Origin of the sequence: Streptomyces sp. NBC_01463 (genome assembly GCA_036227345.1) — a bacterium.
Classification (GTDB): domain Bacteria; phylum Actinomycetota; class Actinomycetes; order Streptomycetales; family Streptomycetaceae; genus Streptomyces.
In genome coordinates this window covers 2,991,510-3,914,255 of the sequence record CP109468.1, presented here as the reverse complement: position 1 = coordinate 3,914,255, position 922,746 = coordinate 2,991,510, and the positions used below count along the sequence as shown (strand labels likewise).

The 922,746-nt window shown below is 71.3% G+C and carries 856 protein-coding genes, 7 tRNA genes, 5 pseudogenes and 1 riboswitch (2 of these 869 running past the window's edge); of the genes and pseudogenes, 492 read left to right on the top strand and 376 right to left on the bottom strand.

Annotation, left to right across the window (positions count from 1 at the left end):
• A protein-coding gene (locus OG521_17325; GenBank protein ID WUW26712.1) for an endonuclease/exonuclease/phosphatase family protein crosses the window boundary here: on the top strand, positions 1-320 show its end. The gene continues 718 nt to the left of window position 1, outside the view; 320 of the gene's 1,038 nt are visible here — the last part of the coding sequence; its start codon lies beyond the left edge, outside the window; its stop codon occupies positions 318-320.
• A 114-nt stretch (positions 321-434) separates the two neighbouring features.
• Positions 435-1,523, top strand: coding sequence for a hypothetical protein (locus OG521_17320; protein WUW22459.1), 1,089 nt, complete (start codon positions 435-437; stop codon positions 1,521-1,523).
• A gap of 14 nt (positions 1,524-1,537) precedes the next feature.
• On the opposite strand, the gene OG521_17315 is transcribed toward OG521_17320, so the two are convergent.
• Positions 1,538-2,623, bottom strand: a complete 1,086-nt coding sequence (locus OG521_17315) for a helix-turn-helix domain-containing protein (GenBank protein ID WUW22458.1) — start codon at positions 2,621-2,623, stop codon at positions 1,538-1,540.
• A 99-nt stretch (positions 2,624-2,722) separates the two neighbouring features.
• Between OG521_17315 and OG521_17310 the strand changes: the two genes are divergently transcribed.
• Positions 2,723-3,910 carry an MFS transporter gene (locus tag OG521_17310; GenBank protein WUW22457.1) on the top strand — a complete coding sequence of 396 codons (1,188 nt, stop codon included), beginning with the start codon at positions 2,723-2,725 and terminating at the stop codon, positions 3,908-3,910.
• Positions 3,911-3,944: 34 nt separating this feature from the next.
• Here the strand turns inward: OG521_17310 and OG521_17305 are convergent, their stop codons facing one another.
• Entirely contained in the window at positions 3,945-4,523 is a 579-nt protein-coding gene (locus tag OG521_17305; GenBank protein ID WUW22456.1) for a dihydrofolate reductase family protein, read from the bottom strand.
• Between the two features lie 175 nt (positions 4,524-4,698).
• Between OG521_17305 and OG521_17300 the strand changes: the two genes are divergently transcribed.
• A complete protein-coding gene (locus OG521_17300; GenBank protein WUW22455.1) occupies positions 4,699-5,595 on the top strand; it encodes a LysR family transcriptional regulator in 897 nt (298 codons plus the stop codon).
• A 20-nt stretch (positions 5,596-5,615) separates the two neighbouring features.
• On the opposite strand, the gene OG521_17295 is transcribed toward OG521_17300, so the two are convergent.
• The 3 genes from OG521_17295 to OG521_17285 form a co-directional block, all read right to left on the bottom strand.
• Positions 5,616-6,386 (bottom strand): SDR family oxidoreductase, encoded by a 771-nt coding sequence (locus OG521_17295; protein ID WUW22454.1) that lies wholly within the window; start codon positions 6,384-6,386, stop codon positions 5,616-5,618.
• Between the two features lie 359 nt (positions 6,387-6,745).
• Positions 6,746-7,162 carry a VOC family protein gene (locus tag OG521_17290; GenBank protein ID WUW22453.1) on the bottom strand — a complete coding sequence of 139 codons (417 nt, stop codon included), beginning with the start codon at positions 7,160-7,162 and terminating at the stop codon, positions 6,746-6,748.
• Positions 7,163-7,218: 56 nt separating this feature from the next.
• On the bottom strand, positions 7,219-8,100 hold the full coding sequence (locus OG521_17285) for a sigma-70 family RNA polymerase sigma factor (GenBank protein WUW22452.1): 882 nt from the start codon (positions 8,098-8,100) through the stop codon (positions 7,219-7,221).
• Between the two features lie 82 nt (positions 8,101-8,182).
• On the opposite strand from OG521_17285, the gene OG521_17280 reads away from it, so the two are divergent.
• Positions 8,183-8,533 (top strand): DoxX family protein, encoded by a 351-nt coding sequence (locus OG521_17280; GenBank protein WUW22451.1) that lies wholly within the window; start codon positions 8,183-8,185, stop codon positions 8,531-8,533.
• Between the two features lie 41 nt (positions 8,534-8,574).
• Here OG521_17280 and OG521_17275 read toward each other — a convergent pair whose 3' ends face one another.
• Positions 8,575-8,964, bottom strand: a complete 390-nt coding sequence (locus OG521_17275; GenBank protein WUW22450.1) for a DUF4406 domain-containing protein — start codon at positions 8,962-8,964, stop codon at positions 8,575-8,577.
• Between the two features lie 36 nt (positions 8,965-9,000).
• Positions 9,001-9,933: a hydroxymethylbilane synthase gene (hemC, locus tag OG521_17270; GenBank protein WUW22449.1), complete on the bottom strand. Its 933-nt coding sequence runs from the start codon at positions 9,931-9,933 to the stop codon at positions 9,001-9,003.
• A 96-nt stretch (positions 9,934-10,029) separates the two neighbouring features.
• On the opposite strand from hemC, the gene OG521_17265 reads away from it, so the two are divergent.
• On the top strand, positions 10,030-10,449 hold the full coding sequence (locus tag OG521_17265) for a signal peptidase I (GenBank protein ID WUW22448.1): 420 nt from the start codon (positions 10,030-10,032) through the stop codon (positions 10,447-10,449).
• Here the strand turns inward: OG521_17265 and OG521_17260 are convergent.
• A complete protein-coding gene (locus OG521_17260; protein WUW22447.1) occupies positions 10,430-10,609 on the bottom strand; it encodes a DUF397 domain-containing protein in 180 nt (59 codons plus the stop codon). The two genes, OG521_17265 and OG521_17260, sit on opposite strands and share 20 nt — an antisense overlap.
• Positions 10,606-11,382: a helix-turn-helix domain-containing protein gene (locus OG521_17255; GenBank protein WUW22446.1), complete on the bottom strand. Its 777-nt coding sequence runs from the start codon at positions 11,380-11,382 to the stop codon at positions 10,606-10,608. The genes OG521_17260 and OG521_17255 overlap by 4 nt, the downstream gene beginning before the upstream one ends.
• 117 nt (positions 11,383-11,499) lie before the next feature.
• Between OG521_17255 and OG521_17250 the strand changes: the two genes are divergently transcribed.
• From OG521_17250 to OG521_17235, 4 genes are all read left to right on the top strand, one after another.
• On the top strand, positions 11,500-11,925 hold the full coding sequence (locus OG521_17250; protein ID WUW22445.1) for a hypothetical protein: 426 nt from the start codon (positions 11,500-11,502) through the stop codon (positions 11,923-11,925).
• 110 nt (positions 11,926-12,035) lie between these two features.
• Positions 12,036-13,076, top strand: a complete 1,041-nt coding sequence (locus OG521_17245; protein ID WUW22444.1) for a hypothetical protein — start codon at positions 12,036-12,038, stop codon at positions 13,074-13,076.
• Between the two features lie 124 nt (positions 13,077-13,200).
• Positions 13,201-13,875 carry a TetR/AcrR family transcriptional regulator gene (locus tag OG521_17240; GenBank protein ID WUW22443.1) on the top strand — a complete coding sequence of 225 codons (675 nt, stop codon included), beginning with the start codon at positions 13,201-13,203 and terminating at the stop codon, positions 13,873-13,875.
• 68 nt (positions 13,876-13,943) lie between these two features.
• Complete coding sequence (locus tag OG521_17235; protein WUW26711.1) at positions 13,944-14,537, top strand: helix-turn-helix transcriptional regulator; 594 nt, start codon at positions 13,944-13,946, stop codon at positions 14,535-14,537.
• On the opposite strand, the gene OG521_17230 is transcribed toward OG521_17235, so the two are convergent.
• Complete coding sequence (locus tag OG521_17230) at positions 14,473-15,240, bottom strand: GDSL-type esterase/lipase family protein (GenBank protein WUW22442.1); 768 nt, start codon at positions 15,238-15,240, stop codon at positions 14,473-14,475. The genes OG521_17235 and OG521_17230 overlap by 65 nt on opposite strands.
• A 58-nt stretch (positions 15,241-15,298) precedes the next feature.
• Between OG521_17230 and OG521_17225 the strand changes: the two genes are divergently transcribed.
• A complete protein-coding gene (locus tag OG521_17225) occupies positions 15,299-16,297 on the top strand; it encodes an esterase-like activity of phytase family protein (GenBank protein ID WUW22441.1) in 999 nt (332 codons plus the stop codon).
• Positions 16,298-16,323: 26 nt separating this feature from the next.
• On the opposite strand, the gene OG521_17220 is transcribed toward OG521_17225, so the two are convergent.
• Positions 16,324-16,719 (bottom strand): PPOX class F420-dependent oxidoreductase, encoded by a 396-nt coding sequence (locus OG521_17220; protein ID WUW22440.1) that lies wholly within the window; start codon positions 16,717-16,719, stop codon positions 16,324-16,326.
• A gap of 102 nt (positions 16,720-16,821) precedes the next feature.
• Between OG521_17220 and OG521_17215 the strand changes: the two genes are divergently transcribed.
• Positions 16,822-17,364 (top strand): GNAT family N-acetyltransferase, encoded by a 543-nt coding sequence (locus OG521_17215; protein ID WUW22439.1) that lies wholly within the window; start codon positions 16,822-16,824, stop codon positions 17,362-17,364.
• Here the strand turns inward: OG521_17215 and OG521_17210 are convergent.
• From OG521_17210 to OG521_17175, 8 genes are all read right to left on the bottom strand, one after another.
• Positions 17,344-18,009 (bottom strand): Uma2 family endonuclease, encoded by a 666-nt coding sequence (locus OG521_17210; protein WUW22438.1) that lies wholly within the window; start codon positions 18,007-18,009, stop codon positions 17,344-17,346. The two genes, OG521_17215 and OG521_17210, sit on opposite strands and share 21 nt — an antisense overlap.
• A gap of 150 nt (positions 18,010-18,159) precedes the next feature.
• The gene (gene serC, locus OG521_17205) at positions 18,160-19,278 is read right to left on the bottom strand and encodes a phosphoserine transaminase (GenBank protein ID WUW22437.1); all 1,119 of its coding nucleotides are present in this window, start codon (positions 19,276-19,278) and stop codon (positions 18,160-18,162) included.
• A gap of 105 nt (positions 19,279-19,383) precedes the next feature.
• On the bottom strand, positions 19,384-20,592 hold the full coding sequence (locus tag OG521_17200) for a cytochrome P450 (protein WUW22436.1): 1,209 nt from the start codon (positions 20,590-20,592) through the stop codon (positions 19,384-19,386).
• Positions 20,589-21,854, bottom strand: a complete 1,266-nt coding sequence (locus OG521_17195) for a cytochrome P450 (GenBank protein ID WUW22435.1) — start codon at positions 21,852-21,854, stop codon at positions 20,589-20,591. The genes OG521_17200 and OG521_17195 overlap by 4 nt, the downstream gene beginning before the upstream one ends.
• Entirely contained in the window at positions 21,851-22,501 is a 651-nt protein-coding gene (locus OG521_17190) for an ATP/GTP-binding protein (GenBank protein ID WUW22434.1), read from the bottom strand. The genes OG521_17195 and OG521_17190 overlap by 4 nt, the downstream gene beginning before the upstream one ends.
• Complete coding sequence (locus tag OG521_17185; protein WUW22433.1) at positions 22,482-22,847, bottom strand: DUF742 domain-containing protein; 366 nt, start codon at positions 22,845-22,847, stop codon at positions 22,482-22,484. The genes OG521_17190 and OG521_17185 overlap by 20 nt, the downstream gene beginning before the upstream one ends.
• Positions 22,844-23,272 (bottom strand): roadblock/LC7 domain-containing protein, encoded by a 429-nt coding sequence (locus OG521_17180; protein ID WUW22432.1) that lies wholly within the window; start codon positions 23,270-23,272, stop codon positions 22,844-22,846. Before OG521_17180 ends, OG521_17185 begins: the two co-directional genes overlap by 4 nt.
• Complete coding sequence (locus OG521_17175) at positions 23,269-24,756, bottom strand: ATP-binding protein (GenBank protein ID WUW22431.1); 1,488 nt, start codon at positions 24,754-24,756, stop codon at positions 23,269-23,271. Before OG521_17175 ends, OG521_17180 begins: the two co-directional genes overlap by 4 nt.
• Before the next feature lie 410 nt (positions 24,757-25,166).
• Here OG521_17175 and OG521_17170 point away from each other — a divergent pair, with 410 nt between their 5' ends.
• Positions 25,167-27,923 carry an FAD-binding oxidoreductase gene (locus OG521_17170; GenBank protein ID WUW26710.1) on the top strand — a complete coding sequence of 919 codons (2,757 nt, stop codon included), beginning with the start codon at positions 25,167-25,169 and terminating at the stop codon, positions 27,921-27,923.
• Here OG521_17170 and OG521_17165 read toward each other — a convergent pair.
• The gene (locus tag OG521_17165) at positions 27,903-29,069 is read right to left on the bottom strand and encodes a beta-lactamase family protein (protein WUW22430.1); all 1,167 of its coding nucleotides are present in this window, start codon (positions 29,067-29,069) and stop codon (positions 27,903-27,905) included. The two genes, OG521_17170 and OG521_17165, sit on opposite strands and share 21 nt — an antisense overlap.
• A gap of 77 nt (positions 29,070-29,146) precedes the next feature.
• Entirely contained in the window at positions 29,147-30,058 is a 912-nt protein-coding gene (locus tag OG521_17160) for a LysR family transcriptional regulator (protein ID WUW22429.1), read from the bottom strand.
• Positions 30,059-30,241: 183 nt separating this feature from the next.
• On the opposite strand from OG521_17160, the gene OG521_17155 reads away from it, so the two are divergent.
• Complete coding sequence (locus OG521_17155; protein WUW22428.1) at positions 30,242-31,192, top strand: EamA family transporter; 951 nt, start codon at positions 30,242-30,244, stop codon at positions 31,190-31,192.
• Positions 31,193-31,275: 83 nt separating this feature from the next.
• Here OG521_17155 and OG521_17150 read toward each other — a convergent pair.
• Positions 31,276-32,207, bottom strand: a pseudogene (locus tag OG521_17150) (IS5 family transposase).
• A gap of 90 nt (positions 32,208-32,297) precedes the next feature.
• Between OG521_17150 and OG521_17145 the strand changes: the two are divergent.
• The 11 genes from OG521_17145 (at position 32,298) to OG521_17095 (ending at position 44,494) form a co-directional block, all read left to right on the top strand.
• Positions 32,298-32,816, top strand: a complete 519-nt coding sequence (locus tag OG521_17145; protein WUW26709.1) for a DinB family protein — start codon at positions 32,298-32,300, stop codon at positions 32,814-32,816.
• Between the two features lie 164 nt (positions 32,817-32,980).
• Positions 32,981-33,775, top strand: coding sequence for a TIGR03084 family metal-binding protein (locus OG521_17140; protein WUW22427.1), 795 nt, complete (start codon positions 32,981-32,983; stop codon positions 33,773-33,775).
• The gene (locus tag OG521_17135; protein WUW22426.1) at positions 33,772-35,520 is read left to right on the top strand and encodes a DUF1446 domain-containing protein; all 1,749 of its coding nucleotides are present in this window, start codon (positions 33,772-33,774) and stop codon (positions 35,518-35,520) included. Before OG521_17140 ends, OG521_17135 begins: the two co-directional genes overlap by 4 nt.
• A complete protein-coding gene (locus OG521_17130; protein ID WUW22425.1) occupies positions 35,517-37,115 on the top strand; it encodes an acyl-CoA carboxylase subunit beta in 1,599 nt (532 codons plus the stop codon). The genes OG521_17135 and OG521_17130 overlap by 4 nt, the downstream gene beginning before the upstream one ends.
• An 8-nt stretch (positions 37,116-37,123) precedes the next feature.
• Positions 37,124-39,079: an acety-l/propionyl-CoA carboxylase subunit alpha gene (locus OG521_17125; GenBank protein ID WUW22424.1), complete on the top strand. Its 1,956-nt coding sequence runs from the start codon at positions 37,124-37,126 to the stop codon at positions 39,077-39,079.
• Positions 39,076-40,236: an acyl-CoA/acyl-ACP dehydrogenase gene (locus tag OG521_17120; GenBank protein WUW22423.1), complete on the top strand. Its 1,161-nt coding sequence runs from the start codon at positions 39,076-39,078 to the stop codon at positions 40,234-40,236. Before OG521_17125 ends, OG521_17120 begins: the two co-directional genes overlap by 4 nt.
• 155 nt (positions 40,237-40,391) lie before the next feature.
• Entirely contained in the window at positions 40,392-41,981 is a 1,590-nt protein-coding gene (locus OG521_17115; protein WUW22422.1) for a 4-coumarate--CoA ligase family protein, read from the top strand.
• Positions 41,978-42,712, top strand: coding sequence for an enoyl-CoA hydratase family protein (locus tag OG521_17110; GenBank protein ID WUW22421.1), 735 nt, complete (start codon positions 41,978-41,980; stop codon positions 42,710-42,712). The genes OG521_17115 and OG521_17110 overlap by 4 nt, the downstream gene beginning before the upstream one ends.
• Positions 42,700-43,278 (top strand): TetR/AcrR family transcriptional regulator, encoded by a 579-nt coding sequence (locus tag OG521_17105; GenBank protein ID WUW22420.1) that lies wholly within the window; start codon positions 42,700-42,702, stop codon positions 43,276-43,278. Before OG521_17110 ends, OG521_17105 begins: the two co-directional genes overlap by 13 nt.
• 81 nt (positions 43,279-43,359) lie before the next feature.
• On the top strand, positions 43,360-43,902 hold the full coding sequence (locus OG521_17100; protein WUW22419.1) for a GNAT family N-acetyltransferase: 543 nt from the start codon (positions 43,360-43,362) through the stop codon (positions 43,900-43,902).
• 238 nt (positions 43,903-44,140) lie between these two features.
• A complete protein-coding gene (locus tag OG521_17095; protein ID WUW22418.1) occupies positions 44,141-44,494 on the top strand; it encodes an oxidoreductase in 354 nt (117 codons plus the stop codon).
• Between the two features lie 115 nt (positions 44,495-44,609).
• Here the strand turns inward: OG521_17095 and OG521_17090 are convergent, their stop codons facing one another.
• The 3 genes from OG521_17090 to OG521_17080 all read right to left on the bottom strand — a co-directional run bounded on the left by OG521_17090 (position 44,610) and on the right by OG521_17080 (position 47,477).
• On the bottom strand, positions 44,610-45,269 hold the full coding sequence (locus OG521_17090; protein WUW22417.1) for a hypothetical protein: 660 nt from the start codon (positions 45,267-45,269) through the stop codon (positions 44,610-44,612).
• Positions 45,270-45,547: 278 nt separating this feature from the next.
• Positions 45,548-46,204: a hypothetical protein gene (locus OG521_17085; GenBank protein ID WUW22416.1), complete on the bottom strand. Its 657-nt coding sequence runs from the start codon at positions 46,202-46,204 to the stop codon at positions 45,548-45,550.
• Positions 46,205-46,367: 163 nt separating this feature from the next.
• Entirely contained in the window at positions 46,368-47,477 is a 1,110-nt protein-coding gene (locus OG521_17080) for a citrate synthase 2 (protein WUW22415.1), read from the bottom strand.
• Positions 47,478-47,697: 220 nt separating this feature from the next.
• Here OG521_17080 and pdxH point away from each other — a divergent pair, with 220 nt between their 5' ends.
• Both pdxH and OG521_17070 read left to right on the top strand, forming a co-directional pair.
• The gene (gene pdxH / locus OG521_17075) at positions 47,698-48,360 is read left to right on the top strand and encodes a pyridoxamine 5'-phosphate oxidase (GenBank protein ID WUW26708.1); all 663 of its coding nucleotides are present in this window, start codon (positions 47,698-47,700) and stop codon (positions 48,358-48,360) included.
• Between the two features lie 359 nt (positions 48,361-48,719).
• Positions 48,720-50,099 (top strand): PAS domain-containing protein, encoded by a 1,380-nt coding sequence (locus OG521_17070; protein WUW22414.1) that lies wholly within the window; start codon positions 48,720-48,722, stop codon positions 50,097-50,099.
• 66 nt (positions 50,100-50,165) lie between these two features.
• On the opposite strand, the gene OG521_17065 is transcribed toward OG521_17070, so the two are convergent.
• Positions 50,166-50,921: an SIS domain-containing protein gene (locus OG521_17065; protein WUW22413.1), complete on the bottom strand. Its 756-nt coding sequence runs from the start codon at positions 50,919-50,921 to the stop codon at positions 50,166-50,168.
• 229 nt (positions 50,922-51,150) lie between these two features.
• On the opposite strand from OG521_17065, the gene OG521_17060 reads away from it, so the two are divergent.
• Together OG521_17060 and OG521_17055 are read left to right on the top strand one after the other, a co-directional pair.
• Entirely contained in the window at positions 51,151-51,843 is a 693-nt protein-coding gene (locus OG521_17060; protein ID WUW22412.1) for a metal-dependent transcriptional regulator, read from the top strand.
• A 682-nt stretch (positions 51,844-52,525) separates the two neighbouring features.
• Positions 52,526-53,419, top strand: coding sequence for an alpha/beta hydrolase (locus OG521_17055; protein ID WUW22411.1), 894 nt, complete (start codon positions 52,526-52,528; stop codon positions 53,417-53,419).
• A 42-nt stretch (positions 53,420-53,461) separates the two neighbouring features.
• Here the strand turns inward: OG521_17055 and OG521_17050 are convergent, their stop codons facing one another.
• The 3 genes from OG521_17050 to OG521_17040 form a co-directional block, all read right to left on the bottom strand.
• Positions 53,462-55,114 carry a transporter gene (locus OG521_17050; protein WUW22410.1) on the bottom strand — a complete coding sequence of 551 codons (1,653 nt, stop codon included), beginning with the start codon at positions 55,112-55,114 and terminating at the stop codon, positions 53,462-53,464.
• Entirely contained in the window at positions 55,111-55,944 is an 834-nt protein-coding gene (locus OG521_17045; protein WUW22409.1) for an ABC transporter ATP-binding protein, read from the bottom strand. The genes OG521_17050 and OG521_17045 overlap by 4 nt, the downstream gene beginning before the upstream one ends.
• Positions 55,945-56,012: 68 nt before the next feature.
• A complete protein-coding gene (locus tag OG521_17040) occupies positions 56,013-56,669 on the bottom strand; it encodes a bifunctional DNA primase/polymerase (GenBank protein WUW26707.1) in 657 nt (218 codons plus the stop codon).
• 324 nt (positions 56,670-56,993) lie between these two features.
• Between OG521_17040 and OG521_17035 the strand changes: the two genes are divergently transcribed.
• Positions 56,994-58,376 (top strand): transcriptional regulator, encoded by a 1,383-nt coding sequence (locus OG521_17035; protein WUW22408.1) that lies wholly within the window; start codon positions 56,994-56,996, stop codon positions 58,374-58,376.
• Between the two features lie 176 nt (positions 58,377-58,552).
• The gene (locus OG521_17030) at positions 58,553-60,043 is read left to right on the top strand and encodes a hypothetical protein (GenBank protein ID WUW22407.1); all 1,491 of its coding nucleotides are present in this window, start codon (positions 58,553-58,555) and stop codon (positions 60,041-60,043) included.
• Between the two features lie 46 nt (positions 60,044-60,089).
• Here OG521_17030 and OG521_17025 read toward each other — a convergent pair whose 3' ends face one another.
• Positions 60,090-61,370, bottom strand: a complete 1,281-nt coding sequence (locus tag OG521_17025; GenBank protein WUW22406.1) for an ABC transporter substrate-binding protein — start codon at positions 61,368-61,370, stop codon at positions 60,090-60,092.
• Positions 61,371-61,544: 174 nt separating this feature from the next.
• On the opposite strand from OG521_17025, the gene OG521_17020 reads away from it, so the two are divergent.
• On the top strand, positions 61,545-61,991 hold the full coding sequence (locus OG521_17020; GenBank protein WUW26706.1) for a hypothetical protein: 447 nt from the start codon (positions 61,545-61,547) through the stop codon (positions 61,989-61,991).
• 28 nt (positions 61,992-62,019) lie between these two features.
• Positions 62,020-62,898, top strand: coding sequence for a formyltetrahydrofolate deformylase (purU, locus tag OG521_17015; protein WUW22405.1), 879 nt, complete (start codon positions 62,020-62,022; stop codon positions 62,896-62,898).
• 8 nt (positions 62,899-62,906) lie between these two features.
• Here the strand turns inward: purU and OG521_17010 are convergent, their stop codons facing one another.
• On the bottom strand, positions 62,907-64,172 hold the full coding sequence (locus OG521_17010) for a zf-HC2 domain-containing protein (protein WUW22404.1): 1,266 nt from the start codon (positions 64,170-64,172) through the stop codon (positions 62,907-62,909).
• Positions 64,169-64,759: a sigma-70 family RNA polymerase sigma factor gene (locus OG521_17005; GenBank protein WUW22403.1), complete on the bottom strand. Its 591-nt coding sequence runs from the start codon at positions 64,757-64,759 to the stop codon at positions 64,169-64,171. The genes OG521_17010 and OG521_17005 overlap by 4 nt, the downstream gene beginning before the upstream one ends.
• A 394-nt stretch (positions 64,760-65,153) precedes the next feature.
• Between OG521_17005 and OG521_17000 the strand changes: the two genes are divergently transcribed.
• Both OG521_17000 and OG521_16995 read left to right on the top strand, forming a co-directional pair.
• Entirely contained in the window at positions 65,154-65,516 is a 363-nt protein-coding gene (locus OG521_17000) for an STAS domain-containing protein (protein ID WUW26705.1), read from the top strand.
• Positions 65,517-65,609: 93 nt separating this feature from the next.
• Positions 65,610-66,131: an EF-hand domain-containing protein gene (locus tag OG521_16995; GenBank protein WUW22402.1), complete on the top strand. Its 522-nt coding sequence runs from the start codon at positions 65,610-65,612 to the stop codon at positions 66,129-66,131.
• 485 nt (positions 66,132-66,616) lie between these two features.
• Here the strand turns inward: OG521_16995 and OG521_16990 are convergent, their stop codons facing one another.
• A complete protein-coding gene (locus OG521_16990) occupies positions 66,617-68,152 on the bottom strand; it encodes an AMP-binding protein (GenBank protein ID WUW22401.1) in 1,536 nt (511 codons plus the stop codon).
• Positions 68,153-68,296: 144 nt separating this feature from the next.
• Here OG521_16990 and OG521_16985 point away from each other — a divergent pair, with 144 nt between their 5' ends.
• The 4 genes from OG521_16985 to OG521_16970 all read left to right on the top strand — a co-directional run bounded on the left by OG521_16985 (position 68,297) and on the right by OG521_16970 (position 72,658).
• Entirely contained in the window at positions 68,297-69,490 is a 1,194-nt protein-coding gene (locus OG521_16985; GenBank protein ID WUW22400.1) for an amidohydrolase, read from the top strand.
• A gap of 5 nt (positions 69,491-69,495) precedes the next feature.
• The gene (locus OG521_16980) at positions 69,496-70,653 is read left to right on the top strand and encodes an acyl-CoA dehydrogenase (protein ID WUW22399.1); all 1,158 of its coding nucleotides are present in this window, start codon (positions 69,496-69,498) and stop codon (positions 70,651-70,653) included.
• Positions 70,654-70,660: 7 nt separating this feature from the next.
• Positions 70,661-71,659: an acyl-CoA/acyl-ACP dehydrogenase gene (locus OG521_16975; GenBank protein ID WUW22398.1), complete on the top strand. Its 999-nt coding sequence runs from the start codon at positions 70,661-70,663 to the stop codon at positions 71,657-71,659.
• A 444-nt stretch (positions 71,660-72,103) separates the two neighbouring features.
• Complete coding sequence (locus OG521_16970) at positions 72,104-72,658, top strand: ATP-binding protein (protein WUW22397.1); 555 nt, start codon at positions 72,104-72,106, stop codon at positions 72,656-72,658.
• Between the two features lie 78 nt (positions 72,659-72,736).
• Here the strand turns inward: OG521_16970 and OG521_16965 are convergent, their stop codons facing one another.
• Complete coding sequence (locus tag OG521_16965) at positions 72,737-73,663, bottom strand: cyclase family protein (GenBank protein WUW22396.1); 927 nt, start codon at positions 73,661-73,663, stop codon at positions 72,737-72,739.
• A gap of 83 nt (positions 73,664-73,746) precedes the next feature.
• Between OG521_16965 and OG521_16960 the strand changes: the two genes are divergently transcribed.
• Together OG521_16960 and OG521_16955 are read left to right on the top strand one after the other, a co-directional pair.
• A complete protein-coding gene (locus OG521_16960) occupies positions 73,747-74,664 on the top strand; it encodes an SDR family oxidoreductase (protein ID WUW22395.1) in 918 nt (305 codons plus the stop codon).
• Between the two features lie 397 nt (positions 74,665-75,061).
• Positions 75,062-76,111: a Zn-dependent alcohol dehydrogenase gene (locus OG521_16955; protein WUW22394.1), complete on the top strand. Its 1,050-nt coding sequence runs from the start codon at positions 75,062-75,064 to the stop codon at positions 76,109-76,111.
• Between the two features lie 22 nt (positions 76,112-76,133).
• On the opposite strand, the gene OG521_16950 is transcribed toward OG521_16955, so the two are convergent.
• Complete coding sequence (locus OG521_16950) at positions 76,134-77,132, bottom strand: helix-turn-helix domain-containing protein (GenBank protein ID WUW22393.1); 999 nt, start codon at positions 77,130-77,132, stop codon at positions 76,134-76,136.
• A gap of 177 nt (positions 77,133-77,309) precedes the next feature.
• On the opposite strand from OG521_16950, the gene OG521_16945 reads away from it, so the two are divergent.
• The 3 genes from OG521_16945 to OG521_16935 all read left to right on the top strand — a co-directional run bounded on the left by OG521_16945 (position 77,310) and on the right by OG521_16935 (position 80,390).
• Positions 77,310-78,524, top strand: a complete 1,215-nt coding sequence (locus OG521_16945) for an MFS transporter (GenBank protein ID WUW26704.1) — start codon at positions 77,310-77,312, stop codon at positions 78,522-78,524.
• A gap of 35 nt (positions 78,525-78,559) precedes the next feature.
• Positions 78,560-78,943, top strand: coding sequence for a DUF2809 domain-containing protein (locus tag OG521_16940; GenBank protein ID WUW22392.1), 384 nt, complete (start codon positions 78,560-78,562; stop codon positions 78,941-78,943).
• Between the two features lie 133 nt (positions 78,944-79,076).
• Complete coding sequence (locus OG521_16935) at positions 79,077-80,390, top strand: MFS transporter (GenBank protein WUW22391.1); 1,314 nt, start codon at positions 79,077-79,079, stop codon at positions 80,388-80,390.
• Here OG521_16935 and OG521_16930 read toward each other — a convergent pair.
• Positions 80,380-80,994, bottom strand: a complete 615-nt coding sequence (locus tag OG521_16930) for a flavin reductase family protein (GenBank protein ID WUW22390.1) — start codon at positions 80,992-80,994, stop codon at positions 80,380-80,382. The genes OG521_16935 and OG521_16930 overlap by 11 nt on opposite strands.
• Positions 80,995-81,148: 154 nt before the next feature.
• On the opposite strand from OG521_16930, the pseudogene OG521_16925 reads away from it, so the two are divergent.
• A pseudogene (locus OG521_16925) lies at positions 81,149-81,739 on the top strand (phosphatase PAP2 family protein).
• A gap of 90 nt (positions 81,740-81,829) precedes the next feature.
• Here OG521_16925 and OG521_16920 read toward each other — a convergent pair.
• From OG521_16920 to OG521_16895, 6 genes are all read right to left on the bottom strand, one after another.
• Positions 81,830-82,516, bottom strand: coding sequence for a response regulator transcription factor (locus OG521_16920; GenBank protein WUW22389.1), 687 nt, complete (start codon positions 82,514-82,516; stop codon positions 81,830-81,832).
• A 61-nt stretch (positions 82,517-82,577) separates the two neighbouring features.
• Entirely contained in the window at positions 82,578-84,002 is a 1,425-nt protein-coding gene (locus OG521_16915) for a histidine kinase (protein WUW22388.1), read from the bottom strand.
• A 242-nt stretch (positions 84,003-84,244) separates the two neighbouring features.
• Positions 84,245-85,084: an enoyl-CoA hydratase-related protein gene (locus OG521_16910; GenBank protein ID WUW22387.1), complete on the bottom strand. Its 840-nt coding sequence runs from the start codon at positions 85,082-85,084 to the stop codon at positions 84,245-84,247.
• Between the two features lie 58 nt (positions 85,085-85,142).
• Positions 85,143-87,371 (bottom strand): acetate--CoA ligase family protein, encoded by a 2,229-nt coding sequence (locus OG521_16905; GenBank protein ID WUW22386.1) that lies wholly within the window; start codon positions 87,369-87,371, stop codon positions 85,143-85,145.
• Positions 87,372-87,555: 184 nt separating this feature from the next.
• The gene (locus OG521_16900; protein ID WUW26703.1) at positions 87,556-89,028 is read right to left on the bottom strand and encodes an FAD-dependent oxidoreductase; all 1,473 of its coding nucleotides are present in this window, start codon (positions 89,026-89,028) and stop codon (positions 87,556-87,558) included.
• A 204-nt stretch (positions 89,029-89,232) separates the two neighbouring features.
• Positions 89,233-90,423: an NAD(P)/FAD-dependent oxidoreductase gene (locus OG521_16895; GenBank protein ID WUW22385.1), complete on the bottom strand. Its 1,191-nt coding sequence runs from the start codon at positions 90,421-90,423 to the stop codon at positions 89,233-89,235.
• Between the two features lie 149 nt (positions 90,424-90,572).
• Here OG521_16895 and OG521_16890 point away from each other — a divergent pair, with 149 nt between their 5' ends.
• The 4 genes from OG521_16890 to OG521_16875 all read left to right on the top strand — a co-directional run bounded on the left by OG521_16890 (position 90,573) and on the right by OG521_16875 (position 93,093).
• Positions 90,573-91,025 (top strand): DoxX family protein, encoded by a 453-nt coding sequence (locus OG521_16890; protein ID WUW22384.1) that lies wholly within the window; start codon positions 90,573-90,575, stop codon positions 91,023-91,025.
• The gene (locus tag OG521_16885; protein ID WUW22383.1) at positions 91,022-91,453 is read left to right on the top strand and encodes a Zn-ribbon domain-containing OB-fold protein; all 432 of its coding nucleotides are present in this window, start codon (positions 91,022-91,024) and stop codon (positions 91,451-91,453) included. The genes OG521_16890 and OG521_16885 overlap by 4 nt, the downstream gene beginning before the upstream one ends.
• Positions 91,454-91,547: 94 nt before the next feature.
• Positions 91,548-92,330, top strand: coding sequence for a thioesterase family protein (locus OG521_16880; protein WUW22382.1), 783 nt, complete (start codon positions 91,548-91,550; stop codon positions 92,328-92,330).
• A gap of 64 nt (positions 92,331-92,394) precedes the next feature.
• The gene (locus OG521_16875; protein WUW22381.1) at positions 92,395-93,093 is read left to right on the top strand and encodes a TetR/AcrR family transcriptional regulator; all 699 of its coding nucleotides are present in this window, start codon (positions 92,395-92,397) and stop codon (positions 93,091-93,093) included.
• Between the two features lie 143 nt (positions 93,094-93,236).
• Here the strand turns inward: OG521_16875 and OG521_16870 are convergent, their stop codons facing one another.
• The gene (locus OG521_16870; GenBank protein WUW22380.1) at positions 93,237-93,485 is read right to left on the bottom strand and encodes a hypothetical protein; all 249 of its coding nucleotides are present in this window, start codon (positions 93,483-93,485) and stop codon (positions 93,237-93,239) included.
• Between the two features lie 301 nt (positions 93,486-93,786).
• Between OG521_16870 and OG521_16865 the strand changes: the two genes are divergently transcribed.
• Entirely contained in the window at positions 93,787-94,452 is a 666-nt protein-coding gene (locus OG521_16865) for a hypothetical protein (GenBank protein ID WUW22379.1), read from the top strand.
• Between the two features lie 17 nt (positions 94,453-94,469).
• Here OG521_16865 and OG521_16860 read toward each other — a convergent pair whose 3' ends face one another.
• The 7 genes and pseudogenes from OG521_16860 to OG521_16830 all read right to left on the bottom strand — a co-directional run bounded on the left by OG521_16860 (position 94,470) and on the right by OG521_16830 (position 104,142).
• Positions 94,470-95,060, bottom strand: coding sequence for a DUF1707 domain-containing protein (locus OG521_16860; protein ID WUW22378.1), 591 nt, complete (start codon positions 95,058-95,060; stop codon positions 94,470-94,472).
• 140 nt (positions 95,061-95,200) lie between these two features.
• Positions 95,201-95,674: pseudogene (locus OG521_16855) on the bottom strand (DUF4157 domain-containing protein).
• A 164-nt stretch (positions 95,675-95,838) separates the two neighbouring features.
• Positions 95,839-97,911, bottom strand: coding sequence for an ATP-binding protein (locus tag OG521_16850; GenBank protein ID WUW26702.1), 2,073 nt, complete (start codon positions 97,909-97,911; stop codon positions 95,839-95,841).
• A gap of 71 nt (positions 97,912-97,982) precedes the next feature.
• Positions 97,983-98,690 (bottom strand): DUF4255 domain-containing protein, encoded by a 708-nt coding sequence (locus OG521_16845; GenBank protein ID WUW22377.1) that lies wholly within the window; start codon positions 98,688-98,690, stop codon positions 97,983-97,985.
• On the bottom strand, positions 98,687-101,875 hold the full coding sequence (locus OG521_16840; GenBank protein ID WUW22376.1) for a hypothetical protein: 3,189 nt from the start codon (positions 101,873-101,875) through the stop codon (positions 98,687-98,689). Before OG521_16840 ends, OG521_16845 begins: the two co-directional genes overlap by 4 nt.
• A 157-nt stretch (positions 101,876-102,032) precedes the next feature.
• Positions 102,033-103,295 carry a hypothetical protein gene (locus OG521_16835; GenBank protein WUW22375.1) on the bottom strand — a complete coding sequence of 421 codons (1,263 nt, stop codon included), beginning with the start codon at positions 103,293-103,295 and terminating at the stop codon, positions 102,033-102,035.
• A 121-nt stretch (positions 103,296-103,416) separates the two neighbouring features.
• A complete protein-coding gene (locus OG521_16830) occupies positions 103,417-104,142 on the bottom strand; it encodes a LuxR C-terminal-related transcriptional regulator (GenBank protein ID WUW22374.1) in 726 nt (241 codons plus the stop codon).
• A 226-nt stretch (positions 104,143-104,368) separates the two neighbouring features.
• Between OG521_16830 and OG521_16825 the strand changes: the two genes are divergently transcribed.
• From OG521_16825 to OG521_16740, 18 genes are all read left to right on the top strand, one after another.
• Complete coding sequence (locus tag OG521_16825; protein ID WUW26701.1) at positions 104,369-105,670, top strand: hydrolytic protein; 1,302 nt, start codon at positions 104,369-104,371, stop codon at positions 105,668-105,670.
• A gap of 544 nt (positions 105,671-106,214) precedes the next feature.
• On the top strand, positions 106,215-107,741 hold the full coding sequence (locus OG521_16820) for a phage tail sheath family protein (protein WUW22373.1): 1,527 nt from the start codon (positions 106,215-106,217) through the stop codon (positions 107,739-107,741).
• 68 nt (positions 107,742-107,809) lie between these two features.
• The gene (locus OG521_16815) at positions 107,810-108,250 is read left to right on the top strand and encodes a phage tail protein (protein WUW22372.1); all 441 of its coding nucleotides are present in this window, start codon (positions 107,810-107,812) and stop codon (positions 108,248-108,250) included.
• On the top strand, positions 108,247-108,741 hold the full coding sequence (locus tag OG521_16810) for a hypothetical protein (protein ID WUW22371.1): 495 nt from the start codon (positions 108,247-108,249) through the stop codon (positions 108,739-108,741). The genes OG521_16815 and OG521_16810 overlap by 4 nt, the downstream gene beginning before the upstream one ends.
• Positions 108,738-108,896 carry a hypothetical protein gene (locus tag OG521_16805; protein ID WUW22370.1) on the top strand — a complete coding sequence of 53 codons (159 nt, stop codon included), beginning with the start codon at positions 108,738-108,740 and terminating at the stop codon, positions 108,894-108,896. Before OG521_16810 ends, OG521_16805 begins: the two co-directional genes overlap by 4 nt.
• A 2,161-nt stretch (positions 108,897-111,057) precedes the next feature.
• Positions 111,058-111,888 carry a hypothetical protein gene (locus OG521_16800; protein ID WUW22369.1) on the top strand — a complete coding sequence of 277 codons (831 nt, stop codon included), beginning with the start codon at positions 111,058-111,060 and terminating at the stop codon, positions 111,886-111,888.
• A gap of 37 nt (positions 111,889-111,925) precedes the next feature.
• A complete protein-coding gene (locus OG521_16795) occupies positions 111,926-112,351 on the top strand; it encodes a phage tail protein (GenBank protein WUW22368.1) in 426 nt (141 codons plus the stop codon).
• A 109-nt stretch (positions 112,352-112,460) separates the two neighbouring features.
• The gene (locus OG521_16790) at positions 112,461-113,135 is read left to right on the top strand and encodes a LysM peptidoglycan-binding domain-containing protein (GenBank protein ID WUW26700.1); all 675 of its coding nucleotides are present in this window, start codon (positions 112,461-112,463) and stop codon (positions 113,133-113,135) included.
• Positions 113,132-114,907: a VgrG-related protein gene (locus tag OG521_16785; protein ID WUW22367.1), complete on the top strand. Its 1,776-nt coding sequence runs from the start codon at positions 113,132-113,134 to the stop codon at positions 114,905-114,907. Before OG521_16790 ends, OG521_16785 begins: the two co-directional genes overlap by 4 nt.
• Positions 114,908-114,964: 57 nt before the next feature.
• The gene (locus OG521_16780) at positions 114,965-115,282 is read left to right on the top strand and encodes a PAAR domain-containing protein (GenBank protein ID WUW22366.1); all 318 of its coding nucleotides are present in this window, start codon (positions 114,965-114,967) and stop codon (positions 115,280-115,282) included.
• A complete protein-coding gene (locus tag OG521_16775; GenBank protein ID WUW22365.1) occupies positions 115,279-115,686 on the top strand; it encodes a GPW/gp25 family protein in 408 nt (135 codons plus the stop codon). Before OG521_16780 ends, OG521_16775 begins: the two co-directional genes overlap by 4 nt.
• On the top strand, positions 115,686-117,647 hold the full coding sequence (locus tag OG521_16770) for a putative baseplate assembly protein (protein WUW22364.1): 1,962 nt from the start codon (positions 115,686-115,688) through the stop codon (positions 117,645-117,647). Before OG521_16775 ends, OG521_16770 begins: the two co-directional genes overlap by 1 nt.
• Entirely contained in the window at positions 117,644-118,210 is a 567-nt protein-coding gene (locus tag OG521_16765; protein WUW22363.1) for a phage tail protein, read from the top strand. The genes OG521_16770 and OG521_16765 overlap by 4 nt, the downstream gene beginning before the upstream one ends.
• Before the next feature lies 1 nt (position 118,211).
• Positions 118,212-119,363, top strand: coding sequence for a zinc ribbon domain-containing protein (locus tag OG521_16760; protein ID WUW22362.1), 1,152 nt, complete (start codon positions 118,212-118,214; stop codon positions 119,361-119,363).
• 195 nt (positions 119,364-119,558) lie between these two features.
• The gene (locus OG521_16755; GenBank protein WUW22361.1) at positions 119,559-119,810 is read left to right on the top strand and encodes a DUF397 domain-containing protein; all 252 of its coding nucleotides are present in this window, start codon (positions 119,559-119,561) and stop codon (positions 119,808-119,810) included.
• Between the two features lie 2 nt (positions 119,811-119,812).
• Positions 119,813-120,271 carry a GNAT family N-acetyltransferase gene (locus OG521_16750; protein WUW22360.1) on the top strand — a complete coding sequence of 153 codons (459 nt, stop codon included), beginning with the start codon at positions 119,813-119,815 and terminating at the stop codon, positions 120,269-120,271.
• A gap of 213 nt (positions 120,272-120,484) precedes the next feature.
• Positions 120,485-121,141 (top strand): RNA polymerase sigma factor, encoded by a 657-nt coding sequence (locus tag OG521_16745; GenBank protein ID WUW22359.1) that lies wholly within the window; start codon positions 120,485-120,487, stop codon positions 121,139-121,141.
• On the top strand, positions 121,138-122,208 hold the full coding sequence (locus OG521_16740; protein WUW22358.1) for a hypothetical protein: 1,071 nt from the start codon (positions 121,138-121,140) through the stop codon (positions 122,206-122,208). The genes OG521_16745 and OG521_16740 overlap by 4 nt, the downstream gene beginning before the upstream one ends.
• A gap of 225 nt (positions 122,209-122,433) precedes the next feature.
• Here OG521_16740 and OG521_16735 read toward each other — a convergent pair whose 3' ends face one another.
• Positions 122,434-123,018, bottom strand: a complete 585-nt coding sequence (locus tag OG521_16735; GenBank protein ID WUW22357.1) for a hypothetical protein — start codon at positions 123,016-123,018, stop codon at positions 122,434-122,436.
• A gap of 25 nt (positions 123,019-123,043) precedes the next feature.
• Complete coding sequence (htpX, locus tag OG521_16730) at positions 123,044-123,955, bottom strand: zinc metalloprotease HtpX (GenBank protein WUW22356.1); 912 nt, start codon at positions 123,953-123,955, stop codon at positions 123,044-123,046.
• Between the two features lie 169 nt (positions 123,956-124,124).
• On the opposite strand from htpX (OG521_16730), the gene OG521_16725 reads away from it, so the two are divergent.
• Both OG521_16725 and OG521_16720 read left to right on the top strand, forming a co-directional pair.
• On the top strand, positions 124,125-125,372 hold the full coding sequence (locus tag OG521_16725; GenBank protein WUW22355.1) for a cytochrome P450: 1,248 nt from the start codon (positions 124,125-124,127) through the stop codon (positions 125,370-125,372).
• Positions 125,373-125,417: 45 nt separating this feature from the next.
• Entirely contained in the window at positions 125,418-125,630 is a 213-nt protein-coding gene (locus tag OG521_16720; GenBank protein ID WUW22354.1) for a ferredoxin, read from the top strand.
• Between the two features lie 13 nt (positions 125,631-125,643).
• On the opposite strand, the gene OG521_16715 is transcribed toward OG521_16720, so the two are convergent.
• Positions 125,644-126,336 carry a pyridoxal 5'-phosphate synthase gene (locus tag OG521_16715; GenBank protein ID WUW22353.1) on the bottom strand — a complete coding sequence of 231 codons (693 nt, stop codon included), beginning with the start codon at positions 126,334-126,336 and terminating at the stop codon, positions 125,644-125,646.
• A gap of 151 nt (positions 126,337-126,487) precedes the next feature.
• Here OG521_16715 and OG521_16710 point away from each other — a divergent pair, with 151 nt between their 5' ends.
• The gene (locus tag OG521_16710) at positions 126,488-126,766 is read left to right on the top strand and encodes a type II toxin-antitoxin system prevent-host-death family antitoxin (GenBank protein WUW22352.1); all 279 of its coding nucleotides are present in this window, start codon (positions 126,488-126,490) and stop codon (positions 126,764-126,766) included.
• Entirely contained in the window at positions 126,759-127,163 is a 405-nt protein-coding gene (locus OG521_16705; protein ID WUW22351.1) for a type II toxin-antitoxin system VapC family toxin, read from the top strand. The genes OG521_16710 and OG521_16705 overlap by 8 nt, the downstream gene beginning before the upstream one ends.
• 33 nt (positions 127,164-127,196) lie before the next feature.
• Here the strand turns inward: OG521_16705 and OG521_16700 are convergent, their stop codons facing one another.
• Complete coding sequence (locus tag OG521_16700) at positions 127,197-128,378, bottom strand: acetyl-CoA acetyltransferase (GenBank protein ID WUW22350.1); 1,182 nt, start codon at positions 128,376-128,378, stop codon at positions 127,197-127,199.
• A 165-nt stretch (positions 128,379-128,543) separates the two neighbouring features.
• Here OG521_16700 and OG521_16695 point away from each other — a divergent pair, with 165 nt between their 5' ends.
• Together OG521_16695 and OG521_16690 are read left to right on the top strand one after the other, a co-directional pair.
• Positions 128,544-129,779: an acyl-CoA dehydrogenase family protein gene (locus OG521_16695; GenBank protein WUW22349.1), complete on the top strand. Its 1,236-nt coding sequence runs from the start codon at positions 128,544-128,546 to the stop codon at positions 129,777-129,779.
• On the top strand, positions 129,779-130,291 hold the full coding sequence (locus tag OG521_16690) for a nitroreductase family deazaflavin-dependent oxidoreductase (protein WUW22348.1): 513 nt from the start codon (positions 129,779-129,781) through the stop codon (positions 130,289-130,291). The genes OG521_16695 and OG521_16690 overlap by 1 nt, the downstream gene beginning before the upstream one ends.
• 124 nt (positions 130,292-130,415) lie before the next feature.
• Here OG521_16690 and OG521_16685 read toward each other — a convergent pair whose 3' ends face one another.
• Positions 130,416-131,063 carry a TetR/AcrR family transcriptional regulator gene (locus tag OG521_16685; GenBank protein WUW22347.1) on the bottom strand — a complete coding sequence of 216 codons (648 nt, stop codon included), beginning with the start codon at positions 131,061-131,063 and terminating at the stop codon, positions 130,416-130,418.
• A gap of 322 nt (positions 131,064-131,385) precedes the next feature.
• On the opposite strand from OG521_16685, the gene OG521_16680 reads away from it, so the two are divergent.
• Together OG521_16680 and OG521_16675 are read left to right on the top strand one after the other, a co-directional pair.
• Entirely contained in the window at positions 131,386-132,186 is an 801-nt protein-coding gene (locus tag OG521_16680) for a VOC family protein (GenBank protein WUW22346.1), read from the top strand.
• 178 nt (positions 132,187-132,364) lie between these two features.
• On the top strand, positions 132,365-134,749 hold the full coding sequence (locus OG521_16675) for a PQQ-binding-like beta-propeller repeat protein (protein ID WUW26699.1): 2,385 nt from the start codon (positions 132,365-132,367) through the stop codon (positions 134,747-134,749).
• Positions 134,750-135,006: 257 nt separating this feature from the next.
• On the opposite strand, the gene OG521_16670 is transcribed toward OG521_16675, so the two are convergent.
• The gene (locus OG521_16670; GenBank protein WUW22345.1) at positions 135,007-135,696 is read right to left on the bottom strand and encodes a hypothetical protein; all 690 of its coding nucleotides are present in this window, start codon (positions 135,694-135,696) and stop codon (positions 135,007-135,009) included.
• A gap of 242 nt (positions 135,697-135,938) precedes the next feature.
• Between OG521_16670 and OG521_16665 the strand changes: the two genes are divergently transcribed.
• Complete coding sequence (locus OG521_16665; protein WUW22344.1) at positions 135,939-136,493, top strand: hypothetical protein; 555 nt, start codon at positions 135,939-135,941, stop codon at positions 136,491-136,493.
• A 24-nt stretch (positions 136,494-136,517) separates the two neighbouring features.
• Here OG521_16665 and OG521_16660 read toward each other — a convergent pair whose 3' ends face one another.
• From OG521_16660 to OG521_16650, 3 genes are read right to left on the bottom strand one after another with little or no spacing between them, the layout of a single operon-like run.
• The gene (locus tag OG521_16660) at positions 136,518-137,300 is read right to left on the bottom strand and encodes an enoyl-CoA hydratase/isomerase family protein (GenBank protein WUW22343.1); all 783 of its coding nucleotides are present in this window, start codon (positions 137,298-137,300) and stop codon (positions 136,518-136,520) included.
• A gap of 6 nt (positions 137,301-137,306) precedes the next feature.
• The gene (locus tag OG521_16655) at positions 137,307-137,747 is read right to left on the bottom strand and encodes an OB-fold domain-containing protein (protein WUW22342.1); all 441 of its coding nucleotides are present in this window, start codon (positions 137,745-137,747) and stop codon (positions 137,307-137,309) included.
• 13 nt (positions 137,748-137,760) lie between these two features.
• Complete coding sequence (locus OG521_16650) at positions 137,761-138,909, bottom strand: lipid-transfer protein (GenBank protein WUW22341.1); 1,149 nt, start codon at positions 138,907-138,909, stop codon at positions 137,761-137,763.
• A gap of 116 nt (positions 138,910-139,025) precedes the next feature.
• On the opposite strand from OG521_16650, the gene OG521_16645 reads away from it, so the two are divergent.
• Positions 139,026-140,585 carry a FadD3 family acyl-CoA ligase gene (locus tag OG521_16645; GenBank protein WUW22340.1) on the top strand — a complete coding sequence of 520 codons (1,560 nt, stop codon included), beginning with the start codon at positions 139,026-139,028 and terminating at the stop codon, positions 140,583-140,585.
• A gap of 64 nt (positions 140,586-140,649) precedes the next feature.
• Here OG521_16645 and OG521_16640 read toward each other — a convergent pair whose 3' ends face one another.
• The 3 genes from OG521_16640 to OG521_16630 form a co-directional block, all read right to left on the bottom strand.
• On the bottom strand, positions 140,650-140,817 hold the full coding sequence (locus tag OG521_16640) for a hypothetical protein (GenBank protein WUW22339.1): 168 nt from the start codon (positions 140,815-140,817) through the stop codon (positions 140,650-140,652).
• Between the two features lie 192 nt (positions 140,818-141,009).
• A complete protein-coding gene (locus tag OG521_16635) occupies positions 141,010-141,183 on the bottom strand; it encodes a hypothetical protein (GenBank protein WUW22338.1) in 174 nt (57 codons plus the stop codon).
• Between the two features lie 200 nt (positions 141,184-141,383).
• Complete coding sequence (locus OG521_16630) at positions 141,384-144,350, bottom strand: NB-ARC domain-containing protein (protein WUW22337.1); 2,967 nt, start codon at positions 144,348-144,350, stop codon at positions 141,384-141,386.
• Positions 144,351-144,583: 233 nt separating this feature from the next.
• Here OG521_16630 and OG521_16625 point away from each other — a divergent pair, with 233 nt between their 5' ends.
• Positions 144,584-145,816, top strand: a complete 1,233-nt coding sequence (locus tag OG521_16625) for an amidohydrolase (GenBank protein WUW22336.1) — start codon at positions 144,584-144,586, stop codon at positions 145,814-145,816.
• 45 nt (positions 145,817-145,861) lie between these two features.
• Here OG521_16625 and OG521_16620 read toward each other — a convergent pair whose 3' ends face one another.
• Both OG521_16620 and OG521_16615 read right to left on the bottom strand, forming a co-directional pair.
• Complete coding sequence (locus tag OG521_16620) at positions 145,862-146,689, bottom strand: MerR family transcriptional regulator (protein WUW22335.1); 828 nt, start codon at positions 146,687-146,689, stop codon at positions 145,862-145,864.
• Between the two features lie 264 nt (positions 146,690-146,953).
• Positions 146,954-147,157: a cold-shock protein gene (locus OG521_16615; protein ID WUW22334.1), complete on the bottom strand. Its 204-nt coding sequence runs from the start codon at positions 147,155-147,157 to the stop codon at positions 146,954-146,956.
• A gap of 353 nt (positions 147,158-147,510) precedes the next feature.
• Here OG521_16615 and OG521_16610 point away from each other — a divergent pair, with 353 nt between their 5' ends.
• From OG521_16610 to OG521_16595, 4 genes are all read left to right on the top strand, one after another.
• On the top strand, positions 147,511-148,389 hold the full coding sequence (locus tag OG521_16610; GenBank protein WUW22333.1) for a menaquinone biosynthesis protein: 879 nt from the start codon (positions 147,511-147,513) through the stop codon (positions 148,387-148,389).
• Positions 148,390-148,749: 360 nt separating this feature from the next.
• Entirely contained in the window at positions 148,750-150,480 is a 1,731-nt protein-coding gene (locus tag OG521_16605; GenBank protein ID WUW22332.1) for a serine/threonine protein kinase, read from the top strand.
• 72 nt (positions 150,481-150,552) lie between these two features.
• Positions 150,553-151,752, top strand: a complete 1,200-nt coding sequence (mqnC, locus tag OG521_16600; GenBank protein WUW22331.1) for a dehypoxanthine futalosine cyclase — start codon at positions 150,553-150,555, stop codon at positions 151,750-151,752.
• Positions 151,753-151,763: 11 nt separating this feature from the next.
• Positions 151,764-152,420 (top strand): hypothetical protein, encoded by a 657-nt coding sequence (locus OG521_16595; GenBank protein WUW22330.1) that lies wholly within the window; start codon positions 151,764-151,766, stop codon positions 152,418-152,420.
• Positions 152,421-152,439: 19 nt separating this feature from the next.
• On the opposite strand, the gene OG521_16590 is transcribed toward OG521_16595, so the two are convergent.
• The 4 genes from OG521_16590 to OG521_16575 all read right to left on the bottom strand — a co-directional run bounded on the left by OG521_16590 (position 152,440) and on the right by OG521_16575 (position 155,531).
• The gene (locus OG521_16590) at positions 152,440-153,135 is read right to left on the bottom strand and encodes a DUF3152 domain-containing protein (protein ID WUW22329.1); all 696 of its coding nucleotides are present in this window, start codon (positions 153,133-153,135) and stop codon (positions 152,440-152,442) included.
• Positions 153,136-153,233: 98 nt separating this feature from the next.
• The gene (locus OG521_16585) at positions 153,234-154,121 is read right to left on the bottom strand and encodes a DUF3152 domain-containing protein (GenBank protein WUW22328.1); all 888 of its coding nucleotides are present in this window, start codon (positions 154,119-154,121) and stop codon (positions 153,234-153,236) included.
• Positions 154,111-155,010 (bottom strand): hypothetical protein, encoded by a 900-nt coding sequence (locus tag OG521_16580; protein WUW22327.1) that lies wholly within the window; start codon positions 155,008-155,010, stop codon positions 154,111-154,113. The genes OG521_16585 and OG521_16580 overlap by 11 nt, the downstream gene beginning before the upstream one ends.
• An 11-nt stretch (positions 155,011-155,021) precedes the next feature.
• Positions 155,022-155,531, bottom strand: coding sequence for a SigE family RNA polymerase sigma factor (locus tag OG521_16575; protein WUW22326.1), 510 nt, complete (start codon positions 155,529-155,531; stop codon positions 155,022-155,024).
• A 150-nt stretch (positions 155,532-155,681) separates the two neighbouring features.
• Between OG521_16575 and OG521_16570 the strand changes: the two genes are divergently transcribed.
• Positions 155,682-156,377: a demethylmenaquinone methyltransferase gene (locus OG521_16570; protein ID WUW22325.1), complete on the top strand. Its 696-nt coding sequence runs from the start codon at positions 155,682-155,684 to the stop codon at positions 156,375-156,377.
• Positions 156,378-156,383: 6 nt separating this feature from the next.
• Here the strand turns inward: OG521_16570 and OG521_16565 are convergent, their stop codons facing one another.
• The 3 genes from OG521_16565 to OG521_16555 all read right to left on the bottom strand — a co-directional run bounded on the left by OG521_16565 (position 156,384) and on the right by OG521_16555 (position 157,395).
• Positions 156,384-156,866, bottom strand: a complete 483-nt coding sequence (locus OG521_16565; protein ID WUW22324.1) for a phosphodiester glycosidase family protein — start codon at positions 156,864-156,866, stop codon at positions 156,384-156,386.
• Positions 156,863-157,114, bottom strand: coding sequence for a hypothetical protein (locus OG521_16560; GenBank protein WUW22323.1), 252 nt, complete (start codon positions 157,112-157,114; stop codon positions 156,863-156,865). The genes OG521_16565 and OG521_16560 overlap by 4 nt, the downstream gene beginning before the upstream one ends.
• Before the next feature lie 149 nt (positions 157,115-157,263).
• Positions 157,264-157,395, bottom strand: coding sequence for a hypothetical protein (locus OG521_16555; GenBank protein WUW22322.1), 132 nt, complete (start codon positions 157,393-157,395; stop codon positions 157,264-157,266).
• 146 nt (positions 157,396-157,541) lie between these two features.
• Here OG521_16555 and OG521_16550 point away from each other — a divergent pair, with 146 nt between their 5' ends.
• Positions 157,542-158,825 (top strand): geranylgeranyl reductase family protein, encoded by a 1,284-nt coding sequence (locus tag OG521_16550; protein WUW22321.1) that lies wholly within the window; start codon positions 157,542-157,544, stop codon positions 158,823-158,825.
• A 410-nt stretch (positions 158,826-159,235) separates the two neighbouring features.
• Here the strand turns inward: OG521_16550 and OG521_16545 are convergent, their stop codons facing one another.
• Positions 159,236-160,072, bottom strand: a complete 837-nt coding sequence (locus OG521_16545) for a C40 family peptidase (protein WUW22320.1) — start codon at positions 160,070-160,072, stop codon at positions 159,236-159,238.
• A gap of 816 nt (positions 160,073-160,888) precedes the next feature.
• Between OG521_16545 and OG521_16540 the strand changes: the two genes are divergently transcribed.
• The 15 genes from OG521_16540 (at position 160,889) to recQ (ending at position 179,102) form a co-directional block, all read left to right on the top strand.
• On the top strand, positions 160,889-161,248 hold the full coding sequence (locus tag OG521_16540; GenBank protein WUW22319.1) for an NADH-quinone oxidoreductase subunit A: 360 nt from the start codon (positions 160,889-160,891) through the stop codon (positions 161,246-161,248).
• 17 nt (positions 161,249-161,265) lie between these two features.
• Positions 161,266-161,820: an NADH-quinone oxidoreductase subunit B gene (locus OG521_16535; GenBank protein WUW22318.1), complete on the top strand. Its 555-nt coding sequence runs from the start codon at positions 161,266-161,268 to the stop codon at positions 161,818-161,820.
• A complete protein-coding gene (locus OG521_16530) occupies positions 161,817-162,542 on the top strand; it encodes an NADH-quinone oxidoreductase subunit C (protein ID WUW22317.1) in 726 nt (241 codons plus the stop codon). Before OG521_16535 ends, OG521_16530 begins: the two co-directional genes overlap by 4 nt.
• A complete protein-coding gene (locus OG521_16525) occupies positions 162,542-163,864 on the top strand; it encodes an NADH-quinone oxidoreductase subunit D (GenBank protein ID WUW22316.1) in 1,323 nt (440 codons plus the stop codon). The genes OG521_16530 and OG521_16525 overlap by 1 nt, the downstream gene beginning before the upstream one ends.
• 29 nt (positions 163,865-163,893) lie before the next feature.
• On the top strand, positions 163,894-164,724 hold the full coding sequence (nuoE, locus tag OG521_16520) for an NADH-quinone oxidoreductase subunit NuoE (GenBank protein ID WUW26698.1): 831 nt from the start codon (positions 163,894-163,896) through the stop codon (positions 164,722-164,724).
• Positions 164,721-166,088, top strand: coding sequence for an NADH-quinone oxidoreductase subunit NuoF (nuoF, locus tag OG521_16515; protein WUW22315.1), 1,368 nt, complete (start codon positions 164,721-164,723; stop codon positions 166,086-166,088). Before nuoE ends, nuoF begins: the two co-directional genes overlap by 4 nt.
• Positions 166,085-168,592, top strand: a complete 2,508-nt coding sequence (locus OG521_16510) for an NADH-quinone oxidoreductase subunit G (GenBank protein WUW22314.1) — start codon at positions 166,085-166,087, stop codon at positions 168,590-168,592. Before nuoF ends, OG521_16510 begins: the two co-directional genes overlap by 4 nt.
• Positions 168,589-169,992, top strand: a complete 1,404-nt coding sequence (nuoH, locus tag OG521_16505; GenBank protein WUW22313.1) for an NADH-quinone oxidoreductase subunit NuoH — start codon at positions 168,589-168,591, stop codon at positions 169,990-169,992. The genes OG521_16510 and nuoH overlap by 4 nt, the downstream gene beginning before the upstream one ends.
• 91 nt (positions 169,993-170,083) lie before the next feature.
• Entirely contained in the window at positions 170,084-170,668 is a 585-nt protein-coding gene (nuoI, locus tag OG521_16500) for an NADH-quinone oxidoreductase subunit NuoI (protein ID WUW26697.1), read from the top strand.
• Positions 170,665-171,495: an NADH-quinone oxidoreductase subunit J gene (locus OG521_16495; protein WUW22312.1), complete on the top strand. Its 831-nt coding sequence runs from the start codon at positions 170,665-170,667 to the stop codon at positions 171,493-171,495. Before nuoI ends, OG521_16495 begins: the two co-directional genes overlap by 4 nt.
• Positions 171,492-171,791, top strand: coding sequence for an NADH-quinone oxidoreductase subunit NuoK (nuoK, locus tag OG521_16490; GenBank protein ID WUW22311.1), 300 nt, complete (start codon positions 171,492-171,494; stop codon positions 171,789-171,791). The genes OG521_16495 and nuoK (OG521_16490) overlap by 4 nt, the downstream gene beginning before the upstream one ends.
• Before the next feature lie 15 nt (positions 171,792-171,806).
• On the top strand, positions 171,807-173,708 hold the full coding sequence (gene nuoL / locus OG521_16485) for an NADH-quinone oxidoreductase subunit L (protein WUW22310.1): 1,902 nt from the start codon (positions 171,807-171,809) through the stop codon (positions 173,706-173,708).
• Between the two features lie 4 nt (positions 173,709-173,712).
• Positions 173,713-175,284: an NADH-quinone oxidoreductase subunit M gene (locus tag OG521_16480; protein WUW22309.1), complete on the top strand. Its 1,572-nt coding sequence runs from the start codon at positions 173,713-173,715 to the stop codon at positions 175,282-175,284.
• Positions 175,281-176,945 (top strand): NADH-quinone oxidoreductase subunit NuoN, encoded by a 1,665-nt coding sequence (nuoN, locus tag OG521_16475; GenBank protein ID WUW22308.1) that lies wholly within the window; start codon positions 175,281-175,283, stop codon positions 176,943-176,945. Before OG521_16480 ends, nuoN begins: the two co-directional genes overlap by 4 nt.
• Before the next feature lie 168 nt (positions 176,946-177,113).
• Entirely contained in the window at positions 177,114-179,102 is a 1,989-nt protein-coding gene (gene recQ, locus OG521_16470) for a DNA helicase RecQ (protein ID WUW22307.1), read from the top strand.
• A gap of 24 nt (positions 179,103-179,126) precedes the next feature.
• Here the strand turns inward: recQ and OG521_16465 are convergent, their stop codons facing one another.
• From OG521_16465 to OG521_16415, 11 genes are all read right to left on the bottom strand, one after another.
• Entirely contained in the window at positions 179,127-179,735 is a 609-nt protein-coding gene (locus OG521_16465) for a Uma2 family endonuclease (protein WUW22306.1), read from the bottom strand.
• A gap of 86 nt (positions 179,736-179,821) precedes the next feature.
• The gene (locus OG521_16460) at positions 179,822-182,542 is read right to left on the bottom strand and encodes a fumarate reductase/succinate dehydrogenase flavoprotein subunit (GenBank protein ID WUW22305.1); all 2,721 of its coding nucleotides are present in this window, start codon (positions 182,540-182,542) and stop codon (positions 179,822-179,824) included.
• A 26-nt stretch (positions 182,543-182,568) separates the two neighbouring features.
• Complete coding sequence (locus OG521_16455; protein ID WUW22304.1) at positions 182,569-183,306, bottom strand: ABC transporter ATP-binding protein; 738 nt, start codon at positions 183,304-183,306, stop codon at positions 182,569-182,571.
• The gene (locus tag OG521_16450; protein WUW22303.1) at positions 183,303-184,169 is read right to left on the bottom strand and encodes an ABC transporter permease; all 867 of its coding nucleotides are present in this window, start codon (positions 184,167-184,169) and stop codon (positions 183,303-183,305) included. Before OG521_16450 ends, OG521_16455 begins: the two co-directional genes overlap by 4 nt.
• On the bottom strand, positions 184,166-185,533 hold the full coding sequence (locus OG521_16445; GenBank protein ID WUW22302.1) for an ABC transporter substrate-binding protein: 1,368 nt from the start codon (positions 185,531-185,533) through the stop codon (positions 184,166-184,168). The genes OG521_16450 and OG521_16445 overlap by 4 nt, the downstream gene beginning before the upstream one ends.
• 14 nt (positions 185,534-185,547) lie before the next feature.
• On the bottom strand, positions 185,548-185,775 hold the full coding sequence (locus OG521_16440) for a ferredoxin family protein (GenBank protein WUW22301.1): 228 nt from the start codon (positions 185,773-185,775) through the stop codon (positions 185,548-185,550).
• A 39-nt stretch (positions 185,776-185,814) separates the two neighbouring features.
• Positions 185,815-186,585, bottom strand: coding sequence for a GntR family transcriptional regulator (locus OG521_16435; protein ID WUW22300.1), 771 nt, complete (start codon positions 186,583-186,585; stop codon positions 185,815-185,817).
• Positions 186,586-186,741: 156 nt separating this feature from the next.
• The gene (locus tag OG521_16430) at positions 186,742-187,392 is read right to left on the bottom strand and encodes a GPP34 family phosphoprotein (GenBank protein WUW22299.1); all 651 of its coding nucleotides are present in this window, start codon (positions 187,390-187,392) and stop codon (positions 186,742-186,744) included.
• Entirely contained in the window at positions 187,389-188,618 is a 1,230-nt protein-coding gene (fahA, locus tag OG521_16425; protein ID WUW22298.1) for a fumarylacetoacetase, read from the bottom strand. Before fahA ends, OG521_16430 begins: the two co-directional genes overlap by 4 nt.
• A gap of 137 nt (positions 188,619-188,755) precedes the next feature.
• Positions 188,756-190,750, bottom strand: a complete 1,995-nt coding sequence (locus tag OG521_16420) for a CocE/NonD family hydrolase (GenBank protein ID WUW22297.1) — start codon at positions 190,748-190,750, stop codon at positions 188,756-188,758.
• An 8-nt stretch (positions 190,751-190,758) separates the two neighbouring features.
• The gene (locus tag OG521_16415; protein WUW22296.1) at positions 190,759-192,258 is read right to left on the bottom strand and encodes a peptide MFS transporter; all 1,500 of its coding nucleotides are present in this window, start codon (positions 192,256-192,258) and stop codon (positions 190,759-190,761) included.
• A 156-nt stretch (positions 192,259-192,414) separates the two neighbouring features.
• Between OG521_16415 and OG521_16410 the strand changes: the two genes are divergently transcribed.
• The 6 genes from OG521_16410 to OG521_16385 all read left to right on the top strand — a co-directional run bounded on the left by OG521_16410 (position 192,415) and on the right by OG521_16385 (position 198,803).
• The gene (locus OG521_16410; protein WUW22295.1) at positions 192,415-193,425 is read left to right on the top strand and encodes a polyprenyl synthetase family protein; all 1,011 of its coding nucleotides are present in this window, start codon (positions 192,415-192,417) and stop codon (positions 193,423-193,425) included.
• 228 nt (positions 193,426-193,653) lie between these two features.
• The gene (locus OG521_16405) at positions 193,654-194,874 is read left to right on the top strand and encodes a DUF2092 domain-containing protein (protein WUW22294.1); all 1,221 of its coding nucleotides are present in this window, start codon (positions 193,654-193,656) and stop codon (positions 194,872-194,874) included.
• 102 nt (positions 194,875-194,976) lie between these two features.
• The gene (locus OG521_16400) at positions 194,977-195,930 is read left to right on the top strand and encodes an ABC transporter ATP-binding protein (protein WUW22293.1); all 954 of its coding nucleotides are present in this window, start codon (positions 194,977-194,979) and stop codon (positions 195,928-195,930) included.
• Entirely contained in the window at positions 195,917-196,810 is an 894-nt protein-coding gene (locus tag OG521_16395) for an ABC transporter permease (GenBank protein ID WUW22292.1), read from the top strand. Before OG521_16400 ends, OG521_16395 begins: the two co-directional genes overlap by 14 nt.
• Before the next feature lie 236 nt (positions 196,811-197,046).
• On the top strand, positions 197,047-197,637 hold the full coding sequence (locus OG521_16390; protein ID WUW22291.1) for a TetR/AcrR family transcriptional regulator: 591 nt from the start codon (positions 197,047-197,049) through the stop codon (positions 197,635-197,637).
• 224 nt (positions 197,638-197,861) lie between these two features.
• Complete coding sequence (locus tag OG521_16385; protein WUW22290.1) at positions 197,862-198,803, top strand: hypothetical protein; 942 nt, start codon at positions 197,862-197,864, stop codon at positions 198,801-198,803.
• A gap of 51 nt (positions 198,804-198,854) precedes the next feature.
• Here the strand turns inward: OG521_16385 and OG521_16380 are convergent, their stop codons facing one another.
• From OG521_16380 to OG521_16345, 8 genes are all read right to left on the bottom strand, one after another.
• The gene (locus OG521_16380; protein WUW22289.1) at positions 198,855-199,661 is read right to left on the bottom strand and encodes an HAD family hydrolase; all 807 of its coding nucleotides are present in this window, start codon (positions 199,659-199,661) and stop codon (positions 198,855-198,857) included.
• Between the two features lie 143 nt (positions 199,662-199,804).
• Positions 199,805-199,999, bottom strand: coding sequence for a hypothetical protein (locus tag OG521_16375; protein WUW22288.1), 195 nt, complete (start codon positions 199,997-199,999; stop codon positions 199,805-199,807).
• A gap of 141 nt (positions 200,000-200,140) precedes the next feature.
• Complete coding sequence (locus OG521_16370) at positions 200,141-200,599, bottom strand: hypothetical protein (GenBank protein WUW22287.1); 459 nt, start codon at positions 200,597-200,599, stop codon at positions 200,141-200,143.
• Positions 200,580-201,260: a class F sortase gene (locus tag OG521_16365; GenBank protein ID WUW22286.1), complete on the bottom strand. Its 681-nt coding sequence runs from the start codon at positions 201,258-201,260 to the stop codon at positions 200,580-200,582. Before OG521_16365 ends, OG521_16370 begins: the two co-directional genes overlap by 20 nt.
• Positions 201,257-202,729 (bottom strand): hypothetical protein, encoded by a 1,473-nt coding sequence (locus OG521_16360; GenBank protein WUW22285.1) that lies wholly within the window; start codon positions 202,727-202,729, stop codon positions 201,257-201,259. The genes OG521_16365 and OG521_16360 overlap by 4 nt, the downstream gene beginning before the upstream one ends.
• A gap of 56 nt (positions 202,730-202,785) precedes the next feature.
• Entirely contained in the window at positions 202,786-204,336 is a 1,551-nt protein-coding gene (locus OG521_16355) for an FAD-dependent monooxygenase (protein WUW22284.1), read from the bottom strand.
• 62 nt (positions 204,337-204,398) lie between these two features.
• Positions 204,399-205,391: an EamA family transporter RarD gene (gene rarD / locus OG521_16350; GenBank protein WUW22283.1), complete on the bottom strand. Its 993-nt coding sequence runs from the start codon at positions 205,389-205,391 to the stop codon at positions 204,399-204,401.
• 202 nt (positions 205,392-205,593) lie between these two features.
• The gene (locus OG521_16345) at positions 205,594-206,454 is read right to left on the bottom strand and encodes an SDR family oxidoreductase (GenBank protein ID WUW22282.1); all 861 of its coding nucleotides are present in this window, start codon (positions 206,452-206,454) and stop codon (positions 205,594-205,596) included.
• 110 nt (positions 206,455-206,564) lie between these two features.
• Between OG521_16345 and OG521_16340 the strand changes: the two genes are divergently transcribed.
• Positions 206,565-206,951, top strand: a complete 387-nt coding sequence (locus OG521_16340) for a helix-turn-helix transcriptional regulator (protein WUW22281.1) — start codon at positions 206,565-206,567, stop codon at positions 206,949-206,951.
• An 85-nt stretch (positions 206,952-207,036) separates the two neighbouring features.
• On the opposite strand, the gene OG521_16335 is transcribed toward OG521_16340, so the two are convergent.
• The 5 genes from OG521_16335 to OG521_16315 form a co-directional block, all read right to left on the bottom strand.
• Positions 207,037-208,095 (bottom strand): 2-oxoacid:ferredoxin oxidoreductase subunit beta, encoded by a 1,059-nt coding sequence (locus tag OG521_16335; protein ID WUW22280.1) that lies wholly within the window; start codon positions 208,093-208,095, stop codon positions 207,037-207,039.
• Positions 208,088-210,040, bottom strand: coding sequence for a 2-oxoacid:acceptor oxidoreductase subunit alpha (locus OG521_16330; protein ID WUW22279.1), 1,953 nt, complete (start codon positions 210,038-210,040; stop codon positions 208,088-208,090). The genes OG521_16335 and OG521_16330 overlap by 8 nt, the downstream gene beginning before the upstream one ends.
• A gap of 299 nt (positions 210,041-210,339) precedes the next feature.
• Positions 210,340-210,999, bottom strand: coding sequence for a response regulator transcription factor (locus OG521_16325; protein WUW26696.1), 660 nt, complete (start codon positions 210,997-210,999; stop codon positions 210,340-210,342).
• A 195-nt stretch (positions 211,000-211,194) separates the two neighbouring features.
• A complete protein-coding gene (locus OG521_16320) occupies positions 211,195-212,547 on the bottom strand; it encodes a sensor domain-containing protein (GenBank protein ID WUW22278.1) in 1,353 nt (450 codons plus the stop codon).
• Between the two features lie 293 nt (positions 212,548-212,840).
• Positions 212,841-214,049 carry a sensor domain-containing protein gene (locus OG521_16315; GenBank protein ID WUW22277.1) on the bottom strand — a complete coding sequence of 403 codons (1,209 nt, stop codon included), beginning with the start codon at positions 214,047-214,049 and terminating at the stop codon, positions 212,841-212,843.
• A 170-nt stretch (positions 214,050-214,219) separates the two neighbouring features.
• On the opposite strand from OG521_16315, the gene OG521_16310 reads away from it, so the two are divergent.
• The 14 genes from OG521_16310 to OG521_16245 all read left to right on the top strand — a co-directional run bounded on the left by OG521_16310 (position 214,220) and on the right by OG521_16245 (position 227,255).
• Complete coding sequence (locus OG521_16310) at positions 214,220-214,645, top strand: NADH-quinone oxidoreductase subunit A (protein ID WUW22276.1); 426 nt, start codon at positions 214,220-214,222, stop codon at positions 214,643-214,645.
• A complete protein-coding gene (locus OG521_16305; protein WUW22275.1) occupies positions 214,636-215,352 on the top strand; it encodes an NADH-quinone oxidoreductase subunit B in 717 nt (238 codons plus the stop codon). Before OG521_16310 ends, OG521_16305 begins: the two co-directional genes overlap by 10 nt.
• Positions 215,353-215,438: 86 nt before the next feature.
• Positions 215,439-217,040: an NADH-quinone oxidoreductase subunit C gene (locus OG521_16300; protein WUW26695.1), complete on the top strand. Its 1,602-nt coding sequence runs from the start codon at positions 215,439-215,441 to the stop codon at positions 217,038-217,040.
• Entirely contained in the window at positions 217,037-218,005 is a 969-nt protein-coding gene (locus OG521_16295) for an NADH-quinone oxidoreductase subunit H (GenBank protein ID WUW22274.1), read from the top strand. Before OG521_16300 ends, OG521_16295 begins: the two co-directional genes overlap by 4 nt.
• On the top strand, positions 218,005-218,577 hold the full coding sequence (locus OG521_16290; GenBank protein WUW22273.1) for an NADH-quinone oxidoreductase subunit I: 573 nt from the start codon (positions 218,005-218,007) through the stop codon (positions 218,575-218,577). The genes OG521_16295 and OG521_16290 overlap by 1 nt, the downstream gene beginning before the upstream one ends.
• Complete coding sequence (locus OG521_16285; GenBank protein ID WUW22272.1) at positions 218,577-219,293, top strand: NADH-quinone oxidoreductase subunit J; 717 nt, start codon at positions 218,577-218,579, stop codon at positions 219,291-219,293. The genes OG521_16290 and OG521_16285 overlap by 1 nt, the downstream gene beginning before the upstream one ends.
• A complete protein-coding gene (gene nuoK / locus OG521_16280; GenBank protein WUW22271.1) occupies positions 219,293-219,703 on the top strand; it encodes an NADH-quinone oxidoreductase subunit NuoK in 411 nt (136 codons plus the stop codon). The genes OG521_16285 and nuoK (OG521_16280) overlap by 1 nt, the downstream gene beginning before the upstream one ends.
• Entirely contained in the window at positions 219,700-221,700 is a 2,001-nt protein-coding gene (locus OG521_16275; GenBank protein ID WUW22270.1) for an NADH-quinone oxidoreductase subunit L, read from the top strand. The genes nuoK (OG521_16280) and OG521_16275 overlap by 4 nt, the downstream gene beginning before the upstream one ends.
• A gap of 3 nt (positions 221,701-221,703) precedes the next feature.
• Positions 221,704-223,278, top strand: coding sequence for an NADH-quinone oxidoreductase subunit M (locus tag OG521_16270; GenBank protein WUW22269.1), 1,575 nt, complete (start codon positions 221,704-221,706; stop codon positions 223,276-223,278).
• A complete protein-coding gene (locus OG521_16265; protein WUW22268.1) occupies positions 223,275-224,807 on the top strand; it encodes an NADH-quinone oxidoreductase subunit N in 1,533 nt (510 codons plus the stop codon). Before OG521_16270 ends, OG521_16265 begins: the two co-directional genes overlap by 4 nt.
• Positions 224,808-224,917: 110 nt before the next feature.
• Positions 224,918-225,382, top strand: coding sequence for a large conductance mechanosensitive channel protein MscL (gene mscL, locus OG521_16260; protein WUW22267.1), 465 nt, complete (start codon positions 224,918-224,920; stop codon positions 225,380-225,382).
• A 194-nt stretch (positions 225,383-225,576) separates the two neighbouring features.
• Positions 225,577-226,440 carry a zinc metalloprotease HtpX gene (gene htpX, locus OG521_16255; protein ID WUW22266.1) on the top strand — a complete coding sequence of 288 codons (864 nt, stop codon included), beginning with the start codon at positions 225,577-225,579 and terminating at the stop codon, positions 226,438-226,440.
• Entirely contained in the window at positions 226,437-226,829 is a 393-nt protein-coding gene (locus OG521_16250; GenBank protein WUW22265.1) for a YccF domain-containing protein, read from the top strand. Before htpX (OG521_16255) ends, OG521_16250 begins: the two co-directional genes overlap by 4 nt.
• A 147-nt stretch (positions 226,830-226,976) precedes the next feature.
• The gene (locus tag OG521_16245) at positions 226,977-227,255 is read left to right on the top strand and encodes a GlsB/YeaQ/YmgE family stress response membrane protein (protein ID WUW22264.1); all 279 of its coding nucleotides are present in this window, start codon (positions 226,977-226,979) and stop codon (positions 227,253-227,255) included.
• Between the two features lie 38 nt (positions 227,256-227,293).
• On the opposite strand, the gene OG521_16240 is transcribed toward OG521_16245, so the two are convergent.
• The 3 genes from OG521_16240 to OG521_16230 all read right to left on the bottom strand — a co-directional run bounded on the left by OG521_16240 (position 227,294) and on the right by OG521_16230 (position 229,120).
• Positions 227,294-227,962 (bottom strand): alpha-ketoglutarate-dependent dioxygenase AlkB, encoded by a 669-nt coding sequence (locus OG521_16240; GenBank protein ID WUW22263.1) that lies wholly within the window; start codon positions 227,960-227,962, stop codon positions 227,294-227,296.
• Positions 227,962-228,480, bottom strand: coding sequence for a methylated-DNA--[protein]-cysteine S-methyltransferase (locus OG521_16235; GenBank protein WUW22262.1), 519 nt, complete (start codon positions 228,478-228,480; stop codon positions 227,962-227,964). The genes OG521_16240 and OG521_16235 overlap by 1 nt, the downstream gene beginning before the upstream one ends.
• Before the next feature lie 151 nt (positions 228,481-228,631).
• The gene (locus OG521_16230; protein WUW22261.1) at positions 228,632-229,120 is read right to left on the bottom strand and encodes a YajQ family cyclic di-GMP-binding protein; all 489 of its coding nucleotides are present in this window, start codon (positions 229,118-229,120) and stop codon (positions 228,632-228,634) included.
• A 216-nt stretch (positions 229,121-229,336) separates the two neighbouring features.
• Between OG521_16230 and OG521_16225 the strand changes: the two genes are divergently transcribed.
• Positions 229,337-229,418: transfer RNA gene (locus OG521_16225), tRNA-Tyr, on the top strand.
• A 162-nt stretch (positions 229,419-229,580) separates the two neighbouring features.
• On the opposite strand, the gene OG521_16220 is transcribed toward OG521_16225, so the two are convergent.
• The 12 genes from OG521_16220 to OG521_16165 all read right to left on the bottom strand — a co-directional run bounded on the left by OG521_16220 (position 229,581) and on the right by OG521_16165 (position 240,750).
• On the bottom strand, positions 229,581-230,945 hold the full coding sequence (locus OG521_16220) for a tyrosine-type recombinase/integrase (protein ID WUW22260.1): 1,365 nt from the start codon (positions 230,943-230,945) through the stop codon (positions 229,581-229,583).
• Positions 230,946-231,006: 61 nt separating this feature from the next.
• Positions 231,007-231,198 carry a helix-turn-helix domain-containing protein gene (locus OG521_16215; protein ID WUW22259.1) on the bottom strand — a complete coding sequence of 64 codons (192 nt, stop codon included), beginning with the start codon at positions 231,196-231,198 and terminating at the stop codon, positions 231,007-231,009.
• Positions 231,199-231,366: 168 nt separating this feature from the next.
• Positions 231,367-232,629: a DUF3631 domain-containing protein gene (locus tag OG521_16210; GenBank protein ID WUW22258.1), complete on the bottom strand. Its 1,263-nt coding sequence runs from the start codon at positions 232,627-232,629 to the stop codon at positions 231,367-231,369.
• A complete protein-coding gene (locus tag OG521_16205; protein ID WUW22257.1) occupies positions 232,626-232,967 on the bottom strand; it encodes a hypothetical protein in 342 nt (113 codons plus the stop codon). Before OG521_16205 ends, OG521_16210 begins: the two co-directional genes overlap by 4 nt.
• Positions 232,964-233,866 (bottom strand): bifunctional DNA primase/polymerase, encoded by a 903-nt coding sequence (locus OG521_16200; GenBank protein WUW22256.1) that lies wholly within the window; start codon positions 233,864-233,866, stop codon positions 232,964-232,966. Before OG521_16200 ends, OG521_16205 begins: the two co-directional genes overlap by 4 nt.
• Complete coding sequence (locus tag OG521_16195) at positions 233,863-234,711, bottom strand: hypothetical protein (GenBank protein WUW22255.1); 849 nt, start codon at positions 234,709-234,711, stop codon at positions 233,863-233,865. Before OG521_16195 ends, OG521_16200 begins: the two co-directional genes overlap by 4 nt.
• 85 nt (positions 234,712-234,796) lie before the next feature.
• Positions 234,797-235,105: a hypothetical protein gene (locus OG521_16190; GenBank protein ID WUW22254.1), complete on the bottom strand. Its 309-nt coding sequence runs from the start codon at positions 235,103-235,105 to the stop codon at positions 234,797-234,799.
• 222 nt (positions 235,106-235,327) lie between these two features.
• Positions 235,328-237,391, bottom strand: a complete 2,064-nt coding sequence (locus OG521_16185) for a hypothetical protein (protein ID WUW22253.1) — start codon at positions 237,389-237,391, stop codon at positions 235,328-235,330.
• A 2-nt stretch (positions 237,392-237,393) separates the two neighbouring features.
• Complete coding sequence (locus OG521_16180) at positions 237,394-238,968, bottom strand: hypothetical protein (protein WUW22252.1); 1,575 nt, start codon at positions 238,966-238,968, stop codon at positions 237,394-237,396.
• A gap of 73 nt (positions 238,969-239,041) precedes the next feature.
• Positions 239,042-239,380 carry a hypothetical protein gene (locus OG521_16175; GenBank protein WUW22251.1) on the bottom strand — a complete coding sequence of 113 codons (339 nt, stop codon included), beginning with the start codon at positions 239,378-239,380 and terminating at the stop codon, positions 239,042-239,044.
• 5 nt (positions 239,381-239,385) lie between these two features.
• Positions 239,386-240,243 carry a hypothetical protein gene (locus tag OG521_16170; GenBank protein ID WUW22250.1) on the bottom strand — a complete coding sequence of 286 codons (858 nt, stop codon included), beginning with the start codon at positions 240,241-240,243 and terminating at the stop codon, positions 239,386-239,388.
• A 198-nt stretch (positions 240,244-240,441) separates the two neighbouring features.
• The gene (locus OG521_16165) at positions 240,442-240,750 is read right to left on the bottom strand and encodes a hypothetical protein (protein ID WUW22249.1); all 309 of its coding nucleotides are present in this window, start codon (positions 240,748-240,750) and stop codon (positions 240,442-240,444) included.
• 730 nt (positions 240,751-241,480) lie between these two features.
• On the opposite strand from OG521_16165, the gene OG521_16160 reads away from it, so the two are divergent.
• Together OG521_16160 and OG521_16155 are read left to right on the top strand one after the other, a co-directional pair.
• Positions 241,481-242,272: a GntR family transcriptional regulator gene (locus OG521_16160; protein WUW22248.1), complete on the top strand. Its 792-nt coding sequence runs from the start codon at positions 241,481-241,483 to the stop codon at positions 242,270-242,272.
• Between the two features lie 40 nt (positions 242,273-242,312).
• Complete coding sequence (locus OG521_16155; GenBank protein ID WUW26694.1) at positions 242,313-242,816, top strand: GNAT family N-acetyltransferase; 504 nt, start codon at positions 242,313-242,315, stop codon at positions 242,814-242,816.
• Between the two features lie 79 nt (positions 242,817-242,895).
• Here OG521_16155 and OG521_16150 read toward each other — a convergent pair whose 3' ends face one another.
• A complete protein-coding gene (locus OG521_16150; protein ID WUW22247.1) occupies positions 242,896-243,225 on the bottom strand; it encodes a hypothetical protein in 330 nt (109 codons plus the stop codon).
• 249 nt (positions 243,226-243,474) lie between these two features.
• On the bottom strand, positions 243,475-244,287 hold the full coding sequence (locus tag OG521_16145; GenBank protein WUW22246.1) for a ParB N-terminal domain-containing protein: 813 nt from the start codon (positions 244,285-244,287) through the stop codon (positions 243,475-243,477).
• A 208-nt stretch (positions 244,288-244,495) separates the two neighbouring features.
• Between OG521_16145 and OG521_16140 the strand changes: the two genes are divergently transcribed.
• Both OG521_16140 and OG521_16135 read left to right on the top strand, forming a co-directional pair.
• Positions 244,496-244,575: transfer RNA gene (locus tag OG521_16140), tRNA-Tyr, on the top strand.
• A gap of 95 nt (positions 244,576-244,670) precedes the next feature.
• The gene (locus tag OG521_16135) at positions 244,671-245,120 is read left to right on the top strand and encodes a DUF523 domain-containing protein (GenBank protein ID WUW22245.1); all 450 of its coding nucleotides are present in this window, start codon (positions 244,671-244,673) and stop codon (positions 245,118-245,120) included.
• Between the two features lie 30 nt (positions 245,121-245,150).
• Here the strand turns inward: OG521_16135 and OG521_16130 are convergent, their stop codons facing one another.
• Together OG521_16130 and OG521_16125 are read right to left on the bottom strand one after the other, a co-directional pair.
• The gene (locus OG521_16130) at positions 245,151-245,807 is read right to left on the bottom strand and encodes an SDR family oxidoreductase (protein ID WUW22244.1); all 657 of its coding nucleotides are present in this window, start codon (positions 245,805-245,807) and stop codon (positions 245,151-245,153) included.
• A gap of 34 nt (positions 245,808-245,841) precedes the next feature.
• Positions 245,842-247,119, bottom strand: a complete 1,278-nt coding sequence (locus OG521_16125) for an amidohydrolase family protein (protein WUW22243.1) — start codon at positions 247,117-247,119, stop codon at positions 245,842-245,844.
• Positions 247,120-247,451: 332 nt separating this feature from the next.
• Between OG521_16125 and OG521_16120 the strand changes: the two genes are divergently transcribed.
• The 8 genes from OG521_16120 (at position 247,452) to OG521_16085 (ending at position 252,207) form a co-directional block, all read left to right on the top strand.
• Positions 247,452-247,524: transfer RNA gene (locus OG521_16120), tRNA-Thr, on the top strand.
• A 45-nt stretch (positions 247,525-247,569) separates the two neighbouring features.
• A tRNA-Met gene (locus OG521_16115) sits at positions 247,570-247,642 on the top strand.
• Between the two features lie 90 nt (positions 247,643-247,732).
• Positions 247,733-247,897 carry a 50S ribosomal protein L33 gene (gene rpmG, locus OG521_16110; protein WUW22242.1) on the top strand — a complete coding sequence of 55 codons (165 nt, stop codon included), beginning with the start codon at positions 247,733-247,735 and terminating at the stop codon, positions 247,895-247,897.
• Between the two features lie 110 nt (positions 247,898-248,007).
• Positions 248,008-248,460 carry a MaoC family dehydratase N-terminal domain-containing protein gene (locus OG521_16105; GenBank protein ID WUW22241.1) on the top strand — a complete coding sequence of 151 codons (453 nt, stop codon included), beginning with the start codon at positions 248,008-248,010 and terminating at the stop codon, positions 248,458-248,460.
• On the top strand, positions 248,460-248,888 hold the full coding sequence (locus OG521_16100; protein WUW22240.1) for a MaoC family dehydratase: 429 nt from the start codon (positions 248,460-248,462) through the stop codon (positions 248,886-248,888). The genes OG521_16105 and OG521_16100 overlap by 1 nt, the downstream gene beginning before the upstream one ends.
• A gap of 139 nt (positions 248,889-249,027) precedes the next feature.
• Positions 249,028-249,576 carry a TetR/AcrR family transcriptional regulator gene (locus OG521_16095; GenBank protein ID WUW26693.1) on the top strand — a complete coding sequence of 183 codons (549 nt, stop codon included), beginning with the start codon at positions 249,028-249,030 and terminating at the stop codon, positions 249,574-249,576.
• A gap of 75 nt (positions 249,577-249,651) precedes the next feature.
• Entirely contained in the window at positions 249,652-251,082 is a 1,431-nt protein-coding gene (locus OG521_16090; protein ID WUW22239.1) for an MFS transporter, read from the top strand.
• A 69-nt stretch (positions 251,083-251,151) separates the two neighbouring features.
• Positions 251,152-252,207, top strand: coding sequence for a UDP-N-acetylmuramate dehydrogenase (locus OG521_16085; protein WUW22238.1), 1,056 nt, complete (start codon positions 251,152-251,154; stop codon positions 252,205-252,207).
• Between the two features lie 13 nt (positions 252,208-252,220).
• On the opposite strand, the gene OG521_16080 is transcribed toward OG521_16085, so the two are convergent.
• Positions 252,221-252,856 (bottom strand): NAD(P)H-binding protein, encoded by a 636-nt coding sequence (locus OG521_16080; GenBank protein WUW22237.1) that lies wholly within the window; start codon positions 252,854-252,856, stop codon positions 252,221-252,223.
• An 87-nt stretch (positions 252,857-252,943) separates the two neighbouring features.
• Here OG521_16080 and OG521_16075 point away from each other — a divergent pair, with 87 nt between their 5' ends.
• Positions 252,944-253,549 carry a TetR/AcrR family transcriptional regulator gene (locus OG521_16075; protein WUW22236.1) on the top strand — a complete coding sequence of 202 codons (606 nt, stop codon included), beginning with the start codon at positions 252,944-252,946 and terminating at the stop codon, positions 253,547-253,549.
• 15 nt (positions 253,550-253,564) lie between these two features.
• Here OG521_16075 and OG521_16070 read toward each other — a convergent pair whose 3' ends face one another.
• Positions 253,565-254,587, bottom strand: coding sequence for an adenosine deaminase (locus OG521_16070; protein WUW22235.1), 1,023 nt, complete (start codon positions 254,585-254,587; stop codon positions 253,565-253,567).
• Positions 254,588-254,719: 132 nt separating this feature from the next.
• Positions 254,720-255,946: a pyridoxal phosphate-dependent aminotransferase gene (locus tag OG521_16065; protein WUW22234.1), complete on the bottom strand. Its 1,227-nt coding sequence runs from the start codon at positions 255,944-255,946 to the stop codon at positions 254,720-254,722.
• A 246-nt stretch (positions 255,947-256,192) separates the two neighbouring features.
• Here OG521_16065 and OG521_16060 point away from each other — a divergent pair.
• The 14 genes from OG521_16060 to tuf all read left to right on the top strand — a co-directional run bounded on the left by OG521_16060 (position 256,193) and on the right by tuf (position 274,348).
• Positions 256,193-256,265 (top strand) — tRNA-Trp (locus OG521_16060).
• A 106-nt stretch (positions 256,266-256,371) separates the two neighbouring features.
• Positions 256,372-256,659: a preprotein translocase subunit SecE gene (secE, locus tag OG521_16055; GenBank protein WUW22233.1), complete on the top strand. Its 288-nt coding sequence runs from the start codon at positions 256,372-256,374 to the stop codon at positions 256,657-256,659.
• Between the two features lie 73 nt (positions 256,660-256,732).
• Entirely contained in the window at positions 256,733-257,635 is a 903-nt protein-coding gene (gene nusG, locus OG521_16050) for a transcription termination/antitermination protein NusG (protein WUW22232.1), read from the top strand.
• Between the two features lie 190 nt (positions 257,636-257,825).
• Positions 257,826-258,260 carry a 50S ribosomal protein L11 gene (gene rplK, locus OG521_16045; protein WUW22231.1) on the top strand — a complete coding sequence of 145 codons (435 nt, stop codon included), beginning with the start codon at positions 257,826-257,828 and terminating at the stop codon, positions 258,258-258,260.
• A 79-nt stretch (positions 258,261-258,339) separates the two neighbouring features.
• Entirely contained in the window at positions 258,340-259,062 is a 723-nt protein-coding gene (gene rplA / locus OG521_16040; GenBank protein ID WUW22230.1) for a 50S ribosomal protein L1, read from the top strand.
• Between the two features lie 161 nt (positions 259,063-259,223).
• A complete protein-coding gene (locus tag OG521_16035; GenBank protein WUW22229.1) occupies positions 259,224-260,141 on the top strand; it encodes a hypothetical protein in 918 nt (305 codons plus the stop codon).
• A 276-nt stretch (positions 260,142-260,417) separates the two neighbouring features.
• Positions 260,418-260,975, top strand: coding sequence for a 50S ribosomal protein L10 (gene rplJ, locus OG521_16030; GenBank protein ID WUW22228.1), 558 nt, complete (start codon positions 260,418-260,420; stop codon positions 260,973-260,975).
• Between the two features lie 83 nt (positions 260,976-261,058).
• A complete protein-coding gene (gene rplL, locus OG521_16025; protein WUW22227.1) occupies positions 261,059-261,439 on the top strand; it encodes a 50S ribosomal protein L7/L12 in 381 nt (126 codons plus the stop codon).
• Positions 261,440-262,035: 596 nt separating this feature from the next.
• A complete protein-coding gene (gene rpoB / locus OG521_16020) occupies positions 262,036-265,521 on the top strand; it encodes a DNA-directed RNA polymerase subunit beta (protein ID WUW22226.1) in 3,486 nt (1,161 codons plus the stop codon).
• 129 nt (positions 265,522-265,650) lie between these two features.
• The gene (locus OG521_16015) at positions 265,651-269,550 is read left to right on the top strand and encodes a DNA-directed RNA polymerase subunit beta' (protein ID WUW22225.1); all 3,900 of its coding nucleotides are present in this window, start codon (positions 265,651-265,653) and stop codon (positions 269,548-269,550) included.
• Between the two features lie 431 nt (positions 269,551-269,981).
• A complete protein-coding gene (rpsL, locus tag OG521_16010) occupies positions 269,982-270,353 on the top strand; it encodes a 30S ribosomal protein S12 (GenBank protein WUW22224.1) in 372 nt (123 codons plus the stop codon).
• A 2-nt stretch (positions 270,354-270,355) separates the two neighbouring features.
• Positions 270,356-270,826: a 30S ribosomal protein S7 gene (rpsG, locus tag OG521_16005; protein WUW22223.1), complete on the top strand. Its 471-nt coding sequence runs from the start codon at positions 270,356-270,358 to the stop codon at positions 270,824-270,826.
• 38 nt (positions 270,827-270,864) lie between these two features.
• Positions 270,865-272,994, top strand: a complete 2,130-nt coding sequence (gene fusA / locus OG521_16000) for an elongation factor G (GenBank protein WUW22222.1) — start codon at positions 270,865-270,867, stop codon at positions 272,992-272,994.
• A 160-nt stretch (positions 272,995-273,154) separates the two neighbouring features.
• Positions 273,155-274,348: an elongation factor Tu gene (gene tuf, locus OG521_15995; GenBank protein ID WUW22221.1), complete on the top strand. Its 1,194-nt coding sequence runs from the start codon at positions 273,155-273,157 to the stop codon at positions 274,346-274,348.
• 95 nt (positions 274,349-274,443) lie between these two features.
• Here tuf and OG521_15990 read toward each other — a convergent pair whose 3' ends face one another.
• Positions 274,444-274,914: a GNAT family N-acetyltransferase gene (locus OG521_15990; protein ID WUW22220.1), complete on the bottom strand. Its 471-nt coding sequence runs from the start codon at positions 274,912-274,914 to the stop codon at positions 274,444-274,446.
• A gap of 69 nt (positions 274,915-274,983) precedes the next feature.
• Between OG521_15990 and OG521_15985 the strand changes: the two genes are divergently transcribed.
• On the top strand, positions 274,984-275,457 hold the full coding sequence (locus tag OG521_15985; protein WUW22219.1) for a hemerythrin domain-containing protein: 474 nt from the start codon (positions 274,984-274,986) through the stop codon (positions 275,455-275,457).
• Here OG521_15985 and OG521_15980 read toward each other — a convergent pair.
• Positions 275,454-277,634 (bottom strand): RNA repair domain-containing protein, encoded by a 2,181-nt coding sequence (locus OG521_15980; protein WUW22218.1) that lies wholly within the window; start codon positions 277,632-277,634, stop codon positions 275,454-275,456. The two genes, OG521_15985 and OG521_15980, sit on opposite strands and share 4 nt — an antisense overlap.
• The gene (locus OG521_15975; GenBank protein WUW22217.1) at positions 277,634-279,304 is read right to left on the bottom strand and encodes an AAA family ATPase; all 1,671 of its coding nucleotides are present in this window, start codon (positions 279,302-279,304) and stop codon (positions 277,634-277,636) included. Before OG521_15975 ends, OG521_15980 begins: the two co-directional genes overlap by 1 nt.
• 493 nt (positions 279,305-279,797) lie before the next feature.
• On the opposite strand from OG521_15975, the gene rpsJ reads away from it, so the two are divergent.
• The 31 genes from rpsJ to truA all read left to right on the top strand — a co-directional run bounded on the left by rpsJ (position 279,798) and on the right by truA (position 297,150).
• Positions 279,798-280,106 (top strand): 30S ribosomal protein S10, encoded by a 309-nt coding sequence (gene rpsJ / locus OG521_15970; GenBank protein ID WUW22216.1) that lies wholly within the window; start codon positions 279,798-279,800, stop codon positions 280,104-280,106.
• A 14-nt stretch (positions 280,107-280,120) separates the two neighbouring features.
• The gene (gene rplC / locus OG521_15965) at positions 280,121-280,765 is read left to right on the top strand and encodes a 50S ribosomal protein L3 (protein WUW22215.1); all 645 of its coding nucleotides are present in this window, start codon (positions 280,121-280,123) and stop codon (positions 280,763-280,765) included.
• 4 nt (positions 280,766-280,769) lie between these two features.
• A complete protein-coding gene (rplD, locus tag OG521_15960; GenBank protein WUW22214.1) occupies positions 280,770-281,420 on the top strand; it encodes a 50S ribosomal protein L4 in 651 nt (216 codons plus the stop codon).
• Positions 281,420-281,743, top strand: coding sequence for a 50S ribosomal protein L23 (gene rplW, locus OG521_15955; GenBank protein ID WUW22213.1), 324 nt, complete (start codon positions 281,420-281,422; stop codon positions 281,741-281,743). Before rplD ends, rplW begins: the two co-directional genes overlap by 1 nt.
• 39 nt (positions 281,744-281,782) lie before the next feature.
• Positions 281,783-282,619 (top strand): 50S ribosomal protein L2, encoded by an 837-nt coding sequence (gene rplB, locus OG521_15950; protein WUW22212.1) that lies wholly within the window; start codon positions 281,783-281,785, stop codon positions 282,617-282,619.
• Positions 282,620-282,631: 12 nt separating this feature from the next.
• Complete coding sequence (gene rpsS, locus OG521_15945; protein ID WUW22211.1) at positions 282,632-282,913, top strand: 30S ribosomal protein S19; 282 nt, start codon at positions 282,632-282,634, stop codon at positions 282,911-282,913.
• Between the two features lie 42 nt (positions 282,914-282,955).
• Positions 282,956-283,303 (top strand): 50S ribosomal protein L22, encoded by a 348-nt coding sequence (rplV, locus tag OG521_15940; GenBank protein ID WUW22210.1) that lies wholly within the window; start codon positions 282,956-282,958, stop codon positions 283,301-283,303.
• Positions 283,303-284,139, top strand: coding sequence for a 30S ribosomal protein S3 (rpsC, locus tag OG521_15935; GenBank protein ID WUW22209.1), 837 nt, complete (start codon positions 283,303-283,305; stop codon positions 284,137-284,139). Before rplV ends, rpsC begins: the two co-directional genes overlap by 1 nt.
• Positions 284,140-284,144: 5 nt before the next feature.
• Positions 284,145-284,564, top strand: coding sequence for a 50S ribosomal protein L16 (gene rplP, locus OG521_15930; protein WUW22208.1), 420 nt, complete (start codon positions 284,145-284,147; stop codon positions 284,562-284,564).
• The gene (gene rpmC / locus OG521_15925) at positions 284,564-284,788 is read left to right on the top strand and encodes a 50S ribosomal protein L29 (GenBank protein ID WUW22207.1); all 225 of its coding nucleotides are present in this window, start codon (positions 284,564-284,566) and stop codon (positions 284,786-284,788) included. The genes rplP and rpmC overlap by 1 nt, the downstream gene beginning before the upstream one ends.
• On the top strand, positions 284,788-285,072 hold the full coding sequence (gene rpsQ / locus OG521_15920; GenBank protein ID WUW22206.1) for a 30S ribosomal protein S17: 285 nt from the start codon (positions 284,788-284,790) through the stop codon (positions 285,070-285,072). The genes rpmC and rpsQ overlap by 1 nt, the downstream gene beginning before the upstream one ends.
• A gap of 107 nt (positions 285,073-285,179) precedes the next feature.
• On the top strand, positions 285,180-285,548 hold the full coding sequence (rplN, locus tag OG521_15915; protein WUW22205.1) for a 50S ribosomal protein L14: 369 nt from the start codon (positions 285,180-285,182) through the stop codon (positions 285,546-285,548).
• Positions 285,549-285,550: 2 nt separating this feature from the next.
• Positions 285,551-285,874 (top strand): 50S ribosomal protein L24, encoded by a 324-nt coding sequence (gene rplX, locus OG521_15910; GenBank protein ID WUW22204.1) that lies wholly within the window; start codon positions 285,551-285,553, stop codon positions 285,872-285,874.
• The gene (gene rplE, locus OG521_15905) at positions 285,874-286,431 is read left to right on the top strand and encodes a 50S ribosomal protein L5 (protein WUW22203.1); all 558 of its coding nucleotides are present in this window, start codon (positions 285,874-285,876) and stop codon (positions 286,429-286,431) included. The genes rplX and rplE overlap by 1 nt, the downstream gene beginning before the upstream one ends.
• A gap of 2 nt (positions 286,432-286,433) precedes the next feature.
• On the top strand, positions 286,434-286,619 hold the full coding sequence (locus tag OG521_15900; protein ID WUW22202.1) for a type Z 30S ribosomal protein S14: 186 nt from the start codon (positions 286,434-286,436) through the stop codon (positions 286,617-286,619).
• 224 nt (positions 286,620-286,843) lie between these two features.
• Positions 286,844-287,242, top strand: a complete 399-nt coding sequence (gene rpsH, locus OG521_15895) for a 30S ribosomal protein S8 (GenBank protein WUW22201.1) — start codon at positions 286,844-286,846, stop codon at positions 287,240-287,242.
• A 21-nt stretch (positions 287,243-287,263) separates the two neighbouring features.
• Positions 287,264-287,803: a 50S ribosomal protein L6 gene (rplF, locus tag OG521_15890; GenBank protein WUW22200.1), complete on the top strand. Its 540-nt coding sequence runs from the start codon at positions 287,264-287,266 to the stop codon at positions 287,801-287,803.
• Between the two features lie 2 nt (positions 287,804-287,805).
• Complete coding sequence (gene rplR, locus OG521_15885) at positions 287,806-288,189, top strand: 50S ribosomal protein L18 (GenBank protein ID WUW22199.1); 384 nt, start codon at positions 287,806-287,808, stop codon at positions 288,187-288,189.
• Between the two features lie 47 nt (positions 288,190-288,236).
• A complete protein-coding gene (gene rpsE, locus OG521_15880) occupies positions 288,237-288,842 on the top strand; it encodes a 30S ribosomal protein S5 (protein WUW22198.1) in 606 nt (201 codons plus the stop codon).
• Positions 288,842-289,024: a 50S ribosomal protein L30 gene (gene rpmD, locus OG521_15875; GenBank protein WUW22197.1), complete on the top strand. Its 183-nt coding sequence runs from the start codon at positions 288,842-288,844 to the stop codon at positions 289,022-289,024. The genes rpsE and rpmD overlap by 1 nt, the downstream gene beginning before the upstream one ends.
• 1 nt (position 289,025) lies before the next feature.
• Positions 289,026-289,481: a 50S ribosomal protein L15 gene (gene rplO, locus OG521_15870; GenBank protein ID WUW22196.1), complete on the top strand. Its 456-nt coding sequence runs from the start codon at positions 289,026-289,028 to the stop codon at positions 289,479-289,481.
• Between the two features lie 223 nt (positions 289,482-289,704).
• On the top strand, positions 289,705-291,024 hold the full coding sequence (secY, locus tag OG521_15865; GenBank protein WUW22195.1) for a preprotein translocase subunit SecY: 1,320 nt from the start codon (positions 289,705-289,707) through the stop codon (positions 291,022-291,024).
• Positions 291,024-291,680 carry an adenylate kinase gene (locus OG521_15860; protein ID WUW22194.1) on the top strand — a complete coding sequence of 219 codons (657 nt, stop codon included), beginning with the start codon at positions 291,024-291,026 and terminating at the stop codon, positions 291,678-291,680. The genes secY and OG521_15860 overlap by 1 nt, the downstream gene beginning before the upstream one ends.
• 128 nt (positions 291,681-291,808) lie before the next feature.
• The gene (gene map / locus OG521_15855; GenBank protein ID WUW22193.1) at positions 291,809-292,645 is read left to right on the top strand and encodes a type I methionyl aminopeptidase; all 837 of its coding nucleotides are present in this window, start codon (positions 291,809-291,811) and stop codon (positions 292,643-292,645) included.
• Between the two features lie 166 nt (positions 292,646-292,811).
• On the top strand, positions 292,812-293,033 hold the full coding sequence (gene infA, locus OG521_15850) for a translation initiation factor IF-1 (protein ID WUW22192.1): 222 nt from the start codon (positions 292,812-292,814) through the stop codon (positions 293,031-293,033).
• Between the two features lie 60 nt (positions 293,034-293,093).
• Positions 293,094-293,207 (top strand): 50S ribosomal protein L36, encoded by a 114-nt coding sequence (rpmJ, locus tag OG521_15845; GenBank protein WUW22191.1) that lies wholly within the window; start codon positions 293,094-293,096, stop codon positions 293,205-293,207.
• A gap of 194 nt (positions 293,208-293,401) precedes the next feature.
• Positions 293,402-293,782: a 30S ribosomal protein S13 gene (rpsM, locus tag OG521_15840; protein ID WUW22190.1), complete on the top strand. Its 381-nt coding sequence runs from the start codon at positions 293,402-293,404 to the stop codon at positions 293,780-293,782.
• A 105-nt stretch (positions 293,783-293,887) separates the two neighbouring features.
• On the top strand, positions 293,888-294,292 hold the full coding sequence (gene rpsK / locus OG521_15835; protein ID WUW22189.1) for a 30S ribosomal protein S11: 405 nt from the start codon (positions 293,888-293,890) through the stop codon (positions 294,290-294,292).
• Positions 294,293-294,429: 137 nt separating this feature from the next.
• A complete protein-coding gene (locus OG521_15830) occupies positions 294,430-295,452 on the top strand; it encodes a DNA-directed RNA polymerase subunit alpha (protein ID WUW22188.1) in 1,023 nt (340 codons plus the stop codon).
• Between the two features lie 252 nt (positions 295,453-295,704).
• Positions 295,705-296,205, top strand: a complete 501-nt coding sequence (rplQ, locus tag OG521_15825) for a 50S ribosomal protein L17 (protein WUW22187.1) — start codon at positions 295,705-295,707, stop codon at positions 296,203-296,205.
• A gap of 90 nt (positions 296,206-296,295) precedes the next feature.
• Positions 296,296-297,150: a tRNA pseudouridine(38-40) synthase TruA gene (truA, locus tag OG521_15820; protein WUW22186.1), complete on the top strand. Its 855-nt coding sequence runs from the start codon at positions 296,296-296,298 to the stop codon at positions 297,148-297,150.
• Positions 297,151-297,157: 7 nt separating this feature from the next.
• On the opposite strand, the gene OG521_15815 is transcribed toward truA, so the two are convergent.
• Positions 297,158-299,029 carry a hypothetical protein gene (locus tag OG521_15815; protein ID WUW22185.1) on the bottom strand — a complete coding sequence of 624 codons (1,872 nt, stop codon included), beginning with the start codon at positions 299,027-299,029 and terminating at the stop codon, positions 297,158-297,160.
• A gap of 52 nt (positions 299,030-299,081) precedes the next feature.
• Complete coding sequence (locus OG521_15810; protein WUW22184.1) at positions 299,082-299,936, bottom strand: hypothetical protein; 855 nt, start codon at positions 299,934-299,936, stop codon at positions 299,082-299,084.
• Positions 299,937-300,003: 67 nt separating this feature from the next.
• Between OG521_15810 and OG521_15805 the strand changes: the two genes are divergently transcribed.
• From OG521_15805 to glmM, 4 genes are all read left to right on the top strand, one after another.
• Positions 300,004-301,623 carry an ATP-binding cassette domain-containing protein gene (locus OG521_15805; GenBank protein ID WUW22183.1) on the top strand — a complete coding sequence of 540 codons (1,620 nt, stop codon included), beginning with the start codon at positions 300,004-300,006 and terminating at the stop codon, positions 301,621-301,623.
• 642 nt (positions 301,624-302,265) lie between these two features.
• Complete coding sequence (gene rplM / locus OG521_15800) at positions 302,266-302,709, top strand: 50S ribosomal protein L13 (GenBank protein ID WUW22182.1); 444 nt, start codon at positions 302,266-302,268, stop codon at positions 302,707-302,709.
• Between the two features lie 45 nt (positions 302,710-302,754).
• Positions 302,755-303,276, top strand: coding sequence for a 30S ribosomal protein S9 (gene rpsI, locus OG521_15795; protein WUW22181.1), 522 nt, complete (start codon positions 302,755-302,757; stop codon positions 303,274-303,276).
• A gap of 165 nt (positions 303,277-303,441) precedes the next feature.
• Positions 303,442-304,800, top strand: coding sequence for a phosphoglucosamine mutase (gene glmM, locus OG521_15790; protein WUW22180.1), 1,359 nt, complete (start codon positions 303,442-303,444; stop codon positions 304,798-304,800).
• 31 nt (positions 304,801-304,831) lie between these two features.
• Here glmM and OG521_15785 read toward each other — a convergent pair whose 3' ends face one another.
• The 3 genes from OG521_15785 to coaA form a co-directional block, all read right to left on the bottom strand.
• Complete coding sequence (locus OG521_15785; protein WUW22179.1) at positions 304,832-306,376, bottom strand: PH domain-containing protein; 1,545 nt, start codon at positions 306,374-306,376, stop codon at positions 304,832-304,834.
• 109 nt (positions 306,377-306,485) lie between these two features.
• Positions 306,486-307,451, bottom strand: a complete 966-nt coding sequence (locus tag OG521_15780) for a DUF389 domain-containing protein (protein WUW22178.1) — start codon at positions 307,449-307,451, stop codon at positions 306,486-306,488.
• Positions 307,452-307,469: 18 nt separating this feature from the next.
• A complete protein-coding gene (gene coaA, locus OG521_15775) occupies positions 307,470-308,465 on the bottom strand; it encodes a type I pantothenate kinase (GenBank protein ID WUW22177.1) in 996 nt (331 codons plus the stop codon).
• A gap of 192 nt (positions 308,466-308,657) precedes the next feature.
• Between coaA and OG521_15770 the strand changes: the two genes are divergently transcribed.
• Complete coding sequence (locus tag OG521_15770) at positions 308,658-309,473, top strand: hypothetical protein (protein WUW22176.1); 816 nt, start codon at positions 308,658-308,660, stop codon at positions 309,471-309,473.
• Positions 309,474-309,549: 76 nt separating this feature from the next.
• Here the strand turns inward: OG521_15770 and argG are convergent, their stop codons facing one another.
• The 4 genes from argG to OG521_15750 all read right to left on the bottom strand — a co-directional run bounded on the left by argG (position 309,550) and on the right by OG521_15750 (position 313,559).
• Complete coding sequence (gene argG, locus OG521_15765; GenBank protein ID WUW22175.1) at positions 309,550-310,995, bottom strand: argininosuccinate synthase; 1,446 nt, start codon at positions 310,993-310,995, stop codon at positions 309,550-309,552.
• Between the two features lie 78 nt (positions 310,996-311,073).
• Positions 311,074-311,823: a VWA domain-containing protein gene (locus OG521_15760; protein WUW22174.1), complete on the bottom strand. Its 750-nt coding sequence runs from the start codon at positions 311,821-311,823 to the stop codon at positions 311,074-311,076.
• 128 nt (positions 311,824-311,951) lie between these two features.
• The gene (locus OG521_15755) at positions 311,952-312,809 is read right to left on the bottom strand and encodes a helix-turn-helix domain-containing protein (protein WUW22173.1); all 858 of its coding nucleotides are present in this window, start codon (positions 312,807-312,809) and stop codon (positions 311,952-311,954) included.
• A 330-nt stretch (positions 312,810-313,139) separates the two neighbouring features.
• Positions 313,140-313,559, bottom strand: a complete 420-nt coding sequence (locus OG521_15750) for an ATP-binding protein (protein WUW22172.1) — start codon at positions 313,557-313,559, stop codon at positions 313,140-313,142.
• Positions 313,560-313,695: 136 nt separating this feature from the next.
• On the opposite strand from OG521_15750, the gene OG521_15745 reads away from it, so the two are divergent.
• Together OG521_15745 and OG521_15740 are read left to right on the top strand one after the other, a co-directional pair.
• A complete protein-coding gene (locus tag OG521_15745; protein WUW22171.1) occupies positions 313,696-314,547 on the top strand; it encodes a helix-turn-helix domain-containing protein in 852 nt (283 codons plus the stop codon).
• Complete coding sequence (locus tag OG521_15740) at positions 314,544-314,750, top strand: DUF397 domain-containing protein (GenBank protein WUW22170.1); 207 nt, start codon at positions 314,544-314,546, stop codon at positions 314,748-314,750. Before OG521_15745 ends, OG521_15740 begins: the two co-directional genes overlap by 4 nt.
• Positions 314,751-314,918: 168 nt before the next feature.
• On the opposite strand, the gene OG521_15735 is transcribed toward OG521_15740, so the two are convergent.
• Together OG521_15735 and OG521_15730 are read right to left on the bottom strand one after the other, a co-directional pair.
• The gene (locus tag OG521_15735; protein ID WUW22169.1) at positions 314,919-315,302 is read right to left on the bottom strand and encodes a hypothetical protein; all 384 of its coding nucleotides are present in this window, start codon (positions 315,300-315,302) and stop codon (positions 314,919-314,921) included.
• Between the two features lie 157 nt (positions 315,303-315,459).
• Positions 315,460-316,446, bottom strand: coding sequence for an Lrp/AsnC family transcriptional regulator (locus OG521_15730; protein ID WUW22168.1), 987 nt, complete (start codon positions 316,444-316,446; stop codon positions 315,460-315,462).
• A gap of 126 nt (positions 316,447-316,572) precedes the next feature.
• Here OG521_15730 and OG521_15725 point away from each other — a divergent pair, with 126 nt between their 5' ends.
• The 9 genes from OG521_15725 to OG521_15685 all read left to right on the top strand — a co-directional run bounded on the left by OG521_15725 (position 316,573) and on the right by OG521_15685 (position 325,836).
• Positions 316,573-318,060, top strand: a complete 1,488-nt coding sequence (locus OG521_15725) for an MFS transporter (protein ID WUW22167.1) — start codon at positions 316,573-316,575, stop codon at positions 318,058-318,060.
• A 165-nt stretch (positions 318,061-318,225) separates the two neighbouring features.
• Positions 318,226-320,073: a glutamine--fructose-6-phosphate transaminase (isomerizing) gene (gene glmS, locus OG521_15720; protein WUW22166.1), complete on the top strand. Its 1,848-nt coding sequence runs from the start codon at positions 318,226-318,228 to the stop codon at positions 320,071-320,073.
• Positions 320,074-320,101: 28 nt separating this feature from the next.
• On the top strand, positions 320,102-320,470 hold the full coding sequence (locus OG521_15715; GenBank protein WUW22165.1) for a holo-ACP synthase: 369 nt from the start codon (positions 320,102-320,104) through the stop codon (positions 320,468-320,470).
• Positions 320,471-320,509: 39 nt separating this feature from the next.
• Positions 320,510-321,976 carry an NAD(P)H-hydrate dehydratase gene (locus tag OG521_15710; GenBank protein WUW22164.1) on the top strand — a complete coding sequence of 489 codons (1,467 nt, stop codon included), beginning with the start codon at positions 320,510-320,512 and terminating at the stop codon, positions 321,974-321,976.
• Between the two features lie 32 nt (positions 321,977-322,008).
• Entirely contained in the window at positions 322,009-322,398 is a 390-nt protein-coding gene (locus OG521_15705) for a DUF488 family protein (GenBank protein WUW22163.1), read from the top strand.
• Positions 322,399-322,483: 85 nt separating this feature from the next.
• On the top strand, positions 322,484-323,653 hold the full coding sequence (gene alr, locus OG521_15700) for an alanine racemase (protein WUW22162.1): 1,170 nt from the start codon (positions 322,484-322,486) through the stop codon (positions 323,651-323,653).
• 72 nt (positions 323,654-323,725) lie between these two features.
• Entirely contained in the window at positions 323,726-324,979 is a 1,254-nt protein-coding gene (locus OG521_15695; GenBank protein ID WUW22161.1) for an alpha/beta hydrolase, read from the top strand.
• Positions 324,948-325,523: a tRNA (adenosine(37)-N6)-threonylcarbamoyltransferase complex ATPase subunit type 1 TsaE gene (gene tsaE / locus OG521_15690; protein ID WUW22160.1), complete on the top strand. Its 576-nt coding sequence runs from the start codon at positions 324,948-324,950 to the stop codon at positions 325,521-325,523. The genes OG521_15695 and tsaE overlap by 32 nt, the downstream gene beginning before the upstream one ends.
• A 145-nt stretch (positions 325,524-325,668) precedes the next feature.
• Complete coding sequence (locus tag OG521_15685) at positions 325,669-325,836, top strand: hypothetical protein (GenBank protein WUW22159.1); 168 nt, start codon at positions 325,669-325,671, stop codon at positions 325,834-325,836.
• 78 nt (positions 325,837-325,914) lie between these two features.
• Here the strand turns inward: OG521_15685 and OG521_15680 are convergent, their stop codons facing one another.
• Complete coding sequence (locus OG521_15680) at positions 325,915-326,451, bottom strand: hypothetical protein (protein ID WUW26692.1); 537 nt, start codon at positions 326,449-326,451, stop codon at positions 325,915-325,917.
• A gap of 240 nt (positions 326,452-326,691) precedes the next feature.
• Between OG521_15680 and tsaB the strand changes: the two genes are divergently transcribed.
• The 9 genes from tsaB to OG521_15635 all read left to right on the top strand — a co-directional run bounded on the left by tsaB (position 326,692) and on the right by OG521_15635 (position 332,711).
• Positions 326,692-327,339, top strand: a complete 648-nt coding sequence (tsaB, locus tag OG521_15675) for a tRNA (adenosine(37)-N6)-threonylcarbamoyltransferase complex dimerization subunit type 1 TsaB (protein ID WUW26691.1) — start codon at positions 326,692-326,694, stop codon at positions 327,337-327,339.
• Positions 327,336-327,827, top strand: a complete 492-nt coding sequence (rimI, locus tag OG521_15670; GenBank protein WUW22158.1) for a ribosomal protein S18-alanine N-acetyltransferase — start codon at positions 327,336-327,338, stop codon at positions 327,825-327,827. The genes tsaB and rimI overlap by 4 nt, the downstream gene beginning before the upstream one ends.
• Complete coding sequence (tsaD, locus tag OG521_15665) at positions 327,827-328,936, top strand: tRNA (adenosine(37)-N6)-threonylcarbamoyltransferase complex transferase subunit TsaD (protein ID WUW22157.1); 1,110 nt, start codon at positions 327,827-327,829, stop codon at positions 328,934-328,936. Before rimI ends, tsaD begins: the two co-directional genes overlap by 1 nt.
• Positions 328,933-329,217, top strand: coding sequence for a hypothetical protein (locus OG521_15660; protein WUW22156.1), 285 nt, complete (start codon positions 328,933-328,935; stop codon positions 329,215-329,217). The genes tsaD and OG521_15660 overlap by 4 nt, the downstream gene beginning before the upstream one ends.
• Before the next feature lie 159 nt (positions 329,218-329,376).
• Positions 329,377-329,739 (top strand): YciI family protein, encoded by a 363-nt coding sequence (locus OG521_15655; GenBank protein ID WUW22155.1) that lies wholly within the window; start codon positions 329,377-329,379, stop codon positions 329,737-329,739.
• A gap of 51 nt (positions 329,740-329,790) precedes the next feature.
• Entirely contained in the window at positions 329,791-331,041 is a 1,251-nt protein-coding gene (locus OG521_15650) for an RNA polymerase sigma factor (GenBank protein WUW22154.1), read from the top strand.
• A gap of 63 nt (positions 331,042-331,104) precedes the next feature.
• Positions 331,105-331,575 (top strand): VOC family protein, encoded by a 471-nt coding sequence (locus OG521_15645; GenBank protein WUW22153.1) that lies wholly within the window; start codon positions 331,105-331,107, stop codon positions 331,573-331,575.
• Between the two features lie 52 nt (positions 331,576-331,627).
• Complete coding sequence (locus OG521_15640; GenBank protein WUW22152.1) at positions 331,628-332,293, top strand: hypothetical protein; 666 nt, start codon at positions 331,628-331,630, stop codon at positions 332,291-332,293.
• Positions 332,294-332,345: 52 nt separating this feature from the next.
• Positions 332,346-332,711 (top strand): hypothetical protein, encoded by a 366-nt coding sequence (locus tag OG521_15635; protein ID WUW22151.1) that lies wholly within the window; start codon positions 332,346-332,348, stop codon positions 332,709-332,711.
• 12 nt (positions 332,712-332,723) lie between these two features.
• Here the strand turns inward: OG521_15635 and OG521_15630 are convergent, their stop codons facing one another.
• Positions 332,724-333,971: a class I SAM-dependent methyltransferase gene (locus OG521_15630; GenBank protein ID WUW22150.1), complete on the bottom strand. Its 1,248-nt coding sequence runs from the start codon at positions 333,969-333,971 to the stop codon at positions 332,724-332,726.
• Between the two features lie 129 nt (positions 333,972-334,100).
• On the opposite strand from OG521_15630, the gene OG521_15625 reads away from it, so the two are divergent.
• The 4 genes from OG521_15625 to groL all read left to right on the top strand — a co-directional run bounded on the left by OG521_15625 (position 334,101) and on the right by groL (position 337,697).
• On the top strand, positions 334,101-335,084 hold the full coding sequence (locus OG521_15625) for a polysaccharide deacetylase family protein (GenBank protein WUW22149.1): 984 nt from the start codon (positions 334,101-334,103) through the stop codon (positions 335,082-335,084).
• Positions 335,081-335,419, top strand: coding sequence for a hypothetical protein (locus tag OG521_15620; protein WUW26950.1), 339 nt, complete (start codon positions 335,081-335,083; stop codon positions 335,417-335,419). The genes OG521_15625 and OG521_15620 overlap by 4 nt, the downstream gene beginning before the upstream one ends.
• A 244-nt stretch (positions 335,420-335,663) precedes the next feature.
• Complete coding sequence (gene groES / locus OG521_15615) at positions 335,664-335,972, top strand: co-chaperone GroES (protein ID WUW22148.1); 309 nt, start codon at positions 335,664-335,666, stop codon at positions 335,970-335,972.
• 102 nt (positions 335,973-336,074) lie between these two features.
• Entirely contained in the window at positions 336,075-337,697 is a 1,623-nt protein-coding gene (groL, locus tag OG521_15610; protein ID WUW22147.1) for a chaperonin GroEL, read from the top strand.
• Between the two features lie 305 nt (positions 337,698-338,002).
• Here groL and OG521_15605 read toward each other — a convergent pair whose 3' ends face one another.
• The 7 genes from OG521_15605 to OG521_15575 form a co-directional block, all read right to left on the bottom strand.
• Positions 338,003-339,031 carry a hydroxyacid dehydrogenase gene (locus OG521_15605; GenBank protein WUW22146.1) on the bottom strand — a complete coding sequence of 343 codons (1,029 nt, stop codon included), beginning with the start codon at positions 339,029-339,031 and terminating at the stop codon, positions 338,003-338,005.
• A gap of 24 nt (positions 339,032-339,055) precedes the next feature.
• Positions 339,056-339,988, bottom strand: a complete 933-nt coding sequence (locus tag OG521_15600) for a carbohydrate ABC transporter permease (protein WUW22145.1) — start codon at positions 339,986-339,988, stop codon at positions 339,056-339,058.
• Complete coding sequence (locus OG521_15595) at positions 339,985-340,920, bottom strand: sugar ABC transporter permease (GenBank protein ID WUW22144.1); 936 nt, start codon at positions 340,918-340,920, stop codon at positions 339,985-339,987. Before OG521_15595 ends, OG521_15600 begins: the two co-directional genes overlap by 4 nt.
• A complete protein-coding gene (locus OG521_15590; protein WUW22143.1) occupies positions 340,917-342,251 on the bottom strand; it encodes a sugar ABC transporter substrate-binding protein in 1,335 nt (444 codons plus the stop codon). The genes OG521_15595 and OG521_15590 overlap by 4 nt, the downstream gene beginning before the upstream one ends.
• Positions 342,252-342,413: 162 nt before the next feature.
• Positions 342,414-343,544: a substrate-binding domain-containing protein gene (locus OG521_15585; protein WUW22142.1), complete on the bottom strand. Its 1,131-nt coding sequence runs from the start codon at positions 343,542-343,544 to the stop codon at positions 342,414-342,416.
• 145 nt (positions 343,545-343,689) lie between these two features.
• Complete coding sequence (locus OG521_15580) at positions 343,690-344,463, bottom strand: SDR family oxidoreductase (protein ID WUW22141.1); 774 nt, start codon at positions 344,461-344,463, stop codon at positions 343,690-343,692.
• Between the two features lie 57 nt (positions 344,464-344,520).
• A complete protein-coding gene (locus OG521_15575) occupies positions 344,521-345,195 on the bottom strand; it encodes an MOSC domain-containing protein (GenBank protein WUW22140.1) in 675 nt (224 codons plus the stop codon).
• Positions 345,196-345,288: 93 nt separating this feature from the next.
• Here OG521_15575 and OG521_15570 point away from each other — a divergent pair, with 93 nt between their 5' ends.
• Positions 345,289-346,179 carry a LysR family transcriptional regulator gene (locus OG521_15570; protein WUW22139.1) on the top strand — a complete coding sequence of 297 codons (891 nt, stop codon included), beginning with the start codon at positions 345,289-345,291 and terminating at the stop codon, positions 346,177-346,179.
• An 83-nt stretch (positions 346,180-346,262) separates the two neighbouring features.
• Here OG521_15570 and OG521_15565 read toward each other — a convergent pair whose 3' ends face one another.
• Positions 346,263-346,589 carry a WhiB family transcriptional regulator gene (locus OG521_15565; protein WUW22138.1) on the bottom strand — a complete coding sequence of 109 codons (327 nt, stop codon included), beginning with the start codon at positions 346,587-346,589 and terminating at the stop codon, positions 346,263-346,265.
• A 412-nt stretch (positions 346,590-347,001) separates the two neighbouring features.
• Here OG521_15565 and OG521_15560 point away from each other — a divergent pair, with 412 nt between their 5' ends.
• The 4 genes from OG521_15560 (at position 347,002) to OG521_15545 (ending at position 351,386) form a co-directional block, all read left to right on the top strand.
• Entirely contained in the window at positions 347,002-347,613 is a 612-nt protein-coding gene (locus OG521_15560) for a response regulator transcription factor (protein ID WUW22137.1), read from the top strand.
• A 337-nt stretch (positions 347,614-347,950) separates the two neighbouring features.
• Positions 347,951-348,526: a sigma-70 family RNA polymerase sigma factor gene (locus OG521_15555; GenBank protein ID WUW22136.1), complete on the top strand. Its 576-nt coding sequence runs from the start codon at positions 347,951-347,953 to the stop codon at positions 348,524-348,526.
• A 127-nt stretch (positions 348,527-348,653) separates the two neighbouring features.
• The gene (gene guaB, locus OG521_15550) at positions 348,654-350,156 is read left to right on the top strand and encodes an IMP dehydrogenase (protein ID WUW22135.1); all 1,503 of its coding nucleotides are present in this window, start codon (positions 348,654-348,656) and stop codon (positions 350,154-350,156) included.
• Positions 350,157-350,261: 105 nt separating this feature from the next.
• The gene (locus tag OG521_15545) at positions 350,262-351,386 is read left to right on the top strand and encodes a GuaB3 family IMP dehydrogenase-related protein (GenBank protein WUW22134.1); all 1,125 of its coding nucleotides are present in this window, start codon (positions 350,262-350,264) and stop codon (positions 351,384-351,386) included.
• Between the two features lie 77 nt (positions 351,387-351,463).
• Here the strand turns inward: OG521_15545 and OG521_15540 are convergent, their stop codons facing one another.
• Positions 351,464-352,042 (bottom strand): hypothetical protein, encoded by a 579-nt coding sequence (locus OG521_15540; protein ID WUW22133.1) that lies wholly within the window; start codon positions 352,040-352,042, stop codon positions 351,464-351,466.
• Between the two features lie 106 nt (positions 352,043-352,148).
• Entirely contained in the window at positions 352,149-353,411 is a 1,263-nt protein-coding gene (locus OG521_15535; GenBank protein WUW22132.1) for a nucleotide sugar dehydrogenase, read from the bottom strand.
• A 246-nt stretch (positions 353,412-353,657) separates the two neighbouring features.
• On the opposite strand from OG521_15535, the gene OG521_15530 reads away from it, so the two are divergent.
• The 8 genes from OG521_15530 (at position 353,658) to OG521_15495 (ending at position 369,821) form a co-directional block, all read left to right on the top strand.
• Positions 353,658-355,364 (top strand): glycerol-3-phosphate dehydrogenase/oxidase, encoded by a 1,707-nt coding sequence (locus tag OG521_15530; GenBank protein WUW22131.1) that lies wholly within the window; start codon positions 353,658-353,660, stop codon positions 355,362-355,364.
• A 334-nt stretch (positions 355,365-355,698) separates the two neighbouring features.
• Positions 355,699-357,645, top strand: a complete 1,947-nt coding sequence (locus OG521_15525) for a serine/threonine protein kinase (protein ID WUW22130.1) — start codon at positions 355,699-355,701, stop codon at positions 357,643-357,645.
• 180 nt (positions 357,646-357,825) lie between these two features.
• A complete protein-coding gene (locus OG521_15520; protein WUW22129.1) occupies positions 357,826-360,552 on the top strand; it encodes a protein kinase in 2,727 nt (908 codons plus the stop codon).
• 155 nt (positions 360,553-360,707) lie between these two features.
• Complete coding sequence (locus OG521_15515; protein WUW22128.1) at positions 360,708-362,357, top strand: serine/threonine protein kinase; 1,650 nt, start codon at positions 360,708-360,710, stop codon at positions 362,355-362,357.
• Between the two features lie 96 nt (positions 362,358-362,453).
• Complete coding sequence (locus tag OG521_15510; GenBank protein WUW22127.1) at positions 362,454-364,139, top strand: serine/threonine protein kinase; 1,686 nt, start codon at positions 362,454-362,456, stop codon at positions 364,137-364,139.
• A 153-nt stretch (positions 364,140-364,292) separates the two neighbouring features.
• Positions 364,293-365,921 (top strand): succinic semialdehyde dehydrogenase, encoded by a 1,629-nt coding sequence (locus tag OG521_15505; GenBank protein WUW22126.1) that lies wholly within the window; start codon positions 364,293-364,295, stop codon positions 365,919-365,921.
• Positions 365,922-365,962: 41 nt separating this feature from the next.
• Positions 365,963-367,813: a GMC family oxidoreductase gene (locus OG521_15500; GenBank protein ID WUW22125.1), complete on the top strand. Its 1,851-nt coding sequence runs from the start codon at positions 365,963-365,965 to the stop codon at positions 367,811-367,813.
• A gap of 301 nt (positions 367,814-368,114) precedes the next feature.
• The gene (locus OG521_15495) at positions 368,115-369,821 is read left to right on the top strand and encodes a peptidase (protein WUW22124.1); all 1,707 of its coding nucleotides are present in this window, start codon (positions 368,115-368,117) and stop codon (positions 369,819-369,821) included.
• A gap of 350 nt (positions 369,822-370,171) precedes the next feature.
• Here OG521_15495 and OG521_15490 read toward each other — a convergent pair whose 3' ends face one another.
• The gene (locus OG521_15490) at positions 370,172-370,474 is read right to left on the bottom strand and encodes a chorismate mutase (protein ID WUW22123.1); all 303 of its coding nucleotides are present in this window, start codon (positions 370,472-370,474) and stop codon (positions 370,172-370,174) included.
• A gap of 345 nt (positions 370,475-370,819) precedes the next feature.
• On the opposite strand from OG521_15490, the gene guaA reads away from it, so the two are divergent.
• From guaA to OG521_15470, 4 genes are all read left to right on the top strand, one after another.
• A complete protein-coding gene (gene guaA, locus OG521_15485) occupies positions 370,820-372,406 on the top strand; it encodes a glutamine-hydrolyzing GMP synthase (GenBank protein ID WUW22122.1) in 1,587 nt (528 codons plus the stop codon).
• A 171-nt stretch (positions 372,407-372,577) separates the two neighbouring features.
• Positions 372,578-373,348 carry a class II aldolase/adducin family protein gene (locus OG521_15480; GenBank protein WUW22121.1) on the top strand — a complete coding sequence of 257 codons (771 nt, stop codon included), beginning with the start codon at positions 372,578-372,580 and terminating at the stop codon, positions 373,346-373,348.
• A gap of 126 nt (positions 373,349-373,474) precedes the next feature.
• Complete coding sequence (locus tag OG521_15475; protein WUW22120.1) at positions 373,475-374,740, top strand: hypothetical protein; 1,266 nt, start codon at positions 373,475-373,477, stop codon at positions 374,738-374,740.
• Between the two features lie 176 nt (positions 374,741-374,916).
• Entirely contained in the window at positions 374,917-375,426 is a 510-nt protein-coding gene (locus OG521_15470; GenBank protein WUW22119.1) for a DoxX family protein, read from the top strand.
• Here the strand turns inward: OG521_15470 and OG521_15465 are convergent.
• Together OG521_15465 and OG521_15460 are read right to left on the bottom strand one after the other, a co-directional pair.
• On the bottom strand, positions 375,333-375,596 hold the full coding sequence (locus OG521_15465) for a hypothetical protein (protein WUW22118.1): 264 nt from the start codon (positions 375,594-375,596) through the stop codon (positions 375,333-375,335). The genes OG521_15470 and OG521_15465 overlap by 94 nt on opposite strands.
• Positions 375,583-376,902, bottom strand: a complete 1,320-nt coding sequence (locus OG521_15460; protein ID WUW22117.1) for a PspC domain-containing protein — start codon at positions 376,900-376,902, stop codon at positions 375,583-375,585. Before OG521_15460 ends, OG521_15465 begins: the two co-directional genes overlap by 14 nt.
• A gap of 174 nt (positions 376,903-377,076) precedes the next feature.
• Here OG521_15460 and OG521_15455 point away from each other — a divergent pair, with 174 nt between their 5' ends.
• Both OG521_15455 and OG521_15450 read left to right on the top strand, forming a co-directional pair.
• A complete protein-coding gene (locus tag OG521_15455; GenBank protein ID WUW22116.1) occupies positions 377,077-378,375 on the top strand; it encodes a PspC domain-containing protein in 1,299 nt (432 codons plus the stop codon).
• Positions 378,359-379,063: a response regulator transcription factor gene (locus OG521_15450; GenBank protein ID WUW22115.1), complete on the top strand. Its 705-nt coding sequence runs from the start codon at positions 378,359-378,361 to the stop codon at positions 379,061-379,063. Before OG521_15455 ends, OG521_15450 begins: the two co-directional genes overlap by 17 nt.
• Before the next feature lie 12 nt (positions 379,064-379,075).
• On the opposite strand, the gene OG521_15445 is transcribed toward OG521_15450, so the two are convergent.
• Positions 379,076-380,122 (bottom strand): NlpC/P60 family protein, encoded by a 1,047-nt coding sequence (locus tag OG521_15445; protein ID WUW22114.1) that lies wholly within the window; start codon positions 380,120-380,122, stop codon positions 379,076-379,078.
• 354 nt (positions 380,123-380,476) lie between these two features.
• Here OG521_15445 and OG521_15440 point away from each other — a divergent pair, with 354 nt between their 5' ends.
• Positions 380,477-380,830 carry a hypothetical protein gene (locus OG521_15440; GenBank protein ID WUW22113.1) on the top strand — a complete coding sequence of 118 codons (354 nt, stop codon included), beginning with the start codon at positions 380,477-380,479 and terminating at the stop codon, positions 380,828-380,830.
• A gap of 78 nt (positions 380,831-380,908) precedes the next feature.
• Here OG521_15440 and OG521_15435 read toward each other — a convergent pair whose 3' ends face one another.
• Positions 380,909-382,078, bottom strand: coding sequence for an NlpC/P60 family protein (locus OG521_15435; protein WUW22112.1), 1,170 nt, complete (start codon positions 382,076-382,078; stop codon positions 380,909-380,911).
• Positions 382,077-382,242, bottom strand: a riboswitch (cyclic di-AMP (ydaO/yuaA leader). Its footprint overlaps the gene before it by 2 nt.
• A 259-nt stretch (positions 382,243-382,501) precedes the next feature.
• Between OG521_15435 and pcrA the strand changes: the two genes are divergently transcribed.
• Positions 382,502-384,940: a DNA helicase PcrA gene (pcrA, locus tag OG521_15430; protein WUW22111.1), complete on the top strand. Its 2,439-nt coding sequence runs from the start codon at positions 382,502-382,504 to the stop codon at positions 384,938-384,940.
• 90 nt (positions 384,941-385,030) lie between these two features.
• On the opposite strand, the gene OG521_15425 is transcribed toward pcrA, so the two are convergent.
• Both OG521_15425 and OG521_15420 read right to left on the bottom strand, forming a co-directional pair.
• Positions 385,031-386,587 carry a M23 family metallopeptidase gene (locus OG521_15425; GenBank protein ID WUW22110.1) on the bottom strand — a complete coding sequence of 519 codons (1,557 nt, stop codon included), beginning with the start codon at positions 386,585-386,587 and terminating at the stop codon, positions 385,031-385,033.
• Positions 386,588-386,848: 261 nt separating this feature from the next.
• The gene (locus tag OG521_15420; GenBank protein ID WUW26690.1) at positions 386,849-387,709 is read right to left on the bottom strand and encodes an alpha/beta fold hydrolase; all 861 of its coding nucleotides are present in this window, start codon (positions 387,707-387,709) and stop codon (positions 386,849-386,851) included.
• A gap of 435 nt (positions 387,710-388,144) precedes the next feature.
• Between OG521_15420 and OG521_15415 the strand changes: the two genes are divergently transcribed.
• A complete protein-coding gene (locus tag OG521_15415; GenBank protein WUW22109.1) occupies positions 388,145-388,552 on the top strand; it encodes a cobalamin B12-binding domain-containing protein in 408 nt (135 codons plus the stop codon).
• 100 nt (positions 388,553-388,652) lie between these two features.
• Here OG521_15415 and OG521_15410 read toward each other — a convergent pair whose 3' ends face one another.
• Positions 388,653-390,296: a DUF5691 domain-containing protein gene (locus tag OG521_15410; GenBank protein ID WUW22108.1), complete on the bottom strand. Its 1,644-nt coding sequence runs from the start codon at positions 390,294-390,296 to the stop codon at positions 388,653-388,655.
• A 17-nt stretch (positions 390,297-390,313) separates the two neighbouring features.
• Complete coding sequence (locus tag OG521_15405) at positions 390,314-391,807, bottom strand: SWIM zinc finger domain-containing protein (GenBank protein WUW22107.1); 1,494 nt, start codon at positions 391,805-391,807, stop codon at positions 390,314-390,316.
• A gap of 117 nt (positions 391,808-391,924) precedes the next feature.
• Between OG521_15405 and OG521_15400 the strand changes: the two genes are divergently transcribed.
• From OG521_15400 to sucD, 7 genes are all read left to right on the top strand, one after another.
• On the top strand, positions 391,925-393,037 hold the full coding sequence (locus OG521_15400; protein ID WUW22106.1) for an AAA family ATPase: 1,113 nt from the start codon (positions 391,925-391,927) through the stop codon (positions 393,035-393,037).
• On the top strand, positions 393,034-395,454 hold the full coding sequence (locus tag OG521_15395) for a DUF5682 family protein (GenBank protein ID WUW22105.1): 2,421 nt from the start codon (positions 393,034-393,036) through the stop codon (positions 395,452-395,454). Before OG521_15400 ends, OG521_15395 begins: the two co-directional genes overlap by 4 nt.
• 188 nt (positions 395,455-395,642) lie before the next feature.
• The gene (locus tag OG521_15390; protein ID WUW26689.1) at positions 395,643-396,785 is read left to right on the top strand and encodes a VWA domain-containing protein; all 1,143 of its coding nucleotides are present in this window, start codon (positions 395,643-395,645) and stop codon (positions 396,783-396,785) included.
• Between the two features lie 105 nt (positions 396,786-396,890).
• The gene (locus tag OG521_15385) at positions 396,891-397,874 is read left to right on the top strand and encodes a hypothetical protein (GenBank protein WUW22104.1); all 984 of its coding nucleotides are present in this window, start codon (positions 396,891-396,893) and stop codon (positions 397,872-397,874) included.
• Between the two features lie 107 nt (positions 397,875-397,981).
• Positions 397,982-399,136 carry a hypothetical protein gene (locus OG521_15380; protein WUW22103.1) on the top strand — a complete coding sequence of 385 codons (1,155 nt, stop codon included), beginning with the start codon at positions 397,982-397,984 and terminating at the stop codon, positions 399,134-399,136.
• Between the two features lie 328 nt (positions 399,137-399,464).
• On the top strand, positions 399,465-400,646 hold the full coding sequence (gene sucC, locus OG521_15375; protein WUW22102.1) for an ADP-forming succinate--CoA ligase subunit beta: 1,182 nt from the start codon (positions 399,465-399,467) through the stop codon (positions 400,644-400,646).
• Positions 400,647-400,667: 21 nt separating this feature from the next.
• The gene (gene sucD, locus OG521_15370) at positions 400,668-401,552 is read left to right on the top strand and encodes a succinate--CoA ligase subunit alpha (GenBank protein ID WUW22101.1); all 885 of its coding nucleotides are present in this window, start codon (positions 400,668-400,670) and stop codon (positions 401,550-401,552) included.
• Between the two features lie 153 nt (positions 401,553-401,705).
• Here the strand turns inward: sucD and OG521_15365 are convergent, their stop codons facing one another.
• Entirely contained in the window at positions 401,706-403,079 is a 1,374-nt protein-coding gene (locus tag OG521_15365) for a helix-turn-helix domain-containing protein (protein WUW22100.1), read from the bottom strand.
• A gap of 125 nt (positions 403,080-403,204) precedes the next feature.
• On the opposite strand from OG521_15365, the gene OG521_15360 reads away from it, so the two are divergent.
• Positions 403,205-404,851 (top strand): DUF6350 family protein, encoded by a 1,647-nt coding sequence (locus tag OG521_15360; protein WUW26688.1) that lies wholly within the window; start codon positions 403,205-403,207, stop codon positions 404,849-404,851.
• On the opposite strand, the gene OG521_15355 is transcribed toward OG521_15360, so the two are convergent.
• Positions 404,841-405,827 carry a hypothetical protein gene (locus OG521_15355; GenBank protein ID WUW22099.1) on the bottom strand — a complete coding sequence of 329 codons (987 nt, stop codon included), beginning with the start codon at positions 405,825-405,827 and terminating at the stop codon, positions 404,841-404,843. The two genes, OG521_15360 and OG521_15355, sit on opposite strands and share 11 nt — an antisense overlap.
• Before the next feature lie 378 nt (positions 405,828-406,205).
• On the opposite strand from OG521_15355, the gene purN reads away from it, so the two are divergent.
• Positions 406,206-406,862, top strand: coding sequence for a phosphoribosylglycinamide formyltransferase (gene purN, locus OG521_15350; GenBank protein ID WUW22098.1), 657 nt, complete (start codon positions 406,206-406,208; stop codon positions 406,860-406,862).
• Positions 406,849-408,402, top strand: coding sequence for a bifunctional phosphoribosylaminoimidazolecarboxamide formyltransferase/IMP cyclohydrolase (gene purH, locus OG521_15345; GenBank protein WUW22097.1), 1,554 nt, complete (start codon positions 406,849-406,851; stop codon positions 408,400-408,402). The genes purN and purH overlap by 14 nt, the downstream gene beginning before the upstream one ends.
• A 127-nt stretch (positions 408,403-408,529) precedes the next feature.
• On the opposite strand, the gene OG521_15340 is transcribed toward purH, so the two are convergent.
• Complete coding sequence (locus OG521_15340; protein WUW22096.1) at positions 408,530-409,300, bottom strand: RDD family protein; 771 nt, start codon at positions 409,298-409,300, stop codon at positions 408,530-408,532.
• Positions 409,301-409,529: 229 nt separating this feature from the next.
• On the opposite strand from OG521_15340, the gene OG521_15335 reads away from it, so the two are divergent.
• From OG521_15335 to OG521_15320, 4 genes are all read left to right on the top strand, one after another.
• Positions 409,530-410,399, top strand: coding sequence for a bifunctional methylenetetrahydrofolate dehydrogenase/methenyltetrahydrofolate cyclohydrolase (locus OG521_15335; GenBank protein WUW22095.1), 870 nt, complete (start codon positions 409,530-409,532; stop codon positions 410,397-410,399).
• A gap of 29 nt (positions 410,400-410,428) precedes the next feature.
• Entirely contained in the window at positions 410,429-411,064 is a 636-nt protein-coding gene (locus OG521_15330) for a DUF3017 domain-containing protein (protein WUW22094.1), read from the top strand.
• A gap of 555 nt (positions 411,065-411,619) precedes the next feature.
• Positions 411,620-412,735: an XRE family transcriptional regulator gene (locus OG521_15325; GenBank protein WUW22093.1), complete on the top strand. Its 1,116-nt coding sequence runs from the start codon at positions 411,620-411,622 to the stop codon at positions 412,733-412,735.
• A gap of 204 nt (positions 412,736-412,939) precedes the next feature.
• Positions 412,940-413,929, top strand: a complete 990-nt coding sequence (locus tag OG521_15320) for a malate dehydrogenase (protein ID WUW22092.1) — start codon at positions 412,940-412,942, stop codon at positions 413,927-413,929.
• A 130-nt stretch (positions 413,930-414,059) separates the two neighbouring features.
• Here OG521_15320 and OG521_15315 read toward each other — a convergent pair whose 3' ends face one another.
• Both OG521_15315 and OG521_15310 read right to left on the bottom strand, forming a co-directional pair.
• A complete protein-coding gene (locus OG521_15315) occupies positions 414,060-414,788 on the bottom strand; it encodes an isocitrate lyase/phosphoenolpyruvate mutase family protein (protein ID WUW22091.1) in 729 nt (242 codons plus the stop codon).
• Positions 414,789-414,829: 41 nt separating this feature from the next.
• Positions 414,830-415,339, bottom strand: coding sequence for a carboxymuconolactone decarboxylase family protein (locus OG521_15310; GenBank protein ID WUW22090.1), 510 nt, complete (start codon positions 415,337-415,339; stop codon positions 414,830-414,832).
• A 47-nt stretch (positions 415,340-415,386) separates the two neighbouring features.
• Here OG521_15310 and OG521_15305 point away from each other — a divergent pair, with 47 nt between their 5' ends.
• Positions 415,387-416,790 carry a PLP-dependent aminotransferase family protein gene (locus OG521_15305; protein ID WUW22089.1) on the top strand — a complete coding sequence of 468 codons (1,404 nt, stop codon included), beginning with the start codon at positions 415,387-415,389 and terminating at the stop codon, positions 416,788-416,790.
• 419 nt (positions 416,791-417,209) lie between these two features.
• Here the strand turns inward: OG521_15305 and OG521_15300 are convergent, their stop codons facing one another.
• From OG521_15300 to OG521_15290, 3 genes are read right to left on the bottom strand one after another with little or no spacing between them, the layout of a single operon-like run.
• Complete coding sequence (locus OG521_15300; GenBank protein WUW22088.1) at positions 417,210-417,437, bottom strand: hypothetical protein; 228 nt, start codon at positions 417,435-417,437, stop codon at positions 417,210-417,212.
• On the bottom strand, positions 417,434-417,610 hold the full coding sequence (locus OG521_15295) for a hypothetical protein (protein ID WUW22087.1): 177 nt from the start codon (positions 417,608-417,610) through the stop codon (positions 417,434-417,436). The genes OG521_15300 and OG521_15295 overlap by 4 nt, the downstream gene beginning before the upstream one ends.
• Positions 417,607-417,846 carry a hypothetical protein gene (locus tag OG521_15290; protein ID WUW22086.1) on the bottom strand — a complete coding sequence of 80 codons (240 nt, stop codon included), beginning with the start codon at positions 417,844-417,846 and terminating at the stop codon, positions 417,607-417,609. Before OG521_15290 ends, OG521_15295 begins: the two co-directional genes overlap by 4 nt.
• A 106-nt stretch (positions 417,847-417,952) precedes the next feature.
• Here OG521_15290 and OG521_15285 point away from each other — a divergent pair, with 106 nt between their 5' ends.
• Positions 417,953-418,789, top strand: a complete 837-nt coding sequence (locus OG521_15285; protein WUW22085.1) for a helix-turn-helix transcriptional regulator — start codon at positions 417,953-417,955, stop codon at positions 418,787-418,789.
• The gene (locus OG521_15280) at positions 418,786-418,995 is read left to right on the top strand and encodes a DUF397 domain-containing protein (protein ID WUW22084.1); all 210 of its coding nucleotides are present in this window, start codon (positions 418,786-418,788) and stop codon (positions 418,993-418,995) included. Before OG521_15285 ends, OG521_15280 begins: the two co-directional genes overlap by 4 nt.
• A 60-nt stretch (positions 418,996-419,055) precedes the next feature.
• On the opposite strand, the gene OG521_15275 is transcribed toward OG521_15280, so the two are convergent.
• On the bottom strand, positions 419,056-419,550 hold the full coding sequence (locus OG521_15275) for an NUDIX domain-containing protein (protein ID WUW22083.1): 495 nt from the start codon (positions 419,548-419,550) through the stop codon (positions 419,056-419,058).
• A gap of 4 nt (positions 419,551-419,554) precedes the next feature.
• Positions 419,555-420,466 (bottom strand): NADP-dependent oxidoreductase, encoded by a 912-nt coding sequence (locus OG521_15270; protein WUW22082.1) that lies wholly within the window; start codon positions 420,464-420,466, stop codon positions 419,555-419,557.
• A gap of 123 nt (positions 420,467-420,589) precedes the next feature.
• Here OG521_15270 and OG521_15265 point away from each other — a divergent pair, with 123 nt between their 5' ends.
• Positions 420,590-420,955 (top strand): MerR family transcriptional regulator, encoded by a 366-nt coding sequence (locus tag OG521_15265; GenBank protein WUW22081.1) that lies wholly within the window; start codon positions 420,590-420,592, stop codon positions 420,953-420,955.
• 88 nt (positions 420,956-421,043) lie between these two features.
• On the opposite strand, the gene OG521_15260 is transcribed toward OG521_15265, so the two are convergent.
• Both OG521_15260 and rocD read right to left on the bottom strand, forming a co-directional pair.
• Entirely contained in the window at positions 421,044-421,907 is an 864-nt protein-coding gene (locus tag OG521_15260; protein WUW26687.1) for a hypothetical protein, read from the bottom strand.
• A gap of 118 nt (positions 421,908-422,025) precedes the next feature.
• Positions 422,026-423,231: an ornithine--oxo-acid transaminase gene (rocD, locus tag OG521_15255; protein WUW22080.1), complete on the bottom strand. Its 1,206-nt coding sequence runs from the start codon at positions 423,229-423,231 to the stop codon at positions 422,026-422,028.
• A 350-nt stretch (positions 423,232-423,581) separates the two neighbouring features.
• Here rocD and trpS point away from each other — a divergent pair, with 350 nt between their 5' ends.
• On the top strand, positions 423,582-424,595 hold the full coding sequence (gene trpS / locus OG521_15250; protein WUW22079.1) for a tryptophan--tRNA ligase: 1,014 nt from the start codon (positions 423,582-423,584) through the stop codon (positions 424,593-424,595).
• Positions 424,596-424,701: 106 nt separating this feature from the next.
• Positions 424,702-425,292 (top strand): 2'-5' RNA ligase family protein, encoded by a 591-nt coding sequence (locus tag OG521_15245; GenBank protein WUW22078.1) that lies wholly within the window; start codon positions 424,702-424,704, stop codon positions 425,290-425,292.
• Between the two features lie 70 nt (positions 425,293-425,362).
• Here OG521_15245 and OG521_15240 read toward each other — a convergent pair whose 3' ends face one another.
• Together OG521_15240 and OG521_15235 are read right to left on the bottom strand one after the other, a co-directional pair.
• Positions 425,363-426,163 (bottom strand): decaprenylphospho-beta-D-erythro-pentofuranosid-2-ulose 2-reductase, encoded by an 801-nt coding sequence (locus OG521_15240; protein ID WUW22077.1) that lies wholly within the window; start codon positions 426,161-426,163, stop codon positions 425,363-425,365.
• An 84-nt stretch (positions 426,164-426,247) separates the two neighbouring features.
• Complete coding sequence (locus OG521_15235) at positions 426,248-427,609, bottom strand: FAD-binding oxidoreductase (GenBank protein ID WUW22076.1); 1,362 nt, start codon at positions 427,607-427,609, stop codon at positions 426,248-426,250.
• Between the two features lie 140 nt (positions 427,610-427,749).
• On the opposite strand from OG521_15235, the gene OG521_15230 reads away from it, so the two are divergent.
• Positions 427,750-428,739 (top strand): YihY/virulence factor BrkB family protein, encoded by a 990-nt coding sequence (locus OG521_15230; protein ID WUW22075.1) that lies wholly within the window; start codon positions 427,750-427,752, stop codon positions 428,737-428,739.
• Here the strand turns inward: OG521_15230 and OG521_15225 are convergent.
• Entirely contained in the window at positions 428,687-430,129 is a 1,443-nt protein-coding gene (locus OG521_15225; protein ID WUW22074.1) for a DUF5136 domain-containing protein, read from the bottom strand. The two genes, OG521_15230 and OG521_15225, sit on opposite strands and share 53 nt — an antisense overlap.
• Here OG521_15225 and OG521_15220 point away from each other — a divergent pair.
• The 3 genes from OG521_15220 (at position 430,068) to OG521_15210 (ending at position 433,464) form a co-directional block, all read left to right on the top strand.
• Positions 430,068-430,313 carry a hypothetical protein gene (locus tag OG521_15220; protein ID WUW22073.1) on the top strand — a complete coding sequence of 82 codons (246 nt, stop codon included), beginning with the start codon at positions 430,068-430,070 and terminating at the stop codon, positions 430,311-430,313. The genes OG521_15225 and OG521_15220 overlap by 62 nt on opposite strands.
• A 65-nt stretch (positions 430,314-430,378) precedes the next feature.
• Positions 430,379-431,689 (top strand): metallophosphoesterase, encoded by a 1,311-nt coding sequence (locus OG521_15215; protein ID WUW22072.1) that lies wholly within the window; start codon positions 430,379-430,381, stop codon positions 431,687-431,689.
• A 221-nt stretch (positions 431,690-431,910) separates the two neighbouring features.
• Entirely contained in the window at positions 431,911-433,464 is a 1,554-nt protein-coding gene (locus tag OG521_15210; GenBank protein ID WUW22071.1) for an ABC transporter substrate-binding protein, read from the top strand.
• A 111-nt stretch (positions 433,465-433,575) separates the two neighbouring features.
• Here OG521_15210 and OG521_15205 read toward each other — a convergent pair whose 3' ends face one another.
• From OG521_15205 to OG521_15190, 4 genes are all read right to left on the bottom strand, one after another.
• Positions 433,576-434,295 (bottom strand): TetR family transcriptional regulator, encoded by a 720-nt coding sequence (locus OG521_15205; protein ID WUW22070.1) that lies wholly within the window; start codon positions 434,293-434,295, stop codon positions 433,576-433,578.
• Positions 434,296-434,318: 23 nt separating this feature from the next.
• Positions 434,319-434,792, bottom strand: a complete 474-nt coding sequence (locus OG521_15200) for a DUF393 domain-containing protein (GenBank protein ID WUW22069.1) — start codon at positions 434,790-434,792, stop codon at positions 434,319-434,321.
• Positions 434,793-434,801: 9 nt separating this feature from the next.
• Complete coding sequence (locus tag OG521_15195; protein ID WUW22068.1) at positions 434,802-435,233, bottom strand: hypothetical protein; 432 nt, start codon at positions 435,231-435,233, stop codon at positions 434,802-434,804.
• Positions 435,234-435,300: 67 nt separating this feature from the next.
• Positions 435,301-436,527, bottom strand: coding sequence for an MFS transporter (locus tag OG521_15190; protein ID WUW22067.1), 1,227 nt, complete (start codon positions 436,525-436,527; stop codon positions 435,301-435,303).
• Positions 436,528-436,614: 87 nt separating this feature from the next.
• On the opposite strand from OG521_15190, the gene OG521_15185 reads away from it, so the two are divergent.
• Complete coding sequence (locus OG521_15185; GenBank protein WUW22066.1) at positions 436,615-437,124, top strand: MarR family transcriptional regulator; 510 nt, start codon at positions 436,615-436,617, stop codon at positions 437,122-437,124.
• Between the two features lie 107 nt (positions 437,125-437,231).
• Here the strand turns inward: OG521_15185 and OG521_15180 are convergent, their stop codons facing one another.
• The 5 genes from OG521_15180 to OG521_15160 all read right to left on the bottom strand — a co-directional run bounded on the left by OG521_15180 (position 437,232) and on the right by OG521_15160 (position 441,347).
• Positions 437,232-438,008, bottom strand: coding sequence for a succinate dehydrogenase iron-sulfur subunit (locus OG521_15180; protein ID WUW22065.1), 777 nt, complete (start codon positions 438,006-438,008; stop codon positions 437,232-437,234).
• Complete coding sequence (gene sdhA / locus OG521_15175; protein ID WUW22064.1) at positions 438,008-439,762, bottom strand: succinate dehydrogenase flavoprotein subunit; 1,755 nt, start codon at positions 439,760-439,762, stop codon at positions 438,008-438,010. The genes OG521_15180 and sdhA overlap by 1 nt, the downstream gene beginning before the upstream one ends.
• 30 nt (positions 439,763-439,792) lie before the next feature.
• Positions 439,793-440,266, bottom strand: a complete 474-nt coding sequence (locus tag OG521_15170; protein ID WUW22063.1) for a succinate dehydrogenase hydrophobic membrane anchor subunit — start codon at positions 440,264-440,266, stop codon at positions 439,793-439,795.
• A gap of 5 nt (positions 440,267-440,271) precedes the next feature.
• Entirely contained in the window at positions 440,272-440,652 is a 381-nt protein-coding gene (sdhC, locus tag OG521_15165) for a succinate dehydrogenase, cytochrome b556 subunit (GenBank protein WUW22062.1), read from the bottom strand.
• A 242-nt stretch (positions 440,653-440,894) separates the two neighbouring features.
• The gene (locus tag OG521_15160) at positions 440,895-441,347 is read right to left on the bottom strand and encodes a 2-oxo-4-hydroxy-4-carboxy-5-ureidoimidazoline decarboxylase (protein WUW26686.1); all 453 of its coding nucleotides are present in this window, start codon (positions 441,345-441,347) and stop codon (positions 440,895-440,897) included.
• A 396-nt stretch (positions 441,348-441,743) separates the two neighbouring features.
• Here OG521_15160 and OG521_15155 point away from each other — a divergent pair, with 396 nt between their 5' ends.
• The 5 genes from OG521_15155 (at position 441,744) to OG521_15135 (ending at position 447,364) form a co-directional block, all read left to right on the top strand.
• Positions 441,744-443,345 (top strand): family 20 glycosylhydrolase, encoded by a 1,602-nt coding sequence (locus OG521_15155; GenBank protein WUW22061.1) that lies wholly within the window; start codon positions 441,744-441,746, stop codon positions 443,343-443,345.
• A gap of 211 nt (positions 443,346-443,556) precedes the next feature.
• Entirely contained in the window at positions 443,557-444,288 is a 732-nt protein-coding gene (locus OG521_15150; GenBank protein WUW22060.1) for a DUF4328 domain-containing protein, read from the top strand.
• A 183-nt stretch (positions 444,289-444,471) separates the two neighbouring features.
• Positions 444,472-445,041, top strand: a complete 570-nt coding sequence (locus OG521_15145) for a hypothetical protein (protein WUW22059.1) — start codon at positions 444,472-444,474, stop codon at positions 445,039-445,041.
• Between the two features lie 326 nt (positions 445,042-445,367).
• Positions 445,368-446,207 (top strand): RNA polymerase sigma factor, encoded by an 840-nt coding sequence (locus OG521_15140; protein WUW22058.1) that lies wholly within the window; start codon positions 445,368-445,370, stop codon positions 446,205-446,207.
• A complete protein-coding gene (locus OG521_15135) occupies positions 446,207-447,364 on the top strand; it encodes a hypothetical protein (protein ID WUW22057.1) in 1,158 nt (385 codons plus the stop codon). The genes OG521_15140 and OG521_15135 overlap by 1 nt, the downstream gene beginning before the upstream one ends.
• 185 nt (positions 447,365-447,549) lie before the next feature.
• On the opposite strand, the gene OG521_15130 is transcribed toward OG521_15135, so the two are convergent.
• Positions 447,550-448,476, bottom strand: a complete 927-nt coding sequence (locus OG521_15130; GenBank protein WUW22056.1) for a L,D-transpeptidase family protein — start codon at positions 448,474-448,476, stop codon at positions 447,550-447,552.
• A 270-nt stretch (positions 448,477-448,746) separates the two neighbouring features.
• Between OG521_15130 and OG521_15125 the strand changes: the two genes are divergently transcribed.
• From OG521_15125 to leuE, 3 genes are all read left to right on the top strand, one after another.
• Entirely contained in the window at positions 448,747-449,895 is a 1,149-nt protein-coding gene (locus tag OG521_15125) for a hypothetical protein (GenBank protein ID WUW22055.1), read from the top strand.
• An 87-nt stretch (positions 449,896-449,982) separates the two neighbouring features.
• Positions 449,983-450,606 (top strand): class F sortase, encoded by a 624-nt coding sequence (locus tag OG521_15120; protein ID WUW22054.1) that lies wholly within the window; start codon positions 449,983-449,985, stop codon positions 450,604-450,606.
• Between the two features lie 71 nt (positions 450,607-450,677).
• Positions 450,678-451,346 (top strand): leucine efflux protein LeuE, encoded by a 669-nt coding sequence (leuE, locus tag OG521_15115; GenBank protein WUW22053.1) that lies wholly within the window; start codon positions 450,678-450,680, stop codon positions 451,344-451,346.
• Between the two features lie 15 nt (positions 451,347-451,361).
• On the opposite strand, the gene OG521_15110 is transcribed toward leuE, so the two are convergent.
• Entirely contained in the window at positions 451,362-452,807 is a 1,446-nt protein-coding gene (locus OG521_15110; GenBank protein WUW22052.1) for an FAD-dependent monooxygenase, read from the bottom strand.
• A 70-nt stretch (positions 452,808-452,877) separates the two neighbouring features.
• Here OG521_15110 and OG521_15105 point away from each other — a divergent pair, with 70 nt between their 5' ends.
• A complete protein-coding gene (locus OG521_15105; protein ID WUW22051.1) occupies positions 452,878-453,525 on the top strand; it encodes a TetR/AcrR family transcriptional regulator C-terminal domain-containing protein in 648 nt (215 codons plus the stop codon).
• A gap of 10 nt (positions 453,526-453,535) precedes the next feature.
• Here the strand turns inward: OG521_15105 and OG521_15100 are convergent, their stop codons facing one another.
• The 3 genes from OG521_15100 to OG521_15090 all read right to left on the bottom strand — a co-directional run bounded on the left by OG521_15100 (position 453,536) and on the right by OG521_15090 (position 459,178).
• The gene (locus tag OG521_15100) at positions 453,536-454,462 is read right to left on the bottom strand and encodes a class I SAM-dependent methyltransferase (GenBank protein WUW22050.1); all 927 of its coding nucleotides are present in this window, start codon (positions 454,460-454,462) and stop codon (positions 453,536-453,538) included.
• A gap of 64 nt (positions 454,463-454,526) precedes the next feature.
• Positions 454,527-457,046 (bottom strand): YfhO family protein, encoded by a 2,520-nt coding sequence (locus OG521_15095; protein ID WUW22049.1) that lies wholly within the window; start codon positions 457,044-457,046, stop codon positions 454,527-454,529.
• A 158-nt stretch (positions 457,047-457,204) separates the two neighbouring features.
• Positions 457,205-459,178 carry a tachylectin-related carbohydrate-binding protein gene (locus OG521_15090; GenBank protein ID WUW22048.1) on the bottom strand — a complete coding sequence of 658 codons (1,974 nt, stop codon included), beginning with the start codon at positions 459,176-459,178 and terminating at the stop codon, positions 457,205-457,207.
• A gap of 201 nt (positions 459,179-459,379) precedes the next feature.
• Here OG521_15090 and OG521_15085 point away from each other — a divergent pair, with 201 nt between their 5' ends.
• Both OG521_15085 and OG521_15080 read left to right on the top strand, forming a co-directional pair.
• Entirely contained in the window at positions 459,380-468,997 is a 9,618-nt protein-coding gene (locus tag OG521_15085; GenBank protein ID WUW22047.1) for a polymorphic toxin-type HINT domain-containing protein, read from the top strand.
• Positions 468,994-469,416, top strand: coding sequence for a hypothetical protein (locus OG521_15080; protein WUW22046.1), 423 nt, complete (start codon positions 468,994-468,996; stop codon positions 469,414-469,416). Before OG521_15085 ends, OG521_15080 begins: the two co-directional genes overlap by 4 nt.
• Before the next feature lie 104 nt (positions 469,417-469,520).
• On the opposite strand, the gene OG521_15075 is transcribed toward OG521_15080, so the two are convergent.
• Together OG521_15075 and OG521_15070 are read right to left on the bottom strand one after the other, a co-directional pair.
• Positions 469,521-470,909, bottom strand: a complete 1,389-nt coding sequence (locus tag OG521_15075) for an alpha-2,8-polysialyltransferase family protein (protein WUW22045.1) — start codon at positions 470,907-470,909, stop codon at positions 469,521-469,523.
• Positions 470,909-471,886 (bottom strand): glycosyltransferase, encoded by a 978-nt coding sequence (locus OG521_15070; GenBank protein ID WUW22044.1) that lies wholly within the window; start codon positions 471,884-471,886, stop codon positions 470,909-470,911. The genes OG521_15075 and OG521_15070 overlap by 1 nt, the downstream gene beginning before the upstream one ends.
• A 209-nt stretch (positions 471,887-472,095) precedes the next feature.
• On the opposite strand from OG521_15070, the gene OG521_15065 reads away from it, so the two are divergent.
• The 12 genes from OG521_15065 (at position 472,096) to OG521_15010 (ending at position 485,954) form a co-directional block, all read left to right on the top strand.
• Positions 472,096-473,445: a hypothetical protein gene (locus tag OG521_15065; GenBank protein WUW22043.1), complete on the top strand. Its 1,350-nt coding sequence runs from the start codon at positions 472,096-472,098 to the stop codon at positions 473,443-473,445.
• 32 nt (positions 473,446-473,477) lie between these two features.
• Entirely contained in the window at positions 473,478-474,722 is a 1,245-nt protein-coding gene (locus OG521_15060; protein WUW22042.1) for an acylneuraminate cytidylyltransferase, read from the top strand.
• A gap of 15 nt (positions 474,723-474,737) precedes the next feature.
• Positions 474,738-475,673, top strand: a complete 936-nt coding sequence (locus OG521_15055; GenBank protein ID WUW22041.1) for an N-acetylneuraminate synthase family protein — start codon at positions 474,738-474,740, stop codon at positions 475,671-475,673.
• An 11-nt stretch (positions 475,674-475,684) separates the two neighbouring features.
• On the top strand, positions 475,685-476,743 hold the full coding sequence (locus OG521_15050) for a hypothetical protein (protein WUW22040.1): 1,059 nt from the start codon (positions 475,685-475,687) through the stop codon (positions 476,741-476,743).
• 197 nt (positions 476,744-476,940) lie between these two features.
• Positions 476,941-478,179 (top strand): amidohydrolase, encoded by a 1,239-nt coding sequence (locus OG521_15045; GenBank protein ID WUW22039.1) that lies wholly within the window; start codon positions 476,941-476,943, stop codon positions 478,177-478,179.
• Positions 478,180-478,317: 138 nt separating this feature from the next.
• Complete coding sequence (locus tag OG521_15040) at positions 478,318-479,358, top strand: BMP family ABC transporter substrate-binding protein (GenBank protein ID WUW22038.1); 1,041 nt, start codon at positions 478,318-478,320, stop codon at positions 479,356-479,358.
• 269 nt (positions 479,359-479,627) lie between these two features.
• A complete protein-coding gene (locus OG521_15035) occupies positions 479,628-481,286 on the top strand; it encodes an ABC transporter ATP-binding protein (GenBank protein ID WUW22037.1) in 1,659 nt (552 codons plus the stop codon).
• A complete protein-coding gene (locus tag OG521_15030; protein WUW22036.1) occupies positions 481,283-482,398 on the top strand; it encodes an ABC transporter permease in 1,116 nt (371 codons plus the stop codon). Before OG521_15035 ends, OG521_15030 begins: the two co-directional genes overlap by 4 nt.
• Positions 482,395-483,684 carry an ABC transporter permease gene (locus OG521_15025; protein WUW22035.1) on the top strand — a complete coding sequence of 430 codons (1,290 nt, stop codon included), beginning with the start codon at positions 482,395-482,397 and terminating at the stop codon, positions 483,682-483,684. The genes OG521_15030 and OG521_15025 overlap by 4 nt, the downstream gene beginning before the upstream one ends.
• Entirely contained in the window at positions 483,681-484,103 is a 423-nt protein-coding gene (locus OG521_15020) for a cytidine deaminase (protein ID WUW22034.1), read from the top strand. Before OG521_15025 ends, OG521_15020 begins: the two co-directional genes overlap by 4 nt.
• A 143-nt stretch (positions 484,104-484,246) precedes the next feature.
• Entirely contained in the window at positions 484,247-485,524 is a 1,278-nt protein-coding gene (locus OG521_15015) for a thymidine phosphorylase (GenBank protein WUW22033.1), read from the top strand.
• A gap of 43 nt (positions 485,525-485,567) precedes the next feature.
• Entirely contained in the window at positions 485,568-485,954 is a 387-nt protein-coding gene (locus tag OG521_15010; protein ID WUW22032.1) for an STAS domain-containing protein, read from the top strand.
• A gap of 18 nt (positions 485,955-485,972) precedes the next feature.
• On the opposite strand, the gene OG521_15005 is transcribed toward OG521_15010, so the two are convergent.
• From OG521_15005 to OG521_14990, 4 genes are all read right to left on the bottom strand, one after another.
• The gene (locus OG521_15005; GenBank protein WUW22031.1) at positions 485,973-486,299 is read right to left on the bottom strand and encodes a hypothetical protein; all 327 of its coding nucleotides are present in this window, start codon (positions 486,297-486,299) and stop codon (positions 485,973-485,975) included.
• Positions 486,296-487,294: a sigma-70 family RNA polymerase sigma factor gene (locus OG521_15000; GenBank protein ID WUW22030.1), complete on the bottom strand. Its 999-nt coding sequence runs from the start codon at positions 487,292-487,294 to the stop codon at positions 486,296-486,298. The genes OG521_15005 and OG521_15000 overlap by 4 nt, the downstream gene beginning before the upstream one ends.
• A gap of 97 nt (positions 487,295-487,391) precedes the next feature.
• Entirely contained in the window at positions 487,392-488,081 is a 690-nt protein-coding gene (locus tag OG521_14995) for a L,D-transpeptidase family protein (GenBank protein ID WUW22029.1), read from the bottom strand.
• Between the two features lie 139 nt (positions 488,082-488,220).
• Positions 488,221-489,519 (bottom strand): MFS transporter, encoded by a 1,299-nt coding sequence (locus OG521_14990; GenBank protein ID WUW22028.1) that lies wholly within the window; start codon positions 489,517-489,519, stop codon positions 488,221-488,223.
• Between the two features lie 62 nt (positions 489,520-489,581).
• Between OG521_14990 and OG521_14985 the strand changes: the two genes are divergently transcribed.
• A complete protein-coding gene (locus tag OG521_14985; protein WUW22027.1) occupies positions 489,582-490,535 on the top strand; it encodes a LysR family transcriptional regulator in 954 nt (317 codons plus the stop codon).
• 35 nt (positions 490,536-490,570) lie between these two features.
• Here OG521_14985 and OG521_14980 read toward each other — a convergent pair whose 3' ends face one another.
• The 3 genes from OG521_14980 to OG521_14970 form a co-directional block, all read right to left on the bottom strand.
• Positions 490,571-491,128 carry a hypothetical protein gene (locus OG521_14980; protein WUW22026.1) on the bottom strand — a complete coding sequence of 186 codons (558 nt, stop codon included), beginning with the start codon at positions 491,126-491,128 and terminating at the stop codon, positions 490,571-490,573.
• Positions 491,129-491,270: 142 nt separating this feature from the next.
• A complete protein-coding gene (locus tag OG521_14975; GenBank protein WUW22025.1) occupies positions 491,271-491,462 on the bottom strand; it encodes a DUF397 domain-containing protein in 192 nt (63 codons plus the stop codon).
• Positions 491,459-492,307, bottom strand: a complete 849-nt coding sequence (locus OG521_14970; GenBank protein ID WUW22024.1) for a helix-turn-helix domain-containing protein — start codon at positions 492,305-492,307, stop codon at positions 491,459-491,461. Before OG521_14970 ends, OG521_14975 begins: the two co-directional genes overlap by 4 nt.
• Before the next feature lie 144 nt (positions 492,308-492,451).
• Here OG521_14970 and OG521_14965 point away from each other — a divergent pair, with 144 nt between their 5' ends.
• On the top strand, positions 492,452-492,898 hold the full coding sequence (locus tag OG521_14965) for an ATP-binding protein (GenBank protein ID WUW22023.1): 447 nt from the start codon (positions 492,452-492,454) through the stop codon (positions 492,896-492,898).
• Between the two features lie 23 nt (positions 492,899-492,921).
• Here the strand turns inward: OG521_14965 and OG521_14960 are convergent, their stop codons facing one another.
• Positions 492,922-493,239, bottom strand: coding sequence for a hypothetical protein (locus OG521_14960; protein ID WUW22022.1), 318 nt, complete (start codon positions 493,237-493,239; stop codon positions 492,922-492,924).
• A gap of 69 nt (positions 493,240-493,308) precedes the next feature.
• On the opposite strand from OG521_14960, the gene OG521_14955 reads away from it, so the two are divergent.
• Positions 493,309-494,205, top strand: coding sequence for a LysR family transcriptional regulator (locus OG521_14955; GenBank protein WUW22021.1), 897 nt, complete (start codon positions 493,309-493,311; stop codon positions 494,203-494,205).
• 64 nt (positions 494,206-494,269) lie between these two features.
• Here the strand turns inward: OG521_14955 and OG521_14950 are convergent, their stop codons facing one another.
• Complete coding sequence (locus tag OG521_14950; protein WUW22020.1) at positions 494,270-494,677, bottom strand: hypothetical protein; 408 nt, start codon at positions 494,675-494,677, stop codon at positions 494,270-494,272.
• Between the two features lie 132 nt (positions 494,678-494,809).
• On the opposite strand from OG521_14950, the gene OG521_14945 reads away from it, so the two are divergent.
• Positions 494,810-495,202: a hypothetical protein gene (locus tag OG521_14945; GenBank protein ID WUW22019.1), complete on the top strand. Its 393-nt coding sequence runs from the start codon at positions 494,810-494,812 to the stop codon at positions 495,200-495,202.
• Positions 495,203-495,242: 40 nt separating this feature from the next.
• Here OG521_14945 and OG521_14940 read toward each other — a convergent pair whose 3' ends face one another.
• Positions 495,243-496,004 carry an alpha/beta hydrolase gene (locus OG521_14940; GenBank protein WUW22018.1) on the bottom strand — a complete coding sequence of 254 codons (762 nt, stop codon included), beginning with the start codon at positions 496,002-496,004 and terminating at the stop codon, positions 495,243-495,245.
• 113 nt (positions 496,005-496,117) lie between these two features.
• On the opposite strand from OG521_14940, the gene OG521_14935 reads away from it, so the two are divergent.
• Together OG521_14935 and OG521_14930 are read left to right on the top strand one after the other, a co-directional pair.
• Positions 496,118-497,272, top strand: coding sequence for an adenosine deaminase (locus tag OG521_14935; protein WUW22017.1), 1,155 nt, complete (start codon positions 496,118-496,120; stop codon positions 497,270-497,272).
• 134 nt (positions 497,273-497,406) lie between these two features.
• The gene (locus OG521_14930) at positions 497,407-497,721 is read left to right on the top strand and encodes a hypothetical protein (GenBank protein WUW22016.1); all 315 of its coding nucleotides are present in this window, start codon (positions 497,407-497,409) and stop codon (positions 497,719-497,721) included.
• Between the two features lie 106 nt (positions 497,722-497,827).
• On the opposite strand, the gene OG521_14925 is transcribed toward OG521_14930, so the two are convergent.
• The 5 genes from OG521_14925 to afsQ1 form a co-directional block, all read right to left on the bottom strand.
• On the bottom strand, positions 497,828-498,031 hold the full coding sequence (locus tag OG521_14925; GenBank protein ID WUW22015.1) for a PspC domain-containing protein: 204 nt from the start codon (positions 498,029-498,031) through the stop codon (positions 497,828-497,830).
• Positions 498,032-498,127: 96 nt separating this feature from the next.
• Complete coding sequence (locus tag OG521_14920) at positions 498,128-498,676, bottom strand: VanZ family protein (protein WUW22014.1); 549 nt, start codon at positions 498,674-498,676, stop codon at positions 498,128-498,130.
• A gap of 166 nt (positions 498,677-498,842) precedes the next feature.
• Entirely contained in the window at positions 498,843-499,460 is a 618-nt protein-coding gene (locus OG521_14915; GenBank protein WUW22013.1) for a hypothetical protein, read from the bottom strand.
• Entirely contained in the window at positions 499,457-500,995 is a 1,539-nt protein-coding gene (locus OG521_14910) for a HAMP domain-containing histidine kinase (GenBank protein ID WUW22012.1), read from the bottom strand. Before OG521_14910 ends, OG521_14915 begins: the two co-directional genes overlap by 4 nt.
• Positions 500,992-501,669 carry a two-component system response regulator AfsQ1 gene (gene afsQ1 / locus OG521_14905; GenBank protein ID WUW22011.1) on the bottom strand — a complete coding sequence of 226 codons (678 nt, stop codon included), beginning with the start codon at positions 501,667-501,669 and terminating at the stop codon, positions 500,992-500,994. Before afsQ1 ends, OG521_14910 begins: the two co-directional genes overlap by 4 nt.
• Before the next feature lie 192 nt (positions 501,670-501,861).
• Between afsQ1 and OG521_14900 the strand changes: the two genes are divergently transcribed.
• Complete coding sequence (locus OG521_14900; GenBank protein WUW22010.1) at positions 501,862-502,626, top strand: SigE family RNA polymerase sigma factor; 765 nt, start codon at positions 501,862-501,864, stop codon at positions 502,624-502,626.
• A 319-nt stretch (positions 502,627-502,945) separates the two neighbouring features.
• Here OG521_14900 and OG521_14895 read toward each other — a convergent pair whose 3' ends face one another.
• On the bottom strand, positions 502,946-503,668 hold the full coding sequence (locus OG521_14895; GenBank protein ID WUW22009.1) for a uridine kinase: 723 nt from the start codon (positions 503,666-503,668) through the stop codon (positions 502,946-502,948).
• A 76-nt stretch (positions 503,669-503,744) separates the two neighbouring features.
• Here OG521_14895 and OG521_14890 point away from each other — a divergent pair, with 76 nt between their 5' ends.
• Entirely contained in the window at positions 503,745-504,161 is a 417-nt protein-coding gene (locus OG521_14890; protein ID WUW22008.1) for a hypothetical protein, read from the top strand.
• Between the two features lie 57 nt (positions 504,162-504,218).
• Here the strand turns inward: OG521_14890 and OG521_14885 are convergent, their stop codons facing one another.
• The 3 genes from OG521_14885 to deoC are packed head-to-tail and all read right to left on the bottom strand — an operon-like array spanning position 504,219 to position 507,497.
• Complete coding sequence (locus OG521_14885; protein ID WUW22007.1) at positions 504,219-505,115, bottom strand: aldehyde dehydrogenase family protein; 897 nt, start codon at positions 505,113-505,115, stop codon at positions 504,219-504,221.
• Positions 505,105-506,544 carry an aldehyde dehydrogenase family protein gene (locus OG521_14880; protein WUW22006.1) on the bottom strand — a complete coding sequence of 480 codons (1,440 nt, stop codon included), beginning with the start codon at positions 506,542-506,544 and terminating at the stop codon, positions 505,105-505,107. Before OG521_14880 ends, OG521_14885 begins: the two co-directional genes overlap by 11 nt.
• 5 nt (positions 506,545-506,549) lie before the next feature.
• The gene (gene deoC / locus OG521_14875; GenBank protein WUW22005.1) at positions 506,550-507,497 is read right to left on the bottom strand and encodes a deoxyribose-phosphate aldolase; all 948 of its coding nucleotides are present in this window, start codon (positions 507,495-507,497) and stop codon (positions 506,550-506,552) included.
• A gap of 181 nt (positions 507,498-507,678) precedes the next feature.
• Between deoC and OG521_14870 the strand changes: the two genes are divergently transcribed.
• A complete protein-coding gene (locus OG521_14870; protein WUW22004.1) occupies positions 507,679-508,317 on the top strand; it encodes a PH domain-containing protein in 639 nt (212 codons plus the stop codon).
• A gap of 51 nt (positions 508,318-508,368) precedes the next feature.
• On the opposite strand, the gene OG521_14865 is transcribed toward OG521_14870, so the two are convergent.
• The 3 genes from OG521_14865 to OG521_14855 all read right to left on the bottom strand — a co-directional run bounded on the left by OG521_14865 (position 508,369) and on the right by OG521_14855 (position 511,504).
• The gene (locus tag OG521_14865) at positions 508,369-510,012 is read right to left on the bottom strand and encodes a phospho-sugar mutase (GenBank protein WUW22003.1); all 1,644 of its coding nucleotides are present in this window, start codon (positions 510,010-510,012) and stop codon (positions 508,369-508,371) included.
• A gap of 94 nt (positions 510,013-510,106) precedes the next feature.
• Complete coding sequence (locus tag OG521_14860) at positions 510,107-510,931, bottom strand: purine-nucleoside phosphorylase (GenBank protein WUW22002.1); 825 nt, start codon at positions 510,929-510,931, stop codon at positions 510,107-510,109.
• A gap of 135 nt (positions 510,932-511,066) precedes the next feature.
• The gene (locus OG521_14855) at positions 511,067-511,504 is read right to left on the bottom strand and encodes a gamma-glutamylcyclotransferase (protein WUW22001.1); all 438 of its coding nucleotides are present in this window, start codon (positions 511,502-511,504) and stop codon (positions 511,067-511,069) included.
• A 251-nt stretch (positions 511,505-511,755) separates the two neighbouring features.
• Between OG521_14855 and OG521_14850 the strand changes: the two genes are divergently transcribed.
• A complete protein-coding gene (locus tag OG521_14850) occupies positions 511,756-513,195 on the top strand; it encodes an NAD(P)H-quinone dehydrogenase (GenBank protein WUW22000.1) in 1,440 nt (479 codons plus the stop codon).
• A gap of 197 nt (positions 513,196-513,392) precedes the next feature.
• Positions 513,393-514,349 (top strand): DeoR/GlpR family DNA-binding transcription regulator, encoded by a 957-nt coding sequence (locus OG521_14845; GenBank protein ID WUW21999.1) that lies wholly within the window; start codon positions 513,393-513,395, stop codon positions 514,347-514,349.
• A gap of 30 nt (positions 514,350-514,379) precedes the next feature.
• On the opposite strand, the gene OG521_14840 is transcribed toward OG521_14845, so the two are convergent.
• On the bottom strand, positions 514,380-515,018 hold the full coding sequence (locus tag OG521_14840; protein ID WUW21998.1) for a TetR/AcrR family transcriptional regulator: 639 nt from the start codon (positions 515,016-515,018) through the stop codon (positions 514,380-514,382).
• Positions 515,019-515,189: 171 nt separating this feature from the next.
• A complete protein-coding gene (locus OG521_14835) occupies positions 515,190-516,944 on the bottom strand; it encodes a biotin/lipoyl-binding protein (protein WUW21997.1) in 1,755 nt (584 codons plus the stop codon).
• A gap of 392 nt (positions 516,945-517,336) precedes the next feature.
• Between OG521_14835 and OG521_14830 the strand changes: the two genes are divergently transcribed.
• Complete coding sequence (locus OG521_14830; protein ID WUW21996.1) at positions 517,337-517,798, top strand: hypothetical protein; 462 nt, start codon at positions 517,337-517,339, stop codon at positions 517,796-517,798.
• Positions 517,799-517,820: 22 nt separating this feature from the next.
• Here the strand turns inward: OG521_14830 and OG521_14825 are convergent, their stop codons facing one another.
• The 4 genes from OG521_14825 to OG521_14810 form a co-directional block, all read right to left on the bottom strand.
• The gene (locus OG521_14825; protein ID WUW21995.1) at positions 517,821-518,438 is read right to left on the bottom strand and encodes a Maf family nucleotide pyrophosphatase; all 618 of its coding nucleotides are present in this window, start codon (positions 518,436-518,438) and stop codon (positions 517,821-517,823) included.
• Positions 518,439-518,462: 24 nt separating this feature from the next.
• Complete coding sequence (locus tag OG521_14820; protein ID WUW21994.1) at positions 518,463-518,591, bottom strand: hypothetical protein; 129 nt, start codon at positions 518,589-518,591, stop codon at positions 518,463-518,465.
• Positions 518,592-518,657: 66 nt separating this feature from the next.
• Positions 518,658-518,864, bottom strand: coding sequence for an acyl-CoA carboxylase subunit epsilon (locus OG521_14815; protein WUW21993.1), 207 nt, complete (start codon positions 518,862-518,864; stop codon positions 518,658-518,660).
• A 14-nt stretch (positions 518,865-518,878) separates the two neighbouring features.
• The gene (locus OG521_14810; GenBank protein WUW21992.1) at positions 518,879-520,462 is read right to left on the bottom strand and encodes an acyl-CoA carboxylase subunit beta; all 1,584 of its coding nucleotides are present in this window, start codon (positions 520,460-520,462) and stop codon (positions 518,879-518,881) included.
• A 157-nt stretch (positions 520,463-520,619) separates the two neighbouring features.
• Here OG521_14810 and OG521_14805 point away from each other — a divergent pair, with 157 nt between their 5' ends.
• The 5 genes from OG521_14805 to hutH all read left to right on the top strand — a co-directional run bounded on the left by OG521_14805 (position 520,620) and on the right by hutH (position 526,628).
• On the top strand, positions 520,620-521,522 hold the full coding sequence (locus OG521_14805) for a biotin--[acetyl-CoA-carboxylase] ligase (protein ID WUW21991.1): 903 nt from the start codon (positions 520,620-520,622) through the stop codon (positions 521,520-521,522).
• A 142-nt stretch (positions 521,523-521,664) separates the two neighbouring features.
• Positions 521,665-522,849 carry an adenylate/guanylate cyclase domain-containing protein gene (locus OG521_14800; GenBank protein WUW21990.1) on the top strand — a complete coding sequence of 395 codons (1,185 nt, stop codon included), beginning with the start codon at positions 521,665-521,667 and terminating at the stop codon, positions 522,847-522,849.
• Positions 522,850-522,925: 76 nt separating this feature from the next.
• A complete protein-coding gene (locus OG521_14795; protein ID WUW21989.1) occupies positions 522,926-523,738 on the top strand; it encodes an enoyl-CoA hydratase-related protein in 813 nt (270 codons plus the stop codon).
• A gap of 96 nt (positions 523,739-523,834) precedes the next feature.
• Positions 523,835-525,019, top strand: coding sequence for a GGDEF domain-containing protein (locus OG521_14790; GenBank protein WUW21988.1), 1,185 nt, complete (start codon positions 523,835-523,837; stop codon positions 525,017-525,019).
• Positions 525,020-525,077: 58 nt separating this feature from the next.
• Positions 525,078-526,628 (top strand): histidine ammonia-lyase, encoded by a 1,551-nt coding sequence (gene hutH / locus OG521_14785; protein WUW21987.1) that lies wholly within the window; start codon positions 525,078-525,080, stop codon positions 526,626-526,628.
• A gap of 61 nt (positions 526,629-526,689) precedes the next feature.
• On the opposite strand, the gene OG521_14780 is transcribed toward hutH, so the two are convergent.
• Positions 526,690-526,977 (bottom strand): hypothetical protein, encoded by a 288-nt coding sequence (locus OG521_14780; GenBank protein ID WUW21986.1) that lies wholly within the window; start codon positions 526,975-526,977, stop codon positions 526,690-526,692.
• 182 nt (positions 526,978-527,159) lie between these two features.
• Here OG521_14780 and OG521_14775 point away from each other — a divergent pair, with 182 nt between their 5' ends.
• From OG521_14775 to OG521_14760, 4 genes are all read left to right on the top strand, one after another.
• Entirely contained in the window at positions 527,160-527,528 is a 369-nt protein-coding gene (locus tag OG521_14775) for a hypothetical protein (protein WUW21985.1), read from the top strand.
• Positions 527,529-527,829: 301 nt separating this feature from the next.
• Positions 527,830-529,086 (top strand): Ig-like domain-containing protein, encoded by a 1,257-nt coding sequence (locus tag OG521_14770; GenBank protein WUW21984.1) that lies wholly within the window; start codon positions 527,830-527,832, stop codon positions 529,084-529,086.
• 184 nt (positions 529,087-529,270) lie between these two features.
• Positions 529,271-530,722: an FtsX-like permease family protein gene (locus tag OG521_14765; protein ID WUW21983.1), complete on the top strand. Its 1,452-nt coding sequence runs from the start codon at positions 529,271-529,273 to the stop codon at positions 530,720-530,722.
• A 112-nt stretch (positions 530,723-530,834) separates the two neighbouring features.
• A complete protein-coding gene (locus OG521_14760; GenBank protein WUW21982.1) occupies positions 530,835-531,518 on the top strand; it encodes an ABC transporter ATP-binding protein in 684 nt (227 codons plus the stop codon).
• A gap of 75 nt (positions 531,519-531,593) precedes the next feature.
• Here OG521_14760 and OG521_14755 read toward each other — a convergent pair whose 3' ends face one another.
• Positions 531,594-532,058 (bottom strand): RDD family protein, encoded by a 465-nt coding sequence (locus OG521_14755; GenBank protein WUW26685.1) that lies wholly within the window; start codon positions 532,056-532,058, stop codon positions 531,594-531,596.
• A gap of 606 nt (positions 532,059-532,664) precedes the next feature.
• Between OG521_14755 and gdhA the strand changes: the two genes are divergently transcribed.
• Positions 532,665-534,044 (top strand): NADP-specific glutamate dehydrogenase, encoded by a 1,380-nt coding sequence (gdhA, locus tag OG521_14750; GenBank protein ID WUW21981.1) that lies wholly within the window; start codon positions 532,665-532,667, stop codon positions 534,042-534,044.
• 50 nt (positions 534,045-534,094) lie between these two features.
• Here gdhA and OG521_14745 read toward each other — a convergent pair whose 3' ends face one another.
• From OG521_14745 to OG521_14730, 4 genes are all read right to left on the bottom strand, one after another.
• Positions 534,095-534,457 carry a YrdB family protein gene (locus OG521_14745; protein WUW26684.1) on the bottom strand — a complete coding sequence of 121 codons (363 nt, stop codon included), beginning with the start codon at positions 534,455-534,457 and terminating at the stop codon, positions 534,095-534,097.
• 90 nt (positions 534,458-534,547) lie between these two features.
• Entirely contained in the window at positions 534,548-535,216 is a 669-nt protein-coding gene (gene msrA / locus OG521_14740) for a peptide-methionine (S)-S-oxide reductase MsrA (GenBank protein ID WUW21980.1), read from the bottom strand.
• A 72-nt stretch (positions 535,217-535,288) separates the two neighbouring features.
• Positions 535,289-535,411 (bottom strand): hypothetical protein, encoded by a 123-nt coding sequence (locus OG521_14735; GenBank protein WUW21979.1) that lies wholly within the window; start codon positions 535,409-535,411, stop codon positions 535,289-535,291.
• 78 nt (positions 535,412-535,489) lie between these two features.
• A complete protein-coding gene (locus OG521_14730; protein ID WUW21978.1) occupies positions 535,490-536,593 on the bottom strand; it encodes a hypothetical protein in 1,104 nt (367 codons plus the stop codon).
• Between the two features lie 68 nt (positions 536,594-536,661).
• Here OG521_14730 and OG521_14725 point away from each other — a divergent pair, with 68 nt between their 5' ends.
• On the top strand, positions 536,662-537,807 hold the full coding sequence (locus OG521_14725; GenBank protein ID WUW21977.1) for a cystathionine gamma-synthase: 1,146 nt from the start codon (positions 536,662-536,664) through the stop codon (positions 537,805-537,807).
• A gap of 87 nt (positions 537,808-537,894) precedes the next feature.
• Here the strand turns inward: OG521_14725 and OG521_14720 are convergent, their stop codons facing one another.
• The 4 genes from OG521_14720 to OG521_14705 all read right to left on the bottom strand — a co-directional run bounded on the left by OG521_14720 (position 537,895) and on the right by OG521_14705 (position 539,499).
• Positions 537,895-538,086 carry a DUF1059 domain-containing protein gene (locus OG521_14720; GenBank protein WUW21976.1) on the bottom strand — a complete coding sequence of 64 codons (192 nt, stop codon included), beginning with the start codon at positions 538,084-538,086 and terminating at the stop codon, positions 537,895-537,897.
• Positions 538,087-538,159: 73 nt separating this feature from the next.
• Entirely contained in the window at positions 538,160-538,411 is a 252-nt protein-coding gene (locus OG521_14715) for a hypothetical protein (GenBank protein ID WUW21975.1), read from the bottom strand.
• Positions 538,408-538,908, bottom strand: coding sequence for an RNA polymerase (locus OG521_14710; protein ID WUW21974.1), 501 nt, complete (start codon positions 538,906-538,908; stop codon positions 538,408-538,410). The genes OG521_14715 and OG521_14710 overlap by 4 nt, the downstream gene beginning before the upstream one ends.
• A gap of 60 nt (positions 538,909-538,968) precedes the next feature.
• A complete protein-coding gene (locus tag OG521_14705) occupies positions 538,969-539,499 on the bottom strand; it encodes a MarR family transcriptional regulator (protein ID WUW21973.1) in 531 nt (176 codons plus the stop codon).
• Between the two features lie 156 nt (positions 539,500-539,655).
• Between OG521_14705 and ilvA the strand changes: the two genes are divergently transcribed.
• The 3 genes from ilvA (at position 539,656) to OG521_14690 (ending at position 542,897) form a co-directional block, all read left to right on the top strand.
• On the top strand, positions 539,656-540,885 hold the full coding sequence (gene ilvA / locus OG521_14700; GenBank protein WUW21972.1) for a threonine ammonia-lyase: 1,230 nt from the start codon (positions 539,656-539,658) through the stop codon (positions 540,883-540,885).
• Between the two features lie 150 nt (positions 540,886-541,035).
• Entirely contained in the window at positions 541,036-542,049 is a 1,014-nt protein-coding gene (locus OG521_14695; GenBank protein ID WUW21971.1) for an ATP-binding cassette domain-containing protein, read from the top strand.
• Positions 542,050-542,054: 5 nt separating this feature from the next.
• Positions 542,055-542,897, top strand: coding sequence for an ABC transporter permease (locus tag OG521_14690; protein ID WUW21970.1), 843 nt, complete (start codon positions 542,055-542,057; stop codon positions 542,895-542,897).
• A gap of 68 nt (positions 542,898-542,965) precedes the next feature.
• Here OG521_14690 and greA read toward each other — a convergent pair whose 3' ends face one another.
• On the bottom strand, positions 542,966-543,463 hold the full coding sequence (gene greA / locus OG521_14685) for a transcription elongation factor GreA (GenBank protein WUW21969.1): 498 nt from the start codon (positions 543,461-543,463) through the stop codon (positions 542,966-542,968).
• Between the two features lie 189 nt (positions 543,464-543,652).
• Positions 543,653-544,063 carry a DUF4307 domain-containing protein gene (locus OG521_14680; GenBank protein WUW21968.1) on the bottom strand — a complete coding sequence of 137 codons (411 nt, stop codon included), beginning with the start codon at positions 544,061-544,063 and terminating at the stop codon, positions 543,653-543,655.
• A 97-nt stretch (positions 544,064-544,160) separates the two neighbouring features.
• On the opposite strand from OG521_14680, the gene mca reads away from it, so the two are divergent.
• Together mca and OG521_14670 are read left to right on the top strand one after the other, a co-directional pair.
• Entirely contained in the window at positions 544,161-545,042 is an 882-nt protein-coding gene (gene mca / locus OG521_14675) for a mycothiol conjugate amidase Mca (protein ID WUW21967.1), read from the top strand.
• A gap of 1 nt (position 545,043) precedes the next feature.
• A complete protein-coding gene (locus tag OG521_14670; GenBank protein ID WUW21966.1) occupies positions 545,044-545,289 on the top strand; it encodes a hypothetical protein in 246 nt (81 codons plus the stop codon).
• 65 nt (positions 545,290-545,354) lie between these two features.
• Here the strand turns inward: OG521_14670 and OG521_14665 are convergent, their stop codons facing one another.
• Positions 545,355-547,511 carry a glycoside hydrolase family 3 C-terminal domain-containing protein gene (locus OG521_14665; protein WUW21965.1) on the bottom strand — a complete coding sequence of 719 codons (2,157 nt, stop codon included), beginning with the start codon at positions 547,509-547,511 and terminating at the stop codon, positions 545,355-545,357.
• Positions 547,512-547,643: 132 nt separating this feature from the next.
• Between OG521_14665 and OG521_14660 the strand changes: the two genes are divergently transcribed.
• Together OG521_14660 and OG521_14655 are read left to right on the top strand one after the other, a co-directional pair.
• Positions 547,644-548,462, top strand: coding sequence for an endonuclease/exonuclease/phosphatase family protein (locus OG521_14660; GenBank protein WUW21964.1), 819 nt, complete (start codon positions 547,644-547,646; stop codon positions 548,460-548,462).
• Positions 548,459-550,042, top strand: coding sequence for an alpha-amylase family glycosyl hydrolase (locus OG521_14655; GenBank protein WUW21963.1), 1,584 nt, complete (start codon positions 548,459-548,461; stop codon positions 550,040-550,042). Before OG521_14660 ends, OG521_14655 begins: the two co-directional genes overlap by 4 nt.
• 76 nt (positions 550,043-550,118) lie before the next feature.
• On the opposite strand, the gene OG521_14650 is transcribed toward OG521_14655, so the two are convergent.
• The 5 genes from OG521_14650 to OG521_14630 all read right to left on the bottom strand — a co-directional run bounded on the left by OG521_14650 (position 550,119) and on the right by OG521_14630 (position 556,739).
• Entirely contained in the window at positions 550,119-551,369 is a 1,251-nt protein-coding gene (locus OG521_14650) for a sugar ABC transporter substrate-binding protein (GenBank protein ID WUW21962.1), read from the bottom strand.
• Positions 551,370-551,640: 271 nt separating this feature from the next.
• Positions 551,641-554,868 (bottom strand): tetratricopeptide repeat protein, encoded by a 3,228-nt coding sequence (locus tag OG521_14645; protein ID WUW21961.1) that lies wholly within the window; start codon positions 554,866-554,868, stop codon positions 551,641-551,643.
• A gap of 293 nt (positions 554,869-555,161) precedes the next feature.
• Positions 555,162-555,695: a hypothetical protein gene (locus tag OG521_14640; protein WUW21960.1), complete on the bottom strand. Its 534-nt coding sequence runs from the start codon at positions 555,693-555,695 to the stop codon at positions 555,162-555,164.
• Between the two features lie 26 nt (positions 555,696-555,721).
• Positions 555,722-555,883 (bottom strand): hypothetical protein, encoded by a 162-nt coding sequence (locus OG521_14635; protein ID WUW26949.1) that lies wholly within the window; start codon positions 555,881-555,883, stop codon positions 555,722-555,724.
• A 289-nt stretch (positions 555,884-556,172) separates the two neighbouring features.
• On the bottom strand, positions 556,173-556,739 hold the full coding sequence (locus OG521_14630; GenBank protein ID WUW21959.1) for a Uma2 family endonuclease: 567 nt from the start codon (positions 556,737-556,739) through the stop codon (positions 556,173-556,175).
• A 236-nt stretch (positions 556,740-556,975) separates the two neighbouring features.
• On the opposite strand from OG521_14630, the gene OG521_14625 reads away from it, so the two are divergent.
• Positions 556,976-558,994 carry a thioredoxin domain-containing protein gene (locus OG521_14625; GenBank protein WUW21958.1) on the top strand — a complete coding sequence of 673 codons (2,019 nt, stop codon included), beginning with the start codon at positions 556,976-556,978 and terminating at the stop codon, positions 558,992-558,994.
• A gap of 6 nt (positions 558,995-559,000) precedes the next feature.
• On the opposite strand, the gene OG521_14620 is transcribed toward OG521_14625, so the two are convergent.
• The 3 genes from OG521_14620 to OG521_14610 all read right to left on the bottom strand — a co-directional run bounded on the left by OG521_14620 (position 559,001) and on the right by OG521_14610 (position 562,004).
• On the bottom strand, positions 559,001-559,633 hold the full coding sequence (locus tag OG521_14620; GenBank protein ID WUW21957.1) for a TetR family transcriptional regulator: 633 nt from the start codon (positions 559,631-559,633) through the stop codon (positions 559,001-559,003).
• Positions 559,634-559,644: 11 nt separating this feature from the next.
• Positions 559,645-561,162: an MFS transporter gene (locus OG521_14615; protein ID WUW21956.1), complete on the bottom strand. Its 1,518-nt coding sequence runs from the start codon at positions 561,160-561,162 to the stop codon at positions 559,645-559,647.
• A 140-nt stretch (positions 561,163-561,302) separates the two neighbouring features.
• Complete coding sequence (locus OG521_14610) at positions 561,303-562,004, bottom strand: hemolysin III family protein (GenBank protein ID WUW21955.1); 702 nt, start codon at positions 562,002-562,004, stop codon at positions 561,303-561,305.
• A gap of 209 nt (positions 562,005-562,213) precedes the next feature.
• Here OG521_14610 and OG521_14605 point away from each other — a divergent pair, with 209 nt between their 5' ends.
• The 3 genes from OG521_14605 (at position 562,214) to OG521_14595 (ending at position 566,990) form a co-directional block, all read left to right on the top strand.
• Complete coding sequence (locus tag OG521_14605; protein WUW21954.1) at positions 562,214-564,040, top strand: phosphoenolpyruvate carboxykinase (GTP); 1,827 nt, start codon at positions 562,214-562,216, stop codon at positions 564,038-564,040.
• Positions 564,041-564,317: 277 nt separating this feature from the next.
• Positions 564,318-564,845: a hypothetical protein gene (locus OG521_14600; protein ID WUW21953.1), complete on the top strand. Its 528-nt coding sequence runs from the start codon at positions 564,318-564,320 to the stop codon at positions 564,843-564,845.
• Positions 564,846-564,941: 96 nt separating this feature from the next.
• On the top strand, positions 564,942-566,990 hold the full coding sequence (locus OG521_14595) for a hypothetical protein (protein ID WUW21952.1): 2,049 nt from the start codon (positions 564,942-564,944) through the stop codon (positions 566,988-566,990).
• Positions 566,991-567,085: 95 nt separating this feature from the next.
• Here the strand turns inward: OG521_14595 and OG521_14590 are convergent, their stop codons facing one another.
• From OG521_14590 to OG521_14580, 3 genes are all read right to left on the bottom strand, one after another.
• Complete coding sequence (locus tag OG521_14590; protein ID WUW21951.1) at positions 567,086-567,505, bottom strand: hypothetical protein; 420 nt, start codon at positions 567,503-567,505, stop codon at positions 567,086-567,088.
• A 127-nt stretch (positions 567,506-567,632) separates the two neighbouring features.
• The gene (locus OG521_14585) at positions 567,633-568,844 is read right to left on the bottom strand and encodes a pyridoxal phosphate-dependent aminotransferase (protein ID WUW21950.1); all 1,212 of its coding nucleotides are present in this window, start codon (positions 568,842-568,844) and stop codon (positions 567,633-567,635) included.
• Between the two features lie 228 nt (positions 568,845-569,072).
• Positions 569,073-569,906 (bottom strand): arylamine N-acetyltransferase, encoded by an 834-nt coding sequence (locus tag OG521_14580; GenBank protein WUW21949.1) that lies wholly within the window; start codon positions 569,904-569,906, stop codon positions 569,073-569,075.
• A gap of 77 nt (positions 569,907-569,983) precedes the next feature.
• Between OG521_14580 and OG521_14575 the strand changes: the two genes are divergently transcribed.
• From OG521_14575 to OG521_14565, 3 genes are all read left to right on the top strand, one after another.
• Positions 569,984-570,658, top strand: coding sequence for a class I SAM-dependent methyltransferase (locus OG521_14575; protein WUW21948.1), 675 nt, complete (start codon positions 569,984-569,986; stop codon positions 570,656-570,658).
• Positions 570,658-571,515: a DUF3626 domain-containing protein gene (locus tag OG521_14570; protein ID WUW21947.1), complete on the top strand. Its 858-nt coding sequence runs from the start codon at positions 570,658-570,660 to the stop codon at positions 571,513-571,515. The genes OG521_14575 and OG521_14570 overlap by 1 nt, the downstream gene beginning before the upstream one ends.
• Before the next feature lie 115 nt (positions 571,516-571,630).
• Complete coding sequence (locus OG521_14565) at positions 571,631-572,530, top strand: serine protease (protein WUW21946.1); 900 nt, start codon at positions 571,631-571,633, stop codon at positions 572,528-572,530.
• A 76-nt stretch (positions 572,531-572,606) separates the two neighbouring features.
• Here OG521_14565 and OG521_14560 read toward each other — a convergent pair whose 3' ends face one another.
• A complete protein-coding gene (locus OG521_14560; protein ID WUW21945.1) occupies positions 572,607-573,449 on the bottom strand; it encodes a DUF1206 domain-containing protein in 843 nt (280 codons plus the stop codon).
• A gap of 186 nt (positions 573,450-573,635) precedes the next feature.
• Between OG521_14560 and OG521_14555 the strand changes: the two genes are divergently transcribed.
• Complete coding sequence (locus tag OG521_14555; protein WUW21944.1) at positions 573,636-573,803, top strand: hydrophobic protein; 168 nt, start codon at positions 573,636-573,638, stop codon at positions 573,801-573,803.
• A gap of 72 nt (positions 573,804-573,875) precedes the next feature.
• Here OG521_14555 and OG521_14550 read toward each other — a convergent pair whose 3' ends face one another.
• Complete coding sequence (locus tag OG521_14550) at positions 573,876-575,495, bottom strand: D-aminoacylase (protein ID WUW21943.1); 1,620 nt, start codon at positions 575,493-575,495, stop codon at positions 573,876-573,878.
• 20 nt (positions 575,496-575,515) lie between these two features.
• The gene (locus tag OG521_14545) at positions 575,516-576,814 is read right to left on the bottom strand and encodes an amino acid deaminase (GenBank protein WUW21942.1); all 1,299 of its coding nucleotides are present in this window, start codon (positions 576,812-576,814) and stop codon (positions 575,516-575,518) included.
• 203 nt (positions 576,815-577,017) lie between these two features.
• Here OG521_14545 and OG521_14540 point away from each other — a divergent pair, with 203 nt between their 5' ends.
• The 4 genes from OG521_14540 to OG521_14525 all read left to right on the top strand — a co-directional run bounded on the left by OG521_14540 (position 577,018) and on the right by OG521_14525 (position 580,841).
• Positions 577,018-578,073: a sugar kinase gene (locus OG521_14540; protein ID WUW21941.1), complete on the top strand. Its 1,056-nt coding sequence runs from the start codon at positions 577,018-577,020 to the stop codon at positions 578,071-578,073.
• Positions 578,070-578,828, top strand: a complete 759-nt coding sequence (locus OG521_14535; protein ID WUW21940.1) for an IclR family transcriptional regulator — start codon at positions 578,070-578,072, stop codon at positions 578,826-578,828. Before OG521_14540 ends, OG521_14535 begins: the two co-directional genes overlap by 4 nt.
• Before the next feature lie 6 nt (positions 578,829-578,834).
• Positions 578,835-579,245 (top strand): RidA family protein, encoded by a 411-nt coding sequence (locus OG521_14530; protein WUW21939.1) that lies wholly within the window; start codon positions 578,835-578,837, stop codon positions 579,243-579,245.
• Positions 579,246-579,365: 120 nt separating this feature from the next.
• The gene (locus OG521_14525; protein ID WUW21938.1) at positions 579,366-580,841 is read left to right on the top strand and encodes a GntP family permease; all 1,476 of its coding nucleotides are present in this window, start codon (positions 579,366-579,368) and stop codon (positions 580,839-580,841) included.
• A 55-nt stretch (positions 580,842-580,896) separates the two neighbouring features.
• Here OG521_14525 and OG521_14520 read toward each other — a convergent pair whose 3' ends face one another.
• Both OG521_14520 and OG521_14515 read right to left on the bottom strand, forming a co-directional pair.
• A complete protein-coding gene (locus tag OG521_14520) occupies positions 580,897-583,206 on the bottom strand; it encodes a serine/threonine protein kinase (GenBank protein WUW21937.1) in 2,310 nt (769 codons plus the stop codon).
• 219 nt (positions 583,207-583,425) lie between these two features.
• The gene (locus OG521_14515) at positions 583,426-585,093 is read right to left on the bottom strand and encodes a glycoside hydrolase family 18 protein (GenBank protein ID WUW21936.1); all 1,668 of its coding nucleotides are present in this window, start codon (positions 585,091-585,093) and stop codon (positions 583,426-583,428) included.
• 690 nt (positions 585,094-585,783) lie between these two features.
• On the opposite strand from OG521_14515, the gene OG521_14510 reads away from it, so the two are divergent.
• The 14 genes from OG521_14510 (at position 585,784) to OG521_14445 (ending at position 597,923) form a co-directional block, all read left to right on the top strand.
• Positions 585,784-586,644 (top strand): hypothetical protein, encoded by an 861-nt coding sequence (locus tag OG521_14510; protein ID WUW21935.1) that lies wholly within the window; start codon positions 585,784-585,786, stop codon positions 586,642-586,644.
• 169 nt (positions 586,645-586,813) lie between these two features.
• On the top strand, positions 586,814-587,524 hold the full coding sequence (cpaB, locus tag OG521_14505) for a Flp pilus assembly protein CpaB (GenBank protein ID WUW21934.1): 711 nt from the start codon (positions 586,814-586,816) through the stop codon (positions 587,522-587,524).
• A gap of 7 nt (positions 587,525-587,531) precedes the next feature.
• On the top strand, positions 587,532-588,779 hold the full coding sequence (locus OG521_14500) for an AAA family ATPase (protein ID WUW21933.1): 1,248 nt from the start codon (positions 587,532-587,534) through the stop codon (positions 588,777-588,779).
• 108 nt (positions 588,780-588,887) lie between these two features.
• Positions 588,888-589,367: a pilus assembly protein gene (locus tag OG521_14495; GenBank protein WUW21932.1), complete on the top strand. Its 480-nt coding sequence runs from the start codon at positions 588,888-588,890 to the stop codon at positions 589,365-589,367.
• A 23-nt stretch (positions 589,368-589,390) separates the two neighbouring features.
• Positions 589,391-589,765 (top strand): pilus assembly protein, encoded by a 375-nt coding sequence (locus OG521_14490; protein ID WUW26683.1) that lies wholly within the window; start codon positions 589,391-589,393, stop codon positions 589,763-589,765.
• A 36-nt stretch (positions 589,766-589,801) separates the two neighbouring features.
• Entirely contained in the window at positions 589,802-591,142 is a 1,341-nt protein-coding gene (locus OG521_14485; protein WUW21931.1) for a CpaF family protein, read from the top strand.
• A 59-nt stretch (positions 591,143-591,201) separates the two neighbouring features.
• Positions 591,202-592,140 (top strand): type II secretion system F family protein, encoded by a 939-nt coding sequence (locus OG521_14480; protein ID WUW21930.1) that lies wholly within the window; start codon positions 591,202-591,204, stop codon positions 592,138-592,140.
• A 28-nt stretch (positions 592,141-592,168) separates the two neighbouring features.
• Positions 592,169-593,056: a type II secretion system F family protein gene (locus tag OG521_14475; GenBank protein ID WUW21929.1), complete on the top strand. Its 888-nt coding sequence runs from the start codon at positions 592,169-592,171 to the stop codon at positions 593,054-593,056.
• Between the two features lie 75 nt (positions 593,057-593,131).
• On the top strand, positions 593,132-594,475 hold the full coding sequence (locus OG521_14470; protein ID WUW21928.1) for a histidine kinase: 1,344 nt from the start codon (positions 593,132-593,134) through the stop codon (positions 594,473-594,475).
• Positions 594,476-594,537: 62 nt separating this feature from the next.
• Positions 594,538-595,617, top strand: a complete 1,080-nt coding sequence (locus tag OG521_14465; GenBank protein ID WUW21927.1) for a response regulator transcription factor — start codon at positions 594,538-594,540, stop codon at positions 595,615-595,617.
• Positions 595,618-595,820: 203 nt separating this feature from the next.
• A complete protein-coding gene (locus OG521_14460) occupies positions 595,821-596,054 on the top strand; it encodes a hypothetical protein (protein ID WUW21926.1) in 234 nt (77 codons plus the stop codon).
• A complete protein-coding gene (locus OG521_14455) occupies positions 596,051-596,659 on the top strand; it encodes a pilus assembly protein TadG-related protein (protein ID WUW21925.1) in 609 nt (202 codons plus the stop codon). The genes OG521_14460 and OG521_14455 overlap by 4 nt, the downstream gene beginning before the upstream one ends.
• Positions 596,660-596,688: 29 nt before the next feature.
• Positions 596,689-597,279, top strand: coding sequence for a hypothetical protein (locus tag OG521_14450; protein ID WUW21924.1), 591 nt, complete (start codon positions 596,689-596,691; stop codon positions 597,277-597,279).
• 29 nt (positions 597,280-597,308) lie between these two features.
• Positions 597,309-597,923, top strand: a complete 615-nt coding sequence (locus tag OG521_14445) for an OmpA family protein (GenBank protein ID WUW21923.1) — start codon at positions 597,309-597,311, stop codon at positions 597,921-597,923.
• A gap of 86 nt (positions 597,924-598,009) precedes the next feature.
• Here the strand turns inward: OG521_14445 and OG521_14440 are convergent, their stop codons facing one another.
• From OG521_14440 to OG521_14415, 6 genes are all read right to left on the bottom strand, one after another.
• Positions 598,010-598,471 (bottom strand): hypothetical protein, encoded by a 462-nt coding sequence (locus OG521_14440; protein WUW21922.1) that lies wholly within the window; start codon positions 598,469-598,471, stop codon positions 598,010-598,012.
• Positions 598,472-598,504: 33 nt separating this feature from the next.
• Positions 598,505-599,068, bottom strand: coding sequence for a GNAT family N-acetyltransferase (locus tag OG521_14435; protein ID WUW21921.1), 564 nt, complete (start codon positions 599,066-599,068; stop codon positions 598,505-598,507).
• Positions 599,069-599,235: 167 nt separating this feature from the next.
• Positions 599,236-600,135 (bottom strand): hypothetical protein, encoded by a 900-nt coding sequence (locus tag OG521_14430; protein ID WUW21920.1) that lies wholly within the window; start codon positions 600,133-600,135, stop codon positions 599,236-599,238.
• A gap of 28 nt (positions 600,136-600,163) precedes the next feature.
• Positions 600,164-601,165: a helix-turn-helix domain-containing protein gene (locus tag OG521_14425; GenBank protein WUW21919.1), complete on the bottom strand. Its 1,002-nt coding sequence runs from the start codon at positions 601,163-601,165 to the stop codon at positions 600,164-600,166.
• A 343-nt stretch (positions 601,166-601,508) separates the two neighbouring features.
• Positions 601,509-601,700, bottom strand: coding sequence for a hypothetical protein (locus tag OG521_14420; protein WUW21918.1), 192 nt, complete (start codon positions 601,698-601,700; stop codon positions 601,509-601,511).
• Positions 601,701-601,711: 11 nt separating this feature from the next.
• Entirely contained in the window at positions 601,712-602,563 is an 852-nt protein-coding gene (locus tag OG521_14415) for a helix-turn-helix transcriptional regulator (GenBank protein ID WUW21917.1), read from the bottom strand.
• Positions 602,564-602,874: 311 nt separating this feature from the next.
• Here OG521_14415 and OG521_14410 point away from each other — a divergent pair, with 311 nt between their 5' ends.
• Positions 602,875-603,402 (top strand): ATP-binding protein, encoded by a 528-nt coding sequence (locus OG521_14410; GenBank protein WUW21916.1) that lies wholly within the window; start codon positions 602,875-602,877, stop codon positions 603,400-603,402.
• A gap of 16 nt (positions 603,403-603,418) precedes the next feature.
• On the opposite strand, the gene OG521_14405 is transcribed toward OG521_14410, so the two are convergent.
• Entirely contained in the window at positions 603,419-603,979 is a 561-nt protein-coding gene (locus OG521_14405) for a TetR/AcrR family transcriptional regulator (protein ID WUW21915.1), read from the bottom strand.
• A gap of 141 nt (positions 603,980-604,120) precedes the next feature.
• Here OG521_14405 and OG521_14400 point away from each other — a divergent pair, with 141 nt between their 5' ends.
• From OG521_14400 to OG521_14385, 4 genes are all read left to right on the top strand, one after another.
• Positions 604,121-605,848 carry a carboxylesterase family protein gene (locus OG521_14400; protein ID WUW21914.1) on the top strand — a complete coding sequence of 576 codons (1,728 nt, stop codon included), beginning with the start codon at positions 604,121-604,123 and terminating at the stop codon, positions 605,846-605,848.
• 145 nt (positions 605,849-605,993) lie between these two features.
• Complete coding sequence (locus OG521_14395) at positions 605,994-606,368, top strand: hypothetical protein (protein WUW21913.1); 375 nt, start codon at positions 605,994-605,996, stop codon at positions 606,366-606,368.
• 134 nt (positions 606,369-606,502) lie between these two features.
• Complete coding sequence (locus tag OG521_14390) at positions 606,503-606,877, top strand: hypothetical protein (GenBank protein ID WUW21912.1); 375 nt, start codon at positions 606,503-606,505, stop codon at positions 606,875-606,877.
• Positions 606,874-611,334: a caspase family protein gene (locus tag OG521_14385; GenBank protein ID WUW21911.1), complete on the top strand. Its 4,461-nt coding sequence runs from the start codon at positions 606,874-606,876 to the stop codon at positions 611,332-611,334. The genes OG521_14390 and OG521_14385 overlap by 4 nt, the downstream gene beginning before the upstream one ends.
• Positions 611,335-611,392: 58 nt before the next feature.
• Here OG521_14385 and OG521_14380 read toward each other — a convergent pair whose 3' ends face one another.
• The 4 genes from OG521_14380 to OG521_14365 all read right to left on the bottom strand — a co-directional run bounded on the left by OG521_14380 (position 611,393) and on the right by OG521_14365 (position 615,175).
• Entirely contained in the window at positions 611,393-612,514 is a 1,122-nt protein-coding gene (locus tag OG521_14380; GenBank protein WUW21910.1) for a HAMP domain-containing histidine kinase, read from the bottom strand.
• Entirely contained in the window at positions 612,507-613,259 is a 753-nt protein-coding gene (locus tag OG521_14375; protein ID WUW21909.1) for a response regulator transcription factor, read from the bottom strand. Before OG521_14375 ends, OG521_14380 begins: the two co-directional genes overlap by 8 nt.
• Before the next feature lie 9 nt (positions 613,260-613,268).
• Entirely contained in the window at positions 613,269-614,042 is a 774-nt protein-coding gene (locus OG521_14370) for a VanZ family protein (GenBank protein WUW21908.1), read from the bottom strand.
• Between the two features lie 191 nt (positions 614,043-614,233).
• Positions 614,234-615,175 carry a VCBS repeat-containing protein gene (locus tag OG521_14365; GenBank protein WUW21907.1) on the bottom strand — a complete coding sequence of 314 codons (942 nt, stop codon included), beginning with the start codon at positions 615,173-615,175 and terminating at the stop codon, positions 614,234-614,236.
• A 478-nt stretch (positions 615,176-615,653) separates the two neighbouring features.
• On the opposite strand from OG521_14365, the gene OG521_14360 reads away from it, so the two are divergent.
• The gene (locus OG521_14360) at positions 615,654-616,652 is read left to right on the top strand and encodes a nitroreductase/quinone reductase family protein (GenBank protein WUW21906.1); all 999 of its coding nucleotides are present in this window, start codon (positions 615,654-615,656) and stop codon (positions 616,650-616,652) included.
• On the opposite strand, the gene OG521_14355 is transcribed toward OG521_14360, so the two are convergent.
• Entirely contained in the window at positions 616,649-617,326 is a 678-nt protein-coding gene (locus OG521_14355; GenBank protein WUW21905.1) for a TetR/AcrR family transcriptional regulator, read from the bottom strand. The genes OG521_14360 and OG521_14355 overlap by 4 nt on opposite strands.
• Before the next feature lie 116 nt (positions 617,327-617,442).
• Between OG521_14355 and OG521_14350 the strand changes: the two genes are divergently transcribed.
• The gene (locus OG521_14350; protein WUW21904.1) at positions 617,443-618,465 is read left to right on the top strand and encodes a hypothetical protein; all 1,023 of its coding nucleotides are present in this window, start codon (positions 617,443-617,445) and stop codon (positions 618,463-618,465) included.
• A 190-nt stretch (positions 618,466-618,655) separates the two neighbouring features.
• Here the strand turns inward: OG521_14350 and OG521_14345 are convergent, their stop codons facing one another.
• Positions 618,656-618,943, bottom strand: a complete 288-nt coding sequence (locus OG521_14345) for a hypothetical protein (GenBank protein ID WUW21903.1) — start codon at positions 618,941-618,943, stop codon at positions 618,656-618,658.
• Positions 618,940-619,344, bottom strand: coding sequence for a hypothetical protein (locus OG521_14340; protein WUW21902.1), 405 nt, complete (start codon positions 619,342-619,344; stop codon positions 618,940-618,942). The genes OG521_14345 and OG521_14340 overlap by 4 nt, the downstream gene beginning before the upstream one ends.
• Before the next feature lie 247 nt (positions 619,345-619,591).
• Between OG521_14340 and OG521_14335 the strand changes: the two genes are divergently transcribed.
• Positions 619,592-620,602, top strand: coding sequence for a YihY/virulence factor BrkB family protein (locus OG521_14335; GenBank protein ID WUW21901.1), 1,011 nt, complete (start codon positions 619,592-619,594; stop codon positions 620,600-620,602).
• Here the strand turns inward: OG521_14335 and OG521_14330 are convergent.
• A complete protein-coding gene (locus tag OG521_14330) occupies positions 620,599-621,102 on the bottom strand; it encodes a DinB family protein (GenBank protein ID WUW21900.1) in 504 nt (167 codons plus the stop codon). The two genes, OG521_14335 and OG521_14330, sit on opposite strands and share 4 nt — an antisense overlap.
• 41 nt (positions 621,103-621,143) lie before the next feature.
• A complete protein-coding gene (locus OG521_14325) occupies positions 621,144-621,755 on the bottom strand; it encodes a GNAT family N-acetyltransferase (protein ID WUW21899.1) in 612 nt (203 codons plus the stop codon).
• A 308-nt stretch (positions 621,756-622,063) separates the two neighbouring features.
• On the opposite strand from OG521_14325, the gene OG521_14320 reads away from it, so the two are divergent.
• Entirely contained in the window at positions 622,064-622,708 is a 645-nt protein-coding gene (locus OG521_14320) for a hypothetical protein (protein WUW21898.1), read from the top strand.
• 79 nt (positions 622,709-622,787) lie between these two features.
• On the opposite strand, the gene OG521_14315 is transcribed toward OG521_14320, so the two are convergent.
• Positions 622,788-623,408: a hypothetical protein gene (locus tag OG521_14315; protein WUW21897.1), complete on the bottom strand. Its 621-nt coding sequence runs from the start codon at positions 623,406-623,408 to the stop codon at positions 622,788-622,790.
• Between the two features lie 244 nt (positions 623,409-623,652).
• Between OG521_14315 and OG521_14310 the strand changes: the two genes are divergently transcribed.
• Positions 623,653-625,239: an HINT domain-containing protein gene (locus tag OG521_14310; GenBank protein ID WUW21896.1), complete on the top strand. Its 1,587-nt coding sequence runs from the start codon at positions 623,653-623,655 to the stop codon at positions 625,237-625,239.
• A gap of 22 nt (positions 625,240-625,261) precedes the next feature.
• Positions 625,262-625,783 (top strand): hypothetical protein, encoded by a 522-nt coding sequence (locus OG521_14305; protein WUW21895.1) that lies wholly within the window; start codon positions 625,262-625,264, stop codon positions 625,781-625,783.
• Between the two features lie 3 nt (positions 625,784-625,786).
• On the opposite strand, the gene OG521_14300 is transcribed toward OG521_14305, so the two are convergent.
• The 3 genes from OG521_14300 to OG521_14290 all read right to left on the bottom strand — a co-directional run bounded on the left by OG521_14300 (position 625,787) and on the right by OG521_14290 (position 628,642).
• Positions 625,787-626,548, bottom strand: coding sequence for a hypothetical protein (locus OG521_14300; GenBank protein ID WUW21894.1), 762 nt, complete (start codon positions 626,546-626,548; stop codon positions 625,787-625,789).
• Between the two features lie 86 nt (positions 626,549-626,634).
• Positions 626,635-627,762, bottom strand: a complete 1,128-nt coding sequence (locus OG521_14295; protein ID WUW21893.1) for a glycosyltransferase family 39 protein — start codon at positions 627,760-627,762, stop codon at positions 626,635-626,637.
• Between the two features lie 508 nt (positions 627,763-628,270).
• Complete coding sequence (locus OG521_14290) at positions 628,271-628,642, bottom strand: DUF192 domain-containing protein (GenBank protein ID WUW21892.1); 372 nt, start codon at positions 628,640-628,642, stop codon at positions 628,271-628,273.
• Between the two features lie 103 nt (positions 628,643-628,745).
• On the opposite strand from OG521_14290, the gene OG521_14285 reads away from it, so the two are divergent.
• The 3 genes from OG521_14285 to OG521_14275 all read left to right on the top strand — a co-directional run bounded on the left by OG521_14285 (position 628,746) and on the right by OG521_14275 (position 630,978).
• The gene (locus OG521_14285; GenBank protein ID WUW21891.1) at positions 628,746-629,573 is read left to right on the top strand and encodes an A24 family peptidase; all 828 of its coding nucleotides are present in this window, start codon (positions 628,746-628,748) and stop codon (positions 629,571-629,573) included.
• Between the two features lie 76 nt (positions 629,574-629,649).
• Positions 629,650-630,450, top strand: a complete 801-nt coding sequence (locus OG521_14280) for a class I SAM-dependent methyltransferase (protein WUW21890.1) — start codon at positions 629,650-629,652, stop codon at positions 630,448-630,450.
• Between the two features lie 69 nt (positions 630,451-630,519).
• The gene (locus OG521_14275; GenBank protein WUW21889.1) at positions 630,520-630,978 is read left to right on the top strand and encodes a hypothetical protein; all 459 of its coding nucleotides are present in this window, start codon (positions 630,520-630,522) and stop codon (positions 630,976-630,978) included.
• Here OG521_14275 and OG521_14270 read toward each other — a convergent pair.
• The 3 genes from OG521_14270 to mgrA all read right to left on the bottom strand — a co-directional run bounded on the left by OG521_14270 (position 630,941) and on the right by mgrA (position 634,437).
• Complete coding sequence (locus tag OG521_14270; protein WUW21888.1) at positions 630,941-631,735, bottom strand: DUF2071 domain-containing protein; 795 nt, start codon at positions 631,733-631,735, stop codon at positions 630,941-630,943. The genes OG521_14275 and OG521_14270 overlap by 38 nt on opposite strands.
• A 95-nt stretch (positions 631,736-631,830) precedes the next feature.
• Positions 631,831-632,985, bottom strand: coding sequence for a winged helix DNA-binding domain-containing protein (locus tag OG521_14265; GenBank protein WUW21887.1), 1,155 nt, complete (start codon positions 632,983-632,985; stop codon positions 631,831-631,833).
• Between the two features lie 402 nt (positions 632,986-633,387).
• A complete protein-coding gene (mgrA, locus tag OG521_14260; GenBank protein WUW21886.1) occupies positions 633,388-634,437 on the bottom strand; it encodes an L-glyceraldehyde 3-phosphate reductase in 1,050 nt (349 codons plus the stop codon).
• Positions 634,438-634,633: 196 nt separating this feature from the next.
• Here mgrA and OG521_14255 point away from each other — a divergent pair, with 196 nt between their 5' ends.
• The 4 genes from OG521_14255 (at position 634,634) to OG521_14240 (ending at position 639,785) form a co-directional block, all read left to right on the top strand.
• On the top strand, positions 634,634-635,395 hold the full coding sequence (locus tag OG521_14255) for an isoprenyl transferase (protein ID WUW21885.1): 762 nt from the start codon (positions 634,634-634,636) through the stop codon (positions 635,393-635,395).
• Positions 635,396-635,833: 438 nt separating this feature from the next.
• Positions 635,834-637,132, top strand: coding sequence for a PhoH family protein (locus tag OG521_14250; GenBank protein ID WUW21884.1), 1,299 nt, complete (start codon positions 635,834-635,836; stop codon positions 637,130-637,132).
• A gap of 390 nt (positions 637,133-637,522) precedes the next feature.
• A complete protein-coding gene (locus tag OG521_14245; GenBank protein WUW21883.1) occupies positions 637,523-638,227 on the top strand; it encodes a transglycosylase SLT domain-containing protein in 705 nt (234 codons plus the stop codon).
• Positions 638,228-638,363: 136 nt separating this feature from the next.
• Positions 638,364-639,785 (top strand): AI-2E family transporter, encoded by a 1,422-nt coding sequence (locus OG521_14240; GenBank protein WUW21882.1) that lies wholly within the window; start codon positions 638,364-638,366, stop codon positions 639,783-639,785.
• 98 nt (positions 639,786-639,883) lie between these two features.
• Here OG521_14240 and OG521_14235 read toward each other — a convergent pair whose 3' ends face one another.
• Complete coding sequence (locus OG521_14235; GenBank protein ID WUW21881.1) at positions 639,884-640,417, bottom strand: alkyl hydroperoxide reductase; 534 nt, start codon at positions 640,415-640,417, stop codon at positions 639,884-639,886.
• 12 nt (positions 640,418-640,429) lie between these two features.
• Complete coding sequence (locus OG521_14230; GenBank protein WUW21880.1) at positions 640,430-640,984, bottom strand: peroxiredoxin; 555 nt, start codon at positions 640,982-640,984, stop codon at positions 640,430-640,432.
• 132 nt (positions 640,985-641,116) lie between these two features.
• On the opposite strand from OG521_14230, the gene OG521_14225 reads away from it, so the two are divergent.
• Positions 641,117-642,082 carry a hydrogen peroxide-inducible genes activator gene (locus OG521_14225; GenBank protein WUW21879.1) on the top strand — a complete coding sequence of 322 codons (966 nt, stop codon included), beginning with the start codon at positions 641,117-641,119 and terminating at the stop codon, positions 642,080-642,082.
• Between the two features lie 44 nt (positions 642,083-642,126).
• On the opposite strand, the gene OG521_14220 is transcribed toward OG521_14225, so the two are convergent.
• From OG521_14220 to OG521_14200, 5 genes are all read right to left on the bottom strand, one after another.
• On the bottom strand, positions 642,127-644,514 hold the full coding sequence (locus OG521_14220) for an ABC transporter permease (protein ID WUW21878.1): 2,388 nt from the start codon (positions 644,512-644,514) through the stop codon (positions 642,127-642,129).
• Positions 644,511-645,197 (bottom strand): ABC transporter ATP-binding protein, encoded by a 687-nt coding sequence (locus OG521_14215; protein ID WUW21877.1) that lies wholly within the window; start codon positions 645,195-645,197, stop codon positions 644,511-644,513. Before OG521_14215 ends, OG521_14220 begins: the two co-directional genes overlap by 4 nt.
• Positions 645,194-645,718: a PadR family transcriptional regulator gene (locus tag OG521_14210; GenBank protein WUW21876.1), complete on the bottom strand. Its 525-nt coding sequence runs from the start codon at positions 645,716-645,718 to the stop codon at positions 645,194-645,196. Before OG521_14210 ends, OG521_14215 begins: the two co-directional genes overlap by 4 nt.
• Positions 645,719-645,809: 91 nt before the next feature.
• Positions 645,810-646,067: a hypothetical protein gene (locus tag OG521_14205; GenBank protein ID WUW21875.1), complete on the bottom strand. Its 258-nt coding sequence runs from the start codon at positions 646,065-646,067 to the stop codon at positions 645,810-645,812.
• The gene (locus OG521_14200; GenBank protein ID WUW21874.1) at positions 646,064-647,035 is read right to left on the bottom strand and encodes an SPFH domain-containing protein; all 972 of its coding nucleotides are present in this window, start codon (positions 647,033-647,035) and stop codon (positions 646,064-646,066) included. Before OG521_14200 ends, OG521_14205 begins: the two co-directional genes overlap by 4 nt.
• A 223-nt stretch (positions 647,036-647,258) precedes the next feature.
• On the opposite strand from OG521_14200, the gene OG521_14195 reads away from it, so the two are divergent.
• Positions 647,259-649,556, top strand: coding sequence for a transglycosylase domain-containing protein (locus OG521_14195; protein ID WUW21873.1), 2,298 nt, complete (start codon positions 647,259-647,261; stop codon positions 649,554-649,556).
• Positions 649,557-649,649: 93 nt separating this feature from the next.
• Here the strand turns inward: OG521_14195 and OG521_14190 are convergent, their stop codons facing one another.
• The 3 genes from OG521_14190 to OG521_14180 form a co-directional block, all read right to left on the bottom strand.
• Entirely contained in the window at positions 649,650-651,548 is a 1,899-nt protein-coding gene (locus OG521_14190) for a SpoIIE family protein phosphatase (protein ID WUW21872.1), read from the bottom strand.
• 386 nt (positions 651,549-651,934) lie between these two features.
• A complete protein-coding gene (locus OG521_14185; GenBank protein ID WUW21871.1) occupies positions 651,935-652,633 on the bottom strand; it encodes a DUF402 domain-containing protein in 699 nt (232 codons plus the stop codon).
• A gap of 44 nt (positions 652,634-652,677) precedes the next feature.
• The gene (locus tag OG521_14180; protein ID WUW21870.1) at positions 652,678-654,093 is read right to left on the bottom strand and encodes a class II fumarate hydratase; all 1,416 of its coding nucleotides are present in this window, start codon (positions 654,091-654,093) and stop codon (positions 652,678-652,680) included.
• Between the two features lie 305 nt (positions 654,094-654,398).
• Between OG521_14180 and OG521_14175 the strand changes: the two genes are divergently transcribed.
• On the top strand, positions 654,399-655,925 hold the full coding sequence (locus OG521_14175) for a ricin-type beta-trefoil lectin domain protein (GenBank protein WUW21869.1): 1,527 nt from the start codon (positions 654,399-654,401) through the stop codon (positions 655,923-655,925).
• A 47-nt stretch (positions 655,926-655,972) separates the two neighbouring features.
• Here OG521_14175 and OG521_14170 read toward each other — a convergent pair whose 3' ends face one another.
• Together OG521_14170 and OG521_14165 are read right to left on the bottom strand one after the other, a co-directional pair.
• Complete coding sequence (locus OG521_14170; protein ID WUW21868.1) at positions 655,973-657,274, bottom strand: M18 family aminopeptidase; 1,302 nt, start codon at positions 657,272-657,274, stop codon at positions 655,973-655,975.
• Positions 657,275-657,700: 426 nt separating this feature from the next.
• Positions 657,701-659,038, bottom strand: a complete 1,338-nt coding sequence (locus OG521_14165) for an MFS transporter (protein WUW21867.1) — start codon at positions 659,036-659,038, stop codon at positions 657,701-657,703.
• Between the two features lie 71 nt (positions 659,039-659,109).
• Between OG521_14165 and OG521_14160 the strand changes: the two genes are divergently transcribed.
• Positions 659,110-660,126, top strand: coding sequence for a LuxR C-terminal-related transcriptional regulator (locus tag OG521_14160; protein WUW21866.1), 1,017 nt, complete (start codon positions 659,110-659,112; stop codon positions 660,124-660,126).
• A gap of 49 nt (positions 660,127-660,175) precedes the next feature.
• On the opposite strand, the gene OG521_14155 is transcribed toward OG521_14160, so the two are convergent.
• Positions 660,176-661,843 (bottom strand): fumarate hydratase, encoded by a 1,668-nt coding sequence (locus tag OG521_14155; GenBank protein WUW21865.1) that lies wholly within the window; start codon positions 661,841-661,843, stop codon positions 660,176-660,178.
• A 229-nt stretch (positions 661,844-662,072) separates the two neighbouring features.
• Between OG521_14155 and OG521_14150 the strand changes: the two genes are divergently transcribed.
• On the top strand, positions 662,073-662,738 hold the full coding sequence (locus OG521_14150; GenBank protein WUW21864.1) for a DUF1707 domain-containing protein: 666 nt from the start codon (positions 662,073-662,075) through the stop codon (positions 662,736-662,738).
• 237 nt (positions 662,739-662,975) lie between these two features.
• Positions 662,976-663,347 carry a WhiB family transcriptional regulator gene (locus OG521_14145; protein WUW21863.1) on the top strand — a complete coding sequence of 124 codons (372 nt, stop codon included), beginning with the start codon at positions 662,976-662,978 and terminating at the stop codon, positions 663,345-663,347.
• 154 nt (positions 663,348-663,501) lie between these two features.
• Here OG521_14145 and glpX read toward each other — a convergent pair whose 3' ends face one another.
• Positions 663,502-664,533, bottom strand: a complete 1,032-nt coding sequence (glpX, locus tag OG521_14140) for a class II fructose-bisphosphatase (GenBank protein ID WUW21862.1) — start codon at positions 664,531-664,533, stop codon at positions 663,502-663,504.
• A 141-nt stretch (positions 664,534-664,674) separates the two neighbouring features.
• Here glpX and OG521_14135 point away from each other — a divergent pair, with 141 nt between their 5' ends.
• Positions 664,675-665,193 carry a DUF4245 domain-containing protein gene (locus OG521_14135; GenBank protein ID WUW21861.1) on the top strand — a complete coding sequence of 173 codons (519 nt, stop codon included), beginning with the start codon at positions 664,675-664,677 and terminating at the stop codon, positions 665,191-665,193.
• Positions 665,194-665,303: 110 nt separating this feature from the next.
• Here OG521_14135 and OG521_14130 read toward each other — a convergent pair whose 3' ends face one another.
• The 4 genes from OG521_14130 to OG521_14115 all read right to left on the bottom strand — a co-directional run bounded on the left by OG521_14130 (position 665,304) and on the right by OG521_14115 (position 669,055).
• Entirely contained in the window at positions 665,304-665,894 is a 591-nt protein-coding gene (locus tag OG521_14130) for a malonic semialdehyde reductase (GenBank protein ID WUW21860.1), read from the bottom strand.
• A gap of 202 nt (positions 665,895-666,096) precedes the next feature.
• Positions 666,097-666,357, bottom strand: a complete 261-nt coding sequence (locus OG521_14125; protein WUW21859.1) for an exodeoxyribonuclease VII small subunit — start codon at positions 666,355-666,357, stop codon at positions 666,097-666,099.
• Positions 666,358-666,400: 43 nt separating this feature from the next.
• Positions 666,401-667,612 carry an exodeoxyribonuclease VII large subunit gene (gene xseA, locus OG521_14120; protein WUW21858.1) on the bottom strand — a complete coding sequence of 404 codons (1,212 nt, stop codon included), beginning with the start codon at positions 667,610-667,612 and terminating at the stop codon, positions 666,401-666,403.
• Between the two features lie 60 nt (positions 667,613-667,672).
• Complete coding sequence (locus tag OG521_14115) at positions 667,673-669,055, bottom strand: APC family permease (GenBank protein WUW21857.1); 1,383 nt, start codon at positions 669,053-669,055, stop codon at positions 667,673-667,675.
• A 95-nt stretch (positions 669,056-669,150) separates the two neighbouring features.
• Here OG521_14115 and OG521_14110 point away from each other — a divergent pair, with 95 nt between their 5' ends.
• Together OG521_14110 and OG521_14105 are read left to right on the top strand one after the other, a co-directional pair.
• On the top strand, positions 669,151-670,140 hold the full coding sequence (locus OG521_14110) for a 4-hydroxy-3-methylbut-2-enyl diphosphate reductase (GenBank protein WUW21856.1): 990 nt from the start codon (positions 669,151-669,153) through the stop codon (positions 670,138-670,140).
• Positions 670,141-670,226: 86 nt separating this feature from the next.
• Positions 670,227-670,964, top strand: a complete 738-nt coding sequence (locus OG521_14105; protein ID WUW21855.1) for an ROK family protein — start codon at positions 670,227-670,229, stop codon at positions 670,962-670,964.
• 54 nt (positions 670,965-671,018) lie between these two features.
• On the opposite strand, the gene OG521_14100 is transcribed toward OG521_14105, so the two are convergent.
• Positions 671,019-671,549 carry a hypothetical protein gene (locus OG521_14100; GenBank protein WUW26682.1) on the bottom strand — a complete coding sequence of 177 codons (531 nt, stop codon included), beginning with the start codon at positions 671,547-671,549 and terminating at the stop codon, positions 671,019-671,021.
• A gap of 442 nt (positions 671,550-671,991) precedes the next feature.
• On the opposite strand from OG521_14100, the gene ychF reads away from it, so the two are divergent.
• Positions 671,992-673,080, top strand: coding sequence for a redox-regulated ATPase YchF (gene ychF, locus OG521_14095; protein ID WUW21854.1), 1,089 nt, complete (start codon positions 671,992-671,994; stop codon positions 673,078-673,080).
• A gap of 106 nt (positions 673,081-673,186) precedes the next feature.
• Here the strand turns inward: ychF and OG521_14090 are convergent, their stop codons facing one another.
• From OG521_14090 to OG521_14075, 4 genes are all read right to left on the bottom strand, one after another.
• Positions 673,187-673,768, bottom strand: coding sequence for a Uma2 family endonuclease (locus OG521_14090; protein ID WUW21853.1), 582 nt, complete (start codon positions 673,766-673,768; stop codon positions 673,187-673,189).
• 734 nt (positions 673,769-674,502) lie between these two features.
• Complete coding sequence (locus OG521_14085; GenBank protein WUW21852.1) at positions 674,503-675,321, bottom strand: SAM-dependent methyltransferase; 819 nt, start codon at positions 675,319-675,321, stop codon at positions 674,503-674,505.
• A gap of 82 nt (positions 675,322-675,403) precedes the next feature.
• Positions 675,404-675,655, bottom strand: a complete 252-nt coding sequence (locus OG521_14080; GenBank protein ID WUW21851.1) for a DUF397 domain-containing protein — start codon at positions 675,653-675,655, stop codon at positions 675,404-675,406.
• On the bottom strand, positions 675,652-676,518 hold the full coding sequence (locus OG521_14075) for a helix-turn-helix domain-containing protein (protein WUW21850.1): 867 nt from the start codon (positions 676,516-676,518) through the stop codon (positions 675,652-675,654). Before OG521_14075 ends, OG521_14080 begins: the two co-directional genes overlap by 4 nt.
• A 329-nt stretch (positions 676,519-676,847) precedes the next feature.
• On the opposite strand from OG521_14075, the gene OG521_14070 reads away from it, so the two are divergent.
• Entirely contained in the window at positions 676,848-677,294 is a 447-nt protein-coding gene (locus OG521_14070) for an ATP-binding protein (protein WUW21849.1), read from the top strand.
• Positions 677,295-677,488: 194 nt separating this feature from the next.
• Positions 677,489-677,803, top strand: a complete 315-nt coding sequence (locus OG521_14065) for a hypothetical protein (protein ID WUW21848.1) — start codon at positions 677,489-677,491, stop codon at positions 677,801-677,803.
• A 64-nt stretch (positions 677,804-677,867) separates the two neighbouring features.
• Here the strand turns inward: OG521_14065 and OG521_14060 are convergent, their stop codons facing one another.
• Positions 677,868-678,440 carry a hypothetical protein gene (locus OG521_14060; GenBank protein WUW21847.1) on the bottom strand — a complete coding sequence of 191 codons (573 nt, stop codon included), beginning with the start codon at positions 678,438-678,440 and terminating at the stop codon, positions 677,868-677,870.
• Between the two features lie 218 nt (positions 678,441-678,658).
• Between OG521_14060 and OG521_14055 the strand changes: the two genes are divergently transcribed.
• Positions 678,659-679,243 (top strand): TetR/AcrR family transcriptional regulator, encoded by a 585-nt coding sequence (locus OG521_14055; protein WUW21846.1) that lies wholly within the window; start codon positions 678,659-678,661, stop codon positions 679,241-679,243.
• 162 nt (positions 679,244-679,405) lie between these two features.
• Positions 679,406-680,110: a Crp/Fnr family transcriptional regulator gene (locus OG521_14050; protein WUW21845.1), complete on the top strand. Its 705-nt coding sequence runs from the start codon at positions 679,406-679,408 to the stop codon at positions 680,108-680,110.
• On the opposite strand, the gene OG521_14045 is transcribed toward OG521_14050, so the two are convergent.
• Positions 680,090-680,653, bottom strand: a complete 564-nt coding sequence (locus OG521_14045) for a DUF5706 domain-containing protein (GenBank protein WUW21844.1) — start codon at positions 680,651-680,653, stop codon at positions 680,090-680,092. The genes OG521_14050 and OG521_14045 overlap by 21 nt on opposite strands.
• 286 nt (positions 680,654-680,939) lie before the next feature.
• On the opposite strand from OG521_14045, the gene OG521_14040 reads away from it, so the two are divergent.
• The 4 genes from OG521_14040 to OG521_14025 all read left to right on the top strand — a co-directional run bounded on the left by OG521_14040 (position 680,940) and on the right by OG521_14025 (position 687,372).
• Positions 680,940-681,800, top strand: coding sequence for a hypothetical protein (locus OG521_14040; protein ID WUW21843.1), 861 nt, complete (start codon positions 680,940-680,942; stop codon positions 681,798-681,800).
• Between the two features lie 88 nt (positions 681,801-681,888).
• Positions 681,889-684,288 (top strand): hypothetical protein, encoded by a 2,400-nt coding sequence (locus OG521_14035; protein WUW21842.1) that lies wholly within the window; start codon positions 681,889-681,891, stop codon positions 684,286-684,288.
• On the top strand, positions 684,285-686,021 hold the full coding sequence (locus OG521_14030) for a hypothetical protein (protein WUW21841.1): 1,737 nt from the start codon (positions 684,285-684,287) through the stop codon (positions 686,019-686,021). The genes OG521_14035 and OG521_14030 overlap by 4 nt, the downstream gene beginning before the upstream one ends.
• Positions 686,011-687,372: a DUF4407 domain-containing protein gene (locus OG521_14025; protein ID WUW21840.1), complete on the top strand. Its 1,362-nt coding sequence runs from the start codon at positions 686,011-686,013 to the stop codon at positions 687,370-687,372. Before OG521_14030 ends, OG521_14025 begins: the two co-directional genes overlap by 11 nt.
• Positions 687,373-687,398: 26 nt before the next feature.
• On the opposite strand, the gene OG521_14020 is transcribed toward OG521_14025, so the two are convergent.
• Positions 687,399-687,929: a MarR family transcriptional regulator gene (locus OG521_14020; protein WUW21839.1), complete on the bottom strand. Its 531-nt coding sequence runs from the start codon at positions 687,927-687,929 to the stop codon at positions 687,399-687,401.
• 57 nt (positions 687,930-687,986) lie between these two features.
• Here OG521_14020 and OG521_14015 point away from each other — a divergent pair, with 57 nt between their 5' ends.
• A complete protein-coding gene (locus OG521_14015; GenBank protein WUW21838.1) occupies positions 687,987-688,880 on the top strand; it encodes a DMT family transporter in 894 nt (297 codons plus the stop codon).
• Here OG521_14015 and OG521_14010 read toward each other — a convergent pair.
• The 3 genes from OG521_14010 to OG521_14000 all read right to left on the bottom strand — a co-directional run bounded on the left by OG521_14010 (position 688,867) and on the right by OG521_14000 (position 694,133).
• Positions 688,867-691,461: a discoidin domain-containing protein gene (locus OG521_14010; protein ID WUW21837.1), complete on the bottom strand. Its 2,595-nt coding sequence runs from the start codon at positions 691,459-691,461 to the stop codon at positions 688,867-688,869. The two genes, OG521_14015 and OG521_14010, sit on opposite strands and share 14 nt — an antisense overlap.
• Positions 691,462-691,542: 81 nt before the next feature.
• A complete protein-coding gene (locus OG521_14005; protein ID WUW21836.1) occupies positions 691,543-692,661 on the bottom strand; it encodes a pyridoxal-phosphate dependent enzyme in 1,119 nt (372 codons plus the stop codon).
• A gap of 89 nt (positions 692,662-692,750) precedes the next feature.
• Entirely contained in the window at positions 692,751-694,133 is a 1,383-nt protein-coding gene (locus OG521_14000) for a glycoside hydrolase family 18 protein (GenBank protein WUW21835.1), read from the bottom strand.
• 273 nt (positions 694,134-694,406) lie between these two features.
• Here OG521_14000 and OG521_13995 point away from each other — a divergent pair, with 273 nt between their 5' ends.
• The 6 genes from OG521_13995 to OG521_13970 all read left to right on the top strand — a co-directional run bounded on the left by OG521_13995 (position 694,407) and on the right by OG521_13970 (position 701,391).
• Positions 694,407-695,159 (top strand): GntR family transcriptional regulator, encoded by a 753-nt coding sequence (locus OG521_13995; GenBank protein ID WUW21834.1) that lies wholly within the window; start codon positions 694,407-694,409, stop codon positions 695,157-695,159.
• A 259-nt stretch (positions 695,160-695,418) separates the two neighbouring features.
• Positions 695,419-697,152 (top strand): hypothetical protein, encoded by a 1,734-nt coding sequence (locus OG521_13990; GenBank protein WUW21833.1) that lies wholly within the window; start codon positions 695,419-695,421, stop codon positions 697,150-697,152.
• 205 nt (positions 697,153-697,357) lie between these two features.
• Positions 697,358-697,558 (top strand): SPOR domain-containing protein, encoded by a 201-nt coding sequence (locus OG521_13985; GenBank protein WUW21832.1) that lies wholly within the window; start codon positions 697,358-697,360, stop codon positions 697,556-697,558.
• A gap of 64 nt (positions 697,559-697,622) precedes the next feature.
• Positions 697,623-698,027 (top strand): (deoxy)nucleoside triphosphate pyrophosphohydrolase, encoded by a 405-nt coding sequence (locus OG521_13980; GenBank protein WUW21831.1) that lies wholly within the window; start codon positions 697,623-697,625, stop codon positions 698,025-698,027.
• A gap of 176 nt (positions 698,028-698,203) precedes the next feature.
• A complete protein-coding gene (locus OG521_13975; GenBank protein ID WUW21830.1) occupies positions 698,204-698,632 on the top strand; it encodes an ATP-binding protein in 429 nt (142 codons plus the stop codon).
• A gap of 194 nt (positions 698,633-698,826) precedes the next feature.
• Positions 698,827-701,391 carry a PAS domain-containing SpoIIE family protein phosphatase/ATP-binding protein gene (locus OG521_13970; protein WUW26681.1) on the top strand — a complete coding sequence of 855 codons (2,565 nt, stop codon included), beginning with the start codon at positions 698,827-698,829 and terminating at the stop codon, positions 701,389-701,391.
• Between the two features lie 15 nt (positions 701,392-701,406).
• Here OG521_13970 and OG521_13965 read toward each other — a convergent pair whose 3' ends face one another.
• Complete coding sequence (locus OG521_13965) at positions 701,407-702,117, bottom strand: PspA/IM30 family protein (protein WUW21829.1); 711 nt, start codon at positions 702,115-702,117, stop codon at positions 701,407-701,409.
• 77 nt (positions 702,118-702,194) lie between these two features.
• Positions 702,195-704,321: a TPM domain-containing protein gene (locus tag OG521_13960; protein ID WUW26680.1), complete on the bottom strand. Its 2,127-nt coding sequence runs from the start codon at positions 704,319-704,321 to the stop codon at positions 702,195-702,197.
• Positions 704,322-704,638: 317 nt separating this feature from the next.
• Between OG521_13960 and OG521_13955 the strand changes: the two genes are divergently transcribed.
• Positions 704,639-705,616, top strand: a complete 978-nt coding sequence (locus OG521_13955; GenBank protein ID WUW26679.1) for a glycoside hydrolase family 18 protein — start codon at positions 704,639-704,641, stop codon at positions 705,614-705,616.
• A 16-nt stretch (positions 705,617-705,632) separates the two neighbouring features.
• On the opposite strand, the gene OG521_13950 is transcribed toward OG521_13955, so the two are convergent.
• From OG521_13950 to OG521_13930, 5 genes are all read right to left on the bottom strand, one after another.
• Positions 705,633-707,105, bottom strand: a complete 1,473-nt coding sequence (locus tag OG521_13950; GenBank protein ID WUW21828.1) for a hypothetical protein — start codon at positions 707,103-707,105, stop codon at positions 705,633-705,635.
• 259 nt (positions 707,106-707,364) lie between these two features.
• A complete protein-coding gene (locus OG521_13945) occupies positions 707,365-708,567 on the bottom strand; it encodes a family 1 glycosylhydrolase (protein WUW21827.1) in 1,203 nt (400 codons plus the stop codon).
• 114 nt (positions 708,568-708,681) lie between these two features.
• A complete protein-coding gene (locus OG521_13940; GenBank protein WUW21826.1) occupies positions 708,682-709,593 on the bottom strand; it encodes a carbohydrate ABC transporter permease in 912 nt (303 codons plus the stop codon).
• Positions 709,590-710,579, bottom strand: a complete 990-nt coding sequence (locus OG521_13935; protein ID WUW21825.1) for a sugar ABC transporter permease — start codon at positions 710,577-710,579, stop codon at positions 709,590-709,592. The genes OG521_13940 and OG521_13935 overlap by 4 nt, the downstream gene beginning before the upstream one ends.
• 5 nt (positions 710,580-710,584) lie before the next feature.
• Entirely contained in the window at positions 710,585-711,835 is a 1,251-nt protein-coding gene (locus OG521_13930) for a sugar ABC transporter substrate-binding protein (protein ID WUW21824.1), read from the bottom strand.
• Between the two features lie 276 nt (positions 711,836-712,111).
• On the opposite strand from OG521_13930, the gene OG521_13925 reads away from it, so the two are divergent.
• Entirely contained in the window at positions 712,112-713,101 is a 990-nt protein-coding gene (locus tag OG521_13925) for an acetylxylan esterase (GenBank protein ID WUW21823.1), read from the top strand.
• A 37-nt stretch (positions 713,102-713,138) separates the two neighbouring features.
• Here OG521_13925 and OG521_13920 read toward each other — a convergent pair whose 3' ends face one another.
• A complete protein-coding gene (locus tag OG521_13920) occupies positions 713,139-714,194 on the bottom strand; it encodes a LacI family transcriptional regulator (protein WUW21822.1) in 1,056 nt (351 codons plus the stop codon).
• Between the two features lie 172 nt (positions 714,195-714,366).
• Between OG521_13920 and OG521_13915 the strand changes: the two genes are divergently transcribed.
• Genes OG521_13915 through OG521_13905 form a run of 3 tightly spaced genes read left to right on the top strand, consistent with a single transcriptional unit; the run spans position 714,367 to position 716,845 of the window.
• Complete coding sequence (locus tag OG521_13915) at positions 714,367-714,822, top strand: MarR family transcriptional regulator (protein ID WUW21821.1); 456 nt, start codon at positions 714,367-714,369, stop codon at positions 714,820-714,822.
• A complete protein-coding gene (locus tag OG521_13910) occupies positions 714,819-716,258 on the top strand; it encodes an MFS transporter (protein WUW21820.1) in 1,440 nt (479 codons plus the stop codon). Before OG521_13915 ends, OG521_13910 begins: the two co-directional genes overlap by 4 nt.
• Positions 716,259-716,293: 35 nt before the next feature.
• The gene (locus tag OG521_13905) at positions 716,294-716,845 is read left to right on the top strand and encodes an isochorismatase family protein (GenBank protein ID WUW21819.1); all 552 of its coding nucleotides are present in this window, start codon (positions 716,294-716,296) and stop codon (positions 716,843-716,845) included.
• An 84-nt stretch (positions 716,846-716,929) separates the two neighbouring features.
• Here OG521_13905 and OG521_13900 read toward each other — a convergent pair whose 3' ends face one another.
• The 4 genes from OG521_13900 to OG521_13885 form a co-directional block, all read right to left on the bottom strand.
• Complete coding sequence (locus OG521_13900; GenBank protein ID WUW21818.1) at positions 716,930-717,709, bottom strand: succinate dehydrogenase/fumarate reductase iron-sulfur subunit; 780 nt, start codon at positions 717,707-717,709, stop codon at positions 716,930-716,932.
• Positions 717,706-719,616 carry a fumarate reductase/succinate dehydrogenase flavoprotein subunit gene (locus OG521_13895; GenBank protein ID WUW21817.1) on the bottom strand — a complete coding sequence of 637 codons (1,911 nt, stop codon included), beginning with the start codon at positions 719,614-719,616 and terminating at the stop codon, positions 717,706-717,708. The genes OG521_13900 and OG521_13895 overlap by 4 nt, the downstream gene beginning before the upstream one ends.
• Positions 719,617-720,399, bottom strand: a complete 783-nt coding sequence (locus OG521_13890) for a hypothetical protein (GenBank protein ID WUW26678.1) — start codon at positions 720,397-720,399, stop codon at positions 719,617-719,619.
• Positions 720,400-720,549: 150 nt separating this feature from the next.
• Positions 720,550-720,798 (bottom strand): hypothetical protein, encoded by a 249-nt coding sequence (locus OG521_13885; GenBank protein WUW21816.1) that lies wholly within the window; start codon positions 720,796-720,798, stop codon positions 720,550-720,552.
• Between the two features lie 339 nt (positions 720,799-721,137).
• Between OG521_13885 and OG521_13880 the strand changes: the two genes are divergently transcribed.
• The 8 genes from OG521_13880 to OG521_13845 all read left to right on the top strand — a co-directional run bounded on the left by OG521_13880 (position 721,138) and on the right by OG521_13845 (position 733,170).
• Positions 721,138-723,513: an ABC transporter family substrate-binding protein gene (locus OG521_13880; protein ID WUW21815.1), complete on the top strand. Its 2,376-nt coding sequence runs from the start codon at positions 721,138-721,140 to the stop codon at positions 723,511-723,513.
• A 498-nt stretch (positions 723,514-724,011) separates the two neighbouring features.
• The gene (gene typA, locus OG521_13875) at positions 724,012-725,886 is read left to right on the top strand and encodes a translational GTPase TypA (GenBank protein WUW21814.1); all 1,875 of its coding nucleotides are present in this window, start codon (positions 724,012-724,014) and stop codon (positions 725,884-725,886) included.
• A gap of 475 nt (positions 725,887-726,361) precedes the next feature.
• Entirely contained in the window at positions 726,362-728,002 is a 1,641-nt protein-coding gene (locus tag OG521_13870) for an ABC transporter substrate-binding protein (GenBank protein ID WUW21813.1), read from the top strand.
• A 169-nt stretch (positions 728,003-728,171) separates the two neighbouring features.
• On the top strand, positions 728,172-729,104 hold the full coding sequence (locus OG521_13865; GenBank protein ID WUW26677.1) for an ABC transporter permease: 933 nt from the start codon (positions 728,172-728,174) through the stop codon (positions 729,102-729,104).
• The gene (locus OG521_13860) at positions 729,097-730,047 is read left to right on the top strand and encodes an ABC transporter permease (GenBank protein WUW21812.1); all 951 of its coding nucleotides are present in this window, start codon (positions 729,097-729,099) and stop codon (positions 730,045-730,047) included. The genes OG521_13865 and OG521_13860 overlap by 8 nt, the downstream gene beginning before the upstream one ends.
• Positions 730,048-730,058: 11 nt before the next feature.
• Complete coding sequence (locus OG521_13855; protein WUW21811.1) at positions 730,059-731,117, top strand: ABC transporter ATP-binding protein; 1,059 nt, start codon at positions 730,059-730,061, stop codon at positions 731,115-731,117.
• Positions 731,110-732,252, top strand: coding sequence for a dipeptide ABC transporter ATP-binding protein (locus OG521_13850; protein WUW21810.1), 1,143 nt, complete (start codon positions 731,110-731,112; stop codon positions 732,250-732,252). Before OG521_13855 ends, OG521_13850 begins: the two co-directional genes overlap by 8 nt.
• A gap of 96 nt (positions 732,253-732,348) precedes the next feature.
• A complete protein-coding gene (locus OG521_13845) occupies positions 732,349-733,170 on the top strand; it encodes an APH(3'') family aminoglycoside O-phosphotransferase (GenBank protein ID WUW21809.1) in 822 nt (273 codons plus the stop codon).
• Positions 733,171-733,203: 33 nt separating this feature from the next.
• Here the strand turns inward: OG521_13845 and OG521_13840 are convergent, their stop codons facing one another.
• Entirely contained in the window at positions 733,204-733,629 is a 426-nt protein-coding gene (locus OG521_13840; GenBank protein WUW21808.1) for an ATP-binding protein, read from the bottom strand.
• 163 nt (positions 733,630-733,792) lie between these two features.
• Between OG521_13840 and OG521_13835 the strand changes: the two genes are divergently transcribed.
• Complete coding sequence (locus OG521_13835) at positions 733,793-734,671, top strand: helix-turn-helix domain-containing protein (GenBank protein WUW21807.1); 879 nt, start codon at positions 733,793-733,795, stop codon at positions 734,669-734,671.
• Positions 734,668-734,877 carry a DUF397 domain-containing protein gene (locus tag OG521_13830; protein ID WUW21806.1) on the top strand — a complete coding sequence of 70 codons (210 nt, stop codon included), beginning with the start codon at positions 734,668-734,670 and terminating at the stop codon, positions 734,875-734,877. Before OG521_13835 ends, OG521_13830 begins: the two co-directional genes overlap by 4 nt.
• Before the next feature lie 199 nt (positions 734,878-735,076).
• On the opposite strand, the gene OG521_13825 is transcribed toward OG521_13830, so the two are convergent.
• From OG521_13825 to OG521_13805, 5 genes are all read right to left on the bottom strand, one after another.
• The gene (locus OG521_13825) at positions 735,077-736,168 is read right to left on the bottom strand and encodes a dipeptide ABC transporter ATP-binding protein (GenBank protein WUW21805.1); all 1,092 of its coding nucleotides are present in this window, start codon (positions 736,166-736,168) and stop codon (positions 735,077-735,079) included.
• Between the two features lie 26 nt (positions 736,169-736,194).
• Positions 736,195-737,160, bottom strand: a complete 966-nt coding sequence (locus OG521_13820) for an ABC transporter ATP-binding protein (GenBank protein ID WUW26676.1) — start codon at positions 737,158-737,160, stop codon at positions 736,195-736,197.
• Between the two features lie 71 nt (positions 737,161-737,231).
• On the bottom strand, positions 737,232-738,212 hold the full coding sequence (locus tag OG521_13815; GenBank protein ID WUW21804.1) for an ABC transporter permease: 981 nt from the start codon (positions 738,210-738,212) through the stop codon (positions 737,232-737,234).
• Between the two features lie 86 nt (positions 738,213-738,298).
• Positions 738,299-740,083 (bottom strand): ABC transporter substrate-binding protein, encoded by a 1,785-nt coding sequence (locus tag OG521_13810; protein ID WUW21803.1) that lies wholly within the window; start codon positions 740,081-740,083, stop codon positions 738,299-738,301.
• Between the two features lie 73 nt (positions 740,084-740,156).
• Complete coding sequence (locus OG521_13805; GenBank protein ID WUW21802.1) at positions 740,157-741,185, bottom strand: ABC transporter permease; 1,029 nt, start codon at positions 741,183-741,185, stop codon at positions 740,157-740,159.
• Positions 741,186-741,693: 508 nt separating this feature from the next.
• Here OG521_13805 and OG521_13800 point away from each other — a divergent pair.
• From OG521_13800 to OG521_13775, 6 genes are all read left to right on the top strand, one after another.
• On the top strand, positions 741,694-743,325 hold the full coding sequence (locus tag OG521_13800; GenBank protein ID WUW21801.1) for an ABC transporter substrate-binding protein: 1,632 nt from the start codon (positions 741,694-741,696) through the stop codon (positions 743,323-743,325).
• Positions 743,326-743,423: 98 nt separating this feature from the next.
• Positions 743,424-744,347: an ABC transporter permease gene (locus OG521_13795; GenBank protein WUW21800.1), complete on the top strand. Its 924-nt coding sequence runs from the start codon at positions 743,424-743,426 to the stop codon at positions 744,345-744,347.
• Positions 744,340-745,314, top strand: coding sequence for an ABC transporter permease (locus OG521_13790; GenBank protein ID WUW21799.1), 975 nt, complete (start codon positions 744,340-744,342; stop codon positions 745,312-745,314). The genes OG521_13795 and OG521_13790 overlap by 8 nt, the downstream gene beginning before the upstream one ends.
• A gap of 13 nt (positions 745,315-745,327) precedes the next feature.
• Complete coding sequence (locus OG521_13785) at positions 745,328-746,305, top strand: ABC transporter ATP-binding protein (protein WUW21798.1); 978 nt, start codon at positions 745,328-745,330, stop codon at positions 746,303-746,305.
• A complete protein-coding gene (locus OG521_13780; GenBank protein ID WUW21797.1) occupies positions 746,295-747,719 on the top strand; it encodes a dipeptide ABC transporter ATP-binding protein in 1,425 nt (474 codons plus the stop codon). Before OG521_13785 ends, OG521_13780 begins: the two co-directional genes overlap by 11 nt.
• 219 nt (positions 747,720-747,938) lie before the next feature.
• Complete coding sequence (locus OG521_13775; protein ID WUW21796.1) at positions 747,939-749,012, top strand: hypothetical protein; 1,074 nt, start codon at positions 747,939-747,941, stop codon at positions 749,010-749,012.
• A gap of 7 nt (positions 749,013-749,019) precedes the next feature.
• Here the strand turns inward: OG521_13775 and OG521_13770 are convergent, their stop codons facing one another.
• A complete protein-coding gene (locus tag OG521_13770) occupies positions 749,020-751,146 on the bottom strand; it encodes a prolyl oligopeptidase family serine peptidase (protein WUW21795.1) in 2,127 nt (708 codons plus the stop codon).
• 164 nt (positions 751,147-751,310) lie between these two features.
• Here OG521_13770 and OG521_13765 point away from each other — a divergent pair, with 164 nt between their 5' ends.
• From OG521_13765 to OG521_13730, 8 genes are all read left to right on the top strand, one after another.
• Positions 751,311-751,505 carry a hypothetical protein gene (locus tag OG521_13765; protein ID WUW21794.1) on the top strand — a complete coding sequence of 65 codons (195 nt, stop codon included), beginning with the start codon at positions 751,311-751,313 and terminating at the stop codon, positions 751,503-751,505.
• A 63-nt stretch (positions 751,506-751,568) separates the two neighbouring features.
• Positions 751,569-752,513: an N-acetyl-1-D-myo-inositol-2-amino-2-deoxy-alpha-D-glucopyranoside deacetylase gene (gene mshB, locus OG521_13760; GenBank protein WUW21793.1), complete on the top strand. Its 945-nt coding sequence runs from the start codon at positions 751,569-751,571 to the stop codon at positions 752,511-752,513.
• A complete protein-coding gene (locus tag OG521_13755) occupies positions 752,510-752,956 on the top strand; it encodes a DUF6113 family protein (GenBank protein ID WUW21792.1) in 447 nt (148 codons plus the stop codon). Before mshB ends, OG521_13755 begins: the two co-directional genes overlap by 4 nt.
• Before the next feature lie 593 nt (positions 752,957-753,549).
• Positions 753,550-755,430, top strand: a complete 1,881-nt coding sequence (locus OG521_13750) for a hypothetical protein (protein ID WUW21791.1) — start codon at positions 753,550-753,552, stop codon at positions 755,428-755,430.
• A gap of 241 nt (positions 755,431-755,671) precedes the next feature.
• Positions 755,672-756,607: an ABC transporter ATP-binding protein gene (locus tag OG521_13745; GenBank protein ID WUW21790.1), complete on the top strand. Its 936-nt coding sequence runs from the start codon at positions 755,672-755,674 to the stop codon at positions 756,605-756,607.
• Positions 756,604-757,344, top strand: coding sequence for an ABC transporter permease (locus tag OG521_13740; protein WUW21789.1), 741 nt, complete (start codon positions 756,604-756,606; stop codon positions 757,342-757,344). The genes OG521_13745 and OG521_13740 overlap by 4 nt, the downstream gene beginning before the upstream one ends.
• On the top strand, positions 757,341-758,531 hold the full coding sequence (locus OG521_13735; protein WUW21788.1) for a sensor histidine kinase: 1,191 nt from the start codon (positions 757,341-757,343) through the stop codon (positions 758,529-758,531). Before OG521_13740 ends, OG521_13735 begins: the two co-directional genes overlap by 4 nt.
• Positions 758,528-759,139, top strand: coding sequence for a response regulator transcription factor (locus tag OG521_13730; protein ID WUW21787.1), 612 nt, complete (start codon positions 758,528-758,530; stop codon positions 759,137-759,139). Before OG521_13735 ends, OG521_13730 begins: the two co-directional genes overlap by 4 nt.
• Positions 759,140-759,147: 8 nt before the next feature.
• On the opposite strand, the gene OG521_13725 is transcribed toward OG521_13730, so the two are convergent.
• Positions 759,148-759,828, bottom strand: coding sequence for a response regulator transcription factor (locus OG521_13725; protein ID WUW21786.1), 681 nt, complete (start codon positions 759,826-759,828; stop codon positions 759,148-759,150).
• Between the two features lie 282 nt (positions 759,829-760,110).
• Between OG521_13725 and OG521_13720 the strand changes: the two genes are divergently transcribed.
• Positions 760,111-761,487, top strand: coding sequence for an alpha-amylase family protein (locus OG521_13720; protein WUW21785.1), 1,377 nt, complete (start codon positions 760,111-760,113; stop codon positions 761,485-761,487).
• A gap of 79 nt (positions 761,488-761,566) precedes the next feature.
• On the opposite strand, the gene OG521_13715 is transcribed toward OG521_13720, so the two are convergent.
• From OG521_13715 to OG521_13690, 6 genes are all read right to left on the bottom strand, one after another.
• Positions 761,567-762,559, bottom strand: a complete 993-nt coding sequence (locus tag OG521_13715) for a L,D-transpeptidase (GenBank protein WUW26675.1) — start codon at positions 762,557-762,559, stop codon at positions 761,567-761,569.
• 227 nt (positions 762,560-762,786) lie between these two features.
• Positions 762,787-764,598, bottom strand: a complete 1,812-nt coding sequence (locus tag OG521_13710; GenBank protein WUW21784.1) for a coagulation factor 5/8 type domain-containing protein — start codon at positions 764,596-764,598, stop codon at positions 762,787-762,789.
• A 327-nt stretch (positions 764,599-764,925) separates the two neighbouring features.
• Complete coding sequence (locus OG521_13705) at positions 764,926-765,390, bottom strand: hypothetical protein (protein WUW21783.1); 465 nt, start codon at positions 765,388-765,390, stop codon at positions 764,926-764,928.
• Between the two features lie 53 nt (positions 765,391-765,443).
• Positions 765,444-766,670 (bottom strand): hypothetical protein, encoded by a 1,227-nt coding sequence (locus OG521_13700; protein WUW21782.1) that lies wholly within the window; start codon positions 766,668-766,670, stop codon positions 765,444-765,446.
• 203 nt (positions 766,671-766,873) lie between these two features.
• Positions 766,874-767,431, bottom strand: coding sequence for a TetR family transcriptional regulator (locus tag OG521_13695; protein WUW21781.1), 558 nt, complete (start codon positions 767,429-767,431; stop codon positions 766,874-766,876).
• A gap of 23 nt (positions 767,432-767,454) precedes the next feature.
• The gene (locus tag OG521_13690; GenBank protein ID WUW21780.1) at positions 767,455-768,033 is read right to left on the bottom strand and encodes a sugar O-acetyltransferase; all 579 of its coding nucleotides are present in this window, start codon (positions 768,031-768,033) and stop codon (positions 767,455-767,457) included.
• 78 nt (positions 768,034-768,111) lie between these two features.
• Here OG521_13690 and OG521_13685 point away from each other — a divergent pair, with 78 nt between their 5' ends.
• Positions 768,112-769,350 carry an MFS transporter gene (locus OG521_13685; protein ID WUW21779.1) on the top strand — a complete coding sequence of 413 codons (1,239 nt, stop codon included), beginning with the start codon at positions 768,112-768,114 and terminating at the stop codon, positions 769,348-769,350.
• Here the strand turns inward: OG521_13685 and thrS are convergent.
• The 3 genes from thrS to OG521_13670 form a co-directional block, all read right to left on the bottom strand.
• Positions 769,340-770,581: a threonine--tRNA ligase gene (gene thrS / locus OG521_13680; protein ID WUW21778.1), complete on the bottom strand. Its 1,242-nt coding sequence runs from the start codon at positions 770,579-770,581 to the stop codon at positions 769,340-769,342. The genes OG521_13685 and thrS overlap by 11 nt on opposite strands.
• 210 nt (positions 770,582-770,791) lie before the next feature.
• Entirely contained in the window at positions 770,792-771,550 is a 759-nt protein-coding gene (locus OG521_13675; protein ID WUW21777.1) for a class F sortase, read from the bottom strand.
• 184 nt (positions 771,551-771,734) lie between these two features.
• Positions 771,735-772,538 carry a hypothetical protein gene (locus OG521_13670; GenBank protein WUW21776.1) on the bottom strand — a complete coding sequence of 268 codons (804 nt, stop codon included), beginning with the start codon at positions 772,536-772,538 and terminating at the stop codon, positions 771,735-771,737.
• Between the two features lie 403 nt (positions 772,539-772,941).
• Between OG521_13670 and OG521_13665 the strand changes: the two genes are divergently transcribed.
• Positions 772,942-774,957 (top strand): TetM/TetW/TetO/TetS family tetracycline resistance ribosomal protection protein, encoded by a 2,016-nt coding sequence (locus OG521_13665; protein WUW21775.1) that lies wholly within the window; start codon positions 772,942-772,944, stop codon positions 774,955-774,957.
• Positions 774,958-774,981: 24 nt separating this feature from the next.
• On the opposite strand, the gene OG521_13660 is transcribed toward OG521_13665, so the two are convergent.
• Together OG521_13660 and OG521_13655 are read right to left on the bottom strand one after the other, a co-directional pair.
• Entirely contained in the window at positions 774,982-775,821 is an 840-nt protein-coding gene (locus OG521_13660; protein ID WUW21774.1) for a transglutaminase-like domain-containing protein, read from the bottom strand.
• Positions 775,822-775,825: 4 nt separating this feature from the next.
• Positions 775,826-776,827 carry a GNAT family N-acetyltransferase gene (locus OG521_13655; GenBank protein ID WUW21773.1) on the bottom strand — a complete coding sequence of 334 codons (1,002 nt, stop codon included), beginning with the start codon at positions 776,825-776,827 and terminating at the stop codon, positions 775,826-775,828.
• A 117-nt stretch (positions 776,828-776,944) separates the two neighbouring features.
• On the opposite strand from OG521_13655, the gene OG521_13650 reads away from it, so the two are divergent.
• Positions 776,945-777,265, top strand: coding sequence for a ferredoxin family protein (locus OG521_13650; protein ID WUW21772.1), 321 nt, complete (start codon positions 776,945-776,947; stop codon positions 777,263-777,265).
• Positions 777,266-777,380: 115 nt separating this feature from the next.
• Positions 777,381-778,475: a succinyldiaminopimelate transaminase gene (dapC, locus tag OG521_13645; protein ID WUW21771.1), complete on the top strand. Its 1,095-nt coding sequence runs from the start codon at positions 777,381-777,383 to the stop codon at positions 778,473-778,475.
• 67 nt (positions 778,476-778,542) lie between these two features.
• Here dapC and OG521_13640 read toward each other — a convergent pair whose 3' ends face one another.
• Together OG521_13640 and OG521_13635 are read right to left on the bottom strand one after the other, a co-directional pair.
• On the bottom strand, positions 778,543-778,953 hold the full coding sequence (locus OG521_13640) for an ATP-binding protein (protein ID WUW21770.1): 411 nt from the start codon (positions 778,951-778,953) through the stop codon (positions 778,543-778,545).
• A gap of 355 nt (positions 778,954-779,308) precedes the next feature.
• Positions 779,309-780,247, bottom strand: a complete 939-nt coding sequence (locus OG521_13635; GenBank protein ID WUW21769.1) for a hypothetical protein — start codon at positions 780,245-780,247, stop codon at positions 779,309-779,311.
• 35 nt (positions 780,248-780,282) lie between these two features.
• On the opposite strand from OG521_13635, the gene dapE reads away from it, so the two are divergent.
• Together dapE and OG521_13625 are read left to right on the top strand one after the other, a co-directional pair.
• Positions 780,283-781,362 carry a succinyl-diaminopimelate desuccinylase gene (gene dapE, locus OG521_13630; protein ID WUW21768.1) on the top strand — a complete coding sequence of 360 codons (1,080 nt, stop codon included), beginning with the start codon at positions 780,283-780,285 and terminating at the stop codon, positions 781,360-781,362.
• 96 nt (positions 781,363-781,458) lie between these two features.
• Complete coding sequence (locus OG521_13625; GenBank protein ID WUW21767.1) at positions 781,459-782,244, top strand: TIGR00730 family Rossman fold protein; 786 nt, start codon at positions 781,459-781,461, stop codon at positions 782,242-782,244.
• A gap of 113 nt (positions 782,245-782,357) precedes the next feature.
• Here the strand turns inward: OG521_13625 and folP are convergent, their stop codons facing one another.
• Positions 782,358-783,230, bottom strand: coding sequence for a dihydropteroate synthase (folP, locus tag OG521_13620; GenBank protein ID WUW21766.1), 873 nt, complete (start codon positions 783,228-783,230; stop codon positions 782,358-782,360).
• Positions 783,231-783,360: 130 nt separating this feature from the next.
• Between folP and OG521_13615 the strand changes: the two genes are divergently transcribed.
• The gene (locus OG521_13615) at positions 783,361-783,786 is read left to right on the top strand and encodes a hypothetical protein (protein ID WUW21765.1); all 426 of its coding nucleotides are present in this window, start codon (positions 783,361-783,363) and stop codon (positions 783,784-783,786) included.
• Positions 783,783-784,370 carry a DNA-3-methyladenine glycosylase I gene (locus OG521_13610; protein ID WUW21764.1) on the top strand — a complete coding sequence of 196 codons (588 nt, stop codon included), beginning with the start codon at positions 783,783-783,785 and terminating at the stop codon, positions 784,368-784,370. The genes OG521_13615 and OG521_13610 overlap by 4 nt, the downstream gene beginning before the upstream one ends.
• 10 nt (positions 784,371-784,380) lie before the next feature.
• On the opposite strand, the gene OG521_13605 is transcribed toward OG521_13610, so the two are convergent.
• Entirely contained in the window at positions 784,381-785,193 is an 813-nt protein-coding gene (locus OG521_13605; protein WUW21763.1) for an enoyl-CoA hydratase-related protein, read from the bottom strand.
• A gap of 314 nt (positions 785,194-785,507) precedes the next feature.
• Between OG521_13605 and OG521_13600 the strand changes: the two genes are divergently transcribed.
• A complete protein-coding gene (locus OG521_13600; protein WUW21762.1) occupies positions 785,508-785,675 on the top strand; it encodes a DUF3117 domain-containing protein in 168 nt (55 codons plus the stop codon).
• A gap of 85 nt (positions 785,676-785,760) precedes the next feature.
• Here the strand turns inward: OG521_13600 and OG521_13595 are convergent, their stop codons facing one another.
• Positions 785,761-786,426, bottom strand: coding sequence for an O-methyltransferase (locus tag OG521_13595; protein ID WUW21761.1), 666 nt, complete (start codon positions 786,424-786,426; stop codon positions 785,761-785,763).
• 182 nt (positions 786,427-786,608) lie between these two features.
• Between OG521_13595 and sigE the strand changes: the two genes are divergently transcribed.
• The 5 genes from sigE (at position 786,609) to OG521_13570 (ending at position 791,617) form a co-directional block, all read left to right on the top strand.
• A complete protein-coding gene (gene sigE, locus OG521_13590) occupies positions 786,609-787,370 on the top strand; it encodes an RNA polymerase sigma factor SigE (GenBank protein WUW21760.1) in 762 nt (253 codons plus the stop codon).
• Entirely contained in the window at positions 787,367-788,359 is a 993-nt protein-coding gene (locus OG521_13585; GenBank protein WUW21759.1) for a zf-HC2 domain-containing protein, read from the top strand. Before sigE ends, OG521_13585 begins: the two co-directional genes overlap by 4 nt.
• A gap of 121 nt (positions 788,360-788,480) precedes the next feature.
• Entirely contained in the window at positions 788,481-790,265 is a 1,785-nt protein-coding gene (locus tag OG521_13580) for a trypsin-like peptidase domain-containing protein (GenBank protein WUW21758.1), read from the top strand.
• 99 nt (positions 790,266-790,364) lie between these two features.
• Positions 790,365-790,841 carry a sec-independent translocase gene (locus OG521_13575; GenBank protein WUW21757.1) on the top strand — a complete coding sequence of 159 codons (477 nt, stop codon included), beginning with the start codon at positions 790,365-790,367 and terminating at the stop codon, positions 790,839-790,841.
• Between the two features lie 116 nt (positions 790,842-790,957).
• Positions 790,958-791,617 (top strand): hypothetical protein, encoded by a 660-nt coding sequence (locus tag OG521_13570; protein WUW21756.1) that lies wholly within the window; start codon positions 790,958-790,960, stop codon positions 791,615-791,617.
• Positions 791,618-791,695: 78 nt separating this feature from the next.
• Here OG521_13570 and OG521_13565 read toward each other — a convergent pair whose 3' ends face one another.
• From OG521_13565 to OG521_13555, 3 genes are read right to left on the bottom strand one after another with little or no spacing between them, the layout of a single operon-like run.
• Positions 791,696-792,829 (bottom strand): Mrp/NBP35 family ATP-binding protein, encoded by a 1,134-nt coding sequence (locus OG521_13565; protein ID WUW21755.1) that lies wholly within the window; start codon positions 792,827-792,829, stop codon positions 791,696-791,698.
• A gap of 44 nt (positions 792,830-792,873) precedes the next feature.
• Entirely contained in the window at positions 792,874-793,428 is a 555-nt protein-coding gene (locus OG521_13560) for a DUF1003 domain-containing protein (GenBank protein ID WUW21754.1), read from the bottom strand.
• A complete protein-coding gene (locus OG521_13555; GenBank protein ID WUW21753.1) occupies positions 793,418-794,692 on the bottom strand; it encodes a CBS domain-containing protein in 1,275 nt (424 codons plus the stop codon). The genes OG521_13560 and OG521_13555 overlap by 11 nt, the downstream gene beginning before the upstream one ends.
• Positions 794,693-794,898: 206 nt before the next feature.
• Between OG521_13555 and OG521_13550 the strand changes: the two genes are divergently transcribed.
• Positions 794,899-795,678 (top strand): hypothetical protein, encoded by a 780-nt coding sequence (locus OG521_13550; protein ID WUW21752.1) that lies wholly within the window; start codon positions 794,899-794,901, stop codon positions 795,676-795,678.
• A gap of 3 nt (positions 795,679-795,681) precedes the next feature.
• Here the strand turns inward: OG521_13550 and OG521_13545 are convergent, their stop codons facing one another.
• Both OG521_13545 and OG521_13540 read right to left on the bottom strand, forming a co-directional pair.
• Entirely contained in the window at positions 795,682-796,200 is a 519-nt protein-coding gene (locus OG521_13545; protein ID WUW21751.1) for a hypothetical protein, read from the bottom strand.
• A 45-nt stretch (positions 796,201-796,245) separates the two neighbouring features.
• Entirely contained in the window at positions 796,246-797,367 is a 1,122-nt protein-coding gene (locus OG521_13540) for a magnesium and cobalt transport protein CorA (GenBank protein ID WUW21750.1), read from the bottom strand.
• Positions 797,368-797,777: 410 nt separating this feature from the next.
• Between OG521_13540 and OG521_13535 the strand changes: the two genes are divergently transcribed.
• On the top strand, positions 797,778-798,362 hold the full coding sequence (locus OG521_13535; protein ID WUW21749.1) for a suppressor of fused domain protein: 585 nt from the start codon (positions 797,778-797,780) through the stop codon (positions 798,360-798,362).
• Between the two features lie 72 nt (positions 798,363-798,434).
• Here OG521_13535 and OG521_13530 read toward each other — a convergent pair whose 3' ends face one another.
• Positions 798,435-799,667, bottom strand: coding sequence for an MFS transporter (locus tag OG521_13530; GenBank protein WUW21748.1), 1,233 nt, complete (start codon positions 799,665-799,667; stop codon positions 798,435-798,437).
• 156 nt (positions 799,668-799,823) lie between these two features.
• Here OG521_13530 and OG521_13525 point away from each other — a divergent pair, with 156 nt between their 5' ends.
• The 3 genes from OG521_13525 (at position 799,824) to OG521_13515 (ending at position 802,180) form a co-directional block, all read left to right on the top strand.
• Positions 799,824-800,468 carry a hypothetical protein gene (locus tag OG521_13525; GenBank protein WUW21747.1) on the top strand — a complete coding sequence of 215 codons (645 nt, stop codon included), beginning with the start codon at positions 799,824-799,826 and terminating at the stop codon, positions 800,466-800,468.
• 75 nt (positions 800,469-800,543) lie between these two features.
• Positions 800,544-801,410, top strand: a complete 867-nt coding sequence (locus tag OG521_13520) for a PHP domain-containing protein (GenBank protein ID WUW21746.1) — start codon at positions 800,544-800,546, stop codon at positions 801,408-801,410.
• Positions 801,411-801,574: 164 nt separating this feature from the next.
• Positions 801,575-802,180: a MarC family protein gene (locus OG521_13515; GenBank protein WUW21745.1), complete on the top strand. Its 606-nt coding sequence runs from the start codon at positions 801,575-801,577 to the stop codon at positions 802,178-802,180.
• 77 nt (positions 802,181-802,257) lie between these two features.
• On the opposite strand, the gene OG521_13510 is transcribed toward OG521_13515, so the two are convergent.
• A complete protein-coding gene (locus tag OG521_13510; protein ID WUW21744.1) occupies positions 802,258-802,410 on the bottom strand; it encodes a hypothetical protein in 153 nt (50 codons plus the stop codon).
• Positions 802,411-802,631: 221 nt separating this feature from the next.
• On the opposite strand from OG521_13510, the gene OG521_13505 reads away from it, so the two are divergent.
• Positions 802,632-803,519 carry an NYN domain-containing protein gene (locus OG521_13505; GenBank protein ID WUW21743.1) on the top strand — a complete coding sequence of 296 codons (888 nt, stop codon included), beginning with the start codon at positions 802,632-802,634 and terminating at the stop codon, positions 803,517-803,519.
• 30 nt (positions 803,520-803,549) lie between these two features.
• On the opposite strand, the gene OG521_13500 is transcribed toward OG521_13505, so the two are convergent.
• The gene (locus OG521_13500; GenBank protein WUW21742.1) at positions 803,550-804,395 is read right to left on the bottom strand and encodes an alpha/beta fold hydrolase; all 846 of its coding nucleotides are present in this window, start codon (positions 804,393-804,395) and stop codon (positions 803,550-803,552) included.
• Between the two features lie 107 nt (positions 804,396-804,502).
• Positions 804,503-806,425, bottom strand: coding sequence for a DEAD/DEAH box helicase (locus OG521_13495; protein ID WUW21741.1), 1,923 nt, complete (start codon positions 806,423-806,425; stop codon positions 804,503-804,505).
• A gap of 475 nt (positions 806,426-806,900) precedes the next feature.
• On the opposite strand from OG521_13495, the gene OG521_13490 reads away from it, so the two are divergent.
• Positions 806,901-807,635: a ferritin-like domain-containing protein gene (locus OG521_13490; protein WUW21740.1), complete on the top strand. Its 735-nt coding sequence runs from the start codon at positions 806,901-806,903 to the stop codon at positions 807,633-807,635.
• A 17-nt stretch (positions 807,636-807,652) separates the two neighbouring features.
• Here the strand turns inward: OG521_13490 and OG521_13485 are convergent, their stop codons facing one another.
• The 4 genes from OG521_13485 to OG521_13470 form a co-directional block, all read right to left on the bottom strand.
• Positions 807,653-807,922 (bottom strand): hypothetical protein, encoded by a 270-nt coding sequence (locus OG521_13485; GenBank protein ID WUW21739.1) that lies wholly within the window; start codon positions 807,920-807,922, stop codon positions 807,653-807,655.
• Between the two features lie 264 nt (positions 807,923-808,186).
• Positions 808,187-808,414: a DUF3107 domain-containing protein gene (locus OG521_13480; GenBank protein WUW21738.1), complete on the bottom strand. Its 228-nt coding sequence runs from the start codon at positions 808,412-808,414 to the stop codon at positions 808,187-808,189.
• A 131-nt stretch (positions 808,415-808,545) separates the two neighbouring features.
• Entirely contained in the window at positions 808,546-809,187 is a 642-nt protein-coding gene (locus tag OG521_13475; protein ID WUW21737.1) for a TetR/AcrR family transcriptional regulator, read from the bottom strand.
• 168 nt (positions 809,188-809,355) lie between these two features.
• Entirely contained in the window at positions 809,356-809,571 is a 216-nt protein-coding gene (locus OG521_13470; protein ID WUW21736.1) for a hypothetical protein, read from the bottom strand.
• Positions 809,572-809,680: 109 nt separating this feature from the next.
• Between OG521_13470 and OG521_13465 the strand changes: the two genes are divergently transcribed.
• From OG521_13465 to moeZ, 12 genes and pseudogenes are all read left to right on the top strand, one after another.
• Entirely contained in the window at positions 809,681-810,646 is a 966-nt protein-coding gene (locus OG521_13465) for an alpha/beta hydrolase (protein WUW21735.1), read from the top strand.
• Positions 810,631-812,013, top strand: a complete 1,383-nt coding sequence (locus tag OG521_13460) for a DUF3152 domain-containing protein (protein WUW21734.1) — start codon at positions 810,631-810,633, stop codon at positions 812,011-812,013. The genes OG521_13465 and OG521_13460 overlap by 16 nt, the downstream gene beginning before the upstream one ends.
• Positions 812,014-812,505: 492 nt before the next feature.
• Complete coding sequence (locus OG521_13455; protein ID WUW21733.1) at positions 812,506-814,233, top strand: ABC transporter substrate-binding protein; 1,728 nt, start codon at positions 812,506-812,508, stop codon at positions 814,231-814,233.
• Positions 814,234-814,235: 2 nt separating this feature from the next.
• Positions 814,236-815,219, top strand: a complete 984-nt coding sequence (locus OG521_13450; GenBank protein ID WUW21732.1) for an ABC transporter permease — start codon at positions 814,236-814,238, stop codon at positions 815,217-815,219.
• Complete coding sequence (locus OG521_13445) at positions 815,216-816,205, top strand: ABC transporter permease (protein WUW21731.1); 990 nt, start codon at positions 815,216-815,218, stop codon at positions 816,203-816,205. The genes OG521_13450 and OG521_13445 overlap by 4 nt, the downstream gene beginning before the upstream one ends.
• A pseudogene (locus OG521_13440) lies at positions 816,202-817,704 on the top strand (ABC transporter ATP-binding protein). The gene OG521_13445 and the pseudogene OG521_13440 overlap by 4 nt, the downstream one beginning before the upstream one ends.
• A pseudogene (locus OG521_13435) lies at positions 817,701-817,820 on the top strand (hypothetical protein). The pseudogenes OG521_13440 and OG521_13435 overlap by 4 nt, the downstream one beginning before the upstream one ends.
• Before the next feature lie 164 nt (positions 817,821-817,984).
• The gene (locus OG521_13430; GenBank protein WUW26674.1) at positions 817,985-819,817 is read left to right on the top strand and encodes a DUF3492 domain-containing protein; all 1,833 of its coding nucleotides are present in this window, start codon (positions 817,985-817,987) and stop codon (positions 819,815-819,817) included.
• 79 nt (positions 819,818-819,896) lie between these two features.
• Entirely contained in the window at positions 819,897-821,378 is a 1,482-nt protein-coding gene (locus OG521_13425) for a hypothetical protein (protein WUW21730.1), read from the top strand.
• A 141-nt stretch (positions 821,379-821,519) separates the two neighbouring features.
• Positions 821,520-822,485, top strand: a complete 966-nt coding sequence (locus OG521_13420; GenBank protein WUW21729.1) for an NAD-dependent epimerase/dehydratase family protein — start codon at positions 821,520-821,522, stop codon at positions 822,483-822,485.
• A complete protein-coding gene (locus tag OG521_13415) occupies positions 822,473-823,315 on the top strand; it encodes a spherulation-specific family 4 protein (protein WUW21728.1) in 843 nt (280 codons plus the stop codon). Before OG521_13420 ends, OG521_13415 begins: the two co-directional genes overlap by 13 nt.
• Positions 823,316-823,400: 85 nt before the next feature.
• Complete coding sequence (gene moeZ, locus OG521_13410) at positions 823,401-824,579, top strand: adenylyltransferase/sulfurtransferase MoeZ (GenBank protein WUW21727.1); 1,179 nt, start codon at positions 823,401-823,403, stop codon at positions 824,577-824,579.
• Positions 824,580-824,650: 71 nt separating this feature from the next.
• On the opposite strand, the gene OG521_13405 is transcribed toward moeZ, so the two are convergent.
• On the bottom strand, positions 824,651-826,177 hold the full coding sequence (locus OG521_13405; protein ID WUW26673.1) for an alpha/beta hydrolase: 1,527 nt from the start codon (positions 826,175-826,177) through the stop codon (positions 824,651-824,653).
• A 115-nt stretch (positions 826,178-826,292) separates the two neighbouring features.
• A complete protein-coding gene (locus OG521_13400) occupies positions 826,293-827,342 on the bottom strand; it encodes a ketoacyl-ACP synthase III family protein (GenBank protein ID WUW21726.1) in 1,050 nt (349 codons plus the stop codon).
• A 201-nt stretch (positions 827,343-827,543) separates the two neighbouring features.
• Here OG521_13400 and OG521_13395 point away from each other — a divergent pair, with 201 nt between their 5' ends.
• Entirely contained in the window at positions 827,544-827,975 is a 432-nt protein-coding gene (locus OG521_13395; GenBank protein WUW21725.1) for an ester cyclase, read from the top strand.
• A gap of 85 nt (positions 827,976-828,060) precedes the next feature.
• Here the strand turns inward: OG521_13395 and OG521_13390 are convergent, their stop codons facing one another.
• Positions 828,061-828,609: a TetR/AcrR family transcriptional regulator gene (locus tag OG521_13390; GenBank protein WUW21724.1), complete on the bottom strand. Its 549-nt coding sequence runs from the start codon at positions 828,607-828,609 to the stop codon at positions 828,061-828,063.
• Between the two features lie 123 nt (positions 828,610-828,732).
• Between OG521_13390 and OG521_13385 the strand changes: the two genes are divergently transcribed.
• The 7 genes from OG521_13385 (at position 828,733) to OG521_13355 (ending at position 835,385) form a co-directional block, all read left to right on the top strand.
• Positions 828,733-830,181: an MFS transporter gene (locus OG521_13385; protein ID WUW21723.1), complete on the top strand. Its 1,449-nt coding sequence runs from the start codon at positions 828,733-828,735 to the stop codon at positions 830,179-830,181.
• 162 nt (positions 830,182-830,343) lie between these two features.
• On the top strand, positions 830,344-831,381 hold the full coding sequence (locus tag OG521_13380) for a 3-oxoacyl-ACP synthase (GenBank protein ID WUW21722.1): 1,038 nt from the start codon (positions 830,344-830,346) through the stop codon (positions 831,379-831,381).
• 62 nt (positions 831,382-831,443) lie between these two features.
• On the top strand, positions 831,444-832,112 hold the full coding sequence (locus tag OG521_13375) for a UbiX family flavin prenyltransferase (protein ID WUW21721.1): 669 nt from the start codon (positions 831,444-831,446) through the stop codon (positions 832,110-832,112).
• A gap of 10 nt (positions 832,113-832,122) precedes the next feature.
• Complete coding sequence (locus OG521_13370; GenBank protein ID WUW21720.1) at positions 832,123-833,592, top strand: UbiD family decarboxylase; 1,470 nt, start codon at positions 832,123-832,125, stop codon at positions 833,590-833,592.
• Positions 833,589-834,371 carry a 3-oxoacyl-ACP reductase FabG gene (gene fabG, locus OG521_13365; GenBank protein WUW21719.1) on the top strand — a complete coding sequence of 261 codons (783 nt, stop codon included), beginning with the start codon at positions 833,589-833,591 and terminating at the stop codon, positions 834,369-834,371. Before OG521_13370 ends, fabG begins: the two co-directional genes overlap by 4 nt.
• Entirely contained in the window at positions 834,368-835,177 is an 810-nt protein-coding gene (locus tag OG521_13360; protein WUW21718.1) for a 4'-phosphopantetheinyl transferase superfamily protein, read from the top strand. The genes fabG and OG521_13360 overlap by 4 nt, the downstream gene beginning before the upstream one ends.
• Complete coding sequence (locus tag OG521_13355; protein WUW21717.1) at positions 835,164-835,385, top strand: hypothetical protein; 222 nt, start codon at positions 835,164-835,166, stop codon at positions 835,383-835,385. The genes OG521_13360 and OG521_13355 overlap by 14 nt, the downstream gene beginning before the upstream one ends.
• Here OG521_13355 and OG521_13350 read toward each other — a convergent pair.
• The 6 genes from OG521_13350 to OG521_13325 all read right to left on the bottom strand — a co-directional run bounded on the left by OG521_13350 (position 835,357) and on the right by OG521_13325 (position 840,888).
• A complete protein-coding gene (locus tag OG521_13350) occupies positions 835,357-835,977 on the bottom strand; it encodes a sigma-70 family RNA polymerase sigma factor (protein ID WUW21716.1) in 621 nt (206 codons plus the stop codon). The two genes, OG521_13355 and OG521_13350, sit on opposite strands and share 29 nt — an antisense overlap.
• 75 nt (positions 835,978-836,052) lie before the next feature.
• Positions 836,053-837,186, bottom strand: a complete 1,134-nt coding sequence (locus OG521_13345; protein ID WUW21715.1) for a hypothetical protein — start codon at positions 837,184-837,186, stop codon at positions 836,053-836,055.
• Entirely contained in the window at positions 837,183-838,406 is a 1,224-nt protein-coding gene (locus OG521_13340; protein WUW21714.1) for a beta-ketoacyl-[acyl-carrier-protein] synthase family protein, read from the bottom strand. Before OG521_13340 ends, OG521_13345 begins: the two co-directional genes overlap by 4 nt.
• A complete protein-coding gene (locus OG521_13335; protein ID WUW21713.1) occupies positions 838,399-838,674 on the bottom strand; it encodes a phosphopantetheine-binding protein in 276 nt (91 codons plus the stop codon). Before OG521_13335 ends, OG521_13340 begins: the two co-directional genes overlap by 8 nt.
• A gap of 67 nt (positions 838,675-838,741) precedes the next feature.
• Positions 838,742-840,022: an NAD(P)/FAD-dependent oxidoreductase gene (locus OG521_13330; protein ID WUW21712.1), complete on the bottom strand. Its 1,281-nt coding sequence runs from the start codon at positions 840,020-840,022 to the stop codon at positions 838,742-838,744.
• Positions 840,019-840,888, bottom strand: a complete 870-nt coding sequence (locus OG521_13325) for an alpha/beta hydrolase (GenBank protein ID WUW21711.1) — start codon at positions 840,886-840,888, stop codon at positions 840,019-840,021. The genes OG521_13330 and OG521_13325 overlap by 4 nt, the downstream gene beginning before the upstream one ends.
• A gap of 361 nt (positions 840,889-841,249) precedes the next feature.
• Here OG521_13325 and OG521_13320 point away from each other — a divergent pair, with 361 nt between their 5' ends.
• Positions 841,250-842,050 (top strand): AfsR/SARP family transcriptional regulator, encoded by an 801-nt coding sequence (locus OG521_13320; GenBank protein ID WUW21710.1) that lies wholly within the window; start codon positions 841,250-841,252, stop codon positions 842,048-842,050.
• Between the two features lie 146 nt (positions 842,051-842,196).
• Positions 842,197-842,658 carry an ester cyclase gene (locus tag OG521_13315; GenBank protein ID WUW21709.1) on the top strand — a complete coding sequence of 154 codons (462 nt, stop codon included), beginning with the start codon at positions 842,197-842,199 and terminating at the stop codon, positions 842,656-842,658.
• A gap of 92 nt (positions 842,659-842,750) precedes the next feature.
• On the opposite strand, the gene OG521_13310 is transcribed toward OG521_13315, so the two are convergent.
• Together OG521_13310 and OG521_13305 are read right to left on the bottom strand one after the other, a co-directional pair.
• Positions 842,751-844,355 carry an alpha/beta hydrolase gene (locus OG521_13310; protein ID WUW21708.1) on the bottom strand — a complete coding sequence of 535 codons (1,605 nt, stop codon included), beginning with the start codon at positions 844,353-844,355 and terminating at the stop codon, positions 842,751-842,753.
• Between the two features lie 79 nt (positions 844,356-844,434).
• The gene (locus OG521_13305) at positions 844,435-847,209 is read right to left on the bottom strand and encodes a lysylphosphatidylglycerol synthase domain-containing protein (protein ID WUW21707.1); all 2,775 of its coding nucleotides are present in this window, start codon (positions 847,207-847,209) and stop codon (positions 844,435-844,437) included.
• 212 nt (positions 847,210-847,421) lie between these two features.
• Between OG521_13305 and OG521_13300 the strand changes: the two genes are divergently transcribed.
• The gene (locus OG521_13300) at positions 847,422-847,835 is read left to right on the top strand and encodes an MGMT family protein (GenBank protein ID WUW26672.1); all 414 of its coding nucleotides are present in this window, start codon (positions 847,422-847,424) and stop codon (positions 847,833-847,835) included.
• 337 nt (positions 847,836-848,172) lie between these two features.
• Positions 848,173-851,634 (top strand): ATP-dependent helicase, encoded by a 3,462-nt coding sequence (locus OG521_13295; GenBank protein WUW21706.1) that lies wholly within the window; start codon positions 848,173-848,175, stop codon positions 851,632-851,634.
• A 27-nt stretch (positions 851,635-851,661) separates the two neighbouring features.
• Here OG521_13295 and OG521_13290 read toward each other — a convergent pair whose 3' ends face one another.
• A complete protein-coding gene (locus tag OG521_13290; protein WUW21705.1) occupies positions 851,662-852,567 on the bottom strand; it encodes an SAM-dependent methyltransferase in 906 nt (301 codons plus the stop codon).
• A gap of 153 nt (positions 852,568-852,720) precedes the next feature.
• On the opposite strand from OG521_13290, the gene OG521_13285 reads away from it, so the two are divergent.
• From OG521_13285 to OG521_13270, 4 genes are all read left to right on the top strand, one after another.
• Positions 852,721-856,146 (top strand): ATP-dependent helicase, encoded by a 3,426-nt coding sequence (locus OG521_13285; protein ID WUW21704.1) that lies wholly within the window; start codon positions 852,721-852,723, stop codon positions 856,144-856,146.
• A gap of 10 nt (positions 856,147-856,156) precedes the next feature.
• Positions 856,157-857,551 carry a dipeptidase gene (locus OG521_13280; GenBank protein WUW21703.1) on the top strand — a complete coding sequence of 465 codons (1,395 nt, stop codon included), beginning with the start codon at positions 856,157-856,159 and terminating at the stop codon, positions 857,549-857,551.
• Positions 857,552-857,595: 44 nt separating this feature from the next.
• Positions 857,596-858,540 carry an NAD(+) diphosphatase gene (gene nudC, locus OG521_13275; protein WUW21702.1) on the top strand — a complete coding sequence of 315 codons (945 nt, stop codon included), beginning with the start codon at positions 857,596-857,598 and terminating at the stop codon, positions 858,538-858,540.
• 179 nt (positions 858,541-858,719) lie between these two features.
• Complete coding sequence (locus tag OG521_13270; GenBank protein WUW21701.1) at positions 858,720-859,883, top strand: alpha/beta fold hydrolase; 1,164 nt, start codon at positions 858,720-858,722, stop codon at positions 859,881-859,883.
• A gap of 132 nt (positions 859,884-860,015) precedes the next feature.
• Here OG521_13270 and OG521_13265 read toward each other — a convergent pair whose 3' ends face one another.
• A complete protein-coding gene (locus OG521_13265; protein WUW21700.1) occupies positions 860,016-860,258 on the bottom strand; it encodes a mycoredoxin in 243 nt (80 codons plus the stop codon).
• 219 nt (positions 860,259-860,477) lie between these two features.
• Between OG521_13265 and OG521_13260 the strand changes: the two genes are divergently transcribed.
• The 5 genes from OG521_13260 (at position 860,478) to OG521_13240 (ending at position 864,515) form a co-directional block, all read left to right on the top strand.
• A complete protein-coding gene (locus OG521_13260) occupies positions 860,478-862,667 on the top strand; it encodes an ATP-dependent DNA helicase UvrD2 (protein WUW21699.1) in 2,190 nt (729 codons plus the stop codon).
• A gap of 167 nt (positions 862,668-862,834) precedes the next feature.
• On the top strand, positions 862,835-863,170 hold the full coding sequence (locus OG521_13255) for a hypothetical protein (protein ID WUW21698.1): 336 nt from the start codon (positions 862,835-862,837) through the stop codon (positions 863,168-863,170).
• A gap of 173 nt (positions 863,171-863,343) precedes the next feature.
• On the top strand, positions 863,344-863,712 hold the full coding sequence (locus tag OG521_13250) for a WhiB family transcriptional regulator (protein ID WUW21697.1): 369 nt from the start codon (positions 863,344-863,346) through the stop codon (positions 863,710-863,712).
• Positions 863,713-863,744: 32 nt separating this feature from the next.
• Complete coding sequence (locus tag OG521_13245; protein WUW26671.1) at positions 863,745-864,068, top strand: hypothetical protein; 324 nt, start codon at positions 863,745-863,747, stop codon at positions 864,066-864,068.
• A 243-nt stretch (positions 864,069-864,311) separates the two neighbouring features.
• The gene (locus OG521_13240) at positions 864,312-864,515 is read left to right on the top strand and encodes a hypothetical protein (GenBank protein ID WUW21696.1); all 204 of its coding nucleotides are present in this window, start codon (positions 864,312-864,314) and stop codon (positions 864,513-864,515) included.
• Positions 864,516-864,554: 39 nt separating this feature from the next.
• Here the strand turns inward: OG521_13240 and OG521_13235 are convergent, their stop codons facing one another.
• Positions 864,555-866,075: an AarF/UbiB family protein gene (locus tag OG521_13235; protein WUW21695.1), complete on the bottom strand. Its 1,521-nt coding sequence runs from the start codon at positions 866,073-866,075 to the stop codon at positions 864,555-864,557.
• A gap of 41 nt (positions 866,076-866,116) precedes the next feature.
• Complete coding sequence (locus OG521_13230) at positions 866,117-867,262, bottom strand: ThiF family adenylyltransferase (protein ID WUW21694.1); 1,146 nt, start codon at positions 867,260-867,262, stop codon at positions 866,117-866,119.
• Between the two features lie 187 nt (positions 867,263-867,449).
• Between OG521_13230 and OG521_13225 the strand changes: the two genes are divergently transcribed.
• From OG521_13225 to OG521_13210, 4 genes are all read left to right on the top strand, one after another.
• Positions 867,450-868,073: a M48 family metallopeptidase gene (locus OG521_13225; GenBank protein ID WUW21693.1), complete on the top strand. Its 624-nt coding sequence runs from the start codon at positions 867,450-867,452 to the stop codon at positions 868,071-868,073.
• Between the two features lie 106 nt (positions 868,074-868,179).
• Entirely contained in the window at positions 868,180-869,808 is a 1,629-nt protein-coding gene (locus OG521_13220; protein WUW21692.1) for a TerD family protein, read from the top strand.
• 11 nt (positions 869,809-869,819) lie between these two features.
• Complete coding sequence (locus OG521_13215; GenBank protein ID WUW21691.1) at positions 869,820-870,500, top strand: AIM24 family protein; 681 nt, start codon at positions 869,820-869,822, stop codon at positions 870,498-870,500.
• Between the two features lie 19 nt (positions 870,501-870,519).
• Positions 870,520-871,275, top strand: a complete 756-nt coding sequence (locus OG521_13210) for an AIM24 family protein (GenBank protein WUW21690.1) — start codon at positions 870,520-870,522, stop codon at positions 871,273-871,275.
• A 100-nt stretch (positions 871,276-871,375) separates the two neighbouring features.
• Here OG521_13210 and OG521_13205 read toward each other — a convergent pair whose 3' ends face one another.
• Positions 871,376-871,936 carry an NUDIX hydrolase gene (locus OG521_13205; GenBank protein WUW21689.1) on the bottom strand — a complete coding sequence of 187 codons (561 nt, stop codon included), beginning with the start codon at positions 871,934-871,936 and terminating at the stop codon, positions 871,376-871,378.
• Positions 871,933-873,402: a zinc-dependent metalloprotease gene (locus OG521_13200; protein ID WUW21688.1), complete on the bottom strand. Its 1,470-nt coding sequence runs from the start codon at positions 873,400-873,402 to the stop codon at positions 871,933-871,935. The genes OG521_13205 and OG521_13200 overlap by 4 nt, the downstream gene beginning before the upstream one ends.
• Positions 873,403-873,592: 190 nt before the next feature.
• Between OG521_13200 and OG521_13195 the strand changes: the two genes are divergently transcribed.
• The 4 genes from OG521_13195 (at position 873,593) to OG521_13180 (ending at position 876,932) form a co-directional block, all read left to right on the top strand.
• Positions 873,593-874,771 carry an SDR family oxidoreductase gene (locus tag OG521_13195; protein ID WUW21687.1) on the top strand — a complete coding sequence of 393 codons (1,179 nt, stop codon included), beginning with the start codon at positions 873,593-873,595 and terminating at the stop codon, positions 874,769-874,771.
• 148 nt (positions 874,772-874,919) lie between these two features.
• Positions 874,920-875,381, top strand: coding sequence for a molybdenum cofactor biosynthesis protein MoaE (locus OG521_13190; GenBank protein ID WUW21686.1), 462 nt, complete (start codon positions 874,920-874,922; stop codon positions 875,379-875,381).
• Between the two features lie 128 nt (positions 875,382-875,509).
• On the top strand, positions 875,510-875,698 hold the full coding sequence (locus tag OG521_13185) for a hypothetical protein (protein ID WUW21685.1): 189 nt from the start codon (positions 875,510-875,512) through the stop codon (positions 875,696-875,698).
• Between the two features lie 145 nt (positions 875,699-875,843).
• A complete protein-coding gene (locus OG521_13180; GenBank protein ID WUW21684.1) occupies positions 875,844-876,932 on the top strand; it encodes a PDZ domain-containing protein in 1,089 nt (362 codons plus the stop codon).
• A 31-nt stretch (positions 876,933-876,963) separates the two neighbouring features.
• Here the strand turns inward: OG521_13180 and OG521_13175 are convergent, their stop codons facing one another.
• Positions 876,964-877,533: a PPA1309 family protein gene (locus tag OG521_13175; GenBank protein ID WUW21683.1), complete on the bottom strand. Its 570-nt coding sequence runs from the start codon at positions 877,531-877,533 to the stop codon at positions 876,964-876,966.
• A gap of 128 nt (positions 877,534-877,661) precedes the next feature.
• On the opposite strand from OG521_13175, the gene OG521_13170 reads away from it, so the two are divergent.
• The 4 genes from OG521_13170 to OG521_13155 all read left to right on the top strand — a co-directional run bounded on the left by OG521_13170 (position 877,662) and on the right by OG521_13155 (position 883,343).
• Positions 877,662-880,595, top strand: coding sequence for a UPF0182 family protein (locus OG521_13170; GenBank protein WUW26670.1), 2,934 nt, complete (start codon positions 877,662-877,664; stop codon positions 880,593-880,595).
• Positions 880,596-880,647: 52 nt separating this feature from the next.
• Positions 880,648-880,721, top strand: a tRNA-Met gene (locus OG521_13165).
• Between the two features lie 213 nt (positions 880,722-880,934).
• The gene (locus OG521_13160) at positions 880,935-882,989 is read left to right on the top strand and encodes a sel1 repeat family protein (protein ID WUW21682.1); all 2,055 of its coding nucleotides are present in this window, start codon (positions 880,935-880,937) and stop codon (positions 882,987-882,989) included.
• 280 nt (positions 882,990-883,269) lie between these two features.
• A tRNA-Met gene (locus OG521_13155) sits at positions 883,270-883,343 on the top strand.
• A gap of 65 nt (positions 883,344-883,408) precedes the next feature.
• On the opposite strand, the gene OG521_13150 is transcribed toward OG521_13155, so the two are convergent.
• The 4 genes from OG521_13150 to OG521_13135 form a co-directional block, all read right to left on the bottom strand.
• Entirely contained in the window at positions 883,409-884,548 is a 1,140-nt protein-coding gene (locus OG521_13150; GenBank protein ID WUW26669.1) for an ABC transporter substrate-binding protein, read from the bottom strand.
• Positions 884,549-884,577: 29 nt separating this feature from the next.
• On the bottom strand, positions 884,578-885,447 hold the full coding sequence (locus OG521_13145; protein ID WUW21681.1) for an ABC transporter permease: 870 nt from the start codon (positions 885,445-885,447) through the stop codon (positions 884,578-884,580).
• Complete coding sequence (locus OG521_13140) at positions 885,444-886,262, bottom strand: ABC transporter ATP-binding protein (GenBank protein ID WUW21680.1); 819 nt, start codon at positions 886,260-886,262, stop codon at positions 885,444-885,446. The genes OG521_13145 and OG521_13140 overlap by 4 nt, the downstream gene beginning before the upstream one ends.
• A 244-nt stretch (positions 886,263-886,506) precedes the next feature.
• Positions 886,507-886,926: a transcriptional repressor gene (locus OG521_13135; GenBank protein ID WUW21679.1), complete on the bottom strand. Its 420-nt coding sequence runs from the start codon at positions 886,924-886,926 to the stop codon at positions 886,507-886,509.
• Positions 886,927-887,103: 177 nt separating this feature from the next.
• Here OG521_13135 and OG521_13130 point away from each other — a divergent pair, with 177 nt between their 5' ends.
• Complete coding sequence (locus tag OG521_13130) at positions 887,104-888,555, top strand: catalase (GenBank protein WUW21678.1); 1,452 nt, start codon at positions 887,104-887,106, stop codon at positions 888,553-888,555.
• Between the two features lie 75 nt (positions 888,556-888,630).
• Here OG521_13130 and OG521_13125 read toward each other — a convergent pair whose 3' ends face one another.
• Entirely contained in the window at positions 888,631-892,878 is a 4,248-nt protein-coding gene (locus tag OG521_13125; protein ID WUW21677.1) for a S8 family serine peptidase, read from the bottom strand.
• 90 nt (positions 892,879-892,968) lie between these two features.
• Between OG521_13125 and OG521_13120 the strand changes: the two genes are divergently transcribed.
• Together OG521_13120 and OG521_13115 are read left to right on the top strand one after the other, a co-directional pair.
• Positions 892,969-893,958 (top strand): LuxR C-terminal-related transcriptional regulator, encoded by a 990-nt coding sequence (locus OG521_13120; protein ID WUW21676.1) that lies wholly within the window; start codon positions 892,969-892,971, stop codon positions 893,956-893,958.
• Positions 893,959-894,135: 177 nt separating this feature from the next.
• Positions 894,136-897,474, top strand: a complete 3,339-nt coding sequence (locus OG521_13115) for a S8 family peptidase (protein WUW21675.1) — start codon at positions 894,136-894,138, stop codon at positions 897,472-897,474.
• 57 nt (positions 897,475-897,531) lie between these two features.
• On the opposite strand, the gene OG521_13110 is transcribed toward OG521_13115, so the two are convergent.
• Together OG521_13110 and hisN are read right to left on the bottom strand one after the other, a co-directional pair.
• A complete protein-coding gene (locus OG521_13110) occupies positions 897,532-897,933 on the bottom strand; it encodes a CBS domain-containing protein (GenBank protein ID WUW21674.1) in 402 nt (133 codons plus the stop codon).
• 196 nt (positions 897,934-898,129) lie between these two features.
• Entirely contained in the window at positions 898,130-898,930 is an 801-nt protein-coding gene (hisN, locus tag OG521_13105) for a histidinol-phosphatase (protein WUW21673.1), read from the bottom strand.
• Positions 898,931-899,052: 122 nt separating this feature from the next.
• Here hisN and OG521_13100 point away from each other — a divergent pair, with 122 nt between their 5' ends.
• On the top strand, positions 899,053-899,673 hold the full coding sequence (locus OG521_13100) for a TetR/AcrR family transcriptional regulator (GenBank protein ID WUW21672.1): 621 nt from the start codon (positions 899,053-899,055) through the stop codon (positions 899,671-899,673).
• Here the strand turns inward: OG521_13100 and OG521_13095 are convergent.
• A complete protein-coding gene (locus OG521_13095; protein ID WUW21671.1) occupies positions 899,666-901,354 on the bottom strand; it encodes an ABC transporter family substrate-binding protein in 1,689 nt (562 codons plus the stop codon). The genes OG521_13100 and OG521_13095 overlap by 8 nt on opposite strands.
• A 236-nt stretch (positions 901,355-901,590) precedes the next feature.
• Between OG521_13095 and OG521_13090 the strand changes: the two genes are divergently transcribed.
• From OG521_13090 to OG521_13080, 3 genes are read left to right on the top strand one after another with little or no spacing between them, the layout of a single operon-like run.
• Positions 901,591-902,574 (top strand): ABC transporter permease, encoded by a 984-nt coding sequence (locus OG521_13090; GenBank protein WUW21670.1) that lies wholly within the window; start codon positions 901,591-901,593, stop codon positions 902,572-902,574.
• 33 nt (positions 902,575-902,607) lie between these two features.
• On the top strand, positions 902,608-903,561 hold the full coding sequence (locus OG521_13085) for an ABC transporter permease (protein WUW21669.1): 954 nt from the start codon (positions 902,608-902,610) through the stop codon (positions 903,559-903,561).
• Positions 903,558-905,609, top strand: a complete 2,052-nt coding sequence (locus OG521_13080; protein ID WUW21668.1) for an ABC transporter ATP-binding protein — start codon at positions 903,558-903,560, stop codon at positions 905,607-905,609. The genes OG521_13085 and OG521_13080 overlap by 4 nt, the downstream gene beginning before the upstream one ends.
• A 16-nt stretch (positions 905,610-905,625) precedes the next feature.
• On the opposite strand, the gene OG521_13075 is transcribed toward OG521_13080, so the two are convergent.
• The 4 genes from OG521_13075 to OG521_13060 form a co-directional block, all read right to left on the bottom strand.
• Positions 905,626-905,949 (bottom strand): multidrug efflux SMR transporter, encoded by a 324-nt coding sequence (locus tag OG521_13075; protein ID WUW26668.1) that lies wholly within the window; start codon positions 905,947-905,949, stop codon positions 905,626-905,628.
• Between the two features lie 122 nt (positions 905,950-906,071).
• Positions 906,072-907,088: a ribosome small subunit-dependent GTPase A gene (rsgA, locus tag OG521_13070; GenBank protein ID WUW21667.1), complete on the bottom strand. Its 1,017-nt coding sequence runs from the start codon at positions 907,086-907,088 to the stop codon at positions 906,072-906,074.
• Between the two features lie 3 nt (positions 907,089-907,091).
• On the bottom strand, positions 907,092-908,432 hold the full coding sequence (gene aroA / locus OG521_13065) for a 3-phosphoshikimate 1-carboxyvinyltransferase (GenBank protein WUW21666.1): 1,341 nt from the start codon (positions 908,430-908,432) through the stop codon (positions 907,092-907,094).
• A gap of 90 nt (positions 908,433-908,522) precedes the next feature.
• The gene (locus OG521_13060; protein WUW21665.1) at positions 908,523-909,236 is read right to left on the bottom strand and encodes a M50 family metallopeptidase; all 714 of its coding nucleotides are present in this window, start codon (positions 909,234-909,236) and stop codon (positions 908,523-908,525) included.
• A gap of 65 nt (positions 909,237-909,301) precedes the next feature.
• On the opposite strand from OG521_13060, the gene OG521_13055 reads away from it, so the two are divergent.
• The 9 genes from OG521_13055 to OG521_13015 all read left to right on the top strand — a co-directional run bounded on the left by OG521_13055 (position 909,302) and on the right by OG521_13015 (position 917,770).
• Complete coding sequence (locus OG521_13055; GenBank protein ID WUW21664.1) at positions 909,302-910,117, top strand: SOS response-associated peptidase; 816 nt, start codon at positions 909,302-909,304, stop codon at positions 910,115-910,117.
• Positions 910,118-910,167: 50 nt separating this feature from the next.
• Positions 910,168-910,818 carry a hydrolase gene (locus tag OG521_13050; protein WUW21663.1) on the top strand — a complete coding sequence of 217 codons (651 nt, stop codon included), beginning with the start codon at positions 910,168-910,170 and terminating at the stop codon, positions 910,816-910,818.
• A 284-nt stretch (positions 910,819-911,102) separates the two neighbouring features.
• Positions 911,103-911,759, top strand: a complete 657-nt coding sequence (locus OG521_13045) for a sigma-70 family RNA polymerase sigma factor (GenBank protein ID WUW21662.1) — start codon at positions 911,103-911,105, stop codon at positions 911,757-911,759.
• Positions 911,756-912,076 (top strand): mycothiol system anti-sigma-R factor, encoded by a 321-nt coding sequence (gene rsrA / locus OG521_13040; GenBank protein WUW21661.1) that lies wholly within the window; start codon positions 911,756-911,758, stop codon positions 912,074-912,076. The genes OG521_13045 and rsrA overlap by 4 nt, the downstream gene beginning before the upstream one ends.
• Before the next feature lie 103 nt (positions 912,077-912,179).
• A complete protein-coding gene (locus tag OG521_13035) occupies positions 912,180-913,616 on the top strand; it encodes an HD-GYP domain-containing protein (GenBank protein WUW21660.1) in 1,437 nt (478 codons plus the stop codon).
• On the top strand, positions 913,613-914,881 hold the full coding sequence (locus OG521_13030) for a metal-dependent phosphohydrolase (protein ID WUW21659.1): 1,269 nt from the start codon (positions 913,613-913,615) through the stop codon (positions 914,879-914,881). The genes OG521_13035 and OG521_13030 overlap by 4 nt, the downstream gene beginning before the upstream one ends.
• Before the next feature lie 90 nt (positions 914,882-914,971).
• A complete protein-coding gene (locus tag OG521_13025; GenBank protein ID WUW21658.1) occupies positions 914,972-915,964 on the top strand; it encodes a hypothetical protein in 993 nt (330 codons plus the stop codon).
• Between the two features lie 269 nt (positions 915,965-916,233).
• Positions 916,234-916,872 carry a peptide deformylase gene (gene def / locus OG521_13020; protein WUW21657.1) on the top strand — a complete coding sequence of 213 codons (639 nt, stop codon included), beginning with the start codon at positions 916,234-916,236 and terminating at the stop codon, positions 916,870-916,872.
• Positions 916,873-917,038: 166 nt separating this feature from the next.
• Positions 917,039-917,770: a D-Ala-D-Ala carboxypeptidase family metallohydrolase gene (locus OG521_13015; GenBank protein ID WUW21656.1), complete on the top strand. Its 732-nt coding sequence runs from the start codon at positions 917,039-917,041 to the stop codon at positions 917,768-917,770.
• 45 nt (positions 917,771-917,815) lie between these two features.
• Here the strand turns inward: OG521_13015 and OG521_13010 are convergent, their stop codons facing one another.
• Positions 917,816-919,732 carry a family 20 glycosylhydrolase gene (locus OG521_13010; GenBank protein ID WUW21655.1) on the bottom strand — a complete coding sequence of 639 codons (1,917 nt, stop codon included), beginning with the start codon at positions 919,730-919,732 and terminating at the stop codon, positions 917,816-917,818.
• Positions 919,733-919,824: 92 nt separating this feature from the next.
• On the bottom strand, positions 919,825-920,799 hold the full coding sequence (locus OG521_13005; GenBank protein WUW21654.1) for a helix-turn-helix domain-containing protein: 975 nt from the start codon (positions 920,797-920,799) through the stop codon (positions 919,825-919,827).
• Positions 920,800-920,880: 81 nt separating this feature from the next.
• Between OG521_13005 and OG521_13000 the strand changes: the two genes are divergently transcribed.
• Complete coding sequence (locus OG521_13000) at positions 920,881-921,093, top strand: hypothetical protein (protein ID WUW21653.1); 213 nt, start codon at positions 920,881-920,883, stop codon at positions 921,091-921,093.
• 14 nt (positions 921,094-921,107) lie between these two features.
• Here OG521_13000 and OG521_12995 read toward each other — a convergent pair whose 3' ends face one another.
• Both OG521_12995 and OG521_12990 read right to left on the bottom strand, forming a co-directional pair.
• Complete coding sequence (locus OG521_12995; protein WUW21652.1) at positions 921,108-922,124, bottom strand: ribonucleotide-diphosphate reductase subunit beta; 1,017 nt, start codon at positions 922,122-922,124, stop codon at positions 921,108-921,110.
• Positions 922,124-922,746, bottom strand: partial view of a ribonucleoside-diphosphate reductase subunit alpha gene (locus OG521_12990; GenBank protein WUW21651.1) — the 3' portion only. Its footprint extends 1,756 nt past the window's final position; only the last 623 of its 2,379 coding nucleotides appear in the window; the start codon falls outside the window, past its right edge — the gene reads right to left on this strand; the stop codon is at positions 922,124-922,126. The genes OG521_12995 and OG521_12990 overlap by 1 nt, the downstream gene beginning before the upstream one ends.

Genomic DNA, 922,746 nt, shown 5'->3' with positions numbered 1-922,746 from the left:
GGCTGGGAGCGCGAGGCTTCGCCTCCTCCTGGCGGGACGAGAGCGCCCATCTGCTGGGCCGGGCCGTGGCCGCCGAGACGGTCGCCAAGGTGATCGTGCTGGGCGACCTGAACAGCACGGTGGACGACCGCGGCCTGAACCCGCTCACCTCTCAGCTGAACGTGTCGGAACGCGGTTTCGCGTTCAGCTTCCCCGCGTCCTTCCCGCTGGCCCGGATCGACCAGATCCTGGCCCGCTCGGCGACGGTCGGCCGTATCCACACCCTCCCGGCCACGGGCAGTGACCATCTGCCGATCACGGCCCGGATCACGCTGGGCTGAGCGCCCGGCAGGCCGCCGGCCGTCAGGAGGACGGCAGTTGGGTCTGTGTGATGATGCACGGATCATTGCCCGGCCCCGGGGTGAGGCCGGGTGCGGCACAGGGGTGGGGGCAGTGTGAGCGAGGACGGGTCGTCCATACCGGACGAGGAGTGGGAGCGCTTCCTGCGGGACGCGGAGGCGGGGACTCCCGGCGCGCCCGAGGAGCCGTCGGCGCGGGCCCGGATGGTGGGGAACCGGCTGGAGGAGCGGTCCGGTCCGCCGGAGGGGTGGCGTACGCATCAGCCGCCGGCGCGGCCGGCCGGCCGGGTCCGGTACGTCGTCGGGTTCCTCGTGGCCGTCGCCCTGCTCGTCGTGGCGCTGGATCCCGGACGGGTGACCGGCTGGTTCGGCGGGGACGGGGGCGGGGACGGTGAGGTCACCGCGGTCATCACCACCGCGCCGGGGAGCCGGTCCGCGGACGAAGTGCCCACGCCCGACGATCCGTTCAGGGGCTCTCCCGCCACCGACTGGGAGGACGGGCCGGCCGCACTCACCCTGCCCGAGGCGCGGGCCACGGGCTGGATGAGCAAGGCCCAGGTCGCCCGGGCGCTCGAACGGTCCCGGGACTTCATGACCGAGTCCAACCTCGACTCCGGGGTGCTGCGCGGGGAACGCCCCGACGAGGCGATCGCACTGATCAACCCCGAGCAGGAGGACGTCCAGCAGTACCTGGCCGCCGCACTCACCGCACCGAGCCGCAGGAACGATCCGCTGCGGATGTTCAGCCGCTTCGCACCGTCGAAGGCGCGTGTCGTCGGGGACGTGGTGAAGGCCCGCGGCAGCATCACGTACCGCGAAGGCAGGCGAGGCGCGGTCGAGGTGACCGCCGATGTCACCTTCGTCTATCCGGTCGTGCGGGCCGCCGGGGGGAGCGACGAGGTCACGCGCACCATCGTGCGCCGCGAGATCGTGATGGGCTGGGACGACCCGGCGAAGGTGATCACCGAACCGGGGACGTTCACCGTCGTCTCCTACCGCTCGCACACCGCCAACGGCGGCTGCGACAACCACACCGGTTACTACCTCCCCGAGTTCGCCGCCGAACGCGTCACCGGCGGCTCCGGGGAGGGTGCCGAGGCCGATCCGTACGACCGCGACACGACGATGGACGAACTCCTGCCGCAGGGCGCGGAAAGGAAGTGCGGAGTCGCCGGCCGGCTGTGACCGGTGACCGCCCTTCAGCGCAGTACGGCCGTGAGCAGGTCGGTGCCCAGCTCCGTCAGGGCGGACAGGTCGAGGGTGTAGCGGACGTAGCGGCCGTCCCGTTGTGCCGTGAGCAGGCCCGCGCGGCGCAGGGCGGCAAGGTGGCGGGAGACCTCCGGGGGTGAGAGTCCCCAGGTGTGGGCCAGCTCGCGGGTGGTGTGGGGGCCGCGGGCCAGGGTGCGCAGCAGCCGCAGCCGGACCGGGTGCGCGAGTGCCGCCAGCCGCAGCGTCACCGTCTCCAGCGACACCGGCTCGGACGGACCGGGCTCGGTCACGGGGTACTGCACCACCGGCTGCCACCCCGGTGCGTGGACCGCCACCAGGTGCGGGCTGCCGAAGACGCTGGGGATGAACGTGACGCCCGTGCCGTGAGCGGTGGTCGCCTTGTCCTGCAGCTTGTCCACGACGATGCTGTCGCCGTCCGGTGCCAGGGTGACCGAGCCGGAGACGGCCGCGAGGGCCGCCCCGATGCCCTTGCGCCTCAGCAGGTCGTTCTTGACCCGCAGATCGGCGGCGAGCTGCGCGGCGATCCCCGCCCAGGCGGCGTCGAAGAACGCCTCGGCGCACATTTCGAGGGTGCGGCGCACACGCGCCCGCACCGCGGCCGGATCGGCCAGCAGCCGTTCCGCGAAGGCCTCCTGCTGTGCGCCGCGGGACTGGGCCAGGTCGAGGGCCCGCTCGCGCGCGGTCGCGTCGGTCAGGGGCGACGGTGTGCCGAAGTGGACCCGGTTGCTGCCGCACGCGGTGACGAGCGCGGCCGTCACGTACCGTTCGTCGCCGATCCGGTCCACGCCGTCCAGCTCCTCGGCGAGGGTGGGCCCGGGCCTGGACGGGACGAGGAAGTCGGCCTGCGAGGAACGCCAGAGGAACTCCGCCTCCCCCAGCCGCTCGGCCAGCTCGGGCCGCAGCCGCGCCCGGACGTCCGCGGCCCAGCCGGCCAGCCGCGGATGATGTGCGGGTGCGGCCAGCACGTGCAGCATCGCGGTCAGCTCGGCCAACGGGGAGGCGGTGAACCGCAGTCGCCCGGTCGGCAGGCCGCCGATGTCGATCCTCAACGTCACCCCGCCATCATCACCGACCGCCCGGCCGACGGCGTCATGGGTTGACGGACACCGTCAACCGACGCGGCCCGCCCCGGCGGCCGGACGCACCGTTGCCCCATGCCAACCACCACCAAGATCCGGCCGCACGTGCTCGTCCGGGCCTCCGGAGGCCGCCGCTATGTCGTCGCCCTGGCCGTGGACGCGCTCGGGACCGGCCTGCTGCGTCCCTTTCTGCTGCTCTACGGAGTGACCGTGCTGCGGCTGTCCGCGCCGGTCACCGGCATCGCCATGACGGCGGGCGTCGTCGTGGGCCTGGCGTGCACGCCCGGGGTGGGCCGGTGGCTGGACCGGGGCGCACGCAGCACGGTCGTGGCGGCGTCGATGCTGGTCCGGGTGCTGGGCGTGGTGCTGCTGCTGGTCACCCCGGCGGGAAACGCCTGGCTGTTCGCGACGGCGGCCCTCTTCCTCGGTATCGGCAACCAGGCGTTCCCCGCCGCCCACGCGGCCCTCGTCGCCACGATCGCCCGCGGCCGGGAACGCGACGTCGCTCTCGCGGGAGGCCGCGCCCTGCGCAACGCCGGCATGGGCGTGGGCGCGCTCGTCGCCCTGGCCTGCCTGGCGGGCGGCGCCGCCGCACTGCAGGCGCTGGCCGCCGTCACCGGGCTCGCCTATCTCGCGGCGGCGGCCCTGGCGTGGTCGGTCCGCCTCCGGGCACGTCCCGGCGCCGCCCCGGCCGCGGACGGGGACGACGGGCCCGCACCCCGGATGCGTACGCTGCTGGCCGCCAACGTGGTCTACGTCTTCTGCCTCAACGTTCCCGAGATCGCGCTCCCGCTGGTCCTGGTGACCCAGCTGGACGCCTCCCCGGCCTGGTCGGCGGTCATCTTCGTGGCGAACACGGTCCTGGTGGTCACCCTCCAGGTCCCGGTCACCGTCCTGACGTCCCGCTTCCCCCGGCGGACCGTGCTGTCCCTCGCCGGCGTCGTCCTCACCGCGTCCTACCTGGGCTTCCTCGCGGCGACCTCGCTGGGGGACGGCTGGGGTGCCCCGGCAGTCGCCGCGGTGTCCGTGGTGTGCACGCTCGGCGAGATCATCTACGCGGGCAGCGCCACCGCGCTCGTCACCGTCCTCGCCCCGGCCCACGCCCTGGGACGCACCCTGGCCCGCTTCCAGCTCTCCACGGGCCTCGGCCTCGCCGTCTCCCCGGCGGTCATCACCGCTCTCGCACCCCACGGCCCGGCAGCCCTCTGGGGCAGCCTGGCCGGAGCGACGCTCGTCTCCGCGGCCGCCGTACGGACGGACTGAGGCGTGACGGGCGGACCGCGTGCCCGGCAAGGGCTCAGGCGTGCAGGGCGGGACGGTAGACGAGCTCCTGGATGCTGCCGTCGAGGGTCCGCTGCTCGATGAGTTCGAGGTCGAAGTCGGCCGCGCCCCGGAAGATCGGCTCCAGACCGGTCCGGCCGGTGATCACGGGGAAGAGCGTCACCTGGACGCGGTCCACCAGACCGGCGGCCATCAGGGCCCGGTTCATCGACAGGCTGCCGTGCGAGCGCAACGGCACCGGGGACTCCTCCTTGAGCCGGGCGACGACATCGACGGCGTCGCCGCTCACGACCTGCGCGTCCGGCCAGTCGAGGGGCTCCTCCAGCGTGGTCGACACCACGGTGGCCGGGAGGCTCCGCATCCGGGTGACCCACGGGTCACGCACATCGGAGTCCGCGGTGCTCGACGCCAGCATCTCCGCGAACGCGCGGTACGTGTGGGCCCCGAGGACCATCCGCTGCTCCTCGGCGTACAGCGCGAGGCGGTGGTCGAGGAGCTCGGGGCCCTGTTTGCCCCAGTAGCCGGTCCAGTCGCCGCCGGCGGCGCCGTAGCCGTCGAGGCTGGAGAAGATGTCGAAGGTGTAGGCGACGGTCATGATGCGCTCCTCGACTGCGGTGGGTCAGATAGGTGCGGATATACACGTACAGACCGGTGGCCGCACCGAAACTCATCGATCGGCGCGTCGCGCTCCGCAGGAGTAAAGGTGCCGCCGTACGCGTTGTCAGCACGATGACCAACGCCGATGACCGACGTCGATGGGACGGGAGCCGATGAGCCTCCGGCAGTACGAGTACGCCCTGGCCGTTGCCGAGGAGGGCTCGGTGACGGCGGCGGCGGAGCTGCTGCGCGTCGCGCAGCCGTCGGTGTCCCAGCAGATCCGCGGCCTGGAGCGGGAACTCGGCGTGCAGCTGTTCGCCCGTACGCCGACCGGGCTGGTGCCCACCGTCGTCGGCCGCGCGTTCCTGCGGGAGGCGGAGGTCGCGGTGAGCGCCTCGCGGCGGGCGCGGGCGACGGCGCGGGCCGGCGCGGACGACGTGGTGGGTGAGCTGGTGGTCGCGGCGCAGATGGGCTTCGGCACGCGGCAGTTGCCGGGTGCGCTGAGCACACTGCGGCGCCGCTACCCGCGGCTGGAGGTCACCGTCTTCGAGGAGCCGAGCTCCGCGGAGCTGGAGCGGCTGTGCCGGCGGGGCGTGCTGGACCTCGCGCTGATGGCGGCGTGCGAGCGGAGCCCCGCCGACGCCCACCACCTCGGCGACGAGGAGTTCGTCGTGGTGCTGGGCGCCGGGCACCGGCTGCTCGCCGCGGACCGGGTCGGGCTGGACGCGCTGGAGGGCGAGTCGTGGGTGAGGTTCGACCGCGACAGCGCACTGGACGGGGTGCTGCTGAGCGTGGCGCGCGACAACGGACTGACCCCGGCCACGGCCGCCCGCGTGTCCCAGACGGCGACGGCCGTGCGCTGGGCCGCCCACGGGCTGGGAGTGACCCTGGTCCCGGCCTCCGCCGTGCCCGAGGGCTACGAGCAGCTCGTCCGTCCGGTGCTCCCGGCCGTGTCCCAGCCCGTGATCGCGGTGGTCCGGCAGGGCGCGGGCCCGGCGGAGACGGCCCTGCTCGAACTCCTGCGTGCGGCGGCGTGGTCCGAGCCCGAGCCCGTCTCACCGGTGTCCTGACGGCGGCGACGGTGAGGGCCTCAGCCCCGGGGGAACTCACCACCGTCCACCACGAGATCACTTCCGGTCACCCAGCTCGCCCGGTCGGACACGAGGAACAGCACCGCCTGGGCGATGTCGTCGGGCCGGCCGTCGCGCCCCAGCGGCACGGCGGTGACCTCCTGGCTCTGCGCGGGGTCCAGCCGGGCCCACTGCTCCCGCGTCGCCTCGCCGCCCGGGGTGGCGACACGGCCCGGGGTCACGGTGTTGACCCGGATTCCCGACGGAGCCAGCTCTGATGCCAGCCCCCGGCTGTAGTTCTCCAGCGCGGCCTTCGCGGCCGTGTAGTGCAGGAACGGCGGGGGAGTGGCCGGCACCGCGGCCGAGGAGATGTGCACGATCGCCCCCGAACGGCGTTCCCGCATCTCCGGCACCAGCAGCGCGTCGAGCCGTACCGACGCCAGGAAGTTCAGCTCCAGCGCCTCCTGCCACGCCTCGTCGGGAATGGCCGCAGAGCCCTGGTACGGCTGCGCCCCACCCGCGTTGTGCACGATGACGTCCACCCCGCCGAGCACGTCCTGAACGCTCACGGCGAGCGCCTCCGCACCGGCCCGCGTCCGGACGTCCGCCGCCACGAAGGAGGCCCCCTCCGGCACCGTGTCCGTCGCCGACCTGGCGGTCGTGAGCACCTGGGCACCCGCATCGAGGAGCCGGCGCACGACGGCCGCCCCGATGCCGCGGGAACCACCTGTGACCAGGGCCCGCTTTCCGGCTAGTTCACGCGTTCCCGATTCGATTCCGATCGTGGTCATGCCACCGGTTCCTTTCGACTGCGTGAGTATCCGCCCGACGGAACAGGAGCCGTGGATGGGCGGGTTCCTGGTCGAGCTGTTTCACGGTACGTTCGGAAAAGAACGAGGGGCAAAGACCAATTATCAGCAGGGGGTATAGGGGTTCCCTATACCGCGCCCGATCCCGCGGTTCGGGCGCGGCAGGGTCGGTCGTTCATCGGTCTGCGACACGGGAATGCTCAAGACAGGGCGGCAATAGCACCCGCAGGTGTCATAAACTCCGTCATTCTCGCAGTGGGTGCCGTCGCCCATATATTCGGTGAGCGGCCAGGACGTGATTCCCGATTCCCGTATACCGGCACTGCGAATGGCTGCATGCGCTATTTCTGCGGTGCCGGTGCCGGTGCCGGTGCCAGCGTGCGCACGACGCAGAACTCGTTTCCCTCGGGGTCCGCCATGACCACCCAGCTACGGTCCGAGCCCTGGCCCACATCTGCATGCGTGGCGCCGAGGCCGAGGAGCCTGGTCACCTCGTCCTGGGTGCTGCAGTCGATCGGGCTGACGTCGAGGTGCAGTCTGTTCTTCACCACCGTCCTGCCCTCGGGCACCCGGATGAAGTGAAGAGTGGGCGGCATCTGACGGGCCTGGATGTCCTCGACGGTCGGCTCCCAGGAGCTGATCTCGACCTTGTCCTCGCTCCGGTCGATCACGTTGAATCCAAGGACCTCGCACCAGAAGGCGGCGAGTATCTCGGGGTCGTGGCAGTCAACGGTCAACTCGGTGAATCTGCTGGTCATGAATCTTCCCCGGTTCGTTGGCGCGGACGGGACCGGTGACGTCCCGTTGTTGCGGTTCAAGCGGTTGCTGACGGCAGAGCGGCCGTGAAACGGTCGTCGATTCGTGCCGACCGCAGCGTGATCCTAGTGACCTTCGGTCCGGCCGTCCTGAACTCGATCGTGGCGAGGGGATGGCCTCCGGGGGCGATGACGTACACCGGCCGGTCGTCGAGGGCGAGCGTGCAGAGCGCCTGAATGCGGTCGCGGAAGTGCACGGTCTCGGTGGCGATGTCGACGGCACCGACGACGAGGCTGCGGGCGCCGCGAGGCAGGAGCGCGGCGTCGGCGTCGCGGACGCTGTCGGGCGCGAGTAACTGGAGCATCCTGCGGGTGTCCCCGGTCCGGGCCGCCGCCAGGAAGGCTTCGACGATTTCCGGGTCCGGGATCTCCCGGTCCGCGCGACCGTCCCGCTCCGGGGCGTGCGGGGTTCCGCCGAGGCGTTGCCGGGCCCTGCTGGCGTGCTTCTTGGCACCGGACACGGTCCCGTCCAGTACGTGAGCGATCCGGTCGAACGGCACGGAGAACAGGTCGTGCAGAACGTAGGCAACCCGCTGGGGCGGGGTCAGCTGGTTCAACAGGACCATGAGCGCCCGGGAGACGTCCTCCGTGCGGAGGACCGCCTCGTCGGCGGCCAGTTCCGCGGCCGGGACGGCGTCCGCGAGCAGTGGCGCCTCGTTACGACGGCGCCGGGCGCGCAGCTCGTCCAGGCAGATCCTGGCGGTGACCGTCGTGAGCCACGCCGACGGGTTCTCGATCGGCGGTGACGACCGGGCGGCCATGGCCCGCAGCCACGCCGTCTGGACGGCGTCCTGGGCGTCATGGGCCGAGCCGAGCATGCGGTGGGCAGCCGACAGCAGATGCGGTCGTGCGGTCTCGAATTCCTCGACCGTGATCGGCATGGGTGTCACCTTTCGGGTCCGGCCGGCGTCAGGACGGTCGGACAACCCATTCCTGCTCGCCTCCCGAGGAGATGACACCGTCATGATCCTACTGACCGTCGCCACTGTTGCGTGCGTCGTCGCGAACGCGTTCATCGCGATCGCGGACTACGCGCGGGCACCCTTCGTACTCGCGAACTCCGCGGGGGTCGGAGTACCGCCGGCCGCGGTGCCCTACCTGGCCACCCTCAAACTCGCGGGCGCCGTCGGCCTCGCCGTCGGGCTTCTCGGGGTGCCCTGGCTGGGCCTTGCGGCAGGAATCGGCCTCACCGTGTTCTTCGTCGGCGCGGTCCTGGCCCACGTCCGCGCGCGTGTCTTCCGGAACATCGCGTTCCCGGGCGGCTACCTGCTGCTCGCGGTCGCCGCCACCGCCTATTTCGCGATCAAGCTCTGACCCGGGCGAACCGGGTGGCCTCGGACGCCCTGGACGACCGGTCAGGCGTCGGGGTCGACTTCGGGGTGCGTGAACCGCACGGGCCTGCCCAGCGACCGGGCGTAGGCGATTTCGGCCCGCGTGCTGTCGCCGATGTAGTCACCGACCACGAGTACCTCGTCAGCGAGCCGGATCTTCGCCCGGTGCAGATCGTCGAGCCGGAGCTTCAGTGCCTCGGCCTCGACGGGATCGGACCGGAGTTCGTGCGGCGACTTCATGTCGCAGCCCGGTTTGACGACAATCCTTCCGGCCTTGGTCTCCCGCAGATCGGCCTCGTTCATCTGGGCCATGAAGCGGGTCGAACCGCAGATCACGACGATCCGAGGGAGGCTCAACAGCTTCTTCGCTTCGGCGAGCTTCTCCTCGGCGGTGAGCGGTCGCGGGGATGGCACGGGTACCTCCGGTCACTGACCCCTGGAATGGATCACCTAGTGAGCGATCCCGTCGATCAGGTCCCGGGCGCCCTGGCGCAGGAGGGCGACGGCGACCGAGGTGCCGAGGGTGGCGGGGTCGAGGCGTCCGGCCCACTCGTGGGCGTTCAGGACGGTCTTCCCGTCCGGGGTGAAGACCTTGGTCCGCAGGGTGAGTTCGCCGTTCCCCTCGACCTGCGCGTACCCGGCGATCGGGCTGTTGCAGTGCCCTTGGAGAACGTGCAGGAACATGCGCTCGGCCGTTGCCTCGCGGTGCGTGGCGGGATCGCCGAGGGCGCTCACGCGGTCGATGAGCGCGGTGTCGCCCTCACGGCACTGAAGCGCCAGGATCCCCGCACCGATGGGCGGGCACATCACCTCGGGCGTCAGGATCTCGGAGATCACGTCGGTGCGCCCGATGCGTTCCAGACCGGATACGGCCAGGAGCAGCGCATCGGCGTCCCCCGCGGCGAGCTTCTCCAGGCGCCGGTTGGCGTTGCCCCGCATCGGTACGCAGTCCAGATGCGGGTGGGAGGCGGCGAGCTGGGCGATGCGCCGGACGGACGAGGTGCCGATCCGGGTGCCCGGCGGGAGCTGGTCGAGGTGCAGGCCGTCCGGGTGGATGAGCGCGTCCCGGACGTCGTCGCGCTTGAGGAACGCCGCGAACGTCGTACCGGCGGGCAGGGGCCGGTCGGCCGGGATGTCCTTGACGCAGTGCACCGCGAGATCGGCGTCACCGGCGAGCAGTGCCTGGTCGACCTCCTTGGTGAACGCGCCCTTCCCCTCGACCAGGGCCAGGTCGCCCATCCACTTGTCGCCGGTCGTCTTCACCGGGACGACCTCGGTGCGGACGTCGGGGTACAGCGCGGCCAGCTCGGCGCGTACGCGCTCGACCTGAGCGAGCGCCATGGGCGAATCACGGGACACGATACGAACGAGATCAGCGGCCATATCACCACGATAGCCCTCGGGGAAGAGGCCCCGGCGGATATCGAAGCGGCGGCCCGTCCCAGGACGGAACTTCGGCCCCTGCTACGTTCCGGAATCATGAACAGCAGTGTGTACGTGGGAAACGCGGGCAAGGACGCGGCGCTGGACCGGGGCTGGCTGCTCGGCCACTTCAAGGACGCCAACGATCCTCGGCACAGCGAGGACGTGGAGATCAAGTGGGGTGTGCACCCGCCGGGCGACGAGCGGGCCCAGTGGGTGACCGGCGAGGCGCGCACCGCTCTGCTGGTCCTGATCAGCGGCCGTTTCCGGGTGGAGCTGCCCGGACGCAGCGTGCTCCTGGCCGAGCAGGGGGACTATGTCGTGTGGGGGCACGGCGTCGACCACTCCTGGTTCGCCGAGGAGGAGTCCGTGGTGCTGACGGTCCGCTGGCCGTCCGTGCCCGGCTACAAGGTGCCCGACGCATCCGATCACACCGGGCCGGGGCACCCCGGAGGAGCTACGACGCCGCGTACGTGAGGAAGCGCGACCAGGCGGCGGGGGAGAGCGCGAGCGCGGGGACGGTGAGGTCCTTGGAGTCGCGGACGTGGATGGTGTGGGGGCAGGTGGCGACCTCTACGCAGTCGCCGCCGTTCGGGGCGCTGTAGCTGCTCTTGAACCACTTCAGGTCAGTGCTCATAGTCCTTCTGCTATCTGCTTGATCAGCCCACGCGACTCTTCAAGCCCGTGAGCCTGGGTCCGGAGCATGCCATACGTCGCAAACAAGTCTCCCAGTTGGGGTTGTTCACTGACAACGAAGTTCCGTCCCTGCACCTCCAGATACGCCAGCCGTCGCCGGTCGTCGGTCTCCAGCAGCACGAAGGGTCCGGCCATTCCGACGTGCGTCTCCCGGTGGGGAGACATCACCTGGATGTGCACATTCCGCAACTCGCTCACTTCAAGAAGGTGCTGAAGCTGCGCTCGGTGCACGTCTCGTCCGCCGATAGGGCGAGTGACCGCGCTGATTTCCAGGATGAAGCTGATGTCCGGCAGCGGCTTGCGCGTCAGCAGGGTCTGTCGTGCAAGGCGCCCGGCCACCAGTCGTTCGATCTCGTCATCGTCGAGGGGCGGGCAGACTCCCTGGTGCAGGGCGTGCGCGTGCGCCTCGGTCTGTAGCAGGCCGGGCATGGTGCTGGACTCGTACTGGTACCGCGCCACCGCCTTGGCTTCCTCCTCGGCGAACGGCTCGAACCAGGTGGCCACGCTGCTGAACTTCAACTGCACCGCCGCAGCGATCAGAGCACCGTTGGCACCGAGCGCCGCATCGGCCAGTGGGACGAAATCCCCCTTCGGCGGCCGCTGCCCCCGCTCCACCATCGCCACCTGCGACTTGGAGAACCCGATCCTGCCCCCTAACCCCTCCTGCGAGAGTCCGGCCAGTTCGCGGAAATGCCGCAACAACGCCCCGAACATCTCGGCAGTCCCGCCACCGGTACTACTGGGGTGCACACCCTCACCTCCAAGTACACAGCAGTGCACAGATGCCTTGTGTCCCTGGTCACCGTACGTGTGGGCGCCGACGCTTTACGTATGGAACCGAAAAATTCACCGGACCCGATGCCCTCCTGGATTCCCGCCACCGGGCACGCCCTGCGGCACGCCGGGATTCACTTCGACGCCGTACGCGTCATCGGCGTTCTGGGGGAACAAGTCGCTTACGAGGTAATGCAGTTCACGGACTTCGCCGCCGGTCCCGTGGTCCGCTCGCACATCGGCGAACGCAACATGTACTTCCTGCTGCCGCCCGGGAGCGCTCGTGCGTACCGATGGCCCGTCGGGGCCGAGGCGTTGGTGCGGGAAGGGGGTGCCTTCGTCGGGGTGCCCGCCCTGCGCGGACTGACGTACCCGCTGGACTGGCGTTCGCTGCCCACGGCGCAAGTCCCGTTCGTGGACGCGGAACTGTTGTTCGAGCTGCTGTGCGAGGTGGTCGACGTGCAGAAACCTGCTGTACGGTGATCGCGTCATTACACTCCGTGCGCTTCAGCGCACAGGGCGGCCCCCGGCGGTGTTACCAGCACCGTATGCCGAGGGCCTTCACCCCACGATGGATCAGAGGTCCACCGAGAATGCTCTGTCATGCTATCTCGCCGTCCCGCGGCTATGTGAAGGCCGCGCACGACATCGTGCGCCATCCGCGCCTCGGCAGCGACGCGAAGATCTTGATCGCCTATGTGCAGGGGCTGCCCGAGAAGTGGGCCGGCAAGGCCCTCAGTGAGCACGCCAAGAAGCTCGGTATCACCGGGCGGGCCTACCAGAAGGCCAAGAGCCAGCTCAAGGCCCACGGCTTCGTCCACGAGTGGCGGCGGCAGGGTGACCGTGGGCTGTGGGTGACCGATCAGCTCCTCTCCAACGTGCCGCTCTCCGACGACGAGGCCCGCCGGGTCCGCGACGGCGGGGCCGCCTCGCCGCCGGTCCGGCCGCCGAGTGAGCGGAATCCGGCCGTCGGTGATCCGGGCGCCCGGTCCGTCGGTGGTCAACTACCGGTGGATGAAGAACGTGAGGAGAACTCATCCCACCCACCCACCGAAGCGCCCGAGCAGGCGGGCGAGCCGGTCGGCGCGGACCCCGCCGACCCGCAAGTCGCCGAGGCCGAGCGCGTGTTGCTCTCGCTCCGGCACGCGGACCTTCAGCTGCGTCTCGGCGTCCGCGAGGCCCGCAGTCTCGCCGACACGGCGGCCGACTGGCTTCGGCGCGGGGTGAACGCGGCCGAGCTGCGGCACGCGCTCAGCAGGGGGCTGCCCGAGGGCGGGGTCCGGTACGCCTGCGGGTTCCTGCGCAAACGGCTCGTACGCATGATGCCGGAGCCACTGCGCGACGAACCACTGCGCGACGAGCCGCCCGCATCCGTTCCGCCTGCCCCGCCCGCCGTCAGGCAGGTCATCGCCTGCCAGGCGGCGGAGGAGGGTGCCGAACACGTCTTCCGGCCCAGGGGCGACGAGACGGTGTGCGGGCCGTGCTCCCGGGAGGCCGCGTGGGAGGCACACACGGCCAGATGGGAACCGCCGCCCTTCGACGAGAACTTCAAGGCGCCCGAGCCGTTGCCCTGGCGTGAGCGTGTCGCGGCCATCCGGGCCGCGGACGCCGAGGACGTCGGAGTGGCCGGGTGAAGCGTACGGCCGTTCGCCGGTGTGGCGGTTCCGCCGTCGGTGCGGTGGAGCGAGGAGAGTGGACCGGGGGCCCGGGGACTCGGGGGCCCGGGGGCCCGGGGGCCGGACGGACTGAGGAGGACCGGTGGTGGATGTGGCAGTGGAGCTGTGGAACGGAGCGAGGGCGGCGCGGGAACCCGGCGGGGTGCGCGCACAACTCATGGCGGCCGGGCGCACGTTGTTCGCCGTGTACGGCTATGCCCATACCTCCGTCCAGGACCTGTGCGCCGCGGCGCACGTGGAAGTGCGGGACTTCTACCGCGAGTTCGCGTCGCGCGAGGCCCTGCTCGTCGATCTGTACGACGACGTCGCGACCCGCGGGATGCGGGCGTCCGAGGTGGAGCTGACCGCCGAGGGCATGGAGACGTGTCCGACCGAGGAGCGGGTCCGCAGGCTCTTCGACGCCTACGTCCGGGCCGTCACGCGGGACCCGCAGGAGGCGCGGGTCGCGTTCGTCGAGGTGCTCGGGGTGAGCCGGGAGATGGACGAGCACCTCACGATGTGGCGGTCGGTGTGGACGGAGTTCCTGACGCAGGAGGCCGAGCGCGCCAGGGGGCGCGGTCACGGGGTCGACGGTGACCTCGACGTGGTGGTGAAGGTGCTGACCCGGTCCGTCGACGAGCTCCTCGCGCATCACGGCCGCCGGCCGCGCCAGGTGCCGCCCGCCTGGCTGACCAGTGAGTTCACCCGGCTGTCCATGGCCATGATCGGACCGGCGGACGGGTCGGCGGCCGGGGTGGCGGACGCCGTCTCCGGTTGACAACACCGCTTGCCGGGTCGGCAAATGGAACCATGGCAGCGGATGAGGCAGGCACAGAAGACAGCGCGATGGGGGACGACGAGCTCACGTCCGTCCTGACCGGCGTCGGGCCCCGGCTGCGCGCGCTGCGCACCGAGCGCGGGACGACGCTGGCGCAGCTGAGCGAGACGACCGGGATCTCGCTCAGCACGCTGTCCCGGCTGGAGTCCGGCGGCCGCAAACCCACCCTGGAACTGCTGCTCCCGCTGGCCAAGGCGTACGGGGTGCAGCTGGACGAGCTGGTCGGCGCCCCGGACACCGGGGACCCGAGGGTGACGTTCCGGCCGTTCAAGCGGCACGGCATGACGTTCGTGCCGCTGACCCGGCACCTCAGCGGGGTGAACGCGTACAAGCAGGTGATGCCCGGCGCGACGGGCACGGAGGGGCCCGTCGAACAGCGGGTGCACGAGGGCTACGAGTGGCTGTACGTGCTCTCGGGGCGGCTGCGGCTGGTGCTTGGTGAGCACGATCTCGTGCTCACGGCGGGAGAGGTCGCCGAGTTCGACACGCACACCCCGCACTGGTGGGGTGCCGCCGGGCCGGAACCGGTGGAGTTCCTCAGCCTGTTCGGACCGCAGGGCGAGCGGATGCACGTACGGGCGAAGCCGACGGGGAAGGGATGAGGGGGCGGCCCGCCGCCGGTTCGGCGGGTGCGTACGGACCGCCCAGGCCCCACGCCTGGTGCATCGCGTCGGCGTAGGCGGCCGCGAGCCGGTGTTCGCCGGACGGGCCGGGGTGCGTGCCGTCGTACGTGTCCGTGTGGATGTCGTAGCCCGGCGGGCGCGAGGCGAGCAGGAGCGGGGACATCGGCTCGTCCAGGTCGGCGACCGTCTTGGCGAGCAGTTCGTTGAAGCGGGCGCACTCGGCGGCGAAGGGGGCGTCGGACTCGGCGCGGATGTTCGGTATGACGGGGAGCAGCACGCATCTGATGTGCGGGTTCGCCGTGCGGGCCGCGCTGAGGAAGGCGCGGGCGTTCAGCGCGGTCTGCTCGCTGTCCGTGTAGAAGCCGAGGTCTATCAGGCCGAGCGAGACGAGCAGGACGTCCGCCCGGTGGGCGGCGACCGTGTCCGCGATGACGGGGGCCATGTGCAGCCAGCCCTCGCCCCAGCCGGCCAGGTGGCGGCGGGCTTCGGCGGGGAAGCCGGGGACCGCGTACGCGGTCGAGACGGGCGTGCCCGTATCGGTGTCGTGCAGCGTGGTGCGCGGGCCGACGAGCGCGTACGGACCGTCGTGGGCCGCTTCGAGGTGCTGCCACAGGCGGTAGCGCCACGTGAAGTCGCCGGCGCGCCCGATGGTCATGGAATCGCCGACGCACATGAAACGCATGGCGCCATCATGGCGGATCATGGCTCCGGCCTGCGACGTGACGATGGACACTTGTGCCATGCGTTCGTACCGACTGACCGTTCTCGCCGCCGCCGCGCTCCTGTCCTTCGCGGCGGCCGCGCCCGCCGTGGCCGACGACGGGGAAGCCGACCGGAGCTTCACGATCGAGGATCCGCGGATCACCGAGTCCAGCGGCCTGGCGGCCAGCCGCGCCCACCCGGGGATCTACTGGACGCACAACGACAGCGACGACGGGCCGTACGTCTTCGCCGTCGACTCCCGCACCGGGAAGACCGTCGCGCGGATCACGATGAAGGGTGTGGGCGCGCCCCGGGACGTCGAGGCGATCTCGCTCGGACCCGACGGGAACCTGTACGTCGGTGACATCGGCGACAACCTGAACGGCAGCTGGGACCACGTCTGGATCTACCGCTTCCCCGAGCCGAAGGAGCTCCGGGACGCGACGGTCCGGGCCACGCAGTTCGACGTGACGTACGCCGACGGCCCGCGCAACGCCGAGGCGCTGATGGTCCACCCGAAGACCGGCCGGGTGTACATCGCGTCGAAGAACGAGGACGGCGGCGGGCTGTACGAGGGCCCCGCGAAGCTCACGACCGGCGGGAACAACGTGTTCCGGCGGGTCGGGGAGGTGCCGTGGGTGACGGACGGGGCGTTCTCGCCCGACGGCAAGGAGCTGGTGCTGCGCTCGTACTTCAGCGCGCGCGGCTGGGCGTTCGCGAACGGCAGGCTCGGCAAGGACTACCCGGTCCAGGCCCCGCTGCTGCCGCAGGCCGAGTCGGTGACGTACACGGCGGACGGTTCGGCGCTGATGTACGGCTCCGAGGGGGAGCAGAGCAGCGTCGAGCGGGTGGACCTGAAGAAGGCCGGGGACGACGGGCCCGCGCGGGCCGGTGGCACGTCCCCGTCGTCCGGCGGGGCGGGTGGTTCCGGGGACGGGAGCGGAGTGCCGGTGAAGGGCACCACGCTGACCGGGGTCGCCGTGCTTGCCGGGATCGGGCTGCTGCTGTTCCTGGGCAGGCGCCGCAGCCGGCGCTGACTTGCCCCGGTGGCGCGACCCGAGGGTCACGTTTCGAGCGGGCGGACCTCGTAGTGCAAGGTGCGGTCGCGCTTGATCCGGTGGGCGAGCGGGACGAGGACGCCGTGCATGACGGGGTACTTGCGGGACAGCATCCGGGCGGCGTGCGTGTTCTCCCTCGAGCCTGCCTGGAGGAGCCGGGCGTGCGCGGCGATCTGCGGTCCCGTAGGCCTGCCGCGCACCGTGCAGGGGCCGATGCGCACGGTGGGATGGTTGCGCATCCGCTCCACCTTCCACGCCGACGAGAACGTACGGATGAAGGCGTGGTCGCCCTCGACGGCGATGTTCACGGGGGTGTCGGCCTGCGTCCCGTCCTGGCGCCGCGTGCTGAGCAGGACGGCGTACTGCTTCACGAACGGCCTCAGCTCGGGAATCGTCTCCATACCTTCCATGGTCCGCCGCCCGGGCGTCGTGCTCATCCGCGCGGAAGTTGTCGAACGTGTGTTTCGGAGGTGGTGGCGGGCGCGGCATAGGGTGGCAGGCCTATGACGACCGACAACGGGCCCACGCCCTTCGCCACCACTCGCCTCGACGCACTGCCCCTGCGGGTGGCGTACGCGGACGAGATGGCCCGCGTGCTCGCCGATCCGGCCCTGCACACCTTCACCGGGGGTGCCCCGGAGGACGCGGACGCCCTGCGGGCCCGTTACGAACGGCAGACGGCCGGATCGCCGGACCCGGCCGAGCTGTGGTGGAACTGGGTGCTGCGGGTCCGGGACGAGGACCGCCTGGCGGGCTATGTGCAGGCGTCGGTGCGCGGCTCGCGCGCGGAGATCGCCTGGGTGACCGGGGCCGAGTGGCAGGGGCGGGGGTACGCCAAAGAGGCGGCGCGGGGTCTCGTCGCGCACCTGTTGGGCGGGGGAGCGGTCCGTACGGTCATCGCCCACATCCATCCCGAGCACGCCGCGTCCGCCGCGGTGGCCGCGGCGGCGGGGCTCATGCCAACCGGCGAGTGGGAGGACGGCGAGGAACGGTGGTGTCGGGACACCCCGGCGAGCTCCGTGTCCTCAATCGCCGGACGGGCTTGAATCGGCGGACGGGCTTGAATCGGCAGACTGGCTCGATTTCGCCCTGCCGGCCCCGATCAGTTCGGCGACGTCGAGGGTGACCTCGGCTCCGATCGACTCGGGAAGCGGGGCCTGCTGGCCGGGGGCGTACACCTCGTGGCGGTCATAGGTACCGCCGACGGGTTCCGTCAGGACGTGGACCCGGCTGTGCTTGCGGTCGAGGATCACGTAGACGGGGATCTTTGCCTCGGCGTACACCGCGACCTTGTGCCGCAGGTCGCCCTTGTAGTTGCTGGAGGTGACCTCCAGGACCAGGCGGAAGACGGCCGGGTCGTAGCAGTTGTTGTCGAGTCTGTGCGCGTCGAGATCGGCGTCGACGAGGGCGAGGTCGGGGATGGCGTAGTCCTCGGGACCGCCCGGCAGCCAGAGGCCGATGCCCTGGAGGACGACCGAGTCCCCGTCGTCGAGTCCGGCCGCGATGAACGGCCGCATGAGCTTGGTCAGGGCGCGGGCGTGCGGGCCGTCCGGGGATGGGGCCACGGTGATGACGCCTCCGATGATCTCGACGCGACGACCGGGAAGCTGCTCCGCGAGCTCGTTGGCTTCTTCGAGCAACGACAGCTCCGGCTCGTCTTCACAGGGGTGCTCGACTGCTGCTGCAGACATTGCGGGCCTCCTGGAATGGCTGGTGTCGAGAGCATCATCGTAGGACGGTACGGCCGCAGGCCCCGGCTCTGGCATATGCCACTCGGTCGAGTGAAGCAGAAACGGCCCTGCTCACCTCGCGGTGCGCAGGGCCGTTCCGGAACGTACGGACTACAGCTTCTCGATCACGTAGTCGATGCACGCCGTCAGCGCCTGCACGTCCGACGGGTCGATCGCCGGGAACATCGCCACGCGCAGCTGGTTGCGGCCCAGCTTGCGGTAAGGCTCCGTGTCGACGATGCCGTTGGCGCGGAGCACCTTGGCCACCGCGGCGGCGTCGATCTCGTCCGCGAAGTCGATCGTGCCGATGACCTGCGAGCGCTTGGCCGCGTCCGTGACGAACGGGGTCGCGTACTTCGACTCCTCGGCCCAGCCGTACAGGTGGCCGGAGGAGGCGGCCGTGCGGCCGGTGGTGAAGTCCAGGCCGCCCTGGGTGTTCATCCAGGTCAGCTGCTCGTTCAGGAGGAACAGCGTGGCGAGCGCCGGGGTGTTGTACGTCTGGTTCTTCAGGGAGTTGTCGATCGCCGTCGGCAGTGAGAAGAACTCCGGGACGTGCCGGCCGGAGGCGTGGACGCGGGCCGCGCGCTCCAGGGCCGCCGGGGAGAAGACGCCGATCCACAGGCCGCCGTCGGAGGCGAAGGACTTCTGCGGGGCGAAGTAGTAGACGTCCGTCTCGGTGATGTCGACGGGCAGACCGCCCGCGCCGGAGGTGGCGTCCACCAGGACCAGGGAGCCCTCGTCGGCGCCCGCGACGCGCTTGACCGGCGCCGCGACACCGGTCGAGGTCTCGTTGTGGGTGAAGGCGTAGACGTCGACGCCCGCCTCGGCCTTCGGGTCCGGGTGGGTGCCCGGGTCGGAGGCGATGACGGTCGGGTCGGCGAGCCACGGGGCGAGCTTGGCGGCCTTCGCGAACTTCGAGGAGAACTCGCCGAAGTTCAGGTGCTGGGACTTCGACTCGATCAGGCCGTGCGTCGCGACGTCCCAGAAGGCGGTGGAGCCGCCGTTGCCCAGGATCACCTCGTAGCCCTCGGGGAGGGAGAAGAGGTCGCGCACGCCGTCACGTACCGCGCCGACCAGGTTCTTCACCGGAGCCTGGCGGTGGGACGTACCGAGAAGAGAGGTGCCGGTGGCGGCCAGCGCGTCGAGCGCCTCCGTCCGCACCTTGGAAGGACCGGCGCCGAAGCGTCCGTCGGCGGGCTTGATGTCAGCGGGAATCTGGATGTCGGCCACGAGTCGGAGCGTAGCCGCTCGGTGCGGCGGCCACGCACCCTGTCCGTCGGATGAGACAGGGGATCCGACTCGTGGACCTTGGATGTACGTCCGTACGGGGCCGGTTCAGCCCAGTTCGACCGGCAGGTCGTACAGGTCGTTCTGGGTGACGATCGGCTTGTTCCGCAGCTCGGAGGCCGGTACGGCGAGCTCCAGCTCCGGGAAGCGCTCGTACAGGGCGGGGAGTGCGACCCCCGCCTCCAGGCGCGAGAGCGCCGCGCCCGGGCAGACGTGCGGGCCGTGGCCGAAGGCGATGTGGCGGTTGGGGGTGCGGGTCGCGTCGAACTCACCGGCCGTCGGGCCGTACTGCGCCTCGTCCCGGCCCAGCGCGCCGAACGACACGATCAGGGCCTCACCCTTGGGGAGGACCTTCTCCCCGACCGTCACGTCCTCCGTCGCGAACCGGATCAGGACGTGCGAGGTCGGGGTGTTCCAGCGCAGCGTCTCCTCGATCACGCTCTCCCACGGCAGCGCGCCGGAGAGGACCTGCTTGCGCTGCTCGGGGTGGGTCTCGAGCGCGACCACGGCGTTCACGATCAGGCTGATCGTGGTCTCGTGGCCCGCGGCGATGATCAGCTGGAGGGTGTTGACGATCTCCTCGTTGCTGAGGTGGTCGCCGTCCTCGGAGGCCGCGATCAGGGCGCTCGTCAGGTCGTCGCCCGGCTCGGCCCGCTTCGCGTCGACGATCTTCGTGAAGAGCGTGCCGAGGTCCGCCATCATCTGCGGGACCTCCTCCGGCGGCGTCTGCGTCGAGAAGAACTTCTCGAAGAGCTCCTTGAGCCGCGGGTGGTCGGCGCCGTCCACGCCCATCAGCTCGCTGATCACGTTCATCGGCAGCGGGTAGGCGAACTCCGCCTTCAGGTCGACCTTCTCGCCCTTGGGCAGCGCCGCGAGCCGGTCCAGGCTCGCGGTCGTCAGCGCCTCGATGCCCGCGCGCAGCCGCTCCACCCGCTTCACGGTGAGCGCCTGCGCGACCAGGGTGCGCAGCCGGCGGTGGTCGGCGCCGTCCACGGTCAGCATGGAGCGGCCCGGGTTGGCCAGGCCGATCAGCGGCCAGTCCATCGGGATCTCGCCGCGCTGCCAGGCACCCCAGACGTTGATGTCCTTCACGATCCGGGAGTCGGTCAGCAGCTGCCGGGCCTCCGCGTGGTGGGTGACCGCGTAGCAGTGCACCCCGCCGGGCAGCTCCACCTCGGCGAGCGGGCCCGCGGCGCGCAGTGCGGCGCTCTCGCCGTCGAGGTCGGCGACGAAGGGGTCGAGGGCGATCCGGGTCATATCTGGCCTCCGATGGCGGATCCTGTGGCGGGGGTGGGCGTGAAGGCGACGGGCAGGTCCGTCAGGCCCCGCAGCCACGGGGAGGGGCGTCGGGTGAGCTGTTCGGCGGGGACGTCGAGGTCGATGTCCGGGAGGCGGTCCAGCAGGACCTCGATGCCGGTACGGGCGATGACCTCGGCGGTCTCCTGGGCCGGGAACGGGCAGCGGTGCTCGCCGTGGCCGAAGGAGAGGAACGCGTTGTTCCCACCGGTCAGCGCCGAGCCGTCGGTGCGCACCTGCGGGTCGGCGTTGGCGGCGGCGAAGCCGAGGACCAGCAGGTCGCCCGCCTGGATGTGACGGCCCCCGAGGTGGGTGTCGCGGGCGGTCCAGCGCCCCGCGATGTTCTGCGTCGGGGTGTCCTCCCACAGGACCTCGTTCATCGCCTCGGCGACGCTGTGCCGGCCGCCGGAGAGCGAGGCGGCGAACCGGTCGTCGGTCAGCATCAGCCGCAGGGAGTTGCCCATCCAGTCCGCGGTCGGCTGGTGGCCGGCGGCCATCATGACCATGAGGTCCTGGGCGACCTCCTCGTCCGTGAAGCCGCCGGGGTCGGCCAGCATCCGGGTCGCGACGTCGTCGGCGGGCTCGGCGTGCTTGTCGGCCAGCAGCTGGAACATCGACGTGCCGAGGTGCTGCTGGCCTGCCAGGGCGCGTTCCCGGCCGTCGATCATGTCGTTGATCGAGCCGACGAGCGCGTCGCCGGTCTCGTCGCTGAATCCGTAGATCCGCGCCAGCACCCGGGCGGGGAGCAGCATCGCGTACTCGGCGATGATGTCGACCGCGCCCTTGGAGCAGAACCGGTCGATGAGTTCGTCGGCGAACTCCTCCGCGTACCGCTTGAGGGCGAACGGGTCGACGGCCTCCAGGGCGTTGCTGATCATCGCGGCGCGCTCGACGTGCCGGGGGCCGACCGTGTAGAGGATCGACGGCTGCTTGCGGCCGATCATGGGCAGCAGCGGCCAGTCGTCGGGGATGTGCTCCCACTGGCTCCACAGGTCGGAGTCGCGGCTGAACAGCACCGGGTCGCTGGTGACCTGGTGCAGTTCGCGGTAGCCGAGGACCAGCCAGGCCGGGATGCCGCCGTCCAGCACGATGGGGGCGACGGCGCCGTGGTCGCGGCGCATCTCCCGGTACAGCTGGGTGGGTTCGGTCTGGAACCGCGGACCCGACAGCGGTACGCGGTCGTGTGCCGGGCAGCCCGGGGGCGGTTCGGGGGGCTGGGTCACGGGGTGGGCTCCGGGGTCTTCTCCGGAGTGGTGTCCGGACGGGCGGCTGCGGAGGAGCTGACCTTGCCCCGGGAGAGGGCGTAGAGGTGCTCCACCAGCGTGATCAGGACGTACTTGCTGGAGGACCGGTCCCGGGCGTCGCACTCCACGAGCGGCACGTCGTCCGAGAGGTCGAGCGCCTCACGGATCTGCTGCTCGGTGTGGAGCGGGCCGCCGAAGTCGTTGCACGCGACGATGAACGGCGTGCCGTGGTGTTCCAGCCGGTCGATGGCGTACCAGGAGTCGGCGAGGCGCCGGGTGTCGACGAGGACGACCGCGCCCAGCGTCCCGGAGAACAGCCGGTCCCACAGGAACCAGAAGCGCTCCTGGCCGGGTGCGCCGAAGAGGTAGAGGACCGAGCGCGCGTCGAGCGTGATCCGGCCGAAGTCGAAGGCGACGGTCGTGGACGACTTCGACTGCACCCCGTCGAGGTGGTCGACGGCCTCGCCCGCGCGGGTCATCGTCTCCTCCGTGTTGAGCGGACGGATCTCGCTCACGGATCGGACCATGGTGGTCTTGCCGACCCCGAAGCCACCGACGACGACTATCTTCAGTCCGTTGTCGGCCGTGGCCTGCAGGGCGGCACGGTCAGAGGTTGCGGAGTCCAACGAGCACCTGTTCCAGGATGTCGGGGTCGGGGAGCCGGTCCGCGACACGGGCGGTACGGGGGTGGCGGGCGCTGATCCGGCCGGTGTCGAGCAGATCGCACAGCAGGATGCGCACGATGCTGACGGGCAGGTTCAGTCCGGCGGCGAGTTCGACGACCGCGGTGGGCCGTTCGCACATCCGCAGGATCGTGACGTGCTCCGACTGCATGCCGGGGGCCGGCTCGCACTCGGAGACCACCAGCGTCACCAGGTCGAAGGCGGCCGAATCGGACCGGCTGCGGCCACCGGTGAGGGTGTACAGCCGGTCCGGGTCGTCGTCCCGGCCGGGGCGGGGGCGGGGAGTCATACGGCCGCGGTTTCGGAGGCTTCGGCGGGCTCGCGCGGCGGGGCGACGAGGTGCTCGCCGAGCTGCTCCACGAGCTCGCTCATGTTGTGGCCGACGAGGCCGACGTCGGCGTCCTCGGACGCGACGACGGCGAGGTGGGCGCCGGCGCCCGCCTCCACGATGAACAGCACGCCGCCGTAGAACTCGGCCATCGCGGAACGTACGCCGCCGGTGCCGTCACCGAACTCGACGGACGCGCCGTGCGAGAGGCTCTGGATCCCGGCCGAGATCGCGGCCAGCTGGTCCGCCTGGTCGACGGAGAGCTCGGGGGTACGGCACAGCTTGAGGCCGTCCCTGGACAGCACGAGGGCGTGACGGGCGCCGGGGGTGCGCTCAAGGAGCCCCTCCAGCAGCCAGTTGAGCTTCTCGTCGGTGGTCGCGGTCATCGGGTGTTGCCTTCCGGGTGCGGGGAGTTGGGCCGTACGGCCTGGCGGAAGCTGCTGAAGCGGGCTGCCTGGGCCTTGGGGTCGGCGGTACGGGGCCGGGGGGTGGTGCCGTCCGCGGTCTCGGCGTCCGACGCGTCGGACGCCGCCCGGGCACGGGACTCGGCGGCGGCCAGGGTGCGGCCGCGCGAGCGCTTGGGCAGTCCGCTGTCGCCGAACCGGGGGAGTCCGCCGGTCGTGTCCGAGCCGGAGTCGGAGCGCAGGGGCTCCGGGGAGCGGGACGCGTCGGGGGACGTGTCCGGGGTGCCGGTGCGGTCGGCTCCGGAGGCGTGGACCGGCTCGGGCTCGCGCGGCGCGGGGATCACGGGGCCGGCGGCGGGCTCGGGGGCCGGCATCGGGGTGCGGGTGATGATCTCCTGCGGGAGCATCATCAGCGCGCCCGTGCCGCCGCGGGCGGAGGGCCGGAACGAGACGGTCAGTCCGTGCTTGCGGGCCAGCCGGCCGACGACGGCGAGGCCGAGCCGGGTGCCGGAGAGGCCGGTCAGGTCCTGGTTGACGGCGGAGACGGCGCGTTCGGCGCGGCGCAGCTGCACATCGCTCATGACGAGACCGCTGTCCTCGACGGTCAGCACGATGCCGGCCGGGACCTCCTCCACGTACACATGGACCTCGGCGGTGGGCGGCGAGAAGTTCGCGGCGTTGTCGAGGAGTTCGGCGAGTGCGTGCATGACGCCCTCGGCGGCGTGACCGGCGATGGCGACATCGCTGGTGGAGTGGAGACGGATCCGCTGGTATCCGCTGATCCGGCCCATCGCGCCGCGCAGGATGGACTCCATCACGATCGGCTTCGCCCAGCGCCGCCCGGAGCGGGCGCCGGTCAGCACGGCGATGGAGTCGGCCAGCCGGCCCGCCTGGGCGGTGCGGTGGTCCAGGTGCAGCAGATCGCCCAGGACGTCCTCGGCGGAGTGGCGGTGTTCCATGTCGCGCAGGTCGGCGAGCATGCTCGTCGCCAGTGCCTGCATCCGGCCCGCGGCGTTGGCGCAGGCGGCGACGGCGGCGGAGCGCTCGGTCTCACTGCGGGAGACGCGGGCCTTGAGCTTCGCGTTCTCCTTGGTGAGCCGCTCGGTTCCGGCCGCGGACTCCGCGACGACGCGGGCCGTCTCGGTGGCCGCTGCGGCCTTGATCCGGGCGGTCTCGGCGGTGAACCGCTGGGCGTCGGCGGCGGACGCCGACACCATCCGCGAGGTCTCGGCGGTGAACCGGCCGCTTTCGGCCGCGAGGAGCTCCCGCAGCCGGCGGGCCGTGGCGCGGGCGTGGACGGCGGTGGCGACGGCGGCGGAGAGCAGCACGGCGGCGGCGCTCGCCCCCCAGGCCACTGCGGTCCTGGCCGATTCGGGGGCGGCGGCGGCCGCCCACAGACACAGGGATCCGGTGAGGGCCACGGTGACCAGCAGGGCCAGTGCGGTCGGCCGGGTTGAGGGGCGCAATCGGAGTCCTTGGGGGGCGGACGGTGACGGATGGGACGGTTCGGGCGAGTCGGTACTGCGTCGAGCAAATGCGACAACTGGAACAGAAGATTCCCAGACAAGTCTCGGTCACTATATGAGAATTGACGATCTGTTTGGGAAGAACTTGTGGTGCTCTCTGTTTCGTTTATGTTCGCGAGTCCGACGTAATCCGACGTATTGACGTAATCGACGAAAACGCGCGGGGGCGTCGGCCGGGCCGTCCGGGAGGGCGGCATGCTGTCCGGATGGCACCTGGCACCCCTGAGAAGGCCGCCGCCGCGCACGGTGGCTCCCCGCGCGACGGCGCTCCCGCCGAGCTCGTCCGTGACCTGCGCGCTGCCGTGCGCGGAGCGGTGGAGTTCGACGCCACCGCACGGGCGCTGACGACGATGGACGCCTCCAACTACCGCCGGGTGCCGCTCGGTGTCGTCGCCCCGCGCGACGCCGACGACATCGCCGCCGCGCTCGCCGTCTGCCGCGCGCACCGGGTGCCCGTCGTGCCGCGCGGCGGCGGCACGTCCATCGCCGGGCAGGCCACCGGCACCGGAGTCGTCCTCGACCTCACCCGCCACCTCCGGTCGATCGTCGAGCTGGACCCCGGCTCCCGCACCGCCGTGGTCCAGCCGGGCGTCGTCCTGGACGACCTGCGGGCGGCCGCCGCCCCGCACGGGCTCACCTTCGGACCCGACCCCTCCACGCACAGCCGCTGCACCGTCGGCGGCATGATCGGCAACAACTCCTGCGGCTCGCACTCGGTCGCCTGGGGCACCACCGCCGACAACGTCCACGCCCTCACCGTCGCCCGCTACGGCGGCGGCACCCTCCGCCTGGCCCCGGGCGCCGAGGGCCCCGCCGGACTCCGCGAACTGACCGCCTCCCACCTCGCCCTCCTGCGCACCGGCTTCCCCGGACTCCCGCGCCGCATCTCCGGATACGCGCTGGACGCGCTGCTGCCCGAACGCGGCGCCGACACCGCCCGCGCGTTCTGCGGGAGCGAGGGCACGCTCGGCGTGGTGACGGAGGCGACGCTGCGGCTCGTCGAGGCACCCGCGGCCCGCGCCCTCGCCGTCCTCGGCTACGCCGACGAGTCGGCCGCCGCCGAGGCCGCCCCCGGCCTCCTCCCGCACCACTCGCTGACCGTCGAGGGCATGGCCGCCGACCTCGTACGCGAACCCGCAGGGCTGCCGCGCGGCGCCGCCTGGCTCTTCGTCGAGACCGGCGGCGCCACCCCGGCCGAGGCACGGGCGCACGCCGAACGGATCGCGCGGGCGGCCGCCGGGGGCGCGGTGGACACCGCCGTCGTCACCGACCCGGCCGGCCAGCGGGCGCTGTGGCGGATCAGGGAGGACGCGTCCGGCACCGCGACCCGGATGCCCGACGGCAGCGAGGCCTGGCCCGGCTGGGAGGACTGCGCGGTACCGCCCGCCCGGCTCGGCCCCTACCTCCGCGACTTCCGCGCCCTGCTCACCGAACACGGCCTGCGCGGCACCCCGTACGGGCACTTCGGCGACGGCTGCATCCACGTCCGCATCGACTTCGACCTCCTGACCGGGGACGGAGTGGCGCGTTTCCGCCGCTTCTCCGAGGAACTCGCCTCACTGGTCGTCGCCCACGGCGGCTCCCTGTCCGGCGAACACGGCGACGGCCAGGCGCGCGCCGAACTGCTCCCCCGGATGTACGGGGACGAACTCGTCGCACTCTTCGGCCGGTTCAAGGACCTCTGGGACCCCGACGGCGGCATGAACCCGGGCATCCTCGCCCGCCCGGCCCGTCTGGACGAGAACCTGCGCTTCGAGGTGCTCCCGAAACAGCCGGTCGACGTCGCGTTCGGCTACCCGCACGACGGCGGCGACTTCTCCGCGGCGGTGCGACGGTGCGTGGGCGTCGCCAAGTGCCGTACGAAGGAGGCCGCCGGCCCGTCCGTGATGTGCCCGTCCTTCCGCGCGACTGGCGAGGAGGCGCACTCGACGCGCGGCCGCGCCCGGCTGCTCCACGAGATGCTGGCCGGCACCGCGGGCGGGGTGATCACCGACGGCTGGCGCTCGACGGAGGTACGGGACGCGCTCGACCTGTGCCTGTCCTGCAAGGGCTGCCGCAGCGACTGCCCGGTGGGCGTCGACATGGCCACGTACAAGGCGGAGTTCCTGCACCACCACTACCGGCACCGGCTGCGCCCGGCCGCGCACTACGCGATGGGATGGCTGCCGCGCTGGCTGCGCCTCGCGTCCCCCTTCGCGGGCGCGCTGAACGCCCTGGCCCGGGTGCGCCCGCTCGCCGCCCTTGCCAAGCGGCTGGCGGGCATCGCGCCGGAGCGGGGGATTCCGGTCCTGGCGCGGGAGACGTTCACGCGGTGGCTGAACCGGCGCTGGGGCAAGGGGACGTTCATCCTCTCCAACGACCAGGTGGCCGTGGTCTGGCCCGACACCTTCACGGAGCACCTCTCGCCCGAGGTGGGCCGGGCGGCGGTCCGGGTCCTGGAGGCGACGGGCCGCAAGGCGCTCCCGGCCGGCCGCGGCCTGTGCTGCGGGCTCACGTACGTCTCGACCGGCCAGCTGACCCGGGCCCGCACGGTGATGCGCCGCACCCTGAAGCGGCTCGGCGGCATGCTCGGCGACCCCGTGATCGTCCTCGAACCGAGCTGCGCGGCGACGCTCCGCAACGACCTCCCGGAGCTGCTCCCCGACGACCCGCGCGCCGCCGAACTGGCCGCCTCGGTCCACACCCTGGCGGAGTACCTGGAGAAGTACGCCCCCGACTGGCGGCCCCCGCGGCTGGACCGCCCGGTCACCGGCCAGACGCACTGCCACCAGCACGCGGTCCTGGGCGACGGGGCGGACCGGCGGCTGAGGGAACGGGCCGGTCTGAAGGGCGAGTTGACGGGCGGCTGCTGCGGCCTGGCCGGCAACTTCGGCTTCGAGCGGGGGCACTGGGAGGTTTCGGTGGCCTGCGCGGAGGACCAGCTGCTGCCGGCGGTACGGGACGCGCCGCCGGACGCGGAGGTCCTGGCGGACGGGTTCTCGTGCCGGACGCAGCTGGCGCAGCTGGGCGGGGTGCGGGGGCGGCACCTGGCGGAGGTACTGGCCGAGGGGCTGGACCCGGGGGCTCCGCCCCCGGACCCCCGCTCCTCAGTCGCCGGAGGGGCTTGAGTTCGCCGCCTCCACCACCGCGGCGACCAGCCGGACGTTCTCCGGGGCCGCCCCGCCCGGGAACGCGAACCGTCGGCGTGTGTAGCCGTACGCGATCCCGTTCGACGGGTCCGCGAACGCCTGGGAGCCCGCCGCGCCGCAGTGGCCGAACGCGCCCTCGCCCAGCGACGGGTAGAGCATGCGCGGGCGCTCGAAGCCGAGGCCGAAGTGGTCCACCTCGTCGGTCACCCGGTCGATGCCCGCCATGCTCAGGCGGGCGAACTCGGTCCGGGTCTCCGCCGTGAGGAGCGGGGGCCGGCCGGCGAACTCGCCGAGCGTGGCCGCGTACATCCCGGCCAGCGCGCGCGCCGAGCCGACGCCGCCCACCGACGCCGGGCCGAGCGCCCGTACGGACGGGGTGTTGATCCAGGCGACGGTATCCGTCGGGACGTTGAAGGCCACCGCCTGGAGGCCCTTCGGGTCGAAGGGGCGGGCGGCGAACTCGGCCTTCTGCTCCGGTGTCGGATTCATGGACCGGACGGGGAGGTAGCGGGGCTCCAGCTCCGCGGGCTGGCCGAGGTAGAGGTCGAGGCCGTACGGGGCGCGGACGCGCTCCTCGAACAGTTCCTGGATCGAACGGCCGGTGACCCGCCGCACCACCTCGCCGGTCAGCGCGCCGATCACGAACGCGTGGTAGCCGAACTCCTTGCCGGGCTCCCAGAACGGGGCCTGCCCGGCGAGCCGGGCGGCGATCACCCGGTCGTCGGCCAGCTCGTCCAGGAGGAAGCCGCCCTCGACGCCGATCACCCCGGAGCGGTGGCCCAGCAGCTCCCGCAGCGTCAGTGCGCCCTTGCCCTCGGCCGCGAACTCCGGCCAGTACGAGGCGACCGTGCGGTCCAGGTCGAGGATGCCGTCCTGCACGAGCAGGGCGACGACGAGGTGGGCCGCGCCCTTCGTGGAGGAGAAGACGGCGGGCAGCGAGTCGGCGTCGACGCCCTCGCCCGCCCAGAGGTCGACGACCCGGCGGCCGTTCCGGTACACGGTGAGCTGCGAGCCCGGCTCGTTGGGCTCCTCGGCGAGTACGGCGGCGAACTCGTCCCGTACGGCTTCGTAGCCGGCGGCCACGGTGCCGTGCACGGTGATTCCGCCCGAGTGGTGGTCCGACATGACTTCCCCCCTGTTCCGCGCGGCCCTCGCGCCTGTTCCACTGGACCCCAACTGCACACCTGTGCCGGGAAATTCCCTCATTCCCCGGCGTCCCGCGCCACGATCTCGCGGGCCAGTGCGGCGAGGTCGGCGAGCGCCGGATGGCCGGGTGCGTCGCGGCGGGCGAGCAGCACCGGGAGGGGCGGGGCGTCCACGAGCGGGCGGTAGGTGACCCCGGCGTGCGGGTGCATGGTCGCCGTGGACGCGGCCGAGACCCCGGTGCCGCGCCCCGCCGCGATGGCGGTCAGCCAGTCGTCGGTGTTGGCCACGGTCAGGGTGGCGGCGGGGCGGGCGGACGGCGGCCACAGATCGGGGGTGGTGGTGCCGGAGACGGTGTTCAGGACGACGGTGCCGGTCGCCAGATCGGCCAGCCGGAGCGTGGCGCGGGAGGCGAGCGGGCCGTCCGCCGCCACGGCCGCCACCCGCTCCTCCTCGTACAGCACCTCCGTGACGAGCCCGGGTGTCTCGACCGGGCCGCGCAGCAGCGCCGCGTCGACCTCGCCCCGGGTGAGTCCCGCGGTGCGGTCGTCGATGCGGCGCAGTTCCAGCGGGGTCCGCGGAAAGCGCTCCTGCCAGCTGCGGAGCAGCGGTGTGGTGTGCCGGCCGAACGCGGACCAGGCGTGTCCGAGTCGCAGCGGCCGCCGGCGCAGGTCCCCGGGGTCGAGGGCCGCGTCGAACGCGGCGACGGCAGTGGCCGCCCGGTCGCGGAAGGCGACGCCCTCGGGGGTGAGGGCCAGGTGGTGGGTGGAGCGGTCGACGAGGCGGATGCCGAGGTGGCGTTCCAGGGCGGCCAGGGTCCGGGACACGGCGGGCTGGGTGAGCCGGAGCCTGGCCGCGGCCCGGGTGACGCTCGACTCGTCCGCGACGGCGAGGAAGGCGCGGAGATGGCGGATCTCGACGGCGCGGCCGGTGTTCCCGGCGGATGGGCCCGTGCTCGGTACCGTGCTCATGCGTGTGGAGCATAACGGGAGCCCAATCGGTATTTCACGCGCCGCGCGCAGGTCCCTACGGTGGAGAGATGTGCTGCGGTGTGCGAGTGCAGTATCTTCAATTGGGCAGTGCACTGTAGTGGACTGCCATTCTCGGACCAGCTTCATGACCGTTACCTCCGAACCCAGAAGGACAGGCCACAGGTGAACGACCAGGGCACCGCCGCAGAGCCGGCCGCCGCAGTCTCCGTCCCCGAGGCGGTCACCGCCCTCGGTGAACAGGGCGGCCCCGCCGGCGGACGGCGCGGGGCGGCGCTCGCCCCGGTCGCGCTGGTGGTCGCGGGCGGGCTCTCCGTCCAGTTCGGCTCCGCCGTCGCGGTGCTCCTCATGCCGAAGGCCGGTGCGCTCGGCGTCGTCACGCTGCGCCTCGCCGCGGCCGCGCTCGTCCTGCTCGTCGTCTGCCGCCCGAAGCTGCGCGGCCACTCGCGCGCCGACTGGGGCACGGTGCTGGCCTTCGGCCTCGCCATGGGCGGCATGAACACGCTCTTCTACCAGGCCGCCGACCGCATCCCGCTGGGCGCCGCCGTCACCCTGGAGGTGCTGGGCCCGCTCGCCCTCTCGGTGTTCGCGTCGCGCCGGCTCGTCAACGTCGTCTGGGCCGGCCTCGCGCTGGGCGGGGTGCTCCTGCTGAGCGGCGGGGGGTTCGACCGGCTCGATCCGGTGGGCGCCGCCTACGCGCTCGGCGCCGGTGTCATGTGGGCGACGTACATCATCTTCAGCGCCCGCACCGGACGCCGCTTCCCGCAGGCCGACGGACTGGCCCTCGCGATGGTGGTGGCCGCCGTCCTCTCGCTGCCGCTCGGCATCATGGAGTCCGGCTCGAAGCTCCTGGTCCCGTCCACGCTCGGGCTGGGCGCGGCCGTCGCCCTGCTGAGCTCCGTCCTCCCGTACACCCTCGAACTCATGGCGCTGCGCCGGCTGCCCGCGCCCACCTTCGCGATCCTGATGAGCCTGGAGCCCGCGATCGCGGCCACGGCCGGCTTCCTCATCCTCGACCAGGCCCTCTCCACGACGGACGCCCTGGCCATCGCGCTGGTCATCGGGGCGAGCATGGGGGCCGTACGCAGTCAGGTGCGGGGCGCCCGGAAGAAGTGACGGCGGACCCGGCGCGGGCGCGGGCGGGTGATCCCGTTCGCCCTGCGCGGCCCGGATCCCGATCCTAGGCACTGTTTCTCGGATCATGCTCTGAGCCAGATGACGAGGGCTGCGAGGGTGACGGTGCCGAGGTAGATGTAGGCGCGTTTCTCGTAGCGGGTGGCGACGGCGCGGAAGCCTTTCAGGCGGTTGATTGCGCGTTCGACGGTGTTGCGCTTCTTGTATCGCTCGCTGTCGAAACCGGTGGGACGGCCGCCTCGGGAACCGCGATTCTTACGGTGTCTCTGCTGGTCTAGGCGTTCGGGGATGGTGTGCCGGATGCCGCGTCGCCGCAGGTAACGGCGGTTCTTTCGAGAGGTGTAGGCCTTGTCCGCCAGGACATGGTCGGGCCGAGTCCGGGGGCGGCCGACTCCGATGCGGGGCACGGAGACCTGCTCCAGCACTCGCTCGAACTGGGGGCCGTCACCGTAGTGTCCGGGTGTCAGGACAAGGGCGAGGGGCCGGCATCGCCCGTCGGCGGCAAGGTGGATCTTGGTGGTGAATCCGCCGCGGGAACGTCCCAGACACTCGCCGATCTGACCACTTCCTCCAGCCGGACCGTCAGATTCCTCAACACCGGATCGACCTGTTTCGTCCCCCCAGCGATCCCCTTTTGAGGGGCCGCGACCGCCGTCGCCTTGCGCGCGCCGGCGGCGTGCTGGTGGGCCCGCACAGCTGTCGAGTCCACTGAGACGTCCCAGTCGATCTGGCCCGCGGCGTCCTCGGCCGCCTGGATCCGCGACAGCAGCATCGTCCAAGTTCCATCCGCTGACCAGCGGCGATGGCGTTTGTAGACGGTCTCCCACGGCCCGAACCGCTCCGGTAGATCCCTCCACTGCACGCCCGTCCGGACCCGGTAGAGCACCCCGTTGATCACCCGACGGTGGTCACTCCACCGGCCCCCGCGGGCCCCACCAGGAGGCAAGAACGACTCCAGCCGGTACCACTCCGCATTCGTCAGATCACCACGTCCCATACACACAGCCTGACCCCAACACCCCACGCACGTCAGGAGATCCGAGAAACAGTGCCTAGGGTGGTCGCGAAGACCACCCTGGAGGAACACATGCCGGAACGCGACGATCTGCTCGCCCTCGTGACCGACCAGCGCACCAACTTTCTCTTCACCGTGGAGCGGCTCGACGACACGCAGGCCCGCGCCCGCACGACCGTGAGCGAGCTGACGCTCGGCGGTCTGCTCAAGCACCTCGGCCTCGTCCAGCGCAGCTGGCTGGACGTGATCGACGGCACCGCCCCGGCCGCGGTGGACTGGGCGGACCTCGACCCCGACGGCAACCGGATGACCGACGTGGAGACCCTGCCCGAGCTGCTGGAGGCCTTCCACGCGGCGGCGGCCGACTTCGACCGTACGGTGCGCGAGGAGGCCGACCTCGACCGCGAGGTCACACTGCCGGCGTACCCGTGGTCGCCCCCGGAGCCCGTCGTCTGGACGGTCCGCCGCGTCCTGTGGCACATCTTCCGCGAGATCGCCCACCACAGCGGCCACGCCGACATCATCCGCGAGGCGCTGGACGGTGCCAGCACCACGGCGAAGATGGCCGAGGCGGCGTCGAAGGGGCAGTAGCCGGGCGGGGACGCCCGGTCCCCGGGGCGCGGACCCTCACCCTCCACCCGCGCCCCGCACTCCGGGCCGTCCTGCGCTCAGAAAATCATGCAAGCGTGCTTGATTGTTTATCCTCCCCCTGGCAGGCTCCGGGGCACACCGCCACGCCCCGAGGGGAGCGCACCGTGTCCGATGCCTCAGCCGTGCTCGATGATCTGCGCAGCGAGAGCGAGGAACTCGACCTGCTCGTCGCCGGGTTGAACGCCCGGCAGTGGGCGGGGGCGACCCCGGCCGCAGGGTGGACGGTCGCCCATCAGGTGGCCCATCTGAGCTGGACCGACGAGGTCGCGCTGCTCTCCGTCACCGAGCCCGAACGGTTCGGCGACGAGGTGGCCAGGGCGATGAAGGACCCCGAGGGCTTCGTCGACCGGGCCGCGGACGAGGTCGTCACGGCGTACGCCCCGGACGCGCTGCTCGTCCGCTGGCGCACCGGCCGCGCCCGCCTCCAGGACGCACTGCGGGCGGCGCCCGCCGGGACCCGGTTCCCCTGGTACGGGCCGCCCATGAGCGTCGCCTCCATGGCGACCGGGCGGCTCATGGAGACCTGGGCGCACGGCCAGGACGTCGCCGACGCGCTGGGCGTCACCCGCACCCCCACCGCCCGGCTGCGGCACGTCGCACGGATCGGGGTGCGGGCCCGCGACTACGCCTTCCTCGTACGGGGGATCCAGGCGCCCACCGAGGAGTTCCGGGTGGAACTGGGCGCGCCCGACGGCGATCCGGTCGTCTTCGGGCCCGAGGACGCCGCCCAGCGGGTCACCGGCCCCCTCCACGACTTCTGCCTGCTCGTCACCCAGCGCGCCCACCGCGACGACCTCGCCGTCCGGGCCGAGGGCGCCGACGCCGACGCCTGGCTGGACATCGCGCAGGCCTTCGCCGGGCCCGCCGGAACAGGGCGGGCGCCGAAGGCGGACCGATGACCGCGCCGCCCGCCGCCAAGCCGCCCGTGAACGCCGCCCCGCCGCTGCGGATCGGCAACGCCTCCGGGTTCTACGGCGACCGCTTCGACGCCGTGCGCGAGATGCTCACCGGCGGCCCGCTCGACGTCCTCACCGGTGACTATCTCGCCGAGCTCACCATGCTCATCCTCGGCCGCAGCCGGCTCAAGGACCCCTCGCGCGGCTACGCCACCACCTTCCTGCGCCAGCTGGAGGAGGGGCTCGGGCTCGCCCACGAGCGCGGGGTGCGGATCGTCACCAACGCCGGCGGGCTCAACCCGGCCGGACTGGCCGACGCGGTGCGGGAGCTGGCCGGCAAGGTCGGTGTGCCCGTGCGCGTCGCCCACGTCGAGGGCGACAGCATCCCCGTACCCGACGGGTACCTCACCGCCAACGCCTACCTCGGCGGCGCGGGCATCGCCGCCTGTCTGCGGGCCGGTGCCGACGTCGTGGTCACCGGCCGGGTCACCGACGCCGCCCTCGTCACCGGACCCGCCGCCGCCCGCTTCGGCTGGGGCCCCGAGGACCACGACGCGCTCGCCGGAGCCGTCGTCGCCGGCCACGTGCTGGAGTGCGGCACCCAGGCCACCGGCGGGAACTACTCCTTCTTCCGGGGCCACGACGTCCGGCGCCCCGGCTTCCCCGTCGCCGAGATCCACGCCGACGGGACGTCCGTCATCACCAAGCACGACGGCACGGGCGGCGTCGTCGACCTCGGCACGGTCACCGCCCAGCTGCTCTACGAGACCGGCGGCGCCCGGTACGCCGGCCCCGACGTCACCGCCCGGCTCGACACCGTACGGCTGTCTTCCGACGGACCCGGCCGGGTCCGGATCTCCGGGGTGCGCGGCGAGGCCCCGCCGCCCACCCTCAAGGCCGGACTCACCCGGCTCGGCGGCTGGCGCAACGAGGTCGTCTTCGTCCTCACCGGCCTCGACATCGAGGACAAGGCCCGGCTGGTCAGGGACCAGTTCGCGGACGCGTTCGCGCGCGCCGGACGGCAGCCGGACGACGTGCGGTGGGAGCTGGCCCGTACCGACCGGGACGACGCCGGCACCGAGGAGACCGCGAGCGCCCTGCTCCGGCTCGTCGTCCGCGACCAGGACCCGGACGCCGTAGGGCGCGCCCTCTCCGGCGCCGCGATCGAGCTGGCCCTCGGCAGCTACCCGGGCTTCCACGTCACCGCCCCGCCCGGAAAGGGCGCGCCCTACGGGGTGTTCGAGGCCCGGTACGTACCGGCGGGAGACGTGACGCACGTCGCCGTGCTCCCGGACGGGCGGCGCGAGGTGCAGGAGCCGCCCGCCCGGACGCTGCCCCTCGTGGACGCCGAACAGCCGCCGCTGCCCGAGCCGTTGGCCGCGGGGCCCACCCGGTCCGCGCCGCTCGGGCTCGTCGCGGGGGCCCGCAGCGGGGACAAGGGCGGGGACGCCAACGTCGGGGTGTGGGTCCGGAGCGACGAGGCATGGCGGTGGCTGGCCCACGAGCTGACCGTCGAGCGGTTCCGCGCACTCCTCCCGGAGACCGCCCCGCTCACCGTCGTACGCCAGGTCCTGCCGAACCTGCGCGCCCTGAACTTCACCGTCCACGGGCTGCTCGGCGAAGGGGTCGCCGCCCAGCACCGCTTCGACCCGCAGGCCAAGGCACTGGGGGAGTGGCTGCGCGCGCGCCGCCTGGAGATACCCGTGGCGCTGCTGGACAGTGCCGACGCACCGGAGGTGCACGCATGACCGTCCTGCCCACCGGGCTCGACACCGCGAGCCCCGACTACACCGCCAACCGTTCCGCGATGCTCGGCAAGCTCGCCGAACTGGACGCCGCGCACGCCAAGGCGCTGGAGGGCGGCGGCGAGAAGTACGTCGAGCGGCACCGGGCGCGCGGCAAGCTGCTGGCCCGCGAGCGGATCGAGCTGCTCGTCGACCGCGACACCCCGTTCCTGGAGCTGTCCCCGCTCGCCGCCTGGGGCAGCGACTATGCGGTCGGCGCCTCGCTCGTCACCGGGATCGGGGTGGTGTCGGGCGTGGAGTGCCTGATCACGGCCAACGACCCGACCGTACGCGGCGGCGCCTCCAACCCCTGGACGCTGAAGAAGGCCCTGCGGGCCAACGAGATCGCCTTCGCCAACCGGCTGCCCACCATCAGCCTGGTGGAGTCGGGAGGCGCCGACCTGCCCTCCCAGAAGGAGATCTTCATCCCGGGCGGGGCGCTCTTCCGCGACCTCACCCGGCTCTCCGCCGCCGGCATCCCGACCGTGGCCGTCGTCTTCGGGAACTCGACGGCCGGCGGGGCGTACGTCCCCGGGATGTCCGACCACACCGTCATGATCAAGGACCGGTCGAAGGTCTTCCTCGGCGGCCCGCCCCTGGTCAAGATGGCCACCGGCGAGGAGAGCGACGACGAGTCGCTCGGCGGCGCCGAGATGCACGCCCGCACCTCCGGCCTCGCCGACCACTTCGCCGTCGACGAGCAGGACGCCCTGCGCCAGGCCCGCCGCATCGTCGCCCGCCTCAACTGGCGCAAGGCGCAGCCCGATCCGGGACCGGCCGAACCGCCGAAGTACGACGAGGACGAGCTGCTCGGCATCGTGCCAGGGGACCTGAAGGTGCCGTTCGACCCGCGCGAGGTCATTGCCCGGCTGGTCGACGGCTCGGACTTCGACACGTTCAAACCGCTGTACGGGACCAGCCTGGTCACCGGCTGGGCCAGGCTGCACGGGTACCCCGTCGGCATCCTCGCCAACGCGCAGGGCGTGCTGTTCAGCGAGGAGTCGCAGAAGGCCGCCCAGTTCATCCAGCTCGCCAACCAGCGCGACATCCCGCTCCTGTTCCTGCACAACACCACCGGCTACATGGTCGGCAAGGAGTACGAGCAGGGCGGCATCATCAAGCACGGCGCGATGATGATCAACGCCGTCTCCAACTCCAGGGTCCCGCACCTGTCGGTCCTGATGGGCGCCTCGTACGGTGCCGGGCACTACGGCATGTGCGGCCGGGCCTACGACCCGCGCTTCCTGTTCGCCTGGCCCAGCAGCAAGTCCGCCGTCATGGGGCCGCAGCAGCTGGCCGGGGTGCTGTCCATCGTCGCCCGCGCGTCGGCCGCCGCGAAGGGCCGCCCGTACGACGACGAGGCGGACGCCGGACTGCGCGCCATGGTCGAGCAGCAGATCGAGGCCGAGTCCCTGCCGATGTTCCTGTCCGGGCGGCTGTACGACGACGGGGTGATCGACCCGCGCGACACCAGGACCGTCCTCGGGATGTGCCTGTCCGCCATCCACACCGCACCGGTCGAGGGCGCCCGCGGCGGCTTCGGCATCTTCCGGATGTGAGAAACCAGATGATCACCACTCTGCTCGTCGCCAACCGGGGCGAGATCGCCTGCCGGATCTTCCGCACCTGCCGTGCGCTCGGCATCGCGACCGTCGCCGTGTACTCCGACGCGGACGCCGACGCCCTGCACGTACGGGAGGCCGACACCGCCGTACGGCTGCCGGGGGCGGCCCCCGCCGACACGTATCTGCGCGGCGACCTCGTCGTCGCCGCCGCGCTCGCCGCGGGCGCCGACGCCGTCCACCCCGGGTACGGCTTCCTCTCCGAGAACGCCGGATTCGCCGCCGCCGTGCAGGACGCCGGGCTGCTCTGGGTGGGCCCGCCGGCCGGGGCCATCGAACTGATGGCGTCCAAGACCCGCGCCAAGGAGCTGATGGCCGCGGCCGGGGTTCCGCTGCTCGCCGCCGTCGACCCGGCGGCCGCCACCGCCGAGGACCTGCCGCTGCTGCTGAAGGCGGCTGCCGGAGGCGGCGGACGCGGCATGCGGATCGTCCGGGAACTGGGCGACCTGCCCGGTGAGCTGACGGCCGCGGCGGCCGAGGCGCTGTCCGCTTTCGGGGACGGCGAGGTCTTCGCCGAGCCGTACGTGGAGCGCGGCCGGCACGTCGAGGTCCAGGTCATGGCCGACGGGCACGACGGCGTCTGGGCACTCGGCACCCGCGACTGCTCCCTCCAGCGCCGCCACCAGAAGGTCATCGAGGAGGCCCCCGCGCCCGGTCTCACCTGCGCGCTCCGCGAGCGGCTGCACACCGCCGCCACGGCCGCCGCACGGGCCGTCGGATACCGGGGCGCCGGCACCGTCGAGTTCCTGGTCACCGCCGACGAACGGCCCTACTTCCTGGAGATGAACACCCGCCTCCAGGTCGAACACCCCGTCACGGAGGCCGTGTTCGGCCTCGACCTGGTGGCGCTGCAACTGCGGATCGCGGAGGGAGAACCGCTGCCCGCCGCCGAACCGCCCACGCCCGTCGGGCACGCCGTCGAGGCCCGGCTCTACGCCGAGGACCCGGCGCGTGACTGGCAGCCGCAGACCGGAGCACTGCTCTCGTTCGACGTGCCGGACGAGCCGGGTCTGCGCCTGGACACCGGCTACACCGGCGGCGACACCATCGGGGTGCACTACGACCCGATGCTCGCCAAGGTCATCGCCCACGCCCCCACCCGCACCGAAGCCGTCCGCCTCCTCGCCCGCGCCCTGGAGCGCGCCCGCATCCACGGCCCCGTCACCAACCGCGACCTGCTCGTACGCTCCCTGCGCCACCCGGACTACGTCGCCGCCCGCCTCGACACCGGTTTCTACGACCGGCACCTGGCCGCGATGGCCTCCGCGCCCGACGCGGCGGACGTGCGGCTGGCCGCCACCGCCGCCGCGCTCGCCGAGGCGGCCCGCAACGCCACATCGACCACCGCGGGCGGGTTCGTCCGCTTCGGCGCCTGGCGCAACGTCCCCTCTCAGCCCCAGCTCAGGAGCTACCGCAGCGAGCCGGACGGCCACGAGTACGCGATCGCCTACCGCACCACCCGTGACGGTGTGACCGTCGACGCGGAGGGCGTCCGCGTCGTCTCCGCGGGCCGCACGCGCGTCACCCTCGAACAGGAAGGCGTCACGAGGCACTTCCACATCCTCGGCCGCGACCGGCGGCTGTACGTGGACACCGCCACCGGCTCCCACGCCTTCACCGCGCTGCCCCGCTTCACCGACCCCGCCGCACGCACCGAACCCGGCTCCCTGCTCGCCCCGATGCCCGGCACCGTCGTCCGCCTCGCGGAGGGACTGGAGGCCGGGAGCACCGTCGAGGCCGGGCAGCCGCTGATCTGGCTGGAGGCGATGAAGATGGAGCACCGCATCCTCGCCCCCGCGTCCGGCACCCTCACCGCGCTCCACGCCGCACCCGGCCTCCAGGTGGAGGTCGGCGCCCTGCTCGCCGTCGTCACTGACGCACAGGAGGAACCGAACGCATGAGCACCGTCCTCGAAACCGAAGAGCACCAGGCCCTGCGCACCGCCGTCGCCGCCCTCGGCAAGCGGTACGGGCGCGACTACATGACGTCCGTCGTCCGCGACGGCGCCCACCCCCGCGAACTGTGGGCCGAGGCCGCCAAGCTGGGCTACCTCGGCGTGAACCTCCCCGAGGAGTACGGCGGCGGAGGCAGCGGCATGGCGGAACTCTCCATAGTCCTGGAGGAGTTGGGGGCAGCCGGCTCGCCGCTGCTCATGATGGTCGTCTCGCCGGCCATCTGCGGCACCGTGATAGCCCGCTTCGGCACCGACGCCCAGAAGCGGCAGTGGCTGCCCGGCCTCGCCGACGGCAGCCTCACCATGGCCTTCGGCATCACCGAACCCGACGCCGGCTCCAACTCCCACCGGATCACCACCACCGCCCGCCGCGACGGCGAGGACTGGGTGCTCACCGGGCGCAAGGTCTTCGTCTCCGGGGTCGACATCGCCGACGCCACCCTCATCGTCGGCCGCACCGAGGACGCCAGGTCGGGCAAGCTGAAGCCCTGCCTGTTCATCGTCCCGCGCGAGGCCCCCGGCTTCCTGCGCTCGCGGATCGACATGGAACTCCAGGCCCCGGAGAAGCAGTTCGAGCTGGTCCTCGACGACGTACGGCTGCCCGCCGACGCGCTGGTGGGAGACGAGGACGCGGGCCTGCTCCAGCTCTTCGCCGGGCTGAACCCCGAACGCATCATGACCGCCGCGTTCGGCATCGGCATGGGCCGCTACGCGCTCGGCCGCGCCGTCGAGTACGCGAAGACCCGGCAGGTGTGGAAGGAGCCCATCGGCGCCCACCAGGCCATCGCCCATCCCCTCGCCCAGGCCCACATCGAACTCGAACTGGCCCGGCTGATGATGCAGAAGGCCGCCCGGCTCTACGACGACGGCGACGACATCGGCGCGGGCGAGGCCGCCAACATGGCGAAGTACGCGGCCGGGGAGGCCTGCGTGAAGGCCGTCGACCAGGCCGTCCACACCCTCGGCGGCAACGGCCTCACCCGCGAGTACGGCCTCGGCTCCCTGATCACCGCGTCCCGGGTGGCCCGGATCGCGCCCGTCAGCCGGGAAATGATCCTGAACTACGTATCCCACCAGTCCCTGGGTCTCCCCAAGTCGTACTGACGCGGGCCATTCTGTCTCTCCACACCGTGCCGGGCCCGTCCCTCCCCGACCCCCGGGGGCGGCCCCGGCCACGGCACCGTACGCCATCTCCCCACGCGTCGTACGGGACGGCCCACCCGCCGTCCCGCCATTCCGCACCGAAGGGACCATCCGCCATGGTGTTCGTGTTCCGGAGCGACTATCCCGACGTCCAGCCACTCGACACGGCCATCCACGACGCCGTCCTGGGCCGGGCCGCCGAGGAGTTCGGCGACAACGTCGCCCTGATCGACGGGACGGACGACGCGAGCCGGCTCACATACCGGCAGCTCGACGGCTTCCACCGGAAGATATCCGCCGGTCTCGCCGCCGCCGGAGTCGCCAAGGGCGACGTCCTCGCCCTGCACAGCCCCAACACCATCGCCTACCCGGCGGTCTTCTTCGCCGCGACCCGGGCCGGTGCCACCGTCACCACCGTCCACCCGCTCGCCACCGCCGAGGAGTTCGCCAAACAGCTCCGCGACTCCTCCGCCCGCTGGATCGTCACCGTCTCCCCGCTCCTGGGCACGGCCCGCCGCGCCGCCGAACTCGTCGGCGGGATCCAGGAGATCTTCGTCTGCGACCAGGCCGACGGACACACCTCCGTCCTCGACATGCTGACCACCACCGCCCCCGAGCCGATGGTGACGATCGACCCGGCCGAGGACATCGCCGCCCTGCCGTACTCCTCCGGCACCACCGGCACCCCCAAGGGCGTCATGCTCACCCACCGCTCCATGGCCACCAACCTGGAGCAGCTGAGCCCCTTCATCCCCATGGGCCCCGGCCACCGCATCCTGGCCGTCCTGCCCTTCTTCCACATCTACGGGCTCACCGCCCTGATGAACGCGCCCCTGCGCACCGGCGCCACCGTCGTGGTCCTGCCGCGCTTCGACCTCGCCCAGTTCCTCGCCGCGATCGAGACGCACCGCATCAACGGGCTGTACGTGGCCCCGCCGATCGTGCTGGCCCTCGCCAAGCACCCGGTCGTCGACCGCTACGACCTGTCCTCGCTTGAGTACATCGTCAGCGCCGCCGCCCCGCTCGACGCGGACCTCGCCACCGCCTGCTCCCGGCGCCTGGGGCTGCCGCCCGTACGCCAGGCGTACGGGATGACGGAGCTCTCACCGGGCACCCACGTCGTCCCGCTCGCCGCGGAGAACCCGCCGCCCGGAGCCGTCGGCACGCTGCTGCCCAGCACCGAGATGCGGATCGTCTCGCTCGACGCCCCGGACGAGGACGCCGGAACCGGCACCGACGGCGAGATCCTCATCCGCGGCCCGCAGGTGATGAAGGGCTACCTGAACCGCCCCGAGGCCACCGCCGAGATGATCGACGCCGACGGCTGGGTGCACACCGGCGACATCGGCAGGGTCGACGAGGACGGCTGGCTGTTCGTCGTCGACCGGGTCAAGGAACTGATCAAGTACAAGGGCTACCAGGTGGCCCCCGCCGAACTCGAGGCGCTCCTCCTCACCCACCCCGCGATCGCCGACGCGGCCGTCATCGGCGTGTACGACGCCGACGGGAACGAGATCCCCAAGGCCTTCCTCGTCCGCCAGCCGGCCGCGCGGGACATCACCGCCGACGACGTCATGGTGTACGTCGCCGAGCGCGTCGCCCCGTACAAGAAGGTCCGGCAGACCGAGTTCATCGACGCGGTGCCGCGCGCCGCGTCCGGGAAGATCCTGCGCCGCGAACTGCGCGAAAGGGAGAAGCAGCAATGACCCTCGCCCCATCCACGCACGAGCGTGGCATCACCACCCTCACGCTCGACTCCCCGGCCAACCGCAACGCCCTGTCCGCACGCCTCGTGACCGGCCTGGCCGAGGCCCTCGGCACCTGCGCGGCGGACGCCGCCGTCCGGGCCGTGGTCCTCACCCACACCGGCAACACGTTCTGCGCGGGCGCCGACCTCACCGCCCCGGCCGACCCGCACGCCTTCGTCGCCCTCCTGCGGCAGATCGTCACCCTTCCCAAACCGGTCGTCGCCCGGGTCACCGGCCACGTCCGGGCCGGCGGCCTCGGCCTCCTCGCCGCCTGCGACATCTCGGTCGCGGGACCCGGCTCCTCCTTCGCCCTGACCGAATCCCGCCTCGGCCTCGCCCCCGCTGTGATCTCCCTCCCGCTGCTGCCCCGCCTGGAGCCCCGGGCGGCGGCCCGCTACTACCTCACCGGCGAGCGCTTCGACGCGACGGAAGCCGCCAGGACCGGCCTCGTGAGCATCGCCGCCGAGGACGTGGACGAGGCGCTCGTACCGGTACTCGACGGACTGCGCAGAGCCTCGCCGCAGGGCCTGGCCGCATCGAAGGAGCTGGTCACGGCTACTGTGCGGGAGACTTTCGATCAGTACGCCGAAGACCTCATCGCCCGCTCCGCGGCACTCTTCGCCTCCGACGAGGCCCGGGAGGGGATGACGGCCTTCCTGGAACGACGGGACCCCGCATGGCTGCTGTGACACCGCCCAAGCAGGACCGCAGCCGCGCCACCCGGCAGAAGCTCCTCGAAGCCGCGGTCGCCTGCCTCGCCGAACATGGCTGGGCCGGCTCCACGGTCTCCGTGGTCGCGATGCGTGCCGGCGTCTCGCGCGGCGCCGCCCAGCACCACTTCCCGACCCGCGAGGACCTGTTCACCGGGGCCGTCGAATACGTCGCCGAGGAGCGCTCCGCCGCTCTGCGGGCCCTCCCCGACCAGGACCGTGCCGCGGTCGTCGCCGCCCTCGTCGACCTCTACACGGGCCCGCTGTTCCGCGCCGCCCTGCAACTCTGGGTCGCCGCCTCCAACGAGGAGCAGCTCCGCCCCCGCGTCACCGAACTGGAGGCCCGCGTCGGCCGCGAGACCCACCGCATCGCCGTCGGCCTCCTGCACGCCGACGAGTCCCGCCCCGGCGTGCGCGAAACGGTCCAGGGCCTCCTCGACATGGCCCGCGGCCTGGGCCTCGCCAACGTCCTCACCGACGACACGGCCCGCCGGCGGAGAGTCGTCACCCAGTGGGCAGCGCTGGTCGAGAACGCCCTGGGCTGAGAGGCCCACCGCGGCACAGCGTCCGCCGCCGGCCCCCGGATATCCTTCCTCGTCCTGAACAGGCCAGGGAGGTCCCGCACCATGAACAGCACCCCGTCACCCTTTCCCGACGACCTCCGCGTCACGGGGGAGGGCCTCGTCCTGCGCGACTGGGCGGAAGAGGATCTGGCCGCCATGCCCGGGCTGTTCGACCACCCCGACATCGCGTACTGGACGCCGATCGTCTCGCCGTTCGACGAAGCCGCCGCCCGGACCCGGCTGGACAGGGCCCGGCAGCTGCGGGCGGAGGGCACGTCCATCCTGCTCGCCATCACCCTCGACGGCGGCGCACCGCTCGGCGAGGTGATGCTGCGGCGCGCGCCCGAGGGCACGGAACTCGGTTACGCCGTCGGCCCGGCACACCGCGGCCAGGGGCTGGCCGCGCGGGCGGTGCGGCTGATGGCCGGCTACGCCTTCGAGGAGCTGGGCGTGGAGAACGTGATCCTCGAACTGGAGGCGGAGAACGCCGCCAGCGTCTCGGTGGCCAGGGCGACGGGCTTCCGGCTGCTCGGCGTGCCGCTGATCGAGGGGGAGGAGAAGGGGCGGCCGTACTCCTTGCAGACGTGGGGCCTAAACCGCCCCTAAGGGGTAATCAGCCCCAACATCTCGATCTGGACATTTAGGGGTTCATTTCCGGACCCTGAGGCCGTGGACGATTGCCCCGCGTGGCCGCCTGGGGGATCTTCGTAGAGCAAGAACAAGTGAGCAATGCATGGGATGACGGAATGGCCGCGCAGAGGTGGGAAAATACTTCTTCTCTACTCCTCATGCGTTCGGCCGCGACCACCGTCTTCCCGTTCGGGCATTGAATGAAGGGGAACTTGTGATCTCGAAGACGAAGAGGACGGCCCGTTCCGTGGGCGTGGCGATCGCCGCCACCGCGGCGGTCACGATGGTCATGCCCATGAGTAACGCCGCCGCCATCGACCACGTCGAATGCCGTGGCGGGGAGAACTTCCTGAAGGTCTGGTCCCACCTGGACGGTCGCACCAGCGTGGACTGCTACGCCAACAAGGGCCGGACCGGATTCGGCAACTGGTGGGTCGACCGGATCTCGACGGGCAACAACGATCTCATCTACTACGACGCGAACGGCGATTCCGTGCGCATCAACCGGTGGACCGACATCACGTTCCCGAACAATCCGCCGCGGGTCAAGGACATCGAAATCCTCTGATCCTCTTCGCGGCCGTCCCTTCGGGCCCGCACGCCTGCGCTCGAAGGCGGGTGGCCGCCGGCCGGGCACGCCGTCAAGGACGAGATGCCCGGCGCGCGGACACGGGAACGGGCGGTCAGCTGGTCCAGAGGACCGGGCTGTCGCTGTACGCGTCACCCTCCTCGAACGAGGCGGCCGCGATGGGATCGGTCTTCGTGGCGCTGAGCGAGCAGGTCTCGTACGACGCGCCCTTGGTGGTGAAGTCGCGCGGGGCCGTTTCGTTGTCGCACTTGCCCGGGAGGTCGCCGATCAGGATGACGCCCGTGGGGCCGCCGCCCTCCAGCCTGCCGCGCAGCCTCAGGGACGCGTACGACAGGTCGGTGCCGCTGACGTTCTCCACCTTCATGCGGATGTAGTAGGGCGTCATGCCCTTCGCCTTCGCGCCGAACGGGGCCATGTCGGCCTCGGCGCCCTTCTCGATCGCCGTAACGGTCACGGCGACGGTGCCCTTCTTCTCAGTTCCGTATGTGAACGGCAGGATCGCCCGGTCGCCTATCTTGAGCTTCGTGCCCGGTGCGGCGACGTCACCGCCGGCCGGTGCGCCGGCGTCGTCGCCGGGGTCCGCGGACGGGCTCTCGCTGCCCGGGTCGGACGACGCCGGGTCCGGCGATGCCGGGGCGGAGGCCGAGGGCGACTCCTGCGCCGATGACGAGTCCTCGCCGTCATTGCAGGCCGTGAGCCCGAGGGTCAGGGTGGTGAGGGCGACTGCGGTGACGATGCGTCCCTTGTGCGTCATTTTGACCTAACTGGCAATGAGGGCTGCCTCGTGCGACAGCCGGAACGTTCAACAACTGGGCGAAGCGCCCGGTCATGTGACCGGACGCGCCGGAGCGGCACGATCGCGGCGGTACGTCAACGAGGCGCGCCGCGTCGCCATCTCAGGCTGAGGCGGGAATGCCACAGGCTCGCCACAGACACGGCACAGGCGCGGCACAGGCATGGCCCGGCACGGCGCGAGACCGGGCAGAGGCGGACCCGGCCGCGCGGGTCGCGCGGGTCGCGCGGGCGGACGGATCAGCAGGCTGCGGCATCGGTCGGGGACAGCAGGTCGTAGCGGGCGATGCTCACGTTCTCCTTGAACGAGATCCCCACGTTCCCGACGGCGCCGCTCCCCTCGTACTGCGACCAGCTGATGGTCTTGATGTCGCCCGGCCCCACCTGCTTGCCGAGCGACATGATCATCAGGCGCCCGGTGCACGAGGAGGTGGAACTGCCGCCGCCGGAGGGCGGGTTCGCCGTGACCAGGGCCGATCCGTCGATGGTGAACCTCTGCTGGTCGACCGTCTCCACCGTGTAACCCCGCCTCTGCTTCGCCCCGTCGACGACGGTGGTGAAGGAGACGTCGAAATAGCCGACGTGGACGGTCACGGGCTTGCAGAGCTTCGGCGGCCCGCCGAACTCGATGGGCAGGTAAGCGGTCACGCTGCGCCCGCCCAGATTGCCGTCCAGCCAGCTCTTGTCACCCCGGACACAGGAAGGCGTGGCAGACGGAGGCGTCGTGGGGGTGGCGGCGCCGGAAGGCCGCGGGCTCGCAGACGTGGCCGAGGAGGCGCCCGGGGCGGCGGCGTCGCCGCTGTCACCGCCGCCGCAGCCGGAGAGGCCGATTGCTCCCGCCAGGACGGCGAGCAGGGCGATGGCCCGTAACGGTGCCGGTCCCGCCTGGTCAGTCACCGGACCATGCTGACCGAACGGCACAGACGAGTCAATGGCGCCCACACCGGCCGCGCCGCGGCGGCGACCGGCTGCCTCCGACGGGGTCGGGGCCGGCTGCGCGCCCCGCCGATACCGCACGGGCAACGAGCCGCCGGCCCCTGTGACCCCACGCGCTCGTGCCTCAGTTGCCCAGATCCGCCAGCTGCTCGTATCCGGGAATGTCCCGCGGGCTGCGCGTCCCCGGACCGACGTACTTCGCAGACGGCCGCACCAGGCGACCCGTCCGCTTCTGCTCCAGGATGTGCGCCGACCAGCCCGCCGTACGCGCACAGGTGAACATCGACGTGAACATGTGCGCCGGGACCTCCGCGAAGTCCAGCATGATCGCCGCCCAGAACTCCACGTTCGTCGCCAGCACCCGGTCCGGCCGCCGCGCGTGCAGCTCCTCCAGCGCGGCTTTCTCCAGCGCCTGCGCCACCTCGAACCTCGGCGCGCCCAGCTCCTCGGCGGTACGGCGCAGGACGCGCGCCCGCGGGTCCTCGGCGCGGTAGACGCGGTGGCCGAAGCCCATCAGGCGCTCGCCCCGGTCCAGGGCCTGCTTCACGTACGCGGTGGCGTCCCCGGTCCGCTCGATCTCCTCGATCATGCCGAGGACGCGGGAGGGCGCACCGCCGTGCAGCGGGCCCGACATCGCGCCGACCGCACCGGACAGGGCGGCGGCCACGTCGGCCCCGGTCGAGGCGATGACGCGGGCGGTGAACGTCGATGCGTTCATGCCGTGCTCGGCGGCCGACGTCCAGTACGCGTCGACGGCCTTCACATGCCGCGGATCCGGCTCACCGCGCCAGCGGATCATGAACCGCTCGACGACGGACCCCGCCTTGTCGATCTCGCTCTGCGGCACCATCGGCCGCCCCTGCCCGCGCGCGGACTGCGCGACGTACGACAGGGCCATGACCGCGGCCCGCGCCAGGTTGTCCCGCGCGGTCTGCTCGTCGATGTCCAGCAGCGGCTTCAGCCCCCACACGGGAGCGAGCATCGCCAGGGCGGACTGGACGTCCACCCGGATGTCCCCGGAGTGCACCGGGATCGGGAACGGCTCGGCCGGCGGCAGACCGGGGCTGAACGCCCCGTCGACCAGCAGCCCCCACACGTTCCCGAACGACACCTGGCCGACGAGATCCTCGATGTCGACGCCCCGGTACCGCAGCGAACCACCTTCCTTGTCGGGTTCGGCGATCTCCGTTTCGAACGCGACGACTCCTTCGAGTCCGGGTACGAAGTCGGACATCAGGCGGCTCCCTCGGTCGGCGGCTGCGGGCGGGCCCCAGGGCCCACCCAAGATACTGGCGGGTTCCGACGTGACCGGGAAGCGTGACATCCGGCACAGCTTCCCGTCGCACACAGGTCGGTCGGCGGACCTCCTCGCCCGGCGGACACGGCCGCTGCGGCAGGATGACCCCGTGCCCACCGCAGACTCCTCCTCCGATTCCACCACCGATCCGGCCGCGATGCGCGAGCAGTACCGGTCCGAGGCCTTCACCGAGGCCGGGCTCGCCGCCGGTCCGATGGAGCAGTTCGCCCGCTGGTTCCGGCAGATCGCGGCCGGCGGCGCGCTCCACGAGCCGAACGCCATGGTGGTGTCCACGGCGACCCCCGAGGGCCGCCCGTCCTCGCGCACCGTGCTGCTGAAGATGTACGACGAGCGGGGCTTCGTCTTCTTCACCAACTACGGCTCCCGCAAGGGCCGCGAACTCACGGCCAACCCGTACGTCTCGCTGCTCTTCCCCTGGCACCCGCTGGCCCGCCAGGTCGTCGTCACCGGCACCGCGTCCCGGGTCGCCCGCGAGGAGACGGTCGCCTACTTCCGGACCCGCCCGCACGGCTCCCAGCTGGGCGCCTGGGCGAGCGACCAGTCCGCGGTGATCGGCTCGCGCGAGGAACTCGTCGACCGTTACGAGGACCTCGCTGCCCGCTACCCGGAGGGCGAGAAGGTCCCGGCACCCCCGCACTGGGGCGGCTTCCGCGTCGTCCCCGACACGATCGAGTTCTGGCAGGGGCACGAGAACCGGCTCCACGACCGGCTGCGCTACGTCCGGGAGGACGGGAGCGCGGAAGGGGGCGCGGACGGGCGCGGCGAGGGGGCGTGGCGCGTCGAGCGGCTGTGCCCGTAGCCGAGCGCCCCGGACACGCAGAAACCCGCAGGCTCTGGTCCCTCCTTGCGGAGGAGCCGGCCGGACTTACCGGCGAGCCTGCGGGTCGGTGACTGCTTGGGATTGGCCGATGACCGGCCTGCACTGCAAGAGCGCGACAACGGGCGTCAGCCCGCAGTCACCTCACGAGTCCGAGAAGAAATCACTTCCGGAACACCTCCTTTCCCTACGTGTGGCTTCAGCCTAGGAAGGTCCGCGGCGGCGCACAACCGAATTATCGGGGCGATCGATTTCGGGGAAGTCGCTGTGTGCCGAGTCACGTTCGAGTTCAATGGTCTGACGTGCGGCAATGGCAGTCACGTCCTGCAGGGGGTCCCGGGATGAGTGCTTCCAGGAGCAGCGGAACGACCGACGCGCTCGGCCCGGAGCCGATTCCCGGGGCGGAGCTGCTGGCGGCCCTTCTCGACGGGATGGACGCCGCGCTGTGCGCCTTCGACGCGGACGGCACCGTCACCCACTGGAACCGCGAGGCCGAGCGGATTCTCGGCTGGTCCGCGGAGGAGGCCGTCGGGCGGCCGGGGTTCGCCGGGTGGGCCGTGCGGCGGGCCGACGCCGGTGAGGTGCAGGGGCGGCTGATGGCCGTCATGGACGGGCCGGGGCGGCAGGTGCACGAGTTCGCGCTGCTGCGCAAGGACGGCGGGCGGGTGCTCGTACGGACCCAGTCGGCCGGGGTGCGGGGCGCGGACGGGAAGCCCGCCGGGGTGTACTGCGCGTTCAGCGAGGTCCACGCGCAGATCGATCTGGAGCGGTCCATCGCGCTGAGCGAGGCGCTGTTCGAGGACGCGTCGTGGGGTGTGGTCCTCGTCGACGTGGACCTGCGGCCCACCGTCGTCAACGCGCACGCGGCCCGGGCGCTGGGCGGCGGCCGCACAACCCTGCTCGGCCGGCCGCTCGGCGAGCTGATCGTGCAGGGCGTGGAGGACCTGGAGGGCGCGCTCCAGCACGTACTGGCCGTGGGGGCGCCGTCCGCCCCCACCGAGCTGTGGGTGACGCTGCGGACGGCCGAGGGCGACCGGCGGCGCTGCTGGCGGAGCGGCTTCCTGCGGCTGGCATCGCCGCTCGCGGAGGAGCCGGTGCCGCTGGGCGTCGGCTGGCTGTTCCTGGACGTGACGGCGGCGAAGCTGGCGGCCCAGGAGGCGGACCGGGTGCGGTTCCGGGCCAGTCAGCTGCACCGGGCCTCGCGGTCCGCCGCCGAGTGCGAGGACCCGATGGAGGCGGCCACGTCGTCGCTGGACTACGCGCTCGCGGGCTTCGCCGACCACGCGCTCGTCGACCTGCTGGAGGGCGAGCGGCTGGTGCGCGCCGCGGGGACACCCGCCGACGCGCCGGGCCCGTGCCTGCCGGTCGCCGGGGGCGGCATCCCGCTGCGGTACGCGCCGGGGCACCCGGCCCTTCAGGCCGTGGACCGCACGGGCTCGGTGCGGGCCTCGGCCGGGGCCGGTACGGCGCAGGCGGCGGGGGAGTGGGCCGCGGAGCGGCGGTGGCCGTCCGACGCGGTGCACGCGCTCTGCGTGGTGCTGCGGAGCCGGGGGCGGACGCTGGGGGTGCTGACCTTCCTGCGCTCGTCCCACCGGGCCGCCTTCGAGCGCCCGGACGCGGTGTACGCGGAGAGCGTGGCGGACCGGGTGGCGGCATCGGTGGACCTGCACCGGGCGGTGGCGGGCGGCCGTACCGGCAGCCCCGGCCCGTCCGGCGACTGAGGACCGAGCCCTGGCCGGGGGCGGGCGCCCGCCCCACGACTCCGGCCGCCCCGCGGCGGCGCGGGCTCAGTGCCGGTAGAAGATCCGGTCCGCGTACTGCGTCATCACGCGGCCGTTCCACTCGTGGCCCCCGTCGACGTTGCCCGACCGCAGCATCGGCGGCTCCACGCCCCGCTCCAGCAGCTGCTCCGCCGCGGCGGCCATCATCGCCTGCATGATCGCGCTGGTGACGACCGTGGAGGCGGGACCGAAGGGTGCCTCGATGCCGTCGACGTCGAGCTCCGCGTCACCGATCGAGATCTTGCTGTCGAGGACGATGTCGCAGTGGTCCCGCAGGAAGCCGCCCGAACTGTGCCGGGACCGGGTGCCCGTCGCGTACGCGACCGAGGTGACGCCGATGACCTTCAGGCCCAGCGCGCGGGCGTTCATCGCCATCTCCACCGGCAGCGCGTTGCGCCCGGAGAGGGAGACGACGACGAGGACGTCGCCCGCGGTCGCGGGGCTGGAGTCGAGCACCGCGCCGGCGAGGCCGTCCACCCGCTCCAGGGCCGAGCCGAGGGTGGCAGGCATGACGTCGACGCCGAGGGCGCCCGGGACGACCATCAGGTTCATCAGGGCGAGACCGCCCGCGCGGTAGACGACGTCCTGGGCGGCCAGCGAGGAGTGGCCGGCGCCGAAGGCGAAGAGGCGGCCGCCCGCCACGACGGTGTCGGCGATCGCGGCGCCGGCGGCCGCGATGTTGCCGGACTCCTCGTCGCGCACGCGCTCCAGCAGGCCGATCGCTGCGTCGAAGAACTGACCGGCCAGCTTGCTTTCGCTCATCGAGGAGGACCTTTCCGGCGGGGTGGGGTGTCCATGGGGCGTCCGTACCGCGGATCACGTTGCGGTCTGGACCAGTGACATGTCAATACCGCAGGGCCCGCCCCCGGACGCGTCGGAGGCTCGCGGGAGGGCCCCGCGGCGGAGCTCGTTCGGACGGCGGGGCACGGTTGTCGGCGCTATGCGTCAGAATTGGACGAGGGCCAGCGCACGACTGCATCGAGGGGCACGAATGTCCGGACTGATCGACACAACGGAGATGTACCTCCGCACCATCCTCGAGCTCGAAGAGGAAGGCGTGGTCCCCATGCGCGCCCGGATCGCGGAACGGCTGGACCAGAGCGGTCCGACGGTCAGCCAGACGGTGGCGCGCATGGAGCGCGACGGCCTGGTGCAGGTCGCGGGCGACCGGCATCTGGAGCTGACGGAGGAGGGCCGCCGGCTGGCGACCCGGGTGATGCGCAAGCACCGGCTCGCCGAGTGCCTGCTCGTCGACGTGATCGGCCTGGAGTGGGAGCAGGTCCACGCCGAGGCATGTCGTTGGGAACATGTGATGAGCGAGGCCGTGGAGCGGCGGGTGCTGGAGCTGCTGCGCCACCCGACGGAGTCTCCGTACGGCAATCCCATCCCGGGCCTCGAGGAGCTGGGCGAGAAGGCCGAGGCCGACCCGTTCCTCGACGAGGGCATGGTGAGTCTGTCGGAGCTCGACCCGGGCGCCGACGGCAAGACGGTGGTGGTCCGCCGGATCGGTGAGCCGATCCAGACGGACGCCCAGCTGATGTACACGCTGCGTCGCGCGGGCGTGCAGCCCGGCTCGGTGGTCAGCGTGACCGAGTCGCCCGGCGGAGTGCTGGTCGGCAGCAGCGGCGAGGCGGCGGAGCTCGACGCCGAGGTCGCTTCGCACGTCTTCGTGGCCAAGCGCTAGAGAAGGGCCGCCGGGCGGTCCCGCGGAGCGCCCGGCGGTCTTCGGACCGCCGTGCGGTCCCGTGGACGGGCGGCGGTCTCAGGACGGGCGGCGGACGCTCAGCGGTGACCGTCGTCCGTTTTCCGTTTTTCCGTCCGGAATTGCAGCGCCCGGACGGATCGCGTGCCAGTCTGTCGCTGAGGGATACCTGAGAGTGTCGGCCGCCTGGCCGCGCGGTCGGGGAGGGGAGCAGGAAATGCGCCCGTCGTACTGGCATGTCCGGCCTGCGCACCGGGAGGCGGCTGTCGCGGTCCCGCAGGCCCTGTCCGCGGAAACCGCTCCGGCGAGGCGTCCGCCGTGCCCGCACGCCCCGGCGCACGCGCCTGTGAAGCGCGCCCCCGCACCCGGCCCCGCGACCGGCCCCGGAACGATGGATGGCCCCGGCGCCGCAAGGCGCCGGGGCCTGTCCTCCCCTGTTCCGACCTGGAGCCCCGAGCTCTCGAGGTCGGTCCCCGCGAGCCCTCATCCCCGAGTGGCCCGCCTCCCGGAGAAGATCTCCCCGCAGCGGCGGGCGTCAATCCTTGGAGGCGGTCACTCGAACGAGCGGTGTTGCGCGCCGGAACCCGGTTTTCGAATAAAGGTTCGATAGTCTGGCCGACGCGACCACAGGGTGATCGAGGGACCAGAAGGGGGTGCCAGACATATGGTGCAGCGCATCGATGTGACCGGAGCCGACGGCGTACGCCTCGCCGCCTGGGAGTTCGCCGACCCGCCCAAGGGGCGCGCGGAAACGGACCGCGCCGGGGGCGTCTTACTCCTCCACGGACTGATGGGCCGGGCCTCGCACTGGGCCTCCACCACCCGCTGGCTCGCCGAGCGGTACCGGGCGGTCGGCCTCGACCAGCGAGGACACGGCCGCAGCGAGAAACCGGCCGAGGGCCCGTACACCCGCGACGCGTACGTGGCGGATGCCGAGGCCGCGATCGAACAGCTCGGCCTCGCCCCCGTCACCCTCGTCGGGCACTCGATGGGCGCGCTCACCGCCTGGCAGCTCGCCGCGAAGCGCCCCGACCTCGTCCGGGCCCTGGTCATCTGCGACATGAGGGCCTCCGCGCTCGGCGCGGCCTCGCAGCGGGAGTGGGAGGACTGGTTCACCTCCTGGCCGGTCCCGTTCGCCACCCTCGCCGACGTACGGAAGTGGTTCGGCGAGGACGACCCCTGGGTCGAACACCCCAACCCCGCCCGCGGCGAGTTCTTCGCCGAGGTGATGGCCGAACGCGCCGACGGCTGGCGGCCCGTCTTCTCCCGCCGGCAGATGCTCCGCTCCCGCGCCACCTGGGTCTTCGACGCGCACTGGGAGGAGCTGGCCCAGGTCAGATGCCCCACCCTGGTGCTCCGCGGCCTCGACGGCGAACTGGGCCGGGCGGAGGCCCAGGAGATGGTCCGGGTGCTGCCCCGGGGACAGTACGCGGAGGTGGCCGACGCCGGGCACCTCGTCCACTACGACCAGCCCGAGGGCTGGCGCGCCGCCGTCGAACCCTTCCTCGAACAGCTCGCCGAGGACACCCGGGACGACCGGGAGCCGGTAGCTCCGTGAGCGGCGCGGCCGGGCACCCCGCTCGCCCGGCCGCCGCGCCCGTCACCCCTTGCTGACCGCCGTCAGGATCTCCGGCAGCCGGTCCGCCGTCCTGGGCGCGGCGATCCGCAGCCCGCCCCAGGCGATCAGCGCCCCGTAGCCGGCTCCCACCGGCAGCAGCAGCCACAGCAGGTTCTCCGCACCGTCGAGATGCAGCCAGATCGTCAGACCGATCAGCGGCGAGCACAGCAGCGCCGCCGAGACCATGCCGCCGAAGATCGAGATCCAGGCGAGCCCGGCCTGCCCGGGCGCCACGTTCTTGAACGCACCGTCCTGGGGCACCGAGTACGGGAAGTTCGCCGACGCCACCGCACCCGTCGCCAGCATCGCGCCCAGCAGGGCGAACGACAGCCCCATCACCCCCGGCAGCACCGTCCACTCCCCGAGCACCGCCGCCGTCAGGACCGTCACCAGCACCGTGTACGGGAGCGTGATCAGCAGCAGCGCCAGTGCGCGCGCCCGCAGTTCGAGGTACGCGTCGCGGGTCGAGGAGATCGTCAGGGCCACCATCCAGAAGGCGGAGGTGTCCTGGCCGAACTGGTTGTACATCTGGATGCCGAGCATCCCGGCGCCGAAGCACGCGAAGTAGACCGAGCCCGTGCCCTGCAACGCGTTGAGCAGCGGCACGATCAGCCCGATCGCGAGCGCCGTCACCCAGGCCGCCTTCGTCTTCGGGTCCCGTGCGACGTACCGCAGGCTGCGCTGCATCACCGTGCCCGTACGGCCCTCGGGGAACAGCCCCCACAGGCCCGAGCCGTCCGTGGCGGACTTCGTACGGGCCGGCTCCGCGGCCGACAGCGTCGAGCCGTCCGGCGCCGTCATCAGCTTCTCCAGGCTGCGCCGCCACACCACCACCAGCAGCACCAGCGCGGCCGCGGCCAGCAGCAGTTGCACGGCCGCCCGCCCGTAGGCCCCCTGGGACGCGGACTCCACGGAACCGATCGCGGAGGCGGGCGGCAGCCAGCGCACCACGTCCGCGGCCGGGTCGAGCGCGGAGAGGCCGCCGGCCCGGCCGAGCTTCTGCGCACCGAAGTTGACGATCTGGATCCCGACCGCGATCACCAGCCCGCTGAGCACCGCCAGGTCGCGGCCCTTGCGGGAGGTCAGCAGCCGGGTGTTGGCCGTGGCGACGGCCCGGGCCAGCGCGACGCAGACCAGCAGGGTCAGCGGGGCCGCCAGGACGGCGAACACGGCCGCGCCCGCGCCATGGGCCAGCGCGATCACCGAACCGGCCGTCAGGCAGAGGGTGAACAGCGGGCCGATGCCGACCAGCGAGGACACCAGGAGCGCCGTGATCAGGGGCCCCGGCCGCAGCGGAAGCATCACCAGACGGCTCGGGTCGAGGGTCTCGTCCCCGGCGGAGAAGAACAGCGGCATCACGGCCCAGCCGACCGCGAGGACTCCGGCCAGCAGCACGACGAGGGAGTCCGCGTGCGCGTGGCCGCGCAGGGCGATCAGCCCGATCAGCTGGCCCAGGGCGAGCAGCAGGGTGGCGACGACGGAGGCGATGTACACCGCCCGCCGGCCGGACGACTGCCGCAGACCGTTGCGGAGCAGGGCGAGCTTGAGGCGTACCAGGACGGGGATCAGTTCCCTGCCGCCCGCCGGGCCGGCCGTGCGGGGACCGGAGCCGGCGGGGGCGTCGAGCACGCTCATCGGGCACCGCCGAGCCAGTCCAGAGCGGCACCGTTGTCGCGGCCGCCCGCCCCGACGAGTTCCAGGAAGGCGTTCTGGAGCGAGGTCGCGTCGCCGCGGACCTGGGCGAGGGTGCCCTGGGCGCGGATGGTGCCCGCGGCCATCACGGCCACCCAGTCGCAGAGCGACTCGACGAGCTCCATCACATGGCTGGAGAAGACGACGGTCGCCCCCGAGCCGGTGTAGCGCTCCAGCACCCCGCGGATGGTCTGCGCCGACACGGGGTCGACGCCCTCGAACGGCTCGTCGAGGAAGAGGACTTCGGGGTTGTGCAGCAGCGCGGCCGCCAGCCCGATCTTCTTCCGCATGCCCGTCGAGTAGTCGATGACCAGTTTGTGCTGGGCGCCCGCCAGGTCCAGGACGTCCAGCAGCTGGGTGGCCCGGCTGTCCACCTCGGCACCGGGGAGGCCGCGCAGCCGGCCGGTGTAGGCGAGGAGTTCACGGCCCGAGAGGCGCTCGAAGAGCCGCAGACCCTCGGGCAGGACGCCGATGCGCGACTTCACCTCGACCGGGTCGCGCCAGACGTCCCGTCCACCGATCTCGATCCGGCCCAGGTCGGGGCGGAGCAGGCCGGTGACCATGGACAGGGTGGTGGTCTTGCCCGCGCCGTTGGGGCCCACCAGCCCGATGAACTTGCCCGCGGGCAGCTCCAGATCGATGCCGGCGACGGCGGTGTGGTCGCCGAACCGTTTCCACAGCCCCTCCACGCGTACCGCGGGCGGCGCCGCCCTCGGCACGTCGGGTGCGACGGCCCGGTCGGCCCCGTCGGTGTCTGCTGTCCGGTCCGGCATGATGAGCGCCCTTCGAAGTCCCCGTGGAGCGTCCCGGGCACGCCGGGACGCTCCTACTTGGGGACACCCTACGAAAGGCGCCCCCGCGCGTCGGCGGCTTCGCGCCCGCAGGCGTAGGCGAGCGGGCTGACGAGCTCCTCGACCTCGGGCAGCCAGCGGTTGGCGGTGGAGGGGCTGCGGGCCCACTGCACGACGCCCGAGCCCCCGACACGGGTCGGCGGGGCGGCGACGTAGTGGCCCTCGCCGATCCCGCGCAGCCCGATCGCCGCGGCGTTCCAGCCGACCTTCTGCACCAGGCCGTCGATCTTGGCGGCGGCGCCCGGCAGGACGAAGAACTGCATCCGGCGGTCGGGGGTGCGGGTGACCGGTCCGAGCGGCAGGCTCATCCGCTCCATCCGGGCCAGCGCGAGGAAGCCGGCGGACTCCGGTACGTCCACGGCGTCGAAGCCGCGCCCGGTGGGAAGCAGGATCGAGGCCCGGGGGTGCTGGGTCCACATCCGGCGGGCCGCCGCGCCGCTGCCGGTGGCGCGGCCCGCCCAGTCGGCCCGGGTCGGATGCGCGCCGGGCGCCGCGCAGCGGGCCTCGCCGCACGAGCAGCGCTCCGTGCCGCCGGCCGGCTCCAGCCAGCTGCCGGGGCACACGTCCCAGTGCCGCTCCTCCGCGTACCGCACCGCGGCGTCGAGCAGTTGCTCGACACGCTGCTGGGGGACCTGTACGGCTTCCATGACTCCGATGGGCTCTTCCACGCACAGCACAACTCCCGCCGCCACCTGGGGTTACGGGCGTGGCGAACGCGGTTACGGTCACTCGCTCCCGCATATGGGGCGCACCGATGCACCGGTGGGGGCGCGCGGGAGGAGTCGTGGCCCCGGGCGGGTAGTCCAGATACCGGAGATCCGGCGCAGTTCGCTCGGCATCCTAGGGTGCGTGCCGGGAGGAAACGCGAGAGACGCGATGAAAGTGACCAACACGATGAATCGGCGCATTTCTCAGACATATGCCGGGCAGTGATTCCTTTCACCGATCACTGCGGCCTCAGGGGGAGAAACATGGCAGCCAGGCCTCTCGTCGCACGCCAGCCGAACGAACGGCTCCAGGCGCTCATCCAGGAAGCCGGATGCTCCAACGCGGGCCTCGCCCGCCGCGTCAACATGGTCGGGGCCGAGCGCGGGCTCGACCTCCGCTACGACAAGACCTCCGTGGCCCGCTGGCTGCGCGGGCAGCAGCCGCGCGGCAGGGCGCCGGGCATCATCGCCGAGGCGCTCGGCCGCAAGCTGGGCCGTACGGTCACGATCGACGAGATCGGGATGGCCAACGGCAAGAACCTCGCCTCGGGCGTCGGCCTGCAGTTCGCCCCTACGGTGACCGGGGCCATCGAGCAGGTCTGCGAGCTCTGGCGCAGTGACGTCGGGCGCCGGGACTTCCTGTCCGGTTCCACCGTCGCGTCGTCGGCGCTGGTCGAGCCCAGCAGGGACTGGCTGATCAGCGGTGCGGACCCGCAGGTCGCGCGCGCGGCCGGGTCCCGGGTGGGGATGCCGGACGTGGAGGCGGTGCGGGCGACGACGGCCGCGCTGGTCGACCTGGACCACCGGTTCGGCAGCGGTCATGTGCGACCGGTCCTGGTGCACTACCTGAACAGCGTGGTCTCCGGGCTGCTCTCGGGGGCGTACCGCGAGTCGACCGGGCGGCAGCTGTTCGCGGCGGTGGCACGGCTCACCGAGCTCGCCGGGTACATGGCGATCGACACGGGCCAGCCGGGTCTGGCCCAGCGTTACTACATCCAGGCCCTGCGGCTCGCCCAGGCGGCGGGCGACCGGGCCTACGGGGGCTATGTGCTGGCCGCCTCGATGAGTCATCTCGCGGCCCAGCTCGGCAACCCGCGGGAGATCGCCCAACTGGCCCGCGCGGCCCAGGAAGGCGCGCGCGGACGGGTCACCCCGCGGGCGGAGGCGATGTTCTACGCGGCGGAGGCCCGGGGCCACGCCCTGCTCGGGGACGCCCGCACCAGCCAGGCGGTGGCGGGCCGGGCACTGACGGCACTGGAGCAGGCCGACCCGGACGACGGTGACGACCCCGACTGGATCGCGCACTTCGACCACGCGTATCTGGCCGACGAGCTGGCGCACTGCCACCGCGACCTCGGCCAGGCGGAGGCCGCCGCGCGCCGTGCGAAGGAGGCGCTGTCCGCTCTCCCGGAGACCCGCGCCCGCCGCCGCGGCATCGGGCTGGCCCTGCTGGCCGCGGCGCAGGTGCAGATGCGGGAGGTCGAGCAGGCCTGCCACACCGGGACGCGGGCGATGGAGCTGCTGGGCACGGTGCGCTCCAGCCGGGGAGCGGAGTATCTGGAGGACCTGCAGCAGCGCCTGGTGCCGTACGGGGACGAGCCCGCGGTACGGGAGTTCGGGGCCCGTCTGGAGCTTCAGGCGGCCTGACGGGAGGGGGTCCGCGGGGCCGGCCGGGCCCGGGTCCCCCTTAACTGCGTCTTAAGGCCGCAGGGTGTTACAGCCCGTGTGAAGGGGTGGTGAGTGACAACACGCGCTTGGCGAACGGCGGCAACCACCCGATAGCGTGAGCCGACGATTCCATAGGTTCACACGTAGGAGTCCCGGTGACACAGAGCGGACAGGGTGACGAGCAGCAGCTCCCTGCTGTACGACCCGCGCACGAGGGCGTCGTGCTGCCCGCGGGCGGCGGCGAGCCCTGGACGCCCGGGGGACCCGCCGACCAGGCGGCCCCGGCCGGCGGGCAGCCGTGGGGGCAGCCCTGGGGGCCGCAGGCGCCCCACCAGGACGCCGCGCCGCAGGATCAGGACCAGGGCCGGGGCGCGTACGGCCAGGACCAGGGCGCGTACGGACAGCAGCAGGGGCCGTACGGGCAGCAGCCGCAGCACGGGCAGTACGGCCAGGGACAGCAGCCCCCGGGATACGGCCAGGTTCCGCAGCCCCAGCAGCCGTCCCCGTACGCCCAGCCGCTGCCGCCCGAGGCCGCGCCCGGCGGGGACGCGGACGCCACGCAGTACATCGCACCGGTGCCGGGCGGTCCCGCGCCGGGCGGTCTGCCGCCGGAGAACCGCGCGGAGTCCACCCAGTTCCTGGGCCGCGCCCCGCAGCAGGGGTACCAGCAGTCCGCCGGTCAGGCCCCGCAGGGCGGCCAGGGCCACCACGGCCACCAGGACGCCGACGCCACCCAGTACATACCGCCGGTCCCCGGCGGCGCCCCGTACGGCATACGGCCCGGTGCGCCCGGTGAGCGGCAGCCGCCCGCCGAGTTCGACAACCTCTTCCGCAGCGAGGAGCCCGCGGGCGCCACGCAGCAGATGCCCCGGTTCGACCCCGCGCAGCAGCAGTACCAGGGCGGGCAGCCCCCGGCGTACCAGCAGGAACCCGGCTACGGCGGACCCGGGTACAACGGGCCCGGGTACTCCGGCCCCGAGGACGGGCTGCCGCAGGACGGCGGGGACGGCCGGCGCAAGAAGTCCGCGCACATCCCGCTGATCGCCGCGGTCGTCGTCGGCTGCGCCGTGATCGGTCTGGGGGCCGGTGCCCTGATGAGCGGGGGCGACGACGAGGGCAAGGACAACAAGGAGCCGGTGGCATCGGCGAGTTCGCCGGCCGCGCAGCCCTCCGGCAAGGCCGCTCCGGACCCGGCGAAGCCGCAGGCCGAGGAGCTCGACAAGCTGCTCGCCGACAGCAACAACAGCCGGGCCGCGGTCATCGGCGCGGTGGAGAAGGCCAAGACCTGCACCGACCTGGACAAGGCGGTGTCCGATCTCAAGGGCGCGGCCAAGCAGCGCCGCGACCTGGTGACGCGGCTCAAGGACCTGTCGGTCGACAAGCTCCCGGACAACGCCCAGTTGACCGCCTCGCTCACCAAGGCCTGGCAGGCGTCCGCGTCGGCGGACGACCACTACGCCGCCTGGGCGGCGCAGGCCAAGAGCAAGAAGGTGTGCAAGAAGGGCAGGGCCCGCCCGACCGCGCACTACCAGCAGGCCAACGTGCAGAGCGGCGAGGCGAGCAAGGCCAAGCGGCAGGCGTCCGGGCTGTGGAACACCATCGCGGTGAAGTACGGCCTGACGAAGCGTGAGGCCACCGCGCTCTGAGCGCGGTGGTGAAGGCCCCCGGCGCGGGATTCGGGGGCCGGCCGCCTCAGCCGGTCGCGCTGGCGTCCGACAGGGTCTCCGTCACGTCGACGAAGCCCTTCTTGTCGGCGACCAGCCGGCCGTCGCGCACCACCTGGAACGTCACCCTGCTGTTCACGATGCGCGGGTACGAGTCGGAGCCGATCATGTCCTCGTAGCGCCAGCGCAGCTCGGGCGTGAGGCCGCCGGTGCTGACGCGGACGCCCCCGTTGAGGGCCTTGGTGACCTTCCGCGCGGTGATCTCCGACTCGTTCATCGACTCGATGACCGACTTCAGCGCGGTGTACGCGATCCAGGTCGTCTGCACGCCCGTGTCGTCCGGGTCGATGCGGTTGTCGCCGAAGGCGTGCTTGCTGATCACCTTCCGCATCAGATCCCAGCGGGCATCGCCCGGGGCCGGGTACCAGCCGGTGACGTACGCGCCCTCGAACGGGCTCTCCCGGCCGCCGGTGCGGTCGATGAGCGGCTGGCCGATGCTGCCGAGGACCGACGAGATCCGCACCGACCCGCTCGCCGGCTCCAGCCGCCGGAACGAGTCGAAGAACGTCTCCGTGCGGTCGCCGAGCACGGCCGTCACACAGCCGCCGTCCGTGCCCGCTCCGGCGAGCGCACGCCCGGCCGCCCCGTCGTACGAGGTGGTCCCCTCCGCCGCCTGGACGTCCACCGGCGCACGCCGGCGGGCCTCGGTGAGACCGGTGCGCAGCAGCCAGGCCTGGCTGTCGCCGCCCAGCGTGTCCGGCCGCACCAGCGAGACCCGCTCGCAGGTGCGGGCCAGCTGCTTGGCGTTGCCCGCCAGGAGCGCCGACTGGCCGCCGGTGACCGGATAGGACATGTAGCTCCGGAACTCCTCCTCGGAGGCGCCGTAGCCGCCGATGTACGGAATCCCGGCGACTTCGAGCGGCGCCATGAACGAGCGCCCGTGCCGGCTGTAGGAGCCGAGGACGGCGACGGCCTTCTCCTTCACGGCCCGGCGGGCGCAGTTCCCCGCGCCGACCGAGGTGTCCTGCTCGTCGCAGGTGACGACGCGCAGCTCGTGTCCGCCGATGCCGCCCTCGCCGTTGATCCAGCGGGCGTACGTCTGCGCCATCGCGGTCATGCCCGCCATGTTGGCGGCGTCCGGTCCCGAGTCGCCGCCGGGCGCCCAGGTGACGACGGTGAGCGGCTCCCTGGAGTCCCCCGAGGCCCCAGGGAGCGCACCGCAGCCGGTCATCAGCAGCGCCCCTGCCGCCACCGCGCCGGTGAGCATTCCGATGGAGCGGGGGAAGGTGGGGCGTCGCCGTCCGGTCATGGACACAGACCCTTCCCGCCCCCGGGTAACGCCGCAGTGTGCTTCGTTCAACGCTCGGTGACGTCCAGGTGAATTACGGGGGGCCGTACGGGAGGCCGTAAAGGGAACGTACGATCGACAACCGTGCAGCAAGGTTCCGAGAACTCTTCCCGTCGCGGCCGTCGCTCCTCCACCATGGGCGGCATGCCGCTCAATGACATTCCGTGGTGGCGCTGGCGCAGCAACGTGCGCTCGGCGCTGCACATGCTCTCCGACCCCGTCTTCCATCACGAGTGCTGGCTGGCCGGCCGGGAGGGATACGGCGACGTCACCGACGCCGTGTACCGCCTGGTCGAGGACACCTGGCTCGACAACTGGTCCGCCGAGAAGTACGTCGGCACCGTCTTCCGGGACTCCGGCGAGGCGGCCCTCGTCGACGTCGCCGTGCTGCGGGTGCTGCGCATCATGCACCAGGTCGGCGCGGACGCCCCCGTCTCCGCCTACCTGGAGCATCACGGCTGGCCGGAGGCCGTCCGGGCCGCCCGCGAGGCCCATGTGCTGCTCGCCACGAACGACGGCGAGGACCCCGACGTCCCGCCGCGCTCGCTCGACGTGCTCCGCATCATGACCAGGACCGCCTGAACGGCGGACGGTGTGGCACGCTACGGGGATGACCGCGCCGCAGCCTGCTGACAACGCTCCCGAGCAGTACGTCCTCACTCTCTCGTGCCCCGACAAACAGGGCATCGTGCACGCCGTGTCGAGCTATCTCTTCATGACCGGCTGCAACATCGAGGACAGCCAGCAGTTCGGGGACCACGACACGGGTCTCTTCTTCATGCGCGTCCACTTCTCGGCGGACAGCCCGGTGACCCTGGACAAGCTCCGGGCGAGCTTCGCGGCGATCGGCGACTCCTTCCGGATGGACTGGCAGATCCACCGCTCGTCGGACCGGATGCGGGTCGTGCTGATGGTCAGCAAGTTCGGCCACTGCCTCAACGACCTGCTGTTCCGGTCCCGGATCGGGGCGCTGCCGGTCGAGATCGCGGCGGTCGTCTCCAACCACACGGACTTCGCCGAGCTCGTCGCCTCGTACGACGTGCCCTTCTGCCACATCCCCGTGAACAGGGAGAACAAGGCGGAGGCGGAGGCGCGGCTGCTGGAGCTGGTCCGCGAGGAGAACGTGGAACTGGTCGTCCTGGCCCGCTACATGCAGGTCCTCTCCGACGACCTGTGCAAGCAGCTGAGCGGCCGGATCATCAACATCCACCACTCGTTCCTGCCGAGCTTCAAGGGCGCCAAGCCGTACCACCAGGCGCACGACCGCGGCGTGAAGCTCATCGGTGCGACGGCGCACTACGTGACGGCCGACCTCGACGAGGGGCCGATCATCGAGCAGGAGGTCGAGCGGGTGGGCCACGGCGTGACCCCGGACCAGCTGGTCGCCATCGGACGCGACGTGGAGTGCCAGGCCCTGGCACGGGCCGTGAAGTGGCACGCGGAGCGGCGCATCCTGCTGAACGGCCGCCGCACGGTGATCTTCGCCTAGCGGACGCCTCAGAGCCTGCTGAGCGAGGCCGCGGCGAAGAGCACGTCCTGGATCGCCTCGCGGTCCCCGCGCTGTCCCGCCGCCGCCTCCACGGGCTGCACATGCCCCGCCACCAGCTGGCAGAACTCCACACCGTCCAGGGCGACCTGCGCCACCGTGTGATCGGGCGAGCCGACGGCGGCGGGGGAGTCCAGCGCGATGTACCAGTTGCCGCCGCCCGAACCCTCGACCTCCAGATGGAGCGAGCGCCCCGGGGAGCCCGCCGTCACCAGATGACGGGCCGGAGCGGCGAGCCCCGCCCTGCGCCGCTCGGCCAGTGCGGCCGGCAGCAGCCGCGCCGCGAGGTCGATCATCCGGTGGAGATGGGCGGCGGCGGGCGCCTCGTACGGGTAGTCCACCGCGTCGGCGATGTCACCGGCGTGCACCCAGCACTCGAAGGCGCGGTCCAGCAGCGCGTCCTGCAACGGCAGGGCGAAGTCGCCGTAGGAGACGGAGAGATCCGAGACACCGCGCCCCGCGAAGGACACCGTGCGGATGAGCGTGTGGCTCTGGTCGCGCCAGGGCTCGCGGACGGCCCGGGTCGGCGGCCGCCGGCCGGACGACCAGTACGTCTCCGTGCGCGGGGTGGGCGCGAGCGGCAGCCCGGCACCCCGGCGCGCTGTGCCCGGGACGCTCCCGGCGAGCGGGTCGTCGAGCCCGAGGGCGGTGCTGACCAGCCCGTCCACGGTCATCAGGTGGCCGATGACCCCGGCGACCGTCGTCTTCCGGTTCACCCCGCGCTCGTGCTCGAACCACTTCAGCCGCACCGGGGCGTGCCACTCCGAGTCGCCGATGTCACGCAGCAGCGCGTCGAGCCGGGCCGTCTCCGCGTCGTACGGAGAAGCCCACTCCGGGACCGGGATCTTGGCCGGACGGCGGGTCAGACAGCTGTCCAGCACCCGGGTCCGCAGCATCGGATCGAGGTCCAGCGTGCGGTCGGTGTGCAGCAGCCCGACCGCGTCGCGCAGCCGCAGCGCCTCGTCCGCACAGGCGGCGCACTCCGTGAGGTGCGCCTCCACGGCCTCCGTCTCCTCGGGCGAGCAGGCGGTCAGCGCCCACGCGCCGAGAAGGGCCTTCAGGACGCGGTGCGGCAGCACGAGCGGCTCCGGTTCCGGGGGCGGGGTGAGCCGGCTCGGGTCGAAGTCGTCGGCCGCGGCCCGCGGGCCCGGTATGCGGCCGGCACCCCGCACCTCGTCGCGCCCGGTCCCGTCCCTGCCGTCCGTGTCATCGCTCACAGCAGCCGCCCGTATCCGGGCGGCGACGAGCCCTCCAGCGGCCGGGTGTGGGCGGTCGACAGCAGCTGCAGCCCGAGCCGCAGCCGCCGGCGGGCCTCGTCCTCGGTGACGCCCAGATCGGTCGCGGTCTGCCGGTAGTCCCGCCGCTGGATGTACGCCAGCTCCAGCGCGGCCCGCAGCGGTGCGGGCATCGACGCGACGATGTAGTCGGCGCGGGCGGCGGCGGTGGCCCGGCGCACCCGCTCCTCCAGCTCGGCCGGGTCCACGACGGCCCCGTCGTACCCCTCGTCCTCCTGCGCCGCGGCGGTCCTGCGCAGCCGCTGCACGGACTCGCGGTGGGTGAGCCGGGCCACCCAGGCGCGCATCGAGCCCTGCTTGGGGTCGTAGGCGTCCGGGTTCTCCCACACGTAGGCGAAGACCTCGCGGGTGACGAGGTCGGCGGCGCTCTCGTCGTCGAGCATCCGGTTGGCCTGACTGTGCACGAGGGAGGCGAACCGGTCGTAGAGCTCGCCGAGCGCGGCCGCCTCGCCGCGGGCCAGCCGCTGCTGCATCCTGCGGTCCCAGCGGGGTGGTGCGTTTTTAGCCATCCGACCCCCAGCTCCGTTCCGTCAGGGCCCCTGGCCCTGTACCTCTCGTCACATCGAATGTAGTCGGCAAGGGTGACCGGGCACGCCCCTTTACGGCAAGTACGTCCCCGCGAGCGCCCTGGATGGTAGGGAATGCGGTGCCCCTCGGCGATGGAATCGGACCTGAAGTGATCATTTCTGCCCGAAACCCATCTGGGCCTTCCCGAGGGGGCCGGTGTTTCATGGGAGTGCACCGGGGCAGCCGCGAGGAGGAACGCAAACTTCCGGATCGTTTGGAATCCCCCGGAATCCCCGGAACGAGAGGCCCAGTCGCGTGAGCACACCTTGCCCACCTCCGGCCGAAACCACCCACGTCCCCTGGCTCGCCCAGGACCGTTCCCGCAAGCCGCTCAAAGTGGCCGAGACCGAACGTGACGGGTGGACCGTCCTCCACATGTACGGCGAGCTGGACCTGGTGACCTCACCCGTCGTCCGCCAGTCCGTCCATGACGCGGTCGCCGTCGGACGCCACGACGTCGTGCTCGACCTCTCCGAGGTCTTCTTCTGCGACTCCAGCGGCGTCGGCGTCCTCATCGCCTCCCGCCGCCTGATGCGCTCCTGCGGCGGCCGGCTGCGGCTGATCCTGCCCGCCCGCGGCGCGGAGGACGGCTCCCACGTCAACCGGGTGCTCGCGGCCCTCGGCGTACGCCGGCTGTTCGACGTCTACCCCGACTGGGACTCGGCCGTCGACGAGGAAGCCCAGCCACTCTCGGCCTGAGACGCCACCGCGGCCGGACATTAATACCGGGTTGTCACACCGGTGAAGCGCGTAAGTGACACGTGACGCCTGCGGGCGTCGTACGCTCCCCGCATGGACAGCGCAGAGTATGAGCGCAAGATCGCCTTCCGCTTCGCCGCCTTCGACCAGGACGGCAACGGATACATCGATCGCGCGGATTTCAACGCGGCCGCGGCCAGGCTGCTCACCGAATTCGGTACGACGGCCCGCTGCGACAAGGGCCAGGCGCTCTACACCGGGGCCGAGGCGTTCTGGCAGGGCATGGCGGGCATCGCCGACGTCGACGGGGACCAGCGGGTCACCCGTGAGGAGTTCGTGGGCGGTGCGGTGAAACGCCTCCGCGACAACCCCGAACGCTTCGCGGAGATCGCCCGCCCCTTCCTGCGCGCGGCGATCGCCGTCGCCGACCAGGACGACGACGGCGCGGCGGCGGTGCCGGCCGTGGAGCGCGCCCTGAGAGTCCTGGGCGCGAGCCAGGACGCGGCCGCGTTCGCGGCCCAGAGCCTGGACGCGGACCACGACGGCCGGATCGCGGAAACGGAAGCGGTGGCGGCGCTCGCCGCGTACTTCACGGTGATCGAGCCCGACGCGTAGCCCTTGGGCGGGCGGCGGCGCGTTTGCGTTGCGCCGGTCCTTGGTGCGGGGTTCCGTCCTCAATCGCCGGACGGGCTTGTTGGTGCGGGTTCCCCGCGACCCGGGGCGCCTGCCCCGGTGGGTGGGGGTCCGGTGCCCCTCCGGGGCGTCTCCTCAAACGACGAACGTTTCCAGCCCCACGCAGCGGGAGCCCGGAATCCGTTCGTCGTCCTGCGGGGACTCCCCTGCACGGCCCCGGACCCGGCCGCCTTGCGTCTGCGGCGTTCGTACCGCCGGGGTTCAGACGCACGCGAGAGTGGGTGGGGGCGTGCAGGGGGGTCCCCGCAGAAAAATGGCGTACTACCCGGCCCCCGCAACGTCTCCGGTCGCCACGCCAGTTTTTGAGGAGACGCCCCGGAGGGCCCCCACCCCCACCCACCGGACAAAGGCGCCCCGCGGGGCACCCGCACACAAGCCCGTCCGGCGATTGAGGACGGAACCCCGCCTCAACTGAACCGCGCACGCAACTGGTACTTCAGGACCTTGCGGAGCGCCTCGTTGCGGGGCAGTGCGTCGACCAGTTCCAGTTGTTCCGGGAGCTTGTGGACCGACAGGCCCTCGTCGCGCAGGTAGGCCGTCAGCTCGGGGAGGGTGAGGGGCGCGGCGTCCGGGGGCTGTTCCACCACCGCGCAGACGCGTTCGCCGCGCGTCTGGTCGGGGAGGCCGATCACCGCCGCGTCGCCCACGCCGGGGTGGCGGGCGAGGAGGTCCTCTATCTCCTTCGCCGAGATGTTCTCGCCCTTGCGGATGATGATGTCCTTCAGCCGCCCGGTGAGCACGAGGTGTCCGCTGGGCCGGACGTGCCCGACGTCGCCGGTGATGAGGAAGCCGTCGTCGTCGAAGGGGGAGGCGGAGGCCAGGTAGCCCTGGCAGACGGCCTCGCCCCGCAGTCGTACCTCGCCGTCCGTGCCGTACGGCAGTGGTTTGCCGTCCTCGTCGGTGATCCGGATCTCCATGCCCTCGGGCGGGCGCCCCTCCGTCTCGGCGAGGTGTTCCACCGTGTCGGCGGGGGCGCCCATCGTGATCATGGGGACCTCGGTCATGCCGTAGCCGTGGGTGAGCTGGACGCCCATCTCGCGGACCACCGCGTGGTAGACCTCGGGCGGCTTCGGGGCGCCGCCGCCCGCCAGGAGACGGAGGGTGGGGATGAGCGGGGTGTCCGGCGTCTTGCGCTGTTCGGTCAGGAACATGGAGTAGAACGCGGTGGATCCACCCGCGACGGTCACTCCGTGGCGCCGGTAGTCCGCGAGCGCGTCCGGCATCGCGAAGTGCTCGAACAGGACGGCGGGGAAGCCGTAGAGGAGGAGCATCACCGAGTAGTCGGGGCCGGCGACGTGGGCGAAGGGGAAGGCCATCGAGCCGATGTCGTCGGCCGACAGGTGCAGCGCGTGGGCCAGGCAGGAGCCGCCCGCGATGAGGCTGCGGTCGGTGTGCAGGACGCCCTTGGGGTCGGACGTGGTGCCCGAGGTCCAGTAGATCCAGCGCACCGGGGTGCCGTCGGCGGGCGGCGGGGGCAGGGTCGACGGGTCGCCGTCCGGGAGGGTGTCGTACGCCTCGATGATCCGCGGCGGGTGCGGGAGGTCCGCGGAGAGGCGGCCGGCCATCGCGGTGTGGTCGAAGCCGCGCCAGGTGCCGGGTACGGCGAAGTACTCCGCCTTCGACTCGCGCAGGGCGAAGCCGACCTCGCGGTCGCGGTAGAAGGGGATGACGGGTGTCTGCACCGCGCCGATCCGGGTCAGGGCGAAGGAGAGCAGGACTGTTTCCAGCCGGGTCGGCAGCTGCCAGGCGACGACGGTGCCGGGGCGTATCCCGGCGGCGTACAGGCCCGCCGCCACCCGTTCGGCACGGGTGCGCAGTTCGCCGAAGGTGAGTGTGCGGTCGCCCTGGATCAGGACGGCGCGGTCCGGGGTCAGGGCGGCCCGGCGTTCGATGAGCTCCCAGAAGGTGCGTGATGCACCCAGGGCGTGTGCGGTCTCGGTCACGGCGAACCCCTCACAGCTGACGGGTAGTCAGATCGTGCGGAGAGCGTAGAGCGCTGTGCCTTGTCGGTCCAGGGGTGCGGGGCTAGCCTGAGGGCGACGTCAATCTGACGGGTCATCAGAAACGTGTGCGCCGAAGGGGACACCATGACGGAACTGCCTCGGATCGTCAGCGTCGACGACCATGTGATCGAGCCGCCGCACCTCTTCTCGACCTGGCTGCCGGCCAAGTACCGCGAGCGCGGTCCGCAGCCGCTGACGGCGGGCATCGGGGAGCTGGCGTACACCGGGGGCAAGTACGTCATCACGATGGACCCGGACGGGCCGCCCACCGACTGGTGGATCTACGAGGACCTCAAGTTCCCGTACAAGCGGAACATCGCGGCGGTGGGGTTCGACCGCGACGACATGACGCTGGAGGGGATCACCCGGGCGGAGATGCGGCCCGGCTGCTGGGACCCCGTCGAACGGCTGAAGGACATGGATCTCAACCATGTCGAGGCGAGCCTCTGCTTCCCGACCTTCCCGCGGTTCTGCGGGCAGACCTTCGCCGAGGCGCACGACAAGGAGGTCGCGCTCGCCTGTGTGCGTGCGTACAACGACTGGATGGTCGAGGAGTGGTGCGGTGACAGCGGCGGCCGGCTGATCCCGCTGTGCATCATCCCGCTCTGGGACATCGACCTGGCGGTCGCCGAGATCAGGCGGAACGCGGCGCGCGGGGTGCGGGCGGTGACCTTCTCGGAGATCCCGACCCATCTGGGGCTGCCGTCGATCCACACCGGCTACTGGGACCCGTTCTTCGCCGTCTGCCAGGAGACCGGCACGGTGGTGAACATGCACATCGGGTCCAGCTCGCAGATGCCGGCCGCCTCCCCGGACGCCCCGCCCGCCGTCCAGGCCTCGCTCTCCTTCAACAACGCGATGGCCTCCATGATGGACTTCCTGTTCAGCGGGGTGCTGGTGAAGTACCCGAAGCTGAAGCTGGCGTACAGCGAGGGGCAGATGGGCTGGATCCCGTACGCCCTGGAGCGCGCCGACGACGTCTGGGAGGAGCACCGGGCCTGGGGCGGGGTGCGCGATCTGATCCCCGAGCCGCCGTCCACGTACTACTACCGGCAGATGTTCTGCTGCTTCTTCCGCGACAAGCACGGCGTCGCCTCGCTCGATGTGGTGGGGCGTGACAACGCGACGTTCGAGACCGACTATCCGCACGTCGACTCGACCTTCCCGCACACCAAGGAGGTCGCCCTCGACCACGTCAAGGGACTGGACGACGAGACCGTCTACAAACTGATGCGCGGCAACGCGATCCGGATGCTCGGCCTCGACCTCGACAAGTAGGCGTCATGGACCTCGCGTACACGGAGGAAGAGGAAGACTTCCGGGCGCGGCTGCGGGAGTGGCTGGGCTCGGTGCTCCCCGGGCTGCCCGGGAAGCCGGATCCCGGTGACTGGCCGGGGCGCCGGGCGTACGACGCCGGCTGGCAGCGGCTGTTGTACGACGCCGGGTACGCAGGCCTGCACTGGCCCGCCGACGCGGGCGGCCGGGGCGCCACCCCCACCCAGCACCTGATCTTCCTGGAGGAGACGGAACGGGCCGGGGCGCCCTACGTCGGGGCGAACTTCGTGGGGCTGCTGCACGCCGGGCCCACGATCGCCGCCGAGGGCACCGCGGAGCAGCGGGCGCGCTGGCTGCCGCCGGTGCTGCGCGGCGACGAGATGTGGTGCCAGGGCTTCAGCGAGCCGGACGCGGGCTCGGACCTGGCCTCGCTGCGGACCCGCGCGGTGCGCGACGGCGACGGCTACGTGGTGAGCGGGCAGAAGATCTGGACCTCGCACGCGGAGGTCGCCGACTGGTGCGAACTGCTGGTGCGGACGGATGCGGAGGCGCCGAAACACCGGGGCATCAGCTGGCTGGCGATGCGGATGGACAGCCCGGGCGTCACCGTCCGGCCGCTGCGCACGCTCGCCGGGTCCACCGAGTTCGCCGAGATGTTCCTGGACGAGGTGCGGGTGCCGGTCTCGCACCTCGTCGGAGCGGAGAACGACGGCTGGCGGGTCACCATGGTCACGCTCTCCTTCGAGCGCGGTACGGCGTTCGTCGGCGAGGTCGTCGCCTGCCGCCGCACCCTTGACGCGCTGGCCGCCGAGGCCCGCAGGAGCGGGCGCTGGGACGACGCGGTGCTGCGGCGGAGGCTGGGCAGGCTGGGCGCCGAGTTCCGGGCGCTGTGGCGGCTCACCCAGTGGAACGTCAGCGAGGCGCAGGCCAGTGGGGGAGTCCCCGGGATCGGCGGTTCGGTCTTCAAGCTGCGGTACTCGGAGGCCCGCCAGGAGCTGTACGAGGCGGCGGCCGAGGTGCTCGGCGCGGGCGACGCCCTCGATCTGGACCGGGAGTGGGTGCTGGACCGGCTCTCCTCGCTCTCGTACACGATCGCGGCCGGCACCTCGCAGATCCAGCGGAGCATCGTCGCCGAGCGGATACTCGGCCTGCCGAAGGGGCGGTGAGCGGACCGTGGACTTCCAGCTGTCGGAGGACCAGAGGGCGCTGCGGGCGGGGATACGGGAGCTGCTCGCGGGCCGGTTCGGCAGGGACCGGATGCGGGCGGCGCACGAAGGCGGCGGGGGAGTGGACCGCGCCCTGTGGCGGGAGCTCGGCAAGGCCGGGTTCTTCGCGCTGCGGCTGCCGGAGGCGGCGGGCGGCGTCGGTCTCGGGCTTCCGGAGTCCGTACTGATGTTCGAGGAGGTGGGGCGGGCGCTGCTGCCCGGCCCGCTGGCCGCGACCCAGCTGGCCGCTGGTGTCGTGAAGGGTGCGGCCGAGGGGGAGGCCGTGGTGGCGCTGGCGGAGCCGGGGCGGCCCGTGGAGCACCTGGACGGGGCCGATGCGCTGCTGGTGCTGGACGGGGACCGGACGCGGGTGCTGACCGGCGGGGTGCTGCGGCGGGTGGTGGACGGGGCCCGGCCCGTGCGGTCGCTCGATCCGGGTACGCCGCTGTGGCGGGTGCCCGGCCTGGCGGCGTACGAGGGCGAGGCGCTGCCGGACGGGGCGCGGCTGCGGTGCGAGGGCGCCCTGCTGGCCGCGGCCGAACAGCTCGGCGGTGCCGCCCGCAGCCTGGAGGCGGCGGTCCAACACGCCGGGGAGCGGCAACAGTTCGGGGCGCCGATCGGGGCGTTCCAGGCGGTCAAGCATCTGTGTGCCGGAATGCTGGTGCGGGCCGAACCGGCCCGCAGCGCCGTCTACGCGGCGGCGGTGACCGGGGATCCGGTGGAGGCCGCCGGGGCCAAGCTGCTCGCCGACCGGGCCGCCGTGGACAACGCCCGCGACTGCCTCCAGGTGCACGGCGGTATGGGCTTCACCTGGGAGGCGGATGTCCATCTGCGTCTCAAGCGGGCCTGGCTGCGGTCCGGGCAGTGGCTGACGGCGGCGGAGGCGGAGGAGGTGCTGGCGGCCGATCTGGGCCACTCCGGGGCAGGTGGGTGCCGGGCGCACGCATGTGACGCGACGGACCCCTGAGGTTCACGCTGCGGAGTGACGCAGCGCAGTCGGCAGGCGTCGATACCGGCTTGTGTCCTTTGCGTGATTCGTCACGGGCCGTCGTCGGTGCCGGGCTCGGGTACGCTCCGTTGGATGCGAGTGGTTCTGGAACCTGGCGATCCGGATGTGGCCTGTGCGGCTGCTCCGGTCCGCGAGAGGTGCCCTGCTCGTGATCCACGCGGAAGCGCCGGGCCAGCCGGGGAAGCGATTCCCGGGCATTTCGAGGCCGCCGGGCGTCCGTGTTCGACTCTCCGCAGCGCGCGTCGCACAGTATGCACCACGCGTACTCCTTCGCGATGGAATATGCCCGAAGCGCTTGTTGCGGTGACTGTACGTCAACCATGCTGTCTCGTAAGGGAATCACGTTCCGTGACCCTGAGGAGGCGCGAGGCGATGTGTCCGCCGGTTCGGATGGTGTGAGCGGTGCAGGTGCTTCAGGTTCAGTTGGAGGTCGGGCCCGACCCCGCGGAGGTCGGACGGGCCCGCAGATGGGCGCGTTCGAGGCTCGTCGGATCCGGGATAAGAGACGACGAGCCACTGGCCGAGACGCTCATCCTGCTCATCTCGGAGCTCGTCACCAACGCGGTCGTGCACACCGGCTGTCCGGCCGTGCTGCGCATGCTGTTCGGTTCGACGGGAGCGCCGGGTCACGCCGGGACCGTCCGCGTCGAGGTGGCCGACACCAGCTGCCGGCCGCCGCAGCAGCGGCACGCGGAGGGCGAGGACACCGGCGGCCGGGGCCTGGAGCTGGTCGACGGCCTGGCCGACCGCTGGGGCTGGCAGCCCGAGGGCGCGGGCAAGCGCATCTGGTGCGAGGTCGACCGGGGCATCCCGCTGATCCAGGTGCAGCTGCAGCCCGCCACCCACGGCGTGGGCGCGCAGGGTGTGCCCGAGCACGACGGCGTGAACCGTGAGGCGGGCGAGCGCGAGGCGGGCGCCGCGTACGAGACGTCGCACGCCGGCACCCACCGCGGTTAGGAACGCTCCCGGAGCCGCCGTGGCGCGTGCCCGGGCCGTGCGGGCCCGCGCCGGGGCGCGAGGGGTTGCGCCGGGGGGTCAGAGGATCGCGACCGGGGCGACCGGTGTGCCGGTGGCGCCGACGAACGGCTCCGGCATGGCGGAGAGCAGGAAGGCGTAGCGCTCCGACTCCGCACAGGCTGTGGACAAGGCCTCCAGGTTCCAGTTCTGGCCCTGCAGCATGCCCATCTCGACCAGGTCGAGCGCATGCACCCCCAGCCACAGGTCCTCGATCTCCGGCGGGAAGATCTCGAAGGTCAGCGTGTCATTGGCGACCGCGGCCACATCGCGGGCCCGGAACCACTCGGGCGTCCGGATCGACAGCCCCGGTGACGGATAGCCGTACGCGTTCTTGTCGCCGCTCAGATACACCTGCACCTGCCCCGTCCGTACGAGCACGATGTCCCCGGACCGCACCCTGACCCCGGCCAGCTCCTCGGCCGCGTCCAGGTCCTCGGGGGTGACGGCGTGACCGCCCGGCAGCCGGTCCACACCGTGGGTGCGGGCCACGTCGAGCAGGACCCCGCGCGAGACGATGTGCGGCGCCTTGTCGATGCCGCTGAACTGCGCCCCGCCGTGGGCGGTGATGGTGGCGGCGGGCCGGCCGTTGTAGATCTTCCCCGAGTGCGAGGCGTGGGTCAGCGCGTCCCAGTGGGTGGCGGCCTGGAGCCCCAGCACCGCGGTGTCGTCACTGGTGGCGACGGTGCCGGGGCCGAAGAGCTCCTGGTTGATCTGGACCATGGTGTGCAGCGGGTTGACCCGCCCCGGGATCAGGCCGCTCTGCACGCCGTCCTGCTGGAGCGGCAGCGCGAGCGGGACGCGCAGACCGCTGCGGACGGTGGCCGCGGCCTCCCGTACGACCTCGTCGGTGATCAGGTTGAGCGTCCCGATCTCGTCGTCGGCACCCCAGCGACCCCAGTTGTTCACGCGCTTGGAGAGGTCGTGGAACTCGGCCGGCAAAGACATGGCGCCTCCTGGGGCTTGTGCCGGTGGACCTGATGACCCATAGAATCTAACGGTCCGTCAGAAACCGCGGGAAGGGGCCGGGCATGGGGAACTTCTTGGCAGGCAAAGTGGTGGCCGTGACGGGTGCCGGGCGCGGCATCGGGCGGGCCGTCGCGCTCGCCGCGGCGGCCGAGGGGGCGAAGGTCGTGGTCAACGACTACGGCGTCTCCATCGAGGGCGGTGAGCCCGCCAGCGAGATAGCCGAGTCCGTCGTCAAGGAGATCGAGGCGGCGGGCGGCGAGGCGGTCGCGGTGGCGGACGACATCTCCACCATGGCCGGCGGGCAGCGGGTCGTGGACACCGCGCTCGCGCGGTTCGGCCGGATCGACGGCGTCGTGTGCGTGGCCGGCATCCTGCGCGAACGCATGCTGTTCAACATGTCCGAGGCCGAGTGGGACCCGGTGGTCGCCACGCACCTCAAGGGCACGTTCACCGTCTTCCGGGCGGCGTCGGCGGTCATGCGCAAGCAGGAGGGCGCCGGCACGCTGATCGGCTTCACCAGCGGAAACCACCAGGGCAGTGTGGCGCAGGCGAACTACAGCGCGGCCAAGGGCGGCATCATCTCGCTGGTCCGCAGCGCGGCGCTGGGCCTGCACAAGTACGGCGTCACGGCGAACGCGGTCGCGCCGGTGGCGCGTACCCGGATGTCCGCGAACGTCCCCATGGAGCTCAAGGAGATCGGTGAGCCGGAGGACGTCGCGGCCCTGGTCGTCTACCTGCTGAGCGAGCGGGCGCGCGCGGAGAAGATCACCGGCCAGGTGTACACGATCGCGGGCCCGAAGATCGCGGTCTGGGCCCAGCCGAGGGAGTTGCGCGCGGGGTACGCGGAGGGGGCGGCGTGGACTCCGGAACGCATCGCGGACTTCCTGCCCGGGACGGTCGGGACGGACCCGATGCCGATGCTGGCGCAGCTGGAGGAGATGGCGGCGGCGGCGAAGTCCGCGACACGTCCGAACGCGTAGGCCCGCCTGCGGGTGCCGCCTCTGTGGGGCGCGCATCCGGCCCCTCCCCGGGGGTGCTTGCCCCTGCGGGGCACGAGGCGCACGTCCAGCCCCTCCGGCGATTGAGGAGCGGGGGTGCGGGGGCGGAGCCCCCGGTGGGGGCCGAGCGGAGGAAGCCTCGTGCGGGCCGCGTCGCCGGGGCGCTGCCCCGGACCCCGGTCCTCAATCGCCGGACGGGCTTGAAGTGGCCCGTACGCGTACGGAATGGCGCGCCGCTCAACACGGCAGACGGGCTTGAAGTGGCCAGGTACGCGAAGGGAATGGCGCGCCGCTCAACACGGCAGACGGGCTTGATCTCGCCCGGGAACGTACGGAACACCACCGCCGAGCACGCGCTCGGCCTACCGAGGGAGCCGAGATGAGAGGCGTCGTCTTCGACGGCAAACGGACCGAGGTCGTCGACGACCTGGAGATACGTGACCCGGGCCCCGGCGAGGTGCTGGTGGCGGTGGCCGCGGCCGGGCTCTGCCACAGCGATCTGTCGGTGATCGACGGGACGATCCCGTTCCCGCTGCCCGTGGTGCTCGGGCACGAGGGCGCGGGAGTGGTCGAGGCGGTCGGCGCCGGCGTGAACCATGTCGCGCCCGGCGACCACGTCTCCCTGTCCACGCTCGCCAGCTGCGGCGCCTGCGCGCAGTGCGACCGGGGCCGGCCCACGATGTGCCGCAAGGCGATCGGGATGCCGGGGCAGCCGTTCTCGCGCGGCGGGAAGCCGCTGTACCAGTTCGCGTCCAACTCGGCCTTCGCCGAACGGACCCTGGTCAAGGCCGTGCAGGCGGTGAAGATCCCCGCCGACCTGCCCCTGACGTCGGCCGCCCTGATCGGCTGCGGGGTGCTGACGGGAGTCGGAGCCGTACTGAACCGGGCCAGGGTCGACCGCGGCGAGAGCGTCGTCGTGATCGGCACCGGCGGCATCGGGCTCAACGTGATCCAGGGCGCGCGGATCGCCGGCGCGCTGACGATCGTCGCCGTCGACAACAACCCGGACAAGGAGGCGGTGGCCCGGCAGTTCGGGGCCACGCACTTCCTCACCTCGGCCGACGGGGTCAAGGAGATCCTGCCGCACGGCGCCGACCACGCCTTCGAGTGCGTGGGCCGCACCGAGCTGATCCGTACCGCGATCGACCTGCTCGACCGGCACGGCCAGGCGATCCTGCTCGGCGTACCCGCGGCGACGGCCGAGGCCTCGTTCCTCGTCTCGTCGATGTACCTGGACAAGTCGATCCTGGGCTGCCGCTACGGCTCCTCGCGCCCGCAGCGGGACATCGCCCTGTACGCGGACCTGTACCGGGAGGGCCGGCTGCTGCTGGACGAACTCGTCACCGAGACCTACCCGGTGGAGGACTTCGCCAAGGCGGCGGACGACGCCCACCACGGGCGGGTGGCGCGGGGCGTGCTGGTCTTCTGAGCCCCGGCGGTGTCCTGAGGCCTCAGCCGGTCGCCACCGGCCTGTCGACCGCGCGGAACGTGCGCCGGTACACCGTCGGCGACACCCCCAGCGCCGCCTGCAGATGCTGCCGGAGCGAGGTGGGTGTGCCGAAGCCGGCGTCCCGGGCGATCCGGTCGATCGACAGGTCCGTGGACTCCAGCAGCCGGCGGGCCCGCTCCACCCGCTGCTGGGTCAGCCACTGGACCGGGCTGATCCCGACCTCCTCGCGGAAGCGGCGGGTGAACGTCCGGACGCTCATCGACTCCTGCTGCGCCATGTCGCGCAGCAGGATCGGCCGCTCCAGCCGCCCGAGCGCCCAGGCCCGTGCGGTGGTCGTGGCCGAGAACCCCGTGTCGGGGACCGGGCGCTGGATGTACTGGGCCTGGCCGCCGTCGCGGTGCGGCGGTACGACCGTGCGCCGGGCGACGTCGTTGGCGACGGCGGCGCCGTGGTCGCGGCGCACCATGTGCAGGCAGAGGTCGATGCCGGCGGCGACCCCGGCGGACGTCAGGACGTCCCCGTCGTCGATGAACAGGACGTCGGGGTCGACCCGGACGGCGGGAAAGAGCTTCTGGAAGTGGTCTGCGGACGACCAGTGCGTGGTGGCCGGCCGGCCGTCCAGGTATCCGGCTGCGGCGAGCACGTAGCTGCCGGTGCAGATCGACACCATCCGCGTGCCCGGCCTGATGTACGCGAACGCGGCGGCGAGTTCGGCGGTCAGCCGGCCCTCGGTGTAGACGGGGCCGAGTTCGTAGCTGGCGGGGATCACCACGGTGTCGGCCGTGGCGAGGGTCTCGGGGCCGTTCTCGACGGTGATCGTGAAGTCCGCGTCGGTGCGGACCGGGCCCGGCGGGCGGACCGAGCAGGTCACGACTTCGTAGAGTTTGCGGCCCCCGTTCAGCGGCTCGGAACCGAGCGAGCGGCCGAAAATCCTTTGGGGGATGCCCAGTTCGAAGGGGAGCAGCCCATCGAGGGCGAGAACGACGACGCGGTGCGGCACAGCGGACTCCCTTCACCCCTAGCTGGTATAGACCATAAGCTGATACATGTCATCGGTGTGAAGGAAATGTCAGCTGACCCCGCGCGCATTCCCGCCGCGGACCACGAGAGCGCTTTGCGCCATTCATCCCCTTTGTCGCCACAGGCTCCGTATGCTCCGGGGTTCCCGCAGCCGCCGCTGCCATCTCTGCCCGTCGAGCCGGAGCGGCTCTGGAACCGTAACTTCCGGCTCTTCTTCGTCGCCCGGACCGCCGCCCTCTTCGGCGACGGGATGATCCCGGTGGCCCTCACCGCGGGTCTGCTCGGTGCCGGGCGGCCGCACTCATCGGTGGGGTACGCGCTGGCCGCCTGGATGGGCCCGCTGGCGCTGTTCGTGCTCTTCGGCGGCGTCCTGGCGGATCGTTTCACCCCGCGCCGGATGATGATCATCGCCGATGCGCTGCGGCTGATCGGGGCCTCGGTGCTCGCGGTCTCGTTCGCCACCGGCAACCCGCCCCTCTGGGCGGTGTACGCGCTGAGCGCGGTGGCCGGTGTGGGCGCGGCCCTGTTCCAGCCGGGCGTCGCGTCGACCACGCCGCGCGTGGCCTCGGACGTGCAGCGGGCCAACGCGGTGCTGCGGGTCTCCGAGGCGCTGATGACCATGGCAGGTCCAGCGTTCGCGGGCGTGCTCGTCGGGCTGGCGAGCGCCGGGGCCGTCTATGCGGCGAACGCCTCGACGTTCCTCGTCTCCGGCGCCTGCCTCTTCCTGATGCGGCTGGCGCCCGCCCCGTCGGACGAGGCTGCGCGTGGCACGTTCGTCGCCGAACTGGTCGACGGGTGGCGTGAGTTCAGGGCGCGCAGCTGGCTGTGGGGAGTGATCGCGATCTGGACGGTGTACGGATTCACCGTGCTCGGTCCGATGCTGCCGCTGACCGCCATCGAGGTCACCGAGGCGCACGGCTCGGGGACGTACGGCGCGATGATGGCGGTGAACGGCGCGGGCAGCGTCCTCGGTGGTCTGCTGGCCCTGCGGCTGCGTCCCCGCCGCCCGTTGTCGGCGGGTGCCGTCGCCCTGACCGGCGTGTGCGTGAACCTGGTGGTGCTGGGGCTCGGGCTGCCGGTGTTCGCGCTGGGGGCGGGGCAGTTCGTGGCGGGCGCGGCGTTCGCGTTCTGGCTGGTGATGTGGTCGACGACGGTCCAGACCCATGTGCCGCCGGAGGCGCTGAACCGGCTGCACGCGTACGACGTGGCCGGCTCCCTGCTGATGCTGGCGGCGGGCCGGGCCCTGGCCGGGCCGGTCGCCGACCGGGTGGGCGCACCGGAGGTGCTGCTCGCCGGAGCGGTGATCAACATGGTGGCGGTGGGTGTGCTGCTGGCGGCCCGCCCGATCCGGCGGCTGGAGCGCATCGGGTGACGGCGGGGAACCTCCGAAGTGCCGGGCGGGCCCGGATGGTTGCGGCGGGGGCTGCCGTGGTGACGGTCGTGGCCGGTCTCGGGGTGCGGGCGGTGGCGGACGGTGCCGCCGCCAAGTACGCGGGGGACGCGCTCTACACCGTTCTGGTGTGCGCCCTCGTTGCCCTGTGCGCACCCCGTACCCGCCCCCTCGCGGTGGCCGGGGCCGGGCTGGGGATCAGCTGGGCGGTCGAGTTCCTGCAGCTCACCGGCGTGCCCGCCGAGCTGTCCCGGCACAGTGCGGTGGCCCGGCTGGTGCTCGGCTCGACGTTCAACGCGCCCGATCTGCTCTGGTACGGGGTGGGGGCGGCGGCCGCCTGGGGCGTGCACACGGCAGCCGCATCCCGTGCGCCCGGCCCCCGGGCTTCCGTATCCCGATGAGCCGGAGGGCGGGTGCGCCGGCACGCACCGGGACCGGGGCCGGGACGGCGCACCGCACCGTGGCCCGATCCCTGCGAACCATGTCCTCCGGGCCACTCGTGAGGAGTGCGGCGGGGGCCGGATGCTGGGCGGCGTGACCCAGACAACCGAACGCGCCGCCCGTGACGACAGCCCGCGGACCGGCACCGATGCGCCCCGGCGCCGGCGGATCCACCGGGCCTGGATCGTCGCCGCCGTCACCTTCGTGACGATCATCGGCGGCGCCGCCTTCAACTCCCTGCCCGGGCTCCTCATCGACCCCCTCAACAGGGAGTTCGGCTGGTCGCGCGGCGAGATCGGCCTCGCCGTCTCCCTCGACATGGCGCTGTACGGGCTCACCGCACCGTTCGCCGCCGCGCTGATGGACCGGTTCGGCATCCGCCGGGTCGTGGTCGTCGCCCTGAGCGCGGTCGCCGCCGGTGCGCTGGCCAGTTACTGGATGACGGCCGCCTGGCAGCTGATGATCTACTGGGGGCTGCTCGTCGGCCTCGGCACCGGCGCGATGGCGATGTCCTTCTCCGCGACGGTCACCAACCGCTGGTTCGTCGCCCGCCGCGGCCTGGTCACCGGCATCCTCACCGCGGCCGGCGCCTCGGGGCAGCTCGTCTTCCTGCCCCTCTGTGCCTGGATCGTCGACCGGCACGGCTGGCAGCCCGCCTCCGTGACCGTGGCGCTGGCCGCCCTGGTCGTCGTCCCGTTCGTCTGGTTCCTGCTGCACGACCACCCGGCCGACGTGGGCATGGCCCCGTACGGCGGGGAGTACGTGGAGAAGCCCGCACCCGCGCGCGGGGCGGCGGTCCGTACCGTACGCGTGCTGTTCGACGCGGCGCGCACCGGACCGTTCTGGCTGCTGGCCGGGTCCTTCGCGATCTGCGGGGCCTCCACCAACGGCCTGATCCGCACCCACTTCGTGCCCTCGGCGCACGACCACCACATGCCCATCACCGCCGCCGCGTCGCTGCTCGCCGTCATCGGGATCTTCGACATCATCGGAACGGTCTTCTCGGGCTGGCTCACCGACCGCTTCGACGCCCGGCGCCTGCTGGCCGTCTACTACGCGCTGCGCGGGGTCTCGCTGCTGTTCCTGCCGGTCCTGCTGCAGCCCTCGGTCGAACCGCCGATGGTCTTCTTCATCGTGTTCTACGGACTCGACTGGGTGGCGACCGTCCCGCCGACCCTGGCCCTGTGCCGGGAGCAGTACGGCGAGGACAGCGCGATCGTCTTCGGCTGGGTCCTCGCCTCGCACCAGGTGGGTGCGGCACTGGTGGCGTTCCTGGGCGGGGTGGCGCGCGACCACTTCGGCTCGTACGACGTGGTCTGGTACGCGGCGGGTGCGCTGTGCGCGATGGCGGCCCTGATGGCCCTGATGATCCGCCGGGTGAAGGGGGCCGTGGTGCTCAGCGGCTGAAGTGCCCGAACGTCCCCCGGTGGAACAGCAGCGGGCCCTCGCCGTCCCCGTCCACCGACGCCCCCAGCGCCTCCACCCGCCCGACCACGATCAGATGGTCGCCGCCGGTGTGGACGGCCTGGATGCGGCAGTCGATCCAGGCGGGTACGGAATCCAGCCGGGGTGAACCGGTCGCGGGGGCCGGGGAGTACGCCACCCCGGCGAACTTGTCGGCCCCGCTGACCGCGAAGCCGCGGCACAGCGGCCCCTGGTCCGCGCCCAGGATGTTGACGCAGAAGGCCCCGGCGCGGGCGATGCGCGGCCAGGTCGTCGACGTACGGGCGACCATGAACGTGACCAGCGGCGGATCGAGGGAGAGGGAGGCGAACGACTGGCAGGCGAAGCCCGCCGGACCGGCCGGATCGTCCGGGTCGTGGGCCGTGACGACGGTGACCCCGCTCGCGAAGTGCCCCAGCACGCGCCGGAACTCACCCGGGTCGAGCGGCAGCCGTTCGTCGTCGGCGACGGCCCGCAGGACCGGGCGCGGCAGCGGATCGACCCGCTCCGGACCGGTGGCCGTCGCGGCGCCGACGGACCTGAGGTAGCGGACTGCGGTTGCGGCCATGCCTGCGTGTCCCATCACCCTTCGATTAGAGCTGACGATGCGTCAGATTGGAAGAGCGGGGCAGGAGCGAGGACGGACCCCCGACCTTCGTCAGGGGGTGCCGCTGCCGTTCGGCCCGGGTTCGGCGCCTCCGCCGCTCCTAGGTTCGGCTTCCATGAGAGCAGAGAGCGGAAGCAGAACCGGGACCGCGCGTCCCCTCCTCGCCTGCGTCGTCCTGGCAGCCGGGGCGGCAGCCGTCACCGGCCTCGCGCCGGGAGGGCTGGGGACCGATCGGGCCGTGGAGGTCACGGACGGCGCCTCGGCGTCGGCCTACCGCTCGCTGACCGGGGCGGTCGCCGACGCACCCTCCTGGGCGGGCCACCTGCTGGAACTCGCCTGCGACGGGACGCTCCTGGTCCTCGGGCTGCTGCTGGTGCGGGTCTGGTGGGGTGCCGTACGCCGGGCGGACGCCCGCGTCTGCGCCGGCGCCGTGCTCACCGGGCTCGGTACCGTCCTCGCCTACGCGGCCAGTGAGGCCGTGAAACTCGTCGTCGACGAGGAGCGGCCCTGCCGGGTCCTGCTCGGCCGGGCGGCGGCGGTCGCCGAGTGCCCGCCGCCCAGTGACTGGTCCTTCCCGAGCAACCACGCCACCCTCGCGGCCGGACTCGGAGTGGGCCTCGCCCTGCTCCGGCCCCGACTCGCCCCCGTCACCCTGCTGTTGGCCGGGGTGGCGGCGCTGCTGCGGGTTGTGGTGGGCGCGCACTATCCGCACGACGTGCTGGCCGGTGCGGTGCTCGGCGGGGCGGTGGTCGCGGCCCTGCTGCTCACGCTCCTGCCGCTCGCCTCCGCCGCGGTGTCAGCGCTCGGCGGGCGGTTCCGCGGGGGAGACGGCCCCGGCCTCGTGGGCGACGACCGCGGCGGCGGCCCGGTTGTCCACGCCGAGGCGGGCCAGGATCGAGCTCACATGCGCCTTGACCGTCCCCTCCACCAGGTGGAGCCGGCGCGCGATCTGCGCGTTGGACAGCCCGCCGCCCAGGAAGGCCAGCACGTCGCGTTCCCGGGCGGTGAGCATGCGGACCCGTTCCCGGGCGGCGGTGCGGCGGCCGGCCAGGGCGCCCGCGCCCGTCGCGGAGAGATGGGCGACGACCCGGGCCGCGACCTTCGGTGACAGAAAGGCGGCGCCGTCGGCCACCGCGCGCACTCCCGCGATCAGTTCCTCGGGCTCGCCCGACTTGATCAGGAAGCCGGCGGCGCCGCCTCCGAGTGCCCGGAGGATGTAGTCGTCCTCGCCGAAGGTCGTCAGCATCACGACACCGGTCTCCGGCACGGTGAGCCGGATCTCGGCGGCGGCCTCGATGCCGTCGGTCCCCGGCATCCGGATGTCGAGCACGGCCACGTCGGGGCGGTGGCGGTGCACCAGCTCGACCGCTTCGTGCCCGTCGCCCGCCTCGGCGACGACCTCGATGCCCGGATCGGTGGCCAGCACGGAACGCACCCCCGCCCGGATCATCGGTTCGTCGTCGGCGACGATGACGCGGATCATCAAGAGCCTTCCTTCGTGGGACCGGAGCGGCGCTCCGCCGGGCCGGGGCGCGGGGCGGGGTTCACGGGGTGAGCGCCTCCTTGGACATCAGGGTGCCGTTCCGGAAGCAGAGCCGGTACGCGTCCCCGGACCGGTCGTCGAAACGGTCCGCCGTCATCGCGTAGTACGCGCACGTGATGCCCGGCCCCTTCGGTTCCCCGGCCACGGGCCGCTGCGTGGTCTCGCGTGCGGGCAGCAGCCGCGCCACCGATGCCCGGTCCTGGCCGGCCCGCAGCCGGGCGTAGTCGCCCGGGTCCAGGACGGACTGCCGGGCCGAGTGGATGTCCCACCCCAGGAGCGCGGCGCTCAGGACCGCCCAGGCCACCAGCGGCAGGACGACGGTGAGGGCCAGCGCCCGGCGGGCGCGGCCGCGGGCGTGCCGGTGTTCCGTGGGCAGGGGCTCCTGGGCGGCCCGGGGCGCGGTGGCCGGGAGACGGCCGGGAGGCGTGTGCGGCAGCCGCGCGACGACGGCGAAGCCCCCTTCGTACGGGCCGTGGGTGAGGGTGCCGCCCGCCAGCCGTACGCGTTCGTCAAGACCGATCAGTCCGCGCCCGGTGCCGGGCAGGTCCGGCCCGCCCCCCGGTACGGGCGCCGGGCCGTTCTCGACCCGGACCGTCGTCGCTCCGGCCGAATGGGCGATCCGTACGGAGACCTGGGCACCCGGGGCGTGCTTGGCGGCGTTGGTCAGGGACTCCTGCACGACCCGGTGGGCGGCGCGCGCGGCGGCCGGGGGCATGGCGGACGCATCCCCTTCGATGTGCGGGGTGACCGGGAGCCCGGCGGCGGCGGCCTCCGCGACCAGCCGGGGAATGCCGGTGCCGGGCGGTCCGGGCGGCCCGTCGTCCGCCTCCTCGCGCAGGAGGCCGATCACCTCGCCCAGCCGCTCGACCGAGGCCGCCGCCCGGGCCCTGATCTCCCCGGCCGCGGCCCGGTGGGCCTCGTCCAGACCGGGGGCGAGTTTGAGGGCGCCCGCCGACAGCGCGATGAGGCTGAGGTCGTGGCCGAGGAGATCGTGCATGTCCTGGGCGATACGGGCCCGTTCACGGGACCGGGCCTGCTCCGCGACGAGCCGCTGCTCGCGCTCCAGCCGCCCCGCCCGCTCCCAGCCGGCCCGTACGAGCTCCTGGTACTGACGCCAGAAGCGCCCCGCGAACCACGGCAGCATCGCGGCCACCGCCACCACGGCGACGAACCGCCCCGCCATCAGCACCCAGGAAGGCACCAGGGCCACGGCCACCACTCCACCGGCCACGACCGCGACGAGCACGAGCAGGGTGGGCCCGGACCTGCCCGGTTCCCGGCCGGCGAGGAACGCCGCCACCGCGGCGGGCAGCGCCCACCACAGGCTGACCGTGCTCAGGGCGACGCAGGACGCGGCGGCGACGGTCAGCAGGCTCCCCGGGGCGGCGGCCCGCCCGACCGCGCCGCCGCTCTTCGCTCTCTCCATCCGGCCGACCGTACGCAACCGGAGGCCTCGGCGGCATTGCCGAAAGTCATGGGCGGCCCGCTGCGCGCGGTACCTCTACTACACGACGTTTACCCACGGATACACTGAGTGGTCGAACTCGGGTGTGTGGAGGGTTCAGGGAATCTGGACCTGGACACCAGCGGGCTCTCTCCCGCGTAGAACGGCCCTTCAGGCCCGCGGCCCTTCGCACTCCGGCCCGGCCCTTCACAGCCTCCGGCCCTTCACACCCCCCGGTACTTCGGCACCCGCCGTTCGACGAAGCTCGCCACGCCCTCGTTGGCGTCCTGCGTCGTCATGTTGATCTCCTGGGCCATGGCCTCGGCGGCGAACGCCGTGGCCCGGTCCGCGTCCAGTGACGCGTTGACGAGTTGCTTGGTAAGGGCGATCGAGCGGGTCGGTCCCTCGGCCAGCCGCTGGGCCCAGGCCCGTGCCGTCGCCGTCAGTTCGCCGTCCGGAACGGTCCGGTTGACGAGGCCCAGGCGTTCCGCGTCCGCCGCCGGCAGCGAGTCGCCGAAGAACATCAGCTCCTTGGCGCGCTGCGGGCCGATCAGGCGCGGCAGCAGGTACGCGCCGCCGCCGTCCGGGACGAGGCCGCGGCGTACGAACACCTCGATGAACTTCGCCGACTCGGCGGCCAGCACCAGGTCGCAGGCGAACGCGAGATGGGCGCCGATGCCCGCCGCCGTGCCGTTGACCGCCGCCAGGACGGGCTTCTCGCAGTCCTGGACCGCCGCGATCAGCCGCTGGGCGCCGAGCCGGATGGTGCGGGCGACGTCGCCCGGTACCCGGTCGCCGGTGGCGGGGGCGCCGCGCAGGTCGGCGCCGGCGCAGAAGCCGCGGCCGGTGGCGGTGAGCACGACGGCCCGGACGGCGGGGTCGGCGGAGGCCTCGGCGAGCAGGGCGATGATGCGTTCGCGCTGGTCCCAGGTGACGGCGTTCATCGCGTCGGGGCGGTTGAGGGTGATCCAGGAGACGCCGTTGTCAGTGGTGTGGAGTATCAATGATTCAGGCGGTCCGGACGGGTCGGCGTGAGCGGTGGTGTCTTCGGGGGAGGACGGCATGAGGCAGCTCCTGGGCGGGTGGTGGGCCCGATGGCGGGCCCGGCGGCGAGGCGGTCGGTCAGCGGCAGACGGCGAGGGCGTCCAGCGCCACCGCGCCCTGTCCGCGGCCCAGCACCATCAGCGGGTTGATGTCGAGTTCGCTGAGGTCGTCGCCGAGTTCGAGCGCCATCCGCTGCACCCGCAGGACGACCTCGACGAGGGCGTCCACATCGACCGGCGGACCGCCCCGGACCCCTTCCAGCAGGGCTCGGCCGCGCAGTTCGCCGAGCATCGCCCGCGCCTGGTCCTCGCCGAACGGCGGCACGCGCACCGCCGCGTCGTGCAGCACCTCGACGAGGACGCCCCCGAGCCCGACGGTCACGGTCGGGCCGAACAGCGCGTCCTGCGTGACCCCGACCATCATCTCGACGCCCCGCTCCACCATCTGGCAGACCAGGATGCCGTCCAGTTCGATGTCCTCGAAGCGCGCGATGTCGGTCAGTTCGCGATAGGCGTCCCGCACCTGGCTGGCCGAGGTGAGGCCGACCTTGACCAGGCCCAGTTCCGTCTTGTGGGCCAGCCGCGCGCCGGACGCCTTCATGACGACGGGGTAGCCGACGAGCCCCGCAGCCCGGACGGCCGCCGCCGCGCTGGTCACCAACTGCTCCCGGGGCACCCGGATTCCGTACGCGCGCAGCAGCTGCTTCGCCGCGTGCTCGCTCAGCTGGTGGCCGGGGCGCATCAGGGCCTGCGCCTTGCGGAAGGAGGGGGACGGGGTGCGCGGTGCCTCGTCGAACGGGGAGCGGTAGGAGGCGGCGAAGCGGTGGTGGTCCAGATAGGCCTTCACCGCGGTGATGCAGTTGCCGAAGGTGCGGAAGGTGGCGACGCGGGACGAGCCCAGCAGGGTCGTGCGGTAGGCGTCCTCGGTGCCGACCGGCGATCCCCAGACCACGCACACCAGCTTGTCCGTGGCCTCCGCCGCGTCCACGAGGTCCTGCGCGAGCCGGTCGCTCATCGGCGGGAAGGGGCCGGTGATCGGACAGATCAGCACCCCGACCTCCGGGTCGGCGAGGATCGCGTCGATGATCTTCCGGCCGCGCCAGTCGCCGACCGGGTGGCCGCCGTTGTCGACCGGGTTGGCCACGTTCAGGTAGCCGGGGATCCACGTGTGCAGTTCGGCCTGCTTCTGCTCGGACAGTACGGGGAGGGACAGGCCCGCCCCGGTCGCCAGGTCCGAGAAGTGCGCGCCCGTGCCGCCCGAGATCGAATACACCACGACGCCTTCGGCCAGCGGCTTGCGGGCCCGGGCCAGCAGGGCCGCGGTGTCCTGGAGTTCGTCGAGCCCGTCCACCCGGATGACGCCGAACTGCCGCATCGCCGCGTCGACGACCTGGTCGGCGCCGGTCAGCTTGCCGGTGTGTGACGCGGCCATCCTGGCCCCCGTCTCCGTACGCCCCACCTTGACCGCCACCACCGGAACACCCGCCCGCGCCGCCCGGTCGGCCGCGAGGAGGAAGGAGCGACCGTCCTTGAGCCCCTCGACATAGCAGGCGATGGCCCCGACCTCGGGGCGCTGGGAGAAGTACGCGATGAAGTCGGCGGTCTCCAGATCCGCCTCGTTGCCCGTGGGGGCCCAGTGCGAGAGCCGCACACCCAGCTCCTGGAGCGTGTAGACGGGGCGGCCCTGGTGGCCGGACTGGGTGATCAGGGCGATCGCCGGACCGTCCAGGTCGTCGCGGAACTCCTCGAAGGCGTTGAGGTTGGTGTTCGGGCCGAGCAGCCGCAGCCCCGACCGCTCGACGGCGGCGGCCAGCCGGGCCTGTGCGGCGGCGCCCTCGGCACCGGTCTCGGCGAAGCCGGAGGCGAAGGCGACGGCGAACTTCACCTTGGCCTGCGCCAGTTCCTCGATCACCGGGAGCGGGTCGCCGACCAGGAGCACCGCCAGGTCCACCTGTTCCGGCAGGTCGGCGACGGAGGGGGCGCAGGCCCGGCCGAAGACGGTCTCGCGCGTGGGGTGCACGGGGTACAGCCGCGCCCCGACCCGCTCGGACCAGGCGATCAGCTGGCGGGTGATCCCGGTGTTGGGCCGCCCCTCGGTGTCGGAGGCCCCGATGACGGCGACGGACTCCGGCCGGAAGAACCGGTCCAGGTCCGGTACGGGCGCGTGCAGGGGGCGGCCGCTGACGTCGAGGTCGCCCTCCGCGGCGGCGGCCGCCATGCTGTGGACGGCGGCGTGCGGTTCCTCGCCGCAGGCCACCACCCTGGCGCGGAAGTCGGTGGTGAGGGTGCCGTGAGTCGATCCAAGCATCGTTCCGCCCACTCCTGCTCGAAAGTCCGTCGGCACGTCTGGTGCCCGGCCCGCAAAACTGACGCTCTGTCAGGTTACTGAACTGACGGCCCGTCAGGAATGGGTGTGCAGGGAAAGGTTGAGAGCGGTGGTCCGGGATCTTCCCCGGACCACCGCTCTCAACCACAGGAGTGCCGCACGGGCGTCAGAGTGCGGCGACGACCTCCTTGGCGACGCGCTCGCCCGAGCGGACCGCGCCGTCCATGTAGCCGTTCCAGTACGTCGACGTCTCGGTGCCCGCCCAGTGGATCGCCCCCACGGGGGTGCGCAGTGCGGCGCCGTAGCGGGTCAGGACGCCGGGCGGGGCGTAGGCGACCGGGCCGCCGCGGGAGTAGGTCTCGTTGTCCCAGCGCTGGAGCACGAAGCCGGTCGGGGTCTTCGCCCGGTCGCCGAAGTACGTGGCGAAGTCCTTCAGGACCACCGCCCGCACCTCGGCCTCCGACGCCCCGTTGAGCCCGCGCATCTCGTCGGACTCGATGAAGCCCATCAGCGCCCCGTACGTGCCGTCCGGCGGGGAGTTGTCGAAGGTGGAGCGCACGGCGCCGGAGTCGCTGACGACCTGGCCGTTGAGGCCGTCGGCCCGCCAGAACGGGGTGTCGTACACCGCGATCGCCTTGCCGACCGAACCCATCGGGAGCCGCTGGCCGAGCTGGTCGCGGGTGGCGGGCAGTCCCGGGGAGAAGGTGATGCGGTTGGTGAGCGAGGGCGGCACGGCCACCACGACCCGGCGGGCGGAGACGGTGAGGTCCGGCGTCTGAACGGTCAGCCGGCCGTCGCCCTGCGCGATCCGGCCGACCGGCGCGTTGAGGACGACCCGGTCGCCGAGGGACTGCGCCAGGCGCAGCGGCACCTGCGCGGAGCCGCCGACGAACCGGGTCGCCTGGGCGCCGGTGCCCGTCTCGGTGAGGCGCTCGAAGGTGCCGGGCGTCGACTCGTTGCCGGCCGCCCGGATGTAGAAGAGCACGAACAGCAGCGAGAGTTCGCTCGGTTCGGCGGAGAAGACCGAGGTGCACGCCACGTCGAAGAGGAACTTCGCGGACGGGATGACCGCGTTGTGCTTCAGCCAGGTCTCGAAGGTCTGGCTGTCCCACTCCGCTGCCTTCGCCGCCTTCCACGGGGCGTCGACCGGCACCTGCTTGGCCATGTCGTCGAGCATCGCCTGCACCGCCGCCGCGTTGGCGAGCCCCGCCACGTCGATCGGCGGGACGGAGCCGAGCAGGCCGTCGGTGGCGTAGGGGGTGCGCTTGCCGTCCTTGAACAGGACGTTCTTCCCGGTGTTGTACGTGGGGAAGGTGGCGACGCCCAGCGAGTCGGCGAGGGCCTTCATCCGGTCCTGGGTCGGGCCGATGAACTCGCCGCCGCCCTCGCTGATCCCGCCGTTCGGGAGCGTCAGGTTGAGCACCCGCCCGCCGACCCGGTCGCGTGCCTCCAGGACCAGCACGGACTTGCCGGCGGCCACCAGGTCGCGAGCTGCGGTCAGCCCGGCCAGCCCGCCGCCGACGACCGCGACGTCGACCTCGCGGACGGCGGCCGCGGGGCCGGGAGCGGCGGCCTGCGCCGTGCCGGTGCCGGCCGCGGTGAGTGCCGAGACCCCCGCCGCCGCCGCACCTCCCAGCATCGCGCGCCGGGTCACCGGTCCGCGGGCCGGCTGCGGGGTCTGTCCTGTTCGTTGACGTGCCACGTGCATCCTCCGTATCAGGGTGGGATGCCCCGCCGGGAGTGCCCGGCGGGGGCTGTGCTGAGCGAACGGCGGCGTCCTCCCCGGACGCGCGCGGGGAGGGACGGGTGGTGCGGGTCGGACTGTGCGGGTCGGGCTCTTCGGTCAGGCGGTGCGGGCCAGCCGCTTGGCGATCCTCTGCGCGTCCAGGGCCATTTCGCGGAACATGCCGCTGATGGGGTTGGTGAACCCGGTGAAGTACAGACCGGGCGCCTGCTTCGGTGTGCGGCCGCCGTGCGCGACCGGGCGGCCCCGGGCGTCCAGCACCCCGAGGTGGCCGACCAGCGGTTCCAGGGCCCGCAGATAGCCGGTCGCGGCGATCACCGCGTCCGGGGTGATCCGGGTCCCGTCCGCCAGCACCACGGCGTCCTCGTCGAACGACTCTACGGCCGCCACCGGCACCACCCGGCCGCCCTTCACCGCGTCGATCAGGCCGACGTCCTGGACCGGGATGGCCCCGTCCTTGACGCGGGAGTACAGGCCCGTGTCCGGTCGGGGCAGCCCCTGTGCGGCGAGGTCGGGCACGGCGACGCGGGCCATCAGGCCACCGGCCCGGTCGACGAGGGAGACCGGCAGCCGGCGCACCAGGATGCCGGTCGCCTGCGCGGGCCAGCCCGCCGTGGAGCGGCGCACGATGTGCGGCACGGTGCGTACCGCGAGCCGTACGTCCGAGGCCCCGCCCTCCACCAGGTCGACGGCGATCTCCGCGCCGGTGTTGCCGACGCCGACGACGAGGACGTCCTTGCCCGCGTACGGGGCCGGGTTGCGGTACGCGGAGGCGTGCAGCAGCTCGCCCGTGAAGGTGTCGCGGCCGGGCCAGTCGGGGATCCGCGGGGTGTGGTTGTAGCCGGTGGCCACCACTACCGCCCGGCCGGTCAGTTCACGGCCGCCGGTCGCGGTCAGCCGCCAGCCGGAGCCGTCCTCCGCCGGGTCGATGCGGGAGACCTCGACGCCCGTCACCACTTCGAGGCCGTGGTGCTCGACGTACTTCTCCAGGTAGCGCACCACGTCGTCCCGGGAGACCCAGCGGCCGAACCTGCGGGGCATCGCCAGTCCGGGCAGGGCGGACCAGCGCCGGGTGGTGTGCAGATGCAGCCGGTCGTAATGGCGCCGCCAGGACGCGCCGACGTCCCCGGACTTCTCCAGGACGACGGCCCGCACCCCCTGCTCGCGCAGGGCGGCGGCGGCCGCCAGACCGCCAGGGCCGCCGCCGATGACGTAGACGGGGCGGTCCTCGGTGATGTCGGTGGGGGCCGGGGTGGTGCTGCTACCGGCGGTAGGTGTGCTGTCGGACATGCTTCGGAGCGTAATCGCGCCGTTCCTTGATGGGTCTCGGTCAAGGTCGGAATCGATTGCGAATTGATCACGGGTGCACACCTCTTGCGCAGTCCGCCCCCATCGGGTGAACTGACGTACCGTCAGATTCAGGCGAACGGGAGGGCCTCATGCGGACGATCTGGCTCGACGGAGCGCAGTGGCTCGCCGTGCTCCGGATAGGCCTCGGACTGTGGTGGCTGGAGAGCTGGCGCCACAAGGACAAGGAGGGCTGGTTCCGGCGCGGCACCGGTATCGCGTGGGCGGCGGACGTCGCGGGCAAGCACCGCTGGCCCGTGGTCCGGACCGGCTTCGAGAAGATCGTCGCACCACGCCCGAAGACCATGGCGTACGTCGTCGTGTACGCGGAACTCGCCCTCGGTCTCGGCCTGGTGAGCGGCTTCCTGACCCCGGTCGCCCTCGTCGCCGGGCTCCTGCTCAACCTGCTCTACCTGGTGCTGATGATCCACGACTGGGCCGAGCAGGGGCAGAACGCCATGATGGCGCTGATCTCCCTCGTCGCCCTGTTCGCGATGTCCTGGCAGACCTGGTCCCTCGACGACGCGATCGGACTCTTCCTGTGACGGCCCCGAAGCCGGCCGCCGCGGCCCCGGCCCCCCGCCACGACCTCCCGGAACCCGACGCCTTCACCCGCCCCTACTGGGACGCCGCCGCCGAGGGCCACCTGATCGTCCGCCGCTGCCGTGCCTGTGGCCGGGCGCACCACTACCCGCGCGAGTTCTGTCCGCACTGCTGGAGCGAGGATGTCGACTGGGAGAGGGCGAGCGGGCGGGCCACGCTCTACACCTGGTCCGTCGTCCACCGCAACGACCTGCCCCCGTTCGCCGGGCAGGTGCCGTACGTCGCCGCCGTCGTCGACCTCGCGGAGGGGCCGCGCATGATGACGCGGATCGTCGGGTGCGAGGAGAGCGCGCTCGCCGTCGGGATGGAGCTGCGGGTGACCTTCCGGCAGGAGGAGGGGCACGAGGCCGTCGCGGTGTTCACGCCCTGAGGGTTCCGGTCGCGGCGGGGGCGGCCGCCGGTCGGGGTGCGGGCGGTGTCAGGCTGAGGTTCCTTGATCCGTACGGCCGCGAGGGACGCACCGCATGAACACCGGCAGCTACTACGAGCGCATCGACCAGCACCGCTTCAAGCCCACCGCCCACGCGAGCGGCGCATGGAGCACCGACGAGGTGCACTTCAGCCCCTTCGGCGGCCTCCTCACCCATGTCATCGAGCGGCACCTGGCCGGCCGGCCGGGTGCCGGGCTCCTGCTGTCCCGGATCAGCTTCGACATCCTCGGCCGGCTCGCCCTCGACGAGTGCGAGATCCGGGTCGAGACCCTCCGCCCCGGCCGCACCATCGAACTGGTCGAAGCCGTCGCCCTTGTCGCCGGCCGCCCCGTCGTGCGCGCCAGGGCCTGGTGCCTGGCCGCCGCGGACACCACCGCCGTCGCAGGCGGCGGTGCGGACCGCCTCGCCGACCCCGAAACGCTCGCCCCGTGGCCGATGGCCGACCTCTGGCCCGGCGGCTACATCGCCTCCCTCGACGTCCGCCCGGTCGCGCCCCCGCGCCCCGGCCGTGCGACCGCCTGGATCTCCACCCCGCTCGACCTCGTCGCGGGCGAGACCGCCGGTCCGCTCGCGTCGTACGTCGCCCTCGTCGACACGGCCAACGGCATCGCCGTACGCGAGCAGCCCACCGCCTGGATGTTCCCCAACGTCGACCTGACGATCCACCTGCACCGCCCGCCGGCGGGCCGCTGGACCGGGCTCGACACCACGGTCGTCTTCGGCTCCACCGGCCAGGGCATCACCAGTACCGTCCTGCACGACGCCGACGGGCCCGTCGGCCGGGCGGAGCAGATCCTCACGGTCCGGCCGCTGTGAGGGGTGGTGGCTGTGAAGGCCGGTGACGTAGACAGTGTCTAACGCGCCGTGCTAGACACGGTCCATGAAGGATCAGGGTTCCCTGCGCGAGCGGCTGGTGGACGTCGGGGCCGAGTTGGTGGCCGCCGAGGGTCCGGCGGCGCTGGGGCTGCGTGAGATCGCCCGGCGGGCAGGGGTGTCGCACGGGGCGCCGCGCCGGTACTTCCCGACCCACCACGCCCTGCTCTCGGCGATTGCGCAGCGCGGCTTCCAGGAGCTGCGAGCGCGGTTCGAGGCGGCTCTGGCGGAGTCCGGCCCGGCCCGGACGCGGCTGGGAGCCGTCGCGCGGGCGTATGTGCGGTACGCGCTGGAGTGCCGCGGCATGTACGAGCTGATGTTCCGCCACGATCTGCTCGAAGGACCACCGCAGGCGCCTGACCGGCCGAGACTGCGTGAGTCGTCCCTGCCGTTGTTCGAGCGGATGACAGGGCTGGTCGCCCAGTGCCGCGCGGAGGCGGCCACGGGGGGCCGGGGGGAGCCGGGCGGGAGCGCGGCTCCGGACGACGATGACGACGGCGGAGCGGCGGTCGTGGCCGCCGCGTTGTGGTCGAACCTGCATGGCGTCGCCCAGCTCTGGGCCTGGGGAAGCCTTCCGCTGGCCCTGGACGCGACCCTGCCTCCGTCCGGACCGGCAGAGGCGGAGGGGGACGACCCCGCCGGGCGGCGGCTCGAACGGTTGGTGACGGCCGTGGTGGACGCCCACCTCGGCCCCGCGTCACCGTAGGAGGCGGTGCGTCGGACGAGGGCATCCGCTGGGCCCTGACCGTCACCCGGCCCGAGGGCTGAGGAGTTCCTCGCGCGGCTCGGACCCGCCGGCGCGCGGCGGGCCGGCCGGTCCGGGCGGCCGCGCACCGGCGGTACGGGTGATCAGGGCGCCTCGGCGAAGACGGCAGACGGGTCCTCGCCGTTCTGGGCCTGGTGTGCGCGCTCGGTCACCATGCTGGCGATGCCCGTCAGGACGGAGGAGTTGAGCTCCTCGTAGCCGCCTCCGTAGGTGACCCGGAGCACCACGGTGCCTGCGCGGACGACCGTCGCCATGGAGTATTTATACGCCGAGCCGGAGTACTCCTGCCGGGAGAACGCCGCGCTCACATCGCCGAGCTGGTCCAGGGACATCGAGGAGACGTCCTCAGCCGAGCCGACGTCGTCGACGCGTGTCTCATAGCCCGTCGCCGCGGCTTCGGCCGATTCGTAGGTTCCATGAGGCAGATTATCGGCACGGAGGCGTCGGCTCCACCGTCGCTTTCCGGCCTTGTACGTGAACGACTGCCGGGGGCTGGCCGCACCCTTCGGACGGTGTCGTGGAACCCCCTCCATCCGGTGTCCAGGCCCAGTGACCGCGCGCGGTGGGCGCAGAACAATTCCTGTCATCGCATCCATGAGGAACCCACCGAGCACACCACCATGGGGGACAGCCATGAACGAAACCGCCGTCAGGCGTCTGACGGGCTCCGCCGGGATCGCCGCCGCAGCCGCCTTCATCATCGAAGTACCGCTGTACTTCCTCTACTCCGGACCGCCGCCGGACACGAACGTCCTCGCCCGGCTGCTGATCGGAATCCTCGCCCTGGTCTTCCTGCTCGTCTTCGTGACGGCCTTCCGCGAACTGGTCAAAGCGGTGAGTCCCGAGAACGAGTGGGCCGGCAACCTGGCCTTCGTCGCCGGACTGGTCTATTCGACGATCACCCTGGTCTCCAGCGGTCTTGAGGCCGGCGCGGTCATCGCCGCCGACCGGCCGATCGACCCGACGATCACGGTCAGCGGCACCTACATCCTGTACGGCTCCATCGGCCGTCTCATGCTCGCGCTCTTCTTGGCCGCCGTGGGCTGCGCCGTCTCCCGCACGAATCTGCTGCCGCCCTGGACCGTCCGGTCCGCCTACGTCCTGGCAGGGCTCAACCTGGCCTTCGTGCCCTCGCTGTTCTTCGGCAACACCCCCGCGCATTTCTACGCGGCGAACGGCTGGGGAACCACCGCCCTGATGGGCGCGGTCTTCAGCTACTGGATGCTCGCCCTCGGTATTTCCGTCCGGCGAAGCGCCACCCGTCGCGCGCCCGGCGCCTCGTCCGTCGTGGGCAACTGACCCCGCCCGCAAAGCGGTCAGCGCGACAGCTCCTTGCGCTGCTTGCGGCGTTCCCGGAGGTTGGGGTGGCGGACGACGACGCCGCCCGCACCACACGTACCCGAGATCCGGAGCACCGGCGTGCCGGGCAGCCGCTCGCCCGAGGTCTTGTCCTTCAGGCCGCCGAACCCGAGATCGAGGGCGTCCGTGTCCGCCTTCCAGCCCTCCGGCACGACGAACACCACCCCTGCCATCTGGGCGTCCACCTCCACCTCGATCTCGCGCAGCCGGCACTCGGCCCGCGTGAAGTCGAGGCGTACGCCGCCCAGGCCGCCGTACGCGACGATGCGCGGCGGCACCTTCCAGCCGCCCGTCCTGGAGGCGCCGTGGATCCCGCCCCGCAGGGTCAGCGGCTCGCCCGCGTCGAGGGTGACGGGGCCCAGGTCGCCGGTGAGCGGCGCGAGTTCGGCGTACGTCTTGGCGGTGAGCGCCCGGCCCACCCGCTCGTCCAGCTCGTCGAGGTCGATACGGCCCTCGGCCGCCGCCTCCCGCAGCTGTTCCACGACCGCCTCGCGGTCGGCGTCGGAGGCGCGCATACGGCCGGCGGATCGCGAGGGCTCTGCAGTCATGTGCTGATGATACGGACGCGGATGCGTACGGCGAAGGCTCGCGCCCGCCCAGCGCGGGGCCCGTCCTCCTCGGCGCCGTCCCGTCAGGACTCCCGCTCGTCGGACGGACTCGCGGCACGGGCCGGGGGCGTCGGCGTGGCCATCGCCCGGTGGGCCGCCGCCTCGGCCTCGCGCTCGTAGCGGTCCGAAGGGTCCGAGATCCGCAGGCCGTTGCCGTCGTCGGTGCCGGTGACGGGGCCCTGCCGCTGCTGGATCACATGGGTGAGCTCGTGGGCGAGCGTGTGCTTGTCCCCGCCGTCCGTCCCGATGACCACATGGCTGCCCGCGGTGTAGGCGCGCGCGGAGATCTCCTCCGCGGAGCGCTGGGCGGCGGCCCCGGTGTGCAGCCGTACGTCGGAGAAGTCGGAGCCGAGCCGCTGCTCCATCTCGTTGCGCAGCCGCGGATCGAGGGGGCGGCCCGGTGACCTCAGGACGTCGGCGACGGTGGAGCGCTGCACCGCGGGCGCGTCCCCCTCGCTCCCGTCCGCGGACACCTGCCCCGCCTCGGACAGCAGGCGGCTGACCGCGGCGTTGCCCATCGTGCGCTGGAGGACGTCGAGCGTCTGCGGACCCATCGCCTCCGGGGCGGCGGAGGGCCTGGCCGTGCGCGGTTCCGGGGCCTTGCGCCGGCCGGTTCCGGGCGTCCTGCCGATGTCGTTGCTGTGCACGGAGGTGATCCCTTCGGATGGCTCACGGGCGGCTCCTTCCGCGTCGGAAGGGCGCCGGACGGGGTGTGCGGTCAGTTCTCGCGCCGGGTGTGCTCCCGCCACGGGCCGAACTCGCTGTCCAGGACCAGCCGTCCGAGTTTGCGGTACTCGGCGAGGACGGCCGATACGAGCTGCCCGGTGTCCAGCGGGCGGCCCGACTCCGCCGCGTGATAGGCGGCGGTGACCGCGCAGGCGCGGATGGAGCCTCCCGTCAGCTCGAACCGCGCCGCACAGGTCCGCAGGTCGAGACCGGGTGCGCGGGGGACCTCGGTGCCCAGACAGCGTTCCCACAGCGCCAGCCGCTGCTGCTCGTCGGGCACGGGGAAGTCGGCCACCACGTCCAGCCGGCGGGTGAACGCCTCGTCCAGGTTGGCCCGCAGGTTGGTGGTGAGGACGGCGATGCCGTCGAAGGACTCGATCCGCTGGAGCAGATAGGCCGACTCCACGTTGGCGTGCCGGTCGTGCGCGTCCTTGACCTGCGAACGCTTCCCGAAGACGGCGTCCGCCTCGTCGAACAGCAGCACCGCGTTGACGTCCGACGCCTCGACGAAGATCCGCTCCAGGTTCTTCTCGGTCTCGCCGATGTACTTGTCCACCACGGAGGACAGGTCCACGACGTAGAGCTCCATGCCCAGGTCGGCCGCGACCACTTCGGCCGACATGGTCTTCCCGGTGCCGGACTCCCCGGCGAACAGCGCGACGATGCCCCGGCCCCGGCCGCCGCCCGGCCGCATCCGCCACCGGCCGAGCACCTGCTCGCGGTGGCGGGCGCGCAGGGCCAGGTCGGAGAGCTGCCGGCGGGTCGCCGGGGGCAGTACGAGATCGTCCCAGCCGACCGTGGGCTCGATGCGGCGGGCGAGGCGGGCCAGCCCCGCCCCGTTCTGGGCCCGGACCGCGGTGCGCAGGTCCTGTGCCTCCACCGGGCGTTCCTCCAGGGCGGCCAGCCGGGTGGCGACGGCCGCGGCCCGGCGTATCTGGCCGGAGTCGAGCCGGTAGGCGCGGGTGGCGTCGACCAGGCGTGCCCCGGCGGCCGGGGTTCCGGCGGCGATTCCCGTCGGGGCACCGGCCGCGGTGAGCGCCCGGCGCCACTGCCGCGCCGCGTCCGCCGGGTCCGGCGGCGGGACCGGGAACGTCACCGGGCTCTCGCCGGCCCACAGCGGGTCCCAGGTCTTCCGCCCGTGCAGGAGCAGCGGCGAGGCGCCGCCGACCGCCTCGCAGAGCGCGTCGATCAGGCCGGCGCCCCCGGGCCGCTCCGGGGCGAGCGTCTCCAGCGGCCCGAGGACGAGACCGCCGCCGGTCAGCCGCGCCTCCGTCGCCAGGATCCGTACGGTCCGCACCGGTTCCGGGGCGGCGGCCAGGGCCGCGGCGTCCACCACCAGGGGGCGCACTCCGGCCGTGTGAAGCGCGTCGGCCGCCAGCCGGCCGGGGTCGCCGCCGCGGTCCAGCAGATGCACCAGACCGCTGCCGGTGGACAGTGCCGCCGCGACCCGCAGCGTCAACGGGCCCGCCTCCGCCTCCTCCCGCGGGCCGGCCGCCCGCACGAGTCCCCGCAGCCTGCCGTCCACCCCGTCGTCGCCGAGCAGATGCGCGGTGACCCGGTCCGGGACGCGCAGGACCCGTGAGAGCAGCGGGCGTTCGCTCTCCCGCACCTCCACCAGACCGGCCGCGACCAGCGGGGCGTCCGGCGAGAACCGGAAGCGGCCGGGGCCGGCGGCGGGCAGTCCGCAGAGTTCGAGGGCCAGGCCGATCGTCGCCCTGCGCCGGGTGAGGTCGTCGTTGAGATAGCCGTACAGCATCTCGAACCGTGGGTCGATGTCCGGTGCCATCGCGATCAGCAGCAGGTCGACGTCCGGCGGGACCAGACCGAAGCTCTCCGCGAGGGTGTCGATCCGGCCCTTCGCCGGGGATCGCGGCGGGGCGGCGGGGCCGTGGTCGGGGACCGGGCGGAACGCGTCGCGGGACTCCAGGATGCGTTCGGCCGCGGCGGGGGTGAGGTATTGCCCCCGGTACGGATCGTCCGGGTCCGGGTCGGTGTGCCGGCGTGCGGCGACGGCGTTCCGTACCCGCTGCTCGATGTGCCCCAGCCGCTCCCAGAGGTCGGCCACGGCCGTCGGAGGCGTGCCCGTGTCCGGTCCGGCGGCGGGCGGGTGGACGGCCGGGGTCCGCTGTGCCGTGGTCACCGGGCCGGACCGCCGCGCCTGCGCCGGCCCGGCGGCAGCTGCCGTTCGCGCTCGGCCGCGAAGCCCTCGCCCCGGGCCTGCGAAGGACCGTCGTAGCGCAGCCTGCGTCCCGGCTCCACCGCCTCGCCGTCGCGGCCGGGCACCGTCCGCACCAGCAGACCCTCGGTGACCGGCGGCCCGGCGGGCTCCGTCACACCGGCCAGGGGCGCCCACACCCGAAGATCGATGGCGGCCTTCAGCTCGCCGCCGAGTGCCGACCACACGTCCACGGTGGACGGCCGGTCGCCCGAACCCGCGGACGCCGCCTCCATCTCCACCGTCGTCCCGAGTTCGGCGAGGCTGCCCGTGAGCATCCGGGAGGGCAGCACATCCGTGTGGATCAGGCAGCGCAACACCTCCGAGAGCAGCCGGTGTTCGTCCTGCGGACGGTTGGTCCACGCGGTCAGCAGATAGGTGAGCTCGAACCAGCGGGAAGGCGTCCGCCGCCCGGTGACCACGCCCTCCTCGTCGTACTCCTCGGACGTGCCGGTGCGTCGGCGGGTCGCGTCCTCACGGATGCCGTAGAGGAAGATGCTGACCGTGGGGGCGTTGCGCCGCGCGGACCAGTCCCGCGTCGGGGCGTCGAAGACCAGGTCCACGCCGCTGTCCTGGAGACCGGCGTCGACCAGCAGCAGCCGCAGCCCCTCGTCGACTTCGTGGATCATCGGCGTCCCACCTCGTCCGGCGGGACGATCGTTCCGTAGACCACCAGGAAGTCGGTGGTGACCGGGCTGAACCCGGGCCCCGACGCGGTGATGGTGCGCGGTCCCGTCCGGTCCTTCACCAGGATCAGCAGCTGCGAGATGAAGGTGCCGTCACGGCCCGGCCCGGTGGGCGGCGCGGTCGCCGTGATCCCCGGCTTCCAGGTGAGCTTCACCGGAGCACCGGGCGGGAAGTCCTTGCCGCGCACCGAGGTGACGAACCCGGGCTTGCCGACCGCGGGCACCGAGACGATGCGCGGCTGGAGGACGCGCAGCGGAATCCGGGAGACGTTGTCACCGCGGTCGGCGTCGGTGCCGCTCGTGGTCAGCGTCCCGGTGACGGTGGTCCGCAGCGCCCGGTCCGGGGCGAGCACCACCCGCAGGACCGAGGAGGCGCCGGGCGCCAGGTCGGGGAGCGGGCACGCCTTGGCGGAGCAGCCCGGCGGGAGGGTCGCCACCGGGATTCCGGCGGGCAGTCCGAGCCGCAGCCGCAGACCGGTGGCCAGGGCGTTTCTCCCGTTGCGCACGGTGTACGTGACCACGACCCGGCCGCCGACGTAGCCGGGGCTCGGCTGGGCCCGTACGACGACCCCGGGGCCCGCCTCGGGTGCGGGCGGCAGCGGCGCGGGCGGTTGCGCGGGCGGCGCGGGAGCGGGGTGCGGCGGTCCGGGGGTGGGCGGGGCGGGAGTCGGGTCGGGCGGCCGGGGCACGTCGCGGACCCGGATGTCCGTCGAGGTCGCGTTGTCCGTGGGGTTCGGGTCGACGACGGCTCCGGTGACCGACCAGCCGATCGGCCAGGGCCCGGTCGTCACGCCCGTCAGCCGCGCGGTGACCTCGACCTCGGCACCCGGCGGCAGTATCCCCAGATCGCAGCTGGGGGAGCCGGCGCCGCAGGAACCGGAGCCGGTGGTGAGCTCCTCCAGGCGGACGCCCGGCGGGGTGTCGGCGACGAACGTGGTGCCGGGGGAGGGGGACGGGCCGTGGTTGGTGACGGTGACCGTCACCTCCACCGAGGAGCCGGCCTCCACCGAGGGGCCGACGGGCGGCGCGGTCAGCGCCAGGTCGACCTGCTGCTGGAAGGCGGGTTCCTTCTGGCGGCCCGGCAGTTGTGCGGTCAGCGGGGTCAGGGTGCCGGTGGCGAGGTCGAGTTCGGACAGCTGCTCGGGGGAGTTCGGCGCGATGTCCCGGCGGGAGCTCAGCACCAGCCGCCCGGCGTCCGGCGACCACGCCACGTCGCGCGGCTGGTACGGTCCGGTCGCCGAGACGTCCGGGATCTGCTCGCCGCACGCGGCGGGATCGTCGCGCCGGGAGGACGGCAGCACGACCCGGCAGCCCGTGCCGTCCGGCGCGGTGACGAGGACGCTCGCCCGCTGGTTGATCTGGTCCGCCCGGTCCTTGCGGTTGAAGGCCAGGGCCGTGCCGTCGGGGGAGAAGGCGGGGCTGTCGTCGATCACCTTGCACTCACCGGGGCAGCCGGTGACGCTGAGGTCCTTCTGCCGGTCGAGCGCGTCCGCCGGGGCGGTCCACACGTGCTTGATCCCGCCGAGGCCCCGGATCACCTCGTTGCGGGTGAAGGCGAGCGTGGTGCCGTCCGACGACCAGGCGGGCTGGGCGTCACCGCCCGCCACCTCCCCGGCGGGCGGCACGACCTCGCCGACGATCCGGTGCGTGGCGAGGTCGGCGACGAGCACCCGGCTCTGTTCCGCCGCGTCATCCGTGGCACCCGGAGAGACCCGGGTGAAGGCCACCCTGGTGCCGTCGGGGGAGAAGGCGGGGTCGGTGTACCGGTCCCGGGGGCCGCGTCCGTCCACCGTCAGCTCCGCCGCGTTCGTCCCGTCGGCGTCGGCCAGCCAGATCCGCTGGACCCGCTCGCCGTCCACGGTCGCGAAACGGGTCACGGCGATGTGCCGGCCGTCGGGTGTGTAGGTCTGCCGCTCGGTCCACGGGTCGTAGCCGGCCGCCGGGTGGAACAGCGGGTCGTCGGCGGGGTCCTGGCTGGTGTTCGACCAGGCCCTCGGGTCCTCGCGCAGGACGTCGAGCCTGAGGTCCCGGGGGTCCGAACCGTCCTGCCGCATGTCCTGGAGCGTGACGAGGTCCGGGTCCACGGTGGTCCTGCGGGTGACGACCACCTCCTCCCCGACCACGGCAGGGGACTCCACCTGGCGGTCCTCGGAGAGCACCATCGCCGGCACCGGGCCGTCGAGGGAGTCGGCCCGGTACACGTGGTCGTAGACGGAGCATCCGCAGTCCGTGTTGGGGCTGAGGAAGACCAGACCGGTCCCGTTCGGGAGCCAGGCCGCCGAGCGGGTGCCCCAGCCGGCGAAGTCGCCGGTCAGCAGGGGACGCCCGGTCCCCGGGCCGCTGGTGACCCGCAGCCGGTACCCGGTGTCGGTGTCCGACTCGGGCTCCTGGTGCAGCGTGTAGACCAGGAGCTCCCGGTGCGCGCCGTCGTTCACCGGGTTCCACTCCGGCTCGCTCGCGTCGCCCTCCGCGGGGTCGCTGACACAGGTCACCGGCCCGCCGGACAGGTCCCGCTCGTAGATCTGCGTGCCCGGCTCCGGGCCGCCGTCACTCGCGTACGCGATCCGGGTGCCGTCGGGGGAGAGCGTCGGGTGGGTCTCGTCGGCGGGCGTGTCCGTCAGCCGGCGCAGACCGGAGCCGTCGGTCCCGACCGACCAGAGGTCGCGCTGCCCCGACGGGCCGGCCCCCGGCTCGGCCGAGTCGAAGACCACGGTCCGCCCGTCGGCGGAGAGTTCGGGATGGGCGGCGTCACGGCCGGTGGTGAGCCTGCGCACCGCGCCGTCCGCGCCGCGCACGTACACCTGCGGCCGTGCCTCGTCGCGGAGGCTGGTGAAGACGAGGGCCGCCCCGCGGCCGAAGGCGTCCTGGTCGTGGTGGACCGGACCGGAGGTGCCGAACAGGTCCTCGGACGTCGTCTCCGAGGTCCGCTGCCCGAGGCTGCGGTGGCCGTTGCCGGCGAACGCGATCCGTCCGGCGTCCGCCGGTGCCGCCTCCGCGACGGCGGCCGCCCGCGGGGCGGCCTGCGGGGCGGAGACGGAACCCGCCACCAGCAGCGGCGTCAGCAGCACCACGACACCGCTCAGCCGGCGCAACCGGGTACGTCGTGCGGGGCCAGCAGGACCGCCCACGGTCCACCTCACAGTCTGGTCTGGTCTGGTCGATGGGTGTCCAGCTCAAGCATCACGGGCGCGGGCCGGCACGGACAGGGCCCGGAGTACCCGCGGCGGGGGAAGACCCGGTGCCCTTTGCGGTCCGTGGCAGCTCACCGCCGGAAGGGTCGCCGCGCTACTCCGCCGTCCCCTCCCGACGGGCCCGGGAACTGTCGCGACGGCCGCGGGCCTGGCCGGAGGCCGCCAGCAGCCGCACGTGGAAGGGGTGTTCCTGGCCGATCCCCCACATGTGCAGGTAGACCAGCATCTGGTTGACGACCGTGTCGTACTCGACCAGCGTGCCGGACGCGTCTCCGGCGGCCTCGCCGTAGCTGATCAGGAGGGCCTGCTGATCCGAGGTAATCCGTTTCGCGCGCCCCAGACTGAGCGCGTACGACTCCAGCTTGCCGGGCATCGCCCCGTAGTCCAGCTTCTCGTCGAGCAGCTGGTGCTGGGGTCCGGTGAACTCCTCGCTCCGGCCCAGCAGCGACCGCAGTTCCTCCAGCGTCCTCTTGCGTTCCCCGGCCAGGGCCGCCACCTCCGCCACGCTCGCCCCGGACTCCACCAGCTCCATCGCCGGGCTGCTCCCGAAGGCCTGGTTGGCCGCGACGTGGGTCAGTTCGTGCGCGATGTGGCCGAGGAGGTAGGGGGTGCCGCCGGGGGCCTGGGTGCCCACGTTGAACGCGTACGACGGGTCCTCGCCCTCCTCGGGCGGGTTGAGCTTCATTCCGGGCCGGCCGGTCCAGGGGTACTGGAGCACCTTCACCATCGGCACCACGGCCATCACTTCCCCGATGACGGCGCGCGTCTCGTCGGCCATGGTGGCGTCCCCGCGGAGTGCGCCGAGCTGCTGGACGTAGCCGCTCATCATCGTGTGGAACCGTTCCGCGGGTATCAACTGCGCGGTGTGATGCGCCTGTTCCGTCGTGTCTATCGTGCTGAGGCCCTCGGCCAGCTGATGGTCGATGTCCGTCAGCAGGCCGCGGTAGACCGATTCGAGGTCCAGCTCCAGCCGCGCCTGCTCGGCCTGCTGGGAGAGCGCCTCGGTACCCGCCACGCGCACACCGCCCGCCGGTTTGTGGGCGGTGTAGGCACTGCAGGCGTTGATGACCTCCCTGAGCGCGAAGAGCCGGGCGCGCTGATTGTCCTCCGGGACCTGCTGGAAGGCATCAAGGGCCCGGTCCACCTTGGTGATCTCGGAGCGGCCGCGCGGAGTCCGGGTCGAGGTGCTCTCCTTGAACGCCTCCGGGGTCATCATCCGGGACACCGTGATCAGCTGCGTCGTCGCCGCGTTGCCCAGCGTGCTCTGCAGACCGTCCAGCGTGCGGGGGCGGTTGGTCCGCGGCGTGGAGGCGGTGGCCGGCCGCGGAGTCGGCCCGGCACTCTCATGGGTACGCATGCGGTCACGCTAGGCCGGGTGCGGTGGCCCGTCCCAGGGACCCCGGGGCACCCCGGGGGCAACACCCGTTGCCCCCGCGGGCCCGTCGGCGCGAGGTCCCGCGGGAGGCGGCCGGGGCGGCTCAGATGAGGCCGTGCCGCATGGCGTAGCCCACCGCGTGGGCCCGGTTGCGCAGTTCCAGCCGTGCCGTGATCTCGTGCAGCACGTTCTTGACGGTCCGCTCGGAGTACGACGTCTTCTGCGCTATCTCCGCGGTGCCGTACCCCTCCGACACCAGCCTGATCATCTCCGCCTCCCGCGCCGTGAGGGTGGAGAGCGACAGCCCCCGGGGGTCCAGCACCGTGCGGTGGAGGCTGCTGACATGGCTGAGCAGCTTGCCGAGCAGGTCGCCCGGCAGCACCCCCTCACCGTTGGCGACCGCCGTCACCAGATGGACGAGACGGTCCTGGTCGGCCTCCCCGCGCCGCAGCACGGCGGCGACGCCGTACTCGATGAGGGTCTGGAGCGCTCCCGTCTCGAACTGGCCGACGACGAGGCCGGTACGGGTGGAGGTGTTGCGCTGGAGGCGTTGCAGGAGCTGGACGGTGGGCTCGTTCACCATGTCCACCACCACTAAGGAGACCTGCGCGCGGTCGGCCTCCTCCTCCGGTATCAGCTCTATCTCCGGCCGCAGGCGCAACTGGTGCACCATGCCGGTCCGCAGGATCAGGTCCTCGGCGTAGACCGCCACCGAGACCCTGCCCGCCGGGGGCACCGCGGGCGCGCCCTCCGCGGGGCGACCGGGCGCCACCGGTCCGGGGCCGCGGCCGGTCTGCGCCGCTGTCTTCGTCACTTCTGTCATGGTCATGTGCTCGTCTTCCTCAACTGCTTCCGCCGGTGTCCGATACGTCGGGCGTCGTGCGCGTTCGTGCCGTGACCGGACAGGGCGACCTGGCCCGGGGGTGGGGCGGCAGGACGCGGCGCGGAGGGGCTGCCGGGGCACCGGACCTGCCCGCACATTGCCCTCCCGCCTCTGCTGCGGGGGCCGGGGCGCGGCCTAGCGTCGCATCGTGACCACATCTGCCGAATTCGACATAGCCACGGTGACGGTGTCGCCGGGCGCCGGGGCGACGACCACGCTGACCGTGCGCAACGACGGCGACATCGTCGAGGCGTACACCCTCGAAGTGGTCGGCGACTGTGCGGCATGGGCCACGGTGGAGCCGGCCCGGGTCTCGCTCTACCCGGGCACCTCCGAGACCGTCACGGTGCGGCTCGCGCCGCCCCGGTCCCACGAGGTCGCGGCGGGCGAAGTCCCCCTGGGCGTACGCGTCCTGCCCGCGGAGCACCCCGAGTCGGTGGCCGTCCCCGAGGCGACGGTGGTCGTCGAGCCCTTCCACGAGCTCCGGACGAAGCTGGAGCCGGGCCGGCGCAGGGGCTGGCTGGGCGCCCGGTTCCGGACCTCGGTGCAGAACCGGGGGAACACCCCCGTCGACGTCGTGTTCGGCGGAAAGCAGGCGGGGGAGGAGCTCCGCCTCGCCTTCGCACCGGAACGCCGGAGCCTGAAGCCGGGCGAGTCCGCCGACGCGGGCCTGCGGGTGCGGGCCCGGAAGCTGATCTGGTTCGGCGCCCCGGTCACCTGGCCGTTCGAGGCCGCGGTGGCGGAGAGCGAGGGGGCCGGCGCCGAGGGCGAGCAGCGTGAGCGGCCGGAGCCCCTGCCCGGGGAGTTCGCACAGCTCCCGCTGCTGCCGAAGTGGCTGCTGATCGTCCTTGCGGCGCTCATCGCGCTGCTGCTGGCGTGGTTCGCGCTGGTGCGGCCCGCCGTCCGCAGCACCGCCAAGGAGGCGGGGGCCAAGGCCGCGCAGGAGGAGAACCGGCAGACACCGCAGGGCGGTGCGGCGGCAGGCGGCGCCACGGGCGGCGGCACCGGCGGTGCACAGGGCGAGGGTCAGGGGCAGACCGCCGGAACGGGCCAGACCGGGAGCGGGGGCGCCGCCGACGGCGGCTCCGGCTCGACGGGCGGCGGCACGGCGAACACCCAGCAGAGTTCCGAGACCATCGACGTGCAGACGGGTGCCGGAGCCAAGAAGGACGGGACGTACCGGGTCCCGGAAGGAAAGGTATTCGGCGTCACGGACATCGTGGTGGCGAACTTCCAGGGCGACGAAGGGGTGCTGACCATCTCCTTCGGGGAGCGGAAGATCACCACCATTGCCCTGGAGACGTTCCGCAACCAGGACTATCACTGGGTCACCCCCATTCGGATACCGGAGAACGCAGCGGTCACGGCTTCCGTGACCTGTTCCAAGCCAGGGACTCCGGCGACCGGAACGCAGGCCTCCGAATGCCATCAAGTACTCAATGTCAGTGGTGTGCTGAGCGATATCGCGCCGTAGGAACGATAGCGCCGGATTCCTTCCCTTCCGTTCCGTTGGCGTGAACAAACAGGGCTTCTGCCAGCGGAAACCTTCACATGACCGTTTGTCGGAGTGTGTCCTTCCACACATCGCCCGGAATCGGGAACGGAATCGCCGGAGCGCGTCGTGACTGGTGAATGCCGGTCCTCGGCAGGTGATTCCCGGTATTTCCCGGGTGGCGGGATTCGGCCGGTCCGCGAACACCCCGGCTCGGCGACGCGAACCGGCATCTCCCGGGCTCCGGACCGACCGTAGGAATCCGGCCGCCGCGGCCGTGCGCGATGAGTAGTTTCTGGCTGAAACTAACTGCTGGGGCGCCGGATCGGGTGAGCGGCGGCGAGGAATTCCCGCCGTCCGCGGACGGCCGCGGACGCCCGCGGCGGCGAAGGGCCTTCACGGGGCGGCCGGGGTGCCTGGGAAGGCAGCCGCCCTGCCCCGGGGCCAGGACTTTGAGGCCTACTGCCCGCAGACACCGCCGGGCAAGACTGAACAGGCGAACGACTGACCACCCGAAGGAGCGAGCATGCCGTCGTACCTCACCCCAGGTGTATACGTGGAGGAGGTGCAGTCCGGAGCGCGGCCCATCGAGGGAGTCGGCACCGCGGTCGCAGCCTTCGTCGGGTTCGCCGAGACCGGCCCCTTCCACCGGCCGACGCTGGTGACGAGCTGGGACCAGTACGTTTCGTCCTTCGGCACCTTCACTCCCGACACGTATCTGACGCTCGCCGTCCACGGCTACTTCAGCAACGGCGGCGGCGCGGCGTACATCGTGCGCATCGGCGGCCCGGCCGAGGACGCGGCGCGGGGCGAGGCGACGGCGACGGCGCCGTCCGTCGCCGTCGGCGGCTTCCTGATCTCCGCCCGGCCCGGCGCCGGTGACGGCCTCTCCGTCGAAGTGGCCGACCCCGAGGGCGAGAACCCGCCGGAGGACCGCTTCCGGCTGCTGGTGCGGCAGGGCGGCAAGGTGGCGGAGAGCTACGACACCTCCGTACGCAAGAACGTCAAGGGCTACCTGGTCACCCAGGCCCGCCAGTCCAAGCTCATCGAGGTCACCGAGCAGCCCGGTGCGGCGCAGACCCGCCCCGAGAAGCAGAGCCTCTCCCTCGCTCCCGCCGCCCCGGAAGCGGGCGGCACGGTCCCGGGCGGCCCGGGCGAGTACGTGGGGGACGCGTCGGCCCGTACGGGCATCGCGGCGCTGGAGGCGATCGACGAGATCACCATGGTCGCCGTCCCGGACCTGATGAGCGCCCACCGCCGCGGCGACATCGACGCCGAGGGCGTCAGGGCCGTGCAGCTGGCCGTCATCGCGCACTGCGAGCAGATGGGCGACCGCGTCGCCGTGCTGGACGCCCCGCCCGGGATGAACGCCCAGCGCGTCCGCACCTGGCGCAACGAGGACGCCGGCTACGACTCCCGCTACGCGACCCTCTACTACCCGTGGCTCAAGGTCCTCGACCCGGCGACCGGCCAGCAGACCCTGATCCCGCCCAGCGGCCACGTCGCCGGGGTCTGGGCGCGCAGCGACGGCGAGCGCGGGGTGCACAAGGCGCCCGCCAACGAGGTCATCCGCGGGGCGCTGGACCTGGAACTCCGCCTGAGCAAGGGCGAACAGGACCTGCTCAATCCGATCGGCGTCAACTGTGTCCGTGCCTTCCCCGGCCGCGGCATCCGGATCTGGGGCGCACGGACGCTCTCCTCCGACCCGGCCTGGCGCTACCTCAACGTACGCAGGCTCTTCAACTACCTGGAGGAGTCCATCCTCCTGGGCACCCAGTGGGTCGTCTTCGAGCCGAACGACGACCGCCTCTGGTCGAGCATCCGGCGCAACGTCACCGCGTTCCTCACCGAGGAATGGCGCCGGGGCGCGCTCTTCGGCCGGACGGCGGAAGAGGCCTTCTACGTGAAGTGCGACCGCGACAACAACCCGCAGGAGTCCATCGACCTCGGCCAGGTCGTCTGCGAGATCGGCGTCGCCCCGGTGAAGCCCGCGGAGTTCGTCATCTTCCGGCTCTCGCAGTTCTCGGACAGCACCAGCCTCGTCGACGAGTGACCCGCACCCGCCGTCCCCGGCGGGCAGTGACCCCAGCAGTCAACGAACGGAACAGGTGACACACAGTCATGGCAGAGGGCGATGCTCTTTCCACCCACGTCTTCGGCGTACAGCTCGGCGGCTATCTCGTGGAGTCGATCCAGGAGATCAGCGGTCTGACCGTCGAGGAGGAAGTCGTCGAGGTCCGCCAGGTGACCGCCGAGGGCAAGCAGATCATCCGCAAGCAGCCCGGCGCGCGGCAGGCCGGCGAGGTGACGATCACCCGCGGGCTCGACAAGAGCAGCGAGTTCACCAAGTGGATCAAGGAGACGCTGAACAACGGCGCCGTCGACACCGCTCGGCAGAACCTCACCATCGAGATCAAGGACTCGAAGGGTGAGACCGTCCGCCGCATCCAGCTGATGCAGGGCTGGGCCAGCAAGTGGGAGGGCCCCTCGCTGAAGGCCGGCGAGTCCAGCGCGGCGACGGAGACGGTCACCATCACCTTCGAGGAGATCGTCGTCGAATGAGGCGCAGGACCGTTACCGGCGGCGGCCTCGAAGAGGTCCTCGACAGCCTCGCCGCCGCCGCACCCGCCCCGGGTGAGGACGCCCCGGCGCCCCCGCCCGCCAGGGAGCGGGACCGTCAGGACATGCGCACGGAGTTCGACTTCGAGCTCCCGCGCGGGTACGTCGACGACGAGGGCCGGGTCCACCGGAGCGGGTCGATGCGGCTCGCCACGGCACGGGACGAGCTGCGCCCGCAGATCGACCTGCGGGTCAAGGAGAACCCCGCGTACCTGAGCGTGGTGCTGCTCAGCCAGGTGATCACCCGGCTCGGCACCGTCACGGACGTGCACGCCGGGGTGGTCGAGGGGATGTACGCCACCGATGTGGCGTTCCTCCAGGACTTCTACCGCCGCATCAACAGTGAGGGCCACACCCACGCCGCGGTGACGTGCCCGCTGTGCCACGGGTCGTTCGAGGTGGACCTCTCGGGTGAACGCCTGGGGGAATCGTGACGTACGCGCCTTCCCGGCTGCGGGAGGAGCTCGCGTACATCGCCTACCACTTCCACTGGCAGCGTGAGGACATCCTCGACCTCACCCACGGTGAGCGGCAGGAGTGGGTGAGGGAGATAGCGCGGATCAACACCCGCGTCAACGAGAGCGGGTGAGGGCGTGGAGTTCAGGGACTGGTTCGGCAGGGGCGGCCGGCGGCAGGCCGCGGCAGCACCCGCGCCGAGGCCCGCGGAGGACGGCGCCGGTGACGGTACGCGGTCCGCGGACGCGCCGGAGACCGCCCGGCCGGCCGCGCGTCCGGACGCCGACTGGGACGGCGGCTGGCGCCGGGTCGCACCACCGGCCGTGACCGTCGCCCGGTCCTCGATCGGGGTGAGCGACGGGCTGCGCTTCCGGTCCCGGCTCGCCTCGTGGCAGAACATCGCGTACGGCGGCGAGCTCGGCCATGCCGTCCTGCCCTCCGCACCGGTGGGCCTCATCCACGGTGTGGCGCGGCCGGGTGCCGCCCGCACATCCGCACCCGGAGCGCCCCTGCTCCTGCGTGCGGCCGGAGCCCCGGAGGAGGCCGTCCGGCCGCCGGTGTCCGAGGCTTCGGTGCCGGAGACCCCGGGCCGCGCGTCCACCGGGCGCGGGCCGACGACACGGCGGCCCGGCCCCGACGACACGGCCACCCGGAGCGGGGCCGATTCCGCGGTGGCGCCCACCGCAGCCCCGGCCCCGGCACCGCGGGCCCGGCCCGCGGCCGTCCGCCCCCGGCGCACCGCGCCGCCCCTGGTCGTCGCCCGCCGCCCGGCAACGGCCCTGCGGAGCCTCGCCGCGTTCGCGCCAACTCCGTCTGTGAGCAGGAGGGGTGAGGTGGCGTCCGACGCGTCGGACAGCGCCCACGACGCCGGCCGTGCGGGGCCCGGGGAGCGGTTGCCCGCCGCCCGGCCGGAGCGCGACGCGGGCTCGCCCGCCGCACCTCCGGTACGTCCCGCGCTGGGCAAGCCCCTGCGGGAACTCCCGCCCGGGGCGGCCCTCTTCACGCCCTCCGGTCAGAGCGGGAGCGGGGGCGCTGGCGGTGGCGCATCTGTGGCACCGGCCGTGCCCGGCGAGCCGGCTCTTCCTGTGGTCCAGCGGCAGACGCCGGAGTCGGCGGCCGGGGCTGCTTCGGCTGCTGCGTCGGGGGGCCGGGCAGCCCCGGGGGCATCGTCGGCGGAACGGAAGCGGCAGCCCGTGGAACGGGGGGCATCGGGGCGGCAGGACGCGGGGCGGGTGGCGAGCGAACGTCAGCCTTCCCGTCCCGGCGCGGGTCCCACGTCGGGGCCCGCCGCGTCCGGGCCCGCCGCGTCCGGGAGTACGGCCTCCGGTCCCGCTTCCCGTCCCGTCTCCGGTCCCACCGACTCCCGTTCTGCCACTTCCGGTTCCTCGCCGTCCGTCCAGCGTGCGCTGTCCGCGCCCACCACGCCGCCCACGGACGTGTCCGCATTCGACGGCCCGCCCGCCTCCGCGCACCGGACGCCCGCCCCCGGTGGTCCGGGCGCTCGGGCCCGTAGCCGGGGCGGGCTCGGCGCGCCCCTTCCCGCGCTCCCGCCGACCGCCGGTCCCTCGCCCGACGCCCCGCTGCTGGGCGACCCGCGCCGCGCGCGGCCCGGGGCCACGGGTCCGTTGCCGGGCGGCGCTCCGATGGGTGAGCCATCGTCGCCACGGTCATCCGCCCCGGCCTCTCCCGCGGCGACCCCCGACATGCCGCTGCGCGCGCCGGCCGGGCCCGCCGCCGGGCCCGCATCCCCCTCGCTGCCTCCGGCGGCCGTCCAACGTGCTGCGGACACCACGACCCGCACGTCCGCGAGCCCGACTGCCCCGACCACCTCGACCACCCGGGCTGTCCCACCCGCCCCGGTGCGGGTCCGGCGGATCACCACGGGGGGAACGGCACGCGCAAAAGGTACGGCAGGTGCGCCACGTACGTCCGGAACGGCAGCCGGTTCCGTGCCGTCGGTCCAGCGGTCGCGCGCCCTGCTCGCCGGAAGGACGCTGACCGTGCGCACCGGCGCGGCCGAGGGCTTCTCGGCGCCGGCGTCGGCAGCCGCCACGCGTCCCGTCGTACCGGCGACCTGGCGGCGGGACGCCCGGCAGCCGGGTCCCGAAGGGCAGCCGGCCAGTGGCACCGGCCGGACGGAACGAGGGACGGAACGAGGGACGGGACCGGGGACCGAACGACGGTCCGTAACCCCGGCCACCCCCGCCCGAACTCCGGCCACCCGGACCCCACTTGCCTGGGCGGCGGGACCGGAGCAGCGAACGCCGCCCGGCGGCGCGCCCGTCCAACGGGCCGTGCCCGGCGGCCCCTCGACGGCCGCCGCGGCATCCCCGGCCCTTCGGGGCACGGCACCCGAGGCCACGAAGGCCCGGCGCACCGGCACGGCGGACGCGGACCGCGCCGACCGTCCAGGCCGGTTCGACCGCTCCGCCACCGACCGCCCCAGCCGGACCGCCCGGTTCGGGCGTCCCGGCCGCCCCACCACCCCGACACCGGCACGACCGAACCCCCAACAGCCCACCCCAGCCGGCACCCCCACCCACGCCTCCGCCCCCGCACCGCACGCCGCCCCCGCCGCCCCGCCCGTCCCGGTGGTGCGCCCGCATCCGCCGGGGGCGCCGCGGCCCGGAGGTGATGCCGTGCCGGTGCAGCGGTTCTCGATGCCCGTGCTTCCCGAAACCGGCGTCCCCGCCATCGGACCGGTACCGGCCGCCGCTGCCCCGCCCGGACCGCCGGACCTCACCGTGCGCGCGTCGCGCCCCGCACCGGCCGGATCCGGTGAAGGCCCGGGCGGCGGAGCCCGGGGCGGTGGTCCGGGCGGCGCCGCTCCCCGGAGTCCCGGCACCGGCAACCGGGCCCCGGGCCCGTCGGCCCGGGCGCTCCAGCGGGCGGTGGCCGAAGCGGGGTTGTCCGGAGTCCCCGTGCGGGTGGTCCAGCCGAGGTCCGTCCCCGGCCCCGCCCCGGCCGCACCGGAGACCACCGGCACGCCGGCGAGGAACGAGGCAGCCGGCCCGGACATCGAGGAACTCGCCCGCCGTCTGATCGACCCGGTCAGCAGGCTGATCCGGGCGGACGTGCGCAGAGGACGGGAACGCTCCGGGCGGCCGTACGACGGCCGCCGGTGAAACCGCCTCCCGCCCACGCAGAGAAGAAGAGAAGCAGATGACGGACAACATCTTCGCGACGAGCGTGTTCTTCAAGCTCGCCATCGGGGGGAGCGACCTCGGGGCCTTCCACACCTGCTCGGGCCTGGGCGCCGAGGTGGAGCTGGAGCAGTACGCCGAGGGCGGCAACAACGACTTCACCTGGCAGCTGCCGGGGCGGATCACCTGGACCAACATCACGCTGACCCGCCCCGTCACCGCGGACACGCTGAAGATCGCGCGATGGCTCAACGAGACGACCCGGCGGGTGGAGCGCAAGGACGGCGAGATCGTCGCACTGCGGCCCGACCTCAGCCGGATCATCAGCTGGCAGATCCAGGGGATCGTGCCGGTGCGCTGGCAGGGGCCCTCCTTCGACCCGTCCAGTTCCGAGGCGGCGATCGAGACCCTGGAGATCGCGCACGAAGGGCTGGTGCCCTCCTGATGGCCCGCCCGTTCCGCCGTGCCCGGGCCGGCGCCGCAGACGTACAGGAAGGAGGAGCACCGTGGCAGCGACTGCCCGCACGAGCCGTGCCCGTGCCCAGCTGACCATCATGGAACCGCCGGCGGACGTCGGTGCGAAGCCCGCCGGCACCCTCGCCCGGCTCACGCTGCAGTTCAACCCGGCGACGCTCTCCCTGACCAAGAGCACCGAGTGGCGGCGCACGCCCTCCCGGACGGCCGGTGAGTCCGCGCTGCCGGAGTTCGTCGGCAGCGGACCCCGCTCGCTGTCCCTGGACGTCTTCCTGGACGCCACCGCCACCCACGACAACTCGGTGGAGAAGGCGGTGGAGCAGCTGATGACGGCCTGTGTGCCCACCCCGAGCAGCCTCGGCCGGAAGAAGCCGTCGAGCCCCTGGGTGCGGTTCGACTGGGGGACGGCGAAGACGACGTCGTTCGACGGGGTGCTGTCCAGTCTCTCCGTCTCGTACACGCTGTTCGACGTCGACGGGAAGCCGCTGCGTGCCACCTGCTCCCTCTCCATCGAGGAGGCGAGCGTCGACCCGGCCGGGCAGAACCCCACGTCAGGATCGCGGGAGGCCCGCCGTACCCACCGGGTCGTCGCCGGTGACAGCCTGCCGCTGCTCGCCTGGCGCGAGTACGGGGACGCCACCGCCTGGCGCACGATCGCCGAGGCCAACGACATCGACGACCCCATGCAACTGGCCCCGGGCACGGAACTCCTCGTGCCCGGGCTGGAAGACCATGCCGCGGAGGACGCCCGGTGACCGGAACCGCACCCGCCCGATCGTTCGCCGCCGACCCGATCGTGGAGGCGCCCGCCGAGCTTCCGCAGGCCTGGGCCGCCCAGCTGGTCAGCTGTGTGGTCGACGAGAACGTCGGTCTGCCGGACGCCGCCGTGCTGACGTACCGGGACCCGTACCACACGCTGCTCACCGCCACCGGGATCACCATCGGCACCCCCGTGAAGATCTCGGTGGTCACGGTCCGGGAGCGGGCGCGCGAGCGGCTGTTCACCGGTGAGGTCACCGCGCTGGAGCTCGACAGCGACACCACCGGCTCCTTCACCGTCGTCCGCGCCTACTCCAGGGCCCACCGGCTGCGGCGCGGACGCAAGGTGGTGGCCTTCCGCAACATGAAGGCCGCCGACATCGTCCGCAAGGTCGCCGCCGGCGCCGGGCTCCCCTGCGGGAGGGTCGAGGCGGCGCCCGTCATGTACAAGCAGCTCACCCAGCCCAACATCTCGGACTGGGACTTCCTCCAGTACCTGGCGGGCGAGTGCGGTGCGCAGGTGCGGGTGGACGAGAAGGGCCTGCTGCAGTTCGTGAAGCCGAAGCCCGCGTCCTCCGCGCCCTCGCCGTCCACACCGGCGGCCAAGAGTCCGATGGTGCTGGAGTACGGGCGCAATCTGCTGGCCCTGCGAGCCGTGCTGACCGGGTCGGACGGGGCGGACAGCGTCGAGGTGCGCGGCTGGGACGTGGAGACCAAGACCCGGCTGGTGGCGCGCGAGCAGTCCGTCCGCAGCACCACGGTGGTCCCCGGGATGAGCCCGTCCGTCGCGTCCGGGGCGTTCGGGGGGAAGGCCCGGATGACGGTCGCCGACACCCCGTACCGGACCCAGGCCGAGGCCGGTGCGGTCGCCGGCGCGGTGGCCGCACGGGTCAGCTCCGGCTTCGGGGAGATCGAGGCGGTCGCCGAGGGAAACCCCCGGCTCCGGGCCGGCGAACCGGTCACCCTCGGCAACGTCGGACCCGCGTTCGCCGGCCGGTACACGGCGACGGCGGCCCACCACGTCCTCGACCCGCACGGCGGCTACCGCACGACCGTCCTGGTCAGTTCCTCGCCCGACCGCTCCCTGGCCGGGCTCACCGGCGGCGACGGCGCCCTGCGCGGCCCCCGGATGCCGGGCCTGGCGACCGGGGTGGTCACCGACATCCGCGAGGGCCGGGGCAAGGGCGAGCGCGGTTCGGTGCGGCTGAAGTTCCCCTGGCTCGACGACACCTACGTGTCCGACTGGGTCCGTACGGTGCAGTGGGGCGGCCAGGGCGGCGGCGGGGTGTTCAGCCCCGAGGTCAACGACGAGGTGCTCGTCGGCTTCGAGCAGGGCCTGCTGGACAGCCCCTATGTGCTGGGCGGCCTCTACAACGGCGTCGACAGGCCGTCGCCCCACGACGTGCCGCTGGTCGACCCGACCAGCGGAAAGGTCAACCGGCGCTCCCTGGTGTCCCGTTCGGGCAACCGGATCGAGCTGCTGGACGCCCCGCGCGGTCCGTCCGGCGTACGACTGGCCACCGGCGACCAGCAGTTGGAGGTCACCCTGGACGAGCGGCGGGGGGAGATCGCACTGAAGGTGCTCGCCCGCGGCACCTCCCGGGTGCTGAGCTCCCTGTCCCTGAGCCGGTCCGGGATCACGCTCGACGCCGGCGCGGGGAACGTGGAGGTGAAGGGGGCCTCGGTGACCGTCAACGGCAGGACCGGGGTCACCGTCGACGGCGGACTGCTCGCCGTGCTCAAGGCCAGGCTCATCCGGATCAACTGACACCCGAACCGCCCCGTCCGCCCCCGAACACCCGGCCCAGCAAGGAGAACAGCAGCCATGCCCCCCGCAGCCCGCACGGGCGACAGCACCGTCCACGGAGGCCTCATCGGCACCCCGCCACCGGGTGCGGTGGCCGTCGCCACCGTGCTGATCGGCGGCAGGCCGGCCGCCGTCACCGGCAGCCTGCACGTGTGCGTCGTCCCCCCGCACGCGCTCCTCGGCCCGGGGAACGTCGTCCTGCCGAATCCGGCCGCCCTGGCCGCCGGCGGGGTACTGATCGGCGGGCTGCCGGCCGCCCGCATGGGAGACACCACCAGCTGCGGTGCCAAGATCATCAGCGGTGCGCCGAACGTCCTGATCGGAGGACCGCTGTGAGCGGGGGCGGATTCATCGGACGCGGCTGGGGCTTCCCGCTGCGGGTCGGCTCCACCGGCGGCATCGGCATGGTCGAGCGGGACCAGGAGATCGAGGAGGCCATCGGGCTGGTGCTCGGCACCGCACCGGGGGAGCGGCCGATGCGCCCCGAGTTCGGCTGCGGCATCCACGACTACGTCTTCGCGCCGGGCGACGGCGCCACCGCAGGGCGCATCGCACACGAGGTGCGGGCGTCGCTGGAGCGCTGGGAACCGCGCATCGAGGTGACGGACGTGGTGGTCGCCTTCGACACCGTCGACGAGGGGACCCTCTACATCGACGTGCACTACACCGTGCGGTCCACCAACGACCTGCGCAACCTCGTCTTCCCCTTCTACACCATCCCGGAATCGGGAGCCGCCTGATGTCCCTGCCCTCGCCCAACCTGGACGACCGCCGCTTCCAGCAACTCGTCGACGAGGCCAAGCGGTACGTCCAGCAGCGCTCTCCCGAGTGGACCGACCACAACGTGTCGGACCCCGGGGTCACGCTCATCGAGACGTTCGCCTACATGGTCGACCAGCTGCTGTACCGGCTGAACCGGGTCCCCGACCGCAACTACTCAGCCTTCCTGGACCTGTTGGGCGTGCGGCTGTTCCCGCCGACGGCCGCCCGCGCCGACGTCGACTTCTGGCTGTCCGCCCCCCAGCCGGACACCGTGCGCCTCCCCGCCGGTACGGAGGTGGCCACCGCCCGCGGTGAGACGGAGGAGTCGGTGGTCTTCTCGACCGACGAGGACCTGGCGATCGTGCCCAGTTCACTGATCAGGCTCGTCACCGCCCCCGCCTCCGGGGACCGGACGGACCGCACGGCGCCGCTCGGCGCGGGCAAGGACATCCCGTGCTTCCAGGCCCGGCCGGAGCCGGGCGACTCCCTGCTCTTCGGGCTGCCGACCGCCGTACCGCGGTGCATCGTCGCCGTACGTCTGGACAGCCGGGTGGAGGGCGTCGGCGTCGACCCCCGGCAGCCGCCGCTCGTCTGGGAGGCCTGGGACGGCGCCCGCTGGGTGCCCTGCGCGACGGGCACCGACAGCACGGGAGGCCTGAACAGGCCCGGTGAGGTGACGGTGTTCGTGCCCGCCGGGCACACGGCGTCGGTGACGGCCGGCATCAGGGCCGGGTGGCTGCGCTGCCGGGTCACCGCGCCCGAACCGGGCCAGCCCTTCTACTCCGAGTCGCCGACGATCCGGGAGGCCGAGGTGTTCACCGTCGGCGGCACCGCCGGCGTCGAACACGCGGAGACCGTCCTCGACGTACCGCTCGGCACTTCCGAAGGGGTCGCCGGCCAGCGGTTCTCCGTACGCAGGGTGCCGCTCCTGCTGGACGGGGAGCCGCCCGTCGTCCAGGTGTCCTCCGCCGACGGCTGGCAGGTCTGGACGCCCGTGGAGCACTTCGGCGCCTCGTCCCCGGGCGACCGGCACATGCGGATCGACGCCGCCACGGGCGAGTTCGCGTTCCCGCCCGAGGTGCGGGAGGCGGACGGCACCATGCGTGCGTACGGGGCGGTGCCCCCGAAGGGTGCCCAGCTCCGCGTCCCCCGCTACCGGACGGGCGGCGGCGCCGCCGGGAACGTGGCCCGCGGCGCCATCCGCGTCCTGCGCAGCTCGGTGCCGTACGTCGCAGGCGTCGACAACCGCGAGGCGGCCCGCGGCGGGGTCGACGGCGAGAGCGTCGCGAACGCCAAGGTGCGCGCGCCGAACATCCTCCGGGTCCAGGAACGGGCGGTCACGGCCGAGGACTACGAGGTCATCGCCCGTGAGGCCGCGCCCTCGCTGCACCGGGTCCGCTGCCTGCCCGCCGTCGCGGGCGAGGCCGGTGCGGTGCGCGTCCTGGTGGTGCCCGACGCGGTCCCCGACGAGGGCGGCCGGCTGCGGTTCGAGCAGCTGATACCCCCGGACTCGGTCCTGTCGGCGGTCGCCGGGCGGCTCGACGAACGGCGGCTGGTCGGCACCAGGCTGGTCGTGGAACCGCCCGCCTACCAGGGCGTCACCGTGGTCGCCGAACTGGTGGCGGCCGACGGCGATGTGGACCGCGTCCGCGCCGAGGCGCTCGACGCGCTGTTCCGCCACATCGACCCGCTGCGGGGCGGCACGGACCGGACGGGCTGGCCCTTCGGCCGTCCCGTGCAGTACGGCGAGATCTTCGCCGTACTCCAGAACGTGCCCGGAGTCCGGCTGGTCGACGAGGTGCGGCTGTTCCCCGCCGACCCGCTCACCGGGCGGCGGTCCGCGGCGGCGGACCGGATCGACGTGGCCTCCAACGCGCTGGTCTTCTCCCACCAGCACCAGGTCGTCGTCACGGCGGCCGGGGCCGGTGAGCGCGCATGACCAGGGCCGCGGTCCCCGGACTCCCGAGCCGCTACCCGATCGGCGGGCTGCTGCCCGCCCTGTACGCGGACGACGACCTCGCCCAGCGGTTCACGGCGGGCCTGGACACGGTCCTGGCCCCCGTCCTGTCCACCCTCGACAACCTCCCGGCGTACTTCGATCCCGCGCTGACCCCGGACGACTTCCTGCCCTGGCTGTCGTCCTGGGTCGGCGCCGACATCGACACCGCGTGGCCGGTGGCCCTGCGCCGGGCCGCCGTCGCCCGCGCCGTCGAGCTCCACCGGTGGCGCGGAACCCGCCGCGGCCTGGCCGGACACCTCCGCCTCTGCTTCGGCGTCGAGGCCGACATCCACGACGGCGGCGGCGCCGCCTGGTCGGCGGAGCCCGGGGCCGAACTCCCTCCGGCCCCGACCGGGGAACTGCTGGTACGGGTCCGGGCACCGGCCGGGACCCCGGTGGACGAGGCCCGCATCCTGGCCGTCGTCCGGGCCTCGTGCCCCGCTCACCTCACCTGCCGGGTGGAGATCCTGCCCGGCGCACCGGACGAGACAACAGGAGACTGACGTGACGCGCTCGTGCCCGGCGTGCGGAGCCGCCAACGAGGAGGACGAGGACTTCTGCGGAAGCTGCGGTACGTACCTGGGATGGTCCTCGCGCCGTGCCCGAACCCGGGCTGCCGCACCGGAGGCTGACGAACCGCCGGCCTCCGAGCCGCCCGCCCCGCCCGCGCCCGAGACCGCCCCGCCTGCGGCCGAGACCGCCCCGCCGCCCCCGGTCCCGGCCCCGCGCCGCGCACCTCCCGCCCCGGGCGCGGCGGAGCCGCCGCGCCCCCGCACGGCCGAGGCGCCCCCCGAGCCCCCGGCCGAGCCCGCCCCCGTACGCCCGTCCGCGCCCGCCCCCGTACGCCCGGCTCGGCCGGAACCGCCGGTGGAGGACGAGCCCGTGGTGGCTGTACAGCCCGGCGTGCCGATCGCCCAGCGCCCCGTCGTCAGACCGGTGGCGGCGCAGGAGGAGAAGGACGGCTTCCCCTGCCCGTCGTGCGGGGCCCTCAACCGGCCGGGACGCAAGTTCTGCGGCCGCTGCGCGACGCCGCTCCACCCGGGCGAGCAGGCCGAACCGCTGCCCTGGTGGCGTACCAGATGGCCGTTCGACCGCAAGGTGCGGGCAGACTCGGGGCGTCTGCTGCGGGGGAGCGTGCTGGCCCTGCTGATCGTCGGGCTCCTGATCGCGGGCTTCCTGCTCGTGCCGGCGGGGCGCTACGTCTTCGAGGACGTACGGGACAAGCTCGGCGGTACGGGGGAGATCAGCCCCAGCGACGTCACGGCGAGCACCGCCACCGCCGGGCACCCGGCGAAGCTGGCCGTGGACGGGCTGACGAACACCTACTGGGGCGCCCCGAAGGCCGGCGCCTCACTGACCGCCGAGTTCGACAAGCCGTTCCGGCTGGTCGGCGTCACCGTCCACACCGGGGTGTCGACGAAGCCCGAGGTGTTCCAGCGAGGCGCCAGGCCGACCGTGGCCGACGTCTTCATCACGACGAAGGACCGGAAGGTCCACGAGAAGACCATGACGCTCGCCGACAAGCCCGGCGAGCAGTCGATACGGACGGGCATCAGCGATGTCGTCTCCATCCGGTTCGTCGTACGGGAAGCGGCGGGTCAGGGCGCCGGGCGGTCGATCGCGCTCGGGGAGATCGAGTACTTCAAGCGGACGTGAGGAAGCCCGGGCCACCCGCCCCGCCACGGGACTCCCGGGCCTCGAACGGTGGGAAGACCATGGTCAGGGCGGCGATAGGTTGATCGCGAAGCCGGAGCAAGTCAGCGACATGTTCGACCTCTTCGGCATTCTGCGGGCCCAGGCGCTCAACCCCTGGAAATCCGCGGAGATCATCGAGACGAAGGTGAGGCAACTGTGAGTCACGGGCCCGAACTGACCTGGTTCAAGTCCAGCTACAGCGGTAACGAGGGCGGCGAGTGCCTCGAAGTCGCCTACGACTGGCACAAGTCCAGCTACAGCAACAATGAAGGGGGTGCCTGCGTAGAGGTTTCCACCTGCCCCCACACCGTCCACGTCCGCGACTCCAAGGTCACCGACGGCCCCACCTTCGCCGTTGCGCCCGCCGCCTGGACCGCGTTCCTGGGCCACGCGACAGTCAACGGCTGATCATGCCCGGCGCGGACGCGCTCGCCGTGCGGCGTGCGAGCGAGGCGGATGCCGACGCGCTGGCCCGGATCGACTCGGTTGCGGCGGAAGGCGACGAAGCGCGGCGCCGGAACATCCGGAACTGGTGCAGGCAGGGTCTCGCCGCCGTGGCCGAGGACGAGTCCGGGCCCCTGGGATACTGCGTGGTGGAGTACACGTTCTTCGAGCAGGGCTTCGTCACGATGCTGATGGTGGCGCCCGCCGCCCGTGGCCGAGGTGTGGGCGGGCGCCTGCTGGCGGACGCCGCGGCTTCGTGCAGTGCCCCGAAGCTGTTCACCTCGACGAACGTCTCCAACCAGCCGATGCAGCGGCTGTTGCAACGCGCGGGATGGAGCCCGGCCGGCCTGCTCCATGGCCTGGACGAGGGCGACCCGGAGCTGTTCTACCTCTGCCCGCAGGAACCGGGCGCCGTGCGTCCGTGACATCGGCGGGTCAGGCGCCGAGGTGCACCTGTCCGCCGAGCCGGGGCGGAGGTCCATGCCGATCGTGGTGGCGGCAGCACAGCGTGGAGACTCGGTGCTGCCAGGCGCCGCTCCGCCCACCCGTCACGTTCGAGTCCGGCTTCGGCGCACCTTCACCCAGGATCCGTGACGCACGTCACGGGAACCCGCCGGACCGGTCGGACATTAATCCACGTGACTCACTCAACCCCCGCCCGTCTCCGCGACGGTGACCCGGCCGCGCTTGCCGAGGCGTTCCGGGAGCACGCGGACGCCGTGTACCGCCATGCCCTGTGGTCCACGGGCAACTGGGCCACGGCCGAGGACGTCGTCTCCCTCACCTACCTGGAGGCGTGGCGCTCGCGTGAGCGGCTGCGCCCGGAGGAGACCGTCAGTCTGCGCCCGTGGCTGCTGGGCATAGCCACCAATGTCCTGCGCAACACCGCTCGTTCGGCCCGTCGGCACCAGAGAGCCCTGGCCCGGATGCCGCGATCGGACGCCGTCCCGGACTTCGCCGAAGAGGTGACCGGGCGGCTGGCGGACGCCGAACAGCTGGCAGCGGCCAAGGCGGCGCTGAAGGGGCTGCGGCGCACCGAGCGCGAGGTGTTCACCCTGTGCGTCTGGGGCGGGCTGGACTACGCGTCCGCCGCCGAGGCCCTGGGCGTACCCGTCGGCACCGTGCGCTCCCGGCTGTCCCGCGCCCGCGCCAAACTGCGCGACTCCGTGGACCACCCGGCCACCCGGCGCGACGACACGCAGCGCGCGCCCGGTCGGGAACTCCCCGGAGGCAGCGGACAAGTACAGCACGTAGACGGCATTCTGGCTCGAACCACCCAGGAGAACCTCGCATGAACGCTCTGTTCCGGAACCGTTCCGCCGCCCCGTCCTCCCGTCCGGCGGCCCCGGGCCACGAGGAGGGGGGCCGGGAGTGGCAGGAGGCCCGCGACCGCTCCGAGCTCGCAGCGTTGCGGGAGATGGTCCCGCCGCCCGCCGCCCCCCGGCTTTCGCCCACCCGTCGTGCGGAGCTCGAAGCCCACCTGATGAGGGAGGCCGACGACTCGGCCGCCACGTCCGACCCCGCGAAGTCCTCCACGTTCCGTGCCGCCGCCGGCCGTCCCTCGGCCTTCGGATGGCTGACGCCCGGCCGGTCGATGTCCCTCGGGGCGGCTGCCGCCGTCGTCGCGGCGACCGTGGCGGCGTTCGCCTTCACCGGCAGCAGCGGTCAGACGGCCGTCGCCGCGCCCGCCCCGCTCAGGGTGGAGGGCTCCCGGGCCACCGTGCCGCTCGCCACCGTCGCGAAGCGGGCCGCGGCCCTCGCGGATTCCCCGGGCGACGCGCTCCGCGGGACCCACCGCAGGGAGTGGGCACTGGGGATGTGGGACGACGGCAAGCACAAGCCGGAGCAGATGCCGGTGATCGAGTCCCGCGAGCGCTTCAACGCCGACGGCAGCGGTGAGGTGCAGGACATCGAGGACGGCCAGGTCGTCCGGCGTACGCACTTGCCGGCAGGGTCCTGGGAGAAGCTCGCCGAGTTCCGGAGCGCGCCCCCGACCACCGTCCCCGGCCTCGCCGACTACCTGGCGAAGGACAACCCCGATACCCGCGGCAGCGCGTACTGGACGATGAACTCCGTGGAAGCGCTGCTGCGTGACTGGACGCCCGGCCCCGCCCAGACGGCCGCGATCGACGGCCTGCTCGCCGAGCAGTCCGGCCTGAACGCCATCGGCCCGGTCAAGGACCGTGCGGGACGCCGGGGCCAGGCGTACGCCGTGGACTTCAAGGGGACGGTGCGGTGGACGATCATCCTCGACGAGCACACCGGACGGATCCTCGGCACGGAGCTCTCCAGCATCAAGACCGACCCGAAGATGCAGCTCAAGCCCGGTGATGTCGAGCAGTACGACACCTACCTGGACTGAGGCCGCACGCCTGGCCACCGCCCGTGGGGCCGGCCCCCACAACCCTGGCGCCCCGCACCGGAACCACCGCCCAGGTCCTTCTCCACCCGAGGGCCGTCCCCGAGAGCGCGCCGGAATCGAGCGCAACGGGGTGGTGGCCACCGTCAACGCGGCCCGTACGCCCGAGAGAACGGCGCCCCGGTCGCTCCTGCGGCGGCCTGACGATCTCGTAGGGGGCGCCGGGTCTCACAGCCCCGGCGCCCCCCACACCGGGAACCACCGGGCCAGCTCCTTCTCCACCCGCAGGTCGTCCCCGAGGGCGGCCCGGACCTGGAGTTCCAGCTGGTTGTCCCGTTTCTCGTCGCCGCCCGGGACGGGGGCGAACGGGTAGAACGTGCCGCGCTTGTAGAGGTACACCAGCGCCAGCGACCGGCCCTCCGGGTCGCGGAAGGCGATCAGCGAGCAGAGCAGCTGTGGGCCGAAGCCGCCGTCCTGGAGCAGGGTGTTGACCGCGTGCAGGTCGTTGACCAGGGCGGCGGAGTCATCGGGCGGCTGCCGGGTGAGCAGCCAGCTGTAGCCGTACGCGTCCCGGCTGAACTCCACCGGGACGCCGCCGCGTCCGGTGTCGGCGTCGAGCAGTTCCCGTACGTCCTGCTGGACGCGGGCGAAGGTGGCGCCCTCGACGCCCGCGAAGCACACCGAGCCGTTGCCGGTCGGGACGAAACCCGTGGCCGCCTGGAGGGTGAGGGCGGCGGACGGGACGGCGAAGAGCTGGTCGAGGTCGGGGCGGACCGGTTTGCTGCGGCCCAGGATGCTGTCGAGCAGGCCCACGGACGTACTCCTCACGGGGTGGGGGTCAGGGGCGGGACAGGTCGGCGGAGATCCGGGCCAGCTGGTCCAGCCGCTGTTCGAGCGTCGGGTGCGAGGAGAGCAGCCGGCTCAGGCTCTCCTTGGAGGAGAAGGCGGGGACGAAGTAGAAGGCGTTGTACGGCTCCGCCTTCCGCAGGTCCTCCGTCGGGATGCGCGCCATCTGGCCGCTGACCTTGGTGAGTGCGGAGGCGAGGGCCGAGGGCCGGCCGGTCAGCAGGGCGGCTGTGCGGTCGGCGGAGAGCTCGCGGTAGCGCGAGAGCAGCCGGGTGAGCAGGAAGCTCAGGGCGTAGACGACCGCGCTGATCAGCGGGATCAGCATGATCGCGATGCCCATGGGGTCGTTGCTGCGGCTGTTGCGGGCGAAGCCGCCCCAGAGCGCGACGCGGGTGATGATGCCCGCGAGGACGCCGAGGAACGAGGCGATCGTCATGACGGCGACATCGCGGTGCGCGACGTGTGACATCTCGTGCGCGAGCACGCCCTCCAGCTCCTCCGGCTCCAGTCTGCGCAGCAGACCGGTCGTGGCGCAGACGAGGGCGGTCTTCTCGCTGCGGCCGGTGGCGAAGGCGTTCGGCACGTCGCTCTCGGCGATCGCCACCCGGGGCTTGGGCATGTCGGCCAGGGCACAGATCCGGTCGATCGCTCCGTGCAGCTCGGGCGCCTGCTCGGGGGTGACCTCGCGGGCCCCCATGCTGAAGGCGGCGATGCGGTCGCTGAACCAGAACTGGGCGACGAACATGCCGCCGGTGATGATCAGGATGATCGGCCAGGCGCCGCGCAGTACGGCCAGCAGCACGCCGACCAGCACCACGTACAGCAGCCCGATCAGGAACATGGTGGTGAGCATGCGAGTGGTCAGACCGCGGTCGGGGGCGTACCGGCTACGGGTTTTGGTCATCGGTGACCTCCAGTCCTCGCCTGCCTCCCATAGTGCTCCTCGGGTGTCGAAAGCGGATAAGAGACGCGGTGTGCGGCATTTGGCCGAACAGCACCTAGCCGTTTAGGTGCCTTGGGCATCTAGTAGGGAGTGATCGGCAGGACACCCCCCTCTCCTTGCGAGGTCCGCCATGACGGAGACCAAGACCGAAACCGAAGCCAAGGCCGCATCCGGGACCGAGACCCCATCCGAGGCCGTCGCCTTCCCGCAGAACCGCAGCTGTCCCTACCACCCGCCGACCGGCTATCCGAGCGCGAGCCGCGGGCAGGAGTCGGTGTCCCGCGTGCGGCTCTTCGACGGCCGTACGGTGTGGCTGGTGACCGGGCACGCCGAGGCGCGGGCGCTCCTCGTGGACCCCCGGCTGTCGTCCGACCGGGAGAACCCCGCGTTCCCGTTCTTCGCCGAGCGGCTGGCCACGACCACCCAGCGGCGCGTCGAGCTGATCGGCGTCGACGATCCCGAGCACAACGTGCAGCGCCGGATGCTGATCCCGAGCTTCACGGTCCGGCGCACGGCGGCGCTGCGGCCGGCGATCCAGGAGACCGTGGACCGGCTGCTCGACACGATGGTGGCGCAGGGACCGCCGGCCGAGCTGGTCGGTGCCTTCGCCCTGCCCGTGCCCTCGATGGTCATCTGCGCGCTCCTGGGCGTGCCCTACGAGGACCACGAGTTCTTCGAGGCGCAGTCCCGCAGACTGCTGCGCGGTCCCGAGGGCTCCGACGTCGAGGCGGCGCGGATCGCACTCGGTGACTACTTCCGCGACCTGATCGCGCGGAAGCGGCGCGACCCGGGCGACGGGCTGCTGGACGAGCTCATCGCCAAACAGCTGGAGACCGGGGCGGTGGACCTGGAGGAACTGGTCCGGCTGTCCCAGATCCTGCTGGTGGCGGGCCACGAGACGACCGCGAACATGATCTCGCTCGGCACCCTCACCCTGCTCCAGCACCCGGAACAGCTGGCCCGGATGCGCGCGGGCGGCCCCGACGGGATGGCCCCGGCGGTCGAGGAACTGCTCCGATTCCTGTCCATCGCCGACGGGCTCTCCCGGGTGGCCGTCGAGGACATCGAGATGAACGGGGTGACGTTCCGCGCCGGGGACGGTGTCCTGCTCTCCACCGCGGTGAGCAACCGCGACGAGGCCGTCTACCCGGCACCGGACGAGCTGGACCTCGGCCGCGGCGCGCGCAACCACGTCGCCTTCGGCTTCGGCATCCACCAGTGCCTGGGCCAGAACCTCGCCCGCGCCGAACTGGAGATCGCGCTGCCCGCGCTCTTCGACCGGCTGCCCGGCCTGCGGCTGGCGGTGCCGGCCGAAGAGATCCCGTTCAAGCCGGGAGACACGGTCCAGGGGCTCATCGAACTGCCCGTGACGTGGTGAAGGGATGACCCGGTGACCGGAAGCCGAGCGGAAGAACGGACGGACATGCGCGACGAGACGGAGACCGGCATCGCGATCGGGATCGACAGGGACGTCTGCATCGGGGCCGGGCAGTGCGCGCTCGTCGCGCCGAAGGTGTTCACCCAGGACGACGACGGGCTCAGCGAGCTCCTGCCCGCGTCCGAGGACGACCTGGCGGGCCCGTTGGTCGGCGAGGCGGCCCGCGCCTGCCCGGTGCAGGCGATCACGGTGACCTGAGGTGGAGGAGGGGTCAGGGCCAGAGCAGCTCCCGCACCCAGGGTCCGGCCCCGGCCCCGTCCTCCCGGCGGTAGCGCAGCCGTACGTGCCGCCGCCGGGCGTCGCCCTGGAAGAACTCGACCTCGCGCGGCTCGACGACGTACCGCGTCCAGCCGGCGACCTCGGCATCCGGCTCCGCCCCGGCCCGCCGCCAGGCGGCGTCGGACGCCCGGTCGAGCTCCGCCGTCGAACCCAGCACCTCGCTCTGCCGCCCCACCAGCGCCGAGGCCAGGGCCCCGGTCGAGCGGGCGTGCAGATCGGCGCGGCTCTCGGCGGGTGAGCAGGCGGTGACGGGGCCCCGGACCCGGACCTGCCGGCCCTGCGAGGGCCAGTAGAGGCCGAGCGCGGCATACGGGCGGGCGGCCAGCTCGCGGCCCTTCGCGCTGGTGGCGTGCGTGGCGAAGTGCCAGCCCGCCTCATCCGCGTCGTGCAGCATCAGCGTCCGCACATCGGGCAGCCCCTCGGCGTCCACGGTGGCCAGCGACATGGTGTGCGGCTCGGCCTGCCCGGCGGCGACGGCCTCGGCGAACCAGGTGTGGAAGAGGGGGAGGGGTGCGGAGGGCGCCGTGGCCGGTTCGAAGGCGGGCAGCTCGACGTCCCAGACGCGCTGGGCGTGGAGCAGGTCGAGGAAGGCGCGGTGTGCGGCGGAAGCCGATGCGTCGGTCATGTGGCCATTTCACCTGGCGCGGCGGAGTCCGGGGAGGCCGGGCCGGATCCCGCGCCACCGGATTTCGCCCGGTTGCCCGGCGGGCCGGGTGCGGCGATGGCAGGGACCGATTGCTGTAGCACACCGAGACACAGGGGGCTACGCTGGTCGTATGAAGACCATCACGCAGCGGGAATTCCGGAATCGGTCCGCGGACGTCATGAACGCCGTGGAGGAGGGCGAGATCTTCCACATCACGCGTAACGGGGTAGAGGTCGCGGAACTCCGGCCGCTCACGCGCAAGCGGAGCCTGAGTGCGGAGGAGCTGGTGGCCCGGCACAGGCGGCTGCCCCGGGTGGACGGCGCGTTGATGCGTCGCGAAGCGGACGAGCTGTTCGGTGACGAGGACCGGGCCGGGGACGACGATCCCTGGGAGCGGACGCGTGGCTGAGCGCTACCGTGCGGGGGTCCTCGACACCTGCACGTACATCGACCTCGACCTGTTGCGCGCCGAGGATCTTCCTGCCTTTCCGGCGCTCACCGCTGTGACGATGGCCGAACTCCAGCAAGGTGTGGCGATGGCCGGGGATCCGGCCGGGCGGGCGGCGCGGATGGAGAAGCTGGGGGCCGCCGTGGCCGACTTCGAGCCGCTGCCCTTCGACGGGGACGCGGCTGTTCGTTACGGGAGCATGGTGTCCCTCGTCGTCGCAGCCGGCCGCAACCCTCGTCCCCGGCGGATGGATCTGATGATCGCTTCCATCGCCTCGGTCAGGGGGCTGCCGCTCTTCACGCGTAACGCGGACGACTTCAAGGGTCTGGAAGGTGTGCTCACCGTCGTCGCCGTGTGAGTCCGCGCCGGAAGCCCGTGGCGCCCCGCCCCCTCACCCCCGCCCCAGCACCACCGTCCCCGACGAGCAGAACCAGCCGCCCGTGCCCGAGGCCACCGCCAGTTCCGGCAGCCGGCCCCCGGCCTTGACGACCTGGCGGTCCCCGGCCTCGCCGCGCAGCTGGCGGACCGCCTCCACCAGCAGGAACAGTCCGCGCATCCCCGGGTGGCAGGCGGACAGGCCGCCGCCGTCCGTGTTGACCGGGAGTTCGCCGGTGAGGCCCGTGCGGCCCTTCTCGACGAACGCGCCGCCCTCGCCCTTCGCGCAGAAACCGAGGTCCTCCAGCGTCACCAGCGTCATGTAGGTGAACGCGTCGTAGATCTCGGCCAGATCGATGTCCGCGGGCCGCACCCCCGCCCGCTCGAAGGCCAGGCGGCCCGAGACGGCGGCGGGGGAGACGGTGAAGTCCTCCCACTCCGACATCGTGGAGTGCGAGACGTGTTCGCCGGTGCCCAGGATCCAGACCGGGGCCTTCGCCGTGTCGGGCACGTACTCCTCGGCCGCCAGCAGCACCGCACAGCCGCCGTCGCTGCGGATGCAGCAGTGCAGCTTGGTGAAGGGGTCCGCGATCATCGGGCCCGACAGGACCTCGTCGACCGTGACCGGGGTGCGGAACATCGCGTCCGGGTTGGCCGCCGCGTTCGCCCTGGCCTGCACCGCCACCTCGGCGAGCTGCTCCAGGGTGGTGCCGTACTCGTGCATGTGGCGGCGGGCGGCCATCGCGTACTTGGCGATCAGCGAGTGCCCGTACGGCACCTCGAACTGGAGCGGGCCGCGGGCGCCGAAGGAGAGGTTCGACGTGCGGCGGCCCGCCTTGATGTCCGCCCGGGCCGTCGACCCGTACACCAGCAGGACGGCGTTGGCCCGCCCCGCCGCGATGGCGTCCGCCGCGTGGGCCGCCATCACCTCCCAGGTCGATCCGCCCACCGAGGTGGAGTCCACCCAGGTGGGTCTCAGGCCCAGGTACTCGGCGACCTCGACCGGGGCGAGCGTGCCGAGGCCCGCGGAGGCGAAGCCGTCGACGACCGACCGGTCCAGGCCCGAGTCGGCGAGCGCCCGGCGCGCCGCCTGGGCGTGCAGGGCGTACGGGGTGGCCGTGTCGACGCGTCCGCAGTCGGCGAGGGATATGCCGACGACAGCGACCTTGCGGCGGGGAGAGGACGTGGCAGGCAGCATGAATCTGACGGTACATCAGATACGGGGAGGGTGAACATCACTGAAGGGAGGGGATCTTGTGGTCCGTGTCGCTCTGCGCGACTCTGGGAATCTCACCGCTTCACCCCTAGCATGACGGCCCGTCAGATCAGAGGCCGTCGGCCTCTGAGGGGAAGGAGCCCGACGATGGATGCCGCCTTCACCGCGGAACAGGACGAGATCCGCCGCACCCTGCGCGACCTGCTGGCCAGACGTGGCGGACCCGGCGGGGCCGTGGACGCCGCGGCGACACCGGACGGATACGACACCGCGCTGTGGCGACGGTCCGCCCGGGAGCTCGGGCTGCCCGGACTCGCCCTCCCGAAGGAGTACGGCGGCGGGGGCCGCGGCCCGGCCGAGCTCGCCGTCGTCCTGGAGGAGGCCGGCCGGGCCCTGCTGCCGTCCCCGCTGCTCGCCACCACCGTGCTCGCCGCACCCCTGATCCTCGCCCTCGGCACCGCGGAACAGCGCGCCGCCCTGCTGCCGTCCATCGCGGCCGGCGAGCTCACCGCGGCCCTGGCCGTGCCCGGCGGCTCGCTCTCCACCGCCCTCGGTCTCACCGGCGACCCCACCGGAGGCGCCTGGGCCGGCGGTGGCCGGGCGGGCGGTGTCCAGGCCCGGCCGGCCGGCGGCGACGGCGGCTGGCGGCTGTACGGGGAGGCATCCCAGGTGCTGGACGGGCACAGCGCAGGACTGCTCCTGGTCGCCGCCCACACCGGCGGCTTCCCGCGCAGCCGCACCCTGTTGTTCCTGGTCAGGACCGACGGACCGGAGGCGCCCGCCGGGCTCGTCCGCACCCGTCAGGACTCGCTGGACGAGACCCGGCCGCTCGCCCGCGTCCAGCTGCGCGACACCGAGGCGGCGCTCCTGGGCGCCGACGACGCCGTGGACGCGACGGCGGCCCTGGCCGCCGCCGGGCGCACGGCCGCCGTCGCCCTCGCCGCGGAGGCGGCCGGAGCGGCGGCGAGCGTGCTGGAACGGGCGGCCGGCCGGCTGGAGGCGCGCGAGGCCTCCGGCCGGGTGACCGGCGCCGCCGAAGCCGTGAAGCTCCGCCTGGCCGACCTGTACGTACGGGTCCAGTCGGCCAGGTCCGCCGCCCACTACGCGGTCCTCGACCCCGAATCCGGCGGGCTCGCGCTCGCCCAGGCGCTGGAGGCGCTGCGGATCACCACCGCCGAGGCCGTACAGCCGCACGGCGGCGGCTTCGCCGGGGAGCAGGAGGCGCAGCTCTACTTCAAGCGGGCCGCCGCCGACGAACTGCTCCTCGGCCCCGTCCACCGGCTCCGCGACCACGCGGCGCAGCGGGCCGGGCTGTTCGGCCGGGAGCGGCTCGGCGGGCGCGCGGCCGGGCCCGGACCGGCGGCCGGGCAGGTGGCGGTCTGATGGCGCCCGGCGTCCGGCTCGTCCAGAAGGTGTCCGCGACCCGGGTCTTCGCCCGGATCGCCCCGCACGTCGTACCCGCCATGGACCGCACGGTCCACCGGCTCACCCGCGGCCGGGTGCTGCTCAGCGCGCAGATGCTGCCGGGCGTCGTGATGACGGTCCCGGGAGCGCGCAGCGGGCAGCCCCGGACCACCCCGCTGGCGTGCATGCCGCAGCCGGGTGACGGCGAGGGGGGCGGGGACAGCTGGGTCCTGATCGGCAGCAACTTCGGCCGTCCGGGGCATCCGGCCTGGACGGCGAACCTGCTGGCGCATCCGGAAGCGGCCGTCATCAACTGGAAGGGCCGCGACATTCCCGTACGCGCGAGGCTGCTGGCGGGGGAGGAGCGGGCCCGGGTGTGGCAGGCCGCGCTGAAGTTCTGGCCGCCCTATGCCGCGTACCAGTCCCGGATCGAACGGGAGATCCGGTTGTTCCGGTTGGATCCGTTGGAGGGGCGCGGCGGTCACGAGTGAGGTGGACGGGCGTCCGGATACACCGACGGCGGACCACCTGCGTGGTCCGCCGTCGGTGAGACAGGACCTGGGGTGCCCGGGATCACCGCGCGTCACCCAGTACGAGGGAAATCCGGCGCGGGCGCTACTTCGTCGGCTTCTTGCCGGTGATGCCCAGATGCACCAACAGCGCCAGGTTCGGCCGGAGTTCCGACTGCTTCACGCCCCAGGTGGTGAAGCCCTTCTGGTGCGAGGCGACGGCGGCCAGCATCGCCACCAGGGATCCCGCCATCGCCGCGGGGCTGACGTCCTTGTCGACCTTGCCCTTGGACTGGAGCTCCTTCACCGAATCCGTAAGGGAGTTGGTGACGGAGTTCAGGATCTTCATGCGGATCTTGTAGAACCGCTTGTCGCCCTCGGCCGCGCCGAGGTCGACCACGCGCAGGATCGCGTCGTTGCGCCGCCAGAAGTCGAGGAATCCCTCGACGAGTTCTTCGGCGGTCTGCCATCCCGACTTGCCGACCCAGGAGCGCCCGGCGACCAGTTCGGTCAGTCCGGCACCCTCCTTGGCCATTTCTTCGGCGATTTCGAGGACGGCGCCCTCGACGTCGGGGAAGTACTGGTAGAAGGTCGCGGGTGAAGTCCCCGCCTTCCGGGCGACGTCGATGACTTTGACGTCCCGGTACGGCGAGGAGCTGAGCATCTCGCTGAGGCAGTCGAGCAGCTTCTGCCGCGTCGCCTGTCCGCGTCGACCGGCCACGCGGCCGTCGACGGTGCGTACTTGTCCTGTCATGCCGTCAGCTTACCGACGGGTGATCGGAGCGCGATTCGGCCGACTGCAAATGGGGAGCGCGGCAGGCGTGGTGGGGGGAGTGAGGCGGGAGTGGGGTGATATCGGGCGATGCGTCCCGCCGAGGCCCGGCCGGGTTCCCCACAGCTTGATTAGTGTTATCAACAGCCTGTGGATAACTTCCGTGGATAACTTTCCGTGACGTCCATGAGGGCGCTTCGTGCATCGAAAATATGTTCGCATCGGAGGTGCCGGTGCGCGGGCGGCCCGGAGCGCGGCTACTTTGGGTGTGACGAGCGTCACCACGACGGAAGGATCCGGGCCCATGGCCGCATTCGCGCAGTCCGCGCCGTGCTGGGTGGATGTGCAGCTCCCCGACCTCGAAGCGGGCAAGCGCTTCTACGGGGAGTTCTTCGGCTGGACCTTCCGGGCGGGCGACGGGCCGTACGCCGACGCGCTCAGCGACGGTGCCCTCGTCGCCGCGCTCGCCGCCAAGCAGGACGGCCGCATGCCGACCGCCTGGGGCATCTACTTCGCCACCGACGACATCGCCGCGTCCGTCGCCCGGGTCCGCGAGCACGGCGGCCAGGTGATCACCGACCCCGTCCGGGCCGGCCGCTCCGGGGTGCTGGCGCAGGCCGCCGACCCCGGCGGTGCCGTGTTCGGCCTCTGGCAGGCCGGTGAGCGCCAGGGGTTCCAGAAGCAGAACGAGCCGGGCTCCTTCTGCTGGACCGAGGTCTACACCCGTCAGAAGGACCGGGTCGACGCCTTCTACGAGCAGGTCTTCGGCTTCCGCTCCATGGACATCGACGAGCCGGGCGCCGGTGACCCGGGCACCGCGGAGTCCGGCGTGGACTACCGCATGTGGTCCCCGCCCGGCACCGAACCGGGGCCCGACACCGCGGTCGGCGGGCGCAGCGTCATCACGGACGGGCTCCCCGCCGAGATGCCCAGCCACTTCCTCAGCTACTTCACCGTGGCCGACTGCGACGCGGCGGCCGAGACCGCCGTCCGGCTGGGCGGCCGGGTCTCCGAACCTCCCTTCGACATCCCGTACGGGCGGATGGCGGTCCTCCAGGACAACCAGGGCGCCGTCTTCGCCGTACTTCAGGAACCTGTGTCCTGAAACAGGCGGAACGGTACGGGACACCCCGATCCGCCCCCGGGTTCGCAACCGGCGCCTCGGCCAGGAACAATCGGGGTGCGCACCGCCGGGTGGTGCCCACTGATGAGACGCTGCACACGGCGGGTTTTTCGCGGACCTCTCCTCACGGAGGTCCGTACGGGGAGGTGGCAGGCAAGTGGTGGAGCAGCTGACGCAGCACGACCCTAGGCGGATCGGCCCGTTCGAGGTGCTGGGACGGCTCGGGGCCGGCGGCATGGGGCTGGTCTATCTCGCCCGTTCGGCGTCGGGCCGGCGGGTGGCGATCAAGACGGTCCGTACGGAACTGGCCGAGGACCAGCTGTTCCGGGTCCGCTTCACGCGCGAGGTGGAGGCCGCCCGCGCGGTCAGCGGGTTCTACACGGCCGCCGTGGTCGACGCCGACCCGCGCGCGGCCGTGCCCTGGCTCGCCACCGCCTACGTGCCCGCGCCCTCCCTGGAAGAGATAGTGAATGAGTGCGGGCCGATGCCGACGCAGGCCGTGCGCTGGCTGGCGGCGGGCATCGCGGAGGCCCTGCAGTCCATTCACGGCGCGAAGCTGGTCCACCGCGACATGAAGCCGTCGAACGTGCTCGTCGTCGAGGACGGCCCGCGCGTGATCGACTTCGGGATCGCCTCCGGTGTCTCCAACACCCGGCTCACGATGACGAACGTCGCCGTGGGCACGCCCGCCTACATGTCGCCGGAGCAGGCGCGCGACTCGCGCAGCGTCACCGGCGCCAGCGACATCTTCTCGCTCGGCTCGACGCTCGTCTTCGCCGCGACCGGCCATGCGCCGTTCCACGGGGCCAACCCCGTCGAGACGGTCTTCATGCTGCTGCGCGAGGGCCCCGACGTCAGCGGTCTGCCCGACGACCTGCGGCCCCTCATCGAGTCCTGCATGCAGATGGACGCCTCGCTGCGGCCCAGCCCCGCCGAACTGCAGGCCCAGCTCTCCCCGCACCTGTTCGCCTCCGGCGACGACGACAGCGGCACGGCCTCGGCCTGGCTGCCGGCCGACGCCACCGCGATGATCGAGCAGCGCCGCGGCGGCGGCCGCGCGATCGCCGCCGCGCCGCCCGTCCCGCCCGCGCCCGTGGCGCCGCCGCCGCAGCAGTCGCCCGGTGCCGACTGGGACAACGCCTGGCGCAGCGGAGCCGAGGGGCAGCCGCCCGCCGCCCCCGCGCAGGCACCCGACGCGGGCGGTCCGGTGCGGCTGTCCGGCGCGCATGTGCCGATCGGTCCCGGCCCGCGCGCCCAGGACGTGCGCGCCTCGGCGGGCGCCGCCGAGGCCGGTCCGGCGACCGGGTGGGTGCGCCCGCCCGCCGGGGTGAACGGCGTGGCGGCGACCGCCCCGACCGCCCCCGTACCCGCTCCGGCGCACGCGCCCGACAGCGCACCCGCCGCCCCCGAGCGCTGGCGGCCCTGGCGGTTCCGGATGTCGAACGACGTGTGGGGGACCCCGGTCGTCGTCGGTGACCTGCTGTACGTCACCTCCTTCGAGGTGCACGCGCTGGACACCGGCAACGGGCGGCGCCAGTTCAAGACCCGGGACGTGGCCTGGGCGATGGCCGTGGACGGCGGCAGCATCCACGCCTCCGACGGCCCGTCGCTCTACGCCCTGGACGCGACCACCGGCACCGAGCGGTGGCGGCTGCAGTCCGACGCGTGGGTGTACTCCCTCAAGGCCGAGCGCGGAACGGTCCTCACCGGCACCCGGGGCGGCGGCGTCCAGGCGCGGGAGGCGTCCACCGGCGAGAAGCTCTGGGAGATCAACGGGGCGCAGACGGACTTCGAGACGGCGGAGGCCGGACCGGCGCTCCACGACGGCACGGTCTACGTCTGGCAGGACGCCCGGCTGCGGGCCCTCGACGCCCGCACCGGTTCCGAGCGCTGGTCCTACCCGGTCGGCGACGCGGCGTCCTGCGGCGGGGTTCCGGTCCGGGTGACCCCGGCGGCGGACGGCTACGTGTACGTCTCCGCCGGCACCCGGGTCCTGGCCGTGGACATCGCCTCCGGCCATGTGCGCTGGCACTTCGAGTCCCCGGCGGTCTTCCTCTCCCCGCCCGCGTTCGCCCCCGGCCCCGCGGTCACCGGCGGTGGCGTGTACCTCGCGGACTACCTCGGCACGGTGTACGCGCTGGACGCCTCGACCGGCAAGGACCGCTGGCGCATCGCCACGGAGTCCCGGCAGTCGATCGAACCGGTGCTGGTGGTGGCGGGCAACGTGCACGTCGGCAGCGGCAGCGCGCTGTACACGCTGGACGCGGTCACGGGCACCCCGAAGTGGCGGTTCGCCGCGGGTGGCGAGGTGGTGGGCGCGCCGGTCGTCGCCGACGGCCGCGTCCACTTCGGCTCGGCGGACCACGTCCTGTACACCCTGGACGCGGCGGGCGGCCAGCTCCGCTGGAAGCTGGCCACGGGCGGCGAGATCACGGGTTCGCCGGTGGCGCAGGGCGGGGTGGTCTATGCGTGCAGCAAGGACCGCTGCGTGTACGCGCTGGACGCGCTGAAGGGCACGGGCACGGGCAACCGGGCGCGGGCGTAGCGGGGCGCCCACCCCAGCCCGTCCGGCGTTTGAGGACGGAACCGTGGCTGTGGTGGCCGCCGCCCGGACGGAAAACGTCCACCTCCAGCCCGTCCGGCGTTTGAGGACGGAACCGGTGAGCGGGCGGGCGTCGCGAGAGGGTCCGGGGGCGCCCGGCGGCCGCTTCGTCCTCAAGCGCCGGACGGGCTGGACCTGGTGGCCGAATCGTCGTCATGCGCCGGACCGGCACGGTCGGGCGCCGGGCGCGCCGGTGACGGCTACCCCCGCGGGTAGCCCGGGGGACCCGGGCGGTCCGGCGGGTCCTGGACCGGGTACGTCGCGGTCGGCTCCGAGTCGGGATCCCGCGGCGGCCCCGAAGCCGGATCACGCGGCCCCGACGGCGGCCCCGGCGGGCCCACGTACGGGTCGGGTTCCGGCTCCGGCCACGGGCTCGTCTGCACCGACGGCCCCGGCTCCCGCGTCGGCGGCCACGTATCGGGATCCGCCGACCCCGGCGCCTCGTACGGCCGGTCGACCCGCTCGCGCCGCGGCCTTCCGCGCCGCCCCGACATCAGCGCCGCCCCCAGCAGCAGCAGCACCCCGCCGCCCGCCGCGCCCGCGACCCCCTGCTGGAGCCCGGAGCCGTCGCCCGCGATCGTCAGGCTGCCGGCCGCCTGCCCCTGGCGCACCATCCACAGCACCGTGAACCCGAGCACCAGCACGCCCGCGAGCGCGACCATCGGCCGGAAGCGGAGGACGACGCCCACGACCGCCAGCACCGCGGCGAAGAGGAAGGGCAGCAGGATCGAACCGAGCACGGCCGGGTGCGCCCCGGTGACACCGGTGAAGAGGTCGTCGACCCCGTAGTACCGCCCGAGGCGGCCGTCGTACCAGTCACGGAAGGGGCTCAGCACGGCGGCCGCCGCTCCAAGGAGAGCGACGATCGAACCGAGGACGTTACGGATCATCTCCGGACCTCCCGCGGGCGTGAGCGCCGCCGGCCGGCGACGCGGATCACCACCGCTCTCGACTCGACGCTACGCCCGGGGTATGCCCCTCGCCACCAGACGGACGATGACGAGACTGTGACAGGGCCATGACCGGGCCGCCGGACGGGGCCCGCCATGCTGTGCGTTACGGTGTCGCGCGGCCGCCCGCCTGCCGGGCCGGCCGCGGCACAGACGAAGGACAACACAAGGGGGACGTACCGATGGTGCGGCAACACGTGAAACTGACCGTGGTCCTGGTGGCGGTGGTGCTCGCGCTCACCGGCTTCTCCAGCTCCAGCCACGGCGGCAAGGGCGGCAAGAGCCGGAGCGGGAAGAGCAAGTCGAGCAGCAGCAGCGGCGGCGGGTGCTCCAACTCCAAGAAGAGCAACGGCACCTACCACGACACCGACTACGACGACGATGACGACTACAGCTCGTCGAGCAGCTCGTCCGGCTCCACCTACGGCACCCCGACCCCCACCGCCACCGCGACGGACGCCCCGCAGGCGTACGTCTTCCGCTGCGCGGCACCCCGCAAGGGCAAGCGCAAGGCCGTCACCACCTCCACCGTCCGGCTCACCGCGAACGCCGTCGGCAGCCACACGTACGAGGTCGACGTGAAGTTCCTCGACGCGGTCGGCAACACCGTCGACACCGGTGAGGCCACCGTGCAGGCGGACGGCGGCGACACGAAGACGGTCTCCGTCCGGATGGCCAGCCCGGGCAAGGTCTCCCGCGTGAAGAAGTGCGCGGTCACCGCCGAGCTCAGCTACTGACGGTCCGGGCCGGACACACCGCCCTCACCGCAGCCGGAACGTTCCGCCGCCGCCCCCGCCCCGCCCCCTGAACAGCTCCGCCTGCCGCTCCGGCGTCAGGTTCCCGAGCGCGATCAGGTGCGGGGCATGGGCGAGCGCCTGCGCCCGGGCCGCCTCCCTGGCGGACCAGACGGCCCGCACCGTGCCCTGCACCGCCCCGGTCGGATACGAGGCGACGACGGCCGCCGCCCGCAGCGCCGCCGCCACCGCCTCACCGGGCGGGGTCACCTCGCTGACCAGCCCGGTCTCGTACGCACGCCGGGCCGTGACCCGTTCCGCCGTCCCCATCAGGGACATCCGGGCGACCTCACCGAACGGCATCCGCTGCGCCATCGAGATCGCCTCGTACGCGCTGACCATGCCGTACGAGGTGTGCGGGTCGAAGAACGTCGCCTCGTCGGACGCGATGACGAACTCCGACTCGCCCAGCAGATAGAACGCCCCGCCGCAGGCCATCCCCTCCACGGCCGCGATCACCGGCTTCCACAGGTCGTTGGCCTTCGGCCCGATCGCGATCAGCGGATCGTCGATCGTGTACGGGGACGAGGGCTGCGGCACGTCCACGCCCCGGTCGATCCCGGTGCAGAACGCCCGCCCGCCGGCCCCGGTGAGGACGACGGCCCGCACCTCGTCGTCGTACCGGAACGCCCGCCAGGCGGCGGTGAGTTCGGCGGCGGTCGCGAGATCGATCGCGTTGTGCTTCTCGGGCCGGTCCAGGGTGACCAGCGCCACCCCGGTCCCCTTGTCCGTCTCCGTGCGCAGCGCCATGACCCGTCACCGCTCCAGCAGCCAGCGGACCAGGGTCGCGTCGGGGGAGACGGGGCAGAAGACCGCCCTCACCGCCGCCCCGATCCGCAGCCGCGCCGGATCGACGGAGTTCAGGGGCGCGTCGGGCCCGCTGACCACGTTCCCGACCAGCCGGATCTCCGGGGCGTCGGCCAGTTCGACGACGACGGCGTTGTACGGGGCCTGGTCGGCGTACGCGGGGAGCAGCGGCGGATGCGGCAGCACGTACGACCAGATGCGGCCGCGTCCGCTCATCTCGCGCCACTCGCTCTCGAACGACTGGCAGTGCGGGCAGCACGGCCGGGGCGGGAAGCGGAGCCTTCCGCAGTCCGGGGCGGCGCACGCCTGGACGCGCAGTTCACCGCGGGCCGCGTACTCCCAGAAGGGTGCCCCGTCCTCGTCCACGACGGGCAGCAGCAGTCCATCCATCTCGGTCAGCTCCTCAGTTCCTCAGCAGTACGGCGGACGTGGGGACGCCCTCCCCGGCGGTGACCAGGCAGGTCGAGGCGTCCGGGACCTGGGCGGTGGAGATGCCGCGCAGTTGCTTCACGCCCTCGTTGATGAGGTTGAAGCCGTGTACGTACCCCTCGCTGAGCCCGCCCCCGCCGGTGTTGACCGGCAGCCGGCCACCGCTCTCCAGCGCCCCGCCCTCGGTGAACGCGGCGCCCTCGCCGCGCCCGCAGAACCCGTAGCCCTCCAGGGAGAGCGGGATGAGCGGGGTGAACGCGTCGTAGATCTGCGCCACATCGATGTCCTCGGGCCCGAAGTCGGCCTGCTTCCACAGCTGTCGGGCCGCGGCCCAGGCCGGGCCGGTGAGCGGGTCGTCGTTCCAGTAGTTGACCATCCCGTGGTGCTGGGCGGGCAGTCCCTGGGCGACGGAGTGCAGGTAGACGGGCTTCTGCCGGCAGTCGCGGGCGCGTTCGGCGGAGACGATGACGCAGGCCAGCGCCCCGTCCGTCTCCAGGCAGTTGTCGAAGAGGCAGAGCGGGTCGCTGATCCAGCGCGAGGTCATATACATGTCGCGGGTCAGCGGGCGCTCGTACATCACCGCGTCCGGGTTCTGGTTGGCGCGGTTGCGGCAGGCGAGCGCGACGTTGAAGAGGTGGTCGCGGGTCGCGCCGTACTCGTGCATGTACCGCCGGGCGAGCATGCCGATCTCGTCGGCGGGCCGCAGCAGCCCGTACGGGCGGGTCCACTGCGCGGGGGTGGGCAGCTGCACCGCGGTGTTCTTCCAGGGCCGCGGGCCCGAGCCCCGTTTCCGTGAGCGCCAGGCGACACCGACGCTCGCCTGTCCGGTCGCGACGGCGGAGGCCAGATGCGCGAGGGTCGCGCAGGAACCGCCGCCCCCGTACCCCACCTTGCTGAAGAAGGTGACGTCACCGGCCCCGATCGCCTTGGCGACCTCGACCTCGTCGGTCTCCTCCATCGTGTACGAGGAGAACGCGTCCACCTCCGACGCGGCGATGCCCGCGTCGTCGAGCGCCGCGACGATGGCCCGGCAGGCCAGGGTCTTCTCCGACTCGGGCAGGTGCTTCGCGAAACGCGTCTGCCCTATCCCGGCTATCGCCGCCTTGTCCTTGAGCGTCGCCACCCGCCACCTCCGAGGCCGTCATGACTGCTGACAGCGGAGGAGGCTACAGCTAATCTGACGGATAGTCAGCTACGGGGCGGCCATGGCGTTCCGGTTCGACGGCGGGAGGGCACGAGATGCGCGGCGACGAGGAATGGTCCACGGTCCCCAGCCTGGTGAGGGCGGCGGCGAGCCGGTACGGGGACCGGGAGGCGGTGGCCGACGGCCGCACCCGCGTCACGTACGCGGAACTCGGCGAGCGCGTGGAGCGGGCCGCTGCCGCGTGCATGGCCTCGGGGGTGGAGCCGGGGGACCGGGTCGGGATCTGGGCGCCGAACACCCTGGACTGGATCGTCTCCGCGCTGGGCGCGGTGACCGCGGGCGCGGTCCTGGTCCCGCTCAACACCCGCTTCAAGGGCACGGAGGCGGCGTACGTCCTGGAGCAGAGCCGCGCGAAACTGCTCTTCGTCACGGGCACCTTCCTGGGGACGTCGTACGTGGCGTCCCTGCGCCGGTCCGAGGTCGAACTCCCGCACCTGGAGACGGTGGTGGTGCTCGCCGACTCCGCCCCCGCCGACTACGTCACCTGGAAGGACTTCCTGGCGGCGGGGGAGCGGATATCCCCCGGGCAGGTCCGCACCCGGGCCGCCACGATCGCCCCCTCGAATCCCTCCGACATCATCTACACCTCGGGCACCACGGGCCGCCCCAAGGGCGCGGTCATCAGCCACGCGCAGACCCTGCGCTGCTACGCGATCTGGAGCGAGCTGGCGGGCCTGCGCGAGGGCGACCGCTATCTGATCGTGAACCCGTTCTTCCACACCTTCGGCTACAAGGCGGGCATCATCGCCTGCCTGATGCGGGGGGCGACGATGGTCCCCCAGCCGGTCTTCAACGTGGACACGGTCCTCGCGAACATCGCCGCCGAACGCATCTCGGTCCTGCCCGGCCCGCCCACGCTCCACCAGTCCATCCTGGACCACCCGGCCCGCGCGAACCACGACCTCTCGGCCCTGCGCCTGGTGGTGACGGGCGCCGCGGTCGTCCCTCTCCAGCTGGTGAACCGCCTGCGCACGGAACTCGACATCGCCACCGTCCTGACCGCCTACGGCCTCTCCGAGGCGAGCGGCATCGTCACGATGTGCCGCCAGGGCGACCCGGCGGAGGTGATCGCCGCCACGTCGGGCCGCGCGATCCCCGGCACGGAACTCCGTGTCCTGGGCGCCCCCGGCACCCCCGGCGAGATCCTGGTCCGCGGCTTCAACGTGATGCGGGGCTATTTCGAGGACCCGGAGACGACGGCCGCCACGATCACCTCGGACGGCTGGCTGCACACCGGCGACGTCGGCGTCCTCGACGGGGACGGCAACCTGAGGATCACGGACCGGATCAAGGACATGTTCATCGTTGGCGGCTTCAACGCCTACCCCGCGGAGATCGAACAGCTCCTGGGCCTGCACCCGGACGTGGCGGACGTCGCGGTGATCGGCATCCCCGACCCCCGCCTGGGCGAGGTCGGCAAGGCGTACGCGGTGCGCCGCCCGGGCGCCACGGTGACGGCGGACGACCTGATCGCCTGGTCGCGGCGGGAGATGGCGAACTACAAGGTGCCCAGGGCGGTGGAGTTCGTCAGCGAGCTCCCGCGCAACGCGAGCGGCAAGGTGGTGAAGGGGGAGCTGCGGGGCGGGCGGGGGTAGGGGAACGGCACGGCGGAGGGGCCCGGGCCGGGGTGGCTCGGGCCCCTCCGCCGTGCCGGCCGGTTCAGCTCGCGTGCGCGTCCTGCGGGGTGGCCACGCCGGTGTCGGCATCCTGAGTCGTGACCGGGGTGTCGCCGCTCGCGTGGGCGTCGGCCAGGGCGGGACACGCGCCGCCGATGCCGAGGGCCACGGCGAACGCGGCGGCGACGAGCGTCTTCTTGGTGCGAGTCATCTCAACTCCTGCGATGGGAGCGAACTTCCGGACGTGGAGTGACGCTAGCGACGGGACCGGCGGCGGCGGTACCCCCTGGCGGGAAGCGGCCCCCACGCTGACGCGATCGCGTGGGCCGTCCCTGCCCGGACACGCAGCGGCCGCGACGGCTCCCCCTCCGCGCCGCCGCGGCCGCTCCCCGTGCAGGTTGGACTAGTTGGCCGGCTCGCTCGTGGCGTGCGCGTCGGTCGGCTTGGCCGGCTCGGACGTGGCGTGCGCGTCGGTGGGCTTGGCCGGCTCGGACGTGGCGTGCGCGTCCAGGGTGGTGATCTCCTCGCCCGTCGCGTGCGCGTCGGTCGGCTTGAGGCTGTCCTTGTTGGCGGCCATGAAGGTCAACTCCTGAAAGTGTGGACATATGGATTGGGCCGGCCCGCCCGGCTGTTCCCCCGTGGACTGCCGGGCGGGCCTTCCAGGGCCGTTCACCTTAGTGGTGAGGCCGCACGCCGATCCGTCTGCCCCCCGACGCGGCGGATCGATGAGTAGAGAGTGGCGTGCCGCGATAAACGATTGATGAACGCCCGACAAGGTCAGGCCACGGCAGTCGGGTTGACGAGTGCACGGACCGATTCGGCCTCCGGGGAGCCGAGCGTATCGAAGATCGTCAGAGCCTCGTTCCAGCAGACCTGCGCACGGTCCGTCTGCCCGATGGCCGCCAGTGCCTGACCGAGCACCGTCAGCACGTTGGCCCTGCGCCAGTCCCCGCCGATGCCACGGAGCACGGCCAGCGCCTGCTCGGCGTGGGCCGCCGCCTGAGCCGCCTGCTGTTCGGCCATGTGCAGCTCGGCCAGCCGGAAGAGCGTCATCCCGTGCCACAGCCGCTGGCGGCTCTCGCGGAAGATGTGCAGGGCCTCCAGCAGGACGTTCTGGGCCCGGGAGGTCTGCCTGCTGCCGATGAGGGCGAGCCCGAGCGCGTACTTCCCGTTCGCGAGCCGGAGCGCGAGACCGGTGGTGTCGTCCTCGTAGATCGCGACGCCCCGCTGTGCCAGCTGGACGGCGCTCGGGGTCCGGTCCGTCGCGAGGTGCACACGCGAGAGGTTGCAGAGCGCCGATGCCTCGCCGGGCTTGTTGCCGTCGGCGCGGAAGGCCGTCATGGCCTGCGTGAGATGCGACTCCGCGTCCTCGTGGCGGTTCTCGTAGAGCGCGATGATCCCGCGCTGGTTGGGCGCCTGCCCCAGCGAGACCGGGTCGCCGGCCAGTTCGCCGAGCCCCAGGGCCCTCATCGCTTCGGCCTCCGCCTCGGTGAACCGGCCCGAGACGCTGTGGACGTGGGACAGCATGGTGCGGGCCCTGGCCTCGGCCTGCGCCTCGCCCGCGGCCTCGGCGGCCTCGGCCACGGCCGTCGCGGCCGTGGCGAACTGGTGTGAGTTCGCGCCCGACTCACCGAGGTCGACCACCGCCATCAGCAGGTCGGATGCGCGCCGCGGCATGCCGATGGCGGCCGACTGGCGGGCGCAGGCGAGCAGTCCGCTGGACTCCGTGAACAGCCAGTCCAGGGCGGTCTCGCGGACCCGGAAGGCAAGGCCCGGGTAGGACGTGGACGAGAAGTGATCGAGGACCCGCTCCCCCGGCCGCTCCAGTGCGTAGACCCCCGCGGCCGTCGCCAGATAGAAGTCCAGCAGCCGCGACAGCGCCAGTTCCTTCTCCTCCGGCGGCTGTTCGTCCCGGTCAGCGCACGAACGCGCGTAGAGGCGGACCAGGTCGTGGTAGCGGTAGCGGCCCGGGGCCGCCGACTCCAGGAGGGACGTGTCGACCAGGGCCTCCAGGAGGTCCTCCGCCGTGTGCGCCTCCAGGTTCAGCAGCGCCGCCGCAGCCGCCAGGGAGATGTCCGGGCCGTCGGCGAGGCCCAGCAGACGGAAGGCGCGGGCCTGGGCCGGTTCCAGCTGGCCGTAGCCGAGTTCGAAGGTGGCCTTCACCGCGAGGTCGCCCGCCTGGAGCTCGTCCAGCCGGCGGCGCTCGTCCGCGAGCTTCGCGGCCAGGACCGAGACCGTCCAGGTGCGGCGGGCCGCCAGCCGGGAGGCCGCGATGCGGATGGCCAGCGGGAGGAAGCCGCACGCGGCGACCACGTCGAGCGCCGCCTCGCGTTCGGAGTTGATGCGCTCCTCGCCCACGATCCGGGTGAAGAGCTGGAGCGCCTCCTCGGGCGACATCACGTCCAGGTCGACCAGGTGCGCGCCCGCCAGGTCGACCATCCGGACCCGGCTGGTGACCAGCGCCGCGCAGCCGGCCGTGCCGGGGAGCAGCGGGCGGATCTGGGCCGCGTCGTGGGCGTTGTCCAGGAGGACCAGGATGCGGCGGCCGTCGAGCGTGGAGCGGTAGAGCGCGGCGCGTTCGTCCAGGGAGTCGGGGATCGCCGAGTCCGCCGTGCCCAGCGCGCGCAGGAACGCGCCGAGGACCGTCTCCGGCTCGGCGGCGCGGGCGCCCGCGCCCTGGAGGTCGACGTAGAGCTGGCCGTCCGGGAAGTGCGGGCGGGCCTGGTGGGCGACGTGCACGGCGAGGGTCGTCTTGCCGACGCCGCCGATGCCCGCGAGGGCGGAGACGGCCATGACCGAGCCCTCCGCGGTGGCGAGGCGGTCGCCCAGTTCGCGGACGAAGGAGTTGCGGCCCGTGAAGTCGGAGACCGTGGCCGGGAGCTGCGCGGGGCGGAGCGGTGCGGCGGCCGGCGTGGGTTCGTCGGCCGGGCGGGCCAGCTCCTCGTCGGCCCGCAGGATGCGCTGCTGGAGCGCGGCGAGTTCGGGGCGCGGGTCGACGCCGAGTTCCTCGGCGAGCAGCCGCCGGGTGTCGGCGTAGACGGCGAGGGCCTCCGCCTGGCGGCCGCTGCGGTACAGGGCCACCATCAGGAGCTCGCGCAGCCGTTCGCGCAGCGGGTGCGCGGCGGTGAGCGCGGTCAGTTCGGAGACCGCCTCCGCGTGGCAGCCGACCTCCAGGTCCAGATCGAGACGGGTCTCGGTGAGCTGGAGCCGCCACTCCTCCAGCCGGGTCCGCTGGTACTCCGCGTACGGCCCGGGGACGGAGGCCAGCGCCTCGCCGTCCCAGAGGGCGAGTGCCTCGTTCAGCAGCGCCCTGGCCCCGCAGCGGTCGCCCGACGCCCTGGCCTTCTCCGCGTCGGCCGCCCGGTCCTGGGCCACGGTCAGGTCGAGCGCCCCGGGCCCGATCCGCATCGCGTATCCGCCGGAGTCGCTCGCCAGGGTCAGCGGGCCCAGGGTCTTGCGCAGGCGCGAGGCGTAGGTGCGTACCGCGGCCAGTGCCTGGGAGGGCGGGTCCTCGCCCCAGATGGCGTCGATGAGTTCGGCGGCCGTGGCTGTGCGGCCGCCTCTCAGGAGCAGGGCCGTCAGCAGGGCGCGCTGCTGCGGCGAGCCGCACGGCAGCGTCTCGTCGCCCCGCCCGGCCCGTACCGGACCGAGGAGGGAGAAACGAAGTCCGGCTTCCTCCACCGACCTCTGCTCCGGGACGCGCTGCTCCGGAACGCGTACCCGTGGTCCGTCGGCACGGCCCATTGCTGTCTCCTGTCCTGCTCTGTGCGCTGCCCGGCACGATGGCACATGTCCGGATTCCTTCGAGGCCATCCGGATTGCTCCATACCGTTGGTATCGCCGTCAACAGTCTGCCTTGTGAACGGGGCGCGCGTCAGCAGTGGGTGACTCTCTGCACAAGCCCTCGACAACGATTGTGGAACGGGGCCCCGTCCAGATAGCTGACGGTTCGTCAGATCGGCGCTACCGTGGGACGCATGGAGACCTTCCCGAAGATCATCTCGGTGGACGACCACACGGTGGAGCCCGCTCATGTCTGGCGGGACCGGCTCCCGTCCAAGTACGCGGACTCAGGACCGCGCATCGTCCGGGCGCCGCTCAAGGAAATGACCTTCATGGGCGGCAAGTTCGCGCCCGTGATGGGTGCGAAGGGCGACGACGGCCCGATCGGCGACTGGTGGGTGTACGAGGACCTGCACCGCCCGCTGACCCGGCTCGACACCGCCGTCGGCTACGACCGCGACGAGATCAGGCTGGAGGTCATCACCTACGAGCAGATGCGGCCCGGTTCGTTCTCGGTGCCCGAGCGGCTGGCCGACATGGACGTCAACCACGTCCAGTCCGCACTGTGTTTCCCGACCTTCCCCCGCTTCTGCGGCCAGACCTTCACCGAGGCCAAGGACCGCGAACTCGGGCTGCTCGGGGTGCGCGCGTACAACGACTGGATGGTCGAGGAGTGGTGCGGGCCCGACGCGCACGGCCGGCTCATCCCGCTCACCCTGGTCCCGCTCTGGGACGCACAGCTCGCCGCCGACGAGGTCCGGCGCAACGCCGCACGCGGGGTGCGTGCCGTGGCGTTCTCCGAGATACCCCCGCACCTCGGGCTGCCGTCCATCCACACGGACGAGTGGGACCCGTTCCTCCGCGCCTGCGACGAGACGGGGACGGTGATCGCCATGCACATCGGCTCGTCCTCGAAGATGCCGTCCACCTCGGCCGACGCCCCGCCGGCCGTCGGCTCCACCATCACCTTCGCCAACTGCTGTTTCTCGATGGTCGACTGGCTGATGAGCGGCAAGTTCGAACGCTTCCCGAACCTGCGGATCATGTACGCGGAGGGCCAGATCGGCTGGATCCCGTACATCCTGGAGCGTGCCGACGTCGTCTGGGAGGAGAACCGGGCCTGGGGCGGAGTGGCCGACAAGGTCCACCGGCCGCCGTCGGAGCTCTTCACCGAGCACGTCTACGGCTGCTTCTTCGATGACGCCTTCGGGCTGAAGAACCTGGACGCGATCGGGGTGGGGAACGTCCTGTACGAGACGGACTACCCGCACTCCGACTCGACCTGGCCCAAGTCCCGCGAGGTCGGCGAGGCGCAGATGGGGCACCTGGACGCCGATGTCGTGGACCGCATCGTGCGCCGCAACGCGATCGACCTGCTCGGGCTGACCGACGACGGGCTCTGGGCGGGGCCCGGCACGGCGGTGTGAGAGAGGGGGTGAGGGGGCGGCCGGCCCCTCACCCCCCTCACCCGGTCAGGCCCGGGTGACCGGCTCCTGGAGTTCCGTCACCCACGCGTCCCGGTCCTCGGGGCACTCCAGGCTGACCTCGCGCGCATACCCCGCCGAGCGGTAGCCGCCGGCGTCGATCCACCGGGCCAGCGTCTGCACCGTCGACAGGACGCCGTCCATGCAGCCGCGGTGGACGATCGTCGCCGCCTCGAACGCGGGCAGCTCGACCACCGTCACACCGGTGTCACCCAGCGGCCCGGCCGGGGCCGAGACCGTCACCCCCGCGTGCACGACGACCGCCCCGCCGCCCTCCGGCACGTCCTCGTAGCGGGCGATCCCCGGGCCCGTCGGCACGACCCCGGCCTCGCCCAGCAGCGGGAACAGCCGCTCGTACAGCGGGCCGATCACCGGTGTGATGTCCTCCGGCGCGAAACCGGCGGCCACCTCGGTCAGTTCCGCGACCCGTACCGGCGGAACGCTCTTGATCACGACATCGTCCACGGACATGTGTCCCTCGCTCTCGATCGACCGGAGTCTCGCCTCGACCTGGGCCAGCCGCGCAGCCGCCGCGGCCATCGCCGCCTCCAGCTCCGAACGCCGCAGCCGCAGCATCCCGCGCAGCTCCTCGGAACCCACCTCGTCGTCGAGGACGGCCCGCACCTGCTGGAGCGTGAAGCCGAGGTCCTTGAGGGCGATGATCCGGTTGAGCCGGGCGAGCTGGGCGGCACCGTAGTGCCGGTAGCCGGTCGAGGGGTCGGTACGGTCGGGGTGCAGCAGCCCCACCGCGTCGTAGTGACGCAGCATCCGGGCCGACACCCGCCCGTACCGGGCGAAGTCTCCGATGGTGAACATGATGTCTCCCAGTGCACGGCCTCACACGGTGTCAAGGTCAAGCATCGCAACCCCCGGTCCGGGTGTGACGCGCGTCATGGGAACTCCTCGCCCGCCGCGGACGGCAACTGACGTGGAGCATTCCCTGAGAGCCCGGATACGGGCAGGCGACCCGGACGCGTTCGGCGGGAGGGGCACAGGCAGGAGCCCCGCTTCTCCGCCGAGGCGGAGGAGCGGGGCTCCTTGGGTACTGCATTACCGGCCGCGATCGGCCGACCCGGGCAACTAGGCCGGGGTGACGTTCTCAGCCTGCGGACCCTTGGGTCCCTGAGTGACGTCGAAGTTCACGACCTGGTTCTCCTCGAGGGAGCGGAACCCGGACGCGTTGATCGCGGAGTAGTGGACGAAGACATCCGGGCCGCCGCCGTCCTGGGCGATGAAGCCGAAGCCCTTTTCAGCGTTGAACCACTTGACGGTTCCGGTAGCCATAAGCCCTCCTTGGGCCAAAGGGTTGCCCTGCTCCAGAACCTGCAAAGAAGTCTGAAAACTACAAAAGCCTGCGGGTTACATGCTCCGCAGGCTCTGTACTGCAAGGGAAACCAAACTGCAACTTGGCGTTGAGCCTAGCACGCAGCCTGCGCCGAAGGGTAGAGGGAAAGATCACTTGACCCGGATGTTTGATTGACGTGCGGATGAGCGGACCGAGAGGCCCTTCCGGGTGGCTCGGAGGCCTCTCCGGACACCTCTCCCGCGGCCATTGCCGGGCACCCCGGAAGAGGGAGCGCGCCGCGCCGCGCGCCCCCGGTGAGGGCGCCGGCCGGTCACGGGTCTAGCCTCGCGATGTGGACAATTCAACCGTCTCAACCGTCGCAGGCGACGACCGTCGCAGCCGGCCGCGCGTCGGCCACATCCAGTTCCTCAACTGCCTGCCCCTCTACTGGGGGCTCGCACGGACCGGAACCCTGCTCGACCTGGAGCTCTCGAAGGACACCCCGGAGAAGCTCAGCGAGCAGCTGATCAGGGGCGATCTGGACATCGGCCCCGTCACCCTCGTGGAGTACCTGCGCAACGCCGACGACCTGGTCGCCTTCCCCGACATCGCGGTCGGCTGCGACGGGCCCGTCATGTCGTGCGTGATCGTGTCGCAGCGGCCGCTGGAGGACCTGGACCGGGCCCGGGTGGCGCTGGGTTCGACCTCCCGCACCTCCGTACGGCTGGCGCAGCTGCTGCTCGCCGAGCGGTACGGCGTCACCCCCGACTACTACACGTGCCCGCCGGACCTCGGCGTGATGATGCAGGAGGCGGACGCCGCCGTCCTCATCGGTGACGCCGCGCTCCGCGCCAACCTGCACGACGCCCCACGGCTCGGGCTCCAGGTCCACGACCTGGGCGCGATGTGGAAGGAGTGGACGGGACTGCCGTTCGTCTTCGCCGTCTGGGCCGCCCGCAAGGACTACCTGGCCGCCGAGCCCGACGCTGTCCGCAAGGTCCACGAGGCGTTCCTGGCCTCGCGGGACGTGTCCCTGGAAGAGGTCACCAAGGTCGCGGAGCAGGCGGCGCGCTGGGAGGCCTTCGATGCCGAGGTCCTGGAGCGCTACTTCACGACCCTCGACTTCCGCTTCGGGCCCGCGCAACTGGCCGGTGTCACGGAGTTCGCGCGCCGGACCGGCCCGACCACGGGCTTCCCGGCGGATGTGAACGTCGAACTCCTCGGCGGCTGAGGGCTTCGCCGGACATTCCGCTACGGCGGATGCCGGCGGTGCGGGCCGGGCCGGAATGCCCGGCCTTTCCGTTCCGCCGTTCCCGCCCTTCCCCGAGGGGAAGGCTCGGGCGGATGTGCGGATATCGATTCGGGTGAATTCGCGTTGAATGGCCGGTTGACGGAAGGGCCCGGGGGTGTGCCTCCCCGGGCCCTTCCGCAATCGCCCCGCGGAACGGCACATTCACGCCTTTTGTTGCGGTGAATGACGCCGTTCGTTCCCTTGGGGGCGAAATCGGCGGATGGTTTCCCCTGTGACCCGATGACCTTCGCCCCTAGGCTTCGGTCGGAGGTCCGGCCGGTCCACAAGGGGAGTCCGTATATGCAGCCGCTCGAAGCCGGCGAACCGCTGAGCATCGGTGCCTACCGGCTGCTCGGCCGGCTCGGCGCCGGCGGCATGGGGCGCGTCTATCTGGGGCGCAGCGCGGGCGGCCGGACCGTCGCGGTCAAGGTCGTCCACCCGCACTTCGCGCTCGACGAGCAGTTCCGCGCCCGCTTCCGGCGCGAGGTGGACGCGGCGCGGCGGATCGGCGCGCAGTGGACAGCCCCCGTCCTGGACGCGGACCCGGACGCCCCCGTTCCGTGGGTGGCCCACGGTTACGTCGCCGGGCCGCCGCTCTCGGAAGCCGTCACCGAGTACGGGCCGCTGCCCGAACAGGCGGTACGCACGCTGGGTGCCGGGCTCGCCGAGGCGCTGGCCGCGGTCCACGGCCAGGGCCTGATCCACCGGGACGTGAAGCCGTCCAACGTGCTGCTCGCCCTCGACGGCCCCCGGCTCATCGACTTCGGCATCGCCCGGGCCATCGACGCCACCGCCTCGCTCACCTCCACCGGCGTCTCGGTCGGCTCGCCCGGCTACATGGCACCGGAGCAGATCCGCGGCCTGGACATCTCGGGCGCGGCCGACATCTTCTCGCTGGGCGCGGTGCTCGCCTACGCGGCGACCGGCGCCGCCCCCTTCCTCGGCGACTCCTCCGCCGTACTCCTCTACAAGGTGGTCCACGAGGAACCCGAACTGGGTGAAATGGAGGGTGGACTGCGCGACGTCATCGCCTCCTGCCTCGCGAAGGACCCGGCCGTCCGGCCCACCCCGGCGGAGCTCGCCCGGCAGCTGGCGCCCGGCGGTGCGGCGGCCTCGGTCGCGGCGGGCTGGCTGCCCGGTCCGCTGGTGCGCGAGGTCAGCCGCTCGGCGGTCGCGCTGCTGGACCTGGAACCGCAGGAGGCCCCGGTGCAGTCGGGACCGGTGCCGTTCACCAGCGCGTCGTTCGGGACGACCGGGGCGAACGGCCCGCTCGGTGTCTTCGGCCCGCCCGTCGAACCGCCCCAGGCGTCCGGGCCGACCCCGCCGCCGCACCACCCCGCCACCGGGACCGGCGGGGTGCCGGGGCAGCGCACCCCCGATCCCCGGTTCGCCGTCACCCTGAACGCGGACGCGCGGCCCGGCGAGCACCGGGGGCGCAGACTCAGCTGCACCGTCGCCCTCGCGGTGGCCGGTGCGCTCGCCGCGGTGACCGTGGGCAGCGCCTTCCTCTTCGACCTGATGCCGGGCGGACGCGGCGCCGACAACGCCGGTCCCAGCGATACCGGTGCGACCCCGTCCGCCACCTCCTCCGGCCCGTCCGCCGCGGAGCCCCCCGCGCCGACGCGCTCCGCGACCGGGCCGGCGGACCCGCTCACCGCGGTCCCGGACGCCTTCGTCGGGACGTGGCGGGGGCCGCTCACCGAGAAGACGACCGGAGCGCCGCACGGCACGCTCACCGCGGTGCTCGTGAAGGGGAAGAAGGGCGCCGGGGTCGCCCGTATGACGACGACGGTCACCGGACTCGGCGTGGACGTCAGCTGCCACAGCATCGCCACCCTCACCTCCGCCACGGAGAAGGAGCTGACGCTCCGGGAGCGCGCCGATCCCGAACACCCGGGCACGGCGGGGCTGTGCACGACCACGCCCGCCGACCTCCACTTCACCCGCGCGGCCGACGGCACGCTGCGGTTCCGGTCCGACGAGCGGGGCGCCGGACTTCCCTACGGCACGCTGACCCGGTCCGGCCGCTGACCCGTACCGGCGCTGGCGTACGCTGAAGCGGTCCGTAGATCCGTTGAAAAACCGCCGAAAGGTGACAGCCCGGTGACCGAGAAGGCCGACCTCCAGCCCATCCTCGACCGAGCCGCCGAAGGCGGCCGGATCACTCCGGCGGAGGCCCTCGACCTCTACCGGTCGGCGCCCCTGCACGCACTGGGCGCGGCCGCCGACGCCGTGCGCCGGCGCCGCTACGCCGGTACGGAGCACATCGCGACGTACATCATCGAGCGCAACATCAACTACACCAACGTGTGTGTGACGGCGTGCAAGTTCTGCGCGTTCTACGCCGCGCCGAAGGACACCGCCAAGGGCTGGTCCCGCGATCTCGACGACATCCTGCGCCGCTGCGCGGAGACGGTCGAGCTCGGCGGCACGCAGATCATGTTCCAGGGCGGGCACCACCCGGACTACGGCGTCGAGTACTACGAGGAGCACTTCTCCGCGATCAAGAAGGCGTTCCCGCAGCTGGTCATCCACTCGCTCGGCGCCTCCGAGATCGAGCACATGGCCCGGATCTCGAAGGTCTCCGCCGAGGAGGCCATCAGCCGCATCCACGCCGCCGGGCTCGACTCCTTCGCGGGCGCCGGCGCCGAACTGCTGCCGGCCCGGCCGCGCACCGCGATCGCCCCGCTCAAGGAGTCCGGCGAGCGCTGGCTGGAGATCATGGAGATCGCCCACGGCCTCGGCGTCGAGTCGACCTCCACCATGCTGATGGGCACCGGCGAGACCAACGCCGAGCGCATCGAGCACCTGAGCATGATCCGCGACGTGCAGGACCGCACCGGGGGCTTCCGCGCCTTCATCCCGTACACGTATCAGCCGGAGAACAACAAGCTGAAGGGCCAGACGCAGGCCACGCTCTTCGAGTACCTGCGGATCATCGCCATCGCCCGGCTGTTCCTGGACAACGTCGCCCACATCCAGGGCTCCTGGCTCACCACCGGCAAGGAGGTCGGCCAGCTGTCGCTGCACTACGGCGCCGACGACCTCGGCTCGATCATGCTGGAGGAGAACGTCGTCTCCTCCGCCGGTGCCAAGCACCGCTCCAACCGGCTGGAGATCATCGACCTGATCCGCAAGGCGGACCGGGTGCCGGCCCAGCGCGCCACCACGTACGAGCACCTCGTCGTCCACGACGACCCGGCGAACGACCCGGTCGACGAGCGCGTCGTCTCGCACATCTCGTCCACCGCGATCGAGGGCGGCACGGCCCACCCCGAGCTCAAGCTCCTCAACGCCAACTAGGGTCCGTCGCCTTGCTGACGATCCACACCGCCGCCCTGCTCCTGCCGGGCGGCGGTCGTGCGCCCGTGCCCGGCGGGGCGGTGGCCGTCCGGGACGCGGTGATCGCCGCCTTCGGCCCGTACGCCGGACTCGCCGCGGCCCACCCCGCCGCCCGGGTCCGGCGCTGGCCGGGCGTCCTGACCCCGGGCCTGGTGCAGCGGGACGCCGTCCGGCTGCTGGAGGAGTCGTACTTCCCCGATCCGCGCGAGGCGGACACCCTGGGCACGGAGCCGCTGACCGGTGCGGCGCTCGACGCCCTCGGACCGGACGACACCTGGCGGGCGGGCAGCGTCCGGCGCGGGCTGCACCGGATGCTCCGGCACGGCACGACCGCGGTGACCGTTCCGCCCGCCACCGCGCCCGCGTTGCTCACCGCCGTGCGCCGATCCGGCCTGCTGGTCCTCGGCCCCGCGCCGGGCACCGGGAGCCCCGCCGGCGACGGGCCGCGGCTCGACCCGCTGGCCGGGGTGAGTGCGGTGGCCGACGCGATGGCGTCACCCCTCACCGTCGGGGGCCGGGCGGACCTCGCCGCCTTCGACGCACCGGACGAGGCCGCGCTGGCGGAGGCGGGCGGGGCGAGCTGCGTGGCCACGGTCGCGGGCGGACGCCTGGTGTACCGGGGCCGCTGAGGGCCGTCCCGGGGAGTGTCTACGGGACGGTGGGGCCGCCGAGGTAGGTGCCGTCGGCGGCGTAGGGCCAGGCGTTGGAGACGCAGCCCTTGAGTCCGTAGATCTGCTGCATCATGGCGGGGGCGGGGCGTCCCTTGCCGGGGCAGGTCTCGTGGCCGTGGCCGAGCCAGTGTCCGACCTCGTGGTTGACGATCAGGGCGCGGTAGTCGGCGAGCGGCCCGTGGAACTCGGGCGAACCCGTCCGCCAGCGCTTGAGGTTGACCATGACGTCGGTCCCGACCCGGCAGTTGACCTCGCCGTGCGTGTCGAGCCCGCCCTTCCCGCAGATGCGGTCCGTGGTCTCCGGGGTGGCGATCCGGATGACCAGCCCGGCCGGCCCCTCGGCGACCTGGCGGAAGGAGTGCTCGCCGTGGTGCGCCCAGCCGCGCGGGGCGGCCAGGATGCGGGCGACCTCGGCGGCCGCCGCGTCCGGGTCCAGTCCCGAGCCCTTCTCCACCTCGACCCGGTAGGCGTCACCGCCGCCGGACTCCGAGACACCCGCGCGGGCCACGGTGAAGGTGGCGGCGGCGGACGACGAGCTCGGCTCGTGCCCGCCGTTCCACCGGACCGCCACGGCCGCCGCCGTGACCAGCACCACCGGCACGACGGCCTTCACCCACAGCCGGTTCCGGCCGCGCTCGCGCCGCACTCCCCGGCCCACACTCCCTGCGGACATCCGCGCCCCTCCCCGGCCTCCGCATCCCCTGCGGTTGGCGTTTCCCCGCTATAAGGACCGCCGCCGGAGCCGATTGGTTCAGTCCACACACATATGGATCACGGGACGGTGGGGCCGCCGAGGTAGGTGCCGTCGGCGGCGTAGGGCCAGGCGTTGGAGACGCAGCCCTTGAGTCCGTAGATCTGCTGCATCATGGCGGGGGCGGGGCGTCCCTTGCCGGGGCAGGTCTCGTGGCCGTGGCCGAGCCAGTGTCCGACCTCGTGGTTGACGATCAGGGCGCGGTAGTCGGCGAGCGGCCCGTGGAACTCGGGCGAACCCGTCTGCCAGCGCTTCAGGTTCACCATCACCACCTCGCCCACCCGGCAGTTGACCTCTCCGTGCGTGTCGAGGCCCATCGCCCCGCACACCCGGTCGGTGGTCGCCGCGGTGGCGATGCGGATCACCAGTCCGGCCCGAGCGTCCGCGACCTGGTGGAAGGAGTGCGCCCCGCCGTGCGCCCAGCCGCGCGGCGCGGCCAGGATGCCGGCGACCCGGCCGGCCGCCTCGTCCGGGTCGACGCCGGAACCGTCCTCGACCTCGACCCGGTAGGCGTTCCCGCCGCCCGGGGAGACGCCCGCGCGGGCGACGGCGAACGTGCCGGGGCCGGACGCGGGGACGACGGGGTCGCGGGCGGAGTCCGTGGGGGAGGGGGAAGGGGGTGGTGGCGTGGCGCTCTTCGTGGGTTCCGCGGCCGGGGCGGACGCCGCGTTGTCCGGCCGTGAGGTCCGTGGCGTGTCCGACGGTTCCGGCGCGGCCGCCGCGGCCGGCCGGTCGTCCCCGCCGGCCCACCGGGGTGCGGCGACCACGGCGATCCCGATCAGTGCCGCCGTGACGGTGACGGCGGCGAGCACGCGTATCCGGCCGCGGCGCCGCCGCTCCCGCCGGGTGCGCCGCCGGACTCCCCGGCCTCGCCGCGGTGCGGGGTGCCGTCCTGTCTCAGCCGCCACGTACGGAGTGCTCCTTGTCTTCCATCGGATGTCCGTCCGCGTACTTCACGAGCTCCAGGAACCTGGAGTCGCTCGCGACGGAGACGAGTTGGTCCACGGTGACCGGTGACGACACCATCGAGGAGCCGTCACCGTCGACCGAAAGCCGGACGGTGCTGGTCCCGTAGGCGAGCTTGAGATCGACGCCGGTGATCGTCCGCGAGCCGTCCCAGTTGCCCTCCGCGGTGATGGCGCGGGCCCTGATGCCGCCCGGCAGCACGACCATCCGGCACTCGAGGCCCTTCGAAGGGATGCTGCGGCACGCCGGATCGGCGGGAACGGCGCCCGGACCGCCCCTGGGGCGCACCGAGACGACGACCGGGAAGGTGTTGCCGTCCGATCCGCCCTGGTAGCGGTTGACCGCCAGGTCGACCGGGCGGACGGTGCCGAGCTGCTCGTGGAGCAGTTCGTCGAGCAGCACCGCGACCTTCTGCTGGAACGCCTCCTGCCGGGCCCGTTCGGCCGCGGGCAGGGCGGCCATCGGCGTCTCGCCGTCGCTCGGCTCGATGTGCACGGGCGCGGGTACGGGCCGGGCGGACGGGACCGGCGACGGGGCGGCGGTCGTGGTCTGCGAGGCGGCGGAGGACCAGGTCTGTGCCGGCTGCGTACGCCCCTCCGGGACCCACGTCGCCAGCACCGCGCCGAACACTCCCAGTGCCACCACACCCGTCACCCCGGCCCCGACGGCCGCACGGGCGCGGGTGCGGCGCCGACGGCCCTGGACCAGGGCGACCGGCACCAGGTCGGGCAGCGGCGGCGCGCCCTCGGCGGCCTGTTCCATGGCCGCCCTGATCAGCACGGCCTCGGCATCGGGGTCCGGCCGGTGGCCGGAGCGGTCGGTAACGTCCACGACGGGTCTCCTCAGCTTCGGGTGGTGTAGAGGTGTGCGTCGCCCAGGAGGGTGCGCAGGGTGGCGAGTGAGCGTGAGCACTGGCTCTTCACGGTGGACGGGCTGCACCGCAGCAGCTCCGCGACCGTCTCCACGCTCAGGTCCTCCCAGTACCGCAGGACGACCATCGCCCGGGCGCGGGGCGGCAGTTCGGCGAGCGCGGTCAGCAGCGTCACCGTGAGCTCCGGGCCGACCGCGGGCGGGTGCGCGGCTATCGGGGTGTGGGCACGGAAGTCGCGCAGCCGGCGGCGGCGCTCGGCGATGTAGGTACGGGTCAGCACCGTGCGGGCGTAGGCGTCCGGATGGTCTGCGGCGCTCGCCCGGCCCCAGTGCTGGAAGAGCTTCGCCAGCGTGGTCTGGGTCAGGTCCCGGGCGGCGTCGGCGTCCCCGCACAGCAGATACGCGGTGCGGTACAGCCGGCGCTGGCTCGCGCGGGCGAATTCCTCGAAGCCGGCGGCGTCCGGGCTGCGTCCGGCTGTCATGCGGCCTCCTCTGCGGTCTGTCGTGGTCACCACGCCTGTTACTGAGTGCCGGCAGGCACGAAAGGTTGAAGCCGGATCGGAACTCCTTCCCGCATCCCGGGACGGCGGGCCCGCCCCGGTGCCGTCCGGCCGGGCTGCTTGAATGGGTGGGTGACCCGAGCCTCCCTGGACAAGCAGCCGCACGAAGTCGCCTCGATGTTCGACGACGTGGCGGCGAACTACGACCTCACCAACGACGTGCTCTCGCTCGGCCAGGCCCGGCTGTGGCGCAAGGAGGTCGCCAAGGCGGTGCACGCCCGCCCCGCCGAGAAGGTCCTCGACCTGGCCGCCGGGACGGCGACGTCCTCGCTGCCGTTCGCCGCGACCGGCGCGTACGTCGTGCCGTGCGACTTCTCCATCGGGATGCTGCGCGAGGGCAAGAAGCGCAACTCCTGGCTCCCGTTCACCGCGGGCGACGCCACGAAGCTGCCGTTCCGCGACGAGACGTTCGACGCCGTCACCATCTCCTTCGGGCTGCGCAACGTCCAGGACACGGACGCGGCGCTGCGTGAGCTGTACCGGGTGACGAAGCCGGGCGGCCGGGTGGTCATCTGCGAGTTCTCCCAGCCGGTCCTGGCACCGTTCCGGACCGTCTACACCGAGTACCTGATGCGGGCGCTGCCGCCGGTCGCGCGCGCGGTGTCGTCCAACCCCGACGCGTACGTCTACCTCGCCGAGTCGATCCGCGCCTGGCCCGACCAGGCCGGCCTCGCTGCGAAGCTCCAGCGGGCCGGCTGGTCGCAGGTCGCCTGGCGCAACCTCACCGGCGGCATCGTCGCCCTGCACCGCGGCACCAAGGCGGTCTGACGCGGGCTACTGCTTCGCGTACATGCCGTAGCCGCCGACCCCGGTGTACACGGAGTCGGCCACCCGCCGGTGGACGTACTCCGGTCCGTCCGGATCCTTGCCCGCGTCCGTCGGCGGTGTCTGCACCTCCGTACCCGTCATGAGCGTCGTGGATCCGCCGCCGTCGAGGTTGAGGACGTCGACCAGCGCCAGCTCCGGCGAGTCGAGCAGCCGGGCGAAGGCCTGGAGGGAGTCGCCGTCCTCGTGGGTGACCGAGGGATCGGTCTGCGGCTGTCCGGTGAGGGTGATGAGCACGGGGCGGCCCTTGATATCGGTGCCGAGCGCCGTGCGGGAGTCCGTGCAGATCAGGGTCGTGCCGTCGGCCCCGGTCTCGCGGCCGCTGCACGAGTCGGGGAGTTCGGCGGGGACCGTGCCGACGCGGAGCAGCTGGTGGAAGGAGCTCACGACGTCGACCGAGCCGTCCAGGGGTATGTCCCGGTCGAGTGTCATGTCGTGGAGTTCCAGGCCGACCGCCGGGCGGTCGTCGCGGGTGAGGTGGGTGCGCAGCCCCGGCTGCGGCCGGGATCCCGGTTGACGTCGTCGATCCGTACGGTCGTGCCGGCGGCGGTCAGCCGCAGGTCCGTACGGAGCCTGGTGATGTACGGGATGCCGTACTGGATGACCGCCCCGTTGCTGCCGTCGCCGTTCGTCCAGCAGCTGGAACTGTGCAGGACGCCGTCCGTGACCGAGACGCCCATGTGCATCAGGGTCGTGCCTTCGGCACCGGCCGGCAGGACGTGATCGGGGTGCTTGGGCTCGGACTTGAACAGGCCGCCGTTGACACCCGCGTACGGACGGCGGGCGGCGACCGACGAGACGCCGGCGAGCTGATCGGCGACCGTCTCGGTCAGTCCGCGTCCCCCGTGCCGACGATGCTCTCCAGGGTGAGCGCGGAGGCAGCCGGGTCGATCTCCACGAGCAGGGCGAGCGCGGCGGCGACGAGGGAGCCGCGCCAAGTGATGATCTTCTTGATGGTCACGGATGATGATCGCACCGGGATCGGCCACGTGAGGGGACCGATGTGCGGACCGGTTCCGGCCGCGGCCCACCCGCCCTTCCGGCTCCGGATGTCCCCCATAGACTGCCCGCATACGCAATGTCGTCGAGTTTTCGGGAGACCCCGCCGTGACCGAGCCCCTCTCCGAGCACAGCGCGGACGTGATCGTCGTCGGGGCGGGTCCCGCCGGCTCCACGACCGCGTACTACCTCGCCAAGGCCGGACTCGACGTCCTCCTCCTGGAGAAGACCGCCTTCCCTCGCGAGAAGGTCTGCGGCGACGGCCTCACGCCGCGCGCCACCAAGCAGCTCGTCTCCATGGGCATCGACATCTCCGAAGAGGCCGGCTGGCTGCGCAACAAGGGCCTGCGCATCATCGGCGGCGGCGTCCGGCTCCAGCTCGACTGGCCGGACCTCGCCTCGTACCCGGACTACGGACTGGTCCGCAAGCGCGACGACTTCGACGAACAGCTGGCCCGCCAGGCGCAGAAGGGCGGCGCGCGGCTGTACGAGCGCTGCAACGTCGGCGCCCCGATCACGGACGAGCGCACCGGGCGGATCACCGGCGTGCACGCGAAGCTCGGCGAGGAGAAGACCCCGGTCACCTTCCACGCCCCGCTCGTCGTCGCCGCCGACGGCAACTCCACCCGGCTCTCGCTGGCGATGGGACTGCACCGCCGCGAGGACCGGCCGATGGGTGTCGCGGTCCGTACGTACTTCACCTCGCCCCGCCACGACGACGACTACCTGGAGTCCTGGCTCGAACTCTGGGACCGGCGCGGCGCCGAGGACCGGCTGCTGCCCGGCTACGGCTGGATCTTCGGCATGGGTGACGGCACTTCCAACGTCGGCCTCGGCATCCTCAACTCCTCCTCCGCCTTCAAGGAGCTGGACTGGCGAGAGGTCCTCAAGGCGTGGTGCGCCTCGATGCCGGAGGACTGGGGCTACACCCCCGAGAACATGACGATGCCGATCCGCGGCGCCGCCCTCCCGATGGCGTTCAACCGGCAGCCGCACTACACCAAGGGCCTGCTGCTCGTCGGTGACGCGGGCGGCATGGTCAACCCGTTCAACGGCGAGGGCATCGCGTACGCCATGGAGTCGGGCCAGATCGCCGCGGACGTCATCGTCCAGGCCCACGCCCGCGCCACCCCGGCCCAGCGCGAACTGGCCCTGAACAACTACCCGAAGGTGCTCAAGGAGACCTACGGCGGCTACTACACGATGGGCCGCGCCTTCGTGAAGCTGATCGGCAACCCGAAGGTCATGAAGGTCGCCACCCAGCGCGGCCTGACGCACCCGCTGCTGATGAAGTTCACCCTGAAGATGCTCGCCAACCTCACCGACCCGACGGGCGGCGACGCGATGGACCGCATCATCAACGGGCTGACGAAGGTGGCTCCGCGCTCCTGACGGGTGTCGGGGAGCGGAACCACGAGCCCCCGGACCGCGAGCAGGACGCAGGCGCCCGCCCCGCCCCGCCGCGGCCCAGGACGGGCAGCAGGGCCGTCGCGGTGGCGATCGTCGCGGCGGCCGCCCCGAACGCCGGGCGCGGGCGGTGTGCGACCAGGGTGCCGCCGAGGAAGTTCCCGGCCACCCCGCGACCCCGGCGGGGCCGTCCTGTGCTCGGTGGGGCGGGCTGTCCGCCCCTACGGGCCCCAGTTCACAAGCTCCGGTGCACGGAGTCCGGCAGGTTCGCGACGTCGACGGCCGCCACCGGGGGGCAGGTCGCGTTCTCGCCGGTCACGGCGAAGGGCCGCCGCTCCCGAGCGGGGGAGCGGCGGCCCTTCGAAGTGCGCCGAGGCGCTTGTGAATCCGTGAACTCAGAGGACGCGGACCGCGCCCGACGGCGGGTCGTAGTCCAGGGACTTCTGCACCACACCGGTGGAGGAGTTCTGTGCCCCGACGAACTGGCCGCCGCCGACGTAGACGCCGACGTGGTACGCGCTGCCGGCGCCGCCCCAGTACAGGATGTCGCCCGGCTGGAGGTTGCTCAGGGAGACCTGGGTGCCCGCGGTCGACTGGCTCTGCGAGACGCGCGGCAGGTCGACGCCCACCGAGCGGAACGCGGCCTGGACGAGGCCGGAGCAGTCCCACGAGTTGGGGCCGGTGCCGCCGGACACGTACGCGTCGCCGACCTGCATCTGCACGAAGGAGACGACGGCCGCTGCGGAGCCCGTGGCGGAGGAGGAGACCGGCGTCGAGGCGGACGACGACGAGGAACCCGAGGAGGAGGAGCCGGAGGTGGTGCTGAGCGTCGTGCGCGCGGCGCTGCGGGAGGCGCGCTCGGCGGCCTCCGCCTTGGCCTTGGCGGCCGCTTCGGCCTTCTTCTTGGCCTCTGCCTTGCGGACGGCCTCGGCCTTGGCCTTCTTGGCGGCCTTGGCGGCGGTCGTGGCCGCGGCGTCCTCGCTGGCCTGCGTCTCCAGGTCCAGGGCGACCTGCTGGGTGGCCTCGGCGGATGCCGCGACGGTGGTGGAGAGCCCGGCCGTGATGGTCGGCATCTCGATCGTCTGGGTCACCGGCTCGGCCTGGGCCGGCCCGGCAGCGCCAGCGACCGCGATGGTGCTGAGGACGCCACCGGCAACTCCGGCCCGCAGCGCCGTCTTCGAGGCGTTTCGGCGGGGCTTCCGGTGGCTGGGTATGAGAGCGGTGTGGGACATGGGTACTAGCGCTATCAGGGCCTCAGGGGTCCCATCAAGAAACGTGTGTTGCGACACAGTTACGTCCGGAATCTGTGAATCCGCTTTCCGGAGGCCTTTATTGACGCCGTAACGGTCAAAACGGGCATGGCTGATCACGGCTGTGATCACGGGCTTTCGGTAATACGCCCGAATTGCCCGTCACTTACCATCCGTTCACACCGATGGCCAAGCCCGCTTCTGTGGGCGACCTGGTGGAGTGACGCAGGTCACAGCATGGTCTCCGCGTGACGGGCATACGAGCGCCTCGCGCGCGGAACGCCCCGTCGGCGTGAAGCCGGCTTCGGGGGGAGGCGTCCCGGCCCCGGGGAACTGGCGGGCCGCGGCTGCCCATTCGCCCGTAAGGGGGTGGATGTCGCGGTGTGTCCACTTCGTTCCGTCCCGGACCCCGCGCGAGTGACCCCCGGTCTTCCCAGAGTGGGGCAGATCCCTTTATCACCCCATCGCGTCCATCGCCAATTTGGCGGAGTGTGCGTCCGCTTGATAGGGCGACACCTCTTTGACCAGCGGTAACGGCACCAGATGTCACGTCTCGTGATCACTCGGCCGCTTCGTGTACGAAGATCACCGCTCATCCGACTTCATGATCGTTCGTCAGGTGGTGGAGATCACAAAGACGTTGTCGTACCCCGTGTCGCAGATCACAGGACGGCAGGCATAGGATGCGGGGCAGTCGGGCTTGTGAACTGCCTCACATGTGCACGATCTTGGTGAGGTGGCGAGCCAGGTCGCCCGATGCGGTCCAACGGTCAAGGACGACTGGAAGGAGCGAGGAGCGTGAATGCCTACGCGCCCATCCTCGTGCTCGGCGCCCTCGGGGCAGGGTTTGCGATCTTCTCCGTGGTCAGCGCCACGCTAATCGGTCCCAAGCGGTACAACCGGGCCAAGCTCGAAGCGTACGAGTGCGGTATCGAACCCACCCCCACTCCAGCCGGAGGCGGCCGCTTTCCCATCAAGTACTACCTGACGGCGATGCTCTTCATCGTCTTCGACATCGAGATCGTCTTCCTCTATCCCTGGGCGGTCACTTTCGACGCCCTGGGGATCTTCGGGCTCGTCGAGATGCTGCTCTTCGTGCTCACCGTCTTCGTCGCCTACGCGTATGTGTGGCGTCGCGGCGGCCTGGAATGGGACTGAGGGGCTGAGGGGCACATATGGGACTCGAAGAGAAGCTGCCCAGCGGCTTCGTGCTGACCACTGTCGAGCAGGCCGCCGGCTGGGTACGGAAGTCCTCCGTCTTCCCGGCCACCTTCGGCCTCGCCTGCTGCGCCATCGAGATGATGACGACGGGGGCCGGGCGCTACGACCTGGCCCGGTTCGGCATGGAGGTCTTCCGCGGATCGCCGCGGCAGGCGGACCTGATGATCGTGGCAGGGCGGGTCAGCCAGAAGATGGCGCCCGTCCTGCGGCAGGTCTACGACCAGATGCCGAACCCCAAGTGGGTCATCTCCATGGGGGTTTGCGCGTCATCGGGCGGAATGTTCAATAATTACGCCATTGTTCAGGGTGTTGATCATATTGTCCCGGTTGATATCTATTTGCCGGGCTGCCCGCCGCGGCCCGAGATGCTGATGGACGCGATCCTCAAGCTCCACCAGAAGATCCAGGGCTCCAAGCTCGGGGTCAACGCGGAGGAGGCCGCCCGCGAGGCGGAGGACGCGGCGCTCAAGGCACTGCCCCTGATCGAGATGAAGGGGCTGCTGCGATGAGCGAGCACGACAACGGCGCCGAGCAGAGCGCCAACGGCGTTCCCGCCCCGCGCGACGAGCACGGCGAGGTCATCGGCGTACGCAAGGGGATGTTCGGCGCCGACAACGGCGGCGACACCTCCGGCTACGGCGGTCTCGTCCGCACCGTCGCGCTGCCGGGCGCCACCGCCCGGCCGTACGGCGGCTGGTTCGACGAGGTGGCCGACGAGCTCGAAGGGGCCCTGGAGGAGCAGGACCTGCTCCCCGGGAACGTCATCGAGAAGACGGTCGTCGACCGCGACGAGCTCACCTTCCACATCGCCCGCGAGCACCTGCCGGCCGTGGCCCGCACCCTGCGCGACGACCCCGCGCTGCGCTTCGAGCTCTGTACGGGGGTGAGCGGCGTCCACTTCCCCGGTGACAAGGGACGCGAGCTGCACGCCGTCTACCACCTGCGCTCGATCACCCACGGCCGGCTGATCCGGCTGGAGGTGTCCACACCGGACAGCGACCGGCACGTCCCGTCCCTCGTCGCGGTCTATCCGACCAACGACTGGCACGAGCGCGAGGCGTACGACTTCTTCGGGCTCGTCTTCGACGGGCATCCCGCCCTCACCCGGATCATGATGCCGGACGACTGGCAGGGCTTCCCCCAGCGCAAGGACTATCCGCTCGGCGGCATCGCCGTCGAGTACAAGGGCGCTCAGATCCCGGCTCCGGACCAGCGGAGGTCGTACTCCTGATGACCACTCCCCATGCAACGCCCCGAGCCACGACCGAGGGGACTGTATATACAGTCACCGGCGGCGACTGGGACGAGGTCGTCGAATCGGCGGTCAAGTCCGACGACGAGCGCATCATCGTCAACATGGGTCCCCAGCACCCGTCCACGCACGGCGTGCTCCGGCTGATCCTGGAGATCGACGGCGAGACCGTCACCGAGGCCCGCTGCGGCATCGGCTACCTCCACACCGGCATCGAGAAGAACCTCGAATTCCGGAACTGGACCCAGGGCACCACCTTCGTCACGCGCATGGACTACCTGACGCCGTTCTTCAACGAGACGGCGTACTGCCTGGGGGTCGAGAAGCTCCTCGGCATCGAGGACCAGATCCCCGACCGGGCCACCGTCCTGCGCGTGCTCCTGATGGAGCTCAACCGGATCTCCTCGCACCTGGTGTGCATCGCCACCGGCGGCATGGAGCTCGGCGCCACCACGATCATGATCTACGGCTTCCGCGATCGTGAACTCGTTCTCGATCTCTTCGAGCTGATCACCGGCCTGCGGATGAACCACGCGTTCGTCCGCCCCGGCGGACTCGCCCAGGACCTGCCCCCGGGCGCGGTCGACCAGCTGCGCGAGTTCGTGAAGACCATGAAGAAGAACCTGCCGGAGTACGACAAGCTCGCCACCGGCAACCCCATCTTCAAGGCCCGCATGCAGGACGTCGGCTACCTCGACCTGACCGGCTGCATGGCGCTCGGCGCCACCGGCCCGATCCTGCGCTCCGCCGGGCTCCCGCACGACCTGCGCAAGACCGACCCCTACTGCGGGTACGAGAACTACGAGTTCGACGTCCCCACGGCGGACAGCTGCGACTCCTACGGCCGCTTCCTCATCCGGCTGGAGGAGATGCGCCAGTCGCTGCGGATCATCGAGCAGTGCATCGACCGGCTCGCGCCGGGCCCGGTCATGGTCGCCGACAAGAAGATCGCCTGGCCCGCGCAGCTCGCGCTCGGACCGGACGGCCTCGGCAACTCGCTCGACCACATCAAGAAGATCATGGGCACCTCCATGGAGGCCCTGATCCACCACTTCAAGCTGGTGACCGAGGGCTTCCGGGTCCCGCCCGGGCAGGCGTACACCGCCGTCGAGTCGCCCAAGGGCGAACTCGGCGTGCACGTCGTCTCGGACGGCGGCACCCGCCCCTACCGGGTCCACTTCCGCGACCCGTCCTTCACCAACCTCCAGGCCATGGCGGCGATGTGCGAGGGCGGCCAGGTCGCCGACGTCATCGTCGCCGTCGCATCCATCGACCCCGTGATGGGAGGCGTCGACCGGTGACCGAAGCACGTAGCGAAGTCAGTCTGGGGATGCCGCAGCTCCCCGCCCCCGCCTACCCGGCCGAGGTGCGCGCCAGGCTCGAAGCGGATGCGAAGGAGGTGATCGCCCGCTACCCCGGCAGCCGCTCCGCGCTGCTGCCGCTGCTGCACCTCGTGCAGTCCGAGGAGGGGTACGTCTCGCGTACGGGCATGGCCTTCTGCGCCGAGCAGCTCGGCCTCACCACCGCCGAGGTCACCGCGGTCGCCACCTTCTACACGATGTACCGGCGCAAGCCCAGCGGCGACTACCAGGTCGGTGTCTGCACCAACACGCTCTGCGCGGTGATGGGCGGCGACGCCATCTTCGACAGGCTCAAGGAGCACCTCGGCGTCGGCAACGACGAGACGACCGAGGACGGCAAGGTCACCCTCGAACACATCGAGTGCAACGCGGCCTGCGACTTCGCGCCCGTCGTGATGGTCAACTGGGAGTTCTTCGACAACCAGACGCCCGAGAGCGCGACGCGGCTCGTCGACGACCTGATCGCCGGCCGCACCGTCGAGCCGACCCGTGGCGCCCCGCTCTGCTCGTACAAGGAGACCGCCCGCATCCTGGCCGGTTTCCCCGACGAGCGTCCCGGCGCGGTGGAGGCCTCCGGCGGCGCCGGACCCGCCTCGCTCATCGGCCTGAAGCTGGCCAGGGGCGAGGCCGCACCGCAGGCCCGTGTCGTGAGCCCGCGCGGCGAGACGCCTCGCGACGAGGCCCCGCGCGACGAACCGCAGAAGGGCGCCGAGCACCTCAGCTCCCACGACGCACCGCAGCAGACCTCGGCGTCCGACCCGGACCACCCGGCCGGCCCCGCCGCCGAGGAGGGGGAGTGATGACGTTGGCCGCCGAAATCGACAAGAACGGGACCAGTCCCGAGAAGCTTCTCGCGCCGGTCCTTTCCGCCTTCTGGGACGAGCCCGAGTCCTGGACCCTGGAGACCTACCGCCGCCACGAGGGGTACGAGGGGCTGCGCAAGGCCCTCACCATGTCCCCGGACGACCTCATCGCGTACGTCAAGGACTCCGGTCTGCGCGGCCGCGGCGGCGCCGGCTTCCCCACCGGGATGAAGTGGCAGTTCATCCCGCAGGGCGACGGCAAGCCGCACTACCTGGTGGTCAACGCCGACGAGTCGGAGCCCGGGACCTGCAAGGACATCCCGCTCCTCTTCGCCAACCCGCACAGCCTGATCGAAGGCATCGTGATCGCCTGTTACGCGATCCGCTCCTCGCACGCCTTCATCTACCTGCGCGGCGAAGTCGTCCCCGTACTGCGGCGGTTGCACGAGGCCGTGCGCGAGGCGTACGAGGCGGGCTATCTCGGCACGAACGTCATGGGCTCCGGACTCGATCTGGAACTCACCGTGCACGCGGGCGCCGGCGCGTACATCTGCGGTGAGGAGACCGCGCTCCTCGACTCGCTCGAAGGACGCCGCGGCCAGCCCCGGCTGCGCCCGCCCTTCCCCGCGGTCGCAGGCCTGTACGCCTGCCCCACTGTGGTGAACAACGTCGAGTCCATCGCCTCGGTTCCCGCGATCCTGAACAAGGGCAAGGACTGGTTCAAGTCCATGGGCAGCGAGAAGTCCCCGGGCTTCACGCTGTACTCGCTCAGCGGGCACGTCTCGGGACCCGGCCAGTACGAGGCCCCGCTCGGCATCACGCTGCGCCAGCTCCTCGACATGAGCGGCGGCATGCGCCCCGGCCACCGCCTGAAGTTCTGGACCCCGGGCGGCTCCTCCACCCCCATGTTCACCGAGGAGCACCTCGACGTGCCCCTCGACTACGAGGGTGTCGGCGCCGCCGGATCCATGCTCGGCACCAAGGCGCTCCAGTGCTTCGACGAGACCACCTGCGTGGTGCGGGCCGTCACCCGCTGGACCGAGTTCTACGCCCACGAGTCCTGCGGCAAGTGCACGCCGTGCCGTGAGGGCACGTACTGGCTGGTCCAGTTGCTGCGCGACATCGAGGCCGGCAAGGGCCAGATGTCCGACCTCGACAAGCTCAACGACATCGCCGACAACATCAACGGCAAGTCGTTCTGCGCCCTCGGCGACGGCGCCGCCTCGCCGATCTTCTCCTCGCTGAAGTACTTCCGCGAGGAGTACGAGCAGCACATCACCGGCAAGGGCTGCCCCTTCGATCCCGCCAGGTCGACCGTCTGGGCCGACGACAAGAACGCATCCCAGGGGGTGAACGCATGACAGTCACCACGAGTGCGCCCTCCGGGGGCGGCGAGGCGGCGCTCCCGCCCGAGGACCTCGTCACGCTGACCATCGACGGCATCGAGATCAGCGTGCCCAAGGGCACCCTGGTCATCCGGGCCGCCGAACTCCTCGGCATCGAGATCCCGCGCTTCTGCGACCACCCGCTCCTCGACCCGGCCGGCGCCTGCCGCCAGTGCATCGTCGAGGTCGAGGGCCAGCGCAAGCCGATGGCGTCCTGCACCATCACCTGCACCGACGGCATGGTCGTCAAGTCGCAGATCACCTCGCCGGTCGCCGACAAGGCGCAGCGCGGCGTGATGGAGCTGCTCCTCATCAACCACCCGCTGGACTGTCCGGTCTGCGACAAGGGCGGCGAGTGCCCGCTGCAGAACCAGGCGATGTCGCACGGCGACGCGACCTCCCGCTTCGACGGGAAGAAGCGCACGTACGAGAAGCCCGTCCCGATCTCCACCCAGGTGCTGCTGGACCGTGAGCGGTGCGTGCTCTGCGCCCGCTGCACCCGGTTCTCCAACCAGGTGGCGGGCGACCCGATGATCGAGCTGATCGAGCGCGGCGCGCTCCAGCAGGTCGGCACCGGCGAGGGCGACCCGTTCGAGTCGTACTTCTCCGGCAACACCATCCAGATCTGCCCCGTCGGTGCGCTGACCTCGGCGGCGTACCGGTTCCGCTCCCGCCCCTTCGACCTGGTGTCGTCGCCCTCGGTGTGCGAGCACTGCGCCGGCGGCTGCGCCACCCGCACCGACCACCGGCGCGGCAAGGTCATGCGGCGCCTGGCCTCCAACGACCCCGAGGTCAACGAGGAATGGCTCTGCGACAAGGGCCGCTTCGGCTTCCGCTACGCGCAGCAGCGCGACCGGCTCACCACCCCGCTGGTGCGGGGCGAGTCCGGTGAGCTGGAGCCGGCGAGCTGGCCCGAGGCGCTGGCCGCGGCGGCCGCCGGACTCTCCGCCGCGCGCGGCAGGACCGGCGTCCTCACGGGCGGCCGGCTGACCGTCGAGGACGCGTACGCGTACAGCAAGTTCGCCCGGATCGCGCTGGACACCAACGACATCGACTTCCGGGCCCGGGTGCACAGCGGCGAGGAGGCCGACTTCCTGGCCGCCCGCGTCGCCGGGCGCGGCCGGGACCTGGACGGCAGAGGGGTCACGTACACCTCGCTGGAGAAGGCCCCGGCGGTGCTGCTGGTCGGCTTCGAGTCCGAGGAGGAGGCGCCCGGCGTCTTCCTGCGGCTGCGCAAGGCGAACCGCAAGAGCGGACAGCGCACCTACGCCGTCGCCTCGCACGCCACCCGCGGTCTGACGAAGGCGGGCGGCACGCTGCTGCCGGCCGCCCCCGGCACCGAGACGGAGTGGCTGGACGCCATCGCGGGCGGTGTCGGCCTGGACGGCGACGGAGCCGCCGCGGCCGAGGCGCTGCGCGGTGCGGGCGCCCTGATCGTGGTGGGTGAGCGGCTGGCCGGAGTGCCCGGCGGGCTGACCGCCGCGGTGCGGGCGGCGACCGCGACCGGGGCCACCCTGGTGTGGATCCCGCGCCGGGCCGGCGAGCGCGGTGCGGTGGAGGCGGGCGCGCTCCCGTCGCTGCTGCCCGGCGGCCGCCAGGCCACCGACCCGCGGGCCCGGGACGAGGTGGCGGCCGTCTGGGGCGTCGCCGAACTCCCGTCCCGCTTCGGCCGCGACACCGGCCAGATCGTCGAGGCCGCGGCCACCGGCGAACTGGGCGCGCTGCTCGTCGCCGGTGTCGAGACGGACGACCTGCCCGATCCGGCCCGGGCCCTGGAGGCCCTGGACCAGGTCGGGTTCCTGGTCTCGCTGGAGCTCCGCCCCAGCGAGGTCACCGACCGGGCCGACGTGGTCTTCCCGGTCGCCGCGGTCGCCGAGAAGTCCGGCACCTTCCTCAACTGGGAGGGCAGGGCGCGGATGTTCGAGGCCGCGCTGAAGCCCGAGCAGATGACGCGGAACCTCGCCCCGGGCGACGCCCGGGTGCTGCACATGCTGGCCGACGCGCTGGACGTCCACTTCGCGCTGCCGGACCTGAAGTCCGTGCGCCGCGAACTGGACCGGCTCGGCGGCTCGCAGGGCACGCACGCGGACGACCCGCGCGTCTCGGCGCAGCCGCTGCCCCGGCCCGGCGACGGCGAGGCGGTCCTCGCGGGCCACCGGATGCTGCTCGACCTCGGCCGGCTCCAGGAGGGCGACGAGGCGCTGGCCGGGACCCGGCACGCCGCGGTCGCCCGGCTCTCCGCCGACACCGCCGCCGAGACCGGCGTCAAGGACGGCGACGTGCTGTCCGTATCCGGCCCGGCGGGCAGCGTGCAACTGCCGCTTCAGGTCACCGAGATGCCGGACCGGGTGGTCTGGGTGCCGCTGAACTCCGTCGGGCGGGGTGTCCCCGCGGGCACCGGTGTCCAGCCCGGCGGCCTGGTCCGGATCGGCCCCGCCGCACCCGGTACTCCCGACGTCACACCGGAGGTGGGGGCGTGAGTGCCTTCGCTCAACTGGCCGCGGCACCGCACGGCGCCGTGCTCGCCGCCGAGGACCTGTCGATGTTCGGCACCGACCCCTGGTGGCTCGTCGTCATCAAGGCGGTCTTCTGCTTCGCGTTCCTGATGGTGACCGTGCTCTTCTCCATCGTGTGGGAGCGCAAGGTCGTCGCCTGGATGCAGCTGCGCATCGGTCCCAACCGGCACGGCCCCTGGGGCATGCTCCAGTCGCTCGCCGACGGCATCAAGCTGATGCTGAAGGAAGACGTCATCGTCAAGCGGGCGGACAAGGTCGTCTACGTCCTCGCCCCGATCATCGCGGCGATCCCGGCGTTCATGGCGATCGCGGTCATCCCGTTCGGACCGTCCGGCAACGAGGTCTCGATCTTCGGGCACCGTACGGCGATGCAGCTCACCGACCTGCCGATCGCGATGCTCTACATCCTCGCGGTCGCCTCGGTCGGGATCTACGGCATCGTGCTGGCGGGCTGGTCCTCCGGTTCGACGTACCCACTGCTCGGCGGGCTCCGCTCGTGCGCCCAGATGATCAGTTACGAGATCGCGATGGGTGCCGCGTTCGCCTCCGTCTTCCTCTACTCCGGGTCGATGTCGACCTCGAAGATCGTGGAGGCGCAGGAGGACCGCTGGTTCATCATCCTGCTGCCGGTCTCCTTCATCATCTACATCATCACCATGGTCGGGGAGACCAACCGCGCCCCGTTCGACATGCCGGAGTCCGAGGGCGACCTGGTCGGCGGCTTCAACACCGAGTACTCGTCGATCAAGTTCGCGATGTTCATGCTCGCCGAGTACGTCAACATGGTGACCGTCTCCGCGGTGTCCACGACCCTGTTCCTGGGCGGCTGGCGGGCCCCGTGGCCGATCAGCACCTTCTGGGAGGGCGCGAACCACGGCTGGTGGCCCATGCTCTGGTTCGTCATCAAGGTCCAGCTGCTGCTGTTCTTCTTCATCTGGCTGCGCGGCACGCTGCCCCGGGTCCGCTACGACCAGCTGATGAAGCTGGGCTGGAAGGTCCTGATCCCGGTCTCCGTCGTCTGGCTGATGCTGGTCGCGACGGTGCGGGCGCTGCGCAACGAGGGCTACGACTTCTCCAGGATCCTGCTCTACGTGGCCGGGGCCGTGATCGCGGTCCTGCTGATCTCCTTCGTGGTCGACATCTTCCGGGACCGGAAGGGCAGGGAAGCCGCCGCCCGGGCGGAACCGGAGCCGGCGTTCGACCCGATGGCGGGCGGATTCCCGGTGCCACCGCTGCCCGGACAGACCCTGCCGCCCGTGCCCCGGCGCAGGCCGCGCCGCGAGCGGGAGCTCGTTGTCAGTGGCGGCGTGGATACTCAGAGTGACGGAATTCCGAGCGACGGAAAGGAGGCCGGCGGTGTCTGAACTGTCTGAGTCGCCGGGGTCCAAGAGGCCGGCGAAGCCCACGCAGGCTTCCGGGTCCTCGGATACTCCGGATGAGAAGTTCCAGAATCCCGTGGCCGGCTTCGGCGTGACCTTCAAGGCCATGTTCAAGAAGCGGCTGACCGAGCAGTATCCGGAGACGCCGAAGGTGACGGCGCCGCGCTTCCACGGCCGGCACCAGCTCAACCGCCACCCGGACGGCCTGGAGAAGTGCGTCGGCTGCGAGCTGTGCGCCTGGGCCTGCCCGGCGGACGCGATCTACGTCGAGGGCGCGGACAACACCGAGGAGGAGCGCTACTCCCCGGGGGAGCGCTACGGCCGCGTCTACCAGATCAACTACGCGCGCTGCATCCTCTGCGGACTGTGCATCGAGGCGTGCCCGACCCGGGCGCTCACGATGACCAACGAGTTCGAGCTCGCCAACACCACCCGCGAGAGCCTCATCTACACCAAGGACGAGCTGCTCGCGGGCCTGGAGGAAGGCATGGTCGACAGCCCGCACGCGATCTTCCCCGGCACGGACGAACAGGACTACTACCGGGGCCTGGTCACCGAGGCCGCCCCCGGCACGGAACGCCAGCCCGCCGTCTCCAAGGGCGAGAAGCCGGACGACGGTGACAGCGAGAGCAACGGCTCGACGCGGGAGGTGGACGCATGACCGGCCTGGCCGCTGCGGCCTCCCAGACCTCGACCGGTGAGGCCTTCCAGTTCTGGGTGCTGGGCACGGTCGCCGTGATCGGCGCCCTGTCCACCGTGCTGATGAAGAAGGCCGTGCACAGTGCGCTGAGCCTCGCCGGGACCATGATCATCCTGGCGGTGTTCTACCTCGCCAACGGCGCCTACTTCCTCGGCGTCGTCCAGGTCGTCGTCTACACCGGCGCGATCATGATGCTGTTCCTCTTCGTGGTCATGCTCGTCGGTGTCACGGCGGCGGACTCGCTGAAGGAGACCCTCAAGGGCCAGCGCTGGCTGGCTGCCGGCTGCGGGCTCGGCTTCGGCGTCCTCCTGATCGCCGGTATCGGCAACGCCTCGCTGAACAGCTTCAACGGACTCGGCACGGCCAACGCGGAGCACGGCGGAAACGTGGAGGGGCTCGCCAGCCTCATCTTCACCAAGTACGTCTTCGCCTTCGAGATCACCGGCGCACTGCTGATCACCGCCACGGTCGGCGCGATGGTGTTGACGCACCGCGAGCGCACCGAACGGGCCAAGACCCAGCGGGAGATGTCCGAGGACCGCGTGCGCGGGAACCACCTGCCGCCGCTGCCCGCACCCGGCGTCTACGCCCGGCACAACGCCGTGGACATCGCCGGACTGCTCCCCGACGGCACCCCGTCCGAACTCACCGTCATGCAGACGCTGCGCAAGCGCGGCCAGATGCGCGATGTGTCCAACGAGTCGCTGGCCGGCCTCAAGGCACTGGAGCAGCGCTCCGGTGAGCGGCTCGGCCGGGACACCGCAGAAGAAGAGGAGGTCGCCAAGTGAATCCGGTCAACTACCTCTATCTCGCCGCTCTGCTGTTCACCATCGGCGCGGCCGGGGTGCTGATCAGGCGGAACGCGATCGTGGTGTTCATGTGCGTGGAGCTGATGCTCAACGCCTGCAACCTCGCGTTCGTCACCTTCTCCCGGATGCACGGCAATCTCGACGGCCAGATCATCGCCTTCTTCACGATGGTCGTCGCCGCCGCGGAGGTCGTGGTCGGGCTCGCGATCATCGTGTCGCTGTTCCGTTCCCGCCACTCGGCCTCGGTCGACGACGCCAGCCTGATGAAGCTGTAGAGGGGCGCTTGAACTGTGGAGAACCTGATTGCGCTGCTCGTCGCGGCGCCCCTGCTCGGAGCGGTGGTGCTGCTCTGCGGCGGCCGCCGGCTCGACCGCGCGGGCCACTGGCTCGGCACCCTGCTCGCCGCCGCCTCGTTCGTCGTCGCCGTGGTGCTCTTCACCGACATGCTCGGGAAGGGCGCCGAGGACCGCGCGCTGCACCAGAAGCTGTTCAGCTGGATTCCGGTCGAGGGCTTCCAGGCCGATGTGGCCTTCCAGCTCGACCAGCTGTCGATGACCTTCGTCCTGCTGATCACCGGTGTGGGCACGCTGATCCACATCTACTCGATCGGCTACATGGAGCACGACGAGCGCCGGCGCCGCTTCTTCGGCTATCTGAACCTGTTCCTCGCCGCGATGCTGATCCTGGTCATCGCCGACAACTACCTGCTGCTGTACGTCGGGTGGGAGGGCGTCGGTCTGGCGTCGTACCTGCTGATCGGCTTCTGGCAGCACAAGCCCAGCGCGGCGACTGCCGCGAAGAAGGCCTTCCTGGTCAACCGGGTCGGTGACATGGGCCTGTCGATCGCGATCATGCTGATGTTCACCACCTTCGGCACGTTCGCCTTCGCCCCCGTCCTGGATGCCGCCGAGGGCGGTCAGACGAGCGAGGGCAAGCTGACGGCGATCGGCCTGATGCTGCTGCTCGCCGCCTGCGGCAAGTCGGCCCAGGTGCCGCTGCAGTCCTGGCTCGGTGACGCGATGGAGGGCCCGACCCCGGTCTCGGCCCTGATCCACGCGGCCACCATGGTCACCGCCGGTGTCTACCTCATCGTCCGCTCCGGCGCGATCTTCAACGGTGCACCGGACGCCCAGCTGGTCGTCGTCATCGTCGGAGCGGTCACGCTGATCTTCGGGGCGATCGTCGGTTGCGCGAAGGACGACATCAAGAAGGCCCTCGCCGGCTCGACGATGTCGCAGATCGGCTACATGATCCTGGCCGCCGGGCTCGGCCCCATCGGCTACGTCTTCGCGATCATGCACCTGGTGACGCACGGCTTCTTCAAGGCCGGGCTCTTCCTCGGCGCCGGTTCGGTCATGCACGGCATGAACGACGAGGTCGACATGCGGAAGTTCGGCGGCCTGCGGAAGTACATGCCGGTCACGTTCATCACCTTCGGACTCGGCTACCTCGCGATCATCGGCTTCCCCGGTCTGTCCGGCTTCTTCTCCAAGGACAAGATCATCGAGGCCGCGTTCGCCAAGGGCGGCACCGAGGGCTGGATCCTCGGCGCGGTCACCCTGCTGGGCGCCGCGATCACCGCGTTCTACATGACGCGCGTGATGCTGCTGACGTTCTTCGGCGAGAAGCGCTGGGTCCCGGACGCCGACGGCCACGAGCCGCACCCGCACGAGTCCCCGAAGTCCATGACCATCCCCATGATCGTCCTGGCGTTCGGTTCGGTCTTCGCCGGAGGCTTCTTCTCCATCGGCGACCGCTTCCTGCACTGGCTGGAGCCCGTCACCGGCCACGACCACGGGGACGCCCCGGTCGGCGCGACCACCGTCACCGCCGCCACCATGGTGGTGCTCGTCATCGGTGTCGCCATCGCCTGGGCGATGTACGGCCGCCGGCCGGTGCCCGCGGTCGCCCCGCGCGGCTCGCTGCTCACCCGGGCGGCCCGCCGCGACCTCCTCCAGGACGACTTCAACCACGTGGTCCTGGTCCGCGGCGGCGAACACCTCACCCGCTCCCTGGTCTACGTCGACCACACCCTGGTCGACGGCGTCGTCAACGGCACGGCCGCGTCCATGGGCGGGCTCTCCGGCCGGCTGCGCAAACTGCAGAACGGCTACGCCCGCTCCTACGCGGTCTCGATGTTCGGCGGTACGGCGGTCGTCATCGCCGCGACCCTGCTGATGAGGGCGGTCTGATCACATGTCCTTTCCTCTCCTGACAGCGACGGCGGCGCTCCCGGCGATCGGCGCGATCGCCACCGCCGCCGTCCCGGCCGCCCGGCGCACCGCCGCCAAGTGGCTGGCGCTGGCCTTCTCGCTGGGCACCCTGGTGCTGGCGGGCATCGCGCTCGTCCGCTTCGAGCCCGGCGGCAGCCGCTACCAGCTCACCGAATCGCACGCCTGGATCAAGGACTTCGGCGTCCGGTACGAACTGGGCGTGGACGGCATCGGGCTGGCGCTCATGGCGCTCACCGCCCTGCTGATCCCCTTCGTCATCCTGGCGGGCTGGCACGACGCGGACCCGCTGGAGACCAACTCCTCTCGCTGGCGCCCCACTCAGGGCTTCTTCGCCCTGATCCTGATGGTCGAAGCGATGGTGGTCCTGTCCTTCGTGGCCACCGACGTCTTCCTCTTCTACATCCTGTTCGAAGCCATGCTCATCCCGATGTACTTCCTCATCGGCGGCTTCGGGGACCGGGCCCACTCGGGGAGCGACGAGAACGCCGCCGCGCAACGTTCGTACGCGGCCGTGAAGTTCCTCCTGTACAACCTGGTCGGCGGCCTCATCATGCTGGCCGCGGTGATCGGGCTGTACGTGGTCGCGGGGACGTTCTCGCTCTCCGAGATCGCCGAGGCCCGGGCCAACGGCTCGCTGACCATGGCGACGGGCACCGAGCGCTGGCTCTTCCTCGGGTTCTTCTTCGCCTTCGCGGTGAAGGCCCCGCTGTGGCCGCTGCACACCTGGCTGCCCAACGCCATGGGCGAGGCGACCACCCCGGTCGCCGTGCTGATCACCGCGGTCGTCGACAAGGTCGGCACCTTCGCGATGCTGCGCTTCTGCCTCCAGCTCTTCCCGGAGGCCAGCAAGTGGGCCACCCCGGTGGTCCTGGTCCTGGCGCTGATCAGCATCGTGTACGGGGCGCTGCTCGCCGTCGGTCAGCGCGACATCAAGCGGCTGATCGCCTACGCGTCGATCTCGCACTTCGGCTTCATCATCCTGGGCATCTTCGCGATGACCAGCCAGGGCCAGTCGGGCGCGACGCTGTACATGGTCAACCACGGCATCTCGACGGCCGCGCTGATGCTGGTGGCGGGCTTCCTGATCACCCGGCGCGGTTCGCGCCTCATCGCCGACTACGGCGGAGTGCAGAAGGTGGCCCCGGTCCTGGCCGGCACCTTCCTGATCGGCGGCCTGGCCACGCTGTCGCTGCCGGGGCTCGCCCCGTTCGTCAGTGAGTTCCTGGTCCTGGTCGGCGCGTTCGCCGCGTATCCGGCGGTCGGCATCATCGCCACCACCGGGATCGTGCTCGCCGCGATCTACGTCCTCGTCCTCTACCAGCGGACGATGACGGGACCGGTCAAGGCCGAGGTCCAGGGCATGGCGGACCTCAAGGTCCGTGAGCTGGTGGTGGTCGTCCCGCTGATCGCACTGCTGATCTTCCTGGGCGTCTACCCGAAGCCGCTGACGGAGATCGTCAACCCGGCGGTGCAGCACACCATGTCCGACGTACAGAAGAAGGACCCCCAGCCCGAGGTGGAGGCCGCCAAGTGAGCGCAACAGCTGTCCACAGCCTGTGGACAATGGCGGGCGGGGTGACATCGGCCGCCCCGGACGAGAAGTTCAAGGCCCCGGTCATCGAGTACACCCAGCTGACCCCGGTCCTGATCGTGATCGGAGTCGCCGTCCTGGGCGTGCTCGTCGAGGCCTTCGTGCCGCGCCGGGCCCGCTACTACACGCAGGTCTTCCTGACCGTCGCCGCCCTGGTCGCCGCGTTCGCCGCGGTGATCGGCCTGGCGGCCGCCGGATACGGTACGACAAAGGCACACATCGCCGCGATGGGCGCCATCGCCGTCGACGGACCCGCCCTGTTCCTCCAGGGCACCATCCTGCTGACGTCACTGGTCGCCGTCTTCACCTTCGCCGAGCGGCGGCTCGACCCCGAGTCGCACGGCAACCGGGTCGACTCCTTCGCGGCCCAGGCCGCTTCGGTGCCCGGCAGCGACAGCGAGAAGGCCGCCGTCAAGGCCGGGTTCACCACCACCGAGGTCTTCCCGCTGGTCCTGTTCTCGGTGGCCGGCATGCTGGTCTTCCCGGCGGCCAACGATCTGCTGACGCTCTTCGTGGCCCTGGAAGTCTTCTCGCTCCCGCTCTACCTCCTGTGCGCCCTCGCCCGCCGCAAGCGGCTGTTGTCGCAGGAGGCCGCGGTGAAGTACTTCCTGCTCGGCGCCTTCTCCTCGGCGTTCCTGCTCTTCGGGATCGCCCTCCTCTACGGCTACGCGGGCTCCGTCTCGTACGCGCAGATCGCCACCGTCGTCGACGGCTCGATCCAGCAGATCGACCCCGCGCTCGCCGACACCATGGGCAACGACGCACTGCTGCTCATCGGCGGCGCGATGATCCTGACCGGCCTGCTCTTCAAGGTCGGCGCCGTCCCGTTCCACATGTGGACCCCGGACGTCTACCAGGGCGCCCCGACCCCGCTCACCGGCTTCATGGCCGCGGCCACGAAGGTCGCCGCGTTCGGCGCGCTGCTGCGCCTGCTGTACGTGGTGCTGCCGGGCCTCACCTGGGACCTGCGCCCGGTCATGTGGGGCATCGCGATCGTCACGATGGTGGGCGGCGCGGTCGTCGCCATCACCCAGACCGACATCAAGCGGCTGCTGGCCTACTCCTCGATCGCGCACGCCGGATTCATCCTCGCCGGTGTCATCGCGGCCACCCCGCAGGGCATCTCCTCGGTCCTCTTCTACCTGGCCACGTACTCCTTCGTGACGGTCGGCGCCTTCGCCGTCGTCACCCTGGTGCGGGACGCGGGCGGCGAGGCGACGCACCTGTCGAAGTGGGCCGGACTCGGCCGGCGCTCCCCGCTGGTCGCCGCGGTCTTCGCGGTGTTCCTGCTGGCGTTCGCCGGTATCCCGCTCACCTCGGGCTTCTCCGGGAAGTTCGCGGTGTTCAAGGCCGCGGCCGAGGGCGGCGCGGGCGGACTGGTCGTCGTCGGTGTGATCTCCTCGGCGATCGCGGCGTTCTTCTACATCCGGGTCATCGTGCTGATGTTCTTCAGCGAGCCGAAGGCGGACGGCCCCACGGTCGCCGTCCCGTCCCCGCTGACGATGACCACGATCGCGGTCGGAGTCGCGGTCACCCTGGTGCTGGGCCTGGCCCCGCAGTACTTCCTGGACCTGGCGAGCCAGGCCGGAGTCTTCGTGAGGTAGCCGGACGCACCACCGCATCGACAGCGCCGGACGGGCTTGGAAGTCAAGCCCGTCCGGCGTTGTCGTAGGCGGCGCCTATCGTGGCAGGGGAGAGCACGGGGACAGAACGGGACCAGTCGTCGGGGGAACAGAGCGATGAGCATGACGGGCGGGACAGGTGTGACGGACATGACCACGGACGTGACCGAGAGCGATGCGCGGCAGACGCTGCACCGGGTCTTCGGGTACGAGACGTTCCGCGGCGAGCAGGAAGCGGTCGTCGACCATGTGGTGGCGGGCGGCGACGCCGTCGTGCTCATGCCGACCGGTGGCGGGAAGTCCCTCTGCTACCAGATCCCGTCCCTGGTCAGACGGGGCACGGGCATCGTGATCTCCCCGCTGATCGCCCTGATGCAGGACCAGGTCGACGCGCTGCGCGCGCTCGGCGTGCGGGCCGGGTTCATCAACTCCACGCAGGACTTCGACGAGCGCCGCTCGATGGAGGCCCAGTTCGTGGCCGGCGAGCTGGACCTGCTCTACCTGGCCCCGGAGCGGCTGCGCCTGGACTCCACGCTCGGGCTGCTCTCCCGGGGCGAGATCTCCGTCTTCGCGATCGACGAGGCGCACTGCGTCGCCCAGTGGGGCCACGACTTCCGCCCCGACTACCTGGCCCTGTCCGTGCTGGGCGAGCGCTGGCCCGACGTCCCGCGCATCGCCCTGACGGCCACGGCGACCGATGCCACGCACCGCGAGATCACCCAGCGCCTGGGCATGCCCGACGCCAGGCACTTCGTGGCCAGCTTCGACCGGCCCAACATCCAGTACCGCATCGTGGGGAAGTCCGACCCGAAGAAGCAGCTGCTGACCTTCCTCCAGGAGGAGCACGCCGGCGACGCGGGCATCGTCTACTGCCTCTCGCGCAACTCCACGGAGAAGACCGCCGAGTACCTCTGCCGCAACGGCATCGAGGCCGTCCCGTACCACGCGGGTCTCGACGCGGGCACGCGCGCGGTCCACCAGTCCCGCTTCCTGCGCGAGGAGGGGCTCGTCGTCGTCGCGACGATCGCCTTCGGCATGGGCATCGACAAGCCGGACGTCCGCTTCGTCGCCCACCTCGACCTGCCGAAGTCCGTCGAGGGCTACTACCAGGAGACGGGCCGCGCCGGGCGTGACGGAGCCCCGTCCACGGCCTGGATGGCGTACGGACTCCAGGACGTCGTCCAGCAGCGCAAGCTCATCCAGGGCGGCGAGGGCGACGAGGCGTTCCGCCGCCGGGCCGCCGCCCACCTGGACTCCATGCTGGCGCTGTGCGAGACCGTCGAATGCCGCCGGGCCCAGCTGCTGACGTACTTCGGCCAGGACCCCGTCACCGCCGCCTGCGGCAACTGCGACACCTGTCTGACCCCGCCCGAGACCTGGGACGGCACGGTGGTCTCCCAGAAGCTGCTGTCGACGGTGGTCCGGCTGAAGCGGGAGCGCGGGCAGAAGTTCGGCGCCGGCCAGGTCATCGACATCCTGCTGGGCCGCAAGACGGCGAAGGTCATCCAGTTCGACCACGACCAGCTCTCGGTGTTCGGCATCGGTGAGGAGCTGGCCGAGGCGGAATGGCGGGGCGTGGTCCGGCAGCTGCTGGCCCAGGGCCTGATCGCCGTGGAGGGCGAGTACGGCACGCTGGTGCTCACGGAGGAGAGCGGCACCGTGCTCGGCCGGGAGCGCGAGGTGCTGCTGCGCAAGGAGCCGAAGAAGCCCACGTCGTCCCGCTCCTCCTCGAAGGGCGAGCGGAAGGCGAAGTCCTCGGCGGCCGTCGCCGAACTCCCGCCGGAGGCACTCCCGGTCTTCGAGGCCCTGCGCGCCTGGCGCGGCGCCCAGGCCAAGGAGCTGGGCCTGCCCGCGTATGTGATCTTCCACGACGCGACGCTGCGCGAGATCGCGACCCTGCGCCCGTCGTCGCTCGGCGAGCTGGGCGGGATCAGCGGACTGGGCGAGAAGAAGCTGGCGACGTACGGGGAGGGCGTGCTGGAGGTGCTGGCCGGTCTCCCGGACGAAGCGGCACCCGCGGCCCCGGAGGCGGCCCCCGCCTCGGCCCCTGCCGCCCCGGCCCGGGTGACAACCCCGGCCGCAGCCCCGGCAGCCGACCCGGAGTTCGGCTGGGACGAGGAACCGCCGGAGTACGAGTGAGGCTGGGGCGGGGGTACGGCGGATCTACTGCGGGTCCGCCGCCCGGCGGCGCGAGACGATCGCGGTGAGGTCGAGATCGACGGGGAAGGGCGCAGAGACCTTCATCCGGTCGTGGAAGATGCCGGTGGAGGTGTAGGCCCCGGTCGCCGGCTCCAGCTCGAAGACGTAGACGACCGCACGGCCGTCCTGGTTCTCCACCCGCCAGTAGTGCGGGATCCTCGCCCGTGCGTACTTCACGGGCTTGGTCTCCCGGTCACGGGTGACGGACTCGTCGGACACGACCTCGATCGCGAGCAGCACGCTGCTCGCGGGGAACCGGGTCTGCCGCAGACTCTCGACCGCGTCGCCGCGGACGACGACCACATCGGGTTCGGGCCGGTTCTGGAAGTCGACGTCGATGGTGAATTCCCGGAAGACCTCCAGATCGAGCGGTGCCAGCGACTGCAACTGCCATTTCAGGTAGTCGATCGCGCGCTCGTGGAAAACGGTCTGCGGACTCACGAAAACCAAGCTCCCGTCGATCAGCTCCGTGTGCGGAGGCAGATTCGGGAGTGTGTCCAGGTCATCGGCGGTCCAGCCGCCCACGGGCGGAACCACCCACCGCGGCTCGGGGGCCTCGGGTTCGACGCTCATCAGTGCTCCCATGGGCCGGAGTCTGGCGGGTCCGTCCAGCGTATCCGCACGGAACCGGCTCGGGCCTGCCTGAACGTGTGAACGAGTCACGCGCCGTTGACCCCCACCCCCCGCCCCGCATACGCCCGCACATCCGCGTCCGCATCCGTGACCGCCCCCGCCAGGGCCTTCCGCGCCGCCGAGTCGCCCGGGTGACGCAGCAGTGCCAGCACCGCCGCCTTGCGGACATCGGCGTTCGGGTCGTCGAGCGCCTCGGCCAGCGGGGTGACCGCCCGGTCCGGGTCCGCCGAGGACAGGGCCGTCGCCGCGCCCGCGCGTACCCGCCAGGCCGGGTCGGTCAGCGCGGCCACCGCCCGCTCGGCGTACGAGGGCGGGCACCCCGTCCCCGCGAGCGCGGCCAGCGCCGCCGCCCGGACCAGCGCGTCCGGGTCGTCCAGCAGCGGGTCGAGGGGGGCCGGGGCGGGGGAGCGGACGGCGGCGAGCCCCTTCGCCACCGCCACCCGCACCTCGCGGGCCGGGTCGGCGGCCGCGCGTACCAGCCCTTCCACCGCGTCCACGGACACCAGGGCCCGGACCGTCTCGACCCGCACATCGAGATCCGGGTCGTCCAGCGTGCCGGCGTACAGCTCCGCGTCCCCGAGCCGCAGCGCGCGCAACGTGTCGAGGGCGGCGGCGCGGACCACCGGGTCGGCCGAGGAGAGGGCGGTGACCAAGGGCGTGCGCAGGGCGGGCGCGGGCTCCAGCACCTCGACCAGTTCGCGCAGGGACGCCGCGACGGCCGCCCGTACGGCCACGGCCGGATCGGCGAGCGCCCCCGCCAGGGCGGGGCCCGCGCCCGGCGGGGTCGACTCGGTCAGCGCGGCGACGGCGGCCCGGCGGACGGCCGGGTCGGGATCGGCCAGGTAGGGGGCGAGGGCCGCCAGTTCGGGTTCGCCCTCGGCCAGGGCCAGCAGCTCCAGGATGCGCGGCGAGGTGGAGGGGGCGACACCGCCCGCGGCGGGAGAGGCCCTGCGCGCGGAGCCGGACACCGGCGCCGCGTCCCGCGCCCCCGCCGTCCCCACCCCCTCCGGCTCCACCTCGCCGATCCGCCGCACGGGCCCCCCGGCCGGGGCGAAGCCCTCCACCGGGACCAGGTAGGGAGCCACCGGGCGGGCGGTGAACTCCATCGCCCCGGACGCAGACTTGTACAGGTCCAGGTGGTGGAACCAGTCCGTGTCGTCCCGCTCCGGATGGTCCGTACGCTCGTGGTAGAGGCCCCAGCGGGACTCCGTGCGGGCCAGCGAGGAGCGTGCCGCCATCTCCGCGCAGTCCCGGATGAACGACACCTCCGCGCACCGCATCAGCTCGTGCGGGGTCTTCGCACCCATCTCCGCGAGGTCCGTGCGCATCCGCTCGAAGGACTCCAGGGCGATCCCGAGCCGGGCGCCCGACTTCGGCGGGGCCACGTAGTCGTTCACGAAGCGGCGCAGCTTGTACTCGACCTGCGGCTGCGGCGGCCCGTCCGGGTTGCGCAGCGGCCGGTAGACCAGCTCGTGGGCCGCGCGCAGCTGCTCGGCCGGCAACTCGCCCTCGTACGCCGTGAAACGGGCCGCGTCCTCGCCCGCAAGATCGCCGAAGACGAACGCGCCGATCATGTAGTTGTGCGGGACGCAGGCCAGGTCGCCCGCCGCGTAGAGCCGGTCCACGGTGGTGCGGGCGTGGTCGTCGACGCGGACGCCGGAGGCGGAGTGGCCGCCGCACAGGCCGATCTCGGAGATGTGCATCTCGATGTCATGGGTGCGGTAGTCGTGGCCGCGTCCGGAGTGGAAGGTGCCGCGGGTGGGCCGCTCGGTGGAGTGCAGGATCGTCTCCAGCGCGCTGACGGACTCCTCCGGGAGGTGGCTCAGCTTCAGGTAGACCGGCCCGCGGTCGGAGGCGACCTCCGCCGCGAACTCGGCCATCATCTGCCCGGACCAGTAGTCGGAGTCCACGAAGCGTTCGCCGTGCCGGTTGACCTGGTAGCCGCCGAAGGGGTTGGCGACGTACGCGCAGGCCGGGCCGTTGTAGTCCTTGATCAGCGGGTTGATCTGGAAGCACTCGATGCCGGTCAGTTCGGCGCCCGCGTGGTACGCCATGGCATAGCCGTCGCCCGCGTTGGTCGGGTTCTCGTACGTACCGTAGAGGTAGCCGGAGGCGGGCAGGCCGAGGCGGCCGCAGGCGCCGGTCGCGAGGATGACGGCGCCCGCGCGGACCGTCACGAACTGCCCGGTGCGGGTGTTGAAGCCGGCCGCGCCGATCGCCCGGCCGTCGTCGCCGGTGAGGATGCGCACGGGCATGACGCGGTTCTCGATCCGGATGCGTTCGCGCATCTCGCGGCGGCGCAGCTGCCGGTAGAGGACCTTCTTCACGTCCTTGCCCTCGGGCATCGGCAGCACGTACGAGCCGGAGCGGTGGACCTGGCGGACCGCGTACTCGCCGTGCTCGTCCTTCTCGAACTTCACCCCGTACGACTCCAGCCGCCGCACCATCGCGAAGCCGCGCGTCGCGGTCTGCCGGACGGTGGACTGGTCGACGATTCCGTCGTTGGCGCGGGTGATCTCGGCGACGTAGTCGTCGGGTTCGGCGCGGCCGGGGATCACGGCGTTGTTCACGCCGTCCATGCCCATGGCGAGGGCGCCGGAGTGACGCACGTGCGCCTTCTCCAGGAGGAGGACCGAGGCGCCGCGCTCGGCGGCGGTGAGGGCCGCCATCGTGCCGGCCGTGCCGCCGCCGACGACCAGCACGTCGCAGGAGAGTTCCTCGGCGTCGGCGAGGGCGGGGATCTGCACGGGAGGGCCTTTCGGGAGAGGGGAGTTCAAGAGGTGAGGGATTCCAGGACCTCGCGGCGCAGCGCGACCGTCGCCGGATCGGTGTGGGCGGCGCGCTCGCGCGGGCGCGGCACGGGCAGCACCCGTCCGGTGGAGAGCAGCGCGACGCGGTCGCCGAGGAACAGCGCCTCGTCCACGTCGTGCGTGACGAACACGACCGTGGCGCCGGTGCCCCGCAGCACATCGACGAGCAGCTGCTGCATCCCGGCCCTGGTCTGGGCGTCCAGCGCGCCGAACGGCTCGTCCATCAGGACCGCGCGCGGCCCGGCGGCCAGCGCCCGGGCCAGCTGGACGCGCTGGCGCTGACCGCCCGAGATCCGGTGCGGGAGCTTCGCCGCGTGCTCCTCCAGACCGACCCGGGCCAGCCAGGACGCGGCCCGTTCCCGGCGTTCGCCGCGCCCCGCCCCTTGGATGGCGAGCGGCAGTTCCACGTTGGCGCGGACCGTGCGCCAGGGCAGCAGCGCGTCGTCCTGGAAGACGAGGGCCCGCTCGGCGCAGGGCGCGGTGACGGGCTCGCCGTCCTGGCTCACCTCGCCGCCGAGCGCGGGCAGCAGCCCGGCCAGGGTGCGCAGCAGGGTGGACTTCCCGCAGCCGGACGGGCCGACGACGGTGAGGATCTCGCCGGGGACGACGTCGAGGTCGACCCCGTCCAGGACGGGCACCCCGGCCCGGCCGAGCGTGGCGCCGCGCAGGGTGAGCCGGACGCCGTGGGATTCGGTGATCATGAGCGCACCCGTTCCTGTTCCTGTGCCGCACGGGCCGGGAGGACGGCGGCCGCCGCCGGTGCGGGCCGGCGGCGTACCGGAGCGGCCGGGCGGTTCTCCGTACGCGGCAGCCAGCGGGTCAGCCTGCGGCCGAGCAGTTCCACGGCCGTGGAGGTCAGCCAGCCGAGCAGGCCGATGGTGGCCATGCCGACGAAGACGCCCGGGTAGTCGACGACCGTGTAGTCCTGCCAGGTGCGGTAACCGACCCCGTACTCGCCGGAGATCATCTCGGCGGAGATCACGCAGATCCACGACACCCCGATGCCGACGGACAGACCGCCGAGGATGCCGGGGAGCGCGCCGGGCAGCACGACGGACCACAGGATCCGCCACCGTCCGCCGCCCATCGTCAGCACGGCCTCCTCCCACACCGGTGTGAGCGCCCGCACCGCGTGCCGGGTGGAGACCATGACGGGGAAGAACGCCGCGGTGCAGGTGATGAAGACGATGCCCTGCTCGTTGCTGGGGAAGAGCAGGATCGCGACCGGGACGAGCGCGATCGCCGGGACGGGGCGCAGCACTTCGAGGACCGGGCCGAGCAGATCGGCGGCGAGCCGCGAGCGGGCGACGGCCGTGCCGACGGTGACGCCGAGGACGGCGGCCAGCGTGAACCCGGTGACGATCCTGGTCAGGCTGTCGGTGAGGTCCTGCCAGTACGTGTCGCCCGTGATCCGGTCCGCGTAGGCGCGGGCCACCTCCGTCACCGTGGGGAACTGCTCGAAGCGCAGCCACACGTTGATGTCGTAGGAGGTCAGCGCCTGCCACAGGGCGAGCGCCGCGACGAGCGAGAGCGCCCGGCGCACGAGGGACCACCGGCCGCTCATGACGCGGACCGGGCCAGGCTCAGCGCGGTGGCGTACGGGACCGTGCGGGCGCCCGGGTGGGCCTTCACGTCGGCGCGGGCGGCCGAGCCGGTGACGTACGGGCGCAGCGCGTCCCCGTCGGCGACCCACACCGCCCGGTCCGCGAACCACAGGGTGCCGGTGGACGCGTCGGGGACGTACGCCGCCCGGACCGCGTCGCGGTGCGCGGCCACGTACCGCAGCAGTTCGGCGGAGCCGGCGAACGCCGTCGTGGTGTCCTTCCCCTTCAGCCACACCTCGCCGCCGCGCCGGGCGGGCGGACCCGCGGCCAGGGCCTTCGCGTAGCCGGAGCCGTACACCCGCTTCACATAGCTGTCGTCGACGAACGCGTCCACGTCGACATCACCGACGAGCTTCGCCGAGCGCAGCACCGGGACGTCCTTCTTCAGCGCCGCGATCAGGGCGGGCTTCAGCGTGGTGTCGAAGGTGGCGATGCCCTGGGCGCCGTTGTAGAGGTGGACGACCTCGGCCGGCAGCCCGGTGGCCTTCGCGACCGACTCGGACGCCGCCACCGGGTGCTCGTGCAGATAGTCGGTCGCCCGCCCCTGGGCGCGCAGGAAGTCCTCCACCACCGCCGGCCGCTTCTTCGCGAAGTCCTGGCGGACCGTGACCCCGTGGAAGGTCGGCAGCTTCAGCTCGGCGCCGTCGTACAGCGCCTTCGCCCGGCCCTGGAAGGCGAGCAGCCCGGGCCACGCCACGAACTGCGACAGGGCGTCCGCGCTGCCCGCCTGGAGTGCCGAAGCGCCCACCGCCGGCTGCTGGTTGAGCTTGCGGATGTCCTTCTCCGGGTCGAGACCGGCCTGCTGGAGGGCGCGGACGAGGGTGCCGTCGGCCGCCGAGCCGACGCTCGTGGAGACCTTCCTGCCGCGCAGGTCGGTCAGCGAGTCCAGCTTCGAGTCCGGCGCGGTGACCACGGTGTTGAGACCGCCCGCCAGGTTGTACCCGGTGACCGAGACGAGCCGGGTGGGGCGGTCGAGCTGCGTGCCGCGGGCCGCGTTGATCAGCAGCGGGAAGTCGCCCATCGAGCCGATGTCGATCTTTCCCGCGGTCATCTGCGCGGTGATCGGGGCGCCGGTGGCGTAGTCCTGCCACTTCACCCTGTACGTCACACCGTCCCGCTTCCCGCGGCTGCGCAGCTCGTCCTCGAAGTAGCCGAGGGAACGCAGCAGGGTGCCGGCCGTGACGGTGTTGATCGTCCGGGACTGGTAGCCGACGGTCACCGTGACCGTGCCGCTGTCGTCCGCGTTCGCCCCGCCGCCGCAGCCCGCGGTGAGGGTGACGAGCAGCGCGGCGCCGGACAGTGCGCCGAATGCCTTGCGTCGCATGGGAGTCGGGCCTTTCAGCGCAGGAGGTAGGGCATGTTGACGGTCACCGCGTCGGTGGGGCACCGGGCGGCGCACGGGCCGCAGTACCAGCACTCGTCGACGTGCATGAAGGCCTTGCCGCTCTCCGGGTTGATGGCGAGGGAGTCGAGCGGGCACATGTCGACGCAGAGGGTGCAGCCGTCGATGCACTTCGACTCGTCGATGGTCACGGGCACGTCGGCCCGCTGGGGCGCCAGAGGCATGGCGGGGCTCCAGGGAAAGGGGGAGGGAAGGGAAGGGGTTCAGGAGTCGCGGTGCAGCACGCCGTTCATGCTGATGCGGTCGCCGCGGAAGCGGATGAACTCCAGGTCGACGGGGCGCCCGTCGGCGAGATGGGTGAGGCGCTCCAGCATCAGGACTGCGGAGCCGCGCGGGGTCTCCAGGACGGCGGCGGAGTGCGCGTCGGCGTTGACGGCCTCCAGGGTGATGTCGGCGCTGCCCAGCGGCTGCCCGGTCAGCGACTCCAGCAGCCGGAACACGTCGGTGTTCTCCAGGTCGGCGCCGATCAGCCCGGCGCCGAGGTCCATCGGGACGTAGGTGAGGTCGAGGGAGAGCGGCAGCCCGTTCAGCAGCCGGCGGCGCTCGATGTAGAGCACGTCGGTGTGCTCGTCGACGCCGAGCCGCCGGGCGACGGGGGCGGGCGCGGGGACCGGTCCGACGGTACGGACCTCGTTGGTGACCCGGCCGTGTTCGTGCAGGGTCTCGGCGAGCCCCTGGAGCCGGTCCACGGCGTGCGGGTACTTCTCGCCGACGACGACGGTGCCGACCCCCGGCTGCCGTTCGACGATCCCCTCGCCGCGCAGCAGGTCGAGCGCCTGGCGGACGGTGTTGCGCGAGACGCGGTAGTCGGTGCCGATGGTGTCCTCGTACGGCAGGACACCGCCCGGGAACGCACCCGTGCGCACCTGGTGGCGCAGCAGGTCGGCGAGGAGCCGGGCACCGTCCGCGCGCAGTCGGCGCCGGCGGGCGGCGGCGACCGGCACGGTGTGCTCACGGATGCGTTCGGCTGGCATGCGGTGGACCATACCGACGCCGTGCGGGAGTTGGTGTTGCCACAGTGTTGCGCCACTTGGGGATGCCGGCGCGAGGGCTGTGACCTGCGGCGACGGGGCCGGTGGCGGAAGATCTGCCACCGGCGCCGGCCGTCGCGACCGTCACCGGGCGCTGTCCTACCCGCCGCCGCCCGACTGGTTCGACCTGTCCTGGCGGACGTTGCGCAGCACCGCGTGGGCCGGCCACTGATCGAGGACCAGGCGGCGCATCGCGCTCCGGCTGCCGCGGTCGGTGCCGACGAAGCGGGAGAGACCCGCCGCCGAGACGAGGGCGGCGAGTGCCCGGCCGCGGTGGTCGGGGAACCCCGCCATCTCGGCATGGACGAACTGCTGCCGGGCCTGCGCGGCCAGGTCCTTCGCCGCCACCGGGTGGCGGTGGTAGGGGAGCAGCCCGAGGAAGCGGTGGGTCTCCCGGCGCAGGATGCCGCGCTCCACCAGGGCGTCCAGATACATGCCTTCGACCTGCCGTCCGGCGTGCCGGACCCAGCCCTTGGCCGACACCCCGGAGAACCGGCCGCCCTTGCCCGGTGCCGGCAGGCTCCGCATCACCCCTGCGAGCACCGGGTCCGGCGGGTCCAGCGGATTGGCGACCTGGAAGCGGCCGCCCCCGCCGGTGATCCGCCCCTGGATCTCCAGCTCCGCCAGGGCCGCCCCGGCCATCGCGTACTCCAGGAAACGGCCGCGGCAGAACGGTTTGCCGCGCACCGGGTCCAGCGCGAGCAGCATCAGCTCCTCGGGCAGCGTCGGCGCGGGCTGCGGCGGCATCATGGCGCGGACACGATCCGGCCGGTCACCTCGCCGAGACCGACCCGGGTGCCGTCCGGTCCCGGGGCCCAGGCCGTCAGCGTCACCGTGTCCCCGTCCTCCAGGAACGTCCGCTTGCCCTCCGGGAGTTCGAGCGGATCGCGCCCGTTCCAGGTGAGTTCGAGCAGGGAGCCGCGCTGGGCCGGTTCGGCGCCGCTGATGGTGCCGGAGCCGTACAGGTCGCCGCTGCGCAGCGAGGCGCCGTTCACCGTCATCTGCGCCAGCTGCTGGGCGGCCGTCCAGTACATCGTGGAGAACGGCGGCTCCGCGACGACCTGCCCGTTGATCGCGACGGAGAGCCGGAGGTCGAAGCCGCCGGGCTCCTCCTCGTCCGCGTCGTCGAGGTAGGGCAGCAGCGGGAAGTCACGGGCGGGCGGGGCGGTCCGGGCGGCGTCCAGGGCCTCCAGCGGTGTCACCCACGCCGAGACGGAGGTGGCGAAGGACTTGCCGAGGAACGGGCCCAGCGGGACGTACTCCCAGGCCTGGATGTCGCGCGCCGACCAGTCGTTGAGCAGCGACAGGCCGAAGACGTGCTCCCGGAAGTCGGCCAGCGGGACGGGCCGGCCCTGCTCCGAGCCGACACCGACGACGAAACCGACCTCGGCCTCGATGTCCAGCTTCACGGACGGGCCGAAGACCGGCGCCGGGTCGGCGGGGGCCTTGCGCTGCCCCGCCGGACGCACCACGTCCGTGCCCGAGACCACGACCGTGCCCGCCCGGCCGTGGTAACCGATCGGCAGGTGCTTCCAGTTGGGGGTGAGAGCGTCGCCGTCGGGGCGGAAGATGCGGCCGACGTTGGTGGCGTGGTTCTCGCTGGCGTAGAAGTCCACGTAGTCCGCGACCCGGTAGGGCAGGTGGAGCGTCACCGACTCGACGGGGTGCAGCAGCGGCTCGATGTCGGCGCGGTGGGCGGGGACCGTCACCCACGCGGTCAGCGCGCGGCGTACATCTCTCCAGGCGGTGCGGCCGGCGGCCAGCAGCGGCATCAGGTCGGTCTGGGCCAGCAGTTGCGCGTAGGGCGAGCCCAGCGCGTGCGCGGCCGCCCCGGCGTCCAGCACGTGGTTGCCGATGCGGACACCGACCCGCCGCTCGCCGGGGCGGTCGGGGGTGGAGAAGACACCGTACGGAAGGTTGTGCGGACCGAAGGGATCGCCCTCGGCCAGTTCGAGCGGGCTGCTCTGCTCGGGCATCTGTTGCTGCCTCGCTTTCCAGGTCGCTTGGGGGACACGTTACGTGGGGGACATCCCCACGCGGCAGTGCCCCAACCATCCCCAATGCCCGGAAAGTTCCGCCGTATCCCCGTGTGTACGGGGACACGGCGTTGGGTTCACCCGGCGGTGCGCGGAATCCGCTTCTCCCAGGTCCGGTGGAAGACGACCTCGCCGCCCTCCTTGCAGACCACCTCGTTGGAGGTGATGAAGTCGCTCGCGTCGGCGGAGATCTCCGAGCGCGTCTCGACCAGCACGTCCCAGGACATCTCCGGCCGGTGCAGCCGGATCGTCCAGTCGGAACGGGTGCGCGCCGAGAGCGGATCGCTCTCCTGGACCGTGTACGTCTCCACCGCGTCCTCGGTGAACTCCAGGCCGTCCGGGTAGACCCGGGTGCCGCCGTAGCGCGGGTCGACCTCCATCCGCCACTCGCCCTTGGCGACATCGCGGACCACCAGCCGTTCGGGCCGCTGCTCGTCGAGGGTGACGGGGAAGACGACGCCGAGCGGCTCCGACTGCTCGGGCTCCTCGAAGCGGATCGAGGGGTCCTCGGTGTGCCGGCGGACCGGGAGTTCGACGAAGCTGCCGTCGGCGTCCAGGGTGAAGCCCTTCGAACCGGCCTGCGGCCAGATCCACGGCCAGTACGAGGAGGAGACCGCGAGCCTGATCCGGTGGCCGGGCGGGAAGGTGTGCCCGATGCCGTTCAGCTCGAAGGTGACGTCCTCGGTGGTTCCGACGGGCCAGTCCTCGGTGCGGTCGCGGCCGTTGCGGGCGGCGAGGTTGAGGACGCCGCGGGTCACGAGGGTGGACGAGCCGTCCGGGGCGACGTCGCAGAGCCGGGCGATCGCCTGGCCGCGCGGCACGTCCATCCGGATCCGCAGCCTCACCCTGGGCCGGCCCAGGATCTCGATCGGGGCGGCCTCGACCGGGAACTCGAAGCACACCGACTTGGCGTCCTCGTCCCGCTGGTCGGGCGGCAGGTCGGCGTCGTTGCCGAACGGGAAGAACCGCCCGGCGTCCACCCCGGTCTGCTGCGGCGAGTCGACGGTCTGCGGCCCGCCCTGGAGCGCGTACGCGACCGGCGCCACGTTCTCCGAAGGCCAGCTGGTGTCACCGACCCAGCGGCCCGGCAGCGTCTCGTAGACCGTCGCCGGCCGGTGCGACTCGCTGATCCAGGACCGCAGCAGCGGCTCCGCCATGACGCCGGTGTCCTGGTCCTTCAGATGCTGGTCCCACCACCGCAGCGTCTCCTGGAGGAAGCCGATGCCGGGCCCCGGCGGCAGCCCGCGGTCCGGGTACTGGTGCGACCAGGGGCCGATCAGCCCGCGGACCTTCGCCGGGTCCAGGTGCTCGACGAGCCGGAGCACGGTGTCGCGGTACGGGTCGTGCCAGCCGCCGACCGCGAGGACGTTCGCCTGGATGGCGGAGTAGTCCTCGCAGACGCTGCCGTGCTTCCAGTAGTCGTCGCGCGTCTGGTGGGCCAGCCAGGTGTGGATGAAGGGGTCGACGGCTTCCAGCCGGTTCAGCCACATCTCCCGCCAGTCGTCGCCGACGTCCGCCGGGTCCGGCGGCCGGCAGACGAAGGCGAGCATGGTCGCCGCCCAGGCGTGCATGTCCACGGCGAGGACGGAGCCGCCCATGTAGTGGACGTCGTTGTCGTAGCGGTCGTCCGCCGAGCAGACGGTGACGATCGCCTTCAGCGGCTCGGGGGCGAGCGCGGCGAGCTGGAGCGAGTTGAAGCCGCCCCAGGAGATGCCGAACATGCCGACCCGGCCCGAGCACCACTCCTGCTGCGCCAGCCAGTGGATGACGGCGACCCCGTCGGCGAGCTCCGTCGCGTCGTACTCGTCGCCCGGCATCCCCTCGCTGTTGCCGTGACCGCGCACGTCCACCCGGACCGAGGCGTAGCCGTGGCCCGCGTACCAGGGATGGCGCTGCCAGTCGCGCGGCGCGGTCCAGTCGCTCAGCCGGTACGGCAGGTACTCCAGCAGCGCGGGCACGGGTTCGTCGGTGACCGGCCGCCAGATCCGGGCGTACAGCTGGGTGCCGTCCGGCAGCGGGATGTAGATGTCCTCGCGGGTCGTCTCGTACGGGAACACGGTCTGGATGTGCATGGGGAACCTCAGTGGACGGGGTGCATGGTGCGCTTGAGCCAGGGTGCGGCGGCGATGACGGCCACACCGGCCGCCACCGCGATAGCGCCATTGACACCGAAGTAGGCGGGGTTGGAGACCTCGCCGTACAGCTTCACGATCTGGGCCTGGATGCCGTTGGCGAGGGCCAGCGAGAGGAACCAGAGCGCCATCGTCTGGCTGGCGAACGCCTTGGGGGCGAGCTTCGTGGTCGCGGACATGCCGGAGGTCTCCAGCAGGATGTCGCCGAGCCCGAGCAGCAGATACGAGCCGACGATCCACCAGGCGGCCATCTTGTACGTGTCCGAGGAGTGCCCGGAGGTGGGCAGGACCATCAGCAGGAAGGAGAGCCCGCCCAGGATCACCCCGATCGCGATCTTGTTGGACGCGTGCGGCTGGCGGGGCCCCATCTTCGCCCAGACGGCTGCGACCACCGGAGCGAGTGCCACCTCGAAGGCGCCGAGCGCGGAGGCGTACCAGCTGGCCGGGAAGTGGAAGCCGAAGATCTCCGTGCGGGCGTTGGTCGACGCCAGCAGCATCATCGTCGAGTACGCCTGGAAGAGGATGAAGTTGAAGACGACCGAGGCCAGGAACAGCACCACGTACGGGCGCAGCCTGCCGCGCTCCTCCGAGGTGACCCGGGGGCTGCGGAACATCACCACGAAGTAGACGACCGGCGCGATCACGGAGACGATCGTGAGCAGGTCGACGAAGCGGTCCATGGTCAGCCAGCCCGCCAGGGCCAGCACGGTGGCGAGCGCGGCGACCACCACGACGCCGATGACGATGAGCCGGACCGCCCGGCGCATGGGTCCGGGGGCCAGCGGGAATTCGGCGGCGTTCTTACGCCCGGCCAGGTGACGGCGGCCCAGGACGTACTGGATCAGGCCGAGCGTCATACCGAACGCGGCGGCCGAGAAACCCCAGTGCCAGCTCGCGTGGTCACCGAGCCAGCCGGTGATCAGCGGGCCGAGGAAGGCGCCGATGTTGATGCCCATGTAGTACAGGGCGAAGCCGGCGTCACGGCGCTCGTCGTCGGTGCGGTAGAGCTTGCCGACCATGGTGGCGACATTGGGCTTGAGCAGGCCCGTTCCGGCGCTGATCAGGCCCAGGCCGACCCAGGTCATGACATCGGTGGGCACCGCCATGGCGTAGTGCCCGATGGCGATGAGGATGCCGCCGTACAGGACGGCGCGGTACGAGCCGAGGATCCGGTCGGCCAGCCAGCCCCCGGCCACGGAGACCAGGTAGACGAGCGTGCCGTAGGCGGCGGATACGGACGCGGCGGTACCGGCCTCCATGCCCATGCCGCCGTTGCTGACGGCGTCGGCGAAGTAGAGGACCAGGATCGCCTGCATGCCGAGGAACGAGAACCGCTCCCACACCTCCAGGCCGGACAGGGTCATCAGACCCCGTGGCTGGCCGAAGAAGGCGTGGTCGTCGCCCGGCGGTGGCTGGGTGGGTTCGGTGTCTGCGGCGGTGTGGGACAAAGGGACAACTCCTGATCGTATGAGCTGATCCCGAACATACCGGCGGTGGCGGGAAGGCGCCCACGGTGATCCAAAGGGGACCGGATACGCTGACTTGAGTGATGACAGCGACACATCGACATTCCGTGTGATCGTCAGCAGACAGGAGATCCCCTCGTGACCGTCGTCGGGCCGTTCGGACTGAGCGTGCGGGACCAGGCTCTTGAGGCCGGTGTCCAGGCCGGTTTGGCTGCTGTCGAGTCGGGGCTGCTCGATGCCACCAAGAGCGAGGTGCCCTTCATCACGGAGGCCGCGCAGCACCTCGTGCGCGCGGGCGGCAAGCGGTTCCGGCCCCTGCTGGCGATGCTGGCCGCCCAGTTCGGTGACGCCGACGCCCCGGGCGTGGTGCCCGCCGCCGTGGTCGTCGAGCTGACCCACCTCGCGACGCTGTACCACGACGACGTGATGGACGAGGCCGACGTGCGCCGCGGGGTCGACAGCGCCAATACCCGCTGGGGCAACTCGGTGGCCGTGCTGACCGGCGACTTCCTCTTCGCGCGCGCGTCGCACATCCTGGCCGACCTCGGCCCCGAGGCCGTCCGCATCCAGGCGGAGGCGTTCGAGCGCCTGGTCACCGGCCAGATCCTGGAGACCGCGGGCCCGCGCGACGGGCGCGACCCGGTCGAGCACTACCTCGACGTGATGCGCGGGAAGACCGGCTCGCTGATCGCCGTGGCCTGCCGGTTCGGCGCGATGATGTCCGGCGCCGACGAGTCGGCGACCGACACCCTCACCCAGTACGGCGAGCGCCTCGGCGTCGCCTTCCAGCTCGCCGACGACGTCCTCGACATCGCCTCCGACTCCCACGAGTCCGGCAAGACCCCCGGCACCGACCTCCTCGAAGGCATCCCGACCCTGCCCGTCCTCCACCTCAGGGCGCAGGCCGCGGCCGACGGCAAGCCGGACGACCTGGAGCTCGTCGAGCTGCTGGACGGGGACCTCGGCGACCCGGACCGCCTCGCCGAGGCGCTGCGCCGGCTGCGCGCCCACCCCGCGCTCGAACAGGCCCGACGCGACACCGTCCGGTACGCGGAGGAGGCGCGGGCCACCCTCGCGCCGCTGCCCTCCTGCTACGCCAAGGCCGCCCTGGAAGAGATGTGCGACGCCGTGGTGCACCGCGCGGGCTGAGCGCCGCTCCACGCACCGCCGCCGCGACCCCTACGGGACGGGTGAGGAAACGGTGCGCGGTGTCATCCCGAAGAGGTACGCGGAGTTGCTCCCGGGGGCTGACGCCTGAAGCCGCCCGATTTGGTCAGATGGAGAACAACCACTCCTGACCAAAACGGGTGAGAATGGCGGCACGGAGTGGACGAGTGCATCCCGACGGAAGCCGCCGACCACGGAGGTAGGGCACACATGGCACCGAACGACAGCGCGGAGACCAACGGCACGGTCGCGGACGGGACCCGAGGATCCGTCGCGAACCGCCGCAAGGCGGTGCGTTACATCGTCCCGGTGGCGGTGGCCGGAGTGGCGGCCGCCACGATCGGGCTCGTCCCGGCGCTCGCCAGTTCCGGCGACCCGGACCTGCCGGAGATCACCGCCCAGGAGCTCATCGAGAAGATCGCCGCCTCGGACACGCAGCAGCTCTCCGGCACGGTGAAGATCAGCACGGACCTCGGCATCCCGTCCATGGGCGGACTGGCCGGCTCCCTCGTCCCGGACGGCGGAGGCGACCGGGGCGGCGCGAGCGCCGACCCGCAGACGAAGCTCACGGAGCTGGCGTCCGGCACCCACACCCTGCGGGTGGCCGCCGACGGCCCCGACAAGCAGCGGGTCTCGATCCTCGACCAGGCGTCCGAGTACAGCCTGATCCACAACGGGGACCAGGTCTGGGCGTACGACAGCAAGTCGAACAGCGTCTACCACGCCGAGGGCGAGGCCGGCCGGGACAAGGAGAAGGCCGCACCCGACGGCGTGCCCACCACCCCGAAGGCGCTCGCCGAGCAGGCGCTGAAGGCCGCCGACGGCACCACGTCCGTCACGGTCGGCGGCACCGCGCAGGTCGCCGGGCGCGACGCGTACCGGCTGGTCATCAAGCCGGAGCAGAGCGGCTCGACGATCGGTTCGATCACCGTCGCGGTGGACGCGGAGAACGGCGTGCCGCTCAAGTTCACCCTGCAGCCCAGCAGCGGCGGCAAGGCGGCGGTCGACGCCGGCTTCACCTCGGTCGACTTCAAGAAGCCCGACGCGTCCTCCTTCGCCTTCACCCCGCCCAAGGGCGCGAAGGTGACCGAGGCGGACGAGGCGAAGGAGCACGGGAAGGCGGAGGCCGAGAAGGCGAAGGGCGACCTCGGCGCCTTCGAGGGGATGAACGTGATCGGCGAGGGCTGGAACAGCATCGCCGAGATCAAGACCCCCGGCGGCGCGGCCCTCCCGACGAAGGAGTCGGGCGAGGTACCGGCCGAGGCGCAGCAGTTCCTGGACGCCCTCGGCGACAAGGTCACCGGGAAGTTCGGCTCGGGCACGGTCTTCAAGACCCGCCTGGTCAACGCCCTGATGACGGACGACGGCCGGGTGTACGTCGGCGCGGTCACCAAGGACGCGCTGGTGAACGCGGCGAACAAGGCCGGCTGACACCACCTCGTACACCATCTCGTGCGCCACCCGGTGCACAGTCCGCCCGCCCCGCCGTAGCCTCCATACGGCGGGGCGGGCGCGATCCGTGGGGAGCAGACCATGACAGGGGCGGACACCGTGCCCGTGATCGAGACGCAGGGGCTCACCAAGCGGTACCGGGGCGGCCAGCTCGCCGTCGACGGGCTCGACCTCACCGTCCCGGGCGGCAGCGTCTTCGGCTTCCTCGGGCCCAACGGCTCCGGGAAGACCACCACCATCCGGATGCTGATGGGCCTGATCGAGCCGACATCCGGTACCGCGAGCGTCCTGGGCCGCCCCATGCCCGGCGCGGCCCGCAGCGTGCTGCCGCAGGTCGGGGCGCTGATCGAGGGACCGGCGCTGTACGGGTTCCTGAGCGGCCGGGACAACCTCGTGCGCTACGACCGGGCCGACCCCACCGCCGATCCGCACACCCGGAACACCCGCGTCGGCGACGCCCTGGAGCGGGTCGGCCTGGCCGCCGCGGCAGGCAAGAAGGCCCGGGCGTACTCACTGGGCATGAAGCAGCGCCTCGGCCTCGCCGCCGCCCTCCTCCGGCCCCGCCGGCTGCTCGTCCTGGACGAGCCGACCAACGGCCTGGACCCGCAGGGCATGCGGGAGATCCGCGCCCTCGTCCGGGAACTGGCCGCCGAGGGCACCACGGTCTTCCTCTCCTCCCACCTCCTCGACGAGATCGAGCAGATCTGCACCCACGCGGCGGTGATGGCCCGGGGCCGGCTGCTCACGCAGGGGTCCGTCGCCGACCTCGCGGCGGGCACCCGGGGCCGGCTCGCCGTCACCACCCCCGACCCGGCCGACGCCGCCCGCGTCCTCAAGGAGCACGGGATCGGCGGCGTCACCGTCGACGGCGACCGGGTACGCGCGGACGCCCCGCCGGGCTCCGTGGAACTGTCCGACCTGAACGCGGCCCTGGTGCACGACGGCGTCCGGGTCCGGTCCTTCGGCGTCGAACGGGCCTCGCTGGAGGACGCGTTCGTCGCACTCACCGGAGAGGGATTCGATGTCGCAGGCTGAACTCGCACCCGCCGCGGCCGCCGCTCCGGTCCGCCGCAACCCGCTGTGGACCCTCGGCATCCTGTGGTCCGAACTGACCACCACCCTGCGCCGTTGGCGCACCCTCGCCCTGCTCGGGGTGCTGGCCGCCGTCCCCGTGCTGATCGGGATCGCGGTGCGCATCGAGACGTCCGACGGCTCGTCGGCCGGACCCGGCGAGGGCGGGGCCGGACCCGCTTTCCTCTCCCAGGTGACCAACAACGGTCTCTTCCTGGTCTTCGCCGCCCTCGCCGCCACGCTCCCCGTCTTCCTCCCGATGGCCGTGGGCGTCGTCGCGGGCGACTCGATCGCGGGCGAGGCCAACGCGGGAACGCTGCGCTACCTGCTGGTCGCACCGGCGGGCCGGACCCGGCTGCTGCTCGCCAAGTACGCGACCACGCTGGCCTTCTGCCTGATCGCGACCCTGGTCGTGGCGGCCTCGGCGCTGGCCGTGGGCGCGCTGCTGTTCCCCGTCGGGGAGGTCACGACGATCTCCGGGACCCGGATCGGCTTCGGCGAGGGGCTGCTGCGGGCGGTGTTCGTCGCGGTGGCGGTCGCCGCGTCACTGATCGGCTTCGCGGCGCTCGGACTCTTCGTGTCGACCCTCACCAACAGCGGCATCGCGGCCATGGCGGCGACGGTCGGGGTGCTGATCACGGTGCAGATCCTGGACACCATTCCGCAGCTGAGCGGGATCCACCCGTATCTCTTCCCGCACTACTGGCTGTCCTTCGCCGACCTGCTGCGCGAACCCGTCTACTGGGACGGCCTGCTGAAGAACCTGGGACTCCAGGGGCTGTACGCGGCGGTGTTCGGCACGGCGGCCTGGGCCCGGTTCACGGCGAAGGACATCACCGCCTGAAGCGGTCCGGCAGCCGGGGAGTGCCCGGCTGGGAGCGGCTCCGGCACCCGTACCGTCGGCCGGGCGAGCCGTCCCCCGATCGGCTCGTCGCGGCACGAACGGCACGAACGGTGCGAAAGCGCACCAAGGCGCAGGAACGAGCCGACACGGTACGTTCCGTTTCCGCTTGAGCATTGTTCGACTTCTGGCGACGGACTGTCAACAAGGATTGGCTCGAACAGCCCTATGCTCACCGAATGATCACATCGCCGAGTTCACTGCGCCGGAGCGAGAGCTCACGCAGGGCGACGCTGGAGGCCGCCCTCGATCTCTGTACGGAGAAGGGGTACGGCCGCGTCACCGTCGAGGCCATCGCGGCCCGGGCGGGTGTCAGCAAGAAGACGATCTACCGCTGGTGGCCGTCGAAGAGCGCGGTGCTGCTGGAGGCGTTCACGGAGAAACTGGTCACCGCCACCCCGTTCATCGACACCGGTGACATCGCAGGCGACCTGCACACCCATGTGACGGGCGCGGTCCGGGTGCTCTCCGTGCCGCCCTTCGGTCCCGCGTACGCGGGCATACTCTCCGAGGTCCACCACGACGACGAGCTGGCCGAAACGGTTCGCACCCAGCTCATCGAGCCCCGCTTCGAGGCGGCGGTCGGGCGGCTGCGCAGCGCCCAGGACCAGGGCCAGATCCCGCCGGGCGCCGATCTGCGGCTGGCGGTCGAGATGCTCTACGGGCCGGTCTACTACCGCCATGTACTGCGCAAGCCGATGCAGGACCCGGAGGCGGTCGCGGCCCTGGTCGCCCATGTGCTGCGCTCGCTGGGGGCCGTGCAGAGCTGAGGGCGTCGTGACGGGCGGCCGGGTCGGTACGGCGAAGCGCTCCTAAAAATATTTCAATCGCACCAATCCGTAAGGCTGTTGGGACCGAACTCCTCAGTGGGGTGGAACGGCCGGGCCCGGATGCCGGTCACTCTCGCGCGCCACTCGGCGCCTTCCCCGGCAACGACCAGCTCTGCCGGCACCGTTTCGGGCGGGCCGGCACAAGGGGGCGACACGGGGTGGGCATGCGCGGCGAGTCAGTGGACGAGGCCGAGGACGCGAGAACCGACGCGAAGGTCGATGCGGGGGTGCGCGAGAGGGTGGGCGCACTCGCCGGCGGGGGCGCGTGGGACGACCTGGCCGCGGCCTTCGGTGCGGAGGCGCCCGGTACCGGCGGCGACGAGGACCGGATGCCCGGACCGCGCCCCGGCGGCATCGCTCCGCGTGACGGCGGACCGCGCTCCGGCAGCCCCGGCCCGGGTGACGCTGATCGGTCCCCGGGAACGCGCCCCGGAATCGCCGCGCGGTCCGGGGGGCCGGTCTTCGTCGATGCCACCGGACGGCGCAGCCGGAGCTGGCGCCGCGCGGGCGTCATCGGGGCGGTCGTCTGTTCCTGCTACGCCACGACGGTGATCGCCACGCTGATCGGCGTCGATTCCAGCGCGCCCTTCCTCCAACTGCCGCGTGCGATTGGCCTGGACCGTGAGGCGGAAGCGCGTCCGGCCCCGACGGCTGCCGGGACCGGTACGGCTCCGGCCGCCGAACCCCAGGACGCTCCTTCGGCGCTGCCGTACGGCGTGTGGCCGAAGGCCACCGGATGGACCGCGCAGCCCGAGTCCGCGGAGACCTCTGCGGAGATGACCGCCGAGCGCCCCGACACCCCTGCCGCGCTCACCACCGGGGCCCCAGTGACTGGGAAGCCCTCGACGCCCGAGCGGCCGGCACAGACGCAGGACAGCGCTGAAGGGAGCCCCGGCGTCCCCCCGCCCGCCCCGGCACCGCATGAGCCGTCGGCCGGGCCTGACCCCTCCCCGGCGACCGGAAGCGGTGGCGGATCCGGTGGTGGTTCCGGCGGCGATGACCCGCAGGAGGAAGCCGATCCGGACGACGGGGACACGGCGTCGGACCCCGGACCGCTCGGTGGTCTCCTGGGCGGGCTGCTCGGCGGGCTGTTCGGCGGCGCCTGAGGGGCGCGTGCCGCGCGGACGTCCCCGGTCAGGTCCGACGGGTGGCTGTCATCAGCGGAAGACCCGTTCGAGCACCACCGCGACCCCGTCGTCCTCGTGGGACAGCGTCACCTCGTCGGCCGCGGCCCGCAGGAGCGGATGGGCGTTGGCCATCGCCACCCCGTACCCGCAACTGCTGAACATCGGAAGGTCGTTGGGCATGTCCCCGAAGGCGATCGCCGTCGCCGGGTCCAGCCCCAGGTGTTCCGCGGCGAGCGCGACCCCGGCGCCCTTGTCGACCCCGTACGGCTGGAGCTCGACCGTGCCGGGACCGGACAGTGTGACGGTGGCCAGATCGCCGACGACCGCCCGGGCCGCGGCCGCCAGGGTGTCGTCGTCGAGGCCGGGGTGGCGGATGAGGACCTTGATGATCGGGGCCGCCCACAGCTCGTCCCGGTGCCGTGTGCGGTGCGCGGGCAGGGTCGGGTGCGGCATCAGATACCCGGGCCCGATCAGGGTGCGGCCCTCGGTCCCGTCCTGGTCCACCGCCACGAAGACCGGGCCGACCTGGGCCTCTATCTTCCCGATGGCGGCGTCCGCCGCCTCCCGGTCCAGCGTGGCCGCGTGGACCATCCGCCGCGCCCCGGCGTCGTACAGCTGCGTCCCCTGTCCGCAGACCGCGAGCCCCCGGTAGCCCAGCCCCGCGAGCAGCTCCCGCACACCCGGCACCGGCCGCCCGGTGACGACGAGGTGCCGGGCCCCGGCGGCCGCGGCCAGGGCGAGCGCGGCGCGGGAGCGGGGACTGACGGTGTCGTCGCGGCGCAGCAGGGTGCCGTCCAGGTCCGTGGCGACGATGGCATATGCGGGCGGGAGGGGCATGGATCAAGGGTAGGGAGATCCGGAACCGGTCGTACGGCTCTGACCTGCGGCGACGGTTCGGTCTGCCCGGGTGGGCGGGCCAGTGCGGACGCATGTCCCGTATGTCCGGAGGAAACGTCCGCCCGGGTGGATGTCCGCCCGGGTCAGCCCCAGCTGTGTCCGTCGCCGAAGTTCAGCGCGTGTTCCAGGACGTCCTCGAAGGGGTCGTCGATCTGGCCGGTGCTGATGAGCGCGACGACGGGGGCGTTGTGGCTGTCCCACTCGTCGGCGGCGGCCGTCCCCGCCGCCGCGGCGCAGAGGGTCATCGCAAGGGGCACCACGGTCATGATCCTTTTCATGGGCTGATCAACGAACCCCTGCTCAGGGGGTGCGGCCCGGTCATCCGTCCGTGTCCCGGGTGGGCCGTCCGGCCCCCATCGGTCATACCGCGCCGCGCCGCACCGTCCTGCTACCGCCTGCTGCGCACTGCCTGCTTCCGGCTACTGCACGCAGAACTCGTTGCCCTCGGGGTCGGTGAGCACCGTCCACGTCCCGCCCGGCTCCGCCACCTTGCGGACCACGGTCGCGCCCAGGCCCTCCAGCCTGGCCACCTCCGCGTCGCGGCGGTCAGGGCCGGCGTGCAGGTCGAGGTGGAGGCGGTTCTTCACCGTCTTGGGCTCGGGGACGCGCTGGAACAGCAGCCGCCGGCCCAGCCCCGTCCCGCTCTCCTCCTCGTGCGGATCGTCCGGGTGCCGCACCGCGGCCAGGTCGAGCCAGGCCCGCCGCCCGTGCGCGGTCGTCGTGATGGCCTCCGGTACGGCTCCGAGCCCCAGGAGCCGTTCGACCAGGGGGCTGTTGTCCTCGATCTCGTAGCCGAGGGCGGCGGACCAGAATCCGGCCTGGGCGTGCGGGTCGGCCGAGTCGACGACGACTTTCCAGTCAAGAGTCATGGGAGTCATTCTTCCCCGGAAGGCCGGGATCCGGCGGGTGAACCGCGATCAGCCGGGCAAAGGCCACCACGTTCGACTGGTAGCCGCCGGCCTCGGGATCGTAGGAGCCGCCGCAGGTGAGCAGGCGGAGTTCGGCGTCCTTCGCCGGGCCGTAGACGCGTGCGCTGGGGAAGTCGCTCTTCTCGAACTCCTCGACGGCGTAGAGGCGGAATGCCGCGACGGTCCCGTCCGCCCGGCGCACGTCGACCGTCGCGCCGGGGCGCAGCGTGTCGAGTCCGGCGAAGGCGGCGGGGCCGGTGGGGGTGTCGACGTGGGCGACGACGACGGCGGTGCCGGGGGAGCCCGGCGTCACCCCGTCCCGGTACCACCCCGCGAGATTGCGCTCTGCCGGGTCGGGCACGCCGAGCTTGCCCCGGCTGTCCAGGGTCAGGTCCACCAGCGGGGCGCTGACCCCGAGGGCGGCGATGTCGACGCGGACGGGGCGGGTCGCGGGCAGGGGGGCCGCTGTCGTGGACGCGGGTCCGGGCCGGGGCGCGGCCCCGCGGGGCTCCGTCAGGGGCGAGCCCAGGAGCAGGACGAGTGCCGCCGCGGCGGCCGGGACCAGCCCGGCCGCCGCGATCGGGCGCGGGAACGGCCGCGAGGGCCGTTCCCGCGCGGTGCGGGCGCTCAACCGCGCCGGCGCCGGACCGTGCGCAGGCCGCCGAGAGCGGCTGCCGCGACCGCCAGCAGACCGGCCGCTCCGGCCATCAGGCCCGTACCGATCGGACCGGCCGAGCCGGTGCCGGTCAGGGCGGTGGAGCCGTCGCCCGCGTCGACCGGCCCGTTGGGCATGGGCCCGTTGCCGTGACCGCCGCCGCCGTGGCCGCCGTTGTCGCCGCCCCAGTGGCCGCCGCCGTGGCCGCCGCCGGGCGGGGTGGGCTTCGGGTGGTGGGGGTGCGTGGGGCTGGGTGACGGGCTGGGCTCCACGTCGGCAGCGGTGATCCGCGTGTGGTCCGTCGCGCTCACACCCGTGCGCCGGGGCCCGTCGGCTCCGGCGACGGTGACGGTCAGTTCGGCCGTCACGTCGAGCGGGCCGGTGGGCGCGTCATCGGCGGCGGCCAGGGTGAAAGCGGCGCCCGCCCTGCCGCCGGGCTCCAGCGTGCCGCCCGCCCGGAGGTTGGTCCGCAGCTCGCCGGTGAACGTCCCGTCGGTCTCCCGGGTCAGGGGGACCTCGGAGCCCTCGGACACCACCGTCAGCTGGTCGGTCCGGAGGCCCGCCGGCCCCTTGAGCGTCAGGTGCGTGCCGATGCCCGGGTACTGCGGTCCGTCCGCCGGGTCGGTGTAGGAGGCGTCGGCCGGACGGGGGCCGTCGCCGGCCTGGATCTCCTCGGGGACGGTGAGCGCCGCCGTGGCGCGGCCGGTGACCGCGAAGTCCCAGGTGGTGCCCTGGGCGGTGATGTTGTCGACGTAGGTGTTGAGCGTGCCGTTCGCGTCACCGAGCCGGCCGATGTTGGCGATCACGCCGTACGCGCCTTCGCACTTCTCGACGAAGACCGACAGCGGGGCGCTGCCGCCGGCCGGGATGCCGGCCGCCGCGTTCGAGGTACGCATCACCGAGTCGGCGGTGAACCGGTACTCCTGCCAGGTGTCCGGCTTCAGCGCCTCGCCCTTGACGTCCGTGTTGGCGCCGGGCTCGAAGGACAGCGTGGTGAACCCGCCGCAGGAGGCCGGGAGCTGGAGGTTGGCGCCGATGGTGGTGGTCGTGGAGCCCTCGGTGGAGGTGTACGCCCAGTAGGAGATGCCCGCGTCCAGCAGCGGCCGCATGGGCACGGGCGTCCACGTCGCGTTGAAGTAGTGGGCGGCCTGGGCCTGCTGGGCCGCACCGATGGCCAGGTGCAGGCTGCCGTTCAGATGGACCGGGTCGGGCTTCGGGGAGACCTCGTGGAGGCCCGGGTCCCGGTCGGGAGTCGTTTCCTGGAGCCGGAACCAGGGGCCCGCCGGGCCGAGGCCCGACGGGTTGACGGTCTGCACCGTGTCGTCCGCGCCTGCGGTGGGAGCGAATCCGCAGGCCAGGAGCGTCAGGGCGGACAGGGCGGCGGTGGTGGTGGCGGTGCGCAGGAGCGTGCGGGACGTTCCGGAGGTGCGCAGGGATCGGGTCATAAGTATGAGGAAAAGATAAGCGGAGTGTTAGAGCGGGATGACCCGCCGTGACGCGCTCAAGCTCGCTCCAATGCCGCACCGTTCAGGTAGGCGCCGACCGCCCCGAGGTCCCCGGGCGGGATGATCAGGGCCACGTGGTTGTCCGGGCGGACGAGCACCAGCAGGTCCTCGTCCGGGCCGATGCCGTAGGCCGTGCGGGCGTGCCCGCCGTCGTCGGCCAGGCCGTGCGGACCGCCCACGTCCACGCCGTACGCCCGCAGTTCGCCGTCGTGCGCCCCGGCCGCCTCCCGCAGGGCCTGTGCCGTGCCCGGTCCGAAGCCGAGCAGGGTGAAGTGCGGTCCGGCGAAGGCTTCGAACAGCCGGCGGGGAGTGCCGGTGGCGAGGTCGCGGCAGGGGGCGTCCGGGGCGCGGTCGCCCGCGCGCAGCCGGCCGGTGCCGCCGCCGGTGGCCAGGGAGCTCCAGCGGTAGCCGCCGCCGAGGCCGTTGGTCCGCTCGGAGACCGCCGAGTCCAGCCCGCCGCCCGGCTTCCTGATCGCCTCCATCGTGGCGCGCAGCCGCTCCGCGCTGAGGTCCAGGGCATCGGCGGCGATGGGCAGCCGCTCCTCCTCGTAGGTGTCGAGCAGGGCCGGATCCGCCCGGCCCGAGGCGACCCGGGCGAGCTTCCAGCCGAGGTTGTACGCGTCCTGGATGCCGGTGTTCATCCCCAGTCCGCCCGCGATGGAGTGCACATGGGCGGCGTCGCCCGCCAGGAACACCCGCCCCACCCGGTAGCGCTCCGCCAGGCGCTCGTTGACCCGGTAGGTGGAGAGCAGCGTGGCATCCGACAGGCCGCTGCCCGGCAGCCGGGTGTGCTTGGCGAACAGGCGCCGGAAGCTGTCCAGCGACGGGGGTACGGGGGCGCCCGAGGCGTCGGTCTCGGGGCCGGCCTGGAACCACCAGCCCGAGCGGGTGCCGGGGATCGGGCAGAGCATCACGGCCCCGTCCTCGTCGAACCACTGGTGCCAGAAGCCGCGGTCCGGGCCCTCCGCCTCGACGTCGCCGCAGACCATCATCTGCGTCTCGTCGGTCTTCCCCTCGAACGGGACGCCGAGCAGCTTGCGCACCGCACTGTGCCCGCCGTCGCAGCCGGCCACGTACCGCGCCTCGATCTCCCCGCCGCCGGCGAGGGCGGCGGTCACGGACGTGCGGCCCTCGGCCAGTCCGACGAGCTCGGAGCCGAGTTCGACCCGCACGCCGTACTCGGCGAGACGGGCGCGCAGGATCTCCTCCAGCCGCCACTGGGCGATCATCCGGGGCCGGTCGTAGGGGGCGTCCGGCGTCGGGCGCGCGTCGGCGAAGGGGGCGGCGTCGGCGATCGGCACCCCGTTCCGGTACTTCCGCATCGGCAGCGGCGCCGAACTCGCGGCCAGTACCTCCCCGACGACACCGAGGTCCTCCAGGACCTCCAGCGAGCGCGGATTGGGGCCCTTGGCCCGTGAACTGCGGGGGAAGCCGGGTGTCTTGTCGATGATCCGTACGTCGACGGCCCGCCGGGCGAGCTCGATGGCCAGGGTCAGCCCGGTCGGCCCGGAGCCGACGATCAGCACGGTGGTCGGGGATGTGGGCATGCGTACTCCTCGGTTGCGCTTCCGTGGACCTCAAGAGAAACGCAACCGAGTAAGAAAAGCAACTAGGTAATAATTTTAGACGCGGGATCCCCGGTCCCGGGCGGGGCGGCCGAGGTGGCCGGAGTGGCCGGGATGGCCGCGGCCAGCCGGGCGGCCAGCGCCTGGGCCCTGGTGCGCCGCGACGTCCGCAGCGCGTCCCAGGTCAGCAGCGTGAGGGCCAGCCAGACCAGGCCGAATCCGGCCCAGCGCTCGGCGGGCATCGCCTCGTGGAAGTACAGGATGCCCAGGATGAACTGGAAGACCGGCGCCAGGTACTGCAGCAGGCCGAGCGTGGAGAGCGGGACGCGGATCGCGGCCGCGCCGAACAGGATCAGCGGAACGGCCGTCACCAGCCCCGTCCCGGCCAGCAGGGCCGCATGGCCGGCGCCCTCCGAGGTGAACGTCGAATCGCCCTGCGTCCCCAGCCACACCAGATAGCCGAGGGCGGGCACGAACAGCACCGCGGTCTCGGCCGTGAGCGACTCCAGGCCGCCCATGTTGACCTTCTTCTTCACCAGGCCGTACGTCGCGAAGGAGAACGCCAGGACCAGCGAGATCCACGGCGGCTGCCCGTACCCGATCGCCAGCACCAGCACGGCCGCCACGCCGGTGCCGACCGCCACCCACTGCACCGGGCGCAGCCGTTCGCCGAGGAGGAGGACCCCCATGGCGATGGTGACCAGCGGGTTGATGAAGTATCCGAGCGACGCCTCGACGACGTGACCGTTGTTCACCGACCAGATGTACAGGCCCCAGTTGACGGTGATCACGGCCGCGGCGACGGTGATCAGCGCCAGCTTCCGCGGCTGCCGCACCAGTTCGCCGATCCAGGACCAGCGCCGCAGCGCCAGCAGGGCGATGGCGACGACGCCGAGCGACCAGACCATGCGGTGGGCCAGGATCTCGATCGCGCCGGACGGCTTCAGCAGCGGCCAGAAGAGAGGGACGACCCCCCACAGGCCGTAGGCGGCGATGCCGGACAGGAGCCCCGCCCGCTGTTCGTTCTTCCCTTGCACGGGCCCCTCCTGGCAGGTGTCCGCCGACGGCTCCGCCGACCAGATGAAGGTAGCGCCGACGGAGCCCGGTGTCATTGCCGTATCGCCAGACGGTCATGACACCGGGCCGGATCCAGTTCTGCGGCGCCTGCGGGGCCGCCGGAGCTTGCGGGGCCTGCGGGACTTGCGCGGTCGGTGCGCCCTGCCGGGTGGCCTGCGCGAGTTACTGGGCGGCGACCGCGGCGGCGACGGTCTCCGCCAGCGGGGTCGTGGGGCGGCCGATCAGCCGGGCCAGGTCGCCGTTGGAGTGGGCCAGCAGCCCGCGCCGGATCGCCTCGTCCACATCGGTGAGGACCGCCGCGAAGCCCTCGGGCACACCGGCGCCGACCAGGATCTCCTGGTGCACGGCGGCCGGTACGTCGTTGTGGATGATCTCCTTGCCGGACGCCTCGGCGATCACCGCCGCGTACTCCGTCAGCGACCAGGCGACATCGCCGCTCAGCTCGTAGGCCTTGCCGAGGTGGCCCTCGCCGGTCAGGACGGCGGCGGCCGCGGCCGCGTAGTCGGCCCGGGTGGCGGAGGCGATCCTGCCGTCGCCCGCGTTGCCCACGACGGCGCCGTGCGCCAGGACGGGCGCCAGGTTCGCGGTGTAGTTCTCCGTGTACCAGCCGTTGCGCAGGAAGGTGTGGGGAAGGCCGGAGTCGAGGATCAGCTGCTCGGTCACCTTGTGCTCGTCGGCCAGCACGAAGTCCGCGTCCGGGCCGCCCAGGATGCCGGTGTACGCGAGCTGTGCCACGCCCGCCGCCTTGGCCGCGTCGATGACCGCGGAGTGCTGCGCGACGCGGCTGCCGACCTCGCTGCCCGAGATGAGCAGCACCCGGTCGCCGGCCCGGAAGGCGCCGGCCAGCGTCTCGGGGTGGCTGTAGTCGGCGATCCGGAGCTCCACGCCGCGGGCGGCGAGAGCGGCCGCCTTCTCCTTGTCGCGGACGACGGCGGCGATGCCGCTCGCGGGGACGGTGGTCAGCAGCTGCTCGACGACGAGGCGGCCGAGGGCTCCGGTGGCTCCGGTGACGACGATGCTCATGGGGTGTTTCTCCTCTTTAGATGCTCATGTTCCTGTTCGTGCGTTCTGGTACTCACCTTAAGGGTGGCGCTAACCAAAAGAAAGTACCCACTTTGAAGTAAGGTACTGGTATGAGCGTAAGGAACCTGGAGCGACGGCCCGATGTGCGGGAGCCCATGTGCCCGTCCCGGCTGGTGCTGGAACACGTCACCAGCCGCTGGGGTGTCCTCGTACTGGCCGCCCTGCTGGAGCGCTCGTACCGCTTCAGCGAGCTGCGCCGCGAGGTCGGCGGGGTCAGCGAGAAGATGCTGGCGCAGACACTCCGGACGCTGGAGCGCGACGGCTTCGTGGACCGGGACGCCAAGCCGGTGATCCCGCCGCGGGTCGACTACAGCCTCACCGCGCTCGGCCGGGAGGCCGCCGAGCAGGTGTGGGCGCTGGCGCGCTGGTCGGAGCGGAGCCTGGACGCGGTGGACGCGGCGCGCACGGCGTACGACGGGCAGAAGCAGGACGCGTAGGCACGCGCCGCCACGCGAAAACGAAGATGCGTCGGCCGTGCCCGTGACGGGCACGGCCGACGCATCGAGGCGCGACGGGCCGGTGTCAGCCGACGACCGTCCAGTTGTCGTTGCCTGCGAGCAGGGCACCGAGGTCGCCCTTGCCCTGCTGTTCGACCGCGGTGTCGAGTTGGTCGGCCATGAGGGTGTCGTAGACGGGTCGTTCGATGCTGCGGAGCACGCCGATCGGGGTGTGGTGCAGGGTGTCGGGATCGGCGAGGCGCGACAGGGCGAACGCGGTGGTGGGGCTGGGGGCGTGTGCGTCGTGGACGAGGATCTGTGACTTGTTGTCCTCGGTCACCGCGACCACGTTCAGGTCACCGGTCAGGGTGTCCCGCACGACGCCCTTGGAGTTGTCGGTGCCGAAGAGGATCGGCTGGCCGTGTTCCAGTCGGATGACGGCTTCCTGGGCCTGCTCGCGGTCCTTGAGGACTTCGAAGGCGCCGTCGTTGAAGATGTTGCAGTTCTGGTAGATCTCCACGAGTGCTGTGCCGGGGTGGTCGGCCGCTGCGCGGAGCACGCTGGTGAGGTGTTTGCGGTCGGAGTCGACGGTGCGGGCGACGAAGGACGCCTCCGCCCCGATCGCCAGGGACACCGGGTTGAAGGGTGCGTCGAGTGAGCCCATCGGTGTGGACTTGGTGATCTTGCCGACTTCGGAGGTGGGGGAGTACTGGCCCTTGGTCAGTCCGTAGATCCGGTTGTTGAAGAGGAGGATCTTCAGGTTGACGTTGCGGCGCAGGGCGTGGATGAGATGGTTCCCGCCGATCGACAAGGCGTCGCCGTCGCCGGTGACCACCCAGACGCTCAGATCCCGCCGGGAAGAGGCGAGCCCGGTGGCGATGGCCGGGGCACGGCCGTGGATGGAGTGCATCCCGTAGGTGTTCATGTAGTACGGGAAGCGGGAGGAGCAGCCGATGCCGGAGACGAAGACGATGTTCTCCTTCGCCAGTCCGAGTTCGGGCATGAAGCCCTGGACGGCGGCGAGGACGGCGTAGTCGCCGCAGCCGGGGCACCAGCGCACTTCCTGGTCGGACTTGAAGTCCTTCATGGACTGCTTGGCCTCGGTCTTCGGCACCAGCGACAAGAGTTCGTTGGTCTCAGCCATCAATGGCCTCCTCGAGGGCCGTCGCAAGCTGCTCGGCCTTGAACGGCATGCCGTTGACCTGGTTGTAACTGTGTGCGTCCACCAGGTACTTGGCCCGGATAAGCATGGCCAGCTGCCCGAGGTTCATCTCCGGGACGACCACCTTGTCGTAACGCTTCAGCACCTCGCCGAGATTCCGCGGGAACGGGTTGAGATGCCGCAGATGAGCCTGCGCGATCGGCCGTCCCGCGGCCCGGAGCCGCCGCACGGCAGCGGTGATGGGGCCATACGTCGATCCCCACCCCAGCACCAGCGTCTTCGCCTCCGCCGGGTCGTCGACTTCCAGGTCCGGGACCTCGATGCCGTCCACCTTGGCCTGTCGGGTGCGGACCATGAAGTCGTGGTTGGCGGGGTCGTAGGAGATGTTGCCTGTGCCGTCTTGTTTCTCGATGCCGCCGATGCGGTGTTCGAGGCCGGGGGTGCCGGGGACGGCCCAGGGGCGGGCGAGGGTTTGTGGGTCGCGCTTGTAGGGCCAGAACACCTCGGTGCCGTCGGCCAGTTCGTGGTTGGGTCCGCCGGCGAACTGGACGCGCAGGTCGGGGAGGCTGTCGGTCTCCGGGATGCGCCAGGGCTCGGATCCGTTGGCGAGGTAGCCGTCGGACAGGAGGAAGACCGGGGTGCGGTAGGTCAGGGCGATCCGGGCGGCGTCGAGTGCCGCGTCGAAGCAGTCGGCCGGGGTCTTCGGCGCGACGATGGGCACCGGTGCCTCGCCGTTGCGCCCGTACATGGCCTGGAGGAGGTCGGCCTGCTCGGTCTTGGTCGGCAGCCCCGTGGAAGGCCCGCCCCGCTGGATATCAATGATGAGGAGCGGCAGTTCGAGAGAGACGGCGAGGCCGATGGTCTCGGACTTGAGGGCGACCCCGGGCCCGGAGGTGGTGGTGACTCCGAGCGCTCCGCCGAAGGCCGCACCGAGTGCGGCGCCGATGCCGGCGATCTCGTCCTCGGCCTGGAAGGTGCGGATGCCGAAGTTCTTGTGCTTGCTGAGTTCGTGCAGGATGTCGGACGCCGGAGTGATCGGGTAGGACCCCAGGTAGACGGGCAGGTCGGCCTGTCGGCCGGCGGCGATCAGGCCGTAGGACAGGGCGAGGTTCCCCGAGATATTGCGGTACGTGCCGGTGGGGAAGGCCTGGGTGGCGGGTGCGACCTCGTAGGAGACGGCGAAGTCCTCGGTCGTCTCGCCGAAGTTCCAGCCGGCGCGGAACGCGGTGACGTTGGCTTCGGCGATCTGTGGCTTCTTGGCGAACTTGGCGCGCAGGAACGTCTCGGTGCCTTCGGTGGGGCGGTGGTACATCCAGGAGAGGAGTCCGAGCGCGAACATGTTCTTCGAGCGTTCGGCTTCCTTGCGGGAGAGCCCGAACTCCTTCAGTGCCTCGATCGTGAGGGTGGTCAGTGGCACCGGGTGGACGTTGTAGGCCTCCAGGGACCCGTCTTCCAGCGGGCTGGTGTCGTAGCCGACTTTTGCCATGGGGCGTTTGGTGAACTCGTCGGTGTTGACGATGATTTCGGCGCCGCGTGGTACGTCGGCGATGTTGGCCCGTAGTGCGGCGGGGTTCATGGCGACCAGGACGTTGGGGGCGTCGCCGGGGGTGAGGATGTCGTGGTCGGCGAAGTGGAGCTGGAAGGAGGAGACGCCCGGCAGGGTTCCTGCGGGCGCTCGGATCTCGGCGGGGAAGTTCGGCAGCGTGGAGAGATCGTTCCCGAAGGACGCGGTCTCCGAAGTGAAACGGTCACCCGTGAGCTGCATACCGTCCCCGGAGTCACCCGCGAAACGGATGATCACCCGATCCAGACGACGGATCTCTTTCTCGCCGGTGCCTGCTGCGGACTGGGGGGCACGCTGTCCCCCTACGAGCGCCTCACTGGCCTCATCGGCCTGATCGGCTGGGCTACTGACCTGGCTGGTCACTTACTGGACCTCCCTCGGCGCGGCAACTCGGAACCATCCGGCCCGCCGGCGGTCCCGAGCCCCACCCTACGTCTGTAAGGGTCGCCTTCCTGTGGCCGATCGCATATTGGACGGCGTTTTGAGACGCTTTTCGGCGCTGTTCCGTCATGATTCACCAGCCGCCCGGCCCATCGGCGGATCTTCGCTGGAGACACCCGGGAGGGAATCTCCCGTTCCGCCTCTTCGGGCCGTTCCCGGTCCCCGGCACCGCTATTACCTGACTACCCGTCAGATAATAGCGGGCGTCATCACGCGCGGCGTCAGGAGTTCAGATAGGTCAGGACGGCCAGGACGCGCCGGTGGTCGCCGTCGCTGGGGGAGAGCCCCAGCTTCAGGAAGATGTTGCTGACGTGCTTCTCCACCGCGCCGTCGCTCACCACGAGCTGCCGCGCCACCGCCGAGTTCGTCCGCCCCTCCGCCATCAGACCGAGCACCTCGCGCTCACGCGGCGTCAGCCCTGCCAGCACGTCCTGCTTACGGCTCCGGCCCAGCAGCTGCGCCACCACCTCCGGATCCAGCGCCGTGCCGCCCTGCGCCACCCGGACCACCGCGTCGACGAACTCACGGACCTCGGCGACCCGGTCCTTCAGCAGATAGCCGACGCCCCGGCTGGACCCGGCCAGCAGCTCGGTGGCGTACTGCTCCTCGACGTACTGCGAAAGGACCAGCACCCCGATCCCCGGGTACTCCTTGCGCAACCGCACCGCGGCCCGCACCCCCTCGTCGGTGTGGGTCGGCGGCATCCGCACATCGGCGACCACCACATCGGGCAGCGCGTCCTGCCCGGCGAGGTCACCCACCGTCTTGATCAGGGCCTCCGCGTCACCGACCCCCGCCACGACGTCATGCCCGAGATCCGTCAGCAGCCGGGTGAGTCCCTCCCGGAGCAGTACCGAATCCTCGGCGATGACCACGCGCACTCTGTCCTCCACCACGACGCTGAATCCCCCACTGCTCGCTGTTCCCACCCGTATGCCGTCCAGCATCCCAGTATCGGCAGGGACGTCGCGCACGTTCGCAGGGTTGAGTCGTCACGCGACCGGCCCGGCGCGGAACGCCGGACGCCGGGCGGCCCGCTGTACGGGTCCGTCCGGCGTCCGGGTACGGGAGGGCGATCAGCCGCGCCACGGGAGCTCGGCCGTGATCTTCGTCGGGCCGCCCACGGGGGAGTCGACGACCAGGATCCCGTCCACGGCGTCCAGCCGCTCGGTCAGCCCGGCCAGACCGCTGCCCGACGCCTGGCCGGCCCCGCCGCGTCCGTTGTCGGCGACCTGGAGCATCAGCCGGTCCGCCGACCGCCAGACGTCGACCGTGGCGCGGGTGGCGCGGGCGTGCTTGCTGACGTTCTGCAGCAGCTCGGAGACGGTGAAGTACGCGATGCCCTCGATGGCCTGCGCCGGCCGGCCGGGCAGATCGACCTCGACCGTGACGGGCACCGTGCAGCGGGAGGCCACAGCGGAGAGTGCGGCGTCGAGTCCGCGGTCGGTGAGGACGGCGGGGTGGATGCCGCGGGCCAGGTCGCGCAGTTCCTGGAGGGCGACCTTGACCTCGCCGTGGGCCTCGTCGACCATGCGGGCCGCGGCCTCGGGGTCGTCGGTCAGCTTGTCCTTCGCCAGCCCCAGATCCATGGCGAGGGCGACGAGCCGGGCCTGCGCGCCGTCGTGCAGATCGCGCTCGATGCGCCGCAGGTCGGCGGCGGCGGTGTCGACGACGACGCCCCGGTCCGACTCCAGCTCCGAGACGCGCGAGGCCAGCCGCGACGGGCCCAGCAGCCCGGTCACCATCAGCCGGTCCACCGAGGCCAGACCGCGGATGATCCACGGCGTGACGACGACGAGGACCAGACCGAAGGCGCTGGTCAGCGTGAGTTCGACGGACGAGTCCAGATAGACCTGGTGATTGGCGTCGCCGTACAGCTGCACCCCGTCGATACCCACGTAGGCCGGGAAGACCCAGGAGTACAAGGGGTACGTGAGGGCCGCCCAGCCGTACGACCACAGGGTCAGCGAGACGCAGAAGGCGAAGACCGCCCACGGGAAGTGCAGCAGCGCGTAGAGCAGGTGCCGCCAGGACACCCCGCTCTTCAGGACCGCGCCGACCCAGGACATCAGACCGCCGGTCCGGCCCCGCACCGGCGCCGGATCGGCCACGTCCAGCTTCAGCAGACCGCGCGCCCTGGCCCGCTCCATCGCGCCGAAGCCGCGGCACATGGCCAGCCCGGCGGCCAGGACGGGGATCCCCAGGAAGGTGACGAGCAGTCCGGCACCCACGGCGGTCATGGTGATCGCGAAGCTGAACAGCACGACGCTGATCGGCAGACTGAGCATCAGATAGCCGAACTCGCGCCAGGTCCTGCCCTCGAAGGGGGCCCGCAGCACGGCCGGGACGCGGTGTCGCGCCGGCTGCTCCCCGTATCCGGAGCCCGACCGCTGATGGTCCCGTGTGTCCGGTCCGTATGCCGTGGCCATGGGTTCCGTCCGTTTCTGCTGCATCCGTCGTATCCGCTGCTTCTCTGGGTCTGCTTCCGAGCGCCCGCTGACTTGCTGTGCTGCTGTGCTGCTGACTTGCTCTGTTGCTCTGTTGCGCTGTTGCCGTGCTGCTCAGTTGTTTCTGTTGCTCTGCACGAACTTCGCGCGGTGACGTGCGGTCGTGCGCCTGATTCAAGGGTGCTGTGCCGACGGATCCCGCACCATGAGGACGGTCTCCCTCTTCGACCGGGGGTTTTCCCTACCCCTGGGCGCCGCGCGTGGCCGGGCGCGGTTCAGGCCCTGGCCGTGCGGCCGGCGGCCGCGTCCTTCTCGTCCTCCCGGTCGCGCCAGGGCAGCTCGGCGGTGACGGTCGTAGGGCCCCCGACCGGGGAGTCGAGGACGAACAGCCCGTCGACGGCGTCCAGCCGCTCGGCGAGCCCCGCCATCCCCGTACCGCCGTCCATCGAGGCCCCGCCCCGCCCGTCGTCGGAGACCTGGATCAGCAGCCGGTCCGCAGACCGCCACACATCGACGGACGCCGTACGCGCCCCGCTGTGCTTGCTGATGTTCTGCAGCAGTTCGGAGACGGTGAAGTAGGCGATGCCCTCGATGGCCTGTGCGGGCCGGCCGGGCAGATCCACCCCCACTGTGACGGGGACCGTGCAGCGCGAGGAGATGGCGGAGAGTGCGGCGTCGAGTCCGCGGTCGGTGAGGACGGCGGGGTGGATGCCGCGGGCCAGGTCGCGCAGTTCCTGGAGGGCGACCTTGACCTCGCCGTGGGCCTCGTCGACCATGCGGGCCGCGGCCTCGGGGTCGTCGGTCAGCTTCTCCTTGGCGAGACCGAGCCCCATCGCGAGGGCGACGAGCCGCGCCTGCGCGCCGTCGTGCAGATCGCGCTCGATGCGCCGCAGGTCGGCGGCGGCGGTGTCGACGACGACGCCCCGGTCCGACTCCAGTTCGGCGATGCGGCGTTCCAGCTCGTCGGAGGGCGAGAGCAGCCCGCGCACCATGCCGCGGTCGGCGTTGGCCATGAACCGCGCCGTATAGGGGAGTACCGGCCACAGGACGAAGAGACTCACGAGCGTCACCGCGAACGTGACCACGCCCCACGGAAGCCGCATGAACGAGTACAGCGCCGCGCGCCAGCCCACCGGGTCCTTCAGGCTCGACCACAGCCAGGCGAAGAACCCCTCCTCCCGGCGGACCCGGGCCAGCGGGCTCGGCTCGTCGATCCGCAGCCCGAGCAGCCCCCGCGCCCGGCCCCGTTCGGCACGTCCCAGCAGCCGGGAGCCCTGGAGCCCCAGCGCGAGCAGGGGCAGTCCGATCACCGTGATCGCCAGCCCCACGCCGATGGAGACCATCAGCACGGTGTAGACGAAACCGGCGATGGCCATCGGAAGATTGGCGAGAAGATGCGCGATCTCCTTCCACGTCCACCGGTCGAAGGCGAAGCGGACAGGAGGCGGCCCGTCGTGATCGGGCACCTGGGGGCTCATGGTCATGTGTCCAGCCTGCCGGGCCGGGCTCCCGGACGCCATGGGGCTCATGGGTGGGGGCGAAGTGGGGATAACCCCACCAGTTGCCCGACGCAACTGCTTACCGTTCCTTTACAGGGCCTAGACTCCCGTGCGTACAGATCGTCGAACAGGTTTGAGGGAGCGAGGGGGCGGACGTGACGGACGTGGCGGACCTGCCGGGAGCGGAGCTGCCGGGACCGGCCGTTCTCGCGTCGGACTACTTCCACAGCTACTCAGTGGTCGGACTGCTCGCCGTGGTCGGCGTGCTGTTCGTCGCCGTCGCCTTCGGAGCCGGCCGGCTGCTGCGTCCCGTGGTGCCGACGCCGGAGAAACTCCTCACGTACGAATGCGGCGTGGACCCCGTGGGAGAGGGCTGGGCACACACCCAGGTCCGCTACTACGTGTACGCCTTCCTGTATGTGATCTTCGCCGTCGACTCGATCTTCCTGTTCCCGTGGGCGACCGTCTTCGCCGCGCCCGGATACGGGGCGACGACGCTCGTGGAAATGTTCATCTTCCTCGGTTTCCTGGCCGTGGGACTGCTCTACGCATGGAAGAAGGGCGTCCTCGAATGGACGTGACGAGCCCGTCGTCCGCCGGTCGGCCGGGAGCGGAGGCGGAATCCGCCGAGGCCTCCGCGCCCGAGCCCGTCCCCACGTTCCTCCCCGAGCCGAAGCGCCTGGGCGTGCTGTCCAGGCTCGCGCCCGAGCCGATGAAGGTGGTCCTCAACTGGGGCCGCCGCTACAGCCTCTGGGTCTTCAACTTCGGACTCGCCTGCTGTGCCATCGAGTTCATCGCCGCCTCCATGGCGCGTCACGACTTCATCCGGCTCGGCGTGATCCCCTTCGCCCCGGGCCCCCGCCAGGCCGACCTCATGATCGTCTCCGGCACGGTGACGGACAAGATGGCGCCCGCGGTGAAGCGGCTGTACGAGCAGATGCCCGAGCCCAAGTACGTCATCTCCTTCGGCGCCTGCTCCAACTGCGGCGGCCCGTACTGGGATTCGTACTCCGTGACGAAGGGCGTCGACCAGATCATTCCGGTCGATGTCTACGTACCGGGCTGCCCGCCCCGGCCGGAGGCCCTGCTCCAGGGCATTCTCAAGCTCCAGGAGAAGATCGCGCGCGAGTCGCTGGGTGAGCGTTACGCGACGGGCGGCAGCCGCCCCTCCACGGCCGCCCTGCGCAGCGGCCTGGTAGCGGCCCCGCCCGCGCCCGGCTCCTCGGCCGCTGACTCCGCGACTCCCGACTCCTCGACCCCTGACTCCTCGAAGGAGGAGCCGAAGTGACCACCGACGGGAGCGCCGAGAGCGCCGAGAGCGCTGAGAGCGCTGAGAGGGCCGGTAGCGCCGGGAGCGCCGGGGGATACGACCGGCTGCCGGACGCCGTCACCGAGATCTTCGGCGAGGACGCGACGGCGGAGCAGGCGTACGAACTGCTGACCGTCGACGTGCCGCCCGCGTCCTGGATCGCCGCGCTCGAAACGGCGCGCGACCGGCTCGGCTGCACGTACTTCGACTGGCTGAGCGCGGTGGACGAACCGGGCACCGGCTTCCGTGTCTGCGCCCATGTCGCCGCACTGCCGGCCGCGGGCGGACGGGTCCGCCGCCTGCTGCTCCGTACGACCGTCCCGCACGAGGCGGCCGTGCTGCCCACCGCGATCGACGTGTACGCGGGCGCCGCCTGGCACGAGCGCGAGACCCACGAGATGTTCGGCATCGGCTTCGACGGCCACCCGCACCTGGTTCCGCTGCTGCTGCCCGAGGGCTTCGAGGGCCACCCGCTGCGCAAGGACTTCGTCCTCGCGGCGCGCGTGGCGAAGGCCTGGCCCGGCGCCAAGGAGCCGGGCGAGTCGGAGCACGGCGGCCCGAAGCGCCGCACGATGCTGCCGCCCGGCGTGCCCGACCCGAACGAATGGGGCCCGCTGAAGGGCCAGCTCCCACCTGCCCCGGCGCGCGCGGCCCGCCCGGCCCGCCGCACCCGCAGCGCGAGCGACGGCTCGGCGGGCCAGCAGCCCACGACGACACCGACCGAGCAGACGACACCCGCTGCCGCTCCCGCTCCAGCGCGTCGGAGCCGCTCCGTGTCCCAGGGCTCGGCGAGCCAGCAGCCCGCGGCGCCTGCGGTGCCGCCGGTGCCGCCGGTCCCGCCGGTGCAGCCGGGCGAGGCACCGAGGGACGCTGCGGAGGCGGCCCCACCGGAGCCGAGTCCCACGTCGGAACCGAGCCCCAAGGCAGAGCCGAGCCCCACGCCGGAGCCGAGCCCCGCGGCAGGGTCGAGTCCCACGGCAGAGCCCAGCACCCCTTCGAAGCCTCGTACGTCGTCGGATTCCCGGACGCCGTCGAAGCCCCGGACCTCGTCGGAGTCCCGTACCCCGGAGGCGCCGTGGCACGATGCCCGGCCTGCATTCGACGAGCCGGCGGGTGGGACACGAGAGGCCGGCGGGGCGGTTGCGCCGGGCGAATCCGGTGAGCCGGGTGCTTCTGGCGACTCCGACACCTCTGGTGTCCCCGGTGCTCCTTCCCGCGGTGACTCCGGTTCCTCTGAGACCCAGGGTGCTTCCGATGCCTCTGAGGCTCTCGGTGCTTCGGGCGACTCCGACGACTCTGGCGGCTCCAGTGACCCGGGTGACTCCGGCGACTCCGGTGACCCGGGTGACTCCGAACCCCACGGTGCTCCCGGTGCATCCGGTTCCCCCGAGTCCCACGGTGCTCCCGATTCCTCGGATTCCCCCGATGCCTCTGGTTCCTCCCAGCCCCTCCGGCGTTTGAGGAGCGGGGGTCCGGGGGCGGAGCCCCCGGTTCGGGAAGGGGCGGGTAGGGGACAAGCCCCGCGCAGCGACACCCCCGACGCCACCCCCGAGCAGCCCAACACCGAGCAACCCTCCACCGAGCAGCCCCCCACACCCCCCAAACCCCCCACACCCCCCGAGACCACCCCGCCCCCCAAGCCCCCGACCGGAGGCGATCGCGAGTGAACGACGTACTGGACGTCGCCCTCCGCCTCATCATCGTTTTCGCCGTGTTCATGGTCGTCCCCCTCATCGTGGGCCAGGCCGAACACAAGGTGATGGCGCACATGCAGGGCCGCCTCGGCCCCATGTACGCCGGCGGCTTCCACGGCTGGGCCCAGCTCGTCGCGGACGGCGTGAAGTTCGCGCAGAAGGAAGACATCGTCCCGGCCGAGGCCGACCGCCGGGTCTTCCAGATCGCGCCCGCCGTCGCGCTGCTCCCGTACCTCCTCGTGCTCGTCGCCATCCCGATCGGCCCAGGCGAGGGCGCGGTCGGCCAGGTCGTCGACGCGGGCATCTTCTTCGTGCTCGCGGTGATGGGCGTCGGCGTGCTCGGCTCGCTCATGGCGGGCTGGGCGTCGGCGAACAAGTTCTCGCTGCTCGGCGGCCTCCGCACCGCCGCGCAACTGCTCGCGTACGAGCTGCCGATGCTCCTCGCCGCCGCCTCGGTGGCGATGGCGGCCGGCACCGTGTCCCTCCCCGGCATCCTCGACGCGTTCGAGTGGTGGTGGCTGCCCTGGCAGATCGTCGGCGCCCTGGTCTTCTTCGTGGCCGGACTCGCCGAACTCCAGCGCCCGCCCTTCGACATGCCGGTCGCGGACTCGGAGATCATCTTCGGCGCGTACACCGAGTACACCGGCCTGCGCTTCGCCCTCTTCCTGCTCGCCGAGTACGCGGGCATCGTCGTGCTCTGCGGACTGACGACCGTCCTCTTCCTCGGCGGCTGGCACGGCCCGCTGGGCGCCGACGGCCTCGGCTGGGTCTGGACGCTCCTGAAGACCGGCATCCTCGCCTTCGTCGTCATCTGGCTGCGCGTGAGCTACCCGCGACTGCGCGAGGACCAGCTCCAGAAGCTCGCCTGGACCACGCTCATCCCCCTCGCCCTCGCGCAGATCGCGCTCACCGGCATCGTGAAGGTGGCGATCAGCTAATGCCCCCGATCCCCGGCTCAGGCCTGGCCAAGGGCCTCGCCGTCACCCTGCGGACGATGACGAAGAAGACCGTCACCGCGCAGTACCCGGACACGCAGCCCGAACTCCCGCCCCGCTCCCGCGGCGTCATCGCGCTGTTCGAGGAGAACTGCACGGTCTGCATGCTCTGCGCCCGCGAATGCCCCGACTGGTGCATCTACATCGACTCCCACAAGGAGACGATGCCCGCCGCGGCCCCGGGCGGCCGCGAGCGCAGCCGCAACGTGCTGGACCGCTTCGCGATCGACTTCTCCCTCTGCATGTACTGCGGCATCTGCATCGAGGTGTGCCCGTTCGACGCGCTCTTCTGGTCGCCGGAGTTCGAGTACGCGGAGACGGACATCCTGGAACTCACCCATGAGCGCGACAAGCTGCGCGACTGGATGTGGACGGTCCCGGAGCCGCCGGCCCTCGACCCCGGTGCCGAGGAGCCCAAGGAGATCGCCGCCGCCCGCAAGACGGCGGACAAGCTCCGCGCCCAGCGCGAACAGGAAGCGGCGGAGCAGGCAGCCGACCAGGGGGGACCGGAGTGATGACCGCCACCGGAGCCGCCTCCGTCCTCGCCGCCGCCGGGAGCCACCCCGGCTTCCTCTCCCCGACCGGTGTGGAGATCGCCTTCGTCCTCGTCGGCGTCGCCACCCTCGGCGCGGCCCTCGTGACCGTCACGACCCGGCAGCTGGTGCACGCCGCCCTCTGGCTGATCGTGGCGCTCGGCGGCCTCGCCGTCGAGTACCTCCTGCTGACCGCGGAGTTCATCGCCTGGGTGCAGGTGCTGATCTACGTCGGTTCCGTCGTCGTCCTCCTCCTGTTCGGGCTGATGCTGACCCGGGCCCCCATCGGCCGCTCCCCGGACGCCGATTCGGAGAACCGCTGGGCCGCCCTCGGGGTGGCCGTCGCCGCGGCCGGCACCCTCGTCTGGGTCGTCGTGGACGCCTTCCGCACCACGTGGATCACGCTGGACGGGCCGGCCCAGGGCTCCACCGAGGCCACCGGCTCCTTCCTCTTCCGGCACTGGGTGCTGCCGTTCGAAGCCCTCTCCGTCCTGCTGCTCGCCGCTCTCGTCGGCGCGATCGTCCTGTCCCGCAAGGACCGCGAAACGAAACCCGCCGCAACCCCCGGCCGAAGCAGCACCACACCCCGAAGCACCACGACCCGCGGCGCCGCACCCCAAGGCACCACGACCCGCGGCGCCGCAACCGACGGCACCGCAACCGACGGCACCCCGAGCCGAGAGGACAGGAGCAGCTGATGCACCTCGCCTATCCCGCCGTGCTCGCCGCCCTCCTCTTCTGCACCGGGCTGTACGGAGCACTCGCACGCCGCAACGCGATCCTCGTCCTGATGTCCGTCGAGCTCATGCTCAACGCGGTCAACCTCAACCTGGTCGCCTTCGACGTCTGGCTCCGCGACACCCTGCACTCCGGCCAGGCCCTCACCCTGTTCACCATCGCCATCGCGGCGGCGGAGATCGGCATCGGCCTGGCGATCGTCCTCGCCGTCTACCGCAACCGCGGCAGCTCCGACGTCGACCACCTCCGCGACACCGCCGAGACCGACGACGCCGAGGAACTCCCGGACGATCCGGACGACGCCGACGCCCCCGAAGACCAGGCCACTGCTCCGGCAGGGAAGGCAAAGAAGGCAGAGGCCACCGCGTGACCACCACGACCCTTGCCGTCCTCGTCCCCCTCCTCCCGTTCCTGGGCGCCGTGGCCGGTCTCCTCCTCGGCCGGTCCGCGCCGGGCTTCGTGCGGCCGCTCGCCGTGCTGCCGTCCCTCGCCTCCCTCGTGATCGCCGTCGTCGTCGCCGCACGCCAGGGCGGCGGCCGGGCCATCGACGCCGCGACCCAGCTCACGCCCACCGGCTCGGTCCCGATCGACCTCGCGCTGCACCTCGACGGCTTCGCCGTCCTCGTCGCCGTGCTGGTCGGCCTCGTCGCGAGCTGCGTGCAGATCTACTCGACCGCGTACCTGCGCGACGACCTCCGCTACCCCTCGTACGCGGCCCTCGTCTCCCTCTTCACCTCCGCGATGCTGCTCGTCGTCTACTCCGGCGACCTGATGGTGCTCCTGGTCGGCTGGGAGATCATGGGCATCTGCTCGTACTTCCTGGTCGGCCACTACTGGGAGACGCCGGAGGCCCGCGCCGCCTCCCTCAAGGCGTTCCTTGTCACCAAGCTCGGCGACGTGCCCTTCCTCATCGGCCTGTTCGCCCTCGCCGCCGACACCGGCACCTTCCGCATCACCGGCATCCTGGGCTCGGTCGCCCACGGCGGCCTCGATCACCCCACCCTGATCGCGCTGCTCCTCCTCGCCGGTGTCGCGGGCAAGTCCGCGCAGTTCCCCCTGCACACCTGGCTGCCCGACGCGATGGCCGGTCCCACCCCCGTCTCCGCACTGATCCACGCGGCGACGATGGTCGCCGCCGGTATCTACTTCGTGGCCCGGCTCCTCCCCGTCTTCGCCGAATCGGGCGCCGCCCTCGTCGTCCTCGCGGTGATGGCCGCCGTCACGATGATCGGCTCCGGACTCGCCGCCCTCGCGCAGGACGACATCAAGCGCGTCCTCGCCTACTCGACGATCGGCCAGCTCGGCTACATGTCGGGTGCCCTGGCCGTCGGCGACCGCGGGGCCGCCGTCTTCCACCTCATCTCGCACGGTGCGTTCAAAGCCGTCCTCTTCCTCGCCGCGGGCGTCGTCATCCACGCCGCCGGCACCAACTCACTGGCCGCCATGTCCCGCATGGGCGGCCTGGCCAAGCGCATCCCCGACGCCTACTGGACGATGACGGTCGCCCTCCTCGCACTGGCCGCCATCCCGCCGTTCGCCGGCTTCTTCTCCAAGGAAGCCGTTCTCGTCGCCGCCGAGCACACCGCCCTCGGTGACCGGCACGTCGCCCCGGCCGCCGCCGGCTGGACCGTCCTCGTCGCCGGCCTCCTGGCCGCCGTGCTCACCGCCGCGTACGCCACCCGCCTCTGGCTCCTGGCCTTCCGCGGCCGCGGCGCCGAAGCACCCGACCACGGCAGGCAGCCCGTCGCCATGACCTCGGTCCTGTGGGTACTGGCCGTCCCCACCATGGCCTTCGGACTGACCGTCGGCGTGATCACCGACTGGTTCGACGGCCACAGCCTCACCCCGTCGCTCACCACCGCCGTGCTGTCCACCGGCGTCGGTCTCGTCGGCGGCCTCGTCACCTACGGGGCCTGGCGCCACACCACGGCACTCGCCCCCCGCACCCCCATGGGTTCGGTCGTCGCCCACCCCGACGAGGAACCCGCCCTCATCGAGGTCGAGGCCATGGAGAGCCACACCGCCGCCTACGGAACCGCCGGTGACGCCCCCGACCCGGCCGACCCCGGCCGGCTGCTGCTCGGCCCGCTCCACCGCCACGCGGCCACCGGATTCCACCTGGACGCCCTGTACGCGGCCCTGTTCGTCCGCCCCGTCCAGGCCGCGGCGAGCCTCGTCCGCTTCCTGGACCGCGAGGTCGTCGACACCTACGTACGCGGCTCCGCCACCGCCACACGCTGGCTCGGCACCGCCGTCCGCCGGGCGCAGACCGGCAACGTGCAGACCTACCTCAGCGCACTGCTCGCCGGTTCGCTGGTCCTGGCGGTCGCCGCCGTCGTCTTCGCCAACGTCAACGCCGGGTCGTGAGCCGTGATCGATATCAGCGCATCCGTGATGCAGTTCCTTCTGGCGTTCGTCGTCGTGGGCCCGCTCGTCGGCGCCGTCGCCGCCCTGCTCCCGGCCCCGCCCGGGCTGAAGGGCAGGAGCCCGGACCAGGCCGTGCTCCGCCACGGCGTGACCGTCAGCGGCGTGATCCTCATCGCCGCGATCGTGCTGGCCCTGGGCTTCGACCACGACCACCCGTCGAAGATGCAGGCCACCACCGACATCAGCTGGATCCCGGCGCTCGACGTCCGCATCCACCTCGGCATCGACGGCATCTCGCTCCCCCTTCTCGTACTGACCGCGCTGCTGACCTTCCTCTGCGCGCTCTACAGCTACTTCAAAATGCCCGAAGGCCCTTCCCCGAAGGCCTTCGTCGCCCTCATCCTGCTGCTGGAGTCCGGCACCCTCGCGACCTTCGCCGTCCTCGATCTGCTGCTGTTCTTCCTGGCGTTCGAGATGGTGCTCATCCCGATGTACTTCCTCATCGCCCGCTGGGGCGGTGCGCAGAAGCAGGCAGCCGCCTGGAAGTTCATCCTCTACACACTGCTCGGCTCGGTCGTCATGCTGCTGGGCCTGCTCCTCATCGGACTGAAGAGCGGCACCTTCGACATGGTGGCACTCGCCACTGACAACGGCCGTGGCCTCACCTCGTCCGTGCAGGTCGTCGCCGTTCTCGCGATCGGCATCGGGCTCGCGGTCAAGACCCCGATGTGGCCGCTGCACAGCTGGCTCCCCGACGCCCACACCGCCGCCCCGACGGTCGGCTCCGTCCTCCTCGCGGGCGTCCTGCTGAAGATGGGCACGTACGGATTCGTCCGGATCCTGCTCCCCGTCGCACCCGACGGCATGCACACCTTCGCGCCCTACCTCGCGGCGTTCGCGGTCGCCGGCATCATCTACGGATCGCTCGCCTGCCTGGCGCTGGCCCGGCCCGGCGCCAAGGGCGACCTCAAGCGGCTGATCGCGTACTCCTCCGTCGGCCACATGGGCTTCGTCCTCCTCGGCATCGCGAGCATGACCCCCACCGGCGTCAACGGCGCGCTCTTCGCCAACATCGCCCACGGACTCATCACCGGCCTGCTGTTCTTCCTGGTCGGCGCGGTCAAGGACCGGTACGGCACCGCCGACCTCGACACCCTCGCCGGAGCCACCGGCGCCGCCCTCTACGGCCGGGCCCCCCGCCTCGGCGGCCTCCTCGCGTTCGCCGCGGTCGCCTCCCTCGGACTGCCGGGCCTGGCCGGCTTCTGGGGCGAGATGCTCGCCCTGTTCGGCGCCTTCGACCCCGCCGACGGACTCAGCCGCCCCGCCTTCCTCACCTTCATGTCCGTCGCCGCGTTCGGCACGCTGCTCACCGCCGCGTACCTCCTCGTCGTGGTCCGCCGCGTCTGCATGGGCGCCAGGCGCGAGGAACCGCATCCGATCGCCGACGTCCAGAACTACGAATTCGCCGCCTGGACCCCCCTCGCGGCCCTCACCGTCCTCGCCGGACTGTGGCCGGCCGTCCTCCTCGGCCTCACCGACCCGGCCGTGCAGAAGCTCCTCGCAGGAGGCAAGTCGTGATCGTGGCAGCCGAAAGCGCCCCCGGCGCAGCAAGCCTCGTCCAGTCCGTCGACTGGCTCGCGATCGCGCCCCCGGTCACCGTCGCGGCCGTCGCCCTCGTCGTGCTGGTCGCCGATCTCTTCGTCCCCGCGGCCCGCAAGCCGCTCCTCGGCTACGGGGCCGTCGCCGGCCTCGTAGCCGCCCTCGCCCTCCTGATCCCCCTGCACGACGGCGACCGCTCCACCTTCTGCCTCACCACCGGCAGCCGCGCCTGCAGCTACACCGCCGACCACTTCACCCTGGTCATCCAGGCACTCGTGCTCGGCGGCGCCCTGCTCACCGCGCTGCTCTCCATCGGCGACACCCGCAAGCTCCCGGCCGGCGAGTTCTGGTTCCTGCTGCTGTCCTCCGCCGCCGGTGCCGCCCTGCTGCCCGCGTCCCGAGACCTCGCCACCCTCGTCGTCGCCCTCGAAGTCGCCTCGCTGCCCGCGTTCGCCCTCGTCGGCATCAAGCGCGGCGACCGGCGCTCCTCCGAGGCCGCGCTGAAGTTCTTCCTGTCCTCCGTCGTCGCGACCGCCGTCATGCTCCTGGGCGTCAGCTTCGTGTACGCGGCGACCGGCACCCTCCACCTCACGGAGATCGCCGCCCGCCTCGACGACGTACCCGGACAGCTCTCCACCCTCGCCGAGGCGGGCGTCGCCCTCACCCTCGTCGGCTTCGCCTTCAAGACGGCCGCCGCACCCTTCCACTTCTGGGTCCCCGACACCTACGTCGGCGCCCCCCTGCCGATCGCCGCCTATCTCTCGGTCGTCGGCAAGGCGGTCGGCTTCTCCGGCCTCATCCTCGTCACCGTCGTCGCCTTCCCCTCGTACGCGGACGTCTGGGGCCCCGCCCTCGCCGTCCTCGCCGCACTCACCATGACCGTCGGCAACGTCGCCGCACTGCGCCAGAGCGCCACCCGCGCCCGCAGCGCCGTACGCCTGCTCGCCTGGTCCTCCGTCGCCCAGGCCGGCTACCTCCTGGTGCCGATCGCCGCCGCCGCGTACGCCGGCGACCGCCAGATCGGGTCCACCGTCGCGTACGCCCTGATGTACGCCGTCGTGAACCTCGGCGCCTTCGCGGTGGCCGCCCTCGTCGCCCGTACCCACCCGGGCAACCGCATCGCCGACTACCGCGGCCTGTACGCCCGGCGCCCGCTCGCCGCCCTCGCGATGGGCTTCTTCCTGCTCTGCCTGGCCGGACTCCCGCCGGGCATCATCGGACTCTTCGCGAAGGTCACGGTCTTCTCCTCGGCCGTCGACGCCGGACTCGGCTGGCTCGCCGTCGTCATGGCCGTGAACGTCGTGATCGCGCTCTACTACTACCTCCAGTGGACCGCGGCCCTGTTCCGCAGCCCCGCAGAGAACGGTACGGAGCAGCCGCAGGCCGGCACCCGGCGCCGCACCCCGGCCCCGCTCACCGCCGCGATCGTCCTCACCGCCGTCGCCGGCATCGCCCTGTCGGGCGCCCCCCAGACCGTCCTCAGATTCGCCGGCGTCAACCTCTTCTGACCCCCGCGTCACCCGCAAGATCGGTTTGCCCCCGGCGGGCCGCACAGGGCAGGGTCGTGCCCGCGCACCGCGCGTATCACCTTCACATCACCACAGAGGAGCCAAGGGCAGTGCTGAATGGGTTCAAGGACTTCATCCTCCGCGGAAACGTCATCTCCATGGCGATCGGCCTCGCCGTCGGAGCCGCGTTCACCGCGGTCGTCACCGGGTTCAGCAACGCGTTCATCGTGCCGCTGATCGGGATCATCACCCGCGGGACGGGCGACTTCAGCAAGGCGCACTTCAAGTTCGACGGGGTGACCTTCCCCTACGGCCTCTTCATCAGCGCCGCGATCGCCTTCCTCATCACCGCCGCGGTCCTCTACTTCTGTGTCGTCATGCCCATGGCCAAGGTCCAGGACCGCTTCACGGCCAAGAAGGACCAGGAGGAGGTCGACATCAAGGCCGCCCTGCGCGACTGCCCCCGCTGCTACACCCCGATCCCGGCCGTCGCCTCCCGCTGCGCCCACTGCACCAGCGACGTCGAGCCCGACCCCGAGGCGCTGGCACTCGCCAAACTCCCCGTCCAGCGCTGACCCCGCGGCACCCCTCCACCCGTACGGCCTACGGCCCGCTCCGCCGTGAACACCCGGAGCGGCCCGGCCCCGCGGCAGTAAGCACAAGGGAACTAGCTCTCCTCGCCTGGCGTTGACCAGTACGGGAGGCTCCACTGGAGAGTGGAGCACCACCGAGCAAGGGTTCCCCTGCTGCACCACTTGGAGGGCGTACCGTGCACCGCCGGCACAACGGGCTGAGAACCGCCGTCCTCCTGGGCGGCCTGTCCGCACTCATCATCGTCATCGGCAGCTTCTTCGGACGTACGGGCCTGATCGTCGCGCTCCTCGTAGCCCTCGGCACCAACGCCTACGCGTACTGGAACAGCGACAAGCTCGCCCTGCGGGCCATGCGCGCCCGGCCGGTGAGCGAGTTCGAGGCGCCCCAGCTCTACCGCATGGTCCGAGAGCTCTCCACCACGGCCCGCCAGCCCATGCCGCGCCTCTACATCTCCCCGACCCAGGCGCCCAACGCCTTCGCGACCGGCCGCAACCCGCGCAACGCCGCGGTCTGCTGCACCGAGGGCATCCTCCAGCTCCTGGACGAACGGGAACTGCGCGGCGTCCTCGGCCACGAGCTCAGCCATGTCTACAACCGCGACATCCTGATCTCGTCCGTCGCCGGAGCGCTCGCCTCCGTCGTCATGTTCCTGGTCAACTTCGCCTGGCTGATCCCGATCGGACGCTCCAACGACGACGAGGGCCCCGGCATCCTCGGCATGCTGCTCATCATGATCCTGGGACCGCTCGCCGCATCCGTGATCCAATTGGCCGTGAGCCGGTCCCGTGAGTACGAGGCGGACGCCTCGGGCGCACAGCTGACCGGCGACCCGCTGGCCCTGGCCGCCGCGCTGCGGAAGCTGGACGCCGGCACCAAACAGCTTCCACTGCCCCCCGAGCCCCGGATCGAGACCGCGAGCCACATGATGATCGCGAATCCGTTCCGCCCCGGACACGGCATGTCCAAGATGTTCTCGACCCACCCGCCGATGGCGGAGCGCATCGCCCGACTCGAGCAGATGGCAGGTCACCGACCGTGAAGACAATTCTGAACGTCATTTGGCTGGTCCTGTGCGGCTTCTGGATGTTCCTCGGCTACCTGCTCGCGGGACTCCTGCTGTGCATCACGATCATCGGCATCCCGTTCGGCCTGGCGGCCTTCCGCATCGGCCTCTACGCCCTGTGGCCCTTCGGCCACCGAGTCGTCGATCGCCGGGACGCGGGCGCGCCCTCCTGCGTGGGCAACGTCCTCTGGCTGGTCCTCGCCGGCTGGTGGCTGGCGCTCGGTCACATCACCACGGGCATCGTCCTGTGCATCACGATCATCGGCATCCCCCTGGGCATCGCCAACTTCAAGCTGATCCCGGTCTCGCTGATGCCCTTCGGTAAGGAGATCGTCAGCACGGACGACGAGTTCGCCGGCTGGTAGCGCACCCGTCCCGGGCATCCCACCCGCACCCGGCGGCCCACTCGTACGACAGGCGGGGCACAGGCAGTTCACAGCCTGTGCCCGCAACCGCCCGACCGGCGCGAACGTCTTGGATTCCAAGACCGAGTGACGGGTAGGTTCGCACGCATGACGACCATAGTTGGCTGGATCATTCTCGGACTTGTCGCCGGTGTCATCGCCAAGATCCTGCTGCCGGGCCGCGACCCCGGCGGCCTCGTGGGGACCACCCTCATCGGGGTCGTCGGCGCCTTCCTCGGTGGCTGGATAGCGACGCGCTTCCTGGACCGCACGATCGACAACGAGGACTTCTTCGACCCGGCGACCTGGGTGTCGGCCATCGGCGGCTCACTGGTCCTGCTGATCGGCTACCGGCTGCTGTTCGGGAACTCCCGCGAACGCCGCTGAGACGTCCGGTACCCCTGGGCCCTGGTTCGGTTCAGGCACTAGCCCCCGGGGCCGCCCAGTCCCGTCTCACGCAGTGTCATATTGAGCCGGCCGCCGCTCATCCCCGTCCCGGGATCCGCCGTTCCGGGACGGATCCGCGGCACTCCGTGGAACGCGTACCGCGACGGCCCGCCGAACACGAAGAGATCCCCGGAGGCCAGCTCCACGTCCGTGTAGGGCTGTCCCCGGTTCTCCGTGTTGCCGAAACGGAAGACGCAGGTGTCGCCGATGCTGAGCGAAACCACCGGGGCACCGGACCGTTCCTCCTTGTCCTGGTGCATGCCCATCCGTGCGGCGTCGTCGTAGAAGTTGATCAGCGCCGCGTCCGGGGCGTACGTCTCCGCCGGACGCCCCGGCCCGTAGGCCTCGGCCACCGCCGCCCGCCCCAGCTCCGCGAGCCACGGGGGGAACGGCGCGACCGGCGCACCGTTCACGTCGTCCGCCGTGCGCGTGTAGCGGTACGGCTGCCAGTGCCACCCCAGGCACACGGTCCGCACCGACATCACCCCGCCGCCCGGCAGCGCCGTGCGCCGCAGCGGAACGGGCCCGCGCGCCCATTCGCGGCACGCCTCCACCAACTCCCGCTGCTGCCCCTCCGACAGCCACTCGGGTACGTGTACGGCACCCGGCGCGACCACGGCCCGCGGCCTCGGGAAGAGACCGCTCATCAGCCCGCCGCCAGGGCGCCCTCGAGCCCGAGAAGCCGCTCCTTGTGCTCCAGACCGCCGGCGTAACCCCGCAGCGCCCCGTCGGCGCCGATCACCCGGTGGCACGGCCGCACGACGAGCAGCGGATTGCGCCCGATCGCGGTGCCCACGGCCCGTACGCCCGCGCCGGCCGAACCGACCCGCTCGGCGATCTGCCCGTACGACACCGTCTCCCCGTACGGGACGGCGTCGAGCGCGGCCCAGACGCGGCGCTGGAAGTCCGTGCCCCGGCCGTCGGCGTACACGAGGTCGAAGCGGGTCCGCCGCCCCCCGAAGTACTCCCGCAACTGCGTGGCGACCCCCTCGAAGGCCGCGGGGGCGTGCTCCCACCCGTCCTCGACGACCGCGGCGCCCTTCTGGCCGGGCAGGGAGAGCGAGACCAGCGCGACCCCCGCGGCGGAACCCGCAGGTCCCGCGGCCTCCTCGCCGACCAGCAGCAGCTCACCCAGTGGGCTGTCGACCGTCGCGTACATGGTCATGGCTCGTCCCTCTCCTCGTCCGGAAGCCGGCCGGAGCGCCGGCCGTCACGGACCAGTCTGCGTCGCCCGTACCGCCGCGACCGGCGGTATTCGGACATGCAGTCCGGGCGCGGAGCGACACGTTCCGCCCCCGCGCCCGGACCGCCGCGTCCTACCGGTAGTTCGCGAACTGGACGTCGAAGTCGAAGTCCTGCCCCTTCACCAGCGCCTGTACGGCCTGCAGGTCGTCCCGGCTCTTCGAGCTGACCCGCAGCTCGTCACCCTGGACCTGGGCCTTGACGCCCTTGGGGCCCTCGTCGCGAATGATCTTCGCGACCTTCTTGGCGTTCTCCTGGGAGATGCCCTCCTCGATCGTGGCGAAGAGCTTGTACTCCTTGCCGGACAGCTGGGGCTCGCCCGCGTCCAGCGACTTCAGCGAGATGCCGCGCTTGATCAGCTTGGACTGGAAGATGTCGAGGATCGCCTTGACCCTCTCCTCGCCGTTCGCCTCCATCAGGATCTTCTCGCCGGACCAGGAGATCGAGGCACCGGTGCCCTTGAAGTCGTAACGCTGGGAGATCTCCTTCGCGGCCTGGTTGAGGGCGTTGTCGACCTCCTGCCGCTCGACCTTCGAGACGATGTCGAAACTGGAGTCGGCCATGACGTGTGGCTCCTTGTATCGGGGTGCTGGAATGGAAGTGCTCACAGGGGCGGCGGCAGAGCCCGCAGGCACCACGCCGCCCACCAAAGCCTAGCCACCCGCGCCCGCCCCGGCCGCTGGTCAATCCAGTGGCGTAGCACCCCCGGGCATCAGGTATCGTTTACGTCGTTGCCACAGAGCGCCGCCGCAAGGCGGGGTCTCACGGCAGCATCCCTTGGCGGTGTGCCCGAGTGGCCAAAGGGAGCAGACTGTAAATCTGCCGGCTCAGCCTACCCAGGTTCGAACCCTGGCGCCGCCACTGGAAAAGAAGGGCCCGTGAACAGCGGAAACGCTGATCGCGGGCCCTTTCCGCGTGCCAGGTCTTGGCTAGCCGCAAATGGGCGCTATATGCCGGTGTGTCTCACCCTGTTTCGCGTGCTGACCAGCTTGCGTGGGGCGGGCGTGGGGCAGCGTGGGGTGCCTACCTCCCTCCCCTCAGCGTTGCTTCGATCCGAGCGTTAGCCGTCGCTGCGGCCCCCTCCAGGCATTTGGCGTAGACGCGGAAGAGAACGGCCACACTGTGGCCGGCACGTTGCGCAACCACCTGTGGCTCCACCCCTGAACTGAGCCAGGTTGAGACAGCCGCGTGACGCAAGTCATACGGACGCTTCGCAAGCTGGGAAGCGCGCTGGAGCGGCGTGAGGGCACGCGAGCGGGCTTCCGCCCACACCTCTCCGTATCCCGTGTCCTGGATGAGACCGCCACGCTGGGTGCGGAAGAGGCGGCCATCGTCGGCTGTTCCGTAGGCGGTGACATGCCACCGGAGCAGGGCGACCAGGTCAGGCGGGATCGGGACCGTGCGGACGGCTTTCCGCGGGCGGTGCTTGAGCCCACGCTGATCGTGCGCCTCTCCACTGTCGGTCCACGCCGATCCGGACCGGGGGCGAGTCTCCCGCAACAGCAGCACGCCCCATCCGCGACGGGGCAGGTCGCAGTCCTGGATGCGCAACCCGATCACTTCGGCGGGGCGCGCTGCCGCGTAGTACATGCACCCGAAGAAGCCGACCAGCCGGCGGCCTCTGGCGCTCTGCATCCGTACGGCATCCAGCAGGGAGAGAGCCTGCCGCGGGTCAGGCACGGTGGCAGGGTCCAACTCGTCTTCTACCTGCTCTGGAGCCTTCCACTGAACCTGGGGGAGAGGGTTCTGCGACAGGTGGCCAGCGTCAACCGCGTAGCCCAGAGCGTTGTGGAAGATGGCTCGCTTCCGGCGAATGGTGGACGCTGCGGCGGTGGTGCCATCCAGCTTCTTGGTCAGTGCGTCCAGAGCTGCCCGTACGTGCATCCGGTCAGCCAGGGCCGACGCGGGCAGTGACTTCCGCTCGAACCAGGCCAGCACCTTGGCGACGTCCGCAGGCGGCTCCTCGGCGCGCCGGGTCATGTTGAACGCCCAGCTGTACAGCGCGACGCGCACGCTCCCAGGATCGGCCATTCCCTTGGTGTCCGTGACTAGAGCGGGGGCGATAGTTGCCATGGCCTCGGCGAGAGTCCGCCGGGTGGAGCCGGGGGAGTGCGTCCACTTCATCTTGATGTAGTCGCGAGCGTGCTGATACCAGCTCACCTCGTTGCGCTCCCGCAGCTCCTTGACCGGCACACCGGTGACCTCATCGAAGGGCTCACCGCTATGCACCGCTCGCAGCAATTCCGCGCGGCGCCCATCGGCCAGGGTTTTGGTCCGGAACGTCTGTGAGTGTGGAGTCTGGCCGGTCTTCCAGCGAAGTTCCGCCGAGGACTGGCCGCGGTCTTTGCGCTGCCGGACGGACCAGATCCGTACGTCGTACGTGGGCATGGTGCTCCAAAGAGAGAGGGGCCCGCCAGAACGGCGGGCCCCATGTTGTGTGTCGGACAGGTCAGGCGACAGCGCGCTGTCCGCAGCGCTCCCACCACGCGTCCAAGTCGGCACGACTCACCCGAAGATGGCCGTTCGGCAGCTTCTGCAGGCGGGGTGCCTGCCCACGGGCGCGCATCCGGTAGAAGGCGGCGCGGCTCATGTCGATCTCTTTGAGGACTTCGGAGAGTTTGAGCATCTTGGGGCGGGCCACGGTGTGACTCCTCTTCGAGGTGGTCTCTCGTCTTCGCTCTGGGGGATCCGCAACATCCGCCACGCCGCAACATTGCTGGTCAGCGGCCTGAATCTGTGGCGGATGCCGTTTCTGTTGCGGATAGGTGCCGCCGCACGCGGGCGCGGCGGCACCTATCGGTCGGTGGTGTCAGACCACGCTGCGGAGGGTGCGTGTGTCGGATTCCGTAAACATGTGGCGGGTCCCGGGAAGGGCTTCCGCCACAGATTCACCCTCGCTGACCTGCGGTGTTGCGGATGTTGCGGATGTTGCGGATTCCTGGGGGTTGGGGCGGCAGTAGCGGTTCCACGCGTCGGTGAGATCTTCGGCGTAGTAGCCCTTGGGGGTGGTGCTGCCGACCCGGATGCCCTTGGGCTTGATCGGGGTGTTGTCGGGCCGCACGTACTGGCTCAGAAGCTTGGACAGCCTTCGGGCGGTCAGCGGCTTGATGGCCTGTCCGTCCTCGCTCAGGTCGTCCCACGGTGCGTCGTCGAGGGAGAGGAGGACTTCGAGGATGGCTGCGGTGGGCATCTTGTCGACGCCGCAGAACACCTTGTCCCGCAGGTCGGTCAACAGCCGCACGCCGAGGGAAGCTTCGTCGTTGCTGGCCGCGGACTTGATGAGCTCGATGCACGCCAGGCGGGCCCGGGCCGGCCAGTGCCCGCCAGCAGCGTCCGCGACCGCGAGCAATGGTTCCCACACGTCCGCCGGTCGGTCCGTGACGCCCTCGGGCATCTCGGGCCATGCATCGGCTACCTGGTCGTGCAGCGTGGCGGTCCACTCCGCGAGCCGATCCCGGAGGACGTGGCCCTGCTTCTCGTGGACGCGGCGCCGGTAGGGCTCGCACTTCTCGTTGGGGGCCTTCTTCCGCATGCGGATGATGACCGACCTGGTCAGGATCGTGTCGGGCAGAGACCCGAGACCGGCCATGGCGACCGCGCAGAACGAGGGGAAGAAGGCTGCCTTCTGTTCGGATCCGTCCCCGACGCAGCGCAGGGACTTGGCGCCGCGCCGGTAGCCGGAGTTGAGGAAGCCGCGGACTTCCTCGTTCCCGCCCGCCTTGGGGCCGAACACGGTGTCGATCTCGTCGAAGAGGAGGGTGGGTGTTCCCTCGTCCGCGGAGACGAGCCGGAACAGAGCGTTCGCGGAGGCATTGACGGTGGTCGCCGCGCGGGGGGTGAGGGTTTCGATGATCTCCAGGGCCCGTGACTTCCCGGAGCCCGGTTCGGGGCTGAGGAAGGCGATGCGGGCGGTGCCGTCGAGTGCGTCCATCAGGTGCGCGTGTGCATCCCACAGGGCTACAGCGACGTAGGCGTGTTCGGTGGGGAAGACGTTGAAGCGGCGGTGGAAGGCCTCCACTTCGTCGAGGAGGGCGGCCCCGTCGACGGGCGGGGTGGTCTGTGTGGCGTTCATGCGGCAGCGCCTTCCTGGTCGGCACGGAGCGGGCAGCGGGCTTTGTGGTCGGCGTGGTCGGCGATCAGGGCCAGGGCCTTGCGGTGGCCGGCGGCGAAGAGGTTGCGGCCGCACTCACAGACGCTGGTTGCGCTCGGGGTCGCGCCGCGGGGCGCGCTGATCGTGAGCCAGGCGATGGGGTAGCGGCCGTCTCCTGTCTGCTGGTCAGGGCGAACAGCAACGGGGACGCCTTCGGCGACGACCTTTGGCGCCCCATCGCTCATCTGGTCAGGGCTGGTTCGGCGATGCCGGGGCGGGGTGGGGAGGCTTTTCAGGTGGGGATTGGCGCGGGTGGTCATGCTGCCTCCGGTCGGGGCCGGCAGCTGCGGATGGACCAGTCCAGGGCGCTGGTGATGGTGGCGCGGCACTCGGCCGGAGGCAGCCCCGCGGTCTCGCCCTCTGCCTGAAAAGCCGCTTCGACGACGTGGCGGGGAAGGTCTCCCCACGCCACGAACCGGCCCACGGCCCGTACGGACGCGAGGAGGGTGGTGTTGCGCCTGCCCTCTCCCGCGGCCCGGACGGTGTCGCGCTCGCGTTGGAGGGCGGTTTCCGCGTACCGGTGGGACCGCAGCGGCACCGGGGCAGGCCCGGGGACTACGGCCGCGGCTTTGGGGTGCGGGGGCACGAGACCCTGCAGGAGCCACGCGGGCAGGGGGTTAATGAGGGCGGGCCCCTCGATCCTGTAGCGGCGGCCGCCGACCGCACTGCCGCTGGCGACGACGTACCCGCCCCATGCCCGGGTGTCGACCAGGGGTGCCAGGGTTCCGGCGGTGTTATGGAGGCGGGCGGCTGCGGGGGCGGTGAAGTACAGGTGCGTACCGCCGCTCGCGGTCCGGATCGTGCGGGTGCGGGGCACCGGGTGCCCGGCGCGCTCGCAGAGCGCCGAAAGGTTGTCCGCGCCGTCAGGCGTGCCCGCTTCGCTGTTGGGCTTGGGCATGTCGAGGTCGACGACGACCAGCCCGGACGGGCCAGTCGCGATCCCTACGTTCCACGCTCCGGTGGACCAGGCGGCGCGGATGCGGTCGGGATCGGTGGTGGCGCGCTGCTCCCACTTCAGGTGGCCGGTGGTGCAGGGGCCGGTGCGGGGGCATGCGGTCTCGCCGTGGAGGGCGGGGCGCTTGTCGCCGGGACGGAGCGGGAAGACGTGCCAGCCGCGTTCGGCCGCGTTCAGGGCGGCGTTCAGGAGGTGGGTGCTCATGCAGCTTCCCTCCCGTCGAAGGTGGGTTGGTGCCAGGTGGGGAGGGCGCCGAGGACGCGGGTGCGCCAGCGCATTGCGTAGTCGAAGCAGTTCGCGCAGTTCTTGTGTGTGTGGCCAGGCAGGGGCGGGCGCCTACGGGCGTGATAGCTCCATGCGGCGGAGTCCGCGGAGGCCAGGAGGTGTCCTACCTTGGCGAGGCCGAGGGTCTTGAAGCCGAAGCCGTGCAGGCGTAAGCCATGGGAGGCCATGGCCGTCACGATGGCCGCGCCCTCGTTGGTCGACTGCAACCGGCACACCGACCCGAGTCCCACGGTGGGCTCAGCGCGCAGGTTGACGCCGGCGCGTTCGTAGAGCTCCCGGCAGTGTTCGTACTCGGGGATTGTGCGGCCCTGGAGTGTGGGGATGACCCGCAGATCGGGGGCAAGGGAGCGTAGTTCGAGGAAGTTCTCCACCGTGCGGCGCTGGTGTTCGGCGACGCTGAGGTGGGTGCCGACGAAGTGCAGGGGTCCGGCCTGGCCGCCGTGGATGATGAGGTCTTCGCACATCCAGTCCTGTCCGGCGGCCCATTCGTAGGGGCCGACGTACTCCCAGATACGTCGCAGATCCTGCGCGTATTGGCGAGGGGTGCGGGTCCAGCGGCCGTGACGCTGGAGTTCCGAGAACCCGCCGGAGTCCACCGCGTACGGGCCAAGGGCTTCCGGGAGAGTCCGGGCCACCGCGAAGTGCTCGGACTTCAGGAACAGCGGCTTATCGGTGAGCTTCACCCAGTGACGTTTGTGGGTGGTGAGGTAGAACCTCATGCCACCCGGGGGCGGGAGCTCCCGGATGGGGACAGGTTGAGTCATGCTGGAGGCCTCCAGAAGGTCTGTAGTGGGCTGATGGATGAGGGCGGCCCCGGTCATTGGCGTGAGAGGGGCCGCCCTCGCGTAGCTAGTGCTTGCGGGCGAGCTTGAGGGTGAGGCCTCCGCCGATCCCGATCGGTCCGGCGGCGCCCGCGATGACGGTGATGGTGTGGGCGGCGGCATCGAGCAGGGCGCACAGCACGGCGACCAGTCCCCAGCCGCCGAGCACGATGGCGCCGGCCACGGCGAACGGGACCAGGCAGCGCCGCCACTCGATGCCGTGGCGGTTGGTGTCGTGGATGACGATGACGACGGGCTGGCCGGTGGTCTGGGCGCGGTTCCAGTCGTCGGCGGGGATGTGCCGGATGGTGGTGCCCGGCGGTTCGCGGTCGTTCATGACGTGCTCCTTCCGGGTACGGACGGACCCCGCCGAAGGGTGCTCCGACGGGGCCCGTTGGTGACGGTGTGTGTTTGGCGCGGTGAGGGCTAGCGGGTAGTGGGTAGTGGGGCACCCAGTAGAAAGTGCCTGACTAACGGCCCTGTGCGGGCTTTTGAGGCGCCTACTGGGTAGTGGGGTGGATCCCAGTACCCACTACCCGGTAGCGCTGTGTGTGGGCTGTCAGGCGTCGTCGGGGTGGACGTAGACGGAGCGCGGCCCGTTCTCGCGGTAGATCAACTCACCGCGTTCGGCCGCTGCCTTGAGAACGGAGCGGACCGTCTTGCGGTCCTTGCCCACGGTGTCCGCGACGGCGGACGGCTTCATGCCGGCCGGGCCCGCGGCCTTGATCGCGGCGACCGCATCGGCCACCCACGCGGGTCCGTTCTCGTCGTCGCTGTCACGGAGCGCGGACAGATTCAGCCCCGCCGGGGCCGGCGGTTCCGGCATGCTCGCCGGTTCCGGCGCGGTCGCGAACTGAGCATCGATCTGCTCCATGAACGCCCGGACCGCCGCGTCCTCCTCCGTCACCGGTCCGGCCGGTTCGCTGCGGAGCGCGGACAGGTTCAGCCCGCCCGCCGCGGACTGGCCGGCCTCCTCGGCCGGGGCGTTGGCGGTGTCCCGCATCCACGCGGTGCGCCCGGCATCCCAGCGTGAGCTGTAGGCGGTGCCCGCGGCCTTGGTGGAGACGTCGTCCAGGGTGGGGTGCATGTCGGTGGTGGCGTGGACGATGTCGCGGATCTGGTTGGGCAGAATCCGCCAGTTCTTGAACAGCGCCGCCGCAGACTCCGGGGTGCCCATGAACCCGGCGCCCTTGAACGGGGCCTGGTCCACCCGCAGTCCGCGGCTGCCGGGGAACACCTTGCTCAGGTCCATGCCCTCCACCTCACCGCCAGTAAGGACGACCCGTGCCTTGGCCTCCCGGCGGATCATCAGGTTCCCGAGGACGGCCCCGGTCGCACCCAACGCCGTGAGCACGGTGCGGATGCCCATGGCGCGCAGCATGCGGATCACTTCGAGGATCTTCTTCGCGAGAGTCTTCATGGACCGGTCGGTGCTGGTCAGGATCTCCGCACCCTCATCGATGACCAGCATGATCTGCGGGATCTTCGCGCTGATGGGGAGTTGGTCGGTGTTCTGCTGGGCCATCAGGTCCTGATAGGCGACCTTCCGGCGCAGCCCGATCGCCAGGGCCGCATCGAGCATCAGGACGGCTTCCTCGTAGGTGGAGGCGAGCCAGTCAATGCCGGGCCGCACCCCTTCCACGGGGGCCCCGTTGGCGTCCAGTGCGGGGCGGACCCAGGACAGTCCGGCCGATCCGGCATTCAGGTCGATCACCCACGTCAGGACGTCGGTGGTGCGGGCGAACCCGGCGAGGATGACGTGGACCATGTTGGTCTTGCCGGACCCGGTGGGGCCGACGACCAGAGCGCACTGCTCGCGCAGGAACACGCAGATCTCTTCGGCGTTGGTGCGATACCCCCACGGGATCCCGGTGTAGATCGACAGCGGGCTGTAGTCGGTCGGGTAGGTGCGTTCCTCGGAGAGCACGTTGACCGTGGTCACGTCGATGAGCACCCGGCCCTGGTGGATGCCCTGCGAGGCCACCGCCGTGCATCCGTGGGGCAGCCTCGCATCGGCAGACAGGGCGGCGGAGTGCTGCGCGATCCGGTCGTAGGTGGTTCCGCCGGCGGGGAGTTCGGCGTCGATCGTGAAGCCGGTGCCGGTGGGCCAGATCTCCACCGCGACGATCCGCAGGGTGAGGTTGCAGACCCGCTGGACCCGGTCCACCCACTCCGCGGCGATCGCCCGACGCTCCGCGGAGAGCTCCCGGGAGACCTGGCGCTCATCGGCGGCGATGGCCTCCAGCTCGCGGGCTTCCTCGTGCAGGAGGGTGGAGCGGGCGGTGGCGCCGATCCCGACACCGATCGTGGCCAGGGAACCGAGTGCGGCCCAGGTCAGAGGCCCGGTGGTCATGGCCCACGTCGTCCATCCGGCACCGACCAGCCACGATGCGGAGCGCATCGCGATGGTGCGGGCGGACAGTCGGTCGCGCAGGGAGCTGATGGTGTGGCCGATCGCGCCGGCCGCGCCGACGGTCAGGGCCCAACCCGGGGGCATCCCGGTAGCTGCTCCGGTGGTGGCTACTGCAAGGGCTCCGGTAGTGGCGGAAAGGGCGCCGGTCACGGGTCCGTGACCGGCAGCCCAGTCCCACACCGGCCCCGTAGAGGCGGTGTTGGTGGTCATGATCAGACGTTCCAGCCCTTCTCGGCCTCGGACCCGTTGCGCGGGTCCTCGTGGCGTGCGATGTCCTGCTCGTGCGACTGGCGGAACAGCGGCCCCATGTCCTCAGCGACCGCGACCGCGGACATCACGGCGCCGAAGATGTCGTTGAAGCCGTCCGCGACGTCCTTCTCCAGCGGGAACTCCGAATCGGCCCGCTCGGCCAGGGTCTTCATCACGTTCGCCACGCAGGTCAGCGCGGCGGGGAGCCCTTCGACCATGGCGAGGATCTCCATGGCGTTCTCGGGGTCGTACTGTCCGGCCGCGGACTCCATCTCCGCGGCGTACTCCTCGAACCGGAATCCAGACACGTTCTCTCCCTCACTCGCGGTGGTGGTGGGTGCTGCCGGCGTCAGCCCGGTGGGCCGCTCCGCCGTGTCGCCGACCTGATCGGCGTTCTCGGCCGCCTCGGTGTCGATGGCGGCTTCCTCGTCCTGCAGGGCGGCGCCTATGGCGTCGTCCCTGCCGTTGCGCTGCTCCTGGGCGGTGCGGGTCATCCGGGCGTACAGGCGACGTCCGGGGTACTGGAGCCAGGCCCAGCCGAGTTTCCGGCCGAGCGGGGTGGAGAGCATGCCGACCAGTCCGAGCGCCCCGGCGAGCAGGGCGGCGAAGAGTCGGCGTCCCTGGAACCGGGCCGCGGACCGGCGCAGGGCCTTGCGGGCCTTCCTGCGGGCCGGTGCCTTGCGGACCGTGTCCCGGCCGGCGGCGACCGTGTCGGCTGCCCGCCGGTCCCGGGCCGCCCGGTTGCGGTCTATGGCCGCGCTCTTGGCTGCGCTGACCCGGCCGGCGGCCTTGCTCACGGACCGGCCGATCGGCCCCTTACGCGCCTGGGACGCCGACCGGGCCGCGCTCTTCACGTCCCGGCGGGCATCCGCCAGCGACCGCCGCGCCCCGGCCGTCTCCGACCGGCGGCCGGCACGGGACGGGGGCGAGGTGCGGGCCGCGTCGCGCAACGCCTTGACCTGCCCCGCACGGCCCCGCGCCCCGCCCCCGGCACCGGCCGTGGTCTGCCGGGCCGGAGTCTTACTGATGCGGGCCGCGCTGCTCTTCGACAGCCCCGACTTGCCGTTGCCGAGCAAGGAACCACCGTGGGCACGGCCGGACTTGCCCCCGCGGTGACGTGCGGTCTTACTGGTGCCGGCGTTCCCGTTACGGGTCTGGCCCGGCACCCGACCCGTCCCGCCGTGGAGGGACGATCGGCCGGTGGATCCCGTACTGCTCGCGGAACGCTGCGTGGAGGCGGCGGCCTTGCGGGGCTTCCGCTTCTTGCCCCGGTGCTTGCGGGCGGCGGTGGCGGTGCCCAGGACGACAGCGCCGGTAGCGGCGACGGCCAGGGCGGCCGGTCCGCCGACCAGCGCAGCCGCGGCGAGCAGGGAGGTGGTGGCGTTGGTGCCGGTCACCGCGAGCGGGACGACCGGCCAGCCGCCCGGGGTGTGCTCCACCTCGGCGGCCGGGGCGGGCTTCTGCTCGGGTGCCGGGGGCGGGGTGTTGTCCGGTGCGGCCTCGGGGGCCACTACCGGGGTGATGGTGGTGTCGGTCATGCTGAGTGCACTCCTTCACGGAGTCAGGGGCCCGGCCGGATCTGTGGTGGAGAGGGCCGGGCCCTGCGAACTTTCAGGCGACGCACTGTTCTTCGGGGTACGCGCAGGTCACGCACATGCCGAGCGAGGACGGGATGCGATACCCGGCGTCCCGCCGGCAGGCCGGACAGACCCGGCGGGCAGCGTTCGCCTTGGCGAGGGCCGCCCGCTTGGCCGGCGTCATCGGCCGGACCGGCTTCGCCAGGTCGATGCGGTAGAGGTAGGCGACGAGCGGGCCCCGGCGCTTGCGCGGGCGCTCCAGCACGGCGGCGACGTCCTGACCGCCGGGCCGCAGTCCGCAGGTGCGGAGTTGCCGGAACGTCGCGTAGCCGTCCGGGGCCAGGTGCCACCGGTAGACGGGGACAGTGGCCATCGGTTTCAGCCCCCCACCAATGACAGCCCGGGGCCGTCCTGCGGCGGGTTGGCGAGGCGCCCGTAGACCTTGTGGACGTAGGAGGTGGACCGGGTGGATTTCACCGCGGCCTCAGCGATCGTGTCCCCGTCCGCGTGGCACCGCTCGATGACTTCCGCGGCCTCTTCAGTGCTCAGTCGGTGGCCGTTCTGCTGCCCGTCGGCGTCCAGGGTGGACGTCGGGGGGACAGGCAGGGGATACACCTGCCGTGCACCACAGATGACCAGCGGCAACGCCTCCACTGCCGGAGCGGCCGGGGCCGCCGCGGGGGTGAGTGCGGGCCTGGTGGACGGCTGGGTGGATGCTGGGTGGATCGGCAGGGCTTCCACCCGTTCCACCACCGCGTCCACCTGATCGCGCAGAGCGGCGATTCGATCAAGGATCGCGCGCCTGTAGTACGTGATCGCCTCGGCGAGAACGATCAATAGGACGGGTGGAATCGAGTGGAGGACAAGCCCGGCCGGGTCCACCTGCCGTGGCACTCCGAACGGCGAACCGGCCGGCCACAGTGAGGCCCAGCAGTTCATCGTCCAGGTGCCCAACCCGGCGAACCAGCGCAGCCCGGTGGCCCAGCCGGACGGCTGCACCCCATGCTCGGACAACCGGCCGTCCACGATCAGGACGGCTCCGAGCGCGACCGCGACCATCGGGTCGAGCAGCCAGGCGATCCACGGGCTGATGTGGTGGTTGATCGCGAACAGCGTCACGTTCGTCGCGGTGAACGCCAGCGCCACCACGGCGACCGCGACCAGTACCTTCGTCAGGCCCGCTTGCAGACCCTGTAGTGCGGCGATCTGTTCGGCCGTACCCGGCTTACGCCTCATCGCGTCCCCCGTCCCCACCGCGGGCGCGGTGTGCGCGGGTCAAGGCCAGGAGGTGGAGGCAGGCGAGGAACACGAGCACGTTCCACAGGCCCCGGCCCCAAGACGGCAAGGGCAGTAGCCACGACAGCACGCACGATGCGACCAGCAGCGCACCGCCGTAGCGCACCCACCACGCAGCTAGACCAATGTCCGGGGCGCTCATGCCGCCACCGCCGTCCGGGCGGTGCAGCCGGTCATCGAGCGACGGACCGTGCGGCGCGGGCGCCGACCCGACGGGCGCGGCTGCTTCAGCGGCAGCGTCCGCAGCAGCGACGCGGCGTACGCGGCGGTCTCGGGGTCACTCTCGCGGAGCTCCGCGAGAACTTCGTGGGCGACGTCCAGCCGTGCCGCCCGATCCATCGGGGACTCAGTGGCGGTGCCGGTGAACAGCTCCAGGTCGATACCCAGCGCCAGTTCGATGAACTCAGTCGCGGTAACGGCCTCGCGACCAGCAACGATGCTCTTCATGGGTCGTTTTCTCCTGTAGATGGGACGGCCCGAACAGCGGCCCCGGGTGGCTAGACCCGGGGCCGCGCGCCGTCTGTGATGGAGGGCCGCTCAGAAGCGAGCGGCAGCGCCCCGGCCGGGAGTCGAACCCGGCCTACGACCATCAGGGCGACCGTCCGTCCAGCACTCGCGCAGTGCGCGCAGCCGGACGGGCAAGGAGCGGACCGGAAATGGTGCGGGCGCCGCCGGCCGGTCCATCAAGGCGGCGCCCGTCTATGTCGTCGATCCATGTCGACCTCCCACACGAGTTGGGGCACGGCTTCACCTGCACACCGTTGCCACGGTGCGCAGGTCCCGAGCCGGGAAATCGGGCGCGTCATCGTCACTGCTCTGACGCCAGCAGAGCGGCGCATACCGGGTGGCACCCGTGGGTGTTCTCCAGGGCCAGCACGCAAGAAAGGGCCGCCGACGACATCACCCGGACCGCCGCGGGGACAGGGAATTCCACCCTGACGTTCGTACTTGGCACGCTGTTCAGTTCTCAACAGACAACCGCTCCGGTGAGCCTGGAAACCCCCTGACCAGGGGGCTCCCGTCTTCACGGGTACTCACCGAGCACTTTCAGTCGGCCTAGCAAAGCCATGTACGTGACACCCTGTACAACTTGTCTGGAGGAGTGCCGTGACATGAGAATGCCCACTCGCTCTTGGAGAGTCAAGCCCCCTGGTCTAACTTGTACGGAGGAGTTGGAGTGCCGGACACTGGAGGATGCGTGAGACGCGGCCTAACGAAGGCTCAAGAAATTGCCTCTGACCTGCGAGGGCAGATTGAATCCGGTCTTCTCGGTGGTGGCGAGGCGCTGCCCAGCGAGTCCAAGCTGATGGCTCAGTACGGCTACAGCCGCGAAACCATCCGCGCCGGCGTCCGCGTACTCGTGGACGAGGGGCTGGTCGTGACGGGGCAGGGGCAGGGGAAGTACGTCCGCGAGGACTTCCCGCCCGTTGTGTGGAACTGGACGACCCTGGAAAGCCGCAAGCGGCACTCAACCGCCGTCGACGGCCAGACTGCCGGCGACCAGTGGGCCAGCGCCGTTGCTGACGAAGGGAAAACGCCTCGGCAGGAGATCAGCGTTTCGATCGTCGAACCCCCCAAGCACGTCCGCGAAGCACTAGCCCTCCCCGCTGACGGTCTGGCCGTGGCGCGGAAGCGAGTCCGATACGTCGACAACCGGCCTTACGCGCTCGCAGACTCCTACTTCCCGCAGGAGCTTGTGGCAGGGACATCCTTGATGGAGCCCCGCGACGTGTCAGCTCCCGGTGGCGTTCTGGCCTCCGTCGGCCTGGTTCAGGCGAAATACCGGGATGAGATCGCGGTACGCATGCCGACTCTCCATGAGGCCCAATTGCTCGCCCTGCCAGCAGCTACACCGGTTGCAGAGCACACCAGGACTGGCTACGACGGAGAGGGGAAGCCTCTCCGCTGCATGGTGACGATCCTTCCAGGAGACAGGCACAAGATCCTCTATGAAGTCGATGCCGACTGAGTACCTCCGCCCCGCTGCGGGGGGCGACGTGCCAGCGCTCATGGCGCTGAGGACAGAGGCTGAGCAATGGCTGCACTCGAAGGGCACGGACCAGTGGAACGATCGGGAAGCTGGCGCCAGGGCGATCGACAAGTGGCACGCCACGATTGATGACGGCCGTGCGTGGATCGTCGTCGACGACGCGGGCTCACCGCTGGCTACCGTGAGCCGCGGCCCCATCGACCGCGACTTCTGGAACGACGAGGATCAGCCCGAATCCGCCTTCTACCTATACAAGTTGATCGTTGCCAGAGCTGCGTCGGGTCGACAGCTCGGAGCTCGCATCGTGGATTGGGCCTCTCGTGTGGCGACGCTTGAAGGGCGAGAGTGGGTGCGTATCGACACCTGGCGGACAAACCCAGGGCTCCATGCGTACTACGAGAATCTAGGGTTTAAGCACGTGCGGACGGAGGCGCCTTCACACCGGAGGTCCGGCTGGTTGGCGCAGAGGTCGGCGGCACATTTGGTGTTGCCGGAGCGGCTCTTGGCTGTCGGTAGACCGTGACGCAGAGAGGCTGTCGAAGCGCCCAGCATCCGACCGCCTCAGGTGATCACCTGAGGCGGTCGGATGAAGGCCCGGGCAACTAGCGCCCGACGCTGGTGGCCGTCGGAGCCGGTTCGGGTGCCGGAGCCTGAGCCTCGTTCTTCGTCGAGTTGATGAAGACAAGGGCGATAACAACGATGCACACGAAGACGAACCCCAAGAACACGAAGCGCTGCATTTGCATCGTCGCCATGCGGCCCTTCGAGTCGCCGGCGATGATCTGGTACTTAGTCGTGCGGTGCTCGAAGAACTTGCTGATTGCGTCCTTGGGGAGGTTCTTGACCACCCGCGCCACGGCGAGCATCACGAGAACTGCTGCAACGGGGATGATGGCCTCCGTAGGCACACCATCGAGAAGCTGAGGGAACACGGTTTGCTGACCCTTTTCTCTGGGCCGGCAGGACGAGAGCAACATTGACCGCGGGTCCGCGCATGGCGCGAGCCAGTACGACGTATGCGAAAACGGGTGCATCGGTAGCTATGTCGATGACGGGGGTAGCCCGTGAACCCGCATGACGCTGTTCGACGGAGTGCGTCGACGCAGAACAGCGTCTGCTCCGGTCACGCCGGTGGACTATCGCCTTCCTGCGTATGCGGAAGGCGCCGGCTCATCGTCGAACTAGGCGTCGATGCGGTTCTCGGCCTTGCGGCCCTTGTTCCATGCGACGACAACGAGGCGGTAGGCCGTGGTCACGCGAGAGCCGGTACCGCTGTTGTTGAACCCGCCACGGGATGACTGGCTGAGAATCTCGGAGCGCCACTTCATGGCCGTTCCCATGGCCAGCATCTTCTTGGCGAGTTCCTTGTCGTCGATGACGCCGCCCCAACGACCGAGGCACATACCGATACCACCGAGGAGCATGCCGTCCCAGGTGTCCTGAGAGCGCCCCCAAGCTGTCTCGGCGACCGTGAGCGTGCGGTCGAAGATCTCGGCGCCGAAGCGGTCAACGATCTGGAGCGCTCCGGATACGGCGCCTACGCCGTTGGTGGACGTCGACCCGAGGGTCAGCCCGTGCTTGTCGAGGACCGCGTTCGTGTCGACGAAGAGAGGGACACCACCGGTGAGGCCCACGTGGTACTCGTCGATGGGGCGAGGCTTGTGGGATTCCCGGTTCTTGATGAGGAAGAGGATTGCTTCCTGGGCCTGCGTCAGGCCGTAATGGATCTCCGCCATCATGGTTTCGATGCCGGCCAGCTGGCATGCACGCACCCGATGCTGTCCGTCGACGATGTACAGATCCCCGTTGGACCGCTGCGAAATGATCACTGAGCCGAGAGCCTCGCTGACCATCTTGTTCGCGATGCTCCGAGCACGCTTCTCATTGAGAGTCCGCTGCGCTTCTGGGTCGATCTTGAGTTCGCCGGTCAAAACCGGAACCCCGTACTTCACTTCATGCTTGGGGAGATCGAAGTCATACTTCGCCTTAGGCATGGCTCTGTCCTTCGGCGCCGTCTTAGGGGATTTTTCACGTGCTGGGATACGGCGCGGCGTTAAGGGAACCACGCGGTGGCGCCTTGCTGCAAATGCCATTCCCGCCGAAAGGCCGGTCTGCCGAGAGGGGTTGCCGTTGAAGCCCCACCGCGCTCAGAAGGGTGCGTGTGGGCCTCCCGTGGGGCAGGCGAACTTCCGAGGCAAGTAGGGCCAGTTCAGGGGACCTGTACGGCGCGGACTGTAAATCTGCCGGCTCAGCCTACCCAGGTTCGAACCCTGGCGCCGCCACATAGCAAGGCCCCCGTCCTTCGGACGGGGGCCTTCTCTGTTGTGCCTGGAGTGGCCGGCGAGATGCGAGTGCCGTGACCGAAGGGGAGGCGTCCATGGAATCCGTACTGGTCAGCGCGTGTCTGCGGGGTGTGCCCTGCCGCTTCGACGGGCGGGGCAGGGCCTCGGCGGAGACGGCCGCGGTCCTCTCCGGGCGGCGGGCCGTCGCCTTCTGCCCCGAGGTCGCCGCCGGGCTGCCCACGCCCCGCCGGCCCGCCGAGATCACCGGCGGCGACGGGCACGACGTCCTGGACGGCAGGGCCCGGGTCGTCGACGACACCGGACGCGATGTGACCGACGCGTTCGTGGACGGCGCCCACAGGGCGCTGGAGGCGGCGCGCGCGGCCGGCTGCACCGAGGCGTTGCTGATGGCCCGCAGTCCTTCCTGCGGGCGCGGCGCCGTCCATGACGGTACGTTCGCCGGCCAACTGCGCGTGGGCGACGGCGTCACCGCCGCCCTGCTGGAGCGGCACGGGATCACCGTCCGGCCCGCCACGGGGGACTGACCGCGGCGGGCGGTGCGGCGGCAGCGGGCGTCAGTTGCCCGCGACGTCCTTCACGCCGACCGACACCGGCACATTGCCCGAGATCAGTTCCAGCGTCAGGCCCGCCGTCGCCGGTGTGTCCAGGAGCTCCAGGAGCGTCGCCGCGACGTCGTCGCGCGGCACCGGGCCGCGCCCGGTCGACGCGGCGAGCAGCACCTCGCCGGTGCCCGCGTCGTTCGTCAGCATCCCGGGACGCAGGATCGTCCAGTCCAGGGCCGTACGGGAGCGCACGTACGCGTCCGCCGCGCCCTTGGCCCGCAGATAGACGTCGAACACCTCGTCGCCGGCGTGGTCCGGGTCGGCGCCCATGGACGAGACCACGAGATAACGCCGCACCCCCGCCCGCTCCGCCGCGTCCGCGAAGAGCACCGCGGCCCCGCGGTCCACGGTGTCCTTGCGGCCCGTGCCGCTGTCGGGACCCGCGCCGGCCGCGAAGACCGCCGCGTCGGCGCCGCGCAGCACCTCGGCGGCCTCCTCCACGGTGGCCGACTCGAGGTCCAGGACCACGGGTTCGGCACCTACCGCCCGGAGGTCCTCGCTCTGTTGCGGATTACGGATGACGCCCACCGCCTCATCCCCGCGCGCAGCGAGCAGCCGCTCGAGCCGCAGCGCGATCTGACCATGTCCACCTGCGATGACAATGCGCATGCTGTCGACGGTACGCCGCGCGGCGCCGCGGCGCTCAAGGCCCGCCGCCGGCCGCGGAATCCGGCCGCCCCTGGCGCGGCAGCCCGAACGAGCCGTCCGTCTCCGAGTCGCAGTACTCGCGTACCGCGCTGGTCCGGGCGACCACCCGGCCGCGGTGCACCACGATGCGGCTGTAGGACAGCGACAGCACCCCGGCCAGCTGCTCGCCGCGTACGGCGATCAGCTCGGCGGGGAAGCCCGCCTCGACCCGCACCTCGGGCAGCCCCATCGCACGCCTGGCCTCCGTGGAGACGGCCTCGTACGCGTGCTCGGCCCGCAGCCCGCTCTGCGAGGCCAGCAGGAAGGCGGCCTCCAGCGGATCGCCGCGTCCCACCGGGTTGGCGAGGTCGCGCAGCGCCCCGCTGCCCGCCGCGACCCGCACACCGGCGGCGCGCAGCAGCCGCACGGGGGCGGTGCCCCGGCGCTCGGTCCCGCAGCAGCCGCCCTGCGGCAGGCAGATCACGCTCACGCCGGCCGCGGCGAGCTGGTCGGCCGCGCGGGAGGCGGCCTCCCGGGGGAGCCGGGAGAGGCCGGCGCAGGGGCCGATGGAGACCCCCTGGCGCATCCCGCCCGCCATCGCGGCGAACCGGGCCAGCCGGGCCGGATCGTCACTGTCCGTGTGCAGGTCGACGGGGCAGCCGTGCTCGGCGGCGACCTCCAGGACGGCCTCCGTGTACCCCGTCGGGTCCGGGTCCAGGTCGGGGGAGCCGCCGACCGCTCCGGCCCCCATCTTGAGCGCGTCGCGGAGCATCGCCAGATTGCCGGCCCCTGCGACGCCGGTGAGCAGCCGGGGGACGGCGACCGCGGTCAGATCGGCGAGCCCGCGCAGCGAGCGGCGGGCCTGGAGGACGGCTTCGAGTGCGGTGAGGCCCTGTATGTCGCCGATCCGCACGTGCGAGCGCAGTGCGGTCGCGCCGTGGCCGAGTTGCAGCAACGCGGCCTCGGTGGCGCGTCGCTGGATGTCCTCGGGGCGCTGCGAGGCCGGTCCGGGAGCGTCGGGTCCGGTGCCCTCGGCGGTGAGGGCGGTGTCGCTGTGGGCGTGCGGTTCGGCGGGGGCGGGGAGCAGCAGATGGCCCCGCAGGTCCACCCGGGCGCCGGGCGCGAGGAGGCTGCCCGCGGTGCCGACGGCCTCGATCCGGCTGCCGCCGAGCCGTACGTCCACGATGCGGCCGTCGGTGAGACGGGCGCCGCAGAGCGTCAGCGCGGTGCTCTCCGGGCTGACGGTGGCGTCCGGCGCGTGGTCGTCCGGGGGCCGCGGCTGACTGTCGGGCATCGCGGCTCCTGGGAAGGGAAAGGGGGGCAAGATCACGCAGAGTGAGTCGAGCCTAGGCGGGAGCCCTGTCCGGTTCGAGGAGGAGCGGAATAGTCGTACCGGCGCGGTTCCGTGGTGCGCGTGGGGCTCCGCCGTACGTGCGGGGCCGGCGGTGCGGGAGTGGCTGATCAGGAGGCGTGAACCGTGCTGATCACGGGCCGGAAACCCCGCTGATCAAGGGCTCGGAACGGCGTCGGCCAGCGGTGTGGAGCGGTCCCGATCAAGGGCTCGGGATGGGGCTTCGAAACGGATTTGGGCGATCGGCGACCAACCGTGTAATGTCTTCATCGCTCGCCCCAATAGCTCAGTCGGTAGAGCGTCTCCATGGTAAGGAGAAGGTCTGCGGTTCGATTCCGCATTGGGGCTCTGGTGATCGGGAAACCCCGCTTCGGCGGGGGGCCTCGTCATCAAAGCGGTGTAGCTCAGTCGGTAGAGCAAGCGGCTCATAATCGCTGTGTCACCGGTTCAAGTCCGGTCACCGCTACTAACAGTAGCCGATTGTGGGGTCGGTCCTCCGATCGGCTACTCTTTTTTTTGCGTTCATCCGTCCACCGTCCGTCCAAGGAGCACTCACGTGGCTGCCACCGACGTCCGCCCGAAGATCACGCTGGCCTGCGTGGAGTGCAAGGAGCGGAACTACATCACCAAGAAGAACCGGCGTAACAACCCGGACCGTCTTGAGATGAAGAAGCATTGCCCGCGCTGCAACTCGCACACTGCGCACCGCGAAACGCGCTGAATCAGGCTCGTACACGAGGCCGTCCCCATTGGGGGCGGCCTCGTGTCGTTTGTACGGGGCCGTAGTCGTACTGTGGCCCCTTCGTCTTTCCATCAGGAGGTTGCGAGCTCATGGCGCTCGACCAGTCCTTCGTGGGGCGGACCTATCCGCCCACCGCGCCGTACGAGGTCGGCCGGGAGAAGATCCGAGAGTTCGCCGAGGCGGTGGGCGACACCAACCCCGCCTACGTCGACCCCGGGGCGGCCGTGGCGCTCGGTCACAGCGATGTGATCGCACCGCCGACGTTCGTGTTCTCGATCACCTTCAAGGCCGCCGCGCAGGTCGTCGAGGACCCTCAGCTGGGCCTGGACTACAGCCGGGTGGTGCACGGTGACCAGAAGTTCGTCTACGTGCGTCCGGTGCGGGCGGGGGACCGGCTGACGGTCGTCTCGACGATCGAGGCAGTCAAGTCCATGGCGGGCAACGACATCCTGGACGTGCGTGGCGAGGTTCACGACGAGTCCGGTGACCTCGTCGTGACGGCGTGGACGAAGCTGGTGGCGCGCGCCGCCGAGGAGGCGTGATGACGGCGAAGGTGAGTTACGACTCGGTCGAGGTCGGTACGGAGCTGCCGGCGCAGTCCTTCCCGGTCACCCGCGCGACGCTGGTGCGGTACGCGGGCGCCTCGGGCGACTTCAACCCGATCCACTGGAACGAGAAGTTCGCCCGCGAGGTCGGACTGGACGACGTGATCGCCCACGGCATGTTCACCATGGCCGAGGCGATCCGGGTGGTCACGGACTGGGCCGGCGATCCGGGTTCGGTCGTCGAGTACGGCGTGCGGTTCACCAAGCCGGTCGTCGTCCCCAACGACGACAAGGGCGCGCTGATCGAGGTCAGCGGCAAGGTGGGTGCCCTGCTCGACGACCGGCGGGTGCGGGTCGACCTGACGGCGATGAGCGAGGGCAGGAAGGTGCTGGGCATGTCCCGCGCCGTCGTACAGCTCGGCTGACACCGTCGGGCGCCGAGAGGCGCTGAACGGTGGAGGTAAGGGGCATGGTCCATGGGCCGTGCCCCTTACTCATGAGCAATGCCGGCATCCCGCTTGACTAAGTTAGTGATTGAGCAATAACTTAGTCCCCATGGCAAGGATGAGTGCAGACGAGCGACGCGAGAGCGTCATCCGTGCAGCGATCACCGAGTTCGCCCGGGGCGGGTACAACGCGACGTCCACCGAGGCGATCGCCCGGCGGGTGGGCGTCTCGCAGCCGTATCTCTTCCGGCTCTTCGCCAACAAGCAGGCCATGTTCCTGGCCGCCGCCGAGCGGTGCCTGCTGGATACCCGCAAGGTCTTCTCGGACGCCTCCGAGGGGCTGGAGGGCGAGGAGGCGCTGCACGCGATGGCGAGGGCCTACCAGCGCCTGATCATCCACGACCCGGACCGGCTGCTGATGCAGATGCAGATGTACGCCGCCGTCGCGGCGGCGGAGGCCGCCGGGGACCACGAGTTCGGTGAGTCGCTGCGGGCCGGCTGGCTGCAGATGTTCGACGACCTCGCCCTCACGCTCGGCGGCGATCCCAACGAGGCGACCACGTTTCTCGCGTACGGAATGCTCGTCAACACCCTGACCTCGCTCGGCTATCCGGCGGATCACCGGATCTGGTCGAGGTTCTACGACTCGGCCAAGCCGGCCGGCTGAACAGTGCCACCCGGGTTCGGCCCGGTTTTCTGCCCAGAAAAGTTAGTAATCAATAACTAACCCTCAGGGGGAGCAGTGGACCAGCACACGAAAGGCCGCTCGGGAGCGGTCTGGGCCCTTGTCATCACCAGCGTGGCCAGCTTCATGGCCGCCCTCGACAACCTCGTCGTCACCACCGCGCTGCCGTCCATCCGGGAGAGCCTCGGCGGCGAGCTGGAGGAGCTCGAATGGACGGTGAACGCGTACACGCTCACCTTCGCCGTCCTGCTGATGTTCGGCGCCGCCCTGGGTGACCGGTTCGGCCGGCGCCGCCTCTTCATCGCCGGACTCGCCGTCTTCACCGGGGCATCGGCCGCGGCCGCACTCTCGCCGGGGATCAACGAACTCATCGCCTTCCGCGCCGTCCAGGGCGTGGGCGCGGCGATCATGATGCCGCTGACCCTGACCCTCCTCACGGCCGCCGTGCCGCCCGCCCGCCGCGGCGCCGCGCTGGGCATCTACGGAGCCGTCACCGGCCTCGCCGTGGCCAGCGGGCCGCTGGTCGGCGGGAGCCTCACCGAACACATCTCCTGGCAGTGGATCTTCTGGCTGAACGTCCCGATCGGCCTGGCCCTGCTGCCGCTCGCCCGGCTGCGGCTGGCCGAGTCGTACGCCCCCGAGTCCCGGCTCGACATCCCCGGCACCCTCCTGGTCAGCGGCGGACTCTTCGGCATCGTCTACGGCCTGGTGAACGCCAACGCCGACGGCTGGACCAGCCCCACCGTGCTGACCGCCCTGATCGCCGGTGCCGCGCTCCTGGCCGGATTCGTCCGCCACGGCTTCCGCGCGAAGAACCCGATGCTGCCCATGCGCCTGTTCAAGGACCGGGCGTTCTTCGGGATCAACATGGCCAGCCTGCTGATGTTCCTCGGCATGTTCGGTTCGATCTTCCTGCTCAGCCAGTACCTCCAGGGCGTCCTGGGCTACTCGCCCACCGAGGCCGGGCTGCGGATGCTGCCCTGGACCGGAATGCCGATGCTGGTGGCGCCGATCGCCGGGATACTCGCCGACCGGTTCGGCGGCCGGCCGGTGGTCGTGACCGGGCTCGCCCTCCAGGCCGTCGGACTCGCCCTGTTCGCCATGGTCCTCGCCCCCGACGCCTCCTACGCCTCGCAGCTGCCCGGACTGATGGTGGGCGGCGTCGGCATGGCCCTGTACTTCGCACCCGCCGCCAGCCTGGTGATGTCCAGCGTCCGCCCCTCGGAACAGGGCATCGCCTCCGGTGCCAACAACGCGCTGCGCGAGGTCGGCGGCGCCCTCGGGGTCGCCGTCCTCGCCACGGTCTTCTCCGCCCAGGGTGGCTACGGATCGCCGCAGTCCTTCACGGACGGGACCGTCCCCGCGGTCTGGATCGGGGCCGGAGCGGTGGCGCTCGCCGCGCTGGTCGCCCTGCTGATCCCGCGCCGCCGCACCACCCCGGCGCAGGAGCCGGACCTGACCGAGGCGCGGGTGCCGGTGGCCGTCTGAGGACGTGTCACGCCGCCACGGTCCGCGGCCCCGCCCTGGAGGCGGGGCCGCGGACCGTACTCTTGACCCGTGCAGGAACTCCACGACGCGCCCCTCGCCCCCCTGACCACCTTCCGGCTCGGCGGACCCGCCACCCGCCTGATCACCGCGACGACCGACGCCGAAGTGGTCGAGGCCGTGAGCGAGGCCGACGACAGCGGCACCCCGCTCCTGGTCATCGGCGGCGGCAGCAACCTGGTCATCGGTGACAAGGGCTTCGACGGCACCGCCCTGCGCATCGCGACCAAGGGCTTCGTGCTCGACGGCGGGATGCTGGAGCTGGCCGCCGGAGAGATCTGGACGGACGCCGTCACCCGCAGCGTGGAGGCCGGTCTCGCCGGCCTCGAATGCCTGGCAGGCATCCCCGGCTCCGCCGGTGCGACACCGATCCAGAACGTCGGGGCGTACGGGCAGGAGGTGTCGTCCACCATCACGGAGGTCGTCGCCTACGACCGGCACTCCCGGGAGACGGTCACGATCCCGAACTCCGAGTGCGCCTTCGCTTACCGGCACAGCCGCTTCAAGGCCGAACCCGACCGTTTCGTGGTGCTGCGTGTCCGCTTCGGGCTGGAAGAGGCGGGCGGTCTGTCCGCGCCCCTCAAGTACCCCGAGACGGCCCGCGCCATGGGTGTCGCGGAAGGTGAACGCGTTCCCGCCGCTGCGGCGCGTGAAACCGTGCTCCGGCTCCGGGCAGGCAAGGGCATGGTGCTCGACCCCGAGGACCACGACACCTGGTCGGCCGGCTCGTTCTTCACCAACCCGATCCTGGACCGGGAAGAGTTCGACGCGTTCCTCGCCCGGGTGGCGGACCGGCTCGGACCGGAGGTGACGCCCCCCGCCTTCCCCGCGGGCGAGGGGCGCACCAAGACCTCCGCGGCCTGGCTCATCGACCGGGCCGGCTTCACCAGGGGATACGGCACCGGCCCGGCCCGCATCTCCACCAAGCACACGCTCGCCCTCACCAACCGCGGCGCCGCGAGCACCGAGGACCTGCTGGCCCTGGCGCGCGAGGTCGTCGCCGGCGTCCACGAGGTCTTCGGCGTCACGCTCGTCAACGAACCGGTGACCGTCGGCGTGAGCCTGTAGCCCCGTCCCGTCCTCAGTACGCCACGCCCACGCCCTGCTTCACCGCCCCCGGGTCGTCGGTCAGCGCCAGCATCGCGTGCGCCACGTCGGCGCGCGAAATGGACCGGCCGCTGCGCGGATTGCTGCCGATGACCGTGCGGTAGGTGCCGGTCAGCGGTCCGTTGGTGAGCTTCGGCGGCCGTACGGACGTCCAGTCGGTCGCGGAGGCGGCCAGCGCGGCCTCCATGGCGGTGAGGTCCGCGTAGACCTCCTTCAGGATCGCGCCGATCGCCGAGAGCATCAGCCGGTCGATCAGGGGATCGTCCGCGGGCTTCGGGGCGACCGGCGCCGCGCTCACCACGAGCAGCCGCCGGGTCCCCTCCGCCTCCATGGCCGTCAGCACGCTGCGGGTCAGCCTCTCTGCGATCCCGTCCGCCTTACGGCCCTTGGCGCCCAGTCCTGACAGCACCGCGTCGCGGCCCGCGACCGCCTCGCGCAGCGCCTCCGGATCGTCGATGCGGGCCGCCGTGTGGACGGTGAGGCCGGAGAGCGGCACCGGCAGCCGCGCGGGATCGCGGACCACCGCCGTCACCTCGTGCCCCGCCGCCACCGCCTGGCGGACGATCTCCTGCCCGATGCCGCCTGTCGCGCCGAACACTGTGAGCTTCATGGCACACCCTCCTAGGGTGGGTAAGTATTCACTCACCTCTAGAGTGAGCGTGTACTCACCCACTCGTCAAGCTTCGTTGGAGTGCACATGGAGCAGAGGCCGGCCCGCGCCCGCATCATCGACGCCGCCCACCAGCTGATGCTCACCATCGGCCTGGCCCGGGCCACCACCAAGGAGATCGCCCGGGCCGCCGGCTGCTCGGAGGCGGCGCTCTACAAGCACTTCCCGAGCAAGGAGGAGCTGTTCGTGGTGGTGCTGAAGGAACGCCTGCCCAAGGTCGACGGCGTCCTGAAGCGGCTGATCGCCGACCCGGGGGAGGGGGAGCGGTCGCTGGAGCGCAATCTCACCGAGATCGCCCGCGAGGCCGCCCTCTTCTACGAGCAGAGCTTCCCGATCGCCGCGTCCCTGTACGCCGAGCCGAGGCTCAAGGAGCGCCACAACGAGGCCATGCGCGAACTGGGAACCGGCCCCCACATCCCCATCCGCGGCGTCGACGCGTATCTGCGCGCCGAACAGTCGGCGGGCCGGGTACGGGCCGACGCGGACACCTACGCGGCCGCCTCCCTGCTGATGGGGGCCTGCGCCCAGCGGGCCTTCGCCTACGACGCCACGGAGACCGGCGGACCGCCGCAGCCGCTCGACGCCTTCGCCGCCTCGATCGCCCGGATGCTGCTGGGCGGCCTCACGGGGTAGGCCGCACCGGGAACGTCAGCTCGCCGGCTTGGCCAGCCAGTCGTCCACACCTGCCAGGAGCTCCGCCCGCACGGCGTCCGGCGCCGCCGAACCCCGTACCGACTGGCGCGCCAGCTCCGCCAGCTCCTCGTCGGTGAAGGCGTGATGGCGGCGCACCAGGTCGTACTGGGCGGCCAGCCGGGAGCCGAAGAGCAGCGGGTCGTCCGCGCCGAGCGCCATCGGAACCCCGGCATCGAACAGAGTGCGCAGGGGTACGTCGGACGGCTTCTCGTAGACGCCGAGCGCCACGTTCGACGCCGGGCACACCTCGCAGGTCACCCCGCGCTCCGCCAGCCTGCGCAGCAGCCGCGGGTCCTCGGCGGCCCGCACGCCGTGCCCGACCCGCGACGCCTCGAGGTCGTCCAGGCAGTCGCGGACGCTGGAGGGCCCCGACAGCTCGCCGCCGTGCGGAGCCGCCAGCAGGCCGCCCTCACGGGCGATGGCGAAGGCCCGGTCGAAGTCGCGGGCCATGCCGCGCCGCTCGTCGTTGGAGAGTCCGAACCCGACGACGCCCCGGTCCGCGTACCGCACGGCGAGCCGCGCCAGGGTCCGGGCGTCCAGCGGATGCTTCATCCGGTTGGCCGCGATCACCACCCGGATCGGCAGCCCGGTCTCGCGCGAGGCGCTGTCCACCGCGTCCAGGATGATCTCGATCGCCGGGATCAGCCCGCCGAGCAGGGGGGCGTACGAGGTGGGGTCGACCTGGATCTCCAGCCAGCCCGAGCCGTCCGCCACGTCCTCCTGGGCGGCCTCGCGCACCAGCCGCTGGATGTCCTCGGGCGACCGCAGACAGGACCGGGCGATGTCGTAGAGCCGCTGGAAGCGGAACCAGCCGCGCTCGTCCGTCGCGCGCAGTTGGGGAGGCTCGCCGCCGGTCAGCGCCTCCGGCAGCCGCACGCCGTACTTGTCGGCGAGTTCGAGCAGCGTCGTGGGCCGCATCGACCCGGTGAAATGCAGGTGCAGGTGGGCCTTGGGCAACAGCCGTACATCACGCTCCATTCAAAGATCTTGCCGCACGGACGGGGTGTCGCGGTAGCCGGATTCCCCATCGAGTTGCCCATCGAACGAAGGAGCGAACAAGAAAGCGACCCCCGGCCGGAGCCGGGGGTCGCTGACCGCATGCGGGAGGCGTCAGGCCTTGGCCTCGCCCAGCAGCTTCTGGAGCCGCGAAACGCCCTCGACGAGGTCCTCGTCACCCAGCGCGTAGGAAAGGCGCAGGTAGCCCGGCGTACCGAAGGCCTCGCCCGGTACGACCGCGACCTCGGCCTCGTCCAGGATCAGCGCCGCCAGCTCGACCGAGGTGGCCGGACGCTTGCCGCGGATCTCCTTGCCGAGCAGCTCCTTCACCGAGGGGTACGCGTAGAACGCGCCCTCGGGCTCGGGGCAGAGCACGCCGTCGATCTCGTTGAGCATCCGCACGATGGTCTGCCGGCGCCGGTCGAAGGCGGTGCGCATCTCGGCGACCGCGTCCAGGTTCCCGGAGACGGCGGCCAGCGCGGCGATCTGCGCCACGTTGGAGACGTTGGACGTCGCGTGCGACTGCAGGTTGGTCGCGGCCTTCACGACGTCCTTGGGGCCGACGATCCACCCCACGCGCCAGCCGGTCATCGCGTACGTCTTGGCGACCCCGTTGACCACGATGCACTTGTCGCGCAGCTCGGGCACGATCGCCGGCAGCGAGGTGAACTTCGCGTCGCCGTAGACCAGGTGCTCGTAGATCTCGTCGGTCAGCACCCACAGGCCGTGCTCGACGGCCCACTTGCCGATCGCCTCGGCGTCCGCCCCGCTGTAGACCGCACCGGTCGGGTTCGACGGGGAGACGAACAGGACGACCTTCGTGCGCTCGGTACGGGCCGCCTCCAGCTGCTCCACGGAGACCCGGTACCCGGTGGTCTCGTCGGCGACGACCTCCACCGGGACACCGCCGGCCAGGCGGATCGACTCGGGGTAGGTGGTCCAGTACGGCGCCGGGACGATGACCTCGTCGCCCGGGTCGAGGATCGCGGCGAAGGCTTCGTAGATGGCCTGCTTGCCGCCGTTGGTCACCAGGATCTGGGAGGCGTCGACCTGGTAGCCGGAGTCGCGCAGCGTCTTCTCTGCGATGGCGGCCTTGAGCTCGGGGAGCCCGCCCGCGGGGGTGTAGCGGTGGTACTTCGGGTTGCGGCAGGCCTCGACCGCGGCGTCGACGATGTAGCCGGGCGTCGGGAAGTCGGGCTCGCCGGCACCGAAGCCGATCACCGGACGGCCGGCGGCCTTGAGGGCCTTGGCCTTGGCGTCGACGGCGAGGGTGGCGGACTCGGAGATGGCACCGATGCGGGCGGAGACCCGGCGCTCGGAGGGAGAAGTAGCAGCGCTCATGCCCCCATGCTCCCAGACCGTATTCCCCGTCGGCACAGGGGTTTCATGGACCGGACAGCACTCGGACAGCATGCGGACAGCCAATCGGAACGCCACCGGACAGCATCGGGCAGGAACGGTCGGGAGCTATCTGTTCGACGCCGGGCCTCTGAGCACGTACACTCACCTGTCGTTGGCCTTCACCAGCCGCACCGTTCCTGCACCCGGAGCATCCGGGAACATGCGGTAGGTTGGTGGAAACCACAAAGGGTCGTAGCTCAATTGGTAGAGCACTGGTCTCCAAAACCAGCGGTTGGGGGTTCAAGTCCCTCCGGCCCTGCTACACACTCCTTCGCCAGGATGTGTGCGCATGTACGTACTTCAATGCACCGCCGTGCGGCTCCACCGGGCGCGGCACGGCCATGACCCGGAATCAGGTGAGAAGCGTGACGGACGCCGTGGGCTCCATCGACATGCCTGATGCCGAGGATGAAGTCCCCGAGTCGAAGAAGAAGACCCGGAAGGGCGGCAAGCGCGGCAAGAAGGGCCCTCTGGGCCGTCTCGCGCTCTTCTACCGCCAGATCGTCGCCGAGCTCCGCAAGGTTGTCTGGCCGACTCGCAACCAGCTGACGACATACACCTCCGTGGTGATCGTGTTCGTGGTCGTCATGATTGGTCTTGTTACCGTGATTGACTTCGGTTTCCAGCGGGTCATCAAGTACGTCTTCGGCTGATCCCGCGGAGGGCGCCTCATGGGCGCCCCTTTCGCATGTTCCACCCATTTGTATCCAGGAAGAAGCAGCCACCGTGTCTGACCCGAACCTGAACGACGCCGTCGAGCCGACGGCGGGCGCCTTCGAGTCCGCCGAGGACGAGCTCGACATCGTCGAGGCGGCGGACGCTGTGGAGCCGGACCAGGCTGAAGCTGCCGACGCCGCCGCGGGCGAGCCCGCCGAGCAGGCCGCCGTGCACACCGAGGAAGCCGCCGACGAGGCCGCTGACGCCGAGGACGAGGCTTCCGACGAGGACGCCGAGGCGACCGACGAAGCCGCTGACGAGACCGACGAGGAAGAGGCCGAGCCGGCCGAGCCCGTCGACGCCGTCACCGCCCTGCGCGAGGAGCTCCGCGGCCTCCCGGGCGAGTGGTACGTCATTCACACGTACGCCGGTTACGAGAAGCGTGTGAAGGCCAACCTGGAGCAGCGCGCCGTCTCGCTGAACGTGGAGGAGTTCATCTATCAGGCCGAGGTGCCTGAGGAGGAAATCGTCCAGATCAAGAACGGCGAGCGCAAGAACGTCCGGCAGAACAAGCTCCCGGGTTACGTCCTGGTGCGCATGGACCTGACGAACGAGTCCTGGGGCGTCGTCCGCAACACTCCCGGTGTCACCGGCTTCGTGGGCAACGCCTACGACCCGTACCCGCTGACGCTGGACGAGATCGTCAAGATGCTCGCGCCGGAGGCCGAGGAGAAGGCCGCCCGCGAGGCCGCAGAGGCCGAGGGCAAGCCGGCTCCGTCCCGCAAGGTCGAGGTCCAGGTGCTGGACTTCGAGGTCGGCGACTCCGTCACCGTCACCGACGGCCCGTTCGCGACGCTGCAGGCGACGATCAACGAGATCAACGCCGACTCGAAGAAGGTCAAGGGCCTCGTCGAGATCTTCGGCCGCGAGACGCCGGTCGAGCTCAGCTTCGACCAGATCCAGAAGAACTAGCGGCTGCCCCGAGCGGGCGCCCACCAGCTTCTGGACACATGCCTACCGAGCAGGTCAGAACGGCTGTCAAAGCCGGTCTGACCTGCTCGGTTTTTGGTCGCGCAGCTATACCCGTTATCGTTGTGCGGTATGCCTGCATCCGGATGACCGGATGACGGCGAAAACTCTCACTAGGACCCGGAGAGAGCACATGCCTCCCAAGAAGAAGAAGGTCACGGGGCTTATCAAGCTCCAGATCAACGCCGGTGCGGCCAACCCGGCACCGCCGGTCGGCCCCGCACTGGGCCAGCACGGCGTCAACATCATGGAGTTCTGCAAGGCCTACAACGCCGCGACCGAGTCGCAGCGTGGCATGGTCGTGCCGGTGGAGATCACGGTCTACGACGACCGTTCCTTCACCTTCATCACCAAGACTCCGCCGGCCGCCAAGCTGATCCTCAAGGCCGCGGGTGTGGACAAGGGCTCCGGCGAGCCGCACAAGACCAAGGTTGCCAAGCTGACGGCCGCCCAGGTCCGCGAGATCGCCACGACGAAGCTCCCCGACCTGAACGCCAATGACCTCGACGCCGCGTCGAAGATCATCGCCGGCACCGCCCGTTCCATGGGCATCACGGTCGAAGGCTGATTCAGCCCCACCCCCTCAGTGGTAGGACCAAGCGCTGGTCCGCACCACGACTCCACACTCTGAAACCACAGGAGTAGAAGTGAAGCGCAGCAAGAACCTCCGCGCTGCGGACGCCAAGATCGACCGGGCGCGCAACTACGCCCCGCTCGAGGCCGTCCGTATCGCCAAGGACACCGCCTCCACGAAGTTCGACAGCACCGTCGAGGTCGCGTTTGCCCTGGGTGTTGACCCTCGCAAGGCCGACCAGATGGTCCGTGGCACCGTGAACCTCCCGCACGGCACCGGCAAGACCGCCCGGGTCCTGGTCTTCGCGACCGGTGACCGTGCTGCGGCCGCGGAAGCCGCGGGCGCCGACATCGTCGGCGCCGACGAGCTCATCGACGAGGTGGCGAAGGGCCGTCTGGACTTCGACGCCGTCGTCGCGACCCCGGACCTCATGGGCAAGGTCGGCCGCCTCGGCCGCGTGCTCGGTCCGCGTGGTCTGATGCCGAACCCGAAGACCGGCACCGTCACCCCCGACGTCGTGAAGGCTGTCAACGACATCAAGGGCGGCAAGATCGAGTTCCGCGTCGACAAGCACTCGAACCTGCACTTCATCATCGGCAAGACCTCGTTCGACGAGACCAAGCTGGTGGAGAACTACGCAGCGGCGCTGGAGGAGATCCTCCGTCTGAAGCCGTCCGCCGCCAAGGGCCGCTACATCAAGAAGGCCACGCTGGCCACCACGATGGGCCCCGGCATCCCGCTGGACTCCAACCGCACCCGTAACCTCCTCGTCGAGGAGGACCCGGCCGCCGTCTGAGCCTCCGTGCTCGTACGACCGCCGTGTCACGTGTGACATTGACGGGCCCCGCAACCTTTCGAGGTGCGGGGCCCGTCCTCGTATGTACGCAACCGTGGCTGTCGGAGCCGTGCGCTAGCGTGCGGGGCGTACCGGGAGCCGATCGAGGGGTGGAGACGGACATGAGGACCAGTACCGTACGGCGCGTGGGCCTGGCCGTGGCTGTGGCGGCGGCGCTGACGTCGGTCGCGGCCTGCGGCGGATCGGACGACGCCGCCGGGCCGAAGACCGAGGACGGGAACGGCGGCACCTCGGTGGTGAAGACCGACACCATCGCGGCGCTGCTCGACGTACAGAAGAAGACCGGCACGGCGAACTCGGCGAAGATCGAGGGCACCACCGTCATGGGCAGCACCATGTCCATGAAGCAGAGCGGGGTCATGGAGTGGTCCGACGGCGTCACCGGCGCCATGAAGATCACCTACACGGGCGGCTCCATGGCCGACTCCATGAAGAAGCTCGGCAGCGACGGCAGCATGCAGGCCCGCTACTTCAAGGACGGCTACGCCGCCGACATGGGCCCGGCCATGGCCAAGCAGACCGGCGGCAAGCGCTGGATCAGCTACTCCTACGACGACCTCGCCGAGCTCGGCGGTGCCTCCGGTGCCGCGATGAAGGACCAGATGCAGAACACCACTCCCGACCAGGGAGTGAAGTCGCTGCTGGCCTCCGGTGACGTGAAGAAGGTCGGCCAGGAGGATGTCCGCGGTGTCGCCACCACGCACTACTCCGGCACCGTCGACGTCGCCGAGCTGACCGCCAAGAACTCCAAGCTCGACGCCGACCAGCTCACCGCCCTCAAGAAGCAGCTCACCGACGCGGGCATCACCACGGAGAAGGTCGACATCTGGGTCGACGGGAACGACCTCCTGGTGAAGAAGAGCGAGCGCGGACAGATGAAGACCGGCGAGCTCAACTCGACGGTGTTCTACAGCGACTACGGGACCAAGGTCTCGGTCGAGCGGCCGCCGGCCGGCGAGACCATCGGCTTCAAGGAACTGCTGGAACAGCAGCAGGGTGCGGCCTCGGGCGCGTCCTAAACCTCTCCGGAGCACCCGAAGCGGGACGGATTTGCCCGGCGCGACCCCGGTCGCGTACTCTTCTGCAGAAGCCAAAGACCGCTGGTCGTTGCTCGGAACCCGCAAGGGTGACGGCAACCGAAGGATCCGTTGGATACGGACGACCTGCGCAGGTGACTGTGGAAAAGCTCCCGGACTCGTTCCGGTCGAGCTTCGCCCTGGCGCCTGCGCCGGGGCGTTTCGTCTTTTCCGGGTTCTTTTGAGCGGTCCTCATCACCCGGAAGGAGGCCGACGCTCATGGCAAGGCCCGACAAGGCTGCAGCGGTAGCCGAGCTCGCGGACCAGTTCCGCAGCTCGAACGCCGCCGTGCTGACCGAGTACCGGGGTCTCACCGTGGCACAGCTCAAGCAGCTGCGCCGTTCGCTCGGTGAGAACGCCCAGTACGCCGTGGTGAAGAACACGCTGACCAAGATTGCGGCCAACGAGGCCGGGATCGACACGCTGGACGACCTGTTCGCAGGTCCGACGGCGGTTGCCTTCGTCACCGGTGACCCGGTGGAGTCGGCGAAGGGTCTTCGTGACTTCGCCAAGGACAACCCCAACCTCATCATCAAGGGCGGTGTCCTTGACGGTAAGGCGCTGTCCGCCGATGAGATCAAGAAGCTCGCGGACCTCGAGTCCCGCGAGGTTCTGCTCGCCAAGCTGGCCGGCGCCATGAAGGGCAAGCAGACTCAGGCTGCGCAGCTCTTCCAGGCTCTGCCGTCGAAGTTCGTCCGCACCGCGGAAGCTCTTCGTGCCAAGCGGGAAGAGCAGGGCGGTGCCGGTACTCCGGCTCCCGCCGAGGCCGCCGAGTAATTTCGCTCAGCGGTCCAGCGGGCTCCACGTACGCCCGCCGACATATACATCCGGCACCTGCCGAATAGTGGAAGGACGCCATCATGGCGAAGCTCAGCCAGGAAGACCTGCTCGCTCAGTTCGAGGAGCTCACCCTCATCGAGCTCTCCGAGTTCGTCAAGGCCTTCGAGGAGAAGTTCGACGTCACCGCCGCCGCGGCCGTCGCCGCCGCTCCGGTCGGCGCTGCTGCCCCGGCCGAGGCCGCTGCCGAGCAGGACGAGTTCGACGTCATCCTCACCGCCGCCGGTGACAAGAAGATCCAGGTCATCAAGGTCGTGCGTGAGCTGACCTCCCTCGGCCTGAAGGAGGCCAAGGACCTCGTCGACGGCGCCCCGAAGCCCGTCGTCGAGAAGGTCGCCAAGGAGGCCGCCGAGAAGGCTGCCGAGTCCCTCAAGGCCGCCGGCGCCTCCGTCGAGGTCAAGTGACCCTGCGAGTCTTCTGACTCGTCTGGACCCCCGTGCCGCGAGGCACGGACGTCACATCGCGAAAGGCGATCACCCGTATGGGTGGTCGCCTTTCGGCGTACCCGTGGCGGGTGCCTTGCTCTTCCCGCGCTGACGAGTATGGTGATCTTCGCCGTGCGCCTCTCGTGGGGGGCGCGGGCGGTGGCGAGGGGCGGCGGGGCACGAGTCTCGGGGCCCGTCCCGGCTGGGGGGCCTTGACGAACCGCACGAGGCGCGCAATTCTCAAGGCGCGTCGTCACATCGATCCGGATCCGAGGCATGGATCGATGGCGAAGAGGGCAGTAAAGAAGAGCGCAGCTCGCGCAGGGCTAGACATAGGTGTTGAGAACAGCTGTTGAGAGCAACGTGGGTCTCTGAGAACCCCGACTGGACATCAGTGTGCCGCTTGGCTACACTGACCCTTTGCGCTGCCTGTTAGCTGCCTCCTGCCCGTCACCAGGGGCATACCCATCCTGTGCACCGTGGACCGCTCATCCCTCACCTGGGATATCTGTCCACCTGTCCAATTTGGGACCGGTACGCGCGTAGTGAGTCCGAGCCCTCGGAAGGACCCCCTCTTGGCCGCCTCGCGCAACGCCTCGACCGCGAATACGAACAACGGTGCCAGCACCGCCCCGCTGCGCATCTCTTTTGCAAAGATCAAGGAGCCCCTCGAGGTTCCGAACCTCCTCGCGCTGCAGACCGAGAGCTTTGACTGGCTCCTCGGTAATGCCGCCTGGAAGGCTCGCGTCGAGGCTGCTCTGGACAGTGGACAAGACGTCCCCACCAAGTCCGGCCTGGAGGAGATCTTCGAGGAGATCTCACCGATCGAGGACTTCTCCGGGTCGATGTCGCTTACGTTCCGCGACCACCGCTTCGAGCCCCCCAAGAACTCGATCGACGAGTGCAAGGAGCGCGACTTCACGTTCGCCGCCCCGCTCTTCGTCACGGCCGAGTTCACCAACAACGAGACCGGCGAGATCAAGTCCCAGACGGTCTTCATGGGCGATTTCCCGCTCATGACCAACAAGGGCACCTTCGTCATCAACGGCACCGAGCGTGTCGTGGTGTCGCAGCTGGTCCGCTCGCCGGGTGTCTACTTCGACTCGTCGATCGACAAGACGTCCGACAAGGACATCTTCTCCGCCAAGATCATCCCGTCCCGGGGTGCCTGGCTGGAGATGGAGATCGACAAGCGCGACATGGTCGGTGTCCGCATCGACCGCAAGCGCAAGCAGTCCGTCACCGTCCTCCTGAAGGCTCTCGGCTGGAGCACCGAGCAGATCCTCGAGGAGTTCGGCGAGTACGAGTCCATGCGCGCCACCCTGGAGAAGGACCACACCCAGGGCCAGGACGACGCGCTGCTCGACATCTACCGCAAGCTCCGCCCCGGCGAGCCGCCGACCCGCGAGGCCGCTCAGACGCTGCTCGAGAACCTCTACTTCAACCCGAAGCGCTACGACCTCGCGAAGGTCGGCCGCTACAAGGTGAACAAGAAGCTCGGCGCCGACGAGCCGCTGGACGCCGGCGTGCTCACCACCGACGACGTCATCGCGACCATCAAGTACCTGGTCAAGCTGCACGCCGGTGAGACCGAGACGACCGGCGAGTCGGGCCGGGAGATCGTCGTCGAGACCGACGACATCGACCACTTCGGCAACCGCCGTCTGCGTAACGTCGGCGAGCTCATCCAGAACCAGGTCCGTACGGGTCTGGCGAGGATGGAGCGCGTCGTGCGTGAGCGCATGACGACCCAGGACGTCGAGGCGATCACGCCGCAGACCCTGATCAACATCCGGCCGGTCGTCGCCTCCATCAAGGAGTTCTTCGGCACCAGCCAGCTGTCCCAGTTCATGGACCAGAACAACCCGCTGTCGGGTCTCACCCACAAGCGCCGCCTGTCGGCTCTTGGCCCGGGTGGTCTCTCCCGTGAGCGGGCCGGCTTCGAGGTCCGTGACGTGCACCCGTCCCACTACGGACGCATGTGCCCGATCGAGACCCCTGAAGGCCCGAACATCGGTCTGATCGGTTCGCTCGCCTCGTACGGCCGCGTCAACGCGTTCGGCTTCATCGAGACGCCGTACCGCAAGGTCGTCGACGGCCAGGTCACCGACGAGGTCGACTACGTCACGGCCGACGAGGAAGACCGTTACGTCATCGCCCAGGCGAACGCGACGCTCTCCGACGAGCTGCGCTTCACCGAGCCCCGCGTCCTGGTCCGCCGTCGTGGCGGAGAGGTCGACTACGTGCCCGGCACCGAAGTCGACTACATGGACGTCTCGCCGCGCCAGATGGTGTCCGTCGCCACCGCGATGATCCCGTTCCTGGAGCACGACGACGCCAACCGTGCCCTCATGGGCGCGAACATGATGCGTCAGGCGGTGCCGCTCATCAAGTCCGAGGCGCCGCTCGTCGGCACCGGCATGGAGTACCGCTGCGCCACCGACGCCGGTGACGTGCTGAAGGCCGAGAAGGACGGTGTGGTCCAGGAGGTCTCCGCGGACTACATCACCGTGACGAACGATGACGGTACGTACACCACGTACCGCATCGCGAAGTTCATGCGCTCCAACCAGGGCACCTCGGTCAACCAGAAGGTCGTCGTCTCCGAGGGCGACCGGGTCATCGAGGGCCAGGTGCTCGCCGACGGTCCGGCCACCGAGAACGGTGAGATGGCGCTCGGCAAGAACCTGCTCGTGGCGTTCATGCCCTGGGAGGGTCACAACTACGAGGACGCGATCATTCTTTCGCAGCGCCTCGTACAGGACGACGTCCTCTCCTCGATCCACATCGAGGAGCACGAGGTCGACGCCCGTGACACCAAGCTCGGCCCGGAGGAGATCACCCGGGACATCCCGAACGTCTCCGAAGAGGTCCTCGCCGACCTCGACGAGCGCGGCATCATCCGTATCGGTGCCGAGGTCGTCGCCGGCGACATCCTCGTCGGCAAGGTCACGCCCAAGGGCGAGACCGAGCTGACCCCCGAGGAGCGCCTGCTCCGCGCGATCTTCGGCGAGAAGGCGCGCGAAGTGCGCGACACCTCGCTGAAGGTGCCGCACGGTGAGATCGGCAAGGTCATCGGCGTCCGCGTCTTCGACCGCGAAGAGGGCGACGAGCTGCCGCCGGGCGTGAACCAGCTGGTCCGCGTCTACGTCGCGCAGAAGCGCAAGATCACCGATGGTGACAAGCTCGCCGGCCGTCACGGCAACAAGGGCGTCATCTCGAAGATCCTCCCGATCGAGGACATGCCGTTCCTGGAGGACGGCACCCCGGTCGACATCATCCTCAACCCGCTGGGTGTCCCGTCCCGAATGAACCCGGGACAGGTCCTGGAGATCCACCTCGGCTGGCTCGCCAGCCGCGGCTGGGACGTCTCCGGCCTCGGTGACGAGTGGGCCAAGCGCCTGCAGTTCATCGGCGCCGACCAGGTCGCCCCCGGCACCAACGTCGCCACGCCCGTCTTCGACGGTGCGCGCGAGGACGAGATCACCGGCCTGTTCCAGGCCACGATCCCGAACCGCGACGGCGACCGGCTGGTCCAGCCCTCGGGCAAGGCCAACCTGTTCGACGGCCGCTCCGGCGAGCCGTTCCCCGAGCCGGTCTCGGTCGGCTTCATGTACATCCTCAAGCTCCACCACCTCGTCGACGACAAGCTGCACGCTCGTTCGACGGGTCCGTACTCCATGATCACCCAGCAGCCGCTGGGTGGTAAGGCTCAGTTCGGTGGACAGCGCTTCGGTGAAATGGAGGTGTGGGCCCTTGAAGCTTATGGCGCCGCTTACGCCCTCCAGGAGCTGCTGACGATCAAGTCCGACGACGTGACCGGCCGCGTGAAGGTCTACGAGGCCATCGTCAAGGGCGAGAACATCCCCGAGCCCGGCATTCCCGAGTCCTTCAAGGTGCTCATCAAGGAAATGCAGTCGCTCTGCCTCAACGTGGAGGTGCTGTCCTCGGACGGCATGTCCATCGAGATGCGCGACACGGACGAGGACGTCTTCCGCGCGGCGGAGGAGCTCGGAATCGACCTGTCCCGGCGAGAGCCGAGCAGCGTCGAAGAGGTCTGACGGGTTGGCCGGCCGGATCCCCGTGATCCGGCCGGCTCTCCCCGGACCCGTTCAGACCATTGCTGAAGTGCCCCGATTTCTCGCGTGACGCGAGGGGGCTCGAACCCCCGAAAGAGGGATTGACGACAAGTGCTCGACGTCAACTTCTTCGACGAGCTGCGGATCGGCCTTGCCACCGCGGACGACATCCGGACCTGGTCCCACGGCGAAGTGAAGAAGCCGGAGACCATCAACTACCGCACGCTCAAGCCCGAAAAGGACGGACTCTTCTGCGAGAAGATCTTCGGTCCGACCCGGGACTGGGAGTGCTACTGCGGCAAGTACAAGCGTGTCCGCTTCAAGGGCATCATCTGTGAGCGCTGTGGCGTCGAGGTCACTCGCGCCAAGGTGCGCCGTGAGCGCATGGGCCACATCGAGCTTGCCGCTCCCGTCACCCACATCTGGTACTTCAAGGGTGTCCCGTCGCGTCTGGGCTACCTGCTGGACCTCGCGCCGAAGGACCTCGAGAAGGTCATCTACTTCGCCGCGTACATGATCACGTTCGTCGACGAGGAGCGCCGTACACGCGACCTCCCGTCGCTGGAGGCGCACGTCTCCGTCGAGCGTCAGCAGGTCGAGAACCGTCGCGACTCGGACCTCGAGAACCGTGCCAAGAAGCTCGAGACCGACCTCGGCGAGCTGGAGGCCGAGGGCGCCAAGGCCGACGTGCGCCGCAAGGTGCGCGAAGGTGCCGAGCGCGAGATGAAGCAGCTGCGCGACCGTGCGCAGCGCGAGATCGACCGCCTCGACGAGGTGTGGAGCCGGTTCAAGAACCTCAAGGTCCAGGACCTTGAGGGCGACGAGCTGCTCTACCGCGAGCTGCGTGACCGCTTCGGCACGTACTTCGACGGCTGCATGGGTGCCGCTGCTCTGCAGAAGCGCCTCGAGTCGTTCGACCTCGACGAGGAGGCCGAGCGCCTCCGCGAGATCATCCGTACCGGCAAGGGCCAGAAGAAGACCCGTGCGCTCAAGCGCCTCAAGGTCGTCTCCGCGTTCCTGCAGACCAGCAACAAGCCCAAGGGCATGGTGCTCGACTGCGTGCCGGTCATCCCGCCGGACCTGCGTCCGATGGTGCAGCTGGACGGTGGCCGCTTCGCGACCTCCGACCTGAACGACCTGTACCGCCGTGTGATCAACCGCAACAACCGCCTCAAGCGTCTCCTTGACCTCGGTGCCCCCGAGATCATCGTGAACAACGAGAAGCGGATGCTGCAGGAGGCCGTCGACGCGCTGTTCGACAACGGCCGCCGCGGTCGCCCGGTCACCGGTCCCGGTAACCGCCCGCTCAAGTCCCTCAGCGACATGCTGAAGGGCAAGCAGGGCCGATTCCGTCAGAACCTTCTCGGTAAGCGTGTGGACTACTCCGCGCGTTCCGTGATCGTCGTCGGCCCGCAGCTGAAGCTGCACCAGTGCGGTCTGCCCAAGGCCATGGCGCTGGAGCTCTTCAAGCCGTTCGTGATGAAGCGCCTGGTGGACCTGAACCACGCGCAGAACATCAAGTCGGCCAAGCGCATGGTCGAGCGCGGCCGCACGGTCGTGTACGACGTCCTGGAAGAGGTCATCGCGGAGCACCCGGTTCTCCTGAACCGTGCGCCCACGCTGCACCGTCTCGGCATCCAGGCCTTCGAGCCGCAGCTCGTCGAGGGCAAGGCCATCCAGATCCACCCGCTCGTCTGCACCGCGTTCAACGCGGACTTCGACGGTGACCAGATGGCCGTGCACCTGCCGCTCTCCGCGGAGGCGCAGGCCGAGGCCCGCATCCTGATGCTGTCCTCGAACAACATCCTGAAGCCGGCCGACGGCCGTCCGGTCACGATGCCGACCCAGGACATGGTGCTGGGTCTGTTCTTCCTGACCACCGACGGTGAACTCCGTGACACCAAGGGCGAGGGCCGCGCGTTCGGCTCCACGGCCGAGGCGATCATGGCGTTCGACGCCGGCGAGCTGGCGCTCCAGTCGTCCGTCGACATCCGCTTCCCGGTGGGCACCATCCCGCCGCGTGGCTGGGTGCCGCCGGTCGCCGAGGAGGGCGAGCCCGAGTACCAGCCGGGTGACACCTTCCGGCTGCGCACCAGCCTGGGCCGCGCGCTCTTCAACGAGCTGCTGCCCGAGGACTACCCGTTCGTCGACTACTCGGTCGGCAAGAAGCAGCTCTCCGAGATCGTCAACGACCTCGCCGAGCGCTACCCCAAGGTCATCGTGGCGGCGACGCTCGACAACCTGAAGGCGGCCGGCTTCCACTGGGCCACCCGTTCCGGAGTCACCGTCTCCGTCGCGGACATCGTCGTCCCCGAGGCCAAGAAGGCCATCGTCAAGGGCTACGAGGACCAGGACGAGAAGGTCCAGAAGCAGTACGAGCGCGGTCTGATCACCAAGGACGAGCGCACGCAGGAGCTCATCGCGATCTGGACCAAGGCGACCAACGAGGTTGCCGAGGCGATGAACGCGAACTTCCCCAAGACGAACCCCATCTTCATGATGGTTGACTCGGGTGCCCGAGGAAACATGATGCAGATGCGTCAGATCGCCGGTATGCGTGGTCTGGTGTCCAACGCCAAGAACGAGACGATCCCTCGTCCCATCAAGGCGTCCTTCCGTGAGGGCCTCACCGTTCTGGAGTACTTCATCTCCACGCACGGTGCCCGTAAGGGTCTGGCGGACACCGCCCTGCGTACCGCCGACTCGGGTTACCTGACCCGTCGTCTGGTGGACGTCTCGCAGGACGTGATCATTCGCGAGGAGGACTGCGGCACCGACCGCGGCCTCAAGCTGAAGATCGCGGTCAAGGGTGCCGACGGCGTGCTCCGCAAGACGGACGACGTCGAGACCTCGGTGTACGCCCGCATGCTGGCCGAGGACGTCGTCGTCGACGGCAAGGTCATCGCGCCGGCCAACGTCGACCTCGGTGACGTCCTGATCGACGCCCTGGTGGGCGCCGGAGTCGAGGAGGTCAAGACCCGCTCGGTCCTGACCTGTGAGTCCGCGGTCGGCACCTGTGCCTTCTGCTACGGACGCTCGCTCGCCACCGGCAAGCTGGTCGACATCGGTGAGGCGGTCGGCATCATCGCCGCCCAGTCCATCGGTGAGCCCGGTACCCAGCTGACGATGCGTACCTTCCACACCGGTGGTGTGGCCGGTGACGACATCACCCAGGGTCTGCCCCGAGTCGTCGAGCTCTTCGAAGCCCGTACGCCGAAGGGTGTCGCCCCGATCTCGGAGTCCGCGGGCCGGGTCCGGATCGAGGAGACCGAGAAGACCAAGAAGCTCGTGGTCACGCCGGACGACGGCAGCGACGAGATTCCCTTCCCGATCTCCAAGCGCGCCCGCCTGCTGGTGGGCGAGGGCGACCACGTCGAGGTGGGCCAGAAGCTCACCGTGGGTGCCACCAACCCGCACGACGTGCTGCGGATCCTCGGTCAGCGCGCGGTCCAGGTCCACCTGGTCGGCGAAGTCCAGAAGGTCTACAACTCGCAGGGTGTGTCGATCCACGACAAGCACATCGAGATCATCATCCGGCAGATGCTCCGCCGCGTGACGATCATCGAGTCCGGCGACGCGGAACTGCTGCCGGGCGAGCTCGTCGAGCGCTCGAAGTTCGAGACCGAGAACCGTCGTGTGGTCCAGGAGAGCGGTCACCCCGCCTCCGGCCGACCGCAGCTGATGGGTATCACCAAGGCCTCGCTGGCGACGGAGTCGTGGCTGTCCGCGGCTTCCTTCCAGGAGACGACCAGGGTCCTGACGGACGCGGCGATCAACGCCAAGTCCGACTCCCTGATCGGCCTCAAGGAGAACGTCATCATCGGTAAGCTCATCCCGGCCGGTACGGGTCTGTCCCGCTACCGCAACATCCGGGTCGAGCCGACCGAGGAGGCCAAGGCCGCGATGTACTCGGCCGTCGGCTACGACGACATCGACTACTCGCCGTTCGGCACCGGCTCCGGCCAGGCCGTTCCGCTGGAGGACTACGACTACGGTCCGTACAACCAGTAGGCGAGTCGCCTGATACGACCGGAGGGCGGTCATCCCGTTACGGGGTGGCCGCCCTCCGGCGTGCGATGCGTCACTCCGGCGGGGCGCGGCGTACGGTGGACTGAGCCCGTGAAGGCGCTGAGAGGCCGCTGAGGGGCCCTGCGGCATCCCGTACGGGCCAGGACAAGCCGGGCACGCGCCCCGGCGTGTCGCGGCGGACAGCATTTGTTTTGACCGGAGTCCGTGAGGTAGGTACGCTCAGACCTTGTGCCTGGGGTGTGCCTGGGCTCGTGTGCGTGTCCTCAACCGCACGGCGAGCTCGTCTTTGGCCACCGTGATCTGTGCTTCCACTGCTCCAGGGGAGTGGCCCGCAGCATTCGACACACCCGACCGCGTGGGTCGGCGACGTTCCAGGTTAGTTTCACCGACGGCACACAGAAACCGGAGAAGTAGTGCCTACGATTCAGCAGCTGGTCCGGAAGGGCCGGCAGGACAAGGTCGAGAAGAACAAGACGCCCGCGCTCGAGGGTTCGCCCCAGCGCCGCGGCGTCTGCACGCGTGTGTTCACGACCACCCCGAAGAAGCCGAACTCCGCGCTCCGGAAGGTCGCACGTGTGCGTCTGACCTCCGGCATCGAGGTCACGGCCTACATCCCGGGTGAGGGACACAACCTGCAGGAGCACTCCATCGTGCTCGTGCGTGGTGGCCGTGTGAAGGACCTGCCGGGTGTTCGTTACAAGATCATCCGCGGCTCCCTTGACACCCAGGGTGTCAAGAACCGCAAGCAGGCCCGCAGCCGCTACGGCGCCAAGAAGGAGAAGTAAGAATGCCTCGTAAGGGCCCCGCCCCGAAGCGCCCGGTCATCATTGACCCGGTCTATGGTTCTCCTCTTGTCACCTCGCTGATCAACAAGATCCTGCTCAACGGCAAGCGTTCCACCGCCGAGCGGATCGTGTACGGCGCCATGGAAGGCCTCCGCGAGAAGACCGGCGCTGACCCGGTCATCACGCTGAAGCGCGCGCTTGAGAACGTCAAGCCCTCGCTCGAGGTCAAGTCCCGCCGTGTCGGTGGCGCCACCTACCAGGTGCCGATCGAGGTCAAGCCCGGTCGCGCCGCCACCCTCGCGCTGCGCTGGGTCGTCGGCTACTCCCGCGCCCGTCGCGAGAAGACGATGACGGAGCGGCTCATGAACGAGCTGCTCGACGCCTCCAACGGTCTTGGCGCTGCCGTCAAGAAGCGCGAGGACACCCACAAGATGGCCGAGTCCAACAAGGCCTTCGCGCACTACCGCTGGTAGTCGCTTACCCCATCGAGACCGAGAGAAGATTGAGCCTTATGGCCACCACTTCGCTTGACCTGGCCAAGGTCCGCAACATTGGGATCATGGCCCACATCGACGCGGGCAAGACGACCACCACTGAGCGGATCCTGTTCTACACCGGCGTCTCGTACAAGATCGGTGAAGTCCACGACGGCGCTGCCACGATGGACTGGATGGAGCAGGAGCAGGAGCGCGGCATCACGATCACGTCCGCCGCGACGACCTGTCACTGGCCGCTCAATGATGTTGACCACACCATCAACATCATCGACACCCCGGGTCACGTCGACTTCACCGTCGAGGTGGAGCGTTCGCTCCGCGTCCTCGACGGTGCCGTCACCGTGTTCGACGGTGTGGCCGGCGTCGAGCCGCAGTCCGAGACCGTGTGGCGTCAGGCGGACCGCTACGGCGTTCCGCGTATCTGCTTCGTCAACAAGCTCGACCGCACCGGTGCCGAGTTCCACCGCTGTGTCGACATGATCGTCGACCGCCTGGGCGCGGTCCCGCTCGTCATGCAGCTCCCCATCGGCGCAGAGGCCGACTTCAAGGGCGTCGTCGACCTCGTGTCGATGAAGGCCTTCGTGTGGCCCGAAGAGGCCGCCAAGGGCGAGATGTACGACACGATCGACATCCCGGACACCCACAAGGAAGCCGCCGAGGAATGGCGCGGCAAGCTCCTTGAGGCCGTCTCCGAGAACGACGACGAGATGATGGAGCTGTACCTGGAGGGCGTCGAGCCCACCCAGGACCAGCTGCACGAGGCGATCCGCCGCATCACCCTCGCGTCGAAGGGCAGTGCCGACTCGGTCACCGTCACCCCGGTGTTCTGTGGCACCGCGTTCAAGAACAAGGGCGTCCAGCCCCTGCTCGACGCGGTCGTCCGCTACCTGCCTTCCCCCCTGGACGTCGAGGCCATCGAGGGCCACGACGTCAAGGACCCCGAGAAGGTCATCCAGCGCAAGCCTTCGGACGACGAGCCGTTCTCCGGTCTCGCGTTCAAGATTGCCAGCGACCCGCACCTCGGCAAGCTCACCTTCGTCCGGATCTACTCCGGTCGCCTCGAGGCCGGCACCGCGGTGCTGAACTCGGTCAAGGGCAAGAAGGAGCGCATCGGCAAGATCTACCGCATGCACGCGAACAAGCGTGAGGAGATCGCGTCGGTGGGCGCCGGTGACATCATCGCCGTCATGGGCCTGAAGCAGACCACCACCGGTGAGACGCTGTGTGACGACAAGAACCCGGTCATCCTGGAGTCCATGGACTTCCCGGCGCCGGTCATTCAGGTCGCCATCGAGCCCAAGTCCAAGGGTGACCAGGAGAAGCTGGGTGTCGCCATCCAGCGCCTCTCCGAGGAGGACCCGTCCTTCCAGGTGCACTCCGACGAGGAGACCGGCCAGACCATCATCGGTGGTATGGGCGAGCTTCACCTCGAGGTGCTCGTCGACCGCATGAAGCGCGAGTTCCGCGTCGAGGCGAACGTCGGCAAGCCGCAGGTCGCGTACCGCGAGACGATCCGCAAGGCCGTCGAGCGCATCGACTACACGCACAAGAAGCAGACTGGTGGTACCGGCCAGTTCGCGAAGGTGCAGATCGCCCTTGAGCCCATCGAGGGTGGCGACGCGTCCTACGAGTTCGTCAACAAGGTCACCGGTGGCCGCATCCCCCGTGAGTACATTCCCTCGGTGGACGCGGGTGCCCAGGAAGCCATGCAGTTCGGCATCCTGGCCGGCTACGAGATGGTCGGCGTCCGCGTCACCCTTCTCGACGGTGGTTACCACGAGGTCGACTCCTCGGAGCTCGCCTTCAAGATCGCCGGTTCGCAGGCGTTCAAGGAGGGTGCCCGCAAGGCGTCCCCCGTGCTCCTGGAGCCGATGATGGCCGTCGAGGTCACCACGCCCGAGGACTACATGGGCGATGTCATCGGCGACCTCAACTCCCGCCGTGGCCAGATCCAGGCCATGGAGGAGCGCAGCGGCGCTCGCGTCGTGAAGGGCCTCGTGCCCCTCTCGGAGATGTTCGGCTACGTCGGAGACCTCCGCAGCAAGACCTCGGGTCGCGCAAGCTACTCGATGCAGTTCGACTCCTACGCCGAGGTTCCGCGGAACGTCGCCGAGGAGATCATCGCGAAGGCCAAGGGCGAGTAACTCTCCGAGTTGACGCTTTAGGCTTATCACCGGAACCCGGTGGGGCATTTGACGCGGCGCGCATGCAATGCGTCGAATGCCCCGTGGGCCCGGCATCCCAGCAAAGATCACCTGGCGCCGATGAAGCAAGGCGTACAGAACCACTCCGCAGGAGGACCCAGTGGCGAAGGCAAAGTTCGAGCGGACTAAGCCGCACGTCAACATCGGCACCATCGGTCACATTGACCACGGTAAGACGACCCTCACGGCCGCCATTACCAAGGTGCTGCACGACGCGTACCCGGACCTGAACGAGGCCTCGGCCTTCGACCAGATCGACAAGGCTCCTGAGGAGCGCCAGCGCGGTATCACCATCTCGATCGCGCACGTCGAGTACCAGACGGAGTCGCGTCACTACGCGCACGTCGACTGCCCGGGTCACGCCGACTACATCAAGAACATGATCACGGGTGCGGCGCAGATGGACGGCGCCATCCTCGTGGTTGCCGCCACCGACGGCCCGATGCCGCAGACCAAGGAGCACGTGCTCCTGGCCCGCCAGGTCGGCGTTCCCTACATCGTCGTCGCCCTGAACAAGGCCGACATGGTGGACGACGAGGAGATCCTGGAGCTCGTCGAGCTCGAGGTTCGTGAGCTCCTCTCCGAGTACGAGTTCCCGGGCGACGACCTTCCGGTCGTCAAGGTCTCGGCGCTCAAGGCTCTTGAGGGTGACAAGGAGTGGGGCCAGACCGTCCTCGACCTGATGAAGGCCGTCGACGAGTCCATCCCGCAGCCCGAGCGTGACGTCGAGAAGCCGTTCCTGATGCCGATCGAGGACGTCTTCACGATCACCGGTCGTGGCACCGTCGTCACCGGTCGTATCGAGCGTGGTGTCCTCAAGGTCAACGAGACCGTCGACATCGTCGGTATCAAGACCGAGAAGACCACCACCACGGTCACCGGCATCGAGATGTTCCGCAAGCTGCTCGACGAGGGCCAGGCCGGTGAGAACGTCGGTCTGCTCCTCCGTGGCATCAAGCGCGAGGACGTCGAGCGCGGCCAGGTCATCATCAAGCCGGGTTCGGTCACGCCGCACACCGAGTTCGAGGCGCAGTCCTACATCCTGTCGAAGGACGAGGGTGGCCGTCACACCCCCTTCTTCAACAACTACCGCCCGCAGTTCTACTTCCGTACCACGGACGTGACGGGCGTTGTGACCCTTCCCGAGGGCACCGAGATGGTCATGCCGGGTGACAACACCCTCATGAACGTCGCGCTGATCCAGCCGGTCGCCATGGAAGAGGGCCTGAAGTTCGCCATCCGTGAGGGTGGCCGGACCGTGGGCGCCGGCCAGGTCACCAAGATCCTCAAGTAAGTCCTTGAGCGTCTGACCTGGTAGCTCCGCACAAGAGCACCGAGAAGGGCCCCGTCCCGCCGCGCAAGCGGTGGGACGGGGCCCTTCTTCTTGTCTCAGGCGGTGGGTACGGGAGGCGGCCGGCGCACCATGAACACGTCGACCGGGTCCTCGCGTTCCGTGGTGAATCCGTGCCGTTCGTACAGCCGCCGGGCCGCGCTGCCCTGGAGGACGTTGAGGCGGACCGGTACCCCTTCGGTGTCCGTACGGGCCAGCAGGGCGGCCAGCACGGCCGAGCCGATGCCCCGCCCCTGGAGTGCCTCGTCGAGGAAGAAGCTCTCCAGGCAGTGCCCGTCCTCGAAGGGGCGGAGGGTGACGCTGCCGGCGAAGCGGCCGTCGACGAGGATCACCGAGGTGTGTTCGGGCAGGTAGGAGTCGCGCAGCCGCTGGCGCACCCGGTGTTCGTCGTAGCGGCCGAGGCGGACCAGATCCGGGCGCATCACGACGGCCCGGATCTCGGCTATGGCCTCGACGTCCTCTGGGGTGGCGGGGCGCAGGGCCCAGTCCTGAGTGGTACGTACACGCATGGCGGGAGTCTGCCAGAGGGTCGGCCGGGTCTCGTTCGGAGATATGACATAGCTCCCTAAAGTGGCCGCATGTGCCATTACTGCGGCTGCCGCGAGATCCCGTTGATCAAGGAGTTCATCGCGGAGCACGAGTCCGTCACCGATGCGGCGGGCGGCGCCCTGCGGGCGCTGGACCATGGTGACCGGACTCTGGGCGCGGAACTGGTGGGCCGGATGGAGCGGGAGCTGCGGGCCCACTGGCAGGGGGAGGAGCAGGGGCTCTTCGCGGTGATGGGCGGCAGTGCGGAGTACGCCGACTACATCGACGCGCTGGTGCGTGAGCACCGCGAACTCGCCGCGTTCCTTGGCCGGGTCGATCTGGACCGCACCGAGGACGTCGTCCGGCTGCGGGAGGCGGTCGACGAACTGCACCACCACATCGCGAAGGAGGAGGACGGGCTGTTCCCGGCCTCGCTCACCGCGCTGTCCGGGGACGAGTGGGACCGCTCGATGACGGCGTGGCGCTCGGCGCACCCGGAGGCGCCGGGGGAACTCGGGCGCTAGGGCGGGGGCGGGCGGTCCATCGGGGCCAACGACGCGTCCCTGATGCCGCGCAGTACCTCCGCCCCGATCTCCGCCAGCCGGTGAGCCGGTGGCGGGGTCGCGCCGAGCCCGATCGCGTACCCCGTGCGCGCGCCGACCGTGAGTGGGCGCGGCCAGACGCGGCAGTCGGCGGCGCCCGCCTCGGAGAGGGCGGCCGTCAGGGCGAGGAGCCTGCCGCGCAGCCGTCCCTCGTCCGGGCCGCCGCTGGCTACAGAGGCGAGGGCCCAGGACGGGTGTGGTTCGGAAAGGTGCGGCGGCGCGCACAGCAGGGGGCGCGGGTCGTCCCCGTCCCCGGCGGACTCCAGGATCTCCCACGCGCGGTACAGCTCGGCCGCGAGGAGATCGCGGCCGGCGGCGGAGACCTGCGTGGTGCAGGAACGTACGGGGGCCGTCGGGGTCAGCACCGTGACGGAGGCTCCGGCGCCCGCAGCCGTCCCCACCGCCTCGTCCCAGTCCCATGCCGCCCACGTCGCGAAGAAGTGCCGGAGCAGCGCGAACGGCGGCAGGCCGCCGGCCTCGTGTGCGGTACGGGCCGCGAGGACAGCCCAGGCCAGGCCCGGCAGCCCGCCGCAGGGGGCGGAGTCCAGGCCCCGGGCCCCCGCCCACGCCTTGACGTCCCGGGCGAGCGGGGCGAAGGCGTCCCGGTGCGGGTCCGCCGCCGCGAGCACCGCTTCGGCGTCGCTCACCGCGCTGAGCGCGACGGCCGCCGCCTCGCCCAGTTCGGTCCGGCGGGCGACCGCGTCGGCGGGGGAGAGGCCCCCGGTCGCCACGGTGACCAGGTCGACCCGGAGGCCGTCGGTGTGCCAGCGCAGCCCCGGCACCCGGGCGCCGGTCACCTCGCGCAGGTCCCGCGCCCGGGGGAACGCGGCGGCCAGCCGGTGCCGCACGCCGGCCGGATCGGGGGCGCCGGGCAGCGCCGCCACCAGGTCCAGGTCCGCGTTGGGCAGCGCGCAGCCCATGCGCCGGGAGCCGACGACGTGGACGCGGGCGCCGGGGAGGGCCGCGGCGACCCGTTCCGCCACCCCTTCGGCCACCGGGAGGGGCGGGCCCAGCTCCACCCGTACCCCGTAGTGGTCGGATACGTACAGCCCCGCCGGGCTCGGGACCTCGCCGGTCAGGGCCGCGGAGCTGGCCCGCAGCCGTTCCGTGCGCAGCAGGACCCGGTCCAGGCGGGAGACGCGGCCGGACAGGGAGGAGACGGCGGCCAGCGGGTTCACGGACGGGTCGAAGGTCGGGGTGCGGTCGGAGGGGCCGTGTACCTCGGTCCACGCGTCCGCCATTGCCAGGCGGGTCTGTGGGCGGTCGCCGCCGTCATTGAAGTCGCCGACGAGCAGCAGCTCGCCCTCGATGCCGGCCAACCCCGTTGCCAGGTCCATCAGTTCGGCCTCGCGGCGAGTGGCGCCCGCGGGGGAGTGGTCGCTGCTGAGATGGGTCACGGCGACCGTGACGGGGCCCTCGGCCGTCTCGACGACGGCCGCGGCCACCGCCTTGTGCGGGCCGAGCGCGTGCAGAGCCGCCTCGCTCACCGGCAGCCGGCTGAGCAGCAGCAGTCCGCAGTCCGGTACGTCACGGCCCGCCGGGTCGGTGGCGAGGACGTACCCGTCGCGCACCCAGGCGCAGTCCAGCAGCATCTCCAGCAGGGCGGGTTCCGCCTCCTGGAGGGCGATGACGTCCGCGTCCGCCGCGCGCAGGGCGTCGAGCAGGAGCGGGCGGCGCCGGGCGGTGTCGATGCGGTCGCTGTCGTAGCGGTCCCAGAGGGTGTTCCAGGTGAGGACGGTCAGCGGGGCCGACGGGCCCGGCGGCCCGGGGGAGGACGGTTCCCAGCGGCCCGTGGCCGGGGAGAAGGCGTGCGGCGTACGGGAGAGGAAGTACGGGGACGGCAGCCGGCGCGGGGTCCGGATCCGGCCCGCGTCCGTCGCGTCGATCCGGTCCGTGCCGGAGGAGCGGTCCCACACCACCTCGCCGTCCGCCTCGAAGAACAGCACCCGGTGCCAGGGGATGTCCCCGCCCGGTGTGAACCGCTCCAGCGGTACCCGCTTGGGGTCCCGCCCGCGCTGGGCGACGCCCAGCACGAAGCGCGCCGGGTCGAAGCGGGCGTCCCAGCGGACCCGGTGGTAGATCTCCTCGCTCGTACGCATCAGGCCCGGTCCTCCACGGTTCCGCTCGTTCCGATGTACCAGGTGCGGTGGGCCTGGCCGGGATACGGGGGTACGAAGCGGTGCAGCTGGGAGGCCAGGACCGTCGGCGGCACCGGGTGGGCGCGCCGGCCGTTGCGCGCGGTCAGCTCGTCCTCGCCCACCCACGCCACGGCATGGGTGACCAGCGCGTCCCTGCGCGCGGCGACGGCGTGCACCAGGGAGCGCTGGTGCGGGTTGAGCGAGGTGGCGTCCCAGACCACGGTGGCGCCGGGCACGAGGGCGGCGTCCAGGCGCCGCAGCCCCTCGCGCAGCACGTCCCCGTTGGCGCTCTGGTCGGCGCGTGACCGGCGTGAGTCGCGCAGTTCGTCGAGCGAGAGGTACGTGGCGGTGCCGGGCAGGGCGCGGCCGAAGGTGCTCTTGCCGCTGCCGGACGGCCCCACCATGTGGACCAGGCGCGGGAAGTCCCCGGACCGCCACCGCCAGGTCGCGGCGACCGCCTCGTCGGCCGTGCCCACGCGGCCCAGCGCGTACGCCTCCCGGGCCTGCGCCAGGCAGCGGGCGGCGGCCTCCGGTCCCAGGTCGTCGAAGGCCCGGTCCAGGCCGTCCGGTTCGGCCACGTCCTGGGCGTGCAGGGCCGACCACTCCACCTGCTCACGGGCCTCGGGCCCGTCGGCCAGGGCGTCCGCCAGCGCGTGCAGGACCGGCAGGTCCGCGGCGAGCGACATCCGCGCCAGACCGGCGCGGCGCTCCTCGTCCGGGTAGGGGCGGTGCAGCGAGGGGTAGAGCCCGACCAGGTCCGCGACCCGGCGGGCGAGCGGCATGCCGAGCGGGCCGGCGAGCGCCGGTGCGAGCGCGGCCCGGCGGGTGCGGTGGTGCAGGGCGGCGAGCACCCCGGCCAGCCGGTCGTCACCCGTGTGGCCCAGGGTGTCCAGGGCCTCGCCCGTCGCGAGGGCGGCCGGTGCGTCGCCGGGGCCGGCACCGGTGGCGACGGCGAGTGCCGCCGGGTCCACCGGCGCGCCCGAGCGCACGGCCCACAGGGCGGCGGCCGGTCCCAGCCCGTTCTCCACGATCTCCGTGTGCATCCAGTGGGTGCCCGTCGTGACATGGCCGGGCCGTACCCACTTCGCGACCCGGTGCCCGAACTCGGCGGCCCCGAAGCCCTCGGCCGGCCGGACGACGTACCCCTCCTGGCGCTCGGTGTCCGGCTTCAGCACCCGCAGCGCCTTCTCGGCCCGGGCGTCGAACACGCCGCGCCACAGCACCGGCGGGGTCGGAATCCCCAGGTCCCGCAGGAAGGCCACGGTCCGGTCCCAGTCCAGACAGCGGTCGCCGTCCCAGACGGAGAAGCCGTGGAAGTGGCCCGGGAGGTCCTCGTACGGGATCGAGTGACGGGCGAAGGTGTTCTCGCCGCAGATCCGCCACCCCGCGGGGATGCGGGGGCCGACGCGTCCCTGGAGGGCCTTGACCCATCCGCGGGAGGGGTGGTGCGCCGAGTCGAGGGAGCGGGCGTGCACTCCGTCGGCGTAGAGCGTGGTGTTCTCGCCGTCCAGCTTCTCGGTGACCACGACCTGCGAGCCGGTCAGTCCGGCGAGGTCGGTGAGGCGCACATCGTCCGACGCGGCCCCCGGTGACCAGGGCAGATGCGGGGTCCGTGGATAGTGCGTACGCATGTTCGCTGCCCCCGTGAGTCGCCGTCCCGGCCGGTCACTGTAGGGGCGGGGACATACGGCACTCGACCGAATATCGCGAGGGGCCGGGCTGGCGGTTCGTGCCCGCGTTTGACCACGGTGGAGCGGGGGGTAAGATCCTCCGCCCGATTGGCCAGGCTCGTGCCCCGTATGGCACACTGACCAGGTTGCTCGGTTGAGTGTCAATGCTGCGCGCCTCCCGCCGGGAGGACCGGAAGCGAGTCCCACAGTACTCGTCGGCCCCATGGGCCGGACGTACGGGAATCTTTCGGGAAGCAATGTGTGGCACCGGCCAGGCGCCCGGTGGGGTTCCTCCCCCGGCATCCGCGGTCTCAGGCCCGCACCCCCTTGGTTGGGATCTCCTTCGGGAGATTTTCGTAGAGGGGATGCGACACGCCCGACCGCGTGGGTCGGAGGCGGAGTAATCAGAACCCCGGGTTCCAGAGCGTTACGAGAGACAGGACTACTAGTAGCCATGGCGGGACAGAAGATCCGCATCCGGCTCAAGGCCTACGACCACGAGGTCATCGACTCCTCGGCGAAGAAGATCGTCGAGACGGTGACCCGCACTGGTGCGTCGGTCGCGGGCCCGGTGCCGCTGCCCACTGAGAAGAACGTGTACTGCGTCATCAAGTCGCCGCACAAGTACAAGGACTCTCGCGAGCACTTCGAGATGCGCACGCACAAGCGCCTCATCGACATTCTCGACCCCACGCCGAAGACGGTTGACTCGCTGATGCGCCTCGACCTGCCGGCGGGCGTCGACATCGAGATCAAGCTCTGAGGGGACGGGCCGAGATGAGCAAGAACATCAAGGGCGTCCTGGGCGAGAAGCTCGGCATGACCCAGGTCTGGGACGAGAACAACCGGGTTGTCCCGGTGACCGTCGTCAAGGCCGGTCCGTGCGTCGTGACGCAGGTTCGTACGAACGACAGCGACGGCTACGAGTCGGTCCAGATCGCCTTCGGCGAGATCGACCCGCGCAAGGTGAACAAGCCCCTCAAGGGCCACTTCGCCAAGGCCGACGTGACCCCGCGCCGCCACCTGGTGGAGCTCCGCACCCCTGACGCCAGCGAGTACACGCTGGGCCAGGAGATCACCGCCCAGGTGTTCGAGTCCGGCGTCAAGGTTGACGTCACGGGCAAGAGCAAGGGCAAGGGCTTCGCCGGTGTCATGAAGCGTCACAACTTCAAGGGCCTCGGCGCCGGACACGGCGTCCAGCGCAAGCACCGTTCCCCCGGTTCGATCGGTGGCTGCGCCACCCCTGGGCGTGTCTTCAAGGGCATGCGCATGGCCGGCCGGATGGGCAACGAGCGCGTCACCACCCAGAACCTGACCATCCACGCGGTTGACGCGGAGAAGGGTCTGCTGCTCATCAAGGGCGCGGTCCCCGGTCCGAACGGCGGCCTCGTCCTGGTCCGTACCGCGGCCAAGGGGGCTTGAGGTAATGAGCACCATTGACATCCTTTCGCCGGCAGGCGACAAGGCCGGTACCGTCGAGCTCCCCGCGGAGATCTTCGACGCGAAGACCAGCGTTCCGCTGATCCACCAGGTCGTTGTCGCACAGCTGGCAGCTGCCCGTCAGGGCACGCACTCGACCAAGCGCCGCGGTGAAGTCCGTGGTGGTGGCCGCAAGCCGTACCGCCAGAAGGGCACCGGCCGCGCCCGTCAGGGTTCGACCCGTGCGCCGCAGTTCGTCGGCGGTGGCGTCGTGCACGGCCCCAAGCCGCGCGACTACTCGCAGCGCACCCCGAAGAAGATGAAGGCCGCCGCCCTGCGCGGTGCCCTGTCGGACCGGGCGCGTCACTCCCGCATCCACGTCGTCACCGGCGTGGTCGAGAGCGCGATCTCCACCAAGGCCGTCAAGACGCTGCTCGGCAAGATCTCGGAGCGCAACAACGTGCTCCTGGTCGTCGAGCGCAGCGACGAGGCCGCGTGGCTCTCCGCACGCAACCTGCCCCAGGTGCACATCCTGGACCCGGGCCAGCTGAACACGTACGACGTGATCGTCTCTGACGACGTGGTCTTCACCCAGGCCGCTTTCGAGTCCTTCGTGTCTGGCCCCCAGACCGCTGAGACCGAAGGGAGCGACGCCTGATGAGTGAGGCGACCGTTACCAGCAAGACCTACTCCGACCCGCGTGACGTTCTCGTCAAGCCGGTTGTTTCGGAGAAGAGCTACGCGCTGCTCGACGAGAACAAGTACACGTTCATCGTCGCGCCCGGCTCCAACAAGACCCAGATCAAGCAGGCCGTGGAAGCGGTCTTCTCGGTCAAGGTCACCGGGGTCAACACGATCAACCGTCAGGGTAAGCGCAAGCGCACCAAGACCGGTTTCGGCAAGCGCGCTGACACCAAGCGCGCCATCGTGACCCTCGCTGAGGGCGACCGAATCGACATCTTCGGCGGCCCGACCTCCTAACGGAGGTCGAGTCGTCCGGAATCGGACGAGGACTGAGAAATGGGTATCCGCAAGTACAAGCCGACGACCCCGGGCCGTCGTGGCTCCAGCGTCGCCGACTTTGTCGAGATCACGCGGTCCACGCCGGAGAAGTCGCTGGTCCGCCCCCTGCACAGCAAGGGCGGCCGTAACAACACCGGTCGTGTGACCGTTCGCCACCAGGGTGGTGGCCACAAGCGCGCCTACCGCGTGATCGACTTCCGTCGTCACGACAAGGACGGCGTGCCGGCCAAGGTCGCGCACATCGAGTACGACCCGAACCGCACCGCGCGCATCGCGCTCCTGCACTACGCGGACGGCGAGAAGCGCTACATCATCGCGCCGCGTGGCCTGACGCAGGGCGACCGTGTCGAGAACGGCCCGGCCGCCGACATCAAGCCCGGCAACAACCTGGCGCTGCGCAACATCCCGGTCGGTACGACCATCCACGCCATCGAGCTGCGGCCCGGCGGCGGCGCGAAGTTCGCCCGTTCCGCGGGTGCCTCCGTGCAGCTGCTGGCGAAGGAGGGCACCATGGCCCACCTTCGTATGCCGTCGGGTGAGATCCGCCTGGTCGACGCCCGCTGCCGCGCCACGATCGGTGAGGTCGGCAACGCCGAGCAGTCGAACATCAACTGGGGCAAGGCCGGTCGCATGCGCTGGAAGGGCGTTCGCCCGTCCGTCCGCGGTGTCGCGATGAACCCGGTCGACCACCCGCACGGTGGTGGTGAAGGCAAGACCTCCGGTGGACGTCACCCGGTCTCGCCGTGGGGTCAGAAGGAGGGTCGTACTCGCTCGCCGAAGAAGGCATCGAGCAAGTACATCGTCCGCCGCCGCAAGACGAACAAGAAGCGCTAGGAGCGGGTTTAGATGCCGCGCAGTCTCAAGAAGGGGCCCTTCGTCGACGGCCACCTCGTCAAGAAGGTGGATGTCCAGAACGAAGCTGGCACCAAGAACGTCATCAAGACCTGGTCCCGTCGCTCGATGATCATCCCGGCCATGCTGGGTCACACCATCGCGGTGCACAACGGCAAGATCCACGTCCCGGTGTTCGTCACCGAGTCGATGGTCGGCCACAAGCTCGGCGAGTTCTCGCCGACTCGCACCTTCCGCGGCCACGTCAAGGACGACCGGAAGTCGAAGCGCCGCTAGCGCGGGGTGGAAACGACTATGACTCACACCGAAGGGACAACCATGGAAGCCAGGGCCCAGGCGCGGTACATCCGCGTCACGCCCATGAAGGCCCGCCGAGTGGTGGACCTCATCCGTGGCATGGATGCCACGGAGGCTCAGGCGGTCCTGCGTTTCGCCCCGCAGGCCGCGAGCGTGCCGGTTGGCAAGGTGCTCGACAGCGCCATTGCCAACGCTGCACACAACTACGACCACCCTGACGCCTCTTCGCTGGTCATCAGCGAGGCGTACGTGGACGAGGGCCCGACCCTGAAGCGGTTCCGTCCGCGTGCTCAGGGCCGTGCCTACCGGATCCGTAAGCGGACCAGCCACATCACCGTGGTCGTCAGCAGCAAGGAAGGAACCCGGTAATGGGCCAGAAGGTAAACCCGCACGGGTTCCGGCTCGGCATTACCACGGACTTCAAGTCCCGTTGGTACGCCGACAAGCTGTACAAGGACTACGTCAAGGAAGACGTCGCCATTCGTCGCATGATGACGAAGGGCATGGAGCGAGCCGGCATCTCGAAGGTTGAGATCGAGCGCACCCGCGACCGCGTCCGCGTTGACATCCACACCGCCCGCCCGGGCATCGTCATCGGCCGCCGCGGCGCCGAGGCCGACCGCATCCGTGGCGAGCTGGAGAAGCTGACCGGCAAGCAGGTCCAGCTGAACATCCTCGAGGTCAAGAACCCCGAGGTGGACGCTCAGCTGGTGGCCCAGGCCGTCGCCGAGCAGCTCTCCTCCCGCGTCTCCTTCCGTCGGGCCATGCGTAAGAGCATGCAGAGCTCGATGAAGGCCGGCGCCAAGGGCATCAAGATCCAGTGCGGCGGTCGCCTCGGCGGCGCCGAGATGTCCCGCTCGGAGTTCTACCGCGAGGGCCGCGTGCCCCTGCACACCCTCCGTGCGAACGTCGACTACGGCTTCTTCGAGGCCAAGACGACCTTCGGCCGCATCGGCGTGAAGGTCTGGATCTACAAGGGCGACGTCAAGAACATCGCCGAGGTCCGCGCCGAGAACGCTGCTGCCCGTGCGGGCAACCGCCCGGCCCGTGGCGGCGCTGACCGTCCGGCCGGCCGCGGTGGCCGTGGTGGCGAGCGTGGCGGTCGCGGCCGCAAGCCGCAGCAGTCGGCTCCGGCCGCCGAGGCCCCCAAGGCCGAGGCGCCCGCCGCTGCTCCGGCTGCTGAGAGCACCGGAACGGAGGCCTGACCGAAATGCTGATCCCCCGTAGGGTCAAGCACCGCAAGCAGCACCACCCGAAGCGCAGCGGTATGTCCAAGGGTGGCACGCAGGTTGCGTTCGGCGAGTACGGCATCCAGGCGCTGACCCCGGCGTACGTGACGAACCGTCAGATCGAGTCCGCTCGTATCGCGATGACCCGTCACATCAAGCGTGGCGGCAAGGTCTGGATCAACATCTACCCGGACCGTCCCCTGACGAAGAAGCCTGCCGAGACCCGCATGGGTTCCGGTAAGGGTTCTCCCGAGTGGTGGATCGCGAACGTCAAGCCGGGCCGGGTGATGTTCGAGCTGTCCTACCCGAACGAGAAGATTGCTCGTGAGGCGCTCACCCGCGCTGCTCACAAGCTTCCGATGAAGTGCCGGATTGTTCGGCGCGAGGCAGGTGAGTCGTGATGTCGGCCGGTACCAAGACGTCCGAGCTGCGCGAGCTGGGCAACGAGGAGCTCCTCAACAAGCTCCGCGAGGCCAAGGAAGAGCTGTTCAACCTCCGCTTCCAGGCGGCGACCGGACAGCTCGAGAACCACGGCCGGCTCAAGTCCGTCCGTAAGGACATCGCCCGGATCTACACCCTGATGCGCGAGCGCGAGCTCGGCATCGAGACGGTGGAGAGCGTCTGATGAGCGAGAAGACTGTGACTGAGACGAACACTGACCGCGGTTTCCGGAAGACCCGTGAGGGTCTGGTCGTCAGCGACAAGATGGACAAGACCGTCGTCGTCGCTGTCGAGGACCGCGTCAAGCACGCGCTGTACGGCAAGGTCATCCGCCGTACGAACAAGCTCAAGGCTCACGACGAGCAGAACGCCGCCGGCGTCGGCGACCGTGTCATCCTCATGGAGACCCGGCCGCTGTCCGCCACGAAGCGTTGGCGCGTCGTCGAGATCCTCGAGAAGGCCAAGTAATTCCTGAGGGGCATTCCCCTCAGGCAGGTTCCGCCAGGCTCGGCGGGGGTCCGTTCCGGTAACGGAGCGGCCCCCGCCGGGAACCGGCAGACGATCAGGAGATAGACGTGATCCAGCAGGAGTCGCGACTGCGCGTCGCCGACAACACGGGTGCGAAGGAAATTCTCACCATCCGTGTTCTCGGTGGCTCGGGTCGCCGCTACGCGGGCATCGGTGACGTCATCGTCGCCACCGTCAAGGACGCGATCCCCGGTGGCAACGTGAAGAAGGGTGACGTCGTCAAGGCCGTCATCGTTCGCACCGTCAAGGAGCGTCGTCGTCAGGATGGCTCGTACATCCGCTTCGACGAGAACGCCGCTGTCATTCTCAAGAACGACGGCGACCCCCGCGGCACCCGTATCTTCGGCCCGGTGGGCCGTGAGCTGCGCGAGAAGAAGTTCATGAAGATCATCTCGCTCGCGCCGGAGGTGCTGTAAGCATGAAGATCAAGAAGGGCGACCTGGTTCAGGTCATCACCGGTAAGGACAAGGGCAAGCAGGGCAAGGTCATCGTTGCCTACCCTGCTCAGGACCGCGTCCTCGTCGAGGGTGTCAACCGGGTCAAGAAGCACACCAAGGCCGGTCAGACCGCTCGCGGTTCGCAGACCGGTGGCATTGTGACGACCGAGGCCCCCGTCCACGTCAGCAACGTGCAGCTGGTTGTTGAGAAGGACGGCAACAAGGTCGTTACTCGCGTCGGCTACCGCTTTGACGACGAGGGCAACAAGATCCGCGTTGCCAAGCGCACCGGTGAGGACATCTGATGACTACCACCACAGCGCCGCGTCTCAAGACGCGCTACCGCGAGGAAATCGCCGGCAAGCTGCGTGAGGAGTTCTCCTACGAGAACGTCATGCAGATTCCCGGTCTGGTCAAGATCGTGGTCAACATGGGTGTGGGCGACGCCGCCCGCGACTCCAAGCTGATCGATGGCGCCGTGCGCGACCTCACCACGATCACCGGTCAGAAGCCGGCCGTCACCAAGGCCCGCAAGTCGATCGCGCAGTTCAAGCTGCGCGAGGGGCAGCCGATCGGCTGCCACGTCACCCTCCGTGGTGACCGCATGTGGGAGTTCCTGGACCGTACGCTGTCGCTCGCGCTTCCGCGTATCCGTGACTTCCGTGGCCTGTCGCCGAAGCAGTTCGACGGCCGTGGCAACTACACCTTCGGTCTCACGGAGCAGGTCATGTTCCACGAGATCGACCAGGACAAGATCGACCGGGTCCGGGGCATGGACATCACCGTGGTCACCACGGCGACCAATGACGACGAGGGTCGTGCCCTCCTTCGTCACCTCGGCTTCCCGTTCAAGGAGAACTGACCGTGGCGAAGAAGGCTCTGATCGCTAAGGCCGCCCGTAAGCCGAAGTTCGGCGTTCGCGGGTACACCCGCTGCCAGCGCTGCGGCCGGCCCCACTCCGTCTACCGCAAGTTCGGCCTGTGCCGCGTGTGCCTTCGTGAGATGGCTCACCGTGGCGAGCTGCCGGGCGTGACCAAGAGCTCCTGGTAATTCTCCTTCGCCCTTTGGGCGTTGGGAATCACCGGAGACTCTCGGTAAGCATCTGGTCGGCAGGAGCCCGTCCTCGCATGCCGTAGGCTTGTGGGGTTGGGCGCCTGCCGCCCAAGACCGACTTACTACGCCGTAGGTCCCCGCACCGCACCCGTCCTGCCTCTGAGTAGGGAGAGGGATGGCGCATACAGGAAACCCCGGCGAGAGAGGCCGAAGGCCAACTCATGACCATGACTGATCCCATCGCAGACATGCTCACGCGTCTGCGTAACGCGAACTCGGCGTATCACGACGACGTCACGATGCCGCACAGCAAGATCAAGTCGCACATCGCGGAGATCCTCCAGCAGGAGGGCTTCATCACGGGCTGGAAGGTCGAGGACGCCGAGGTTGGCAAGAACCTCGTCCTCGAGCTGAAGTTCGGCCCGAACCGCGAGCGCTCGATCGCCGGCATCAAGCGAATCTCGAAGCCGGGTCTGCGTGTATACGCAAAGTCCACCAATCTGCCGAAGGTTCTCGGCGGCCTGGGCGTGGCGATCATCTCCACGTCCCACGGTCTCCTGACCGGCCAGCAGGCCAGCAAGAAGGGCGTAGGTGGGGAAGTCCTCGCCTACGTCTGGTAGTCGGGAACGGAGGAATAGCTCATGTCGCGAATCGGCAAGCTCCCCATCCAGGTTCCCGCCGGTGTGGACGTCACCATCGATGGCCGCACGGTCGCAGTGAAGGGCCCCAAGGGCACCCTCGCGCACACCGTTGCGTCGCCGATCGAGGTCACCAAGGGTGAGGACGGCGTTCTGAACGTCGTCCGCCCGAACGACGAGCGTCAGAACAAGGCCCTTCACGGCCTGTCCCGCACGCTGGTGGCGAACATGATCACCGGCGTGACCCAGGGATACATCAAGGCGCTCGAGATCAGTGGTGTCGGTTACCGCGTCCAGGCGAAGGGCTCCAATCTGGAGTTCGCCCTGGGCTACAGCCACCCGATCCTGATCGAGGCCCCGGAGGGCATCACCTTCAAGGTGGAGTCCCCCACGAAGTTCACCGTCGAGGGCATCGACAAGCAGAAGGTCGGCGAGACCGCGGCCAAGATCCGCAAGCTGCGGAAGCCTGACCCGTACAAGGCCAAGGGCGTCAAGTACGCCGGCGAGGTCATCCGCCGCAAGGTCGGAAAGGCTGGTAAGTAGCGATGGCATACGGCGTAAAGATCGCCAAGGGCGACGCGTACAAGCGTGCAGCCCTCAAGCGTCGCCACATTCGCGTCCGCAAGCACATCTCCGGTTCGCCGGAGCGTCCGCGCTTGGTTGTGACGCGTTCCAACCGCCACATGGTGGCTCAGGTCATCGACGACATCGCGGGCCACACGCTCGCGTCGGCGTCGACCCTGGACGTCTCCATCCGTGGTGGCGAGGGCGACAAGAGCAGCCAGGCCAAGCAGGTCGGCGCCCTGGTCGCTGAGCGTGCCAAGGCCGCAGGCGTCGAGGCCGTCGTGTTTGACCGCGGTGGTAACCAGTACGCCGGGCGGATTGCCGCTCTGGCTGACGCCGCCCGTGAAGCCGGGCTGAAGTTCTAAGCCCCGGTTCCTACGCACAGCGGACGTAACAGAGAGAGGTAAATCCAATGGCTGGACCCCAGCGCCGCGGAAGCGGTGCCGGTGGCGGCGAGCGGCGGGACCGGAAGGGCCGTGACGGCGGCGCAGCTGCCGCCGAGAAGACCGCGTACGTCGAGCGCGTCGTCGCGATCAACCGTGTCGCCAAGGTTGTGAAGGGTGGTCGTCGCTTCAGCTTCACCGCGCTGGTCGTGGTGGGCGATGGTGACGGCACCGTCGGTGTCGGTTACGGCAAGGCCAAGGAAGTTCCCGCGGCCATTGCCAAGGGCGTGGAAGAAGCCAAGAAGAACTTCTTCAAGGTTCCGCGTATCCAGGGCACCATCCCTCACCCGATCCAGGGCGAGAAGGCTGCGGGCGTCGTTCTGCTCAAGCCTGCTTCCCCCGGTACCGGTGTTATCGCCGGTGGCCCGGTGCGCGCCGTCCTGGAGTGCGCCGGCGTTCACGACATCCTGTCGAAGTCGCTCGGTTCTTCGAACCCGATCAACATCGTGCACGCGACCGTGGCGGCCCTCCAGGGCCTGCAGCGTCCCGAGGAGATCGCGGCCCGCCGCGGTCTGCCCCTCGAGGACGTCGCCCCCGCGGCTCTGCTTCGTGCTCGTGCGGGAGCGGGTGCGTAATGGCCCGTCTCAAGATCACGCAGACGAAGTCGTACATCGGCAGCAAGCAGAACCACCGCGACACCCTGCGTTCGCTCGGGCTCAAGCGCCTGCACGACGTGGTTGTCAAGGAGGACCGCCCCGAGTTCCGCGGAATGGTTCACACCGTCCGCCACCTCGTGACGGTTGAGGAGGTCGACTGACATGGCGGAGAACAAGCCGCTGAAGGCGCATGACCTCCGGCCTGCCCCGGGTGCCAAGACCGCCAAGACCCGTGTGGGTCGTGGTGAGGCATCCAAGGGTAAGACCGCTGGTCGTGGTACCAAGGGCACCAAGGCCCGTTACCAGGTTCCGGAGCGCTTCGAGGGTGGCCAGATGCCCCTCCACATGCGTCTCCCGAAGCTCAAGGGCTTCAAGAACCCGTTCCGCACCGAGTACCAGGTCGTGAACCTGGACAAGCTCGCGACGCTCTACCCCGAGGGTGGAGAGGTCACGGTGGCCGATCTGGTCGCCAAGGGCGCTGTGCGCAACAACCACCTCGTCAAGGTCCTCGGACAGGGCGAGATCTCCGTGGCGCTGCAGGTTTCGGTTGACGCCGTCTCCGGCTCCGCCAAGGAGAAGATTGCCGCTGCCGGCGGCACTGTCACCGAGCTCGTCTGAGACAACTCGGACCATTCGGTGGCCTGAACATCCGACCGGGGATGCCTCTCATATGGGGCATCCCCGGTTGGTCGTTCCTAGGGGGGCATGTACGCCGGTAAGGTGGCGTCCGTTGCTGTGGTAACCCCTGGGCGCAAGCGTCCGGGGACCTTTGACTGTTACGTATTCGTCGATCCTCAAGACCGTCACCTCTACGCATTGCGCGGGGGTCGCAGGAGGCACCGTGCTCACCGCGTTCGCCCGGGCGTTCAAGACGCCCGACCTGCGCAAGAAGCTGTTCTTCACGCTCGGCATCATCGTTCTCTACCGGCTCGGGGCACACATCCCGGTCCCGGGAGTGAGTTACGAGAACGTCCAGACCTGTGTTGATCAGGCAAGCAAGGGCAACAACAGCCTCTTCGGCCTGGTGAACATGTTCAGCGGTGGTGCACTGCTGCAGATCACGATCTTCGCGCTCGGCATCATGCCGTACATCACGGCCAGCATCATTCTTCAGCTGCTGACCGTGGTGATTCCCCGACTCGAGGCGCTCAAGAAGGAGGGGCAGTCCGGCCAGGCCAAGATCACGCAGTACACGCGTTATCTGACGGTCGCACTCGCCATCCTGCAGGGCACCGGCCTGGTGGCCACCGCACGCAGCGGAGCGCTCTTCAGCGGCTGCCCGGTCGCCGACCAGATCGTCCCGAACCAGTCGCTGTTCACGACCATCACGATGGTCATCACGATGACCGCCGGCACGGCCGCCGTCATGTGGCTCGGTGAGCTCATCACCGACCGCGGCATCGGCAACGGCATGTCGATCCTGATGTTCATCTCGATCGCCGCCAGCTTCCCCGGCGCGCTGTGGGCCATCAAGACGAGCGGCAAGCTCGCGGACGGCTGGATCGAGTTCGGCACCGTCATCCTGATCGGCTTCGTGATGGTGGCGCTCGTCGTCTTCGTCGAGCAGGCCCAGCGCAGGATCCCGGTGCAGTACGCGAAGCGCATGATCGGGCGCAGGTCGTACGGTGGCACGTCCACCTACATCCCGCTGAAGGTGAACCAGGCGGGTGTGATTCCCGTCATCTTCGCTTCTTCGCTGCTCTACATCCCGGCCCTGATCGTCCAGTTCTCCAACTCCCAAGCGGGCTGGGCGACCTGGATCAAGGACCACTTCGTCAAGGGCGACCACCCGTACTACATCACGGCGTACTTCCTGTTGATCGTCTTCTTCGCCTTCTTCTATGTGGCGATTTCGTTCAACCCCGAGGAAGTCGCGGACAACATGAAGAAGTATGGTGGCTTCATCCCGGGTATCCGGGCAGGTCGACCTACTGCCGAGTACCTGAGCTACGTGCTCAACAGGATCACTTGGCCGGGCTCGCTGTATCTGGGTCTGATCGCTCTTGTGCCGACGATGGCGTTGGCAGGCTTCGGTGGAGCCAACCAGAACTTCCCGTTCGGCGGGACGAGCATCCTCATCATCGTGGGTGTGGGTCTGGAAACCGTGAAGCAGATCGAGAGTCAGCTCCAGCAGCGCAATTACGAAGGGTTCCTCCGCTGATGCGAATCGTCCTCGTCGGCCCGCCGGGTGCCGGCAAGGGAACGCAGGCTGCGTACCTTGCCAAGAACCTGTCGATTCCGCACATCTCCACGGGCGACCTCTTCCGCGCCAACATCAGCCAGGGCACTGACCTTGGCAAGCAGGCCCGCGCCTTCATGGACGCGGGACAGCTGGTGCCGGACGAGGTCACGATCGGGATGGCCAAGGACCGGATGTCCCAGTCGGACGCGGTCAACGGCTTCCTGCTCGACGGCTTCCCGCGCAACGTGGGACAGGCCGAGGCCCTGGATGTGATGCTCAAGGACGAGGGCGTAAAGCTGGACGCGGTACTCGACCTCGAGGTTCCCGAGGACGAGGTCGTGAAGCGCATCGCGGGCCGCCGCGTCTGCCGCAACGAGAGCGCGCACGTGTTCCACGTGACGTACAACCCGCCGCAGACCGAGGGTGTCTGCGACACCTGCGGCGGCGAGCTGTACCAGCGCGACGACGACAGCGAAGAGACGGTCCGTACCCGGCTCGAGGTCTACCACACGCAGACCGAGCCGATCATCGACTACTACAGGGCGCAGGACCTGGTGGTCACCATCTCCGCGCTCGGCAAGGTCACCGACGTGACCGAGCGGGCCATGGAGGCTCTGAAGTCCGACGAGGGCTGAGCGAGCACACCCGTAGTACATGCAGTGCAGTCGGCCGCGGCGTCCTTGGGCGCCGCGGCCGACTGTTTGCGGCCGTATCGTGGAGTACCCGCCCCTCTCACCGTCCCCACCCGGAAAGGCGCCGCAGCATGGTGCAGATCAAGACCCCCGAGCAGATCGCGAAGATGCGTGAGGCGGGGCTGGTGGTCGCTGCCATTCACGCGGCGACCCGCGAGGCCGCGGTACCCGGCTCCACCACACAGGACCTGGACCAGGTCGCCCGCAAGGTGATCGCCGACCACGGCGCGAAGTCGAACTTCCTCGGGTACGGCGGGTTCCCCGCGACGATCTGCACCTCGGTCAACGAAGTCGTCGTCCACGGCATCCCGGACGACAAGACCGTCCTCAAGGACGGCGACATCATCTCGATCGACGCCGGCGCGATCATCGACGGCTGGCACGGCGACGCCGCGTACACGGCCTTCGTCGGCACCGGTCACGCTCCGGAGCTCATCGAGCTCTCCCGGGTGACCGAGGAGTCGATGTGGGCCGGCATCGCCGCGATGAAGGTGAACAACCGCCTGGTCGACATCTCGAAGGCGATCGAGTCGTACATCCGCCGCCAGCCCCGCCCCGCCACCGGCAAGTACGGGATCATCGAGGACTACGGCGGGCACGGCATCGGCACCGAGATGCACATGGACCCGCACCTGCTGAACTACGTCGCCCGAAAGCGCGGCAAGGGCATCAAGCTGGTCCCCGGCCTCTGCCTGGCCATCGAGCCGATGGTCTCGCTCGGCACCCCGCACACCGAGGTGCTCAAGGACGAGTGGACCGTCATCACCACCGACGGCACCTGGTCCTCGCACTGGGAGCACTCCATCGCCCTCACGGAGCAGGGCCCGCTGGTCCTCACCGCCCCGGACTGCGGCCGCGAGAAGCTGGCTCAGTACGGCGTCGAGGCGGCGCCCGACCCGCTGGGCTGAGGTTGTACCCCACCGGGAGGTCTAAGGATCTCCCGCGGTGGGCAAACTTGACGGATTCGTCTTTTGGAGTCCGCTGACGTAGACTGACTCGTCGGCTCTCGTGCATCCGTGTGTCCGCATACGAGTGACGAAAGTCGATCAAGGTAGCCGATTCGAAAGGCGAAGCGTGGCCAAGAAGCAAGGTGCCATCGAAATTGAGGGCACCGTGATCGAGTCCCTCCCGAACGCCATGTTCAAGGTGGAACTCCAGAACGGTCACAAGGTCCTCGCGCACATCTCCGGCAAGATGCGGATGCACTACATCCGAATCCTTCCGGACGACCGGGTCGTGGTGGAGCTCTCCCCGTACGACCTGACGCGTGGCCGGATCGTCTACCGCTACAAGTAGATCTTGCCTACATCTCGCTTCGGCGGGGTGCCGGCACTGACCCGGAGAACCTGACATCCCATGAAGGTCAAGCCGAGCGTCAAGAAGATCTGCGACAAGTGCAAGGTGATCCGCCGTCACGGTCGGGTCATGGTCATCTGCGACAACCTGCGCCACAAGCAGCGCCAGGGCTGACGCACGACCCCCTCGCATCTCGCAGTACTTCGCGCGACGCACGTAAACGTACATACGCAGAGCCCGTCCAAGCCACGGCTGACGACACCTCCGGCGGGGGCCGGGGACCCGGGCGTACCACCTCTCCCAGCGAGAGGTCGGCGGTCGGGAGTGGCACTGCGGAAGACCCCCGAAATAACAACTGGAGCCATTGAATGGCACGCGTTTCAGGTGTTGACATCCCGCGCGAAAAGCGCGTGGAGGTTGCCCTCACCTACGTCTTCGGTATCGGGCGCACCCGGTCCAAGGAGATCCTCGCCACCACCGGCGTGAACCCGAACACCCGCGTTCGTGACCTGGCTGAAGAGGACCTGGTCAAGATCCGCGAGTACGTGGACGCCAACCTCCGCACGGAGGGTGACCTTCGCCGCGAGATCCAGGGCGACATCCGCCGCAAGATCGAGATCGGCTGCTACCAGGGCATCCGCCACCGTCGCGGTCTCCCGGTCCACGGTCAGCGCACCAGCACCAACGCCCGTACCCGCAAGGGTCCGCGTCGCGCGATCGCCGGTAAGAAGAAGCCGGGCAAGAAGTAGTCCTCAGCGGACGCACTGCGCACGTCCGGTTCACCGGGCAACCGCAGCATCCAGCGGTCTTCGCTGTAGGACCGATCACCTCCCCTCTCCATCTGGAGTCAAGACATGCCCCCCAAGGGTCGTCAGGGCGCAGCCAAGAAGGTGCGTCGCAAGGAAAAGAAGAACGTCGCTCACGGCCACGCGCACATCAAGAGCACGTTCAACAACACCATCGTCTCGATCACGGACCCCTCGGGCAACGTGATCTCCTGGGCCTCCGCCGGCCACGTCGGCTTCAAGGGCTCGCGCAAGTCCACCCCCTTCGCCGCGCAGATGGCCGCCGAGTCGGCCGCCCGCCGCGCGCAGGAGCACGGCATGCGCAAGGTTGACGTCTTCGTCAAGGGTCCGGGCTCCGGCCGCGAGACCGCGATCCGCTCCCTCCAGGCCACGGGCCTGGAGGTCGGTTCGATCCAGGACGTCACCCCGACGCCGCACAACGGCTGCCGTCCGCCGAAGCGTCGCCGCGTCTGATGCGCCACGGCCGGTGACGGCCGTGCGTCAGTAGCGTGGGTACGGGCGGTATGCCCCCTACGGGGGTGTGCCGCCCGTATCCTTGTTTCATCTGTCGGGCGTCAAATAGTGGGCGCCCACGACTGAAGGATTCACACATGCTTATCGCTCAGCGTCCGTCGCTGACCGAAGAGGTCGTTGACGAGTTCCGCTCGCGGTTCGTCATCGAGCCGCTGGAGCCGGGCTTCGGCTACACGCTCGGCAACTCCCTGCGCCGCACGCTCCTCTCCTCGATCCCGGGTGCCGCTGTCACCAGCATCCGTATCGACGGTGTCCTGCACGAGTTCACCACCGTGCCGGGCGTCAAGGAGGACGTGACCGACCTCATCCTCAACATCAAGCAGCTGGTCGTCTCCTCGGAGCACGACGAGCCGGTCGTGATGTACCTGCGCAAGCAGGGTCCCGGCCTGGTCACCGCTGCCGACATCGCCCCGCCGGCCGGTGTCGAGGTCCACAACCCGGACCTCGTCCTGGCCACGCTGAACGGCAAGGGCAAGCTGGAGATGGAGCTGACCGTCGAGCGCGGTCGCGGCTACGTCTCCGCCGTCCAGAACAAGCAGGTGGGCCAGGAGATCGGCCGGATCCCGGTCGACTCCATCTACTCCCCGGTGCTCAAGGTCACGTACAAGGTCGAGGCGACCCGTGTCGAGCAGCGCACCGACTTCGACAAGCTGATCGTCGACGTCGAGACCAAGCAGGCCATGCGTCCCCGTGACGCCATGGCGTCGGCCGGCAAGACCCTGGTCGAGCTGTTCGGTCTGGCGCGCGAGCTCAACATCGACGCCGAGGGCATCGACATGGGCCCCTCGCCGACGGACGCGGCCCTGGCCGCCGATCTGGCGCTGCCGATCGAGGAGCTGGAGCTCACGGTCCGCTCGTACAACTGCCTCAAGCGCGAGGGCATCCACTCGGTGGGCGAGCTCGTGGCCCGCTCCGAGGCGGACCTGCTCGACATCCGCAACTTCGGTGCGAAGTCGATCGACGAGGTCAAGGCGAAGCTGGCCGGTATGGGCCTGGCGCTGAAGGACTCGCCTCCCGGCTTCGACCCGACCGCCGCGGCCGACGCGTTCGGTGCGGACGACGACGCGGACGCCGGTTTCGTGGAGACCGAGCAGTACTAGTACGCCTCCGGCTGGGGTGCCCGGTTTTGCTGGGTGCCCCGGGCCGGGCGAGGGCTTTGTCCTCAATCGCCGGACGGGCTTGATTACGGCTCGTACGCGAGGGCTTTGTCCTCGATCGCCGGACGGGCTTGGATTTCGGGCTGAGGCTCGATTTCGAGTGCGGGCGGCGTCTGGAACTTCCGTGGGGCGACCGCCTCACGGGAACTGACACCGGTACCTGATACGGCCGGTGCAGCACACAAGGAGAAAACCATGCCTCAGCCCGCCAAGGGTGCCCGTCTGGGCGGCAGCGCTGCGCACGAGAAGCACCTTCTCAACAACCTCGCGAAGTCGCTGTTCGAGCACGGCCGCATCACCACGACCGAGGCCAAGGCCCGCCGCCTGCGTCCGGTCGCCGAGCGTTTCATCACCAAGGCGAAGAAGGGCGACATCCACAACCGTCGCCTGGTGCTGCAGTCGATCACGGACAAGGGCATCGTGCACACGCTCTTCACCGAGATCGCCCCGCGGTACGAGAACCGCCCCGGTGGTTACACCCGTATCACCAAGATCGGCAACCGTCGTGGCGACAACGCCCCGATGGCCGTCATCGAGCTCGTCGAGGCCCTGACCGTGGCGCAGGCCGCCACCGGTGAGGCCGAGGCAGCCACGAAGCGCGCGGTCAAGGAAGACGCCCTCAAGAAGGACGAGACCCCGGTCGAGTCCGTCGAGGACGCCAAGCCGGCCGAGGCCGAGGAGTCGAAGGACGCCTGAGCGTTCTGAGACCTCTGGACGGGCCCGCATCACCCTTCGGGGCGGTGCGGGCCCGTTCCGTTGTGTGGGGATCTTGAGAGGATCACTGGTGTGAGCGATGTGGTGGAGCCCGGGTCCGTACGGCTGCGGCTGGACCTGGCGTACGACGGCAAGGACTTCTCGGGCTGGGCGAAGCAGACCGGCCGGCGCACCGTCCAGGGAGAGATCGAGGATGCGCTGCGGACCGTCACCCGGTCCACCCGCACCTACGACCTGACCGTGGCCGGGCGCACCGATGCCGGGGTGCACGCCCGGGGCCAGGTCGCGCACGTGGACCTGCCGGTCGAGGTGTGGGCCGAGCACGCGGACAAGGTGCTGCGGCGGATGGCCGGCCGGATGGCGCCCGATGTGCGGATCCGGCGGATCGAGGAGGCACCGGCCGGGTTCAACGCCCGGTTCTCGGCTCTGTGGCGCCGGTACGCCTACCGGGTGGCGGACGGTCCCGGCGGGGTGGACCCCCTGGTGCGCGGTCATGTGCTCTGGCACGACCGGCCGTTGGACGTCGAGGCCATGAACGCGGCCGCTGCGCGCATGACGGGAGAGCACGACTTCGCCGCGTACTGCAAGAAGCGCGAGGGCGCGACGACCATCCGGACGCTGCAGCAGCTGCGCTGGGTACGCGACGAGGCGTCCGGGATCATCACCGGCACCGTCCAGGCCGACGCGTTCTGCCACAACATGGTGCGGGCGCTGGTCGGTTCGATGCTCTTCGTGGGCGACGGACGCCGCCCGTACCCGTGGCCCGCCGAGGTGCTGGCCGCCGGGGTGCGCGATCCCGGGGTGCACGTGGTGCGGCCGCACGGGCTGACGCTGGAGGAAGTCGCCTACCCGGCCGACGAGTTGCTCGCGGCCCGGGCCGTCGAGGCGCGCAACGTCCGTACCCTGCCGGGAGCCGGCTGCTGCTGACGGCGGCTCAGGCGGCCGAACGCCCGCGCCGGCGCACCGCGTGCGTGAGGACGCCGGCCAGGTACAGCGCGGCGCCGCTCAGCACCGATGAGCGGAACCAGCCGACGCGCGGGCTCCACCAGGCGTAGACGGCGGCCGCGCCGATGACGGCCAGCAGGGCGGTACGGATCAGCCACCAGCGGGCCGGCCGCGGGGAGCCGTCCCCCGGGACCGGCGGATGGGCGCCCGCGCCCGTCGTCATCGTGTCGCGCATCCCCGCCAGGATCGAGCGGCGCACCTGCACCCGGGCGCCCGGGATCGCGCCCAGGATCTCGGTGTCCCCGCCGAAGCCCGGCGGGACGGGCGGCAGGCCCAGCGCGGTGACCAGGTCGGCCTGGTGCCGGACCGGATCGCCGGTGGCGCGCAGGATGTGGGCCAGCGGGCGCGGGTCCGCCAGCCGGTACAGCCGCGAGAGCTCCCCGGCGACGGACCGCACATCGGCGTGGTCGGGGGCGGGGGCCTCGGTGTCCCAGGTGTGCGTGGCCGTCGGCCGGCCCTGGTGGAGCGCGGTGATGCGGCTGCGCCCGGGGGAGCGGTGCAGAACCAGGGCGGGCCAGCTCTCCCCCGTCGTGAACGTCTCCGCCGCCGCGGTCAGGGGGTCCTCCGGAAGGAGCGCCGCGCGCCGGCCACGAGCGGCCTCAGGGACCACCTCCACATAGCTGTACCCCTCGCCCGCCGGAGCCGTGCGCAGCGAGAACCCGCAGATCAGCGCGGCCTGGGCGACCTCGGCCGGGGGAGCGGGGACGATCGCCACCGCACGCGGGGCCAGCTCCGCCCAGTCCGGCGCGACGGCGGGCGGCTCGGGCGGGCGGCCGAAGAACGGGATGCCGGACGCGAGGTCCAGCCGGACATCGGACCGGGCTTCGAGGAACTCCGTACGGGGGTCGCCGAGCCGGTTCCACGGGTACTCGGTCGCGTGGACACCGATGGCCCGGAACACGTCGAGGGCCTCGGCCGGCCGGTCCTGCGTGATCAGCAGCAGGGCCAGCTCGTTGCGGAAACCGGCCGCCTCGCGGTCGCCCGAGCCCGCGTAGGTCTCGGAGAGGTCCAGGGCCCGGGTGATGGCCGCGTCGACCTTCGGGCCGTACGGGTCGGGGCCGTCGGGCCCGTCCTCCTCGGACAGCCGGTACTCCAGCGCCGCCTGGAGCGGCAGGGCGTGCAGCTTCGAGCCGGGCGGGGCGGACGCGGCGATCCGCTCCGCGTACCGGAACATCTCCTCGTGCGAGCCGTACCACTTGGCGCACAGATACTGCAGGGCCTGCGCATGGCAGCCGAAGTGGTGCGGATCGCGGGACCCGGCCTCGGCGAGATACGCGTCGAAGACCTCGCGCGGGGCCTGGACCCCACGGGCGTGGGTGAGCGCGATGCGCCAGGGGACCGGATCCGAGGGGTTGCGCTCGGCTGCGGCGCCGATCACCGGGACCGCGTCCTCCAGGAGCGCGAAGAACGCCTGGAACCGGTCGCGCTCCACATCCTTCGCGCGGGCGCTCGTCCGCACCTTCCACGCCTGGTGCAGATGGAGGTCGGCGACGACGAGCAGACCGTCCGGGTCGTCGGGCGACTCGGCCAGCCAGGCGTCCAGCCAGCCGTCGTGGTGCAGCGCGGTCCGGGCCAGCCGGCTCACGTACGCGTCCCGGCGCTCCCACTGGGCGTGCACCCGGGTCGAGGCGAGGAGCTCCCGTGCCGGGCCGTGGTCCCCGGCCGCCGCGGCGGCGAGGGCGGCGCCCAGCGGGGCGTCCGGCGGGTCCAGGGCCACCGCCTCGTCCGGCGCGAGGTCGGCGCCGACGGCATCGCGGTGGCGCAGGATGCGCAGGAAGGCGACCAGGAAGACGAGACGCACAGCAGCGGTCCTCCGCATCCGGGAGAGGTGGCTGAACCGAAGGACGGGCGGATCAGCCGGCCGGGGCGGTGGCGGCCGCCGAGGCCTGGACCTCGCCCCGGTGGCGGATCTGGCGGAACGTGAAGTTGGTCAGGTCGTCGCCGACGGCGAACACGCCCTTGTCGGCCTTGGTGACGTTCTTCCCGCTGGTGAAGCCGCCCACCGTGAAATAGGCGTACCGGCCGTACGAGTTCGCCGTGCGGCGGCAGACCGAACCACCGCGGCAGAAGGTCGGCACACCCGATCCGCTCAGCGAGGCCATGCCGCCGCTGGCCTGCTGGGCGGCCTTCTTGGCCTGGGCCTCCGTCTCGAAGACCGCGAGGCCGATCGTGACGGCCACCCCGCTGCGGCTGTACGTGGCCCGGATGACCTGGTCACAGCCGTTGTTCGCCAGGATCGCGCCGAGCGCGCCCTGAGTGGTGGTCGCGCACTTCGTGGTGCGGTGCGTGGCGCCCTTGGAGTAGGCGCGGTCGCCCATCGTCAGCTTCTTGCCCGGGAAGAAGGCGTCGACCGTGACCGGCGCCCGGTCCTTCCTCACATCGGATATGTAGTCCTTCGGGTCCGGCGGGGGCGGCGGGGCCACCGACGAGAACGACGGCTCGGGCTGCTCCGTCCGGCTCGGCAGATCGGTCGCCGACGGCAGCTCGCTCGCGTTCTTCCCGGCCGAGCCGGCCGGATCGTTCTTGTTGGTCGAGATGACCGCCGTCGCCACGATCGCGGCGACCGCCGCGGTGGCCAGCGCGCCCCCGCCGATCATCAGCCACCGCTTGCGCCTGGCGCGCGCCGCGGACGCCTCGGCCAGCGCCGCCCAGTCCGGAGTCCCAGTGCCCCCGGGCCCCCAGGAGGGCCCCCCTTGCCCAAAGCTCATGCCGCGAATCCTAGACGGAACGTAATCCGGTTGGGCCAGGGCTTCGCCGCCCGTGACAATGCTGTGCATGGGACATCTTGAAGCAGGCCATCTGGAGTACTACCTACCGGACGGGCGGGTACTGCTCGGCGATGCCTCGTTCCGTGTCGCGGACGGTGCCGTCGTCGCCCTCGTCGGGGCGAACGGCGCCGGGAAGACCACGCTGCTGCGGCTGCTCGCCGGGGAGATCCAGCCGCACGGCGGCTCGGTCTCGGTGAGCGGCGGGCTCGGCGTGATGCAGCAGTTCGTCGGTTCCGTGCGCGACGAGCGCACCGTGCGTGACCTGCTGGTCTCCGTCGCCCAGCCCCGCATCCGCGAGGCCGCGCAGGCCGTCGACCGGGCCGAGGAGCTGATCCTCACCGTCGACGACGAGGCCGCGCAGATGACGTACGCGCAGGCGCTCAGCGACTGGGCGGAGGTGCGCGGGTACGAGGCCGAGACGGTCTGGGACATGTGCACCATGGCGGCGCTCGGCATTCCGTACGAGAAGGCCCAGTTCCGCGAGGTGCGCACGCTGTCCGGCGGTGAGCAGAAGCGGCTGGTGCTGGAGGCGCTGCTGCGCGGGCCCGACGAGGTGCTGCTGCTCGACGAGCCGGACAACTATCTGGACGTGCCCGGCAAGCGCTGGCTGGAGGAGAAGCTGAAGGAGACCCGTAAGACGGTCCTCTTCGTCTCCCACGACCGGGAGCTGCTGTCCCGCGCCGCGGAGAAGATCGTCAGCGTCGAGCCCAGCCCGGCCGGCAGTGACGTCTGGGTGCACGGTGCCGGATTCGACACGTACCACGAGGCCCGCAAGGAACGGTTCGCCCGCTTCGAGGAACTGCTGCGCCGCTGGGAGGAGGAGCACGCCCGGCTGAAGGCGCTCGTCCTGCGGATGCGGCAGCAGGCGGCGAACAGCCCCGACATGGCGAACCGCTACCACGCGATGCAGACCCGCTTCAAGAAGTTCGAGGACGCCGGCCCGCCGCCGGAGCCGCCGCGCGAGCAGGAGATCAAGATGCGGCTGCGCGGCGGGCGGACCGGGGTGCGGGCCGTGACCTGCACGAACCTGGAGCTCACCGGGCTGATGAAACCGTTCGACCTGGAGATCTACTACGGGGAGCGGGTCGCCGTCCTCGGGTCCAACGGGTCGGGCAAGTCGCACTTCCTGCGGCTGCTGGCGGGCGAGCCGGTCGCGCACACGGGGGAGTGGAAGCTCGGGGCGAGGGTGGTGCCCGGGCACTTCGCGCAGACCCACGCCCATCCGGAGCTCCTCGGCAAGACGCTCGTCGAGATCCTGTGGACGGAGCACGCCAAGGACCGGGGCGGGGCGATGTCCGTGCTGCGGCGGTACGAGCTGGAGCGGCAGGGGGACCAGCCGTTCGAGAAGCTGTCCGGCGGACAGCAGGCCCGCTTCCAGATCCTCCTCCTGGAACTGGCCGGCACGACCGCGCTGCTGCTGGACGAGCCGACCGACAACCTTGACCTGGAGTCGGCCGAGGCGCTCCAGGACGGGCTGGAGGTCTACGACGGCACGGTGATGGCCGTCACCCACGACCGCTGGTTCGCGAAGTCCTTCGACCGGTACCTGGTCTTCGGGTCGGACGGTGTCGTCCGGGAGTCGACGGAGCCGGTGTGGGACGAGCGACGGGTCGCGCGGGCGCGGTAGCTCCGCTGCTTGGGGGTTCGCCTCTGTCCGGTGGGTGGGGGTGGGGGCCCTCCGGGGCGTCTCCTCAAAAACTGGCGTGGCCACCCGAGACGTTGCGGGGGCCGGGTAGTACGCCATTTTTCTGCGGGGACGCCCCTGCACGCCCCCACCCACTCTCGCGTGCGTCTGAACACCGGCGGTACGAACGCCGCAGACGCTCGGCGGCCGGGTCCGGGGCCGTGCAGGGGAGTCCCCGCAGGACGACGAACACATACCGGGCTCCCGCTGCGTGGGACTGGAAACGTTCGTCGTCTGAGGAGACGCCCCGGAGGGGCACCGGACCCCCACCCACCGGGGCAGGCGCCCCCGGGTCGCGGGGAACCCGCACACACCAAGCCCGTCCGGCGATTGAGGACGGAACCCCGCCACCCGGACCGGGGCGACCCGTTTTGACCCGTCCGGGGGCAGGCGGGTACTGTCGGGGATTGTTATACGTATTGGCTTCGTCGTTCTCACGCGAAGGGCCCTTACGTAGGTTCCCTGGAGCAGTTACCAGTGGTTCGCATACGGGCAGCGTCCCCGGCACTGTGAGCCCCAGCTGCATATCGCTTCAGAGGTGCCGTGTGTCTGGACCCCATCCACTGAAGAAGCGAAGGCTACGAAGTGCGTACGTACAGCCCCAAGCCCGGCGATGTCACTCGCCAGTGGCACATCATTGACGCCGAGGACATCGTCCTGGGCCGTCTGGCCACCACGGCTGCGAACCTCCTCCGAGGCAAGCACAAGGCGATCTACGCCCCCCACATGGACATGGGCGACTTCGTCATCATCATCAACGCCGACAAGGTTCACCTGTCGGGCAACAAGAAGACCCAGAAGATGGCGTACCGCCACTCCGGGTTCCCGGGTGGTCTCCGCTCCGTTCGTTACGACGAGCTCCTCGCGAAGAACCCCGAGAAGGCCGTCGAGAAGGCCATCAAGGGCATGATCCCCAAGAACACCCTGGGCCGCCAGATGATCTCGAAGCTGAAGGTCTACGCGGGCGACCAGCACCCGCACGCTGCGCAGCAGCCGGTCCCGTACGAGATCACCCAGGTCGCGCAGTAGTTCCGGCCTCCCCCCAAAGACGTAAAGAAAGATCTGAGGAGAATCGTGGCCGAGACCACTGCAGAGACCCCCGTCACCGAGGGCGAAGAGACCTTCGCCGAGGTGACCACCTTCGAGTCGGAGGTCCCCGTCGAGGGTGAGTACACCTCCGAGTCGCTCGCGGGCCGCTTCGGCGACCCGCAGCCCGCGGCCGGCCTTGGCCGTCGCAAGAACGCCATTGCCCGCGTCCGGATCATCCCGGGCACCGGCAAGTGGAAGATCAACGGTCGCACCCTTGAGGACTACTTCCCCAACAAGGTGCACCAGCAGGAAGTCAACGAGCCCTTCAAGGTTCTCGAGCTCGACGGTCGCTACGACGTCGTGGCCCGCATCTCGGGTGGCGGTGTCTCCGGTCAGGCCGGCGCGCTGCGTCTCGGTGTGGCCCGCTCGCTGAACGAGGCGGACGTGGACAACAACCGCGCCACGCTGAAGAAGGCCGGCTTCCTCTCCCGCGACGACCGTGCGGTCGAGCGCAAGAAGGCCGGTCTCAAGAAGGCCCGTAAGGCCCCGCAGTACAGCAAGCGCTAAACCGCCTGCTCATCCGCGTTACACGTTCGCCCCGGCGGCACTCCTCGTGCTGCCGGGGCGTTCGTTTATTGAGAGCCTCGGGCATATAACGGCATAAGGCGTTCATAGGCTTGTTGGTTACTTAGTCTGAATTTTTGCGTTTCGGAGCACCTTCGGAGGACACCAGTGGGACGACTCTTCGGCACGGACGGCGTGCGCGGTGTCGCCAATGCGGACCTGACGGCCGAGCTCGCGCTCGGCCTGTCGGTCGCGGCGGCGCACGTACTGGCCGAGGCAGGCACCTTCGAGGGCCATCGGCCGACGGCCGTGGTCGGCCGCGACCCCCGCGCCTCCGGAGAGTTCCTGGAGGCCGCCGTGGTGGCCGGCCTCGCCAGCGCGGGCGTCGACGTCCTGCGCGTCGGCGTGCTGCCGACGCCGGCCGTGGCGTACCTCACCGGCGTCCTGGGCGCCGACATCGGGGTGATGCTCTCCGCCAGCCACAACGCCATGCCGGACAACGGTGTCAAGTTCTTCGCCCGCGGCGGCCACAAGCTCGCCGACGAGCTGGAGGACCGCATCGAGACGGTCTACGAGCAGCACCGCACCGGTGAGCCGTGGGCCCGTCCCACGGGCGCGGGTGTGGGCCGGATCAGCGACTACGCCGAGGGCTTCGACCGGTACGTCGCTCACCTCATCGGCGTACTGCCCAACCGCCTCGACGGCCTGAAGGTCGTCCTGGACGAGGCGCACGGCGCCGCCGCCCACGTCTCGCCCGAGGCGTTCGCACGGGCCGGCGCCGAGGTCGTCACGATCGGCGCCGAGCCGGACGGCCTCAACATCAACGACGGCTGCGGCTCCACGCACCTGGGGCTGCTCCGCGCCGCCGTCGTCGAGCACGGGGCCGACCTCGGCATCGCGCACGACGGTGACGCCGACCGCTGCCTGGCCGTGGACGCGGCGGGCGAGGAGATCGACGGCGACCAGATCCTGGCCGTGCTCGCCCTCGCCATGCGCGAGGCCGGACAGCTGCGCAAGGACACCGTGGTCGGCACCGTGATGTCGAACCTCGGCTTCAAGATCGCCATGGAGCGCGAGGGCATCCAGCTCGTCCAGACCGCGGTCGGCGACCGCTACGTCCTGGAGTCGATGAAGGCCGAGGGCTACGCCCTGGGCGGCGAGCAGTCCGGTCACGTCATCGTGCTGGACCACGCCACGACCGGCGACGGCACGCTGACCGGCCTGATGCTGGCGGCCCGGGTCGCCGCGACCGGCCGTTCGCTCGCCGAGCTGGCCGGGGTGATGGAGCGCCTGCCCCAGGTGCTCGTCAACGTCCCGGACGTCGACAAGTCCCGCGTGAGCACCTCCCCCGAGCTGGCCACGGCCGTCGCCGAGGCCGAGCGCGAGCTGGGTGCCACCGGCCGCGTACTGCTGCGCCAGTCGGGCACGGAGCCGCTGGTACGGGTGATGGTCGAGGCGGCCGACATCGAGCAGGCGCGTGCCGTGGCCGGCCGGCTGGCCGATGTGGTGAAGTCCGCGCTGGGCTGATCCGCCCCCGCTTCCCGGAAAGGGCCCGGCCTCACGGCCGGGCCCTTTCCGCGTCCGGTGCCGGGCGGACGCAGCCCAGCGCGTCGATGATGCGGGTCAGGTCCTCCGGCGCCGCCGCGAGGCGGACCGGCTCGCCCGCGTCGTCCAGCTCGGCGATGTGCCAGCCCCTCGGGACGCTGTCGCCGTCGCTGCCCCTGGCCCGCCGTACTCGGGTGACGGTGAGCCGCTCCGCGGGGATCCGCCGGGCCGCGAACCTGCCCGGGCCGGGGTGGGGCGTCACCGCGGGCGGGCCGTCGCCGAGGACGATGTGGGTGCCGAAGCCGTGCGGGTTGTAGTCGGTGTGATCGAGGAAGCGGGCGGCCAGGAAGTGGTCCGCCTGTTCCAGAGTGGTGGTGGGCGGGGTGTCGCCTGGTGTACGGATGCGGGTGGCGCGCCAGGCCGCAGTGAACATCCCCAGGCTGACCGCCGTGCCCGCGGCGGCCCAGGTGAGGGTCACGGGCGAGTCGAGCGGTTCCGTGGGCCGGAGATAGCAGAGCGGCATCAGCCACAGGGCCGTACCCACGAGCGCGGCCGCGAACGGCAGGGCCGAGGGCAGGACGTCGTCGTCCGGCAGCCGTCGCCCGCGGCGGCGCAGCAGCAGCCGGGCGCCGGGGTAGCCCGCGGCGAGGGCGCATCCGGCCGCGACGACGGCCACGTCCCCGGCGCCGGTGAAGTGATCGCGCCACACGTGGTCGTTGGTGGCGACCGCCCGCACCCGGTGCCGCCAGACGGTCAGTTCGACGCGGTCACCGGGGTGGAACCCCGCGGCGCCGTCCTGGGAGACCCCGAGCCGTTCCAGCGGCCGGCCGTCGGCGAAGTACAGCCAGCTGCGCTGGTTTCCCCGGCTGATCTTCGTCCGTGCGATCACGGCGTGCTGGGTGCTCAGGCACTCGCCCCGCTCCGTGGCGGGCGTGGCGGCGGTGCAGGGGACGGCGGCCGTCCACGCCCGCTTCTCCGCCCCGACGGACGGGACGAACGACGCGGCCAGGCCCGCGCCCGCGAGCAGCAGCACGCACACGAGCCACAGCACGGCCGTGCTGTGCCCGGCGGCCCGGCCGGTGATGACGGGCACGTGGTCCGACTCGGGGTCTCCGTGGCGGCGGTGCAGCGCGCGGAGCGCGGCCAGCTTCGCGTCGAACTCCGCGCGGTCCCCGGACGTCCCGCTCATCGGCAGCGGCAGCCGCCGCGTGTGGCCGTCGCGCAGCAGCACACTGACCCGGCGGATCTCCTGGTTCCGCCCGTACTGGAGGTACGTGCGCAGGTCGGCGATGTCGGGCCAGGCCATGTCGCGCCGGCGCAGCAGCGTCCGGGAGTGCACGCCGTACTCGTCCGCGCCGACCCGGGAGGTGGCCGCGTACGCGCAGAGGACGGACAGGAGCGCGAGCGACAGGCCCACGGTGATCCACACGGCCAGGGGCCCGCGCCCGTACCGGGCGCCCACCGCGGCCAGACCCGAGCCGGCCGCGCCGAACGCGGCGAACCACCACAGGGCGCGCCTCCTGACGGGGCGGCAGAGTACTTCCGGGGCATCGGCCATGCCCGGAATCGTGTCACCGGCCGGGCTGTTGGCGCAGGGGGAGTGTTCGGCAGTCCCGGAGTGCGCCACCTTGCCGGTCCGTGACGCGTTCTTTCGGTCGTGCGGCCGGTCAGCTGTGGCCGGTCACCTGCCGGCCACCGTTCCCGGTCGCGCGGCGGCGCATCGCGTTCCACAGTGCCCGCTGGACCAGCAGCGTCAGCGTCCCCGCGACCACGATGCCGCCCAGGTTGGCGAGGAGTTGCTGGGTGGAGCCCGTCATCTGGCTGTAGTCGCTGTAGCTGAACGCCACCGCGGCGTTGGCCGCGGCGGGCACGGTCGTCACGGAGATCGCGACACCGATCAGCGCCCCGGACTTCGCCGAGGTCAGCGAGAGCGTCCCGGCGATGCCCGCGAGGAACGCCACCACGAACGACATCCAGTCCGGCTGCCAGATGAACGCCGTGTTGGGCCGGGGCGCCTCGATCATCGAGGGGGAGAACAGCCCGAAGACGTCCATCAGCCAGGCGAAGCCGGCGGTCAGCACCATGGCCGCGGCGAACCCGCCGACCAGCGCCCACAGCGACCGCGCCGCCAGCCGCGGGGCGCGCTGCACCAGGGCCGTGGAGATCCCGGCCAGCGGCCCGAACTCCGGGCCCACCGCCATCGCGCCCACGATCAGGATCGCGTTGTCGAGCATCACACCGCAGGCCGCGAGCATCGTCGCCACCGACAGGAACGCCACGTAGGTGACGCTGAACGTCGACTCCTCGTGGGTGGCGTCCGTCAGCTCCTCCCACAGCACCGCGTCCGAGCCCTCGCCCGGCGCGTCCTCCTCGGCCCGGTCGGCCCTCGCGGAGAGCGTCAGATCCATGTTCTCGACGGTGATCGAGCCGTACTCGTCGACCCCGAGCCGCCGCAGCGCCCCGATCAGCTCGTCGCCGGCCTCACGCGCCACGTCGCACAGCACCACGTCGCCCACCGGGTCGCGCGCGACCCCCGGCAGTACCGCGAGGTGGGCGGTGCCGACCGTACGCTCCAGGAGGCCCACCACCTCGTCCGTACGGTCGGCGGGGACGATCAGGCGCAGATGCAGCACGGTGCACCCTTTCCGGAGTCAGAGCTTGCGCAGTGACAGCCGCTGGACCTTGTGGTCCGGCCCCTTGCGCAGGACCAGCGTGGCACGGCCCCGCGTCGGCGCGACGTTCTCCACCAGATTGGGCTTGTTGATGGTCCGCCACATCGTCGCCGCGTACTCCATCGCCTCCGCCTCGGAGACCTGCGTGTACTTGCGGAAGTACGAGGACGGGTCCTGGAACGCCGTGGCGCGCAGCTTGCGGAAGCGGTTGAGGTACCAGGTCTCGATGTCCTCGGGCCGCGCGTCCACGTACACGCTGAAGTCGAAGTAGTCGGCGAGCCCGACCCGGGTGCGGCCGTCCTTGCCGGGCAGCGCGGGCTGCAGCACGTTCAGCCCCTCGACGATGAGGATGTCGGGCCGCCGTACGGTGAGCCGCTCACCGGGCACGATGTCGTAGATCAGGTGCGAGTAGACGGGGGCCGTCACCTCGTCCTTGCCCGCTTTGATGTCGGCGACGAAGCGGGTCAGGGCGCGCCGGTCGTACGACTCGGGGAAGCCCTTGCGCGACATCAGCCCGCGCGCGTGGAGCTCCTTCATCGGCAGCAGGAACCCGTCCGTGGTCACCAGCTCCACCCGCGGGTGCTCCGGCCAGCGGGCCAGCAGCGCCTGGAGGATTCGGGCACTGGTGGACTTCCCCACCGCGACACTGCCCGCGACCCCTATGACGAACGGGGTCCCGCGCTGCGCCCCGTGCCCGTTGCCCGCGTCCCCGAGGAAGGTGTTCAGGGCGCCGCGCAGTCCGGACGTGGCCTGGACGTACAGATTGAGGAGGCGCGAGAGCGGCAGGTAGACGTCCCGCACCTCGTCGAGGTCGATGACGTCCCCGAGCCCGCGCAGCCGCTCCACCTCGTCGGCGGTCAGCGGCAGCGGCGTCTTGTCGCGCAGTGCGCTCCACTCCGCCCGGGAGAGGTCGACGTACGGCGTCGCGGCGGGCTCGGCGCGTCGGCTCGTGCTCCGTGTCGGCGAAGTGATCACGGGTTCATTGTTGCGGGAGTTCGACGGATGTTCGAACGGAGTGGGGGGTGGGCTCGGTCACGTGTGACGGCGTCCATGATCACCCCGCGCGGGGTGCCGGGCCGGGCCGTTGGTACTCTGCCGCCCCGCCGATCGGCCGGTGACGGTCAGGGACGGCGGATCCCTCCTTTCTTACGCAGCAACGAGGTGCGCATGAGAACAGCAGGCAGAACCGGCGCCGTGGTCGCCGTCGCGGGGGCACTCGCCCTCGTGCCGATCACGGCGCCGACGGCGCAGGCCGCCGACACCGGGATCACGGTGTCGCGGATCGTCGTGAACGGCGGCAGGCCCGTCGTGGTGGGAACGCACGACGTGCAGGAACCACCGGTCACCTTCCGGATCACCCTTCCGTCCGGATACAGCACCGCGCATTCCTCCGGGTACACCGCGGAACCGTTCCTGTACCACGACACCACCCCCAAGGCGGGCGCGGACTCCGGCGGTCTCCACATGGGCATCTACACCTGTTACGAGACGAGCTCCCGGATCGCGGACTGCGAGGGCACCCTGCGCATCGATCCGTACTACCGCGTGGACTCGAACAACGACGCGACGACCTGGAAGGTCGCCGTCGTGGCGAGGCTCTGGAAGACCAGCGGCGGGCTCAAGGCCGAGGAGTTCACGGCGACGTCGGGGCGTGTCCAGATCAAGCGCTGGGCCAGGGCGACGGTCAACGCCTCGCCGGAGCCGGTGACCAGGGGGAAGACGCTCACCGTGACCGGCGGCCTCACGCGTGCCGACTGGGTGAAGCACAAGTACACCGGTGTCGCCGCGGGTCTGGCCAGGCTGCAGTTCTGCAAGAAGGGCAGCTCGGTCTACACCACGGTGAAGTCGGTGCGGTCGAGCTCCACGGGGGCGCTGAGGACGACCGTCAAGGCGTCCGCCGACGGCTACTGGCGCTGGAGCTTCGGAGGCTGGGACACCACGGGCGGCGCCACCTCAACCGCCGACTACGTCGACGTGCGCTGAGCCGGCAGCGGTAGCGCACAACGGAAAGAGGCCGGCCCGGCGCACAGCGCGCCGGGCCGGCCTCTCTCGCGTCGTACTAGTCCGTACCGGACTCCATCGCCGCGCGGTCCAGCATCTCGTCGGCCTCGGAGACCTCGCCCCGGGAGGCGATGGCCTGGGCGCCGCCCTCGGGCAGGGAGCCGATCAGGCCGGTCGCGGCGGCCTGGGCCGCGCCGATGGCCGGGTTGGCGGTGCCGATCAGGCCGAGGCCCGCGTACTGCTCCAGCTTGGCGCGGGAGTCGGCGATGTCGAGGTTCCGCATCGTGAGCTGGCCGATCCGGTCGACCGGGCCGAACGCGGAGTCCTCGGTGCGCTCCATGGACAGCTTGTCCGGGTGGTAGCTGAACGCCGGGCCCGTCGTGTCGAGGATCGAGTAGTCCTCGCCGCGCCGCAGCCGCAGGGTCACCTCGCCGGTGACGGCGGTGCCGACCCAGCGCTGGATCGACTCACGCACCATGAGCGCCTGCGGGTCCAGCCAGCGGCCCTCGTACATGAGGCGGCCGAGCCGCCGGCCCTCGTTGTGGTACTGGGCGAGGGTGTCCTCGTTATGGATCGCGTTGACCAGGCGCTCGTACGCGGCGTGCAGCAGGGCCATGCCCGGGGCCTCGTAGATGCCGCGGCTCTTGGCCTCGATGATCCGGTTCTCGATCTGGTCCGACATGCCCATGCCGTGGCGGCCACCGATGGTGTTCGCCTTCATCACCAGGTCGACGGCGGAGTCGAACTTCTCGCCGTTGATGGTGACCGGGCGGCCCTGGTCGAAGCCGATCGTGACGTCCTCGGTCTCGATCTCGACCGACGGGTCCCAGAACTTCACACCCATGATCGGGTCGACGGTCTCCACACCGGTGTTCAGGTGCTCCAGGGTCTTCGCCTCGTGGGTGGCGCCCCAGATGTTGGCGTCGGTGGAGTACGCCTTCTCCGTGCTGTCGCGGTAGGGCAGGTCATGGGCGACCAGCCACTCCGACATCTCCTTGCGGCCGCCGAGCTCCGTCACGAAGTCCGCGTCCAGCCAGGGCTTGTAGATCCGCAGGTGCGGGTTGGCGAGGAGACCGTAGCGGTAGAACCGCTCGATGTCGTTGCCCTTGTACGTGGAGCCGTCGCCCCAGATCTGTACGTCGTCCTCGAGCATCGCCCGCACCAGGAGCGTGCCGGTGACGGCGCGGCCGAGCGGCGTGGTGTTGAAGTACGCCCGCCCGCCCGAGCGGATGTGGAACGCCCCGCAGGTGAGCGCCGCCAGCCCCTCCTCGACGAGCGCCGCACGGCAGTCGACCAGCCGCGCCAGCTCGGCGCCGTAGGCCTTGGCACGGCCGGGCACGGAGGCGATGTCCGGCTCGTCGTACTGACCGATGTCGGCTGTGTAGGTGCACGGGACAGCGCCCTTGTCGCGCATCCACGCGACCGCGACCGAGGTGTCGAGGCCGCCCGAGAAGGCGATGCCGACGCGCTCGCCGGCGGGCAGGGAGGTGAGGACCTTAGACATAGGAAGATTATGCATCATCCCGCATGGTCATGCAACACGGAGTGGGTGCGGTGCGCCCGACGCACCGGCAGCCGCGTTTCAGCTGCGGACTATGCCCGCCCTGCGTGCGGCGGCCAGCCATTGAGGGAATTCCTGAAGCAGCTGGTTGTACAGATCCGCGTCGTCCAGATGCTTAGGAGACGGGCCGGCGGCGAAGAACCCCGCGTTGTCGATGATGCGCCTTCCGGGTACGGGAAGCTCGTCCAGCTTCCGGAGAAACCGGAAGTCGTCATAGCCGAAACCGATGAACTGCCAGAAGATCGGCAGTTTCGCCGCCGTGCACAGGACGTGCTCGGCCGCGGCCTTGGAGGTGGGGGAGCCGTCGGTCTGGAAGACGACGAGTGCCGGGGCGGTCGCGCCGCAGGATGTGTGGTGATCGATGACAGCCTGCATGGCCACGTGGTAGTTGGTACGCCCCATGTGCCCCATGGATTCGTGCAGAGGGTTTATGCGGTCGCGGTAGGCGTCGAGGCTGATCTCGGCGGTTCCGTCGATATCGGTGGAGAAGAAGACGACGGGCACCACGCCGTCGTCGTCGAGGTGGGCGGCCAGAGCGAGGGTCTGTTCAGCGAGGTGCTGCACCGAGCCGTCTCGGTAGTACGGACGCATGCTCCCGGAGCGGTCAAGCACGAGATAGACGGCGGCACGTTCCCCGCTGACCCGGTGTTTCGCCAGCGAGACGGCGGCGGTCTTGTAGAGGCTGACGAGGCCGGGGGCGCTTCCTGCGACGTGCTCCAGGCCGACGGCGGCTGTCGGCGCTTTGGGCCGCTTGCGGTAGTCGATGCTCATGCGGCGTGATTGTTCTCGTCCCCCGCTCCGGACGCATGGCTTTCATTGAATTGCTCATGGCCGGGGTGGAGTCCGAGCCTGCTGCGATCCCTGCACGCACGGTCGGCTGCGATCGCCGGGCGCGGCGACTACGCCGTAGCGGACAGCTCCCAGTTGCACTCGGCACAGTTCCCCGGTGCGGGTGCTCTGAACGCGCGGTCGCAGCCGTCGCAGTTCTGCAGCGGGTCGTAGAGCGGTGACCGCCCAGCCGCCGGGAGGGCTGCCGGGAGCAGTGCGGTGAGTCGGTGGGCGAGGAATTTCGGCGGGTACTTCAGTGGGACGGGGAGGTCCGACGTGAGCGCCTGGCCGATGGACGCGGGGGTGGCGCCGCGTTCGAGCCAGGTGGCGACTGCGGGCGCGAGCGTCCGGATGTTGTCCTCCGACAGCACGATCTCCTTCACGTCCTCGTGGAGGCGCAGCAGGAGGGCCGTCGCGATGCGATGCAGGTCCAGGGCAGGAGTCTCCGGCCGGGGGAGGGGAGGAGGGGGCGGCTTGGGGGCGGGCGCGGGGGCGGGGTGAGTGGGGTTCGGGGGTGTTGCGGGCGTCTGGACTTCGCACAGTTCAACGGCCCTTGCCGGGCGGGTTGTTCGCGTAACCGTCAAGCCAGGCGGCTGGTTGTACGACGTCGTGCGCGTGGCGATGCGACCGTTCGGCAGGCGCTCGCGGGTGCGCTTCAGGTAGCCGTGGGTCTCCAGTTCGCGCAGCGCTCCCGCGATGCGGGTCTCGCTCTCCGGGAAGCGTTGGACCAGGCATTTGATGCCGACCTTCGCCCCGGCGGGCAGCGACTGGATGTGTGTGGCCAGGCCGATCGCGGTCAGGGAGAGCTCGCGGTGCTGGGCCAGGTGGTTGCCCACGACGGTGAAGTGGCTCGCGTGGCGCACGTTCACGTGGACGATGCCGCCGCCGGACGGGGCGCGGGAAGGGGAGATAACCTGCTGGGTATCCATCGGGAAGCGTTCTCTTCCGTGGTGGTCAGGCCCTCGCTCGGGATGGCAATCCCGGCGGGGGCCGTCACAGTCTGTGGTTCGGTTTCGTGAGCATATGCCAGGCAACCGGGGCGAAATCCAGCCCAGTTGGCGAACCTCACCCGTGCGAGTGACGGGCCCTCGCGGCTGCGCTCGCGGGCGCGCGGGGGCCTGCTGAGGTCCGCCCGGGTGGGTTGGGTTTGGTTGATTTCTTCTTCCCAAAGGACTTGAAAGCTTTTTACGTCGTGGGCCGCCGGGTCGCGGTCGGCCGGGTCGCCCTCCATCGCGTCGCGCTCGACCGGGTCGTGGTCGTCACGATCCGGTGAGTGCGATTTCCGCCCAGACGGTCTTTCGGGGGAAGGGCCCCTGTTCTACGCCCCAGCGCGTGGCCAGCGCCTCGACCACCAGCAGTCCTCGCCCGCCCTCGTGTGCGGCGTCCTGTTCCTGGGCGCGGGGGAGTTGATCGCCGCGCGCGTCCGCGACCTCGATACGCAGCGTGTCCCCGTTGACCGTGAGCAGGACGCGGAAGTCCCGCCCGGGTACGTATCCGTGGAGTGCCGCATTGGCCGCCAGTTCGGCGACGACATGGCTCGCGTCGTCCAGCGGCAGCCCCCAGGAACGGAGCTGCTCGGTGGCCAGCAGGCGGGCGAGTCGGGCGCCCCGACGGGTCGCGGAGAGCTGGACGGCGAACTGGCCGGCGCGGGCACGCGGTTGGGTGGTTTCTCGGTTCACGTCACTCAGCGTGTCCGCCCGTGGCTACGCTGAACAGCATCGACGCGTGTACGGACGGTGACTGTCCAGCGGTTGTGCGGACCTGTCCCACGCGTACAGCGGGCGGGTGCCGTTCACGGGTGGAGGCGGGTGGCGTATGGGTGTCAACGACGGTACGGACGGGTCCGAATGGGATGTTGAACCCGAGGACGATTCGGGCGCGGTGATCGCGGCGGTCGGCCGGCAGATCCGGCTCTGGAGGGAGGCGGCTGGTTTACGCGCGGCGGAGTTGGGCGAGGCGATCGGGTTCGGGGAGAACCTGGTCTACAAGGTGGAGGCCGGGACGCGGATTCCAAAGCCGGAGTTCCTGGACCGTGTGGACGAGGCGGTCGGCGCGGGAGGCAAGATCTCCGCGATGAAGCAGGATGTGGCGGAGGCGCGGTACCCGAAGAAGGTCCGGGATCTGGCGAAGCTGGAGGCCGAGGCGGTGGAGCTCGGGTCTTACAGCAGCGATGTCGTGGACGGCTTGTTGCAAACCGAGGCCTATGCTCGCGCCCTGTTCGGTGAACGGGTGCCGGCGTTCTCCGAGGGTGAAGTCGAGCGCCGGGTGGCCGCGCGCGTGCACCGCCAGGGCGTGCTCGGACGGGCTCCCGCGCCGTTGCTGACGTTTGTCCAGGAGGAAGCAGTCCTGCGGCGGCCCACCGGAGGCAGAATGGTTTTGCGCGGCCAACTCGAACGCATGCTGGAATTGAGCATGCTGAGGCATGTCGAAATTCAGGTCATGCCCACAGATACGGAGGAGCACGCGGGGCTGGATGGCTCGCACCGGGTGTTGAAGCTGAAGGACGGAACTGCTGTGGCTCACAACGAGGTCCAGCTCACCAGCCGTTTGATCAGCGATCCCAAGGAAGTCCAGATCCTTGAGATGCGCTACGGACTGATCCGGGCCCAAGCCCTCACGCCTCGGCTGTCGCGGGCCTTCATCGAGAAGCTACTTGGAGAGACATGATTGGCAAGCCGCAAGCCGGAGCAGCTTCCGGACTGACGTGGTTCAAGAGCAGCTACAGCACGGCCGACGGCCCCTCCTGCGTCGAGGTGGCAACCGCCCCCACCACCATCCACGTCCGCGACTCGAAGAACATCCCCGGCCCCGCACTCGGCTTCGCCCCGGGCGTCTGGGCCGACTTCGTCGCGTACGCGTCGGCCCACTGACCACAGGGCCGACATCCCCCGAGGGCCTGCGGCGCACATCCGGGCCGCAGGCCGGCCAGGTAGTCGGTCATCAACTGGCCTACCTGGACCGGTTGCGCGTTCCTCCGCCCCGGCGTCGATATGCCCTGCGCCCCGCGAGGAGGCCTGACCCGGGCCCGTCCGTTCCGTTCAGAACACGCCCAAGACCTTGCAGGCGATGAAGGGAACGGGGATCAACGCCGCCGTTCCGAGCCAGAGGCGCGTCGACCAGCCCTCCTGGCGCGGCATGAGGACATCGATCACGACCGCCATGGCCAGGATGACGAGACCGCTGAGCCCGGCGCCCCATATGTCGACAGGTGAGGCGGCGTAGGGGGCGGTGTCGTAGCTGGTGGCCCCGGCGGACTGGTCCCCGTGGTCCGGTGGTGAGAGGTACGTCGTCAGCCACAGGATGTACCGGAAGGGGAGGATCGCGAACACCCCGAGGGTGAGATTGGCACCGGCGGCGACCCACGGGCCGCCTCCGGCCCGGCGCGCGCGACCGGTACCCGCGTCAGCTTCCTGCATGTCCATGTCCGCGTCCCCCTACGGCTACGGCTTGTCGTACCGCCGTAGATGATCAGGGGCGCCTCGGTGGTTCCGCCGGAGCCGGGCGTGCTCCAACTCCACCCGGTGAAGTAGGAACCGCTCAAAGTATGAGCCACTCCTGCTTTGTGGCGGGCGCTCTCCGCTACCCCCGGAACGGCCGGTACGTCAGTTGCTTCACGCGCCGCAGGAACGGCATCGACTCCACGTGCTCGACGCCCTCCAGTCCGCCCAGGCGCTCGCTCAGGTACCGGTACAGGTGGCCCGTGTCGCGGGTGATCACCACCGCCACCAGGTTGGACGGGCCCGTGGTCGCCGCCGCGTACGCGACCTCCGGGTGGGTGGCGAGTGCCTCGCCCACCGCGTTGAGGGCGCGGGGTGCGGCCGTGATGCACAGCATCGTCGGGTGGCGGAAGCCGAAGGGGGCGGCGTCGAACTCGACGTCGATGTACAGCGCGCCCGAGGCCACCAGCTGGGCCATGCGGCGCTTGACCGCCGACTCGGAGCGGCCCGTGGCCTTCTGGAGTTCGGGGTACGTGGCCCTGCCGTCCTCCTCCAGGGCGGCGACCAGTGCTTCGTCCTCGGCGGTGATGACCGCCGGGCCGGGGTGGTCCGGGAGGGGTGCGGTGGGGGCGAGCGCGGCTGCCTGGCCGGGGGAGAGGGCGCCGCTCTTGTGGAGCCAGCCGGACGGGCCGCCGTAGAAGCGGTGCAGGAGCTGGTGGGCGCGGATGTCGACGATGTGCGGGGTGCGCGGCAGCTTGCCGAGGAGCAGGTCGTCGGCGTCGTCCCGGGAGCGGACGTTGGCCGTGCACGTCACCTCCGTACCGCCCGAAGTGAGGCCGATCCAGGCCGTGTCCGGGCGCTTCGCCAGTGCCTCCGCGATGGCCGTCGCGCCCTCGGGCGCGCAGCGCACCCGCAGCAGCCAGTGGTCCAGCCGGTCCTCGGCGGCCGCGCAGCGGACCCCGACGACCCTGAGGGCCGCATCCGCCCGCAGTCTGCGGAAGCGGCGCGCCACCGTCTGGTCGGAGACGCCGAGCACGGCCGCGATCCGGCTGAACGGGGCGCGGGCGTCCAGCTCCAGGGCGTGCAGGAGCTGGAGGTCGAGGGGGTCGCCCACGGTGTTGGATTCCATGAGGTCTGGCCCCTTCGGTGTCGGATTCCGGCGCTTAACGCTCACTGGCTGGGGGGTTCGGCCGCCCCTCTCCGATCGTACGGGAGTGGCAGCCGGCCACGGACGAATGCGTACAGGGAGAAAGACATGCGTAAGTGGGGGCCGCTCACCGCGGTCTGTCTGGGGACGTTCATGCTGCTGCTGGACGTCACGATCGTCATCGTGGCGCTGCCCGACATGGCACGGGTGCTGGACGCGTCGCTCTCCGATCTCCAGTGGGTCATCGACGGGTACGCGCTCGCGCTCGCCGCGCTGCTGCTCGGCATCGGGGCCGCGGCCGATCTGCTCGGGCGGCGCCGGGTCCATGTCGTGGGCGTCGGGCTCTTCGCCCTCGCCTCGCTGGCCTGCGGGCTCGCCTCGTCGCCGGCGGTGCTGGTCGCCGCGCGCGGGGTCCAGGGGGTGGGCGCGGCCGCGATGTTCGCGACCACGCTGCCGTTGCTCGCCTCGGTGTACCGGGGGCGGGACCGGTCCGTCGCGCTCGGGCTGTGGGGCGCGGTCAGCGGGGGCGCTGCCGCGATCGGGCCGGTGGTCGGCGGGCTGCTGACCGAGGGGCCCGGATGGCGCTGGATCTTCTTCGTGAACCTTCCGGTCAGCGTCGCCGCTGTCTGGCTGACGGTCCGGACCGTGCCCGAGTCGCACGGGGCGAAGGGCCGGCGCATCGACTGGGCGGGGACCGCGAGCTTCGCGGTGTTCGCGGCGGCGGCGACGTACGGCGTGGTGCGGGCGGGGAGTCTGGGCTGGACGTCGGGGCGCACGCTCGCGACCTTCGCGGTCGCCGTGCTCGCCCTGGTGTGCTTCGTGCTCGTCGAGCGGCGTGCCACCCACCCGCTGCTTGAGCTGTCGTTGTTCCGGAAGTCCGCCTTCACCGGGGTGATGGCGGGGGCGCTCGCGTACAACCTGGCGGCGTTCGCCGTCCTGCCGTACACCTCGATCTGGCTGCAGACCGTGCTCGGGCTCAGCCCCGTCCAGGGCGGGCTGGCCCTGCTGCCGCTGGCCGCGACCGCGTTCGTGGTGGCCGCTGTCGGCGGGAAGCTGCTGCACGGGGTGCAGCCGCGGCTGTCCATCGGTGCCGGGCTCGTCCTGATCGGCGTCGGCACGCTCGGGCAGGCCGTTCTGGGGGCCGGTTCCTCGTGGCCGGCGCTGCTGCCGGGGCTTGTGGTCGCGGGCATCGGTACGGGCCTGGTGTCCCCGGCCCTCGCGGGCGCGGCGCTGGCCGCGGTGCCGCCGGAGCGGGCGGGCATGGCGGGCGGCGCGGTCAACACCTTCCGGCAGCTCGGATACGCCCTCGGGGTTGCCGTGCTCGGGACGGTGCTGACCTCCCGGATCGGGGAGACGCTGGGCGACGACCGGTCCCACACCCTCGCGGGCGGCGGGGCGTCCGGGCTGCGGGCGGCAGGGGTGCCGGAGCATGCGCTGCGGGCGGCGTTCGCCTCGGGGCTCGACACGGCGGCCGTGGTGGCCGGGGCGGTGGGCGTTGTCGCGGGGGTGGCGGTGCTGCTGCTGGTGAAGGGGGAGCGGAAGGTGCCTGTGGGGGCGGGGAGCGGTGCGGTGCCGGAGCCGGTGCGGGCGGTGTAGTCGAGCGCGGTGGGGCGGCGTCCGCCCTCGGCGGGCCCGTCCTCGAACGCCGGGCGGGCTTGATCCGGATCCAACAGGGCGACGGGCCTCGTTGGTGGGCTTGAAATGATGGTTGCTTCTGCGACTATGCGAAGAACAGGGGCTGGTGACCAGGAAAGGACCACTATGTGCGGAATCGTGGGTTACGTCGGTGGGCAGTCGGCGCAGGACGTCGTCGTCGCCGGTCTCAAGCGGCTGGAGTACCGGGGATACGACTCCGCGGGGATCGCCGTCCTCGCCGACGGGGGGCTGGCCGCCGCCAAGAGGGCCGGGAAGCTCGTCAACCTGGAGAAGTTGCTGGTCGAGCAGCCGCTGCCGGCCGGCAGCGCCGGTATCGGGCACACCCGGTGGGCCACCCACGGCGGTCCCACCGACGCCAACGCCCACCCGCACCTCGACAACGCCGGTCGCGTCGCCGTCGTCCACAACGGGATCATCGAGAACTTCGCCGCCCTGCGCGCCGAGCTCGGCCGGCGCGGCCACGACCTGGTGTCCGAGACCGACACCGAGGTCGTCGCCCACCTCCTCGCCGAGGCGTACTCGCAGACCGCGGACCCGGCGGAGGCGATGCGGCAGGTGTGCCGGCGGCTCGAAGGGGCGTTCACGCTCGTCGCCGTGTTCGCGGACGCGCCCGACGTGGTGGTCGGGGCCCGGCGGAACTCGCCGCTCGTCGTCGGTGTGGGGGACGGCGAGGCGTTCCTCGCCTCCGACGTCGCCGCGTTCATCGCCCACACCCGTTCCGCGGTCGAGCTCGGCCAGGACCAGGTGGTCGAGCTGCGGCGCGAGGGGGTCGTCGTCACCGGGTTCGACGGGGAGCCCGCCGAGGTGCGGGCGTACCACGTGGACTGGGACGCCTCCGCGGCCGAGAAGGGCGGCTACCCCTCCTTCATGCTCAAGGAGATCGCCGAGCAGCCCAAGGCCGTCACCGACACCCTCCTCGGCCGGATCGACCCGGAGGGCACGCTCCACCTCGACGAGGTCCGGATCACGCGCGGCGAGCTGCGCGAGGTCGACAAGGTGGTGATCGTCGCCTGCGGGACCGCGTTCCACGCCGGGATGATCGCCAAGTACGCCATCGAGCACTGGACCCGGATTCCGTGCGAGACCGAGCTCGCCAGCGAGTTCCGCTACCGCGACCCGATCCTGGACCCGCACACCCTCGTCATCGCGATCTCGCAGTCCGGCGAGACGATGGACACCCTGATGGCGCTGCGGCACGCCCGTGAGCAGGGCGCGAAGGTCCTCGCCATCTGCAACACCAACGGCTCGACCATCCCCCGCGAGTCCGACGCCGTCCTCTACACGCACGCCGGTCCCGAGGTCGCCGTCGCCTCGACCAAGGCCTTCCTGACCCAGCTCGTGGCCTGCTACCTCGTCGCGCTCTATCTCGGACAGGTCCGCGGGACCAAGTGGGGTGACGAGATCCGTACCGTCATCCGCCAGCTCTCCGAGATCTCCGGATCCGTCGACCGGGTCCTGGCGACCATGGAGCCGGTGCGGGAGCTGGCCAGGTCGCTCGCCTCGCACGACACCGTGCTCTTCCTCGGGCGGCACGTCGGCTACCCGGTCGCGCTGGAGGGCGCGTTGAAGCTCAAGGAACTCGCGTACATGCACGCCGAGGGGTTCGCCGCCGGTGAGCTCAAGCACGGGCCGATCGCGCTGATCGAGGACGGTCTGCCGGTCGTCGTGGTGGTGCCGTCCCCGGCCGGGCGCTCCGTGCTGCACGGCAAGATCGTGTCGAACATCCAGGAGATCCGGGCCCGCGGCGCCCTCACCATCGTCATCGCCGAGGAGGGCGACGACGAGGTCGTCCCGTACGCCGACCATCTCGTCCGGATCCCCGCAACGCCTACGCTGCTTCAGCCGCTGGTCGCCACCGTGCCGTTGCAGGTCTTCGCCTGCGAACTGGCGACGGCCCGCGGCAACGAGGTGGACCAGCCGCGCAACCTGGCGAAGTCCGTCACCGTGGAGTGAGCCGTCAGCCAACAGTGAGGGTGCGTACGTGATCATCGGGGTCGGGATCGACGTGGCGGAGATCGAGCGGTTCGAAGCGGCGCTGGAGCGTACGCCGAACCTCGCCCAGCGCCTGTTCATCGAGAGCGAGTTGCTGCTGCCCGGCGGGGAGCGGCGCGGGGTCGCCTCGCTGGCCGCGCGGTTCGCGGCCAAGGAGGCCCTGGCCAAGGCGCTCGGCGCGCCCCCGGGGCTCCTGTGGACGGACGCCGAGGTGTACGTCGAGGCGAGCGGGCAGCCCCGGCTCCGGGTCCGCGGCACGGTCGCCGCGCGCGCGGCGGAACTGGGTGTGCGGCAGTGGCACGTCTCGCTGAGCCACGACGCGGGCGTCGCCTCGGCCGTGGTGATCGCGGAGGGCTGAGCCGGGGCGGGGGTGCGGATTCCTGCGTACGTTGGAGTCATGCGTACCGCCTACAGCGTTGACACCGTACGGGCCGCCGAACAGGCCCTGATGGCACGGCTCCCCGAAGGTGCGCTGATGCAGCGCGCCGCCGCCGGACTCGCCGCGGCCTGCGCCGATCTGCTGCGGCGCGGCGGCCGGGTCTACGGCTCCCGGGTCGTCCTCCTCGTCGGCAGCGGCGACAACGGCGGCGACGCGCTGTACGCCGGGGCCCGGCTGGCCCGGCGCGGCGCGGGCGTCGTGGCCGTGCGCGTCTCGCCCGGCCGGGCCCACGCGGGCGGGACCGCGGCGTTGCTGGCGGCCGGCGGACGGGTGATGGACGGGGGCGAGGTGGCCCCGCACCGCGGCTGGGGCGGGCACATCGACCTCGTCGTCGACGGCATCACCGGCATCGGCGGACGCGGCGGACTGCGTCCGGAGGCGGCCGCCGTGGTCGAGCACTACGCGGCCCACGGGGTGCCCGTCGTCGCCGTCGATCTGCCGAGCGGCGTCGAGGCGGACACCGGCGAGGTGGCGGGGGCCGCCGTGCGCGCGGACGCGACCGTCACCTTCGGCGCGTACAAGCCGGGGCTGCTCGTCGACCCGGCCGCCGAACGCGCCGGTGCCCTGCTGCTGGTCGACATCGGACTCGGTGCCGAACTCCCGGACGTGCCCGAGCTGGAGGCGCTCCAGTACGCGGACGTCGCCGCGCTGCTGCCCGTGCCCGCCGCGGAGAGCGACAAGTACCGGCGCGGTGTCGTCGGCATCGTCGCCGGGTCGGCGCGCTATCCGGGGGCCGCGGTGCTCGCCGTCTCCGGGGCGCTGCGCGGCGGGGCGGGGGCCGTGCGCTACGTCGGGCCGGGGGGCGACGCGGTGATCGCGCGCCATCCGGAGACCCTGGTCCACACGGGCCCGCCGTCGAAGGCCGGACGCGTCCAGGCCTGGGTGGTCGGTCCGGGGCTCGGCGACGGCACGGACGCCGTCGAGGCGGTCTCCGACGTGCTGGCCACGGACGTGCCGGTGCTGGTCGACGCGGACGGGCTGCGGCTGCTGGACGCCGGCACCGTCCGCGCGCGCACCGCGCCCACCGTCCTCACCCCGCACGCCGGCGAGGCCGCCGCCCTGCTGGGCGTGGCGCGCGAGGAGGTCGAGGCGGGGCGGCTCGCCGCCGTACGCGCACTCGCCACCCGCTTCCGCGCCACGGTCCTGCTCAAGGGCTCCACGACGCTGATCGCCACCGACACCCCGCACACGCCCGTGCGCGTCAACCCGACCGGCACCTCCTGGCTCGCCACCGCGGGCAGCGGGGACGTGCTCTCCGGGCTGACGGGTTCGCTGCTGGCCGCGGGCCTCGCCCCGCGCGACGCCGCGTCCGTCGGAGCCCACCTCCACGGCCTGGCCGCCCGGCACGCGTCGGACGGCTCCCCGGTCGCCGCGCAGGACGTCGCCGACGCGATCGGGGCGGCGTGGCGGGACGTACGGGCCTGAGTGATCCTGGAAGCGGCGAGAGGGGCCCGGGCGTGAGCAACGACAGCGGTGACGTGCGCGTACGGCGGGTGTACGACCCGCGGGAGGACGGCGACGGCACCCGCGTGCTCGTCGACCGGCTGTGGCCGCGCGGCGTGTCCAAGGAACGGGCCGCGATCGACCGCTGGCTCAAGGACGTCACCCCGTCGGACGAACTGCGCTCCTGGTACCACGAGGACCGCTCCGCCACCCGCTACGACGCCTTCGTGGACCGCTACCGGGCCGAACTCGCCGACCCGCTGCACGCGACGGCCGTGGACGAGCTGGTGAGACTGGTCCGCGAGAGCGGCCCGGTGACGCTCGTCACAGCGGTCAAGGATGTTCCGCACAGCCACGTCCCGGTCCTCGCCGACCACCTGGAACACGCCCTGCACCACGGCTGACCTGCCCGTCCGGCCGGTGCGGCGCGCCCCGTCCCCGCACCGGCGCCCGGGGGCCGCGCCGCCCGGCTCTGAGACACTGGGCGCGATGAACGAGACAGCGTCCTTGAGAGCCCGTGCCGAGATCGATCTCGCCGCACTCCGCGCCAACGTGCGCGTTCTGCGTGCCCGGGCGGGCGGCGCGCACCTCATGGCCGTCGTCAAGTCCGACGCGTACGGGCACGGGGCGGAGCGCTGCGCCCGCGCCGCGCTCGAAGCCGGTGCCACCTGGCTGGGCACCGCCACCCCGCAGGAGGCGCTGGCCCTGCGCGCGGCCGGTCTCGGCGGCCGGATGATGTGCTGGCTGTGGACGCCGGGCGGACCCTGGCGCGAGGCGATCGAGGCCGACATCGACGTGTCGGTGAGCGGGATGTGGGCGCTGCGCGAGGTCACCGCGGCGGCCGCGGCCGCGGGCCGCCCCGCCCGCGTCCAGCTCAAGGCCGACACCGGCCTGGGACGCAACGGCTGCCAGCCCGCCGACTGGCCGGAGCTCGTCGCCGCCGCCCGCACCGCCGAGCAGGCGGGCACCGTCCGCGTCACCGGCCTCTGGTCCCACTTCGCCTGCGCGGACGAGCCGGGACACCCCTCGATCACCGCCCAGCTCGACACCTTCCGCGACATGGTGGCGTACGCGGAGAAGGCGGGTGTCGAGCCCGAGGTGCGGCACATCGCGAACTCGCCGGCGACGCTGACGGTCCCCGAGTCGCACTTCGACCTCGTCCGGACCGGGATCGCCATGTACGGCATCTCGCCCAGCCCCGAGCTCGGCACCTCCGCCGACTTCGGACTGCGTCCGGTGATGACGCTCGCCGCGTCGGTCGCCCTGGTCAAGCAGGTGCCGGCCGGCCACGGCATCAGTTACGGGCACCACTACACGACGTCGGCCGAGACCACGCTCGGCCTGGTTCCGGTGGGGTACGCGGACGGTGTCCCGCGCCACGCGTCGGGCCGCGGCCCGGTGCTCGTCGGCGGGGTCCGGCGGACGGTCGCGGGCCGGGTGGCCATGGACCAGTTCGTCGTCGACCTCCACGGGGATGTCGTCGAGGAGGGCAGCGACGCCGTGCTGTTCGGCCCGGGGGACCGGGGCGAGCCGAGCGCCGAGGACTGGGCGCAGGCGGCCGGCACGATCGCGTACGAGATCGTCACCCGGATCGGCGGCCGGGTGCCGCGGGTCTACCGGGACGACGGAACGCCGGAGGGGCGCCCGGCCGGGTCCTGACCGGGGAAGCGCCCCTGACCAGGCACGATCTGATCCGATGGATACGACACGACCGACGAGGAGCGCGGCACGGTGAGTGAGATCAGCGCGGGGGACGCGGTGGCGACGGCCGCTTCGGCGGTCGGCTGGCGCCGGGCGGGGATCGCCGGCGCCGCCATAGGCGTGATCGCCGCGGGCGCGGCGGCCGGGGTCGCGGTCGAGCGGCTGACGGTCGGGCGCGGCATGCGCAAGCGCGCCAGGCTCGCGCTGGACGCCACCGGACCGTACGGCTCCCTGCGCGGCCTGCCGGGCCGGGCCGCGGCCGACGACGGCACCGAGCTGTACTACGAGATCGACGAGGTCGACCCGGGCAGCGGTACGGGCACGGGCGGTACGGCCGCCGGCTCCGGAGCCGCCGGTCCGCGCAGGCGCCGCCTCTTCGGACGCAAGGCCCCCGCCCCCGTCACCATCGTCTTCAGCCACGGTTACTGCCTCAGCCAGGACTCCTGGCACTTCCAGCGCGCGGCCCTGCGCGGCCTCGTGCGCACCGTCCACTGGGACCAGCGCAGCCACGGCCGCTCCGAGCGCGGCCGGGCCCAGGCGCAGGGCGTGCACGTCGGCATCGACCAGCTCGGCCGCGACCTCAAGGCCGTGATCGACGCGGCCGCGCCCGAGGGCCCGCTGGTGCTGGTCGGGCACTCCATGGGCGGCATGACGATCATGGCGCTGGCCGACCAGTACCCCGCCCTGATGCGCGACCGGGTCGCCGCCGTCGCCTTCGTCGGCACGTCGAGCGGCAAGCTGGCCGAGGTCAGCTTCGGGCTGCCGGTGGCGGGCGTGAACGCGGTACGGCGGGTGCTGCCCGGCGTACTGAAGGCGCTCGGCTCGCAGGCCGAGCTCGTGGAGCGGGGCCGGCGGGCCACCGCTGACCTGTTCGCCGGGCTGATCAAGCGGTACTCGTTCGGCTCCCGGGACGTGGACCCGGCGGTCGAGCGGTTCGCCGAGCGGCTCATCGAGTCCACGCCGATCGACGTCGTCGCGGAGTTCTACCCGGCCTTCGCCGAGCACGACAAGAGCAACGCGCTGCCGCTGTTCCGGGACGTACCGGTGCTGATCCTGGCGGGGGACAAGGACCTGGTGACGCCGAGCTCGCACAGCGAGGCCATCGCGGACCAGCTGCCCGACGCGGAGCTGGTCATCGTCCCGGACGCCGGGCACCTGGTGATGCTGGAGCACCCGGAGACGGTGACGGACCGGCTCGCGGACCTGCTGGTGCGGGCCGGTGCCGTACCGGAATCCTCTAACGTTGGCGGGCATGGAAGCACCGCACAACAGCCCGGCCGCTGAGCGCGCCGCAGGCACCGCGCACGGAGTCACGCGCGACGACACCGTCACCGTGACGCTGGCCGTGGAGTCACCCGAACAGATGCAGGCCCTGGGCCGCCGGATCTCCGGCGTGCTGCGCCCCGGCGACCTCGTGATGCTCACCGGCGAGCTCGGTGCCGGGAAGACGACCCTGACCCGCGGGCTCGGCGAGGGCCTGGGGGTGCGCGGCGCCGTCACGTCCCCCACCTTCGTGATCGCCCGCGTCCACCCCCCGCTCGGCGGCGGCCCGGCGCTGGTCCACGTCGACGCGTACCGCCTGGGCGGCGGGCTCGACGAGATGGAGGACCTGGACCTCGATGTGTCGCTGCCGGAGTCGGTGGTGGTCGTCGAGTGGGGCGACGGCAAGGTCGAGGAGCTCTCGGACGACCGGCTCCGGGTGCTGATCGACCGCGCCGTCGGCGACACGGACGACGAACGGCGCGTGGTGACGCTCGCCGGCGTCGGCGCCCGGTGGGCGGGGCTGCGTGCGGAGTCCTGGGCCCCGTGGGAGGCCGCGGGCGCCTGAGCCCCCGGACCCGGACCTGACGGTCCGTTTCCGACATGGTGTCGGCAAATTGTTGCGCGGGGCGGTGCGGGCGTGGTGACATGGAGGGCGAGAGCAGGTTAGGTCTACCTAACCGTGCCTTCCACCGGAGCCCCAGGAGGCGTCCATGCCGACATCGGAGCGAGAAGTGCGTCCGCCGCGGGCGGTATCGATGAGAGACCTGCTCGCCGCCGGGGCGGCGGCCACCGCCGTCTCCACCCCGCCGTGCGGCCCGCGCCCGCGCACGGCCCCCGTCCCGCGCGACGGCAAGCCGTCGGGAACCGGGCGGGCCTGAGCTCCGGCCCGGGGAGCGGGCCGGAGGGGATCTCCGGGGCTGCGGGACGGCTCTTCCGAGCCGCCGGAACGCGCGGAGCTACGGGACGACGTTGACCTTCACGCCCACCGTGGCGAACGTCCACACCGCGTTGCCGTCCTCGCGGGACATCCGTACGCCACCCGCCTTCAGCGTCGGGTCCGGGCTCTCCATCGAGCCGTCCTGCGCGGCGCTGAAGCCGATGGCCACGTCGTTGTTGGTCGCGAACCGGACCACGTGCTCGATCGGCACGCCGTCGGAGCCCGTGACGCTGCCGGAGCGCGAACTCACCCGGTAGGTGCCCGGCAGGGCGCTCACCGCGCTCGGCATCACCTTGAAGGTCCGGGACGGCTTGCCCTTCGCGTCCACCAGCCACACCCGGCGGTCGCCCAGCGCGTACACCACGCGCATGCCGGTGCCGGACGCGGCGGGAACGGCGAGCGGGTCCTTCTTCGCCTTCGGCTTGGCGTGGCCGCCCTTGGCCGGTGCGCTGGCCGACGCCTTCGGTGTCGCCCCGAGGTTGTCCGGGACGTTCGCCGATGCCTGGTAGGCCAGGAAGCCGACCGCGGCGACGGCCGCCGCGGTGAGCGCGGCCACGATTCCCGAGCTGCCCCTAGCCACCGTTCGCGCCTCTTTCGCCGTTGCGGTTCGTCTGTGCCGTACAGCGGGTTCGCTGCATGCCGTACCGCGGTTCGCCGTATGTCCTACAAGCGTTTACACGTACTCCGCGTATACCCGGTGACGGTAGCAGCCGGGACCCCCGCTCCAGGGACGCCGTACGGGGGCGCGGCCCCCGCTGCCGCGGAGCCGTAGGCTGTTTGCGTGCTCTTGCTCGCTATGGATACCGCCACCCCCGCCGTCACCGTCGCCCTGCACGACGGGACCCGCGTCGTCGCCGAGTCCGGTCAGGTCGACGCCCGGAGGCACGGGGAGCTGCTGCTGCCCGCCGTCGACCGGGTCCTCGCCGAGGCCGGCGTCACGCTCGACGCCGTGACCGACGTGGCCGTCGGGGTCGGTCCCGGCCCGTACACCGGACTGCGCGTCGGTCTGGTGACGGCCGCGACCTTCGGCTCGGCGCTCTCCGTCCCCGTGCACGGGCTGTGCACCCTGGACGCGCTGGCGTACGCCGCGGGGCAGGCCGGGGTGGCGGGTCCGTTCGCCGTCGCGACGGACGCCCGCCGCAAGGAGGTCTACTGGGCGCGGTACGAGGACCCCCGCACCCGGACCGGTGAACCCGCCGTCGACCGGCCCGCCGACATCGCCGGTCAGCTCGCCGGTCTTCCCGTCGTCGGCGCGGGCGCGGTGCTCTACCCCGACGCGTTCCCGGACGCGCGCGGCCCCGAGCACGTCGCGGCCGGCGCCCTGGCCGCCCTCGCCGCCGAGCGTCTCGCCGCCGGCGCCGACATGCTGCCGCCGCGGCCGCTCTACCTCCGCAGGCCCGACGCGCAGGTCCCGAAGAACTACAAGGTGGTCACTCCCAAGTGACCGCCACGACCGCAGTGCTGCGCGAGATGCGCTGGTGGGACATCGACCCGGTGCTCGACCTGGAGCACGAGCTGTTCCCGGACGACGCCTGGTCGGCCGGCATGTTCTGGTCCGAGCTGGCGCACGCACGCGGCCCGCGGGCCACCCGCCGCTACGTCGTGGCCGAGGACCCGGTCAGCGGCCGGATCGTCGGGTACGCGGGCCTCGCGGCCGCCGGCGACCTCGCCGACGTACAGACGATCGGCGTCACCCGCGGCCACTGGGGCGGCGGGCTCGGCTCCGAGCTCCTGACCGATCTGCTGAAGCACGCCACGGCCTTCGAGTGCGCCGAGGTACTGCTGGAGGTCCGGGTCGACAACACCCGGGCGCAGAAGCTGTACGAACGCTTCGGCTTCGAACCCATCGGCTTCCGCCGCGGCTACTACCAGCCGGGCAACATCGACGCACTCGTCATGCGCCTCCACGTTCAAGAAAACGAGACTGACTGATGGCTGACGAACCGCTCGTACTCGGTATCGAGACCTCCTGCGACGAGACCGGCGTGGGCATCGTCCGCGGGACGACGCTGCTCGCCGACGCCGTCGCGTCCAGCGTCGACACGCACGCCCGCTTCGGCGGCGTCGTCCCGGAGATCGCCTCCCGCGCGCACCTGGAGGCGATGGTCCCGACGATCGAGCGCGCGCTGAAGGAGGCCGGGGTCACCGGCCGCGACCTCGACGGCATCTCGGTCACCGCCGGACCGGGACTCGCCGGCGCGCTGCTCGTCGGCGTCTCGGCGGCGAAGGCGTACGCGTACGCGCTGAACAAGCCGCTGTACGGCGTGAACCACCTCGCCTCGCACATCTGCGTCGACCAGCTGGAGCACGGCCCGCTGCCCGAGCCCACCATGGCGCTGCTGGTCAGCGGCGGGCACTCCTCGCTGCTGCTCGCCCCCGACATCACCAACGACGTGCGGCCGCTCGGCGCGACCATCGACGACGCGGCGGGCGAGGCCTTCGACAAGATCGCCCGGGTGCTGCACCTCGGCTTCCCCGGCGGCCCGGTCATCGACCGGCTCGCCAGGGAGGGCGACCCGAAGGCCATCGCGTTCCCGCGCGGCCTGAGCGGTCCGCGCGATCCCGCGTACGACTTCTCCTTCTCCGGCCTGAAGACCTCCGTCGCCCGCTGGATCGAGGCCAAGCGCGCCGCGGGCGAGGACGTGCCGGTACGGGACGTGGCGGCGTCCTTCCAGGAGGCCGTGGTGGACGTGCTCACCCGCAAGGCCGTCCGTGCCTGCAAGGACGAGGGCGTCGACCACCTGATGATCGGCGGCGGCGTCGCGGCCAACTCGCGGCTGCGGGCGCTCGCCCAGGAGCGGTGCGAGCGGGCCGGCATCCGGCTGCGCGTGCCGAGGCCCGGACTGTGCACCGACAACGGAGCGATGGTCGCCGCCCTGGGCGCGGAGATGGTGGCCCGCAACCGGCCCGCCTCCGACCTGGAGCTGTCGGCCGACTCCTCGCTGCCGGTCACCGAGCCCCACGTACCGGGCGCGGACCACGGCCACTCCCACACGCACGACCACGTGCACGAGATCAGCAAGGACAACCTCTACTCATGAGCGGTACCGGGACGACCGTCGCGCTGATGTGGGAGGCCCGGGCCGTCGAGGGCCGGGGCGCGGAACTCCTGGAGTGGGCCCGCGCCCGCGCGGGCGAACTGGCCCGGCCGCCGCTGCGCAGCGAGCTGCTGCGCGCCCCGCAGGACCGGGTCCTGGTCATCACCTGGTGGGACGGCGCCTACGGCGACGAGCTGCCGGAGCTGCCCGAGCCGGCCGCGGACGCCGTCACCCGGCCGGTGCACCGCTGGCGTTTCGAGTCACTCGGAGCAGCGGACGGCTGAGGACGGCGCCCCGGTGGCAGGCCGGACCACCCCTCCCGGTGGCCGGCCGACAGGATTCTCAGAAGAATTCCGTGGGGAGTGTCGATCCGGCCGTGTCCCGTTCGACGCAGGGGTGAGAGGCGGGGAAGAGGTCCCCGCCCTCCCGACCGAGGAGTCACCATGCCGCGCTTCATGTCACTCATCCGCATCGACGAGCAGGCCGCCGCGGGGTTCGAGCCCGACCCCGGCTTCGACGAGCGCATGGGCGCCCTGTTCGAGGAGATCAGCATGGCGGGCGTGATGCTGGAGACGGCCGGACTCGCCCCGACCGCCCAGGGCACCCGCGTCCACTGGTCCGGCGGCAAGCTCAGCTACACCGACGGCCCCTTCACCGAGACCAAGGAGGTCGTCGGCGGGTACGCCATCCTCCAGTGCAAGGACAAGGACGAGGCACTGGAGTGGGCCAACCGGTTCCTGCGCGTGCACCCGGAGAGCTGGAGCGTCACCTGCGAGGTCCGCGCCATCGACGAAGCGACCGGCTGACCGGCCGGCCGCGCTTGCCCGGGTCCGGTCCGGCTGCTCTGATGGGTGGCCGTGACGGCAGCGAGCGCGGTTGAGGCGGTATTCAGGATCGAGTCCGCGCGGATCATCGCCGGTGTCGCCCGGATCGTCCGGGACGTGGGCATCGCCGAGGAACTCGCGCAGGACGCCCTGGTCGCCGCGCTGGAGCAGTGGCCGGAGTCGGGCGTCCCGGACAACCCGGGAGCCTGGCTCATGGCCACGGCCAGGCACCGCGCCATCGACCTGGTACGCCGCCGCGAGACGTACGCCCGCAAGCTGGCCGAGATGGGCCGCGACCTGGACACCGTCCCCGGCGGACCCGACCCGGCCGCCGCCGACCCGGACCGCATCGACGACGACCTGCTGCGGCTGATCTTCACCTCCTGCCACCCGGTGCTCTCCACCGACGCCCGGATCGCCCTCACCCTGCGCCTCCTCGGCGGCCTCACCACCGAGGAGATCGCCCGCGCCTTCCTCAGCACCGAGCCCGCCGTCGCCCAGCGGATCGTCCGCGCCAAACGGGCGCTCGGCCGGGCCGGCGTCCCCTTCGAGGTGCCGTACGGCCCCGAGCGCGCCGCCCGGCTCGGATCGGTACTGGAAGTCATCTACCTGGTCTTCAACGAGGGCTATGCCGCGACCGCCGGCGACGACTGGCTGCGCCCGGGCCTCTGCGAGGACGCGCTGCGGCTGGCCCGGGTGCTGGCCGGGCTGATGCCGCAGGAGCCCGAGGTGCACGGGCTGGCCGCCCTGCTGGAGCTCCAGGCCTCGCGCACCGCCGCCAGGACCGGACCGGACGGGGCGCCGGTGCTGCTCGCGGACCAGAACCGGGCCCGCTGGGACCGGCTGCTGATCCGCCGCGGCTACGCGGCCCTGCTCCGGGCGAGCGAAACGGCCGCGGAGGCGGGACGGCCACTGGGCCCGTACGCCCTCCAGGCCGCCATCGCCGCCTGCCACGCCCGGGCGGTGCGGTACGAGGACACCGACTGGCCCGCCATCGCCGCCCTCTACGACCGGCTCGCCGTCCTGGCCCCGTCACCCGTCGTCGAGCTCAACCGCGCCGTCGCCGTCTCCAGGGCCGAGGGCCCCGCCGCCGCTCTCGTCCTGGTCGACGCGCTGGCCGCCGACCCCGCGCTCAAGGACTACCACTTGCTGCCGAGCGTCCGCGGGGATCTGCTGGAGCGGATGGGACGTACGGACGAGGCGCGCGCGGAGTTCGTACGGGCGGCCGGGCTCACCCGCAACGAGCGGGAGAGGGCGCTGCTGCTGGGCCGGGCCGGCCGATGAGTTCCGGGCCCGCCACCGGTCTACCCTGCATCGCGTTCCGCACCACCGAGTGAGGAGAGGACCATGCAGAAGGTCACCACGTTCCTTTGGTTCGACAAAAACCAGGCCGAGGAGGCGGCGGACCACTACATCTCCGTCATCGGCGGCGACTCGCGCGTCCTGGACGTGACCCGCTGGACCGCGTCCTCACCGGGTGACGACGGGGCGGTGATGACCGTGCGGTTCCAGCTGGAGGGCGCCGAGTACATCGCGTTCAACGGCGGACCCCAGTTCCCCTTCAGCGAGGCCGTCTCCCTCTCGGTGGAGTGCGCCTCGCAGCAGGAGGCCGACGAGCTGTGGGACCGGCTCACCGCGGACGGCGGCCAGGAGAGCCAGTGCGGCTGGCTCAAGGACAGGTTCGGGGTGTCCTGGCAGATCATCCCGCCCGGTCTCGGCGAGGCCCTGACCGACCCGGACCCGGAGAAGGCCGCCCGCGCCATGAAGGCGATGTTCGGCATGAAGCGCCTGGACATCGAGGCCCTGCGCAACGCCTGAGACCGCCCCGCCCGGGCGGGGGCGCCGTCCGGTGCTCGGTAGGGTCTGGCCCATGTCCGCTCGCCCTGCGCTGCCGCCGCCCCCGCCACCCGTGGAGATACGCACCTGGCCCGACCGGGGGGCGCTGCTCGCCGACCGGGCCTTCATCCTCGGCGCGTTGGTGCGGATGCACATCGGGCCCGGCCGCCTCGGGCTGCTCTGGACGTGGGGGGCGCTCGGGGCGTTCGGCTGGGCGCTGATCGGCACCGCGTTCATCACGTTCGAGGAGTCGTACGACATCATCAGCTCCATCATGGGCGTGGTCCTGCTCGCCCTGGGCGCCGCCGCCCTGGTGCCCGCGGTCGTCCTCGTCGTCGTGGGCCTGCGCCGGGACCGGGACATCCGCCGACTGCTCGCGCAGTGGGGCGCGTTGGACCGCGACCCGGCGGGCGACAGTGCGCTCCGGCTGCCCGGCGTGAGCCTGGCCTGGCTGCTGAGTTCCTTCGCGCTCTGCGCCTTCGGGCTGTACGCCTGCTTCGCCGTGCCGGCGGGCGCGGTCCGGGGCCATGACACCTACGGCCTGATGGCCCTGATCATGGGACTCGGCTTCATCAGCTGGCTGATCGGCCTCATCGGCGTCATCAAGGCCTTCCGGCACCGGAGTTGGATCCTCGGGACGCTCGCCGGCCGGGCCGCGTCCGATCCCCTCGTCCCCTCCGGCGGCGGTGCCCACCGCTGACCCCGGCCCTATCCTTGGCGCATACACGGGCGACTCAGGGGGAGGGCGTTTCATGGAGTGGTACTGGTGGCTGCTCATCATCTTCTGGACGGGCGGCTTCGGCTGGGCGGTCGACAACGTCCGTACGGCTCTGCGCAATCGGCACACCCGCAAGCTGGAACTGCTGGAGGCCGGCAAGCAGGAGCGGCTGGCGGTCGAGGCGGCGAACCGGCCGCCGGAGCCGGTCTGCGGCTGCACGCACCACCTCGCCAAGCACGACAAGCGGGGCAAGTGCCACGAGCGGGTCGAGGTGCCGACCGCGTGGGACGAGCAGAAGAAGCCGGTGCGCTTCGAGTCGGGGCAGTGCAACTGCCAGCAGTACGTGGGTCCGCAGCCGCTCTCGCAGGTGTACGCGGACGATCTGACCGACCTCGCCTGAGGCCGGCCGCACTCACCCGAGGCCGGCCTCCGGGCCGGTCACGGGGCGGCCGACCAGCATCGTCGGCGCGTCCGCGACCCGGGTCAGGAAGACCGTGGCCGCGTGCGGCCCCCGGAGCTTCATCTTCCGCCGCAACTCCTCGGGTTCGACCGCCGAGCCGCGCTTCTTGACCGTGAGGACACCGACCTCGCGCTCCCGCAGCAGCGCCTTCAGCCGCTTCACGTTGAAGGGCAGCTGATCGGTGATCTCGTAGCCGGCGGTGTACGGGGAGTCGTACAGCTCGTCGCTCGTGACGTACGCGATCATCCCGTCGATCAGCCGGCCGTGGCAGCGCTCCACGATGCCGGCGACCAGATGCGCCCGGATCACCGCACCGTCCGGCTCGTACAGATAGCGGCCCACCGGGCCGACCGGCGGGGCGGGCAGCTCGGCCGGAGCCGCCAGGGTGGCGCCCGACGGGAGCAGCGTCGCGCGGTAGGAGCCGGCCTCGAAGCCCTCGCCGAACCACAGCACCGCCTCCTTCACGTCGCCGCCGTCCGAGATCCACTCGGCCTCCGCCTGCGGCCCGATCGCCTCGTGCGGGACGCCCGGGGCGATCTTCAGCGCGGCCCTCGGCGCCTTCAGCGCGGCCGCGGTCGCCCAGGACAGGGGCGGGGAGTACGCCTCCGGGTCGAAGATCCTGCCGCGTCCGCCGCGCCGGGCCGGGTCGACGAAGACCGCGTCGTAGGGCGTGGTGTCGATCTCGGTGACGTCCGCGCACCGGACCTCGATCAGCGCGTCCAGGCCGAGCGCGGCGGCGTTGGCGCGGGCCACCTCGGCGGTCAGCGGGTCGCGGTCGACGGCGAGGACGGAGATCCCGGCCCGGGCCAGGGCGATCGCGTCGCCGCCGATCCCGCAGCAGAGGTCGGCGACGCTGCGCACCCCGGCGTCCGCGAACCGCCGGGCGCGGTAGCCGGCCACCGAGGTGCGGGTCGCCTGCTCGACCCCGTTCGGCGTGAAGAACATCCGGTGCGCGTCCTCGGCCCCGAACTTCGCCACCGCCCGCTGCCGCAGCCGGGCCTGGCCGATGGCCGCCGAGACGAGGGCGGCCGGGTGGGTGCGGCGCAGCCGGGTGGCGGTGGCCAGTTCCGTGGCGGGGTCGTACGACCGCAGGCCGGCCAGCAGTCCGGCGCCCTCGGGGGTGCGCAGGGCCAGGAAGTCGGCGAGGGGGTCGGGGGCGTCGGACGGGCCGGCCGGGGAGAGAGCGTTCACCCGCCCCATTGTGGGCCAGTCGGCTGCGCGCCAGCCGGGGGACCGTGCGGGGCGGGCGCTGTGTCGGCCCGGAAGCCCGGCCCCGGGCTGGCAGGATGCGGCGCCATGCAGCCAGTACGACAAAAGGAAGAATTGGACATGAAGAGGCGCAGACCGGGTGCGGAGTCGTGCGGGCAGGGACGGGCGAGGCGCGGACGGGGGCACCTGCGGCGCCGGCCGGGCTATGCGGTCGTCGCCGCGCTCCTGGTCGCCGCCGTCGGCTCGGGCTGTGCCGCCGAGACCGCCGAGCGCGCACCGGCCGACCCCGGCCGCGCGGCCGCCGCCCAGGCCGGACAGCAGGGCGGGCCCCCGGCGGGAGCGGCGGGGTCCGTCGCCGCGCAGGCCGAGAAGGCGCGCCGCGCCCTGGCCGCACGGGCCGTCGCCGCGAAGAAGTGGGGCCTGGCGGGCACCCCGCTGACCCCGCCGGCGCCGCCCGCCGTGAAACCGCACCTCACCACCCGCAAGGGCTTCGAGGTCGAGGGCGGTGACGCGTCCCTGCCGCCGGTCTTCACGACGGTCCCCACCAAGGACAAGATCGTCTTCCTGACGATGGACGACGGGGACGACAAGGACCCCGAGCTGCTGAAGATGATGTCGGAGCTGAACATCCCGTACAGCGCCTTCCTCAGCGACTACCTGGTGCGCGACGACTACGCGTACTTCAAGGAGGCCCAGGCGCGCGGCGTCGTCCTCGGCAACCACACGCTGAACCACCGCTACATGCCCGGTCTCTCCCACGAGGAGCAGCAGCGGGAGATCTGCGACCAGCAGGACATCCTGGAGAAGCAGTACGGCGAGCGCCCCCGGCTCTTCCGGCCGCCGTACGGGAACTACAACGGCGACACCCTGCGGATCGCCAAGTCCTGCGGCATCACGGCCGTGCCCCTGTGGGCTGCGGAGGCGTTCCCCGACCACATGGAGTGGCGCGAGGAGGACCAGGACCTGCACCCCGGCGACATCATCCTCACGCACTTCCGCGGCAAGAAGGACTGGAAGGGCAGCATGCCCGACCTGATCCGGTCCGTCATGAAGGTCATCACGGACAAGGGTTACGCCGTGGCCCGGCTGGAGGACTACGTATGAGAAGGGCGCACCGGCTGCTGGCCGGACTGCTGACCGCCGGTGCGCTCCTGACCGCCACCGCAGGCTGCGCGCAGTCGGTGGACCCGATCGAGCGGCTGGGCCGCAAGGCGGTGCAGCGGGTGCATCCGTCGCCGAGCGACCCGGAGGCGCGGCCCGCGGCGGTGCGCGGTGACCACGGGGCGCCGGGGGCGATGGTCGTCGTCGCCTGCGGCGGTCCCGCGGCCGGCGGCTACCGGGTGCGGCCACCGGTCCACTGGTGGCCGGAACGGCCGGGGCGGCCGGGACGTTACGAGTCGGGGGCCCCGGCCGTGGAGGCGGGGTGCGCGAGGCGGTAGTCGCCGGATCCGGACCTGCTCCGGCGCGCGGTCCGGACCTCTCCGGAGACGCCACGAGGGCGTGAATTGGCACTCCGCTTGACCGAGTGCTAATCGCGGTCATAGTCTCAGTGCTGGCACTCCCCACTGGAGAGTGCCAGCAGTTCTGTGCGACCGGCAGGTCCGGCACCCGCGACGACGGGCCCACCTGGTCGCCACCCCAGACTGATAACCCCGTGAGATCTCCGAAGGGGGAGACCGGATCGTGTCGACCGCCAGCTCCAAGGTTGCGATCAAGCCGCTCGAGGACCGCATTGTGGTCCAGCCGCTCGACGCCGAGCAGACCACGGCCTCCGGCCTGGTCATTCCGGACACCGCCAAGGAGAAGCCCCAGGAGGGCGTCGTCCTGGCCGTGGGCCCGGGCCGCTTCGAGAACGGCGAGCGCCTTCCGCTCGACGTCAAGACCGGCGATGTCGTTCTGTACAGCAAGTACGGCGGCACCGAGGTGAAGTACAACGGCGAGGAGTACCTCGTCCTCTCGGCTCGCGACGTGCTCGCGATCATCGAGAAGTAATTCACCCAACGTTTGCTTCTGTTCTGCGCCCCTGGCCCCCTGCGAGATAACTAGCCGGGCGGCAGGGGCGCAGTTCTTGTTTTGAGAGGACAGTTCAGCTCCATGGCGAAGATCCTGAAGTTCGACGAGGACGCCCGTCGCGCCCTCGAGCGCGGCGTCAACAAGCTTGCCGACACGGTGAAGGTGACGATCGGTCCCAAGGGCCGCAACGTCGTCATCGACAAGAAGTTCGGTGCTCCCACCATCACCAACGACGGTGTCACCATCGCGCGCGAGGTCGAGCTGGACGACCCGTACGAGAACCTCGGTGCGCAGCTGGTGAAGGAGGTGGCGACCAAGACCAACGACGTGGCCGGTGACGGTACGACCACCGCCACCGTCCTCGCCCAGGCGCTCGTCCGCGAGGGTCTGCGCAACGTGGCCGCGGGCGCGTCCCCGGCCGCCCTGAAGAAGGGCATCGACGCCGCGGTCAAGGCCGTGTCCGAGGAGCTCCTCGCGACCGCCCGCCCGATCGAGGACAAGTCCGACATCGCCGCCGTGGCCGCGCTCTCCGCGCAGGACACCCAGGTCGGCGAGCTCATCGCGGACGCGATGGACAAGGTCGGCAAGGACGGTGTCATCACCGTCGAGGAGTCCAACACCTTCGGTCTGGACCTCGACTTCACCGAGGGCATGGCCTTCGACAAGGGCTACCTGTCCCCGTACATGGTGACCGACCAGGAGCGCATGGAGGCCGTCCTCGACGACCCGTACATCCTGATCCACCAGGGCAAGATCGGCTCGATCCAGGAGCTGCTGCCGCTCCTGGAGAAGGTCATCCAGGCCGGTGCCTCCAAGCCGCTGCTGATCATCGCCGAGGACGTCGAGGGCGAGGCCCTGTCGACCCTGGTCGTCAACAAGATCCGTGGCACCTTCAACGCCGTCGCGGTGAAGGCCCCGGGCTTCGGTGACCGCCGCAAGGCCATGCTCGGCGACATCGCCACCCTCACCGGTGCGACCGTCATCGCCGAGGAGGTCGGCCTCAAGCTCGACCAGGCCGGTCTGGACGTGCTGGGCACCGCCCGCCGCGTGACCGTCTCCAAGGACGACACCACCATCGTCGATGGTGGCGGCAAGTCCGACGAGGTCGTCGGCCGCGTCAACCAGATCAAGGCCGAGATCGAGTCCACGGACTCCGACTGGGACCGCGAGAAGCTCCAGGAGCGCCTGGCGAAGCTGGCCGGCGGGGTCTGCGTGATCCGCGTCGGTGCGGCCACCGAGGTCGAGCTCAAGGAGAAGAAGCATCGTCTGGAGGACGCCATCTCCGCGACCCGCGCCGCGGTCGAGGAGGGCATCGTCTCCGGTGGTGGCTCCGCTCTGGTCCACGCCGTCAAGGTCCTCGAGGGCAACCTCGGCAAGACCGGCGACGAGGCCACGGGTGTCGCGGTCGTGCGCCGCGCCGCCGTCGAGCCGCTCCGCTGGATCGCGGAGAACGCGGGCCTCGAGGGCTACGTCATCACCTCGAAGGTCTCCGAGCTCGACAAGGGTCAGGGCTTCAACGCCGCGACCGGCGAGTACGGCGACCTGGTGAAGGCCGGCGTCATCGACCCGGTCAAGGTCACCCGCTCCGCGCTGGAGAACGCCGCGTCCATCGCGTCGCTGCTGCTCACGACCGAGACGCTGGTCGTCGAGAAGCCGGCCGAGGAAGAGGCCGAGGCCGGTCACGGCCACGGTCACTCCCACTAGCGGGTAGCTGTTCCGCGCAAGCGGTGAGGCCCGGCACCCTTTCGGGGTGCCGGGCCTTTCGCGTGCCCGGCCTCGGCCCGGGCCGGACCTGTCTCTGCTCGCGTATGAGGTTCAGCCGGCCGACTCCAGCCCTCGGGGCAACCTCAGCCCCTCCGGCGATTGAGGAGCGGGAGTCCGGGGGCAGGGCCCCCGGGGCTCCGCCCCGGACCCCGCGCCTCAAACGCCGGCGGGGCTGGAGTTGCCCGCGAAACCTCAAACGCTGGAGGGGCTGAGGATGCCCGGAGGGCCTCCTTTCGTCCCCCGCCTCACGCCGAGCGCGACAACGCGTCCCCGTGTACCGGGTCCGCGAACGGGCGGCCGGTCGCGAAGCGTTCCAGTTCGTCCAGGGCATGGTCCGCCATCCGGTGCAGTTCGTTGCCGAGCGAACCCGCGATGTGCGGGGTCAGCAGCACGTTCGGCAGGTCGTACAGCGGCGAGGCGGCCGGCGGCAGTTCGGGGTCCGTCACGTCCAGGACCGCGTGCAGCCGCCCGCTCGTCAGCTCGGGGAGCAGTGCGTCCTCGTCGACGAGCGAACCCCGGGCGGTGTTGATCAGCGTCGCGCCGTCCGCCATCGCCGCCAGCTGCGCGGCGCCGATCATGTGGCGGGTGGCCGGGAGTTCGGGTGCGTGGACGGACACGATCCCGCTGCGCGCGCAGAGTTCGTCCAGTGCCACCGGTTCGACGCCGAGCCGGGTCGCGGAGGCGGGGGACAGGTACGGGTCGTACAGCAGGACCTCGAAGTCGAACGGCCGCAGCAGTTCGATGATCCGGCGCCCGGTGCGGGAGGCGCCGACGATGCCCACCGTACGGCCGTGGTTGCCCCAGCCGTCCAGCTCCTCCCGCCAGTCGTGCGGTGCCCGCAGTTCGCGGTAGCGGCGGGCGCTGCCCAGGACGTTCTTGCCCGCGAAGAGGATCGCGGCCAGCGTGTACTCGGCGACCGGGCGGGCGTTCGCCGCGGCCACCGAGGTGACCTGGATGCCGCGGTCCCAGCAGGCGTCGGTGACGTGGTGCTTGACGCTGCCCGCCGCGTGGACGACCGCCCGCAGCCGGGGCGCCGCGTCCAGCACGGCCTCGGTGAGCGGGGGTGCGCCCCAGCAGGTCAGCAGCACCTCGGCCCCGGCGAGCGCGGCGGTCACCGCCGGGGACGGGTCGGGCAGGTGGTGGGCGACGAGCGCGGGATCGGTGCGGACGAGACCGGTCAGCCGGTCCCGCCGGCCGGGGGTGAGCAGCCGCCCCGCGATCCCCGGCCCCATGGCCAGGAGCGCGGCGGGCCGGTTGTCAGTGGTGTCGTGCATGGTGGAACCCGGGCTCCTCGGAGGTCACTTGACGCTGCCGGCGGTGAGGCCGGCCTTCCAGTGACGTTGCAGGGTGACGAAGGCGATGATCAGCGGGGTGACGGCCAGGAGGGAGCCGGTGACGACCATGGGGTAGAAGCTCGGGTCGGCGTTGGCGGTGCTGTGCCAGTTGTAGAGGCCCAGGCTCAGCGGATAGAGCTTCTTGTCCGAGAGCATGACCAGGGGGAGGAAGAAGTTGTTCCAGATGGCGGTGAACTGGAAGAGGAAGACGGTCACGAAGCCGGGCATGACCATGCGCAGACCCACCGACCAGAAGGTGCGCATCTCGCCCGCACCGTCGATACGGGCGGCCTCCAGGACCTCGTCCGGTATGTATCCCGCGCTGAAGATCCGCGAGAGGTACACGCCGAACGGGTTGACCAGCGCCGGGATCAGCACCGCCCAGTAGGTGTTGACGGTTCCCGTCTTGACGGCCAGCAGGTACAGCGGCAGGGACAGCGCGGTGGAGGGCAGCAGGACACCCAGCAGCACCAGGGCGAACAGCTTCTCCTTGCCCTTGAAGCGGTACTTGTCGAAGGCGTACCCGGCCGCGACGCTGATCAGGGAACAGCCGAGGGCCCCGACGCCCGCGTACAGCAGGGAGTTTCCGTACCAGCGGAAGTAGATGCCGTCCTGATACGTGGACAGGGAGGTGAGGTTGCTGCCGAGGTTGAAGCCCTCGAAGGAGAAGACGTCGCCGCCCAGCAGGTTTCCGGCGTCCTTGGTCGCCGCGGTGACCAGCCAGATCAGCGGGAAGAGCGTGTAGACGGCGGCGATGACGAGGACGCCGTTGACCGCGGTCTTCGACAGCCAGCGGTTGGACCGGGGGCCGGCCGGGCCGGCGGCGGCGCGGTCGCGGGCGCGGTCGGCAGGGCGGGCGGCCGGGGCGGCCGGATCGATCATGACGGGGGAGGTCATGCCCGTGCCTCCTTGCGGTTGGTGAAGCGGGTGACGGCGAAGGAGAGCGCGGCGGCGACGAGCGCGATGAGTACGGACGCCGCGGCGGCGAGACCGTAGTCGTTGCGTTCGAAGGCGGCGCTGTAGGCGTACATGTTCGGGGTCCAGGTGCTGGTCACGGCCGAGCCGGAGCCCCGGCTGAGGATCAGCGGCTCGGTGAACAGCTGGAGCGAGCCGATGATGGTGAACAGCAGCACCATCACCAACGAGGAACGGATCAGCGGGAGTTTGATGGAGAACGCGATCCGCCAGTTCCCCGCGCCGTCCACGGTCGCGGCCTCCAGCAACGACCGGTCGACGGCCTGCAGTGCGGCGTAGAAGATCACCACGTTGTAGCCGAGCCACTCCCACAGCGCGATGTTGACGATGGAGGGCAGCGTGCCGTCGGACGAGAAGAAGTCGAAGCCGATCCCGCCGGCCTCCATCGCCTTGACGACCGGGCTGAGCTGCGGCGTGTAGAGGTAGATCCAGATCAGCGCGGCGATCAGACCGGGGATGGCGTGCGGCAGGAAGAGCGCCAGCTGGAAGAAGCGCCGGGCGCGGGCCAGGGCCGTGTCCAGCAGCAGCGCCAGCACGATGGCGCCGCCCGCCATCAGCGGGATGTAGAAGGCGCAGTAGCCCAGCAGCACCCAGAAGCCGTCGCGGAAGGCCTGGTCGCCGAGGGCGGCGGCGTAGTTGCCGAGCCCGTCGAAGACCGTACGGGGGCCGTCGAAGCCCAGCCCGGACTGCTTCTCCGTGAAGAGGCTCAGCCAGAGCGCGTAACAGACCGGGACGATCATCGCGACGGTGAACAGGACGAAGAACGGGGTGAGGAAGGTGCCGGCCGCGATCCGGGTGCGGGCCTTCGCGCTCAGCCCGCCGGTGCGGGTACCGGAGTTGGGGGGCGTGCTCATGAGGGCTCCTCGACCTTCAGACCGCGCTTCTTCAGATCGGCGACGGTGGCGTCATGGGCGGTCCGGATGGCGTGCGGGAGGGTGGAGCTGCCGCCGACGACCTCGCCGAGTTCGTCGCCGAGTGCGGAGTTGGTGGCGCCGGGGCTCGGGCCCCAGATCCAGTCGGGGCCGATGGAGGCCCCGGCCCGGGTGAACAGGCCGTACAGGTCCTGGCCGCCGTAGAAGCTCGTGTCGAACGCCTTGCGGGCGATCGGCACCATCGCGGGCGACGCGGGCAGCGCGCTCGACGTGCTCGCGCCGATCCGGGCCTTGATGGCGTCCTCGTGCGTGGACATCCACAGGGCGAACTCGACGGCGGCGGCCGTCTTGGTGCTGTTCTTGCTCACCGCGAAGGTGGAGCCGCCGATCATGCCGCTGGCCGGCTTGTCCGCCTCCCAGGACGGCAGCTCCATGGCGGCCCACTTCCCCTTCTCCTCGGGCACGATGCCCGCGAGGACACCGGCGCCCCAGGAGGCGCCGAGGTAGCCGACCGTGGTGCCCTGCTTGAGGGAGCTGGTCCACTCCGGGCTGAACGAGGATGCGGTGCTGACCAGCTTGTCGTCGATCAGCCCCTGCCAGTACTCCGCCGTGCGCTGCGAGGCGGGGTCGGTCGTGTCGACCTGCCAGGCGTCCTTGCCGGCCCGGAACCACTGGGCTCCGGCCTGCCAGGCCATGGCCTGGAAGAACGTCGGGTCGTCGGGGAAGAAGGTGGCGATCCTGGTCTTCGGCGAGGCCTTCTTCACCTGCGCGGCGGCGGTCCGGAAGTCGTCCCAGGTCTTCGGCAGCGTGATGTGGTGCTCGGTGAAGAAGTCCTTGCGGTAGTAGAAGACCTGCGGCGACGCGTCGAACGGCACCGCCCAGTTCTTCCCGCCGAGCGTCGTCATCTCGATCGTCTGCGGCAGGAACTTCTTCTTGATGTCGTCGGTCAGGTAACTGCTGATGTCCTGGAGCGAGCCCTGGCTGACGAACGCGGAGAGCTGCGGGTACTCGATGGAGAGCAGGTCGGGCGCGATGCCCGCCTTCACGGCGTTGGCGATCTTGGGATAGCCGCCGAGGCCGCCGGAGGGTATCTCCTCGAACTTGACCTTGATCGTGTCGTGGCTCGCGTTGAACGCGTCCACCACTTCCTGCGACCCCTTGGTCCAGGCCCAGAAGGAGACGGTCACGGGGTGCTCGGCGGTGCCACGGGCGGGGGAGCGGCCGCCACCGCCACCGCCGCACGCCGTCAGGACGGCGACGGCGGTGACGGCACCGACCAGTGCATGGATGGGACGGGACCAGCTGCGGCTCACGGAGTGGCTCCTGTACGTGCGGGAACAGGCAGTGGCCGTGATGTTTCGATCCCTCGTGAGCGAAGTCAAGAGCGAAAGATTGAATGATCGAAAAATGATCGAACGAGGGAGTGGCGAGTCATGTCAAAAGGGGATGAAGGGGGTGCGGCTCGTGGGGCGGATTCAGCCGCCGTCGTTCTCGCCGGAGACCGTCGGCGGTGTCGCGGGCCGGCCGCACGACTCGCGGACCCGCAGGGCGGGCAGCAGCGCCACGTGACGCCGCGCCACCAGATCGTCGGGACCACCCTCGCGCCGCCCCGCCAGCCGCTCCACGAGCAGCTCCGCCGCACGCCGGCCGACCTCTCGCTTGGGCGGCGCGACTGCGGTGAGCGGGGTGTCGGCGAGCGCCGCCACCTCGTCGTCGTAGGTGATCAGGGACAGGTCCCCGGGCACCCGGACGCCCAGCTCGGCCAGCCGCCGCACCATCCGGATCGCGTCCTCGTCGTTGTGCATCAGCGCCGCGGTCGCCCGCCCCCGCCGCACCGCGTCCCGCACCGCCTGCGCGGCCCGCTCGAACAGCTCCGGATCGCGTTCGTCCGACGAGGACTCGATCACCGGCCCCGGCGCCCGCAGCCCCAGCACGGCCAGCGCCCGCGCGTACCCGGCCCGCACCGCCTGGGCGGTGGGGCTGTCCGCCCGGGCGATCAGCAGCGGGGCCCCGTGGCCGAGCCCCACCAGGTGCCGTACGGCGAGCAGCACGCCGTACGCGTGGTCCGAGCAGACCCGGTCCAGGCCCTCCAGCGGACCGCCGGGCGCACCGGTCCGCTCCACCATGACCTTCTCCACGGGCAGCCGGGCGATCCAGTCGCTGAATGCGGCCGGATGGCCCGGCTCCGTCCAGCTCGGGGCCAGCAGCAGCCCCTGCGCGCCGGCGGCGAGCAGCCCGGCGGCGTGGGAGGCGTCGTCCTCCGGCCGGTAGTCGGTGACCCGCAGGATCAGCCGGGCACCGAGCCGGGCGGCCGCCTCGTGCGCGCCGCGGATCACCTCGGCGAAGTAGTACACGGCCGCCGGCGCCAGCATCCCGATGACCGGACCGCCGCCCGCGGGGGTGCCGGACAGCCCCCGCTCGGCCGGCCAGGAGACCGAACCGTGCACCCGGTCCAGCAGGCCGCGCGCCGCGAGAGCCTCGACGTCGCGGCGCGCGGTGACCGGGGCGACGCCGAGCCGCTCCGCCAGGTCGGAGACGCGGACGCTGCCCCGTTCGCGTACCAGGTTCAGCAGTCGGTCATGACGTTCAGCGGCACCTTCGCGCACGGTGACGGCCCCCTCAGGCGGATGATCGGGCAGCGGATGATCGAACAGGGTACTGTTCCGATCATTCGATCACACCGGAGCGGCTCCGCGGGGGTCGGCCGTGCGCCGGGGTCCGTTCGCGCGGGGCCCGCCGCGGGAGTCCTGCCTACTGGGGCCCGTACTTGCGGCCCGTCCTGGAGGTCATTCCGCCGAGCAGACCGCGCGGCGTCAGCTTCACCAGGCCCATCAGCGCCTTGTACCGCGGGTCCGGCACCGAGACCGACTTGCCGCGCGCCAGGTCCGCCAGGGCCGCGGCCACCAGCTTGTCGGCGTCGAGCCACATCCAGCCCGGGATGTTGCCGGTGCCCATCCCGGCCCGCTGGTGGAACTCGGTCCGGACGAAGCCGGGGCACAGCGCCATCATCCGCACACCCGAGCCGGCCAGGTCCTTGGCCGCGCCCTGGCTGAACTGGACCACCCACGCCTTGGACGCCCCGTACGTGCCGCGCGGCACGAACGCCGCCACCGAGGCCACGTTCACGATGCCGCCCCGGCCGCGCTCCTTCATGCCCGCCGCGGCCGCCGACGTCAGCCGCAGTACCGCCTCGCAGTGGACCTTCAGCATCGCCAGCTCGTCCGCCATGGGCACGTCCAGATAGCGGCCCTTGTTGCCGAAGCCGGCGTTGTTGACCAGCAGATCGACCGACTCCCTGCGGTCGGCCAGCCGCGCCTCGACGGCGGCGATCCCCTCGTCCGTGGACAGGTCGGCGGTCAGCACCTCGGCCTCGATGCCGTGCCGGTCGTGCAGTTCGGTGGCCTGGTCCCGCAGCCGGTCGGTGTCGCGGGCCACCAGCACGAGGTTGTGTCCCCCGGCCGCGAGCCGGCGCGCGAAGGCGGCCCCGATGCCCGCGGTCGCGCCCGTAATCAGTGCAGTCGTCATACGCGGCACGTTAGTGCCAGGCCCGCACCTCCCCGCGACCCGCCCGCCGCTCCCCGCTCACCCCTGACGGGCCACGTACGCACGCGCCCTGCGCAGCGCCTCGGGATGCAGGGCCGCACCGGCCGTGAGCAGCAGCGGCAGCAGTTCCCGCTGTGTGGTCACGGCCCGGAACTGCAGCTCCACCGTCACCTCGTGGTCCGGCCGGTGCACGATCTCGACCGGGTCGCCCGCCCGGATGCCGCCCGGCGTGATCACCCGGAAGTACGCCCCGGGAACGGCCGTCCGCGTGTACCTCTTGATCCAGCGCTCCTCGCCGACGTGGCCCGCGAACGTACGGCACGGGATCCGGCCGGACGTGACCTCCAGGACCAGCTCGGCACCGACCCGCCAGCGCTCGCCGATCAGCGCCTGGCCGACCGCCACCCCGGCCGTGGTCAGGTTCTCGCCGAACCAGCCGTTGCGGACCGGGCGGCCCAGTTCTCGCTCCCAGGTGTCGAGGTCCTCGCGGGCGAAGGCGTACACGGCCTGGTTCGAGCCGCCGTGGTGGCGCAGATCGCAGACCGCGTCCCCGGCCAGTGCGCTGCCGCCGACGCCCTCGGGACCGGGGTCCGCGACCCGCACGAGTCCCTCGACGGGCCGCTTGTCGATCCCGGTCAGGCCCTCCTTGGAGTCGGTGTAGGGCACCGCCACGGGCCGGCCCGTGTTCACCGTCAGCACTCTCATCGCGTTCATGCCCGCACGCTAGCGACTTCCGGCCACAGCGTCCGGCTGAAAGTCACATGCTGATAATTCGCAGCCGACCCAAGATTCGCTTATATTCGAAGAGTGATCGAGGCCCGTCATCTCCGAGTCCTGCGCGCCGTGGCCGGCACCGGTTCCTTCTCCGCCGCCGCCCGCGAGCTGGGCTGCACCCAGCCCGCCGTGAGCCAGCAGATGAAGGCGCTGGAGTCCTCCGCGGGCACCACGCTGCTCATCCGCACCGGACGCGAGATGCGGCTGACACAGGCCGGAGAGGCGCTCGTGCGCCACGCCTCGGGCATCCTCGCCGGGCTCACCGCCGCCGAGGAGGAGGTCGCCGCGATCGCCGGGCTGCGGGCCGGCCGGGTCCGCCTGGTCTCCTTCCCCAGCGGCAGCTCGACCCTGGTCCCCGGCGCCCTCGCCGCGCTCCGGGCGGACCACCCCGGCACCCGGGTCTCCCTGGTCGAGGCCGAGCCGCCCCGCTCGGTGGAGATGCTGCGCGACGGCGACTGCGACATCGCGCTGGCCTTCCGCTACGGCACGCCGGGCACCGAGTGGGACGACCTGGTGGTGCGTCCCCTGCTCACCGACCGGCTGATCGGCCTGGTGCCCGAGGGGCACGGGCTCGCGGACCGGGACGAGGTCGGCATCGGCGAACTCGCCGCCGAGTCGTGGATCGCCGGCTGCCCCCGCTGCCGCCGGCAGCTGGTGGAGGTCTGCGAGGAGTCCGGCTTCACCCCGCGGATCGACTTCGCCACCGACGACTACCCGGCGGTGATCGGTCTGGTCGGCGCGGGTCTGGGGGTCGCCGTGCTGCCGGCGCTGGCGATCGAGTCGGTACGCCCCAGGGGGGCCAGGACCGTCGCGGTGGAGCCGGCCATCGAGCGCGAGATCGTCGCGCTGACCCTGCCCGACCTGGCCCAGGTCCCGGCCGTGGCGGCCACCCTGGACCAGCTGTCCCGGGCGGCCACCCGCTGAGCGGTCCCGCAGCGGGCCGTCGGGTCCGGTGTGGGGAAACGTGAAGTGAAGAAACGTTTCGCCTGTGCTGGTGTGCGGCCGGTTCAGCCGTGTCCCGGCGGTGAGGCCGGTGCCGCCGCGGTGATCAGCCGGTTGCGGGCCCGTCCCATGAGCTCCTCGCGTTCGTCCTCGGTCAGTCCGCCCCACACCCCGTAGGGCTCGCGTACCGCCAGTGCGTGCGCGGCGCACTCGGCGCGTACCGGGCATCGCATGCAGACCTCTTTCGCGGAGGTCTCGCGGGCGCTCCGGGCGGCTCCGCGTTCCCCCTCGGGGTGGAAGAACAGTGAGCTGTCGACCCCTCGGCAGGCCGCCAGCAGCTGCCAGTCCCACAGATCGGCGTTGGGTCCGGGAAGGCGGGAGAAATCTGCCATTGCTTGTCCCCTCGAAACCATGCTGTGTCGGAAACGTCGTGGTCGTCCGTCGGTGACCGTGCCCATGACCGTACATCTACGGTGTTAGTAGATGTAAATATGACTGATTGCGAATCTAGCCACAGACACCAGCAAAAGGGAAGAAAACCCGCTAAATGGGGCATACGTTCATGAGAAGTTTCGGTTGACAGCTGGACGACTCGTGGCGCTCTCCTCCGTGCTCGCTCCCTCACGTAGAGTGCCGAACTCGGCCTTCCGACCCGTAACTCTTTCGAGTGACCATCGTTGAGAGTGCGGAGGCGGTTGGCAGAAAAAGCGATCGGGCAGATGTCCGAGAGCGTCAACCGCACAGGTGACGACTTGTTACAGCCTGGAGGCCCAAGGTGACGCGCATCAGCTGCGGAGGACGGTCATGACATCCGTCCTCGTCTGCGACGACTCCCCGCTTGCCCGAGAAGCGCTCCGTCGCGCGGTCGCGACCGTGCCCGGCGTCGAACGTGTGACGACCGCGGCCAACGGTGAGGAAGTCCTCCGCCGCTGGGGCGCCGACCGTTCGGATCTGATTCTCATGGACGTACGCATGCCCGGTCTGGGTGGTGTGGAGACCGTCCGTCGGCTGCTCTCCGCCGACCCCGGCGCGAGGATCATCATGCTGACCGTCGCCGAGGACCTGGACGGTGTCGCGCTCGCGGTCGCCGCCGGGGCCCGCGGATATCTGCACAAGGACGCCTCCCGGGCGGAGCTCCGGGCGACCGTCACCCAGGCCCTGGCCGATCCGACGTGGCGGCTCGCCCCGCGCCGGCTGCGGTCGGCCGAGATGGGTGCGGCGCCCACGCTCACGGCGCGCGAGATCCAGGTGCTCGAAGGGATGAGCCACGGCCGCTCCAACGCGGAGATCGGCCGCGAGCTGTTCCTCTCCGAGGACACGGTGAAGACGCACGCCAGGCGGCTGTTCAAGAAGCTCGGCGCCTCGGACCGCGCGCACGCCGTCGCGCTCGGTTTCCGCTGGGGCCTGGTCCGCTGAGAGGCGGCCCGTTCCCAGGTCACGCGACAGCTTCTGAGGTGCGGCCGTGACCGGCGGCCGCCGATCCACACCCCGTCCGCACGCCGGCGGACGGGGCGACCCGGGCGAGGGGTGCGGCACACGTCGTCCCCCGCCCGCACAGCCCGCCGCCCCGGCGGCATGTGACGCTTCCCGGCCGATGACGCATCCTTGAGACGTGGAGTTCCTCGGGAACGATTCGGTCGAGCGGAAGGGGAGGGCGCAGGACATGACTTCCGGCGCACCCGCTCATAACGCTTCGGTGCACAACTACGGACGCGGTGCCGCGGATGACGCGGCACCGGGGCACCATGGTTCGATGCGCGACGACGGAACGACGGTGATCGGTGCTCTGGTGCATCGTGCCGTCGAGGGCGACGCGCAGGCCACCCATGATCTGCTGGCCCACGTCCACCCCCTCGCGCTGCGCTACTGCAGGTCCCGGCTGAACCGGCTGCCCGGTGACGCGCGCCACTTCGTGGAGGACCTGGCGCAGGAGGTCTGCGTCGCGGTGCTGATGGCCCTGCCGCGCTACAAGGACACCGGCAGACCCTTCGAGGCCTTCGTCTTCGCCATCGCCGGCCACAAGGTGGCCGATCTCCAGCGCGCCGCGATGCGGCACCCGGGATCGACCGCCGTGCCCTCCGACGAGATGCCGGAGCGGCCGGACGACTCGCTCGGGCCCGAGGAGCGCGCGCTGCTCAGCAGCGATGCGGCCTGGGCCAAGAAGCTCCTCGCCAACCTCCCGGAGAACCAGCGCGAGCTGCTGGTCCTGCGCGTCGCCGTGGGGCTCACCGCCGAGGAGACCGGACAGATGCTCGGCATGTCGCCGGGTGCGGTCCGGGTCGCCCAGCACCGCGCGCTGAGTCGGCTGCGGGCCCTCGCGGAACAGTGAACGGGACACCTGTCCGTGCCGTAGGAAGCTACAGAACCTCCCGGTGATCTTGTTCATGGAATGAGACACCCCCGGAGGCCGTTAGCATGGACATCCGCACCGATCAAGGCCATTTGGGGAAGGTGTCATGACTGCAAACGTCGACGGAGTGCCCGAGAAATTCGCGACACTCGGGCTGACATACGACGACGTGCTGCTGCTGCCGGGCGCATCTGAAGTGCTGCCCAACGCGGTCGACACCTCGACGCTCATCTCGCGGAACGTGCGGGTGAACATCCCGCTGCTGTCCGCCGCGATGGACAAGGTCACCGAGGCCCGGATGGCCATCGCCATGGCCCGGCAGGGCGGCGTCGGCGTACTGCACCGCAATCTCTCGGTCGAGGACCAGGTCAACCAGGTCGACCTGGTGAAGCGGTCCGAGTCCGGCATGGTCACCGACCCGATCACGGTCGGCCCGGACGCCACGCTCGGCGAGGCCGACGCGCTGTGTGCGAAGTTCCGCATCAGCGGCGTCCCGGTCACCGACCCGGCGGGCAAGCTGCTCGGCATCGTCACCAACCGCGACATGGCCTTCGAGTCGGACCGCTCGCGCCAGGTGCGCGAGGTCATGACGCCGATGCCGCTGGTCACCGGCCGCGTCGGCATCTCCGGCGTGGACGCCATGGAGCTGCTGCGCCGCCACAAGATCGAGAAGCTTCCGCTGGTCGACGAGGCGGGCATCCTCAAGGGCCTCATCACGGTCAAGGACTTCAAGAAGGCCGAGCAGTACCCGGGCGCGGCCAAGGACGCCGAGGGCCGGCTGCTCGTCGGCGCCGCCGTCGGCGCCAGCCCGGAGGCGCTGGACCGCGCCCAGGCGCTGGCCGGGGCCGGTGTGGACTTCCTGATCGTCGACACCTCGCACGGTCACAACAGCAACGCCCTCAACTGGATGGCGAAGATCAAGTCGGCCGTCGACGTGGACGTCATCGGCGGCAACGTCGCGACCCGCGACGGCGCCCAGGCCCTGATCGACGCCGGCGTGGACGGCGTCAAGGTGGGCGTCGGTCCCGGCTCGATCTGCACCACCCGCGTGGTCGCCGGCATCGGCGTCCCGCAGGTCACCGCGATCTACGAGGCCGCCCTCGCGGCCCGTGCCGCGGGCGTCCCGGTCATCGGTGACGGCGGCCTGCAGTACTCCGGCGACATCGGCAAGGCGCTCGCCGCCGGTGCCGACAGCGTGATGCTCGGCTCGCTGCTCGCGGGCTGCGAGGAGTCCCCGGGCGAGCTGCTCTTCATCAACGGCAAGCAGTTCAAGTCGTACCGCGGCATGGGTTCGCTGGGTGCGATGCAGTCCCGCGGCCAGGGCCGCTCGTACTCCAAGGACCGCTACTTCCAGGCCGAGGTGTCCTCCGACGACAAGCTCGTCCCCGAGGGCATCGAGGGCCAGGTGCCCTACCGGGGCCCGCTGGCCAACGTGCTGCACCAGCTCGTCGGCGGTCTCCGCCAGACGATGGGGTACGTGGGCGCCGCCTCCGTCGACGAGATGGAGAGCAAGGGCCGCTTCGTGCGGATCACCTCGGCGGGTCTCAAGGAGAGCCACCCGCACGACATCCAGATGACGGTCGAAGCACCGAACTACAGCAGGAAGTAACGCGACAGCGCAGGTGAGGGGCGGTCCGGGGTTCCCGGAACCGCCCCTCCCTCATGTGTCGGGGATACTGGACAGCGCAGACGTAGAGGGAAAGGCCACACCATCGTGACTGAGATCGAGATCGGGCGCGGCAAGCGCGGCCGCCGGGCATACGCATTCGACGACATCGCCGTCGTCCCGAGCCGCCGGACCCGCGACCCGAAGGAGGTCTCGATCGCCTGGCAGATCGACGCCTACCGCTTCGAGCTGCCGTTCCTGGCCGCTCCCATGGACTCCGTCGTCTCCCCGCAGCACGCCATCCGCATCGGTGAGCTCGGCGGCCTCGGCGTGCTCAACCTGGAAGGCCTGTGGACCCGGCACGCCGACCCGCAGCCGCTCCTCGACGAGATCGCCGAGATGCCCGTCGAGTCCGCGACCCGCCGACTCCAGGAGATCTACTCCGCCCCCATCCAGGAGGAGCTGATCGGGCAGCGCATCAAGGAGGTGCGCGACTCCGGTGTCGTCACCGCCGCCGCGCTCTCCCCGCAGCGCACCGCCCAGTTCTCGAAGGCCGTCGTCGACGCGGGCGTGGACATCTTCGTCATCCGCGGTACGACGGTCTCCGCCGAGCACGTCTCGGGCGCTGCCGAGCCGCTCAACCTGAAGCAGTTCATCTACGAGCTGGACGTCCCGGTCATCGTCGGCGGCTGCGCCACGTACACCGCGGCCCTGCACCTGATGCGCACGGGCGCGGCCGGTGTCCTCGTCGGCTTCGGCGGTGGCGCCGCGCACACCACGCGCAACGTCTTCGGCATCCAGGTCCCGATGGCGACCGCGGTCGCCGACGTGGCCGGGGCCCGCCGCGACTACATGGACGAGTCCGGCGGCCGGTACGTGCACGTGATCGCGGACGGCGGCGTCGGCTGGTCCGGCGACCTGCCGAAGGCCATCGCCTGCGGTGCGGACGCCGTGATGATGGGCTCCCCGCTCGCCCGCGCGACGGACGCCCCGGGCCGCGGCCGGCACTGGGGCATGGAGGCCGTCCACGAGGACGTGCCGCGCGGCAAGCTGGTCGACCTCGGCTCCGTCGGTACGACGGAGGAGGTCCTCACCGGTCCCTCGCACACCCCCGACGGCTCGATGAACATCTTCGGCGCGCTGCGCCGGGCGATGGCGACGACAGGGTACAGCGACCTCAAGGAGTTCCAGCGCGTCGAGGTGACGGTGGCGGACTCGCAGCACCGCCGCTGAGCGCTCAGCACACACGGAAGGGCCCGGACCGCGATCGCGGTCCGGGCCCTTCCGTGTTTCCTGCGTGTCGTCAGCGACTAGTCGGCAGCCTTCTTGGCGCCGGAGAACGCGGCGACCGCCGCGACGGCGAAGAAGAGGTACGAGATGAAGTCCGAGTCGGCCTTCCACGCCTCGTTCAGCAGGCTGAAGTGGTCGAAGAACAGCTCGGAGACCGTGACGGGGAGCTCCTTCGCCGCGATCATGGCCTCGCCGAGCAACTGGCCGAAGTAGACGGCGATCAGCGAGAGGACGACACTCAGGACCGGCAGGATCGGGTTCCGGCCGCCGACCTTGCCCGAGGCGAAGCCCACCACGAAGCCGACACCCACGGCCGCGTAGCCGATCTCGTGCTTCGTCGCGCCGATGATCGCGCCGTAGATGGCCGCCGCGACGACCGCCGCGACGACGGCGGCGGCTATACCGAGACCCACGTTGTTGCGCGCCGGTGCCACCGGAGCGAACGGTGCGCCGCCGCCGAAGGGGGCGCCGACCGGCTGCTGGCCCGCGAACGGGTTGCCGGTCGGGGCGCCGGGCTGGCCGGGCTGGGCGGCATACGGGTTGCCGGCCTGCGGCTGGCCGTCGTACGGCTGGTTCGGCGGTGGTACGGGCGTGCTCATGGTGGGTTCCCCCTGGGACTGTGGCGCACTGGTGTGCGATGAGTGACGCCGCAGGCTAGCAGTCGGTTCCGACAATGACCCACCGGAATCCTTGGGGGGACTGCGATCAGAGCCGGTGCGCGGCTCCCGCCGGGGTCGCGCCACGGGTGTCCAGGAGGAGCTGCGCCTTCACGGCCAGGCCCTGGAGGTCGTAGGTGCGGTGGTGCTGGAGCAGCACCGTCAGATCCGCACTGGAGGCCGCCTCGTAGAGCGAATCGGCACGTGGGACCGGGAGTTCGCGCACGCGCCAGTCCAGGACGTGCGGATCGTGGTAGCCGATCTGCGCCCCCATGTCCATCAGCCGGGTGGCGATCTCCCGGGCGGGGGAGGCCTCCTGGTCGGCGAGGTCCGGCTTGTAGGTGACGCCGAGGAGGAGGATCCGGGCGCCCCGGACGGACTTGCCGTGCTCGTTGAGGAGGGTGGCCGAGCGCTGGATCACGTACTGCGGCATCCGGTCGTTGATCTCCTGCGCGAGCGAGACCATCCGCAGGGGGTGTCCGGGGGTGCGGCTGTTGTACGGGAGGTAGCCCGGGTCGACCGGGACGCCGTGGCCGCCGACGCCGGGCCCGGGGCGGAAGGGCTGGAAGCCGAAGGGCTTGGTCTCGGCGCACCGGATGACGTCCCACAGGTCGACGCCGAGGTCGTGGCAGAGCACCGCCATCTCGTTGACCAGGGCGATGTTGACGTGCCGGAAGTTGGTCTCCAGGACCTTCGTCATCTCGGCCTCGCGCGGGCCGCGGGCGCGGACGACCTTGTCGGTGAGGCGGCTGTAGAAGGCCGCGGCCGATTCGGTGCAGGCCGGGGTGAGACCGCCGATCACCTTGGGGGTGTTGGCGTAGACGTGGGTGCGGTTGCCGGGGTCGACCCTGGTGGGGGAGTAGGCGAGGTGGAAGTCGCGTCCGCCGCGCAGGCCCGAGCCCTCTTCGAGGAGGGGGAGCAGGAAGTTCTCGGTGGTGCCGGGGTGGACGGGTGATTCCAGCAGCACGGTGGTGTGCGGGCGCAGCCGGGCGGCCAGGGCGCGGGCCGCGTCGCCCACACCGGTGAGGTCGAGGGTGCGGTCGGGGCCGAGGGGGGTGGGCGCGCAGATCACGGCGGTACGGACCCGGCCCAGCTCGGCCTGGTTGGTGGTGGGGCGGAAGCCGCCGGAGAGCATCCGGCGGATGTCGGACGCGGTGAGCGGCCCCTCGACGGGGGTGCGGCCCGCGGAGAGCTCCGCGAAGGCGCGCGGGTCGGTGTCGTAGCCGACGGTCTGGATGCCGGCTGCGACGGCGGCTTGGGCGAGGGGCAGGCCGAGGTGACCGAGTCCGATGACGGCGAGGTCTGCAGGCACGTGGGTGGCCGTCCTTCCCTAAGACCATGAGGACAGAAAGCGCAACTGCTGGGGACAGCGCAATGTCAGACTAGGCGTAAATATGACCTATATGTCGCATTGTGTGGCCCTTGTCGTCCGGGTGTTGTCCACAGGCGGTGGCTGAAGTCGCGGAGCGCGGACAGAATCGAGAGGTGGGCACGGGCCCGGCCCCGCGGCCGGACCGCATCCCCGTGCCGGACCACCCCGATCTACCGGGAGGCAGCAGTGAGGACAGCGACACTGGGACCCGCGGAGCGCACCGAGGCGCTCGCCGCGATGGCCGAGCGCGAACTGGACGTGCTGGTCGTGGGGGCGGGGGTGGTCGGCGCCGGGACGGCGCTGGACGCGGTGACCAGAGGGCTCTCGACCGGGCTGGTCGAGGCCCGCGACTGGGCGTCCGGCACGTCGAGCAGGTCGAGCAAGCTGATCCACGGCGGGCTGCGCTATCTGGAGATGCTCGACTTCGGGCTCGTCCGCGAGGCGCTGAAGGAGCGCGGGCTGCTGCTGGAGCGGCTCGCCCCGCACCTGGTGAAGCCGGTGCCGTTCCTGTACCCGTTGCAGCACAAGGGCTGGGAGCGGCTCTACGCCGGCGCGGGCGTCGCGCTGTACGACGCGATGTCGGTGTCGTCCGGGCACGGCCGCGGACTGCCCGTGCACCGGCACCTCTCCCGCCGCCGGGCCCTGCGGGTCGCGCCGGCGCTCAAGCGGGACGCCCTGGTGGGGGCCCTGCAGTACTACGACGCCCAGGTGGACGACGCCCGTCACACGGCGACGCTCGTGCGGACCGCCGCCGGATACGGCGCGCATGTGGCGAACCGGGCGAGGGTGACCGCCTTCCTCCGTGAGGGCGAACGGGTCGTCGGCGTTCGGGTGGAGGACGTCGAGGCGGGTGACAGCTACGAGATCAGGGCCAAACAGGTGGTCAACTCCAGCGGCGTCTGGACGGACGACACCCAGGCGCTGATCGGCGAGCGCGGCCAGTTCCACGTACGGGCTTCCAAGGGCATCCATCTCGTCGTCCCGAAGGACCGCATCCACTCCTCCACCGGCCTGATCCTGCGGACCGAGAAGTCCGTGCTCTTCGTCATCCCGTGGGGGCGGCACTGGATCGTCGGGACGACGGACACCGACTGGGACCTCGACAAGGCGCACCCCGCCGCGTCCAGCGCGGACATCGACTACCTGCTCGAACACGTCAACTCGGTGCTGGCCACCCCGCTGACCCGGGACGACGTCCAGGGGGTCTACGCGGGACTGCGGCCGCTGCTGGCCGGTGAGTCGGACGCGACGAGCAAGCTGTCGCGCGAGCACACGGTGGCGCATCCGCTGCCGGGCCTCGTCGTCGTCGCGGGCGGGAAGTACACGACGTACCGGGTGATGGCCAAGGACGCCGTCGACGAGGCGGTGCACGGCCTGGACCAGCGGGTCGCGGAGTGCGTCACGGAGGACATCCCGCTGCTGGGCGCCGAGGGCTACCGCGCCCTGTGGAACGCGCGGGCCAGGATCGCCGCCAGGACCGGCCTGCATGTCGCCCGGGTGGAGCACCTGCTGAACCGGTACGGCTCCATGACCGAGGAGATCCTGGAGCTGATCGTCGCCGATCCGGTGATGGGCGAACCGCTGCCCTCCGCCGACGACTACCTGAAGGCCGAGATCGTGTACGCCGCCTCGCACGAGGGCGCCCGCCACCTCGACGACGTCCTGACCCGGCGCACCCGGATCTCCATCGAGACCTTCGACCGGGGCACCCGCTCCGCCCGGCTCTGCGCCGAGCTGATGGCGCCGGTGCTCGGCTGGGACAAGGGCCAGATCGACCGGGAGGTCACGCACTACGAGAAGCGGGTGGAGGCGGAACGGGAGTCGCAGCGCCAGCCCGACGACCTGACGGCGGACGCGGCACGGCTGGGAGCACCGGACATCGTGCCCATCTAGGCTCCCTCGGCCGGACGGCGGCGGTCCGCCGTCCGCTTCCCTCCGGCCGCCTTCCGGCGCGGGACGGGACGGCGGACCGCCGCCGGGAATACGGCGGTTCGGAGCGGCGCTGTGGACGACGGGCCGTGGTAGGCAGGGGAGTGCCCGGCGTGAGATGTGGTTCGCTGGGCAGGGGTTCAAGGACACGGCGCGGCAGCGCCCTCCCCGGTACGGGCCGACAGGAATCGCTTCCTCCGGCCCCGTCATCACGGTCCCCGGACCCGGCACCAGGACCGGTCCCGGGGTGAGGGACAATGAACGCTCTGCCAGGGCGGGTTGATCGCAGAGGGGACGCATGTCGGAGGCGGAGCAGGCACGGGAGCCCCAACGGGACAAGGACGGACGCCTCCTTTCGGGGCGATACCGGCTCGGGGAGGTACTCGGCCGGGGCGGTATGGGGACCGTCTGGCGCGCCGTCGACGAGACGCTGGGCCGCACGGTCGCGGTCAAGGAACTGCGGTTCCCCTCGGCCATCGACGACGACGAGAAGCGCCGGCTCATCACGCGTACGCTGCGCGAGGCCAAGGCGATCGCCCGGATCCGCAACAACGGCGCGGTCACCGTCTACGACGTGGTCGACGAGGACGACCGGCCGTGGATCGTCATGGAACTCATCGAGGGCAAGTCGCTGGCCGAAGCGGTGCGCGAGGACGGCGTCCTGACGCCGCGCCGCGCGGCGGAGGTCGGTCTCGCCATCCTCGACGTGCTGCGCTCGGCGCACCGCGAGGGCATCCTGCACCGCGATGTGAAGCCGTCCAACGTGCTGATCTCCGAGGACGGCCGGGTCGTGCTGACCGACTTCGGGATCGCCCAGGTCGAGGGCGACCCGTCCGTCACCTCCACCGGCATGCTCGTCGGCGCCCCTTCGTACATCTCGCCCGAGCGGGCCCGCGGGCACAAGCCGGGACCGCCCGCCGACCTGTGGTCGCTCGGCGGACTGCTGTACGCGAGCGTGGAGGGCTGCCCGCCCTACGACAAGGGGTCCGCGATCGCGACCCTGACCGCCGTGATGACCGAACCGCTGGACCCGCCGAAGAACGCGGGCCCGCTGGAGGAGGTCATCTACGGGCTGCTCGCCCGGGATCCGGAGCAGCGGCTCGACGACGCGGGCGCGCGCGCCCTGCTCACCGACGTCATCAACGCCCCGGAGCAGCCTGACGTCCCGGTGCCGCCGCCCGCCGACGCCACCCAGGTGATGGCGATCCCCAAGAACGTCGCCGACGCCACGCCCAAGTCCGCCCGGAAGTCCGGGGAGACGGGCGAGGGCGGCCGCGACCGGCTGCGCGGGGCCCTGCGCTCGGTGCGGAACGCGAAGGCGGCACCGGCCGCGGGCGCGGGTGTCGCCGCCGGTTCCGCCGCCCCGGCCCGGCCCGCCAAGGCTCCGGCGACGGCCACGGCCTCCCCCTCGGGGGCCGTACCGCCGCCGCGTCCGGCCACCTCGCCGGTCACCCCCCGGGCCTCGCTCACGGACGTGGTGCCGCGCCGCACGCTGGCGATCATCGCGGCCGTCATCGTGCTCGCCGTGCTCGCCACGGTCCTCGCGCTCACGCTCGGCGGGGACGACAAGGGTTCCGACAACGCGGGCAAGGTCAAGGACGGCGCGTCCGCCTCGGCCGGGTCCTCCGCCGGCAGCGGCACCGGGTCCTCCGCCGACACGGAGCAGGGCAGCGGCAAGGAACAGGGCAAGGGCGAGGACGACGACGCCAAGGGCGGCGGCCAGGGCGCGGACGACGACTCGGGCAAGGGCTCGGACGACGCGAAGGACAAGGGCTCGGACGACGCCGTGCCGGCCGGCTTCCGGGCGGTGGAGAACAAGCAGTTCCACTTCTCCATGGCGATGCCCGGGAACTTCCGCTTCGACAAGACGGCGGGCGCCAACTCCGGTGCCATATACAACGTCAGCGGCGGCTTCCCCCGTATCCAGGTCGACTACACCCGTTCGCCCGGCGGCGATGCCGCGGCCGCGTGGAACGCGGCCCGGGCCGCCGTCGCCGGCACCAGCAACAACTACCACCACCTCGGCATAAACAAGGTCCAGTACAACGGCTACCCGACCGTCGCCGACTGGCAGTTCGAGCGTACGCAGCAGGGCCAGCGGGTACGGGTGATCAACCGCGGCTTCAAGGTCGACGCCGGTCACGGATACGCGATCATGATCAGCTGCCCGGCCGACGCATGGGACGCCAAGGAGTGCCGGACGCTGCGCAAGACGGCGTTCGACACGTTCAAGCCGCTCGACTGAGCCAAGCCGTGCGGCCGGGTTGCGCCGACCCTGCCGCGCGGCCGCCGCTTGCCACGTATTGTGAGAGCTCGAAGACCGTACGCAGCCGAAACCTCAAGTCAATTGCACAGTAAGTGACCGCAATTGGCGACTTCGTGCGGTCTACGTGACCGGGGGAACAGCGCGCTCTGGGGAGGCGTCGTGGACGACTATGCGGGTCGGGTACTTGCCGACCGCTACCGCCTTCCGCTGCCCCCGTCCGACGAGTACGAACTGGTCGAGACCCGGGCGTTCGACACCTACAGCGGACAGGAAGTCCTCGTCCGGCAGGTGCCGTTGCCCGAGGTCGTGGACGCCGAGGTGCTCGACGCGGACGGGGTGCCCACAGCAGCGCGGCGCACCAGCGCGCGCACGGTGCGGCGGTCCACCGATCCGGCCGTCCGGCGCGCCATAGAGGCCGCCCAGGCGGCGGCCCAGGTGCCCGACCACCCGCGCCTGGACCAGGTCTTCGACGTGTTCGCCGAGGCGGGCTCGCTCTGGATCGTGAGCGAGCTGGTGGCGGCCCGGCCGCTGGCGGCCCTGCTCGCGGAGCGCCCGCTCAATCCGTACCGGGCCGCCGAGATCGGCTCCGACGTCCTGACCGCGCTGCGGGTCCTGCACGCCCACGGCTGGACCCACCGCAACATCACCGTGCGCACGGTGCTGATCTGCGACGACGGACGCGTCGTGCTGACCGGCCTGGCGGCCGGGGCGGCCGAGGAGGCGCTCTGCGGATATGTGCCGGTGCCGCGCCCCGACGACGGCGATCCCGAGGGTGCGTACGGCAGCCCCGCGGTCGAGTCCGGCCCCACCGGCCCGTACGTCCCGCCCGCGGTGGAGGCGGGCGACGGCGATCCGTACAACGATCCCCACGGCGACCCGTACAGCGACCCGCACGGTGCCCCCGAGGTGCCCGCTGCCCGCGAACCCGCGGCCATCGAGCCGGGGTACGGCGACGGGCCCGCGCAGCCCCACGGCGCCGGGGAGCTGGAGTCCGTGCCGCGGCCTTCACAGCCCGCGCCCATGCCGCCCGGCACCCTGCCCGTCCCCGCATCCGACGAGGCAGGTGCCGCCCGGGCCAGGGCAGCCCGGGCCGGTGCCATCGCCGCGTACCGCGCGGGTGCCCGCGCCGCCGCCCGCATCAGCGAGGAGGAGCGCCGGGCCGGCCGGGACGAGACGCAGGACACCGGCACCCTCCCGGTGCAGCGGCCCGCCCACCCGCAGCCCCCGCTCGGCCTGCCGGGCGTCCCGGAGACGTACGGCGAGGACCTGTACGACGACGAGGACCCGTACGACGACGAGGACGACGACGGCGGGCCGCCGCCCCGGCGGCTCCACCTGACCGGCACCTGGGACGACGGCCCCGGCTACGGACGCCCGGTGTCCGCCGGGGGTTCCAACGAGGACGCCCTGCGCGCCGACTCCCGGCGCCACGACACCACCCCGGCCGTCAGCCCGCTCGTTCCGGCCACCACCCGCGACACCTCCCCGGGCCGCTGGGACGAGATCGTCGCCGGCAGCCGCGGCCCGTCCGCCTACCGCGGCCCCGCCACCACCCTCGCCGCCGAACGCGCCCGGCAGGCCCGGATCGCCGTCGTCGGCGCGGTCACCGAGCGCTGGGCGCCCGAGCAGGCCGGACCGGTCCACGAGAACTGGCAGCTGGCCCCGCCCATCGGCCCCTCCACCGACCTCTGGGCGCTGGGCGCCCTGCTCTACCGCGCCGTCCAGGGCCACGCCCCGTACCCCGAGGAGAGCGCCGCCGAACTCGTCCAGATGGTCTGCGGCGAACCGCCCGCCTTCGCCGAGGAGTGCGGCCCGCTGCGGCCCGTCGTCGAGTCGCTGCTGCGCCAGGACCCCACCGAGCGGCCGGACTTCGAGGAGCTGCGGGGCTGGCTGCGCTCCCTGGTGCGCTCGGCGCCGGAGCCGGAGGCCGGTGCGGACGTCGTGCCGCTGCCGTCCCCCGACGCCACCCGGCTGCCCGTCGTGCGCCGCCGCGGCGAACTCGTCCGCAAGCGCCGCGGCCGCCGGGGCGGCGCGGCACACGGCAGGCACCGCCACACCAAGGACCGTCCGGAACCCGTGGAGCGGGCCCCCCGGCAGCAGGTGCGCGAGCCGAAGAACCCCAGGCCGGTCCGCGAGCCCAAGGGGCCCAAGGCGCTGCGCACCCCGCCCCGCCCGCAGCAGGGCGGCAAGCGCGCACCGCGGCGGCTCGGCCGGCTGCTGCTCGTCCTGATCCTGCTGCTCCTGGTCGCGGCGATCGCGTACGCGGTGATGTTCATGCCCAAGTCCGGTACGGAGCAGGGGGCCGGCGCGTCCCCGTCCCGTACCGCGTCCGGAGCACCCGAACCCGGCAACGGCGGCTCCGGCGGCCCGGACCCCGACCCGTCGCAGTCCTCCGGCGCGCAGCAGCCGCAGACCAGCCGCTCCGCCGTCGCCCTCGCGCCCGGCTACGCGCTGCGCAAGGACGCCGAGGGCTTCGAGGTCGGGCTGCCCAAGGGCTGGGCGCGCGTCGCGCCCAACGCGAACCGTCAGATCCGCTACGGCGACGGCGGGTTCAGCGTCCTCATCGTGCCCGGGCGCGACACGGTCAAGTCCGGCGGCTCGGACCCGCTCGACTACCAGCGGGACAAGGAACCGGAGTTGAAGCCGTTCCGCGACTCCAGCTGGTCGTCCGCGAGCGGGCTGCGCCGGATCGACGTCGGGCAGCAGGCCATGGCGGAGGGGCAGTACACCTGGCAGGCGGGCGGCCGCGAGCTCTTCGTCCGCAACCTGGTGATGGTCGTCGACGGCAAGTACCACATCCTCCAGGCCATCGGCCCGGTGGGCGAGCGCGACAAGGTGAACGACATCTACCAACAGGCCAGTACCTCCTACCGCGTGACGAAGTGAGACGAACCGCCTGACGCTGTGTGCCCGGCCGGTTTCGGCACACCGCTGCCGGGAAGCGACAAGCATCACAGTGCGATCTCGTGAGCGGTGCGAGGTTCCGTGGCCGCACCTCCCCTCCGTAACCTGTCATCCGAAGGAACGGGGCGGGGACACACGTGGATCGATCACAGGGCACGGAAGCGGGACTGCTGCTGGCCGGGAGGTACCGGCTCGGCGAGGTCCTCGGACGCGGCGGCATGGGCAAGGTCTGGCGCGCCCATGACGAGGTGCTGCACCGCACCGTCGCCGTCAAGGAACTGACGGCCGGGCTGTACGTCGCCGAGGCGGACCGGGTCGTCCTGCACGCGCGGACCCAGAAGGAGGCCCGCGCCGCCGCCCGCATCACCCACCCCGGCGTGGTCACCGTCCATGACGTGATCGAGTACGACAACCGGCCGTGGATCGTCATGCAGTACGTCGACGGACCGTCACTCGCCGACCAGGCCAAGGAGTCCGGCGAGGTCGACCCGCGCGAGGCCGCCAGGATCGGCCTCCACGTGCTGGGCGCCCTGCGCGCCGCCCACGGCGCCGGGGTGCTGCACCGCGATGTGAAGCCGGGCAACGTCCTGCTCGCCCGGGACGGCCGGGTGCTGCTCACCGACTTCGGGATCGCCGCGATAGAGGGCGACTCGACCATCACCAGGACCGGTGAACTGGTCGGCTCCATCGACTACCTGGCCCCCGAGCGGGTACGCGGCGGCGATCCCGGCCCCGCGTCCGACCTGTGGTCGCTGGGCGCCACGCTGTACACCGCGGTCGAGGGCCGTTCGCCGTTCCGCCGCACCTCGCCGATCTCCACGATGCAGGCCGTCGTCACCGAGGATCCGCCGCCGCCCGAGCGGGCCGGGGCGCTGGGGCACGTCATCACCGCACTGCTCCGCAAGGAACCCGAGGACCGGCCGACGGCCGCGGAGACCGAACGGATGCTGCTGGAGGCCATGGAGGGGCGCGCACCCCGTTCGGCCCAGGCGTACGTCCCCACCCAGCGGGTCCCGGACGAGGTCATGCACGCGATGGGCGCGGACGGCGGCACGGCCCAACTGCCCTACCCCGGACCGGTTCCGCCCCCCGGCTCCGCACCCGTCACCCGGCGCACCCGCGGCCGCTGGCGCACCACGCTCGTGGTCATCGCCCTGGCGGCGCTGGTGGGAGGCGGCGCGGGCATCGCCGCGATGCTGTACTCCAACCGTGCGGACGACGACACCGGCGGCGGGACCGGCGGCACGGCGTCCCACGGCACCCGCTCGCCGGGACCGGCCACCCCGACCCCCACCCCGTCGTCGAAGCCGGACCCGTCGAAGCAGGGGGTGCCGGAGGGCTGGCGGCGGGTGGAGGACCCGGCCGGGTTCAGCATCCTGATGCCGATCGGCTGGGAGCGGCAGGTGAACGGCACCAACATCGACTACACGCCGGACGACGGTGTGCACTACTTCCGCTTCAGCGTCGATCCGACGCCCGACTTCGAGCACCCGTACACGCACATGCAGAACCTGGAGACGAGCCTGAAGGAGCGGCTGCCGGACTACCGGAGCCTGGAGATGAACTCCAACGTCTACCGGGACCAGCCCGGATCCATCTGGGAGTTCACCTGGACCGAGAAGGACGGCGCCGGCCCGCGGCACGCCATCGACCAGATGTACTACGCCAAGGAGGGCGGCCCGGAGTACGCGCTGTACATGACGGGGCCGGAGAAGGACTGGGACGTCACCCGGGACCAGTTCCAGGCGATGCTGCGCAGTTGGCGTGCGCCTGCCGACGAGGGCTGACCCCGCCCGACCCGGCCGGCCGCCGGACTGTCACGGGTCTGTCATCGCTCAACTGCCCCTGTGGTCACGGGGCGTGGCCTCGGACAGGATGTGCGCATGACGAACGACGGGGGACAGGCGGAGGAGCCCACCAGCTATGCGCTGCGGCCACCGCACGCACCGGCACCATCGTCCGGACCGCCCACCGAGCGGGCACCGGTACCCGGGCCGGCGGCGCCCGCCCCGCCTGCTCCGGTGCCGCCCGTTCCCGGACAGGTACGGCCCGGAGCGGAGCTGCCCGAACAGGGCGCCGGCCGTCTCCTCGGCGGCCGCTACCGGCTCGTCGGGCGGCTGGGAGCCGGCGGCATGGGCACCGTCTGGCGGGCCCACGACGAGGTCGTCGACCGGGACGTCGCCGTCAAGGAGCCCCGGGTGCCCGACCATCTGGGCGCGCGGGACCGCGAGATCGTCCATCTGCGGATGCAGCGCGAGGCGCGGGCCGCGGCCCGGATCGACCATCCCTCCGTCGTCACCGTGCACGACGTGGTCGTCGAGGACGCCAAGCCGTGGATCGTGATGGAGCTGGTGCGCGGTCAGTCGCTCGCCGATCTGCTCCAGGAGGGCACCCTCGACCCGCGCGAGGCGTCACGGATCGGCCTCGCCGTCCTGGGCGCGCTGACCGCCGCGCACGGCGCGGGCGTCCTGCACCGTGACGTCAAACCCGCCAACGTGCTGCTGGGCCGCGGGGACCGGGTCGTCCTCACCGACTTCGGCATCGCGCAGGTGGAGGGCGAGGAGGGGCTCACCGAGACCGGTGCGTTCGTCGGCTCGCCCGAGTACATCGCGCCGGAACGGGTGCTGGGGCAGCGCCCGGGCCCCGAGTCCGACCTCTGGTCGCTGGGCGTCGTGCTGTACGCGGCGGTGGAGGGCGTCTCCCCGTACCGCCGCTCGCACACCCCGGCGACGCTGCAGGCCGTCCTGTCGGCGGAACCGCAGATGCCGGCCCGCGGCACGGGGGCCTTCGGCACGCTGGTGATGCAGCTGCTGCGCAAGGACCCCGCGGCGCGGCCGTCGGCCGCGGAGATCCGGCAGACCCTGGAGTCCCTCACCGCCCCGCAGCCCGTCCCCTCCACCGCCACCCGGCTGTACCCGGGAGGCGCGGACGCCGGCGGGAGCCGCTGGCTGCCGCCGGCGCTGCACGGCAACCGCCGCGCCCAGTCCGCCTTCGGCGGCGGGCTGCTGGCGGTGGTCGTCGCGCTCGTCCTGCTGTTCGCCAATCCGTTCTCGGGCGGCGGTCTGCCCGAGGGCTGGCAGTCCAGGCCGGAGACGGAGGTGCTCAAGGCGGACGTGACCGTGCCGAAGGAGTACCAGCGTCACGAGGAGAGCGACGACGGGCTGGTGTGGTTCGGCGACCCCAGCGGCGTCTTCGCCATCGACTTCTGGCACCGGGGACCCGCCGTCGACGACGCCGACGATCCCGGTGCGGACATCGCCGCCCGCAAGGCGTACTACGAGAAGGGCGGCGCGAGCGCCACCCAGATGAAGGACGCGACCGTCACCTCCGAGGAGGTCACGCACCAGGGCCGCAAGGCCTTCGAGATGACCGTCGACTACGTGCCGTACTCCGCCACGGAGGACGACCCGCGGCACGAGCAGTTCCGGGAGCTGTGGATCCCCGGGAAGACCAAGGACTCGGTGTACTGGCACGTGCGGATCGAGATGCCCGCGGCAGGGCAGGCCGCGCGGGACGGGGAGAAGATTTTCGAGCAGGTGACGGAGGGGCTCAAGATTCACTCCTCCTGACCCGGGCGGCGGAAGGTAGGCCCTGATCAGCGGTTATCTAGCCAGTAGACACTGGCTTGGTTGGCGGGTGGTCGCGGAAGGGCGTTGTGAGGACCGTGAAAAGCTGTTACCCACGGGTACCCAAAGCATCCGGGCCGACGTACTCTCGCCCTCATGACGGACTCGCAGGCCTCCACGTCCACCTCCGCCGCCGCTGTCGGCACCAACCCGGTGGCCGTCGCGCCCGCGGGTGTGCGCACGGCCGCCGATGTCGTGACCCCCGAGGTGATCGCCCAGCTGACCCGTGGCGTCGTCGGCTCCGGCCGGACGGCCAACCACACGCCCTTCACCGGCGAGAAGCTGGCCGACCTGCCCGAGTCCACCCCCGAGGACGTGGCGACCGCCTTCGACCGGGCCCGCGCGGCCCAGCCCGCCTGGGCCGCGACGCCCGTCCGGGCCAGGGCCGCCGTGCTGCTGCGCTTCCACGACCTCGTCATCAGCCGCCAGTCCGAGGTCCTCGACCTCATCCAGCTGGAGACCGGCAAGGCCAGGCTGCACGCCCACGAGGAGGTGCAGGCCGTCGCCGTCGCCGCCCGGCACTACGGCCGCAGGGCCGCCGCGTATCTGAAGCCGAAGCGGCACACCGGTGTCGTACCGACCCTCACCAAGGTCACCGAGCTGCGCCAGCCGCGCGGTGTCATCGGCCAGATCGCCCCGTGGAACTACCCGCTGGAGCTGTCCGTCGGTGACGCGCTGCCCGCGTTCGTCTCCGGCAACGCCGTGGTGATGAAGCCCGACACGGAGACCGCGCTGACCGCGCTGTGGGCCCGTGACCTGCTGATAGAGGCCGGACTTCCGGCCGAGGTGTTCCAGGTCGTGCTCGGGGACGGACCCGTCGTGGGCCCCGAGGTCGTCAAGCACGCCGACTACGTCTCGTTCACCGGCTCCACCCGCACCGGCCGCGAGGTCGCCCAGGGTGCCGCGGCCCGGCTCGTCGGCGTCTCGCTGGAGCTCGGCGGCAAGAACGCCATGCTGGTCCTGAAGGACGCCGACGTGGAGAAGGCCGCCGCCGGCGCCGTCCGCGCCTGCTTCTCCTCCGCCGGCCAGCTCTGCATCTCCATCGAGCGGCTGTACGTCCACGAGTCGGTCGCCGACGACTTCGTGGAGCGGTTCGCCGCCCGGACGAAGGCGATGCGGCTCGGCAACTCCCTCGCGTACGGCGCCGACATGGGATCGCTCGTCGGCGAGCGCCAGCTGGAGACCGTCAGCCGGCATGTCGCGGAGGCCGTCGAGAAGGGCGCGAAGCTCGTCGCCGGCGGCGTCGCCCGCCCCGACATCGGCCCGCTGTTCTACGAGCCGACCATCCTCGACGGCGTCGAGGCCCCGATGGCCGTCTGCGGCGAGGAGACCTTCGGACCCGTCGTCTCCCTCTACCGCTTCAGCGACGAGGACGAGGTCGTCGCGCTGGCCAACGCCACCCCGTACGGCCTCAATTCGAGCGTCTGGACCAAGGACGGCAGGCGCGGCCACCAGGTCGCCGCCCGGCTGCGGACCGGCACGGTCAACATCAACGAGGGATACGCCCCGGCGTACGGCAGCGTGCAGTCCCCGATGGGCGGCATGAAGGACTCCGGCCTCGGCCGCCGCCACGGCTCCGAGGGCATCCTCAAGTACACCGAGGCGCAGACCGTCGCCCAGCAGCGGCTGATCCCGCTGGCCCCGTCCTTCGGGATGGACGACGCGAAGTACGCCGCCTTCATGAACCGCAGCCTCAAGGCCATGAAGGCCTTCCGCCTGCGCTGAACCCCCGCACCACTTCTGTCCTTTTCGTACCGAGGAGTGCCATGTCCCAGGACAGCCCTGCCCAGAATCAGGCCGGAGCGGCCGGTGCGGCCGACGACGACGCCGCGTACGACTACGACGTCCTGATCGTCGGTTCGGGCTTCGGCGGCGCGGTCTCGGCGCTGCGGCTGTCCGAGAAGGGGTACCGGGTCGGCGTCCTGGAGGCGGGCCGCCGCTTCACGCCCGGCACCCTGCCCAAGAACTCCTGGGACCTGAAGAACTACCTCTGGGCCCCCGCGCTCGGCCTCTTCGGCATCCAGCGCGTGCACCTGCTCGGCAAGGTGATGGTGCTGGCCGGTGCGGGCGTCGGCGGCGGCTCGCTGAACTACGCCAACACGCTGTACGTCCCGCCGGCGCCGTTCTTCGAGGACCGGCAGTGGGCGCACATCACCGACTGGCAGGACGAGCTGAAGCCGTACTACGACCAGGCCAAGCGGATGCTCGGGGTCCGGCTCAACCCGACGATGACGCCGTCCGACGTCCACCTCAAGGCGACCGCCGAGGTCATGGGCGTCGGCGACACCTTCCACCTCGCCCCGGTCGGGGTCTTCTTCGGCGACGGCGAGGACGCCGACGGCACGGCGAGGGCGAAGCCCGGCGGCACGGTCGCCGACCCGTACTTCGGGGGTGCGGGACCGGCCCGCAAGGCCTGCACCGAGTGCGGCGAATGCATGACCGGCTGCCGGCACGGCGCCAAGAACACCCTCAACGAGAACTACCTCCACCTCGCCGAGAAGGCCGGAGCGGTCATCCACCCGATGACGTCCGTCGTCGCGGTCACGGACGACCCGGACGGCGGCTACCGCGTCTCCACCGTGCCGACCGACCGCCGCAAGAAGGCAACGCCCACGCGGCTGCGCGCCCGCAAGGTGGTCGTCGCGGCGGGCACGTACGGCACCCAGACCCTGCTGCACACCATGAAGGACCAGGGACAGCTGCCCCGGCTCTCCGCCCGCCTCGGCGAGCTGACCCGGACCAACTCCGAGGGTCTCGTCGGCGCGCAGACCTCCGACCGCCGCTACCGCAGGAAGCACGGCACCAAGGCCGACTTCACCAGGGGCGTCGCCATCACCTCGTCGATCCACCCCGACGAGAACACCCACATCGAACCGGTCCGCTACGGCAAGGGATCCAACGCGATGGGCGGCATGACCATCCTCCAGGTGCCGTACAGCAGCCGCCGGGTGCTGGCCTGGTTCGGCAACCTGGCCAAGCACCCGACGCTCGCGATGCGCTCGCTCTCCAACCGCCGCTGGTCGGAGCGGACCATCATCGGGCTCGTCATGCAGTCGCTGGACAACTCCCTGACCGCCTACCGCAAGCCCCGGGGCATCGGCAAGGGCCTGCTCACCGCCCGCCAGGGCCACGGCGCGCCCAACCCGACGCAGATCGCCGAGGCGACGCAGAGCGCGACGCTGCTCGCCGAGGAGATCAACGGCTTCCCGGGCTCCAACATCGGCGAGCTGATGGGCACCCCGCTCACCGCGCACTTCCTCGGCGGCTGCCCGATCGGCGCGAGTGCCGACGAGGGGGTCATCGACCCGTACCACCGGCTGTTCGGCCACCCGGGGATCTCGGTCGTCGACGGTTCCGCGGTCTCCGCCAACCTCGGCGTCAACCCGTCGCTGACGATCACCGCGCAGGCGGAGCGGGCCATGTCCTTCTGGCCCAACAAGGGCGAGCGGGACCCGCGCCCGGCGCAGGGCGAGGAGTACGAGCGGCTGGCGGCGGTCGAACCGCAGGCGCCGGCCGTCCCGAAGGAGGCGTTCGGCGCGCTGAGGCTGCCGTTCCTGGGGATGCCGGCGGTGCCGCCGAAGAAGGTCACGGAGAAGGAGCCCACGAAGGCGGAGTAGCCGGGGCCGGACAGCAGAAGGGGCTGCACCCCCCTCCGAGTGCAGCCCCTCCCGCTCAACCGGTGAAGCCGCGTGACGGATGTGACCGGTGGTTCCGCATGCATGACCTGCAGAGGGACCCAATGGTTGTCCCCGAGTTCACATAATCCTTATGTGATGCCCATCACGTCCGTGCGCGGTGCTCCCCGGGTGACGTGCTCAATCCGTGACCTGGGTCCGCGCAACTGTTCCCGCGGTCCCGGGGTCGAACTCGTATCGCTGCGCCGCAGCCGTACAGCTCCCGACCCCAGAAGGCCCCGCGATGAGAAGCACGACCCCGAGAGCCGCCGCGCGCCGTGTCGCGGGCGCTCTCGCCGCCGTCGGCCTGCTGGCCGCCGGATCGCTCGCCCTGGGCGCCCCGGCCCGTGCCTCCGGTCCCGTCATGGGCTTCGGCGGCCCCGCCGAGACCGCCCTGCACCCGTACCCGGCGACCGGCGCACCGCAGGGGACCTCCCTCGCGATCACCGTCGACAACCCGCTGCGGGACGAGGAGCACGGCGGCTTCACCGGCGCGTACACGGTGACCTTCGACCTCGGCGGCATCGCGGGCGTCGCCGACGCCGGGTTCGGCACGGACGGCCGTGCGGACGGCGGTACGGACTGCACGGTCACCGGTACCACCGGCGTGTGCCACGGCGAGGGCCTCGCACCCGGGCCGAACCCGCTGCCCGAGCTCCGCTTCACCGCCGCGGAGGGCAGCGAGGAGGGGGACTCCGGGACCGTCAGGGTCACCGGCACGGCGGACGGCGTGACCTTCGCCCCGTTCACCACGCGGATCGGGATCGGCGGCCCCGACCTGGTGATGAGGCGGGCCGAGCTGAAGCGGGAGCTCGTCCCCGGCCAGACCCAGCCGGTCCCGCTGGCGTTCAGCAACGACGGAACCCGCGCCGCCGACGGCGTCCTGCTCACGCTCGTCTACACGCGCGGCATCGAGTTCACCGAGCGGTACGAGAACTGCGTGTACAGCGAGGACGACGGCGGCCTGGGCTTCACCGTCCGGACAACGGCACTTTGCTCGGTCGAGGGCAGCTTCGAGGCGGGCGCCGCCTACGAACTCGCCGAACCGCTGACCCTCAGGGCCACCCGGCGCGCCTACCGGGACACCTTCGTCTACCGCGTCGACGAGGGCGGTCCTGGCGTGCGCGCCGCCGAACGCTCCGGCGCGCGATCCGCACCGGGCAGCAAGGGGAACGTGCTCGCGCTCACCGAACTCCCCGCCGCCCGCTCCGCCGATCTCGACCCCGGCGACAACCAGCAGGAGAACGCCTTCAGCACCGCGAACACCGCCGACTTCGTCGCGTACGGCGACACCGCGGACGGCATGGTGGGCAGCACCGTCGAGGCCGACATCGGCTTCCGCAACGAGGGGCCCGCCTGGATCGGCGGCCTCGATGCGGGCGAGCCCGCCGCCACGGTCGACTTCACCGTCCCCCGCGGTGCCTCGGTCACAGGGTGGCCGGACGCCTGCCGGGGTGTGACGGCCGACGGGCGGTCCCGCGAGCAGCAGGCGGGCGCCCCGCGCTACCGGTGCACGGCCCCGGCGGCCGTCCGGGAGGACGGCGGCCTCGGGCTGCACTTCGACCTGCGGATCGTCGAGGCCGTCACGGGGGCCTCCGGGAGGGTCGAGGTGCGGGGCGCGGGAGACCCGCCGCTGCCGTTCGACCCGGACCGGAGGAACGACACAGCCGCCCTCGTCCTGAACGCGGACACCTCCGGCACGTCGGGCGGCGCCGGGTCCACCGGGGGCTCGGGGGACACGGGCCCCACCACGTCCGGGTCCACCGGGGGCTCGTCCGCCACCGGCGGTTCCGCGTCGTCCGGTTCGACCGGACCGGCCGGCCCGGGGCCGCGGACCGTCGGCAGTCTCGCCGCGACCGGCACCGACGCGCTCACGGCCGCAGGCGCCGCGGCGGCCGCCCTGCTGGCGGGCGGGGTGCTGTACGTGACCGGGCGGCGCACCGTCCGGTAGGCGGGGAACGCGCAAGGGCCCGTGGACCGGTTGTCCGGTCCACGGGCCCTTGGACACGGCAGGCTCCAGGCGTCCCTGAAGCCTGCCGTTTCTGAGGTGACCGGGCTGCTGTCCCCTGCCGACCGGTCACGCACGCCGGTGCGCGGTCCCACGGCGTACATGCAGTACGCCACACGCCCCGGCGGAGCCACGCGTGGTTCTGTTTCCCAAGCCGCCCCTGGCTGGCACGGACACCGGGACCAACGAAGCCGCGCCCGGACCGGTCACGCGCCGTACGGGTGAGAGTCCGCCCGAACTGGGATACGCCCGTACAGCCCTGCCGGCCCAAGGGGCGCCTGAGCTGCGGCGGGTCACACGCGGCCGCGGCACAGCTCCAGCAGGGTCATCGCGAGAGAGGTGCCGGGCCTGCCCAGCGCGTCCCGGTACTGGCCGAGCACCTCCATCTCGCGGGAGAGGCTGACCCGGCGGCCGCCGGACGTGATCCGGGCCTCCTGGATGACGGTGGAGACGGCCATCCGTTCCTGGACGAGCCCGATGATCCGGTCGTCGAGCGAGTCGATGCGCGTCCGTGCGTCCGCGATCAGGGACGCGGCCTCGTCGGTGTGCGCACCGGTCACCTCGGTGGCGGTGCGGGCGGCTGTGGTGCTGCTCATGGCGGGTCTCCCGGTGGTGGGGTGCGGCTGCCCCCGGCCGACCGGGCCCGGAACGCCAGAACGCCCCGGGCCTGTCGGCCCGGGGCGCCTGGAACGTTGCTTGTCAGTTGCTCAAGCAGCACGACCATGGCAGCCGGCGGGCCGGGTGCCATAGGTAAAGACGAAGGTCGTGTGCTGACGCATGGGGGACAGTATGGACCCGGCCCCGGGCCCGGGCCAAAGGCGGGCCCGGATGGTGAGACGGCGGTGGCCGCGGGCGGTGCGTATCGGTGCGACGAGGGGCGCCCCGGGCCGCCGGTAGAATCGGGAGGACCGACCCCCTCTCCACCGCCGGAAGGCCGCCCCGTGCCAGCAGCACCCCCCGCCGCCCCCGACACCACCACCGACGTGGTCCTCGTTGTCGACTTCGGCGCCCAGTACGCCCAGCTCATCGCCCGACGGGTCCGTGAGGCCCGGGTCTACAGCGAGATCGTGCCGTCCACGATGCCGGTGGCCGAGATGCTGGCCAAGAACCCCCGGGCGATCATCCTGTCCGGCGGACCGTCCTCCGTGTACGCCGAGGGCGCGCCCTCGCTCGACCGGGCGCTGTTCGAGGCCGGGGTCCCCGTCTTCGGCATGTGCTACGGCTTCCAGCTGATGGCGACCACGCTCGGCGGCACCGTCGACGACAACGGTGCCCGTGAGTACGGCCGTACCGCGCTCTCCGTCTCCAAGTCCGGCTCGACGCTCTTCGAGGGCACGCCGGACCAGCAGTCGGTGTGGATGTCGCACGGCGACGCCTGCTCCGCCGCCCCCGAGGGCTTCACCGTCACCGCGTCCACGGACGTCGTCCCGGTCGCCGCCTTCGAGAACGACGAGAAGAAGCTCTACGGCGTCCAGTACCACCCCGAGGTGCTGCACTCCACGCACGGCCAGCAGGTCCTGGAGCACTTCCTGTACCGCGGCGCGGGCATCGAGCCGACCTGGACGACGACCAACGTCGTCGAGGAGCAGGTCGCCGCGATCCGCGCCCAGGTCGGCGACAAGCGCGCCATCTGCGGTCTCTCCGGCGGCGTCGACTCCGCCGTCGCCGCGGCCCTCGTCCAGAAGGCCATCGGCTCCCAGCTCACCTGCGTCTACGTCGACCACGGCCTGATGCGCAAGGGCGAGACCGAGCAGGTCGAGAAGGACTTCGTGGCCGCCACCGGCGCCAACCTGAAGGTCGTCGACGCGAGCGAGCGCTTCCTGAAGGCGCTGGCCGGGGTCTCCGACCCGGAGACCAAGCGCAAGATCATCGGCCGCGAGTTCATCCGCGTCTTCGAGCAGGCGCAGCTGGAGATCCTCCAGGAGGACGGCCCCGAGGTCGCCTTCCTCGTGCAGGGCACCCTCTACCCGGACGTCGTCGAGTCCGGCGGCGGCACCGGCACCGCCAACATCAAGTCCCACCACAACGTGGGCGGGCTCCCCGACGACATCGAGTTCCAGCTCGTCGAGCCGCTGCGCCAGCTGTTCAAGGACGAGGTCCGGATGGTCGGCCAGGAGCTCGGCCTGCCCGAGGAGATCGTCCAGCGCCAGCCCTTCCCCGGCCCCGGACTCGGTATCCGGATCGTCGGCGAGGTCACCGAGGAGCGGCTCGACCTGCTCCGGGACGCCGACGCGATCGCCCGCGAGGAGCTGACCGCGGCCGGCCTGGACCGTGACATCTGGCAGTGCCCGGTGGTCCTCCTGGCGGACGTCCGCAGCGTCGGCGTCCAGGGCGACGGCCGCACCTACGGCCACCCGATCGTGCTGCGCCCCGTCTCCTCCGAGGACGCCATGACGGCGGACTGGTCGCGACTGCCGTACGAGACGCTCGCCAAGATCTCCACCCGCATCACCAACGAGGTCGCCGACGTCAACCGCGTGGTGCTCGACATCACGAGCAAGCCGCCGGGGACCATCGAGTGGGAGTGATCCCCACTCCGACCGTCACGCCGATGCCGCCGTCCGTACCCACGGGCGGCGGCATCGCCGCGTTCCCGGCCCGAATCGATCGCGGATCCCTCTGGCCACCTGCGGCAACCGGCGGTAACTTCCGATCCCGTACGTCTGATCCCGTACGCCGGGGAGCCCCGAGGAGCCGCCATGACCGAGCCCACACCCATACCCGTGGACCAGCTCCACTTCGCGATGCCGCCCGTGCACACCTCCCTCGACGAGGAACGCACGTACCGCAAGGAACGCCTGGCCGGGGCGCTGCGCCTGTTCGGTGAGTACGGGTACGAGGACGGGGTCTCCGGGCACATCACGGCCCGCGACCCCGAATTCGCCGACTGCTTCTGGGTCAACCCCTTCGGCGCCCCCTTCGACGGGCTGCGGCCGGACGAGCTGATCCTGGTGAACGGTGAGGGGCAGGTCGTCGAGGGGCGCCACCACGTCAACCAGGCGGCGTTCGCCGTCCACGCGCAGGTGCACCGGGCCCGCCCGGACGTCGTCGCCGTCGTGCACACCCACTCGGTGCACGGCAGGGCACTGGCCGCGCTCGGTGAGCTGGTGGAGCCCATCACCCAGGAGGCCTGCGCCTTCTACGAGGACCACGCGCTGTACGACGCGTACACCGGGGTCGTCGTGGACGAGGAGGAGGGGCGCCGGATCGCGGCCGCGCTGGGGGCCCGCAAGGCGATCGTCCTGCGCAACCACGGGCTGCTGACCGTGGGCGACTCGGTGGACGCGGCGGCCTGGTGGTTCCTCGCGCTGGAGCGGTCCTGCCAGGTCCAGCTGGCCGCGCGGGCGGCCGGGAAGCCGGTCCTGATCGAGCACCGGGACGCCGTCACCACCCGCGAACAGCTCGGCAGCGACCTGGTCGCCTGGATCAATTACCAGCCGCTGTGGCGCCGTATCTCTCGAACGTTCTGACGATCCCGCCCGCCCGGTGTGCCCCGATGCGGGAACCGCCCGTACCGTACGGCACAATTCGCAGCAATCGCAGCTGAGTTGGGTTGATCATCAGCTGTACCGGGGTGGGAAAGGGCGGCGTTCTCCGTGGCGTTGGACGAGGCGGGACAGACCACGCACGGCGGTGGCTGCACGTGCGGCGACTGCCCGCACGGAGCGCGTCAGGGACACCGGCGCGCGGTGGCCGCCTTCCTGGCCAAGCGGGACGAACTCGCCGCGGGTCAGGGGCTTCCCGCCGGGGTCGCCCAGTCCCCGTCCGCGACCCGGCAGTGGGTCTCGGACGAGCTGACCCAGTCCGCGCGCGCCGTCGCCGACCGCGGCCGCGAGGCCGGGGACGCCTGGCTGTACCGGGTGTGGCAGCGCACCCTGGTCGTCGTGTGGGGCGCGGTCGCCGTGCTCGCGGTCGCCGAGGCCGCCACCGCGATCGGTGCGGGCTGGTCCCACGCCCGTACCGCCGGCCTGGTCGCCGGGGTGGTCACCGCCGGGCTGCTGACCGCAGCCGCACACCTCCACCGGGCGCGCGGCGGCCTCCTCGCCCCGCTGATCGGCGAGGACAACCGGCTCTCCACCTCCCGCGCGGTCGCCGCGTCCTGGGTGCTGCTCGCCGTCTTCTCGGTGCTCGTCCTCGCTCTCCAGCTGGCGGGCGCCTCCGGCCACGCGCAGCGCGACGCCCTGATCGAGGGCCTCGACCTGGCGCGCGGCTCCGGTGTGGTGACCGTGCTGGCGCTGGTGTGCGCCATCGCGGTGGTCGTCCGGCGGGTGGTGGGCGTACGGGTGCTGTCCGGGCGGCTGCAGAAGCTGCGGGCCGACCGGCCGCGCGCCGCCGACCTGCTCACCGACGACTCCGGGCGCGGCGGGTTCACCGATGTGCAGTACGTGCTGGTGTCCACGGTCGCGGTGGTCTTCGCCGCGGTCCGCCTCGCCCGCCGGCCCGAGCAGCTGCCCGATCTGCCGTGGGGGCTCGCCCTGCTGGTGGCCGTGTCGGCGGCGGCCTACTTCGCCGGGAAGTACACCGAGGGCGGCCGGCCCGTGGTGCTGTCGGTGGTCCGGGCCCGGGAGGCCGGTGACCTGGACGCGCCGATCCGTACCGGTGACGACATCGAGATCCGCGGCGCGGGCTTCGTGCCGCCCGGCGCCGGGGCGCCGGACCGGCTGGCCCGCATGGTCGTGCGGATCGGCCCCGTCCACGTACACGTCCCGATGGTCCCGGTCACCGGCGGCTTCGCCAACCCGACCGACACAGTGCTGACCGTGCCGGTGCCGGTGGAGGTGGAGCCCGGGGTGGTCGAGGTGCAGGTGGTGACGGCATCGGGCGCGGAGTCGAACCGGGTCGCGATCGACGTGACCGACTGAGCCCCGGCCCGCCCGCCGTTCGACCCGATGGCCGAACCCGACCGCGCACCTGGTGAGCCGGGCGTTCGGCGCGTACGTATGGTCTGGTGACGGATCGAACGGTCCGGCGAGGGTCGAATGACTCTGTGGGCGGACCCGGTGGTCCGGCGGGCAGAGCTGCGGAAGGCGGGACAACCATGCACGGGTACGGCACGAACGGGCGCGGTCTGGGCGAGGCCAGGAGCCTGCGGGAGCTGGCGCGGGAACATGCCCTGCTGCCCCTGCGGATCTTTCTCGGCGTCACCTTCATCTACGCCGCACTCGACAAGCTCACCGACAGCGCGTTCTTCCACGCCACCGGACCGGGATCCGTCGGCGAGCAGATGACCGCCGTCCGCGACTCCGCCGCGATCCCGGCCCTCGTCGACCTCGCGCTGAAGAGCCCGTCCGGCTTCGGGTACGCCATCGCCTTCGGTGAGCTCGCCGTCGGCATCGGCACCCTGCTGGGCCTGTGGAGCCGGATCGCCGCGCTCGGCGGTGCGCTGATCTCGCTCAGCCTGTGGCTGACCGTCAGCTGGCAGGTCTCGCCGTACTACCTCGGCAACGACCTGATCTACCTCATGGCCTGGCTGCCGCTGCTGCTCGGCGGGGCCGCCTCGTTCTCCGTGGACGCGGTCCTCGCGACCCGGCGGCGCCGGATGCGGTAGGCGATCCACGTCACCACGGCCGACAGCCACAGCCCGCCGACCAGGAGAGGGATGAAGAAGGCCCACGGCGGGTCCCAGGCGTCGGCCGCCTCCGCCGCGTACCCGGCGGCCAGCGCCAGCATCACCACACCCGCGACGGCCCGTCCGGGCCGGAACTCATGACGCAGCACGGGTGACCTCCACCTGTCCGATGCCGACTTCCAGATCGAGCGAGAGCGTGCCGGCCGGCTTCGTGCCCGCGGCCGGCCGCAGGGTCCTGCGCTCGTCCTGCGAGGGACGGATGTCGATGTCCCCATGGCGCGCCTCGCCCGGCACGTTGATGTCACCGAGGCCCGCGCGTGCGCGCAGCTTCACCGTGACGTCCTTCGGCACCCGTACGACGACCCGGCCCGCACCGACCTCCACACCGGTGGCGAGGGTGCCGCCCTTCGGCAGGACGACCCTTGTGAGGTCCAGGTCCGCCACCCCCGAACCCACCTCGTAGCGCGGCTGCACGGCGGCGACCGAGGCCGGCCGCCACTCCTTGCGCACCCAGTGCGCGGTGATCTCGTCGGGCAGCGCGGACGCGCCCGCCAGCAGAAGCGCCGTGAGCACCGCGAGCAGCAAGGTGCCGAAGCCGGTCCGGCCGACGAAGGAACTGACCAGCAACCCGACGGCGAACACCGCGAGCGCCGCGGCCAGACCGATCTGCAGACTCGTGCCGAACGGCTGGGAGTCCCAGCGCAGCCGCGCGCCCAGATAACCCGCCAGCACCGCGAGCAGGAAGACCGCACCGGCGATCGACGTCGGCTCCTCGCTCCGGCGCGAGCGCCCGGGCCCGCGGAACGGGTCCTCGGCCGTCGCCCCCCGCGGCCGCGCGGCCGACCTGCCGCCCAGCACGGTGTCCGAGGGACCCCACAGATAACCCGGCCCCGGCGGCCCCGTCGTGCCGTCCTTCACGATCGGGTCCCGCCACCAGGAGGGGCCCGACGGGGTCGGCGGCGCCTTCACCTCGGGCGGCGCGTCCGACACCGCCCGCTCCGCCGCCGGATGCACCCCCTCCTGCGGATCGGCCGTCCTGCGGTGCTGCGTCCAGACCGTGAAACCGATGACCGCGACCGAGAGCATCGCCGAGAACGCCAGCGTGCCGCTGTTGCCCAGCATGGACAGGAACAGACCGCAGCCGATCAGCGCGCACAGCACCGCGATCAGGGAGGCCCCCTCGACCCGGCCCGACAGCAGCCGGCGCGCCTCGTTCTCCTCCTCGCCCTCCAGCGGGATCAGCAGCCAGGCGAAGCCGTAGAAGATCAGCCCGATGCCGCCGGTCACGGAGAGCACGCCGAGCACGATCCGGAAGATCACCGGATCGACGTTGCAGTACCGGCCGAGCCCGCCGCACACCCCGGCCACCACTTTCTGCCGCGGGCTGCGGTGCAGCCGCGGTACGGGCCCGGGGGGCGTTGCGACGCCGGGCGGCGCATCCTGGGGAACGGTCATGGCTCCATGGTGACGGGCCGCGGTCCCTTCCGGCACCCGCCCCGACCCTGGCCGGTCCCTGATATTGGTCCGCCCGACCCTCAGGGGCTCCGCCGCCCCCGCCGGCCCGTCTCAGGGTGGAAGTGGGGGCCGACCCTGATGCCACCACCCGTACCGGCGTGTGACGATCGGGGCATGCCAGCCGCCACGCCCCGAGCCGCAAGCTCCCTCGCACCCGACCCGGAGGAGCCGCCCCAGCGCAAGCTGTACCGCAGCGCCGACGGACGGCTGCTCGGCGGCGTCGCGCGCGGTCTCGCCGGACACCTCGGGCTGCCGGTCGCCTGGGTGCGGTTCGTCTTCCTCGGCCTGTTCTTCGCGGACGGCCTGGGCGCGCTCCTGTACGCGGTGTTCTGGATCGTGGTCCCGCTCGGCGTCGGCGGCGTGGACGGCCCGCGGTCCGTCTTCGAGACCGCCCCCGACGGCACCCGACGGCTCCGCAAACCCGACAAGGGCCAGGTCTTCGCCCTCATCGCGCTGCTCATCGGCGCCCTGATCTTCGTCGGCAACGTCGACATGGGCAGCAAGGCCGACCGCTACATCTGGCCCACCCTGCTGATCGGCGCCGGTTCCGTCCTGGTGTGGCGCCAGGCCGACAACGCCCGCCGCGCCCGCTGGATGGAGGTCGGCAGCCGCCGTCGCGTCCTGCACCTGGCGCGCGGGCTGGCCGGGGTCGCCCTGGTCGGCCTGGGGCTGGCCGGCTTCATGGTCGTCCGCGGCTCCGCCGCCCAGCTCGGCAACGTCATCACCGCGGCCATCGCCGTGCTCACCGGCATCGCCCTGCTGGCCGGCCCCTATCTCGTCCGGATGACCCAGGACCTCTCCGAGGAACGCCTGATGCGCATCAGGGCCCAGGAGCGTGCCGAGGTCGCCGCCCACGTCCACGACTCCGTCCTGCACACCCTCACCCTGATCCAGCGCAACGCGGAGGACGCCGGCGAGGTCCGCCGGCTGGCCCGTGCCCAGGAGCGCGAGCTCCGCAACTGGCTGTACAACCCCGAGGGCACCGGCAAGGACGAGGGCGACGAGCCGGAGACCCTGGCCGAGGCCGTCAAACGCGCCGCCGCCGAGGTCGAGGACAAGCACGGCGTCCCGCTGGAGGTCGTCGTCGTCGGCGACTGCCCGCTGGACGAGAAGCTGACCGCACAGATGCAGGCCGCACGCGAGGCGATGGTCAACGCCGCCAAGTACGGTGGCGAGGGCGGCGCCGTACAGGTCTACGCGGAGGTCGAGGGCCGCACGGTCTTCGTCTCGGTGCGTGACCGCGGTCCGGGATTCGACCTGGATTCCGTACCGGGGGACAGAATGGGCGTCAGAGAGTCGATCATCGGCCGGATGCAGCGCAACGGCGGTACCGCCCGGCTGCGTTCGGTGCCCGGCGGGGGCACGGAAGTCGAGCTGGAGATGGAGAGGACGAGCGATGAACGGGACCACTGAGGCGACCGGGGGCCACGAGGGCCCGGAGCGCCGGGTACGAGTCGTGCTCGTCGACGACCACCGGATGTTCCGCACCGGCGTACAGGCCGAGATCGGCCGCACCGAGGAGACCGGGGTCGAAGTCGTCGGCGAGGCGGCCGACGTCGACCAGGCGGTCACCGTGATCACGGCGACCCGCCCCGAGGTCGTCCTCCTCGACGTGCACCTCCCGGGCGGCGGCGGCGTCGAGGTGCTGCGCCGCTGCGCCCCCTTCATGGGCGCGGCCGAGAACCCGGTGCGGTTCCTCGCACTGTCCGTCTCGGACGCCGCCGAGGACGTCATCGGCGTCATCCGCGGCGGCGCCCGCGGCTATGTCACCAAGACGATCACCGGCGCCGACCTGGTCGACTCGGTCTTCCGGGTCCAGGACGGCGACGCGGTGTTCTCGCCCCGGCTGGCCGGCTTCGTCCTCGACGCCTTCGCCTCCACGGACGCGCCGCCGGTCGACGAGGACCTCGACCGGCTGACGCAGCGCGAGCGCGAGGTGCTGCGGCTGATCGCCCGCGGCTACGCGTACAAGGAGATCGCCAAGCAGCTGTTCATCTCGGTGAAGACGGTCGAGTCGCACGTCTCGGCGGTGCTGCGCAAGCTCCAGCTCTCCAACCGGCACGAGCTCACGCGCTGGGCGACGGCCCGACGGCTGGTCTGAGCCCCGGGTCGTTCAGGCCACCCGGGCCGCTCCCGCGAAGGGCATCTGGTCGATCGGCGCGATGCGGACCGGGGCGCCCGGCCGCGGGGCGTGGATCATCTGGCCGTTGCCGATGTACAGGCCGACGTGACTGATGCCCGAGTAGAAGAACACCAGGTCACCGGGGGCGAGTTCGGAGCGCGGGACGCGCTGCCCCGCGTTGATCTGGGTGTACGTGGTCCGGGGGAGCGAGACGCCCGCGGCGCGCCAGGCGGCCTGGGTGAGCCCGGAGCAGTCGAACGAGGAGGGGCCGGTGGCGCCCCAGACGTACGGCTTGCCGAGCGCGGTGTACGCGAAGGCGACCGCTTCGGCGGCGCGGGCGTTGGGCGCCCGGTCGGCGCCGCGCGGGGCGCTGCGGTCGGCGTGGGCGCCGCCGCGGCCGCTCTCCGAGGCGTCGTAGGAGGCGCGCTCGGCGGGGGAGAGGCCGGCCAGCAGCCGCCTGGCCTCGGCGAGTCTGGCGCGGACCGTCGCCTTGTGCTTCTTCAGGGCCGCCTGGCGGGTGGCGAGTTCGGACAGCTGCCCGGCGGCCTCGGCGCGCACCTGCGCGACGTCGGCGACCTGGCGCTGCACGGTGCGGACCTCGGTGGCCCGCCGTTCGCCGGCCCGTTCCACGTACGAGGCGCGCTGGAGGTACTGGTCGGGGTCGGAGGAGAGCGCCAGCTGGAGCGCGGGGTCGAGGCCTCCCGCGCGGTACTGCGCGGCGGCGTACGAACCGAGGCCCTCGCGTGCGGCGTTGAGCCGCTCGGTCCTGCGGGCGGCCTCGTCCCGCAGCGCGTCCACGGACCTGGCGACGGCGGCCGCCTTCACCTTCGCGCCGTTGTACTGCTCGGTGGCGACCTCCGCCTCCCGGTACAGCCGGTCCACCTCGGCCCTCACCTGGGCGGTCGTCGGCGCCGGATCGGCGTGCGCGGATCCCGGCAGCGCGGCGGCGGTCGCGGCCCCGGCGAAGGCGAGCGTCGCCGCTGTGCGGGCTGCAGAGCCGGTGTAGGGGCGCTGCTTGGGTTTCCGGTGCGCTGCCACGAGGGCGGGCGTCCTTCCTTTCGACTGCCCGCCGGGGCCTACCGACGGGCCCGCCCGGTCCGGCGGTGGGCCGCCAACAGGGGGAGCGGCCCGCCGCCGGACCCGGCGGGGTGACCGGGAACGCCGTCCGGGTACGGATCGGCGGTGTGCCGGTCACCTGGGAAGGGACGCTAAACCCGGGACACGGGAAAGAGTTGTAATGGCGCCTATTGTCCGAATTTGGCGTTGCGTTGTCGCCTGACGATCAGAAAAATTGCACCAGAGTAAGGCAATTGGTGCATTTATCGGTCAAGCGGTCACTAAGACTCACCTGGCTGCGGAGTGCTGATATGGCCGGGGCTAGGCTCCGGAGCCATGCGTGTACTCATCGATGTCTTCGTCGCCCTGCACATCATCGGGATCGCCTCTCTGCTGGGCGGTTTCCTCACCCAGATGAAGGCGATGGGGGCGGGCACGGCACGGTTCGTCCCGGCCATGCTGCACGGCGCGCTGACCATGCTCGTCACCGGAATCGCCCTGGTCGGGCTCGACCAGGCCGACGACCACCCCGTGAACAACGTCAAGATCGGCATCAAGCTGCTGATCCTCGTCGTGATCCTCGGACTCGTCTACGTCAAGCGCGACGAGGAGAAGGTCGACAAGGGCCTCTTCGCGGCGGTCGGCGGACTGACGATCGTCAACATCTTCATCGCCACGCTCTGGACCTGAGCCGGATCACGGACACACGAAGGGCTGTGGCCCGGACCCCGGCGGTCCGGGCCACAGCCCTTCGTGTGCGGTGCCGTCCTAGCCCGGGCGCACGCTCCCGTAGATCGGCATGTAGTAGATCGACTCCTCGCGCACGTTCGCCCCCGGCTTCGGCGCGTGGATCATCATGCCGTCGCCCTTGTAGATGCCGACGTGGCTGATGTCGTCGTAGAAGAACACCAGGTCACCGGGTTGCAGATCCTCCGTGGCGATCCGGGTGCCCACATTGACCTGGTCCCAGGTGGTCCGCGGAATGTCGACGCCCGCGGCCTTCCAGGCGGCCTGGGTGAGCCCCGAGCAGTCGTACGAGGACGGGCCCGTCGCTCCCCAGACGTAGGGCTTGCCCATCTGCGCCCGGGCGAAGGCGAGGACCTTCTCGGCCTTGGTCGAGGCGTCGGCGTCCGAACCCGAACCTGTGCCGGTCCCGGTTCCGCTGCCCGTCCCCGTGCCGCTGCCGGCCTCCTTGGCGGCCTCCTCGGCCTTGCGCTCGGCCTCGGCCTTCGCGGCTGCCTGCTTCTTCGCCAGCTCCGCCGCCTTGCGCTTGGCCTCCGCCTCCTTCTTGCGCTCCAGCTCGGCCAGCCGCGCCTTCTCCTCGGCGGTCAGTTTCGACAGCAGTGTGCGGGCCTCGGTCAGCTTCGTCTGCACGTTCTGCTTGCTGGTGCGCAGCGTCGCCTGCGACTCGGTGAGCGTCTCCAGGCTCGCCACCGCCTCGGCCCGCTGCTTGGACGCCTTCGCCTGCTGCGTACGGAAGTCCGTGACGGCCTGCTGCTGGCGCTCGCCCATCCGGTCCATGAGGTGCGTCTGGTCGAAGAACGACTGCGGGTCGTTGGCCAGGAAGAAGGTGGCGGTCGGTGCGAGGGCGCCGTCGCGGTACTGGGCCGCGGCATAGGTGCCGAGCGTCCTGCGCGCCTCGTTCAGCTTCGCCGTGCGCGCGGCGACGTCGTCCAGGAGGGTGTCCACCTTGGCGCGCTGCCCGGTCGTCGCCTCCTTCGCCTGGTTGTACTGCTGGGTCGCCGTACCCGCCTGCCGGTACAGGTCGTCGACCTTCTTCTGCACGTCCTCGATGCTCGGCTTGGGCGCCGGGGCGGCCAGCGCGCTCTGCGAGGACAGCAGGGTCACCGAGGCCAGCGCGGCCGAGGTGAGCCCGACGGCCGGGGCGGTGGTGCGCACGCGGGTGCGTGGTTTGCGATGCGACGCCAAGGCCGGCATCTCCTTCCGTGGACCGCCTACCGGGTTAGCTGTCGGGTTCGGGCGGAACGGAAGGCTGCCCTACGGTCCTGGTGGGGGATGCGGACCGATTCACCCCGGTGTTGCGTGTGGGTCCCCGGTTCCGGACTTCTGCGGGAGCAGCCCGGATTCGGCGTGGACGCCCGCTCGGCGTGGATCGCCTCTGGGGGTACGGGCCGCCCGAACGAGCACGCTAGCCAACTCATGGTGTCCCTGTGAAGGTTGATGTTCGATATGCCCGATACATTTTCGTGACCTTGGCGTCGCGGGGTGTCGCGGGGCAGGTGGGGCCGGGGGACCGTCCACCCGGCGCGGTCGGGCACTCGCTCTGCGTGCCCGGCCGCGGGTGCGCTGTTCGTCACTCGGGCCCGGAGTGTCAGTGCGCACGCCTAGACTCGGGAGGCGATGAGCAGCCTCTTTGACGACAGCTTCCTGACCGGCCTCCAGCACACGGAGGAAGGGCCCCCGCCGCCCCCCGAGGACTCCGCACCCGAAGCGGTGCCGGAGGACCTCTTCGCGGGCGTGTTCGACGGCCCCCCGCCGCCCCGCGAGGCGTACTACCGCGACGGGGCACACCGCCCGGTCATCGACGCCGCCGCGCTGCTCGACGGGCTGAACACCGAGCAGCGCGCCGCCGTCGTGCACGCCGGGTCCCCGCTGCTCATCGTCGCCGGGGCCGGCTCGGGCAAGACCCGGGTGCTGACCCACCGCATCGCCCACCTGCTGGCCGAGCGCGGGGTACACCCCGGCCAGATCCTGGCGATCACCTTCACCAACAAGGCCGCGGGCGAGATGAAGGAGCGCGTCGAGCAGCTCGTCGGCCCGCGGGCCAACGCCATGTGGGTGATGACCTTCCACAGCGCGTGCGTGCGGATCCTGCGCCGCGAGTCCAAGCGGCTCGGCTTCACCTCGTCGTTCTCGATCTACGACGCCGCCGACTCCAAGCGCCTCATGGCCCTGGTCTGCCGCGATCTCGACCTCGACCCGAAGCGCTTCCCGCCCAAGTCCTTCACGGCCAAGGTGTCGAACCTCAAGAACGAGCTGATCGACGAGGAGACCTTCGCCGGACAGGCGACGGACGGCTTCGAGAAGACGCTCGCCCAGGCCTACGCGCTCTACCAGGCCCGGCTGCGCGAGGCCAACGCCCTGGACTTCGACGACATCATCATGACGACGGTGCACCTGCTCCAGGCGTTCCCCGATGTCGCCGAGCACTACCGCCGCCGCTTCCGGCACGTCCTGGTCGACGAGTACCAGGACACCAACCACGCCCAGTACACGCTCGTACGGGAGCTGGTCGGCCCGTCCGGCGAGGCCGACGCCCCGGGCGAGCTGTGCGTCGTGGGTGACGCGGACCAGTCGATCTACGCCTTCCGCGGCGCGACCATCCGCAACATCCTCCAGTTCGAGGAGGACTACCCGGACGCGACCACCATCTTGCTGGAGCAGAACTACCGCTCCACGCAGACGATCCTGTCGGCGGCCAACGCGGTCATCGAGCGCAACGAGAGCCGCCGCCCGAAGAACCTCTGGACCAACGCCGGCAGCGGCGCCCGCATCACCGGCTACGTCGCGGACACCGAGCACGACGAGGCGCAGTTCGTCGCGGACGAGATCGACCGGCTCACGGACGCCGGGGACGCGAAGGCGGGAGACGTCGCCGTCTTCTACCGGACGAACGCCCAGTCCCGTGTCTTCGAGGAGATCTTCATCCGCGTCGGCCTGCCCTACAAGGTCGTCGGCGGAGTGCGCTTCTACGAGCGCAAGGAGGTCAGGGACGTCCTGGCCTACCTCCGGGTCCTGTCCAACCCCGAGGACACCGTCCCCCTGCGCCGCATCCTCAACGTGCCCAAGCGCGGCATCGGCGACCGGGCCGAGGCGATGATCGACGCCCTGTCGATGCGCGAGAAGATCTCCTTCCCGCAGGCACTGCGCCGGGTCGACGAGGCGTACGGCATGGCGGCCCGCTCGTCGAACGCGGTGCGGCGGTTCAACACCCTGATGGAGGAGCTCCGCACGATCGTGGAGTCCGGCGCCGGACCGGCGGTCGTGGTGGAGGCCGTCATGGAGCGGACCGGCTACCTCGCCGAACTCCAGGCGTCCACCGACCCGCAGGACGAGACCCGCATCGAGAACCTCCAGGAGCTCGCGTCCGTCGCCCTCGAGTTCGAGCAGGAGCGGGCGGAGGAGGAGGGCGCGGGCACGCTCGCCGAGTTCCTGGAGAAGGTCGCGCTCGTCGCCGACGCCGACCAGATCCCCGACGAGGACGAGGACGGCTCCGGCGTCGTCACGCTGATGACGCTGCACACCGCGAAGGGCCTCGAATTCCCGGTCGTCTTCCTGACCGGCATGGAGGACGGCGTCTTCCCGCACATGCGGGCGCTGGGCCAGGTCAAGGAGCTGGAGGAGGAGCGCCGGCTGGCGTACGTCGGCATCACGCGCGCCCGCGAGCGGCTCTACCTCACCCGCGCGGCGATGCGCAGTGCCTGGGGCCAGCCCTCGTACAACCCGCCGTCGCGGTTCCTGGAGGAGATCCCGGACCAGCACCTGGAGTGGAAGCGCAAGGGCCCGATGGCGGCCCCGGCGGGACCGACGTCCGGCATCACCTCGTCGCTCTCCGCGTCCCGCGCCCGCTCCGGCCCCTCGGGCTTCGCGACCCGGCGGACCTCGGACAAGCCGACGATCACGCTGGTGGCGGGCGACCGGGTCACCCACGACCAGTTCGGTCTGGGCACGGTGACGGCGGTCGAGGGCATCGGGGACCAGGCGAAGGCCACGGTCGACTTCGGGGACGAACGCCCGAAGAAGCTGCTGCTGCGGTACGCACCGGTCGAGAAGCTGTAGCGCGCGCCCGGGGCGCTCCGCGCTCCGGGCCCCGTCCTCCGGCCGCTGTCGTGCTCCGGCCGGTTCGGGCGGGGCCTGGGCCGGCCGGTCTCAGGTCGGGTCGACGTTGTGGCTGCGGAGCCAGGGCAGCGGGTCGATGGCCGCGCCGCCACCGGGCCGCACCTCGAAGTGCATGTGCGGGCCGGTCGAGTTGCCCGAGTCGCCGGAGTACGCGATGACGTCCCCGGCCTTGACGGAGCCCGAGCGGATCCGGGTGCTGCTGAGGTGGCAGTACCAGGTCTCGGTGCCGTCGGCCATGGTGACGATGGCCATGTTCCCGTAGGCGGTGTTGAACTGCGTGCGCACGGTGCCGTCGGTCGCGGCCATCACCGGAGTGCCGTACTGCACGGGGAAGTCGATGCCCGTGTGCACCGACATCCAGTTGACGCCCGCCTGGCCGAAGTACGCGCTGAGGCCGTGCTGCTTGACCGGCATCACGTACTTGGGACGCAGCGCCTCCTTGCGGGCGGCCTCGGCCTCGCGCTTCTTCTTCTCGGCGGCCTGCCGCTCCTTCAGGTCGATGCGCTCCTGGGTGCGGCTCGCGCGGTCGGCGAAGTTCTCCGCGTCCGCGCTGAGGTTGGCGAGCTGGGTGTCCAGCTTGTTGTTGGCCGCGACCGGCTTGACCGTGCCGGGGTCGGCGGCCGCCATGGACATCGTGTCGTCCTGCTTCTTCTCCTCGCCACCGCCCATTCCGCCGACGGAGGCCGCGGCGATCCCCGCCACGCTCATCACGCAGGCGGAGGGAACGGCGACGGTGAGGAGCGCGGAACGCTTCGCGGGGGAGCGCCGCCGGCTGCGGCTGCCGCCACCGCCGCGGGTGACCGGGCGGGCCGCGGTGCGGTGGCGGTCGCCCGGGACGGGATCCGGGTCCGGGGCCGCGCTGTCGTGGGCCTGAGCGTGGTCGTCCGCCTCGGCCTCCGCCTCGGGGGCGTCTTCGGGGGTGGGAGCGGCCTCGGGGGCGTAGGACTCGTACGGATCGAAGGAGGCCTGCGGTTCGTACGTCCCGTAGGCCGCGTACGTCTCGTGCGCTTCATGCGTCTCGTACGGATGCTGGGCCGTTTGTTCGGCTTCGCCCGGGGCTGTCGCGGTTTGCACGCTTTGCTGTTCGTGCTCGGGCGTGGCGCCGGTGTTCCAGGCGGTCGCGTCGTACGCGCCGGTGTCGTATCCCGCCGTGTCGGTGCTTGCCCACTGGCCGTTCGGGTACCAGGTGGTGGTGTCCCACTGGCCCGAGGAGTCCGGGGTGCCGGCCTGGGCGGGGATCGTCGGGGCGTAGCCGTCGGTCGGCAGCCAGGTCGCGCCGGTGTCGTACTGCGGGGCGGCGTCGTAGCCGTACGGGGGGTGCTGCTGGGGCTGCGCGGCGTAGGCCGTGTAGTCGGCGGGGTGGCCGTAGTCGGCCGTGTGGTGCGCGCCGGTGTCCCACTGGGTCGTGTCGTACGGGGTGGCGTACCCGGCCTGCCCGCTGCCGTAGGGGGCGTCGTAGCCCGCCGTCGTGTCGTACGGACCGTCGTAGCCGCCGGGGAGGGAGCCGAAGAGCGGGTCGCTGTCGAAGCTGCCCGTGGAGTGGCTGTCGTATCCGGCGTACCCGGCGTGTGGGGGCTGGTCGTTCACCAACGTCTCTCTCGCCTCGGCAGCAGGACCAGTGTCCGGGGTCCGGTGGGGGACTCCGGGGGAAAGCAGTGGCCGCGACTGTACCCGGCGGTACGTGACGCCGACAATCTTCGGCGGCCCCCGGGCGCTCAGGAAACGGGCAATCGGCCGCCTTTCGCCGGGCTGCTCACACAGCTTTGGCTCTATGTTCGAAACCCGTTCTATTTGTGGGCAGGGTGAAGCACTGACCGGACGGCGTTCGGCTTCCGGAATCCGGCAGATTCACGCCACGGAGGCGGCGCCGGCGGAACCGTGGGCCGAGGCGTGCGCGTCGAGCGCCTGGCGGATGCCGGCCGCCACGGCGGGGTGGACGGGCAGGGCGAGATGGCCGATCCCGCTCACGCGGACGTTCACCGCGTCGAGGTCGGGGTGGTCGACGCAGGCCGCCTCCGCCGGGACGATCACCTGGTCCAGCTCGCTCCAGAAGCTGACGAACCGGGTGCGGCATCCGGGCGCGGGCAGCCGCAGTTCCTCGATCGGTACGGAGCCGCTGCGCATCTGGCGCACGATGGGGTGGGCGCCGGCCAGCGGGGCGACGGCGGTGCCGGCGTGCGGCGTACCGAGGGTGACGAGGGTGCGGACCCGGCGGTCACCGCCCAGCCGCTGTACGTAGTAGCGCGCTATCAGGCCCCCCAGGCTGTGCCCCACGATGTCGACCTCGCGGTGACCGGTGCGGGCGCAGATCTCCTCGACGTGCCGGCCGAGCAGCTCGGCGGCCGTGCGGATGTCGCAGGTCAGCGGGGAGTAGTTCAGCGACTCCAGGTGGCGCCAGCCGTGCCGGGACAGCGAGCGGCGCAGCAGGACGAAGACGGAACGGTTGTCGATGAAACCGTGCAGAAGCACGACGGGCGGCCGGTCGGGAGGCGCGGCGGCGGGCAGTGCGGTGGTTCCTGCGGGGGCGGGGGCGGGTCCGGATGCGGGGGAGTCGTCCGGCGGGCCGGTCGGTCCGGGTGCGGGGCGCCGCTCATCCGCGATTCCGGTGGGGTACAGGAGTGCGTGCCCGGCGAGCACCACCGCTTCCAGGGCGGTCGCTCTCAGCAGGGCGGCGGACAGCCAGGCGGACGGTATCCGGACGGACGGCAGGCGGGTGGACAGCGGACGGCCGGACGGCAGCCAGGTGGTGCCGGCGCACAGCCGGCGCAGCAGTAGGGGAAGAAAAGGCAGGGTCTTCACGGTCGACCTCCTGCTCCGGCACCCGGGGAAAAGCGGCTCCCTGCCCCGTATGCCCTCGTGGGGCGCCGTTTCGGAGGTGGTCCGGGCCCGGCCGGCCGGTGAGCCGTACCACCGTGCCGTGCGGCTGACGGCACGGTGGTACGACGACCTCGTCGCGGCTCCCCCGGCGGCCGGTCCCGCACGGCGGATGTGCCGCGTGCTGCGGGAACGGTGCCCGGTGAACTTGTCCCACGTGTGATTTCCCCCTCCCCGTCCACCGCGAAACGGCGGCTTGCGGGATGCTGTCGATAACGTTCGTTCACATCCCCGGCCCTTCAGGCACGGGAGACGCATGTGGAGGCAGTGATGGGTGTGACCGGTCCGATCCGTGTGGTGGTGGCCAAGCCGGGCCTCGACGGCCATGACCGCGGGGCCAAGGTGATCGCGCGGGCACTGCGCGACGCCGGTATGGAGGTCATCTACACGGGGCTCCACCAGACACCCGAGCAGATCGTGGACACCGCGATCCAGGAGGACGCCGACGCGATCGGCCTCTCGATCCTCTCCGGTGCGCACAACACGCTCTTCGCGAAGGTGATCGAGCTGCTCAAGGAGCGCGACGCGGAGGACATCAAGGTCTTCGGCGGCGGCATCATCCCGGAGGCGGACATCGCGCCGCTGAAGGAGCAGGGTGTCGCGGAGATCTTCACCCCGGGCGCGACGACGGTCGCGATCGTCGACTGGGTCAACGCGAACGTCCGCCAGGCGGCCTGAGCCCGATTCGGGCGGTGAGGGCCCGGCGCTGCCGGTGCGGGCGGCGGGCCCCGCGGGCCGAGGGCCCGGGCCCGGGCTGCGGGCCGCGGGCCGCGGGCTCTCAGCCGTCCGGAGCCAGCTCCCGGTCCATCGCGGCACGGAGCCGCAGCGTGGAGACCAGGCGCTGGAACGCCTCCGACCAGTAGCCGTTCGCACCCGGTGAGGCGTCCGCGGGCTCGTCGGGTGTGGTGGTGAGGACTTCCAGCCGGTCCGCCTCGGCCGGGTTCAGACAGCGCTCGGCGAGGCCCATCACCCCGCTGAAGCTCCAGGGGTAGCTGCCCGCGTCCCGCGCGATGTCGAGGGCGTCGACGACGGACCGCCCGAGCGGATCCGCCCACGGGGTCGGGCAGACACCCAGCAGCTGGAACGCCTCCGAGAGCCCGTGGGCCGCGATGAACCCGGCCACCCAGTCGGCCCGTTCGGCCGCGGGCAGCACGGCCAGGAGCTTCGACCGCTCGGCGAGCGACGCCGTGCCCGGGCCGTTCGACGGGGGCGTCGAGGGGGCACCGAGCAGCGCCCGGGCCCACTCCGGGTCCCGCTGCCGCACGGCTGCCCGGCACCAGGCCGCGTGCAGCTCCTCGCCCCAGTCGTCGGCCACGGGCAGCGCGACGATCTCCCGCGGCCCACGCCCGCCGAACCGCTTCGGCCAGACCCCCAGCGGCGACGACTCCACCAGTTGGCCCAGCCACCACGACCGCTCGCCCCGGCCCGAGGGAGGGAGCGCCACCACCCCGTCGCGCTGCATCGCCGCATCGCACTCGTGCGGGGCCTCCACCGCGACCGACGGTTCGGTGCCCGTCAGTCCGGGACTCACACAGGACAGGGCACGGTCCGCCATCCGGTGGGCCAGTGCCGATCCGGGCAGTGCGGACAGCAGCTCGGCGGCCGTGGCGCGCACGTTGCGGCTGCGGTCGGCGAGGGCCTGCTCCAGGAACTCCTCGTCGGCCCCGGACAGCCCGGTGCGCAGGGAGTCGATGAACATGAGCCGGTCCTCGGCCCGTTCCGCGGACCAGGTGGTGGCGAGCAGGGCGCGCGCGGCTTCCGCGTCATGGGCCCGTACGGCCGACAGCAGCCCGACCCGTTCGGCGAACAGGCCCTCCTCCCAGAGCCGGCCCACCGCCTCCCGGTCCGTCACCTCGGGGAGCAGGGCGCTGCCGGACGCGCCGCGCAGGGCGAACTTCCAGTCGGGGTTCAGCCCGGCCAGCCACAGCCCGCGCGGCCCGGCGAACGCCAGGGCCTGGGGGCGCAGATCCGTCCGCGCCCGGGCCGCGTCCAGCAGGGGCGGCAGCGCGGCGTCCGGGGCCCGGTAGCCGTGCCGGTTGGCGGCGGCGAGCCACTGCGGGATCAGCTCCGTCAGATCGGGGGCCGAACCGCGCCTGCCGCCCGAGCCGTTCGACGCCGCCCGGTCCGCGAGCAGCTGCGCGAGCCGGCTCCGGGCGGCCTGCGGCAGGGGCGGTCGTGGGTCGGCGGGCGCGGGACCGGGCCGGGGGCGCGCGGGGGCGGGCAGCAGCCCCGCCCGGCGCCGGACGGTGTGCAGAGCGGCGGCATCCAGGAGCGCGGCGGCGGCGCCGCCCGGTCCGGTGCCGGGAGCCGTCCCCGGCGGGCGGCGGTCCGTGCCGAGCAGCGCCGAGGTGACGAGCTCCTCCCATGGCGTGGACGCGAGCGTGGGTGCGGGTGAGGGTGCAGGTGCGGTGGTACGAGGCATCGCTCCTCCTCCAGGAGTCAGATGAGCGGCACGGTCTCGACGGTGGTGGGAGAGGCGGTGGCGGTCGCGACGGCGGTCGCAGTCGCGCCGGTTGCCCGGGGGTGAGTAACGGACCCTGTCGCTGCGGCGGCGCCCTCGCTTCCGGCCGGCCAGGCCGCGAGCGGGTCGAAGCCGCGGTGGCCGCATTCGCCGAAGACGGTGAGCGGGCCGCCGCCCGAGAGCGCGACGAGCTTCCAGAGCGCCGGCCGCGCCACCGCGGCGGAGGCGACGGGCAGGGCCGCGCCCCCTTCCGCGTCGGCCAGCTGCCAGCCGTCCTCGGACGGCACGGGTATGACATCGCGCAAGGTCACCGGCCAGGACTCCAGCCAGGGATCGTCGCCCAGGGCCCGCCCGTACGCGGCGATCGCCTCGGTGACCGGGACCCCCGGCGGAGGCGGTGCGGCCGGTGCGGGCAGGCCGAACTGCGGCCCCAGCTCGGCCCGTAGCTGTCCGGAACCCGGGTAGGGCGTGAGCTCGGCGTCGAGCGTGACCCCCACCGGCAGAGCCTGTGCGGGGGAGCGCCCGGCGGCGCCGAAGGACAGCAACAGCGCGGTGCGGCCCGACTCCCTGCCGTACAGCCAGATGCGGCGGCTGACGATCTTGCCGTCGGGGGTGTCGTACTGCGCGAGGACCAGCCAGTGGTCACGGAGCGGCGGCCCTTCAGCGGGGGCTGTCAGGCCGACCCGGGTGCGGACCGTCGCCGCCAGTGGCGGCGGCAGCCGGTCGATGCCCAGCCACGCCGTGTCCAGGAGGTGCAGCAGCGCGCACTCCTCCAGCAGCCGGACCGGCCAGCCCGGACCGGAGGCCGGTATCGCACCCAACTCCCGCACCCGGCCCGCCAGACCGGGCGCCTGCGCGTCGACCATGCGCGCCGCCGTCTCCTCCCACAGCCCGTACCCCGACTGCTCGGCCGCGGCCAGCCCGCCGCGCAACAGGTCGGTCAGGCGCTGTTCCAGCTCCTGCGCACCGCCGTCGATCCGCGCGGCACGGCGCTCGGCGCGGCGCCGGGCGGCCTCGGGATCGGCCGGGCCGACGCCCGCCGGACCGCCGTCGGCTCCCGCCGTGGCCGCGGACCCGGCCTTCGCGGCGGCGCGGGCGCGACGGCCCGCCAGCCACTCACCGGCCCAGTCGGGCGGATCGCCGGCGGCCGGTGCCGGACCGTCGCAGGCGCGGAGCAGCAGCAGGCCCAGCGCGTGCTTGCACGGGAACTTCCGGCTGGGGCAACTGCACGTGTACGCCGGACCGGTGGTGTCGACCACCGTCCGGTACGGCTTGCTTCCGCTGCCCCGGCACAGCCCCCACACCGCACCCGAAGCGTCTTCTCCGGTGTCCGACCACCAACCGGCCGAACCCAGCTTGTTCCCCGCCTTGCGTGAGGCGTCGTCAGGAGCCAGGGCCAGGACCTGCTCCACCGTCCAGCGCGCCGCCGGAGCAGCGGCGCCCAAGGGTTCTCCCCCGTCAGTCAGCAGCATGGGAACGACGTTAGGCCGCACCACTGACAACGGGCCCTGACCTGCGGGAAGGTCGATTGTCAGTGGCATGGTGCACGGTGGGAAGCACATCGGGTCGACCGATCTGGAGGGGGATCCATGACCGTGTCCGAAACCACCGCAGTCGCTGGCGCCGAGGCCCTGCGCCCGCATGCCGAGGACGCCTTCGCCGAGGAGCTGAAGGCGCTCGCCGCAGCCGACGACCGCCCCCGCCCCGCCCGTTGGCGGCTCTCCCCGTGGGCCGTCGCCACCTATCTGCTGGGCGGTGTCCTGCCCGACGGCACGGTGATCACACCGAAGTACGTGGGCCCGCGCCGCCTGGTCGAGGTCGCCGTCACCACACTCGCCACCGACCGGGCGCTGCTCCTCCTCGGCGTGCCCGGCACCGCCAAGACCTGGGTCTCCGAGCACCTCGCGGCCGCTGTCAGCGGCGACTCCACCCTCCTCGTCCAGGGCACCGCAGGAACCCCGGAGGAGGCCGTCCGCTACGGATGGAACTACGCGCAGCTGCTCGCGCACGGCCCCAGCCGTGACGCGCTGGTGCCCAGCCCGCTGATGCGTGCCATGTCCGAGGGCATGACCGCCAGGATCGAGGAGCTCACCCGCATCCCCGCCGACGTCCAGGACTCGCTGATCACGATCCTGTCGGAGAAGACCCTGCCCCTGCCCGAGCTGGGCCAGGAGGTCCAGGCCGTCCGCGGTTTCAACGTGATCGCCACGGCCAACGACCGCGACCGCGGGGTCAACGAACTGTCCAGCGCGCTGCGCCGCCGCTTCAACACCGTCGTATTGCCGCTGCCCGCCACCCCCGAGGCGGAGGTCGACATCGTCTCCCGCCGCGTCGACCAGGTCGGCCGTTCGCTCGACCTGCCGGCCGCACCCGAGGGCCTCGCGGAGATCCGCCGCGTGGTCACCGTCTTCCGCGAGTTGCGCGACGGCGTCACGACCGACGGCCGGACCAAGCTCAAGTCCCCCTCGGGGACCCTGTCCACGGCCGAGGCCATCTCCGTCGTCACCAACGGCCTGGCCCTCGCCGCCCACTTCGGCGACGGCGTGCTGCGCCCGGGGGACGTCGCCGCCGGCATCCTCGGCGCGGTCGTCCGCGACCCGGCGGCCGACCGGGTGGTCTGGCAGGAGTATCTGGAGACCGTGGTGCGCGAGCGGGACGGCTGGAAGGACTTCTACCGAGCCTGCCGTGAGGTCTCCGTATGACCGGCACCCAGCCCGCGGGGCCTCTGCTGCTGGGGGTGCGGCACCACGGGCCGGGCTCGGCCCGCGCCGTCCGCGCCGCCCTGGACGCCGCGCGGCCGCAGGCGGTGCTCATCGAGGGCCCGCCGGAGGGCGACGCCCTGCTGCCGCTCGCCGCCGACGAGCAGATGCGGCCGCCCGTCGCCCTGCTCGCCCACGCGGTGGACGACCCGGGGCGGGCCGCCTTCTGGCCGCTCGCCGCGTTCTCGCCCGAATGGGTCGCGATCCGCTGGGCGTTGACGCATGGCGTCCCGGTCCGCTTCATCGACCTGCCCGCCGCGCACTCGCTGGCCATGGAGGAGGAGGACGAGCGGGCCGGGCGGCCTGGGGAGGGCGCCGAACAGGACGACGAGACGCGGCTCGTGCCCGTCGACCCCATCCGGGTGCTGGCCGAGACGGCGGGGTACGACGACCCCGAGCGCTGGTGGGAGGACGTCGTCGAGCACCGCGTTCCCGGCCTGCCGGGCACAGTGACCGGCGGCTCCCAGGCCGTCGCCGACCCGCTGGCCGCCTTCGCCGCGGTCGGCGAGGCGATGACCGCCCTGCGCGAGGTGTACGGGGACGGCGGGCACCCCAGGGACGCGGTCCGCGAGGCGTACATGCGCGTCCAGCTCCGCGCCGCACGGAAGGAGTTCGGCGGCGCCTTCGCCGTGGTCTGCGGCGCCTGGCACGTGCCCGCGCTCGAAGCGAGGACGACGCTCACCGCCGACCGTGCCCTCCTCAAGGGCCTCCCCAAGGTCAAGACCGAGCTGACCTGGGTGCCCTGGACCCACCAGCGGCTCGCCCGGCACAGCGGCTACGGGGCGGGGATCGACTCGCCCGGCTGGTACGGGCACCTCTTCGACGCCCCGGACCGCCCCATCGAACGCTGGATGACCAAGGTCGCCGGACTCCTGCGCGACGAGGACCGGTTCGTGTCCAGCGCCCATGTCATCGAGGCGGTCCGGCTCGCCGACACCCTCGCCGCCATGCGCGGCCGGCCGCTCGCCGGACTGAGCGAGACGACCGACGCCGTGCGCGCCGTGATGTGCGAAGGCTCCGACGTGCCGCTCGCCCTCGTCCGCGACCGCCTCGTCGTCGGCGTGACCCTCGGCGAAGTGCCCGACAATGCCCCGGCCGTGCCGCTGCAGCGTGACCTCAACCGGCAGCAGCGCACCCTCCGGCTCAAACCCGAGGCGTCCGAGCGGGAGGTGGAGCTCGACCTCCGCAAGGAGACCGACGCGGCCCGCAGCCGGCTGCTGCACCGGCTGCGCCTCCTCGGCGTCCGCTGGGGCGAACCCGCCGCGGGCCGGGGGAGCACCGGCACCTTCCGGGAGAGCTGGCGGCTGCGATGGGAGCCCGAGCTGTACGTACGGGTCGCGGAGGCGGGTGTATGGGGCACCACCGTGCTCGCCGCCGCCACCGCGCGCGCCGAGTCGGAGGCCCTGGCGGCCACCGCCCTCGCCGAGGTGACCGCCCTCGCCGAACGGTGCCTGCTCGCCGAACTGCCCGAAGCGCTGCCCGTCGTGATGCGGGTCCTCGCCGACCGTGCCGCACTCGACGCCGATGTCGGCCACCTCGCCGACGCCCTGCCGGCCCTGGCCCGCACCCTGCGCTACGGGGACGTCCGCTCGACGGACACCGCCGCTCTCGGCGAGGTCGCGGCCGGCCTCGCGGAGCGGATCTGCGTCGGGCTGCCGCCCGCCTGCACCGGGCTCGACGCCGACGGGGCGGCCGCGCTGCGCGCTCAGGTGGACGGCGTACACACGGCGATCGGACTGCTCGCCGGAGCCGTACCGGCGACCGCGGACGGGCTCCGGGAGCGCTGGCGTGCCGTGCTGCACAAGCTCGCCGCCCGGGACACCGTCGCGGGAGTGATCCGGGGCCGCGCCACCCGGCTGCTGCTCGACGACGGCCACCTCGCGCAGGACGACGCCGCCCGGCTGATGGGGCTCGCCCTGTCGCCCGGCACACCGCCCGCCGACGCCGCAGCATGGATCGAGGGCTTCGTCGGCGGGGCGGCCGGCGGCGGCATGCTCCTGGTCCACGACGAGCGGCTGCTCGCCCTGGTCGACTCCTGGCTCAGCGGGGTCCCCGCGGACACCTTCACCGATGTGCTGCCACTGCTGCGCCGCACGTTCTCGGCGTACGAGCCGGGCGTGCGGCGCACGCTCGGCGAACTCGTCCGGCGAGGCCCCGCCGTCACCGGCACGGGCGGCCGGGACTCCGGAGGGGTGCCGGGGCACGCCTCCACGGCCCCCGGATTCGGACCGGTCCTCGACGGGCCGCGTGCGGACGCGGTGATACCGGTGCTGCGCCTGCTGCTCGGCCTGGACGCCGCGAAGGCGACGGCGACGATGACACCCGACAACGATGAGGAAGAGCTGGGGGCCACGGGATGACGACGAACGACGGATCGACCGAGGACGCGTCCGCGCCCGCTGTGTCCGCGACCACGACGGCGGCCGAGTCCGCGACCGAGCCCGATACCGAGCCCGATACCGAGTCCGCGACCGGGTCCGCGACAACGCCCGCGTCCGCAGTGGCGGGTGTGACCGGCGGCGACGGGGAGCGGCTGCGGCGGTGGCGCATGGTGCTGGGCGCGGACAGCGAGCAGGGCACCGGATGCACCCTCACCGGCCGGGACGCCGCGATGGACGGCGCACTGACCGCGCTATACGAGGGCGGGGGCCGGCCCGGCGGCCGGGGTGGCGCGGGACGTACGGCCGGACTCGGGGCCTCCGCCCCGTCCGTGGCCCGCTGGCTCGGTGACATCCGGACGTACTTCCCCACGTCCGTCGTCCAGGTCATGCAGCGTGACGCCATCGACCGCCTCGGCCTCTCCGCGCTCCTGCTCGAACCGGAGATGCTGGAGGCCGTCGAGGCGGACGTCCATCTCGTCGGCACCCTGCTCTCGCTCAACAAGGTGATGCCCGAGACGACGAAGGAGACCGCACGGGCCGTTGTCCGCAAGGTCGTCGAGAAACTGGAGCGGCAGCTCGCCACCCGCACCCGGGCCACGCTCACGGGTGCGCTGGACCGTTCGGCGAAGGTCAGCCGGCCGCGCCACCACGACATCGACTGGGACCGCACGATCCGGGCCAACCTCAAGAACTACCTGACCCTCCCCGGCGAGGACGGGGCCGGCACGATCGTCCCCGAGCGGCTCATCGGCTACGGGCGGGCCGCGCGGTCCGTGAAGAAGGACGTCATCCTCTGCATCGACCAGTCGGGCTCGATGGCGGCGTCCGTCGTGTACGCCTCGGTCTTCGGCGCCGTGCTGGCCTCCATGCGCACGTTGCGCACCAGACTCGTCGTCTTCGACACGGCGGTGGTCGACCTCACCGACCAGCTGGACGATCCCGTCGACGTGCTCTTCGGGACCCAGCTCGGCGGCGGCACCGACATCAACAGGGCGCTCGCCTACTGCCAGTCCAGGATCACCCGTCCCGCCGAGACCGTCGTCGTCCTCATCAGCGACCTGTACGAGGGGGGTATCCGCAACGAGATGCTGAAGCGGGTCGCCGCGATGAAGGCGTCCGGCGTGCAGTTCGTGACCCTGCTCGCCCTCTCGGACGAGGGCGCGCCCGCCTACGACCGCGACCACGCAGCGGCACTCTCCGCCCTGGGGGCTCCGGCCTTCGCCTGCACACCGGACCTCTTCCCGGACGTGATGGCGGCCGCGATCGAGAAACGACCCCTGCCCATACCGGACAAGGAGACCCATCAGTAACAAGGGACTTGCGTGACCCCGGGCGACTCGTGCAAGCATCGTCCCGACGTCCGCGGAGGCACGCATTCCGCGGTCCCCGCCATCCTGAGAGGGCTCGCTTCCCCCGTGACCACCGCAGCCGCCGGTCCCGCCACCGCTCCGCGCCTCCGGCGCGGAGCGGCCGGCCGCCGAGCGTTGCAGGTGGCGCTGTTCCTCGGCGGGCTGCTCGCACTGGGCCTGCTCTTCGGCGCACGCGCCCACGCGGAGCAGCAGCCGGACCGGCAGCCGGACCAGCACCCGCTGGTGCAACAGGTCCAGGAAGTCCGGCAGCAGACGCGCGATGCTGCCGCGGATGCGGTGGCACCGGTGACTGCCCCTCAGCCGGTGCCGAAGACGAGGCCGGTGCGGAAGGCGCAGCAGCCGGCGTCGAAGGCACGGCCGGTGCGGGAGGCGCAGCCCGTACGGGAGGCGCGCCCCGTGCCGAAGGAGCAGTCCGTACCGGGGACGCAGTCCGTACGGGAAGTGCCCTCCGTCCTCGGCGAGGCCGTCCGGCCCGCGGCCCGGCCCGTCGGCCGGGTCGTCGAGAAGACGGTGGATTCGGCGGGCACCGGCCTGCGCGACATCAGGCGCGACATCCAGCACGACATCGCGTCGGCACTCCCGGTCGCATGGCCGCTGCCGTTGCCGCTGCCGGTACCGGCGTTGCCGGTCACCCCGGATGCGCCGTCGGCCGACCCGTCCCCGGACGGCGACGCAGGTGCGGACACCGACGCCGCGCAGGGTCACCCGGCCGCGCCGGGCCCCGTGACCACGGCGTTGTCCCGCACCGCCCCCGTACCGCCCGGACATTCCGCGTCGCGCGACATGGCGGCCGCTCCGCACCGGGCTGCTGCCGGGGACCACCGCCCCGCGCACCGGGGTCCCTTCGGGCCCGCCGACGGCCGGGGGCATTCCGCGCCCGCCGAGGTCCACCCGCCCCGTGGCGGAGACCAGCAGGCCGTTCCGCTCGCGGACGGAACCTCCTTCGGACTCGTCCGTGGCGCCGGCCTGCCGGCCACCACGGCGCCGGTCCGTGACAGATCCGGCGACATCCTCGAATTTCCCGGCTAGGGCAGCCCGTTCCCCGCTCCGACCTGCCGCGCGGGGGCGGAACAGGTCTGCCCGCCGTCCGGACGTACTCCGGACCGCCGAACACGTTCGAAGGATCTGACACACCCATGCACAAGAACATCCGCCGTTCCATAGCCGTCGCTGCCACGGCCACCGGTATGTGGGCCCTCGGTACCGCCGCCGCCAGTGCGGACGAACTGCCCGTCTCCCTCCCGCTGTCCACCCCCGACCACGCGGCCGACGTGGCCGATGCGGCCGACGTGAGCAGCCTGACCGACACCCTCGGCGGCATCGACGGCGCCGACGCGGTCACCAAGGCCGAAGGCCTCCGGGACACCGCCGACACTGCCCGCGCGAAGGCCGCCGACGCCGCGTCCACCGCCCGGAGCACCGCGGCCGGCCACGCACCCGCCCACGCAGCGGACACCATCCCCGACGCCACCGACGCCATCCCCGCCACCGACCCCATCGGGACCGTCGGCACCCCCACCCCCGAAGCATCCGTCGACTACCTCTTCGGCCCGATCGAGCAGCTCCCCGGCTACGGCCAGAACGCCGGACAGGACGCGGGCCGGAACATCGGCCGTGACATCGGCCAGAACATCGGCCGGGACTACGTCCGGACCGCTGCGCCCTACGCGCTCGACACCACCAGGTCCACCGCCGAAGGTGCTCTCACCCAGGCCGCACCGGTCGTCGGACAGACCTCCGACGCCGTGCTGCCGCCCGTCGCCGCAGATGTCGTCTCCGCCGTACTGCCGGTGGTCGGGCAGGCGCTCGGTGATGTCTCCGGCCTCGTCCAGGGAGTCACGGGTGAGGTCACGCCGTTCGCCGACGGGGTCGTGACGCGGGCCGCCGCGCCCTTCGTCCAGGGCGTGACGACCGAGGTCCAGCCGCTGGCGTACGGAGTGACCGGCTCGGTCCAGCCGTTCGCCGAGGGGGTCGTCTCCGAGGTCCGGCCGCTGGCCCAGGGGCTGACCGGGGATGCCGTCGCCCCGTTCGCGCAGGGGGTCACCGCCCAGGTGATGCCGCTCGCCGAGGGCGTCGGCTCCGAGGCCCGGCCGTTCGCGGGCGGACTCGTCTCCACGGTGGGCGACGACGCCCGTCCGACGGTGGCGCACGCGGCGTACGGCTCCCAGGGGCTGACCTCGGTCACCCCCGCGTACGTCTCCGACACCGTGTCGTCGGCCCCGGCAGCGGTGTCCGCGCTGTCCCCGGCGCACTCCGTCACGGCTCCGGCGTACCCGCTCCAGGGGATCTGAGAGCGGCGGGCGGTCTCCCGTACGCTCCGGACCCTCTCCGGTCCGGACCAGGGGGACCGCCCGGTCCGCCGGGCGGCGCCCGGCACTCCCCACGTGCCGTTTTGTCCACTGCGACCCGGCCACCAGGGCGATCTGTGACCGTAATCACCGCCCAGGTGCCAGCTGCGATTTAGGGTCATGCGGGGCTCGGGGATAACCTGCGAGATGGACATGCCGCGTATTCGGTCACCGTGTGCGCCTCCCTAGTGACAGAGCAGTCACGTTGCCCCTCGCGGCACGCCCACGCAGAAAACCAACCGCGAGACCATTTGATAAGGGACGGACGCGCGTGGACCTGTTCGAGTACCAGGCGAGGGACCTCTTCGCCAAGCACGGTGTACCGGTGCTGGCCGGTGAAGTCATCGACACGCCTGAGGCAGCCCGCGAGGCGACCGAGCGGCTGGGCGGCAAGTCCGTCGTCAAGGCGCAGGTGAAGGTCGGCGGCCGCGGCAAGGCCGGTGGCGTGAAGCTGGCCGCCACCCCCGACGAGGCGGTCGCCCGGGCGACCGACATTCTCGGCATGGACATCAAGGGCCACACGGTCCACAACGTGATGATCGCCGAGCTGTCTCCGGAGATCGAGGCGGAGTACTACGTCTCGTACCTCCTCGACCGCACCAACCGCACCTTCCTGGCCATGGCCTCGGTGCAGGGCGGCATGGACATCGAGGAGGTCGCGGAGAAGACCCCCGAGGCCCTCGCGAAGGTCCCGGTCAACGCCGTGGACGGCGTCGACATCGTCAAGGCCCGCGAGATCGTGGCCCAGGCGAAGTTCCCGGCCGACGTGGCCGAGGGTGTCGCCGAGGCCCTGGTGACCCTGTGGGACACCTTCGTCGCCGAGGACGCGCTCCTCGTCGAGGTCAACCCGCTGGTGAAGACCAAGGACGGCCGCATCCTGGCCCTGGACGGCAAGGTGTCTCTCGACGAGAACGCCGACTTCCGTCAGCCGGGTCACGAGGCGCTCGAGGACAAGGCCGCAGCCAACCCGCTCGAGGCTGCCGCCAAGGCCAAGAACCTCAACTACGTCAAGCTCGACGGCGAGGTCGGCATCATCGGTAACGGTGCCGGTCTGGTCATGTCGACCCTGGACGTCGTCGCGTACGCCGGTGAGAACCACGGCAACGTGAAGCCCGCCAACTTCCTCGACATCGGTGGCGGCGCCTCCGCAGAGGTCATGGCGAACGGCCTGGAGATCATCCTCGGCGACCCGGACGTCAAGTCCGTGTTCGTCAACGTCTTCGGTGGCATCACCGCCTGTGACGAGGTCGCCAACGGCATCGTCCAGGCGCTCGAGCTGCTCAAGACCAAGGGCGAGGCGGTCACCAAGCCGCTCGTCGTGCGCCTTGACGGCAACAACGCGGAGCTGGGTCGCAAGATCCTTTCCGACGCCAACCACCCGCTGGTCCAGCGCGTGGACACCATGGACGGCGCGGCCGACAAGGCCGCCGAGCTCGCCGCGGCTGCGAAGTAAGGAAGAGGGACTCAGACCACCATGGCTATCTTCCTCACCAAGGACAGCAAGGTCATCGTCCAGGGGATGACCGGCGCGACGGGCATGAAGCACACCAAGCTCATGCTCGCCGACGGCACCAACATCGTCGGCGGCGTGAACCCGCGCAAGGCCGGCACGACCGTCGAGTTCGACGGCACCGAGGTACCGGTCTTCGGCTCCGTCGCCGAGGCGATGGAGAAGACCGGCGCGAACGTGTCCGTCCTCTTCGTGCCGCCGGCCTTCTCCAAGGCCGCCGTCATCGAGGCGATCGACGCCGAGATCCCGCTCGCCGTCGTGATCACCGAGGGCATCGCGGTCCACGACTCGGCCGCCTTCTGGGCGTACGCCAACGCCAAGGGCAACAAGACCCGGATCATCGGTCCGAACTGCCCCGGCCTGATCACCCCCGGCCAGTCCAACGCCGGCATCATCCCGGGCGACATCACCAAGCCCGGCCGCATCGGTCTCGTGTCCAAGTCCGGCACGCTGACCTACCAGATGATGTACGAGCTCCGTGACATCGGCTTCTCGTCCGCCGTCGGCATCGGTGGCGACCCGGTCATCGGTACGACGCACATCGACGCCCTCGCGGCGTTCGAGGCCGACCCCGAGACCGACCTGATCGTCATGATCGGCGAGATCGGCGGCGACGCCGAGGAGCGTGCGGCGGACTTCATCGCGAAGAACGTCACCAAGCCGGTCGTCGGTTACGTCGCGGGCTTCACCGCCCCCGAGGGCAAGACCATGGGCCACGCCGGCGCCATCGTCTCCGGCTCCTCCGGCACCGCGCAGGCGAAGAAGGAGGCCCTTGAGGCCGCCGGCGTCAAGGTCGGCAAGACGCCGACCGAGACCGCCAAGCTGGCGCGCGAGATCCTCGGCGCCTGAAGCGTCCGGCGCGCCTGACGCGTTCGACTCGTTCGACGTGTGCTGAGCGCACCGCGGACGCGTGTTCCGCACAAGACGCGGGCCCGTACCCCCACCGGGGTACGGGCCCGCGTCTTTGCGTGCCGGGAGCTTCCGCTTCCCGGACGCGCCGGGTCAGCCGGCCCGGGGGACCAGCCGGGGCGTACCGCGTCCCAGCTCGCCGCCGAGCTTCTTCTGGAGCTTCCTGTCCTGCGGCGTCAGCTTCTGCGGACCGCCGACCGGCGGTACCCCGCCCACCCTCTGCGCGGGTGACTCGGGCGTCTCGTACCGCGTCGGGGCCGTCGCCAGGGTGATCAGCGTCAGCCCGATCAGCAGCACGGTGAACGCGATCGCGGCCCGGGTCCAGAGCTGCGCCTTGCGCTCACTGCCCGTACGGATCAGCTCCGGGACCGGCAGCGAGGACGCGGGCTGGGCGCGGGCGAGCGCGCCGAGGTGCTCATGCAGCACCGCGGACTGCCCGGCGGGTTCCGACGGCTCCGCGAGCTCGGGCAGCCGCTCGGTGACGGCGGCCCGTGCGGTCATCAGCCGCCCCGCCGCCGCCGGAGTGCTCGCCTCCGTCTCCGCCGCGGTCTCCGGCAGCCCCAGTCCTACGCCGTCGTACAGCAGCAGGGTGCGGCGGTACGAGGGCGGCAGGGACAGCAACGCGTCGAGCAGGGCGCGCGGGCCCGGCGCCTCGGGCGGCGGATCGGGATGGCGGTGCTCGCGGCGCAGCCGGTGCCACGGCGACATCGCGTGCTCGTAGGCGGCCGCCCGGACCCAGCCCACCGGGTCCCGGTCCACGGCGACCTCGGGCCAGCGCTGCCAGGCCAGCTCGAAGGCCTTGCCGACGGCCTCCCGGGAGAGGGCGCGGCGGCCGGTCAGCAGGTAGGTCTGGCGGAAGAGCGCGGCCGCGGTGTGCTGGTACAGGGCGTCGAAGGCCTCGGCGGGGGAGGGCCCGCCCGCTTCGACCTCGTCGTCGCCTTCGACCGCACCGGCCGCATCGGCCGCATCGGCCGTGTCGCTCTCGCCACCCCCTACTGATTCCGCCGTCGCCCCTGTCGCCCCTGTCGCCCCTGTCGCCTCGGGGGTCTCGGGTGCCTCCGGCGCCACTGTCGCCTCCGGCCCCTCGGGCGCGGTCGTGCCGGGCTCGGTCGGGTTCATGACGTCGCTCCCGGGTGCTTCGACAGGGGTCGGCGGGCGGGTCGGGGGTGCGGATGCCGCCGGCTGCCCGGCATCCTTCGTCCGGGTGTTCGGTGTGCCCCGCTTGACGAGGGAGGGCCGTGAGGCGGGCCGGGTGCCACCCGTTCCGATCAGCCGCGCATAGGCCGCACGCTTGCGTCCGCGCGGGCTGGTGCGGCCCGTCTCCCAGGCCCGGACCGTGGCCCGGGTGACGCCCACGGCCGCTGCGACCTGCTCCTCACTCAGTGACCTGGCCTCCCGCAGCCTGCGTCGCTCCTTGGGTGAGGGGAGCGGGTGGGCAGCGGCCGTGCCGGTCGTGCTCTGTGTCATGAGGTCCCCCCGCCCGGCCTGCACTGGGTGAAAAAGTACATAACCGTATATTGGGCGACACAACGGCCGTTCGCCCGTTACACGGAATAAGCGCGTGTCGTTGGGAGCATTGCGGTGTGACCCAAATGACCGAACGCGGCCCGTTGTTGTCGGCAGAGCGGGGGCGGTCCGCCGCGTCGGCCCGGGCGCTCCTGCGCGGGGCGCTCGCGGCGGGGCTCGGACTGGGCTCCGTCGCCGTGCTCGTGGTGGTGCTGTGGATCTGCTCCCCGGCCCCCGACAGCGGCCCCGGCGCGGCCTTCCACGCGGCGGCCGGACTCTGGCTGCTCGCGCACGGCGCCGAACTGATCAGGACCGACACCCTGACCGGGACCCCGGCCCCGGTCGGCATCGTGCCCCTGCTGCTCACCGTCCTGCCGGTCTGGCTGGTGCACCGGGCGGCCAGGGACGTGCTGGAGCCCGACGAGGGGCAGCGCGCGCCCTCGGCCGGGGGTGCGTTCGCCCTGGTGACCGCGGGATACCTGCTGGTCGGGACGGCTGTGGCGCTCTACGCGCGGGGCGCCTCGCTGTCCGCGCGCCCGCTGTCCCTGCTGTTCCCGTCGGCCCTCGTGGTGGCGGCTGCGGCGGCGGCCGGGGTGTGGACGGCGTCGGGGCGCCCGCTCGGGCCGCCGCCCTCCTGGGCGCCGGTGCGGTTGCACGAGGCGATGGCCCGCACCCGGTTCGCCCGGCGCGCGGAGGCGGTGGGCCGGTCCGCGACGGCCGGCGTGGCGGTCCTGTTCGGCGGGGGTGCGCTGGTGACCGCGGCGGCGCTGGTGTGGCACGCGGAGCCGGTCCAGGAGTCCTTCCTGCGGCTGTCCGGCGACTGGGCCGGGCGGTTCGCGGTGCTCCTGCTGGCGCTGGCGCTGGTGCCGAACGCCGCGGTGTGGGGTGCGGCGTACGGGCTCGGCCCCGGATTCGCGCTCGGGACGGCTTCCACGGCCGGACCGCTCGCCTTCTCGGGGCGCCCGGCGCTGCCGAACTTCCCCCTGCTGGCCGCGCTGCCGGCCCAGGGGTCCGGGACGCCCCTGAACTGGGCGACCGCCGCGGTGCCGGTCGCGGCCGCCCTGACGGTCGCCTGGTTCACCGTACGGAGGGCGGCGCCCGCGCACGGCGAGCGCGAGGAGGCGTGGACCCTGCGGGAGACGGCGCTCACCACCGGGCTGGGAGCGGTCGGCTGCGGGATCGGCGCCGCGCTGCTGGCGGCGGCGGCCGGTGGCCCGCTCGGGACCCGGACACTGGCGGAGTTCGGCCCGGTGTGGTGGCTGACGGGAGCGGCGGCCCTGGCGTGGACGGCGGCGCTCGCCGTTCCGATGGCGCTGCTGCTGCGGGCCTGGCGGCTGCGCGGGGGTACGGCAGCCGAGCGGGAGACGGCCGAGGCGCCGGAGGGCGCCGGGGCGGAGGGGCCTTCCGTGCCCGTGCCCCGCCCCTCCGCCGGCCGGGGCGCGGCACCGACGGGCCCCCGCCCTGGGGACGGGGACGGGAGCGGGGACGACGAGTTCGAACCGTACGACTTCCTGCCCACCGACCCCTGGCACGCGAAGGCGGCCGGCATCAAGGCGGCAGACGCGAAGCCGGCGGACACGAAGCCGGCGGACAGGAAGGTGGCAGACGCGAAGCCGGCGGAGACGAAGCCGGCCGACGCGGAGACGGACGAGGCGTCACCGCCTGACGTGTCAGCGAGCGACGCCCCGGCGGACCGGCCCGCGGGGGCCGGTCCGCCGGACGCTACTTCTTGACGCCGAAGAAGGGTTCCAGCGGCTTCGGCAGCAGGTCGTTGCAGGCGATCTGCCCCGACTTGGTGAGGGCGTCGTTCACGCAGGTGTAGTAGTCCCGGTAGACCAGCTGCACGGTGAACGTCGTCGCGACGATCGACAGGGCGATCAGGGCCGTCACCAGACCGCTGACCGCGGCCGTCGTCTGCTGCCGGCTGCCGCGCTGCAGGTAGTTGTTCGCCGGCGGGCCCGCTGCCGCGGATCCCGGGGCCTGGGCCGGCCCGTACGGCGTACCGGGCGCGGTGCCCGGCCCCTGGCCGACGGCGGGCGTGCCGGGAGTCGCGGCCGGTCCGGCCGGACCGGTGGTCCCGCCGGTCGCCGACGGCTCCTTCGGCTTGGCCCGCAGCGCGCTGATCGACCAGTAGGTGGCGAGTGCGCCGAGCAGGAGGGCGATCTCCGGGAAGTCGAAGATGGCGAAGAAGAAGGCCCACATGCCGGAGAGCAGCGAGTAGCGCGCGCGGCGCTGGACCGGGTCGGTGGGGTCCCAGCGCATGCCGCCGGGGGGCTTCTCCTGGCCGCCCTGGCCGTTCGGCCCGCCCGGACCGGTGGGCCGTCCGCCGAAGGTGCCGTTCTGGCGCCCCGGCTGGTGGCTGCTCCACTGGCTGCCCCAGACGGGGCGGTCGTCGGAGGGGTCGCCCTCGGGCGCGTCCCCGGAGCCGCCGTTGCCCTCGCCGTTCCCGCTCCCGTTCGTACCGCCGTTGACCGGGTGGCGCGGCTGCCACGGCTGGTCGGGACGGTCCTCGGGCGGCGGGGCGAAGGGGTTGTCGTCCCCCGGCCCGGATGCCCCGGACGGCGTGGAGGAGGAAGAAGAGGGGCCGGAGGAGGAGGGGCTGGAGGAGGACGAAGAGGAGCCCGGCGTGGGGGACTGGCGCTCCCGCATCAGCAGTGAGGCCCGCTCGGGCAGCGGGTGGCGGAAGGCGGTGCGGCGTCGGTCCGGCATGTGGTGAACGTCTTCCCCATCTCGTCATGTCCGCCCGGCGGACGGTGCGCTGTCCCCTGACGCTACCCTCCGGCGCGGAGGGGCCGAAAGCGGGGAGTACAGGCGCGGTGGCCGACAGCTGTCATCCGGCGGCCCCGCCCCCGCGGACCCCTGCGGGGACCCCTGTGGTCACCGGTCCCTCACCCCCGTCAGACAAGGGCTTCCCGAGGTGCCGGTATCGTTGCTGACGGTCGGCTCGTTCGTAGAGTTCCCCGTATCGGGGGGCGCGATTCATTCGTACGACCGTACAAACAGCATGGCCGCCGTGCCGCTGCTCCCGCAACGCGGCGGGTGGTGCGGCCGCTTCGAACTGCTCCACACGCGAGAAAGGGCCCAGCCGTGGCCTCCCCGCTCTCCTCCGCCGGACCGGCCCGCCTGGTCGTCCTGGTCTCCGGTTCCGGTACGAACCTCCAAGCCCTGCTCGACGTCATCGGTGACGATCCGGAGGGGTACGGCGCCCGGATCGTCGCGGTCGGTGCGGACCGTGACGGCATCGCCGGTCTGGAACGGGCCGAGCGTGCCGGGCTTCCCACCTTCGTGTGCCGGGTCAGGGATCACGCGACCCGCGAGGAGTGGGACGCGGCGCTCGCCGCGGCCACCGCCGAGCACCGCCCGGACCTCGTGGTCTCCGCGGGATTCATGAAGATCGTGGGCAAGGAGTTCCTCGCCGGGTTCGGCGGCCGGTTCATCAACACCCACCCCGCCCTGCTTCCCAGCTTTCCCGGTGCCCACGGTGTGCGCGACGCGCTCGCGTACGGCGTGAAGGTCACCGGGTGCACCGTCCACTTCGTCGACGACGGCGTCGACACCGGTCCGATCATCGCGCAGGGCGTGGTCGAGGTGACCGAAGAGGACACCCCGGAGGGCGAAGCGGCCCTCCATGAACGCATCAAGGAAGTCGAGCGCAAGCTGCTCGTCGAGGCCGTGGGGCGGCTCGCCCGTGACGGCTATCGCATTGAGGGACGAAAGGTTCATCTCGGTCATGTCGGTGAATAAGCCCATCCGCCGCGCCCTGGTCAGTGTCTACGACAAGACGGGGCTCGAAGACCTCGCGCGCGGTCTGCACGAGGCGGGTGTCGAGCTGGTCTCCACCGGCTCCACCGCCGGGAAGATCGCGGCCGCCGGAGTGCCGGTCACCAAGGTCGAGGAGCTCACCGGCTTCCCCGAGTGCCTCGACGGCCGCGTCAAGACGCTGCACCCGCGCGTCCACGCCGGCATCCTGGCCGACCTCCGCCTGGACGCCCACCGCGAGCAGCTCGCCGAGCTCGGTGTGGAGCCGTTCGACCTGGTGGTCGTCAACCTCTACCCGTTCAAGGCGACCGTCGCCTCCGGCGCCTCGGACGACGAGTGCGTCGAGCAGATCGACATCGGCGGCCCTTCGATGGTCCGCGCCGCCGCCAAGAACCACCCGTCGGTCGCCGTCGTCACCAGCCCCGAGCGGTACGCCGACGTCCTGGCCGCCGTCGAGGCGGGCGGTTTCGACCTGACCGCCCGCAAGCGGCTCGCCGCCGAGGCCTTCCAGCACACCGCCGCGTACGACGTGGCCGTCGCCTCCTGGTTCGCCGCCGACTACGCCGCCGCGGACGACTCGGGCTTCCCCGACTTCGCCGGTGCGACGTACGAGCGCAAGAACGTCCTGCGCTACGGCGAGAACCCGCACCAGCCCGCCGCGCTCTACACCTCGGGCGAGGGCGGCCTCGCCGAGGCGGAGCAGCTGCACGGCAAGGAGATGTCGTACAACAACTACACGGACACCGACGCCGCGCGCCGGGCCGCGTACGACCACGCCGAGCCGTGCGTCGCGATCATCAAGCACGCCAACCCGTGCGGGATCGCGATCGCCGACGACATCGCCGAGGCGCACCGCAACGCCCACGCCTGTGACCCGCTGTCGGCGTACGGCGGCGTCATCGCCGTCAACCGTCCGGTGACCGTCACCATGGCCGAGCAGGTCGCCGAGATCTTCACCGAGGTCATCGTCGCCCCGGCGTACGAGGACGGCGCGGTCGAGGTCCTCACCCGCAAGAAGAACATCCGCGTGCTGCGCTGCCCCGAGGCCCCGTCCGCCGCGGTCGAGGTCAAGCCCATCGACGGCGGCGCGCTGCTCCAGGTCACCGACCGCCTCCAGGCCGACGGCGACGACCCGGCCAACTGGACGCTGGCCGCGGGCGAGGCGCTCTCCGCCGACGAGCTGCGGGAGCTCTCCTTCGCGTGGAAGGCGTGCCGCGCGGTCAAGTCCAACGCGATCCTGCTCGCCAAGGACGGCGCATCGGTCGGCGTCGGCATGGGCCAGGTCAACCGCGTCGACTCCGCGAAGCTCGCGGTCGAGCGCGCGGGCGAGGAGCGGGCGCGGGGCGCGTACGCGGCCTCCGACGCCTTCTTCCCCTTCCCCGACGGGCTGGAGATCCTGACCGCGGCCGGCATCAAGGCCGTGGCCCAGCCGGGCGGTTCGGTCCGTGACGAGCTGGTGGTCGAGGCCGCGAAGAAGGCGGGCGTGACGATGTACTTCACCGGCACGCGCCACTTCTTCCACTGACCCGGAGGCGGGCTGCCCCGAAGGCCTGCCGACCCGAAGACAGAAGGCCGCCGGTCCCCCGCAACGAGCGGGGGACCGGCGGCCTTTGCCGTACCGGGCGGTGAGGGTGGTTACACCGTCAGCGGGTTCACTTCGTCTTGACGACGATCGTGCTGCCGGCGCGGTCGTGCCAGCCCTGGAGCTTGCCCGAGTTGTCGAAGAAGGGCGAGAGGTAGACCAGCAGCGCGCCGAGACCGCAGAAGAGCGATCCGACCATCGGGATGATCCAGCGGATGAAGCCCGCACCCAGACCGGGGGCCTGGCCGGTGTTCTCCTTGACGACCTTGACGTTCAGGACCATCTTGCCGAGCGTGGCGCCCCAGATGGAGACCATCAGCCACTCGTAGAGCAGCGCGATCAGTGCGAACAGGGCGATGAAGCCGAAGAAGCCGGCGACGATGCCGACGCTGGCCGAGGCCGCGTCGTTCACGCACTGGTTGTACGCGGCGGTGCCGTACTCGTGGGAGCTGCAGTCGTCGACGGTCTTCGAGGCGCCCACGAGGCCCGCGATGCCGATCGCCGAGAAGATCGCGTAGAGGATGCCGTACGCGACGCCGTCCAGCGCACGCGCGCCCAGGCGGCGCCCCATCGTGGCGAGTTCGACGGTGCCGAGGCCCGGGACGTTGATGTAGCCGTTGTTGGCCTGGAGGGTGCCGCCCGGCTGCTGGGGCGGGTAGCCGTAGCCGGGCTGGCCCTGCGGGGGCACGCCGGGCTGCTGCGGATAGCCGTAACCCGGCTGACCCTGCGGCGGTACTCCCTGCGGGGCCTGCTGCGGGTAGCCGTAGCCGGGCTGGCCCTGGGGCGGCTGACCGGGCTGCTGCCCGTAGGGGTTGTTCGGGTTCGGGTCGCCGAAGCTCATCTGGGGCGTTCCTCCAACGGACGTACGGGGACGAATGCGGCCGCGCGGAGGAAAGAAAACATCAGCGGTCCGCCCCCCGGGTACTTCTGCGGCACTGCGGCCTTCATCGTTATAAGCGGGACGTAAGTTTGTCCAGCCGCTGCCCAAGAAGTTGTCCAAGTGCAACCTTGTGTCCACGGCCGGCACCTGCAATTGGTCCGCGGGCGGGGTCATCCGCGAGTATGGGGACATGACTGCCCAGATTCTCGATGGCAAGGCCACCGCAGCCGCGATCAAGTCCGATCTCACCGTCCGCGTGGCGGCCCTCAAGGCCCGGGGCATCACCCCCGGCCTGGGAACCCTGCTGGTCGGGGACGACCCGGGCAGCAGGTGGTACGTGAACGGCAAGCACAAGGACTGCGCGCAGGTCGGCATCGGCTCCATCCAGCGCGAACTCCCCGACACCGCCACCCAGGAGGAGATCGAGGACGTCGTCCGCGAGCTCAACGCCGACCCGGCGTGCACGGGTTACATCGTGCAGCTGCCCCTGCCCAAGGGGATCGACACCAACCGGGTCCTGGAGCTCATGGAACCGGCCAAGGACGCCGACGGACTGCACCCGATGAGCCTGGGCCGGCTCGTGCTGAACGAGACGGGCCCGCTGCCCTGCACCCCGCAGGGCGTCGTGGAGCTCCTCCGCCACCACGGGGTCGAGATCAACGGTGCGCACGTCGTGGTCGTCGGACGCGGTGTCACCATCGGCCGGTCGATCCCGCTGCTGCTGACCCGCAAGTCCGAGAACGCCACGGTGACGCAGTGCCACACCGGTACCCGTGACCTCTCCTCCCACCTCCGCCAGGCCGACATCATCGTCGCCGCCGCGGGTGTGCCGCACATCATCAAGCCCGAGGACGTGAAGCCGGGCGCGGCCGTGCTCGACGTCGGCGTCAGCCGCGACGAGAACGGCAAGATCGTCGGTGACGTCCACCCGGGCGTGGCCGAGGTCGCCGCCTGGATCTCGCCGAACCCGGGCGGTGTCGGTCCGATGACCCGCGCCCAGCTGCTCGTCAACGTGGTCGAGGCGGCCGAGCGCGACGCCGACGCGGCCGACGCCGTCTGACCCGGCTGATCCGATCCGGAAGGAACCCCATGGGTGCTGGTACGAGTCCGGCCGACCGGGCCGCCCCGGCGACCGGGCCGGCCGCCGAGCAGGGCGAGGAAGCGGCTGACGCCGCGGTCGACGCCCCGGCCGGTGGTACGGAAGGCGCTACGGGCGGCAATGCGGACGGGAGCACGGTCGAGGCACCGGCCGACGGCTCCGCCGAAGGTCCGGACGGCCGCACCGGCAGCCACCCGGCGCCCGCCCCCGGCACGCCGTCCACGGCACGCCGGTCGCGGCGCTTCCCGTCGTTCACCCGGGACACCGCGCGTCCCGAGGGCGGCGGCCGGGCGGCGGCCGGGGACGCCCCGGCGCCCGCCCGTCAGTGGCCGCTGATCTCCGTGCTCTGCACGGCCGGGGCCGGACTGCTGATCGTGGCCACCGATCCGTTCGCCGAGGCGTTCCGGATCGGCACGATCCTGATCGGGGTGGCCCTCATCGGAGGTGCGGTCCTGCGCCTCGTGGTCCCCTCGGTGGGCATGCTCGCGGTCCGTTCCCGCTTCACCGACCTGGTGACGTACGGACTGCTGGGCATCCTCATCGTGATGCTGTCGCTCATGGCGCAGCCCCAACCGTGGCTCGACATCCCGTTCCTGGAGGACGCGGTCCACTTCACGATCCGCTGACCCGATCCGCCGATCCGCCGATCCGGGTCACTGGCACCGGTCCGCCGGGTGGTGTCCGTCCCCTCCCCCGAGAAGGGACGGACACCGAGGGCGGGGCGCACCGGAGCCGAAAAGCCCCGAAGAGCTCCGAAAAGCTCCGGTAAGCGGCGACTTGAGCGGCCTTGCCCCGTCCTGAGTCCAGCCTTGTGGACGGCGTTCCCCGGTACAAGGGATGACTGTGGCCTGTGGCACGGAAGTGACCATTCCGCCACGGTGTGATCAACGGGCAACGATGGCAGACTGGCCCGGCAGCCACGGGTGGGGGCGCGCGAACGTGCGCTCGGACGCCTGAATGCCACCGTGCGCTCTCTCTCCAGGAACTGTCAGTCTGCGTTTGCGCATCTACCTGGGTAGTCCGGAACGGAAGACCACCGGTCCGGACAGGGGGCAGGAGCATGCGCGGCGCGTCGGACGCGTCCTGGGGCAGCGCGGGCTGACTGGAGCGAGCGGGAAACACGCGTGCACAAGCAGCGCGTCACGTCGTAGTCGTAGTCGTAGTGGTTGTAGGGGGAAGTAATGCCTCGTTGGAAGGCACTGCCGGACGAGCTCGACCCGCAGATCCGAGAGTTCGCCGGCCAGCTGCGCAGACTCGTCGACCGCAGCGGCCTGAGCATCGCCGCAGTCGCCGACCGCACGGGCTACAGCAAGACGTCGTGGGAGCGGTATCTGAACGGCCGGCTGCTCGCGCCCCGCGGTGCGATCGTCGCGCTCGCCGAGGTGACCGGCACCAACCAGTCCCATCTCAACACCATGTGGGAGCTCGCGGAACGGGCCTGGAGCCGGGCCGAGATGCGCCACGACATGACGATGGAGGCCATCCGGATCACCCAGGCGCGGGCCGCGCTCGGTGAGACCGGGACCCCGCGGGGCCACGGCCGGAGCCGTCCCTCGGGCGCCGTCGGCACGGCGGGGGGAGCGGTGGCGGACCAGGCGCCGGGCGAGGGCCGTACACCGTCCGTACCGGTCCAGCGCGGATCCCTGCCGCGGATGCCGCAGCAGCCGCAGTCGCACGCCGGGCCGGACGCCGCCCCGGGCCACGGACTGCCGCCCGCCGTGGCCTTCGCCGCGGGCATCGGCGGCCATCAGCCGCCGCCCGCACCTCGCGACGGCGGCAAGGGCGGGGCCGGGGGCAACCGCAAACCGGCCGTGATCGCGGCGGCCGTCGTGGGCGTCCTGCTCGTCGTCACCGGCGTCGTCCTGCTGATGAATGCGGGCGGCGACACCAAGGGCGACGCAGCAGGGCCCACGCCCTCGCCGACACCGACGACCAGCGCGCCCAGGCTTCCCGACGGCGTGAAGTGCAGCGGCGCCGACTGCGTGGGGCAGGACCCCGAGGACATGGGCTGCGGCGGCGAGTACGCCCGCACGCTCTCCAGCGCCACCGTCGGCGGCAGCGTCATAGAGGTGCGCTACAGCAAGACCTGCGCGGCGGCCTGGGCGCGGATAACGAAGGCCGCGGCCGGCGACACCGTGGAGATCACCGCCGGCACGGCGGCCGGGCAGAACGGCACGGTCGGCGCGGCCGCGGAGGCGTACACGCCGATGGTCGCGGTGAAGCGGACCGCCGACGTCCAGGCGTGCGCCACGCTCGCCTCCGGTACGCAGGGATGCACGGCCGAACAGGCCGGCTGAGGGCACGGGTGCGGACGCGGGCCCGCACCCGGGGCCGGGTGCGCGGGGAGTGACCGGTTGTGTGCGGTGCCACAGGGGGGCGGGCGGCCGCCGGGTTCCGGGTCGGATAGCCTGACCGACGGATATCTCTTCACATCAAGATTCAGGGATGTCCAGCACCAGGGGCCAGGAGCCCCCACCGCCAGCTGTCTAACGGAGATCGCCATGACCCGCACTCCCGTGAATGTCACCGTGACCGGCGCAGCCGGCCAGATCGGCTACGCGCTGCTCTTCCGCATCGCCTCCGGCCACCTGCTCGGCCCGGACGTGCCGGTCAACCTGCGTCTCCTGGAGATCCCGCAGGGGCTGAAGGCCGCCGAGGGCACCGCGATGGAGCTCGACGACTGCGCCTTCCCGCTGCTGCGCAACATCGAGATCACCGACGACGCCAACGTCGGCTTCGCCGGTGCCAACGTCGCCCTGCTCGTCGGCGCCCGCCCGCGCACCAAGGGCATGGAGCGCGGCGACCTGCTCTCCGCCAACGGCGGCATCTTCAAGCCGCAGGGCAAGGCGATCAACGACAACGCCGCGGACGACATCAAGGTCCTCGTCGTCGGCAACCCGGCCAACACCAACGCGCTCATCGCGCAGGCCGCCGCCCCGGACGTACCGGCCGAGCGCTTCACCGCGATGACCCGCCTCGACCACAACCGCGCGATCTCGCAGCTGGCCGCCAAGACCGGTGCCGCCGTCTCCGACATCAAGAAGCTGACGATCTGGGGCAACCACTCGGCCACCCAGTACCCGGACATCTTCCACGCGGAGATCGCCGGCAAGAACGCCGCCGAGCTCGTCAACGACGAGGCCTGGCTGGCCGACACCTTCATCCCGACCGTCGCCAAGCGCGGCGCCGCGATCATCGAGGCCCGTGGCGCGTCCTCCGCCGCCTCGGCCGCGAACGCCGCGATCGACCACGTGCACACCTGGGTCAACGGCACCGCCGCGGGCGACTGGACCTCGATGGGCATCCCGTCGGACGGCTCCTACGGCGTCCCCGAGGGCATCATCTCGTCGTTCCCGGTCACCACGGAGAACGGCACGTACAAGATCGTCCAGGGCCTGGACATCAACGAGTTCTCCCGTGCGCGCATCGACGCGTCGGTGAAGGAGCTCACCGAGGAGCGCGACGCGGTCCGCGAGCTCGGCCTGATCTGATCCACCGGCCGTCCACCGCCCGTTCGCGGGCATGGCGGTCACGCCGGACGCCCCCGACCGCAGCCGAGTGCTGCGGTCGGGGGCGTCCGCGTTCTCCGAGCGGGTGCGTGCGTACGGGCCGGGCGCGGGCTCAGGCCTTGCGCAGCTCGTCCGCGAACCCGCGGACGGCGGCCATGGCCCGGCGCTGGAGTCCGGGGCCGAAGGTGATCCGGGCGGCGCCCAGCTCCCCGAGCCGGCGCGGGCCCGGACCGTCCGGCCGGGAGAGCGCGTTGAGCGGTACGGTCACCGCGGCGGCCAGCCGGGGGAGCGACTCGGCCGGGGCGCCGATCGGGTAGACGCAGTCCGCGCCGGCGGCCACGTACAGCCGCGCGCGGCGCACGGTCTCCGCCTCCTGGTCCGTACCGGCCGGGACGCCGCGGACGTAGGTGTCGACGCGCGCGTTGACGAAGAGCGCGTCCCCGGCGACCGAGCGCACCTCCGCCAGCCGGTCCGCCTGCCGCTCCGGTTCCATCAGGACGCCGTCCGCCGAGTCCTCCAGGTTGCAGCCGACCGCCCCGGTGTCGAGCAGCCGCTCCACCAGTTCCCGCGGCGCCAGCCCGTACCCCGCCTCGATGTCCGCCGACACGGGGACGGGGACCGCACGGGCGATCCGAGCCACCGCCGCGAACATCTCGTCGGCGGGCGTCTCCCCGTCCTCGTACCCGAGCGAGGCGGCGACGCCCGCGCTCGGTGTGGCCAGGGCCGGGAACCCCGCGTCCGCGAAGACGCGGGCGCTCGCGGCGTCCCAGGGGCCGGGCAGGACCAACGGGTCACCCGGGGTGCGGCCCCGGTGCAGGGCGCGCAGTTCGGACGCGGTCATCGCGGGGGCTCCAGACGGGGGAGGGGCGGGGGATGTGCCGGTCAGCTGTGGTCGCCCGGCGTGTAGTGGCCGGGGACCATCCGGGTGGACACGGCGAACCGGTTCCAGGCGTTGATCGTGATGATCGCGGCGATGAGGTGGGCGAGCTCCGTCTCGTCGAAGTGCTTCGCGGCCTTCGCGTACACCTCGTCCGGCACGAATCCGTCGGTCAGGACGGTCACCGCCTCGGTGAGCTCGATCGCCGCGATCTCCTTCGGCGTGTAGAAGTGCTGCGACTCCTCCCACGCGCTGAGCTGCACGATCCGCTCGATGGACTCGCCCGCGGCGAGGGCGTCCTTGGTGTGCATGTCGAGGCAGAACGCGCAGTGGTTGAGCTGCGAGGACCGGATCTTGACCAGTTCGGCCACGACCGGGTCGAGCCCCTTGCGGGACGCGGCCTCCAGACGGGCCATCGCCTTGTAGACGTCGGGGGCGTGCTCGGCCCACTGCATGCGGGGGGCGTGCTCGGGGACGAGGTCGGAGGTCGCGTGGTGGTGCGTGTTCGTGGTCATGCATACGAAGCTACGCGGTGAGTGGCGTACCGGTATGGTCCATTTCCATGACGGATCCCTGGGCCACTTTCGGTGCCGACCTGCACATCGACCCGACCGGCGCAACCGGACTGCGGGCCGGGCTCATGGAGGCCCTGCGCGAGGCGGCGAGGACGGGGCGGCTGGCACCCGGGACCCGGCTGCCGTCGTCGCGCACGCTCGCGGCCGACCTCGGCATCGCCCGCAACACGGTCGCCGACGCCTACGCGGAACTGGTCGCCGAGGGCTGGCTCACCGCCCGGCAGGGCTCCGGCACCCGGGTGGCGCAGCGGGCCGAGCCGCGCGCGTCCGCCACCAGGACGCCGCGATCCCGCCCGCCCCGCCCCAGCCCCGCCTACAGCCTGATGCCCGGCTCGCCCGACCTGGCGACGTTCCCCCGCGCCGAATGGCTGAAGGCGGCCCGCCGCGCCCTCACCCGCGCGCCCAACGACGCCTTCGGCTACGGCGATCCGCGGGGCCGCATCGAGCTGCGCACCGTCCTCGCCGACTACCTGGCACGGGCCCGCGGGGTGTACGCGGACCCCGACCGCATCGTGGTCTGCGCAGGCTTCGTCCACGCGCTGAGGATGATGGGGAAGGTGCTGCGGGAGCGCCGCGTGCGGGAGGTGGCGGTCGAGTCGTACGGACTGCCCCAGCACGCGGGCCTGCTCACCGACGCCGGGCTGCGCATCCCCTGCCTGCCGCTCGACGAACTCGGCTCCAGGACCGGCGAACTGGGCGGGAAGGGGAGCGCGGGCGCGGTGCTGCTCACGCCCGCCCACCAGTTCCCGACCGGGGTACCGCTCCATCCGGACCGGCGGGCCGCCGCGGTCGACTGGGCGCGGAGCACCGGCGGGCTGATCCTGGAGGACGACTACGACGGCGAGTTCCGCTACGACCGTCAGCCGGTGGGCGCCCTCCAGGGCCTCGACCCCGAACGCGTCGTGTACCTGGGCACGGCCAGCAAGTCCCTGGCACCGGGCCTGCGGATGGGGTGGATGGTGGTGCCGCGGTCACTGGTGGGCGAGGTGACCGCCGCCAAGGGCTGGAGCGACTGGGCGTCGAGCGCGCTGGACCAGCTGACACTGGCGGAGTTCATCGCCTCCGGCGCGTACGACCGTCATGTGCGCTCCATGCGCCTGCGCTACCGCAACCGCCGCGACCAGCTCGTCGCGGCACTGGCGGAGAGGGCCCCCTCTCTCCGCGTCACCGGAATCGCCGCCGGGCTGCACGCCGTGCTCGAACTCCCGGAGGGCAGCGAGGCCGAGGTGGTCCGCTCGGCGGCCTGGCAGGGGCTCGCGGTGCAGGGCCTGTCCGCCTTCCGGCACCCGGACGCCGAGGCGCGACGCGAGGCACTGGTCATCGGCTACGGAACCCCGACCGACAGCGCCTGGGCGGGCACGCTGGACGCGCTCGTACGAGTGCTGCCCTGAGGCGAGGTGCGCGGGGGCGCCGACCGGCGCCATCGGTGCCCGCTCCGAGGCGGCAACCGGACTCGACCGGACGCGCCGCACGGCGAGCGTCACCAGCAGCCCCGCGACGGGATCGACCACGGTGAACGCGTCGGGGCACCCGGATTCCAGCCGCCCCATCGCCTCGTCCTGCTGCGCGTGGTCCTCGGCCCAGTCCCACAGCCCGTCCAGCACGGTGCGGCTCCTCAGGACGGCCGACCGCACGTCGGGCCGCCCAAGATGCCCCGAGCCGGACGGAGCGCCGGTCCCCTCCGCGAGCCGAAACGCCTCCCGCCGCAGCCACCGGAGGGCGAGCCGGCGATTGCGCACCACGACCTCGCCCAGCGACACGGCACGCTGCCCGTCGGTCACGGTGATCTCGGCCGCGTAGCCCGTACCGGTCACGTGGCACGCCCCCGGGGACCGTCCACGCCCTTCAACGCCGCGGCCACCGCTTCGACGGCGGCCGCGAGCGCCTCAAGCCCGGCCGCCTCGGCCGCGCACTCGCTGACGCGCCGCTCGATCGCGAGGTCCAGCGCGGCGAGGAACCGGGCGCGGGACTCCGGGTCCGGGCCGACGCGATGCCATGCCGGGGGCGGCTCGCTCGCCCCGCCGGAGACGCGCTTCACGACTGCTCTCCTTGCTCTCCGTGCGCCGCGTGTTCGGCGTCCAGGTGCCGCCTGTGCAGCACCCGGCAGTCGGTCGCCCTGCTCTCGTCCCTCTCGCTCCGGGCCACGGATGCGGCCAGCTCGAACTCCTGGCAGACCCGGCACCCGGCGGTGCCGGCGCTGTGGGCGGTCATGCCACTTCCCCCCGGCTCCTGGCGTTCTCGTACGCGGTACGGGCGCCGAGCCGCTCGTCACGGGTGGCGGGCCGGACGCACGCGGGGTCGGCTTCCCACTCGGGCCCCCCACCGATGGGCCGCAGCGACCAGTACGGGCCGGCGACGCCCCGGAACTCCCCGACGCGGTCGTCATGGCCGCTGTCCACCATGAGCGTCCCGGCGGGCGGGAGTTGGACGCGGTTCTGCTCATGCATGACCGCACCTCTCTGTAGTCATTTCACTACCAAGGGCGTTCAGCGTGGCCTAGGGTCGGGAGCTGTTCAACGTGTCAGTCATGAACGGAAGACTGGTGATGTCGACTTGAACCGCAAGGACTTGGACCCAGAGAGCAGCCCGCAAGCTGCCTTCGGGGCGCGTATCCGCCGTTCACGTGAGGCTCGCGCGTGGAAACAGGAAGAGCTGGGCGAACGGATGGGGTACTCCGGCACGCACATCTCGGCCGTGGAAGTTGGTCGCAAGATGCCAACTCTCCGCTTTTCGCGCAGTGCGGATCGCGTTTTCGACACTGGAGAAACCGCTGACACGTTCGAGCGCCAGTGGCGCGAGATCCGACACGGATCGCTTCTGGAGGGCTTCCCGCAGTACGTCGGCCATGAGAGCCGGGCCGTGGAGATCCGGCTCTACAACATTGGGATCATTCCGGGGCTGTTGCAGACGCCGGAGTACGCAAGGGTGTTGGCGGACAGCGCTGTGCGGCGAGGTGCCATCACTCCCGAACAGGCCGAGGAACGCGTCTCGTTCTTGGCAGAGCGGCAAGCGGCGCTGGTGCGGCCCCGTCCCCCCATGGTGTTCGTCACCCTGGACGAGAGCTGCATCCGCCGGCCTATTGGCGGGGCTGCCGTGATGGACGCTCAGTTAGCGCGTCTCGTCGAGTTCGCCGGACTGCCGAACACGCTGCTCCAGGTGGCACCGTACGAGATTGGCGAGCGCCGCACGTTTGACCTGCCCGTCAATCTGCTGACGCTGTCGGATCGGTCCGTGCTCTGTTACGCGGAGTCTCAGGCTCAGGGACACCTGGACCGGGAAAGCGCCTCTGTGGTGCCCATGTTGACGGCCTACCATCAACTACAAGGCGAAGCGATGTCACAAGCGGCATCCGTGGCCATGATCAGTGAGTTGCGAAAGGGCATCCCGTGACGACCGAATCCCCCCGCTGGTTCAAGTCCTCGTACAGCAACAACGGCGGCGACTGCATCGAGGTCGCCACGAACCTCGTCGCCGTGCACGGCGTCATCCCGGTCCGTGACTCCAAGGTCCCGGCCGGTCCGGTTCTGAGCATCCCCGCCGCCTCGTTCGCCTGCTTCGTGGCAGGCGTCAAGGGTGGCGAGTTCGACGCTGCCTGAGGGCGCATGAGAAGCCCCACCGCCGGGACGCGGCAGTGGGGCGGTCGGCCGGCGGTGTGCTCAGCCGTCCACGGGGATCGGCCGGTTCGGCGGGCCGTCGTTCAGCAACGACGCCAATAGTTCCGGCAGCTCGGCCGGCCGCAGCACATCGGAGGTCGCGGCCAGTTCCGCCACGGTCCACCAGCGGTGCCCGGTGATCGCGGCCTTCTCGATCTCCTCGAAAGCCGAGGTGTCGACCTGGAACGCAGGCGTCCGGGCCATGTAGTAGCGCTGGCGAACCTCATGGGTGACGCCGTCCCGGACCGCTGTCCACGGACGCCCTCGCCAGATCTCGGGCCCCAGCGAGAGGTTCGTCAGCCCGGTCTCTTCCCGCAACTCCCGCAGGGCTGCCTGCTCGTGGCTCTCGCCCGGCTCAAGTCCGCCTCCAGGGGTGAACCACCGGACGGTGCCGTCCTCCTTGTTCAGGGCGGAGAACAGCAGTACCCGACCGGTGTCGTCCAGCAACACCACGCGCGCGCCCGGGCGCGGCACCAGGCTCCCCTCAGGTTTCGTCACCCCGTCAGATTAGAACGGAGATGACGATCTTGCCGCGGGTGCGGCCGCGCTCGGCGTGGGCGTGGGCGTCGGCGATCTTCTCCATTGGGTAGCTCTGCTCGATGCGGGGTGTGTAGCGGCCCTGCCGGCCCAGTTCGGCCGCTGCGGACAGCAGGGCCGAGTCGTTCTCGGCGTTGACCACGTGCGTGCCCAGGCGCTCCCCGCGCGCGTGGTCGGCGACCGTCGCGACGCGCGTCGGGTCGCCCGCGATCGCGACGAGGTCGTCCAGGGAGCCGGAGGCCGCGGTGTCGAGGACGATGTCGATGCCGTGCGGCGCCGGCGCGGCGAGGCGCTGCGCGAGGCCCGGGCCGTACGTCGTGGGCGTGGCGCCGAGCGAGGCGAGGAACTCGTGGTTGCGCTCGCTCGCCGTCCCGATCACGGTGGCGCCCTGCGCCACGGCGATCTCGACGGCGGCACTGCCCACCCCTCCGGCCGCCCCCTCGACGAGCAGGGTGCGCCCCGCGAGAGGGCCGAGCGCGTTCAGCCCGCCCATCGCGGTCGCCGAAGCGAGACCGGCGGCCGCGGCCTGCTCGTCGCTCCACTCGGCGGGGGCGGGGGCCCAGGCCGAGAGAACGACCAGCTCGGCGGTGGCCCCGGTGACACCACCCAGCCCGAAGACACGGTCACCGGCGCTCACCCCCGTCACACCGGCACCGACCTCGTCGACCACGCCGACGGCGTCCCGCCCGGGAACGGCGGGCAGCTCCACCGGAAGGAACTGGTGCAGAGCGCCGGAGCGCAGCTTCCAGTCGATGGGATTGACGCTGGCCGCCGCGACGCGAATACGGATCTCGCCAGGTCCGGGACGAGGGTCGGGCGCCTGCTCGATCACCAGGTTGTCCACGCCGCCGTACTCGTGGAAGCGAGCTGCACGCATAGTGTCCTGCCTTACCTTTATGGGCCGAAATGACGTGTTCATTCGACGCCCGCTACTCTAGAACCTGACGTTGACGTGAGGTGCAAATCGGCAAGCCGGAACTCTCCGGCCGGAGGAGGACAGGTGCGGATCGGTGAGGTCGCCGAGCGAGCGGGGGTGAGCGTGCGAGCCCTGCGCTACTACGAGGAACAGCATCTGCTCCCCGCTGACCGCAGCGCCGGCGGCCAGCGGCAGTACCCCGAATCAGCCGTCGCCCGCGTCAGGCTGATCCAGCAGCTGTACGCCGCGGGCCTGGCAAGCACCACAGTCCGCGAGGTACTGCCGTGCGTGGACACGGGCGAGGTCCCCCCGGGCCTGCTGGACCGGCTGATGGCCGAACGCGCGCTCATCGGACAGCGGATCACCGACCTGCTGGCGGTGCGCGACCGGCTCGACGACGTCATCGGCGTCGCGCGGAACCCGGACCCCGGCTGCGCTCACGAGCAGTGACCTGAGCCGACGCTCGAAGCTGAGGCTCCCCACGCGGTCTCGTGATCGTCATTGCGCCATGGCCCGTATCGCCGGAAGCGCCGCTCGCCTACCTCGGGTTCACCGCGGGCGCGTCGCCGCCCGTCGTGACCTCGGCCGGGGCCTCGCCGAACCGGGCCAGGGCCAGCGCACCCGCCACCGCCACCGCGAAGCCGGTGACCGCCAGCCAGCCGAGGCCTTCGCGGGTACGGTCCCCGAGCCAGATGACGCCCACCAGCGCCGGCCCGATCGTCTCGCCCAGGACCATTCCGGCGGTCGCCGTCGTCACCGAGCCGCGTTGCAGCGCCGAGGTGAGCAGCAGGAACGCCGAACCGCCGCCCACCAGCAGCGCGTACGTGGCGGGGTTGGACAGCAGCGCGCCCGGTGACACGTCGTCGATCAGCCGGACGGCGACCTCCACCACCCCGAACCCGCAGCCCGCGCCGAGCCCCAGAACCAGCGCGCGGGCCCGCTCGGGCAGCCGCCCTGCCGCAGTGCCCAGCAGCAGAATGCCGACCGCGATCCCGAGCATCGACCAGCGCAGCGCGTCCGAGCCCGTCAGATGGCCCTCACCGCCGGAGGCGAGGCCCAGCATGCCCAGGCCCGCGCAGACCACGGCGACGGCCGTCCACTCGGTGGAGCTCAGCCGCACCTTGAGCAGGCGGGCGGCGACGACCGCTGTCACGGCGAGACTCGCGGCCAGCGCCGCGCCGACCGCGTAGATGGGCAGCGAGCGCAGGGCGATGATCTGGAGGACGAAGCCGAGGCCGTCGAGAGCGAGCCCGGCGACGTACCGCCACTGCCGCAGGGCCCGCAGCAGCAGCGCCGGATCGACGCCCGCCCCGGCTCCGGGTTCCGCCGCCGCCCGCGCGGCGACGGCCTGAAGGACGGAGGCCGTGCCGAAGCAGACCGCGGAACCGAGCGCGCAGATCATCCCCAGGAGCACACGGGGACTCTACTGGGGCAGGCACGGGCGGGCAGGATCGCCGCCCCCGGCCGACCGCCGTGCGCCGACCGCCGTGCGCCGACCGCCGTGCGCCGGGCGTACGGGCTCAGCCGCGCAGCACCTCTCGCAGCTGCTCCAGTCCCCAGTCCAGGTCCTCCTTGCTGATCACCAGCGGCGGGGCGATCCGGATCGTCGAGCCGTGGGTGTCCTTCACCAGCACCCGCCGGTCCATCAGCTTCTCGGAGATCTCCCGGCCCGTGCCGTGGCCGGGAGCGATGTCGACGCCCGCCCACAGCCCGCGCCCCCGGACCGTGTCCACCGCGCCGCCGCCCACCATCAGCCCCAGCTCCTGGTGGAGGTGGTCGCCCAGCTCGGTCGCCCGCTCCTGGAACTCGCCGGTGCGCAGCATCGCGATGACCTCCAGCGCCACCGCGCACGCCAGCGGATTGCCGCCGAACGTCGAACCGTGCTCCCCGGGGCGGTACACCCCCAGCACCGCCGCCGACGACACCACGGCCGACACCGGCACCACGCCCCCGCCCAGCGCCTTGCCGAGCACGTACATGTCCGGCACGACGTCCTCGTGCTCGCACGCGAAGGTCTTCCCGGTCCGGCCGAGGCCCGACTGGATCTCGTCCGCGATGAACAGCACGTTCCGCTCGCGGGTCAGCTCCCGGACCCCGGGGAGATAGCCGGCAGGCGGGACCAGCACCCCGGCCTCGCCCTGGATCGGCTCGATGAGCACCGCCACGGTGTTCTCGGTCATCGCCTCGCGCAGCGCGGTCAGGTCGCCGTACGGCACGATCTCGAACCCCGGTGTGTACGGGCCGAAGTCCGCGCGGGCCTCGTGGTCCGTGGAGAAGCTGATGATCGTCGTCGTCCGGCCGTGGAAGTTGTCCGAGGCGACGATGATCTTCGCCATGCCGTCCGGGACGCCCTTGACCCGGTAGCCCCACTTGCGCGCGGTCTTCACCGCGGTCTCCACGGCCTCCGCCCCGGTGTTCATCGGCAGCACCATCTCCATGCCGCACAGCTCGGCGAGCTGCGTACAGAAGTCGGCGAAGCGGTCGTGGTGGAAGGCCCGGGAGGTGAGGGTGACCCGCTCCAGCTGCGCCTTGGCCGCGTCGATCAGACGGCGGTTGCCGTGGCCGAAGTTGAGCGCCGAGTAGCCCGCGAGCATGTCGAGGTAGCGCCGCCCCTCGACATCGGTCATCCAGGCCCCTTCCGCCGTCGCGACGACGACGGGCAGCGGATGGTAGTTGTGCGCGCTGTGCGCATCGGCGGAGGCGATGGCGTGTTCCGTGGTCGACACGGGGTCTCCGTTCGTCGTGCGGTTCGGGTTGGTGTGCCCACTTTGTATCGTCGGTCGGATCGCCCACGAGGAAACCTTCACTTCACGGCGCGCCCGCGCTGTCCGCTGGTATGCGGGCACGGCCGCCCTGCCGGGCCGGCTTCCGGCGGCCCCGAGCCCCGCTCGACGGAGCGTGCAGGGTGTTCCTGGTCTCATTTGCGTCGAAACGCGACATTCGTTGGCGAAATGGCGGACCATCGTCAGCGGTGGCACGGCCCTCTCCAGCCCGGCCGCAAGCCCCCTCCCGCGTCCTCACACCTTTCCTACACCGGCGGCCCGCGATCGGTTCCGCACCTGAGACAATGAGTTCCATGGCCTCTGAACGTCCCCGTGTGCTCTCCGGAATCCAGCCCACCGCAGGCTCGTTCCACCTCGGCAACTACCTCGGCGCGGTCCGCCAGTGGGTGGCTCTCCAGGACTCCCACGACGCCTTCTACATGGTGGTCGACCTGCACGCGATCACCGTCCCGCAGGACCCCGCGCAGCTGCGTGCCAACACCCGGCTCGCCGTCGCCCAGCTGCTCGCCGCCGGGGTGGACCCGGAGCGCTGCACGCTCTTCGTCCAGAGCCATGTGCCCGAGCACGCCCAGCTCGGGTGGGTCATGAACTGTCTGGCCGGGTTCGGCGAGGCGTCCCGGATGACGCAGTTCAAGGACAAGTCCGGCAAGCAGGGGGCCGACCGCACCACGGTCGGGCTCTTCACCTACCCGATGCTGATGGTCGCCGACATCCTGCTCTACCAGGCCGACCAGGTCCCGGTGGGCGAGGACCAGCGCCAGCACCTGGAGCTGACCCGTAATCTCGCCGAGCGGTTCAACGGCACCTACGGGGACACCTTCACCGTGCCGGACCCGTACATCCTCAAGGAGACCGGGAAGATCTACGACCTGCAGGACCCGTCCGCGAAGATGAGCAAGTCGACGGCGAACCCCAAGGGTCTGATCAACCTCCTCGACGAGCCGAAGGCGACCGCCAAGAAGGTGAAGAGCGCGGTCACGGACACCGACACCGTGATCCGTTTCGACCCGGCCGAGAAGCCCGGCGTCAGCAATCTGCTGTCCATCTACTCGACCCTCACCGACACGTCCGTCGCCGACCTGGAGCAGAAGTACGAGGGCAAGGGCTACGGTGCGCTGAAGACGGACCTCGCCGAGGTCATGGTCGACTTCGTCACACCGTTCCGCGACCGCACCCAGGAATATCTCGACGACACCGAGACGCTGGACTCCATCCTGGCCAAGGGAGCGGAGAAGGCCCGGGCCGTCGCCGCCGAGACCCTGGCGCGGACCTACGACCGGATGGGTCTTCTGCCCGCCAAGCACTGAGTCCAAGGACCCTGGCGTCAGGACCTCCACAGGCGGCACACTGGCGGCGTAAAGCTTCCGGCCGTCAGTGGCTGAAAACAGACCATCGAGGATTGAGGAGAACGACGTGGGGACCGTAACGCTCGGCGTTTCGATCGCGGTCCCGGAGCCCTACGGCAGCCTGCTCCAAGAGCGGCGCGCGAGCTTCGGGGACCCTGCCGCACACGGCATCCCCACCCACGTCACCCTCCTGCCGCCGACCGAGGCGGCGGCGGCCGACCTGCCCGCGATCGAGGCGCATCTCGCCGCGATCGCGACCGGCGGCCGCCCCTTCCCGATGCGCCTGTCCGGCACCGGCACCTTCCGGCCGCTCTCGCCGGTCGTCTTCGTCCAGGTCGTCGAGGGCGCCTCGGCCTGCTCCTGGCTCCAGAAGCGGGTCCGGGACGCCTCGGGGCCGCTGGTGCGCGAGCTCCAGTTCCCGTACCACCCGCACGTGACCGTGGCGCACGGCATCTCCGAAGCGGCGATGGACCGGGCCTACGCGGAGCTGGGGGACTACGAGGCGTCGTGGACCTGCGGTTCCTTCGCGCTGTACGAGCAGGGCCAGGACAGCGTCTGGCGCAAGATCAACGAGTTCCCGTTCGGGGCGGGCGGCAGCGCCCCCGCCGTCCCCGCCCAGAGCGGCAGCACGGTGGACGCGCCCTCGCTCCGCTCCTGAGCGAAGCACCGCTCCCGAGCGAAGCCTCCACTCCGCGTGGAGGCCCCTTCCTTCCGCCCGTCGCCCGCTCTCAGACCGGCAGGCGCCGGAACAGCGGCCGCGGCACATGCCGCAGCGCCGACATCACCGCCCGCAGCGCCCCCGGTACCCACACCGTCTCCGAACGCCGCCGCAGCCCCGTCACGATCGCGTCCGCCACCGCGTCCGGCGTCGTCACGAGCGGTGTCCGGGTGAACGGGATCGTCGCGAGCGGTGCCTCGGCCGCCGCCGCGCCGGAGCCGGCCGGAGCGTCCGTCGGCCTGACGAGACCGGGGCGTACGACCATCACGTGCACGCCCGTCCCGTACAGGGCGTCCCCGAGCCCCTGCGCGAACGCGTCCAGGCCCGCCTTGCTCGACCCGTAGATGAAGTCCGCGCGCCGGGCGCGCTCCCCGGCCACCGAGGAGAGCACCACCAGCGAGCCGTGCCCCTGCGCCTGGAGTGCGCCGGCGCACACCAGCCCGGCGGAGACGGCCCCCGTGTAGTTGGTCTGGGCGACCCGGACAGCGGAGAGGGGTTCCTCCTCGTCGCGCTCCTGGTCGCCGGGGATGCCGAAGGCGAGCAGCACCATGTCGATGTCGCCCTCGGCGAAGATCTTGCCGAGACCGGTCTCGTGGGCCTCGGTGTCCAGGGCGTCGAAGTCGACGGTACGGACGTAGGCGCCCCGGCCGCGCAGTTCGGCCGCGGCCGAGTCCAGGGCGGGGGAGGGGCGTCCGGCCAGCCAGACCGTGCGGGTGCGGCGGGCGATCAGCCGGCGCGCGGTGGCGAGACCGATCTCCGATGTGCCGCCGAGGATGAGCAGGGACTGCGGGGCACCGAAGGCATCCTTCACGGAACGCTCCTTACAGAAGGCGGATGGGGCGGGCGCGGGAGGGGGCGGGCGGCGTGCCGTCGAGGCCCGCCGGCCGCCGCCCCGTCAGAGGGAGAGCCGGCGCGACAGATCGGACCGGAACGCCCCGTTCGGGTCCGACTCGGCCCGCAGCTCCCGGAATTCGGCCAGCCGCGGGTACATCGCGGCCAGTGCGTCGGGGCGCAGCCGGGAGTCGTTCGTCAGGCAGACCCGGCCGCCGGCCGCCGCCACCTCCTCGTCCAGGCGGTCGAGGAAGCGGCCGAGACCCGGCAGCCCGGCCGGCAGGTCGAGGGCGAGGCCCCAGCCCGGCTCCGGGAACGACAGCCAGCCGGGATCGCTCCTGCCGAAGCGCTTGAGCACGGCGGTGAACGACGGGACGCGCCGCTGCGAGAGCTGTCCGACGATCCGGCGCAGGGTTTCCGCCCGCCGGTCCCCGACGGTGAACTCGTAGTGCACGAAGCCGCCCCGGGCGGGCATCCGGTTCCGGTGCGGCAGGCCGTCCATCGGGTGGAGGAAGGCGGAGATCCGCTGGAGTTCACCGGTCCGGGAACGGGGCGCGCGGCGGTACCGGAGCTCGTTGAACGCGGTGGCGGACATCCGGCCGAGCAGCCCGCCGGGCAGCAGGTCCGGTACGGGGAGGTGGGCGGCGGGCGGCGGGGCGGTCCGGAAGGCGAGCGGTGTGCGCCGGGCGTGCGCCGGGAGCGCGTACAGAGGTGCGTGCTCCCCCCGGGTCAGGACGCCGCGCCCCGTCGACCGGCCGCGGGCGGTCAGGTCGACCCACGCGGAGGCGTACGTGGCGCGGCGGCTGCCCGCGGCGAGACGTGTCATCAGGTCGTCGAGATCCAGGGCCCGTTCGGTGTCGACCGACATCAGCGACGTCGCCACGGGGTGGAGCCGGAGCGTGGTCGAGAGGATCACCCCGGTCAGCCCCATGCCGCCCGCCGTCGCGTCGAAGAGCGGGGTGCCCGGCCGGACCGTACGGATGCCGCCGTCCGCCGTGAGGAGTTCGAACTCCGTGACGTGGCGTGAGAACGTGCCGGCGGCCCGGTGGTTGTCGCCGTGGACGTCGGAACCGATCGCCCCGCCCACCGTGATGTACCGGCTGCCCGGCGCCACCGGAAGGAACCAGCCCAGCGGCAGCAGCACCTCCAGCAGCCGGTGCAGGCTCACCCCCGCGTCGCACACCACGACGCCGGCTCCGGCGTCGATGGTGCGGATCCGGTCCAGCGCCGTCATGTCGAGGACGGAACCCCCGGCGTTCTGGGCCGCGTCGCCGTGGGACCGGCCCAGGCCGCGGGCGATCGAGCCGCGCGGCCCGCAGCCGCGCACCGTCGCGGCCGCCTCCTCGTGACTACGGGGGCGGAAGCGCAGCGCGGTCGTCGGGGCGGTGCGGCCCCAGCCGGTCAGGGACACGGTGTCGACAGACATGAGGGTGACCGTATCGCCCGAGAAAACACCTTTGAGGGATTTGTTACAACACTCACCGAAATGGGTGATTGAGGGAGCATCATCTCCTACGCGGCAAATCGGACATCGGTTTTCGGTGCGGGGGAGGGTAGTCGTACCTCATGGACTGGCTGAAAAAACTCCCCGTCATCGGGCCGCTCGTCTCCCGGCTGATGCAGACGCATCTCTGGCGCAGCTACGAGACGCTGGAACGGGTCCACTGGGCCAGGCTCGCCGCGGCGATCACGTTCATCAGCTTCCTGGCGCTCTTCCCGCTGATCGCGGTCGCCGCGGCGATCGGCGCGGCGCTGCTCTCCGACAAGCAGCTGGACAAGATCGAGGACAAGGTCGCCGAGCAGGTGCCCGGGATCTCCGACCAGCTCGGCATCGACAATCTGGTGGCCCACGCGGGCACGGTCGGCCTGGTCGCCGGTGCGCTGCTGCTCTTCACCGGCATCGGCTGGGTCGGCTCGATGCGGGACTGCCTGCGCGCGGTCTGGGAGATGGACGACCTGGACCAGGGCAATCCGGTGATGCGCAAACTCAAGGACGCCGGAGTGCTGTTCGGGCTGGGCGGGGCGGCCCTGGTGACCCTCGCGATCTCGTCGGTCGGCTCCGTGGCCGTCGGCTGGATCGCCGATCTCATCAACATCCCCGAGAACGGCGCGGGCGGTGTGGTGCTGCGGATCGCGGCCCTGGTGGTGGCGGTGATCGCCGACTTCCTGCTGCTGCTCTACCTGCTGACCCTGCTGCCCGGCGTCGAGCCGCCGCGGCGCCGGCTGGTGGTGGCCGCGCTGATCGGCGCGGTCGGCTTCGAACTGCTCAAGCTGCTGCTCGGCAGCTACATGAAGGGCGTCGCCTCGAAGAGCATGTACGGCGCCTTCGGTGTGCCGATCGCCCTGCTGCTGTGGATCAACTTCACCGCGAAGCTCCTGCTGTTCTGCGCCGCCTGGACGGCGACGGGCAGCAAGGGCGAGACCGCGCCGGGGACGGAGGAGGGCGCGGACGCGGAGCAGGGCTCCGCGCCCGCAGCCGGCAAGGAGGCCGGTGGCAGCACCCTCAGCGGCGGGGAAGGCGGCGCACCAGGTCCGGCAGCGGCCAGCGCCGGTTGACCAGGAACGCCGCCCCGGCCAGCAGGACCAGCACGCCGCCGGTGATGCCCAGGGCGATCCCGACCCCGCTGGAGCCGTCGGCCGCGGCGGCCTTCGTGGTCCGGGGTCCGCCGCCCTTGTTCGCGGCCGGCTTGTCGGCCTGGGCGCCCTTGCCGCCCGTATCGGTCCCGGTGTCGGCGGACTTCGGCGGTACCAGCTCACCGACCGGCGTGACCTTGCCCGTCGCGGCGAAACCCCAGTCCAGCAGGCTCGCCGCCTCCTTGTAGACCGCGTGCGTCTCGTCGGACGACGGGTTCATGACGGTGACGAGCAGCACCTTGCCGTTGCGCTCGGCGACGCCGGTGAAGGTGTTTCCCGCGTGCGTCGTGTAGCCGTTCTTGACGCCCGCGATGCCCTTGTACGCGTCGACCCCGTCGGCCCCCGTGAGCAGCCGGTTGGTGTTCTGGATGCCGAAGCTCTCGCGCTTCTTGCCCTTCTTCTGCTCACCGGGGAACTGCGCCGTGGCGGTCGAGCAGTACTCGCGGAAGTCCGCCTTCTGCAGCCCGCTGCGGGCGAACAGCGTGAGGTCGTACGCGCTGGAGACCTGGTTCGGCGCGTCGTACCCGTCGGGGGAGACCACCGTGGTGTCCAGGGCCTGGAGCTCCTCCGCGTGCGCCTGCATGTCGGTGACGGTCTTGGGGATGCCCCCGTACATCGAGGCCAGCACGTGCACCGCGTCGTTGCCCGAACGCAGGAAGACCCCGAGCCACAGGTCGTGCACCGTGTAGTTGAGGTCCTCCTTCACCCCGACCAGGCTGCTGCCCTCGCCCATGTCGGCGAGGTCCTCGTCCTTGACCGTGTACTCCCGCGTCTTCGGCTGGAGGGCCGGCGACGGCATCACGGTGTCCGCGAAGAGCATCTTCAGCGTGGAGGCCGGAGGCAGCCGCCAGTGCGGATTGTGCGAGGCGAGCACGTCACCGGTCTCCGCGTCCGAGACCATCCAGGATCTGCCGGTCAGATCCTTGGGCAGGACCGGGGCACCGGCGCCGAGATTGACCTGGGTCCCGCTCCGTCCGAGCTGTGCGCCACCGACCTGCGACATGCCGGCAGGCGGCTTCGGCTCGTCGTCGGCGGCGTCCTGACCGACCGCCGAGGCGGGACCGACAAGGAAAGCGGACAGCAAAGCGGCAGAGGTGACCGACAGTGCGGTCTTCTTGAGAGCTGACACGGTCGAAAACGTACATGCAGTTGATCTGAAAATGGATACCGGAGGTATGACCCGCCGTGCGTACCGCCGGGACAGCCCACCCCGGGCGAGGCGGCCGGGGGGTGGCGGAGATACTGATTCCATGAAGCTCAGCCGCCCCGTCTCCTGGTTCCTGCTCGCCTTCGGGGTGTGGAGCTGGTTCATCTGGATCACTTTCGTCAAGAACCTGTGGAAGGACGGCAGTGGTCTCGCCTTCGACGACGCGGGTGACCCGACTGCCTACTTCTGGGTGCATCTGCTGCTCGCCATCACGTCCTTTCTCCTGGGGACGGCAGTGGGCGTGATCGGGTTCCGTGGCGTCAGGGCCCTGCGCGGCAAGGACGCGTAGCGCGTCGGTTCCGAGCCAGGTCCACAAGCGGGGCAAACAGGAACGAACAGGGCGGGGGAGTGTGCATGGCAGTCGTGGGGATCGCTCTGGGGGCGGTCGCGGTGCTCGCGCTGCTGGTGTACGTGCACCGCTATGTGTGGCGCCGCTTCGTCGGTGACACGACGGCGGCGGGCAGCCCGCTGCGCCGGGCCGGCACGGTGGCGGCGTACACCCTGCCGCTCCTGAGCGTCGGCGCCCTGGTCTCCGGCCGCTCGGGCGCGCCCTTCTGGCTCCAGCAGGTGCTGGCCTGGCCCGGGTACCTCTGGCTGGCCGCGCTGCTCTATCTGACGCTCGCTCTGCTGGTCGGCGAGGCGGTACGGCCACTGCTGCGCAGGCTGCTCGCGCGCCGGGCGGCCGCGGGCACACCGGCCGCCCCCACGCAGACGCAGACGCAGGCGCAGGCGCATGCGGAGACGCAGGCCATGGCGACGACCACCCCGCAGGCGGCCGCCCCCGCGCCTGCCCCGGCCCCCGCCCCCGTCTCCACTCCCGCTCCCGCACCCGCCGCCGACCCCTCGCGCCGCCTGTTCGTCGCGCGGGCCGTCGGGGGCGCCGCGGCCGTCGCCGGGCTCGGTACGACCGGCTACGGCGCGTACGGCGTGCTGCGCGGCCCGCGCGTCAAGCGCGTCACCGTCCCGCTCGCCCGGCTGCCGCGCTCCGCGCACGGCTTCCGGATCGCCGTCGTCAGCGATATCCACCTGGGCCCGATCCTGGGCCGCGCCCACACGCGGCGGATCGTCGACACGGTCAACCGGACCCAGCCCGATCTGATCGCCGTCGTCGGGGATCTGGTCGACGGATCGGTCGACGATCTCGGTCCGGCCGCCGAACCGCTTGCCGGACTCCGGTCCCGGCACGGCGCGTTCTTTGTCACCGGTAACCACGAGTACTACTCGGGCGCCGCCCAATGGGTCGATCATGTAAGGGAATTGGGGCTGCACCCGCTGGAGAATGCCCGAGTGGAGATCGGCGGCTTCGATCTCGCCGGGGTCAATGACATCGGGGGCGAGAGCGAAGGGCACGGGCCCGATTTCGGCCGGGCGCTCGGCGACCGCGACCGTACGCGCGCTGCCGTCCTCATGGCCCACCAGCCCGTCGTCATCGACGAGGCCGTCGAGCACGGCGTCGACCTCCAGCTCTCCGGCCACACGCACGGCGGCCAGCTCTGGCCCGGCAACTACATCGCGGAGCTGTCCAATCCCACGGTCGCCGGGCTCGAACGCTACGGCGACACCCAGCTGTACGTCACGCGCGGCGCGGGGGCCTGGGGTCCGCCCGTGCGGGTCGGCGCACCCTCCGATATCACCGTCGTCGAGCTCGCGTCCCGTCAGGCGTAATCACCGTCGGATGCCCCGGAAATAGCCGATCGGGTGACCGGTCGTGAACCCTCTGTGTGCGTCCTGTCGTTCAAAGGTTTCAACTGGCGAACGAAAGCTGTGAGCCCCTGATTTCCTCTTCCAGATGTGAATGTCGTGTGATTGGCTGACCGTGAACTTGTGCGGTGATCTGCGTATCTGAGCGCGACGCCGAGGTGGGGCTGGTAAGGGAGAGCACGGCAATGCGGTCGATCCGGCTACGGATTCTCGCGATTCTCGCGGTTTTGGTCATCGCAGGCGTCGTCGCCTGGCAGTTGATTCCCTCGGACGAGGGGAATACTGATCCGGTCACGGTCGGCACGACCGACGAGGTGACCTCGCTCGACCCGGCCGGCGCGTACGACGCGGGTTCCTGGGCGATGTACAGCAACGTCTACCAGTCGCTCATGACGTTCAAGTCCGGGGCGATCGTCCCCGAGCCGGACGCCGCCGAGAGCTGTGGCTTCATCGGCGGGAAGCTGCAGACGTACCAGTGCAAGCTCCGGGACGACCTGACCTTCTCCGACGGCCAGAAGATCACCACCGAGGACGTCAAGTACTCCTTCGACCGGATGATGGAGATCAAGACGGACGTCGGTCCCTCCGTCCTGTTCCCCAGCCTGAAGAACGTGGTGGCCGAGGGCCGCACCATCACCTTCAACCTCTCCGCGCGTGACGCGACCTTCCCGCAGAAGCTGGCCACCGGTGCCGGTTCGATCGTGGAGAAGGACGCCTACTCGGAGCACAAGCTGCAGAGCGACAACAAGGTCACCGGGTCCGGGCCGTACGTGCTGAAGTCCTACGAGCCCGGCGTCTCGGCCGAACTGGTGCCCAACACCAAGTACAAGGGCGCGCTGAAGAGCCTCGGCGGTCCGGTCACCGTGCGCTACTACAAGCAGTCGGACGATCTCCTGGCCGCCTGGAAGTCCGGCCAGGTCGACGTCACGCACCGTCAGCTCCCGCCGTCCACGCTCGCCGAGCTGGACACCGGTGACGTCGACCAGCGCGTGACGGAAGCGGACAGCGCCGAGATCCGCAACCTCGTCTTCAACGTCCGCAAGGGCGCCCCGCTCGCCGACAAGAAGGTCCGGCAGGCCATCGCGGCCATCATCGACCGCGCGCCGCTGGTGACCGACGTCTACAAGGGCACCGTCGAGCCGCTCTACTCGCTGATCCCGCAGGGCTACATCGGGCACAGCACCCCGTTCTTCGACGCGTACCCCGCCCCGGACGCCAAGCGGGCCAAGGAGCTGATGCAGGAGGCCGGCGTCGAGCTGCCGCTGCACATCACCTTCGCCTACCGCGACGACGACGCGTACAAGAAGGAGACCTCGGAGATCGTCCGCCAGCTGGAGGCCGACGGACTCTTCAAGGTCACCGTGAAGGCCGTGGAGTGGCAGGCCTTCCAGAAGGGTTACGCGGCCGGCAAGTACGACGCGTACACCGTCGGCTGGCTCCCCGACTACCCGGACCCCGACACCTTCAGCCAGCCGCTCGTCGGCCGGGACAGCAGCCTCCACAACGGCTACACCAGCGCGAAGATGGACCAGCTGATCAGCTCCACGCTGCAGTACAGCGACCGCAGCCGCACCTCCGCCGACTTCAAGGACCTCCAGAAGCTCGTCGGCGAGGACGTGCCGCTGGTGCCGCTGTGGCAGAAGAAGGACTACGTCGTCGCCAAGCCCGACATCGCCGGATCGCAGTACCTCTCCGACGGCACCGGCATCTGGCGCCTGTGGGAACTCGGCTGGATCTAGTCACAGCCACCGAAAGCGGCGTCACCGCACCACGGACGTCACCGAGCGGCCGCCCCGGACTTCCGGGGCGGCCGCTCGGCCGTTCCGCGGCACCGCGTGGCGCCGCTCGTGTCACTTCTTGCCGGCGGTCCGCCCGGCGGCGCCCGGCAGGAACTCCTCCAGCACCTCGTGGACCTGGCGCACCAGCGGCCGCAGCACCCGGAACCGGGACAGGGCGATGGCCCGTGCGGCGATCGGGGCGACGCGCTCGACCAGCCGGCGGCTGCGCTCGGCGTCGTCCGTGCGGTCGTACACCCAGAACAGCACGAGGCCCATCTGCATCAGCCACATCAGCTGCGGCAGCAGTCCGGCCAGTTCGGGGTCGGTCCTGGTGCCGGAGCCGGACAGGCAGCGCTCGTGGATGGAGATGGCCGCCTCGCGGGCCGCGAACGAGTCCTGCGAGAACGGGCTGAGCGGGCTCTCCGGGTCGGCGGCGTTCTTGAAGAACTGGGAGGCGAAGCGGTGGTACTGCCCGGCCACGTCCAGCCAGCAGAGCAGGACCCCGCGGATGCGCACCGCGAGGTCCTTGTCGCCGGCCAGGACCGGCTGGACCGCCACCTCGTGCTCGGCGGCGATCCGGTCGTAGAAGCCCTGGACGAGATGTTCCTTGGACGAGAAGTAGTAGTACGCGTTCCCCACGGAGACGCCGGCCTCCTGGGCGATGGCCCGCATCGTCGTCTTGTCGTAGCCGCGTTCGGCGAAGAGCCGGAGCGCGGTTTCAAGGATGAGGGTGCGGGTCTGCTCGCTCTTGGGAGCCTTTGCTTCCTTCACGTCCTTCTCTTCCTTCACCACGGTCCCGAGGGTATCCGGGACGGCTACGTTCCCGGGCCGGGGCCCCGCACCGCGCACGCACCGTCCGTGCCCTCGTCCCCGCTGCCGTCCCCGTCGCCGCCGCCGTCCGTTCGGCAGGGCGCGGCCGTGAGCGAGCGGTACTTGGCGGCGGCGAGGACGGTCGCCCGGGCGAACGGACGGCCGGCCGGGGTGGTCAGCCAGTGGGCCCGCGGCCGGTGCTCGGCCAGTGCCCAGAGGCAGACGATCCACGCGGAGGTTCCGCGGTAGATCTGCCCCCGGTCACCGATCACCGTGATCTCCGTGAGAGTCGAGGAGTGGTCGAGGCCGGGGAAGCGGCGGTGCGCCTCGGCGGAGTCCGCCGGCACCAGGTCGAGCGGGACCAGCTGACGCTGGTTCGTCAGCCAGTGGCGCAGATGGACGCAGAGCGAGCACTGTGCGTCGTAGAGCACGGTGAGCCGTTCGACGGACAGCCGCTCTCCAGCGGTGCGGTGCGCCATGACCCGTCCTCACGCCCTGGGGGCGGGAGCGGCCCACGGACCCGGGTTCGGACCGGTCCAGCCCTGCGGTGCGACGGGCGGGGTCTGCTCGCGCTCCATCAGGCCGCGGCGGCGGATCCGGTTGAGGACGTAGACGTTGCCCAGGTGCAGGACGCCGAGGACGAGCAGGACGACGCCGACCTTGACCGACAGGGCCTCGAAGAGCTCGCGGGCGTCGGCGACGCCGTCGGAGTTCTTCAGGTAGAGCGTCACGAAGCCCAGGTTGACCAGGTAGAAGCCCACCACCAGCAGGTGGTTGACCGCGTCGGCGAGCTTCTCGTTCCCGTGCAGCACATCGGCGAGGAAGACCCTGCCGTTGCGGCTCAGTGTCCGGGCGACCCAGACCGTGAGCGCCACGCTGATGAGCAGATAGATGACGTACGCGACAACAGTGAGGTCCATGCCCCACCCTCCCTTGAACGCGTTCAAATGCTGTTGTCGTGGACTGTAGACCCCTCTTTGAACATGTTCAAGCCGAGGCTCGGGTGGCCCGCGTCACGGCGTCGGACGGCACTCCGAAGCGGCGTACGCCCGGCACGGCGGCCGTCGCCAGGCAGGCGGCGCCGACCGTCAGGCCCGCTGCCGCGAGCGGGACTTCGGCGCCCCAGGCGGAGGCCGCGAGCGGCGCCAGGGCGTAGCCCAGCGGCATCGCGCCCAGTGAGAGCAGCCAGTCGTACGAGGTCACCCGGGCGAGCGCGTGGGCGGGTACGGCGGACTGGACCGCGGTCTCCCAGACGGGGTTGAGGAAGCCGAGTCCGGCCAGGGCGATCCCGTACGCGACGAGGGACACGGCGACGGGGGCGTGGGCGGCCAGCAGGCAGAGCGGGAGCGCGTAGAGGGCGCCGCCCAGGTTGGCGAACAGGACCGGGCGGCGCGGCCGGGCCCGGCCGGCCACCAGGGAGCCGAGCAGCAATCCGACGGCCCCGGTCTGGAGGAAGGCGACCCAGACGCCCTTGCCGCCCAGGTCGCGCAGGAAGAGCGCCGGGCCCACCGTCATCAGGACGGCCGCCGCGCCGTTCCAGGCGGCGTGGGCGATCAGGCTCGTCCAGTACCAGTCGCGGCCCCGGACCTCGCCCCAGCCCTCCTTGAGGTCGGCGATCAGGGAGCGCCGCGGGATGGGGACGTGCCGGACCTCGATTGCGGCCAGCAGCGCGGCACTCACCGCGAAGGTGAGGCCGTCGAGGACGAAGGCCCAGCCGGGCCCCGCGGTGAGGACCAGCGCTCCGGCGACGGCCGGGCCGCCGATCCGGGTCGCGCTGCCGGTCACCGCCATCAGGGAGTTGGCGCGCAGCAGCCCGGACTCCGCCACCGTGCCGCGGATCAGGGGTGAGACGGTCGGCATCGAGAAGGCGCCGGCGGCGCCGCCGATGGCCTCGGCCACGGCGATCTGCCAGAGCGCCGGGGTGCCGGAGAGCAGTTCGGCGCCGACGAAGAGCTGGCTGACGCACCGGACGAGGTCGGTGGTCAGCGCGACCGTACGGGCGTTGAAGCGGTCGCCCACCACGCCGCCGAGCGGCAGCAGGAGCAGCTTCGGCACCATCGCGCAGGCGAGCACCAGGGCGAGCGCCCCGGTCGAGCCGGTGGCCAGATAGACGGCGAGGGTGAGGGCGGCGGGGATCGCGGCGTCACCGAGCAGGGACAGGCTGCGTCCGACGAAGAGCAGGCGGAACGAACGGGTGCGCAAGGGGTGAGACATGCGGGGAATCTATTTCGGTACCGAAGTATTCGTCAACGAAATATGCGACTCCGAAAGGAAGTTGGGGCCGGGCGTAGGCTGTGGCCCATGCAGCAACGCGACTGGACCGACGGCCACGTGGAGCGGTGGAAGCCGGTACTTCCCGAACTCGACCCCGATGTCGAGGGTGCGGTGACCCGGATGAAGAAGCTCTCCGTCCATCTGCGCCGGGTGCGCGAACAGTCCCTGGTCGACTTCGACCTGGACCGGCAGGAGTTCGACACCCTCCACAAGCTGGCCGGCCGCGGCGGCAAGGCGGCCCCCTCCGAGCTGGCCGCCGATCTCGACCTCGCACCGGCCTCCGTCACCGGCCGGCTCGACGCCCTGGAGCGCCGCGGATTCGTCCGCCGCACCCCCTCCACCACCGACCGGCGGCGGGTCGACGTGGAGCTGACCGACGAGGGCCGCTCCACCTGGATCGGCGCGATGGATTTCCTCGGCCACGAGGAGGAGCGCCTGCTGGGCGTCCTCGCCAAGGACGAACGCGCCCTGCTCAACGACATGCTGCGGCGCATCATGGTCGTCGCGGAGCACAAGGGCGGGGCGGACTGGGACTGAGCGGGCCCGCGCCCGCGAGGGGCGTCGGGCACCCCGCGTACGGCAGAGGCCCCGTCCTCCACAGTGTTCCTGCGGAGGACGGGGCCTCTCGGGTCATGCCGGGCGGATCAGAAGCGACGCGTGATCAGCGCGCGCTTGACCTCCTGGATCGCCTTGGTGACCTCGATGCCACGCGGGCAGGCGTCCGTGCAGTTGAAGGTGGTGCGGCAACGCCACACACCGTCACGGTCGTTGAGGATCTCCAGGCGCTGCTCGCCGCCCTCGTCGCGCGAGTCGAAGATGAAGCGGTGCGCGTTGACGATCGCCGCCGGGCCGAAGTACTGGCCGTCGTTCCAGAACACCGGGCACGAGGACGTGCACGCGGCGCACAGGATGCACTTGGTGGTGTCGTCGAAGCGCTCGCGGTCCTCGGGGGACTGCAGACGCTCGCGGGTCGGCTCGTTCCCCTTGGTGATGAGGAAGGGCATGACGTCGCGGTAGGCCTGGAAGAACGGGTCCATGTCGACCACGAGGTCCTTGAGGACCGTGAGGCCCTTGATGGCCTCGATCGTGATCGGCTTCTCCGGGCTCAGGTCCTTGATCAGCGTCTTGCAGGCGAGCCGGTTCTTGCCGTTGATCCGCATCGCGTCCGAACCGCAGATGCCGTGCGCGCACGAGCGGCGGAACGTCAGCGTGCCGTCGGTCTCCCACTTGATCTTGTGAAGGGCGTCGAGTACACGCTCCTTCGGGTCGATCTCGATCTGGAAGTCCTGCCACTGGGCCTCGTCGGAGACCTCGGGGTTGAACCGCCGGATACGGAAGGTCGCCGTGATGTACGGCGAGTCGGCGAAGCCGGCCTCGGGCTCGGGAGCCTTGTCGGCCTTTTCCAGGGTGGGGGTAGCCATCAGTACTTACGCTCCATCGGCTGGTAGCGGGTCTGGACGACCGGCTTGTAGTCCAGCCGGATCGACTCGGTGCCGTCGTCGGCGACCTCGCGGTACGCCATGGTGTGGCGCATGAAGTTGACGTCGTCGCGGTTCGGGTAGTCCTCGCGGTAGTGACCGCCGCGGGACTCCTTGCGCGCCAGCGCCGACGTCGCCATGACCTCGGCGAGGTCGAGCAGGTTGCCCAGCTCGATGGCCTCCAGCAGGTCCGTGTTGAACCGCTTGCCCTTGTCCTGGATCGACACGTCGAGGTAGCGCTCGCGCAGCTCCGCGATCTTGTCGACCGCGGTCTTGATCGTCTGCTCGGTGCGGAACACCATCACGTTGGCGTCCATGCACTCCTGCAGCTCCAGGCGGATCGCGGCGACGCGCTCCGTGCCCGTGGAGTCGCGCAGCCGCTCGACCTGGTCGATGACCGTCTGCGCCGGGTTCTCGGGAAGCTCGACGAGGTCGTTCTTCGCGGCGTACTCGGCGGCGGCGATGCCCGACCGGCGTCCGAAGACGTTGATGTCGAGCAGCGAGTTGGTGCCGAGGCGGTTGGCGCCGTGGACGGAGACACAGGCGACCTCGCCGGCGGCGTACAGGCCCGGGACGACGGTGGTGTTGTCGGCCAGCACCTCGCCCTCGACGTTGGTCGGGATGCCGCCCATGGCGTAGTGCGCGGTCGGCTGGATCGGGATCGGGTCCGTGTAGGGCTCGATACCGAGGTACGTACGCGCGAACTCCGTGATGTCCGGGAGCTTGGCGTCCAGCTGCTCCGGCGGCAGGTGCGTCAGGTCGAGGTAGACGTGGTCGCCCTCGGGACCGCAGCCGCGGCCCTCACGGATCTCGGTGTAGATGGAGCGGGACACGACGTCACGGGACGCGAGGTCCTTCATGACGGGCGCGTACTTCTCCATGAAGCGCTCGCCGTCCTTGTTGCGGAGGATGCCGCCCTCACCGCGGGCGCCCTCCGTCAGCAGGATGCCCATGCGCCAGATGCCGGTCGGGTGGAACTGGAAGAACTCCATGTCCTCCAGCGGCAGACCCCGGCGGTAGCAGGCGGCCTGGCCGTCACCGGTCAGGGTGTGCGCGTTCGACGTCACCTTGAAGAACTTGCCGGTGCCGCCCGAGGCGTAGATGACCGACTTCGCCCGGAAGACGTGGATCTCGCCGGTGGCCAGCTCGTAGGCGACGACGCCGGCGGACTTCTTGACGCCGTCCTCCTCGACGACCAGCTGGTCCAGGACGTAGAACTCGTTGAAGAACTCCACGCCCTCCTTGACGCAGTTCTGGTACAGCGTCTGGAGGATCATGTGGCCGGTGCGGTCGCCCGAGTAACAGGCGCGACGGACCGGGGCCTCGCCGTGGTTGCGGGAGTGACCGCCGAAGCGGCGCTGGTCGATCTTGCCCTCGGGCGTACGGCCGAACGGCAGGCCCATCTTCTCCAGGTCGAGAACGGCGTCGATGGCCTCCTTCGCCAGGATCTCGGCGGCGTCCTGGTCGACCAGGTAGTCACCGCCCTTGATCGTGTCGAAGGTGTGCCACTCCCAGTTGTCCTCTTCCACGTTGGCGAGCGCGGCGGCCATGCCGCCCTGCGCGGCGCCCGTGTGGGAGCGGGTGGGGTAGAGCTTGGTCAGCACGGCGGTGCGGCTGCGCTTGGTCGACTCGATGGCCGCGCGCATGCCGGCGCCGCCGGCGCCGACGATGACGGTGTCGTACGTGTGGATCTGCATGGTTTACCTCTGGTCCTTCGGGCCCGGCGCCTAGCGGATGTTCGGGTCGAAGGTGAAGATCACCAGCGTGCCCAGCAGGACGGTGAACACCGTTGCGGTGTACAGCAGCATCTTCAGCCAGAATCGGGTGTTGTCCCGTTCGGCGTAGTCGTTGATGACCGTACGGAGACCGTTGGCGCCGTGCAGCATGGCGAGCCACAGCATCGCCAGGTCCCAGACCTGCCAGAACGGCGAGGCCCAGCGGCCCGCCACGAAGGCGAAGCCGATCTTGGAGACGCCGCCGTCCAGCACCAGCTGGATCAGCAGGTGGCCCAGGACCAGGACGACCAGCACGATGCCCGACAGGCGCATGAAGAGCCAGGCGTACATCTCGAAGTTGGTGCGGGAGCCCTTGGGGGTCTTGCCGGTCCGCTTGCGCGGCGGCTCGATCACGGGCGCCGGGTTGTCGACGTCGTACAGAGCGCCGCCCTCGACGGCGCCGATCGCGGAAGTCTCGGTGGACATTGGCCTCAGCTCCCGAATACTTCGCGTACGGCGTGACCGAGGACGGGGTACAGGGCCCCGACCATCAGCACGATCCAGATGCCCAGCACGGTCCAGAGCATCTGCTTCTGAACGCGCGGGCCCTTGGCCCAGAAGTCCACGGCGACGATGCGCAGACCGTTCAGCGCGTGGAAGAGAATCGCGGCCACCAGGCCGTATTCGAGGAGCGCGACGATCGGCGTCTTGTACGTGGACACGACGTCGTCGTAGGCCTCGGGGGAGACGCGGACGAGTGCGGTGTCCAGGACATGTACGAACAGGAAGAAGAAAATGAGGACACCGGTGACTCGATGAGCCACCCAGGACCACATGCCTTCCCGGCCGCGGTACAGCGTTCCAGCCGGCACGGAAGAACCCTCCGGGAGCGGGGATTGGGGTCGGCCGGCTTGACTGTCGGTCTGACCCGGCCGGGTACGGTCCACCGGCCCCGGCCATCGTAGCGACGGTTTGTCGGTTCGATCGCGCCGGGGCCTCTGGTGTGATCAAAGTGGCAATGAATCAGGCACGGACGGGCTATGGACAGGCTCCGACGGGCCCGTTCCCCCGCTTGTGACGGGGAATCGGCGCACCGGGGCCCGCCGCCAACCCGTTACTGACTCGATACCAGCTCGATGATGCGGCCCCGGGCGAGTCGCCGCATCTCGTCGGCCGTCACCACGCGCTCCTGTTCGACGTCGTGCGCCAGCCGGGCCCGGATGCCGGCCAGCACCTGATCGGGGTGCTCGGCGGGCAGGACGCCGTCCAGGCAGATCACGAAGACATGACCGAACTTGCATTCGTACGCGGCGTGCGCGGCGGCCAGCGCCAGGTGGGCGGAGTGCGGCGCGTCCGGGTGCAGCCCCGGGGAGACCTCGGCGGCCAGCGCCTCGGAGCGGTCGGTGGGGGAGAGGTCGTAGCCCGCCTCGTCGGCGGCGGCGAGCAGGGCGTCCAGGTCCGGATAGGGGCGGTGGGCGGCCAGCCGCTTCGCCCAGCGGTGGCTGCCGAAGCACTCCAGCAGGGCGGCCTCGGCCTCGGCGGCGGGCACGGTGTTGAAGGACCGCAGAGCGCAGGGGGCCGTCCGGCCGGGCGCGGATCCGCAGCTCTGCACGGGTACGGCGGTGCGCCGGGCGGACCGGTGCGGCTGCTCGGGGAGGCCGGCGTGGGACTCGCTGGACCTGGACAGCGTGGGCTCCTCGAATCAACGGCATCTGTGAACCTGGAGTGGGGAGGGACCGGAGAGACCAGGCGGATGCAGGGTGAAGGGAGAGACGAATGTGCCTCAAAGCTAGCGACGCGGGGCAACGGCCGTCCGACGGATGCGCGAATTTCACTCGGACGGGAGAGTTTCACGATGCCTGAGGGACGAATGGGCGAGGAGAATGCCCGGCTATCTCCCCCATCTCGCCTGTTTGATCGTCCTTCTGCTCTCTTTCCCCCTGAAACCGGAGGTTTCTGACCGATGGCACCCTCACGTGGCGCCCTCATGGCCGTGACGGCGGTGGCCGCGGCGGCCGTCACCGTCGCCGCCTGCGACAACTCCGGCACCGAACACCGGAACGGCTCGGAGACGTCCCCCTCGTCGTCGTCACCGTCCGCGTCCCCCGAGCCGTCCCCGACGCGGAGCTACCCGCTCTCGAAGACTCCCCGCACCATCCCCGCCGTACGGGATCACACCCCGGCCCGCGGCCCCGGCTGGCGGCCGGGGAAGAGCGGCGGCGTGGTGATCGGCGAGGGCGACAAGGGGCTCGCCGACGAAGGAAAGCTGCTCGCCGGCGAGCTGAAGATCGACTACCGGGGCGAGGTCCCGGCCCGGGCCGGTGACGTCGAGCTCGCCCTGGCCCCGAAGGCCGGGGGCGGCAGGGAGTCGTACACCCTGCGGACCCACGACGGACGGGTCACGATCAGCGGACCCGCCGAGGCGGGCGTCTTCTACGGCACCCGCACCCTCAAGCAGTCGGTGCGCGCCGACGGCGTCATGCCCGAGGGCGAGGTGCGCGACCGCCCGGACCGCCCGCAGCGCGGGCTCAACCTCGACATCGCGCGCAAGCACTACACCGCCGGCTGGATCGAGGACCGGCTGCGCGACATGGCCGACCTCAAGCTCAACCAGCTCGGCCTGCACTTCTCCGACGACCAGGCCTTCCGCATCGAGTCCGACACCCACCCCGAGGTGGTGTCGCCCGAGCACCTGACCAAGGCGCAGGTGCGGCACATCGTCGCCCTGGCCGGCCGGCTGCACATCGAGGTCGTCCCCGAGATCGACTCACCGGGCCACCTCGGCGCGGTGCTGCGCGCCCACCCCGACCTCCAGCTGCGCAATGTCTCGGGCGTGCCCTCGAAGGGATCGCTCGACATCTCGAAGCCGGGCGCGGCGAAGCTCGTCGACGAACTCCTCGGCGAGTACACCGAACTGTTCGGGGGCGCCTACTGGCATCTGGGCGCCGACGAGTACCAGGCGCTGACGGTGCGGGACCCCGCCGCCTCGTACCCGCAGCTGCAGCGCGCGGCCGTGGACAAGTACGGGGCGCGGGCCGGTATCGAGGACCTCGCCACCGGCTGGCTCAACGACCGGGCCGCGGTGGTCCGTCCGCACGGCATGACGCCCAAGGCGTGGAACGACGGACTCTTCCGCGACAGCACCGTCCGGGCCGACAAGGACATCGAGGTGGAGTACTGGACGGGCAAGGAGTACGGGGCCCGGCCGCCGGTGGACTACCTGCGTGAGGGGTTCAAGATGCTGAACCTCAACGACGAGTTCCTCTATTACGTGCTCGGCCAGCCCAACACCTTCGTCTACCCCACGGGCAAACGCATCTACGAGCAGTGGACCCCCCTCGTCCTGCGCGGCACGAGCCCCGTCCCGGCGAAGTACTCGGACCAGATCCTCGGCGGCCGGTTCGCGGTCTGGGGCGATTTCCCGAACGCCCAGACCGCGGCACAGGTCGCGGAAGGCATCCGGATGCCGCTGCGGGCCACGTCCCAGAAGCTGTGGGATCCGGGCAAACCCAAGCTGACCTGGGACGGCTTCCGGGCGCTGGCGAAGGAGATCGACCAGGGCTGAGTGTGATTTCCGTGGACAGCGCGGCGGGCGGGGGCTACGTTCCGCTTGCCGCGTGGTCCGGGGAGGGACGCGCGCTCCATGCGTAGGCGTCCGAATCCTGGGGGGTTCCACTTTCATGCTCTGTTCACTCTGCGGTACGAGACCCGCCGGCACCGCTGACGGGCGGTGCACGCTGTGCGCCGTCACCCGTCGCAACCGGGCGGGCGGGCTGATGCCGACGCCGGAGGGGCCGCAGACCGCGCGCTCCCTGCGCTCACCGGTCGGGCTCGGCAAGGCGGTGTGCGTGCTGCTCGGCTCGGTGGCCGTGGCGGACGTGCTGTCGGTCGGGGCTGGTGCCTACGCGCACCAGGTGTACGCCGACGGAATGGCCGACGACTTCCTGAGGTTCGACGAGACGGCCGCGGACCGGGCGGACACGCTGTACCAGGCCTCCGGATCGCTCCAGGCGCTGACGTTTCTGGCCACCGCCGTCGTCTTCCTCATCTGGTTCCGCCGGGTGCGGCGCAACGCGGAGGTGTTCGACGCGCACGCCCACTCGCTGCGGCCGGGCTGGGCGATCGGCGCCTGGTTCGTACCCGTCGCCAACCTCTGGCTGCCCCACCGGGTCGCGGGCGGCATCTGGACCGCGAGTTCCCCGGGCGGCAGCAACCGGGCCCCGGCCCCGCGTGGGGTGCTGCACGCCTGGTGGGCTGTGCTGGTCGGCTCGGAACTCCTCTCCCGGCTCACCAATGGCCTGTACACGGACGCCGAGGGGCGGGACGAGGTCCTGGACTCCTTCGGCCTGGGCATGGCCATCGACGCGATCAACATCGCCGCCGCCGTGCTCGCGATCCTTTTCGTGCGCAGGCTGACCGCGATGCAGGGTGAGCGGGCGGCGGAGCGGGTCGCCCGGGTCGACTCGTCGATCCCGCCGGAGCGGGCGGAGTGGGGCCGGGCGCACTGAGAGCCGGGCGCGCTGAGAGCCGCTGAAGCAGGCGGCGGTGTCCGGACGACGGTAACCAGACGGCCCGAGTGACGCTTTTCGGCCATTCGGCGCTGAAGGCGATAAGAGAGTTTCCGGACTCTCCATGACGAAGCGCTGCGTCCCCGTGCGTCAGGGCACGGGGAGGGCCGACGGGAGACACCGATGAGCCTGCTCGAACTGATCGCCGCCGCTGACGCACGGGGGCTCGCCGCTAGCGGGACCGCCTGCCTCGACCGGTGCCTGCCGCAGCCCGCCGACGGGGCCGAGCCCGATCCGTTGCGCCCGCTCTGGTCCGGCTGCGCCGACCCGGACGCCTGGCCGGACCGGCTGGCCGACGCGCGCACCGCGCTGGACGCCCTGCCCGAAACGGAGGAAACGGTCCTGCGGATCCGGAAGCTGCTCGGCGAGGCGCCCGCGGACCGGGCCGAGGCGGAACTGCGCGCCTGGGCGGACGCCTGCTCGGTGCTGGCCCTCGACATCCACCGCGGGCACGACGCCGCCCGGAGCGATGCCACGGAGCTGGTGGACCGCTGCCGGACCGGCGAGCCCGGCGGGGCGGGCCCCCTGCTGTCCGGGGAGGCCGCCCGGCAGGTCCGGATCCTGGAGATGCTGGCGGAGATCGGCGACGGCGCCCCCACGGGGGCCGGACTGCGCCAGGTGATGGATGTCTCGACCGAGGGCCAGCGGGTGCTGCGCGCCGCGGCCTCGCGACGGGCCCGCGTACGCGGCTGAGCGTCTGCCGCCCCCGCCGGCCGGGTCGGCATCCGGCCCCGCCCTCACCTCAATGCAGGTCAGAGGGGGCAAATGGAACGACGACCGGGGCCGCCACCCCCCACAGGAGAGGCCCCGGTCGTCTTCCGCGGGGTCGCAGGACGACCCCGTACTCATCTCAGCGCCATGACTGCGTTTTCTGTCACACCGCCAAGCGCCAGAAGAATGTTGCGGGTTGTACAAGTCATGGACGCGATGCCCGAGAAGGACGTAGCGTGCTGAGTCGCGCAGGGTGGCGCGGCAGTGGTGACCAGCTGCGATTCAGGACAGCAGGGCAGGTTGAGGGAGTGCTGGGGGACGACGCGGGGCTTACTGCCGCGGTGCTCGCGGCACAGGACGGGGACGAGGACGCCTTCCGTACTGTGTACCGCGCTGTGCAGCCGCGGCTGCTGGGCTACATACGGACACTGGTGGGGGAGCCGGACGCCGAGGACGTGGCGTCCGAGTCGTGGCTGCAGATAGCCAGGGACCTCGACCGGTTCAGCGGTGACGCCGACCGGTTCCGGGGCTGGGCGGCGCGGATAGCGCGCAACCGGGCCCTGGACCATCTCCGGATGCGCGGCAGGCGCCCCGCCGTCGGCGGCGACGAGACGGAACTGTCCGAGAAGCCGGCCGGATCCGATACGGCCGACGAGGCGATCGAGGCCCTGGCCACCGGCCGCACCATGTCGCTCATCGCCCAGCTGCCGCAGGACCAGGCCGAGGCCGTCGTGCTGCGTGTAGTGGTCGGTCTCGACGCCAAGAGCGCGGCCCAGACGCTCGGCAAGCGGCCCGGAGCGGTCCGTACCGCCGCCCACCGCGGGCTGAAGCGCCTCGCCGAGCTGCTGCGGGCCGACAGCGCGGACGGGGTGGACAGTGCGAGCGGTGCGGAGCGGCCGGACGGGGGCGGGCTGCCGGTGGACGACGCCGCGGAATCCGGTCGTCCGCGCGGCGGCGCACCGGCCGGCGGAGTGGGCGCGCCCAGGGGGCCTGCCGACGGCACGGCCCCGGCACCCTCGCCGCAGGGCAACGGCGCGGGCCGGCCGATGGAACTCGGTGCCGTACCCGCACAACGCCCCTCCCGCACCGGCCTGGTGGCGCCCGCCGGTGTGACGCATTCGCGTCTGTGGACGCAGAAGGACATGTGATGGCCGACGAGCAGTACGAATGGCTTGACAAGGAAGCGGCGGAGAAACTGCTCCGCCGCGAACCGGTCGATCCTGCCGACGGCCTGCCCGGACAGGATGCCGAGAGGCTCACGGCCGCCCTGGACGCCGCGTTCCGCACCGCCCGCCCCGCCACCGGCGAACTGCCCGGCGAGGCCGCCGCGCTGGCCGCCTTCCGCGCCGCCCCCCGCGCGTCCCGCACCACCGGCGCCGCGTCCACGGGTCCGGTGCGGGCCGCCGGGGCGGACGGCGACGCCGACGACGACGCCGGGATGCTCGCGCCCGTCCACATACGCGCGGCCGGTTCCGGCCCGGTGTCCCGGTCCGCGGGTTCCCGCGGCCCGCGCCCGATGCGCTGGAGCCGGCCCATCCGCTTCGGCCTGGTCGCCTCCGTCGCGTGCTGCGCGATCGGCGGGGTCGCCGCCGGGGCCGGGATGCTGCCCGGTCCCTTCGGCCGGCACACGCCGACACCCGCCACCTCGGTGTCGGCCGCCGCGTCCCCCGAGGAGCTCGGCTCCGACCTCACCGCCGACGACGACGAGACGTCCACGCCGCCCGGATCCCCGGACGAGGACACCGCGTCCCCGGACACCCCCGGCGCCGGCCGCACCGACGGTCCGGACACCGGCCGCCCCGACGCCGGCGGCAGCACCCCCCGGGAGGGCGGCGACGACAGCGGTGACAGCAGCGCCGGTCACCCGTCCGAAGGCCCCGCGGACCGCCCGTCGGACGGCTCCGGCACCACGCAGGGCCCGGAGGACCCGCAGGAAGGCGGCGGGTCGTCCGACGACACCGGGGACCAGACGGCCGGCTGGTACGCCAAGACGCTGAAGGCCTGCCGCGACTACCGCGACGGCAAGCTCGACGACGAGCGCAGGGACCGCCTGGTGGCGCTGGCCAAGGGGGCCCGCAATCTGGACCGGTTCTGCGACCGGATGCTCGACAAGGCCGACGGTCAGGGCGGCGGCAACCAGAGCGGCAACGACGGCGAGGACCGCGGCGACGGCGACGGCTCCTCGGGCACACTGCCGTCGGTCGACTTCTCCACGGCCTCCCCGCAGCCCTCCACCTCGTCCGGGGCCCCGCATTCCGGGACCTCCGGCTCTCCGGCGCCGGGCCTCTCCCTCGCCGTCCGATGACGGCCCGCACCACCCCGCCGCCCCGGGTGTGACGTTTTTCGGCCCCGGGGCGCAGTACGGAGTGAGCCGACTGGTCATCGGCAGCGCCCGGAGCCGGGGTTCCCCCCGTACCTACGGCTCGGCGCAATGGCGCGGGCGGGACACGTTCCCCCGGTCCCGCCCGCGCCCCTCATCCGCTACGGCGTTCACTTGTAGATGACGACCTTGTCGCCGTTGCGCACCTGGTCGAACAGCGAGGCGATCTTCCCCTCGTCCCGGACGTTGACGCAGCCGTGCGAGGCGCCGCTGTAGCCGCGGGCCGCGAAGTCCGACGAGTAGTGCACCGCCTGGCCGCCGCTGAAGAACATCGCGTACGGCATGGCCGTGTGGTAGATCGACGACACGTGGTGCCGCGACTTCCAGTAGACGGAGAAGGTGCCCTCGCGGGTCGGTGTGTACTGCGAGCCGAAGCGCACGTCCATCGACGAGACGACCTTGCCGTCGATCATCCAGGACAGTGAGCGGCTGTTCTTGCTGATGCAGATCACCCGGCCCGTCATGCAGCGCTTGTCCGGCTTCGCGGCCGGCCGGGTGGTCGGCGGGTTCAGCTCCGCGGCCGTCGGTGTGCGCGTCATGCCGAGCAGCTTCTGCCAGGTGACGGTGTCCGTCTTCCCGGTACGCGACAGCCCGCGCTTGCCCTGGAACGACTGCACGGCGGTGACCGTGACGGAGCCGTAGTAGCCCGTGGGGCTGCGGTCGAAGTGGCCTATCTGACGCAGCCGCGCCTGGAGTTCGCGCACCTGCTTGCCCTGCGCACCGCTCGCCATCAGCACCTTGGCCGGCGGCCGGGACTTCGGGGTGGACTTCGGCGTCGCCTTCTTCGGCGGTGCGCTCGGCTTCGCGCTCGCGGACGGCGAGGCGGACTCCGTGGTGTCCGTCCCGGGCTTGGCGTCGTCGGCGGCCGAACTGCCGGCCGGCCGCGAGGGTGCGGCGGACGAGCTGTCCGGGGTCTCCACCTTGCACCCCGCGGTCACGGCGACCAGCGTCAGTGCCGCGACGGCTGCGGACGCCACCCCTGTAGCCCGTCCGCCTCTGTGCGCGTGGCCGCGCCCGGTCCTGCTGCTGCGTATCATCTCGGCCCCCTGAATCTGCGGTATCCCTTGGGACGGATTCCCGCTCTGCCCGGTTGCCGAATCCTCCCGGACGGTATGGAGAGAGTCAGGGCCCTGCCGCACGCGCCGCCGCTGTCACGCGCCTGTGACGTGGAGCGGATGGCTCCGCTGTACACGGCACCTAGATTCGGTGATGCAGCCCGCACCGCCTCACGGCCCCACACACCGAGGAAAGCGGCATGCGACTCTCCCGCCTTCAGCCCGTACGGGCCTTTCCTCACGGAGTCGTTCATGTCTTTCCGTCCCTCGTACCGTCGCGTCTCCCTCCGTGCCGCCCTTGCCGCGGCCGTACTGGCGAGCGCCGTTCTCGCACCGGCCACCGCCGCCCTCGCCGACTCCGCTCCGGCCGCTCCGGCCGCCGGACAGGGGCAGCAGGCCACCGACGAAGGCACGCCGGTCCGCACCGACCTGCTCGAGGGCGGTCTCACCGCCCGGGTGTTCAAGCACGGTGACCAGCACATCTACTACACCGCCGCGGTCCTCAAGGGCAGCAAGGAGCTCGGCACCCTCCGGGCCGGCGGTGGTTACGCCGCCGAGGACAGCAAGGTCTTCGACGGCATCGAGGTGACGCTGGACTTCACCGGGGCCGTCACGTCCGCCGTCGACGCGGGCAGCGACGGCCAGGGGCCCGTCACCCCGGCGGGTGTGCTGGTCCACACCGACCGGCTCAAGGGCGACCTCACCGCCAAGGTCTACAAGCACGGCGACACGGACGTGTACTACAGCGCCGACATCGACCGTAAGGGCAAGGTGCTCGCCGGACTCGTGGCCGGATTCGGGCACGGGAAGCAGGACACCAAGGTCTACGGCGACATCTCCGTCACGCTCCACTCCGACGGCCGGATCACCTCGGCCGACGACCACGGCAGCGACGGCCAGGGCCCGGTGACCCCCGTCCAGTGCGTCGCCACCGTGAACAAGGACATCGGGGCGGGCACCACGGCCCGGCTCAGCACCGGCCCGTCCGGGCCGTCCGTCGTCTTCCTGGACGCGGGGAGCGGCAAGGTCGTCGGGCAGCTCTCCCGGCTGCACCCGAAACTGCCCGCGAGCGCCGGCTTCCTCGGCGAGATCATCGGCCCGGACAGCGTCGCGCCGCGGCTGCGCACCAACATGGAGGGCGGCGGCCACCCGGCGTCCGTCACCGAATTCCCGGAGCTTCCCGCCGGGTGCAGCTACACCTACACCCGGACGTCGGGCAACGGCAGCGAGACGCAGACCTCGCAGACCTCGGTCGTCCCGAAGGGCAGCGTCGCGGCCGGTGCCGAGATCGAGCAGCACGGCAGCCCGGTCCTGATCGCCGTCGGCGGTGCGGCCGCGGCGGGTGCGGCGGGCCTCGGCTTCGTCGTCCTGCGCCGCCGCACGGCGGCCGCCGGCCGCTGACCCGGCCGAACCCGTCGTCCCACGTCAGAGGAGAGGCCGTTGCGCCATGCGACGGCCTCACCCGTTCCGCCTGTCGGGAGTCCCCGTATGCACGTCTCTCTCGCGCGCCGTACGACGGCGGCGTCGTTCGCAGCCCTCGCAGCCCTCGCAGCCCTGACGGGCTGCGCCTCGGACGACCGGGCCGCCACCCCGCCCGCACACATCGCCGCCTCACCGGCGGCGTCGGCTCCGGCCGCACCGTCGGCCAGGGCCACCCCGATGCCGGCCTCCCGGCCGGTCCGGGTCCGGATCCCCTCGGCGGGCGTCGACACCGGCCCGGTCCTGAACCTGGGACTGGCGTCCGACGGCACCGTCGAGGTCCCGTCCGTGGCGCAGGCGGACCGGATCGGCTGGTACACCAAGGGCGTCACCCCCGGCGAGACCGGGCCCGCCGTCCTCATCGGCCACTTCGACACCGCCGAGGGCCCGGCCGTGCTGAGGAACGTCTCGAAGATCCGGCCCGGCGACCGCATCACCGTCACCCGGGCCGACGGCTCCGACGCCGTGTTCGCCGTACGACGGCTCCAGCAGGTCGACAAGGGCGCCTTCCCGACCGACGAGGTGTACGGCGACACCGCGGCCCCCGAACTGCGGCTGATCACCTGCGGCGGAGAGCTGAGGGGCGGCCACCGGCCGGACAACATCATCGTCTTCGCGGACCTGGTGGGCTGAGGCTCCTGGCCCCGGGGCCCCGGAAACCCCCCGCTTCCGACGTCTCGCAGCCCCGTGCGACACTCCGTTTCATGCTGGGTGTCACCGATCTTCCGACCTATCTCGCCGGCCTCGTGCTCATCGTTCTGCTGCCGGGACCGAATTCGCTGTACGTGCTGTCCGTCGCCGCCCGGCGCGGGGTGCGGACCGGCTATGTCGCCGCCGCCGGGGTGTGGACCGGGGACACCGTGCTGATGACGCTGTCCGCGCTCGGGGCCTCGTCGCTGCTGCAGACGACGCCGGTGCTCTTCGCCGTGGTGAAGTTCGCCGGCGCGGGCTATCTGACCTGGCTGGCGATCGGGATGCTGCGGGCCGCGGTGTCGATGTGGCGCGAGCGGCACCGGCGGGTGGCCGAGCTCACCGGCGAGGGGGCGGACGGGGACGCGGTCCCGGGCACGATGGAGCGGCCGTACCGGCGGGCGCTGGTGGTCAGCCTGTTCAACCCGAAGGCGATCCTGTTCCTGATCTCGTTCTTCGTGCAGTTCGTCGATCCCGGGTACGCGTACCCGGCGCTCTCCTTCCTGGTGCTGGGCACCCTGCTCCAGATCGCCAGCTTCCTGTACCTGTCGATGCTGATCTTCGGCGGCACCCGGCTGTCCGCGGCGTTCCGCCGCCGCAAGCGGCTCTCGGCGGGGGCCACGTCCGCCGCGGGTGTGCTGTTCCTCGGCTTCGCGGCCAAGCTCTCGCTCAGCAGCGTCTGACCCGGGCCCGCGCGCTCATTCGGCCCGGTCCGGCGAGACGCCCGCGAGGCCCAGCGGCGCCAGGTACTCGGCGAGCCCGGTCGTGTCCTCGCCCGCCCACCCGATGTAGCCGTCGGGACGGACCAGGAACAGCCCCTTGCCGTACGCCTCGTAGGCGGCGGTGCGGTGCACCCGGATGCCGGGGCCGGCGAATCGCGGCAGCTCCGCGTCGGTGCCGACCGCCAGCAGTGTGAAGTGCGGGCCCCGGAAGACGTCGAACAGCCGCCGGTCGCCCGAGGGGCCGTCGGGGGCCCGGTCGCCGGCCTCCAGCACGCCCGCGCTGCCCACCGACAAAGGTCCCTCGCGGTAGCCGAGGCCCAGCTGCTGCGCGGCCGCTCCCCGCTCCTGCTGGCCGCGGTGGATACGCGTGGACAGGCCGAGCATCTCGGCGGCGACCGGGCGGCGCTCCTCCTCGTAACTGCCGAGCAGCGCCTCGGGCGCCCCGTGCCGCAGCACCTGGCCGAGCTTCCAGCCCAGGTTGTAGGCGTCCTGGACGCTGGTGTTGAGCCCCTGGCCGCCCGCGGGGGAGTGGACGTGGGCGGCGTCCCCGGCCAGGAAGACCCGTCCCTCGCGGAACCGGTCGGCGAGGGCGGCGCGCGGCCGGAAGTCGGAGGCCCAGAGGACCTCGGTGATGTCCCGCGCGTCCAGGTGGGTGCGTTCGGCGACCAGCGCGCGCACCCCGTCCGCCGAGGTGTCGGGTGCGCCCTCCTTGAACTGGGCGGCCAGCTGGAAGTCCATGGTCCCGGGCAGCGGGCAGAGCGTGATGAACCCCGCGTCGGTGTTCATCATGTGCCAGTTGAGCCGGTCGAGCGCGCCCTCGGCGACCCGCACGTCGGCGACCAGCATCGGCGCCGGGTCCACGGTCTCCCCGGTCATCGCGATGCCCAGGGCCCGCCGCACGGCGGAGCGGCCGCCGTCCGCCGCGACCAGGTAGGAGGCGCGGACCTCACCCGTGGACAGCCGGGCGGTGACCCCGTCGGCGTCCTGGTCGAGCCCGGTCAGCGCGGTCGAGAACACGACGTCGCCGCCGAGCTCGCGCAGCCGGGCCAGCAGGATCTCCTGGGTGCGCCACTGCGGCATCATCCACGGCTCCCCGTACGGCTCGGCGTCCGTCGGGGCGGCGACCCGGAACATCCGGTGCTCGCCCATCCGCTCACCGTTCTGCCAGGCCATCCCGACCGGGGCGGGACCGCCGTGCTCGCGGACCGCGTCGCCGACCCCGAGGTCGTCGAGGACCTCCCGGGTGCGGGGCTGGATTCCCTTGCCGCGCGATCCGGGGAAGAGCACGGGCGCCTGCTCGACGACGAGGGCGGGGACGCCGCGACGGGCCAGGTCGCAGGCCAGGGCGAGGCCGCAGGGACCCGCGCCGACGACGAGGACCGAGGTCTCCCTGATCGTTTCCTTAACGCTGTTAAGTTCCATGCTCCGGAGTGTGCACTTAACGCTGTAAAGTTGTCAAGGGAGGGCTGTCGGGGGCTGTTAGCTTGTCGAGGTGGGTACGACGAAGATCGACCGGTCCCGGGTGGCCGACACGGCGCTGCGGCTGCTGAACGAGGTGGGCCTGGAAGGGCTCAGCCTGCGCGCCATCGCGAAGGAGCTGGACGTCAAGGCGCCCGCCCTCTACTGGCACTTCAAGGACAAGCAGGCGCTGCTCGACGAGATGGCCACGGTGATGTACCGCCGGATGCTCGAAGAGGGGCTGCCGGGCCCGACCCCGGAGAGCTGGCAGGACCAGCTCGTCGCGTACAACAGCGGCCTGCGCGGCGCGCTGCTCCGCTACCGCGACGGGGCCAAGGTCTACGGCGGCGCGAAATTCACCGGCACCGACCACGCGGACGGGCTCGAAGGCCATCTGCGGACCATGGTCGACGCGGGCTTCGAGCTGTGGCAGGCGGTCCGGGCGGGCACCACCGCGTACTCCTACACGATGGGATTCGTCAGCGAGGAGCAGGGCGTCCGCCCGATGCCGGACCAGCAGCGCGAGGGCTTCGACATCGGGGAACGCGCGGAACGCCTGGCCCGCTACCCGCTGGCCGCCGCGGCGGGTGCGGAGATCTTCGCCAACTACGACGAGCGCTTCGAGGACGGTCTGCGGCTGATCGTCGCGGGCATCGAGGCGCGGTACGGCGGCCGGGCGTGAAGGGGTGGCGTCACTCCGCCCGCAGATACGCGGACGTCGACACCCGCCCCAGCATCCGCAGCCGCGAGGCGCCGCCCGCCAGGTGCTTGTCCAGGGCCTCCTGGACGCCCGGCCAGGACGCGTCGCCGTAGTCGTCGAGCACCACGACGCCGCCCGGGGCGACGATCTCCTCGACCCATTCCAGGTCGGCCGCGACGCCCTCCATGGAGTGGTCGCCGTCCACGACGATCACCCCGTAGGTGCGGTCGGCGACCGACGCCCGGACCTCCGGATCGGACGAGAACCCCTGACGGATGCGCGGCTGATGGAGCGAACCCCCGCCGGTCAGCGCCAGGTTGGCCCGCACGACGTCCTCGCGCACCGGCGTCCCGGTGGGGTCGGCCGGCTGCGAGGTGCCCGGCTGGAGCTGGGACCCGGCCAGCGGGTCGACGATCGTGAGATCCGGTTCGAGGCCCGCCCGGTGCACCATCCGGGTCAGCGCCGATGCGAACAGCCCGTACAGCGTGCCGATTTCGAGGATGCTCCCGTTCGCCGGGGCCAGCAGCGGCACCGTCGCCAGCTTCCCGCACACATTGGACGTCGAGCCTGCCAGCCGGCCCACGCCGAGCGCCTCCAGAGCCACCACGGTCCGGTAGGCGACGACGACGCTGCGCCGCGCCTTCGCCTCGTCCCCGCACAACACAGTTATCTGACGTACGAGTTCATCGATCTCGCGGGCGGGCGGAATCCGGTGCGCACCCCGCCCGGTGCCGTCCAGCAGCAGCCCCAGGGCGTACTGGCCGCGCCGCGCCTCCTCCGCGTCGCGGCGCAGGACGGCGAGCTCGCTCCGCAGCGGCTCGGCGGCACGTTCCACCCGCAGCCGGATGCGGCGGTCGACCAGGGCGATGGCGGGGCGCAGGGCGCGTTTCGTCAGACGGTTGTTCAGAAGGGAGGGCATGGGTGGGAACGTACGCGCGCGGGCATGTCCCGTCCCACCACGCGCAGATGAAGTCTCGGTGTCGTCACGGCTGTCGGGGCAACCGAACCGCCCGCCCGCGCATCCGCGCCCGCGCCCGTGGGACCAGGACCGTCGCCAGCAGCGCCGCCAGTGCCGCCGCCCCGGCGAGGCCCCCGGCCCGCAGCCCCGGCGGCCGGAACGTGCAGTCCACCGTCGTCCGGTCACCGTTCACCGGCACGGAGACCAGGCCGAGATACGAGCCGGCGGGCCGCCCGTCGCAGCTCCACCCGGCGATCCGGGGAGCCGACAGCACGGCCACCCCGTGCGTGCCCGGGGGTAGTTCGGCCCTGACGCCGCTGCCCGTGACGGAGATCCGCGTGGCACCGGTCCGCTTCAGCCCGGCCACGGCGGCGGTCAGCCGCCCCCGGTCCAGACAGCCGACGGCCTCGTGCGGAACGGTCCCGTCCCGGGCCGCCCGCAGCGACACGGAGAGCTGCCCGCCACCCGTGCCCAGCCGCTGCATCCCGGCCCGACGCCCCGGCAACTCGCCGCGGAAGTCAGTGAGTTCACCCGACACACCGAGCCGTGCCTTGCCGAACAGGTCGGGGGTCCACAGGTACACCTCGCTGCCCGCGGGACAGTTCGCGCTCAGCGTGTACGCGCCGGGCCGCACCCGGTAGTCGTACGCGTCGGTGTCCTCCGCCGCCGTACCGTCCGCGGCGTGCAGGGTCGTCGCGGGCACCGTGTACACGGACGCGCCCAGCAGTCTCTCCTGGTTGCGGAACGGCGAGCGGCCCGGCCGCGCGCCGGGACCGGCGGCGGGCCGTACAGTCACCAGCGGCGGCACGTCCTGCCGGGTGACGGTGACCGGGCGGTCGTCCGGGCTGTTCCAGCCCTGGTGGGGATCGCGCGGCATATGGACCCGGGCGCCGACCGAGAACACCGCGTCCGTCACCGGATTGTCCAGGCTGTGCAGGGCGCGGCCGTTCGACGTCCAGCCGGCGCCCAGCGCGAGGAACGTGCGGGTCAGCACGTCGGGGGTGTGGCTGCTGTAGTAGGCGCCGCCCTGCCCGCCCACCAGCATCGGGTCGTTGGCGGTGCTCTGCTCCAGGCCGGGGTCGGTCCGGTAGCGCGGCCAGCCGTCCGCACCGGCGACCGCGGCGCTCTGGAGGTCCTGGCGCTGCCCCCAGGGGGCGTAGTCGTCGAGCCGGTTCAGCCGCTGCCGGTCGGCGTAGGCGGTCGTCGCGGCGGCCTGCCCGGCCAGCGCGCCGACCAGCAGCAGCGCCGCGAGCACGGCGAACCTGCCGCTGCGGGCCAGGACCAGCGCGCCCAGCACCGCGACCAGACCCGCCGCGAACAGCGGGTACGTCCACCCGGTGACCAGTGCGCTCGACGCGGCACCGGCCGCGATGAGCACCACCACACCGCCGCCGCCCAGCAGCGCCCGCCGGTCCGGCCAGGCCGACGCCACCGCGGTCCAGGCGGCGATGACCACGAGGCCGGAGAGGACGAAGGTCTGCCGGAACGGGCTGCCGTTCGGCGTGGCGAAGGCGTGCCACAGCAGATGGGTGGGGCCCCACTGCAAGGACAGCGCGACCGCGGCCACCAGCCCCGCCCACACGAACCGTTCGGTGCGCGGCACCGCGCGCTGGAAGGCCAGCGCGCCGGCCAGCAGCAGGGCGCCGGTGCCGAGGAAGACCGCCGGACTGAAGAAGCTGTACGTGGCCGGCAGCAGCCGGGCCGCGACGTCCGGCCAGGCGGCCGGGGCGAACTCCCGTGTCCAGCCCGGGTAGGCGTGCCGTGTCCCCAGGAACACCGGCACCAGCACCGGCGCGGCCAGCCCGATCCCGATCGCCACGGTCCGCGCCGCGCGCCCCAGCCCCCGTACCCGCTCCCGTGACGTCCCGTCCTCCAGCAGCAGCCGCACCACCAGCACCAGCGCCGCGCCGAGCGTGGCCATGTACGCGGTGTAGAAGTTCGACACCCACGCCAGCGTCACCAGCAGCACCCCGAGCACCGGACGCCGCCCGGTGCGCGCCCACTCGCCGGCCAGGCACAGCAGGGGGAAGGCGATCAGCCCGTCCAGCCACATCGGGTTGTACACGGCCTCGACGACCGACCAGCCGCACAGCGCGTACGAGGCGCCGAGCACGGCCGCCATCCACTCCCGGCCGCGGCCCCGCCGCAGCGCGGTGAGCAGCCAGGTCATGGCCGCCGCCGCCACGCCGGTCTTCACCAGCGTGACCACGTAGACGGCCAGGTCGATCCGGTCCCGCGGGAAGACCCCGACGAGCAGCGCGAACGGGCTGCTCAGATACGTCCCCAGATCGGGCAGGAAGCTGGTGCCGAAGCCCGACTGCCAGTTGAGCAGCAGCCCGCCGTCCGCCTGCCCGTGCAGCAGGTCCCGGAGCCGGGTGTGGAACGGGACGAACTGGTTGCCCAGGTCGTTCACGCTGCGGGTGTGCGGGCCGAAGGGGTAGCTGCGGGCCACCGCGTCGCCGGCGCAGAGGGTGGCGACGGTGAGCAGTGCGGCCAGGGCGGCACCCCGGGCACGCGGCGACCGGAGAATCGACGGAGTCCTCATGATGGGTCGAATATGTCATCGAACATCGTGAAAACAGGGGCGTGGAAAGCCGGTTCACCTGATGGACGGCGGGGCTTCACGCAGCCATCCCCGCCCGGTCACGCACCGGGCCGGTGCCGGGGCGGAGCCGGCCTGCCGACCCCGCCCCGGCCACCCGGTCAGCTGCCGGACGGCTTGGGCAGCGCCCGGTCCTCGAACGCCGGGGCGACTGTGCCCGTGGCCGCGGAGCTGCGCGCCGCGAAGCTCTGCTGGACCTGGTAGATGCGGGTCTGGTTGTCGGCCGTACGGAAGGTGTAGGCCCAGGTCGGGCCCGCGCTGTTGGTGTAGGTGAACGCGGTCGGCGCGGTGGCGGCGGCCTCGAACGACGCCTGCTGCCAGGCCCGCCAGATGCCGCTGCCCTGGGTCGTCTCACCGGTGTTGTGGATGTAGCCGTCGGTGCCGCGCGCGGCTATCTCGGTGAGGCCGGTCAGCGGCGAGATGACGGCGCTGGGCTCGCCGTCGGCGGTCAGCCCGGCGACGGTCTCCCAGGTGCCGTACGCGCCGTTCTCGGCGGACTGGGCGGCGGTGACGATGTGGCCCTGGCCGTCGTTGGCGAACACCCGGATGCGGTAGCCGGGGTAGACCACGACCGAGGGCGTGCCGCTGATGTTCTGCGCGCCGAGCCCGGTCCAGGCGGACAGGGTGCCGTTGGCGGAGAACGTGGCGGTGGTCAGGGTGCCCGCGGTGGTGGTGGCGAAGAGCTGTACGCCGCCCCGGACGGTGACGGCCTGGAGTGTGCCGGCCAGCCCGGTGCCGCTGAGCGGCATCCAGCCCATGAAGTCCACGTTGGCCCGCTGCTGGATCCGGTACCAGGGCTTGCCGTCGGCGTCGACGGCGAACTGGACGAGCAGCCCGTCGGGGGTCTTCGCGGTGACGGGGTGGTGGGCCATGGCACCGGCCAGGTCGATCCAGCCGTTCCAGTCCGCGGAGGCCTTGGCGGTCTGGTTGCGCTGCCAGACGGCGCCGGAGGTGTTCTGCGCGGTGAGGACGACCCGGCCGTCGGTGTGCTCGGCGAGCGTGGGGCGTCCGGTGAACGCCTCGTTGCCGGACACGGTGGTCCACTGCACCCCGTTGAAGTCGGACGCGTCCGCCATCCTGCCGTGCACCAGCCGGCCGATGTTGTCCGTGTACGCGAACTCCAGCGAGCCCGTGCCGGACTGGGTCACCGCGGCCGGCGAGAAGCTCTCCAGCGGCACCGGCGGCGCGGCCGGGGTGTGGTTCGCGGTGATCCGGCAGGCGTCGGGCGCCCCCGACACGTTGGAGTAGTTCTGCCAGCCCGCGCTGCCGACGGTCTTGTTGTAGACCGGGAAGTCGCGGATGTTCTCGTCGAAGCGGTAGTAGTCGGCGACACCCGCCGCGTTCACACCGACCAGGGTGTCCCCGCCGATCGAGGTGATCCCCCGGCTGTACTGGCGCCAGTCGGCCAGGCTCTCCACGACGTGGCGCTCGATCCAGCGCTGGCTGGTGAAGTCGTAGCGCGAGCGGTAGAGCCGCCCGTCCGTCGCCGAACGGCCGTACACCACACCGGAGTCGGCGGCGACGATCAGGTCGTAGCGCTCCCAGCCCTGGTCGATGATCTTCCCGCTGTCGGCGCTGAAGGTGTCGGCGGCGGAGTCGTACTTGTACGTGCGCAGCGCGCCCTCGTTGTCCAGCACCCAGATCCGGTCGCCCCGGTCGATGGTGACCTGGTTGCGGTCCGCGGCCTTGGTCAGCCAGCCGAAGCTGGCGCTGATCTTCTTGTGGTGGATGTCCCAGGTGCCGGTCGAGCTGACCCGGTGGCTGAGGTAGAGCCCGTCGGCCTTGATTCCGTAGAAGCGCGCGCCCTGACCCGCCAGCATCCGGCCGTAGCCGGTCCAGCCGGTGTCGATGGTGCTGGGTGACGCCAGATTGCCACCGCTGACCGGGGTCGGCATGTCGTAGCGCAGCAGCTTGCCCGCGGAGTCCAGGGCGTATACGGGGCCCGTGGCCGTGCAGGTGGCGGACTCCGCCGCGTGTGCGGTGCCGGGCAGGGCCACGAGCAGCGGGAACGCGGTGATGGCGGCGGTCACGGCCGCGGCCAGGCGGGCGGTGCGTGGCGTCGAGTGGGAAGTCATGGAGTCGGACGCTAGGCGAGCGGCGGTGAACGGGGCGGTAGCGGCCGGATGAAGAAGGCGTGATCGAGATTGACGGGTACATGAATAGTCGGTGCTTCGGTCGACACAGCTCCCTCACAGTCCTCAACATCAACTGATCTGTTTCATCACGCACTTGGGGGAGCCGTGCCTGCGTACCGGAGAATCGCGCGTCGTCTGCTGATGCTTCGCGCGGTACGCGGGATCTGGGGCACGGCGGTCGGTCTCGCCGTCGCCGTGACGCTGGCCGTGGGCTCACTGGCCCTGGCCGGAAGCGGGTTCCCGCTCTTCCCGGACCGGCCCGACGCGGCCAGGGGTCCCGGTCAGCAGTGGGGGAGCGCCGAAGGGCGCAGCCACGTGGCAGGCGGACCCGGCAACACCGAGTCACCGACGTCGACACGGGCCAAGTACCCGCTGGAGCCCCCGCGGACCGCCCGGCCGGCGGTCCGGCCCAATATCGCCGAGGTCACCGCGCCGCCCGCCGCCGCGGCCACCGGATTCGACCGCGCGACCAGCACGGAGCTCGTCGCCGAGCGCGACGCCCGCAGCCGCACGTACGCCAACCAGGACGGCACCCGCACCACCGAGATCTCCCCCACGCCCCTCAACTACCGTGACGGCAAAGGCGACTGGCAGCCGATCGAGCCAGGGCTGACCGGACGCGGGAACACCGCCCGCGCGGGCGAGGGCGTCGCCGGATGGACCAACACCGCAGACTCCGTCCGCCTCCACCTCGCCGCCCGCGCCGACGCCCCGCGGCTCGCCGCCCTCACCCTCCCGACGGGCGAGTCCTTCTCCTACGCGCTGAGGGGCGCCGCGCCCGCACCCGGAAAGGCGGACGGCAGCCGGGTCAGCTACCGGCAGGTCCTGCCCGGCACCGATCTGTGGCTGGACTCGCAGGCCGGCGGGGTCAAGGAGACCCTGGTCCTGAACTCCGCCGCCGCCCCGGCCGAGTACGTCTTCCCGCTGGACCTCGACGGCCTCGACGCCACCGTCCGGGACGGCTCGGTCGTGCTCACCGGGTCCGACGGCCGCACCAGGGCCGTCATCCCGGCCGGGTTCATGACGGACGCCCGCGGCGCCACCTCGTACGCCGTCCGCTACACGCTCGTCGAAGGGGACGAAGGCCCGGCCCTGAAGGTGAACGCCGACCGCGACTGGCTCACCGACCCGGACCGGGCCTTCCCCGTCCGCGTCGACCCGTCCGTCGAGACCGGCGCCGCGTCCACCTCCATGTACGTGAGGGACGGCGGCCCCTCCGTGGTCGGCACCGACGAACTCCAGGTCGGCCGCGGTCCGTCCGGCGCGACCGCCTCCTACCTCGGCTTCCCCGGCCTCGACGAGCGGCTGCGCAACCACCGGATCTTCGGGGCGCAGCTCCAGATCGTGAACTTCGACTCCGCCTCCTGCAAGGCGCGGCCGGTCTCCGTCCACCCGGTGACCCAGTCCTGGGCGGCGGGCACCGGCACGGCCTACCCGGGCCCCTCGGTCGGCGGGGCGCTCGCCACCAGGTCGTTCGCGTACGGACACGTCGCCTTCGGCGCCTCGAAGTCCAACTGCCCCGCGGCCGGGGAGCTCTTCGACCTCGGCAGGGGCGGCCGCGACCTGGTCCAGCGCTGGGCCGACGGCACCCAGGCCAACAACGGACTGTCGCTGCGCGCCTCGGCGACCGACAGCCTCTCCTTCAAGAAGCTCACCGGCCACGCCACCGCGAACCCGCCGAAGCTGTTCGTCACGCACTCCCCGTACAGCGCCACGTACGCCTTCCCCAAGCCCGTCCCCGACCCGCCGGTGCTCCAGAACCAGGCCGGCAAGGTCAAGGTCACGGTCACGAACACCGGCGCCGAGACGTGGACCCCCGGCACCTACTACCTCGCGTACCGCGCGTACGACGCCAAGGGCAAGCTGGTCACCCAGCAGCGGACCGCCAACCTCACCGGCAGTGTCGCCCACGGGGCGAAGACCACCCTCGACGCCACCATCAAGGCGCTGCCCCCGGGCACGTACCTGCTCGACTTCACCATGGTCCGCACCGGCGGCAAGGTCTTCACCGACGAACAGGTACCGCCCGGCCGGCTCACCCTCCAGGTCTTCGACATCGCCCCGGTGGTCAAGGAGCAGTTCCCGCCCAACGGCTACCAGGCCCAGACCCTCACCCCGCAGCTGTGGGCCGCCGGCGTCGACATCGACGCCCCGCCCGGCTCCGCCCTCCAGTACAAGTACGAGATCTGCCAGGCGGACAAGGACGGCAAGCCGACCGGCTGCACCACCTCCGCCTACCAGACGGCGTCCGCCTACCCCGTCCCGGCCGGCCGGCTGAAGTGGGGCACCACCTACCTGTGGCGCGGCTTCGTCAAGGACGCCTCCAACGAGGTCCCCACCGCGCAGGTCGCCCTCGTCGCCGCCGTGCCGCAGCCCGAGATCACCTCACGGCTGTCCGAGGCACCCGGCAAGGAGTTCGACCCGAACGCCGGGAACTTCACCTCATCCGCGATCGACGCCTCCCTCACCACGACCGGGCCCGACCTGACCCTCGTCCGCACGTACAACAGCCTCGACCCGAGGCGTGACCTCGCCTTCGGCGCGGGCTGGTCGACCCGGTACGACATGCGGCTCACCCCCGACGACGACGGCAGCGGCAACGTCGTCATCCGCTACCCCGACGGCCAGGACGTCCGCTTCGGGAAGAACCCGGACGGCACCTTCGCCCCGCCGCCCGGCCGGTACGCCAAGCTCACCCTCGACGCCACGGCCGGCACCTACCGGCTCCAGGACAAGTCCGGCACCAGCTACGACTTCAGCACCGGCGGCCTGCTCGCGAAGATCACGGACGCCTCGTCGAACGTGGTCACGTACACCTGGTCCGGCGGGAGGATCCAGAGCGCCGCGCATCCCCGCAGCGGCCGCGCGCTGACCTTCACCTGGACCGGCTCCCACGTCACCGCGGTGTCGACCAACCCCGTCAACGGCGCCCCGCTCACCTGGTCGTACACCTACACCGGCGATCTGCTCGACACGGTCTGCGACCCGGCCGGCGGCTGCACCCGCTACGCGTACGGAACCGGCAGCCACTACGCCAGTACCGTCCTCGACTCCCGCCCCGAGTCCTACTGGAAGCTGGGCGAGGCCGAGGGAACCGCGGCCGACAGCGCGGTGGAGGCCAACCTCGCCAAGGACCGCGGCACCTCCACCGACGTCACCCTCGGTGCCGCCGGGGCGATACCCGGCGACCCGGGCACCGCGGCCGGCTTCAACGGCAGCACCTCCCGCGTCACGCTGCCCTCCGGCACCCTCAAGAAGAGCCGCGACGCGGCCGTCGAGGTGTGGTTCAAGACACCCGCCACCGGCGTCGGCGGGCCGCTCCTCGGCTACCAGAACAAGGCGTGGGGGACCGCCCCGGGGACCGGTGTGCCCGCCCTGTACGTCGGCAACGACGGCAAGCTGCGCGGCCAGTTCTGGACCGGGACCGCCGCCCCGATCACCGACCTCACCAAGAACGTCAACGACGGCAAGTGGCACCACGCCGTCCTCTCCGCCTCCGGCTCCACCCAGAGCCTCTACCTGGACGGGAAGCTCTCCGGCACCCTCACCGGCAAGCAGCTCGTCGCCGGCGACCTCACCCACAACCAGATCGGCGCCGCCCACGCCACCACACCCGCCTCCTGGCCCGGCTGGGGCAGCACCGCGGCCCGCTCCTTCGCCGGCACCATCGACGACGTCGCCGTCTACCACCACCCGCTGGGCGCGACGGCCGTCGCGGGCCACTACCGCGAGGGCACCCGTACCGCCGACGTCCTGACCCGGACGACGCTGCCCTCCGGCCGCACCGCGTCCGAGGTCACGTACGACACCGCCCGCGACCGCGTCCAGGAGTACACCGACCGCAACGGCGGGACCTGGAAGATCGGCACCCCCGCCGTCTTCGGCAACGACACGGACCTGCGCCGCACCGTCGAGGTCCACGACCCGGCGGACTCGCCGTACTTCTACGAGTACGACGGCCTGACCTCCCGGATGCTGCGCTACGGCGAACCGATGGCGCTCGGCGCCCGCGAGTCCGGCCCGTCGCCGAGCCCGTCGGACACCGACCCGCCGGCGGAGGTCTGCACCGAACCCGACCCGGGCGACCCGGCCTTCTGCACCAACCCGCCCGGCGACGGCGGCAGCGAACCCGACTTCATCCGGCACCCCGCCGACGGAGTGGCCATCCGCCTCTTCGCCTACGACGACAACGGCTTCCAGACCGGCATCACCAGCGAGAACGGCGACCGGGTCACCCTCGGCTACGACGACCGGGGCAACGTCACCAGCCGCACCACCTGCCGGACCAAGGACGACTGCCAGACCACGTACACCACCTTCCCCACCCCGGCCGGCGACATCGACCTGCGCGCCGACCAGCCCTCGCAGACCCTGGACGGCCGCTCCTCAGGACCCACCGACACCCGCTACCGCACCCAGTTCCAGTACGACACACGAGGACTGCTCACCCTGCAGACGGCGGCCGACGGCGGCACCGTCAGGAACACCTACACCACGGGCGCCGAACCGGCCGTCGGCGGCGGCAACGCGCCCACCGGCCTCCCGCTGACCTCGACCGACCCGCGCGGCAAGGTCACCCGCTACCTCTACTTCACCACCGGCGACCTCGCCCAGGTCACCGAACCCTCGGGCCTGGTCACGAAGTTCACCTACGACGCCCTGGGCCGCAAACTCACCGAGACGGCCGTCTCGGACGCCCAGCCCGCCGGTGCCACCGTCACCCTTGCCTACGACAAGCTGTCCCGGCTCGTCTCCACCACCGAACCCGCCGCCACCAACGTCGTCACCCGCACGCAGCACCAGCAGCGCACCGTCACCGGCTACGACGCCGACGGCAACACCGTGCGCACCGAGGTCAGCGACGTGCTCGGCGGTGACGCCCCCCGGGTGATGACCTTCGAGCACGACGCGTACGGGCGGCCGGAGAAGGTGACCGACGCCGAGGGCAGCGAGACCACCTACGGCTACGACGCGCTCGGCAACAAGACCTCGATGGTGGACGCCAACGGCAACCACTTCGACTACGTCTACACCGCGCGCAACATGATGGCCGAGACCCGGATGCGCGACTGGGACGACGACGGCGGGAACCCGGACTACACCGTCGTGCAGTCGTACGCGTACGACATGGGCGGCCGGGTCGTCCGCAACACCGACGCGATGGGGCGCGACCTCGTCTACGAGTACTTCGGCGACGACCTCCTCAAGTCCATGACCCTCAAGGGCTTCCACGACCCGGACGGCACCCGGCGGGACATCGTCGTCGAGTCCAACACCTACGACGGTGCGGGCAACGTCCTGACCGAGACGGCGGACAACGGCAAGCTCGTCACCGCGTACACCTACGACGCGGTCGGTCGCACCAAGTCCGAGGTCACCGACCCGTCCGGGCTCGCCCGCCGGACCACGTACAGCTACGACCTCGCGGGCAACGTGGAGACCACCGCGTCCAACGGCGCCCCGTCCAACGTGCCGTGGCCCACGAGTGCCACGCCCGAGACCGTCCGTTACGTCTACGACAACGCGGGCAACGCCGAGCAGGAGATCGTCCAGAACGGCACCGAGAGCCGCGCCACGGTCTACGCCTACGACCAGCGCGGACTCGTCACCGCCCGCACGGACCCGGCGGGCCACCGCACCGACTACGCCTACGACGAGGTCGGCCGCCCCCTCTCGGCCACCGCGCCCGCCGTGGCGACCGAGTCGGGCGGCTCGGCCCCCGTCACCTCCCGGCCCACCACCTACACCGGCTACGACAGCTTCGGCGCGGTCACCGAGTCCGTCGACGCGGCCGGCAACACCAACCGCACCACCTACGACCGGCTGGGGCGCGCCCTCACCGCCACCGCACCCGACTACCGGGCGCCCGGCACCACCGGGACGGTCACCCCGACGACCTCGCGGAGCTACGACGCGCTGGGCAACGTGGTCACCGCGACCGACCCGCTCGGCCGGGTCACCGAGTTCGGCTACGACCGGCAGAACCGGCTCACCACCAAGGACGTGCCCGTCGGCACGGACGACGAGCACGCCCGGTGGGCGTACACCTACACCCGCACCGGTGAACTCCTCACCGTCACCGGCCCGGACGGTGCCCGCGCCGAGACGACGTACGACGACCTGGACCGGCCCGTCACCACCACCACGATCGAACGCACCCCGCAGCCCGGCGCGTTCACCACCCGCAACGAGTACGACGACGCGGGCAACGTGGTCAGGCAGACCGCACCCGGCGGCGGCGTCAGCCTCTACGGCTACGACAGTCTCGGACAGCTCACCCGGGCGACCGACCCCGGCGGGGTGGTCACCCAGCTCGGCTACGACATGAGCGGGCGCGAGGTCCGCAGCACCGACGGTATGGGCCGCACCTCGGCCAAGCTCTTCGACGCCTTCGGCCAACTCGTGCAGGACTCCGACCTGGACACGGACAACAGCCCGCTGCGCAAGGTCGACTACGGCTACGACACCGCCGGCAACCTCACCACCTCCACCGACCCGCTGGGCCGCACCACCCGCTACGACTACGACGCCCTCGGCCGGCTGACCGGCCAGAGCGAACCGGTCTCCGCGACCGATTCCGTCACCACCTCCTTCGGGTACGACGCGCTCGGCAACCGCACCCGCTACACCGACGGCCGCGGCAACAAGACCCTCTACACGGTCAACACCCTCGGCCTGCCCGAGTCCGTCGTCGAACCGGAGACCGGCCGCGACCCGGCACCGCAGGACCGCACCTGGACCACCGCGTACGACGCCGCGGGCCAGGCCGTGCAGGTCACCGCACCCGGCGGTGTGGTCCGGACCCGCGGATACGACCGGGCCGGCCTCCTCGTCCACGAGACCGGCAGCGGCGCCGAGGCCGCCACCGCGGAGAAGACCTTCGGCTACGACGCGTCGGGCCGGCTGACGAAGGCCTCGTCCCCCGAGGGCGACAACACCTACGCGTACAACGACCGCGGCTCGCTGACCGAGGCGAAGGGGCCGTCCGGCGACGCGACCTACACCTACGACTCCGACGGCCTCCTCACCTCCCGCACGGACGCCGCCGGCACGGCCGACTTCGGCTACGTCCGCAGACAGCTGACCTCGGCCACGGACCCGCTGACCGGCGCCGCCCAGACCTACCGCTACGACGGGGCGGGGTCCGTCAAGGAGATCGGCTACGGCGCCGGCCAGTCCCGCACCTTCGACTACGACGAGCTGGGCCGGATCGACACGGACACCGTCAGGAACAGCGGCGGCGCCACCATCGCGGCCACCGACTACGGATACGACACCGACGACCACCTCACCTCCAAGGAGACCACCGGCACGACCGGAGCCGGGGAGAACACCTACGGCTACGACGACGCCGGACGCCTCACCTCCTGGACCGAGAACGGCACCACCACCGAGTACGGCTGGGACGACAGCGGCAACCGGACCCGCAACGGCGACAAGACCGCCACCTTCGACGAACGCAACCGGCTGCTGTCGGACGGGGACTACACCTACGACCACACCCCGCGCGGCACCCTGGCCGGTCGCACCAGCTCCGGGATGACGGAGGAGTTCACCTTCGACGCCTTCGACCGCCTGACGAAGGCGGGGGAGTCCGGCACCGAGTACACCTACGACTCCCTGGACCGGGTGGCCTCCCGCGACGGGGCGGACTTCAGCTACGCGGGCCTCGCCCCCGACCCGGTCAAGGACAACAACTCCACCTATGGCAGGGGTCCGTCCGACGAACTGCTCTCGGTCGCCGAGGGCACCGGAGCGGCGCAGTTCACGGTCTCGGACAAGCACGGGGACGTGGTCGGAGACCTGTCGGCGACCGACGGCTCGGCCACCGCGCTGACCGGCTCCACGGCCTTCGACCCGTTCGGGCAGCCGTCCGCGGAGAACGCGGGGCAGCCGGGCACCGCGGGCAACGCCGGCTACCAGGGCGACTGGACCGACCCTGACACCGAGCAGGTGAACATGGGGGCGCGCTGGTACGACCCCGCCACCGGGGCGTTCGACTCCAGGGACTCCTACACCTACGCCTCCGGAGCCTCGGTCCTCGCCAACCGGTACACCTACGGCGCGGGTTCACCGATGGACTACTCCGACCCGGACGGGCACTGGCCCAGCTGCGGCTGGTGCAAGAAGGCGTACAACAAGGTCAAGAACAACAAGTACGTCCGGGCCGCCGTCAAGACGGCCAAGACCATCGTGAAGGCGGTCGTCTACACGGTCCGCCATCCCGTCTCCGCCCTGCGCAAGGCCCTCAGCTACGCGGGCAAGGTGGCGAGCTACATCTACCGCAAGTCCGGCCTCAAGACGATCGTCGACGCCGGTGTGCGGATCGCCAAGAGCGTCGGACGCAGTACCGGGGCCACCCAATGGGCCCGGGAGAAGGCGGCCGAGGCGCGCCGGATCTACCACGAGACACGGGCCGCGGTCAGCCGCAAGGCCCGGGAGGCGGCGGCGTTCGTCGCGAAGCACAACCCGATCCCCGACATCGTGGCCGCGGCCCGGCCGCTCATGGCGGTGGCCAAGGCGATCGTGACGGCCGATCCCAATCTGCCGGCAATCCTCGTCGGCGCGGCCAGGAACGTGATCGCGGACGTGGCGAAGGCGACGGACGCCATCCGCGAGGCCGTGGTCGAACAGGTCGGCGCCGTCGTCGAGACGGTCCGTGACTCCGTGGACTGGGGCGCGGTGTGGGAGGGCGTCAAGACGGTCGGCAACGTCGTCGGGGACGTCACGGGCTTCAACGACATCAGGGACTGCGTCACCACCGGCGACATGGAGGCCTGCGCCTGGGCCGTCGCGACGGTGGCCGGTGTCGCCCTCGGCGGAGTCGGCGCGGGCGCGGTCCGGGCGGCCAAGGCGGGCCGGATGGCGACGAAGGCCGCGAAGTACGCGGACGACATCGCGAAGGCCGCGAAGAAGGCCGACGACACCCTGGACCGCGTCGAGTCGGCGGTTGAATGCGCCCAGCTCGCCTCGGACCTGGTGGGCAACAGCTTCGTGCCGGGTACCGACGTGCTGATGGCCGACGGCAGCCGGCAACCGATCGAACGGGTCGAGGCGGGCGACCGGGTCCGGGCCACCGACCCCACCACCGGGAAGACCTCGACCCAGGAGGTCACGGCCACCATCAAGGGGAAGGGCCAGAAGAAACTGGTCCGCCTGACCCTCGACACGGACGGCGACAGGGGCGAGGCGACCGACACCCTGACCGCGACCGCCGGCCACCCGTTCTGGGTCCCGTCCGCCCGCAAGTGGCTGAAGGCCGGGGAACTGAAGCCGGGCCAGTGGCTGGAGACCGGCTCCGGCACCCGCGTCCAGGTGGCCGCGGTCCGCGCCTGGACCCAGCAGGCGGCGGTCTACAACCTGAGCGTGGCCCGGGCGCATACGTACTATGTGGCGGCGGGGGCCACGCCGGTTCTGGTTCACAACTGTCTTTCGGCCAGCCCCCATACGCTGGAGCGCACGGAATCGCTGGAAGGCGCGTTCTCCCGGCAGCATGTGGACGAGATCGCCGACAGCATGAGCCGCGACGGATGGAGCGGGGACCCCATCGAGGTCCTTGAACACAATGACCGCAAGTATGTGATCAACGGACACCACAGGGTCGCCGCCGCCAAGAAGGCCGGGATCGATGTCCAGTACCGTTCGCTCAGCCTCGAAGAGGTGCAGGCCTACGGCTACAAGGATGTGGATCAGGTGATCTGGTCGGCGGTCGAGGTCGGCCGGGACTTTCCCACGAACCGCAGAGGGCGGCGCAGATGAGCGGTACCGGGGAGGAGGCGGAGGCCACGGTCGCCGCGTTCCTGGCGGACCTGCGCCGCATCAGGCAGGGCCTGCTGTGCGAGTACCCGGAGTTCTCCGGGCTGGCGGCTGTCCTGAGCGGCGTACGGTCGGGCGGCCTTCCCCGCCGGGGCCGGACGGCCGAAGGGTTCGCCTACTCGGTGCACGGACGGGGCTGCCTGCTCCTGGCCCCGGACGGCACGGAGATCGATGTGGATCTCCTGCCGAACGGGCACGAGGCCTTCGACGTCTGGAGGCTGGGCCGGGCCGGGACGAGCCGGGGCACTCCGCCCTTTCCCGACGACGCCACGCTGCTGAGCGCGTGCCGCCGCCTCGTCGACCGGGGTCTTCTGACCGAACCCGAACCCGGCTGGTTCGCCCTCACCGCTCCACAGCGGTAGACAGGCCCCGCCGCTCCGCGGCGGGGCCTGTCGTCGACCTGTGCTCCGTGGTTTCCGCCCCCGACGCCGCGCGGGCCCCCACGCGGCGCCCACCCGCCCCCGCGTCAGCCCGCCGCGGCCCGCTTCAGGGTGCGGGCCTTGCGGGCGAGCCGGCGGACCGTCGCGTTGCGCGGGATGAACGCGAGCTGTGCGGGGATGGCGCCGGGCAGGCCCAGTGCGGTCAGCCGGCGCCGTTTGAAGTAGCGCCAGAGGCTGTCGTGGTGCCGGCTGAGGTAGCGCTCGGCGTCGGGGCGCAGCGCGGCCTGGATCTGCGGCTGCATGGCGTACCCGACCGCGGCGAGGAGACCCGTGGGCTCGCCCCGGACCTCCTCGGCGGACGGCAGCGACCAGCCGGTGACCGCGGCCGGGTCCTCCAGGTCGGGCAGCAGCGCGTCGACGATCGTCAGGGGGACGCGGTTGCTGTTCTGGTACGGGGTGAGCTGCTCCAGCAGCGGGCCGGTGCCGACGCGGGCGACCGGGAGCCCGTAGAACGAGGCGGCGGTCAGCAGCGCGGTGGAGAAGCAGCCGACGACCAGCGCGGGACGCATGGTGTCGAACAGTGTCTCGGCCAGGACCGGGCTGTCGAGCACGGTGAGTTCGGCGCCGAGCCGCTCCGCCTCCAGCTCCAGCGCCCGCGCCCAGTGGGCCGGCGCGCTGGGGTGCGGCTTGAAGACGACCCGGCGGTGGCCGAGGGCGACGGACCCGCGCAGCATCCGCGCGTGCAGGTCCTCCTCCTGCTGGGGCGTGAGGATGCCCAGCGTGGAGAGGTACTGGCCGAGCAGCAGCGCCGGTCCGGGGCCCCCGTCGTCGTCGGGCAGGTCCGCCGGCCCCGGGAGTTCGCCCAGCACCTTCAGGAAGACGTCCGTCGGCACGATCTCCGGCTCCACGCCGAACTCGGTGAGCAGCAGCGGCCGCAGGCCCGGTACCAGGTCCAGGTGGAGCAGCCGGCGGATGCGGGTGCCGACCAGCTGGTCGAGCTTGCTGCGGGTCGGTCCGTAACTCATCAGCCCGTCGGCGTAGATGTGCACCGGGCTGTCGCCGAAGACCGTGGTGAGGGCCTGGGCGGGGTTGGCCTGGATGGACTCGCAGGCGATCTCGACCGGTTCGTCGCCGAGGTCCCAGGCCTGCCGCACGGCCCGCTCCCAGAGCGAGGCGTCCTGCTCCCGGGGCGACCAGCCGGCGGGGTGGAACGGCCGGATGAAGTCGTTCCAGGACCGCACCGTGTCGAACTCGGACGCCAACTGCTCGAATCCGGGCCGCCGGTGCAGTGGGGTCCCCAGCTCGGGGGAGGGCGAGGTGTCGCTCACGACGAGGATGCGCCGGTGCTCGGAGCGCGGACCGAACTGGCCCGCGCGCAGGGCCGCGACCAGGGTGGCGACCGCGTACTGCGTGCACGCGGAGAAGATCTGGGTGGTGGACCGGCCGACCGGCGCGGTGTACGTGCTGCCGGGCATCAGGCCGCGACCTCCCGGGAGACGGAACGGCGGCGGACCCGCCGCAGCTGGCCCGCGCGGCGGTCGCCCAGCGAATTCAGCGTATCGGCGAGAATTTCCTGCGGCATGCGCCGCAGGGAAGCCGCGCTCATGGAGCGCAATTTCCGGGCCACTGCTGGTTCGAACCTTTCGATGGATTCCAAGTGGTGCGCCATGACCGCGCAATAGGTGCGCACCGCCTTGGGCAGCAGCCGGTCCGCCTCCGGATCCCGGGCCGTTTCCTCCAGGACCTGGTCGAATGCCCGGATGAAGTCCAGCTGGCGCACATCTCCGATCTGGGTGAGCGAGGACGCCACCCCGCGCCGGTAGAAGACGCCCGGCAGGCCGACCACCGCGAACGATTCCGCCTCACGGTGCAGCCGCCAGATCCAGGGCCGGTCCTCCGCGGTGCGCAGCCCGTCCCGGAACCGCAGCACCCCCGAGTCCGCGAGCCGCCGGTGATAGGCCCCGGCCCAGGCGTACGCGTAGTCGACGGGCGTCGACCGGTCGGACGGCAGGATCACGTCGCGCGGGTTCAGGACGGTGTCGCGCAGACCGTGCGGGACCCGGTGCACGGTGCGCACCCGGTCCGTGAACTGCACGTGGTCCGTACGGACGAAGTCGCATCCCAGCCCCGTGATGGCGGCCAGCAGCCGCTCGTAGTGGCCGGGCACGACCCAGTCGTCGCCGTCGAGGAAGGTGAGGTACTCGCCGCGCGCCGCGTCGATACCAGTGTTGCGTGCGGTGGCCAGGCCCCCGTTCCTCTCGTGTCCGACCAGGACGGCACCCGGGATCTCGAGCTCGGCGCGCCGGAGGATCTCCAGGGTCCCGTCGGTCGAACAGTCGTCGACGAGGATGAATTCGAAATCATCACGGGCATTGGCCCGCAGACTTCGCAAGGTATCGGGGGCATAGGCCCGTACGTTGTAGAACGGCACGATGACGGAGAGCTTAACCACGCGTCACACGCTAGGCGGAGGTCCGGCATTTGCCCTTGACCTGATGGGGACGGCAGGTGAACGACGAATGTCGAAGTGATGAACCAGGTCCATTCCTCACCGGGAGCGGGGCATTTGTGAGGGTGATTCGCCAAGCGTCGGCGGGCTGTTAACCCGCTGTTGCCATCGCGTTGGGCCGCCCATCGAAATGCCTTCCTAAGTTTTGGGACGTGCCCCCACGTACCGAAAAGACGAGCGCTCTCCGGGTCGCCGTCCTCGCCGACTCCGACACCCGATGGAAGTGGGGCGCGCTCACCGCGCGCCGGCTGACCACGGGCGACGGAAGCGCGTCCACGCCGCCCGCGCAGATCAGCGGACTGCTGCTCCGCGGCCGGGCGACGCCGACACCCCGACAGCTCGCCGAGGTCGGCGACGTCGGCATCGACACCGACCGGGTGCGCGAGGTGACGGCCGTCGAATTCCTGCACGCCGTGCGGGACGAGGGGTACGACCTCGTGGTCCTCGCCCTCGTCGGCGGGGCAGTCCAGGCGATGGTGCACGGCCTCGCGGCCCTCCGGCTGCCGGCCCGGCCCGTCGTCGTCACCGGTTACGTCGGCGTCGTCTACGAGAAGCTCGCCGACGGACTGCTGCTGCGGCACGGCGCCGACGTCGTCCTCGCCAACTCCCGCCACGACGCGGAGCGCTTCCGCGCGGTGTACGAGGGAGTGGGCGCCGACGCGTCGGCCGTCACGGAGGCCGCCCTGCCGTTCCTCGGCGGCGCCCCGCACACCCCCGAACAGGGCCGCGACACCGTCGTGTTCGCCGCCCAGCCCTCCGTACCGGCCTCCCGCGCCGACCGTACGTACCTGCTGCGCAGGCTCGTCGAGCACGCCAGGCTGCACCCGCGGCGCGAGGTGCTCCTGAAGCTGCGCTCCAGGCCGGGCGAGCACACCACGCACATCGAGGAACTCCCCTACCAGCGGCTCGCCGAGCGGCTGCCCGGCGGACTCCCGCCCAACTTCCGCCTCGTGTACGGGCACATGGGCGAGGTCCTGGACCGCACCGACCTGCTGGTCACCGTCTCCTCGACCGCCGCCCTGGAATCCCTGCACCGGCGCATCCCCACCGCCGTCCTCACCGACCTCGGGGTGCGCGAGACCCTCGGCAACCACCACTTCATCGGCTCCGGCCTGCTCACCTCCTGGGACCACCTCGACGGCGGCGCCCACCCGGAGCCCGACCCCGCCTGGCTGGCCGGCCAGGGCGTCGCCGCCGACGGCAGCTACGGAACGGCCTACGACACCGCCCGCGCCCGGGCCACCGCCCTGCTCGCGCAGGACCGGCTGCCGGACCTCGCGCCCTACTACACACCCGCCACCGCTCCCGGCTACCTCCCGGGCATCCTCGCCCGCCACCACCTGGCCCCCGACGGCCACCCGCTGCCGGGCGCCGCCGGGCCCCGGGAGACCGGCCGGGTCAGGGGAGCGGTGCGCGAGGCGGTCCGCGACGCGGCCCGGGGCGCGTACCGCCACGGCGTCCAGCGGGTCGCCCCGGTCATCCGCCGGATGGGCGAGCTGTGAACACCACCACCGGAACTCTTCCTGGAGCAGCGATGACGCAGCCCACCAAGCAGCCCACCGTGCTCGCCGTGATCCCCGCCCGCGGCGGATCCAAGGGCGTCCCCGCCAAGAACCTCGCCCAGGTCGGCGGTGTCCCGCTCGTCGTCCGCGCGGTCCGCGCCTGCCTCGCGTCGGGCGAGGTGACGGACGTCGTCGTGACGACCGACGCCCCGGCCGTCGCGCAGGCGGCCCGCGCCGCCGGCGAGAGCCTCGGCGAATCGGCCCGGGTGCACTGCGTCCAGCGCCCCGAGGCCATCGCCGGCGACACCGCGACCAGCGAGGCCGCCGTCCTGCACGCGCTGGACACGTACGAGGCCGAGCACGGCCGGAGCGTGGACGTCGTCCTGCTCGTCCAGTGCACCAGCCCCTTCGTCGCCCGCGAGGACATCGACGGCGTCGCCGCCGCGGTCGCCCGCGAAGGCGCCGACACGGCCGTCACCGTCGCCCCGTTCCACGGCTTCCTGTGGCGCGACGGCAGCGCGGTCGAGGACCACAACTACGGCGTCAACCACGACAAGGCCGTCCGCCCGCGCCGCCAGGACCGTCCCGAGGACCTCCTCGAAACGGGCGCCGCCTACGCGATGGACGCGGCGGGCTTCCGCACCCACCGCCACCGCTTCTTCGGCCACACCGCCCTGGTGCGCACCGACCCGGCCCGCGTCCTGGAGATCGACGACCCGCACGACCTGGCCCGCGCCCGCGCCCTGGCCCCGCTCCTGGACCCGGCACCGCTGCCCACCCGCGAGGACATCGACGCCGTCGTCCTCGACTTCGACGGCACCCAGACCGACGACCGCGTCCTCATCGACTCCGACGGACGCGAGACCGTCGCCGTCCACCGCGGCGACGGGCTCGGCATCGCCGCCCTGCGCAAGGCGGGCGTCCCCCTCCTGATCCTCTCCACGGAACAGAACCCGGTCGTCGCCGCCCGCGCCCACAAGCTCCGCGTCCCCGTCCTGCACGGCATCGACCGCAAGGACCTCGCGCTCAAGCAGTGGTGCGACGAGCAGTCCATCGCCCCCGAACGCGTCCTGTACGTCGGCAACGACGTCAACGACCTCCCCTGCTTCGCACTCGCCGGCTGGCCCGTCGCCGTCGCGAGCGCGCACGACTCGGTACGCGCCGCCGCGCGCGCCGTGACGAAAACCCCCGGCGGCTTCGGCGCCGTCCGCGAGATCGCGGCCTGGCTGCTGGGCCCCACCCTCACCACTCCCACCCTCACCACCCCCGCCAAGTAAGTAAGGAACACCCTCATGAGCACCTCCCGACTGCGCACACTCGGCGACCGCACCGCGGGCCCCGGCCACCCCGTCTACGTCACCGGCGAGATCGGCATCAACCACAACGGCGACCTCGACAACGCCCTCAAGCTGATCGACGTGGCCGCCGAAGCCGGCTGCGACGCCGTCAAGTTCCAGAAGCGCACCCCCGAGATCTGCACCCCGCGCGACCAGTGGGACATCGAGCGCGACACCCCCTGGGGCCGGATGACGTACATCGACTACCGCCACCGCGTCGAGTTCGGCGAGACCGAGTACCGCGCCATCTCCGAGCACTGCGCCGAGCGCGGCATCGACTGGTTCGCCTCCCCGTGGGACACCGAGGCCGTCGCCTTCCTGGAGAAGTTCGACGTCCCCGCCCACAAGGTCGCCTCCGCGTCCCTCACCGACGACGAGCTGCTGCGCTCGCTGCGCGCCACCGGCCGCACGGTGATCCTCTCCACCGGCATGTCGACCCCGCGCCAGATCCGCCACGCGGTCGAGGTCCTCGGCTCGGACAACATCCTGCTCTGCCACGCCACGTCGACGTACCCGGCGAAGGCCGAGGAGCTGAACCTGCGCGTCATCAACACCCTCCAGCAGGAGTACCCCAACGTCCCGATCGGCTACAGCGGCCACGAGACGGGCCTGCAGACCACCCTCGCGGCCGTCGCGCTCGGCGCCGCGTTCGTCGAGCGCCACATCACCCTCGACCGCGCCATGTGGGGCTCCGACCAGGCCGCGTCCGTCGAGCCGCAGGGCCTGACCCGCCTGGTCCGCGACATCCGCACCATCGAGGCGTCCCTCGGCGACGGCGTCAAGAAGGTGTACGAGTCGGAGCTCGGCCCGATGAAGAAGCTCCGCCGGGTCCCGGGCGTCGTGGCGGAGAGCGGCGAGACGGCCCAGGCCGCCGAGCCGGTCGCGGTCTGACGGGCAGACCGGTGAACCTCGCCTTCGTCGAGAGCCCGGTCCAGCTCCTGAACGTCCTGGAGTGGGCCTACACAGAGGGAGGCGGCGGCCGTGTCGTCGCGGACGTCACCGTCGTCGTCCTCCCTCCGGTCGACCCGATGTCGCGCGGTCAGCTGCGCCGGATGGCGGAGCTGGCCCGCGACGAGGGCATCACCGTGCGCTGGCAGGAGGCGCGCGGCGACTCGGGCACCCCCCTGAAGTCGCTGCGCGCCCTCACCAAGCTCGTGCGCAACGCCGACCACATCGTCATCGGCGACCCGTTCTCCCGTTACGTACAGCTCCTGCTCACCCTGGTCCGCCCCCGCCGGCTCACCGTGGTCGACGACGGCACCGCCACCATGGAGTTCGTCACCCAGATGACCCGCGGCGAACGCCTCACCCGCTGGCACCGCCGCGGCGGCTCCGGCCCCCGCGACCTGGCCCTGGCCCCGGTCTCGGCCACCGCCCGCCGCCGCTTCACCCCGTCCGCGGCGCGCGAGGTCGAACTCTTCACCGCGATGCCGGTGATCCCGCCGCCCGGCATCAGCCTCATCCCCAACACGTTCTCCTGGACCCGCTCCCGCTTCGGCCCGCCGCTGCTCACCAAGGGCGCGGACCTGGTCGGCACCTCACTGGTCGAGACCGGCGTCGTCGACCGCGCCCCCTACCTGGAGGCGGTCGCCGCCCTGGCCCGCACCCACGGCGCCACCCGCTACTTCGCCCACCGCCGCGAGTCCACCGAGAAGCTCCACGCCCTGGAGGCCGCCACCGGTCTGGAGATCGTCCGCCCCGACCTCCCCCTGGAACTCATCGCCCGCCGCGGCCCCATCGGCCGCACGGTCCTGAGCTTCCCCTCCACGGTGGTCCACACCCTGCCGCTGGCCCTGGTCGGCACCGAGGTCAAGGTCGCGGTCTGCGACATCGCCCCGGAATGGCTCCGCGAAACGGCGTCCCCGAGAGCCCAGGGCTTCCTGGCCGGCGTCACGGAGACGGCCCGCGACGTCCAGCGGCTGGCACCCTGGCGCGCCACGGCGGTGACGACGGAGGCGTGAAAAGGGAGGGGGTGGACGCGGCCGGTCGGCGTCACCCGGTCGCGCGGTCCGGGGGTCAGTACCGCCCCAGGCGGCCGGGCAGTTTACCCACGCTGCGGCAGCGCCACACGCCGTGACCCGGTCATTTATTCGTCTATGTGGCTGAACTTTTCTTGTTTCATGGTCAGTTGGAGGGGGAACAGCCTTACCCTTCACCAGTGAACCACTCGACGTCCCGCGTTTGCGAAGCCCAGCCGCTCACGGAGAAGGCCCTGCCCGGCACGCTGCCCGAAGCGCTGCGCGCCGAGCTGATCGCCTTCCGTCGTGATCTGCACATGCACCCCGAGCTCGGCAACCAGGAGTTCCGCACCACCGCGGCCATCAAGGCCCGGCTGGAGCTGGCCGGGCTCGTGCCGCGGGTGCTCGCCTCCGGGACGGGGCTCATGTGTGACGTCGGGACGCGGGACGGGTCGACGCCGCCGATGCTCGCGCTGCGGGCCGACATCGACGCGCTGCCGATCCCGGACACCAAGGCGGGCGTCCCGTACCGCTCCACCGTCCCCGACCGGGCGCACGCCTGCGGGCACGACGTCCACACCACCACCGTCCTCGGCGCCGGCCTCGTGCTCGCCGAGCTCGACCGGCAGGGACTGCTGCCCAGTCCGGTGCGGCTGATCTTCCAGCCGGCCGAGGAGGTGCTGCCCGGCGGGGCGCCCGACGCGATCGAGTCCGGGGTGCTGGAAGGTGTCGGGCGGATCATCGGGGTGCACTGCGACCCGAAGGTCGACGTGGGGCGGATCGGGCTGCGGGCCGGGGCGATCACCTCCGCCTGCGACCGGCTGGAGGTGTCCCTGGACGGGCCCGGCGGCCACACCGCCCGCCCGCACCTGACCACGGACCTGGTCACCGCCGCCGCGAAGGTGGTCACCGAGGTCCCCGCGCTGCTGGCCCGCCGGGCCGACGCACGGGCCGGGCTCGCGCTGACCTGGGGGCGGCTGGAGACCGGGCACGCCTGCAACGTCATCCCGCAACACGCCGAACTGTCGGGCACGGTTCGCTGCCTGGACCTGACGGCGTGGCGCGAGGCGCCGGACCTGGTGCACGCCGCGATCGACGAGGTGGCCGGGATGCACCGCGCCAAGACGGTGATCAACTACATCCGGGGTGTCCCGCCGGTGGTGAACGACGCGGCCGCGATCGATCTGCTGGCCGGCGCGATGTCCGCCCGCCGCGGATCGTATGCGATCGAGGACACCGAACAGAGCCTGGGAGGGGAGGACTTCTCCTGGTATCTGGAGCACGTGCCGGGCGCGATGGCGCGGCTCGGGGTGCGGACGCCCGGCGACACGCGCGGGCTGGACCTGCACCGGGGCAACTTCGACGCGGACGAGGAGGCGATCGCCGTAGGGGTGGAGCTGTTCACCGCTTCCGCTCTGCTTCACGGCAACCATCCGTAACCGGACAGGTCACCCCCGGTTCGCGACGATCCGATAACGGCTTCCGTACAGGGCTTTATCTGACATCTACGCGCGTTACGATCGCCGCGAAACCAGCGCCGGAAGAGGCGCTTCGGTCAGGTTTGAAGGAGCCTTCCCTTGCGCCGGGTATCCAAGATCACCGCAGCTTGTGCCGTTACCGCGGCGCTGGCACTCACCGCCACCGCGTGCGGCAGCTCGTCGGACGAGAGCAGCAGCTCCGACGACGGCCAGATGAAGATCGGCATGGCCTACGACGTCGGCGGCCGTGGCGACAACTCGTTCAACGACTCCGCCGCCCGCGGCCTCGACAAGGCCAAGGCCGAGTTCGACGCCCAGACGAAGGAGCTCACCGCCAAGAACGGTGAGACCCCCGCCGACCGCGAGCAGCGTCTGCAGTCGCTGGCCGAGGGTGGCTACAACCCGGTGATCGCCGTCGGCTTCGCGTACAAGGACGCGGTCGACAAGATCGCCCCCAAGTACCCGAAGGTCAACTTCGGCCTGGTCGACTCCGTCGCCGACGCGAAGAACGTCGACTCGATCGTCTTCACCGAGGAGCAGGGCTCGTACCTCGCCGGTGTCGCGGCCGCCCTGAAGTCCAAGGACGGCAAGGTCGGCTTCATCGGCGGTGTGGACCTTCCGCTGATCAAGAAGTTCGCCGCCGGTTTCCAGCAGGGCGTCAAGGACACCAAGCCCGCGGCCACGGTGCAGATCCAGTACCTGTCCACCGGTTCGGACCTGTCCGGCTTCGGCAGCCCCGACAAGGGCAAGGCCGCCGCCAAGGGCATGCTCGACAAGGGCGTCGACGTCATCTTCGCCGCTGCGGGCGGCTCGGGTGCCGGTGCGATCGAGGCCGTCGCCGGCCAGAAGGGTGCCTGGGCCATCGGCGTCGACTCCGACCAGGCCCTGGACCCGGCGCTCTCCAAGTACAAGGCGTCGATCCTGACCTCGGTCGTCAAGAACGTCGACACCGGCGTCTTCGACCTGGTCAAGTCCGTCAAGGACGGCAAGCCGCTGACCGGCACGCAGACGTACTCCCTGGCCAAGGGCGGCGTCAGCCTGACCACCACGGGTGACCACCTCAAGGACATCCAGACCCAGCTCGACGCGGCGAAGAAGAAGATCGTCGACGGCACCATCACGGTCAAGACCACGACCTGATCCGTCCCGTAGATCGGGGCCCGGACGAGTGGCTTCGGCCGCCCGACCGGGCCCCGATCGCGTACCCCCGCACCGGGGGTCACCGGCCCCGGTCCGCCACCTGTGATCAGGTGGCCAACGATTCGGTGGCGCTACGCGCGTAGCTCCGGCTCGGGCGCGGTACCTTTTTCCGCCCCCCGCTCACGCCTTCCCGTTTCCGCCCCACCGCCTCCGCCCTCCGCTCCTGCCAAGGAGAGTGCGCCATCAACGCGTCCACCAGTCCTCATGCCGTGGAGCTCCGCGGCATCACCAAGCGGTTCCCCGGGGTCGTGGCCAACCACGACATCGACATCACCGTGCGCCGCGGCACCGTCCACGCTCTCGTCGGTGAGAACGGCGCCGGCAAGTCCACTCTGATGAAGATCCTGTACGGCATGCAGAAGCCGGACGAGGGCACCATCGCGGTGGACGGCGAACAGGCCACGTTCTCCAACCCGGGCGACGCCATCGACCGCGGCATCGGCATGGTGCACCAGCACTTCATGCTCGCCGACTACCTCACCGTGCTCGAGAACGTCGTCCTCGGCTCCGAGAAGCTGTACGGCATCGGCGACCGGGCCCGCGCGAAGATCCGGGAGATCTCCGACGCCTACGGTCTCGGGGTCCGCCCGGACGCCATGGTCGAGGACCTCGGTGTCGCCGACCGCCAGCGCGTGGAGATCCTCAAGGTCCTCTACCGCGGCGCCCGCACCCTGATCCTCGACGAGCCCACCGCCGTCCTCGTACCGCAGGAGGTCGAGGCGCTCTTCGACAACCTGCGCGAGCTCAAGGCCGAGGGCCTGACGGTCATCTTCATCTCGCACAAGCTGGGCGAGGTCCTGTCGGTGGCCGACGAGATCACCGTCATCCGGCGCGGCACGACGGTCGGCACCGCCGACCCGGAGCACACCACCACCAAGCAGCTCGCCGAGCTGATGGTCGGCAGTGAGCTGCCCTCCCCGGAGACCCGCGAGTCGACCGTCACCGACACCCCGATGCTGACCGTCGACGGGCTGCGGCTGACCGCGACCGACCCGGACGGGGTGGTGCGGGCCGTCCTCGACGGCATCACCTTCACCATCCACAAGGGCGAGGTCCTCGGCATCGCGGGCGTCGAGGGCAACGGACAGTCCGAACTGGTCGACGCCATCATGGGCATGCGCACCCTCGACGCCGGCTCCCTCGCCCTGGACGGCACGGACATCTCCCGTACGCCGACGCGCAAGCGCCGCGAGGACGGCATGGCCGTCATCCCCGAGGACCGCCACCGGCACGGACTGCTGCTGGAGGCCCCGCTCTGGGAGAACCGCATCCTCGGCCACGTCACCGAGCGCCCCAACAGCAAGGGCGCCTTCCTCGACCTGAAGGCGGCCCGCGCCGACACCGAGCGGATCGTGCGCGAGTACGACGTGCGCACCCCCGGCATCGAGGTCACCGCGGCCTCCCTGTCCGGCGGCAACCAGCAGAAGCTGATCGTCGGCCGCGAGATGAGCCACTCGCCCAAGCTCCTGATCGCCGCGCACCCCACCCGGGGCGTGGACGTCGGCGCGCAGGCCCAGATCTGGGACCAGATCCGCGAGGCGCGCCGCGAGGGACTCGCGGTGCTGCTGATCTCCGCCGACCTCGACGAGCTGATCGGGCTCTCCGACACCCTGCGCGTCATGTACCGCGGCCGGCTGGTCGCGGACGCCGACCCGGCCTCCGTCACCCCCGAGGAGCTCGGCTCGGCGATGACCGGCGCGGCCAGCGGCCACCTCGAAGCGCCGGAGGAAACCCCGGCGGAGGAAACCCCGGCGGCGGAGCCCCAGGCTCCGGAGAAGTCGCTGCGCCCCGCGGACTCACCGGCACCGGACGAATCGGCCGCCGACCGCACCGACACCGACCCCCGGGACGGGGGAGAGGACCGATGAAGAAGATCGACAAGGAGCGGCTGCTCCTGGGGATCGCGGCCCCCGTACTCGCGATCGTGGTCGCCTTCCTGGTGACGGCACTCGTGCTCGCCGCCACCGGCAAGGAGCCCTTCAGCGCCTTCGGCATCATGTTCGACTACGGCCTGAAGTCGGACAGCCAGGTCTACATCCTCAACAAGGCGACGACGTACTACCTCGCGGGTCTCGCGGTGGCCGTCGGCTTCCGGATGAACCTCTTCAACATCGGCGTCGACGGCCAGTACCGCCTCGCCGCCTTCTTCGCCGCGGCGGTCGGCGGCGCGCTGACCCTGCCCGGCGCCCTCCAGATCCCGCTGATCATCCTCACCGCGATGATCGTCGGCGCGATGTGGGCCGGTATCGCCGGTGTCCTCAAGGTCACCCGGGGCGTCAGCGAGGTCGTCTCGACGATCATGCTGAACGCCATCGCGACCGCGATCATCGGCTATCTGCTCCAGCAGGGCCGCCTCGGCCACCTCGACGAGGCCGGCACCAAGATCTCCACCAAGCCGCTGCCGGAGTCCTCGCACTTCTTCGAGTTCCCGACCACCCCGACACCCGTCTGGGGCTTCATCGTGGTCGCGGTCGTCGCGGGCATCGCGTACTGGTTCACGCTCTCGCGCACCCGGTTCGGCTTCGACCTGCGCACCGTCGGCCAGTCCGGATCCGCGGCCCAGGCCAGCGGGGTGAACGTCAAGAAGATGGTCGTCACCTCGATGCTCATCTCCGGCGCGGTCGCCGGTCTCATCGGCATGCCGACCCTGCTCAACGACAGCTACGAGTACAGCGGCGACTTCCCCGTCGGCATCGGCTTCACCGGCATCGCCATCGCCCTCCTCGGCCGCAACCACCCCATCGGTATCGCGCTCGGCGCACTGCTCTGGGGCTTCCTGGAACGCGGCACCGGAAAGCTGGAGTTCGAGGGGTACGACAAGGAGATCGTCGGCGTCATCCAGGGCGTCATCGTCCTGTGCGTCGTCATCGCCTACGAAGTCGTCCGCCGCTACGGACTCAAGCGCCAGCAGAGCAAGGTCGGCGCGGAACTCGCCGCACAGGCCGCCCGTAACTCCGACCAGCAGGAGGTGTCGGCGTGACCGTCACGGCGACTTCCACCCCGCCCCCCGCGGCCCCCAAGGTCTCCGGCGGCAAGAGCGGCCGCACCCGCCTCTCGTTCCCCGTCATCCTGCTGATCATCGCGGGCGTGCTGCTCGCGCTGTCCGCGGTGCGTGCCATCACCGGCGCGCAGGACGTCACATCGGCCGGGCAGATCAGCGCGGCCCTCGCGATGGCCGTGCCGATCGGTCTCGCCGGTCTCGGCGGCCTCTGGGCCGAACGCTCCGGCGTGGTCAACATCGGCCTCGAAGGCATGATGATCCTGGGCACCTTCTTCGGCGCCTGGGCCGGCTGGCAGACCAACCCCTGGCTCGGCGTACTCGCCGGTGTCATCGGCGGCATGCTCGGCGGACTGCTGCACGCGGTCGCGACCGTCACCTTCGGCGTCGACCACATCATCTCCGGCATCGCGATCAACATCCTGGCGCTCGGCTTCACCACCTACTTCGCCAAGCTGTGGTTCAACTCCGGCGACGCGGCGGCCAAGGGCGGCTCCCCGAAGCAGTCCCCACCGGCCGACGAGATCACCTCGGTGACGATCCCGGGACTCTCGGACGGACTGCACTCCATCGAGAAGCACCACTGGTTCTTCGTCTCCGACCTGGCCGGTGTCATCGGCGGTCTGGTCACCAACGTGTCCCTGCTGACGATCGTCGCCGCGGTCCTCTTCGTCGCCACGTTCTTCATCCTGTGGAAGACCGCCTTCGGCCTGCGGCTGCGCTCCTGCGGCGAGAACCCGGTGGCCGCCGAATCGCTCGGCGTGAACGTCTACACGTACAAGTACATCGCGGTGATCGTCTCCGGCGGCCTGGCCGGACTCGGCGGCGCCTTCCTCTCCCTGGTCACCTCGCACATCTACAACGAGGGACAGACCGGCGGCCGCGGATACATCGGTCTCGCCGCGATGATCTTCGGTAACTGGCGGCCCGGCGGACTCGCCATGGGCGCGGGCCTGTTCGGCTTCGCCGACGCGCTCCAGCTGCGCAACGGCGGCGAGTCCGTCCACGCGCTGCTCCTGCTGCTCGTCGTCGTGCTGGCCGGCATCGCCGCCTGGAAGCTCTACCGCAAGAGCTTCCTCCAGGGCGTCATCAGCGCGGTCATCGCCGCCGCCGTCCTGGTCTGGTACCTCGGTACGGACACGGTGCCCACCGAGTTCGTGAGCGCCACCCCGTACGTCGTCACGCTGCTCGTCCTCTCGCTCTCCGCGCAGCGGCTGCGGATGCCCAAGGCGGACGGCATGCGCTACCGCAAGGGCCAGGGCAAGTGACGCCCACCGCCGGCGCGGACGCCGCCGCCGTCGCGGGGGCCGACTGGGACGCCCTGCGGGCCGCCGCCCGGGACGCCATGTCCCGGGCGTACGCGCCCTACTCCGGGTACCCGGTCGGCGTCGCCGCCCGTGTCGACGACGGCCGCACGATCGTCGGCTGCAACGTCGAGAACGCCTCGTACGGCATCGGGCTGTGCGCCGAGTGCGGGCTGGTCTCCCAGCTGCACGCCACCGGCGGCGGCCGGCTGACCCACTTCACCTGCGTGGACGGTTCGGGCGAGATCCTGGTGCCGTGCGGCCGGTGCAGGCAGCTGCTGCACGAGTTCGGCGGACCGGAACTCGTCCTGGAGACCCCGGACGGCTTCCGCACCCTCGACGAGATGCTCCCGCAGGCGTTCGGCCCCTCGCACCTCGGCTAGAACTCCGTAGGGCAACCCGCCGGACGGGCCGCGCACAGCGACCCGTCCGGCGCTTCTCTCTCCCTCTATGCGCGTAGAGTCAACGGGACTCACGCGTCGTACCCATCGCGCACGTACGTAACCGGCCGGAAGGACTCCAGACCATGGACGCCATCTCCGTCATCCGCACCAAGCGGGACCGAGGCGAACTGACCCCCGAGCAGATCGACTGGGTCATCGACGCGTACACCCGCGGCGAGGTCGCCGACGAGCAGATGTCCGCACTGGCCATGGCGATCCTTCTGAACGGCATGAACCGTACGGAGATCGCCCGCTGGACCGCCGCCATGATCGCCTCCGGCGAGCGGATGAACTTCGACTCGCTCTCCCGCCCCACCACCGACAAGCACTCCACCGGCGGCGTCGGCGACAAGATCACCCTGCCGCTCGCCCCGCTGGTCGCCGCCTGCGGCGCCGCCGTGCCGCAGCTCAGCGGCCGCGGCCTCGGCCACACCGGCGGCACCCTCGACAAGCTGGAGTCCATCCCCGGCTGGCGCGCGCACCTCTCCAACGCCGAGATGCTGAACGTCCTCGACACCACCGGCGCCGTCATCTGCGCGGCGGGCGACGGCCTGGCCCCCGCCGACAAGAAGCTGTACGCGCTCCGCGATGTCACCGGCACCGTCGAGGCCATCCCGCTGATCGCCAGCTCGATCATGTCCAAGAAGATCGCCGAAGGCACCGGCGCCCTCGTCCTGGACGTCAAGGTCGGCTCCGGCGCCTTCATGAAGACCATCGACGACGCCCGCGAACTGGCCTCCACCATGGTCGCGCTGGGCACCGACAGCGGAGTGCGCACGGTCGCCCTGCTCACCGACATGGCCACCCCGCTCGGCCTCACCGCGGGCAACGCCCTGGAGGTCCGAGAGTCGGTCGAGGTCCTGGCCGGCGGCGGCCCGAAGGACGTCATCGACCTCACCCTGGCCCTCGCCCGCGAGATGCTGGACGCGGCCGGGCTCAAGGACGCCGACCCGGAGAAGGCCCTCGCGGACGGCTCCGCGATGGACGTCTGGCGCCGGATGATCTCCGCCCAGGGCGGCGACCCGGACGCCACGCTCCCGGTCGCCCGCGAACAGCACGTCGTCACGGCCCCGGCCTCCGGCGTACTGACCCGCCTGGACGCCTACGACATCGGCGTCGCCGCCTGGCGCCTCGGCGCGGGCCGTGCCCGCAAGGAGGACCCGGTCCAGGCCGGCGCCGGCATCGAACTGCACGCCAAGCCGGGCGACGAGGTGCGGGCCGGACAGCCGCTGCTGACCCTGCACACGGACACCCCGGAGAAGTTCGAGTACGCCCTGAAGGCGCTCCCGGAGGCGTACGACATCGCCCCGGCGGGCACCCCGTTCGCCGCCACGCCGGTGGTGCGGGAGCGCATCGCCTGACCTGCCGTCCCCCGGACGACGCGTGCGGACCGGCTGCGCGGCGATGAGTTTTCGCCGCGCGGCCGGTCTGTCTGGTGTGGAAGCCGTGACCCCGATCGTCCTCGTCGTCTCCGGACGGGTGACCCGAGCAGCCGCGCCCGGGCTCTGCGCCGAGCTGGAGGCGCTGCTGCACACGCCCGAGGGCGCCACCGCCCCGTCTGCGGCCGAGCCGGTGGACTGCGATGTGGGCGGGATCGTCCAGCCCGACCTGGCTCTGGTCGAGGCGATAGCCCGCCTGTCGCTCGTCGCCCGCCGGGCGGGCGGCAGACGGCTGCGGCTGCGCGGGACACCGCCCGAACTCCGGCTGCTGCTCGATCTGGTGGGGCTGGACGATGTGGTGGGGCTGGACGACGGACCGACGGCCGTGGACATCGGGACGCCCGGCCCCTGACGAGGCGGGGCGCCCCTCTCAGCCCCTGCCGCCGTACTCCGCGTAGTCGCAGACCACCTGGCTGAGGTGGGCCTGCCCGTCGGCCCCCACGACGGATTCCTCGGCCGCGAGAGCGGTGGCCGAGGGATCCGGCGTCGCGGGCCGCGACCGCTCCGCGGCCCGCGCGACCGCCTCCGCGCAGTCGGACTCCGGCTGCGGACCGGGCTCCGCGCCGGAGGCCGGCGGCGCCACGGGGGCCGGCCCCGGCGTAGCCGCCGGCTCACCGACCCACTGCGTCACGCCCCAGCCCGCGACGGCCAGCACCACCCATCCCGCGACCAGCCCCCGCACCGGCCGAGGCCTCACGCGGCATCGGCGTCCAGGTGGTCCGGCAGTCCGAACAGCGGGAACCACCGCGGGGTGTCCAGGAAGCAGTGCATCCCGGTGATCGCCCCGTCCTGGATGTCGATGACCTGCACGGCCCACGGCACGAACCCGGGACCGTCCGGATTCGGCTTGTAGTGCGCGAACGCCGGGGTGCCGTTCGCCGAGGTGGCGACCAGCCGGGAGCCCGCGCAGGCCGCGCCGATCGACGTCATGAAGCCGGTGATGTCGTCGTGGCCCCGCAGCCAGAGGTCGAACGGCGGCATCGTCATGACGGCGTCCTCATGGAGCAGCGCGGTCAGCGCCTTCATGTCGTAGCCCTCGAACGCCGCCACATACCGCTCCAGGAGCTTGCGCTGCTCCTCGTCGAGCGGGTCCGCCGCGTCGGCGGCCGAGGTCTCGCCCTGGTGGTCGGTGAGCGTGGCCCGGGCGCGCTGGAGGGCGCTGTTGACCGAGGCGACGGAGGTGTCGAGCAGCTCGGCGACCTCACTGGCCTTCCACGCGAGCACCTCGCGCAGGATCAGCACCGCACGCTGCTTCGGCGGCAGATGCTGGAGCGCGGCGACGAACGCGAGCCGTACCGACTCGCGCGCGACGGCGGCCTCGGCCGGGTCCGCGACGGACGGCAGGATCCGCCCGTCCGGCATCGGCTCCAGCCAGGTGTTCTCCGGGAGCGGGTTGAGCGCGGCCTGCGCGAGCGGCGTCGGCCCGGAGAGGTCGACCGGCCTGGCCCGCTTGTTGCCCGCGGTGAGCATGTCGAGGCAGACGTTCGTCGCGATGCGGTACAGCCAGGACCGCAGCGACGAGCGTCCCTCGAACTTGTCGATGTTGCGCCACGCGCGGACCAGCGTGTCCTGGACCGCGTCCTCCGCCTCGAAGGCCGAGCCGAGCATCCGGTAGCAGTAACCGGTCAGCTCGACCCGGTGTCCCTCCAGACGGCTGTCGATATCAGTCGTCGTCGCCGTCAGATCACTCATCTCTTCGCTCACCCCTGTTGCGCGTGATACCGCTCACTTCAGCACTTCGGAAGCTACCGCAAGCCACTGACAACGGGGGCGGGAAGAGCAGAAGCGGTCACGTCCCGGGCTTGCGCCCGTACACGTACACGTCGTCGCCGTTCTTCAACAGGTTCCAGTATGACTTCGCGTCGGCTGTGCGCATGTTGACGCAACCGTGCGAGCCCGGCGGGTTCCACATCTTCACGCCCACGGCGTGGAAGGCCTGGCCGCCGTCGAAGAACTGGGAGTACGGCATCGCCACGTGGTAGATCGACGAGACGTGGTTCTTGTGCTTCCAGTAGATCTTCCTGGCGCCGGTCCGGGTCTCGTACCCGTCCCGCCCGGTCCGCACGGGCACCGGGCCGAACTTCAGCTTGCTGCCGTCCTGGATCCAGGTGATCTGCCGGGTCAGGTCGACGCATGCGATGCGCCCCTTGTTCGTGGGGCACTTCTTGGCCTTGTTCGGGGTCTTCCCGGCCGCCTTCTGGGCGGTGAGCGTCTGCATGGTGCGCCAGGTGACGGGTCCCGCGTAACCGATCGTGGGGGTGACCCCGTAGGTGCTCTGGAACGACCGGATCGCCTTGCAGTCGGCGGCCGACTGCTTGCCGTCCACCTTCAGGTGCAGGTACTTCTCGACCTGCTTCTGGTACGGCCCCTTGGACGTCGTGCAGGACGCCGCCTGGGCGGTGCCGCCGGTGCCGAGCACGAACGCCGGTACGGCGGTCAGCCCGGCGACGGCCAGCGCGAGCCCGCGCCGACTCCGCATGCCGGATATGACCCTCGTATCCCGAATGGTCCGTATGTTCCCCGTGACTCCCATATCCGCCAACTCCCCTTCGCGCGCAGTGCGGTGATTCAGCCTGCTAGACGCGCGCCGGGGAGTCGATGGTTGTGCGGCGAATGTCTCAGTTCGGTACGGACGCCACGGTCGCCGCGCCCATCCGCTGGGCGCGGGCGGCCCGCGACCCGTACAACGTGATCGAGACGACACCGAGGACCGCGAGCAGTCCCAGCGCGACCGTGCCCGCCCAGCCGCCGGCGTGGAAGGCGACGGCGCCGAGCGTGCCGCCCGCGCTGGAGCCCAGGTAGTACGCCGACTGGTAGAGCGCCGACGCCTGGGCGCGGCCCGTGGTGGCGGTGCGGCTCACGGAGGACGAGGCGACCGCGTGCCCGGCGAAGAACCCGGCCGTGATCAGGACCAGGCCGAGGAGCACGGCGGCCAGCTGGTCGGCGAGCGAGAGCAGCAGACCGGCGGCCGTGGTGGAGACGGCGAGGTAGAGCGCACCCCGGCGCCCCAGCCGGGCGACGAGCTTCCCCGCAGCCGCGGAGGAGACCGTACCGACCAGGTAGACGAGGAAGATCGACCCGACCACACCCTGCGGGAGGCTGAACGGCGCCTCGACGAGCCGGTAGCCGATCACCGTGTAGACCGCGCCGAACACCGTCATGAACAGCGCGCCGATCGCGTACAGCCGGCGCAGCAGCGGATCGGCGAGGTGCCCGCCGACGGTCTTGGCCAGCGCCCTCGGGTTCAGCGAACCGGGGGTGAAGTGCCGGGCCTTGGGGATCATGAAGTGGAAGACGACGGCGCAGGCCACGGCCAGCAGCCCGACCGCGCCGAGCGCCGCGCGCCAGCCCCACGCCTGGGCGACCCAGCCGGTGAGGATGCGGCCGCTCATCCCGCCGATGCTGTTGCCGGCGACGAACAGCCCGATCGCGGCGACGAGCGCCTTCGGCCGGACCTCCTCCGCCAGGTACGCCATCGCGGAGGCGGGCAGACCGGCGAGCGCGGCGCCCTGGACCGCGCGCAGCGCGATCAGCCAGCCGAGCGAGGGCGCGAACGGTACGAACAGCCCCACGGTCACCGCGACCACCAGCGAGGCGGTCATCATCTGCCGCCGCCCGAACCGCTCGGACAGCGCACTCATCGGCAGCACGCAGAGCGCCAGCGCACCCGTCGCGGCGGACACCGTCCAGCTCGCCTGCCCGGCCGTGGCGCCGAAGGAGGCGGAGACGGCGGGCAGCAGGGCCTGGGTGGAGTAGAGGAGCGCGAACGTGGCGACACCGGCGGCGAAGAGCGCGAAGCTCATCCGGCGGTAGCCGGGGCGACCGGGTTCGAGCCGCTCTGAAGCGGTGGCTGCGGGGGACGACTGGGTCGAGGCGGCCACGGTGAGGGTGGACGCCCCGGTACTGGCAGGAGGCATGCCACGAACGTATGCCGCCGCCTTTCATGCGTCCAATGCACAAACACGCGATAATCAATCCCATGGCGCATCAGCACAGCTCACAGCCTCGGCTGTCACCAAGCAGTTACGAAGAAGACATCCGGGCGGTCCTCGCGCCGCGCCTGGCGTACTTCGAGGCGGTCGCCCGCCACGAACACGTGACCCGTGCCGCGCACGAGCTCGGCGTCCCGCAGTCCACGCTCTCGCGGGCCATGGTCCGCCTGGAACAGGACCTGGGCGTGGCCCTGTTCGCCCGCAAGGGCCGCACGGTCTCCCTCACCCCCGCGGGCCGCACCTTCCTCGGCTCGGCGGAACGGGCACTCGCGGAGGTGGAGAAGGCCGCCGACTCGGTACGGGCGGACGCCGACCCCACCGCGGGCAAGGTCGCCTTCGGCTTCCTCCACACGATGGGCTCGGAAACCGTCCCCGCCCTCATCCGCGCCTTCCGCGCCGACCACCCCCGGGTCCGCTTCCAGCTCGTCCAGAACTACGGCGAGGCCATGATCGAACGCCTCCGCGCGGGCGGCCTCGACCTCTGCCTCACCTCACCGGTCCCGGACGCCCCGGACCTGGTCGCCCGCCGTCTGGACGAACAGCGCCTGCGCCTGGTCGTCCCCGAGGACCACCGCCTGGCCACCCGCCGCCGCATCCGTCTGGCGGAGGCCGCCGACGAAACCTTCGTCACCCTGGAACCCGGCTACGGCCTGCGCCGCATCACGGACGACCTCTGCACGGAGGCGGGCTTCGTCCCGCGCGTCGCCTTCGAGGGCGAGGAGGCGGAGACCCTGCGCGGTCTGGTCGCGGCCGGCCTGGGCGTGGCGCTGCTCCCGCCCCCGGCGGTGGCTCGCCCGGGGGTCGTGGAGCTGACGGTGACGGCACCGCGGGCTGCTCGGGAGATCGGCGTGGCCTGGCTGGACGGGCACCCGGACACCCCGCCGGTGGCGGCGTTCAAGAAGTTCCTGCTGTCACGACGGGGGAACCTGCTGCCGGAGTGACGGGGCGACTCTCGGCCGTTGTTCGCCGCAGGCGCTCAGTACGGGGCCGTCACGAGGTCGCCGACCACCTGCAGTCCCACCTGCGCGGCCAGCCAGGGCGCGCGTTCGGCCTCAATCTGCTTCACGTGGACGAAGACGGTGTGATCGGTGGCGGGCTCATAGAGGTCGAGGTCGCGGACGTTCACGCACAAGGTCACGAAGGCGCCCCTGGAACCTCCGGTGCCCAAGCCGACCTCGGGGGCGGCGGGCCAGCCCTCGAAATCCCACCGCACTGTGGCTGGTGTGTCATGCAGCGCTTCGAGAAACACCGGCACAGTCTCGGGCACTTCCGCACAGGCCCTGAAACGAATGGGCAGATGCGCCGACGGATCGTCGCCGGCCTCCGACGAGGCGTCCCCGTCGCCTTCGGTGTACCACGTCGCCCACGGCAACAACTCGAACAGGGGTGTCAGGGTTCGTGCGGAGGACACATGTGCCTCGTAGTCGATTTCGAGCTCTCGAAGGTCAGCGATCGCAAGCAACCGCTCGACAACGCGCAGCCCTGCGGAGAGATCCGTCGTTCTGAAGATGGGTTGGGCATACGAGTTGGACATGAAGGGTGATTCTCCGAGCTCAGTGGGGCGGCGCGACTGAGTTTCGGACACCGAACGACTGCTCGGCCCCGCAGGCCTCCAGACAGGCCGGCCTGCGGACCGGCGGGGCCCGGCGGCGATCAAGGACCGTGGGCGCCGCTAATCAGGATGCGACGGCGGATGCGTACGCGGTGAAGTCCGACCACGCGGCGGTGGAGACGGTGAACGGGCGGCGGTCGGTGTCCTTGGAGTCGCGGACGTGGACGGCGTGGGGGCGCACGGCCACCTCTACGCAGTTGTCGCCATCGCCGCCGCTGTAGCTGCTCTTGAACCAGTTCAGCTCTGTGGTGCTCATAGCGCTCCTCGCATCCGTTCCAGCAAGCTCACCGTAGCCCGGCAATCCAGGGCCTGGGAACGCAGCTTGCCATAGCGCTGAAGCAGGATGCTGACTTCGCTCGGGGCGGTGAGCAGGGCGCTTGAACGGTGGCCCTCGGTGTAGCCGAACCACTGGTTGCCCGGGCTCTCGGCCAGATACAACTGCCCGTCGATTCCCGTGTGGTCCTCCTGCCTGAGCGGCATGATCTGGATCTCGACGTTGGTGTACCGGCCGATGCTCAGCAGATGGTCGACGGCAACGGCGGTAACACCTTCTCCGCCAACACGACGCTCCAGAACAGCTTGCTCGATGACGAAGCTGAAGGCGGTGTTGGGGCGTTCGCACAGGAGCCGCTGACGTTCGAGCCGAGCCGTGACCTGTCGTTGGATCTGTGTCTCCGTGAGAGGCGGCAACTGGCGTTCAAACACGGCACGGATGTATCCCTCGGGCTGTAACAACCCAGGAATCCCCCGGCACTCGTACGCGTACAGCGTGATCGCTTCCTCTTCGATCCCGGCCCACTGCTGGAACCAGGAGGCGAGCCCGGCCCTCCTGCGCAGGCTTCGCGCGGCGGCGCCGAGCACTTTGCCCGCGACCGCTCCCAGGGCCTCCGCTGCCCGCTCCGGCAGGTTCTCCGGCGGGAATCGCTTGCCCTGCTCGATCTTGGCGATGTAGGCGGCCGAGTACCGCACGCGAGGCGCGAAGTCCTCCTGGGTGAGGCCGGCGGCTTCGCGCAGGGCCTTCAGGACGGCCCCGAATGTCCGCAGGCTGTCGGACAGCTCGGGCCCGCCGCTCGCCGTGGCGCTCTCGTGGTCTGCAGTCATCGCCGCCCCGTCTTCCGCGCATCGATCAACTCGGCAATGATCACGGACGGTTACCCACCCCGTCCAGGGAGTCAACCCATACAGAGGGATCTGTATGGGTGTTGTTCCTGCTGGCGCGGGTGGTCGAGGCGGAACGCTTGGCGCATGACAGCACTGCAAGCCCAACCGCCCGTAACCGTAAGCGTGTTCGCCCAGCGCTGCTCCGCCACCCGCCTGGGCGCGACCCTCGCGCGGCGCCTGGCTGTATGGAAGCTCGATGTCTGGGGGGTCCCGTACGGCACGCAGCTCTCCGACACCGTGGCGCTCCTCGTCGCCGAGCTCGCGGCCAACGCGGTCCTGCACGGGCGGGTGCCGGGGCGCGACTTCGAGCTGCGGCTCGTGTACGCGTACGGGACCGGAGTCGTACGTGTCGAGATCTCCGACACCCACGAGGCCCGCCCGGACCCAGACGCCGCGCCCCGGGTCGACCCGGAGGCCGACGGGGGCAGGGGCCTCCTCATCGTCGAGGAGACCGCCGCCCGCTGGGGCGTGAGCGATCGGCTCGGGCCGGGCAAGACGGTGTGGGCGGAGACGGGACCGGTTGCCCGGTGAGGAGCCGAGTGGGTCCGACTCCGTCAGGAGAGCGGCTCGTGGTTGGCCCAGACGACCTTGTAGGGGTGACGGGACTGCCAGCGCTTGATGACGTCCTCAAGGCCTGGGGTCGCGAACGAGTCGTTGAGCGCGTCGAGGTCGGCCAGGGAGATCTGCACGATCGCGGAGGCCTTGGGCGCCGGACTGTGGTCCTCGGCCGGCACCCGGATGTGGCGCGAGGCCGCGAACGTCACGATCTGCCCCGAGTCGCGCATGACCTGTTCGATGTCCTTGAGGAACTGATCCAGCTCGGCGGCAGGGATGGAGTCGGTGAAGGAGACGATCATTGTGTGGTGAATCATGGGTCAATCGAACCTCGGCCCACGAATGAAGTCCAAGACCGATTGATTCTTCAGCGATAACCTGGAGGCATGGTTGATCTGGAGACGCGTGAGCTCGACTACTTCGTCGCGGTCGCCGAGGAGCTGCACTTCGGCCGCGCCGCCGCGCGCCTCGCCATCGCTCAGCCGGCGCTGTCGAAAGCGATTCAACGTGTCGAAACGCGGCTCGGCGTCCAGCTGCTCGTGCGCTCCAGCCGCCGCGTCTCGCTGACGCCGGCCGGGGAGGCGTTGCTGCACCACGGCCGCCACGCGCTTAACGCGGTGAGCGCCGCGGCCCGGAGTGCGCGCCGGGCCGGTGACGTCCAGGCGCAGCTACGGCTGGTGATCAAGCCCGGTGGCGATGCCAACCTGCTGTCCGGGATTCTTGCCGCGTATGCCGGGCAGCCCGATGCGCGCAGGGTGGACATTCTGTTCGGCGGTGCCACCGACCGGGCGGACTATCTGCGTGACGGCAGGGCCGATGTTGCGCTGTTGTACGCGCCGTTCGACGATCTCACGGGACTGGAGTCCGAGACGCTGTTCGTCGAAGGGCGTGTGGCGATTCTGCCGCGGGACCACCGGCTGGCCGCGCGCACCGAGCTGCGCATGGCCGACCTGGAGCATGAGACGCTGCCGCGCTGGAAGGGGGTCCCGGGCAGCGGGACCGGCCCGGAGATCGTGGACGTGGCGCAGATGACGCAGCTGATCATGCTCGGCCGGACGATCGCGATCCTGCCGCAGTCGTCCGTCGAACCCGTTCACCCGGGGCTGGTCTACAAGCCGGTGGTCGATGCGGCGCCCAGCCGACTGGTCGTCGCCTGGTCGCAGCTCGACCAGCGGCCGCTCGTCGCCTCGTTCGCCGCCGCAGCGGTTGCCGCGAGCCGGTCGCAGCGGGGCTCGGCGTCGAGCCCGGGGGCGGGCGCCTTCCCGGACGGTGAGGCCGGATAGCCACCGGGGACGCAGGTGTACAGGTGCCCCGCCCGGTTGCGGCCGGGACGGGGCATGCTGCCGGTCAGGCTCCCCGCCGGCCTCCCCCGAATGACCCTGCGGAGCGTTGGCGTGCGGTGCGGGCGAGGCGGAAGTCGAGGTAGGCCAGCGCCATGACGATGACGGGAGCGAGGGTGCACATCAGCATCAGCCGCAGGGGTCCGTCGGTCAGGGTGGCCACCAGGACGATCGCGACCGTACCTCCGACGAATCCCGCGAGCTGCCGGTAGGAACGGAAGGCCCCGATGGCCACGGAGGTGTTCGACTCCTCCGGTTCCTCCTCCGAGAAGGCGGCGCGCACAGGGTGATCGGCACCGTATTTGCGTGCCTGTCGCCAGGCCAGGACCAATCGGGTGAGCACGTAGAGGGAGAACGCGCCGAGGTAGATCCACCACTCGGTCGCGCTGTCGGGTAAGGAGCGAGCCAGAGTCATGACGCACGTGTACCCAGGTGTCCTGGGAAGAGCCCGCATCTCCACGCCCGATGGGGCTACCCTGCGGCGGGAGTTGTGGGTGATCGGGACGAGCCGGCGCAGGCGTTCGGCTGGGTGGGGGCAACGGGGAGCATGGTGCGCTTGATCAGGACGATCGTCCCGGTACTCGCAGTGCTCGCGGCGACGGCCGCGTGTTCCTCCGGCGACGGTGGGAGCGAACAGCGGCTGACCGAGCAGCGAGAGAGTTACTGCACCCAGCTCGGGGCGTGGCAGGAGGTGCGGGACGAAGCGGTGGACGCCGAGGATTCGGGCGCGGAAGCGGACGGGGCATCGGGGTACGACATGGTCGGGGCCGTCGCCGATGATGCCTTCCTCGCGATGGAACCGCTCCGGGACGAGCCCGTCGGGGAAGGGCGCACCCTGGCGGAGGCCACAGTGGCGGCGATGAAGAGCAATGATCGCCCGGCGCTCTCGCTCGTCACGCAGTACTGCCTGGACAACGGCTTCGAGACTCAGCTCGGTTGAGCCGGGTCGGGGATCTCCGGCCCGGCCCCGCCTCTCCGCCTCACCCCCGCAGCGACTTGCCGAACCCCGCCGCCAGCGGCATCCGCAGGCCCAGGGGCGGCGGAGCCGCCAGGGCGTCCGCGACCGGGCGGGCGTAGTTGTGGGCGAACAGGGAACCGCGTACGAAGTCCGCTGCCAGGGCGGTGACTTCGGCGTGGTGCTGGCGCAGGGAGTGGCCGTCCGAGTGGACCTCGAAGCGGCAGGTGTCGCGGTTGGACTTCTTCGCGCGCTCGGCCAGGCGGAAGGAGAGCTCCGGGTCCGAGCGGGCGTCGTTCGTGCCGTGCACCAGCAGGACCTGACGGCCGACCAGGTGTTTCACCGGCTCCGGTTCGGCGTCCGCCTCGCCCGGCAGCCACGGGGCCATCGCGAGGACCGAGCTCACCGCCGGGTGGCCGCCGGCGCGGAGGGCCGCCCGGCCGCCCATGCCGTGGCCGGCCAGGCAGACCGGGATGTCGCCGTAGCGGCGGACGACCTCGTCCACCGCCCATTCGGCGTCCGCCGCGAGCTGCGCGTCCGTCGTGTTCCAGCCGCGGCAGCGGTAGTGCACCACGTGCGCGGCGAGGCCGTCGTCGCCCCCGGCGCGGGCCAGGGAGCGGGCCAGCGGGAGCTGGAGGGCGTACGAGAAGGGGGAGGGGCGGCGGTACGAGCAGGGCTCGCCGTCCGGGAGCAGCAGGACCACTCCGCTGACCGCGGTGGATGCTCCGGCCGTTCTGACGGCCCGTCCCAGCCTCGCAGCAGGCAGGGGTAGTGCGCGCTGTGCCATGACGTAACAGTGTCAGAAGGGCAGGTGTACGCCACCCGTATTCGCGGTCACTGTTACGCATCGACGAGCCGCGCCCAGCAGCGCTCTACGCGCGTAGGCGCTAGAGTGCGTGGATGATGAGCCCGACCCTCAATGTGCCCGGCCAGGATCAGATCCGGCGTGCCCCCAAGGTCCTTCTCCACGACCACCTCGACGGCGGCCTGCGCCCCGGGACGATCGTCGAACTCGCGGCGGCCAACGGTTACGACGGACTTCCCGAGAGCGATGCCGACAAGCTCGGCATCTGGTTCCGGGAGGCCGCCGACTCCGGGTCGCTGGAGCGGTATCTGGAGACGTTCGCCCACACCTGCGCCGTCATGCAGACCCGTGACGCGCTCGTCAGGGTCGCCGCCGAGTGCGCCGAGGACCTGGCCGCCGACGGTGTCGTCTACGCCGAGATCCGGTACGCGCCCGAGCAGCACCTGGAAGCCGGGCTGAGCCTCGAAGAGGTCGTCGAGGCGGTCAACGCGGGCTTCCGCGAGGGCGAGGCCCGGGCCCGCCGGGACGGCAACCGGATCCGGGTGGGCGCGCTGCTCACCGCGATGCGGCACGCGGCCCGTTCGCTGGAGATCGCCGAACTCGCCAACCGCTACCGCGACCAGGGCGTCGTCGGCTTCGACATCGCGGGCGCCGAGGCGGGCTTCCCGCCCACCCGGCACCTCGACGCGTTCGAGTACCTCAAGCGCGAGAACAACCACTTCACCATCCACGCGGGCGAGGCCTTCGGCCTGCCGTCGATCTGGCAGGCCATCCAGTGGTGCGGCGCCGACCGGCTCGGCCACGGCGTGCGCATCATCGACGACATCGAGGTCGCCGCGGACGGCAGCGTGAAGCTCGGCCGGCTCGCCTCCTACGTACGGGACAAGCGCATCCCGCTGGAGCTCTGCCCGACCTCCAACCTGCAGACCGGTGCCGCGGCCTCGTACGCCGAGCACCCCATCGGGCTGCTGCGCAGGCTCCACTTCCGGGCCACGGTGAACACCGACAACCGGCTGATGAGCGGTACGAGCATGAGCCGGGAATTCGAGAAGCTGACCGAGACGTTCGGATACACGCTCGATGACATGCAGTGGTTCACCGTCAATGCGATGAAATCAGCATTCATTCCTTTCGATGAACGTCTGGCGATGATCAGCGACGTCATCAAGCCCGGGTACGCCGAGCTGAAGTCCGAATGGCTCTTCGAGCAGACCGCTGCGACCAGCGTGTCTTCCTCTGCCGGCGGCTGAGCGGACGCGTACGGGAAACGGCCGGGATTCATTTTCCCGGCCGTTTTCCGCGTTTTTGGATGTTTGCGGGACGGGTGGTGGGCTGACTACGTTGCAGAGCCGCTCACATCCCCTTCCCCAAGGATGAATTTCACATGAAGCAGTCTGCTGCCAGGACTCTCGGCGTCGCCGCCCTCGGTGCCGCGTTCGCCGCTGCCGCCGCCGGTACCGCGTCCGCCTCCGCGCTGCCGCTGGACGCCGCGACCGGCGCCCTGCCCGTCGCCGGCGCCCTGGCGAACGCCACGTCGACCCTGCCGGTCCAGGACACCGCCGCCGAGCTTCTCGGCACCAGCCAGACGAAGGTCCTCGACGACGCCACCGCCCCGGCCAAGGGCCTCCTCGGCGGCATGCCCGCCGGTGGTCTGACCACCAGCGGCCTGTCGGCCAACGGTCTGCCGCTCGGCCGCTGAGAGCGGTCCGTCCCCAAGCGGTCCGTCACACGCCTGTGGGCGGGCACCCTTGCCGGGTGCCCGCCCACAGGCGTGTCGTCGTGCGCGTCGTCGTCGGCGGAGGCCGCTACCAGGCGGTCGCGGACGAGGTCTTCTCCGTGGGGAGCAGCAGCCACAGCCCCAGGTAGAGCAGGAACTGCGGGCCCGGCAGCAGGCACGAGACGAGGAAGATGACGCGCATGGTCCCCGCGGAGGTGCCGAAGCGCCGTGCCAGCGCCGCGCACACTCCGCCGATCATGCGTCCGTCACTGGGGCGGGCAAGTGCGGCCATGGTGGGCTCCTTGGTGGACCGTCTCCGGGAGCGGCCTGTTGCCCTCCCGGTGCGATGTATCCAGGATGGCGCGCACAACCGGGGCAAAGCGTCGCTCTACGGGGCGATACCGACCCTGGAAATCGTCGGGGTCGACCCCTGAGGGGCCTCATGGCCGATCCGGGGGAGCGGCCGGACCAGCTGCTGTGTGCGGCGGCGCTGCCGCGCCCGCCACGCCGGGACGATCAGTACGTGGGCGAGCGCGACGCCCGCGGTGTTGAGGATCAGCGAGTCGACGTCGACGACCTGGCCGGGCACCCCGGTCTGGCCGAGCTCGATCGCCAGCGAGATCAGTGCCCCGGCCGCGACCGTACGGGCCAGCGAGGACCAGGGGGACACGAACAGGCGCCCCCCGGCCATCGGCAGCAGGACGCCCAGCGGGGCCAGCAGCAGGAGCTCCTTGCCGATGCGGCGGGCGGCGGTGACCGGGCCGAGGGACAGGTCGGCCTTGATGCCGGCGAAGGGCTGGAGGTTGGCGGCGGTCATCCACGGCACGTCCAGCGGGCGCAGAGTCAGCCACCCGACGAGCAGCAGATGCGCGAGGAGGAGTGACACTCCGACCGCGCGGAAGCGGATGACGGCTTGGCCGCCCGAACCTTGACGCACGTTGCCCAAGACGCGGGCAGCGGCAGGATCGGTTCCGCTCGGACGGGGGAGACCTGGCTCACCGTGCCGGGGAGCCGCACGAAGGGCCGTGCGCCTGCCCGGAAGCGGCCCCGGGGGCCGTCCCCGGATCCGGCCCCCGGCCGGCCCGGTGTCCGCCCCGCCCCGGTCAGCGCAGTGCGACCGCGCCCCGGGTCGGGACCGCCTCCGGGCTGGCCTTCGTCTCCGCCGTGCACAGATAGCCGCGCGGCGCGTAGTTCCCCGGGCCGCCCAGCGTCACCGTGCTCCCGGGGACGAGCGCCTCGCTCTCGGCGTACGTACAGACGATCTGGGCCAGCGCCTCGGTCGGCAGGTCCTCCGGCTGCGTGCTGAGCCGCAGCGTGCCCTTGGGGTCGCCGGCGCGCGGGCCGCCCACCCGCAGCGTCTCGGGGACGTGGGTGGAGAAGCCCGCCTGCCGCTCGGCGGCGGGGGGTTCCTGCTGCAGCTGGTCCAGGAGGGCGTCGGCGATGCGGAGCCGGTCCGACGTCGACTCCTGGACCTGCACCGTGCGGTCCACGGTGAACAGGGCCGAGGCGCACACCAGATAGATCTGCACGGGGATGCCCTGCTGGGCCTGGGTGGTGATGTCCTCCGCGGGCATCGCGCACGGCACCCGCGAGGGGGCGGCGCCGGCGTCGACCGGTACCGACGTCGTTCGGATCCCGCAGCCCGTCGCCAGTACGGCGCAGAGCGCGGCGGCCGCCAGGACGGCTGCGGGGCGGCGGCCCCGGTGTTCGCTGGGCGTCACGTCGCGTCGTCCTCCTCGTCCGGGATCTGTGCGTCGTGACCCTCGGTGGTGCGGTTCAGTGTCTCTGCGTCGCGCGGCAGCCGCAGGACGAACACCGCGCCGTCGCCGTCCGGGGAGTTCGCCGCGGTGATGTCGCCGCCGTGGATGTGCGCGTTCTCCATGGCGATCGACAGCCCGAGACCGCTGCCCTCGGAGCGCGGCCGGGAGGCGCTGGCCTTGTAGAAGCGGTCGAAGACGTGCGGCAGCACGTCCTCGGGGATGCCCGGCCCGTGGTCGCGCACCTCGATGAGGAGATCGTCGCCCTCGGTCCGTACGGCGACCCGGACCGGCGATCCGCCGTGCTTCAGCGCGTTGCCGATCAGATTGGCCAGGATCACGTCGAGCCGGCGCGGATCGAGGTGGACCATCATGCCGCGCTCGGCGTCCAGGTCGACCGCGTCCAGCCAGGCCCGGGCGTCGATGCACGCGGTCACCTGGTCGGCGACGTCGACGGTGTCGAGGACCAGCCGGGCCGTGCCCGCGTCGAAGCGGGTGACCTCCATCAGGTTCTCCACCAGGTCGTTGAGGCGCCGGGTCTCGCTGACCACGAGGTGCACGGCGGGCGCGATCATCGGGTCCAGGCTGTCGGCCTCGTCCTCCAGCACCTCGGCGACCGCGGTGATCGCGGTGAGCGGGGTGCGCAGTTCGTGCGACATGTCGGCGACGAAGCGGCGGCTGGACTCCTCCCGCGCGCTCATGTCCGCGACCTTCTTCTCCAGCGAGCTCGCCGTTCTGTTGAACGTACGCGAGAGGTCGGCCAGTTCATCGGTGCCGGACACCACGAGCCGGGTGTCCAGCTTGCCCTCGCCGAGCTTGCGGGCGGCGTCGCCCAGCCGTTGCACCGGGCGCAGCACCGTCGTCGCCGCGGCCTGCGCGAGCAGCGCGGAGCCGACCAGGGCCAGCGCGGTGGCGATCCCCAGTGACCAGGCGAGGGAGTTGAGGTCCTGCCGTTCCTGGTCGAGCGACTTGAGCATGTAGCCGGTCGGGCCACCGCCGATGATCTTCGTGCCGGCCACGAGGTACGGCGTGCCGCGGATCGAGGTGCGCTGCCAGAACAGGTGGTAGGGGTACTTGTTGCCCGTCTTGACCGTCTGCTTCCGGTTGACCTGCTCCTGCAGCGACAACGGCACGTTGTCGAGCGTGAACGTGTCCAGGTCGGAGTTGCCGACGATCGGCTTGCCGGTGTCGCGCTCGTCGATCAGCAGCACGCTGTATCCGGGACTGCTGCTCGCTATCTGCACGGCTGCGGTCTGCAGTTCGTCCTTGGTCGGACCGAGCGGCAGCGAGGCCGCGCGGGCCTGCATCTCCTGACGGAAGTCCCCGAGCGCGGAGTCCTGCGTACGGGTCAGCACCGCCTCGCGGTTCAGCCAGTACGCGATCCCCGACGCGGACACCGCGGCGGTCAGGGCGACCAGGGCGAACACGACGACGAGCCGCAGCCGCAGGCTGGTCCAGCGGAGCCCGGCGAGCAGGCTCCGCCGCACAGCCGTGCTCACTGCGGCGAGTCCAGCCGGTATCCCACGCCCCGCACGGTACGGATCAGGGTCGGCGAGGACGGTACGTCCTCCACCTTCGCGCGCAGCCGCTGGACACAGGCGTCCACCAGCCGGGAGTCACCGAGGTAGTCGTGTTCCCAGACCAGGCGCAGCAATTGCTGCCGGGACAGGGCCTGGCCAGGCCGTCGGCTCAGTTCCAGCAGGAGTCGCAGCTCGGTCGGCGTGAGCTGCAGGTCCTCGCCGTTCTTGGTGACGGTCATGGCGGACCGGTCGATGACCACGCTGCCGAAGGTCGCGGAGTCCGTGGACTCGCGCTCGCCCCGGCGCAGCACCGCGCGGATGCGGGCGTCGAGCACCCGGCCCTGTACGGGTTTCACCACGTAGTCGTCGGCACCGGACTCCAGACCGACCACGACGTCGATGTCGTCGCTCCGGGCGGTCAGCAGGATGATCGGCAGCTGGTCGGTGCGCCGGATGCGCCGGCACACCTCGAAACCGTCGATCCCGGGCAGCATCACATCCAGTACGACCAGGTCGGGCCGCTGCTCGCGCAGCAGGTTGAGGCCGTCCTCTCCCGTCGCCGCGGTGGCCACACGGTGGCCCTGGCGTGACAGCGAGAGTTCGAGGGCCGTGCGGATGGCGTCGTCGTCCTCGATCAGCAACAGGAAAGGCACGCTGGTCATTCTGACCCATGGGGGAGCCCTAGTTCGACAGTTGGTCCCCTCTCATGCATCCGGCACCCCCGTTTCGTGTTGCCGCCGGGCCCTGTGACAGGTCTGTGACAGTCGGCGGACAGGGCCATGAAATCGCCCCGGCAAGCTCGTTGACACAAGGAACGGACGGACTCCACCGACGGGGGGCGCGAGATGAACAACGCAACGCACGGCATCAGCACCAGCGCAGTTGTCACGCGTCTCCACGACGTCGGCCGGAGCACCGAGAAGTCCGGCGCCGCAGTGAACGGGCGGGGGTGCGTTCGTGGCGCCGGGCGTCAGCACCCGTCATTCATGACGGTGGTCGACGCGTCCGCACCCACGGGGGCGGGCAACGGGGGAAGCGCGTACGGGGAGGTCACGGGGGAGCGGAAGGGCCCGGCGGGGGCCGAGGACGCCGAAGCGGCGTTCACGGCCTACGTCCGGGAGCGCCGCGCCTCCCTGTACGCCACCGCCTACCACCTGACCGGTGACCGGTTCGAGGCCGAGGATCTGCTGCAGAGCGCCCTCTTCTCGACGTACCGGGCGTGGGACCGGATCAGCGACAAGGCGGCGGTCGGCGGGTATCTCCGCCGCACCATGACCAATCTGCACATCAGCGCCTGGCGCAGGCGCAAGCTGAACGAATACCCGACCGAGGAGCTGCCGGAGACGGCGGGCGACACGGACGCGATGCGCGGTACGGAGCTGCGCGCCGTGCTCTGGCAGGCGCTGGCGCGGCTGCCCGAGACGCAGCGCACGATGCTGGTCCTGCGCTACTACGAGGGCCGCACGGACCCGGAGATCGCGTCCATCCTCGACATCAGTGTCGGCACGGTGAAGTCCAGCATCTGGCGGTCGCTCCGCCGGCTGCGTGAGGACGAGGTCCTCAGCTTCGGCCGTGACGAGGAGGAGTCCTTCGGCGAGCTGGTGGCCTGAGGCTACGGGGGGATACGGGGGCGGGGCCGCTGCTTCGGGGGAGGCGGTGGCGTACGGGGGTACGGGGGAGCACGGGGGTACGGGGAAGCTGAAGGGTCGGACGGGCCGGGGGGTCCTGTCCGGCCCTTCGGCGTGTGCGCGGGGGTCCGGGGCGCGGGCTGTCCGGGGGCGCTGCCCCCGGAGGACCCCCGCTCCTCTAATCGCCGGAGGGGCTTCACATGCCGCCTGAGCCCGGTTTTCACCCGGGAGCGGCTTGGATGGCCGCCTGAGCCCGGTTTTCACCCGGGAGCGGCTTGGATGGCCGCCCGGGCCCGGTCTCTCAGTCGACGGAAGGGCTTGCCTTCGCCGGGGTCGGGGCCGGGGTGCGGCATCTGCCCGCTGCTGCGGCGGCCAGGCGGCCCAGGGCCTCGGCCTTGTTGCAGGGGTGGGCTCCCAGTTCTGCCTGGCGGGCCACGATTCTGCGTTCGGTCCGCATCAGGCGCCATCCCCGCCGCAGCAGGAACGGCACCGACTTGCGGCCTTCCCGCAGGTCGCGCAGCAGCCGGCGGCGGAACGTCGTCGACGGGCGGCCGCGCAGGCACAGCGCGTCGGCCAGTACGCCCAGCGACTGGCACCGTTCGACGATGTCCGCGGCGAAGATCCCCTCGGCCACGAAGAGCGGGGTGCGCTCGATGTGGAAGCCCTCGTGCCCGATCCGGGAGCTGGTGGCGATGTCGTACACCGGGACGTCCGTGCGGCCGGTACGGCACAGGTCCGTGATCGCGGCGACCGCCGCATCGGCGTCCCAGGACCGGGCGGAGTCCCAGTCGATGTCCGTACTGCCGGTCACGAGAGGCAGCGTGGGGTCGCCCGCCTCCTTGTAGAAGTCGTCCAGCCGCAGCACCGGAAGACCGGTGCGGGCGGCGAGGGAGGACTTGCCGGAGCCGGAGGGGCCGGCCAGCAGGACGACGCGGCTCGAAATCGCTTGGGAACTCACAGAACACGAGTGTGAGGCATTGACCCGCACAGGGGATCCCCCGGAGGTCGTGTTGGTATCCAGCATCACACCTCAACTACGCTACGCACTCAACCGATTACTCGACCGATGGTCCGATCGGCCCGAACCAGGTGGGAAATTCATGGCACGTCACGCACTTTCCAAGTCCCGGCGCCGCACACTGCTGCGGGCCGGGCTGACCGTCACCGCGGTGGGCGCCGCGCTCGGTGCGGGGGGTGCGGCGGCCCAGGCGGCGCCGCTGCCCCTCGTGCAGGCGACGGGGACCGACAGCACCCTCGGCGAGGCCGGTGAGGCGGCCGGTGGCGCGGTCACCGGGGCGCTCGGCCACTCGCTCGACAGCGGCATCGCCCCCGTGACGCACCTGCGGCTCGACCCGCTGGCCGGCACGGGCGTGGACCCGCTGGACAACGCGGTGGGCACGCAGGTGGCCGACTTCAAGCCCGTCTCCACCGCCTCGCTCACCGACCCGGTGACCGACGGCGGCGCGCTGAAAGACCTGCCCGTGGTGGGTCAGGTCACCGGTCTGCTGCACGGCTGACACGGAGGCGGCCCGTGTCCCGGAGATCCCGGGGCGCGGGCCGCCGTCCTGTCCGGGTCAGTACGAGGAGCCCGACACGCCCAGCGCGCCCGTCGGGTGCCAGACCGTCTTGGTCTCCAGGAACGCCGTCAGACGGCGGGTGCCCGGGTCCGCCGACCAGTCGTCGCCGTCCACGGCCTGTGGGCGCGCGACGCGCTTGAGGTTGTCGGCCGCCGCGATCTCCAGCTCCTTGGCCAGCTCCGCGTCCGCCCCCGTCAGGTCGATGCCGTTCACGTCCTGGTGCGAGGCGAGCGGCGTGGCGATCTCCGCGGTCTTCCCGGACAGGATGTTGACCACACCGCCCGGCAGGTCCGAGGTGGCCAGCACCTCGCCCAGCGACAGCGCGGGCAGCGGGGACCGCGCCGAGGCCACCACGACCGCGGTGTTGCCGCTCGCGATCACCGGGGCGACCACCGAGACCAGGCCCAGGAACGAGGACTCCTGCGGGGCGAGGACGGTCACCACGCCGGTCGGCTCGGGGGTCGAGAGGTTGAAGAACGGTCCCGCGACCGGGTTCGCCCCGCCCACGATCTGGGCGATCTTGTCCGTCCAGCCCGCGTACCAGACCCAGCGGTCGACCGCCGCGTCCACGACGGCCGCGGCCTTGGACTTCGACAGCCCCTCGGCCTCCGCGACCTCCCGGACGAACTGGTCCCGGCGGCCCTCCAGCATCTCGGCGACGCGGTAGAGGACCTGGCCGCGGTTGTACGCGGTCGCGCCCGACCAGCCGCCGAACGCCTTGCGGGCGGCCACGACGGCGTCCCGCGCGTCCTTGCGGGAGGACTGGGGCGCGTTCGCCAGCCACTTGCCCTTGGAGTCGGTCACCTCGTACAACCGGCCGCTCTCGGAGCGGGGGAACTTGCCCCCGACGTACAGCTTGTAGGTCTTGAAGACGCTCAGACGGTTATCGGACATCGAGGTACGCCTCCAGGCCGTGACGGCCGCCTTCGCGGCCGAAGCCCGACTCCTTGTATCCGCCGAACGGCGAGGTCGGGTCGAACTTGTTGAACGTGTTGGCCCAGACGACACCCGCCCGGAGCTTGTTCGCCACCGCGAGGATGCGGGAGCCCTTCTCCGTCCAGATGCCGGCCGAGAGGCCGTACTGGCTGTTGTTGGCCTTGGCGACCGCCTCGTCCGGCGTACGGAACGACAGCACCGACAGCACCGGTCCGAAGATCTCGTCGCGGGCGACGGTGTGCGCCTGGGTGACGCCGGTGAACAGCGTCGGCGCGAACCAGTAACCGGCGGACGGCAGCTCGCACGGCGCCGACCAGCGGTCCGCGCCCTCGGCCTCGCCGGTCTCGACTAGCGCGGTGATCCGGGAGAGCTGCTCCGCGGAGTTGATCGCGCCGATGTCGGTGTTCTTGTCCAGCGGGTCGCCCAGGCGCAGCGTGGACAGCCGGCGCTTGAGGGCGTCCAGCAGTTCGTCCTCGATGGACTCCTGGACCAGGAGGCGCGAGCCCGCGCAGCAGACCTGGCCCTGGTTGAAGAAGATGCCGGTGACGATGCCCTCGACGGCCTGGTCGATGGGGGCGTCGTCGAAGACGATGTTGGCGCCCTTGCCGCCCAGCTCCAGGGTGGCCTTCTTGTCCGTGCCCGCGATCTGGCGGGCGATGGCCTTGCCGACCGCGGTCGAACCGGTGAAGGCGACCTTGTTGACGTCCGGGTGCGAGACCAGTGCCTCGCCGGCGTCCCCGTACCCCGTCAGGATGTTGACGACGCCCCTGGGCAGGCCGGCCTGGCGGCAGATGTCCGCGAAGAAGAGGGCGGAGAGCGGGGTCGTCTCGGCCGGCTTCAGCACCACCGTGTTGCCGGTGGCGAGCGCCGGGGCGATCTTCCACGCGAGCATCAGGAGCGGGAAGTTCCACGGGATGATCTGGCCGGCGACGCCGAGCGGGCGCGGGTTCGCGCCGTAGCCCGCGTGGTCCAGCTTGTCGGCCCAGCCCGCGTAGTAGAAGAAGTGCGCGGCGACCAGCGGGAGGTCCGCGTCGCGGGTCTCCTTGATCGGCTTGCCGTTGTCGAGCGTCTCGAGGACGGCGAGCTCGCGGCTGCGCTCCTGGATGATCCGGGCGATCCGGAAGAGGTACTTGGCGCGCTCGGAGCCGGGCAGCGCCGACCACTTCTCGAACGCGCGGCGGGCCGCCTTCACGGCCCGGTCCACGTCCTCGGCGCCGGCCCGCGCGACCTCGGAGAGGACCTCCTCGGACGACGGGCTGACCGTCTTGAAGACCTGGCCGTCGGCGGCGTCGGTGAACTCGCCGTCGATGAACAGGCCGTAGGAGGGGGCGATGTCGACGACGGAACGGGACTCCGGCGCCGGTGCGTACTCGAATGCAGATGCCATGGGAATCAGTCCACCGTCACGTAATCGGGGCCGGAGTAACGGCCGGTGCTGAGCTTCTGGCGCTGCATCAGCAGGTCGTTCAGCAGGCTGGAGGCGCCGAAGCGGAACCAGTGGTTGTCCAGCCAGTCCTCGCCCGCCGTCTCGTTCACCAGGACGAGGAACTTGAGGGCGTCCTTGGAGGTGCGGATGCCGCCGGCCGGCTTCACGCCGATCTGGACGCCGGTCTGCGCCCGGAAGTCGCGCACCGCCTCCAGCATCAGCAGGGTGTTCGCAGGGGTGGCGTTGACCCCGACCTTGCCGGTCGACGTCTTGATGAAGTCCGCGCCCGCCAGCATCCCGAGCCAGGAGGCCCGCCGGATGTTGTCGTACGTGGACAGCTCGCCGGTCTCGAAGATCACCTTGAGGCGGGCCGTCCCGCACTCCGCCTTCACGGCGAGGATCTCCTCGTACACCTTCAGATAGCGGCCGGAGAGGAACGCGCCCCGGTCGATCACCATGTCGATCTCGTCCGCCCCGGCGGCCACGGCGTCGCGGACGTCCGCGAGCTTCACGGCGAGTGCGGCACGGCCGGCGGGGAAGGCCGTCGCGACGGACGCCACCTTCACACCTGAGCCGGCCAGCGCGGCGACGGCGGTCGCCGCCATGTCGGGGTAGACGCAGACGGCCGCGGTGCGCGGCGTCGTGCGGTCGGTGGGGTCGGGATGGACGGCCTTGGCGGCGAGCGCGCGGACCTTGCCCGGAGTGTCCGAGCCTTCCAGCGTCGTCAGGTCGATCATCGAGATGGCCAGGTCGATGGCGTACGCCTTGGCCGTCGTCTTGATCGAACGGGTTCCGAGCGAGGCGGCGCGCGCTTCGAGGCCGACGGCGTCGACGCCGGGCAGCCCGTGCAGGAAGCGGCGCAGCGCACCGTCGGACGCCGTCGCGTCGGCGAATGCGGGTGCAGTGGTGGGCATGGTCACCAGAGGAGCATATCTACGCGCGTAGCGGCCTGTACAGGGGCCCAGGCCGTTCGTGCATCGCGCGGTGCCCGGCCGCGGCGCGCGCACCCGCCCGGAACGGGCCCGGCGGGCGTCCGTACGCGTGTCCGGGCGGGCGCCCCCGCGTTCCGTGACCGCGTCAGGCAGAATCGGGCTCATGACGAGCCCCACGCCGCCCTCCGAGCCCACCTACGCCGACCGGACGTTCCGGTCGCCCGCCGGGCTGGTCGGGGGCGCCCTGCTGCTCCTGCTCATCTGCTGGATCGGCGGCGACGCGGCCGTCCGGGGCGAGGGCCGCGTGCCGTGGCTGGCGCTGGCCGGGCTGCTGACCGTGGTGCCGCTCGTGGTCGCCTTCACCCTGCGGCCGGTGGTCTTCGCCAACGACCAGCGCATCCGGATCCGCAACCCGTTCCGGACGATCACGCTCCCGTGGACCGATGTCGCGGACGTCCGGGCCGGGTACTCGAGCGAGCTCCTCACCCGGGCCGGCGAGAAGTTCCAGCTCTGGGCGGTCCCGGTGTCGCTCCGGCAGCGCAAGAAGGCCGCCCGCCACCAGACCCAGCAGTCGATGGACGACCCGTACCGCAGGACGTCCGTCACCGCCGACGTGCGCGACACGAAGGCCCGGGTGGCGGCCGCGGACCAGACGGTGGTCGACCTGCGGGAGCTCGCCGAGCGCGCGGGCGAGAAGCCCGTCGAGGGAGCCCCGGCCAGGTCGGTCCGCTGGGCGTACGAGGTGATCGCGCCGGCCGCGGTGGGCGCGGTGCTGCTGGTGGTGCTGGGCGCGATCGGCTGACGGCCGCTCCCGGCCGTGCTGCGGGCGACGGCCGTCGCCCGCAGCCCCGGGTCAGATCCCGGCCGCGGCCGACAGGTCCCGCTTGATGCCGGACAGCAGCTCCGCGCCCCGCGCACGGGCCGCTGGCAGCTCGCCGGCCGAGCCGACCGGCACCACGACCTCCAGGTAGCACTTGAGCTTCGGCTCGGTGCCGCTCGGGCGGACGATCACCCGCGCGCCCTCCAGGTGGTAGCGCAGGCCGTCGGTGGGCGGCAGCAGCCCGGTGCCGTGCGACAGGTCCTCGGCCGAGGTGACGGCCAGGCCCGCCATCGCGGTCGGCGGCTGCTCGCGCAGGCGCCGCATGGCGTCCGCGATGACGGACAGGTCCTCGACCCGGACGGACAGCTGGTCGGTGGCGTGCAGTCCGTGCTCGACCGCGAGGTCGTCCAGCAGGTCCAGGAGCGTACGGCCCTGTTCCTTCAGTACGGAGGCCAGTTCGGCGACCAGGAGCGCGGCCGTGATGCCGTCCTTGTCGCGGACGCCGTCCGGGTCGACGCAGTAGCCGAGCGCCTCCTCGTAGCCGTACCGCAGGCCCTCCACACGGGCGATCCACTTGAAGCCGGTCAGCGTCTCCTCGTAGCCGAGGCCCGCCTTTTCGGCGATCCGGCCGAGGAGGGACGAGGACACGATCGACTCGGCGAACACGCCGGTGACACCGCGTCCCACGAGGTGGGCGGCGAGCAGCGCGCCGACCTCGTCGCCGCGCAGCATCCGCCAGCCGCCGTCCGCCGCCGGGTCCGGGACGGCGACGGCGCAGCGGTCGGCGTCCGGGTCGTTGGCGATGACGAGGTCCGGGTCCGAGCGGCGCGCGGTGGCGAACGCGAGATCCATCGCGCCGGGCTCCTCCGGATTGGGGAAGGCGACGGTGGGGAACGCGGGGTCGGGCTCGGCCTGTTCGGCGACGAGGACCGGGGCGGGGAAGCCGGCCCGGTCGAAGGCGGCGGTGAGCACGGAGGTGCCGACGCCGTGCATGGCCGTGTACACGACGCGGGCCGTGCGCGGCGAGCCGGTGGCCAGGACCGCGTCCGTACGCTCCAGGTAGGCGGCCAGGACCTCGTCGCCGAGGGTCTCCCAGCCGTTGCCGGGGCGGGGCACGGTGTCCAGCGGGCCGACCGCGGCGATGGCGGCGGCGATCTCGCCGTCGGCGGGCGGCACGATCTGCGAGCCGTCGCCGAGGTAGACCTTGTAGCCGTTGTCGCGCGGCGGGTTGTGGCTGGCGGTGACCTCGACGCCCGCGACGGCGCCCAGATGCCGTATGGCGAACGCGAGTACGGGGGTGGGGAGCGGGCGGGGGAGGACCGTGGCCCGCAGACCGGCGCCGGTCATCACGGCGGCCGTGTCCCGGGCGAAGTCGGTGGACTTGTAGCGGGCGTCGTAGCCGATGACGACGAGGCCGCCCGCCTGCCCCTGGTCCTTCAGGTACGCGGCGAGCCCGGCGGCGGCGCGGATGACGACGGCGCGGTTCATCCGCATCGGTCCGGCGCCGATCTCGCCGCGGAGTCCGGCGGTGCCGAACTGGAGCGTGCCGGCGAACCGTGCGTCGAGCTCGTCGAGGTCCTCGGCGTCGATGAGCTTCGCGAGCTCGTCGCGCGTCTCGGGATCGGGGTCCTCGGCGAGCCAGGTCCTGGCCCGGCCGATGAGGTCCTGCGTCGTCACGGTGTCCGCCTTCCTAGTGGTGGAATCAAGCCCCTCCGGCGATTGAGGAGCGGGGCTACGGGGGCGGCGCCCCCGTAGAGGCGCCGCCCACCGGTCAGATCCGGTCCAGGACCCTCGCCAGCAGCGAGCCCATCCGGGTCGCCGAGTCGCGCCCCGCCTGGAGCACCTCTTCGTGGTTGAGCGGCTCCCCGCTCAGCCCCGCCGCCAGGTTCGTCACCAGGGAGAGGCCCAGCACCTCGGCGCCCGCCTCGCGGGCCGCGATGGCCTCCAGCACGGTGGACATGCCGACGAGGTCGCCGCCCATCACCCGGACCATGTTGATCTCGGCGGGCGTCTCGTAGTGCGGGCCGGGGAACTGCACGTACACACCCTCTTCGAGGGTCTCGTCGATCTCCTTGCACAGCGCGCGCAGCCGCGGCGAGTACAGGTCGGTCAGGTCGACGAAGTTGGCGCCGATGATCGGCGACGCCGCCGTGAGGTTGATGTGGTCACTGATCAGGACCGGCTGCCCCGGGCGCATGCCCTCGCGCAGTCCGCCGCAGCCGTTCGTCAGCACGACGGTCTTGCAGCCCGCGGCCACGGCGGTACGCACCCCGTGCGCCACGGCGGCGACGCCGCGGCCCTCGTAGTAGTGCGTACGGCCCAGGAAGACCAGGGCGCGCTTCTCGCCGATGAGGTACGAGCGGATCGTGCCGCCGTGCCCCGCGACGGCGGGAGCGGGGAAACCGGGCAGGTCCGTCACCGGGAACTCGGCCTCCGGAGTGCCGAGCGCATCGCCGGCCGGCGCCCAGCCGGAGCCCATCACGAGGGCGACGTCGTGGGTCTCGGCACCGGTCAGCTCGCGCAGGCGGGCGGCGGCGTCGGCAGCGGCGGCGTGCGGGTCGCCCTGGATGTGGTCCGGAATAACTGATGCGTTCACGCGGATGAGCGTAACCGCTGAATCCCTACGCGCGTAGATGCTCCCGTACAGAGTCTGCCCGCGTTCGTTTGTGTGTTCCCACAGCAAGGCGCGGACAGCCCCGGGAAAGGGCAGATCAGCGCGGGTCCCCGGCGGTCAGCAGGGGCGCTTGCGGAGTTCCATCACATAGTCGTGCGGCGCGCCCGCGGAATCGGCCGCGTCCGCGATCTCGCCGAGGTAGCGGGCGGAGGGCAGGCCGCCCTCGTAGCCGTTCAGGACGTACATCCAGGCCGGCTCCTCGCCGTCCAGGGTGTGCACGCGGACCCGCATGCGCCGGTAGATGTCCAGGCCGACGCCCTCCCAGCGGTCCATGGAGTCCTCGTCCATCGGCGCCAGGTCGTAGAGGGCCACGAACACCTGGGAGCGGGGCGCCTCGACCACGGTGGCCAGCGCGCCTTCCCAGCCCATCTGCTCGCCGCCGAACGTCAGCCGCCAGCCGTTCAGCCAGCCGGTGCCGCGCAGCGGGGAGTGCGGTGCGCGGCGCGTCATCAGCCGCGCGTCGAGGTTGCCGGCGTACGCGGCGTAGAGCGACATGGGGTCGAGGGTACGGGAGGTGGCACCGTGAACGTCGGTTCCGGTGCGGAAGACAGCCGTCCGGGACGCCGGATTCACCGTCCGCATTCCGTGCCACGGGCGCCCCGGTGCCCGTATGGAGGGCCCCGGGGCGAAGCACCTTGGCGCGTGCGGGACAATGAAGTACGTACTGCATTCCCCCGGGGCGGCCCCCCGGACCCCGGCCGGGACAGCAGACGGCCGTGGGACGAGAAACGCGAGGCGGACTTTTCGTGACCCGGATCGTGATCATCGGCGGCGGACCCGGCGGGTACGAGGCGGCATTGGTGGGCGCCCAGCTCGGCGCGGAGGTGACCGTCGTCGACTGTGACGGCCTCGGCGGCGCGTCCGTGCTCACCGACTGCGTGCCCTCGAAGACCCTGATCGCGACGGCAGAGGTGATGACCACCTTCGACTCCTCGTACGAGGAGCTCGGCATCATCGTCGCGGACGACACGCCGCACATAGAGCAGGCGGCGCGGGTGGTCGGCGTGGACCTGGGCAAGGTCAACCGGCGGGTGAAGCGCCTCGCGCTCGCCCAGTCCCACGACATCACCGCCTCCGTCACCCGTGCGGGTGCACGCGTGATGCGCGGGCGCGGCCGGCTGGAGGGCCTCCAGGCCGCCGACGGCTCCCGCAAGGTCGTCGTCACCGCGGCCGACGGCACCGAGGAGACCCTCACCGCCGACGCCGTGCTGATCGCCACCGGCGGCCACCCCCGGGAGATCCCGGACGCGCTGCCCGACGGTGAGCGGATCCTGAACTGGACCCAGGTCTACGACCTCGACGAGCTCCCCGACGAGCTCATCGTCGTCGGCTCCGGTGTCACCGGCGCCGAGTTCGCCGGCGCCTACCAGGCCCTCGGCTCCCGCGTCACCCTCGTCTCGTCCCGCGACCGGGTGCTGCCGGGCGAGGACCCGGACGCGGCCGCCGTCCTGGAGGACGTCTTCCGCCGCCGCGGCATGAACGTGATGGCCCGCTCCCGCGCCCAGTCCGCCAAGCGCGTCGGCGACCGGGTCGAGGTGACCCTCGCCGACGGCCGGGTCATCTCCGGCTCGCACTGCCTGATGGCGGTCGGCGCGATCCCGAACAGCGCGGGCATGGGCCTGGAGGAGGCCGGGGTCCGGCTCAAGGACTCGGGCCACATCTGGACCGACAAGGTCTCCCGCACCAGCGCGCCCGGCGTCTACGCGGCCGGTGACGTCACCGGGATCTTCGCCCTCGCCTCGGTCGCCGCCATGCAGGGCCGTATCGCGATGTACCACTTCCTCGGTGACGCGGTCGCCCCGCTGAACCTGAAGACGGTCTCGTCGAACGTCTTCACCGACCCCGAGATCGCCACGGTCGGCTACACCCAGGCCGACGTCGACGGCGGCAAGATCGACGCCCGGGTCGTCAAGCTGCCGCTGCTGCGCAACCCGCGCGCCAAGATGCAGGGCATCCGGGACGGCTTCGTCAAGATCTTCTGCCGGCCCGGCACCGGCATCGTGGTCGGCGGCTGTGTCGTCGCCCCGAAGGCCAGCGAGCTGATCCACCCCATCTCGATCGCGGTCGACAACAATCTGACCGTGGAACAGATCGCAAACGCCTTCACTGTGTACCCGTCCCTGTCGGGATCGATCGCGGAAGTGGCACGTCAGTTGCACACCCGGAAGCAGTCGGGTGAGGGGTAACCCCTCCCGGGGAGCGCCCGCAACCCGGCATTCCCCGGCAACTCCCGGCAACTCAGGCGGTCCGCCGACCGCCGTTCGATCAGTACGGAACAACAACGGGGCCGCCTATACCACTTGGCGGCCCCTTGTGTGTACAACTTCTGTTATTCGGCGCAAACAGCTGAAAACGCTCGGGCGGTCACGTTACTGTCAGTTTTGTGTTCGCTGCAGAACGTCGTCAGTTGATCCTCGAAATGGTGCGCGCCAACGGGGCGGTATCGCTCCGTGAGCTCGCCCGCGTCGTCCAGACCTCCGAAGTGACCGTACGGCGGGACGTGCGGGCACTGGAGGCAGAAGGACTCCTCGACCGCCGGCACGGCGGTGCGGTTTTGCCGGGCGGTTTTACGCGGGAGTCCGGCTTTCCGCAGAAATCCCATCTCGCCACCGCGGAGAAAACGGCCATCGCCGACCTGGCCGCCGGTCTCGTCGAAGAGGGCGAGGCCATTGTGGTCGGCGCCGGTACGACCACGCAGGAGCTGGCCCGCCGGCTCGCGCGGGTCCCCGGTCTGACCGTGGTGACCAATTCACTGCTGGTCGCCCAGGCGTTGGCCCATGCCAACCGGGTGGAAGTGGTGATGACCGGGGGCACCCTGCGCGGTTCCAACTACGCCCTGGTGGGCAGTGGGGCCGAGCAGTCGCTCCAGGGGCTGCGGGTCTCGCGCGCCTTCCTGTCCGGGAGCGGGCTCACCGCCGAACGCGGACTCTCCACGTCCAACATGCTCTCCGCGAGCGTGGACCGGGCGCTGGTGCAGGCCGCGGGGGAGGTGGTGGTCCTCGCCGACCACACCAAGCTCGGCTCCGACACCATGTTCCAGACCGTGCCGACGGATCTCATCACCCGTCTGGTCACGGACGAACCGGCCGGTCACGACGACCGGGCGGCCGCGGAGCTGCAGGCCCTGGCGGACCAGGGGGTGCAGATCGCGGTGGCCGGCGCGGGTACGGGGCCGGCTTCGGTCGATGCCGCACCGCCGGGCCGTGGCGTCGCCCGGCGCGACATGCCCCTGCCGGGGCAGCGGCGGACGCATGCGCAGCAGTTGCGGGGGGCGGCGGTGCTGGCTGACCAGGGTGGTCAGGGGGATCGGGCGCGGGTCGCCGACCTGCGTCGGCGGTAGCCGGGGGCTCTGCCCCCGGACCCCCGCTCCTCAATCGCCGGAGGGGCTGGATGAGCCGGAGGGGCTTGATGGGCCGGAGGTGCTCAGGCCCAGCAGGGTCAGGCTCAGCAGTCTGCCCGGCAGCCCCGGATCGTCCGGGGACTGTTCGGCCGCCAGCGCGATCGCCTTCGTCAGCTGCATCAGGTCGTCGATGGACACGTCCGCGCGCACCGAGCCGCTCAGCTGGGCCCGGGCCAGCAGGACCGAACCCGCCTCGCGCAACGGCACATTGCACGGCGACAGGGCCGAGGTCTCGTCCCGGCACGTCGACATGAGCGCCTGGGCCAGCCCGTGGTACTCACCCGCATGAGTGATGAGCGCACCCAGCCACTCCACCAGACCGGTGCACGGCTGCTCCGCGTCGGCCAGTTCGCGGGAGCGGGCGATCAGGGAGGCCACCGCCTCCTGGAAGACCGCGCTCATCAGCGCGTGCCGGGTCGGGAAGTGGCGGTACAGCGTGCCGATGCCCACGCCGGCCCGCCGTGCGACGTCCTCCAGGGACGCGTCGGTGCCGTGCTCCGCGAAGGCCCCGCGCGCTTCGGTCAGCAGCCGGTCGTAATTGCGGCGCGCGTCGGCGCGCATGGGCCGGTCCGGCGTGCGGGCCGGTGTCCGTGCCGTGCTCATCGACATTGCGCAGTCCTCCCTGTTTCCGCCCGGGGGTCCAGGATGCCATCGCGCAACCGGAGGTGCCCTCCGTAATGCCGGGAGCCTGGGCCCCGCCGCCCCATGACCGGCGCCCCGGTCACGTCCTATGACATGAGCGGGGCGCCGGTGAGCGGGAGGGGCGGCCGAGCCCCGGGATCAGTCCTTGATCTCGCAGATGACGGCGCCGGAGGACACCGAGGTGCCGACCTCGGCGGCGAGGCTCTTGACCGTGCCGGCGCGGTGCGCGTTGAGGGGCTGCTCCATCTTCATGGCCTCCAGGACGACGATCAGGTCGCCTTCCTTGACCTCCTGGCCCTCCTCGACGGCGATCTTCACGATCGTTCCCTGCATCGGGGAGGCGAGGGTGTCGCCGGAGGCCGCGGAGCCGGACTTCTTCGCCGCGCGGCGCTTGGGCTTGGCGCCCGCCGCGAGTCCCGTACGGGCCAGGCTCATGCCCAGCGACGAGGGCAGCGAGACCTCAAGACGCTTGCCGCCGACCTCGACGACGACCGTCTCGCGGCCGGACTCCTCGTCCGCGTCCGTGTCGGCGGGTACGGCGAACGGCTTGATCTCGTTGACGAACTCCGTCTCGATCCAGCGGGTGTGGATGCGGAACGGGTCGGCGGTGAACGCGGGGTCGGCGACGACGGCGCGGTGGAAGGCGATGGCGGTGGCCATGCCCTCCACGGTGAACTCGGCCAGGGCGCGGGCCGCGCGCTGGAGCGCCTGCTCGCGCGTCGCGCCGGTCACGATCAGCTTGGCGAGCAGGGAGTCCCAGGCCGGGCCGATCACACTGCCGGTCTCGACGCCCGCGTCGAGGCGGACACCGGGACCGCTCGGCGGGCTGAAGAGGGTGACGGTGCCGGGGGCGGGCAGGAAGCCGCGGCCCGGGTCCTCGCCGTTGATCCGGAACTCGAAGGAGTGACCGCGCATCGCGGGGTCGTCGTAGCCGAGCTCCTCGCCGTCGGCGATGCGGAACATCTCGCGCACGAGGTCGATGCCGGTGACCTCTTCGGTGACCGGGTGCTCGACCTGGAGGCGGGTGTTGACCTCCAGGAAGGAGATCGTGCCGTCGGTGCCGACGAGGAACTCGACCGTGCCGGCGCCGACGTAGCCGGCCTCCTTGAGGATCGCCTTCGACGCCGCGTACAGCTCCGCGTTCTGCGCCTCGGACAGGAAGGGGGCCGGGGCCTCCTCCACGAGCTTCTGGTGGCGGCGCTGGAGGGAGCAGTCGCGGGTGGAGACGACGACCACGTTGCCGTGGGTGTCGGCCAGGCACTGGGTCTCCACGTGGCGGGGCTTGTCGAGGTAGCGCTCGACGAAGCACTCCCCGCGGCCGAACGCGGCGACGGCCTCACGGACCGCGGAGTCGTACAGCTCCGGGATCTCCTCCAGCGTGCGGGCGACCTTGAGTCCGCGTCCGCCACCGCCGAAGGCTGCCTTGATCGCGATCGGCAGACCGTGTTCCTTCGCGAAGGCGACGACCTCGGCGGAGCCTTCGACCGGGTCGGGGGTGCCCGCGACGAGCGGGGCGCCGGCGCGCTGGGCGATGTGACGGGCGGCGACCTTGTCACCGAGGTCCCGGATCGCCTGCGGCGGCGGACCGATCCACGTCAGCCCGGCATCCAGCACGGCCTGGGCGAACTCGGCGTTCTCCGAGAGGAAGCCGTAACCCGGGTGGATCGCGTCCGCCCCGGAGTCCTTGGCAGCCTGGAGCACCTTGGCCATGTCCAGATAGCTGGCGGCCGGGGTGTCACCGCCCAGCGCGAATGCCTCGTCGGCCGCACGCACATGCAGAGCGTCGCGGTCCGGGTCTGCGTAGACGGCCACGCTCCCGATACCCGCATCCCGGCAAGCGCGGGCAACACGGACAGCAATTTCGCCACGGTTGGCGATGAGCACCTTGCGCACGATGGCTCCCTCCTTGAAACAAGCTGAGTTTAGGGACAACCGACACGGCCTTACGACCCGTCCCCAATGGTGAGCTTGCCCACACGGAGTGTGATGCGAGGCTTGCTCGAGTCGCGAAATCCCTTGTGGCACCACGGTACGCCGGGATTCATAACCGCACAGTAGCCACGAGGTGTGGTCCAGGTCTCTGTCGGTACGGGCAGCGACGCCCGGTGTTTCTTTGTGGACTTCCTACTAAGCGGCGTCACATTCTTTGCCCGACGCACGAGGGCTCGTACAAGGGGGGCGCACTCCTGGGGCGGACGGGGGCGCGAAGACCGGTCGAACCCCTTGTCCGGAGCATTACCCGTTAGTAGGGTCCGCGCTATCGCACGTACTGCAGGTAACAGGGGGTGAGCGCCGTGGTGCGCAGGCCGGTGGCAGTCATAGCCGCGCTGGTGCTGTTCGCGGAGGCCGTGGGCATCGTGATCATCAACGTGGTCCTGGGGACGGTGGTGAAGAACCAGGACATGTCCCTGGCGGGCACGGACCCCGGCGTCATGTCCAAGGGCACCTGGGTGCTGGGCGGCGTCTCCGGACTGTTCCTGGTCCTGTGCGGCGTGCTGCTCCTGCTGACCGGCATCCGCGACCGGGCCCCGGGCCGCGCCGCCCGCATCGTGCTCATCTGCTGCGCCGTCATCCACGGTGTGCTGGGCGCGCTGACGGTCGGTCTGGTCGGCTGGACGGCCTTCGTGTTCATGATGGTGGTGCTCGGCCTGATCGTGCTGACGCTGGTGGCGTACGGCTCCGCGGACGAGGCGCCGGCCGCCGCCGCCGCCGAGCCCGAGCAGCCCGCGCCCCCGGCCCCCGCCTGACCCGGGAACCGGCCCGCCGGCCTCAGACCCAGAGGTCGGTGACCTGGATCCCCAGCTCGCCCAGCAGCCGGCGCAGCAGCGGCAGCGAGAGCCCGATGACATTGCCCGGGTCGCCGTCGATGGAGTCCACGAACGGGGCCGACCGCCCGTCGAGGGTGAAGGCACCTGCGACGTGGAGCGGTTCGCCGGAGGCCACGTAGGCGGCGACCTCGGCGTCCGTCGGCTCGCCGAAGCGCACCGTCGTGGACGCCGTCGCGGAGGCGGTGCGCCCGCTCGCGGTGTCGATCACGCTGTGCCCCGTCTGCAGGACCCCGGCGCGCCCCCGCATCGACTTCCAGCGGGCCGTGGCCTCCTCGGCGTCGGCGGGCTTGCCGAGCGCCTCGCCGTCCAGTTCGAGCACCGAGTCGCAGCCGATGACCAGTGCGCCCGCGGCCTCCGGGCGCCCCGCCACGGCGGCGGCCTTGGCCCGGGCCAGCACGAGGGCGAGCTCGGCCGGTGTGGGGGCGCTCAGCGCGTCCTCGTCGACCCCGCTGACGATCACCTCGGGCGCGAACCCCGCCTGCCGCAGCAGGCCGAGCCGGGCGGGTGACTGCGAGGCGAGTACGAGGCGACGGGATGCGGGATCAGTCATGGGCGCCATCGTACAAAGCGGGCCCCGGACCCCTCATCGGGTCCCGAGCGCGAACATCGCGACCACCATGGCCAGCGCGAGCACGAGTCCCACGCGACGCATCATGTCCTGGGCGTCGCGCAGTTCCTTCGGCGGCTTGTTCTCAGGATCGGACCACAACATGATCCGATCCTGCTGCGGATGCGGTGGCGGCGCCTGAGTACGCGTACTCAACCGCCGCCGCACGCCCTACCCGGGCCAGTACGTGCGCGCCCAGGCGCGCGGCCCCGGCAGGTGGTGGCCGCGCCGGGCCAGCCGGCCGGGGTCGGACCACTGGGCGGGCAGCTCCGGTGCGCCGGACGACACGGCGGACGCCGCAGCGGCGCGCGCCCGGACCACCGCCAGTGCGGCGGCCAGCTCCTCCGGGGTCGGGTTGCCCCGTACGACCTTGATCATGGCCAGGACCCTTTCTAGAGGGGGATGTTGCCGTGCTTCTTCGGGGGCAGCGACTCCCGCTTGGTGCGCAGCTGCCGCAGCCCCTTCACCACCTGGGCGCGGGTCTCGTGCGGCATGATCACCGCGTCGACGTAACCGCGCTCGGCCGCCACGTACGGGTTGAGGAGCGCGTCCTCGTAGTCCGCCATCAGCTCGGCGCGGGTGGCGTCCTGATCCTCGGCGGCGGCGATCGTGCGGCGGTGCAGGATGTTGACGGCGCCCTGCGCGCCCATGACGGCGATCTGTGCGGTCGGCCAGGCGACGTTGATGTCGGCGCCCAGGTGCTTGGAGCCCATGACGTCGTACGCCCCGCCGAACGCCTTGCGGGTGATCACCGTGATCAGCGGGACGGTCGCCTCCGCGTACGCGTAGATCAGCTTGGCGCCGCGGCGGATGATGCCGCCGTACTCCTGGTCGACACCCGGCAGGAAGCCCGGCACGTCGACGAACGTCAGCACCGGCACGTTGAACGCGTCACACGTGCGGACGAACCGGGCCGCCTTCTCGCTCGCGTTGATGTCCAGACAGCCGGCGAACTGCATCGGCTGGTTGGCGACGATGCCGACCGGATAACCCTCCACGCGGCCGAAGCCGGTGAGGATGTTCGGCGCGAACAGGGCCTGGGTCTCCAGGAATTCGCCGTCGTCCAGCACGTGCTCGATCGCGGTGTGCATGTCGTACGGCTGGTTCGCCGAGTCCGGGATCAGCGTGTCGAGTTCGCGGTCCTCGTCGCTCACCGCGAGGTCCGCCTCCTCCGGGAAGGCCGGGGCCTCCGAGAGGTTGTTCGACGGGAGGTAGGAGAGCAGCGACTTGACGTACTCGATGGCGTCCTTCTCGTCGCCCGCCATGTGGTGGGCCACACCCGAGGTGGTGTTGTGGGTGCGCGCGCCGCCGAGCTCCTCGAAGCCGACGTCCTCGCCGGTGACCGTCTTGATGACGTCGGGTCCGGTGATGAACATGTGCGAGGTCTGGTCGACCATGACCGTGAAGTCGGTGATCGCGGGGGAGTAGACCGCGCCGCCCGCGCACGGTCCGACGATCAGCGAGATCTGCGGGATCACACCCGATGCGTGCACGTTGCGGCGGAAGATCTCCGCGAAGAGGCCGAGTGCCGCGACACCCTCCTGGATGCGCGCACCGCCGCCGTCGTTGATGCCGATGACCGGACAGCCGGTCTTCAGCGCGAAGTCCATCACCTTGACGATTTTCTCACCGTAGACCTCGCCGAGCGAGCCGCCGAAGATGGTGAAGTCCTGCGAGTACACACAGACGGGGCGGCCGTCGACCGTGCCGTAGCCGGTGACGACACCGTCCCCGTACGGCCGGTTCTTCTCGATGCCGAAGTTCGTCGAACGGTGCCGGGCGAATTCGTCGAGCTCCACGAAGGAACCCTCGTCGAGCAGCAGATCGACCCGCTCGCGCGCGGTCAGCTTGCCCTTCGCGTGCTGCTTCTCCACCGCGCGGGCGGAACCCGCGTGGGTCGCCTCGTCGATACGGCGCTGCAGGTCCGCGAGCTTGCCCGCGGTGGTGTGGATGTCGGTCTCTTCCGGCTCGGACATCGGGTGGCGGCTCCCTGCCTGGTCACGGGGACGACTGCGCTGCTGATCAGCGGATGAACGGCTGAGGGTCCGCAGCGCCGAACGGCTACTGATCCGTAGCGTATCGGCGCGGATACCGTTCGGCAGTGCGTCGTTTGACACACCTAGGGTGGCTTGCATGACACCTTCGGATGCGCCACAGAGCCGTTGGTCGGACCTGGACCGGCCGCCCCTGAACGTCCCCGCGCTGCGCCGCGGGCTCCTCGTGCCGGGCGGGCTGTGGACCGCCCTGGACGTCGTCGACAGCACCGGCTCCACCAACTCCGATCTCGCGGCGCGCGCGGCCTCCCTCACGGAGGGCACCGTCCTGGTCGCGGAGGAGCAGACCGCGGGCCGCGGACGCCTGGACCGGACCTGGACCGCCCCGGCCCGCTCCGGCCTGTTCTTCTCCGTCTACCTGACGCCCGGCGCCGTACCGGTACAGCGCTGGGGCTGGCTGCCGCTGCTCGCCGGGGTCGCAGCGGCGACGGGCCTGGCGCGCTCGGCGGGCGTCGACACCGCGCTCAAGTGGCCCAACGACCTGCTCGTCACCGTCCCCAAGGGCTCCGACGAGCTCCGTCCAGGGGAGACCCCACCCGGCGAGGAGCGCAAGACGGGCGGCATCCTCGCCGAGCGGGCCGGCGACGGCGTCGTCATCGGCATCGGACTCAACGTCTCCCTGCGCCAGGACGAGCTGCCCGCACCCACCGCCGCCTCGCTCGCCCTGGCCGGAGCGGTCTCCACCGACCGCGAGACGCTGCTCCGGGGCGTGCTGCGCTCGCTGGAGCAGTGGTACGGGCAGTGGCGCGCGGCCGACGGCGACGCGGCGGCGAGCGGGCTGCAGGAGGCGTACGCGGCGGGCTGCGCGACCCTGGGCCGGACCGTACGGGCCCAGCTGCCCGGCGACCGCACGCTCACCGGGGAGGCGGTGGCGATCGACGGGGACGGGCGCCTGGTCCTGTCCACCGGCGACGGCCTGCGCGAACCGGTGTCGGCGGGCGACATCGTGCACCTGCGAGGGGCGGCGGGCGGGCTGACCTGAGCGGCGGCCGACCCGGCGCCACGCCACGAACCGTCCGGGTAACGCCTCGACGACGTGAGGTAGGGCACACCTGCCGTATCGTTGAGGCGATCCACCGACAGATCGGCAGGGCAGTGCGCAGGGAACGGGCAGGAGGCGGCTGGTGACCGTCGACGACACGACCTCCGGCGCGGGCGACGAGCCCTCGTCGGACTCCTCGGTCCACGCGACACCGCATCACGAAGTCGACCACACGGCCGAGCCGACCGACGACCCCCTCGCGATCAGGCTGGAACAGCTGATCCTGGGCGCCGACCGGCGCTACACCCCGTTCCAGGCGGCCCGCACCGCGGGCGTCTCGATGGATCTCGCGTCCCGGTTCTGGCGGGCCATGGGCTTCGCCGACATCGGCCAGGCCAAGGCGCTGACCGAGGCGGACGTGCTGGCGCTGCGCCGGCTGTCCGGTCTGGTCGAGGCCGGGCTGCTCAGCGAGCCGATGGCGATCCAGGTGGCCAGGTCGACCGGGCAGACCACCGCCCGGCTGGCGGAATGGCAGATCGACTCGTTCCTGGAGGGCCTCACCGAGCCGCCCGAGCCGGGCATGACCCGGACCGAGGTCACGTATCCCCTGATCGAACTGCTGCTGCCGGAGCTGGAGGAGTTCCTGGTGTACGTGTGGCGGCGCCAGCTCGCCGCCGCCACCGGCCGGGTCGTGCAGGCGGCGGACGACGAGGAGATGGTCGACCGGCGCCTGGCCGTCGGCTTCGCCGACCTCGTCGGCTTCACCCGGCTGACCCGCCGGCTGGAGGAGGAGGAGCTCGGCGAGCTCGTCGAGTCCTTCGAGACCACCTGCGCCGACCTCGTCGCCGCGCACGGCGGCCGGCTCATCAAGACCCTCGGCGACGAGGTCCTCTTCGCCGCCGACGACGCGGGCACCGCGTCCGAGATCGCGCTGCGCCTGGTCGAGGCCATGACGCTGGACGAGACGATGCCGGCACTGCGCGTCGGCATCGCGTTCGGCACGGTCACCACCCGGATGGGCGATGTCTTCGGCACCACGGTGAACCTCGCTAGCCGGCTGACGTCGATAGCTCCGAAGGACGCCGTCCTGGTGGACGGGGCGTTCGCCGAGGAGCTGACCAGGACCGGGGACGCGCCGGTCTCCGAGGCCCAGGCCGCGGAGGACGCGGCGGCCGCCGCCGAGCGGGCCGAGAAGGCGCGCGCGGACGGCGAGGAGCCGCCCCCGCTGCCGAGGTACCGCTACGGGCTGCAGCCGATGTGGCAGCGCCCGGTGCGCGGACTCGGCATCGTCGAACCCTGGCTGCTGGCCCGTCGCGGCACGTCCTGACCGCCCCCTGACCTCCTGCGGGGGCGGAGCCCTAGGATCCCTCCGGTAACGCTCGTTAACCGACAGGGGTGCAGCCATGACCGTCACGTCCGAGCAGCGGTTCGGGGAGTTCGTCGTCGTACGCGGCCACGAGGGCCTGGAGCACGTCGCCGAGCTGGTGCTCGACCGGCCCGGGGCCATGAACGCGGTGTCCACGGACATGGCCCGCTCGATCGCCGCCGCCTGCGCCGCGCTCGCCGCCGACCCCGACGTCCGGGTCACCGTCCTCACGTCCAGCCACGAGCGGGCCTTCTGCGTGGGCGCGGACCTCAAGGAGCGCAACTCCTTCACCGACGCCGACCTGGTGCGCCAGCGGCCGACCGCACGGGCCGCCTACACCGGCGTGCTCGAACTGCCGATGCCGACGATCGCCGCGGTGCACGGCTTCGCGCTCGGCGGCGGGTTCGAGCTGGCCCTGTCCTGCGATCTGATCGTCGCCGACGGGACCGCGCTGGTGGGGCTGCCCGAGGTGTCGGTCGGGGTCATCCCGGGCGGCGGCGGCACCCAGCTGCTGCCGCGCCGGATCGGGGCGGCGCGCGCCGCCGAGCTGATCTTCACCGCCCGCCGGGTGGCGGCGGACGAGGCGCGGGAGCTGGGTCTGGTCGACGAGCTGGTCGCGGACGGCGAGGACCGGACCGAGGCGCTGGCGCTCGCCGGGCGGATCGCGGCGAACTCCCCGGTGGGGCTGCGGGCGGCCAAGCGGGCGCTGCGGCTCGGGCACGGGCTCGATCTGCGGGCCGGCCTCGACGTCGAGGACTCCGCGTGGCGGTCGGTGGCCTTCTCCGGCGACCGGACCGAGGGGGTGGCCGCGTTCAACGAGAAGCGGAAGCCGAACTGGCCCGGGGAGTGAGCCGATGGTGACTGTCCGTGTTCCTTCGGCGACGCACCGCGCATGATTAGGGCTGCAAACTGATCAAATCATCACAAACCTACATAAGCTGGGGTGATGGGTGGTGACGATGCGCGGCTGCGGGCCGTGGTTTCGCTTGCGCAGGCGATGGCGGCGGCGCACACCCCGCGGGGGTGCTGGCGGGCGGCCGCCCTGGGGGCGTGCGAGGCGCTGGGCGGCAGTTTCGCCGCACTGTCGGTCTGGGAGCGCGGGCGGGGCCGGCTGAAGGTCCTGGTCAACGCGGGCGAGCGGGCCGAGGGGGAGGAGGAGTTCCCCGACGAGGAGACGTATCCGGTGCACCAGTTCCCGGAGATCACCGAATTCCTCCATGAGCGGTGGGCCGGGGGCGGTGAGCCGGACGCCTGGGTGGAGACCGCCGACGGACCGGTCGAGCCGGAGCCGGCGGACGACGGGCCGGGTGCGACCGGGCACGGCTACTCCCACCAGCGGGTGGCGGCCCTGCGCCGGCGCGGGCGCGGCTGCTGTGTGGTCGCGCCGATCGTGCTGCACGGGCGGGCCTGGGGCGAGCTCTATGTGGCCCGGCGGGTGGGGGAGCCGGTGTTCGGGCGCCCGGACGCGGACTTCGCCACCGTGCTCGCCGCGGTCGTCGCCGCCGGGATCTCCCAGACGGAGCGCCTGGAGGAGGTGCGCAAGCTCGCCTTCACCGACCCGCTGACCGGCCTCGCCAACCGGCGGGCCGTCGACATCCGCCTCGACGAGGCGGTGGAGCGCCACCGGGCTGACGGTTCGGTGGTGAGCTTGGTCGTCTGCGATCTCAATGGGCTCAAACGGGTCAACGACACCCATGGGCATGCCGTCGGTGACCGGCTGCTGGAACGTTTCGGCTCGGTGCTCTCCCGGTGCGGGGCCATGCTGCCCGGGGCGCTGGCGGCCCGGCTCGGCGGGGACGAGTTCTGTCTGCTGGCCCTGGGTCCGGGGGCGGACGAGGTGATCGCGGTGGCCACCGAGCTCTGCGAGCGGGCCGGGGAGCTGGAGTTCGGCAACGGGGTCGCGTGCGGCATGGCGTCCACCGGGGACCCGATCGGTCCGGTGGTCTCCGCGCGGCGGCTCTTCCGGCTGGCGGACGCCGCCCAGTACCGGGCGAAGGCGGCCCGCTCCACGAGACCCGTCGTGGCGGGGCGTGACGGCGAGGTCATCCGGCTGGCGGACTCCCCGCCCGGATCCCCGCACGACCGCCGCCGGCTGCGGGGGAACCGGCCCGGCGAGGGACCGGACCGGTAAGGGGTCAACCCGGCGACCACTAGTGACATGAAGGGTTTCAATCCGTACGCTTCTGAATATGGATATGCATACAGTCGTGGTGGGGACGTCCGGTACCACTGCTCAGGACGTCATCGCCGTGGCCCGCGGCAACGCCCGTGTCGAACTCTCCGCCGCCGCGGTGACCGCCCTCGCCGCCGCCCGCGAGATCGTGGACGCGCTCGCCGCCAAGCCCGAGCCGGTCTACGGCGTCTCGACCGGATTCGGCGCGCTCGCCAGCCGTCACATCAGCCCGGAGCTCCGCGCGCAGCTCCAGCGCAACATCGTCCGCTCGCACGCCGCCGGCATGGGCCCGCGGGTCGAGCGCGAGGTCGTCAGGGCGCTGATGTTCCTGCGGCTCAAGACGGTCGCCTCCGGCCACACGGGCGTCCGCCCCGAGGTCGCGCAGACCATGGCGGACGTACTCAACGCCGGGATCACACCCGTCGTTCACGAGTACGGTTCGCTCGGCTGCTCCGGGGACCTGGCGCCGCTCTCCCACTGCGCGCTGACCCTGATGGGCGAGGGCGACGCGGAGGGCCCCGACGGGACCGTGCGCCCCGCGGGCGAGCTCCTCGCCGCCCACGGCATCACCCCGGTCGAGCTGCGCGAGAAGGAGGGCCTCGCCCTCCTCAACGGCACCGACGGCATGCTCGGCATGCTCGTGATGGCCCTCGCCGACCTGCGCAGCCTCTACACATCGGCCGACATCACCGCGGCCCTCTCGCTGGAGGCACTGCTCGGCACGGACAAGGTCCTCGCCCCCGAGCTGCACGCCATCCGCCCGCACCCCGGCCAGGGCGCGAGCGCCGACAACATGCTGCGGGTGCTGGCCGGTTCGGGCCTCACCGGTCACCACCAGGACGACGCGCCGCGTGTCCAGGACGCCTACTCGGTGCGCTGCGCGCCCCAGGTCAACGGCGCGGGCCGGGACACCCTCGCGTACGCCGCGACCGTCGCCGACCGCGAACTGGCCTCCTCCGTCGACAACCCCGTCGTCCTCCCCGACGGCCGGGTGGAGTCCAACGGCAACTTCCACGGAGCGCCGGTCGCGTACGTCCTGGACTTCCTGGCGATCGTCGCCGCCGACCTCGGTTCGATCGCCGAGCGCCGCACCGACCGGCTGCTGGACAAGAACCGCTCGCACGGACTGCCGCCGTTCCTCGCCGACGACGCCGGTGTGGACTCCGGCCTGATGATCGCCCAGTACACCCAGGCCGCCCTGGTCAGCGAGATGAAGCGGCTCGCCGTCCCGGCCTCCGCGGACTCGATCCCGTCCTCCGCGATGCAGGAGGACCACGTCTCCATGGGCTGGTCGGCCGCGCGCAAGCTCCGTACCGCCGTCGACAACCTCGCCCGGATCGTCGCCGTCGAGCTGTACGCCGCGACCCGCGCGGTCGAGCTGCGCGCCGCCCAGGGGCTGACCCCGGCGCCCGCCTCGCTGGCCGCGATCGAGGCGCTGCGGGCCGCGGGCGTCGAGGGCCCGGGGCCGGACCGCTTCCTGTCGCCCGACCTGGCCGCGGCGGACGCCTTCGTCCGGGCGGGCAGGCTCGTCGCGGCGGTGGAGCCGGTCACCGGGCCGCTGGCCTGACCGCCCGACCTGCGCGGAAGCGGCCACCGGACGGACCCGGCGGCCGCTTTTCGCTTACCGCTCAGACGGCCGGCTGCGGGCCGGTGCGACGGGCCGAGTAGGTGACGAAGCCGGCTCCCATGCCCAGGAACGCCATGCCGCCGATCAGATACGGCGTCGTGTCGAACCCGGTCCCGGTGTCGGCGAGCGCGGTGGCGCCCGGACCCGTTCTGCCGGGGGCGTCCGTGACGGCGGCGCCGGACGCGGTGGCGGCGTCGCCGGTCGCGTTGGCGGACGGGACGAACCACAGGGCACACAGCAGCGTTGCCGCGGCGGTGGCGGTCAGCAGCGGACGGCGGGTGATGGCCACGGAATCGATCCCCCTTGTGACAGCCGTGAGTTGAAGGGGCCCCGGTCGCCCGGTCCCTCTCAGGCCTGTGCGCCGATGCTAATGAACGCAGCGGGTCGTAGGAAAGCCGTGGCGGCCGGGAGCTTACGCTCCGCCTCATGAGCACATCTGAGTCATCACGATTCGTTCGCCTTCGGGTCGAAATGGTGTTGGAGATCACGGACGCCGACGCCCTGAGCGGGACCGCCCTGGAGAGCCTCGCGGCGGAGTACGGGGAGCCCGGCGGCGAGTCCGCCGAGGAACGCACGCATGCCGAGACCGCCGTACGGGAAGACGGTGCGGAGGCCCTCGCCTCGCTGATCGACCCGTTCGACCTGGTCAGTGAGGTGCCCGGGGTCGAGCTGACCCAGGCCTCCTGGAGCAGCGAGACCATCGACTACGACCCGGAGGACCCGGACGGATGGGACCTCGACGACGGTCAGGACGATGAGGACGACGACGAGAGCGCCTTCGGCGTCCCGCACAATGGGGAGGAGGACGACAAGGACGGCAGCACGGAGCGGCGGGCCTAGCGGGTGGAGACACCGGCCCCGGCCCGCTCCCGGCGGGCCGGGGCCGGTGTGCGTGACGACCGGTGGATCCGGGCCTCGGAAGTGCTGTACAACCGGGTCGTGCACCGGCGGAGCACATAGATGATCAACGGCGGGAACCACCGCCGCCGCCACCGCGTCGATGAGTGGTGTTCCCCACATCCGGGACGGATATGGAACGGGGCATCCGTTCCGGGTGTTCTTGGAATATTGACGGGGTATCGCCGGTCGACGGCCTTGCTCGGGGTTTTTGGGGATTTCGGCAACGATGGAGAAGCGTGTGATGACGGACAGCAAGCGGCGCAAGGGCCTCATGGCCGCGTCCGCACTGCTCGGCGGCGTGCTGGTGCTTTCGGCCTGCAGCGACGGCGGCGACAAGGGCGGCCCTAGCCCCGACAGCTCGAAGAAGTCGCAGGCGGCCGAGGTCGACAAGGCGGCGGCCGAGGAGGCCTCGGAGGCGCAGATAGCGATCTCGCCGAAGAACGGCGCGACCAACGCGAGCATCAACAACGACGCCAAGGTCACCGTCGCCAAGGGCAAGCTGACCGTCGTCACCATGACCACCTCCGCCGGAGAGAGCGTCAAGGGCACGCTCTCCGCCGACGGCACCAGCTGGCAGCCGGCCGCCCAGCTGGAGCGCTCGACCACGTACAAGATCAACGCGACGGCGCAGGACTCGAAGGGCCGCGAGGCGCACGAGAACTCCTCCTTCACCACCGTGTCGCCCGCCAACAGCTTCATCGGGAACTTCACCCCCGAGGACGGCTCCACCGTCGGCGTCGGCATGCCCGTCTCGATCAACTTCAACAAGGCGATCACCGACCAGAAGGCCGTCCAGGCCGGCATCACGGTGACGTCCAGCAGCGGCCAGCAGGTCGTCGGCCACTGGTTCAACTCCCAGCGCCTGGACCTGCGCCCCCAGGACTACTGGACGGGCGGCTCCACCGTCACGCTGAAGCTGGCGCTGGACGGCGTCGAGGGCGCGGACGGCGTGTACGGCGTGCAGCAGAAGACGGTCACCTTCAAGGTCGGCCGCAACCAGGTCTCCACCGTGGACGCCAAGACGCACACGATGACCGTCACGCAGAACGGCAAGACGATCAAGACCATCCCGATCTCGGCCGGTTCGTCGGACAACCCGACGTACAACGGCCAGATGGTGATCTCCGAGAAGTTCAAGGAGACCCGGATGGACGGTTCGACGGTCGGCTTCACCGACGACGACGGCAAGGGCGAGTACGACATCAAGGACGTGCCGCACGCCATGCGGCTGTCCACGTCGGGCACCTTCATCCACGGCAACTACTGGGGCGCCAAGTCCATCTTCGGCAGCGCCAACACCAGCCACGGCTGCGTCGGCCTCGCCGACACCAAGGGCGCCGGTGACCCGGGCGCGCCCGCCGCGTGGTTCTACAACAACTCCATGATCGGTGACGTGGTCATCGTCAAGAACTCCCCGGACAAGACCATCCAGCCCGACAACGGCCTCAACGGCTGGAACCTGAGCTGGGCCCAGTGGACGGCGGGTTCCCAGGGCTGACCCGACCGGCCGCGTCCTCCTCACCCCGGGCAGGACCCCGACCGGCCCCGAGCCCCGTACCCAGGCGGCGGCTCCGCGATCCCCACGGATCCCGGAGCCGCCGCCTGCGGCGTTCGCGGCTGTTCTCATGCCGCTCTCATCCCGGCCTTAACCCACCATCACAAGCGCTCCCTAACCTCACGCCATGTTCTTCACCTACCTCCGGCGCGAGCTGCGCCGCCGCAGAAAGGCGGCGCTCGTCGTCGCCTCGGGGCTCGCCCTCGGCATTGCGCTGGTCATCATCGTCAGCTCGGTCTCCTCGGGCATGAGCAAGGCCCAGGACAAGGTCCTGGAATCGCTGTACGGCCTCGGCACGGACATGACGGTCACCAAGGCCGCCGCAGCTCCGGGTTCCGCCACGGAGCGCCCCAGGTTCGAGTTCGACGCGAAGGGCAGCGACGACGACTCGACCCAGAGCACGGACCGGGTCATGGTCCAGGGCTTCCAGACGCTCGCCTCCACCACCGTCGGCGAGGTGGACCGGCAGACCGGGGTCGCCGACGCCGTCGGCGGGCTGAGCCTGACCGTCATGAAGGTCGACGGCCAGTTCAAGCGCGGTGAGTTCAAGCAGCAGGGCGGCACCGCCCAGGGCCGCGGTCCCGGTGGCGGCACCGGCCAGCCGCAGGGCGAGGTCCAGGGCGGCGGCGCCTCCTTCGACGTCAACTCCTACACGGTGTACGGCACCGACGTCACCAAGCAGGACCTCGGCCCGCTGACCTCGTCGAAGATCACCGCGGGACGTACGTTCAAGAGCACCGAGACCAACGCGAAGGTGGCCGTCGTCGACGCCGCGTACGCGAAGGAGAAGAAGCTCGCCACCGGCAAGACGGTCACGGTCCACGGCACCGAGTTCACCATCGTGGGCGTCTCCACGGCCGACAGCGGCGACGCGGCCGCCAACCTCTACATCCCGCTCCAGCAGGCGCAGACGCTCTCCGACTCGAAGAACAAGGTCACCACGGTCTACGTCAAGGCCGCGGACTCGCAGCAGATCGACAGCGTCAAGTCCGTGATCCAGAAGAACATCGCGGGCACCACGGTCACCACGTCCGCCGACCTCGCGGACACCGTGTCCGGCTCACTGTCCACGGCGTCCGACCTGGCGTCCAGCGTCGGCAAGTGGCTCTCCATCGCCGTGCTCATCGCCGCCTTCCTGGTCGCGGGACTCCTCACCTCCTCCGCGGTCAGCCGCCGCGTCCGGGAGTTCGGCACGCTCAAGGCGCTCGGCTGGAAGAGCGGCCGGGTAACCCGCCAGGTCATCGGCGAGGCCCTCGTCAACGGCCTGATGGGCGGCGTCCTCGGCATCGCGGTCGGCCTCGCCGGCGCCTACGCCGTCACCGCCGTCAGTCCCACTCTCACCGCCCAGCTCGGCTCCTCGGGCGGCGGCGCGGGCGGCGGCCGCGGCGGCATGATGGGCGGCCCCGGCCGCCAGACCGCCTCCAAGGCGCTCGACATCGCGCTGACCGCACCCGTCTCCCTCTCGGTCATCCTGATCGCCGTCGTGCTGGCCGTCGCCGGCGGGCTGATCGCGGGCGCCTTCGGCGGCTGGCGCGCCTCCCGGCTGCGCCCCGCGGACGCGCTGCGCCGCGTCGAGTAGCCCGCCGCGGGCTGCCCCGAACCCGGGCATCCCGTACCCCGTACCCCGGCGACCCGCGATCCGCGAGGCGTCCGCCCGGGATCCGCGATCACCGTCCAGCAGGAGCTGACCCATGTACACGCTTCAAGGCGTCACCAAGCACTACACGCGCGGCAAGTCCACCGTCCACGCACTCGCCGGCGTCGACCTGACCATCGAGGACGGCGGCCGCCTCGTCATCCAGGGCCCCACCGGCGGCGGCAAGTCCACGCTGCTCCAGATGCTCGGCGGACTGGACCGTCCCACGGCCGGCAGCATCGAACTCGACGGGGTGGACCTCGCGAAGCTCAGCGAGGCCAAGCTCACCAAGGTCCGCGCCGAGAACATCGGCTTCGTCTTCCAGAGCTTCAACCTCATCCCGACGCTCACCGCCCAGGAGAACGTCGAGACCGCCCTCGTACCGCTCGGCGGCAAGGCGTCCGAGCGGCGCAGAAGAGCCGCCGAGGCGCTCGACTCGGTCGGGCTCGGCGAACGGCTCGGTCATCTGCCCGGCGAGATGTCCGGCGGCCAGCAGCAGCGGGTGGCCATCGCCAGGGCCCTGGTCAAGCAGCCCAAGGTGCTGCTCGCCGACGAACCCACCGGCAACCTCGACGAGTCCATGCGCGACGAGATCATGGAGGTGCTGGAGACCATGTGGAAGGAGCACGGGCTCACCTTCATCATGGTCACCCACGACAGCTCGATCGCCCGCCGCGCCCCGCGGCTCGCCACGATCCGCAAGGGCAAGGTCACCATCACGGAGAACGCCGCCGCCTGACCCGGCGGCACGTACCGGGGTCTTCCGTTCCGGCCGGGACGGGAGGCCCCGGTCCCGTCCCGCCGGCGGGAGGGTTCAGACCGTCCGCCCGGCCACGGCCCGGCGGTGCGCCGCCAGATCGCTGCGGCGGACCTGGCGCAGCCCGGCGGGGTCGGGGTGCGCGACGTTGTCCTCGTGGCCCGCCCGGTGGCCGGGACCGCCCTCGCCGCCGGACCTGGCGAGGTGGGCGCGCACCCCGTACCAGGGCTGCAGCGGCAGCCAGCACAGCCCGTACAGCCATCTGCGCACCAGCCGCCCGGGGCCGGGGCGGCCCACGTCCGGCAGGCTCACCACCCGTATCCCCATGATCAGCTTCCCGGCGCCCGCCCCGACGAGTGCGGTGAGCACCACCTGGTTCAGGAACGACAGGACGAGCACCGGCCCGACCAGCAGACCGGCGACCTGGGGAACGGTCGCCGAGTCCACATGGGGCCGGACGAGTAACCCGCTGACGACCAGGCAGAGATAGCAGTCGAGCCCCACGGCGAGATAGCGGCGCATCTCGCCCGCCCGGGGCGGTGTGCGCGGCCCGGTCCTGCCCGCGCCGTACGAGGGTCCCGGATACCCGTAACCGAGCCGGGGACCCTCGGTCAACGGCGGTGGCCCGTAAGGAGTATGAGGAACCCGGCCGCTGCGGTGCCCCCGCGATGTCGTCATGACGGAATCATGTCTGATTGCCCGTCACGGCGGGCCCGGACCGCACACCTTCCCGTTCTTCCCGCGCGACGGAGGCGGGAGTGCGGCCGCCGCGAGGGCCGATGCGGAACCTCGCCGCCCCCGCCCGGGCACCTCACAACCGCCCGTCCCGCCCTGTGAGGTTCACCACTTCGGGCGATGGGCGACCCCGCCCCAAACCGGCGGAACCGCCCAGGGGCAAGGCCATCGCGCCCTTTACGCGCCCGGCCGGCGGAGATCACCATGTGGATGCCGTGGAGCATCCCGTGGCCCCACTGGGACACTCGATACGCCACAACGGTCCTGTACGTCGCTTTCGTGGGCACGGTATGCGTGATGTCGGGCGACGCCCTCGACGGCGAGGGAGGACCCGGTGCCCCTCGGGACGGGGGCGCCTTCGCGCATGAGCCGACCACGGAAGGTCTTGATCAGATGACGGCCACCCCTGACTCCGCAACGCCGCACACCGCCGAGAACCGTGTCATCGAGCCGCTGTACGCGGAGATCCTCCGCCGCAACCAGGGCGAGAAGGAGTTCCACCAGGCGGTCCGGGAGGTCCTGGAGACGCTCGGCCCGGTGCTGGCCCGGCGCCCGGAGTTCGTGGACGCCCGCATCATCGAGCGCATATGCGAGCCGGAGCGCCAGCTCATCTTCCGTGTGCCGTGGTCGGACGACTCCGGCGACATCCACGTCAACCGCGGCTTCCGGGTCGAGTTCTCCAGCTCGCTCGGCCCGTACAAGGGCGGGCTGCGCTTCCACCCCTCGGTCAACCTCGGCATCGTGAAGTTCCTCGGCTTCGAGCAGATCTTCAAGAACGCCCTCACCGGCATGCCCATCGGCGGCGGCAAGGGCGGCTCCGACTTCGACCCGAAGGGCCGCTCGGACGCCGAGATCATGCGGTTCTGCCAGTCGTTCATGACCGAACTCCACCGCCACCTCGGCGAGTACACCGACGTCCCCGCCGGTGACATCGGCGTGGGCGGCCGCGAGATCGGCTATCTCTTCGGCCAGTACAAGCGGATCACCAACCGCTTCGAGTCCGGTGTCCTCACCGGAAAGGGTCTCGGCTGGGGCGGCGCCCTGGTGCGGACCGAGGCCACCGGCTACGGCTGCGTCCTGTTCACCGCCGAGATGCTCCGCAGCCGCGGCGAGTCCCTCGACGGCCAGCGCATCGCCGTCTCCGGCTCGGGCAACGTCGCGATCTACGCGATCGAGAAGGCGCAGCAGCTCGGCGCCACCGTGGTGACCTGCTCCGACTCCGACGGCTACATCGTCGACGAGAAGGGCATCGACCTCGCCCTGCTCAAGGAGATCAAGGAGGCCCGCCGCGGCCGCGTCTCCGAGTACGCCGAACGCCGCGGCGGCGAAGCCGTGTTCGTCCCCGGCACCGGTGTCTGGAACGTCCCCTGCGATGTGGCCCTGCCCTGCGCCACGCAGAACGAACTCCACGAGGCCGATGCGCTGACCCTCGTGCGCAACGGCGTGAAGGCGGTCGCCGAGGGCGCCAACATGCCCACCACCCCCGAGGCCGTCCGCGTCCTCCAGGAAGCGGGCGTGGCCTTCGCCCCCGGCAAGGCGGCCAACGCGGGCGGGGTGGCCACCAGCGCCCTGGAGATGCAGCAGAACGCCTCGCGCGACTCCTGGACCTTCGCGCACACGGAGGAGCGGCTCGCGGAGATCATGCGCCACATCCACGAGTCCTGCTACACGACGGCGGAGCGCTACGGCAGCCCCGGCAACTACGTGGCCGGCGCGAACATCGCCGGCTTCGAGCTGGTTGCGGACGCGATGCTGGCGCAGGGGCTGATCTGACCCGTCCGGCCGGATCAGACTCCGTCTGATCCGAGGAGCGCGGCCGGCACCTACCGGGCAGGTGCCGGCCGTCGCCGGAACGTCTCCAGCAGGCCCGTGTTCGCCACCACCACGACGGCCATGACCACGGCCGCCACGGGGTGCCCCACCCCGTAGAGGGCGAGGGCGGCGCCGCCGAGCACCACGGTCTTGACCGCCAGCACACCGGCCACCGGCAGCCGGATCCGGGCGCGGGGTGCTGCGAACAGGCCCCACAGGGTGATGGCTACGGCCAGCACTGCGGCTCCCAGCAGGAGTTGGAGGGCCAGTCCGTCCCCGAGACTGAACCCCCAGCCGAACAGGCAGGCCAGCGCGGCCAGTTCCACGAGGAACGCCAGGGCCTCGTTGGCCGCCCGCCAGGGATGTCCGCTCAGGGACGGGACCGCCGGTCCGTCCGTGCCGTTCTCGCGCATGGTGCCCCCACCCCGCCGTTCACCGTTCACGTCGGTGCGAGGGTAACCGGCTCAGCCCCGCGCCGCCGGTGCCACCCCGGCCGGGCACGAGACACCCGTGCCGCCGATCCCGCAGTAGCCCGCCGGGTTCTTGTCCAGGTACTGCTGGTGGGCCGGCTCCGCGGGCCAGAATTGGCGGCCGTCGGCGGGCAGGATCTCCGTGCTGATCACGCCGTGGCCGGAGCCCGTGAGGGCCTTCTGGTACGTCTCGCGGGACGCCGCAGCGGCCGCGGCCTGCTCGGGGGAGTGGGTGTACACGGCGGAGCGGTACTGGGTGCCGACGTCGTTGCCCTGGCGGAAGCCCTGGGTCGGGTCGTGGGACTCCCAGAAGAGCTTCAGCAGCTGCGCGTACGTCACGGTCCTCGGGTCGAAGACCACGCGTACCGCCTCGGTGTGCCCGGTCAGGCCGGAGCAGACCTCCTCGTACGCGGGATTCTCCGTATAGCCGCCCTGATAGCCGACGAGCGTCGTCCAGACGCCGTCCTGCCGCCAGAACGTGCGCTCGGCGCCCCAGAAACAGCCCATCGCGAAGTCCGCGACCTCCAGACCCTCCGGGTACGGGCCCAGCAGGGCGTTGCCCAGGACCGTGTGGCGGGACGGGACGGTGAACTCCGGGGTGGTGCGGCCGCGCAGGGCCTCCTCCGGGGTGGGGAGCTGAGGGGTGCGGCGGTGCAGGAACATACGGGGCTCCTCCTGGGTCGGGGTGCTCTCACTGCAACGCCCCCGGGCCACCGCGGATTCCTCCGCCGGAGGTCAGCGGCGCGGTGCGCCGCCGTCCGACTCCGCGTCCTCGACGTAGGCGGCGGCCCGCTTGCGGGCCTTGAACCAGAAGTAGAGGCCGAGGCCGATCAGGATCAGGGGTATCAGTCGTGTCACGGGAACACCGTTCATCGCAGGGGAATCAGGGGCGCGTCGCTTCCACGGTCGCACAGCGGCGGCCGTCGCGGTTCGCGGCTACTGCGGCAGCGTCGCCGGGCTGCCGCCGTTCGCCTCGTAGCCGGCCACCGCCAGGGCCCGGTACACGGCGTACTCGGCGGCCGGGTCGGAGTTCTCCGTCCACGGCAGCGCGCCGACGTGGCCGTCGATGTGGACCAGCTGGTTCATCGCCTCGGACCAGCGCTCCATCCGGACCAGGAACAGCACCAGGAGATGGCGGACGTGCGCGAGCATCGGGTCGTCGGCGCGGGCCGCGTGCACCGCGAACATCGCGCCCTCGACCGCCTTCGTCACCACCAGGCCGCGGTAGAAGCCCTGGACCAGATTCACCTCGGGCAGGTGCTCGTACACCGCGAACAGCGGCAGCGCCGCCAGCAGCGAGCCCTGTGGGGCGCGGGCGGCCGCCGCGGTGGCGAAGCGGTCCGCCTCCTCGCGGGAGCCGTGCCACTTCTCGCACCAGAAGTGCAGCGCCGCGATGTGCGCGCCCATGTGGGCCGGGGCCCGGTCGATGATCTTCGCCCAGAGCTGGTCGAACTCCTCGTGCGAGTAGCCCAGTCCACGGGCGACGGCCAGCTCCACGAGATACGGGACGGGGTCGCCCGGCGCCAGCAGGGCCGCCTCGCCGACGACCGTACGCGCCTCCTCCAGGATGATCCGGAAGTCGTCAGTCCCCGCCGATGACGACCGCCACGCCTGCTGGACCAGGAACTCCGCGTGCACGGCCGCGCCGCCCGCGTCCTTCGGCGCCTCGGCCCGCCACTTGCGCAGCCACGCCCCGCCGACGCCCGGCCGCTGCATCAGTTCCAGGGAGGCGGCCCCGGCGAAGGCCTGCACCCGCTGCCACCGCACCTCGCCCTCCTTCGGCGTCCCGGACAGCAGCTGGGACGCGGCCCGCCACTCCTGGGTGTGCTGGACGACATCGAGCACGTCGAGGAGATCCTGGTCGGGGCCCGGCATCCGGATGTCCAGCTCCTCCTGGCGCACGAAGCCGTAGGTGTCCGGATCGGCGGCGTCGGGCGAACCGGGCGCCACCTGACGGATGCCGCCCCGGCGGCGCCGCACATAGGGGCCGACGACCGCGGCGAGCAGGCACAGCGCGAGCAGGAACCACAGAATCTCCATGCCCCCATTGTCACCGGACGGCCCGGTGGTCCGTGAGGGACCTCGGCGGCGGACTACGCTCGGGGCCCATGAGCGACCAGCACAGCTTCGAGACTCTCGCGATCCACGCGGGAAACACCGCCGATCCCCTCACCGGCGCTGTTGTTCCCCCCATTTACCAGGTCTCCACGTACAAGCAGGACGGCGTGGGCGGACTGCGCGGCGGCTACGAGTACAGCCGCAGCGCCAACCCGACCCGCACCGCGCTGGAGGAGAACCTCGCGGCCCTGGAGGGCGGCCGCCGCGGACTCGCCTTCGCCTCCGGCCTCGCCGCCGAGGACTGCCTGCTCCGTACGCTGCTGACCCCCGGCGACCACGTGGTCATCCCGAACGACGCCTACGGCGGCACGTTCCGGCTGTTCGCGAAGGTCGCCTCGCGCTGGGGCGTGGAGTTCTCGGTCGCCGACACCTCGGACGTGGCGGCGGTACGGGCGGCGATCACCCCGCGCACCAAGGCGATCTGGGTGGAGACGCCCTCCAACCCGCTGCTCGGCATCACCGACATCGCGGCCGTCGCCGACGTGGCCCGCACGGCGGGTGCGCGGCTGGTCGTCGACAACACCTTCGCCAGTCCCTACCTCCAGCAGCCCCTGGCGCTCGGCGCCGATGTCGTCGTCCACTCCACCACCAAGTACATGGGCGGCCACTCGGACGTCGTCGGTGGCGCGCTGATCGTCAACGACCCCGATCTGTCGGAGGAGCTGGCGTACCACCAGAACGCGATGGGTGCCGTCGCCGGGCCGTTCGACGCCTGGCTGGTGCTGCGCGGCATCAAGACGCTGGCCGTGCGGATGGACCGGCACAGCGAGAACGCGACCAAGGTCGCCGACCTGCTGACCCGCCACCCCAAGGTCACCCAGGTCCTCTACCCCGGGCTGCCCGAGCACCAGGGCCACGAGATCGCCGCCAAGCAGATGAAGACGTTCGGCGGCATGGTGTCCTTCCGGGTCGCGGGCGGCGAGGAGGCGGCCGTCGAGGTCTGCAACCGCGCGAAGCTCTTCACGCTCGGTGAGTCGCTCGGCGGCGTCGAGTCGCTCCTGGAGCACCCGGGCCGGATGACGCACGCCTCCGCCGCGGGCTCCCCGCTGGAGGTCCCCGCCGACCTGGTCCGGCTCTCCGTCGGCATCGAGAACGGCGACGACCTGCTGGCCGACCTGACGCAGGCGCTCGGCTAGGGCCCGTACCGGTCGTCGTACGCGACACGGCGCAGACGAGAGGGGCGGGGCCGGCGCAACCGGTCCCGCCCCTCTCGTCTCCGGTCCTCAGACCGAGACCTTCTCGTCCTCCAGCGAGGCCCTGACCTGCTCCCGCAGCTCGGGGCTGTCGGTGTGCTCATGGACGGAGACCGCGTGCTCCGTGGCCGCCCGCACGACTTCGTCCTCCTCACCGGAGATCGTCAGCGAGCAGTTCGACACACTCGGATACTTGCGGCAGTCAGCGATCTTCCTGGTCATCACAGCCTCCTCGGCCGGTGTCCGGCCGTGCCCTTCCAGGATAAATCGGTACGAAGCGGTCCGGGTGTGGTGCCTACCAGCCCTCCAGCGGCGGCGTCGTCTCCGCGGGCGGCACGTGCCAGGGCTGGACCACCACCGCCCACACCGTGAACGCCACGACCACCGCGGTCGCCGTCAGCAGCCACAGCCGCGTCAGCACCCGCCGGCGCCGCAGCAGCCGGCCGCCGCGCTCCGCCGCCCGCGCCGCCAGCTCCGCCGGGACCTGAGGACGGGGGTTCTCCAGCATCCGCCGGACCTCGTCCTCCTTGCGCCCCATGCCGCTCACGGTGCCGCCCCCAGCGGCCGGGTGCGCGGGTGCCCCCGCCGCAGGGTCGGGCTCCGGGTGCCGCGCATCGTGGCCACCGAGCGGTTGCAGACCGCACGGACCCGGTCCACCGGCACCCCGAGCAGCGCCGCCGTCTGCTCCTCGGGAACGCCCTCGTACAGGCGCAGCACCAGGACGAGCCGTTCCTGCGGGGTCAGCCGGTCCAGGAGTCCGCCGCGAAGGCGGTGATGACGCCACGCCTCGCGGGCGAAGCGGGTGGCGAGGTCCTGCCGGGTGCGGTCGTACGGATCCTCGCCGTGCAGCCGGTCCCAGTCCGCGTACGTCCGGGCCAGCGCCGCGGTCAGCAGCCGCTGCGCGCGCTCGTTGGCGCCGGGCGGGTCCGCGGGTTCGGCCGTGAGGAGGGTCGCGGTGTGCAGCAGCCGGCCCGCCGCGCCCGCCACGAAGGCCTCGAACTCCTGGGCGCGGCGCCGCTGTCGGCCCGCATGGCGCTCTCGCACGAGGTCAATCGGAGCGCTCCGCGGGCCCCGGGTCAACCCCCGGGGACCCGGCGGCCCGGACTAACCCGCCTGCGGTGCCTGGTGCGCCGCCTGGCGCGCGGCCAGGGCCGCGTTGAAACGGGTCAGCAGAGCGCAGAACGTGTCCCGCTCGTCCTCGGACCACTCGTCCGTCACCTGTGACATCAGCTCGCGCCGCGAGGAGCGGACCTCGTCCAGCCGGGCCTGGCCGCGCGGGGACAGCTGGAGCACGACGGCACGGCCGTCCTCCGGGTGCGAGGTGCGCTTGACCAGACCGGTGTCCACGAGCGGTGCGACCTGCCGGGTCACGGTCGAGGAGTCGATCCCCATCCCCGCGGCCAGCGCCTTGACGCCCATGGGGCCTTCCCGGTCCAGCCGGTTGAGCAGCAGATACGCGGCCCGGTCCATGGAGTTGCGCACCTGGCCGACACCGCCGAGGCGGGTCTGCTCGGCCCGGCGGGCGAAGACCGCCACCTGGTGCTGCAGGGCGTCGAGAAGGTGGTCGTGACCCGGGTTCTCCGGGGCGGCGCCCCCGGAAGGAGACGCGGCAGTCGTCATGTCCTGAGGGGGCATGGCCGGGGGCTCTCTTCGTGCGGTGTCGGATGGGTGGGGGACAGAGTACGCGGCCCCGGGGCAACGCGTACCAGTGCTGCACAAACCTGCGGACATCGGCGCAGGACGGCACCTCATGCGGCGGCCGCAACCCCTTTCAGCTGCAAGACTTGCGGTATGAACTTCCCTCCGCCCGGCCGTTTTCCCCCGCTGATCCTCGATGACGTACGGGGTGCGCAGAAGATGCTCTCCGGGGTTTCCAGGGTCACCCCGCTGGAGGGAAGCCGCCATCTGTCCGCGCTCGTGGGCGCACCGGTGCTGTTCAAGTGCGAGAACCTGCAGCGGACGGGGTCGTTCAAACTGCGGGGCGCGTACGTACGCATCTCCGGTCTGACGCCGGTCGAAAGGGCCGCGGGCGTCGTCGCCGCGAGCGCCGGAAACCATGCGCAGGGTGTCGCGCTCGCGTCTGCGCTGCTCGGCGTACGGTCGACGGTCTTCATGCCCGTCGGGGCGCCGCTGCCGAAGGTCGCCGCGACCAGGGAGTACGGCGCGGAGGTGCGGCTGCACGGCCATGTCGTCGACGAGACCCTCGCTGCGGCGCAGGAGTACGCGCACGAGACGGGCGCGGTCTTCATCCACCCCTTCGACCACCCGGACATCATCGCCGGGCAGGGCACGGTGGGCCTGGAGATCCTGGAGCAGTGCCCGGAGGTGCGCACGATCGTCGTGGGTGTCGGCGGCGGCGGGCTCGCGGCCGGGATCGCCGTGGCGGTCAAGGCGGTCCGGCCCGATGTGCGGATCGTCGGCGTGCAGGCGGCGGGCGCCGCCTGCTACCCGCCGTCGCTGGCCGCCGGCCACCCCGTGTCGATCGATTCGCTCCAGACGATGGCGGACGGCATCAAGGTGGGGCGCCCCGGCGATGTGCCGTTCGGCCTGGTCCGGGAGCTGGTCGACGAGGTCCGCACGGTCTCCGAGGACGAGCTGTCCAGCGCCCTGCTGCTCTGCCTGGAGCGGGCCAAGATGGTCGTGGAGCCCGCCGGGGCGAGCCCGGTGGCGGCGCTGCTGAGCGATCCCAAGTCCTTCCGAGGGCCGGTGGTGGCCCTGCTCTCCGGCGGCAACGTCGACCCGCTGCTGATGCAGCGCATCCTGACCCACGGCATGTCGGCGGCCGGCCGCTATCTGAGCCTGCGGCTGCGGCTGACGGACCGGCCCGGCGCGCTGGCGACCATGCTGGGCGTGCTCTCACTGGCCGATGCCAACGTCCTCGACGTCAGCCATGTGCGCACCGACCCCCGGCTCGGTCTCACCGAGGCCGAGGTCGAACTGCACCTGGAGACCAAGGGGCCCGAGCACTGCGAGGAGGTCGCCGCGGCACTGCGCGGGGCGGGGTATCTCGTGATGGGCTGAACCCTTGTTGGTCGCGATGTATCGCGATACTGTGCGTGCGCCCGGACCGGTGGCGTACACGCGTTCGTCCCGTGTGTTCACCAGGCGCGGAAACCCGGGCAAATCTAGGATCTGTGAGGAAGTCACCCGAACGCACTGGGGGAACCCCATATGCCAGGCGCCATCTACGCCGAAGGTCTGGTGAAGACCTTCGGAGACGTGCGAGCACTCGGCGGCGTCGACCTCGACGTGCCGCAAGGCACCGTCCTCGGACTTCTCGGCCCCAACGGAGCCGGCAAGACGACCGCCGTACGCGTCCTGACGACGCTGCTCAGACCCGACAGCGGCAGCGCCTTCGTCGCGGGCATCGACGTACTGAAGAAACCCAACGAGGTGCGGCGCTCGATCGGGCTCTCCGGCCAGTTCGCCGCCGTCGACGAATACCTGACCGGCCGGGAGAACCTCCAGATGGTCGGCCAGCTCTACCAGATGTCGGCGCGCGACGCGAAGGCCCGGGCCGTGGAACTGCTGGAGCGGTTCAACCTCGCCGACGCGGCCGACCGCACCGCCAAGACGTACTCGGGCGGCATGCGCCGCCGCCTCGACCTGGCGGCGGCCCTCGTCGTCTCCCCGCCGGTCATGTTCATGGACGAGCCGACCACCGGCCTCGACCCGCGCAACCGGCAGCAGCTCTGGGACGTCATCGAGGAACTCGTCGCCGGCGGCACGACGCTGCTGCTCACCACGCAGTACCTGGAGGAGGCCGACCGCCTCGCCCACGACATCTGCGTGATCGACCACGGCCTCGTCATCGCGCGCGGCACCTCCGACGAGCTCAAGGCCCGCACCGGCGGCGAACGCGTCGAGGTCGTCGTCCAGCAGCGCGACCAGATCGAACCGGCCCGCGAGGTCCTCACCCACCTGGGCAAGGGCGAGGTCGCCGTCGTCCCGCACATGCGCAAACTGACCGTCCCGGTCGACGGCGGCGCCAAACTGCTCGCCGAGGTCATCCGCGAGCTCGACGGCCGCGGTGTGGAGATCGACGACATCGGGCTGCGCCGCCCCACACTCGACGACGTGTTCATCTCCCTCACCGGCCACGCGGCCGAGCAGGAGCGGACCGACGAGAGCAACGAGCACGGGACGGCCCCGGAGCCGGGCGCCCGGACGGAGGCAGCGAAGTGAGTGCCGTGACCGAGACGACAGCGGCTCCGGTGCCCCGCGGCGGCGGAGGCGTCGGCCAGTCCGTACGCGACTCGCTGGTCATCGCGCGCCGCAACCTGATCCGGATGACCAGGATCCCCGAAGTGGTGCTCTTCGGGCTCATCCAGCCGATCATGTTCGTGGTGCTGTTCAGCTACGTGTTCGGCGGCTCCATGAACATCGGGGGCTCGACCGACCCCGTCGTCTACCGCAACTTCCTGATGGCCGGGATCTTCGCGCAGACCGTCACCTTCGCCACGGCGGGCGCGGGCGCCGGGATCGCCGACGACATGCACAAGGGGCTCGTCGACCGCTTCCGCTCGCTGCCCATGGCACGCGGCGCGGTGCTCACCGGCCGCACGCTGGCCGACCTCGTCCAGACCATGTTCACCGTGCTGGTGCTCACGGTCGTCGCCCTGATCGTCGGCTGGCGCATCCACGAGGGCGTCCCCAAGGCGCTCGGCGCGTTCGGGCTGCTCCTGCTGCTCGGCTACGCCTTCTCCTGGATCGGCGCGCTGATCGGCCTGTCCGTCCGCACTCCGGAGGCGGCCACATCGGGCGGACTGATCTGGCTGTTCCCGGTGACGTTCATCTCCAACGCCTTCGTGGACTCCAGCCAGATGGCGGGCTGGCTCCAGCCGATCGCCGACTGGAACCCGTTCAGCGCGACCGTCCAGGCGTGCCGGGTGCTCTTCGGGAACCCCGGCGTCTCCACGTCCGACGCCTGGCCGATGCAGCACCCGGTCTGGGCCTCGCTGATCTGGTCCGTCGTGATCATCGTGGTCTTCCGGACCCTGGCGGTGCGCAAGTACCGCTCGGTCGCCGTCTGAGCGATCCGTCCCCGCACAGCAGAGAGCCCCGGCCGCTGCGGCCGGGGCTCCCTCGTGGTGTGCGCGGATCAGCCGGAGTACGGCTTCGCCGAAAGGATCTTGACCGTGGCGGTCTTGCCGTTCGGCAGCTCGTACTGCGCGGTCTCACCCATCTTCTTGCCGTTCACACCCACACCGAGCGGGGACTGCGGGGAGTACGTCTCGATGTCGGCGCTCGCGTACTCGCGGGAGGCCAGGAGGAAGGTCGTCGTGTCGTCGTCATCGCCGTCGAAGGCGATCGTCACGACCATGCCGGGCTCGACCACACCGTCGTCGGCCGGCGCCTCGCCGACCTTCGCGTGCTCCAGGAGCTGGGTCAGCTGGCGCACCCGGAGCTCCATCTTGCCCTGCTCCTCCTTGGCCGCGTGGTACCCGCCGTTCTCACGCAGGTCGCCCTCCTCACGGGCCGCCGCGATCTTGACGGCGATCTCCGTGCGCGCGGGACCAGACAGGTACTCCAGCTCGGCCTTGAGCTGGCTGTACGCCTCCGGCGTGAGCCAGGTGACGTTTTCGCTGGTCTGGGTCACAGGGTGCTCCTCGTCGGTACTGGGAATACAAAGCATCGCCCTACCCCGAAGCATGCGCTTCCACGGGTGGGCGAAACCACGAGCCTAACAATTCGCCGGGAAAAGGGGGAGGAGGTAAACGGCTGAGAGTGTCGAACCGCAGGTCAGAGGTGCTAAGAGCCGTTCAGGACGCGCGTGCGGCGGTCAACGTCACGCCCCGCCGTCGTCCGTGCACCCGAGCAGCTCGACGCTGGTCGCCCTGGACGTCGTGCGCAGCGTGAGGACCTGGTCGATCCGGTCGGTGTCGCCGTCGAAGCGGAAGTCCTTGCGGGCGACGTCGGTGCCGTCCTCGCGCTGCGAGCGGAGGGTGCAGTACCCCTTGGCGTCCCGGTCCTTGCGGACCTCCAGGTGCACCTCGACCCGTTCGTCCGAGACGACCTTGAACTTGATCACCTCGGCGCTGAGGCCCTGGCCGCTGACGTACCCGTAGCCGATCCAGCCGACCACGCCCAGCAGGACGACGCCGAGGACCGCGCCGATGATCCTGAGCCTGCGGTCCGCCCGCTGGTCCGCCGAGCGTCCGTAACGGTTCTCGGGAAGCGTCTCGCGCACCGCCGTCATGATCGTTCCTCCCGTACCGGGGATCGAGGAATTTTCCACCCCCCGGTTCGGTCACTATAGAAGTTGCACTTCGCGACCAATCACTGAGGATCGAGTCTTGACTGAGCAGCTTCGACTGATGGCCGTCCACGCCCACCCCGACGACGAGTCGAGCAAGGGCGCGGCCACCATGGCCAAGTACGTGTCCGAGGGGGTGGACGTGCTGGTCGTGACCTGCACGGGGGGAGAGCGTGGCTCCATCCTCAACCCGAAGCTCCAGGGCGACGCGTACATCGAGGAGAACATCCACGAGGTGCGCAGGAAGGAGATGGACGAGGCCCGCGCGATTCTGGGCGTCAAGCAGGAGTGGCTCGGCTTCGTCGACTCCGGCCTGCCCGAGGGCGACCCGCTGCCGCCGCTGCCCGAGGGCTGCTTCGCCCTGGAGGACGAGACCGTCGCGGCCGGACGCCTCGTCGCGAAGATCCGCGCCTTCCGGCCGCAGGTCATCACCACGTACGACGAGAACGGGGGCTACCCGCACCCCGACCACATCATGACCCACACCATCTCGATGATCGCCTTCGACGGCGCTGCGGACACCGAGAAGTTCCCCGAGGCGGAGTTCGGCCCCGCCTGGACGCCGCAGAAGCTCTACTACAACCAGGGCTTCAACAAGCCGCGCACGGTCGCGCTGCACGAGGCGCTGCTCGCCCGCGGTCTGGAGTCGCCGTACGGGGACTGGCTGGAGCGCTGGAAGGAGTTCGAGCGCGCCGAGCGCACGCTGACCACGCACGTTCCGTGCGCGGACTTCTATGAGATCCGCGACAAGGCACTGATCGCGCACGCGACGCAGATCGACCCGGAGGGCGGCTGGTTCCGCGTTCCGATGGAGATCCAGCAGGAGGTCTGGCCGACCGAGGAGTACGAGCTGGCGAAGTCACTCGTCGATACCTCCCTCCCCGAGAGCGACCTCTTCGCGGGCATCCGCGACAATGCCTGATATGTACGCGACTCAGGCACTGCCGCACCTCGTCCCGCTCGCCGAGGAACTGGACAAGAACAAGGTGACCCCCGGGGTCCTCGGCTTCATCGTCTTCGCCGCCCTCGCCGTGGGCGTGTGGCTGCTGATGAAGTCCATGAACCGGCACATGGGCAAGGTCGACTTCGAGGAGGCGCCCGAGGAGCCGGCGGCGCCGGCCGGAGCGAAGGGCACGGCGGCACCCGCCGGGTCCGCCAACCGGAAGTAGGCGGGCGGGCGGTACCGGAGTGACCGGTACCGCCCGATCGGGTCACCGGGCGGGTCCGGCGGGCGTCACCGCACGGTCAGCGTCCGGCGCGAGCCTGCCGCGGAACTCGTTCCCGCGTAGAGGTCGATCCGGCCGGGCTCGACGGTGAACGTGCCCGCCGGGTCGTTCGTCCAGAAGCCCAGGTCCCGCGCGCCCAGCCGGAACGTCACCGTGGCGCTCGCGCCCGGTTCCAGCGTCACCCGCTCGAAGCCGCAGAGGCGGCGCAGGGGCTGGGCGATGCTCGCCGACACGTCGTGGACGTAGAGCTGGACGACCTCGTCGCCCGTCCGCGTCCCGGTGTTGGTGACCTCCACCGCGACCTCGACCGTCGCACCCCGCTCCAGCTCCTCCACCGTGACGCTGTCGCGGTCCGGTGCCGGTTCGCCGGTGCTGAACGTGGTGTAGCTCAGGCCGTACCCGAACGGGAACAGCGGGCCGTCCTCCAGGTCGAGGTACTTCGAGACGTACTTCTCGCCAGGATCGGCCGCGCGGTAGGGCCGGCCGGTGCTCTCGCGGTTGTAGTAGACGGGGATCTGGCCCACGCTCCGGGGGAAGGACACCGGGAGCTTGCCGCCCGGCCCGACCGCGCCGAAGAGGACGTCCGCCACCGCGTGACCTGCCTCGATCCCCGGGTGCCAGGCCTCCAGCACGGCGGGCGCGGAGTCCAGCCAGCCGCCGATCGTCAGCGGCCTGCCGTTCAGCAGGACCACCGCGAACGGCTTCCCGGTCGCCGCGACGGCCGCGATCAGCTCCTCCTGCCCCGCCGGCAGCCCGATGTCGCTGCGCACGGCCGCCTCGCCGCTGAGGGCCGGCGGTTCGCCGACCACGAGCACGGTGACGTCCGCCGACTCCACGGCGGCCACCGCCTCCGCGACACCCGGCCCGGCCGGGACGACGACCGTGCCGGACGCCGCCTCGCGTACCCCGTCCAGCACGCTGACCGAGGGGAAGCGGAGCCCGCCGGGGCCCGCCCAGGTGCCGTGCAGGTCGTCCGAGTCCGCGAGCGGTCCGACCACGGCGATCGTGGCCGTCTCCCGGGACAGCGGGAGGACGGCGTCCTCGTTCCGCAGCAGCACCATCGACCGGGCACCGGCCGTACGGGCCGCCGCGCGCGCCTCGGCGGTGGGAGCCGTGACGGCCGCCGACTCGTCGGCGTACGGGTGGTCGAACAGGCCCAGCGCGAACTTCAGGCGCAGGATGCGGGCCACCGCGTCGTCCAGCCGGCTCTCGTCGACGCGGCCGTCCGCCAGCAGGGCCTCGCCGTGGTCGGCCAGGTGCGTGGAGACCATCTCCATGTCGAGCCCGGCGTTCAGCGCCAGCCGGGCCGCGTCCGCGCCGTCCTCGGCGAACCCGTGCGCGATCAGCTCCTCGACCCCGGTGTAGTCGCTGACCACGAAGCCCTCGAAGCCCCACTCCTGCTTGAGGATGCTGTCCATCGTGTGCGCGTTGCCGTGCGCCGGGACGCCGCTCACCGTGTTGAACGCGGCCATGACCGTGGCCACGCCCGCGTCGAGCGCCGCCTTGAACGGCGGCAGGTAGAGATTGCGCAGCCGCTGCTCGGAGACGTCGACCGTGTTGTAGTCGCGGCCGCCCTCCGCCCCGCCGTAGGCGACGAAGTGCTTGGCGCAGGCCGCGACCCGGTCGGCCGAGGCCAGCTCCGAACCGTCCGCCGGGCCCTGGTAGCCGTGGATCCTGGCCACCGCGAGGACGGAGTTCAGATACGGGTCCTCGCCGCTGCTCTCGGCGATCCGCCCCCAGCGGGGCTCATGGGTGACGTCCATCATCGGCGAGAACGTCCAGTGGACGCCGTTGGAGCGCGTCTCCTTCGCCGACATCTCCGCGTCGGACCCGGCCACCGCCGGATCGAAGCTCGCCGCCTGTGCCAGCGGGATCGGGAACGTGGTCCAGAAGCCGTGGATGACGTCGAGCCCGAACAGCAGCGGAATGCCGAGCCGGGACTCCTCGACGGCCATGCGCTGGAGCGCGTTGGTGTGCTCCGCGCCGTGGATGTTGAGCACGGAGCCGAGCAGCCCGGCGCGGGCCGCTGCCTCCGTGAGGGCGGTCTGGCCGCCCCCCGGACCGGTGTCCCCGGTCCAGGTCAGCTGTTGCAGCTGACCGAACTTCTCCGCGGCCGTCATCCGGTCCAGGAGTGCCTTGACCTTGTCTTCGTACGTTCGCTGCATCCCGGTTCCCACGTGGCTCTTGCCGCATCGAGGGCGGCGAAGTTAACGTTTTCCCGATTATGTAAGCGCATTCAGGAAGCGCATACAAGACGCGGCCTCCGCACCGGGCCGCGCGGCACGGGAGGCGGCGGAGTGACGGACACCGGACACGGACTGCGGGTCATGACCTTCAACCTGCAGGTCGACTGGGACGGCGCGCCGCACCCCTGGTCCCGGCGGCGGGAGGCCGCCGTGGACGTGCTGCGGCGCGAGCGGCCCCACCTCGTCGGCACACAGGAGGGGCTGCACGGCCAGGTGCGGGATCTCGAAGCGGGGCTGGGGCCGGACTACGGCTGGGCCGGCCAGGGCCGCGAGGGCGGCACCCGCGGCGAGTACATGGCGATCTTCTACGACCGGCGGCGCCTGGACCCCCTCGCCCGCGGACACTTCTGGCTCTCCGGCACCCCGGACGTGCCCGGCTCCAACACCTGGGGCGGCGGCTGCCCCCGCATGGTCACCTGGGTCCGCTTCCGCGACCTGGCCACCGGCGGCGAGCTGTGCGCCGCCAACACCCACTTCGACCACCTCTCCGCCCACGCCCGCGAGCAGGCGGCCCGCCAGCTCGCCGCGTGGCTGACCACCCACGCCGCCGACGTCCCGGTCCTCGTCACCGGCGACTTCAACACCCCGGCGCGCGGCCCCGTCCACACCGCGCTGCTCACCGGGGCGGACCTGGTGGACACCTGGGACACCGCGGCGGAACGCGGACCGGACAGCGGCACGTTCCACGACCACCTGCCGCCCGTCCCGGACGGCGACCGGATCGACTGGATCCTCGCTCCGCGCGGCACCGATGTCCGTACGGCGAACGTCAACACCTCGGCCGAGCCGGGCCGTTGCCCCAGCGACCACTTCCCCGTCCAAGCGCTCGTGCACCTCGCACGGACCGTCCCGGAGGTTCCCGCCCCATGACCTCGTCCCGTCCCGCCCACGAGTGGCTGGCCGACGCCGTGCTGTACCAGATCTACCCGCAGAGCTTCGCCGACTCGAACGGCGACGGCATCGGCGACTTCGCCGGGATCGAGGGAAGGCTCGACCACCTCGCCTGGCTGGGCGTCAACACCGTCTGGTTCAACCCGTGTTTCGCGTCGCCGTTCGACGACGCGGGCTACGACGTCAGCGACTACTTCTCGGTCGCCCCGCGCTACGGCACCAACGACGACCTCGCCCGGCTGGTCGAGGCGGCGGGCCGGCGCGGTATCCGGGTGCTCCTCGACCTGGTGGCGGGGCACACCTCGGACCAGCACCCCTGGTTCACCGCATCGGCGTCCGACCCGTCCGACCACCGCTACATCTGGGCAGGGCCGGACCGCAGGCCGGAGGGGTTCGTCGCCTCCCCGGGCACCCGCCCGGGCTTCTACCTGCCGAACTTCTTCGAGTCGCAGCCCGCCCTCAACTTCGGCTACGGGCGCACGGACCCGGCCGAACCCTGGCGGCAGCCCGTCGACGCGGAAGGCCCGCGCGCCAACCGCGAGGCCCTCTACGCGATCATGAACCACTGGCTGTCCCTGGGCCTGTCCGGATTCCGCGTGGACATGGCGGCCTCGCTCGTCAAGGACGACCCGGGTCACACCGAGACCGTCAGGCTCTGGCGCGAACTGCGCGGCCGGCTCGACGCCGAGCACCCCGGGGCGGCGCTCCTGTCCGAATGGGGCGACCCGGCGGTCTCCGTCCCGGCCGGCTTCCACGCCGACTTCTTCCTGCAGTTCGGCGGCGGGGACGACGGGCTGCCGCTGCGCTCCCTGTGGAACAACTTCGAGGGCACCGTCAGCGAGCAGTGGGAGCCGGGGGCGCCGTACTTCGACGCCGGGGGCCAGGGGTCCCCGCAGACCTTCCTGGACGCCTGGCACCGGGCTACGGAGATCATCGGCGACGCCGGATTCATCTCGCTGCCGACCGCCAACCACGACTTCTCCCGGCTCGCGTGCGGCCCGCGCACCGCCGAACAGCTGCCCGCCGCGTTCGCGTTCCAGCTCACCTGGCCGACGCTCCCGGCGATCTACTACGGCGACGAGATCGGCATGCGGTACGTGCCCGGGCTGCCCGAGCGCGAGGGCAGCCGGCTCGGCCCCCGCTACGACCGGGCCGGCTCCCGCACCCCGATGCAGTGGGACGACTCGACCGGTGCCGGCTTCTCGACCGCGCCGGCCGAGGCGCTCTACCTGCCCATCGACCCGGCCCCGGACCGCCCGACCGTCGCCGCGCAGCGCGCCGACACCGGCTCCCTGCTCCATCTGGTGCGGCGCCTGATCGCGCTGCGCAAGGAGACCCCGGAACTGGGCCCGGCGGGAAGCACGGAGATCCTGCACGCCGGCTATCCCCTGGTCCACGTCCGGGGCGGCCGCTACCTGGTGGTGGTCAACCCCCGCAGTGAACCGGCGCAGGCCGAGGCCCCGGCGGGCACCGCCGTCCCGGTGGAGGCGTCGGGTGTCACGGTGAGCGGGGGCCGTATCCACGCGGACGGCTTCGGATACGGCATCTTCCAGCTCTGACGCTGCCGGGCCGGAACACGAAGGGGCCTCCCGCGCGGTGCGCGGGAGGCCCCTTCGTGTTCCGGTGCGTAACCGGTCAGTCCACCAGTCCCTCGGTGTCCTTCTGGAGCTTCGCGGCCGCCTCGGCGGGGTCGGTCCCGGCCGATACCTTCTCCAGCGCGCTGTCCATCTGCGCGGCGAACTCCTCCCACTTCGACATCGGCGGGATGTCCTTCGCGGTGGCGAGCGACTTCTCGAAGACGGCGAGGGACTCGCCGCCGTTCTTGAGCGCGGGCAGGTCCCAGGCGGCCTTGTTGACCGGCAGCGACTTGGAGGTCTCGTACCAGCGGGCCTGCATCTGCGGCGTGGTCAGGAACTTGGTGAACTCCTGGGCCGCCGCCTTGTGTCCGCTGTCCTTGAAGGTCACCAGCGAGGCGCCGCCCACCCAGGACGTGGAGCTCTTGCCGGCCGGTACCGGCGCGACCTTCCACTTGCCCTTCAGTTGGGGCTGCTCGGCGAGGTTCTGGACGATCCAGGGCCCGGACACGAACATCGGCATCCGGTCCGCGGCGAAGTCCTTCACCACGTCCTGGCCGGGCACGAAGTTCTTCTTGGCGAGCCCACCGTCGAAGTAGCGGCTGAACTCGGTCAGGGCCTCCACCGACTCGGGGGAGTCCAGGGCGGGCTTGCCGTCCTTGCCGAGCAGCGAACCGCCGGCGGAGAAGAGGAAGGGCGCCCAGCCCTGCCAGGCCCCGGCCCCGCCGGGCTGGAGCGAGAGCCCCCACTGCGTCCCGGCCTTGTGCTGGTACGCGGAGGCGAGGGCGCGCATGTCCTTCCAGGTGGCCGGCGCCTTGTGGATGCCCGCCTTCTCGGCGAGGTCGGTGCGGTAGTAGAGGGCCCGGGTGTCGGCGTACCAGGGGACGCCGTAGGCGGTGCCGTCCACGACGTTCCCGTTCCAGGTGGCGGGGAAGAAGTCGTTCTTGTCGAAGACCTTGGTGTCCACCGGTTCCAGGGAGCCGAGTTCGATGAACTCGCCCATCATCGTGGAGCCCATCTGGGCCATGTCCGGCAGCGTCCCGGCCGCCGCGGCGGACAGCAGCTTCTGGTGGGCGACGTCCCAGCCGACCGGTGTCACCTTGATGGTGACGTTGGGGTGCTCCTTGGTGAACTCCTTGCTCACCGTCTGGATCCGGTTCCCCTCCTCACCCATGGCCCACACGGTGAGGGTCTGCTTGGAGTCGGCCTTCGCCTGACCGGAATCACCGCCTCCGCAGCCGGTGAGCGCGAGGGCCGTCACCAGGGTGGCAGCGATGCCGGCGGACCTGAAAGTCCTGACGGTGCGGGTCATGCGACTCCTCCAAGCGCTCCATGTATGCGCATCCCGTAAGCGCATACATGACCTTGCAGTACGCCTCGGGGTGACTCAAGAGGCGTACGGATAACGCTTTGGCAAACCCGCTGCGAGCCGGGGAACCGCCCGATACGGGCCCATTTCCGGCATGCGTCCCTTCCCCCGCGGGCAGCACGAGAACAGGGCCTGCCCGGCAACTCCCTCCGCAAGGAGGGAAATTGCCGCACAGACCCTGCTGCTTATAAAACCCGACCGCCCGGACCGGCGCCTACGGCCTCGCCGGGACCGCCACCCCCATGATCTCCCGGGCATGACGGGTCGGGGTCAGGCCCAGGCGCCACGCCTGCCAGCCGTCCTCCAGGTCCACGCCCCGGTTCAGGACCACCCGGAACGCCTCCGCGCAGTCCTCCAGCTTCGGGTCCCGCGTGGCGTGGCCGGCCCCGATCAGGTCGGCCAGCTCCTGCTGCGCCACCACCGAACCCACCTCGACGCCGCCCGGCGACGCGTACGGCAGCAGCGTGCAGCGCAGGAAACGGGCCCAGTCCGCGCCCCGCGCGTCGCCGTACGAGTCGAACAGCGCGGCCGCCTCACCGCACAGCTCCAGGGCCTGCGGCGCACGCTGGTTGCCCGCGTCCACGAGGGCCAGCTCCAGACACGTCCAGGCCTCCCCGTGGGCGACCCCGATGCGCCGGAAGTCGGCCCGCGCGTCCACGAGCAGCTGACGGGCGAAGCCGGAGTTGCGCAGGTTGCCCGTCTGCGCGGCCCGCTGGTCACGCGTGACCCGCCCCGAATGGTGCCGGGCACACGCCAGCCCGTACACGTCCCGCATCCGAGAGAACATCGTCCGGGCCCGCTCCAGCTGCCGCACCGCCTGATCGGTGTCGCCCGACTCCTCCAGGGCCTGGCCCAGGTAGTAGAGCGTCCACGCCTCGCCCCGCGCGTCCTCGCTGTCGCGGTGCCTGGCCAGCGCCGCGTTCAACTGCTCGACCGCCGCGGCCGGATCACCGTCCAGCAGCCGGGCCCTGGCCAGCTGCGTCAGCGCCCACGCCCCGCCCCGCTCGTCCCGGGTCCGCCCGTACAGCTCCAGGGCCGTACGCAGCGCGGCCTCGGCCCGCTCCACCTCGCCCATCCGCAACAGCACCTGGCCCAGCTGGAACTGCGTCCACGCCTCCCCGTGCAGCGACTCGCCCTCGCGGTGCAGCACCAGCGCCGTGTCCAGCAGCTCCAGCGCCTCGGCCAGGTGCGCACGGTCCCGCTCCACCGCTGCCAGGGCGTGCAGCGACCACGCCCGGTCCTCCGCCTGCTCCGTGGAGGACTGCAGCCCGATCGCCTCGCGCAGCCGCGCCGAGGCCTCGGTCAGATTGCCCTGGTGGTGCAGGGTGATGCCGAGCGAGCACAGGGCCAGCGCCGTACCCGCGTCGTTCTGCGCCTCGCGGTACAGGCCGACGACGGAGGACAGCGTGGTGCGGGCCTTGTCCAGCTCACCGAGCTGACGGGCCGCGATACCGGTGCGCCACTGCACCGAACGCTCCAGCAGCCCCTGGTCGACCGCCTGCGTCAACTCGCTTATCTCGCCCAGCCGGTAGAGATCGCCACGCAGCAGGCAGTAGTCGCACAGCGCGCCCAGCAGATCGAGCACCGCGCCCTGGTCGACGCCCTCGCTGTGCCGCAGCGTGGACGTGATGAAGCTCGACTCGTCGTCCAGCCAGCGCAGCGCCGCGTCGAGGGAGCCGAAGCCGTGCGAGCCGAACTGCCCGGCCCGCGTGGACATCTTGCCGTCCACCATCCGGATCACCGCCCCCGCCAGCTCGGCGTAGTTCGTGATGAGCCGCTCCTGCGCGGCCGTACGGTCCGCCGGCTCCTCCTCGTCGTGCAGCCGGGCCAGGGCGAAGCCCCGTACGAGATCGTGCAGCCGGTAGCGCGAACCGCGCACATGGTCCAGCAGCCCGGCCCCGGACAGCGCCGTCAGCAGCCGCTCCGCCTCCTGCTCGTCGGCGGAGAGCAGGGCCGCGGCCGCCGCCGCGCCCAGGCTCGCCCGCCCGGCCAGCGCGAGCCGCCGCAGCAGCCGCCGCGCCTGCTCGGACTGGTCGGTGTAGCGCAGCCACAGCGCCCGCTCCACCGGCGGGACCGGCCCGTACGCGGCGAGGTCGGCGGCCAGCGCGCTCGGGGTACGCGCCCCGAGCGAGGACCCCGCGATCCGCAGCGCCAGCGGCAGCCCGCCGCACAGCTCGGTGATCGCCTCGCTTGACGGGTAGTCGTACAGTCCCTCCCCGTCCTCCTGGGACGCCTCGCGCAGCAGCTCCTCCGCACCCGCCGGATCCAGCGCCCCGACCTCCAGCTGATGCACCCGGGCCGGCACGGACTCCGGCAGGTCGAGCGGCTCCCGCGCGGTGACCAGCACGAGGCTGTCCGAACGCTCCGGTATCAGGGTGCGGACCTGCTCGGCGTCGCTCGCGTCGTCCAGGACCACCGTCACCGGGGTGCCGGTCAGATGCTGGTGGTACAGCTCGCTGAGCCGGCGCACCTGCTGCTCGGCGGACGAGCTGTCGCGGAACAGCAGCTGCTCGCGGGGCGCGCCCAGCCGGTTCAGCAGATGCAGCAGCGCGTCCCGGGTCGGCAGCGGCGGCTCACCGTCCGCCCCGCCGCGCAGATCGACCACGCACGCGCCCCGGAACTGGTCCTTCAGACTGTGCGCCGCCCGCACGGCCAGCGTGGTGCGCCCGGCGCCCGGCGGCCCGTGCAGCACGACGACCGTCGGCTTCGTCTCCGTCGAGGCGCGGGCCGCCTGCACCCACTGGGCGATCCGTGCCAGCTCGGCGCGGCGGCCCGCGAACTTCCCGTCGGATGCGGGCAGATGGCTGAAGGACTGTTCGAGGAGCGAACGCATCCGGGCCGCCGCGCTGCGGTCCCCGCCGCGCAGTTGCGGCGCGGACCGCTCCACCGCGGCCTTCTTCTTCGCCGGGGTACGGGACGAGGCGGTCAGCATCCGCTGCTGGTCGATGAACGGGCGGATGCCCCGTACCTCCAGCGCCGTCAGCCACTGCAACCGCAGCTGCTCCGCCCCGCCCGGCTGCCCGAGCGCACCGGCCCTGCGGTGCGCGGCCGGCCAGTGCGAGGCGGTGACCTTGGCGACGGTCGCGGTGGCCCCCGCCACCGCGACGACGGCCCCGGCACCGAGCGCCAGACCGGACGCCGTACCGAGCGCCACATCCGCGCCGAAGGCCGCGGCCGCCGCAACCCCCGTGACCAGTAACGGCGTTCCCAGATTCGCCCGGCTCAGCCGCTGCCCGAGCGGCTGCTGCCCGGCCGTCGCGGCATCGAGCGCCTGGGTGTACGCGGTGTACTCGTCGCCCGCCCCGGCGGCCATCGCATCGAGAGCGGCGCGACCGCGTGCCATCAGCGGCCCGGGATCGGTCCGGCCGCCCGACCGGCGTACCTCCTCCTCCACGGCCCGTGCCAACAGCCGTTCGGCTTCCGCCCGGTGGCTGTCCCGCATGTGTGTCCCCCTCCGGATACGACGGCGGCCACCGTGTCAGCGGTCGCCGTGGTCAAGTGTCCTGCGTGCGGCGCGTCAGCGCGAGAGAGTGCGGCGATCAACCGGGCCTGAGAGAGGATGGCCCCATGCCGAATCGCCTGGACCGTGAGACTTCCCCGTACCTCCTCCAGCATGCCGACAACCCGGTCGACTGGTGGCCTGGGTCAGCTCGACCGCGATCAGGGAGCACTCCCGGCTGAACGGTTCCACCCGTGGACGGAATCGTCGTATGCGTGCCCGGCGAGCGCCTGGTGCTACCGCTCCGAACGGCGTACGAACTGCCAGCCCAGTACGGCCAGGGCGAGCGTCTGCACGAGAGACGCAAGCATGAGCAGGGGCTGAACAGCAACGGAGCACCAGAACGCGGTCGTGCAGACCATGGGGAGGACCAGGTACGTGAACAGGTCCACCGCGGTCTGAAGCCGCTTGCGCACGGTGCGGCCCGCAACGTTTCGGTGGTAGATCTCCCAGCCGAACACTGCGCCGTGGGCGGACGTGAGTTCCCCCAGACGCGGTCCCAACCGGTCGCGGACGTAGCAGCCGATTGCCGAGATCTTCTCGTCGTTGACCAGGTAGGTCCAGCCCAGGACCAGGCAGATCGCGGGGACGGACAGCAGTATTCGGGACTGTCCGCTCCGGGCGCTGATCGCCACGACTGCGGTGGCTGCGGCGAGCGTGAAGTAGAGCAGATTGTCGCGGAACCCTGTGCGAGTCTTCTGTTCCTCTTTGAGGCGGTCGTACTCGACCAGCAGGATTCTGCTCTCAGTGACGTCATCCGTGGAGTTCATAGGCACTCCTGTGCTCGATTTCGGGATCAGCCGGCGATCTGGAAGGGCGCCAGGCTCTCGGGGCCGCGCCGTTCGATCCAGCTCTTCCCGTCCGCCGCAATCCCATCCAGGAGGCGGAAGACGTGGGTGGATCCGGCCGCGCTGAGGTTGATCTCGGAGATTTCCTGGGACCTCTCGGTCGGTGCCACTCGTGCCCGCCTGCGAGTGCCGCCTTTTGGCAGCCCGCGACCGGCGTGCTCATGGCGTCGATGGCAAAGCGGGGCTGTCGTGGCCCGTTTGTGTCGATGAACCCCAACCGGGTGCCGAGACCTGGGTCATCTCCTGACCGGATACGGCTGAACGATCACTTACAAGGCGGCATGGCATCCGCAGGCGGTGCATCCGGCCCGGGGCCGGGGAATGTTCCGATCGGCCCGCGAGCAGCGACTGTGCGAGCACTACGGGTCAGATGCCGAAAGCGGGGAGAACTCTCCGCCCCTACAAGACCCCAAGATCGACGGTGATGGAGAAGGGCGCAGTGGCCTTCACTGCGCCAGTGAACATCTCGCCGTCCCTGTAAGCCTTGGTGGCGGGATCGAGGACGTACGTATAGACAATCGGGACACCGGTGGCGGTCTGCTCGACCCGCCAATAGAACTGAATGCCAGCCTTGGCGTACTGGTCCACCTTCACGATCCGGTCCGTTGTTTCCGAACCGGGCGACACGACCTCGACGACCAGGAGCACGTGCTCGGGTCGGGTGGGCGTGAGATCGATGGTCTCTGCCCGGTAGACGACGACGTCGGGACGTCGGTTGGTCAGGGGAACGTCCTGCAGGCGAACGTCGAAGTCCGTGTCGGCGTTCCACTCCGGGCCGGCGGCGGCGTCCAGGGCATTGGCCAGGATCCGGGCCAACCGGTTGTGCCGCTTCGAGGCGCTCGGGCTCACGACGACCATCCCGTCCACGATCTCGATGCCGGCACACTGTTCCTCGGACCAGGAGTCGTACTGCTCCGCGCTGATCTGCGTATGCATCCACGCGGGCGCCACCATCTCGGCGGTCATCGTGTGCCTCCTTCGCGGAGCCTCGGCAGGTCCGGCGCTGCTGCGCCCAGCCTACTGTTCCGAGGCGTCGGGCCGCCCGAACCGGAGGAGCGTCGGGAAGCCGAAACGTTTGACGCCGACTCCGAGGTGGAGCCACCCATCACGTGATGCCTCACATGCGCACTCCAGCTGAGCGGGGCAGGCTCGCTCGTGAGGGATTCGCCGGTCACGCCAGGCGTTGTGAGAGGCTGGGGCGCATGAACCGGTTGGCTGGTGTGACCTCGCCTTATCTGCTTCAGCACGCCGACAATCCCGTCGACTGGTGGCCCTGGGCGCCGGAGGCTTTCGAGGAAGCGCGACGGCGTGACGTGCCCGTTCTGCTCTCCGTCGGCTACTCCGCGTGCCACTGGTGCCACGTGATGGCCCACGAGTCCTTCGAGGACGCCGAGGTCGCGGCGTACCTGAACGCGCACTTCGTGCCGGTCAAGGTCGACCGGGAGGAGCGTCCCGACGTCGACGCCGTGTACATGGAGGCGGTGCAGGCGGCGACCGGTCAGGGCGGCTGGCCCATGACCGTCTTCCTCACCGCCGACGCGGAGCCCTTCTACTTCGGCACGTACTTCCCGCCCGAGTCCCGGCACGGGCTGCCGTCCTTCCGGCAGGTCCTCGAAGGTGTGGTGTCGGCCTGGACCGATCGCCGTGACGAGGTCGGCGAGGTCGCCTCCCGCATCGTCCACGACCTGTCCGAGCGCACGCTCGCGCACGGCGGCGAGGGCCTGCCCGGTGAGTCCGAGCTGGCGCAGGCGCTGCTCGGGCTCACCCGTGAGTACGACGAGAAGCACGGCGGCTTCGGCGGTGCGCCGAAGTTCCCGCCGTCGATGACGGTCGAGTTCCTGCTGCGCCACCACGCCCGCACCGGGGCGGACGGCGCCCTCCAGATGGCGGCCGACACCTGCGAGGCGATGGCCAGGGGCGGGATCTACGACCAGCTGGGCGGCGGCTTCGCGCGCTACTCGGTGGACCGCGAGTGGATCGTCCCCCACTTCGAGAAGATGCTCTACGACAACGCGCTGCTGTGCCGTGTCTACGCCCACCTGTGGCGCTCCACCGGTTCGGAGCTCGCCCGCCGGGTGGCGCTGGAGACCGCCGACTTCATGGTCCGTGAACTGCGCACGGCCGAGGGCGGTTTCGCCTCCGCGCTGGATGCCGACAGCGAGGACGCGGACGGGAAGCACGTCGAGGGCGCCTACTACGTCTGGACGCCGGCGCAGCTGCGCGAGGTGCTGGGCGAGGAGGACGCCGTGTTCGCCGCGGAGCTGTTCGCGGTGAGTGACGAGGGCACCTTCGAGGAGGGCTCCTCGGTGCTCCAGCTGCCGTCCGCGGACGCCGTGGACGAGGCCCGCGCCGCCGATGTGCGGGCCCGGCTGCTCGCCGCCCGTGAGCTGCGGCCGCGGCCCGGGCGGGACGACAAGGTGGTGGCCGCGTGGAACGGGCTGGCGATCGCCGCGCTCGCCGAGACCGGGGCGTACTTCGGCCGGCCCGATCTGATCGAGCGGGCCACCGAGGCGGCGGACCTGCTGGTGCGGCTCCACATGGGGCCGGTCGCCCGGCTGGTCCGTACGTCGAAGGACGGCCGCGCCGGGGCACACGCCGGGGTGCTGGAGGACTACGGCGATGTGGCGGAGGGCTTCCTGGCCCTGGCCGCCGTCACCGGCGAGGGCGCCTGGCTTGAGTTCGCGGGCTTCCTGACGGACATCGTGCTCCAGCACTTCACCGGCGAGGGCGGCCAGCTGTTCGACACCGCGGACGACGCCGAGCAGCTGATCCGCCGGCCGCAGGACCCCACGGACAGCGCCACTCCGGCGGGCTGGACGGCGGCGGCGGGCGCGCTGCTCTCGTACGCCGCGTACACCGGTTCGGAGCCCCACCGCACGGCTGCGGAGGGGGCGTTGGGTGTGGTGAAGGCGCTGGGGCCGCGGGCGCCGCGGTTCATCGGCTGGGGGCTCGCGGTGGCCGAGGCGCTGCTCGACGGGCCGCGCGAGGTGGCGGTGGCCGGGCCGGTCGGCGGTGCGCTGCACCGTACGGCCCTGCTGGGGCGGGCGCCCGGCGCGGTGGTCGCCGCGGGGGAGACGGCGGGGACGGAGTTCCCGTTGCTGGCGGACCGGCCGATGACGGACGGTGCGCCGACGGCGTACGTGTGCCGGCACTTCGTGTGCGAGGCGCCGACCACCGATCCGGAGGTGCTGGCGGAAGCGCTCAGGGGCGGCGGGTCCTGAGGGGCGTCACAGCAGCAGGCCGCCCTCCAGCGTGTCGAGCGCCTCGTTGATCAGGGCGATCAGGTCGCCCTCCTGATCGTGCTCGCCCCAGTACAGCGTCACCTCGCGCAGGGCGCCGAGCACCGCCGCGACGAAGACCCGGATCCTCAGGTCGTCCGCGCCGCGGCCGGTGCGGTCGGCGAGCACCTGGGAGAGGATCTTCGCCGTGTCCGACATGGTCTCCGTCATCCGGGCCCGGATGGCGGGGACCTCGACCATCAGCCGGGTGCGCTCGCGCAGTTCCTCGTTCTCCGTGGCGATGAACGAGGACAGCGTCTCGACCATCATCAACCGCACGGATACCAGGGGCGGTTCGTCGGCCGGCCGGCTCCGCAGCGAGGCCTCCATGATCGGGTCGTACTCGTCGGTGAGGACGATGTCCTCCTTCGTGGCGAAGTACCGGAACACCGTGCTCGGGGAGACCTCGGCCGCCTCCGCGATCTGCTCGATCGTCGTCGCCTCGTACCCCTGCTCCTGGACGAGGCGGTACGTCGCCTGCCGGATCGCGACCCGGGTCCTGAGCTTCTTGCGCTCGCGCAGCCCCATCGGGGGCTGTACGCCGGGAGCGGTGACGGCGGGGGTGCGGGAGGTGGCGGCCATGGTCTCCATTGTCAGGCATCGACGGGGGTGGCGGCCACGTCGGCGGACTCGCTCGGCTCCTTGTCCGCGGTGGTCAGGAAGGCCGCGACGAGCAGGGCGGTGACCAGTGCGGTGGCGCCGATGACGAGCATGATCAGGCTCATGCCGTGCAGATACGCGGCATCCGCGGAGTCCGCGAGCCGCTGCACACCGGACCTGGCCGCGACGGCGTGGGCGGCGACGACCGAGTCCCCGGCCGTGTCCGCGGCGGCGGCGGGCAGCCCCGTGGTGTCGAGCCGGCCACTGTAGGCGCCGGCGAGCAGGCTGCCCAGCAGCGCGATCCCGAGGGCGCCGCCGGTCTGACGTACGGTCATCAGCAGCCCCGATCCGCTGCCCGAGCGGTCCGGCGGCAGCGCGCCGAGGGCGGCGTTCATGGCCGGGACGACGGCGAGGCCGAAGCCGACTCCGGCGATGGTGAGCCACAGTGCGGTGAAGCCGTAGCCGCTGCCGACCGTCGTACGGCTGCCGAGGACCGCGGCGAAGGCGAGCACGACGAGCCCCGCGGTCATCGTGGCGCGGGCCCCGAAGCGTGCGTCGGCCGGGCCGCCCACCCGTGTGGCGAGGAGCAGTCCGCCCATCATCGGCAGCATCCGGACCCCCGTACCGAAGGCGTCGTTGCCGAGCACGGCCTGGAGGTAGCCGGGCAGGATGAACATCAGTCCGGCGAGCACGAACATCACGAGCGTCGCGGCGAGCGTGCTGAGCAGGAACGTCCGCTGCCGCAGCAGGGACAGGTCGAGCATCGGGCGGACGGCCTTGCGCTCACGCAGGACGAGCGCGGTGATCAGGGCCGCGCCCAGGGCGAGCTCGGCCAGGACCAGCGGGTCGCCCCAGCCCCGGACCGGTGCCTCGATGACCGCGTGGATCAGGATGCCGAGGCCGGTCGCGGTCAGCACGGTCGAGACGAGGTCGACCCTGGGCGCCGCGGGGTCGCGGGTCTCGGGGAGCAGGAACACGCAGGCCGTGATGCCGATGCCGACCATCGGGACGTTGATCAGGAAGACCGAGCCCCACCAGAAGTGGTCGAGCAGCCAGCCGCCCAGGATCGGGCCGAGCGGCATGCCGAGCGCGGAGGCGGCCGAGACGATGCCGATGGCCCTGATCCGGTCTTTCGGCTCGCCGAACAGCGAGGGCAGTACGGCCATGGCGAGCGGCATCACGAGAGCACCGCCGACGCCCATCACACAGCGTGCGGCGATCACGGTGGGCACGTCGGTGGCGAGCGTGCCGAGGACGGAGCCGACGAAGAAGATGCCGAGCCCGGTGATGAGCATCCGGCGCCGGCCGAACCGGTCGCCGAGCAGACCGGCCGGAAGCATCAGGGCGGCGAACACGACGACGTAGGCGTCGGCCATCCACTGCTGTTCGCCGGTGGTGGCGCCGAGATCGCCGGCCATGGTCGGCAGGGCCACGTTGAGGATCGTCATGTCGAACCCGAGGACGAGCATGCTCGCCACCAGCGCGCCCAGGGCCCACCAGCGTCGGTTCATGATGTTCTCCTTTGAGAGTTGCAGTCAAGTGACAGTAACTCTCAAAAGATGGTGAGTGTCAATCTGATTCGGGCATGCGAAAGGGCCGCGGCCGGTGAGCCGCGGCCCTTTCGGGGGAGGTTCTGGGGTCTTCGGGCGGGTCAGTTGTGGTTGTACGCCACCAGGGAGATGCCGACGTAGTGCACGACGAAGGCGGCGAGGGTCAGCGAGTGGAAGACCTCGTGGAAGCCGAAGAAGCGCGGGGACGGGTTCGGCCGCTTGATGCCGTAGATGACGCCGCCGGCGCTGTAGAGCAGCCCGCCGACCACGACGAGCACCAGCACCGCGATGCCGCCGGTCCGCATGAAGTCGGGCAGGAAGAAGACCGCGGCCCAGCCCATCGCGATGTAGCAGGGGGTGTAGAGCCAGCGCGGGGCGCCGACCCAGAAGACCCGGAAGGCGATGCCCGCGACCGCCGCCGCCCAGACCGCCCACAGGAGCGGCGTCCCGGTGGACTCGGGCAGCAGGAGCAGGGTGAGCGGGGTGTAGGTGCCCGCGATGATCAGGAAGATGTTCGCGTGGTCGAGCCGGCGCAGTACGGCCTCGCCGCGCGGGCCCCAGGTGCCGCGGTGGTAGACGGCGCTCACGCCGAAGAGCAGGCACGCGGTCAGGATGTAGATGCCGCAGGCGATCCGGCCGCGGCTGCTGTCCGTGAGCGCGACGAGGACGATGCCCGCGATCAGGACCGCCGGGAACATGCCGGCGTGCAGCCAGCCGCGCATGCGTGGCTTGAGCTCGACATCGTCGGTTCCGGCGGGTTCCAGCCCGGTGGGCTCGGGTGCGGCGGCGGCGGCAGCAGTCATTCCCGCATCGTACCTACGCCACCGTAGGTATCGGATACGAGTGGCGATGCTCACGTGGGCGGCCCCCTGGACATATGGGCGGAACGGTCGGATGATCAAATGAGTGCGGTCGGCACCGGATGAGCGCCAAGGAATTCGAAGGGGTAGAAGCATCCGGGTCGCAGCCCCCACGGGGCCTACCAAACAGACACCCTCATCAAGGAGCGATCGTGGCGCGCGACATCGCGGCTCCCCTCACTGTTCCCACCAACCACCAGGAGCTCGTCTCCTGGGTCGACGAGATCGCAGCCCTCACCGAACCGGACCGAGTGGTCTGGTGCGACGGCTCCGAGGCCGAGTACGAGCGCCTGTGCGGGGAGCTCGTGGCCAAGGGCACGTTCACCAAACTCGACGAGATCAAGCGCCCGAACTCGTACTACGCCGCCTCCGACCCGAGCGATGTCGCGCGCGTCGAGACCCGGACGTTCATCTGCTCCGCGAAGGAGGAGGACGCCGGTCCGACGAACCACTGGAAGGACCCCGCCGAGATGCGGGAGATCTTCGTGGGGGACAAGGGTGTCTTCCGCGGCTCCATGCGCGGCCGCACCATGTACGTCGTGCCCTTCTGCATGGGCCCCGTCGGCTCGCCGCTCTCCGCGATCGGCGTCGAGATCACCGACTCCGCGTACGTCGCCGTCTCGATGCGCACCATGACGCGCATGGGACAGGCCGTCCTCGACGAGCTCGGCACCGACGGCTTCTTCGTCAAGGCCGTCCACACGCTGGGCGCGCCGCTGGAGGAGGGCCAGGAGGACGTCCCGTGGCCCTGCAACTCCACCAAGTACATCTCGCACTTCCCCGAGGACCGCGAGATCTGGTCCTACGGCTCCGGCTACGGCGGCAACGCCCTGCTCGGCAAGAAGTGCTACGCGCTGCGCATCGCCTCCGTCATGGCGCGCGACGAGGGCTGGCTCGCCGAGCACATGCTGATCCTGAAGCTCACGCCGCCGCGCGGCGGGTCGAAGTACGTCGCGGCCGCGTTCCCCAGCGCCTGCGGCAAGACCAACCTCGCCATGCTGGAGCCCACGATCTCCGGCTGGACCGTCGAGACCATCGGCGACGACATCGCCTGGATGCGGTTCGGTGAGGACGGCCGCCTCTACGCGATCAACCCCGAGGCCGGCTTCTTCGGCGTCGCGCCCGGCACCGGCGAGCACACCAACGCCAACGCCATGAAGACCATGTGGGGCAACTCCGTCTTCACCAACGTCGCGCTCACCGACGACGGCGACGTCTGGTGGGAGGGCATGACCGAGGAGCTGCCGAAGCACCTCACGGACTGGAAGGGCAACGACTGGACCCCCGAGTCCGGCACGCCCGCCGCCCACCCCAACGCCCGCTTCACCGTCCCGGCCGGCCAGTGCCCGATCATCGCGCCCGAGTGGGAGGACCCGAAGGGTGTGCCGATCTCGGCCATCCTCTTCGGCGGCCGCCGCGCCTCGGCCGTCCCGCTGGTCACCGAGTCCTTCAACTGGCAGCACGGCGTCTTCCTCGGAGCCAACGTCGCCTCCGAGAAGACCGCCGCCGCCGAGGGCAAGGTCGGCGAGCTGCGCCGCGACCCGTTCGCCATGCTGCCGTTCTGCGGCTACAACATGGGCGACTACATGAACCACTGGCTGAAGGTCGGCGCGGACAAGCCGGACCAGTCGAAGCTGCCGAAGATCTACTACGTGAACTGGTTCCGCAAGAACGAGGCGGGCAAGTTCGTCTGGCCCGGCTTCGGCGAGAACAGCCGCGTCCTGAAGTGGATCGTCGAGCGCCTGGAGGGCAGGGCCGAGGGCGTCGAGACCCCGATCGGCATCCTGCCGGCCAAGGGCTCCATCGACACCGAGGGCCTGGACCTCTCCGAGTCCGACCTGGACTTCCTGCTCAAGGTCGACAAGGAGGTCTGGCGCGAGGAGGCGGCGCTGGTCCCCGAGCACCTCAACACCTTCGGCGACCACACGCCGAAGGAACTGTGGGACGAGTACCGGGCCCTGGTCCAGCGCCTGGGCTGACGCCCCCTTCCGACTCCGTGGCCGGGCTCCCGACATCCGCCCTGACCTGTGGGGTCAACGACCCGCCGCGGTAGGGACGTGCACGAACACGCCCCTGGCCCCCGGAACCCTGATCAGGTTCCGGGGGCCGTCCCTTTCCCCGGGGCGCGGACACCGTCCGTGCCCCGGCCGGCCCTGTTCGTAGTCGGGTTGTGACCGGCCGGAGCTGTCGGGACGGGCAGGCCCGGGCCTACTTTTGACCGGGCCGTACCGGGGGGTGCGGGGGTTGTGGGGGGCCATGACGCTGCAGGACATACCGCCGTATCCGGACCGGCACACCGGCATGCCGCCGGAGCTGCGCACCCGCATGCCGCTGTGGGTGATCCTGGCCGCGGTGACGGCCACGCTGCTGGCCCTGTCACCGGTCGCGCTCGTGGTGGCGTTCATCTACGTCTGGGACAGCAACCACAAGGACCTGCGTTTCCCGTCCCAGGACGTGAGCGTCACCTCCTGCCGGAAGGACCCGGTCACCGGCGGCCCCGTGGCAGGGGTACGGGTGGTGAGCCGGGCGAAGCGGCCCGGGAACTTCACGGTGTACGTCAGGTTCCGTGACCCGCGGGGCAAGCGCGGCGGCGAGGGCCCGAGCGAACCGGCCGGGAAGCGCACCGTGGTCTTCGAGGACCTGGCGGTGGGCGCGACAGCGACCCGAGAGGTCGCGGGACCGGTCCCGGTGCGGGGCGGGCCGCAGTGCGTGGTCGCCGACGTGACGTTCCTGTCGACCGCCCTGGCCGCCGAGGCGTCCGCGTCCGCGGCCGCCGCACCCTGAGGCGGCCGCACCTCCGGGGCCACCATTCGGCCGTCGCTGCGGCGTGTCGGCCGGGTGCGCACCGTGGGCTGTGCGCAACGTTTTTAACGTAATGTCATGAAAAGATATGAACGTCTGCGGCGTGCTCCGGTGCTCGCCGTCACCGCGTCCGCCGGAACGGCCCTGGGCCTGCTCCTGACCGCGGTGCCGACCGCCGCCGCTCCTCCGTCGCCGCGGGCGGTGGGCGAATCGGTGCTGCTCGACGAGACCTTCTCCGGCACCTCGGTGCCCGACCCCGGCTTCGTTCCCCTGGACAACGCCTGTCTGACCGGTGCGTCGGCGGAGCCCGCGGCGGGCGAGTCCCAGGTCGGGCCCTGCGACGACCCCGACAGCCAGACGACACCGCCCGTGCCCACTCCCGGCGAGACGCCCGGCTGGCTCCAGCTCACCGACCACGACTACTACCGGGTCGGCGGGATGCTCTACAACCGGCCGCTGCCGGGCAACGGCGGCCTCGACGTCACCTTCGAGCAGTACCAGTACGGCACCAACGACTCCGGCGCCGACGGCATCGGCTTCTTCCTGGTGGACGGCTCGGTCGACCTGACCAGGGCCGGAGCCGACGGGGGCTCGCTCGGCTACGCCCAGCGCAACCTGGTCCCGGGAGTCGACGGCGGCTACCTCGGGGTCGGCCTCGACGCCTACGGCAACTTCGCCAATGACGCCGAACTCCGCGGCAACAACTGCCCCGACGACCAGAAGTCACCGGTCACCAGCGCGCTCCCGGTGACCGACACCGTCACCCTGCGCGGTCCCGGACAGGACGACGACGGTTACTGCTACCTCGACTCCACCATCGAGCCGGACGACACCCAGGCGTCGGGCTTCCGCTCCACCCTGCCCGGCAGTCTCCGGCAGCAGGGCACCGATCCGCTGCCCGCCAAGCGCACGGTGCACGTCACGGTCAGCCCGGACACCCGGCCGACCGTCGCCGTGGAGATCGACTTCAACGACGGCGCCGGCCTCCAGCCCGTGCTCTCGACGCAGATGACGGCCGACGCGCCGCCCACGTACAAGTTCGGCTTCTCCGGTTCCACCGGAGGCAGCATCGACACCCACCTGATCCGTGGGCTCCAGGCGCGCTCCGTCACCACCCTCGACCAGCTGAACCTGGTCAAGACGGTCGCGCCCCCGGACAACGCCGCGACCGAGCCGTTCGAGGTCGGCGACACCGTGCACTACGAGTTCCTGGTCACCAACACCGGCACCTCGGAACTCACCGACGTCCGTGTCGCCGATCCGTCCGTGACCGATGTGGAGTGCCCGGACGACACCCTCGGACCGATGGGCTCGCGCACCTCGTCCATGGTGTGCACGGGCACCCATGTCCTGACCGAGGAGGACGTCGTCAACGGTGACACCTTCACCAACACCGCGACGGCGCAGGGCGATCACGAAGGCGACGACGTGACCTCCAACGAGTCCTCCGCCTCCGTGCCCGTCAAGGAGCGGGAACAGGCGCTGGAGATCTCCAAGAGCGCCGACCGGCAGACCGCCGAACAGGGCGACACGGTCACGTACACGATCCGGGCCGAGAACACGGGTGAGACCACCCTGAGCCCGGCCCACCTGACCGACGACCTGTCCGGAGTGCTCGACGACGCCGCGCTCACCGGCGGCCCGACGGCGACCACCGGCACGGCCCGGGTCACGGGCGACACGCTCGACTGGTCCGGGGAGCTGGCGCCCGGTGCCACCGCGACGATCACCTACACGGTCACCGTCGACGACCCGGACACCGGCGACGCGGTCCTGCGCAACGCGGTCACCTCGGACACGCCCGGCGCGCGCTGCGCCACGGAGGGAGCGGCGGCCGACCTGCCCTGCGAGGTGGAGGTGCCGGTGACCATCCCGAGCCCGAGCCCCACTCCGACCCCGACCCCGACGCCCACCCCGACCCCGACGCCGACTCCTACGCCCACCGGTTCGGATTCGCCCGGGCCCAGCTGGAGCCCGGCACCGCACCCCTCGCACCACAAGCCCGGCCGGCCCGGCGGTGACCTCGCCGACACGGGAAGTGCCACCGTGGGGATCGGCCTCGCGGCCGTACTGCTGCTGCTCGCCGGCCTCGCCATGGTCCGCTTCCGGACCCGCGGCAGGCACTGACAAGGCGGCCGCCTCGTTCCGTAGGACCTGCGGAACCGGCGGCCGGATGGGTGGCACCCGGTCCACGCGCCTCGACGGCCCGTGGACCGGGGCCGTCAGAGGGCGCCGACCAGCCGCGGCGGGGCGGCGGGGGAGTCGGCGGCGGCCGCGGCGGAGACCGCCGCGGTGTGGGCGTCCATACGCTCGGCGGAGAGGATCGCGACCACGGTGTCGGCGCGGGACGCCGCCACCACCAGGGCCCGGCCCGCGAGGGCGTGGGCGCGGCGGTGGAGGGTGACCGGGGGCGCCTCGCTCAGACCGGCGTGCCGGGCGGGCGGTGCGCCGCGCAGCCTGGCGACCTGTTCGGCGATGCGGTCGCCCGCCTCGGCCAGACCCAGTTCGTCGGTGACCGCGAGCAGTGCGGCCAGGTGCCCGGCGAGCTGGATGTCCAGCTCCTCCTCGCGGGTGCGGTGCGGGAAGGCGTCGGCGTGGTCGGCCGGTGTGTGGACCGATTTGGTGCGGATCGGTTCGTACATGGATGGCCTCCTGGTGGTGCTGTGGGAACCATCCTAGCTTGGATTCAGTCTAAAGTTGTCCATCATCGAGACAAGTCGTCGGGACAAGTCTGCGTTCCGGTGGCGGTGCCCCGGGCCCCGGCCGGGGCTACACCTGGCTGTAGCCGTTCAGGAAGTGGGCGATACGGCCGATCGCGTCCGTCAGGTCCTCCGTCGAGGGCAGCGTCACGACCCGGAAGTGATCGGGCTCCGGCCAGTTGAACCCCGTCCCCTGCACCACCATGATCTTCTCGGCCCGCAGCAGGTCGAGGACCATCTGCCGGTCGTCCTTGATCTTGTACACCTTCGGGTCGAGCCGGGGGAAGAGGTACAGCGCCCCCTTCGGCTTCACGCAGGTCACGCCCGGGATCTGCGTCAGCAGGTCGTACGCCACGTCCCGCTGCTCCAGGATCCGGCCGCCCGGCAGCACCAGGTCGTTGATCGACTGCCGGCCGCCGAGCGCGGTCGCCACGGCGTGCTGCGAGGGCATGTTGGCGCACAGCCGCATGTTGGCAAGGATCGTCAGCCCCTCGATGTACGAGGAGGCGTGCGCCTTCGGCCCGCAGACCGCCATCCAGCCGGAGCGGTAGCCCGCCACCCGGTAGTTCTTGGACAGCCCGTTGAAGGTGAGCACCATCAGGTCGGGGGCGATGGCCGCGGTCGGGGTGTGGGTCGCGCCGTCGTACAGGATGCGGTCGTAGATCTCGTCGGAACAGACCACCAGGTTGTGGCGCCGGGCGATCTCCGTCAGCCCGCGCAGCAGCTCGTCGTCGTACACCGCACCCGTCGGGTTGTTCGGGTTGATGATGACGATGGCCTTGGTGCGGTCGGTGATCTTCCGCTCGATGTCGGCCAGGTCCGGCATCCAGTCCGCCTGCTCGTCGCACCGGTAGTGCACGGCCGTGCCGCCCGCCAGGGAGACGGACGCCGTCCACAGCGGATAGTCCGGGGCGGGTACGAGCACCTCGTCGCCGTCGTCGAGCAGTGCCTGCATCGACATCTGGATCAGCTCGGACACCCCGTTGCCCAGGTAGATGTCCTCGACGTCGAGGTCGATCCCCTTGGTCTGGTAGTGCTGCATCACCGCCCGGCGCGCGGACAGCAGCCCCTTCGCGTCGCCGTAACCATGCGCCCCGGAGAGGTTGCGCAGGATGTCCTCAAGGATCTCCGGCGGGCACTCGAAGCCGAACGCGGCGGGGTTGCCGGTGTTCAGCTTGAGGATGCGGTGACCTGCTGCTTCCAGCCGCATCGCCTCCTCGAGCACGGGGCCCCGGATTTCGTAACAGACGTTGGCGAGCTTCGTGGACTGGATGACCTGCATGTCTGCGAGCTTACGACTGTGTTTCGCGGGCCGCCCGGCCTTTCCCCGGCCATTCGCCCACCCGGGTCTCCCGGCCGGCCCGCCCCGGCTTCCATCGGCATGCGCCCACCGCCCCCGCGCCGTGGGAACCCCGGGCGCGGGACGGGGCGGGGCTTGGAATGGGGTGGAACAGGGACGTGACGGACCGGGACGGGTGAGATGCGACACGGCGTGCCGTGCCCCACCGGGTCACTCGGGCAGCCGGGCACCCTCCGGCAGCCGGATCGCGAACGTGTCCGCCAGGACGCGCTCCGCCTCGGCGGCGTCCGCCAGCTGCCGCTCCTCCCGGCCGCCGTCGGCGCCCGTCACCACGAGCGTGCGGCCGGTCAGCGAGAGATGGGCGTCCGGCGTGGTGCGCTGGACGTACAGGCGGTGCGCGAACGGGGAGCGGGGGTTCGTCGCGATGTGCCAGTTGATGACCTCGAAATCGGGCGCCTCGTACGGCTCCAGGGTGAAGGCGTACTGCGCCTGCCACGCCCCGTCGCCCGTATCGGTCCCCAGCTCCCACATCTCCAGCGGCCCGCCGTGCGGGATGTGGACGAGCCGGTGGTGGCGCGGGGTGTCGTGCAGTTCCTCGCCCGCGAGCAGCGGAAGGGGCTCCAGCAGCGAGCCCGCGGCCCCGAAGCCGACATCGGCGAGATACGGCACCGGCTCGCCCGGCACCCCGACGCGCATCAGCATGTGCGTGCGCGGCCGGATGTCCCCGGGGCCGGCGCCCAGCACGACCCGGGCGGCCAGCAGCGTGACGTCGAAGCCGAGGGCCCGCAGCGCGGCGGCGAGCAGCGTGTTGTGCTCGTAGCAGTAGCCGCCGCGCTCACTCCGTACGAGCTTCGCCTCCAGATCGGCGAGCGCGAGCGAGGGCACCCTGCCGAGGACGGGGTCCAGGTTCTCGAACGGGATGCCCAGCGCGTGCGCCCGGTGCACGGAGCGCAGCACGGCCGCGGTGGGCCGGCGCTCCCCGCTCCAGCCGATGCGGGCGAGATAGGCGTCGAGGTCGAGCGCGTGCGCACGGTCGGAAGTCATCCTCAGACGGTACGCAGCCGGTGGTCCGGGCGGAAACGGAATGACGTGCCGGGTGCCTCGGCCGTAAGGTCCCGGCCATGGACTGGCAGGCCTGGCACGACGCATACGATCTTCCCGACTCCTGGATGGCGCAGCGGCTGCGGACCGTCGAGGACCGCATCCGGGACGCCCTGGACACCGCACCGCCCGGCCCGCTGAAGGTGATCAGCGTCTGCGCCGGGCAGGGCCGCGACCTCATCGGGGTGCTGGCGGACCACCCCCGGCGCGACGACGTACGGGCCCGGCTCGTCGAACTCGACCCGGGGAACACCGCGTTCGCGGCGGAGCTGGCCCGCTCGGCCGGTCTGACGGGCGTGGAGGTGGTGACGGGCGACGCCTCGCTCACCGACCACTACCTCGGCCCGGCGCCCGCCGATCTCGTTCTGGTCTGCGGGGTGTTCGGCAACATCGTGGACGCCGACATCAAGCGCACGATCGACACCTGCACCCGGCTGTGCGCGCGGGGCGGAACCGTCGTCTGGACCCGCAACCGCCACGCACCCGACCGGGTGCCGGTGGTCTGCGACTGGTTCGAGGAGCGCGGCTTCGAGCGTCTGTGGCTGTCCGCGCCGGACGCCGGCTTCGGTGTCGGCGCCCACCGCCTCACCGTCGAGCCGGGCGAACTCGCCCCGGGGCAGACGATGTTCGACTTCGTCGGCTACGACGTGCTGAAAGCGGAACGGGCAGACCGGGACCGGACGGCGGACCTCTGATGCGACACCCCGCCCCGGCCCCGCCGATCGCGGTCCCGGCCCGGGACCGCGCCCTGGCCCACGTCGAGTCCCTCTCCTCGGGGCGGCCGCTCGACCCCTCGCTGCGGCTGACCCTGAACCTCCACCCCGACCGCGAGACTGCGGGCCGGCCGGTCCTGGCGGCCCTGGCGCGGGACGGCGTCTACCACTCGCAGTTCGTGACGGGCACCAGCAACGGCGGCCTCACGGCCCACCCCGGCGGGGACCGGTGGCGCTGGGAGAGCCGGATCTTCGACGGTGCCTACGACGGGGCGCCGGCCGACCAGCGCCCGGTGTACGGGGCGCTGGACTTCCGGCGGTCGCCCGTCGGGGCGGCCCCCAGATTCGGTTCGGCGCACTTCCGGCTCACCGCGGACGCCCTGCCGCGCGCCACCTTCTGCTACCCGGACAGCGCCGCCGAACCGGAGGACTTCGGTGTCGCGTCCGGCATGCGGCTGATCGAGCTGGCCGAGGCCGACGACCGGGACGCGCTGGACGACTACATCGAGGCCCAGATCCATGGCCCGGTGCTGCTGGACCGGCACATCGAGGCCCTCGTCCTCGACCCGTGCTACCGGGGCACCGCGGTGGAGGAGGGGGCCCGCGCCCTGCCCCTCCGTACCGAGTGGCACGGCGGGTTCCGGCTGTCCGTCGAGGAGCTCCGCCGGCACGGCGACTACCGGGGCGAGGAGTTCGTCGTCCTGGGGGCCGCGATCGCCGAGGACGGGTTCCTCGACCCGCGGATCATCGGGGACGCCGCCCGTACGGGCCGCCATGACCTCCAGTCCCTGAAGCGGGTCTGGCACTGCCTGGCCCGCTTCGGTGCCCCGCTGACCTGAATTCGCCCCTTGTGGGGTTCCCCTCAGTGCGCCACCATGCGCATGTCAAAACCGGAAGAACTTCGGTCGCAGAGCCCCCACGCGCTCTGCACAGGTCACTAGAGGGGACCCCCACATGAAAAAGCCTCTCGTCGGTGCGCTCTTCGCGGTGCTGCTCCTCGGAGCCGGCACCGCGCCCGCGTTCGCGGTCACAAGCCACGACGCGACAGCGCCCAGCACGGTCAAGGCGGCAGCGTCATCCAGCCACACCGCGGCCACGGCCGCGGCGAAGGTCCGGCCCAAGGCCATCGGCTTCGCCGGCACGGTCGCGCTCAGCAACTGCTCGGGATCGGTCGTCCGTACGCCCAGCTCCCAGCCGGGCGATCCCGCGCTCGTCCTGTCCAACGGGCACTGCATGGAGTCCGGATTCCCGGGCCCCGGCGAGGTCGTGCGCGACCAGCCCTCCACCCGTACCTTCACCCTGCTGAACTCCGCGGGCAGCGGCGTCGGCACGCTCCGGGCGAGCAAGATCGCGTACGGCACGATGACGGACACCGACATATCGGTGTACCAGCTCACCTCCACGTACGCGCAGATCGAGAGCAGCTACGGCATCAAGGCGCTGGAGCTCAACACCGCGCACCCCGTACAGGGCACCGCGATCACCGTCGTGTCCGGGTACTGGAAGCGCACGTACAGCTGCAACGTCGACGGGTTCGTCTACCGCCTCAAGGAGGGGGAGTGGACCTGGAAGGACTCGGTCCGCTACACCTCCGCCTGCCAGACCATCGGCGGTACGTCCGGCTCCCCGGTGGTCGACAACGCGACCGGCAAGGTCGTCGCCGTCAACAACACCGGTAACGAGGACGGGCAGGAGTGCACGGACAACAACCCGTGCGAGGTCGACGAGAGCGGTGAGGTGACGGTCCGGCAGGGCATCAACTACGCCCAGGAGACCTACGGCATTGTGCCGTGCATCGGCGCGGGCAACGTCTTCGACCTGAACCGTCAGGGGTGCACGCTGCCCAAGCCCTGACGTCCGGGAGCGCATGGGCAGGCGAGTGGGGGCAGGCGGTTTTCCGCCTCGCCCCCACTCGCCTGCCCATGCGATGTCAGATCTTGCGCCACTTGGCGTTGGCGAACGAGAACAGGCCGAAAGCCATCAGGCCCACGGCGATCACGGCCAGCAGCCAGGGGCCCGCCGGGGTCGAGGCGAACGAGCGCAGGGTGTCGTCCATGCCCTTGGCCTCGCCGGAGCGGGCCTTCACCGCGGCGGAGACGGCGAAGCCGCCCGCGACCGCGAAGACGACGCCTCGGGAGACACCGCCGAAGACGCCGACGATGTCCACGCCGCGTCGCGTGGTGCGGGACATGTCGTCCAGACGCAGGCGCTTGTGGAACTTGCGCATCGCCGCCCTGGCGGCGATGTAGAGGCCGATGCCGGCCACGGCGACGCCTGCCACGCCGACGATCCAGCGGCCGCCCGGCAGGTCCAGCACCTTCGCCGTGGTGTCCTGCGACTGCGCGTCGCTCTTGCCGCTGCCGCTGCCCTTGTCGCCCGCCGCGAACATCAGGACGGAGTAGGCGACGAAGCCGTAGAACACGGCGCGTCCCGCGGAGGCGAGCCGCTTGGTCGCCTTCTCCCCGTCGGGGCCCGCGGCTCCGAACGCCGCCTCGGACAGACGCCACAGGGCCATGCCGACCAGTGCGATGCCGAGGATCCACAGCAGCACGGATCCGAAGGGCTTCTGGGATATCTCGGAAAGGGCGCCGCCGCGGTCGGCCTGTTTGCCGCCGCCGTCGGAGAACGCGATGCGCAGGGCGAGAAGGCCCACCAGGATGTAGATCACTCCGCGGGCCACGAATCCGGCGCGGCCGGCCATTTCGACGGCGGAACTGTTTCCCGCGCGTCTTGCCTTTCCGTGACTTTCCCTGGCTGTCGCCGATATATTCATTTCCCCCGGTTGCCCGGGATGGGGCGCGGGAAACAGTGGCGCCCGGACCTGGGGGCGGACCGGCTCCGGACCAGGCCGATGACCGACCCGATACCGGGGCCCGGACGGACCGGCGGGAGATCGCCGCACGGCAGCCGGTGTGAAACCCCAGGACGGGGGAACTCGCCTTTTCGGAGGTTGATAATCATGGTTCCCCTGCTTCTCGTTCTTCTGCTGGTCCTGGTCCTTTTCGGCGCCGGGTTCGCTGTCAATCTGCTCTGGTGGATAGCCGCCATCGTTCTCGCGGTGTGGCTGGTCGGATTCCTTGTCCGGCCCGGCACGGGCGCCGGACGTGGCCGGTGGTACCGCTGGTAGTCCGAAGCCGGTGAACAACGGAGAAGGGGCCGGACGCGCAAGCGCGTCCGGCCCCTTCTTCCGTGCGTGCCGCTACGGCCGCGGCGCGGACCGGACCGAGCGTCCCGCCAGCACCTGTGTCCGCTTGCCGTCCTCGATGACGAAACGGCCGTCGATCAACACGTGCGGAATGCCCACCGGCAGGGTGCGCGGCTCGTCGAACGTCGAGCCCGCCGCCACCGTCGCCGGGTCGAAGAGCACCAGGTCGGCGCGGTAGCCCTTGCGCACGTACCCGCGGTCGGGCAGCCGCAGCCGGGCCGCAGGGCGCGAGGTGAGGTGGGCGACGCACTCCTCCAGGGAGAGGATGCCCAGCTCGCGGACGTACCGGCCCAGGTACTGCGGGAACGTGCCGTACGCGCGCGGGTGCGGCTTGTCGCCCTGGAGGATGCCGTCGCTGCCGCCGGTGTGGACGCGGTGGCGCATGATCTGCCGGACGTTCCCCTCGTGGCCCACGTGCTGCAGGATCGTCGTCCCGAGCCGGTCGTCCACGAGCAGCCGCCGCGCGGTCACCCAGGGCTCCTCGTCGCGCAGCCGGGCCGATTCGGCCACCGTCCGGCCGACATGGCCGGCGAGCGCGGGGTCGCCGACGCCCGAGATCTCGATCTTGTCCCACTCGATCGGCACTCCGTGGCAGCCGTCCGATCCCACGACCTCCATGTCGTGCCGGATCCGCGCGGCTGTCGCGTCGTCGGCCAGGCGCGTCAGGATGGAGGCGGGCCCGCCCTCGCTCGCCCAGCTGGGCAGCATCGCGACCAGGGTCGTGCAGCCGGGGGTGTACGGATAGGTGTCGAGCGTGATGTCGGCGCCCGAGCCGAGCGCGCGGTCGAGGAGGTCCAGCAGCTCCGGGGCCCGGCCCTCGTTCACGCCGAAGTTCATGGTGGCGTGGGCGAGATGGAGGGCGCAGCCCGCGGTGTGGGTGAGCCGCACCATCTCCTCGTACGCCTCCAGCGCCCCGGCGCCGTACGAGCGGTGGTGCGGGCAGTAGTAGCCGCCGTGCTCGGCCACCACCCGGCACAGGACGGTCAGTTCGGCGTCGTCCGCGTACATGCCCGGTGTGTAGGTGAGGCCCGATGACATGCCGACGGCGCCCTCGGCCATGCCCTGGGCGACGAGTTCCTTCATCCGGGTCAGCTCGGCGTCGGTGGCGGGCCGGTCGTCCCAGCCGACCGCGTACATCCGGACGGTGCCCTGCGGGATGAGGTAGGCGGCGTTGACGGCGATGCCCCGGCCGCCGAAGTTGCGGTCGAGCCGGTCCAGGTAGCCGCCGACGGTGCGCCAGTCGAAGTCGATGTCGCCGCCGTCGCCGTTCCAGCCGGCGATGGAACGGCGTACCTCCGCGAGAGTGCGGTCGTCGACGGGCGCGTACGACAGACCGTCCTGGCCGAGGACTTCGAGGGTGACGCCCTGGGCGGCCTTCGCGCTGTGGTCGGGGTCGCGCAGCAGGGTGAGGTCGCTGTGCGCGTGCATGTCGATGAAGCCGGGGGACAGGGCGAGCCCGTCGGCGTCCAGGACACGGGTGCCGGAGGGGCGGGGGCCCGGGGCGTGCTCCGGGTGGATCTCCGCGATACGGCCGTCGCGGACGGCGACATCGGCGCGGTACGAGGGGCTCGCGGTGCCGTCGATGACGCGTGCGCCGCGGATGACCAGGTCCATGGGGGTGCCTTTCGAGGGGATCAGAAGAACGTACGGATGTAGTCCGTGACCGTCCCGTCCGCCTCCACGAGCGGGATCAGCTGCCACTTGTCGAAGCTCGTGCAGGGGTGCGAGAGCCCCATCCCCACCCAGTCCCCGACCTCGACCGAGGTCTCCTCGTCGGTCCGCACCCACGTGTGCTGGTCGGACAGTCCGGTGATCTCGACCCCCGACGCCTCGCGCACCGATCCGTCGCGCCCGGACCGCACGACCTGCGCCTGCGGCAGGTCCAGGTCGTAGGCGGCGTCCCGCTTGCCCGCGTTCAGGAAGGCCTGCCCTGCGGACGGGCGGGAGACGACCTGGGCCCAGAGCCGGAAGGCGGGCCGCAGCGCACCCTCCTCGGGGACGCGGTTGAAGGGGGTGAGGTGGCGGTAGTGCCCGTCGTCGTGCGAGACGTACGCCCCCGACCTGAGCAGCTTGCACACGGGGAAGGAGAGTTCGGGGATCTCCGCGAACACGTCCGCCACCGCGTCGAACCACGCGCTGCCGCCCGCACTGATCACGATGTGCTCACCGGCGTCCAGCGCGCCGAAGCGTCCCGCCGCGTCGAACGACGCGGCCAGCGCGACGAGCCGGCGCAGCCAGTCCCGCACCCGCTCCCCGGAGGCCTCCGGCACCTCGCCCTCGTACCCGGCCACGCCCACCAGCCGCAGCGACCCGGTCGCGGCCACCGCGTCGGCGACGGCCGCGCACTCGGCCTCGGTGCGCGCGCCCGTGCGGGCTCCCTCGCCCGCGCCCAGCTCCACGACGACGTCGACCGGGCGGGTGGCGCCCGCCGCGCGCAGGGCCTCGTCCATCAGCCCGACGCCGCGCACCGAGTCGACGTAACAGACGAAGGTGAAGCCGGGGTCCGCGTTCAGCTCGCCCGCGAGCCAGCGCAGCGAGGCCGCGTCGACGACTTCGTTGGCCAGGAAGATCCGCTGGATCCCGAACGCCCGGTAGACCCGCACCTGGTGGGGGACCGCGGCGGTGATGCCCCAGGCGCCGTGCTCCAGCTGGCGGGCGAAGAGCTGGGGGGACATCGACGTCTTGCCGTGCGGGGCGAACGCGAGGCCGTGGCGCTGTGCGTACGTCTCCAGCAGGGCGAGGTTGTGCTCGACGGACTCGGCCGACAGGGCGAGCACCGGAGTGGTGAAGCCGCCGGTGAAGAGGTTGCGCCGCTCGGCGGCCAGGGCACCGACGGTCAGCCCCTCCGCGTCGGGCGGCAGCGCCTTGAACCGGTGGTCCACCCGCTCTTCGGCCAGTCCGGCCAGTCCGGCCACGAGGCGGTCGGCAGCCATGGGGGCTCCTTCTTGCTTGATTGCGGTAAGTCGTCGTGCTCAGTTCGTGGGTGTCGTGCGCCGCCGTGCGCCGCCGTACACCCACCTACGTTGCAACATATGCAACACCCATTGCGTATATCGCTCAAGGCTGTCTAACATCCTCGCCGACGCCCGGTCAATGGTGAGACCCGGTGCCGCCCGCCCGATCACGAGGAGCCCGAGTGTCCGGAACCCCGGCCAGGACCGACGCCGCCACGACCCCTGAGGTCGTGTGCCTCGGTGAGTCCATGGTGACGTTCCTGCCCTCGCAGCCCGGGCGCCTCGCCGACGTACCGGCCTTCGGCCGCGGGATCGGCGGCGCCGAGTCCAACGTGGCCTGCGCCCTCGCCGCGGCCGGACACCGGGCCGCCTGGGTGAGCCGGGTCGGGGCCGACGGCTTCGGCGACCACCTCGTCGACACGGTCTCCGCGTACGGCGTCGACACCTCCGCCGTGCGGCGCGACCCCGCCCGCCCCACCGGCATCTACTTCCGCACGGCGACGGACCGCGGCACCGACGTCCACGAGGTGGCGTACTACCGGGCCGGATCCGCCGCCTCCGCGATGTCCCCGTCGAACGTCCCGCACGAGGCCCTCTCCGCCGGCCGGGTCCTGCACCTGTCCGGCATCACCGCCGCACTCTCCGCCGACTGCCTCGCGCTCCTGCGCGAGCTGACGGCCCCCCGCCCCGGCCGCCCGTTCGTCTCCTTCGACGTCAACCACCGCCCCGGCCTGTGGCGGGACGGCGAGGCGTCCCCCGAGGTCCTGCTGGACCTGGCCCGCGGCGCTGACCTGGTCTTCGTCGGGGAGGACGAGGCGGAGGAGGCCTGGGGGATCGTCGGAGCCGAGGCGATCCGTGCGGCGCTGCCGGAGCCGGAGGTGCTGGTCGTGAAGCGGGGCGCGGAGGGCGCGACGGTCTTCTCCGGGCTCCGCCCCGGAGAGGCCGAGGAGGTCACCGACGTCCCCGCCCTCCGGGTCGACGTCGTCGCCGCCGTCGGAGCCGGCGACGCCTTCGCCGCCGGGTTCCTCTCCGCCACCCTGCGCGGACTGCCCGTCCGCGACCGGGCCCGGCACGGCCACCTGATGGCCGCCGCCGTCCTCACCGTCCCCGGCGACCTCACCGACCCGCCCTCCCGCGACCGCGCCGACCGCCTCGTGGCCCTCGACGACACCGCCTGGGGCAGACTGCGTCTGGGCCCCGGGTGGACGGGGGACGACCAGGAGGTACGTACGCAATGAGCCAGACCGTCGACCGGGCGCTGAGCATCCTGCCGCTGCTCGCCCAGGGACCCGCCGACCTCGGGCAGGTCGCCGAGCGGCTCGGCGTCCACAAGTCCACGGCCCTGCGCCTCCTGCGTACGCTCCACGAGCACGGACTCGTCTACCGCCAGCAGGACCAGCGCTACCGCCTCGGCGCACGCCTCTTCGCGCTCGCCCAGGAGGCCGTCGAGAACCTCGACGTACGGGAGATCGCCCACCCGCACCTCGTCGAACTGAACGCGACCTGCGGACACACCGTCCACCTCGCCGTGTACGAGGAGAACGAGGTCCTCTACATCGACAAGGTCGAGAGCCGCTACCCGGTCCGGATGTACTCGCGCATCGGCAAGCCCGTCGCGATCACCGTCGCCGCCGTGGCGAAACTCCTGCTCGCCGACCTCACCGAACCCGAGCGGCGCGCCATCGCGGAGAAGCTCGACTACCCCATGTACACGTCCCGTTCGACCCCCGGCGCCGGCGCCTTCCTCAAGGAGCTCGTCGCCGTACGCGAACAGGGCTGGGCCACCGATCTCGGTGGCCACGAGGAGTCCATCAACTGCGTCGGCGCCCCCATTCGCGGCGCCGACGGGCGCGTCGTCGCCGCGATGTCGGTCTCCGCACCGAACGTGGTCGTCACGGCCGAGGAACTCCTCACCCTGCTCCCCCTGGTCCGTCGCACCGCCGACACCATCAGCCGGGAGTACTCCGGCACCACCCAACCCAAGAGAGCCTGATCAGCGATGACCGACAAGACCCCCCTCACCCCGAGCACCCACACCGCCCCGCCCGCGAAGTTCTCGCACGGGGTGCGCAAGGGGAACATCCTCCAGGTCGCCGGCCAGGTCGGCTTCCTGCCCGCCGTCGAGGGCCAGGCGCCGACCCCGGCCGGCCCGACCCTGCGCGAGCAGACCCTCCAGACCTTCGCCAACGTCAAGGCGATCCTGGAGGAGGGCGGCGCGAGCTGGGACGACGTGATGATGATGCGCGTCTACCTCACCGACGTGGACCACTTCGCGGAGATGAACGAGATCTACAACGCCTACTTCGGCGAGCAGAACCTGAAGGAGGCCCCCGCCGCCCGCACGACGGTCTACGTCGGCCTGCCCAAGGGCCTGCTCATCGAGATCGACGCCCTCGCGGTCCTCGGCTGATCCCGACCCTGATCCAGTTGCCCCACCGCACCACCCGGCCGGTCACGGCGCCCCGCCCCACCAGGGCGCCGTGCCGCGGTCCGCCCTGCTCAGAACCCATGGAAAACAACGGAGTTACCCATGCAGCTCGCCGCCAGCCCCCCACCGGTCGAGACGCCACCCCACACCGGTGGACTCCTCCTCCTCATAGACGGGACGGCCGGTCTGCTGACCGTCGCCGTCCTCGGAATCGCGCTCCTCCTCTTCCTGATCATCAAGGTCAGGCTGCAGCCGTTCGTCGCGCTGCTCGCCGTCTCCATAGCCGTCGGCCTGGGCGCCGGACTCTCCGTCACCGAACTCTTCGGCACGGTCCAGAAGTCCGCCGCCGTCTCCGTCATCGAATCCGGCATGGGCGGCATCCTCGGCCATGTGGCGATCATCATCGGCCTCGGCACGATGCTCGGCGCGATCCTCGAAGTCTCCGGCGGAGCAGAGGTGCTGAGCGCCCGCCTGCTGAACCTCTTCGGCGAGAAGCGCGCCCCGCTCGCCATGGGCCTGACCGGTCTGATCTTCGGTATCCCGGTCTTCTTCGACGTCGGCATCTTCGTCCTCGCACCGATCGTGTACGCGGCGGCCAAGCGCTCCGGCAAGTCGATCCTGCTCTACGCGATGCCGCTGCTCGCGGGCCTGTCCATGACCCACGCCTTCCTGCCGCCGCACCCCGGCCCCGTCGCCGCCGCCGGCCTCTTCCACGTCTCGCTCGGCTGGGTCATCCTGATGGGCGCCGTCGTCGGCATCCCGTCCGTGCTGGCCGCCTGGGTCTACGCCGCCTGGATCGGAAGGCGGCTCTTCGTCGAGGTCCCGCAGGACATGGTCGAGGCCGCCGAGGAGGCCAAGGCCGCGGTCGTCGCCGAACAGCGCGCCGCCGGAGTCGCCCCGCACGAGGCACCCGTCGCGCTCGGCACCGTCCTCGCGATCATCGGCACCCCGCTGGTGCTGATCCTCGCCGCGACCTTCTCCTCCATCGCGCTGGACCCCTCGACCCTCCGCTCGGTCGTCGAGTTCTTCGGCAACCCGTTCGTCGCCCTGACGATCGCGCTGCTGCTCGCCTACTACCTGCTCGGCATCCGGCGCGGCTGGTCCCGCAAGTCCCTGGAATCGGTGTCGACGTCGTCCCTCAAGCCGGTCGGCAACATCCTGCTGGTCGTCGGCGCGGGCGGCATCTTCGGCGCCGTCCTCAAGAGCAGCGGCATCGCGGACGCGCTCGCCGACACCTTCAACGACGTCGGCCTCCCGGTCATCCTGCTCGCCTGGCTGATCTCGGCCGTGCTCCGCATCGCCCAGGGCTCGGCGACGGTCGCCATCGTCACCACCGCCGGCATCGTCGTCCCGCTCGTCGAGGACCAGGACTTCTCGCAGCCGCACCTGGCGCTGATCATCATGGCGATCTCGGCCGGCTCGATCATCGCCTCCCACGTCAACGACGGCGGGTTCTGGATGGTGTCGAAGTACTTCGGCATCTCGGAGCGCGACACCCTGAAGTCCTGGACGGTCCTGGAGACGGTCCTGTCCGTCGCCGGGTTCGTGGTCGCGGCGCTGCTCAGCCTGGTGATCTAGGCCCTTCGGCCCGCGTGGACACGCGGGCCGGTACGTGGGGCGGGTACTGGCCGGTTCAGGCCGCCGAAGCGCAGATGATGCTCCGGCCCTGGTTCACCGGCCAGTACCAGAACCGCTCGCCCCGCCCCGACGGGCAGGTCCAGTTCTGTCCCGCCTTCGGCGCCCGGTAGAACCCGGTGATCCGGAGGATCGACTGACCTGCCTCTGGCACGGTCGACGCGTTGCAGCCCCAGACCACCGTCAGATCGGCGTTGGTGGCCCCCGTGACGTCCGCGGGGAAGCACTGACCCACCTTGTAGACCCGGTCGAGGCAGAGCGTCCGGTCGACCCCGTCGTCACCGGACCTGCTCCACCAGGTGAAACCCGCCCCGGTCTCGCAGGAACCGGAGGCACCGGAGCGGGTGCTGACCTGGTTGACGTGCATGTACGCGTTCGAGGCGCCGCAACTGACGCGGAACGGACGCTCGGCGCTCATGTCGCCGTGCCCGTCGTTGTACACGTTGAGGCAGTCACCGGCGTGGACCGCGGCGAAGGCCAGGTCGGTGGCGTCCGGGGTGGGAGTGGGCGTGGGAGTGGGTGTCGGGGTGGGTGTGGGCGTCGGCGTGGACTCATCCACGGACCCGCTGTCGGTATCGGAATCGGAATCGGCATCGCTGTTCGTGTCCGTATCCGTGCCTGAGTCGTCCGTGTGGGTGCCGAGGCCGCTGCCGGACGTGAGGGACCCCGGACTGCTGCTGCTGGCCGAACTCCCGCCACCGCTCTCCTCGTTGCCCGCCGTTTCCCAGGGCTGCCAGACGAGCAGGGCGATGACCGCGGCAATGGCGATCAGCCAGCCCAGCCCGGATGAGCTGCCCGATGAGTTCCCGGAGGAGCCGGTCCGCGGGGCGGCCGGACGGGCCGGGGCGCCGGGGCCGGCCGGCCCGGAAGGACCTGATGGCGCGGTGCTGGGCGAGGACGTACGCGCCCGCGCGGCACGCTCCGCCCGCTGCGCGGCCTCCCGCTCGGCCCGCCTCCTCGCCTCCCGGTCGGCCTGAGCCCTCGCCGCGCGGTCCCGCTCGGCCTGCTCCCGGGCCGCCCGGTCGCGCTCGGCCTGCTCGCGGGCCGACCGCTCCCGCTCGGCCTGTTGCTGCGCCGCGCGCGCCCGCTCGGCGCGCTCCTGTTCGGCCTGCTGAGCCTGTGCGTCCCGCCGCTCGGCCTCCAGCCGGGCCGCCTCGGCCCGCTCCCGCTCGGCACGCTCCTGTTCGGCCTGCTCGGACCGCTGCCGTTCCGCCATCTCCGCGAGGACGGCCAGATCCTGCCTGGCCCGTTCGCGGCGGGCCCGGTCACGGGCCGCCCGGGCCTCGCGCTCCGGCGGGTAGACGAGCGTCGGCGGCGGGGGCGGCACCACCCTCGTGGGCCCGGCGACGGTCGGCGCGGTGGGGCTCACCGCGCCGGGACCGCCGCGGTCGTTCGCGAGCTCCAGGCCCTGGGTGGCGTACGCGCCGACGAGCGCGGTCCACCGCGGCGGCAGCCACCGGGTGCCGCTGTGGGACTCGGGCAGGCCTGCCTGGTCCCTGCGGAAGCGGGCGAGCAGGTCGCCGGGCTCGGGGCGCCCCGCCGGATCGACGGCCAGGCAGGGCCGGATCGTCGCGACGAGCTCCTTCGGCAGCCCGGCGAGGTCGAGTTCGCCGCGCTGGACGCGGGCCAGCAGCCGCAGGGTGTCGCCGTCAGCGGCGTAGGGCGGCCGGCCGGTGGCGAGCAGGAAGAGGGTCGCGCCCAGGGAGTAGACGTCGGACGCGGCGGTCGAGGCCTCGCCGCGGGCCTGTTCGGGGGAGGTGAACGCGATCGTGCCGAGGGTGAGCCCGGTGAGCGTGAGGTCGCTGGCGTGCGAGATGCCGAAGTCGATGACGCGGGGGCCGTCCAGCGGCAGCAGCACGTTCTGCGGCTTCACGTCGCGGTGCACGATGCCCACCCCGTGCAGGGTGACCAGTGCCTCAGCGGTTCCGGCGGCGATCCACCGTACGGCCGACGCGGGCAGCACCCCGCAGGTCCGCACGAGTTCGGAGAGCGGCGGTGCGGCGATGTAGTCGATGGCCATCCACGGCCGATCGGCGTCCGGGTCGGCGTCCCGCACACGCGCCGTGTACGCGCTGTTGACCCGCTGGGCGAGCGACACCTCCCGGGCGAAGCGCCGCCGGTCGACGTCGCTGACGGTCCCCTCGGCGAGCAGCGTCTTCACGGCGACGAGACCCCGCCCGCCGTGCTCCGCGCCGCGGGCCAGATAGATCCGTCCCATCCCGCCGGACGCCAGCCGTCCGATCAGCCGGTACGGCCCGAGCGTCGCCGGATCGTCCCCGCCCAGCGCCTGAACCCGCGCCCCGGCCATGTCACTCCCCCCGTCGCACCACCACCGCGCCCCACAACGGTGCCACGAGGCCGCCCGAACAGCCATGGAATGCGGGAAGTCCCGGACACTCTGTTGCGGGTCCGGGACAACCCGGGGACGCCGGCCGGACCCCGGACATGCAGCAGCGCCACCGGGGGAGCGGCGGCGCTGCTGGTCAGTGAGGCCGGCCGGGCTCAACAGGCCCCGGTCCGGGCGGTGTTACGGGAGCGCGTGGACGTGCGGGCCGACCGCGTTCGACCAGGCGTTGCCGGACGTGGCGTCCCAGTTGGTCGACCAGGTCATCGCGCCGCGCAGACCGGGGTAGGTCTTCGACGGCTTGAAGGAGCCGCAGCCGGTGCCCTTCGCGAGGCAGTCCAGGGCCGCGTTCACGATCGACGGGGCGACGTAACCGCTGCCCGCGCCCCGGGTGGAGGCGGGGACGCCGAGGCCGACCTGTGACGGGTCGAGGCCGCCCTCCAGCTGGATGCAGGCCAGCGCGGTGAGGAAGTCCACCGAACCCTGCGAGTAGACCTTGCCGTCGCAGCCAAGCATCGAACCGCTGTTGTAGTACTGCATGTTGACGACGGTGAGGATGTCCTTGATGCCGAGCGCCGTCTTGAAGTACTCACCCGAGGTGGACTGCATGTCGATGGTCTGCGGCGCCATCGTGATGACGAGGCCGGAGCCCGCCTTCTGCGAGAGCGAACGCAGCGCCTTCGTCATGTACGTGGAGTTGAGGCCGTTCTCCAGGTCGATGTCGACGCCGTTGAAGCCGTACTCCTGGATGAGGGAGTAGACCGAGTTGGCGAAGTTGGTGGCGGAGGCGTCGCTGTTGACCGAGACGGACCCCTTCTCACCGCCGACGGAGATGATGACGTTCTTGCCGGCCGCCTGCTTGGCCTTGATGTCGGCCTTGAACTGGTCGACGGTGTAGCCGTTCAGGCCCGCCGAGTCCAGGTTGAAGGTGACGGCGCCGGGCGTGGCCGTGGCGTCGGCGAAGGAGACCGCGATGATGTCGTAGTTCGCGGGCACGTCGCTGAGCTTCTGAACGGTCGCGCCGTTGTTGAAGTTCTGCCAGTAGCCGGTGACCGCGTGCTTGGGCACGGACGTGCCGGGGTTCGGGTTGCCGGTGCCGGAGGTGGCGGTGCGGCCGCTGACGGTCGCGGACTTGACGGACTCTCCGGCCGCGTTGGTGGCGGTCACCGCGAACTGGTAGGCCGTGTCGGCCGCCAGCCCCGTGATCGTCGCCGAGGTCCCGGTGGAGGTGGTGGCCTTCGCGCCGTCCTTGTAGACGGTGTAGCCGGTCGCGCCGGACACCGCGTTCCAGGACAGGGGCAGCGAGGAGGAGGTGGGCGTGCCGACGGCGAGACCGGCGGGGGCCGCGGGGATCGTCGGGCCGGGGTCGGTGCCACCGCCGCCGTCGGGCCCGCTGACCGAGACGTCGTCGACGACGTAGGCGGCCTGCCCGTACCAGCCGTGCGTGTACACGGTGACGGAGGTGGTGCTGGGCCCGGTCTTGAAGCTGGTCGAGAGCTGGGTCCAGCTGCTGGAGCCGGGGGTCCAGGTCGACACGTCGGTGGTTCCGGTGCCGCTGGCGCCCAGGTAGGCGTAGCCGCCCTGGACCCAGGAGCTGAGTGCGTACGTGGAGTTGGGCTTGACGGCCACGGTCTGGGTGCACTTGGCGTTGTCCTGGCCGGCCGGGGTGGCCTTGAGCGCCGAGGTGCCGCCGTGCACGGGGGAGGAGACGGTGGCACCGGAGCCGCCGGAACAGGTCCAGTTGGCGAGGCCCGACTCGAAGCCGGCGTTCTTCGCGACGTTGACGTCGGCGGCGGAGGCGCTGCTGACGAGACCGGTGAGGGTCAGCGCGCCCGCGGCGACGACGGCCATGGCGGATCCGAGGAGCGGGCGGCTGTGACGTCTTCTGCGGCTGGTTGCGGGGGAACGTTCCACTTGCTGCCTCCGGGGGGAAGTCGGGGATGGCGGGGAAGCGACACGGATGCCGGGGGTGCGGCACAGGGGGGTGCTGGGGTGTGGAGCCGAGGAACGGAACGGTGGCCACCGCTGGGCGCTAAAACTGGTCCAGACCAATCGAGTTGTCAAGACCTCTGGCAGTGAACCGTCCCAACAGGCGTGGTGGGAGGGGTGACGGACGCGGCGCGGTCCGTAGCTCGTCCGGGTGCGGGTGGCCCCAGTAGGCCCGGGGACCCTAATTCGGGCCCAGAGTTCACATTGGGCCCACCGGAAACACCGGAGCCGTCGAATGAAAGCGCTGCCGCGCCCCCTGACGTGCACCGAAGACGAAAGGATCATGAATTGCCTTGGTAGGCACGGCTAAGCCGATGAATCGTACGGAATTTAACAACCGGTCACTTGGGCCGATTTGTCATGCGAACGACCCGTGGGGGGTTCGTGAGCCCTGCCTCACTGGGCCCTGAAAGGTGTTCTCTGCCCCGCACTACGTGGATAAAGTGCTGATGCGGGAGCGTCCGGGTAAGGAGCACCTGGCAGGAGCGATTGCGGCCGGCGGTACGCGGCGGCCGGAGCCGAACGGGGAACAGCGTGCCGACAGCAATAGCAGTGACCAGTGCTGACCTCGTGCTGCCTCCGACCGATCAGCAGACGCCCACGGCCGTGGTGCTGCGCGCGCCCGACGATCAGCCGCTGGAGCAGGCGCTGAGCGACATGCACCTGCTCCTGGAACAGCACGGCTACGTCATCGCGGTCTACCCCGCCAGCATCCCGCCTGCTCACGAGCGGCGGATGCACACGATCCGCGCGATGCTGGAGAGCGACCGGATCGCACTGCTGAAGGTGGATCTGCCCCCTTTGGGTGTTGCGGTACTGGTGCGCCAGTTGCGGCAGTTGTCCATCTGCGACTTCAGCGCCGGCGTGGTCGCATCCGCCGCGAGGCTCCTGTCCCACTACATCTACTCGGGCGCCCTCCTGAACTCGGTCACCAAGCTGGACCGGGTGCCCGTCAGCCTCAAGACCCACGCGAAGTCATGGGTCCCCGGCTCGCAGTTCGGTGTGCTGGCCAACCCGAACCCCCAGCTGATCAAGGTCGGTACGGGGGAACTCGCCGGACCCGAATTCGGCACCCATCTCCTGGTCGCCAAGGGGCAGTTGCAGTCCGACTGGGTGACGACCACCATCGCCCCCGCCTGGCAGGTGCAGGCGGTTCACGAAGCGACGCTGCCCGCGGATTCACCCGCTTGGTGGGGAACTTCGAAGATGATCGAATTCGCCGCCTTTCTGCCCGATATCTCACTGATTTATCAGCTGGTTTCTTCGGTTCGCAGGGAGGTCTGTACCTGGTGCGGAAACGAACTCATCGGCGACCGCTGTGGCCTGTGCTCGGCCCCGCTCAAACCGCCGGAGAACCAAACGAACGGTTCCGGTGTCCTGAACCAAGGAACACCCATGCACCACGGGTCGTGAGCCACCGCGATCGCGGTGCTCCGCTGCCGCACCCACGGCAGCCCGGCGAACAGCGCATGGCGGCCCGTCCCGAACGGGCCGCGGCACACCGTGACCCGCGACGGCCCGACCCCGCTCCGCCCCTCAGTCCGCTCATCGGCCCACGTCTCCCAACGAGGTTGCTCCGCTCATGAACTCACGGCAACGCCGCGGCGTCATCCTTCTCCTCCTCTCGGTCCTCTGTGCCTTCGGTGCGTTCGCCGGTGTGCTCTCGGTGATCAGTGATGTGAACTCGAAGGTCGGTCCGGAGGTGACTGCCTACCAGGTGAAATCGGATATAGCCCCCTATCGGGAGCTGGATCCCGGGCAGTTCGAGAAGGTCTCGATGCCGAAGCGCTGGCTGTCCAAGAACGCGGTCACCGACCTCTCCGTCCTCAACGGCAAGATCGCCGTCACCAACCTCCGCAAGGGGTCCCTGCTCCAGGACGACATGCTCGTCAAGCGCCCCAAGCTGGAGAACGGCCAGCAGGAGATCGCGATCATGATCGACGCCGCGACGGGCGTCGCCGGCAAGATCCGTCCGGGCAACCTCGTCAACATCTACGCGACCTTCGCGGGCCAGACCGACAAGGACAAGCCCACTTCTCGCGTGATCGTCCCGAACGCCAAGGTCATCGACGTCGGTCAGCTGACGTCGCTGGACCCGAAGGGTGACGACCGCGGCGGCCCCACCGAGGCCGTGCCGATCACCTTCGCCCTGGACACCACCGACGCCCAGCGCGTCGCCTACGCCGAGTCCTTCGCCGAGCACGTCCGCCTCGCACTCCTGCCCGACGACAGCCCGACCACCCTGCGTCCCGGCGAGGGCAGCTACAACCTCGACGAAGACAAGAACAAGTGAGGACTGGATGAGCACACGAATCCTCCCGGCTGTCGGCGATGCCGACGCCGCCCGATCCATCACCACGCTGCTCAGCCAGCTCCCGGACGCGGAGCCGGCCGGGCCGCTGGGTGACTCGACCTCCCTGCTCGACACACTGGCCCGGCTCGCCTCGGAGTCGCTGGACGAGCTGCCCGAGGTCGTGCTGGTGCATGAGCGGATCGGTCCGGTTCCAGCCCTTGAGCTGATCCGGGAGGTGGCCCTGCGCTTTCCGGCGGTCGGGGTCGTGCTCGTCACCGCCGACGCGAGCCCCGGGCTCTACTCGGCAGCCATGGACTCCGGCGCCCGCGGCCTGGTCGGCCTGCCCCTCTCGTACGAGGAGCTGGCCCAGCGCGTCCAGGCCGCGGCCGGCTGGTCCGTCGGAGTCCGCCGCCACCTGGGGGCGGGCGCAGAGGTCTTCACCGGCCCCGGCGGCACGGTCGTCACGGTCAGCGGCGCGAAGGGCGGAGTCGGCACCACGGTCACCGCGGTCCAGCTGGCCCTGGCCGCGGCGGCATCGGGCCACACGGTGGCCCTCGCCGACCTCGACCTCCAGTCGGGGGACGTGGCGTCCTATCTGGACGTGCAGTTCCGCAGGTCGATCGTCGACCTCACCACCATCCAGGACATCTCACCGCGAGTCCTCCAGGACGCCCTGTTCAGCCACGACAGCGGGCTGGCCCTGCTGCTGGCACCGGGTGAGGGGGAGCGCGGCGAGGAGGTCAGCGACCGGGTCGTACGCCAGACCATCAGCGCACTGCGGCACCGCTTCGAGATCGTGATCATCGACTGCGGTACGCAGATGAACTCGGCCAACGCCGCGGCGATCGAGATGGCCGACCGGACGCTGCTGGTCACCACCCCGGACGTGATCGCCGTCCGCGCGGCCAAGCGCATGGTCCGGCTCTGGGACCGTCTCCAGGTCCGCAAGGCCGAGGAGACGATCACGGTCATCAACCGCTACACCCGCAACACGGAGATCCAGCCCCCGCTGGTCGAGAAGATCACGGCCACGAAGGTGGCACGGATCGCGGTCCCGGCGAACTTCAAGGAGCTCCAGGCGGTGGTCGACGCCGGCCGCATACAGGACCTCGAGGCCAAATCCAGTGTGAAGCAGGCGCTGTGGGGGCTCGCGGGAGATCTCGGTCTGGTGAAGAACGCCGAAGGCGCCGACAAACAGGGCAAGTTCAAGGGTGACCGCGGATCCGTCGGCGGTCGGCGCGGACGTACGAAGTGAGTGGCGCGGCGAGCAGCGATGCGAGCCCCGATGTGAGCAGTGATGCGAGCAACGAAGCGATTACCGAAGCGATTCCGAAGCGATGAGACCGAGGGGGACCGTTGAATCATGACTCTTCTACGAACGGGCCGGCCGCCGGCAGGGCCGGGTAGCCGGAGCACGGAGATACCGGGGTCGGCCGTCGGCCGGCGCCGCGGCCGGAAGTGGGCCGACCGGGGGCAGACCGCCGTCGAGTTCGTCGGCACGCTGCCGTTGATCCTGGTGACGTTGGCGATCATGTGGCAGGCCGGGATGGTCTGCTACACGTATGTGCTCGCGGGCAACGCGGCGGACAAGGGTGTGAGGGCGGCTTCGGTCGCGGAGGGCAACCCGCGCGCCGCGTGTGAGGAGGCCGTACGCGAGGACATGCCCAGTGCCTGGGACACAACCGTCGACGAGTGCGGCGGAGACCTGCTCAGCGACATGGTCACGGCGCGGGTGGAGGTCAAGGTTCCTCTGCTCTTTCCGGGTGCGTTCGACCTGCCGTGGCACGCGACAGGTGAGGCCAAGGCCAAAAACGAGAACCAGGGATGGGGACTGGGATGGTGACGCAATCTTTGCGACGGCAGCTCATGGCCGGCCGCACCATCGCGCCACGCGTCACGCGTCAGCGCGGCCAGGCTGCCGTCGAGTACGTGGGGGTTCTCACTCTTCTCCTCGTTGTTTCGCTCGCCGTGGTTCAGCTCGGCATAGCCGTCTATGCAGCGCAGCAGGCCGGTACCGCGGCCCGGTCGGGAGCACGAGTGGCTTCGGACAAGGGTGAGAGCAGGCGCGCGACGTCGGTCGCACTCGACTCCATGAGCGGGTGGCTGGCCGACGGAGCCCACGTCTATCCCACCACCGGGTGGGACGAGGTGACGGTGAAGGTGAAGGTTCCCATTCCCTCGCTCCTGCCGATGTTCAAATTCGGTTCTGTCACGAAGACCGTCACCATGCCCCGTGACTGATCCAGCATCACCGCACCACGACAGGGAGTTGACGAAATGAGCTTGCGGGCGCGCATCACCAGTCCTGAGAAGACGACCGGCCTGACCGAAGAGAGCCGGCTGGTCCAGGTCTACCGCGCCAAGCTTCTGGAGGAGATCGACCTCGCCGAGATGTCCGCCCTCGCGGCGGCCGAGCGCAGGGCGAGGCTCGAGCGCGTCCTGGGCCACATCATCAGCCGCGAGGGTCCCGTGCTCTCCCAGATGGAGCGCTCGCAGCTCATTCGCCGGGTCGTCGACGAGTCCCTGGGACTCGGCATCCTGGAACCTCTGCTCGAAGACGCCTCCATCAGCGAGATCATGGTCAACGGACCCGAGCAGGTCTTCGTGGAGAGACGCGGGCGTCTGGAGCTCCTCCCGATGCGTTTCTCGTCCAACGAGCAGCTGATGCAGACCATCGAGCGCATCGTCTCCACGGTCAACCGCCGTGTGGACGAAGCGAATCCGATGGTCGACGCAAGGCTTCCCTCGGGTGAGCGTGTCAACGTGATCATCCCGCCACTTTCACTCACCGGCCCGATCCTCACCATTCGACGGTTCCCCAGGGCGTTCACGCTCCAGGAGATGATCGGGCTCGGCTCGTTGGACGAACACATGCTGATGCTGCTCTCCGGGCTGGTCCGCGCCAAGTTCAACGTGATCGTGTCGGGGGCGACCGGTACCGGGAAGACGACCCTGCTCAATGCACTGTCGGGTCTGATCCCCAACGGAGAGCGCATCGTCACGATCGAGGACTCCGCCGAGCTCCAGCTCCAGCAGTCCCATGTGATCACGCTGGAGAGCCGACCCTCCAACGTGGAGGGCAAGGGCCAGATCACCATTCGCGACCTGGTCCGCAACTCCCTGCGTATGCGCCCCGACCGCATCATCGTCGGTGAGGTCCGTGGCGGCGAGACGCTCGACATGCTCCAGGCGATGTCCACCGGTCACGACGGCTCGCTCGCCACGGTCCACGCGAACAACGCCGAGGACGCGCTGATGCGTCTGCAGACCCTGGCCTCCATGTCCGAGGTCGAGATCCCCTTCGTGGCGATCCACGACCAGATCAACAGCGCCGTCGACGTGATCGTGCAGCTGACCCGTCACGCCGACGGTTCCCGCCGCATCACTGAGATCGCGGTCGTCGACTCCCACGGCCGCGAGGACTACCGCATCATCTCGGTTTGCCGATTCAATGCTCAGCCGATGGCGGCGGACGGCCGGATCTACGGTCAGTTCGAGTACTACCCTCTGCCCCGGCGAGTAGCCCAACGCTTCTACGCGACGAGTGAGGCGATCCCGGCAGCCTTCGGCGTCGCCCACACGGAGGAGCAGCTGAACATGCGTAAATCCGCCGCCTGAGTCCGCTCCCTCCCCGCCACGTCCCCAGCCCGCCGCTCACCCAGAAGGCCTTGCCCGACATGGATAATCTTCCGCTCCTGACGATCGGCGTGACACTGCTCGCCGGTCTGTTCGCCGTCATAGGCGTGCACATCTTCTCGTCGGGCAAAGCTCAGCAGCAGATCCTGGCCGACCGGATGTCCCAGACGGGCCAGCTCACCATCGGCGGCCGCAACCGCCGCTTCCGAGGCGTGGACCGGCGGCTGCGCAAGACGACGCTGGGCAAGCGGATCGAGCGGAAGATCGCGGCGACAGGCCTGGACCTCACTCCCGGCGAGTACTTCGTCTACGTCGTGGCGGCCCTGCTCGGTCTCTACTTCGTGGTTGGCTCGATCTTCGCGCCGTTCTTCGGCCTCCTGGCCGCGTTGGTCGGTCTGTGGGGCGGTAACGCCTTCCTGAACTACCAGCGTGCCAAGCGCACCGAGGCGTTCATCAACCAGCTTCCGGAGCTGACCCGCGTCCTTGCCAACGCCACTCAGGCTGGACTCGCACTTCGCACGGCCATCAGCATGGCGGTGGACGAACTCGACGACCCGGCGCACGAGGAACTGCGCAGGGTGGCCGACCGCTTGGCTGTCGGACACTCGCTGGACGACGCGATGAACGAACTCGTCGAGCGCCTTCCCTCGCGAGAGCTGACCGTTCTGGTCTCCACCCTGATCCTCTCCAACCGGGCGGGCGGCACCATCGTCTCCTCGCTGCGCAACCTCACGGGGACGCTGGAGGAGCGCAAGGAGACCCGCCGAGAAGTCACCACGCTGCTGTCCCAAGTGAAGGTGACCGCGGTCGCCGTCCCGATCCTCGGCATGGGCTTCCTGCTCATCATCAACGGCATGCGCGCCGGTGCACTCGACGACATGACCGGCGCCACGCCCGGCCGGATCGCCGTCCTTGTCGCCGCAGGCCTTTACGCGCTCGGCTTCTTCCTCATCAACCGCATGACTCGCGTCCGTATATGACGGCCGAACTCAACAAGGAGGGGACATCATGGATCTTCTGATCGCGGCCGTCTTCGGGCTCGCCGTCTACGGAGCCTTTCAGGGCATCCGTATGTACCGCGCCGAAGCCAAGCTCCCCGGTGACATGGAGCTCGCCCTGGAGGTCGGCGCCAGCCGCACCACGGCTGCGGGTGGTCTGGCCGACCGGATGGGCATGCGTTACGCCCCTCGTGTCCTGTCGATGATGGGCCCCAAGCGCGTCGACAAGGTTCGGCGCAAGCTGGACATGGCAGGTAATCCGGGTGGTATGACCGTGGACCGCTATGCGGCTCGGCGTGCCTTCTACGGAGGGCTTGGAACCCTTGCGGCTCTGGCCATGCTCATGAATGGGCAACTTATCCTGGCGATACTTCTCTTTCTCTATGGCCTCTTCTGGACGGACGTGATCATCCGGTCCGCCATCGGGCGCCGGAAGGACGACATCGACCGGACCCTCCCGGACTTCCTCGACGTGCTCGCAGTCGTCGTGTCAGCTGGACTTGGCTTCCGGCAGGCCTTGGAGCGGGTTGCGGAGAAGTACCAGGGTCCGTGGGCGGACGAACTCCGCATCACCCTGCGCCAGATGGACATGGGCGTCAGCCGCCGCGAGGCTTTTGACCAGCTGCGCAAGCGGAACGAGTCCGAGCAGGTATCCATGTTCGTCTCGGCCCTTCAGCAGGGCGAGGAGCTGGGTGCCCCGATCGTCGACACGCTGATCCAGATCGCTAACGACATGCGCCGCACCGACGCGCAGAACGCCCGGCGGAAGGCATCGAAGGCCGTTCCCAAGGCCACCCTGATCGTCACCAGCTTCATGCTCCCCGGAACGATGATTCTGATCGTCGTCGGCTTCTACTACGCGGCCGATGTCAACTTCGGAGACATGTTCGGCAGCTGACCGGGATGCGAATGCAAGTGAACCTGTCCGAAAGGAGGTGAGGAGACTGTGGGCCCACGACCGTCCAGCCCTGCCTTGACTGGTGGACCTGACGCCCGGACGCCAGAAAGCACACCCGGTCACGTGCCGGCTCTGCCGATCCAGTTGAACGCCCTGCAGGCACTCTGCCGCCAACTGTTCGGCTTCCGGTTGGCGATGACCGCTCTGGCTGCCCCGTTCGCTCTAGAGGGTGTGCAGGACGAGGTCGGCAGCTGGCTGGTGGGGGCAGCCGTACTCATCACCGTCATGGTGTCCTACGTGCTGATGCGCGACTGGGAACGCTTCGGTCCGATCCTCCTCCGGCACCCCGCACTGCTCGCCGTGGACATGCTCTTCGGCGCGCTGCTGCTGTTCGCCGCTAGCCCGGGCTCGACACTCTCGTACGTCACGGTCTGCACTCCGCTTCTCGCCGGACTCGTGTACGGCTGGCGCGGTGGGGCGATCTTCGCTGCCCTGCAGTCGCTCTTGTTGGCCGCGTCCTTCGGCGTGAGCGAGGAGGTCGACGCGAATGCCTCCGCCCTTCTCGTGGTGGGGCTCTGCATCATGGCGGGAGCGGTCGGCAGTTCGTTGCGCAGTCTGCTCCTCAGGTTCGGTGCAGCATCCCAGGCGCTGACGGAGACCCGCGCCCGCCTCGCGGTCAGCGGTGCGGTGGAGGAGGAGCGCGCACGCCTGGCCCGCGAGATGCACGACTCCGTGGCCAAGACCCTGCACGGCCTGGCCATGGCAGCCGACGGCCTGGCCAGCACGGCCGACCGCATGGACCCGCTGACGGTGAAGCACCAGGCCGAACTCGTCGCACGCTCGGCCCGTCGCGCGGCGGCCGAGTCCCGGGAACTCCTCTCGGACCTGCGCAGGGAGTCGGGGCTCGACGGCGGAGTGGACGTGGTCGACGAACTGAACGCACGTACGGCCGACTTCGAGCGCCGGCACGGAGTCAAGGCCGTCTTCCGCCGCCTCGGCGACGGCCCAGTCCCACCCATCCCTCACGCCATCGCCCGCCACGCCCTCACCATCGCGACCGAGGCCATGGAGAACGCCCATCGTCATGCGCGGCCCAGCTATGTGGAGGTCTCCGCAGGGCTGGTCCGCGATGTGGTGCGCATCAGTGTGTACGACGACGGCGAGGGCCTTCCCCGAGGCACCTCGCTGGCGGACCTGCGCAAGGCCGGGCACTTCGGCCTCGTCGGCATGGTCGAACGGGCCGCCTCGATAGGCGCGCGCATCAGGATCGGCCGGGGCAGGGCGGAACGAGGCACCGAGGTCCGTCTCGATCTCTCTCTCGCCGCGATGAACCTTGCGCCACCCGCGTCACCATCCCCTCCCGCGTACCCGCCGCTGTTGACGCAGGTACCCGGTCAGCCAGTCAGATCCGACAACTGAATCCGCCCAACCGCTTCTGATCACTCCACAGTCCCCCATCCTTGAGAGAGGAGGCCCGCACCATGTCGGACGAGATCTCCCGCAGCTCCGGAGAGCAGTGGACGCAGCAGCCGCATGTCTCGCAGCACACGTCCTCGCACCCCAGCCCGCTCAGTTCGCCCCCCACCGGCGGTGTCCCCACACCCGATCCTCCCGGTGGATTCCCGGCATTCCCCAGCCCCGAGGCCATGCCCGTGGCACGGCCGCTCCGTGTGGTCGTCGCCGACGACAACCCCGTCGTACGGGCCGGCCTCACCGTTCTCCTGCACGGCCGCGACGACATCGACGTGGTCGCGGAGGCGGGTGACGGTCGGCAGGCGTACGAGATGGCGGTCCAGCACCGCCCGGATGTCGTACTGCTGGACGTACGCATGCCCGGAGTCGACGGCATCTCGGCCCTGCCCCATCTGGTGCGGCTCGCGCCGGTGCTGATGATGACGTACAGCCGGGAGAGCGAGATCGTCCATGAGGCGCTGCGCCTGGGCGCCGGCGGCTATCTGGTGCACGGGGAGTTCACCGCCGACCAGCTGGTGGCCGCCGTCCGTGACATCAAGGACGGCCGGGCCCACTTCACGTACTCGGCCAGCAGTGCACTGCTGGAGTCGGTGCGTGGGGGCGGAGGTCTGGGGCAGGACGGTCGGCCGTTGCCCGAAGGGCTGGGAACGGCGTTCACGGGGCCGGGCTACCGCCCCTCTGTCCCACAAGGGCAAATGTCTGCACCCGCACACGACACGCACGGGGCCTGGAGGCCGGGCCCTGGGACTGATCAGCAGGTCGGGGGTGTGCGGGCGGAGTTGGCAGGACACGGATTCCCGCAAAAGGCTTCGCTTCCGCAATCATCTGTGGCACATTCGTCCTCAGGGATTCCCCTCCCGGCACCCCAGGGCGTGCCGGGGGATCTGAGTGAACGGGAGGTGGAAGTGATGGACCTGATCGCGTCGGGCATGACCAATCAGCAGATCGCCGCCACCTGCTTCATCAGTCAGAAGACCGTCAAGAACCACATCAACCGCATCTTCGCCAAGTTGAACGCCGGCAGCCGGGGCGAGGCCATCGCCGTCTGGCACCGCATGTCGTCCGGGGGGTCGACGAGGCATGGCTGAGCAGACGATGGGCCCGAAGGCCCAACTGACTGAGTGGGCCCGGAGTTGGGCCCGCAGGCCCATGCGAGTGGGTGTTGCCCCGACGTACGTTTCTCATGTCGAAAGCGAGACCGGCCAGGAGGAAGCCGGAAGCGCGAACGACACGAAGACTTACGCAGCAGTGTCGGCCGACTTCCGGTCGGCCGAACTCGGAGGGGAACACCATGTCGAACATCACCCTGAAGGCCGCCACCACCACGCAGGCGTACATCAACGGCTGGAAGAACACCGCCGTGGACGCCATGAAGCGCCGCAGCGACAAGGGTCAGGGCGCGATCGAGTACGTCGGTATCACGATCCTCGTGGTGGCGATCGTCGTGGCACTGCTCAACACGAACCTGGGCGCCACCATCGGCAACAAGTTCACCGAGAAGATCAACTCGGTTCTCAACAAGTGAGTCCGTACACCCGCCGCGAGTCAGGGCAGGCCGCACCGCTGTACATCACAGCGGTGACCGGCCTGCTCTTTCTTGCGTTGATCTTCTTTGCGTTCGGTGAGGCCGATGTCAAGCGCAACGGTGCTCAGAGTGCTGCGGATGCTTCGGCTCTGGCAGCGGCCAAGGAGTCACGGACTCTGCTTGGGCTGGAGCTGAAGGTCCGAGTCATGGACAGGGCGTTCTACACCGAGGTGTTCAATGCCCCGTATGTGGGGCTGCCCGGCTGTTACAAGGCGATCTCGTTCGCTGCGCAGAATGACGCCAGAATCGAACCCAACGGCTGTAATCCGCTGACGGGCCTCGACTGGGGTTACAAGGTCAAGCTGCGGACGAACAAGGCGATGAGTGCCAACCTGGTTCCGGGTACTGAGGGGAAGCGGGCGAAGGCAACTGCCGCGGCCATTGTCGAAGGCCACTGCAAGTTCATCCCGAACCCGATCCCCACGTCACCGTCCATCGGCGAGGTTGTGTGTACGACTGGCCTGACATGGGTGGTCAGCCCTCAGAGCCTGGCAATTATGCCTGACATGGCCGACCTCTTCTCTGTACGCCTGGTTGAAGACTGACCGCGATCAAACGCAAAGGAACTGGACCGATGAGCAATCCGCATGTGAGGAAGCTGCGACGAGCAGCAACCGCTGTAGTTCTTGCTGCTGGCCTCACCCTCTCCGCGGCCGCCTGTGGGAGTGACAAAGGCGGCGGCGTGAAGGAGAATCCGTCAGCCGCGTCGTCCAAGTCGACCGATGGCTCCGGAAAGGGCGGGGGGCCGACTGTTCCTGACACCAGCAAGGTGTTGGTTACGGTCAAGGGCGACGCCGGAGTTGACTTGGTGGTCAATTCGGCGACGCGCGACTCCGGTGGCTTTCTGACAATCAGCGGACAGCTCAAGAACACCGGTGCCAGTATCTACACAACCCCCGTGCAATGGAGCGGCGAGGAGGAGGCTGTTGCAAGTACCGGGCGATCTCTCGCTGCTATGACGCTCGTGGACTCGCAGGAGAAGAAGCGGTACTACGTGCTTCGGGACACTGACAACCGGCCTCTGACTACGAGCGGGTTCGATCCGAGCATCGATGCGGGGAAGAGCCTCACCTTCTTTGCGCAGTTCCCGGCTCCCCAACAGTCCACGACCCAGGTGGACCTTCAGTTCCCGGGGTTCACCACCACCAAGATTGAGATTTCTTGATGAGGGCCGCCATCGCTGGCAGTCCCCCCATGCGTACACGCAGGGTCGTGACTTTGCTCGTCGCGATGACAGCCTTTGGGGTTGTGACGGCGCCAGGAGCAGTCGCGGATGACAGCCCTTACCCGTCCGCGTCTGCGGAAGCCCCGGTCAAAGTAGACCCGAACGACTCGGACCTGAAGCTTCCGGAAGGTGCCACTCTGGCGCCCGCCAAGGTCCTCGACATCAAGTCCGTCGTAGAGGACCTGGGAGGAACTGAGCGTCGTGAGGACACCAACTCCGACATCAAGTTCGCGCTCCAGGCCGAGGTGCTCTTCGGCAAGGACAGTGCCAAGTTGAGTTCTGCGGCCAATGGCCGTATCAACGCCATTGCCGAGGAGATCAAGAAGCAGGACGCCAAGAAGGTCCGGGTGTTCGGCTTCACCGACAACCTGGGTTCTTCTGCCCACGGCGACGTGCTCTCCAAGCAGCGTGCGGAGGCCGTGCACAACGTCTTGGACAAGGCGCTGGCCGGCACCGGTATCGCGTACGAGATCCGTGGTTACGGCGAGCAGTACCCGATCGCCGACAACGGAACGGAAGACGGTCGCAAGAAGAACCGCCGCGTGGAGGTCTCCTTCGCGCGTGCGGAAGGCTCGAAGAGCTGATCCACGCTCCTGACGGCGCTGGGATCGACGCTTCGAGTCGCGCCTGACGGCCGGTGCCGTATGCCATTCGCATACGGCACCGGCCGTCAGTCTTTGCAGGCCACCGATGATCTCGTTTGGGCGTCGCGCCCAGGGCGTGCGGCCGCGGCAGCGATGCCGGAGTTCCGCAGCGCGCGGGCCAGGTGCTCCATCTCGGGGAGCGTCCCTGAGCAATCACCGTCCAGCACGCGGCGGAGCGCCGCCCTTGCGTTCGGCAGGTCGAGGCCCAGCTCGGCTCGCAGTACGCGCATGATGGCGGCTCCCGTGGCCGGCGGACTGCTCACCCGCAGGTGCGCAGGTCCGTGCTCGGAGAGCATCTGTCGGCGTCGTTCGGTGGGCATGTCGCCCTCGCACACGGCCAACGCATCACCACAGGCTGAGCAGGTCGACTCGACGTTCCATCGCAGACGGCCGTCCACGAGTGCCTGCACTCCCCAGTACTCCAGCTCGCCGCCGCAGTTCTGGCAGACAGCGGAGTACCTGACGGATTCGAGTACCGATTCGAGCATCCCCATCTCCTTCCATCGTCTCCGCGAACAGAGCTACGAGGCTGTCCCGTCCGCCCGAGGGCAAGCCAGACGCCAGACTTGAGCCTTGCCGGTATCGCCCGGGGCAGGGCGCCCGGTGGGGCCGTCACTGAATTCGGTGAAGCCGAGTCGGGCCGGGACCGCACCGCTGGCGAGGTTGGCCGGGTCATGGACGACCTCGACGTAGTCGACGTCGGGGGACTGGAAGGCCTGGTCGACCAGGGCGCGTGCCGCGCGGGTGGCCACGCCGCGGCCGGTGGCTGCCGGATGAAGCCAGTAGCCGATCTCGCGCCCGTTGTCCGGGCTGTCCTCACGCCGGAACAGCTGACAGGCGCCGACGATGGCGCTGTCCAGCACGATCGCGTAGGTGAATTCCCGGCCGCCCTCCCAGGCCTCCTGGCGGCGGGCCAGGAAGTCGGCGGTCCTGGTCAGGCTGTGATCGGCGACCCAGGGCATCCACGGGCGCAGGTGATCCAGCGACTCCGCGATGACCTGGAACAACTCCGGAAGGTCCGCCTCGCGATCGAAACGGCGGAGCGTCAGGTCACCCAGCTCGATCACTTGCGGTGGAAGGTCCATACGCAGAGGATCGTCCCCCGTCGACGTCAGTGGCAACGGGGATGGGAACTCTCAGGTCCTCGGCGGTGGTGGCAGTGGCGGCTTACGGGCTCCTCCGTGGGTGGGCCGTCGGCCGGCTGCCGTCGCTGCCCTGGCGCGGGCAGCGACGGCACCGGGTAGAGGCCGGGCTACTGCTCGGTGAAGACTTCCTCGGCGGTGGTGGCGGTGGCGGCGCGGTGGAGCCACTGGCGGAGGAGGTTGGGGTCGGTACAGGTGTCGATCTCTTCGCGGGTCTCGTCGGTGAGGGCGATGCCGCGCGCTTCGAGGATCAGCAGCAGGCTTTCGACCTGGCCCTTTGCCTGGCCCTTTGCCTGGCCTTCCGCCCGGCCTTCGTCCCGGATTTCTTCGGAGATGAAGGACTTGTAGAAAGAGGTGTCCACGGCCACCAGGTTCCTCCACTGTTGTGCGGCAGGGCGGTTGCCCAGGCCTTGTGCGGTGAGTTCGACGATGGGTTCGGCGATGTTGTCCGGTGCCTCGCGCAGTGCGGAGGAGAGCGTTTTAAGTATGGCACCGACGTCCGGATTGTCGGCGTGTGTGATGGCGGCGAGGGTGGCGAGTGCGAGGTCCTTGCGGGCTTCGGCGACGTTGGTGATGACGGGCATGTTGTGGGGCCCTGCGACGAGCGGGTTGAGGGTGAGGGTGGGCCATTGGCGGAGGCCGATGGTGATGGGGCGGGCGGCCCACTCGGCTGTGGCGTGGTCCTGGCAGACGACCAGGAGCAGGACGGGCAGCGCCCCGTATCGGTTGTGGAGGTAGCTGACGTAGTAGGGCCAGCTGGTGGTCTTGCGTGGGTCTTTCTTGCCTTGGGCTTCGACGGCGAGGAGGAAGGGGCCGTCGTCCTGCGTTTCGATGCGCAGGAGAGTGTCCACGCGGCGTTCGACGGGGCTGTTCTCGGTGAGGTCGGTGGGCAGGACGGTAGCCGAGGTGGGCTGCGGGATGTCGATGCCGAGCACTTCGGAGACGCGGGAGAAGAGGCCCGGGTACTCCTGGAAGATGCGGTGCATCGCTTCGTGGGGTGAGCTGACCATGCGGGTCCGTTCGGGGTGAGGGTGGGAGTCAGGCCGTTGCATGCAGGTCTGCGTGCGTGGTGGTTCGGCAGTCGCGGCAGTGGCCGGGTTCGTGGGCGCGGAAGGCGCGGTCGCAGGTGTCGCAGTTCTGGAGCGGGATGACGATCACCTTGCGGCGGGATGGGGTCAGGTCCTTCATGCCGGGGAGCGGGGGCGGCAGGAGCGTGGTGATCCGATGCCGGAGCAGCCGTGCGGGGTGTTTGACCGGAGTGGGGAGGTCGTAGGTGAGGGCGTGGCGGATGGTGTCGGGGTGGGCGTCGCGTTCGAGCCAGGCGGCGACGCCGGGGGCCAGCGCCTTGATCTCTCCCTCGGGTAGGCCGAGTTGGGGTGTGTGGCGGCGGAGGTCGGCGAGGAGGGTTGCGGCGGCCTGGTGGAGTTCCTGGCTGGGGGCGTGGGGCTGGGGGAGCGGCGGGGGTTGTTTCCTCGGGGCCGTGGGAGCCGGTACGAAGACGGGAGCGGGTGGCCGCGTCGGCTCGGGCGGGGTGGCGGGTGCGGTGGGCGCGGTGCGTGCGTCGCGTGGGGGCGCCGGGGTGACGGGTGGGGCCGTGACCGGCGTGGCCCGTGGCTTGCTGCGGGGTTGTGGCGTGGGGATGGTGGGGATCTTGGCGCCGGGCTGGTTGTACGAGTACGTGCGCGTGACGATGCGGCCGTCGGGGAGAGGCTCGCGGCTGCGGTGGAGGTAGCCGGTGGCTTCCAGTTCGCGCAGGGCGGCGGCGATGCGGACTTCGCCCTCCGGGAAGCGGGCGGAGAGAGCCTTGATGCCGATCTTCGCGCCGTTGGGCAGCGACTGGATGTGTGCGGCGAGCCCGATCGCGGTGAGGGAGAGACCGCGGTGCTGGGCCAGGTGGTTGCCGATCACCGTGAAGCCGGAGGTGTGGCGGACGTTGACGTGGATGACGCCGGATGTCGGCGTGACGTCGGGCCGGGCACCGGGAGTGCCGGGGGAGCCGGGCTGGGCGCACGGTGGCGCGATAACCTGCGGGGTAGCCATCAGGAAGGGACTACTTCCTCGTGGTCAGGCCTCGGCCGGGATTACAGTCCCGGCCGGGGCCGTCTCGTGTCTGTGGTTGTCGCGGCGAGCATATGCCAGCCAACCCGCCTCAAATCCAGCCCAGTTGTCCCATGTCACCCGTCCGAGTGACGCAGGTCAGGGCAGGGGCGGGGTGGGGTCTGGTTGGGTTGTTTCCCTGAGTTCTTTAAAGGCCTTTAGACGTCGTGGGTGGCCGCGTCGCGGTCCACCAGGTCGTGGCCGAGGGGGTCGTGACACACCGGGTCGCGGATGCCCGCGACCCGGTGTGCTCTGCCGGGGGCCCCGCCCCGTTGCCTGCGACTGCCTACAGCAGGTGGTCGGCCTTGCCGGCCTTGATGTCACGGATCAGCTGCTGGAGCGACTCACGGCTGTCGGTCAGGAAGTGGTCCTCGGCGCCGGCGACGGCGATGTAGCTGTTGCCCTCTCCGTCCGTCCCGAGGCGGTAGCAGGAATTGCCCTCACCGCAGAATGAGTCTTCCCATATGACGTCCGGCATCTGTCATCTCCTCACAGTTGGCGTGCGATCGTACGGATGAAGTCCCGCGACCTGTCCGGAGGCAGTGCGATTCCCTCCATCCAGTCCAGGTGGGACCGGTACTTCGCCAACTGTGCCTCCGAGTGGACGAAGAGGGGACCGTGCGAGTTGTCGATCTGCACGGTGTCGAGCTGGGGGGCAGCACCCTCGGCGTACAGGACGGTCTGTCCGGCACCGGGGAAGGCGCCGGACTCGAACGGGATGACCAGGAGCGTCACGTTCGGCTGCTCGGACTTGGCCAACACGTGGTCGAGCTGCGCGCGAGCCACGGCTCGACCACCGAACTGCATGCGAAGTGCGGCCTCATGGACGATGCCTGTGTAGGGCGGGGGTGCGCCCCCCTCCAGGATCGTTTGCCGTTCGACGCGGAGCGCGAGCCTCAGAGCAATCTCACGTTCGGGTAGTTGGGGAACGACGACACGGAAGAGCGCCAGGGCGTGGTCCGAGGTCTGGAGGAGGCCTGGGATGTGCATCGAGTACGCCGCACGCATGCGGATCGCCGAGGCCTCCAGTTCGGCGATGTCGAGCAGGCCTTGAGGCAATGCGCCTCTGTACCGCTCCCACCATCCGCGCGCACTGGGTTGCGCCATCTCGACGAGACCGTTGATGTATCTCTCGTCCGTGCAACCGCAGTTGAGGGCGAGTGTGCGTAGGCGCTCTGCGGTGATGGGGCGAGTGCCGGACTCGATGTTCGAGATCTTTCCGCGGTCCACCCCGAGCAAGCCGGCGGCGGCTTCGGCCGATACGGCAGCCGACGTGCGCATCCTTCGCAGCTCGGCACCTAGTCGCTTCTGACGTTCGGTGGGGGAGGGCCTGGCTGCCATGCCGTTCCTTTCCGCGGGCGATCACTGGCAGTCTGCCGCGTGCGCGCACTGAGTGACCACGAAAGGGTTCATCCACCAGGAGGGGAGGGTAAATTTACCCTCCATGCGCTACATTCGGTAACGCACCGCTCACGCAACGACAGCAAGAAGTGCATCACGCGGTCCTGCCCGCAACCTCCTTCCCTGGGAGGGGCGGTCCCGCGTCAGGGAGACAGGCCACTGCTCGTCGTCCGGATCGCGAGAGTCAATCGTGCGCGCCCACGAGGAAGAGGGATACCGCCAACTCGCCACCCGTAACAGGGGAGTCAGCCATGAACTCAACTCCGCACACCGCGCTCTGCCCGGTCACCGACGCGACGCGCACGCCCGATCCGTACCCGCGGTACGCCACGCCCCGGCAGGGCCCGCAGCCCTACCTGCGTCCGAAGGGGCGCTCCGGGCCGGGGCTCTCGCTGAGCTTCACCCTCCCCGGCGACCTCCGCAGCGCACGCATCGCCCGTACGGCGGCCGCCGCCGCACTGGAGGCCCATGGTCTCGGCCCGTACGTCTGGCCGGTGGCGTACGCGGTGACCGAACTCGTCTCGGTCACCGCCCGCATGAGTCCCGGCCAGGAGCTCTACGTATCCCTGAGGCACCGCGACGACGCGGTCCGTCTCCTGGTGTGGGACCAGCATCCGCACCACGGCGACGCCGACCTGGCCACCCTCTGCGAGACCCGGCGCCGCCGGGCGCTCTGGCTCCTCGCGGCCGTCGTGGACGACTGGGGCGGCGAGTGGGGGATGTGCGAGGCGCCGCAGTCACAGCAGGGCACCAAGTCCTGGGTGGCGCTGCCTCGTTAGGGGGATCGTCCAGTCCTCACGCCTTCTCGGGCAGATAGGCGGTGAGTGCCCGCAGGCCCTCGATCACCTCTTCGGCCGTGGGTGCGGACTCGGGGTCCGTGAGGTGTTGCATCATCAGGCCGCTGACGAGGGCCAGCTGCACCGAGCCCAGGGTGCGGATCGTCGCCTCCGGGAGATCGGCCTCGGCCGTTCCGGTGACCTCGCGGGCCATGCCGCTGCGTCCCTGTCCCAGCCCGGCGGTCATCTGCTCGCGCAGTTCCGGATCGCGCTGTGCGCGCAGGACGGTCTCCAGATTGGCCATCCAGAAGGTCTTGTTGGCCGAGAACGCCTCGATCAGCCGGCCCCACAGCGCGCCGAGGTCGGCGTCGTCCGTGGGCGGACCGAAGGCCTCGCCTCCCGAGTCGAGCGCCTCGAAGAGCGCCTGGTTGAGCAGGGCTTCCTTCGAGCCGAAGTGGTAGCCGATCGCCGCCATGCTGACCCCCGCCGCAGAGGCGAGGTCGCGGACCGTCGTGCGCTCGTAGCCCTTCGCGAAGAGGCACTGTCTGGCGGCCTCCAGCAGTTTCTCCCGGTTTCCCATGGCGCGGAGCCTAGCAACGATCTGAACGGTTGTGCCAGGCAAACGCTCTAGACAATCGTATTGGGCGAACGTCTTGCGCAAGTGCCCAAATCCTGGCTAGCGTTCCGAGCGTCGAAGGTTCCGTCGATCCCAGGAGTCCGGATGAGTGCCCGTGTCAGCGCCAGTGCCAGTGCCCGTGCCCGTGCCCGTGCCAGTGCCCGTGTTCGTGGCAGGAGGTCGCGCGCCGGCGCCCTTGCCGTGGTCGTCGTCTCCGCGGTGCTCGCCACCGCGCTGAACACGACCGGCCTCGCGTACGCCCGCCCCGGCAGCCACGTCGCCTGGGGAGGTGAGCCCCACGTCGCCTCTGCCCACGTTGACTCCGCCCGCGTCGCTCCCACCCGGGTGGCGACGGCCGAAGGGCCGGTGCAGGGCGCGGTCGCCGGTGCGGTGCGTACGTTCCAGGGCATTCCCTACGCGGCCCCGCCGACCGGGGAACGCAGATGGAAGGAGCCGCAGCCGGTGCGCCCTTGGGCGTCGCTGCTGGACGCCCGCGCCCCGGGGAGCGCCTGTGGACAGCCGACCGATCAGCCCATCGCGATCGCGGGCGGCGGCAGCGAGGACTGCCTCTACCTGAACGTGACGACTCCGGCCGCGCGGACGACGGGCCGGCTGCCGGTCATCGTCTGGATCCACGGCGGCAGCTTCACGTACGGCGACGGCGCCACGTATCGCGCGGCCCAACTGTCCGCCGCGCAACAGGGCGCGATGGTCGTGACGATCAACTACCGGCTCGGGGCGTTCGGTTTCCTCAGCGCGCCCGGCCTGCGTGCACCGGCCAACCTCGGGCTTCTCGACCAACAGGCAGCACTGAGGTGGGTCAGCCGCAATGCCGGTGCCTTCGGTGGCGACCCCGGCAACGTCACGATCATGGGTCAGTCCGGCGGCGGCTACAGCGTCTGCGCCCAGCTCGTGTCACCCGGAGCCCGTGGGCTCTTCGACAAGGCGATCGTCCAGAGCGCGGGCTGCGTCGGGCCGGACGGTTCGTTCTCGCGCACGCAGGCGGAGGCCAACGGCCGCGCCGTGGCCGAGGCGGCCGGCTGCGACGAGGTGCGCACCGTCGACTCCTGCCTGCGGGGCAGGACCACCGCCGACCTCATCAAGGCATCCGCCTCCGGACACGACGGCTATCGCCCCGTGGTCGACGGCAAGGTGCTGCCCGAGGCCCCGGCGCAGGCGATCGCCGCCGGACGGTTCGCCCGGGTGCCGGTGCTGCACGGTTCCACCCACGACGAGATGAGCGGACTGGCCGGGCTCGACGAGATCATGACGGGGAAGCCGCTCACCGCCGACGGTTATGCCGCGAAGGTCACCGAACAGTTCGGGAAGGACGCTCCCGCTGTCCTGGCCGCGTACCCGGCCGCCGACTACCCGGCACCCGGGGCGGCACTGTCGGCCGTGCTGACCGACTCGGAGTGGTCGACCGCGGCGCTCGACACCCAGCGCGCGCTCGCCCGCTACACCCCTGTCTACGCCTACGACTTCGCCGAGGCGACGTCCCCGTACTTCAGAGGCGTACCGAGGCCGGCGAGCTTCTCACTCGGGACCGGCCACATGGTCGACCTGGCCTACCTGTTCGAGAACGACCTCTTCGAGCCGCTCGACGCCGCGCAGGCCCGGCTGTCGGACACGGCGATCGCCTACTGGAGCCGGTTCGCCGCCACCGGTCAGGTGAACGGACCCGGCACGCCCACGTGGAAGCGGTTCACGCCCCGCGGTTCCTACGTGCAGCGGATCGCGTCCGACCGCACCGGGCGCACCGACTTCGCGGCCGACCACCACCACGCCTTCTGGAAGGCGTTGGCCCCCACCGCTGAACCGAACGGCTCGTGACTGGCCGGGCGACGGCCGGCACGCCACCCGTTCTAGGGTCCCTGGATGGGATCGCCTCGGACGCCACACTTCCCGATGCCCTGCGTGAGGCGGTGTCGGAAGGAGTCGATCTCTCCTGATGATCACGAGGAGCGCTGAGTACCCGATGACCCCCGACATACGGCTGGTGAGGGACCTCGTTGCCGAGATCCCCGCCTTCGAGGACCTCTACGCCACACACGTGTTCAACGAGGACGCGGTGCTGCCGCACGTCTTCTTCTGGGACGTCACCCAGGAGACGGTGCGGTCGTACCTCGGCCTGGACGGGGACGGGGACGAGGGCGGGGACGCGCTGGACTGGCGGAGCGTTCTGCGGTTCCTGGAGGAGCGCAGCTCCCGGGGCGTTCCCGAGATCGACGAGGTCGTGGTGACGTCGTTCCTGGCGTACCTGCCGTTCCCCGGGAAGCCCGGGCACGGCATCGTCCGCGAGCTGGGGCCCGTCATGGCGGCAAAGTTCGCGGCGATCCGGCCCGGCGGGTAGTGAACCCGCTGACCCCTGCCATATGGGTTAACTGCCCTTAATATAAAGGGAGTAGGCAACGATTCGTCTGAACCTGAACCTGAACCTGAACCTGAACCTGAACCTGAACCTGAACCGGGACCGAGGGGTGCTCCGTGAAGTTAGACGTGCGCGTGGACGGTGTCCGGGGAGACGAGATCCTCTCGCTCCACAACTGGCTGCAGAGCGACCTCGATGTACGTAAGGGTGCACACGTCGGACTGGCGGCGAGTGATCCGCGCCCCGGCGACATGGGGGCCGGGATGGATCTCATCCAGGTCGTGGTGGACCACGGATGGGATGCGGCCCCGCTTCTGTTGTCCTTCGGCAGCTGGCTGGAGACGCACCGGAGGCGCCCGCAGATCTCCGTACGGACGGGGAACGCCACGATCACGTTCACTGACATCGATGACGCGACCAGGCGACGGATCCTCGATGCGTTGGCGGAAACCCCGGAGACGGGTCCGGAGGATGAGAGCCAGGCCCGGTGATCCAGCTGCCGGGCCCCCAGTCCACCCGAGCCGTCCTGATCGGTACCAGTACCTTCGATGGTCCCGAGGGCGTGGGTGTGGAGAAGAAGCTCGAGGACCTGCCTGGCGTCGGGAGAAATCTCCGGGCGCTGAAAAGGGTCCTGACGGGGGAGTCCTCGTGGAATCTGCCCGACCGGCACTGCACGGTCGTCGCGAATCCGGAGGACGGCGACGCGATGTCCCGCGCGCTGCATCGGGCCATAGAGGCCGAGCCCCACACGCTGCTCGTGTACTACGCGGGGCACGGCCTGTGGCCCGGCGGAGAGGGGAATCTCTATCTGGCCGGGCGGAAGGCGTCGAGGTTCGGATTGGTTGGCTGCCTCGACTACACCAAGCTGGCGGCACAGCTCTCGGCGAGTGCAATCAGTCACTGTGTCGTGGTTCTGGACTGCTGTCACAGCGGGCATGCGTTGGGCGCGTTCCCGGCCAGTCCGCTCGTGGACGGCACTGGTGCCGTAGGGCACCATGTACTGGCATCTGCGCCGGCAGTCGGAAATGCCCGCGCTCCCCAAGGGGAGACGTACACCGCCTTCACGCAGGAGTTCCTGCATGTCCTCGAGAACGGAATCGACGGCGGTCCGGAACTTCTGGATCTGACGTCCGTGGCAAACGAAGTCATCGACCGACTCGGGCGGAAGGGCCTTCCGACGCCGCCGAAGCCCCTGGACAGCGGTGCCGCCGGACATCTGGCCTGGGGCCGGAACACAGCGCACCGCCCCCGCACTGCTCCGTATATCCGCACGCACCAGGAGGAGTTGGCGCAGTTCCGGGGCAGGCGTCACTACATGGACGGGAGGATCCTGCCCTTCATCAGCCCGGGGGACGCCGCCGATCCTGTGCAGCTGTTCGCGGATCTGTCGCGTCAGGAGCGGCCCGTGGCGGGGCAGGAGGCTCCCGGCCGCGGAGTGCTGCTGGTCGGCGCGGCCGGTGCGGGCAAGACGCGTACCTGCTTCGAAGTGGCGCGCCTGGCCGTGAAGCACCCGGGCTGGCAGGTCCTGCACATCGGCAAGGACGCCGAGGCGGCGGTGGTGTTCTCCACTGCCATGGCGCAGACCGCAGATCGCGTGCTTCTCGTCTTCGACTACCTGGACGGCCTCCAGTCGGACCAGCGGGTCGAGTTGGACAGGCTTCTGCGGGCGGAGGACCCGAGCGGGAAGATCGCCTGCCTCGCGACCGTGCGGCGCGGAATGTTGAAGACCCTGAGCAGGGAAAGCTCGCTCGGGCTCAGCGAGGTGCGCCTGCGGATGAGCGAGAAGCACAGTGAAAGCGTGGTGCGCAGCATCATCGAGACCGTGGCTCCTCTCCTCTGGGAAAAGCGGGCGGAGCGGGCCCGGCTGATCAAGGCTTGCGGGCCGCGGCCCGTCTTCGCCCTTCTGGTGGCACGGGAGATCGAGCAGCAGTTCCGACGTGACGGGCGGATTCCGGACCTGGCCGGGATCAGTGGTCGCGGCACGGAGCTCATGCAATGGCTGAGGGCGCGTCTGGACGAGGACTTCGGGGAACCGAGGGGGGACGGAGGCCTGAAGGCCGCCTCCGGGAACAGCGGCGCGAGACTGCTCGCCTCCACGGTGGCCGCACTCTCCTGTGCGCAGGACCGGTCGGCGGTCGAGGACGCCGTAGGCGCATTCCTCGAAACGAGGCGCGACATCACCGACGGGCCCAAGAAGCTGGTGAGCCGTCTGGTCTCCTTCGAGTGGCTGGTGAGCGCCGGTGACGGCATCGACGTCGTTCATGACAGCGTGACGGACGAGTTGCTCAGGCTCGCCCTGCTTCCCCGAGGCGAGGGGATGGATGTGGAGGCCGCCGAGGCGATGCTCTCCGCGTGCCTGGAGAGCGGCCGGACCTTCGACCGGGCAGTCCACCATCTCCGACGCTGGAACACGGACCTCGAAGGCTTGGACGCCGACGAGGTGAGGCGCGCCGTTGGGGGCTGGCTCACGTCCAACGCGTCGCTCGTCCACCACCGGATCTCCGCGGACCCGCGACAACATCGCCTGACCCTGTCGGCGATGCTCTCCGCCGAGCCGTGGCAGAGCGCCACACTTGAGTGCTGGGACGTGCTCGTCGGTCCGTGGCTCGCCGAGGCCACATCCGGACCGCAGCGCGCGGCTGTCGCCGTCATGCTGTCGAACGTGCTCCGCGGGGCATGGGGGGAGCCGGCGCGGCAGATCGTCGAAACGGCTCTGGAATGGGTCTCCCGGCCGAGTAACCAAGATGCGGCCGATGGCCTGCTGCGGGCGTTGATCCAGGCCGAGGGGCTGGCGCCGGATCATCGGGACAGGGCTGTCGAGAAGGCGTTGGCCTGGCTCGACGCGCGCCCTGCGACGGATCCGGCGTTCAGGAGCAGGGCCCTTCTGACCGACCTGCTCAGGACGGCCGGCAGCGGGCCGGGCGAGGACGGGGTGATCACGGCGGCGTTCGGCTGGCTCGACGGGAACAAGCGGAACCCGGAGTGCCACACGGTGCTGCGTGCGCTCCTGCTCCACACCGGCCTGGATGCCGGTCAGGTGAGGAAGGCGGCCAACAAGGCCTTGCGGTGGCTGCGGCAGCCTTCCGACCGGACGGTCTCCCTGCAGCCTCTGGTCCTGGATCCACTGCTTCGGCGGGACGACCTCGAACCGGACCAGCAGACCGAGGTTTCGGACCGGGCCTACGCCTGGCTGGAGAACCGCCCGGAGCGGGTGATGGCCTCCTTCGTCCTCGAACCGCTCCTCGGCCCCCGAGGCCCTCGGGGGCCGGAGGCCACGCACGTGATCAACGACGCCTTCGCCTGGCTCGGCCGGCATGCGCCCACGGAGCGCGCCCCCTTCGTCCTGGGCCCACTGCTGCGCCGTAACGATCTGACACGGGAGCAGCGGGCGAGGGCCATCGACTACAGCTATCCCTGGCTGGCGCAGCGGGCATCGACGAAGGGGGCCGGCTTCGTGCTTTCCGCCCTCCTTTCGCAGCCCGATTTCGACCTGGAGTCCGACTTCGGCCTCGGTCCAGGTCCTGACTCCGGTCCTGGGCCCGACAGGACGGCGGCCGCTGCCGACTACGCACGGGCCTGGCTCAGGGAACACGGGGTCGACGGCGGGGGCTATGTCCTCGGCGCGCTGCTCAGCCACAAGGACACCGTGGGCCCGCCGGCCGACGAGGTCGCCGAACTGGGACTGCACTGGCTCGATACGCAGGGCTGCGCGTGGGAAGCGCGGAGCATCCTGTCGGATGTGCTGGGCTGCCGCGGGGTCGGCACGGCGGTGAACCTGAGGAGGGCCGCGTATGCGCTGGAGTGGCTCGCGCACGGGACCAACGGCACCCAGGAACCGGCCAGCTTCATATACCGGCATCTGTTCGAGCGCACCCAACTCGATGAGAGCCAGGCGGTCACGGCCGGAGGCCTGGCACTGGACTGGCTGACGCTGCACGGCACCTTGCCGCTCGCGTCCTTTGTGGTGGCTCCTCTCGTCAGGCAGCTCAACAGCGGGCGTCTGCCGTCCCTGGACGCGGCGCCCGCCGCACTTCGTGACGTACGTGAGCGGACTGAGGCGGCAGCGGTGCTGTGGCTGGAGGCGAACCCTGACGACAACGGCACGCGCTATGTGATCTCTGCGCTTCTCAAAGGGCCCGGCCCCTTGCCCGACATCGTGATCGACCGGGCGGTCACCTGGTGGTGGGCACACGAGGACGACGAGCACGAGGAGAACGCCGAGCGGGCGGCCACGGTCCGGAGCCAGCTCCTCCGGCATGGCAGGAACTCCGAGGCCGACCGGATCGCCGATCGCGTCATGGGCCTGCTGGAACGCGGACCCCGCCCGGAACCCGGACTGCATGCCACGGTCCTCTTCCTCATCAAGTTGGTTGGCACGGATCGAAACCACTTCGACCGCCTGGCCGCTCATGTCCTCGGTGTGCTCGACGCCGACGGGGCATCGGACGAGAGAATTCCCCTCACGGTCAGCCTGCTGCGGCGGAACGATCTTGCCGCCGGCCATGCGGATCGGGTTGTGTCCCTCGCCTTCGAGCGAATACTTGCGACGGAGCCCGTTCCGGAATGGGGCCAAGTTCTCTACTACCTCTTGAGGCGTGACGATCTCCTGGACGCTCAGCGGGAGCGCGGGGTGGAACGTGCGCATGACTGGCTGACCGTCTTTCCGGATCACGAGCGGGCCTTCCGCATACTCGAAACCCTTGCCTCGCAACCCCAGTTCGGCATCGACGTCCGGTTGCGGGCCGTTCCGGACCTGATGAAGTGGTCGCAGGCGCACGGTGCGGAACCGGGGACGGCCGGCGTACTGATCACCCTGCTCGCTGTCCCTCGCCTGGATGACGAACGGAGGGCGAAGGTGAGGGGCCTCACGGAGAGCTGGCTGGCCGAAGCCTCCCCCGGTCACCCCATGCGAACAGCCGTCCACGACGCCCTCCGACGCGGCAACTGAAATCTGACCGTGGCAAGGCCGACGCCCCTCCCCAGGGCCAACCGCGGCACACGGTCGTCTACGGCGTGCCAGGGATCCGGACCGCGCCCGTCCCCGGAGCCCCGGGAAGCCGCACCGTGACCACGAGGCCGCCGGTCGGGCGGGGGAGCAGGGCGAGGGTTCCGTCGTGGGCGCGGACGATGCTGTGCACGATCGCCAGGCCGAGGCCGAGGCCGACTCCGGCGTGGTCGTCGGTGCGTACGCGTTCCGTGCCGCGCCTGAACGGTTCGGTCAGTGTCGGAACCAGTTCGGGCGGGAGCGCGCGGCCCGTGTTCTCGACCCGCAGCAGGCTCGTGCCGTCGTGTTCCTCGGTGTGGACCGTCACCGCGCCGTCCGTGGGCAGGTTGTGGACGACGGCGTTCTGGACGAGGTTCAGCACCATCCGCAGCAGGAGTTCCGCCGAGCCACTGGTCAGGGCAGCCGTGCCGGTGACGTCCAGCGTGATGCGGCGGTGTTCGGCCAGGGGGAGCAGCGTTTCGGCGGCCTCCTCCGCCACGAGCGAGAGGTCGACGCTCTCGCGGGTGAACGTTCCGCGGTCGCCCCGGCTCAGCAGCAGGAGCGCCTCGGTGAGGTTGATCGCCCGGGAGTTGGCCGTGTGGAGGCGCTCGACGAGTTCGTCCCGGTCCCGCGCGGGGTCCCGGCGGGCGACGTCGAGGAGCGCCTGTGAGATGGCCAGCGGGGTGCGCAGTTCGTGGGAGGCGTTCGCGGCGAACCGCTGCTGCTCGGCGACGTGCGCCTCCAGCCGCTCCAGCATGGTGTCGAACGCGTCGGCCAGTTCGCGGAACTCGTCCCGGCGGTCCGTCATGCCGATCCGGTGGGACAGGGAACCGTTCCCGGCCAGCCGGGCCGCCGCGGTGATCCGCGTGAGCGGCGCGAGCATCCGGCCGGCCAGGATCCAGCCGCCGACGAGCCCGAACACGAGCAGAAAGGCCATCGCCACGGCCGCCGCGGGGGCGAAGGTGCGCACGAGGAGGTAGCGGTTGGGCGAGATCCCGAGCAGGCCCTTCGGGTTGTCGGGTACGTAGCGCAGCAGGAACACCCACACCACGGCCAGCAGGAGCGCACCCGCGACGGCGAGGAATCCCGCGTAGCTGAGGGCGAGTTTCAGCCGGGCGCTGAGCCCCGGGCGGACTCTAGGCATCGGCATCCGTACGGTCGGGACCGGTGGGGCCGCCGGGACCGGTGGGGCCGCTGCGGTCGGGAGCGGGAGGGGGAGCGGGGGCCGAGCCGCTGCCGATCCGGTAGCCGACGCCGGGCACCGTGGCGATGATCCATGGTTCGCCGAGCCGTTTGCGGAGTGCGGAGACGGTGATGCGTACGGCGTTGGTGAAGGGGTCGGCGTTCTCGTCCCAGGCCCGTTGCAGCAGCTCCTCGGCGCTGACGACCCCGCCCTCGGCGGCCACGAGGACTTCGAGCACGGCGAACTGCTTCCGGGTGAGCGCGACGTAGCGTCCGTCGCGGAAGACCTCCCGGCGGAAGGGGTCGAGCCGCAGGCCGGCGATCTCGTGGACCGGGGGCCTGGAGTGCGGGCGCCTGCGGTGGAGCGCCCTGAGGCGCAGGACCAGCTCCCGCAGCTCGAACGGTTTGGTGAGGTAGTCGTCGGCGCCGAGCCCGAACCCGGAGGCCTTGTCGTCGATCCGGTCGGCGGCGGTCAGCATGAGGATGGGGATGCCACTGCCGGAGGCGACGATGCGCCGGGCGACCTCGTCACCGGAGGGGCCGGGGATGTCGCGGTCGAGGACCGCGAGGTCGTAGGAGTTGACCCCGAGCAGTGCCAGCGCGGAGTCGCCGTCGCCCGCGATGTCGGCGGCGATCGCCTCCAGCCGCAGCCCGTCACGGACGGCCTCGGCCAGATGGGGCTCGTCCTCCACGATCAGTACGCGCATGTCCGAAGCCTAAGCAGCCCGCCCCGGCCCCGGCCCTCGTCCTGGCCACCGCTCCGGCCCCGTCGCCGGCGCACGCACCCGGCGCGTACCCGGAGACTCGTCGCCCGGCAGCTCCGGCGGCACCTCCGCCGTCGTCCGCCACCAGCGGCGCGAGGCCAGTCCGGCCACCACGGCGCCCGCCGCGTTGACCAGGACGTCGTCCACGGACGACACCCGGTCCAGCCGCAGGACGTACTGGGCGGTCTCGACCAGGACCGAGCAGCCCGCCCCGAGCGCCAGGACGCGCGGCACGGACGCCGTCGCCGCGAACCGTATCGGGGCGAAGAACCCCAGCGACGCGAAGACCAGCAGGTTGCCGACGGTCCCGAGCGGCCCCATCGTGACCAGGTCCCGCAGCGGTACCAGGCTCACCCGGCCGGGCACGACGCCGGCCCCGGAGCCCGGCATCATCGTCATCCACAGAAACGGTGCCGTCCCGTGGACCATGCCCACCTCGGCCACCGACAGCCGCCATGCGAAGGGGACATCGGCGGCACGCCGGCGGCGGGCCAGCGCCCACACCACGAGCGCCGCCAACGGCAGTGCGGCCAAGCTCATCAGCACCACACCGTTGAACGTGTCGAGGCAGCCGTGCCACCGCCCGGCCACGCACCTCGGCGCGGACATCATGAGCGGCCTCCGGATGACGAACAGACCACCCGCCAGGCCGAGGACCGCCAGGCCCAGGAGCATGATGCCGCGCGCGCGGCGGGGCGAGGTCGACAGGGCAGCGTGCGGGTCCATGGCCCCATTGCAGACGGCGGTCCGTTGCGGTGCCGTATGCGCTTTTCCATACGCTCGCGATACACGGGCGGACGGACGGACGGTGCACGGTGCACGGTGCTCCCCTTCCGCGCGGCAGACGGTGAAACGGGCCGCCCCTGCCGGGAAGCGGCCCGTCCTGTGCGTCGCGGCGCTGTCCGCGGGTGCTCCGGTTACAGCAGGTTGTACGCCTGGAAGCCGTGGCCGATGTTGACCGGGCTGCCGAACACGGCCGCGGCGTTGCCCGTGCCCGAGTAGCGGAACAGATCGCCGTTCGTCTTGCGGGCGATCAGGTCCGTCTTGCCGTCGGAGTCGAGGTCGCCGACCGACAGGAGGCGGTCGTACGTGTTCCAGCCGCCGCCGACCTTCGTACGGGCCGCGAACGGCGCCTTGTAGTTGCCGGTGCCCTTGTAGAGCCACAGGACGCCGGACGTGTCGCGGGCGACGATGTCGGCCTTGCCGTCACCGGTCAGGTCGGCCTGGCCGGCGAGCTGCGTGTACTGGCCCCAGCCCCCGCCGATCCGGGTGCGCGAGGTGACCGTGCCGTCGGGGTAACCGAGGTAGCCCCAGAGCACGCCGGCCTTGTCCAGGCCGATCAGGTCGGCCTCCTTGGCCCCGCCGAGGTTCCCCGGGGAGAGGACCGTGGTGTAGATGTTCCAGCCCTTGCCGACCTGCTTGGTGTACACGTCGAGGTCGTCGCTCCAGGTGTAGTGGAGCGTTCCGTCCTTGCGGAGGTTCCAGGTGGCCTCGCTGTAGCCGTCCTTGTCGTTGTCGACATCGATGGCGGCGGCGGCGAACTCGTAGGTGACACCCACGTCGTACTGGGGCTCGAACCCGCCCTTGCGGTCCGCGAAGTACAGGTACAGATTGGCGGTCTTCTTGTGGACGGCCGTCATCGGGAAGGTGGGCGTCTCCACCAATTCGGCTGCGGCACGCAGTCCCTGCTTCGGGGCCTGCGGGGCGCCGTGCGCCGTCTCGGCCGCGGCACGCGCCCGGTCGGCACCGGCCGGGTCGCCCGAGGCGGACGCCGTACCTGCCGTGACAACCATCGCGGCCGTGACGGCGGTGGCGGCGAGCGCGCCCCTGAGCGCACGGCGACGTCGGATATTGATCATGGAGAAATCCCCCCTGGGATGTACTCGACCTGCTCAACGGCACATGTCGTGTACCGCTGTTGACGGAAGCTTCTCACGCGCCTCTGACAGCGCTTGCTCGGGGCGGGTGTGCCGGGCGGATGTGCTGGACGGATGTGCGCCGCGGAGGTACGCGGACGGACGCGAGCGGGGGAGCGGCCGACGCCCTGGCCGCGTTGACAGCTCGCCCGGTGCCTGTCTGTAATGGACGCGGTGTCGCGTGACGCCGGCCAAAGAGCAGTGGGCCGGCCGGCGGTCGGGCGAGCACCCCGTACGCAGGAGCCCGTCGTGAGTCCATACTCCGCGCTCTGCATCTGAGCCTTCGACGTAGCGCAGTTTTCGCACGTCTTCGCACGTCTTCGCACGTCCTCGTGCGTCCGTCCGTATGCGCGCGCGGCCGCCTCGCAGTCGCCGCGGCGGCCGCGCGCGCAGTCATCATCTTCCGGAGACAGACATCCGTATGCCCACATCTTCTGAACAAGCAGCCGGCGCAGCCGAAGCAGCCGCCACAGGTGGCATCGGCGATCGATCCCTCATCGAGGAGTTCCGCGCCAACCGGGGGAAGGTCGGTGGCCCCTTCGCCGGCCGGGACCTGCTCCTGCTGACGACCACCGCCGCGGTGTCGGGGACCTCGCGGACCACCGTGCTCGACTACGTACGCCGCGACGGTGCGCTCACCGTCCTCGGGGCCGGCACCGGCACGCCGGACCACCCCGGCTGGTACCGCGATCTCCTCGCGCACCCGGTGGTGGGAGTGGAGATCGGCACGCAGGACTACCAGGCGCTCGCCGTCCCCGTCCGGGGTCCGCACGACGAGGAACTGCTCGCCGCGTCGCCCGCCCGCATCCCGCCGGCCGTCGTGCTGGAACGCGCCGATCCCGAGGTGTGGGAGGGGCGGCCCCGCGAGATCAGGACCCTCGCCGACAAGGTGATGGAGGTCCACACCTGGCTGCGCGGCGAGTTGCGGCAGGTGAAGGCGGAGACCGACGCGCACTTCGCCGCCCGCGCCGCCCACCGGGGACCCGGCGAGCCGCCTGCCCCGGGGCTCGGGCTGCAGATCAGGCAGCGCTGTCTGGCGTTCTGCCAGGCGCTGGAGTTCCACCACACCAGTGAGGACGATCATCTGTTCCCCGGGATCGCGCGGTACCACCCGGATCTGGGCGAGACGCTCGACCGGCTTCGCGACGAACACCGCACCGTCGCCCGCATCCAGAACGACCTCGCGGTGCTGCTGGCGGGCATCGGCATCGCCGACCCGGAAGGGTTCCGCAGTGAACTCCACGCCATGTCGGCCGAGTTGAACGCTCACTTCGACTACGAGGAGGAGACGATCGTGCCGCTGCTCACCGATGTCCCCTGGCCGCCCGGGCCTCCGGCGGATCCTTCGTCCGCGGCTCCGACCGCGCTTCCCGTCGACACCGACACCGACACCGACACCGACGTCGGCGCGGCCGACTAGGGCTCGGGACGGGCTTCGGGGCGGGATTCGGGGCGGGCTGAGGGGGCGGCCGGCTGGTGCGGCGCCGGGCCGCGGTGCCGCACCAGTGGCAGGTACACCTCGTCGACGATCTCCACGAGGACGTCGTCGGGCGCGGTCGGGACCCCGCGCGTCACGAACTCGTTGCGCAGCAGGATCATGGCCACCGTGGCGACCCGGGGGTGGAGGGCCTCCGGGGCCGCCTCGCCGCGGGCGACCGCGCGGCCCAGGACGGTCAGCCAGGGCGCGGTCCCGGCGTCGCCCGACTGGTCCTGCAACTGCCCGAGGAGCTCCGCCGCGCCGCCGGCGGCGGAGAGCAGTTCGCGCAGGATCGCGCCGAACGGGGAGCTCCAGTTGCGGTTCGCCAGGCGCAGCAGCTCCAGGGTGTCGCCGCGCAGTGTGCCCGTGTCGGGCGGCTGGACCGTCGTGGCGAGCTGGCGGTACGCGGCGATGCCGAGGGCGAGGCGGTTGGGCCAGCGGCGGTAGAGGGCGTTCTTGTTGGTGCCGGCGCGGGCGGCGACCTTGTCCATGGTCAGCCCGGCGTACCCGGACGCGGTGAGCTCCTCCGCGGCGGCGCGCAGGATCGCCTCCTCCAGGACGGCTCCGCGCCGCCGGGTCTGGCCGGTGCCCGGCTGCCCCTTCGCGTCCTCCGCCATGCGAACGTCCCTCCGTCGGTACTGCCCGTACCTTCCCATTCTGCTGTCCGGCCCCGGTGAGCGAAAATTAAGGTACGGTCCGTACCGTAAGCGTTCCCGACGAGTGGAGGCGGCGCATGCGCGCCAGAGGTATCAGCTACGACACCGGCTTCGTCAGGGACGGGGCCACCTCCCGCAGGCATTTCGAGCCGGACACGGTCCGGCGCGAGCTGCGCATCATCCGTGACGACCTGCACTGCAACGCGGTCCGCGTGATGGGCGGCGATCCGGACCGGGTGGAGTTCGCCGCCTCGTACGCCGCCGAGCTCGGCCTGGAGGTCTGGTTCTCGCCCTATCCGCTGGAGCTGACCACCGACGAGATGCTGGCGCTCTTCGCCGACTGCGCCGAGCGGGCGGAGCGGATACGGCTGCGGGGCGCCGACGTCGTGTTCGTCACCGGCGCCGAACTGAGCCTGATGAACAAGGGCTTCCTGCCCGGCGACAGCACGCAGGACCGGGTCGGCCTGCTGAGCCGACCGGACCGCCTGCGCACGGTCCTCGGTGAGCTCGGCGTGCGCGTCAACGACTTCCTCCGCGAGGCCGCGGAGGTCGTCCGCGCGCGGTTCGGCGGCCGGGTGACGTACGCGGCCGTACCGCTCGAAGGCGTCGACTGGACCCCCTTCGACCTCGTGTCCCTCGACCTCTACCGCTCGGCCGAGGTCGCCGACCGGTTCGCCGACGGCGTGCGCGATCTGGTCGCGCAGGGGAAGCCGGTGGCCGTCACCGAGTTCGGCTCCGCCTGCTACGTCGGCGCGGGCGACCGGGGCGCACGCGGTCTGGAGGTCGTCGAGTACGACGCGGCCGGAGGGCCCCTCCGGCTGGACGGGGTCCACGAGCGCGACGAGGCCGGCCAGGCCGCGTATCTGCGCGAGCTGCTGGACGCCTTCGAGGCCGGCGGCATCGACAGCGCCTTCGTCTTCACGTTCGCCCTGTACGACCACGTGCACCGCCCCGACGGCGACCCCCGCGACGATCTGGACCGGGCGAGCTACGGCATCGTCAAGGTCCTGGAGAACCGCGAGGGCACCACCTACCCCGGACTGCCCTGGGAGCCCAAGGCCGCGTTCGCCGCCGTCGCCGGCCACTACCGGAGGCGATGAGGCGGTCCGGCCGCGCCGGACAGGCCCTAAGGGCTGTCCCGCAATTCCTGGCGGGCGCGCGACGACAGCTACGGCACCTCGCCGCGTTGTCGGAATGCCTGAATACATCCAGTATTCAGGCATCCCTCCGCCTTGCGATGCACCGCATCTGACGCCGCGCGCTGATCCACCAGGAATTGCGGGACAGCCTTTAGCCGAACCGCTCCACCGGGGTGCGCACCCCGGCCCGGAAGTCGGTCAGCGCGGCCCCGATGTCGCGCGCCGAGCCGAAGAACAGCACCGAACGGTCGGCCGCCACCAGGATGCTCCCGCCGCCCCGCACCCGGTGCACGACAGCCACCGCATCGTCCTCGGGCAGCAGCACATGACCGAGATCGGCGTCCGGAGCGGTGCGCCGGTACAACGCCTCACCGAACGCGATGAGCCCCCGCTGTTCCGGCGACGGACCCGCCGGTCCTCCCGCGCCGCCCTCGCTCATCCCGGCAGCCCGTCCTCGCCGTGGGCCGCCGACAGCTCGGCGATCAGGTCCTCGTCACGCATCCCCGGCAGGGCGTAGCCCTCCGCCTCGTCCCACGGGACGTCGAGGTCGTCCATGTGCACCCGCCACTCCGCATCCGGCAGTGCCCGGCGCAGCTCCGTCACGGAATCCAGCACATGGGCGATCACCGGCATCAGCCGACCCGGATCGAACGGCATCTTGGTGGACCCGGCGAGGATCTCCTGCGCCGTGCCCGCGTCCCGCTCGTACACGTACAGGCTTTCCTCGTCGTCGTAGGGGAACGACGCCGTGCGCGCGGCAACGACGCGTGCGACGGACGCGGACTCGGCATCGGTCAGCGGTGCCGGCCGGTGCGCGTTGTAGTAGAGAGAGACGCTCATACGGGGAGCGTACGGCGGGGGTCCGACAGTGGCGCCGGGCTCCCGGCGCCCGGCCGGGGCGGGGAGTACGCCATGCGGGCGTCAGCTGCGCCCGCCATCCGGAGGAACCGGGTGTACCGGACGTGAACCGGAGCAGAAGAGGAAGGGCAGCACACGGCGTCCCCCTCCGCCTCCCGCGGCTTCTCCGCGGGAGACACCCGACCGTGCCGAGCCCCTACAGCCCCTCTACCTCCCCGGAGCCTCATCCGTGTTCAGCAGAATCAGCGGTATCGCCGCCGGGCCACCGCCCCGCACGGACGGCTGCCCCGAGACGGGCCGCCCGGGAACCGGCACCCCGGCCGAGGGCCCCGGCCGGGGACGGAAGTGGCCCCTCGCACTGAGGCGGACACCCGTCTCCCTGTGGAACGACGACCTGTCGGACTGGGCCGCGGCCCTCACCTACTACGCCATCCTCGCGCTGCTCCCCGCGCTCCTGGTGACGGTGTCCGTCATCGGGCTGGCCAATCCGCGCGCCACGGACGCGCTCATCTCCGACATCACCGCCTTCGCCCCGGCGGAGTCCGGTGCCGCGCTGCGACAGCCGCTGGAGGCCGCCACCCAGCAGCGCACCGCGGTCTGGCTGCTCGTCGCGACCGGGACCGTCAGCGCGGTCTGGTCCGCCTCCAGCTATCTGGCCGTCTTCCGGCGGGCGCTGCACGCGATGCACGGGGTGCCGGACAACCGGCCCGCCCTGCGCAAGGCGCACATCATCGTCGTCTCCGCGATCGGGCTGCTGCTGCTCCTGATGACCAGCGCGTTCGCGCTCGTCCTCTCGGGGCCGCTGGCCCGCTGGCTCGGACACCGGATGGGGCTCGCGCATCTGGGGGACGCGGTGTGGGCGGTCCTGAAGTGGCCCGTGCTCCTCTGCCTGGTCGCGTGCCTGATCATGGTCCTCTTCCGGACCGGACCGGCGTCCGCGCGCGGCACCCGGAGGGCCCTGCCGGGCGGGGTGCTGGCGGCGCTGCTGTGGCTGGTGGCCTCGGCGGGATTCGCGCTGTACGCGACGTACATCGGCTCGTACAGCAGGCTGTACGGGTCACTGGCCGGGCTGGTGGTGTTCCTGATCTGGGTGTGGTTCACCAACCTGGCGCTGCTGACCGGCGCCCAGTTCAACGTCGAGCTGAACCGGGCGCGGCGCGGTGTTCCGGACGGTGCCGTACCCACGTCCCGGGGCCAGGAAGCGGATCAGGACCGAAGTCAAGCCCCCGGGGGTGTCTAGTCGCCCGTCGTGCCGTCGACGATCTCGCGGATGATGTCGATGTGGCCGTTGTGCCGGGCGGTCTCCTCGATGAGGTGGTGCACGATCCAGCGCAGATCGGGGTGCCGGCCGTCCCTGCGCGGGTTCTTGGCCGGGGTGTCCAGATCATGGGCCGCGACGAGCTCCCGGTAGCGGGCGCTCTGCGCCTCGTACTCCGACAGCACGTCGGCGAGCGGCATGTCGACCGCGATGCGCATCTCGCGGTCGGGGTCCTCGTCCGTCCACGGGCCCTTGTCCTCCCCGCCGAGGAACTGGACCTCGAACCAGAAGTACTCCACCCAGCGGAGATGGTTGACGAGACCCGCGAGGGTCATCAGGGGAGAACCGGGCAGCGGCGCCTTGACCGCGTCCTCCTGCGAGAGCCCCTCGCACTTGGCCAGCGCGGTGGCGCGGGTGTAGTCGAGGAAGGTGGTCAGCTGGGTGCGCTCGTCCCAGGCGTCAGGTGAATCGGTGCGTGTCATCGCCGTACACGATCGCCGGTGGCAGGGCCCCTGTCCATCGTTTAAAGGCCGTCCGCCGTGTCGGGCCGCCCGGGGTGCCGCGGCCCGAGGAACACGACGACGTCCGAGCCCGTTGACGGGCCGAGCGCCTGGCGCCAGCCGAGCCGCCGGTACAGACGCACCGCGGGCTCGGCCCGGACCGAGGTGAGCAGCCAGCAACGGCCCTCCGGTGCCCGGGCGGTGACGGATTCCAGCAGCTCCGCCGCGAGACCGCTCCCGCGGGCGCCGGGGCTGAGCGCGAGCTCGTCCACTTCGAGCGCGCCGACGAGCCAGTCCGCGGTCCGCCCGGCGCCCAGCGCGGCGGCGACGCGCGCGTAGCCGCGGTCGGCGGGAAAGGGCGCGGGCGTGGTCCAGGCGGTCACGAACCCCACCACAGCGCCGCCGCTCCCATCCCCATCCCCGCTCCCATCCCCGTCCCCGTCCCCGCTCAGCGCCAGCGCGGCCACGAAGCCGGGGCGCGCGGTGTCCCGGGCCAGCCGTTCCGCATAGCCGTCGGCCATGGCCGGGTCCTCGTGCCACGGCGGGCCGGCGAAGGCCTCGGCGTAGGTGCGCCGCACACCGTCCGCACGCGCCAACAGCGCCTCGCCGCAAACCGGTTGGACCCATGCCGTCATGCCGGAACCCCTCGTCTGCCTTCGCATGCGCCGATGCTACGGCTCACCGGCCTCCGCTTTCCCGCCCATTGGGGTCCGCCCGTGGGTCCGTGGGCCCACGCACCGGCGCACATCGCTCATTACGCTCGTGATGACCGACCGTGAGCCGCCCCGCCCCGTGATGCCGCCGACAGGCGACCGGGTCGGTGCACTCGCGTGCACAAGGTTCCTCACGCTCTACCTGACCAGCAGGGCGGTCACCTCTCATCCCGGCATGCGCCCGGGTGACTTCGGGGTGCCCAGACTTTTCTTCATGAGGTGACGTGTCGATGAGTGACGGATTCTTCTACTCGTACCACCTGGGCTGGAACCGCCCCGATGCGGAGTCGCTGCTCGGCGACCTGGAGGCGGCGGGGGTGCGCCCCGATCACCCGGTCACCCGGCGCATCACGCTGACCGGCTCCGGACCCCAGTACGCCGCACCCCACCCCGCCGGGAACACGGGCCGGTCCCGCGTCGCCCAGCACACCGAGACCCAGTCCTGGGTGACACGGGACCAGCTCGTGCTCCTGGCCGGCCTGCAACGCCTGGACCAGGTCGACTTCCTGCTCTGGCTCGGCAGCGGCGCGGAGGTCCCCGCCCGGGTCCGGCGGACCGACGACGGCACGGTCGCACTGCGCTTCCTGCTCGGCGGCCTGAGCCGGGACGAGCGGGAGACGGTCGTCCGCGCGGTGCGGGAGGCGATCGGGCGGGCGTCGGTGCTCTGTGTCGGCTTCGTCGTCGACCGCGAGGGCGCGTCGGCGGCGACCGACTGGAGGGGGTTCATCGAGCAGGGGACGGTGTACTTCGACCACTGGCCGGACACCCTCGCCGTCCGGCCCGAAATAGCCTCCGTACAGCCGCAGTTGTCCGGGGTGAGCTCCTTCGAGCAGTCGCCCTGGGTGGTCTACGGGAGCGACGTGCCCAACCGGTAGCCGACGCGCACGGCCGGCAGGGACGTGAGCCCCTGCCGGCCGTGCCGGGCGCCTGGACGGCGCCCCGGACAACGATGTCTCAGCCGCCGACCCCGGTGCCGGCCAGCACCGCGACGACACCGGCGGCCACGCTGATGCCCCCGAGATAGTCCGTGGCCCCGGCGCCGCCGTCCCGCCAGAAGTACGGTGCGGCCTGCACGGGCTCCGGGTCCGTGTCCTCCATCAGCCGGTCGACGGACAGGCCGACCGCAGCCCCCGTCGCCAGGGTGACGACGGGCATCAGGAAGCCCTCCATGCCGGAGACGTCCCACAGCACCGCGTACCCGTAGCCGAGTGCGGCGAGCGGGGCGCCCAGGGCGGCCGACAGGTACAGCAGGCGCGAGTCGCGCTGCTCCTCGGGGAGGACGCGGGCGGCGGCCAGCACGGCCAGCACGGTGGTGAACACGGCCGGCACGTGCTGCAGCCCGAGCCGCCAGGTGAACACGTCGAGGCGTTCGTCGGTGGCCAGCATGTCGACGAGCCCGCGGGAGATCACGTACCCGGCGATGATGTGCACGACGGCGCCGGTGACCCAGCTGCGGGCCAGCGCGAACACCGCGGCGCCTCTTCCGCCGGAGCCGCCCGCTCTGGTCCGGCCGGGACCGTGCCCCGGGGGCCGGTGCCCCGCGCTTCCGTTCTCCCAGCCGCTGCCACCGTTCACGGTTCTCCCTCTCCGACGCCTGTACCGCTGTCTGTTCCCGCACTGCCGAATCCGGGTGTGGCGAGAGCGTACGGCGGTAAAAGGGCTGTGACCTGGGCCCTTGGCCCCAAGTTCGGGCCCAGGCCACCGGAACGCCCGCCCGGTGGGCGGTATTTGGGTCCGAGGGCCCAAGACGCCCGGCGGCGACGGTCGTTACGGTCTGCCTATGGCATCCATGGGGGATTTGCGTCGTCGGGTTCGCGGGGTGCGTCGCAGTGTGCGGCGTGCCGTGCCGCGCACGGGTGTGCGGCTGCCGTGGGCGGCGCGGGGGCGGCGTGACCGGGGCCAGGGTGCGCTGGAGTACGTGGGCCTGACCCTGGTGGTCGTGGCCATCGTGGGTGCGCTGCTGGCCACGGGCGTGGGGCCGGACCTGGCGAAGAAGTTCGGTGTCGAGGTCTGCAAGGTCACCGGGGGCGGCGACTGCGGTGGCGGCGGCTCACAGGCGCAGGACGGCGGGACGAACGCCGCCGGCGACGGCGACCCGGCCTCGGACAAGAACCCCGACGGCTCGGACAAGTCCCCCGCGCAGATCGACTACGACAAGGCCCTGAAGGACCTTCAGGACGCGCAGAAGGACGAGAAGTCCAACAGCGACAAGGCGATCGAAGCCGCCAAGGAACTCGCCAAGATCCTCGCCGACGAACTCGGCATCACCGACGCCCTGGACTGCATCACCAAGGGCGACATGGGTGCCTGCACCGAGACCCTCATCAACATCCTGCTCAGTCTGATCGGCGGCGCGGTCGGGAAACTCGCCGCGAAGTACGGGGCCCCCTGGAAGTGGAAGAAGGCCTACAAGCTCATCCAGGCCCTCAAGAAGCACGGCGGGGACCTCTACGACGGCCTGAAGGGGCTCATCAAGAGCCGGAAGAAGGTCAAGGACGCCGAGAAGGCCCTCGAGGACGCCGGAAAGAAACTCGACGACGCCAAGAAGCCCAAGAAGGACGACAAACCCGACGAGAAGAAGCCGACCACCTGCCCGGCGAAGCACAGCTTCCTGGCGGGCACCCCGGTCCTCCTCGCCGACGGCCGCACCGTGTCCATCGAGGCCGTACGCCCCGGCGACCTGGTGACCGCCACCGACCCGCTGACCGGCCGGACCGCGGCCCGCCGGGTCGAGCGCACCATCACCACGTACGACGACAAGCACTTCACCCGGCTGACCGTACGGACCGGCGGGGCGTCGGCCGGGCTGACCGCCACGGACACCCACCCGTTCTGGCTGACCGGCGAGGACCGCTGGACGGACGCGGGCGACATCGGCCGCGGCGACGCCCTGCGCACGGACACCGGCTCCACGCTGACCGTCACCGGAGTCACCCGCTACACGCAACGCCAGACGACGTACGACCTCACGGTCGCAGGCGTGCACACCTACTACGTGGGCATCGGCCCCGCGACCGCACTCGTCCACAACAACGACTGCGACATGTCGCCCGAAGAGGTCGAGGCCGCCAACAAGCCCGACGTGGGCGAAGGCGACCCGAAGAAGTTCAAGGACCACTTCCGGGATCACAAGAAGCTGGTCGAGGACGCGCTGGGCACCAAGTACAAGAAGCTCAAGGAGAACGGCCCGCAGTTCCGCACGGACATCGCCAACGCGATCAAGGACGGCACGTTCAAGCTGGTCGGCAAGGGCACGCTGAAGAAGGGCCAGCCCGAGGGACTGATCTATCGTGGCAAGGGCGTCACGATCGTCCTCAAGGAGAACGGTGACTTCTGGACCGCGCTCAAGAGCGGCGAGGGCATGGACACCGGCATCCAGATCACCAAGAAGGTGCCGGTCAAGTAGCCGGCCGGAGCGGGGAGCGGACATGAGCGGTTGGCAGACGGCCGAGAAGGCGTTGCGCGACCACGCCGTCCGCGACGTCCTCCTCCCGGGGTTCCTGGACCGGGACGACGACGTACCCGAGTTCCGCCCGCATCCCCTCGTCGTCTGGCTCCGGCTGGACGAGGGGCTGCTGCGGTTCGAGTCGGTGGGCCAGTTCGACCGGCTGTCCACCTCGGTGGTGGACCGCATCGACTGGAGCGGCATCGACCTGTTCACGGACGCCGAGGACGAGGTCATCGTCGCGAGCTACGGCCAGCAGCACTTCGGGGACGGCCGCGACAGGCTGCACTGCACCGGGCTGCGCGTCTACCGCGCACCGGGCGCGGGCCCGGACGTCTGCACCTGCCTGGCCCTCGACTTCGAGGGCGGGACCACGCTGTTCCTCGACCCCACCTGGACGTTCGGCATCAGAGCCGGCAACGCGGCGGACGAACAGCGCTGGCTGGAGCTGTACGACGAGGCGGGAGCAGCCCTCGCCGCCGATGTGGTCCTGCGCGAGGGGTGAGCGTCAGGGCAGCTTCGCGGCCTGGGCGGCCACGAGTCCGGCCGGCAGCTCCGGGGTCTTCGCCGTCACGAAGTCGGCCACATAGAAGGTCACCACGGTCGACCCGGTCCGCACCAGCTGGAAGACCAGCGGCACCTTGTCGCCCTCGATGCTCCCGGTCACCTGGTAGGCGATGCTCTCCTGCCCGGCCGGCGGCAGCGGAAGCTGCTTGACCTCGGTGTACGTGGACGGGCCGTCCTCGCTCGACGTGCGGAACCCACCCGCGCAGGCCCGCACCGCGTCCCGCACCCCGCGCATCAGCTGCTGCGCGGAGTCCTCGGCGTGCGAGGTGAGGATCTCGGTGACGACCGTCTGGTCGTCCCGGCCCTCCTCCGACTTGTCCATGACGGTACGGAAGACGGTGGCGGCAGGGGCGGGCTCGGGCGCGCCGTTGATCACGGCCACGAGGGGCCGGCAGTCCTTGTTCTCGGACCGCTCCGTACCCGTCTCGTCGCCGCCCTGCATGGGCGTGACCTCGTACGCCGCCACCTCACCGGTGGTCAGCGCGACCCGGGCAAGCCCGGCCTTGTCGAGGACCTCGCCGCTGCTGGTGGGGGTCGAGGTGGGAGAGGGGGCGGCGGACTTGCTCGCGGCCGGCTTCGAGGGCGTGCCCGCGGCCTTGCCGCCGTCCGGCTCGGACTTCTTCCCGTCCGGCCCGCAGGCGACCGCCGCCAGACAGAGCACTGCTGTGGTGGCCGCCATGACTGCCGTACGTGCCTTCTTCACTGACCGCTCCCGCCGATGCCGTTCCCGCAGGGACTCTGCACGGTAACAACCCGGACCCGCAGGTTGCTTGGGCCCACGGGCCCAAGTCACGGCGGTCCCGACCCGAGCAGCGTCCAGGCACCGTACGCCGCCGACGCCACGGCGAGCACGGCGACGACGGCCACCGTACGGGCCGTGGAACGCACCCCGGCCAGCGCGACGGCGGGCGGCAGCAGCAGCGGGAAGGCCGGCATCATCAGCCGGGGCCGTGACCCGAAGTACCCGGAGCCGATCAGCGAGATGACGACGACGGCGATCCCGTACACGAGCACGGGCAGCGGCTGGCGCTGCCGCACGCACAACGACACCAGCCAGCCCAGCGCGGCCAGCGCCGCGCACAGCCCGAGCATGCCGGGCAGCGGCAGGCCGACGATGAACGACGCGAGCGCCGCGCCGCCGTCGATGCTGTTGCCCCACTGCGCCTGGACGTCGAAGTAGGCGAACGCGCTGCCCTCGCGCACCGCGACGAACACCACGTACCCGAGCCAGCCGAGCGGCGCGATGGCCACCCCGAGCAGCATGCGGCCGTTGCGGCGGACGATGCCGTCGGTGGCACCCGCCCGGTACTCCCGTACGAGGGTGACGGCGGCGGTGATCGCGAGCGCGGCGATCAGCGCGGCGGCGGAGGGCCGGGTCAGCCCGGCGAGCACGCACAGCGCGCCCGCCACGATCCACCGCCGGGTCAGCACGGCGTACAGCGACCAGGCGGCGAGCGCGGTGAACAGGGTTTCGGTGTACGCCATCGACTGGACGAACGCCGTCGGGTACACGCCCCACAGCGCGGCCAGCAGCACCCCCGCCCGGTTCCCGTACAACCGCGCCCCGACCGCGAAGATCCCCCAGGCGGCGATCAGCCCGGCCACCCACGCGACCAGCAGCCCGGCGCCGGCGAGGCCGAACGGTGTCACCGCCGCGATGCCGCGCTCCAGCGCGGGCAGCAGCGGGAAGAAGGCGAGATCGGAGTGGACGCCCCCGTCCGGGAGCGTGACCGAGTACCCGTACCCGTTCTCGGCGACCCGCTGGTACCAGACGGAGTCCCAGCGCTCCGAGAGCAGATGCAGCGCGTCCTTCCCGTCCGCCGAAGCGGCGACCCAGAACACGACGAGCCCGACGACCCGCACCGCGGCGTACGCACCGAGCGCGGGGGTGACCTGGGAGGAGGGGGCGGGGGGCATAAGACCGATTATGTCTGCCGCGGCTTGGTCGCCCCGGTCCGGGTGGCGGGGTTCCGTCCTCAATCGCCGGACGGGCTTGGTGTGTGCGGGTGCTCCGCGACCCGGGGGCGCCTGCCCGGTGGGTGGGGGTCCGGGGCCCCTCCGGGGCGTCTCCTCAAACGACGAACGTTTCCAGTCCCACGCGAACGAACCCCGGTATCCGTTCGTCGTCCTGCGGGGACTCCCCTGCACGGCCCCGGACCCGGCCGCCTTGCGTCTGCGGCGTTCGTACCGTCGGCGTTCAGACGCATGGCGGGCCGGGTGGGGGCGTGCAGGGGGGTCCCCGCAGAAAAATGGCGTACTACCCGGCCCCCGCAACGTCTCCGGTTGCCACGCCAGTTTTTGAGGAGACGCCCCGGAGGGCCCCCACCCCCACCCACCGGACAGAGGCGAACCTCGCGGGGGACCCGCACCCAAGCCCGTCCGGCGATTGAGGACGGAACCCCGCACCACAGAACCCCGCACCCCTTCAGCCGGGCTGCGTGATCCGCACCTGCGTACCGGGCCGCAGCCCCCACCCCGCCATCGCACCGGCCTCCGACTCGATCACATGCCGGGCCCGCAGCCGGGGCAGCCCCAGCCGGCCGGGCTTCATCGTGTGGACTGCCACGACGTTGAACTTCCGGTCGAGGTAGGCCACATCGATCGTGAACCGCATCCGGAAGGAGTGCACGCTTCCGCACGGCGTGATCATCAGGGCCCCGTCGACACCGTCCTGACCGAGCAGCCCCCGGGTCCGGTGCCGGTACGAGGCCGCTATCCGCAGCGGCACCTCGGTCTCCCGCTCCCCGTCCCGGTCCGTGATCGTCAGCGTGCCTGTTCCATTGCGCCATCGAGCCATGGCCAAGACGGTAGCGCCAGGTGACGGCCTCTGGGCCCGTATCGGCCGGGAGTGGGCCCCAGGGCCCATGACCCGTGCTCACGGGCCGCCTAGGGTCGATGCCGTGTACGCCATGCTGATAGGGGTCGCCGCCCTCTGGGGTGCCGCGACCGGACTGCTGGTCCCGCGCGCCGCCTACCGGTTCTCCGTCGAACCGGACGACGCATGGCGGGACACCTGCCCCGCCGGCCACGCCCTCACCGGGCGCGGCCGCGGCTGGCTGGGCTCCACGCGCTGCGCGACCTGCGCCGAGGTGGGCGCGGCCGTCTCCGTGCGCAGCGCCGCCGGGCCGGAGGACGAGCCCGTCGAGGAGCCGTCCGCCGACGGGTCCGGGGGTGCCTCCGGTGCCGTGTACGCCCCGCATCTCCTCGCTCCCGTCGTCACCGCCCTCGGCTGTGCCGCGCTCGCCGCGACGACCGGGACGCGTCCCGAGCTCGTCGTGTGGCTGCTGCTGGCCCCCGTCGCGGTGCTTCTCGCGGCGATCGACCGGCGCGTCCACCGGCTGCCCGACCGGCTGACGCTGCCGGCCGCGGCGGCGGCCGCCGGTCTCCTCGGGATCGCGGCGCTGCTGCCGGAGCACGGCGGTGCCTGGCTGTCCGCGCTGTTCGGCGGTGCCGCTCTCGGTGTCTTCTACTTCGTGCTGTTCCTCATCAACCCGAACGGGATGGGCTTCGGGGACGTGAAGCTCGCCCTGTCGCTGGGTGTCACGCTCGGCTGGTACGGCTGGCCGGTCGTCTTCGTCGGCGGGTTCGCCGGGTTCCTGTTCGGTGCGGTGTACGGGCTGGGGCTGGTGGCGTTGCGGCGGGCGGGGCGCAAGACGGGCATCCCGTTCGGCCCGTTCATGATCGCGGGCGCGCTGCTGGGCATCCTGTTCGGCGGCCTGGCCGTCTGAGCCGTTCGGCCGCTCCAGGGCCGGGGGCACCGTATTGCGGTCGCGCCCGGAGGGGCCCGGCTGCGACCATCCCCGTATGAGCGATACCCCCGATGACGTGCAGGCGGCCGCGGCGGAGCGTGCCCGCTTCGAGGCCCTGGTCGCCGAGGCGGACTTCGTGTCCGTGGCCGGCTGGGACTTCTCCTGGCTGGACGGCCGGGCCACCGAGGAGCGGCCCTCCTGGGGTTACGCCCGTGCCATGGCGGAGCGCCTGGGCCGGGCGAGTGCGGCGCTCGACGTCCAGACCGGGGGCGGTGAGGTGCTCGCGTCCGCGCCGGAGCTGCCGCCGCTGACCGTCGCCACCGAGGGCTGGCCGCCGAACGTGGCCCGCGCCACCGCCCTGCTGCATCCGCGCGGTGCCGTGGTGGTCGCCGACGAGGACAAGCCGCCGCTGCCGTTCGGTGACGCGGCGTTCGACCTGGTGGTCAGCCGCCATCCGGTGACCACATGGTGGGACGAGATCGCCCGGGTCCTGGCCCCCGGCGGTACGTACTTCTCGCAGCAGGTCGGCCCGGCCAGTGTCTTCGAACTCGTCGAGTACTTCCTCGGCCCGCAGCCCGCGGAGGTGCGCGCCGGCCGCGATCCGGAACAGGCACGGGCCGCTGCCGAGGCGGCGGGGCTCGACGTCGTCGACCTGCGGTTCGAGCGGCTGCGTACCGAGTTCTTCGACATCGGAGCGGTCGTCTACTTCCTGCGGAAGGTGATCTGGATGGTGCCCGGCTTCACCGTCGGGCAGTACCGGGAGCAACTTGCCGCGTTGCACCACCGGATCGAGACAGAAGGCCCGTTCGTCGCCCACACCACCCGTTTTCTGATCGAGGCCCGCAAACCGGGGTGAGGGTGAACCTCCTTCCCGCGCCCGAAGGATGGCACTCTGGACGCTGAGCGCACGGGGAAGGAGCAGGCCATGAGGGTCGGCAACGACGAGGAAGCGGCCCGCGGCCCGCGACAGGGGAACTCCGAATGGCTCAGGGGCGCCAGGGTCGTCGGCGTCCTCGGCATCTTCTACCGGCCCGAGGGGCGCATGGGGGAACCGGAGGCGGTCGCCTTCCTGCTGGCCGACGGTCAGTCGGTGGTCCTGACGTGCGCGTCCGACGGCACCTTGCACGTCGGGGCGGGCACCTGGCCGCAGCTGCCCGACTGGTGCGTGCCCGCCGCCCAGTGGGAGTTCGCCGCGATGGCGCGGCTGCCGCAGCCGCCCGACGGCGGCTGGACGGTGCAGTGCACCGAGGAGCGCAGGGACGAGCGCGGCGAGGTGCACGAGGCCGTCATCCGCTGCGAGGGCGGCCGCTTCGTGGTGACGGGCGGCGACACCGTGGGCATCCGTTTCACCCGGGGGCACCGGGGCGCGGCCGCGGCCACCTGACGGCGCGCGGCCCGGGCCGGTCCCGGGATCTGTCCGGGCGGCCGAGGCGGACCGGGACGCCGGGGGAGCAGAGGACGCTGACGGGGGCGCCGCACGGGGCGGGCAGCCCCGCCGCCTCGATGAGGTTCTCCTCGCAGGCGAGGAGTTCGGCGCGGTGCAGGGGCCAGCGCGGGTGGTCGTTGGGCAGATAGGCCGTCGAGCCGAGGAACGTGTTGTGCAGCCCCCAGCGGGCGGTGAGGAAGTACTCCAACTCGGTCGGTGACTCGATGCGTTCGCCGGTGCGTACGGTGAGGCGGCTGCGCGCCCCGCGCGGGCCGGGCATCCGGCGCGAGCTGGTGTAGGTGACGGTGTCGCCGGTGGTGTCGATGCTCATCCGGGACCATGCGTACGGCAGGCCGAAGCCGACCCGGCCCAGAGCCACGGGGATCAGCCGCGACGCGTCCATCGACCGGAAGACGACTCCGCGCCGTCCCCGGGCGTCGACGGAGTACAGGCGGACGTTGGTCTCGGGGAACGATCCGAGGTAGGGCACGCCCGGCAGTCCGAGCCATCCGACGCGGTGCATGCGGAAGGCCACCAGTCCGACGTACGTGACCCCGTCGACGGTGTCGGGAACGGTCCCTTCGGGCAGCAGCCCGGCCACCGTCTCCGGGTCGGCGGCCCAGTGCACGAAGCAGAGATCGAGCCACTGCTGGGTGAGCAGCGGGCGGCGAAGGTCACCGGGGGCGTCGGGGGTGATGGGCGCGGGCATCGTCACGGACCAAGGGTGGCACGGCCGCCCGACACCGCGAGAGCCCCGCGCGCAGCCAAAGGCGATGCCCCGAACGCCGCCCCCCCGGCCGCGCGCGAGCCCTATGCGTGGCCCCCCACCGTCACCTTCCCCACCGTCAGTTCCGGCTTCCCCTCCAGTACCTCGCCCACCCGTGCCACCTGCTGCTCCAGCTCCTGGAGCTGCCCGGCGGTCATCGGCGCGAGAGGTTCCACCGTCACCGCGATCCGCCGGCCCGAGCGGCGCTGGTGCCACACCCCGGCCACGGTGCCGTCGATCAGCAGCACCGGGAAGTTCCCCGCCTGGCCGCCCGCCAGCGCGCGGGTGTACGCGGCGCCGGGGAAGAGCTTCTCGCGGGGCTGGGAGGCGATGACGAAGGCGTCGAAGTAGGGGAGGAGCCGCACCCCGTGCACCGGCCGTGCGGGGAAGGCGGTGTCACCGGTCGTTACCCAGGCCGTGCCGCCGTCCTCGTCCGTCACCTCCTCGATGGTGCCGTCCGCCGCCAGATGGGCGAACAGGCCGGCGGCCCAGCGGGGGGACACCGCCAGCCAGCGGGCGAAGTGCTGCGCGGTGGCGGGGCCGTAGGCGTACAGATAGCGGCGGACGAGCGCGGTGAGCGCGGCCGGTCCGTCGAGCGGGGTGACGTCCGGCCGGGTGTAGGTGACCTTGCGGCCGCGGTCCTGGCCGAAGGAGAGGAGCCCGCGGTGGGACGCCAGGTGTGTCACCTGCCGCCAGCGCGGCCACAGCGTCTGGAAGGCGGGTACCACCGGCTCGCCGGCCCAGGCCCCGGCGCGGGCGACGACCGCGTCGGTGAGCTCGTCGACGGTCAGCTCCGCACCGGTCAGCGCCTCTCCGATCGCGGCGAGCACCTCCTCGGTCTGCTCCGGCGTCATCCGTACGCCTTCCGGGTGGGCGCTGCGGCCCACTGGCAGGGCGGACAACGCGCCCGTCCACAGATCGAGTTCGGCCGCTGACACCAGATGGACCGTGCCGCGCGGCCCGAAGGTCTTGACCAGGGTGCGGTCCGTCCACAGCGCCTTGCGCACGTCGGCGCGGGTCAGCTCGCGGCTCCGCAGCCCCACGGAGAGCTCGGCGGCGGACAGGACCTGGGCGTGCGCGGCGGGCATCGACTCGACGATGCCGGCCGGGGCTGCGGCGAGCGGGACGGCCAGGCCCTGGCGCTCCATCCGGCGGGTGTTCGCTCCGGACCAGGCCGCGGTCGGGGTGCGTCTCGTCATGCTGCGCAAGCTACCGGCCCATCAGGTCAGTTGTTGTCCCATATCCGGCCCCTGCGGCTCCTGCGGACACAGGCGGCCGGGCCCGCGGGCGGCCGCCGGTGACCGGAATGTGCACATCCTGTGTACGTCCTGGGGGCCGTTCGGGCGTCAAGGCGGCGCCGGAGGGCGTCCGTGCAGCTCCAGGCCCTGTGGAGGGCCGGATTCCGTGCCCGCAGCGGAGTCCCGCACATTCGGAGAGTAATTATTTCGTGGCGTGGCACGCAGCATCACTTACGAAGGGTTATGGTGGAAACCCCCCCTCGGGCCGGTCCGTAACCCCCCCCACGGACCGGCCCGTTTTTTTGTGCCCCGGTACTGCCGGGTCCGTACCGCGACCGCGGACGTGAGCCCCGGGCAGTCCGTTCAGGCCCGTCCGGCCCAGATGTTGGTGCCCGCGGTGTCCACGGCGAAGGTGTCGATCTCCTTCAACTCCGCGTCCGACAGCGTCGGCCCTGCCAGCGCCGCCACGTTCTCCTCCAGCTGCTTCACGCTCGACGCGCCGATCAGAGCCGACGTCATACGGCTGTCCCGCAGCACCCAGTTGAGGGCCAGCTGGGCGAGCGACTGGCCGCGGCGCTGCGCGATGTCGTTCAGCCCGTTCAGCCGGCGGACCACCTCGTCGGAGAGCAGGTCCGGGTTCAGGGACTTGCCCTGCGTGGCGCGCGAACCCTCCGGGATGCCCTTCAGGTACTTGCCGGTCAGCAGGCCCTGCGCGAGCGGCACGAAGGAGATGCAGCCCATGCCGGCCGCCTCCAGGGTGTCCAGCAGCCCGTCGCTCTCGGTCCAGCGGTTGATCATCGAGTAGGACGGCTGGTGGATCAGGGCCGGCACGCCCATCTCCTTCAGCAGCCGGGCCGCCTCGGCGGTCTGTGCGGAGTTGTACGAGGACACCCCCACGTACAGCGCCTTGCCCTGCCGGACGGCGGAGGCGAGCGCCCCCATCGTCTCCTCCAGCGGAGTGTCCGGGTCGAAGCGGTGCGAGTAGAAGATGTCGACGTAGTCGAGCCCCATCCGCTTCAGCGAGGCGTCGAGCGACGACAGGAGGTACTTGCGCGAACCCCACTCGCCGTACGGCCCGGGGTGCATGTCGTACCCCGCCTTGGTGGAGACGATCAGCTCGTCGCGGTACGGCGCGAAGTCCTGGCGGAAGAGCTTCCCGAAGTTGAGCTCGGCGGAGCCGGGCGGCGGGCCGTAGTTGTTGGCCAGGTCGAAGTGGGTCACGCCGAGGTCGAAGGCGCGGCGCAGGATGGCGCGCTGCGCGTCGAGGGAGCGGTCGTCGCCGAAGTTGTGCCAGAGGCCGAGCGAGACGGCCGGGAGCTTGAGGCCGCTGCGGCCGGTGCGGCGGTACTCCATGGAGTCGTAGCGCGAGGCGGCGGCACCGTAGGGGAAGGCGGAGGAAGAGGAATCAGTCACGTTTCCCTCCTTATCACGGACTTGTGACAGGGCGGGTTGGGCCGGTGCGGCGCCTGCGCAGTAATGTGGCCCCTTCGGGACTGCCAAGGCACGGCGGGGCGATCGCCCCCTTCCGGTGCGGCGATCCCCAGGGGGACGACCCCGGACCCCGGGCATAGGGGCGGGCGGGCCCGCACGGAACCGAGAGGTGGACTCAGTGAACTTGCGCGACCTGGTGTACGGGCTCTACGCACGCCGGGTGGAGGCCCGCCTCGATCACGCCCAGGTGCCCAAGCACATCGGTGTCATCCTCGACGGGAACCGGCGCTGGGCGAAGGCGTCCGGCGGCACCGCCGCGCAGGGGCACCAGGCCGGTGCGGACAAGATCAAGGAGCTCCTCGGCTGGTGCAGTGAGACCGATGTCGAGGTCGTCACCCTGTGGATGCTGTCCACGGACAACTTCGACCGGCCCGAGTCCGAGCTCATCCCGCTGCTCGGCATCATCGAGAACACCGTGCGCGACCTGGTGGCGGACGGCCGCTGGCGGGTCCACCACGTCGGCACCCTCGATCTGCTGCCCGCGCACACCCAGACGGTCCTCAAGGAGGCCGAACAGGCGACGGTCGGGGTCGACGGGATACTGGTCAACGTCGCCGTCGGCTACGGGGGCCGCCAGGAGATCGCGGACGCGGTGCGCTCCCTGCTCCTCGACCACTCCGCCAAGGGCACCTCCTTCGAGGACCTGGCGGAGATCGTCTCCACCGACCTGATCTCCGAGCACCTCTACACCCGCGGGCAGCCCGACCCGGACCTGGTGATCCGGACCAGCGGCGAGCAGCGTCTGTCGGGCTTCATGCTCTGGCAGAGCGCGCATTCGGAGTACTACTTCTGCGAGGTCTTCTGGCCGGCGTTCCGCCGCGTGGACTTCCTGCGGGCGCTGCGCGACTACGCGGCCCGCCACCGCCGCTACGGAGGCTGATTCCGCAGGGTTCTCCGGCCCCGGCGGTGTTCCCGGCCGGTCCGGCATCCCGGTCCCGTCCGCCGTCCGGGGACGGAACCCCCCAGGTGGTGCGCCCTCACCCACGGTCACGGGCCACCGCACCCCGCTCACCCCACCGGCCCCGGTCGGCATGGCTTGGCTTGTTCGAGGGCATATCCCTGACAGGTCGACGTCCGGTCACCAACCAGGCGGACGTCGTGTCCAAGTGAGCGGCATGGAGTCCGTTCGCCCGGGAGGCCCTTTGCACACGAAGGACCGTACATACAGTGCGTCCGACGCGGAGGGCCGGCGCTCGGCCCGCGCAAGGTGGCCGCAGCCCGGTCCGTCCTCTCCCATTGGGATGCTCCGCGACGCCGTCGCACCCCAACCTCGTCCGAGGGGGTACGTCCTTCCGTGGTGACCAGCACAAAGCGCCGCATGCCCGACAGGCGCACCTATGTTCTCGACACCAGCGTCCTGCTGGCCGATCCGAACGCCATGGCCCGCTTCGACGAGCACGAAGTCGTGCTCCCGATCGTCGTGGTCACGGAACTGGAGGCCAAACGGCACCATCCGGAGCTCGGGTACTTCGCCCGGCAGGCCCTGCGCCTGCTGGACGACTTCCGGGTCCGGTACGGCCGGCTGGATGCCCCGATCCCCCTCGGGGATCTGGGCGGGACGCTGCGCGTCGAACTCAACCACTCCGATCCCGGCGTCCTTCCCGCCGGCTACCGGTTGGGGGACAACGACTCACGGATTCTCGCGGTCGCACGCAATCTCCAGGCCGAGGGGTACGACGTCACGGTCGTCTCCAAGGACCTGCCGCTGCGCATCAAGGCCTCGTCGGTCGGACTCCTCGCCGAGGAGTACCGGGCGGAACTCGCCATCACCGACTCCGGCTGGACGGGGATGTCCGAACTTCCCCTCTCGGCCGAACAGGTGGATCTGCTCTTCACCGAGGAGACGCTGTACGTCCCCGAGGCCGCGGACCTGCCCGTGCACACGGGCCTGGTCCTCCAGTCCGAACGGGGCAAGGCGCTCGGCCGGGTGACGCCCGAGGGCAATGTCCGTCTGGTCCGCGGCGACCGGGAGGCCTTCGGCATCCACGGCCGCAGCGCCGAGCAGCGCATCGCCCTGGACCTCCTCCTGGACCAGGAGGTCGGCATCGTGTCGCTGGGCGGCCGGGCCGGCACCGGAAAGTCGGCGCTGGCGCTCTGCGCGGGCCTCGAAGCCGTGCTGGAGCGAGGCCAGCACAAGAAGGTGATGGTCTTCCGTCCGCTGTACGCGGTCGGCGGGCAGGAGCTCGGCTATCTCCCCGGCAGCGAGGCCGAGAAGATGAGCCCCTGGGCCCAGGCCGTCTTCGACACCCTCTCGGCCGTCTCCGGCCGTGAGGTGATCGAGGAAGTGCTGGGGCGCGGCATGCTGGAGATCCTGCCGCTCACCCACATCAGGGGCCGCTCCCTGCACGACGCCTTCGTGATCGTCGACGAGGCCCAGTCGCTCGAACGGAACGTCCTGCTGACCGTGTTGTCCCGGATCGGGTCGAATTCCCGGGTGGTGCTCACGCATGACGTGGCCCAGCGGGACAACCTCAGGGTCGGCCGGTACGACGGTGTGGTCGCCGTGGTCGAGAAGCTGAAGGGGCACCCGCTCTTCGCGCATGTGACGCTCACGCGTTCGGAGCGTTCCCGTATCGCCGCACTGGTGACCGAAATGCTGGAGGAAGGCCAGATCTGATACGGCTTGGGAGAGTTGATGCCGCCCGGCGAGCGAAGGAGCTTAGCCGGGCGGCATCGTGTTGCGGCACCATTTCCGTAATTCATGTGCTCCAAACGAGGTGTGAGCTTTCACACGCAACGGAGAATTGCTTCCACGTGTCCCGTTCCGGCAGAGTCTTGCTTCCGTCAGGCCCCGCATACGGCACACCGGCACCTCCAGAGGTGCCACGCACCACACAACTCAACAACCGCCGTCCGTATGCCGCCCGCGAGCACCACGCGGCGCTCCCCCCGGGGAGTGCCCACCGGGCCCGTGCCTCCCGTGACCCAAGCAGTAGGGAGGCCAGTGTCCAGGGGCACGATTGCGCCCGCGAGGTCACCTAAGCGGGCGATGCTGGAAGGACACCGTGTGAGCCGGATCTCGGTCCGGGGGTTCGCCGTGGCATCTGCCACAGCCGTAACCACCGTAGGCGCCGTCGTGGGCGTTGCATCGGGCAGCACTCCCGCTGCCGACGACAACAACTTCGAGGCGACCGCAGCCGACACCACGCTGCTCGCAGACATCCCCGCGGGCCAGCAGGCCCAGGTGCAGACCGCATCGCTGACCCAGCAGGCCGACGCCCAGGCGTCCGCGGCCGACGAGGCAGCGAAGAAGTCCGCCGAGGAATCAGCCCGTGTGCAGGCCGCCAAGGACGCCAAGTCCAAGAAGGCGGCGGCCGAGGACAGGCTGGAGAAGGAGCGCAAGGAGAAGGCGGAGCGCGCCGAGCGCGCCAGCCGCTCCGAGGTCCGCAGCGCTTCCGCGTTCGCGACGCAGGGCTCGTACAGCGTGGCCGAAGTCCAGGCGATGGCTCGTCAGATGATTCCCGGCGACCAGTTCCAGTGCTTCAGCAACATCGTGAACCACGAGTCGAGCTGGAACTACCGCGCGAGCAACGCCTCCTCCGGTGCCTACGGCCTCGTCCAGGCGCTGCCCGGCTCGAAGATGGCGTCCGCCGGTGCCGACTGGCAGACCAACCCGGCCACGCAGATCAAGTGGGGCCTCAACTACATGGACAGCCGTTACGGCAGCCCGTGCGGTGCCTGGTCCTTCTGGCAGGCCAACCACTGGTACTAGAACCTTCCGAGGTTCAGGCCTCAACCTCGCGAAGCCCCTCGCCGTCCTACGGTGGGGGGCTTCGCGCGTGTACGGTCGGGCGGAGCCGTTCCCGGGGGGAGCGGTGGGGAGAGCGGACGGGGGTAGAGGGACGGTTATGTCGAAACTGCCGGGGTGGCTCGGACAACTGGGCGCTGAACTGACCAAGCTGGGCGATCGCCTGGAAGAACGACGCGCCGAAGCGGCGGACGAGGACGACGACACCGCACGCGGGAAGCCGTCGGCGAAGTCCGCCGGATCCGCGTCCGGTGAGGGCGACGACGGTTCGGGTGCGGCCGATCATGTGCCGCCGCCGCCCGCGTACGCCCCCTCCGTCGCGGCACGCCCCGATCCGGTCGCCGCGATCCCCTGGGGGATGCGGGTCGCGGCCGAGGCCGGCTGGCGGCTCCTGGTGCTGGCCGGCACCCTCTGGGTGCTCATGCGGGTCATCAGCGCGGTGCAGCTGGTGGTGCTGGCGTTCGTCGGCGCGCTGCTCGTCACCGCGATGCTCCAGCCGACCGTCGCCCGGCTGAGGCGTTACGGTCTCCCGCGCGGGCTGGCCACCGCCGTCACGGCGATCCTGGGCTTCGTCATCATGGGCCTGGTCGGCTGGTTCGTGGTCTGGCAGGTCATGGACAACATCGACACCCTCTCCGACAAGGTGCGGACCGGGATCGACGACCTGAAGAACTGGCTCCTGGACAGCCCGTTCCATGTGACCGACAAGCAGATCAACGACATAGCGAAGAACCTCAGCGACACCGTCGGCACCAACACGGAGGCGATCACCTCCGCCGGGCTCCAGGGCGTCACCGTCATGGTGGAGCTGCTGACCGGGATGCTCCTGGCGATGTTCTCCACGCTGTTCCTGCTGTACGACGGCAAGCGGATCTGGCACTGGGTGCTCAAGCTCGTGCCCGCCCAGGCCCGGCCGGGTGTCGCGGGCGCCGGCCCGCGTGCCTGGCGGACCCTGACCGCCTATGTGCGGGGCACGGTGATAGTCGCCATGATCGACGCGATCTTCATCGGTCTCGGGATCTTCTTCCTCGATGTGCCGATGGCCGTTCCGCTGGCCGTCTTCATCTTCCTGTTCGCCTTCATCCCGCTCGTCGGAGCGGTGGTGTCCGGGGCGCTGGCGGTGGTCGTCGCGCTCGTCACCCAGGGCGTGTTCACGGCACTGCTGGTGCTGGCCGTGGTCCTCGCGGTCCAGCAGATCGAGGGCCACATCCTCCAGCCGTTCATCCTGGGCCGCGCGGTGCGCGTGCACCCGCTGGCCGTGGTGCTCTCGGTGGCCGCGGGCGGCATGATCGCCGGCATCGGCGGTGCGGTCGTCGCGGTGCCGCTGGTGGCGGTGACCAATACGGTGGTCGGCTATCTGCGGACGTACGGGCAGGAGGAGTCCCGCCGGCACTCGCCGCCGCCGCACGGCTCGACGTCACTGGACGCGGCGCCCACGCCCGCGCCCGGAGCGCCGCCCGAGGAGACCGACGAAGGCACCGACGAGGAACCGGCGGCCGCGGAGGCGCCGAAGCAGGTCTGACGTCCCGAACGGACACACGAACGAGGACACATGAAGAAGGGCCCCCGGGACGGTCGGTCGTCCTGGGGGCCCTTCTCGTATCAGGGGTACCGCGGGTGCTACTCGGCGAGGACTGCCTCGGCGTCGAGGGTCACACCGACCGCCTGGATCACCGAGGCGATCTTGACGGCTTCCTGGATGGTCTCACGGTCCACGCCGGCCTTGCGCAGCACCTGCTCGTGGGAGTCCAGGCACTGGCCGCAGCCGTTGATCGCGGAGACGGCGAGCGACCACAGCTCGAAGTCGACCTTCTCCACGCCCGGCTTGCCGATCACGTTCATCCGCAGGCCCGCACGGAGGTTCCCGTACTCCGGGTCCGACAGCAGGTGCCGGGTCCGGTAGAACACGTTGTTCATCGCCATGACGGCGGCGGCCGACTTCGCGGCGGTGTACGCCTCCGCGGAGAGGTTGGCCTTCGCCTCCGGCTCCAGCTCGCGCAGCACCTTCGGCGAGCGCGAGGCGATCGCGCAGGCGAGGACGGTGCCCCAGAGCTGCTGCTGCGGCAGTTCGCTGTTCCCGATGACCGAACCGAGGTTCAGCTTCAGGTCCTTGGCGAAGTCCGGAACGGCGGCCTTCAGTTCGTCGAGTGCCATGTCGGTGTCAGCTCACTCGCCCGAGAGGAGCGCGACCGGGTCCAGGGTGGTCTCGCCCTTGGTCCAGTTGCAGGGGCACAGCTCGTCGGTCTGCAGGGCGTCGAGGACCCGCAGGACCTCCTTGGGGTTACGGCCCACGGAACCGGCGGTCACCATCGTGAACTGGATCTCGTTGTTCTGGTCGACGATGAAGACGGCGCGCTGCGCGAAGCCGTCCTCGCCCTCGATGCCGAGGTCACGCATGAGCTCGTGCTTCGAGTCGGCCAGCATCGGGAAGGGCAGGTCGGTCAGGTCCGGGTGGTCCTTGCGCCAGGCGTGGTGCACGAACTCGGAGTCACCGGAGAAGCCGAGGATCTGCGCGTCCCGGTCGGCGAACTCCTCGTTCAGCTTGCCGAACGCGGCGATCTCGGTGGGGCACACGAAGGTGAAGTCCTTCGGCCACGCGAAGACGATCTTCCACTGACCCTCGTAGGTCTTGTGGTTGATCTGCTCGAACTCCTTGCCGCTCTCCAGCGAAACACAAGCGGTCAGGTCGAACTCGGGGAACTTGTCACCGACAGTGAGCACGCGCTCTCCTTGCAGCGTAGGAATTCCCTTTTTGGGGGAGTTCCTGAGGGTTGGACGGTGTCCACCTTGGCACAGAGTGCATTGATCACGGAAATAGCTACACTCGGTCGTGATGATCGGAGGTGCCTATCAGTGGTGCAAGGTAATCAGGGCAACCGGCCCAAACAGCCCAGCCTCGCGCAGCTTCGCGCCTTCGCCGCCGTGGCGGAGCATCTGCACTTCCGGGACGCCGCGGCAGCAATCGGGATGAGTCAGCCCGCGCTCTCCGGGGCCGTGTCCGCGCTGGAGGAGGCACTGGGTGTCCAGCTCATAGAGCGCACGACGCGCAAGGTGCTGCTCTCGCCCGCCGGGGAGCGGCTCGCGGTGCGGGCCCGGGTGGTGCTGCACGCCGTCGGCGCGCTGATGGAGGAGGCCGAGGCGGTCCGGGCGCCCTTCACCGGAGTGCTGCGGCTCGGGGTGATCCCGACCGTCGCCCCGTATCTGCTGCCGACCGTGCTGCGGCTGGTCCACGACCGCTACCCGGACCTCGACCTCCAGGTGCACGAGGAGCAGACCTCCTCGCTGCTGGAGGGGCTGGCCGCCGGGCGGCTGGACCTGCTGCTGCTCGCGGTGCCGCTCGGGGTGCCGGGGGTGACGGAACTCCCGCTCTTCGACGAGGACTTCGTGCTGGTCATGGAGCGCGACCACTGGCTCGGCGGGCGGCAGGACATTCCCCGCGAGGCGCTGCGGGAGCTGCCGCTGCTGCTGCTCGACGAGGGGCACTGCCTGCGCGACCAGGCGCTCGACATCTGCCGCGAGGCGGGACGCACCGAGGGTGCGCCGGTCACCACGACCGCGGCCGGGCTCTCCACCCTGGTGCAGCTGGTGGCCGGGGGGCTGGGGGTGACGCTGCTGCCGCGGACCGCGGTGACGGTCGAGACCGCCCGCAACGACGCGCTGGCCACCGGGTACTTCGCGGATCCGGCGCCCGCGAGGCGGGTGGCGCTGGGGATGCGGACCGGGGCCGCCAGACACGAGGAGTTCGAGGAGTTCGCGGCGGCGCTGCGCGGGGCGATGGCGGCGCTGCCGGTACGCGTGGCGACGGCCGGCCGGGCCTGAGTCAGGGGCTCCTGAGTCAGGGGTCCGGCCGGCCGTCGTGGGCGCTACTCGCTGCGCAGCCCCTCCGGGCGCATCATGCGCCACAGCGGCGGCAGGGACAGCAGGGTGACCAGCAGGATGAGCGCCGCGCCCGCCCCCGCCAGCGGCAGGAACAGCCACCAGCCGGACACCTGTTTGCCGACCATCCAGCACAGGGTGGCACCGAGCGCGAGACCGCCGGCCACCGCCACCACGAGCCCGATGACCACCGGGATCGCGGTCTGCCACAGCACCGACCAGCCGAGCGTGACCCGCCGGGTGCCGAAGGCGACCAGGACCGACAACAGCCGCTTGCGCTCGCGCAGTTGCTCCAGCTGGGAGACCAGCATGGACGCGGCGATCAGCAGCAGCGTGGCGGTCGCGCCGACCTGGAGGCCGGTCTGGATGCTCGCGTACTGCCGGTCGCGCTCGACCGAGGTCATGGTGACCACGCGCATCCCGGGATCGATCCGCGCCGCCGTGTTGCGTACGTACTCGGCGGCGTCCGGGACGTGTTCGTCGTAGCGGATCTGCGCGATGGTCTGGGCTCCCGGCAGGGTCGCCGCGTCGATCGCGCCGGGCGTGACCATGATCCCCCAGCGTTCCTCGCCGAGCGGGTCGGGCCGGGTCAGGACGGTCCGGGTGCCGGTGGGCAGCGTCCAGCGCAGCGGCTTGCCCCGGCCGTAGCTGTCGAACTCGAGCACCTCGCCCTTGCGGGCGGTCTCGTCGACCCAGTCGGCCTGTCCCTTGTCCCTGGGGTGGACGACGAAGGTGTCGCCGTCCCGGCAGGACGTGATCCGGGCGAGCTCGCGCAGGGTCGCGCAGTCCCCGACGCTGAACGAGGTGGTGGGCTGGATCTCGTCGCCCGAGTACTTCCCCGGCTTGGTGGCGTACGCCTCGACGGTGCCGACGACCCTGGTGACGCCCTTGGTGGCGCGGAGCTCCTTGATCGTGTGCAGGGCGGCGTCGCCCCTGACGATCTCGGACGCGGCGTAGATCTGGGCGCGGGACGGGTCCTGGCCGGTGATCCTGTTGAAGTCGTCGTTCATCGCGGCGAACAGCATCTGCAGGGCCACCGCGCCGGCCACGGCGACGGTGACGCCGCTGACCGCACGGGAGGCCGCCCCGCTGCTCAGCTGGAGCCGGCGGGTGGCCAGCTGCCAGGGCACCGGTCCGCCGCGCAGCCTCTTGACGCAGGCCTCGACCAGCCAGGGCAGCAGCAGCGCCAGCCCGACGAGGACGAGCACCGCGCCTCCGGCGACCGGATACGGGTTGACGGGGCTGTACTCGTCGATCCTGCCGCCGAGTCCGAAGACCACGAGTCCGGCGACCGGCAGCAGCAGCCGCCACCAGAGGCGGCGCTTGCGGCTGCGGCTGTTGCGTACGACTCCGAGCGGCTCGATGACCACGGAGCGCATGGCCACCAGGGTGACGAGCACCGCGGTGAGCGGAACCGCGAGGGCGATGAGCACGCAGAGCCGGAGGTCGGGGGCCAGGTCGGCCGGGAAGGCACTGACGTCCCAGATCTCGACGTACCCGACGAACTGGCGCCCCGTCAGGAACAGGGCCAGCCCGATGAGGAGGCCGAGCACCGAGCCGAAGAGCGCCTCACCGGCCGCGATCCGGCGGGTCATCCGGATGTCCGTACCGACCAGGCGCAGGGCGGCGAGCCGGCGGTCGCGGCGGTCGCCGCCGAAGCGCACGGCGGTGGCGATGAAGATGGCCACCGGGACCAGCAGCACCACGCAGATCATGATGATCAGCACGATGAGCAGCGGCGACAGCGGCTTCGCGGGTCCGGGATCGCCGTAACCGGACAGCCGGTGGCCGCCCGTGGCGCGGGTCAGGGTGTCGCTGCCCGCGTAGTACCGCAGCTCGCCGGGCGACACCAGGCCGGCGTCGGAGATGGTGGCCGTCACCTTGTACGGCAGCCGCTCCTTGAGCAGCGCGTTCTCCGGGGCGTCGAGGAGCTCGCCGAGCGCGGGGGAGACGGCCATCTCCCCGGCGGCGGGGAGTTCGCCGATGCCCGGCGGGAGCACCGGGTGGGCGCCGTCGGCGCGCATGAGGAAGCCGTCGATGGTCCGGTCGTGGTACTCGGTTCCCGCGTCGATCCGCAGGACCGTGCTGTCCGACTTCTTCGCCGAGACATCGGGGGATTCCGAGATCTTGCTCTCGGAGCGGGCCTGTTCGCGTCCGGACCGCTCGTCGAGCATGTGCGGTACGGACGCGGCGACGAGCAGCAGGGCCACGCCGAGGCCCACGCCGACCGCGGTGAGCAGCGTGCGGGCCCAGCCCTCGCGGCCGCCGCCGGCGGCGAAGCGGATGCCGAGCCCGAGATCGCGCAGCAGGGCCGGGGTGCGGGAGGGCGGTTCCGGAGGACGCGCCGGAGCCGTCTTCTCTTCGAGCAGCGTCATACGGCGTGCTCCAGGTCGCGGGCCCGGCCGTCGCGGACGGTGACATCGCGGTCGGAGTAGGCGGCGACCCGGGCCTCGTGGGTCACGAGCACCACGGCGACGTTGGCGGAGCGGGCCGCCTCGGTCAGCAGCTGCATGACGCGCTCGCCGTTGAGGGAGTCCAGGGCGCCGGTCGGCTCGTCCGCGAAGATCACCTTCGGGGACGCGGCCAGCGCACGGGCCACGGCGACGCGCTGGCCCTGGCCGCCGGAGACCTCGCCGGGCCGCTGGGCGCCGATGTCGTCGACCTCCAGCCGCTCCATCCACTGCAGGGCGGTGCGCTCGGCCGCCTTGCGCCGGGTGCCGTTCAGCCGGAGCGGCAGGGCGACGTTCTCCACGCAGGTCAGTTCGGGGACGAGCTGGCCGAACTGGAACACGAAGCCGAACTCGCTGCGGCGCAGGGCGCTGCGCTCGGCGTCGGACATCGTGGACAGCTCGCGGCCGGCGTAGGTGATGGTGCCGGAGTCGGGCGTGATGATGCCGGCGAGGCAGTGCAGCAGGGTGGACTTGCCGGAGCCGGAGGGGCCCATCACGGCGACGACCTCGCCGGGGTGGACGGAGAACGAGGCGCCGTCGAGCGCGGGGGTCGCCCCGTAGGTCTTGTGCAGGTCGCGGGCGGCGAGCAGGGAGCCGGCGGGAATCACGGGGCCACCACCTTCGCGAGCTGGCCGAGCCGGGCGGCGGTCAGTTCCAGCCAGCGCAGATCGGCTTCGAGGTGGAACAGGGCGTGGTCGCAGATCAGCTGGTCGGCGAGGTCGCCCTGCCGCTTGCGGTCGGTGAGGATGCGCATCAGGCGCAGGTGCTCGGAGCGCTGGGCGTCCAGCACGTCGGCGGCGCTGCGGCCGGTGAGCATGGCCAGGACGACCTTGGTGTACAGGGTCGACTGGAGGTAGGGCTCCGGCTTCTCGGGCTGCGCGAGCCAGGTGGCGACATCGGTGATGCCGGCATCGGTGATGGCGTAGCGCTTGCGCTCCGGGCCGCCGTCGGTCTCCACTCCGTCGACCTCGACGAGGCCGTTCTTGAGGAGCCGGGACATCGTCGAGTAGACCTGTCCGTAGTGCAGTGGACGGTCGTGACCGAACTTCTCGTCGAAGGTCCGCTTGAGGTCGTAGCCGTGGCGGGGGCCGGACTCCAGGAGCCCGAGCAGGGTGTGGCCGATAGACATACCCAGGACTGTACATGGTGTGTATACCTGCCGTGTATACCGGTGCGCGGGCCGTCCGCCCGAGGGCCCGTCGGGGCCGGGCCCCGGCGGGTCACTCCCGGTCCGGGGCCTCCGGCGCCTTCGGCGGGCGTCCCCGGCGGGGGATCGGCGCCGCACCGCCCGGCAGCCGGCCCGCCTCCGCGAGCGCCCGCCGCAGCAGGAACTCGATCTGCGCGTTCGCGCTCCGCAGCTCGTCCGACGCCCAGCGCGCCAGCGCGTCGTGCACGGCGGGATCCAGCCGCAGCAGCATCTGCTTGCGCTGCTGCGGCCCGGACTGCGGCGCACGGCGCCGCGGGGTCTGATCCGTCACTGGTAGAGCGTGCCCGTGTTGAGGACCGGCTGCGCGGCCCGGTCGCCGCACAGGACCACCATCAGATTGCTGACCATGGCCGCCTTGCGCTCCGAGTCGAGCTCGACGATGTCCTGTTCGGCGATCCGGGTCAGCGCCATCTCGACCATGCCGACCGCGCCCTCGACGATCTGCTGCCGGGCCGCGACCACCGCTCCGGCCTGCTGGCGCTGGAGCATCGCGGACGCGATCTCGGGGGCGTACGCGAGATGGCTGAAGCGGGACTCGATGATCCGGACACCCGCCGCCTGGACCCGTGCGGTGAGCTCGACAGCCAGCTTCTCGGTGATCTCCTCGGCGTTGCCCCGGAGCGAGAGGCCGCCCTCCTCGTGGGCGTCGTACGGGTACTCGATCGCGATGTGCCGGACCGCCGCCTCGGTCTGGGTGGCGACGAACTCCAGGAAGTCGTCGACCTCGAAGAGGGCCTGTGCGGTGTCCTCGACCTTCCAGACGACGATCGCGGCGAGCTCGATCGGGTTGCCGTAGGCGTCGTTGACCTTGAGGACCGCGGTCTCGTGGTTGCGGACCCGGGTGGAGATCTTGCGGCTGGAGGTCAGCGGGTTGATCCAGCGCAGTCCGTCGGCCCGGATGGTGCCGACGTACCGGCCGAAGAGCTGGATCACCCGCGCCTCGCCCGGTGCGACCATCTTCACACCGCCCATGCAGAAGAACGAGGCGATGGCGAGCAGCACGCCCAGGATGCAGACCGGGATGCCGACGCCGTTGTTCCCGTTCGATCCGATGACGCCGCCGACGATGGCGAGACCGATGCCGGCGATCACCCCGATCACGGTCAGCAGGAGGCCGAGGCCGCCCGCGATGCTGTGCGCCGTCGTCTCGCGGACCTGCGGTTCCGGCATCTCGGGCGCGTCCGGCGTGAGGTCGGCCGACGGTGGGACCGAAGCGTTCGGGCTGGTCGGGTCAGTCATGGAATCCCCCGTTTCGCGGTGGCTAGCGATGAGCTAGCAATGTGATTACACATTAATGGATTTCGCAACCCTGTGCACCTCTCGTGAGTCGGTTCCCTTGGGAACGGGTGCTGATTGTCACGTCCGGAAAAGCCTGGATCGCTCGCTTTTTGCCCTTGTCAACGGTGTTAGCTGGCAGGTCCGAGCTGATCCGGTCCAGCAGAGAAACGGGAGCACTACAGCAATGGGTCGAGCGGATGCGCGACGAGCCCAGCGGCGCGGGTCGCGGCGGGCCGTGAAGAGCGGCGGCATACGCAGACTCTTCACGTGGCGGAAACTACTGGGCACGGCCCTCGGTGTCTGCCTGCTGGGCATGGGCGCCTTCGCCGTGCTCTACATGATGGTGAGCGTCCCCGAGGGGAACGCGCAGGCCAAGCTGCAGAGCAACATCTACAAGTACTCCGACGGCACTCTGCTGGCCAGGACGGGCGAGGTCAACCGGGAGATCGTGGACCTCGCGGAGGTGCCGAAGGAGGTCCAGATGACCTTCGTCGCCGCCGAGAACAAGTCCTTCTACCAGGACCAGGGCGTCGACTTCAAAGGCACCGCACGCGGTCTGCTGAACACGCTCTCCGGCAAGGGCAAGCAGGGTGGCTCGACCATCACCCAGCAGTACGTCAAGAACTACTACCTCGACCAGGACCAGACGGTCACCCGGAAGCTCAAAGAGCTGGTCATCTCGCTGAAGGTGGACCAGAAGAAGAAGAAGAGCGAGATCCTCGCCGGGTACATCAACACCAGCTACTACGGCCGGCAGGCCTACGGCATCCAGGCCGCGGCACAGGCGTACTACGGCAAGGACGCCAAGGAGCTGAACGTGGCCCAGGGCGCCTACCTCGCCGCCCTCCTCCAGGCGCCCAGCCAGTACGACTGGGCCGTCGCAGGACCGAACGGCAAGCGGCTCGTCCAGGAGCGCTGGAACTACGTGCTGGACAACATGGTCGAGGAGGGCTGGCTGGACTCCGGCAAGCGCCAGGGCCTGAAGTTCCCGGTTCCGCAGGAGCCCAAGCCGCTGAACGGGGCCGCGGGGCAGAAGGGCTACATCGTCGAGGCGGCCCGCAAGGCGGTGCTGGAGGAGACGGGCCTCAGCAGCCAGGAGTTCGACCTCGGCGGCTGGACGATCACCGTCAACATCGACAAGAAGAAGCAGCAGAAGCTGGAGAAGTCGGTCGAGACGAAGCTGATCGACAACCTGGACACGAAGCAGCGCAAGCTCGACCGTGACATCCAGGCAGGTGCCGTCTCGGTGGACCCGAAGACCGGAGCGGTCCTCGCGCTGTACGGCGGCCGCGGCCAGAACGAGCACTGGACGTCGAACGCCGCCCGGCGCGACTACCAGCCCGCCTCCACCTTCAAGCCGGTCATCCTCGCCGCCGCACTCGACCAGGAGTCGGTGACGCAGGAGGACCGGCAGATCACCGCCAACACCCGCTACGACGGCACCAGCAAGCGGCCCGTCGAGGGCAGCGACATCGCCTTCTCGCCCGAGAACGAGGACGACCGGGACTACGGCTCGGTCACCGTCCAGACGGCGATGAACAAGTCCATCAACTCCGTCTTCGCGCAGATGGGCGTGGACGTCGGCATGGACAAGGTGATGCAGACCGCCGGCGAGCTCGGCATGAACGTGAAGGGCCTGGAGGCCGTGCCCGCGCAGACGCTCGGTTCCATGGGCGCCAGCCCGTTGGAGATGGCCGGGATCTACGCCACGCTCGACAACCACGGCAAGAAGGTCAGCCCGCAGATCGTGAAGTCGGCCGTGCACCAGGGCGACGACCCGGTGAAGATGCCCGACGCGATCGGCGACCAGGTGATCAGCCGCCAGGCCGCGGACTCCGTGACCTCCGTGCTGACCGGCGTGGTCGACGACGGTACGGCCCAGGGCTCGGTCCGCAACGCCGAGGGCCTCGCCGACCAGCAGATCGCGGGCAAGACCGGCACGTCGGACGACAACAAGTCGGCCTGGTTCACCGGATACACGCCCGATCTCGTCACCTCGGTCGGACTGTTCGGCGAAGCCGCCTACGACCGTACGGGCGACAACGGCAAGAAGATCCACAAGGGCGACCAGGTGACCCTGAAGGGCGCCGGCGGTGGCGGCCGCGTCAACGGCGGTGGCTTCCCGGCCGAGATCTGGGCGGACTTCACCGCGCACGCCATGGGCAAGTCGAGCAAGTTCGTGCTCGACACCGACATGGGCGCCGCGGTCACCCCGCCGCCGGACACCAGCTCGCCGAGCCCGTCCACGTCGCCCTCCGAGACGGTCTCGCCCTCCGACGAGCCGACCACCCAGGACCCGACGACCGAGCCGCCGGCGGAGACCGAGTCGCCCGCCAGCTCGCCGCCCGCCTCACCCACGGGGGACCCGACGAGCGAACCGCCGGCCTCCCCGTCGACCGAGCCGGGCCCCACCGGCAGCGTCGGGCTCCCGGCGAAGCCGGGGGAGAACCGGCCGGACGAGGACGACGCCGCGGGGCGCTGATCCGCCGGGGCACCGGACCGACCGGAACGGGCGGTGTGCGAGGACTCTCTCCTCGCACACCGCCCGTTCCCTTTGCCCGCGGCCCTCGCCGGTTCACTGACCCCGGGTGGGCATCTCGAACCAGACGACCTTGCCGGTCGACAGCCGGGTCGCGCCCCACCGCCGGGCCAGCCGGTTCACCAGGAACAGACCGCGGCCGCCCTCGTCCATGTCCCGGGCGCGGCGCTGCCGCGGCAGCTGCGGGGCGTCGTCGCCGACCTCGCAGCGCAGGATGTCGGTCCGCAGCAGCCGCAGGGTCACCGGCCGTTCCGCGTACCGCACGGCGTTCGTCACGACCTCGCTGACCAGGAGCTCCACCGAGTCCGCGATGTCGTCGAGCCCCCACCGGCTCAGCGCCCGGCGGGCCAGCCTGCGGGCCCGGCCCGGGGCGGAGTCCTCCGGTTCCAGGAACCAGTACGCCACGTCGCTCGGCGCGATCCCGTCGAAGCGGGCGGCGAGCAGCGCGATGTCGTCGTCCCGGTCGCCCGGGCCGAGCATGTCCAGCACGTCGTCGCAGAGGGCCTCCAGCGGCGGCGAGTGGTCCGGCCCGGTCAGCCGGGCGGTCGCGGCGAGCCGCTCACGCAGCTGCTCGATGCCGGTCCAGACGTCGCGCAGCCGCGACTCGACCAGACCGTCGGTGTAGAGGAGCAGGGTGGCGCCCGCGGGCGCGTCCAGCTCGACGGCCTCGAAGTCCACGCCGCCGACGCCGATCGGGGCGCCGGGCGGTACCCGCAGCACCTCGGCGCGGCCGCCGAGATGGAGCAGGACGGGCGGCGGATGGCCGGCGTTGGCGATGGTGATGCGGTGCGCGACGGGGTCGTACACCGCGTACAGGCAGGTCGCCATGCGGTCGCTGCCGAGCCGCTGGGCCTGCTCGTCGAGGTGGTGCAGCACCTCCTGCGGCGGCAGGTCGAGGCCGGCGAGCGTCTGGGCGGTGGTGCGCAGCTGGCCCATGATCGCGGCGGAGGTCATGGAGTGGCCCATCACGTCGCCGACGACCAGCGCGACCCGGCTGCCGGGCAGCGGGATCGCGTCGTACCAGTCGCCGCCGACCCGGGCGGTCTCCGCGGCCGGGAGGTAGCGGGAGGCAAGCCGGACCCCGGTGGGCTGGGGGAGCGAGTCGGGCAGCATGGTGCGCTGGAGCTCGTCGGCGATGTACGCCTCGCGCCCGTACAGCACGGCCTTGTCGATGCCGAGCGCGGTGTGCGTCGCCAGCTGGGCCGCGACCAGCAGGTCGTTGGCCTCGAAGGGCGGGCGCTCGGTGCCGCGCAGGAACACGGCCGCGCCGATCACCCGCCGGCGGCCGCGCAGCGGGGCGAGGATCGCCCGGTGCCCGGACGGCACGGTGCGGTCGGCGCCGAGCAGCTCGGGCAGCGCGACCCGGGCCGCGGCGGAGTCGCCGAAGACCGGACGCACCCCGCGCAGCACCTCGGCCAGCGCACCGCCGGCCAGCACCTCGCACAGTTCGGCCGCGGGCGTCGGATCGGTCTGCGGGTCGAGGCCGGGCAGCCGCAGCCGCTCCGTCTCCGACAGGCCCTCGGTGTCCTCGTCGGTCAGCCGCAGCCGGTCGGAGCGGCGCAGCCGCAGCACGAACGGGTTGACGGGCCGCTCGTCGCCGACCGGCAGCGGGTCACGGAGGTAGACGAGTATGGCGTCGGAGAAGGTCGGCACACTGGCCCGGCACAGCCCCAGCACGATCTCGTCCAGGTCTATGCCCCGGGCGATCCGCCGGGTCGCGGCCCCCACGAAGCGCAGCCGGTCGCCCTCACGGCGGGCCGCCGCCTGCGGGTCGGGGCCTGCCGCGGGGCCCGTACCGGCAGCGGCCGGGTTCGGGCCCTTGGCCGGGGCCGGGATCGCCGCCGCCGCGGCGTCGCGCTGCCGCGGCCGGGTGCGTTCCTGCGACCGGGCGGCGAGAGGCTGCCGGCCTTCGTGGGAGGTGGGGTGCTCCGTCACGCGTGGGGTTCCGTCCGTCCGGGCCGGTTGTATGAGGCAATCACCTCGTGGGGCGCTACTGTGCCCCGGCAAGAGCGGCAATCACAACGGCTGACATCTGGTGCCCCGGAACGCGGGGCCGAAACCTGATGTCCGCACAGGGAGCCGGTGACAACGTTTCCGGCGCCGGGGCGGCGGACAGCGAGCACGTCTCCACCCCCTCGTCGTGGCTCATGCGATTCAGGCAACTCGTGCGACTCATACGACTGATGCGGTTCATGAAACGTGCAACGTGTGCGATGACTCGATGACTTACGGTCAGGTCGTGTGCCGCGCCCGCCGGTTGGGGCGGAGCCGCTTTCCTCGTGGCGATCCTACGTTTGCCCCCCTGGGGTGCATCAAGGGTCTCACGACGGCATGGGGGAGGGGGTACGGTCCCAGTCATCCGGCAGCGCCGGGACCTGCCAGTGCGGATCGGGCCGCCAGTCCTCCCAGCCGTCCCGGAACGGCGCGCCCCAGTCGCGGATGACGCCGACCGCCTGCTGCCCCGCCTCCCGCACCTGCCGGGCGGCCTCGGGCGTCATCAGACCGACCCGCTGGGCCTGGGCGAACTCGTCCTCGTCGCGCCAGAGCCAGCTGTGGTCCGGATAGACCGAGATGTCGAGGAAGTGGTCCTCGGAGTCGATGCCGCCGGGCCAGCGGGTCCGCGGCTCCTCCAGGTTCACGTACCAGCTGCGGAACTGCCAGCCGCGCTCCCAGAACAGCCAGACGGACCACGGCTCGCCGGGCCGGGCCAGCTTCAGCACCCCGTTGCCCAGCCAGGGCGAGCGGGCGGTGGTGCGGGGGGCCGTGTACCGGGTGGCGAGCGGCTCGGCGTGCACCTCGGTGCCGTCCGCCAGGACCGGCTTCACGCACTCGGTGCCGGGGGCGACCCAGACGGCGAGCAGCTCGTCGGTGTCCTGGACGACGGTGACGGGGCGGCAGATGTGCACGGGATTGGGGGCCGGGCCGGGCCCGGGGCCGTGCCGCAGCGGTCCGTTGCCGCGGTAGCGCCACAGGATCTGATCACCCGGCGCCCAGCGCTCGGTCTCTCCGGTACCTGTCATGGAGAGATCTTAGTGACGGAGCCGTCCCGCCGCAGCGATGCACATCACGGGCGGGTCATACGCAACACGTCCAGGGCCTCGTCGAGCTGTTCCACGGTGAGGTCCCCGCGCTCGACGTATCCCGAGGCCAGCACCACCTCGCGGATCGTCTTCCGCTCGGCCAGCGACTTCTTGGCGACCTTGGCGGCCTCCTCGTACCCGATGTACTTGTTCAGCGGGGTGACGACGGACGGCGAGGACTCCGCGTACTCCCTGGCCCGCTCGACGTTCGCGGTGATGCCGTCGACCGTGCGGTCCGCGAGCAGCCGGGAGACGTTGGCGAGCAGTCGGACGGACTCCAGCAGGTTCTTCGCGATGACCGGGAGCATGACGTTGAGCTCGAAGTTGCCCGCGGCGCCCGCTGCGGCGACCGTGGCGTCGTTCCCCGTCACCTGGGCCGCGACCATCAGGACCGCCTCGGGAATGACCGGATTCACCTTGCCGGGCATGATCGAGGAGCCCGGCTGGAGGTCGGGCAGGCTGATCTCGGCCAGACCGGTGCGCGGGCCCGAGGCCATCCAGCGCAGGTCGTTGGAGATCTTGGTGAGCGAGACCGCGATCGTGCGGAGCTGGCCGGAGGTCTCCACGAGACCGTCCCGCGCGCCCTGGGCCTCGAAGTGGTCGCGGGCCTCGGTGAGCGGCAGGCCGGTGGCCCGGGCGACCTCGGCGATGACGGCGGCGGAGAAGCCGGGCGGGGTGTTGATGCCCGTGCCGACGGCGGTGCCGCCCAGCGGCAGCTCGGCGAGGCGGGGGAGCGAGGCGTACAGCCGCTCGATGCCGTAGCGGATCTGTGCCGCGTACCCGCCGAACTCCTGGCCGAGCGTGACCGGGGTCGCGTCCATCAGATGCGTACGCCCCGACTTCACGACCGCCGCGAACTCGACGGACTTGCGCTCCAGCGCCGCCGCCAGATGGTCCAGGGCGGGGATCAGCTCACCCGTCACCGCGCCGGTCGCGGCGATGTGGATGGAGGAGGGGAACACGTCGTTCGAGGACTGCGAGGCGTTGACGTGGTCGTTGGGATGGACCTCCCGGCCGAGGCGCTCGGTGGCGAGCGTGGCCAGGACCTCGTTGGTGTTCATGTTCGACGAGGTGCCGGAGCCGGTCTGGAAGACGTCGATCGGGAAGTGCGCGTCCCACCGGCCGTCGGCGACCTCCGCCGCGGCCTCCTGGATGGCCCCGGCGATCTCCGGGTCGAGGACCTTCAGCTCGGCGTTCACCTTGGCCGCGGCCGCCTTGACCCTGGCCAGGGCCTCGATGTGGGTCCGCTCGAGACGCTGCCCGGAGATCGGGAAGTTCTCCACGGCCCGCTGGGTCTGGGCCCGCCACTTCGCGTCCGCGGGGACCCGGACCTCGCCCATCGAGTCGTGCTCGATGCGGTAGTCCTCGCCGGCCGCTGCGGTGTTTCCCTCGTCCGTCATCGTTCAACCTCCTTAGGGCCGCCCGGGAAGTGGTGGGCGGCGTCGCGTGCCTGGGCACGCACATCTGCGGCGTTGTCGTCAGTCAACAACTTCCCCACGCTCTCGGCTTCGCCCGAGCAGGGGAGACCCCACAGCGTTGCCTCAATCCTCCGCCTTGCAGCTGCACGCACCCAGCCCCGCTCCTTCTTCCGCCCACCACTTCCCGGGCGGTCCTGAAAAAGATGAGCACTTGTCTTGTTCTATGTATTCCCAAGTTGCCTACCGGCCAGTAAATACCGGGGGTAACCACAACCTCGGGAGGCGCAATGAGACGCACCGGATACCGGCTCCGATGTACGGTCGCGGCCGTCGCGGCCACGGCGGCGGCGCTGGGCGGGATGACGGCCGCCGCCGGACCGGCGGGCGCCGCCCAGCCCGGTACCGGCACTACCGCATCCACCCCGCTGCCGCCCGAACTGGAGGCCGTCCGCGCCGCCGAGGCCACCCGGCTGTACGGCGACCCCGCCGAGCGGCCGCTCGCCGACCGCAAGACCGGGCTCATCTCGCTCGGCGACAGCGAGATCTCGGGCGAGGGCGTCGGCACGTACGAGGCGGGCACCAACGGGCCCGACAACTGGTGCCACCGCTCTCCCGACTCCGCCATCCACCGCACCGGCATCCCGGCCGACGTCACGTACAACGTCTCGTGCTCGGGCGCGTACACCGGAAACATCGTCATCGGCGGCGCCAAGCAGTACGCCGACGAACTGGTGCAGAGCGACAGCCTGGCCATCAAGGCGCGCAACACCCGCATCAAGATGATCGTGCTGGTGGCGGGTGCCAACGACGACCTCCAGTTCGGCCCGGTCATGACGGACTGCGTCGAGCGCTGGGTCCTCATCCAGGGGACGTGTCAGCCCAAGTACGAGGGCGGCTGGCAGGCCCGTGTCGACGGACTCGTCCCCAAGGTCGAGACGACCGTGCGCGACCTGCGGACGGTGATGACCGGCGCCGGTTACGCCGACAGCGACTACAAGCTCGTCGTCATGGGCTACCCGAGCCCCATCGGCCCGGACTTCTACGACAACCCGAACTTCCCCGGCAAGCTTCCCGGCGGCTGCGCCGGATACGACTCCGACGCCGCATGGGGCCGCAACACCGCCGTGCCCGCCTTCGAGCGCGGCATGCGCAGGGCCGCGGCCGACACCGGAGCCGTCTACCTCGACAACTCCCGGCTCTTCCACGGCCACGAGGTCTGCAGCGAGTCCACCTGGGCCCGCGGGCTCTACATCGACCTCTCGCACTTCCCGCCGGACTCCAACTCCCTCCGGCAGTCCTTCCACCCGAACGCGGCAGGCCACGGCGCCTTCGCCTCCTGCCTGACCCAGATCTATAACTCCGGCCTGCGTGAGGCGAGCTGCGCCGACCCGGCGAGCACCGGAAAGCCCGTGCTCCAGGCCACCGCCTGGGACGACGCCTTCAAGCCCCTGCGGGGCGAGGCGACGGGCAGCTGCCTGGACGTCCCCGCATCCGTCACCCGCAACAACACCGGCGTCACCGGCTGGGAGTGCCACGGCGGCCGCAACCAGGGCTGGTGGTACGACTCCGGCACGAAGAACCTCCGTACGGAACTGAGCCACGACCGCTGCCTGGACGTACCGGGCGCGAAATACACGGCGGGCGCGGCCCTCATCCTCTACAACTGCTCGGGCGCGGCCAACCAGCAGTTCGTCCGGCAGTCGGGCACCCTGCGCCCGGCCGCGTCGACCGGGCTGTGCGCCACCCTGGCGGGCGCGCACGACCCGCTGCGGCTCAAGCCGTGCGACGGCAGCGCGCAGCAGCGCTTCGCGTAACCGTTCCCGGTGGTACGGGGAGGAGCGTGCGCCCCTCCCCGTACCGCTCAGCCGGCGGTCACGAACGCGCCGAGGATCGCCGCCAGGTACCCCGGGTCGTCCGACCCGCACAGCTCGCGCGCCGAGTGCATCGACAGGCCCGGCACCCCCACGTCGACGGTCTGCACACCCAGCCGGGCCGCGGTCAGCGGGCCGATGGAGGTGCCGCACGGCATCGCGTTGTTCGAGACGAACGGCTGCCAGGGCGCACCCGCCCGCTCGCACGCCGCCGCGAACACCGCGATCCCGGTCGAGTCGGTGGCGTAGCGCTGATTGACGTTGACCTTGACCGTGGGGCCGCCGTTGGGCAGCGGGCGGTGGCCGGGGTCGTGGCGCTCCGCGTAGTTGGGGTGGACCGCGTGCGCCATGTCGGCCGAGACGCAGAAGGCGCCGGCCAGGGCCCGCGGCCAGTCCTCGGAGCTGCCGCCCCGGGCCGTGACGGACCGGCTCAGCACATGCTCCAGCAGGGGGCTCTGCGCACCCGTGTCCGAGCCGCTGCCGACCTCCTCGTGGTCGAAGGCCGCCAGCACCGGGATGAACGCGGGCTCCCCGGCCGCTCCCGACGCGGCGACCAGCGCGGTGACGCCCGCGTGCACCGAGACCAGGTTGTCCAGCCGCGAGGACACCAGGAACTCCCGCTCCGCGCCCAGGTATCCGGGCGGCTGGATGTCGTGGAGCATCAGGTCCCAGCCCAGCACCTCGTCCGGATCGGCCTCCGCCGCCGCCGCGACCCGGCGCAGCAGCGCCCCCTCGTCGGGCTCGCCGAGCGACCAGACCGGGGCGATGTGGCGCTGCCGGTCCAGAGCGAGGCCGTCGTTGACGGACCGGTCGAGATGGATCGCCAGCTGGGGCACCCGCAGCAGCGGCTCGTCGATCTGGACCAGCCGGGACTCGGTCCGGCCGCCGGAGCCGCGCAGGGCCAGCCGCCCGGAGATGCCCAGGTCGCGGTCGAGCCAGGTGTTGAGCGGCACGCCGCCGTAGATCTCCACCGCGACCTGCCGCCAGCCGGCCGAGCCGTTGTCGGGGGCGGGCTTGATCCGCAGGTTCGGGGAGTCGGTGTGGGTGCCGATGATCCGGAACGGGGTGTGGGCGGGCACGCCCTCGGGGGCGTACCAGGCGATCAGCGCGCCGCCGCGGACGACGAAGCTGCCGCCCGTGGTGCCCGTCCAGTCGTCCGTGCCCCGCAGCTCACGGAAGCCGGCCTTCTCCAGGCGCTGGGCGGCGCTCGCCACGGCGTGGTACGGCGAAGGACTGGCCCTGATGAAGGAGAGCAGGTCGTCGGCATGGCTGCGGTGGGGGACCGGCGTCATGCGGTGTCCGCCTTTCCGGAGTGGGACGGTGAGGGTGGTTCGGGCAGGCACGAGAGGTTCGGACGGCGGGGGGCCTGGTGGCACCGGGGGAGGGCGGGTCCCGGTACGGAGGAACGGAAGGTGCGGGGGCGGCGTTCTCCGGCCACGCCGGACAACTCACCGCATCGGCCCGGTGTCCCGCAAGCCGGACGGACGGCCCCCTGCGCGAAAGCGGTGGTGCGGCTGCGGTGTGCGCGGGTGGGAGCGTCCTGACCGGCGCGGTGGAGTGCGGCCCGGCCCGCAGGTCCCGGGCGGCACCGGCCCGCTCCCGGACCGGTACGGACCCGGCCGGTCGCACGATCCGGTTCCGGGAGCGTGGCGGGCGCTGTCGGACCGCATGCCGCGAGATTGGCTGAATTCCGTCGTACGCGGACGGCCCGGCCGCCCTCATGGCACCGTCGGGCCCGGCGCCGTCCTGCGCAGCCCCGTCACCCGGATCAGGAACACCACCGCGACCAGCAGGGCGACACCGTGGGACCAGCCGACGACCGTCAGCGGGCTGAACCGGTCGAGCGCCGCAGCGACGGTGATCATCCCGGCGCCGAAGCCCAGGTTCTCCACCGTCGCGGACAGCCCGAAGGCGTGGGCCCGCAGCCCGGCCGGCAAGGTCTGCAGATGCGAGGTGTACGACACCTCCGTCAGCCCGTCGGCGGCCCCGGCGACCAGGGCGATCACCGCCGTGGCCACCAGCGGGAACCCCGCGAACGCCAGGATGAACGCCCCCGACATCAGACACGTGCCGTAGCCGAAGCCCAGTGCGCCGACGGTACGTCCGGTGCGCCGCCCGTACCGCTGGATCAACTGCTGCGCCACGATGTTGCCGAGCGCCCACAGGCACCAGAACGCGCTGACGAACACGGCGGGGTGCGAGGAGTCGAGCTCGCTGGAGTAGACGGGCAGCGCGGCGTTGTGCGAGGACGAGCCGAGGGCGTCCACCCCGCGCAGCGCCACCATCAGCCCGAGGCCGGGTGCGGCGGCCAGGGCGACGAGCGCGACGGGCATCCGCCGCCGGGCCGGCCGGGGCGAGCCGGGTTCCGCCTCCGCTTCGGCTTCCGGTTCCGCTTCTGCGCCGGCCTCGGCGTCCGCCCGCGCCGGCTTGCCGCGGCCGCCGCCCGCGATCGGCAGCAGTCCCACCGTCACCGCGCAGACCGCGAACGTCGCCATGTCCACCACGAACGCGGCGGTGTACCCGACGAGCGAGACGACGACACCCGCCGAGGCGAAGCCGGCCACCATGGCGAGCGAACGCCCGGTGATCGACAGCGAGTTCGCCCAGGAGCGCCGGTCCTCGCCCACCATCTCGGGAATGGAACTGCGCAGCGACACCATGAACAGCGTCCCGCAGAACCCGACCACCACCGACACGGCGACCAGCGCCGCCGTGCGCAGCCCGTCCGGCGCGAAGACCAGCAGCAGCATCACCGCCGCCTGCGCGATATTCGTCCAGAGCATCACGCTTTTCGCGGTGAAACGGGCGAGCAGACCACCCGCGGCCAGCCCGGCGGCAAATCCGGAACCCAGCCGGACGGCCATGAACAGCCCCATGGCGAGAGCCCGCCCCGTCGTCTCGTAGACGAACAGATTGAGCGCCACCATATTGAGGAACGTGCCGTACGAGGAGATGGCATAACCGGTCACGAGGAATCGATAACGCCGCTCCCCGCGCGGGGAGTTGACGGATTCGCCGGTAGGCCGGCTGACGGAGTGCTCGGTGCCGGGTGTCACCTCCTCATGGTCGTCGAGGTGGTGCCGCTCTCCGCCGTCGTCCCGTATGCACAAAGGTAATCTGCATACTTGTGAAGGACGATCATTCCAGCACACCGGCATGTGATTGCCGCGAATCGTCGTCGGGCGGCTCCGCACGGGACCGGCCCGCGCCGGAGCGGCCGTGCGAGGCGGCGCTCGCGACCTACCGGCGCGCGCTCGTGGCGGGAAGCCTTCCGCAGGACGAGGTGACCGGCTGTCTGCGGGCGCTCCAGCTGATGGTCGCGGACCGCGGATCACCGGGATTCATGATGCCCGTGCCGCCGGAGACGGCGTCGTACGCCGCGCTCGCCCCGCTCCAGGAGGCCATCCTGGATCACCGGCGCACGCTGCGCGCCACCCGCGCCTCGCTCTCCGTCTTCGAGGCGCTGTACGCGGAGGTGCACCGGACACAGCAGCCGGCCCTCACCCGGCTCTCCGGCGCGGCCGTCATCAGCAAGGCACTGGACGCGGCCGTGGGCGGCTGCCGCCAGGAGGTCCGCACCGCCCACCCCGGGGGCAGCCGTCCCGCAGATGTGCTGGAGGAGGCCCTGACCCGGGACCTGGGCAACCTGCGGCGGGGCGTCCGGCAGCGGACGATCTACCAGCACACCGTCCGCTCCGACCGCGCCACCCTCTCGTACATCGAGCAGGTGAGCACCGAGGGGGCGGAGATCAGGACGCTCGCCGAGGTGACCGACCGGGTCATGGTCTTCGACGGGGACCTCGCCTTCGTCCCCTTCTCCGACGAGCCGCAGCAGGCCCTGCGCATCCAGCACCCGTCGCTGGTCCGCTTCCTGGCCCGCGCCTTCGACGAGGCGTGGGCCCGTGCGGTGCCGGTCCGGCCCGAGCGGGCACCGCTGCGCACCCCCGTCATCACGTCCGACCTGCAGCGCGCCATCCTGCTCGCGGTGGTCAACGGCGAGACGGACGCCTCGATCGCCCGGCGGATCGGGATGAGCCGCCGCAGCGTCGCCGAGCACATGCGGAAGGTCTCCGAGCAACTGGGCAGCACCAGCCGTGCCCAACTCGGCTATCTGGTCGCGACGTCGGGACTGCTCGACGGCTGAGGGGCGTACCGGCCGCTGCCGGTACGCCCCTCAGCCGCAGGTGCTCAGGTCAGGCGAGGCCGGGGCCGCGCACCGGGATGCTGGTGAACGTCGGTGCGGGGGCCGGCTCGGTGAAGAAGTCGTTGCCCTTGTCGTCGACGACGACGAACGCCGGGAAGTCCTCGACCTCGATCCGCCAGACCGCTTCCATGCCGAGCTCCTCGTACTCGACGACCTCGACCTTCTTGATGCAGTCCTGGGCCAGCCGGGCCGCCGGGCCGCCGATCGAGCCGAGGTAGAAGCCGCCGTGCGCGTCGCACGCGTCGGTGACCTGCTGGGACCGGTTGCCCTTCGCCAGCATCACCTTGGAGCCGCCCGCAGCCTGGAACTGCGCGACGTAGCTGTCCATCCGGCCGGCCGTCGTCGGGCCGAAGGAACCGGAGGCGTAGCCCTCGGGCGTCTTGGCCGGTCCGGCGTAGTACACCGGGTGGTCCTTCAGGTACTGCGGCATCTCCTCGCCCGCGTCCAGCCGCTCCTTGATCTTGGCGTGCGCGATGTCGCGCGCCACGACCAGCGGGCCGGTCAGCGAGAGCCGGGTCTTGACCGGGTACTTGGTCAGCTCGGCGAGGATGTCGTCCATCGGCCGGTTGAGGTCGATCCGCACGACGTCACCCGCCTCGTCGAGGTGCTCGTCGGTGGTGTCGGGGAGGAAGCGGGCCGGGTCCTTCTCCAGCTGCTCCAGGAAGACGCCCTCGGCGGTGATCTTCGCGGTGGCCTGACGGTCGGCCGAGCAGGACACGGCGATGGCGACGGGGAGGGAGGCGCCGTGGCGCGGCAGGCGGACGACGCGCACGTCGTGGCAGAAGTACTTGCCGCCGAACTGCGCGCCGATGCCGATCTTCTGCGTCAGCTCGAAGACCTTCTGCTCCAGCTCCTTGTCGCGGAACCCGTGCCCGGTGGGCGAACCCTCGGCGGGCAGCTCGTCCAGGTAGTGCGCGGATGCGTACTTCGCGGTCTTCAGCGCGAACTCGGCGGACGTACCGCCGACGACGATCGCCAGGTGGTACGGCGGGCAGGCGGCCGTGCCCAGGGAGCGGATCTTCTGCTCCAGGAACTTCATCATGGAGGCCTCGTTGAGGACCGCCTTGGTCTCCTGGAACAGGAACGACTTGTTGGCCGAGCCGCCGCCCTTGGCCATGAAGAGGAACTTGTACGCGCCGCCGTCGGTCGCGTACAGCTCGATCTGGGCCGGGAGGTTGGAGCCGGTGTTCTTCTCGTCCCACATGTTCAGCGGGGCCATCTGCGAGTAGCGCAGGTTGAGCTTGGTGTACGCGTCGAAGATGCCGTGCGACAGGGCCTCCTCGTCACCGCCCTCGGTCAGCACGTTCTGCCCGCGCTTGCCCATGACGATCGCGGTGCCGGTGTCCTGGCACATCGGCAGGACACCCGCGGCGGCGATGTTCGCGTTCTTCAGCAGGTCGAGCGCGACGAACTTGTCGTTGGACGAGGCCTCGGGGTCGTCCACGATGCGCCGCAGCTGCGCGAGGTGCGCGGGCCGCAGGTAGTGCGAGATGTCGTGCATGGCCTCGGCGGCCAGGGTGCGCAGCGCCTCCGGCTCGACCTTGAGGAACGTCCGTCCGTCGGCCTCGAAGGTGGACACACCCTCGGCGGTGACCAGGCGGTACGGCGTGGTGTCCTCTCCCAGGGGGAGCAGATCGGAGTACGCAAACTCTGGCATTACGGCCATTCCTCACTCGGCAGACAGCGGCTGACCTCCCTTGGGCAGCGCACCCACCAGGGTAGGACCCCGCGGGGGCGGCGGGCTTGTGAGGTAGGGCTCACCGGACGGCGGCCGCTCCGGGCTGTCGTCCGGGCCGCCGTCCGGGGCCGGCCGCGTCCCGCGATCGGTGTCCGCCGCGCCCGCCGCCCCCTAGTCGCGATCTATCGCGTTTGGGTACGCTGGGCCGGTGGACCTCGAAAAGCACCCCCAGCAGCCCACCGCGCCGGCGGAACCCGACGTCATCCGCGCCTCCGACGCGGACCGTGACCGGATCGCGGACATCCTGCGGGAGGCGATGGCCGAGGGCCGGCTGACCGCCGACGAGCACGCCGAGCGGGTCGACTCCGTGTACCGCGCCAAGACCGTCGGTGAGCTGGAACCGCTGGTACGGGACCTGCCGACGCCGGGTGGAACGCCCAGGGCGGTCGGCGCCTCGTACGCCCACAGCCCCGCGAGCCCGACGGGCCCCGCCGACAACCTGGTGGCGATCTTCAGCAGTTCCAGCCGCAAGGGGCGCTGGCGGGTCGGCGGACGCACGAACGCCTTCTCGCTGTTCGGCAGTGTGGAAATCGACCTGACCGAAGCTCTTTTCGGCCAACGGCTCACCGTGATCAACGCGACGTCCGTCTTCGGAAGTGTGGAGATCAGGGTCCCCGAGAACATCTCGCTGCGCGGCAGCGGAACGGGAATCTTCGGCAATTTCGAAGTCGTCACCCTGGAATCCGCCGATCCCGAAGCGCCCGTGGTCGTCGTCAACGGATATTCGGTGTTCGGCTCCGTCGAGGCAAAGCCCAAGCGCGGCAAGTTCATTGCGGATCTGCAGGACCGGTTGCGCAAACACCTCGGCCACTGAGTGGGGCGTGACGGCCTGACGGTGTGATGACGCGACGGCAAGACGGTTTGACCGCCTGACAACGAGTGACTCATGCCGGCCATGGGGTGGCGCGTGGGTACGGATTCAGGCCGAAAGCGCGCTCGACCGCAATTCCGTGGTCCGGAACTGAGTGCCACTCAGTGCATAGGCGTGCGCACAGCGGGTAGGGAGTGCTGCATCGTCTCTCGCTCGCGAAGCCGTCGTCAGGAGTAGATCGTGCTGCATCTGCCGCATCAGCCCCTGCAGGTCGCCGCCGTTCCTCCCCAGCGGACCCCCGCTCGGGAGGACCAGACCGGTCCCTGGCACTCGGAGGCGGTGTGCCGCCGGGACGAAGCCGGGCTGTTCTTCGCCCCGTCGAAGGAGCCGACGGCTGCCCGCCTGTCGCGTGAGGAGTCCGCGAAGCGGGTCTGCGCGCGCTGTCCGGTGATGGTCGAATGCCGGGAACACGCCTTGATGCAGCCCGAGCCGTACGGAGTGTGGGGCGGCCTCACCGCTGCCGAACGCCGTGTGGCGCTCGCCCGCCGCAGGCGGCGCGAGGCGGAGCTCAAGGCGTCCGGTGCGACCGGCCACATCGCCGCGGCCGGCTGACGGACGTACGAGGCCGCCGGACGCACGACGTCGGTGTGCCCCCGCCGTTGACGTGACCTGAGCACGAGGAGGCGCCCCCACCGCACATGGGGGGCGCCTCCTCGTGCGTCGGGGGCCCGGGTGCGGGCCCCGTGTCACCTCACGCGCGGCGGGATCATTTCGCGCGGTCGAAGTCGATCGCGCTGTAGGCGCGCAGCTTCGACAGCCGGTGGGTGGAGTCGATCTTGCGGATGGTGCCCGACTTGGACCGCATGACGATCGACTCGGTGGTCGCCGTCTCGGCGCGGTAGCGCACGCCGCGCATCAGTTCGCCGTCGGTGATGCCCGTCGCGACGAAGAACACGTTGTCGCCGCTGACCAGGTCGTCCGTCGACAGCACCCGGTCCAGGTCGTGCCCGGCGTCCAGGGCGCGCTGCCGTTCGGCTTCGTCCTTCGGCCAGAGCTTGCCCTGGATGACGCCGCCGAGGCACTTTATGGCGCAGGCCGAGATGATGCCCTCGGGCGTGCCGCCGATGCCCATCAGCAGGTCGACGCCGGTGCCCTCGCGGGCCGCCATGATCGAGCCCGCGACATCGCCGTCGGAGATGAACTTGATCCGGGCGCCGGTCTCCCGGATCTCCCGGACGATTCCCTCGTGGCGCGGACGGTCGAGGATGACGACGGTGACATCCTCGGGCATGGAGTTCTTCGCCTTCGCGACCCGGCGGATGTTCACCGAGACGGGGGCGTTGATGTCGACGAAGTCGGCGGCCTCGGGGCCGGTGACCAGCTTGTCCATGTAGAAGACCGCGGACGGGTCGAACATCGCGCCCCGGTCGGCGGCGGCCAGCACGGCGATCGCGTTGGGCATGCCCTTGGCGTTCAGGGTCGTGCCGTCGATCGGGTCGACGGCGATGTCGACCTCGGGACCGGTGCCGTCACCGACGCGCTCGCCGTTGAACAGCATGGGGGCTTCGTCCTTCTCGCCCTCACCGATGACGACGATGCCGTTCATCGACACGGTGGAGACGAGGGTCCGCATGGCCTTCACGGCGGCGCCGTCGGCGCCGATCTTGTCCCCGCGGCCGACCCAGCGCCCGGCGGCCATGGCGGCGGCCTCGGTGACCCGGACGAGCTCCAGGGCGAGGTTGCGGTCGGGGGCCTCCGGGGAGACCTCCAGCTGGGACGGCAGATGATGCTCGGACATCGGAGCGCACCTTTCTGTACGACGACGACCGGATGAGGGTGGTGTGACTCTATCGTCAGGTCGATAAAATGAGCAGACCGGGTCACGAATGAGCGGATGCCCCCGATTCGGTCCCGCCGGAGCTGATGCGACGATGGACCCGTGGCAAGCAAGCGAGGCAAGCAGACAGTGCGGGACATGTTCCTGTCGTTGGCGGTGATCGCCGCCGTGGCGGGGGTCGTCTACATCTTCGTTCCGCACGACGACAAGGCCGACCCGGTCAAGGCGGTCGACTACCGGGTCGAGCTCCTGACCGCGCGACGCGCGGCCCCGTACCCGGTCGCCGCCCCGAGCGGTCTGGCGCAGGACTGGAAGCCCACCTCGGTCGGTTATGACCGCGAGGCGGGCGACAGCTGGCACCTGGGCTTCCTGGACCCCGACGGCAAGTACGTCGCGGTGGAGCAGTCCACGTCCCCGGCGAAGAAGTACATCACCGACGTCAGCCAGAAGGCGAAGGACACCGGGCGCACGCAGCAGGTGGCCGGGGAGACCTGGCAGCACTGGGAGGGGCCGAAGTACGACGCCCTCGTGCGCCAGGAGAAGGGCGCGACCACGGTCGTGACCGGGTCCGCCTCGACGGCACGGCTGGCGGAGATGGCGGCGTCGCTCAAGACGTCCTGACGGCGGCGCGGCCGCGCTTTCCGGCGCACGTACGAGGAAGGCCCTGGAGCAGTTGCTCCAGGGCCTTCCTCGTACGCCGTGCACGCCTCCGGTGAAGGGGGCGGCGGGGCTCAGACGGTCTTGACGACCTCGTCGAACGCGAGACGCGGCGAGCGGGGGAACCAGGCGTCCTCGCCCGGCTTGCCGATGTTGACGACCATCAGCACGTTGTGGTCGCCGTCGAGGAACTCCTTCTCGATGCCCGCGGCGTCGTAGCCGGTCATCGGGCCCGCGGCCAGGCCGGCGGCGCGGACGCCGATGATGAAGTAGGCGGCCTGCAGGGCGCCGTTCAGGGTGGCGGCCGACTCGCGGACCGGGCGCTCGGAGAAGAACATGTCCTTGGCCTGCGGGAAGTGAGGCAGCAGGGACGGGAGCTCCTCGTGGAACTCGTTGTCGGCGGCCAGGATCGCGACCAGCGGGGCGGACGAGGTCTTCGGACGGTTGCCCTCGGCCATGTGCGGGACGAGGCGCGCGCGGGCCTCGTCCGAGCGGACCAGGACGACGCGCAGCGGCGACTGGTTGAACGCGGTGGGGCCGTACTTGACCAGGTCGTAGATCGCCTGGACCTGCTCCTCGGTCACCGGCTCGTCGGTGAAGGTGTTGGCGGTGCGGGCCTCGCGGAAGAGGAGGTCCTGGGCGGCGGGGTCAAGAACGAGGGACATCTTGCGTATTACCTTCCGGACGTACACGGGGGATCAAGCAACACACGCCACGGTACGGGAGAGGTAGGTTAACTTTCAACTAAAACGGTGAGGGAGTGACCCACTCCACAACGCGAAGGTCTTGCGCCGTTTCGCGCACTTCTGTCCCTGCGGCGCCGTGTCGGTATCTGTGTCCGCGCCCCGCCCCGTTCCCTGCCGGGACTCAGCCCGCGTCGGCGTCCGCGCCCCCGGCGCTCTCCTCGGCGTCGGCGGGCCCCGCGAGGGCCGCGTCGAGACGGGCCCGCGCGCCCTCCAGCCAGTGCCGGCACACCTTGGCCAGCTCCTCGCCGCGCTCCCACAGCGCGAGGGAGTCCTCCAGCGAGGTCCCGCCCGCCTCCAGCCGGCGCACCACCTCGATCAGCTCGTCGCGCGCCTGCTCGTAGCCGAGCGTGCCCGTGGCCGCAGCCGTCCCGTCGTCCGTCATGTGATCCACCTTATGCGTAGGCATATCCGTCACTCCCGGCCGCTCACTCGGCGACCCGCACCACGAACTCGCCGCCCGACACCCGGGCCCGCAGCGCTTCCCCCGGCGCGCCCGCGTCGGCCGGGTCCCGGACCACGTGCCCGTCCGCCCGCTGGAGCACCGCGTAACCGCGCTCCAGCGTCGCCGCGGGCGACAGCGCGACCACCCGGGCGCGGGTGTGGGCGAGCTCCGAGTCCGCGCGGTCCAGCAGATGGCCCAGCACCCGCCGGCCGCGCCCGATCAGCGCGTCGACCTCCGAGGCGCGCTCGTCCACCATCCGCTGCGGGTGCTCCATGGAGGGCCGCCCCAGCGCGTGCGCCAGCCCCCGCTCCTCCCGGTCGAGCAGTCCCCGTACCGTCCGCAGCGCCCGGTCCCGCAGCTGCTGCACCCGGTCCAGCTCCTCGCCCACGTCCGGCACGATCCGCTTCGCCGCGTCCGTGGGAGTGGACGCCCGCACGTCGGCGACCAGGTCGAGCAGCGGGGAGTCGGGCTCGTGCCCGATCGCCGAGACGACGGGGGTGCGGCAGGCCGCGACCGTACGGATCAGCTCCTCGTCCGAGAACGGCAGCAGGTCCTCCACGCTGCCCCCGCCGCGCGCCACGACGATCACGTCGACGTCCGGGAGTCCGTCCAGCTCCTTGACGGCCTGCACCACCTGGTTCACGGCGTGCACCCCCTGCACCGCGGTGTTGCGCACCTCGAAGCGGACGGCGGGCCAGCGTCGGCGCGCGTTCTCCAGCACATCGCGCTCGGCCGCCGACGCGCGGCCGCAGACCAGCCCGATGAGCTGGGGCAGGAAGGGCAGCGGCTTCTTGCGGTCGAGGGCGAAGAGACCCTCCGAGGCCAGGGACTTCTTCAACTGCTCCAGCCGGACCAGCAGCTCGCCGATGCCGACCGGCCGTATCTCCGTGGCCCGCAGCGAGAGCTGGCCGCGGGGCGCGTACCACTCGGGCTTCGCGAGGACGACGACCCGCGCCCCCTCGGTCACCACGTCCGCGATCCGGTCGAAGACCTGCCGGAAGCAGGTCACGCCCACCGAGATGTCGTGCGACGGATCGCGCAGCGTCAGGAACACCACCCCCGCCCCCGGCCGCCGCGACAGCTGGGTGATCTGCCCCTCGACCCAGACCGCGCCGAGCCGGTCGATCCAGCCGCCGATCAGCCGTGACACGTCACCGACGGGCAGCGGAGCTTCCGGGGAAGTCTGTAGAGCCATAGGGGCGAGCGTATCGGCCGGCGCCGACAACGGACCGGTCCCGCCGCGACAGCCACGCCCTCACCCCGCCACCCGGCGCCCGCGCTGCACCAGCAGGACCACGAGCCCCACCACCAGCCAGCACGCGCCCACCACCTGAGCGCTCCCCGTCGCCTCCACGATCACCGCGATCAGCACCGCGGCCCCGACCACCGGGATCAGGACGTGCCGCCACCAGTTCGGCGGCCCCTCCATCCGGCGCACCACGAACCAGCCGACCACCGACGCGTGGAGCAGGACGAACGCGGTCAGCGCCCCCACGTCCACGACCGACACCAGATGGTCGAGACCGTCGTCGCGCCGGGCCGCCCACACCGCCGCCACCAGCGTGATCACCGCCGCGATCAGGATCGCGGTCCGCGGCACCCCCGAGCGCGGGTCGATCTTCGACAGCAGGGCGGGCAGCCGGCGCTCCCGGGCCATCGCGAACAGCAGCCGCCCGGCGGCCGCCTGCCCGGCCAGCGCCGCGAACGCCGCCCCGATCGCCTTGCTGACCGCCACCAGGTCGTGCAGCCAGGTGCCGACCGCGGAGTCCACCGTGTCGTAGAACGCCGACCCCTGGGCCGCCGGATCGGCGGCCAGCTCCGCCGACGTCATCGGCTCCAGCAGCGCCGCCAGATAGGCCTGCGCCACGAACAGCACCCCCGCCAGCACCAGGCAGAACAGCACCGCCCGCGCCACCTTCGCCGAACCGCCCGTCACCTCCTCCGCGAACGAGGCGATGGCGTCGAAGCCCAGATACGACAGCACCGCCACGGACACCGCACCCAGCACCGCCGTCGCGGAGAACCCGGAATCCCCGGTGAGCGGCGTCAGCCAGCCGCGCTGCGCCCCGTCCCGCGTGAGCACCACCACCGCGGACACCAGGAACACCAGCAGCACCACGATCTCCATGGCCAGCACCGCGAAGCCGACCCGGGCCGCGGCCCGTACGCCCCAGAGGTTGAGCAGCGTCGTGAGGACCACCGCCAGCGCGGTCCACACCCACCGCGACACCTCCGGCACCAGCGCGTTCATCGCGATCCCGGAGAAGAGATACGCGACCGCCGGGATCAGCAGGTAGTCCAGCATCACCATCCATCCGGCGATGAACCCCGGCCCCTCCCCGAGCCCCTTGCGCGCGTACGCGAACACCGAGCCGGCCTGTGGGGCGACCCGCACCATCTGGGCGTAACTGAAGGCGGTGAACGCCATCACCACGGTCGCCGCGACGTAGACGAGCGCCACGGCGCCGTCGGACTTCGCGTCCAGGGTGCCGAAGACACCGACGGGGGCCATCGGGGCGATGAAGAGCAGCCCGTAGACCACCAGGTCCCGGAAGCCGAGCGTCCGCCGAAGCCCCGCACGGGCGATGGTGCTGCCGGAATCCGTGTCCCCGCCGGAATCGCTGTCGCTGCCGGCCATGAGCCCTCCGTCGGTCGCGTCGTCGAGCGCGTGAAGATCGTCCTGATCAGTCTCCCGACCCCGTCGGCCCCGCGCCTGTTCGGTACGGCCTTACGATGGGACGCATGACTGCTACGACACCCCGACGCGTCCTGCTCGCCGCACCCCGTGGCTACTGCGCGGGCGTGGACCGTGCCGTGATCGCCGTGGAGAAGGCCCTGGAGCAGTACGGCTCCCCGGTCTACGTTCGCCACGAGATCGTCCACAACAAGTACGTCGTACAGACCCTGGAGAAGAAGGGCGCGATCTTCGTCGAGGAGACGGCGGAGGTCCCCGAGGGCTCGATCGTGATGTTCTCGGCGCACGGCGTCGCACCGACCGTGCACGAGGAGGCGGCCGAGCGGAAGCTCGCCACCATCGACGCCACCTGCCCGCTCGTCACCAAGGTCCACAAGGAAGCCGTCCGCTTCGCGCAGGACGACTTCGACATCCTCCTCATCGGCCACGAGGGCCACGAGGAGGTCATCGGCACCTCCGGCGAGGCCCCCGAGCACATCACCCTGGTCGACGGCCCCGAGGACGTCGCCAACGTCGAGGTCCGCGACCCCTCCCGGGTCGTCTGGCTCTCCCAGACCACGCTGTCGGTCGACGAGACGATGGAGACGGTCGGAGCGCTCAAGGAGAAGTTCCCGCTGCTGATCTCGCCGCCCAGCGACGACATCTGCTACGCCACGCAGAACCGCCAGATCGCGGTGAAGCAGATGGGCGCGGACGCCGACCTGGTGATCGTCGTCGGCTCGAAGAACTCCTCGAACTCGGTCCGCCTGGTCGAGGTCGCACTCGGCGCGGGTGCGGGCGACTCCCACCTCGTCGACTCCGCGGACGAGATCGAGGAGGCCTGGCTGAAGGGCGTCTCGACGGTCGGCGTCACCTCCGGCGCCTCCGTGCCCGAGATCCTGGTCGACGGCGTGCTGGCCTGGCTGTCGGAGCGGGGTTTCGAGGACGTCGAGATCGTGAAGGCGGCCGAGGAGTCCATCGTGTTCTCACTGCCGAAGGAGCTCCGCCGCGACCTGCGCGCGGAGGCGGCGGCACTCTCCGCGGAATAGGACCCGGCGCGACCGGCCCCCGCCGGGCCCGGCGGGTTTCCCGTTCCAGGAAGTGAGCGGCGCCGGGTGCCCGTACCGTGGATCACATGGAGATCTTCGGCGTGGACATCGGCGGATCCGGGATCAAGGGCGCTCCCGTGGACCTGGACCGCGGAGACCTGGCGCAGGAGCGCCACAAGGTACTCACCCCGCATCCGGCCACCCCCGAGGACGTGGCCGGATGCGTGGCGGAGGTGGTCGGCCACTTCGACTGGCAGGGACCGGTGGGCATCACGTTCCCCGGCGTCGTCACGGGCGGTATCACCCGCACCGCGGCCAATGTCGACAAGGGCTGGGTCGATCTGGACGCCCGTGCCCTGCTCAGCGACAAGCTGGGCCTCCCCGTCACCGTCCTGAACGACGCGGACGCGGCCGGCATCGCGGAGATGACGTTCGGCGCGGGCCGGGGCCGCAAGGGCACGGTCATCATGCTGACCTTCGGTACGGGGATCGGCAGCGCGCTCTTCATCGACGGCAGGCTCGTGCCCAACACCGAGCTCGGCCATCTGGAGCTCCACGGCCACGACGCGGAGAAGCACGCCTCCACCAAGGCCAAGGAGGACGAGGACCTGAGCTGGCACCACTGGGCGCACCGGGTGCAGAAGTACCTGGCCCACGTGGAGATGCTGTTCTCGCCCGAGCTGTTCGTCATCGGCGGCGGGGTCAGCCGCAAGGCCGACAAGTTCCTGCCGCTCATCGAGCACGTGCGCGCCGAGATGGTGCCCGCGGAGCTGCAGAACAACGCGGGCATCGTGGGCGCGGCGATGGCGGCGGCGGGCCGCTGACGAGGGCCCCGGCCCGACGCCCGGTCCGGCAGGCAGGCGGGACTTTCGGAACACCTAGCGCTGGGACGGCCGCCGGGGTGCCCGTCCGGCGGCCCGGGAAGCCGGGGACGGCTGTGCGGCGGGACGGGCGGTGTGCGCGGCCTGCATCATCCGCCGCTGCCGGGCCCGCATCAGCCGGACCTTCCGTACGGTCGCGATGAGACCGGCGACGAGGGTGCCGCCGTACAGCCAGCCGGCGTGGACGGCGAGCGCGGTGACGACGGCCATGGTCTGCCCGCCGAAGCCGCCCGTGCCGCCGGCGATCGGGATGATGCCGACGGCGAAGGCGATCGGCACGCTGATCGGCGCGGTGACCAGGTCGGCCGGCCGCACCCAGAGCGCGGTCAGCGCGCTGACCGGCAGGAACAGGACCCCGAACACGGCGGACGAGCCGTCGAACAGCAGCCAGTCCGCACAGGCGATCACGAACATGACGGCGGCCGCGAAGAGCCCGGCACCGATGCCGGTCAGCCGGGGGTTGGGCAGCCGCCGCAGGGCGAGCACGGCGGGCGCCACCGGGCGGGCCCGGTTCGCCGGCGTACTCATCACGCGATAGACGGTGGCGCCTTCGGCGACGGTGCCTTCGGCTCCCTCGGTCCCGAGCGGGGACAGCGGGGCCTGCCGGGTCTGCCTGCGCTGCGGGGGACGTGTCCTGTGCTGCTCCACCGGGACAACGTAGGTCGACGGGCAGGAGGAAACAGGTGCGGGACACGCGCTTTGGGTGACCTTGGCGATGAGTTCGATGCCACACGGCCCAACGGGAACCGATTTCCGCCCGGAACCCGCACCGGACTCCGCCCGCCCCGGCACCCCGTCCCGCCCCTCCGCACGGCCCCGGGGCGCACCCCGCCCCCACCCCGCCCCCTCCCCACTCCCGCCCCACCAGGACCCGTGACGACCCACTCGCCCCCGCCCGTAAACTGGAGAATCGGCCCACCCGGGCCCGACGTCCATTCGAGCCCGTCCACCCCCTAGGGAAGTCGCCACCGTGTCGCTCACGATCGGAATCGTCGGTCTGCCGAATGTCGGCAAGTCGACCCTGTTCAACGCCCTGACCAAGAACGACGTGCTGGCGGCCAACTACCCGTTCGCCACGATCGAGCCGAACGTCGGCGTCGTCGGCGTCCCCGACCCCCGCCTGAACACGCTCGCGAAGATCTTCGACTCGCAGAAGCTGCTGCCGGCGACGGTCGACTTCGTCGACATCGCGGGCATCGTGCGCGGCGCCAGCGAGGGCGAGGGCCTGGGCAACAAGTTCCTGGCGAACATCCGTGAGTCGGACGCGATCTGCCAGGTCATCCGCGCCTTCAAGGACGAGAACGTCGTCCACGTCGACGGCAAGGTCTCGCCCAAGGACGACATCGAGACGATCAACACCGAGCTGATCCTCGCCGACCTCCAGTCCGTCGAGAAGGCCGTCCCCCGCCTCACGAAGGAGGCCCGCCTCCAGAAGGAGAAGGCCGCCGTCCTGGCGGCGGTCGAGGAGGCCCAGAAGATCCTGGAGGCGGGCGACACCCTCTTCCACGCGGGCATCACGGCCGGCACGGAGAAGGGCCGCCTGCTCCACGAGCTCCACCTCCTGACGACGAAGCCCTTCCTCTACGTCTTCAACGTCGACGAGGACGAGCTGGTCGACGAGGACTTCAAGAACGAGCAGCGCGCCCTGGTCGCCCCCGCCGAGGCCATCTTCCTGAACGCCAAGATCGAGTCCGAGCTGATCGAGCTCGACGACGACGAGGCGCTGGAACTCCTCCAGTCGATGGGCCAGGAAGAGCCCGGCCTCGCCACCCTCGGCCGCGTCGGCTTCGACACGCTGGGCCTCCAGACCTACCTCACGGCAGGCCCCAAGGAGACCCGCGCCTGGACGATCAAGAAGGGCGCCACGGCCCCGGAGGCGGCCGGTGTGATCCACACCGACTTCCAGAAGGGCTTCATCAAGGCCGAGATCATCTCCTTCGACGACCTGGTCGAAACCGGCTCGGTCGCCGAGGCCCGCGCCAAGGGCAAGGCGCGCATGGAGGGCAAGGACTACGTCATGCAGGACGGGGACGTGGTGGAGTTCCGCTTCAACGTGTAGCGAGTTGGCTACTGCAAGCTAGTGCTCGTCAAGAATGCTGGTCAGAGGGGTCGGACTTGGGTAAGTCCGGCCCCCCACCGCATCTCCGTGCTGACTTGGTGCTCACTCAGCTGTGGCGGGGTGGAGCGAGCTTCTCCAGGTCGAGGTTGATCTCGAAGGGCACCGGACGGTTGAGCGAGCCCCTGAAGATGCCAACGGGTACATAGGTGGCGGTTGGCTCGTCAAGTTCGTAGACGTGGACGATGGGTGCTCCGTCCTCGTCCTCGATGCGCCAGTAGTGCGGGATGCCGGCCTCTGCGTATTTGTGGAGCTTTACCGTGCGGTCCCGGTGTGCGGACTCGGGGGAAACCACCTCGACGGCGAGTCGTACTTCATCCGGTGCGAACCAGGTGCGGTCACCGTCGAAGTCGGCCGTCGTCACCAGCAGATCCGGCTCGGGCCGATTGCGTTGATCGAGTTTGATGGTCATCTCCCGTCCGACCCTTACGTCGGCCGGCGCCTGCTCCATGAGAGCCACGGTGAGCATCGTGACGAGATGGCCGTGCCACCACCGCTGCGGGGACATCATGAAGACGAGGGCTCCGTCGATCAGCTCGGTGTGGCGCGGTGCTTCCGGGAGGCGGTCCAGGTCCTCCGCGAACCAGCCTTCCGCGCGAGGCGGGCGCATCCAGTCGGGCAGTGCGGTCATGGCTCAACCGTAGCGACTCAGCGAGGTCCGGACCATGAGGTCGACGACGGGCGAAACGAGAACCGCCCCCGTCACCCAAACGCGGGCCGTCCACCCGCGCCTGCGCTGCACGTCCCGGCCGTGCGCACGCATCCGACCGGGCGAGCGCCTCCACACCGGCTCGGCTCTGCGGACAGCCGTTGGGGTACGCAGGTACCGGGACGCCGACTTCCGTACGAGCGTCCTCATCAGGCGGGGCGCTGTTCGTCGGGCCGGTCACGGCCGTAGGTGGCCGCAAGATCCGAAGCATCGTCCAGCGCCCCGCTGCGATGCGCAGATCGCGTACGATCCTGGCATCGCACCCGCGCGGTGCCCGCAGCACGGGCAGGGGGAGGAGTCGCTCACCTGTGCAGTCTCCTTTGAGGCCACGCCGGCGTGCCACGCATTTCTCTGCCCGGGGTGGCCAGCCAGTCCGCAGCCAGTCCGCAGGACACCCGTGAACGGCCGTCGGGAGCCAACGCATCCCAACGAGGAAATCCCAGGTCAGAGCCCTGGGTGGGGCTCCGCCGCAGGTCAGGATCGGGCCGCAGACATTCCGCCAACGTGTAGCGCATCGCCTGCCGCAGGCTGTCGATCCGCCAGAGACGCGCGCACCGGAAGGGGCCGGGCTCACCTGAGCCCGGCCCCTTCCGCGTTTCCGTGACGGCTCAGCCGCAGTGGGGTGGAGTGGGTGATACGAGGGCTCCGCCGCTCGGCTAGCGCTTGATGCCCACGCCCGCCAGCAGGCTGATCTGGGCGTCCGTGATCTCCGGCTCGCCCTTGGCGGGACCGGTGGAGCGCCAGCGGTGGCAGCAGACGATGCCGGGGGCGACCAGGTCGAGTCCGTCGAAGAAGCGGCGCACGTCGCTGTGGGAGCGGAACTGCACCGGGGAGCCGGACTTCGTGTAGACCTCCGCGACGTTGTTCCAGGTGACGGGGTCGAAGTCGGGTGTGCAGTGGTTCATGGCGAGGGCGCTGCCCGTCGGGAGCGGGTCGAGGAGGCGGCGGATGATGGCGTACGGGTCGTGTGGGTCGGTGATGAAGTGCATGAGCGCGTTGAGGGAGAGGGCGATGGGCTGGGTGAAGTCCAGGACCCCTGAGTCCTCCACGGCGCTCATGAGTGAGTCGGGGTCGGTGATGTCGGCCTCGATGTACGCCGTGCGGCCCTGCGTCGTGCTGCGCATGAGGCGTTCGGCGTACTTGAGGACGAGCGGGTCGTTGTCCGCGTAGACGACGCGGGCGTCGTTCGCGACGGACTGGGCGACCTGGTGCAGGTTGGGCTCGGTCGGGATGCCCGTGCCGATGTCGAGCCACTGGCGGATGCCGTGCTCCTGCGCCAGGACCCGGGTGGCGCGGTGCATGAACGCCCGGTTCTCGCGCGCGGTCACGTAGATGCCGGGGTGCGCCTGGGCGGCGACCAGGGCCGCGTCCTTGTCGATCTCGAAGTGGTCCTTGCCACCGAGGAAGTAGTCGTACATCCGGGCCGAGTGCGCCTTGCTCGTGTCGAGATCGCGGCCGGTCTGCCTGGTGGTCATGTGCTCCCCTTCGTGCGTGAGTCGATCGGCCCGCGGGCCGGGGACGGGACGGGTGCCGTCGTCCCTGGTGCCTGCCGTCGGTTCACCCGGCGGCCAAGTGATCGGCCAGTCCCTCTTTGACCCCGCGGACGAACGCGGCGATCTCCTCCGGCGTGTAGATCAGCGCCGGACCGGCCGGGTCGGTGGACTGGCGTACGGCCACGCGGCCGTCCGCGAGCTGCTTCGTCTCGACGCACTGGCCCCCGTTCGGCCCGCTCCAGGGGCGCTCCCAGCCGTGCTCCCCCAGATCGCGGGCCGGCATGCCGTTGTAGACGCCCTCTTCGGTGATCGTCATGAGTACTCCTTGCGCATGCGGTTCAAGAGCGCCCGGCTGTCATCGGACGACGTCAGCAGCGCCATGCGGGAATGGGCCTCCAGATGGGAGACGACGTCCGCGCGCTGGTCCAGGTAGACGGAGGCCGACAGAAGTTCGCTGTAGACGATGTCCGGCAACTCGGGTTCCTCGAACCGGAAGTACGTGAACGGGGCACAGGCTCCGACGTGCGCGCCGGCCGTGAAGGGCACGATGTCGAGGCTGATGTGCGCACGTTCGGAGAGGTCCAGGAGCCGTTCGATCTGCTCCCGCATCACCTGCGGGCCGCCCACCACGCGGTGCAGGACCGCTTCCTCCATGACCACCCACAACGTGGGGGCGTCCTCCCGCTCCAGCAGGCGCTGGCGGTGCAGCCGCAACTCCACCCGGCGCGCGAGCTCTTCCTCGCTGCCGTTCGGCAACCCGCCGCGCAGCACGGCGTGTGCGTAGTCGGAGGTCTGCAACAGGCCGGTCACGTACTGGGGTTCATAGGTGCGGAGGGTCTTGGCGCCGGTCTCCAGGCTGACGTAGGCGGTGAACCAGCTGGGGACGGCGTCGCGGTACGAGTGCCACCAGCCGGGCTTGTTCGCCTGCTCGGCCAGTTCGACGAACTCGTCGATCTCCTGGCGTTCCGCGCCGAAGGTCTCCAGCAGCTTCTCCACGTAGAGAGGCTTCAGGGCGACCTCGGCCTTCTCCAGCCGGCGGATCGTCAGCGTCTTCACGCGCAGTGCCTTCGCCGCGTCCTCAAGCGAGGCCCCGGCGCCGAGCCGCATGTCCTGCAGCCGACGGCCGAGGATCATGCGCAGGACTGTCGGCGCGCTGGTGCCGGTACGGGCATCGCTCACGCCCAACCTCCTGAGAGTCCATCAACACCGCCATTCTTACAGGGGTTTGGTGTCGATGCCAGGGTGATACCCGCGCTTCTGAAATTATCAGGGAGTCGGTTGCAGCCGGTGCGCTATCACGCGCATAGTGGATGCGTGAGTGGTGAAGCCAATAACGACGGCGCAGGGGTCCGGCCCGGAGAGGGCGCGGAATCCCGATGCCGTCATCGGCCCCCGCTGCTGGGCCATCGAATCGGCGCGCCCCTCCCCCCGCTCGGGTTGCAGCCCGCATCCCCTCACCGCGCCCGTCCCCACGCAGGCGCTGGAAGGCGACATCCGTGACTCTGTCCATGCCCTCAGCCCCGGCCTCGACCCCCGCCTTAGCCGGGACCGTGCCGCGCCGGGAGTGCTGGTTCGGTCTGCCCGCGCTGCGCACCAGCGTGAGATCCGCCCGCGACACCGTGCGTGACCGGCTCGCCGCCTGGAAGCTGCCCGGTGACACCTGCTGCGACGCGGTGCTGCTGGTCTCCGAGCTGACCACGAACGCCGTGCTCCACACCGGCAGCGGTCGCTTCCTGTGCGGCCTCACGCTGAGCGGCGACGAGCGGCGCCTGCGCATCGAACTCCACGACGAGGGCAGCACCCCGATCCGCCCGCCCGACCACCGTGCCGGGCCCGGTGAGGAGAACGGGCGAGGGCTGTTCCTCGTCTCGCAACTCGCGGACCGCTGGGGCTCGGCACGCTCGACACGGGCCGAAGGCAACGTCGTATGGGCCGAGTTGACCGCCCACTCCTGACGTCGGTCCGAGTGCCGGGCCACGGCAGGCAGTGCGCCGGCCCGCGCGAGGACACCGTACGTACGGACCGCCGCGTTCCCTTCGCGCGACGGCACCCCTCCTCCCTCGATCCTCTGCAGAAGGCGGCCATGACTCCCCACGGTGAAACCGCTTCTCCCGTAGTGCTGTACGTATGTGCCGACCGAGCCCCGGGCGTGCCCGGGGAAGCCGCGCAGCGCGCGCAGACGGAAGGCAGGGCGTTCGCCCAGGAACGCGGACTGACGATCGCCGAGGTCGTCACCGACACCTACGGCGAACCCGATCCGGGCCGGCGCCGGGGGTGGCGGCGGGTGAGACAGCTGGCCCAGACGGGCCACGTCACCGCGGTACTCGTCCGCTGGCCGAGCGCCATCGCCCCCGAGTCCGCACGCGAACTCCGGCACCGCGAGGCCGCCTGGCTGCACGACCGGGGCGTGCGCGTCCGGTACACCTGGGCGCCCTTGTCCTCAAGGACCTGCGACGACCGGTGACCCCGCTCCGGGGTCTCCCGGCGCGCCCGGGGGACAGTCACCACTGATGTCCCCGCGGGGGACGTCAGCTGTTGCTGCCGGCCTTCTTGTTGCCGTCCTTCAGGCGGAGGGCTGAGACCAGGAAGAACACGCCGCCGAGGAAGGCGTAGCCGGCCAGGCTGCCCAGTGCCGCGTCGTCCTTGCCCGCCTGCGCGAAGAACGACGCGCCGGCGGCGGTGGAGATTGCACCGCTGGCGATCATCGCCCACTGGCCGCCCAGCCGGCGGCGGGCGGCGCCGACGATCAGCTGGACGAGACCCGCGGTGACGGCCCAGACGCCCCAGACGCGCAGGACCGCAGGGATGCCGGACGTTGCGGCGACGGCGAGGCCGAGGGCGGTGAGGGTGCTCAGCGCGATGTTCACGTACAGGCCGCGCGCCGGCCCGCCGGTCGCGCGGGCGGACCTGAGGTCGACGACAGCGCACGCCACGTCGAACAGGGGATAGACGACGAGCAGCGTCGCGCTCAGCGGGCCCAGGGTGTCGGCGGACGCGAACAGCAGTACGGCCCAGACGGCGGCGAACGCGAAGCGCAGGATGTACAGCTTCCGCAGGGCCGTGGCAGCGGGGGTGGGAGGGGTGCCTGCGAGGGTGTCCATGGGAGTGCCTTCCAGTGACGGTGTGAATGCGTGGGGCGGGCTGGTGGGCGGCCCGGCGCGGTCCCGCCGCGCAATGAGGGGGCCCATGAAGGTGCCAATGAGGAAGCCGATGAAGCTGCCGATGAGGGAGAACGTTCGGTCTCATCTTCATCTAACGGGCCCCTGCGGCGACTGTCAAGACCGAACGTTCTCCCTCATGCTTTGGTAGTCTCGGGATCATGAGTCGGGGTACAGCGGGCGGCAGCACGTCCGAAGCGCGAGCCAGGCTGCTCGGCACGGCGACGAGGATCTTCTACGCGGAGGGGATCCACTCCGTCGGCGTCGACCGGATCATCGCGGAGGCGCAGGTGACCCGGGCGACGCTGTACCGGCACTTCGCGGGCAAGGAGGAACTCGTCCTCGCCTATCTCGACCAGGCCGACAAGGGAATCCGGGCGCAGGTCGCCGCCGCGGCCGCGAGCGACGAACCGGCGGCGGACAGGGTCCGGGCCGTCGCCCGGTCCATCACCGAAGGCATTCGGTCCCCCGGATTCCGCGGCTGCGCCTTCCTCAACGCGGTGGCCGAGTACGCCGACCCGGCCCACCCGATCCACCGTGCCGTGCTGGCCCACCGGCAGTGGTTCCTGGACACCGTCACGGAGTTGCTGGCCCGGGCCGGCTGCGAGCCCGCGGATGCGGCCGGGCGGCACCTGGTCATGCTCCGGGACGGAGCCATGGCCGCCGGGTGCCTGTTCGATCCGGAACTGGTGTCCGAAACCTTCCTGCTCGGCGTCGAAGGCGTCCTGCGGGCACGCACCGCCTGACCGTCCGTACGGGCACGTGCCGGCTGAAGCGCAAGTGCCGGGCGCGCGCCCGGGGGAAGCCCTAGCCTGGGCGGCGTACGGGATGTGCGGGTGCGGAGAGGCGGCGGGGCGGGCGTGGAGCCGGGTGGGGAGTGGGGGTGGCCGGGGCGCAGTCTGCTCGGGGTGCTGTCCGGTCCCGCACGCGCCGAACTGCTCTCCCTCGGATCCGAGTTGACCCTCGGTTCCGGTGGCGTCCTGCTCACCGAGGGCGCCACGGACCGGCATCTGTACGTGATCCTCAGCGGGTTCGCCAAGGTCACCGCCACCGTGGAGAACGGGCAGGAGTCGCTGCTCGCCGTCCGGGTCGGGGGTGACAGCGTGGGGGAGATGGCCGCGCTGGACGGCGCGCCGAGGTCGGCCGGAGTGGTCGCCTGCGGACCGTTGCGGGCGCGGGTCATCGGGCCCGGGGCCCTGCACGGGCTCATGGTGCGGCGGCCCGAGGTGGCGATGGCGCTGACCCGGATCGTGGCCGACCGGCTGCGCTGGGCCAACCGGCGGCGGCTCGAGTTCCGCGGCTATCCGGTCAAGGTGCGCCTCGCCCGGCTGCTGGTGGAGCTCGCCGTGGCGTACGGGCGGCCCGAGCCGGGCGGCGGCCATGTGATCGGCTTCCAGCTCACCCAGCCCGAACTCGCCGCACTCACCGGCGCCGCCGAGACCACCGTCCACAAGGGGCTGCGTGAACTGCGGGACGAAGGGCTGCTCGGCACCGGGTACCGGACGACCACGGTGCACGACCTCGCCCGGCTCGCCCGGGTCGCCGAACTCGCCGAACCCGTGGCGCCGCCCACGGCACGCCGGCCCCGGCGGTCAGCCGAGGGCGGGCCGTAACAGCAGGCAGAGCCCCGCGGTGGTCCCCATCACCGCGGTGCAGACCACCGCTGCCGTCACGCAGCGGTACTTCCGCAGGGCCACGTCGGAGAGGAAGCGGATCATCGCGCGCAGCTGCCGGTCGTCCTCGGCTGCCGATGTCGGTGTGGGTGCGGGTGCCGGTGCGGGCCGTGGTGGGTCGGTGGCGGCGGCCAGTTGGGCGAAGCTGTAGTCGTTGGGGCCGGTGGACCGCCAGACGCGCGGCCGGAGCGCCAGGGCGAGCGAGGCCGCGCCGCCGAAGAGGCCGCAGGCGAAGAGGATCAGGAGCACCCCCGCCGTCCAGCCGAGCGGGCCGCCCCGCCGCCATCCGTCGACCGCCGCCTCGCTCCACGCGCCCGCCGTCCCCACGAGTGCCGCCTGCACGGCGGAGAGGATGCCGGCCTTGGCGTCGGCGTGCTGGTGTGCCGTCTGGAGGATGGGCAGCATTCTGTGCGACGCGGGGGTGGGCGTGCCCTGTGCGGGGGCGGGCGCCCGGGTGGACACGGTGGGCGGGGCGGATGTCACGGAACCTCCAACGCGGCTCGGATGGACTCCCATTGAGCCTCCGGAGCGCCGGACGGAACAGTCACTTGTACGGGATTGGGCGGCCCGTCGAGATCCCGTACTTCCACGGGGTGCGGGTGGCCGGTTCCGGTGTACGACTGGCAGGGCGACCGGTGCTCCACGGGGGTGAACACCGGTTCGGGAGCAGCATGCCGCATCGACCACTTCCTTGTAACTAGCCCAATTAGCAAGTGAGTTGGAGGTGGGGCATGCTGTCCCTCCCGATGGGACGGATGAGGAGGACGGGATGCCCGTAGGTGCGATGGGTGTGTTCGACAGGCGGCTTCTGCTCGCCGTCGACGCGCGAGGATACGGCAGCTCGGACACCGCGCGACAGCGCGATATCCAGACAGCGTTGCCCCGCCTCCTCTCGGAGGCGGCCGAGGCCGCGGGGCTCGACCGCGCCTCCTGGGTGCGGCAGGCCGCGGGGGACTCCGAGTTCGCCGTACTCCCGGCCGGTTCCGACGAGCAGGCGCTCGTCGAGCCGTTCATGCGCCGGCTGGACGCCGGGCTGCGTGCCCACAATCGCGACCGTGTGCCCGGCGCGCGGCTCGCGCTGCGTACCGTCGTGCACTTCGGGCCCGCCTCCGAGGCGCCCAGCGGGTTCGTCGGCCCCGGGCCCGTCGAGATCTCCCGCATCCTGGAGAGCGACCCCCTGCGCCGGGCCCTCGCCGAGGCCCCGGGCGCCGCGCTCGCCGTCGCGCTGACCGCACCGGTCTTCACGGAGCTCGTCGCCCAGGGCTACACCAACTTCCAGCCGGAGGAGTTCCGCGAGGTCGTCGTCGAGAAGAAGGAGTACCGGGGCCGGGCCTGGCTGTGGGTGCCGGGGTGCGATGTGCACGCGCTGGACCTCGGCGCCGCGGGCCCGCGTTCCGGAGCGGAGCCCGGCCCCCGGACCGCGTCTGATTCCGGCTCCGGCCACGGCCGTGAATCCGGCTCCGGTTCCGGCTCCGCGGGTGCTTCCGGGTCCGGCTCCGCGGCAGGTCCCGGTGAGCCCGCCGAGCCCGCCAGGACCGCGTCGGCGCAGGACGGTGGCGGCGATTCCGCCACCACCAATCTGTACGGAACCGTCATCAACGGGAACGTCGTCTTCGGCATTTCCAAGTGAGCGCAGTGCACGGGGTGATGGGGGTGCAGACGTGAGGTCCACGGATCGTCCGACGGAGAGTCACGGAAGCGGTGCGGAGGGAGGCGGTGTGCCGGGCGAGGGCCGGGAACCGGCCGTTGGGGCGGGCGGCGCCGGTGATCCGCGCCCCGTCCCCGAGCCGGCCGCCGCCTCGTCCGCACCCTCGTCCACCCCCTCGGCCATACCCGCCTCTCCGTCCCCCTCCGGAGTGAATTCGGGAGCGAGTTCGGGAACGGACTCCGGTGAGCGCTCCGCTACGGGTTCCGCATCGAACCCCGCCACGGACTCCATTTCGAACCCGGCCACGAATCCGGCCACGACCCCCGGAACCGGCTCCTCCGACGGCGACCACCTCGTCTACAACAACTTCTACGGCCCCCAGTACCACGGCCGCGCCCATTTCGGCATCGCCACCGCGACCGAGCGGTCCGGGAGGGCCCGCGCCACCGGGCTCCTCGAAGGCGACGAGATCGACGCGCTGCTGCGCTCGTACATCCGCCCCGACTGCTTCGACGACGCGACCCGCGAGCTCTCCCGTACCCGCGTCGTCGTCCTGACCGGGCCCCAGGGCACGGGCAAGCGGTCCGGCGCGGTCGCCCTGCTCAGGGAGACCGTCGGACCGTCGGCCGACTACGTGGTGCTCTCCCCGGACATCGGTCTCGACCAGCTCGCCGAGCGGACCTTCGACGCGGGCGTCGGCTATGTCGTCCTCGACCGCACCGGGACCGCGGGCGCCGCCGGGGGCGCGGCCTCGGACTTCGACTGGCGCCGGGTGCGTGACCAACTGCGCCGGCACCGTGCCCATCTGGTCATCACCACCGTGCACGGCGCGGCCGGGCGTCCCCCGGAGGCCGTACGGCATCTGCCGTGGCGGCCCCCGGCTCCGGACAAGGTGGTACGCGCCCGGCTGGTCCAGGCCCGTATGCCGAAGGAGACCGTCGACCGGGCCGTCGCCGGAATCCCGGCCCACTGTCCCATCGCGGTCGTCGCCGACGCGGCGCAGCGGATCGCGGCGGGCACCGATCCGGACCAGGCGTGGAAGGAGCACAGCGGCAGCGCGCCGCAGGCGGTCCAGGAGTGGTTCGGTGTGGCGGAGCAGGAGCGGAGTCTGCGCGAGATCGCCGAGGTCACCACCCTCGCCTTCGCTCTGGGCATCGGCCGGCGCGCCTTCGAGTCACTCCAGGACGTCCTCGAACGGCTCCTGGAGCCCGTCTACGCCGCGGATCCGGCGGATTCCGCTCACTCCGGCCACTCCATGCCACCCGTCCACTCCACGCATTCCGTGCCGGATGCCGCATCCGGCACCGCCGACGGCGCGGCTCCCGACGCCGCGGGGCAGGCCGCCGGCGGGCCGGTCCGGCGGCAGCGCCACCGGACCCGGCCGGTGGACCGGCGCCGCTCGCTCGCCCGCAACTCCCTGATCACCACGGAGATGCAGATCTACGGCGCGACCACCCGGGAGGTCATGGTCTTCGCCGACGCCGATCTGCGCCGCTGGGTGCTGGAGGCGCTGTGGCGCGATCACCCCACCGAGTACTGGGACGCCGTCCGCCACTGGCTGGGGCTGGTCGTCGACGCCGACCCCGATCCCGTCCTCCAGCTCTCCATCGCCTCCGGACTCACGCTGCTCGGACACATCGCCTTCGACGAGGTGGTGCAGAGCTACCTCGACCCCTGGGCGCGCGGGGAGAGCGGGGAGGCCGGGCAGACCCTCGCGGTGTACGTCCTCTGGTACATGTGCCTGGAGGAGACCCAGGCGGCCGCCGCGCTCACGCTCGCCCGCACCTGGGCGCAGTCCACCCATCCCACCCTGCGGGGCACCGCGCTCTGCGCCTTCGGCGGCCAGCTCGGCGTCACCTTTCCCACCGACGCCGTGAAGTGGCTCTGGGCCATGCTCCGCAGCGGCGTGCCCGACAAGCGCGACGAGCGCGAACTCGGTCTGCAGGCCTGGGCGCAGCTGTTCCTGACGCTCGTCGACTGCCAGGAGGACGCCGGCATCGTGCTCGACGCCCTGGCGCACCGCATCAGGAAGGAACAGCGCACCAGGTCCGCCGCCTACTCTGCGACCGGGCTCCTCGTCCTGGAGACCACGCTGTGGGTCTTCTCCGCCACCGAGCGGCTCTCGGCCCGCCCCGCTGTCGCGCGGTACCTCGCCGACCGGCCGGCCGAGACCGGCGTCGTCGCCGAGCTGTGGGCGGCGGCCCTCTGCTACCGGCCGCTGCGCCGCAGCGCCCTGTCCGCTCTCCGCCAGGCGGCGCGCGCCCTGCCCGCCGTGACCTCAGACCCCGCCGCGGTGGCCGAACGGCTCGGTCAGGCGCTCGCCGCCGCGCTTCCGCAGGACGAACACCCGTTGTTGGTAAGTGAGTTGGGTCGACCCGCAGTCGCCCGCCCCGCTCGCGCCACAGATCCCGACTGCGTCGCGATCCTGCTCGGCGCCCTGAACCGTGCGAAGGACAGCCACCCACGATGACCACGATCCACAGAACCTATCCGCTGGTGGAGGAGCGCGTGCTCGACCCCGCGCCCCGGGCCGGCCGCCGCTTCTGGAACCAGCCGGCCCGCTCCCAGGACGAACTGCCGCGCGTCGCGGCCCACCAGGTGCTCGTCTACCGCACCGGCGACCAGTACCTCACCGACCACGGTGTCCGCGGCCCCGGGGACGAGGCCGTCCTGAACGCCGGTTCGGTCACGGTCGTCGACTGCCGTACCGCCGTGCCCGTCACCGTCGGCACCGACGTGCCGTCCGCCGAGACCGACGGCTTCACCCTCCAGGTCGCCTTCCACTGCACGGTCACCGATCCCGTGGCCGTGGTCCGCGAGGGTGTCACCGATGTGGAGTCGCGGCTGCTCGGCTACCTCCGGGCGCTGCCCGGACTCAGCGACGTCACCCAGGAGTGGCCGCTCGAAGCGGGCAAGGAGGTGTCCCGGCGGCTGACCGCCCGGCTGATCTCGTACCTGGAGATGGAGCCGCCGCGGATCGCCGGGCTCTCCGTCGGCGACCCCTACCTGACCGTGCTCACCCCGGGCGAGTTCGCCGCCCAGCAGCGCCGTGCCGACGAGGAGCGGCGCGAGCGCGAGCAGGACCGGGTGAAGGAGGCGGTGCGTCGCGAGCGTGAGCTGATGGAGCACGAGCGCGAGAAGGAACGGGAGCGGATGGAGTCCGAGCGCAAGGCGCTCGAGATGCGGCACCAGCAGGAACTCGACGACCTCAGGCGGACGTACACCCGCCGGACCGACGCCGAGGACCAGCACTACACGCAGAACCTCAAGCGCAAGGACAACGAGTTCGAGCGCGTCGAAGCCCTCAAGGACATCGACGACTTCGGCATCGATCCGGCCCACACCGACATCCTCGCCCAGCGCCGCGGCGAGATCGCGTACTCCGAACTGGCCGAACGGCAGCGCGAGACGGACCGGGTGCGGCGCGAGCGGCAGCGCGAGGACGAGGAGCGGCACTGGGACTTCGCCGAGCGGCGGCGGCACAGCGAACGGGAGGACCTGCGCTACAGCCTGGAGCGTGAGGACCGGCACCGGGAGGTCGACCGCCAGGACGAGCGGGCCGCGCTCGACGCCGAGCGGGAGGAGAAGCGCGAGCAGCGGGCCGGCGACCGGGAGGACCGGCTGCGGCAGCGCGCCGAGAAGCGCGACGACACGCTGGCCGAGCGGGCCGAGCGGCGTCACCGGGCGGACCGGCGCGACAGCGTCAACCAGGAGCTGGGCCGCCAGATGATCAACCGCGGCCTGCTCGACAACGCGCCGCTCGATGCCCGCGCCTTCGTCGAGCGCCTCAGCTCCGGGCAGGGCCTCCTCGACCAGGAGCCGTCCGGCCCCGCGCAGGTGGCCGGTGCCGACGAGGCCCCGCAGCTGGAGGAGGGCGACGGCGCGCCGTCCCCGGAGCGCTCCGGCGACCGCCGCCCGCCGGACGACGAGGGTTCGTTCCGGAAGGACGAGGGCTCGCACTTCAAGGACGACGAGGGCTCCCCGTTCAAGAAGGGCGGGGACTACGGGCGGAAGCACGGACCGCGCGACGATCGCTACGGGGGCGACCGGTACGGCGAGGGGTACGACCGGCCCGCCGCCGGCGGTGCCCGCGACGACGACCGGGACCGGGACGGCGGCATCGACCCCGACCGCGCCACGCGCCGTCCGCTGATCGCCGACGACGACCTCGGTGAAGCGGGGAGGGAGGAGCGTGGCCGCTGACACCCCCGTACGCCCGCCCGAGGAGAGCTACGACACGTGGGCGTCCGGGACCGGGCCCGCCCACGGCCCCCGGCGAGGCCGCCGGAGCGGGCGTGGCCCCGCCGTGTTCCTGCGCCGTCTGATCGGCATCCGTGAGGAGATCCTCGACCGCGAGAGCGCCGAACGCGCCCGCTACACGTGGTACGGGGCCATCGTGCTCAACACCGCGCTGCTCGGCGGGGCTTCCATGGCCCTGGCGATCAGCACGATCCGCGAGGGCACGCCGGTCGCGGCCGCGGTCCTCATCGGTGTGATCTGGGCGTGGATCGTGCTGGCCCTGGACAGCTGGCTGGTCTCCAGCACCCACGGCTACACCGGCGGACGCGCGGTGCGCATGCTGGTGCCCCGGCTGTTCCTCTCCGTGGTGCTCGGGCTGACCATCGCCGAGCCGATGCTGTTCCAGATCTTCGACCGGGAGATACGCCAGGAGATGGCGGTCAGCAGGGAGCGCGACCTCGCGGACTTCCGTGGCAGCCTCACCGCCTGCAACCCCCTCGACGGTGCGGACACGACGAGCCGCGCGGACTGCGGCGACTTCCATCTGACGGTGAAGGGCGCGCCGGCCTCGATCAAGGGCGACATCGGTGACAACACCGACGCCGTCGCCCGTCTCGACCAGCAGATCAAGACCTTCAACGACGCCCTCGACAAGAAGCTGGCCACCGAGCGCCGCGAGTGCGCCAAGGAGCGGTGGATCCGGCGCGGCAACGGCTGGGACACCACCGAGACCTGCGAGCGCGCCCGCGCCGACACCAGCGCGTACCGGCGGACCAGCAAGGTCGCCGAGTACGAGAAGAAGCGCGCCGAACTCGTCGGCAAGGGGAACGTCCTGTCCGAGCAGCTGGTCAGCGCGGGAACGGCCTACCGCACGGACGTCAAGAAGGCGATCGACGCCAAGGTCGCCGACCGGGAGTCGTCGCAGCAGCACGACGGGCTGCTGCTGCGTGCCGAGGCCCTGTCCACGGTGGCCTGGTCCGACGGTTTCGCGCTCTTCATGATGTTCCTGCTGCATGCCGTGCTGCTGCTGGTCGACGCCATGCCGGTGCTCGCCAAGCTGATGAGCGGCCCGTCCGAGTACGACCGCAGGCTCGGCGAGCGGCGCGAGGCCAACCAGCGCATCCACCTGGAGGACCAGGACGTGCAGCGCCAGGTCGCCACCATCGATCACGAGGTCCGGCGGTACGCGGCCGAGGTGCGGGCCGAGGAGGACAAGTCCCGGCTGGGGCACGCCCGGTACAAGGCGCGCGCCGAGCACGTCCGCATGGTCCGCGAGGAACTCGACGCACGCACCGCCCGGCTCCTGGGCGAGTGACGTCCGGCGCGGCGGGGCGTCCCGTTTCAGCCCTCCCGCGCCGGCTCCACCCGTTGCAGCCACGTCGTCAGCAGCGGTTCCAGCGCCGCCGCCTCGTCCCCCGTCAGGGTGTCGAGGAGGCGGCGTTCGTTGCGCATGTGCTCGGTGAAGGCCCGGTCGATCAGGTCGCGGCCCGCGTGGGTGAGGGCCACCACGCGGGCGCGGCCGTCGTCGGCGGCGCGGCGGCGGGTGACCAGGCCGGCCCGCTCCAGGCGGTCGATGCGCTTGGTCATCGCGCCGGTGGTGACCATGGTGTGCGCGGCCAGTTCGCCAGGGGCCCGTTCGAACGGCTCACCGGCCCGGCGCAGCGCCGCCAGGACGTCGAACTCGCCCTCGCTCAGGCCGAACCGGCGGTAGACCACGCAGAGTTCCTCGGTGAGCAGCCCGGCCAGCCGGTGCAGACGGCCGATCACGCCCTGGGGGCGTACGTCGAGATCCGGGCGTTCGCGGGCCCACTCCGCCTGGATGCGGGCCACGTGGTCCAGGGCGGGGGGCTGCGGGGCGGTGGAATCCGGCATGGTCCCACTCTAGCCCGCATAGCTTCCATGGAAGATATGCGAGTAGTATTAGCTTCCATGGAAGCTACTTTTCGGTGGGTGCTGATCACGGCGATCGCTCCGGTGGCCTGGGGCACGAACTACTACGTCACCCACGCCTACCTGCCCGCCGGCACCCCGCTGTACGGCGCCGCCATCCGGGCCCTGCCCGCCGGACTGCTGCTTCTGGCCGTCCGTCGGCAGCTGCCCCACGGCTCCTGGTGGTGGAAGGCCGCCGTCCTCGGCGTCCTCAACATGGGCGGCTTCTTCGCCCTCGTGTACGTCGCCGCGCAACTGCTCCCGACCAGCACCGCCTCGACGATCATGGCGGCCTCGCCCGTGGCCATGATGCTGATCGCCTGGGCGCTCGTCGCCGAGCGGCCGGGACTGCTGCCCCTGCTGGGGGCCGCCGCCGGCATCGGCGGGGTCTGCCTGATGCTGCTGACCGGGCAGGTGTCGGCCGACGTCCGCGGCGTGCTGGCCTCCGTCGCCGCCCTGCTGATGTCGTCCCTCGGCTACATCCTCACCAAGCGCTGGGGCGCCGGGACCGACGTCCTCGCCTCGACCTCCTGGCAGCTGATCGCCGGCGGCCTTCTGCTGCTGCCCCTCGCCGCGGCCGTCGAGGGCGCGCCGCCCGCGCTCGACGGACCGGCCGTCCTCGGATTCGGATACGTCACGGTGGTGGCGACCGCACTCGCCTTCGCCGCCTGGTTCGCCGGTCTGCGCCATCTGCCCGCGGCGACCGTCGGCCTGGTCGGGCTGCTCAACCCGGTGACCGGGGTGCTGCTCGGCACCGTGATCGCCGGGGAGTCGCTCACCCTCCGGCAGGTCTGCGGGCTCGTCCTCGTCCTGGCCGGGATCCTGCTCGGCCGGCCGGCAGCGCGCCGACGGCCGCTCGGCGCAGCCCCGGGTACGCGGACTACGGCTGCGTGACCCTCAGTTCCCGTACGCCCGCCGGTGCGGCCGCGTCCGCCGAACGGACCGTCACCCGCACCTCCCGGGCCACCGCCCCCGCCCGGTACGGCTGCCAGTTCCGGCCGTCGGCCGAGGTCTCCAGGCGGTGCGAGGCAGGGGGCACGTCCGTCCACTCGGGCGCGAACCCGGTCACCGGGGCCGTCCGTCCCAGCTCCACCGTCAGCGTGCCCGCCGCGCCGTCCGGGGACCAGGCCGTCGCCGTACTGCCGTCCACGGCGGCCGCCGCGTACAGACCGGGCGTCTCCGAGGTCGCCGTCGCCGGGCGGCAGCGGGCCGCGTCGGTGGTCGGCGTCAGGTCCGGGCGGCGGGTGGGCAGGGTGAGCGCCGTGGACAGGGTGCGGGGGCCGGACGGGGCGTGGAGCGTGAAGGGCGCGCCCGACGTCAGCCGGACCTCCGTCGTCCGGGGGCCGATCGCGATGTCGTACGTACGGCCCCGGTACCGCAGCCCTGTCAGCTTCACCCCCTCGCGCAGCTGCGGCGGCAGCATCGGGTCCAGACGCACCCCGTCCTCGCGCAGCCGCAGGCCCGTCAGCCCGTGCGTGAACACCTGGAGGAAGCCGCCCTTCCCGGTCAGGAAGTCGTCGGCCGGGAAACCGGAGAGAGGGTCCTGGGCACCGGCCTTCGCGCCGCGCGCCTCACTGAAGAGGGCGTACGGACCGCGCATGAACGGGCGGACCGCGCGCTGGAGATACGTGTACGCGGCGCAGCCCGGCTCGCCGATCGCGGCCGCGTCGATCGCATGGACCGAGTCCGTCATCGCCGGGCCGTCCGGATCGGTGCGCGCCGCGTAGTAGTCGAGCGTCGAGGCGGCGGCACCCGGCTCCATCGGCCATTCCAGGGGATAGATCAGCAGGACCGTGTCGGCCTGCTTGATCGTCGAGCCGTCGTATCCCGCGTACTGGAGATAGAGCTTGCGGTCCGGGTCGTACGGGATGCGCAGACCGTCCGCGACCTCCTTCCACCCGGCGGGGGCGGCGTGCCCGAGGAGCTGCGCCGCGCGGGTGGCGTTGCGCAGGGCGGTGGCCGCGACGGCGTTGGTGAAGACCCCGTCCGTGACGCCGTTGCTGTACTCGTCCGGGCCCGCCACCTCCTTCACCGAGTAGCTGCCGTCGTCGTTCGCGGTGGCGCGCGAGGCCCAGAAGTCGGCGATGCCCCGGAGCAGTTGCCAGCCGTGTCCGGCCAGCCAGTCACGGTCGCCGGTGGCCAGGTAGTACTGCCAGACGGCCAGCGAGACGTCGCCCTGGAGATGGTTCTGGGTCACGCAGTGCGGCGGGTTCCAGCTCTGGCACTCGGACCAGAGACTGCCCCTGCTCGCGCTCGTCCACGGGTAGAACAGCCCCTCGAAGCCGAGCTTCTCCGCGTTCGTACGGGCCTCGTCGCGTGTCCGGTAGCGGTACTCGACGACCGAACGGGCCAGTTCGGGACGGGTGGCCAGCAGCCCCGGATACATCCAGGTCTCCGCGTCCCAGAACACCATGCCCGCGTAGTTGTCGCTGGTCAGCCCGGCCGGGGCGATGCTGTCGCGGGAACCCGTGCGGGTGGAGGCGAGCAGGCCGTACTGGGCGGAGCGCAGCCACTTCTGCAGATCGGGGCTGCCCGGCACGGACACGTCCGCGGACCAGTCCCGGCGCCAGACGGCGGCGTTCTCGGCGAGGACGGCGGACCAGCCCAGCCGCGCCCCGCGCCTGGAGGCCTCGCGCGCGGTGGTGCGCGGGGCGCGCGAGGTCAGCGCGGTGTCGACGCCGACGTACTTCAGATACGTGTACGTACGCCCGGAAGTCACCCGGGACGGCTGCCCGTTCGCGCCGGCCGGGCGCATCGTCTGGACGATCGCGCCCGCCGTCCCCGTGCCCCGCGTGCGGAACGTCCCGTCGTCCGCGAGGGCGATCCGGCGTGCGCCGCGCGGGTCGAGCCGGCCGGTGACCGTCGCCGTGCCGCTCCAGTGCGGGGTCATGCGCAGCCGTACGGCACCGGTGTGCACCTCGGCGCGGTCGGCCAGCACCTCGTACGTCAGGTCGGTCGCGCGGCCGTCGGCCGTGGTCCAGCGCAGCGAGGTACGCACCAGTCCGCAGCGCAGGAACACCGTCTGGCGGTAGTGGGAGATCCGGCCCGCCGGGGTGGCGGAGCCGTAGGTCTCCTTGCCCACGCGCACGTCGAGACCGGTCCAGCTCGGCAGCGCGGCGGCCACCTCGCGGCCCGCCGCCAGGTCCTTCTCACGGCCGAAGAGCCCGGAGACGAACGCCCCGTCGTAGCGCGGGGTGTACAGCGGCCAGCCGGTCTTCTCCTCACGTTCGGCGTACCCGGCGCCCGCCGCCGGCACGCGGTGCCCCAGATAGCCGTTGCCGACGTACGGGTCGTACCCGGCCGCCTCGCCGAAGACGGTGGACGTCGGAGCCCAGGCGGGATCCGTGTCCCGGCCGCAGGCCACGGCGGGAGCGGGGGCGGCCGGCCGGCCGGCGGCGGACGCGCCGGGCAGCAGGGGCGCGATCAGGGCGCACACGACGAGGGAGGTGAGGAGAGAGGTACGCGAGAGGCTCACGGTACGAACGTAGGGAAGGCGGTGCTGTGCGGCGGGGCACGGCGCGCGGGTGAACGGCTGACACCCGGGAGCACCGCGGGGTCACACCGCCGCGAGCCCCGTCTTGAGGCCCGCGCCGCACAGCGGGACGACGACGCTGCGGTCGGTCCAGCCGCCCACCGCCGCCCAGCAGGCCACCCCCGTCGTCTCCACGTAGAAACCGCGCGCGGCCAGATCCAGCTGGGCGTCGCGGATCCGGTCCTCGGTCACGGTCAGGAAGGTGCCGCCCGACTCCCGCACCGCCGCCAGGATCGCCCGGGCGCGCGGCGGGCGCGGGATGGCGATGCCCTCGGCGAGGGTGGGGGAGGCGAGGGCGCCGGCCGGGGTGTCGAGGAGGTCGTCGGCCCCCGCGTGGAAGGCTGCGGCCAGCGGCGACACGGCCTCGGCCTGGACGGCGACCAGCGCGGGCCGGGTGTCGATCAGGCCCTGGGCGAGGAGTTCGGCCGTGGCCAGGGCCGCGCCGAGGAGCAGCGTGCCGTTGCCGACCGGTACGGCGATGGCGTCCGGGAGCCGGCCGCCGAGATCCTCCCAGAGCTCGTACACATAGGTCTTCGTGCCGTGCAGGAAGTACGGGTTGAAGACGTGCGAGGCGTAGAAGGTGCCCGGGGTGCCGGCAGCGGCGCGGGCCGCCCGCGCGGTCGCCTCGCGGTCTCCGGGGACGACCTCCAGCCGGGCGCCGTGGGCCCTGATCTGTTCGGTCTTCTTCGCGGACGTGCCCTCGGGGACGTACACCGTGCAGGGCAGCGCGGCGCGGGCGCAGTACGCGGCGACGGCCGTGCCCGCGTTGCCGCTGCTGTCCGCGACGACGCGCTCGGGGGCGAGGCCGCGGGCCAGCTCGGCGAGCATCACCGCGCCCCGGTCCTTGAAGGAGAGCGTCGGCATCAGGAAGTCGAGTTTGGCCGAGACCGTGCCGGTGAGCGGCACGAGCGGGGTGCGGCCCTCGCCGAGGGTGGTCGCGGGGGCGGAGAGCGGCAGGACCTCCTCGTACCGCCACAGGGAGTTGACCCGGCCGGGCAGGGCGTCGGCGCGCAAGGGGGCGCTCTCGAAGTCGAGGTCCCACGGGCCGCCGCAGAGCGGGCAGCACCAGGTCAGCGAGGTGACGGCGGCACGGGTGCCGTCCTGCGGGCAGCGGTAGGTGGTGGTGGCCATGACGGCCAGCATGCCAGCCGCCGACCGTACCGAGCACGGAGCACGGGTACCGAGTCCGGGGCGGCCGCGGTGTCGCGGCCGCCCCGGACGAGGGGTGCTGCCTAGCGCCGGGAGAGTCCGCGGTCGACGGCGGTCATCAGCTCGCCGTCGTCCGTGTCCCCGTCCAGCGACCAGAACATCGCGCCGCCGAGCCGGTGGTCGCGGATGTACGCGGTCTTGGTGCGCAGGACCTGCGGGTCGTCGTACGTCCACAGCGTGGTGCCGTCGAACAGCCAGGCGCTGCCGTCACGGACGTTGCGGTGGACCTTGTACGTACCGGATTCGGCCAGCTTCTTGAGGGCCTTGTAATCCTCGTAGCCGGCCGCCCAGGTGGCGGGCGCGGGGGCCGCGGCGGGCTGGCCGAGGCCGTCGCCGCCACCGGTCACCCCGGTCCAGCCCTGACCGTAGAACGACATCCCCAGCACCAGCTTGCGGGCCGGGGCGCCGCGCTTCAGCCAGTCGCGCACGGTCCGGTCGCCGCTGAAGTCGCCCTTCGCGTACAGCGCGGACTGCTGGGCCGTCGTCTTCTCGCCCGAGACGTGGAAGTCGTATCCCTGGAGGTTCACGAAGTCGAAGTCCCGCATGACGCGCGGTACGTCGAAGCCGGCGTCGATCTTCTCGGGGGAGGCGGGGACGAACGCCGAGAGGTCGTAGTGCTTGGGCTTCCGGCCGTGGTGGCCGCCCTTGCGCGAGGCGGCGCCGCTCTTCGCGTACGCGTCCAGCTGGGTGCGGAACTCGTGCACCAGAGCCGTGAAGTTCCGCTTGTCCTCCGGGCGGAAGACGGTGTCGGTGTCACCGGCGGACCCGGGCCACTCCCAGTCGATGTCCACCCCGTCGAAGAGACCGGCCGCCGCGCCCTGACCGCCGCGCGTCCCGTCCACCGGCAGGTTGCCCTTGATGTACAGGTCGATGCAGGAGGAGACGAAGGCCTTGCGGGAGGCGGCGGTGCGGGCCGCGTCCGAGAAGTGCGTGGACCAGCTCCAGCCGCCGAGCGAGATCATCACCTTGAGGCCGGGGTGCTTGGCCTTGAGCTCGCGCAGCTGGTTGAAGTTGCCCGCGAGGGCCTGGTCGTCGGTGTCGGCGACGCCGTCCACCGAGCCCGCGTCGTCCAGCGGACGGACGTAGTCCGCCCAGGCGTCGGCCTCGCCGGGCACGTTGCCGGTGAAGCACTTCCCGTCGGCGTTCACGTTGCCGAACGAGTAGTTGAGGTGGGTGAGCTTGGCCGCCGTGCCGCTCGTCTCCAGGTCCTTGACCTGGAAGTCGCGCCCGTAGACGCCCCATTGGGTGAAGTAGCCGACGCGCTTGTAGTCGGGCGCGGAGCCCTGGTGGTGGTTCCCGCGGTCCGTGCCGTGGCCCGGGGAGGCGTTGGCGGCGGGGGAGAGAGTGGCTGCCAGCGAGAGCCCGGCGGCGGCAATGGCCAGTCCGGACAGGGTTCTTCGACGCATGAGGCCCGTTTCCTGTGCGTGTGCGGAGGCATGTGCGGGGAGGTGCGTGGCCGTGCTGTGTGAAGAGGAAACTATTGGTCTGGACCAAATGAGGTCAAGAGGCAGGGGAGGGGGAAGGCCGGTAACGGCCGAAGATGTCCTGGTGGACACGGGCGGGGTATGCGCACGCGACTGATGAATCATCACTTCGAGTGAAACTCTGGCCTGTGCTTGCGGTCCGGAACCGAGGGTTGCGAGGCTGTTGCGGTCTGTCAACTTCTTGGGGAGTGGCCTGTGACTTTCGGTGAGCAGCCCGCCTATCTGCGCGTTGCGAGCGATCTGCGAGAGAAGATCGTCAACGGTTCGCTGCCGCCGCATACCCGCCTGCCCTCGCAGGCGCGTATCCGCGAGGAATACGGAGTATCGGACACCGTCGCGCTGGAGGCGCGCAAGGTGCTGATGGCCGAGGGGCTGGTCGAGGGCCGCTCCGGCTCCGGCACGTATGTCCGCGAGCGCCCGGTCCCGCGTCGGATCGCCCGTTCCGGCTTCCGCTCGGAGGCCGGGGCGAGCCCGTTCCGGCAGGAGCAGACGGCGGAGGGGGCGCGCGGGACCTGGGAGTCCCGCAGCGAGCAGGAGGGGGCGAGCCCGGAGATCGCCGAACGGCTCGGGATCGAGCCGGGCGACCGGGTGATGCGTACGCGCTACGTGTTCCGGGACGCCGGTGAGGCGATGATGCTCTCCACCTCCTGGGAGACCCTCGCGGTCACGGGCCGCACACCGGTGATGCTGCCGGAGGAGGGCCCGTTGGGCGGCTGCGGGGTGGTCGAGCGGATGGCCGCGATCGATGTCGTCGTGGACAACGTGGCCGAGCAGGTCGGCGCGCGCCCGGGGCTGGCGGAGGAGCTCCTGGCGCTCGGCGGGGTGCCGGGCCATGTGGTGATGGTGATCGAGCGGACGTACTACGCGTCGGGTCGCCCGGTCGAGACCGCCGACGTGGTGGTGCCGGCCGACCGCTACCGGATCGCCTACCACCTGCCCGTCCGTTGACGGCGGCCGGGCGGCGGGATTCCCGTCGGGCGGCCGGGGGCGGGCAGGTGGATTCCTGCCTGGTCAGCGGGGCCGGCCGGGGGCGTTCCTGTCGGGTGACCGATACCCGGTGGTGCGCGTCCGGTGCCCGTGACGACAAGTTAACGGGGGCCCCGGTCCCGTAACAGCCGGGCAATCGACGACGGTGACGTCTTGTCATGTCCTGCTCCTAACTTCCCGTTCGGACCCGCACACCGGCCTGACGAACGGGAAGTCACCGATGACGGACACAGCCGTACCGAAGACGGAACCCGCCTCCGGGGGAGACCTCGCAGGCGGGTCCGCCGACCCGCCGCCCCGGCGCAGTTACGCCGCGCTCGCCGCCGACGAGAGCCGCGAGGACTACTCGCTCCGCTACGCGCCGCACTCCTTCCGGCGCTGGTCGCCCGGCACGGTCGCGGGTACGGCGCTCGGCGGGATCGCCTATCTCGCCGACTTCGCGATCGGCGCATCGATCGTGTTCACCTACGGCTTCACCAGCGGATTCGCCTCGATCCTGGCCGCCGCGACGATCATCTTCCTCACCGGCATCCCCATCGCCCGGGCCTGCGCGAAGTACGGCCTCGACATGGACCTGGTGACCCGGGGCGCCGGCTTCGGCTACTTCGGCTCGACGCTGACCTCGCTGATCTACGCGTCGTTCACCTTCATCTTCTTCGCCCTCGAAGGCTCGATCATGGCGCAGGCCATGCACCAGGCAATCGGTCTGCCGGTCGAGGCGGGCTACCTGGTGACCACCCTGATCGTCATCCCGATCGTCTTCCGCGGGATGGGCGCCCTCGCCAAGGTGCAGGCCTGGACGCAGCCCGTCTGGATCATCGGCATGGTGCTGCCGTTCGTCGTCCTCGCCTTCGAGGCGCCGGACGCCTGGGGCGCGTTCGGCTCCTTCGGCGGTACGGAGGGGTCCGGCTCGGGCTTCTCCTGGATCGGCTTCGGGCTCGGCACCGGCGTCGCGCTCTCGCTCATCGCCCAGATCGGCGAACAGGCCGACTACCTGCGCTTCATGCCGGCGAAGACGGAGGCCAACAAGCGGCGCTGGAACCTCGCCGTCCTCGCCGCCGGACCCGGCTGGGTCATCATCGGCGCGGCCAAGCAGATCGGCGGCGCGCTGCTCGCCTTCGTCGCCCTGGAAGCCGTCGGCAAGACGCACGCGCTGGAGCCGATCGCCCCGCAGATCGAGGCGCTGAAGCCCTGGCTCGGCTCCTTCGCGCTGCCGGCCGCCGCGCTCTTCGTGATCGTGTCGCAGATCAAGATCAACGTCACCAACGCCTACAGCGGCTCGCTGTCCTGGTCCAACTTCTTCTCGCGCATCACCCACCGCCACCCCGGCCGGGTCTGGTACATCTTCCTCAATCTCGTCATCGCGCTGACGCTGATGGAGATGAACATGTTCGCGGCCCTCAACAAGCTGCTGGGCTTCTACTCCAACGTGGGCATCGCCTGGATCGCCGCCGTCGCCGCCGACCTCGTCATCAACAAGCGGATCGGGCTGAGCCCGCCGTACATCGAGTTCAAGCGGGCCTATCTGTACGCGGTGAACCCGGCGGGCTTCGGAGCGATGGTGATCGCCTCGACCGTCTCGATCCTCGCCTTCTTCGGGCTGTTCGGTACGTACGCGGAGGCCTTCTCGACCTTCATCGCCGCCGGGCTCTCGCTGACGCTCTGTCCGCTGATCGCCTGGGCCACGAAGGGGAAGTACTACCTGGCGCGGCCCAACCCGGTGAACGGGCCCGGTGTCGAGATCGCGGACATCACCGCCACCCACACCTGCGCGGTCTGCGAGACGGCGTACGAACTCCCGGACATCGCCGACTGCCCCGTGCAGTCCGGGCCGATCTGCTCGCTCTGCTGCTCCCTGGACGCCGACTGCGGCGACGTCTGCCGCAAGGACCCCGCCGGAGGGCCCGTCCTGATGCCCATGCCGGTGCTGCGCGGCGGCGCGGGCCCCGCATAGGCCCTGTCGGAGCACGCGACCACGCCCTGGGGGCGCATCCGGACGGATGCGCCCCCAGGGCGTTGGTCCACTCCTGGCCGGATCAGTATCTCTTTGTGCAATTGCGTATGCGTTGAGTGAAGGTCAGGCGTACGCTCGGGCATATGCGTACTGCGGTTTCCTGGGGATCCTTAGAAGCGTGCACGCCGTTCAGGGGAGGGGCGCAATGCTCGGGAGGGACACGATGAGCGACAGCGGTGCCGTGCTCCCTTGGCTGGTGATACGGCAGGACGACAACGGCAACCGCTACCGCGTGGGCAGGTACGCCACGCAGGACGAGGCGCAGCGGACCGCCGACAAGCTGGAGGGCCGCGGACACAAGCAGCTCTACTGGGTGGAGCGCATAGGGCAGACCGCCAGGCCGTAGTGCGCCCCATTGCCCCTCCCGGCGCTTTTCCGGACGGCCGTGACGGGGCATTACGCTCCGCACCATGACTGATCGCGTGGTGGTGGCCGGAGCCGTCTGTGACCGGGGAAGGCTGCTGGCCGCGCGCCGCAGCGCACCGCCGGAGCTGGCCGGCCGCTGGGAGCTGCCCGGCGGCAAGGTGGAGCCGGGCGAGAGCGGGGAGCAGGCGCTCGTCCGCGAGCTCCGCGAGGAGTTGGGCATCGAGACGGAGCCGCTGGAGCGCATCCCCGGCGAGTGGCCGCTCAAGGCCGGCTACGTGCTCCGGGTGTGGACGGCCCGGCTGGTCTCCGGTGTGCCCGCCCCGCTCCAGGACCACGACGAGCTCCGCTGGCTCGGACCGGGCGAGAGCGACACGGTGGACTGGCTGGAACAGGACCGGCCCGCGGTCGCGGAAGCCGTACGCCGGCTGTCCGGCAGCGCCCGACGCTGAGCGGAGCGCCCGTCCGCGGATCCGCGCGCCCCTTCCCTACACGTACGGCCGTTCGTGCGCACGGCATTGCACCCGTACGCCCCACGTGTCGACGGCAGCGGTATTTCGTCCTGTATTTCGGGTATGTGGTGTTTAGCCCCCGCAAACAGGACGTCCTCCGTTGCTGGTCTTGGGAAGTGATCGGCGTGATCGATACCGAAGGCGACTGCGCCGAGTGGAGTTTTCCTGCTGTCCCCGGTGCCGTGCGCACCGCCCGGCACGCCGTCCACGACGCGCTGCGCTGCTGGGGGCTCGACGCGGCCGTCGGTGATCTGGCGGTTCTGCTGGTCAGCGAGCTGGTGACCAACTCCATGCGCTACACGGCGGGTCCCATCGGGGTGCGGCTGGTGCGCCCCCGTCCCCGGGGCGACGGCCCCTCCGCACACCCCGGGCTGCTCGTGGAAGTCTCCGATCCGCTTCCGGATCCGCCCACCGAACGTACGGCTGGGCCCGACGACGAAGGCGGCAGAGGACTGCAGCTCGTGGCCTGTTCGGCACGCCGCTGGGGGACCAGGCGAGGAAAGAGCGGCAAGACGGTGTGGTTCGAGCTGGCTCTCCCTGGTTAGGAGTGAGGTGGGACGAACAGCGATCACCCGCGGTCCGGTCGGAACCTGGCCGAAAGGGACTGAGACCGTGCTGTGATCGTGAACGCCGTGTCGGTCGGGGCCGTAGTGCTGAATACTGCGGGCAGGACCGGTCCGGTGTGTGAGCTGGAGGGGACGGTCGCGTGAGCGAAATACCTGGGACAGCGGGCGACGTCGTGTGGCAGAGCAGTCCGCCTGGCTCGATCTACGACTACATCAGGGTCGCCTCCTTCTCGATCGGCCCCGACGGCCTGATCGAGCAGTGGAGCCGCCGGGCCGCCGGTCTCTTCGGCGTTGCCGCTTCCGAGGCCGTGGGCAGGGACCCGGTCGAGGCGTTCATGCCCGCCGAACTGCGCGGGGACGGCCGCCGGCGGATCGGCGAGGTGCTCGACGGCAAGGAGTGGACGGGCCTGGTCCCCTTCCGGATGCCGGGCGAGGACGGTGTGCACGGGCTCGCCGAGATCTATGTCATGCCGAGCGAGACGGCCACGGGTGAACGGGCCGCGGTCTGCATCGTCGTGGACGTGCGCGCCCTGCGCGTCATCGAGACGGACCTCGCCGCATCGCAGGCGATTTTCGGTCAATCTCCCTTCGGCTTCGTGCTGTTCGGTACCGATCTCACCGTGGTACGGGCCAACCAGCGTTTCGCCACGGTCTTCGGCGGCCGGGCCGACGACCACCGCGGCCGCACCGTCGACGACTACCTGGCCGGCGCGGAGGCGGACCGGCTGACCGCCACGCTCGAACGCGTGCTGGCCACCGGCGACTCCGTCACCGACCTCCAGCTCGTCGGCACCACCCCCGGCGGCACCGAGCGCCGCCACTGGTCGATGAACCTCTACCGGGTGCACAGCGGCTCGGGCCGCCCCATCGGCATCGCCGGACTGGCCACCGATGTGACCCGGCGCCACATCGCCGCCCGCGAGGCCGCCAGTGCCCGGCGCAACCTCGCCCTCCTCAACGAGGCGAGCGCCCGCATCGGCAACTCACTCGACCTGGAGACCACCGCCCGCGAACTCCTCGACGTCGCCGTGCCCGGCTTCTGCGACCTCGCCGCGGTCGACCTCTACCAGGCCCTGCTCACCGGCGAGGAGGCCCCGCCGGGCAGCGGCAGCCCGCTGCGCCGGGATGCGGTCGGCGGCTCCGCCGAACTGCGCCGCGTCGCCTTCGCCAGCGCCGTGTCGGACACCCTGCCCGGCCTCGCCCCCGCCTCGCCCGACGCCGAATCCGGTTCGGTCACCGGGCCGCCCGCACTCGGCGCCGTGCACCACTACCCCTTCGGCTCGCCCTGCGCCATAGCCCTGCGCACCGGCCATGTGGAGGACGTGCCGGGCGACGACCGCGGCTTCGTCCAGTCCACGCTCGCCGTGCCGATGGTCGCCCACGACACCGTCGTCGGCCTCGTGCAGTTCTCCCGTACGAAGGGCAGCGAACCCTTCGGTGAACGGGACCGGGCGCTGGCCACCGAACTCGCCGCCCGCGCCGCCGTCTGTATCGACAACGCCCGCCTCTACCGCCGCGAGCACGAACGCGCACTGATACTCCAGCGCAGCCTCCTGCCCCCCGGCGACCCCGAGGCCGCGGGCCTGGACATCGCCTGCCGCTACCTGCCCGGCAACACGGCGACCGAGGTGGGCGGCGACTGGTTCGACGTCATCGAACTCCCCGGACACCGCACCGCCCTCGTCGTCGGCGACGTGATGGGCCGGGGACTGCGCGCCGCCGTCGCCATGGGCGAACTGCGCACCGCCGTACGCACCCTGGCCCTCCTCGACCTCGAACCCGCCGAAGTGCTCTCCGCGCTCGACGAGGTCGCCCGCGGCCTCGGCACCCCCGGCGGCGGCACCTCGGCCGACGCGGGCGGCGGCGCCCAGTGGCCCTCCCGCGCCGCCCACAAGTCCCGGGAGGCGGACCTCTCCGAGGTCTATCTCGCGACCTGCGTCTACGCCGTCTACGACCCGGTCACCCGGCGCTGCACCTTCGCCAACGCCGGTCATCTGCCCCCCGTCGTCGTCGAACCGGGCGAGGCGGCACTGCTCCTCGACGTACCGCCCGGGATGCCGCTCGGCGTCGGCGGCGAACCCTTCGAGGAGGTCGAGGTGGAGCTCAAGGAGGGCGCCCTCCTCGCCCTCTACACCGACGGCCTCGTCGAGTCCCGCGACCACCCGCTGGACGAGGGACTGGCAGCGCTGCGCGGAGCCCTCGTTGAACCCGCGCGTCCCCTGGAGGACGTCTGCGACCACGTGCTGAGCTCGCTCGACACCCGGCACGGCGAGGACGACATCGCCCTGCTGATGGCCCGCATCCAGGGACTGCCGGCCGAGGCCGTCGGCGACTGGCGGCTGCCCCGCGAGCTCCGCTCGGTCGGCCGCGCCCGCGAGCTCGCCCGCGGCCAGCTGCTCTCCTGGGACCTCGACGACCTGGTGGACACCACCGAACTCCTGGTCAGCGAGCTCGTCACCAACGCCCTGCGCTACGGCGAGGGCGAGATCCGGCTGAGGCTGCTGCGGGACCGCACCCTCGTCTGCGAGGTGTGGGACGCGGGCCTCGTCCAGCCGCGGCGCCGGCGCGCACGCGACACGGACGAGGGCGGCCGCGGACTCCAGCTGGTCGGGCTGCTGAGCGCCGCCTGGGGATCGCGGCGGACCCCGCGCGGCAAGACCGTCTGGTTCGAACTCCCGCTGCCCGACGGCGGACCGGCCGTCGAGCGCACGGTGGAGGAACTCCTGAGCATGTACTGAGGACGGCCCGGAGGGTCAGGCCGTCTTCAGCGCGGCGAGGCGGGCCTCCACCTCGGCGCTGGCGCCCAGCGTGTCCAGCTGCTCGAACTGGGCGTCCAGCGACGACGCGGCGAGTTCCTGCTTGCCCAGTGCCTTCGCCTCCTCGCGCCGCACCTTGTCCTCGAAGCGGCTGATCTCGCTGGTCGGGTCGAGGACGTTGATGTTCTTGACGGAGTCCATCATCTGGTTCTGCGCCTGGGCGGACTTGGCCCGGGCGACCAGCTCGTCCCGCTTGGACTTCAGCTCCGTCAGCTTCGCCTTCATCTGGTCCAGGCCGGTCTTGAGCTTGTCCACCACCTCGGTCTGCGCGGCGATGGTGGGCTCCGCGGTCTTCGCCTCCTTCTCCGACTGGAGCTGGCGGCCGAGCGCGACCTTGGCCAGGTTGTCGAACTTGTCGGCGTCACCTGCCGATCCGCCCGCCCGCAGCTCGTCGGCCTTGCGGCTGGCCGCGAGCGCCTTCTCGCCCCACCCCTTGGCCGCCTCGACGTCCTCGCTGTGGTCCTGCTCCATCAGCCGCAGATTGCCGATGGTGGCGGCCACGGCCTGCTCGGCCTCCGAGATGTTGGACGTGTACTCGCGGATCAGCTGGTCCAGCATCTTCTGCGGGTCCTCGGCCTGGTCGAGCAGGGCGTTGATGTTGGCCTTCGCCAGCTGGGTGACGCGTCCGAGAATGGTCTGCTTGCTCATGGCACCTCTCCTGGGGTCCTTGTCGTTCCGTGCTGCGTACGTGTGCGCAGGTGTGTGACCGCGGGCGCGGCCGCCGTTCAGAAGCGGCCGCCACCGCCCCGCCGGCCGCGGGTGCCCCCGCCGCCGAAGCTGCCGGGCCCGCCGCCCCCGCCGAACCCGCCGCCGAAGCCGCCGCCCCCGAATCCGCCGCCTCCCAGGCCGCCCCCGCGGCCCCCGCCGCCCAGGAGCCCGCCGAGGATGATCCCGCCGAGGACCGCACCGCCCATGCCGCCGCCCGAACCGCCCCCGCCGCCCGGCATGCCGCCGCCACGGCCCCCGTACGCCCGTACGTCCTGCTCCGCGAGGCTCCGCGCCTCCCCGGCCAGTGCGTCCGCCCGCTGCGCCTCGGCCAGCGCGGCCTGCGGGTCGTCCGTCCCGGACAGCTCACCGGCCCGCTCCAGGCGCCGCTGGGCCTCCGCCAGCCGGGTCCTGGCCTCGCTGCCGACCGCGCCCCGGTTGGTGGTGACGTAGTCAGCGGCGGCACCGATCGCCGACCGTGCCGTGAGCATCGCCTGGTCGAGCAGGGAGCGGGCCCGCCGGCTGCCCTGCTCCTGCTCGCGCGCGCCCGCCAGCGCCTCGTCCAGCGCCGCGTCCGCCTCCTCCACCCGGCGCAGCGCGTCGACCGGGTCGTACGCACCGGCGTCCAGTTCCGTCCGCACATCGCGGGCCACCGACTGCGCCCGGGCGATCCGGCCGCGCAGATCGGCCGTGGACATGCCCTGCGACGTGCCCTCCAGCAGCCCTCCGGCGTCCGCCAGGTCCGTCTCCATCTCGGTGAGCGCGCCCGGCAGCCGGCCCGCGGCCTCGCCGAGTTCCCGAGCGCGCCGGTCGACGCCGTCGACGAGGGTGGCCGCCTGGCCGATCGCGCCCTCGGTGGCCCGTACGTACACCGCGGCCGCCGCGTTGTCGCCGCCGTCGGCGGCCTGCCGGGCCTGGTTGAGCGAGGACGTGGCGAAGACCAGCCGGTCCTTGGCCTGTTCGATGTCACCCGCGACGGGGGCCGATGCCGACTCCGCGTACGTGCCGCGCATCGAGTTGAGCGTGGTCTCGGCCGCGGCCACCCGGCCGGCGAGCGCCCGGAAGGCGGACTCGGCCGCCGCCAGCGCCTGCGGAGCGTTGCGCTCCAGTTCGCGCAGCCGGTCGAAGTCCTCCGAGACCGCGTCCAGCCGGGTGTTGGCGTCCGCGCAGCGGCTGATGATCTCGTCCAGCATCCGCCTGCGGGTGTCGTCGTCCTCCGGGAACGCGTCGTCGAGCTGCTGCCGCAGCCGGAACGCCGCCGTCAGCTCGCCCCTGGCGTACGCGACCGCCTCGGTGAACGGCGCCGCGGCCTCCTCGCCGAACTGGGCGGTGGCGAATCCGAGCTCCTCGTCGCTCGTGCGGACCGCGTCGTCCGTGTCGACGAGCGTCTCCTTGGCCCGGGCGTCGAGCTCCGGCAGCGGTGTGGGCGGCTGCTGCGCCTCGCCCCCGCCCGCAGGACCCCAGCCGATGGCGCCGGGCGTCGTCCGGGTGGTGGCGCGCCGCTTGCGCCGGGTGAAGGCGTACGCGGCGACCGCGCCGGCGCCGCCGACGAGGACGATCGGCAGCACCAGGTCCCCGGTGCTGGTCCCGCCGGACTTCCCGGTGCCGGGGTCGTCGGCGCCGGGGGTGAGCGTGGGGGTGGGCACGGGCCGGCCGGCCAGCACGGCCGCGTAGCCGTGGGCGGCCCCGATGGCGGCGCCCGCCCAGTCGTTCTCCTTGAGCGCCGGCTCGACGGCGGTGCTCGCCACGTCCTGGAGCTGCGCGTCCGTGAGGCGGGAGTCCTGGTCGACGGAGTACGCGTACTGCCGGTCGTGGGTGGCGACGGCCAGCAGGACGTCGTCGAGGCCGAGCCCGTTGCGGTCGGCCGTCTCGTCGGCCCAGTCCTGTGCGGAGCGCCCGGAGAAGTCACGGACGTACGCCACGAAGAGCTGGACGCGGCGCTGGTCGTACAGCTGGTCGAGCGCGGTGACCACCTGGGGCCTGCGGTCCCCGAGCGCACCGACCTTGTCGGTGATCTGCCCGTCCCGGGACAGCGTGATGGGGTCGTCGGCGCGAGCGGTCAGCGCGGCGGGGAGGGCCAGCCAGCACACCGTCAGCAGCACGGCGAGCAGGGCCCGGCCCGGTATGAGGTTCCGGGTTCGGCTCACAGGCGACGTCACGTCTGCGACGTTATGTCCACCACCGATGGCCCGCGACCCGGCCGAAGAGCCGCCCGGCCCTCCCGGGAACGGCCCCCGGACCTGGTGCGTCCTGGTTCTCGTACGGGCGTGGCCCGACGCGGGACACGCCCCGGCGTTCGTACAGCCGGAGTACACCGGCCGGGACACGGGGCCGGGACGGACAGGCAGCCGGGACGGACAGGACCGGGACACACACAGGGGGCGCGCACGTGCGTGGGCGAACGGGGCGGGCGGCGGCGGTACGGAAGGGGGCGGCCCGGCTTCTCGCGACCTGGCCGAGGCGGATCGCGCTGGGGCTGGTCCTGGTGCTCGTGGTGCCGGTCCTCACCGCGGGCGCCGCCCTGCGGCTCAACTTCACCGGCGATCCGGGGGACGGCACCCTGACCCGGGGCCGCGACGCCATCTGGCTGGGGCACGCCTGGGTCGACGGCCGGAAGAAGGACGCCGACCTCGCCGCGTTCGCCGCCCGGATCAAGGGGACGGGCATCAAGGACCTGTACGTCCACGCCGGACCCCTGGAACACGACGGCACACTGCCCGCCGCCCGCTACCCCGGGGCGCGCCGGCTGATCGATGCCGTGCACCGCACCATGCCCGGCATCCGGGTCCAGGCCTGGCTCGGGGACAGGCTGGCGAGCGAGGGGCCCGACGGGCTGCGCCTGGAGCGTGCCGCGTCGCGCGAGGCCGTCGTCGGATCGGCGCGGCAGGTCCTGGACGCCGGCTTCGACGGCGTGCACTTCGACCTGGAGCCGCTGCACTCGGGCGACGCCCACTACCTCTCGCTCCTGGACGACCTGCACGCAGTCACCCGGGCCCGCGGGGTACCGCTCTCCGTCGCCGCCCACCAGATCGACCCGCTGCCCGCCGCGCAGACCGTCCTCGGCGCGCTCACCGGCCGAGGCAAGTGGTGGTCGCAGAAGTACTTCGGCCAGGTGGCCCGCAGGGTCGACCAGATCGCCGTCATGTCGTACGACACCTGGATGCCGCTGGAGGGGCTGTACGGCGGGTACGTCGCCGAACAGACCTCGCTGGCCCTCGAAGTGACCCCGCGCGGCACCGACCTGCTGATGGGGCTGCCGTTCTTCCACGAGAACGACCTGGGGCACCACGCGTCGGCGGAGACGGTCGCGGCCGCGGTCCGCGGCACCAGGCTGGGGCTGGGGCGCACGGACCGCGGCCGGGAGCGGTTCGGGGTGGCGCTGTACGTCGACTTCGCCGCGGAGGACGGCGACTGGGCGGCGTACCGGGAGGGCTGGCACTGAGTCCGGCGGGGCCGGCTCAGATACTGAAGCGCTCCTTGGCGAGCAGCGGCCGCACCCGGGAGCGGAATCCACCGGTCCGGAACGGCCGCTGGAGCAGCCCCGGCCGCAGGGCCTGGGCCAGCGCCGCGGCGATCATCCCCTGGTCGAGGGCGAGCTGGAAGTCACTGACCCGTCCGGTCGAGACGTTGACGGAGTCCCGGAAGCCGTAGCCCTCGTGGTACGCGCCGAAATCGCGGTCGAGCGCCCGCAGGTTCGCCACGGCCTCGGCCGGTGCGTACGGCAGTGCGAGGAACGAGGCGTGCGGGGTCACCACACCGTTGGTGAACGCCGAGGCGGGCGGCAGCGGAGCACCGTCCGTCGTGTACGTGCGGTCGGTGTTCGAGGCGTAGCCGTCGAGCTGCATGCCGAGCGCGTCGACGCCGTACTCCTGATAGCCGCCCTCCGGGATGTTGGCGGGCGAGAACCCCCAGTACCCGTACTCCGCCTCCTGCGTGCCGTGCTCGATCTGGCTGCGCACATAGCGCTGATGGGTGCGGCCCCACGACCGCGGCGACCACTCCGGCTCAGGCACGAACAGCGGGACCATCAGCGCCTCGAACATCGACCCGCCCCAGGTGGGGACGATCCTGCGGCCGCGGTGGGTGTAGTGGCCCTGCCAGACGCGGATGCCGTCCATCGCCACGTAACTGCCCTGCGGCTGCTGCTCCTGCTCGTTGCCCGGGACCATCGTGCGCAGCAGGTGCCAGTAGTGGTCGGCGGGCAGCGAGCCGTCCGCGATGCCGAGGTAGCTGGCCATGCGGGGTTCGGTGTTGAGGGCGCCGTAGTGGTGGCCGGTGGGTTCCTCGTTGTCGGTCCAGAAGCCGCCGCGCAGCTGGCCGGGGCCGGCGACCGGGTCGGCCGGGTCGTAGGGCGTGTAGTAGTACGACCAGTCGGCGTCCGCGAGGATGCGGGCGACGCGGGGGCGCAGCGAGGGCGCCGCGTCCGCGGCGATGCGCAGACCGGTGACCAGCCAGGCGTTGTCGACGGATGACAGGAACGGGCGGACCGGGTCGCCGGTGCCGGGCCACTCGGTCAGCACCGAACCGTCGTGCGCGTCGTACCAGTTGAGCCAGAAGCCGTGATGGCGCTCCAGCTTCTCCACGGACCGCACCGTGAGCTCCAGCCTGCGCCGCATGGTGGCGTCGCTGATCACGCCGAGTCCGGCGGCCGCGACGGTGGACCAGAGGCCGCAGCCGATGTTGGTGGGCGAGGTCTGGCGGGACCGGACGGGGCCGTCGGGCCCGCTCACGTCGATCTTGTCGACGGCGAGGCCGAGACCGGTGGTCATCGCCTCGATCGATCGGTAGGTGTCACGGAACCAGCGCAGCAGCAGCTGCGGGTCCGGGGTGCGGCCGAGCGGGGCGGCGCCTGCCGAGGGCGCTGATACGGCTCCGACGGACAGGGCGGCGGCCCCGGTCCCGGCGGCGGTGAGAAACGTGCGACGGTCCATGAAGGTCCAGCTCCCGGTGGCAGAAGGGGGATGGGGAGTTCCGTGGCGTGCTCGATGCGGCGGAGGCGCGCCTCCGCCGCCGCTTTCGGGTACGGCTGTCGGCACGGCCGGGGCTGTGGGACCCGGACCGCGCCGGTGGTGCGGTGAAGCCGAAGGTGCGGTGGTGCGGAAGGTGCGGTACGGGGACCGGCGGATGTCAGGTTCCGCCGGTCCCCGTACGCGCGGGAGCTGTCAGGTGCTCCCGGTCTTGGGGCCGGGGTCAGCCGGCGTCGCGCGGCAGGGCGCGGGTGCGGCCCATCTCGCCCAGCCAGACGGCGGACGGCTTCGGCAGCCGTTCGAACGTCTCGGGGTTCCAGCCGATGAGGCCGAAGGTGGGCGCGTAGGAGCCCCACTCGTAGTTGTCGAGCGCGCTCCAGGCCAGGTAGCCCCGGACGTTGAGGCCGTCCTCCAGTGCGGAGGCGACCTCGTTCAGCGCACCGGTGTAGTAGTCGACGCGGCGGTTGTCGTCGTCCGTGGCGATGCCGTTCTCGGTGACGATCAGCGGCACGTCGTGGCCCACGACATCGGCGGTGTGGCGCAGCGCGTGACCGACCGCGGAGGGGTAGTACTCCCACTGCGTGAGGGTGCGCTCGACGTCGTCCGCGGTCGGGATCGGGCCGTCGGTGCCGATCTTCGTCCGGGTGTAGGACTGCACCCCGATCCAGTCGTCGCCGCGGGCGGCCTCGATGAAGACGTCCTCGCGGGGGTGGCGGTAGGCCGCGGTGACCTCTTCGGCGCCGGGCAGGGCCTGGTAGACCTGGTTGGCGATGGTCCAGCCGACCTGGATGTCGCCGTTGATCGCCTTGACCTCCTTGACGGCCGCGTGGTGGGCGGCGATCACGGCCTCGGTGGTCTCGTCGTCCGGGGTGGGCAGCCCGGCGGGCGGGAAGCCGATGTCGCCGCGCTTGGCCTGGCCCGCCATGACGGCGATCATGTTCGGCTCGTTGATGGTGCAGACGTGGCTGACGCCTTCACCGATGACCGGCGCGCAGGCCGCGACGTAGCGGGCGAACAGCTCGGTCGCGCCCTCGGAGGTGAAGCCGCCGCGGGCCTCGAACCACTGGGGCACGGTGAAGTGGTGCAGGGTGACCATGGGGCGCAGGCCGCGCTCGATGGCGCCCTCGACCATCCGGCGGTAGTGGGCGAGCTCGGCCCGGGAGAACCGGCCCTCGGCGGGCTCGATGCGGGCCCACTCGATGGAGAACCGGTAGTCGGTGAAGCCCAGTCCGGCCAGCACGTCCATGTCCTCGTGCCAGCGGTGGTAGCTGTCGCAGGCGTCCAGGCTGGGCTCCTGGATGTGGGTGCCCGCGGTGTGCTCCTTGACCCACCAGTCGCTGTTGGTGTTGTTGCCCTCGATCTGGTGGGCGGCCGTGGAGGCACCCCACAGGAATCCTTCGGGGAACGGGACCTGGGTGTGAGTCATCGCAAACTGTCTTTCTGGTGCGGGAAGGGGTGTGACCGGCGGTGGGGTGGGGTGCGCGGCCTCGTACGTTTCGGTGGGGCGGCCGGGAAGGGGGTCCGGCCGCCCGCGGGCGGGCTACTTCATGCCCGCCGTGGCGATGCCCTGGGTGAAGTGCCGCTGGAGCGCGATGAACACGACCAGGACCGGCAGCACGATCAGGAAGGACCCGGCCATCAGCATGCCGTTGGAGCCGCCGGCCTTGTTGGGGTCGGTGGCGAACGTCGCCAGGGCGACCGGCAGGGTGTACTTGTCGGGGTCGTTGGTCGCGATGAGCGGCCAGACGAAGTTGTTCCACGATCCGAGGAACGTGAAGATCGACAGCGTCGCCAGGGCGGGCTTCACCAGCGGCATCACGATGCGCCAGAAGATGTACCACTCACCGGCGCCGTCCATCCGGGCCGCCTCCAGCAGCTCGTCCGGGATGGACTGCATGAACTGCCGCATCAGGAAGACACCGAAGGCGCCGGCCGCGAACGGCAGGACCAGACCGGCGTACGAGTCGATCAGGCCCATCTTGCTCATCAGCACGAACAGTGGCAGCAGCATCAGGTTGCCCGGCACCATGAGGGCGCCCAGCACCAGACCGAAGATCTTGTTGCGGCCGGCGAAGTTCAGCTTGGCCAGGGCGTACCCGAGCATCGAGCAGAACACCAGGTTCGAGACGGTGACCAGCACCGCCACGATCACGGAGTTCATGAAGTAGAGCGGCAGATCGAGCTTGTCGAGCAGGTCCCGGAAGTTCTCCAGGGTCCACTCGGTCGGGATCCAGACCGGCGGGCTCGCGGTCAGCTCGCTCGTCGTCTTGAACGCGGAGAGGGCCATCCACAGGAACGGCGCCGACATGATCAGCAGGCCGAACGACAGCAGGACGTAGACGAGGACCCGCTTCAGCGAGCGCGGCCGCTCGGGACGGCCGGGCCGCCCGTCCTCCCCGGGCTTCTTCGACGGCGCCGTCGAGACGGCGCCCGGTGCACTGGTGGCGCTCATTTCGTGTTGTCCTTCAGCAGTCGGAGCTGCAGCACCGTGATGCCCATGATCACTACGAAGAGGACATACGCCATGGCGCTCGCATAGCCCATGTGGAAGAAGTTGAAGCCCTCGCGGTACATGTTCAGCGAGACGGTGAGCGTCGAGTCCGAGGGGCCGCCCTGCGTCATCACGAAGGGCTCCTCGAAGACGTTGAGGTAGCCGATGGTGGTGATCACCGTGGCGTAGAGCAGCGTGGGCCGCAGCAGCGGGACGGTGATGCCCTTGAACTCCTGCCAGACGTTCGCGCCGTCCAGCCGCGCCGCCTCCCGCACCTCGGTGGGGATGGCCTGCAGACCGGCGATGAAGAGCACCATGACCGTGCCCACGTTGCGCCAGACCGCCATCGCGATCATGGACGGCATGGCGAGCGTCTCGGAGCCGAGGAAGTCCGGTGCGGTGAGGCCCACTTCGGAGAAGAGGCCCGCGACCAGACCGTCGCTCGGGTCGAGCACGAACCGCCAGACGACGGCGACCGCGACGATGGTGGTCACGACCGGGGCGTAGAAGCCGACGCGGAAGAAGGTCCGGGCCCGGTCGATGCCGTTGTTCAGCAGTACGGCGACGACCAGTCCGAGGAGGATCGTCAACGGGACGCCGACGACCACGAAGTACGCCGTGTTGAAGAGCGACTTGAGGAACTTCTCGTCGCTGAACAGCTTGGTGTAGTTCTCGAAGCCGATGAAGTTCGCGTCCAGCGGGTGCGTCACGTTGCGCAGCCCGAAGTCCGTGAAGCTCATCACCAGCGTGGCGATGATCGGGACGGCCATGAAGACGAGGAAGAGAACGAGGAAGGGAGTGGAGAACAGCCAGCCGGCCATGTTCTGCACGCCCATCGAGGGCTTCCTGCGACGTCGTGAACCCTTGGGCCCGGCGGCCGGGGACGTGGTCCCCGGCCCGGCCTGCACCTTGGCCGGCTCTGCGGCCTTTCCGGTCGTGGTGCTCATGGCTCCTACTTCACGAGGCCTTCGATCTCGGACTGCGCGGTCTTCAGCGCGTCCTCGGCGGACGCCTTGCCCTGGGTCACCTTCGCTATGGCCTGGTCGACCTTGTCGGTGATCTCGCTCAGGTTGGGCAGCGACGGGGAGGACTTGGCGGTGTCCATCTGCTTCTTGAAGATCTGCAGGTCGGCGTCATCGGCGAGAGCGCCGGAGGTCCAGGCGGCGGTGTTGGCCGGCAGGTCCTTGGTGCGCTTGTACCAGTCGGCCTGGCCCTTGGTGTCCGTCAGGTACTGGATGAACTTGGTGGCAGCGGCCTTGTGCTCGCTGTCCTTGGAGATCACCAGGGAGGAGCCGCCGGCCATCGAGGTGGAGGACTTGTCGGCGGGGACGGCCGCCACGGCCCACTTGCCCTTGAGCTGCGGCTGGCCCTCGTTCAGCAGGGTGACGTGCCAGGGACCGCCGAAGAACATCGGGACGCGGCCGTTGCCGAAGTCCTTCACGACGTCGTAGCCGGGCGGGATGGACTTGTTGGAGAGCCCCTTGTCGAAGTACGAGCCGTACTCCTTGAGCGCCTTGACGGCCTCGGGGCTGTCGATGACGGCCTCGCCCTTGTCATTGACGATCTCGCCGCCGGCCGAGTACAGGAAGGAGTAGAAGTTCTGCACCGTGTCCAGGCCGCTGGGCTGGATGGACAGGCCCCACTTGGTGCCCGCCTTCTTCTGGTAGGCGGTCGCGAGGTCCTGCATCTCCTTCCAGTTGGTCGGAGCCTTGGTGATGCCGGCCTTCTCGGCCAGGTCGGTGCGGTAGTAGAGGACGCGGGTGTCGACGTACCACGGCACGCCGTACGCCTGGCCGTCCACCTCGCCCTGCTTCCAGCCGGCCGGGAAGAAGTCCTTCTTCTGGAAGGTCTTGGTGTCGACCGGCTCCAGCACACCGAGCTCGGAGAACTCGCCCATGTAGCTGCCGCCCATCTGCGCCACGTCCGGCATGGTGCCGGCGGCGGCCGCGGAGACGAGCTTCTGGTGGGCGACGTCCCAGCCGACCGGGGTCACCTTGACGGTGATGTTCGGGTTGGCCTTCTCGTACACCTTGGCCACATCCGCGAGCTTCTCGCCCTCGGCCCCCATGGCCCAGACAGTGAGTGTCTGCTTCTTGTCCGCGGCGACGTCGTCGCCACCGGAGCTGCCGCACGCGGTCAGACCGAGAGCGAGGACGACGGCGATGCCGATGCCGGTGGAGGCGTTTCTGGCGGTGCGGGACATGGAGGGCTCCTCCTTGAGCATTCCGGATGTATGCGCTGCCTGTAAGCGCATACATCACTCTGCGGCAGACATTCGGGAATCCGCAAGAGGGTGTTTGGTCACACTCGTGCAACGCGCCGGACATCTGAATGTTCAACTTGGAACGGTAAGCGTGTCGTTTGTGGAAAAGGTGATGATGTGACCGATTCCGCATAGTTGGTGCCGGGCCCGGCCGAGGTCAGGGCCGGGGAACGGGCGGGTCCGGGCCGGAAAACGACCGGCGATAGTGTCGTGATCATGACTTCGTTCGTTCATGACTTCCCGTTCGATCCGGCCCACGGACGCACCCTCGACGAGCTGCTGGCCGTTCCGGCGCCGCCCGTCCCGGACGACTTCGCCGACTTCTGGCGCGCGCGGTACGCCGCGGCCCGCGAGGTCGCCACGGAACCGGAGCTCGGTCCGGTGGAGGAGGAGCGGGACGGGGTGCGGATCCACGGGGTGACGTACACCTCGGTCGGCGGCGTGCGGATCGGCGGCTGGGTGGCGCTGCCGGCGGGCGGGGCGGCGCGGGAGCCGGTGCGCCACGGGTTCGTCATCGGGCACGGGTACGGCGGCCGGCAGGAGGCCGGGCCCGGGGTGCCCCTGCCGCTGCCCTCGTCGGCGGCGATCCTGCCCTGCGTACGGGGGATGGGGACGCGCGCCCTCGTGGACGGCATCCCCGACGTCTCCGCCGGGCACGTGCTGCACGGCATCGAGTCGCGCGACACCTATGTCATCGGCGACTGCGTGGCGGACCTGTGGTGTGCGGCGTCGGCCCTGGAGGAGCTGGTGCCGGAGCTCGCCGGGACGGGCCGGCTGGGCTACCACGGCGAGAGCTTCGGCGGCGGGCTGGGCGCGCTCGCCCTGCCGTGGGACGAGCGGATCGCGGCGGGCCAGCTGACGGTGCCCACGTTCGGGAACCACCCGCTGCGGCTCACGCTGCCGTGCACGGGGAGCGGGGAGGCGGTGCGCGGCTACCACCGCGAGCACCCCGAAGTCGTGGACGTCCTGCGGTACTTCGACGCCGCGACGGCCGCGGGCTTCGTGGCGCGGCCGACCCTGGTGGCCGCGGCGCTGTTCGACCCGTCCGTGCCGCCGCCCGGCCAGTTCGCCGTGCACAACGCGCTGGCGGGCGAGCGGGAGCTGCTGGTGCTGCCGGCGGGGCACTTCGAGTACGAGGGCCTGGCGGAGGACGTGGCCGGGCTGGTGGAGGCGCGGCGCGCGTTCTTCGGGAAGTGGCTGGGGTAGCGGGGCCGGCCGGCCTCGGGGAGGCCCCGCGGCGGCGTCAGCCGCAGCCGCAGCTGGCCCGGCGGATCGGGGAGACCGGGAGGGTGAGCGACACCGGTTCGCGGCCGGTGTCGCTCAGCCGCTGGACCAGCAGCTCGACCGCCTGCTCGCCCAGCTGGCGGATCGGCTGGCGCACCGTCGTCAGCGGCGGCTGGACGATCCGGCTGAGCGGGATCCCGTCGAAACCGGTCACCGCGATGTCCTGCGGCACCCGCACCCCGCGCCGGGCCAGTGCGCGCAGGGCGCCCACGGCCATCTGGTCGTTGGCGAAGAGCATCGCCTCCGGGCGCTCCCCGTCCCGGTCCAGCAGCGTCTCGGCGGCCACCGCGCCCTCGGCCTGCTTCATCATCGTCGTCCGGAACGCCGGCTCGTCCGGCACCGGGAGACCGGCGTCCCGGCAGGCCTCCCGGAAGCCGCGGAACCGCGCCTCCGCGTCCGGTGAATCGGTGTCGCCCGCGACGAACGCGAGCCGGCGCAGGCCGTGGTCCTCGATGAGGTGGCGGGTCAGCTCGCGTTCGCCGTCGGCGTTGGCGACGACGATGTGATCCAGGTGGTCGATCTCGCGGGGCCCGGCGAGCATCACCACCGGCAGCCGGCGCGATATCACCTCCAGGTCCTCGGTCGGCACCGTCTGGGCCAGGACTGCGAAGCCGTCGACCCGGCCCGCGACCTTCGCGACCAGGCTCTCCGGGCCGCCCTCCAGGGACGCGGCGATCAGCAGCGCGTACCCGTGCCGGCGGGCCGCGCGCTCCATGCCGCGGATGATCTGGTCGGAGTAGAGCATCACCGCGTCGTCGGCGTCGCTGTCCGCCTCGGCATCGGCCTCGGCGTCCGGGTCGGCGTAGTCCGGGAAGCAGAGACCGAGCACGCCTGTGGTGCGGCTCGCCAGTCCGCGGGCGTTGCCGCTCGGTACGTAACCGAGCTCCCGGGCCGCTTCGAGCACCCGCTCGCGGGTCTGGGCCCGTACCGACTCCGGGGTGCGGTACACCCGCGACACCGTGGCGATGGAGACGCCCGACCGCTCCGCTACGTCGTACACCGTTGGGGCGCTCACTCGACCGACCGTCCGCTTCTTCTTCCGTACCGACGTGCAGCGACAGAGATGTCGGCAAACACGTTTTGAAAGCGCATTCACCCTAGATCGCGGGCCGTGCGCTGGGCAAGGGCATCCGCATGTTCGACAGGCTGCCTTGCAAGATGCCCTGTGCATCTTTTACGTTGGTCCCATGACCCGACCGCCCGCAGCCGTGCCCGCCGACCCGACCGCCGAGGAGGTGGCGAACCACCTCGCCTCCGTGGTCGGCAGGCTGCTGCGCCGGCTGCGCTCCTCGTCGTCGGAGAGCCTGCTCACGCCGACCCAGCGCTCCGTGCTGGCCCGGCTCGACGACGGGGAGCCGGCCACCACCGCCGATCTGGCCCGCGCGGAGTTCGTGCGCCCCCAGTCCATGCGGCTGACCCTGGGCGCGCTGGAGGAGCAGGGCCTCGTCCGGCGCACGCCGGACCCGGCCGACGGCCGGAAGTCGGTCATGTCGATCACGGACACCGGCCGCACCACGCTCGCGGAGGTCCGGGCGGCCAAGCGCAACTGGCTGGCCGAGGCCGTCGCCGCCGAGCTGGACGGCGCGGAGCGGCGCACGGTCGCCGAGGCCGCCGCCCTCATCGAGCGCCTGGTCGGTTCATGACCGCCGGCGACGCGATACCCGGGGCGACAGCCGAAGAGGCACCCGCCCCCGAAGCACCCGCACCCGCCCCGGACGTGCCCGTCCCCGGTTTCAGTAACCGGCTCACTGCGCCGCTGCTGCTCGGCTCGCTGCTCAACCCGCTCAACACCACGATGATCTCCACCGCGCTGGTGGCCATCGGACACCACTTCGGCATCGGCGCCGCCGACACCGCCTGGCTGATCTCGGTCCTCTACCTCGCCAGCGCCGTCGCCCAGCCCGTCCTCGGCAAGCTGGCCGACGTCCTCGGCCCCCGCCGGGTCTTCCTCGCCGGGCTGGCCGTCGTCATCGCCTCCGGTCTCGTCGGGACCCTCGCGCAGAGCTTCGGGCAGCTGATCGTGTCGCGGCTGCTGCTCGGCATCGGTACGTCGGCCGCCTACCCGGCGGCCATGGCGGTGCTGCGCGACGAGTCCGCCCGGGTCGGCCGGATCACCCCGCGCCCCGTCCTGGCCCGGCTCTCCTTCGCCGCGCTCGGCAGCGCGGCCGTCGGGCCCACCCTCGGCGGGCTGCTGGTCATGGCCGTCGGATGGCGCGGCATCTTCGCGGTCAACGTGCCCGTCGCCCTGGTCGCACTCGGGGCCGCGCTGCTCTGGATCCCCGCCGACCCGCCGCGCAGGCGGGCCGCCGACGGCAGTACGCCACGGATCGGCCTGGACCCGCTCGGCATCGGCCTCTTCGCCACCGCCCTGACGGTCCTCGTCTTCTTCCTGCTCGACCTGGCCCACCCGATGTGGTGGCTGCTCGCACCCTTCGCCCTGCTGACGGGCGCCCTGGTGCGGTGGCAGCTGCGCAGCCCCGAGCCGTTCATCGACCTGCGGATGCTGGCGGGAAACGCCGCGCTGTCGCGCACGTACCTGCGGCACGGAGTCAGTTACCTGCTGATCTACTGCGTGATGTACGGATACACGCAGTGGCTGGAGGAGGCCCGTGGCTACTCGTCCGGACACACCGGGCTGCTGATGCTGCCGATGTCCCTCGCCGCGCTGGTCTGTTCGCTGCTCGGTGCCCGCACCAAGGGCATCCGCGGTCCGCTCACCCTGGCCTGCGTGCTGCTCACCGCCGGGGCCGGGCTGCTGTTCCTCCTGTCCGGCGACACCCCGGTCGCCGTCCTGCTGCTGGCCGGGGCCTGCTTCGGCATCCCGCAGGGCCTGATCGGCACGAGCAACCAGGCGGCCGTCCAGGCCCACGCCCCGCCCGAGTCCATCGGCTCCGCGGCGGGCCTCCAGCGCACCGCCCAGTACATCGGGGCCATCACCGCGTCCAGCCTCATCGCGCTCGCCTACGGGCAGTCGGCCGGCGACCGCGGACTGCACCTGATGGCCGGTGTCGCCGCCGTACTGGGCGTCCTGCTCATCGTCCTCACCGTCACCGACCGCGCCCTGCGCGGGCGCACCTGAATCCCCCCGAGCACCACCAGGCAAGGAGCCACACCATGAGCGTCACCACTCTCGACCCGAAGACCGCGCTGGTCGTCGTCGACCTCCAGAAGGGCATCGTCGGCCTCCCCACCGCCCACCCCGCCGCCGACGTCATCGCGCACGCCGCGACGCTCGCCGACGCCTTCCGGGCCAAGGGCCTGCCCGTCGTCCTGGTCCGCGTCACCGGCGGCGCCCCCGGCCGCACGGAGGGCCCCGCCCGCTCCGGTCAGCCGGCCGCCGACTGGGCCGAGATCGTCCCCGAGCTCGGCCCGCAGGAGGGCGACATCGTCGTCACCAAGCAGCAGTGGGGCGCCTTCTACGGCACCGACCTGGACCTCCAGCTGCGCCGCCGCGGCATCACCCAGGTCGTGGTGGCGGGCATCGCGACCAGCATCGGCGTCGAGTCCACCGCCCGCTCGGCGCACGAGCACGGCTACCACGTCACCGTCGCCACGGACGCGGTGACCGACATGGGCGCCGAGGCCCACGACAACAGCGTCGGGCGGATCTTCCCGCGCCTCGGCGAGACCGGCACCACCGACGAGATCGTCAAGCTGCTGGGCTGACGGCCCGCCCTGCCGGGTTCCCTCTCGCCGGGTCCCGGGCCGCACTGTCAGGGCGGCCCGGGACCCGGCGTCCTCCCACGGGCGTCAGGAGGGATCGGGATCGCGCCGCCGGATCTTGTTCCCCAGCCACACCAGCGGGTCGTACTTCCGGTCCACGGCCCGCTCCTTCAGCGGGATCAGCGCATTGTCGGTGATCTTGATGTGCTCGGGGCAGACCTCCGTACAGCACTTCGTGATGTTGCAGAGGCCGAGCCCGTGCTCCTCCTGGGCCGTCGCCTTGCGGTCGAGACCGGACTCGGCGGCGGCGTCCAGCGGATGCATGTCCAGCTCGGCGACCCGCATCAGGAACCGCGGCCCGGCGAAGGCCGCCTTGTTCTCCTCGTGGTCGCGCACCACATGGCAGGTGTCCTGGCACAGGAAGCACTCGATGCACTTGCGGAACTCCTGCGAGCGTTCCACATCGACCTGCTGCATCCGGTACTCGCCCGCCGCGACCCCCTTGGGCGGCACGAACGCGGGCACCTCCCGCGCCTTGGTGTAGTTGAAGGACACGTCCGTCACCAGATCCCGCACCACGGGGAAGGCCCGCAGCGGGGTGACCGTGATGGTCTCCTCGCGGCCGAACACCGACATCCGGGTCATGCACATCAGCCGCGGCCGTCCGTTGATCTCCGCGCTGCACGAACCGCACTTCCCCGCCTTGCAGTTCCACCGCACCGCCAGATCACCCGCCTGGGTCGCCTGGATGCGGTGGATGATGTCGAGGACGACCTCGCCGTCGTTGACCTCGACCTCGAAGTCCTCCAGACCGCCGCCGTCGGTGTCCCCGCGCCACACCCTGAACCGTGCGTCGTAGCTGCTCACTCGTAGAGCTCCTCATCGGCGAGGTACTTGACCAGCTCCTCCTTCTCGAAGAGGGAGAGCAGATCCGGACGGATGGGGTCGGTGGCCTTGCGTACGAGGTCGATCCGGCCGCTCGCGGCACCCGGTTCGTCCACCGGCCGGCACAGCAGGTTGACCGGACGCCAGGAGCGCTCCATGTCCGGGCAGTCCTCGCGGGTGTGGCCGCCGCGGCTCTCGGTGCGCTCCAGGGCCGCCCGCGCGATGCACTCGCTGACCAGCAGCATGTTCCGCAGGTCCAGGGAGAGATGCCAGCCGGGGTTGAACTGCCGGTGCCCCTCGACCCCGGCACGCCCGGCCCGTTCGCGCAGCCCGGCCAGTTTCTCCAGGGCCCGTTCCATCTCGGGGGCGCGCCGGATGATGCCGACCAGGTCGTTCATCGTCTGCTGGAGTTCCTGGTGCAGGGTGTACGGATTCTCCGTCGGCGCACCCTCGGCGAGCTCCTCCGCGCTGAACGGACGCAGCGCCTCCGCGGCGGCCGCGTCGATCTGCGCCTCGTCGACCACCGGCGGGGTGGCGACGGAACCGGCGTACCCGGCGGCGTGCAGCCCCGCCCGCCGGCCGAAGACCAGCAGGTCGGACAGGGAGTTCCCGCCGAGCCGGTTGGAGCCGTGCATGCCGCCGGCCACCTCGCCCGCAGCGAAGAGCCCGGGTACGTCGAGGGCGGCGGCGGTGTCGGAGTCGACGGCTATGCCGCCCATCACGTAGTGGCAGGTCGGGCCGACCTCCATCGCCTCGGCGGTGATGTCGACGTCCGCCAGCTCCTTGAACTGGTGGTACATCGACGGCAGCCGGCGCCGGATCCGCTCCGCGTCCATCCGGGTCGACACGTCCAGGAACACCCCGCCGTGCGGCGATCCGCGCCCGGCCTTCACCTCGGAGTTGATGGCGCGGGCGACCTCGTCGCGCGGCAGCAGCTCGGGCGGGCGGCGGTTGTGGTCCGGGTCCTCGTACCAGCGGTCGCCCTCCTCCTCCGACTGCGCGTACTTCTCCTTGAACACGTCGGGGACGTAGTCGAACATGAACCGCTTGCCCTCGGAGTTGCGCAGCACCCCGCCGTCGCCGCGCACCGACTCGGTGACGAGGATGCCCTTGACCGAGGGCGGCCAGACCATGCCGGTCGGGTGGAACTGCACGAACTCCATGTTCAGCAGGGGGGCGCCCGCCAGCAGGGCCAGCGCGTGGCCGTCGCCGGTGTACTCCCAGGAGTTCGACGTCACCTTGAAGGACTTGCCGATGCCGCCGGTGGCGAGGACGACCGCGGGGGCCTCCAGCACGAAGAAGCGGCCGCTCTCGCGCTCGTAGCAGAAGGTCCCGGAGACGCGGTCGCCGTCCTTGAGGACGCGGGTGACCGTGCACTCCTGGAAGACCTTGAGCCGCGCCTCGTGGTCACCGAACTCGCGCTCGTCCTCCTGCTGGAGCGAGACGATCTTCTGCTGGAGGGTGCGGATCAGTTCGAGGCCGGTGCGGTCCCCGACGTGCGCCAGGCGCGGGTACTCGTGGCCGCCGAAGTTGCGCTGGGAGATCTTGCCCTCGGGGGTGCGGTCGAAGAGCGCGCCCCAGGTCTCCAGCTCCCAGACCCGGTCGGGGGCCTCCTTGGCGTGCAGCTCCGCCATCCGCCACTGGTTGAGGAACTTCCCGCCGCGCATGGTGTCGCGGAAGTGCACCTGCCAGTTGTCCCCGGAGTTCACATTGCCCATGGAGGCGGCGATCCCGCCCTCCGCCATGACCGTGTGCGCCTTGCCGAAGAGCGATTTGCAGATGACCGCGGTACGGGCGCCGCGCTCCCGCGCCTCGATCGCGGCGCGCAGACCGGCGCCTCCGGCACCGACCACGACGACGTCCCACTGCTGTCGTTCGAGCTCAGTCATTCAGAAAAACCTCGGATCGTCGAAGGCGCCGGAGGCGACCAGGTACACGTAGAAGTCGCACGCCGCCACGCTGATCAGCGAGGCCCAGGCGAGCAGCATGTGACGGGTGTTGAGCCGCCCGACCCAGCCCCACAGCCGGTAGCGCACGGGGTGCTTGGAGAAGTGCCGCAGCCGGCCGCCGATGATGTGCCGGCAGGAGTGGCAGGACAGGGTGTACGCCCAGATCAGGACGATGTTGACCAGGAAGATCAGCGAACCGAGGCCCATGTGGCCCCAGGCGTAGTGCTCGTCGCGGAAGGTCAGCACGGTGTCGTACGTGAGGATGCCGGCGACCGGTACGGCGGCGTAGAAGGCGTACCGGTGGATGTTCTGCATGATCAGCGGGAAGCGGGTCTCGCCGCTGTACTTCTGGTGCGGCTCGGCGACCGCGCAGGCCGGGGGCGAGGCCCAGAAGCCCCGGTAGTAGGCCTTGCGGTAGTAGTAACAGGTCAGCCGGAAGCCGAGCGGGAAGATCAGGATCAGCAGGGCGGGGGACAGGCCCCACCAGCTGCCGAAGAGATCCCAGTTCGGGCCGTGCCGCATCGGGGCGCAGTTGTCCGCCAGACAGGGCGAGTAGAACGGCGAGACGTACGGGGCCGCGTAGTAGTCCGCGTTCGAGAAGGCCCGCCACGTCGAGTAGACGATGAAGGCGAGCAGACCGCCCGCCGTCACGGCGGGCGCCAGCCACCAGCGGTCGGTCCGCAGATGGCGGGCGGCGATGGCGGCCCGGGTGGGGTGGTTCACGCCCGCCGTGCGGGCGGCCGGTCCGTCCGGCGGGCGGGGCTCCGCGCCCGCAGCCGTGCCCGGGGCGCTGCCCGGGTCCTTGCCTGGTTCCGTTCCTGTTTCCGTACCGGTGGCCAAGGAGCTCTCCTAGGAGGTGTCAGACACGCGCCGCTAGGGGGCGTGCCTGCCGGGGACGCCCAGACCCTCGTCGTCCGAGTCCGTCCACAGGGTGGCGTCGTACGGCGCCTCGGTGATCGTGATGACGCCGTCGACGGGTGCGGCGTGGCCGGCCGGGCCGAGGGCGTCGGGTGCGGTGCCCGCCTCGCGCAGCTGCGCAAGGCTCCGCTCCAGCCGTCCGACCGTGCGGACCAGGTCGTCGAGACAGTGCTGAACTGCCGTCAATTCGTCTTGCAGTGACATGACTTGATCTCACTTCCGCAGTCGCGGGTGGCCATGCTCATGCGCATGCGAGTGTCGCGCGTCACATCCCCGTTGGGAAGGGAGCGGGCCGCCCTGTCTTGCGGATGCGGGTGGTACGTGACCCCCGGGGCATCGATTTCCGGCCGTTCCGGCCGGTTCAGGCGCTCCGCCACGCGGGTGAGGTTCGGCGTGTCAGCGCCGTGCATGCGCGGTCTCCCGTGCGTGGGCGCTTTCAGTGGACGGGCGGAACCAGTGTGATCAACTGCAAATGCCACCAAACACGCATAATCCGGCCCATTCGGGTAAGGGTGGGCCGGGCCGTCCCCGGAGGTATCAGCCATGTCCCACGTCGGCGTCCCGCGCGGGACATCCCGAAAGCGCCGCTCGCTCGCACTCCTCACCACCGGGGTGCTCGCCCTCCCCGCCCTGGCCGGCTGCAGCTCGGGCAACGACGAGGCCACCGCCGCCGCGGTCGTCCCGCAGGACATCGCACCGGCCGCCCGCGCCCAGGTCGCCGACGGCGGCACGGTCAACTGGGCGATCGACGCGATGCCCGCCACCCTCAACGCCTTCCAGGCGGACGCCGACAGCGCCACCACCCGGATCACCGGCGCCCTGCTGCCGACGCTCTTCCCGCTGGACGCCAAGGGCCGGCCGCAGCTCAACCCGGACTACCTGGAGTCCGCGAAGGTGGTCGACACCGAGCCCCGGCAGGTCGTGCTCTACCGGCTGAACCAGCAGGCGGTCTGGAGCGACGGCCGGGAGATCGGGGCCCCCGACTTCGTCGCCCAGTGGCGCGCCCTGAGCGGCAAGGACTCCGCGTTCTGGACGGCCCGCAACGCCGGCTACGAGCGCATCGAGAAGATCGAGCGCGGCGCCGACGACCTGGAGGTCAAGGTCACCTTCGCCAAGCCGTACGCGGACTGGCGCTCCCTCTTCTCCCCGCTCTACCCGAAGCAGGTGACCGGCTCCCCGGACGCCTTCAACGACGGCGCCCGCGCCACGATCAAGGCCACGGCGGGACCGTTCCGGCTGCGCACCGTCGACAAGGAGTCGGGCTCGGTCACGCTGACCCGCAACCCGCGCTGGTGGGGCAGTCCGGCCAAGCTCGACTCGCTGGTCTTCAGGACGGTCGAGCCGCAGGACCGCACCGAGGCGCTGACCGAGGGGAAGGTCGACGTCGCCGACATCGACGCGGCGGCCGCCCACCGCATCGTCCAGGCCGCCCGGGACACCGGCGCCGGCGGAGCCAACGGCGCACCCCCCGCCCACGGCCCCGGCTCCGACCTCACCCCGGCCGCCGCCCTGCGCTCCTGGGCCCTGGCCCACGGCTCCGACGAGGACGTGGCCGAGGAGGCGCAGAAGGCCAGGGACGACAAGGCCGAGGCGGCCAAGGCGTACGCCGCCGAGCAGAGCGACCTGCGCGGCTACGCCGTCCGCAAGTCCCTGGAGCCCGCCTACACCCAGCTCGCGCTGAACGGCGAGAGCGGACCGCTCGCCGACGACCGGGTGCGGCGCGCGGTCGCCCGCGCCCTGGACCGCCAGGAACTCGTCGACACCGTGCTCAAGCCGCTCGGCCTGCCCGCGGAACCGCTCGGCAGCCACGTGGCCCTCGCCGGGCAGCCCGCGTACAAGGACGGCAGCGCGGCACTCGGCAGCCAGGACACCAAGGAGGCCCAGGCGCTGCTGGCCGACGCGGGCTGGACGCGCGAGGGCGCCGCCAAGAAGACGGACGGCACCAAGGCGGGCAGCGAGGGCGAGAAGCAGAAGGGCGCCGGAAAGGCCGAGGAGAAGAAGACGGAGAAGAAGGCCGAGGAGAGCGCCGGCGGCGCGAAGGACGACGGCAAGACCAACGACGCCGCCCGCCGCGAGCCCGCCAAGGACGACGGCCTCTACATCGTCGGCGACGACGACAAGCCCGGTGCGGCCGGGGGCGCCGCCACCCACGTCATCGCCCCCGCCCCCGCCGCGGCCGTCCAGAGCGCCGCCCTGCTGCGCCAGGCCGGACACCTGGGCGAGACGGGCACCTCCGAGGACGCACCGGCCCGGATCACGGCCCAGGACCGGCAGCCCGGCGGCGCCGCCGGCGCCTACGCCCCGGTCGGCACCGCGGCCCCCGCCCAGGCCCCCGACTCGGCCCGCGGTCCGCTCGGCAAGGACGGCAAGCCGCTGACCCTGCGCTTCGTCCTGCCGTCGGGACCGGGCTCCGAGTCCCTGCGCAGCGTCGGCGACAAGATCGCGGCCATGCTCGACACGATCGGGATCCGTACCGAGATCACCAAGGTCTCCGACGACAGCTACTTCCAGGACCACGTCGCTTCCGGCGACTACGACCTGGCGCTGTACTCCTGGCCCGCCACGGCCTACCCGGCCACGGACGACCGCCCGATCTTCGCCAAGCCGGTGCCCGCCACCGACGGCTCGCTGCTCGTCGAGCAGAACTACAGCCGGGTCGGCACGGACCACATCGACCAGCTCTTCGACCAGGCGGTCTCGGAGCTCGACGAGGGCACGGCCAAGGACCTGATGAAGCAGGCGGACGCCCGGATCTGGGCCGCTGCAGGATCGATTCCTCTCTACCAGCGCCCGCAGCTGGTCGCGGCGGATAAGAAGCTCGTGAACGTCGGCGCCTTCGGCTTCGGGGTTCCGCACTACCAGGACATCGGTTTCAAGAAGGCGCAGTCCGCCGGCGCCCCGGCCAACACGAAGAAGTAGCAGGTCAGCGCAGGACCGAAAGCTCAGAACTGGCTCAATTCCCTTGCCCGCCGACCTGTCGGCGGGCAAGGCTGTGCCCACCTGCTGACCCGGGTGACCGACCCGCCACCCGATCCCGGGGCCCCAACCCCGGCGGTCGCGCCGCGGAGGTCCGCTCCGATCCCCCTCGGAGCCGCAGCACCGGAGCCCCACCTCCGGCGTTGCACACGACCCGCGTCCGTCCCGTCCGCCCGGGGGACCGTGGCCACGACACCGGTGAATTCCACCGGAAGAACTGATCACGGGGGCGGAAACCTGAAGCGGACGCGGGACCGTCGATGCACACCGGACGAGGCGTGGCGCCCGTCCCGTGGCCGGTAAGACTTGCCCGGGAAGCCGCAGTGGCGCCCGCCCCGTACCATGGGCTGTAGCCGTGGCGCGTCCGCCCGGCGGGCGTACGAGGACTCAAGACCGACTAAGACGCCTGAATCCCCGATCCGAGAGAAGCGCAAGCCACCCATGCCCACGCGCCACGACATCCGTAACGTAGCCATCGTCGCCCACGTCGACCACGGCAAGACCACGCTGGTCGACGCCATGCTCAGGCAGGCCGGTGCGTTCGCCGCACACGCCGCCGAGAACCTCGACGAACGCATGATGGACTCGAACGACCTGGAGCGTGAGAAGGGCATCACGATCCTGGCCAAGAACACGGCCGTCAAGTACCACCCCAAGGATGGCGGAGACGTCATCACCATCAACATCATCGACACCCCCGGCCACGCCGACTTCGGTGGTGAGGTCGAGCGAGGCCTGTCGATGGTGGACGCGGTCGTCCTGCTGGTCGACGCGTCGGAGGGCCCGCTCCCGCAGACCCGCTTCGTGCTCCGCAAGGCGCTGACGGCCAAGCTGCCGGTCATCCTCTGCATCAACAAGACGGACCGTCCGGACTCCCGGATCGCCGAGGTCATCGACGAGACGTACGACCTCTTCCTGGACCTGGACGCCGACGAGGACCAGATCGAGTTCCCGATCGTCTACGCCTGCGCCCGTGACGGCGTCGCCTCGCTGACCAAGCCGGAGGACGGCACCGTCCCGCCGGACAGCGACAGCCTGGAGCCGTTCTTCAGCACGATCCTCTCCGCGGTCCCGGCCCCGGAGTACGACGACGAGGCGCCCCTCCAGGCCCACGTCACCAACCTGGACGCCGACAACTTCCTCGGCCGTATCGCGCTCTGCCGTGTCGAGCAGGGTGAGCTGCGCAAGGGCCAGACCGTCGCGTGGATCAAGCGCGACGGCACGATGTCCAACGTGCGCATCACCGAGCTCCTGATGACCGAGGCGCTCACCCGCAAGCCCGCCGAGAAGGCCGGCCCGGGCGACATCTGCGCGATCGCCGGTATCCCGGACATCATGATCGGCGAGACCCTGGCCGACCCCGAGAACCCGATCGCGCTGCCGCTGATCACGGTCGACGAGCCCGCCATCTCGATGACCATCGGTGCGAACACCTCGCCGCTGGTCGGCAAGGGCGGCAAGGGCCACAAGGTCACGGCCCGTCAGATCAAGGACCGTCTGGACCGCGAGCTGGTCGGTAACGTCTCGCTGCGCGTGCTGGACACCGAGCGTCCCGACGCCTGGGAGGTCCAGGGCCGTGGTGAGCTCGCGCTCGCCATCCTGATCGAGACCATGCGCCGCGAGGGCTTCGAGCTGACCGTCGGCAAGCCGCAGGTCGTCACCAAGCAGGTCGAGGGCAAGACGTACGAGCCCATCGAGCGCATGACGATCGACTCGCCGGAGGAGCACCTCGGCGCCATCACGCAGCTCATGGCGACCCGTAAGGGCCGCATGGAGACGATGACGAACCACGGTTCGGGCTGGGTCCGCATGGAGTGGATCGTGCCCTCCCGCGGCCTCATCGGCTTCCGTACGGAGTTCCTGACCCAGACCCGCGGTACGGGCATCGCGCACTCCCTGTTCGAGGGCCACGAGCCGTGGTTCGGCGATCTGCGCACCCGTCACAACGGCTCGCTGGTCGCGGACCGCGCGGGCGTCGTGACGCCGTTCGCGATGGTCAACCTCCAGGAGCGGGGTGTCATCTTCACGGAGGCCACCACGGAGGTCTACGAGGGCATGATCATCGGTGAGAACTCGCGCTCCGACGACATGGACGTGAACATCACCAAGGAGAAGAAGCTCACCAACATGCGTGCGGCTTCCGCGGACACCACGGAGAACGTGGTGCCCGCCCGCAAGCTCTCGCTGGAGCAGTCGCTGGAGTTCTGCCGCGACGACGAGTGCATCGAGGTGACCCCGGAGACGGTCCGTATCCGCAAGGTCGTCCTGGACCAGAAGCAGCGCGGCCGCACCGCGTCGCGCGCCAAGAACAACTGACGCTGCACATTCCGCCGGTCGCGCGGTAGGCCGTTTTCGGCCGACGATCCGTCAGCAGCAGGCATTGCAGAAGGCCGGGGCCCTCACAGACACTGTGGGGGCTCCGGCCTTTGGTCAACCCGTTTTCCGCTCGCACCGTCCGGAATATGAGACAGGGATGTCCGATTATCGGGCGTCGCTCTCCGAAACATGTGTTAACAGTCCGTTTCGGGGGTGTCTGTCTGGGATTAGTTTGTCCGGATTTCGGTCCACACGAGTGACGGATGTTGTCAAACCGAGACCCTTTAAGTGTGGTTTACAGCCCAGTCGTACTTAATAGTTGGCTCCATTGAGCTCGGGTCAATGGGTCACGCACTGTGGGGAGTGCCGACTCACGAGCACACTAAGGGCACTGAAACGATCACCGTCAGGGGTGTCGGTGTATCGACCCAGTGCCCTTCTTGTAGTCAAAAGTGGACTCATGAGGAGGAAACCCATGCGTGGTGCCAAGAGCGCCAAGTGGGTCGCGGGAGCGGCCATCATCGCCCTGGCTGCGACTGCCTGTGGCGGCGGCGACAGTGACGCCGACAAGGGCAAGGACAGCGCCAAGGGTGCTGTCAATGCTGACGGCATCTTCTCCGTCGAGGTCGGTGAGCCGCAGAACCCGCTGCAGCCGGCCAACACGATGGAATCGAACGGCAGCATCGTCACCGACGCGATCTTCTCGCAGCTGGTGGACTATGACCCGGCCGGCAAGCTTGAGATGATCAACGCGGAGTCTGTCGACACCAAGGACAGCAAGCTCTGGACGGTCAAGCTCAAGAAGGACTGGAAGTTCCACGACGGCACGCCCGTCACGGCGGAGTCCTACATCAAGGCCTGGAACTGGGCCGCCAACATCAAGAACAACCAGACCAACGCGTCCTGGTTCGGCGACATCAAGGGCTTCTCCGACGTCCACCCCGAGGACGCCAAGGCCAAGCCGAAGTCGGACGTCATGTCCGGTCTGAAGAAGGTGGACGACTACACGTTCACCATCGAGCTCAACGCCCCGCTCCCGTACTTCTCGTACAAGCTCGGCTACACGGTCTTCTCCCCGCTGCCCGAGTCCTTCTACGCCGACCCGAAGGCGGCCGGCGAGAAGCCGGTCGGCAACGGCGCGTACAAGTTCGTCAGCTGGGACCACAAGAAGCAGATCAAGGTCGTCCGCAACGACGACTACAAGGGTCTCGACAAGGCGAAGAACGGCGGTGTGGTCTTCAAGAACTACACCACCCTGGAGACCGCCTACGAGGACCTGAAGTCCGGCAACGTCGACGTGCTGCGCCAGATCGGCCCGAAGGACCTCCCGGTCTACCGGTCCGACCTCGGTGACCGCGCCGTGGACAAGCCGTACTCGGCCATCCAGACGATCGCCGTCGCGTTCTACACCAAGCAGTTCAAGGGCATCGACCCCAAGGTCATCCAGGGTCTGTCCATGGGCATCGACCGCGCCACCATCACGAAGACCGTGCTCCAGGGCACGCGTGAGCCGGCGACCGGCTGGGTGGCGCAGGGCGTCCTCGGCTTCCAGAAGGACGCCACGGGCGACGTCACCAAGTACGACCCGGCCAAGGCCAAGGCCCTCATCAAGGAGGGTGGCGGCGTTCCGGGCAACAAGATCTCGATCCAGTTCAACGCCGACGGCGGCCACAAGGAATGGGTCGAGGCGGTCTGCAACAGCATCACGCAGTCGACCGGCGTCAAGTGCGTCACCGACTCGAAGGCCGACTTCCAGGCCGACACGAACGCGCGTGACGCCAAGGAGGTCAAGTCCCTCTACCGTTCCGGCTGGGTGCTCGACTACCCGGTGAACGCGAACTTCATCTCGGACCTGTTCCGTACCGGTGCCGCCGGTAACCAGGGTGACTTCTCCAACAAGGCGCTGGACGCGGAGATCAAGAAGGCCGACTCCGCGGCTTCGCTCGACGAGTCGGTCGCGGCGTACCAGAAGATCGAGAAGGAGCTGGTGAACTACATGCCCTCCATCCCGCTCTGGTACTACAAGGTCAACGCCGGTTACTCGGAGAAGGTCCAGAACGTGGACTACGCGCAGGACGGCGACCCGATCCTGACGCAGGTCGAAGTCAAGAAGTAACCACACCTACGTAGTCCGCGCGCAGGCGCGGGACCGGCATCGAAAGACGGTCCGAGCCTGTCCGCACGCCGTGGCCGGGGGGCCCTTCACCGCAACCGACGACCCCACAGGGGGAGTCGGAGCGGGGGAGGGCCCGTCGGCTGCTGCTTGCCTATTACATGGAGGCATGATGGGGCGCTATGTCGCACGACGACTGCTCCAGATGATCCCGGTCTTCCTCGGGACAACCCTGCTGATCTTCCTGATGGTCTACACGCTGCCCGGCGACCCCGTGCGCGGGCTCTTCGGGGACAAGGGTGTCGACCCCGCGACGCTGGCGAGACTTCGCCACGAGCACGGGCTCGATCAGCCGATTCTGCAGCAGTACTGGAATTACATGACAGGCATCGTCCTGCATTTCGATTTCGGTGATCAGATAGCCAGCGGACGTCCCGTCACGGACGTCCTCGGCGACGCGTTCCCCGTCACCCTCCGGCTTGCCGGCATGGCGTTCGTCATCGAGATCGTCGTCGGCATCGGGCTCGGCATCGCCGCCGGTCTGCGAGCCGGCCGGCTCACCGACAACGTGGTCCTGGTCTTCACCCTGCTGATCATCTCGATCCCGGTGTTCGTCCTCGGCTTCATCATCAAGACGGTGTTCGCCTTCCAGCTCGGCTGGATCGATCCGAACGTCTCCGGCGATGCGAAGTGGAGCGAACTGCTGGCGCCCGCCATCGTGCTGGGGTCGCTCTCACTCGCGTACGTAGCGAGGCTCACCCGCACCACGATGGCCGAGAACCTTCGCTCGGACTACATGCGCACCGCCATCGCCAAGGGTCTTCCCAAGCGACGCATCATCGGTGTGCACCTGATGCGCAACTCGCTGATCCCCGTCATCACCTTCCTCGGCACCGACCTCGGTGCCCTGATGGGCGGCGCGGTCGTCACCGAGGGCCTCTTCAACGTCAAGGGCATCGGCGGCACGATCTACGAGTCCATCCAGAAGCGCGAAGGCACGACCCTCGTCGGCCTCGTCACGATCCTGGTGCTCGTCTACCTCTTCATGAGCCTCATCGTCGACCTGCTGTACGCGGTCCTGGACCCGAGGATCCGTTATGCCTGACGCGACCAAGACAGTCCCCGCGCCCGAGGACGCCAAGACGCCCATCGCGGACCCGTCGGCGACCGTGAAGGCGGACAAGGCCCGCAGCCTCTGGGGCGACGCCTGGCGGGACCTGCGTACCAACTGGTACTTCATCATCTCGTCGGTACTGATCGTGATCCTGCTGGTGATGGCCGTATTCCCCAGCCTGTTCACGAGTGCCTCGCCCACCTCCGCCGACCTGGTGCACCACTACCTGGGCAAGCCGGAGCTGAGCAAGATCGGCTCCGAGGGCTGGCTCGGTTACGACGGCCAGGGCCACAGCGTCTACGCGCGTGTCATCTACGGCACCCGCGCATCGATCACCGTCGGCGTCTGCGTCACCCTCCTGGTGACGCTGTTCGGCGGCCTGATCGGCATGCTCGCCGGTTACTTCGGCGGCTGGGTCGACGCCCTGCTCTCCGGTTTCTTCACCAACGTCTTCCTCGGCATCCCGTTCCTGCTGGGTGCCATGGTCGTCCTCCAGGCGTTCACCGAGCGGAAGGTCTGGGTGGTCATCTTCGCCCTGGCGTTCCTCGGCTGGACGCAGATCGCGCGAGTGATGCGCGGTGCGGTGATCGTGATCAAGCAGTCGGACTACGTGCAGGCGGCCAGAGCGCTGGGCGCGGGTACCAACCGGATCCTCTTCCGGCACATCCTGCCCAACGCCATGGCCCCGGTGATCGTGGTCGCCACCATCTCGCTCGGTGTCTACATCTCCGCCGAGGCGACCCTGTCCTACCTGGGTCTGGGTCTCGCCGACCCGACGATCTCGTGGGGCATGGACATCTCCGGTGGCGCCGCCCAGATCCGCGTCGCACAGCACATCCTGCTGTACCCGTCGATCATGCTCAGCATCACCGTTCTGGCGTTCATCATGCTCGGCGAAGCCGTCCGTAACGCCCTCGATCCGAAGTCGCGATAAGGAGGGCGAACGTGGCCACCATCAACAAGACCGCCGAAATCCCGTCCGCACGCTCGGGTGACGACTATGTCGGCCCCCTGCTCGATGTCCGTGACCTGCACGTGGAGTTCCACACCCGCGACGGTGTGGCCAAGGCGGTCAACGGTGTCAACTACAGCGTGAACGCCGGGGAGACCCTCGCCGTTCTCGGTGAGTCCGGCTCCGGCAAGTCCGTGACGGCGCAGGCCATCATGGGCATCCTCGACATGCCGCCGGGCAGGATCCCGCAGGGCGAGATCCTGTTCCGCGGCCAGGACATGCTCAAGATGTCCTACGAGGAGCGCCGGAAGATCCGCGGCCAGAAGATCGCGATGATCTTCCAGGACGCGCTCTCCTCGCTGAACCCGGTCCTCACCGTCGGCTACCAGCTCGGCGAGATGTTCCGGGTCCACCAGGGCCTGTCCAAGAAGGAAGCCCGCGCCAGGGCCATCGAGCTGATGGACCAGGTCAAGATCCCGGCCGCCGCGGCCCGGGTCGCGGACTACCCGCACCAGTTCTCCGGCGGTATGCGTCAGCGCATCATGATCGCCATGGCGCTGGCCCTGGAGCCGGACCTGATCATCGCGGACGAGCCGACCACCGCGCTCGACGTGACCGTCCAGGCCCAGGTCATGGACCTGCTCGCGGAGCTCCAGCGCGAGTACCACATGGGCCTGATCCTGATCACGCACGACCTCGGTGTCGTCGCGGACGTCGCCGACAAGATCGCGGTCATGTACGCGGGCCGGATCGTCGAGACCGCTCCGGTGCACGAGATCTACAAGCGCCCGGCGCACCCGTACACCAAGGGTCTGCTGGAGTCGATCCCGCGCCTCGACCAGAAGGGCCAGGAGCTCTTCGCGATCAAGGGCCTGCCGCCCAACCTGCTCCACGTGCCGACGGGTTGTGCCTTCAACCCGCGCTGCACCATGGCGCAGGACATCTGCCGTACGGACGTCCCGGCGATCTCGCCGGTGACCGAGCAGGACGGCACCGAGCTGGCCGGCCGCGGCAGCGCCTGTCACTTCTGGAAGGAGACGATCCATGGCTGACATCAAGAAGGAGCCCGTGGACGCCACCCCGAACGTCTCCGAGGTGGAGACGGTCGACGCGGCAACCGAGGCGGAGGCCGTAGCCGCCATCGACGCACCGGTGTCGCAGGGCGAGCCGATCCTCCAGGTCCGCAACCTGGTCAAGCACTTCCCGCTGACCCAGGGCATCCTGTTCAAGAAGCAGGTCGGCGCGGTCAAGGCCGTGGACGGGATCTCGTTCGATCTCTACGCGGGCGAGACCCTCGGCATCGTGGGCGAGTCCGGCTGTGGCAAGTCCACCGTCGCCAAGCTCCTGATGACGCTGGAGCGGGCCACCGCCGGCGAGGTCTTCTACAAGGGCCAGGACATCACCAAGCTGTCCGGCCGCGCGCTGAAGGCCGTGCGCCGCAACATCCAGATGGTGTTCCAGGACCCGTACACGTCGCTCAACCCGCGCATGACGGTCGGCGACATCATCGGCGAGCCCTACGACATCCACCCCGAGGTGGCCCCGAAGGGCGACCGGCGCCGCAAGGTGCAGGAGCTCCTCGACGTCGTGGGTCTCAACCCGGAGTACATCAACCGGTACCCGCACCAGTTCTCCGGCGGCCAGCGCCAGCGCATCGGCATCGCCCGCGGCCTCGCGCTCAACCCGGAGATCATCATCTGCGACGAGCCGGTCTCCGCGCTCGACGTGTCGGTGCAGGCCCAGGTCATCAACCTGATGGGGAAGCTCCAGGACGAGTTCAACCTCTCCTACCTCTTCATCGCGCACGACCTGTCGATCGTCCGGCACATCTCGGACCGGGTCGGCGTCATGTACCTCGGCAAGATGGCCGAGATCGGTACGGACACGCAGATCTACGACCACCCGACGCACCCCTACACCCAGGCGCTGCTGTCGGCGGTCCCGGTTCCGGACCCGGAGGCCCGTGAGGGCCGCGAGCGGATCATCCTGACCGGCGACGTCCCGTCCCCGGCCAACCCGCCGTCGGGCTGCCGCTTCCGCACCCGCTGCTGGAAGGCCGAGGCCAAGTGCGCCGAGGAGATGCCGCTGCTGGCGATCCCCGAGCGCTTCAAGACCTCGACGACACCGGCCGCGCACGAGTCGGCGTGCCACTTCGCCGAGGAGAAGGACGTGGTGGGCGCGGCCTGACGCGTCTGCGGTCCGGCCGCTGCACCTCGGACCCCCGGGAGCCCTTGCGGGCCTCCCGGGGGTCCGCCTTTTTGCGGCTGGCTAGAGTCGGCCGTCATGAGCGATCGCCACAGTACGCAGATCCCCTCTCCCACGGTCCTCGGCGTGGACGGCGGCGGCTGGGTGCCGGTCACCGGAGGAGAGTCGGGAGCGGCGGTCTTCCGCAGCGCGGACGCCACCCGGTACGCCAAGTGCGTGCCCGGCGCGGACGCGGCCGCCCTGAGAGCCGAGCGCGACAGGATCGCCTGGCTGAGCGGCCAGGGTGTACCCGGTCCCCGTGCGCTCGACTGGCGGTCCGGTGCTGACGGCGCCTGCCTGGTGACGAGTGCCGTCCCCGGCGTATCTGCCGATCAGGTGCCTGCCGGGGACCTGCGGGCCGCCTGGGCCCACATCGCGGACGCGGTCCGCCGACTGCACGCGACGCCCGCGTCCGCGTGTCCCTTCCACCGGGGCCTGGACGCCATGGTCGCCGAGGCGGAGGACGTCGTGGCCCGTGACGCAGTCAACCCCGGGTTCCTGCCCGCCGACCAGCAGGGGACGCCCGCGGCCGAGCTGCTGGACCGCCTCACCTCGCAGGTCGCGCGGCGACGGGAACAGGAGGCGGCCGACACGGTCGTCTGCCACGGCGACCTGTGTCTGCCCAACATCGTCCTCGATCCGCAGACCCTGGACGTGACGGGCTTCATCGACCTGGGCCGCCTGGGACTGGCCGACCGCTACGCCGACTTGGCACTGCTGCTGGCCAACGCGCGAGAGACCTGGCCGGACGAGGAGCAGGCGCGGGCCGCGGACACGGCCCTCGCCGAGAGTTACGGCATCACCCTCGACGACGACCGCCTGCGCTTCTACCTCCACCTCGACCCGCTCACCTGGGGGTGACCGGCTGTCCTCGACCCGATGGATGCGGGACGGTCACGTCACGAGGTCGAGCTCCGCCCAGACCGTCTTCCGCGGGACCGGCCCCGGGATGATGCCCCAGCGGTCGGCGAGCGCCTCGACGATCAGCAGGCCGCGCCCGCTCTCGGCGAGCGGGCCGGGGGCGGCGGGGACGGGCAGCCGGTCGCCCCGGGTGTCGGTGACCTCGATGCGCAGCCGGCGCTCCGGGTGCACGGTGAGGCGCAGTTGGAAGTCCCGGCCCGTCACCCGGCCGTGGACCGAGGCGTTGGTGGCCAGTTCCGCGACGATGTGCGCGGCCGACTCGGAGGGCAGTGCCCAGAGGTCGAGATGGGCCACGGCGAGGAGCCGGGCGAGCCGGGCGCCTCGCCGGGTGGGCGAGAGCAGCACGGTGAACGTGCGCTCGGCGGCGGGCCGTTGAGGGGTGGCGATTGCTTGGTTCACAGCACTCAGCGTGGCCGGTTCCGCGTACCGTGCCCAGTGACCGGGCCCTTGCGTACGGTGACTGTCCCGGGCTTGTCCAGTGCTGTCCCGGCTGTCCGGAGTGACGTCCGGGGAACAGAGCCGGTTGAGGAAGAACGGCAGGCGCGTCGGAAGTGGGGCACGGATGAGTGTGGACGGGGTCGGAACGGAGCAGGGCAACGGCGGGGCGGACGAGCCCGGTTGGGACGTCGATCCCGACGACGAGTCGGGCGTCGCGGTGGTCGCGGCCGTGGGCCGGCAGATCAAGGCCTGGCGGGAGGCGGCCGGGATGCGGGCCGGCGAGTTCGGGGCGTTGATCGGGTACGGGGAGGACCTGGTCTACAAGGTGGAGGGCGGGCGGCGGATCCCTCGGCCGGAGTTCCTGGACCGGGTGGACGAGGTGTGCGGGGCGGGCGGGAAGATCGCCGCGATGAAGGAGGACGTGGCGCAGGTCCGGTACCCGAAGAAGGTGCGGGACCTGGCCAAGTTGGAGGCCCGGGCGGTTGAGGTGGAGGCGTACCACAATCACAACATCAACGGCCTGTTGCAGACCGAGGCGCACATGCGTGCGCTGTTCGCCTCGTGGTTGCCTGCCTACACGTGCGACGAGACGGACCGCATGGTGGCCGCTCGGCTGGCGCGCCAGTCCATCTTCGACCGCGATCCGCTCCCGGCGCTCAGCTTTGTCCAGGAGGAGGTGACGCTCCGGCGTCCGGTCGGAGGCACAATGGCGTGGCGCCAACAACTCGAACGCCTGCTGGAGATTGGGCAGATGAGAAATGTGTCGATCCAGGTGATGCCGACCCATCGCGAGGAGCATCCGGGGACCGGCGGGCTGATCGAGGTGCTGAAGTTCCCCGACGGCAGTGCGGTGGGGCGGTCCGAGGGCGCGTTCGCAGGGCGGCCGGTCTCCGATCCGAAGCAGCTCAGGATCCTTGAGTTGCGCTGTGGGATGATCCGGGCCCAGGCTCTCTCGCCGCGGGAGTCGCAGGCCTTCATCGAGCAAGTGCTGGGAGAAACATGATCCAGAAGTCATCTGCTGGGGACGCTCCCACGCTGGAGTGGTTCAAGAGCAGCTACAGCAGCAGTGGAGACGGCAACGACTGCGTCGAGGTCGCCGCGGCCCCCGGCTCGGTACACGTACGCGACTCCAAGACCCCCCAAGGCCCCCGCCTCGCCATCGGCAGGGCCGCATGGGCGGACTTCACGTCCTACGCGTCGGAGAGCTGAACCCGGCTCCACATCGCGAGAGGCGCCCGGAACCGATCGGTTCCGGGCGCCTTTTCCCGTGTACCCGGGAACCGGGCTCGCAGGTGGCTCGGGTCAATGGGCCGACGTGCTCGGTTCCCTGGGCCGGGGCGGTCGGTGAACGGCCGGCCGATCGGACCGGGCCGTGCGCGCGGCCGCCCCGGGGCCGAGGAGAGGGGTGTCAGCCTCCGGCCTCGGGGTCCTTGTCACCCGTCTCCTTGCTGAGCTTCGTACCCTCGGCCGCCTTGCGGGCCTGCGGGACGACGGAGAGGGACTGGGAGTCCTCGGGGTAGTGGCAGGCCGTCAGATGGCCGTCCCGGCTGCCGCCGATCTGCACGAGCGGCGGCGTCTCGCTCGCGCACTTGTCCGTCGCCTTCCAGCAGCGGGTGCGGAAGCGGCAGCCGGAGGGCGGGTTGACGGGGGAGGGCACATCGCCGGTCAGCCGGATGCGCTCGCGGGCCGGCACGTCGTCCGCGGTGGCCTCGGGCACGGCCGAGAGCAGCGCGCGGGTGTACGGGTGGCGCGGATTGCCGTACAGGTCCTCGCGGTCGGCGATCTCCACGATCCGGCCGAGGTACATGACGGCCACGCGCTGCGAGAAGTGCCGCACGATCGCCAGGTCGTGGGCGATGAACAGGAACGCGATGCCCAGTTCCCTCTGCAGCTTCTGCAGCAGGTTCACCACCTGGGCCTGGATCGACACGTCGAGCGCGGAGACCGGCTCGTCGGCCACGATCAGCTTCGGTTCGAGGGCCAGGGCGCGGGCCACCCCGATGCGCTGGCGCTGGCCGCCGGAGAACTCGTGCGGGAAGCGGTTGTAGTGCTCCGGGTTGAGGCCGACGGTCTCCAGCAGCTCCCGTACCCGTGCCTCGCGGCCGCCCGCCGGCTCGATGCCGTTGATCTCCATCGGCGCGGCGACGATCTTGCCGACGGTCTGCCGCGGGTTCAGCGAGGCGTAAGGGTCCTGGAAGATCATCTGGATCTCGGAGCGGATCGGCGCCAGCTCCTTGCGGGAGGCGTGGCTGATGTCCTGGCCCCGGTAGGAGATCCGGCCGGCGGTCGGCTCCAGGAGCCGGGTGATCAGCCGGCCCGTCGTCGACTTGCCGCAGCCGGACTCACCGACCAGACCGAGGCTCTCGCCCTCGGAGACCGTGAAGTCGAGCCCGTCCACGGCCTGGACCGCCCCGACCGTCCGCCGGATCGGGAAGCCGCCCTTGATCGGGAAGTGCTTGGTGAGTCCGGAGACGTCCAGGAGGGGATCGGTGCTGCTCATCGTAGGGAAGTCCCGTCTCTTGTACGTCAGTTGGACCGTGTGCCGGCGAAGTCGGCGAAGAACTCCGCGCGCTGCTCCGGCGTCAGGTGGCAGGCCGCCCCGCGCCCGGACACCAGGTCCAGCGGAGGCTGCTGGGTCGAGCAGCGGTCGCCGCCGACCTGCTCGGTGAACGAGCACCGCGGATGGAAGCGGCAGCCGGTCGGCGGGTTGAGAAGGCTCGGCGGGGTCCCGGGGATCGGCGACAGGGGCACGTCCACCGGACCTTCGAGCGAGGGCATGGAGCCCAGCAGGCCCCAGGTGTACGGGTGCTGGGGCGCCCGCAGCACCTCCTTCTTCGTACCGCGCTCCACACAGCGCCCGCCGTACATCACCAGCACGTCGTCCGCGATGTCGGCGATGACGCCGAGGTCGTGGGTGATGAAGATGATCGAGGTGCCGGTCTCCTGCTGGAGGTCCTTGAGCAGGTCCATGATCTGGGCCTGCACGGTGACGTCCAGCGCCGTCGTCGGCTCGTCCGCCACCAGCAGCGCGGGGTTGCAGACCAGCGACATCGCGATCATCGCGCGCTGGCGCATACCGCCGGAGAACTGGTGCGGATAGTCGTCCACCCGCAGATCGGGCTGCGGGATGCCCACCTTGGTGAGCATCTCCACGGCCCGCGCCCGGGACTCCCGCTTGGAGGCCCCGGTGTGCTTGCGGTACGTCTCACCGATCTGCTTGCCGATGGTGTGGTACGGCGAGAGGGAGGCCAGCGCGTCCTGGAAGACCATGGCCATCTTGTTGCCGCGCAGCCGCTCCAGCTCCCGCTCCGACGTGGTGAGGAGGTCCTGCCCGTCGAGCAGGATCTCGCCCTCGATCTCGGTGTGGTCGGGGTGGTGCAGGCCCAGGATGGCCAGGTTGGTCACGGACTTGCCGGAGCCGGACTCACCGACGATGCCGAGGGTCTTGCCCCGCTCGACGTCGAAGGACAGCCCGTCGACGGCCTTGACCATGCCGTCTTCGGTGGAGAAGTGCACGCGCAGATCGCGTACGGAGAGGAAGGGGGTGCTCACTGGATCTCTCCCTAGGCGAGGCGGACGCGTGGGTCGATGAGGGCGTAGACGGCGTCGACGACGATGTTGAAGAAGACGATCGCCGTCGCCGCGACCAGGACGACACCGAGGATCAGCGGGAGGTCGTTGTCGTTGACGGCCTTGATCGAGAGGGCTCCGATGCCGTGCAGGCCGAAGACCTTCTCCGTGATGATCGCACCGCCCAGGAGGAGGCCGATGTCGAGTCCGAAGATGGTGACGATCGGGCCCATGGCTCCGCGCCAGGCGAACCGGAAGAACACCGTGCGCCGGGAGAGGCCCTTGGCGCGTGCTGTTCTGACGTAGTCCTCGCTCAGGGTCTCGACGAGCTGGGAGCGGGCCATGCGCGTGTAGTTGGCGGTGAAGATCAGTGCCAGCACCAGCCAGGGGAGCAGCAGTCCGGAGAACCAGCCGGCCGGGTCCTGGGTGAACGGGACGTCCTTGGGGCGGCTCAGGATGTGCCACTGGTCGGTCAGGTAGTACATGGCGACCACGCCGACGATGTAGATCTGCATCGAGGAGCCGATCAGCGACGCCGAGGAGGCGATCTTGTCCAGCGCCCTGCCCTGCTTGACCGCCGCCAGCATGCCGGTGCCCACACCGAAGACCACGAAGACGATCGCGCTGCCGACGGAGAGGGACAGCGTCGTCGGGAAGCGGTCCATGATCGTGCCGAGGACCGGCTCACGGTTGTGGAAGGAGTAGCCCAGGCACGGCGCGGGGCAGTGTCCGAACGAGGAGTAGTCCCGGCCGACGAACACGGCCTGGAGCCAGTGCCAGTACTGCACGGGCAGCGGGTCGGCGATGCCGAGGTTGCGTTTGACCAGCGCCAGTGTCTCCGGCGTGCACACCTTGCCGCAGGCCACACGAGCGGGGTCGCGGGGTGCGACGTAGAAGAGGACGAAGGTGATGGCACTGATGATCAGCAGGATGACCAGTGCGCCGATTGCCCGGCGGATGAGGAAGCGGAACATGGCGATGGATTTCCCTGGCAGACGCCGACGAGGGGGAGGGGAGCGGGCGGGGCGCCGCAGGGGCGCCCCGCCTCAGGAGTGTCGGCTCAGGCCTTCACGAACAGCTTGTAGAAGACGGCCGAGGAGTACTGCGGGTGGAACATCGCCCCGCCGACCTTCGAGCCGTACAGATAGAAGCGGCGCTGGAACGTCTCGGGGATGATCGGCGCCTCCTCCGTCATGATCCGCTTGTCGAGCGCGGCCCACTCCTTGCCTGCCTTCGCCGGGTCGGCGATGACGACGTTCTTCTTGATCGCGGCGTTGACCCAGTCGACGTTCAGCTGCGAGATGTTGTTGGCGCCGTTGGCGATGGTGCCGCCGTCGAACAGCGGCTGGACCAGCGTGTAGCCGGTCGGCCAGTCCGGGGACCAGCCGAACCACATCACGTCGAACTTGTTGTCGATCTGCTGGATCTGGTCGTAGTAGCTGGTGGAGTCCAGCTGCTTGATGACCGGGTCGAAGCCGGCCGCCTTGAGAGCGTTCTCGATGACGACCTTGGTCTTGTCGTAGACGTTGCTCTGCGGGAAGGCGTAGACGACCTTCTGGCCTTCCTTGCCCGCTTCCTTCAGCAACTGCTTCGCCTTCTCCGGGTCGCCCTGCGGCTTCTTCAGCTTGCCGTAGACGTCGTCCTTGGCGTAGCCGAGGATGTCGGGGCTGAGGATGGAGGTCGCGTAGTCACCGGCCGACGGGCCACCGTAGATCTTGCGGATCTGCTCCAGCGGCCAGGCGTGGATGAGCGCCTGGCGCACCTTCAGGTCCGTGATGCGCTTGGTGTTGATGGCGTAGTAGTAGATGCCGGTCAGCAGGCCGTTGAAGGTGCGCTTCTTCAGCTCCGGGTCGGTGAGGACCTTCTGGATGCGCTCGGCCGGGACGCCGCTGTACGCCATGACGGCGTACTGGTCGTCACCGGAGTCGGCGATCATGCGGTCCGCGGCCTGGAGTGCCTCTGGGCCGAACTCGTAGACGAAGCTGTCCGGGTACGCGTTGCGGATCGCGTCCGTGTTCGGGTCCCAGTGCTCGTTGCGCACCAGCGTCATCGACTTGTCGACGGCGTGCGCCTTGATGCGGTAGGGACCGGCCGAGACCGGGTCCTTGTCGTACTTGTCCTTGCTGTCACCCTTGACCGGGACGGCGCCGTAGGACGTCATCGCCAGGGTGAAGTTGAAGTCGGGCCGGGCCTCGGCGAGCTTGAAGGTGATGGTCTTCGCCGCGGCGTCCGTGACGACCGACTCGAGGTGCTTGCCGCTGAACGGGCCCTTGTACTTCGACCGGAAGTCGGCCGAGCCGGTCAGTGCCTGCTGGGCGTAGCCGGCGCCCTCGGTGGTGAAGGTGGCGAAGCCGCGCTCGATGCCGTGGCGCACGTCCTCGACGGTGAGCTCCTTGCCGTCCTCCCACTTGAGGCCGTCCTTCAGGGTGAAGGCCCAGGTCTTGCCGGCGTCGCTCATGGTGCCCGCGTCGGTGGCGAGGTCGCCGATGAGCTTCATCGAGCCGTCGGCGGCGATCTTGTAGCCGGTCAGGCAGCGGATGAAGAGGTCACCGACCGCGGAGTTCCACGAGAAGTAGATGCGCTGCGGGTCGAGGTGGGAGAAGTCGTCCGGGGCGATGCCGCGGATCGTGCCGCCCTTCTTCGCGCCCGCTATCTCGGGAGCGGGGCCCTTGGAGTCCGCCGCGGTGCCGACGACGACCGCGCCGGTGTACTTGTCGGCGCCGCCGTGGCCCTTGTCCTTGCCCTTGTCGGTGGTCGAGCTGCCGCTGCTGCAGGCGGAGAGCACCATCGAGCCGCCGGCCGCGACCGACGTGGCGATGACGAAGTTTCTGCGGGAGAGAGACATGACTTCCTGCTCTGGTCGAGTGGAGAAACGATGGATCCGGTGGGCCCCGTCGCCCGGCCGGAGTACGGCGGGTTCAGCGCTTGGTCTTCGGGTCCAGTGCGTCACGCACCGAGTCGCCGAGGAGGTTGAAGGCGATGACGAAGATGACCATCGATGCGCCGGGGAAGAGCATGAACGTGATGTCGCTCTGGTAGACGTCCGATCCGCGCTGGATCATCACGCCCCAGTCGGGGGTCGGGGAGGTCAGCCCCACACCGAGGAAGGCGAGGCCCGCCTCGGCCGTGACGTACGCGGGCAGCGCGAGCGTGGCCTGGATGAGGATCGGCGTCCAGAGGTTCGGCAGCAGTTCCTTGAAGATGATCCGCGTCGGGGACGCGCCGGTGACCTTGGCGGACTCGACGAACTCCCGCTCGCGCAGGGCGAGGACCTCGCCGCGCAGCAGCCGTGCGATGGAGGCCCAGCCGAAGGCGGTCATGACCGAGATCAGGGTGACGACGGTCAGCCAGACCGGCGTGTTCTCCTCCGGGTCGACCAGGATCGAGATCATCACGGGCCAGAAGGCGATGAAGAAGAGCGTGGAGGGGAAGGCCAGCAGGATGTCGATGACCCGGCCGACCAGGTAGTCCGTCTTCCCCCCGAGGTAGCCCGCCGTGATGCCCACCGCGATGCCGATCACGGTCACCAGCAGCGTCGTGGCCGTGGCGATGAGCAGGGAGTTGCGGATGCCGTAGAGCAGGAAGGTGAAGACGTCCCGGCCGAGACCGGGCTCGATACCGAACCAGAAGTCACCGCTGATTCCACCGTTGGGCAGGACCGGTGAGCCGAAGTCGTCCAGCAGGCTGGTGTCGTTCTGGCCGTACGTCGTGTACGGATCCTTCCCGTACAGCTTGGCGATCAGCGGGGCGGCGATGGCCACCACGAAAAAGAAAATGACCACATAGGCCGAAATGACGCCGGTACGGTCGCGCTTGAAACGACGCCAGGCCAGCTTTCCCGGTGACCGGCCGTCACCTCCCTTGGGTGCGGAGGGATCCGGCACCGCCGGTGTCAGCGGATCCACAGCCTCAAGGGGGGCTGCTGCGTTCGAGGTTGGAATCGTCATGGTGCTCCTGGCCCGGAGGGTCGAAGGACTCCGCAGGGCACACCTACGGGCTACCCCGGACTTTTTCAACGCAATTCATGCAGGGTCAATGAATGTCGGGCCGCCTTGAGGTGCTCTTTGGGAGCTTGACCCAAACATGACTATGACATGGTCATGTCTTTACCTTTGATTTACCTCCAGTAAATCCAATTTCCCCGCAAACTCTCCGCATTCCGGCATTGAGTCCGATATCCGGGCGCGACTGTCTCGGAATTCGTACATCCGGATGAGTCGGTGCGAGGTCGATGCGCGTTCGTTGTTCCGCCGTTATTGCTTCGCCGCCTGTCAGGCCCGGTCGGGTGACGTTGCGATGTGTCGTGTCCGCGTCAGAAATCGACTCGGACGGCGGCTCGGGGGCCGTCCTCCCGGCCCTCCGCCGCGCCCGAATGGCGGGAGTAAATGTGCACAAGGCTCTGTATGCGGTGATATTTGACTTCACGTAAGACGGAGCACTACGAGGAGGCAGTCCATGCGCGGAGCCACAACGGTCAAGTGGGCCGCATGTGCGGTGGCCGTCGCCCTGGCGGCGACGGCCTGCGGTGGAGGGGACAGCGGCGGTGGCGGCGGTGGCGCCGATGGGATCGTGAGTTCCTCCTGGGGTGACCCGCAGAACCCGCTGGAGCCCGCCAACACCAACGAGGTGCAGGGCGGCAAGGTCCTCGACATGATCGTCCGGGGGCTGAAGAAGTACGACCCGAAGACCGGCGAGGCGACCAACATGCTCGCCGAGAAGATCGAGTCCAAGGACAACCAGAACTTCACGATCACCGTGAAGGACGGCTGGACCTTCAGCAACGGCGAGAAGATCACCGCCAAGTCGTTCGTGGACGCCTGGAACTACGGCGCCCTGCTGAAGAACAACCAGAAGAACGCCTACTTCTTCGGTTACATCGACGGATACGACAAGGTGCACCCCGAGACCGGCACGGCGAGCGCGACCACGCTCTCCGGGCTCAAGCTCGTGAACGACAAGACCTTCACGGTCAAGCTGACGCAGAAGTTCTCGCTGTGGCCCGACACCCTCGGATACCCCGCCTTCGCGCCGCTGCCCAAGGTCTTCTTCACCGACCACGCGTCCTGGGTCTCCAAGCCGATCGGCAACGGCCCGTACACCATCGACAAGTACGCCAAGGGCTCGTCGATGAACCTGCGCAAGTGGGACGACTACCCCGGTGACGACAAGGCGCAGAACGGCGGGATCGACCTCAAGGTCTACACCGACAACAACACCGCCTACACCGACCTGACGGCCGGCAACCTCGACCTCGTCGACGACGTGCCCGCCTCCCAGCTCAAGAACGTCAAGGCGGACCTGGGCGACCGTTACATCAACACCCCGGCCGGCATCATCCAGACCCTCGCGTTCCCGTTCTACGACAAGCAGTGGAACACCCCCGGCGCCATCAAGGTCCGCCAGGGCCTCTCCATGGCGATCAACCGCGACCAGATCACCAACCAGATCTTCCAGAAGACCCGTACCCCGGCCTCCGACTGGACCTCCCCGGTCCTCGGGGACGACGGCGGCTTCAAGAAGGGGCTCTGCGGCAAGGAGTGCACGTACAACGCCGCCGAGGCCAAGAAGATGATCCAGGACGGCGGCGGGATCCCCGGCGGGCAGCTCAAGATCTCGTACAACGCGGACACCGGCTCCCACAAGGAGTGGGTCGACGCCGTCTGCAACAGCATCAACAAGGTCATGGGCAACAACAAGGCGTGCGTGGGCGCCCCGGTCGGCACCTTCGCCGACTTCCGCAGCCAGGTCTCCCAGCAGAAGCTGCACGGCGCCTGGCGCGCGGGCTGGCAGATGGACTACCCGCTGATCCAGAACTTCCTGCAGCCCGTCTACTACTCCAACGCCTCGTCCAACGACGGCAAGTGGAACAACAAGCAGTTCGACGGCCTCATCAACAAGGCCAACGCCGAGTCGGACAAGGCCAAGGCCGTCTCCACCTTCCAGGACGCCGAGAAGGTCATGGTCCAGCAGATGCCCGTCATCCCGCTCTGGTACCAGAACGGCAGCGCCGGCTACTCGGAGAACGTCACCAACGTCTCGTTGAACCAGTTCAGCGTCCCGGTCTACGAGCAGATCAAGGTCAAGTGACCTGAGAGGCCGCCGGGTGACCCGCGATCGGTCACCCGGCTTCCCCGTCCCCGGCCCCCGATGACACCTCAGCCACCCCGCGACCCCCGGAGCCCTTCATGGGACGTTATGTGATCCGGCGGCTGCTGCAGATGATTCCGGTCTTCTTCGGCACCACGCTGTTGATCTTCCTCATGGTGAACGTGATGGGTGACCCCATCGCGGGTCTCTGCGGCGACCGCCAGTGCGATCCGGCGACCGCCGCCCAACTCCGTTCGGAATTCGGCCTCGATAAGCCGGTCTGGCAGCAGTACCTCACCTACATGGGCAATGTCTTCACCGGCGACTTCGGCACCGCGTTCAACGGGCAGAAGGTCACCGAGCTGATGGCGACGGCCTTCCCCATCACCATCCGGCTCACCGTCATCGCGATCGTCTTCGAGATCGTCATCGGCATCAGCCTCGGTGTCGTCACCGGCCTGCGCCGCGGCCGCCCCATCGACACCACCGTGCTGATCCTGACCCTGGTCGTCATCTCCATCCCGACCTTCGTCACCGGTCTGCTGCTCCAGCTCCTGCTCGGCGTGGAATGGGGCGTCATCAAACCCTCGGTCTCCAGCGAGGCCCCGCTCAACGAACTCCTCATCCCCGGACTCGTGGTCGCCTCCGTGTCGCTGGCCTACGTCACCCGGCTCACCAGGACCTCGATCGCCGAGAACGCCCGCGCGGACTACGTGCGTACCGCCGTCGCCAAGGGCCTGCCCAGGCGCCGCGTGATCATCCGGCATCTGCTGCGCAACTCGCTGATCCCCGTCGTCACCTTCATCGGTACGGACGTGGGCGCCCTGATGGGCGGGGCGATCGTCACCGAGCGGATCTTCAACATCCACGGCGTCGGCTACCAGCTCTACCAGGGCATCCTGCGCCAGAACTCCCAGACCGTCGTCGGCTTCGTCACCGTGCTGGTCCTCGTCTTCCTGGCCGCGAACCTGATCGTCGACCTGCTGTACGCCGTACTCGACCCGAGGATCCGCTATGCCTGAGCAGACACCGAACGAGGCGATCTCGTCGGCCGGAGCCGGCGGAACGATGGACCTCGCACTCGACGAGGGGGACTCCCTCGAAAAGACCCCCGGCGGACCCGAGGGCACGGGGCCCGGCGCCAAACCGCAGAGCCTGTGGTCCGACGCCTGGCGCGACCTGCGCCGCAACCCCGTCTTCATCATCTCCGCGCTGATCATCCTGTTCCTGGTGATCATCTCGATCTGGCCGCAGCTCATCGCCTCCGGCGACCCGCTCGACTGCGACCTCGACAAGGCCCAGCAGGGCTCCCAGCCCGGCCACCCCTTCGGGTACGACGGCCAGGGCTGCGACGTCTACACCCGCGTCGTCTACGGCGCCCGCAACTCCGTCACCGTCGGTATCTGCTCCACCATCGGCGTCTCCCTGATCGGGTCCGTCCTGGGCGGCCTGGCCGGCTTCTTCGGCGGCTGGTGGGACGCGATCCTCTCCCGCCTCACCGACGTCTTCTTCGGCATCCCGGTCGTCCTCGGCGGTCTGGTCTTCCTCTCCGTGGTGACCAGCTCCACCGTCTGGCCGGTGATCGGGTTCATCGTGCTGCTGGGCTGGCCGCAGATCGCCCGCATCGCCCGCGGCTCCGTCATCACCGCCAAGCACAACGACTACGTCCAGGCGGCCCGGGCGCTCGGCGCCTCCAACGGACGGATGATGCTGCGCCACATCGCGCCCAACGCGATCGCCCCGGTCATCGTCGTCGCGACCATCGCCCTGGGTACGTACATCTCCCTGGAGGCGACCCTGTCGTTCCTCGGCGTCGGCCTGAAACCGCCGGCCGTCTCCTGGGGCATCGACATCTCGGCCGCGTCCCAGTACATCCGCAACGCCCCGCACATGCTCCTCTGGCCCGCCGGCGCGCTGGCGGTCACCGTGCTCGCGTTCATCATGCTCGGCGACGCGGTGCGCGACGCCCTCGACCCCAAGCTGCGCTGAGGAGTCCGCTGCCATGTTGCTCGAAGTGCGCGATCTGCACGTGGAGTTCCACACCCGGGACGGGGTCGCCAAGGCCGTCAACGGGGTCAACTACTCGGTGGCCGAGGGCGAGACGCTCGCCGTGCTCGGCGAGTCCGGCTCCGGCAAGTCGGTCACCGCACAGGCGATCATGGGCATCCTCGACATGCCGCCGGGAAAGATCAGCGGCGGCGAGATCCTGTTCAAGGGCCAGGACCTGCTGAAGGTCAAGAAGGAGGAACGCCGGAAGATCCGCGGCCAGGAGATGGCCATGATCTTCCAGGACGCCCTCTCCTCCCTCAACCCCGTGCTCACCGTGGGGGAGCAGCTCGGCGAGATGTTCGTCGTGCACCGCGGGATGTCCCGCAAGGACGCGAAGGCCAAGGCCGTCGAGCTGATGGACCGGGTCCGTATCCCGGCCGCCAAGGAGCGCGTCGGCAACTACCCGCACCAGTTCTCCGGCGGCATGCGTCAGCGCATCATGATCGCCATGGCGCTGGCCCTGGAGCCCTCGCTGATCATCGCGGACGAACCCACCACCGCCCTCGACGTCACCGTCCAGGCCCAGGTCATGGACCTGCTCGCCGAGCTCCAGCGCGAGCTCAACATGGGCCTGATCCTGATCACCCACGACCTCGGCGTCGTCGCCGACGTCGCCGACAAGATCGCCGTGATGTACGCCGGCCGGATCGTCGAGACCTCACCCGTCCACGACATCTACCAGGCGCCCGCGCACCCGTACACCAAGGGCCTGCTCCGCTCGATCCCGCGCCTGGACCAGAAGGGCCAGGAGCTGTACGCGATCAAGGGCCTGCCGCCCAACCTGCTGCACATCCCGCCCGGCTGCGCCTTCAACCCGCGCTGCCCGATGGCCCAGGACGTCTGCCGCGGGGACGTACCGCCGCTGTTCGACGTGGCCGAACACCGTCAGAGCGCCTGCTACTTCTGGAAGGAGACGCTCGATGCACGCTGACCACACGGGGCGCAAGGAAGCGCGCGAGGAGGGCGAGGTGGCGCGCGAACTGCTGACCAAGTCGCGGGAGGGCAGCGCGTACGCGGGCGGCGAGCCGATCCTTGAGGTGCGCGACCTCGTCAAGCACTACCCGCTGACCCAGGGCATCGTGATCAAGAAGCAGATCGGTGCCGTGAAGGCGGTCGACGGGGTCTCGTTCGACCTGGCGGCCGGCGAGACGCTCGGCATCGTGGGGGAGTCCGGCTGCGGGAAGTCGACCGTGGCCCGGCTGCTCGTGCACCTGGAACAGCCCACGGCCGGTGCGATCCGGTACAAGGGCGAGGACATCACCAAGCTGTCCGGCCGCGCGCTGAAGGCCGTGCGCCGCAACATCCAGATGGTGTTCCAGGACCCGTACACCTCGCTGAACCCGCGGATGACGGTCGGCGACATCATCGGGGAGCCGTACGAGATCCACCCCGAGGTGGCCCCGAAGGGCGACCGGCGCCGCAAGGTCCAGGACCTGCTGGACGTCGTCGGTCTCAACCCGGAGTACATCAACCGCTATCCGCACCAGTTCTCCGGCGGCCAGCGCCAGCGCATCGGCATCGCCCGCGGCCTCGCGCTCAACCCCGAGATCATCGTGGCCGACGAACCCGTCTCCGCCCTCGACGTCTCCGTCCAGGCGCAGGTCGTCAACCTGCTGGACCGGCTGCAGGCGGAGTTCAACCTCAGCTACGTGTTCATCGCGCACGACCTCTCCATCGTCCGCCACATCTCCGACCGGGTCGGTGTGATGTACCTCGGCCGGTTCGTCGAGATCGGTTCGGACGAGGAGATCTACGACCACCCCACGCATCCGTACACCCAGGCGCTGCTCTCCGCCGTGCCGGTGCCGGACCCGATGGCGCGCGAGTACCGCGAGCGGATCATCCTGCACGGCGACGTGCCCTCGCCCGCCAACCCGCCGTCCGGCTGCCGCTTCCGCACCCGCTGCTGGAAGGCGCAGGAGCGGTGCGAGCTGGAGGTGCCGCTGCTGGCGGTCCCGGCGGTCTTCCGGCTGACGGACACCCCGGCCAAGCACGATTCGGCCTGTCACTTCGCGGAGGAGAAGCGGGTGGTGCCGCCGGAGGGGACGCTGGAGCCGGTCCAGGGCGAGGGCGGCCCGGGAGCCGCGGGGCCGGGGCCGGGGCCGGACGTGGAGAAGGTGGACCGCGAGGCCCGGAAGCCCCCGCAGTCGGAGGCGCAGCCGTCGGCGTCGTCCTCGGAGGCAGAGGCAGAGGCAGAGGCAGAGGCAGAGGCAGAGGCAGAGGCAGAGACGGAGACGGAGAGCAAGGCTGAGGGCAAGGACGAGGGGCCGCCTCCGGCATCGTCACCGTCCGAGGGCGACGACGAGGGGCCGCCTCCGCCGTCCGGCAGCAGCCGGGTCAGCTGACCCGGCCGTCCGTTAACGCGCGGGCAACTCGGGCGTCTCACGTCCGATATACGGACCCGTCAGCATGGACAGCGTACGGCCGTGCGGGTGCCGTGGACCGGCCGGAGGGACTCACGTCTCCCCGGCCGGTCGCCCGTCGGGACCGTGCCGACGGCCCTCTTGTCGGGAGGCCGGGTGCGGTGGAGTATCGCTGGGGTGATACTCACCCGTGGGGCAAGAGTGACCGGCGCCGCTCTCTGCGCGGTGCTCGCCGTGATCGTCGCGAGCTGGCTCGTACGGGACGTCAGGGCGGTGGACGCCGAGCAGCTGCTGCGCTACTGGGCCGGCTGGTACGAAGCCCGGCCGAAGGCGGCTCCCGCCACATCGCCCCTCGATGTCGTCCTCCTCGTGGTGTACGTGGTCGCGGCCGTCGCCGCGCTGCGCTCCTCGGTCGCCGCCACCGTGCTCGTCGCCACCGGGGTCACCACGCTCGCCGTGCGGCTGCCCGGGGTCTGGAACATCGGCAGCCGCCGGATGGAGGTGTCGTTCTCGGACGACCTGCGTTCCAAGGCGCTGATCGGCGCGTTCGTGGCTCTGGCCGCCGGGGTCGCGCTGGTCATCACCGCCGGGGCGGGCCGCCGTCCGCCGGCCGACTCCTACGAGCAGCTGCCCTCCCGGCCCGGGCAGGGCGCCTCCGTCACCGCGTTCCTGATGCTGGGCGCGGCCGGAGCGGTGCTGATCGCGTGGGAGATCCGGCAGCTGGTGAAGATTCCGGAGATCTTCCCCGACTGGTACGTGGGCGGGGACCGTGTCACCCAGGGGCTGACCGATCCGCCGCCCGGCTGGGGGACCGCCGTGGTGGCGCTCCTCGCGCTGTTCGCCGCGGCGAGCGCGCTCTTCCACGCCGTGCACGCACGGCCGTTCGGCCTGGTGGCCGCGGGCCTGCTGCTGTCCGGCGGGGTGCTCGGTGTCGTCCGGGCCGTGCACTACGACCTCTTCGAACACTTCGGCTCGATGCGCACGGAGACCCAGCTGACCGTGGTGAGCTGGGTCTTCGAGGTGATCGCCGCGCTGGTCGTGCTGATGGCGCTGGCGCCCAGGGGGCTCGCCGACGTCCCCGGCCCGTACGGACCGGGGCCGGGCTACGGGCCCACCGGGTACGGGCCCGTCGGCTACGGCGCACCGCCGTACGCCGGGCCGGGCGACAACCCGTACCAGGGGCAGCAGCCGCCCACCCCGGGGTACGGATACCCGCAGGGCGGCGGCGGTTTCGGTCCGCCCCCGCCGCCCTCGCAGCCGCCGCCCGGCTGGTAGCCGGACCTCAGAACCCCAGCGACCGCTTCAGGAAGTCCACCTGGAGCAGCAGCAGATTCTCCGCGACCTTCTCCTGCGGGGTCATGTGGGTCACCCCGCTGAGCGGCAGCACCTCGTGGGGACGGCCCGCCGCCAGCAGCGCCGAGGACAGCCGCAGGGTGTGCGCGACCACCACGTTGTCGTCCGCCAGCCCGTGGACGATCATCATCGGCCGCACCTGCTCGGCGGCGTGCGACAGTCCCTCGTCGGTGAGCAGCGAGTTGTACGCGTACACCTCGGGCTGCGCCGTCGGGTCGCCGAGGTAGCGCTCGGTGTAGTGGGTGTCGTAGAGCCGCTGATCGGTCACGGGGGCGCCCACGACCGCCGCGTGGAAGACGTCGGGCCGCCGCAGCACCGCCATGCCGGCCAGGAAGCCGCCGAACGACCAGCCCCGGATGCCCACCCGGTCCAGATCCAGCGGGAACCGCTCCGCCAGCGCGTGCAGGGCGTCGACCTGGTCGTCGAGGGTGAGCGTGAGGTCGTGCTTGACGGCCTTCTCCCAGCCGGGCGAGCGGCCGGGGGTGCCGCGGCCGTCCGCGACGATCACGGCGAACCCCTGGTCCGCGAACCACTGCGAGGTGAGATACGGGTTGTGGGCGGCGAGGACCCGGCGGCCGTGCGGCCCGCCGTACGGATCCATCAGGACCGGAAGCGGACCGTCCGATTCCTGGTAGCCGGTGGGGAGCATCACGGCGCACGGAATCCGCCGTGCGCCCCCTTCGGTCAGCCGCGGCCGTGCGGACAGGACCGGCCGCTCCGCGTGGTCGGCGACGGTGGCGATCTGCTTGCCGTCGCGGAACACCCGCGCCGTCGATCCGGGCAGGTCGAGCGCGGTGGAGACCAGCACCGTCACCCCGCCGGACCGGACCGCGGTGTGCACGCCCGCGCCCTCCGAGACCCGCTCGGTGCCCAGCTCGTTGACCCGGTACACATGGGTCTCGCCGATCTCCGGCCCGGCCGCCCGCTCGCCGGCCGTCGCCGTCACCAGGATGTCGGACTCCCCGATGTCCAGCACCGTCCGGATCTGCAACTGCGCCCCGGTCAGCGGCCGGTCGCCGACCGCCAGGACCCGCGCCCCGCCCTCGTCCGCGATCCGCACCAGCCGGCCGTCCGGCGCCCACGCGGGCACTCCGGGGAACAGCTCCAGCCACACCGGGTCCTCGTCCGCGTGCACCGTCCGGGTCGCCCCGGTCTCCGGGTCCACCGCGAGGTGCAGCTGACTCTGCTGGTCACGGGCCTGCACGAGCAGCAGCGGCGCCCCGTCCGACGACCAGTGCACCCGGGCCAGATAGGGGAACCGGGCCCGGTCCCACTCCACTTCGGTACGCTCCCCGGACAGCCCCACGACGAACAGCCGCACCTCGGCGTTGGGCGTACCGGCCGCCGGGTACGCGACCTCGGCGGGCTTGCGGTCCGGGTGCGCGGGGTCGGCGATCCACCACCGCCGCACCGGGCTGTCGTCGACCCGGGCCACCAGCAGCCGGTCCGACTCCGGCGACCACCAGAAGCCGCGCGGGCGCGTCATCTCCTCGGCCGCGATGAACTCCGCGAGACCGTAGGAGACATGCGGGTCCTCCGGCTCCGCGAGCGCCCTGTCCTCGTCGCCGCCGGAGCCCACGACGCGCAGCGCGCCCTTGGACACGTATGCGACGTGTCGTCCGTCGGGGGAGGGGCGCGGGTCGATCACCGGGCCCGGCACGGGCAGGGCGCGCGCCGTCCCGGCCCGCAGGTCCGCGACGTACACCTTCCCCGAGAGGGCGAACGCGGCCAGCTCGGCGGCCGAGTCCACCGCGTAGCCGATGATCCCCGACGACCCCTCGCGGCTCCGCTCGCGGCGGGCCCGCTCCTGGACCGAGAGCCGCTCCGCCGAACCGCCCAGCAGCGCCGCCGGATCGGCCACGACCCGCTCCTGCGGGGCCGCACCGTCGCTCAGGTCCAGCACCCAGAGCCGGTTCGAACGGTCGGTGCCCGACCCCGAACGCAGGAAGACCACCCGCTCACCGTCGGGTGAAACCGTGAACGCGCGCGGTGCACCGAGGGTGAATCGCATGGTCCGGGCCAACTGCAGCGGGAACGTGATCTCTGGCGAAGTCATGGGGCGAACCTATCGGCCGGGCCCGGCCCGTGCGCCCCTCGTGCTGCTGTGCCCCGATCAATGCGTTGCCACGGATAGTTATGATCCGTAGCGCTCGGTGGGTAAGAACCTGCTGGCTCCATGCGTGCTGCCCGTCCCGACCGTACAGATGGAGGTGAACCGTCGTGGCGCTCTCGATTTCGGCGGTGGTGCTGCTGGCGATCATCGTCTTCCTGCTGATCCGGAAGTCCGGACTGAAGGGGGGACACGCGGTCGTCTGCGCGCTGCTCGGTTTCTATCTCGCCAGTTCGTCCATCGCGCCCACCATCTCCGAGCTGACCACGAACGTGGCGGGGATGATCGGGGGCATCAAGTTCTGACGCCGTCGCCCGGCGGGTGGCCGCCGTCGGTCCGGGGGGCCGTCGGCTCGTAGGGTGGTCCCCATGACGGACCTTCCCGCCCGGCGTCTGCTCCTGGTGCACGCGCACCCCGACGACGAGTCGATCAACAATGGCGCCACCATGGCCAGGTACGCGGCCGACGGCGCCCTGGTCACCCTCGTGACCTGCACGCTCGGCGAGGAGGGTGAGGTCATCCCGCCCGGGCTCGCGCACCTCGCCGCGGACCGGGACGACTCCCTGGGCCCCCACCGCCGGGGCGAACTCACCGCGGCGATGAAGGAGCTGGGGGTCACCGACCACCGCTTCCTCGGCGGCGCCGGCCGGTACCGCGACTCCGGAATGATGGACACGGAGCAGAACCGCCGCCCCGGCGCCTTCTGGTCCGCGGACGTCGACGAGGCCGCCGGGTACCTCGTGGAGGTGATCCGCGAGGTGCGCCCCCAGGTCCTGGTGACGTACGACCCCGACGGGGGATACGGACACCCCGACCACATCCAGGCGCACCGGGTCGCGACGCGCGCCGCCCGGCTGGCCGCCGACCCGGCCTTCCGCCCCGGCTCCGGCGCCCCGCACACCATCGCCAAGATCTACTGGAACCGGGTGCCGCGCCCGGTCGCCGAGGACGCCTTCGCCCGGCTGCGGGCCACCGCGCCGGACGTCTTCCCGGGCATCGCGGCGATCGACGACGTGCCGGGTGTGGTGGACGACGCCCAGGTCACCACCGAGATCGACGGCACCGGACACGGGGCGGCGAAGACCGCGGCGATGCGGGCGCACGCCACCCAGATCGCGGTCGAGGGCCCCTTCTTCGCCCTGTCGAACGATCTGGCCCAGCCCCTTTTCACCACCGAGTACTACGAGTTGGCCGAGGGCGCCCCCGGCGCCCCCGCGGGGACCCGGGAGCACGATCTCTTCGCGGGCCTACCCCTCGCCGGCGCGACTCGCACCGACGCACCTCTCGCCCACGCACCGGAGGCGGACCAGTGAGCAGCAGCAGGCCGCGCGCCGCACGGACGAACGCACCACCCAGAGACATTCCGGCCACCGGTCTGGCCGCCCCGCTCAACCCCGGCCGGATCGCCGCCCTGCTCGGTCTCGCGGTCCTCGGGGCGCTCGTCGGCATCGCCGGAACACTGGTCCAATCCGCCTGGTTCCCCGGCGGATTGCTCCTGGCCCTGCTCGCGTCCGCCGGTCTCTTCTACGGCGGCCGCTGCCTCATGGGCACCCAGCCGGGGGCCCTCGCGCCCGCCGCGGGGTGGCTGGTTTCGGTCATTGTTCTGCTGGGCGGAAGACCGGAAGGGGACTACGTCTTCGGTAACGAACTGGGCCTCGCCCTCTTCATGCTGGGCGGCATGGCCATCGCTGTGATCTGTGCCACCATGGCGCGGGCGCCCCAACTGGGGCCCGACAGCGGCCGACCTGGCAAGTAATGTGCCACGTCCGATCCCGGAATGCCCCCTGCCCGCCCGGGGGGTGCGCGGTCGTTTCCCCCGGTCGCGGGGTGTCTGTCGGCCGCGGCCAGTAAGGTGGTTCGCGCGCCTAGTCGGGTGCTGAAGATCTTGGCCGGGTGTGCGACGCCCGGCAGGCACATCTGCGGCGTTATTGAACGCCCTAATAGCTCCGCTATGAGGACGCTCCGGCGCCTCGCAGCTGCACGCGCCAGACGCCGCTCCCTGATCCGGCCAAGATCTTCAGTACCTTCCTAGCCGTCCCCTGGCCTGCGGCACGGGGGAAGTACGGGCGGCGGAGCCAATCGGGAGAACCTGCTTTGAGTCGTGAAACTGACAGTTCGTCCTCCGGGCCCCAGGGCCGCGGGGGAGCCGCGTACCCCTCGGGTACGCCGCCGTACGGATCCCGCCAGTATCCGTCGCTGCACCCGTCTCAGGACGCCCCGGAGGAGTCTCCGGAGCCTGCGGACCCGCCTCAGCCCGAAGAGCCGAGGACCGAGACGACGCTGACGACGCGTATCCGGATCAACATCCCGGGCTCGCGCCCCATCCCGCCGGTCGTCATGCGCACACCCATGAGCGACGTGGACGGCGGCGGCGAGCGCACTGGCTCCGGCCCGCGCCCGGGTGCCTCCGCTCCGGGTGCCTCCGCGCCGGGCGGTGGGCAGCCGGCTCCGGCCGCGCCCGAGTCCCGGGAGCCCGCTGCCGCGGCGGAGCCCGCCGGCGAGAAGCCGGCCAGGGAGAAGAGCGGCAGCGACTGGTTCGCACCGCGCAAGCCCCCGGCGGGCGCCCCGGCGGGTGCCGCGGCGAGCGCTTCGTCCGGTACCCCGTCGAGCGGCGGCACGGACGGCGCCGGCTTCTCCGCGGACGGCTCCGGCGGCCGGCCGGACGGACCGGGCTCCGGCCCGGCCACCCCGCCCGCGGGGCCCCGCGCCGATCTGCCCTACTTCTCCGACGGCCCGCAGCGCGCCGACGGTCCGGGCGCGCCCGGGTCCGACGGCTTCGGTGACGGCCCCGGCGGACCCCGCGCCACGCCGAACCTCGGCATCCGCACGCCCGGACCGTCCGGCCCCACCACGGGCCCGGCCACCGGCACCTCGTCCCTCACCCCGGACCTCGACGGCCGGCCGCCCTTCGGCACCGGACCTGCGGGCCCCGGCGGCGCGCAGGGACCCGGTGGTCCCGGCGGTCCCGGCGGTCCCGGTGGGGTTCCGCCGCGGATGTCCGACGACACGGCCGTGCTCACCCCGCAGTTCCCGCCGGGCCCCGGCGGCCCCGGGGCACCCGGTGGCAACGTCTCGGGGGACACGCTGAACAGCGGCATCCCCGTGGTGCCCTCGGAGCACCGTGCGTCGGCGCCCCCGTCGCCGTTCCCGGGCCCCGACCTCACCCCGCGGATCCCGGACAACCCGATGGGCACCGGACCGGCGGGCCCGGGCGGGCCCGCCGCGCAGGCGCCGAAGCCCGCCGCCCGCGCCACCCCGGCGCCCGCGCCGAGCCCGGCGAAGAAGGGCCGCTCCAAGCTGGCCATGCTCGCCGTCGCCGCCGTCTGCCTGCTCGGGGTCGCCTACGGCGCCGGACTGCTGATGAACCACTCCGACGTACCCAAGGGCACCACCGTCCTCGGCGTCGACATCGGCGGCGGGACCAAGGAGGACGCCGTCGAGAAGCTGGACGCCGCGCTCGGTGAACGGTCCAAGGCCCCGCTCCGGCTGTCCGTGGACGGCAAGGAGACCGAGCTCGCCCCGGACCGGGCCGGGCTCGCCCTGGACAGCCAGGCGACCGTGCGCGGTGCCGCGGGCAGCGACTACAACCCGGTCTCCGTCATCGGCTCGCTCTTCGGCGGCGAGCGCACGGTCGACCCGGTGATCCCGGTCGACGAGGAGAAGCTCGGCGTCGCGCTGAAGGACCTGGCCGGCGCCTCGGGCTCGGCCAACGACGGCACGATCAAGTTCGTGCCGGGCAAGGCCGTCGCCGTCCCCGGCAAGGCCGGCAAGGCGCTCGACGTCAACCAGTCGATGGTGTCCGTGCGCGACGCCTACCGCGCCCAGGTCGAGACGGGCCGGACGAACGCCGTCCAGCTCCCCGTCACCGCCAGCGAGCCCACCATCAGCCAGGCCGAACTGGACCGGGCGATGAAGGAGTTCGCCGAGCCCGCGATGTCCGGCCTGATCGTGATCAAGGCGGGCTCGAAGCAGATCCCGTTCGGTCCGGCCAAGTCGCTGCCGAAGATCCTCTCGATGGTGCCCATCGACGGCAAGCTCGTCGACCACTACGACAAGAAGGCCATCGAAGAGCTCTGCGGAGGCGTCTTCGACGGGATCATGGTCACCAAGGGCGACGGCACGAAGCACCAGGTCGGCCCGGACGACGTGGCCTTCGCCATGAAGGGCGCGCTGCTCGGCAAGACCGAGGCCGAGCGGACCGTCACGATCGACCTCGGCGGAAACGGCTGACCCGGCCCGCACCGCCCGCCACCGCCCCCGACCGGACCACCGGCCGGGGGCGGCGGCATACCGGCCACCCGCCGGCCCGCGGAGCCGTCGCGGCCGTCCCCCGTACGGAACGACGGGGGCCGTCACCCGTACGGCAGGACAGCGGCCGTCACCCGTCACCCGTACGGCATGACATCTGTCATCCCGGATCCACGACCGCTGACCCTGCCGGACGCACCCCCCGCTGCGTCAGGCTGGACGCATGACAACGACAGCCACCGGAGTCACCACGGCGAAGACCGCCGTGGTCAGCTTCGACCAGGTCAGCAAGGCCTACGGAGACGTACGCGCGGTCGACGGGCTCACCCTCGACCTGCACCCCGGCGAGACCGTGGCGCTCCTCGGCCCCAACGGCGCCGGCAAGTCCTCCACCCTCGACCTCCTCCTCGGCCTGCGCACCGCCGACTCCGGAACCGTCCGCCTCTTCGGCTCGACCCCGCAGGCGGCCATCGCCGCCGGCCGCGTCGGCGCCATGCTGCAGTCCGGCGGCCTGATGGAGGACGTCACCGTCGGGGAACTGGTCGGGCTCGCCTGCGATCTGCACCCCAGCTCCTACCCGGTCAGCGATGTGCTGGCCCGGGCCGGTATCGCGTCGATCGCCGACCGCATGGTCAACAAGCTCTCCGGCGGCCAGGAGCAGCGCGTGCGGTTCGCGCTCGCCACCGCCGGGGCCAACGACCTGATCGTGCTCGACGAGCCGACCACCGGGATGGACGTCACCGCCCGCCAGGCCTTCTGGGCCACCATGCGCGAGCAGGCCGACCAGGGCCGTACCGTCCTGTTCGCCACCCACTACCTCGAAGAGGCCGACGCGATCGCCGACCGCGTCCTGGTCCTGCACAAGGGCCGGCTCCTCGCCGACGGAAGCGCTGCCGAGATCAAGGCCATGGCGGGCGCCCGCCGGATCGCGTTCGAGCTGGAGGGCCCGATCGACGAAGGGGCCCTGCGCGCCCTGCCGTTCCTCTCCACGCTCGACATCACCGGCCGGCGGGTCCGTATCCAGTCGCACAACGCCGACGCGACCGTCCACGCCGTCTACGGCCTGGGCCTCTACCCGCGCGAGCTCGAAGTCGCCGGACTCGGCCTGGAGCAGGCCTTCGTCGCCATCACCGAGGCCGAGGAGGCCAGGACCAAGTGAACACGCTCATCAGGCTCGAAGTGACCCGCACCCTGCGGAACAAGAAGTTCATGTTCTTCTCGGTCATCTACCCGTCGGTGATCTACCTGCTGATCTCCGGCACCCAGAACACCACCGACAAGGTCCCGCACACCGATCTGACCCTGCAGGCCTTCTTCATGGTCTCGATGGCCTCGTTCGGCGCGCTGACCGCCGTCCTGATGGGCAACAGCGAGCGCATCGCCAAGGAGCGCGAGAAGGGCTGGGTCCGGCAGCTGCGGCTGACCGCGCTGCCCAGCCGGGGCTACATCCTGGCGAAGATCGCCAGCGCCGCCGTGGTCACCCTGCCCTGCATCGTCGTCGTCTTCCTCGTCGCCGCCTCCGTCAAGCACGTACGCGTCGACCTGTGGCAGTGGTTCGCCCTCACCGGCGTCATCTGGGCCGGCTCGCTGGTCTTCGCCGCGCTCGGGGTCGCCATCGGCTACCTCGCCAGCGGTGACGCGGTCCGCCCCATCACCATGATCATCTACTTCGGGCTCTCGATCCTCGGCGGCCTGTGGATGCCGAGCGCCACCTTCCCGCAGTGGATCCAGAACATCTCCGAGTGGCTGCCCACCCACGCGTACGCTGCTCTCGGCCAGGCCATCGAGATGGGCGGCGCACCGCATGCGAAGGACGTCGCCATCCTCTGCGGCTACTTCCTGCTCTTCGCGGGCGGCGCCGCGTGGCTCTACCGGAAGGACACGTTGAAGGCGTGAACGAGGACGAGACGTCCGTGGGCGTCGGGCGCCCGCCCACGAGCGCCAAGCAGACCCGGATCAAGCTGATGTGGATCGGCATCTGGCTGGCCTTCATGAGCGCGCCGGTCAAGGACCTCGCGGACGGCAACCACACCCCGTGGGCGACCGCGCTCGGCGTCCTCGGGCTGCTGGTCTTCGTCGGCGCCTATCTGGTCCTGGTCTTCCGCCACACCTCCAAGGCGCTCGACCCCTTCCGGGTCCGCGCCGCCCTCGCCTTCCTCGGGGCGCTGGCCGTCCTGCTGTCGCTGACGTTCGGCACCCCCTGGCTGGTGCTGTTCGTGTACGTGTCGGTCTCCGTCGGCGCCACCCTCCCGATGCGGACCGCCCGTTGGCTGATCCCCGCCGTCACCGCCGTGCTCGTGGCCATCGGCCTGACCGGCGACCACCCACGGGAGATCATCACGGCCCTGGTCTTCCCCGCGCTCCTCGGCGGCTTCGCGATGTCCGGCGTACGGCAGATGATCCGCACCACGATCCAGCTCCGCGAGGCCCGGGCCACCGTCGCCCAGCTCGCCGCCAACGAGGAACGGCTGCGGCTGGCCCGCGATCTGCACGACCTGCTCGGCCACTCCCTCTCCCTGATCACCCTCAAGAGCGAACTGGCCGGGCGGATGCTCCCCGGCCACCCGGAACAGGCCGCCGCGCAGGTCGCCGACATCGAACAGGTCAGCCGCCAGGCCCTCGTGGACGTACGCAGCGCCGTCACCGGCTACCGCAGGCCGACGCTCCCCGGCGAGCTGGCCGGGGCCAGGACCGCCCTCGCCGCCGCCGGAATCACCGCGGAGATTCCGGCCGATGCCCCCGAGGACCTCCCCGACGGCCTCCCCGAGGAGGCGGAGGAGGTGCTCGCCTGGGCGCTGCGGGAAGCCGTCACCAACGTCGTACGCCACAGCGGCGCGGGCCGCTGCACGGTCACCCTCGCCCCGCGCCAGACCCTCGACGGGCGCGTCCTGGAGCTCACCGTCGCCGACGACGGCCGCGGCGCCCCCGGCGTCACGCCGGGCAACGGCCTCACCGGCATGACCGAGCGCCTCGCCGGCGTCGACGGAACCCTTTTCACCCGGGCCACCAACTCCCGTACGGGCAAAGGCTTCACCACGGTGCTCAGCGTGCCGCTCGAATCCGGCCTAGGATCCAGGGAATGAGCATGATCAGACTCCTCCTCGCCGAGGACCAGTCCATGGTGCGCGAGGCCCTCGCGGCGCTCCTCGGCCTGGAACCCGACATCGAGGTGGTCGCCCAGGTCGCCCGCGGTGACGAAGTGCTGGCCGCGGCCAGGGAACACGGCATCGACGTGGCCCTGCTGGACATCGAGATGCCGGGCATGACGGGCATCGAGGCGACGGCGGAACTGCGCCGGGCGCTCCCGGACGTCAAGGTCGTCGTCGTCACCACCTTCGGCCGCCCCGGATATCTGCGCCGCGCGATGGAGTCGGGGGCGGACGCCTTCCTGGTGAAGGACGCACCGGCGTCCCAACTCGCGGAAGCGGTACGCAAGGTGCTGGCCGGGGAGCGCGTCATCGACCCCGGCCTCGCGGCCGCCGCCCTCGCCGACGGCGCCAGTCCGCTGACCGAACGGGAGCGCGATGTGCTGCGCACCGCCGCGGACGGCTCGACCAACGCGGAGATCGCCGCGGAGCTGCACCTGTCCCAGGGCACCGTCCGCAACTACCTCTCCATGGCGATCCAGAAGATGGCGGCGCGCAACCGCGCGGAGGCGGTCCGGATGGCGCGGGAGAAGGGCTGGCTGTAGCCCGCTTCTCACCGTGTGGCCGACACCAGCCCCGCCTCGTACGCGAGGATGACGAGCTGCACCCGGTCCCGGGCGCCGAGTTTGGCGAGCAGCCGGGTCAGATAGGTCTTGGCCGTGGCGACACTGATGAAGAGCCGCTCGGCGATCTCCGTGTTGGACAGCCCGCTGCCGACCAGAACGAGCACCTCGCGCTCCCGGTCGGTGATCCCCGTGAGCGCGGCGGGCGGGCGCTGCGGGGACGACGAGCCGGGGCGGCCCGCGAACTCCTTGATCAGCCGCCGGGTGACGCCCGGCGCGATCAGGGCGTCCCCGGCCGCCACCACCCGTACCGCCGCCAGGATGTCGTCCAGTGCCATGTCCTTGACCAGGAAGCCGGCCGCACCGGCGCGCAGGGCTCCGTAGACGTACTCGTCGTCGTCGAATGTCGTCAGGACCAGCACATGGGCCGTGCCGGAGCCCGTGGTGATGTGCCCGGTGGCCTCGATACCGTCCATGCCCGGCATCCGGATGTCCATCACGACGACGTCGGGGGAGAGTTCGGCGGTCATTCTGACGGCCTCGTCGCCCGTTCCGGCCTCGCCGACGACGTCGAGGTCGGCGGTGTCGGCCATGACCATGCGCAGGGCGGTACGCACCAGCGGCTGGTCGTCGGCGAGCAGGACGCGGACCGGGGAGTGCGAGGGTGACATGCGCCGATCGTAGCCACCGCCCCCGGCCCGGGATCGGGTCATCGGATCGCGGTCGTCGTGCCGCGGCGCCCTGGCACCGGGAGCAGGGCCCACTCCACCCGGATCCCCGACCCGCCTTCCCTGCAAGGTATTTCAGAAACATTCCGGAAATCCTTGCGTGATCTCTTGACGTGTTCATCGCCCTGAAGGCAGGCTCCGAACTCCCCCCACGGTGGCCAGGCGCGTGGCTGCCCACGTCGGATGCGGACCCCATTTCCGCATCCGCGACCGAAGGAGCCGCAATTGAAGTCCCGCGCCGCTCGCGCGACACTGGCCGGCCTGCTCGCAGCCGCCGGTGTGACCGCCTTCGCCCCCTGGACCTCCCAGGCGACCCCGCCGGGCGAGAAGACCGTGACCGCCACCCTGTTCGAGTGGAAGTACGACGCGGTGGCCCGGGCCTGTACGGACTCGCTGGGTCCGGCCGGCTACGGCTACGTCGAGGTCTCGCCCGCCTCCGAACACATCCAGGGCGACCAGTGGTGGACGTCCTACCAGCCCGTCAGTTACAAGATCGCCGGCCGCCTCGGTGACCGCGATGCCTTCGCCGCGATGGTGGACAGCTGTCACTCCGCCGGGGTGAAGGTCGTCGCCGACGCCGTCATCAACCACATGTCGTCCGGCTCCGGCACCGGAACCGGCGGCACGGCGTACACGAAGTACGACTACCCCGGGTACTTCCAGGACCAGGACTTCCACGCCTGCCGCAAGGACATCAGCAACTACGGCGACCGGAACGACGTCCAGACCTGTGAACTGGTCGGCCTGGCCGACCTCGACACCGGCAGCGACGCCGTCCGCACGACGATCGCCGCCTACCTCTCCGACCTGCGCACCCTGGGCGTGGACGGGTTCCGCATCGACGCCGCCAAGCACATGGCGGCCGACGACATCGCCGCGATCAAGGGCAAGATGTCCGACCCGGGCTTCTGGGTCACCGAGGTGATCCACGGAGGTGGCGAGGCGGTCCAGCCCGAGGAGTACACGGGGGTGGGTGACGTCGACGAGTTCCGTTACGGCGGCCACCTCAAGAGCGCCTTCCAGGGCGGCTCCCTCGCCGGACTGAAGAGCGTCGCCGACGGCAAGCTGGCGAGCGGGAGCGCCCGTACGTTCGTCGACAACTGGGACACCGAGCGCAACGGCTCGACGCTGACGTACAAGGACGGCGCGGCCTACACCCTGGCCAACGTCTTCATGCTCGCCTCGCCCTACGGCTCCCCGAACGTCTTCTCCGGCTACGAGTGGTCGGACAAGGACGCGGGCCCGCCGAACGGCGGCGCGGCCGCCTGCGGCAGCGGTGGCTGGACGTGCACGCACACACAGACGGCGGTCACCGGCATGGTCGGCTTCCACAACGCCACGTCGGGCGCGGAGTTGACGGACTGGTGGGACAACGGCTCGTCGGCCATCGCCTTCGGCCGCGGTGACAAGGGCTTCGTGGCCATCAACAACGGGGACGGCGCGCTTCAGCAGACGTTCGCCACTTCACTCCCGGCGGGCACCTACTGCAACGTGGCCCAGGCCTCGCCCGACGCCTGCGAGGGCAACACGGTGCAGGTCGGCGACGACGGCACGGTCACGGCGACCGTACCGGCCAAGGGCGCGCTGGCCCTGCACGGCTGAGCCGCCTGCGAAAAGCGGAACCGCCCGGCGGCAGGGTCTCGAAACCCTGCCGCCGGGCGGCGTTTCTTCCTCGCACGTGTCAGAGGGTGGCCGTGGTCTGTCCGCCGTTCGCGCTTCCGGCCAGCCACTGCGACCACGACAGGTTGAACGAGGCGTAGCCGTTGTCGGCGGATGCCTTGGCGCGCGGGGAGCCGGTGACCGTGATGGGGTCGCCCTGCTTGACCTGGCCGTAGAACCACTTCGCGTCGGCGAGCGAGAGGTGGACGCAGCCGTGCGAGCCGAGGGCGCTGCCGCTGCCCGGGTTGGTGTCGCCGGTGGAGAAGTGGACGTAGGTTCCCGACTGGGTCAGGTGGATGTCCCAGGGCAGGGTCAGGTCGTAGTAGTTCGCGTCGCCCTTGTTGCAGCTGATGCCGACGCTGCAGGAGGTCATGTGGACCTTCTCCTGCTTGTCGATCACCGCCATCGTGCCGTTCCAGGTGGGGTACTGGGCGCTGCCCGCGTTGATGGAGAGCGTCCGCACCGGAGCCCCGTTGCGGGTGACCTTCATCGTGTGACCCGTGACCGAGGCGTCGGCCCGGACGTCGTCACCGATGGTGAAGGAGTGGGTATAGGGGTGGGTGCCGTAGCGGCCGCTGCCGTTGGAGACGTACTTCAGGTCGGCGTCGAGCCGCACCTTGGTGCCGGACTTCCAGTACTTCTCCGGACGCCAGTCGACCCGCTTGTCGCCCATCCAGTGCCAGGCACCGGTGGTGGGGACCGAGGCGGAGACCTTGAGGTGCTTCTCGATGTTCTTGTGCGCCGAGGTGGCCACCGGGTTGGTGAACACCACGGAGATCGGCATGGCGACGCCGACCGTCGCCTTGTCCAGCGGGGCGATCGAGTCCAGCAGCATCGGCGGGCCCGAGGGGTGCGTGGGTGACGGATGCGCGCTCGCGGATGCCGGGGCGGATGCGCCGCCCTTCGCGCTCCCGCTGTCGGAGTCGTCCGACGCGTGACCACCGCACGCGCTCGTCCCCGCGAGTACCGCACTCACCAGCAACGCGACCCCTATACCGCCCTTGCCCCGCCCCATGACCTGCTCCACTCGCATTGCTACTTCAAGGATTCAACATCTATAGAGACCAGAAGTTGACCGATGCGGTTGCGGACGGCGCGTAAAGCGCGTGCCAAGTTACCGGCCGCGGGCGGACAGCGGTGTGCCCCGTCGTGTACTGACGGGGCACACCGAACTGGCCGGACCGGGCCGGCCCACCACCTCGGTGAAGTGGTGGGCCGGCCCAGCACCGCGTGCCTTCCTGACTACGGGAACGACACCACCTGCGACGGGACGGTGGACGTCCCCGAGGTGGGCGAGCCCGTGTCGTTGATGACGTGTTCGTACTGGCCCTGGCCGCCGAGGGAGACGACGAGCAGGTCGTGGAACTTCACGCCGGGCTTCACCGGTGCCTCGAAGCCGTGGCCCTGAATGATCGTCGGGTCGACGTTGTAGTAGCAGTAACTGCCCAGCCCCCAGCCCTCGTGGGTGGTGACGGAGTCGTCGACCTTGTAGGCCGCGAACCCCTTGGTGTCACCGTTCTGGACGGCCGCCTGGTTCGGGGCGTCGTACGACTTCTCGTTCTGGAAGAAGATCGTCTTGCCGTTCTCGCCGGACCACCGCACGTCGTACTTGTTGAAGTGTTCGACGAACAGGCCGGTCGCCAGGACGTTGTCACCGTTGACCTGGAGGCCGTAGTCCGAGCGGTTGGTCTCCCAGCCGACGCCCTCGCCGTGGTCGGCGCGCCACAGCCAGGTGTGGTCGATGATCGTGTCGTTGCTGTTGACGACCATGCCCGTGGTGGCCTTGCCGGCACCGGCGCCGCCGACCCGGACGAACACGTCCTGGAGCGAGGTCGGGTTGTCGGCGTGGCTCGCGGACGCACCCTCCGGGCCGACCTCGATCAGCGAGTCGGAGTTGGTGGGACCGGCGTCGACGAGCAGTCCGGCGAGCTTCACGCCGTCCACGTCACCGACCTTGATGGCGGTGACCCCGTTGTCCGGGATGATCGTCGCGAGCCCCAGACCGAGTGCCACGGTGTTGGCGCGGTCGATGTTGATCGTCTGGTCGACGTGGTAGACGCCGGGCGTGAACAGCAGGTGCAGGCCCTGCTGCACGGCCGCGTTGATGGTCTCCGCGGTCGCGCCGGGCTTCACCACGTAGAACTGGTCGAGCGGGATCGACTCGCCCTGCGGAGTGCCGTTGGCCCAGGAAACGCCGCGCGCGTTGGTGCGCTTGGCGGGCACGAACACCTTGTAGTCGTCGCCGTCCAGGTAGAGGAAGGGCTTCTCGCGGGAGACCGGGGTGTTCTCCAGCGTGGTGTAGGGCGGCTCGGGGAAGCCCTGGGCGGGGGCGCCCTCGACACCGGAGAACGTCATGTTCCAGACGCCGTTGCCCCAGCTGCCGATGGAGCTGTCCCGGGTGTACCACTGCTGCTGCGAGTACGGCCCGACCTGGCCGTCGATCTTGCTGTCGGCGATGTACCCGCCGCTCGCCCAGCCGTACCCGTCGGGCGCCAGGTTCAGCCCGCCCTTGACGTGCATCCGGCGGAAGGGCGCGGCCTGCGAGACGGCCCAGCGGTCGGTGCCGCTCACGGGGTTGAGCGCCAGGTTCTCCGCGGACCGCCAGAAGTTCTGCGTGGCGTTTCCGTTGAACCAGCCCGCGTCGACGGTCACATCACCGTTGAACGTGGTGTCGTCCGGGTTCAGCCCGAGCCCGGCGATCGAGGTGTAGAACCCGATCTGGGCGTTGAGGTTGTCGTACGTGCCCGGCTTGAACATCAGCGCGTAGCGGCCGTCACCGAACTGCGCCGACTCCTGCTTCTTGAACACCTCGTCGACCTTGGCCTGGATGTCCGGCATCGACGGATCGAACACCATGACATTGGGCCCGAGGTCGCCGCCGCCCTCGACGGCCTGCGCGTCCTCGCCGAAGGCGGTCTGCGCCGTGGGGACGGCCATCAGCAGCGAAACGGCGAACGCGGCGAACCCGAACGAGCGGGTCCGGCGCCGGCGCCGGGAGGTGGTGGGGGCTCCCGTGGGGGGAGTTGTCGGGGGTTCCGTGGGGGGAACATGCATGGGAGTACGTCTCCTGAGTCGTGGTACGGGTGACACGACGAGCCTGCCGTAGAGCCTAGAGAGCGCTCTCCGACGAGAGTTGATGCTTCCGCCGTCACCTGGGAAACGTCAAGAGGTGTGCAACAGAAGCCTCGTCCAACCTCTCCTGGCGCAACAATTAACGCCAGCAGAAAGGCAATTGACCCGCTCTGCGCTCAGTTAGGAGTGCGGTTGGCTTCAGGAGATTGACGAGATCGTCCGGCCGGGTCGCCCGCCTTTCCGGGCCGGGCGACCCGGCCGGTTCCGGCATGCCGCCCGCCGCCGGCGGACGAGCGGCGCCGGGCGGCCTCAGGCCATGACGACCGAGTAGCTGTCCAGGGTGACCCAGGTGATGTCGTTCGAGGCCGTGGCGCCGAAGACGGTGATCTTCCCCGCGGTGTTGACCTCCACCCGGCAGGAGTTGATGCCGAGCGAGTTGTTGCGCGGGCAGACGCCGCGCATCGTCTTCGGCACCGTGATGACCGAGGGCAGGGTGCCGAGCACGGTGTCGCCCGTGAAGGCGCAGGTGAATCCGCCGCGCATCTGCAGGAAGTCCGTGCCGGCGATCTTCACCACGCGGGCGGCCGGGGCGTCGGCGGCGGCGGTGGCGCCCGCCGCGAGGACGAGCGGCTGCCAGTCCTGGACGACGCTGATTCCGCCGGGCACGTCGGCCGCGGCGGCGGGGGCGGCGGTCATCGGCGCGCTGACCGCCGCTGCGGGAACGGCCACGGCTGCGGTGAGCAGGGCGCGGCGGCTGGTACGGCTCTGGGGCATGGCTGATCCTCCGGGATCGTGGAACGTTGACGTGGCTGGGCGACGGGCGGGCGTCAGAGCCAGGCGGCCGAGAAGTTGTCGAGGCCGATCCAGGAGATCCTGTTGTCCGCGGTCGGGCCGAACACCGAGAGCTGTCCGGTGGAGTTGGCCTCGACCCGGCAGACGCAGCGGCCGTCGTGGTTGTTGCGGGTGACGTTGGCCCGGACCGTGCGGCTGGGCGTCAGTGCCGGCGGGAGCTGCGCGAACCGGCCCTCGGCGGTGAGGTCGCAGTCGAAGCCGCCGCGGAGCTGGAGGTACGTCGTCCCGGCCAGGTTCACCAGCCGCCCGCGCGGGCTCATCGCGCCCGTCTGCGCGGTCACCCCGGGCGCGGGCGCGATGGCCGTCCAGCCCGTCAGCAGTTTCACGCCCTGGACCGGGGCATCCGTGGAGAGGAAGCAGATCGTCTCCTCGCGCGGCGTGGTGTGGCTGCCGCTGAAGCCGAAGAGCAGCCGTGCCTCGTCGCCCATCGGCTCGATGCACAGGCCTTCCGGCTCCCGGCGGTCCAGCCCCGGTACGGCGGTGATGTGCTGGGGCCCCGCCACGACGGAGCCGTCCGACCAGGAGAGGGCGGTGAGATGGGCGTTGTCCTGGTCGGGGCTGCCCGTGTAGAGGTAGAGGTACTCGCCGAGCGACGCGAAGCCCTGGAAGGTGTCCCAGAGCGTGGGGACCTCGGCCTTCGAGGGGTGCGGGATCGTCCTGGTGGCGTTCCAGGTGACCTCGCCCGTGACCGGGTCGATGGGGTACTGGCTGTAGAAGTACCCCTGGGCGGTCTGGTACCTGACCGTGAGGCGGTCGTACACGGGATCGACGTTCGGAGCGGTGAAACGGGCATCCGCCGTGGGACGGAACGGCGCCGAGACGACCGAGGACGTCATGGTGACCGTCTGCCCCGGCAGATACGGCACCCGGGCCACGCGGGTCCCGAACTCCTTGTACAGCGGCCCGGCTTCCGTCCACAGGTACGTCTTGCCGCCGATGTGCTGTGCGCCGACCTGATAGCCGTGACCGAAGCCGTTGAGGTGCATGCAGTCGACCGGGCGGCCGGTCGTGCGGTTCATGCGGTAGACGCACAGGTTGCCGTACTCCAGGGCGTCCCGGATCTGTACCACGAAGAGGTCGTGCGTGACCGGATCGACGGCCATGGCCTGACCCGCCCGGGTGTGCGTCTCATGGTCGAGCGGCGTGCCGCTGAGGATGCGGCCCCAGGGGCCCGCCAGGTCTATGAGGTCCGAATGTGCCACGAAGAAGATCCCCCTCCCTTGCGGCCCGGTGTGGACCGCACGGCGGTGATCGTATGCGGTTCTCCCGGCACTCGGTGTGCGTTTTCCCTGGTGGGCGGGGGCGGGAGGCGGCCGCGGGCGCGTGCGCGGACGAAGGGGGGAATCACCTGGCCGGCACCTTGGTCAGGTGGGGTGCCGGCCAGGAGTCATGGGGAGGGCGCGGGTCAGGAACGTGCCCCGGGAGCCCGGGTGATGCGGGCGATCGCCTCGACGGTCAGGGCCCGGTCGTGGGGTTCGGTCTCCAGCGCGCGGTGGATGGACAGGCCCTCGATCAGCGCGTCGAGCTGGCGGGCGGTCGCCGGGTCGAAGTGCCACTCCAGCGCGACGCGGCTGCGGCGCATCCACTCCCGGGTCAGCTCGCGGTAGGCGGGCTTGCGGGCGGCGAGGGTGTACAGCTCGTGGGTGAGGACGAGCTCGCGCTGGTTGCCGCCGGACAGGTGGTGGACCAGATCGGCGACCGCCGCCCGCGCCTCGTCGGGCGTGGTCGCGGCGCCGAGACGCTCCTCGAAGACGGCGACGATGCTGCTGGAGAAGCGGATGAACGCCTCCCGCAGCAACTCGTCCATCCCGCCGAAGTGGTACGTCATCGAGCCGAGCGGCACACCGGCACGCGCGGCGACCTTGCGGTGCGAGGTCCCGGCGACCCCTTCCTCCGCGATCAGGTCGAGCGCGGCGGCGATGATGCGCTCCCGCCGCTCGGGGTCGTTCTGTCCGGTCGCCACGGTGTTTCCTTCTGCCGAGAGTTCTAGATCGAGCGGATCGCCCGGGCCGGATTGCCCACGGCGACCACGTTGGCGGGGACGTCCTTGGTCACGACGGCTCCCGCGCCGATGACGCTGTTGTCCCCGATGGTCACCCCGGCCAGCACGATCGCGCCGCCGCCCAGCCAGACATTGTCGCCGATCGTGATCGGCCGGGCCGCCTCCAGCTTGTCCCGGCGCGGCTCCGGCTCCACCGGATGGGTGGGTGTGAGCAGTTGGACGTTCGGCCCGATCTGGCAGTCGCGGCCGATGGTGATCGGGGCGACGTCCAGCGCGGTGAGGTTGTAGTTGATGAACGTGTCCTCGCCGACCGTGAGGTACGAGCCGTAGTCCACGTACAGCGGCGGCCGGATGTGCGCACCGGCGCCCAGTCCGCCGAGCAACTCGGCGACGACGGGCTGTGCGGCGTCGGGGTCCTCGGTGTAGGCCGCCAGATACCGGGCGGCCAGCCGTACCGCCCGCCGCTGGGCCTCCACGATGGCGGGGTCGTCGGCGATGTAGAGGTCCCCGGCGAGCATCCGCTCATGGTTCGTACGCGGGTCTCCCGCGAAGTGGTCCGTCATGGGTACGATCGTACACTCCAAGGGCGTACGATCGTACGCTCCTGCTGAACCCCTCCTGGACTGCCGAGGCCCGCTGTCATGGATGCCGCAACACGCCGCCGGCGTACCGCCCTGTTCCTCTTCATGCTCGCCGCCGGGGCCGGCATGGCCTCATGGGTGGCGCGCACCCCGGCCGTCCGGGACGGACTCGACGTGTCCACCGGCGCGATGGGTCTGGTGCTCTTCGGCCTGTCCACCGGTTCGATGGCCGGCGTGACCGCCTCCGGCCCGCTCGTACGCCGTTACGGAGGCCGGACCGCGATCACCGTCGGCGCGGCGCTGATCGTCACCGGGCTGCTGGTCGTCGCGGCGGGCACCGGCCTGGCGCTTGCGGGCGGGGTCTTCTGCGGACTGGCCCTGTTCGGCGGCGGGATGGGTCTCGCCGAGGTCGCGTTCAACATCGAGGGCGCCGACGTGGAGCGGGTCATCGGCCGTCCCGTACTGCCGGTGCTGCACGGCTGCTTCAGCCTCGGCACCGTCGTCGGAGCACTGCTCGGCATGGCGATGACCGCGCTCGCGTTCCCTGTCGGATGGCATCTGACGGCCGTCTCGGTGCTCGTGGCCGTCGCCGCGGTCGTGGCCGTGCGCGCGATTCCGCACGGCACGGGCAAGGAGGCGGCCGGGACCTCCGGACCGGGCGGGTGGCGGGGTCAGCTGACGGTGTGGCGGGACCGGCGCCTCGTCCTCATCGGGGTGATCGTGCTCGCCATGGCCTTCGCGGAGGGCGCCGCCAACGACTGGCTGCCGCTGCTCATGGTGGACGGCTACGAGGTGAGCGCCACCGCCGGTTCGCTGACCTTCCTGGTCTTCGCGTCCTCGATGACGCTCGGCCGCTTCGCCGGCGGCCCCCTCCTGGAGCGCTTCGGCCCCGTCCGGGTCGTCCGGATCAGCGCGGTCGTCGCCGCGCTGGGCCTGGCGGTGGTGATCGTCTCGCCGAGCCCGGCGATGGCGGGCGCGGCCACGGTGCTGTGGGGGCTGGGCGCCTCGCTCGGGTTCCCGGTCACCGTGTCCGCCGCGGGCGACCACCCGCACCACGCGGCGGCACGGGTCGGCGCGGTCTCCACCGCGGGCTATGTCGCCTTCCTCGTCGGCCCGCCCGCGCTCGGCTTCCTCGCCGACCACATCGGACTCCGCCTCACGATGACCGTCGTCCTCGCCCTGCTGATCGTCGCCTCCACCCTGGCCGGGGCGCTCGCGCGCGTCCCGCACGCCGACGCCGACGCCGAGCCCGACGCGCGCGACGACGCCGAGCCGGGCGCCGCACCCGTCACACCCTGAGTTCCGCCCCCTCCGCCTCCTCCCAGACCTCGGTGCTGCGCGCCGCGACCAGCGCGCCGATCCGCGCCAGCGCCTCCGCGGCCGGCATCGGGTCGAGCCGGCGCCCGTCGCGCAGCCGCAGCGCCACCCGGTCGCCGGCGGCCTCCGCCGCCCCGATGACCGCCTGGTACGGCACCAGCCTGGCCTCCCGGATGCGGGCGCCCAGGCTGCCGCGGTCCCGGCCGGCCACCTCCGCGCGCAGCCCGAGCGCGAGACAACGGCGGGCGAGGTCCTCGGCGTTCGGCAGCTCCCCGTCGGAGACGGGGAGGATCGCCACCTGGGTGGGGGAGAGCCAGGCGGGGAACGCGCCGCCGTGCTGCTCGACGAGATGGGCGACGGCCCGCTCCACACTCCCGATGATGCTGCGGTGCACCATGACCGGCCGGTGTTTCGCCCCGTCGGCGCCGATGTAGTGCAGATCGAACCGCTCGGGCTGGTGGAAGTCGATCTGGACGGTCGACAGGGTCGACTCCCGGCCCGCCGCGTCGGCGACCTGCACATCGATCTTCGGACCGTAGAACGCCGCCTCACCCCCGGCCGGCTCGTACGGCAGCCCGGAATCCTCCAGGACCTCGGTCAGCAGCGCGGTGGAGCGCTGCCACATCTCCGGCGCTGCGACGTACTTCCCGCCCGGCCCCGGCAGCGAGAGCCGGAAGCGGGCCGGGCGGATGCCGAGTGCCTCGTACGCCCGGCGGATCATGCCGAGCGCGGCCCGCGCCTCGTCCGCCACCTGGTCCAGGGTGCAGAAGATGTGCGCGTCGTTCAGCTGGATGGACCGCACCCGGGTCAGTCCGCCCAGCACGCCGGACAGCTCGGAGCGGTACATGCCGCCCAGCTCGGCCATCCGCAGTGGCAGTTCGCGGTAACTGTGCGCGCGGGAGCGGTAGATGACGGCGTGGTGCGGGCACAGGCTGGGCCGCAGCACGACCTGCTCGGCGCCGAGGTCCATCGGCGGGAACATGTCGTCGCTGTAGTGCGACCAGTGCCCCGAGATCTCGTACAGCTCCCGTTTGCCGAGCACCGGCGAGTACACGTGCCGGTAGCCGGCAAGCCGCTCCTCGCCGCGGATGTACTCCTCCAGGGTGTGCCGCAGCGCGGCCCCGTCGGGCAGCCAGTACGGCAGCCCCGCGCCGATCAGCGGGTCGGTGTCGAACAGCTCCAGCTCGCGGCCGAGCTTGCGGTGGTCGTGCATGGCGGTCTCCTCGCGTACGGAGGGCGAGTGACCGCAAGCAGAAGCCCCGGGGCACTCGCCCCGGGGCTTCGGACTGGTCATCAGTCAGCGCGCCGGGACACTCTCCGGCGTCGTCGTCATGGCAGCGCGCTTCATGCGGAGGAAGCTAGCAGGGGACCGCGGTCCGGTGCGCGGGGTTTTCCGCCGGCCGCGGCGGGGGAGCACGTCGGCTCACTTCCTCTTCGCCGAGTCGAGGTGGGCGAACACGACCACGTTGTCCTCGTAGTCCTTGGCCTTCTTGTCGTAGTTGCCGCCGCACGTGATCAGCCGCAGCTGGGCGTCCGGCGTGTCCGCGTAGACCCGCTTGTCGGGGAACTTCGCCTTGCTGAACGTCTCCACGGTGTCCACCTTGAACGTGGCCACCGAACCGTCCGCGCGCGTGATGTCGACCGTCGCTCCCGGCCGCAGGAACCGCAGCTGGAGGAAGACCGCGGGCCCGGTCATCGTGTCGACGTGGCCCGCGACGATCGACGCGCCGCGTTCACCGGGCGTCACACCGTCCTTGAACCAGCCGGCCAGGTTCCGGTCGTTCGGCGGCGGGGCGTCCAGGCGGCCGGAGGCCCCGATCGCCAGCGGGGTGAAGGGCGCGTCCACGGCGATGGCCGGGATCTTCAGCCGCGTCGGCAGGGAACGGGGCAGGGCCGGCGCCACGCTCGGGCCCGGGGTGGCCTGCCGGGGGACGGTGACGGCCGGTGAGGACGCGGGGACCGGTGCGGCCGGGGCCGCCGGGGCAGCCGGGGCCGGGGCGACCGGCGCCGCGGCCGTGAACGGAGCGGGTGGTTTGTCGTCGGCCGAGGGGCCGATGGAGTTGTAGATGAGGAGCATGCCGAGGCCGGCCACTGCGGCGGGCCAGAGGAGGGCGCGGCCGAGCGTGACGGTGTCGGAGGCAGTCCGGGAGGAGGGGGAACCGGGCGACTGCGGGGCGGCCATGGGAACGTGCCTTTCGTCCGAGCGGTGCGGTGGGGGAGCGGACCGGGGCCCGGCGAGCGGTCAGGTCACGCGAGCCCGACCTGACCGGACGAGAGGCACCGGGGGAAAACGAAGGCGCCGCGGCCGCCGTCCGAAAGGGGACGGCGGCCGCGACAGCGGAGCGACCGGTGTGCGCGGGGGCCGGTCAGGCCATCGCGCCACCCGTCGCCTGACGGCGGCGCACCTTGTACGCGCCGACACCGACACCACCGAGGAGCAGCAGCGAACCGGCCGCAAGACCGCCGCCGGTCATGGCCATCGCGCCACCGCCGGTGTGGACGCCGCCGCTGGGCTTGTCCTTCTTCCAGCCCTCGTCGCTGTTCTCGCTCTTCTCGCTCTTCTCGGACTTCGACGACTTGTCGGTCTTGCCGCCCTCGTCACTGCCCGGCTGCCACTCCTTGGCGACCGTCATCGACAGGGCGCCGCCACCTGTGTGCACGCCGCCGTTGGGCTTGCCCTCGTCCTTGTACTTGCCGCCCTCTTCGTCGCTGTCCGGCTGCCATTCCTTGGCGACCGTCATCGACAGCGCGCCGCCGCCCGTGTGGACACCGCCGCTGGGCTTCTCCTTCGTCCAGCCCTCGTCGTCGGACTTGCCGCCCTCGTCGTCCTTGCCGGGCTGCCACTCCTTGGCGACCGTCATGGACAGGGCGCCGCCGCCGGTGTGCACGCCGCCGCTGGGCTTGTCCTTCTTCCAGCCCTCGTCGTCCGACTTGCCGTGCTCCTCGGACTTGCCGTGCTCGTCGCCGGCGACCGTACGGGCCAGGGCGCCGCCGCCGGTGTGGACGCCGCCGTTGGGCTTGTCCTTCGTCCAGCCGCCCTCGTCGCTGCTGGAGGACGAACCGCTGTCGTGCTCCCAGTCGCCGGCCGTCATGGCGTAGGCGGAGGGAGCGGTGATGGTGAGGACCGCCGTGACGGCGGCCGAGGCGAACAGTGTGCGGGCAGAGCGCATCTGAACACGTTTCCTTTCGTCGCGACTGCGAAGAGTGACGGAGCGTCTACTCGGAGTGGCGCAGTGGCTACGTGATCCACCGTCAGCCCGGACCCCGGAGCGCGCCATCGGGGAGCCCCGCATTGGAGCTACGGCATGGGCTCATCGAGTGGCGAAGAACGGATAATCACCCGTTGGACGGCACGCCGCGCCGGGGTGAGGTTTGGACGGCGCCGGATCCCCCGTTCGCTGACGGCCTCTCACCGCCCGGCCCCTCGCGGGGTCCCGCTAAATGGTTTGCACCGCCGGCCGGCCGGCTGTTGTACTCGCCGTATCAGCCGACAGGACCAGGAGATATCGATGCGCCGATCTCACATGTTCGTCTCGACGGGAATTCACCTCACCCCTGAGAACATGGAGTTCTGTGCACACGCTCAATCTCGGAATTCTGGCGCATGTCGACGCCGGTAAGACCAGCCTGACCGAGCGGCTGCTCCACACCGCCGGAATCATCGACGAGATCGGCCGCGTCGACGACGGGAACACGCAGACCGATTCCCTCGCGCTCGAACGTCAGCGCGGCATCACCATCAAGTCCGCGGTCGTCTCGTTCGCCCTCGGCGACGTCACCGTCAACCTGATCGACACGCCCGGCCACCCGGACTTCATCGCCGAGGTGGAGCGGGTGCTGAGCGTGCTCGACGGCGCCGTGCTGGTCGTCTCCGCCGTGGAAGGGGTCCAGGCCCAGACCCGCGTCCTGATGCGGACGCTCCAGCGGCTGCGCATCCCCACGCTCGTCTTCGTGAACAAGACCGACCGGGCCGGAGCCCGCTACGAACAGGTGCTGCGCGCCGTTCACGACAGGCTCACCCCCCACGCGGTGGCGATGGGCCCGGCCGTCACCGGCCTCGGCACCCGCGCCGCGCACAGCGTGCCGTACGCCGACGACGACCCCCGGCTCACGCGGCGGCTGACGGACCTGCTCACCGAGCACGACGACGCCCTGCTCGGCGCGTACGTCGAAGGCGGCGAGGAGCTCGCACCCGCCCGGCTCCGCGCGGAACTGGCGGCGCAGACCGGACGGGCCCTGGTCCACCCGGTGTACTTCGGCTCGGCCGTCACGGGCGCCGGTATCGACGCCCTGAGCCGCGGCATCAGGGAACTGCTGCCCGCGGCCGGCGGCGACGCCGAAGGACCGGTCTCCGGGACCGTCTTCAAGGTCGAGCGCGGCCGGGCCGGCGAGAAGCTCGCCTGGGTCCGGATGTTCTCGGGGACCGTACGGACCCGCGACCGGCTGCCGTTCGGGCAGGGACCCGAAGCCGTGTCCGAGGGCAAGGTGACCGGCATCCGGGTCTTCGCCGACGGCACGGACACCGGCCGCGCCTCGGCCGGTCCGGGACAGATCGCGAAGCTCCAGGGGCTCGGCGGCATCCGGATCGGCGACGCGGTCGGCGACACCCGTGCGGCGGCCACCGGTCACTACTTCGCCCCGCCGACCCTGGAGTCCGTCGTGGTGCCCGCACCGCCCGCCTCCCGGGGCGAACTCCATTTCGCGCTCTCACAGCTGGCCGAGCAGGATCCGCTGATCAATCTGCGCCAGGACGACATCCGTAAGGAGGTCTCCGTATCCCTCTACGGAGAAGTGCAGAAAGAGGTCATCCAGGCGACGCTCGCGGACGAATGCGGAATCGACGTCACATTCCGCGGAACCACGACCATCTGCCTGGAGAAGCCGTCCGGAACCGGTGCCGCGTTCGAGATCATCGACAAGGACGACAATCCGTTCCTGGCGACGGTCGGACTGCGAGTCGACCCCGCACCGCCCGGCAGCGGGGTGACCTACCGGCTGGAGGTGGAGCTCGGCTCCATGCCGTACTCCCTGATGAGGGCGGTCGAGGAGACCGTCGTCGACACGCTCGCGCAGGGGCTGTACGGCTGGCGGGTCACCGACTGCACGGTCACGATGACGCACTCCGGCTACTGGCCCCGCCAGAGCCACTCGCACGCCGTCTTCGACAAGTCCATGTCGAGCACCGCGGGGGACTTCCGCAATCTGACCCCGCTGGTCCTGATGGCCGCGCTCGGGCAGGCCGGGACGACGGTGTACGAGCCGATGCACCGCTTCCGCCTCGAACTCCCCGCGGACACGCTCGGACCGCTCCTGCCGGCCCTCGCCCAGCTGGGGGCCGTCCCCGGCGCTCCGGCCGTCGACGGCGCACGCTGCGTCCTGGAGGGCGTGATCCCGGCCGCCCGGGTGCACGGACTCCAGCAGCGGCTCCCGGGGCTCACCCGGGGCGAAGGGGTGCTGGAGACCGCCTTCGACTCCCACCACCCCGTCACCGGCACCGCCCCGCGGCGCTCCCGCACCGACCACAACCCGCTCGACCGGAAGGAGTACCTGCTGCACACGGTGCGGCGGTCCGGCAACGGCGCGGACTGACGGCGACCGCGGCCCGGCGCGCCGTCAGTTCAGCAGCGCCCGGGCCGCCCGCGCACTCCGGCGCACCGCCTCCGCGGCGGCCGGCTCCACCTCCGCCACCACCTCCGCGTACTCCTCCATCTCCGCCGCCCCGCGCAGGAACTCCCCGCTCTGCACCAGCAGCTGCGCCCGCTCGTAGCGCAGCCGGGCGGGGTGCGCGGGCAGGAGCAGCGACAGCTCCACCGCCCACAGCGCCACGTCCGTGCGCTCCGGGCGGGCCGCCGCCCACGCCCGGATGTTGTTCAGGATGCGCAGCACGACCTCCAGCGGCTGCGCCGGCACCAGCATCGACGGCTCAAGCGCCTCCCCGGTCGCGCCCGCCACCAGCAACTCCGCGTCCTGGCCCGTCAGCGGACGGCCACCGGCGAACGGATCCGCCAGCACCCGCTCCGCCGGATCGCCGAAACCGACCACGAAGTGACCCGGCAGCGCCACCCCGTACACCGGGGCGCCCGCCCGCCGTGCCACCTCGATCCACACCACCGACAGCAGGATCGGCAGCCCGCGCCGCCGCCGCAGCACCTCGTGCAGCAGCGAGGACTCCAGGCGCTGGTAGTCCGCCGACGCGCCCTCGAACCCGTACCGCTCACCCAGCAGTTCCGCCAGCGCAGAGGCCCAGACGCGGCCGCCGCGCAGCCCGTACGGCAGCAGACCCGCCAACCGGTCGAGTTCGATCTGCGCCGCGTCGATCCCGTTCGTGTCCAGCGCGGGGTCGGCCTCCGCGCCGATCAGCAGGCAGAGCAGCGCCAGGTCGGGCCGCTCGGCCCGCGCCTCCTCGGCGAACCGGCGGCGCAGCTCCGCGGTGTCGTGCCGTCCGCGAGCCACCGCGCTACACCGCCCGGAAGTGGTGGTACAGGTGGTGGGTCGAGAAGCCCATCCCGTCGTAGAGCGCGCGGGCGGCGTCGTTGTCCGTCTCCACCTGGAGCCACGCGGCCGACGCGCCCTCGTCCATCGCCTGCCGGGCCAGCGCGGTCATCACGGTGGTGGCGAGCCCCTTCCTGCGGTGCCCGGGAGCCACCTCGACGGCCATGAAACCGGCCCACCGCCCGTCCACGACACACCGCCCGATCGCCGCGGGCGCCTCGTCACCCGCATCGCCCGGCACGGTCGCGAACCACACCGAGGGACCGCTGCCAAGCACCGCCGCCACCTCCGGGCCCGGCCGCTGGAAGCGCTGGTAGCGGGCGAGCCAGGAGTCGTCCACCGTGCGGCTCAGCCGTACCCGCGACACCTCCGCCGCCAGATCGCCGATCGGGGCCAGCGCCGCGATCCGCACCTCCGCCGTCACCTCACGCCGCCAGCCGTGGTCCTCCAGCGCCGCGCACAGCTCCTCCTGGGTGTCCCCGCCGCCCGTCACCGCCTGGATGTAGGCGGGCAGCCCCCGGTCGGCGTACCACCGGGTGATCCGCCCGAGCGCCGCGCCGAGCGGCACGCCCGGATCGCCGAGCGGGAGCACGGAGTTGGCGCGCCGGGTGAAACCACCGGCGGCGCGCAGCTGCCAGTCGCCCAGCGGCTCGCTCTCCACCGGCTGCCAGGCGCGCGCGTAGACCGGGGCGAGTTCGGCGAAGGAGGCCGCGGGACCGCGCCTGCGGGCCGGGGCGGCCGGCACGACCTTGCCCGCCACCAGGGCCGACACCGCGATACGGACGGACTCACCGCTCTTCGGTGTGACAGAGAGCACATCATCGTTCCACGATGTGAGAACACCGACCGTGTCGGTGAATTTCGGACCCTGGGGCCCGTCTTCGGTCAGACGCCGGACTGATACCCGTTTGCCCACGTCAGCCGGTGCAATTCGGACCTCCAGCCGTCCGCCCATGGTGAATTCCACAGCTCTGTCCGCCCCTCCTGTTCGGATCGTGCCCGGGAACGGAGATACTAGGTGCGGGCATCGACGACGCCGCGCTCCCGCGCGAGAGCCAACGCCCTACCGAGGAGGAACGACAGCGTGACCTACGTCATCGCGCAGCCTTGTGTCGACGTAAAGGACAAGGCCTGCATCGAAGAGTGCCCCGTCGACTGTATCTATGAGGGCCAGCGGTCCTTGTACATCCACCCGGACGAATGCGTCGACTGTGGAGCCTGTGAGCCGGTCTGCCCGGTCGAGGCGATCTTCTACGAGGACGACACCCCGGAGGAGTGGAAGGACTACTACAAGGCGAACGTCGAGTTCTTCGACGACCTCGGGTCGCCCGGTGGTGCCTCCAAGCTGGGCCTGATCGAGCGCGACCACGCGTTCATCGCCGCGCTGCCGCCGCAGAACCAGTAGCAGCGTCCCGGCACGTGCGTCGCCCCGGTCCCGTACGGCTCGTCCCCGTACGGGACCGCGGTGTTTCCCCCGCCGTGCCAGCCGCATGAACACCCGTACGAGAAAGCAGAGATCCGTGTCCGCAGTCTCCTCCCGCCTCCCGGTCTTCCCCTGGGACAGGCTCGCGCCCTACAAGTCGACGGCCGAGGGCCACCCGGACGGCATCGTGGACCTGTCCGTCGGCACGCCCGTCGACCCGGTGCCCGAGCTGATCCAGCAGGCACTCGTCGCCGCGGCGGACAGCCCCGGCTATCCGACGGTGTGGGGGACGGCCGCACTGCGCGACGCCCTCGCCGGCTGGGTGGAGCGGCGCCTGGGCGCGGTCTCGGTCACGCACGGGAACGTGCTGCCCGTCGTCGGCTCCAAGGAACTGGTGGCCTGGCTGCCGACCCAGCTCGGCCTCGGCGCCGGCGACAGGGTCGCCTACCCGCGGCTCGCCTACCCGACGTACGAGGTCGGCGCCCGGCTCTGCGGCGCCGAGCCCGTCGTCTACGACGACCCGACCGAGCTCGACCCGGCCGGCCTCAGGCTGCTCTGGCTCAACTCGCCGTCCAACCCCACCGGCAAGGTGCTCTCCAAGGACGAGCTGACCCGGATCGTCGCCTGGGCGCGCGAGCACGACGTGCTGGTCTTCAGCGACGAGTGCTACCTGGAGCTGGGCTGGGAGGCCGAGCCCGTCTCCGTGCTCCACCCGGACGTCTGCGGTGGTACGTACGAGGGCATCGTCGCCGTCCACTCGCTCTCCAAGCGCTCCAACCTCGCCGGATACCGCGCCGCCTTCATCGCGGGCGACGAGGCCGTGCTGAGCGAGCTGCTGCTGATCCGCAAGCACGGCGGCATGATGACGCCCGCCCCCGTCCAGGCGGCGACCGTCGCGGCGCTCGGTGACGACACCCATGTCGCCGAGCAGCGCACCCGGTACGCCGACCGGCGCGCCGCCCTGCGCACGGCCCTGGAGGCGCACGGCTTCCGGATCGAGCACAGCGAGGCGAGCCTCTACCTGTGGGCGACCCGCGACGAGCCCTGCTGGGACACCGTGGCGTACCTGGCGGAGCTCGGCATCCTGGTGGCGCCCGGGGACTTCTACGGGCCCGCGGGCGACCGTTACGTGCGGGTGGCGTTCACGGCCACCGACGAGCGCGTGGCGGCCGCGGTCAAGCGGCTGGGCTGAACCACGCGTGAGGGCCTCGGGAGTGCGCACTCCCGAGGCCCTCACGCATGTACGGACGTGACGCGGATCAGCCGAGCGGCAGGCCCTGGGTGGGCAGGCCCTGCGTCGGCAGGCCGCCGAGGCTGTCGGTGGGCAGACCGCCCTTGGCCTTCTTGCCGGCGCTCTTCGCGGCCGGAGTGGCCTTCTTCGCCACGGGCGCGGCCTTGGAGCCCGTCTCGGTGAGGGTCTTGCTCGCCACCGGCAGCGTGGTCCCGACGACCTTGCCGCCGGCCTTGCCCGCGGTGTCGGCGGCCGGGGTGGCCGCTCCTTCGACCGTCTTGCCGAGACCGGAACCCTCGACGCTGGTGAGACCGCCGAGGTCCGGGGACTGCGGGAGCTCCGCGGCACCTGCGGCACCGGCCGCACCGACCACGGGGGCCGCACCCGCCGCGATCAGCAGCGCGGTACGGGCGATCCGACGGGTCAGGGGGAGGGACATGATGCTCCTTCGACGGGGTGGGAATGTGTGGTGTCCGTGGGCCGGACGTCATGACAACCGTCGTGGGGGAGGGGGAGGTTGCGGTGGGCCGAGGTAAAGACTGGGTAATGCGTCACATAATCCGCAACGGAGGAACCCGGGCAAACAATGCATTCCACGGCCACGCGCCGAACCGTCACTTCCCTTTCCTCGCAAGGGGATCAGTGGGTTCGGGAGAGGGTGCGCAAGGTGCCGTGCGGGGCCTTTCGCGGGAAGCCGCGGACCCCCTGTGAGGGGGACGGGTCGCACGTATGCGCGAGGCCGTCCCGCGCATGAAGTGGAGCAACGTACGAAGCGGACCGGCGTACGAGGAGGGCTAACGCACGAGCCCGATACGGACCTCGGCGGTGTCGGACCGCTCGCGTTCCGTCCGCCAGCCCGAGTCCGGGCTCCACACCCGGCCCGCGTACGCGACCTCGTCGATGCCGAGCGTCTCGGACTGCGCGACCGCCCAGTGCGCCAGCTCCCAGCCGCGCTGCGGGGCGTCGTCCTCGCCGGTCCGGCGGACCGACTCCACCGGCACCGAGAGCGCCCCGGCCGCCGTCGCGCCCGCGGCGCCCGCGTCCGCCCCGGTCCCGGCCGGCAGCACGTCCTTGCCGAAGGAACGCACCAGCGCCGCCCGGACCTTCGACGTCCCGCCCGACACCGCGGTGCTCCGCGGCGGTTCGCAGTTCAGCGCGGCCGGTGTCCGGCCGGTCAGCGCGGCGGCCAGCAGGGCGGCATCCGGCTCGTGCTTCGCGTACGCCTGCGGGAAGCCGCTGCGCTGGACGCGCTGCGCGGCCACGGTCAGCGGCAGCCGGGAGTAGCCGGGCACCTCGGCCAGGTGCTGGTAGAACTTCCCCGCCGAGTAGACCGGGTCCAGGATCTGCTTCTCGGTGCCCCAGCCCTGCGAGGGACGCTGCTGGAAGAGGCCCAGCGAGTCCCGGTCGCCGTGCTGGATGTTGCGCAGCCCGGACTCCTGGAGCGCCGTCGCCAGCGCGATGGTCACGGCGCGCTCCGGCATCCCGCGGGTGGTGCCGACCGCGGAGATCGTCGCGGCGTTGGCCGCCTGCTCGAAGGTCATCCGGTACGTACGCCCCTCGCCCGACGAACCGTCGGCCGACCGCACGGTGCACTGGTCGGAGCTCGTACCGCCCGTCACGTACTGCACGGTCAGATAGCCCCCCACCGCCACGAGCACGGCAAAGGCCGCCGTGATGCGCAGACGGCGGCTGCGGGCGGTGTGTCGGCGGGCGGGAGCAACGGTCCGGGGCACGGGGCCACCGTACGCGAGGCACTAGGGTCGTAGCCATGGCCGAAAGCACGCTTGACCTCACACTGGACGGGCCCGCCCTCACCGCATGGCTCGTCGACTTCCCCTCGGTCAGCGGGGAGGAGAAGGGCCTCGCCGACGCCATCGAGTCGGCGCTGCGGCCCCTTCCGCACCTGACCGTCGAACGGCACGGCAACAACGTCGTGGCCAGGACGAACCTGGGCCGCGCCGAGCGCGTCGTCCTGGCCGGGCACATCGACACCGTGCCGATCGCCGACAACGTGCCCTCGCGGCTCGACGAGGACGGTCTGCTGTGGGGCTGCGGCAGCTCCGACATGAAGTCGGGCGTCGCCGTCCAGCTGAGGATCGCCGCGACCGTGCCCGAGCCCAACCGCGACCTCACGTTCGTCTTCTACGACAACGAAGAGGTCGCCGCCGACCTCAACGGCCTCGGGCACATCGCCGACGCCCACCCCGACTGGCTGACGGCCGACTTCGCGGTCCTCCTGGAGGGCTCCAACGGGGAGGTCGAGGGCGGCTGCCAGGGGACGCTGCGCGTCTTCCTCCGCCTGGAGGGGGAGCGGGCGCACTCCGCACGCAGCTGGATGGGCGCCAACGCCGTCCATGCCGCCGCCCCGGTCCTCGCCCGGCTCGCCGCGTACGAGCCGCGCAAGCCGGTGATCGACGGGCTGGAGTACCACGAGGGCCTCAACGCCGTACGCATCGAGGGCGGCGTCGCCAACAACGTCATCCCCGACGCCTGCACGGTCGTCGTGAACTACCGCTACGCCCCCGACCTCGGCCCCGACGAGGCCATGGCCCACGTCCGCGAGGTCTTCGCCGACTGCGGCGTCGCCGAGTTCACCGTCGACGACCACTCGGGCGCGGCCATGCCCGGCCTCTCCCACCCGGCCGCCAAGGCCTTCATGGACGCGGTCGGCGGCACCGCCCGCCCCAAGTTCGGCTGGACGGACGTGGCGCGCTTCGGCTCCCTCGGCGTCCCCGCGGTGAACTACGGACCCGGCGACCCGATCCTCGCCCACAAGCGCAACGAGCACGTCCGGATCGACCGGATCGTCCACTGCGAGGAGCGGCTCCGCTCCTGGCTCACGATCTGACCCCCGGCATTCCCCTGTCCGTAACCTCCGGCGATCTACGCTGGGCGGAGACGGAGCGTCGCAGGACGGCTCCGACGTCGGCGGAGGGAGCAGGACATGGGCAACCCCGAGGATGCACGGATCCCGGAAGGCGCGGAGATCCCCGAGGGCGCGGTCAGGCCCGAGGAACAGCGACTCGGCCCGGTGCTGCGCCGCAGGGACCAGGTACAGCCCGGCACGACCGATCAGCGGCTGCTGGACTCCGAAGGTGACTCCGAGTGGGTGCACACCGACCCGTGGCGGGTGATGCGCATCCAGTCGGAGTTCGTCGAGGGGTTCGGTGCGCTCGCCGAACTGCCGAGTGCGATCAGCGTCTTCGGATCGGCCCGTACCCCGGTGGACACCCCGGAGTACGAGGCGGGCGTGCGGATCGGCAGGGCGCTGGTCGAGGCGGGCTTCGCGGTGATCACCGGGGGCGGTCCCGGAGCGATGGAGGCGGCGAACAAGGGCGCCAGGGAGGCGAACGGCGTCTCCGTGGGCCTGGGCATCGAGCTGCCCTTCGAGTCGGGACTGAACCCGCACGTCGATATCGGCGTGAACTTCCGTTACTTTTTTGTCCGAAAGACGATGTTTGTGAAATATGCGCAGGGCTTCGTCGTCCTGCCCGGCGGCCTCGGCACCCTGGACGAGCTCTTCGAGGCCCTCACCCTGGTCCAGACGGGCAAGGTCACCCGCTTCCCGATCGTGCTGTTCGGTACGGAGTACTGGGGCGGCCTGGTGGACTGGCTGCGCGACACGGTGATCGCCCAGGGCAAGGCCTCCGCGAAGGACCTGCTGCTGTTCCACGTCACGGACGACGTGGACGAGGCGGTGAACCTGGTGACGAAGGAGGTCGGGCGGTAGGCCTTTCAGCCCCGCCAGGCCTGCTCCTCGGCCCCGCCCGGCCTGCCTCTCGGGCCTCCGTTCTTCAGCCCCTCCGGCGTTTGGGGAGCGGGGGTCCGGGGGCGGAGCCCCGGTTACGCCAGCCCCCGCCGTGCGACCGCCGGCGCCCGGTGCCCCGCGATGGACGCCACCATGTCCAGGACGTCCCGCGTCTCGGCCACCTCGTGCACCCGGTACACCCGCGCCCCCAGCCACGCGGACACCGCGGTCGTCGCCAGCGTGCCGAGCAGCCGCTCCTTCACCGGCCGGTCGAGCGTCTCGCCGACGAAGTCCTTGTTGGAGAGGGACACGAGCACCGGCCACCCCGTCTCCGCCATCTCGCCGAGCCGGCGCGTCGCCTCCAGCGAGTGCCGGGTGTTCTTCCCGAAGTCATGACCGGGGTCGATCATGATCCCGTCGGGCCGGACCCCCAGCCCCACCGCCCGCTCGGCCAGCCCCACGGTCACCCGCAGGATGTCGGCCATCACGTCCTCGTACCCGGCCCGGTGCGGCCGGGTCCGCGGCTCGGCCCCGCCCGCGTGGGTGCAGACCAGCCCCGCCCCGTACCGCGCGGCGACCTCTGCCAGCTTCGGGTCCACCCCGCCCCACGCGTCGTTGAGCAGATCCGCGCCCGCCTCGCAGACGGCCTCGCCGACGTCGTGGCGCCAGGTGTCGACGCTGATCACCACGTCCGGGTGGCGCCGGCGCACCTCGGCGACGAAACCGACGGTGCGGCGGGCCTCCTCCTCGGCGGTGACCTCCTCGCCAGGACCGGCCTTCACCCCGCCGATGTCGATGATCGCGGCACCGTCGGCCACGGCCTGCTCGACCCGGGAGAGCGCGGGCTCGTCGCGGAAGGTGGCGCCCTGGTCGTAGAAGGAGTCGGGCGTGCGGTTCACGATCGCCATGATCACCGGCTCGTGCGCACCGAATTCGCGCCGCCCCAGCCTGAGCGCACCGCTTCGCATCCCGTGTGTCTCCTTAGAATCCGCCGAATCCGGCCCGTCAGATGCCCTGCCGGAGCCGACTGCGACCCTAACTGTCAGTGCCGCATGGCACGATCGGACCCGGACGAATTCCGCTCCCGGGGAGATACGCGTGTTCTGGTTCTTGCTGCTCGCGATGGTGGTGGTGGTGGCCGCTGTCACCCTCGCGGTGGTCGGCGGAGGGAAGAGTGCCATCCTGCAGGACGTGGCGCCCGAGCAGCCGACGGATCCGCTGCCCGTGACGCGCCCGGTGGGCCGTGCGGACGTCGAGGCGCTCCGGCTGCCCGTCGGTGTCCGCGGCTACCGGATGGCCGATGTGGACGACGCGCTGGGCCGGCTCGGCGCGGAGCTCGCCGAGCGGGACGCGCGGATCGCGGAGCTGGAGTCGGCGCTCGCGGGCGCGCAGGCCGTCAGAAGCGGCCGCCCCGACCTCCTGAAGGGGCCCGAGGACCGGCCCCATGCCCCCTGGGAGTCTCCGGAGCAGCCGCCGCGGCCCCCGCAGGACGCCCCGCGTCCCGACGAGGAGACCGGCCGATGAGCGGCGGCGCCGAAGCGGCGGCGGACGGCCGGCTGCGCTGCCCGTGGGGCCTGTCCACGGAGGACTACCTCGCCTACCACGACACCGAATGGGGCCGCCCGGTCCACGGCGACGACGCCCTCTTCGAGCGGCTCTGCCTGGAGGCGTTCCAGTCCGGGCTGTCCTGGCTGACGATCCTGCGCCGCCGGGAGGGCTTCCGCAGCGCGTTCGCCGGGTTCGACATCTCCGCCGTCGCGAAGTTCACCGACACGGACCGGGAGCGGCTCCTCGCCGACGCGGGCATCATCCGCAACCGCGCGAAGATCGATGCCACCCTGGCCAACGCCAAGGTGCTGGACGGCTGGCGGACCGGTGAGCTGGACGAGCTGATCTGGTCCTACGCCCCGGACCCGGCCACCCGGCCCGCCCCCCGCCTCCTCGGGGACGTACCGGCGGTCACGGCGGAGTCCACGGCTCTGTCGAAGGACCTCAAGAAGCGCGGGCTGCGGTTCATCGGGCCGACCACGGCCTACGCCCTGATGCAGGCGTGCGGCCTGGTCGACGACCATCTCGCCGACTGCGTGGCCCGCGGCACCGCGGCGTAGACCGGGGCGGTCACCGCCCGAGGTACTTCGCCGTCTCCTTGTCGAGGAACGCCTGCACGGCGATCCCGTGGTCCTGCGACGCGCCCGCCCTCGTCTGGAGTTCGTCCTCCTTCTCCAGCGTCTCGCGCAGGGTGTGGCCCGCCCCGTGCGCGAGCGACTCCTTGAGTGCGGCGTAGGCCACGGTCGGGCCGGCGGCCAGGGCCCGGGCCACGGCGGTGGCCTCGGCGGCGAGGTCGGCCGTGGGCACCAGCCGGTTCACGATGCCCAGCTCATGGGCGGTCTGCGCGGAGATGGAGCGCGGGAAGAGCAGCAGGTCGGCGGCGCGGCTGTGGCCGATCAGCCGGGGCAGCGTCCAGGAGACCCCCGAGTCGGCCGTGAGGGCGACCCCGGCGAACGAGGTGTTGAACGAGGCGGTGTCGGCGGCCACCCGGTAGTCGCAGGCGAGAGCGAAACCGAAGCCCGCGCCGGCCGCGACCCCGTTGATCCCGGCGACGACCGGCTTCGGCATCTCGGTGAGCGCCCGGACGATCGGGTTGTAGTGCTCCTGCACCGTGCTCAGCGCGTTGCCGCTGCCCGCCTCGCGGACGTCGGACAGCGTGGCGACGTGCTCCTTGAGGTCCTGGCCGACGCAGAAGGCGCGCCCGCCCGCCGCGGTGAGCAGAACCGCCCGCACGGCGGTGTCGGCACCCGCCGACTGCACGGCGTCGCGCAGCGCCACCTTCGCCGCGGTGTTCATCGCGTTCATCGCGGCGGGGCGGTTGATCGTGATCGTCGCGAGTCCGTCGCTCACTTCGTAGAGCACGGCGTCGTCGTGATCGGCCATGTGCGGTCCCCTCTGCACCTCGTCCAAAATGCCTGTCCAGGCAAGCATGGCCGACTTCGGCGAGGGGGAACATGTGACCTGCGTCTAACAATTCTGCCCCGATGGAGGGGTGAAGGGGACGGAGTATCGCAGTCGGATCGCCGAATTGGGTGGTTTTGAGCGAGCGCGTTGCGCAAGCGATGCAGAGCGATGTTGGTCATCGGGGTCTGTGATGCGGGATAATGGCCTGGAAGCAATGTGTTCGATGCCGGTGACACAGCGCCTGTCATGGGGCCGCCGGTTGCGATGAGCTGGTTTCAGGAAGGGGAACGAGCATGGCGGCCATGAAGCCGCGGACGGGCGACGGCCCGCTCGAGGTGACAAAGGAGGGGCGGGGCATCGTCATGCGCGTTCCGCTCGAAGGCGGCGGTCGGCTTGTCGTGGAGCTGACTCCGGACGAGGCCGATGCACTCGGCGATGCCCTCAAGAAGGTCGTCGGCTGAGCAGAGGCGCCCACACTTCACTACTGCCCCGGCACGGTCTCCGTGCCGGGGCAGTAGTGCGTTCCGGATCAGGTGCGGGCCGGGCTCAGCCCCGGCGCACCGCGCAGAGGAGTCCGTCGCCCACCGGCAGCAGCGTCGCCATCAGCTCCTGGCTCTCGCGGACGGCGCGCAGCAGCTCGCGCAGCCGCAGCACCTCCGCGGGCTGGGCGGCGGAGTCGACCGTACGGCCGTCCGCGAAGACGCCCTCGAAGCACACCAGACCGCCAGGTCGCAGCAGGCGCAACGATTCAGCGAGGCAGTCCAGGCTCTCCATCCGGTCGCCGTCGCAGAAAACGAGGTCGTAGCCGCCGTCGGCCAGCCGGGGGAGTACGTCCAGGGCGCGGCCGGGGATGAAGCGGGCCCGGTTGGCGGCGAAGCCCGCCGCCCGGAAGGCCTCCCGGGCGAACTGCTGGCGCTCGGGTTCCGGATCGACCGTGGTCAGCACCCCGTCGGGCCGCATGCCGTGCAGCAGATAGATGCCGGACACGCCGGTACCCGTGCCGATTTCGGCGACCGCCTTGGCGTCCGTCGTGGCAGCGAGCAGGCGCAGCGCTGCGCCGGTGCCTGGTGACACCGAGCGGAGCCCCGCGTCCCGTGCCCGGTCCCGGGCCCAGCGCAGTGCTTCGTCCTCGGCGACAAAGGCGTCGGCGAACGCCCAGCTCGTCTGCCGGTTGGCGGTGATGACCCTCTCCTGTCCCCGTAGTTGGCGCAACGGTGACTGTATCCGCTGCACCCGGGAACCCGCAGATGGGACCGGGCGTTAGGGAAGGACAGGGGAAAGCACGTGGATCGGGCCCGCAGACCGGGCCCGGGACCTGCGGGCAGGCGGTTCCCGGGGAGATCCCCGGCCCCAGCAGGAAAAAGGCTTATCCGGAGCTAACGGGCGAGGTGGCTATGGTAGGGGCTCCACTGGACACCACCAGAGCCGACAGGGGAGGTGCGGCTGCGCCTGTGGATCGGGGAGGAGTGCTGTGGCGCTTTCTCAGGTCGGCGGGTGAGCCGAAATCCGTGACCAACATTGCTGACCGTTCTTCCAACGACTCCGCAACGACCGCGACCTTCGCCTCGGATGCGGACTCCCAGGCGTGGACGCCGCCCTCATGGGAAGAGATCGTCAGCACGCACAGCGGTCGTGTCTACCGCCTTGCCTACCGACTGACGGGTAACCAGCACGACGCCGAGGACCTCACGCAGGAGGTCTTCGTCCGCGTCTTCCGTTCGCTGTCGACCTATACGCCCGGCACCTTCGAGGGCTGGCTGCACCGCATCACGACCAACCTGTTCCTGGACATGGTCCGTCGTAAGCAGCGCATCCGTTTCGACTCCCTCGGGGACGACGCCGCCGAGCGGCTGCCGAGCCGCGAGCCGTCGCCGCAGCAGGTCTTCAACGACACCCACTTCGACGCGGACGTCCAGCAGGCGCTGGACACCCTCGCGCCTGAATTCCGGGCCGCGGTCGTGCTCTGTGACATCGAGGGACTCTCGTACGAGGAGATCGCCGCGACACTCGGCGTGAAGCTCGGCACCGTGCGCAGCCGTATCCACCGCGGGCGCTCGCACCTGCGCAAGGCGCTGCAGCACCGTTCGCCCGAGGCCCGTGCCGAGCAGCGCTCCCTGACCGGAGCCCTCGTGGCGGGGGAGGGCGTAACGGCGTGAGTGGCACAGGTCCGACCTCCGCGGAACAACACCTGGGGGACCGTCTCGCCGCGCTTGTCGACGGCGAGCTGAAGCACGACGCCCGTGACCGGGTGCTCGCCCACCTCGCGACCTGTACCAAGTGCAAGGCCGAGGCTGCCGCCCAGCGGCGCCTGAAGAGTGTCTTCGCGCAGTCGGCCCCGCCCTCGCCCTCCGAGGGCTTCCTCGCCCGGCTCCAGGGCCTTCCGGGCGGACCCGGGGGTGACGACGACGCCCGGGGAAGACCACTGGGCGACTCCGGACGCTTCGGTGACGGGGTCTTCCCCGTGATGCAGCCCACCGGCAGCCGGGCGCAGTCGCCGTCGGACAGTGCCCCGCCGACCGGTTTCGGTTACCTCCCGACCCTGCACGGCTCGACCGCGGTGCTGCCCGCCGACCCGGCCGGATCCGTCTTCCGGATCCATGAGGTCGGCCGCGAGGGGGACCGTTCGCCCTGGCGCGGACGCCGTTTCGCCTTCGCCGCCGCCAGCGCCGTCTCGCTGGCCGCCATCGCGCTCGGCGGCGCCCTGCCGACGGACGCGACCCCCGACACCCCGACACGGGCCGAGGGCACGGGCAACGCGGTGACCCCGCTCGACGCCGACGCGCGCGCGGAGAGCGGCAGCGTCAGCCGCCGCGGAGGCGGCAGCCACGGCACCCTCGCCGCCGGCACGGACCGCCCGTTCTCCCTCGCGGTGAACGCGGCCCCGCTGGCGTTCTCCCGGGCTCCCTCCCTGCTCGACAGCAGCGGTCTCGACGGGAACCCGTTCGCGTTCGCCGCCCGCGCCCAGTCGTCCGCGCCGTCGCTGATACGCCCCGACGCGACGAATCCGCTGTTCGCCCGCGCCCTCGGCAGCGGCCTCACCCCGGCCGCCCCGGCACCCTCCGCCGAACCGACGCGTACCCCCACATCGGCGGCCGGAGCACCGGCCCCCGCCGACCACGGTCTGCCGCTCGCGCCCCGTCGCTGAGGACGTCGTCCCACCGGACGGCGCAGGGCATCCGTAAACCTGGTTGAATTCCGGCAGGATTTCCGGAGGGACGCCCCCGACGGGGCGTGCAGAGGCCGGTTGCGGCAGTTGCGGGGAGAGCATGGACGACGGGAAGACCACCGAGCCGAAGGCGAAGTGGTGGAGCCGGCCCACGCCGGGGCGCAGCACGCGCACAGCGCCTCAGGAGCCGTCCCCCGTCGAGGGCTCGGCGGACGCGGTGCCCGCGGCCGACGCGCCCGCCGAGAGCGAGCCGCCCCAGGACGCGCCGCGGGAGACCGGGACGGCCCGGACCACGGCGCCCGAGCCCACGGCCCCCGCAGCACCTGAACCGGCAGCACCGGCGGCACCCGCGGCACCCCGGCCCCCGGCATCCGCGCCGCAGGCCGCGCAGCCGCTGCACGAGCCCGACCAGTACAGCACCCCGCCCTACGGCGGCCCCGGCCCCTGGGCGCCCGCACCGCCCGTGCAGCGCCCGGTGCAGACCCCGGCGCACGGCACCCCCGTACCCCCGCCCTACGCGGGGACGAACGGCTCCGGCATGACGGTCCCGCCCGCCCAGGCACCCGCCTTCCAGCCCCAGCCCCAGCCCCCGCACCCGATGCCGGCACCCCCGCAGCAGCACATCCCGCCCCAGGGCCACACTCCGCCGCAGGGCGTCCACACCCCGCCCCCGCCCCCGTCGCCGCAGTGGCTCCAGTACGACCCCTGGGGTGCGCCCCGGCAGCCGCTGATCACCCAGCCCGGACCGCCGCTCGGCCCCGACGGCGGCCGGCGCGGCAGGCGCCGTGGGCCGGTGCTCATCGGCGCGCTGCTCCTGGCCCTGGTGGCGGGCGGCATAGGCGGCGGCATCGGCGCCTACATAGAGCGCAACGGCGGCCTCACCCAGGTCGAGCTGCCCCAGGACGAGCGCAACGGCGGCGGGCGCGCCCCCGACAGCGTCGCGGGGATAGCGGCCAGTGCCCTGCCCAGCGTGGTCACCCTGCATGTCAGCGGCACCACCGAATCGGGCACCGGCACCGGCTTCGTCCTCGACAACCGGGGGCACATCCTCACCAACAACCACGTGGTCGCCCCGGCCGGTTCGTCCGGCGAGATCACCGTGACGTTCAGCGGCGGCGAGACGGCGCACGCCGAGATCGTCGGCAAGGACAGCGGCTACGACCTGGCCGTGGTCAAGGTCAGCGGCGTTTCCGGCCTGAAGCCCCTGCCTCTGGGCAACTCGGACAACGTGCAGGTCGGAGACCCGGTGGTGGCCATCGGCGCCCCGTTCGACCTGTCCAACACCGTCACCTCCGGCATCATCAGCGCCAAGGACCGGCCGATCACCGCGGGCGGTGAGAAGGGCGACGGCAGCGACATCAGCTACGTCGACGCGCTGCAGACCGACGCCCCGATCAACCCGGGCAACTCCGGCGGCCCGCTGGTGGACACGGACGCGCACGTCATCGGGATCAACAGCGCCATCCGCGCCGCCGACAGCGGCTCGACCACGGAGGGCGGCCAGGCCGGTTCGATCGGTCTCGGTTTCGCCATCCCGATCAACCAGGGCAAGCGCGTCGCCGAGGAGCTCATCAACACCGGCAAGGCCACCCACCCGGTGATCGGCGTCACCCTCGACATGAAGTACACCGGGGACGGGGCCAAGGTCGGGCCCAAGGGGGCCGACGGCAAGTCCTCCGTCACCGAGGACGGCCCCGGGGCCGAGGCCGGCATCAGGCCGGGCGACGTCATCACCGCGGTGAACGGCAAGCGCGTGCACAGCGGCGAGGAACTGATAGTGAAGATCCGCTCGCACCGGCCGGGAGACCAGCTCAGGCTCTCCCTGACCCGCGGTGGTAAAGACCTGTCCATGACTTTGACGCTCGGTTCGGCAACCGGCACGTGACGGCCACGAGGAGCTACCGCCCGGACAGTTCCGCCGGGTACCGTGGACCGTGTCCGGACCTCATCCGACCTGGTCGCGGAGAACACGAGGAGCCGCAAGGTGTTCAATGACATAGGCCCACTCGAGCTGGTGACGCTCGTGATCATCGGTGTGCTCGTCTTCGGCCCGGACAAGCTGCCCAAGGTCATTCAGGACGCCTCGCGCTTCATCCGCAAGATCCGTGAGTTCTCCGAGAGCGCCAAGGACGACATCCGCACGGAGCTCGGCCCGGAGTTCAAGGACTTCGAGTTCGAGGACCTCAACCCCAAGACGTTCGTCCGCAAGCAGCTCATGGACGGCAACGACGATCTGGGGCTGAAGGAGATCCGGGAGAGCTTCGACCTGCGCAAGGAGGTCGCCGAGGTCACCGACGCGGTGAACGGGCGCGAGACCTCCGCCGTGGAGGCGAAGAGCGGCGTGTCGGGTGCTTCCGCGATCGCCGCGGCCAACGGTTCCCCTGGCGCTCCCGACCTGCTCAAGAAGCGCGCGCAGCCGGTGCAGGACGACCACCCGCCGTTCGACGCAGACGCCACCTGACACCCGTCAATCCCGACTCGTCCGGACGGTATGGCTATTCTCCATCTGTCCGGTTGTGAGGACGCCCGCGGGGGGCGGGCCGCTCCGGACCTCAGAATCGAGGAGGCGGCCGGCAGATGGAGACAACGAGTCGGGTGGGCGCGGATGGTGCGCCGGACACAGCCACGGCGGAGGGGGTGCCGGCGGCCCGGCTCACGGTCGAGGGCTATCTGCAGGCGCCCTTCCCCTGGTACGGACTGGACGAGGCCTTCACCGGGCCCCGCTGGCTGATGCAGGTGGGCACCGCGGCGGACGGCACTGTGCAGCACGGTTCCACCGGTCATGGCGACGAGCCCTCGGTACGGGGTGACTCCGGTGCCGACAAGCAGCGGTTCGCCGCCGTCGTGACCGTCGCCAGCTCCCCGGTGCGGCGCAGCGGCGACGGCACGGGGGTCCTGGACGCGACGACGGTCTCGTCCGCGGCCTGGCTGGCCGGCTCCGGCCTGCTGGCCTACACCTGGCCCCCGCAGATGGACCACACCCTGCGCGACGACTGGCTGGACCAGCAGACGGAGACGGCGTTCGAGCTCGCCGACGACCTGGACGGCCCCGCGTGGTCGGTCCTGTCGCTGCCGGTCGACGGGGTTCCGGTGCCCTTCCACTACCGCGAGTCCGAGTTCGGCTGGGTGCTGGCCGGTTCGGCGCAGGGTGTGCACATCGGCGCGTACGGGCGGGGGATGAGCGCGTACGGGCTCGGGTTCTCGGTCGTCGAGGACATCACCTCGTACGACGCGTAGGCGCGACGACGGACCCACGAAGACAGCAGAAGGTGCCGGGACCCGAGGGTTCCGGCACCTTCGCGATCGCGCCTGCGGTCAGAACTTGTTGCGCGGGGTGATGCCCAGGGACATGCCGGACAGGCCGCGCTGACGGCCGCCCAGCTTGTCGGCGATGGAGCGCAGGGCCTTGCCGGCCGGCGAGTCGGGATCGGACAGGACGACGGGCTTGCCCTCGTCGCCGCCCTCACGCAGCCGTACGTCGATCGGGATGGAGCCGAGCACCGGCACCTCGGCGCCGACGGTCTTCGTCAGCCCCTCGGCCACCCGTGCGCCGCCGCCGGAGCCGAACACGTCGACCATCTCGTCGCAGTGCGGGCACGGCATGCCCGACATGTTCTCGACGACACCGACGATCTTCTGGTGGGTCTGCACGGCGATCGAACCGGCCCGCTCGGCCACCTCGGCCGCGGCCTGCTGCGGGGTCGTGACGACCAGGATCTCCGCGTTCGGCACCAGCTGCGCCACGGAGATCGCGATGTCACCGGTGCCCGGCGGCAGGTCGAGCAGCAGGACGTCCAGGTCGCCCCAGTACACATCGGCGAGGAACTGCTGCAGCGCGCGGTGCAGCATCGGTCCGCGCCACACCACCGGGGCGTTGCCCGGGGTGAACATGCCGATGGAGATGACCTTCACGCCGTGCGCGGACGGCGGCATGATCATGTTCTCGACCTGGGTCGGCTTGCCGTCCGCACCGAGCATCCGGGGCACGCTGTGCCCGTAGATGTCCGCGTCCACGACCCCGACCTTCAGGCCGTCCGCAGCCATCGCCGCCGCGAGGTTCACCGTCACCGAGGACTTGCCGACGCCGCCCTTGCCGGAGGCGACCGCGTACACCCGGGTCAGCGAACCGGGCTGGGCGAACGGCACCTCGCGCTCCGCCGTGCCGCCGCGCAGCGAGGACGCCAGGTCCTTGCGCTGTTCGTCGCTCATGACGTCGAGCGTGACCTCGACCCGCGACACCCCCTCGACGAGCGCCACCGCGTCCGTCACGTTCTTCGTGATCGTCTCGCGCATCGGACAGCCGGAGACGGTCAGGTACACCGTGACAGCGACCACACCGTCAGGATCGATCTCGACCGATTTCACCATGCCCAGCTCGGTGATCGGGCGGTGGATCTCCGGGTCGTTCACTGTCGCCAGTGCCTCAAGCACCGCGTCTTCCGTAGCCATACGGACGATGGTACGGCGCCCGCCGCTACGCGCGGGTAGCCCTGTCAGCGGTCTTCGTCACTCTCGGCCGGGAGCAGCGCCCGGCGGTCGGCCAGCTCCTTCACGAGGTCCTCCAGTTCGGACCGGATCCAGTCTCGGGTGGCGACCTCCCCGAGACCCATCCGCAGCGCGGCGATCTCCCTGGTCAGGTACTCGGTGTCGGCGATGGAGCGCTCGTTCTGCTTGCGGTCCTGCTCGTGCGTGACCCGGTCGCGGTCGTCCTGCCGGTTCTGCGCGAGCAGGATCAGCGGGGCCGCGTACGAGGCCTGGAGCGAGAGCATCAGGGTCAGGAAGATGAACGGGTACTCGTCGAACCGCAGGTTCCCGGGCGCGAAGATGTTCCACACCACCCACAGGATGATGATCAGCGTCATCCAGACGATGAACCGTCCGGTGCCCAGGAAGCGCGCGATCCGCTCCGAGAACCGGCCGAACGCCTCGGGGTCGTACTCCGGCAGCAGCCGTCGGCGCGGGGCCTTGGGCTGGTCGAGCCGGGCGCGCGGGGGGCGGGTCAGCGCCGACGAGCCGTTCGAGGCCCGTGCGCGGTCCTCACCGGCCACGGAGCACCCCCTCGCGGCCGTGGAAGTCGGTCTCCCGCCAGTCGTCGGGCAGCAGGTGGTCCAGCACGTCGTCGACCGTCACCGCGCCGAGCAGCGAGCCGCTCTCGTCCACCACGGGCACCGACACCATGTTGTACGCGGCCAGATAGCTGGTCACCACCGACAGCGGGGTCTGCGGGGTCAGCGCCACCAGGTCGCTGTCGACGATCGAGCTCACCAGGGTGAACGGCGGGTCCCGCAGCAGCCGCTGGAAGTGGACGGTGCCCAGGTACTTGCCCGTCGGCGTCTCGTCCGGCGACCGGCACACGTACACCTGCGCGGCGAGCGCCGGGGACAGGTCCGACTGACGGACCCGGGCGAGCGCGTCGGCGACCGTCGCGTCCGGCCGCAGGATGATCGGCTCGGTGGTCATCAGACCGCCCGCGGTCCGCTCCTCGTACGACATCAGGCGCCGCACGTCGGCCGCGTCGTCCGGACGCATCAGCGTCAGCAGCCGCTCCTTGTCCTCCTCGGGCAGTTCGGAGAGCAGGTCGGCCGCGTCGTCGGGGTCCATGGCCTCCAGGACGTCCGCCGCGCGCTCCTCCTGGAGCTTGCCGATGATCTCGACCTGGTCGTCCTCCGGGAGCTCCTCCAGGACGTCCGCGAGCCGGTCGTCGTCCAGCGCGGCGGCCACCTCGGCCCGCCGTTTGGGGGAGAGGTGGTGCAGGGCGTTGGCCACGTCGGTGGGGCGCAGCCTCTCGAACGTGGCGACCAGCGACTCCGCGCCCTGCCCCTCCTCCTCCAGCGAGAAGCCGCTGACGGCCGACCACTCGACGGTCAGGGTCTCGCCCTTGCGGCGCAGCGCCCCGCCCCTGCCCTTGCGGACGAAGTACTTGTCGATCTCCCAGTCGCGCCGGGCCGGCAGCTGCTGGATGGCCACGTCCAGGACGGTGACCTCCTCGCCGGTCTCCACCAGACTGACCCGCCGGTCGAGGAACTCGCCGAGCACCAGGCGTTCGGTGGGCCGCTGTTCGAAGCGCCGCATGTTGACCACGCCGGTGGTGATGACCTGGCCCGACTCGATGCCCGTCACCCGCGTCATCGGCAGGAAGATCCGGCGCCGGCTCACCACCTCGACGACGATGCCGAGCAGCCGGGGCGGGCGGCCGCCGACCCGGAGCATCGCGACCAGGTCCCGGACCCGGCCCACCTGGTCGCCGTTGGGGTCGAAGACGGGTACGCCGGACAGGTGCGAGACGAAGACGCGGGGCGTGCCTGGTGCCATGCCTGCGCCTCCTCGTTCACCGCCGGGCTTCCGCATCCGGATCTGTTCCGACAGTTCCTGCACCCTTATGACGTGATCAGGCTAGCCCGTACCGCTGCGTGCCGCTCCGGCGAACCGTCCGTACGGCTCTCTGCCGGAAGACGTAGGCCGCACGGGTACGCTGCCGTCTGCCACCCCCCGCCATGCAGATGAGAGGCAGTGCGCCTGTGACCTCTTTTGTCCCGCCCGTCCGGGCCCGCCGCCGGACCGCCACCCTCGCCCTCGTGCTCTGCGCCGGGCTGACCGCGGCCCTGACCGCCTGCGCGGACGAGGACCCGGACAAGGGGACCAACGGGATCGGCAAACTGACCGCGCCGGAGATCGAGAAGAAGGCGCAGACGTCGGCGGAATCCGCCGACGCGGTCCGGCTGGCCGGCACGCTGGTGAGCAAGGGCGGCACGTACAAGATCGACATGAAGCTCAAGGACAAGGGCGGCGTGGGTTCCGTCACCTCGAAGAACAGCACCTTCGAGCTGCTGCGGATCGGTGACGAGCTCTATCTCAAGGCCGACGCCGGCTTCTGGAACCACGACGAGCAGGGCGAACCGGACGCCGACAAGGGCGGCCAGGCGGGGGGCGCCGCCGCCGACAAGCTGGACGACAAGTACGTGAAGGTCCCCGAGGACGACCCCACGTACAAGCAGCTGCGCGGCTTCACCGACAAGAAGGTGCTGCTCGGCGGGCTGCTCACCCTGCACGGCACGGTCGGCAAGGGCGACCGGGACAAGGTCGGCGGGGTGCGCACCATCCGGATTCTGGGCGGCAAGGGGGAGGGCGGCGCCCTCGACGTGTCCCTGGAGGGCACCCCGTATCCGCTGAGTTTCGCCCGCGGCGGTGGCGGGGGCGTCATCACGCTCGCCGACTGGGGCAAGGACTTCGCGCTGGCGGCCCCGGCCGCGGACGACACGGTCGACTACGGCAAGCAGCTGCCGAAGTCGACGTCGTAGCGGCTACCGCTTGCGCAGGGACCGCTTCAGCAGACGCGGCAGCCCGGCCGGGACCGGCAGCCGTGTGGTCGCGGGGGTGGGCAGCGGAGCGGCCGCACCGGAGGCGTCCGGCAGCTGCGTACGCGAGTCGAGCGGCGTCAGCCGCACGATCCGGCATTCGCGCGCCCACCGCTCCGGCATCTGCTCGGCGTCCGGTGCGTTGAGCCGCTTGCCCTTGAGCTCGGCGACCGCGGCCTCCCACTCATCGGAGTGCGGGGCCAGCTGCGCCACCGAGGCAGACCAGGCGACGAGCCGGCCGCCCTTGTCCTTGCTGCGGACGGTCACCTCGGCGGTGGCCCCGTCGGTGAGACCGGCCGGCAGCGGCTGCTCGCCGGGGCCGTCCCCGACGAGATGGGCCGCGCCCTCGTGCCACACGTGCCACAGCGCTCGCGCGGGGCCGGTGCCGCGCACCCAGATGAGGCCCGACTTCTTGGTGGCCTCCTCGACGAGGGCCGGCCCGAGCAGCGTGTCAGCAGCAGTCATGGGGCAGAGCTTAGACGGCCCTCGGTTCAGGGCCTGTCCGGCGGATCAGAGCCAGCCGTTGCGCTTCAGCATCCGGTGGATGGAGAAGCAGACGACGCCGATGAAGCCCATCACCATCGGGTAGCCGTACGTCCAGCGCAGCTCCGGCATGTGCTTGAAGTTCATGCCGTAGACGCCGCAGATCATCGTCGGTACGGCGACGATGGCCGCCCAGGAGGTGATCTTGCGCATGTCCTCGTTCTGGGCGACGGTCGCCTGCGCGAGGTTGGCCTGGAGGATCGAGTTCAGCAGTTCGTCGAAGCCGATGACCTCCTCCTGTACCCGGACCAGGTGGTCGGCGACGTCGCGGAAGTACTTCTGGATGTCCGGGTCGATCAGCCGCATCGGCCGCTCGCTGAGCAGCTGCATCGGGCGCAGCAGCGGTGAGACGGCCCGCTTGAACTCCAGCACCTCGCGCTTGAGCTGGTAGATCCGGCCCGCGTCCGAACCGCGCGGGCTGCCCTTGTCCGGCGTGGAGAAGACCTCGATCTCCACCTCGTCGATGTCGTCCTGCACCGCGGCCGCCACCGCGATGTAACCGTCGACGACATGGTCGGCGATGGAGTGCAGGACGGCGGAGGGGCCCTTGGCGAGCAGCTCGGGGTCCTCCTCCAGCCGGTGGCGCAGTGCGCGCAGCGAGCCGTGTCCGCCGTGCCGCACGGTGATGACGAAGTCCCGGCCGGTGAAACACATCACCTCGCCGGTCTCCACGACCTCGCTGGTCGCGGTGAGCTCGGCGTGCTCGACGTAGTGGATCGTCTTGAAGACGGTGAACAGCGTGTCGTCGTAGCGCTCCAGCTTGGGCCGCTGGTGGGCGTGGACGGCGTCCTCGACGGCGAGCGGGTGCAGCCCGAACTCCCGGGCGATGCCCGCGAATTCCTCCTCGGTCGGCTCGTGGAGGCCGATCCAGGCGAAGCCGCCCTTCTCCCGTACGCGGAGCATCGCCTCGTGCGGGGTGCGGCAGGTGCCGTCCACCTCGGCGAGCCGGCGGCCGTCGCGGTAGACCGCGCAGTCGACGACCGCGCTGGACTCTGACGGGTCGCGCGTGGCGTCGTAGCCGTTGTGGAGGGTGTTGGTCTTGCGCAGGGACGGGCGCACCACAGCGCGCAGGTCACGGATCATCGACATGGCTGGCTCCTTCACGGAGGGCCGTCGGCGAGGGCGTGGAACAGCCCGGAATGGGGACGTGGGCTCACGTCCGCAAAGCGGGCGGCACCGCGGCGGCGCGACGACGGCGTTCGCTACAGACAGGCAAAAAAGGAGTGCTCTTCCGTCGTGCGAAATGCCGTGGGCCTTGGCCGAGAAGGCGTCAGATCACAGAAGAAAGGTGTCGAGCGGAAGAGCGGCTAGTACTGCACGGTCGACTTGGATCCACCGCAGCCCCACCTCCTCCGGTCGGTCCCCCGTGGGGGATGACGTTTCGTCGGGACTTGAGAGCAACGCTTCTGCGTGCTGTCCCGACCGGCACCTCAGGCTAGCAGCCGGTGAAGGGTCAATCTCTTACTTTGCCCGTTCCATACGCGTCCTATGCTCGCGGCATGGCAGAAATTCTTGCTCTGGTCGAGGCACGTCTGCGGACGGCCCTGGGTGAACCGGACGCACGTGCAGCAGTGACGTTTCTCGGGACGGACCGGATCGAGGTGCTCCGGTTCATCGACGGCGATGTGGTGAGGTACGCCACGCTGGGCATGTCCGCCCAGCCGATGGCCGACCCGACCGCGGCCCTCGCCGACCCGGTGAAGGGTCCGCGCGCCGAACTGGTCGTCTCGGTGCGGGGCGGACTGGCCGACACCGACCAGATCCTGCGCAGGCTCGCCGTGCTGGCGGCCTCGCCGCAGGTGGAGGGGCTGATCGTGGCCCCCGGCGCGTCGCTGGACGTCGGCGAACCGCTGTGGCCCGGGGCGCCGTTCAGCTCCGTGCTCGTCGCCGAGCCCGGCGGGCTGGTGGAGGACCTGGAGCTGGACGAGCCGATGGAGCCCGTGCGGTTCCTGCCGCTGCTGCCGATGACGCACAACGAGGCGGCCTGGAAGCGGGTCAGGGGTGCGCAGGAGCTCCAGGAGCGCTGGCTGTCGCAGGGGACGGACCTGCGTGACCCGCTGCGGGCGTCGGTGGCCCTGGACTGACGCGCGCGCCCATGCGGAAGCCCCGCCACGCGGCCGGAGGCCGTCGGGCGGGGCTTCCCCCTGGAGGGCGCGTCAGTTGGCGAAGACCGTGACGCCGTCCTCGGTGGCGTGCTTCGGCTCCAGCTCCTGCGCGTCGTGCGTCAGCGCCGAGCGCCGGACCCAGACGACGACCGCGCCGACGACCGCGGCGGCGGCGGCGACGACGAACGGGATGTGGATGTTGCTCCACTCCTCGATCTTCGGGGCCAGGTAGGGCGCGGCGGCGGCCGCGAACCAGCGGACGAAGTTGTAACCCGCGCTGGCCACCGGGCGCGGCGCGTCGGAGACCCCGAGCGCCAGCTCCGTGTAGACGGTGTTGTTCATGCCGATGAAGGCGCCCGAGACGATGGTGCAGACGATCGCCGTCGTGTGGTTGCCGTAGCCGAGGATCACCAGGTCGGCGGCGAGCAGCACCAGTGAGCCGCCGACGACCTTGAGCGAGCCGAAGCGCTTCTGGAGCCGCGGCGCGACGAGCACCGAGAAGACCGCCAGCAGCAGGCCCCAGGCGAAGAAGACGGCGCCGGACTTGTACGGCGACATGTTCAGCACGAACGGCGTGAACGCCAGGATCGTGAAGAACGCGTAATTGTAGAAGAACGCCGAGGTCGCGACCGAGGCGAGCCCGCCGTGGCCGAGCGCCCTGACCGGGTCGAGCAGTGAGGTCTTGCGCGCCGGCTTGGGCTGTTCCTTCAGGAACGCCGTGATGCAGACGAAGCCGATCGCCATCAGCGCGGCCGTACCGAAGAACGGGTAGCGCCAGCTGGCGTCACCGAGCAGCGCCCCGAGCAGCGGCCCGCAGGCCATGCCGAGGCCGAGCGCCGACTCGTACAGCAGGATCGCGGCCGAGCTGCCGCCCGCCGCCGCACCGACGATCACGGCGAGTGCGGTCGATACGAAGAGCGCGTTGCCCAGACCCCAGCCGGCCCGGAAGCCGACCAGTTCGGCGACGGAGGACGAGGTGCCGGAGAGCGCGGCGAAGACCACCACGAGCGCCAGGCCGGTCAGCAGTGTCTTGCGGCCGCCGATGCGGCTGGAGACGAAGCCGGTGACGAGCATCGCGACGGCGGTGATCAGGAAGTACGAGGTGAAGAGCAGCGACACCTGGCTCGGTGTCGCCTCCAGTCCCTTGGCGATGGACGGGAGAATCGGGTCCACCAGGCCGATTCCCATGAACGCGACGACGGAAGCGCCCGCTGTGGCCCAGACGGCCTTCGGCTGGCGCAGGATGCTGACCGTTCCCTGATCGAACGGATCCTCTCCCTGCATGGGACTCTCGCTCTCCACTAGATCGATGTGTTATGCACAGAATAAGTTAGAGGACCTAATAAATGCAAACTACATCTAAATCCGCTGATGGGAGCCACGCTGCGGAAGGGTGATCGTCCTTGACGCGGGGACGGCCGGGGAGGACCGTTGGTGGCTATGAGGGGCGAACCCAGTTGCCCGAAGTGCGGAGGCCGGGTCAAGGCGCCCGGTTTCTTCGACGACACCTGGCAGTGCGATGTGCACGGCAGCGTGCACCCCATGCAGCCGGTCATCCCGCCGAGCGTCGAGGCGCTCGGAGTGGTGGTGCACCGGGCCCAGGTGCCCGTGTGGATGCCCTGGCCGCTGCCGGTCGGCTGGCTGTTCACCGGGGTGGCGTGCGCGGGGGACGACCGCGGCGGCGGCCGGGCCACCGCTGTCGCCTGTTCCGGACCCGGCCCGCTCGGCGGGGTCGGGGAACTGCTGCTCGTCGCCGAGGAGCTCGGCGTCGGGATGGGTGCGCGGTACGCCGGGATCGACGGTCCCGACCCGGGCCCGTATCTGCGGGTCGACGGGCCGCCGGACGTCAAGGTGCTCGCCGCCGGCCGTCCCACCCCGCTCTGGCATGTGAAGGACGCCCCCGCCGACCGTGCGGTCTTCGCCGGTGAGGCGCGTGGGCTCTGGCTCTGGGCGATCGTCTGGCCCGAGCAGTCGGGCCTGCTGATGTACGACGAACTGGTGCTGACCGATCTGCGCGACGCCGGTGCGGAGGTCGACCTGGTGCCCTGCGGCGCACTCACCCCCCGGCTGCTGACGGGACCCTGACCGGGCCGGAGCGGGCCCGCGCGCCGGTTATCCTTGAGCGTCCCCCACCCGGCCGCGAGCACTGGAGTACGTGTCGTGCGCATCGACCTGCACACCCACTCCACCGCGTCGGACGGTACGGACACCCCCGCCGAGCTGGTGCGCAACGCCGCCGCCGCGGGCCTGGACGTCGTCGCCCTCACCGACCACGACACCGTGCGCGGTCACGCCGCCGCGATCGCGGCACTCCCCGAGGGCCTCACCCTCGTCACCGGCGCCGAGCTCTCCTGCCGCATCGACGGCGTGGGCATGCACATGCTGGCGTACCTCTTCGACCCCGAGGAGCCCGAGCTGGCGCGCGAGCGCGAGCTGGTGCGCGACGACCGGGTGCCGCGCGCGCAGGCCATGGTGCGCAAGCTCCAGGAGCTGGGCGTCCCGGTCGCCTGGGAGCAGGTCGCGCGGATCGCCGGGGACGGCTCGGTCGGGCGGCCGCACATCGCCACCGCGCTGGTCGAGCTGGGCGTCGTCGCGACCGTCTCCGACGCCTTCACGCCCGAGTGGCTCGCCGACGGCGGACGCGCGTACGCCGGGAAGCACGAACTCGACCCCTTCGACGCGATCCGGCTGGTCAAGGCCGCCGGCGGCGTCACGGTCTTCGCCCACCCGGCCGCCGTCAAGCGCGGTGAGGTGGTCCCGGAGTCGTCGATAGCGCGACTCGCGGCCGCCGGACTCGACGGCATCGAGGCCGACCACATGGACCACGACGAGCCGACCCGGGCCCGGCTGCGCGGACTCGCCCGCGAGCTCGGACTCCTGGCCACCGGGTCCAGCGACTACCACGGCAGCCGCAAGACCGTGGGACTCGGCGCCGACACCACCGACCCCGAGATCTACGGCGAGATCACCCGGCGCGCCACGGGAGCCTTCCCGGTGCCGGGGGCCGGCGGACCCGTCACCGCGTAACGGCCTCCACGCCACCCCTCATCGCTCACCGCTCACGCCCCTCACGCCCGCGCCGCCGTGCGCCCGCGTGAGGTCGCCCGTCCTGCGCGCACCGGGGCCCGCCCGCCCGGCCGGCCGTGCGCCGCCTCCCACCGCAATTCCGCTCTCTCCTCGCAAGGCTCACTGTGTTCGACGTCGCTGTCTTCGGATCCCTTTTTCTCACCCTTTTTGTGATTATGGATCCGCCCGGAATCACTCCGATCTTCCTCGCCCTCACCGCGGGCCGCCCTGCCCGGATGCAGCGCAGGATGGCGTTGCAGGCGGTCGCCGTCGCCTTCGGGGTGATCGCCGTCTTCGGTGTGCTCGGCCAGCAGATCCTCGACTACCTGCACGTCTCCGTCCCCGCGCTGATGATCGCGGGCGGACTGCTCCTGCTGCTCATCGCGCTCGACCTGCTGACGGGCAAGACCGACGAGCCGACGCAGACCAAGGACGTCAACGTCGCGCTCGTCCCCCTCGGAATGCCGCTGCTCGCCGGTCCCGGGGCGATCGTCTCGGTGATCCTCGCCGTGCAGCACGCCGACGGGGTGGGCGGCCAGATCTCGGTCTGGACGGCCATCATCGCCATGCACGTCGTGCTCTGGCTGACCATGCGCTACTCGCTGCTGATCATCCGGGTCATCAAGGACGGCGGGGTCGTGCTGGTCACCAGGCTCGCCGGCATGATGCTGTCCGCCATCGCCGTCCAGCAGATCATCAACGGCGTCACCCAGGTCATCCAGGACGCCTGACCGGCCCCGGACACCACAGCGCCCCCGCACGGACCATCCGTGGCGGGGGCGCTTCGTCTTTTTACGTCGGTGATGCGTTACGAAGCCGAGCTTTCGGCCGGGCGGATATAGATGCGCTGGCCGATTGCGGCGGCCTGCTGCACGATCCGGTTGACGGAGGCGGCGTCCACGACGGTGCTGTCCACGGCGGTACCGTCGACATCGTCGAGTCGCATGATCTCGAAGCGCATATGGCTTCCCTTCGTCTGATCCTCCTGCTGGAGAACTACTGGGAGGACGGATGATCCGTCCGCAAGGATGAGGAGCGCAGGCATCTCTGTCTCGCGCCCCACGGGGTGTACAACGACTTGCTCCCTGCAATCATTCCCTACGCTAAGGAAATTTTTTGGATGTCTAAGTACCAGCAGGTAACCGAGCATGCGCGGACGACGACATCCGCGACGAGGCCCGTATGAGCGACGCCGAGACCGCCGAGCGTCTGGACCGCACCAACGAACTGCTCCAGCGGGTGCTCGCCGAGGTGTCGAAGACCCCGTCGACCCACGCGATCTTCGTGGACGCGGGCTACGTGTACGCCGCGGCCGGGCTGCTCGTCACCGGCACCGAGGACCGGCGCTCCTTCGACCTCGACGCGGAGGGCCTGATCGAGGCCTTCATCGACAAGGCCCGCACGATCTTCGCCGACAGCAGGCTGCTGCGCGTGTACTGGTACGACGGAGCCAGGCGCCGGATCCACACCGTCGAGCAGCAGTCCATCGCCGAACTCCCCGACGTCAAGGTCAGGCTGGGCAACCTCAACGCCAACAACCAGCAGAAGGGCGTCGACTCCCTCATCCGCACCGACCTCGAATCCCTCGCCCGTCACCGCGCCATCAGCGATGCCGCGCTGGTCGGCGGCGACGAGGACCTGGTGTCGGCCGTCGAGGCCGCGCAGGGGTACGGAGCCCGGGTCCACCTGTGGGGCATCGAGGCGGGCGAAGGGCGCAACCAGGCCGAACCGCTGCTCTGGGAGGTCGACAGCCAGCGCACCTTCGACCTCGACTTCTGCCGCCCGTACGTGACCAGACGCGCCGTCACCACCTACGAGGAGGACGGCCCCGCGCCCTCCCGCGAGGACGTCCGCTTCGTCGGTGCGCAGATCGCCGCCACCTGGCTCTCCGCCCGGGGCCGCGAGTCCCTGGCCGACCTGCTGCCCGGACACCCGTACCTGCCGGGCTCCGTCGACCAGGATCTGCTGGTCGAGGCCGAGCGGCTGCTCCAGCACTCGCTGCGCGGACATGCGCATCTGCGCCGGGCGCTGCGTGACGGCTTCTGGCAGCACCTCCAGGCGCAGTACTGACCACCCGGCGCCCGAGGGCCCCGCCGCCTCCTACAGGCCGTCCCAGAAGGAGACGAGCGCGGCCGCCGTCGCTTTTGGCCGGTCCGTGTTGGGGGAGTGCTCGGCGCCCTCGATCCGGGTCCGGTGCGCGCCGAGACGCACCGCCATCCCGTCGAGCCGCGGCACCGGCCAGACGTCGTCGCGCTCGCCGGAGATCACATGGACCGGCAGGCCCGTGGCGGCGAGCTCGGCCACCCGGTCCGGTTCTGCGGCGAGTTGGCGGCCGGTGGCGATCAGCTGCGCGGGACGGTGACTCAGCCAGCGCCGCCGCAGGTCCTCGCCGTCCGTGTCCGCGTCGGCCGGCGGGTCGAGGGCGCGCATGGCCGCCCACACGTCGTCCATCGTCATGGTCGTCAGCGCGTCACTGAGAATGCGCAGCTTGGTCCGCTGGGCCTCGACCACCTCGGCGGGTCCGGACGACATCAGGGTGAGCGAGCGGAACGGCGCCGGGTCCAGCAGGACGGCGGCGCGGGCGATCTGCCCGCCGAGGGAGTGGCCGAGCAGGTCGACCGCCCCGTCGCCGAGCCCGAGCGCGGCCGTCTGGGCGAGCACGTCACGGGCCAACTCGCCCTGGGAGTAGGCCTCCTGACGGTCCGGCCCGTCGGACTCGTACTGCCCGCGGCCGTCGACGGTGACGGCCCGGTAGCCGGCGCCCGCGAGGGGTTCCAGCAGGGCGATGAAGTCCTCCTTGCTGCCGGTGTACCCGGGCAGCAGGAGGACGGTGCCGCGCGGCGGCGTACGCGGCACCGCGTCCAGCACGGCGAAGTCCCCGCGCTCGGTGTGCAGCGCGCGGGGGCGGGCGCAGGAGGGCGGGATGAAGGTGGGTGGCCTGCTCATGGCACGAGGTTAACGGCCGGGTGCGCGGGGGCGGGCGGGCCGTGGAACGCCGGACGGGCCCGAGGGAATCCCTCGGGCCCGTCCGGCATGCCTCACACGGGGTGCGCTCAGCCCTCGGCCTTCGCGGCGGCGGTGCGCGGGGCCCGGCGGCGGCGCGGCTTGGCCTCGCCGTCGGCGGCCGGCGCCTGGGCGACGGCCTCCGTCTTCGGCTTCGCCGCCGCACGCGTGCGACGGGGACGCCTGGAGTCGGACTCGGGCTCGGCGATCGGCGCGATCTGGAAGTCGACCTCGTCCTCGACCGGCTTGATCACCCGGGCGCGGCGGCGCGGCTTGGTCACCGTCGCCTCGGGGGCGGGCTCGGCCACGGGGGCGGTCTGGAAGTCGACCGCCTCCACCGGCTTGGCGGCCCGGGCGCGACGACGGCGCGGCTTCGCCTCGGCGACCGGCTCGGTCACCGCGGCGGCCTCGGCGTCGACGACGACCTCGGCCTTGGCCGCCCTGGTCCTGGTCCGCTTCTTCGGCTCGGCCTCGGTCACGGCGACGGGCTCGGTGTCGACGATCACGGCCGGGGCCTCGGCCACGGCCACCGCTGCCTCGGCGGCGATGTCCGCCGCACCGACGCGAGCGCGCCGGCGACGGCGCGGGGTGCGCGGCTCGGCCGGGCCGTCAGTGGCCGCCGGGGTCTCGACGGTCTCCGTGGCCGGTGTGGGCACGGTGGCGGCGCTCTCCTCGGCGGCGGAACCGCCCCGGGTGCGACGGCGCTGACGCGGCGTGCGCGGGGGGCGCTCCTCGCGGACGGCGGGAGCCGGGGCGGCGGCGGACTTGCGGCCGCGGCCGCCCGTCTCGCCGAGGTCCTCGATCTCCTCGGCCCGCAGACCGGCGCGGGTGCGCTCGGTGCGCGGCAGGACACCCTTGGTGCCGGCCGGGATGTCCAGCTCCTCGTACAGGTGCGGGGAGGTGGAGTACGTCTCCGGCGGGTCCGGGAACTTCAGGTCCAGGGCCTTGTTGATCAGCTGCCAGCGCGGGATGTCGTCCCAGTCGACCAGCGTGATCGCGATGCCCTTGGCGCCCGCGCGGCCGGTGCGGCCGATGCGGTGCAGATAGGTCTTCTCGTCCTCGGGGGACTGGTAGTTGATGACGTGGGTGACACCCTCGACATCGATACCGCGGGCCGCGACATCGGTGCAGACGAGGACGTCGACCTTGCCGTTGCGGAAGGCGCGCAGCGCCTGCTCGCGGGCGCCCTGGCCGAGGTCGCCGTGGACCGCGCCGGAGGCGAAACCGCGCTTCTCCAGCTGCTCGGCGATGTCGGCCGCGGTGCGCTTGGTGCGGCAGAAGATCATCGCGAGTCCGCGGCCGTTGGCCTGGAGGATGCGCGAGACCATCTCGGGCTTGTCCATCGAGTGGGCGCGGTAGACGTACTGCGCCGTGTTCTTGACGGTCGTGCCCTCGTCGTCGGGCGACGTGGCGTTGATGTGGGTCGGCTGCGACATGTAGCGGCGCGCGAGGCTGATGACCGCGCCCGGCATGGTCGCCGAGAACAGCATCGTCTGGCGCTTCGCCGGCAGCATCGTGATGATGCGCTCGACGTCGGGCAGGAAGCCCAGGTCGAGCATCTCGTCGGCCTCGTCGAGGACGAGGGCGCGGACCTGCGACAGGTCGAGCTTGCGCTGGCCCGCCAGGTCGAGCAGCCGGCCCGGGGTGCCGACGACCACGTCGACGCCCTTCTTGAGGGCCTCGACCTGGGGCTCGTAGGCCCGGCCGCCGTAGATCGCGAGAACGCGGACGTTACGCACCTTGCCGGCGGTCAGCAGGTCGTTGGTGACCTGCTGGCACAGCTCGCGGGTCGGGACGACGATCAGCGCCTGCGGGGCGTCGGTCAGCTTCTCGGGCTTGGCCCGGCCGGCCTCGACGTCCGCGAGGACGGTGACGCGCTCCAGCAGCGGCAGGCCGAAACCGAGCGTCTTGCCGGTGCCGGTCTTGGCCTGTCCGATGACATCGGAGCCGGAGAGCGCGACGGGGAGCGTCATCTCCTGGATGGGGAACGGGGACGTGATGCCGACGGCCTCAAGGGCTTCGGCGGTCTCGGAAAGGATCCCGAGGTCTCGGAACGTAGTCAGGGTGCTGCCTCTTCTGTGAAACGCGGTCCGAGGCGAACGAAGGGGGTCGTACCGTGCCGGGGTTGGTCATCCGGCCGTGGATGGGCCGGGTGGCGCGGGACCACTGCCGTCGCTCGAGCGCTCGTGCCGCTGAGGGGGCCCCTCATCTGCGGTCGTACGTGGCGTACGCACCGCGTGGAGGGCTGTCGGGTCGGAGCCGATCGGGCCACCGACCGGGCATCCTCATTCAATTTCGCGCAACGAGCAGTTGCAAAATGCTCAGTAAGCGCAATACCACTGTACCCCGGATTCGCGCATCTGTGTTGGGCGAATTCATCGGAACGGTGTGAGGCGGGTCGGCGGCCGGACCCTTCCACCGCTCCGCGGGCGGGCTATTCTGCGCTTCATGGAGACGCCTGACAACGCCACTGAAGCCCCCGCATCCACCAGAATCGCTGACCAGGACTGGGCCACCGCGGCCGCAGAGCCGCAGTACCGGGCCGCCGTGGTCGACCTGCTGGGAGCACTCGCCTACGGGGAGCTCGCGGCCTTCGAGCGGCTCGCCGAGGACGCGAAGCTCGCGCCGACGCTGGCCGACAAGGCGGAGCTGGCGAAGATGGCGTCCGCGGAATTCCATCACTTCGAGCGGCTGACGGACCGGCTGACCGCGATCGAGGTGGAGCCGACCGGCGCCATGGAGCCGTTCGCCAAGGCGCTCGACGACTTCCACCGCCAGACCGCGCCGTCCGACTGGCTGGAGGGCCTGGTGAAGGCCTACGTCGGTGACTCGATCGCCAGTGACTTCTACCGCGAGGTCGCGGCCCGGCTCGACTCGGACACCCGCTCCCTCGTCGTCGCCGTCCTCGACGACACGGGGCACGGCAACTTCGCCGTCGAGAAGGTGCGCGCCGCGATCGAGGCGGACCCGAGGCTCGGCGGCCGGCTCGCCCTCTGGGCGCGGCGGCTGATGGGCGAGGCGCTCTCGCAGGCCCAGCGCGTGGTGGCCGACCGTGACGCGCTGTCCACCATGCTGGTGGGCGGGGTGGCCGACGGATTCGACCTGGCCGAGGTCGGCCGCATGTTCTCCCGGATCACCGAGGCGCACACCAAGAGGATGGCCGCCCTGGGGCTGGCGGCGTAGCCCCTCCGGCGCCGGCGTCAGACGGCCGCCGACCGGCTGAGCCGGCGGTTGCGCGGCCTGATCAGCAGGGACAGGGTCACGGCGGCGATCAGCACCGAGCCGACCAGGGTGGCCGCCGCATGGCCGGACCCCAGGACCGAATGGGTGAGATACGCGCCGAACAGCGCTCCCAGCGCACCGGTGGACAGCACGGCGCGACGGGACGGAAGCCGGGGTGACAGGGAGCGCAGGGCCGCCCAGGAGAGGGCGAGTCCGAGCAGGACGGAGCCCAGGGTTTCGAAGATCACAGACGATCACCTCGCAGGTACGGGGCGGGCAAATCGGTCGTAGGCGGTACTACCCCCGGGCGGCGGAGGGCAACCCTCCCCGGCACAGGCTTCGCCCAGCCGTCGCACAGGAACGGCACGGCCGCCGGGGCCGCCGGTGTCCCTCGTGCACATCGGCGTCCCTGGCACGCGGCAGGGAAAGCGGGGAGCGGACAGCACGAAAAGCGGCCCGGCGGGGACATCCCCACCGGGCCGCTTCCACGGTCTCTGCGTCCTGGCGTGCCGCTACAGCGCGCCGAACCCCACCCGTCGGGTGCTGGGCTCGCCGATCTCCACGTAGGCGATCCGGTCGGCCGGCACCAGGACCTTCCGGCCCTTCTCGTCCGTGAGGCTGAGCAGCTGCGCCTTGCCGGCGAGAGCCTCGGAAACCACGCTCTCGACCTCTTCGGCGGAAAGCCCGCTCTCCAGAACGATCTCCCGGGGCGTGTGCTGCACCCCGATCTTGACCTCCACGGCTATGTCCCTCCGACGGTCAGTCCCTGCGCGGTGAACCGCGCCGTACGCAGCACACATTAGCCCGCTGAGGGGACCGGCCAGGGCCCGGCGGGCAACGCCCGCAGCGAACACCGGCTCCGGCCGCCCCGTCAGTGCTGATCGATGCCGTGCAGCGGGAAGCCCGCGATGCCCCGCCAGGCCAGTGAGGTCAGCAGCTGCACCGCCGTGTCGCGCGGAATCGCGGACCGGCTGGAGAGCCAGTAGCGGGCGACCACCTGGGACACCCCGCCCAGGCCGACCGCGAGCAGCATGGACTCGTCCTTGGACAGGCCCGTGTCGCCGGCGATCACGTCGGAGATCGCCTCGGCGCACTGGAGCGAGACCCGGTCGACCCGCTCACGCACGGCTGGCTCGTTGGTCAGGTCCGACTCGAACACCAGTCGGAAGGCGCCGCCCTCGTCCTCGACGTACGCGAAGTAGGCGTCCATCGTCGCGGCCACGCGCAGCTTGTTGTCGGTGGTCGACGCCAGCGCGGTGCGCACGGCGTGCAGCAGCGACTCGCAGTGCTGGTCGAGCAGGGCCAGATAGAGCTCCAGCTTGCCCGGGAAGTGCTGGTAGAGCACCGGCTTGCTGACCCCGGCCCGCTCCGCGATGTCGTCCATCGCCGCAGAGTGGTAGCCCTGCGCGACGAAGACCTCCTGCGCAGCACCCAGGAGCTGATTGCGTCGGGCGCGGCGGGGCAGGCGAGTGCCCCGCGGGCGCGCCGCCTCGGTCTGCTCGATGGCTGTCACGCCGCCTCCCAAAATATTGATCGGACCCAGCAGTTCCGTGCACGCCGTGCCCTACCGACATCGTACTTTTGGGTAACCCCGGTATGCGCGGCGCGGACGCAGAATTTCACGGACCGGACGACTGCGGTAGCCACAGACCTCTCGGCCCTTGCCGCATAGCGGTGCGTATCAGCGGTAATCGTCCTCATCCTGTGCGACCACGCGCGCCTGTTCCGCCGCATCCGCCTCGTTCGCGGAGTCCCGGCCGGCATCCGTCAGGGGTTCGTCGTCCTGCGGCCGCAGTTCCGCCTGCTGCTCGGCGGCGTCCGCCTCGGGGGTCTCCTGTCCGGGTTCGTCCGGCTGGACGTCCTCGAAGGTCTCCGGGTCACTGGGGTCGACCGTCATGGTGACTCCCTTCCTTGTCTAGAGCCTAGGAGCAGGCCCCGAAAGGCGCTACGCGGTCTGTGACGGCGAACACATGAACCACGGTGTGATCGTCTCGTAACATTGCCGCATGTCTTCGACCGAGCTGCCGGGAGTCCGTGCCGCCGCCGCAGCGGTGGCCCCCACGGTGGGCGCCGTCAGGGTCGCGGAGGGGGAGAGGCTTCGCTCCGTCACGCTGCCCGGGCTGACGCTGACCGTCCGTTCGAGGCCGCCGGAGCGGACCGGGCTGCCGCCCGCGCTCTTCGTCCACGGGCTCGGCGGCTCCTCGCAGAACTGGTCGGCGCTGATGCCGCTGCTCCAGGACGTGCTGGACGGCGAGGCGGTGGACCTGCCCGGATTCGGCGACTCACCGCCGCCGGACGACGGCAACTACTCGGTCACCGGTCACGCCCGCGCGGTGATCCGATTCCTCGACGCCGAGGAGCGCGGCCCCGTCCATCTGTTCGGCAACTCGCTGGGCGGCGCGGTGGCCACCAGGGTCGCGGCGGTCCGGCCCGACCTGGTGCGCACCCTCACCCTGGTCTCGCCCGCGCTCCCCGAGATCCGCGTGCAGCTGTCGGCCGCGCCGACCGCCCTGCTCGCCCTTCCGGGCATCGTCTCCCTGTTCGCCCGGATGAGCCGGGACTGGACCGCGGAGGAACGCACCCGCGGAGTCATGGCACTCTGTTACGGCGATCCGGCACGAGTCTCCGAGAACGGCTTCCGCGACGCGGTGGCCGAAATGGAACGGCGGCTGGCGCTGCCGTACTTCTGGGACGCCCTGGCGCGCTCGGCACGTGGCATCGTCGACGCGTACACACTGGGCGGTCAGCACGGGCTGTGGCGTCAGGCCGAGCGCGTGCTCGCGCCGACCCAGCTCGTGTACGGCGGACGGGACCGGCTCGTCTCGTACCGGATGGCACGCAGGGCGTCCGCGGCCTTCCGCGATGCGCGACTGCTGACACTGCCCGACGCCGGGCACGTGGCGATGATGGAGTACCCGGAGACGGTCGCCCAGGCGTTCCGGGAACTGCTGGACGAATGCGGCGGGAGCTGATCCGGGGCGTGGGACGACACAGCCGAAAGGGCCCTGTGCCCAGGGCGCCCGAGAGCGGGCCGGCCGAGGCGAACGCGGAAGTGCGCGAGGGCGCCCGCCCCGTCTCCGGCAGCGGCCGGCGCAGACGGCCGGGCGACGGCCCGCCGGGCGGCGACGCCGACGGGCATACCCCTTTCGCGGGCACGCCCCAGGTGCGCGGCGGCCATCCCGAACAGCGCGAACCCGGCGGTGGCTGGGGCACCGGGCCGACCGGCCGGTACACCGAACGGCCCGCCGCGCAGGCGCGCGCGCAGGACCCGGCGCCCGGACGGCCGCAGGGCCCGCGGCCCGCGCAGACACCGCGCAGTCCGCAGGGCACCGCCACCCGGCCGCTGATACCGGGACCGCGACGCGAGTTCGTCGAGGCCTTCGACAGCCCGCCCGCACCGCCCACCGCCCCCCGTGGACCCGCAGGGCCCGCCGATCCGTCCCGCTCCCTCACCGACCGGGACGAGCGTCCGCCGGCGTCGGACGACGAGGACGCGAGGACGCCCGGCGAGGACGCCAGGGAACCCAGGTCCGGCCGGGGCCGCACCTTCACGGGCATCGCCGCGGCCGCCGTGACGACCGTGCTCGCGGTGGTCGTGGCCGGCCAGGTCGCCCACGACAGCGGCAGCCGGAGCGGCGCCGCGCAGGCCGCGGGCGTGGACCGGGGGAGCGGTGGCGACGCCTCCCGCTCGGACAACCGTGAGACGCCATCGCCCAAGGCGGCGGTGGTCAAGCCCCTTTCGTACGAGCAGAAAATGGCCAAGCCCTATCCGATGGCCCCGAAGCTGGCCGCTTCAGGGAAGTTCGCGGCGGTTCCCGGCGCGGCGAAGGCTCCGGGCAAGGGGCACAAGTACCGCTACCGGATCGATGTGGAGAACGGGCTCGGGCTCGACTCCGCGCTCTTCGCCCAGGCGGTCCAGAAGACGCTCAACGACGACCGGAGCTGGGCGCACGGCGGGGACATGACCTTCGAACGGATCTCCACCGGGGACCCGGACTTCGTCATCACGCTGGCCAGCCCCGGCACCACGGGCGACTGGTGCGCGAAGTCGGGGCTGGACACCACCGAGGACAACGTCTCCTGCGACTCCGCCGCCACCGAGCGCGTCATGATCAACGCCTACCGCTGGGCCCAGGGCTCGTCCACCTTCGGACCGGACAAGCTCTTCGCCTACCGGCAGATGCTCATCAACCACGAGGTCGGCCACCGGCTGGGCCACAACCATGTGAGCTGCGGCACGAAGGGCGCGCTCGCTCCGGTGATGCAGCAGCAGACCAAGTCGCTCGACATCGACGGCATCAAGTGCCGCCCCAACGCCTGGGTGTACCCGACCGGTTGAGTCCGGTCCGGGTCCCCCTGGGCGGTGGCCGGGCCGCTCCGGGCGGTCCGGCGGGAGCGGCCCGCGGATGTCCCGAGGGGTGTTCCGCCGGACGCCCTGTCCGCATCGTGAGATCGCTGTCTCATATCGCGTTGACATCGGGCAGGCGGTCGCCCATATTTCTCGGCATGTCACGCAGCCTCGTCACCTCCGATCGCGCCGCCATTGAGCTGGCGCTGATCGGCGTGACCGGGCACAGCGTCGCCGACGTCGACTGTTGCTGACGCCTGCCCGAGTGCGCGTCGGCCCCCCGTCCGAGCCCTGATGGCCCGGACCGTTCCTCCCCGACTGCCGCGCCCGGGCGTACTCCGTCCGCAGGCGCGGCAGCTCCAGTGTTCCGGTCACCTTCACCCCTGTCCCGACCGGTAGCGCGCTCAGGTCCCTCGTCGCCGCCTGCACGGAATCACTCGCTGTTTCCTTCATCCAGGCAGTACTCCGAGAGGTCACCTTCCGATGCGTCAACCGTCCGTCATATCGCGCCGCGTGGCAGCGGCCGCCGCAGTACTCGTCGTGGCCGCGGGAGCCGCGGCCTGCGGCCCCGAGGACAGCAGCAAGGGCAGCGACGACACCTCCGGCGCGGCGGGCGCCCCCAAGAAGGGCGGCACGCTCACCGTCCTCAACAGCCGCCCGCAGGAGGACTTCGACCCCGCGCGGCTCTACACCTCGGGCGGCGGCAACGTCCCCTCCCTCGTCTTCCGCACCCTCACCACCCGCAACCGGGAGAACGGTGCCGCGGGCTCGAAGGTGGTCCCCGACCTCGCGACCGACCTGGGCACGCCCAGCAAGGACGCCACGGTCTGGACGTACACGCTCAAGGACGGCCTCAAGTACGAGGACGGCAGCGCCATCACCAGCGCCGACATCAAGTACGGCATCGAGCGCTCCTTCGCGGCCGAGCTCTCCGGCGGCGCGCCCTACCTGCGCGACTGGCTGATCGGCGGGGCCGACTACCAGGGCCCGTACAAGGACAAGAAGGGCCTCGCCTCGATCGAGACGCCCGACGCGAAGACCATCGTCTTCCACCTGAACAAGCCCGAGGGCGAATTCCCCTACCTGGCCACCCAGACCCAGACCACCCCGGTTCCGAAGGCCAAGGACACCGGTACGAAGTACGAGGAGCACCCGCTCTCCTCCGGCCCGTACAAGGTCGTCAAGAACGAGGGCGACGGCGAGCGCCTCACCCTGGAGCGCAACCCGCACTGGTCGGCCTCGACCGACGAGGAGCGCAAGGCCTACCCCGACCGGATCGACGTCCGCTCCGGGCTCGACTCCGCCGTCATCAACCAGCGGCTGTCCGCCTCCCAGGGCACCGACGCCGCGGCCGTCACCACCGACACCAACCTCGGCCCGGCCGAACTCGCCAAGGTCAGCGGCGACAAGAAGCTCGCCGCCCGCGTCGGCACCGGCCACTTCGGCTACACGAACTACATCGCCTTCAACCCGAAGGTGAAGCCGTTCGACAACCCGAAGGTCCGCCAGGCCATCTCGTACGCCGTCGACCGCACCTCCGTGGTCAACGCCGCGGGCGGCTCCTCGCTCGCCGAGCCCGCCACCACCTTCCTGCCCGACCAGGCCTCCTTCGGCTACACGCCGTACGACGCCTTCCCGGCCGGCAAGGGCGGCAACGCGGCCAAGGCCAGGGAACTGCTGAAGGAGGCCGGTTACCCCAAGGGGCTGACCGTCACCCTCACGCACAACAACGACAAGAACTTCGAGACCAGCCCGGAGATCGCCACCGCACTGCAGGAGGCGCTCAGGAAGGCCGGCATCACCGTCAAGCTCCGCGGCCTGGAGTCCAACGCCTACTCGGACACGATCTACAACGTGAAGACCGAGCCGGGCTTCTTCCTCGGCGGCTGGGGTGCCGACTGGCCCTCCGGCGGTCCGTTCTTCGCCCCGATCTTCGACGGACGCCAGATCGTCAAGTCCGGGTACAACTTCAACGCCTCGCAGCTGAACGACCCCGCGGTCAACAAGGAGATCGACGAGATCAACAAGCTGACCGACCTGAGCGCCGCCGCCAAGCGCTGGGGCGCGCTCGACAAGAAGGTCGGTGAGCAGGCGCTGACCGTGCCGCTGTTCCACCCGGTCTACAAGCGCCTGTACGGCGAGTCCGTCAAGAACGTCGTCATCAGCGACTGGACCGGCGTCCTCGACATCTCGCAGGTCGCGGTCAAGTAACCATGGCCGAGGCACTGCTGGTCAAGGAGGCGGGGGCCGTCGCGGCCCCCGCCTCCGGGGCCCATCCGTTCTGGCGCCGGCTGCGCGCCCGCCGTGCCGCCCTCGTGGCGGCCGGCATCGTCGCTCTGCTGGTCCTCGCCGCGCTCGCCGCGCCCCTGCTCACGGGCATCGAGGGCCAGAACCCCACCACGTACCACCCCGGTCTCGTCGACTCCGCCACCGGCGGCGTCCCGGTCGGGTCCTTCGGCGGAATCAGCGCCGAGCACTGGCTCGGCGTCGAACCGCTCACCGGACGCGACCTCTTCGCGCGCGTCGTCTACGGCGCCCGCGTCTCGCTCGGCGTCGCGCTCGGCGCGACCCTGCTCCAGGTGGCCATCGGCGTCGTCGTCGGCCTCTCCGCCGGGCTCGGCAACCGCTTCGTCGACCAGGCGCTCAGCCGGGTCACCGACGTCGTCGTCGCCCTGCCGGTCATGGTGATCGCGCTCGGCGCGCTCGCCGTCGTCCCGGCCGGCTTCCCCCGCCCGGTCCTCATCGCCGTGATCGTCGGCCTGGTCGGCTGGTCCGGCATCTCGAAGATCGTCCGCGCCCAGACCCTCTCCCTGAAGTCGCGCGACCACGTCGCGGCCGCCCGGCTCAGCGGCTGGAGCTCCTGGCAGATCGCCCGCCGCGAACTGCTGCCCTCGCTGGCCGCGCCCGTGATCACGTACGCCGTCCTGCTCTTCCCCGGCAACATCGTCGTCGAGGCGGCCCTGTCCTTCCTCGGCGTCGGCATCAAGCCTCCGACACCGTCCTGGGGACAGATGCTCAGCGACGCCGACACCTGGTACCAGGCCGCGCCCACCTACCTGCTGATCCCGGCGCTGCTGCTCTTCGTCACCGTGCTCGCCCTCACCGTCCTCGGCGAGGGTGTGCGCACCGCGCTCGACCCGCGCGCCGCCTCCCGGCTGCGGATCGGCACCGGGCGCAAGAAGGAGGCCGGAGCATGAGCTTGTTCCTGCTGCGCCGCCTCGGCGGGGCGTTCTTCGTCCTGCTCGCCCTCAGCGTCGTCGTCTACGCCGCGTTCTACGTGGCACCGGGCGACGTCGCGCAGATCGCCTGCGGACCGCGCTGCTCGCCCGCGCAGGTCGCCCAGGTCAGCGAGCAACTGCACCTCGGCGACCCGGTGTACGTGCAGTACGCGCACTTCCTCCAGGCCCTGGTCGCCGGACGCGACTACTCCACCGGTACCGGAGTGGTGCACTGCCAGGCCCCGTGCCTGGGACTCTCGTACCAGAGCGGCCAGCAGGTCACCCAGCTGATCGTCGCCAAGCTGCCCGCCACCGCCTCGCTCGCCGTCGGCGCTTTCGTGCTGTGGATGCTGCTGGGCGTCGGCACCGGACTCCTCTCGGTGTGGCGGCGCGGCCGCGCCACCGAGCGCGTCCTCACCTGGATCACCCTGGCCGGCATGGCGACGCCCGTCTTCGTGATCGGCCTGCTGCTGATCATCATCTGCGTCACGGCGCTCCAGATCCTGCCGTTCCCGGACTACGTCCCCCTGACCGAGAACCCGGAACAGTGGGCCTGGAACCTGCTGCTGCCCTGGATCTCGCTCGCGCTCGTCTCCGCCGCCCCGTACGCCCGGATGACCCGGGCCTCGATGCTGGAGACGCTGGCCGAGGACCATGTCCGCACCTTCAGGGCGTACGGGGTCAGTGAGCGCACGATCGTCGGACGGCACGCCCTGCGCGGGGCGCTCGCGCCGGTGATCGCGCTCGGCGCACTCGACATCGGCTCGATGTTCGGCGGTGCCGTGCTCACCGAGTCCCTCTTCGGGATTCCGGGCGTCGGGCGCGAACTCGTCGAGGCCGTCAAGCAGGTGGACCTCCCGGTCGTCGTCGGACTGGTGCTCGTCACCGGGTTCTTCGTCGTCCTTGCCAATGCCGTCGCGGACGTCCTCCAGGCGATGGCCGACCGACGGGTGGTGCTGTCATGAGTCTCGTCGAGGTCACCGATCTCTCGATCTCGTTCGGCGACGTGCACGCGGTGCGCGGACTGTCCTTCTCGCTGGAGGCGGGCGGCGCGCTCGGAGTCGTCGGCGAGTCCGGCTCCGGCAAGAGCGCCTCCGCCTACGCCCTGCTCGGGCTGCACCGCGGGACCGGCGCGAAGGTCGGCGGCTCGATCCGGGTCGCCGGCGTGGACGTCCAGGCCGCGGCGGACGCCGAACTGCGCGGGCTGCGCGGGGCGAAGGCCGCCATGGTCTTCCAGGACCCGCTCTCCTCGCTGGACCCGTACTACGCGGTCGGCGACCAGATCGCCCAGGTGTACCGGGTCCACCACCGCGTCTCCCGGCGGGCCGCGCGGACCAGGGCCGTGGAGGTGCTGGACCGGGTCGGGATCCCGGACGCGGTACGCCGCTCACGGTCCAGGCCGCACGAGTTCTCCGGCGGGATGCGGCAGCGGGCGCTCATCGCGATGGCGCTGGCCTGCGAACCCGAACTGCTGATCGCCGACGAGCCGACGACCGCGCTCGACGTCACCGTCCAGGCGCAGATCCTCGACCTGCTGCACGATCTGCGCCGCGAGACGGGCATGGGACTGCTGCTGGTCACCCATGACGTGGGCGTGGCCGCCGAGTCGGTGGACGAGGTGCTGGTCATGCAGTCGGGGCGCGCGGTGGAGCGCGGTCCGGTGGCCGAGGTGCTCGGCGCGCCCCGCGAGCCGTACACGAAGGCGCTGCTGTCGGCGGTGCCGCGCATCGCCCCGGCGGCGGAGAAGGCCCCCGACGGGGCCGGTGCCACGGCGGCCGCCGAGGGCGATGTGCTGGTCGACGCCGAAGGCGTACGGCAGGTGTTCGGGCGCGGGAAGTCCGCACTGGCCGCCGTCGACGGGGTCTCCCTCACGGTCCGCCGCGGCGAGACGCTCGGCATCGTCGGCGAGAGCGGCAGCGGCAAGACCACCCTCGGGCGGATGCTCGTCGGCCTGCTGGAACCCACCTCCGGCCGGATCGGCCGGGCGGCCCGGGTCCAGATGGTCTTCCAGGACCCGGTCTCCTCGCTCAACCCGCGCCGCTCCGTCGGTGAGTCGGTGGCCGACCCGCTGAGGGCGCGCGGGGAGCGCGACGAGGGCGTGATCAGGGCGCGCGTGGGGGACCTGCTGGGACGCGTCGGCCTCGACGCGGAGCAGTACGACCGCTATCCGCACGAGTTCAGCGGCGGGCAGCGCCAACGGGTCGGGATCGCGCGGGCGCTGGCCGCCGAACCCGAGCTCATCGTCTGCGACGAGGCGGTCTCCGCGCTCGACGTGACGACCCAGGCCCAGGTGACCGCCCTGCTGGCCGAACTCCAGCGGGAGCTGGGCCTCGCCCTGGTGTTCATCGCCCACGACCTCGCCGTGGTACGCCAGGTCAGCGACCGGGTCGCCGTCATGCGGCAGGGCCGGATCGTGGAGGAGGGCCCGGTGGAGCAGGTGTACGGCGAGCCCCGCGACCCCTACACGCGGCAGCTGCTGGCGGCCGTCCCCGCCCTCGATCCGGCGCTCGCGGCGGTGCGCCGCGCGGCCCGCAGGGAGCTGGCCGCAGCCTGACCCTCCGTAATCGACTGCCTCTATAGCGCGACGGAACGCTACCGGGGCGGGAAAGTTACGACGGTTCACCCCTTTCGGTGGTGCGACGGACAACCGTCCGTCGCACCACCGGCGTATCCGCTTACGGTCGTCCCGCTGCGAGTCGCCGATCCAACGGCGGCCGCTCACAAGGGAGATCGGGGGTGTGCTCGTGCGGATCGGACTGCTCACCGACGGTGGTTATCCGTATGCGTCCGGTGAGTCCAGACTCTGGTGCGACCGTCTGGTGCGCGGGCTCGCGCAGCACGAGTTCGATCTCTTCGCGCTCAGCCGTACCGCCGAGCAGGAGGCGCAGGGCTGGGTCCAGCTCCCGCCCCAGGTCAGCCGGGTGCGGACCGCCCCGCTGTGGACCGCCGACGAGGACACCCTCGGCCTGCACGCCCCCAGGGGGCTGCTCGCACGGCTGCTGACCGGTGGGGGCGCGCGGACGTACGGGCGGCGCGAACGACGGCGCTTCGTCACCCACTTCACGGCGCTGGCGACCTCGGTCTGTGTGACGGGTGCGACGGGCGGGGAGCGGGACCTGGGCCGGGAAGTGGACCGGGAGGGCGGGGACAGGGACGCGGCGGCCGGCGGCCCGGATCCGCGGATCGCGGACGCGCAGTTCACCGAAGGCCTCTACGGACTCGCCGAACTGGCCTGCGAACACGGCGGACTTCCCGCGGCGCTCCGCTCCGAGACAGCCCTGCGGATTCTGGAGGCGGCCTGCGGGGCGCCCGGCACCGGACGCACCGTTCAGACCGCCACCGTCCCCGATCTCCTCGCCTTCGCCGCGGAACTCGACCGGGCGCTGCGCCCGCTCTCGCTCGACTGGTACGACGAGGAGAGCCTCGGTGCCGTCGACCTCTGCCACGCCGCGTCCGGCGGCGCCGCCGCGCTGCCCGGACTGCTGGCCAAACGCTTCTTCGGGGTGCCGCTGCTGGTCACCGAGCACGCCGTGCAGCTGCGGGCGCACTACCTCGCGGCGACGGGTACGCCGGTGAGTGCGCCGGTGCGTGCGCTGCTCGCGAACTTCCACGGACGGCTCGCCACCGAGGTCTACCGGCAGGCCGCCCTCATCACCCCCGGCAACACCCACGCCCGCCGCTGGCAGGAGCGCTGCGGCGCCGAACCCGCCAAGCTGCGCACGGTCCACCCCGGCATGGAGTCCGGCCGCTTCGCGGCACTCGGCGAGAGCGAGGACGACGGCGGCCCGGACACGCTGGTCTGGGTCGGCCGGATCGAACCGGCCAAGGACCTGATCGGGCTGCTGCACGCCTTCGCCGAGGTGCGCAGGGCCGAACCCGACGCCCGGCTGCGGATCATCGGTGCGCCGGCGCAGGGGCCGGAGGGTGCCACCTATCTCGCCCACTGCCGCGCGCTCGCCGACCAGCTGTTCCCCGACGAGGCCGTGGACGCACACGCGATCGGCGACAGCCCGGTCTCCTTCGAGGACATCGGCGGCGCCGAGATCCCCGACCTCGCCCAGGCCTACGCGGCGGGCGGCGTGGTGGTCCTCTCCAGCGTGGTCGAGGGCTTCCCGATCAGCCTGGTCGAGGCGATGTTCTGCGGCCGGGCCACGGTGTCGACGGACGTCGGCGCGGTCGTCGAGGTGATCGGCGGCACCGGGCTCGTGGTACCGCCCCGCAACCCCCGGGCGCTCGCGGACGCCTGCCTGGCGCTGCTGCGCGACCCCGAGCGCCGTGCGCGCCTGGGAGCCGCGGCGCGCGCCCGAGCGCTCGAACTCTTCACCGTCGAACAGAACCTCGCGGCATTTCGCGGCATTTACCTGGAGCTGATCTCGCAGGCACCGGTGCGCAGGCCGCCCGTGGCGGACGACGACGGCGGTCCGCGCCCCTTCGCCACCCCGCCGGAGGCCCACGTCCTCGGCCTGTGGCCGGAGCCGGACGACGAGCCGGAGCCTCGGCCGGCCGGGCGGACACCCAGCTGGGCCGGTCAGGGAGTCGGCGCCGGAGCGCGCGGCGCGGGGGACGGCGATGTGTGACCAGGAGACGGCCGGGCCGGGCCGTACGAAACGACCGGGACCGACCGGTGCACCCGGTGACGAGCACGGAGGAACGACGATGGGCCGCCCGACCGAGGTGCCCGAGGCACTCGGCACACCGAAGACCAACAGCAACGGGGACCAGCGCTCGTGGGCGTCGGCCTCGGGCACCCTGGTCGTGGACATCTCCGAACCGGCGTGGGGGCTGCCCGCCGCACCAGCGGACGCCGGCGCGCCGGGCGCTTCGGATGACGGTGACGGTGACGTCGATGGTGACGGTGACGTCGATGGTGATGGTGACGTCGACGTCACTGTGAGCGCGCCGGCCCCGGCACCCGCCCCCGCACCGACCGCCGCGCCCGGCCCCGCCCAGGAGCAGACGGAACCGCCGCCCGACCCTGCCGCCGACCCGGACCTCGACCCCACTCCCGGCCCCACCCCCCGCGCCCCCGAGGTCGCGCACACCGCTCCGGCGCGCAAGCTCGCCACCGGGCGGCGCGGGCCCGCCGACCCCGTGAAATCACTCATGCACCGCCACCGCGACCTCTGCGAACGGGCCGTCGACCCGCTGGAGATCGCCGCCGGACTGGAGGCCCACGGCGTCACCGACCGCACCGCGGCCCGCTACCGGCACCGCGACGTGTTCTCGCTCGCCGAGGAACTCTTCGCACGGGTCCCCGGGGTCGCGGGGGAGCCCGTCGGAGCGTCCTTCGCTCCGGCGCGCGACATCGAGACGCGCGCCGCCTGGTCGCTCCGGGCGCTGCTGCCGGGCGCCGCCTGTCTGGCGTCCTTCATCGCGCTGCGGCTCACCGACGGAGTGCTCGGCGGCGACGCACGGCTCGCCATCGGCAGCGGCGGCGCGCTCCTCGCTTTCCTCGCGCTCGCCCTCGCCCTGCGCTCCGGCCCCCTCTGCGCCGACGGCCGCTCCTCCGGTGCCGCGAGCCTCTTCGGCTGCTGGCTGCTGGGCTACGTCCTGTACGGCGACGCCCTGCTCCACCAGGTCCTCAGCGGCGGCCCCGAAGGCCCCTGGGACATCACCCCGGCCCCGCTGCTCGGACTCGCCGTGGCCGTCGCCCCCGCGGCCTGGTGCGCCCACCTCTTCTCCGTGCACGCGCACCGCAAACTCAACGGCAGCCGCGCACTGGAGGAGTTCGCCGCCGGGGTGCGCCCCCTGCTCTTCGCAGCCGTCGCGTTCTTCCTCTGCGTCCTCGGCGGGCTGCTGTACCTGGCCGGACTGGGGATCGGCGGAGGCGGCTCCGCAGTCGGGGCCGCCGCGCTCGGAGTACTGCTCCTGCTGGCCCGGCTCCTCACCGTGCACGGCTTCCCCGAACCCGCCGCCACCGGACTCGCCGCCGCCTGCGCCGTCGAGGCCGCCGCCCCCGCCCTGGTCCTGGCCGGCCGGCTGCCCGGCCTCGACGCCGTGGCCCGGCCCGTCGACGCCCTCGTCGCGGCCGGGGGCACCGGAGCCGTACCCGCCCTCGCCTGCGGCGCCGCCGCACTCGGCCTGCTGACCACCGCCACCGTCGCCCTCTCCCGGGCCTCCGCCCACACCGCCGCCTGACGCACACGCACACCACAGCCCCGCGGAGCCGACGCCGCGGGCCCCTTCCCGCACCGCACACAACTGCCCCAAGGAGACACCGGACATGACCCCCCAATACCCCGCACCGGCAGCCCGCCGTCGGCACCGAGGGGGCGCGCGATGAGGGTGCTGCTGCTCGGAGCCAACGGATTCCTCGGCCGGTTCGTGGCCGACCGGCTGCTCGCCGACCCCGCCGTGCACCTCACGGCGCTCGGCCGCGGCGACGACGCCGACGTCCGCTTCGACCTCGCCGGCGGCAGCCCCGGAGCGCTCACCCGCTTCCTGGACGCCGTCCACCCCGGAGTCGTCGTCAACTGCGCCGGCGCCACCCGGGGCGGGGCCCGCGACCTGACCCGCCACAACACCGTCGCCGTCGCCACGGTCTGCGAGGCGATGCGGCGCAGCGGCTGCACCGCCCGGCTGGTCCAGGTCGGCTGCTCGTCGGAGTACGGGCCCTCGCAGCCCGGCTCGTCCACGGCCGAGGACGCGATCCCGCGCCCCGGCGGCCCGTACGGCGTCAGCAAGCTCGCCGCCACCGAACTCGTCCTCGGCTCCGGCCTCGACGCCGTCGTGCTGCGGGTCTTCTCGCCGGTCGGACCCGGCACCCCGGCCGGCTCCCCGCTCGGCCGGCTCGCCGAGGCGATGCGCCGCGCCATGCAGTCGGGCGACGGCGAGCTGAAGCTCAGCGGCCTCGGCGTCCAGCGCGACTTCGTCGACGTCCGGGACGTCGCCCGCGCCGTGCACGCCGCGTCGCTCTCCGCCGCCCAGGGCGTCGTCAACATCGGCACCGGCCGCGCCGTGCGCCTCCGTGACGCCGCCGCGGTCCTCGCCAAGGTCGCCGGATACGCGGGCGCGCTCCACGAACTGGACACGCCCCCCGCCCGGCTGCCCATCGGCGCCCCCCGCACGTCCGCCGAATCGGTCATGGAACACCTCTCGGCCACACCGTCCCCCTACCCGGACGGCTGCGGTGCCTGGCAGCAGGCCGACGTCCGCACCGCCAGGGACCGGCTCGGCTGGCGTCCCCGGATCAATCTGGAGGAGTCCCTCGCCGACATCTGGATGGAGGCGGCGTGCCGTATCTGACCAGTACCGGCACCGCCCGCCGCACCAGCGGTGCCGAACAGCTCGGCTTCGGCGTCCCCGGCTGCGCGCACCCGCTGCTCGCACCGGTCGAATGGGCCGAGCTCGCCCGCCCCGGCACCCCCTTGCACTGGGCCGTCCTCGACATCGACAACGGCCCCGGCACCCGCCCCGACCCGCACTGCCTGGAAGCGGCGGGCCGGCTCCGCAACGCCCGGGAGCGGGCCGTCCACGGCGAGGAGTCGCAGGACTCGGTGCGCGCGTCGGCCGGCCGGCTGCTGGGACAGCTCGATCTGGCGTACGGCAACCGGCCCTTCGGTGAGCTGATCGCCGACGCGCGCTCCTACCTGGACTGGTACCGGGTCGACGGCTTCTACCTCGACCGCTGTCCGGCCGAGCGCCCCGACCTCCCGGCGGTCCGCCGGCTCACCGGCACGCTCGCCGCCCTCCTGGAGGAGAGCGACAGCGGGCAGGACGGCGGGCACCTGGTGCTCGGGCACGACACCCATCCGTATCCGGGCTACGCGGAGGCCGCCGACCAGCTGGTCACCTTCCGCGGGGCGTGGACCGACTACCGCTGGTCGCAGGTGGCGGAGTGGACGGCCGGCTATCCGCCCGGCCGGTTCGCCCACTTCGTCCACGGTGTCCCGCGCACCCACCTGGAGGAGGCGATGCGCATCGCCCGCTGGCAGGGCGCCGGGACGATCTTCTTCACGGACCGCACCGGTGAGACGGATCCGGCGAACGGGCGCGGACAAACCGATCCATTCGCGACTCTGCCCAGGTACTGGGACGAAATCGTCTCGCGGATCGGACCTGGTATCTCGGAATGAGAAGGGGCGTGGCAGTGTTACGGCAAGAACAACCGTACGTAGTCGAAGTACGTAGAAACCGACCACCTGCATTGTTGAGGTTCCTGTGTCGCTGCCACCCCTGGTCGAGCCAGCTGCTGAGCTCACCGTCGACGAGGTCCGCAGGTACTCCCGCCACCTGATCATCCCGGATGTCGGGATGGACGGGCAGAAGCGGCTGAAGAACGCGAAGGTGCTCTGTGTGGGCGCCGGCGGTCTCGGCTCGCCGGCGCTGATGTACCTGGCCGCCGCCGGTGTCGGAACGCTCGGCATCGTGGAGTTCGACGAGGTCGACGAGTCGAACCTGCAGCGGCAGATCATCCACAGCCAGGCCGACATCGGCAAGTCCAAGGCCTTGTCGGCCAAGGAGACCGTGCAGGGGATCAACCCCCTGGTGAACGTGATCCTTCACGAGGAACGGCTCGAAGCCGAGAACGTGATGGAGATCTTCGCCCAGTACGACCTGATCGTGGACGGCACGGACAACTTCGCCACCCGCTATCTCGTCAACGACGCCGCGGTCCTGCTGAACAAGCCGTACGTCTGGGGCTCCATCTACCGGTTCGACGGCCAGGCGTCCGTCTTCTGGTCCGAGCACGGCCCCTGCTACCGCTGCCTCTACCCGGAGCCGCCGCCCCCCGGCATGGTTCCGTCCTGCGCCGAGGGCGGTGTCCTGGGCGTGCTCTGCGCGTCCATCGGCTCCATCCAGGTCAACGAGGCCATCAAGCTGCTCGCCGGCATCGGCGACCCGCTCGTCGGCCGGCTGATGATCTACGACGCGCTGGAGATGCAGTACCGCCAGGTCAAGGTCCGCAAGGACCCCGACTGCGCGGTCTGCGGCGAGAACCCGACCGTCACCGAGCTCATCGACTACGAGGCCTTCTGCGGCGTCGTGTCCGAGGAGGCCCAGGAGGCGGCGCTCGGCTCCACGATCACTCCCAAGCAGCTCAAGGAGTGGATCGACGCGGACGAGAAGATCGAGCTGATCGACGTCCGTGAGCCGAACGAGTTCGAGATCGTCGCGATCCCCGGCGCCAAGCTGATCCCGAAGAACGAGTTCCTGATGGGCAACGCCCTCCAGGACCTCCCGCAGGACAAGCGCATCGTCCTGAACTGCAAGACCGGTGTCCGCAGCGCGGAGGTCCTCGCCGTCCTCAAGTCGGCGGGCTTCGCCGACGCGGTGCACGTCGGCGGCGGCGTGATCGGCTGGGTCAACCAGATCGAGCCCGAGAAGCCGGTGTACTAGAGCACGCACGCACACACGAAGGGGCCGGTCCGCACTCACGCGGACCGGCCCCTTCGTCATGTGCCCGCCCGCTACGAACAGGTCTTGCCGTCCGCCGGCACCTTCCCGTCCAGGAAGTACGCGTCCACGGTCGACGTCACACAGCCGCTCCCGCCGTAGGCGCCGTGCCCCTCGCCCTTGTTGGTGAGCAGGATGCCGACGCCCTCGCCGAGCTCGTCCGCCATCTTCCGCGCACCCTCGTACGGTGTCGCCGGGTCGCCCGTCGTCCCCACGACCAGGATCGGACCGGCACCCGGCGCGCTCGCCTCCGGGGTGTCGTGCTCGCCCTTCACCGGCCAGTCCGCGCACCAGCCCGCGGTGTCCCAGGCCAGGAACGGGCCGAAGACCGGGGACAGCTTCGCGAACTCCGGCACGATCGCCCTCGCCTCGGCGGCCGTCGGCCGGGCCGTGGTGTCCGCGCAGGAGATGGCCCGCTGGGAGTGGTTCTGGGTGTCGTAATGGCCCTTCTCGTCACGGCCGTTGTACGAGTCGGCGAGCTGCAGCAGCATGCTGCCGGTGCCGTCCTCCGCCTCGTCCAGGGCCTGGGTGAGCGTGGGCCAGCTGGACTTGGAGTACAGCGGCAGCACGATGCCGGTGATCGCCAGCGACTCGTTGAGCTCGCGGTCCGTCCCCGTCGGCAGCGGCTCGGCGTCGATCCGCTTCAGCAGCGCCGCGATGCGCCGGGTGCCCGCCTTCGGGTCCTGGCCGCGGTCCTTGAGGTAGTTCTCCAGCGCCCGCTGGAAGCCGGTCGTCTGGTTACGGGCGTGGCCCACGGTGTCCGCGGTGGGGTCGACGACCGCGTCGAAGACCGTGCGGCCGACGTTCTTGGGGAAGAGGTGCGCGTAGGTGCCGCCCAGCTCGGTGCCGTACGACATCCCGAAGTACGTCAGCTTCCTGTCGCCGAGGACCGCACGGATCAGGTCCATGTCCCGGGCGGCGTTCGTCGTGCCGACGAACGGCAGGACCTTCCCGGAGCGGCGCTCGCAGCCGGCCCCGAAGGCGGCGCCGTCCTTCATGAACGCCGCCTCCTCGGCCGCGGTGTCCGGCGTCATGTCGATCTTCCGGTTGGTGCTGTCCTGCTCCCGGTCGGTGCGGCACCGCACCCCGGCGCTCGCGGCGACCCCGCGCGGATCGAAACCGACCAGGTCGTAGCGGGTGTTGAGGGACCCGTACGAACCGGCGGCGCGCGGCAGGATGGAGACCCCCGAACCGCCGGGACCACCGAAGTTGAACAGCATCGAACCGAGCCGGCGCCCCTTGTCCCGCGCCTCCTTGCGGATCAGCGCGATCCCGATCGTGTCCCCGTCCGGCTTCGCGTAGTCCAGCGGCACGTCGACCGTCGTGCACCGCCAGGCCGAGCCCGGCGCACTGCCGCCCTCGGGGGCCTTGCAGCGCTTCCACTCCAGCCGCTGCGAGGTGAGGGACGCGGGCAGCGGCGGCAGTCCGCCGGCGGTGGACGCAGGGGTGGCGGACGACGGGGCGGCTGCGCTGGTCTGCGCCTGTTTCCCCGGCTTGTCGTCCGTGCCGCCCCCGCAGCCGGCGAGCGCTCCCGTCAGCATGACTGCGGCGACGACCAGCGCCCCGGTGCGTGTGTGTGCGACCACGTGTGGGTCCCTCCCCGATGTACCCGGCCTGCGAAGTGCGCAGGGCGCCCATGCTAGGGCGTGCCGGCGGTCACGGCCGTCGCCCTCCCGCGCCGCCGCCGGTCTGCTGGACCACGAGGCAGGACCAGGTGAATCCGCCCCCGCCGGTGAGCAGCAGGGCGAACTCCCCGGGCTCCAGCAGACGTTGTGCGGTGATGTCCGTGAGGTTGGCCAGCGGGTCGCCGCAGCCCAGGTGGCCGGTCCGCGCGCCCAGGTGCAACGGCTGCGCCGTCAGCAGCTCCTGGATGACCGGCAGGTACATCAGGCCGAGGACCTTGGGGCCGAGCCGGGGCAGTGCGACGTACCGGATCCGTGGGTCGTCGGCGTTCAGGCCCGCTTCCGACAGCGACTGCAGCAGGACGGCGCGCACCGCTTCGGGGCCGGTCTTGGCGAACAGGTCCATGCCCCCGGACTCGATGAAGGCCCGCTTGGTCCGGCGGATGTCCAGGGGGCGGCCGTGGTCGAACGGGGCGGAGCTGAACGCGTCGGCGCCGCGGTACATGGACTCCATGTCGGGAGCCGCCCGCAGCGCGTGGGAGATCAGCCGGAGGCCGTTACCGGAACGGCCGAGGACGGCGGCGGTCGCCCCGTCCCCGTAGGCGACCTGGTAGTCGCCGCGCCAGCGGTCGAATCCGGTCGGGCCGAACCGGTCGGCGGTCGTCACCAGGGCGGTGCCGTACGAAGGGTCGGCCGTGAGGTGGGCCGCGGCCGTGTGCAGGGCCATGGCGCCGGCGTGGCACATCTGCTGGATGCCGAAGGGGAGGGCGTTCCTGGCTCCGATCCGGTCGGCCACGTAGTGGGCCGGGGACCAGAAGTCGTGGCCCTGGTGATAGATCCAGTTGTGCACCAGCAGGCCGACGTCGGCGGGCCGGACACCCGCGCCGTCCAGGGCGCGCCGGCCGGCCAGTACCGCCATGTCGGGGGCCGACTCCCGGTGGGAGACCGGCACTTCGACCACCCCCGCGGCGGCCGGGATCTCCGGGTCCAGGACACCGTCGGCCACCAGCGCGTATCCGCTCTCGGTGGTGGCGGGCAGCCAGGTGGCGGTTGCTTCGATGGTCAGACCGTCGCTGAAGCGCATACAGGTTCCCCCGTTCTGGGCTCCGCCCATTGGGGCGCGGCCCCGGACGGGCCGTCGCAGTCCGACAGACCGGCGGGGCGGGGCCGCGGATACACCCGGGCCCAGGTGTACGTGACACGGGGTCCGGGCGCTCTGTGTCCATGGGCTCCGCCGCGTGCGGGCCCGCAGGAGCGGTACCCGGCGAGCGAGAGGGACGGATTCATGGTGGCGAGCACACGTACGGCGGCCGAGGTGTGGGACGGCTGGCTGGAGATGTGGAACGAGGACCCACAGGCCGCACACAAGATCATCGGTGCCGAGTACCGGCTTCACCTGCCGACGGCGGGGGCGACGATCGATCCGGCCACGATCCGGGACGCCGCCTCGATGGCGGACTGGGTGAGCGGCTTCACGGGGAAGTTCGATGGCCTGCGGTACGAGACGGACTTCGGGCCGGTGGCCGACGGTGAGCTCGCGGTCTGCCGCTGGTTCGGCACCGCGACCTGCCTGGGCCGGACCGGCTGGCCGTCGGACGTGCCCGGCAAGCGGATCACCTGGGTCGGCGTGGACATCCTGCGCATCGTCGACGGTCTGATCGTCGAGGCGTGGACGCAGGGAGCGGAGACGGGCGAGAGGCCGCGGTCCGCCGCCTGACCCGGCGGGGACGGGACGGGAGGGGCCGCCCTCCCGTCCCGCGGGACCGGCCCTCCGGGGTACGGGCGGCAGCCCGTCGGTCACGTCAGCCGGACCAGCTCTCCACGGGGAGGGACGCCACGCAGGCCTTGGCCCACGGTTCGTCCAGGTTCCATAGATCCATGGCAGCCATATCGTTCAGCATCATGCCCAGAGCCAGAAACCGTTTCACCGTGACGTCATCGGCTCCGGAATTCTCCTGAATCGTATTCCACATGCGCCCGAATCCCGTTTGCACGGCGCTTCGGATCTTCGGGTCGTCGGAGGCGGCGAAGCCGTGGAGCTGAATCAGGAGGAATATCCGGTCGCGCACGAGTGAGCGATATCGGTCGCCCATGGCCACGAGGGCTTCGACCCCTTCAAGGCCTTCTGCCGCCTCATTGAAGGAGGCGACGATCCGGTCGAAGGAATCTTCCACGACAAAGATGAAGAGACCCTTCTTGGTGCCGAAGATTCGAAACACGTAGGGCTGGCTGATGTCTGCTTTGCGGGCGATCGTCTCCACCGAGGTGCCGTAATAGCCCCCGCGGGAGAACTCTTCGGAAGCAATTTGCAGAATCTGCTTGCGGCGCTCTTCGCCCGTCATTCGGTCCATGGTTCACATGAAACCACGCGACGGGGCCGGGGCGATCGGCAGCGGGCCGCCGATCTCGTTGACTGAGTAGTTAGTCACTGCTACCTTGATGGCGTTGCCAGCCGAGCGAGGGAGAGGGAAGACATGACTCAGACCGCAGGGGACGCGGTCCCCGCCGAGAGCGTGGCGGCACCGCCACCGGAGTCCGCGGCGGACGTGCGGCGCCGCAAACTGGTCTTTCTCGTGGTGTGCGCGGGGTTCGTCATGTCGAGCCTCGACATGATGATCGTCAACGTCGCGTTCCCCGCCCTGGAGGCCGACTTCAGCGGCAGCACGGCGGCCGGCCTCTCCTGGACGCTGAACGCCTACTCGATCGTGTTCGCCGCAGCCCTCGTCCCGGCCGGACGGCTCTCGGACCGTTCCAGCCGAAAGGGTGGCTTCCTCCTCGGCCTGGGACTGTTCACCCTCGCCTCGGCGGCGTGCGCGGCATCCCAGGGCGTGCCCATGCTGGTCGCGGCCCGGGTGCTGCAGGCCGTGGGAGCGGCGGCGATGGTCCCCACCTCGCTCGGCCTGCTGCTCGCCACCTATCCCGCGGAGCGGCGCGGCGGCGCCGTACGGGCCTGGACGGCGGTCGGCGGCGTCGCCGCGGCGCTCGCCCCCATCGTCGGCGGCGCGCTCGTCAATCTCGACTGGCGCTGGATCTTCCTCATCAACCTGCCGTTCGGCATCGTCGCGCTCCTGGTCGGACGCCGTGTGCTGCCCACCGCCACGCAGTCCGAGCGCGGGCCGCTGCCCGACCTGCTCGGATCGCTCCTGATCGTCCTCGCGGTCGGCGCCGCCTCCCTGGCGCTGATCAAGGCGCCCGAATGGGGCTGGGGCTCCGCGCGGGTGCTCGGCAGCTTCGCCCTGACGGTCGTCTGCCTGGCCGAGTTCTTCCGGCGCTCCGCCCGGCACCCCAACCCCGTGGTCGCCTTCTCGCTCCTGCGCGTCCGGTCCTTCAGCCTGGCCAACCTCACGGCGCTCGTGTTCAACTCCTGCTTCGGCGCGATGCTGTTCTCGTTCATGCTGTGGTGCCAGAACGTCTGGGGGTACTCCGCGCTGGAGACCGGGCTCGCGCTCGCACCCGGCACCTTCCTGATGCCGGTGATGGCCATGTCCACGGGCCGGCTGGTGAAGAGGTTCGGGGCCGCCACGGTCGTGGTCATCGGCTGCGCCCTGCTCGCCGCGGGCGTCCTGTGGTGGGGTATCGCCGCACAGAGCGAACCCGACTACGTCACGATGCTGCTGCCCGGAGCCCTGCTGACCCCGGTCGGCACCATCCTCGGCACGACCGCCCTGGTCGGCCTGGTCACCAAGGACCTGCCGCCCGCGTCCTTCGCCACCGGTTCCGCCGTCAACATGATGGTCCGGCAGGTCGGGCTGGTCATCGGCATCTCGGTGTTCATCGCCGTGCTCGGCACCCCCGGCGCGGGATCCGCCACCGTGGACGCCTTCCGGCACGCATGGTTCATCGCGGCCGGCATCGGCATCCTCGCCCTGCTCGTCGGGCTCACCCTGACCAGGCGCACCGGCCCGGCGGACGCCGCCGCGTAACACCCCACGACCGCCGCCCGGATCCCGGAACCCCCGTCCGGGTCCGGGCGGCTTCCTTCTGCCCGCAGCACCTGCCGAATGCCTCCCGGCCTCCTGTATCCACCACGCCGGCACGCGGCTCTGTAGGTCTGTCAGCGTGCGGCGGAAGAAGGAGATCAGGACATGAGGTTCGAGGGCGGACTGGGAGTGAAGGCGGTCACCACCTGGCTGCCCGGCACCACCGAGACCACGGGGGCACAGGTGGCCGCGGGCCGTCTGACCGAGGAGCGCGGGAGGCAGCTGGGCGTCACGGAACTGCCCGTGACCGCGGAGCTGGCGGCACCCGAGATGGCCGTGCGGGCCGGCCGCAGGGCCCTGGCCCGGGCGGGCTGGGATCCGGAGAGGGTCGGCTTCCTCGCCCATGCGCGGGTCTTCCACCAGGGCCACGAGAAGTGGTCGTACGCGCACTACATAGCGAGCGAGCTGGGCCTGCCCTCCACGGCGCTCCCCTTCGGGATCGAGGCGCTGTGCACCGGCGGCGCCACCGGACTCCTCCTCGCCGCCACCCAGCTCGTCGGCGACCCCGCGCTGACCGGCGCGCTGGTCACCACCGCGGAGCGGTACTACGCCCCCGAGTGGGACCGCTGGAGCATGCACTCCGACATCGGATACGGCGACGGCGCGACCGCCGCCCTGCTGCACCGGCGCGACGGCGGCCGGGACGATCTGAGACTGCTGTCCCTGACCCACTCGACGGCCAGCCGCCTGGAGGGGATGGAGCGCGGCAACCGTCCCTTCACCCAGGTACCGATGCAGGACCGGAAGACCTGGGAGACGAACGCCGAGCGGAAGGACTTCTACGAGGCGGTGGGCAAGGAGGCCTTTCCGGAGGCCGCGCGCGTCCATGTCCGCGCCTCCCTGCTCCAGGCCCTGGAGGAAGCGGGCCTGGAGGGGGACGACCCGCGCATCCGGCTGTTCACGATGCCCCGCATGGGGCCCCGGCTGGTCGACGTGATGTACGGCTCCGTGGCGGGCCTGCTCAAGGCGGAGACCGTGCTGCTGGGGGGCAGGACGGGGCACCTGGGCGCGGGCGACATGCTCGCGAACATGGCCGACATCGTCACCCACCGGATGCTCATGCCCGGCGAGTTCGCCGTGGTCGCGGGCGCGGGCGGGGGCTTCACCTGGTCCACCGCGGTCGTCCAGGCCCCCGAGGAATAGCCCCGGACCCGCCCATGCAGGAAAACCCCGTGAGCCGCTCTCGCGGGAAGGAGAGGACGTACATGAATCACCCCGCGCACCCCCGTGCGGCGAACCGGATGGTGGTCGGTATCAGTGGCGCCACCGGCATCGCCTACGGCATCCGCGCCCTGCAGGCCCTCGGGGCGGCGGGCATCGAGACCCACCTGGTGATGTCGCGGTCGGCGCGGCTGACACTCGCGTACGAGAGCGATCTGACCGTCGCCCAGGTGCAGGAACTGGCGGACTTCCACTACTCGCCCGAGGACGTGGGCGCACCCGTCGCCAGCGGTTCGTTCCGCACCCGCGGCATGATCGTCGCCCCCTGCTCGATGAAGTCGCTCGCGCAGATCGCCGTCGGCACCTGCGACACCCTGCTCGCCCGCGCCGCCGACGTGACGCTCAAGGAGCGCAACCGGCTGGTGCTCATGGTGCGCGAGACGCCGCTGACGCTCACGCATCTGCGCAACATGACGACGGTGACGGAGAACGGCGGCATCGTCGCACCTCCCGTCCCGGCCTTCTACACGCGTCCCGCCGGCCTCCAGGACGTGATCGACCAGTCCGTCGGCCGGGTGCTCGACCTGTTCGGCATCGACACCGGGGCCTTCCCGCGCTGGGGTGAGGCCGCACCGCCGGCCGGCGCGACGACCGCGGACGGCACCGCCGCCGTCACGACACGACAGCTCGACAAGAGCGCGATCCACGCCTGAGGACACGTATATGACGAAACATCTGACCAGCCTGCGCGACTACCTCGACGCGCTCCGCGAACTGGGCGACGTACGGGAACTGCACACGCCGGCGGACACCCACCTGGAGATCGGTGCGGTCATCCGCCGCAGCGCCGAGAACCGCGACCAGGCCCCGCTGTTCACCTCGGTCAAGGGGTACGCGCCGGGCTTCCGGGTCCTCGGGGCACCCGGCGCGCTCAGCTCCGTGCCCGGATCGCGCTGGGCCCGGGTCGCCCTCTCCCTCGGCCTGGCCGCGGACGCGCACCCCCTGGAGATCGTCGGGGAGCTGACGGCCGCGCGCGGCCGCGAGCCCGTCGCGCCGGTCGTCGTCGACTCGGGCCCGTGCCAGGAGAACGTTCTCCTCGGCGACGACGCGACCCTGGACTCCTTTCCCGTCCCCCTCATCCACGACGGTGACGGCGGCCGCTACATCAACACCTGGGGCGCCATCGTCGTGCGGACCCCCGACGGCAGCTGGACCAACTGGTCCATCGCCCGCGTCATGATGATCGACGGCCGTCGCATGGCGGGCATGGTCCGGCCGCTCCAGGACGTCGGGAAGATCTTCGCGATGTGGCGCGAACGCGGCGAGCCCATGCCGTTCGCCCTGGTCCAGGGCGCCGAACCGGCCGTGCCCTTCGCCTGCGGCATGGGACTGCCGTCCGGGACCGACGAATCCGGTTACCTGGGCGCCCACTTCGGTGAGCCGCTGGAACTCGTGCGCTGCAGGACCGTGGACCTGGAGGTGCCGGCCACCGCCGAGATCGTCATCGAGGGCCACGTCTCCCTCGACGAGACGGCGCCGGAGGGCCCGATGGGGGAGTACGCCGGCTACCTCACCGGACGGGCCAACCCCTGGCCCGTCTTCCACATCAGCGCCATCACCCACCGCGACGACCCGATCCTGCCCGTCGTCTCGGCCGGGAAGCCGGTCGAGGAGGACCACACCGCGGTCGGCGTCACCTACTCGGCCGAGGCCCTGTACCAGCTGCGCGCGGCAGGGATCCCCGTCACCGCGGCCTGGATCGTGCCCGAGACCGCCATCAACCTGCTGGCCGTGACCGTCCCGCGGGACTGGCGCGAACGTTCCGCCTTCACCAGCACCCGCATGCTCACCCAGGCCGTCGCCCAGGTGGCACTGCGTCCCAAGGTCGGCTACTGGGTCACCCGGATCATGGTCCTGGACGACGACATCGACCCCACCGACCTGCGCGACGTGATGTGGGCGTTCCACACCCGCAGCCACCCCACCCGGGGCCAGCTCCTCATCGAGCACCAGAAGGTCACGCCCCTGCACGTCTTCTACTCCCGCGACGAACTCGTCGACGGGGGACCGAAGATCGCGTACGACTGCCTCCTCCACCCCGACGAGGACAAGCGCGCCCGCAGCACCGCCTTCAAGGACAACTTCTCCGCCGACATCCAGGCCCGTGCCCTCGCCATCTGGGAGAACCGATGACCGCCACGCACGCCGCTTCCCCCTCCGCCGGTACCGACGACGCGCAGCGGCGCCTGGTCATGGTCAGCGGCGGCAGCCGCGGCATAGGCCGGGCCGTCGCCGTGCACCTCGCCGCGCAGGGGTACGACATCGCGTTCTGCGGGCGCTCCGCGTCCGCGGCCGCGGAGGAGACCGCGGACCTGGCGCGCGCGCAGGGGGCCGCCGTCTTCCACGAACCGTGCGACGTCACGGACCACGAGGCGGTCGAGACCTTCGTCAAGCGGGCGGAGGGGGAACTCGGCCCGGTGTACGGGCTGGTGAACTCGGCCGGGATCGTCAAGGACAACCACCTGGTGATGATGCCCGTCGCCGACTGGACCTCGGTCATCGACACCAACCTCACCGGCACCTTCAACTTCTGCCGGACCGTGGGCTTCGGCATGCTCAAGCGGCGGACCGGCGCGATCGTGAACATCTCCTCGGTGGCCGGCGTCTACGGCCACGCCACCCAGGCCAACTACGCTGCCTCCAAGGGAGGCGTGAACAGCCTCAGCCGTACGCTCGCCAAGGAGCTCGCCCGGCAGGGCATCCGGGTCAACGTCGTGGCCCCGGGCTTCATCGAGACGGACATGACGGACGGACTGAGCGCCAAGGCGCGCAAGGACGCACTGGCCGCGGTGCCGCTCCGCCGCTTCGGAACGGCCCAGGAGGTCGCGGACCTCACCGGGTTCCTGCTGTCCGACAAGGCGTCCTACATCACGGGGCAGGTCCTCCAGGTCGACGGAGGCGTGGCGTTGTGACCGTGCCGCACCCGGCGGTGGCCCCGGCAGGACCGCACATCTGGTGGTTCACCGTGCCGCCGCCGGGTGCGGACACGGCGGCGGCCGAGCGGCTGCTCGGCCCCCGGCAGCGGGAGCGGGCCGCACGGCTCCGCCGGCCCCTGAGCCGGCACCGCAAGATCATGGCCCACGCGGCCCTGCGCGTCCTGATCGCGGCGCGGCTGGGCGGCGAACCCGGGGAACTCGAACTGGGGCGGGCCGTCTGCCCGGAGTGCGGCGGGCCCCACGGGCGCCCCTTCGTGGCAGGTGCGCGGGGCTTCGAGTTCTCGATGGCACACACCGGCGACGAGGCCGTCTACGCCTTCGCGGACGAGCCCGTGGGAGTGGACGTGGAGAACGGCCGGGTGGCTGAACGCACCGTCCGCACGGTCGCCCGATGGCTGCCGCCCGGGCAGCGAACCCTGCTGGACACACTGCCCGAGGCCGAACGCTCCGCGGCGTTCGCCCGGCTGTGGGTGCGCACGGAGGCGTTGGCGAAGGGGCGGGGGACGGGGCTCGCGCACGGACTGGGCGCCGCTCCGGACGCGTCCGCGGAGCCGCGGTGGCGGCTCGTGGACCTCCGGGCGCCCGACGGCCTCGTCGCCGCCCTCGCCGTACCGGCGCGCGACGCGACAGCGCCGCCCCGGCCGCGGAGCGGTAGATTGCCGGCGGCGTCCGTCATCGACGCCGCCGGGAGGGCTCGGGCCCCCGGCCGGGCCGCACGAGCCCGGCACGATCCGAACCCGGCACCCGACAACGGCGGAAGGGCACACGATGCGAGGCAGTGACTCCGCACGGCACGCGGAGAGCGACGAGGACGCGGCTCTGGAGGCACTGCGCACGGCGCTGGGCCGGCCGCCGCTCGCCCTGGTGGCCGAGATCGCCTCGTGGCCCGCGCCGGGAACCGCCCCCGCCCCGGAGGACGCCGAGGGCGACGCCGGTCGGGCGCCCGCCCGGACGGACGCTGTCACACCGGTGCAGCGCACGCCTCACTGACGGCCTCCCGCCTGCGCAACTGCTCCGCGAGACGGTGCAGCGCCCGGCCGCGCAGCGGACCCACGGAACCCCGGGCGATGCCGAGACGGCGGCTGACCTCGTCGTAACCGGGAGCCGGATCGGCGCTGAGCAGCGCCAGCAGCCGCTGGTCGCGGTCGGGCAGCTCGGCCAGGGCGACCAGAACCTCCGCGTCGCGCTCCCGGGCCAGCAGGGCGTCCTCCGGACCGGGCTGCGCCACCACGGGCCGTTCCAGACTTCCCGCGTCGCCCACCGGCACGTACCGCCCCGAGCGTTCGTACTGCTTCAGGCTCTCGCGGCGCGCACACGTCGTGAGCCAGGCCGGAAACCGCTCCGGCGTGTGCATCCCGGGAAGGCTCTGGTAGACCCGCAGCCAGGTCAGCTGGAACACCTCCTCGCAGTCGGCGGAGCTGAGCCGGTGCGAGCGGGCGACCGTCCACACCAGGGGGGCGTACCGCTCGACGAGAGCCGCCCAGGCGGTCTGTGAACCGGAGAGGCACGCGGCGACCAGTGCGCCGGGGCTGCCGGGAGCCCCGGCGGCCGTGCGTGCCGGCGGTATCGGTGTCGATGACATGGGCTTCCTTCCTGCGTCGGGAGTGGTGCGCGGGGGCCGGTGCGGTCCGCACCGGCCCCCACGGGTGCGGACCGGTCAGCCGGCGGACCCGTCCAGGTCCAGCACGGCGCAGCCCACCAGCCCGTCCACGGACAGCGAGGTGATGACGGCCGTGCCGCCGCGGGCGCCGCCGTCCGCCGGCTCAGGGGCGAGTACCGCGGCGACCTGCAGCAGCCCGTCGGCGCTGAGGCACTCGCCGACCGTCTCCTTGACCCGCACGACCCGGCCGGGCAGCGCGCCCAGCGCCCGGACCACGGCACGCTCCTCCAGCCGCTCCAGGCCGGTCCGGCCGGTGGCGCCCAGCGAGACGGTGGTCACCTCGGCGGGGGACCTGCCGCTGCGCTCCAGAGCCGTGCCGATCACGGAGACCAGCCCGGCGGCCAGGCCGGTACGCGTCGCGAACCCGGTCTCGCACGCCAGGACGCGGGCGAGCGCCGGCCGCCCCGCGGCCCCGGCCACCTCCTCGGGCTCGACCATGAGGGCCGCCGCACCCTCGCCCACCGGTGCGGCGGCGGCGAGCGCACCGGACCGGTGCCACCCCCATGCCGTCTGCGGGGAGAACTCCTCCACGCCGGCCACCAGCAGACGGTCGGCCTGTCCCTGGCGCAGTGCGTTGCGGGCGTAGCGCAGGGCCTGCACCCCCGCCAGATGACCGCCGGCCAGCGTGGCGTTCACCCCGCGCAGCCCGTGCCGGATGGCGATCTGGCCGGCCGCGCAGTTCATCACCGTGTTGGGGAACAGGCTCGGGTTCACCAGGTAGGGGCGCTCCTGGCGCAGCGTCTCCAGTGAGTACTCGCTGGAACTGCGGATGCTCCCGGTGGTGGTGCCGAGCACGACCCCGGTGCGCTCGCCCACCGGCTCCGCCAGCGAGTCCAGGGCCAGCCGGCAGGCCACCAGCCCGAGTTTGGTCGTACGGTCCAGATGGCGGACGCCCTTGCGGCCGATCAGTTCCGCGGTCCGCAGATCGGGAACGGTACGCACCGGCCGCGGCGGCGGGGTCTCGCCGTCGGGGACCGGCTCCGCGTGGACGGCGAGGGAACCGGACAGCGCCCGGCCCAGGGCTTCGAGGCCGAGCCCGGCCGGTGTCGCCACCCCCACCGCGGTGATGACGAGCGGGGTGACGGCGGGAGCCCGGCGGTCTGCGGTCACGGCCGCGGTGGCGGTACTCATGAGGCCCTTCCCAGAATGGTGATGGCGTTGTTCCCGCCGAAGGCGAAACCGTGGTTCTGCACCACCCGGGGACGGGCGGCCCGTGCCGAGACCGGTACGGGATCGACGCCGGGGCCGAGAGCGGGATCCACCTGCTCCACCCCCGCGGTCGGCGGCAGGAAGCCCTCGTACAGCGCCTGGCAGCAGATCAGCGCACCGAAGCCGCTGGCCGCGCCCATGGTGTGACCGATCATCGACTTGATGGAGCTGATCGGCGGGATGCGGTCACCGAACACCTCACGGGCGGCGCTGACCTCCGTGGCGTCGTTCGTGCGGGTACCGGTGCCGTGGGCGCATATGTAGTCGATGTCCTCGGGCGTCACGCCCGCACTGCGGTGCGCCGCCCTGATGCACGAGGCGATGCTGGTCGGGTCCGGGTGGACCATGTGCTCGGCATCGCAGTTGACGCTGTAGCCGAGCACCTCGGCGTAGATCCGGGCGCCGCGTGCGACGGCACGGTCGTAGGGCTCCACGAGCAGCGCGACCCCGCCCTCCGCCGTGAGGATCCCGGAACGGTCCGCGTCGAAGGGGCGGCAGATCTCCTCCGCCAGGGCGCCGAGCCGGTAGAACCCCGCGTGCGCCCACCGGTTCAGCGAGTCGGCACCGCCGGCCAGCATGTAGTCGGCCTCGCCGCTCGCCACCATGTCGTAGGCGTAGCCCAGCGCGTAGTTGCTGGCCGAGCACGCGGTGGCGAGCGTCAGCGCCTCACCCGAGAGGCCCAGTTCGCTGTTGACCGCGGCGGCGATCCGGCCTGCCGGAACGGCGCCGACCCGCTCGCCGGGCAACGACTTGAGACCGTCCGCGGCCCAGGCGGCGACGAGTTCCTCGATGACCGCGGACTCGCCGCTGGTGGTGCCCATCACCGAACCGCTGCGGGCCCCGGCGAGTGCGGCCTCGGACAGATCCGCGTCCGCGACGGCGAGCCGGGCGGCCGACGCGGCGAACTGCGCGCTGCGCCCCCACTCCCCGGGCGCGATGCGGCGCAGCCACGCGGCGGGTTCGAACTCGTGCACCTCACCCGCGTACGTGTGGGGGAAGCCGGTGGTGTCGAACCCGGCTATGGGGGAGGTGGTGCGGCGGCCGGCCCGGATGGAGGCCGTGAACGCGGCGGCGCCGATCCCGGCACTGCTCACCGCGCCCAGGCCGGTGATGACGACGCGGCGGTTCCCCGGTTCAGGCATCGGTACCCCCGACGAGGGACCGGGCGACCACGGCACGGACGCCGTCGAGGTTGCCCATCTCGGTGAGGTCGTCCTGGGGGATCGTGACACCGAGGTCCTTCTCGATGCGTGCCAGGATCTCGATGGCGAGCAGCGAGTCGGCGTCGTGGTCGTCGATGAAGCTGCTGGTGTCCGTGAGTTCGTCCGCGTCCAGCTCCAGGACCTCGATGACGATGTCCCGCAGCTGGGTGTCCTGCTCGGCGGTCAGGACGGTGGTGTCGGCGCTCATGGCGTCCGCCTTTCGTTCATGGGTGTGACAGGGGAAGTACGGGTGGTGCGGGGGCCGTAGGGCCCGTTCACGACGTGGGGTGGGGAAGGTGCACCGGCGCCGGGCTGCGGCCGCCGCGGTGGCGCAGGTTGACGGCGGACGCGCGGGCCAGGGCCACCGGGCTGAGGAAGCGCAGCGGGCCGATGATCCGGGACGCGAACAGGTGCATGTGGCGGGCCATGGACGCGTCACGCGCCGCCGCCGAGAACATCAGCCGCTCGAACGGGTTGAACGGCCGCGCCTTGGCGTAGTCGGCGGCCAGATGCTGGTGGCCGGCGAGCCCGCGGCGATGGCGGCGGGCGTACGCGGTGAGCGCCCGGTCGAGGTCACCGCGCCCGGTGACGGCGGGAGCGACCGCCTCGGCCAGCCACTGGGCCGACTGCAGGGCCCAGCCGACCCCGACCCCCCACAGCGGGTCGCTGGTGAGCGCGGCGTCCCCGATGAGGGCGACCCCCGGTGCGCTCGGCCGCCGGGAGTGCAGCGGGTAGTTGACCGTGCCGGTGATCTTGGTGATGCGCTCGGCGGAGTCGATCGCGGGACCGTCGGGCAGGGCGCGGACGAAGTCGAGATAGGCGCCCTCCAGGTCCTCGCGGAAGGCCGGCAGCCGCTTCTTGTCGGGGATCACCGCGACGACCGTGACCCCGTCGTCGTTCGGCATCGCGTACGCGACATCGGGCTCCAGGAACCAGGAGTGGGTGATGCCGTCACGCAGCGGGAGGTTCCTGAAGTGCGCGAAGTAGCTGAACCGCTCGTTCTCGTGAGACGTGGCGGGCATCCCGGCGAACCGTGCGACCGGCGAGTCCTTCCCGTCCGCGCCGACGACCAGCCGGGCGCGCAGCTCGTGCGGCCCGTCGGGCCCGGTCACCCGCACGCCTACGGTGCGCCCGGCCTCCCGGATCACCCCCGTCACCGCGTGACCGGCCAGCAGGTCCACGCCCGGTGTCGCCGCGGCGCTGGACCTGATCATCGGGTCGAGCGTGCTGCGGCGGATGTTGTACGCGTAGGGGAGTTCGGGTCCCGAGGGCGCGGCCTTGGGCTCGATCCACCCCCAACGGGTGTACCAGCGGGCCTCGTTGCGTACGGCTCCGGCCTTCTCCAGCTCGGGGACGAGCCCGAGCTCGTCGAGCACCGGGTAGGCGCAGGGCTGGAGGTAGTGGGTGCACAGCACCTTGTGGGCCGCGGGGTCCGACCGGCGCTCCAGCAGCGCCACGCGGACACCGCGCCGGGCGAGCATGATCGCGGCGGCGCTGCCGGCGACACTCGCTCCACTGATGATGACGTCGTAGTCGTGGTCTTCAGGCGCGGTCATGCACTGATCGCCTCCTCGTCGTTGTGGTACGGGGCTGTCTCCGCCAGGAAGGCGGAGATCTGCGCGGCCACCCGGTCCGGCTGCTGCAGCTGGCAGAAGTGGGTGAGTTCCGGGTCCTGGTGGAGCCGGATGTCCCGGACCGATGCCAGGAGTTCGTCGATCGCGGCCGGCGGGGCCGAGGGGTCGTGGGTGCCGCTGACGACCAGCACGGGCGCCGTGATGCGGTGCAGCGGCAGCTCGGGAGTGCGGCTGAGCATCGCGTAGAACTGCAGGAAGCCGTGGGGTTCCACGCGCTCGCGGACCTTGCTGATCATCACCTCGACGATGTCCGCGGGGATGCGTTCGGCGCGCGGTCCCAGCCGGGCCCGCAGCCCGTCGGCGAGCACCCCGCGGAAGCGGCCGATGGCCTCGTGGAAGAACCGGGCGTCCACCGGCTGGTCGTGGGGCCGGAAGACGGGTGCCACCAGCACGGTCGGAGCGCAGGGGCGCCCGGTACGGCGGGTGAGCAGTTCCAGCTGAGTCGTCGCGCCGAACGAATGGGCCACCACGGCGTCGGGGTGGGCGGGCAGCAGATCTAGGGCGCGTTCCAGCCAGGCGGTCGACGAACCCCGCTCCGCCCAAAGATGGCGGGAACCGTTGCGCCACGGCAGGTCGAGAGCCAACAGGCGCTCCCCGCCGGGCAGATGACCGGTCAGCGGGGTCCAGTCCGACCACTTCTCCTCGAAGCCGTGGACGAGGACGATGGTCGGGGCCCCGCATGTGCGGGCCGGGCGCTCCCAGACGCGCAGCGCCTCGCCGTCCACCTCGCGGTCCACGGCCAGCCGCCACGGGACACCCTGCGATGCCCCTTGCTCTGCCAGCAGCACTTGCCTCACCTCTCACCTCGGGGTCGGGCCGGTTGGGTAGGGACGATAGGGACACCCCGGGTTGCCGCCGAAGCGCGGTAGAGGCGGTGTGAAGCTCCGGAGAAGTCCTGATGGAGGCGGCGTTGAGCCGCGCTTCAGCCCAGGGACAGCCGTACGTCAGCCGCGCTGCACGCACGGGCACGGCGCCGCGTTGGTGATTTCTTTAACCGACCTTGAGGATCACTTCGCCGCAGTGGTCTCTACCTGCGGAAGTATCGTCAAATGCCCTGGAAGGCACGGCTGGTGGGCGTTTGACAAACCGGCCGACTGATTTTTAGAGTCCAAGTGACTGGTAACTAACGACTAGCTCGGGGGAAAGTCGATGGATGTCTTTGTGCTTGGATCATTCGATGTCCGAATATCGGGGGCCAGGATCACGCCGACCGCACTGAAGCCCGCCAAGTTGCTGGCGCTTCTGTCCATGAGCCGCGGGCAGCATGTTTCTCTGGCCGAATGTGTGCAGGAGCTGTGGGCGGGAGACGCCCCGCGTACTGCCGGAGCCGCCATCCACACATATGTGCGCAAGCTCCGTGAACTCATCGCCACGGCGATTCCCGGTGTCGACCCGAAGACCGTGATCTGTACACGGCCGGGCGGCTACCTCCTCAACCTGGCCCCGGGCGGCATCGATCTGGAGGAGTTCGTGCGCCTGGCCGAGCGCGGTCACCGAGCGGCCGCCCTGGGGGACGACGCCCTCGCCGCCGGCCGTTTCCGGCAGTCCCTGGCCCTGTGGCGCGGCCCGGTACTCGCGGACCTGCCGGCCGGTCCGATCCTGGCGATCCGCAAGAAGGAGCTGGAGGAGTACCGCAAGACGGCCCTGGACCGCTGCATCAGCGCGGAGCTCAGGATGGGGCGGCACTACGAACTCCTGGGTGAACTCGTGGCCCTCGCCGCCGACGACCGTACGCACGAGCCCCTCCATGCCCAGCTCATGCTCGCGCTGTACCGGGCCGGCCGCCGGGTGCAGGCGCTCGAGGTGTACCGCGAACTGCGGCACGAACTCTCCAGCCGCCTCGGCCTGGAGCCCTCCCCGCGGATCCAGGCGCTGCACCGCGCGATCCTCGCCTCGGACTGCTCGCTGCAGCGCGAAACGGGCGAGCGCACCCCGAGCCGCACGGCCTGAGGCTCCCGCGGGCCCCGGCGGGGCCGGGGCCGCGTGTATCCACGCGGCCCCGGCCCTGCTCTGTCCTCCCGTGCGGTGCCCGCGGACTCCTCCGACGGCGCCGCGCCGATGCGACGCCGTGACGGACGAGACAAGGGGTGCGGGGCGTGACTGATTTCGACACCAAGGTCCTGGTGGACCGGTGGCTGGCCATGTGGAACGGCGATCTGGCGATGGCGCAGCACATCATCGCGCCATCCGTGCGCGTTCATCTGCCGGCTTTCGGAATGCCGCCCGAGGAGGGCATCGACAACCCGGACCGGCTGGCGTCCTGGATCGCGCTGTTCCGCAGCTCCTTCTCGTCGGCCGGCTTCCGGTGCGAACTCGGGCCCTTCACCGACGGGGACCATGTGATCTCCCGGTTCCGGTTCACCGGCATCTGGGCCGGGGGACGCCCCGCCATGGCGACGGCACCACCCGGAACCGCGGTCGACTTCGCCGGCGTGGACACGTTGCGGATCGAACAGGGGCGGATCGCCGAGTACTGGCTGACGGACGACCAGCTCGACCTCTACGCACAACTGGGGGCGGTACGCGGGCTGGAACCGCAACCCGCGGGCCGTCCCTGAGGGCAGTCCCGCCGGTCAGGGCCATGGAGCCGACGGGGCACACCGGGGTGTGTACCGGTCACGAGCGCCGGCAAGGCCCGTGACCGGTACGCCTACCCGCAGACCGTGCCCGCCGCCGGCACCTTCCCGTCCAGCAGATAGCCGCCCACCGCCTTCTGCACACAGGCGTTGCCGCTGTTGTACGCGCCGTGCCCCTCGCCCCGGTACGTCATCTCCACTCCGACGCCCTCGCCCAGCTCCTCGGCCATCGCCCTCGCGCCCGCGTAGGGGGTCGCCGGGTCCCCGGTGTTGCCGATGACCAGGACGGGGGCCGCGCCCTCGGCGCTGACGTCCGGGGTGTCCCAGGCGCCCGCCACCGGCCAGCCGGTGCACGCCATCAGGCCCCAGCCGAGGTAGTCGCCGAAGACCGGCGAGGCGTCATGGAACTCCGGGAGCTTCGCCTTCGCCTCGTCCAGGGTGAACCGCTCCTTGGAGTCGGCGCAGTTGATGGCGGTGTTGGCCGCTGCCGAGTTGTCGTAGTGGCCGTCCTCGGAGCGGCCGTTGAGGGAGTCCGCGAGCGCGAGGAGCAGTCCGCCGTTCCCGCCGTCGGCCTCGTCCAGGCCCTGCTCCAGCAGCGGCCAGGTCTCCTTGGAGTAGAGCGCCGCCGCGATGCCGGTGGTGGCCTGGGTCTGGGTGAGCTTCCGTGAACCGAGCCCCGCCACCGGCTTCTTCTCCAGCCGGCCGAGAAGACCGGACACCCCCTGCTCGACCTCCTCGGCGGTGGATCCGGGCAGCTTGCAGGCGTCGCCGCGCTCCACGCAGTCCGCGGCGAAGTTGTCCAGGGCGAGCTGGAAGCCCTTGGCCTGGCCGAGGGAGGACTGCTCCGCGTCCTCGGTCGGGTCGACGACCGCGTCCAGGACCGACCTGCCGACGCTCTTGGGGAACAAGTGCGCGTAGACGCCGCCCAGTTCGGTGCCGTACGAGATGCCGAAGTAGTACAGCCTGTCGTCGCCGAGCACCTGGCGCATCAGGTCCATGTCGCGGGCGGCGTTCGTCGTCCCCACGAAGGGGAGCTCCTTGCCCGAGTTCTTCTCGCAGGCCGCCGCGTACGTCTTCGTGTCCTCGGTGAACGCCTTCTCCTCCGCCGCGTCGTCCGGCGTCCCGTCGCCCTCGTACCGCGCGTCCAGCTGCTTGTCGCTCTCGCACTCCACGCCGTCGCTGTCGCCGACGCCGCGCGGGTCGAAGCTCACCAGGTCGTAGCGCGTGCGGAGCTTGTCGTACTCCGCGCCGAAGGCGGGCAGGGTGGCGACCCCCGAAGCGCCGGGGCCGCCGAAGTTGAAGATCAGCGAACCGATCCGCTTCTTCCCGTCGATCGCCTTCGCACGGACGAGCGCCAGGGAAATGGTCTTGCCGCCGGGGTCGGCGTAGTCGAGCGGGACATCCATGGACGAGCACTCCCAGACGGCCCCGCCCGGCAGCGGGGAGGGGGCCGCGCCACCGCCCTGCGCCTGGGAGGGGGCCGGGCATGGCTTCCACTTCAGCTGCTGGGATGCGAGGCCGGACGCGGTGGGGGCCGCGGCGGCGTCGGCGGCGACCGGGGCGCTGCTCGGCCGGCCGGCCGTGTCCTGGTCACCCCCGTCCGAGCAGCCGGCGAGCGGGAACAGCACGGTCACAGTGGCGGCGAGGGCCGCGGCGCGCAGGGCAGGGGAGGTCCTCATCACCCCATCGTGCGGCGGCGCCCCGGGCGGTGCACGGGGCGCCGGTCCAAGCGGGTGGACGCCTGCGGAGCGGGCCGGATCAGAGCTCGCCCTTGCGCGTCAGGTGGTTGAAGGCGAGCCAGCCGGGAAGCACCGGCAGCCACAGCGTCATCAGGCGGTAGAGCAGCACCGCGGGCGCCGCGACCTCCTTCGGCAGGCCGACCGCGATCAGACCGAGGGTCAGCGCACCCTCGACCGCGCCCATACCGCCCGGGGTCGGCGCCGCCGACCCCAGCGCGTTCCCGGCGAGGAAGACCACCGCGATGCTGGCGTAACTGAGATGCGGCACGTCCGGACCGCTGAACGCCCGGACCGACGCGTCCAGGCACATCACGAACAGGCCGGTCAGCAGCAGCATCCCGCCGATGCCCGTGAGCAGCTTCTGCGGCCGCTGCACGACATCGAGCATGCGCGGCACGACCCCGGCGAACAGCGACCGCACCCGTGTGACCACGAACTTCCGCAGGAACGGAATGGCCGTCACCACCAGCACCAGGACGGCGACCGTCAGCAGTCCGGCGATCACGGTCCTGGACGGGGTGAGCGAGGACGGTGTCTTCTCGGTACCGGTCAGATAGCCGAACGCGGCCAGCAGCACGATGTGGCAGCCAAGCCCGAACAGCTGCGAGGCACCGACACTCGCGACCGCCAGTCCCGGACGCACCCCGGAGCGCTGGAGGAACCGGGTGTTGAGTGCCACCCCGCCCACCGCCGCCGGGGCCACGATCTTCACGAACGAGCCGGCGACCTGCGCCAGCACCGTCTTGCCGAACGGCACCCGCTCGGGCACGAAGCCCAACAGGCTCATCGCGGCCGCGATGTAGCTGAGCGCCGAGAAGCCGAGCGCGGCCGCCACCCAGCCCCACTCCGCCTGCTCGACCACCGCGCCGAAGTCGGCCTCGGTGACCTGCGAGATCAGGAAGTACGCGGCGATGGCGCCGGCGATGAAGCTGAACAGGGTGCGCGGCTTGATGCGCTCCAGGCGGACCGGCTCGACCGGTGCCTGCGGCCTGATCAGCAGCACCTCCTGGCGCATCTGGGAGAGCAGGTCCTCCTCGCGGGCCTCGTCCAGCGCATCGTCCATGGCCCGCTTCTCGGCCTGCTTCTCGGTGCGCAGCGACTTGCGGGCGGCCTTGCGCCCGGGGTCCTTGGAGAGCTCCGCGTCCTCGGCCCTGGCCCGCTTGGCCGCGTCCGACGCGTCCAGCACGGCCTCGCGTTCGCGCTGCGACCGCTCCCGGGCCAGCCTGCGCAGCTGCGCGCGGGTGGAACGGCTGAGCGCGATCGGCTGAAGCAGCGGCAGACAGTCCGCGACCGCGTCCGGGCCGAGCACCGCAAGCGCGGACGCCACCGCCCGCTCGGCGCCCACCCGCAGTCCGGTGGTCGTGAGCAGCTGGGCGACGTCCATCCGCAGCACCAGATCACCGGCCGCGATCTCGCCGCCGCGCAGGTCCGTGACGAACACCTTGCCGAAACGATCCACCAGGATGGCGTCACCGGTGAGCCTGCGGTGCGCGATCCGGCGCGACTGGAGCGCCCGCACCTGGCGCCAGGCACCGCGCACCAGATCGTCGGTGATCTCGGCGTCCTCCAGCGCGTCCAGCGAGCGCCCGCCGATGTGCTCGTACACCAGCATCACGGCGTCCGGGCCGAGCTCGGAGGTGGCGATCAGTTTGGGGGCGTTGGCACCGGCGGCGATCGCCGCGTACGCGAGCAGCGCCTCCTGCTCCAGCGCCTGGCGCAGCGACTGGATGGACCGCCGCTGGGTGATGCCGCGCAGGGTGAGCCTGCGCCACACCCGGTAGAAGAAGCCCTGCGCCTGCTGTTCTCGGTCCACGACCGTGACGTCGAGCGGTGGCCCGTCCTCCAGGGAGACCAGATAGCGGCGCCCCCGGTCGCTCTGGTCGCCGGAGTCCGGGGCGTCCTCGGCCCGCATCGCGGTGACCGGGCGGAAGCCGACGTGGCGCAGCCCGGCCATCAGGTGCTGGCCGGTCGGCCGGACGTTGGGCGAGCCGACCGCGTACAGCGTGCCGTACGCGACCGTCCAGCCGATCAGCACCGTCAGGACGATCGAGAACGGGGTCGTGTAGCCGCCCACCAACATGGCGAAGGCGTCGAGCAGCAGCACCACCCACAGCACGACCCGCCAGCGCGGACGTCTCGCCATGCCGACCGCCGTCATGTAGGCGATCACGGGAGCGAGATAGCCGTGTACGGGATCGGTGAGCGCGTCACCGGGCTGCGGCTGGGTCAGGGCGTCCTGAATGGTGCCGGAAGCGGACTTGGCGACCCACAGGTCCGTGGCGAGCGTCACCCCGTGCGCCAGCACGGCGGCCAGCACCCCGTCCGCGATCCGCAGCCCGTCGCGTTTGATCAGCCGCTCGATCGCGAAGGCCACCGGGACGAGCAGGACGGCGATGCTGGAGACCAGACCGGCGATCTTGATGAGCAGGTCGGGTGCCTGCCCGGTGCCCTTGTTGATGTCCTGTTCGAGGCCGGCCGTCGTGCCGTGGGCGAAGGCGGCGACGGCGAACAGCACGACGACCGCCAGGACCCCGATGAGGAGCCGCAGCAGATCCGAGGGCCGGTGCACCCGGGCGGGGAGCAGGGGTTCGTCACCCGAGACGCGGTCGGCGGACGCCGCCTCGGAGGTCGAGAGGGTCGAGCCGACCGGGTGATCGTCGGGGGAGACGCCCGGGGACGCACCGGCGGGGGGCGCGTCGGTGTCCGCGCCCCGCTCCGTGCCCGGCTCCCGGCCGGGGGCCGCCCCGGAGCGCGGGTCGGCATCGGAGGCGTCGGCCGCCTTCGGTGGCTGCACGCCCTGCTCCTTCGTCGCCTCTGATTGGTCTTCGTGTTCTCGTATCACCGGTCACCGCCCGCATGATGGTGGCACGGCCGGAGCGCGGAGGGGGGCATCAGGGTGCGATGCGGGGGTGCGCGATGGGCAAGATACGCCCCCCGCCCTTCCCGCGCACACTCCGTGTCCGTCCGGACACGGAACGGGCCGGACTGTCGGTGGCGTACGGCAGGATGGGCCGGATGAGCGAACACCCGACGAGTGACGCGTTGCCGGAGTACGCGGAGCGCGTGCTCGAGGTGGCCGAACTGATCCCGCCCGGCCGCGTCATGACGTACGGCGACATCGCGGAGTGGCTGGGCGACGGCGGCCCGCGCCAGGTCGGCCGGGCCATGGCGCTGTACGGGGGAGCGGTGCCATGGTGGCGCGTGGTGCGCTCCGACGGTGCGCTGCTGCCGGGCCACGAACTGCGTGCGCTGAATCACTACCGCGAGGAGGGCACTCCGCTGCGCGAGGCCGCGCGCAGTGCCGAAGGCCACGTTCCGCGCCTCGACATGCGGCGCGCACGGTGGGACGGCGTGCCCGTCGGGGCGGCGGAGGGCGGTCCTGGCACGGACGGCGACGACGGCGGGGGAGCTCACACCTGACAGCTTCGGCCATCCGGTGACGCATCGGGCGGAGCCGGGTCCGTACGACGCGGAGGAAGCGCGACGCGACGTCGGCGCGGAGCCCTCCGTCCGGGCCGAGCCGCACGCGCCGGAAGGGTGTCCGAGGGTCCGGGCCCACCGCTCCGGCCGGACTCCCCGTCGCGCGGAACGTGACGAGCCACGCAGCCGTCCCGCCCCCTTCGGGGGCTGCGCCGGAGTAGCGTCGTCAGTTCGCGGCACGCGCCGCGCCTCACCCCGCAGCACACTCCGCACTTCCCGCACTCCCCGCGCAAGCCTCAGCACTCCCAGCAGACCCACCAGGACCGGCGATCCCCACGTGAGCACCTCCTCCACCACCCGGCACAGTCCGCACCGCCCGGCACGGCGGGGGACGACGGGCGCATACCGGCTGGTGCGTACGCTGCCCGGTTCCGTGGAACCCCCTCTCCTGGACGCGGCACAGCGCGCGGTGGTTGACCATGCGGGCGGGCCGCTGCTGGTTCTCGCGGGCCCCGGCACCGGCAAGACCACCACGCTCGTCGAGGCGGTCGCCGCACGCGTCGCCCGGGGCGCCGACCCGGCCCGGATGCTGATCCTCACCTTCAGCCGCAAGGCGGCCGTCGAGCTGCGCGACCGGATGGCCGCCCGGCTCGGTGCCGCCCGCGGACCGCAGGCCACCACCTTCCACTCCTTCTGTTACGCCCTGGTCCGCGCCCATCAGGACGCCGACCTCTTCGCCGATCCGCTGCGGCTGCTCTCCGGACCCGAGCAGGACGTCACCGTCCGCGATCTGCTGGCCGGCCAGCTCGACCTGGAGAAGGAGGGCCTCTCCCACATCCGCTGGCCCGACGAACTGCGCGCCTGCCTGACCACGCGCGGCTTCGCCGACGAGGTGCGCGCCGTGCTCGCCCGCAGCCGTGAGCTGGGACTCGGCCCCGGCGCCCTCGCCGACTTCGCCCGGCGCACCGGCCGGCCCGACTGGGGCGCCGCCGCGGCCTTCCTCGCCGAGTACCTCGACGTCCTGGACGCCCAGGGGGTGCTGGACTACGCCGAGCTGGTGCACCGTGCCGTGCTGCTCGCGGAGCGCCCGGAGGTGTCGGTGCTGCTGGCCGGTCAGTACGACACCGTGTTCGTCGACGAGTACCAGGACACCGACCCGGCGCAGGTGCGGCTGCTGCACGCGCTGGCCGGCAACCGGGGGAGCTCCCCGGGCGGCGGCGGTGGCCGGAACCTGATCGCGTTCGGTGACCCGGACCAGTCGATCTACGCCTTCCGAGGGGCCGATGTGAACGGCATCCTCGACTTCCCCGAGGTGTTCCGGCGCGCGGACGGCGCCCCGGCCCCGGTCGGCGTCCTCACCACCTCACGCCGCTCCGGCGACCGGCTGCTCGCCGCGACCCGGCTGCTCACCCGCCGGATGCCGCTCACCCGGCTGCCGTCGGCGAAGGTCCGCGCCCACCGGGAGCTCGGCGCGGTCCGCGAGGGTGGCAGCGTCGAGACGTACACCTATCCGACCGCGTCCACCGAGCTGGAGAACATCGCCGACCTGCTGCGCCGGGCGCATCTGGAGGACGGGGTGCCGTGGCAGGAGATGGCGGTCCTGGTCCGCGCCGGCGGCCGTACGATCCCGGCGGTGCGCCGCGCCCTGACCTCGGCGGGCGTCCCGCTGGAGGTCGACGGCGACGACCTGCCCCTGCGCCACGAACCCGCGGTGGCCCCGCTCCTGACCGCCCTGCGCACGGTGGCCGCGGCGGCGCTGCGCCGGGGCGCGGAGCCGGAGGCAGAGGAAGAGGCCGAGGCAGAGCCGGAGGCAGAGGAAGAGGCCGAGGCAGAGCCGGAGGCAGAGGAAGAGGCCGAGGCAGAAGCAGAGGCGGACGCCGTTACGGGCCCGGACGCGGATGCGGACCCGGATGCGGGCCCAACCCCCTGGCTCGACACCGAGACGGCGCTCACCCTCCTCACCTCCCCCCTCGGCTCCATGGACGCCGCCGATCTGCGCCGGCTCGGCCGGGCCCTGCGCGACGAGGAGCGGGCCGCAGGCAACCGGGTGCCCGCGCCCTCCGGCGAACTGCTCGCCCGCGCACTCGCCGAGCCTGAGCGCCTCGTGACGCACGACCCGGCGTACGCCCGCGGCGCCCAGCGTCTCGGCGCGCTGCTGCGCGCGGCGCGCGAGCTGCTCGAACGCGGCGGCACCGCCGAGGAGGCCCTGTGGGAGCTGTGGTCCGGCACCCCGTGGCCGGCCAGGCTGGAGCGCGCCGCGCTGCGCGGCGGCGCGGGCGGTCGCAACGCCGACCGCGACCTCGACGCCGTCTGCGCCCTCTTCGACACCGCGGCCCGCGCGGAGGAGCGCACCGGCGGCCGCGGCACGCTCAACTTCCTGGAGGAGGTCGACGCCCAGGACATCGCCGCCGACACCCTCTCCCGGCGCGCCACCCGGCCCGACGCCGTACGGCTGATGACCGCGCACCGCTCCAAGGGCCTGGAGTGGCGCATGGTCGTCGTCACCGGGGTGCAGGAGGGCCTCTGGCCCGACCTGCGGCGCCGCGGCTCACTGCTCGAAGCGGACCGGATCGGCCGCGACGGCCTCGCCGAACCCCTCACGCCCGGCGCCCTCCTCGCCGAGGAGCGCCGGCTCTTCTACGTGGCGGCGACCCGGGCCCGCGAACGCCTCGTCGTCACCGCGGTCAAGGCGCCCGCCGACGACGGCGACCAGCCGTCCCGCTTCCTCACCGAGCTCGGCGTCGAACCCCGCGACGTCACCGGCCGGCCCCGCCGCCCCCTGGCCGTCGCCGCCCTCGTCGCCGAACTGCGGGCCACCACCGTCGACCCCGAAGCGTCCGACGCGCTGCGCGAGGAGGCCGCCCACCGCCTCGCCAGGCTCGCCGCGCTCGGCGACGACGAGGGACAGCCGCTCGTGCCGTCGGCCCACCCCTACCGCTGGTGGGGCCTGTACGAGCCGACCCGCTCGGCCGTCCCGCTGCGCGACCGGGACCAGCCCGTCGCCCTGTCCGGCAGCGCGCTCGACCAGCTCGCCAACACCTGCGCGCTCCAGTGGTTCCTGGGGCGCGAGGTGAAGGCCGACGCCCCGGCGACCGCCGCCCAGGGCTTCGGCAACGTCGTCCACGTCCTGGCCGACGAGGTCGCCTCCGGCCGTACGCCCGCCGATCTGGCCGTCCTCATGGAGCGGCTCGACTCGGTCTGGGACGGGCTGGTCTTCGACGCGCCCTGGAAGTCGCAGCAGGAGAAGCAGCAGGCCCGCGTCGCCCTCGAACGCTTCCTGCGCTGGCACGTCATGGACCGCACCGGCCGCACCCCGGCCGCCAGCGAGCACGACTTCGACGTGACGCTGGAGGCGGGGGAGTACGAGGTACGCATCCGCGGCTCCATGGACCGCGTCGAACGCGACGCCGAGGGCCGGGCCTACGTCGTCGACTTCAAGACCGGCAAGCAGTCCCCGACGAAGGACGAGGTGGCCCGCCACCCCCAGCTCGCCGTGTACCAGCTGGCCGTCCGGGAAGGGGCGGTCGACGACGTCTTCGACGGCATCCGCCCGGAGTCCGGCGGCGCCGAACTCGTACAGCTGCGCCAGCCCGCCCCCAAGAAGGAGGGCGGCGACGCCGTCCCCAAGGTGCAGGCCCAGCAGCCGCCGGAGACCGAGTGGGTCTCCGACCTGCTGGCGACCGCCGCCGGCCGGGTCCTGGACGAACGGTTCACCCCCACGACCGGCCAGCACTGCGCCCACTGCACCTTCAAGGCCTCGTGCAGCGCGCAGCCGGAGGGCCGGCAGGTCCTGGAGTGAGCGCGGCGCGGCCCCCGGGCCCCGGCGTCAGAGCTTGCGGGCCACCACCCCGTACACGCTCACGTCCGCGTCCGTGACGTCGTCGATCCGCCGGTAGCGCGTACGGTCCAGCTCGTCCAGGCCCGCCACGAACTCCGGATCCGCGTCGGCGGCCTCGGGCAGGTCGACGACCTCCTCGGGGCGCCAGCGGTGCACCGGGACGACACCGGGTTCGAGCATCTCCAGACCGTTGTCGGTCACGAAGCGCTCCACCTGCGCGTGCGAGCGGCGGACCATGGCGAAGCCGCGCTCCTTGAACGCCTTCGTCACCTGGCCGACCTGCTCGGGGTTGAGGTCCGAGCTCACGTTGCTCAGCACCAGCAGACTCCCGGGTGCCAGCGCGCCGAGCAGCCGCTCGACGACGGGATAGGCCGCGTCGTCCTCGATGAAGTGGAGGACGGCGGCGAGGACGAGGGCGACGGGCCGGTCGAGGTCGAGGGTGCGGCGGGCGGCTTCGAGGATCGTGGCGGGGTCGCGCAGGTCCGCCTCGATGTAGTCGGTGCGTCCCTCGGGGCCGCTGGTGAGCAGGGCCTGCGCGTGGACGAGGACGACGGGGTCGTTGTCGACGTAGACCACCCGTGAGTCGGGGGCCACCGCCTGGGCGATCTGGTGCACGTTCTGCTGCGTCGGCAGCCCGGTACCGATGTCCAGGAACTGCCGGATGCCCTCGTGGGCGGCGAGCGTGACCGCCCGGCGCATGAAGTCCCGGTTGTGCCGCACGGTGAGATAGCCGCGCGGATTGGCGGCCAGCGCCATGGCCGCGGCCTCCCGGTCGGCCGGGTAGTTGTCCTTGCCGCCGAGGAAGACGTCGTAGACCCGCGCCGGATGCGCCTTCGTGGTGTCGATGCGCTTCCTGAGCTCCGTGGCGTCAGGGGCGGGTGCGTCGGCGCTCATATGACCGTCCTCGTAAGGCTGTTGATGCGACAAGCGGTAAATCTAGACCTTCCCGCGGTGCCTACGCGCTCCCCGGGGGAGGGAAACGGGGCCCCGTCCGCGGGCGCCGCACGGCTTCGTGGGTTGTCGGTCCGGCCGGTTAGCCTCTGTGGAGTGTCCCCACGTATCACCGATCCCGAGCAGCTCAAGGAGCTCCTCGGGATTCCCTTCACCCCGGAGCAGACGGCGTGCATCATCGCGCCGCCCGCCCCGCAGGTGATCGTCGCCGGAGCCGGGTCGGGGAAGACCACGGTGATGGCGGCCCGGGTGGTGTGGCTGGTCGGGACCGGTCAGGTCGCCCCTGAGCAGGTCCTCGGGCTCACCTTCACCAACAAGGCGGCCGGTGAGCTCGCCGAGCGCGTCCGCAAGGCCCTGATCGCCGCCGGAGTCACCGACCCCGACGTCATCGACCCGGACGACCCCCCGGGCGAACCAGGCATCTCCACGTACCACGCCTTCGCCGGCCGGCTCCTCACCGAGCACGGGCTGCGGATAGGGCTCGAACCCACCACCCGCCTCCTCGCCGACGCCACCCGCTACCAGCTCGCCGCCCGCGTGCTGCGCGAGGCCCCCGGCCCCTACCCCGCCCTGACCAGGTCGTTCCCCACCCTCGTCAGCGATCTGCTGGCCCTGGACGCCGAGCTGGCCGAACATCTCGTACGTCCCGGACAGCTCGCGGCGTACGACACCGAGCTGCTCCGCACCCTGGAGACCGCCGGGCTCAGCAACGCGGAACTGCGCAAGATCCCCGAGGCCGCCGAGGCCCGCCGCGAGCTGCTCTCGCTGACCGGCCGCTACCGGGAGGCGAAGCGCAGCCGCGACCTCCTCGACTTCGGCGACCAGATCGCGCTCTCCGCCGAGCTGGCCCTCACCCGTCCCGAGGTCGGCGCGATCCTGCGCGACGAGTACCGGGTCGTCCTGCTCGACGAGTACCAGGACACCTCCGTCGCCCAGCGCCTCCTGCTCTCCGCCCTCTTCGGCAGCGGACCCGACGGCACGTCGTCCGGACACGCCGTCACAGCCGTCGGCGACCCCTGCCAGGCCATCTACGGCTGGCGCGGCGCCTCCGTCGCCAACCTCGACGACTTCCCGAGCCACTTCCCGCACGCCGACGGCACCCCGGCCGCCCGCTACTCCCTCAGCGAGAACCGCCGCAGCGGCGGCCGCCTCCTGCACCTCGCCAACGGACTCGCCGCACCGCTGCGCGCCATGCACGAGGGCGTCGAGGCCCTGCGCCCCGCCCCGGGCGCCGAGCGCGACGGCCTCGTCCGCTGCGCCCTGCTGCGCACCCACGCCGAGGAGATCGACTGGCTCGCCGACTCGATCGCCCACCTCGTGCGCACCGGCAAGGCCCCCGGCGAGATCGCCGTCCTGTGCCGCACCGCCGGTGACTTCCCGGAGATCCAGGCCGCGCTCGTCGCCCGGGACATCCCGGTCGAGGTCGTCGGCCTCTCCGGACTGCTCCACCTGCCGGAGGTCGCCGACCTCGTCGCCGTCTGCGAGGTACTCCAGGACCCGGGCGCCAACGCTTCCCTGGTCCGGCTGCTCACCGGCCCCCGCTGGCGGATCGGCCCCCGCGACCTGGCGCTCCTCGGCCGCCGCGCCCGCCTCCTCGTCCACCGCGCGGCCCACGGCGACGACGCGGACTTCGATCCCGACCGCCGGCTCGCCGAGGCCGTCGAGGGCGTCGACCCGGCCGAGGTGATCTCGCTGGCCGACGCCCTGGACACGTTCCTCGACTCCGGCGGCGAGCAGGACGACCGCCTGCCGTTCTCCGCCGACGCCCGCGTCCGCTTCGCCCGCCTCGCCACCGAACTGCGCGACCTGCGCCGCTCCCTCGCCGACCCGCTGATGGACGTCCTGCACCGGGTGCTGTCCACCACCGGCCTGGAGGTCGAGCTCTCCGCCTCCCCCCACGCCCTGGCCGCCCGCCGCCGCGAGACCCTCGCCAACTTCCTCGACGTCGCGGCCCGGTTCGCCGCCGTCGACGGGGAGGCCTCGCTCCTCGCCTTCCTCGGCTTCCTGCGCACGGCCGCGCAGTACGAGAAGGGCCTGGACAACGCGCTGCCCGGCGGTGAGAACACCGTCAAGGTCCTCACCGCCCACAAGTCCAAGGGCCTGGAATGGGACGTCGTCGCCGTGCCCGGCCTGGTCACCGGCCAGTTCCCCAGCGGCCGGTCCCGGGACGCCTGGACCTCCCAGCCCCAGGTCCTCCCGCACGCCCTGCGCGGCGACACCGCCACCCTGCCCGTCGTCCACTCCTTCGACGCCAAGGGGCTCAAGGGCTTCAAGGAGGAGATGAAGGAGCACCAGCACACCGAGGAGCTCCGCCTCGGCTACGTCACCTTCACCCGCCCCCGCACCCTGCTGCTCGGCTCCGGCCACTGGTGGGGCCCGAACCAGAAGAAGCCGCGCGGGCCGTCCGCCTTCCTGCACGCGCTGTACGAGCACTGCGCCGCCGGGCACGGCGAGATCGAGGCCTGGGCGGACGAACCGGCCGAGGACGAGGAGAACCCGGCCCTGGCGGCCGGGGCAGTGGCCGGCCACGCCTGGCCGCTGCCGCTCGACGACACCGCGCTGGCCCGCCGCCGGGCCGCCGCGGACACGGTGATGGCCCACCTGGAGGCACTGGCCGCGGCGGGCCCGGTGCCTGATGCGTACGCGGCGCAGGAGCAGCCGCCCCCGCCGGACGAGGCCCGCCCCGGACCTCCCGACGACGAGCTGTTCCCCGAGGACGACCCCTTCCTGGACGACGCGCCCTTCCCCGATGACGACGACGCGCCCCAGGCCGCCCCGCACGTCCCGGCGGCCCGCGCCCCCGAGCGGGTGCCCCCGCGGCTCACCCCCGAGGAGTCCCGCACCCTCGCCTCCTGGGACCGCGACCTCGACGCGCTCGCCGGGGAGCTGCGCCGCGCCCGCGCCACCGTGCGCGACGTCCTCGTGCCCGCATCGCTCTCCGCCACCCAGTTGCTGCGCCTCGCCGACGACCCCGACGGCTTCGCCCAGGAACTGGCCCGCCCCATGCCGAGGCCCCCGCAGGCCGCCGCCCGGCGGGGCACCCGCTTCCACGCCTGGGTCGAGTCCCGCTTCGAGGAACTGCCGCTGCCCATGCTCGGCCCCGACGAGCTCCCCGGCGCCGACGAGAGCGACGCCGACATCGCCGACGAGCGGGATCTCGCCGAGCTCAAGGAGGCCTTCGAGCGCACCCCGTACGCCCGCCGCACCCCCTACCGCGTCGAGACGCCGTTCCAGATCACCCTGGCCGGCCGGGTGATCCGGGGCCGTATCGACGCGGTGTACCGCACCGGGGACACGTACGAGATCGTCGACTGGAAGACCAGCCGCACCAACACCGCCGACCCCCTCCAGCTCGCCGTCTACCGCCTCGCCTGGGCCGAACTGCACGGGCTGCCGCTCACCGATGTCACGGCCACCTTCCTCTTCGTCCGCAGCGGCGAGAGCGTCCGCCCGGCCCGGCTCCCGGGCCGCCCGGAGCTGGAGCGGATCCTCCTGGACGAGCCACCTCCCACGGCCCGATAAGCTGAAGGTCATGAGCGACACCCCGGACAACGCCGTCCGTACGTACACCGAGCAGCACCGCGCCGCCTTCCTCGACGATCTCGCCGAGTGGCTGCGCATCCCGTCCGTATCCGCTCAGCCGGAGCACGACGGGGACGTACGGCGCAGTGCCGCCTGGCTGTCCGCCAAGCTGACGGAGACCGGCTTCCCGGTCGCCGAGGTCTGGGAGACGGCGGGTGCCCCCGCGGTGTTCGCCGAGTGGCCGTCCGACGACCCGGACGCCCCCACGGTGCTCGTGTACGGACATCACGACGTGCAGCCCGCCGCCCGCGAGGACGGCTGGGACACCGACCCGTTCGAGCCGGTGATCCGCGACGGCCGGATGTACGGACGGGGCGCGGCCGACGACAAGGGGCAGGTGTTCTTCCACACCCTCGGCCTCCGGGCGCACCTCGCCACGACCGGCCGCACCGCCCCCGCCGTCCACCTCAAGCTCCTGGTCGAGGGCGAGGAGGAGTCGGGTTCGCCGCACTTCCGCGCCCTGGTCGAGCAGCAGGCGGACCGCCTCGGCGCGGACGCCGTCATCGTCTCCGACACCGGCATGTGGGACGAGTCGACCCCGACCGTCTGCACCGGCATGCGCGGCCTCGCCGAGTGCGAGATCGAGCTGCGCGGGCCGGAGCAGGACATCCACTCCGGATCGTTCGGCGGCGCCGTACCCAACCCCGCCACCGAGATCGCCCGCCTCGTCGCGGCCCTGCACGACGCCGACGGCCGGGTGGCGGTCCCCGGCTTCTACGACGGTGTGGCCGAACTCACCGACACCGAACGCGCCCTCTTCGCCGAGCTGCCGTTCGACGAGGCCACCTGGCTGCGTACCGCCAAGTCGCAGGCCGCGTCCGGCGAGGCGGGCTACTCCACGCTGGAACGCGTCTGGGCCCGCCCCACCGCCGAGGTCAACGGCATCGGCGGCGGCTACCAGGGCGCCGGCAGCAAGACGATCATCCCGTCCGCCGCCCAGGTCAAGATCAGCTTCCGGCTGGTCGCGGGCCAGGACCCGGACGGCATCGAGAAGGCGGTCCGGGCCTGGGCCGAGGACCGCGTCCCGGCCGGCGTCCGCCAACGGATCACCTTCCTCCCGGCCACCCGCCCCTGCCTCACCCCGCTGGACCACCCCGCGCTGCAGGCCGTGGCCCGCGCCATGGGACGGGCCTTCGGCCAGAAGATCCTCTTCACCCGCGAAGGAGGCTCGGGACCCGCCGCCGACCTGCAGGACGTGCTCGGCGCACCCGTCCTCTTCCTGGGCATCTCCGTACCGTCCGACGGCTGGCACGCCCCCAACGAGAAGGTCGAACTCGACCTGCTGTTCAAGGGTGTGGAGACCACCGCCCACCTCTGGGGCGAACTGGCAGCCGCACTCCGCTGAATCCTCTGAACACCCGATCCATCCCGGGGGAGTAGGAAGCACCTGTGAGCACCTTCGACAACGCCACCACGGACCGTCCCATCGGTCTGACCGCGCCGAGCGGCATCGACCGCGCGGCGCACCACCGCCTCGACGAGGCCTGGCTGTCCGCCGCGTGGAGCCACCCCACGACCCGGGTCTTCGTCGTCTCGGGCGGGCAGGTGCTGGTCGACGACACCGCCGACGGCACCGAACTCGTGATGACCCCCGCCTTCGAGGCACCGGTCACCGAGACCCACCGCTACTTCCTCGGCACCGACGACGACGGCGTCAGCTACTTCGCCCTCCAGAAGGACTCGCTGCCTGGCCGCATGGACCAGTCGGCGCGCCCCGCGGGCCTGCGCGAGGCCGGCCTGCTCCTCGGCGCCCGCGACGCCGGCCTGATGGTGCACGCGGTCGCGCTGGAGAACTGGCAGCGGCTGCACCGCTTCTGCTCGCGCTGCGGCGAACGCACGGTGATCGCGGCGGCCGGCCACATCCGCCGCTGCCAGGCCTGCGGCGCCGAGCACTACCCGCGCACCGACCCGGCGGTCATCATGCTCGTCACCGACGACCAGGACCGTGCCCTGCTCGGCCGCCAGGTGCACTGGCCCGAGGGCCGCTTCTCCACGCTGGCGGGCTTCGTCGAGCCGGGCGAGTCGATCGAGCAGTCCGTGGCGCGCGAGGTGTTCGAGGAGGCGGGCGTCACGGTCGGCGAGGTCGAGTACATCGCCAGCCAGCCCTGGCCCTTCCCGTCCAGCCTGATGCTCGGCTTCATGGCCCGGGCCACGACGTTCGACATCAACGTCGACGGCGAGGAGATCGAGGAGGCCCGCTGGTTCTCCCGCGAGGAGCTGACGGCCGCTTTCGAGTCGGGCGAGATCCTGCCCCCGTTCGGCATCTCGATCGCCGCCCGCCTGATCGAGATCTGGTACGGGAAGCCCCTGCCGAAGCCGGTCCGGACCGGCTGAGCCCGGTCCGGCTGTTTCTCGGTCCAGCCGTCTCTCGGTCCGGCTGTTTTCTCGGTCCTGCGGGCCCGGTCCGGTGACTTCCCCGGGCGGCCGACGGCCGGTCCGAGGGAATCGCGGACGTACGGCCCGGCGCCCCTCGATGATCGTCGCACCGACAGTCCGAGGAACGGGAGCACGCGATGGACCAGCACGCACGGGGGCGACGCGCCTACGAAGGCCTGACCGGGGTGCCGGCCGAGGACGCCCTGGCGCGGATCCGGGAGCAGTCGCCGCAGATGTACGCCACCCTCGTCGACTACGCGGCCGCGGGAGTGGTCACCCACGCCGAACTGGGCTGGGCCGAGCGGGAGCTCGTGACGGTGGCGGTCCTGGCCGCGCTCGGCGGGGCCGAGGGCCAGCTCGCCACCCACACCCGTGCGGCCCTGCACCAGGGCCACGCGGCCTCGGAGCTGCTCGCCCTGTGCGAGCACGTGGCGCTCTACGCCGGCCTGCCGCGCGCACTGAACGCACTGGCCGTCGTCGACGAGGTGCTGACCGCGTCCGGACTGCCCGGGCCGGCCGCGCTGCGCACGGTCCGGCTGGGCGACCACGACACGGTGGTGGCGCGGCGGGGCGACGAAGGACCGCCCGTGCTGCTGGTCCACTCCCTGGGCGTCGACTGGCGGATGTGGGAGCCGGTCATGGAACGGCTGGCCGCGGGCCGGCGGGTGTTCGCCTACGACATCCGTGGCCACGGGGCGGCAGCCGGTGCGCCCGCCGCCACCGGCATGTCCGGCCTCGGCACCGACCTGGTGGCGGTGCTCGACGCCCTGGAACTGGAGCGGGCGCATGTCGTCGGGCTGTCCGTCGGCGGTGCGATCGGCCAGACCGCCGCCGTCCTGCACCCCGGGCGGATCGCGTCCCTCGCCCTGCTGGGAGCCCCCGACCACCCGGTCCCCGAGGCCTTCGAGTCCCGGGCCCGCGCCGCCGAGACCGAGGGCATGGACGCCCAGATCGCCCCCACCCTCACCCGCTGGTTCACCCCCGAGGCGCTCGCCGAGAACACCTGGGGCGTGCGGTACGCCCGCGAGCGCGTCCGCCGGTTCGATCCGGCCGACTGGGCCGCCACCTGGCGGGCGTACAAGACCCTCGACGTGCGGGACCGGCTCCGCGATCTCCATGCACCGACCCTGGTCGTCGCCGGAGAACTCGACGCGGCGGCGCCGCCCGCGTTCATGTCCGGGGTCGCCGGGCGCATCCCCGGCTCCGTCTACCGGGAGCTTCCGCGCGCACCCCATATGCAGACCCTCGAACAGCCCGGCCCACTGGCCGACATCCTCGACGGGTTCCTCCCAGTGGGCTGAGACGAGCCCGCGCCGGTCCGGACACTGTCCGCGCTCCCTCTCCCGTCCGCACACAGCACCGCCCCCACCGGTGGTCTCGACACATGGTCTCGACCGGTGGGGGCGGTGCGGTGTACGGGGAGAGGGGCGGCGTCAGACGCCGACCTTCTGCTTCACCTGCGCCAGCGAGGGGTTCGTCAGGGTCGAACCGTCGGGGAAGAGAACGGTCGGGACCGTCTGGTTTCCGCCATTCGCCTTCTCGACGAAGGCCGCCGACTCCGGGTCCTGCTCGATGTTGATCTCGGTGTACGCGATGCCCTCGCGGTCCATCTGGCCCTTGAGCCGACGGCAGTAGCCGCACCACGTGGTGCTGTACATCGTCACAGTGCCCGGCATGTCTTGGCGCTCCTCTGTCTCATCGGTTCCGGCATTCCCGCCACGTCCCGGCGCGTCTCGTCCGTCACACGGCGAGGCGGGGACATGCGTTGCCGCACGGAAGGAGAACGCACGTGACCTGGCCACCATTCCCGGGCCCGCCCCCGATTAGTACGACGGACGGGACGGGCCTGTGGACAACTTCCCCTTCCGCCCCTTCCGACCTGGCAGCATGGCGGGGTGACATCAGCAACGCATTCCACCCTCTTCCCCCAGGTCCCCGACTCCGCCGACGCCGTCCTCGACGGGCTCGACCCCGAGCAGCGCGAGGTCGCCATGGCCCTGCAGGGGCCGGTGTGCGTGCTGGCCGGGGCCGGTACGGGCAAGACGCGGGCCATCACGCACCGCATCGCCTACGGGGTGCGCGCGGGGATCATCCAGCCGACCACCGTGCTTGCCGTCACGTTCACCAACCGGGCCGCGGGCGAGATGCGCGGCCGGCTGCGCCAGCTCGGCGCGGGCGGGGTGCAGGCGCGGACCTTCCACTCCGCGGCGCTGCGCCAGCTCCAGTACTTCTGGCCGAAAGCGGTCGGTGGTGAACTGCCGCGGCTGGTGGAGCGCAAGGTCCAGCTGGTCGCCGAGGCGGCGGCCCGCTGCCGCATCCGCCTCGACCGCAACGAACTGCGCGATGTCACGAGCGAGATCGAATGGGCCAAGGTCACCCAGACCGTGCCCGCCGACTATCCGGCCGTCGTCGCCAAGTCCCAGCGCGATGCCCCGCGCGATCCCGCCGAGATCTCCCAGGTCTACGCGATGTACGAGCAGCTGAAGCGCGACCGCACGGTGATCGACTTCGAGGACGTGCTCCTGCTGACCGTCGGAATCCTGCAGGACCGCCACGACATCGCCGACCACGTCCGCCGCCAGTACCAGCACTTCGTGGTCGACGAGTACCAGGACGTCAGCCCGCTCCAGCAGCGGCTGCTCGACCTCTGGCTCGGCGACCGGGACAACCTCTGCGTCGTCGGCGACGCCAGCCAGACGATCTACTCCTTCACCGGCGCCACCCCCGACCACCTGCTGAATTTCCGCACCCGTCACCCCCGGGCCACCGTGGTCAAGCTCGTCCGCGACTACCGCTCCACACCCCAGGTCGTCCACCTGGCCAACGGACTCCTCTCGCAGGCCCGCGGCCGCGCCGCGGAGCACCGGCTCGAACTGGTCTCGCAGCGCGAGTCGGGCCCCGACCCCGCCTACCTGGAGTACGCGGACGAGCCCGCGGAGGCCGAGGGCACCGCCCGCCGCATCCGGGACCTGATCGCCGCCGGGGTCCCGGCCGGTGAGATCGCCGTGCTCTACCGGGTCAACTCCCAGTCCGAGGTCTACGAGCAGGCCCTCGCGGACGCGGGCGTGCCCTATCAGCTCAGGGGAGCGGAGCGCTTCTTCGAGCGCCCGGAGGTACGGGAAGCGGGCGTCGCCCTGCGCGGCGCCGCCCGGGCCGGGGGCAACGACTCCCTGCTGGACGACGCGGAGGGCCTGCCCTCCGAGGTGCGGGCGGTGCTCTCCACCAAGGGCTGGACCAGCGAGCCGCCCGCCGGATCGGGGGCGGTGCGCGACCGCTGGGAGTCCCTGGCCGCCCTCGTCAGGCTCGCCGAGGACTTCGAACAGGCCAGGCCGGGCGCGACCCTGTCCGACCTGGTCGCCGAACTGGACGAGCGCGCGGCGGCCCAGCACGCCCCCACGGTCCAGGGGGTCACGCTGGCGTCCCTGCACTCGGCGAAGGGCCTGGAGTGGGACGCCGTGTTCCTGGTCGGACTGACCGAGGGCATGATGCCGATCACCTACGCCAAGACGGACGAGCAGGTCGAGGAGGAGCGCCGGCTGCTCTACGTCGGCGTCACCCGGGCCCGCTTCCACCTCTCGCTGTCGTGGTCGCTGGCCCGCTCGCCCGGCGGCCGGGCGGGCCGCCGCCCGAGCCGCTTCCTGAACGGGCTGCGCCCCGGCTCGGCGGCGCTCGGCGGCCGGGCGACGGCCGGCGGCAGCGGCGGGATCGAACGCCCGGCGGCGGCCCGGCGGAAGCGGCGTGGACCGGCGCTGTGCCGGGTCTGCGGCAAGACTCTGACCGATGCCGGTGAGATGAAGCTGATGCGCTGCGACGACTGCCCGTCCGACATGGACGAGGCGCTGTACGAGCGGCTGCGCGACTGGCGCGCGGAGCGGGCGCAGGAGATCGGGCAGCCCGCCTACTGCGTGTTCACCGACAAGACGCTGATGGCCATCGCGGAGGCGGTGCCGGGCAGCGAGGGCGAACTGGCCGGGATCTCCGGGGTCGGCGCGCGGAAGCTGGGCCGGTTCGGAGCCGCCGTGCTCGACATCTGCGCAGGTGGGGACGGGGCTGAGGGGCCCGAGGAGGCCGACGAGGAGGTGTGAGAAAAACTCGTCGAAAAAATAGTTTGCGCCCGCCCCAGTCATCACCATAGGTTCTTAACCACGGGAACAGCGACTTCTCTGAAGCCCTGACCCTGTGCTGTACTTATCCGAATACGCAGGACCGGCCTGGCCGGTCCCCCCCGAGACGCCGAGAGGAGGCGATTGAAGTGATCAGCATCATCGAGACCAACAAAATGACCGATCTCTCGGTCGTCTCCGCCTGCTCGCTCGGCCTCGCCTGCTCTTCGAAGTCTTCACTGCGTGGCACCGGTATGTCCGGCATTTCCGCCGTCAGCCCGCTGTCCCTGGCGAACCTTCCCGTGCGGGAGCGCAATGAGCGACCGACCCAGGCACCGGCAGCAGCAGTAGCGAAGGGACAGGCCCAGGCCTATGCCTTTGCGGCCGTCGGTGCGGGAGCGGAAGCCGGAGCCAAGAAGCAGACGACGCACCACCACACGATGTGGGCCTTCCGTGGGCCTGAACCCTGGAGTGATCCAGCCTGATCGACGATCAGGCCGGCGCCTTCAGGGCCGCGGAACCCCACTCGGGATCCGCGGCCCTTTTGTTTTGTCCGAACGGACGAGACAGCGCGAAGGAGCCTCGGGACAAGCAAGAACTGGTACCAGCCGCCCCCCGGCCAACAGGCCGGAAACGACCAGACGAGGACACCACCACCGTGCAACTCGAAGCGCACGCCCCGTCCGTACCGCCTTCCGAAACACTCCCCCCGCCCGGCCTCACGGAGGACTCCACCTTGATCCCCCTCACCGCGCTCACCGCGCTCGACGACGCCATCGAGAACCTCGGCGTACCCGTCCCCTGCCGCTCCTACGACCCGGAGGTCTTCTTCGCCGAGTCGCCGGCCGACGTCGAGTACGCCAAGTCCCTCTGCCGCACCTGTCCGCTCGTCGAGGCCTGCCTCGCCGGCGCCAAGGAGCGCCGCGAGCCGTGGGGCGTCTGGGGTGGCGAGCTCTTCATCCAGGGCGTCGTCGTCGCTCGCAAGCGGCCCCGTGGCCGTCCGCGCAAGAACCCGGTCGCGGCGTGACCGCCGACCTGGGGGTCACGGCCCCCAAGCCCATGAAGCGCATCGGAACCATCGACCGTCCCCTGACACACGACCCCCGAAACCAGGCACCAATGACCATCCCCACGAGGGAGCCCGTCGGCTCCGCGACACCGGACGTCACCATCATCGGCGCGAACGACTCGCGTCAGAACAGGACCCGCGAGATGCAACTCATCCCAGAAGCCCTGGCTCGTGCTCATATGCACGACCGCCTGCGGGAAGCCGACGCGGAACGTCAGGCCGTGCGCCTGATCACCGCGCGGCGCATGCAGCGCAGGGCCGAGCGTGCCTCTATGCGCGCCCGTCGTGCGCTGGCCATGGCGGTCATGCACTGAACCGAGCAGGACCGCACGCCGCAGTAACCGCCGGGGGCAGCCGCTCTCTGCTCCCGGCAAGAAGCAGACGATCCCCGCAGCAGTCCCAGCGGTGAACGCAGCAGCAGACACAGAAGTACCCCTACCGCGGGGCCGGTCCACTCGGACCGGCCCCGCGGTCGTGCGACGGCGGTCCGTGTTACGGCTGTGTGCCGTGTGGCGCCGCGCCGCGCCGGAACACCGCGGCGGAGTTATCGTCACCAGGTGGACGAGGAGACTCATCGCCCCGGAGAAGCGGGTACCGGGGGCGTCGTGTGCGCCCTGTGCGGAACCCGCGCCGCGAGCGACAGCGCACCGCCGACCTGGCTCTGTTCCGTGGAGAACGGCAGCCGCCGCTACTTCTGTGACGCCTGTGCCCGTACCCACATCCGGGCCATCGAGGGGCGCCTCGACTCCGCCTGGTGGTGAACGCCGCCGGACACCACCGCGGTGTCCGGCACCGAGCCGCTACGTCACATCCGCACCGGCCACGGCGCCCTCCACGGCATCCTCCGCCGCGTCCTGCGCGTCCACCGCATCATCCTCGGACGCCTCCTCCGGCTGCGCGTCCTCATCCGGCGCCAGGAACCCCGGGAGCCAGGACTCCAGTTCCTCGCGCAGCCGGACCGTGGCTCCGAGCTGGCACAGCACCCCGATCGTGCTCAGCGTCACCCGGTGTATCAGCAGATAGGAGGGCGGCAGATTCAGCTGCTTGCCCAGCTGATGCGCCGGGGAGCGAGGGTCCGCTATCCGGGCGGCCTGATTGCGCATCCAGCTCCGGCTGAAGGTGAACTCCTCCACCTCGGCCGGTTCGATGATCGGCAGGAGGTAGTCGAGGACCGCGTCCGGTGCGAGGTCGATCGACTCCTTGACGAACCCCTCCTCGCACAGCAGCTGGTACACCCCGTCCGCGTCACCCTGGAGCGTCAGCCGCAGCGAGTCCCCGATGGTCCGGGGCAGTCCGCCCGGCAGCCGGTCCACGGTCCCGAAGTCGAGGACGCCCAGCCGCCATCGCGCCACCCCGCCGTCCGCGCCGCCGTCCTGACCGTCCTCGGCCTCGCCCCGGCCCTTGCCGTCGCCGTCGCCCTCGCCGTCCGTCGCGGGGGACGGGGCCGCGGGCAGCAGCCGGAAGTTGCCCGGGTGCGGGTCCGCGTGCAGCAGCCCGGTGCGCGCGGGGCCGGAGAACAGGAACCTGGCCAGCAGCTGTCCCGCCCGGTCCCGCTGTTCCGGTGTCCCGTCGGCGATCACGTCGGCCAGCGGCACCCCGTCGATCCACTCGGTGACCAGCACCTGATCGGACTGGTGGACCACCCCGGGCACCAGCACATCGGGATCGTCCGCGAACTCCTCGGCGTGCTCCCGCTGCGACTGCGCCTCCTGCTCGTAGTCCAGCTCCTCCGACACCCGGTCGCGCAGCTCCGTGATGAGCGGCTTGATGTCCATACCGGGGATCAGCGGGCCGAGCAGCCGGGCGAACCGGCTGAGCTGGGTCAGATCCGACAGCAGGGCCTCACCGGCGCCCGGATACTGCACCTTCACGGCGACCTCCCGGCCGTCGTGCCACACCGCCCGGTGCACCTGCCCGATCGAGGCGGCCGCCGACGGCTTGTCCTCGAACTCCAGGAACAGCTCCCGCCAGTCCTCACCCAGGCGTTCCGCCAGCACCGCGTGGACCGTGCCGCTCGGCAGGGGCGGGGCCGCCTCCTGGAGCTTGGTCAGCGCCGCACGGTAGGGGCCCGCGACCTCCTCGGGCAGTGCGGACTCGAAGACGGACAGGGCCTGGCCCAGCTTCATGGCCCCGCCCTTCAGCTCGCCCAGCACCTTGAAGAGCTGATCGGCGGTGCGCTGCTGGACCTCGCGCGCGACCAGCTCCGCGGACTTCCCGCCGATGCGCTTTCCCAGCCCCCACGTGGCACGGCCGGCGAACCCCAAAGGCAGCGCGGCCAGCTTGGCGGTTCGGGTGACCGCCTTCCGGGGAAGATCAGACATATGCCCCTCCAAATCCCAGACTGCCGCGCCGCGTGCGGCGGTTACCCGGCCATTGTGTCGTGCGCCGTGCCGGCCCCGGAGGTGCGCACCCCCTCAGTGTGCCCACCCGCCCCGCAGGAACAGTCGAGGTGTGCTGCGATCCGCTCCGACCGCCAGTCCAACAGCGGCAGTGCGGCCTCCCAGCGGGCCCCGGTACTGGCGGGCAGTTCGCCGTCCAGGAAGGCCAGTGCGTGGGCCGCCGCGAGCCCGGCCACCGCCGTCGCCAGGCCCAGGTCGCACGCCTGCACGGCGGTGCGCCGGCCGGACTGCCACTGAGCCAGCATCCGTGGCCACTGCGGGTCCCGGTCCCGCCGGTGCAGTTCGAGACATCCCGCACAGGCCGTGCCTCCCGGCAGCACCAGCGGTCCGACGAAGCCGGTGGCCTCGATGACCCCGGCATAGAGATGAGGGGTGCCCGAGGAGATCCACGGCTCGGCCGTGCGCGGATCGGGGACGTAGACGGACAGGCCGTCGCGCGGGGCGACGACGATCAGCGAGAGGCCGGGCTCACCGCTCGCGGTACCCGCCGACGACTGTCCGGAGCGAGGCGCCGGACCGGGGGAGGAGCGACGGACCAGCTGCCGCGCGGCCGAGTCCCGGCGCTCCCCGACCGCCGACGCGGGCAGGCCGCCGGGCGACACGTCGCACGGTTCGGCGCAGCCGCCGTCCAGGACCTCGACCCGGCCCACCCCGGATCCGGCGAGGACCGCCGCCACCGCCGCGCCGACCCGGCCGGCGCCCCGCACCTGGACCCGCATGGAGCGGCGCGCGGCCAGCCGCCGCATCCCCCCTCCTGGTTCGGGATGGACCACGGAGAGTGACGCCAGGTCGGGCCGGTGGCGCTCCAGAGCGTCCACCCGGTTCCGCAGGGCATCGGCCTCCGGGCCGCCCGCCCGCACGTCGTCGACGAGTCCGGCGTCCGTCAATCGCGCCACGAGCGTCTCCACTTGATGATCATTCAGGTCGAGTGCCCTGGCCTCCTGGCGCAGCAGGGACATCCCGCGTGTTCCGTCGAGCAGTTCCAGGAAACAGCCCGTCGCGATATCCATCGGGCCCACTTTGACCGCATGTGCGGGCGTCACTCCGAATTGCACGGTGCCGCTGCCGCGCCATGCGCGGCGCAGTGCGGGCTTCAACATCGGATGCACGGCTTCCCCCGGTCTGTGTGCCTGCGTGAGATCCATTGCCAGAATGCGGCGTGCCGCGGAAGCGTGTGAAAAGTTGTCCACAGGCATGGGGTATTAGTCGTTCAAATGGTGCAAGCCATGGCGCGGATCATGTGTGAACCGTTCCGGAGGCGGGACTTCCCCCACTGACAGCGGGTAACGTCGTGCCGTGCCCGCCGACCCGTCACCCGGCTTCGCCGGGGAGACTTCCGCGCGCGGTGCCGGAACCCACCGGCGCAGTGCGGCAGACCATCAGCCCCGTGCCTCGGCGACGAGCGCGGTCGAGGTCCGCAGGAGCGCCCGCCGCAGCAGAACGGTCTCCGCGTACCGGGAGGGCGACCGCACCATCGTGCTGATTCCCGCCCGGATGTCCGAGGCCGAGGAGCGGCGCTGGGTGAGCGTGATGCTCGACAAGCTCGCCGCCCAGGAGAACAAACGGATCCTCGGCGACAGCGAACTCGCCGAGCGGGCGGAGCGGCTGTCCGCCCAGTACTTCGAGGGCCGGGCCCGGCCCGTCTCCGTGCGGTGGGTGACCAACCAGAACACCCGCTGGGGATCGTGCACCCCGGCGGAGGGGAGCATCCGGCTCTCTCACCGGCTGCAGGGCATGCCGGAGTACGTCGTCGACTACGTGCTCGTCCACGAACTGGCCCATCTCCTGGTGCCGGGGCACGGTCCGCGGTTCTGGCGGCTCCTCGACGCCTACCCTCGTACCGAGCGGGCCCGTGGCTATCTCGAAGGGGTGGTGGCGGCCGACCGGCTGCCCCATCTGCCCGCCGCGCGCGGCGAGTGACGTTCGCGATTCTGTACCGGGTCTGTACCGGCTTGGCCGGAAGCCGCGGTTTGCGGTTAGCCTGACGCGACGCATTTACCTTCCGGATGGGGGACGGTCGTTACGCATGGCCAGGGAATTCCAACGCGGCCACAAGGCCAAGATCAGCGATCTCACGCCGGGGACGGACCTGTACGTAGGTGTGCAGGTCGCCGGCCCGGGACTGACCTTTGACATCAGCTGCTTCGGCCTCGATGCCAATGAGCAGCTCTCCGACGACCGTTACTTCATCTTCTTCAATCAGCCGAAATCGCCCGAGGAGTCCATTCAGCTTCTCGGTGCCCAGGCAGGCGACACGGAGTCGTTCCGCGTCACCCTGGACCGGGTTCCGGCGAACATCCACAAACTGTCCTTCACCGCGACGCTCGACGGTGCCGGACAGATGTCGCAGGTCGGCCCCGGATACATCCGGATCGTCGCGGGCGGCGAGGAAGTCGTCAGGTACGCCTTCACGGGCTCGGAATTCACCACCGAACGTGCGGTGATGCTCGGCGACTTCTATCTCAAGGACGTCTGGCGGTTCGCCGCCATCGGCCAGGGCTTCGACGGCGGGCTCGACGCGCTGCTGAAGAACTTCGGCGGCGAGGTCGCCGAGGAGGCCCCCGCCGCAGCCCCTCCGCAGTCCGCTGCCCCGTCGTTCGCCCCGCCCGCGCAGGCCGCCGCACCGCCCTCGTTCGGCGCACCGGCCGCACCGCAGGCCCCGCAGCCCGCGCCGTCCTTCGGCGCACCGGCAGCGCAGGCACCGGCACCCACGCCGCAGCAGCAGATGCACGCCGCGCCGACCATAGCGGCACCGCTGGCCCCGCAGGGCGGCACGGTTCCGCCGCCGCCCGCGCCCGCGCCGTACGGACAGCCCGGGCAGCCGCAGTTCGGGCAGCCGCCCCAGCAGCCGCAGTTCGGACAGGTCCCGGCTCAGGCCCCCGCCCCCTTCGGGCAGCAGGCCCCCGCGCCTTACGGACAGCCGGCCCCGGCGCCGTTCGGACAGCAGCCGCCAGGCGCGCCCCAGGGCATGCCGCAAGGGGTGCCGCAGACCGGTGCGGGACTGGTCGCCGCGCTCCAGCCGTACAAGGAGACGGCCACCGGACAGCGCTGGACACCGCAGAACCAGCAGCTCATGCGCGTCGACCTCACCATGGGCGGCGCGGGAGTGCTGGCCCGGCAGGGCAGCATGGTGATGTACCAGGGCAAGGTCGACTTCGGCTACAAGGGCGCCGGCTTCGCGGGCCGGATGGTCGGCAACGCCACCGGTCAGGAAATGCAGCTGATGCGCTGTACCGGCCGGGGACAGGTCTTCCTCGCCGAGGACGCCTCCCATCTGCACGCCATCGAACTCCAGGGCGACGGCATCTGCGTCTCGGCCGAGAGCGTCCTCGCCTTCGACGAGTCGCTGCAGTACGAGGTCCGCAGGATCGAGGGCCACGGCATTCCCGGCGGCGCCCTGTTCACCATGCAGTTCCAGGGCACCGGCACGGTCGTCGTCAAGACCCACGGCGTCCCGGTCGTCCTGCCGGTCACCCCGACCACCTTCGCCGACTGCAACGCCGTCGTGGCGTGGTCGGCCGCGTCCCAGGTGATCATCTCCAGCCAGGTCCGGCTGCGCCGCAACGCCTACCCGGGCCACAGCGGAGAGACCGTGAACCTCCAGTTCCGGGGCGCACCCGGCAACTTCATCGTCGTCCAGCCCTACGAGGTCTGAGGGAGCCCGTCATGAATCAGCAACTCGCGGGCTACGCCCCGACCCCCGTCACGGCCCGGATGGAGAACCACGGCCATTCGATGCTGAAGGTCGCCATGGCGACCGGCCAGGACCTGTTCGCGCGCACCGGCTCGATGGTCGCGTACGAGGGCTTCATCCAGTACGAGCCCAACCCGCCGGCCGTCCGCCAGATCGCCTCCCAGTGGATCACCGGCGAGGGCGCGCCCCTGATGAAGTGCGCCGGTGACGGCCTGCTCTACCTCGCCGACTACGGCGCCGACGTGGTCGTCGTCAATCTCAACAACGACTCCCTCTCGGTCAACGGCACCAATGTCCTCGCCTTCGACGGCCACCTCACGTGGGGCGTCGAAAGGGTCAAGGGGCTGGCCAAGTTCGCCGGCCAGGGCCTGTGGAACGTGTGCATCTCCGGCACCGGCTGGGTCGCGATCACCTCGCGCGGCACGCCGATCGTCGTCGACTGCGGACGCGGCGAGGACGAGACGTACGTCGACCCGGACGCCCTCGTGGCCTGGTCCCCGAACCTGAAGGTGAAGGGCAAGCGCAGCTTTAAGGCCTCCTCGCTCATCGGGCGGGGCAGCGGCGAGGCGTTCCAGATGGCCTTCTCTGGCCAGGGGATCGTCGTCGTCCAGCCGAGCGAGGACAGCACCGACCGCCTGCGCGTCCGGGCCTGACGGGGAGGGAGGACACACCATGCAGAGTCCGCTTTTCAGCTACACGGAACAGCAGTCCCAGGAGCGGTACACGGTCCAGAACCCGCAGCTCCTGCGGGTCTCGCTGACCGGCCACGACGACGTCCTCGCCCGCAAGGGGGCCATGGTCGCGTACCAGGGGCTGATGGAGTTCGACGGCGAGTACCAGTCGCACGGACAGCGCCGCGCCCGCGCGGCCACCGGTGAGGGCCTGGACCTGATGCGCTGCTCCGGGCAGGGCACCGTCTACCTCGCCAACCTCGCGCAGTACGTCCACGTGGTGGATGTCGACCGGGACGGTCTGACGGTGGACAGCGCCTACGTCCTGGCGCTCGACTCCTCGCTCCACACCGAGGTCATCGCGGTGGACAGCCAGTACGGCATCTCGGGCACCGGGAAGTACCAGCTCAACATCTCCGGGACCGGGAAGGTCGCGCTGATGACCTCCGGCCAGCCGCTGATGATGCAGGTCACGCCGGACAAGTACGTCAACGCCGACGCCGACGCGATCGTCGCCTGGTCCAGCTCCCTGCGCGTGCAGATGCAGGCCCAGACGCACTCCTCCGGGGTCTTCCGCCGACGTGGCAACACGGGCGAGGGCTGGGAGCTCAGCTTCCTCGGGCAGGGCTTCGCCCTGGTCCAGCCGAGCGAGGTACTGCCGCCGCAGAGCGCCCAGATCGGCCAGGGCCTGCGGGCCCAGTACGGCATGGGCCAGCAGGGATCCCACGCCCAGAACCAGAACAACGCCTGGAACTGAGCCATGGTGCGCCGGTCCCCTGACGGGCCGGCGCGGTGAACGGACGAGTAAGGGGCGGCCTCCCGGGAGGTCGCCCCTTACTCATTCATCCATGCCGTCGCTACCGCCGGCCGCCGTCCAGTGCCTCACGCGTACGTTCCATCAGACGGACCACCGAGGAGTCGGCGACCCCGGCGACCTCGTCGTACGCGAACCAGCGCAGATCGAGCGACTCGTCGCTGATCTCCTCCGTGGAGCCCGAGGGCGCCAGTGCCGCGTACTGCACGTCCAGGTGCCAGTGGCACGGTGCGGGGATCGGATGGCGGTCCAGGACCACCGGGCCGCCCGCAAGCAGGGTCAGATCCGCGATGCCGGACTCCTCCGTCGCCTCCCGCAGCGCCGCGGCGGCCAGGGTGGCGTCCCCCGGCTCGCAGTGGCCGCCCATCTGCAGCCACATCCGCAGCTTGCGGTGCAGGGTGAGCAGCACCTTGCCGCGCTCCGGGTCGATGACCAGGGCGCTCGCCGTCAGGTGCCCGGCCCCGCAGGCCTTCCACATGCCGTCGGGATGCAGCGCCAGATGGTCCAGATAGGAGCGCCGCAGCTCCTCCTGGGCTTCGTCGGGCGTGTCCGCCCCGTGCCGGTAGTCCTTCAGTACGAGGACGGCGTCGTCGTGCAGGCTCACTTCTCGGTGTCGTCCTTGCCGTCGTCGTCCCCGGGGCCGTCCTCGGGCCTGTCCGTGGTGTCGGTGTCCGCGTCCGTGCCGGCACCGGGAGCGGGCTTCTGCGGCCCGTTCGCCGCCTCGCCGAGCATCTTGTCGAGCTCGGAGAAGTCCAGCTGCTCGTGGTGGACGAATCCGTCCGGATCGTCCAGGTCGTGGGCGGTGGGCAGCATGTCGGGGTGCTCCCACAGCGCGTCGCGTCCGTCCAGACCCCGCGCGTCCGTGAGCGAGGCCCACAGCCGCGAGGCGTCACGCAGCCGCCGCGGCCGCAGCTGGAGGCCGATCAGCGTGGCGAACGTCTGCTCGGCGGGACCACCGGAGGCGCGCCGCCTGCGCATCGTCTCGCGCAGTGCGTCGGCGGAGGTCAGCCGGGACTTCGCGGCCTCGTGCACCACGGCGTCCACCCAGCCCTCGACCAGCGCGAGGGCCGTCTCCAGACGGGCAAGGGCGGCCTTCTGCTCCGGGGTGTCCTCCGGCTGGAACATGCCCTGCTGAAGGGCGTCCTGCAACTGCTCGGGCTGCGACGGGTCGAACTGGCCGACCACGTCCTCCAGCTTGCTGGTGTCGACCTTGATCCCGCGCGCATAGCCCTCGACCGCACCGAACAGGTGCGAGCGCAGCCACGGCACATGGGCGAAGAGCCGCTGGTGAGCGGTCTCGCGCAGGGCCAGGTACAGCCGCACCTCGTCCTGCGGCACGCTCAGGTCCTTGCCGAACCGCTCCACGTTCAGCGGAAGCAGCGCGGCCTTGCCGGCCGGACCGAGCGGCAGCCCGATGTCGGTCGAGCCGACCACCTCGCCCGCGAGCACGCCGACGGCCTGCCCGATCTGCTGGCCGAACATGGCGCCGCCCATCGACCGCATCATGCCGATCAGCGGCCCCGCCATCGCCTGCATCTCCTCGGGCAGCACATCACCCATGGCGAGGCCGACACGCTCGGCCACCGGGTCGACGAGCTTCTGCCAGGCGGGGAGGGACGCCTCGACCCACTCCGCACGGCTCCACGCCACGGTGGAGACCGAACCGGAGGGCAGCGACGTGGCACCGTCCAGCCAGAGGTCCGCGAGGCGCAGCGCCTCGTCGACCGCGGCCCGCTCGGACGGGCCGACGCTCGCGTCCTTGGTGCCGTCCTGGTTGCCCTGCGAGACCGTCTGGCGGGCGATCTGCTTGGCCATGTCCCAGTTCACGGGACCGCCCTCGTAGCTCAGCATCTGGCCGAGCTGCTGGAAGGCCGCGCCCAGGTCGTTCGGGTTCATGGAGCCGAACATGGCGGCGAAGGGATTGTCACCGCCCGCGCCCGGGCCGAAGCCGAACGGGTTCGCCGGACCGCCCGAACCCTGCCCACCTCCGGTGGGGTCGTTCTTCTTGCCCTTGTCGCCGTCGTCCGGCTCCTCCGGCGGAAGGCCGAATCCGAATGGGGTGTCACTCACGGGTTTCCTCGGCTCGTAGGGCCGCCGGATCGAACCGACGGCGACTGCCCGACATCACCATCCAGCGTAGACACCAAGTCCGCTCGGGGCCTCAGTGCTCCGCCTGCTCCCGGCCTGCGGCAGGATGGACGCCACCTGGTACGTACGCGTCATTCGGGTACGTACTGAAGACAACCGCTGGAGACGCCCGGTGAGTTCCCCAGATCCTCAGGTTCGCGCAGCGCGAAACCTGACCGGCCCACTGCCCGAAGAGACGACCGCGAACACGACCGAGCACACGCCCGAGAACAAGCCCGTCCGCAGCCGCTCCAGAAGCCGCGGCCCCGTCGTGGCCGTCACCGGAGCCGCGACGGGCGTCGGTGAGCTGCTCACCGCACGCCTGGCGGCCTCCGAGGAGATCAAGCAGGTCATCGCCATCGACGAGCGCCGCGGAGAGGTCTCCGAGGCGACCTGGCACATCCTCGACGTGCGCGACCCCGCCATCGCGGAGAAGCTGCGCGGCGCCGATGTCGTGGTCCACCTGGCGCTCGATCTCGACCTGGAGACCGATCCCGCCGCCCGCACCGCCTACAACGTGCGCGGCACCCAGACCGTGCTGACCGCCGCCGCGGCCGCCGGTGTCCACCGTGTCGTGCTGTGCACCTCGGCCATGGTCTACGGCGCCCTGCCCGACAACGACGTCCCGCTCGCCGAGGACGCCGAGCTGCGCGCCACGGCCGAGGCGACCGGCGTCGGCGACCTGCTGGAGATCGAGCGGCTCGGCCGCCGCGCACCCCGCGCGCACCCCGGACTCCACGTCACCGTGGTCCGCCCCACCGTGCTCGTCGGCGGTACGGACACGGCGCTGACCCGCTACTTCGAGTCACCGCGCCTCCTGGTCGTCGCCGGATCGCGTCCCACCTGGCAGTTCTGCCACGTCGACGACCTGGTCACGGCGCTGGAGTACGCCGCGCTGGAGAAGATCGACGGGGAGTTCGCGGTCGGCTGCGACGGCTGGCTCGAACAGGAGGAGGTGGAGGAGCTCAGCGGTGTCCGCCGGATGGAGCTGCCCTCGGCCGTCGCGCTCGGCGCCGCCGCCCGGCTGCACCGGATCGGTCTGACCCCCTCCCCGGCGGGTGACCTGGCGTACACGATGCATCCGTGGGTGGTCAGCGTGAGCCGGCTGCACGATGTGGGCTGGCGGCCCACCTGGACCAACGAGGAGGTGCTCGGCGCGCTCCTGGAGGAGGTCGAGGGACGCCACACCGTGGCCGGCCGCCGACTCGGCCGCAAGGACGCCACCGCTGCCGGAGCCGCCGGCGCGACCGTGGCCCTGCTCGGCACCGCGGCCCTGGTGCGACGGGCCCGCAAGGCCCGCCGCCGCTTCTAGCCCGGACGACGGCATCGGGGGCGCCAGGGGGCCCGCCCGGCCGCTGCGAGGCGCGGGTGAGGGCTGTAGGAGGCTCCAAGGCGGCCCGCGGCCCGCCGGGTGAAAGCCGTATTCCGCGATGCCGGAGCGGTACGGCACGATGGTGGCCATGGCACCCACGCATGACCACCCCGGCGAGCAGGCGGCACAGGACCCCATCCGGCTGCTGGAGATCCGCGACACACCGCTGTCGGTGGACGAGGTCTTCCGCGCCGTCGGCGACGACGCGGCGGGCGGCACCGCGCTCTTCGTGGGCACCGTGCGCAATCATGACAGCGGACAGGACGTCGGCGCACTGGGCTACTCGTGCCACCCCTCCGCGCAGGACGAGATGCGCCGGGTGGCGGAGAAGGTCGTCGCCGGATTCCCGGTCCGCGCGCTGGCCGCCGTCCACCGGGTGGGTGAACTGGAGGTCGGCGATCTCGCGGTCGTCGTCGCCGTCTCCTGCCCGCACCGCGGCGAGGCCTTCGAGGCCTGCCGCAAGCTCATCGACGACCTCAAGCACGAGGTTCCGATCTGGAAGCACCAGCGATTCTCCGACGGTACGGAGGAGTGGGTCGGCGCCTGCTGAGCGCACGGCGCACCCGGGTGCGGCCACCCCGATTTGCGTAACCGCACCCCTGCCACGAGCGTTGGTTCCGCAGATGGTTAATCTGCTGATCGGTCAGTTGCGGTCGCTCATGGGGTAGGGAGGTCGTGATGGCAGCACTCGCCTGGTTGTTGATTCCGCTTTTCGCTGCGTTCGGTGCGGCGATATGGGGGAGCTGGGCTGCCCGTAATCGCACGACCGGCGATGTCACCGAGCTCGCCGGCTATGCGCGGTTCCGCGAGGCGATGGAGAAGTCGCACTCCGCTTCGGAACCCGTCGAGCAGATATCGAACGTCTGACGCCACACCGGACGTACGCAGTCGCCAATCCGTTGCGCGACACCGTCCGGCCAGGCCGCCCGGCGCCCTCGTCGGCCCCGGTCCCGGCCCCCGTACGGACCGGCCCCGGCGGTGCACTGACGGACCCTTCCCGTACTGTCGTTCCATGCCACGCCGCACCGCGACGATGCTCGCCTCCACCCTGATCCTGATCGCGCTGCTCTGCGCAGGCGTGCTGATCAAAGTGCCGTACTCGGAGATGTCCCCCGGGCCGACCGTGAACACGCTCGGCAAGGTCGGCGGCGAGCCCGTCCTGCAGATCACCGGACACAAGACGTACAAGACCTCCGGCAATCTCAACATGACGACGGTCAGGGTCACCGGCGCCGACTACAACATGAACCTCGTCGAGGCCGTCTACGGATGGCTGGGCCACGACAGCGTCGTCGTACCGCACGACACGCTCTACCCGGACGGCAAGACCGAGGAACAGTCGACGCAGGAGAACGCCGAGGAGTTCAGCCAGTCCCAGGAGAGCGCCAAGGTCGCCGCGCTCACCGAGCTGGGCATCCCGGTCTCGTCCCGGGTCGTGGTCTCCACGGTCCTCAAGGACAGTCCCTCCCAGGGCAAGCTGCACGCGGGCGACGTGATCAAGGCCGTCGACGCCACAGCCGTCAAGCAGCCCGAGGACGTGGCGAAGCTCGTCACCAAGCACAAGCCCGGCCAGGACGTCACCTTCACGGTCATCCCGGCCAAGACCGCGGCGGCGGCCGAGAAGGCCGGCAAGGAGCCCGAGGGCACCGAGAAGGTCACCATCACCACGGAGAAGGCGCCCAAGGAGAACCGGGCGATCGTCGGCATCCAGGCGGGGACGGACCACACCTTCCCGTTCGAGATCGACATCAAGCTCGCCGACGTGGGCGGCCCGAGCGCCGGTCTGATGTTCTCCCTCGGCATCGTCGACAAGCTGACCCCGGGGCAGCTGACGGGCGGCAAGTTCATCGCCGGCACCGGGACGATCGACGACAAGGGCAAGGTCGGCCCGATCGGCGGGATCAACATGAAGCTGGTCGGCGCGCGCAACGCCGGCGCACGCTACTTCCTGACCCCCGACGAGAACTGCAAGGCCGCCGCCGACGACACTCCGGACGGCCTCACCCTGGTACGGGTCAAGAACATCGCCGACGCCAAGAAGTCGCTGGAGAAGGTCCGCGCGGGGGACACGGCCGGACTGCCGAGCTGCTCGGCAGGCTGACCGCGTCCCTCCGGCGGCGAGGCGGAAAGGGTCAGGACTCGAAGGTCGCGGCCAGCGCCTCGGCCAGCCCCGGCACCAGACCGGCGCCGGTCAGCACGTCGTTCGGCGAGTCCTTCTCCCGCAGCCGCACGGCGGACTCGCGGGCACCGTCGCGCAGCACCGCCACGGTCATCCGCACCTCCTGACGGTCGGGGTGCTTGGCGACCCACTTGGTCAGCTGGGCGTCGTCGAGACCTTCCGGTACGGAGGCCTCGGCGGACGGCGGCAGCATCAGCCGCTCCACCGTCATCGCGCACCCGACGACGGCGTCGGGCCAGGCGATCGTGGCGAGGAACTCGTCCAGCGCGGTACCTGCGGGAAGCTCCTCCTGCTCGATAGGGGTGAGTGCGGCGGTCTTCGAACCGTCGTCGTCGAGGCCGAGCTGAGCGGCCAGGCCGGGCTCCTGGACCCGCAGCCGTGCGGTGTCGACCAGGGCGAAGAGCCGGGCGGGCTGGTCCCAGCCGAGGCCGGAGATGTACTCGTCGATTTCGAGCACCGCGACGGTGAGCGGACTCGCGGCCATCGGGGGGCCTGAGGGGGAAACGTTGGGCATGGACAACATCCTGCCTCCTTCCGCCCCGGTAACGGGAACTAGGTAAAGCCTCAGTAAGTTGCATAGGTGGGCTCTACGATCGCTGGGCCCGCTCCACACGACCCGCGAACTTCGAGGTGCGCACGTTGGCTTTCCAGATGCCGGACCGCGGCGGAGGCCCGACCGGGCCACGGATCAGAGTCGGCCGCCCGTCCCGGCGCGCCCGAACCCTGCTCATGACACTCGGCGTCCTGGCGATCCTCGCCATGGCGTTCGTCATGTTCTCCGGGTTCTGGACGGACTGGCTCTGGTACAGGTCGGTCGGATTCTCATCCGTCTTCACCACCACTCTGTGGACCAAGATCGGGCTGTTCCTCGTCTTCGGACTGCTGATGGCCATCGCCATCGGTGTGAACATCTGGCTCGCGCACCGGCTCCGGCCGCCGCTGAGCGCGATGTCGCTGGAGCAGCAGAGCCTGGACCGCTACCGGATGAGTCTCGCCCCGTACAAGAAGTGGGTGCTGCTCGCGATCACCGCGCTCGTCGGTCTGATCGCCGGAGCGTCCGCCTCGGGCCAGTGGCGTACCTGGCTGATGTATGTGAACGGGGTGTCGTTCGGTCAGAAGGACCCCCAGTTCCACCTGGACGTGGCCTTCTACGCCTTCGACCTGCCGTGGTACCGCTTCCTGCTGGGCTTCGGCTTCGCGGCGACGGTGCTCTCGCTGATCGCGGCCGCGCTGACCCACTACCTGTACGGCGGGCTGCGCATCACCAGCCCCGGCGCGCGGGCGACCGGGGCGGCCACCGGCCACCTCTCGGTGCTGCTCGGCATCTTCGTCGCGCTGAAGGCGGTGGCCTACTGGCTCGACCGCTACGGGCTGGCCGTGAAGTCCAGCGACTTCAAGGCCACGGACAACTGGACGGGCCTGCGGTACGTCGACGCCAACGCCTATCTGCCGGCGAAGACCATCCTGTTCTGCATCGCCGCGATCTGCGCGGTGCTGTTCTTCGCGACGCTCTGGCGCCGCACCTGGCAGCTCCCGATGATCGGGTTCGGCCTGATGGTCCTCTCCGCGATCCTGATCGGCGGGCTCTACCCGGCGATCGTGCAGAAGTTCCAGGTCCAGCCGAACGAGCAGGCCAAGGAAGCCCCGTTCATCCAGAAGAACATCAAGGCCACGCGGGACGCCTACGACATCGATGACGCGAAGGTCACCGACTACGCGGGCAAGTCGACCACGGACGACGACACGAAGCTGCGCGCCAGTGCGGACGCCGCGGCCAGCTACCGGGTGATGGACCCCAACGTCGTCTCCCCGGCCTTCCAGCAGCTCCAGCAGAAGAGGAACTACTACCAGTTCCCCAAGACGCTGGACGTCGACCGCTACAAGGACGACGCCGGCAAGGAGCAGGACACGGTCATCGGTCTGCGCGAGCTCAACCTCCAGGGCATCCCCAAGCGCAACTGGATCAACGACCACTTCACCTACACCCACGGCTACGGTGCGATCGCCGCCCGCGGCACCACCACCGGCAAGAACCCGAAGGGATCTCCCGACTTCACCGAGTCCGGTCTGCCGACCACCGGTGAGCTGGGCCAGTACCAGCAGGAGATCTACTACGGCGAGAAGACCGAGCAGTACTCCATCGTCGGCGGGCCCCAGAAGGAGCTCGACTACGAGGAGGACGGCGAGAAGACCACCAGCTACAAGGGCAAGAGCGGCGTCAGCCTCTCCAGCGCGTTCAACCGCGCCGCCTACGCGGTGGCCTTCAGCGAGCCGCAGATCCTGTACTCGGGAGCCATCGGCGAGGGTTCGCGGATCCTGTACAACCGCACGCCCAAGGAGCGCGTCGAGGCGGTCGCCCCGTGGCTGACCATCGACGGCGACGCCTACCCGGCCGTGGTGAACCACCGCATCCAGTGGGTCGTCGACGCGTACACCACGACCAACGGCTATCCGTACGCCTCGCGCACGACGCTCGGTGACACCACGGCCGACTCGCTGACCACCAACCAGCGCGCGGTCGTCGCCCAGCAGAACCAGGTCAACTACATCCGCAACTCGGTGAAGGCCACCGTCGACGCGTACGACGGCAAGGTCACGCTGTACGAGTGGGACACCGAGGACCCGGTCCTCAAGACCTGGCGCAAGGCGTTCCCGGGGACCGTGAAGTCCAAGACGGACATCCCTCAGGACCTCATGGACCACCTGCGCTACCCGCAGGACCTGTTCAAGGTGCAGCGCGAGCTGCTCACCCGCTACCACGTCACGAGCCCCGCGCAGTTCTACAGCGGCAGTGACGCGTGGCAGGTCCCGGACGACCCGACCAACAAGGAGTCCGGCGCCGTCCCGCCGTACTACCTCAGCATAAAGATGCCGGACCAGACGGCTCAGAAGTTCTCGCTGACGACGACGTTCACTCCCAAGGGACGGCCCGACCTCGGGGCGTTCATGGCGGTGGACGCCGATGCGGCCAGCAAGGACTACGGCACGATAAGGCTGCTGAGAGTCACCACCACGGTGAAGGGCCCCGGCCAGGTACAGAGTGAGCTCAACGGCAACGACGACGTCGCCGAGTTCGTGAGAAACCTCAAGGGAACCGACTCCGACATCGAGTACGGCAACCTGCTCACGGTGCCGCTCGAAGGGGGCTTCCTCTACATCGAGCCGGTGTACACGCGCGGTGGCACGCAGAACTACCCGCTTCTGCGCAAGGTCGCCGCCTCGTACGGGTCGAAGATCGTCTTCGAGAACAGTCTCGGGGAGGCGCTCAACGCGGTCTTCGGGGTGGACGGCTCCGACACGACCGAGCCACCTGCCGACACCACCGAGCCGCCGGGCGACACCACGGAGCCGCCGGCCACCGGTGACGCCGCGCTGAAGAAGGCGATCGCCGATGCGCAGAAGGCCTACACGGCCGGTGAGGCGGCGCTGAAGGAGCAGGACTGGGTCGCCTACGGCAAGGCCCAGGACGACCTTCAGGACGCGCTGGAGCGGGCTGCCGCAGCGCAGCCCAAGGCCGGCAGTCCGAGTACGACGGACGAGAAGAAGAAGCCGGCGGCGTCGGCGAGTGCCGACAGCGGCGGCTGAGTAACCCGGTAAAGCTTCACCCCCGCGTCGTGGTACGGTTTGGACACAACGACGCGGGGTGGAGCAGCTCGGTAGCTCGCTGGGCTCATAACCCAGAGGTCGCAGGTTCAAATCCTGTCCCCGCTACTGAAAGACGAAGGCCCGGATCCTCCAGGGGATCCGGGCCTTCGTCATGCCGTGGTGGCTATTTTGTGCAGTGTGCGTGAAGTGCGGTTCGTGGGGCACGAGTTGAGCACGGGCGTGTTTGACTTGTCTCCCTGTGGGCATGTCGACAAAACGCTGAAGTGACCTCACTGGCCGCGATATACCAGGTGTGCGCGGGTTGTAGGTGGTGCGACGATGGTATTTATGGGGGACAGGGCAACTCTGTTGGAGACAGGGCGGTTTGTGCAGCAGCGCGTCCATCCGGCGGAAAAAGCGGCGGATATGGCATTTGCCGCTGCCACCGCGCAGTACAACGACCACATCGAGACCGCCGAGACTGCGGAGCGTGCCGCGACCGTCGAGAGTGCAGGGACCGCTGAGACCGCCGACGGCGTGGAGAACGCCGAGAGTGCGGAGACGGCGGCGAGCGCGGACAACGCCGAGAGCGAGGCGCGCCACCGCCGTGCCGCCGACGCGGGGGACACCACGTCGATGAGCGTGCTCGGCGCGCTGCTGCTGCGCCGCGGCGACCTGAGCGGCGCCGAGGCCTACCTGCGTGCCGCCACCGCCGACGGCGACCGTGCCGCGGCCAACAACCTGGGCGTCCTGCTGCACCAGCGCGGATACGCGGACGAGGCGGCCGGCTGGTGGCGGATCGCCGCCGTCGCCGGTTCCGCCGCCGCCGCGCACGCCCTGGGCCGCCACTACCGCGAGCGCGGCGACGAGCCCGGCGCCGAGTACTGGCTGCGCCAGTCCGCCGAGCAGGGCCACGCGCTGGGCGCGTACGCCCTCGCCGACCTGCTGGAACACCGCAGCGACGTGGGCGCCGAGCGCTGGCTGCGCGCCGCGGCCGAGCAGGGACACCGCGAAGCGGCGTACCGGCTGGCCCGGATGCTGGAGCGCCACGCCACCGACGCGCACGACGCGTTCGGCCGCCCCGGCCTGGGTCCGCGTACGGGGCCGGAGTCCGAGGCCGCCGACGCGGTGCGCGGCGCCGCCGTGCGCAAGGACGACAGCCCGGTCGCGGGCCCCGACGCGGAGCGTGTGGGCGAGGCCGAGCAGTGGTACCGGCAGTCCGCCGCCCGCGGGCACCGGCGTGCCGCCCTGCATCTCGGGGCCATCCTCGAACAGCGCGGCGAGCTCAAGGAGGCCGGCCGCTGGTACCTCATCTCCGCCAAGGCCGGCGAGGCCAGGGCCGCCTGCGCGCTCGCCTTCCTGCTGCGCGACGCGGGCGACCAGGAGAGCGCCGCCGTGTGGTGGCTGCGCGCCGCCCAGGACGGCGACGGCAACGCCGCCAACGCGCTCGGCGCGCTGCACGCGGCCCGGGGCGAGCAGCAGACCGCCGAGCGCTGGTACCGCGCGGCGATGGACGCGGGCGACGTCAACGGGGCGTACAACCTCGGCCTGCTCTGCGCCGCCCAGGACCGCACGCCGCAGGCCGAGCAGTGGTACCGCCGCGCCGCCTACGCAGGCCACCGCGAGGCGGCCAACGCGCTGGCCGTGCTCCTGCTCCAGGCCGGCGACGCGACCGGTGCCGAGCCCTGGTTCTCCAAGGCGGCCGAGGCCGGCAGCGTGGACGCCGCCTTCAACCTCGGCATCCTGCACGCCGGACGTGACGAGGACCGTACGGCCCTGCTCTGGTACGAGCGCGCCGCGGCGGCCGGCCACACCGAGGCCGCGCTCCAGGTCGGCATGGCGCTGCTGCACCACGGTGAGGAGCGCGAGGCCGAGCGCCATCTGCGCTGCGCTGCGGGCGGCGGCAGCGCGGAGGCGGCGTTCCGGCTGGCCGGGGTGCTGGACTCGCGGCAGCCGCCGCCGGGGCCGCCCGCGCTCGGCGAGCCGATGCCGGAGAAGTCCGAGTGCGAGGAGTGGTACGAGCGGGCGGCCGAGCAGGGGCACCGCCGCGCCCAGGTCCGCGTCGGCATGCTCGCCGCGGCCCGCGGGGACGTGGAGAGCGCGGGCCGCTGGTACCGGGAGGCCGCCGAGGCGGGCAGCCGCAACGGCGCCTTCAACCTCGGACTGCTGCTCGCCCGGGAGGGCAGCGAGCGCGAGGCCGCGCTGTGGTGGAGCCGGGCCGCCCGGGACGGCCACGGACGGGCCGCGCTGCGCCTCGCCCTGCTGGCCGCACGACGCGGCGAGCTCACCGAGGGGCAGCGGTGGTGCGCCCGGGCCGTCGAGCTGGGACCCGCGGAGGTCTCGGAGCGGGCGGCGCGGCTGCGTGAGGCGCTGCACCAGGAGCTGACCGCCTGAGGGCTGTTCCGCAATTCCCGGCGGGAGCACGACGACAGCTACGGCACCTTTCCCCCGTAGCCTGCACGGCGCGGGGGGACCCCTCCGTTGTCGGGATGCCTGAATACATCCGGTGTTCAGGCATCCCTCCGCCTTGCGACGCACCGCATCCGACGCCGCGCGCTGATCCACCAGGAAGTGCGGGACAGCCCTTGGCGGAGGGTTCTCCGGGACCCCTGGGGCCCCGGGAAAAGGGATTTGCGCTGGTCCAGGGCGTGCCGTACTGTGGAGATCACAACGACGCGGGGTGGAGCAGCTCGGTAGCTCGCTGGGCTCATAACCCAGAGGTCGCAGGTTCAAATCCTGTCCCCGCTACTGAAGACAGAGGGCCGGATCCTTCAAGGGATCCGGCCCTCTGTGCATGTCCCGGGCAGCCCGGCTCAGGGCTTGTGGCCCACCGCCTCGCCGTACATCGCCCGGTCCACGGCCTTCTCCTCCGGCACCGGGTCGCCGGTCGAGACGCCGGAGTCGGCGTAGGCCTTCTGCAGCCGGTCCGTCGTCCCCTTCCGGATCTCCCAGTCCATCCGCATCGACGGTGTCGACCGCAGGGTGGCCTCGTCGGTCTTCATCAGCCGGGCCAGTTCGGTCAGGAAGGCGGGGTCGGACTTGTAGTCGCCGGCGAAGTAGGTGTTCACCGTACGGATGTAGGCGCGGAGGAAGGCGACGCCCGCGTCCGGGTCCTTGTTCAGCAGGTTGGGCCCGAAGAGCACTCCGCCGAGCGGTTCGCCGGCCGGCTGTCCGCCGAGGAAGGCGTACTTCTTGTCGTTGTCGACCTTCCGCCAGATCGGGTCGAGCAGCCAGGCGGAGTCCACGCCGCCGTTCTGCAGGGCGGTGAGCACGTCCGCCGAGCCGAGCTGCTGGAAGCTGATCTTGTCGAGGCCGCCGCCGTGCTTCTTCAGCGAGGTGTCCATCGGATAGGCGATCACCGAGCCCTTGCCGATCATCGTGCCGAGCTTCCTGCCTGCCATGTCCACGTGGTCGGCGCTCTCGCCGTCCTTGAGGCGCACCCACAGGCCGCTCTTCGATGCCGGGTCGGGGGAAAAGTTCCCCGCGACCCACTTGATGGCGAAGCCGCCGTTGATGCCGTTCATCACCGCGGCCTCGGGCGCCGCCCACTGCGCGTCGACGTCGCCCTTGGCGAGCAGGGGAAGGGCGTCCGGGGTGGGCAGCACCTTCAGCGAGACGTCCAGTCCCTCCTTCGCGAACTCGCCCCTGGCGACCGCGACCTGGAGCGGAGCGACGTACTCCGCGCTCAGGGTGCCGGTGGCGACGGTGATCTTCCGCTTCTTCGCGAGGGGCTGGGCGGCCGGCGCCCCCTTGTCGCAGCGGGCGGGTTTGCGGTCGGGCGCGAGGTCGGAGGGGTCGGTCCAGCCCGCGGCGCAGCCCGTGACGGGCTTGACGGTACGCGGTGCGGCATCGGCGGCACCGGCGTCGTCCGACGAGCTGTTCCCGGCGCAGCCTGCCGCGCCGAGCAGGGATGCCGCCACGAGCACGACGGTGCCGGTGAAGGGGGTACGTATACGCACAGTGCCTCCGTACGGGGAATCGTTCACGACTGGCTGCGGCCGCGGTCGCGCGGTGCCCACGGGGTGAGCAGCCGGCCCGCGATCCGCACCACTTCGGAGAAGACGACGCCGAGCACCGCCACACAGACGATGCCGACGAACATCACGTCGTTCTGGAACAGGGCGCGGGAGTCGAAGATCAGATGGCCCAGTCCGTCGGCCGCCGCGATCTGCTCCGAGGCGACGATGACGAGCACCGCCACGCCCGCCGCGATCCGCGCCCCGACCAGGACGGCGGGGAGGGAGGCGGGCAGCAGGATGTGCCGGAACATCTGCCAGGGCGAGGCGCCGAACACCTGCCCGGCGTCCCGGTGACCTGTGGGTACGGCGAGCACGGCCGCCATCGTCGAGATCCAGACGAAGAAGAAGACGGTGGCGGCGACCAGGGCGATCTGCGGCCCTTCACCGAGGCCGAACATATTGAGGAAGACCGGCAGCAGGGCCAGTTTCGGTACGACGTAGAGGGCGTCGAGCAGCGGTTCCAGTGCCGCCCGGACGAGGGCGAGGGAACCCATGAGCAGGCCGAGGGCGTAGCCCGCGACCGTGCCGATCGCGTAGCCGCCGAGCACCCGTTTGAGGGTGGCCCACACATCCGGCCACAGGGCGCCGTCGGCCGCGCGGTCCCAGCCGTCCGCGAAGATGGTGGAGGGTGCGGGGTAGACGCGGTCGTCGATCCAGGACCTGGCCGCGGCGAGCTGCCAGAGCAGCACCAGCAGGAGCGGTACGGCGACGGCGAGGGCGATCTCCAGGGTGCGGCGCCTGCGGTGGGTGCGTACCGGGTGCAGTTCCTGCGGTCCGGGCCTGCGGACGAGGATCTGCTCGTCGGTGTCCGGGGACTTCACGGCCGTGCTCATACCGGCGCCGCCTCTCCGCGGACCTCGCCGCGCAGCAGTTCCCACAACTCGCTCTTCAGCGCGGTGAACTCGGCTGTCGCCCGGATGTCCCCGGTACGCGGCCGGGCGAACGGCGGACGGTGTTCGGCGATGATCCGGCCCGGTCTGGCGGACATCACCAGGACCCGGTCCCCGAGCACGATCGCCTCTTCGAGGCTGTGGGTGATGAACAGGGTGGTGGTGCGGGTGGTCTGGGTGAGGTCCAGGAGTTCGTCCTGGAGGATCGTGCGGAGCTGGGCGTCGAGTGCGGCGAACGGTTCGTCCATCAGCAGGATCTCGGGTTCCACGGCGAGCGCGCGGGCGATGGCCACCCGCTGGCGCATGCCGCCGGAGAGTTCGGCGGGGTAGGCGCCCGCGAAGTCGGCGAGCCCCAGCCGGGACAGCCAGTCGCGCGCCCGGGCATCGGCCTCGCGGCGGGGCACGCGCTGGATGTCGAGGCCGAAGCGGACGTTGGCCAGGACGGTCTTCCAGTCGTGGATCCCGTAGTCCTGGAAGATCATCGCGGCCGGCCGGGGCGAGGCCGTACGGATCGACAGTTTGCCCGCGCTGGGGCGCAGCAGTCCGGCCGCGATCCGCAGCAGGGTGGACTTGCCGCAGCCGGAAGGTCCGACGATGCAGGTGAACTCGCCCGGCACGATGTCGAGATCGACGGGGCCGAGGGCGGCCAGCGCCCGGCTGCCGCGCCCGAAGGAGCGGGACAGGGCGCGGGCGCGGAGCTTCGGGGCGGTGGTCGGTGGCGCGGTTGCCTGGGGTGGGTTCGGGTGCGGGTCTCCCACGGGTCTCTCCTCGTACGCATCGAGGTGCACGGCTGCCGCGGGGGCGGCCGTGATCGCCGATGACGATATGACGACCCGTCAGATTCGGGAAGGGGGTGCGCGGGTAACGGGGTGGCCGGATGGCGCCGGCCGCACGTGCCGACGGCGCCGTCGGCGGAAGTCCGGTCGGGCGTGGGGGTATACGGGCAACGCCCCCGCCGGATGTCCGGTGGGGGCGTTGGAGGAGGTGGGGGAGTGGCCGGGCTCAGGCGGCCGCCGCGCAGCTCGGGCAGACGCCGCGGTACGTCATCTCCACGCCGGAGATCATGAAGCCGAAGCGCTCGCCGGCCGGCAGGTCCGCCAGTGGATCGCCCGACGGGTGTACGTCACGGATGGCGCCGCACCGCGCGCACACCAGGTGGTGGTGGGGGCGGTGGGCGTTCGGGTCGTAGCGCTTGGCGCGGCGGTCGGTGGAGACCTCAATGACCTCGCCGAGGGTCACCATCTCGCCCAGCGTGTTGTAGACGGTGGCGCGGGAGATCTCGGGCAGCTTGGCGACGGCCCGGGCGTGGACCTCGTCGGCCGTCAGGTGCACATGGTCCCCGTCGAGGACCTCGGCCACGACGCGCCGTTGTGCGGTCATGCGCCAGCCGCGTCCACGGAGTCGTTCCAGCAGGTCACTCATGAGGACAAGCCTAACAGTGGTGGGGGTCAGGTCCCGAACAGGTGTGACTTTGGAAGCTGCCTTGACTTGGACTAAGTCCATTGTAGGATCGGTTACGGCATTGGCCAGGGACAGGCTGCGCACGCCATGACGGCACTACGGCATGACGAATGTGCAGGAACGACGCAGGAGGCGCACGTGACACAGGGACCGCTCACCACGGAGGCCGGAGCCCCGGTGGCCGACAACCAGAACAGTCAGACGGCGGGCGTCGGCGGTCCCGTGCTGGTGCAGGACCAGCTGCTGATGGAGAAGCTGGCGCACTTCAACCGGGAGCGCATCCCGGAGCGCGTCGTGCACGCCCGCGGCGCCGGTGCGTACGGCACCTTCACGCTGACCCGTGACGTCTCGCAGTGGACCCGGGCGAGGTTCCTCTCCGAGGTCGGCAAGCAGACCGAGACGTTCCTGCGCTTCTCCACCGTCGCGGGCAACCTCGGCTCCGCCGACGCCGTGCGTGACCCGCGCGGCTTCGCGCTGAAGTTCTACACCGAGGACGGCAACTACGACCTCGTCGGCAACAACACCCCGGTGTTCTTCATCAAGGACGCCATCAAGTTCCCCGACTTCATCCACACCCAGAAGCGCGACCCCTACACCGGCTCGCAGGAGGCGGACAACGTCTGGGACTTCTGGGGTCTGTCGCCCGAGTCCACCCACCAGGTGACCTGGCTCTTCGGCGACCGCGGCATCCCGGCCACGCTGCGCCACATGAACGGGTACGGCTCGCACACCTACCAGTGGAACAACGAGGCCGGCGAGGTCTTCTGGGTCAAGTACCACTTCAAGACAGACCAGGGCATCAGGAACCTCACCACCGACGAGGCCAACCAGGTCTCCGGCATGGACCCGGACAGCCACCAGCGTGATCTGCGCGAGGCCATCGAGCGGGGCGAGTTCCCGTCCTGGACCGTGCAGGTCCAGATCATGCCGGCGGCCGACGCGGCGACGTACCGCTTCAACCCGTTCGACCTCACCAAGGTGTGGCCGCACGCCGACTACCCGCCGGTCGAGATCGGCAAGCTGGAGCTGAACCGGAACCCGGAGAACATCTTCGCCGAGACCGAGCAGTCGGTCTTCAGCCCAGCGCACTTCGTGCCCGGCATCGGCCCGTCCCCGGACAAGATGCTCCAGGGCCGTCTCTTCGCTTACGGCGACGCGCACCGCTACCGCGTCGGCATCAACGCCGACCACCTGCCGGTCAACCGCCCGCACGCCGCCGAGGCCCGGACCCACAGCCGCGACGGCCACCTGTACGACGGCCGCCACGGGGGTGCGAAGAACTACGAGCCGAACAGCTTCGGCGGTCCGGTCCAGACCGACCGCCCGTTGTGGGAGCCCACCCAGGTCAGCGGCGGCACCGGCACCCACGAGGCTCCCGCCCACGCCGAGGACAACGACTTCGTGCAGGCCGGGAACCTCTACCGGCTCTACTCCGAGGACGAGAAGAGCCGTCTGATCGACAACCTCGCCGGGTTCATCGCGAAGGTCTCGCGCGACGACATCGCCGAGCGCGCGATCGACAACTTCCGCCGGGCCGACGGGGACTTCGGCAAGCGGCTGGAAGCGGCCGTCCAGGCTCTGCGCGGCTGAGGCCTCGACCGGACACACCCGCGGGGCGGGGCGGCGGATCATCCGCCGCCCCGCCCCGCGTTCCGAATGCCCCGCTTACAGGGTGAGCCGGTGCACACCTCCCTGCACCGTGCCGACGTACAGCCGGTGGCCGTCCGTGGCGAGACTCGTGGCGTCCAGGTTCTGCAGACCCGTGGAGATGTTCTGCCAGCTCCGGCCGCCGTCGGTCGACCGCAGCACGCCCCGGCCCCCGCGCGGCAGGGCCGTCTCCCAGATGTTCGTCGTCGAGGCGTAGAGGGTGTGGCCGACCTTCAGCAGGTCGCTCACCCGCAGCGGCAGCCGGCCCGTGTCGGCGGTGCGGAACGTCCGGCCGCCGTTGTCGGAGATCCGGATCGAGTCACCGCCGATCAGCAGCTGCGAGCCGGTGCGCTCGATGGTGTCGACGCGGCCGTCCGCCACCTTGCTCCGCGTGGCGCCGCCGTCGTCCGAGCGGTAGAGCCCGTCGGGCGTGCCCAGCAGCAGCTTCTCCGGGTTCCGGGGGTCACCGGATACGGCGGTGAAGTACGTGTCGTGGCGCAGGTTCTTCCACGTCGCGCCGCCGTCCTCGGTACGGAACAGGCCGCTGCTCAGCTGGTTGCCGTACCCGACGTAGATCCGGTCGGGGTCGGCCGGGTGCACGGCGAGGGAGAACACCTGGCCCGCGCCGTGGCCCTTCTGCTCCCAGGTGGCGCCCCGGTCGCCGCTCCGCTCGACGGAGAATCCGCCGAACGCGTCGGCCTGGGTGCGCCACAGGACCCTGGAGTCCTGCGGTGAGACGACGAGCTGCGACGTACCGCTGCCGATGGTCCCCTCGCCGCCCGTCGTGCCCCAGTCGGGGTTCGCCGCCGGGACGGTGGTGCGCTGGGTGCCGATGTCGTCGGCCGCCAGCAGGACGTCACCGCTGACCACGACGTCGTTGACGGTGCCGCCCTGGATGCCGATGCGGCGGTAGTCCTCGCCCTGCGCCGTGCCCCGGTAGATGCCGTTGCTGCTTTCGGACAGCGTCAGCGAGCCGTCGCTCCAGCGGTCGATGTCGGTCACGACGGAGGCGTCGCTCACTCCGGGCAGGAGCGTCCAGTTCCGGCCGTGGTCACGGCCGGCCTGCACGCCGTCCCCCGTGCCGAGGTAGAGATCCCCGCCGGTGGCGGTGAGTCCGCTCGCGCCGTGACCCGGGTCGATGAGCGTCGACCAGTTCGCGCCGCCGTCGTGCGAGCCGACGACGCCGGTGCCGATCACGTACGCCGCCACCACACCGCTGTCCGCGGCGATCTGGACGGTCGGGCCGCCCTTCGAGTCGTACACCTGCCGTGCCTCGCCGAGGACGCCCGAGGCGACCCCGGACCTGGCCCACACGGCGTCGCCGGTGGCGAAGTACAGCGTGTCGCCGCCGATCGCCGCGTCGTAGACCGTGCCCGGTACGCCGGCCGGTCCGGCCGACCAGTGGTCGCCGCCGTCCGTGCTGATCTGCAGCCCGCCCTCGGTGACCGCGATCAGGGTGCGGGTGCGCTCGTCGGAGACGAGCTGCGAGATCACCGAGTCGGGGGTGTCCAGGGTCTGCCAGGTGCGCCCCGCGTCCTCGGTGCGCAGGATCGAGGACGTACGCGGGAAGTTGCTCGCGCTGTTGACCGTGTACCACCAGCGGTCGGCGTTCTTCGCGTCGATGACCAGGCTGCCCGTGTCGACCTGGTCGGTGACCGGGAGCCGGTCGAGCTGACGCCAGGTGTCACCGTCGTCGGTGACCCAGGGACCGACCTTGCCGCCCTGGGTGAGCGCGGCCCGGCCCGGACGGTTCGCGGCGACGGTGATCTGCCCGCTCGCGTCGTACGGACCGACCGGCGTCCAGCGGCTGTGCCGGCTGTCGGCCGGTGTCACCTCGAATCCGTCGCTGCCGCGCAGGGTCTGCCCGGTCGTGGTCCTGGCGCGGACGGACACCAGATGGGTGCCCTCGACCGCACCGGTCACCCGGGCCTCGTAGACATTGCCGGAGCGCAGCGTCGCCCGGATGTCCCGGCTGCGGCCGTGCGGCGGCCTCACCGTCACGACGGGGGCCTCGGTGAGCGGGGCCGGGGTGAAGATCGCGATGCCGGACTCGCCGTCGCTCGGATCGGGGCCCGCCTGGACGAACAGCTGCCGTACGACGAGGAGGTAGGGCACCCGCAGGGCCCTGCCGCCGGACGGGGTGAGGGTCACCTCGCCGCTGATCTCGGCCTCGCCCCCGGGCCGGTCCGCCCGCACGGTCACCGTCGCGGTGGCGCTGCCGCCGGCCGGGACCCGCAGGGTGCGCGGCGAGACGGCCGCGTCGCCGCTCACCCCCAGACGTACCGAACGTGCCTTGTCCGAGGCGTTGTTCACCGTCAGTTTCCGGGTCCCGCCGACGGTGGAGCCCGCCGTATCGGCGAGGCCGTACGACAGCGAGCTCGGCGTGGTGGTGATCCCGGCATCGGCCGCGTCGGCCGCTGCCGGGATGTCGAGCCGGCCCGAGCCGTAGCTCGTCGGCTCGCTGTCCGCCACCTTCTTCGACGCGCCGGTCAGACCGGAACGGACCTGGTCCGGGGTCTGTTCGGGGTGGAGCTGGCGGATCAGGGCCGCGGCGCCCGCGACGTGCGGGGCGGCCATCGACGTACCGGACATCCGGTAGTAGCCGGGCGCGTACACCGACTTCGGGACCGTGGACAGGATGTCGTAGCCGGGTGCGACCAGGTCGGGCTTGAGGTTCCAGCGCAGGTCGGGGCCGCGCGAGGAGAACGACGGGATCCGGTCCGTCACGTCCTCACCGGTGAGGGTGATCTCGACCTTCCCCGCGCCGAGCCGCGCCGACAGTTCCTCGTACTGGGTGGAGTCGATGCCGAGCATGACGACCGAGTCCATCCGCATCGAGTCGCCGGAGTCCTTGACGCCGGCGCTGTCCGCCGGGAGCCGCAGCGGGTCGCCGCCGATGCCCGCGTCCGCGGACCGGCCGCCGGGCACGGAGAAGACCGGGCCGCCGCCCGAGCCCCCGCCGATGAGCGCCACGGCGCCCCGCCGTTCGGCCTCGCGGGCCTGCTCGATCTCCCACGTGGTGACGTCCTGCGTCTGCTCGGACACCGGCACTTCGAGGCGCACGGCCTTGCCCGTGACGTCGCCGGCCCGCTCCCAGTCCTCCGGGGCGCCCTGGCCGACGTCGACCAGCTGGGTGGTCAGCGGCTTCGCCGGCGGGTTGGCGGACAGGACTCCGCGGTAGGTCTGGATCTTCTCGCCGTCGCGGTAGGTGGCGCCCGGCAGGCGCAGCCCGCTGACGGAGGCGCCGACCGCGATCACCCCGTCCGCCGCCGCGGGCGATCCGACGGTGCCCGCGCCGGGGCCCTCGTTCCCGGCGGCGGCGACGACCACGACTCCGGCCCGGGTGGCGGCCGTCGCCGCCAGGCCGAGCGGGTCGCTGCCGTCGCCGTATCCGCCGATGCTGAGGTTGATCACATCGGCGCGGTGCGGGTTGGCCGGGTCGATCGCGGCCTCGATCCCGGCAACGATGTCAGAGGTGGTGCCTTCGCCGTTGGCGTTCATCACCTTGTACGCGGTGAGCTCGGCCCCGGGGGCGACGCCGGTGACGCCGCCCTTCGCGGCGGCCCTGCCGGCGATGATCCCGGCGACGTGCGTCCCGTGGCCGTTGTCGTCCATCGGGTCGTCGTCGCCGTTGACGAAGTCGTGCCCGGCGACCACCTTGTGGCCCTCGCCGAAGCCTCCGCCCAGGTCAGGGTGGCTGTAGTCGACGCCGCTGTCGAGCACGGCGACGGTCACGCCGGCGCCGTCGGCCGCCGCACCCGACGGGTCCTCGCGCTTCCAGACCTCCGGAGCGCCGATGAGCGGCACGCTGTCGCTGGTATACATCCTGATCTTGGCGTCCGGCTGCACGGACACCACCCCGGGCAGCGTCCGCAGCGCCTGCACCTCGGAGGCCTTGACCGTCACGGCCACCGCGTTGACCAGCAGGTTCAGCTTGCGGGGCGAGGTGGGGCGCAGACCGGCGCTCTTCGCCCGGTCGAGGAACGTCTGCTGCCGGCCGGCCACGGCCCGGCGTGCCGAGGCGATGTCCGCCGTGCCGGCCGAGCGGAGCCGGCTGCCGCCCGAGGCGGCCGCGTCGCCCTCCAGGGTCACGATCACCCGTTGCGCGGGGTCGTCCGCGGGGGTTGCGGTCGCGGACGGGGGCGCCGCGGCGAGCAGTCCGCCGAGTGCGGCGGACAGGGCGATGCCGGTGGTCAGCGCGCGCCGGTGGGCCCGGCCGGATCTTCGGACGGAGCGGGGTGAACGAGGGACGCGTGGGATTGCCATGACAGATGCCTAATCGCCGAGGCATGTCCGGGACAACGATTTGGGCTGGCCCATTGCTGTCACTGGCACACACGGGCCATGATCCGCCGCATGTCGCATCTCACCGCAGCCGGTATCGACCCGTTCGACGAAAGTGTCTACCGGGCCATCCTCGTCCGGCACACCGCCGGCCCCGCGGACATCGCGGCCGACCTGGGCTCCACGCCCGAGCGCACCGGCAGGGCACTCGACAGGCTGCGGGAGAACGGCCTGGTCGGACGCCTTTCCGGGGCCCGCCGCCGCTATGCGGCGATCGAACCGAGCGGGGCGGTCGACGCCCTCGTACGGGCCCGGACCGCCGAGCTCGACGGGGTGCGCGCGGCGGCCGGCGAGCTGTCCAGGCTCTTCGCCACGGCCCGGCAGGGCAGCTCGGAACAGGTCGAAGTGATCGACGGCAGCGAGGCGTTGGGCCGGTGGTTCGTACGGTTGCAGCAGGAGGCGCGCGCCGAGGTCATCACGCTCGACCGTCCGCCGTACGCCCTCACCACGTCCAATCCGGTGGAGTCCGCGGCCCTTTCGCGAGGGGTGCGCTATCGCGCGGTGTACGCCCCCGAGGCCCTGGAGTGGCCCGGTGTGCTCGACGACATCCGCGAACTCGTCCGCCACGGAGAGCATGCCCGCGTCCTGCCCGGGCTGCGGATCAAGCTCGCGATAGCCGACCGCAGGCTGGCCCTGATGCCGCTCACCCTGGACTTCACCACGAGCGTGCGCGCCGCCGTCATCCGTCCCTCGGCCCTGCTCGACGGGCTGATCGACTACTGGGAACTGTGCTGGCGCACCGCCACCCCGCTGGACGCCCCGGCCGACGACCCGCTCGGCGCGGAGGACCGGCAGATGCTGACGTTGCTGGTCAGCGGCCTGAAGGATGAGGCGATCGCCCGTCAGCTGGGCTGGTCGGTGCGGACGATGCGACGCCGGATCAGCAGGCTCCACGAGCAGTTGGGGGCGGCGAACCGCTTCCAGGCGGGGGTCATCGCGGCGCGGCGGGGCTGGATCGAGGGCCCCGCGGGCATCGGGGCGGACGGCGACGCCGGCCTCTGACACTGCCCGAAGACGGGCAAAGGTGTGGGTTCTTGGAGCTTTCGTGGTCCCAATTCCACGATTGTGACCGCGAATTAACAATCACCCCTGGCGCTTTCGGTATACCGGACCGAATACTGCGGGGCGGTCCGAGGGATGTCCTCCCTCTCCATATGTGAACGGACTGCACCAGGAGGCATGTTGAACACCAACGCACCGAGATCGGGCGTAGCGGTCATCGCCGCCGCGGCCGTCTTCGGCCTGACGGCGGGGATGATCTCCTCGCCGGCCGTGGCCGCGCCGCAGCCACGGCAGACCGGGCGGCAGTCCCTGCCGGCCGGGGACGCGGCAGCCGCCGCCGAGCACTGGGTCACCCTCGTGACGGGTGACCGGGTGGCCGTCGACGCCAAGGGGCAGCCGGTCGTCCTCGACCGGGCGCCCGGACGTGAGCGCATACCCGTCGAGGTCCGCCGCACCGGTGACCACACCCTGGTGGTGCCCGCGGACGCGGACCGCCTGATCACCCAGGGGGTTCTGGACCAGCGGCTGTTCGACGTCACGGAGCTGGGCGGCTCGGCCTACCGGAGCGCGGCGGGGCTCAAGCTCGTCGTCGGCTACGACGGCGCGGCGAAGACCTCCGGCTCCTCCGCGGCCGGTGCCAGGTCGGCGCTCCGCTCGGCCGACGGCGCGAAGGTCACCCGGACCTTCCCCCGGCTGAACGCGGAGGCCGTGACCGCACCGAAGGAGGGCGCCGCCGACGTGTGGCACGCGCTCACCGCACCGGACGCGCGCGCCGCGGCTCCCGGGGTGCGCAAGGTGTGGCTGGACGCACCGGTCAAGGCCGCGCTCGATGTGAGCGTGCCGCAGATCGGCGCACCGGACGCCTGGAAGGCGGGCTTCGACGGCACCGGCGTCAAGGTCGCCGTCCTGGACACCGGCGTCGACGAGACCCACCCCGATCTCGCAGGTCAGCAGCTTGCGGAGAAGAACTTCACCACCGACCCGACCGCCGTGGACGGACACGGGCACGGCACGCACGTCGCCTCGACGGTCGCCGGTACCGGAGCGAAGTCGGGCGGGAAGTACAAGGGCGTCGCCCCGGGCGCGCGCATCCTGGACGGCAAGGTCCTCAGCGCCTCCGGCAGCGGTGACACGTCCTGGATCCTAGCCGGCATGGAGTGGGCGGTCGCGCAGGGCGCCGACATCGTCTCCATGAGCCTGGGCGCCACCGACACCCCGGGCACCGACCCCCTCGAAGAGGCCGTCGACCGCCTCTCCGCCGACGGCGGACCGCTCTTCGTGGTCGCCGCAGGCAACGCCGGCCCGTCCGCCAACGGCACCATCGGCAGCCCGGGCAGCGCGGACGCGGCCCTGACCGTCGGAGCCGTCGACAAGCAGGACGGCATCGCGAGCTTCTCCAGCACCGGTCCCCGGCTCGGCGACGGCGGCATCAAGCCGGACGTCACCGCGCCCGGAGTCGACATCGCCGCGGCCCAGGCGGCCGGCACCCACATGGGCACTCCGGTCACCGACGGTTATGTATCCGCCAGCGGTACGTCCATGGCGACCCCGCATGTGTCCGGTGCCGCCGCCCTGCTGAAGCAGCAGCACCCCGACTGGTCGGGACAGCGGCTCAAGCAGCTGCTCTCCTCGGCCACGAAGCCGGGCGAATACACGTCCTACCAGCAGGGTTCGGGACGCATCGACCTGACGCAGGCCATCGTCCAGACGGTTGTCTCGGAGACCGGCAGTCTCAACTTCGGCAAGCAGGCCTGGCCGCACGAGGACGACGCCCCCGTCACCAAGTCCGTCACGTACCGTAACAACGGCACGGAGCCCGTCACCTTCGATCTGTCCCTGACGGCCACCGCCCCCGGTGGCCAGGCGGCGCCCGAGGGCATGTTCGCCGTGTCGCCGAAGCAGCTCACCGTCCCCGCGGGCGGGACCGCCGAGGCGGCCGTCACGGCCGACACCCGGACCGGTGGCACGGTCAACGGTGCCTACAGTGCCCGGATCACCGCGACCGGCGGCGGCCAGATCGTGCGGACCGCGGCGGTCGTGAACCGCGGCGACGAGGCGTACAAGGTCACGTTCGAGTACATCGGCCGGGACGGAAAGCCGGCGCAGCACTTCAACGGCAGCCTCACCGGCACCTCGGACACCGTCGTCGGCAACACCTTCAGTCTCGCCGAGGGTTCCAGCACGACCGTCGAGGTCCGCAAGGGCACTTACTTCGGCACCCACGCCCTCTATCCGACCGGCACAGGCGAGGACTTCACCGGGATGGACTGGATGGTGCAGCCCGCCCTCACCGTCGACCACGACATGACGGTCACGATCGATGCGCGTACGGCGAAGCCCGTCGACATCACCGTGCCTGACCGCGGCGCCGAACCGCTGCTCGCCCGGACCGGCGTGGAGCTGGAGTGGCTGCTGCCGATCGCCCGCTTCGCCCTCACCAACTCCTACCAGGACATCCGGACCGCGCAGGTGGGGCCGGACCCGAAGGAGGAGCTGCTCCACGAGTTCATGGGGACCTGGAAGAAGAAGTCCGACGGCACCGAGTACAACGTCGCCTACGGCGGCAAGGGTGTGCCCGTCGGCTTCGAACGGCACCTGGGCAGTAAGGACTTCGCCACCACCGACGTCCGGCTCGGCTCCCCGCTGCCCGGCCGCCAGGGCAACCTGATGCTCACGCCGAACACCGGCACCGGGGTCGGCACGTCGTTCGCCGTCGTCAACCCGCTCCCCGCCGCGTACCGGATGTACCTCAACACCGACGCCGAGCTGACCTGGGATCTCTCGTCGCGGCAGATCGACGCGGACGGTCAGCTGGAGGTGCAGCAGCGCGACACGGGGCGCACGTTCACCCGGGGCCGCAGCTACCGGCTCGACTACAACATCGGGGTCTTCGGCCCGCGGGTGAACGGTGTCACGGCAGGCGTGCAGCGCTCGGGCGACGCCATCACCGCGGCGTTCCCGATGTTCGCCGACGGTGCCGGTCACACCGGCGCCACGGTGTGGGACGCCGAGGCGACGAAGACCGCGCTCTACCGTGACGGAGAACCGGTCGGGACCAGCACGGCGCCGCCCACCGGCGTCCGCTTCACGGTTCCGCCGGGGAAGGCCGCGTACCGGCTGACCACTTCGGCGGTCCCGGCGAAGCCTGCCGCGGTCTCCACCCGGATCGACGCCGCGTGGACCTTCACCTCGGACACCGCCGCCTCGCCGACGATGCTGCCGGTGTCGACGGTCCGCTTCACCCCGCAGCTCGGTCTCGACTCCACCGCCCGGGCCGGCCGGCCGCAGCTCGTGCCGGTCACGGTGGAAGGTGCCGCGGCCGGCAACACGAAGTCGCTGAAGGTCTCCGCCTCGTTCGACGGCGGGACCACCTGGCACAGGGCCGTGGTGCTGCACGGGACCGCGCTGCTGCTCACCCCGGCGGCGGGCGCCACGGTCTCGCTCCGGGCCGAGGTCACCGACCGGCAGGGCAACACGCTCACCCAGACGGTCATCGACGCCTACCGGGCGAAGTAGCACCGGCTGACCGGCCGGCTCCCGTGTGCGCGGGGCCGGCCGGTCACACGTCCGGACTCAGCCGACCAGCTCCACCGGTTGACGGCGGGCCGGCGTCCAGCAGCGGATGATGTCGCGCACCGACACGATGCCGACCGGCCCGTCGTCGTCCAGCACGATCAGATGCCGGAACCCGCCGTGGGTCATGGCCTCGGCGGCCTCCTCCAGGGTCCAGGTGGGTGCCGCGAAGACCACATCGGTGGTGGTGTGGGTGGAGGCGGTCTCCGTGTCGGGGTTCTGGCCCGATCCGACCGCGTTGAGGATGTCGCGCTCGGTGATGATGCCGAGCCCGCAGGTGTCCGGGTCGTGGACGACGGCTGCTCCGATACGGCGTGCCGACATCAGCCGGGCGGCCTGGCGGAGGGTGTGGGCCGGGCCGATGGTGAGGACCATCGTGCTCATGGCGTCTCGGACGAGCATGAAGGGAGCCACCTCCTTCGTGAAGCGGCTCGTGAGCCGATTCACAAGTTCACAAGCGGGGGGACTCTCAGAGTCGCACCGATGTGGGACGGCAACAAGGGGGAGCGAAGATCATTCGAGGGGCGTGCGGTGGTGCGGCACGCCCCTCGGTTGTCCTATATGCCTGATCAGGGCCGGGAACCCCGGCCCTGCCGGGTCAGTAGCGCTGGTTCAGATAACCCAGCAGTTCGTCGTGGAGCGTTCCGTTCGAGGCCGCGGCATTGCCGCCGCCGGGGCCGTCGACCCCGTCCAGGCCGGTGAACCGGCCGCCCGCCTCCTGCACGATGATCGCGTTCGCCGCCATGTCCCAGAGCGAGAGCTCCGGCTCGGCACAGATGTCGACCGAACCCTCGGCGACCATCATGTACGGCCAGAAGTCCCCGTACCCGCGGGTGCGCCAGCAGGCCCGGGTCAGGTCCATGAATCCGTCGAGCCGGCCCTGCTCCTCCCAGCCGGAGAGCGAGGCGTACGCGAACGAGGCGTCCGTGATCCGCTCCACCTTCGAGACGTGCAGCCGGCTCGCGGAGGTGAGGCTGCGGCCGGAGAACGCGCCCGCCCCCTTCGCGGCCCACCAGCGCCGGTTCAGCGCGGGCGCGGACACCAGGCCGACCACCGGCTGGAAGCCGTCCTCGCCCGCCTCCATCAGCGAGATGAGCGTCGCCCAGACCGGCACGCCGCGCACGTAGTTCTTGGTGCCGTCGATCGGGTCGATCACCCAGCGTCGCGGTCCCGTCCCCTCGATCCCGAACTCCTCGCCCAGGATCGCGTCGCGCGGCCGCGCCCGGTGCAGGTGGCCCCGGATGAGTTCCTCGGCGGCCTTGTCGGCCTCGGTCACGGGTGTCATGTCCGGCTTGGTCTCGACCTTGAGGTCCAGGGCTTTGAACCGGTCCATCGTGGTCGCGTCGGCGGCGTCCGCCAGCACGTGGGCAAGGCGCAGATCATCGTGGTAGTCGGGCATGCCGTCACAGTATCCACCGCGGATGTGCGGAGCCACAGGGCCCCGGTGCCTGCCCGGACCCTTGACAGTCCGGGGGAGCGCCTCAACTCTGAAACGCAGGCCCTGGGGCGTGGGAGGCGACGATGCCGACAGCGCGGGACGCACTGCTGGACGCCGCACACGCGGCGCTGACCGTCCGGCCCTGGCAGGCCGTGCGCATGGTCGACGTGGCCGCGGCCGCCGGGGTGTCCCGGCAGACCCTCTACAACGAGTTCGGCAGCAAGGACGGACTGGCCCGGGCCCTGGTCCGGCGGGCCGCCGACCTCTATCTGGCCGGTGTCGAACGGGCCCTGGGGTCCGCCGGCGGCACGGGCGACCGACTGGCCGCCACCGCCGCCTGGACCGTCCGTTCCGTGCGGGCGAGCGCCCTGGTCAGGGGGTTGCTCACCGGCTGCTGGGGCGAGCGGTTACCCCGCCCCGGCCCCTCGGCGCGGCGTACCGCGTCCGTCGTGCCCGCGCAGCGCCGGGCCGATGCCGGGCCGCCGACCCCCGCCGAACTGCTCGGCCACGTCAGGGACCGCGCGGTGGCCGCCCTGGACGAGGGGCGCCCGCCGCACGACCCGGCGGCCCTGGCCGTGACCTGCGAACTCGCCCTGCGGCTCGCCCTTTCGTACGCACTGGTGCCCCCGCCCCCCGGGGCGGCGGGGGACGGGGTGCCACTGGTGCGGGACGTGGTGGAGCGGGCGGAGGGTGCGGCTACTTGAGCCAGCCGACCTTGGTGTAGTCCGTGTCGGCCAGGCCGAACGCGCCGTAGTTCGCCAGCCCCTTGCGGACCGCGATGATCTGCGGGCGCTGGTAGAGCTCGATGGAGTGGCCGAGCTTCCAGATCTCGACGTCCGCCTCGTTGTACAGCTTGACGGCCTCGGCGTGATCGGTGGTCCCGGCGGCCTTCTTCAGCAGTCCGTCGATCTTCGGCGAGCCGACCGAGCCGAAGTTCTGGAAGAGGTTCTTCCCCTTGGGGCTCGTGAAGACCGGGGTCAGCATCGTCTGGTACACGGCATCGACGTTGCGGAAGCTGACGATGTCGAAGTTGCCGGTGTTGACGAACTTGTTGAAGTAGTCGTTCGCGGGGACCTTCTTGATGCTCACCTTGATGCCGACCGCGCCGAGCATCTGCTGCACCAGCTCCGCCTGGTCCGTCGCGGCCGACGTGGAACCCGCGCTCAGCGTGTAGTCGACCGCGAGCTGCTTGCCGCCCTTGGTGCGCGGGCTGCCCTCGCCCCGGTCCTTCCAGCCCGCCGCGTCGAGCAGCTTCTTCGCCTTCTCGGGGTCGTACTTGTCGAACTCGCTGGAGTTGTCCTGGTACCCCTCCTGGTTCGGCATGAAGAAGTGGTTGTTCAGCGGCTTCAGTTCGAAGGAGAGGTCCTTGCTGAAGCTCTCGTTGACGCCCGCGCGGTTGATCGCCGCCTGGACGGCATGGCGCACCGCCACGTCCTTCAGCGGGCCGCGGCCGCCGTTGAGCGTGATGTGCACCTCGTCCCAGCGGGCGCCGCGCCTGATGTCGGTCCCGGTGTCCTTGACCAGGCGCTTGTAGTCCTCGGGCAGCAGCGCGGTCGCCGTGTCGGTCTCCTTGTTGAGGTAGGCCTCGGTCTCCGCCGCGGAGTCCAGGACGCGGTAGACGATCGTGTCCAGCTTCGGCCTGTTCCCCCACCACTTGGGGTCGGGCACGAGGGTGACGGTCTGCGCGGTCCTGTCGTACGTACCGACCTTGAAGGAACTGCCCGTGACCACGGCCTTCTGCGACCAGCCCTTGTTGAACTTCTCCGGGGTGTCGATGTACGAGGCCGGGTACAGCGGGTCGAAGAGGCGCTGCCAGTCGGCGTACGGCGAGGCGAAGGTGACCTTGACGCCGTGTGCGCCGGAACCCTTCTCGACCGTGGCGATCTGGTCGTAGCCCGAGGTGTCGACGGCCTCGAAGGCCTCGTCCGATCCGTTCAGCGCCTTCCACTGGGCCTTGAAGTCCTGCCAGCTCAGCGGCTTCCCGTCGGACCACCTGGCCTTCGGGTTGAGCGTGTACTCCACCACCTGGGGGCTGGTGGAGGTGACCTTCGCCGAGACGAGGAAGTCGGGGTTGGCGTGGATCGCGCCCTTGGCGTCGGAGTCGAACAGGTCCGGGAGCACGGCCCTGATGATGTCCTGGGCGTCGCCCTGCTGGCCGTCGACCTGGTTGATGTTGTACTGCGTGATCCACTGGTCGATCCCGAACCGCAGCGAGCCGCCCTGCTTCAGGTCGCTCACCGGGTGGACGTTGATGCTCTGTCCGTCGGCCTTGGGCGCCGTCTGCTTCTTGGCCGCCTTGCCGTCCCCGTCGGAGGAATCGCAGCCGCTCACCGCCAGGGTGGCCGACAGGGCTGCGGCGACGGCGATCACGGTGGTTCTGCGCATCGTTTTTCATTCCTCCGGTCGGGCGCGGCCCGATCGGGGCCGTTGGCTCCGCAGACCGTAAGTCGATCTACGCGCCTGGTGGGAGAGCGGCCGGGATGCGTTTATGGGTTCTTTGCATGTCCGCAACAATCGACCGTCAAGCTGGTCCCACACGACGACCACCTGCACCGATGGAGCCTGCCGCGGTGGCGATCCCTCGCCCGGCTCCTGGACGACCCAGCAAAGGACCCGCACCCGTGGCCGCTTTCCTGGCCAGGCGACTCGCCTACTACGCAGTCCTGTTGCTGGCCGCAGTCTGTCTCTCGTACCTGCTGGCCTCCCTGGCACTCGACCCGCGCGCGTACTACGAGGGGCGTCAGCCGCCCCTGTCGCCCGTGTCGGTCGACCACCACCTCACCGCGCTCGGGGTCAACGACCACGAGCCGCTGCTCTCCCGCTTCACGAGCTGGGCGGGGCAGGTGGCGCACGGGAATCCCGGGCAGACCATCGACGGGACTCCGGTGGGGGAGGAGTTCGGCCGCCGGATCGGGGTCAGCCTGCGGCTGCTGCTGCTCGGCACCGTCCTCGGGACCGTGACCGGCGTGCTGGCCGGCGCCTGGACGGCCGTCCGGCAGTACCGGCTCTCCGACCGGCTGACCACCGTCGCCTCCTTCGTCCTGCTGTCGACGCCCGTGTTCCTGCTGGCCGTTCTGCTGAAGATCGGGGCCATCTGGTTCAACCAGCGCACCGGCAGCGACGTCATCAAGTTCACCGGCGAGAAGAGCCCGGGAGTGGACTCCGGATTCTGGACCGTGCTCAAGGACCGGTCGGTGCACCTGCTGCTGCCGACCGTGTCCATCGCGCTCGGCACCATCGCGAGCTACAGCCGCTACCAGCGCTCCACCATGCTCGACGTCCTCGGCTCCGACTATCTGCGGACCGCCCAGGCCAAGGGACTCACCCGCAACGCCGCCCTGTTCAAGCACGGGCTGCGCACCGCGCTCATCCCCATGTCCACGTACTTCAGCTACGGCTTCCTCGCCCTGTTCACCGGCGCCACCTTCACCGAGACGATCTTCGGCTGGCACGGGATGGGCGAGTGGTTCGTCTCCTCCGTCGGCAAGAACGACGTCAACTCCGTCGTCGCCGTCAACGTGTTCGCCGCCGTGCTGGTCCTCCTGTCCGGCTTCCTCGCGGATGTTCTGCATGCCGCGCTCGATCCGCGCATCCGGAACGCCTGAACCCCCGCGCACGTCCCGAGGAGTACGACCGACATGACCGCAGTCATCGAGACCGCCGCCGACGCCGCCGCCGGGGGAGCCGAGCCGCCGCGCCCGGCCGGCCGGGCAGCCGTGGTGCTGCGCCGGTTCGTACACAACCGCGGGGCGCTCGCCGGAGGGGCGGTCCTGCTGCTGCTCTTCCTGCTCGCCTTCGCCGGACCGCTGATCAGCCACTGGGACTACAGCCACATCGACTACACCGCGCTGCGCGAGGGACCGGACGGCCGGCACTGGTGGGGGACCAACCGGATCGGCCAGGACGTCTTCGCCCAGACGGTCCGCGGACTGCAGAAATCGCTGCTGATCGGCCTGCTGGTGGCGCTGTTCTCGACCGTGCTGGCCTCCCTCGTCGGCGCCTGCGCGGGCTACTTCGGCGGCTGGACGGACCGGCTCCTGATGTTCGGCGTCGATCTCCTGCTCGTCTTCCCGGCCTTCCTGATCATCGCGATCATCTCGCCCAGGCTGCGCGGCGGCGGCTGGCTCGCCTTCGTCGGACTGCTCGCCGTCTTCGGCTGGATGATCACCGCACGGGTGGTGCGCTCCATGACGCTCTCGCTCAAGGAGCGCGAGTTCGTCCGGGCCGCCCGGTACATGGGGGTCGGCCCGTTCCGCGTCATCTGGCGCCACATCCTGCCGAACGTCGCCTCCTTCCTCATCATCGACGCCACCATCGCGGTGGGCGGAGCCGTGATGAGCGAGACCGCGCTCTCCTACTTCGGCTTCGGGGTACAGGCGCCCGATGTGTCGCTCGGCACCCTGATCGCCTCCACGACCGGCGGCGCGGTGACCTACCCGTGGATGTTCTTCTTCCCGGCCGGGCTGCTCATCGTCTTCGTCCTCGCCGTGAACCTGGCCGGTGACGGACTGCGCGACGCCCTCGACCCGACGGGCGGCCACGGCCGCACCAGCAAGAACACGGACAAGAAGGCGGAGGAGAAGGAGCGATGAGCAGCGGTGTACTGGAGGTGGCGGACCTCGCCGTCGACTTCGGCGGTGTACCCGCCGTGCGCGGTGTGGACTTCACCCTGCGCCGGGGCGAAGTGCTCGGCCTGGTCGGGGAGTCGGGCTCGGGCAAGTCGGCCACCGCGCTCGCGGTGATGGGCCTGCTGCCGGCCACCGCGCGCGTACGGGGATCGGTCCGGCTCGCGGGCGGCGGCGGGGACAGCGGCGCGACCGAGCTCGTCGGCGCCGGCGACCGCCTGCTGTCGTCCGTACGAGGCAGCCGCATCGGCATGGTCTTCCAGGACCCGCTCTCCGCCTTCACCCCGGTGTACCGGATCGGCGACCAGATCGCCGAGGCCATCCGCACGCACCGCGACGTCTCCCGCGAGCGCGCCCGCGCCGACGCCGTCGACCTGCTGGACCTCGTCGGCATCCCGGAACCCCGGACCCGGGCGCAGGCGTTCCCCCACGAGTTCTCCGGCGGCATGCGGCAGCGCGCCATGATCGCCATGGCCATCGCCAACGACCCGGACGTGATCGTCGCCGACGAGCCGACCACCGCCCTCGACGTCACCGTCCAGGCCCAGGTCCTCGACGTCCTGCGCACCGCCCAGCGCGAGACCGGCGCCGCGCTTCTGCTGGTCAGCCACGACCTCGGGGTGATCGCGGGCGTCGCCGACCGGGTCGCCGTGATGTACGCCGGCCGCATCGTGGAGACCGCGCCGGCGACGGAGCTGTTCCGGCGCCCCCGGATGCCGTACACCCTCGGGCTGATCGGCGCGGTGCCCCGGATCGACGGCCCGTCCGAGGTGCTCGTCCCGATCCCGGGCGCACCGCCCGCGGCGGGCCGGCTGCCGGGGGGCTGCCCCTTCGCCCCGCGCTGCCCGCTGGCCGAGGACCGCTGCACGACGGCGGAACCGCCGCTGACCGGGGGCGGAGCGGGCGACGGGCACCTCGCCGCCTGCGTGCGCGCCGACGAGATCGCGGACCGCGCGCCCTCCCCGGCCGAGGTCTTCCCCGTGCCCGCGATCCCGGCCCGCGGCCGGCCGCCCGGCGAACCGGTCCTGCGCGTCACCGGGCTCACCAAGACCTTCCCCGTCCTCAAGGGCACCGCGTTCAAACGGCGCGTCGGCAGCATCCACGCCGTCGACGGCGTCGACCTCGACATCCGGGCCGGGGAGACGCTCGCCCTGGTCGGCGAATCCGGCTCGGGGAAGTCCACCACCCTGTTCGAACTGCTCAACCTCGCCCGGCCCGAGGGCGGCGGGATCGAGCTGTTCGGCCGCTCGCTCGACGGCCTGACCCGACGCGACCGCAAGGCACTGCGCGGCCGCGTCCAGATCGTCTTCCAGGATCCGATGGCCAGCCTCGACCCGCGGATGCCGGTCGGGGACATCGTCGCCGAACCACTGCGCGCCCAGGGCGCCGACCGGGCCACCGTGGCCCGGCGGATTCCCGGGCTGCTCACCCAGGTGGGCCTCGAACCGGAGCACGCGGAACGCTTCCCGCACGAGTTCTCCGGCGGTCAGCGCCAGCGGATCGGGATCGCCCGCGCGCTCTCCGTCGAACCCGAACTGCTGGTGCTGGACGAGCCCGTGTCCGCGCTCGACGTGTCCGTGCAGGCCGGGGTGCTCAACCTGCTCCAGCGGCTCAAGGCCGAACTGGGGCTCGCCTACCTCTTCGTCTCGCACGACCTGTCGGTGGTGCGGCACATCGCGGACCGGGTGAGCGTCGTCTACCTCGGCCGCACGGTCGAGTCGGGCACCGCCGACGAGGTCTTCGAGCACCCGGAGCACCCGTACACCCGGGCGCTGCTGTCGGCCGTGCCGCTGCCCGACCCGGAGCGCGAGCGCCGGCGCACCAGGATTCTGCTGGCGGGCGATCCGCCCGGCCCGGGCGTGCGTCACGAGGGCTGCCGCTTCCGCTCGCGCTGCCCCGTCTACGCGGAGCTGTCCGGGCCGGAGCGCGGACGGTGCGAGAGGGAGGTGCCGGTCACGGACCGGACGCGGCACACGGCCGCGTGCCACTTCCCGCGGCGGGCCGTGACGGCATGAGCCCGCGGGACCGGACTCAGTGCGAGGAGCCGGAGAGCTGGAGCCCGATCACACCGAGGATCACCAGCGAGATGGAGACCAGCTTGAGCGTGGAGACCACGTCGTCGAGGAAGACCATGCCGTAGATCGCGGTGCCCGCCGCGCCGATGCCGGTCCACACGGCGTAGGCGGGCCCGACGTCGAGCTTCTTCAGCGACATGGTCAGCAGCCCGAAGCTGCCGAGCGCGAAGATGCAGAACGCGATGGTCGGCCAGAGCCGGGTGAAACCGTGCGAGAGCTTCAGACAGACGGCGAACCCGGTCTCCAGAAGTCCCGCGACCACGACCAGCAGCCACGCCATCGTCAGTGCCCCTCCCACATCGGTGACCGGACCGGCGACCGCATCGGTGACCGCCTCGTGCCGCTGGGTGTGATTCGTGATTATGCACTTACCGGTGACGAGTGATCGCAAACGTACCCGGATCAGTCGCCTTCGCGTCGCTCCCGCGTGGACAGCAGCCGGCGCAGCGAGTCCAGCCGTGCCGGATCGGCGTGCCCTGCCGCCACCCAGGCGTCCAGCGCACATTCCGGTTGCTGGCTGTCGTGGGTGCAGCCGCGCGGGCACTCCTCGGTCCCGGGCTGGAGGTCCGGGAAGGCGTTGATGACCCGTGAGGGATCGATGTGGTGCAGGCCGAAGGACCGGACGCCGGGGGTGTCGATCACCCAGCCGCGGTAGTCCGGCAGCGGCAGGGCCAGCGCCGACGTGGTGGTGTGCCGGCCCCGTCCGGTGACCGCGTTGACGATCCCGGTCGTCCGCCGCCTGTCCTTGGGCACGAGCGCGTTGACCAGCGTGGTCTTGCCGACACCGGAGTGGCCGACGAAGGCGGTGACCCGGTCGTGCAGCTGCTCGCGGACCCGCTCCGCCGCGTCACCGTTCTCCAGTTCCTCTCGGCTGGTGACGATGAAGGGCACCCCCAGGGGGGTGTACGCCTCCAGCAGCTTGTCCGGGGACGCCAGATCGGACTTGGTCAGCACCAGGAGGGGCGAGAGCCCGCCGTCGTACGCGGCGACCAGACAGCGGTCGATCATGCGCGGACGCGGTTCCGGATCGGCCAGTGCGGTGACGATCGCCAGCTGGTCGGCGTTGGCGACCACCACCCGCTCGAACGGGTCGTCGTCGTCCGCCGTCCGGCGCAGCACCGTCCGGCGCTCACCGATCCGGACGATCCGGGCGAGGGTGTCCTTCTCGCCGGACAGATCGCCGACGATGGAGACGGTGTCGCCCACCACCGCGGCCTTGCGGCCCAGCTCACGGGCCTTCATCGCGATGACCGTGCGGCCCTCGACGAGACAGGTGAGGCGGCCGCGGTCCACCGTGAGGACCATGCCCTCCTCGGCGTCCTCGTGCTTGGGCCGGATGTGGGTACGAGGCCGGTTGCCCTTGCGGTTGGGGCGGACCCGGATGTCGTCCTCGTCGGGGTTCTTGCCGTAGCGGCGCATGTCTCAGGCCCCGAGCATTCCGGTCCACATCTGCGGGAAGTCGGGCAGGGTCTTGGCGGTCGTCGCCACGTTCTCGATCTCCACTCCGGGGACGGCAAGGCCGATGATCGACCCCGCGGTGGCCATCCGGTGGTCGTCGTACGTATGGAAGGTACCGCCGTGCAGCGGCCGGGGCCGGATGTGGAGTCCGTCCGCGGTCTCCGTCACGTCGCCGCCCAGCTCGTTGATCTCCTTGGTGAGCGCCGCCAGCCGGTCCGTCTCGTGCAGCCGCAGATGGGCGACGCCGCTGAGGGTGGAGGGGGAGTCGGCCAGGGCCGCGACCGCCGCGATGCCCGGGGTCAGCTCGCCGACCTCGCCGAGGTCGACGTCGATGCCGTGGATGCGGCCCGATCCGGTGAACGTGAGCCCGTTCTCGGTGAGCTCGCAGCTGCCGCCCATCGCGGTGAAGATCTCGCGCAGCGCGTCACCGGGCTGCGTGGTGCGCAGCGGCCAGTCCGGGACGGTGACCCGGCCGCCGGTGACCAGTGCCGCGGCCAGGAACGGCTGGGCGTTGGACAGGTCGGGCTCCACCGTCAGATCACGGCCGAGCAGCGCCGAGGGGGAGACCCGCCAGACGTTCGGCTCGCCGCCCGTCTCCGGCTCGTCGACCTGGGCGCCGACGGCCCGCAGCATGTCGACGGTCATCCGGATGTGCGGCATGGAAGGGAGCCGGGCGCCGGTGTGACGCACCTCCACGCCCTGGTTGAAGCGGGGCGCCGACAGCAGCAGCGCCGAGACGAACTGGGACGACGAGGACGCGTCGATCGCCACCGGGCCGCCGTCCAGCGCACCGCCGCCGTGCACGGTCAGCGGCAGCGAACCGCGGCCGTCGTCGTCGATCCGGGCGCCGAGCACCCGCAGGGCGTCGATCACGCCGTTCAGCGGGCGCTCGTAGGAGCGGGGGTCGCCGTCGAAACGGACCGGGCCGTTCGCCAGGGCGGCCACCGGGGGCAGGAAGCGCATGACCGTACCGGCGTTGCCGACGTCGACGGTGACCGGGCCGTGCAGACCGGCCGGGATGATCCGCCAGGCCTCGCCCGAACCGTCCGGGCCGCCGGCGACGGACGAGCTGGAGGACACCGTCTCCTCGATGCCCACGCCCATCGCGCGCAGCGCCTCGGCCATCAGCAGGGTGTCGCGGGAGCGCAGCGGGCGGCGCAGCCAGCCGGGCTCCGACGAGAGCGCGGCCAGCACCAGCGCACGGTTGGTGACCGACTTCGATCCGGGCACGGTGACGGTCGCGTCGACGGCTCCGCTCGCGTGAGGGGCGGGCCAGAGGGCGGGGTGCACGGAACTTTCGGTCATGGAGCTCACTTTAGTGGCTCATCGCAAACCGGGATTTTGATCAAAAGCGACGAAATCGGTGCGTAATGTGAGCGTGGTAGGGGATGTCGGTCACCAGCCGAGCAGCCAGCGCCCGCCGCCGATCAGCGAGCAGAGCGACACCGCGTGGAACAGGAACAGCCACAGCGCCGCCGGCACGTCCGTCAGCCGGGCCAGCTGGTCCGCGTCCGAGTCCGGCGCACCGCCGTGCCGCCGCTTGGACTGCAGCTCGAACGCCGGCCGCACCCCGCCCAGCAGCAGGAACCAGACCGCGGTGTACGCGAACAGCGACTGCCAGGCCGCCGAGGCCAGCCACGACATCAGCAGGAAGAGCGAACCGGTGAGGATCACCGTCAGCGCCCCGTACACATTGCGGATCATCACCAGCATCACCGCGAGGAGCGCCGTGGCCAGCCACAGCAGCAGCGTGATCCGGCCGTTCACCAGCAGCCAGGCACCGCCCAGACCGAGCAGCGGCGGGGCGGTGTAGCCCGCCGCCGCGGTCAGGACCATGCCGATCCCGGTCGGCTTGCCGCGGCTCACCGTCAGCCCGCTGGTGTCCGAGTGCAGCCGGATGCCCGAGAGCTGCCGCCCGGTGAGCAGCGCGACCAGCCCGTGACCACCCTCGTGGGCGATGGTGATCGTGTTGCGGGAGAGCCGCCATATGAAGTTCGGTACGACGGCGATCAGCGCGGCCGTCGCGGTCACCACCACCAGCCACTGCTCCGGGGCGGGCTGAGTGCCGACGATGCGCTCCCACAGGTTGCCGAGATCGGTGCTGTCCATGGTGCGGGCGGCTCCTTGGGGTATTGGCGTCCGGTCGGGATGACGGTCGTGGCAGTCTGGCACTTATGTGCGGACGGTATGCAGCGAGTCGGCGGCCCGAGGACCTGACCGGACTCTTCCAGGTGGAGAAGTGGGAACCGGCCGAGACGCTGGAACCCGATTACAACGTGGCGCCGACCAAGGAGGTCTACGCCGTACTGGAGCGTCCGGTGAAAGACGCCGATGACCAGCGTCTGGTTCGCCAGCTCCGCGCCCTGAAGTGGGGGCTGGTCCCCTCCTGGGCCAAATCCCCGGAGGGCGGCGCCCGGATGATCAACGCCCGCGCCGAGACGATCCACGAGAAGCCGTCCTTCCGCCGCCCCTTCGTCTCCCGGCGCTGCATCCTGCCCGCCGACGGCTATTACGAGTGGGTGACCGGCACCGAGGAGCGGCAGCTGGAGGAGAAGGGGCGCAAGAAGCGGCCCCGCAAGCAGCCGTACTTCGTGACGCCCGCCGACGGATCGGTCTTCGCCATGGCCGGGCTCTACGAGTTCTGGCGCGACCGGACCCTGCCGGACGACCACCCCCAGGCCTGGTGGGTGACCTGCTCGGTGATCACCACCGAGGCGGAGACGAGCCCGCTGGCCGTCGCCCCCGCCGAGGGCCCGGCCGCCCTCGCCGACATCCACCCCCGGATGCCGCTGATGCTGACCCCGGACCGCTGGGACGACTGGCTGGACCCCTCCCGTACCGACGTGGCGGAGCTGCGGGGCCTGCTCACGCCCCCGCCCGGCGGTCTGATGCGCGCCTACCCGGTGGCCACCGCCGTCAGCAACGTCCGCAACAACGGCCCCGAGCTGCTGGACGAGCTGGCCGCGCCCGAGGTGAGCACCCTCTTCTAGGCACGCGCCGGACCCCGCCCGGCCCAACGCGGGTTGGTTGGATGGGGGGTGTGAAAGCCACCGAGAAGGAACCCCGCACCGAGACGGTCGAGACCGGCGCAGGCCCGGCCCGGATCACCTGGGTGCCCGCGAAGGCCCCCCGCCTCCTGCTCGCCCTAGGTCACGGTGCCGGCGGCGGCATCGAGGCCCGCGACCTGAAGGCCCTGGCCGCCGCGCTGCCCGCGCACGGGGTGAGCGTCGCCCTGGTGGAGCAGCCCTGGCGGGTCGCCGGGAAGAAGCTCGCGCCCGCCCCGAAGACCCTGGACACCGGCTGGCGAGGCCTGTGGCCCGCACTGACGGCCGCCGGGCTCCCGGTCGTCGCCGGCGGCCGCAGCGCCGGGGCCCGGGTCGCCTGCCGCACCGCCACCGGGCTCGGCGCCCGCGCGGTCCTCGCGCTCAGCTTCCCGCTGCACCCGCCGGGCCGCCCCGAGAAGTCCCGCGAGGACGAACTCCTGGCCTCCGGCGTGCCCACCCTCGTCGTCCAGGGCGGCAACGACCCGTTCGGCAGGCCCGCCGAGTTCCCCCCGGGGGAGTACCGGATCGCCGAGGTGCCGCACGGGGACCACGGCTTCGCCGTACCGAAGAAGTCGGGACTGACCGAGGAACGGGCGATGGAGATCCTCACCACGTCCGTGACCGGATGGCTGGCCGGAATCGGCTGATCCGGTACATCTTCCGGACCCGGGAATGCCGGACGGGGGACCACTGTTGTTCGGGACGTCGGTACACCAACGTCGTATGTGGAGAGGGAGTCCGTCGCATGGGTTCGACCATCTGCCCGCGTCGCACAGACGCCGCTGACCTGGAGTGGACAGTGCTGCATGCGGCCAAGACCACTCGCGAGCGGGAGCTGAGCGGATCGGATCGACAGCCCGCGTCGGACCAAGGTCGACTATTCTCCGATTCGAGCGGGTCCGGTTTCGGCTCCGCCACAGCGTTGGAGGAGGTGGGTCCGGTCACTGGGACCGACACAGGGACCGACGACGGCCGCCCGCAGGAGACGACCGCCGAGCGCAACGCGCGCTTCGAGCGCGATGCCCTCGGTTTCCTCGACCAGATGTACTCGGCCGCGCTGCGCATGACGCGCAACCCCGCGGACGCCGAGGACCTGGTCCAGGAGACGTACGCCAAGGCGTACGGCTCCTTCCATCAGTTCCGTGAGGGCACCAACCTCAAGGCGTGGATGTACCGCATCCTCACCAACACGTTCATCAACTCGTACCGCAAGAAGCAGCGCGAACCCCAGCGCAGTGCCGCCGAGGAGATCGAGGACTGGCAGCTGGCCCGTGCCGAGTCGCACATGTCGACCGGTCTGCGCTCCGCCGAGTCCCAGGCTCTCGACCACCTGCCCGACTCCGATGTGAAGTCCGCGCTGCAGGCGATCCCCGAAGAGTTCCGCATCGCGGTCTATCTTGCCGATGTCGAGGGCTTTGCCTACAAGGAGATCGCGGACATCATGGGGACTCCCATCGGTACGGTGATGTCCCGACTGCACCGGGGCCGCCGTCAACTGCGCGGCATGCTGGAGGACTACGCCCGTGACCGCGGGCTCGTCCCGGCGGGCGCCGGTGAGTCGGACGATCGGAAAGGCTCGGGCTCATGAGCTGCGGAGAGCCGCACGAGACGGAGTGCGCAGAGGTCCTCGATCACCTCTACGAGTTCCTGGACCGGGAAATGCCCGACAGTGACTGCAACAAGTTCGAGGTGCACTTCGGCGAGTGCTCCCCCTGCCTGGAGAAGTACGGCCTGGAGCAGGCCGTGAAGAAGCTGGTCAAGCGCTGCTGCGGTCAGGACGACGTACCGGCCGACCTGCGCTCGAAGGTGATGGGCCGGATCGACCTGATCCGGTCCGGGCAGGCGGTGCCCGACCAGGACGTCACGGTCTCCGACAGCGAGCTGCCGGCCGCCGCCAAGGAATGACGCATCACCCGAACGTGCTAATCACGGCCGTCGCCCCCCGTCCGGGACAGCCAACTCGCTAGCCTGGCGCCTCCATTGGCGATGCTGGGGGGCGGGCGAACGGGTGAGAGCCACACGCGGCGCGGCGCGGGCGCACATCTCGACCGTCGCCCTGGGCGCCGCCCTGTGCGTCCTGCCCGCGCTGCGTCCCGGCGCGGGCACTCCCTTCACCACCCTCGGGCTGCTCGCCGGCCTCTACCTCGCCTGCGAACTCCCCGGCCGCTGCCCCTTCTTCGGCAGCTCCGTGCCGGTCAGCGCCGGATCCTTCTTCCCGCTGCTGCTCGCCGCCGCCTTCCTGCTGCCGCCCCCGGCCGCCGCGCTGGTCGCGATCCCCGGCTCGCTGGCCGGCCGGGTGGACCGGCCGGCCGCCACCGCCCGCCGGATCTGGCGCGCCGGACAGCTGGCCGTCACCGTCTGGGCCGCCTCGTCCGTCCACACGCTGCTCGGCGGCCCCGCCGCGCTCGGCGGCCCCGGCCCGGACCGGCTGCCCGACCTTCCGTACGCCCTGCTGCCCGCCTGCGCCGCCGCCCTGGCCTTCAGCCTCGTCCTGACCGCCCTGGACGGGTCGATCCTCGCCGCGGCCGAACAGCTGCCCCTGCGCCGGGCCTGGAGCGGCCTACTGCCGCGCTCGCTGGGCCCCCACCTGGTCCATGGCCTCGCAGGGCTGATGATGGCGATCCTGTGGAACAGCTCGTACGGGCCGCTGGCCGCGCTCTTCGTCCTGCTGCCCATGTACATCTCCTGCTGGGTCTTCGCCCAGTACCACCGCGAGCACGCCGCCCACCGGGCCACGATCAGGGCCCTGGTGCAGGCCGTCGACATCAAGGACACCTACACGCGGGGGCACAGCGAGCGGGTGGGGCACGCCTCCGTGCTCATCGCCCAGGAGCTGGGCATGGCGCAGGAGCGCATCGAGGTGCTGCGGTTCGCCGGGATCCTGCACGACGTGGGCAAGCTCGGGGTGCCGACGAGGGTGCTGCGCAAGGACGGGCCGCTGACACCGGAGGAACGCCGGGTGATCGAGCTGCACCCGGAGTACGGGCACGAGATCGTCCGCGGCATCGGCTTCCTCGGTGAGGCGCGCGCCGCGATCCTGCACCACCACGAACGGCTCGACGGCAGCGGCTACCCGTACGGACTGACCGGCCGCAGGATCCCCGAGTTCGCCCGCGTGGTCGCCGTCGCCGACGCGTTCGACGCGATGACCTCGACCCGGTCCTACCGGCCGGGCCGCCCGGTGCCGGCCGCCGTGGCGGAGCTCAAACGGTGCGCCGGCACCCAGTTCGACCCGCAGATGGTGCGGGCGCTGGCACGCGGCCTGGAACGCCACGGCTGGCCGGGAGCGGTGACCGCGGACGAGACGCGGGGCCCGCTGCCGCGGGACCGATCCGCCCCGGACGCAGCCCATGGCACGGGCGCCGGGCCCCGCCCCGGGCGGGTCGGTCCGCAGACGGGCGGGCTCGGCTCCGGCGCCTCGTCCTCCCGGTCGCCCGAGCGGTGAGCGCCGCTCCGGCGGTGCGGGGCGCCGCGCTGGCCCTCGCCGTCGCCGCGCTCGCGCACACCCTCTGGGCCGGCGTCCACGAACCGGGGCACGCCCTCGCCTTCGGGGTGCTCATCACCACCGGTGAGCTGGCCCGCTGGGGCGCCCTGCCGGGCGAACGGGAACCCGCGCCGCTCGGTGCCGCCGGGGCGCTCGCCTACGCCCTGCTCGGGCGCAGCGGCGGGGAGCCCACCAGCCACGGGGTGCTCCAGGTGATCGCGGTGCTCGTCGCGGCGCAGCTCGTCGCCTCGGTGCCGCATGTCGCGCGCGGCAGCGGTCCCGGCCCCGACCAGGTGGCCCGCCGCATCCTGACCGTGGCCTTCGCGGCCGTCTGCTTCCAGCCCCTGTACAACTCCGGCCGGTCCGCCGGCTGGTTCGGCGAGGGCCCGTACTACGCGGTCTTCCTGCTCCTGCTGCTCGGGCTCACCGCGCTGTGCGACGCCGTCCTGGGCGCGCTGCTGCTCCGCGCCCGCACCCTGCCCCGCGGCTCCCGCGCCGCGGGCGCCACCGCCGCCCCGTACGGCCCGCTGCTCCGCGACGAGCTGCGCGCGCTGACGGGCATCGGCCCGGCGGTCTGCGCGACCGGCGCCGTGATGGCGCTCGGGGTCGCCGTCGCCGGACTCTGGGCGCTGCCCGTCCTGTGCGTGCCGCTGCTGCTCACCCAGGTGTCGTTCCGCCGGTTCGTCGCCGTCCGCACCACCTACCGGCAGACCATCGCCTCCCTTGCCCGGTCCACCGAGATCGCCGGATACACCCCGCACGGGCACGCCCGCAGGGTGGCGGCGCTCTGCACGGCGGTGGGGCGCGAGATGGGGCTCTCCGGGCCCGAGCTCACGGTCCTGGAGTACGCGGCGCTGATGCACGACATCGGCCAGCTCTCGCTCGTCGACCCGGTGCCGGACGGGGCGACCGCCTCCCTGCCGGCCGCCGAGCAGCGCCGGATCGCCCTGCTCGGCGGGGCGGTGGTCCGCCAGACCGGAGTGGACGCCCAGGTGGCCGTCGTGGTGGAACAGCAGGCGGACCCCTATCGCGAGCAGCCGCTGTCCGCCAGGATCGTCCGGGCGGTCAACGCATACGACGACCTGTGCGGGGAAAGCATCGGCGGGCCGCTCCGTGCACTGGAACAGCTCAGGATCGGGACGGGCCGCGACTACCAGCCCCAGGTCGTGGAATCGCTCGCCAGGGTTCTGGCCAGGGGCGGTCTGGCCCCCGTCCCACCTGGGTAACCCATGGGTAATGAGCGGGCGTCCGGCCGGGCATGGTTGGATGCGAAGAGAGTGGAAAACGAGGGTGTCCAGTCGGGACAGGCGGGAATCGTGAGGATCTTCGGGAAGGTACGGCATCGGCCCTCCGCCTCTTGGCGGCAGGCCACGGACCGCGCGTTCACGCTGATCGGCGACGGCCGGTACGAGGACGCGGGCGCGCTGCTGACGCGTGCGGCGGACCTGGAGCCCTGGCTCTCCGAGTCGTGGTTCAACCTGGCGCTGCTGCACAAGTTCCGGCACGACTGGGAACAGGCGAGGGCCGCGGGCCTGCGGGCCGTCGCGCTGCTCGACAAGGAGTCCGGCGCCCCCGACTGGTGGAACGTCGGGATCGCCGCCACCGCGCTCCAGGACTGGCCGCTGGCCCGCCGGGCCTGGCAGGCGTACGGGCTGCGGGTGCCCGGCGGCGGGCAGCAGACGCCGGCGGCGGGCAGCGAGCCGGTCGGCATGGAGCTGGGCAGCGCGGCCGTCCGGCTGTCGCCCGAGGGCGAGGCCGAGGTCGTGTGGGGCCGCAGGCTCGATCCGGCGCGGGTCGAGGTGCTGTCGATCCCGCTGCCGTCCTCCGGGCGCCGCTGGGGCGAGGTCGTGCTGCACGACGGCGTGCCGCACGGCGAGCGGATCACCGCGGCCGGCCCGTCCTACCCGGTGTTCGACGAGATCGAGCTGTGGGCCCCGTCCCCCGTCCCCACCTGGGTGGTGCTGCTCGAAGCGGCCACCGAGGCGGACCGGGACGCGCTGGAGCAGCTGGCGTCCGACGCCGGCTTCGCCGCCGAGGACTGGTCGTCGTCCGTGCGGCTGCTGTGCCGGGCCTGTTCGGAGAGCCGGATGGAGAGCGACGAGGGCGACGGCGAGCACCTGGACCCGCACGATCACAGCGAGCCGGGCCACCCCGGCCCGCTGGGCCACCGCACCGCCGGTGAGCTGTGGGTGCCGGAGCGCGAGTGCGGTCTCGCGGCCCCCGCGGGGCTGGTGCGCGGGCTGCTCGACGGCTGGGTCGCCGACAGCCCGGACAGCCGTGAGTGGCGGGATCTCGAAGAAGTCTGCTGACTACTGCCCTTACGACCTCACCCGCGATTGTCAGCGGCGTCGCGGCGTCTGGGGCCTCCGCCTCCGGCGTTGTCGTCGGTCGCGGGGGCTCCGCCATCGCTCCCTCCTCCGCCTTGGATCCGAAGACCCCAGACGCCGCGCCTTCTCCCGCTGTCAATCGCGGGTGAGGTCGTTAGGCTGTATGCGCACCGATTCCGGTGCTCGGGTGCCCGGGTTCTCGCGAGCCGCGGATCCCGGGGTTCAGGTTGTGAGGAAGGCGTACGGCGGACATGGCGCAGCAGGAGACGGACGAGCAGATCAGCGTCGACGAGGAAGGTTTCCTCATCGACACCGAGGACTGTGAGGCGCGCGAGGCGGCGTACCGCGAGCGCGGCACCTCCCGCCCGATCACGGTCGTGGGCAACCCGGTCCTGCACAAGGAGTGCAAGGACGTCACCGCGTTCGACGACGAGCTGGCCCGGCTGATCGACGACATGTTCGCCAGCCAGCGGACGGCCGAGGGCGTGGGCCTGGCCGCCAACCAGATCGGTGTCGACCTCAAGGTCTTCGTCTACGACTGCCCGGACGACGACGGCGTGCGGCACACGGGTGCCATCTGCAACCCGGTGCTCGACGAGCTGGCACCCGAGGAGCGCGTCCTGGACGACTCCAACGAGGGCTGCCTCTCCGTCCCGACGGCGTACGCCTCGCTGGCCCGCCCGGACTACGCGGTGGTGCGCGGCCAGGACGCCGCGGGCAAGCCGGTCAAGGTGCGGGGCAACGGCTACTTCGCCCGCTGCCTCCAGCACGAGACCGACCACCTGTACGGCTACCTGTACATCGACCGGCTGTCCAAGCGCGACCGCAAGGACGCGCTGCGGCAGATGGAGGAGAACACCCCGCGCTACGAGGTCGTCCCGAACGACTGATCCGGCCGGGCACGCGCAGCCGCCAGGGGCCCGTCCCGGTACGCCGGGGCGGGCCCCTGGCGCGTCTTGTGACCGTCAACAGGCGTTCTTCAACGCGTAGTTGACGCGCGTCGACCCGTCCGACAGGCTCTCACTCCACACCTTCACTCGTGGTAGGGAGCCCCCCATGCTCAGACGTTCCGCACGACTCCTGCTCGGCCTTGTCATGACCATGGCATTCGCCTTGGGCGGGGCGGTGGTGACCGCAGGCACCGCCCAGGCCGACGGCTGCTACACCTGGTCGCGCACCCTGGCCCCGGGCGCCACCGGCAACGATGTCGTCCAGCTCCAGATCCGGGTGGCCGGCTACCCGGGGTACAACTCCGTGCTCGCCGTCGACGGCTCCTACGGCCCGGCCACCACCGCGGCGGTCAAGCGCTTCCAGGCCGCCTACGGACTGGCCGCCGACGGTGTCGCCGGCCCCGCCACGCAGTCGAAGCTGTACGCCCTCCAGGACAACGACTGCACGCCCGTCCACTTCACCTACGCCGAGCTCAACCACTGCAACAGCACCTGGGCGGGTGGTGCCGTCGCGGCGGGCACGGCCAAGGCCAACGCGCTGAGCACCATGTGGAAGCTGGAGGCGCTGCGGCACGCGCTCGGCGACCGCCCCATCACCGTCAACAGCGGCTTCCGCTCCACGTCCTGCAACAGCGCGGCCGGCGGGGCCTCCAACAGCCGCCATCTGTACGGTGACGCGGCCGACCTGGGCGGGATCGCCTTCTGCACCCTGGCCCAGCAGGCCCGCAACCACGGGTTCAACGGGATCCTCGGCCCGGGCTACCCGGACCACAACGACCACGTCCACGTGAACCAGGGCCCCAGCCATTACTGGTCGGCGCCCAACTGCGGCATCTGACACGACTGTGGGGCCCGCCGGTGCCGGCGGGCCCCACAGCCTCGATCAGGCGGACTTCGCTGTCAGGCGCGCCCCGCCCGTCGTCTGCACCGCGGCCCCGTCCGAGGTCCGCTCCGTCAGCCCGAGCTGCGAGACGGCGTTGCGCAGGACCAGGGCCCCGGCTCCGGCGTCCAGCTGCCAGCGCTGTGTGCGCGTGCCCGCAGCGCAGGTCCCGAGCGACAGCTCGGCACCCACCTCCAGCGGGGCACCCAGGTACTTCTTCCCACGCACCGCGTCCAGACACAGGCCGCTCTCCGCGGACTTCACGGTGTAGTACCCGTCGGCGGTCGCCGTCAGCGTCCAGGCGGCCTTCGCGCCCCGGGTCAGCGCGACCCCGGCGTCCGCGCCGGGCGCCAGCGCCTTCGCGCCCGCCGTCAGCCGGTAGGTGCCGTCGGCCAGCGGGGCGCGGTCGGTGTTGTCCCAGCCGGGAGCGTGCCCGATCCGCCGGGCCAGCGCCTCGAAACCGGCGTACGTCCCGCTCGGCTTCGGGCCGCCCCAGGTGGCCTGCGCGATGAAGCGCAGCGGCATGAAGACCTTCGCCTCGACCTCGTTCTCGGTCTCGGCCGCCGCGCTGTCCGGCCACAGGCTGATCTTCGCGCCGGTCAGGTTCGCCGCCGTGGCCGGCAGCGTCTGGCCCTCGAAGCGCAGGGGCGTCCAGTCGCTCTCGTACAGCTCCTGGGTCTTCATGGTGTAGCCGCCGCGCACCAGGTAGAGCGCGTAGGCGGAGTTCATCACCGGGCGGCCCTCGGCCAGCAGTGCGGACGGCTGCTGGATGGCGCCGCCGCCCAGCCAGTGCTCGACGGTGATGTCACGGTCCAGCGGCACGAGGCCGTTGTGGCCGGCCAGTCCGTCGTTCCAGATCCGCAGCGACCGGCCGCCGGCCTTCACATGCGCGTTGACCTGGTTGATGAAGTCGACGAAGAGGTCGTCGGGGGTGGCCGGGGCGCCGAACTTCGCGGTCGCCGCCGCCTGGAGCTGCGGGTAGTCCGGGTACGAGGAGCCGATCATGTACTCGTCGGCGCCCATGTGCCAGGTGCGGGTGCCCCACACCTCCAGGGCCTCGTCCACCATCGAGGTGTAGTACGCCAGTGCCTCGGGCCGCGAGATGTCCAGCCGGGGCGGGGAGGCGACGCCGTCCTTGTCCTTGAGCTGGAGCTCCGGGTGGTTCTCCAGGTAGGTGTCCATGTGTCCGGGGGAGTTGATCTCCGGCACCAGGTCGATGTGGTACTTCTTCGCCATCGCGACCAGCGCACGGACCTGCGGCTTGGTGTAGTAGCCCCAGAACGCGGACGCCGGGTCGGTGTCGCTCCGCACCTTCGCCTCGATCCAGAGCTGGTTGAGCTTCTGGGAGGCCATGTCCTTCATCAGCCGCTCGAACCAGGGGAGCGAGACGTTGATGTAGCAGGCGCACACCCCGACCCCGCGCTCGCGGTACGCGGGCACGTCGGTCGCCGAACCGCGCGCGGCCCGGCCGTCGTCGTTCAGCAGCTGGAGCACCGTGCGCGAACCGTAGAACACGCCCGTCGACGTCGCCGCGGTGACCGTGACCCGGTCCCCGACGTCGAGGCGGTAGCCCTCCGCACCCAGCGAGCCCTTCAGGGACGGGTCCTGGCGCAGCACGATGTCGCCGGACCGGGCCCGGCCCCGCGACACCGTTGCCTTCCCGGCCAGTTCGCCGGCGAACCGCGCCGCGTCGGCCGCCGTGCGCTGCTCCCGCACCCCGTCCAGCACGATCCTGGCCCGGTCGGTGAGCGTGAACTCCCCCTCGCCGGGCTGCCACTGCCGCAGGGAGGGCAGCACCTCGGGCGGCGGCGCGGCGGCGGCCGTGTCCTGTGCCGCGGCGCTCTGCAGGGGCAGCAGAGTGGCGGCGAGCGCGGCCACCACGGCCCCGATGGTCCTTCGTCCAGTCTTCCGGATGTCCATGCGCCCGACCCTGACGCGCCGACGGCGGCCGGGTCCATGGACAGGTGAAGGAATCGGTTGGACGAATGATCCGACGTAAGGCCTGTGGGTGGTCAGGCGACCTCGGTCAAATCGGTCGGGCCGCGGAAGGTCCGGCGGTAGGCGTTCGGCGTGGTTCCCAGGGAACGTACGAACTGGTGGCGGAGTGCCGCGGCATTACCGAAACCTGTCCGGCCGGCGATCGTGTCCATTGTTTCATCGGATGTCTCCAGGAGGTGCTGGGCCAGCAGCACTCGCTGACGCAGCAGCCACCGGTACGGCGTGGTGCCCGTCTCCTGCTGGAAACGGCGGGCGAAGGTGCGCGGTGACATGTGCGTCTGGGCGGCCAGCTGCTCGACGGTCATCTCCTGGTCGAGATTGCGCTCCATCCAGGCGAGCGTGTCGCCGACCGTGTCGCAGCGGGTACGGGGCAGCGGGCGCTGGATGTACTGCGCCTGCCCGCCGTCGCGGTGCGGCGGCACCACCATGCGGCGGGCGATGGTGTTGGCGGCGGCCGTCCCGTACTCCTGGCGCACCAGGTGCAGACAGGCGTCGATCCCCGCTGCCGTGCCCGCCGATGTGATGACGGAGCCCTCGTCCACGTACAGCACGTCCGGCTCGACGGCCGCGCGCGGGAAGCGGCGGGCCAGCTCGTCCGCGTGGCGCCAGTGGGTGGTGCAGCGGCGGCCGTCCAGCAGTCCGGCCGCGCCCAGCACGAACGCCCCCGAGCAGACGCTGAGGACCCGGGCGCCGCGCTCCACGGCCCGGCGCAGGGCTTCCAGGACCTCTTCCGGGTACTCCCGGTCGATGAAGTGGCTGCCGGCCGGGACCGCGATGAGGTCGGCCTCCTCCAGGCGGTCGAGGCCGTAGGGGGTGCTGATGGTGAACCCGGCGTGGGTCTGCAGGACCGGTCCCTCGGCGGAGACCGCGGCGAAATCGAGCACCGGCAGCCCCTCCTCGCTGCGGTCGAGTCCGAACACCTCGCAGAGCACGCCGAGTTCGAAGGGGTTGACCTCGTCGAGCAACAGGGCGGCGACATTCTTCAGCATGACCCCAGTGTGGCAGTAATTCGATGCTCTATGACAGTCCTGCCACTGCCCGGATCGGCCGGAACCGACGACAGTAGAGGCATGAACACATTCCAGAACGTCCTGGGCATATCCGCCGTTTTCGCTCTCGTCCTGCTGCCGGCCCTGATCGGCATCGCCCGCGAACGCCGTATCGACCGCCGGCTGCGGGAGGCGGAACGGGCCCGGAGCACCGAACCCCCGCGGACGGCGGACGCCGCACGGCCGGTGAGGGCCGCACGGCGTCCGTACGTCAGGAGCTGGGCGAGGATCTAGCGGATCCGCAGGGCCTAGAAGTCGTCGTCGAAGCCGACCGTGCCCTCGACGGCCACCTGGTAGGCGGACGGGCGGCGCTCGAAGAAGTTCGTCAGCTCCTGGACGCCCTGCAGCTCCATGAACGAGAACGGGTTCTCCGAGCCGTACACCGCCGGGAAGCCCAGCCGGGTGAGCCGCTGGTCGGCGACGCACTCCAGGTACTGGCGCATCGACTCCGTGTTCATGCCGGGCAGGCCCTCGCCGCACAGGTCACGGCCGAACTGCAGCTCCGCCTCGACGGCCTCCTTCAGCATGTCGGTGACCTGCTGCTGGAGGGCGTCGTCGAAGAGCTCCGGCTCCTCCTTGCGGACGGTGTCCACGACCTCGAACGCGAAGTTCATGTGCATGGTCTCGTCCCGGAAGACCCAGTTGGTCCCGGTGGCGAGGCCGTGCAGCAGACCGCGCGAGCGGAACCAGTACACGTAGGCGAAGGCGCCGTAGAAGAACAGCCCCTCGATGCACGCCGCGAAGCAGATCAGGTTCAGCAGGAAGCGGCGGCGGTCGGCCTTCGTCTCCAGCCGGTCGATCTTCTCGACCGAATCCATCCACTTGAAGCAGAACTGCGCCTTCTCACGGATCGACGGAATCTCCTCGACCGCGTCGAACGCCGCCGCCCGGTCGTCCGGATCGGGCAGATAGGTGTCCAGCAGCGTCAGATAGAACTGGACGTGCACGGCCTCCTCGAAGAGCTGCCGCGAGAGGTACAGCCGCGCCTCGGGGGAGTTGATGTGCTTGTACAGCGTCAGCACGAGGTTGTTGGAGACGATCGAGTCACCCGTCGCGAAGAACGCGACCAGCCGGCCGATCATGTGCTGCTCGCCCGGCGAGAGCTTGGCGAGGTCCGCGACGTCGGAGTGGAGGTCGACCTCCTCCACCGTCCAGGTGTTCTTGATCGCGTCCCGGTAGCGCTCGTAGAAGTCCGGGTAGCGCATCGGCCGCAGGGTCAGTTCGAAGCCCGGGTCCAGCAGGTTCTTGTCGTCGTTGGTGCTCATTACTGGCAGGCCTCGCAGGACTCGGGGTTTTCGAGCGAGCAGGCGATGGCGTCCGCGTCGGGCGCGGGTGCCTGCTCGGGAATGGGTGCCGCGGACGCCGCACGGGCGATCCGGGTCGCCGGGCGGGAGCGCAGGTAGTACGTCGTCTTCAGCCCCTGCTTCCAGGCGTACGCGTACATCGAGGAGAGCTTGCCGATCGTCGGCGTCTCCAGGAACAGGTTCAGCGACTGGCTCTGGTCGAGGAACGGCGTACGGGCCGCCGCCATGTCGATCAGTCCGCGCTGCGGGATCTCCCACGCCGTGCGGTAGAGCGCCCGCACCTCCTCGGGGATCCAGGCGAAGCCCTGCACCGAGCCGCTCGCCTCGCGCAGCGCCTCACGGGTCCGCGCGTCCCACACGCCGAGCCGCTTCAGCTCGTCCACCAGATAGCCGTTGACCTGGAGGAACTCACCGCTGAGCGTCTCGCGCTTGAAGAGGTTGGAGACCTGCGGCTCGATGCACTCGTACACGCCCGCGATCGAGGCGATCGTCGCCGTCGGCGCGATGGCCAGCAGCAGCGAGTTGCGCATGCCGGTCTTCGCGACCCGGGCCCGCAGCGCGTCCCAGCGCTCCGGCCAGTTCA

Coding starts and splice junctions, on each gene's coding strand:
- OG521_17310 (WUW22457.1), top strand. CDS start 2,723: ATGCCAACCACCACCAAGATCCGGCCGCACGTGCTCGTCCGGGCCTCC.
- OG521_17305 (WUW22456.1), bottom strand. CDS start 4,523: ATGACCGTCGCCTACACCTTCGACATCTTCTCCAGCCTCGACGGCTAC.
- OG521_17300 (WUW22455.1), top strand. CDS start 4,699: ATGAGCCTCCGGCAGTACGAGTACGCCCTGGCCGTTGCCGAGGAGGGC.
- OG521_17295 (WUW22454.1), bottom strand. CDS start 6,386: ATGACCACGATCGGAATCGAATCGGGAACGCGTGAACTAGCCGGAAAG.
- OG521_17290 (WUW22453.1), bottom strand. CDS start 7,162: ATGACCAGCAGATTCACCGAGTTGACCGTTGACTGCCACGACCCCGAG.
- OG521_17285 (WUW22452.1), bottom strand. CDS start 8,100: ATGCCGATCACGGTCGAGGAATTCGAGACCGCACGACCGCATCTGCTG.
- OG521_17280 (WUW22451.1), top strand. CDS start 8,183: ATGATCCTACTGACCGTCGCCACTGTTGCGTGCGTCGTCGCGAACGCG.
- hemC (WUW22449.1), bottom strand. CDS start 9,933: ATGGCCGCTGATCTCGTTCGTATCGTGTCCCGTGATTCGCCCATGGCG.
- OG521_17265 (WUW22448.1), top strand. CDS start 10,030: ATGAACAGCAGTGTGTACGTGGGAAACGCGGGCAAGGACGCGGCGCTG.
- OG521_17260 (WUW22447.1), bottom strand. CDS start 10,609: ATGAGCACTGACCTGAAGTGGTTCAAGAGCAGCTACAGCGCCCCGAAC.
- OG521_17255 (WUW22446.1), bottom strand. CDS start 11,382: ATGTTCGGGGCGTTGTTGCGGCATTTCCGCGAACTGGCCGGACTCTCG.
- OG521_17250 (WUW22445.1), top strand. CDS start 11,500: ATGGAACCGAAAAATTCACCGGACCCGATGCCCTCCTGGATTCCCGCC.
- OG521_17245 (WUW22444.1), top strand. CDS start 12,036: ATGCTCTGTCATGCTATCTCGCCGTCCCGCGGCTATGTGAAGGCCGCG.
- OG521_17235 (WUW26711.1), top strand. CDS start 13,944: ATGGGGGACGACGAGCTCACGTCCGTCCTGACCGGCGTCGGGCCCCGG.
- OG521_17230 (WUW22442.1), bottom strand. CDS start 15,240: ATGCGTTTCATGTGCGTCGGCGATTCCATGACCATCGGGCGCGCCGGC.
- OG521_17225 (WUW22441.1), top strand. CDS start 15,299: ATGCGTTCGTACCGACTGACCGTTCTCGCCGCCGCCGCGCTCCTGTCC.
- OG521_17220 (WUW22440.1), bottom strand. CDS start 16,719: ATGGAGACGATTCCCGAGCTGAGGCCGTTCGTGAAGCAGTACGCCGTC.
- OG521_17215 (WUW22439.1), top strand. CDS start 16,822: ATGACGACCGACAACGGGCCCACGCCCTTCGCCACCACTCGCCTCGAC.
- OG521_17210 (WUW22438.1), bottom strand. CDS start 18,009: ATGTCTGCAGCAGCAGTCGAGCACCCCTGTGAAGACGAGCCGGAGCTG.
- OG521_17200 (WUW22436.1), bottom strand. CDS start 20,592: ATGACCCGGATCGCCCTCGACCCCTTCGTCGCCGACCTCGACGGCGAG.
- OG521_17185 (WUW22433.1), bottom strand. CDS start 22,847: ATGACTCCCCGCCCCCGCCCCGGCCGGGACGACGACCCGGACCGGCTG.
- OG521_17180 (WUW22432.1), bottom strand. CDS start 23,272: ATGACCGCGACCACCGACGAGAAGCTCAACTGGCTGCTGGAGGGGCTC.
- OG521_17170 (WUW26710.1), top strand. CDS start 25,167: ATGGACGCCTCCAACTACCGCCGGGTGCCGCTCGGTGTCGTCGCCCCG.
- OG521_17165 (WUW22430.1), bottom strand. CDS start 29,069: ATGTCGGACCACCACTCGGGCGGAATCACCGTGCACGGCACCGTGGCC.
- OG521_17160 (WUW22429.1), bottom strand. CDS start 30,058: ATGAGCACGGTACCGAGCACGGGCCCATCCGCCGGGAACACCGGCCGC.
- OG521_17145 (WUW26709.1), top strand. CDS start 32,298: ATGCCGGAACGCGACGATCTGCTCGCCCTCGTGACCGACCAGCGCACC.
- OG521_17135 (WUW22426.1), top strand. CDS start 33,772: ATGACCGCGCCGCCCGCCGCCAAGCCGCCCGTGAACGCCGCCCCGCCG.
- OG521_17130 (WUW22425.1), top strand. CDS start 35,517: ATGACCGTCCTGCCCACCGGGCTCGACACCGCGAGCCCCGACTACACC.
- OG521_17125 (WUW22424.1), top strand. CDS start 37,124: ATGATCACCACTCTGCTCGTCGCCAACCGGGGCGAGATCGCCTGCCGG.
- OG521_17120 (WUW22423.1), top strand. CDS start 39,076: ATGAGCACCGTCCTCGAAACCGAAGAGCACCAGGCCCTGCGCACCGCC.
- OG521_17115 (WUW22422.1), top strand. CDS start 40,392: ATGGTGTTCGTGTTCCGGAGCGACTATCCCGACGTCCAGCCACTCGAC.
- OG521_17110 (WUW22421.1), top strand. CDS start 41,978: ATGACCCTCGCCCCATCCACGCACGAGCGTGGCATCACCACCCTCACG.
- OG521_17105 (WUW22420.1), top strand. CDS start 42,700: ATGGCTGCTGTGACACCGCCCAAGCAGGACCGCAGCCGCGCCACCCGG.
- OG521_17100 (WUW22419.1), top strand. CDS start 43,360: ATGAACAGCACCCCGTCACCCTTTCCCGACGACCTCCGCGTCACGGGG.
- OG521_17090 (WUW22417.1), bottom strand. CDS start 45,269: ATGACGCACAAGGGACGCATCGTCACCGCAGTCGCCCTCACCACCCTG.
- OG521_17080 (WUW22415.1), bottom strand. CDS start 47,477: ATGTCCGACTTCGTACCCGGACTCGAAGGAGTCGTCGCGTTCGAAACG.
- pdxH (WUW26708.1), top strand. CDS start 47,698: ATGCGCGAGCAGTACCGGTCCGAGGCCTTCACCGAGGCCGGGCTCGCC.
- OG521_17070 (WUW22414.1), top strand. CDS start 48,720: ATGAGTGCTTCCAGGAGCAGCGGAACGACCGACGCGCTCGGCCCGGAG.
- OG521_17065 (WUW22413.1), bottom strand. CDS start 50,921: ATGAGCGAAAGCAAGCTGGCCGGTCAGTTCTTCGACGCAGCGATCGGC.
- OG521_17060 (WUW22412.1), top strand. CDS start 51,151: ATGTCCGGACTGATCGACACAACGGAGATGTACCTCCGCACCATCCTC.
- OG521_17055 (WUW22411.1), top strand. CDS start 52,526: ATGGTGCAGCGCATCGATGTGACCGGAGCCGACGGCGTACGCCTCGCC.
- OG521_17050 (WUW22410.1), bottom strand. CDS start 55,114: ATGAGCGTGCTCGACGCCCCCGCCGGCTCCGGTCCCCGCACGGCCGGC.
- OG521_17045 (WUW22409.1), bottom strand. CDS start 55,944: ATGCCGGACCGGACAGCAGACACCGACGGGGCCGACCGGGCCGTCGCA.
- OG521_17040 (WUW26707.1), bottom strand. CDS start 56,669: ATGGAAGCCGTACAGGTCCCCCAGCAGCGTGTCGAGCAACTGCTCGAC.
- OG521_17035 (WUW22408.1), top strand. CDS start 56,994: ATGGCAGCCAGGCCTCTCGTCGCACGCCAGCCGAACGAACGGCTCCAG.
- OG521_17025 (WUW22406.1), bottom strand. CDS start 61,370: ATGACCGGACGGCGACGCCCCACCTTCCCCCGCTCCATCGGAATGCTC.
- OG521_17020 (WUW26706.1), top strand. CDS start 61,545: ATGGGCGGCATGCCGCTCAATGACATTCCGTGGTGGCGCTGGCGCAGC.
- purU (WUW22405.1), top strand. CDS start 62,020: ATGACCGCGCCGCAGCCTGCTGACAACGCTCCCGAGCAGTACGTCCTC.
- OG521_17005 (WUW22403.1), bottom strand. CDS start 64,759: ATGGCTAAAAACGCACCACCCCGCTGGGACCGCAGGATGCAGCAGCGG.
- OG521_16995 (WUW22402.1), top strand. CDS start 65,610: ATGGACAGCGCAGAGTATGAGCGCAAGATCGCCTTCCGCTTCGCCGCC.
- OG521_16985 (WUW22400.1), top strand. CDS start 68,297: ATGACGGAACTGCCTCGGATCGTCAGCGTCGACGACCATGTGATCGAG.
- OG521_16980 (WUW22399.1), top strand. CDS start 69,496: ATGGACCTCGCGTACACGGAGGAAGAGGAAGACTTCCGGGCGCGGCTG.
- OG521_16965 (WUW22396.1), bottom strand. CDS start 73,663: ATGTCTTTGCCGGCCGAGTTCCACGACCTCTCCAAGCGCGTGAACAAC.
- OG521_16960 (WUW22395.1), top strand. CDS start 73,747: ATGGGGAACTTCTTGGCAGGCAAAGTGGTGGCCGTGACGGGTGCCGGG.
- OG521_16955 (WUW22394.1), top strand. CDS start 75,062: ATGAGAGGCGTCGTCTTCGACGGCAAACGGACCGAGGTCGTCGACGAC.
- OG521_16940 (WUW22392.1), top strand. CDS start 78,560: ATGGTTGCGGCGGGGGCTGCCGTGGTGACGGTCGTGGCCGGTCTCGGG.
- OG521_16930 (WUW22390.1), bottom strand. CDS start 80,994: ATGGCCGCAACCGCAGTCCGCTACCTCAGGTCCGTCGGCGCCGCGACG.
- OG521_16920 (WUW22389.1), bottom strand. CDS start 82,516: ATGATCCGCGTCATCGTCGCCGACGACGAACCGATGATCCGGGCGGGG.
- OG521_16915 (WUW22388.1), bottom strand. CDS start 84,002: ATGGAGAGAGCGAAGAGCGGCGGCGCGGTCGGGCGGGCCGCCGCCCCG.
- OG521_16910 (WUW22387.1), bottom strand. CDS start 85,084: ATGCCGTCCTCCCCCGAAGACACCACCGCTCACGCCGACCCGTCCGGA.
- OG521_16905 (WUW22386.1), bottom strand. CDS start 87,371: ATGCTTGGATCGACTCACGGCACCCTCACCACCGACTTCCGCGCCAGG.
- OG521_16900 (WUW26703.1), bottom strand. CDS start 89,028: ATGCTGGGAGGTGCGGCGGCGGCGGGGGTCTCGGCACTCACCGCGGCC.
- OG521_16895 (WUW22385.1), bottom strand. CDS start 90,423: ATGTCCGACAGCACACCTACCGCCGGTAGCAGCACCACCCCGGCCCCC.
- OG521_16890 (WUW22384.1), top strand. CDS start 90,573: ATGCGGACGATCTGGCTCGACGGAGCGCAGTGGCTCGCCGTGCTCCGG.
- OG521_16880 (WUW22382.1), top strand. CDS start 91,548: ATGAACACCGGCAGCTACTACGAGCGCATCGACCAGCACCGCTTCAAG.
- OG521_16875 (WUW22381.1), top strand. CDS start 92,395: ATGAAGGATCAGGGTTCCCTGCGCGAGCGGCTGGTGGACGTCGGGGCC.
- OG521_16870 (WUW22380.1), bottom strand. CDS start 93,485: ATGTCCCTGGACCAGCTCGGCGATGTGAGCGCGGCGTTCTCCCGGCAG.
- OG521_16865 (WUW22379.1), top strand. CDS start 93,787: ATGAACGAAACCGCCGTCAGGCGTCTGACGGGCTCCGCCGGGATCGCC.
- OG521_16860 (WUW22378.1), bottom strand. CDS start 95,060: ATGACTGCAGAGCCCTCGCGATCCGCCGGCCGTATGCGCGCCTCCGAC.
- OG521_16845 (WUW22377.1), bottom strand. CDS start 98,690: ATGATCCACGAAGTCGACGAGGGGCTGCGGCTGCTGCTGGTCGACGCC.
- OG521_16835 (WUW22375.1), bottom strand. CDS start 103,295: ATGCGTACCCATGAGAGTGCCGGGCCGACTCCGCGGCCGGCCACCGCC.
- OG521_16830 (WUW22374.1), bottom strand. CDS start 104,142: ATGACCATGACAGAAGTGACGAAGACAGCGGCGCAGACCGGCCGCGGC.
- OG521_16820 (WUW22373.1), top strand. CDS start 106,215: ATGCCGTCGTACCTCACCCCAGGTGTATACGTGGAGGAGGTGCAGTCC.
- OG521_16815 (WUW22372.1), top strand. CDS start 107,810: ATGGCAGAGGGCGATGCTCTTTCCACCCACGTCTTCGGCGTACAGCTC.
- OG521_16810 (WUW22371.1), top strand. CDS start 108,247: ATGAGGCGCAGGACCGTTACCGGCGGCGGCCTCGAAGAGGTCCTCGAC.
- OG521_16795 (WUW22368.1), top strand. CDS start 111,926: ATGACGGACAACATCTTCGCGACGAGCGTGTTCTTCAAGCTCGCCATC.
- OG521_16790 (WUW26700.1), top strand. CDS start 112,461: ATGGAACCGCCGGCGGACGTCGGTGCGAAGCCCGCCGGCACCCTCGCC.
- OG521_16780 (WUW22366.1), top strand. CDS start 114,965: ATGCCCCCCGCAGCCCGCACGGGCGACAGCACCGTCCACGGAGGCCTC.
- OG521_16770 (WUW22364.1), top strand. CDS start 115,686: ATGTCCCTGCCCTCGCCCAACCTGGACGACCGCCGCTTCCAGCAACTC.
- OG521_16765 (WUW22363.1), top strand. CDS start 117,644: ATGACCAGGGCCGCGGTCCCCGGACTCCCGAGCCGCTACCCGATCGGC.
- OG521_16750 (WUW22360.1), top strand. CDS start 119,813: ATGCCCGGCGCGGACGCGCTCGCCGTGCGGCGTGCGAGCGAGGCGGAT.
- OG521_16740 (WUW22358.1), top strand. CDS start 121,138: ATGAACGCTCTGTTCCGGAACCGTTCCGCCGCCCCGTCCTCCCGTCCG.
- htpX (WUW22356.1), bottom strand. CDS start 123,955: ATGACCAAAACCCGTAGCCGGTACGCCCCCGACCGCGGTCTGACCACT.
- OG521_16725 (WUW22355.1), top strand. CDS start 124,125: ATGACGGAGACCAAGACCGAAACCGAAGCCAAGGCCGCATCCGGGACC.
- OG521_16720 (WUW22354.1), top strand. CDS start 125,418: ATGCGCGACGAGACGGAGACCGGCATCGCGATCGGGATCGACAGGGAC.
- OG521_16715 (WUW22353.1), bottom strand. CDS start 126,336: ATGACCGACGCATCGGCTTCCGCCGCACACCGCGCCTTCCTCGACCTG.
- OG521_16710 (WUW22352.1), top strand. CDS start 126,488: ATGAAGACCATCACGCAGCGGGAATTCCGGAATCGGTCCGCGGACGTC.
- OG521_16700 (WUW22350.1), bottom strand. CDS start 128,378: ATGCTGCCTGCCACGTCCTCTCCCCGCCGCAAGGTCGCTGTCGTCGGC.
- OG521_16695 (WUW22349.1), top strand. CDS start 128,544: ATGGATGCCGCCTTCACCGCGGAACAGGACGAGATCCGCCGCACCCTG.
- OG521_16690 (WUW22348.1), top strand. CDS start 129,779: ATGGCGCCCGGCGTCCGGCTCGTCCAGAAGGTGTCCGCGACCCGGGTC.
- OG521_16685 (WUW22347.1), bottom strand. CDS start 131,063: ATGACAGGACAAGTACGCACCGTCGACGGCCGCGTGGCCGGTCGACGC.
- OG521_16680 (WUW22346.1), top strand. CDS start 131,386: ATGGCCGCATTCGCGCAGTCCGCGCCGTGCTGGGTGGATGTGCAGCTC.
- OG521_16670 (WUW22345.1), bottom strand. CDS start 135,696: ATGATCCGTAACGTCCTCGGTTCGATCGTCGCTCTCCTTGGAGCGGCG.
- OG521_16665 (WUW22344.1), top strand. CDS start 135,939: ATGGTGCGGCAACACGTGAAACTGACCGTGGTCCTGGTGGCGGTGGTG.
- OG521_16660 (WUW22343.1), bottom strand. CDS start 137,300: ATGGCGCTGCGCACGGAGACGGACAAGGGGACCGGGGTGGCGCTGGTC.
- OG521_16655 (WUW22342.1), bottom strand. CDS start 137,747: ATGGATGGACTGCTGCTGCCCGTCGTGGACGAGGACGGGGCACCCTTC.
- OG521_16645 (WUW22340.1), top strand. CDS start 139,026: ATGCGCGGCGACGAGGAATGGTCCACGGTCCCCAGCCTGGTGAGGGCG.
- OG521_16640 (WUW22339.1), bottom strand. CDS start 140,817: ATGACTCGCACCAAGAAGACGCTCGTCGCCGCCGCGTTCGCCGTGGCC.
- OG521_16635 (WUW22338.1), bottom strand. CDS start 141,183: ATGGCCGCCAACAAGGACAGCCTCAAGCCGACCGACGCGCACGCGACG.
- OG521_16630 (WUW22337.1), bottom strand. CDS start 144,350: ATGGGCCGTGCCGACGGACCACGGGTACGCGTTCCGGAGCAGCGCGTC.
- OG521_16625 (WUW22336.1), top strand. CDS start 144,584: ATGGAGACCTTCCCGAAGATCATCTCGGTGGACGACCACACGGTGGAG.
- OG521_16620 (WUW22335.1), bottom strand. CDS start 146,689: ATGTTCACCATCGGAGACTTCGCCCGGTACGGGCGGGTGTCGGCCCGG.
- OG521_16615 (WUW22334.1), bottom strand. CDS start 147,157: ATGGCTACCGGAACCGTCAAGTGGTTCAACGCTGAAAAGGGCTTCGGC.
- OG521_16605 (WUW22332.1), top strand. CDS start 148,750: ATGCAGCCGCTCGAAGCCGGCGAACCGCTGAGCATCGGTGCCTACCGG.
- OG521_16590 (WUW22329.1), bottom strand. CDS start 153,135: ATGTCCGCAGGGAGTGTGGGCCGGGGAGTGCGGCGCGAGCGCGGCCGG.
- OG521_16575 (WUW22326.1), bottom strand. CDS start 155,531: ATGACAGCCGGACGCAGCCCGGACGCCGCCGGCTTCGAGGAATTCGCC.
- OG521_16565 (WUW22324.1), bottom strand. CDS start 156,866: ATGACACTCGACCGGGACATACCCCTGGACGGCTCGGTCGACGTCGTG.
- OG521_16560 (WUW22323.1), bottom strand. CDS start 157,114: ATGGGCGTCTCGGTCACGGACGGCGTCCTGCACAGTTCCAGCTGCTGG.
- OG521_16545 (WUW22320.1), bottom strand. CDS start 160,072: ATGTCCCACACCGCTCTCATACCCAGCCACCGGAAGCCCCGCCGAAAC.
- OG521_16535 (WUW22318.1), top strand. CDS start 161,266: ATGGGACTCGAAGAGAAGCTGCCCAGCGGCTTCGTGCTGACCACTGTC.
- OG521_16530 (WUW22317.1), top strand. CDS start 161,817: ATGAGCGAGCACGACAACGGCGCCGAGCAGAGCGCCAACGGCGTTCCC.
- OG521_16525 (WUW22316.1), top strand. CDS start 162,542: ATGACCACTCCCCATGCAACGCCCCGAGCCACGACCGAGGGGACTGTA.
- nuoE (WUW26698.1), top strand. CDS start 163,894: ATGCCGCAGCTCCCCGCCCCCGCCTACCCGGCCGAGGTGCGCGCCAGG.
- OG521_16510 (WUW22314.1), top strand. CDS start 166,085: ATGACAGTCACCACGAGTGCGCCCTCCGGGGGCGGCGAGGCGGCGCTC.
- OG521_16495 (WUW22312.1), top strand. CDS start 170,665: ATGACCGGCCTGGCCGCTGCGGCCTCCCAGACCTCGACCGGTGAGGCC.
- OG521_16480 (WUW22309.1), top strand. CDS start 173,713: ATGTCCTTTCCTCTCCTGACAGCGACGGCGGCGCTCCCGGCGATCGGC.
- recQ (WUW22307.1), top strand. CDS start 177,114: ATGACCACGGACGTGACCGAGAGCGATGCGCGGCAGACGCTGCACCGG.
- OG521_16465 (WUW22306.1), bottom strand. CDS start 179,735: ATGAGCGTCGAACCCGAGGCCCCCGAGCCGCGGTGGGTGGTTCCGCCC.
- OG521_16455 (WUW22304.1), bottom strand. CDS start 183,306: ATGATCACCGAATCCCACGGCGTCCGGCTCACCCTGCGCGGCGCCACG.
- OG521_16450 (WUW22303.1), bottom strand. CDS start 184,169: ATGAGCGGCCGGTGGTCCCTCGTGCGCCGGGCGCTCTCGCTCGTCGCG.
- OG521_16445 (WUW22302.1), bottom strand. CDS start 185,533: ATGCGACGCAAGGCATTCGGCGCACTGTCCGGCGCCGCGCTGCTCGTC.
- OG521_16440 (WUW22301.1), bottom strand. CDS start 185,775: ATGCCTCTGGCGCCCCAGCGGGCCGACGTGCCCGTGACCATCGACGAG.
- OG521_16435 (WUW22300.1), bottom strand. CDS start 186,585: ATGCCAGCCGAACGCATCCGTGAGCACACCGTGCCGGTCGCCGCCGCC.
- OG521_16430 (WUW22299.1), bottom strand. CDS start 187,392: ATGATGCCGCCGCAGCCCGCGCCGACGCTGCCCGAGGAGCTGATGCTG.
- fahA (WUW22298.1), bottom strand. CDS start 188,618: ATGCCCGAGCAGAGCAGCCCGCTCGAACTGGCCGAGGGCGATCCCTTC.
- OG521_16420 (WUW22297.1), bottom strand. CDS start 190,750: ATGCACATCCAGACCGTGTTCCCGTACGAGACGACCCGCGAGGACATC.
- OG521_16405 (WUW22294.1), top strand. CDS start 193,654: ATGGCACCGAACGACAGCGCGGAGACCAACGGCACGGTCGCGGACGGG.
- OG521_16400 (WUW22293.1), top strand. CDS start 194,977: ATGACAGGGGCGGACACCGTGCCCGTGATCGAGACGCAGGGGCTCACC.
- OG521_16395 (WUW22292.1), top strand. CDS start 195,917: ATGTCGCAGGCTGAACTCGCACCCGCCGCGGCCGCCGCTCCGGTCCGC.
- OG521_16390 (WUW22291.1), top strand. CDS start 197,047: ATGATCACATCGCCGAGTTCACTGCGCCGGAGCGAGAGCTCACGCAGG.
- OG521_16385 (WUW22290.1), top strand. CDS start 197,862: ATGCGCGGCGAGTCAGTGGACGAGGCCGAGGACGCGAGAACCGACGCG.
- OG521_16380 (WUW22289.1), bottom strand. CDS start 199,661: ATGCCCCTCCCGCCCGCATATGCCATCGTCGCCACGGACCTGGACGGC.
- OG521_16375 (WUW22288.1), bottom strand. CDS start 199,999: ATGAAAAGGATCATGACCGTGGTGCCCCTTGCGATGACCCTCTGCGCC.
- OG521_16370 (WUW22287.1), bottom strand. CDS start 200,599: ATGACTCCCATGACTCTTGACTGGAAAGTCGTCGTCGACTCGGCCGAC.
- OG521_16360 (WUW22285.1), bottom strand. CDS start 202,729: ATGACCCGATCCCTGCGCACCTCCGGAACGTCCCGCACGCTCCTGCGC.
- OG521_16355 (WUW22284.1), bottom strand. CDS start 204,336: ATGCCCACATCCCCGACCACCGTGCTGATCGTCGGCTCCGGGCCGACC.
- OG521_16345 (WUW22282.1), bottom strand. CDS start 206,454: ATGAGCATCGTCGTCACCGGAGCCACCGGAGCCCTCGGCCGCCTCGTC.
- OG521_16340 (WUW22281.1), top strand. CDS start 206,565: ATGAGCGTAAGGAACCTGGAGCGACGGCCCGATGTGCGGGAGCCCATG.
- OG521_16335 (WUW22280.1), bottom strand. CDS start 208,095: ATGGCTGAGACCAACGAACTCTTGTCGCTGGTGCCGAAGACCGAGGCC.
- OG521_16320 (WUW22278.1), bottom strand. CDS start 212,547: ATGGCCACGGCATACGGACCGGACACACGGGACCATCAGCGGTCGGGC.
- OG521_16315 (WUW22277.1), bottom strand. CDS start 214,049: ATGACCATGAGCCCCCAGGTGCCCGATCACGACGGGCCGCCTCCTGTC.
- OG521_16305 (WUW22275.1), top strand. CDS start 214,636: ATGGACGTGACGAGCCCGTCGTCCGCCGGTCGGCCGGGAGCGGAGGCG.
- OG521_16290 (WUW22273.1), top strand. CDS start 218,005: ATGCCCCCGATCCCCGGCTCAGGCCTGGCCAAGGGCCTCGCCGTCACC.
- OG521_16285 (WUW22272.1), top strand. CDS start 218,577: ATGACCGCCACCGGAGCCGCCTCCGTCCTCGCCGCCGCCGGGAGCCAC.
- nuoK (WUW22271.1), top strand. CDS start 219,293: ATGCACCTCGCCTATCCCGCCGTGCTCGCCGCCCTCCTCTTCTGCACC.
- OG521_16245 (WUW22264.1), top strand. CDS start 226,977: ATGACGACCATAGTTGGCTGGATCATTCTCGGACTTGTCGCCGGTGTC.
- OG521_16240 (WUW22263.1), bottom strand. CDS start 227,962: ATGAGCGGTCTCTTCCCGAGGCCGCGGGCCGTGGTCGCGCCGGGTGCC.
- OG521_16235 (WUW22262.1), bottom strand. CDS start 228,480: ATGACCATGTACGCGACGGTCGACAGCCCACTGGGTGAGCTGCTGCTG.
- OG521_16230 (WUW22261.1), bottom strand. CDS start 229,120: ATGGCCGACTCCAGTTTCGACATCGTCTCGAAGGTCGAGCGGCAGGAG.
- OG521_16220 (WUW22260.1), bottom strand. CDS start 230,945: ATGCCCACGTACGACGTACGGATCTGGTCCGTCCGGCAGCGCAAAGAC.
- OG521_16210 (WUW22258.1), bottom strand. CDS start 232,629: ATGAACGCCACACAGACCACCCCGCCCGTCGACGGGGCCGCCCTCCTC.
- OG521_16205 (WUW22257.1), bottom strand. CDS start 232,967: ATGACCACCCGCGCCAATCCCCACCTGAAAAGCCTCCCCACCCCGCCC.
- OG521_16200 (WUW22256.1), bottom strand. CDS start 233,866: ATGAGCACCCACCTCCTGAACGCCGCCCTGAACGCGGCCGAACGCGGC.
- OG521_16195 (WUW22255.1), bottom strand. CDS start 234,711: ATGACTCAACCTGTCCCCATCCGGGAGCTCCCGCCCCCGGGTGGCATG.
- OG521_16190 (WUW22254.1), bottom strand. CDS start 235,105: ATGAACGACCGCGAACCGCCGGGCACCACCATCCGGCACATCCCCGCC.
- OG521_16185 (WUW22253.1), bottom strand. CDS start 237,391: ATGACCACCAACACCGCCTCTACGGGGCCGGTGTGGGACTGGGCTGCC.
- OG521_16180 (WUW22252.1), bottom strand. CDS start 238,968: ATGACCGACACCACCATCACCCCGGTAGTGGCCCCCGAGGCCGCACCG.
- OG521_16175 (WUW22251.1), bottom strand. CDS start 239,380: ATGGCCACTGTCCCCGTCTACCGGTGGCACCTGGCCCCGGACGGCTAC.
- OG521_16170 (WUW22250.1), bottom strand. CDS start 240,243: ATGAGGCGTAAGCCGGGTACGGCCGAACAGATCGCCGCACTACAGGGT.
- OG521_16165 (WUW22249.1), bottom strand. CDS start 240,750: ATGAAGAGCATCGTTGCTGGTCGCGAGGCCGTTACCGCGACTGAGTTC.
- OG521_16155 (WUW26694.1), top strand. CDS start 242,313: ATGGCGCTGAGGACAGAGGCTGAGCAATGGCTGCACTCGAAGGGCACG.
- OG521_16145 (WUW22246.1), bottom strand. CDS start 244,287: ATGCCTAAGGCGAAGTATGACTTCGATCTCCCCAAGCATGAAGTGAAG.
- OG521_16135 (WUW22245.1), top strand. CDS start 244,671: ATGGAATCCGTACTGGTCAGCGCGTGTCTGCGGGGTGTGCCCTGCCGC.
- OG521_16130 (WUW22244.1), bottom strand. CDS start 245,807: ATGCGCATTGTCATCGCAGGTGGACATGGTCAGATCGCGCTGCGGCTC.
- OG521_16125 (WUW22243.1), bottom strand. CDS start 247,119: ATGCCCGACAGTCAGCCGCGGCCCCCGGACGACCACGCGCCGGACGCC.
- OG521_16105 (WUW22241.1), top strand. CDS start 248,008: ATGGCGCTCGACCAGTCCTTCGTGGGGCGGACCTATCCGCCCACCGCG.
- OG521_16100 (WUW22240.1), top strand. CDS start 248,460: ATGACGGCGAAGGTGAGTTACGACTCGGTCGAGGTCGGTACGGAGCTG.
- OG521_16095 (WUW26693.1), top strand. CDS start 249,028: ATGAGTGCAGACGAGCGACGCGAGAGCGTCATCCGTGCAGCGATCACC.
- OG521_16080 (WUW22237.1), bottom strand. CDS start 252,856: ATGAAGCTCACAGTGTTCGGCGCGACAGGCGGCATCGGGCAGGAGATC.
- OG521_16075 (WUW22236.1), top strand. CDS start 252,944: ATGGAGCAGAGGCCGGCCCGCGCCCGCATCATCGACGCCGCCCACCAG.
- OG521_16070 (WUW22235.1), bottom strand. CDS start 254,587: ATGGAGCGTGATGTACGGCTGTTGCCCAAGGCCCACCTGCACCTGCAT.
- OG521_16065 (WUW22234.1), bottom strand. CDS start 255,946: ATGAGCGCTGCTACTTCTCCCTCCGAGCGCCGGGTCTCCGCCCGCATC.
- rplK (WUW22231.1), top strand. CDS start 257,826: ATGCCTCCCAAGAAGAAGAAGGTCACGGGGCTTATCAAGCTCCAGATC.
- OG521_16035 (WUW22229.1), top strand. CDS start 259,224: ATGAGGACCAGTACCGTACGGCGCGTGGGCCTGGCCGTGGCTGTGGCG.
- rplJ (WUW22228.1), top strand. CDS start 260,418: ATGGCAAGGCCCGACAAGGCTGCAGCGGTAGCCGAGCTCGCGGACCAG.
- rplL (WUW22227.1), top strand. CDS start 261,059: ATGGCGAAGCTCAGCCAGGAAGACCTGCTCGCTCAGTTCGAGGAGCTC.
- rpsG (WUW22223.1), top strand. CDS start 270,356: ATGCCTCGTAAGGGCCCCGCCCCGAAGCGCCCGGTCATCATTGACCCG.
- fusA (WUW22222.1), top strand. CDS start 270,865: ATGGCCACCACTTCGCTTGACCTGGCCAAGGTCCGCAACATTGGGATC.
- OG521_15990 (WUW22220.1), bottom strand. CDS start 274,914: ATGCGTGTACGTACCACTCAGGACTGGGCCCTGCGCCCCGCCACCCCA.
- OG521_15985 (WUW22219.1), top strand. CDS start 274,984: ATGTGCCATTACTGCGGCTGCCGCGAGATCCCGTTGATCAAGGAGTTC.
- OG521_15980 (WUW22218.1), bottom strand. CDS start 277,634: ATGCGTACGAGCGAGGAGATCTACCACCGGGTCCGCTGGGACGCCCGC.
- OG521_15975 (WUW22217.1), bottom strand. CDS start 279,304: ATGCGTACGCACTATCCACGGACCCCGCATCTGCCCTGGTCACCGGGG.
- rpsJ (WUW22216.1), top strand. CDS start 279,798: ATGGCGGGACAGAAGATCCGCATCCGGCTCAAGGCCTACGACCACGAG.
- rplC (WUW22215.1), top strand. CDS start 280,121: ATGAGCAAGAACATCAAGGGCGTCCTGGGCGAGAAGCTCGGCATGACC.
- rplD (WUW22214.1), top strand. CDS start 280,770: ATGAGCACCATTGACATCCTTTCGCCGGCAGGCGACAAGGCCGGTACC.
- rplW (WUW22213.1), top strand. CDS start 281,420: ATGAGTGAGGCGACCGTTACCAGCAAGACCTACTCCGACCCGCGTGAC.
- rplB (WUW22212.1), top strand. CDS start 281,783: ATGGGTATCCGCAAGTACAAGCCGACGACCCCGGGCCGTCGTGGCTCC.
- rpsS (WUW22211.1), top strand. CDS start 282,632: ATGCCGCGCAGTCTCAAGAAGGGGCCCTTCGTCGACGGCCACCTCGTC.
- rplV (WUW22210.1), top strand. CDS start 282,956: ATGGAAGCCAGGGCCCAGGCGCGGTACATCCGCGTCACGCCCATGAAG.
- rpsC (WUW22209.1), top strand. CDS start 283,303: ATGGGCCAGAAGGTAAACCCGCACGGGTTCCGGCTCGGCATTACCACG.
- rplP (WUW22208.1), top strand. CDS start 284,145: ATGCTGATCCCCCGTAGGGTCAAGCACCGCAAGCAGCACCACCCGAAG.
- rpmC (WUW22207.1), top strand. CDS start 284,564: ATGTCGGCCGGTACCAAGACGTCCGAGCTGCGCGAGCTGGGCAACGAG.
- rpsQ (WUW22206.1), top strand. CDS start 284,788: ATGAGCGAGAAGACTGTGACTGAGACGAACACTGACCGCGGTTTCCGG.
- rplX (WUW22204.1), top strand. CDS start 285,551: ATGAAGATCAAGAAGGGCGACCTGGTTCAGGTCATCACCGGTAAGGAC.
- rplE (WUW22203.1), top strand. CDS start 285,874: ATGACTACCACCACAGCGCCGCGTCTCAAGACGCGCTACCGCGAGGAA.
- rpsH (WUW22201.1), top strand. CDS start 286,844: ATGACCATGACTGATCCCATCGCAGACATGCTCACGCGTCTGCGTAAC.
- rplF (WUW22200.1), top strand. CDS start 287,264: ATGTCGCGAATCGGCAAGCTCCCCATCCAGGTTCCCGCCGGTGTGGAC.
- rplR (WUW22199.1), top strand. CDS start 287,806: ATGGCATACGGCGTAAAGATCGCCAAGGGCGACGCGTACAAGCGTGCA.
- rpsE (WUW22198.1), top strand. CDS start 288,237: ATGGCTGGACCCCAGCGCCGCGGAAGCGGTGCCGGTGGCGGCGAGCGG.
- rpmD (WUW22197.1), top strand. CDS start 288,842: ATGGCCCGTCTCAAGATCACGCAGACGAAGTCGTACATCGGCAGCAAG.
- rplO (WUW22196.1), top strand. CDS start 289,026: ATGGCGGAGAACAAGCCGCTGAAGGCGCATGACCTCCGGCCTGCCCCG.
- OG521_15860 (WUW22194.1), top strand. CDS start 291,024: ATGCGAATCGTCCTCGTCGGCCCGCCGGGTGCCGGCAAGGGAACGCAG.
- map (WUW22193.1), top strand. CDS start 291,809: ATGGTGCAGATCAAGACCCCCGAGCAGATCGCGAAGATGCGTGAGGCG.
- rpmJ (WUW22191.1), top strand. CDS start 293,094: ATGAAGGTCAAGCCGAGCGTCAAGAAGATCTGCGACAAGTGCAAGGTG.
- rpsM (WUW22190.1), top strand. CDS start 293,402: ATGGCACGCGTTTCAGGTGTTGACATCCCGCGCGAAAAGCGCGTGGAG.
- rpsK (WUW22189.1), top strand. CDS start 293,888: ATGCCCCCCAAGGGTCGTCAGGGCGCAGCCAAGAAGGTGCGTCGCAAG.
- OG521_15830 (WUW22188.1), top strand. CDS start 294,430: ATGCTTATCGCTCAGCGTCCGTCGCTGACCGAAGAGGTCGTTGACGAG.
- rplQ (WUW22187.1), top strand. CDS start 295,705: ATGCCTCAGCCCGCCAAGGGTGCCCGTCTGGGCGGCAGCGCTGCGCAC.
- OG521_15810 (WUW22184.1), bottom strand. CDS start 299,936: ATGAGCTTTGGGCAAGGGGGGCCCTCCTGGGGGCCCGGGGGCACTGGG.
- OG521_15805 (WUW22183.1), top strand. CDS start 300,004: ATGGGACATCTTGAAGCAGGCCATCTGGAGTACTACCTACCGGACGGG.
- OG521_15785 (WUW22179.1), bottom strand. CDS start 306,376: ATGGCCGATGCCCCGGAAGTACTCTGCCGCCCCGTCAGGAGGCGCGCC.
- OG521_15770 (WUW22176.1), top strand. CDS start 308,658: ATGAGAACAGCAGGCAGAACCGGCGCCGTGGTCGCCGTCGCGGGGGCA.
- argG (WUW22175.1), bottom strand. CDS start 310,995: ATGTCTAAGGTCCTCACCTCCCTGCCCGCCGGCGAGCGCGTCGGCATC.
- OG521_15760 (WUW22174.1), bottom strand. CDS start 311,823: ATGAGCATCGACTACCGCAAGCGGCCCAAAGCGCCGACAGCCGCCGTC.
- OG521_15755 (WUW22173.1), bottom strand. CDS start 312,809: ATGGATACCCAGCAGGTTATCTCCCCTTCCCGCGCCCCGTCCGGCGGC.
- OG521_15745 (WUW22171.1), top strand. CDS start 313,696: ATGGGTGTCAACGACGGTACGGACGGGTCCGAATGGGATGTTGAACCC.
- OG521_15740 (WUW22170.1), top strand. CDS start 314,544: ATGATTGGCAAGCCGCAAGCCGGAGCAGCTTCCGGACTGACGTGGTTC.
- OG521_15735 (WUW22169.1), bottom strand. CDS start 315,302: ATGGACATGCAGGAAGCTGACGCGGGTACCGGTCGCGCGCGCCGGGCC.
- OG521_15730 (WUW22168.1), bottom strand. CDS start 316,446: ATGGAATCCAACACCGTGGGCGACCCCCTCGACCTCCAGCTCCTGCAC.
- OG521_15725 (WUW22167.1), top strand. CDS start 316,573: ATGCGTAAGTGGGGGCCGCTCACCGCGGTCTGTCTGGGGACGTTCATG.
- glmS (WUW22166.1), top strand. CDS start 318,226: ATGTGCGGAATCGTGGGTTACGTCGGTGGGCAGTCGGCGCAGGACGTC.
- OG521_15710 (WUW22164.1), top strand. CDS start 320,510: ATGCGTACCGCCTACAGCGTTGACACCGTACGGGCCGCCGAACAGGCC.
- alr (WUW22162.1), top strand. CDS start 322,484: ATGAACGAGACAGCGTCCTTGAGAGCCCGTGCCGAGATCGATCTCGCC.
- tsaE (WUW22160.1), top strand. CDS start 324,948: ATGGAAGCACCGCACAACAGCCCGGCCGCTGAGCGCGCCGCAGGCACC.
- OG521_15685 (WUW22159.1), top strand. CDS start 325,669: ATGCCGACATCGGAGCGAGAAGTGCGTCCGCCGCGGGCGGTATCGATG.
- tsaB (WUW26691.1), top strand. CDS start 326,692: ATGGATACCGCCACCCCCGCCGTCACCGTCGCCCTGCACGACGGGACC.
- tsaD (WUW22157.1), top strand. CDS start 327,827: ATGGCTGACGAACCGCTCGTACTCGGTATCGAGACCTCCTGCGACGAG.
- OG521_15660 (WUW22156.1), top strand. CDS start 328,933: ATGAGCGGTACCGGGACGACCGTCGCGCTGATGTGGGAGGCCCGGGCC.
- OG521_15655 (WUW22155.1), top strand. CDS start 329,377: ATGCCGCGCTTCATGTCACTCATCCGCATCGACGAGCAGGCCGCCGCG.
- OG521_15645 (WUW22153.1), top strand. CDS start 331,105: ATGCAGAAGGTCACCACGTTCCTTTGGTTCGACAAAAACCAGGCCGAG.
- OG521_15640 (WUW22152.1), top strand. CDS start 331,628: ATGTCCGCTCGCCCTGCGCTGCCGCCGCCCCCGCCACCCGTGGAGATA.
- OG521_15635 (WUW22151.1), top strand. CDS start 332,346: ATGGAGTGGTACTGGTGGCTGCTCATCATCTTCTGGACGGGCGGCTTC.
- OG521_15630 (WUW22150.1), bottom strand. CDS start 333,971: ATGGGGCGGGTGAACGCTCTCTCCCCGGCCGGCCCGTCCGACGCCCCC.
- OG521_15625 (WUW22149.1), top strand. CDS start 334,101: ATGAAGAGGCGCAGACCGGGTGCGGAGTCGTGCGGGCAGGGACGGGCG.
- OG521_15620 (WUW26950.1), top strand. CDS start 335,081: ATGAGAAGGGCGCACCGGCTGCTGGCCGGACTGCTGACCGCCGGTGCG.
- groL (WUW22147.1), top strand. CDS start 336,075: ATGGCGAAGATCCTGAAGTTCGACGAGGACGCCCGTCGCGCCCTCGAG.
- OG521_15605 (WUW22146.1), bottom strand. CDS start 339,031: ATGCACGACACCACTGACAACCGGCCCGCCGCGCTCCTGGCCATGGGG.
- OG521_15600 (WUW22145.1), bottom strand. CDS start 339,988: ATGACCTCCCCCGTCATGATCGATCCGGCCGCCCCGGCCGCCCGCCCT.
- OG521_15595 (WUW22144.1), bottom strand. CDS start 340,920: ATGAGCACGCCCCCCAACTCCGGTACCCGCACCGGCGGGCTGAGCGCG.
- OG521_15580 (WUW22141.1), bottom strand. CDS start 344,463: ATGACGACTGCACTGATTACGGGCGCGACCGCGGGCATCGGGGCCGCC.
- OG521_15575 (WUW22140.1), bottom strand. CDS start 345,195: ATGAACGCGATGAGAGTGCTGACGGTGAACACGGGCCGGCCCGTGGCG.
- OG521_15565 (WUW22138.1), bottom strand. CDS start 346,589: ATGGCAGATTTCTCCCGCCTTCCCGGACCCAACGCCGATCTGTGGGAC.
- OG521_15560 (WUW22137.1), top strand. CDS start 347,002: ATGACATCCGTCCTCGTCTGCGACGACTCCCCGCTTGCCCGAGAAGCG.
- OG521_15555 (WUW22136.1), top strand. CDS start 347,951: ATGCGCGACGACGGAACGACGGTGATCGGTGCTCTGGTGCATCGTGCC.
- guaB (WUW22135.1), top strand. CDS start 348,654: ATGACTGCAAACGTCGACGGAGTGCCCGAGAAATTCGCGACACTCGGG.
- OG521_15540 (WUW22133.1), bottom strand. CDS start 352,042: ATGAGCACGCCCGTACCACCGCCGAACCAGCCGTACGACGGCCAGCCG.
- OG521_15525 (WUW22130.1), top strand. CDS start 355,699: ATGTCGGAGGCGGAGCAGGCACGGGAGCCCCAACGGGACAAGGACGGA.
- OG521_15510 (WUW22127.1), top strand. CDS start 362,454: ATGACGAACGACGGGGGACAGGCGGAGGAGCCCACCAGCTATGCGCTG.
- OG521_15505 (WUW22126.1), top strand. CDS start 364,293: ATGACGGACTCGCAGGCCTCCACGTCCACCTCCGCCGCCGCTGTCGGC.
- OG521_15500 (WUW22125.1), top strand. CDS start 365,963: ATGTCCCAGGACAGCCCTGCCCAGAATCAGGCCGGAGCGGCCGGTGCG.
- OG521_15495 (WUW22124.1), top strand. CDS start 368,115: ATGAGAAGCACGACCCCGAGAGCCGCCGCGCGCCGTGTCGCGGGCGCT.
- OG521_15490 (WUW22123.1), bottom strand. CDS start 370,474: ATGAGCAGCACCACAGCCGCCCGCACCGCCACCGAGGTGACCGGTGCG.
- OG521_15480 (WUW22121.1), top strand. CDS start 372,578: ATGACCGAGCCCACACCCATACCCGTGGACCAGCTCCACTTCGCGATG.
- OG521_15470 (WUW22119.1), top strand. CDS start 374,917: ATGCACGGGTACGGCACGAACGGGCGCGGTCTGGGCGAGGCCAGGAGC.
- OG521_15460 (WUW22117.1), bottom strand. CDS start 376,902: ATGACCGTTCCCCAGGATGCGCCGCCCGGCGTCGCAACGCCCCCCGGG.
- OG521_15455 (WUW22116.1), top strand. CDS start 377,077: ATGCCAGCCGCCACGCCCCGAGCCGCAAGCTCCCTCGCACCCGACCCG.
- OG521_15450 (WUW22115.1), top strand. CDS start 378,359: ATGAACGGGACCACTGAGGCGACCGGGGGCCACGAGGGCCCGGAGCGC.
- OG521_15440 (WUW22113.1), top strand. CDS start 380,477: ATGCGTGTACTCATCGATGTCTTCGTCGCCCTGCACATCATCGGGATC.
- OG521_15435 (WUW22112.1), bottom strand. CDS start 382,078: ATGCCGGCCTTGGCGTCGCATCGCAAACCACGCACCCGCGTGCGCACC.
- pcrA (WUW22111.1), top strand. CDS start 382,502: ATGAGCAGCCTCTTTGACGACAGCTTCCTGACCGGCCTCCAGCACACG.
- OG521_15415 (WUW22109.1), top strand. CDS start 388,145: ATGGGTGTGACCGGTCCGATCCGTGTGGTGGTGGCCAAGCCGGGCCTC.
- OG521_15410 (WUW22108.1), bottom strand. CDS start 390,296: ATGCCTCGTACCACCGCACCTGCACCCTCACCCGCACCCACGCTCGCG.
- OG521_15405 (WUW22107.1), bottom strand. CDS start 391,807: ATGCTGCTGACTGACGGGGGAGAACCCTTGGGCGCCGCTGCTCCGGCG.
- OG521_15400 (WUW22106.1), top strand. CDS start 391,925: ATGACCGTGTCCGAAACCACCGCAGTCGCTGGCGCCGAGGCCCTGCGC.
- OG521_15395 (WUW22105.1), top strand. CDS start 393,034: ATGACCGGCACCCAGCCCGCGGGGCCTCTGCTGCTGGGGGTGCGGCAC.
- OG521_15390 (WUW26689.1), top strand. CDS start 395,643: ATGGTGCTGGGCGCGGACAGCGAGCAGGGCACCGGATGCACCCTCACC.
- OG521_15380 (WUW22103.1), top strand. CDS start 397,982: ATGCACAAGAACATCCGCCGTTCCATAGCCGTCGCTGCCACGGCCACC.
- sucD (WUW22101.1), top strand. CDS start 400,668: ATGGCTATCTTCCTCACCAAGGACAGCAAGGTCATCGTCCAGGGGATG.
- OG521_15365 (WUW22100.1), bottom strand. CDS start 403,079: ATGACACAGAGCACGACCGGCACGGCCGCTGCCCACCCGCTCCCCTCA.
- OG521_15360 (WUW26688.1), top strand. CDS start 403,205: ATGACCGAACGCGGCCCGTTGTTGTCGGCAGAGCGGGGGCGGTCCGCC.
- OG521_15355 (WUW22099.1), bottom strand. CDS start 405,827: ATGCCGGACCGACGCCGCACCGCCTTCCGCCACCCGCTGCCCGAGCGG.
- purH (WUW22097.1), top strand. CDS start 406,849: ATGTCGGTGAATAAGCCCATCCGCCGCGCCCTGGTCAGTGTCTACGAC.
- OG521_15340 (WUW22096.1), bottom strand. CDS start 409,300: ATGAGCTTCGGCGACCCGAACCCGAACAACCCCTACGGGCAGCAGCCC.
- OG521_15335 (WUW22095.1), top strand. CDS start 409,530: ATGACTGCCCAGATTCTCGATGGCAAGGCCACCGCAGCCGCGATCAAG.
- OG521_15330 (WUW22094.1), top strand. CDS start 410,429: ATGGGTGCTGGTACGAGTCCGGCCGACCGGGCCGCCCCGGCGACCGGG.
- OG521_15325 (WUW22093.1), top strand. CDS start 411,620: ATGCCTCGTTGGAAGGCACTGCCGGACGAGCTCGACCCGCAGATCCGA.
- OG521_15320 (WUW22092.1), top strand. CDS start 412,940: ATGACCCGCACTCCCGTGAATGTCACCGTGACCGGCGCAGCCGGCCAG.
- OG521_15315 (WUW22091.1), bottom strand. CDS start 414,788: ATGACCGCGTCCGAACTGCGCGCCCTGCACCGGGGCCGCACCCCGGGT.
- OG521_15310 (WUW22090.1), bottom strand. CDS start 415,339: ATGACCACGAACACGCACCACCACGCGACCTCCGACCTCGTCCCCGAG.
- OG521_15305 (WUW22089.1), top strand. CDS start 415,387: ATGACGGATCCCTGGGCCACTTTCGGTGCCGACCTGCACATCGACCCG.
- OG521_15295 (WUW22087.1), bottom strand. CDS start 417,610: ATGACCGCCCACAGCGCCGGCACCGCCGGGTGCCGGGTCTGCCAGGAG.
- OG521_15290 (WUW22086.1), bottom strand. CDS start 417,846: ATGCATGAGCAGAACCGCGTCCAACTCCCGCCCGCCGGGACGCTCATG.
- OG521_15270 (WUW22082.1), bottom strand. CDS start 420,466: ATGCGTGCAGCTCGCTTCCACGAGTACGGCGGCGTGGACAACCTGGTG.
- OG521_15260 (WUW26687.1), bottom strand. CDS start 421,907: ATGATCTGCGCGCTCGGTTCCGCGGTCTGCTTCGGCACGGCCTCCGTC.
- trpS (WUW22079.1), top strand. CDS start 423,582: ATGGCCTCTGAACGTCCCCGTGTGCTCTCCGGAATCCAGCCCACCGCA.
- OG521_15235 (WUW22076.1), bottom strand. CDS start 427,609: ATGTCTGTCGACACCGTGTCCCTGACCGGCTGGGGCCGCACCGCCCCG.
- OG521_15230 (WUW22075.1), top strand. CDS start 427,750: ATGGACTGGCTGAAAAAACTCCCCGTCATCGGGCCGCTCGTCTCCCGG.
- OG521_15220 (WUW22073.1), top strand. CDS start 430,068: ATGAAGCTCAGCCGCCCCGTCTCCTGGTTCCTGCTCGCCTTCGGGGTG.
- OG521_15225 (WUW22074.1), bottom strand. CDS start 430,129: ATGAACCAGCTCCACACCCCGAAGGCGAGCAGGAACCAGGAGACGGGG.
- OG521_15215 (WUW22072.1), top strand. CDS start 430,379: ATGGCAGTCGTGGGGATCGCTCTGGGGGCGGTCGCGGTGCTCGCGCTG.
- OG521_15210 (WUW22071.1), top strand. CDS start 431,911: ATGCGGTCGATCCGGCTACGGATTCTCGCGATTCTCGCGGTTTTGGTC.
- OG521_15200 (WUW22069.1), bottom strand. CDS start 434,792: ATGGCGCACCGCACCGCTGGAGAGCGGCTGTCCGTCGAACGGCTCACC.
- OG521_15195 (WUW22068.1), bottom strand. CDS start 435,233: ATGGACCTCACTGTTGTCGCGTACGTCATCTATCTGCTCATCAGCGTG.
- OG521_15190 (WUW22067.1), bottom strand. CDS start 436,527: ATGTCTCACCCCTTGCGCACCCGTTCGTTCCGCCTGCTCTTCGTCGGA.
- OG521_15185 (WUW22066.1), top strand. CDS start 436,615: ATGCAGCAACGCGACTGGACCGACGGCCACGTGGAGCGGTGGAAGCCG.
- OG521_15180 (WUW22065.1), bottom strand. CDS start 438,008: ATGGCTACCCCCACCCTGGAAAAGGCCGACAAGGCTCCCGAGCCCGAG.
- sdhA (WUW22064.1), bottom strand. CDS start 439,762: ATGCAGATCCACACGTACGACACCGTCATCGTCGGCGCCGGCGGCGCC.
- OG521_15170 (WUW22063.1), bottom strand. CDS start 440,266: ATGTCCACCGAGACTTCCGCGATCGGCGCCGTCGAGGGCGGCGCTCTG.
- OG521_15155 (WUW22061.1), top strand. CDS start 441,744: ATGGCACCCTCACGTGGCGCCCTCATGGCCGTGACGGCGGTGGCCGCG.
- OG521_15150 (WUW22060.1), top strand. CDS start 443,557: ATGCCGACGCCGGAGGGGCCGCAGACCGCGCGCTCCCTGCGCTCACCG.
- OG521_15145 (WUW22059.1), top strand. CDS start 444,472: ATGAGCCTGCTCGAACTGATCGCCGCCGCTGACGCACGGGGGCTCGCC.
- OG521_15135 (WUW22057.1), top strand. CDS start 446,207: ATGGCCGACGAGCAGTACGAATGGCTTGACAAGGAAGCGGCGGAGAAA.
- OG521_15130 (WUW22056.1), bottom strand. CDS start 448,476: ATGATACGCAGCAGCAGGACCGGGCGCGGCCACGCGCACAGAGGCGGA.
- OG521_15125 (WUW22055.1), top strand. CDS start 448,747: ATGTCTTTCCGTCCCTCGTACCGTCGCGTCTCCCTCCGTGCCGCCCTT.
- OG521_15120 (WUW22054.1), top strand. CDS start 449,983: ATGCACGTCTCTCTCGCGCGCCGTACGACGGCGGCGTCGTTCGCAGCC.
- leuE (WUW22053.1), top strand. CDS start 450,678: ATGCTGGGTGTCACCGATCTTCCGACCTATCTCGCCGGCCTCGTGCTC.
- OG521_15110 (WUW22052.1), bottom strand. CDS start 452,807: ATGGAACTTAACAGCGTTAAGGAAACGATCAGGGAGACCTCGGTCCTC.
- OG521_15100 (WUW22050.1), bottom strand. CDS start 454,462: ATGCCCTCCCTTCTGAACAACCGTCTGACGAAACGCGCCCTGCGCCCC.
- OG521_15095 (WUW22049.1), bottom strand. CDS start 457,046: ATGAGGACTCCGTCGATTCTCCGGTCGCCGCGTGCCCGGGGTGCCGCC.
- OG521_15090 (WUW22048.1), bottom strand. CDS start 459,178: ATGACTTCCCACTCGACGCCACGCACCGCCCGCCTGGCCGCGGCCGTG.
- OG521_15085 (WUW22047.1), top strand. CDS start 459,380: ATGCTTCGCGCGGTACGCGGGATCTGGGGCACGGCGGTCGGTCTCGCC.
- OG521_15080 (WUW22046.1), top strand. CDS start 468,994: ATGAGCGGTACCGGGGAGGAGGCGGAGGCCACGGTCGCCGCGTTCCTG.
- OG521_15075 (WUW22045.1), bottom strand. CDS start 470,909: ATGCCCGGCAGCACGTACACCGCGCCGGTCGGCCGGTCCACCACCCAG.
- OG521_15060 (WUW22042.1), top strand. CDS start 473,478: ATGACGCAGCCCACCAAGCAGCCCACCGTGCTCGCCGTGATCCCCGCC.
- OG521_15055 (WUW22041.1), top strand. CDS start 474,738: ATGAGCACCTCCCGACTGCGCACACTCGGCGACCGCACCGCGGGCCCC.
- OG521_15030 (WUW22036.1), top strand. CDS start 481,283: ATGAAGAAGATCGACAAGGAGCGGCTGCTCCTGGGGATCGCGGCCCCC.
- OG521_15015 (WUW22033.1), top strand. CDS start 484,247: ATGGACGCCATCTCCGTCATCCGCACCAAGCGGGACCGAGGCGAACTG.
- OG521_15010 (WUW22032.1), top strand. CDS start 485,568: ATGAGTTTTCGCCGCGCGGCCGGTCTGTCTGGTGTGGAAGCCGTGACC.
- OG521_15000 (WUW22030.1), bottom strand. CDS start 487,294: ATGAGTGATCTGACGGCGACGACGACTGATATCGACAGCCGTCTGGAG.
- OG521_14995 (WUW22029.1), bottom strand. CDS start 488,081: ATGCGGAGTCGGCGCGGGCTCGCGCTGGCCGTCGCCGGGCTGACCGCC.
- OG521_14990 (WUW22028.1), bottom strand. CDS start 489,519: ATGCCTCCTGCCAGTACCGGGGCGTCCACCCTCACCGTGGCCGCCTCG.
- OG521_14985 (WUW22027.1), top strand. CDS start 489,582: ATGGCGCATCAGCACAGCTCACAGCCTCGGCTGTCACCAAGCAGTTAC.
- OG521_14980 (WUW22026.1), bottom strand. CDS start 491,128: ATGTCCAACTCGTATGCCCAACCCATCTTCAGAACGACGGATCTCTCC.
- OG521_14975 (WUW22025.1), bottom strand. CDS start 491,462: ATGAGCACCACAGAGCTGAACTGGTTCAAGAGCAGCTACAGCGGCGGC.
- OG521_14970 (WUW22024.1), bottom strand. CDS start 492,307: ATGACTGCAGACCACGAGAGCGCCACGGCGAGCGGCGGGCCCGAGCTG.
- OG521_14965 (WUW22023.1), top strand. CDS start 492,452: ATGACAGCACTGCAAGCCCAACCGCCCGTAACCGTAAGCGTGTTCGCC.
- OG521_14960 (WUW22022.1), bottom strand. CDS start 493,239: ATGATTCACCACACAATGATCGTCTCCTTCACCGACTCCATCCCTGCC.
- OG521_14955 (WUW22021.1), top strand. CDS start 493,309: ATGGTTGATCTGGAGACGCGTGAGCTCGACTACTTCGTCGCGGTCGCC.
- OG521_14950 (WUW22020.1), bottom strand. CDS start 494,677: ATGACTCTGGCTCGCTCCTTACCCGACAGCGCGACCGAGTGGTGGATC.
- OG521_14945 (WUW22019.1), top strand. CDS start 494,810: ATGGTGCGCTTGATCAGGACGATCGTCCCGGTACTCGCAGTGCTCGCG.
- OG521_14940 (WUW22018.1), bottom strand. CDS start 496,004: ATGGCACAGCGCGCACTACCCCTGCCTGCTGCGAGGCTGGGACGGGCC.
- OG521_14935 (WUW22017.1), top strand. CDS start 496,118: ATGATGAGCCCGACCCTCAATGTGCCCGGCCAGGATCAGATCCGGCGT.
- OG521_14930 (WUW22016.1), top strand. CDS start 497,407: ATGAAGCAGTCTGCTGCCAGGACTCTCGGCGTCGCCGCCCTCGGTGCC.
- OG521_14925 (WUW22015.1), bottom strand. CDS start 498,031: ATGGCCGCACTTGCCCGCCCCAGTGACGGACGCATGATCGGCGGAGTG.
- OG521_14900 (WUW22010.1), top strand. CDS start 501,862: ATGAACAACGCAACGCACGGCATCAGCACCAGCGCAGTTGTCACGCGT.
- OG521_14895 (WUW22009.1), bottom strand. CDS start 503,668: ATGCTGGATACCAACACGACCTCCGGGGGATCCCCTGTGCGGGTCAAT.
- OG521_14890 (WUW22008.1), top strand. CDS start 503,745: ATGGCACGTCACGCACTTTCCAAGTCCCGGCGCCGCACACTGCTGCGG.
- OG521_14885 (WUW22007.1), bottom strand. CDS start 505,115: ATGTCCGATAACCGTCTGAGCGTCTTCAAGACCTACAAGCTGTACGTC.
- OG521_14880 (WUW22006.1), bottom strand. CDS start 506,544: ATGGCATCTGCATTCGAGTACGCACCGGCGCCGGAGTCCCGTTCCGTC.
- deoC (WUW22005.1), bottom strand. CDS start 507,497: ATGCCCACCACTGCACCCGCATTCGCCGACGCGACGGCGTCCGACGGT.
- OG521_14870 (WUW22004.1), top strand. CDS start 507,679: ATGACGAGCCCCACGCCGCCCTCCGAGCCCACCTACGCCGACCGGACG.
- OG521_14855 (WUW22001.1), bottom strand. CDS start 511,504: ATGTCGCTCTACGCCGCGTACGCCGGCAACCTCGACGCGCGGCTGATG.
- OG521_14840 (WUW21998.1), bottom strand. CDS start 515,018: ATGTCGATGAGCACGGCACGGACACCGGCCCGCACGCCGGACCGGCCC.
- OG521_14825 (WUW21995.1), bottom strand. CDS start 518,438: ATGGCGCCCATGACTGATCCCGCATCCCGTCGCCTCGTACTCGCCTCG.
- OG521_14820 (WUW21994.1), bottom strand. CDS start 518,591: ATGTTGTGGTCCGATCCTGAGAACAAGCCGCCGAAGGAACTGCGCGAC.
- OG521_14815 (WUW21993.1), bottom strand. CDS start 518,864: ATGATCAAGGTCGTACGGGGCAACCCGACCCCGGAGGAGCTGGCCGCC.
- OG521_14810 (WUW21992.1), bottom strand. CDS start 520,462: ATGTCCGAGCCGGAAGAGACCGACATCCACACCACCGCGGGCAAGCTC.
- OG521_14805 (WUW21991.1), top strand. CDS start 520,620: ATGACACCTTCGGATGCGCCACAGAGCCGTTGGTCGGACCTGGACCGG.
- OG521_14795 (WUW21989.1), top strand. CDS start 522,926: ATGACCGTCACGTCCGAGCAGCGGTTCGGGGAGTTCGTCGTCGTACGC.
- OG521_14790 (WUW21988.1), top strand. CDS start 523,835: ATGGGTGGTGACGATGCGCGGCTGCGGGCCGTGGTTTCGCTTGCGCAG.
- hutH (WUW21987.1), top strand. CDS start 525,078: ATGGATATGCATACAGTCGTGGTGGGGACGTCCGGTACCACTGCTCAG.
- OG521_14775 (WUW21985.1), top strand. CDS start 527,160: ATGGTGTTGGAGATCACGGACGCCGACGCCCTGAGCGGGACCGCCCTG.
- OG521_14770 (WUW21984.1), top strand. CDS start 527,830: ATGACGGACAGCAAGCGGCGCAAGGGCCTCATGGCCGCGTCCGCACTG.
- OG521_14765 (WUW21983.1), top strand. CDS start 529,271: ATGTTCTTCACCTACCTCCGGCGCGAGCTGCGCCGCCGCAGAAAGGCG.
- OG521_14760 (WUW21982.1), top strand. CDS start 530,835: ATGTACACGCTTCAAGGCGTCACCAAGCACTACACGCGCGGCAAGTCC.
- OG521_14755 (WUW26685.1), bottom strand. CDS start 532,058: ATGCGCCGCTATCTCGCCGTGGGGCTCGACTGCTATCTCTGCCTGGTC.
- gdhA (WUW21981.1), top strand. CDS start 532,665: ATGACGGCCACCCCTGACTCCGCAACGCCGCACACCGCCGAGAACCGT.
- msrA (WUW21980.1), bottom strand. CDS start 535,216: ATGTTCCTGCACCGCCGCACCCCTCAGCTCCCCACCCCGGAGGAGGCC.
- OG521_14730 (WUW21978.1), bottom strand. CDS start 536,593: ATGGAGATTCTGTGGTTCCTGCTCGCGCTGTGCCTGCTCGCCGCGGTC.
- OG521_14725 (WUW21977.1), top strand. CDS start 536,662: ATGAGCGACCAGCACAGCTTCGAGACTCTCGCGATCCACGCGGGAAAC.
- OG521_14720 (WUW21976.1), bottom strand. CDS start 538,086: ATGACCAGGAAGATCGCTGACTGCCGCAAGTATCCGAGTGTGTCGAAC.
- OG521_14705 (WUW21973.1), bottom strand. CDS start 539,499: ATGCCCCCTCAGGACATGACGACTGCCGCGTCTCCTTCCGGGGGCGCC.
- ilvA (WUW21972.1), top strand. CDS start 539,656: ATGAACTTCCCTCCGCCCGGCCGTTTTCCCCCGCTGATCCTCGATGAC.
- OG521_14695 (WUW21971.1), top strand. CDS start 541,036: ATGCCAGGCGCCATCTACGCCGAAGGTCTGGTGAAGACCTTCGGAGAC.
- OG521_14680 (WUW21968.1), bottom strand. CDS start 544,063: ATGACGGCGGTGCGCGAGACGCTTCCCGAGAACCGTTACGGACGCTCG.
- OG521_14670 (WUW21966.1), top strand. CDS start 545,044: ATGTACGCGACTCAGGCACTGCCGCACCTCGTCCCGCTCGCCGAGGAA.
- OG521_14665 (WUW21965.1), bottom strand. CDS start 547,511: ATGCAGCGAACGTACGAAGACAAGGTCAAGGCACTCCTGGACCGGATG.
- OG521_14655 (WUW21963.1), top strand. CDS start 548,459: ATGACCTCGTCCCGTCCCGCCCACGAGTGGCTGGCCGACGCCGTGCTG.
- OG521_14650 (WUW21962.1), bottom strand. CDS start 551,369: ATGACCCGCACCGTCAGGACTTTCAGGTCCGCCGGCATCGCTGCCACC.
- OG521_14645 (WUW21961.1), bottom strand. CDS start 554,868: ATGCGGGACAGCCACCGGGCGGAAGCCGAACGGCTGTTGGCACGGGCC.
- OG521_14640 (WUW21960.1), bottom strand. CDS start 555,695: ATGAACTCCACGGATGACGTCACTGAGAGCAGAATCCTGCTGGTCGAG.
- OG521_14630 (WUW21959.1), bottom strand. CDS start 556,739: ATGACCGCCGAGATGGTGGCGCCCGCGTGGATGCATACGCAGATCAGC.
- OG521_14625 (WUW21958.1), top strand. CDS start 556,976: ATGAACCGGTTGGCTGGTGTGACCTCGCCTTATCTGCTTCAGCACGCC.
- OG521_14620 (WUW21957.1), bottom strand. CDS start 559,633: ATGGCCGCCACCTCCCGCACCCCCGCCGTCACCGCTCCCGGCGTACAG.
- OG521_14615 (WUW21956.1), bottom strand. CDS start 561,162: ATGAACCGACGCTGGTGGGCCCTGGGCGCGCTGGTGGCGAGCATGCTC.
- OG521_14610 (WUW21955.1), bottom strand. CDS start 562,004: ATGACTGCTGCCGCCGCCGCCGCACCCGAGCCCACCGGGCTGGAACCC.
- OG521_14600 (WUW21953.1), top strand. CDS start 564,318: ATGACGCTGCAGGACATACCGCCGTATCCGGACCGGCACACCGGCATG.
- OG521_14595 (WUW21952.1), top strand. CDS start 564,942: ATGAAAAGATATGAACGTCTGCGGCGTGCTCCGGTGCTCGCCGTCACC.
- OG521_14590 (WUW21951.1), bottom strand. CDS start 567,505: ATGTACGAACCGATCCGCACCAAATCGGTCCACACACCGGCCGACCAC.
- OG521_14585 (WUW21950.1), bottom strand. CDS start 568,844: ATGCAGGTCATCCAGTCCACGAAGCTCGCCAACGTCTGTTACGAAATC.
- OG521_14580 (WUW21949.1), bottom strand. CDS start 569,906: ATGACTTCCGACCGTGCGCACGCGCTCGACCTCGACGCCTATCTCGCC.
- OG521_14575 (WUW21948.1), top strand. CDS start 569,984: ATGGACTGGCAGGCCTGGCACGACGCATACGATCTTCCCGACTCCTGG.
- OG521_14570 (WUW21947.1), top strand. CDS start 570,658: ATGCGACACCCCGCCCCGGCCCCGCCGATCGCGGTCCCGGCCCGGGAC.
- OG521_14565 (WUW21946.1), top strand. CDS start 571,631: ATGAAAAAGCCTCTCGTCGGTGCGCTCTTCGCGGTGCTGCTCCTCGGA.
- OG521_14560 (WUW21945.1), bottom strand. CDS start 573,449: ATGAATATATCGGCGACAGCCAGGGAAAGTCACGGAAAGGCAAGACGC.
- OG521_14555 (WUW21944.1), top strand. CDS start 573,636: ATGGTTCCCCTGCTTCTCGTTCTTCTGCTGGTCCTGGTCCTTTTCGGC.
- OG521_14550 (WUW21943.1), bottom strand. CDS start 575,495: ATGGACCTGGTCATCCGCGGCGCACGCGTCATCGACGGCACCGCGAGC.
- OG521_14545 (WUW21942.1), bottom strand. CDS start 576,814: ATGGCTGCCGACCGCCTCGTGGCCGGACTGGCCGGACTGGCCGAAGAG.
- OG521_14535 (WUW21940.1), top strand. CDS start 578,070: ATGAGCCAGACCGTCGACCGGGCGCTGAGCATCCTGCCGCTGCTCGCC.
- OG521_14530 (WUW21939.1), top strand. CDS start 578,835: ATGACCGACAAGACCCCCCTCACCCCGAGCACCCACACCGCCCCGCCC.
- OG521_14525 (WUW21938.1), top strand. CDS start 579,366: ATGCAGCTCGCCGCCAGCCCCCCACCGGTCGAGACGCCACCCCACACC.
- OG521_14520 (WUW21937.1), bottom strand. CDS start 583,206: ATGGCCGGGGCGCGGGTTCAGGCGCTGGGCGGGGACGATCCGGCGACG.
- OG521_14515 (WUW21936.1), bottom strand. CDS start 585,093: ATGGCCGTCGTCGCCGCGGGCGCGCTGACCCTCACCGGTCTCGTCAGC.
- cpaB (WUW21934.1), top strand. CDS start 586,814: ATGAACTCACGGCAACGCCGCGGCGTCATCCTTCTCCTCCTCTCGGTC.
- OG521_14500 (WUW21933.1), top strand. CDS start 587,532: ATGAGCACACGAATCCTCCCGGCTGTCGGCGATGCCGACGCCGCCCGA.
- OG521_14495 (WUW21932.1), top strand. CDS start 588,888: ATGACTCTTCTACGAACGGGCCGGCCGCCGGCAGGGCCGGGTAGCCGG.
- OG521_14490 (WUW26683.1), top strand. CDS start 589,391: ATGGCCGGCCGCACCATCGCGCCACGCGTCACGCGTCAGCGCGGCCAG.
- OG521_14485 (WUW21931.1), top strand. CDS start 589,802: ATGAGCTTGCGGGCGCGCATCACCAGTCCTGAGAAGACGACCGGCCTG.
- OG521_14480 (WUW21930.1), top strand. CDS start 591,202: ATGGATAATCTTCCGCTCCTGACGATCGGCGTGACACTGCTCGCCGGT.
- OG521_14475 (WUW21929.1), top strand. CDS start 592,169: ATGGATCTTCTGATCGCGGCCGTCTTCGGGCTCGCCGTCTACGGAGCC.
- OG521_14465 (WUW21927.1), top strand. CDS start 594,538: ATGTCGGACGAGATCTCCCGCAGCTCCGGAGAGCAGTGGACGCAGCAG.
- OG521_14460 (WUW21926.1), top strand. CDS start 595,821: ATGTCGAACATCACCCTGAAGGCCGCCACCACCACGCAGGCGTACATC.
- OG521_14450 (WUW21924.1), top strand. CDS start 596,689: ATGAGCAATCCGCATGTGAGGAAGCTGCGACGAGCAGCAACCGCTGTA.
- OG521_14445 (WUW21923.1), top strand. CDS start 597,309: ATGCGTACACGCAGGGTCGTGACTTTGCTCGTCGCGATGACAGCCTTT.
- OG521_14440 (WUW21922.1), bottom strand. CDS start 598,471: ATGCTCGAATCGGTACTCGAATCCGTCAGGTACTCCGCTGTCTGCCAG.
- OG521_14435 (WUW21921.1), bottom strand. CDS start 599,068: ATGGACCTTCCACCGCAAGTGATCGAGCTGGGTGACCTGACGCTCCGC.
- OG521_14430 (WUW21920.1), bottom strand. CDS start 600,135: ATGGTCAGCTCACCCCACGAAGCGATGCACCGCATCTTCCAGGAGTAC.
- OG521_14425 (WUW21919.1), bottom strand. CDS start 601,165: ATGGCTACCCCGCAGGTTATCGCGCCACCGTGCGCCCAGCCCGGCTCC.
- OG521_14420 (WUW21918.1), bottom strand. CDS start 601,700: ATGCCGGACGTCATATGGGAAGACTCATTCTGCGGTGAGGGCAATTCC.
- OG521_14415 (WUW21917.1), bottom strand. CDS start 602,563: ATGGCAGCCAGGCCCTCCCCCACCGAACGTCAGAAGCGACTAGGTGCC.
- OG521_14410 (WUW21916.1), top strand. CDS start 602,875: ATGAACTCAACTCCGCACACCGCGCTCTGCCCGGTCACCGACGCGACG.
- OG521_14405 (WUW21915.1), bottom strand. CDS start 603,979: ATGGGAAACCGGGAGAAACTGCTGGAGGCCGCCAGACAGTGCCTCTTC.
- OG521_14400 (WUW21914.1), top strand. CDS start 604,121: ATGAGTGCCCGTGTCAGCGCCAGTGCCAGTGCCCGTGCCCGTGCCCGT.
- OG521_14395 (WUW21913.1), top strand. CDS start 605,994: ATGACCCCCGACATACGGCTGGTGAGGGACCTCGTTGCCGAGATCCCC.
- OG521_14380 (WUW21910.1), bottom strand. CDS start 612,514: ATGCCTAGAGTCCGCCCGGGGCTCAGCGCCCGGCTGAAACTCGCCCTC.
- OG521_14375 (WUW21909.1), bottom strand. CDS start 613,259: ATGCGCGTACTGATCGTGGAGGACGAGCCCCATCTGGCCGAGGCCGTC.
- OG521_14370 (WUW21908.1), bottom strand. CDS start 614,042: ATGGACCCGCACGCTGCCCTGTCGACCTCGCCCCGCCGCGCGCGCGGC.
- OG521_14365 (WUW21907.1), bottom strand. CDS start 615,175: ATGATCAATATCCGACGTCGCCGTGCGCTCAGGGGCGCGCTCGCCGCC.
- OG521_14360 (WUW21906.1), top strand. CDS start 615,654: ATGCCCACATCTTCTGAACAAGCAGCCGGCGCAGCCGAAGCAGCCGCC.
- OG521_14355 (WUW21905.1), bottom strand. CDS start 617,326: ATGGCGGAGGACGCGAAGGGGCAGCCGGGCACCGGCCAGACCCGGCGG.
- OG521_14350 (WUW21904.1), top strand. CDS start 617,443: ATGCGCGCCAGAGGTATCAGCTACGACACCGGCTTCGTCAGGGACGGG.
- OG521_14345 (WUW21903.1), bottom strand. CDS start 618,943: ATGAGCGAGGGCGGCGCGGGAGGACCGGCGGGTCCGTCGCCGGAACAG.
- OG521_14340 (WUW21902.1), bottom strand. CDS start 619,344: ATGAGCGTCTCTCTCTACTACAACGCGCACCGGCCGGCACCGCTGACC.
- OG521_14330 (WUW21900.1), bottom strand. CDS start 621,102: ATGACACGCACCGATTCACCTGACGCCTGGGACGAGCGCACCCAGCTG.
- OG521_14325 (WUW21899.1), bottom strand. CDS start 621,755: ATGACGGCATGGGTCCAACCGGTTTGCGGCGAGGCGCTGTTGGCGCGT.
- OG521_14320 (WUW21898.1), top strand. CDS start 622,064: ATGAGTGACGGATTCTTCTACTCGTACCACCTGGGCTGGAACCGCCCC.
- OG521_14305 (WUW21895.1), top strand. CDS start 625,262: ATGAGCGGTTGGCAGACGGCCGAGAAGGCGTTGCGCGACCACGCCGTC.
- OG521_14295 (WUW21893.1), bottom strand. CDS start 627,762: ATGCCCCCCGCCCCCTCCTCCCAGGTCACCCCCGCGCTCGGTGCGTAC.
- OG521_14290 (WUW21892.1), bottom strand. CDS start 628,642: ATGGCTCGATGGCGCAATGGAACAGGCACGCTGACGATCACGGACCGG.
- OG521_14280 (WUW21890.1), top strand. CDS start 629,650: ATGAGCGATACCCCCGATGACGTGCAGGCGGCCGCGGCGGAGCGTGCC.
- OG521_14275 (WUW21889.1), top strand. CDS start 630,520: ATGAGGGTCGGCAACGACGAGGAAGCGGCCCGCGGCCCGCGACAGGGG.
- OG521_14265 (WUW21887.1), bottom strand. CDS start 632,985: ATGACGAGACGCACCCCGACCGCGGCCTGGTCCGGAGCGAACACCCGC.
- OG521_14250 (WUW21884.1), top strand. CDS start 635,834: ATGCCCGACAGGCGCACCTATGTTCTCGACACCAGCGTCCTGCTGGCC.
- OG521_14240 (WUW21882.1), top strand. CDS start 638,364: ATGTCGAAACTGCCGGGGTGGCTCGGACAACTGGGCGCTGAACTGACC.
- OG521_14235 (WUW21881.1), bottom strand. CDS start 640,417: ATGGCACTCGACGAACTGAAGGCCGCCGTTCCGGACTTCGCCAAGGAC.
- OG521_14220 (WUW21878.1), bottom strand. CDS start 644,514: ATGACGCTGCTCGAAGAGAAGACGGCTCCGGCGCGTCCTCCGGAACCG.
- OG521_14210 (WUW21876.1), bottom strand. CDS start 645,718: ATGTCTATCGGCCACACCCTGCTCGGGCTCCTGGAGTCCGGCCCCCGC.
- OG521_14200 (WUW21874.1), bottom strand. CDS start 647,035: ATGACTGACCCGACCAGCCCGAACGCTTCGGTCCCACCGTCGGCCGAC.
- OG521_14195 (WUW21873.1), top strand. CDS start 647,259: ATGGGTCGAGCGGATGCGCGACGAGCCCAGCGGCGCGGGTCGCGGCGG.
- OG521_14185 (WUW21871.1), bottom strand. CDS start 652,633: ATGACAGGTACCGGAGAGACCGAGCGCTGGGCGCCGGGTGATCAGATC.
- OG521_14180 (WUW21870.1), bottom strand. CDS start 654,093: ATGACGGACGAGGGAAACACCGCAGCGGCCGGCGAGGACTACCGCATC.
- OG521_14175 (WUW21869.1), top strand. CDS start 654,399: ATGAGACGCACCGGATACCGGCTCCGATGTACGGTCGCGGCCGTCGCG.
- OG521_14170 (WUW21868.1), bottom strand. CDS start 657,274: ATGACGCCGGTCCCCCACCGCAGCCATGCCGACGACCTGCTCTCCTTC.
- OG521_14155 (WUW21865.1), bottom strand. CDS start 661,843: ATGCCAGAGTTTGCGTACTCCGATCTGCTCCCCCTGGGAGAGGACACC.
- glpX (WUW21862.1), bottom strand. CDS start 664,533: ATGTCCGAGCATCATCTGCCGTCCCAGCTGGAGGTCTCCCCGGAGGCC.
- OG521_14130 (WUW21860.1), bottom strand. CDS start 665,894: ATGTCCCTCGTTCTTGACCCCGCCGCCCAGGACCTCCTCTTCCGCGAG.
- OG521_14125 (WUW21859.1), bottom strand. CDS start 666,357: ATGACGGACGACGGGACGGCTGCGGCCACGGGCACGCTCGGCTACGAG.
- xseA (WUW21858.1), bottom strand. CDS start 667,612: ATGGCTCTACAGACTTCCCCGGAAGCTCCGCTGCCCGTCGGTGACGTG.
- OG521_14115 (WUW21857.1), bottom strand. CDS start 669,055: ATGGCCGGCAGCGACAGCGATTCCGGCGGGGACACGGATTCCGGCAGC.
- OG521_14110 (WUW21856.1), top strand. CDS start 669,151: ATGGGACGCATGACTGCTACGACACCCCGACGCGTCCTGCTCGCCGCA.
- OG521_14105 (WUW21855.1), top strand. CDS start 670,227: ATGGAGATCTTCGGCGTGGACATCGGCGGATCCGGGATCAAGGGCGCT.
- OG521_14100 (WUW26682.1), bottom strand. CDS start 671,549: ATGAGTACGCCGGCGAACCGGGCCCGCCCGGTGGCGCCCGCCGTGCTC.
- OG521_14090 (WUW21853.1), bottom strand. CDS start 673,768: ATGACCGCACTGCCCGACTGGATGCGCCCGCCTCGCGCGGAAGGCTGG.
- OG521_14085 (WUW21852.1), bottom strand. CDS start 675,321: ATGACCACCAGGCAGACCGGCCGCGATCTCGACACGAGCAAGGCGCAC.
- OG521_14080 (WUW21851.1), bottom strand. CDS start 675,655: ATGACGATCACCGAAGAGGGCGTCTACAACGGCATGCCGGCCCGCGAT.
- OG521_14070 (WUW21849.1), top strand. CDS start 676,848: ATGCCCTCAGCCCCGGCCTCGACCCCCGCCTTAGCCGGGACCGTGCCG.
- OG521_14060 (WUW21847.1), bottom strand. CDS start 678,440: ATGGACACCCTCGCAGGCACCCCTCCCACCCCCGCTGCCACGGCCCTG.
- OG521_14055 (WUW21846.1), top strand. CDS start 678,659: ATGAGTCGGGGTACAGCGGGCGGCAGCACGTCCGAAGCGCGAGCCAGG.
- OG521_14040 (WUW21843.1), top strand. CDS start 680,940: ATGCCCGTAGGTGCGATGGGTGTGTTCGACAGGCGGCTTCTGCTCGCC.
- OG521_14030 (WUW21841.1), top strand. CDS start 684,285: ATGACCACGATCCACAGAACCTATCCGCTGGTGGAGGAGCGCGTGCTC.
- OG521_14020 (WUW21839.1), bottom strand. CDS start 687,929: ATGCCGGATTCCACCGCCCCGCAGCCCCCCGCCCTGGACCACGTGGCC.
- OG521_14015 (WUW21838.1), top strand. CDS start 687,987: ATGGAAGCTACTTTTCGGTGGGTGCTGATCACGGCGATCGCTCCGGTG.
- OG521_14005 (WUW21836.1), bottom strand. CDS start 692,661: ATGCTGGCCGTCATGGCCACCACCACCTACCGCTGCCCGCAGGACGGC.
- OG521_14000 (WUW21835.1), bottom strand. CDS start 694,133: ATGCGTCGAAGAACCCTGTCCGGACTGGCCATTGCCGCCGCCGGGCTC.
- OG521_13990 (WUW21833.1), top strand. CDS start 695,419: ATGACGGACACAGCCGTACCGAAGACGGAACCCGCCTCCGGGGGAGAC.
- OG521_13985 (WUW21832.1), top strand. CDS start 697,358: ATGCTCGGGAGGGACACGATGAGCGACAGCGGTGCCGTGCTCCCTTGG.
- OG521_13980 (WUW21831.1), top strand. CDS start 697,623: ATGACTGATCGCGTGGTGGTGGCCGGAGCCGTCTGTGACCGGGGAAGG.
- OG521_13965 (WUW21829.1), bottom strand. CDS start 702,117: ATGAGCAAGCAGACCATTCTCGGACGCGTCACCCAGCTGGCGAAGGCC.
- OG521_13950 (WUW21828.1), bottom strand. CDS start 707,105: ATGGACCGTCGCACGTTTCTCACCGCCGCCGGGACCGGGGCCGCCGCC.
- OG521_13945 (WUW21827.1), bottom strand. CDS start 708,567: ATGACTCACACCCAGGTCCCGTTCCCCGAAGGATTCCTGTGGGGTGCC.
- OG521_13940 (WUW21826.1), bottom strand. CDS start 709,593: ATGAGCGCCACCAGTGCACCGGGCGCCGTCTCGACGGCGCCGTCGAAG.
- OG521_13935 (WUW21825.1), bottom strand. CDS start 710,579: ATGAGCACCACGACCGGAAAGGCCGCAGAGCCGGCCAAGGTGCAGGCC.
- OG521_13930 (WUW21824.1), bottom strand. CDS start 711,835: ATGTCCCGCACCGCCAGAAACGCCTCCACCGGCATCGGCATCGCCGTC.
- OG521_13925 (WUW21823.1), top strand. CDS start 712,112: ATGACTTCGTTCGTTCATGACTTCCCGTTCGATCCGGCCCACGGACGC.
- OG521_13915 (WUW21821.1), top strand. CDS start 714,367: ATGACCCGACCGCCCGCAGCCGTGCCCGCCGACCCGACCGCCGAGGAG.
- OG521_13910 (WUW21820.1), top strand. CDS start 714,819: ATGACCGCCGGCGACGCGATACCCGGGGCGACAGCCGAAGAGGCACCC.
- OG521_13905 (WUW21819.1), top strand. CDS start 716,294: ATGAGCGTCACCACTCTCGACCCGAAGACCGCGCTGGTCGTCGTCGAC.
- OG521_13895 (WUW21817.1), bottom strand. CDS start 719,616: ATGACTGAGCTCGAACGACAGCAGTGGGACGTCGTCGTGGTCGGTGCC.
- OG521_13885 (WUW21816.1), bottom strand. CDS start 720,798: ATGTCACTGCAAGACGAATTGACGGCAGTTCAGCACTGTCTCGACGAC.
- OG521_13880 (WUW21815.1), top strand. CDS start 721,138: ATGTCCCACGTCGGCGTCCCGCGCGGGACATCCCGAAAGCGCCGCTCG.
- typA (WUW21814.1), top strand. CDS start 724,012: ATGCCCACGCGCCACGACATCCGTAACGTAGCCATCGTCGCCCACGTC.
- OG521_13870 (WUW21813.1), top strand. CDS start 726,362: ATGCGTGGTGCCAAGAGCGCCAAGTGGGTCGCGGGAGCGGCCATCATC.
- OG521_13865 (WUW26677.1), top strand. CDS start 728,172: ATGGGGCGCTATGTCGCACGACGACTGCTCCAGATGATCCCGGTCTTC.
- OG521_13860 (WUW21812.1), top strand. CDS start 729,097: ATGCCTGACGCGACCAAGACAGTCCCCGCGCCCGAGGACGCCAAGACG.
- OG521_13850 (WUW21810.1), top strand. CDS start 731,110: ATGGCTGACATCAAGAAGGAGCCCGTGGACGCCACCCCGAACGTCTCC.
- OG521_13845 (WUW21809.1), top strand. CDS start 732,349: ATGAGCGATCGCCACAGTACGCAGATCCCCTCTCCCACGGTCCTCGGC.
- OG521_13835 (WUW21807.1), top strand. CDS start 733,793: ATGAGTGTGGACGGGGTCGGAACGGAGCAGGGCAACGGCGGGGCGGAC.
- OG521_13830 (WUW21806.1), top strand. CDS start 734,668: ATGATCCAGAAGTCATCTGCTGGGGACGCTCCCACGCTGGAGTGGTTC.
- OG521_13825 (WUW21805.1), bottom strand. CDS start 736,168: ATGAGCAGCACCGATCCCCTCCTGGACGTCTCCGGACTCACCAAGCAC.
- OG521_13820 (WUW26676.1), bottom strand. CDS start 737,160: ATGGTCAAGGCCGTCGACGGGCTGTCCTTCGACGTCGAGCGGGGCAAG.
- OG521_13815 (WUW21804.1), bottom strand. CDS start 738,212: ATGTTCCGCTTCCTCATCCGCCGGGCAATCGGCGCACTGGTCATCCTG.
- OG521_13810 (WUW21803.1), bottom strand. CDS start 740,083: ATGTCTCTCTCCCGCAGAAACTTCGTCATCGCCACGTCGGTCGCGGCC.
- OG521_13805 (WUW21802.1), bottom strand. CDS start 741,185: ATGACGATTCCAACCTCGAACGCAGCAGCCCCCCTTGAGGCTGTGGAT.
- OG521_13800 (WUW21801.1), top strand. CDS start 741,694: ATGCGCGGAGCCACAACGGTCAAGTGGGCCGCATGTGCGGTGGCCGTC.
- OG521_13795 (WUW21800.1), top strand. CDS start 743,424: ATGGGACGTTATGTGATCCGGCGGCTGCTGCAGATGATTCCGGTCTTC.
- OG521_13790 (WUW21799.1), top strand. CDS start 744,340: ATGCCTGAGCAGACACCGAACGAGGCGATCTCGTCGGCCGGAGCCGGC.
- OG521_13785 (WUW21798.1), top strand. CDS start 745,328: ATGTTGCTCGAAGTGCGCGATCTGCACGTGGAGTTCCACACCCGGGAC.
- OG521_13780 (WUW21797.1), top strand. CDS start 746,295: ATGCACGCTGACCACACGGGGCGCAAGGAAGCGCGCGAGGAGGGCGAG.
- OG521_13770 (WUW21795.1), bottom strand. CDS start 751,146: ATGACTTCGCCAGAGATCACGTTCCCGCTGCAGTTGGCCCGGACCATG.
- mshB (WUW21793.1), top strand. CDS start 751,569: ATGACGGACCTTCCCGCCCGGCGTCTGCTCCTGGTGCACGCGCACCCC.
- OG521_13750 (WUW21791.1), top strand. CDS start 753,550: ATGAGCGACGTGGACGGCGGCGGCGAGCGCACTGGCTCCGGCCCGCGC.
- OG521_13745 (WUW21790.1), top strand. CDS start 755,672: ATGACAACGACAGCCACCGGAGTCACCACGGCGAAGACCGCCGTGGTC.
- OG521_13730 (WUW21787.1), top strand. CDS start 758,528: ATGAGCATGATCAGACTCCTCCTCGCCGAGGACCAGTCCATGGTGCGC.
- OG521_13725 (WUW21786.1), bottom strand. CDS start 759,828: ATGTCACCCTCGCACTCCCCGGTCCGCGTCCTGCTCGCCGACGACCAG.
- OG521_13715 (WUW26675.1), bottom strand. CDS start 762,559: ATGGGGCGGGGCAAGGGCGGTATAGGGGTCGCGTTGCTGGTGAGTGCG.
- OG521_13710 (WUW21784.1), bottom strand. CDS start 764,598: ATGCATGTTCCCCCCACGGAACCCCCGACAACTCCCCCCACGGGAGCC.
- OG521_13705 (WUW21783.1), bottom strand. CDS start 765,390: ATGCCCCAGAGCCGTACCAGCCGCCGCGCCCTGCTCACCGCAGCCGTG.
- OG521_13690 (WUW21780.1), bottom strand. CDS start 768,033: ATGACGGACCACTTCGCGGGAGACCCGCGTACGAACCATGAGCGGATG.
- OG521_13685 (WUW21779.1), top strand. CDS start 768,112: ATGGATGCCGCAACACGCCGCCGGCGTACCGCCCTGTTCCTCTTCATG.
- thrS (WUW21778.1), bottom strand. CDS start 770,581: ATGCACGACCACCGCAAGCTCGGCCGCGAGCTGGAGCTGTTCGACACC.
- OG521_13675 (WUW21777.1), bottom strand. CDS start 771,550: ATGGCCGCCCCGCAGTCGCCCGGTTCCCCCTCCTCCCGGACTGCCTCC.
- OG521_13670 (WUW21776.1), bottom strand. CDS start 772,538: ATGCGCTCTGCCCGCACACTGTTCGCCTCGGCCGCCGTCACGGCGGTC.
- OG521_13640 (WUW21770.1), bottom strand. CDS start 778,953: ATGTCCCTCCCCCTGACCCGTCGGATCGCCCGTACCGCGCTGCTGATC.
- dapE (WUW21768.1), top strand. CDS start 780,283: ATGGCCGAAAGCACGCTTGACCTCACACTGGACGGGCCCGCCCTCACC.
- OG521_13625 (WUW21767.1), top strand. CDS start 781,459: ATGGGCAACCCCGAGGATGCACGGATCCCGGAAGGCGCGGAGATCCCC.
- folP (WUW21766.1), bottom strand. CDS start 783,230: ATGCGAAGCGGTGCGCTCAGGCTGGGGCGGCGCGAATTCGGTGCGCAC.
- OG521_13610 (WUW21764.1), top strand. CDS start 783,783: ATGAGCGGCGGCGCCGAAGCGGCGGCGGACGGCCGGCTGCGCTGCCCG.
- OG521_13605 (WUW21763.1), bottom strand. CDS start 785,193: ATGGCCGATCACGACGACGCCGTGCTCTACGAAGTGAGCGACGGACTC.
- OG521_13600 (WUW21762.1), top strand. CDS start 785,508: ATGGCGGCCATGAAGCCGCGGACGGGCGACGGCCCGCTCGAGGTGACA.
- sigE (WUW21760.1), top strand. CDS start 786,609: ATGGTAGGGGCTCCACTGGACACCACCAGAGCCGACAGGGGAGGTGCG.
- OG521_13580 (WUW21758.1), top strand. CDS start 788,481: ATGGACGACGGGAAGACCACCGAGCCGAAGGCGAAGTGGTGGAGCCGG.
- OG521_13570 (WUW21756.1), top strand. CDS start 790,958: ATGGAGACAACGAGTCGGGTGGGCGCGGATGGTGCGCCGGACACAGCC.
- OG521_13565 (WUW21755.1), bottom strand. CDS start 792,829: ATGGCTACGGAAGACGCGGTGCTTGAGGCACTGGCGACAGTGAACGAC.
- OG521_13555 (WUW21753.1), bottom strand. CDS start 794,692: ATGGCACCAGGCACGCCCCGCGTCTTCGTCTCGCACCTGTCCGGCGTA.
- OG521_13545 (WUW21751.1), bottom strand. CDS start 796,200: ATGACTGCTGCTGACACGCTGCTCGGGCCGGCCCTCGTCGAGGAGGCC.
- OG521_13540 (WUW21750.1), bottom strand. CDS start 797,367: ATGTCGATGATCCGTGACCTGCGCGCTGTGGTGCGCCCGTCCCTGCGC.
- OG521_13535 (WUW21749.1), top strand. CDS start 797,778: ATGGCAGAAATTCTTGCTCTGGTCGAGGCACGTCTGCGGACGGCCCTG.
- OG521_13530 (WUW21748.1), bottom strand. CDS start 799,667: ATGCAGGGAGAGGATCCGTTCGATCAGGGAACGGTCAGCATCCTGCGC.
- OG521_13525 (WUW21747.1), top strand. CDS start 799,824: ATGAGGGGCGAACCCAGTTGCCCGAAGTGCGGAGGCCGGGTCAAGGCG.
- OG521_13510 (WUW21744.1), bottom strand. CDS start 802,410: ATGCGCTTCGAGATCATGCGACTCGACGATGTCGACGGTACCGCCGTG.
- OG521_13505 (WUW21743.1), top strand. CDS start 802,632: ATGAGCGACGCCGAGACCGCCGAGCGTCTGGACCGCACCAACGAACTG.
- OG521_13500 (WUW21742.1), bottom strand. CDS start 804,395: ATGAGCAGGCCACCCACCTTCATCCCGCCCTCCTGCGCCCGCCCCCGC.
- OG521_13495 (WUW21741.1), bottom strand. CDS start 806,425: ATGACGCTCCCCGTCGCGCTCTCCGGCTCCGATGTCATCGGACAGGCC.
- OG521_13490 (WUW21740.1), top strand. CDS start 806,901: ATGGAGACGCCTGACAACGCCACTGAAGCCCCCGCATCCACCAGAATC.
- OG521_13470 (WUW21736.1), bottom strand. CDS start 809,571: ATGACGGTCGACCCCAGTGACCCGGAGACCTTCGAGGACGTCCAGCCG.
- OG521_13465 (WUW21735.1), top strand. CDS start 809,681: ATGTCTTCGACCGAGCTGCCGGGAGTCCGTGCCGCCGCCGCAGCGGTG.
- OG521_13460 (WUW21734.1), top strand. CDS start 810,631: ATGCGGCGGGAGCTGATCCGGGGCGTGGGACGACACAGCCGAAAGGGC.
- OG521_13455 (WUW21733.1), top strand. CDS start 812,506: ATGCGTCAACCGTCCGTCATATCGCGCCGCGTGGCAGCGGCCGCCGCA.
- OG521_13450 (WUW21732.1), top strand. CDS start 814,236: ATGGCCGAGGCACTGCTGGTCAAGGAGGCGGGGGCCGTCGCGGCCCCC.
- OG521_13445 (WUW21731.1), top strand. CDS start 815,216: ATGAGCTTGTTCCTGCTGCGCCGCCTCGGCGGGGCGTTCTTCGTCCTG.
- OG521_13425 (WUW21730.1), top strand. CDS start 819,897: ATGGGCCGCCCGACCGAGGTGCCCGAGGCACTCGGCACACCGAAGACC.
- OG521_13420 (WUW21729.1), top strand. CDS start 821,520: ATGAGGGTGCTGCTGCTCGGAGCCAACGGATTCCTCGGCCGGTTCGTG.
- OG521_13405 (WUW26673.1), bottom strand. CDS start 826,177: ATGCTGACGGGAGCGCTCGCCGGCTGCGGGGGCGGCACGGACGACAAG.
- OG521_13400 (WUW21726.1), bottom strand. CDS start 827,342: ATGCGCTTCAGCGACGGTCTGACCATCGAAGCAACCGCCACCTGGCTG.
- OG521_13395 (WUW21725.1), top strand. CDS start 827,544: ATGGTGGCGAGCACACGTACGGCGGCCGAGGTGTGGGACGGCTGGCTG.
- OG521_13390 (WUW21724.1), bottom strand. CDS start 828,609: ATGGACCGAATGACGGGCGAAGAGCGCCGCAAGCAGATTCTGCAAATT.
- OG521_13385 (WUW21723.1), top strand. CDS start 828,733: ATGACTCAGACCGCAGGGGACGCGGTCCCCGCCGAGAGCGTGGCGGCA.
- OG521_13380 (WUW21722.1), top strand. CDS start 830,344: ATGAGGTTCGAGGGCGGACTGGGAGTGAAGGCGGTCACCACCTGGCTG.
- OG521_13375 (WUW21721.1), top strand. CDS start 831,444: ATGAATCACCCCGCGCACCCCCGTGCGGCGAACCGGATGGTGGTCGGT.
- OG521_13370 (WUW21720.1), top strand. CDS start 832,123: ATGACGAAACATCTGACCAGCCTGCGCGACTACCTCGACGCGCTCCGC.
- fabG (WUW21719.1), top strand. CDS start 833,589: ATGACCGCCACGCACGCCGCTTCCCCCTCCGCCGGTACCGACGACGCG.
- OG521_13355 (WUW21717.1), top strand. CDS start 835,164: ATGCGAGGCAGTGACTCCGCACGGCACGCGGAGAGCGACGAGGACGCG.
- OG521_13350 (WUW21716.1), bottom strand. CDS start 835,977: ATGTCATCGACACCGATACCGCCGGCACGCACGGCCGCCGGGGCTCCC.
- OG521_13345 (WUW21715.1), bottom strand. CDS start 837,186: ATGAGTACCGCCACCGCGGCCGTGACCGCAGACCGCCGGGCTCCCGCC.
- OG521_13340 (WUW21714.1), bottom strand. CDS start 838,406: ATGCCTGAACCGGGGAACCGCCGCGTCGTCATCACCGGCCTGGGCGCG.
- OG521_13335 (WUW21713.1), bottom strand. CDS start 838,674: ATGAGCGCCGACACCACCGTCCTGACCGCCGAGCAGGACACCCAGCTG.
- OG521_13330 (WUW21712.1), bottom strand. CDS start 840,022: ATGACCGCGCCTGAAGACCACGACTACGACGTCATCATCAGTGGAGCG.
- OG521_13320 (WUW21710.1), top strand. CDS start 841,250: ATGGATGTCTTTGTGCTTGGATCATTCGATGTCCGAATATCGGGGGCC.
- OG521_13310 (WUW21708.1), bottom strand. CDS start 844,355: ATGAGGACCTCCCCTGCCCTGCGCGCCGCGGCCCTCGCCGCCACTGTG.
- OG521_13300 (WUW26672.1), top strand. CDS start 847,422: ATGGGCCGGATGAGCGAACACCCGACGAGTGACGCGTTGCCGGAGTAC.
- OG521_13290 (WUW21705.1), bottom strand. CDS start 852,567: ATGAGCGCCGACGCACCCGCCCCTGACGCCACGGAGCTCAGGAAGCGC.
- OG521_13280 (WUW21703.1), top strand. CDS start 856,157: ATGAGCGACACCCCGGACAACGCCGTCCGTACGTACACCGAGCAGCAC.
- OG521_13270 (WUW21701.1), top strand. CDS start 858,720: ATGGACCAGCACGCACGGGGGCGACGCGCCTACGAAGGCCTGACCGGG.
- OG521_13265 (WUW21700.1), bottom strand. CDS start 860,258: ATGCCGGGCACTGTGACGATGTACAGCACCACGTGGTGCGGCTACTGC.
- OG521_13245 (WUW26671.1), top strand. CDS start 863,745: ATGAAGCGCATCGGAACCATCGACCGTCCCCTGACACACGACCCCCGA.
- OG521_13235 (WUW21695.1), bottom strand. CDS start 866,075: ATGTCTGATCTTCCCCGGAAGGCGGTCACCCGAACCGCCAAGCTGGCC.
- OG521_13220 (WUW21692.1), top strand. CDS start 868,180: ATGGCCAGGGAATTCCAACGCGGCCACAAGGCCAAGATCAGCGATCTC.
- OG521_13215 (WUW21691.1), top strand. CDS start 869,820: ATGAATCAGCAACTCGCGGGCTACGCCCCGACCCCCGTCACGGCCCGG.
- OG521_13210 (WUW21690.1), top strand. CDS start 870,520: ATGCAGAGTCCGCTTTTCAGCTACACGGAACAGCAGTCCCAGGAGCGG.
- OG521_13190 (WUW21686.1), top strand. CDS start 874,920: ATGGCACCCACGCATGACCACCCCGGCGAGCAGGCGGCACAGGACCCC.
- OG521_13185 (WUW21685.1), top strand. CDS start 875,510: ATGGCAGCACTCGCCTGGTTGTTGATTCCGCTTTTCGCTGCGTTCGGT.
- OG521_13180 (WUW21684.1), top strand. CDS start 875,844: ATGCCACGCCGCACCGCGACGATGCTCGCCTCCACCCTGATCCTGATC.
- OG521_13175 (WUW21683.1), bottom strand. CDS start 877,533: ATGTTGTCCATGCCCAACGTTTCCCCCTCAGGCCCCCCGATGGCCGCG.
- OG521_13170 (WUW26670.1), top strand. CDS start 877,662: ATGCCGGACCGCGGCGGAGGCCCGACCGGGCCACGGATCAGAGTCGGC.
- OG521_13160 (WUW21682.1), top strand. CDS start 880,935: ATGGTATTTATGGGGGACAGGGCAACTCTGTTGGAGACAGGGCGGTTT.
- OG521_13145 (WUW21681.1), bottom strand. CDS start 885,447: ATGAGCACGGCCGTGAAGTCCCCGGACACCGACGAGCAGATCCTCGTC.
- OG521_13135 (WUW21679.1), bottom strand. CDS start 886,926: ATGAGTGACCTGCTGGAACGACTCCGTGGACGCGGCTGGCGCATGACC.
- OG521_13125 (WUW21677.1), bottom strand. CDS start 892,878: ATGGCAATCCCACGCGTCCCTCGTTCACCCCGCTCCGTCCGAAGATCC.
- OG521_13120 (WUW21676.1), top strand. CDS start 892,969: ATGTCGCATCTCACCGCAGCCGGTATCGACCCGTTCGACGAAAGTGTC.
- OG521_13115 (WUW21675.1), top strand. CDS start 894,136: ATGTTGAACACCAACGCACCGAGATCGGGCGTAGCGGTCATCGCCGCC.
- OG521_13110 (WUW21674.1), bottom strand. CDS start 897,933: ATGCTCGTCCGAGACGCCATGAGCACGATGGTCCTCACCATCGGCCCG.
- hisN (WUW21673.1), bottom strand. CDS start 898,930: ATGCCCGACTACCACGATGATCTGCGCCTTGCCCACGTGCTGGCGGAC.
- OG521_13100 (WUW21672.1), top strand. CDS start 899,053: ATGCCGACAGCGCGGGACGCACTGCTGGACGCCGCACACGCGGCGCTG.
- OG521_13095 (WUW21671.1), bottom strand. CDS start 901,354: ATGCGCAGAACCACCGTGATCGCCGTCGCCGCAGCCCTGTCGGCCACC.
- OG521_13085 (WUW21669.1), top strand. CDS start 902,608: ATGACCGCAGTCATCGAGACCGCCGCCGACGCCGCCGCCGGGGGAGCC.
- OG521_13080 (WUW21668.1), top strand. CDS start 903,558: ATGAGCAGCGGTGTACTGGAGGTGGCGGACCTCGCCGTCGACTTCGGC.
- OG521_13075 (WUW26668.1), bottom strand. CDS start 905,949: ATGGCGTGGCTGCTGGTCGTGGTCGCGGGACTTCTGGAGACCGGGTTC.
- rsgA (WUW21667.1), bottom strand. CDS start 907,088: ATGCGCCGCTACGGCAAGAACCCCGACGAGGACGACATCCGGGTCCGC.
- aroA (WUW21666.1), bottom strand. CDS start 908,432: ATGACCGAAAGTTCCGTGCACCCCGCCCTCTGGCCCGCCCCTCACGCG.
- OG521_13060 (WUW21665.1), bottom strand. CDS start 909,236: ATGGACAGCACCGATCTCGGCAACCTGTGGGAGCGCATCGTCGGCACT.
- OG521_13055 (WUW21664.1), top strand. CDS start 909,302: ATGTGCGGACGGTATGCAGCGAGTCGGCGGCCCGAGGACCTGACCGGA.
- rsrA (WUW21661.1), top strand. CDS start 911,756: ATGAGCTGCGGAGAGCCGCACGAGACGGAGTGCGCAGAGGTCCTCGAT.
- def (WUW21657.1), top strand. CDS start 916,234: ATGGCGCAGCAGGAGACGGACGAGCAGATCAGCGTCGACGAGGAAGGT.
- OG521_13015 (WUW21656.1), top strand. CDS start 917,039: ATGCTCAGACGTTCCGCACGACTCCTGCTCGGCCTTGTCATGACCATG.
- OG521_13010 (WUW21655.1), bottom strand. CDS start 919,732: ATGGACATCCGGAAGACTGGACGAAGGACCATCGGGGCCGTGGTGGCC.
- OG521_13005 (WUW21654.1), bottom strand. CDS start 920,799: ATGCTGAAGAATGTCGCCGCCCTGTTGCTCGACGAGGTCAACCCCTTC.
- OG521_13000 (WUW21653.1), top strand. CDS start 920,881: ATGAACACATTCCAGAACGTCCTGGGCATATCCGCCGTTTTCGCTCTC.
- OG521_12995 (WUW21652.1), bottom strand. CDS start 922,124: ATGAGCACCAACGACGACAAGAACCTGCTGGACCCGGGCTTCGAACTG.